The 922,746-nt window shown below is 42.3% G+C and carries 691 protein-coding genes, 2 tRNA genes, 2 pseudogenes and 1 riboswitch (2 of these 696 only partly in view); of the genes and pseudogenes, 305 read left to right on the top strand and 390 right to left on the bottom strand.

Translation table 11 applies throughout. The annotated features are described in order from the left end of the window. Window positions 1-850 carry the 3' portion of an endonuclease/exonuclease/phosphatase family protein gene (locus tag AAFF35_RS15610; protein ID WP_342327449.1) on the top strand. It extends 680 nt beyond the left edge of the window, so 850 of the gene's 1,530 nt are visible here — the last part of the coding sequence; its start codon lies beyond the left edge, outside the window; it ends in the stop codon at window positions 848-850. Between the two features lies 1 nt (window position 851). Here the strand turns inward: AAFF35_RS15610 and AAFF35_RS15605 are convergent, their stop codons facing one another. After that, the gene (locus AAFF35_RS15605) at window positions 852-2,387 is read right to left on the bottom strand and encodes a serine hydrolase (RefSeq protein ID WP_342327448.1); all 1,536 of its coding nucleotides are present in this window, start codon (window positions 2,385-2,387) and stop codon (window positions 852-854) included. Window positions 2,388-2,546: 159 nt separating this feature from the next. Here AAFF35_RS15605 and AAFF35_RS15600 point away from each other — a divergent pair, with 159 nt between their 5' ends. Then, window positions 2,547-2,696 (top strand): hypothetical protein, encoded by a 150-nt coding sequence (locus tag AAFF35_RS15600; RefSeq protein WP_342327447.1) that lies wholly within the window; start codon window positions 2,547-2,549, stop codon window positions 2,694-2,696. Window positions 2,697-2,795: 99 nt separating this feature from the next. On the opposite strand, the gene AAFF35_RS15595 is transcribed toward AAFF35_RS15600, so the two are convergent. Both AAFF35_RS15595 and map read right to left on the bottom strand, forming a co-directional pair. Continuing rightward, the gene (locus AAFF35_RS15595) at window positions 2,796-3,425 is read right to left on the bottom strand and encodes a hypothetical protein (RefSeq protein WP_342327446.1); all 630 of its coding nucleotides are present in this window, start codon (window positions 3,423-3,425) and stop codon (window positions 2,796-2,798) included. 188 nt (window positions 3,426-3,613) lie between these two features. Then, the gene (map, locus tag AAFF35_RS15590) at window positions 3,614-4,378 is read right to left on the bottom strand and encodes a type I methionyl aminopeptidase (RefSeq protein WP_342327445.1); all 765 of its coding nucleotides are present in this window, start codon (window positions 4,376-4,378) and stop codon (window positions 3,614-3,616) included. A 204-nt stretch (window positions 4,379-4,582) separates the two neighbouring features. Between map and AAFF35_RS15585 the strand changes: the two genes are divergently transcribed. Then, window positions 4,583-5,269, top strand: coding sequence for a transporter substrate-binding domain-containing protein (locus tag AAFF35_RS15585; protein ID WP_342327444.1), 687 nt, complete (start codon window positions 4,583-4,585; stop codon window positions 5,267-5,269). 10 nt (window positions 5,270-5,279) lie between these two features. Here AAFF35_RS15585 and AAFF35_RS15580 read toward each other — a convergent pair whose 3' ends face one another. Next, window positions 5,280-6,104 carry an ion transporter gene (locus AAFF35_RS15580; protein ID WP_342327443.1) on the bottom strand — a complete coding sequence of 275 codons (825 nt, stop codon included), beginning with the start codon at window positions 6,102-6,104 and terminating at the stop codon, window positions 5,280-5,282. A gap of 28 nt (window positions 6,105-6,132) precedes the next feature. Further along, on the bottom strand, window positions 6,133-6,840 hold the full coding sequence (locus AAFF35_RS15575) for an arylesterase (RefSeq protein WP_342327442.1): 708 nt from the start codon (window positions 6,838-6,840) through the stop codon (window positions 6,133-6,135). A gap of 74 nt (window positions 6,841-6,914) precedes the next feature. Between AAFF35_RS15575 and AAFF35_RS15570 the strand changes: the two genes are divergently transcribed. The 4 genes from AAFF35_RS15570 to AAFF35_RS15555 all read left to right on the top strand — a co-directional run bounded on the left by AAFF35_RS15570 (window position 6,915) and on the right by AAFF35_RS15555 (window position 11,490). Beyond that, window positions 6,915-7,604, top strand: a complete 690-nt coding sequence (locus AAFF35_RS15570; protein ID WP_342327441.1) for an ABC transporter ATP-binding protein — start codon at window positions 6,915-6,917, stop codon at window positions 7,602-7,604. Then, window positions 7,597-10,170 (top strand): FtsX-like permease family protein, encoded by a 2,574-nt coding sequence (locus tag AAFF35_RS15565; protein ID WP_342327440.1) that lies wholly within the window; start codon window positions 7,597-7,599, stop codon window positions 10,168-10,170. Before AAFF35_RS15570 ends, AAFF35_RS15565 begins: the two co-directional genes overlap by 8 nt. Continuing rightward, the gene (locus AAFF35_RS15560) at window positions 10,171-10,560 is read left to right on the top strand and encodes a DUF2784 domain-containing protein (protein ID WP_342327439.1); all 390 of its coding nucleotides are present in this window, start codon (window positions 10,171-10,173) and stop codon (window positions 10,558-10,560) included. 177 nt (window positions 10,561-10,737) lie between these two features. Beyond that, on the top strand, window positions 10,738-11,490 hold the full coding sequence (locus tag AAFF35_RS15555; RefSeq protein WP_342327438.1) for a hypothetical protein: 753 nt from the start codon (window positions 10,738-10,740) through the stop codon (window positions 11,488-11,490). Here AAFF35_RS15555 and AAFF35_RS15550 read toward each other — a convergent pair. Together AAFF35_RS15550 and AAFF35_RS15545 are read right to left on the bottom strand one after the other, a co-directional pair. Further along, entirely contained in the window at window positions 11,483-12,340 is an 858-nt protein-coding gene (locus tag AAFF35_RS15550) for an HD domain-containing protein (RefSeq protein WP_342327437.1), read from the bottom strand. The two genes, AAFF35_RS15555 and AAFF35_RS15550, sit on opposite strands and share 8 nt — an antisense overlap. 115 nt (window positions 12,341-12,455) lie before the next feature. Beyond that, on the bottom strand, window positions 12,456-13,316 hold the full coding sequence (locus tag AAFF35_RS15545; protein WP_342327435.1) for an SDR family oxidoreductase: 861 nt from the start codon (window positions 13,314-13,316) through the stop codon (window positions 12,456-12,458). 93 nt (window positions 13,317-13,409) lie between these two features. Between AAFF35_RS15545 and AAFF35_RS15540 the strand changes: the two genes are divergently transcribed. The 3 genes from AAFF35_RS15540 to AAFF35_RS15530 all read left to right on the top strand — a co-directional run bounded on the left by AAFF35_RS15540 (window position 13,410) and on the right by AAFF35_RS15530 (window position 17,613). Then, the gene (locus AAFF35_RS15540) at window positions 13,410-14,597 is read left to right on the top strand and encodes an MFS transporter (protein ID WP_342327434.1); all 1,188 of its coding nucleotides are present in this window, start codon (window positions 13,410-13,412) and stop codon (window positions 14,595-14,597) included. Between the two features lie 111 nt (window positions 14,598-14,708). Further along, complete coding sequence (locus tag AAFF35_RS15535) at window positions 14,709-16,394, top strand: sodium/sugar symporter (RefSeq protein WP_342327433.1); 1,686 nt, start codon at window positions 14,709-14,711, stop codon at window positions 16,392-16,394. A gap of 238 nt (window positions 16,395-16,632) precedes the next feature. Further along, window positions 16,633-17,613, top strand: a complete 981-nt coding sequence (locus AAFF35_RS15530) for a type IX secretion system membrane protein PorP/SprF (RefSeq protein ID WP_342327432.1) — start codon at window positions 16,633-16,635, stop codon at window positions 17,611-17,613. A gap of 37 nt (window positions 17,614-17,650) precedes the next feature. Here the strand turns inward: AAFF35_RS15530 and AAFF35_RS15525 are convergent, their stop codons facing one another. From AAFF35_RS15525 to AAFF35_RS15510, 4 genes are read right to left on the bottom strand one after another with little or no spacing between them, the layout of a single operon-like run. Beyond that, window positions 17,651-18,853, bottom strand: a complete 1,203-nt coding sequence (locus AAFF35_RS15525) for a Gfo/Idh/MocA family oxidoreductase (RefSeq protein WP_342327431.1) — start codon at window positions 18,851-18,853, stop codon at window positions 17,651-17,653. 2 nt (window positions 18,854-18,855) lie between these two features. After that, window positions 18,856-20,214 (bottom strand): Gfo/Idh/MocA family oxidoreductase, encoded by a 1,359-nt coding sequence (locus AAFF35_RS15520; RefSeq protein WP_342327430.1) that lies wholly within the window; start codon window positions 20,212-20,214, stop codon window positions 18,856-18,858. A 12-nt stretch (window positions 20,215-20,226) separates the two neighbouring features. Next, the gene (locus tag AAFF35_RS15515) at window positions 20,227-21,588 is read right to left on the bottom strand and encodes a DUF1080 domain-containing protein (protein WP_342327429.1); all 1,362 of its coding nucleotides are present in this window, start codon (window positions 21,586-21,588) and stop codon (window positions 20,227-20,229) included. A 33-nt stretch (window positions 21,589-21,621) separates the two neighbouring features. Continuing rightward, entirely contained in the window at window positions 21,622-22,653 is a 1,032-nt protein-coding gene (locus tag AAFF35_RS15510) for a PmoA family protein (protein WP_342327428.1), read from the bottom strand. A gap of 185 nt (window positions 22,654-22,838) precedes the next feature. Between AAFF35_RS15510 and AAFF35_RS15505 the strand changes: the two genes are divergently transcribed. After that, window positions 22,839-23,867 (top strand): LD-carboxypeptidase, encoded by a 1,029-nt coding sequence (locus tag AAFF35_RS15505; RefSeq protein WP_342327427.1) that lies wholly within the window; start codon window positions 22,839-22,841, stop codon window positions 23,865-23,867. Here AAFF35_RS15505 and AAFF35_RS15500 read toward each other — a convergent pair. Both AAFF35_RS15500 and AAFF35_RS15495 read right to left on the bottom strand, forming a co-directional pair. Continuing rightward, entirely contained in the window at window positions 23,864-24,103 is a 240-nt protein-coding gene (locus AAFF35_RS15500; protein WP_342327426.1) for a hypothetical protein, read from the bottom strand. The two genes, AAFF35_RS15505 and AAFF35_RS15500, sit on opposite strands and share 4 nt — an antisense overlap. A gap of 8 nt (window positions 24,104-24,111) precedes the next feature. After that, window positions 24,112-24,372, bottom strand: coding sequence for a YtxH domain-containing protein (locus tag AAFF35_RS15495; protein WP_342327425.1), 261 nt, complete (start codon window positions 24,370-24,372; stop codon window positions 24,112-24,114). A gap of 99 nt (window positions 24,373-24,471) precedes the next feature. Between AAFF35_RS15495 and xseA the strand changes: the two genes are divergently transcribed. Genes xseA through AAFF35_RS15480 form a run of 3 tightly spaced genes read left to right on the top strand, consistent with a single transcriptional unit; the run spans window position 24,472 to window position 26,987 of the window. Beyond that, window positions 24,472-25,845: an exodeoxyribonuclease VII large subunit gene (gene xseA / locus AAFF35_RS15490; RefSeq protein WP_342327424.1), complete on the top strand. Its 1,374-nt coding sequence runs from the start codon at window positions 24,472-24,474 to the stop codon at window positions 25,843-25,845. Continuing rightward, complete coding sequence (xseB, locus tag AAFF35_RS15485) at window positions 25,823-26,026, top strand: exodeoxyribonuclease VII small subunit (RefSeq protein WP_069381539.1); 204 nt, start codon at window positions 25,823-25,825, stop codon at window positions 26,024-26,026. Before xseA ends, xseB begins: the two co-directional genes overlap by 23 nt. Before the next feature lie 40 nt (window positions 26,027-26,066). Beyond that, a complete protein-coding gene (locus AAFF35_RS15480) occupies window positions 26,067-26,987 on the top strand; it encodes a tetratricopeptide repeat protein (protein ID WP_342327423.1) in 921 nt (306 codons plus the stop codon). On the opposite strand, the gene AAFF35_RS15475 is transcribed toward AAFF35_RS15480, so the two are convergent. From AAFF35_RS15475 to AAFF35_RS15465, 3 genes are all read right to left on the bottom strand, one after another. Next, window positions 26,982-27,968, bottom strand: coding sequence for an NAD(P)-dependent oxidoreductase (locus AAFF35_RS15475; protein ID WP_342327422.1), 987 nt, complete (start codon window positions 27,966-27,968; stop codon window positions 26,982-26,984). The two genes, AAFF35_RS15480 and AAFF35_RS15475, sit on opposite strands and share 6 nt — an antisense overlap. Before the next feature lie 73 nt (window positions 27,969-28,041). Further along, window positions 28,042-29,163: a hypothetical protein gene (locus AAFF35_RS15470; protein WP_342327421.1), complete on the bottom strand. Its 1,122-nt coding sequence runs from the start codon at window positions 29,161-29,163 to the stop codon at window positions 28,042-28,044. Further along, complete coding sequence (locus tag AAFF35_RS15465) at window positions 29,160-30,365, bottom strand: aminotransferase class I/II-fold pyridoxal phosphate-dependent enzyme (RefSeq protein WP_342327420.1); 1,206 nt, start codon at window positions 30,363-30,365, stop codon at window positions 29,160-29,162. Before AAFF35_RS15465 ends, AAFF35_RS15470 begins: the two co-directional genes overlap by 4 nt. Window positions 30,366-30,809: 444 nt before the next feature. Here AAFF35_RS15465 and AAFF35_RS15460 point away from each other — a divergent pair, with 444 nt between their 5' ends. After that, window positions 30,810-31,154, top strand: coding sequence for a hypothetical protein (locus AAFF35_RS15460; protein ID WP_342327419.1), 345 nt, complete (start codon window positions 30,810-30,812; stop codon window positions 31,152-31,154). Between the two features lie 75 nt (window positions 31,155-31,229). Here the strand turns inward: AAFF35_RS15460 and AAFF35_RS15455 are convergent, their stop codons facing one another. Further along, entirely contained in the window at window positions 31,230-31,874 is a 645-nt protein-coding gene (locus AAFF35_RS15455; protein WP_342327418.1) for a hypothetical protein, read from the bottom strand. Window positions 31,875-32,101: 227 nt separating this feature from the next. On the opposite strand from AAFF35_RS15455, the gene AAFF35_RS15450 reads away from it, so the two are divergent. Further along, window positions 32,102-32,953 (top strand): dienelactone hydrolase family protein, encoded by an 852-nt coding sequence (locus AAFF35_RS15450; protein ID WP_342327417.1) that lies wholly within the window; start codon window positions 32,102-32,104, stop codon window positions 32,951-32,953. Here the strand turns inward: AAFF35_RS15450 and AAFF35_RS15445 are convergent. Further along, entirely contained in the window at window positions 32,934-34,832 is a 1,899-nt protein-coding gene (locus AAFF35_RS15445; protein WP_342327416.1) for a 7TM diverse intracellular signaling domain-containing protein, read from the bottom strand. The genes AAFF35_RS15450 and AAFF35_RS15445 overlap by 20 nt on opposite strands. Window positions 34,833-35,219: 387 nt before the next feature. On the opposite strand from AAFF35_RS15445, the gene AAFF35_RS15440 reads away from it, so the two are divergent. After that, window positions 35,220-35,528, top strand: coding sequence for an RNA-binding protein (locus tag AAFF35_RS15440; protein WP_062548794.1), 309 nt, complete (start codon window positions 35,220-35,222; stop codon window positions 35,526-35,528). 107 nt (window positions 35,529-35,635) lie between these two features. Here AAFF35_RS15440 and AAFF35_RS15435 read toward each other — a convergent pair whose 3' ends face one another. Further along, window positions 35,636-36,235, bottom strand: coding sequence for a hypothetical protein (locus tag AAFF35_RS15435; RefSeq protein ID WP_342327415.1), 600 nt, complete (start codon window positions 36,233-36,235; stop codon window positions 35,636-35,638). A 97-nt stretch (window positions 36,236-36,332) separates the two neighbouring features. On the opposite strand from AAFF35_RS15435, the gene AAFF35_RS15430 reads away from it, so the two are divergent. After that, window positions 36,333-37,559 (top strand): sterol desaturase family protein, encoded by a 1,227-nt coding sequence (locus AAFF35_RS15430; RefSeq protein WP_342327414.1) that lies wholly within the window; start codon window positions 36,333-36,335, stop codon window positions 37,557-37,559. Next, entirely contained in the window at window positions 37,534-38,223 is a 690-nt protein-coding gene (locus AAFF35_RS15425; RefSeq protein WP_342327413.1) for a lysoplasmalogenase, read from the top strand. The genes AAFF35_RS15430 and AAFF35_RS15425 overlap by 26 nt, the downstream gene beginning before the upstream one ends. On the opposite strand, the gene pbpC is transcribed toward AAFF35_RS15425, so the two are convergent. From pbpC to topA, 4 genes are all read right to left on the bottom strand, one after another. Continuing rightward, window positions 38,220-40,616: a penicillin-binding protein 1C gene (gene pbpC / locus AAFF35_RS15420; protein WP_342327412.1), complete on the bottom strand. Its 2,397-nt coding sequence runs from the start codon at window positions 40,614-40,616 to the stop codon at window positions 38,220-38,222. The genes AAFF35_RS15425 and pbpC overlap by 4 nt on opposite strands. 1 nt (window position 40,617) lies before the next feature. Next, window positions 40,618-46,212, bottom strand: a complete 5,595-nt coding sequence (locus tag AAFF35_RS15415) for an MG2 domain-containing protein (RefSeq protein ID WP_342327411.1) — start codon at window positions 46,210-46,212, stop codon at window positions 40,618-40,620. Window positions 46,213-46,285: 73 nt separating this feature from the next. Next, window positions 46,286-46,690, bottom strand: a complete 405-nt coding sequence (locus tag AAFF35_RS15410) for a hypothetical protein (protein WP_342327410.1) — start codon at window positions 46,688-46,690, stop codon at window positions 46,286-46,288. 22 nt (window positions 46,691-46,712) lie between these two features. Further along, a complete protein-coding gene (gene topA / locus AAFF35_RS15405; RefSeq protein WP_342327409.1) occupies window positions 46,713-49,277 on the bottom strand; it encodes a type I DNA topoisomerase in 2,565 nt (854 codons plus the stop codon). 641 nt (window positions 49,278-49,918) lie between these two features. Here topA and AAFF35_RS15400 point away from each other — a divergent pair. The 6 genes from AAFF35_RS15400 to AAFF35_RS15375 all read left to right on the top strand — a co-directional run bounded on the left by AAFF35_RS15400 (window position 49,919) and on the right by AAFF35_RS15375 (window position 57,046). Continuing rightward, window positions 49,919-50,725: a DUF4350 domain-containing protein gene (locus AAFF35_RS15400; RefSeq protein ID WP_342327408.1), complete on the top strand. Its 807-nt coding sequence runs from the start codon at window positions 49,919-49,921 to the stop codon at window positions 50,723-50,725. A gap of 122 nt (window positions 50,726-50,847) precedes the next feature. Beyond that, window positions 50,848-52,248, top strand: coding sequence for a glucuronate isomerase (uxaC, locus tag AAFF35_RS15395; protein WP_342327407.1), 1,401 nt, complete (start codon window positions 50,848-50,850; stop codon window positions 52,246-52,248). A 6-nt stretch (window positions 52,249-52,254) separates the two neighbouring features. Then, the gene (locus AAFF35_RS15390; RefSeq protein WP_342327406.1) at window positions 52,255-53,280 is read left to right on the top strand and encodes a sugar kinase; all 1,026 of its coding nucleotides are present in this window, start codon (window positions 52,255-52,257) and stop codon (window positions 53,278-53,280) included. 40 nt (window positions 53,281-53,320) lie between these two features. Next, a complete protein-coding gene (locus AAFF35_RS15385) occupies window positions 53,321-53,980 on the top strand; it encodes a bifunctional 4-hydroxy-2-oxoglutarate aldolase/2-dehydro-3-deoxy-phosphogluconate aldolase (protein WP_342327405.1) in 660 nt (219 codons plus the stop codon). Window positions 53,981-54,019: 39 nt separating this feature from the next. Further along, a complete protein-coding gene (locus AAFF35_RS15380; RefSeq protein ID WP_342327404.1) occupies window positions 54,020-55,387 on the top strand; it encodes an MFS transporter in 1,368 nt (455 codons plus the stop codon). Between the two features lie 33 nt (window positions 55,388-55,420). Next, on the top strand, window positions 55,421-57,046 hold the full coding sequence (locus AAFF35_RS15375) for an NADP-dependent glyceraldehyde-3-phosphate dehydrogenase (protein WP_342327403.1): 1,626 nt from the start codon (window positions 55,421-55,423) through the stop codon (window positions 57,044-57,046). Window positions 57,047-57,076: 30 nt separating this feature from the next. Here the strand turns inward: AAFF35_RS15375 and AAFF35_RS15370 are convergent, their stop codons facing one another. Then, the gene (locus AAFF35_RS15370) at window positions 57,077-57,826 is read right to left on the bottom strand and encodes a DeoR/GlpR family DNA-binding transcription regulator (protein ID WP_342327402.1); all 750 of its coding nucleotides are present in this window, start codon (window positions 57,824-57,826) and stop codon (window positions 57,077-57,079) included. A gap of 92 nt (window positions 57,827-57,918) precedes the next feature. On the opposite strand from AAFF35_RS15370, the gene AAFF35_RS15365 reads away from it, so the two are divergent. The 8 genes from AAFF35_RS15365 (at window position 57,919) to AAFF35_RS15330 (ending at window position 69,987) form a co-directional block, all read left to right on the top strand. Then, window positions 57,919-58,470, top strand: coding sequence for a 5'(3')-deoxyribonucleotidase (locus tag AAFF35_RS15365; RefSeq protein WP_342327401.1), 552 nt, complete (start codon window positions 57,919-57,921; stop codon window positions 58,468-58,470). 73 nt (window positions 58,471-58,543) lie between these two features. Beyond that, on the top strand, window positions 58,544-59,137 hold the full coding sequence (locus AAFF35_RS15360; protein ID WP_342327400.1) for a class I SAM-dependent methyltransferase: 594 nt from the start codon (window positions 58,544-58,546) through the stop codon (window positions 59,135-59,137). Window positions 59,138-59,163: 26 nt separating this feature from the next. Continuing rightward, the gene (locus tag AAFF35_RS15355; protein WP_342327399.1) at window positions 59,164-62,541 is read left to right on the top strand and encodes a DEAD/DEAH box helicase; all 3,378 of its coding nucleotides are present in this window, start codon (window positions 59,164-59,166) and stop codon (window positions 62,539-62,541) included. 48 nt (window positions 62,542-62,589) lie between these two features. After that, on the top strand, window positions 62,590-63,807 hold the full coding sequence (locus tag AAFF35_RS15350) for a hypothetical protein (protein ID WP_342327398.1): 1,218 nt from the start codon (window positions 62,590-62,592) through the stop codon (window positions 63,805-63,807). Between the two features lie 45 nt (window positions 63,808-63,852). Continuing rightward, the gene (locus AAFF35_RS15345; protein WP_342327397.1) at window positions 63,853-65,055 is read left to right on the top strand and encodes an SGNH/GDSL hydrolase family protein; all 1,203 of its coding nucleotides are present in this window, start codon (window positions 63,853-63,855) and stop codon (window positions 65,053-65,055) included. Window positions 65,056-65,106: 51 nt separating this feature from the next. Continuing rightward, complete coding sequence (locus tag AAFF35_RS15340) at window positions 65,107-67,761, top strand: outer membrane beta-barrel protein (protein WP_342327396.1); 2,655 nt, start codon at window positions 65,107-65,109, stop codon at window positions 67,759-67,761. An 18-nt stretch (window positions 67,762-67,779) separates the two neighbouring features. After that, a complete protein-coding gene (locus tag AAFF35_RS15335) occupies window positions 67,780-68,277 on the top strand; it encodes a gluconate 2-dehydrogenase subunit 3 family protein (RefSeq protein WP_342327395.1) in 498 nt (165 codons plus the stop codon). Window positions 68,278-68,289: 12 nt separating this feature from the next. Further along, entirely contained in the window at window positions 68,290-69,987 is a 1,698-nt protein-coding gene (locus AAFF35_RS15330) for a GMC family oxidoreductase (RefSeq protein ID WP_342327394.1), read from the top strand. On the opposite strand, the gene AAFF35_RS15325 is transcribed toward AAFF35_RS15330, so the two are convergent. Together AAFF35_RS15325 and AAFF35_RS15320 are read right to left on the bottom strand one after the other, a co-directional pair. Further along, on the bottom strand, window positions 69,932-71,011 hold the full coding sequence (locus AAFF35_RS15325; RefSeq protein WP_342327393.1) for an aminoglycoside phosphotransferase family protein: 1,080 nt from the start codon (window positions 71,009-71,011) through the stop codon (window positions 69,932-69,934). The genes AAFF35_RS15330 and AAFF35_RS15325 overlap by 56 nt on opposite strands. Window positions 71,012-71,090: 79 nt before the next feature. After that, window positions 71,091-72,110 (bottom strand): LacI family DNA-binding transcriptional regulator, encoded by a 1,020-nt coding sequence (locus AAFF35_RS15320; RefSeq protein WP_199757148.1) that lies wholly within the window; start codon window positions 72,108-72,110, stop codon window positions 71,091-71,093. A 448-nt stretch (window positions 72,111-72,558) separates the two neighbouring features. Here AAFF35_RS15320 and AAFF35_RS15315 point away from each other — a divergent pair, with 448 nt between their 5' ends. Further along, window positions 72,559-73,911 carry a Gfo/Idh/MocA family oxidoreductase gene (locus AAFF35_RS15315; RefSeq protein ID WP_342327392.1) on the top strand — a complete coding sequence of 451 codons (1,353 nt, stop codon included), beginning with the start codon at window positions 72,559-72,561 and terminating at the stop codon, window positions 73,909-73,911. Between the two features lie 156 nt (window positions 73,912-74,067). On the opposite strand, the gene AAFF35_RS15310 is transcribed toward AAFF35_RS15315, so the two are convergent. Then, entirely contained in the window at window positions 74,068-74,328 is a 261-nt protein-coding gene (locus AAFF35_RS15310; RefSeq protein ID WP_342327391.1) for a hypothetical protein, read from the bottom strand. 259 nt (window positions 74,329-74,587) lie between these two features. Here AAFF35_RS15310 and AAFF35_RS15305 point away from each other — a divergent pair, with 259 nt between their 5' ends. The 7 genes from AAFF35_RS15305 to uxuA all read left to right on the top strand — a co-directional run bounded on the left by AAFF35_RS15305 (window position 74,588) and on the right by uxuA (window position 82,403). Next, window positions 74,588-74,926 (top strand): helix-turn-helix transcriptional regulator, encoded by a 339-nt coding sequence (locus AAFF35_RS15305; protein ID WP_069381434.1) that lies wholly within the window; start codon window positions 74,588-74,590, stop codon window positions 74,924-74,926. Window positions 74,927-75,083: 157 nt separating this feature from the next. Further along, complete coding sequence (locus tag AAFF35_RS15300) at window positions 75,084-77,042, top strand: sulfatase-like hydrolase/transferase (RefSeq protein WP_342327390.1); 1,959 nt, start codon at window positions 75,084-75,086, stop codon at window positions 77,040-77,042. Window positions 77,043-77,081: 39 nt separating this feature from the next. Next, window positions 77,082-77,759: a response regulator transcription factor gene (locus AAFF35_RS15295; RefSeq protein ID WP_342327389.1), complete on the top strand. Its 678-nt coding sequence runs from the start codon at window positions 77,082-77,084 to the stop codon at window positions 77,757-77,759. Then, window positions 77,756-79,009, top strand: a complete 1,254-nt coding sequence (locus tag AAFF35_RS15290; protein ID WP_342327388.1) for a HAMP domain-containing sensor histidine kinase — start codon at window positions 77,756-77,758, stop codon at window positions 79,007-79,009. The genes AAFF35_RS15295 and AAFF35_RS15290 overlap by 4 nt, the downstream gene beginning before the upstream one ends. A gap of 63 nt (window positions 79,010-79,072) precedes the next feature. Beyond that, a complete protein-coding gene (locus tag AAFF35_RS15285) occupies window positions 79,073-80,296 on the top strand; it encodes a metallophosphoesterase family protein (RefSeq protein ID WP_342327387.1) in 1,224 nt (407 codons plus the stop codon). 105 nt (window positions 80,297-80,401) lie between these two features. Continuing rightward, window positions 80,402-81,223 carry an SDR family oxidoreductase gene (locus AAFF35_RS15280; RefSeq protein WP_342327386.1) on the top strand — a complete coding sequence of 274 codons (822 nt, stop codon included), beginning with the start codon at window positions 80,402-80,404 and terminating at the stop codon, window positions 81,221-81,223. Between the two features lie 4 nt (window positions 81,224-81,227). Beyond that, entirely contained in the window at window positions 81,228-82,403 is a 1,176-nt protein-coding gene (gene uxuA / locus AAFF35_RS15275; RefSeq protein ID WP_342327385.1) for a mannonate dehydratase, read from the top strand. Here the strand turns inward: uxuA and AAFF35_RS15270 are convergent. Beyond that, on the bottom strand, window positions 82,400-83,434 hold the full coding sequence (locus AAFF35_RS15270) for a LacI family DNA-binding transcriptional regulator (RefSeq protein WP_342327384.1): 1,035 nt from the start codon (window positions 83,432-83,434) through the stop codon (window positions 82,400-82,402). The genes uxuA and AAFF35_RS15270 overlap by 4 nt on opposite strands. A gap of 187 nt (window positions 83,435-83,621) precedes the next feature. Here AAFF35_RS15270 and AAFF35_RS15265 point away from each other — a divergent pair, with 187 nt between their 5' ends. From AAFF35_RS15265 to AAFF35_RS15205, 13 genes are all read left to right on the top strand, one after another. After that, window positions 83,622-84,734 (top strand): glycoside hydrolase family 18 protein, encoded by a 1,113-nt coding sequence (locus AAFF35_RS15265; RefSeq protein WP_342327383.1) that lies wholly within the window; start codon window positions 83,622-83,624, stop codon window positions 84,732-84,734. 97 nt (window positions 84,735-84,831) lie between these two features. After that, window positions 84,832-85,509, top strand: a complete 678-nt coding sequence (locus AAFF35_RS15260) for a hypothetical protein (RefSeq protein ID WP_342327382.1) — start codon at window positions 84,832-84,834, stop codon at window positions 85,507-85,509. 37 nt (window positions 85,510-85,546) lie between these two features. Further along, entirely contained in the window at window positions 85,547-87,586 is a 2,040-nt protein-coding gene (locus AAFF35_RS15255; RefSeq protein ID WP_342327381.1) for a hypothetical protein, read from the top strand. 124 nt (window positions 87,587-87,710) lie between these two features. Next, window positions 87,711-89,039, top strand: a complete 1,329-nt coding sequence (locus AAFF35_RS15250) for a hypothetical protein (protein ID WP_342327380.1) — start codon at window positions 87,711-87,713, stop codon at window positions 89,037-89,039. 146 nt (window positions 89,040-89,185) lie between these two features. Beyond that, window positions 89,186-89,785, top strand: a complete 600-nt coding sequence (locus AAFF35_RS15245) for a TetR/AcrR family transcriptional regulator (RefSeq protein ID WP_342327379.1) — start codon at window positions 89,186-89,188, stop codon at window positions 89,783-89,785. A gap of 164 nt (window positions 89,786-89,949) precedes the next feature. Beyond that, window positions 89,950-91,092: an efflux RND transporter periplasmic adaptor subunit gene (locus AAFF35_RS15240; RefSeq protein ID WP_083362012.1), complete on the top strand. Its 1,143-nt coding sequence runs from the start codon at window positions 89,950-89,952 to the stop codon at window positions 91,090-91,092. Between the two features lie 8 nt (window positions 91,093-91,100). Next, on the top strand, window positions 91,101-94,292 hold the full coding sequence (locus AAFF35_RS15235) for an efflux RND transporter permease subunit (RefSeq protein ID WP_342327378.1): 3,192 nt from the start codon (window positions 91,101-91,103) through the stop codon (window positions 94,290-94,292). Between the two features lie 36 nt (window positions 94,293-94,328). Continuing rightward, window positions 94,329-95,738 carry an efflux transporter outer membrane subunit gene (locus AAFF35_RS15230; RefSeq protein ID WP_342327377.1) on the top strand — a complete coding sequence of 470 codons (1,410 nt, stop codon included), beginning with the start codon at window positions 94,329-94,331 and terminating at the stop codon, window positions 95,736-95,738. Window positions 95,739-95,837: 99 nt separating this feature from the next. After that, window positions 95,838-96,437 carry an RNA polymerase sigma-70 factor gene (locus AAFF35_RS15225; RefSeq protein ID WP_342327376.1) on the top strand — a complete coding sequence of 200 codons (600 nt, stop codon included), beginning with the start codon at window positions 95,838-95,840 and terminating at the stop codon, window positions 96,435-96,437. Between the two features lie 56 nt (window positions 96,438-96,493). Beyond that, the gene (locus AAFF35_RS15220) at window positions 96,494-97,693 is read left to right on the top strand and encodes a FecR family protein (protein WP_342327375.1); all 1,200 of its coding nucleotides are present in this window, start codon (window positions 96,494-96,496) and stop codon (window positions 97,691-97,693) included. Between the two features lie 73 nt (window positions 97,694-97,766). Beyond that, complete coding sequence (locus AAFF35_RS15215) at window positions 97,767-98,213, top strand: protein-disulfide reductase DsbD N-terminal domain-containing protein (protein WP_342327374.1); 447 nt, start codon at window positions 97,767-97,769, stop codon at window positions 98,211-98,213. Between the two features lie 7 nt (window positions 98,214-98,220). Beyond that, window positions 98,221-99,906 carry a cytochrome c biogenesis protein CcdA gene (locus AAFF35_RS15210; protein WP_342327373.1) on the top strand — a complete coding sequence of 562 codons (1,686 nt, stop codon included), beginning with the start codon at window positions 98,221-98,223 and terminating at the stop codon, window positions 99,904-99,906. Between the two features lie 146 nt (window positions 99,907-100,052). After that, window positions 100,053-102,590: a zinc-dependent metalloprotease gene (locus AAFF35_RS15205; protein ID WP_342327372.1), complete on the top strand. Its 2,538-nt coding sequence runs from the start codon at window positions 100,053-100,055 to the stop codon at window positions 102,588-102,590. 77 nt (window positions 102,591-102,667) lie between these two features. On the opposite strand, the gene AAFF35_RS15200 is transcribed toward AAFF35_RS15205, so the two are convergent. The 3 genes from AAFF35_RS15200 to AAFF35_RS15190 form a co-directional block, all read right to left on the bottom strand. After that, entirely contained in the window at window positions 102,668-103,114 is a 447-nt protein-coding gene (locus AAFF35_RS15200; RefSeq protein ID WP_342327371.1) for a carboxymuconolactone decarboxylase family protein, read from the bottom strand. Between the two features lie 92 nt (window positions 103,115-103,206). Continuing rightward, complete coding sequence (locus tag AAFF35_RS15195) at window positions 103,207-103,791, bottom strand: Crp/Fnr family transcriptional regulator (protein WP_342327370.1); 585 nt, start codon at window positions 103,789-103,791, stop codon at window positions 103,207-103,209. A gap of 103 nt (window positions 103,792-103,894) precedes the next feature. Continuing rightward, entirely contained in the window at window positions 103,895-104,680 is a 786-nt protein-coding gene (locus AAFF35_RS15190) for a murein L,D-transpeptidase catalytic domain family protein (protein WP_342327369.1), read from the bottom strand. Window positions 104,681-105,057: 377 nt separating this feature from the next. Between AAFF35_RS15190 and AAFF35_RS15185 the strand changes: the two genes are divergently transcribed. Beyond that, window positions 105,058-107,862, top strand: a complete 2,805-nt coding sequence (locus tag AAFF35_RS15185) for a thiopeptide-type bacteriocin biosynthesis protein (protein WP_342327368.1) — start codon at window positions 105,058-105,060, stop codon at window positions 107,860-107,862. On the opposite strand, the gene AAFF35_RS15180 is transcribed toward AAFF35_RS15185, so the two are convergent. Beyond that, window positions 107,836-108,930 carry a histidine kinase gene (locus tag AAFF35_RS15180; protein WP_342327367.1) on the bottom strand — a complete coding sequence of 365 codons (1,095 nt, stop codon included), beginning with the start codon at window positions 108,928-108,930 and terminating at the stop codon, window positions 107,836-107,838. The genes AAFF35_RS15185 and AAFF35_RS15180 overlap by 27 nt on opposite strands. Before the next feature lie 80 nt (window positions 108,931-109,010). On the opposite strand from AAFF35_RS15180, the gene AAFF35_RS15175 reads away from it, so the two are divergent. Next, window positions 109,011-109,181 carry a hypothetical protein gene (locus AAFF35_RS15175; RefSeq protein ID WP_342327366.1) on the top strand — a complete coding sequence of 57 codons (171 nt, stop codon included), beginning with the start codon at window positions 109,011-109,013 and terminating at the stop codon, window positions 109,179-109,181. Between the two features lie 22 nt (window positions 109,182-109,203). Here AAFF35_RS15175 and AAFF35_RS15170 read toward each other — a convergent pair whose 3' ends face one another. Continuing rightward, window positions 109,204-109,950, bottom strand: coding sequence for a LytTR family DNA-binding domain-containing protein (locus AAFF35_RS15170; RefSeq protein WP_342327365.1), 747 nt, complete (start codon window positions 109,948-109,950; stop codon window positions 109,204-109,206). A gap of 655 nt (window positions 109,951-110,605) precedes the next feature. On the opposite strand from AAFF35_RS15170, the gene AAFF35_RS15165 reads away from it, so the two are divergent. Then, entirely contained in the window at window positions 110,606-111,175 is a 570-nt protein-coding gene (locus AAFF35_RS15165; protein ID WP_342327364.1) for a porin family protein, read from the top strand. 80 nt (window positions 111,176-111,255) lie between these two features. After that, entirely contained in the window at window positions 111,256-111,594 is a 339-nt protein-coding gene (locus AAFF35_RS15160) for a cupin domain-containing protein (protein ID WP_342327363.1), read from the top strand. 6 nt (window positions 111,595-111,600) lie between these two features. Here the strand turns inward: AAFF35_RS15160 and AAFF35_RS15155 are convergent, their stop codons facing one another. Both AAFF35_RS15155 and AAFF35_RS15150 read right to left on the bottom strand, forming a co-directional pair. Then, window positions 111,601-112,806, bottom strand: a complete 1,206-nt coding sequence (locus tag AAFF35_RS15155; protein ID WP_342327362.1) for an MFS transporter — start codon at window positions 112,804-112,806, stop codon at window positions 111,601-111,603. A gap of 4 nt (window positions 112,807-112,810) precedes the next feature. Next, the gene (locus tag AAFF35_RS15150; RefSeq protein ID WP_342327361.1) at window positions 112,811-113,536 is read right to left on the bottom strand and encodes a methyltransferase domain-containing protein; all 726 of its coding nucleotides are present in this window, start codon (window positions 113,534-113,536) and stop codon (window positions 112,811-112,813) included. An 86-nt stretch (window positions 113,537-113,622) separates the two neighbouring features. Here AAFF35_RS15150 and AAFF35_RS15145 point away from each other — a divergent pair, with 86 nt between their 5' ends. Further along, window positions 113,623-114,198: a TerD family protein gene (locus tag AAFF35_RS15145; RefSeq protein WP_342327360.1), complete on the top strand. Its 576-nt coding sequence runs from the start codon at window positions 113,623-113,625 to the stop codon at window positions 114,196-114,198. 7 nt (window positions 114,199-114,205) lie between these two features. Here the strand turns inward: AAFF35_RS15145 and AAFF35_RS15140 are convergent, their stop codons facing one another. Then, window positions 114,206-116,824, bottom strand: a complete 2,619-nt coding sequence (locus tag AAFF35_RS15140; RefSeq protein WP_342327359.1) for a PAS domain-containing protein — start codon at window positions 116,822-116,824, stop codon at window positions 114,206-114,208. A gap of 199 nt (window positions 116,825-117,023) precedes the next feature. On the opposite strand from AAFF35_RS15140, the gene AAFF35_RS15135 reads away from it, so the two are divergent. From AAFF35_RS15135 to AAFF35_RS15120, 4 genes are read left to right on the top strand one after another with little or no spacing between them, the layout of a single operon-like run. Continuing rightward, entirely contained in the window at window positions 117,024-117,659 is a 636-nt protein-coding gene (locus AAFF35_RS15135) for a VWA domain-containing protein (protein ID WP_342327358.1), read from the top strand. Between the two features lie 14 nt (window positions 117,660-117,673). Next, entirely contained in the window at window positions 117,674-118,726 is a 1,053-nt protein-coding gene (locus tag AAFF35_RS15130) for a TerY-C metal binding domain-containing protein (RefSeq protein ID WP_342327357.1), read from the top strand. 8 nt (window positions 118,727-118,734) lie between these two features. Continuing rightward, entirely contained in the window at window positions 118,735-119,976 is a 1,242-nt protein-coding gene (locus AAFF35_RS15125) for a PP2C family serine/threonine-protein phosphatase (RefSeq protein WP_342327356.1), read from the top strand. 8 nt (window positions 119,977-119,984) lie between these two features. Beyond that, window positions 119,985-121,490 carry a kinase gene (locus AAFF35_RS15120; protein WP_342327355.1) on the top strand — a complete coding sequence of 502 codons (1,506 nt, stop codon included), beginning with the start codon at window positions 119,985-119,987 and terminating at the stop codon, window positions 121,488-121,490. A gap of 6 nt (window positions 121,491-121,496) precedes the next feature. Here the strand turns inward: AAFF35_RS15120 and AAFF35_RS15115 are convergent, their stop codons facing one another. Together AAFF35_RS15115 and AAFF35_RS15110 are read right to left on the bottom strand one after the other, a co-directional pair. Further along, a complete protein-coding gene (locus AAFF35_RS15115) occupies window positions 121,497-122,102 on the bottom strand; it encodes a hypothetical protein (protein ID WP_342327354.1) in 606 nt (201 codons plus the stop codon). Continuing rightward, window positions 122,083-122,883, bottom strand: a complete 801-nt coding sequence (locus AAFF35_RS15110; protein ID WP_342327353.1) for a metallophosphoesterase — start codon at window positions 122,881-122,883, stop codon at window positions 122,083-122,085. Before AAFF35_RS15110 ends, AAFF35_RS15115 begins: the two co-directional genes overlap by 20 nt. A 236-nt stretch (window positions 122,884-123,119) precedes the next feature. Here AAFF35_RS15110 and AAFF35_RS15105 point away from each other — a divergent pair, with 236 nt between their 5' ends. From AAFF35_RS15105 to AAFF35_RS15095, 3 genes are read left to right on the top strand one after another with little or no spacing between them, the layout of a single operon-like run. Further along, complete coding sequence (locus AAFF35_RS15105; protein WP_342327352.1) at window positions 123,120-126,299, top strand: TonB-dependent receptor; 3,180 nt, start codon at window positions 123,120-123,122, stop codon at window positions 126,297-126,299. A gap of 53 nt (window positions 126,300-126,352) precedes the next feature. Continuing rightward, the gene (locus AAFF35_RS15100; RefSeq protein ID WP_342333351.1) at window positions 126,353-127,819 is read left to right on the top strand and encodes a RagB/SusD family nutrient uptake outer membrane protein; all 1,467 of its coding nucleotides are present in this window, start codon (window positions 126,353-126,355) and stop codon (window positions 127,817-127,819) included. Window positions 127,820-127,830: 11 nt separating this feature from the next. Further along, the gene (locus AAFF35_RS15095) at window positions 127,831-130,131 is read left to right on the top strand and encodes a trehalose hydrolase (RefSeq protein WP_342333350.1); all 2,301 of its coding nucleotides are present in this window, start codon (window positions 127,831-127,833) and stop codon (window positions 130,129-130,131) included. On the opposite strand, the gene AAFF35_RS15090 is transcribed toward AAFF35_RS15095, so the two are convergent. Both AAFF35_RS15090 and AAFF35_RS15085 read right to left on the bottom strand, forming a co-directional pair. Further along, on the bottom strand, window positions 130,118-130,591 hold the full coding sequence (locus tag AAFF35_RS15090; RefSeq protein ID WP_342333349.1) for a hypothetical protein: 474 nt from the start codon (window positions 130,589-130,591) through the stop codon (window positions 130,118-130,120). The two genes, AAFF35_RS15095 and AAFF35_RS15090, sit on opposite strands and share 14 nt — an antisense overlap. Window positions 130,592-130,620: 29 nt before the next feature. Continuing rightward, complete coding sequence (locus AAFF35_RS15085; RefSeq protein WP_342333348.1) at window positions 130,621-132,144, bottom strand: PLP-dependent aminotransferase family protein; 1,524 nt, start codon at window positions 132,142-132,144, stop codon at window positions 130,621-130,623. Between the two features lie 37 nt (window positions 132,145-132,181). Between AAFF35_RS15085 and AAFF35_RS15080 the strand changes: the two genes are divergently transcribed. After that, the gene (locus AAFF35_RS15080) at window positions 132,182-132,580 is read left to right on the top strand and encodes a GNAT family N-acetyltransferase (protein ID WP_342333347.1); all 399 of its coding nucleotides are present in this window, start codon (window positions 132,182-132,184) and stop codon (window positions 132,578-132,580) included. 61 nt (window positions 132,581-132,641) lie between these two features. On the opposite strand, the gene AAFF35_RS15075 is transcribed toward AAFF35_RS15080, so the two are convergent. The 7 genes from AAFF35_RS15075 to AAFF35_RS15045 all read right to left on the bottom strand — a co-directional run bounded on the left by AAFF35_RS15075 (window position 132,642) and on the right by AAFF35_RS15045 (window position 136,490). Then, window positions 132,642-132,953 carry a hypothetical protein gene (locus AAFF35_RS15075; RefSeq protein WP_342333346.1) on the bottom strand — a complete coding sequence of 104 codons (312 nt, stop codon included), beginning with the start codon at window positions 132,951-132,953 and terminating at the stop codon, window positions 132,642-132,644. Between the two features lie 175 nt (window positions 132,954-133,128). Beyond that, window positions 133,129-133,740 carry a biopolymer transporter ExbD gene (locus AAFF35_RS15070; RefSeq protein WP_342333345.1) on the bottom strand — a complete coding sequence of 204 codons (612 nt, stop codon included), beginning with the start codon at window positions 133,738-133,740 and terminating at the stop codon, window positions 133,129-133,131. 34 nt (window positions 133,741-133,774) lie between these two features. Next, complete coding sequence (locus tag AAFF35_RS15065) at window positions 133,775-134,353, bottom strand: NAD(P)H-dependent oxidoreductase (protein ID WP_342333344.1); 579 nt, start codon at window positions 134,351-134,353, stop codon at window positions 133,775-133,777. A gap of 68 nt (window positions 134,354-134,421) precedes the next feature. Next, the gene (locus AAFF35_RS15060) at window positions 134,422-135,003 is read right to left on the bottom strand and encodes a Crp/Fnr family transcriptional regulator (protein ID WP_342333343.1); all 582 of its coding nucleotides are present in this window, start codon (window positions 135,001-135,003) and stop codon (window positions 134,422-134,424) included. A 5-nt stretch (window positions 135,004-135,008) separates the two neighbouring features. After that, on the bottom strand, window positions 135,009-135,188 hold the full coding sequence (locus tag AAFF35_RS15055) for a hypothetical protein (protein WP_342333342.1): 180 nt from the start codon (window positions 135,186-135,188) through the stop codon (window positions 135,009-135,011). 134 nt (window positions 135,189-135,322) lie between these two features. Beyond that, window positions 135,323-135,613, bottom strand: a complete 291-nt coding sequence (locus AAFF35_RS15050; RefSeq protein ID WP_342333341.1) for a hypothetical protein — start codon at window positions 135,611-135,613, stop codon at window positions 135,323-135,325. A gap of 295 nt (window positions 135,614-135,908) precedes the next feature. Then, window positions 135,909-136,490: a hypothetical protein gene (locus tag AAFF35_RS15045; protein ID WP_342333340.1), complete on the bottom strand. Its 582-nt coding sequence runs from the start codon at window positions 136,488-136,490 to the stop codon at window positions 135,909-135,911. Window positions 136,491-136,676: 186 nt separating this feature from the next. Here AAFF35_RS15045 and yiaA point away from each other — a divergent pair, with 186 nt between their 5' ends. The 4 genes and pseudogenes from yiaA to ribB all read left to right on the top strand — a co-directional run. Then, entirely contained in the window at window positions 136,677-137,105 is a 429-nt protein-coding gene (gene yiaA, locus AAFF35_RS15040; protein ID WP_342333339.1) for an inner membrane protein YiaA, read from the top strand. Window positions 137,106-137,128: 23 nt separating this feature from the next. Next, complete coding sequence (locus AAFF35_RS15035) at window positions 137,129-137,626, top strand: hypothetical protein (RefSeq protein WP_342333338.1); 498 nt, start codon at window positions 137,129-137,131, stop codon at window positions 137,624-137,626. 21 nt (window positions 137,627-137,647) lie between these two features. After that, window positions 137,648-138,517, top strand: coding sequence for an AraC family transcriptional regulator (locus AAFF35_RS15030; protein WP_342333337.1), 870 nt, complete (start codon window positions 137,648-137,650; stop codon window positions 138,515-138,517). A 99-nt stretch (window positions 138,518-138,616) separates the two neighbouring features. Then, a pseudogene (gene ribB / locus AAFF35_RS15025) lies at window positions 138,617-139,234 on the top strand (3,4-dihydroxy-2-butanone-4-phosphate synthase); the annotation flags it as partial. On the opposite strand, the gene AAFF35_RS15020 reads toward ribB, so the two are convergent. Further along, window positions 139,234-140,505, bottom strand: a complete 1,272-nt coding sequence (locus AAFF35_RS15020; protein ID WP_342333336.1) for a prephenate dehydrogenase — start codon at window positions 140,503-140,505, stop codon at window positions 139,234-139,236. The pseudogene ribB and the gene AAFF35_RS15020 overlap by 1 nt on opposite strands. A 165-nt stretch (window positions 140,506-140,670) precedes the next feature. Between AAFF35_RS15020 and bla the strand changes: the two genes are divergently transcribed. Beyond that, window positions 140,671-141,564, top strand: coding sequence for a class A beta-lactamase, subclass A2 (gene bla / locus AAFF35_RS15015; RefSeq protein WP_342333335.1), 894 nt, complete (start codon window positions 140,671-140,673; stop codon window positions 141,562-141,564). A gap of 52 nt (window positions 141,565-141,616) precedes the next feature. Here the strand turns inward: bla and AAFF35_RS15010 are convergent, their stop codons facing one another. Further along, window positions 141,617-142,357, bottom strand: a complete 741-nt coding sequence (locus tag AAFF35_RS15010; protein ID WP_342333334.1) for a 3-oxoacyl-ACP reductase family protein — start codon at window positions 142,355-142,357, stop codon at window positions 141,617-141,619. A gap of 95 nt (window positions 142,358-142,452) precedes the next feature. On the opposite strand from AAFF35_RS15010, the gene AAFF35_RS15005 reads away from it, so the two are divergent. Then, window positions 142,453-142,821, top strand: coding sequence for a helix-turn-helix domain-containing protein (locus tag AAFF35_RS15005; protein WP_342333333.1), 369 nt, complete (start codon window positions 142,453-142,455; stop codon window positions 142,819-142,821). On the opposite strand, the gene AAFF35_RS15000 is transcribed toward AAFF35_RS15005, so the two are convergent. Beyond that, a complete protein-coding gene (locus AAFF35_RS15000) occupies window positions 142,818-145,079 on the bottom strand; it encodes a family 20 glycosylhydrolase (RefSeq protein WP_342333332.1) in 2,262 nt (753 codons plus the stop codon). The genes AAFF35_RS15005 and AAFF35_RS15000 overlap by 4 nt on opposite strands. Window positions 145,080-145,231: 152 nt before the next feature. Between AAFF35_RS15000 and AAFF35_RS14995 the strand changes: the two genes are divergently transcribed. Then, a complete protein-coding gene (locus AAFF35_RS14995) occupies window positions 145,232-146,101 on the top strand; it encodes a DUF2314 domain-containing protein (protein ID WP_342333331.1) in 870 nt (289 codons plus the stop codon). Between the two features lie 217 nt (window positions 146,102-146,318). Here the strand turns inward: AAFF35_RS14995 and AAFF35_RS14990 are convergent, their stop codons facing one another. Next, window positions 146,319-147,242: a metallophosphoesterase gene (locus AAFF35_RS14990; RefSeq protein WP_342333330.1), complete on the bottom strand. Its 924-nt coding sequence runs from the start codon at window positions 147,240-147,242 to the stop codon at window positions 146,319-146,321. A 198-nt stretch (window positions 147,243-147,440) separates the two neighbouring features. On the opposite strand from AAFF35_RS14990, the gene AAFF35_RS14985 reads away from it, so the two are divergent. Further along, window positions 147,441-148,307, top strand: coding sequence for a DUF808 domain-containing protein (locus tag AAFF35_RS14985; RefSeq protein ID WP_342333329.1), 867 nt, complete (start codon window positions 147,441-147,443; stop codon window positions 148,305-148,307). Window positions 148,308-148,349: 42 nt separating this feature from the next. Here AAFF35_RS14985 and AAFF35_RS14980 read toward each other — a convergent pair whose 3' ends face one another. Beyond that, entirely contained in the window at window positions 148,350-150,140 is a 1,791-nt protein-coding gene (locus tag AAFF35_RS14980; protein ID WP_342333328.1) for a hypothetical protein, read from the bottom strand. 210 nt (window positions 150,141-150,350) lie between these two features. Here AAFF35_RS14980 and AAFF35_RS14975 point away from each other — a divergent pair, with 210 nt between their 5' ends. Continuing rightward, on the top strand, window positions 150,351-150,671 hold the full coding sequence (locus tag AAFF35_RS14975; protein ID WP_342333327.1) for a glycoside hydrolase N-terminal domain-containing protein: 321 nt from the start codon (window positions 150,351-150,353) through the stop codon (window positions 150,669-150,671). After that, window positions 150,649-151,002, top strand: coding sequence for a glycoside hydrolase family 95-like protein (locus AAFF35_RS14970; RefSeq protein ID WP_342333326.1), 354 nt, complete (start codon window positions 150,649-150,651; stop codon window positions 151,000-151,002). Before AAFF35_RS14975 ends, AAFF35_RS14970 begins: the two co-directional genes overlap by 23 nt. On the opposite strand, the gene AAFF35_RS14965 is transcribed toward AAFF35_RS14970, so the two are convergent. Both AAFF35_RS14965 and AAFF35_RS14960 read right to left on the bottom strand, forming a co-directional pair. Next, window positions 150,982-151,620 (bottom strand): GNAT family N-acetyltransferase, encoded by a 639-nt coding sequence (locus AAFF35_RS14965; RefSeq protein WP_342333325.1) that lies wholly within the window; start codon window positions 151,618-151,620, stop codon window positions 150,982-150,984. The two genes, AAFF35_RS14970 and AAFF35_RS14965, sit on opposite strands and share 21 nt — an antisense overlap. Window positions 151,621-151,624: 4 nt before the next feature. Then, window positions 151,625-152,548 (bottom strand): serine hydrolase domain-containing protein, encoded by a 924-nt coding sequence (locus AAFF35_RS14960; protein ID WP_342333324.1) that lies wholly within the window; start codon window positions 152,546-152,548, stop codon window positions 151,625-151,627. Window positions 152,549-152,876: 328 nt separating this feature from the next. On the opposite strand from AAFF35_RS14960, the gene AAFF35_RS14955 reads away from it, so the two are divergent. The 6 genes from AAFF35_RS14955 to AAFF35_RS14930 all read left to right on the top strand — a co-directional run bounded on the left by AAFF35_RS14955 (window position 152,877) and on the right by AAFF35_RS14930 (window position 158,315). Continuing rightward, the gene (locus AAFF35_RS14955; RefSeq protein ID WP_342333323.1) at window positions 152,877-153,362 is read left to right on the top strand and encodes a DUF2004 domain-containing protein; all 486 of its coding nucleotides are present in this window, start codon (window positions 152,877-152,879) and stop codon (window positions 153,360-153,362) included. Window positions 153,363-153,380: 18 nt separating this feature from the next. Beyond that, window positions 153,381-153,980 carry a hypothetical protein gene (locus AAFF35_RS14950; protein ID WP_342333322.1) on the top strand — a complete coding sequence of 200 codons (600 nt, stop codon included), beginning with the start codon at window positions 153,381-153,383 and terminating at the stop codon, window positions 153,978-153,980. Continuing rightward, the gene (locus AAFF35_RS14945) at window positions 153,964-154,443 is read left to right on the top strand and encodes a hypothetical protein (protein ID WP_342333321.1); all 480 of its coding nucleotides are present in this window, start codon (window positions 153,964-153,966) and stop codon (window positions 154,441-154,443) included. The genes AAFF35_RS14950 and AAFF35_RS14945 overlap by 17 nt, the downstream gene beginning before the upstream one ends. Beyond that, window positions 154,406-155,110 (top strand): hypothetical protein, encoded by a 705-nt coding sequence (locus AAFF35_RS14940; RefSeq protein WP_342333320.1) that lies wholly within the window; start codon window positions 154,406-154,408, stop codon window positions 155,108-155,110. The genes AAFF35_RS14945 and AAFF35_RS14940 overlap by 38 nt, the downstream gene beginning before the upstream one ends. A gap of 423 nt (window positions 155,111-155,533) precedes the next feature. Next, window positions 155,534-156,094 (top strand): ferritin-like domain-containing protein, encoded by a 561-nt coding sequence (locus AAFF35_RS14935; RefSeq protein WP_342333319.1) that lies wholly within the window; start codon window positions 155,534-155,536, stop codon window positions 156,092-156,094. 79 nt (window positions 156,095-156,173) lie between these two features. Further along, a complete protein-coding gene (locus tag AAFF35_RS14930) occupies window positions 156,174-158,315 on the top strand; it encodes a catalase (RefSeq protein ID WP_342333318.1) in 2,142 nt (713 codons plus the stop codon). Between the two features lie 55 nt (window positions 158,316-158,370). Here AAFF35_RS14930 and AAFF35_RS14925 read toward each other — a convergent pair whose 3' ends face one another. From AAFF35_RS14925 to AAFF35_RS14915, 3 genes are all read right to left on the bottom strand, one after another. Further along, a complete protein-coding gene (locus AAFF35_RS14925) occupies window positions 158,371-158,829 on the bottom strand; it encodes a PA2169 family four-helix-bundle protein (protein ID WP_342333317.1) in 459 nt (152 codons plus the stop codon). Window positions 158,830-158,893: 64 nt separating this feature from the next. After that, window positions 158,894-159,370 carry an ankyrin repeat domain-containing protein gene (locus AAFF35_RS14920; RefSeq protein ID WP_342333316.1) on the bottom strand — a complete coding sequence of 159 codons (477 nt, stop codon included), beginning with the start codon at window positions 159,368-159,370 and terminating at the stop codon, window positions 158,894-158,896. A gap of 193 nt (window positions 159,371-159,563) precedes the next feature. Further along, window positions 159,564-160,631, bottom strand: a complete 1,068-nt coding sequence (locus tag AAFF35_RS14915; protein WP_342333315.1) for a serine hydrolase domain-containing protein — start codon at window positions 160,629-160,631, stop codon at window positions 159,564-159,566. 106 nt (window positions 160,632-160,737) lie between these two features. On the opposite strand from AAFF35_RS14915, the gene AAFF35_RS14910 reads away from it, so the two are divergent. Further along, window positions 160,738-163,014, top strand: coding sequence for a tetratricopeptide repeat protein (locus AAFF35_RS14910; protein WP_342333314.1), 2,277 nt, complete (start codon window positions 160,738-160,740; stop codon window positions 163,012-163,014). Between the two features lie 5 nt (window positions 163,015-163,019). Beyond that, window positions 163,020-163,244: a hypothetical protein gene (locus AAFF35_RS14905; protein ID WP_342333313.1), complete on the top strand. Its 225-nt coding sequence runs from the start codon at window positions 163,020-163,022 to the stop codon at window positions 163,242-163,244. Window positions 163,245-163,306: 62 nt separating this feature from the next. Here the strand turns inward: AAFF35_RS14905 and AAFF35_RS14900 are convergent, their stop codons facing one another. The 5 genes from AAFF35_RS14900 to AAFF35_RS14880 form a co-directional block, all read right to left on the bottom strand. Next, window positions 163,307-164,362: a DUF6266 family protein gene (locus AAFF35_RS14900; protein ID WP_342333312.1), complete on the bottom strand. Its 1,056-nt coding sequence runs from the start codon at window positions 164,360-164,362 to the stop codon at window positions 163,307-163,309. A gap of 299 nt (window positions 164,363-164,661) precedes the next feature. After that, complete coding sequence (locus tag AAFF35_RS14895) at window positions 164,662-165,738, bottom strand: histidine kinase (RefSeq protein WP_342333311.1); 1,077 nt, start codon at window positions 165,736-165,738, stop codon at window positions 164,662-164,664. A 3-nt stretch (window positions 165,739-165,741) separates the two neighbouring features. Beyond that, on the bottom strand, window positions 165,742-166,830 hold the full coding sequence (locus tag AAFF35_RS14890; RefSeq protein WP_342333310.1) for a histidine kinase: 1,089 nt from the start codon (window positions 166,828-166,830) through the stop codon (window positions 165,742-165,744). A gap of 11 nt (window positions 166,831-166,841) precedes the next feature. Continuing rightward, window positions 166,842-168,254 (bottom strand): HAMP domain-containing sensor histidine kinase, encoded by a 1,413-nt coding sequence (locus tag AAFF35_RS14885; RefSeq protein WP_342333309.1) that lies wholly within the window; start codon window positions 168,252-168,254, stop codon window positions 166,842-166,844. Window positions 168,255-168,447: 193 nt separating this feature from the next. After that, window positions 168,448-169,389, bottom strand: a complete 942-nt coding sequence (locus AAFF35_RS14880; RefSeq protein WP_342333308.1) for a sulfite exporter TauE/SafE family protein — start codon at window positions 169,387-169,389, stop codon at window positions 168,448-168,450. A gap of 213 nt (window positions 169,390-169,602) precedes the next feature. Between AAFF35_RS14880 and AAFF35_RS14875 the strand changes: the two genes are divergently transcribed. Together AAFF35_RS14875 and AAFF35_RS14870 are read left to right on the top strand one after the other, a co-directional pair. After that, window positions 169,603-169,968, top strand: coding sequence for a chorismate mutase (locus AAFF35_RS14875; RefSeq protein WP_342333307.1), 366 nt, complete (start codon window positions 169,603-169,605; stop codon window positions 169,966-169,968). Then, complete coding sequence (locus AAFF35_RS14870; protein WP_342333306.1) at window positions 169,965-170,945, top strand: hypothetical protein; 981 nt, start codon at window positions 169,965-169,967, stop codon at window positions 170,943-170,945. The genes AAFF35_RS14875 and AAFF35_RS14870 overlap by 4 nt, the downstream gene beginning before the upstream one ends. Window positions 170,946-170,963: 18 nt before the next feature. On the opposite strand, the gene AAFF35_RS14865 is transcribed toward AAFF35_RS14870, so the two are convergent. From AAFF35_RS14865 to AAFF35_RS14855, 3 genes are all read right to left on the bottom strand, one after another. Next, window positions 170,964-172,328: an MATE family efflux transporter gene (locus AAFF35_RS14865; protein WP_342333367.1), complete on the bottom strand. Its 1,365-nt coding sequence runs from the start codon at window positions 172,326-172,328 to the stop codon at window positions 170,964-170,966. A 65-nt stretch (window positions 172,329-172,393) separates the two neighbouring features. Then, entirely contained in the window at window positions 172,394-173,020 is a 627-nt protein-coding gene (locus AAFF35_RS14860; protein ID WP_342333305.1) for an ATP-binding protein, read from the bottom strand. Window positions 173,021-173,044: 24 nt separating this feature from the next. Then, a complete protein-coding gene (locus AAFF35_RS14855; protein ID WP_342333304.1) occupies window positions 173,045-173,530 on the bottom strand; it encodes a DUF4442 domain-containing protein in 486 nt (161 codons plus the stop codon). Window positions 173,531-173,610: 80 nt separating this feature from the next. Between AAFF35_RS14855 and AAFF35_RS14850 the strand changes: the two genes are divergently transcribed. The 8 genes from AAFF35_RS14850 to rpiA all read left to right on the top strand — a co-directional run bounded on the left by AAFF35_RS14850 (window position 173,611) and on the right by rpiA (window position 184,830). After that, window positions 173,611-173,919, top strand: coding sequence for a phosphoribosylpyrophosphate synthetase (locus AAFF35_RS14850; protein ID WP_124586600.1), 309 nt, complete (start codon window positions 173,611-173,613; stop codon window positions 173,917-173,919). Window positions 173,920-174,059: 140 nt separating this feature from the next. Further along, window positions 174,060-175,280, top strand: a complete 1,221-nt coding sequence (locus AAFF35_RS14845) for an MFS transporter (protein ID WP_342333303.1) — start codon at window positions 174,060-174,062, stop codon at window positions 175,278-175,280. Window positions 175,281-175,361: 81 nt separating this feature from the next. Continuing rightward, entirely contained in the window at window positions 175,362-176,258 is an 897-nt protein-coding gene (gene hemF / locus AAFF35_RS14840; protein WP_342333302.1) for an oxygen-dependent coproporphyrinogen oxidase, read from the top strand. A gap of 131 nt (window positions 176,259-176,389) precedes the next feature. After that, complete coding sequence (gene gyrA, locus AAFF35_RS14835; RefSeq protein WP_342333301.1) at window positions 176,390-179,017, top strand: DNA gyrase subunit A; 2,628 nt, start codon at window positions 176,390-176,392, stop codon at window positions 179,015-179,017. Between the two features lie 23 nt (window positions 179,018-179,040). Continuing rightward, a complete protein-coding gene (locus tag AAFF35_RS14830) occupies window positions 179,041-180,129 on the top strand; it encodes a tetratricopeptide repeat protein (RefSeq protein ID WP_342333300.1) in 1,089 nt (362 codons plus the stop codon). A gap of 83 nt (window positions 180,130-180,212) precedes the next feature. Continuing rightward, window positions 180,213-181,361: a hypothetical protein gene (locus AAFF35_RS14825; RefSeq protein ID WP_342333299.1), complete on the top strand. Its 1,149-nt coding sequence runs from the start codon at window positions 180,213-180,215 to the stop codon at window positions 181,359-181,361. A gap of 98 nt (window positions 181,362-181,459) precedes the next feature. Continuing rightward, window positions 181,460-184,132 carry a glycoside hydrolase family 2 TIM barrel-domain containing protein gene (locus tag AAFF35_RS14820; protein ID WP_342333298.1) on the top strand — a complete coding sequence of 891 codons (2,673 nt, stop codon included), beginning with the start codon at window positions 181,460-181,462 and terminating at the stop codon, window positions 184,130-184,132. A 2-nt stretch (window positions 184,133-184,134) separates the two neighbouring features. Continuing rightward, entirely contained in the window at window positions 184,135-184,830 is a 696-nt protein-coding gene (rpiA, locus tag AAFF35_RS14815; protein WP_342333297.1) for a ribose 5-phosphate isomerase A, read from the top strand. Between the two features lie 151 nt (window positions 184,831-184,981). Here the strand turns inward: rpiA and AAFF35_RS14810 are convergent, their stop codons facing one another. After that, window positions 184,982-185,767: an NIPSNAP family protein gene (locus AAFF35_RS14810; RefSeq protein ID WP_342333296.1), complete on the bottom strand. Its 786-nt coding sequence runs from the start codon at window positions 185,765-185,767 to the stop codon at window positions 184,982-184,984. A 178-nt stretch (window positions 185,768-185,945) separates the two neighbouring features. On the opposite strand from AAFF35_RS14810, the gene AAFF35_RS14805 reads away from it, so the two are divergent. From AAFF35_RS14805 to AAFF35_RS14790, 4 genes are all read left to right on the top strand, one after another. Then, window positions 185,946-187,352 (top strand): S41 family peptidase, encoded by a 1,407-nt coding sequence (locus AAFF35_RS14805; RefSeq protein WP_342333295.1) that lies wholly within the window; start codon window positions 185,946-185,948, stop codon window positions 187,350-187,352. Window positions 187,353-187,613: 261 nt separating this feature from the next. After that, window positions 187,614-188,759, top strand: a complete 1,146-nt coding sequence (locus tag AAFF35_RS14800; protein ID WP_342333294.1) for a hypothetical protein — start codon at window positions 187,614-187,616, stop codon at window positions 188,757-188,759. Between the two features lie 182 nt (window positions 188,760-188,941). Continuing rightward, on the top strand, window positions 188,942-191,101 hold the full coding sequence (locus AAFF35_RS14795; RefSeq protein WP_342333293.1) for an FUSC family membrane protein: 2,160 nt from the start codon (window positions 188,942-188,944) through the stop codon (window positions 191,099-191,101). 51 nt (window positions 191,102-191,152) lie between these two features. Beyond that, on the top strand, window positions 191,153-191,563 hold the full coding sequence (locus AAFF35_RS14790; protein WP_342333292.1) for an organic hydroperoxide resistance protein: 411 nt from the start codon (window positions 191,153-191,155) through the stop codon (window positions 191,561-191,563). A 49-nt stretch (window positions 191,564-191,612) separates the two neighbouring features. On the opposite strand, the gene bioB is transcribed toward AAFF35_RS14790, so the two are convergent. The 4 genes from bioB to AAFF35_RS14770 are packed head-to-tail and all read right to left on the bottom strand — an operon-like array spanning window position 191,613 to window position 195,737. After that, window positions 191,613-192,620 carry a biotin synthase BioB gene (gene bioB, locus AAFF35_RS14785; RefSeq protein ID WP_342333291.1) on the bottom strand — a complete coding sequence of 336 codons (1,008 nt, stop codon included), beginning with the start codon at window positions 192,618-192,620 and terminating at the stop codon, window positions 191,613-191,615. Between the two features lie 15 nt (window positions 192,621-192,635). After that, window positions 192,636-193,985 carry a magnesium transporter gene (gene mgtE / locus AAFF35_RS14780; RefSeq protein ID WP_342333290.1) on the bottom strand — a complete coding sequence of 450 codons (1,350 nt, stop codon included), beginning with the start codon at window positions 193,983-193,985 and terminating at the stop codon, window positions 192,636-192,638. Between the two features lie 27 nt (window positions 193,986-194,012). After that, window positions 194,013-195,131 (bottom strand): magnesium/cobalt transporter CorA, encoded by a 1,119-nt coding sequence (gene corA / locus AAFF35_RS14775; protein ID WP_342333289.1) that lies wholly within the window; start codon window positions 195,129-195,131, stop codon window positions 194,013-194,015. Between the two features lie 3 nt (window positions 195,132-195,134). After that, window positions 195,135-195,737 (bottom strand): WbqC family protein, encoded by a 603-nt coding sequence (locus AAFF35_RS14770; protein ID WP_342333288.1) that lies wholly within the window; start codon window positions 195,735-195,737, stop codon window positions 195,135-195,137. Between the two features lie 101 nt (window positions 195,738-195,838). Between AAFF35_RS14770 and AAFF35_RS14765 the strand changes: the two genes are divergently transcribed. Together AAFF35_RS14765 and AAFF35_RS14760 are read left to right on the top strand one after the other, a co-directional pair. Next, window positions 195,839-196,654 carry a lysophospholipid acyltransferase family protein gene (locus AAFF35_RS14765; protein WP_342333287.1) on the top strand — a complete coding sequence of 272 codons (816 nt, stop codon included), beginning with the start codon at window positions 195,839-195,841 and terminating at the stop codon, window positions 196,652-196,654. Beyond that, window positions 196,654-197,673 (top strand): glycosyltransferase family 2 protein, encoded by a 1,020-nt coding sequence (locus AAFF35_RS14760; RefSeq protein WP_342333286.1) that lies wholly within the window; start codon window positions 196,654-196,656, stop codon window positions 197,671-197,673. The genes AAFF35_RS14765 and AAFF35_RS14760 overlap by 1 nt, the downstream gene beginning before the upstream one ends. Before the next feature lie 84 nt (window positions 197,674-197,757). On the opposite strand, the gene AAFF35_RS14755 is transcribed toward AAFF35_RS14760, so the two are convergent. Both AAFF35_RS14755 and aroQ read right to left on the bottom strand, forming a co-directional pair. Then, window positions 197,758-198,720, bottom strand: coding sequence for a M20/M25/M40 family metallo-hydrolase (locus tag AAFF35_RS14755; protein ID WP_342333285.1), 963 nt, complete (start codon window positions 198,718-198,720; stop codon window positions 197,758-197,760). A 7-nt stretch (window positions 198,721-198,727) separates the two neighbouring features. Continuing rightward, window positions 198,728-199,147 (bottom strand): type II 3-dehydroquinate dehydratase, encoded by a 420-nt coding sequence (gene aroQ, locus AAFF35_RS14750; RefSeq protein ID WP_124586581.1) that lies wholly within the window; start codon window positions 199,145-199,147, stop codon window positions 198,728-198,730. A gap of 44 nt (window positions 199,148-199,191) precedes the next feature. Between aroQ and xerD the strand changes: the two genes are divergently transcribed. Beyond that, window positions 199,192-200,091, top strand: a complete 900-nt coding sequence (xerD, locus tag AAFF35_RS14745; RefSeq protein WP_342333284.1) for a site-specific tyrosine recombinase XerD — start codon at window positions 199,192-199,194, stop codon at window positions 200,089-200,091. A gap of 8 nt (window positions 200,092-200,099) precedes the next feature. On the opposite strand, the gene prmC is transcribed toward xerD, so the two are convergent. Then, window positions 200,100-200,939, bottom strand: coding sequence for a peptide chain release factor N(5)-glutamine methyltransferase (gene prmC / locus AAFF35_RS14740; protein ID WP_342333283.1), 840 nt, complete (start codon window positions 200,937-200,939; stop codon window positions 200,100-200,102). A 48-nt stretch (window positions 200,940-200,987) separates the two neighbouring features. On the opposite strand from prmC, the gene ribD reads away from it, so the two are divergent. The 5 genes from ribD to AAFF35_RS14715 all read left to right on the top strand — a co-directional run bounded on the left by ribD (window position 200,988) and on the right by AAFF35_RS14715 (window position 204,863). Continuing rightward, on the top strand, window positions 200,988-202,040 hold the full coding sequence (gene ribD / locus AAFF35_RS14735) for a bifunctional diaminohydroxyphosphoribosylaminopyrimidine deaminase/5-amino-6-(5-phosphoribosylamino)uracil reductase RibD (RefSeq protein WP_342333282.1): 1,053 nt from the start codon (window positions 200,988-200,990) through the stop codon (window positions 202,038-202,040). Between the two features lie 2 nt (window positions 202,041-202,042). After that, window positions 202,043-202,909, top strand: coding sequence for a DMT family transporter (locus AAFF35_RS14730; protein WP_342333281.1), 867 nt, complete (start codon window positions 202,043-202,045; stop codon window positions 202,907-202,909). Then, window positions 202,899-203,513, top strand: a complete 615-nt coding sequence (locus tag AAFF35_RS14725) for a YigZ family protein (RefSeq protein WP_342333280.1) — start codon at window positions 202,899-202,901, stop codon at window positions 203,511-203,513. The genes AAFF35_RS14730 and AAFF35_RS14725 overlap by 11 nt, the downstream gene beginning before the upstream one ends. A 61-nt stretch (window positions 203,514-203,574) precedes the next feature. After that, on the top strand, window positions 203,575-204,444 hold the full coding sequence (locus tag AAFF35_RS14720) for a nucleoside phosphorylase (RefSeq protein WP_342333279.1): 870 nt from the start codon (window positions 203,575-203,577) through the stop codon (window positions 204,442-204,444). Window positions 204,445-204,542: 98 nt separating this feature from the next. Next, a complete protein-coding gene (locus AAFF35_RS14715) occupies window positions 204,543-204,863 on the top strand; it encodes a hypothetical protein (RefSeq protein ID WP_342333278.1) in 321 nt (106 codons plus the stop codon). 253 nt (window positions 204,864-205,116) lie between these two features. Here the strand turns inward: AAFF35_RS14715 and AAFF35_RS14710 are convergent, their stop codons facing one another. Further along, entirely contained in the window at window positions 205,117-207,408 is a 2,292-nt protein-coding gene (locus tag AAFF35_RS14710) for a GH92 family glycosyl hydrolase (protein WP_342333277.1), read from the bottom strand. 182 nt (window positions 207,409-207,590) lie between these two features. Here AAFF35_RS14710 and mnmA point away from each other — a divergent pair, with 182 nt between their 5' ends. Continuing rightward, on the top strand, window positions 207,591-208,682 hold the full coding sequence (gene mnmA, locus AAFF35_RS14705; RefSeq protein ID WP_342333276.1) for a tRNA 2-thiouridine(34) synthase MnmA: 1,092 nt from the start codon (window positions 207,591-207,593) through the stop codon (window positions 208,680-208,682). 28 nt (window positions 208,683-208,710) lie between these two features. Here the strand turns inward: mnmA and AAFF35_RS14700 are convergent, their stop codons facing one another. The 5 genes from AAFF35_RS14700 to AAFF35_RS14680 form a co-directional block, all read right to left on the bottom strand. Next, window positions 208,711-209,658, bottom strand: coding sequence for a metallophosphatase (locus AAFF35_RS14700; protein WP_342333275.1), 948 nt, complete (start codon window positions 209,656-209,658; stop codon window positions 208,711-208,713). Continuing rightward, the gene (locus AAFF35_RS14695; protein WP_342333274.1) at window positions 209,636-210,397 is read right to left on the bottom strand and encodes a 5'-nucleotidase C-terminal domain-containing protein; all 762 of its coding nucleotides are present in this window, start codon (window positions 210,395-210,397) and stop codon (window positions 209,636-209,638) included. The genes AAFF35_RS14700 and AAFF35_RS14695 overlap by 23 nt, the downstream gene beginning before the upstream one ends. Window positions 210,398-210,504: 107 nt before the next feature. Beyond that, window positions 210,505-211,017: a glutathione peroxidase gene (locus tag AAFF35_RS14690; RefSeq protein WP_342333273.1), complete on the bottom strand. Its 513-nt coding sequence runs from the start codon at window positions 211,015-211,017 to the stop codon at window positions 210,505-210,507. A 127-nt stretch (window positions 211,018-211,144) separates the two neighbouring features. Further along, window positions 211,145-211,900 (bottom strand): arylamine N-acetyltransferase, encoded by a 756-nt coding sequence (locus AAFF35_RS14685; protein ID WP_342333272.1) that lies wholly within the window; start codon window positions 211,898-211,900, stop codon window positions 211,145-211,147. A 10-nt stretch (window positions 211,901-211,910) separates the two neighbouring features. After that, window positions 211,911-212,531 carry a metalloregulator ArsR/SmtB family transcription factor gene (locus AAFF35_RS14680; RefSeq protein ID WP_342333271.1) on the bottom strand — a complete coding sequence of 207 codons (621 nt, stop codon included), beginning with the start codon at window positions 212,529-212,531 and terminating at the stop codon, window positions 211,911-211,913. Between the two features lie 443 nt (window positions 212,532-212,974). Here AAFF35_RS14680 and AAFF35_RS14675 point away from each other — a divergent pair, with 443 nt between their 5' ends. Genes AAFF35_RS14675 through AAFF35_RS14655 form a run of 5 tightly spaced genes read left to right on the top strand, consistent with a single transcriptional unit; the run spans window position 212,975 to window position 219,649 of the window. Beyond that, the gene (locus AAFF35_RS14675) at window positions 212,975-213,484 is read left to right on the top strand and encodes a DUF2480 family protein (RefSeq protein ID WP_342333270.1); all 510 of its coding nucleotides are present in this window, start codon (window positions 212,975-212,977) and stop codon (window positions 213,482-213,484) included. Then, window positions 213,485-214,612 carry an efflux RND transporter periplasmic adaptor subunit gene (locus AAFF35_RS14670; RefSeq protein WP_342333269.1) on the top strand — a complete coding sequence of 376 codons (1,128 nt, stop codon included), beginning with the start codon at window positions 213,485-213,487 and terminating at the stop codon, window positions 214,610-214,612. 9 nt (window positions 214,613-214,621) lie between these two features. Next, window positions 214,622-217,780, top strand: coding sequence for an efflux RND transporter permease subunit (locus AAFF35_RS14665; RefSeq protein WP_342333268.1), 3,159 nt, complete (start codon window positions 214,622-214,624; stop codon window positions 217,778-217,780). Window positions 217,781-217,789: 9 nt separating this feature from the next. Then, entirely contained in the window at window positions 217,790-219,178 is a 1,389-nt protein-coding gene (locus AAFF35_RS14660) for an efflux transporter outer membrane subunit (protein ID WP_342333267.1), read from the top strand. A 45-nt stretch (window positions 219,179-219,223) separates the two neighbouring features. Beyond that, complete coding sequence (locus AAFF35_RS14655) at window positions 219,224-219,649, top strand: GNAT family N-acetyltransferase (RefSeq protein WP_342333266.1); 426 nt, start codon at window positions 219,224-219,226, stop codon at window positions 219,647-219,649. Between the two features lie 159 nt (window positions 219,650-219,808). Here the strand turns inward: AAFF35_RS14655 and AAFF35_RS14650 are convergent, their stop codons facing one another. Beyond that, complete coding sequence (locus AAFF35_RS14650) at window positions 219,809-223,675, bottom strand: TIM-barrel domain-containing protein (protein WP_342333265.1); 3,867 nt, start codon at window positions 223,673-223,675, stop codon at window positions 219,809-219,811. Between the two features lie 1,103 nt (window positions 223,676-224,778). Between AAFF35_RS14650 and AAFF35_RS14645 the strand changes: the two genes are divergently transcribed. Together AAFF35_RS14645 and AAFF35_RS14640 are read left to right on the top strand one after the other, a co-directional pair. Further along, window positions 224,779-227,871 carry a TonB-dependent receptor gene (locus AAFF35_RS14645; RefSeq protein ID WP_342333264.1) on the top strand — a complete coding sequence of 1,031 codons (3,093 nt, stop codon included), beginning with the start codon at window positions 224,779-224,781 and terminating at the stop codon, window positions 227,869-227,871. Window positions 227,872-227,886: 15 nt separating this feature from the next. Beyond that, entirely contained in the window at window positions 227,887-229,398 is a 1,512-nt protein-coding gene (locus tag AAFF35_RS14640; RefSeq protein ID WP_342333263.1) for a RagB/SusD family nutrient uptake outer membrane protein, read from the top strand. 1,053 nt (window positions 229,399-230,451) lie between these two features. Here the strand turns inward: AAFF35_RS14640 and AAFF35_RS14635 are convergent. The 10 genes from AAFF35_RS14635 to AAFF35_RS14590 all read right to left on the bottom strand — a co-directional run bounded on the left by AAFF35_RS14635 (window position 230,452) and on the right by AAFF35_RS14590 (window position 245,775). Next, window positions 230,452-231,789 (bottom strand): TldD/PmbA family protein, encoded by a 1,338-nt coding sequence (locus tag AAFF35_RS14635; protein ID WP_342333262.1) that lies wholly within the window; start codon window positions 231,787-231,789, stop codon window positions 230,452-230,454. 5 nt (window positions 231,790-231,794) lie between these two features. Then, a complete protein-coding gene (locus AAFF35_RS14630) occupies window positions 231,795-233,435 on the bottom strand; it encodes a TldD/PmbA family protein (protein ID WP_342333261.1) in 1,641 nt (546 codons plus the stop codon). Window positions 233,436-233,527: 92 nt separating this feature from the next. Next, the gene (locus tag AAFF35_RS14625; RefSeq protein ID WP_342333260.1) at window positions 233,528-235,165 is read right to left on the bottom strand and encodes a TldD/PmbA family protein; all 1,638 of its coding nucleotides are present in this window, start codon (window positions 235,163-235,165) and stop codon (window positions 233,528-233,530) included. Window positions 235,166-235,472: 307 nt separating this feature from the next. Further along, window positions 235,473-236,789, bottom strand: a complete 1,317-nt coding sequence (locus tag AAFF35_RS14620) for a TldD/PmbA family protein (RefSeq protein ID WP_342333259.1) — start codon at window positions 236,787-236,789, stop codon at window positions 235,473-235,475. 2 nt (window positions 236,790-236,791) lie between these two features. Continuing rightward, window positions 236,792-238,426 (bottom strand): TldD/PmbA family protein, encoded by a 1,635-nt coding sequence (locus tag AAFF35_RS14615; RefSeq protein WP_342333258.1) that lies wholly within the window; start codon window positions 238,424-238,426, stop codon window positions 236,792-236,794. Between the two features lie 68 nt (window positions 238,427-238,494). Continuing rightward, on the bottom strand, window positions 238,495-240,279 hold the full coding sequence (locus AAFF35_RS14610) for a hypothetical protein (RefSeq protein ID WP_342333257.1): 1,785 nt from the start codon (window positions 240,277-240,279) through the stop codon (window positions 238,495-238,497). Then, window positions 240,269-242,476, bottom strand: coding sequence for a hypothetical protein (locus AAFF35_RS14605; protein WP_342333256.1), 2,208 nt, complete (start codon window positions 242,474-242,476; stop codon window positions 240,269-240,271). The genes AAFF35_RS14610 and AAFF35_RS14605 overlap by 11 nt, the downstream gene beginning before the upstream one ends. Then, complete coding sequence (locus AAFF35_RS14600) at window positions 242,469-243,887, bottom strand: BatA domain-containing protein (protein ID WP_342333255.1); 1,419 nt, start codon at window positions 243,885-243,887, stop codon at window positions 242,469-242,471. The genes AAFF35_RS14605 and AAFF35_RS14600 overlap by 8 nt, the downstream gene beginning before the upstream one ends. Window positions 243,888-243,889: 2 nt before the next feature. Beyond that, window positions 243,890-244,777: a DUF58 domain-containing protein gene (locus AAFF35_RS14595; RefSeq protein WP_342333254.1), complete on the bottom strand. Its 888-nt coding sequence runs from the start codon at window positions 244,775-244,777 to the stop codon at window positions 243,890-243,892. After that, window positions 244,777-245,775 carry a MoxR family ATPase gene (locus AAFF35_RS14590; RefSeq protein ID WP_342333253.1) on the bottom strand — a complete coding sequence of 333 codons (999 nt, stop codon included), beginning with the start codon at window positions 245,773-245,775 and terminating at the stop codon, window positions 244,777-244,779. The genes AAFF35_RS14595 and AAFF35_RS14590 overlap by 1 nt, the downstream gene beginning before the upstream one ends. Before the next feature lie 150 nt (window positions 245,776-245,925). Here AAFF35_RS14590 and AAFF35_RS14585 point away from each other — a divergent pair, with 150 nt between their 5' ends. After that, window positions 245,926-246,555, top strand: a complete 630-nt coding sequence (locus AAFF35_RS14585) for a DUF4159 domain-containing protein (RefSeq protein WP_342333252.1) — start codon at window positions 245,926-245,928, stop codon at window positions 246,553-246,555. Here AAFF35_RS14585 and AAFF35_RS14580 read toward each other — a convergent pair. Then, window positions 246,552-247,010, bottom strand: a complete 459-nt coding sequence (locus AAFF35_RS14580; protein ID WP_342333251.1) for a hypothetical protein — start codon at window positions 247,008-247,010, stop codon at window positions 246,552-246,554. The genes AAFF35_RS14585 and AAFF35_RS14580 overlap by 4 nt on opposite strands. A gap of 58 nt (window positions 247,011-247,068) precedes the next feature. Then, window positions 247,069-247,650 (bottom strand): Crp/Fnr family transcriptional regulator, encoded by a 582-nt coding sequence (locus AAFF35_RS14575; protein WP_342333250.1) that lies wholly within the window; start codon window positions 247,648-247,650, stop codon window positions 247,069-247,071. 192 nt (window positions 247,651-247,842) lie between these two features. Here AAFF35_RS14575 and AAFF35_RS14570 point away from each other — a divergent pair, with 192 nt between their 5' ends. Beyond that, entirely contained in the window at window positions 247,843-247,977 is a 135-nt protein-coding gene (locus AAFF35_RS14570) for a hypothetical protein (RefSeq protein WP_342333249.1), read from the top strand. A 17-nt stretch (window positions 247,978-247,994) separates the two neighbouring features. On the opposite strand, the gene AAFF35_RS14565 is transcribed toward AAFF35_RS14570, so the two are convergent. The 5 genes from AAFF35_RS14565 to AAFF35_RS14545 all read right to left on the bottom strand — a co-directional run bounded on the left by AAFF35_RS14565 (window position 247,995) and on the right by AAFF35_RS14545 (window position 252,506). After that, complete coding sequence (locus tag AAFF35_RS14565) at window positions 247,995-248,378, bottom strand: DUF3037 domain-containing protein (protein ID WP_342333248.1); 384 nt, start codon at window positions 248,376-248,378, stop codon at window positions 247,995-247,997. Continuing rightward, a complete protein-coding gene (locus AAFF35_RS14560) occupies window positions 248,356-249,153 on the bottom strand; it encodes a HipA family kinase (RefSeq protein WP_342333247.1) in 798 nt (265 codons plus the stop codon). Before AAFF35_RS14560 ends, AAFF35_RS14565 begins: the two co-directional genes overlap by 23 nt. A gap of 95 nt (window positions 249,154-249,248) precedes the next feature. After that, the gene (locus AAFF35_RS14555; protein WP_342333246.1) at window positions 249,249-251,237 is read right to left on the bottom strand and encodes a sensor histidine kinase; all 1,989 of its coding nucleotides are present in this window, start codon (window positions 251,235-251,237) and stop codon (window positions 249,249-249,251) included. Between the two features lie 91 nt (window positions 251,238-251,328). Further along, on the bottom strand, window positions 251,329-251,790 hold the full coding sequence (locus AAFF35_RS14550) for a DUF4268 domain-containing protein (protein ID WP_342333245.1): 462 nt from the start codon (window positions 251,788-251,790) through the stop codon (window positions 251,329-251,331). Between the two features lie 32 nt (window positions 251,791-251,822). Further along, on the bottom strand, window positions 251,823-252,506 hold the full coding sequence (locus AAFF35_RS14545; RefSeq protein WP_342333244.1) for a pseudouridine synthase: 684 nt from the start codon (window positions 252,504-252,506) through the stop codon (window positions 251,823-251,825). Window positions 252,507-252,645: 139 nt separating this feature from the next. Between AAFF35_RS14545 and AAFF35_RS14540 the strand changes: the two genes are divergently transcribed. After that, complete coding sequence (locus tag AAFF35_RS14540) at window positions 252,646-254,235, top strand: M20/M25/M40 family metallo-hydrolase (protein WP_342333243.1); 1,590 nt, start codon at window positions 252,646-252,648, stop codon at window positions 254,233-254,235. 80 nt (window positions 254,236-254,315) lie between these two features. Here AAFF35_RS14540 and AAFF35_RS14535 read toward each other — a convergent pair whose 3' ends face one another. Further along, window positions 254,316-255,161 carry an AraC family transcriptional regulator gene (locus tag AAFF35_RS14535; RefSeq protein ID WP_342333242.1) on the bottom strand — a complete coding sequence of 282 codons (846 nt, stop codon included), beginning with the start codon at window positions 255,159-255,161 and terminating at the stop codon, window positions 254,316-254,318. Between the two features lie 112 nt (window positions 255,162-255,273). Between AAFF35_RS14535 and AAFF35_RS14530 the strand changes: the two genes are divergently transcribed. From AAFF35_RS14530 to AAFF35_RS14520, 3 genes are all read left to right on the top strand, one after another. Then, window positions 255,274-256,458, top strand: a complete 1,185-nt coding sequence (locus AAFF35_RS14530) for an MFS transporter (RefSeq protein ID WP_342333241.1) — start codon at window positions 255,274-255,276, stop codon at window positions 256,456-256,458. A 79-nt stretch (window positions 256,459-256,537) separates the two neighbouring features. Then, window positions 256,538-257,308: a CPBP family intramembrane glutamic endopeptidase gene (locus AAFF35_RS14525; protein WP_342333240.1), complete on the top strand. Its 771-nt coding sequence runs from the start codon at window positions 256,538-256,540 to the stop codon at window positions 257,306-257,308. 79 nt (window positions 257,309-257,387) lie between these two features. Beyond that, window positions 257,388-258,005, top strand: coding sequence for an FkbM family methyltransferase (locus AAFF35_RS14520; RefSeq protein WP_342333239.1), 618 nt, complete (start codon window positions 257,388-257,390; stop codon window positions 258,003-258,005). A gap of 66 nt (window positions 258,006-258,071) precedes the next feature. Here the strand turns inward: AAFF35_RS14520 and AAFF35_RS14515 are convergent, their stop codons facing one another. The 3 genes from AAFF35_RS14515 to AAFF35_RS14505 all read right to left on the bottom strand — a co-directional run bounded on the left by AAFF35_RS14515 (window position 258,072) and on the right by AAFF35_RS14505 (window position 263,868). Further along, window positions 258,072-260,513 carry a prolyl oligopeptidase family serine peptidase gene (locus AAFF35_RS14515; protein WP_342333238.1) on the bottom strand — a complete coding sequence of 814 codons (2,442 nt, stop codon included), beginning with the start codon at window positions 260,511-260,513 and terminating at the stop codon, window positions 258,072-258,074. Window positions 260,514-260,624: 111 nt separating this feature from the next. After that, a complete protein-coding gene (locus AAFF35_RS14510) occupies window positions 260,625-263,366 on the bottom strand; it encodes a M14 metallopeptidase family protein (RefSeq protein ID WP_342333237.1) in 2,742 nt (913 codons plus the stop codon). Window positions 263,367-263,457: 91 nt separating this feature from the next. Further along, window positions 263,458-263,868, bottom strand: a complete 411-nt coding sequence (locus AAFF35_RS14505) for a VOC family protein (RefSeq protein WP_342333236.1) — start codon at window positions 263,866-263,868, stop codon at window positions 263,458-263,460. A 152-nt stretch (window positions 263,869-264,020) separates the two neighbouring features. On the opposite strand from AAFF35_RS14505, the gene AAFF35_RS14500 reads away from it, so the two are divergent. Next, window positions 264,021-264,926 carry a helix-turn-helix domain-containing protein gene (locus tag AAFF35_RS14500; protein WP_342333235.1) on the top strand — a complete coding sequence of 302 codons (906 nt, stop codon included), beginning with the start codon at window positions 264,021-264,023 and terminating at the stop codon, window positions 264,924-264,926. Between the two features lie 84 nt (window positions 264,927-265,010). Continuing rightward, window positions 265,011-266,195: an MFS transporter gene (locus AAFF35_RS14495; RefSeq protein ID WP_342333234.1), complete on the top strand. Its 1,185-nt coding sequence runs from the start codon at window positions 265,011-265,013 to the stop codon at window positions 266,193-266,195. A 23-nt stretch (window positions 266,196-266,218) separates the two neighbouring features. Here the strand turns inward: AAFF35_RS14495 and AAFF35_RS14490 are convergent, their stop codons facing one another. Continuing rightward, on the bottom strand, window positions 266,219-266,416 hold the full coding sequence (locus tag AAFF35_RS14490; RefSeq protein WP_342333233.1) for a hypothetical protein: 198 nt from the start codon (window positions 266,414-266,416) through the stop codon (window positions 266,219-266,221). Window positions 266,417-266,662: 246 nt separating this feature from the next. After that, entirely contained in the window at window positions 266,663-267,715 is a 1,053-nt protein-coding gene (locus AAFF35_RS14485) for a methylated-DNA--[protein]-cysteine S-methyltransferase (RefSeq protein ID WP_342333232.1), read from the bottom strand. Between the two features lie 161 nt (window positions 267,716-267,876). Here AAFF35_RS14485 and AAFF35_RS14480 point away from each other — a divergent pair, with 161 nt between their 5' ends. Beyond that, a complete protein-coding gene (locus AAFF35_RS14480) occupies window positions 267,877-268,983 on the top strand; it encodes a TlpA disulfide reductase family protein (protein ID WP_342333231.1) in 1,107 nt (368 codons plus the stop codon). Here the strand turns inward: AAFF35_RS14480 and AAFF35_RS14475 are convergent. The 9 genes from AAFF35_RS14475 to AAFF35_RS14435 all read right to left on the bottom strand — a co-directional run bounded on the left by AAFF35_RS14475 (window position 268,980) and on the right by AAFF35_RS14435 (window position 278,163). Then, complete coding sequence (locus AAFF35_RS14475; RefSeq protein ID WP_342333230.1) at window positions 268,980-269,861, bottom strand: hypothetical protein; 882 nt, start codon at window positions 269,859-269,861, stop codon at window positions 268,980-268,982. The genes AAFF35_RS14480 and AAFF35_RS14475 overlap by 4 nt on opposite strands. A gap of 14 nt (window positions 269,862-269,875) precedes the next feature. Further along, window positions 269,876-271,753 carry a beta-ketoacyl-ACP synthase III gene (locus AAFF35_RS14470; protein ID WP_342333229.1) on the bottom strand — a complete coding sequence of 626 codons (1,878 nt, stop codon included), beginning with the start codon at window positions 271,751-271,753 and terminating at the stop codon, window positions 269,876-269,878. Next, window positions 271,750-272,478 carry a sterol desaturase family protein gene (locus AAFF35_RS14465; RefSeq protein ID WP_342333228.1) on the bottom strand — a complete coding sequence of 243 codons (729 nt, stop codon included), beginning with the start codon at window positions 272,476-272,478 and terminating at the stop codon, window positions 271,750-271,752. Before AAFF35_RS14465 ends, AAFF35_RS14470 begins: the two co-directional genes overlap by 4 nt. A 28-nt stretch (window positions 272,479-272,506) precedes the next feature. Next, window positions 272,507-272,914, bottom strand: coding sequence for a GNAT family N-acetyltransferase (locus AAFF35_RS14460; protein ID WP_342333227.1), 408 nt, complete (start codon window positions 272,912-272,914; stop codon window positions 272,507-272,509). A gap of 560 nt (window positions 272,915-273,474) precedes the next feature. Then, on the bottom strand, window positions 273,475-274,494 hold the full coding sequence (locus tag AAFF35_RS14455; protein ID WP_342333226.1) for a hypothetical protein: 1,020 nt from the start codon (window positions 274,492-274,494) through the stop codon (window positions 273,475-273,477). A gap of 57 nt (window positions 274,495-274,551) precedes the next feature. Beyond that, window positions 274,552-275,391 carry a hypothetical protein gene (locus tag AAFF35_RS14450; RefSeq protein WP_342333225.1) on the bottom strand — a complete coding sequence of 280 codons (840 nt, stop codon included), beginning with the start codon at window positions 275,389-275,391 and terminating at the stop codon, window positions 274,552-274,554. A 68-nt stretch (window positions 275,392-275,459) separates the two neighbouring features. Then, window positions 275,460-276,326 (bottom strand): helix-turn-helix domain-containing protein, encoded by an 867-nt coding sequence (locus AAFF35_RS14445; RefSeq protein ID WP_342333224.1) that lies wholly within the window; start codon window positions 276,324-276,326, stop codon window positions 275,460-275,462. Between the two features lie 40 nt (window positions 276,327-276,366). Continuing rightward, on the bottom strand, window positions 276,367-277,233 hold the full coding sequence (locus tag AAFF35_RS14440) for an SDR family NAD(P)-dependent oxidoreductase (RefSeq protein ID WP_342333223.1): 867 nt from the start codon (window positions 277,231-277,233) through the stop codon (window positions 276,367-276,369). Window positions 277,234-277,305: 72 nt separating this feature from the next. After that, window positions 277,306-278,163, bottom strand: a complete 858-nt coding sequence (locus AAFF35_RS14435; protein WP_342333222.1) for a helix-turn-helix transcriptional regulator — start codon at window positions 278,161-278,163, stop codon at window positions 277,306-277,308. 259 nt (window positions 278,164-278,422) lie between these two features. Between AAFF35_RS14435 and AAFF35_RS14430 the strand changes: the two genes are divergently transcribed. Beyond that, the gene (locus AAFF35_RS14430) at window positions 278,423-280,915 is read left to right on the top strand and encodes a glycoside hydrolase N-terminal domain-containing protein (protein ID WP_342333221.1); all 2,493 of its coding nucleotides are present in this window, start codon (window positions 278,423-278,425) and stop codon (window positions 280,913-280,915) included. Window positions 280,916-280,990: 75 nt separating this feature from the next. Here the strand turns inward: AAFF35_RS14430 and AAFF35_RS14425 are convergent, their stop codons facing one another. Further along, window positions 280,991-281,776: a hypothetical protein gene (locus tag AAFF35_RS14425; protein ID WP_342333220.1), complete on the bottom strand. Its 786-nt coding sequence runs from the start codon at window positions 281,774-281,776 to the stop codon at window positions 280,991-280,993. Further along, window positions 281,763-283,550: a DUF885 domain-containing protein gene (locus AAFF35_RS14420; protein ID WP_342333219.1), complete on the bottom strand. Its 1,788-nt coding sequence runs from the start codon at window positions 283,548-283,550 to the stop codon at window positions 281,763-281,765. The genes AAFF35_RS14425 and AAFF35_RS14420 overlap by 14 nt, the downstream gene beginning before the upstream one ends. A gap of 136 nt (window positions 283,551-283,686) precedes the next feature. On the opposite strand from AAFF35_RS14420, the gene tatA (AAFF35_RS14415) reads away from it, so the two are divergent. Together tatA (AAFF35_RS14415) and tatA (AAFF35_RS14410) are read left to right on the top strand one after the other, a co-directional pair. Next, window positions 283,687-283,932, top strand: coding sequence for a twin-arginine translocase TatA/TatE family subunit (gene tatA / locus AAFF35_RS14415; protein ID WP_342333218.1), 246 nt, complete (start codon window positions 283,687-283,689; stop codon window positions 283,930-283,932). 14 nt (window positions 283,933-283,946) lie between these two features. Continuing rightward, window positions 283,947-284,108 (top strand): twin-arginine translocase TatA/TatE family subunit, encoded by a 162-nt coding sequence (gene tatA, locus AAFF35_RS14410; RefSeq protein WP_342333217.1) that lies wholly within the window; start codon window positions 283,947-283,949, stop codon window positions 284,106-284,108. Between the two features lie 119 nt (window positions 284,109-284,227). Here tatA (AAFF35_RS14410) and AAFF35_RS14405 read toward each other — a convergent pair whose 3' ends face one another. The 6 genes from AAFF35_RS14405 to AAFF35_RS14380 all read right to left on the bottom strand — a co-directional run bounded on the left by AAFF35_RS14405 (window position 284,228) and on the right by AAFF35_RS14380 (window position 293,749). Beyond that, window positions 284,228-284,941: a hypothetical protein gene (locus AAFF35_RS14405; protein WP_342333216.1), complete on the bottom strand. Its 714-nt coding sequence runs from the start codon at window positions 284,939-284,941 to the stop codon at window positions 284,228-284,230. Window positions 284,942-285,094: 153 nt separating this feature from the next. Next, a complete protein-coding gene (locus tag AAFF35_RS14400) occupies window positions 285,095-285,700 on the bottom strand; it encodes a hypothetical protein (RefSeq protein WP_342333215.1) in 606 nt (201 codons plus the stop codon). 10 nt (window positions 285,701-285,710) lie between these two features. After that, the gene (locus AAFF35_RS14395; protein WP_342333214.1) at window positions 285,711-286,253 is read right to left on the bottom strand and encodes a hypothetical protein; all 543 of its coding nucleotides are present in this window, start codon (window positions 286,251-286,253) and stop codon (window positions 285,711-285,713) included. 33 nt (window positions 286,254-286,286) lie between these two features. Continuing rightward, a complete protein-coding gene (locus tag AAFF35_RS14390) occupies window positions 286,287-287,024 on the bottom strand; it encodes a hypothetical protein (RefSeq protein ID WP_342333213.1) in 738 nt (245 codons plus the stop codon). Further along, window positions 287,021-290,335: a DUF6443 domain-containing protein gene (locus tag AAFF35_RS14385; protein ID WP_342333212.1), complete on the bottom strand. Its 3,315-nt coding sequence runs from the start codon at window positions 290,333-290,335 to the stop codon at window positions 287,021-287,023. The genes AAFF35_RS14390 and AAFF35_RS14385 overlap by 4 nt, the downstream gene beginning before the upstream one ends. A gap of 12 nt (window positions 290,336-290,347) precedes the next feature. Next, window positions 290,348-293,749 carry a hypothetical protein gene (locus tag AAFF35_RS14380; protein ID WP_342333211.1) on the bottom strand — a complete coding sequence of 1,134 codons (3,402 nt, stop codon included), beginning with the start codon at window positions 293,747-293,749 and terminating at the stop codon, window positions 290,348-290,350. 616 nt (window positions 293,750-294,365) lie between these two features. Here AAFF35_RS14380 and AAFF35_RS14375 point away from each other — a divergent pair. Next, window positions 294,366-295,223, top strand: a complete 858-nt coding sequence (locus tag AAFF35_RS14375; RefSeq protein WP_342333210.1) for a DMT family transporter — start codon at window positions 294,366-294,368, stop codon at window positions 295,221-295,223. Between the two features lies 1 nt (window position 295,224). On the opposite strand, the gene AAFF35_RS14370 is transcribed toward AAFF35_RS14375, so the two are convergent. From AAFF35_RS14370 to AAFF35_RS14360, 3 genes are read right to left on the bottom strand one after another with little or no spacing between them, the layout of a single operon-like run. Then, window positions 295,225-296,196, bottom strand: a complete 972-nt coding sequence (locus AAFF35_RS14370; protein WP_342333209.1) for a Gfo/Idh/MocA family oxidoreductase — start codon at window positions 296,194-296,196, stop codon at window positions 295,225-295,227. A gap of 55 nt (window positions 296,197-296,251) precedes the next feature. Further along, window positions 296,252-297,085, bottom strand: a complete 834-nt coding sequence (locus AAFF35_RS14365) for a hypothetical protein (RefSeq protein WP_342333208.1) — start codon at window positions 297,083-297,085, stop codon at window positions 296,252-296,254. A 3-nt stretch (window positions 297,086-297,088) separates the two neighbouring features. After that, window positions 297,089-298,903 (bottom strand): serine hydrolase, encoded by a 1,815-nt coding sequence (locus AAFF35_RS14360; protein WP_342333207.1) that lies wholly within the window; start codon window positions 298,901-298,903, stop codon window positions 297,089-297,091. A gap of 176 nt (window positions 298,904-299,079) precedes the next feature. Here AAFF35_RS14360 and AAFF35_RS14355 point away from each other — a divergent pair, with 176 nt between their 5' ends. From AAFF35_RS14355 to AAFF35_RS14330, 6 genes are all read left to right on the top strand, one after another. Next, complete coding sequence (locus AAFF35_RS14355) at window positions 299,080-300,033, top strand: hypothetical protein (RefSeq protein ID WP_342333206.1); 954 nt, start codon at window positions 299,080-299,082, stop codon at window positions 300,031-300,033. Window positions 300,034-300,127: 94 nt separating this feature from the next. Beyond that, a complete protein-coding gene (locus tag AAFF35_RS14350; protein WP_342333205.1) occupies window positions 300,128-301,534 on the top strand; it encodes a protein phosphatase 2C domain-containing protein in 1,407 nt (468 codons plus the stop codon). Between the two features lie 5 nt (window positions 301,535-301,539). Further along, window positions 301,540-305,610: an FtsW/RodA/SpoVE family cell cycle protein gene (locus AAFF35_RS14345; protein WP_342333204.1), complete on the top strand. Its 4,071-nt coding sequence runs from the start codon at window positions 301,540-301,542 to the stop codon at window positions 305,608-305,610. Window positions 305,611-305,644: 34 nt separating this feature from the next. Next, entirely contained in the window at window positions 305,645-306,436 is a 792-nt protein-coding gene (locus tag AAFF35_RS14340; protein WP_342333203.1) for an FHA domain-containing protein, read from the top strand. Window positions 306,437-306,451: 15 nt separating this feature from the next. After that, window positions 306,452-307,990 (top strand): serine/threonine-protein kinase, encoded by a 1,539-nt coding sequence (locus tag AAFF35_RS14335; RefSeq protein ID WP_342333202.1) that lies wholly within the window; start codon window positions 306,452-306,454, stop codon window positions 307,988-307,990. A 1-nt stretch (window position 307,991) separates the two neighbouring features. Beyond that, a complete protein-coding gene (locus AAFF35_RS14330; protein WP_342333201.1) occupies window positions 307,992-308,912 on the top strand; it encodes an NTF2 fold immunity protein in 921 nt (306 codons plus the stop codon). A 38-nt stretch (window positions 308,913-308,950) separates the two neighbouring features. On the opposite strand, the gene AAFF35_RS14325 is transcribed toward AAFF35_RS14330, so the two are convergent. Next, a complete protein-coding gene (locus AAFF35_RS14325; protein WP_342333200.1) occupies window positions 308,951-309,412 on the bottom strand; it encodes a hypothetical protein in 462 nt (153 codons plus the stop codon). 93 nt (window positions 309,413-309,505) lie between these two features. On the opposite strand from AAFF35_RS14325, the gene AAFF35_RS14320 reads away from it, so the two are divergent. Continuing rightward, window positions 309,506-310,867, top strand: coding sequence for a hypothetical protein (locus tag AAFF35_RS14320; protein ID WP_342333199.1), 1,362 nt, complete (start codon window positions 309,506-309,508; stop codon window positions 310,865-310,867). Window positions 310,868-310,876: 9 nt separating this feature from the next. Here the strand turns inward: AAFF35_RS14320 and AAFF35_RS14315 are convergent, their stop codons facing one another. After that, window positions 310,877-311,371, bottom strand: a complete 495-nt coding sequence (locus tag AAFF35_RS14315) for a protease (RefSeq protein WP_342333198.1) — start codon at window positions 311,369-311,371, stop codon at window positions 310,877-310,879. 241 nt (window positions 311,372-311,612) lie between these two features. Between AAFF35_RS14315 and AAFF35_RS14310 the strand changes: the two genes are divergently transcribed. The 4 genes from AAFF35_RS14310 (at window position 311,613) to AAFF35_RS14295 (ending at window position 316,465) form a co-directional block, all read left to right on the top strand. Then, on the top strand, window positions 311,613-313,010 hold the full coding sequence (locus AAFF35_RS14310) for a glycosyl hydrolase family 18 protein (RefSeq protein WP_342333197.1): 1,398 nt from the start codon (window positions 311,613-311,615) through the stop codon (window positions 313,008-313,010). Window positions 313,011-313,246: 236 nt separating this feature from the next. Beyond that, window positions 313,247-315,238: a sensor histidine kinase gene (locus AAFF35_RS14305; protein WP_342333196.1), complete on the top strand. Its 1,992-nt coding sequence runs from the start codon at window positions 313,247-313,249 to the stop codon at window positions 315,236-315,238. Continuing rightward, window positions 315,228-315,863 (top strand): response regulator transcription factor, encoded by a 636-nt coding sequence (locus tag AAFF35_RS14300; protein ID WP_342333195.1) that lies wholly within the window; start codon window positions 315,228-315,230, stop codon window positions 315,861-315,863. Before AAFF35_RS14305 ends, AAFF35_RS14300 begins: the two co-directional genes overlap by 11 nt. Before the next feature lie 125 nt (window positions 315,864-315,988). Beyond that, window positions 315,989-316,465 carry a hypothetical protein gene (locus AAFF35_RS14295; protein ID WP_342333194.1) on the top strand — a complete coding sequence of 159 codons (477 nt, stop codon included), beginning with the start codon at window positions 315,989-315,991 and terminating at the stop codon, window positions 316,463-316,465. Between the two features lie 101 nt (window positions 316,466-316,566). On the opposite strand, the gene AAFF35_RS14290 is transcribed toward AAFF35_RS14295, so the two are convergent. After that, window positions 316,567-317,181, bottom strand: coding sequence for a competence protein (locus AAFF35_RS14290; protein ID WP_342333193.1), 615 nt, complete (start codon window positions 317,179-317,181; stop codon window positions 316,567-316,569). A gap of 167 nt (window positions 317,182-317,348) precedes the next feature. On the opposite strand from AAFF35_RS14290, the gene AAFF35_RS14285 reads away from it, so the two are divergent. Beyond that, entirely contained in the window at window positions 317,349-318,314 is a 966-nt protein-coding gene (locus AAFF35_RS14285; protein WP_342333192.1) for a hypothetical protein, read from the top strand. A 6-nt stretch (window positions 318,315-318,320) separates the two neighbouring features. On the opposite strand, the gene AAFF35_RS14280 is transcribed toward AAFF35_RS14285, so the two are convergent. After that, window positions 318,321-320,189: a tetratricopeptide repeat protein gene (locus AAFF35_RS14280; RefSeq protein ID WP_342333191.1), complete on the bottom strand. Its 1,869-nt coding sequence runs from the start codon at window positions 320,187-320,189 to the stop codon at window positions 318,321-318,323. A gap of 202 nt (window positions 320,190-320,391) precedes the next feature. Between AAFF35_RS14280 and AAFF35_RS14275 the strand changes: the two genes are divergently transcribed. The 4 genes from AAFF35_RS14275 to AAFF35_RS14260 are packed head-to-tail and all read left to right on the top strand — an operon-like array spanning window position 320,392 to window position 323,014. Next, window positions 320,392-321,345 (top strand): SPFH domain-containing protein, encoded by a 954-nt coding sequence (locus AAFF35_RS14275; protein WP_342333190.1) that lies wholly within the window; start codon window positions 320,392-320,394, stop codon window positions 321,343-321,345. 8 nt (window positions 321,346-321,353) lie between these two features. Further along, complete coding sequence (locus AAFF35_RS14270; protein ID WP_342333189.1) at window positions 321,354-321,602, top strand: hypothetical protein; 249 nt, start codon at window positions 321,354-321,356, stop codon at window positions 321,600-321,602. A 3-nt stretch (window positions 321,603-321,605) separates the two neighbouring features. Continuing rightward, window positions 321,606-322,433, top strand: a complete 828-nt coding sequence (locus tag AAFF35_RS14265; RefSeq protein WP_342333188.1) for a hypothetical protein — start codon at window positions 321,606-321,608, stop codon at window positions 322,431-322,433. 11 nt (window positions 322,434-322,444) lie between these two features. Then, window positions 322,445-323,014, top strand: a complete 570-nt coding sequence (locus tag AAFF35_RS14260; protein ID WP_342333187.1) for a DUF6620 family protein — start codon at window positions 322,445-322,447, stop codon at window positions 323,012-323,014. 3 nt (window positions 323,015-323,017) lie between these two features. Here AAFF35_RS14260 and AAFF35_RS14255 read toward each other — a convergent pair whose 3' ends face one another. Beyond that, the gene (locus AAFF35_RS14255) at window positions 323,018-323,452 is read right to left on the bottom strand and encodes a hypothetical protein (protein WP_342333186.1); all 435 of its coding nucleotides are present in this window, start codon (window positions 323,450-323,452) and stop codon (window positions 323,018-323,020) included. A 238-nt stretch (window positions 323,453-323,690) separates the two neighbouring features. Between AAFF35_RS14255 and AAFF35_RS14250 the strand changes: the two genes are divergently transcribed. The 4 genes from AAFF35_RS14250 (at window position 323,691) to AAFF35_RS14235 (ending at window position 339,134) form a co-directional block, all read left to right on the top strand. Next, on the top strand, window positions 323,691-324,863 hold the full coding sequence (locus AAFF35_RS14250) for a helix-turn-helix domain-containing protein (RefSeq protein WP_342333185.1): 1,173 nt from the start codon (window positions 323,691-323,693) through the stop codon (window positions 324,861-324,863). Between the two features lie 179 nt (window positions 324,864-325,042). Then, window positions 325,043-326,257: an exosporium glycoprotein BclB-related protein gene (locus AAFF35_RS14245; protein WP_342333184.1), complete on the top strand. Its 1,215-nt coding sequence runs from the start codon at window positions 325,043-325,045 to the stop codon at window positions 326,255-326,257. A 31-nt stretch (window positions 326,258-326,288) separates the two neighbouring features. After that, window positions 326,289-338,174: an Ig-like domain-containing protein gene (locus tag AAFF35_RS14240; RefSeq protein WP_342333183.1), complete on the top strand. Its 11,886-nt coding sequence runs from the start codon at window positions 326,289-326,291 to the stop codon at window positions 338,172-338,174. A 66-nt stretch (window positions 338,175-338,240) separates the two neighbouring features. Then, complete coding sequence (locus tag AAFF35_RS14235; RefSeq protein ID WP_342333182.1) at window positions 338,241-339,134, top strand: PorP/SprF family type IX secretion system membrane protein; 894 nt, start codon at window positions 338,241-338,243, stop codon at window positions 339,132-339,134. A gap of 67 nt (window positions 339,135-339,201) precedes the next feature. On the opposite strand, the gene AAFF35_RS14230 is transcribed toward AAFF35_RS14235, so the two are convergent. The 11 genes from AAFF35_RS14230 to AAFF35_RS14180 form a co-directional block, all read right to left on the bottom strand. Then, the gene (locus AAFF35_RS14230) at window positions 339,202-339,552 is read right to left on the bottom strand and encodes an MmcQ/YjbR family DNA-binding protein (RefSeq protein ID WP_342333181.1); all 351 of its coding nucleotides are present in this window, start codon (window positions 339,550-339,552) and stop codon (window positions 339,202-339,204) included. 27 nt (window positions 339,553-339,579) lie between these two features. Next, window positions 339,580-342,810: a hypothetical protein gene (locus tag AAFF35_RS14225; protein ID WP_342333180.1), complete on the bottom strand. Its 3,231-nt coding sequence runs from the start codon at window positions 342,808-342,810 to the stop codon at window positions 339,580-339,582. Between the two features lie 3 nt (window positions 342,811-342,813). Further along, the gene (locus AAFF35_RS14220) at window positions 342,814-343,344 is read right to left on the bottom strand and encodes a DUF4402 domain-containing protein (protein WP_342333179.1); all 531 of its coding nucleotides are present in this window, start codon (window positions 343,342-343,344) and stop codon (window positions 342,814-342,816) included. Further along, window positions 343,341-353,864 (bottom strand): fibronectin type III domain-containing protein, encoded by a 10,524-nt coding sequence (locus AAFF35_RS14215; RefSeq protein WP_342333178.1) that lies wholly within the window; start codon window positions 353,862-353,864, stop codon window positions 343,341-343,343. The genes AAFF35_RS14220 and AAFF35_RS14215 overlap by 4 nt, the downstream gene beginning before the upstream one ends. A 49-nt stretch (window positions 353,865-353,913) precedes the next feature. Continuing rightward, complete coding sequence (locus AAFF35_RS14210) at window positions 353,914-354,762, bottom strand: hypothetical protein (RefSeq protein ID WP_342333177.1); 849 nt, start codon at window positions 354,760-354,762, stop codon at window positions 353,914-353,916. Window positions 354,763-354,776: 14 nt separating this feature from the next. After that, window positions 354,777-355,283 (bottom strand): DUF4402 domain-containing protein, encoded by a 507-nt coding sequence (locus tag AAFF35_RS14205; RefSeq protein ID WP_342333176.1) that lies wholly within the window; start codon window positions 355,281-355,283, stop codon window positions 354,777-354,779. A 328-nt stretch (window positions 355,284-355,611) separates the two neighbouring features. After that, complete coding sequence (gene porV, locus AAFF35_RS14200; protein ID WP_342333175.1) at window positions 355,612-356,805, bottom strand: type IX secretion system outer membrane channel protein PorV; 1,194 nt, start codon at window positions 356,803-356,805, stop codon at window positions 355,612-355,614. A gap of 27 nt (window positions 356,806-356,832) precedes the next feature. After that, window positions 356,833-357,039 (bottom strand): helix-turn-helix transcriptional regulator, encoded by a 207-nt coding sequence (locus tag AAFF35_RS14195; RefSeq protein WP_342333174.1) that lies wholly within the window; start codon window positions 357,037-357,039, stop codon window positions 356,833-356,835. A gap of 88 nt (window positions 357,040-357,127) precedes the next feature. Further along, the gene (locus AAFF35_RS14190; RefSeq protein WP_342333173.1) at window positions 357,128-358,840 is read right to left on the bottom strand and encodes a PAS domain S-box protein; all 1,713 of its coding nucleotides are present in this window, start codon (window positions 358,838-358,840) and stop codon (window positions 357,128-357,130) included. 517 nt (window positions 358,841-359,357) lie between these two features. Continuing rightward, on the bottom strand, window positions 359,358-360,326 hold the full coding sequence (locus tag AAFF35_RS14185) for an alpha/beta hydrolase (protein ID WP_342333172.1): 969 nt from the start codon (window positions 360,324-360,326) through the stop codon (window positions 359,358-359,360). A gap of 170 nt (window positions 360,327-360,496) precedes the next feature. Further along, complete coding sequence (locus AAFF35_RS14180) at window positions 360,497-362,884, bottom strand: TonB-dependent receptor (protein ID WP_342333171.1); 2,388 nt, start codon at window positions 362,882-362,884, stop codon at window positions 360,497-360,499. A gap of 199 nt (window positions 362,885-363,083) precedes the next feature. Here AAFF35_RS14180 and AAFF35_RS14175 point away from each other — a divergent pair, with 199 nt between their 5' ends. Continuing rightward, the gene (locus AAFF35_RS14175) at window positions 363,084-363,773 is read left to right on the top strand and encodes a zinc metallopeptidase (protein WP_342333170.1); all 690 of its coding nucleotides are present in this window, start codon (window positions 363,084-363,086) and stop codon (window positions 363,771-363,773) included. Window positions 363,774-363,776: 3 nt separating this feature from the next. Here the strand turns inward: AAFF35_RS14175 and AAFF35_RS14170 are convergent, their stop codons facing one another. Continuing rightward, complete coding sequence (locus tag AAFF35_RS14170; RefSeq protein WP_342333169.1) at window positions 363,777-364,310, bottom strand: hypothetical protein; 534 nt, start codon at window positions 364,308-364,310, stop codon at window positions 363,777-363,779. Window positions 364,311-364,415: 105 nt separating this feature from the next. Between AAFF35_RS14170 and AAFF35_RS14165 the strand changes: the two genes are divergently transcribed. Beyond that, on the top strand, window positions 364,416-364,601 hold the full coding sequence (locus AAFF35_RS14165; RefSeq protein WP_342333168.1) for a hypothetical protein: 186 nt from the start codon (window positions 364,416-364,418) through the stop codon (window positions 364,599-364,601). Between the two features lie 171 nt (window positions 364,602-364,772). On the opposite strand, the gene AAFF35_RS14160 is transcribed toward AAFF35_RS14165, so the two are convergent. The 9 genes from AAFF35_RS14160 to AAFF35_RS14120 form a co-directional block, all read right to left on the bottom strand. Further along, window positions 364,773-365,627, bottom strand: coding sequence for a DUF6266 family protein (locus AAFF35_RS14160; RefSeq protein WP_342333167.1), 855 nt, complete (start codon window positions 365,625-365,627; stop codon window positions 364,773-364,775). Window positions 365,628-365,657: 30 nt separating this feature from the next. Continuing rightward, window positions 365,658-366,149, bottom strand: coding sequence for a hypothetical protein (locus tag AAFF35_RS14155; RefSeq protein WP_342333166.1), 492 nt, complete (start codon window positions 366,147-366,149; stop codon window positions 365,658-365,660). Beyond that, window positions 366,146-366,697: a peptidoglycan-binding protein gene (locus tag AAFF35_RS14150; RefSeq protein ID WP_342333165.1), complete on the bottom strand. Its 552-nt coding sequence runs from the start codon at window positions 366,695-366,697 to the stop codon at window positions 366,146-366,148. The genes AAFF35_RS14155 and AAFF35_RS14150 overlap by 4 nt, the downstream gene beginning before the upstream one ends. After that, entirely contained in the window at window positions 366,616-366,987 is a 372-nt protein-coding gene (locus AAFF35_RS14145) for a hypothetical protein (RefSeq protein ID WP_342333164.1), read from the bottom strand. The genes AAFF35_RS14150 and AAFF35_RS14145 overlap by 82 nt, the downstream gene beginning before the upstream one ends. A gap of 68 nt (window positions 366,988-367,055) precedes the next feature. Then, window positions 367,056-367,703 (bottom strand): DUF6266 family protein, encoded by a 648-nt coding sequence (locus tag AAFF35_RS14140; RefSeq protein WP_342333163.1) that lies wholly within the window; start codon window positions 367,701-367,703, stop codon window positions 367,056-367,058. Window positions 367,704-367,962: 259 nt separating this feature from the next. Beyond that, entirely contained in the window at window positions 367,963-368,205 is a 243-nt protein-coding gene (locus tag AAFF35_RS14135) for a hypothetical protein (protein ID WP_342333162.1), read from the bottom strand. A 399-nt stretch (window positions 368,206-368,604) separates the two neighbouring features. Beyond that, window positions 368,605-369,237 (bottom strand): TetR/AcrR family transcriptional regulator, encoded by a 633-nt coding sequence (locus AAFF35_RS14130; RefSeq protein WP_342333161.1) that lies wholly within the window; start codon window positions 369,235-369,237, stop codon window positions 368,605-368,607. A 317-nt stretch (window positions 369,238-369,554) separates the two neighbouring features. Then, window positions 369,555-370,010: a JAB domain-containing protein gene (locus AAFF35_RS14125; RefSeq protein ID WP_342333160.1), complete on the bottom strand. Its 456-nt coding sequence runs from the start codon at window positions 370,008-370,010 to the stop codon at window positions 369,555-369,557. Further along, a complete protein-coding gene (locus AAFF35_RS14120; protein WP_342333159.1) occupies window positions 369,991-370,266 on the bottom strand; it encodes a hypothetical protein in 276 nt (91 codons plus the stop codon). Before AAFF35_RS14120 ends, AAFF35_RS14125 begins: the two co-directional genes overlap by 20 nt. 722 nt (window positions 370,267-370,988) lie before the next feature. Between AAFF35_RS14120 and AAFF35_RS14115 the strand changes: the two genes are divergently transcribed. After that, window positions 370,989-372,032: a DUF6266 family protein gene (locus AAFF35_RS14115; protein WP_342333158.1), complete on the top strand. Its 1,044-nt coding sequence runs from the start codon at window positions 370,989-370,991 to the stop codon at window positions 372,030-372,032. 113 nt (window positions 372,033-372,145) lie between these two features. Here the strand turns inward: AAFF35_RS14115 and AAFF35_RS14110 are convergent, their stop codons facing one another. Continuing rightward, window positions 372,146-372,862 (bottom strand): hypothetical protein, encoded by a 717-nt coding sequence (locus tag AAFF35_RS14110; protein WP_342333157.1) that lies wholly within the window; start codon window positions 372,860-372,862, stop codon window positions 372,146-372,148. A gap of 215 nt (window positions 372,863-373,077) precedes the next feature. On the opposite strand from AAFF35_RS14110, the gene AAFF35_RS14105 reads away from it, so the two are divergent. Then, window positions 373,078-373,150 (top strand) — tRNA-Lys (locus AAFF35_RS14105). Window positions 373,151-373,231: 81 nt separating this feature from the next. Here the strand turns inward: AAFF35_RS14105 and AAFF35_RS14100 are convergent. The 5 genes from AAFF35_RS14100 to AAFF35_RS14080 form a co-directional block, all read right to left on the bottom strand. Then, window positions 373,232-373,696 (bottom strand): tyrosine-type recombinase/integrase, encoded by a 465-nt coding sequence (locus AAFF35_RS14100; protein ID WP_342333156.1) that lies wholly within the window; start codon window positions 373,694-373,696, stop codon window positions 373,232-373,234. Continuing rightward, entirely contained in the window at window positions 373,611-374,243 is a 633-nt protein-coding gene (locus AAFF35_RS14095) for a site-specific integrase (RefSeq protein WP_342333155.1), read from the bottom strand. The genes AAFF35_RS14100 and AAFF35_RS14095 overlap by 86 nt, the downstream gene beginning before the upstream one ends. 102 nt (window positions 374,244-374,345) lie before the next feature. Next, window positions 374,346-374,480: an Arm DNA-binding domain-containing protein gene (locus AAFF35_RS14090; protein WP_342333154.1), complete on the bottom strand. Its 135-nt coding sequence runs from the start codon at window positions 374,478-374,480 to the stop codon at window positions 374,346-374,348. Between the two features lie 94 nt (window positions 374,481-374,574). Next, a complete protein-coding gene (locus tag AAFF35_RS14085; protein ID WP_342333153.1) occupies window positions 374,575-376,320 on the bottom strand; it encodes an ATP-dependent helicase in 1,746 nt (581 codons plus the stop codon). Beyond that, window positions 376,311-378,416: an AAA family ATPase gene (locus AAFF35_RS14080; protein ID WP_342333152.1), complete on the bottom strand. Its 2,106-nt coding sequence runs from the start codon at window positions 378,414-378,416 to the stop codon at window positions 376,311-376,313. Before AAFF35_RS14080 ends, AAFF35_RS14085 begins: the two co-directional genes overlap by 10 nt. A gap of 412 nt (window positions 378,417-378,828) precedes the next feature. Between AAFF35_RS14080 and AAFF35_RS14075 the strand changes: the two genes are divergently transcribed. From AAFF35_RS14075 to AAFF35_RS14065, 3 genes are all read left to right on the top strand, one after another. Then, window positions 378,829-382,191, top strand: coding sequence for a helicase-related protein (locus tag AAFF35_RS14075; RefSeq protein WP_342333151.1), 3,363 nt, complete (start codon window positions 378,829-378,831; stop codon window positions 382,189-382,191). Beyond that, complete coding sequence (locus tag AAFF35_RS14070; RefSeq protein ID WP_342333150.1) at window positions 382,192-385,518, top strand: Eco57I restriction-modification methylase domain-containing protein; 3,327 nt, start codon at window positions 382,192-382,194, stop codon at window positions 385,516-385,518. 107 nt (window positions 385,519-385,625) lie between these two features. Next, the gene (locus AAFF35_RS14065) at window positions 385,626-386,828 is read left to right on the top strand and encodes an IS256 family transposase (RefSeq protein ID WP_342328654.1); all 1,203 of its coding nucleotides are present in this window, start codon (window positions 385,626-385,628) and stop codon (window positions 386,826-386,828) included. A 60-nt stretch (window positions 386,829-386,888) separates the two neighbouring features. On the opposite strand, the gene AAFF35_RS14060 is transcribed toward AAFF35_RS14065, so the two are convergent. Continuing rightward, window positions 386,889-387,806 (bottom strand): TaqI-like C-terminal specificity domain-containing protein, encoded by a 918-nt coding sequence (locus tag AAFF35_RS14060; RefSeq protein WP_342333149.1) that lies wholly within the window; start codon window positions 387,804-387,806, stop codon window positions 386,889-386,891. A gap of 51 nt (window positions 387,807-387,857) precedes the next feature. Between AAFF35_RS14060 and AAFF35_RS14055 the strand changes: the two genes are divergently transcribed. Both AAFF35_RS14055 and AAFF35_RS14050 read left to right on the top strand, forming a co-directional pair. Next, window positions 387,858-388,466: a master DNA invertase Mpi family serine-type recombinase gene (locus AAFF35_RS14055; RefSeq protein ID WP_342333148.1), complete on the top strand. Its 609-nt coding sequence runs from the start codon at window positions 387,858-387,860 to the stop codon at window positions 388,464-388,466. 514 nt (window positions 388,467-388,980) lie between these two features. Then, the gene (locus AAFF35_RS14050) at window positions 388,981-389,628 is read left to right on the top strand and encodes a phage integrase SAM-like domain and Arm DNA-binding domain-containing protein (RefSeq protein WP_342333147.1); all 648 of its coding nucleotides are present in this window, start codon (window positions 388,981-388,983) and stop codon (window positions 389,626-389,628) included. Here the strand turns inward: AAFF35_RS14050 and AAFF35_RS14045 are convergent. Then, window positions 389,537-390,025 (bottom strand): hypothetical protein, encoded by a 489-nt coding sequence (locus AAFF35_RS14045; RefSeq protein ID WP_342333366.1) that lies wholly within the window; start codon window positions 390,023-390,025, stop codon window positions 389,537-389,539. The genes AAFF35_RS14050 and AAFF35_RS14045 overlap by 92 nt on opposite strands. Window positions 390,026-390,418: 393 nt before the next feature. Between AAFF35_RS14045 and AAFF35_RS14040 the strand changes: the two genes are divergently transcribed. The 10 genes from AAFF35_RS14040 to AAFF35_RS13995 all read left to right on the top strand — a co-directional run bounded on the left by AAFF35_RS14040 (window position 390,419) and on the right by AAFF35_RS13995 (window position 397,920). Next, entirely contained in the window at window positions 390,419-391,024 is a 606-nt protein-coding gene (locus AAFF35_RS14040; RefSeq protein WP_342333146.1) for a DNA alkylation repair protein, read from the top strand. 61 nt (window positions 391,025-391,085) lie between these two features. Then, window positions 391,086-391,664, top strand: a complete 579-nt coding sequence (locus AAFF35_RS14035) for an NAD(P)H-dependent oxidoreductase (protein ID WP_342333145.1) — start codon at window positions 391,086-391,088, stop codon at window positions 391,662-391,664. 266 nt (window positions 391,665-391,930) lie between these two features. Continuing rightward, the gene (locus AAFF35_RS14030) at window positions 391,931-392,437 is read left to right on the top strand and encodes an ATP-binding protein (protein WP_342333144.1); all 507 of its coding nucleotides are present in this window, start codon (window positions 391,931-391,933) and stop codon (window positions 392,435-392,437) included. A 405-nt stretch (window positions 392,438-392,842) separates the two neighbouring features. After that, entirely contained in the window at window positions 392,843-393,283 is a 441-nt protein-coding gene (locus AAFF35_RS14025) for a MarR family transcriptional regulator (protein WP_342333143.1), read from the top strand. A 2-nt stretch (window positions 393,284-393,285) separates the two neighbouring features. Continuing rightward, complete coding sequence (locus AAFF35_RS14020; RefSeq protein WP_342333142.1) at window positions 393,286-394,590, top strand: serine hydrolase; 1,305 nt, start codon at window positions 393,286-393,288, stop codon at window positions 394,588-394,590. Window positions 394,591-394,797: 207 nt separating this feature from the next. Next, on the top strand, window positions 394,798-395,223 hold the full coding sequence (locus AAFF35_RS14015) for a MarR family transcriptional regulator (RefSeq protein ID WP_342333141.1): 426 nt from the start codon (window positions 394,798-394,800) through the stop codon (window positions 395,221-395,223). A gap of 9 nt (window positions 395,224-395,232) precedes the next feature. Beyond that, entirely contained in the window at window positions 395,233-395,580 is a 348-nt protein-coding gene (locus AAFF35_RS14010; RefSeq protein ID WP_342333140.1) for a GIY-YIG nuclease family protein, read from the top strand. Window positions 395,581-395,591: 11 nt separating this feature from the next. Further along, a complete protein-coding gene (locus AAFF35_RS14005) occupies window positions 395,592-396,491 on the top strand; it encodes an alpha/beta hydrolase (RefSeq protein ID WP_342333139.1) in 900 nt (299 codons plus the stop codon). Between the two features lie 365 nt (window positions 396,492-396,856). Next, a complete protein-coding gene (locus tag AAFF35_RS14000) occupies window positions 396,857-397,105 on the top strand; it encodes a hypothetical protein (RefSeq protein WP_342333138.1) in 249 nt (82 codons plus the stop codon). 332 nt (window positions 397,106-397,437) lie between these two features. Further along, window positions 397,438-397,920 (top strand): hypothetical protein, encoded by a 483-nt coding sequence (locus AAFF35_RS13995; protein WP_342333137.1) that lies wholly within the window; start codon window positions 397,438-397,440, stop codon window positions 397,918-397,920. 57 nt (window positions 397,921-397,977) lie between these two features. Here the strand turns inward: AAFF35_RS13995 and AAFF35_RS13990 are convergent, their stop codons facing one another. The 3 genes from AAFF35_RS13990 to AAFF35_RS13980 form a co-directional block, all read right to left on the bottom strand. Beyond that, window positions 397,978-398,610 carry a class I SAM-dependent methyltransferase gene (locus AAFF35_RS13990; protein WP_342333136.1) on the bottom strand — a complete coding sequence of 211 codons (633 nt, stop codon included), beginning with the start codon at window positions 398,608-398,610 and terminating at the stop codon, window positions 397,978-397,980. Next, window positions 398,597-399,640: a hypothetical protein gene (locus AAFF35_RS13985; protein ID WP_342333135.1), complete on the bottom strand. Its 1,044-nt coding sequence runs from the start codon at window positions 399,638-399,640 to the stop codon at window positions 398,597-398,599. Before AAFF35_RS13985 ends, AAFF35_RS13990 begins: the two co-directional genes overlap by 14 nt. Before the next feature lie 228 nt (window positions 399,641-399,868). Beyond that, entirely contained in the window at window positions 399,869-400,054 is a 186-nt protein-coding gene (locus AAFF35_RS13980; protein ID WP_342333134.1) for a PhzF family phenazine biosynthesis protein, read from the bottom strand. A 40-nt stretch (window positions 400,055-400,094) separates the two neighbouring features. Here AAFF35_RS13980 and AAFF35_RS13975 point away from each other — a divergent pair, with 40 nt between their 5' ends. After that, a complete protein-coding gene (locus AAFF35_RS13975) occupies window positions 400,095-400,529 on the top strand; it encodes a DUF1801 domain-containing protein (RefSeq protein ID WP_342333133.1) in 435 nt (144 codons plus the stop codon). A gap of 11 nt (window positions 400,530-400,540) precedes the next feature. Next, window positions 400,541-400,996, top strand: coding sequence for a GNAT family N-acetyltransferase (locus tag AAFF35_RS13970; RefSeq protein WP_342333132.1), 456 nt, complete (start codon window positions 400,541-400,543; stop codon window positions 400,994-400,996). 57 nt (window positions 400,997-401,053) lie between these two features. On the opposite strand, the gene AAFF35_RS13965 is transcribed toward AAFF35_RS13970, so the two are convergent. The 3 genes from AAFF35_RS13965 to AAFF35_RS13955 form a co-directional block, all read right to left on the bottom strand. After that, window positions 401,054-402,904 (bottom strand): RagB/SusD family nutrient uptake outer membrane protein, encoded by a 1,851-nt coding sequence (locus tag AAFF35_RS13965; RefSeq protein ID WP_342333131.1) that lies wholly within the window; start codon window positions 402,902-402,904, stop codon window positions 401,054-401,056. A 20-nt stretch (window positions 402,905-402,924) separates the two neighbouring features. Next, complete coding sequence (locus tag AAFF35_RS13960; RefSeq protein ID WP_342333130.1) at window positions 402,925-406,002, bottom strand: TonB-dependent receptor; 3,078 nt, start codon at window positions 406,000-406,002, stop codon at window positions 402,925-402,927. A gap of 66 nt (window positions 406,003-406,068) precedes the next feature. Continuing rightward, window positions 406,069-407,631, bottom strand: coding sequence for a family 43 glycosylhydrolase (locus AAFF35_RS13955; RefSeq protein WP_342333129.1), 1,563 nt, complete (start codon window positions 407,629-407,631; stop codon window positions 406,069-406,071). A gap of 289 nt (window positions 407,632-407,920) precedes the next feature. Between AAFF35_RS13955 and AAFF35_RS13950 the strand changes: the two genes are divergently transcribed. Both AAFF35_RS13950 and AAFF35_RS13945 read left to right on the top strand, forming a co-directional pair. Continuing rightward, window positions 407,921-411,109: a two-component regulator propeller domain-containing protein gene (locus AAFF35_RS13950; RefSeq protein WP_342333128.1), complete on the top strand. Its 3,189-nt coding sequence runs from the start codon at window positions 407,921-407,923 to the stop codon at window positions 411,107-411,109. 2 nt (window positions 411,110-411,111) lie between these two features. Beyond that, window positions 411,112-411,885: a response regulator gene (locus AAFF35_RS13945; RefSeq protein WP_342333127.1), complete on the top strand. Its 774-nt coding sequence runs from the start codon at window positions 411,112-411,114 to the stop codon at window positions 411,883-411,885. Here the strand turns inward: AAFF35_RS13945 and AAFF35_RS13940 are convergent. After that, window positions 411,882-412,961, bottom strand: coding sequence for a 1,4-beta-xylanase (locus AAFF35_RS13940; protein ID WP_342333126.1), 1,080 nt, complete (start codon window positions 412,959-412,961; stop codon window positions 411,882-411,884). The two genes, AAFF35_RS13945 and AAFF35_RS13940, sit on opposite strands and share 4 nt — an antisense overlap. 269 nt (window positions 412,962-413,230) lie before the next feature. Between AAFF35_RS13940 and AAFF35_RS13935 the strand changes: the two genes are divergently transcribed. Continuing rightward, window positions 413,231-414,838: a glycoside hydrolase family 43 protein gene (locus AAFF35_RS13935; RefSeq protein ID WP_342333125.1), complete on the top strand. Its 1,608-nt coding sequence runs from the start codon at window positions 413,231-413,233 to the stop codon at window positions 414,836-414,838. A 29-nt stretch (window positions 414,839-414,867) separates the two neighbouring features. Here AAFF35_RS13935 and AAFF35_RS13930 read toward each other — a convergent pair whose 3' ends face one another. Further along, on the bottom strand, window positions 414,868-415,653 hold the full coding sequence (locus tag AAFF35_RS13930) for an AraC family transcriptional regulator (protein WP_342333124.1): 786 nt from the start codon (window positions 415,651-415,653) through the stop codon (window positions 414,868-414,870). A 316-nt stretch (window positions 415,654-415,969) separates the two neighbouring features. Between AAFF35_RS13930 and AAFF35_RS13925 the strand changes: the two genes are divergently transcribed. The 3 genes from AAFF35_RS13925 to AAFF35_RS13915 are packed head-to-tail and all read left to right on the top strand — an operon-like array spanning window position 415,970 to window position 419,952. Continuing rightward, window positions 415,970-417,304: a TolC family protein gene (locus AAFF35_RS13925; protein ID WP_342333123.1), complete on the top strand. Its 1,335-nt coding sequence runs from the start codon at window positions 415,970-415,972 to the stop codon at window positions 417,302-417,304. 10 nt (window positions 417,305-417,314) lie between these two features. Beyond that, window positions 417,315-418,361, top strand: a complete 1,047-nt coding sequence (locus tag AAFF35_RS13920) for an HlyD family secretion protein (RefSeq protein ID WP_342333122.1) — start codon at window positions 417,315-417,317, stop codon at window positions 418,359-418,361. Between the two features lies 1 nt (window position 418,362). Then, entirely contained in the window at window positions 418,363-419,952 is a 1,590-nt protein-coding gene (locus AAFF35_RS13915; protein WP_342333121.1) for an MFS transporter, read from the top strand. Between the two features lie 66 nt (window positions 419,953-420,018). On the opposite strand, the gene AAFF35_RS13910 is transcribed toward AAFF35_RS13915, so the two are convergent. Further along, window positions 420,019-421,317 carry a retropepsin-like aspartic protease gene (locus AAFF35_RS13910; RefSeq protein WP_342333120.1) on the bottom strand — a complete coding sequence of 433 codons (1,299 nt, stop codon included), beginning with the start codon at window positions 421,315-421,317 and terminating at the stop codon, window positions 420,019-420,021. A gap of 194 nt (window positions 421,318-421,511) precedes the next feature. Between AAFF35_RS13910 and AAFF35_RS13905 the strand changes: the two genes are divergently transcribed. Next, entirely contained in the window at window positions 421,512-421,868 is a 357-nt protein-coding gene (locus tag AAFF35_RS13905; RefSeq protein ID WP_342333119.1) for a response regulator, read from the top strand. A 182-nt stretch (window positions 421,869-422,050) separates the two neighbouring features. Beyond that, the gene (locus AAFF35_RS13900) at window positions 422,051-422,509 is read left to right on the top strand and encodes a MaoC family dehydratase (protein ID WP_342333118.1); all 459 of its coding nucleotides are present in this window, start codon (window positions 422,051-422,053) and stop codon (window positions 422,507-422,509) included. A gap of 99 nt (window positions 422,510-422,608) precedes the next feature. On the opposite strand, the gene AAFF35_RS13895 is transcribed toward AAFF35_RS13900, so the two are convergent. Continuing rightward, window positions 422,609-423,268 carry a hypothetical protein gene (locus AAFF35_RS13895; protein WP_342333117.1) on the bottom strand — a complete coding sequence of 220 codons (660 nt, stop codon included), beginning with the start codon at window positions 423,266-423,268 and terminating at the stop codon, window positions 422,609-422,611. Window positions 423,269-423,464: 196 nt separating this feature from the next. Here AAFF35_RS13895 and AAFF35_RS13890 point away from each other — a divergent pair, with 196 nt between their 5' ends. The 3 genes and pseudogenes from AAFF35_RS13890 (at window position 423,465) to AAFF35_RS13880 (ending at window position 426,102) form a co-directional block, all read left to right on the top strand. Beyond that, the gene (locus tag AAFF35_RS13890; RefSeq protein WP_342333116.1) at window positions 423,465-424,691 is read left to right on the top strand and encodes a DUF1343 domain-containing protein; all 1,227 of its coding nucleotides are present in this window, start codon (window positions 423,465-423,467) and stop codon (window positions 424,689-424,691) included. 337 nt (window positions 424,692-425,028) lie between these two features. Further along, a pseudogene (gene arr / locus AAFF35_RS13885) lies at window positions 425,029-425,370 on the top strand (NAD(+)--rifampin ADP-ribosyltransferase); the annotation flags it as partial. Window positions 425,371-425,556: 186 nt separating this feature from the next. Further along, entirely contained in the window at window positions 425,557-426,102 is a 546-nt protein-coding gene (locus AAFF35_RS13880) for an STM3941 family protein (RefSeq protein WP_342333115.1), read from the top strand. Between the two features lie 81 nt (window positions 426,103-426,183). On the opposite strand, the gene AAFF35_RS13875 is transcribed toward AAFF35_RS13880, so the two are convergent. The 5 genes from AAFF35_RS13875 to AAFF35_RS13855 form a co-directional block, all read right to left on the bottom strand. Beyond that, entirely contained in the window at window positions 426,184-427,707 is a 1,524-nt protein-coding gene (locus AAFF35_RS13875; protein WP_342333114.1) for a hypothetical protein, read from the bottom strand. Between the two features lie 77 nt (window positions 427,708-427,784). After that, window positions 427,785-428,711, bottom strand: coding sequence for a DUF4465 domain-containing protein (locus AAFF35_RS13870; protein WP_342333113.1), 927 nt, complete (start codon window positions 428,709-428,711; stop codon window positions 427,785-427,787). 40 nt (window positions 428,712-428,751) lie between these two features. Further along, complete coding sequence (locus AAFF35_RS13865) at window positions 428,752-430,233, bottom strand: PKD-like domain-containing protein (RefSeq protein ID WP_342333112.1); 1,482 nt, start codon at window positions 430,231-430,233, stop codon at window positions 428,752-428,754. 279 nt (window positions 430,234-430,512) lie between these two features. Next, window positions 430,513-430,717, bottom strand: a riboswitch (cobalamin riboswitch). A gap of 121 nt (window positions 430,718-430,838) precedes the next feature. Then, the gene (locus tag AAFF35_RS13860) at window positions 430,839-431,423 is read right to left on the bottom strand and encodes an NAD(P)H-dependent oxidoreductase (RefSeq protein ID WP_342333111.1); all 585 of its coding nucleotides are present in this window, start codon (window positions 431,421-431,423) and stop codon (window positions 430,839-430,841) included. Beyond that, window positions 431,420-432,382 (bottom strand): alpha/beta hydrolase fold domain-containing protein, encoded by a 963-nt coding sequence (locus AAFF35_RS13855; protein ID WP_342333110.1) that lies wholly within the window; start codon window positions 432,380-432,382, stop codon window positions 431,420-431,422. The genes AAFF35_RS13860 and AAFF35_RS13855 overlap by 4 nt, the downstream gene beginning before the upstream one ends. A gap of 143 nt (window positions 432,383-432,525) precedes the next feature. On the opposite strand from AAFF35_RS13855, the gene AAFF35_RS13850 reads away from it, so the two are divergent. Further along, the gene (locus tag AAFF35_RS13850; protein WP_342333109.1) at window positions 432,526-433,356 is read left to right on the top strand and encodes an AraC family transcriptional regulator; all 831 of its coding nucleotides are present in this window, start codon (window positions 432,526-432,528) and stop codon (window positions 433,354-433,356) included. Between the two features lie 65 nt (window positions 433,357-433,421). Here the strand turns inward: AAFF35_RS13850 and AAFF35_RS13845 are convergent, their stop codons facing one another. From AAFF35_RS13845 to AAFF35_RS13830, 4 genes are all read right to left on the bottom strand, one after another. Continuing rightward, entirely contained in the window at window positions 433,422-434,480 is a 1,059-nt protein-coding gene (locus AAFF35_RS13845) for a serine hydrolase domain-containing protein (RefSeq protein ID WP_342333108.1), read from the bottom strand. Between the two features lie 138 nt (window positions 434,481-434,618). Beyond that, window positions 434,619-435,437 (bottom strand): helix-turn-helix domain-containing protein, encoded by an 819-nt coding sequence (locus AAFF35_RS13840; protein ID WP_342333107.1) that lies wholly within the window; start codon window positions 435,435-435,437, stop codon window positions 434,619-434,621. Between the two features lie 498 nt (window positions 435,438-435,935). Beyond that, entirely contained in the window at window positions 435,936-436,544 is a 609-nt protein-coding gene (locus tag AAFF35_RS13835; RefSeq protein ID WP_342333106.1) for a class I SAM-dependent methyltransferase, read from the bottom strand. 16 nt (window positions 436,545-436,560) lie between these two features. Next, window positions 436,561-437,355, bottom strand: coding sequence for a helix-turn-helix transcriptional regulator (locus tag AAFF35_RS13830; RefSeq protein ID WP_342333105.1), 795 nt, complete (start codon window positions 437,353-437,355; stop codon window positions 436,561-436,563). Between the two features lie 76 nt (window positions 437,356-437,431). Here AAFF35_RS13830 and AAFF35_RS13825 point away from each other — a divergent pair, with 76 nt between their 5' ends. Next, window positions 437,432-438,901, top strand: a complete 1,470-nt coding sequence (locus tag AAFF35_RS13825; protein WP_342333104.1) for a serine hydrolase — start codon at window positions 437,432-437,434, stop codon at window positions 438,899-438,901. A 280-nt stretch (window positions 438,902-439,181) separates the two neighbouring features. Next, window positions 439,182-439,820 carry a RhuM family protein gene (rhuM, locus tag AAFF35_RS13820; protein WP_342333103.1) on the top strand — a complete coding sequence of 213 codons (639 nt, stop codon included), beginning with the start codon at window positions 439,182-439,184 and terminating at the stop codon, window positions 439,818-439,820. A 119-nt stretch (window positions 439,821-439,939) separates the two neighbouring features. Here rhuM and AAFF35_RS13815 read toward each other — a convergent pair whose 3' ends face one another. After that, on the bottom strand, window positions 439,940-440,488 hold the full coding sequence (locus tag AAFF35_RS13815) for a hypothetical protein (protein ID WP_342333102.1): 549 nt from the start codon (window positions 440,486-440,488) through the stop codon (window positions 439,940-439,942). Window positions 440,489-440,530: 42 nt separating this feature from the next. Beyond that, a complete protein-coding gene (locus AAFF35_RS13810; protein ID WP_342333101.1) occupies window positions 440,531-441,265 on the bottom strand; it encodes a prolyl oligopeptidase family serine peptidase in 735 nt (244 codons plus the stop codon). A gap of 417 nt (window positions 441,266-441,682) precedes the next feature. On the opposite strand from AAFF35_RS13810, the gene AAFF35_RS13805 reads away from it, so the two are divergent. Beyond that, window positions 441,683-444,052 carry an ABC transporter permease gene (locus tag AAFF35_RS13805; protein ID WP_342333100.1) on the top strand — a complete coding sequence of 790 codons (2,370 nt, stop codon included), beginning with the start codon at window positions 441,683-441,685 and terminating at the stop codon, window positions 444,050-444,052. Here the strand turns inward: AAFF35_RS13805 and AAFF35_RS13800 are convergent, their stop codons facing one another. Both AAFF35_RS13800 and AAFF35_RS13795 read right to left on the bottom strand, forming a co-directional pair. Further along, window positions 444,053-444,394, bottom strand: a complete 342-nt coding sequence (locus tag AAFF35_RS13800) for a hypothetical protein (RefSeq protein ID WP_342333099.1) — start codon at window positions 444,392-444,394, stop codon at window positions 444,053-444,055. It lies immediately after the preceding gene. 96 nt (window positions 444,395-444,490) lie between these two features. After that, window positions 444,491-445,879 (bottom strand): S41 family peptidase, encoded by a 1,389-nt coding sequence (locus AAFF35_RS13795; protein ID WP_342333098.1) that lies wholly within the window; start codon window positions 445,877-445,879, stop codon window positions 444,491-444,493. A 210-nt stretch (window positions 445,880-446,089) separates the two neighbouring features. Between AAFF35_RS13795 and AAFF35_RS13790 the strand changes: the two genes are divergently transcribed. Next, a tRNA-Lys gene (locus tag AAFF35_RS13790) sits at window positions 446,090-446,162 on the top strand. 247 nt (window positions 446,163-446,409) lie between these two features. After that, entirely contained in the window at window positions 446,410-446,901 is a 492-nt protein-coding gene (locus AAFF35_RS13785; protein ID WP_342333097.1) for an Arm DNA-binding domain-containing protein, read from the top strand. 21 nt (window positions 446,902-446,922) lie between these two features. On the opposite strand, the gene AAFF35_RS13780 is transcribed toward AAFF35_RS13785, so the two are convergent. The 4 genes from AAFF35_RS13780 to AAFF35_RS13765 all read right to left on the bottom strand — a co-directional run bounded on the left by AAFF35_RS13780 (window position 446,923) and on the right by AAFF35_RS13765 (window position 452,855). Then, window positions 446,923-447,405 (bottom strand): hypothetical protein, encoded by a 483-nt coding sequence (locus AAFF35_RS13780; protein WP_342333096.1) that lies wholly within the window; start codon window positions 447,403-447,405, stop codon window positions 446,923-446,925. Window positions 447,406-447,627: 222 nt separating this feature from the next. Further along, a complete protein-coding gene (locus AAFF35_RS13775) occupies window positions 447,628-448,359 on the bottom strand; it encodes an NUMOD4 domain-containing protein (protein WP_342333095.1) in 732 nt (243 codons plus the stop codon). A gap of 261 nt (window positions 448,360-448,620) precedes the next feature. Continuing rightward, window positions 448,621-449,310, bottom strand: coding sequence for a hypothetical protein (locus AAFF35_RS13770; RefSeq protein ID WP_342333094.1), 690 nt, complete (start codon window positions 449,308-449,310; stop codon window positions 448,621-448,623). A 5-nt stretch (window positions 449,311-449,315) separates the two neighbouring features. Beyond that, window positions 449,316-452,855: a DUF6443 domain-containing protein gene (locus AAFF35_RS13765; protein ID WP_342333093.1), complete on the bottom strand. Its 3,540-nt coding sequence runs from the start codon at window positions 452,853-452,855 to the stop codon at window positions 449,316-449,318. Between the two features lie 1,073 nt (window positions 452,856-453,928). Here AAFF35_RS13765 and AAFF35_RS13760 point away from each other — a divergent pair. Next, the gene (locus AAFF35_RS13760; RefSeq protein WP_342333092.1) at window positions 453,929-455,335 is read left to right on the top strand and encodes a S41 family peptidase; all 1,407 of its coding nucleotides are present in this window, start codon (window positions 453,929-453,931) and stop codon (window positions 455,333-455,335) included. Here AAFF35_RS13760 and AAFF35_RS13755 read toward each other — a convergent pair. Further along, window positions 455,324-456,007 (bottom strand): response regulator transcription factor, encoded by a 684-nt coding sequence (locus tag AAFF35_RS13755; protein ID WP_342333091.1) that lies wholly within the window; start codon window positions 456,005-456,007, stop codon window positions 455,324-455,326. The two genes, AAFF35_RS13760 and AAFF35_RS13755, sit on opposite strands and share 12 nt — an antisense overlap. Next, window positions 456,007-457,476 carry a HAMP domain-containing sensor histidine kinase gene (locus AAFF35_RS13750; protein ID WP_342333090.1) on the bottom strand — a complete coding sequence of 490 codons (1,470 nt, stop codon included), beginning with the start codon at window positions 457,474-457,476 and terminating at the stop codon, window positions 456,007-456,009. Before AAFF35_RS13750 ends, AAFF35_RS13755 begins: the two co-directional genes overlap by 1 nt. Window positions 457,477-457,637: 161 nt before the next feature. Here AAFF35_RS13750 and AAFF35_RS13745 point away from each other — a divergent pair, with 161 nt between their 5' ends. The 3 genes from AAFF35_RS13745 (at window position 457,638) to AAFF35_RS13735 (ending at window position 460,298) form a co-directional block, all read left to right on the top strand. Continuing rightward, window positions 457,638-458,837, top strand: a complete 1,200-nt coding sequence (locus AAFF35_RS13745; protein WP_342333089.1) for a redoxin family protein — start codon at window positions 457,638-457,640, stop codon at window positions 458,835-458,837. A gap of 138 nt (window positions 458,838-458,975) precedes the next feature. Further along, window positions 458,976-459,695: a helix-turn-helix domain-containing protein gene (locus AAFF35_RS13740; protein ID WP_342333088.1), complete on the top strand. Its 720-nt coding sequence runs from the start codon at window positions 458,976-458,978 to the stop codon at window positions 459,693-459,695. A 66-nt stretch (window positions 459,696-459,761) separates the two neighbouring features. Continuing rightward, window positions 459,762-460,298 carry a dihydrofolate reductase family protein gene (locus tag AAFF35_RS13735; protein WP_342333087.1) on the top strand — a complete coding sequence of 179 codons (537 nt, stop codon included), beginning with the start codon at window positions 459,762-459,764 and terminating at the stop codon, window positions 460,296-460,298. 265 nt (window positions 460,299-460,563) lie between these two features. On the opposite strand, the gene AAFF35_RS13730 is transcribed toward AAFF35_RS13735, so the two are convergent. Then, a complete protein-coding gene (locus tag AAFF35_RS13730) occupies window positions 460,564-461,325 on the bottom strand; it encodes a TIGR03915 family putative DNA repair protein (RefSeq protein WP_342333365.1) in 762 nt (253 codons plus the stop codon). A gap of 13 nt (window positions 461,326-461,338) precedes the next feature. Continuing rightward, the gene (locus tag AAFF35_RS13725) at window positions 461,339-462,580 is read right to left on the bottom strand and encodes a putative DNA modification/repair radical SAM protein (protein ID WP_342333086.1); all 1,242 of its coding nucleotides are present in this window, start codon (window positions 462,578-462,580) and stop codon (window positions 461,339-461,341) included. Between the two features lie 124 nt (window positions 462,581-462,704). Between AAFF35_RS13725 and AAFF35_RS13720 the strand changes: the two genes are divergently transcribed. Continuing rightward, on the top strand, window positions 462,705-463,619 hold the full coding sequence (locus AAFF35_RS13720; protein WP_342333085.1) for a DJ-1/PfpI family protein: 915 nt from the start codon (window positions 462,705-462,707) through the stop codon (window positions 463,617-463,619). A 77-nt stretch (window positions 463,620-463,696) separates the two neighbouring features. Beyond that, window positions 463,697-464,473 (top strand): DJ-1/PfpI family protein, encoded by a 777-nt coding sequence (locus AAFF35_RS13715; RefSeq protein WP_342333084.1) that lies wholly within the window; start codon window positions 463,697-463,699, stop codon window positions 464,471-464,473. 26 nt (window positions 464,474-464,499) lie between these two features. On the opposite strand, the gene AAFF35_RS13710 is transcribed toward AAFF35_RS13715, so the two are convergent. After that, a complete protein-coding gene (locus tag AAFF35_RS13710; protein WP_342333083.1) occupies window positions 464,500-465,918 on the bottom strand; it encodes a PLP-dependent aminotransferase family protein in 1,419 nt (472 codons plus the stop codon). Between the two features lie 101 nt (window positions 465,919-466,019). On the opposite strand from AAFF35_RS13710, the gene AAFF35_RS13705 reads away from it, so the two are divergent. Continuing rightward, window positions 466,020-466,916, top strand: a complete 897-nt coding sequence (locus AAFF35_RS13705; protein ID WP_342333082.1) for a DMT family transporter — start codon at window positions 466,020-466,022, stop codon at window positions 466,914-466,916. Between the two features lie 153 nt (window positions 466,917-467,069). Continuing rightward, the gene (locus AAFF35_RS13700) at window positions 467,070-467,531 is read left to right on the top strand and encodes a MaoC family dehydratase (protein ID WP_342333081.1); all 462 of its coding nucleotides are present in this window, start codon (window positions 467,070-467,072) and stop codon (window positions 467,529-467,531) included. Here the strand turns inward: AAFF35_RS13700 and AAFF35_RS13695 are convergent. Continuing rightward, entirely contained in the window at window positions 467,519-468,535 is a 1,017-nt protein-coding gene (locus AAFF35_RS13695; RefSeq protein ID WP_342333080.1) for a helix-turn-helix domain-containing protein, read from the bottom strand. The two genes, AAFF35_RS13700 and AAFF35_RS13695, sit on opposite strands and share 13 nt — an antisense overlap. 290 nt (window positions 468,536-468,825) lie before the next feature. On the opposite strand from AAFF35_RS13695, the gene AAFF35_RS13690 reads away from it, so the two are divergent. Together AAFF35_RS13690 and AAFF35_RS13685 are read left to right on the top strand one after the other, a co-directional pair. Beyond that, window positions 468,826-468,966, top strand: coding sequence for a hypothetical protein (locus tag AAFF35_RS13690; protein WP_342333079.1), 141 nt, complete (start codon window positions 468,826-468,828; stop codon window positions 468,964-468,966). A 23-nt stretch (window positions 468,967-468,989) separates the two neighbouring features. Continuing rightward, complete coding sequence (locus AAFF35_RS13685) at window positions 468,990-469,409, top strand: hypothetical protein (protein ID WP_342333078.1); 420 nt, start codon at window positions 468,990-468,992, stop codon at window positions 469,407-469,409. An 81-nt stretch (window positions 469,410-469,490) separates the two neighbouring features. On the opposite strand, the gene AAFF35_RS13680 is transcribed toward AAFF35_RS13685, so the two are convergent. Further along, entirely contained in the window at window positions 469,491-470,327 is an 837-nt protein-coding gene (locus tag AAFF35_RS13680; RefSeq protein ID WP_342333077.1) for an AraC family transcriptional regulator, read from the bottom strand. 136 nt (window positions 470,328-470,463) lie between these two features. Between AAFF35_RS13680 and AAFF35_RS13675 the strand changes: the two genes are divergently transcribed. The 3 genes from AAFF35_RS13675 to AAFF35_RS13665 all read left to right on the top strand — a co-directional run bounded on the left by AAFF35_RS13675 (window position 470,464) and on the right by AAFF35_RS13665 (window position 473,812). Further along, window positions 470,464-470,880 (top strand): carboxymuconolactone decarboxylase family protein, encoded by a 417-nt coding sequence (locus AAFF35_RS13675; protein ID WP_342333076.1) that lies wholly within the window; start codon window positions 470,464-470,466, stop codon window positions 470,878-470,880. Window positions 470,881-470,917: 37 nt separating this feature from the next. Then, complete coding sequence (locus AAFF35_RS13670) at window positions 470,918-471,931, top strand: NAD(P)-dependent alcohol dehydrogenase (protein ID WP_342333075.1); 1,014 nt, start codon at window positions 470,918-470,920, stop codon at window positions 471,929-471,931. A gap of 123 nt (window positions 471,932-472,054) precedes the next feature. Beyond that, the gene (locus AAFF35_RS13665) at window positions 472,055-473,812 is read left to right on the top strand and encodes an RICIN domain-containing protein (protein ID WP_342333074.1); all 1,758 of its coding nucleotides are present in this window, start codon (window positions 472,055-472,057) and stop codon (window positions 473,810-473,812) included. A 115-nt stretch (window positions 473,813-473,927) separates the two neighbouring features. Here the strand turns inward: AAFF35_RS13665 and AAFF35_RS13660 are convergent, their stop codons facing one another. After that, entirely contained in the window at window positions 473,928-474,941 is a 1,014-nt protein-coding gene (locus AAFF35_RS13660; protein ID WP_342333073.1) for a DUF6688 family protein, read from the bottom strand. Window positions 474,942-474,982: 41 nt separating this feature from the next. Continuing rightward, on the bottom strand, window positions 474,983-475,522 hold the full coding sequence (locus AAFF35_RS13655; RefSeq protein ID WP_342333072.1) for a GNAT family protein: 540 nt from the start codon (window positions 475,520-475,522) through the stop codon (window positions 474,983-474,985). Between the two features lie 247 nt (window positions 475,523-475,769). On the opposite strand from AAFF35_RS13655, the gene AAFF35_RS13650 reads away from it, so the two are divergent. Genes AAFF35_RS13650 through AAFF35_RS13640 form a run of 3 tightly spaced genes read left to right on the top strand, consistent with a single transcriptional unit; the run spans window position 475,770 to window position 478,678 of the window. Beyond that, window positions 475,770-476,960 (top strand): acyltransferase family protein, encoded by a 1,191-nt coding sequence (locus tag AAFF35_RS13650; protein WP_342333071.1) that lies wholly within the window; start codon window positions 475,770-475,772, stop codon window positions 476,958-476,960. 1 nt (window position 476,961) lies between these two features. Continuing rightward, entirely contained in the window at window positions 476,962-477,993 is a 1,032-nt protein-coding gene (locus AAFF35_RS13645; protein WP_342333070.1) for a histidine kinase, read from the top strand. Beyond that, window positions 477,983-478,678 (top strand): LytTR family DNA-binding domain-containing protein, encoded by a 696-nt coding sequence (locus AAFF35_RS13640; RefSeq protein ID WP_342333069.1) that lies wholly within the window; start codon window positions 477,983-477,985, stop codon window positions 478,676-478,678. Before AAFF35_RS13645 ends, AAFF35_RS13640 begins: the two co-directional genes overlap by 11 nt. Window positions 478,679-478,687: 9 nt before the next feature. Here AAFF35_RS13640 and AAFF35_RS13635 read toward each other — a convergent pair whose 3' ends face one another. Together AAFF35_RS13635 and AAFF35_RS13630 are read right to left on the bottom strand one after the other, a co-directional pair. Next, complete coding sequence (locus tag AAFF35_RS13635; protein ID WP_342333068.1) at window positions 478,688-479,488, bottom strand: hypothetical protein; 801 nt, start codon at window positions 479,486-479,488, stop codon at window positions 478,688-478,690. An 11-nt stretch (window positions 479,489-479,499) separates the two neighbouring features. Beyond that, a complete protein-coding gene (locus AAFF35_RS13630; RefSeq protein ID WP_342333067.1) occupies window positions 479,500-480,063 on the bottom strand; it encodes a GNAT family N-acetyltransferase in 564 nt (187 codons plus the stop codon). A gap of 130 nt (window positions 480,064-480,193) precedes the next feature. Here AAFF35_RS13630 and AAFF35_RS13625 point away from each other — a divergent pair, with 130 nt between their 5' ends. The 4 genes from AAFF35_RS13625 to cysC all read left to right on the top strand — a co-directional run bounded on the left by AAFF35_RS13625 (window position 480,194) and on the right by cysC (window position 487,278). Next, entirely contained in the window at window positions 480,194-480,562 is a 369-nt protein-coding gene (locus AAFF35_RS13625) for a hypothetical protein (RefSeq protein WP_342333066.1), read from the top strand. Between the two features lie 196 nt (window positions 480,563-480,758). Next, window positions 480,759-481,898, top strand: coding sequence for an efflux RND transporter periplasmic adaptor subunit (locus AAFF35_RS13620; protein ID WP_342333065.1), 1,140 nt, complete (start codon window positions 480,759-480,761; stop codon window positions 481,896-481,898). Window positions 481,899-481,971: 73 nt separating this feature from the next. Then, the gene (locus tag AAFF35_RS13615; protein ID WP_342333064.1) at window positions 481,972-486,519 is read left to right on the top strand and encodes an efflux RND transporter permease subunit; all 4,548 of its coding nucleotides are present in this window, start codon (window positions 481,972-481,974) and stop codon (window positions 486,517-486,519) included. A gap of 207 nt (window positions 486,520-486,726) precedes the next feature. Then, the gene (gene cysC, locus AAFF35_RS13610; RefSeq protein WP_342333063.1) at window positions 486,727-487,278 is read left to right on the top strand and encodes an adenylyl-sulfate kinase; all 552 of its coding nucleotides are present in this window, start codon (window positions 486,727-486,729) and stop codon (window positions 487,276-487,278) included. Here the strand turns inward: cysC and cysQ are convergent. The 5 genes from cysQ to AAFF35_RS13585 all read right to left on the bottom strand — a co-directional run bounded on the left by cysQ (window position 487,275) and on the right by AAFF35_RS13585 (window position 492,161). Continuing rightward, a complete protein-coding gene (cysQ, locus tag AAFF35_RS13605; RefSeq protein WP_342333062.1) occupies window positions 487,275-488,039 on the bottom strand; it encodes a 3'(2'),5'-bisphosphate nucleotidase CysQ in 765 nt (254 codons plus the stop codon). The two genes, cysC and cysQ, sit on opposite strands and share 4 nt — an antisense overlap. Window positions 488,040-488,049: 10 nt before the next feature. Next, window positions 488,050-489,057, bottom strand: a complete 1,008-nt coding sequence (locus AAFF35_RS13600; protein ID WP_342333061.1) for a sulfotransferase — start codon at window positions 489,055-489,057, stop codon at window positions 488,050-488,052. A 6-nt stretch (window positions 489,058-489,063) separates the two neighbouring features. Continuing rightward, window positions 489,064-490,296 (bottom strand): chromate efflux transporter, encoded by a 1,233-nt coding sequence (gene chrA / locus AAFF35_RS13595; RefSeq protein ID WP_342333060.1) that lies wholly within the window; start codon window positions 490,294-490,296, stop codon window positions 489,064-489,066. 66 nt (window positions 490,297-490,362) lie between these two features. Next, window positions 490,363-490,965 carry a DUF2306 domain-containing protein gene (locus tag AAFF35_RS13590; protein ID WP_342333059.1) on the bottom strand — a complete coding sequence of 201 codons (603 nt, stop codon included), beginning with the start codon at window positions 490,963-490,965 and terminating at the stop codon, window positions 490,363-490,365. Window positions 490,966-491,054: 89 nt separating this feature from the next. Continuing rightward, window positions 491,055-492,161 carry a helix-turn-helix domain-containing protein gene (locus tag AAFF35_RS13585; RefSeq protein ID WP_342333058.1) on the bottom strand — a complete coding sequence of 369 codons (1,107 nt, stop codon included), beginning with the start codon at window positions 492,159-492,161 and terminating at the stop codon, window positions 491,055-491,057. A 72-nt stretch (window positions 492,162-492,233) separates the two neighbouring features. Between AAFF35_RS13585 and AAFF35_RS13580 the strand changes: the two genes are divergently transcribed. From AAFF35_RS13580 to efp, 9 genes are all read left to right on the top strand, one after another. Beyond that, window positions 492,234-493,265, top strand: coding sequence for a GntR family transcriptional regulator (locus AAFF35_RS13580; protein ID WP_342333057.1), 1,032 nt, complete (start codon window positions 492,234-492,236; stop codon window positions 493,263-493,265). A gap of 111 nt (window positions 493,266-493,376) precedes the next feature. Further along, window positions 493,377-494,456: an L-rhamnose/proton symporter RhaT gene (gene rhaT / locus AAFF35_RS13575; protein WP_342333056.1), complete on the top strand. Its 1,080-nt coding sequence runs from the start codon at window positions 493,377-493,379 to the stop codon at window positions 494,454-494,456. 23 nt (window positions 494,457-494,479) lie between these two features. Next, window positions 494,480-496,600, top strand: coding sequence for a bifunctional aldolase/short-chain dehydrogenase (locus AAFF35_RS13570; RefSeq protein ID WP_342333055.1), 2,121 nt, complete (start codon window positions 494,480-494,482; stop codon window positions 496,598-496,600). A gap of 10 nt (window positions 496,601-496,610) precedes the next feature. Beyond that, window positions 496,611-497,885 (top strand): TIM barrel protein, encoded by a 1,275-nt coding sequence (locus AAFF35_RS13565; RefSeq protein WP_342333054.1) that lies wholly within the window; start codon window positions 496,611-496,613, stop codon window positions 497,883-497,885. Between the two features lie 3 nt (window positions 497,886-497,888). Next, window positions 497,889-499,286: an FGGY family carbohydrate kinase gene (locus tag AAFF35_RS13560; protein WP_342333053.1), complete on the top strand. Its 1,398-nt coding sequence runs from the start codon at window positions 497,889-497,891 to the stop codon at window positions 499,284-499,286. Window positions 499,287-499,502: 216 nt separating this feature from the next. Further along, window positions 499,503-502,628 (top strand): TonB-dependent receptor, encoded by a 3,126-nt coding sequence (locus AAFF35_RS13555; RefSeq protein ID WP_342333052.1) that lies wholly within the window; start codon window positions 499,503-499,505, stop codon window positions 502,626-502,628. 18 nt (window positions 502,629-502,646) lie between these two features. Further along, window positions 502,647-504,164: a RagB/SusD family nutrient uptake outer membrane protein gene (locus AAFF35_RS13550; protein WP_342333051.1), complete on the top strand. Its 1,518-nt coding sequence runs from the start codon at window positions 502,647-502,649 to the stop codon at window positions 504,162-504,164. A gap of 185 nt (window positions 504,165-504,349) precedes the next feature. Further along, window positions 504,350-507,034: a glycoside hydrolase family 78 protein gene (locus AAFF35_RS13545; protein ID WP_342333050.1), complete on the top strand. Its 2,685-nt coding sequence runs from the start codon at window positions 504,350-504,352 to the stop codon at window positions 507,032-507,034. A 158-nt stretch (window positions 507,035-507,192) separates the two neighbouring features. Next, the gene (gene efp, locus AAFF35_RS13540) at window positions 507,193-507,753 is read left to right on the top strand and encodes an elongation factor P (RefSeq protein ID WP_074607083.1); all 561 of its coding nucleotides are present in this window, start codon (window positions 507,193-507,195) and stop codon (window positions 507,751-507,753) included. A 154-nt stretch (window positions 507,754-507,907) separates the two neighbouring features. On the opposite strand, the gene AAFF35_RS13535 is transcribed toward efp, so the two are convergent. The 24 genes from AAFF35_RS13535 to AAFF35_RS13420 form a co-directional block, all read right to left on the bottom strand. After that, window positions 507,908-509,110: an IS256 family transposase gene (locus AAFF35_RS13535; protein ID WP_342333049.1), complete on the bottom strand. Its 1,203-nt coding sequence runs from the start codon at window positions 509,108-509,110 to the stop codon at window positions 507,908-507,910. A gap of 181 nt (window positions 509,111-509,291) precedes the next feature. Further along, entirely contained in the window at window positions 509,292-509,543 is a 252-nt protein-coding gene (locus AAFF35_RS13530) for a hypothetical protein (protein WP_342333048.1), read from the bottom strand. Between the two features lie 2 nt (window positions 509,544-509,545). After that, window positions 509,546-509,767, bottom strand: a complete 222-nt coding sequence (locus AAFF35_RS13525) for a hypothetical protein (protein WP_342333047.1) — start codon at window positions 509,765-509,767, stop codon at window positions 509,546-509,548. A 74-nt stretch (window positions 509,768-509,841) separates the two neighbouring features. Continuing rightward, on the bottom strand, window positions 509,842-510,210 hold the full coding sequence (locus AAFF35_RS13520; protein WP_342333046.1) for a hypothetical protein: 369 nt from the start codon (window positions 510,208-510,210) through the stop codon (window positions 509,842-509,844). A gap of 146 nt (window positions 510,211-510,356) precedes the next feature. Next, window positions 510,357-510,860 (bottom strand): hypothetical protein, encoded by a 504-nt coding sequence (locus AAFF35_RS13515; RefSeq protein WP_342333045.1) that lies wholly within the window; start codon window positions 510,858-510,860, stop codon window positions 510,357-510,359. Next, on the bottom strand, window positions 510,860-514,336 hold the full coding sequence (locus AAFF35_RS13510; RefSeq protein ID WP_342333044.1) for a DUF6443 domain-containing protein: 3,477 nt from the start codon (window positions 514,334-514,336) through the stop codon (window positions 510,860-510,862). Before AAFF35_RS13510 ends, AAFF35_RS13515 begins: the two co-directional genes overlap by 1 nt. 28 nt (window positions 514,337-514,364) lie before the next feature. Further along, the gene (locus tag AAFF35_RS13505; RefSeq protein ID WP_342333043.1) at window positions 514,365-515,189 is read right to left on the bottom strand and encodes a hypothetical protein; all 825 of its coding nucleotides are present in this window, start codon (window positions 515,187-515,189) and stop codon (window positions 514,365-514,367) included. Between the two features lie 94 nt (window positions 515,190-515,283). After that, a complete protein-coding gene (locus tag AAFF35_RS13500) occupies window positions 515,284-518,748 on the bottom strand; it encodes a hypothetical protein (RefSeq protein ID WP_342333042.1) in 3,465 nt (1,154 codons plus the stop codon). A gap of 296 nt (window positions 518,749-519,044) precedes the next feature. After that, window positions 519,045-519,599: a hypothetical protein gene (locus AAFF35_RS13495; RefSeq protein WP_342333041.1), complete on the bottom strand. Its 555-nt coding sequence runs from the start codon at window positions 519,597-519,599 to the stop codon at window positions 519,045-519,047. Between the two features lies 1 nt (window position 519,600). Next, a complete protein-coding gene (locus tag AAFF35_RS13490) occupies window positions 519,601-520,713 on the bottom strand; it encodes a hypothetical protein (protein ID WP_342333040.1) in 1,113 nt (370 codons plus the stop codon). An 82-nt stretch (window positions 520,714-520,795) separates the two neighbouring features. Further along, entirely contained in the window at window positions 520,796-522,757 is a 1,962-nt protein-coding gene (locus AAFF35_RS13485; RefSeq protein WP_342333039.1) for a type II and III secretion system protein, read from the bottom strand. Then, window positions 522,757-524,187, bottom strand: coding sequence for a GspE/PulE family protein (locus AAFF35_RS13480; protein WP_342333038.1), 1,431 nt, complete (start codon window positions 524,185-524,187; stop codon window positions 522,757-522,759). The genes AAFF35_RS13485 and AAFF35_RS13480 overlap by 1 nt, the downstream gene beginning before the upstream one ends. Before the next feature lie 7 nt (window positions 524,188-524,194). Next, a complete protein-coding gene (locus tag AAFF35_RS13475; protein WP_342333037.1) occupies window positions 524,195-524,659 on the bottom strand; it encodes a hypothetical protein in 465 nt (154 codons plus the stop codon). 56 nt (window positions 524,660-524,715) lie between these two features. Further along, window positions 524,716-525,135, bottom strand: coding sequence for a type II secretion system protein (locus tag AAFF35_RS13470; protein WP_342333036.1), 420 nt, complete (start codon window positions 525,133-525,135; stop codon window positions 524,716-524,718). Window positions 525,136-525,203: 68 nt separating this feature from the next. After that, the gene (locus AAFF35_RS13465; protein ID WP_342333035.1) at window positions 525,204-525,899 is read right to left on the bottom strand and encodes a hypothetical protein; all 696 of its coding nucleotides are present in this window, start codon (window positions 525,897-525,899) and stop codon (window positions 525,204-525,206) included. Further along, the gene (locus tag AAFF35_RS13460; protein ID WP_342333034.1) at window positions 525,896-526,960 is read right to left on the bottom strand and encodes a hypothetical protein; all 1,065 of its coding nucleotides are present in this window, start codon (window positions 526,958-526,960) and stop codon (window positions 525,896-525,898) included. The genes AAFF35_RS13465 and AAFF35_RS13460 overlap by 4 nt, the downstream gene beginning before the upstream one ends. Before the next feature lie 138 nt (window positions 526,961-527,098). Further along, window positions 527,099-528,031, bottom strand: coding sequence for a hypothetical protein (locus AAFF35_RS13455; protein ID WP_342333033.1), 933 nt, complete (start codon window positions 528,029-528,031; stop codon window positions 527,099-527,101). 262 nt (window positions 528,032-528,293) lie between these two features. Then, entirely contained in the window at window positions 528,294-529,433 is a 1,140-nt protein-coding gene (locus tag AAFF35_RS13450; protein ID WP_342333032.1) for a type II secretion system F family protein, read from the bottom strand. A gap of 2 nt (window positions 529,434-529,435) precedes the next feature. After that, the gene (locus AAFF35_RS13445) at window positions 529,436-529,948 is read right to left on the bottom strand and encodes a hypothetical protein (RefSeq protein WP_342333031.1); all 513 of its coding nucleotides are present in this window, start codon (window positions 529,946-529,948) and stop codon (window positions 529,436-529,438) included. Then, window positions 529,899-530,264: a type II secretion system protein gene (locus AAFF35_RS13440; RefSeq protein ID WP_342333030.1), complete on the bottom strand. Its 366-nt coding sequence runs from the start codon at window positions 530,262-530,264 to the stop codon at window positions 529,899-529,901. The genes AAFF35_RS13445 and AAFF35_RS13440 overlap by 50 nt, the downstream gene beginning before the upstream one ends. Beyond that, window positions 530,252-531,490 carry a hypothetical protein gene (locus AAFF35_RS13435; RefSeq protein ID WP_342333029.1) on the bottom strand — a complete coding sequence of 413 codons (1,239 nt, stop codon included), beginning with the start codon at window positions 531,488-531,490 and terminating at the stop codon, window positions 530,252-530,254. Before AAFF35_RS13435 ends, AAFF35_RS13440 begins: the two co-directional genes overlap by 13 nt. Before the next feature lie 21 nt (window positions 531,491-531,511). Next, complete coding sequence (locus tag AAFF35_RS13430; RefSeq protein WP_342333028.1) at window positions 531,512-532,093, bottom strand: hypothetical protein; 582 nt, start codon at window positions 532,091-532,093, stop codon at window positions 531,512-531,514. Further along, window positions 532,090-532,584, bottom strand: coding sequence for a hypothetical protein (locus tag AAFF35_RS13425; protein ID WP_342333027.1), 495 nt, complete (start codon window positions 532,582-532,584; stop codon window positions 532,090-532,092). The genes AAFF35_RS13430 and AAFF35_RS13425 overlap by 4 nt, the downstream gene beginning before the upstream one ends. Before the next feature lie 2 nt (window positions 532,585-532,586). Next, entirely contained in the window at window positions 532,587-533,537 is a 951-nt protein-coding gene (locus AAFF35_RS13420; protein ID WP_342333026.1) for a hypothetical protein, read from the bottom strand. Between the two features lie 380 nt (window positions 533,538-533,917). Between AAFF35_RS13420 and AAFF35_RS13415 the strand changes: the two genes are divergently transcribed. Then, on the top strand, window positions 533,918-534,706 hold the full coding sequence (locus AAFF35_RS13415) for a hypothetical protein (RefSeq protein ID WP_342333025.1): 789 nt from the start codon (window positions 533,918-533,920) through the stop codon (window positions 534,704-534,706). Between the two features lie 229 nt (window positions 534,707-534,935). Here AAFF35_RS13415 and AAFF35_RS13410 read toward each other — a convergent pair whose 3' ends face one another. Next, on the bottom strand, window positions 534,936-536,516 hold the full coding sequence (locus AAFF35_RS13410; protein ID WP_342333024.1) for a discoidin domain-containing protein: 1,581 nt from the start codon (window positions 536,514-536,516) through the stop codon (window positions 534,936-534,938). Between the two features lie 469 nt (window positions 536,517-536,985). Then, the gene (locus AAFF35_RS13405) at window positions 536,986-538,137 is read right to left on the bottom strand and encodes an NAD(P)/FAD-dependent oxidoreductase (protein ID WP_342333023.1); all 1,152 of its coding nucleotides are present in this window, start codon (window positions 538,135-538,137) and stop codon (window positions 536,986-536,988) included. A 99-nt stretch (window positions 538,138-538,236) separates the two neighbouring features. Here AAFF35_RS13405 and AAFF35_RS13400 point away from each other — a divergent pair, with 99 nt between their 5' ends. Next, a complete protein-coding gene (locus AAFF35_RS13400; protein WP_342333022.1) occupies window positions 538,237-539,190 on the top strand; it encodes an AraC family transcriptional regulator in 954 nt (317 codons plus the stop codon). A 3-nt stretch (window positions 539,191-539,193) separates the two neighbouring features. On the opposite strand, the gene AAFF35_RS13395 is transcribed toward AAFF35_RS13400, so the two are convergent. Continuing rightward, a complete protein-coding gene (locus tag AAFF35_RS13395) occupies window positions 539,194-539,652 on the bottom strand; it encodes a hypothetical protein (RefSeq protein WP_342333021.1) in 459 nt (152 codons plus the stop codon). A gap of 144 nt (window positions 539,653-539,796) precedes the next feature. Here AAFF35_RS13395 and AAFF35_RS13390 point away from each other — a divergent pair, with 144 nt between their 5' ends. From AAFF35_RS13390 to AAFF35_RS13380, 3 genes are all read left to right on the top strand, one after another. Further along, window positions 539,797-540,639 carry a VOC family protein gene (locus AAFF35_RS13390; protein ID WP_342333020.1) on the top strand — a complete coding sequence of 281 codons (843 nt, stop codon included), beginning with the start codon at window positions 539,797-539,799 and terminating at the stop codon, window positions 540,637-540,639. 113 nt (window positions 540,640-540,752) lie between these two features. After that, a complete protein-coding gene (locus tag AAFF35_RS13385; RefSeq protein WP_342333019.1) occupies window positions 540,753-541,115 on the top strand; it encodes a nuclear transport factor 2 family protein in 363 nt (120 codons plus the stop codon). Window positions 541,116-541,147: 32 nt separating this feature from the next. Continuing rightward, window positions 541,148-541,396, top strand: a complete 249-nt coding sequence (locus tag AAFF35_RS13380) for a hypothetical protein (RefSeq protein WP_342333018.1) — start codon at window positions 541,148-541,150, stop codon at window positions 541,394-541,396. A gap of 56 nt (window positions 541,397-541,452) precedes the next feature. On the opposite strand, the gene AAFF35_RS13375 is transcribed toward AAFF35_RS13380, so the two are convergent. After that, window positions 541,453-543,579, bottom strand: a complete 2,127-nt coding sequence (locus tag AAFF35_RS13375; protein WP_342333017.1) for an FUSC family membrane protein — start codon at window positions 543,577-543,579, stop codon at window positions 541,453-541,455. Window positions 543,580-543,779: 200 nt separating this feature from the next. On the opposite strand from AAFF35_RS13375, the gene AAFF35_RS13370 reads away from it, so the two are divergent. Both AAFF35_RS13370 and AAFF35_RS13365 read left to right on the top strand, forming a co-directional pair. Next, window positions 543,780-545,171: a hypothetical protein gene (locus AAFF35_RS13370; protein ID WP_342333016.1), complete on the top strand. Its 1,392-nt coding sequence runs from the start codon at window positions 543,780-543,782 to the stop codon at window positions 545,169-545,171. Beyond that, window positions 545,168-545,884 carry a hypothetical protein gene (locus AAFF35_RS13365; RefSeq protein ID WP_342333015.1) on the top strand — a complete coding sequence of 239 codons (717 nt, stop codon included), beginning with the start codon at window positions 545,168-545,170 and terminating at the stop codon, window positions 545,882-545,884. Before AAFF35_RS13370 ends, AAFF35_RS13365 begins: the two co-directional genes overlap by 4 nt. A 41-nt stretch (window positions 545,885-545,925) precedes the next feature. Here the strand turns inward: AAFF35_RS13365 and AAFF35_RS13360 are convergent, their stop codons facing one another. Further along, the gene (locus tag AAFF35_RS13360; RefSeq protein ID WP_342333014.1) at window positions 545,926-546,792 is read right to left on the bottom strand and encodes a universal stress protein; all 867 of its coding nucleotides are present in this window, start codon (window positions 546,790-546,792) and stop codon (window positions 545,926-545,928) included. Between the two features lie 204 nt (window positions 546,793-546,996). Between AAFF35_RS13360 and AAFF35_RS13355 the strand changes: the two genes are divergently transcribed. Beyond that, window positions 546,997-547,563: an RNA polymerase sigma factor gene (locus tag AAFF35_RS13355; RefSeq protein WP_342333013.1), complete on the top strand. Its 567-nt coding sequence runs from the start codon at window positions 546,997-546,999 to the stop codon at window positions 547,561-547,563. Window positions 547,564-547,693: 130 nt separating this feature from the next. Beyond that, entirely contained in the window at window positions 547,694-550,057 is a 2,364-nt protein-coding gene (locus tag AAFF35_RS13350) for an ABC transporter permease (RefSeq protein ID WP_342333012.1), read from the top strand. Window position 550,058: 1 nt separating this feature from the next. Here AAFF35_RS13350 and AAFF35_RS13345 read toward each other — a convergent pair whose 3' ends face one another. From AAFF35_RS13345 to AAFF35_RS13320, 6 genes are all read right to left on the bottom strand, one after another. After that, the gene (locus AAFF35_RS13345) at window positions 550,059-550,826 is read right to left on the bottom strand and encodes an ABC transporter permease subunit (RefSeq protein ID WP_342333011.1); all 768 of its coding nucleotides are present in this window, start codon (window positions 550,824-550,826) and stop codon (window positions 550,059-550,061) included. Continuing rightward, the gene (locus AAFF35_RS13340; RefSeq protein WP_342333010.1) at window positions 550,823-551,566 is read right to left on the bottom strand and encodes an ABC transporter ATP-binding protein; all 744 of its coding nucleotides are present in this window, start codon (window positions 551,564-551,566) and stop codon (window positions 550,823-550,825) included. The genes AAFF35_RS13345 and AAFF35_RS13340 overlap by 4 nt, the downstream gene beginning before the upstream one ends. Continuing rightward, a complete protein-coding gene (nosD, locus tag AAFF35_RS13335) occupies window positions 551,563-552,801 on the bottom strand; it encodes a nitrous oxide reductase family maturation protein NosD (protein ID WP_342333009.1) in 1,239 nt (412 codons plus the stop codon). The genes AAFF35_RS13340 and nosD overlap by 4 nt, the downstream gene beginning before the upstream one ends. Then, window positions 552,801-553,835, bottom strand: coding sequence for a nitrous oxide reductase accessory protein NosL (locus AAFF35_RS13330; protein ID WP_342333008.1), 1,035 nt, complete (start codon window positions 553,833-553,835; stop codon window positions 552,801-552,803). The genes nosD and AAFF35_RS13330 overlap by 1 nt, the downstream gene beginning before the upstream one ends. Before the next feature lie 88 nt (window positions 553,836-553,923). Continuing rightward, window positions 553,924-555,918 carry a Sec-dependent nitrous-oxide reductase gene (nosZ, locus tag AAFF35_RS13325; protein WP_342333007.1) on the bottom strand — a complete coding sequence of 665 codons (1,995 nt, stop codon included), beginning with the start codon at window positions 555,916-555,918 and terminating at the stop codon, window positions 553,924-553,926. A gap of 22 nt (window positions 555,919-555,940) precedes the next feature. Further along, on the bottom strand, window positions 555,941-556,420 hold the full coding sequence (locus tag AAFF35_RS13320; protein ID WP_342333006.1) for a cytochrome c: 480 nt from the start codon (window positions 556,418-556,420) through the stop codon (window positions 555,941-555,943). A gap of 172 nt (window positions 556,421-556,592) precedes the next feature. On the opposite strand from AAFF35_RS13320, the gene AAFF35_RS13315 reads away from it, so the two are divergent. Further along, window positions 556,593-557,861: a hypothetical protein gene (locus AAFF35_RS13315; protein WP_342333005.1), complete on the top strand. Its 1,269-nt coding sequence runs from the start codon at window positions 556,593-556,595 to the stop codon at window positions 557,859-557,861. Between the two features lie 5 nt (window positions 557,862-557,866). On the opposite strand, the gene ric is transcribed toward AAFF35_RS13315, so the two are convergent. From ric to AAFF35_RS13255, 12 genes are all read right to left on the bottom strand, one after another. Continuing rightward, window positions 557,867-558,823: an iron-sulfur cluster repair di-iron protein gene (gene ric / locus AAFF35_RS13310; RefSeq protein WP_342333004.1), complete on the bottom strand. Its 957-nt coding sequence runs from the start codon at window positions 558,821-558,823 to the stop codon at window positions 557,867-557,869. 96 nt (window positions 558,824-558,919) lie between these two features. Continuing rightward, window positions 558,920-559,225, bottom strand: coding sequence for a metal-sulfur cluster assembly factor (locus AAFF35_RS13305; RefSeq protein ID WP_342333003.1), 306 nt, complete (start codon window positions 559,223-559,225; stop codon window positions 558,920-558,922). After that, window positions 559,215-560,525, bottom strand: coding sequence for a hypothetical protein (locus AAFF35_RS13300; RefSeq protein ID WP_342333002.1), 1,311 nt, complete (start codon window positions 560,523-560,525; stop codon window positions 559,215-559,217). The genes AAFF35_RS13305 and AAFF35_RS13300 overlap by 11 nt, the downstream gene beginning before the upstream one ends. Continuing rightward, entirely contained in the window at window positions 560,522-561,358 is an 837-nt protein-coding gene (locus AAFF35_RS13295) for a DUF2249 domain-containing protein (protein WP_342333001.1), read from the bottom strand. Before AAFF35_RS13295 ends, AAFF35_RS13300 begins: the two co-directional genes overlap by 4 nt. 54 nt (window positions 561,359-561,412) lie before the next feature. Beyond that, window positions 561,413-562,093 carry an anaerobic ribonucleoside-triphosphate reductase activating protein gene (locus AAFF35_RS13290; RefSeq protein WP_342333000.1) on the bottom strand — a complete coding sequence of 227 codons (681 nt, stop codon included), beginning with the start codon at window positions 562,091-562,093 and terminating at the stop codon, window positions 561,413-561,415. After that, entirely contained in the window at window positions 562,068-562,172 is a 105-nt protein-coding gene (locus AAFF35_RS13285) for a hypothetical protein (protein WP_342333364.1), read from the bottom strand. The genes AAFF35_RS13290 and AAFF35_RS13285 overlap by 26 nt, the downstream gene beginning before the upstream one ends. A gap of 55 nt (window positions 562,173-562,227) precedes the next feature. Then, entirely contained in the window at window positions 562,228-564,357 is a 2,130-nt protein-coding gene (locus AAFF35_RS13280) for a ribonucleoside triphosphate reductase (protein WP_342332999.1), read from the bottom strand. 23 nt (window positions 564,358-564,380) lie between these two features. Beyond that, entirely contained in the window at window positions 564,381-564,914 is a 534-nt protein-coding gene (gene azu / locus AAFF35_RS13275; protein WP_342332998.1) for an azurin, read from the bottom strand. Window positions 564,915-565,013: 99 nt separating this feature from the next. Next, window positions 565,014-565,622, bottom strand: a complete 609-nt coding sequence (locus tag AAFF35_RS13270; RefSeq protein WP_342332997.1) for a Crp/Fnr family transcriptional regulator — start codon at window positions 565,620-565,622, stop codon at window positions 565,014-565,016. A 111-nt stretch (window positions 565,623-565,733) separates the two neighbouring features. Continuing rightward, window positions 565,734-567,755 carry a TonB-dependent receptor gene (locus AAFF35_RS13265; protein ID WP_342332996.1) on the bottom strand — a complete coding sequence of 674 codons (2,022 nt, stop codon included), beginning with the start codon at window positions 567,753-567,755 and terminating at the stop codon, window positions 565,734-565,736. Between the two features lie 4 nt (window positions 567,756-567,759). Continuing rightward, window positions 567,760-568,578 carry a FixH family protein gene (locus AAFF35_RS13260; RefSeq protein ID WP_342332995.1) on the bottom strand — a complete coding sequence of 273 codons (819 nt, stop codon included), beginning with the start codon at window positions 568,576-568,578 and terminating at the stop codon, window positions 567,760-567,762. 99 nt (window positions 568,579-568,677) lie between these two features. Next, a complete protein-coding gene (locus AAFF35_RS13255; protein WP_342332994.1) occupies window positions 568,678-569,043 on the bottom strand; it encodes a hypothetical protein in 366 nt (121 codons plus the stop codon). A gap of 335 nt (window positions 569,044-569,378) precedes the next feature. Here AAFF35_RS13255 and AAFF35_RS13250 point away from each other — a divergent pair, with 335 nt between their 5' ends. Genes AAFF35_RS13250 through AAFF35_RS13240 form a run of 3 tightly spaced genes read left to right on the top strand, consistent with a single transcriptional unit; the run spans window position 569,379 to window position 572,098 of the window. Further along, complete coding sequence (locus AAFF35_RS13250) at window positions 569,379-570,287, top strand: DUF6266 family protein (RefSeq protein WP_342332993.1); 909 nt, start codon at window positions 569,379-569,381, stop codon at window positions 570,285-570,287. Beyond that, the gene (locus AAFF35_RS13245; protein WP_342332992.1) at window positions 570,239-571,165 is read left to right on the top strand and encodes an SDR family oxidoreductase; all 927 of its coding nucleotides are present in this window, start codon (window positions 570,239-570,241) and stop codon (window positions 571,163-571,165) included. The genes AAFF35_RS13250 and AAFF35_RS13245 overlap by 49 nt, the downstream gene beginning before the upstream one ends. Before the next feature lie 18 nt (window positions 571,166-571,183). After that, complete coding sequence (locus AAFF35_RS13240; protein WP_342332991.1) at window positions 571,184-572,098, top strand: helix-turn-helix transcriptional regulator; 915 nt, start codon at window positions 571,184-571,186, stop codon at window positions 572,096-572,098. 3 nt (window positions 572,099-572,101) lie between these two features. On the opposite strand, the gene AAFF35_RS13235 is transcribed toward AAFF35_RS13240, so the two are convergent. Then, on the bottom strand, window positions 572,102-574,915 hold the full coding sequence (locus AAFF35_RS13235) for a hypothetical protein (protein ID WP_342332990.1): 2,814 nt from the start codon (window positions 574,913-574,915) through the stop codon (window positions 572,102-572,104). Window positions 574,916-575,062: 147 nt separating this feature from the next. Between AAFF35_RS13235 and AAFF35_RS13230 the strand changes: the two genes are divergently transcribed. Then, on the top strand, window positions 575,063-575,845 hold the full coding sequence (locus AAFF35_RS13230) for a LuxR C-terminal-related transcriptional regulator (protein ID WP_342332989.1): 783 nt from the start codon (window positions 575,063-575,065) through the stop codon (window positions 575,843-575,845). A gap of 12 nt (window positions 575,846-575,857) precedes the next feature. On the opposite strand, the gene AAFF35_RS13225 is transcribed toward AAFF35_RS13230, so the two are convergent. The 3 genes from AAFF35_RS13225 to AAFF35_RS13215 all read right to left on the bottom strand — a co-directional run bounded on the left by AAFF35_RS13225 (window position 575,858) and on the right by AAFF35_RS13215 (window position 582,145). Beyond that, a complete protein-coding gene (locus tag AAFF35_RS13225; protein ID WP_342332988.1) occupies window positions 575,858-577,315 on the bottom strand; it encodes a Gfo/Idh/MocA family oxidoreductase in 1,458 nt (485 codons plus the stop codon). A gap of 78 nt (window positions 577,316-577,393) precedes the next feature. Next, window positions 577,394-580,813, bottom strand: a complete 3,420-nt coding sequence (locus AAFF35_RS13220; protein ID WP_342332987.1) for a family 16 glycoside hydrolase — start codon at window positions 580,811-580,813, stop codon at window positions 577,394-577,396. 51 nt (window positions 580,814-580,864) lie between these two features. After that, window positions 580,865-582,145: a Gfo/Idh/MocA family oxidoreductase gene (locus AAFF35_RS13215; RefSeq protein WP_342332986.1), complete on the bottom strand. Its 1,281-nt coding sequence runs from the start codon at window positions 582,143-582,145 to the stop codon at window positions 580,865-580,867. A gap of 227 nt (window positions 582,146-582,372) precedes the next feature. Here AAFF35_RS13215 and AAFF35_RS13210 point away from each other — a divergent pair, with 227 nt between their 5' ends. Further along, the gene (locus AAFF35_RS13210; RefSeq protein WP_342332985.1) at window positions 582,373-583,632 is read left to right on the top strand and encodes an ROK family protein; all 1,260 of its coding nucleotides are present in this window, start codon (window positions 582,373-582,375) and stop codon (window positions 583,630-583,632) included. A 10-nt stretch (window positions 583,633-583,642) separates the two neighbouring features. Beyond that, window positions 583,643-584,308 carry a hypothetical protein gene (locus AAFF35_RS13205; RefSeq protein ID WP_342332984.1) on the top strand — a complete coding sequence of 222 codons (666 nt, stop codon included), beginning with the start codon at window positions 583,643-583,645 and terminating at the stop codon, window positions 584,306-584,308. 168 nt (window positions 584,309-584,476) lie between these two features. On the opposite strand, the gene AAFF35_RS13200 is transcribed toward AAFF35_RS13205, so the two are convergent. Both AAFF35_RS13200 and AAFF35_RS13195 read right to left on the bottom strand, forming a co-directional pair. Then, window positions 584,477-585,421: a hypothetical protein gene (locus tag AAFF35_RS13200; protein ID WP_342332983.1), complete on the bottom strand. Its 945-nt coding sequence runs from the start codon at window positions 585,419-585,421 to the stop codon at window positions 584,477-584,479. Continuing rightward, the gene (locus AAFF35_RS13195; RefSeq protein WP_342332982.1) at window positions 585,421-587,418 is read right to left on the bottom strand and encodes a phospholipase D-like domain-containing protein; all 1,998 of its coding nucleotides are present in this window, start codon (window positions 587,416-587,418) and stop codon (window positions 585,421-585,423) included. Before AAFF35_RS13195 ends, AAFF35_RS13200 begins: the two co-directional genes overlap by 1 nt. Before the next feature lie 434 nt (window positions 587,419-587,852). Between AAFF35_RS13195 and AAFF35_RS13190 the strand changes: the two genes are divergently transcribed. Further along, on the top strand, window positions 587,853-588,821 hold the full coding sequence (locus AAFF35_RS13190) for a hypothetical protein (RefSeq protein WP_342332981.1): 969 nt from the start codon (window positions 587,853-587,855) through the stop codon (window positions 588,819-588,821). Here AAFF35_RS13190 and AAFF35_RS13185 read toward each other — a convergent pair. The 4 genes from AAFF35_RS13185 to AAFF35_RS13170 form a co-directional block, all read right to left on the bottom strand. Further along, window positions 588,784-589,887 (bottom strand): PepSY-associated TM helix domain-containing protein, encoded by a 1,104-nt coding sequence (locus AAFF35_RS13185; RefSeq protein ID WP_342332980.1) that lies wholly within the window; start codon window positions 589,885-589,887, stop codon window positions 588,784-588,786. The genes AAFF35_RS13190 and AAFF35_RS13185 overlap by 38 nt on opposite strands. Further along, the gene (locus tag AAFF35_RS13180) at window positions 589,868-592,534 is read right to left on the bottom strand and encodes a TonB-dependent receptor (protein ID WP_342332979.1); all 2,667 of its coding nucleotides are present in this window, start codon (window positions 592,532-592,534) and stop codon (window positions 589,868-589,870) included. The genes AAFF35_RS13185 and AAFF35_RS13180 overlap by 20 nt, the downstream gene beginning before the upstream one ends. A gap of 136 nt (window positions 592,535-592,670) precedes the next feature. Beyond that, window positions 592,671-593,636 (bottom strand): FecR domain-containing protein, encoded by a 966-nt coding sequence (locus tag AAFF35_RS13175; protein WP_342332978.1) that lies wholly within the window; start codon window positions 593,634-593,636, stop codon window positions 592,671-592,673. Between the two features lie 97 nt (window positions 593,637-593,733). After that, entirely contained in the window at window positions 593,734-594,306 is a 573-nt protein-coding gene (locus AAFF35_RS13170) for an RNA polymerase sigma-70 factor (RefSeq protein WP_342332977.1), read from the bottom strand. 141 nt (window positions 594,307-594,447) lie between these two features. Between AAFF35_RS13170 and AAFF35_RS13165 the strand changes: the two genes are divergently transcribed. Next, a complete protein-coding gene (locus AAFF35_RS13165) occupies window positions 594,448-594,855 on the top strand; it encodes a DUF2809 domain-containing protein (RefSeq protein ID WP_342332976.1) in 408 nt (135 codons plus the stop codon). 21 nt (window positions 594,856-594,876) lie between these two features. Here the strand turns inward: AAFF35_RS13165 and AAFF35_RS13160 are convergent, their stop codons facing one another. From AAFF35_RS13160 to AAFF35_RS13140, 5 genes are all read right to left on the bottom strand, one after another. Then, entirely contained in the window at window positions 594,877-596,346 is a 1,470-nt protein-coding gene (locus AAFF35_RS13160) for a serine hydrolase (RefSeq protein ID WP_342332975.1), read from the bottom strand. 91 nt (window positions 596,347-596,437) lie between these two features. After that, window positions 596,438-598,198 (bottom strand): thiamine pyrophosphate-dependent enzyme, encoded by a 1,761-nt coding sequence (locus AAFF35_RS13155; protein WP_342332974.1) that lies wholly within the window; start codon window positions 598,196-598,198, stop codon window positions 596,438-596,440. A gap of 1 nt (window position 598,199) precedes the next feature. Further along, window positions 598,200-599,927: an FAD-dependent oxidoreductase gene (locus tag AAFF35_RS13150; protein WP_342332973.1), complete on the bottom strand. Its 1,728-nt coding sequence runs from the start codon at window positions 599,925-599,927 to the stop codon at window positions 598,200-598,202. 133 nt (window positions 599,928-600,060) lie between these two features. Beyond that, on the bottom strand, window positions 600,061-600,456 hold the full coding sequence (locus AAFF35_RS13145; RefSeq protein WP_342332972.1) for a hypothetical protein: 396 nt from the start codon (window positions 600,454-600,456) through the stop codon (window positions 600,061-600,063). Between the two features lie 419 nt (window positions 600,457-600,875). Beyond that, the gene (locus AAFF35_RS13140; RefSeq protein ID WP_342332971.1) at window positions 600,876-601,616 is read right to left on the bottom strand and encodes an SDR family oxidoreductase; all 741 of its coding nucleotides are present in this window, start codon (window positions 601,614-601,616) and stop codon (window positions 600,876-600,878) included. A 102-nt stretch (window positions 601,617-601,718) separates the two neighbouring features. On the opposite strand from AAFF35_RS13140, the gene AAFF35_RS13135 reads away from it, so the two are divergent. The 6 genes from AAFF35_RS13135 to AAFF35_RS13110 all read left to right on the top strand — a co-directional run bounded on the left by AAFF35_RS13135 (window position 601,719) and on the right by AAFF35_RS13110 (window position 606,572). Continuing rightward, on the top strand, window positions 601,719-602,072 hold the full coding sequence (locus tag AAFF35_RS13135) for a helix-turn-helix domain-containing protein (RefSeq protein ID WP_342332970.1): 354 nt from the start codon (window positions 601,719-601,721) through the stop codon (window positions 602,070-602,072). Window positions 602,073-602,219: 147 nt separating this feature from the next. Continuing rightward, window positions 602,220-603,266 (top strand): alpha/beta hydrolase, encoded by a 1,047-nt coding sequence (locus AAFF35_RS13130; protein ID WP_342332969.1) that lies wholly within the window; start codon window positions 602,220-602,222, stop codon window positions 603,264-603,266. Window positions 603,267-603,314: 48 nt separating this feature from the next. Next, complete coding sequence (locus AAFF35_RS13125) at window positions 603,315-603,767, top strand: organic hydroperoxide resistance protein (RefSeq protein ID WP_342332968.1); 453 nt, start codon at window positions 603,315-603,317, stop codon at window positions 603,765-603,767. Window positions 603,768-603,925: 158 nt separating this feature from the next. Further along, a complete protein-coding gene (locus AAFF35_RS13120; RefSeq protein WP_342333363.1) occupies window positions 603,926-604,945 on the top strand; it encodes a histidine kinase in 1,020 nt (339 codons plus the stop codon). Then, window positions 604,926-605,687 (top strand): LytTR family DNA-binding domain-containing protein, encoded by a 762-nt coding sequence (locus tag AAFF35_RS13115; RefSeq protein WP_342332967.1) that lies wholly within the window; start codon window positions 604,926-604,928, stop codon window positions 605,685-605,687. The genes AAFF35_RS13120 and AAFF35_RS13115 overlap by 20 nt, the downstream gene beginning before the upstream one ends. A 111-nt stretch (window positions 605,688-605,798) precedes the next feature. After that, window positions 605,799-606,572 (top strand): DUF1223 domain-containing protein, encoded by a 774-nt coding sequence (locus AAFF35_RS13110; RefSeq protein WP_342332966.1) that lies wholly within the window; start codon window positions 605,799-605,801, stop codon window positions 606,570-606,572. Window positions 606,573-606,642: 70 nt separating this feature from the next. Here AAFF35_RS13110 and katG read toward each other — a convergent pair whose 3' ends face one another. Continuing rightward, window positions 606,643-608,916: a catalase/peroxidase HPI gene (gene katG / locus AAFF35_RS13105; RefSeq protein WP_342332965.1), complete on the bottom strand. Its 2,274-nt coding sequence runs from the start codon at window positions 608,914-608,916 to the stop codon at window positions 606,643-606,645. A gap of 159 nt (window positions 608,917-609,075) precedes the next feature. Here katG and AAFF35_RS13100 point away from each other — a divergent pair, with 159 nt between their 5' ends. Next, the gene (locus AAFF35_RS13100; RefSeq protein ID WP_342332964.1) at window positions 609,076-609,255 is read left to right on the top strand and encodes a hypothetical protein; all 180 of its coding nucleotides are present in this window, start codon (window positions 609,076-609,078) and stop codon (window positions 609,253-609,255) included. Window positions 609,256-609,308: 53 nt separating this feature from the next. Here the strand turns inward: AAFF35_RS13100 and chrA (AAFF35_RS13095) are convergent, their stop codons facing one another. Beyond that, on the bottom strand, window positions 609,309-610,628 hold the full coding sequence (gene chrA, locus AAFF35_RS13095; RefSeq protein WP_342332963.1) for a chromate efflux transporter: 1,320 nt from the start codon (window positions 610,626-610,628) through the stop codon (window positions 609,309-609,311). A 122-nt stretch (window positions 610,629-610,750) separates the two neighbouring features. After that, a complete protein-coding gene (gene xth, locus AAFF35_RS13090; RefSeq protein WP_342332962.1) occupies window positions 610,751-611,521 on the bottom strand; it encodes an exodeoxyribonuclease III in 771 nt (256 codons plus the stop codon). A gap of 247 nt (window positions 611,522-611,768) precedes the next feature. Between xth and AAFF35_RS13085 the strand changes: the two genes are divergently transcribed. From AAFF35_RS13085 to AAFF35_RS13055, 7 genes are read left to right on the top strand one after another with little or no spacing between them, the layout of a single operon-like run. After that, on the top strand, window positions 611,769-612,383 hold the full coding sequence (locus AAFF35_RS13085) for a MarR family winged helix-turn-helix transcriptional regulator (RefSeq protein ID WP_342332961.1): 615 nt from the start codon (window positions 611,769-611,771) through the stop codon (window positions 612,381-612,383). Window positions 612,384-612,415: 32 nt separating this feature from the next. Continuing rightward, window positions 612,416-613,915 carry a phytoene desaturase family protein gene (gene crtI / locus AAFF35_RS13080; protein WP_342332960.1) on the top strand — a complete coding sequence of 500 codons (1,500 nt, stop codon included), beginning with the start codon at window positions 612,416-612,418 and terminating at the stop codon, window positions 613,913-613,915. Between the two features lie 2 nt (window positions 613,916-613,917). Then, window positions 613,918-614,754 carry a phytoene/squalene synthase family protein gene (locus tag AAFF35_RS13075; protein ID WP_342332959.1) on the top strand — a complete coding sequence of 279 codons (837 nt, stop codon included), beginning with the start codon at window positions 613,918-613,920 and terminating at the stop codon, window positions 614,752-614,754. Further along, the gene (locus AAFF35_RS13070; protein WP_342332958.1) at window positions 614,751-615,254 is read left to right on the top strand and encodes a hypothetical protein; all 504 of its coding nucleotides are present in this window, start codon (window positions 614,751-614,753) and stop codon (window positions 615,252-615,254) included. The genes AAFF35_RS13075 and AAFF35_RS13070 overlap by 4 nt, the downstream gene beginning before the upstream one ends. Beyond that, a complete protein-coding gene (gene idi, locus AAFF35_RS13065; protein WP_342332957.1) occupies window positions 615,251-615,778 on the top strand; it encodes an isopentenyl-diphosphate Delta-isomerase in 528 nt (175 codons plus the stop codon). The genes AAFF35_RS13070 and idi overlap by 4 nt, the downstream gene beginning before the upstream one ends. Next, window positions 615,771-616,238 carry a beta-carotene hydroxylase gene (locus AAFF35_RS13060; protein ID WP_342332956.1) on the top strand — a complete coding sequence of 156 codons (468 nt, stop codon included), beginning with the start codon at window positions 615,771-615,773 and terminating at the stop codon, window positions 616,236-616,238. The genes idi and AAFF35_RS13060 overlap by 8 nt, the downstream gene beginning before the upstream one ends. Next, window positions 616,235-617,392 carry a lycopene cyclase family protein gene (locus tag AAFF35_RS13055; RefSeq protein WP_342332955.1) on the top strand — a complete coding sequence of 386 codons (1,158 nt, stop codon included), beginning with the start codon at window positions 616,235-616,237 and terminating at the stop codon, window positions 617,390-617,392. Before AAFF35_RS13060 ends, AAFF35_RS13055 begins: the two co-directional genes overlap by 4 nt. Here the strand turns inward: AAFF35_RS13055 and AAFF35_RS13050 are convergent. Together AAFF35_RS13050 and AAFF35_RS13045 are read right to left on the bottom strand one after the other, a co-directional pair. Then, window positions 617,389-617,607 carry a winged helix-turn-helix transcriptional regulator gene (locus AAFF35_RS13050; RefSeq protein ID WP_342332954.1) on the bottom strand — a complete coding sequence of 73 codons (219 nt, stop codon included), beginning with the start codon at window positions 617,605-617,607 and terminating at the stop codon, window positions 617,389-617,391. The two genes, AAFF35_RS13055 and AAFF35_RS13050, sit on opposite strands and share 4 nt — an antisense overlap. Before the next feature lie 141 nt (window positions 617,608-617,748). After that, on the bottom strand, window positions 617,749-618,201 hold the full coding sequence (locus AAFF35_RS13045) for an Lrp/AsnC family transcriptional regulator (RefSeq protein ID WP_342332953.1): 453 nt from the start codon (window positions 618,199-618,201) through the stop codon (window positions 617,749-617,751). A gap of 144 nt (window positions 618,202-618,345) precedes the next feature. Between AAFF35_RS13045 and rocD the strand changes: the two genes are divergently transcribed. Then, a complete protein-coding gene (rocD, locus tag AAFF35_RS13040; protein WP_342332952.1) occupies window positions 618,346-619,605 on the top strand; it encodes an ornithine--oxo-acid transaminase in 1,260 nt (419 codons plus the stop codon). A gap of 122 nt (window positions 619,606-619,727) precedes the next feature. Here the strand turns inward: rocD and AAFF35_RS13035 are convergent, their stop codons facing one another. After that, on the bottom strand, window positions 619,728-620,435 hold the full coding sequence (locus AAFF35_RS13035; protein ID WP_342332951.1) for a hypothetical protein: 708 nt from the start codon (window positions 620,433-620,435) through the stop codon (window positions 619,728-619,730). Window positions 620,436-620,659: 224 nt separating this feature from the next. Between AAFF35_RS13035 and AAFF35_RS13030 the strand changes: the two genes are divergently transcribed. Together AAFF35_RS13030 and AAFF35_RS13025 are read left to right on the top strand one after the other, a co-directional pair. After that, window positions 620,660-621,295 carry an MgtC/SapB family protein gene (locus AAFF35_RS13030; protein WP_342332950.1) on the top strand — a complete coding sequence of 212 codons (636 nt, stop codon included), beginning with the start codon at window positions 620,660-620,662 and terminating at the stop codon, window positions 621,293-621,295. A 150-nt stretch (window positions 621,296-621,445) separates the two neighbouring features. After that, complete coding sequence (locus AAFF35_RS13025) at window positions 621,446-622,996, top strand: S8 family serine peptidase (RefSeq protein ID WP_342332949.1); 1,551 nt, start codon at window positions 621,446-621,448, stop codon at window positions 622,994-622,996. Here the strand turns inward: AAFF35_RS13025 and AAFF35_RS13020 are convergent. Together AAFF35_RS13020 and AAFF35_RS13015 are read right to left on the bottom strand one after the other, a co-directional pair. Beyond that, the gene (locus tag AAFF35_RS13020) at window positions 622,993-624,051 is read right to left on the bottom strand and encodes a hypothetical protein (RefSeq protein ID WP_342332948.1); all 1,059 of its coding nucleotides are present in this window, start codon (window positions 624,049-624,051) and stop codon (window positions 622,993-622,995) included. The two genes, AAFF35_RS13025 and AAFF35_RS13020, sit on opposite strands and share 4 nt — an antisense overlap. 69 nt (window positions 624,052-624,120) lie before the next feature. Then, on the bottom strand, window positions 624,121-624,999 hold the full coding sequence (locus AAFF35_RS13015) for a helix-turn-helix transcriptional regulator (RefSeq protein ID WP_342332947.1): 879 nt from the start codon (window positions 624,997-624,999) through the stop codon (window positions 624,121-624,123). A 313-nt stretch (window positions 625,000-625,312) separates the two neighbouring features. Between AAFF35_RS13015 and AAFF35_RS13010 the strand changes: the two genes are divergently transcribed. After that, window positions 625,313-626,074, top strand: coding sequence for a helix-turn-helix domain-containing protein (locus tag AAFF35_RS13010; protein ID WP_342332946.1), 762 nt, complete (start codon window positions 625,313-625,315; stop codon window positions 626,072-626,074). A gap of 83 nt (window positions 626,075-626,157) precedes the next feature. Beyond that, window positions 626,158-627,066, top strand: a complete 909-nt coding sequence (locus AAFF35_RS13005; RefSeq protein ID WP_342332945.1) for a haloalkane dehalogenase — start codon at window positions 626,158-626,160, stop codon at window positions 627,064-627,066. A 36-nt stretch (window positions 627,067-627,102) separates the two neighbouring features. Here AAFF35_RS13005 and AAFF35_RS13000 read toward each other — a convergent pair whose 3' ends face one another. The 4 genes from AAFF35_RS13000 to AAFF35_RS12985 form a co-directional block, all read right to left on the bottom strand. Continuing rightward, window positions 627,103-627,396 (bottom strand): hypothetical protein, encoded by a 294-nt coding sequence (locus AAFF35_RS13000; protein ID WP_342332944.1) that lies wholly within the window; start codon window positions 627,394-627,396, stop codon window positions 627,103-627,105. Between the two features lie 264 nt (window positions 627,397-627,660). Next, the gene (locus AAFF35_RS12995) at window positions 627,661-628,326 is read right to left on the bottom strand and encodes a response regulator (RefSeq protein WP_342332943.1); all 666 of its coding nucleotides are present in this window, start codon (window positions 628,324-628,326) and stop codon (window positions 627,661-627,663) included. Between the two features lie 12 nt (window positions 628,327-628,338). Then, window positions 628,339-630,009 carry a tetratricopeptide repeat protein gene (locus AAFF35_RS12990; RefSeq protein ID WP_342332942.1) on the bottom strand — a complete coding sequence of 557 codons (1,671 nt, stop codon included), beginning with the start codon at window positions 630,007-630,009 and terminating at the stop codon, window positions 628,339-628,341. A gap of 113 nt (window positions 630,010-630,122) precedes the next feature. Next, the gene (locus AAFF35_RS12985) at window positions 630,123-630,278 is read right to left on the bottom strand and encodes a hypothetical protein (RefSeq protein WP_342332941.1); all 156 of its coding nucleotides are present in this window, start codon (window positions 630,276-630,278) and stop codon (window positions 630,123-630,125) included. Window positions 630,279-630,640: 362 nt separating this feature from the next. On the opposite strand from AAFF35_RS12985, the gene AAFF35_RS12980 reads away from it, so the two are divergent. Continuing rightward, window positions 630,641-631,600 (top strand): hypothetical protein, encoded by a 960-nt coding sequence (locus tag AAFF35_RS12980; protein WP_342332940.1) that lies wholly within the window; start codon window positions 630,641-630,643, stop codon window positions 631,598-631,600. A gap of 81 nt (window positions 631,601-631,681) precedes the next feature. Here AAFF35_RS12980 and AAFF35_RS12975 read toward each other — a convergent pair whose 3' ends face one another. Genes AAFF35_RS12975 through AAFF35_RS12965 form a run of 3 tightly spaced genes read right to left on the bottom strand, consistent with a single transcriptional unit; the run spans window position 631,682 to window position 637,837 of the window. Next, entirely contained in the window at window positions 631,682-633,079 is a 1,398-nt protein-coding gene (locus AAFF35_RS12975; protein ID WP_342332939.1) for an alpha-L-fucosidase, read from the bottom strand. A 19-nt stretch (window positions 633,080-633,098) separates the two neighbouring features. Next, entirely contained in the window at window positions 633,099-634,757 is a 1,659-nt protein-coding gene (locus AAFF35_RS12970; protein WP_342332938.1) for a RagB/SusD family nutrient uptake outer membrane protein, read from the bottom strand. A gap of 11 nt (window positions 634,758-634,768) precedes the next feature. Continuing rightward, a complete protein-coding gene (locus AAFF35_RS12965; protein WP_342332937.1) occupies window positions 634,769-637,837 on the bottom strand; it encodes a TonB-dependent receptor in 3,069 nt (1,022 codons plus the stop codon). Window positions 637,838-638,205: 368 nt separating this feature from the next. On the opposite strand from AAFF35_RS12965, the gene AAFF35_RS12960 reads away from it, so the two are divergent. Continuing rightward, complete coding sequence (locus AAFF35_RS12960) at window positions 638,206-639,108, top strand: AraC family transcriptional regulator (protein WP_342332936.1); 903 nt, start codon at window positions 638,206-638,208, stop codon at window positions 639,106-639,108. 385 nt (window positions 639,109-639,493) lie between these two features. Here the strand turns inward: AAFF35_RS12960 and AAFF35_RS12955 are convergent, their stop codons facing one another. The 20 genes from AAFF35_RS12955 to AAFF35_RS12860 form a co-directional block, all read right to left on the bottom strand. Beyond that, window positions 639,494-640,024: a UpxY family transcription antiterminator gene (locus AAFF35_RS12955; RefSeq protein ID WP_342332935.1), complete on the bottom strand. Its 531-nt coding sequence runs from the start codon at window positions 640,022-640,024 to the stop codon at window positions 639,494-639,496. A 1,268-nt stretch (window positions 640,025-641,292) separates the two neighbouring features. Continuing rightward, window positions 641,293-644,721: an amino acid adenylation domain-containing protein gene (locus AAFF35_RS12950; protein ID WP_342332934.1), complete on the bottom strand. Its 3,429-nt coding sequence runs from the start codon at window positions 644,719-644,721 to the stop codon at window positions 641,293-641,295. Between the two features lie 57 nt (window positions 644,722-644,778). Further along, window positions 644,779-646,800 carry a lanthionine synthetase LanC family protein gene (locus tag AAFF35_RS12945; protein WP_342332933.1) on the bottom strand — a complete coding sequence of 674 codons (2,022 nt, stop codon included), beginning with the start codon at window positions 646,798-646,800 and terminating at the stop codon, window positions 644,779-644,781. A gap of 5 nt (window positions 646,801-646,805) precedes the next feature. Further along, a complete protein-coding gene (locus AAFF35_RS12940) occupies window positions 646,806-647,702 on the bottom strand; it encodes a DUF6734 family protein (RefSeq protein WP_342332932.1) in 897 nt (298 codons plus the stop codon). A 78-nt stretch (window positions 647,703-647,780) separates the two neighbouring features. Then, the gene (locus AAFF35_RS12935; RefSeq protein ID WP_342332931.1) at window positions 647,781-658,913 is read right to left on the bottom strand and encodes an amino acid adenylation domain-containing protein; all 11,133 of its coding nucleotides are present in this window, start codon (window positions 658,911-658,913) and stop codon (window positions 647,781-647,783) included. After that, window positions 658,910-673,243 carry an amino acid adenylation domain-containing protein gene (locus tag AAFF35_RS12930; RefSeq protein WP_342332930.1) on the bottom strand — a complete coding sequence of 4,778 codons (14,334 nt, stop codon included), beginning with the start codon at window positions 673,241-673,243 and terminating at the stop codon, window positions 658,910-658,912. The genes AAFF35_RS12935 and AAFF35_RS12930 overlap by 4 nt, the downstream gene beginning before the upstream one ends. After that, window positions 673,240-687,603, bottom strand: coding sequence for an amino acid adenylation domain-containing protein (locus AAFF35_RS12925; RefSeq protein ID WP_342332929.1), 14,364 nt, complete (start codon window positions 687,601-687,603; stop codon window positions 673,240-673,242). The genes AAFF35_RS12930 and AAFF35_RS12925 overlap by 4 nt, the downstream gene beginning before the upstream one ends. Window positions 687,604-687,612: 9 nt before the next feature. Next, complete coding sequence (locus tag AAFF35_RS12920) at window positions 687,613-701,709, bottom strand: amino acid adenylation domain-containing protein (RefSeq protein WP_342332928.1); 14,097 nt, start codon at window positions 701,707-701,709, stop codon at window positions 687,613-687,615. A 182-nt stretch (window positions 701,710-701,891) separates the two neighbouring features. Next, window positions 701,892-703,925 (bottom strand): AMP-binding protein, encoded by a 2,034-nt coding sequence (locus AAFF35_RS12915; protein ID WP_342332927.1) that lies wholly within the window; start codon window positions 703,923-703,925, stop codon window positions 701,892-701,894. Between the two features lie 498 nt (window positions 703,926-704,423). Next, a complete protein-coding gene (locus AAFF35_RS12910) occupies window positions 704,424-705,200 on the bottom strand; it encodes a GLPGLI family protein (RefSeq protein ID WP_342332926.1) in 777 nt (258 codons plus the stop codon). Between the two features lie 16 nt (window positions 705,201-705,216). Beyond that, window positions 705,217-708,015: a TonB-dependent receptor gene (locus AAFF35_RS12905; RefSeq protein ID WP_342332925.1), complete on the bottom strand. Its 2,799-nt coding sequence runs from the start codon at window positions 708,013-708,015 to the stop codon at window positions 705,217-705,219. 11 nt (window positions 708,016-708,026) lie between these two features. Continuing rightward, window positions 708,027-708,725, bottom strand: coding sequence for a LytTR family DNA-binding domain-containing protein (locus AAFF35_RS12900; protein ID WP_342332924.1), 699 nt, complete (start codon window positions 708,723-708,725; stop codon window positions 708,027-708,029). A gap of 19 nt (window positions 708,726-708,744) precedes the next feature. Further along, a complete protein-coding gene (locus tag AAFF35_RS12895; RefSeq protein ID WP_342332923.1) occupies window positions 708,745-710,286 on the bottom strand; it encodes a histidine kinase in 1,542 nt (513 codons plus the stop codon). A 71-nt stretch (window positions 710,287-710,357) separates the two neighbouring features. Then, a complete protein-coding gene (locus tag AAFF35_RS12890; RefSeq protein ID WP_342332922.1) occupies window positions 710,358-710,741 on the bottom strand; it encodes a hypothetical protein in 384 nt (127 codons plus the stop codon). 7 nt (window positions 710,742-710,748) lie between these two features. Beyond that, window positions 710,749-713,097, bottom strand: a complete 2,349-nt coding sequence (locus AAFF35_RS12885) for a penicillin acylase family protein (RefSeq protein WP_342332921.1) — start codon at window positions 713,095-713,097, stop codon at window positions 710,749-710,751. A 90-nt stretch (window positions 713,098-713,187) separates the two neighbouring features. Continuing rightward, complete coding sequence (locus AAFF35_RS12880; protein WP_342332920.1) at window positions 713,188-713,919, bottom strand: alpha/beta fold hydrolase; 732 nt, start codon at window positions 713,917-713,919, stop codon at window positions 713,188-713,190. Window positions 713,920-713,978: 59 nt separating this feature from the next. Next, a complete protein-coding gene (locus tag AAFF35_RS12875; RefSeq protein ID WP_342332919.1) occupies window positions 713,979-715,652 on the bottom strand; it encodes a cyclic peptide export ABC transporter in 1,674 nt (557 codons plus the stop codon). Between the two features lie 69 nt (window positions 715,653-715,721). Beyond that, window positions 715,722-717,335 carry an MBL fold metallo-hydrolase gene (locus AAFF35_RS12870; RefSeq protein WP_342332918.1) on the bottom strand — a complete coding sequence of 538 codons (1,614 nt, stop codon included), beginning with the start codon at window positions 717,333-717,335 and terminating at the stop codon, window positions 715,722-715,724. 47 nt (window positions 717,336-717,382) lie between these two features. Next, window positions 717,383-728,533: an amino acid adenylation domain-containing protein gene (locus AAFF35_RS12865; RefSeq protein ID WP_342332917.1), complete on the bottom strand. Its 11,151-nt coding sequence runs from the start codon at window positions 728,531-728,533 to the stop codon at window positions 717,383-717,385. Window positions 728,534-729,013: 480 nt separating this feature from the next. Then, on the bottom strand, window positions 729,014-730,156 hold the full coding sequence (locus AAFF35_RS12860) for a hypothetical protein (protein ID WP_342332916.1): 1,143 nt from the start codon (window positions 730,154-730,156) through the stop codon (window positions 729,014-729,016). 306 nt (window positions 730,157-730,462) lie between these two features. Here AAFF35_RS12860 and AAFF35_RS12855 point away from each other — a divergent pair, with 306 nt between their 5' ends. The 3 genes from AAFF35_RS12855 to AAFF35_RS12845 all read left to right on the top strand — a co-directional run bounded on the left by AAFF35_RS12855 (window position 730,463) and on the right by AAFF35_RS12845 (window position 735,437). Next, window positions 730,463-731,671 (top strand): hypothetical protein, encoded by a 1,209-nt coding sequence (locus AAFF35_RS12855; RefSeq protein WP_342332915.1) that lies wholly within the window; start codon window positions 730,463-730,465, stop codon window positions 731,669-731,671. A gap of 236 nt (window positions 731,672-731,907) precedes the next feature. Next, a complete protein-coding gene (locus AAFF35_RS12850; protein WP_342332914.1) occupies window positions 731,908-734,352 on the top strand; it encodes an alpha-1,2-fucosyltransferase in 2,445 nt (814 codons plus the stop codon). A 104-nt stretch (window positions 734,353-734,456) separates the two neighbouring features. Next, the gene (locus AAFF35_RS12845) at window positions 734,457-735,437 is read left to right on the top strand and encodes a glycosyltransferase family A protein (RefSeq protein WP_342332913.1); all 981 of its coding nucleotides are present in this window, start codon (window positions 734,457-734,459) and stop codon (window positions 735,435-735,437) included. 226 nt (window positions 735,438-735,663) lie between these two features. Here the strand turns inward: AAFF35_RS12845 and AAFF35_RS12840 are convergent, their stop codons facing one another. From AAFF35_RS12840 to AAFF35_RS12805, 8 genes are all read right to left on the bottom strand, one after another. Further along, on the bottom strand, window positions 735,664-737,034 hold the full coding sequence (locus tag AAFF35_RS12840) for an alginate export family protein (protein ID WP_342332912.1): 1,371 nt from the start codon (window positions 737,032-737,034) through the stop codon (window positions 735,664-735,666). A gap of 165 nt (window positions 737,035-737,199) precedes the next feature. After that, on the bottom strand, window positions 737,200-739,146 hold the full coding sequence (locus AAFF35_RS12835; protein ID WP_342332911.1) for a sigma 54-interacting transcriptional regulator: 1,947 nt from the start codon (window positions 739,144-739,146) through the stop codon (window positions 737,200-737,202). A 39-nt stretch (window positions 739,147-739,185) separates the two neighbouring features. Then, window positions 739,186-741,468, bottom strand: coding sequence for a histidine kinase dimerization/phosphoacceptor domain -containing protein (locus AAFF35_RS12830; RefSeq protein ID WP_342332910.1), 2,283 nt, complete (start codon window positions 741,466-741,468; stop codon window positions 739,186-739,188). 47 nt (window positions 741,469-741,515) lie between these two features. Further along, window positions 741,516-742,685: a sensor histidine kinase gene (locus tag AAFF35_RS12825; RefSeq protein WP_342332909.1), complete on the bottom strand. Its 1,170-nt coding sequence runs from the start codon at window positions 742,683-742,685 to the stop codon at window positions 741,516-741,518. A 290-nt stretch (window positions 742,686-742,975) separates the two neighbouring features. After that, window positions 742,976-743,944, bottom strand: coding sequence for an alpha/beta hydrolase (locus tag AAFF35_RS12820; protein WP_342332908.1), 969 nt, complete (start codon window positions 743,942-743,944; stop codon window positions 742,976-742,978). A 31-nt stretch (window positions 743,945-743,975) separates the two neighbouring features. Then, on the bottom strand, window positions 743,976-744,980 hold the full coding sequence (locus AAFF35_RS12815; protein WP_342332907.1) for an MBL fold metallo-hydrolase: 1,005 nt from the start codon (window positions 744,978-744,980) through the stop codon (window positions 743,976-743,978). A gap of 20 nt (window positions 744,981-745,000) precedes the next feature. Next, complete coding sequence (locus AAFF35_RS12810) at window positions 745,001-746,779, bottom strand: amidohydrolase (RefSeq protein WP_342332906.1); 1,779 nt, start codon at window positions 746,777-746,779, stop codon at window positions 745,001-745,003. A gap of 12 nt (window positions 746,780-746,791) precedes the next feature. Further along, the gene (locus tag AAFF35_RS12805; protein ID WP_342332905.1) at window positions 746,792-747,580 is read right to left on the bottom strand and encodes an alpha/beta hydrolase; all 789 of its coding nucleotides are present in this window, start codon (window positions 747,578-747,580) and stop codon (window positions 746,792-746,794) included. Between the two features lie 156 nt (window positions 747,581-747,736). On the opposite strand from AAFF35_RS12805, the gene AAFF35_RS12800 reads away from it, so the two are divergent. Continuing rightward, window positions 747,737-749,977: a histidine kinase dimerization/phosphoacceptor domain -containing protein gene (locus AAFF35_RS12800; protein WP_342332904.1), complete on the top strand. Its 2,241-nt coding sequence runs from the start codon at window positions 747,737-747,739 to the stop codon at window positions 749,975-749,977. Here the strand turns inward: AAFF35_RS12800 and AAFF35_RS12795 are convergent. From AAFF35_RS12795 to AAFF35_RS12775, 5 genes are all read right to left on the bottom strand, one after another. After that, window positions 749,974-751,920, bottom strand: a complete 1,947-nt coding sequence (locus AAFF35_RS12795) for a sigma 54-interacting transcriptional regulator (protein WP_342332903.1) — start codon at window positions 751,918-751,920, stop codon at window positions 749,974-749,976. The two genes, AAFF35_RS12800 and AAFF35_RS12795, sit on opposite strands and share 4 nt — an antisense overlap. A gap of 71 nt (window positions 751,921-751,991) precedes the next feature. After that, window positions 751,992-752,306, bottom strand: a complete 315-nt coding sequence (locus AAFF35_RS12790; RefSeq protein ID WP_342332902.1) for a hypothetical protein — start codon at window positions 752,304-752,306, stop codon at window positions 751,992-751,994. 70 nt (window positions 752,307-752,376) lie between these two features. Next, a complete protein-coding gene (locus tag AAFF35_RS12785; protein WP_342332901.1) occupies window positions 752,377-752,985 on the bottom strand; it encodes a hypothetical protein in 609 nt (202 codons plus the stop codon). A 236-nt stretch (window positions 752,986-753,221) separates the two neighbouring features. Beyond that, window positions 753,222-753,731 (bottom strand): CAP domain-containing protein, encoded by a 510-nt coding sequence (locus AAFF35_RS12780; RefSeq protein WP_342332900.1) that lies wholly within the window; start codon window positions 753,729-753,731, stop codon window positions 753,222-753,224. A 66-nt stretch (window positions 753,732-753,797) separates the two neighbouring features. Next, on the bottom strand, window positions 753,798-754,625 hold the full coding sequence (locus AAFF35_RS12775) for a glycoside hydrolase (protein WP_342332899.1): 828 nt from the start codon (window positions 754,623-754,625) through the stop codon (window positions 753,798-753,800). 388 nt (window positions 754,626-755,013) lie between these two features. Here AAFF35_RS12775 and AAFF35_RS12770 point away from each other — a divergent pair, with 388 nt between their 5' ends. Next, entirely contained in the window at window positions 755,014-755,139 is a 126-nt protein-coding gene (locus tag AAFF35_RS12770) for a hypothetical protein (protein ID WP_342332898.1), read from the top strand. Between the two features lie 246 nt (window positions 755,140-755,385). Then, window positions 755,386-755,577, top strand: coding sequence for a hypothetical protein (locus AAFF35_RS12765; RefSeq protein WP_342332897.1), 192 nt, complete (start codon window positions 755,386-755,388; stop codon window positions 755,575-755,577). A gap of 71 nt (window positions 755,578-755,648) precedes the next feature. Here AAFF35_RS12765 and AAFF35_RS12760 read toward each other — a convergent pair whose 3' ends face one another. The 8 genes from AAFF35_RS12760 to AAFF35_RS12725 all read right to left on the bottom strand — a co-directional run bounded on the left by AAFF35_RS12760 (window position 755,649) and on the right by AAFF35_RS12725 (window position 778,362). Then, entirely contained in the window at window positions 755,649-766,568 is a 10,920-nt protein-coding gene (locus tag AAFF35_RS12760) for a LysM peptidoglycan-binding domain-containing protein (RefSeq protein ID WP_342332896.1), read from the bottom strand. 20 nt (window positions 766,569-766,588) lie between these two features. After that, window positions 766,589-767,926, bottom strand: a complete 1,338-nt coding sequence (locus AAFF35_RS12755) for a hypothetical protein (protein ID WP_342332895.1) — start codon at window positions 767,924-767,926, stop codon at window positions 766,589-766,591. A gap of 31 nt (window positions 767,927-767,957) precedes the next feature. Beyond that, the gene (locus AAFF35_RS12750; protein ID WP_342332894.1) at window positions 767,958-771,668 is read right to left on the bottom strand and encodes a hypothetical protein; all 3,711 of its coding nucleotides are present in this window, start codon (window positions 771,666-771,668) and stop codon (window positions 767,958-767,960) included. A 30-nt stretch (window positions 771,669-771,698) separates the two neighbouring features. Next, window positions 771,699-772,103, bottom strand: a complete 405-nt coding sequence (locus AAFF35_RS12745; RefSeq protein ID WP_342332893.1) for a hypothetical protein — start codon at window positions 772,101-772,103, stop codon at window positions 771,699-771,701. Between the two features lie 19 nt (window positions 772,104-772,122). Next, window positions 772,123-772,464, bottom strand: a complete 342-nt coding sequence (locus AAFF35_RS12740) for a hypothetical protein (protein WP_342332892.1) — start codon at window positions 772,462-772,464, stop codon at window positions 772,123-772,125. Window positions 772,465-772,491: 27 nt separating this feature from the next. Beyond that, window positions 772,492-772,707, bottom strand: coding sequence for a hypothetical protein (locus AAFF35_RS12735; RefSeq protein WP_342332891.1), 216 nt, complete (start codon window positions 772,705-772,707; stop codon window positions 772,492-772,494). Between the two features lie 781 nt (window positions 772,708-773,488). Then, window positions 773,489-774,193, bottom strand: coding sequence for a DUF4304 domain-containing protein (locus AAFF35_RS12730; protein ID WP_342332890.1), 705 nt, complete (start codon window positions 774,191-774,193; stop codon window positions 773,489-773,491). A 152-nt stretch (window positions 774,194-774,345) separates the two neighbouring features. Next, a complete protein-coding gene (locus AAFF35_RS12725; RefSeq protein WP_342332889.1) occupies window positions 774,346-778,362 on the bottom strand; it encodes a hypothetical protein in 4,017 nt (1,338 codons plus the stop codon). 321 nt (window positions 778,363-778,683) lie between these two features. Between AAFF35_RS12725 and AAFF35_RS12720 the strand changes: the two genes are divergently transcribed. The 3 genes from AAFF35_RS12720 (at window position 778,684) to AAFF35_RS12710 (ending at window position 779,951) form a co-directional block, all read left to right on the top strand. Continuing rightward, the gene (locus AAFF35_RS12720) at window positions 778,684-778,998 is read left to right on the top strand and encodes a hypothetical protein (RefSeq protein WP_342332888.1); all 315 of its coding nucleotides are present in this window, start codon (window positions 778,684-778,686) and stop codon (window positions 778,996-778,998) included. A 59-nt stretch (window positions 778,999-779,057) separates the two neighbouring features. Next, a complete protein-coding gene (locus AAFF35_RS12715) occupies window positions 779,058-779,342 on the top strand; it encodes a hypothetical protein (protein ID WP_342332887.1) in 285 nt (94 codons plus the stop codon). Between the two features lie 114 nt (window positions 779,343-779,456). After that, a complete protein-coding gene (locus AAFF35_RS12710) occupies window positions 779,457-779,951 on the top strand; it encodes a sigma factor-like helix-turn-helix DNA-binding protein (protein WP_342332886.1) in 495 nt (164 codons plus the stop codon). A gap of 82 nt (window positions 779,952-780,033) precedes the next feature. On the opposite strand, the gene AAFF35_RS12705 is transcribed toward AAFF35_RS12710, so the two are convergent. Genes AAFF35_RS12705 through AAFF35_RS12685 form a run of 5 tightly spaced genes read right to left on the bottom strand, consistent with a single transcriptional unit; the run spans window position 780,034 to window position 787,318 of the window. Further along, window positions 780,034-781,680, bottom strand: a complete 1,647-nt coding sequence (locus tag AAFF35_RS12705; protein ID WP_342332885.1) for a type I restriction-modification system subunit M — start codon at window positions 781,678-781,680, stop codon at window positions 780,034-780,036. 1 nt (window position 781,681) lies between these two features. Continuing rightward, complete coding sequence (locus AAFF35_RS12700; protein ID WP_342332884.1) at window positions 781,682-782,923, bottom strand: AAA family ATPase; 1,242 nt, start codon at window positions 782,921-782,923, stop codon at window positions 781,682-781,684. 3 nt (window positions 782,924-782,926) lie between these two features. Beyond that, entirely contained in the window at window positions 782,927-784,174 is a 1,248-nt protein-coding gene (locus tag AAFF35_RS12695) for a restriction endonuclease subunit S (protein WP_342332883.1), read from the bottom strand. After that, a complete protein-coding gene (locus AAFF35_RS12690) occupies window positions 784,167-787,133 on the bottom strand; it encodes a type I restriction endonuclease subunit R (RefSeq protein ID WP_342332882.1) in 2,967 nt (988 codons plus the stop codon). The genes AAFF35_RS12695 and AAFF35_RS12690 overlap by 8 nt, the downstream gene beginning before the upstream one ends. Then, window positions 787,130-787,318: a helix-turn-helix transcriptional regulator gene (locus tag AAFF35_RS12685; RefSeq protein WP_342332881.1), complete on the bottom strand. Its 189-nt coding sequence runs from the start codon at window positions 787,316-787,318 to the stop codon at window positions 787,130-787,132. Before AAFF35_RS12685 ends, AAFF35_RS12690 begins: the two co-directional genes overlap by 4 nt. A gap of 608 nt (window positions 787,319-787,926) precedes the next feature. Between AAFF35_RS12685 and AAFF35_RS12680 the strand changes: the two genes are divergently transcribed. The 5 genes from AAFF35_RS12680 to AAFF35_RS12660 all read left to right on the top strand — a co-directional run bounded on the left by AAFF35_RS12680 (window position 787,927) and on the right by AAFF35_RS12660 (window position 795,989). Continuing rightward, entirely contained in the window at window positions 787,927-788,391 is a 465-nt protein-coding gene (locus AAFF35_RS12680) for a sigma-70 family RNA polymerase sigma factor (RefSeq protein WP_342332880.1), read from the top strand. Window positions 788,392-788,500: 109 nt separating this feature from the next. After that, entirely contained in the window at window positions 788,501-789,679 is a 1,179-nt protein-coding gene (locus tag AAFF35_RS12675) for a FecR family protein (protein ID WP_342332879.1), read from the top strand. Between the two features lie 225 nt (window positions 789,680-789,904). Further along, window positions 789,905-793,405, top strand: coding sequence for a SusC/RagA family TonB-linked outer membrane protein (locus tag AAFF35_RS12670; RefSeq protein WP_342332878.1), 3,501 nt, complete (start codon window positions 789,905-789,907; stop codon window positions 793,403-793,405). 9 nt (window positions 793,406-793,414) lie between these two features. Beyond that, window positions 793,415-794,827: a RagB/SusD family nutrient uptake outer membrane protein gene (locus tag AAFF35_RS12665; protein WP_342332877.1), complete on the top strand. Its 1,413-nt coding sequence runs from the start codon at window positions 793,415-793,417 to the stop codon at window positions 794,825-794,827. Between the two features lie 25 nt (window positions 794,828-794,852). Then, on the top strand, window positions 794,853-795,989 hold the full coding sequence (locus AAFF35_RS12660; protein WP_342332876.1) for a TlpA disulfide reductase family protein: 1,137 nt from the start codon (window positions 794,853-794,855) through the stop codon (window positions 795,987-795,989). Between the two features lie 81 nt (window positions 795,990-796,070). Here AAFF35_RS12660 and AAFF35_RS12655 read toward each other — a convergent pair whose 3' ends face one another. The 5 genes from AAFF35_RS12655 to AAFF35_RS12635 form a co-directional block, all read right to left on the bottom strand. Further along, window positions 796,071-796,733: a DUF1266 domain-containing protein gene (locus AAFF35_RS12655; RefSeq protein ID WP_342332875.1), complete on the bottom strand. Its 663-nt coding sequence runs from the start codon at window positions 796,731-796,733 to the stop codon at window positions 796,071-796,073. 54 nt (window positions 796,734-796,787) lie between these two features. Then, on the bottom strand, window positions 796,788-797,486 hold the full coding sequence (locus AAFF35_RS12650) for a hypothetical protein (protein WP_342332874.1): 699 nt from the start codon (window positions 797,484-797,486) through the stop codon (window positions 796,788-796,790). A 17-nt stretch (window positions 797,487-797,503) separates the two neighbouring features. Next, entirely contained in the window at window positions 797,504-797,953 is a 450-nt protein-coding gene (locus AAFF35_RS12645; RefSeq protein WP_342332873.1) for a hypothetical protein, read from the bottom strand. An 89-nt stretch (window positions 797,954-798,042) separates the two neighbouring features. Next, complete coding sequence (locus tag AAFF35_RS12640; RefSeq protein ID WP_342332872.1) at window positions 798,043-799,956, bottom strand: histidine kinase; 1,914 nt, start codon at window positions 799,954-799,956, stop codon at window positions 798,043-798,045. Further along, complete coding sequence (locus AAFF35_RS12635) at window positions 799,949-800,674, bottom strand: LytTR family DNA-binding domain-containing protein (RefSeq protein ID WP_342332871.1); 726 nt, start codon at window positions 800,672-800,674, stop codon at window positions 799,949-799,951. Before AAFF35_RS12635 ends, AAFF35_RS12640 begins: the two co-directional genes overlap by 8 nt. Before the next feature lie 185 nt (window positions 800,675-800,859). On the opposite strand from AAFF35_RS12635, the gene AAFF35_RS12630 reads away from it, so the two are divergent. From AAFF35_RS12630 to AAFF35_RS12550, 17 genes are all read left to right on the top strand, one after another. Beyond that, window positions 800,860-801,423, top strand: a complete 564-nt coding sequence (locus AAFF35_RS12630) for a type 1 glutamine amidotransferase domain-containing protein (RefSeq protein ID WP_342332870.1) — start codon at window positions 800,860-800,862, stop codon at window positions 801,421-801,423. 4 nt (window positions 801,424-801,427) lie between these two features. Continuing rightward, window positions 801,428-801,871, top strand: coding sequence for a hypothetical protein (locus tag AAFF35_RS12625; protein WP_342332869.1), 444 nt, complete (start codon window positions 801,428-801,430; stop codon window positions 801,869-801,871). A gap of 11 nt (window positions 801,872-801,882) precedes the next feature. Continuing rightward, the gene (locus AAFF35_RS12620) at window positions 801,883-802,248 is read left to right on the top strand and encodes a YtxH domain-containing protein (RefSeq protein WP_342332868.1); all 366 of its coding nucleotides are present in this window, start codon (window positions 801,883-801,885) and stop codon (window positions 802,246-802,248) included. Window positions 802,249-802,422: 174 nt separating this feature from the next. Next, window positions 802,423-803,160 carry an AraC family transcriptional regulator gene (locus tag AAFF35_RS12615; protein WP_342332867.1) on the top strand — a complete coding sequence of 246 codons (738 nt, stop codon included), beginning with the start codon at window positions 802,423-802,425 and terminating at the stop codon, window positions 803,158-803,160. Between the two features lie 285 nt (window positions 803,161-803,445). Continuing rightward, window positions 803,446-804,390, top strand: a complete 945-nt coding sequence (locus tag AAFF35_RS12610) for an NAD(P)-dependent alcohol dehydrogenase (protein ID WP_342332866.1) — start codon at window positions 803,446-803,448, stop codon at window positions 804,388-804,390. A 26-nt stretch (window positions 804,391-804,416) separates the two neighbouring features. Continuing rightward, complete coding sequence (locus tag AAFF35_RS12605; RefSeq protein ID WP_342332865.1) at window positions 804,417-805,166, top strand: pirin family protein; 750 nt, start codon at window positions 804,417-804,419, stop codon at window positions 805,164-805,166. Window positions 805,167-805,419: 253 nt separating this feature from the next. Further along, on the top strand, window positions 805,420-806,313 hold the full coding sequence (locus AAFF35_RS12600; protein ID WP_342332864.1) for an NAD(P)H-binding protein: 894 nt from the start codon (window positions 805,420-805,422) through the stop codon (window positions 806,311-806,313). Window positions 806,314-806,342: 29 nt separating this feature from the next. Beyond that, window positions 806,343-807,446, top strand: a complete 1,104-nt coding sequence (locus tag AAFF35_RS12595) for an alkene reductase (RefSeq protein WP_342332863.1) — start codon at window positions 806,343-806,345, stop codon at window positions 807,444-807,446. Window positions 807,447-807,540: 94 nt separating this feature from the next. Next, the gene (locus AAFF35_RS12590) at window positions 807,541-807,759 is read left to right on the top strand and encodes a hypothetical protein (protein ID WP_342332862.1); all 219 of its coding nucleotides are present in this window, start codon (window positions 807,541-807,543) and stop codon (window positions 807,757-807,759) included. 63 nt (window positions 807,760-807,822) lie between these two features. Beyond that, window positions 807,823-808,230: a hypothetical protein gene (locus AAFF35_RS12585; protein ID WP_342332861.1), complete on the top strand. Its 408-nt coding sequence runs from the start codon at window positions 807,823-807,825 to the stop codon at window positions 808,228-808,230. A gap of 3 nt (window positions 808,231-808,233) precedes the next feature. Continuing rightward, complete coding sequence (locus tag AAFF35_RS12580) at window positions 808,234-808,437, top strand: KTSC domain-containing protein (RefSeq protein WP_342332860.1); 204 nt, start codon at window positions 808,234-808,236, stop codon at window positions 808,435-808,437. Between the two features lie 111 nt (window positions 808,438-808,548). Further along, a complete protein-coding gene (locus AAFF35_RS12575; protein ID WP_342332859.1) occupies window positions 808,549-808,911 on the top strand; it encodes a VOC family protein in 363 nt (120 codons plus the stop codon). Between the two features lie 42 nt (window positions 808,912-808,953). Then, window positions 808,954-809,418, top strand: a complete 465-nt coding sequence (locus AAFF35_RS12570; RefSeq protein WP_342332858.1) for a MarR family transcriptional regulator — start codon at window positions 808,954-808,956, stop codon at window positions 809,416-809,418. A 78-nt stretch (window positions 809,419-809,496) separates the two neighbouring features. Continuing rightward, on the top strand, window positions 809,497-810,501 hold the full coding sequence (locus tag AAFF35_RS12565; protein WP_342332857.1) for an aldo/keto reductase: 1,005 nt from the start codon (window positions 809,497-809,499) through the stop codon (window positions 810,499-810,501). Window positions 810,502-810,509: 8 nt separating this feature from the next. Then, window positions 810,510-811,397 (top strand): helix-turn-helix transcriptional regulator, encoded by an 888-nt coding sequence (locus tag AAFF35_RS12560; RefSeq protein ID WP_342332856.1) that lies wholly within the window; start codon window positions 810,510-810,512, stop codon window positions 811,395-811,397. A 528-nt stretch (window positions 811,398-811,925) separates the two neighbouring features. Next, entirely contained in the window at window positions 811,926-813,251 is a 1,326-nt protein-coding gene (locus AAFF35_RS12555; protein WP_342332855.1) for an ATP-binding protein, read from the top strand. A gap of 1 nt (window position 813,252) precedes the next feature. Further along, window positions 813,253-813,807 carry an RloB family protein gene (locus AAFF35_RS12550; protein WP_342332854.1) on the top strand — a complete coding sequence of 185 codons (555 nt, stop codon included), beginning with the start codon at window positions 813,253-813,255 and terminating at the stop codon, window positions 813,805-813,807. A 34-nt stretch (window positions 813,808-813,841) separates the two neighbouring features. Here AAFF35_RS12550 and AAFF35_RS12545 read toward each other — a convergent pair whose 3' ends face one another. From AAFF35_RS12545 to AAFF35_RS12515, 7 genes are all read right to left on the bottom strand, one after another. Then, window positions 813,842-815,077, bottom strand: a complete 1,236-nt coding sequence (locus AAFF35_RS12545) for an IS256 family transposase (protein WP_342327959.1) — start codon at window positions 815,075-815,077, stop codon at window positions 813,842-813,844. A 217-nt stretch (window positions 815,078-815,294) separates the two neighbouring features. Further along, a complete protein-coding gene (locus AAFF35_RS12540; RefSeq protein WP_342332853.1) occupies window positions 815,295-816,053 on the bottom strand; it encodes a DUF2314 domain-containing protein in 759 nt (252 codons plus the stop codon). A gap of 150 nt (window positions 816,054-816,203) precedes the next feature. Further along, a complete protein-coding gene (locus AAFF35_RS12535) occupies window positions 816,204-816,824 on the bottom strand; it encodes a DUF1062 domain-containing protein (RefSeq protein ID WP_342332852.1) in 621 nt (206 codons plus the stop codon). Window positions 816,825-817,209: 385 nt separating this feature from the next. After that, a complete protein-coding gene (locus tag AAFF35_RS12530; RefSeq protein WP_342332851.1) occupies window positions 817,210-817,794 on the bottom strand; it encodes a DUF4136 domain-containing protein in 585 nt (194 codons plus the stop codon). Between the two features lie 182 nt (window positions 817,795-817,976). Next, window positions 817,977-818,777, bottom strand: a complete 801-nt coding sequence (locus tag AAFF35_RS12525; protein WP_342332850.1) for a siderophore-interacting protein — start codon at window positions 818,775-818,777, stop codon at window positions 817,977-817,979. A gap of 36 nt (window positions 818,778-818,813) precedes the next feature. Then, window positions 818,814-820,040 carry an MFS transporter gene (locus tag AAFF35_RS12520; RefSeq protein WP_342332849.1) on the bottom strand — a complete coding sequence of 409 codons (1,227 nt, stop codon included), beginning with the start codon at window positions 820,038-820,040 and terminating at the stop codon, window positions 818,814-818,816. A gap of 94 nt (window positions 820,041-820,134) precedes the next feature. Further along, window positions 820,135-820,968 carry a helix-turn-helix domain-containing protein gene (locus tag AAFF35_RS12515; RefSeq protein WP_342332848.1) on the bottom strand — a complete coding sequence of 278 codons (834 nt, stop codon included), beginning with the start codon at window positions 820,966-820,968 and terminating at the stop codon, window positions 820,135-820,137. A 34-nt stretch (window positions 820,969-821,002) separates the two neighbouring features. Here AAFF35_RS12515 and AAFF35_RS12510 point away from each other — a divergent pair, with 34 nt between their 5' ends. Then, a complete protein-coding gene (locus AAFF35_RS12510; RefSeq protein ID WP_342332847.1) occupies window positions 821,003-821,851 on the top strand; it encodes a helix-turn-helix domain-containing protein in 849 nt (282 codons plus the stop codon). A 105-nt stretch (window positions 821,852-821,956) separates the two neighbouring features. Next, entirely contained in the window at window positions 821,957-822,751 is a 795-nt protein-coding gene (locus AAFF35_RS12505; protein ID WP_342332846.1) for an alpha/beta hydrolase, read from the top strand. A gap of 75 nt (window positions 822,752-822,826) precedes the next feature. Here the strand turns inward: AAFF35_RS12505 and AAFF35_RS12500 are convergent, their stop codons facing one another. The 13 genes from AAFF35_RS12500 to AAFF35_RS12440 form a co-directional block, all read right to left on the bottom strand. Further along, window positions 822,827-824,173 (bottom strand): Gfo/Idh/MocA family oxidoreductase, encoded by a 1,347-nt coding sequence (locus AAFF35_RS12500; RefSeq protein ID WP_342332845.1) that lies wholly within the window; start codon window positions 824,171-824,173, stop codon window positions 822,827-822,829. Between the two features lie 4 nt (window positions 824,174-824,177). Further along, on the bottom strand, window positions 824,178-825,302 hold the full coding sequence (locus AAFF35_RS12495; RefSeq protein ID WP_342332844.1) for an aminoglycoside phosphotransferase family protein: 1,125 nt from the start codon (window positions 825,300-825,302) through the stop codon (window positions 824,178-824,180). A gap of 39 nt (window positions 825,303-825,341) precedes the next feature. Continuing rightward, the gene (locus AAFF35_RS12490; protein ID WP_342332843.1) at window positions 825,342-826,901 is read right to left on the bottom strand and encodes a right-handed parallel beta-helix repeat-containing protein; all 1,560 of its coding nucleotides are present in this window, start codon (window positions 826,899-826,901) and stop codon (window positions 825,342-825,344) included. A gap of 96 nt (window positions 826,902-826,997) precedes the next feature. Next, window positions 826,998-828,608: a glycoside hydrolase family 31 protein gene (locus AAFF35_RS12485; RefSeq protein ID WP_342332842.1), complete on the bottom strand. Its 1,611-nt coding sequence runs from the start codon at window positions 828,606-828,608 to the stop codon at window positions 826,998-827,000. 60 nt (window positions 828,609-828,668) lie between these two features. After that, a complete protein-coding gene (locus tag AAFF35_RS12480) occupies window positions 828,669-830,219 on the bottom strand; it encodes a DUF4832 domain-containing protein (RefSeq protein WP_342332841.1) in 1,551 nt (516 codons plus the stop codon). A gap of 39 nt (window positions 830,220-830,258) precedes the next feature. Next, window positions 830,259-831,383 carry a DUF5009 domain-containing protein gene (locus tag AAFF35_RS12475; protein WP_342332840.1) on the bottom strand — a complete coding sequence of 375 codons (1,125 nt, stop codon included), beginning with the start codon at window positions 831,381-831,383 and terminating at the stop codon, window positions 830,259-830,261. Window positions 831,384-831,402: 19 nt separating this feature from the next. Then, window positions 831,403-832,272, bottom strand: a complete 870-nt coding sequence (locus AAFF35_RS12470; protein ID WP_342332839.1) for a PKD domain-containing protein — start codon at window positions 832,270-832,272, stop codon at window positions 831,403-831,405. A 30-nt stretch (window positions 832,273-832,302) separates the two neighbouring features. Further along, window positions 832,303-833,820 carry a RagB/SusD family nutrient uptake outer membrane protein gene (locus AAFF35_RS12465; RefSeq protein WP_342332838.1) on the bottom strand — a complete coding sequence of 506 codons (1,518 nt, stop codon included), beginning with the start codon at window positions 833,818-833,820 and terminating at the stop codon, window positions 832,303-832,305. Window positions 833,821-833,849: 29 nt separating this feature from the next. Then, window positions 833,850-837,119, bottom strand: a complete 3,270-nt coding sequence (locus AAFF35_RS12460; protein WP_342332837.1) for a SusC/RagA family TonB-linked outer membrane protein — start codon at window positions 837,117-837,119, stop codon at window positions 833,850-833,852. Between the two features lie 368 nt (window positions 837,120-837,487). After that, the gene (locus AAFF35_RS12455; protein WP_342332836.1) at window positions 837,488-838,612 is read right to left on the bottom strand and encodes a FecR domain-containing protein; all 1,125 of its coding nucleotides are present in this window, start codon (window positions 838,610-838,612) and stop codon (window positions 837,488-837,490) included. 122 nt (window positions 838,613-838,734) lie between these two features. Then, complete coding sequence (locus AAFF35_RS12450; protein ID WP_342332835.1) at window positions 838,735-839,310, bottom strand: RNA polymerase sigma-70 factor; 576 nt, start codon at window positions 839,308-839,310, stop codon at window positions 838,735-838,737. Between the two features lie 116 nt (window positions 839,311-839,426). Further along, window positions 839,427-839,882 (bottom strand): META domain-containing protein, encoded by a 456-nt coding sequence (locus AAFF35_RS12445; RefSeq protein WP_342332834.1) that lies wholly within the window; start codon window positions 839,880-839,882, stop codon window positions 839,427-839,429. A gap of 125 nt (window positions 839,883-840,007) precedes the next feature. Next, entirely contained in the window at window positions 840,008-841,066 is a 1,059-nt protein-coding gene (locus AAFF35_RS12440; protein ID WP_342332833.1) for a LacI family DNA-binding transcriptional regulator, read from the bottom strand. Window positions 841,067-841,160: 94 nt separating this feature from the next. Here AAFF35_RS12440 and AAFF35_RS12435 point away from each other — a divergent pair, with 94 nt between their 5' ends. Beyond that, a complete protein-coding gene (locus tag AAFF35_RS12435; protein WP_342332832.1) occupies window positions 841,161-842,051 on the top strand; it encodes an inositol oxygenase family protein in 891 nt (296 codons plus the stop codon). Between the two features lie 150 nt (window positions 842,052-842,201). Further along, on the top strand, window positions 842,202-843,830 hold the full coding sequence (locus tag AAFF35_RS12430; protein WP_342332831.1) for a sodium/sugar symporter: 1,629 nt from the start codon (window positions 842,202-842,204) through the stop codon (window positions 843,828-843,830). On the opposite strand, the gene AAFF35_RS12425 is transcribed toward AAFF35_RS12430, so the two are convergent. From AAFF35_RS12425 to AAFF35_RS12410, 4 genes are all read right to left on the bottom strand, one after another. Beyond that, window positions 843,790-844,266 (bottom strand): luciferase family protein, encoded by a 477-nt coding sequence (locus AAFF35_RS12425; RefSeq protein ID WP_342332830.1) that lies wholly within the window; start codon window positions 844,264-844,266, stop codon window positions 843,790-843,792. The two genes, AAFF35_RS12430 and AAFF35_RS12425, sit on opposite strands and share 41 nt — an antisense overlap. Next, window positions 844,253-845,167, bottom strand: coding sequence for a hypothetical protein (locus tag AAFF35_RS12420; RefSeq protein WP_342332829.1), 915 nt, complete (start codon window positions 845,165-845,167; stop codon window positions 844,253-844,255). The genes AAFF35_RS12425 and AAFF35_RS12420 overlap by 14 nt, the downstream gene beginning before the upstream one ends. A gap of 32 nt (window positions 845,168-845,199) precedes the next feature. Further along, window positions 845,200-845,706: a helix-turn-helix domain-containing protein gene (locus AAFF35_RS12415; protein ID WP_342332828.1), complete on the bottom strand. Its 507-nt coding sequence runs from the start codon at window positions 845,704-845,706 to the stop codon at window positions 845,200-845,202. 130 nt (window positions 845,707-845,836) lie between these two features. Then, window positions 845,837-846,358, bottom strand: coding sequence for a sigma-70 family RNA polymerase sigma factor (locus tag AAFF35_RS12410; RefSeq protein WP_342332827.1), 522 nt, complete (start codon window positions 846,356-846,358; stop codon window positions 845,837-845,839). A gap of 524 nt (window positions 846,359-846,882) precedes the next feature. Between AAFF35_RS12410 and AAFF35_RS12405 the strand changes: the two genes are divergently transcribed. Together AAFF35_RS12405 and AAFF35_RS12400 are read left to right on the top strand one after the other, a co-directional pair. After that, on the top strand, window positions 846,883-848,229 hold the full coding sequence (locus tag AAFF35_RS12405) for a DUF6055 domain-containing protein (RefSeq protein ID WP_342332826.1): 1,347 nt from the start codon (window positions 846,883-846,885) through the stop codon (window positions 848,227-848,229). A gap of 324 nt (window positions 848,230-848,553) precedes the next feature. After that, on the top strand, window positions 848,554-849,720 hold the full coding sequence (locus AAFF35_RS12400; RefSeq protein ID WP_342332825.1) for a DUF6266 family protein: 1,167 nt from the start codon (window positions 848,554-848,556) through the stop codon (window positions 849,718-849,720). Between the two features lie 4 nt (window positions 849,721-849,724). Here AAFF35_RS12400 and AAFF35_RS12395 read toward each other — a convergent pair whose 3' ends face one another. Further along, the gene (locus tag AAFF35_RS12395; RefSeq protein WP_342332824.1) at window positions 849,725-850,636 is read right to left on the bottom strand and encodes a lysophospholipid acyltransferase family protein; all 912 of its coding nucleotides are present in this window, start codon (window positions 850,634-850,636) and stop codon (window positions 849,725-849,727) included. A gap of 168 nt (window positions 850,637-850,804) precedes the next feature. Here AAFF35_RS12395 and AAFF35_RS12390 point away from each other — a divergent pair, with 168 nt between their 5' ends. The 5 genes from AAFF35_RS12390 (at window position 850,805) to AAFF35_RS12370 (ending at window position 858,570) form a co-directional block, all read left to right on the top strand. Next, on the top strand, window positions 850,805-851,413 hold the full coding sequence (locus AAFF35_RS12390) for a sigma-70 family RNA polymerase sigma factor (RefSeq protein WP_342332823.1): 609 nt from the start codon (window positions 850,805-850,807) through the stop codon (window positions 851,411-851,413). Window positions 851,414-851,474: 61 nt separating this feature from the next. After that, complete coding sequence (locus tag AAFF35_RS12385) at window positions 851,475-852,455, top strand: FecR domain-containing protein (protein WP_342332822.1); 981 nt, start codon at window positions 851,475-851,477, stop codon at window positions 852,453-852,455. A gap of 184 nt (window positions 852,456-852,639) precedes the next feature. Further along, window positions 852,640-855,777, top strand: a complete 3,138-nt coding sequence (locus AAFF35_RS12380) for a TonB-dependent receptor (protein WP_342332821.1) — start codon at window positions 852,640-852,642, stop codon at window positions 855,775-855,777. A 10-nt stretch (window positions 855,778-855,787) separates the two neighbouring features. Next, window positions 855,788-857,212 carry a hypothetical protein gene (locus tag AAFF35_RS12375; RefSeq protein WP_342332820.1) on the top strand — a complete coding sequence of 475 codons (1,425 nt, stop codon included), beginning with the start codon at window positions 855,788-855,790 and terminating at the stop codon, window positions 857,210-857,212. A gap of 8 nt (window positions 857,213-857,220) precedes the next feature. Next, on the top strand, window positions 857,221-858,570 hold the full coding sequence (locus tag AAFF35_RS12370) for an ectonucleotide pyrophosphatase/phosphodiesterase (RefSeq protein WP_342332819.1): 1,350 nt from the start codon (window positions 857,221-857,223) through the stop codon (window positions 858,568-858,570). Window positions 858,571-858,619: 49 nt separating this feature from the next. Here the strand turns inward: AAFF35_RS12370 and galB are convergent, their stop codons facing one another. Genes galB through AAFF35_RS12340 form a run of 6 tightly spaced genes read right to left on the bottom strand, consistent with a single transcriptional unit; the run spans window position 858,620 to window position 870,122 of the window. Beyond that, on the bottom strand, window positions 858,620-861,082 hold the full coding sequence (gene galB, locus AAFF35_RS12365; RefSeq protein ID WP_342332818.1) for a beta-galactosidase GalB: 2,463 nt from the start codon (window positions 861,080-861,082) through the stop codon (window positions 858,620-858,622). Between the two features lie 10 nt (window positions 861,083-861,092). Next, window positions 861,093-863,279, bottom strand: a complete 2,187-nt coding sequence (locus AAFF35_RS12360) for a membrane or secreted protein (protein WP_342332817.1) — start codon at window positions 863,277-863,279, stop codon at window positions 861,093-861,095. 6 nt (window positions 863,280-863,285) lie between these two features. Continuing rightward, window positions 863,286-864,326: a glycosyl hydrolase 53 family protein gene (locus AAFF35_RS12355; RefSeq protein WP_342332816.1), complete on the bottom strand. Its 1,041-nt coding sequence runs from the start codon at window positions 864,324-864,326 to the stop codon at window positions 863,286-863,288. Between the two features lie 16 nt (window positions 864,327-864,342). Then, window positions 864,343-865,461, bottom strand: a complete 1,119-nt coding sequence (locus AAFF35_RS12350; protein ID WP_342332815.1) for a SusE domain-containing protein — start codon at window positions 865,459-865,461, stop codon at window positions 864,343-864,345. A gap of 43 nt (window positions 865,462-865,504) precedes the next feature. Next, the gene (locus tag AAFF35_RS12345) at window positions 865,505-867,139 is read right to left on the bottom strand and encodes a RagB/SusD family nutrient uptake outer membrane protein (RefSeq protein ID WP_342332814.1); all 1,635 of its coding nucleotides are present in this window, start codon (window positions 867,137-867,139) and stop codon (window positions 865,505-865,507) included. A gap of 4 nt (window positions 867,140-867,143) precedes the next feature. Next, the gene (locus AAFF35_RS12340; RefSeq protein ID WP_342332813.1) at window positions 867,144-870,122 is read right to left on the bottom strand and encodes a TonB-dependent receptor; all 2,979 of its coding nucleotides are present in this window, start codon (window positions 870,120-870,122) and stop codon (window positions 867,144-867,146) included. Window positions 870,123-870,318: 196 nt separating this feature from the next. Here AAFF35_RS12340 and AAFF35_RS12335 point away from each other — a divergent pair, with 196 nt between their 5' ends. Continuing rightward, complete coding sequence (locus AAFF35_RS12335) at window positions 870,319-874,383, top strand: two-component regulator propeller domain-containing protein (RefSeq protein ID WP_342332812.1); 4,065 nt, start codon at window positions 870,319-870,321, stop codon at window positions 874,381-874,383. Between the two features lie 19 nt (window positions 874,384-874,402). Here the strand turns inward: AAFF35_RS12335 and AAFF35_RS12330 are convergent, their stop codons facing one another. Together AAFF35_RS12330 and AAFF35_RS12325 are read right to left on the bottom strand one after the other, a co-directional pair. Then, entirely contained in the window at window positions 874,403-875,545 is a 1,143-nt protein-coding gene (locus AAFF35_RS12330) for a hypothetical protein (RefSeq protein WP_342332811.1), read from the bottom strand. After that, entirely contained in the window at window positions 875,529-876,116 is a 588-nt protein-coding gene (locus AAFF35_RS12325) for a sigma-70 family RNA polymerase sigma factor (protein WP_342332810.1), read from the bottom strand. Before AAFF35_RS12325 ends, AAFF35_RS12330 begins: the two co-directional genes overlap by 17 nt. Window positions 876,117-876,349: 233 nt before the next feature. Here AAFF35_RS12325 and AAFF35_RS12320 point away from each other — a divergent pair, with 233 nt between their 5' ends. The 3 genes from AAFF35_RS12320 to AAFF35_RS12310 are packed head-to-tail and all read left to right on the top strand — an operon-like array spanning window position 876,350 to window position 878,219. Next, window positions 876,350-876,709: a cytochrome c gene (locus tag AAFF35_RS12320; RefSeq protein ID WP_342332809.1), complete on the top strand. Its 360-nt coding sequence runs from the start codon at window positions 876,350-876,352 to the stop codon at window positions 876,707-876,709. Between the two features lie 11 nt (window positions 876,710-876,720). Next, a complete protein-coding gene (locus AAFF35_RS12315; protein ID WP_342332808.1) occupies window positions 876,721-877,266 on the top strand; it encodes a YceI family protein in 546 nt (181 codons plus the stop codon). Continuing rightward, on the top strand, window positions 877,266-878,219 hold the full coding sequence (locus AAFF35_RS12310; protein ID WP_342332807.1) for a DUF5777 family beta-barrel protein: 954 nt from the start codon (window positions 877,266-877,268) through the stop codon (window positions 878,217-878,219). The genes AAFF35_RS12315 and AAFF35_RS12310 overlap by 1 nt, the downstream gene beginning before the upstream one ends. A 128-nt stretch (window positions 878,220-878,347) precedes the next feature. Here AAFF35_RS12310 and AAFF35_RS12305 read toward each other — a convergent pair whose 3' ends face one another. From AAFF35_RS12305 to AAFF35_RS12260, 10 genes are read right to left on the bottom strand one after another with little or no spacing between them, the layout of a single operon-like run. After that, a complete protein-coding gene (locus AAFF35_RS12305) occupies window positions 878,348-879,169 on the bottom strand; it encodes an alpha/beta hydrolase (protein WP_342332806.1) in 822 nt (273 codons plus the stop codon). A 51-nt stretch (window positions 879,170-879,220) separates the two neighbouring features. Next, entirely contained in the window at window positions 879,221-879,835 is a 615-nt protein-coding gene (locus AAFF35_RS12300) for a TMEM175 family protein (protein WP_342332805.1), read from the bottom strand. Between the two features lie 35 nt (window positions 879,836-879,870). Next, window positions 879,871-880,803 carry a ring-cleaving dioxygenase gene (locus AAFF35_RS12295; protein WP_342332804.1) on the bottom strand — a complete coding sequence of 311 codons (933 nt, stop codon included), beginning with the start codon at window positions 880,801-880,803 and terminating at the stop codon, window positions 879,871-879,873. Between the two features lies 1 nt (window position 880,804). Further along, on the bottom strand, window positions 880,805-881,485 hold the full coding sequence (locus AAFF35_RS12290; protein WP_342332803.1) for a YoaK family protein: 681 nt from the start codon (window positions 881,483-881,485) through the stop codon (window positions 880,805-880,807). A gap of 10 nt (window positions 881,486-881,495) precedes the next feature. Beyond that, window positions 881,496-881,969 carry a DNA starvation/stationary phase protection protein gene (locus AAFF35_RS12285; RefSeq protein WP_342332802.1) on the bottom strand — a complete coding sequence of 158 codons (474 nt, stop codon included), beginning with the start codon at window positions 881,967-881,969 and terminating at the stop codon, window positions 881,496-881,498. Window positions 881,970-881,994: 25 nt separating this feature from the next. Next, window positions 881,995-882,426: a DoxX family protein gene (locus tag AAFF35_RS12280; RefSeq protein WP_342332801.1), complete on the bottom strand. Its 432-nt coding sequence runs from the start codon at window positions 882,424-882,426 to the stop codon at window positions 881,995-881,997. Between the two features lie 3 nt (window positions 882,427-882,429). Then, window positions 882,430-884,316 (bottom strand): amidohydrolase, encoded by a 1,887-nt coding sequence (locus tag AAFF35_RS12275; protein ID WP_342332800.1) that lies wholly within the window; start codon window positions 884,314-884,316, stop codon window positions 882,430-882,432. Window positions 884,317-884,346: 30 nt separating this feature from the next. Next, window positions 884,347-885,054, bottom strand: a complete 708-nt coding sequence (locus tag AAFF35_RS12270) for a M17 family peptidase N-terminal domain-containing protein (RefSeq protein WP_342332799.1) — start codon at window positions 885,052-885,054, stop codon at window positions 884,347-884,349. An 11-nt stretch (window positions 885,055-885,065) separates the two neighbouring features. Continuing rightward, on the bottom strand, window positions 885,066-886,445 hold the full coding sequence (locus AAFF35_RS12265; RefSeq protein ID WP_342332798.1) for an alginate export family protein: 1,380 nt from the start codon (window positions 886,443-886,445) through the stop codon (window positions 885,066-885,068). 18 nt (window positions 886,446-886,463) lie between these two features. Next, the gene (locus tag AAFF35_RS12260; protein WP_342332797.1) at window positions 886,464-887,096 is read right to left on the bottom strand and encodes a hydrolase; all 633 of its coding nucleotides are present in this window, start codon (window positions 887,094-887,096) and stop codon (window positions 886,464-886,466) included. A 162-nt stretch (window positions 887,097-887,258) separates the two neighbouring features. On the opposite strand from AAFF35_RS12260, the gene AAFF35_RS12255 reads away from it, so the two are divergent. From AAFF35_RS12255 to AAFF35_RS12245, 3 genes are all read left to right on the top strand, one after another. Next, the gene (locus AAFF35_RS12255; RefSeq protein WP_342332796.1) at window positions 887,259-888,368 is read left to right on the top strand and encodes a sigma-54 dependent transcriptional regulator; all 1,110 of its coding nucleotides are present in this window, start codon (window positions 887,259-887,261) and stop codon (window positions 888,366-888,368) included. A gap of 128 nt (window positions 888,369-888,496) precedes the next feature. Then, a complete protein-coding gene (locus AAFF35_RS12250; protein ID WP_342332795.1) occupies window positions 888,497-890,440 on the top strand; it encodes a sigma 54-interacting response regulator in 1,944 nt (647 codons plus the stop codon). After that, window positions 890,424-892,898, top strand: a complete 2,475-nt coding sequence (locus AAFF35_RS12245; protein ID WP_342332794.1) for a histidine kinase dimerization/phosphoacceptor domain -containing protein — start codon at window positions 890,424-890,426, stop codon at window positions 892,896-892,898. Before AAFF35_RS12250 ends, AAFF35_RS12245 begins: the two co-directional genes overlap by 17 nt. A 24-nt stretch (window positions 892,899-892,922) precedes the next feature. Here AAFF35_RS12245 and AAFF35_RS12240 read toward each other — a convergent pair whose 3' ends face one another. Beyond that, complete coding sequence (locus AAFF35_RS12240; RefSeq protein WP_342332793.1) at window positions 892,923-893,798, bottom strand: hypothetical protein; 876 nt, start codon at window positions 893,796-893,798, stop codon at window positions 892,923-892,925. A 71-nt stretch (window positions 893,799-893,869) separates the two neighbouring features. Here AAFF35_RS12240 and AAFF35_RS12235 point away from each other — a divergent pair, with 71 nt between their 5' ends. Then, a complete protein-coding gene (locus tag AAFF35_RS12235; RefSeq protein WP_342332792.1) occupies window positions 893,870-894,703 on the top strand; it encodes a hypothetical protein in 834 nt (277 codons plus the stop codon). Here the strand turns inward: AAFF35_RS12235 and AAFF35_RS12230 are convergent. From AAFF35_RS12230 to AAFF35_RS12180, 11 genes are all read right to left on the bottom strand, one after another. Further along, entirely contained in the window at window positions 894,700-895,374 is a 675-nt protein-coding gene (locus AAFF35_RS12230) for an Imm19 family immunity protein (protein WP_342332791.1), read from the bottom strand. The two genes, AAFF35_RS12235 and AAFF35_RS12230, sit on opposite strands and share 4 nt — an antisense overlap. Window positions 895,375-895,437: 63 nt before the next feature. Then, window positions 895,438-896,835 (bottom strand): SusD/RagB family nutrient-binding outer membrane lipoprotein, encoded by a 1,398-nt coding sequence (locus AAFF35_RS12225; protein ID WP_342332790.1) that lies wholly within the window; start codon window positions 896,833-896,835, stop codon window positions 895,438-895,440. A 17-nt stretch (window positions 896,836-896,852) separates the two neighbouring features. Then, window positions 896,853-899,858, bottom strand: a complete 3,006-nt coding sequence (locus tag AAFF35_RS12220) for a SusC/RagA family TonB-linked outer membrane protein (protein WP_342332789.1) — start codon at window positions 899,856-899,858, stop codon at window positions 896,853-896,855. A 187-nt stretch (window positions 899,859-900,045) separates the two neighbouring features. Further along, a complete protein-coding gene (locus AAFF35_RS12215) occupies window positions 900,046-900,543 on the bottom strand; it encodes a DUF4411 family protein (protein ID WP_342332788.1) in 498 nt (165 codons plus the stop codon). A 9-nt stretch (window positions 900,544-900,552) separates the two neighbouring features. Further along, entirely contained in the window at window positions 900,553-901,683 is a 1,131-nt protein-coding gene (locus AAFF35_RS12210; protein WP_342332787.1) for an ImmA/IrrE family metallo-endopeptidase, read from the bottom strand. 275 nt (window positions 901,684-901,958) lie between these two features. Beyond that, window positions 901,959-903,359 (bottom strand): RagB/SusD family nutrient uptake outer membrane protein, encoded by a 1,401-nt coding sequence (locus AAFF35_RS12205; RefSeq protein WP_342332786.1) that lies wholly within the window; start codon window positions 903,357-903,359, stop codon window positions 901,959-901,961. 12 nt (window positions 903,360-903,371) lie between these two features. Further along, window positions 903,372-907,046, bottom strand: coding sequence for a SusC/RagA family TonB-linked outer membrane protein (locus AAFF35_RS12200; RefSeq protein ID WP_342332785.1), 3,675 nt, complete (start codon window positions 907,044-907,046; stop codon window positions 903,372-903,374). 191 nt (window positions 907,047-907,237) lie between these two features. After that, window positions 907,238-908,362, bottom strand: coding sequence for a FecR domain-containing protein (locus AAFF35_RS12195; protein ID WP_342332784.1), 1,125 nt, complete (start codon window positions 908,360-908,362; stop codon window positions 907,238-907,240). Between the two features lie 73 nt (window positions 908,363-908,435). Further along, complete coding sequence (locus tag AAFF35_RS12190) at window positions 908,436-910,688, bottom strand: Gldg family protein (protein WP_342332783.1); 2,253 nt, start codon at window positions 910,686-910,688, stop codon at window positions 908,436-908,438. Window positions 910,689-910,692: 4 nt separating this feature from the next. Next, window positions 910,693-911,628: an ABC transporter ATP-binding protein gene (locus AAFF35_RS12185; RefSeq protein ID WP_342333362.1), complete on the bottom strand. Its 936-nt coding sequence runs from the start codon at window positions 911,626-911,628 to the stop codon at window positions 910,693-910,695. Window positions 911,629-911,699: 71 nt separating this feature from the next. Then, a complete protein-coding gene (locus tag AAFF35_RS12180) occupies window positions 911,700-912,281 on the bottom strand; it encodes an RNA polymerase sigma-70 factor (RefSeq protein ID WP_342332782.1) in 582 nt (193 codons plus the stop codon). Window positions 912,282-912,493: 212 nt separating this feature from the next. Between AAFF35_RS12180 and AAFF35_RS12175 the strand changes: the two genes are divergently transcribed. Next, a complete protein-coding gene (locus tag AAFF35_RS12175; protein ID WP_342332781.1) occupies window positions 912,494-914,437 on the top strand; it encodes an oleate hydratase in 1,944 nt (647 codons plus the stop codon). Here the strand turns inward: AAFF35_RS12175 and AAFF35_RS12170 are convergent. The 7 genes from AAFF35_RS12170 to AAFF35_RS12140 form a co-directional block, all read right to left on the bottom strand. Continuing rightward, window positions 914,434-915,321, bottom strand: a complete 888-nt coding sequence (locus AAFF35_RS12170; RefSeq protein WP_342332780.1) for a helix-turn-helix transcriptional regulator — start codon at window positions 915,319-915,321, stop codon at window positions 914,434-914,436. The two genes, AAFF35_RS12175 and AAFF35_RS12170, sit on opposite strands and share 4 nt — an antisense overlap. Window positions 915,322-915,349: 28 nt before the next feature. Further along, complete coding sequence (locus AAFF35_RS12165; RefSeq protein ID WP_342332779.1) at window positions 915,350-916,366, bottom strand: zinc-binding alcohol dehydrogenase family protein; 1,017 nt, start codon at window positions 916,364-916,366, stop codon at window positions 915,350-915,352. After that, window positions 916,363-917,376 carry an aldo/keto reductase gene (locus tag AAFF35_RS12160; protein WP_342332778.1) on the bottom strand — a complete coding sequence of 338 codons (1,014 nt, stop codon included), beginning with the start codon at window positions 917,374-917,376 and terminating at the stop codon, window positions 916,363-916,365. The genes AAFF35_RS12165 and AAFF35_RS12160 overlap by 4 nt, the downstream gene beginning before the upstream one ends. Window positions 917,377-917,381: 5 nt before the next feature. Next, window positions 917,382-919,037 carry an alpha-L-fucosidase gene (locus AAFF35_RS12155; RefSeq protein ID WP_342332777.1) on the bottom strand — a complete coding sequence of 552 codons (1,656 nt, stop codon included), beginning with the start codon at window positions 919,035-919,037 and terminating at the stop codon, window positions 917,382-917,384. 285 nt (window positions 919,038-919,322) lie between these two features. Beyond that, entirely contained in the window at window positions 919,323-919,775 is a 453-nt protein-coding gene (locus AAFF35_RS12150) for an SRPBCC family protein (protein WP_342332776.1), read from the bottom strand. A gap of 142 nt (window positions 919,776-919,917) precedes the next feature. Next, complete coding sequence (locus AAFF35_RS12145; protein WP_342332775.1) at window positions 919,918-921,924, bottom strand: FAD-dependent oxidoreductase; 2,007 nt, start codon at window positions 921,922-921,924, stop codon at window positions 919,918-919,920. Between the two features lie 36 nt (window positions 921,925-921,960). Beyond that, window positions 921,961-922,746 carry the end of a RagB/SusD family nutrient uptake outer membrane protein gene (locus AAFF35_RS12140; RefSeq protein ID WP_342332774.1) on the bottom strand. Its footprint extends 897 nt past the window's final position, so the window shows 786 of its 1,683 coding nt (coding positions 898-1,683); its start codon lies off the right edge, out of view; it ends in the stop codon at window positions 921,961-921,963.

The following is a 922,746-nucleotide window of genomic DNA, read 5'->3' as shown; positions in this document are numbered from 1 at the left end:
TTATTTTTCTGCTTTAAATACAAGGCAGTCGACCAATGCAAAAGATGTTCTTAAAGTGATGAATTTCAATATCTTCCATGGTGGAAATGAGACCGGAAAAGAAGTGGGAGTGGAGCGGATTGTAGAAGTGATCAAAGGCTCCGGGGCAGATGTAATTTCCATGCAGGAAACTTACGGTTCAGGAGCAAAAATTGCAGATCGATTGGGCTATTACTTCTATTTGAGAAGTACTAACATTTCAATCATGAGTCGTTATCCGATTGAAGAAACCTTAGCGGGCTACAAATCATTTTATAATGGCGGAGCCTATATCCGGTTATCTAAAGATCAAAAAATAGCATTCTTTGCCAATTGGCTCAATTTCCCGACTGACTATTGGGGAGATCTGGAGAAAAAAGTTAAACTGAATGCAGATACCCTGACAAAGCAAATGGACAAGGGAAATACTGGCGATTTACGTCATATCCTGCAAATCATCCAACCTTATATTGATCAGTCTTCGACTACTCCTGTGGTCTTTTGCGGTGATTTTAACTCCGGCTCTCATCTGGACTGGATCGAATCAACCAAACATCTGAATGGTGGCTTAGTGGTCCCTTTTCCTTCCGGATTGTTGTTAATGAAAAACGGTTTTAAAGATTCGTTTCGGGAAATACATCCAGATCCGCTTAAAGTTAGAGGGATTACCTGGAGTCCGATGTCTGTTGATGCGTTTAAAGACCGGATTGATTATATCTATTATAAAGGTGCAAAAATTAAGGCCATCGCTTCCAGAACCATCGATCAGCATCCGGTAAAATACCCTTCGGATCATGCGGCATTGCTAACAACTTTCAAAATTCAGAATTAAGCTATTGTAAACGCTTGAAATAACGGTCGTTAGAATAGACCCCTACAATCACATTCTTTTCCCTTTTGACAGAGAAAGAACGCAACATTGTCCTGAAATTAATCAAGCCAGTGCTATCGGTTAGCAAATGCAATTGTCCTTTTAGGTTTCCCCAGGAAACCTCTCCGGCATTGTTTATTTCCATACTACCGGATTTTTCAGCACCGTCATATTGTCCGGAAAGTTTTTTGTCCATTGCTGTTTTTTTGTCAATGACCTCCATTATCTCCTTTGTTTCCAATGCATCCGATTCGAAGTTTTTCTGTAGTGATATCAGGTTTTCTTTAGCAATGCTGTACTTGTTGTCTTTGTCTAAAAGGGAATTGTAAATATAGTTCGCTACTAAATGGGCCAATGCCTCCATTCCTTTTTTGTTGCTTAAGACCACCACACCTATCTTTTGATCTTTCATGAACGATAAATGTGAAGAAATGCCACTATAACCGCCAAAACGCGATACCAGCTGTTCTCCATTAAAGACAGATTGTTCCCATCCCAGTCCATAACCAAATCTTTCATAAGATTGATAGCGATTTTTCTGAGGAACAATTGCAGAGGTGGCGATAGCAATTTCCTTTTTGCCCAATACACCAGGAACGGAATTTCCATTGCTCATGAAGAACTGTAGATATTTTAGCAGATCAGTCACCGTAGTGAGGTGCCCACCAGCGGCCGACATCGAGTTATCCGCTTTATCAAATACACTTTTCAAAGCACCTTCCGAGTCATCTATTACGTAGCTGATGTATTTAGCATCTGCTTTTGAAACATAAGCGCTGGTCTTTTTCATACCCAATGGCTGAAAAAGCTGGTCGTCCATTACTTGCTGCCATGGCTTTCCTAAACATTTTTCGACAATCATTGCATAGATGACAGAACCGAGATTAGAATAGTTAAAGCTATGGTCTGGCAGAGCGGTACTCCGTTTCTTGAGCAGTTCCAAAAGTTGCTCGGTACTTCTGATTCCAATAAAAGCGGTCCATACCACTGCATCATTGTTTTTGATGCCATGGGTGTGAGTGATTAACGAGCGTATGCTGATTTTATCAGGATGGATCTTTTGATCATCAAAATTAAACCCCGGAAGATAATCTGCAATTGTCCCGTCGAGTTTTATGATGCCTTTACGATCCAAAATGGCGGCCAATGTTCCGGTCAGAGACTTGGAGGTAGAGGCAATATAAATTTGTGTTCGATCAGAAAATGGTGTGTTGGTTTCAGGGTTGGCATAGCCATAATTCTTTTTCAGAAAAACATGACCATCCTTTACGACGCCTAATGTTAAGTCGGGTTCTTTTCCTCCAAATGAGGACCTGATCTGATTGAATAATACATCCAGGGAATCGCTTAAATTTCTGGCGGCTTTATCTTTATAATAATCGTTTCTGGTTTGCTTTTTATGATTGGCTGATGGCCCTGTAAATGCGGCAAATACTATAAAACATAATACATAGAATGACAATAGTAATGGCTGTTTAAGCTTGCGAAGTAACATCATAAATCGATTAGGTTAATATTGATGCTAAGACCACAAGAAAGAGTCGCAGGTTACAGCGGGTTAAGCTATTTTTGTAGAGCAGGTTTTCGTTTTCTTACAATTTCCGGCTGAATAAGCCTGGTACTTTTGTGTAATCATTACACTTAAAAGTCAATAAAAATGGAACAAATAACAAAAACAGCATTTAACAAACAAGCTTTCAGTCCAATCCCATTTAAAGCCTATGAGGTTATTAAAAAAGTAATTAAATACAGCATTTATATTGCTCTTTTTTACTTCGCTTACGAAGGTTTTATGGCCTGGGAATAGGAATTCGGAATAAAAATGCCGGACAACCACCCGGCATTTTTAAAGTTTTATAGCTTAAGCTATCTGAAGGAAGAAAAATTAATAAGCAGAAATTCGCCTTTAGTTTAAATTCAAAAAGTAGTTGATCTCAAGAAACTTTTTAGAACCATTATCCTCGTTCTTTTTTGATTTCAATTCTTTTATAACCCCGGCTACTTTGATTTGTTGTTCAGGCAGCTTCTCGGAACCTCTGGCATGGGCAATAAAAAAAGTTTCAGAAGACTTTTCATCTCTTATTTCATAAACATCGTAACTGTCGGTAATGGGAACAGGAATAAAGGTGGTCACCTTTCCGGCCAATATCGGTATGAGTATATATCCATTAAACTCTGATTTAGACGCTATCTTTTTTGGAATGCCGGTAATAATGGCATTGGAAGAGATGACACCAATCTCGTTGGCTTCGGATGCAGACAACTCCTGGGCTTTATACTTTTGATAATTAAGCTGTAAACTATTGTCAAATTTCGAAAGAACTTCCGTTTTAGCTGCGGAACCTAAATTTGAAACAGAAAGTTCAAAGAAGAGTATCATTTTTTGTTTGTCATTAAATAATCCTCCGACTTTACCTAATTCAGCCTGAGAAATTATTCCATCGTCGGCATGCGTAAATAAATTGTAAAAACGACCGCCATTGTCCAAATCGCTTATCGCGTCATTCACATCTATATAAGATTCAATTTTTTTCATCTTTTGAGTTTCGTTGTTATGGATTATAAAGCTATTATTTTTTTATGTTTATCGTTTGCTGAAATTAAATATTTTTATTAAAGCAACGCATGGGCGAATTTGCAGATATGATCAGCGGAATGATCTGAATATTCCATAAAAAAAGACCTGGCGAAAACCAGATCTCTTTTTATTAGGTCGTTCCCGGATTAAGAGAAAATTTCATTCATCGAGGTCAGGATTACCGGAGCGCCACCTGTAACCATAATCGTATGCTCGTGCTGAGCTACAAAACCACCTTTATTTCCTAAGAATGTCCATCCGTCAGCTTGTTCCACTGCAAGGCTAGACTGAGTAGCAATAAAAGTCTCAATGGCCACTACAGAATTTTTCTTAAATCTTTCCTGATTAAAACGATCATAATAATTCAGAATCTGGTGCGGTTCTTCATGTAAACTTCTGCCTACACCATGTCCGGCAAGGTTTTTAATCACCATATAACCTGCTTTTTTAGCTTCAGTTTCTATAATTCTGCCGATTTCAGAGATTTTTACACCCCCTTTAATATTTTGAAGTGCTTTTGTTAAAATTCTTTTCGATGCTTCTACCAAAGGGGCGTGGTGATTCAAATCCTGTCCCAATACGAAGGAACCTCCATTGTCAGACCAGAAGCCGTCCAGCTCTGCAGATACATCTATATTAATCAGGTCACCTTCTTTAAAGATCTTATTTTCAGTAGGAATGCCATGGGCAATCTCATTATTCACGCTGATACAAGTCCATCCCGGAAAACCATAAGTTAACCTTGGTGCTGATTTCGCTCCTTTAGACTGAAGTAGGGCTCCGCCAAAATTATCCAGCTCCAAAGCTGACATTCCAGGCTGTGCATATTCCCTCATTTCCTTTAAAGCAAGGGCTACAATTTCACTTATTTTACTGATACCCAGTAAATCGGCTTCTGATGATATCGACATATTTTCTCGTTTATTTCTTTAATCAAAGTTACAGAATTAGCAATAACCTTCCATTTCAATGATGTAATTTTATTTATTTTGTTCAACATGTAAAGTTTTTGCTTAAATTCCTGTAAGAAATGTCTTCTTTACATTCATTATAGGAACAAATTGCTTTTACTGTCGTAAATTAGCCGCGCCAAATCACTTAATCCTGGAATAATTATGGCCCCAAAGAGAGTATTGAAAGTCGGTTTAGATTCTGCCGCACCATTTCCCATGCATTCGGACTATAATTCCGAAAAATTTGAAGGATTTGAGGTAGATTTATTAAGTGAAATTGCTAAACACCTTGATTTTGAGATACATTATGAAGTTTCTTTATGGAAAACTATTTTGGAGAAGCTTTTTAAAGGGGAATTAGACCTGATTTGTTCGGCAGTAACGGTAACTTCCTCACGCAAGCATATTCTGGAGTTTACAGAGCCTTATTTACACTTCAGACTTTGTGCTGTCGTGCCTGCAGAAGGTGCGCTGGATGAACTGAAAGACTTTAAAAACAAAACGATTGGGGTCAGAACGGCAACAGAAGCAGAAAGACATGTTCATACCAAATTCCCGGACAACAACATGTTTCATGCAGATACCAATAAAGAACTGTACAGAAAACTTCAGGCAGGAAAGATTGATATGCTTGTTGATGACTCACCGATTGCCGGAGGTTTCCTTCAAAACAACAGCAAATTAAAAATAGGCATGTTCCTGCCAAATACCGACTCCCATTATGCCATTGCGATGAAAAAAGGAGACCTGGAGTTAAGAAAGCAATTCAACACCGGACTAAAAATGCTGAAAGAAAACGGAATCTATGATGCCATTTATGCAAAATGGTTCAGTGAGATTCAGTTTTAAAACTCAGCAGTTAAAGCTTTGTTGCACAATATTTACAGAATTTAGCATCCTGATCATGACCTTCACGGCCACATCCAGGGCATACCTGATGGTGGAATCCTTTATTTCTTGCCGCTGCAGCCATTTCAGTAGTGATAATTCCCGTAGGTACAGCGATGATGGCATAGCCGATCAACATCATAAATGAGGCGACAAATTTTCCCATGGGCGTGACAGGGGAGATGTCTCCATAACCAACGGTGGTAATGGTCACAATGGCCCAGTAAATACTTTCCGGGATACTGGAAAATCCATTTTCTCTGTTCTCTACCAGGTACATGACAGAACCCAGAATCACTACAAGCGTAAGCACAGTAAGCATAAATATGCTGATCTTGCGCAAGCTGCCACTAATGGCCACGGTTAGAAACTTCATCTCTGACAGGAACCGCCCTAATTTAAAGATCCTGAAAATCCGCATCAGTCTTAAAGCACGCAAGGCAAGTAAAGACTGGGCGCCTACAAAAATGACGCTCAGATAGGAAGGAATCAGGGCCAGCAGATCAATGATGCCAAGCGGGCTCTTCACATAATTGAGCGGATGTTTGATGATCACCAGCCGAAGTATATATTCTATGGTAAACAGTATCGTAAATGTCCATTCAATCGCCGAAAAAAACGAACCGAATTGTCGGTGATAACTATCAATGCTGTCCAGCATAACTACCAGGATGCTGGCAAAAATAGCAATGAGCAAACCTACATCGAAAGCTTTTCCTGCAAATGTATTGGACTCATAAATGATTTCATGGAGCTTCGCCCGCCAGTCTTTAGTCTTTTCGTTCTCCGTATTCATAGTTTTTTATTGGAATTCCCTCATTTCTTTACAAAAGCCCTTTTAGCTGGGCCCATACATTTTCTGCCAGAATTTTTTGCCCCTCAACTGTAGGATGAATCCCGTCTTTCTGGTTAAGTTTAGGCACACCACCAACACCTTGTAGCAGGAAAGGGACCAATACCATATTGTTTTTCCTGGCCAACTCCGGGAAGATGGATTTGAATTCCTGTGCATATTCAGCCCCCATACTCGGTGGGATTTGCATTCCTGCAAGTACAAATCTGACCTGAGGATATTTCTTTTTCACCTTATCGGTAATTTGCTGAAGATTATCTTTTGTTTCAGTCAGCGGAAGTCCCCTTAATCCGTCATTCGCACCGAGCTCTAAGACAATAATGTCAAAAGGCTGTTTCAACAACCAGTCGATCCTGGTTTTTCCTGCGGCAGAAGTTTCTCCGCTTAATCCTGCATTGACCACTTTATAAGGCAATTTCAGGGAATCGATCTTGTGCTGAATCAACGCTGGAAAAGCTTCCGTCACATCAAGACCATAACCTGCAGTTAGACTCGTTCCGAAAAAAAGGATCTTCTTTGCCGCTTGATCGTCGGTTTTCTTTTCTGTGGGTTTCGTTGAAACCGCTTTTTCATTTCCGGACTGCTCATTTCCTTGTCCGCCACCACAGGATGAAAACAAGGATGCGATGGAAAACAGCGTTGTTAAAACGATAGAACTTACAAAATAATGACGTAACATATGTGTTGAATAAGGGTCTGAATATAGTCAATATTGCCGATAGCGTGTATATTTAAACAAAAAGAACTCCGCCCGTGGAAAATATCCTTAACATTCGAAACGTAAGTAAAATTTATCAAAACGCGGGGCATCAGCTCACCGTACTGGACAAGATCAGCTTTTCTATTCAAACAGGATCTACAGTTTCCATCACAGGGCCATCAGGAAGTGGAAAAACAACTTTATTAGGCCTTTGTGCAGGATTGGACCGTTCAAGCTCAGGTAGTGTCGAGCTGAACCAAGTAACATTAGATCAGTTAACTGAAGATCAGCGTGCGGCGGTGAGAAACAAATATGTAGGATTCATTTTTCAGAATTTCCAACTCCTGCCTACACTCACGGCCTTAGAAAATGTGATGGTGCCACTGGAGTTGAGGGGAGAGAAAAATATTAAAAGCCATGCGATGGATTTACTGGATAAGGTTGGCCTTGCCGATCGTTCCGGACATTATCCCATTCAACTCTCTGGAGGAGAACAGCAACGTGTATCCCTAGCGCGGGCATTTTCCAATAAACCGGCCATACTTTTTGCCGATGAACCCACAGGAAATCTGGATGCTGAAACGAGTGATAAAGTCGTCAAGCTCATGTTTGATCTGAACAGGGAAGCCGGGACAACACTGGTGATCGTTACTCACGACCTGGACCTTGCGGGGAAAACCAACAGGATGATCAAATTAAAAGGTGGTGTCATCATCTCAGACTTAGAATTGAGCCATGCCTGATCAGAAATTCGATATCAAAAGAACGGTAAACTACGCCTGGCTGTTAAAGATGGCCTGGAGAGACAGCCGGAAAAACAGATCCAGACTTTTTCTTTTTATCTCTTCCATCGTATTGGGAATTGCGGCATTGGTAGCCGTCTATTCTTTCAGGGATAACCTTCAACGAGACATAGACAATCAGGCAAAAGAATTAACTGGTGCAGATTTAGTGATAGAAAGTCGTAGGGCACCAAAAGAGGCTGTTGTGGCTTTATTGGATACCCTCGGACAACAACGGGCCCAGGAAAGAAACTTTGTCTCCATGGTTTATTTTATAAAAGGGGCCGGAAGCAGGCTGATTCAGGTGAGAGCGCTGGAAGGAAATTATCCTTTTTATGGAACAATAGAAACGAGCCCTGTTGCTGCTGCCCAAACTTTCAAACAGGACAGAAATGCTTTGGTAGACAAAACACTAATGTTGCAGTTTAATGCGGCAGTAGGGGATTCCATTAAGATCGGAGCGCTCCATTTTGCGATTGCCGGAAACCTGGAAAGCGTTCCCGGACAAAGTGGAATTGCCAGTACGGTTACCCCGGTTGTATATATTCCGCTTCAATATCTGGAACAAACAGGATTAAATCAGCTGGGCAGCAGAATTCAATACCGCTATTTTTATAAGTATGATCGGGTGGCTTCCGTAGAACGGGACCTGAAACGTCATCAGCGACTTTTTAATAAAGAAGGGCTGGATCATGAAACTGTGGCCACCAAAAAAGCAAGTACCGGGAGGGCGTTTGGGAATTTGAATAAATTTCTGGCACTATCTGGTTTTATCGCTCTTTTATTGGGTTGCGTTGGAGTAGGAAGCGCCATTCATGTTTATATTAAAGAAAAATTGGGTACCATTGCCACTTTAAGATGCCTGGGCTTAAATGCGGGAGAAGCCTTTCTCATTTACCTGATTCAAATTGCCGTGATCGGTTTTATTGGCGCCGTCGCTGGTGCCTTGTTGGGGACCCTGGTGCAATTCGCCTTACCTTTGATCTTACAGGATTTTATCCCAATAGAGATTAGCATGCAGATTTCATGGATGGCAATCGCACAGGGGCTGGCTATAGGACTGATCATTTCCATTTTATTCGCCCTGCCGTCCTTACTTTCGGTCCGGAATATTTCCCCTTTAAATGCCATCAGGGTCTCTTTTGATTCTGTTACCGCGAAGCGGGACCCTTTAAAATGGATGGTTTATGGTGTGATTGTCTTGTTTGTTTATGGATTTACGTATCTGCAAATGAATGGATGGGTAGAGGCATTGGTGTTTATGCTGGGGATTCTGATCGCTTTTCTTTTACTCGCCGGGCTTTCAAAACTGCTCATGCTGATTTTAAGAAAGTCCATTCCGGATACGATGAACTATTTATGGCGACAAGGGTTTGCGAATCTTTACCGGCCCAATAACCAGACTTTAATGCTAACAGTGTCGATAGGTCTATCCACTGTTTTTATCGTGACACTTTACCTTGTACAGGGTGTTTTGCTGAACAAGGTTTCCCTTTCTTCTGATGCGTCGCAATCTAATATGGTGCTGTTTGACATTCAAACCAGTCAGAAGGAAGCATTGGCGAATTTAACGAGGCAGCATAAATTACCGGTGCTGGGCCAGGTGCCCATTGTAACGATGAGGATTGAAGAGATCAATGGCAAAACCGCTGAGGATTTGGATAAAGCAGATAGTCTGCAGCAAAAAAATGGCAACTCGGCATTGCGCGCCTTCAGAGGAGAAATCCGTGCCACTTATCAGGCTGATTTGAGGGCGACAGAAGAGCTGGTGGGAGGAAAATGGACGGGTACGACACCCGCAGGAGGAGCCATTAAAATCTCGTTGGAAAAGGGCTATGCCGAAAGGATCAATGTAAAAGTTGGCGATAAAATTGTTTTCAATGTGCAGGGCTTGTTATTGCCCACGGAAATTGGAAGTTTGAGAATGGTAGATTGGAATACGGTTCAACCTAATTTCAGGGTGGTGTTCCCGACAGGAGCATTGGAACAGGCACCGCAATTTTATGTCCTGATGACGCATGTGCCTAATGAAAAAGTATCTGCTGATTTTCAGGTTGCCGTAGTTAAAAGCTTTCCGAATGTGTCTATTATTAATTTAGGTATGATCTTGCAAATACTTAATGATCTGCTTACTAAGATTAATTTTGTGATTCGTTTTATGGCAGGCTTCAGTATGGTAACCGGTTGGATTGTACTCTTGTCAGCGGTGATGAGTAGTAAGGGGCAACGATTGAGAGAAAGCGTTTTATTGAGAACAATGGGAGCTAATAGGAGACAAATTCTGACCATCACTGCACTGGAATATTTATTTTTGGGGGTCCTGGCTTCGGCAGCAGGAATCATTCTCGCACTAGCAGCCAGCTGGGCAGTTGCCGCCTTTAGCTTAAATGCTACCTTTGCTCCGGATGTTTTGCCTTTAATCGCATTTTTTATGGCTATTCCGCTATTGGTGATGGTGACGGGGATTTATAGCAGCAGGAGTGTCCTTAACCATCCTCCATTGGAAATTTTAAGAAAAGAAGCGTAAATGAGCCTGAATGTTTTAGATTTTATATATACCCTTGTTCATCTGTTGATTATTGGTTTCAATCTTTTTGCCTGGGCATTTCGGTCAACCAGAAGACTTCATTTATATGGAGTCGCGGTTACCCTGGCTTGCTGGCTGATTCTGGGCATCTGGTACGGGATCGGTTATTGCCCGGTAACGGATTGGCAATGGCAGGTAAAAGCACAACTCGGAGAACAAAATCTACCCAATTCATTCGTTAAATATTATGCGGACAAGATCAGCGGCCAATCGGTTGATGCAAATCTGATCGATGTGCTTACCGCGGGTTCTTTTCTTTTATCCATCATCATCTCTGTTTATCTGAACTTTTTTAGTAAAAAATCAAAGCTAAAAGCAAAGTCTAACTGAACTTGGTAACAGCGCTGTTACTCTGCTTTTTATGAAAGCTAATCAAGAGCAGTAGGAGCTTAACTCTCAGTGTGAAAGCACATTTAACAACGGTTTTTTGTGTGTAATTTCCTATGTTTAGAAAATTTAGCATCAAAAATCACGTTTGATTATTGTTTTGTTAACGAATCTGCAGTTATGAATAAACCATTTATATATCCTTTCTTTTTCCTGCTGATTTTATTCAGCTCCTGTTCTTCTGTATATATGCCGAACGTTCCGAACACACCGATGTTGAGTCAAAAGGGGGAGTTTAGCGGAGGTGCGCACATTACCCCCAGAGGTAATGCCAGTATCAATGGTGCCTATGCAATTTCCAATCACCTTGGTGTCTTATTTAGCGGTGCCTATTTGAACAAGGAGAGAACAACAAAAGATTACCGCAATAAATCCATAGAGATTGGCGGGGGATATTTTGACACCTTTGGTCCGGACAACAACAGGATTATCGAATTATATGTAGGTTATGGTGGTGGCAGTACCGACCGTAATTTCAGAGAGTATGACGACAATAAGGTGCTGACCAAAAATATTGCGGAGGAATTCACCTACACCAAAACCTTCTTACAGGTAAATTACAGCTCCAAGAAAAACAGCAACTTCCGCCTGTTTGGAACCAATTTTCCTTTAAATTATGGAACTGCACTCCGGATCAGTCATGTGAAGATGGATACCTTCCTGAGCAACGATGTAGCTCAACCTAAAGAAGACAACATGTTCATAGAGCCCATTTTCTTCACCAGGATGCGTTTAAGTGATGCTGTTCAACTCCAATATACCACCAGCGGTAATTTTGGCTTAAAAAGCCGCAAATTCATGAATGCAGGCAATTCCATCTTTACAGTAGGTGCAGTAGTGAACCTCGGCGGAAAGAAAAAAGAAGTTAAATAGATAAGATCGCCTTCAGGTTCCGGAGTTTAGTTTTTAGCCCGGAGCCCTTTTTCAAAAAAGCAGGATAACCTTTCTGAAGTTTAATGGACTTTATAGCTTCATAACCTAAGGCAATGCTTCGGATCTTATTCAGTAGAAAAGTATCATCTTTAAATAGATCAGCTTCATTTAAAAAACCATTCTTTAGAAAGTCACGAATCAATACCGCCATTTCCTGATTGGCATAAAGGTGGAGTGGGAGGTTAAAGACTTCCTGATTCAAACGCTCAAAAAGATGGTTGATCCAATCGACCTGTGCCTCGTCGGTGACCACTAATTTACCTTCATGAACCCTGATGTGTTCTAAAAATAGTTTCGCTGCAGGCCTGCTGATCAATCCTGCATGTAAAGAATCCCTTAAAGTATAATCCAGGCGGTCTGCACATAAATGGGGTATGGGTTGCTCCAGGATAGAAAAGGATCCGTCAAGGATCTGATCCACGTGATAACCATGTTTAATCAGCACCGCAGGTATATCAGAATTCATCAGTATCTCGGCAAACATTTCTTCATGATAATTCTCTTCCCTGTTTTGAAATACATAATCTCCTACATGTGAAAAGACGGTATGAGAAACATCATGCAGCAATCCGGCAATCTGCTCCAGCTCGGTACCTCCAAGCATGCGGATGAGCAGCATCACCCCGATGGAATGTTCCAGGCGGGAGTGGCTCAGATCCGGGTTTACTAAAAATATGGCGCCACTATGATGGATTCCGGCAAGTCGCTTCATCGCCGCAGTAGCCAATAAATCTTCAAAAACTGCAGGCAGTTCTACATTTCCATAAAGCAAATCACTTACTCTTACCATATTTTTTAAGCTAAATTAATTCCTGACCTTTCCGTTCGGTATCGTTGAATAACGGAGATACAATATTACTAATTATTTTAGTATTAAAAAATAAAATATGCTAACAATAATAGATTTATCCGTTAATGATCTCACCGCCATTTGGATGCAATACCTGTCCGGTCATATAACTGGCATCTTCAGAAGCGAGGAAGACATAACATGGCGCTACCTCATTTGGTTCCCCGGCTCTTTTCAGGGGAACATCTGATCCGAAAGTGGCTACATGCGCAGGAGGGAAGGATGCAGGAATAAGCGGAGTCCAGATTGGTCCCGGTGCGACCCCATTGACCCTGATTTTCCTTGAAGCAAGCGCAGTCGACAACGACCTGATAAAACCTGCTATTGCGCTTTTAGTCGCCGCATAATCAATTAAATGATCACTGCCACGGTAAGCGGTGACTGAAGTGGTACAGATAATACTACTTCCTTCTTTAAGGTATTTCAGGGCTGCCTTGCTGAGGTAAAAATGAGGGAAGACATTGGTTCTGAAAGTCTTTTCCAATTGTGCCGCTGTAATCTTTTCCAGACCATCCTGCGGATACTGAACAGCGGCATTGTTGACCAGTATATCGAGTTGCCCGAATGCTTTGATGACCTGATTAATAAGCTTTTTACAATGTTTTTCATTTGAGATATCACCGGAGACCGCAATCCCTTTCCGGCCCATTTTCTCGACAGCAGCTATCGTCGTTTGTGCATCCTCATGCTCATTCAGGTAACTGATCAGTACATCGGCACCTTCCTGCGCAAAAGCGAGCGCTACTGCACGGCCAATGCCACTGTCGCCACCGGTAATGAGTGCTACCTTCCCTTCCAGCTTCAATTTCCTTTCAGCTGGTTCATACTCCGGTGCGGGCTTCATCAGTGTTTCCAATCCCGGTTGCCGGTCCTGATGTTGCTTCGGTCGGATGTTTTTCTCTTGTTCCTTTTTCATATGAATAGCTTTGTTTTTGTAACAAATCAGTCGGGTAAAGGGTTTCATAAGAATGATATTTACCTATCTTTGGCGGATATCCATTCCTTTCCGATGCAACGATCTTCCGATACCATTTATACTTTACAGTTTGGACTTGTTTGTTTAAGCTCCTTTCTCTTTTCTGCAAGTTTCAACATGCTGATTCCTGAATTGCCTGCCTATTTAAGCAATATGGGAGGAGCAGAGTATAAAGGATTGATCATTGCCTTATTTACACTTACCGCAGGAATATCCAGGCCATTCAGCGGAAAGCTGACCGATACCATTGGCCGGGTTCCCGTGATGGCCGTAGGGTCACTCGTTTGTTTTGTCTGCGGTTTCCTGTATCCATTGCTGACTACCGTTGCTGGCTTCCTTTTTCTGCGGTTAATCCATGGCTTTTCTACCGGATTTAAACCTACAGCTACCGCGGCCTATGTTGCAGACCTTGTTCCGGTTAACCGATGGGGAGAAGCCATGGGAGTTCATGGCGTTTGCTTCAGCACCGGACTGGCGATCGGACCTGCAATCGGCAGCACCATTACCGATCATTACTCCATCAATATACTTTTCTATTGTTCCTCACTGTTCGCGCTGTTGTCTATTGTGATCCTGGCGAACATGAAAGAAACCTTAGCCAATAAAGAGAAATTTAAATTTGCTCATTTAAAGATCAACAGAAAAGACATTATCGAATGGCGGGTAATCCCATCGGTGATCATCATTTTTCTGAGTTATGTCAGCTATGGTGCGATCCTTACTGTGATATCCGACTGGAGTAAACACCTTGGAACGAGTAACAAAGGGCTGTTTTTTATGGTTTTTACCTTGACCTCCCTTTTGATCCGTTTTGTAGCAGGAAAGGCTTCAGACCGTTATGGAAGAGCCATCATATTAAAAATCTCTTTGTGCCTGCTGGCCATCTCCCTGTTCTGGATCGCCGTATCAGACTCTTCAGTGATGCTGATGTCAGCTTCAGCACTCTATGGTGTTGCCACAGGTATGTTATCTCCAACGGCCACGGCCTGGACGGTAGACCTGAGTAATCCGCTCCACCGCGGGAAGGCAATGGCCACCATGTACATCGCATTGGAAGCCGGTATCGGATTAGGCGCATTGCTCGCAGGATGGTTGTTTATCGATGACCTGGCGATGATTCCGGTTACTTTCAATTATTGTACAGGAATTACCTTACTTGCCCTTGTTTATTTGCAATTTGTCTATAAACCAAAGCCTTTGATTCCGGAATCGACCTCCTGATCAACTTCAGTCCTAAGCCCGCATTTAAATTTATTTGGCTTTTCTGCTACTTTCTGAAAGTTATGCCAAATAAATTTATATTTTAGCTAGCTAATCAACATTTAAACCACAATGAGCTCACTTCACAAATACGATTACATCGTATTTTTCGTTTACTTCGTCATCGTATCCTCCTACGGTTTCTGGATCTATTACAAAAAGAAGACTGCATCGGCAGACTCCAAAGACTATTTTTTAGCCGAAGGTTCTTTAACCTGGTGGGCCATCGGCGCCTCCCTGATTGCCTCTAATATCTCTGCAGAGCAGATGATTGGAATGAGCGGCTCCGGATTTAAACTCGGCCTCGCCATTTCTGCTTACGAGTGGATGGCTTCCGCAACATTAATTATTGTTGCAGTGTTCTTTATGCCGGTCTATCTAAAGAATAAGATCTTTACTATGCCTCAGTTCCTGAGTCAGCGGTACAATGAAAAAGTAGCGATGATCATGGCTGTATTCTGGTTGATGCTGTACATTGTGGTGAACCTGATGTCTATCCTTTATCTGGGGGCATTGGCCATCAGTGGCATCTCAGGACTTGACCTTACCGCCTGTATCCTTGCACTGGCCATCTTTGCCATTTTCATTACCCTTGGCGGAATGAAGGTAATTGGTTATACCGATGTGATCCAGGTTTTCTTTTTGATTCTCGGTGGATTGGTAGCGACTTATATCGCTTTAAACCTGATCTCCGGTGGACAAGGAATCGTTAAAGGATTCGGACTATTAAGGACGGGTGCTTCAGAACATTTCCACCTGATCTTTAAAAAGGATAACGCGAATTATATGGACCTTCCCGGATTAAGTGTACTGATCGGAGGGATGTGGATTGCCAACCTGAGTTACTGGGGTTGTAATCAGTATATTACGCAAAGAGCGCTGGGTGCTTCGTTACCAGTTGCCAGATCAGGTCTTTTATTTGCAGCCTTTTTGAAAATGCTGATGCCGGTGATTGTCGTGATTCCTGGTATTGCCGTATATTTAATCGTTAAAGACAATATGGGTGGAATAAATGGAAGCAGTTTACTGACCGCTTCCGGTGTGCAGGATCCAAACAAAGCTTACCCGGCCTTACTTGGTCTGTTGCCGGTTGGTTTAAAAGGGCTTTCCTTTGCGGCATTAACTGCTGCCATTGTTGCTTCCCTTGCCGGAAAAGCAAACAGTATTGCCACGATTTTTACCCTTGATATTTATAAAAAAGCATTTGAGCCCAATGCGGGAGAACAAAGAATGGTCAATGTAGGAAAGATTACCGTAGTGGTATCTATGCTGATTGCCGTAGTGCTTTCGCTGATCGTAGGTGACGCCCTGATGGGAGAAGGAAAACAAGGATTCCAATACATTCAGGAATATACCGGATTTGTATCTCCTGGAATCTTTGCCATGTTCATTCTTGGATTCTTCTGGAAGAAAACAACCTCTAATGCGGCATTATTTGCTACCATCGGTGGTTTCATTGTGTCGGTGGTCCTTAAATTCTTACCCGGATGGGTTGACCTTTCAGGTTTATATGAATACGGATGGGCAGTAGCCAATTCTTCAGGTGTATTTGAAATTCCATTTATGGATAGAATGCTGATCGTTTTCGCGGTCTGTATCCTGGGTATGTACCTGATTAGTATTTATGAGAACAAAAAAGGAATCGTTCCTAAAGGTCTGGAGATCGATGTGAAGATGTTTAAAGTATCTACGTCATTCGCGATTGGCGCATTGATCATCATCACTTTAATCGTTGCCTTATATTCTGCCTTCTGGTAAGCATTAAAGAAATTATCAAAAAAAACGCCTTCATGCATAATGAAGGCGTTTTTTTTTGATAATCCCATCTGTGTTCCGGTATAATAGTCATTAATTTGATTTAAAAATCAATAAAATTTAATAAATGCAATATTATTGATTTTACGATAAAATATTTGGTAAATAGAAATTTGTTTAACTAATTATATCTATATAGATTAGTGGCGTGTCTAAAGGAGCCCTGCTTACCTATCTATTAATGAGTATTGCCATGTTGTGTGAGGCACAACAAAGGCCTCAGTATACCCAGTATATATTTAACAACTATATATTGAATCCCGCCATTTCCGGGATAGAGAACTATACAGATGTTAAATTCGGATACAGAAATCAGTGGCGTGGGATAGACCAGGCACCGATTACGGCCTATTTTTCCGTGCACATGCCTTTGGGAAAACAATACCTGTATGGCAATTCCAACTCTTTTGATGAAAAGGGAAATAACCCGATGAAGAGAAATTTTGTACATACCTATATGGCTTCAGAGCCACACCATGGGGTAGGTGTTTATGGGGTGGTAGATAGAACAGGTCCGATTACGAGTAGTGATTTCAAAATAACTTATGCTTACCACCTGGGCCTTTCCCCAAAACTGAATCTGAGTGTCGGCGTAGCAGCGGGCATTTCGAGGCTGATTCTGGACATTTCCAAGATCAGTCTGGAGAATAGTTTTGATCCTGCAGTGGCGGAAAATGCGAATAATAAATTAAAACCCGATCTGGCAGCGGGACTCTGGCTTTATGGGGCCAACTTTTTTGCAGGGCTTTCTGCGCAGCAGCTCCTGAACAGGCCGATTAGTTTCAGTGAAGATGCTACGTATAATCAAGGGAAACAGGTGCCCCATGTTTTCTTCACCGGAGGCTATAAGTTTTTCCTCAGCGATGAGATCGCCGCTTTGCCTTCTGTGATGTTCAAATATGTGAATCCGGCGCCGGTATCAACAGATGTAAACTTGAAGTTTGCTTTTAAAGACAAGTTCTGGCTAGGGGGGAGCTACCGGTCTAACGATGCCTTTGCTGTGCTTGCAGGCTTTAACGTCAGTTCTCTCTTTGTGTTGGGCTATTCTTATGATTTTACGACTTCCGAGTTAGGTAAAGTAAGTACAGGGAGCCATGAGGTGGTATTAGGGATTTTACTAAACAACCGATACAAAGTAACCTGTCCGCAGAAGAACTGGTAAAGCGTCATATTTACCAGCATTTCTGCGGACAAGGAAATTAAACATTATACCTGCTGTCCCATTTCTCTATGCGTTCCTCATACAACGCTTTATTGGCAAGGTGTACGCATATCGCTGTTGTCGCTCCGGTGATCACATTGGAGTCTGGTTGTTTTTTCTCTACGATAGAGCGATGAAAGTCTTTCAGGGAATAATATGTGCCATCTTTAGCCGGAAGATCCGTTTTTATTGGAATTCCACCGTCCTTGTCCCAAACAATTTTTGTGGCACCGGTCACCCCGTCAACGGTTTCCAGTTCCTTTTTATTGCTTTTTTCAGGGTAAAATATAGCTTCATTGACCAATAAGGAAATCGTTCCTTTTGTGCCCTTCAGTTTAAACAAATAGCTGTCGCGTTCGTTGGCCAGTGTGGTTCCAAAGTTTCCGATCATTCCTTCTTTTGCATAGCGGAACATCACCTGGACATTGTCATAAGTCTCCCTGCCATCCTTGTAAAAGTCGATTCCACCAGTGGCGAAGATTTCCTGAGGATGGGTGTCAAAGGCCCAGTTGATGAAATCCATCTGATGAGAAAGCAGTTCTGCCATCAGACCTCCGGAATATTCTTTATACATCCGCCAGTTGATCTTTCTTTCCAGTGAAGGGTCCGGAACACTTCTGCGCCAATTGTTGTTCCTGTCCCAGCGACTGTCAATCTGAGTTACTTTCCCCAGGTAGCCTTTATCGATCATTTCTTTGACCTTATAGTAAATGGGGGCATAACGGTATTGATGACCTACCTGCAGAATCTGATCCGGATGTTGTTTCACAATCTTCACCAGGTCTAAGGCTTCAGCAATGTTATAGGTCATTGTTTTTTCGAGATATACATGCTTTCCGGCATTCAGTGCAGCTACGGCAATCGGAAAATGCATATTTAAAGGCGTAGAAATAAATACTGCCCTGATGGTTTTATCATCAAGCAGGGCACGGTAATCCTGATATTGCTTTAATCCCGGCCGTTGTTTCAAGGTTTCTTTGAGCCTGAAATCCAGTACATCACAAATTGCCGCGACTTCAAACTCCGCGGGGAGCTGGGCTGCAATATGAAGCAGTCCTTTTCCCCGGTCTCCACAGCCAATAATGGCGACTTTGATTCTTCCTTCCGGATCTCCGGCAGTCGTTTTTCCAAACATATCCTTAGGCAGTAATAATCCGCCGGCGAGGATACCTGTATTTTGTATGAATTCTCTTCTGAACATGTTTAATATTTAAATACTTTACCATCCACCATCACTTCCTGTGTCTTTTCATCGAAGGTCGCTTTTTTGCCGGTTCTTGCGGCAGCGTTGGTCATGATATTTGCAATGGAATGGTAATAACCGGCTTCTACCGGCGCATTCGTTTGTTCCCGGCTGCGCACACATTCCATCCAGTTCCTCATATGGGCAGAAGTCAGCTTGTCTCCACCTGTATTGGCGGAAGCAGCCACTTTCTCCACCATATCGGTCAGCTTTAATTCCGGCAGGAGGTTGGGCTGCATGTGCATCGCACTGGCCGCATTTGCCTTTAATCCACCTTTTGGAGAAACCATATTGGTATTCAGGTTCAATTCTCCGCCATTGGCATAATAGATTTCCGCAGGGTTTTCATCACCATTGTGCATCCTTGAAGTGAAGACCACCTGAAATCCATTTTGCGGATCATCGGCCTTACCATAGTCAAACACTGCCGTCGTGGTATCCCAGTTCCGGCGGCCATCTTTCCACTGGTAGATCCCGCCATTGGCCACCACGCTTCTCGGATGCTGGAGTCCGGTAAACCAATGTACCGTATCAATCTGGTGCGACATCCATTGTCCGGGCATTCCAGAGGAATAGGGCCAGAACAAACGATATTCCAGGTATTTGCGGGGATCCCATTCTTCAAAAGGACGGTTGATGAGGAAGCGTTTCCAATCGGTATCCTCCTGTTTTAATTTCGCAACGAGTTCAGGTCTGCGCCATCGGCCGGGCTGGTTTACATTCCAGCTCAGCTCGACCATCGTGATGTCGCCAAATTTCCCATCCTGGATAAATTTAGAGGCTGCTTTATAGTTCCCGCCGCTTCTTCTTTGAGAGCCGATCTGAACAATTTGTTTTGATGCTTTCACCGCCTTCAAGGCTGCGCGTGCGTCTTCCATTGTTTCTGCAAAGGGTTTCTCGCAATAGACATCACAGTTGGCCCTGATGGCTTCGATGGCATGCACTGCGTGCTGAAAATCGGCAGTACTGACAATCACTGCATCAATATCTTTCAGGTTGTATAATTCTTCATTGTTGCGGCAGGCAGTGATGTCATGTCCGAATTTAGTTTTGAGCAGATCTACGCCCAGGTTCCTGCGGTAATTCCAGAGGTCTGAGACCGCTACCATATCAAAGTTGAGTTCTTTATGGTGGTTTAAGAAACTAGGCAGGAGGGAGCCTGCAAAGCGGTCAGAGAAGCCGACCACACCAACCCTGACCCGGTCGTTGGCGCCAATGATATTTCCATAGCTTTTTGCACTTAAACCCATTGTTCCCATATAGGTTCCTGCCGCGGCAATTGCCGATTGTTTGATGAATTTTCTTCTTGAGGATAACATAAACAGGGGGATTTAAAGTTGTTTTAATTTAATACTTCTAAAAGAAACCTGATCACCATGGTCCTGAATCAGGATATGTCCTTTTGGTGCCATTCCGAAATCTTTCCAGTTTTTATATTTGCTGTCTGCTACCAGGGCAAGAAATTCTGCAGATCCTCTGGTATATTCCAGGATCTTATAGCCGTTCAGCCAATATTCAATTTTATTATCCGGATAGACCCTGATCAGGCCTCTGTTCCATTCTCCAATTTTCTTTTGTGCATTTGGGATCTTTTTGCTGGTCATCAGGTCATATAAAGAGCCCAATGTACGGTTGCCGTCTTTTCCAAGTTTTGCATCCGGATGTTTTGCATCGTCAAGAATCTGATATTCCGGGCCGATTGCCGAACCTTTGTTTCCTTCTGTGAGGGTTACAAAGTATTTAATCCCGCTATTGGCACCTTCGGTTAATTTGAAATCGAATTTTAATTCAAATGCGGAATATTGTTTCTCGGTTACGATATCACCACCATTGGTAGATTCTCCGCCGTTTGATTTCTGTACGCTCAATTCACCATCCTTAATTAACCAGCCACTTGAAGGAAAAGTTGATTTATAAGCACCTTTCCATCCTTTACTCGTTTTACCATCCCATAACAAGGAATAGCCTTCTGCTTTTTCCTGAGAGGACAGGTCGTTTGGCACGAGGTTCACAACAAATATTCCATCATTTTTAGAAGGTCTAAGGTTTGTGGTCTGAATCCGGATATTGCGCCAGCGAATCTGTTTCCCCGGTTGGTCATTTTTACCGATACTATGAACCTGTAAGGCGATAAATCCGCTAGGTGTCATGGCATCTACGACATTTGCTGTCGGAACACCATTTACCCAGGTTCTGATGGAATTGCCAATACATTCTACCCGATATTTGTTCCATTGGTTATTTTTGAAGGCCGCTTTTCCCTGCGGGTTGATGTCCAAAGGATATAGCCAGCCTCTTCTTGATTCGTCATAAATCCCACCGCTAAACTGTCTGTCGGAAGGATCGATCTCTACCTGATAGCCATGAACCCTGCCATTTGAATAATCAGCCTTACTTTCGCTACGGATCTGCACCCCGGAATTCATGGAAGGATCTACCCATAGTTCCAGCTCGAGGATAAAGTCGCCGTAATTTTTCTCAGTGGTCAGAAAGGAGTTGGGTTGATTGGAGACGGTAGTACCCACAATTTCCCCGTTAACTACTTCATATTTTGCTTGTCCGTTAAGTTGTTTCCATCCGCTCAGGTCTTTTCCATTAAACAGGTTTTGCCATTTCTGGCTCTGGGCCTGTAGGGTCATGGGTGCAGTTCCCAGGAATAAAGCGGCTAAAATTAATAATTTTTTACTTTTCATTTGTGTGTGTTTACTTCTGTTTTTAGGTGGTTCTTATTTTTTTTTACTAAATTCTAATGCTTGTTGTTGCAGGGTGACAATGCCTGGTTTTTCTGAGGAAGTAAGGAGGATCCGGTAACGGAAGGTAACCGATGTTCCCGGCAGTAAGCGCAGGTTCAAACTTTCCTTTCCTTTGCTGAACACTTCCTGACCCAATGGATTTGCGGCGAACAAGCCATAATCACGGGCATGCCAATAGGTAGGGTATCCGGGATTTTTAGGGTGGTCAATCATAGCCACAGAGATTTCCTGTCCGTCCTTTACTCCGGACAACAAACACCAGTCGGCTCTGGTACCCCAAGCCTCATTTCCTTTTTTTCCTGCACTCGTCAGGTAATCTCCGTTTGCCCCGTTTGTGGAAGCAGATACTTTGGTCCGGTTTCCCTGGCTATCGCTAAACTCGGCCACCTGATTGGAAGGCAGTTCCAGTTCTTTGGTCACCCGTAAGCCGAGCATTCCATCTTTTACATCTTTGAAATAAACGGTATCCTTTACTGCAGTCAGCGTCGTGATCCTGTCGACAGTTCTGGTATGCGCTGTCCCTGAAAAAATCAGGGTAGTCCGTTCTTTCAGCAATACATGCTGATCTTGTCTTTCCCAGTTTGCGGTATAAACTAGCTTTCCTTCTTTCGCTCCATCTTTCGTCTGAAGGACCTCCACGGACCTGATCCACCCATATTTGCTCTTTTTCTCTGCGGGGATGTTATAGGAATTGTTCCAGAAATCGAGGCCGTTCACGCTTTCATAATTTAGCCATAAGCCCACATGGTGCGGATGGTCTGTTCTTTCCTGATCCCTGGTCTCCAGTGGAAATCCACGGGTAATGGTGAGTCCGCTTGCTGTATTTAAAGGATATAAGATCGGTTTTTCGAGCTGACTGGAATAGAGAAAACTACTGAAATGACGGCCATCAATAAGCACATCAATTTTATTTCCGTCCTTATAGGGGATAAAACCTACATTTTTAGTCTGCGCGTTGACTTGCAGACACCCGCTCAAAAGCGCCAGGATCAGGTATTTCTTCATATTTGGTGAGCTAACTTTTTCCGATGATCAGAGGTAACTGCAACGGTTGTTTTAAGCTAATATACTTTTCTTCGGATAGAAAGCGTTCAGAAACCGGCTTTATCGGCTAAAAAAATTACGAAAACGATGGAGTAAACTGGCGATGTCCGGAATTACCCTTATCATTGTGTATAGCAATCTGCAAAATGAACAGGAAACATTTTCTTTCTTTTATGGCGATGGCGGGCGCAACATTTCCGGCATTAAAATCTTTTGGAAGCTCAGCAATACCGGAGCCAGCAGCGGTAGTAAAAATTCCCGGCTATTTAAAGGCAGGAGATACCATAGGGATCACTTGTCCGGCGGGCTTCATTACCATGGCGGAGATATTACCTTCCATTCAATTGATGGAAAGCTGGGGCTTTCGTGTTAAAATAGGAAAGACCGTAGACAGAAGGGATTTTACTTTCGGAGGATCCGATCAGGAACGGATGCTGGACATGCAGAACATGCTCGACGATCCGGATTTAAAGGCCATTATGTGTGCGAGGGGAGGCTATGGCGCCGTCCGCATCATTGACCTGCTGAATTTTGACCGCTTTGTAGCCAGTCCGAAATGGATGATCGGATTTAGCGATGTGACGGTACTACATTGCCACCTTAACCGTAAATACGGGATTGCTTCTATACATTCCAAAATGTGCAATAGTTTTCCTTCAGACTGGTCGCTTGCCGATCCGGTTCAGATAGAGACCATCCTTTCTATCCGGCAGGCATTGAGCGGGGAGCAGTTAAAGTATAGCGCAGCTCCGCATGCTTTTAACAGGCCAGGGAAAACCGAAGGTGTGCTTGTTGGGGGGAACCTCAGCATCATTGAAACGTTGGCAGGCAGTAAATCGGATTTAAAGACGGAAGGTAAAATCCTGTTTCTGGAAGATACCGGAGAATACTTGTACCGTCTGGACCGCATGTTCTGGAACCTGAAGCGGACCGGAAAACTGGAACAGCTGCAAGGACTGATCATCGGCGGCTTTAAAGTAAAACCCGATGATCCAGGTGAGGAATTTGGCAAAACCCTTTATGACATCGTTCAGGAAAAAGTAAAAGAATACAATTATCCGGTCAGTTTTGATTTCCCTGTTGGCCACCAAAAGAACAATTTTGCCCTAAAATGTGGGGTCAAACATAGCTTTGAAGTCAATAGTAATGGCAGCAGTCTGACCTCCTTATACTAGCTTTTCTTTTTTCCACCAAACCAGGATTTCACCTTGTTAAATAAGGAACTGACCTTTTCTTTAGGCTTTTTCGTGTATTTACTGATCAGATAACCGGGGCTATACTGATGGATATAGGTTTTTACTCCATTTTTGATCGAGTCTTCATGCTGCTGAGTGTCGTTCTGAAGTTCCTTTTGTTTATTTTTAAGATCCTTTAAATTGTGAATCTCCTTGTAATCGTAAATTTTTCCCATCTATCTGTCTATACGTGTTCCACATGATCATTGTAATCATCCTGGTCAAATCTAAGGCTGATCGCATTACTCAGGCGATCTTTAATGTTTTCTAAATGATCGATCTTATTTTCTGCCCCATCCTGAAGATGGTGACTGAGGTCTTTTAAGGAAAGGCTCAAATCATCACGGGTATCGCTTCCTTTTTCCGGAGCCAGTAATAAACCCAGGGCGGCACCGGCGGCCATCCCTGCAAATACTCCCAATAGTATTCTTGCATTTTCGTTCATAAAAAATTTATTGTTCTTCGTCTATTATAAACTGTAACAAGGGTAGATTTGTTTTTAGAATTCCTAACTTTAGGCAATTATCATAGATATTTATAACCCTTGAGCACTATTCCTTCTATAAAGCTGTCTGAGCTGACCAGTCAAATCCAACAGGTAATTGATGGGGCTTTCGGACATAAAACATTCTGGATCATTGCCGATATCACCAATTACACCTATAAACCTCAAAGCAATTACCATTATTTTGAGCTGGTGGAGAAAGATAAAACGGCCGCGAAAATCCTGGCAAAGGTTGCGGGCAGGGCATGGGGTAACGCCTCCCTGAATATTAGCAATTTTGAGAAAGCAACCGGTCAGAAATTCAAGAACGACATCAATGTGTTAATCCAGGTATCGGTACAGTATAATCCGTCTTTTGGCCTGCAGCTCAATTTATTGGATATCGACACGAATTTCACGCTGGGCTTATTTGAGCAACAGCGTAAAGAAACCCTGGAAAGACTGCTTCGGGAAAATCAGGCTTTTATCAAAAAAGCAGGGGATGGCTACATCACCAGGAACAGCGAACTGGCGCTCAATCAGGTGATCCAGCGGATTGCGGTCATCTCTTCGGATACTTCTGCCGGATTTCAGGATTTTAAACATACCCTGGAGCACAACCCGTTTGACTATAAATTTCATATTGACGATTACTTTGCTTTGGTGCAGGGCGATGGAAACGCAAAGCAGTTCCTGGCGAGAATTATTGAGGTTTTCGAATCGCAAAAACCTTATGATGCCCTGGTCATTATTCGCGGAGGTGGTGCTCAGACCGACTTCCTGATTTTTGACAATTATGAACTTAACCGGGCAATTGCCAAGTTTCCCATTCCGGTCATCACCGGAATCGGGCATCAGAAGAATGAGACCATTGCCGATTTAATGGCGCATACGTCTACCAAAACACCCACTAAAGCGGCAGAATTCATCATTGCCCATAACCGGGCTTTTGAGGACAACCTGATTGCGACGCAGAAAATGATCCTGATCAAGACCTATCAAATGATCAATCATCATAAAGACAGGCTGGTGCGGCTCAATCAGATCACAATCAATACCACCCGGAACCTGTTGCATGAGCACCATAAAAACATTATGAATTTATCCGGAATGGTCCTCACCAATCCGAGGATCATCATTTCCAACAGGCGGAAAGACCTGAGCAACCTCCAGCTGAACCTGCAATCTTACAGCAAGCTGTATTTATTGAATAAAACGGCCCACATTGCCCATTTCCAGTCGGTGATGAGGATCATGAGCCCGCAAAATATACTGAACAAGGGATTCGCCATTATTAAAGTGGATGGAAAGATTGCCGGAAATGCGGACCAGATAGAGGTGGGCACAGAATTGACGGTGAGGCTGGCGAATTCTGAAATAAAAACAATTGTAAAATCTAAATCAGCATACGATGAAAACGAATTTAACTTATGAGTTGGCTTATAGGGAGCTTGCCGAAATTGCTCAGGAAATAGAGACAGAATCGGTTTCTGTGGATATTCTGGCAGAAAAGGTGAAACGGGCTTCTGAACTCATTGAATTCTGTCAGAACAAGTTGCGCGCAACCGAGACAGAAGTAAATAAAATCATTAAGCAAATGGAGAATCAAAAGTAGTATCTTAGTCAGATTCGTAAACCATTAAAGCTTAAACAATATGTCTACACAAGGGAATTTTAATGCCGAACAAGAAGAAGAGTTTTTCAATAAGATTGACCAGGTTTATGATTTAACGGAGGCCTCAGATTTTGATGCTGCAGAACAATTGTTGTTGCAGATCGATGGTTCCATTTCCGGGCCTAAGGAAAACAGTAGCGTGGGGGGAGTAGTGCTCGACAGCATTTACTCTTTTTATGAGCAAACAGGAGCATTGGAAAAGGCTTTGCCTTTCTTCCTGGAAGAGACGGATTATCTGAAAGAAAAAATGAATCATCAGAAGATCAGTTCGACACGCCATTTTTTAACTACAGGAGCAATCTATTATGCTTTAAAGGAGCTGGATCATGCCCGTACTTATTTCGGTATTGCCTATGAAAAAGAAGGCAGCCGGATTTTTCAGGATGAGAACTCAGATTACCTGAGGATCGCATTGATGGATGATGCGGAATTCGAAGCCTTTAAAACGGATTTCGTTCCGAACAAAGATGAGGAGCAACTGGAACTCACAGAAGAACAGCAGGAATTGCTGGATCAGTACTGTGAAGAAGGAAATGCAGAGATGGACAAAGAGAATTTCTCCGGAGCTATTGCAGCGTTTAACAAAGCTTTGGAAGTTTTGCCAGCACCAAAAGACGATTGGGAAGCAACAGCATGGATTTCAGCGTCCATTGGTGATGCCTATTTCAGCGAGAAAAAATACAAAGAAGCATTAGATCATTTACACCGCGCGTACCAGATTTACGGTGCTGAAGATCCCAGTGCATTTGTATTGCTGCGCATGGGACAAAGCTATCTGGAGCTTAAAGAAGAAAAACATGCCACAGATTACCTGCACCATGCCTACAAATTAGAAGGTAAGGAGCTGTTTGAGGATGATAAAAAATACCTTAAATTTTTGAGCTCGAAGGTAAAACTATAACCAGTTATTGCTTTTATACCAGCTAACCGTTTCATTCAGTCCTTTTTCAAGGTCGTATTCCGGTTCATAGCCCAGGTCAGCTTTTACATGGTCGATATTACAAGCCCAATTGATTGCGGTGAGTTCGGCCATCTTTTCTTTATTAAGAGCAGGAGTATTCCTGCTCTTTGCATAAAACACATCCATTAAAGTTGCCATTGCCCCTACAATAGGTACAGGCAGGTGGAACTTGAAAGTCTTTTTATGCAAAGCCTTTTTGATGAAATCTGCTAAGGCATAGCGATTGTAAATATGACCGTCTGAAACATTATATTGTTTAGACACCAGAGGAGAGAACAGTGCTTTCAGGAGTATTGCGGCAAGGTCTTTTACGTACACAAAGCTTAATTGTTGGGTAAAACTGCCGATATGAGGTTCCAGTCCTTTATTAATGCTGTTGAACAGGATAAACAGGTCTTTTTCCCTCGGACCGTATACGGCAGTAGGGCGGATCACAATCAGGGGAAGTCCGGGAATTTCAGCCAGGTATTGTTCTGCGAGTAATTTACTCGCGCCATAATTGGTCACCGGTTTTCCGACGGTATCATCCTGAATCTCGGCCGTTAAATCCCTCAGCGGGCCCAAAGCGGCCAGGCTGCTCACAAATACAAATTTATGCAAATCTATCGCAGCAGTACTTGCTGCTAAAGCCAGGTTTCTGGAATAGTCTGCATTGATCTTATTATAGGTTTCCTTTGTTTTCGCTTTGGTGATTCCGGCCACATGAATGATGTAGTGGTATTGTTTTTCTTCCAGCTCTATTTTAAGGCGCTCTACGGAACTATAATCCAGATGGGTGTATTGGATGTCAAACTCCTTTAAATGTGCTCTGTCCGTGTCCGGACGAACGGCAGCGTAGACTTCCAATCCGGCAGCCAATGCTTGATTGATCAAATGATAACCAACAAAGCCTGTTGCTCCGGTAATCAGTACCTTTTTCATCTGGATATATTTTTGTAGGATCTTTTAATGATGATCTAAAGCAGGTATCAGCAGAATGCCGATACCGCTTTGATTATATTGATTTTTCGAGAATTCTATACTTCCGGTAGAGTTTGCCATTGATCTGTTCAATGGCACTGTTTACCATGGTGTTGTGTTCTAAAGTCCAGGAAGCTTCTGCATATTCAAATTTTTTCTCCTGAAAGGTTTTGATCGTCAGTCCGTACAGACAGGCTTCGATTCCCATTTTACGGTAACCGTCCATCACACCAAGGGCCATAATTCTAAGGCCTTTGATTTTCCGTTTATACCATAGCAATTTGATCAGCCCCCATGGGAACAAACGACCTCTTTTAACTTTAATGAGTGCCTGGTTCAGGTCTGGAACGGAAAGTGAGATCGCCACCATTTTTCCTTCCTGTTCTGCGATGTACACAAAGTCAGGGTCGACAATCATTTTGAGGTCTTTGGCGAGGTAATGGAACTCCTTATCTGTTGCCGGAACAAAACCTGTATTATGGTCCCATGCGGCGTTATATACCTCACGTACTTTCACTACCTCATTCCAGAAATCTTTCATATTGATCTTTCTGATGATGATGTTGTTCCGTTTCAGGCGTTCCTGAATGGCTTCTGCCAGTTTTAAAGAGCGGTCATTGTACGCACCGGCAAGAAATTTATAAGCCCTTAAATCTACCTTTTTAGCAAAACCTGCGTTTTCTAAAAGCTGCAGGTAATAGGGTGGGTTATAAGGCATCATGGCTACCGGAGGACCATCGAAACCTTCAATTAATAAGGCACAGATGTCGTTGGTAGAGAAATTCAGTGGACCGACCATGCTGGTCATGTTTCTTTCTTTCAGCCATTTTGTTGCCACTTCGATCAGCTGATCGGCTGTTTCCTGATCATTGATGCAATCAAAGAAACCAAAGTGACCTTCTGTGGTATTGTTTTTCTTATTGTGGTTGTTGTTCTGAATGGCCGCAATTCTCCCTACAACTTTATCTCCTTCGTAGGCAAGGAAACATTGTAACGTTGAATGTTCATGAAAGGGATGCTTACCAGGAGTAAGCATATCACTTTGTGCAATAAATAATTCCGGAACGTAGTTCGGATCATTTTTATGCAAATCATGTGGGAAATCAATAAAAGCGGCTAGTTTTTTCTTGTCGTTTACCGCAACAATGTTTCTCATATTTCTACCTGAGAAGGTTTTAATTGTACTTCTTTGGCTGCTGATGCAATCTTTTCAACGGCTTCTTCAATCTGTGCGAAAGTATGGGTAGCCATTAACGAGAATCTGATCAGGGAAGCATCCGAAGGGACTGCCGGAGAAACCACCGGGTTTACAAAGATTCCGTTATTGCTCAGGATATTGGTAATCATAAAGGTCTTATCATTGTCCCTGATGTATACCGGGATGATCGGGCTATCGGTATGGCCGATATCAAAACCTGCCTCCAACAATAGTTTTTTAGCGTGGTTTGTATTTGCCCAAAGCTGGTCAATGCGTTCCGGCTCTGATTCAATGATGTCTAAAGCAGCAATTACACTCGCTACTGCCGAAGGTGGCATACTTGCACTGAACATTAAAGAGCGGGCTCTGTGTTTTACATATTCAATCGTTTCTTCTGTTCCTGCAATGAAACCTCCCAAAGAAGCCAGAGACTTGGAGAAGGTACCCATGATCAGGTCTACTTTATCTGTAAGACCGAAATGAGAAGCTGTTCCTGAACCATTAAAACCAATTACCCCTAAACTATGGGCATCGTCCATCATGATGTTTGCACCAAACTCTTCTGCAATTTTAACAATCTCAGGTAAGTTAACCAGGTCACCTTCCATGCTGAAGATTCCATCGGCAACGATGAGTTTAGCGGAGTCTTCCGGTAAGCGACTAAGCTTCTTGCGAAGATCATCCATGTCATTGTGGGCATATTTGATAGACCTTGAAAACGAAAGACGGCTGCCATCAATGATCGAAGCATGGTCATATTCATCCAGGATCAGGTAATCGTTTCTGTCCAATAAACAGGAAATCACACCCAGGTTTACCTGGAATCCTGTACTGAAAAGAACTGCTGCTTCCTTACCAACGTATGCTGCAAGCCTTCTTTCCAGTTCTATATGTATGTCAAGCGTCCCATTCAGGAATCTTGATCCGGCACAGCCTGTACCGTACTTATCAATTGCAGCTTTTGCTGCTTCTTTAATTTTTGGGTGGTTTGTCAATCCCAGATAGGAGTTAGAGCCAAACATCAGCACCTTTTTTCCATCTATAACCACCTCAGTGTCCTGTGCTGATTCTATGGCCCGAAAGTAAGGGTATAAGCCTTTTTCCTTGATTGCTGTAGCGTCTTTAAAAGCGGCTATCCTATCGTGTAATTTTTTGCGCATGCTAGTACTGTATGTTTAGATCACTGAGCTTTTGTTGATGTGTTGTGTTTTCGTTGAGAAATTATTAGCTCTGTATTTAATAATCTCACCCTGGGTTTAGCTTGTTAGTTTGACAAATTTGTCAAATACAAAAAAACTTATCAAATCTAAGATCATAAACACAGAAAACAAAACTTGAGGTCATCCAAGTTTGAATATATTACTTTTTAAAACAAAAATTACAATTTTCTTATAATTTCTCTAGGTTTTAACCTTAACAAAGTAGAAAGCCTCCACATCAATTGTCAACCAAGTATACAATATTGATACCAAAAAATAAAGTGAATTTTAAAAAAGCATTATAATTCACCGCATTAAATTTAAAAACGAGCATGCTGTACTCGGATAAATGAGCCCGAATCTGACTGATTTAAAGATTTTGTGTATTTTTGAAAAAAAGATTAGATGAGTACTATTAATACCATACCGACGTTCGAGAATTTTACAGAATTTTACCAAAAAGCTGTTGAGCCATTAAAGCAGGAAAATATCGCCTACATCAGGTTAGATGGAAAGCTAAAAGGAGGAACAAGAAACATTTTTGCCTACTTCTGGTATAACGATAAAAAATGGAGTGTTTCCGCAGATACTTTTATCGACAGACTGAAGATTGCTTTTGAACTTGCTCAGAAAACAGCCGAGCCTTTCGTAATTAAAGCGACCAGAGATCATAAAGGAGAATCTTTATCTATCAAAGGACAACCGATCAGAAACAACAAATTCAGTGTTTATAAAGTAGGAGAGAGATAAAACCGAATACTTAACACCTAAAAAAGGCGATCAGGTTAATTACCGGGTCGCCTTTTTTTATGGAACGAAAGAAGATTAACCTTCTCTTTTTACATAAGTTTTGTTTCCGTTTTTATTGATGTAATATTTTCCACCACGCGGACCGGTTAAAATTTCTTCTCCGTTTGGTCCTTTCAGGCTTCTGTCAACTGTTGGCTTATAATCTTTCGGCGTTACGGTCGTCGTTGCTTCTCTTTTTACCTGAGTTGCTCTGGCTTTGGTTTCTTTTACTGCTGCTTCGGCTTTTTCTTTATTAGCGGTATAACGCTTATCCGGTGTACCATCTTTTTTCAGTCCTGGAGTAGCACTTGCTTTCACTTCTTTTACTACTTCGTCCTTTTTAGCTGCAGCTTTTGTGGCTGCTTTTTTCGGAGCTTCAGCAGCTGCATCTTTTGCATTCGCGTAACGTTTGTCAGGGGTACCGTCTTTTTTAAGTTTTGCACCTGCAGATGCTGCCTGGTCTGCTGCTTTTTTAGCATCCGCTTTTGCGGCTTTCTTCGCGGCTGCTGCCTCTTTTTTTGCTGCTGCAGCTTCTTTTTTCGCGTCGGCTGTTGCTTTGCTTACTTCTTTTTTGGCCTTTTGTTTTTGAGTCGCAACAGCTTGTGCAGGCTGAGCTGTTTGTGCCATGCCTAAACTCACACAGAAGCTCAGGATGGTTAATAATGAAAGTAGTTTTTTCATGGTTTTCTTTTTTGATACGCTGTTTTATAAATGCTTCTTAATTTATTTTTCTGTAGGCTTTACAAACATTAAACCAATTTAACATATTACCAGGAAATTTCTACCAAAAAACTAGAATATTTTACAGTAATTTTCTTAGGGTCAGCGCCGTATAATGCGTCTGTCGGTTTCTTGTCGCAAAATAATGCTTATCTTGCTATAGATTTAGCCCATTTAAACCTTTAATTATGGATCAGCGCATTATCAACCTTTACGATGAATATACCCATAGCGGCATCAGCAGAAAAGACTTTTTAAAGAAACTTGCCGTTCTCACCGGAGGCACAGCAATGGCCTTAACCGTTCTTCCATTATTGGAAAACAACTATGTTGCTGCAGCGGAAACCGATAAGGAAAACCTTAGCCTGGAAAACATTACCTATCCAGGGGTAGAAGGCGAAATGAAAGCTTTCCTGGCCAAACCAAAAGGAAAAAAGCATTTAGGAGCAGTATTGGTCATTCATGAGAACCGCGGTTTAAATCCACATACAATAGCGGTCACAAAAAGAGTCGCTGCTGCAGGCTTTTTAGCCATAGGAGTAGACGCACTGTCTCCTTTTGGGGGCACGCCTGCCGATGAAGACAAAGCAAGGGAGCTGATCGGTCAGCTGGATCCGGATAAAAATCTTCAGAACTACCTCAAAGGATTGGATTATTTAAGAAAACATAAAGACGGAAATGGAAAAGTAGGTTGTGTAGGCTTTTGCTGGGGTGGAGGGATGGCCAATAAGCTGGCGGTAAATGACCCTGAGCTTCTGGCCGCCGTAGCTTATTACGGAGCACAGGCAAAAACCGAAGACGTAGGAAAGATCAAAGCAAATATCCTCCTGCATTATGCCGGACTCGATGAAAGAATCAATGCTGGAATCCCTGCCTACGAAGCCGCATTAAAACTTCATCACATCCCATATCAGTTGTTTATATATGAAGGAGTGAATCACGCTTTCAACAACGACACCTCTCCGACAAGGTACAATGAAGCTGCTGCGAAGCTGGCATGGGGAAGGACCATTGACCTGTTTAAATCGAAGTTGTCGTAAAGGGGATTTCAATAACCACAATGGTTCCATGTTCAGATTTCCTCCGGATCTCCATCTTTCCATTAAAATAGGCAATTTTGGAACGGATACTGTCCAGTCCGATTCCCGATGAGGTTTGGGAAAAGGGAAATTCTATGCCCTTACCGTTGTCTTCGACGATGATGTTGACATGGTCGCTATGTTCGACCACTTCCAGGTAAGCATTGCTCGCACAGGCATGTTTAATAATGTTCGTGAGCAGCTCCTGAATGATCCTGTAAATGTCGTTTAAAAAAGGAATGGGATAGTGCCCGCAGGATTCGAATCCAATGATGGCATATTCCAATGCGGTTTTTTCGGAAAGGTTGATTTGATAGACCAGGTCTGTCAATACTTTGTTCATGCCGTATTTCTGAATGCCCCAGGGGCTAAGCGTATGGCCTAAGGTCCGGATGGCCTGAGCAACATTTTTCAGGACTTCTTCTGCTTCTTCCAGTTTTTCTTTCGCACTTTCCTTCACATATCCTTCGCCGGTCAGTACCGAAGAAATCTGCCAGGTGGCGATGGAAAGCATACTACCAACATCATCGTGCAACTGATCTGAAATTTTTCGTCGCTCTTGTTCCTGGGTATCGATAAAGCCTGCAGTGATTTCCTGCTGCTTGATATTTATGGCCTGCAGGAGCGCTTCCCGCTCCAGGCGATAGCTGTTGAAACGTTGTGCAAGTCCAAAAGTTAAAATAATGGCTTCCAGGATCAATCCTGTTTGTATTCCAAAGGCCGACAGGTAAGAATTGCTGACTTCTTTTGAGCCGGCATGAATAAATAATTCTGCCAGTCCGAAGAAAACCAGTGGAGATATCGCAATCAGGTAAAACCAGGCTTGTTTATTTCCAGCTTTGATTTTTTGGATGACACTTGCGAAGATAAAGATACAGGTAAAGAGGCCAAGGCTTAGCATCAGCACCAACATCGGATAGGTCAGGTTGGCGTAACCAGGAGGGCTTACCGGAACCAGGAATAATAAGGCTAAAAAGATAAAACTGATTTTTAAAACGAGGATGGGCAGGAAGAGTTTGCTGGCCTTTGTTTGTCCGATAAAAGCCTGCATAAAATGAAGCAAGACAAAATTCATCAGACAATTAAAAACCGGACGCGAGCGACTGGCAAAATAAACAGTGTCTGGCCATAGGTATTGATAACCGTAGCCTTTGTCGGCAATGATCCATAAACAGATTAACAGTACATATAAGATATAGTATAGGTACAACCGGTCCTTTACGGTGATAAAAAGAAACAAACCGAAGAGGAGGAGGACCATTACTGCTCCGGACAGGATGCCGTTGATCAGGTTGTATTTTGCCTGCTTGGCATAGAAGCTGGCCCGGGTTAATATTTCCGTACTCATCTGAAGAGACTCATTGTGTTTATCTATGCGAATCAGATAACGGCTATTCCGGATAGGAGCAATTCCCGGAATGGAGCCGGAAATCAGGGGAAAAACGAATAACCTGCAGGGAACAGGCCTTTGTTTAAACTTAAAATGATCTCCGGTCTGGTATTTCAGGGCTGGCTTTCCGGAAGCGAGTTCATAGAACCTCACATCATTCAGGTGGGCATCCCCGAGAACAAAAAACAAACTGTCCGGATTGGGAGGAACATCGAGCAGCAGCCAATACACCGATCTTGTAAATCCTGCATTATATTGATGACCTTTCCAGGCCCGGAAACCCCCGGCGATATATTTAGCATATGCGGCCTCAGGCCCGAGATCAATGTTCCGGTCTTCCAGCATAAAAATGCTTCCGGTTTTAGGAGGGATTAGTTTATAAGGGCTCGAATAAGCAAAATTTCCACCTAAAAAGAGCAAAAGAAGGAGAGCGCCAGCGCAAAATTTCATATATTTTTTTTGAAATCAGCAACAATTCAGGAGTAAGATTAACCAAAGATTTTAACATTTAAAAGAAATATCCTTGATTTATATCCTTTAAACTGCAAATGCCTCCGGTAAATTCCCGCGATATCAGGGCTGAGGCTTGTGGCCACATACTGAGTAGGTTGAGCCAAAGGAACAAGCCTTTATGAGGATGGATGGAAAACAAAGGAATGAATTAAAAGAGGTCACAGATTTAAGTCTGATCTTTTTTTCAAAAAAAAATATCGTAACTAAAACAAAAAAGGCCTGCTGGTTGTTTTGAAGATTAAATTGATAATTATACTTATAACTGACACTAGCATTGGAATTTAAGCTAAAAATGCTTAACTTTGTGCAAATTTTTAAACATTAATGAAGATATTTATTACAGGCCTTCCGTTAGAAGTAGGGGAAGATGAATTAACAGCCGTATTTGGTGATTTCGGTCAAGTAAAATCACTTAGGATTATCAAAGATCGCGAGACTGGTCAAAGTCGTGGTTTTGGTTTTGTGGAAATGCCGGTAGAAGAAGAGGCAAAAGAAGCGATCAAACGCATGAACGGTGGCGATTATAACGGTAATCGAATTAAAGTTGCTGAAGCTCAGGAAAAACCAGGTACTGGTGGCGCCGGAGGCGGTGGTGGCTTTAAACGCAACAACCGTACAGAGAAAAGCTATTAATAGCTTTTTTCTTATTACAGTTTAAGATGCTATTTTTATAGATCAATCCATATAGGGCAGCAAATATGACTTATATCCTATTTGCTGCTTTTTTATCTGGATAAAAATCAATCCTGGTTTACCAATGCGGTAACCAGACTTTTCCACTGTGGATAAGAGAATCCAATCTTAGCACTCCATCCAACCAATACATTCCTGACGTTATTGATCAATACCGCACTGTCTGAATTGGGAACTTCGTTACGCCCATGAACTTCTGCATGCACTTCAAGTCCCTTTCTGAAAACTTTAAAGGTGGAGGTTGCTTTATCTTTGAAAAAATGTGCGGTTTCCGGATCCGGATGTAAGGGGTTGGCTGTTGGCCTTGCCCGCATCACGAGCGATTGTCCCTCTGCAGACTGCTCTTCCCTGATCAGTTCTACCACTACCCAGTCAAAACCATCTCCGGTAGTCGTTCCGGGACCAGGTATGTTGATTTTAAAATGATCACCTTCCCTGGCCTCACGCCGAACTTCCTTACCGGAAGCATCCGTCAATGTAAATGTTGCCGAGGCGAAGCCACAAAGCTCATCCCAATTGAAAACTTCGAGTAACCTTGTCCTTGCCAATGCATAAAATTCTTTTGCTGCTGCTTCATCTTTAAATGTTGTTTTTTCAAAAACATCCATTTCTGATCCTTCTTCCTGTTTTGGGATATCGTTGTTCATTTGAGCCTTTTTTCTAACAACACCTTAAGGCTGATTTTGTTTCCTTTGGCCCTGTCTTGCAGGCCGTATTTACCGTCATTTTTATTAAATTAGTAAAATGAAAGTAGATTACATTGCTTTATCCGTCCCTGTATTTTTCATCCTCATAGGGATAGAACTGGCCTGGAACTTCTACAAGAAACTGAACTATTACCGGTTCAACGATTCTATCGCTAACCTGAGTCAGGGAATCGGGCAACAGCTCACGGGTATTTTCATGAAAACGGCTTTATTCTTCGGCTATAAATACATCTTTGAAAACTGGAGGTTACTTGACCTGCCGCAATCCATCTGGATCTGGATCATCCTTTTTATTGGTGTTGATTTTTTCTATTACTGGTTCCACCGGATGAGCCATCAGGTGAATGCCTTATGGGCAGCACATATTGTACACCATCAATCTGAAGAGTACAACCTGACTGTGGCCTTGAGACAATCCTGGTTTCAGGGCTGGTTTTCCTGGGTGTTCTACCTGCCACTGGCACTGGTGGGTTTCGATCCGATCATGTTTCTCACGCTAAGCTCATTTAACACTTTATATCAGTTCTGGATTCATACCCGCGCCATCAAAAGTATGGGCCCATTGGAATGGATCTTAAATACCCCTTCCCATCACCGCGTCCATCATGGCTCCAATCCAAAATATATCGACCGGAACCATGCCGGAACGCTGATCATCTGGGACCGCCTGTTCGGTACTTTCCAGAAGGAGGAAGAAGAGGTGTATTATGGAATTACCACGCCATTGGCCAGCTGGAATCCGCTTTGGGCCAATGTTCATTACTGGGATGAACTGTTAAAAACTGCCCGGCAAAGCCCGCGGTGGGCTGATAAGATCAATGTCTTCCTTAAACCACCAGGATGGTTTCCCGCGCATTTAGGTGGATTTAAATCCGCCCCGGAAATCGATCCTTTAGTGTATAAAAAGTATGATCCGCAATACCATCAGCAGCTGACCGGTTATGTGCTTGTCCAGTTCGTTGTAGGCCTCATTGCCGGTTCAGCCATCCTTTTTTTACACAGCAGCCTTCCTTCTCCGGCCCTGATCAGTGGAGCAACCTTCGTGATCTTAACCTTACTGACCTGTGGCGCCTTGCTGGAAGAAAAGAAATGGAAGGTTAAATTCGAATATGCACGTTTGGTATTGGGGATTTTAATAGTTTTGCTGTTGGATTTCCCGATAGGTTATCAGGTCATATTTTCTGGCCTGAACATCTGCTCGGCGGTCTGGTTTTATAACCTTCAAACAAAGAATGTAGATGCTGAAGAAATACCTGAAGTTTAACCTGTTATTTGCGCTGATTTTTATCCTGCAGATCTATGCAGAATTTAATGAATTGAGTACCCTGAGGTATGTGATTAAGCCTTGTATTGTGCTTTCGCTGTTGCTGATGCTCTACACCCAAACCGGGCTAAAGGGCAGGTTTCATAAACGCCTGTTTACCGGACTGATCTTCGCCCTGGCGGGGGATGCCCTGCTGATGCTGGCCTGGCAGGACCCTGCATATTTCATGTATGGCCTGGTGGCTTTTTTAATCTGCCATATTTTTTACATTAGCGCATTTTACCTGGATTTCCGCTCTGCGCAGGAACTGGATAAGAAAGGAGCGAGGATTGCAATCATCTTATGTGCGCTCTTCAGCATTACTTTTTACTTTTATTTACGTCCGCATTTAGGCGGAATGAAACTTCCGGTAATGATCTATACCTTCGTGATCAGCATGATGATGATGATGGCAGCATTCCGGAATCAACGCGTGAATACCCTCAGCTTTAACCTCATTCTTTTTGGCGCCCTGTGTTTTCTCTTATCGGATTCCATTCTTGCCTATAACAAATTTGTGAAGGGTTTCGACTTTGCAGGGGTATTGATCATGGCGACCTATATGGCGGCACAATACCTGATTACGATGGGTGCGGTGGAACGCAAGCTGCTGAAAAACGATTAATGCTTTCCTTTCTCTTTATCCAGCACCGTAAAACTCTGCGTTAGTCTTTCTCCATTTTCATCAACCAGTGTCAGGGTATGTTTTCCTGCCGGAGGACTTACCGCCAACTGGTGATACGTTTTAGTCGTGGCTACATACTCATTGTCAATATGCCAGTAGATCTTTGCATTGCTATTGCGGTGTGTCGCATTTAACACCACCTTTCCTCTGCTTCCATCAAATTCTACCGGAATGTAAACGCTGGCATTGTTCTTTGGATAGATCATTTCCATGACGTAATTGCTGCCAGCATCCGTACAACCCGGTTTAAAAGGAGGCAACATCTTATAATCGCTGTTTTTGATTTTATAATAATACTCCATTGCCGGCGGAAGGACGAACCAGGGCTGATGAACCATCATTGCCGTAGATTCACATTGATCAGTGACCCTGTAACTGGCAGTACGGTCCAGGTGGATGAGCTTATGGTATGGACATAGCCCTGTTTTTTCTCCGGAAGGGGATACCAGTTCTTCTAAGGTTTCCCGGCAATATTCGCCGGCTTTATAGCCGCTCTGTTTACAAACTTTCATTTTGCGGAGCTGATGTTTAGGCGTCTGGAACCATTTGCCGTTTGGCAGCTGACGGAAGATGTCAAAAAGCACCGGAGCGGCAACATCAACACCTGTTAAACCGGGACGGCCTTCGCCATCGGCATTGCCCACCCAGACACAGACCACATATTGTGCCGTCAGTCCAATCGCCCAGGCATCCCGGAAGCCAAAGCTTGTTCCGGTTTTCCAGGCCACCCTTTGTGAAGAGGAGAACTGTTCCCAAAGTCCTTCTTCACCAGGCCTCATGAGCTCTTCCATGGCATTAAATGTATTCCAGATCGAACCGTAGTCAATGGTAGAGGTCAGCTGTGTTTCGTAAGTATCGAAACGCTCATCACGTTTTGCTTTCACATAACCGGGGGCATCATAATCATGAGGATTATATTTTCCTTCGTACTCATTAAAGTGATTCAGTGTCCTTGCCATGCCCATATACGTTTTGGCCAGATCCCACATCGTAACTTCACTACCGCCCAGAATAAGCGACAAACCATAATGATCTGCAGGTTGGTTCAGGGTACTGATGCCCATCTTCTTGAGCTTATCATAAAAACGCTGGTATTTATAACTCTGCAGCATTTTTACTGCCGGAATGTTCAATGAACGGCTTAAGGCGCGGTCTGCGGGAATCGCGCCATCGTAACCCAAATCATAATTCTGAGGGGAATAACCATTGATTTGCGTAGGAACATCAGGAATCAGCGTTCGTGGCAGGATAAAACCATCGTTCAGCATACTGGCATAGAGCAAAGGTTTTAAGGTACTGCCCGGACTTCTGGGCGCTTTAATCATGTCTACATGACTTTCCAGTTCTTTATTTTCCGGTTGATAAATGTTCCCAACATAGCTCAGTACAGTTCCGTTTTTGACATCCAGCACCAATGCCGCGATGTTATTGATGTCGTTAGCCCGATACCGGTTGTTATAGCGTTTCAGTAAGGCATTTAGTTTCAGCTGAAGGTCAAAATCCAGGGTAGACCTCAGACTTGTGGTATTGTTTTTTAAGACCTTTTGTTCTGTTTTAAAGCGGTTGAGCAGGTGAGGGGCATTTTGAGGCAATTGCTGAGGCTTGCCGGGAATGGGTTCCAGCTTGGAAAGATTGGCCGTTTCCTGGTCTATCATTTTTAATCCGGCAATTTTATCCAGCAGGTCGTTTCTCTTTTTGATCAGCTTTGCGGAGTTTTTTCCAGGATGAACCAGGGAGGGACTGTTTGGAAGAACCGCCAGGGTCGCCATTTCTCCCCACGACAAGCTTCCGGCACTTCGGCCGAAGTACCGCCAGGAAGCCGCTTCCAGGCCAACCACATTACTGCCAAAAGGCGCGTTTGCGGCATATAGCTTCAGGATCTCTGTTTTGGAATGGGTCAGTTCCAGCCGAAAAGCAAGGATCACTTCAATCAGTTTCTGCCAAAAGGTGCGGCTTTCTCTTCGCGACAGGCGGATGACCTGCATCGTCAAAGTACTGCCACCACTCACCACACTTTTAGCCTTCAGGTTCTGGCGCATCGCCCTTGCAATCGCCAGAAAATCTATCCCCGGATGGGTAAAGAAACGTTTGTCCTCAAAGGCGACAATACATTGCTGAAACTTCTGCGGAATGGTATCTGCCACAGGAAAACGCCATTGCCCGTCTTTCGCAATCGCGGCGCTCAACAATTCCCCATTGGAAGCTTCTACCACATAAGAGGTAGGATTTAAGAATAATTTTGATGGCAAAAGGAACCAAAACCAGCACAACAATAAGACGCAAATCACATCGCTGAACACCAGTTTTGGTTCGTAACTGAACTTTTTAAACATGCTACTTAATTACCTGCACCCATTTCCCTGCCGTAGTTGCACTAATATTATTGTTATACATCGCTTCACACTGAACCGCTGAAAGGTAATAGCGACCGATATAAGAGGCGTTTAACAGCACTTTATAAATTACGGTCTCATTCTCCCTCAGGTTGAAATAAGTGAACACACGGTCATCTCTGATGTCTCTATACGTATATGGCGAAGAAGCAACAGCACTCTCGCTGTCGTTGATCCTGTTATTGATGATCTCCCAGCCGGAAGGGAAGATCTGCGTCAATGCCATTTGCTCGTAATAACCCATTCTTCCCGGGTTTTTGATCGTCACCTCTGCATAGAAATCCGTTCCTTGTTTTAAGGTAGATGGATCCAATGATTTTCCGTTTAATAATTTATAATCGATGTTCATTTCCAAAGCTTCTGCGTTGTTCGGCAGGAAGTTGTTTTGTCCGGCGGAAGGTTGTCCCTGAAGGATCAGACGTCCAAACAGTACACGGTCGCCGGTATTGCTGATCGATACACTGTTTCCTCCTTTAAAGGTTAAGTCGGTAATGTTCATGAACTGAGTGGAATTGGTGGTTCCGCTTTTTCCATCGATCTTATAATTGTATTTCAGCGTATTTGAAGCCGTATTTGCGCCACAGAACTTGGCAATCGCCAGTAAACTGTAAGCTGTGGTTTGTGTGCTGTACCAATCGTCTCTGCCCAACTTCGCCGCCAGTGGCTGGATCAGCTGTGCTGCTGCCGCTTTACGGCCAAGAAGGGTTAAGGTTTCCAGGATCATCGCCTGATCGCGGACATCAGAACCATAGGTTCCACCCATTTGGTTATAAGGCTTCACTTCTGTGGCCAGTCCTTTGATCAGACCATTTGCCGCATCCGCTTGTCCGGCCAGCTTATAAGCCGCTGCCAGTCGCCATTTCGCGGTTTCCGACAAGTATTGGAAGGCCTTTAATCTGTTCATCGCAGCCATTTCCGGTCTTTTAGCGAGTGCAAGCACATATAGACGGTAAGACTGAGACAGGTCACCACCATAGAAATTGGTGCTGTTTGGTGCCCAGTTTGCCGCTTTACCTTTCAGGTAGCGCAACAATTCATCCAGCATGCCAACCGGAAGGGTATAACCTGCATTTTGTGCTTCTACCAGGAAGTGTCCTGCATAATTACTTCCCCATTCGTCGGAAGTTCCTGCACCTGGCCAGTAGCCTAAACCACCATCTCCGGTCTGGAAGCCACGTAATTTATTGATTCCTGCTTTCAGGTTTCTTTCTGTCGTTACTTTCTGCCGCTCTGTAAGCGGTGTTAACTTATTCAGGAACAACTGAGGGAATACCCCTGAGGTGGTTTGTTCTACGCAACCATGCGGATATTGCATCAGGTAGCTCAACCGCTTTTTAAGGTTGATCGGAGGGATGGTAGAGAGTTCCAGACTTCCGGTATTCGTTCCCGCCATTCCTACAGGTTGGTAAGCGGTACCCCAGTTTTTACCCGGTTCAATCACAATAGGAACCACATTGGTGACATATGGATTAGGATTTCTGATGTCCAGTTCTACGTCGTATGCCGTTTTCTCTGCACCACTCTGTGCCACCAGTTTTACCTTGGCAATACCCGTCATTTCCGGAACTTTGATCTCAAAGTAAGCCATTTGCTCTCCTGGTTGTTTGAAAGTCAGCTGTTGTGTTTTGCTGCCGATCACTTCCAAATTCGCAGATTGCAATTGTAGGGTGACGTTTTTAAGGTTCTTTTCTGTCGCAAATACCGTTGCAGGGAGGGTGAAGCTTTCTCCCGGGCCGATTACCCTTGGTAAGGTAGCCAGTAACATCAGCGGTTTTTTCACCTGCACACTTTTCTCTGCGAAACCATAAGCCCCATCCTGACCGGCCACAACCATCGCCCTTACGGCGCCAATATATTGAGGCAGTTTAAATTTATGGGTGTTGCTTGCACCTTTGGAAAGCGCAAAAGGGCCCAGGTATTTCACTACAGGCACAAACCTGTTTGCTTTTGCCGGACTGAGGTTCTTGTTGATGCTTCCATCACCACCAATGCTCAGGATTCTTTCCAGATTCCCGCCCCAGGCACCAAGCACATAATCAAATAAGTCCCATGTCTTTACGCCTAAACCTTCACGGGCATAAAAGATGCCATGAGGATCAGGGGTTTTAAATCTGGTCAGATCGAGCAAACCTTCATCTACAATGGCAATGGTATAGGTCATCGCTTTTCCATTTTGTTCCGTTACGGTAATGTTGCTTTCCGTTTCCGGTTTCAGCTTATCAGCCATTTTGATCACTGGCTTTAAGATCGTTTCCGGATCCTCAATGAGCAAAGGAATGGCACCATACATCCGGATAGGAAGGTCGTTCAGCGTTTGTGCATGTGGTTGTAATAAGGTTACATTGGCGAACACATTCGGCGCCATGTTCTTTTCGGCTTTAAACTTAAATTGTGTTTGTCCCGCTTTAGTATCCGTCCAGAAAGTCTTTAATACTTTACTTCCGTTTTCAATTGAAATCAATGCCCGTCCATCTTTTCCCGAAGGGATGGTCAACACAATTTCTTCACCTACTTTAAATTTGGTTTTGTTGGCGGTGAAAGAAAGCATGGATGCTTCCGTAGGATTACTGTTTTGTTCGCGTTGTGCCCATCCCGGCCAATCGATATAGACCGATTTACCGGAAACATGGCCTCCATTATGGTCTCTGACCAGGATCATGTAACGACCCCATTCCGGTTCTTCGACCCTCAGGTTCCAGCTCGCTTTACCACCGCTGATCTGAACGGTTTCTTTTTTGATCAGCTTATTATAAGAGTTCTGCGTGAAATTGGCAAAGGAATTCTCATTGTCCTGTTCCCACCACCAACGCCATTGTACTTTATACAATTCTACATCTACAGATTTTGATCCGCCCAGCAGTTTTCCATCTCTGTTGACATTGACAATGTCTATTTTATGGTCCTGACCAGTGAGCAGCATTCCACTCAAACGGTCTCCTTCCGGCGCTTTAATGCCGTAATAGTCCGAATACACATGGTAAGGGATGCTGAAATTGTCGATGCTGAAATTACCACCGGCTTCGAATACTTTAATCGCAAAATTGGCTTTCAACATTCCCGGGGCAGTATTGTTCTCACTTAAATTCGTGCTTACTGCAGCAGTTCCGTTTTCATTTAAGGTTCCTTCGAAAATCGTTTTCACCTGCGACTGGAACGAAACGGTTGGGTTGTCAAAACTATAGTTTTCAAAGCCCTTAAAGGTCGTTTGCATGGTATTCAAGCTCACATCGACTTTCGCTTTCAGGTGCTTGCCCGGTGCCCCAAATAACCAGGTGGCAGTAAGGGAGGCTGCAGCTCCGTTTCCGACACCGAGATAAGGACGGTTGCCATAGTCAAAATTGATCTTTAAACGGTTTGGCATTACCGTTTCAATCTTAATGGTTTTAGAGAAGGTTGCTCCACCAGCTTTCACTTTCGCCAGCCAGTTTCCGGTCGGTGCTGTGCTTTCGGTAGCCGTTCTGAAGGCATAGAATCCATTTAAAGGTTTTCCATTGATTGCTCTCTTAACAAGCTGCCCCTGTGGATTGTAAAACTCGAAAGTAACCGGATAACCACCAGGTAGTTTTTTCAGTTTATCTTCCAGAATGAAAGAAAGGAACACCGAATCTCCGGGACGCCAAACGCCACGTTCTCCGTAGATGAATCCTTTTAAACCGTTTTGCACCACATCTCCACCTACATCAAACCTGCTTAACGGAAGGGAACTTCCATCGTCCAGTTTCAGGTAACCACGCTCATCGCCATTTTTGGCGATCAATAGGAAAGGTTTCTTTTTAAGGTCAAATGAAGCCATTCCATCACCATCCGTTTTTACGGTATGAATCACCTGTTTCTGGTAATCCAGCAATTCTAAGGTAACGCCGCTCAATGTTTTTGCCGTTAACAGATCTGTCGCAATGATCATCATGCTGTTGTCATTGCCTCGTTTGGCAATCAAACCAATATTGGAAGCAATCAGGTTCCTGCTCGCCCAGCGTTCACTGGTATAATAGGAGGGCGTACAAGGATTATCCCGGTCTTCCCAACGGTAATTGTTGGGGTAATTGTTGTTGTAACGGCTCCAGAAATCATCATCTTCATCGATCTTCTCTCCGTAACCACTATATTCACCGTCACCTTCTTCTGAAACATCACCATTTTCTGCATTGGCTTCCACGCATTTAAAGACATTATATTCTCTTCTGAAACCAACAGTGACACGATACATCGCACCAGGTTCTGTCCTTATGATCTTATCCAGATCCAGGGTGAAACGGTTTTTCTTATGCAGATCCAGCGCTTTATCTTCATCCAGCCGGATGGTTTTCTGCACGATAGGTTTCCCTACACGGCGAAGTTCCTGTCCGTCTTTATAATTATTGGTCTGGAAAAACTGGGGGATATTGTCCTCATAGATCTTGATCACCGTCACATCCACTGCTTTTAGGTTGACCGCTTCAAAGGGTAAGACCAGTTTCCCCGAAGTAGGGAGGATGCTTCCGCTTCCGGCAATGGTAACCGAAGGTAGTTTATTCTCAAAAACAATATTCGCTGTTTTCGCAGCGGATAATTTAACACTGTTGATATTTTCAACCCCTTCGTTTGCAGTAAAGGCATAATTTCCTTCCAGTGTTTCTGCCGAATAAACCTTCACCTGACTGGCATCTATGGTAAACCTGAGGTCCGTCAATTGGGCAAGGGAGATGAGTCCGTTCAGGTCCTGGGCAACGTTGACTGGCTCAGAGAACTGAACGAGTGCAAAATCTTCCAGATCCTGTATGGCTTTCATGTTCAGAATTTTGAAGACACCCTGCGCAGGAACTTCCAATACTTCTTCTCCTTTACCCGGTGCATCGATCGGATCACCAGACCAGATGAGCTTTAGCGGGTTGTCGGATTTTGTTTTCTTAATGCTGTCTACGGTAAAAGTAGAAATGTTTTTTGCAGGGTTGTGCTGCCATTTCACCTTTAAGGACTGCGGGAAATCTATTTTTAAGGCTTTTTCAATCTGCTTCGGATCTTCCTGATCGGAGGTCAGTACTTCTCCGCTTAATTTCATATAATCAAGGGAAGTATTGTTCTGAGAGACCAGTCCATTCTGACTCAGGCTTAGTCCCGGATTGATGACCCTGAAGTTGAATTCAAATTCTTCCAGGCCCTTTTCCGTTTCTGTCACCTTGTTCAGGTTGAAGGTCGCTTCGTAATCTTCTCCGGGTTTCAAAGGCTCATCGGGTCTGAATTCCAGCGTTTGGGAATCGATCCAGTAAGTTTTTCCTTTTACAGAAGGGGAGAAGCTGAACAGGTCCCTGGAATCGGCCACGCCGATATCACTCATGGTTTTCACCTGACTGGCCAGATGGAGCCTGACATAACTTTTCTTGGAAACTGTTCCTGAGGTATAGGCTTCTATGTATTTGGAATAAGCCTGATTGTAGTCTTTTGGTCTTTCTTTTTTGAAAAAGAAGAGCGAGGCAAGGCCGATGAGAATGACCGCTACAGAGCCGATAATGATTCCTTTTTTATTCTTTTGAATAAATGGAGATGACGTGAATTTCATACACTTTTATGGTAAAGTTGGAGATGTGCATGAAAATTAGCAAAAAGGATTGGTATCAGAAACTAAACCGAAATTATTTTATCATCACACCCGGCATATTTACCAAAGGAATCCGAATTAAATTATCATCAACGATACTTTCAGGAAGGAAAATGAATTTTTTATCATAGATCACCTCGTCCAGGTAATAGCTTAACCAATATTCATTGGTTAAGCCAAAAACTTCAGGATCTATTGCTTCAACGCCTGCAAATGAACGGGCTTGAAGGTCTCCCAACGAATGTCTGAGTACAGAGGTTTGCACCATTCTGCCATCTTTTTCTCCATAGCCTTTAGAGCTGATCAACACATTTTTCAATGGTTTATCTTTCAGATTAATCAGGTAAACAGTCCAGTTTTTTACTTCCGGACTTTCGCTCTTCAGCACTACTGCAACAGCAATGTCTTCTACTATATTTTCAGGGAGATCTTTCTTCATATCTGCATTAAGCAGGCCAGGCCTACTTTTTCTTGGCTACCGGTTTCTTTTTTGCTGGAGACTTTGCTGCTGCCTTTTTCTTGGCAACTTTAGGTTCAAAAGCATTAGGTACCTGTTCTACAATTAGTTTTTTTACTTCTTCAAGGGAGACGCCCGCAAGGTCTTCAGGAGTATATTTCTCTCCTGTAGCCGGGTTTTTACCCAATTTCAGCATGTCTTTACCGAAACGGATGAAGGGGCCCCATCTGCCGTTTTCAATCGCAATCTTCTCTGCCGTCCATTGCTGAATAAACCTGTTCGCTTCTTTCTCTACCTTTTTACCGATCAGCTCCTCGATGTCTTTCTGCGTCAGGAAGTCAAAGTTATAAGCTTTAGGCACATTGATAAATAAGTCATTCCATTTGATGAAAGGACCGAAGCGGCCTTTACCCTTGGTTACCGGTAAACTCTCATAATGCGCCACCGGTGCATCAGCTGTAATTTTCTCTCCGATAATTTCAATGGCACGGTCCCTGTCTACAGACAGTGGATCTTCGTTTTTAGGAATGGAAATGTAAGCATCTCCCCATTTCACGTATGGACCAAAACGGCCTACACCTACGGAAACTTCTTTACCTTCATAATCTTCCAGCTGGAAAGGAAGCTTGAATTGCTCCAACGCATCCTCAAGTGTTACTGTTCCTACCGATTGAGATTTCGACAAGCTGGCATAACGTGGTTTTTCCTCGTCGTCATTCTGTCCGATCTGCACCAATGGTCCGAATTTACCCACTTTAGCATATACATTCTTTCCGGAAGCAGGATCAATTCCCAATAAACGCTCTCCGTTGGCACGGTCTGCATTTTCAAGGGTAGTTTCTACTTCAAGATGGAATGGAGTGTAGAAGGAGTGGAGCATTTTTGTCCATTCCTGCAATCCCTGGGCGATCTCATCGAATTCCTTTTCTACGTTGGCAGTAAAGTTAAAGTCGACAATCCCTTTGAAATGTTCTACCAGGAAGTCGTTTACCACTTCACCTATATCTGTCGGGAAGAGCTTTGATTTCTCTGCCCCTGTGATTTCTGTTTTAATTTGTTTGGTTACCACTCCATTAGCCAGTACAATTGCACTGAAGGAACGCTGGCGGCCATCACGGTCTTCTTTAACCACGTATCCACGGTTCTGAATCGTAGAGATGGTTGGCGCATAAGTGGAAGGTCGGCCGATGCCCAGTTCTTCCAGTTTCTTGATCATGCTGGCCTCTGTATATCTTGCAGGAGGACGGGAGAAACGTTCTGTGGCATTCATTTCCCTTAACATCAGTTCCTGACCCTTGGCCAATGGAGGAAGCATATTGCTGTCTTCCGAATCCTCCAGGTCTTCCTCATCACTTGATTCCAGATATACCTTTAAGAAACCATCGAATTTGAGAACTTCACCTTCGGCAACCAAATGTTCTTTACGGGTACTGATCGCAATCTGAGCAGTTGTTTTTTCAAACAGGGCTTCGCTCATCTGAGAAGCAATGGCACGCTTCCAGATCAATTCATATAAACGTTGTTCTGAGCTGTCGCCGGGTACGGTATGGTGGTTGAAATAAGTAGGGCGGATGGCTTCGTGAGCTTCCTGTGCACCTGCTGTTTTCGTTTTATACGTTCTGATCTGATGGTATTTATCGCCCCATGCGGATTTGATCTCTGCTGATGCTGCCTGTAATGCAGTTTCAGAAAGGTTTACCGAATCGGTACGCATATACGTGATCCTTCCACTTTCGTACAGGCGTTGTGCGACCTGCATCGTCCTTGACACAGAATATCCCAGTTTACGGGAGGCTTCCTGCTGTAAGGTAGAAGTGGTAAATGGAGGCGCAGGATTTCTTTTCGCAGGTCTGGTTTCCAGACTATCTACGCTAAATCCTGCTTTAATACAATCGTTTAAGAATTTTTCTGCATCAGCTTCCAGCTCAAAGCGCTGAGGCAATTCTGCTTTAACCACTTCTTTCCCTTTTCCGGTGCTGAACTGTGCAGAAACCTTAAATGCTGCTGTGGCATTAAATTTATTGACTTCTCTTTCTCTGTCTACAATCAGACGAACAGCCACCGACTGTACGCGTCCTGCAGATAAAGAAGGTTTTATTTTTTTCCATAAAACAGGGGAAAGCTCAAAACCTACCAGCCTGTCCAGCACACGTCTGGCTTGCTGGGCATTCACAAGGTTATAGTCAATCGTACGTGGAGTTTCTATCGCCTTTAATATGGCAGGCTTAGTGATCTCATGAAAAACAATCCTTTTTGTTTTATTTTCTTTTAACCCTAATGTTTCGTATAAATGCCATGAAATCGCTTCTCCCTCACGGTCCTCATCGGACGCTAGCCATACCATTTCGGCTTCCTTTGCTAATTTCTTAAGCTCTGCAACGATCTGCTTTTTATCAGCAGGAACCTCATAGGTCTGGGCAAAATTATTGGCTACATCAATACCCATATCCCCTTTAACCAAATCCCGGATATGTCCGTAACTTGATTTAACAAGGAAATCTTTTCCTAAATACCCTTCGATGGTTTTAGCTTTTGCAGGTGACTCAACTATTAATAAATTCTTCGCCATTCAGAACGTTTTTCTGCAAATAAAGCTATAAATAAGCCTAATTTCAAAATTCGACATGATTTTTATAGTAAATATATTTGTAAATGTGTCATTTTGCCCATGATAAAGTGGTGACTTATAGCTGATTTAAACAAAAAAGATGGGTTTTGCGGTTTTTTTTGATCTTTTATCAGAGATTGTTCCAGATCTGTTGGAAGGAGGAAGTGTAGCACACCATACTTATATAATATATACAAAGGCCGGATAGGCGCCTGTTTGTCTCCTATTACGCTCTATACACGCTCTTGGGTTGGAAGGTAATTGGAAGGTGTCTCTCATTGCTCCTGGCAAGCTTATGACCGCTTGCAGGAATACTCATTTAATGCCCGTTTTACACCAGTTGCTTACCCGCCTTTAACAGGCTTCCAAGCGGGTGTGCACCGAGTATAGAGCGTGTATAGAGCCTGGTTAGAGCGCGTATAGGTACAAGCGGTTCTGAAGCTGTCTTTTGGAAGTCTCATACAGGTGTTTTTTAGCCGGTCTACGCTAACGATTGCGTAGTTTTTTCCCGCGCATTTGTTTCATTAGCTGTCTAATCTTTGTAGACTTGTATCAGCCCGGAATAGGGCCCTAACCAAATCTTCAAAAGAATTAACCAGGATATGAGCAAAAGTTCCATTTTCCCTGTTTTGTTTACATTGCTCTGCACAGGAGCGTGTTATGCCCAATCAGCACCTAAGCTAAGCGGACAGCCTCTGGTATTACTGGACTCTTATTTTAACAATGAAATTAAAAAAGATCCAAATGGGACCCCACAATCCTGGCATTACAAATGGGAGGAAAACAGCGGTGTAGGCTTTTCCTTATTTGCCGGAGTACTTAAGGATAAAGGTTTTACAACAGAAACATTAAGGGCTGCGCCGACGAAGGCCAATTTAAAACATGCTTCAGTATACATCATTGTTGATCCGGATATTGAAAAGGAAAATCCAACCCCCAGCTTTATAAACGAACAGGACATTTCTGCCATTACTTCATGGCTCAAAGCCGGCGGTGTATTGTTGCTGATGGCAAACGACACCGGAAATGCAGAGTTGGCGCATCTGAACCAGCTCGCCAAACACTTTGGGATTCAGTTCAATCTGAACAGTAAGGGGAGGGTGACCAAAAACGAATTTGAAATGGGAAGAGTGGACATTTCCCCTGAAAATCAGTTTTTTAAAACAGCCAGGCAATTGTTCATCAAGGAATACAGCACGTTAACGTTGACTGACGCTGCAAAATCCGTTCTGAAGGACAAGGACGGGGATCAGGTCATCGCCATTGCGAAATACGGTAAAGGAGCGGTTTTTGCCATCGGCGATCCATGGCTTTACAATGAATATGTAGACGGAAAGAAACTTCCCCTTGCCTTCGACAATTTAAATGCAGCCCGGGATCTGGCCGACTGGATCAAAAGCTGCCTATAACGATTGCGCAAATAATTCCGGATGAAGCCTGTTAATCCTTATAATAATTATGTAGAATTGTTTTTGAGGTATAACATTTTGCCGCTTTATCTATAAAAATTAATACATTTAAAAATATTATTGTGAAGAACTTTTTAGACGACAATTTCTTATTACAGACCAAAACAGCGCAAACGCTATATCATAATTTTGCAAAACAGATGCCGGTTATTGATTACCATAATCATTTAATGCCGGATCAAATTGCAAACGATTTCAGGTTTGAAAATATTACCCAGGTTTGGCTCTATGGCGATCATTATAAATGGCGTGCAATGCGTGCCAACGGTATTGATGAACATTACATTACCGGTAACGCTACTGATCTGGAGAAATTTAAAAAGTGGGCCGAAACCGTGCCCTATACTTTAAGAAACCCTTTATACCACTGGACACACCTGGAACTACAACGTTACTTTGATGTACATGAGGTGCTTTCTCCGGCAAATGCAGAGCGGATTTATGAAGAATGTACCGCTAAACTACAGACACCGGAATATTCCGTGCAAAACCTGTTGCGGAAAATGAAGGTGAAAACCTTATGTACCACCGATGATCCTTTGGATTCCCTGGAGCACCACCAAAAAATAAAGAACGATGGACTGGACATCAAAGTGCTTCCGGCATTCCGTCCGGATAAAGCGATGAATCCAGATGACCAGCAGGCGCTGAATAAATATATCGATCAGCTTTCGGCTTTAACAGGCCGGGAATTAAATGATCTGGATGCCTACCTGTCTGCGCTTAAATCAAGACATGATTACTTTGCGGAAAATGGTTGCTCTGTTTCTGACCATGGCCTGGAACAGATCTATGCCGATGATTATACCGAAGAGGACATAAAAGACATTTATGGAAAGATCAGAAATGAAATTCCTTTGACGATCGAAGAAAGAACTCAGTTTAAATCGGCTTTACTGTTTCAATTTGCCTTATGGGACCATGAAAAAGGATGGGTACAACAATACCATTTGGGCGCCTTAAGAAACAACAATGACCGGTTATTGACGCAGTTGGGTCCGGATACCGGATTTGATTCGATCGGTGATTTGCCACAGGGAAAGGCACTGTCTAAGTTCTTAAACAAACTGGATGCTCAAAATTGCCTGACAAAGACCATTCTGTATAACTTAAATCCAGCCGACAATGAGTTGATGGCTACGATGATTGGCAATTACAATGATGGGACAGTTGCCGGAAAGGTTCAATGGGGTTCGGCATGGTGGTTCCTGGATCAGAAAGAAGGGATGATCAAGCAGATCAATACCTTGTCAAATATGGGTTTACTGAGTCGTTTTGTAGGGATGCTTACCGACAGCAGGAGCTTTTTATCTTATCCCCGTCATGAGTACTTCAGAAGGATTTTATGCAACCTTTTTGGGGATGATGTGGAAAACGGGGAGTTGCCTGATGATCAGGAATGGCTTGGAAAAGTGATTCAGGACATCTGCTATAACAATGCAAAAGAATATTTTAATTTTTAATGATATATGGGCAAGGTTTTAAACTTTGGTGAACTGTTATTGAGGATTTCCCCGGATGTAGAGGGAGCCTGGCTGAAAGAAAATAACCTTCCTTTTTACGTGGGAGGGGCAGAAGCCAACGTCGCGGCTGCTTTGGCACTTTGGGGTGTTCCTTCGGCTTACCTTTCTGCGGTACCGGATAATTTTTTGAGCAGACAGGTGGTTGCTCATCTGGATCAGCTGAATATAGACACGAGTCCGATGCAATACCTGGGAGAACGGATTGGTTTATATTACCTGGCTAACGGGAAAGACCTCAAGAACTCGGGTGTAATTTACGACCGTAATTATTCTTCTTTCTCTACCCTAAAAACAGGGATAATTGATTGGGATGCCGTTTTCGAAGGAATTAGCTGGTTTCATTTCAGCGCGATTTGTCCGGCATTAAACGCAGATGTTGCAGCGGTATGTGAAGAAGCGTTAAAGGCGGCTTCCGAAAGGAATATCCGCATTTCACTGGACCTGAATTTCAGAAGTAAATTATGGAAATACGGAAAAGATCCGATAGATGTCATGCCGCTTTTGGCCCCGTATTGCGACCTCATCATGGGAAACATCTGGGCCGCTGAAAACATGCTGGGCATTCCTGTACCTGCGGGCCTGGTCGAAGCAGACCTGAAAGCACATTATTTGGAACAGGCAACAATAAGCTCCAAAGCGATTATCGCTGCATTTCCTAAATGTACTGCAGTAGCCAATACCTTCAGGTTTGACTTTAAAACCGGTGTTAAATATTACAGCACTTTGTTTACGGAAAATGAGTTGTTTGTTTCCAAAGAGTACCGCGCGGAAAAGATCGGCGGAAAAATAGGAAGCGGTGATTGTTATATGGCAGGCTTGATTTATGGTTTTTACCATCAGCTGCCTCCTGCAGAAATTCTTGGATTTGCTACCCGCGCGGCCTTCGCCAAGCTTTTTACGACCACTGATTTCAATACCACAAAAATCGAAGACATTCAGCTGGTGGTTCAACCTTATGAAACCAGCTTTTAAACAGAAAAATAAATAAGACGTACGGTAAAAAAATATAGAAATGAAAACAAAAGAAAGTTCTTTAAAAGCCATCACAGATCAGGGAATCCTTCCATTATTTTATTTTGAAGATGCTCAGGTGAGTCTGGATATTATCAGGACATTATATAAAGCGGGAATCAGAGTGTTGGAATATACCAATCGTGGTCCTGCAGCTCTGGCGAATTTCAGTATGCTGATAGAGACACTTAAAACGGAAATGCAAGACCTTTACCTGGGAATAGGCACGATAAAAACAGTTAAAGAAGCAGAAGATTTTATCGCCGTTGGCGCCCATTTTATCGTTTGCCCAATCGTAAATCCTGAAGTAGGCGAACTGGTTCATTCCAAAGGTTTACTCTGGATTCCGGGATGTTTTACGCCTACAGAGATCAATACTGCCCATCAGCTCAAAGCCGGATTGATCAAATTGTTTCCTGCAAACATTCTTGGCCCATCTTATATGTCGGCGATTAAAGATCTTTTTCCAGGTCAGTTGTTCATCCCGACAGGTGGAGTGGAGATTGAGCAGCGCAACATCAGCGACTGGTTTAAATCGGGCGTTTGTGCAGTTGGCATGGGCAGCAAGCTGATCAGTAAAGAAATATTAGAAAACAAAAATTATAACGAATTAGACACCTTAACCAGAAAGACAATTGATCTGGTAAAATCGGGCAGATAATGCCCAACCAATTGACCTAACCAACCAAAGCCAAATATAATGAAAGAGACTAAAATGGGTAATTACAGATGGACAATCTGTGCATTATTGTTTTTTGCAACGACAGTCAATTACCTTGACCGTCAGGTGTTGAGCCTCCTGCATCCCATGCTGGAGAAAGAATTTAACTGGACCAATAGTGACTATGCCAATATCACAGCGGCATTTCAATTTGTATATGCCATCTCCATGCTCTTTGCAGGAAGGTTTGTAGACCGTTTGGGAACGAAATGGGGATACATCATTGCGCTGATCATCTGGTCTATAGGCGCCATCATGCATGCGGTTGCGGTACCTATCGGCGTAAGTGCAGCAGCACTGATCAGTTGGGTCGGATTAGGAATGGTACCGGTTTCCGTAATCGGCTTTATCCTGGCAAGAGCCGTCCTGGCTTTTGGTGAATCGGCAAATTTTCCGGCAGCCATTAAGGCGACTGCAGAATATTTCCCAAAGAAAGAACGTTCTTTTGCTACCGGAATCTTTAACTCCGGAGCCAATGTTGGCGCCATTTTAGCACCGCTAACAGTGCCATGGATCGCAAAAGTCTGGGGATGGGAATCTGCGTTTATCATTGTAGGTGCAGTTGGCTTTATCTGGCTGGGCTTCTGGTATGTTTTTTATGATAAACCAGAAAAACAAAAACGCATGAACGCAGCTGAACTGGCTTATATCAATAGCGATCAGCAGGAGGAAGCGCCGGTAGCGGAAGTCGCCCCAACTGAAAAGGTAGCCTGGTTTAAATTATTAGGATACAAACAAACCTGGGCATTTGCCTTCGGTAAGTTCATGACCGATGGAGTTTGGTGGTTCTTCCTGTTCTGGCTGCCTTCTTACCTTAAAGTACAGTACAGCTTAACGGGAACAGACATCATGATGCCTTTAACGGTATTGTATAGCATGACGATGATTGGAAGTATTGGCGGGGGATGGTTCCCGATGTACTTCATTAAAAAGGGATATTCGCCTTATGACGGACGCATGCGTGCCATGTTTGTCATTGCCTTATTTCCATTATTGGTATTGGCGGCACAGCCTCTGGGGCACATTAGCTTCTGGATCCCTGTGGTCCTGATTGGAATTGGTGCTTCTGCACACCAGGCATGGTCAGCAAATATTTTCACCACTGTTTCCGATATGTTTCCTAAAAAAAGCATCGCTTCGGTAATCGGAATTGGTGGTATGGCCGGCGGTATGGGCGGCGTGGTGATGTCGAAATTAGGCGGCGCCCTGTTTGACCATTACAAGCTGTTAGGACATACACAGACAGGCTATACCATTATGTTTGCGATTTGTGCGGTGGCTTATTTACTGGCCTGGGTAGTGATGAAATCACTGGTTCCAAAATACACACCGATCACTGATTTATAAATCTGTAAGATTAACCTAACCGACCATATGACTATGAATTTTAATGAACAGCTCCAGGCCATCTTTGTGGAAGCACATCAGGTTCCGGAGGAATTTAAATTAGAAGAGGAGGTTCACCAGCGGGAATACCTGAGCAATGGTGAACTACGTGCATGGGATGGAGAAGTACATGAAGTGTTGTCGCCAATCTGTCTGAAAACCCCGGAAGGGCTGAAGCGCAAAGTGATTGGGACTTATCCTTTATGTAGTGAAAAGGAAGCGGCCGAAGCATTGGATGCCGCTGTGACTGCTTACAACAATGGAAGAGGCGAATGGCCAACCATGAGTGTCGGCGACAGAATCAGCTGTGTAGAGAAATTTACCGGCCGGATTATAGAGAAGAAAGCAATCGTCGTGAAACTACTGATGTGGGAGATTGGTAAATCTTATGCAGATTCTGTCAAAGAGTTTGACCGGACCGTAGAATACATTCATGCGACGATAGATGCCTTGAAAGACCTGGACCGCCAGTCTTCCAGGTTCAGTATTGAGCAGGGAATCGTGGCGCAGATCAGACGTTCCCCTTTGGGCGTTGTATTGTGTATGGGGCCTTTCAATTACCCGTTGAATGAAACCTTTACGACCCTGATTCCGGCATTGATCATGGGGAATACCTTGCTGTTTAAACCGCCTAAACACGGAACTTTATTACATTATCCTTTGTTGGAAGCCTTTCGGGATTGTTTTCCAAAAGGCGTGGTCAATACGATCTATGGACGGGGGAATAAAATCATTCCTGACCTGATGAAATCTGGTCAGATCAATGTGTTGACTTTAATTGGTTCCAGTAAGGTCGCAAATGAACTGAAAAAATTACATCCAAAAGTAAACCGTCTGAGGGCTATCCTCGGCCTGGATGCCAAGAATGCAGCGATCATTACAGCCAAAGCAGATGTTCAGCTGGCGGTTCAGGAAACCGTGCTGGGCGCTTTGTCCTTTAATGGGCAACGTTGTACAGCATTAAAGATTATTTTTATTCACCGGACACTGGCGGATGTCTTTCTAAAGGAGCTGACGAAGGCAGTCGGGCAACTGAAATTTGGAATGCCCTGGGAAAACGGCGTTTCTTTAACCCCTCTGCCAGAACCACATAAGCCTGCCTATTTGCAGGAATGTATCGCTGATGCCGTCGCAAATGGTGCAACGGTGATCAATGAACATGGGGGAGCAGTGAATGAATCTTTTGTATATCCGGCAATTGTATATCCGGTAAACAAAGAAATGAAGCTGTATACCGAGGAGCAGTTTGGTCCGGTAATTCCGGTGGTTCCTTTCGATGATCTGGAAGAAACGATCGACTACCTGATCGAATCTACTCATGGTCAGCAGGTCAGCATTTTTAGCAATGACGAAGAAGAGATTGCGGCATTAATTGATCCATTAGTGAATCAGGTGAGCCGTGTAAATATCAATTGTCAATGTCAGCGTGGCCCGGATGTGTTTCCGTTCACGGGAAGAAAAGACAGTGCCGAAGGCACTTTATCAGTGGTTGATGCTTTGCGCTCCTTCTCGATCCGTTCCCTGGTGGCAACGAAATTGAATGAAAACAACAAACACCTGATCAATGAAATTGTGGAAGGTAACAGTTCCAATTTCTTAAGTACCAGGTATCTGTTTTAATATCATCAGTATTTGCAGGAATCAGCTGTTTTATTCCAGTCTGATTCCTGCATCTTTATAAGCTTTCAGGCTTTCATGCTCCGGATCAATATCGGTGATAATGGTATCAATATCACTCATACTGGTGATGTAATAGGGTTCAGTGGTACCTAGTTTTTCTACCGTCGCAAGTGCGATAATCTGTTTAGATGTCTCTACCATTGCTTTTTTTACCTGGCAATCTTCGTAACTGATTCCGGTAACACCGGAGATCAGGTCAATACTACAAATGCCTAAAAAACAAAGGTCCGGGCGGATGCCTCTGATCGTCTGGATCACTTCAAAACCAGAAGTAGAGAAGGAAGATTTGTTTAATCTTCCGCCAAGGAAAATCACTTCTATGCAGGGATGGTCTTCCAGAACCGAAGCAACAGGAAAGCTATTGGTAATTACGGTAATTTGCAGATCGAGCGGCAGGAGTGTGGCAATTGCAAGCACAGAGGTCCCGGAATCGAACAGGACAACCTGCCCGTTTTTGATCAGCTTGACTGCCTTTTCTGCAATGATGCCTTTATGGCTCACATCATAATGTTCACGTTCACGAAAATGTCGTGGGATCGGAGAGCGGGAAATTGCACCACCACGAACGGCTTTAAGCAAACCCTGGTCTGATAGCTCCTTAATGTCACGTCTAACAGTGTCTTCAGAAACACCCAATAGCGTACTTAAATCACCCAATAGAACTTTTCGCTCTTTGCGGATATGTTCTATGATCAGTTGTAATCGTTCTTCCTTTATCATATTGTTGCAAATATAAGGATTTAAATTGCGTAATATATTGCAATATGTTGCAAATTATTGCTATATTTGTTGCAATATATTACGAAAAACACATGGATAAGATAAAAAAGACGATTGGAATTGACATGGATGGGGTTCTTGCAGACATAGAACAACAATTCATGGACTGGTACGAAAATGAATTTGGCGTCAGGGTGCCAAGGGAAGAAAGACTTGGTGTTTTAGAACCTGAAGGTTTTCCCGATAAAACAGCCATTAAAAGATATGTATATACGCCTGGTTTCTTCAGGACGATTCCCGTAATGGAAGGCGCAGTGGCAGCGGTGATCAGGTTAATGGAAGATTATGAGGTATACATCGTATCTGCAGCAATGGAATTTCCGCAATGTTTATTCGAAAAACACCAATGGCTGGCAGAACATTTTCCATTCATCAGCTGGACGAATATCATTTTCTGCGGTGACAAGAGCATCATCGATACCGACTACCTGATTGATGATCATTGTAAAAATCTGGACTTCTGCAAAGGGAAAGCAATTATGTTTGATGCTTCACATAATGTGAACCAACATCACCATGTTCGGGTTAAAAGCTGGAACGAAGTACTGACTTTACTGGAAAAAGAAAACTTAATCGACGCTTAAAGTTAAAAGAAGCTTTATTTTCTCTTCTATTTTACTATCTTCTGCCTTTATATATAGTAAATCCCCTTTAGTAATGATAGAAGAAATCAGACAAGCCTACCCAAAGGCCTATGTGGCCATCAATGAAGCAACCATAGATTCGGAATTTTCCATGGCCTCTGAGGTGCTGACTTGCTCCCTGCTTAAAACACTGGCTGGTTCAAAACCAGGCGGTGATTTTCTGGAATTGGGTACTGGAACAGGATTATCTACCTCCTGGATCCTGGATGGGATGGATGAGTCTTCTTCCTTAATTTCTATTGACAATGACGAGCGGTTTTTAGCGATTGCCAGAGATTTTTTAGGTACCGACCAGCGGTTAAAACTGGAATGTACGGATGGAGGAGACTGGCTGGAAAAAAACAGCGATAAGAAATTCGATTATATTTTTGCCGATACCTGGCATGGAAAATACCTGATGCTCGACGAAGCGATCCACATGCTCAAACCGGGTGCATTCTACATTATTGACGATATGTTGCCGCAGGACAATTGGCCGGAGGGGCATGCCGGGAAAGCAACAAAACTTCTGGAAACATTGGAAAAAAGAGAAGACCTGCTGATTACCAAGCAATGCTGGGCAACCGGACTGGTCATTGCAACAAAAAGAAACAGATCCTCAGGTTAAATTCTTTTTCTCCTTACCTTTAGCATTTGGAACTGCCGCAGGAAATGGATGTTAGAAAAGAGTACATTTTAAGAGATTTTGATTTTTCAGAACTAACCACCTTATTTATATTAAAACAGGTCAATGAGCAACCGGATACCGGGGCAAGGGGGTATTATGACCTGCTTCCCGAGGATATCCGAATTGATGCTGTTTTTTTTAGTCATCCTGGCAGCAGCATTCCTTTTCCGGGAGTTGGCGTTACTCAAAGCGGAAACGTAACGATCCTGACCTGCAATTGCACAGATACCAGCAGTAAATTATGTGCGCACCAGGCGCAGGCATTGCATAACCTGATGGAACGTCCGGCGATCCGTCTTTTCTTTGATGCAAAATTGCGCGGGGAAAGGATGAAGCTGCAGGCCAAAGATTATGGCCTGGAAAAGGAAGAAAATCTTGCCGACTTTTTTGAACTGGAATACGATAACGGGAACACCAAAATTAAGACGGTCAGAAAGGAGCTTTTTCCATTAAACGGGCAAATCAAGCAGGAACTTAGAAATACCCTGCTGCCAAAACAAGGTTTGCAATTGCCGGTTTCCATGGCAGCTAAAGCCAATCATAAAATGGGACTGGTGTTTGGGCAACACCGCTTTTACAGTCACCTTACACTCGAGCTGATTGAAGCACAAACCACGCTTGAGGGCAAGTTTAAAAACCCAATAAATACCATAAACCCCTCAGACCTGCTCTGGAAAACGGAAAGTAAAGAGGAGCTGAAATTCTATAGCGGGGTATTGAAGTTTCAAAACAACTACAATTCAGAACGTACGAGTTCAGATCTGGATGCTTTAAAAGCGCTGGCAAAGAACCCCTTAAAGCTGAATGTCTTTCTTCATGATGCCAAAGTATCCAGCAACCTCACTGCAAGCTCCATTGTACCCATACAACTAAAAAGCGGAACCGCAGACATGAGTTTACATGTCAGTCAGCGGCAGGAATTTTATGAAGTGTCTGGAAAACTGACACTGGATGGTATGGATTACGCACTGGATCAGATTCAGTTGAAGTATCATTATTTTATTCAAATGAACCGCGACCTTCATTTGATTGACAATCCTGATTTTTTAAGGGTGATTGACTTCTTCAAGCAGCACCATGACCGGATGCTGATTCACCATTCTAAATTTGAAGCTTTTCAGGAAGACATTCTCTCCAAGCTCGAAAACAGGGTTAAAGTGACCTATGACTACCTGAAAGCTGCAACGAAAAAGCAGATCGAAGAAAAAGGTTTTGACCTGGAGAATGAGCAGCTCATTTACCTTTCTGAATCTGAAGATTTTGTCTTGCTGACTCCCGTGATGCGATATGGAGACCTGGAGATACCCATCTTATCCAGGAAACAAATCCGTTCAAGAGACCGGAATGGCAATCTGTTTACCTTATCCAGGGATGCAGCAGCAGAGCTTCAGTTTACCTCCGATATGGTCAGACAACATCCATATTTTGAGGAGCAGCTGGAAAGTAACGATTGCTTTTACCTGCACAAGACCCGGCTTTTAGAAAATAACTGGTTTCTCCATGCCTTTGAAGAGTGGCGGAACAAGGGCATTACGATTTTGGGTTTCAATCAGTTAAAGAACAATAACCTGAACCAGCATAAGGCCAATATTTCCATCAATGTGATGAGTGGAATTGATTGGTTTAAAACGGCGGTAAAGCTTAAATATGGGAACCAGGTCGTTTCATTAAGGCACCTGCACCAATCTATCCGCAACAAAAACAAATTTGTAAAGCTGGATGATGGCACCATGGGAATTCTTCCGGATGAGTGGATCGCGAAGTTTACCAAATATTTCAATGCGGGAGAAGTGGTAGAGGAATACATCCAAACGCCTAAAATCAGTTTTACGGCCATTGAAGAGATGTACGAAGACCAGCTTCTGGATGAATCGGTGAAAGATCAGCTCGCCATTTATAAAAAGAAGCTATCTGGCTCAGATACCATTACAGAAGTTGCCATACCTGAAGGACTGAACGCCACATTAAGGGAATATCAGAAACAAGGCTTAAACTGGCTGAACTTCCTCGATGAATTTAATTTTGGCGCCTGCCTGGCAGATGATATGGGCTTAGGGAAGACCATACAGATCATCGCCTTCATTCTGTCGCAAAGAGCAAAAATAGGACATAACACCAATCTGATTGTCGTTCCTGCATCGCTGATTTTTAACTGGCAACAGGAAATCGCCAAATTTGCCCCTTCCATAAAAATGCTGACCATTTATGGAACGGACCGGATTAAACACCACCGTGATTTTGATCAGTATGAAGTCCTGATTACTTCTTATGGCACCTTGCTTACGGATGCCAGGTTCCTGAAAGAATATCGATTTAACTATATCTTTCTCGATGAATCGCAAACCATTAAGAATCCGGAATCTCAGCGGTATAAATCCGTTCGCCTGTTGCAATCCAGGAACAAGGTGGTGCTGACGGGAACGCCGATAGAAAACAACACCTTCGATCTTTACGGACAACTGTCTTTTGCCTGTCCCGGTTTACTGGGCAGCAAGCAGTATTTCAGAGAGATTTATTCTACGCCGATCGACCAGTTTAAGGACCGTAGGGCCGCTACGCAATTGCAAAACCGGATCAATCCATTCCTTTTACGGCGTACAAAAGAACAGGTGGCCAAAGAGCTGCCTGATAAAACAGAAATGGTCATTTATTGTGAAATGGAAGCGGATCAACGCAAAGTTTACGATGGTTACGAAAAGGAAATCCGGGATTACCTGACCAACCAAACGGATGCAGAGGTGGCCAGCAATACCATGAACGTCTTAAAAGGCATCACCAAGCTAAGGCAGATTTGTAATTCTCCGGCATTATTGAGCGAGGATGAATTCTATGGCAGTTCTTCTGCGAAGATGGAGGTATTACTGGAACAGATAGAGAATAAGTCTAAGCAACACAAGATCCTCGTTTTCTCTCAGTTCGTTGGCATGCTGGAACTGATAAAAAAGGAATTACAGGAGAAAGGAATTTCCTTTGCTTACCTGACCGGACAAACAAAAAACCGGGAAGCGGTAGTTGCTTCTTTTCAGGACAATCCGGACATCCGGGTGTTCCTGATCAGTCTGAAAGCAGGAGGGGTAGGATTAAACCTCACACAGGCAGATTACGTATACCTGGTTGATCCCTGGTGGAATCCTGCGGTAGAGAACCAGGCCATTGACCGTACATACCGCATTGGGCAACAGAAAAATGTGATTGCGGTCCGCCTGATTTGTCCGGATACGATTGAAGAAAAAATCAGGAAACTGCAAGCCTCGAAAAAGGACCTCGTCAGGGACCTGATCAAGACAGATGCTTCCATTTATAAGTCCTTAACTAAAAAAGAACTGCTCGCATTGTTCAGTTAATAAGACATAAATATTACATTAATTTAAGGTAAATTTTATGTATATTTAATGTTAAGCGAAGCAATTCTTATGGACCGTCTTTTTAAAATTTTCGGGACGCTATTTCTGACGCTTACTTTGACAACCGCCTATGGTCAGGGTAAGCAATGGATCGCTTTTGAATTTTATCAGGGAACGTTTAACACAGAGATTGATACTTCTGTGATGGTTCCTGCTCCGGAGCTTTCCGAACAATCAATCAAATCAGCTTACCAACGTTTAAATTCCGGAGATTACCAGCCGATCATAGATTCCCTGCTGGCTTACCGCAAAAGATATGAACTGAACGACTGGCTGTATTATCAACTGATTCGCAAAACAGCGCAGCAAATTAGTCCTAAGGGAGACAATTACAGCCGTTATACCTTATATAAATGGTTCTTTTTGGCAAAGTCAGGTTATGATGCCAGACTGGCCATCAGTAAAGACCGGATCATTTTCTACATTTTCAATGATGAAGACATTTCGGATATTCCATTCTTTATGGTGGATCACAAGAAATTCATGTGCCTCAATTACCATGATTATCCTAAGGCAGACCTGAATCAGGACCCGCCGATCCCGGTAACGATTGCTGTTGCAGGAGCCACAAAATCCTTTTCTTATAAGGTGACTAAACTGCCTGATTTTAAACCGGACAATTACATTGAAAAGAAACTGGAATTTGTGTATAAACATAAAGCTTATCATTTTAACATCAAGCTGAGTAAGGATGTAGAAGCCATCTTTGCCAATTATCCCGGGGTAGATTTTGAAAGTTATTTTAACATTCCACTGAGTAAAGAAACCTATGGATCACTGATTCCTTTACTTAAAAAAAATGTGGCAGGAATGAATCAGAAAAAAGGGGTGGACTATTTAATGCGCTTCACCCGTTATGCTTTTTTATATGAGGATGATCAGGCCAATTATGGCGGAGAGAAGCGGCTTTCTCCTGAAGAGACCTTATTTGCCAGTCATAGTGACTGTGACGATCGGGTAGCATTGTTCTTTTACCTGGTCAAAGAGATCTATAATCTGCCCATGATTGCGATGTTATATCCTACGCACATCACCATGGGTGTTCAGTTTGATAAGCCAATCGGCGATGCCATCGTTTACAAAGGGAAATTGTATTCGGTTTGCGAACCTACACCACAAAAGGAGGACTTACCTATAGGTGTAATCTCTGCAAAATTAAGAAATACCCCTTATCAAATCGTATATCAATACGACCCCAATCATTAATCGCTATATTTAACTGCCTTAATTTAAGAGGGGTTAATCCTGTATATGACCAAGAGACTGTTGTTGTTTTTTTTCGTATTGCTATGTTTTATAAATGAGATTGATGGACAGGTTTCTCCCTTGGACAACCGTCATTATATTTCCTCCAGAAAAGGACTACCGAACGCTTTTCGGGTTTTTAACCATCAAAAAACAGCTACTGTAGCTTTCCTTGGCGGATCGATCACCAATGCGCCCGGCTGGCGGGACTCTGTTTGTATCACCCTGCAACGCCGTTTCCCCAATACTTCATTTCACTTTATTGCGGCCGGCATTCCTTCACTGGGTAGCTTACCACATGCATTTCGCCTGCAAAGAGATGTTTTGGATTCCGGAAAAGTAGATTTGTTGTTTCTGGAAGCTGCGGTAAATGACGAGGTAAATGGTACAGATAGCCTGACGCAATTGCGCGCGCTGGAGGGGATGGTCCGACATGCAAAACGGGATCAACCCAATATGGACATTGTGCTGATGTCTTTCGCCGATCCGGATAAAACGAAGGCGTATAATGAAGGGAAAATACCGGTTTCGATTGTCAACCATGAACTCATAGCTGCCCATTATGGATTGCCATCTATTAACCTCGCAAAGGAGGTCAGGGACAGGATGGAAAATAAGGAATTCAATTGGGACAAAGATTTCAAAGACCTGCATCCTTCTCCATTCGGACAGGGAGTTTATGCGAAAACCATCAGGACCTTGTTGGCTGTCAATTTTGAGGATGCAGCATTAACCGGCGATAAAAAGATGGGGCTTCGCCAATTGCCTGAGCCTCTGATCAAAGGCAATTTTGAACGTGGACATTATCAGAAAATCACAACAGCTAACTACTCAGATGGATGGCAGCTAATAGAAGACTGGCGTCCTGCGGATGGACTGGGAACACGCAAGGGCTTTGTTCATGTTCCGATGCTGGTAGCTACGCGTCCGGCAGCGACATTAACACTGAACTTTAAAGGTACTGCGGTAGGTATGTCTGTCGTGTCTGGTGCAGATGCCGGAACGGTGGTTTATTCAATAGACAACGGCCCGGAAAGGGAACTGGATTTATATACCAAATGGAGCAAGTCGCTGCATTTACCCTGGTATGTGCTGTTCGGTGCTGACCTGAAAGCAGGGAGTCATACTTTAAAGCTTCGGATCAGTGATCATAAAAATGAAAAAAGTACCGGAAATGCTTGTCGCATTGCTCATTTTCTAATCAACTAACCAGTGAATTTCTCTATATTAGCCGCCTTAAGGCCATAAATTGAAATTAAATTGAGTATTACTGGGAGGATTTTCTTATTTCTTATTGTCTTATTGTGTTCCGGGCTCAAACTAAACGCCCAGCTGAAGCGCCTTGTGAAGGGGAGTGTAACGGATAGTACCAGGCAGGCTATTCCAGGCGCCAATATCCGGATGATTGCTGGCAAAGACACCCTGAGTACCAACACGGATAAAGATGGACAATTTTCCTTTGATCAGTTTCAGTCGCCGGATTTTTCCCTGCTTGTCAGAAGTATTGGTTATCGCCCTGCGTCAAGTACCCATACCTTTAAATCCGGAGAAAACACCCTTCAGCTGAAACCGATCCTGTTGCGACCAGATACCCAAATGTTGAAAGAAGTAGTGATAGAAGGGAAGATTGTGGCCATGAAAGTGAAAAAAGATACCCTGGAATACAATACTGCAGCCTATAAGGTTCGCGATGGAGACCATGTGGATCAATTGCTGAAACAATTGCCGGGGATGGAAGTGGACGAGAAAGGAAAGGTGACTTCCATGGGGAAAGAAATGACTAAAATCAGGGTCAATGGAAAGGATTTTTTTACCGGTAATGTAAAGGAATTCATCAAGCAGCTGCCTGCAGAAATGTTCTCTCATATACAGGTGGTTGACGACTATGGAGAGGAAGCTAAGCTCACCGGGATAAAGATGGGAGCACCAAAAAAGATCCTCAATCTGGTTACTAAACCCGGAAGAAACAGGGGGACTTTTGGCAATGCCGGAATAGATGGTGGGACAAATAACCGATATGGCTTTCAGACCTCAGGGAATATCTGGAAGGACGACAAACAAATCGGGGTAAGTGCCAACCTGAACAATGCCAATAACAGCGCAGGATCCACCCGTGGACTTTATACTTCGGGAAACTACCGGAATCACCTTAGCAAAAGAACGGTTGGATCTGCCAACTATGCGTTTAACAACAACCTCAATGAAAACAATCAATTCAATTATATAGAACGCGTTAATCCGCTGGGAACCTTATATACTACGAACGAGAACGCGTCGGAGTCGAAGTCTGACGGACATAATTTTGACCTGAATCTGCAGGGGAACTATGATAAAGAATACCTCACTGCCTCTTTAAACGGTAGTTTTTCTAACGGGCGATCGAACAGCAGTTCCGAAAATGTTCAGAAAGGGGCCATCCGGCAGGACCTGTATAACAGCAGCAATTCGAATCAATACAACCCCAATCTGAACGCTAACTTTGGCTGGGGGAAAAGCTTTGAGAAAAAAGGAAGGACGATGTATGTGAACCTGTCAGGTGTTTTGGGAAGCTCAAAAAGCGACCAGGATATGATGAATAAAATAGGCTATTATGATCAGAAAACAGGCGCTTTTATAAAGGATAGTTTATTGAACCGTCTGGTGGACAACAAGAGTTCCAATGATCAGTTTACCGCGAGTGTCAGCTATAGCGAACCGCTCAGTCGCCCGGATGATACGGTAAGCACAAAGAATATCGACTTTAACTACGTTTTCTCTTTATCCGCGACCAATAATAGTCTACAGACCCGGGTGAGGGCTCCGAATGGGCAGATCAGTTTTGTAGATTCCTTAAGTAACGTTTACCATTCCACATTCCTCAATAATAATTTTCGGGTCAGCTATAGGTATGGTTCAAAACGTTTGAATTATACTGCCGGAATTTCTTTGCAGCCCAGTTCTTTAAAGGGAAGCTATGAAGGCCGTACCGACCGGATCCGGCAGAATACGGTCAATTTCTCACCCTCAGGGAACTTCAATTTTGTGATTTCGCCCTCACAGGCCCTCAGTGGAAACTATAACGGTTCTAGTAATGCGCCTGATTTTCAGCAATTACAACCGGTAGCGGATACCAGAGACCTCCAGAATGTGATTATTGGAAATCCGGAGCTGAAGACTTCCTTTAACCACAATGCAAATGTAGATTACCGTCTTTTTGATCCCGCGGGTGGGCTTTCCTTCCAGATCGGACTAAACACCGGCCTGATTCAAAATCAGGTGGTCGCGAATGTGGTTCTGGTAGTAGATAGCTTGAACAGCCTGAAGCAGGAAACACGGTACGTGAATGCAAATGGAAATTATAACATCGGCACTTCCTATACCTTATCCTATCCTTTTTCAAGAAGAAGGTTTGCTTTCTCCCTGAATGGAAATCTGGACCGTGCCAATGATGTGTTGTTTACCGATGGCAAGAAGAGTTTCAGCAAAAGATTTAATTACAACCAACAATTCAGCTTTTCTGCAAACACGGAGAAACTGAGCCTCACTGCACAGGCCAGCTATGGATTGAATGCGAACACGTATTCTTTAAGCAGTGCAGGTCAGACGAGAAATGTAGAAACCTGGACATTTAACCTCTACTCGAGGTTTATCCTTAACAAGTCCTGGACCCTGAATTTTACCAGCACTAAAAGGATCAACAGCGGATATTCCATTGCGGCAAACAATCCACTACTGATCAATGCAGGAATAGAAAAAACCATTTTCAAAAAGAGAACAGGAATGATCACCTTTGCGGTAAATGACCTCCTGAATCAGGGCAATGGCCTGAACAGAACTTTCTCCGATAATGCGGTTACAGAAAGCCGGACGAATGGGGTGACCCGGTTTTTCTTACTTGGTTTTTCTATGAGACTTCAGGATTTTGGATTACATTAGCAGACACACGATTAACCAATGAACAGACGTTTAGCCATCAAACAAGTATTGATATTTGCAGGGGGTATGGCCCTGCTACCTTCCTGTTTAAGAGAGGAGGGCAAAGTTTCCATTCAACTGCAACACCTGGATATTTCCGCCACACAGGAAAAATTACTGGCAGAGATTGCAGAATTGATCCTTCCAAAAACAAATACCCCTGGTGCCAAAGACCTGAAACTCCACCTTTTTGTCTTAAAAATGCTGGACGACTGCTACGAAAAACAAGAACAGGAATCTTTTATGAAAGGTCTGGATGCTTTTGAGGGATTAGCAGGAGCGGAGCTACAGCAAAAACTCATCGAAGCCAATGCCGGTAAACCAGGTCTGGCGAAAGAAATTGCTGATTTTTATGCCATCATGAAATCACGTACCATCGGTGGTTACCTGAATTCGAAATATGTAATGAGCAACCTGGTCATCTGGGAACTGGTTCCGGGAAGGTACAATGGTTATTTTCCTGTTAAAACCGCTTAATCAAAAGAGAACATGTCAAAGAAACAACATACATATGATGCCATCGTCATTGGCTCCGGCATTAGTGGTGGATGGGCCGCCAAAGAATTTACAGAGAAAGGATTAAAAACGCTGGTATTGGAGCGGGGCAGGGACGTAAAACACCTGATCGACTATCCGACAACCAATAAATATCCCTACGAATTTGAGCACCGTGGGGAGTTGACACTCGCCATCCGCAAGGAAAACCCGGTAGTGAGCAAGTGTTATGCTTTCCGGGAAGATGCGATGCATTTTTTTGTGAAAGACAAGGAACATCCTTATGTTCAGGAGAAGCCCTTTGACTGGATCCGCGGCTACCAGGTAGGTGGAAAATCTTTATTATGGGCCCGGCAGACACAGCGCTGGAGTGACCTTGATTTTGAAGGTCCTTTGAGAGATGATTTTGCGGTCGACTGGCCAATAAGGTATAAAGACCTGGCTTCCTGGTATAGTTATGTAGAGCAGTTTGCAGGGATTTCAGGTAATAAAGATGGCCTGGCAGAATTGCCTGACGGTGATTTTCTACCTGCTTTTCCATTAAATGCGGTGGAAGATTATTTTAAGAAAACACTGAAAGAAAAATATACCGGCCGACATGTCATCAGCTCGCGCTGTGCACACTTGTCGCAACCCAGACAGGTTCATTTTGACCAGGGGAGAGGGAAGTGTCAGAACAGGAATTTATGTCAGCGTGGCTGTCCTTTTGGTGGCTATTTTAGCAGCAATGCTTCTACTTTACCATGGGCAGCAAAAACGGGAAATCTGACCTTAAAACCGTTCTCTGTGGTCGAGTCTGTCATCTATGACGAGAAGCTGGGAAAAGCATCCGGTGTAAGGGTGGTGGATACCAATACCAAAGAGGTGACAGAATATTTTGCAAAGGTCATTTTTGTGAATGCTGCTGCCATCAATACCAATCTGATCCTGTTGAATTCCACTTCTTCCCGTTTTCCAAACGGATTGGGGAATGACAGCGGAGTCCTGGGCAAATACGTGGCTTTTCACAACTATAGCGCAAGGATCAGTGCAGAATACGAAGGCTTAAAAGAATTTACGACAGACGGCAGAAATCCTTCTGATGGCGGCTATATCCCACGCTTCAGGAACTTGTTGAAACAGGAAACGAATTTCAAACGCGGTTATGCAGCTGGTTTTTCGGCCTACAGGAGCCCGGAAAGAGACACTTCAGGCATGGGTACCGATTTAAAAGCACAATTGCTGAATAAGAATCCTGGTCCCTGGCAAGTGGGCTCTCACATGATGGGAGAAACCATTCCTAAGAAGAGCAATTACGTGAAACTGGATAAAGACCAGAAAGATGAATGGGGAATTCCACTTTTACGCATCTCCGTAGATTACGATGACAACGATGCAAAAATGAAAAAGGATTACCTGGAACAATTAACAGAGATGTTTACCGAAGCAGGATTTAAGAACATTAAGCCAAATGACGGCGGACAGGCACCCGGTCTGGACATCCATGAGATGGGCGGCGCAAGGATGGGCCATGACCCAAAAACATCAGTATTGAACAAATGGAACCAGTTGCATGACTGCAAAAATGTATTCGTTACTGATGGGGCTTGTATGACTTCTACTTCCACACAAAACCCATCATTAACGTATATGGCGCTTACTGCGCGTGCTGTTGATTATGCGGTTCAGCAGATGAAGAAAGGGGAGCTGTAAGTTCTGCCTCAATTTTTATATATTCTTTTAACAGGGTGATTTGATTAATTGCCCTGTTAAAATTATGATCTTCATATTTTGCCCCATAATAGATATCGTTCTGCAGGTAATCTGCGAGGAAACGAATGGCTTGCATGTAGATAATGAACTTGCCGGCATAGCTGAAATATTGTTTCTCGGTATCCGTCAGGACGTCCTGCATTTCTTCCATATAACCGTCGTATACGGCTTTAAAAAATTCTTTACGGATGCTGATTTTGCTCAGGTCGGTTTCTTCTTCAGTAGCCGCACATAAATAGGTCCGCATCATATCACCCACATCACTAATAAAATAGCCAGGCATCACCGTATCCAGGTCAATCACACAAATGCCTTTGTAGTCTTTGTCGAACAAGACATTATTGATCTTGGTGTCGTGGTGGATCACCCGCAATGGTACTTCCTTGTTGGCCACAATACTCAGATAGGTATCGACCAGGTCCTGATGCGCATTGATGAAATCTACATATTGTTTTGCTTTCTCCATTCTTTCCGGGTTCGCATTTGCACAGGCAGTTTTAAACTGCTCATACCTTAAACTCAGGTTATGGAAATCGGGAATGGTAATGTTGAGTGTTTCCGCATCAAAGTCGGCCAGTAAGCTGGAGAATTTGCCGAATTGTTTGGCAGCCTCATAAGCTTCTTCCTCTTTTGTCAGGGCATTTAAAGAAAGGGAACCTTCTACAAATGGCGACAAGCGGAAATAACCGGAAGGGGTGTCCAATAAGGATTCCCCTGACAATGCGCTAACAGGAGATACAAACAGATAGTCAGGATCTTTTTTGCTTAAAAAAGCTTTTAATAAGCTCAGGTTTTTGTCTATATCTGAAGGGTTCTTAAATACATCGGTATTTACTTTTTGCAGAATATAGCTCTGCCCGCCTGCGGTTACTTTCCATGTATGGTTAATCAGGCCATCGCCGAACAGGTTAACAGTAGTCTCATCAGAATTCAGGCCATACAATGGTAAAATATTTTCAAACATGCGTCTTATCAGAATTGGTTACAGAATTCAAACGTAATTATTTAAGTCATTAAACCATTGAGCAAACGTTTGCGCAAAATTATTTGGGGGTTGGGACAATCAATTCCGATTCTACAACTACATTAAAATAAGCTTGTTCCGTTCCCGTTTCGTTTTTCGGGCGGTTGATCAGGTCTATTAAAATGTCTGCTGCTTTCTTGCCTTGTTTATAGGGGAACTGCTCTACAGAGGCAATTGGCGTATAATCCATGTAGTTAATAATCGGGAGGTTGGCATAACTTACAAAGTCTATTCCCTCCAGTTCCAGGGAACGGGTATACCTCATGGCAAACAAAGCCACGTAGTCATTAAAGGTAACGATTGCAGTCGGTTTACGTCTGTGGTTTAACATGGTGTTCATCACGTCTATTGTGCCGGTTTCAGAAAGATCGCAACTGACAATCAGAGAAGGGTCAAACTTTAAACGATTGGAGATCATGGCCTTTATATAACCTTCTTTCCGCTCATGACTGGCCACTAAGGTCGTAGGTCCATTGATCATTCCGATCGTCCGGTGTCCTTTTTTCAATAAGAAATTAACCGCTTCATAGGTTCCGTTTTCCAGGTTGGAAGCCACATAGTGAATGTCTTTAATAGGAGGGATCCGATCAAAAAATACTACCGGGATATTCAGCTTTTTGAACATTTCAAAATGTTCGTAGGTACTGGTGGTTTTAGAAACCGACACCAATAAGCCATCTACGCGCTGGGTTTTCATTTTTTCTACCAGCAATTTTTCACGGTCTGCGTCATCGTGCGACTGCGCAAGTAAAACGGTATAATTTCGCTTATAGGCAACATCCTCAATTCCGCTGATGGCAGTGGAAAAAAAAGATTCGGATAGTTCCGGCAAAATAACACCGATAATATGAGACTTGCCCTGAAGAAACTGTATTGCCTTCTGATTTGGCTCATAATTTAGCTCAGTTGCCAGCTTTTTGACCCTCATCTTTGTTGTTAAACCGATACTGGAATGGTCATTTAAAGCCCTTGAGACGGTGGAAACCGAAATCTTAAGTATTTTGGCTATTTCTTTTATCGTGGTAGGTTTATCAGACATGATATTCAAATATTAGAATAAACTTTCAATAACCTTGAATAATTTTAAAAAAACAATTGTGCTGGACGTTAAATTTTTCCGGTTTTAGACTAAATGTGCGCAAACGTTTGCTTGAAAATAAAAGCCCAAATTTAAATTTCAGGGGATATTTTTTGGATAAAAATCAGGTTTTGGTGGTCATATTACAGCTATTTTTGGAAATGATGTAAGTATTTTAGCCAAAACAATCATATAATTGTTACAATCCTCAACAATGTGTTTCTTTTGGGTTTTGGGGATTCGGGAATTGCGAGGAAAGGCAAAATATCAAACGTTTGCGTGCTTTTTATAAGCTGTTATTTTATCCCGTTTCTGATATAGTATATATATTGTATTCGATTGATAGCTCCTGGTTGTGCCAACCGGAGTTTTTATCTGAACCGAACATATATAATGAACTAAATAAATTATGAACAGAAGACAATTTGTGAGAAGTAGTGGCATCACTGCGGCAGCCCTGACTGTTTTACCGGAGCAATCAATTTTTGCAGGTACCAAAGCAGAGAAGATCAAGGTTGCTATGATTGGAGTTGGATTAAGAGGCCAGAATCATCTTGATCTTTTACTGAAAAGGGATGATGTAGAATTGGTAGCCATCTGCGACGTAGAAGAAAGAATGCTGAATTCGGCTAAAGCTATGATCGCTAAAAGCGGCAAACCCATGCCTAAAATCTATACTGGTGATGAAAATGCCTGGAAGAAACTACTGGAAACAAAAGGTTTAAAAGCGATTGTTATTGCCACGCCATGGGAATTGCACAAACCGATGATCATAAAATCTTTAGAAGCTGGTATTAAATACGTAGCGACTGAAGTGATGCTGGGCATCACCTTGCAAGACCATTGGGATGTGGTACAGGCAACAGAAAAATACAATGGACATGTAATGATGTTGGAAAACGTATGTTACAGAAGAGATGTATTGGCTGCCTTAAATATGGTACGTCAGGGTGTATTTGGAGAAATCCTGCATTTACAAGGCGGTTACCAGCATGACCTGAGAGAAGTAAAATTCAATGACGGGGTAAAACCTTATGGTGGCGGCGTAGAATTTAACGAAAAAGGATTCTCAGAAGCTAAATGGAGAACCAACCACTCTGTACACCGTAACGGTGATTTATATCCGACTCACGGAATAGGTCCGGTTGCGCAATGCGTGAACATCAACAGGGGTAATAAGTTTTTAAAACTAAACTCTTTTGCCACCAAATCAAGAGGACTCCATAATTATATTGTAGAAAAAGGAGGAGAAAGTCATCCGAATGCGAAGGTGAACTTCCGTTTAGGAGATATCGTGACCACTACCATCGACTGTGCGAATGGAGAAACCATTATTTTGCAACACGATACCAATTTACCGAGACCATATTCCTTGGGTTTCCGCGTTCAGGGAACAAAAGGATTGTGGATGGATGTAAATAAGAGCATCTATGTAGAAGGAGTGAGCAAACCACATGCATGGGATCCTGCAAAAGAGTGGTTGGATAAATATGATCACCCACTTTGGAGGAAATATGGCAATGATGCACAAGGTGCAGGTCATGGTGGCATGGACTTCTTCGTTATCCATGCTTTCATCGAAGCAGCAAAAAGAAATGAGCCAACTCCATTAGATGTATATGATGCAGCAGCATGGAGCGCAATCACACCATTAAGTGAGCAATCTATAGAACTTGGAAATGAAACCATCGATTTCCCTGATTTTACCAGTGGAAGCTGGATGACGAGAAAACCGATCTTCGCACTAAACGACGATTATTAATAACAGAATTTTATGTTCAAAAAAAGATCAGTATGTTTTTTCATACTGATCTTTTTTTATGAATTCTCTAAAATATTTAGTTTTCCATTCGGTTCATTTTGGAGATTTTATTGTTATTTTTTTGAAAATAAAAGAGTCAAATCTGATTTCTTAACGTTAACTTAACATTGGAAATGCATCTTTGTATATGTTTTTAACCATTCTTGCTTTAACCTTTTTAGGGTTTGCACTCATCGCAGCGTTCAAAATGGAATCTTTTTTACAAGGTTTTTTATTTATTGTCGCTTTATGCCTGGTCGCCGGAGTTTTATATTTATTTATCCTCTTCCCAGGGTTTTCGGGATTGGCTGTAGCAATCATGTTAGGGGCCTTTATATTAAGGCAAACTAAAAAATAATCATTATTTATTTTGCTCATAAACAGCTGATTATGAGAAAAAGTGGTGACATCGGTGAAATGCGAAAAATCGTTTCCTATGGTCAAAATAAGGGCAAAAATCACAAAAAAAATTGTGGGTTTTTATGCCCTTTTTTTATGCCTTTTGTCCCTAAAACTTGCTGTCAAAAAGTCAGTTTTGATTATTAATTTCAAAATTTTGTAATAATATGATAATATTATATTTAATATTTCTTAAATTTATTTCAATTAGGGGTTATTACAAATAATAATATTCATTATGAAAACATTAGGGGAGAAATTTAGAATTTTAAGACAAAAAAAAGGGGTCAACCAAAAAGCGATGGCCGATCTGCTGGACATTTCAATTCCGGCGTACTCAAAACTGGAAACCAGTATTACTGATCCGAACTTTAGCCGCATCAATCAGATCGCTGAAGTACACGGATTAAGTTTAAGAGAGTTTCTCGATGTTGGGGAAGAAGGGGTAAGTGAACACATTCAGATTATTGAACAACTGAAGGAAAAAATCAGTCAGTTGGAAAGCTCTGTAATCCGTTTGCAAAGCAAACTGATCGACTTATATGATAAGGAAGATCAGCGCAACAAAATTGCCTAAACTTTAAAACACCTGGTCAATCAGCGGCTTTTTCATTTTTTAATGTGAAGCCGCTGACCGATCAGTCTTTCGCCTGGGAATTAGGTTGAAAGAGCTGTTTAACTTCAGTTTTTCTTCAGAATAGGAAGGTACATTTGACGGTATAATTTATGGTCTTATGAACGTTACTTTTTTGTTCAAAAACAGGTACAGTGTTCTTTTTTCTTTTGTAGCTGTCTTTATATCCGCGTCGTTCCTGATTCGTCTCGGACTGGTGACAGCTACAATTGAAAAAACACATTTTTCCTTCCTTTCTATCTTCCGGATATTTACTCAGGGTTTGTTTTACGACCTCGGCGTGTCTGTCTTTCTGGTCTTGCTTTACTCCTTGTATTTATTCCTTCTGCCACAATGTTTTATTAAGTCGTGGTTCAATATTTTCATGAGCTATACCGGCTTACTTTTAATGCTCATTATCGTGGTATTTTCTTTCTTTGCTGAACTTACTTTCTGGCAGGAATTTGAGAGTCGGTTTAACTTTATTGCCGTAGATTATCTCGTGTATACCTATGAAGTCATCAACAATATCAACGAATCTTATCCTTTACCACTGCTGATTGGCGGAGTCCTGCTCATCAGTGTTTTTATACTTTGGTTACTGATTAAAAAGGGCGTATTTAAAACCGCTTTTGAATCAGATACTCCTTTAAAAATAAGAGGGCTTATTTCCGGGACAATTATTTTCTTAGCCTTATTTTTCAGCCTCTTTGTGCGCAATTCCTGGGCAGAAGAGGGGAACAACAGGTTCCATGATGAACTTGCAAAGGCCGGGATATATTCGATCTTTGCTGCCTTTAAAAACAACGAACTCAACTACAACCAATTTTATCAACTCCTGAATGAACCGGAAGCATACCGGCTGATCAGAGCCGAATTACAGGAAGCAAACAGCAGCTACCTGAGCAGTAGCCGGAGCATAAAAAGAAAGATCAGCGGTAGCGGAAGCACTTATAAACCTAATGTGATCATGATTACAGTGGAAAGCCTGAGTGCCGACTTTATGTCGCATTTCGGAAATAAGGAACGGCTAACCCCGGTATTGGATTCTCTGGCTTCTGCAAACCTTTTGTTTACCAATATGTATGCAACAGGAACAAGAACCGTCCGGGGTATGGAAGCATTATCGCTGGCTATTCCCCCAACACCGGGCAGCAGCGTCGTTAGACGTCCGAAAAATGACAGCCTGACTACGATCGGAAACATCTTTGAAAAAGCAGGCTATGAACGGACTTTCTACTATGGGGGAGATGGCTATTTTGACAATATGAATCAATATTTCGGCAGCAATGGTTACAACATTACCGACCGGGGCAGAAAAGTTATGGCTGGCGACAACTACCTGACCAAAAGGACGATCATCACTGATGAACAAGTACATTTTGAGAACGCCTGGGGAATCAGCGACGGAGATTTATACGATGCAGTGATCCGTGGAAGTGATGAGCAGTTTGAGAAAGGAAAACCATTTTACAGTTTTATCATGACAACCTCTAACCACCGTCCTTTTACGTATCCAAATGGAAAAATAGACATTCCTTCAGGAACGGGAAGATCCGGTGCCTTAAGGTATACTGATTACGCCATTGGTCAGTTTATCAAAGAGATCCGGATGAAACCCTGGTTCAAAAACACGGTGGTCATCATTGTTGCAGATCATTGTGCCAGCAGTGCCGGGAAAAATGAAATTGACATCAGTAAGTACCACATTCCCTGTCTGGTATTAAATCTGCCGGATGCTAAAAAAAGAGAGGTAAACAAGGTTTGTTCACAGATAGACCTCTATCCAACTTTATTTAGTCTGTTTGGCTGGAGCTACGAAAGCAACCTTTACGGCAAGGATGTCTTGGCCGCAGGTTATGTCCCAAGGATTCTGTTGGGAACCTATCAGAAGCTGGCTTACCTAAAAAGAGATAGCCTGGTCGTGCTTAGCCCTCAGCAAAAAGTAAGTACTTTTATCTACGATAAGAAAACGAATGAACAGCAGCCGAAATCTTTTTCCGGAAATGTTTTAAAAGAAGCGATCGCCAATTACCAGACGGCATACGACCTTTTCAAAAATGGCGGCCTGCATCAATAATAATTGTTAAATTGATTCACCTACAGCAACCTTTGTTCGATGAAATTACTACTAGTTGAAGATGAGCAGTCACTTCGGGAAAGTATCCTTACTTATTTTAGTGCAGAGGGAAATATCTGTGAAGTAGCCTGCGACTACCGTGCCGCGATAGAAAAGATCAATCTTTACAGTTACGATTGTATCTTGCTGGATCTCAGTCTGCCTGGCGGAGAAGGCATGGAGATTCTCCGGGCTTTAAAAAAGATGAATAAGAATGATGGCGTACTGATCATTTCTGCCCGCCATTCTCTGGATGATAAAGTGGATGGCCTTAACCTGGGCGCGGACGACTACCTTGTCAAACCCTTCCACTTGTCTGAACTCCAGGCCAGAGTGACTGCAATTGTCCGCAGGAAGAGCTTTGATGGCAATAATACCATTGTTTTTAATGAGATCAGTATTGATACCCTGGCCATGAAAGTCAAGGTCAACACCAACTCGCTCAACCTGACGAAGAAAGAATTTGACCTGCTCGTTTACTTCATCGCCAATCAACGCAAAGTAGTCACAAAGAATGCCATCGCAGAACACCTATGGGGAGATGAGATTGATCTTTCTGATGATTTTGACTTCATCTATACACACATCAAAAACTTACGAAAGAAACTCATAGAGGCAGGCTGTCAGGATTACATCAAATCGATGTATGGTGTTGGTTATAAGTTCGATAACGTATGAAACTTGCCAGTCGATATAACCGGGTAAACCTGGTTGTTTCCCTAATTGTATTGCTCCTTACCGGAGTTATTTACTATATAGTGATCCATTTTATATTAACAGAAAAACTCGACAGAGACCTTAGGATTGAAGAGGATGAGATCAGGGCTTATGTCAGTAAGTATCGTAAACTTCCGCTTCCGGGTGATTTTCAGGACCAGAAAGTAAGCTACAGACCCCTAAAAAAGGCCGATAGCCTGGTACGGACTTTCAGCAATTGCGTTTACCTGAATGAGAAGGAAAATGAAGCAGAACCGGGAAGAAGCCTGCTGACTTATATCGTGGTAAACAAGCAGCTATTTGAAGTAACCGTAGTAAAATCCAGACTGGAAGCGGAAGGCCTGGTTAAGCTGATTTTTCTGATTACATTGGGAATTACGACATTTTTACTCCTCCTGCTTTTTCTCCTCAACCGTTTCTTGTTAAATAGTTTATGGCGCCCATTTTACAGCATGCTTGATCAAATGAAAGCCTTTAATCTGGCTGATAAAAATGAAATCAATGCGGAGTTTAGCAAGGTTGATGAATTTACGGAACTCAACCAGGCAGTTTTAGCGATGTCCCAGCGCGTTAAGCAGGACTACAAGGAACTAAAGTCTTTTACGGATAATGCATCACATGAAATGATGACACCACTTGCGGTGATCAATTCAAAGCTGGATACGCTGTTACAAACCGCAGGGTTCAGCGACCAGCAAGGGGAGTTGATTGAAGATATTTATCTGGCTATAGGACGTTTATCCCGTTTAAGTCATTCTCTATTACTGCTCGCGAAAATTGAAAACAACCTGATAAAAAATGAGGAACTGATCGACTTGAAAGAGTTGCTGAATCAAAAGGCACGACAATTTCAGGAGTTGCTACAATCTAACGAGATCAGCATCAGTTTAAATCTGGAAGCAAAAACCGTTTCTATGAGTAAATACCTGGCAGATATCCTGTTAAATAACCTGATGAGCAATGCCATTCGTCATAATTTGAAATCAGGTCATATTGATATTTTACTAAGCGCTGATCAATTGATATTTAGCAACACCGGTATTGCCGTTGCATTAGACGATACCCGGACTTTTGAGCGTTTTAACAAAACTGCCAGCTCTGAAGGAATGGGCCTTGGATTGGCCATTTCAAGGCAGATCTGTAATTTATACCGCTTTAAACTCAGCTATCAGTATGAAAATGGAAGACATTCCTTTATCATCAGTTTTTAATCGTTAGTCTTTGTATTTATCTGGGCTAAAGGCTTTATTTGCAGGTTCATTTCAACCACAAACATGAACCAGGAAAAATTTAAACGGAGAGACTTTATCGGATTAGTTTCTAAAACAAGTATTCTCGGGCTCGCCATCTCACCACTTGCCTCCTTAGCGGACTCCGCTACGGAATCAAAAGATGCGCTACCAGCCACAGACCATGTGTTTCTAACGCCACCTTATCTTCAGCATCCCGCTCCGGATAGCATGACCTTAATGTGGATCACAGCAAAAGACTGTTACAGCTGGGTAGAACTCCGGGAAGGGGAAGCTGCCATAAAGAAAATACATGCGGTGACCGACGGAATGGTCGATGCAAATGATCGTTTGCATAAGATCAGTCTGAAAGATTTAAAACCAGGAACGACTTATACTTATAAAGTGTTCTCAAAAGAGATCCTCAGTTATGAGCCTTATAAGATCAGTTATGGAGAAACGATCGAAAGTAGCCCTTATGAATTTAAAACGCCCGCTGCAAATGCAGATGAGGTTTCTTTATTGATCATGAACGACATCCATGACCGGCCACAGAGCATTCCTCAGCTGATGGCATTAAATGGAAATGATCCCTACGACTTTGTCTTCTTTAACGGCGATATTTTTGATTATCAAACGGATGAGAATCAGATCATCAAAAATATGATCATTCCCTGCACCAGTTCTTTTGCCAGCAGCAAACCTTTTATGTTTATCCGTGGGAATCACGAAACGAGAGGGAAGTTTGCACGCCAGTTGCCTGCCTATTTTCACAATATAGATGGCGGACAATACTTCAGTTTTACCAGAGGACCGGTACATTTTATTGCCCTGGACACCGGAGAAGACAAAGAAGACAACCATCCGGTTTATGCTGGACTGATTGATTTTGATACTTATAGGAGAAAACAAGCCGTTTGGCTGGAAACACAATTGAAAAGCAAAGCGTACAAAAAGGCTAAGTTTAAAGTGGTCATCATGCACATCCCTCATTACCATTCCGGTGATGGACATGGCACCTTACATTGCAGGGAGGTTTTTGGCCCCTTGTTTAACAAATATAAGATTGACCTGATGATCTGCGGACATACCCATACCTATAAGGTTCATCCGGCGGAGGAAGGACATCAGTTCCCCATCATCATCGGCGGAGGTCCAAAGGATGGAAAGCGGACTTTGATTAAACTGAAAGCCAATCAGCGCCAGCTCTCGCTCCGCATGCTCGCAGACAACGGAATGGAAGTCGGCAATTTTGAGCTCAACAGATAAGGTAAAACGCAAACGTTATCGTAAATATTTAAGAAGGATCGTAGTTATACGAGGCTAAATTTCATTAACATTGAATGAAGTATTTAACCTATATAAACTTAAATTATGAATGGCAAAGATCTGTTTTCATTAGAAAATAAGGTGATTGTAATCACCGGAGCTACCGGTGTACTGGGAGAGTCATTTGCCCTGGCAGTCGCTGCTGCAGGAGCTAAAGTGGCCATTTTAGGCAGAAATGAAGAAAAAGCAAATGAAAGGGTGAAAGCCATCACCGTAAATGGGGGTGAAGCCATCGCAGTGATCACTGATGTGTTGAATGAAGAAGCCCTGATTGCAGCAAGAACACAAATTTTAAATGCCTGGGGAACCATTGATGGCCTCGTAAATGCAGCCGGTGGAAACATTCCGGGGGCAACGATTGCCCCTGATCAGAACATATTCGATATCAATATTGCAGATACTCAAAAAGCGGTAGAGCTCAATCTTTTCGGAACGGTGCTTCCAACTCATGTGTTTGGAAGGGTCATCGCAGAGAAAGGAAAAGGCTCTATCGTGAACATCTCTTCACTGGCTGCACAGAGACCTTTAACAAGAGTGTTGGGCTATACCATGGGAAAAACTGCAATAGAAGGTTATACCAAATGGATGGCTGTAGAGCTGGCTCAACGATATGGCGACCGTGTACGGGTGAATGCACTGGCACCTGGTGTCTTTTTAACCGAGCAAAACCGCTCTTTGTTGACGAATACAGATGGTTCTTATACCGATCGTGCACAACGTTTCGTAAACCATACACCCTTCGGCAGACTGGGGAATCCGGAAGAGCTCAATGGAACGCTGATTTATTTGCTGAGCGATGCTTCTGCTTTCGTAAATGGAGAAACAATATTAGTTGATGGTGGATTTAATGCCTATAGCGGCGTATAAGACAATGGATAAAAAGAATCATAAATTAGCTCAGACCTGGCGCTGGTACGGGCCATCTGATCCGGTAAGCCTGCAGGATGTTAAACAGGCAGGAGCAACTGGGATTGTCAGCGCGCTACACCATATCCCACATGGTGAAGTCTGGCCATTGGCTGACATTCAGGAACGCAAATCAATTATTGAAGCTGCCGGATTAAATTGGGCAGTAGTGGAAAGTGTACCTGTTCATGAAGCCATTAAAACCCGGCGTGCAGATGCAGGTCAGTATCTGGAGAATTATAAAACAAGCTTGAAAAACCTCGCTTCCTGCGGAATCAAAACGGTATGTTATAACTTCATGCCTGTGCTCGACTGGACGCGTACGCAGTTGGACCTGGTGATGGAAGATGGTTCCAAAGCGCTTTATTTTAATTGGACAGACCTTGCCGTTTTTGACCTTTTCATTTTAAAAAGAGAAGGAGCAGCAGCAGATTATGAGGAAAAGATTCGTACCAAAGCAGCGCAACGTTATGCCGAATTAAGTCCCTCAGAACTGGAGCTGCTAAGGATCAATGTGCTGATGGGCATTCCGAATGAAAAAGAAATCGAGCTGGAAGCTTTGCGCAGCAGTATTGACGAATATAAAGCCATTGGTACGGAAGGACTTAAAGAAAACCTGATCTGGTTTCTGAATGGCATCTCCGAAGTTTGTGAAGAAGAGGGCATCAAAATGACCATTCATCCCGATGATCCTCCTTATCCGATCTTAGGGCTTCCAAGAATTGCAAGCACTAAAGCGGATCTGCTTCACATTATCAACAGTGTAAATCAGGAATTTAATGGCATTTGCTTTTGCACCGGATCATTGGGTGCAGGGATGGACAATAACCTGCCTGAAATCTTCGAAGCGGTAAAAGAACGGGTTCATTTTCTACACCTTAGAAATGTGACCAAAGATGAAGAAGGAAACTTTTATGAAGCGGACCATCTGGGTGGCGATGTGAATATGTATGAGGTAATGAAAGCAATCGTGAAGGAAAATGCACTTCGGAAACAACCGATTCCTTTCCGTCCTGATCATGGTCACCAGATGCTGGATGACCTCCATAAACAAACAAATCCAGGTTATTCCGCAATAGGACGCTTACGCGGACTTGCAGAGTTGCGTGGATTGGAATTGGGCATTACCGGAAATTATTAGTTCTTCTGGCTGGAAGACCTCACCAGGATCTGGGTTTTTAACTTAATGGTTTCAAAACCCTCTTCCGGATGCTTCCGCTCAATTAAAGAAATCAATTTATCGGCAGCAAGCTGTCCGATTTCAAAAGCTGGCTGATGTATGGTACTCAACGCAGGGTTCATGGCATCGGCCAGTTCTGTATTGGTGAATCCGATCAAAGCAACATCCCCGGGGATGTGATAGCCTAATTTATTCAGCAAAGTGACACACCTGGTGGTAATTTGATCTGTTGTGGTAAAGATCGCATCCGGTGGTTCCGGTAAAGACATATAATATTTGATCGCCTGCTCCAGATCCGCATTGAGCCGGTTCGTATCCGTATAGTCACAAGACCTGAGATAGGCCGTTTTAAATTCGATTTTCTGATCAGCCAGTGCCGCTTTATATCCATTCAGACGATCGATAGAGATGCTCAGGTTGGTATTGGTATTTAAGTGCGCAATCCGCCTGTATCCGTTTTCAATTAAATGCATGGTGGCATCATAAGCGCCTTTAAAATTATCGGCCCCGACCTTATGGGTCTCCATTTGATCCGTCAGCCGGTCGAAAAGTACCACTGGTAAACCCGAAGCCTGCAAGGCTTTAAGGTAGCTGAAATCGATCGTCTCGCAGGCTGGAGAAATGAGCAGACCGTCTATCCCTCCGGCATACAATAAATCTATACAGGCAATCTCTTGTGCCTGAGACTCCTTGCTTTGCATGATGATGATCTGGTAAGACTTTCCTGTGCTGACCTTATCAATCCCATCCAGCATTTGCGCAATCACATTGTTATCCAATGAGCAAACCACCACGCCAATAGACCTGCTTTTTCCTTGTTTTAAACCCTTGGCCATCCGGTTAGGAACATAATGATGTTCCTTGGCATAAGCCATCACTCTTTTCTTGGTTTCCTCACCAATTTCGTAACTGTCGTTCAGGGCTTTGGATATCGTGGAAGTAGATAGATGGAGCGCTTTCGCAATATCCTTTAAGGTGATACTGTTGTTCATGCCGGTTTCATTTTGAGGCCTAAATTGCAATTATTAGGGGAGATAAGGCTCATTTTTTTTTATATTTTGGTAATTCTTTAATTACATGCAACGGCTGTCGTTATAGCAAGGGGCTTTGCCTCGACATCCTTTTCATTTTATCATAATATTTGATAGCTTTAATAGAAATGAAATTAACATTGATTTTATGAAGATGAAAAGAACGCTGGTTTTATTCCTGTTGGTGATATTGTTTGGCGCTATGAAGAAAGAGCGCCCTCAGAAAGTCGTAATTGGCTACGTAGGTGGCTTCAGGGGCCTTGTTAATGCCGATTTGATCGCTGCAGAGAAACTGACACATATCAATTATGCTTTTGTGGATGTCCAGCGTAACCGTGCATTTCTGACCAATGAAAAAACAGATACCGTTAATTTCCGCAAGCTCTTGCTCCTGAAAAAGAAAAATCCGGCTTTAAAAATTTTGATTTCCATAGGCGGTTGGGCATGGAGTGAAAACTTTTCAGATGCCATGCTGACGGATACTTCCAGGGCTGCTTTTGCTATAAGTGCAGTAGATATTATTAGAAAGTATCATTTGGATGGGGTGGATATTGACTGGGAATACCCGGCCCAGGCCGGAGAAGAGGGAAATGTGGTCAGACCAGAAGACAAGCAGAATTTTACACTGATGTTTGAGGCATTGAGAAAGGAACTTGATGTGCTGGAAAAAGAAAGCGGCGCAAAGAAATTACTGACCACCGCTGTGGGCGGCTTTCCAGATTTTCTAAAACATACGGAAATGGATAAGGCCGCTGCTTATCTGGATTACATCAACCTCATGACTTATGATTTCTATTCCGGGAAGATCGCCGGACACCATACTAATTTATATCCTTCCAAACTTTATCCAACAGAAAACTCGGCAGATAAAGCCATCAGGGCTTATATCGCTGGCGGAGTACCTGCCTCGAAGCTGGTGATGGGCATTGCCTTTTACGGAAGAAACTCGAAGGTAGCAGCAGGAAGCACCACAGGATTGGGCGCAGGTTATGTTACCGGGGAGTTCGGAAGCGGCTTTAGTAAAATTAGAGACAGTCTGATCAATAAAAAAGGTTTCAAAGAGTTTAAAGATCAGGATGCAAAAGCTTCTTATCTTTTCAATGCCGATAGCCGTACTTTAATCACTTATGATGACGAATGGTCGGTGAGGGAGAAGTGCAAATATGTGACCAATCAGGGTATGGCCGGGGTGATGTTCTGGGAATATGCGTCAGATCCTAAAGAATATTTGCTAAATGAAATTGTTAAGTCACTGAAATAGTATACAAAAAGCCTACAGATGCATATTCATCCTAAATATTAAAGGACTAAATTATATCTTTGCGAAATTATATATTTTTAATATTGTTAAATCGCACATGATAAAGAGAAATTTGGGGTACTTTATATTAATACTATTGGTAGGCATGTTTTCTTCCTGTTTTCAGATTATAGAAGAAATTAACGTTGCTGCCAATGGCTCAGGGACCGTAAATTTGACGGTGAATCTGAGTGCGAGTAAAACAAAAGTGGCTTCTATTATGCTTTTAGATAGCGTAAATGGGTATAAAGTTCCTTCAAAGCAAAAGATTCACAAAGAAATGGATGAGGTGGTTGCTTACCTTAAAAACTCACCCGGCATCAGCAATGTGAAAAAGACGGTTGATCTGGAAAATTATATCGCCAGTGTCAGCTTTGCATTCAAGAACATTTCCAACATCAATAATGTCAATCAAAATGTGCTGAAGAAAATGAAAATTAAGGCCGTCAACAATTCTTCTTACAGCTATAATCCGGAAACCAATACTTTTCAACGAAGCTACGCACACACCAAAGAAGCCCTGACCGAATATAATAAGCTCAAGTCAGAAGTTAAAAACGTATTTAAAGAAGCGAGTTATACCAGCATTTACCGTTTTGAAAAACCGGTAAGCACCTGTTCAAATCCCCTGGCCAAAGTATCTAAGACAAAAAAAGCAGTCATGCTGAATACCGGCATGTTAGGCCTGATCAACGGGAAAACCAATATTTCAAATAAAATTGTTTTATCTAAATAAATCTACATTTTTACCTATCTAAATTATCAATCTACGCATGAATTACTTTTTTAAATCTGCAGTTACCAGTGCTTTTCTACTCGGTACACTGACAGTTAATGCCCAGGACCTTTCCCGTAAAATACCAGCTGATGCCATGGCCGTGATGACGATTAAGGGAAACAACTTCCTTGAACTGATGTCCGCTGAGGAATTCAACAATACGTTTATCGGAAAGGAAATGTTCAGTAAACTGGCAAAAGAACAAAACAACAATTATAACAGTGTGGAAGATTTTGGATTTAACCTGTCCTCTTCATTCTATTACTACAATCAAACGAACGATAGCGTTAGCTACAACTGCTTTCTTGCTCCGGTAAAAAATCTGGCTCAGCTGGACAAAGTCTTTGAGCAATCAGGTAAGAAGTTCAGCATCAATGGCAAACAAAGAACATTTTTCAATGCAGACTCTTCGAAGATCATGCGTTGGAATGATGAAATGTTACTGATGGTATTGGCGGATGGAAGAAGTGCTTATTTTGACCGCCCTGAAATTCGTGAACGTTTCGGAATGTCGGCTATCGAAGTAGCCCAGGAAGCGGTTGCGGTAGATTCAGCTGCAGCAGTGGAGGCGGTAGATGTCGCTGTTGATGCGGCCGGCGATCAGGCAATGGATGCCACTGAAGTAATGGTAGAGGAGCCTAAACCACGCGCAAGAGTTAAAAAGAAAGGCAGTCAGTCGGCGAAATCCAGAAAAACCAAATTAAAAGGAAAGAAATCGGCTAAGAAATCTTATAAAAAGAAACCAGTTAAGGTTCAACCTGCAGAAGATATCTATATGGATGCAGCCTCCGCAGCTGCAGAAGCTGTTGATAGTGTAGCAGTTATGGCAGACACGGCTTACTCTTATTACGACGATAAAAACTCACCTTATTACAAAGACAAGACGATCAAAACTGCGGTTGTAGCGCGTTGGACGGTTAAAATGATAGATGGTGCTTTTGCTGGTGCCGACCAGAATTCCATTATGAAAAACGCAGACTTTACTAAAAACATAGATCAGAAAGCTGAAATCAGTGTTTGGGTTGCAGGTGTAGAAAAACTAGGTAAAGCATTTATGCCTTCTACTCCATATCTAAAGGATTTCAATTTCCTTAGTGGTTATGGAACAGCAAATGCGAAATTGTATCTGGAAGAAAAATCTATTCGCATCAGTTCTGCAATGACTTTTGGCGAAGAGATGGGCAGCGTATTGAAGAAAATACACCAGAGAAAACTAAACAAGGCCTTTCTAAAATATGTAAATGAAGATAAATTGATTGGTTACATGGCCTATTCAATGGATACTAAAGCGTATCTGCAGGAATACCCAAAACTGGTTTCTAAAATCTACGGATCACTTTATTCAGATGAAATCGGAATGGCGACAGACCTTTTCTCTTTAGTATTAGATGAAGAAGCCATCAGTAAAGTGATCAAAGGTGACGGAATCTTTATTTTCAACGGATTGTCTCAAAAAGAAGTTTCTTATAAATCTTACGATTATAACGAAGAAAACTTTGAGACTACTGAAGTTATGAAAACGAAAAAAGAGACTTTGCCGGACTTCCTTGCAATGATCTCTACTGAAGATACCCGACTGATCAACAAACTGATCGCTTATGGTGTAAAAAAAGAAGTAGTAAAAAGTAAGAACAGCTATTATGAAGTGACCATTCCTAAAAGCCCGCTCGCCTTATATTTCGCCATTAAAGAAGGGGTGATTTTCTTAGGTACCAATGCCACGGAAATGGAGCAGATTGTAAGCAATACGTATCAGGCTAAGGTTTCCGGCAAACATAAAAGCGCATTGTTAGGGAATAACTATGCGGCTTACTTCAGTCCGAAAAGACTGGCAGGAAAAATTCCTGCTGAAGAACTTGGAAGCCCTGCTAAAATCGAGAAAGCCAATAAAACATTGAATTCTTTGGGAGATATTTATATCAGGTCTTATCCGATGAATGGCAATACCTTTGCCGGAGAAATCAGCATGGATACACCAGCAGATCAAAAAAATTCATTGAAATATCTGTTCTCAGTGATTGAAAATCTGAAGTAGTGAAAAGGCTGTTTCATCAGGATACGATCTCTGATGAAGCAGCTTTATACTGTGGTAATGAGACCATCATGATGGTCTCATTACCACACGAAAAGACAAATATTTTCTGATGAAATTACATCCGATGAAAAAAATATTAAAAATATCAGCAGCAATAATCATATTGCTGCTGATTTCCGTTTATGGGTACTTGCAATTCCGGGAATACCGTTCGTATCAAAACAAGATTCATAAAGATGCAGGCCTGGTTTTCAAGATTAATCTTGATGGAATCTTTCAAACCATGTCAGCGGATTTCATCAGCAACCCTGGCTATTATTTAAGCGAGGGCAAAAAGGAGGGAAGCAGCCCAAGGGGAATTTCTTTACCTGCAAATATCTTTGTTTATACCCTTCGTTCGAAATCTGCCGGCACTTATTTCTGTACCTTACCGGTAGCCGACAGCGCGGCGCTTGAACCATACCTGAAACGTGTTTTTAAACTGAAGACCTTTCTAAGAAACGCAAATGGAACCATCACAGGAAGCTCCGCAGATCAAAAGCTGACTGTGGTTTACAATGCGAACAGCCTTGCCATGGCCTATAGTTTTAAAAAAGAGGCGGTCATGGGGATTCTGAATGATTTACTGGAGCAGAAGAATATGATGGATCCCGGAGCTCCGGAAATGGTTGCTTTGAAAAAAGCAACAGGACACCTGAGCTGGAATTTCAACGAGTATTCGGGAAAGATCAATTTCAAAGACGGGCAGGCGCTGGTCGACTGTACTTTCCCGATTTCAGACTTAGGAATTCCCGGGCAAACAGGTTATAGAAATAGCTTTGCTAAAGATGCTGCCTTAAAAGTCTGGCTAAACGCAGGACTGACTGCTTTCTTAGCACATCAGGAATTTAATTTCAAGAATTTCAATTTGCAGTCCGACAGCTTGCTGAAGTCTTACGGTGCTTATGTTTCGCTGGAACTGGGGAAGAACATTACCCAGCAAGAGCCGGTCATCACTTACGAATACAATGACGACTTTGAGAAAGTTGCACAGACCACACTCAAAGCAACAGCGGTACCTCATTTGAAACTCAGCTTTGGCGGCAATCCTGATCTTATGCTAAAGTATCTGAAAATGAAAAACATCATTAACGATACCAATCAATTGAACAAGGAACTGTTTCCATTGTATCAGGTTTTTAGCTCCAGAAAAGACGATGGCTGGCAGTTGAGCACTAAGGAAGGAGATAACTTCCAGACGGAGTTGATCAGGAGCCCGTATTTTTTCTATGCAGCAGCAGACTTCAACCGGATTAAAGCGCAAAAACAATTTCCTCTGCTAAATTCCTACCTTGAACCGTTTACCCATTTGACATTGACCGCAACTAAGCTGGATGCCGGAAAGGGGAGGCTCCAGGGACAGATCGGTTTCAAGAGAAAAAATGTCAATTCCTTTTCTCAATTGATTAAGTAAAGAAAAAACACAAATAAAAAAGCCTTTCAGATACATCTGAAGGGCTTTTTATTGTATTTGACAAAGTAATGATATTAATATTCCAAATGCGCTGTACATTTGCTTAACAGTGTTAAATTATTTACACTATTCAATTTTCTAAACCAATGGGAAGTAAAGAACGCATACAGCGGTTGAAAGAGGAAACAAGACTCAATATACTAGATGCAGCTCTGGAAATCGTGAAAGAAGATGGCTGGCAATCACTCAGTATGAGAAAGATTGCGGATAAGATAGAATATACCGCACCAATCATTTACGAATACTTTGCCAATAAAGAAGGCATTCTCCTGGAATTAACCAGAAAAGGATACATCATCTTATTACAGGAATTGAAAGCAGAAAAAAGCAAACATACGCTTCCGGAAGATCAACTGGAAGGCATGTGGTTGGCTTACTGGAATTTTGCCTTTAAATATAAAGAGCTGTATCAGCTCATGTATGGCGTAGATATGAACTGTTGCGAAATGATGAAAGCCTTTCCGGAAGCGGAGGGAACCACAAACATTATTTGCGATGCCATTAAGGAGCTGATGACCGCAGATCCCATCAATGATGACCTGGTCTGTAGGAAATACTTCACCTTCTGGTCTGTTGTACATGGCTTGATTTCCATCAATTTTGTAAGAAAAGGTACCGACAATGAAACAAATCAACACATCCTGAGAGATGCACTCAAAGGAATTATAAAATACATCAACGATTAAATCATCGCAAACGGGTTTTAATCAGAATCCGTTTTTTTATTAACAGTTACTTAACACTGTTAAATTACTTATCCACGTTACACCCTCTTTAAATCAAACATATCATGAAATATTACCCCAACTTCCCGCAATCACTTAACACTGTTAAACGATCTACTAACGTTATGAAAACAATAATTTTACTTTCCACCGCCATATTTCTTTTTGGCTGTTCCAGCGAGCCGATGCAGGTTGCCAGCACAGCACCAGCGCCTTCATTGCCTGTGATCTCCATCACTAAGAGCGCAGAAACCACTTATCAGGAATACCCTGCATCCGTGCAAGGTGCGATAGATCTGGAAATCCGTCCACAAGTAGGCGGTGTTTTAGAACAGGTTCTGGTAAACGAAGGCGCCCTGGTTAAAGCAGGACAACCTTTATTCAAAATCAACTCCCTTCCTTTTACAGAGCAGTTGAACAATGCCAAAGCAAATCAACGCGCTGCAGAAGCTGCCGTATTAAATGCACAGCTTGAAGTCGATAAACTCGTTCCTCTTGTACAAAACAAGGTGGTTTCGGACATCCAGCTAAAAACGGCAAAAACGGCGCATCAGATCGCTGTAGCCAATGTTGCCCAGGCAAAAGCAAGTGTCGGTACGGCACAGATCAATTTAGGTTATACCCTCATCAAAGCTCCCGTAAGCGGATACATTGGCCGTTTGCCTAAGAAACAGGGAAGCCTGGTTTCCCCTTCAGATGTTTTGCCTTTAACCAACCTTTCTGATGTACATGAGGTACACGTTTATTTTTCTTTAGGCGAGGCTGATTTTATCAGTTTCAAAGAAAAATATCCTTCAGCAACTGCTGCCGGAAAATTGAAAAACCTTCCTCCTGTAGAATTGGTGTTATCCGATAATGGTACTTATGCCGAAAAAGGTAAGATCGATATGATCGATGGACAGTTTGATAAAACAACAGGTTCCATCACTTTGAGAGCGAGCTTTCCAAATGCTTCCGGTTTATTGAGATCTGGAAATACAGGTAAAGTAAGGTTAAGCCTGCAACATCAGGATGCGATGATGGTTCCTCAGTCGGCCACCGTAGAAGTACAGGACAAGGTGTTCGTATATGCCGTAGGTAAAGACAATAAAGTAGCCAAACAGCCGATCAAAGTTATCGGGATCAGTGGTACAAATTACCTGATCAAAGATGGTTTGAAATCCGGAGACAGGATCGTTTCCAAAGGAATGGAAATCCTGAAAGACGGAGATGCCATCACTCCTGAAGTATCAAAAGAAGAAAAAACATTAAAAATTGCCGCTAATTAAGACCAGTCATGTTTAAGATATTCATACAAAGACCGGTCCTTGCCACTGTGATCTCTATTCTGTTAGTGATCTTTGGAGTGCTCGGACTCTCAAAATTACCACTCCAACAATTCCCTGATATTGCGCCGCCGGCCGTACAGGTAATGGCACTATATCCGGGTGCAAATGCGGAAACTGTATTGCGTTCAGTAGCACCTTCCCTGGAAGAATCCATCAATGGAGTAGAGGGAATGAGTTACATGAGCTCTACTGCCAGTAATGATGGATCACTCGTGATCACCGTTTACTTTAAGCTGGGAACCAATCCCGATCAGGCTGCTGTAAACGTACAAAACAGGGTGGCACAGGCAACCAGTCAGCTTCCGGCTGAGGTGGTACAAGCCGGTGTCACCACTGCCAAACAACAGAACAGTCTGATCATGGTACTGGATATGTACACCGATAAAGAATCGGATTATGATCAGACTTTCCTGGCCAACTATGCGCAGATTAACCTGATTCCGGAGATCAAAAGGATCCCTGGTGTAGGTTCTGCCAGCATCTTTGGTGGAAACAAGGATTACTCGATGAGGGTTTGGTTAAATCCGGCGCAGATGGCCAGTTACAACCTGATGCCCAATGAAGTAATGGCCGCGATCCAAAACAAAAACGTAGAAGCGGCTCCCGGAAAATTCGGAGAGAGCAGCAAGAATGCTTTTGAATATGTGATCAAGTATAAAGGCAAGCTGAACCAACCTAAGGACTATGAAAATATGGTGATCCGTTCCAATGCAGACGGTTCTATATTAAGACTTAAAGATGTAGCGAGAATAGAGTTCGGTGCGTATACTTATGGAAGTTTAACCCGAATCAACGGAAAGCCCGGAATTGATGTGGGGATCTTGCAACTTGCAGGTTCCAATGCCAATGAAATCCAGATCAAGATTCAGGACTTCATGAAAAAAGCAGAGAAAGATTTTCCTAAAGGCGTAAAATATGATGTGCTCTACAGTACTAAAGTATCCCTGGACCAATCTATTGATCAGGTAAAACATACCCTCATTGAAGCCTTTATCCTGGTATTTATTGTGGTATTTATTTTCCTTCAGGATTTCCGTTCAACGTTGATTCCGGCAATTGCCGTACCGGTTGCGATCATAGGAACATTCTTTTTCATGCAGCTCTTTGGTTTCTCGATCAACCTCCTGACCTTATTTGCCCTGGTACTCGCCATCGGTATTGTGGTCGATGATGCGATCGTGGTGGTGGAAGCGGTGCATGCCAAAATGGAACACCATAACTTGTCTCCAAAAGCGGCAACAGCTTCTGCCATGCAGGAAATTACCGGAGCCATCATCTCCATTACGTTGGTGATGTCGGCAGTATTCTTACCGGTAGGATTCATGGAAGGTTCTACAGGTGTATTCTACAGACAGTTTGCTTTTACCCTGGCCATCGCTATTGTGATCTCTGCTGTAAACGCATTGACCTTAAGTCCTGCACTTTGTGCATTGTTCCTTAAAAATCCACATGCCAATAAACACGAAGCAGTAAAGACGACCTTTAAAGAACGTTTCTTCATTGGATTTAACAGCGGCTTTAACAGCTTAACCAATAAATACATTGGTAGTTTAAGGTTCCTGATCCGTTTTAAATGGGTAGGTATTGCAGGTTTGATCATCATCACCCTGTCTACCATCTGGATGGTTAAAAAAACACCTACAGGATTCATTCCTTCTGAAGATCAAGGCTTTATTGCCATCGCTTTATCTATGCCTGCTGGTGCTTCTCTGGAGCGTACCACTGAAGCATTGAAAGAAGCAGAAAAAATATTGATGCCTTTAGAGTCGAACCGACTGTTAAACGTGCTTTCCGGTTTTAACATCATGACGCAAAGTACCAGTCCTTCGGCCGGGGTTGCTTTCGTCCTGCTCAAACCAACGGAAGAACGTGGTAAGTTAAAAGGCATCAACGACATTATGAACGACATCAGGGGGAAATTATCTACTGTCAAAGGAGCCAATTTCTTCGTCTTTACCTTCCCTACAGTTCCAGGTTTCAGTAACGTGGATGGTTTGGACCTGGTATTGCAAGATAAAAGCGGAGGTAAACTGGATAAATTCAGCGGTATCGCCTATAATTTCATTGGTGAGCTGATGAAACGTAAGGAGATCGCCGTGGCCTTTACCACCTTTAAAGCCGATTATCCTCAATTGGAACTTAAAATTGACGACGAGAAGGCAGAACAACTTGGCATCAACACCAAAGACATCCTGCAAACCATGCAAGCGTACTTTGGAAGTGCACAAGCTTCAGATTTCAACCGCTTTGGTAAGTATTACAGGGTGATGGTACAGGCAGATATTGCCGACCGTTCAGATGCTTCGGCGATGGATGCGGTGTATGTTAAAAACAAACAAGGTGAAATGGTTCCGATCAGTACGGTAGCTACCTTATCAAGGGTGTATGGCGCAGAAACTGCTTCCAGGTATAACCTGTTCAACTCGATTGGGGTGAATGCCATTGCCAAACCTGGATACAGCTCTGGTGATGCGATTAAAGCAGTAGAAGAAGTAGCTCAGAAACACCTTCCTTCAGGTTATTCCTTCGAATTCTCGGGTTTAACGAAAGAGGAAATTTCTTCCGGCGGACAGTCCACGATCATCTTTATGTTGTGTCTGGTATTTGTTTACTTCCTGTTGTCTGCACAATATGAAAGTTATATCCTGCCTTTAGCAGTCGTACTTTCCATTCCAGCAGGTGTATTCGGGGTATTCGTAGCGATCGGACTTACCGGAATTGAAAACAACATTTATGTGCAGGTGGCATTGGTGATGCTGATCGGCTTGCTCGCTAAAAACGCGATCTTGATCGTAGAATATGCGGTACAGCGTAGAAAAGCAGGAAAAACCTTGATCGCTGCCGCATTAGAAGCCGCGAAACTGCGTTTACGTCCGATCATCATGACTTCCCTGGCATTTATTGTGGGATTGATCCCGATGATGACTGCCACCGGACCATCAGCTCTGGGTAACCACTCGATCAGTATTGGTGCAGCAGGAGGGATGATCTCCGGTGTAATTCTGGGCTTGTTCATTATTCCGGTGTTATTTGTGATCTTCCAATACCTTCAGGAGAAAATAAGCGGAAAACCACCGGTAGCAGAAGAAATCGGTCATGGGGTAACTGTAAATCCTGAGGCCAACATCATCTACTCTTAATTGATTTAATATACAGTAATAACAGCTATAGAACTAATGAGAACATATATAAACAGACTTGCACCGATAGTGATCCTGATCCTACTTGCCGGTTGTAAAGTTTCAAAAGATGTCGTAATCCCTAAAGCCAGCATTCCGGAGCAGTTCAGAAATGCAGCCTCTGCGGATTCGACCAGCATCGCCGGACTTACGGTCAAACAGTTTTTTACAGACCCGACCCTTCAGAATTTGCTGGATACTGCCCTGCTTAGAAATTACGATTTGCAGATTGCCTTGAAAAATATGGAATCTGCGGACTTACTGTTCAGACAATCCAAGCTGGGAAACCTGCCACAGTTGAACCTGAACATTACTGCCAATACCAACCGCCCTTCAGACAACAGTCTGAACGGCTTGAGTGCAGGCCAGTTTTTAAAGACCAAACACATCGAGGATTACAATGCCAACCTTGGCCTGAGCTGGGAAGCCGATATCTGGGGAAAGATCAGAAGTCAGAAACAAGCGGCACTGGCCACCTACCTGCAAACCGCGGAAGCTAAAAAAGCAATCCAAACCCGTTTAATTGCCAACGTAGCGCAAGGTTATTACCGTTTATTAATGATGGACGAACAAATGACCGTTGCCAAAAGAAACCTGGCTTTAAGCGACAGCACCTTAAAGATCATCCACATGCAATTTGATGCAGGACAGGTGACCTCTCTGGCCATTCAGCAGGCACAGGCGCAACAATTGGTAGCCGCACAGCTGATTCCGGAGCTGGAGCAGAACATCAGTATCCAGGAGAATGCATTGAGTATTTTAGCCGGTCAGCTTCCTAAAGCGATCGCAAGAACAGCTAGTCTGAACAAGATATCCTTTCCGGAACAACTTTCGGCAGGATTTCCATCAGCGATGGTGAGCAGAAGACCAGATGTAAAAAGCGCAGAGCTTTCTTTAAATATCTCTAATGCCCAGGTGGGAATTGCGAAAGCTGGTTTATATCCTTCTTTAAGCATTACTGCCAGTGGAGGATTGAATGCCTTTAAAGCAAGCAATTGGTTTAACATCCCGGCTTCCTTGTTTGGAACGGTAGCAGGAGGGATCACGCAACCGATCTTTCAGCGCAAGCAGTTGAGAACACAATATGAAAGGGCAAAGATCGATCGTGAAAAAACGGTGATTGAATTCAGACAATCCGTACTGAACGCAGTAGGAGAAGTTTCTGATGAACTGGTGAAAATTGAAAAGTTGAAACAACAATATACCATTGCACAAAGCAGGGTTGGAACTTTACAACAAGCCGTAAAAAATGCCAATCTGTTGTTTAAAAACGGAATGGCCAATTACCTGGAAGTCATCACGGCACAAAGTAATTCTCTTCAAAGTGAATTGGAACTGGCCAGCATAAAAACAGCACAACTCAACGCTTCAGTAGAACTTTACCGTTCTCTGGGAGGCGGTTTCTAATTCCTGCAGCGATCGTATTGTAAAATTTACATCGCGAAATGATAAAACTAAAGTTTTAATTATTTAACATTGGCCTTTATATGATCCTTTATAAAGGCCGTGTTATTTAATAGACCCGAAGGTTATACCGAGCTCGAATTGATGGAAGAAGTTGCAGGGGGCAACGAATCCGCATTCAACCTGTTGTACGAAAGGTACGCAGGTAAGGTGTATGCTATGGGCATGAAATACCTCAAATCCCCCTTTCTGGCACAGGATGCCGTACAGGAAATCTTTGTAAAAGTATGGAACAACAGAGGGGAACTGCCTTATGTGAAAAGCTTCCCTGCCTGGCTAAATACCATTTCCAGAAATCAACTCATCAATGAGCTTCAGAAACAGGTTCCTATGGAGACACTGGAAGAATTTCAGCCCGAGGAAAAGCATAAGATCGCAGTAGCTTCCGGTAATGACATTGATTTCAGGGAGTTGGAACAGCTCATCAAAAAAGGGGTAGAAAGTCTTTCCCCGCGACAACAGCAGATTTATAAACTGAGCAGGGAAGAGGGCTTAAGTCACAAGCAAATTGCCGAACAACTGTCCATTTCCTATGACGTGGTAAGGGAGCACATGAGCAAAGCCCTGAAGAACCTCCGTATTTTTTTGGAAAATAATTACCGCTATATGCTGCTGTTATGGCTGTTTTCCAGAAATCAATAAAAAAAAATTAAATACCACCCCCACAACTTTCCTTTTTAACTGTCTATATCATTGTAATGACACCAGAAACATTTAAATCACTTTTAGCAGGTCACCATTCAGGAACCTTAACTGTACCAGAAAAGCAGCAGCTGTTATCGCTGTTGCATGATCCGGAGTACCGTGAGGAACTGGAAAGTCTTTTTACGGAAGACTTGTCTTCGGAGGATTTTTCGGCCACTGCCACAAAAGAAGAACTGGATATGGTTTATGAACGTGTTAAGCTGCAAACGACCTTAAGAGAGCCGAAGATCGTTTCGTTCCTCCCGGTCTTAAGATGGACGGCAGCAGCGGTGGTATTCTTCTCGGTAGCTTTTGGTGCTTATTACCTGAATTCAAAATACAACAAAACGGTTCTTCCTTTGGAATTTGCCGGACAAAAAGGAGAATACATTAAGCCTGGTGGCAATAAGGCCGTGCTTACCCTTTCCGATGGTTCCCATATCGCGCTGGATGATGTGGCCAATGGAGAGATTGCTAAAGAATCTGGCGTTCAGATCACAAAAACGGCAGATGGAAGGTTATTATATACGGCACGTCCCGGATTAAGTCATGTAAAAGTGGGCTATAATACCATCGCGACACCAAAAGGCGGACAATACAGAATTGCCCTTCCTGATGGCACCATGGTTTGGCTAAATGCAGCTTCTTCCCTGAAATACCCATCGGCATTTACGGGCGCAGCGCGAAATGTCGAGCTTACCGGTGAAGCCTATTTTGAAGTCGCCAAAAACAAACACCTGCCTTTTATGGTGAAAACCAGGAACCAGGAAGTCGAAGTATTGGGTACTCATTTCAATATCAATGCTTATGAAGATGAAAATGGCGTAAAAACCACCCTGATTGAAGGAAGTGTAAAGGTCAGACTCCCGTCAAATAAATCAACAGTGCTTAAACCCGGAGATCAATCTGATGTCTTAACTGATATTAAGGTAAGTCAGGTAGATGCCAGTTCAGTAATCGATTGGAAACAAGGCTTATTTTGGTTTAATGATGAAAGCATTTTTAGCATCATGCGTCAATTTTCGAGATGGTATAATATAGATGTAGAATATAGGGGAGAGGTGAGCAATATCCGTTTCGGCGGACAAGTATCGAGGATGAAGAATTTATCACAGGTCCTGCGGATTATGGAACTCACAAAATCGATCCAGTTTAAGGTAGAAGGAAACAAAATTATTGTCATGCCCTATACAGAAATGGCCATTAAACAATAACTATTAGTTAAGAAAAATAACCACCATATATCACCTAATATATAAGTTTGCTAACACATAAAAAAACAACAACATGAAAAACCTATTCTTATTTGCTGTCGCTTTACTTTTCAGCATGACCGCGAGCAGCCAGATTTTAAGACCCGTAAAATGGAGCTATGCGGCAAAAAAGACTTCAAAAACAGAAGCTACCTTATACCTGAAAGCGAGTATAGAAGAAGGATGGCACTTGTATTCGCAGCATATACCAGATGGCGGACCAGTGAAAACTTCCTTCAAATTTACACCAGCAAAGACTTACAAGCTGAATGGTAAAACCACAGAACCAAAACCAATCGTGAAGTTTGAGAAAGCTTTTGACATGAACGTTGGCTATTTTGAGAACTCTGTGATCTTCCAGCAAAAAATCAAATTAACTGGTGCAAATGCTACGGTTAAAGGTACTTTAGAATTCATGGTTTGTGATGATTCACAATGCCTTCCACCAGAAACTGTTGAATTTTCCATCCCTGTAAAGTAAGCAGAAAATGATTTTAAAATACAATCAGACGAGCATAAAAATGCTCGTCATGGGACTACTCATGCTTTTTGGGTCGGTTACAGCAACCTTCGCTCAGGAAGCAGATACCTCATTCAGTGACATAGAATTCACCGAAATTAAACCAGATAGTACCCCTAAAGATAGCATCACCGCTACCGTGGTTAGTCCGGCAAAGGATAGTGCTGCTGTTACAGATTTGGCTAAGCCTCTGGTAAAGAAGGAAGAAAAGCAGGGGCTGATCGCCATCTTTATCGCAGGTTTCATCGGAGGTCTGGCTGCATTACTGATGCCTTGTATTTTTCCGATGCTTCCTTTAACCGTCAGCTTTTTTACTAAAGGAAGTCAGACGAAAGGAAAAGCGGTCAGCAGAGCGATGTTTTACGGCTTGTCCATTATTGTGATCTATGTGGTATTGGGACTATTGGTGACTGTCCTTTTCGGGCCGGATGCACTCAATAGCCTGTCCACAAACGGAGTCTTCAACTTCTTGTTCTTTATTTTACTGCTGATCTTTGCCATGTCCTTCCTGGGTGCATTTGAAATTACCCTGCCTTCCTCATGGGTGAATAAAATGGATGCCAACTCTGATAAGGGAGGTCTTGCTGGCTTGTTCTTTATGGCAGGCACACTTGCCCTGGTTTCTTTTTCTTGTACGGGCCCGATTATCGGGACTTTACTGGTGCAGGCTGCTACAAGTGGTGCATTGTTGGGGCCGGCAGTAGGGATGTTTGGTTTCTCGTTCGCCCTGGCCATTCCTTTTGCTTTGTTTGCCATGTTCCCATCCTGGTTAAGTGCCTTACCTAAATCAGGTGGTTGGTTGAACAGCGTAAAGGTGGTGCTTGGTTTTTTGGAACTCGCATTGGCGATGAAATTTTTAAGCAATGTAGACCTTGCTTATCACTGGAACTGGTTTGACAGGGAGGTGTTCCTGGTACTTTGGATCGTGATCTTTGGATTAATGGGACTCTACCTGCTTGGGAAGCTTAAATTCTCCCATGACAGTCCGGTGAACGCCATTTCTGTTCCGAGGTTATTGATCGCTGTAGTGGTTTTATCATTTACCGTATACATGATTCCCGGATTATGGGGAGCACCTTTGAAATCGGTATCTGCATTTCTTCCGCCTCAGGCGACTCAGGATTTCGACTTGTATACCTCCACCTTAACTGGTGCAGCCAATGGCCCTGCAGTAAAACATGAGGAAGGTCCTCATAAATATTCGGAGATCTTTCATGCCCCTTTAAACCTCAACGTATTCTTTGATTACGAAGAAGGAATGGCTTATGCAAAGAAAGTGAAGAAACCTGTCATGATTGATTTCACAGGCCATGCCTGTGTAAATTGCCGGCAAATGGAAGCGAATGTCTGGCCGGATAAAGCGGTATTCAGCAGACTGAACAATGACTATGTCATCATTCAGCTTTATGTAGACGATAAAACTGAACTTGCAGAAAACGAAAAATTCAAATCTAAATTCAGCGGTAAAGCTGTAAATACTATTGGAAATAAATGGAGCGACTTTCAAGCCGCCCGTTTTAACTCCAATTCCCAGCCATTCTACGTCTTACTTGGTCATGACGAACAATTGCTGGCGCCGCCTACAGGTGCAAATTACAATGCAGGGGAATACCTTGAATTCCTCAATAGTGGCTTAAAGAATTTCAATAAATAATTGAAAATTTAGGTTAATAGTTAATAGTAAAAACGATGGTCAGTGGATGCTGGCCATCGTTTTAAAATGTCATCCAGAATTAAACACCACAAATAGCCCGTTCCGGTATGAAGGAACAAATAGATCTAAAAACCAATTTATAACTAATGAAAAGATTAAGTTTGATCACGCTGGTACTCTTAGGTGCCGGTTTTCAAGGTTTTGCTCAACAGAAAAACCCAAAGAAAAATGCGGCTTCGGTAAGTCCGGCTGCAAATCCGAATGCCGTTAACCGCCCAGCTGCAGCAAACGGGCCTAAGCCTTATGCCGAAGTGATCACCGCCAAAGCAAAAACAGATAAAGGACTGTTTAAAGTACACACCATCGAAGACCGTTACTTTTTCGAAATCCCGGATTCTTTGCTGGAGCGGGAGATTCTTATTGTGAACAGAATCAGTAAGGCTGCTGCCGGTAACCGTTCACAAATGATGGGTTATGGTGGGGACCAGATTGGCGATAATGTCATTTCTTTTCAAAAAGGACCTGCCAACAAATTATTCATAAAGAGCATTTCTTTTGGAGAACGCTCTCAGGATACTACTGCGCAAGGTTTGTATAAATCTGTGATGAACTCAAATGTTCAGCCATTGGTCGCTTCATTTGACATCAAAGCATTTGCTAAAGATTCCGTTTCCGGTGCAAAAGGTGTGGTTATTGATGTGACAGATTATATGAACGGCGATAATGAGATTTTCTTTTTTGATCCTTCTGTGAAAAAAGCATTAAACCTGACCGGAATGATGAACGACAGAAGTTACATCAAAGAGATCAAAGCTTATCCGATGAACATTGAGATCCGTACCTTAAAAACGTATGCAAAATCGGCTCCACCGATGCCAGGTGGAATGGGTGGCGCACCAAGTGCGAGTCCGGCTACTTATGAACTGAACAGCTCGATGGTCTTATTGCCTTCTACACAAATGAAAGCAAGGTATTTTGATCCGCGCGTGGGTTATTTTGCTACTGGTTTCGTAGATTTTGATTCCAATCCTCAGGGGGTGAAAAATCTTTCCCTGATCACGAGATGGAGATTAGAGCCTAAAGCTGAAGACATCGAAAAATATAAAAGAGGAGAGCTGGTAGAGCCTAAAAAACAAATTGTTTATTATATCGATCCTGCAACGCCAAAAAAATGGGTGCCTTACCTGATTCAAGGGGTAAATGATTGGCAGGCAGCCTTCGAAAAAGCAGGCTTTAAAAATGCAATTGTAGCTAAAGAAGCGCCTTCAGATCCTGCATGGAGCCTGGAAGATGCCAGACATAACGTAATTGTATATAAACCTTCAGATATTCCAAATGCAAGCGGACCACACGTTCATGATCCACGTACCGGAGAGATCCTGGAAACGCATGTGAACTGGTATCACAATGTGATGTTGATCCTTAGAAACTGGTACCTGATCCAGGCAGCAGCAGTTGATCCTGCAGCGCGCAAAATGACCTTCGATGATAAGCTGATGGGGGAACTGATCCGTTTTGTCTCTTCTCATGAAATCGGACATACCCTGGGATTACGTCATAATTTCGGGTCTTCAGCAACCGTACCTGTAGAAAAATTAAGAGATAAACAATGGGTAGAAAAAAATGGACATACCCCATCAATCATGGATTATGCCCGTTTCAACTATGTTGCTCAGCCGGAAGATAACATCAGTTCCAAAGGAATTTTCCCTAGAATCGGTGATTATGATTTGTGGGCAATCGAATGGGGTTATAAATGGACGCCTGAATTTAAAGGCCCACAAGAGGAACTGGCGAGTTCTAACAAAAACATCATCAGCAAAATTTCCGGAAATAAACGCCTGATCTTCGGAACTGAAAGTGATCCAAATGATCCCCGCAACCAGAATGAAGACCTTGGCGACAATGCCATGCTGGCTTCCACTTACGGAATTAAGAACTTAAAGCGCATTTTGCCGAATCTATTGACCTGGAGCAAAGAGCCAAATGAAGGTTACCAGAATGCAAAAACGTTGTACGGTGAACTTGTAGGTCAATATGGCCGTTACATGGGACATGTGGCAAAGAATATTGGAGGAATTTATTCTACACCTAAAACGGTAGAAGAAAGTGGTGCTTCTTTTGTCGCTGTTCCTTATGCTACACAAAAGGAGGCAATGACCTTTTTAAATGCACAATTGTTTACCAGTCCAACCTGGTTAATCAACAAAGAATTGATAGAACGTACCGGAATTAATCCTGTAGATGTTTTTCAGGGAATTCAGAAAGGTACTTTATCCAGATTTCTGAATGCCAATACCATTGGCAAACTCATCAATGCAGAGGTAATGAGTGGTGCCAAAGCCTATACTGCGGAACATTTGTTTGCCGACCTTAAAAGCGGAATCTGGTCTGAATTGTATAACCATAAGAACATCGACGTGTACAGAAGAAACCTTCAAAAAGCTTACATAGACAACCTGAGTAAGCTGATGGTAGCGCCTTCATCGGCTGCTCCCGGTGGTTTCCCTGGAATGAGGTCATCTGATCCTACAAGTTCAGATGTATCCAGCATTAGTCGCGCGCATATGGCCAGTTTAGCCAAAGATGTCCGTCTTGCCATTCCTGCTGCAACAGGTTTGAGTAAATATCATTTACAGGATTTATTGGTGCGCATCAATAACGCATTGAATCCGAAATCGTAAATTATTTACCGCATTAAAAAGCCCCCTCTGGTCTGTTAAAACAAATCCGGAGGGGCTTTTTTTTAAGCTTACTTTTTCTAAACCCGATCCAATTCTGGTTTCCTATGGGTACTAACTGCAATCCTGTTCCAGGCATTGATGGTCACCACTGCCATGATAATTTCAGATAACTGTAAGTCCGTAAATAATTCAGCAGCACGATTATAGGTCTGCTCCGATACTCCGGTAGGAATTAGTGTAACTTCTTCTGTTAAAGCAAGAATAGCCATTTCTTCTTCAGTAAAGAATGAGGTTTCCCTCCAGGCGCTCAGCGTATAGATCCGCTGTTCTGTTTCTCCATGTTTCCTGGCATCTTTGGTATGCATGTCCAGGCAATAAGCACATCCATTGATTTGTGAAGCCCTGATCTTAATCAATTCTTTATGAGATTTGCTAAGGGAACTTTCGTTTAAAAAGCCCTCCAGTGCGAACATGGCCTGATATGCTTTGGGGTTGGTCTTCTGAATATCGATTCTATCTTTCATAAGTATATCATTGTTTTTTAGTCACGATTTTACCGTGTTTAAATTTCAATTCAAATTTCGGCATCAAAAGCCTTAAAAAAACTTAACCTGGTTTAAGAAATTCTTTTCACTTTCCTGGCCCGGATTTTACTTAGAAATTCAGGGGTAAAGCCCAGATAGGAGGCCAGCATATACTGAGGCACCCTTTGAACGAATTCCGGAAATGCATCGTTGAACTGGTGATACTGCGCTTCTCTGGATAAGGTATGGAGGAATTTTGTCCTGGTCTGAACGGCTGAATATGCCCGTTGCAGGATCAGGCGAAAATACCGTTCCAGTTTTGGCACGCTTTCAAAAAGCGCTTCCTGAATGTTTTTTTCCAACGCGATGACTTCTGATGCTTCTACTGCCTGAATCTGAAATCCGGAGGGAATGCGGTTCTCCAGACTGGTGTAATCGCTGATCCACCAGTTTTCAATTGCAAACTGCGTGGTTTGTTCAACTCCTTTATCGTCAAAAAAATACATCCTCAGGCAACCCTTTACCACGAAATAATTAGCAGAACAGATCTTCCCTTCCGTTAAAATCAGGGCTTTCTTCTTCAGCTGAAGGTATTTCAGTTTTTCAGATACCAGGGCTTCTTCAGTTTCATTCAGAGGAATATAGCGGTTGATATGTTGTAAAATTGGCTGGAACATAAACTGGCTTTGGGAAAGCAAGATAAACAATTGTTCCTGTTTTGAAGATGAAAAAAGGCAGGACAATATAGCCTGCCTCTTGTATTTTTTTATTTGATCAGGCTTAAATGCTCAATGCATTCAGCTCACGATCAGCAGTATCTGTTGCCGCATATTGCGCTGCAATATGTTCATTCAGGTACCTGGAAGTATAGTAATGATCGGTCACATTGATAAATAGAACCGTTCCGCCCTCGATGGTATTGATCACGGTATTTGCCAGTTCCGGTGCTACTGCCGGACAGCCCTGACTTCTTCCGAGTCGCCCAAGCGCGTTGATCGTCCCCTGACTCACATAATCGGCCCCATGAACAACAATGGATCGTTTGCGGGCATTGGAATTAAAACCTTCGTCCATTCCATCCAGGCGCAGTGATTTACCATGCTGACCGCTGTAAATTTCGGCAGTTAAGTAAAATCCGATACTGCTTTGAAAGGAATCGTTGACGTTAGAAAAGCGGGTTGCTTTATCATTTCCGCTACGCTGACCATGTGCGACCCAGGTATTCAGCAAGAGCTTCTTTTTCTCCAGATCGATGATCCAAAGACGTTTACTCGTACTGTTCTGGTCGAAATCTGCAATCGTTAAAATGGACTTGCCGGCAGCCACCTGTCCGGACTTTTTGAGGTTGTAAAAGCCGGTAAGGGCTTTTTCAAAAACTAATGGGGTTAACCCGCTTTCGGCAAGATGTGCGGACTGGTAAATGTTACTGACATGCCTGTTGTACAGGCTATCTTCAGTTGGAATTACAACCGGGTTAATCCGGGGAGTTACCGGCTCCCTGTTTATCATAGTGAAGGCCATCGTCATCGTAATCAATCCTGCTCCACCAAAAAGGTATTTCATCATAGAATTTGGGTTTAGTGCTATGAATATTTGAATTATTATTTAGGTATTGTTCTGCTATAGGCTTGATGTTTAAACGCTAATATATTGATTAATTGATGTTTAGATCTAATTTTAATGGGCTATTACTTTTTTATGACTTAACTATCTTAATAGTGTATTATCGTCACCTCAAATTGCCGGAACTGATGTTCCTGTTAATAATTATGACGTTTTTTTTCCTGTTTCATCAGTGGCTTCCAGCCGCTGTATCTTTGCGATCAGTAATAAAGACCTAAATCAGGGCAAAAGGTTTAAAACAGCTGAAAAATTCGTGTAATAGATCGCCTCGTTTACGTAATAGATTTTGTTCCTCCTCTTATCTGTAGGAATTTGTAATTATGAAAACAACCATCAGCCCTGTCGTTCTTTTAAGAATTCCGGCATTCTCCATTACGGATCAGTTAGTTGAAGTATGGGAAGAACTAAAAATAGCTATTAGCTTTTCTTCCAGTACTTTCTATGATAAAATAAAAACAATTGAAGCCCATGAACTGGCTACTTTAGATCCGAAAGTACAGTTTACAATATGGAAGTATTTCAACCGGTCCAAATACCGGGGGACACCATATGGCAGCTTTGCAGGTTTTGCCGTTGCGGAATTAACCGCAGGTCCAAAGGAAGTGGTCTTTTCTCAGAAGCAGCATTTGCATCGTTTTAAAGACTGGTCTTGCCGTAACGACCTCCAAGTCTCGAATGAAGATTTAACTTCCTCAGATCGCCTCTATTTCTCAAATTCAAGCACTTATTCCACCTCCAGGAATATTCGCTTCATTTCATTGCAGGAGCAGGTGTTTGAGCTGGCTGAAATTGAAAAAAGTACGTTCATTATAGATTTGCTGGAATTTTGCAGTAAAAAGGCCACCTATGCCGCCATCTGTGATTTTGCCGCAGGCCATGCTGTCTCCGAAGAAGTGCTCACAGGGATCCTCAAAGCGATGCTCGATTTACAACTGCTTTTCACGGACCTGAACCCCAATATCATTGGACCGGATTACTTTGGCAGGAGCAGGCAGCCCCTCAGCGGCACAGCAGAACAATACCTGATCGCAGAACGTAAGGTCTTGTCAGGTGGCGTCGATAAAGCCGCTTTAGTGCATTTACCATCCTGTATTGATTATTTAACAAGTATAGGGTTGTCGTCAGATAATCAGGGTCTTAAATTGTTTTCGTCAGAATTCCAAAGGCGCTTCGAATCTCAGGAACTGCCTTTAATGATGGTGCTTGATCCGGAATTGGGAATCGGTTACGGAGATTTTGCCGGTGTTGCTGCCACAACGGATTTAGCTCATGAACTGAGGGAAGCCATAGGCAGCTCAGCACCGGCAGCAATTCCTCCCGGAGCCTTTGCCTGGTCTTTGCTTAAGGAAATGCTAAACGGCGATAAAAATCAAGTCATTAAACTGGAGGAAATAAAGAACAATCCTCAGTCTGACAGGAAGATAAAGCCAGCCAACAGTTTTAGTGCTTTAGCAAGATTTTCAGATGAACTCGTGATTCTGGAGCAAATAGGAGGCTGCACTGGTAATGCACTGGCTGGAAGGTTTACCATGGCCAGCAAGGCCGTAGAATCACATTGTAAACAGATTGCTGCCGCAGAATCCGCAGCAAATCCAGAGGTGATTTTCTTCGATCTGGGGTATATGGCTGAAGGAAAAGTCGACAATGTAAACCGAAGAAAGGGGATTTATGACCATGAACTTCCCATTTTAAACTACTCCTGTGCAAAGGAGCTCATTTCTTTAAATGACCTCCTGGTTACGGTTAAGAACGGAGAAATCATCCTGCTCTCTGCGCAATATGGAAAAAGGCTGATCCCCAGACTCGCTTCTGCTTATAACTACAGCAGGTCTGACTTGTCGGTTTATCGCTTTCTATGCGACTTGCAACATCAGCAGATCCAGACACAAGTATCGTTTGACATTCAATCGCTCTTACCCGGACTGGATTTTTACCCCAGGATTCAATACAAAAATCTGGTTTTATCTACGGCAAAATGGAGAATCAAAGCCTCAGATCAGGGGCAGGAGCCAGTCCTTTCTTTTCTGGATAAAATGGGGGTGAGCAGGTATTTTTCTGCAGGGAACGGAGACCAGACCTTATGCTTCGATAAAGAGAATGAAACCGATCTTTTTCACTTCAAATCCTACCTGAATCAATACAACGATTTCGTTATAAGTGAGTGTATCATGTCTACTAATCAGAGATTTAAAGATGAATATAAGAAGAGTTACTTTACTCAGGTTCTCCTCACGTTAAATCACGACGAATTATTGTATTCCGGACATGCACCCCTAAAAAAAGCAAAAGATAAGGACATCGAACGGGTCATTGTTCCAGGGAAAGACTGGCTTTATTTTGAGATTTATTGTCATGAGGAAAGGGCAGATTTCATCCTTGCAGCATTGATCGGAAAATTCATAGAAAGCCATTCCCGGAATTTTAAAACCTGGTTCTTTATCCGGTACAATGATCCGGCTCCGCACCTCAGGTTAAGGCTCCAGTTGAAGCAGGAAGAAGAGGGTTATTTTTACATCAGCAGGTTAATGGAAATACTCGCAGAAGAATTATCGGATGGGATCATTACAGACGTTCAGCTGAAAACTTATTACCGGGAAACAGAACGTTATGGAGCTGCACAGATGGCGCTTACAGAGCGTCATTTTACGGCCGACAGCCATTATGCTTTAAGCCTTATAGAAAGTAATCCGGACCTGTTTAATAAATATGCCAATTGTACGGCATTAATGAAAACAGTTCTGGGGACATTGGGTCTTAACCAAAGAGATCAGGCGCTCTTTATCCGAAATGTTCAGCAATCATTTGAGAAGGAACACCGCATGACGAGTATTGAATTTAAAAAGGTGAACAGGGAATGGAGTCTTTTTCTGGAAGAATATCCCTTTGGAAGTCTGGATCAGGTCCTTCATGCCCTCCCCAGTGAGCTGATCCGTTCCTTTAATTTAACTTTAGCTGAAAGTGATCCCGAAAACCGAAGGTCCCTGTTTTGCAGTCTTTTTCACATGCACATCAACAGGTTGTTTGCCACTGAGCCAAGGGCCCATGAAACGATCATTTACAGCTTCCTGTACAAACTGCTGCAACTTGAAAAGCAACATCTACACCTCGTTAAGCTCGATCGTTAAAGTGGCCTGAAAATAATGGTCCTCAGTAACGGCAGTATGAAGCGTGGCTTTGTTGCCATAAGCAGACTTTAACCGCTTCTTAACGTTACTGAGGCCTATATGGTGACTGCTATATGCCGGCTGCTCGGTAATCAGGTTTTTCGTGCAAACCTGAAGTAATCCACCGGAACAGCTGATGTCAATGCTTGCGGGATGAGCGGCCTGCCGAAGTTCCCCATGTTTAAACATATTTTCCACGAGCGTCATGATGAGTAGGGGAATGATCTGAATCGACTCCACATCTTCTGTATAATTCAGGGAAATGTATAAACCATGTCCCGCCTTAATCTGATGGAGCCTGATCAGGTTTTCTACCTGCTCCAATTCTCCCGACAAGGCAGATTGTGCATGGTCCTTGACCTCTTCAATAGAATACCTCATCATTTCTGATAAAGCCATAATCGCTTCTGCGGCTTCAGGAGCAGTTTTTCTGGTATTTGTGTAAATAAAATTTAAGGTATTAAACAGGAAATGCGGATTGATTTGCGCTTTAAGATGGGCATGTTGCGACTTAATCAGATCGGAATAAATCCTTTGGTTTTCGATAATGACCAGCAATCGCTCTTTCTCTTGTTCTTCCGCCCGTTTTCTTTCCTTGAAGTAATTGAGAATATAGTCGTAACCGGTAGCAAACAGAATGAAATAAACTGCCCGGTAAGCCACATTGGTATGTGCCCTGAAGGTAAACTGTACCGGTTCAATAAGCTCGAGAGAACCAAAACGGTTTAAGAAATCAGCAGTGTGAAGAACGAGCGGAATATACAGCATCACTTCCAGCGAAATGAATAAAGGCAATCTCCAAAGTGCCTGAATGCTCTTCATTTTTGCCGCAGGCATCACCACCAGTGCATGGAAGTAAAACAACATGATGTTAAACGTATAGAAAAGCGCATAATTTCCAAACGTCGCAAAGGCCCCGCGGATCACGCCCATAATCACCACTTCATAGAAGATAAAGAGGAACCAGCCTATAAAATGGATCCGGTACCGGTATAAAAAGTCCTTGAAATTATCGGGTGTTATTTTCATTTCGTGTAAAAGAAGCCAGTGTTAACGTAATACTTTTCCCGGAGCCTGTTATCCTGCTTAATTTTCCTAAAAAAAAGAACATGAAAAAGGAACTAACAGCAATCAATCTAAAGAAAAGCACATTATTTGTGTTCAAATCAAAAAAAGGTAAATCAGGTTATTATACTGAGACCGTTAAAACTTATACAGATCCGACCAATACCAGTGCAACATCGCATACCAGTGGTATAATTGGATATGGAGCGCACTAGAAAGTGCCTAAGGCAATGAGATCTAATCGGGTACATTCCGCTTGGATTTCATTGTCTTTTCTCCCAGAAATACTAAAAACTGCTTTTTATAGGTCGTCCCCAAAGGCACCTCCATTTTATTACTCAGAATAATCGTATATCCCTCTACTTTGGTGATGTAATTCATCGAGACGATAAAAGACCTTTGTACCCTGACAAAGTTATGGTTGTCCTGCAACTTCGTTTCCAACTCCTTCATCGTCAAATAAGCCACATGCGTCTCATTCACGGTGTGGATCTTCACATAGTTGTTTAAACCCTCTATCATGATGATGTCTCTGATATTGATTTTTGTATATTTCTGCACCTGATCCGTCTTGATGAAAAAGAAATCATCTGCTGCAACCGCATTTTTTACGGCAAGCTCCGAATTCAGGAGCCGCTTGATCATTAAAGCAAATTTGCTCATGGAGATGGGCTTCAGCAGGTACTCATTTGCCTGTACGCCAAACGCTTCATAAGCATATTTAGAATGCCCCGTAGTAACCACGAGGTACTTTGTCTTGTCTCTTATGGCAATTGAAAGATCTATTCCTGACATTCCCGGCATATCCATGTCCATGAAAACAATATCAATCTGGTCATTGGCCGAAATTTCCATCAAAGCCTGCAAAGGATTTGTAAAGTATTTTACAAGTTGCAGATTGGGCATGGTATTGATGTAATCTACCAGGAGTTCTACAGCGTGTTTCTCATCGTCAATAATTACGCAGTTTAATTTCTTGTCCATTGATCTCCTCCTATAATTGGAATAATATTAATAAATCTAACCTAAAAATATTCACAACGCAAAACAGGTCCTTGGCGTAATACTTTTTATTATTTCATGAATTTTATTAAGAATGTGTAAAGTTAAATCAAATTCAGGGATAAAACTATAATTTCTATGCAGAACTCTAGGATTTATTGCGTTTACACCAAGTTATGGATGATTTTAACGGATTTTGAAGGGTGCTTTTTCATTCACCATGCAATTCGTATTGTTCACCACGTCAAACCCTTCATTGGCGTAAAAGAATTGGCGGTATCACTGATCTTACCTACTTTTATGACATCCCCCCTATAAAACGAAAATTCCTGATGCATGGAGGTGCATCGGGGATTTTTCCTCAATTTACGACCTTAAAAAGTAATTGAAACAAAAACATCTCGCGTTCTCATATAGTTTGTTAATTCAAAAAGGGGAGCATTCTTCCCCTTTCTTCAATGAACAACAATCCTTTATCATAATTCATTTTATTCTTTTTCAAAAAGAACTGATCATCCTATCCCGGAACTACTCCGGGATTTTTTTTTAAACCGACGTAGGGGTAGGTCTTGATTTGGTTGTCCTACCTGTAAATCATCAAAAATTTAATTGATCAATTATTTAAAAGAACAACAAAATGAAAACAATCAAGTATCTACTTATCATCACCGTAAGCATTTTCAGTATGAATTCCGTTAAGGCGCAAGTTCCAGGATTAAACTTCGGAATTAAAGCAGGTGCAAACTTCGCAAACCTACATTCTGACTTTAAAGGACTGTCTAATGAAAAAGGGAAAATGGGATTCAATGTCGGTGCATTTGCAAGGATAGGTAAAACCCTTTATTTTCAACCTGAGATTAATTACACTGCGTTTAAAAGTGAGTACAACTATGGCGGATCTACTTACAAGCCTAGTTTCAAACAAATGAACATTCCATTGATGGTCGGTTATAAAATCATCAATACTGAAGCCTTTAACCTGCACGTATCTGCCGGGCCAGACTTCAGCTATACCCTGAATAAACCGAATTCACCGACCTCATTTGATTACAAGAAATTCAATATTGGTGGTGTAATTAATGCAGGAGTGGACCTGGGAAGCTTAACCATAGATGCCCGTTACACCAGAGGATTCACGAAAATCAATAAAGGATTACAGGAAAAAACAGGCATTTACAACCTGTCTGTAGGTTTCAAAATTTTCTAATTCTTCTTTTTCACAAAATAATGGGGGCCGGTGATTATTCATTGGCCCCTTTATTTATATTTGGCTATAATTATTTCAACATGCAAAGTGAATTGTTTCAAATAGAAAGCGAAATGCCCTGGGAAGATCTTGGTAATGGCATAAAAAGACAGGTTTTTGGATATGACGACAGAGTGATGCTGGTCAAAGCAAAATTCGAAGCCGGAGCCATCGGTACCCTTCATGAACACCACCATACCCAGGTTACTTATGTAGACAGCGGCGTGTTTGAGATGACCATTGGTTCGGAAAAGAAAATCATCAGAAAAGGGGATGGCTTTTATGTGCCGCCACATGCCATTCATGGTTGCCTGTGTTTAGAACCGGGAATCCTGATCGATGCTTTTACGCCTCATCGTGAAGACTTTCTGAACGCATAAAAACAACTATTCCGTTTTCATAAATTTATACAGATAGGCGCAGGCCAGTAATAAAGCAGTTAAGATCAGCCAAAGCACATTATAACCATGGTGTTCCGCAATGTAAAAACCTGCTGTTGGTCCTACCACCTGTGCGACAGACCAAACGAGCATATAACCTGCCGCATACTGTCCTCTGTTAAACTCGTTTGCCCTGCTCATCACAAAAGTGTTCACAAAGGGGAGGGCAAACATTTCTCCCACGGTAAAAAATACGATACATAAAGTTCCCAGCAAGATCGGAGAGCCGAATGGAATCATCAGCACCAGGAAAGAAGCCGCAATAAACAACACTCCAACAGTGATGAAAAACACCGGCGATCTTTTTCCTTCAATCCGGTGTACCATCACCATCTCAAACAAAGCGATGATCACCCCGTTCAGTCCCAGGATCAGTCCGATCATAAATTCATTGATCTTCCAGGACTCCTTAAAGAAGACCGGAACTACCCTGAACATCAGAAAGAAGCAGATGATAAAGATCATACTCAACAGGATAAATTTGATAAACAGGCCATCTTCCCATGGCTTACGTACCACAATCCCTTTCACCTTTTCTTTGATGGTCTTCCGGTAGGCCTTAATCTTCGGCAGGAAAAATAAGATACTCAATCCTGCAAAAATGCTGACCATCCCGTCTACATAAAAAAGCAAGCTATAGTTATAAGAAGCAATCAAACCGCCCATGCTTACCCCAAATGCCCATCCGATATTGGTAGCCAGACGATTTAAAGAATAAGACCTGGTTTCCAGTCCCGGTTTTGCATAAGCAGCAATCGCCGCAAAGTTGGCCGGACGAAAAGCCTCCGCAAAGAAACTAATCACCACCGCAAGGATACAAAGCGTATGAAAATGGGTGATACTGGCAAAGAACAGAAAAAAGGTGCCGCCAATAATTGCCGAAAAGATCTGAACAGGCCGAAATCCGATCACATCCGTCAGCTTACCGCCGGCCGCAGAGCCAAGAATAGAACCCAAACCAAAAAGCGTGATGATAAAGCCCGCATCAGATGCAGAACGGTGGAGCGACTGGGTCACATATAAACCCATAAAAGGCACAGCCATATACCCACTTCGGTTAATGAGCATCACAATACTCAGAATCCAGGTTTCACGGCTCAATCCGGAGAAAGACCTTTTATAGTTCCCGGCAATAGTTTGAAGTAAAGACATATTTTTATTTTACCCCTCCAAAAGCTGCGAAACAAAGATTTTTGTGTAACACTTCCACGTGTTTAAAGCCAACTTCTTCCATCAGCTTCAACTGATATCCAATGGATCGGGGCGTATCTTCATAAGCAATATAATCGAAAACCTTTTCCCGGTATTCCGGTCCGCCGAGGCTTTCCAGGTAAGTCCCGTATTTCTGCTGGAATAAAGCGTTCAAATGAGGGGCATCATGTGTAATCAGGTCGGAGATCCAGAAAGAACCTCCGGGCTTCAATGCGCGGTACAGCTTCTGAAACAGCTGCTTCCATTCTTCATCTCCCCGCAGGTGATGCAAGGTTGCCGCAGCAAGGATAATGTCATACTGCTCCGCTTCCAGTTCCAGCAGCCTCATGTCCAGCTGAATTGTAGTCACCGTTCCCTGCGTTTGCGCAGTTACCCTTTCCTTTGCTTTTTCCAGCATGGGCAAGCTCAGGTCATTTAAGCTGCAGTTCAGATTTGGAATTTTACTCAGCATCTTCAGGGTATAGTTCCCTGCACCACATCCGATATCCAGCAATTCTTTCGCTTCAGGATTCACGTATTTCGCAGCCTCAGTACACAATTCCATGGTCAATGGTGCATCAAGTGTGGTCAGTTGTCCGGTGTCCAGATTGGAAAAACGTTCCACATCCTGATCAAATCTGCTTTCAATTTCCTGATTGGTAGCTTTCGCTGAATAGTCTTTTGCGCTCACACTTGTAAAATTTGTGCCAAGATAAAAAAATAGAATTGCCATTCCCGCAAAAGCGACTAACTTTAAAAAGTTCAAATCAAGAAAATATGGCAATTAACTTACGTAAAGGCGAAAAAATCAATATTGGTTTATCAAAGATCAGTGTGGGACTGGGATGGGACCCTAATGATGGAACAGGGCATGACTTTGACCTCGATGCTTCTGCATTCATGGTCGATGCAAACAGGATGATCCCGGCAGAAGAGTTTTTTGTTTTCTATGGAAATGATAAATCTCCGGATGGAGCGCTCTTTCATACAGGAGATGACCCTACAGGAGGAAATAGTGCAACCGGAGATGATGAAATTGTCAAAGTAGACCTTTCCCTGGTAGACGAGCGCATTCAGGAATTGTTGTTTGTAGTGACCATTCATGAAGCACAGATCAGAAGACAAAACTTTGGACAGGTGAGGAGCTCCTATATCAGAATCGTAGATGATATTACCGGAGAGGAGGTTGCCAAATACGAGTTGGATGAAGACTTCTCTATTGAAACCGCCATTGAATTCGGCCGTCTTTATAAAAGAAACGGCAGCTGGAAATTCGAGGCTTCAGGCAGGGGCTATAAAGAAGATCTTGCTTTTTTCCTGGCCAAATATTATAGCGGAGACATCATTAAATAAATCAGGCTTATACCGGAAGTATGATATGAAAGGTCGTTCCTTTTTCAGGTTCGCTTTCCACCTGAATGCTTCCACCTAAATCTTCAATCTGGGTTTTTACCATAAATAAACCCATTCCTTTGCCTTCCACTTCCAGGTCAAAGCGCTTGTAAAGGCCAAACAGCTGACTGCCGTATTTACGCAGATCCATGCCTTTTCCATTGTCCTTAAAAACCAGGTTTAAATGGTTCCCGGTCAGATAAGCTTTGATCTGAAGGCAGGGAGGGAGGTTTGGTCTATGGTATTTTAAACTGTTTAAAATCAGGTTATAGAAAATATTGTAGAGGTAACCGCGTACGGTATAAGCCTGATGAACTTCAAGGTCACATTCAATAACCATTTGTTCCTGGACTACCAGGTGGTTAATGCTTTGCCTGATTTCATCCACCAGCACCTGAATGTCAACAGGTTCTTTAAGTCGGCCGGGTGCGTCTTTTTTTACCTGTAAAACATAGTTGAGGTCTTTGATCACCGTATCAAGGTTCCTGATCGAAGTCTGCAAGCCGTGCATCAGTTCGGCAGAACCCCGCTCGTCTAAACCGACGGTATTCATCAACTCACTAAGCCCGATAATATTGGCGACCGGTGCACGGAGGTTATGAGAGACCACATAGGTAAACTGTTCCAGGTCTTTATTTCTTCTGATCAGTTCAGAGGTGATCAGATTTTGCTGATCGGCCAGGATCTTCACCTGCGTAATGTCTTTTATCGACAGGATGAAGCCCCAGTTTTTATGCTCATTGTCATTGACCCCAACCCACTTTATCGCATACCATTTTTGCTGTCCGTTCTTTTCCTTCACCTTAATCTCATAAGCGATGTTCTTCCCATTGGTCACCTCTTCGATGATTTTCTCCAGTTTTGAGCGCTTTTGTCGTACAAAGTAATCGAAAATATAACTGCCTTCGTAAGGCTTCTCATAACCCCTGAATTCGGCAATTTCTTGTGCCAGATGGCTGTAAGAAACAATTTTCAACTCATGGTCTACCAGAATGTAAGCCGCGTCGGTATGGTTCAGTAACGTTCGCAGGTTGGCTTCTGATTTTTTTAGTGTTTCTTCGGCAATTTTCAACGAAGTGACATCCTGTAAGATGCCATAAAGCCGGATGGGTTGACCTTCCTTATTGAACTCAATGCGGTTCTCTCCGGTCAGGATCTTGACTTCTCCCTTCGAATTCATGATCCTGAAATTCGTCTTCATATTCTTTCCGATTCGCTTCAACTTGCCAACCTCATATTCCAGTCTGAGCCGGTCATCAGGATGAACAAGGTCTTCAAAATGCTGATTGGCAGGGATCAGAGACTCATCACTCCAATAGATTTCTTTCAAGCCATCAGACCAGGTCAGTTCCTGTCTGATCAAATCGTAACTCCAGTTGCCAATCTGCGCCATCTTCTGGGCTTCAGAAAGGCCGGCCTCCGCCAGTCTGATCTTTTCTTCAGAAACTTTCCGTTGCGTGATGTCGCTCACTACCCCCTCAACGCTAACGAGCTTTCCATTTACGAGATTCGGCAAAGCCCTGACTTCCAGCCACCTCATGCTGTTGTCCTTATGGGTAATCCGGTATTCACTTTTCACCTGCTCACCTTTTAGGAGCAGCACATCATCCCGTTCCACAATAAACCGGTCTTCAGGATAAATTACCTCATACCATAAATCAGGGTTCTCATGGAACTCTGTGCTCGTATACCCATATATTTTAGGACAGCCTGCAGACAGCTGAATGTATTTATTATTTACAATATCTTTCAGGTAGAACCCCTCGTTAACGGCACCAAACAACTTGTCAATCTCCTGGTTTACCTGCTCTGTTTCCTTGCGCGACTGCACCTGTTCGGTCACATCCATTCCAAAGATCAATAACCCCTCAATTGCGCCGTTATCATCGCGCAGGGCCTGAACAGTGAAATTGATGTATAAAGTGCTCAAAAGCGGATTTCCAGCCATCCCTCCATCGAGCTGAACAAATACTTCCTTGTCGACAAATGTTTCCGCAGTTTGATAAACCTGATCGGCAACCTGAATAATAAAATGATGCCTCGGATCTGTAAATACTTCAGAGATGCGTTTGCCAAGGATGTTTTCTTTTCCGCTGAGCTGCTGATAAAAGGAATTTGCAAATTGAAATGTATGCTCGGGTCCGGTCACAATGGCCACTGCAGAGGGCATCTTCCAAAGCAACTGAAGATGCTGTGCTTCCTGAGCTTTTAATCTCGTTGCTTCCAATGCCTGCAACATGGCGAAAGGAAGACGGGCCAACCGGTCTCTTAAAAAGTAATCTGCGGCGCCTGCCTCCAGCAATTTCAAGCCTTCATCTTCAAATTCAATACTGCTGATCCCGATAAATATAATTTTCGGATCCAGGGCTTTTACCAGGCGAAAAGCCTGATGTCCGATAGATTCCGCTCCCGAAAATGAAGCCAATATCAAGTCAGGGCAGAATTCTTTCAGCGCCTTCGTATAGTCTTTCAGCCCATGGACAGCCAAGAGATTAAGCTCAGTACCTGAGCACCTTAATGCAGCGACGACTTCCCCTTTATCTCTTTCAGGGTCCTCAAGAAGAAGGATGCTCAGTTTGTTTTTCATAGGGAGAATGAATGATGCGTTCGATTAAGGTAGACATAATTCTGTGATAAGAATAAAAAACAAATGGTATTTAATTAAAGTAAAAAAACAACCATGGCCTCTGAATTAATTATTTTATCTGTAAAAAACCAATTAACTTTAACCTATTCATAAGAACATACACTATAGCGTTTAGCTGATTACCTTTTTGAAAAATTAGATGAGAAGATTACCTGTTTATTTTTTGCTGGATACATCCGGGTCGATGTATGGAGAGCCTATTCAAGCGTTAAACAATGCTTTAAACGGAATGCTGAGTACTTTAAGAACCGATGCCCAGGCGCTGGATTCCTTATGGATCAGCATCATTACCTTCGATCGAGAAGTGAAGGAACTTGTTCCCCTGACGGAATTGGTTCATTTTCAATTACCCGAAATCATGTGCCCCCAAAGCGGGCCGACACACATGGGGCAAGGATTGGAATTGCTGCATGAAAAAGCAACCGCTGAAATTCAGAAAGCCACCAATGAACAAAGCGCCGACTGGCGTCCTTTATTTTTCCTGTTTACCGATGGCAAACCTTCTGATCTGAAACGCTACAGGGAGATGATCCCTAAAATCAAAGCTCTAAATTTCGCTTCCATTGTGGCCTGCGCTGCCGGACACCTGGCAGACGACTCCATTTTAAAGGAGTTGACGGATACGGTGGTTCACCTGGACACCGCAGACAGCAGCACGTTAAAACAGTTTTTTAAATGGGTCTCCGATGCCATAGACCAGGGCAATAAGTCTATGGGAACTACTGAAAGCATTACCCTGCCGCCACCACCATCCGAAATCCACTTAATTATCTGATCCTATTCCATCACATGAGAAGACTTCCTATATACTTTCTTATAGATATTTCTGAATCCATGATTGGCGAACCTATTCAACATGTTGAAGAAGGAATGGCCAACATCATTAAAGCTTTAAAATCCGACCCATATGCCATAGAAACGGTTTGGGTCTCGGTATTGGTTTTCGCCGGACAGGCAAGGACCATTGTTCCGTTACAGGAAATCGCCGATTTCTACCCACCCAGATTTCCCATTGGGGGAGGAACCTCTTTGAGTAAAGGACTGGGGCACCTGATGTACGAACTCAGGTCTAATGTGATTAAAACCACGCATGAGCAAAAGGGAGACTGGAAGCCAATCATCTTCCTGCTTACTGATGGTGTGCCTACAGACGATACCCGATCTGCAATTCAGGAGTGGAAACAGAACTGGCAGAAATCAACAAATCTCGTGGTCATCTCTTTCGGACAGGAAACAGACCTTTCTCTGTTAACTGAACTGACCGAGCATGTGCTGATGTTTAACAACAGCAGCACGGAACAATATACCGCATTTTTTAAATGGGTAACAGACTCGATTAAAACGAGCAGTGTCAGTGTAGACAACAGCACTTCAGGTTTTGAACTGGCCAAACTGGACGACCAGGTCATCAGTAAGATTGACCTGAGCAAGAAAGACAGCCCGCAGGAATACATTGATCCGAACTTTGTCGTGCTTGCCGCGAAATGCCAGAATACCAAAAGGCCTTACCTGATGAAATACAGAAAGGTCTTGAATGATTCCCCATTCTCTGATCTTGGCCTGCAAACCGTTGCCTATAAACTTAACGGCGCATTTCAGGTCGACAATTCTTATTATGAACTCTCTGACCAGTCGGTCAATGCTTTTAAGATCAATAGCGAAGAGCTGATCGGAGCGCCGACCTGTCCTTCCTGTGGCAACCAGTATGGCCTTGCCATTTGTTCCTGCGGTAAAATTCATTGCATCGGAGAAGAAGAGTACAGTACCTGCCCATGGTGCAATACAAAAGCACAATACGGAACAGGTGGTGGCGGTTTCGACATTAACAGAACGCAGGGATAGACAGGCCAATGGAAAAGTGGGAAATATTTCAAAGGAAGAAAAACCTGGAAGAGAAACGCATTGTACTGCCAAATGCTACAGTAGGTAAAACTTATCAGGTGGTGCTTAACCTGGAAGGAGAAGATTGGAACGAAGTGATCATATCAAACATAACCGGACTGGAACAGATTGGATTAACCTATGCTGCGGAAAGTAAAACCTTAAGCGGAATTCCTTTGGAGCCTGCGGATGTTAAACTTGTTTTCCAGCTCCTTGTTGCAGGAGAAGCAATGGAAAAGAAAATTCCTTTTGCCGTAAATCCGGATCCACGTTCTTTATGGAAAACACTGGAAAGTGATCCAAATGATCCCTGGTGGAAAGCCGATGAAGTACATACACAACAATCTTTTGGAACTAAGCAACTGGTAGCGGCCTCAAAAAGAGGAAGGGCGCATGCCAATATCGGTAAGTTCAGGGAAGACCATTATGCCTTGGGAGATACCGGAACACAGGGTTGGAACATCCTGGCCGTATCAGATGGTGCAGGAAGTGCAAGATTGTCCAGGCTGGGCTCTAAGGTTGCCGCTGAAACGATAGTCGGCCACTTAGAGGAATTGCCTGCTTCCGCTTATGAACAGCTGGAAGCACAGTTAATGATGACAAGCCACAATGGCGAAAAGCCGCTTGAACAGGAACTTCAGCACATTGCAGCCACCTTCCTGGGCCCGGCCATTCAGGAGCTGTACCTCCGCCTGGAAACATTGGCCAATAGTCTGGATGCGCAGCTTTCCGACTTACATGCCACGCTTGCTTTATGCCTGATCAAACAATTCGATGAGGGCTGGGCCATCTTAACATTTAGTGTAGGTGATTGTCCTATATCGCTATTAAACAGCAAACAAAATGAGGTCACTTTATTGAATTGGCTGGATGCCGGTGAATATGGAGGGGCTACACGTTTCGTTACGATGTCCGAAATATTTGAGCAGCCGGATTATCCAAGCCGCTTTTCTGCCCGGATCGTTCCTGATTTTTCTTACCTCATGATGATGAGTGATGGAATTTATGATGCGAAATTTGAAACCACTTTTAAGCTGGCACAACCGGAGGTCTGGAACCGCCTGATCGCAGACCTGGAAGGAGACAATCCGGAAGGACATCAGGTAAAATTGCAAAAGGGAAATCCAAATGTTGCAGCCGCACTTTCCCAGTGGATGGACTTCTGGAGTCCCGGAAACCATGACGACAGAACTTTAGTCATCATTTATTAAATTTAACAATGGCAGTTGTAACCGTAGAATCACCATATACCCGAAAAAGATACCAGTATTATGATAACGGAGATCCGAAAAAGGGTGGTCTCAAAGACGTTTATTTTAGTGTAGACAAGCAATATGTGGTGGCCATTTTCAGGGAAGCCCTGGATGAGAATCAAAAAGAGCGGCTAAAAAGAATTACTGGTCACTATTTACAACAGATCAGTAGTAAGGAAGCTGGAGATTATTACCTCAATGAGGTTTACCGATGGCCCACAGATGTGATCGAATGGAAAGGCCTCACCGGAATTGTCGTTCCGATATATGCGCCAAAGTTCTTCTTTTCCAAAGGCTATGAGAAGAACGACCTCATTCTGGGGGGAGAGAAAAACGGAAAATGGTTTGCCGGTTCTAAGTTCAGGAACCCCAATTTCCCTTTGAGAATCGCCAGTTCTGAACTGGGCAACTGGATGAGCTACCTCCAAATCTGCGTAAACCTTTGTCGCGGGGTAAAAAAGATGCATGCAATGGGCCTGGCACATTCCGACCTTTCTTATAACAATGTGCTGGTAGACCCGATCAGCAAATCGGCATGCATGATAGATCTGGATGGTCTGGTGGTTCCCGGCCTGTTCCCCGCAGAGGTGATCGGCACCGCCGAATTTATTGCTCCGGAAGTCATGGCGACCAAACACCTGAACAAATCCGATCCAGATAGAAAACTGCCCAGGAGAGAAACCGACCTGCATTCTCTTCCTGTACTGATTTATATGTACCTGCTGCACCGTCATCCGCTGCTTGGCGGAAAAGTTCATGACCTTGATCCCGAAACAGACAACCTGCTGGCAATGGGGGAGAAAGCCTTATTTATAGAGCATCCCACAGACCTGAGCAACAGGCCTAAAGCCAATCAGTTGTCAAAATGGGAGCAACCCTGGGGAGATGTGAACAAGCTGCCTTACACCCTTACCGGACCGTACCTTTCTGAATTGTTTGACCAGGCCTTTGTCAAAGGATTACACCATCCGGCATCCCGGCCGGCAGCAGACATCTGGGAACAGGCATTGATGAAAACAAGCGACCTGTTACAACCTTGCAGCAATCCTGCTTGTGAGCAGAAGTGGTATGTTTTCGACAATACCACACAGCCTAAATGTCCCTTCTGCGGACAGGTTCATTCCGGAAGTCTGCCGGTTCTTGACCTGTATTTTAAATCTGCGGAAGGAGCTTACCGCCCGGAACAGCACCGCTTAATGGTGTATGCCAATCAATACCTGTTTCCATGGCATGTGAACCGGAACATCCTCAGAAATGAAAAACTAACAGCCGCAGATAAAGTACCTGCCGGTTATTTTGTGAAACACAACGATAAATGGGTTCTTGTCAACCAAACACTGACTTCCCTAAGGGATGTAACCGAACAAGCCGACATTCCTATCGGAGGATTTGTGGAACTCAGTGCAGGTAAAAAGATCTTGTTTTCCAGCGAAGAAGGTGGCAGAGTGGCACTGGTCACACTTGTCGGATAACCGAGCTTAAAACTTAAGCCGCAGTCCTATCCCCAGCTGGAAAATATCTGCCAGGGTAAGCGATGAGGTGTTCTGTATGTAATTGATCAGGTAATAGTCGTTGGTATTGAACTCGGTATACAAACTAACGGCTTTTATTCCAGATCCTTTCATCAGCTTTTCGCCATTAAACTCGATCTCGCTGGCAATAGACAGGTGTGGCCTTAAGGCTTCAGACCAACGGTAATAATCGGAAGAATACCGGTTTCTGTTAAAACGATAGGAGAGTTCGGGGTGAAAAGTATAGCTCAGGAAGAAACCAGGATTAAAAGGATATAATTTCCCCCAGTCTTTGAGCTTAATCTCATAGGCCTTGTAAGCAAATTTAGCAGTAACAATATTCAATTCCCCGCCTTTCGAAGCAGGAACATACCCGTAGTTGAAATCTAAAATCCCCCTTTTGTTTTTGAATAAATCATAGCCGGCACCGACACTAAAATAACCGATACTCCCGGCAAACTGCACAATGGCGTTGTCGGGAATCAGAAATTTCAAATGTTGGGCAGCCGCTTTCATCGTCCCCGCCATCAGCAATAAGCTGAGGCATGTTATCTTAAAATTGAATCCGTTCAAAACTTAGTTTGTGATTAATGATTTCTATTAATAAAAATTCTTCATTTCCCATGGAGCTCGTAATGAGGTAAGGGATCCCGGAATTATCGGGGTAAAACAACTCATAATTATGCGTGTGTGCATGCAGGGAAGCCAGAAGGCCAGGAACCGAAGCAAAAGCTTTGGTATAGCCGCTCACCAGTTTCGGATCGAAATCTTCTGAATTCGGCGGCACATGGGAAATGGCGACATAATTATTAACTCCTTCCTGTGGCTGCATTTCCGCTTGTAACCAAGGGATATTGGGCGTCTCTCCATTAAATTTATGTTCCCTGCTATTTGTATCGTGACAAACAAATTTTACACCTCCATAGACAAAGGAATAATTAAGCGGACCAAACATGTTAATGAAAGCTTCTCTTCCACGGGAAGTGAGGTCATGGTTCCCAATTACGGCAACATAAGGGGCTTTCAGCTTTGACAAGCTCCGGCTGATCCATTCCATTTCCTGTAATACACCATACTCGGTGATATCGCCGGCGATCACAACGAAGTCTATGCCCGGCATTTCATTGACCTTTTTAGTGAACCTGGTCGTCTCATCCCGTGACCGCTGTGTATCGCCGCTTAATACAAAACGAACAGTATCGTCCTTGCGGCCATCACCCAGGCGCTTAAGGTTGCCTGCATTGATGTCTCTATACGAATTCTTGTCGAACACCTGATTGGGACTATATTCAAAGTTGTTACAACTCAATAATCCCATCACTGTAATTAATGCCGGTACTAAAAAGACTCTCATTTGAAATCTGCTATTTCTACCAAACGTAAGGTTATTCACATTCTTGAAAAAGGGAAAAACCGGGATATGGCATTCCTGTAACCGTTAAATGGCATTGATTTAACAATTCTGTTAAACAATAAAATCAATATCAAACTTGACAAAATGGTAGACAAAGAGGCTAATCTGGTTATTTGAAGCTATTTAAAAAATGGCTCAATTGCATTTAACATATAATCAAACCAAGCTAACCAGGTATGAATTTTTACAACCAACGACTGTGGACGGTTAAGTTTACAGCGATTTTAAGCGTGGCGATCTTTTCGCAAAACGCCGCCGCCGCCAAGGTCTGGCCGCTTCAGCAAGCCAGCAGCAGGTTCCAGCAACAAGAGCTAAAGGGCAGGGTAACCGATGAAAAGGGTGGACCCTTACCGGGAGTCAGCCTGAAGCTCAAAGGGAGTAACATCGGGGCAACAACGGATCAGAATGGCAATTTTTCCATCAATATACCCGAAAACAAAGGAACGCTGGTCTTTAGTTTTGTCGGCTATACCACACAGGAAATACAGCTGAACGGCAAAACAAACTTCAACATTGTTCTGAAAGAAGAAAATAACGCACTCTCAGAAGTAGTGGTGGTAGGTTACGGAACACAGAAGAAAGTAAACCTGACCGGTGCAGTAAGCAATGTTTCCGGAAATGAACTCATCAGCAGACAGGCACCAAATACCACCTCCTTATTACAGGGAAGGATGCCCGGTGTACAGGTCGTACAGAACTCCGGCCAACCCGGGGCAGAAAGTGCAAATATCCAGATCCGTGGACTGGGAACATTCAGTAAAGCCTCCAATGACCCTTTAATCTTAATCGATGGGGTGGAAGGAAGCCTGAATAATGTAAACCCAAACCTTATAGAAAGCATTTCTGTATTAAAAGATGCAGCTTCAGCTGCCATCTATGGCTCAAGAGCAGCGAACGGAGTCATCCTGGTGACCACCAAAACCGGTGCAGCCGGGCGGTTAAATGTAGATTACAGCTATAATTTTGGGAGTCAGCGGCCAACGTCTACGTACGACAGGGTGACGAACTCGGTTCAGTTCATGGAATTGCTGAACAAAGCCATTACCCATACCGGAATCAGTGCCAATCAGGCCTATTCCCCGCAGCAGATTGAAGAATACCGGCAAGGTGCCATCAGCAATCCGGCACAGTATCCAAGTTACGACTGGATGGATGCCATTTTCCGGAGCGCGCCAATGCAACAGCATTACCTGAGTGTAAACGGCGGAAAAGAGGGGACTACCTATAATTTTGGAGCCGGATACCTGGACCAGGATGGAATTCTAATCGCTACAGGTTATAAACGTTACGATGCCCAGTTTAATTTCAAAACAAACCTTAACGGACGTGTCACCTTTGGAACAAACATCTCCTTCTCTAAAGGCGTCCGTAAAGAAACCGCTTTGAACAATAATTTTGACGGAAACTCTACGGAAGATCAAATCCTGAGTGCGCTCGCAGCCCATCCTACATTTACCCCAAAATTGCCGGATGGTTCCGGAAGGTATGCTGCCAAAGCGTATATTTTTGAAGGAGGAAACAAGAATCCCGTAGCAACAGCAGAAAATGGAGGCCGTTTTTTAAACAACCATTATGCCCTGGCTTCTTCTTACCTCAACATAGATATCCTGCCGGGATTAAAGGGAGAAATTAAAGGCGGTATCAAATACAATGACCGGCAAACAAAAGTACATGTCATAGGTATTCCCGGTTATATGTTCCTTCCAAATAGCTCCGGAGCCTATATTTACAATACCCAATGGAATGGTACTGTGGGCGAAAACAACCTGACCGTTAGAACAGATAAAGATGTGCAGTACACGGCCTTTGCAAACCTCAATTACAATAAAACTTTTGCTGAAGCACACCATTTATCTGCCTTACTCGGCGTCAGTCAGGAGACCTTCCGCTACGACCGCCTGCAGGGATTTAAACGCAATGCACCTTCAGACGACCTGACAGAACTGAGCATCTATGCTCCGGGCGGACAAATGACAGAGGGGTTGGCCTATGAATGGGCTTTACAGTCTTTGTTCGGCAGGGCGAATTACAATTACAAAGAAAGATATCTCTTTGAAGCCAACTTCCGCTATGATGGTTCTTCCAGATTTCCTAAAGGAAACAAATGGGGATTTTTCCCTTCTGCATCGGCAGGATGGAGGCTCTCACAGGAAAACTTCCTGAAAAGCATCAAATGGGTAGATAACCTGAAAGCCCGGGTATCATGGGGACAGGTGGGCAATCAGAATGTCAACAGAGACATCATCGGAGAATCGATGCCTTATCCTTATCAACCGATCTTAAATCCTTTCCTATACAATATTGGTGGCTCCCTGCAGCAAGGCGTGACCCAGACAGACCTGAACAACAGGAATATCAAATGGGAAACTTCCACGGTAACAAATATCGGGCTGGACTTTGGCCTTTTTCAATCGAAACTCTTTGGTTCGGTAGACTGGTACACGAAATACACCTCCGACATCCTGAGGGAATTGCAGGTGCCTGATTATATCGGGATTAACGGGCCGACCGTAAATCAGGGAGAAATGAGAAATACCGGTCTGGAACTGCTCCTGGGATATGAAAACAAGATCAATGACTTTCACTACCGCATACAGGGGAATTTTGAAATCTATCGCAATAAGCTGGTTAAGTTTGGTGCGAGAGAGGTCGACAATGCAAACGGCTTCGTCAGACAGGAAGGGCTGCCTTATAATTCATACTTTATGTATGTCTTTGATGGCATCTATCAAAACCAACAGGAAATAAACAATGGCCCTGTTCCTTTGGTTACGCCAAAACCCGGCGATATGAAGTATAGAGATGTGAGCGGCCCCAATGGCGTTCCTGATGGAAAAATTACCACAGACGACCGCATGGTGGTAGGCGGTGCATTCCCCAAGTTTAATTATGGTTTCAGCTTTAATGCAGATTATAAAAATTTCGACCTGAGCGTCTTTTTTCAAGGTGTGGAAGGACGTAAGATCTATGTGAAAGAATGGGGCGTAGCGCCTTTCAGACAGGCAGGACCGCCCCCAAAAATCTGGCTGGATGCATGGGATGGAGAAGGGAGCTCCAATGCCATTCCCCACATCTTTAACGAAGCTTATGCACCCAATACACAGGTCTCTACCTGGTGGTTACGGGATGCTTCCTACCTCCGGTTGAAAAACCTGCAGCTGGGCTATAACTTCCCTGCTAAATGGATGAATAAGGTGAAAATACAGAAATTAAGACTTTATATATCTGGAGATAACCTGCTTACTTTCACCAACTTCTTCGATGGAAGTGATCCTGAACGCGCCTCCGCAAGCGGCAGAGCAGCCATCTACCCACAAGCCAAGATTTATTCATTCGGACTTAAAGCAACACTTTAATTCTTAGACCAGCTCTTGTCCGATAAACCGAGTTTACCATAAACACATTCCCAATGAAAAAGTACCTAAAAATCATAAATATCCTCCTCCTAAGCAGCATCCTGACTTCCTGTTCTGATGTCTTAGATAAGGAACCACTGGTTGCGCCGAGTTCAGAAACGTACTGGAAAAATGAAACAGAAGCAAACAAAGCATTAATCGCCTGTTATTATAAACTTAAAGAACCCATCTTTTCCAACGGAAAGGCGCAGAGTGGAAACTCCCTGTACTGGGAAGCACTTTCAGACAATGCATCGAATACTTCCAATTATGAAGCATTTGATGTGGTGATGAAAGGTGACCACAACTCAGGAACCACAGGAATCGTAAACAAAAGCTGGACTTTCGGCTTTCAGGGCATTGCGGCTTGCAATTATTTCCTCGGCAACATAGACCGTGTACCTGGAATCTCTGAGAACAATTTGAAAAAGATGAAAGGGGAAGCACTATTTTTAAGGGCATATTACTACAATGACCTCTGCCAGTTGTATGGAGACCTGCCTTTAATTCTAAAGTCAGCAGTGCTTGGCGATGATTACCTTCAAACACCGAGATCGCCCAAAGCAACGATCGTTGCCCAGATCCTGAAAGACCTGGACCTCTCCGTTTCCTACCTGAATCAGCAGGCCTATACCGATGGAAAAGCAGTGAAGGGCTCTGCAATTGCACTCAAAACACGGGTGTTGCTCAATAACCAACGTTATGCAGAGGCTGCGGAAACGGCCTGGAGCCTGATCGGTGACGCGGCAAATCCTTTCCGCCTGTCCAACAGTTATTCCGGAATTTTCTTTGGTGATCAGGGCAACAATAAAGAGATCATGTTCTCCATTCAGTTTAAAGCACCCGATGATTATCACTCGCTGGACCAGATTGTCGGAGGCCGAATGTCCGTATTTCCTACGGTAGAACTAAAAAATGCCTATGAACCCAATGATCCACGTCTAAAAATGACGATTTATGAAGCCAATGATCCATGGGCTTACAATCCCGCCGGATTTAAACAAACAGGAAGTACGGCCGAAGGGCAGATCCCTTATACGAATATGGCTTTTAAAAAATGGGTTAATCCGGCAGTGAACAATGCTTCCGGAGCAACATTGAGCGATCAGCATATGGTTAAAATCCGTTACGCAGACCTCTTGCTGATGTATGCAGAAGCGATGTTTGAGAACGGACAGGGAAGCGATTCACGGGCATTAAAGGCATTTAATGATGTTCGGGAAAGACCAGGGGTAAACATGCCTCCTAAGGCCGCGCTGACGAGAGAAATCATTAGAAACGAAAGAAGGGTAGAGCTGGCCTTTGAAGGACTTCGCTACAATGACCTGATCCGATGGAAAACCGCAGAACAGGTCCTTCCAACAGTTCCTTATGATAAGGCAGGAAACAAAAGAAAATTCAGGGGTTATCTTTTTCCTGTACCCTTAAAAGAAATCGACATCATGAAAGGACTTTGGTCACAGAATCCCGGATTTTTATAGCATAAACAGGAATGAAAATAAGTAGAGGCTGGAAATTGATGATGTTGTTGTTGCTCCTGAGCAGCAGGGGGGATTTACAGGCGCAGGAAGCGGTGAAAGAGAATTACAATGCGTTGTTTTATCAGGCTCCGCAGAAAGTGCCGACCGGGAAAACGCCTGATGGCCCGTTGACCGGAAACGGAGATATTGGGCTTAGCCTTGGCGGGACACCCGAACGCCTGCTCTTTTTCCTTGGTAAAAATGATTTCTGGCGGGCTTATCCGGTATACCCTGGCGGTGGAATTGCCCTGCCGGGGTGGCTGGAACTGAACATTGAGGCCCTTAAAGGCGCGGATTACTTTGCAGAACAGCATATCGATTCTGCGATGATTACCGCAAAGTTTAAAAAACAGGACCATGAGCTGTTGATGGAAAGCTGCGTAATTGCCACGCAAAACATAGTGGTCATCAGCCTGAGCAGTAACAAAACCTGTAAACTAAACCTTCAGCTGCAGGCCACCGAAGGAAACACTTCGGTAAATGGAAAGGGAATAAACGCGGGGGTAAACTGGGTAAGCCGTTCCTTTGAAAATACGCCATTATTGGAATGGCCGTCACACATTGCCATCGCCTTAAAGTTAATTGGAGGAAACGCAGATGCCAACGGCGATGTCATGCTCCAAGCCGGAAAAAAGCTACACATTGTGCTCTGTATGTACAGCAATCATGACCGCAAAGACTGGAAAGAGGAGGCCATCAAGGAAGCCTCGTTCATGACCGCAGTCCGGCTTGCGGAAATGAAAAGAGAACATCAGAATTGGTGGGCCGACTTTTGGAAAGCTTCGAAAGTCAGCATTGCAGATCCGGTTTTGCAAAAGTATTACAATGCCTCGCAATACCTTTTCGCCTGTAGTTCCCGTGGCAATAAGTTTGCACCCGGAATCTGGGGCCCCTTTATTACCCGGGATTCCAGTTCCTGGGGTGGCGACTATCACCTGAATTATAATTATCAGGCCCCATATTGGGCGGCTTATTCCTCCAATCACCTGGATGAAACCGATAACTTTGATCAGCCTCTGCTCGATTATATGGAGAAAGGAAAGGAACACGCCAAAGCTTTACTCGGTATCAGGGGCATTTATTATCCTGTCGGAATCGGACCAAAAGGCCTGGTTACCACCCGATGGCCGCTGAGTCCAGAAGAAATGGAAAAACGTTATGCCACCCGCGAAAACACCATTGATGGCGGTTATAAATTCCTCGGACAAAAGATCAATGCCGTATTTAGCGTCGGGAACATGATGATGCGCTTTTACAGTACCTATGATAAAGATTATGCAAAAAGAGTATATCCCTACCTGATCGAATGTGCCAATTTCTGGGAAGATTACCTGAAGTTTGAAAACGGCCGCTATGTCATTTACATGGATCATTACGGAGAGGTGATGCCCAACCTGAAGAATAAAGGGCAATGGAGAAATCTGCTAGGAGATTTCAATTCTACGCTCTCATTGGGATTGGTCAAGCTATTGTTCAAAGGAATTGTTGACATGAGTACTTTTTTAAACCTGGATAGCAACAGGCAGGAGAAATGGAAGCATATCAGAGATCACCTCAGTGATTTTCCCCTGGGAGAAGTGGATGGACAACTTAGCCTCAGAAGTGTAGAGCGGAGTCCTGCGGCCTGGCACCAGCCAGTCCAGGGATTGGCCAGGGTCTCCATTCATGGATTAGTTCTTCCCGGAGGCGTATGCGGGCCAGTTACAGATGCTGCTTTTAATCAGATCTTACGCAATGATGTTGCCCGCTGGAAAAGCAGGATGAATGGACCCGGAGAATGGGGGAATACGCTTGGCAATGGAATTGAAACCTGTTTCCCGGCTGCGGTAAGGGTAGGCTATGACCCCGGGGAAATCCTGAACCAGCTAAAAGACCGCATCCGGCGCCAGTCGCTCCCCAACTTATGGATCACTGCCGATGGGGGTGGACTGGAAACCCTTTCTGCTGTCCCCATGACGATCAATGAAATGCTGATGCAAAGTTACGAACAGGTGATTCGCATCTTTCCAAACTGGACGAGGTCAAAGGACGCCTCTTTTGATCAGCTCAGGGCCTATGGCGCATTTCTGATCAGCAGCGCGCTGAAGAACAAGGAGATTCTATACGTAAAAATATACAGTGAGCGCGGAAGGCCTTGTGTCATAGACAATCCATGGCCTGGAAATCAGGTACAACTGGTCCGGAATGGAAAAAAAGCAACGCTGCTTTCCGGTTCCCGGTTTAACTTGCCGACAAAGGAAGGAGAATACCTGGAACTCCTTATTGCTCCGTAACCTTATGCTTTAACGCCAAAGTGGCTTCAATTTCTTTAAATTCAGTGCTTGTTGAAGCCACGGCACAAGCTTCCAGAAAGACATCCGGACTGATGTACTTCCAGCTGACCTGATCTTCTCCGAGTTCAAAAAGAATTTCAATGGGATGATCGATCAGGTGATCTTCAAAAAATATACGTTTACTTTCCGCCCAGGCATTCGGGTCACCGAGTTTTGCAGGCCAGGTATACAATTTATGAGCTTCTAGAGACCTTTGGCTGTCCACATATACTGACCTTTTAGAAACGAGGTTACTGATGTCAAACCGCTGTACTTTACCGGATAAAACACCTTCTTCCCCGGTAATACATAATCCACTTGCCGTAAAATAAGGAACGAGCGGGTGCGCTCCCTGTTGTTGTTCCGGAGTTCCGAAGAATACGTATTTTCCTTTTGTCAATTGATGGATCGTTGTTGTCATATCTGGCCGTTAGCAGCCCCAAAGCTACATTATATTTTAGCTTTTAATACCTTACCGAGGATTTCAATCGCTGCATTCATCTCATTGATGTTCATTGCCGCGAAACCCATCCGAATGGAATTGTCATCCCTCAGGTTGCCATGAGATTGAAAATCACGACCCATGTATAAACCTTTGGCCGCCGCAGCATCGGCCACTTTTGCCAGGGGATAATCTTTATTAAAGCGTGCCCAAATCGCCATTCCACCAGAAGGCCGTTCAAAATCAATGATGCCTTTCCAGTCCTGTAAGGAGGTACAAATGTTATTCAGCCGGTCAAAATATATTTTATTCGCCTTTTTCAGGTAGCGGCCGATATCTCCGTTTTGAATCAGTACCGCAAGCGCATCTTCCAGAATATGGTCACCCCGTAGATCGATCATCATCCGCAATTGAATCGCCTGCCGGATAAAATCTGCCGGGGCAATCATAAAACCAATCCTTACCGAAGAAGCAATAGATTTTGAAAAGGAACCAATGTAGATGACTCTTCCTTCATGCTGACTGCTGGCCAGAGGAAGATAGGGGGCCGAACTGTAATGAAATTCATAATCATAATCATCTTCAATAATGGCAAAATCAAACTTCCTGGAGAGTTCCAGTAACCTCATTCGCCGCTCCGGGCTCAACGTTACGGTAGTTGGATGATGGTGATGAGGGATCACATAAAGCGCATTGACCTTATGCTTTTTACAGGCCTGCTCTACCGCATCCATATCCATTCCATGGGCATCAACCGGGACTTTAACCAAATGCGCGCCCATCTTTTCGAACACTTTATTGGCGAGGAAATAGCTTGGATCCCCTACGATAACCTTGTCTCCGGGCTGCAGCAACAAACTGGCAGCAATATAAATGCTCATCTGTGCGCCATGGGTAACCATGGTATGCTGTGTTTGAATATTTAGCCCCCGGCTTTCCAGAAGATAACCAACTAAAGCCGCTCTGAGTAACGGCGATCCTCCAGCTAAAGATCCGGGAAACCATTTCCTTGCCGCCGCCTGCTTTGCCCGACTTCTATATTCCCTGTTTAGTAAATCCAAGGGGGCAAGCCTGGCATCCGGATAGCCCCCATCAATGATGAATTCCGGCAACCTCAGAACGGGGACAGCAGGAATAGGGGTATGGGGCTCGATCGGATAAAAAGTTGCGGCCAGAAATTCTCCATAGGAGCTTAACCTGGGCTCATTCCAGCGCCGCGGTTTTAAATCAGGAAGGTTCTGCGCAATCCTGGCACCTTTCCTCGGAATCACTTCTATCCAGCTTTGCGCATACAATTCGTCGTAGGCAGCAATCACGGTTTTCCGGTGAATGTTCAAAAGCCTGGCCAGTTCCCGGGTACCTGGGAGCATCGTTCCGGGCTTAATCTGTCCTTCACGGATGATGTTCACGACATTGTTCGCGATCTGAAGAAAGATCGGTTGCGAAGATTCCTTATCAATAGACAGGAGGGTGGTAAATGGAAGCATCTGGACTACTCTGTTTTTTAAATCTGGACAGTAAAGGTAGTCCATCTACATGGTACTTTTGACTAAATAAACAACCAATATCATGGACATTACTTATAAAACTAAAGGTTGCCCCGATACTGCCGCAATTATTGCACTGTATATCAGTTCGGGCTTAAACAGACCTACTTCTGATCATGAAAGAATACACAGGATGTATGCGAATTCCAATCTGATTGTGACCGCCTGGGATGGTGATAAATTGGTGGGGATTGCCCGTTCACTTACAGATTTTTGTTATTCCTGTTATCTTTCAGACCTCGCTGTTCATCTGGACTATCAGAAAAGCGGGATAGGAAAGCAACTCGTTGCGCTAACGAAAGAAAGCATAGGAAAGGAGTCGATGCTGTTGTTGCTCTCTGCGCCAACAGCGATGACGTATTATCCCAGGATTGGGATGGATCATCTTGACAATGCATTTATGATCAAAAGAGAAGCATAAAAAAGGGCCGGATTACTCCGACCCCTTTTTTAAACATACATGTTGATGGATTAATAGGGACCTATTGAATCACTTTACCGTCAGTACCAATTTTGATGGAAGCAGTTTCTGCTTCTTTTTTCACATCAATCTGATAATATTGAGTTTTATCCGCATTGGTTACCAGGAAAGCAGCTGTTGGAGTCCATGCTTTAACTGGTTCACTTTGCAAAGTTGTTTTTACTGCTTCAGGTAGATCTTTTAATTCTACAGGAGTTTTTGTAGTACTATCTTGTTTAACTGTAATTGCTACCGGAGCTTTTACTTCAGTTGCGTTTGCTGCTGAGATTCCTGCGAAAGCTAAAAATGCTGCTGATAAAATGATCTTTTTCATATTTTTTGTATTTCAGTTATTATTCTTGTTAATTACGTTTAGGCTATGTTTAATAATGGTGCCACAACAATATGTTTTTGGCACCATACTGATAAACAGTGTCTTATGAAATTGTCAGCTAATTTAACTGTAGAGATCCTCCACACTTTGTAGCATAAGGAAGCACAATTATTCTTTATGGCGCAGATTCTGCATTGGTCAACAGGCTAAACTTGTTGATTTTCTGTTTCTGCAGAACGTCAATGATCTTTTTAACCGAGGGATATTCTTCTTCAGCATCTCCTTTGATGCTCACCCTCATGGCGGTTGAATGCAATTCAGCAACCGCTTGTCTGGAATGCAGGACCCAATCTGCAAGCTGGTTATTTGCCGAATCAGCAGGAATGCCGGTTTCCATACCTGAAGCAGTTCTTTTTGCCCCATCCATCATGATATAAGCTTTAAGGCTTTGAACGGGTACGCCAAATGAACCGATCACACTGAACCTCTTTTTCTCTTCAGCGCTAAATGCTATCTTATATTGTTCGCCAATCTTTTCCAGCATCGAGACCTTCACATCCTGACCTGTGGCTTCAAAGAAAACCTTTCCTTTCCCAATCGTCAGGATCGCAATGTCCTTGTCGGGCACTTTGATGGTATAAGTAGAGGTTGGGATTTTTACATCCAATGGATCTGGTTGCTTCGCTGTGGCAGTTAAAATAAAAAAGGTGAGGAGCAGGAAGGAAACATCTGTCATGGCGGTCATGTCGATGGTCAATGCCTTTCTTTGCACTTTTACTCTGGGCATAATAATAAATTTACAAGTGGATAGTCGAATTGAATTAGCGTTGTTGCAGACCTGAGTTGTAAATCTGGTTGATCCACTTTTGTCTCTGTTCGGGTGTTGCCGTTTTGATAATGCCTACATAAGTCACCTTTACCGGTTTTACCCCGCAGAACTCCAATGTGCTTTTTTTCAATTGATTGACACTTGGCCTGCCGTACATCAACCGGTAATACCATCCCGGCTGATCCAGTGTAGTAATGATCCGCGCAGTTTTACCGCTCAGCAGCTTATCCCACCACATGGAATTTTCACGGTATTGATAGGTCAGTCCCGGAAGAAACAAACGGTCTATAAAACCTTTCATGATGGCTGGCATACCGCCCCACCAAACGGGATGAATCCAAACGAGGTGATCTGCGGCTTTTATTTTCTCCAGACTGTCCAGCAAATCCGGCTCTAAGTCCATTCGTTTGGTATAGCCGAATTGTAAGTTTGGGTTAAACTGAAGTTCCCGGATATGGATCGTGGAAACGGTAGCCCCTGATTTCAGGGCACCATCTTCGTAAGCCGTAGCCAATGCCTGATTGAAACTTTCCTTATTGGGATGTCCGTTTATGATAAGAATTTTGGTCATTTTGTCCTGATGTTAATTTGTTCAGGGCAAAGGTATCTCGATGCGGATCCCGGCTACAGGACATTTGTCTATAAAACCACTTCTCTTCTTAAGCGGCTGAGGTGCCTTGGCGTAATGCCAAGATAGGAGGCCAGGTATTGTAAAGGAATTTGTTGAACATATACTGGCTGGTTCTCCAGAAGATCCATATATCTTTTCTTCGCTTTCTCTTTCTGGAAAAGGAATAATCTCTTTTCCAGTTCCAGATATTGCTGTTCCGCAATCATTTTGAGGAACCTGGTCCAATTGAGGCTGGATTGAGACAACTGATCCAGGTCGGCCTTTTGTATAACAATCAACTCTGCTGCCGACACCGCCTGAATATTTTCCAGGGTCGGCAATCCGGTAATAAAGGAGGAATATGCGGTGGTTAAAGTATTTGGAAAGGTGATACAATAGGTAATTTCTTCTCCGGATTCCGGACTAAAGAAGGACCTGAGAATGCCGGTCTTAAGAAAGGCAACCTCTTTACATAGCTGTCCTTCCTGTATTAAAAAATCACCTTTCTTAATTGACCTTAATGCGGTCTTTTCTTCAAAAGCGGCAATCTCTGTTGGAGTAAAAATATCAAATGAGTTTAGAAAGCTGCTGATCATCGTATTATTTTTCATTCTTACTAAGGATTGATCTTCTGCCCGTCTTTGCCGACCGGGACTTTTATTCCCGAACTGTTCCCGGTTACAGATTTGACTTTTCCGGTTTTAACGCCATCATTCAGGCCGTCATAATAATCGATATGGCCATTCAGCTGCATCCCTAACAATGCGGCGATGAATAATGCTTTTTTGTATTTCATTACAGTAGATGTTGTGTGTAACATCAAAGGTATTATTCTCTTTGGATAGTGCAAACGCAAAAAGAGCCGGATTTATCCGGCTCTTTTATAGCATATATAGAGATACTTGTTATTATTTTACGGGTTTACCGTCTTTATCTAATCTTACTGAAGCAGTTTTCTTCTCCTTTTTTGATGTCGATCTGATAGTAAGTAGATTTATCTGCGGCCGTTACCAGGAAGGCGGCTGTTGGTGTCCATGCTTTAACTGGTTCTGTTTGTAAGGTGGCTTTAACCGGCTCAGGTAAATCTTTCAGTTCCACCGGTACTTTTGTAGCGCTATCTTGTTTAACGGTAATGGCTACTGGTTCTTTTACTTCTGTTGCGTTTACTGCTGAGATTCCTGCGAAAGCTAAAAATGCTGCTGATAAGATGATCTTTTTCATATTCAATTTATTTCAGTTAATATTCTTGTTAATTACGTTTAGGGTAGGTTTAATAATGATGCCGCAAAGGTTCATTTTTGGCACATCCCTGATTTTTAGATAGTTAATAATTAAGGGGTATATTTTAATTGTAGAATTATGCTACAATTTGGGGGATTAGGAACCGGATGATCAGCAAAAAGGAGGGAAGCACAGCACTGCAAAAGAGAAGAAAATGAGAATTAAAACAAAAGGGGCAAAACCTTCTGTTGAAAGCAATTGCCCCTTATGTACAGCAATAAAAAGATAGTATACGTTAATTTACATCTTTTTGTACTTTTCTGGCCGTACTTCTTCCAGGAAGATAAATGCTAAAACCAACGCCAAGTGTTAACTTATGAGCATAAGCACTACTGCCAAATCCAACAACACCGTTATACTTTAGCAATCCTTCCAGTCCGATAGATGGTGTTACAAAATAGGTGAAACCAGGACCAAAACTAAAACCCAGTCCATTGGTATTTCCAACAGGACCGGCAGGATTAATTCCATTGACACCTACAGTTGCCTCACCAAAGAATCTTGAGTTTTTCACTACTTCATTTGCTCCGGTTGCGCCATAATATCTTCCTAAAGCACCAATGCCGTAGTTGATACCTGTTCCGCCACCTTTTTGAGTAGTCAGACCAAAATTCACTTCACCACCAATTGCAAGCCCGTCCTGTACAAACCAGGCTGCCTTAGGGTTGATGTCGAAACTGAATGTATTGGGTTTATCCAGACCAAAACTGATATCTGAAAGGGAGGCACCCACAAATACATTGCCTTTTTGTATCTGTGCTTTTGCGCCAAATAAAAGTCCGGCACATAGACTCGCGGTTAAGAATAATTTTTTCATAAGATATGTTTAAATGTATTTCTTTAACAAACCTGTATAGGTTTTGTTTTTGAAAATTTATATGCTCAGATGCTGTAATCCAAGTATTTTCCCTATTGTACCTTAATTATTACCGTAAATATATTTTGCAGGATGAATAATTATATCTGATTATTCATTATAATTACAGTTACAAAAACACAAACTATGAATCAAAAAACATCTAATGCTTTCGTCGCAGTATCCTGGATCGCCCTTGGAGCGGGAATGATCGGCTATTTCGTCGGTTTAGCAAGAGCAGAAATGCAGCTTAACGAAAAAGGATATTATTTCACCATCATGATGTTTGGTCTATTTGCGGTAGTATCCGTACAAAAAAGCGTAAGGGACAGACTGGAAGGAATTCCTGTAACAGACATTTATTATGGATTAAGCTGGTTTGCGACGCTGTTATCTATTGTATTATTGACCATTGGACTCTGGAATGCGACATTATTACCAAGCGAAAAAGGATTTTATGCCTTTGCCTTCCTTCTTGCCATGTTTGGCGCTATTGCAGTGCAGAAAAACACCAGAGACAATAAATCAGATGGTCCTGGTACTGGTGGACACATCGGCCGTAACGAAGACAATTAAGCTACAAATAACAACATTAGAGAATGAAATTATCATTTGGAACGGTCATTAATGACCAACCGAATTACTTCATTGAAAAGATCTGGAAGGGCCTCATGGCCCTTTCTTCGCATCTGGATAATGAATACTACAGATATCAGGAACGGCACATCCAAAAATTCGACAGGAATTGGGATGGAGATACGTATACCGAATTTCTTGAACCTAAAATCCATACGATCAGAAAAGATCCCGATAGACTTTGGCATCCAGGTATGGAAATCGCGATGATCATCTATAAAGATACCAGCGACGAATTCCAGTTTGCACCGATGCTTCACTGCATCAGCATACAGAAAATTGAAATCAGACAATCTGCGGAAGAAAGCTATACCGTTAGTGTGGATGGCAACATGCTCGATGAAGAGCAGCTCAATCAGCTCGCTATAAATGATGGTTTTCCTTCTGCTGAAGAATTATTGTCTTATTTTAGCGGCGGTTTCAGTGGGAAGCTCATTCACTGGACGGCAATGAAGTATTAAACAGCTAACAAGTATTAGGTCATGATCATCAGCTACCATCTCGACGATTTTAGCGCTCCATTCTCTATTCCCGGACAGTTTATGATGGATCGGTTCGAAGACATCGGAAAACCCGCGAACATGGTATGGCCTCATAAACATAGCTTTTATGAAATATTGTGGATTGAAAAAGGAAATGCGCAGCACCTGATCGATCAGCATACTTTCGACCTTCATTCCGATACTTTATTCTTTATCGCTCCCGGACAGATCCATGAACTTGGCCATTCGGAAAACGTAAAAGGGTACAGTATTATGTTCACAGAAGAGTTTCTTTCCCTTAGCCATGTCAATCCTGAGCTGCTCGCTGGCTTGTCCTTTTTGGAAAACAGCTATTCCCGGCCGTCGATGAGTCTGCTTCCTCCACAAAGCGAAGAACTTAGCAGCAGCATCAGCATGTTGTTAAAAGAATCCGGACGCAAAGACCGCTCGGCCAGTATCATCAGGCACCTCTTGCTGGCCCTGCTTTTTCAAATCCAGAGGATGATGGCAGGGGATGCGGCTTCCGAGCCGGATAACATCCATGTCCTGAGCCTCAAAAAATTCAAGAAGCTGATCGAAGAACATTATAAGAAGGAAACCAAGCTGTCTTTCTTCTCCGCGCAGTTGTTTATAACCAATGCTCATTTAAACGAGATCGCTAAAAAAATCACCGGTAAAACGGCTGGAGAACTGATCAGGGAAAGGGTTTTGCTCGAAGCAAAAAGAATGCTCATCCATGGACATTGGACCGTGGGACAGATTGCTTCAGAGCTTGGATTTAAAGATTTCTCCTATTTCTCCAGGCATTTTAAAAAGCAGGAGGGCTTAACACCCGCTGAATTCCGTAAATCCAGTACCCCTTCCGGATAATTTCATCAAAAGTACCAATAAAGCGATTCTTAGTCCTAACATTCGAAAATCCAGCCTGGATACCTTTGCGTTTTAAAACACTAAAGCCAATACCGCATCATGCAGATTAAATTGAACAGCATTGCCGAGGCCATTGAAGAGATCAGGGCAGGTAAAGTAATTATTGTAGTAGACGATGAAAATCGGGAGAATGAGGGAGATTTTATTACCGCTGCTCAAAACGCAAGCCCAGAGGTGATTAACTTTATGGTAAGTCATGGAAGAGGCCTGGTTTGCGCTCCGCTGACTGCAGAAAGGTGCGATGAGCTGAGCCTCCACCAAATGGTGAGCGATAACACCGCCGCCTATGAAACCAGTTTTACCGTTTCTATTGATTTGCTCGGTAGCGGCTGTACCACTGGAATTTCGGCCTCCGACCGCTCCAAAACCATTAAATCGCTGATTGATCCTAAGGTAAAAGGCTTTGACCTCGGCAGACCCGGACATATCTTTCCACTGCGCGCCAAAGATGGTGGTGTATTGACCAGACCCGGACATACCGAAGCGACCGTAGATCTTGCCCGTTTAGCAGGTATGGAACCTGCAGGAGTGCTCGTAGAAATCCTTAAAGACAATGGAGAAATGGCCCGATTGCCTGATTTAATGGAGATTGCAGCCAAACATCAGTTAAAAATCATTTCTATTGAAGACCTGATTGCCTATCTTAAAAAAGAAAACTAAGGAAGAAACGTTTGATCTGTCAGCCTTTTGATCATCGCTGAGCTCTGTTCACGGCCATGCTCCAGCCTGTCTTTGAAAAACAGTTTAGTCTGATCAAAATGCTGCTTATAACCTTCCATATCCCCATACCCAATGATGGAAGTCCATTCCCGTACGGCCGAATGAAACTCCAGATCGTCGGCACGGATACTTTTGTCGAACAGCGCCGCTTGGATAGATTCTTCCAGCAGATCTTCATTTCGAAAAAGGTATTCCACAATCCCTAATCTTAGTCGGAAGGGAGGCGTCTGGCAGATCAGGTTATCGTAAGGATTGATCTGTAAATGATACCAGGCATCAGCCATGCTGAGCAGGCTCAGGTGAGAATTGGCCTTTCGTACCCCCGGATTCGAAGAAAGAGAGAACTCCTGCATCACCTGATCGTCCAGCAGTAAAGGTTTCCGGCTTTCATGAAAAACAAAATCTCTGACCTTATACAGGCGTTCCCGGAAGGTTTTCTCTTCTTCCATGATCATCATCTTAAAGAGCTCTGATTCCGATTGCGCATAACGCTTCACCTGTTGGCGGGCAAAAGGGTTCAAAATGGCCAGACCAGCATAGATGTGTGCCTTATAACTAAAGATCCTAAGGGTGGTCAGAATTTTCACATTGTCGATCCCACCCAGATAAGAGGCATTTTCCCAGGGAAAGAAGCCTGCTGAAGCCCAGGCAGTGCCCATACTTTCAAAGCCCACATGGGTGGCAGCCTGCGTATCTGCAACGATCCGATCATGATCCCGGTAGTCTTTCATCTCCACGAGTTCAGAGCCCAGAGAGGAGAGGAGGTCGGTCATACGTTGATAAGCTTCATCGCTGGTACGGTGTGGAATCACGATCATTTTCTGACCCGCAGGATCAAAGCCAGGGCCGTGGAGAGAATGGCAGGTGATGATGTGAATGTCCTTAGGCAGGTATTTTTCAAAAGCAACGATCTCCGGATGTTTTACGGAAGTCTGCCCGGCTACAATTGCTCCGTATTTGGTTGAGCTGCCGTACATTGCCAGTACCTGTTCAATCTTTTCCGATTCTACGGCATAAAAAATGACGTCACATATTCTGGAGACCTCTTTACCATCCTGCAGAATGGTAATCCCATAGGGATTTAGCGCCTCATTTAATTCTTCCCATCGTTCCGGAAGGTCTGAGCCATAAACGGTATAACCAGCTTTAGAAAAACCTACCGCATACATTTTACCCATATCCCCAAGACCAATAATTCCTACATTCATAATCACCTGTTAATGCCTGCAAATAAGGGAAAATTCCCCTGAACCGGAAATGATCAGGGTCACAAAACAGGCTTTAAATTGTTACAATTAAAAATCCTGCTTTCCAGAATATTTTTAATCCGCAAACGTTAAGAGAAAACGTAACAGATAAACGTAATTTGTAACATGAAACGAAATTCCAGTATTTTTTTAACGCTGACGGCATCTATCTTTTCCTCAGCAGTATTTGCACAAACCAACACGCTCCAGCTAAAAATGGACAGCATCATCAACAGCAAAAAAGCTGATGTAGGGGTGTCTGTCTTATACTTATCAGATCAGCGCATCGTCTCCGTTAACGGAGATAAACACTATCCCATGCAAAGTGTCTACAAATTTCACCTGGCCCTGGCCGTATTGAATCAGGTAGATCAGGGGAAATTTAAGCTTGATCAAAAGATTCTTGTTAAAAAAAGCGACTTGCTTCCGGATACCTGGAGCCCTCTGCGCGAAAAATATCCCAATGGAAATGTAGAATTGCCCTTATCGGAAATCCTGAAATATACGGTTTCAGAAAGCGATAACAACGGCTGTGATATTTTATTCAGACTCATTGGAGGTACCAGCAAAGCGCATCAGTTCATTAGAAAACAAGGAATTAAAGAGATATCCATCGTCGGAACAGAGGAAGAAATGCACAAAGACGATCAGGTTCAGTTTCGCAACTGGACTACGCCAAAGGCGGCCAACGCGCTGCTAAAAAAATTCCATGAAGGTAAAGTGCTTAAAAAAACAACCGGAGATTTCTTAATGAAAGTTATGGAAGAGACTGTAACGGGGCCCGGAAAGATCAAAGGTTTATTGCCTCAGGGAACAGTTGTTGCCCATAAGACAGGAAATTCCGGGGTAAATAAAGAAGGGATTACTGCTGCATCTAATGATATCGGAATCGTGACGCTTCCGAATGGCAAAAAGATGCTCATTTCTGCTTTTGTATCGATGTCAAAGGAAAATGATAAAGAGAACGATAAGATCATTGCAGAGCTTGCTAAAGCTGCCTTTGAAGAAGGGTTGAAATAAAAAACGGCGCGTGTTATCTGGAGCATTGTTCCCGGTAGCACGCGCTGTTTAATTAGATATTTGTTCCGCTATCCATTGTCAATGAAGTACCGGTCATGTACTTCGATTCTTCGCCTGCAACCCAGGCCACCAATGAAGCAATTCCTTCGGCAGTTCCATATTCTTTAATCGCCATTCTTTCCCTTGCTGCGTCTGCTGAAGGGCCTGTAGCCGGATTCATATCCGTTTCTGTAGGTCCTGGATTGACGAGATTGGCCGTAATTCTTCTATCACCAAGATCACGTGCAAGTCCTTTGTTAAAGCTAACCAAAGCAGATTTACTCATGGAATACAAGGTGATATTGGGAACGGACACGATTTCTGCAAGACAACTGCCTATAGTAATGATTCTTCCGCCATCTGGAATGAACTTTATGGCTGCCTGAGTGGCAAAAAACACACCTTTTACGTTCACATCAAACATCCTGTCAAAATCTTCCAGGCTATACTCTTCGAAACCTTTACCAATTGCAATCCCCGCATTGTTCACCAGGATATCTATTTTACCAAAATGTGCTGCTGCTTTTTCTACCGCTGCAGTCACTTCTTCATAGCTGCCACTATCTGCTTTGATCGCAATGGCCTGGCCTCCGTTATTTTCAATTTCTTTGACCAGATTTTCAGCGGCCGCTGCTGAGCTGGCATAGGTGAAGGCTACCTGAGCACCTTCGGCACTTAATCTTTTTACGATCGCCGCACCAATACCTCTGCTTCCGCCCGTTACCAATGCAACTTTGTTTTCTAAATTTGTCATATTGAATAAATCTTTATTTCTATCAAAATTAATATATATAGATTTGTATTAAAAGGTACACATCAAATTGTTAGGTACTTACAAAAAAGTAAGAAATGAGAAAAGAGAGTTCTACAAACAATATTAATGAAAAAAGGTTAAGAGAAATGTGTGGAACTTCCTATGCATTGTCCATCATTGGTGGCCGTTGGAAGCCTACCATTATTTGCCGGTTAATGGATGGGAAAGTCAGGTATAGCGACCTCAGGGATTCCATTATCGGGATTTCAGAGCGGATGCTCGTGCAACAATTGAGAGAACTGGAAAAGGACGGGATCCTGATCAGGATTGTTTACCCTCAGGTTCCACCGAAGGTAGAATACGAGCTTACTGAGGACGGATTGTGTATGCAGCCCATGCTCAGTAAGATGTCAGAATGGGGAAATAACCATAAGGCTAAATATCAGAAAGAGGAAGTGGTTTAATACACGACTACCTCATCGCTGAACATAAATCCTTTTTTTTCGTTTTTACCGGTTACCCTGAGGTATCGGGCATTGTTTCCTTTGAGGTCGAAGCTGAAAGTTTTAAACCTCAGTGTGGTATCCGTATACGGAACATCATTGTCTGATTTCTGAATATTTTTGAAAACAATTCCATCTTCAGAAACCGCCACGCTAACATTTGCAGGCATGTATACACCAGGTCCGGTTAACTGCATAAAGCGGATTTTCAATTGCGTTAAGGGGATGGAATTCTCCAGATCAATCGTCACATCAAAATCGCCAAGAAAGCCCTGCCATTGTCCGTCGCCATAAGTGAGGTCGCCGGTTTGTCCGTTTACCAGGCTTAGTTCTTTTTGGGCAGGGTAACTGCTGCTCCACTTATTGTTGTAAATCACTTTCTTACCAATGGCCTTATGGACATCCAGTTCCAGCTCCTGAATTTTAGCTACAGGCTGTTGATTTTTGAAGATGACCGCCTTTACTTTTGCCGTAGCATTTAATGGAATGCCATCCTGGTACAAGGGCGAGCTGGCAATCGGGTTACTACCATCCGTAGTATAGCGTATTTCTGGTTTAAACTGCTCAGAACTGATCGTTACCACCGCCTTTTTTTCTGCAATATTGAATTTGGAGAGCATGCTCAGTTCATTTGATGGCGGGTAGTAATTCACATTCAGGCGCTGCAGCAACAGGTAATGTTGTTGCAGGCGCATTTGAAAATCATCCCAGTTCTTTTGACTTTCCGTTGTCCATGCCGCTTCTGCTGCGGCAAGGGCCCTTGGGAAAACCATATATTCTACCTGACTGGTGGTCGGCATATATTCTGTCCAGACATTGGCCTGAATTCCGAGTACATGTTTTCTTTTGTCGGGATTGATTTCAGCTGGAATCGGTTGATAACCATATACTTTTTTTAAAGGCAGATATCCGCCTATGGCTTCCGGTTGTCCGATTGGATTGGTCTGATAGGCATCAAGATAAAGATGGGAGCCAGGGGTCATGATCACATCGTGACCTGAGTTTGCCGCTTCAATGCCTCCTTTTTCTCCGCGCCAGCTCATAACCGTTGCTTCAGGGGCGAGTCCGCCTTCCAGGATTTCATCCCATCCGATCAGCTTTCGTCCTTTACTTTTCAAATAAGTTTCCATTCTTTTAACGGCATAACTCTGCAAGCCATGTTCGTCTTTCAAATCGAAGTCTTTAATCACCTTCTGGCATTTCGGACATTGTTTCCAGGCCGATTTATCGGCTTCATCGCCACCGATATGAATGTATTTGGAAGGAAAAATTTCGATCACCTCATCCAGCACCTCCTGAAGAAAGCGAAAGGTATCTTCGTTACCGATGCAAAACTCTGAGTTTTTATAAGGTAAGCCATAACAGGATAGATTCGGATAGGCGGCTAAAACCTCCTCTGTATGTGCCGGCATTTCAATTTCAGGGATGACGGTAATTCCGCGTTTTGCCGCATATTTTACCAGGTCTTTTGCTTGCTCCGCAGTATAATATCCACCGAAAGCATTCGGACTGCCCATTTCTGAATATTGGCGTCCGTTGTTCCACCAGTATTTCCAGTTGGCATTCGTCCGCCATGCAGCTTTGCTGGTCAGCTCCGGATATTTTTTGATTTCCAATCTCCAGCCAGCGCCATCAGTGAGGTGCCAGTGGAAGGTATTCAGTTTATACAAGGACATCAGGTCTATGTATTTCTTCAGGAAAGGGATGGGAAAGAAATGACGGGATACGTCCAGCATGAGGCCCCGGTAACCGAAAGCTGGCTGATCCTGAATCCATACCGCAGGGAGCCGTTTGTCTTTTCTGGTCAGCGCCAGCTGACGAAGCGTAGCAATGCCGTTCAGGACCGCTTCAGGCTGACGTGCGGTGATCAGAATCCGATCGGCACTGATCTCCAGGCGGTAGGCATTCATGGCAAGGGTGTCGTCCTTTCCGGCTTCCTGAAGAATAATTCCTTTAAGGGGCGCTTTCTTTCCCGAACGCAATGTTTTTATTTTATGGAACTTCAGGTAAGGGTGTTCATGGAGCAGGTCAGTTGCTTCGAGAAAGGAGGAACTGGAATATACTTCGGTCTCCGGCCCATAGGTATAATATCCGGGCTTTGAAATTTGTTGCAGTGGTTTTGGAATAATTGCTAAAGAATCCTGGGCAAAAGAGGTGTTTGAAAATAAACAAAATAGTAAACTGAAGGAGGAGGCAATCGCCCGTTTCATGGTGTTCATTAAGGTTTGGTTCTGATTTGTGTAAACCAAATTTACATTTTCTATTGACAAAGTAAACCTATTATTGGCATTTGAACATTAATAAGTAGGAGGAGAGCCTTTTTTAAATATAGAAGAATTATTATATTTAAAAAATCACAAATTACGCAATCATGAGTTTACTGTCACGTTTTTTTGGAAAGAGCAAAGTTGTAGAAAGAGAGTCTGAGCCTGATTTGGTCTATATACCGAATGAAGATGAGCGCATGAAATGGGCCATTGAAAAGGCAGGGCTTACCTTATGGTATTTTGAAAAGAGCCTGAAAAGTCCGGTTTCCGGACAGGAATATTTTTCCATCAAAGTGATGATTGAAGACTCAGGAAAGGTAGAGCACATCTGGTTGACGGCTCCTGATTTTGACGAAGAGGGAAACCTGTTTGGAGAAGTGGGCAATGAACCTGTTCAGGTGAAAACGGTTAAGCTGGGGCAGAAAATAGGGGTGATGAGGTCGCTGATTTCCGACTGGATGATCGTTGAAAACGGCCGGTTAGTTGGCGGTTATACCATCAGGGCCATCCGTGAAGGCCTCCCTGAAGCGGAAAGGCAGGCTTTTGATGATTCTATCGGCCTTCTGGTAGATGCCGGCAGTGACTATTTTAAGCCAGACTTTGATACGCCTGAAGGAGCGATATTGTCTTTGGAGGAGGCTTATCAAACCAACGATATCGACAAAGCGCTGTCCTGTAAGGATTTTTATCAGGAAGCAAAGCTCATGCTTTCTACATTGGACTTCCCGGTAGAAGAAGAGATGATCGTCAGTACCTCAGAAGCTTTAGCACTTTCTTTCGTCAGTTATATTGAAAAAGAAGGGATGCCCGACTTCAAAAATATCAACAGGGCTTTTACACAGCGCGATAAGGTGGATGAAAACTATTGGATCATTACGGAAGTCTGCACTTATCCGGATGGAGGAATATCTGTACAAAAACTACAGACCTATAAAACTGCCCAGGGATGGAGAGTCTTGGGAGTAACCAGTTAAAACGCTTCTTTCTGATCATTTAAATTCATCAGAAAGAAGCAAAGAAGTATATTTTAATGATGACCGTTTGACTCTTTTGTCTTTTTGATGAAAGAAAGATAAAAGGCAGAAGCCATAATAATAACTACAAGGGTAAGTAAAGAAAATAATGTTGACATATGCTTTAATGTTTATATTTTGAAATATCTGATGAAGGTAGACATTCTTTTATAGTTTCTTAGTAAGTATGTGGGAAATATTCATTTTCTACGGTTCCATCTTCATACAGATTTAGCATTGCATACCCCGGAGGAGTTTCGAGATAGTAACCCGGGCCAGCCGATTCTGCATCGCCCTTGCCCCACCAAAAGCCACTCATCGCACCGTTGCAGCAGTATAACACATCGTTGTAACGGGTTTGATCCGATAAATGGTTATGCCCGCTTAAACAAACCCTTACCTTATCGTGGTGCTTATAAAACAGGTCTTTTAGTTGTTTACAATCAGAATGACCACCACCAACCAACACTTGCGTAGTACCCAGAATTGGATAATGCGACATGAGCAGGGTAGGTGTCGATGCAGGAAGCTGTTCCAACTCCTTTTTTAACCAGTCAAACTGTTCCTGATCCAGAGAAATATTGCTGTTGTTCCCATCCAGCACGATAAAATGCCAGTTCTTTTTGCGGAAGCTATAATAGCGATGTGGGATTTTCAGTCGCTTAACTACATAGTTTTTTCCGTACATCTCATCTTCTTTTGAAGGCGCTTTCCACCATGGATCATGGTTGCCGATGCAGCTATGAAGTTCATATTGTTTAAGCACTGCGGTGCAATCGTCCCAGATGCCCCATTGTTTGATGACCTGTTCGTAGGTTACATTATCATATGAAGCATCGTTAATGGAATCCCCACCGTTTAAAAAGAAATCGGGTTTGTGTTTAGCGATGATCTGCTTTAGACACTTTTTAAACCTTTCCGGTGCATTTTCTCCATCTCTGATGTGCACATCGGTAATGTGTGCTACTTTTAGTGCTAATTTCTTTCCTTTGCTGTTTTCCGGTTCATTTACGGAAGCCAGAGCCGGCAGTCCTCCGCTTACCACGACGCCTGTGGCAAGCCCCGCTGCTTTTAATAAAGATCTTCTGTTTAGTTTCATCATTTAATTTGTGTGTTTGCTAAGTTCTGATGGCCATGTTAGGATTAGGTTAGGCTTAAATTAACAAATAGATTGAACATGTATTCAATAAAAAGTAAAAGAGATTAAAATGATCCGTTTAATTTCTAATAAAATATACCGCTGTTTTTGTTGTAATTCGAAATCGTATTTATATTTTGCGCCCTTATTAATAAGACACACATGGCTTCAGGTTTTTTTGCGATTTTAGATGATATTGCTGCTTTAATGGATGATGTTGCGGTTACCGCGAAAATAGCGACAAAGAAAACTGCCGGTATTTTAGGCGATGATTTGGCGGTGAATGCAGAAAAGGCTACAGGCTTCCTTTCTTCACGCGAATTACCCGTGCTTTGGGCAATCACCAAGGGCTCTTTAATTAACAAGGTGATTATTGTTCCGATTGCGCTGCTGCTCAGTGCGTTCTTTCCGATCGCCATTAAGGTGATCCTGGTTTTGGGAGGATTTTACCTCGCTTATGAGGGAGTGGAGAAGATCGTTGAATACTTGTTTCACCATCCAAAGGAAGGTCACGAAGTGGTTGCGGAGATTAAACAGGATGGCAATGATGCAGAAAAAGCGAAAATTAAATCTGCGGTAACAACCGATTTCATTCTATCTGTAGAGATTGTAATTATCGCACTGGGAACTGTTTTGGAAAAAAGTTTAACGTTACAAATCGTAACGGTTTCTCTTGTTGCACTTTTGGCTACAATTGGGGTTTATGGCATCGTGGCCATTATCGTAAGAATGGATGATGCCGGTCATAAATTAATCAAAACTTCCAATGATAAAGGCTTACTCGCCAGTATAGGGCGTTTGCTGGTTAAATCGCTACCGATTATTATCCGGATTCTTAGTGTCGTTGGAACCATTGCATTGATCCTGGTTTCCGGTGGGATCTTTGTTCATAACATTGAATTTTTGCACCATTTGTTTCCAGATATGCCTGCTATAATCAAGGAAAGTCTGATTGGATTGGTAGCCGGATTAATTATTGTAGCATTGACAATAGGGACTAAAAAAATCATTTCATTAATTAAGCGATAAACTACTTTTAGCAAAACGGAGGTCATAAACCTCCGTTTTGCATCATTTCTGCTGATTTATATCGCTACCATTCATTCCGCTTGTTTTAATCTGCATCGGGGCATCTTTATAGAAATGATTACCGGTTACTTTCACCCGGGTACAGCCTGTAAAATTGAAAGCAGGTTTGGTTTTATCTCCAGGCAGAAAATCAGATTTCTCTATTTTGTTATTTGCAAAAACCAAGCCCCTGGTACTCCTTGCCGTTAACAACGGCGCATCATAAACCTTAAATGTATTGTGTGTTATATTGATGTTCTTATGCACATAATAACCAGGGATCATTTCCTGGTTTTGCGGATTGATGCTGATCACGTAGTTCTCCGGAGAAGAGTTAAAACCACATTCTATAAACTGGTTATTGCGAATGCTCAGGTCCATTACCGGGCCTGATTCATACCAACCTAAAGCATCATTTTCAATTAAAATGGCATGCATCCCTGTCCGGTAATAGACATTGTTTTCGATGACCACCTTTCTCCGTGTGGTGATTAAATTTCCTCTGGATATTGTGCCTTCAAACCGGGAGTTTTTAATGGTAACAGATGGCGTCCAGGTCACATTCTCTAAAGCATCGCCAACTTTAAGCGCCTTGGAAAATGGCTTTTGCATTTCTAACAGCATCTCCCTTTCGGAGATTAATTTTGCTGATTTGACGATGCCTTGTTCAAAAATCCGGAGGGAAGCCGTATTCAGGTAAGCGACTGAATCTCCAGCGATAAATGCTTCAAAGCCATAGGTCTGGTGGTGCATAAACTTCAATTTCAAAGTTGTTGGAGAAGCGATCTCCGTTATTTTCAGATGTGTTCCATGAACATTTACCGGGTCATCATGCAGACCGTTAAACCTGCAGTTATTGATGGTAATCTGTCCTTTGCAGCCTGAAAAATGCATTCCATCTGCCGATGAGGCAATCACCCGCCCACTTCCTTTTTCAGGTTCCACAAAAACACTATCGTAATCCAGGTTTTCAGAAAACTGTGAAACAATGCCCAGGCCATGCATGGAGTTCATGCGCAGGTTGTTCAGGCGAATATTCTTTGACCTGTTGATGAAAGCACCTACATAATCACGGTACCGGTCTCTTATGGTCAGCACTTCGCCCACCTTACCCTTAAATTTAGAGAAATCACCACTGAATTTTACCTCGAGTGGCGCAATCTTTTCAGCCTTGCTCTTTGAAAACGGATCCCAGTCGCTGTACAAGAGCATCCCTTTTTCAGGACGTACCAATACGGCATGGTGATTTTTAGCGATCCATTTTTCGCCGTACCATTCCAGATGTCCGTCGGAAATCGCAAATTTTGAATCTGGATGAATATCGGCTACCACATGGTGGTCTGATACTTCCTTTAAGCTCATCTCAGACATGCCGGGGCGCTCGTAATTTATCGATAAGTTCTGTATGCTGATTTGAGCACAATCGTCCAATACCCAGGTGACCATTTTTCCATGAAAAATAAATTTCGATCCATTTCCTTCGATGGTTAGGTTTTTCAATCCTTTGAGGTATAACCCAACCCGTTGCTTTTTTACCGGGAACTCCGTTTCCGACGAACTATTAGTAATGTAATACTGGGTTTCAGTCGCATTGTCGGGCCAGAAATCATACCTTCCTTTGGGGAAATTTAAAACGGTTTGGTCTTGTCCTTTGCTCGCTTCAATTGCCTTTTTTACACTTTCAGTAGCATCAGCAAAACTATTGGGCAGGGCACCATACCTGGTCACGTCAATTGTTTGGGCTTTTAAGCTGATGGTACAGCATAACATCAGGTATAAAAAGTAGTTCTTCATCTCTGTTTGGTTGGGTTTATGGTGCTTGGTTATGCAATGATATAAAATTTCGCAGAGGAAAGATGTTTTCTCCTGACAATCGGATATTGTTCGTCGAATAATCCATTAAAATAATAAATTAGTCTATTTATGCATCAGTTAATGCGGTTAACTTTGCTTTTGAACCACAATTGTAACACCCACCATCAACCAATCTGAGACCAAACCGCGATGTACAAAACGACTGTTTTAAAAACCAGCTTCCTTATTTTAAATATCTGTGTCGGCTTATCCGTTAATGCCCGGCAGCCTAAGCTACTAGAATCTGTCTATAACCTGCGACTTAAAGCTCCTGTTAGCACCTGGGATGAAGCCCTTCCTTTAGGAAATGGCTTAACGGGCGGTCTGTTATGGGGCGAACAAAATACCATCAGACTCTCTTTAGACAGGGGAGATTTATGGGATGAGCGAACCCATGGAGAAAAGGAATGGTGGAAAAAATACACTCATCAAAAAGGAGCAGACCTGATTGCCATCACAAGCCGTACATGAAATGCTCTTGCAAAGCTGGAGTGCAACACCTGGCGATGTTCATACGGGTGTGATCCGCATTTTTCCTGCCATGCCTAAAAAATGGGCTAACGCATCTTTTACAAATTTAAGGGCTGAGGGTGGCTTTATGGTTTCAGCTACGAGAAAAAATAATAAAACCCTGAACTTCAGCATTACTGCCGCCAGGTCTGGCAAGCTGCGCATCAAGGATAACTTTGATGGCCTAACGCTGAAATGGAATTTTAAGGGGGTAACAAAAACAGGTGATGTGTATGAAGTAAATTTGAATAAAGGGCAGAAGTTGCAAGTATTAGCCGGCAATCACAATTGAGGTATAAAGGCTATATACTTCCCAGCCTAAAGATTCGTACAATAGTTTACCTTCTTCCGTTGCTACGAGAAGGTTTTTGGAGATGCCTTTTGACAAAGCAATCTTTTCAAGTTCTGTCATCAAAATTCTGGCAAGACCTTTTCTTCTATGGTTGCTATCCGTTGAAATGCGGTCATAGACCGCAAAATCATTATGGAGAACAATGCGTCCTGTTGAGGCCAATTCTCCATTTTGAGCAATAATCTTCAGCACGAAAGTGGATGGATACTGTTCAAATTCCAACCTATAATCGTCCTGCAAACCAAGCTCCGGAAAAACCATAGGCCGAAAACAAGTCATCATAAAACCTTGTGGTTGAATGGTCCATTTTTTAGATATCCTAGCTTTTACTTCATCGGTCGGGGCGCAGACTTTCAGAAAAACCCAGGGCTCATCAATAGATTCAGACAACTGAATAAAGTCATCATTAAGCGTAGGAAATACATAACGGCTTTTATGCTGCTCAGCACCAACGTCAACCAGAAAACTTGATTTAAACTGAACAGGCGCCGGCACTTCCCTTGACAACGACCAGGCAGTAATCCAGTTCTCAACGATAGTTTTTCTATATGGTTCCATTTTCTTATTTGCCGTTAATTAAAAACTCGTTTAATCTCTTAGTCAACTCATTCTGTTTAGGGCAATTGATGAAATATACAAAACCAATTTTAGAATCTTTGTAAAATTGAAATATAGAGGTAAAGCGGTCGTCATTATTTCCGGGATGAAGATATATTGGGCCAAATGGTGTTTGCTCCGTAAATATCCCTAAGCAGGCCACTGTTTTTGCACCCGGTCTTGAATCATTTGCATCAAGTTCCGATTGCCGCACAGACATCGCCTGGAATATGCTGTTTGGGCTGGTACTTTCTTTTATTAATTCCATTTCAAATTTCGCATAGTCTTTAGCCTCAGTATATAAGCTATAGGATACATAGGGCTGTAAGTAAACGTCATTATTCCCCCAATCTTTGTTGTCTTTTAATCCTTCTGTCAGATGCTTTCTCACATATTCATTGCTGATTAAATAGGAGTGTTTAACAGACAAAGGCCTAAATACATATTCCTGAACAAGGTCGTCTAATTTTTTACCTGTTAAGTGCGTTATCACCAGCCCAAGATATTCGAATCCTTCGCCAGAATAGCCGAATTTGGTGCCTGGAGTAGCGTTAATGGTCAGCTTCTTGTCGTCACCCCGCCAATTTGGAAAGCCGGTAGTATGACCTAAAACCATTCTCGCCGTGATTAATTTATAACGTTCATCGTATTTAATGTCCTCATAAGGGTAATATTTATAAAGCGGGGTATCTAAGTTGAGTACGTTTTCCTTAACCAGTTTAAGCACAGTGTAGGCAAAGACCGTTTTTGTCATCGATGCAGCTTCGAAAAGGGTATGGTCATCAATCCGCTCCTGTTTGGCATTTTTAATTCCAATTGCCCGGTGATATACTATTTTATTGTTTTTTACAAGCGCAATGGATATTGCCGGTATTTTAAGTGAATCCATTTGATGGCGGATAAAATGATCGACTGTTATGCTGGTTAATTTTTTCCCCTTCAACGTTTTGATTTGGGCATACAAAATTTGACTCGTACAAATGCTGATCAGCAGTAAACAGATTTTTAAATTTCTCATCCCGATTTTCAATTAAGTGGCGGTTGTATCATAAGACGCTGAATTTTTATCAAAGTTACAGTGCTAAACTACTTGTGGTTTAGAAGTAGCCATCTATTTCTCAATAACATTTTAAGATGAAATTTTAGTAAAATTGTCAGGTATCTAAATGAGATTAATATCTTAGAACAATAAGTTAAACATTGAAATTGACGATAAAATGAAATTACAATACTTTGGAGAACTAGATCAGAATGTACTGGAAGACTATTATTCTACTCAAATTGAGATAGATGGACATCAAATAGAAATAGATTTGAATTTTACAGATACCTCAATAGAAGAAGACCGTCTATTGAAAGTGAACGCATTGCTTGAAAAATTACCGGAATTTATCGGTAAACTGAAGGGATTTATACATAATGATTTCAAAAATGGCGCTGACGTACAGGAATATCTGGATTTTCACATTGAAGAGGTGGGCGAAGAAGAATTAGCATCATTGCTTTCAAAAGCCGACCAAAGCTTGAAAAAGGACGAACAGCTTTTGTCTGTTTTACGCCTAAAAAGAATTGGATTCTATCCTGATGACGAAGACTCCTTTACCGTTTCTGATTTCGAGACAGATCCCGAAATTTCACAATATGTCTTGGTGCTGAACACGACAATAGATCAGGAACTTCATTATATAACAATGGAAAGCTAGTTTAGAATGGAGAATGAAATGCGGAAGACAATCCTAAAAGCATATGCTGCAATTTTTCTGTTGCTGACCTTGGATGTGGCCGCTTATTGTTTCTATAAAATAAGCCTGCGTGGATATTACAGTGATGTCATCCTGTTTTGGCTTTGGTTTTTCGGCAGCATCGCGGTCATTATCTTATTTTGGAAAAAGGCAATGGCAAAACTCCTTTTGGGCGCAATGATATTGGCTTTAATAGGGAGCATTCTGCCTATGATGCTACCGTTTTTTGCATTGGTCTTTTCTACCACGCCCTTTGGATTGCGGATGACTAAAGACCTGAATGAAAACTATAGGGCACAAATTGTAGGATACAGCGTAATGGCCCATCCCGTATTACAGATTATAGAAAAGAAGGGAATTGTCGAAAGGCAAATCATTCAATGTGATGACGCCCAATTGCCGGATCATAACGCTGACTTAAAAATCCGTTCAGCTAAGGGCATCATCTTTGATCAGGAAAATGATCGTACCCTTGGTGTTACTTTGTTTTATGGGGGCCCCAACATCAAATTAACCTTTGATAAAGCAACTGGAAAGATCCTGAAGCAACCAAATCCTACCGATGAAAATCAATTATAGAGATACAAAAAGCAACATTGCATTATATAGTTTTTTGTTTGCCCTGGCCTGGGGCATTTACCTATTTTATATAATGCCGCTCGCAGATCAGGTAACCGGGGCTTGCGAAGGTACTCCTGGTCACGATTACAAGGGGGCCATAATTGTGCTGCCACTTTACTTCGCACTGTTTGGCTACTGGATTTTTTACCTTGTCCGCAACCTGAAAAGCAAGCTCATGAAACTAATGATCAGCACATTGATCTTATTGCTGCTTCCCTTGATGGTTACCTTCATGCTCTTGTCATTCTTCTTAAATGAGGCAGTGATCAGCTTTATCCGGCAACAACATGCTTTTGATCTTTTTTATAAGTATGGCTGTTATGGAGATATTGATGTCCGCAACAGTTGCTTAGCAATACTTACAGCTTTATGCATCTGGATTTTTGTTTTTTGTACCCGTTATTTTAGAACAACCAGGTAGCGCTCATGAAACAAAACTCTCCTTCATCGCCTCATTCCTGCCTCCGAAAGTGATCAGGCTGAGGGCCAGCGACGATCATTCTTTAATGATCCGCATCAATCCATTATTGATTTTTCAGGAGGAGGATTTTAATGCTTTCTTTTGGGTTGCCACCTCAGTGCTCAGTTTGTATCTCGGATTTTCCGGCAGAGGGACTTACTTTGTCCCAATGATCGCAATCGGCTTTACAAGTATGGGCTTAGACCTTAGCATTTGGTATTTCCTGGTTTTTACATTTATTTTCAGTGTAATTATGACCATAGAAATGGAAAGCACAGCATTTAGCGGACTTATCGATCTAACCATAGAAAAGCCCTTGTTGTCTAAGCTATTGGCAATTGCCTTTTACCTGCTCATCACTGGATATCTGTTTAACTGGAAAATCCCCTCAGCACTAAATTTCGCTACCTTTTTACCTTTTATTTTTGCTGTATTTATTGAATTTGCTGCGCTTTTAGTCCTCTTCCTTTCCGCCAACTTATTCCATACATTGTACCTTCATTTCAAATACAAAAAGCAGCTCATTACGGCCATTAGTTTTAGTAACATCAGCAGTAACCTTGATCCGGGCTCCGGGCAAACAGGTAAGAGAATTCCGATGTCAGCATGGTCATCTACAAAAAATTAAAGAAGGGAAAACCAGTTTCTGTCAGCTACTTCAAAACAGATGATAAAGGAAACTACCTGTTCAGTAGTTAATAAATTCTTATGATTGGGACTGTGCCTTTGTCCATTCTGTTTACCCAATTCAAGACATCGCCTGATACAACTCCCTGTAATGTTTAACGAGGTCGTTGAGACTAATTCCCTGGTTTAAACCGCTGGGGTTGGGCAGGACCCGAACCACAGATTATTTTAGCCTGGCCGGAATCTCTTTTGCGGATTCGAAGAACTTAAACAAAAAATATAGAATCTCATTTTTTTGTTTAATAAATGTCTGTAAAACAACTATATATAGAATTAGTTTTAAAAAATAAAAGATTTTATTTATCAAACAAACCTGTTTCTGAAGGGTTCTTATTGCTCAACATCCGCTATAAAAAACAGAACTATGGAAACTACAGCAAAAACACAAACGAAGAAGAAGTCAAGCACTTCAGGAATGACTGGAAAAATGAAAGATTCTGAATTTCATGAATTTTTTGTTGATGAATTAAAAGACATTTATTGGGCAGAAAAGCACCTTGTCAAAGCATTGCCTAAAATGAAGAAGGCCTCCACTAGTCCTGAGCTCGCGGCCGCATTTGAAAAACATACAGGTGAAACTCAAACCCATATTGAAACACTGGAAAAGGTGTTTGCTTTATTGGACGAGAAGCCAGTTGCAAAGAAATGCGATGCAATGGCTGGCTTATTAGAAGAGGCCAACGGTGTGATTGAAGACACCAAAGAAGGAACTATGGTGAGAGATGCAGGATTGATTCTTGCCGCTCAAAAAGTAGAACATTACGAAATCGGAACCTACGGTACCTTACGGACATTTGCCGAATGTATGGGGCATACCGACGTGGTGGATTTACTTCAGCAAACACTGGACAATGAAAAGGCTACCGATATCGCACTGACAGAAGTTGCGGTAGCTTCTATTAATGACGCAGCGGCAGCAGAATAATTTCCAGCAATTACGCGCCCGGATGAATCATCCGGGCCTTTTTCAGTTTACACCTATGCCTATTTGATTCCACCTCGCTATGAAAAAAAATAAAGCACCAAAAGAAACATCAAAAAAAGAAGACCTGTTACCGGATACTACTGATGGAACAGGCAAACTACTGACGACAAATCAGGGTTTAAAAATTAATGACGATCAGAACTCGCTGAAAGCAGGGGAGCGTGGCGCCACCTTGCTTGAAGATTTTATCCTCAGGGAAAAAATCACCCATTTTGATCATGAACGAATTCCTGAGCGCATTGTACATGCACGAGGCTCCGGAGCTCATGGTATATTTGAATTGTATCAGCCACAGTCTAAATATACCAAAGCAGGATTTTTAAATGACACCACTATAAAGACACCGGTTTTTGTCAGGTTTTCTACTGTTGCCGGCTCCAGAGGCTCCACTGATCTTGCCCGGGACGTAAGGGGTTTTTCTGTTAAGTTTTATACTCAGGAAGGTATCTATGACTTTGTTGGTAACAATATGCCCATCTTTTTCATTCAGGATGCCATTAAATTTCCAGACCTTATTCATGCCGTTAAACCAGAACCTAACCATGAAATGCCACAGGCTGCATCCGCCCATGATACCTTTTGGGATTTCATTTCCCTGATGCCGGAATCTACGCATATGATCCTATGGTTAATGTCCGACAGGGCCATTCCGCGCAGTTATAGAATGATGGAAGGCTTTGGCGTTCATACGTTTCGCCTGATCAATGAAGCCGGAAAATCCCATTTTGTCAAATTTCATTGGAAACCATTATTAGGCGTGCATTCGGTAGCATGGAATGAGGCCTTGAAAATTTCAGGAAATGACCCCGATTTCCACCGTCGTGATCTCTGGGAAGCCATAGAAAGCGGTGCTTTCCCCGAGTGGGAGCTGGGCATCCAGGTGATTCCCGAGGAAGATGAGCACAAATTTGATTTCGATTTACTGGACCCGACTAAATTGGTTCCGGAAGAACTGGTTCCCGTTCAGCGAATAGGAAAAATGACGCTCAACAGAAATCCGGATAATTTCTTTGCAGAAACAGAACAAGTGGCTTTTCATCCCGGCCATATTGTACCCGGAATAGATTTCAGCAATGATCCACTATTGCAAGGCCGTCTTTTTTCTTATACGGATACGCAGCTTTCCCGACTTGGTGGACCGAATTTTCATGAAATACCGATCAACAGGCCGATATCTCCGGTTCATAACAATCAAAGAGACGGCCATATGAGACAGACGATCAATGCAGAACGGACCAGCTATCAGCCGAACAGCATCAATGCAAACGCTCCTTTACAAGCTAAAGTTTCTGAAGGTGGTTTCAGCTCCTATCAGGAAAGGATCGATGCTAAAAAGGTCAGAGCACGCAGTGATAGTTTTTTTGATCATTTTAGTCAGGCCAGCCTTTTCTTTAACAGTCAGTCGGAAGTGGAAAAAAACCACATTGTAGATGCTTTCAGGTTTGAACTGGGGAAAGTGGAAATCGAAGAGATCAGGAAACGTATGGTTGGAATTTTAACACAGGTTGATGCCGGGCTTGCCAAACGGGTCGCAGATGGACTGGGGTTAGAAACACCATCCGGCCCACAGAAACCCGTTAATCATGGAGTTCCGGCCGATGGCGATCAGCAAAAATATGAACCAGTAATGAAAAAGAGCAGCTTGAAATCGAGTGCTGCTTTGAGCATGAAAGATACTTTGAAAGATACGATTAAGAGCAGGAAGATTGCGATTCTGGCTACAGACGGCGTTAATGGGACTCAACTGAATGATTATAAAAAAGTCCTGGAAGCTGCCGGTGCACTGACAAAAATCGTAGCCACTCATAATGGTCACATTCAGGATGACTCAGGAAAACGCATTAAAGTGGACTTTACTTTCCTGACTACCGCATCTGTTTTATTTGACGCGGTCTACGTTCCTGGAGGAGGTAAATCTGTAAATGCTTTAGTTGCAGAACCAGACGCCATTCACTTTGTGGAAGAGGCTTTCAGACATTGTAAAGCCATTGCAGCAAACGCAGAAGGACTTGAGTTAATCGCGCATTCAAAAGTTCCTGAGCAGGATAAAAATGCTGCTCAACAGGGTTTATTATTAAATAAAACGGCCAAAGATTTTGAAATGGCGATCAGACAACACCGATTTTGGGAACGGGAGAAATCTGGCAAGATTCCCGCCTAAACCCAAAAAAACCGTATCACATGTCGTGATACGGTTTTTTTAGCAATAAATTCCATTATTTAGCCACCTGATCTCTAATTGCCTTAATTTGATCATGCGCTGCTTTTTGAGCGTTTTGCTGACTGGAGACTAGTGATAACAAATGGGCCGATAAGCCTTCCGTTTCAACCGCCATTTTGTAAGCACGCTTAGCTGCATCCTCTCCAAACTCGCAATTTTCCAATACGGTTTCACGATCATGACCAGTAAATACAGCTTTAATGTCCATCCATGCCCGATAGATTTTGCCTGAATTGGTGGTTCCTGTTTCAGGTTCAGCGCCCAAAACCTGGACTTCTTTAGTTAAAGCCGATTTATTATTCTGACTAAGCACAATCATTTCCGCGAACAGGGACTTAAGATCATTGTCTTCCGGCTTCAGCTCTTCGGATGCTTTTTGGTATCCGGCGATTCTGTCGTTATTAATCTCAATGAGGTCGTTAAGGATTTCGATGTTTACTGTGTTGTTTTCCATGTTAATAAGTGTTGATGTATTTAAATAACAAGGCGTTCAACAGAAAGGTTTTGATATTCTTTTATTAATGCTGTTCCAATATTTCAATCGCGGCTTCATTTCCCTGCTGGGCGGCGAGGTCAAAAACAGAAAGGCCTCTTGAGTCCAGTAAGGTTTTGTCCGCTCCATACTTCAAAAGCAGCTTTAGGAGCTCATTCCTTCCAAACATCGCTGCAAACATCAGTGCTGTACCTCCGTTACCATGCTGAAGGTTCAGGTCTGCGTTATTGGTGATGAGCAATTCTGCAATGTCAGGATAGCCTTTAAATGCAACGCCCATCAAAGCTGTATTGCCGCCCAGGTCTTTAGCATTGACATCAGCACCAGCCTCCAATAATGCTTTTACAGCGTGGTACTGGTTATTATATGCTGCGATGATTAAGGGAGTATAACCTTTTTCGTCCTGCTCGTTTACATTGATATTGTGCTCCAGTAAAATGGCAATCTGATCAAGGTTTCCAACCCGGGAGGCATTGATTAGTTCATAAGTTTGATTATTCATAGGTCAAATATTTTTATCAGGATTGTTTCTCTAAGGTCTTGATGAGACAACAGGTCTGCCCTCAAATGGTTTGCTGCCCTGTATAAAAAATAACCTGTCGTCGAGGCCGTTGCCGGGTAGTTCAAAATATCGAATTGAAACCAGATCAACATGACCTATCTGAAGAGACCTGTTTTTTAGACCAAAGAGATCATTAAAATATTCCTTTCCCAATTGTGAATGCATAATCACCGAGGTCTGTGAGATTGGTATTCGACAATATGATAATGCTGAGGTCATTGTTCAAATAATGAAACCAAACGCCATTTGCACCGGCGATTCTGCCATACCGTTCCATTCGTTTGTACTTGGCGTTTTCGCCTTTGGTATCGCGGATCCAGGCACTATATCCGTAATCATCCAGTCCGGGTTTTAAAAGCTGATCCAGGCGCTCTTTTTTTAAGATCTTAAAGGCAAAAAGAGCATTATTGAATTTGATCAGATCAGATGTACAGGAATACATCGCTCCTGCAGCAGAGAAATCTTCCATATAGATCGGAATATTTGGAATCAAATGATCGAGATTCTTATCCTTATAATAAGGCGTAGCAAGATTTTTTATCAATTTATAATGGGAGAGCAGGCCTGAGTTCTGCATTCCCAATGGAATAAGAATTTGCTGATTCAGGACTTGCTCATAGCTCATTTGATACATCACCTCCAAAATCCGGCCCAAAATCATATACTCCCCGTTATTGTAATCGAATTTTGTTCCTGGCTCGTTCAGCAGTGGATTGGAACAAAAATTCGCTACAATCTCTTTTAGCTGATATGGTTTGTGATAAAACCCAATTCCATATTTTAAAAAATTTTCGTCTTTAGCGGTATCTGTATTTTTCATTCCTGAAGTATGGTTCAACAGCTGATGCAGGGATACTTTCGGCCCGGCTTCTCCCTGATATTCGGGCAGATAGTCAAGTATTTTTTTATTCAGGTCGATTTTCCCCTGCTCAACGAGCTGAAGCATTAAAACTGCTGTAAACGTCTTTGTGATAGAGCAAACCGGATATTTCGTGTCGTTGGTAATTGGCGAATTGAATGAACGTTCGGCAACACCAAAACTTTTGTGATAGATTATTTTTGAATCTTTTTGAACGAGTACGGTTCCGTTAAACTGGTGCAGTGCAGCATAGTTTTCCACCAATTGATGGATCTTTGGTGTCTGTCCGAATGCAAAATGGCTAATGGCAAAAAGTAGCAGGCTATTTATAATTTTCTTCATTGGATTGGTTTATTGTAACCATGAGACGAAGATTAATGTATTAAGTTGCATGAAATTTCAATTTCTTTTATAGACTTTTGTAATTTAAGTATAGCTATTTATTCCCATGTCAACCTTGCAAGATTTCGAATCCCTTTATAAACAAGGCAAATTTTCTGCCTGCCTTGAATCCCTAAGCACTTTCCTTCTTTTTAATCACGATCACCTCCCGGCTTTATTGCTCAAAGCTAAATGCGAATATGAAATCGCGAGCGCTGGTGCGGAACAAAATGAAGTCGATTATTCTTTGTTTACAACCGCCTATAACAGCTTTGAATACCTGCTGCAATTAAACCCTACCGAAGAAGTAGCCATGTTGTACGCGGTATACATCAATGCTTTTATCATCCATATAAACTTACCGGAAGCAAAAGTTTACTGCGACATTCTTGTCCTTTCAAACGATGAAGCTGTTCGTGTAAAAGCTTTACAATATCGCAGGAAAGTGAACTTCAGTCTTGGTCATATAGATCTTGTTATAGAAGATCTGGACCTGATGATTACTTATTACCAGGATTTATATCATGACAACAGAAGTCAGCTTGATCAGGAATTAAGCCCACTTTATTTTGAAAAAGCAGAAATTTATCTCTGGCATAAAAAGGATGCTCAAAAAGTATTTGAGACTTTTAATCAGGGAAAAACGCATGCTTTCAATTATGCGCTTATCAACTGCAACATCGCCAATCTTGCTTTAGATCAGGAGAAATTTGAGATCGCGGGAGAGGCCGCACTAATGGCGATTAAATATGGTGATGACGACTCCCAACAAGAGTTACTGGATCTTTATCAAAGAATAGCTGAACTCAACCTCAGCAATCAATTGGATAAGGGATTGGTATATGCGCTATTACTCGCGCTGCGCATCTATTCTGAAGTCCTGACGGATGATGGAGAAACGCTGAGTCTGGCAAAAAAATATATTGATTTATATCCGGAATGGCACGTTCCGCATCACTTTGCCGGTACATTCTGGTTTGACAGAAAGAACTACGAAAAAGCCTTTCCTTATTTAAAAAGAAGCCTGGAACTGGGAGGCATGGCGCCAGGAATTCGCAGGTATATCGAAGCTGGTTATCATTTAACAGGGCAACTGCCAAAGGTGGAAAGATGGCCTGAAGATAACCCGGAAGCCTTTTACAATGCTGCAGTTGACTTCTATTACCTGACTGAAACTGAGATTTCAAACGCATCATTAGCCCCGGAGCTATTAAAGATCAGAACTAAATTGTATGAAATCTCTTACAATGGATTTTATAATTACTTCTATAACAACATCCCGATTGCAACAGAAACCGCAGAAAATCAAGTGCATGCTTTTGCAAAATGTTCAAACAACTATGGCATCGCATTAACCGAAATGGGGGAGTTTGAACGCGCAGTCGAGGTGCATACGCTTGGCTATTCTTTATCTCCATTCTGGGAGCAGCTCAGCAGCTGGGGTAATGCATTGAAAAAGTTAGGACGATTTGAAGAAGCAATTGATGTTTTTGGCATCGCGAGTTCTTATTACTTTGAAAACTACATGTATTTCTCCAATTATCTGGAAATCAGGGGAGAGGTCTTGCAAATGACTTATCAGCTGGGGAGAATAGAGGAGGCGCGTGAACTGTTAGACCAGATCACAACGGATTATGATGGTTATATGGTCGCTAATCAAGGGAATTTGACAGAAGAACAATTGTTTGAACTCAATGAAAAGTATATCGTTGTTCAGAACACGAGATATGACTTGCTAAACCAGGGAAACACTGAAGACGCTATTAAAACATGGCAGGAAGAACTCGTTAAGAATCCCGACGACAATACCGCCTGGTATATGCTCATGCAGGAATATTATCAGCTAAAAGATTACCCGCAATGTATTGCCTGTGCAAACAACTATCAAATGGTGAAGAAAGAGGCTATACAACCGGAATCCTTATGTAAGATCCATTATATGCGTGGTCGCTCACAAATGTTTCTGGGCAACTATGCGGAAGCGATTACTGATTTCAATCCTTTGGTTGATTTGCTGGAAACTGTTTATCCTGATGACGATCAAAGTGAATCCTGCAGAAACTTCCTTCAACTCGCAGAAAGTCATTATATGCTTAAACAGTGGGACTTGTGTGTTGATACGGCTTATAAGGCAATCAGGTGTTATATTGACAGTAACTGGGGATGGGATGACGATCTGGTAAAGGTTAAGCTGCAATACGCAGATGCCTTACATGCGATTAAGTTAAAAGGAGAAGCAATGGAGAATATTAATAATATCCTGGAATCTTATCCTGATAATGAAGAAGCATTGAAGCGGAAAAAGGAGTGGAAGAGTGGCCTGTTTTCATTTTTTAAAAGTTAATATAATTGAAATATCTATTTAGGGGCGTATTTATCATTGTTTTTTTTACCCTGATTTACCGGTCATATCAATCAGGTAAAGTGGAAAATGAAGTCCGAAATAGGATATTACATAATAATTTCTTTGTTAAAGGAGAGGTGCTGAATGTGACGACTTCAGGGAATCATGGTTTCGGAATTGTATTGATCAGAATAGACAATATCAATTCCGGCAGATTTCCAGATACATAAATACCTTTTTATTGAAGCCCAACGTACGAATATAAATCTATAGCAATTTCAACCCGAATAAATCATGAAGATCTTCTGAGCTCCCATTCTGATTTCAATATCGCAAACTGATACTCATTAACCCATTTACCATTCAGAAAACGATTTTCAATAAAACGGCCTTCTTTTCTAAAACCCATTTGCTTCAATAAGCTGATTGTCCCCTGATTATCAGTGCTTATATTCACGATCATGCGGTTAACTTTTGCTTTTTCAAATAAAAGAGACAGGGTTGATGATAAAGGTGCTTTTATATCTTGTTGTTCGACAGGAGAGGGGTTGATTCTAAGTTCCGCAATACGGGTGTCATGCTGACTAAGCCTAAGCTCACAACCTTCGGCTACCTTTTGGGTAAGTTTATCCTGTAGTTCCTGAACAAATCCAGGAATATTTTCAATTTCTGCATTGGCCTGAGCTGAAATTTGCGTCTTGCGGTCTAAATTCAAAGAACCTGCGTATACGCTGTTGGAGACCCTTTGCCCGTCGTCTTTGATAAAAGAGATATACGCCTCCATACGTTCTCCAGCGTAATCTGAATCGATACGAAGTATGTCTTTTCCTTCCACTCTTTTTGATCCGCTCAGATGATAAAAGGTGAGTTTTAACTCAGGAAAATAAACCATCAGCATTGCACGGTCGTTATAACGTTGAATAGACAAATCAGCCGCGACTTCCCAGTTAAATTCGATTTCATCCGGTTTTGAGGTCTGGTTAATGACCGGATTAACGGCCATTGGAAGATCTCCCATGCTCACCAGTACCTTGGTATAATCCAGGCTGATGTTTGGGTATTCTCCCTGAATGGCGTTCTTTTTATTATAAGAAACCGCTTCATTGTACTCATTTTTGTCTGTTCCGGCCACTGCAAGACGGAAACCTGTCCGGATAACAGGAAGGGAAGGGCTCAGGATCTCATTTACGACGGTCATCTTTTGACAGTTCGATTTCCTGCCTGGTGTAAGCGGTTTCGCACTTTTACCTATTTTTCTGACGATATATTTACCTTTTAAGGTATAACCCACCAGGTTGCCGATTCTGCCATGGAATCCACCAAATATGCCATTTATTAATTTTCCCATATCTGTGTCATTAATTAATCAATTAAACTCAGTGATAACAAGTTACGAAATGTTTTTCATATACTATTAATATGAAAATAAATAAAATTAACTATTGCTAAGGTTTAAATACATAGTTAACAGGTCAATTAGACGAATGATTGACCTATCAACTACCTATTAAGGACGGTGTAATAACGATTAAAGTTATAACGGAAATAAAACGCATTTCGACCCCATGATAGAAACTGAAATTCCCATTGTCGGTCTAGATACCCCGGAAGATGTCTATTGGATTTGAATAAAATGCTGGATTATGATCAACTTTCGACACGCTGCGCCACATCAAACAGGGGCAGGGAAAGCCTGATGCCAAATGCGCGATTTTGAGTACTATCAAATTCGAATTTCACCGAATCACCATACAATTGCACATAATTCTCTTTATAAGCTTCAAGATCACTAATCAGTTGAGGTGTCGCATTCTCCGCATAATTCATCTCCATCAGCAATTCATCTGCTTCAATCAGCAACATGATTTCCAGAATTACTGGTTCCGGGTTGGAGACTTTACAGAAAGGCTCCAGGAGATTGATGAGCGCAAGAGGAGCGAGCTTTTTATTTTCTGCATCCCCCTGGACATTAAATACAACTTTCAATTGCTGGTCAAAGCTTATAAAATGAATAAAAGAAGAGAACGCAGACAATTCTTCTTTTAAAGGCGTTTGTGTTTGCCGGCCTCTGTAAAGGCGGTATCTCAAGAGATCAGAAAAGGTAAGAATTGCTTCCGGTGTACTTTCTTCCGGTATTTTCGCAGATTCTTTCAGCTGATGCAATGACCTCAGGATAAAATCCGGACTGATATTGGTTTTCAAAAAGTCCAGCTTAACCTGTTCAATTTCTTTCTTTTCCTTTTCCAGTTCCATTAAGGTGCTGTTTTCTTCGTTCTTCTCCATAAAAAAGAGCATGATGGCAAAAAAGAGAAAGTTGTAAAGGAAGCCATATAAATTTTCAATATAACCCGCAAAAAAACCGGGATCTTTTTCTGCCGTTACCGGATCTTTCAGATGGACAAAAGCCCTGCCGAAAAAAACATCCACCGCAGTAATGATCAGAAAGCCGAAAATGACGAGCAACCAGAATTGAAGGTATTTATTCCGTTTAAAGAAATAGGGAATCAGAACCAGACAGTAAAGGTAAAAGAAACTGGCAATCATTACATTTGCCAGAAAAAAGTGGTTAAAAATCAGCGAAAAAGTAACCGGTCCCTTTGCAGGCATGAAGGTGCCGACGAGCAAGACCACTATCCAGTAGATGACATGGGCTACCCACCTGTATTTATTGAAATAAACCCATTTGTTCCTTTCATCAATCTCTAATTGTACAAAATTGCTCATGCGTTAAAAATTAAGGATTAAATCGATTTCAAAATGGTCTGGTTGGTTGTTGATCAGAAGCTCGTGACGCCTTGGGTACAAAATTTCTAAGCGCCTTTTTACATTCTTTAAGCCAATTCCGCCACGGTACTCTGAAAATGCCTGATGGACGGGCCTGGTCGGTTTGCTGTTTTGCAGGTTGAAATGAAATTCTCTTTTGGAAATTTCTATTTTCATATTGATCCATGACTTGCCAAAACTGGTCTTTGTGCCATGCTTGAACGCATTCTCCAGAAAATTGATCAGTAACAAAGGCGCAATCTGATGCGCAGAAGCATCTCCTTTGATGTCTATACTGATCTTACACTGTTCTTCTTTATGTCGTAATTTTTCCAGCGCAATATAGCTGTTGGTGAAGGTGAATTCATTTTCAAGTGGTACCAGATCCGATTTACACTCATATAACATGTAATGCAGCAGGGATTCCAGGCGTTCAATGATAACCGGGGTTTGCGGGGATTTCTTTAAGCTCAGCGCATAAATGTTATTCATGGTGTTGAATAAAAAGTGTGGGTTGATCTGTGATTTTAAAAAGCTGCCCTCCAATGCAATCTTTTGGGTTTTGTATTCTTCCAGTCTCCGGATTTCCTTCTGATGGGCGTAAATGTCAACAAAGTAATAAAATGCGATAAATACGGTAGAGAAAAAGGTGTACATCATTACTTTCCGTTTCATCTGGACCAGGATCTCGAATTCAGGTCTGGAACTCATGATCGGGATGTTGCTGATCAACAATCTTGTCAGCAGAATGTAGGTCATAAAGCCAATCAGAAGAACCAGGAAAAGGCGGGCCCAAAAAATATACTTCCGTTTTGTTTTATATAAGGGAAATACCCATAGCAGCATGGTATAGGATTGAAACAATACCGCAACCATAAAAATAGTGATGGCAACCTGGGGAAAAGGATCAGGAAATTGAGGGTTGTTAAAAACTCCACCCTGGACCATCCTGTAGTAGTTTAGTGAAAAGAAAAGCCCCCAGAATAGCAGATGCAAGATCCACTTGTAATTTGAGAATATTTGAGAAAACTGTTGCTTAAAAGCAGGGGTCATCTGGTGTCGGATTAGTTTCGGCCGGGTAAAGTTATAATAAATTTACTTCCCTCATTCTCCTTACTTTCAACAATAATGCTTCCTTCGTGTTTTTCAATGAAATCTTTGCACAAAACGAGACCTAAACCTGTACCTGTCTCATTGTTTGTTCCCAGACCGATCATCTTTTTTTCAATGCGGAAAAGATTAGTCAAAGTTTTATGACTCATGCCAACCCCATAATCTATCACAGAAACGCGGACAGATTCCTGACCAGTCTCTTCGTTAATAAGCAGCTCCGAATGAACTTCCACACTGCCAAAATTAGGCGTAAACTTAATCGCATTGGATAAAAGGTTCCTGAATACGGTATGAATCATATCGACATCGGCAGATATCGTCAGGTGTTGTGGAATAAAATTGATGATTTCAATGTGCTTATGGGCCGCAACAATTTTCAATACATCAACACTAGTTTGCACCGTATCGTGTACATTGAGCAGCATGGGCTTGAAATTCAGTACACCTGCCTGATTGGTAGACCACAACAGTACATTTTCCAGCAATTTTGAGCTGTTGTTCAGGCTGTTCTGCAATAAAGAATACATCTGTTGACGTTCTTCCAGGTCAGCTTCAAACAGGCCTTCTTCCAGGAATTTGGTCAATGCAATTGCAGAATTAAGCGGCCCCCTGAGGTCATGTGCCAGAATGGAAAAGAACTGATCTTTACTTGCATTGGATTCCTCCAGTTTCACATTTGACTGAGAGAGCTTTTCATATTGATGTGCCAATACCAGTTTTTGGGATTTGATCAGGCGGTCTTGCTTGAAACGGGTCATGCTGTTGTTCCAGAAAACATGGGCGATGGCATAAGCTACCGCAATCACACAAAGTCCGTCTATCGCAGTAAGCAGCACCTCATTTTGATCCGGTTGCGTAAGGTATACACCGTAACAAAAACAAATATAAATGGCCAGCAGGTAAAAAAAGAGGTATGCCGGACGGATCAGCAAGGTGGCTGCATTTAAAAGGCAGGCAAGTAAAAAGGTAATAATGGTCTTGTTCATTGCCTGGTCATAAACTGAACAAAGTGCACCACCACTGGCAAAAATAAAAAATACCAGGTGAGGATATAAAATCGTTAGAAGCTGATGCTCTTTTTTGGTGTGTTTTAACCATATTCCGGTAAGAAATAACACCAGACTAGTCAGCCCCATATATACATTAACGACAAAGAAGCCATTAATCGGGCCTACTGACGCTGGTTTAACGCTGAAATTACCGTAACTGAAATATAAATGGATGATAATGGCAATGGGAATGAACAATCCGGTAATTAAAATCCCCCTGCTGAGATTAGCCGTTCTAACCTCGTCTTCAATGATCATCTGTTCAAGAGCCGGTGTTTTAAATCTGTAAAAAAAGGAGAGGAGAGTCTTTGCCATTGGATACTGTCAGCAAATTTATTCTTTTATTTGACAAATCGCTAATCTTTTGAAAATGAGTTATTCACCGATTTTATTTCCATGTTTTATGAACGATATCATTAGCTATTTTATCTAGAAATATTTAATGATAAATAAAATGATTGCCTTAAATAATGCAGGTTATGATTACTTAAGGCAATCCAATGTCTTTTTAAATTAACTTGTCGATAGAATTCCAGATAATTCTAATGCTGGACAGGATGACAATCACGGCAACACCGATAAACATTTTCTTAATCGGAAGCTTCCCAACCAGGCGGGCAGCGATGGGTGCAGCAGCAACACCGCCAATGATTAGGCCCAATATAGATTGCCAATGACTGACGCCGAGAATAAAGAAAAAGGTAATGGCACTGGCCATCGTCACAAAAAATTCCGTTAAACTCACCGAGCCAATCACATACTTGGGCGTGCGTCCTTTAGAAATCAGGGTAGAGGTAACCAAAGGTCCCCAGCCACCACCACCAAAAGAGTCTAAAAATCCTCCGGCACCTGCCAGCCAGCCGGCCCGTTTTACTTTTTGGGGTTTTGGTTTTTCCTTAAAGGCATTACTTAGGATTCGAATACCGAGGGCGAGGGTATATATAGAGATCACTGGTCTGATGTACTGAGAAAAAGCTTCTCCGGCATAACCCAACAATATTGCCCCTGCAATTGCACCCAATACCCCAGGAATCAGTAAAGTCTTAAACAGCTTTTTATTCACATTGCCAAAACGATAATGGCTAAAGCCTGATGCGCCGCTGGAAAACATTTCTGCGGTATGGATGCTGCCGGAGATGACGGCCGGATTTAATCCTCCGGATAATAATAAAGTCGTAGAAACGACACCATATCCCATTCCAAGCGCACCATCTACCATTTGAGCAAGGAAACCAACCACCAACATCCAAAGAAACTTTTCGTCCATCTGTCCGTATAGCTCTTTTCCGAAAGTGAGGACGGTTTCATAACTCAGGAAGGAAGCAATGGCAAATCCGATAAACACAGCCGCAAGAAGGAAAAGACACAGGTAAGCAATACGCTTCCACTTTTTTTCCTGAGACCTGCTGTGCTGTAAGGCCATACCAATATCGTTGTCTTGTAAACTCATTATTGTTGTGCTATTGAAAATTTATTTAGTCATCTATTAAGGGTAATGGCGACAATTCAGCTGGTCTCTCAGGTTACGCAAAATGTCTATAGAATTAGTAGGCAATATTATATTAACTTTCTGAATAAACAAAATTATTCAGAAAGATTCTACCGTTTTTCTTTGATATTGCCCCAATTGTCCCTTAATTAGGGCTTTTAATCTACCTGTTTTATGATGAAATCAATTTATTTAAGCGGTCTGACTTTACTGACCTGTCTGCTGTTTTCCGGAGTTTCTTATGCACAAAGCGGCGATGCAACCCTGGCTTTTCACCGAAAAAAGATCGATTCCCTGGATCAGAAATTGATCGCGGTTTTGGCTGAACGGGAGCGGGTGGTGAAAGAAGTGGGTATTTATAAGATGAAAAATAACATCCCTGCACTTCAGAAAGGACGCTTCAGGCAAATCCTGGAAAAGAACATCAAAATGGGAGCGGAGGAAGGCCTTTCTGCAAAATTGATCACCAGCGTGATGAATGCCATTCATGAAGAGAGTTTAAGAATAGAACGTGCCGTAAAAAAGGAAGAGACCCCATGAAAAGAATCAGTTTATTAGCAGGAATACTGTTGTTTAATCTAGCGGTGCACGCGCAAAAAAGCGCATTTCCTGGTCACTATAACGGATCGAAGATGGAGATTGCCCAGGAAATCATGATCCTGCCGGACGGTCGGTTTTTGTTTTCCATGAGCTACGGATCTGTAGACCGGTTGATTGTTGGGAAATGGACAGAAACAGGAGGGAAGCTGAGCTTAAAAGAAGAAAAAGCGGTAGCTGATCCTTTCCTCATCTTTGGCAGACACGACAGTAAAGCTGAAAAAGGGAAACTTTTTACCTTTAAAGGTTATGCCGAAAACACTTCAGTTAGCTTGAGTTTGGAAGATGCTTTTGATGCCAACAGTTTCCAGCTTTTACACCTGAGGGACCAGTCGACTTTTAGCCGGAGCAATTCCTTGAATGTGACTTCCAAACCGGTAAATAAGTTCTTCCTTTCTAAAGGCGTTTACGGCCCCTCAGAAGAAGATAACAATGTGGTATACACATTTATACCTCCCGCCGACTGGAACGATCTGATCTTGTATTACAATCCCCAGGCAGAAGTGCCTCCGGTTAACCTTCAGGCGGTGTTAAAAAACGATAGCCTGTTTTTAGCGGAAGAAGGTGGGGAAGAAAGCTATTTTGCCGTAAAAAAAGAATTGTCTAAGGAGGTCAACCTGGCCAAGTTTGACAGCTATTTTTTAAATGCAGGTGTCCCGGATTCCTTGTCTTTACCCGACAGTACCGGAAATCGCCATACTTATCACCAACTAAAATCGACAGAAAACTTTCAGTCAAAGTTAAATATTCCTGATCATGAAGCTTATTTTAAAAGAGAAGATGAAGCCGGAGATTCAGTAATCGATCAGGTTCAGACGACTCCTGTTACAACAGAGGGAATCAGTATACCTCCGCCGAAAGCGATGACTCCTGCCAAGCAAAAAAAGACTAAAAGACCAGTTAAGAAAAAGGCCCTTTAAGGGGCCTTTCGTTTATGATTAACCTGTTTTTGAAATCAGCAGGCGGGTTTTATTTTGAAACCTGAAAAACAGTAGGATAGAAGCGGTCAGCAGGCCAAAAGTAAGGCCATACCAGATTCCATTTACCCCTAAATCAAGCTTAATGCCCAATAAATATCCCAATGGGATGCCAATTACCCAGTACGCAAGAAAGGTGATGAAGGTGGGAACATTGACATCGCCAATTCCCCTTAATATCCCTAATCCGACCACCTGAGTACCATCAAACAATTGAAAGAACCCGGCGATAATCAGTAACTGCGCGGCAATATTGATCACAGCACGATCTTCTGTATAGATGTAGGGAAGCAGGTTATTGGCCACAATAAATAAAATCGCCGTCACACTCATAAAGAGAATGATCACATGATAACTCGCTATTGCGGATTGTCTGAGGTCATTGAAGTTTTTCTTTCCAAAGTTGTTTCCGGTTTTTATGGTGGCTGCAGAAGCAATCCCACTGGCCATCATATAGGTAACTGAAGCGAGGTTAATCGCAACCTGGTGCGCGGCTTGTTCTACCGCACCAATTGTTCCGATCAGGATGGCTGCACCACTGAAAGCGCTGATCTCAAAGGAATACTGCAGGGCCACAGGTGCCCCGATTTTGACAATTTTAAGGGCCCTCACTTTATCAAAGAAAGTCAACTTAAAGCTTTTGATATAGGCTTTGAAATATGGAGACCTCATCACGTAGATGGACATCACGATCGCCATCAGACAGCGGTCGATCAGGGTACTTAAACCAACTCCTTTAACACCCATAGGCGCAATTCCAAACATTCCTTTCACGAAAATGATTCCGAGAACGATGTTCAGCAGGTTTCCCCAGATGGAAACAAACATGGCCTGTTTGGTAAACCCCAGGCCTTCTGCAAACTGTTTGAAAGTCTGGAAAATCATCAGCGGGATAATGGAGATGGCAAGGTAGCCCAAATAAGGCTTGGCATAAGCAACGACTTCAGGAGATTGTCCGATGTGGTCAATCACGAGCAACGTACCCAAATGGACGAGACCATAGAGTAGCAGCGAGGTCATGAAGTTGATGATCAGACTGTTCGACAGGAGTTTCCCGCATTCTTCGTAGTTTTTCCTTCCGTTTTCCTGAGCCATCAATGGCGTTAAACCGTAAGAGATTCCCATTCCTATCACAAGAATGAGCATGAAAAGGCTGTTGACAAGTGAGACTGCCGCCAGTTGTATCGTTCCGGCAAAATGCCCAACGATTACACTATCAGCTAAATGGACAAGCGTATGCCCCAACTGTGAAACCACAATAGGCATAGCCAGACGTAGGTTGTCTGAATAATAAGGTTTATATTTTGAATAAAGTTTACTAAGCATTTTTGCAAAAGTCGGCATTTCCGACTTCATTTTTAGGCGATGTAAAATAATTTTACATCCAGTTGTTATTGTATTGACGTGAAATATTCTTCCTTTTCAGAGGAATGAGGTTGAATCAGGCCGCTAATGATCAGACTAACCAACACTTTTTGTGCTTTTTTATAGGAGCTCCGGGTGATCTTACTGAACTCTTTCAGGGTAATCCGGCCTTGCTGACCAAGGTATTCGAAGAGCTTTTTTTCATCGTCCCGGTAACTGATCAGCTGTCCGTTGGGATCACCACTTTTTTTGATCACGTCGACAATGATTTTACTGGCCAGTAAGCTCTTATCCTGCACCCTGAAATAGACCCACCATTTTTTGTTTTCGTCTAAAGCGTAATGCGGTTTCGTGTCGCTTGGATGGATGGTCACAACGAGAACCAGTTTATCGTCCACGTAAATCTCCTCGAACTCGGGTTCTATCGCCGGCCGGCAAAACTGATGCGCAGATTTGGTAATCATATACCGCTCCTCATCTTCGGATTTTACCCCTTTGATGCTGCCGTCGTCGGCCACCCCAATGAGCAATTGCCCGCCTTTATTATTGGCAAAAGCAACGAGGCTTTTGGCAATCTTTTCATTGCTGTTAATGGTTTTCTTGAAATCCAGGGTAGTTCCTTCGCCTTGCAGGATGAGTTTCTTGATATTCATTGGACTGTGACTTAAACATACAATTTAATAAGCAATGCGTGGTTGTTCCCCCTGATGCAGGTTTCGGACATACACTTCATTCATAACCGTTGCACAAAGCTCGCCCTGCGCATTGGTGATCTCCATCGGGTAAGCTTTTACAAATTTACCCGCAGTATTTAACGCTTCAATAGCCTCATTCAACATATCGTCGCTAACGGTGATGCTGAAAAATAAATCTCCCCGTCCTGGTTTAAGGTATTGAATCGAAGCACTTTTTAACCAGACTCTGACTTTAAATCCTTCTCTCTGAAGCAACTGATCAAACAGCAGGGCATAAAAAGGATCTGTAGCGGCATAAATGGTCCCTCCAAAGATGGATCCGTTATAATTTTTATTGAAAAGGCTTTTATTGATCTTTACATCCACTCCCCGAAAACCTTTATGGAATTTCTTTACCCATATACGCTGGAACAATAAAGGAGGGTAAAAACAAAGGCCCCATTTAAGGGTTTTTTCTGATACAACCATGATGCTTAAATATCAGAAAGTTTATTGAACTATGAAATTTTTATATGGTTACTAAAGTAATTTTTTAGTAAATTAGGGATATGTATGTATATGACACCGTTACCGCCGCCGTTTCAGATCTCGAAAAAAGAGGTTATGAATATGATTTCACTTTAGGGCCTGATTATATCGAATGCAAGGCAATCGATATGCAGCTGATGCCGGAAGAGTTTGAGATTGATGAGTTCTATCGTTTTGAAGGAATGAATGATCCCGCAGACAGCGCGGTCATCTATGCGATCTCTTCGCCTGTGGGCAACCTGAAAGGGGTGATGATTGATGCTTATGGCGCTTATGCGGAAAACGTTTCTCCCGAGCTGCTGGATAAATTGAAAATGCACCACGACTAAAAAGCAATAAAAAGATACTTAAAAAAGGTTTTATAAGGAATGGCCAGGTCTGATGATCTGGCCATTCTGCATTTAAATCGGAATATTTTTCCCGGGTAATTAAATTTGTTTGTACTTTCAGTCCACCAACAAACCTCCAAATGACTACTGAAAACAATAACAAAAGCGTATTTCTCCTGGTGCTGGTCGCAGCTCTTGGTTATTTTGTCGACATCTACGACCTTCTTTTATTCCTGATCATAAAAAATAAAAGCCTGGCTGCGCTGGGTGTTCCTGCCGATAAAATCACGGAAACCGGACTGAGCCTGATGAACTGGCAAATGGCTGGCTTACTGATCGGCGGATTTTTCTGGGGAATTCTGGGGGATAAAAAAGGACGTTTATCGGTACTCTTTGGCTCTATTCTGATGTATTCTATCGCCAATATTGCCAATGGCTTTGTAACGAGCATCCCAATGTATGCGGCATTACGTTTTATCGCCGGTATTGGGCTCGCAGGAGAATTGGGGGCGGGTATCACTCTGGTATCTGAGAGCATGAGCAAAGAAAAGCGGGGTTATGGAACGATGCTGGTGGCGGGAGTAGGCCTTAGTGGTGCCGTAGCGGCTTATCTTGTCGGTGATTTCTTTGCATGGCGCAATGCTTTTTTCATTGGCGGAGGACTGGGCATATTGCTCTTATTGCTGAGGATCGGCGTTTTTGAATCCGGAATGTTTAAGAACATGGCAAAAAAGGAAGTTTCCAAAGGTAATTTCATGATGCTGCTGACGAGGAAGAGAGGGTTTAAATACCTGAACTGTATTTTAATTGCGGTGCCGGTCTGGTTCGTAGTAGGGATCCTGATCGGAATTGCTCCGGAATTTGGGAAAGCTTTACATGCAAAAGAATACCTTGACAATGGAAAAGGAGTGATGTTTGCCTATATCGGGATTTCTCTCGGAGACTTCCTGACGGGTGCGCTGAGTCAGGTTTTTAAAACGCGTAAGAAAATCGTATTTATATTTTTGACACTCACCTTTGGCAGCATGCTGTTGTACTTGCTGAGCAGTGGATGGACGGCTACCAACTTCTATATTTTCTGTTTATGTACGGGAATCTTTACCGGATACTGGGTGGTATTTGTAACCATGGCTGCTGAGCAATTCGGCACGAACCTGAGGGCTACGGTAACGACGACTGCGCCAAATATGGTGCGGGGTTCATTGATTCTGGTGACGATGCTGTTCCAATGGCTGGCAGTAAGTATGGGGATGGTAAATGCAGCGCTATGTGTGGCGGTAATTACCGTAGGTATGGCGTACATTGCCCTTTATCACCTGGAGGAAACTTATGGACGGGACTTGAATTTCATAGAGGAATAGTGTCAAAAAAATGTACTATCTCAACTTTTGGGATGGCAGCGCTTTTTTAAAGGTTAACTTTGAGCTTAAGTTTTAAAGAAAATGGGGTTTAAAGATAAAGTAGTTGCCGCTTACCAGAAAATTCAGGATACGATTTGCGAAGGTCTGGAACAGGCCGACGGAAAAGGACGTTTCGAAGAAGAATTATGGAGCCGCGACGGCGGTGGCGGCGGCAGAACCAGGATTCTGCAGAATGGAAATGTAATTGAAAAGGGCGGCGTGAATTTCTCCGCTGTACACGGTAAATTACCAGAGGCTATTAAAAAGGCTTTTAAGATCGAGAGTGATGATTTCTTCGCTACAGGTGTATCTATTGTCATGCACCCGAATAATCCTTTCGTGCCCATCATACATATGAATATCCGCTATTTTGAGATGGATGATCAGACGAGGTGGTTTGGCGGAGGCATAGACCTGACCCCGCATTACGTAATTGATACGGATGCAAGGTTTTTCCACCACTTACTGAAACAAACCTGTGATGAGTTCGACAGTGGTTTTTATCCTAAGTTTAAGACGCATGCGGACGATTATTTCTTTATCAAACACCGGGAAGAAACGAGGGGTGTAGGTGGTATCTTTTACGATAAACTGAAGCCAGAAAATACAGGGATGGATTTTGACAGGTTACTGGAATTCTCTGAGGCTGTAGGAAATACCTTCCTGCCTGTATATACAGAGCTGATCGACAGAAACAGAGATGCCGACTTTAGCGCAGAAGAACAGGAATGGCAATACCTGAGAAGATCCAGGTATGCGGAGTTTAATCTGGTCTATGATGCAGGAACAAAATTTGGCCTGGAAACCAACGGGAGGATTGAATCCATCCTGATGAGCCTTCCTCCAATGGCGAAATGGGTGTATAATTATCAGCCAATTCCCGACAGCCCTGAAGCTTACACCCTGAGTAAGCTGAAAAAAGGCATTGAATGGGCTTAATTCGCCTTTTTATACCCGAAATTTATACGACAAAATTTTTCCACAATGCGCCTTAATGGCGCATTTTTTATTAAATTCGCAAGGTTATAAGAATACCACGTTTAAATCGTTCTTAGGGAACATTACTATTTATGGCAGAAGATTTAGAAAATCAAGAAAACGACAAAATAATTAAAATCAATATTGACGAGCAGATGAAGTCTGCTTACATCGATTATTCGATGTCGGTTATTGTATCAAGGGCTTTACCCGATGTTCGTGATGGATTGAAACCAGTACACCGCCGTGTTTTATACGGTATGCTTGACCTGGGACTTGCAAATAATAAACCTTATAAAAAATCTGCCCGTATTGTTGGGGAGGTATTGGGTAAGTATCACCCGCATGGTGACTCCTCTGTTTACAATACCATGGTGAGGATGGCTCAGGAATGGAGCTTAAGGTACCTGATGGTGGAAGGACAGGGTAACTTTGGATCGATCGATGGTGACTCTCCGGCAGCAATGCGTTATACGGAGGCCCGTTTCCAGAAGATCGCAGAAGATATGCTTGCGGACATTAACAAGGATACGGTAGATTTCCAGTTAAACTTTGATGATTCCCTGCAGGAACCAACGGTTCTTCCATCGAAAGTTCCAAACTTACTGATCAACGGATCTTCAGGTATTGCAGTAGGTATGGCAACCAATATGCCACCGCACAACATCACTGAAACCATTAATGCAACGATCGCTTATATCGAGAATAACGAGATCACGATACCGGAACTGATGAAACATATCAAAGCACCGGATTTCCCTACAGGCGCCATTATTTATGGTTATACCGGAGTTCAGGAAGCTTTTGAAACAGGTCGAGGACGTATCGTAATGCGTGCGAAAGCAGAGATCGAAACCAATAAAGACCGCGAAACCATTATCGTTACTGAAATACCTTATCAGGTAAATAAAGCAATGATGATCGAACGTACTGCTGAACTGGTAGGTGAGAAAAAACTGGAAGGAATTTCTAACATTAAAGATGAGTCGAATAAGGATGGTATCCGTATCGTTTACGAAATTAAACGTGATGCGAATGCTTCTATTGTATTGAATAACTTATTCAAGCAAACGGCCTTACAGACCTCATTTAGTGTGAATAATATCGCGCTTGTCAACGGCAGGCCGCAAATGTTAAACCTAAAAGACCTGATCCGTCACTTTGTGGATCACAGGCATGATGTAGTGGTCCGCAGAACCAAGTTTGAATTGGCAGAAGCGAACAAAAGAGCACACATCTTAGAAGGTTTACTGATCGCTTTAGATCATTTAGATGAAGTCATTAAATTAATCCGTAGTTCTGAGACTCCTGAGGAGGCAAGAACGGGCTTAATGGAGAAATTTGGTTTGAGTGATATTCAGGCCAGAGCCATCTTAGACATGACCTTACGCAGGTTAACAGGACTGGAACGCGATAAGATCAAGGATGAGTACAATGAGTTGATGAAACTAATTGAACATTTACAGGCGATCCTGGATTCAGAAGAGTTAAGAATGCAGATCATTAAGGATGAGTTGGTGGAGATGATGGAGAAATACGGAGATGAGCGTAGAACTCAGATCGTACATTCTGCAGAAGACATGAGCATGGAAGATTTTATCGAAGATGAAGACGTAGTGATCACGATCTCTCATGAAGGATATATCAAACGTACTCCGGCTACAGAATACCGTACTCAGGGTAGAGGTGGTAAAGGTTCCAAAGGAAGTGATTCGAGAAATGAAGATTTTATCGAGCATTTATTGGTGGCTTCAAACCACAACTATATGTTGTTCTTTACAGAATCAGGACGTTGTTTCTGGTTAAGGGTTTATGAAATCCCTGAAGGATCAAGGTTGAGTAAAGGTAGAGCAATCCAGAACATCATCAACATTCCTAAGGAAGAGAAAATCAAAGCATACATTAAGGTAAAGAACTTGAAAGACCAGGAGTATCTGGAAAACAATTACATTATCATGTGTACTAAAAAGGGAACGATTAAAAAGACCTCTTTAGAAGCGTATTCAAGACCTCGTGTAAATGGTATCAATGCGATTAACATCAACGAAGGAGATCAGTTATTAGAAGCGAGCTTAACAACCGGTTCAAGTGAAATCGTTATGGCTTTACGTTCAGGAAGGGCAATTCGTTTCAATGAGGAGAAGGTTAGACCAATGGGCAGAACGGCTACAGGTGTTAGGGGAGTTACCCTTGCGCATGACCAGGATGAAGTAGTTGGCATGATTGCTGTTGATGATCCGAATGTAACGATATTGGTAGTTTCAGAAAAAGGTTACGGTAAACGTACTGATATCGAAGATTACCGCGTTACTAACAGAGGTGGTAAAGGTGTTAAAACCATTAGCGTTACGGAGAAAACCGGTGCTTTGGTAGCCATCAAGAACGTAACGGATGCAGATGATTTAATGATCATCAATAAATCCGGTATCGTCATCCGAATCGTGGTAAGTCAGTTGAGGGTAATGGGAAGAGCAACTCAGGGTGTTCGTCTGATCAACCTGAAAGGAAACGATGAAATTGCTTCAGTAGCTAAGATTGAGCATGAGGATGAAGAGGTAGAAGAAGCGTTGGAACTTGATCTGAATGGCGAAAGCGTAATCGTTACTGATGCTGTTGCAGCAGAAGAAATTGTTGCAGAAGGTGAAGAAGCAGAAGAAATTGAGGAGGAAGAGGAAGAAGCTGAAGAAGAAGACGACGACACTGAAGAAGAAGAAAAATAAATTTTTGACCATAAATTAACAAGATGAAAAAAGTACTTTTTAGTATGTTATTGGTAGGTGTAGCCACCTATGCAAATGCGCAAAAAAGTGAAGTAAATGAAGCGAAGAAGGCATGGGCTCTTTTGGCGATTGCTAAATCAGAAACTTTAGCTGAGAGCCTTAAAACGCTTAGTACAGGCTTAGCGCACACAGACAAGGCAATTGTCCATGAGAAATCTAAAGGAATGCCTGAAGCATGGTCTTACAGGGCTTTGTTTGCGTCCAGAATTGCATTGGTAGACTCAGTAGATATCAATAATGCTAAAGCAAATCAGAAAATTGCAGAAGAAGCAATTGTTCAGGCTAAAGCGGTAGATACTAAAGGGGATGAAAAAGACAACATTCAACAGGCTGAAGTAAACGTGAGCAACGCGTTGAGAAACAGAGCGATCTTTGCTTTTAACAAAAAGGATTTCGCTGCTGCTTTAGATGCTTTTAATGAGATCACAGCTAAAAACCCTCAGGATACCTCTATGTATGTAAATGCAGGAGTAACGGCTAAGGAATTGCAAAACTATCCTGAAGTGGTTAAAAACTTCAAGAAAGCAATTGACTTAGGTTATAAAGATTCCAAGGTGCTTTACTCTGAAATCGTAAATGTTACTTTCGATAAAATGAAAGATAGCGTAGCAGGTTTAGCAATTTTGAAAGAAGCAGGAAGCAAATTCCCTGATGATTCTTATTTTATCGGTCTGGAAACTGACCTTTACATTAAGTCAGGTGACATCGCTAAATCTCAGGAGATGTTAAATAAGCTGATCGCTAAAGATCCTAAGAATGCCATCTATCAATATTTGATGGGCGATACTTATTACAAACAAGCGCTTGCAATACAAACGCAAAGAAATGCTTTAGATCCTAAGAAAACTAAAGAATTCAATGCACTTGGTGCAAAAATGACTGGCCTTATTGACCAATCAGTTCCATTTTATAAAGCAGCTTTGGCATTAGATCCAAAAAATGAAAATGCATTGGAAAACCTAAAGATCATTTATGCATTTAAAGATGATAAAGTGAACTATGAGGCTACCAAGAAAAAATTAGATGAATTAAAAGCAGCAGCTAAACCTTAAGCGGTTGAATTGCGATTAAAAAGGAGGGGTAATTTTTATCCCTCCTTTTTTTTTATAAGTTTGTAGGCAGAACACGTTTTTATATGAGGAAGATCTATTTATTTAATGCTGCATTTCTGATTTTATGGAGTGCCAACCCTGTTTTTTCACAGACAAGTCAATTACAGATCGCCAGAAACAGCGTAGGAAAACTGCAAATTGCTATCGGGAATAAGGAGGATGAAAAAAAGCAGTTAAGTATATTAGGAGAAGGAATTAAAGCAGCAGAGTCTGCTCAGAATGATAAAAAAACCAGGAAATGGCCGGAAACATGGGCCATCAAGGCTTACCTGAGCTCTTACGTTTCGATCATAGATACAGATGTACCCAATTCCGACAGGTATTATAACCTGGCCATTGAGGCCATAGACTCGGCAAAAAGACTGGATAAATTTCAGGCAAATTCCCAGTTAATATCGGCTTCAATCTACAATGTCAACATCAAGAAGCAGGAAAAAGGCAATACAGCATATGCGAACAATGATTTCTTAGCCGCTTATGAGCTGTTAAAGGAAGTCAGTGATTTTTTTCCAAAGGATACCACATTAGCCATTAATACCGGACTGGCTGCCCAAAATATTCAGTCTTTTGATAAAGCTCTTTTTTATTTTAAAAGAGCAAAAGACAATGGCATCAAAAATCCGGTTGTATTTCAAAAGCTGACTGGCATTTATGCTTCAAAATTTGAACATGAACTGGCGGTAAAAACCCTGGAAGATGGGATTAAAGTTAATCCTTATAATGTTTTTCTGACCAATGATTATATCAATCTGTTATTGGATACGGAAAAATATAACGAAGCCATCAGGGTTATAGAATCTACTTTAAAAGTGGAAACGAACAACAAGTTGTTGTATTTCCTTTATGGGTACTTATATCAGAATAATGGGAATAACAGTACTGCAGAGCTGGCCTATAAGAAAGCATTAAAGATAGACGAGAATTATTTTGATGCGCTTTATCAATTGGGACTGGCCTATATTAACTCCGCCAATGAAGCCCTGAAATCCAGGAAAAGCGAAGGAGCAGCTACATTCAGTTCCTTTATCAACCGGGCGGAAGTAGCCTTGTTACAAGCGCATGAAATCAATCAGAATGATAAACCCACCGTTCAGCTGCTGATTGACATTTATACGCGAAAAAACAGACTGGATAAAGTTCAGGAGCTTAAAAGTAAGCTGGAAGAGTTTTAATCCCCGGATATAAATATTTTTTGTTCGCACTTAAAATATTTATATCTTGATTGCATTCTATTGAAACGTTTTAGCATTAACATAAACTAGCTGATTTCATGATGCAATTCAACCGCTATACCGCATTTTTAGGTCTTATGATGCTGTGGTGTCTAACCATGGCCCAGGCTTCCGCTCAAGAATACTCCACTGCACTTTCCGGGCCTTCAAAACAACGATATGAGTTAAACAGTGGCTGGTTGTGTAAAAATATAAAAGAAATCAGTGGGAGTGGAGCAGAATTGTCCCGTTCAGGTTTTTCGGTTGAAAACTGGATGCCTGCTACGGTTCCCGGCACGATATTGACCACCTTACTGAATAACAGCAAAATTCCTGATCCTTTTTATGGAATGAACAATACAAAAATTCCGGATGTATACCATACTGGAAATGATCACTATACGTATTGGTTCGTTAAGGATTTTGAGGAAAAGGCCATTGGAAATGAACAGGTCTGGCTGGAATTCAGAGGTATAAATTATAAGGCGGAAGTATTCCTGAACGGCAAGAAAATAAACAAGGAAAAACTGGAAGGAATGCATTTGCGCCACCAGTATAACATTACCGGACTGTTGGCGCCCAATGGACATAACCGCCTGGCGGTCATCGTATCTCCACCGGATTTCCCCGGAGCACCTAATGGCGGACAAGGTGGAGATGGTACAATTGCCCGTGGATTGACCTCCCAATATACGGCAGGCTGGGATTGGATTCAGCCAACCCGGGACCGGAACACCGGAATCTGGGATAAAGTAAGCATTGAAAAGACCAGGATGATCAACCTGAAAAACCCGCACATCATCACACTTGTGCCTGGAAAGCGTCTTCCTGAAGGACCACAACAGCCAGCAGTGATCAAGGTTTCTGCAGAGCTGGAAAATCCAAGATCAAAGACAGTGCAGGGTTTTCTGCAATATAAACTCGCCGGTCAGCTGATTCGTAAAGCAGCAACACTATTACCCAATCAGACCACAACAGTGTCTTTGCCAGATCTGACATTGCAAAATCCAAAGCTCTGGTGGCCAAATGGGTATGGAAAGCAAGATTTATATGCGCTTAAACTGACTTTTGTATCGAATTCAAACGAATTGCTGGATGAAGAAAATATCAATGTCGGCGTGCGACAGATCGACAACATCTGGAATGAGCACACCCGAAGCATGGGGGCCTATGTTAACGGACAGAAGATATTCATCAAGGGTGGAAACTGGATCATTTCGGATGCTATGCTTCGTTTCAGTGATGCGCGTTATGACGCAGAGATCCGGTATCACAAAGACATGAACCTGAATCTGATCAGGATATGGGGTGGCGCAATTACAGAAAGACCAGAATTTTACAATGCCTGCGATAAATATGGTTTACTGGTATTTCAGGATTTCTGGTTCAGCGGAGACTGTAACGGACGTTGGGAAGACCCGATGAAAAAAGACGACCAGTGGACAAGACGAAACTATCCGGATAACCATAACCTTGTGCTCACAGCAGCAGCTGATCAAATAAAAATGATCAGAAACCATCCTTCACTGGCATTCTGGTGTGGAGGGAATGAAATTACACCTCCGGATGATATTCTGCTTCCTTTAAGAGATGAGATTCTGCCCAGACTGGATGGCACACGGAAGTTTTTTGATTTCTCAAACAGCGATGAAATGTCATTTAATGACCTTGGAGGAAATGGAGACGGACCATATGGCATTCAGGACCCAAAGAGTTTCTGGGGAAACAGAACCTTTCCTTACAATTCAGAAGTGGGCTCTGTAGGTGTTGGAGATTATGTTTCTCTTCAACGGTTCATCCCTGAGGAAAACCTGAGCGCTCCACAGTTTAAGGGTAAAGTGGATTCTGTTTGGAATTACCACAAATATATTGGATATGATGAACACCTTGATCCTTATGGAAAACCTAAAGATGCCAAAGATTTTGCGATGAAAGCGCAATTGGTAAACTATGAGCAGTACCGGGCCTTAATGGAAGGCTATTCTTCACATATGTGGGATTGGTATACAGGTTCCATCATCTGGAAAACGCAAAATCCATGGACTGCGCTTCGTGGACAGATGTATGATTATTACCTGGATGTAAACGCCTGCTTATACGGTTTAAGAAAAGGAGCTACCCCTTTACACATCATGATGAATCCCTTAGACAGCATGGTCAGTGTGGTTAACAATGGTTTTAGCACCCGTCGTAACCTGATGGTACAGGCGAGCGTATATGATATGGAGGGGAAGAATTATTTTTATAGCCAGGTTTTTAATGAAGTAGGCGCATCTTCAGTAAGAAAGCTCTTCAAAATGGATCAGTTCCTAAAAAAGCTGGATAAAAAAGAAGGTGTATTTGTTTTGTTGCGTATTTTGGATGGTCAGAAAGCCATTCTCAGTGAAAATATTTATTGGCTTCCGGGAAAAGATGGAAACTATAGTGGTCTGCAGCATATGAAAAATGCAGCATTGGAAGTCAAGGCAACAGTCCTTGCCAAAGGTAAAATAGCGGTTAGCCTGAGCAATGCCGCCGGGAATCCGGTCGCCTTTTTTAACCGTATTGCCCTGATTAATAAGGAAACAGGCAAGCGGATTTTACCGGCTTTCTTTGATGATAATTATGTGAGTGTTTTACCCGGAGAAACAAAGAAAATAACAATTGAGTACACCGATGATGTGCCTGGCTTAAAGAAAGCGATAGAAATTTACGGCTGGAACGTACAGGAGCAGAAAATAGAAATTAATTAAGCATGACAGATTATAAGTTGATAGCAGCAGAAGCTTGTTTACAATTCCTTAAACCAGGACAAACCATAGGAGTGGGGGCTGGAAGCAGTATTTCCCATCTGATCGGATTCATCAGTGAGCAACCGGAATTGTCGGAAAGCCTGGTTTTTGTGTCTTCCTCTTTTAAAACGAGAAGCTTATTACAGAAGAAAGGGCTCAAAGTGACCTTATCATCGATGATCAACGAGCCATTGGCGGTTTATTTTGACGGTTGCGACCAATTTGATGAAGAACTGAACGCCTTGAAAAGCGGCGGTGGCATTCATACGAGCGAAAAAATCCTGGCCAGTATGGCGGAGGAATTTATTTTAGTCGGAGATGATTCAAAAATGGTGTCAAAACTCGACCATACGTATCCTGTAGTGGTAGAATTGCTTCCAGAAGCGCTGACCGCTGTGCTGAATCGCTTGAAATCAGATTATCCGGGAGCAAGTATAAAACTTCGGACCAGTGAGCAAAAAGATGGTTTAGTGATTTCTGACAATGGAAATCTGCTGGCAGATGTGCTTTTTGAAGAATTACCGGAGATTTCTGCGCTTAATTCAAATATAAAAATGATTCCCGGAGTTGTAGAACATTCTTTATTCTACAAGATGGCAACTAAGGCCGTTGTAGCTGGTAAACAAGGAATCAGAATCATTACTCGCGATAAAATATAACATTTTTTATATAGGTGTACAGGCATCTGGATAAATGCGGTATACAGGGTCGTGGGGCAGGTCTTCAATATACTACTTAACATAATGTTAATTATGAGACAATAATGGTACCGGGAATATAGCCTGTGATTTTTCTTGAATAAGGATAAAATTAGACCTGCGAATATGATGTGGGAACCAAAAACGTATTGCTAATTTTAGAAATGGTATTAGCGTACTGAGGATCTGATACCAATTTTTTCCATTCAGGATCCGCTACAAAAGCTGACCATCCTTTATTACGTTCTTCCATACTGTCACAGGTGATCAGATACGTGAGTCTAGGCAGTTTTTCGCCAGCGATCACTTCGCCACAGAATACAGGATTCAATTTCGCCCTTTGAAAAATGGGAAATTCTCCGTCATGGAACATTTTAATCTTTCTTCTTACGGCATCTTCACTATAGCCCTCATACGTTCTTAATTCAAATATTCTGGATTTGCCTGTGGGAATAACGATTTTAGGCCAGCCATCAAAGGCAACCATTAAAGAAGAAGAAAAACGACTGTACAGTGATTTATCAGCAGATATGCTGTGGTATGCAGTGCTATTTTTAATGTAATCTGTGTCCGCTTTGATTTTCGCATTTACGGAAAGATAGTTTTCAACGGAAGAAAAAGTGGTCAGTAAATAAAATTTAGCAGGTTCTGATGGCGTCAATTCCTTAAAGACTCCAACTTCTTTTACGCCAAATTTGTTCAATGCAGGAATCAGCGCTGTTTTAAAATAATTTTCCAATTGTCCCTGGTCAGCTCCAAAGCGCATTTCATATTCACGCCATTCATATATTTCTTTTTGTGTGGTTTGCCTATCCCCTGCCGCTATTACAGGGTTGCTGGCTACTGCTATACCTGCGGTTGCCACGAGTGAGGATTGGAGGAATTTCCTGCGTTGCATATGGATTATAATTTTGATAAGTGAATTGATTCGTATGATAATGTTTTCAGAACAAGCGACTTAGGTATAATAAATATAGATATAATATTCCAATCAGAAAGTTTAGTTTTGCGAAAATATTTGATTATTTTCCTGATAAACTGCAACGAAAAGTTTCAAACGGTGTCTTATTATGTAGATGATAAATTTCCGATCCACTTTCAGTATCTGCCTGCTCTTAATCAGCTTCTGCGCTAATGCTCAGCAAAACTCCGAAAAACTTCTTAAAAACACCAGCTGGATTCAGGATGGTTATGATAGATGTTTAAAAATTGCTGATTCGACTTATACCTATTATAACATCAACAGTGTAGACTGTAAAGTTTTAGTTGAAGGCAAATTGAGCGAAAGGTTCAAAATTGTTTCATTAAAGAAAAATGAACTGATTCTGAATCCTGGGGGGATTGTAAACTATGTTTTTAGGCGGGTTCAGTCTTTGCCTCCTGTATGTAGTCATCCTGTTGCTCCTACAAGTTCGTATGAAAAGAATTTTACGGTTTTCTGGGAAACCTTTGATCATAATTATGCCTTTTTTAAAGAACGAAACTTGAATTGGAAGCAAATTTATGATGAATATTTGCCAAGGGTAAAGAAAATAAGCACTCAAAAAGAATTCGCTGATATTCTGGTAGAAATTGTCAAAAAAATAGGCGACGGTCACATCAGGCTGGAAATTCCGGAAGCGCTGAAAACGAAAGTAGCAACCGCTCCCGGAATCAAGCCCGAAACTCCAATCATCAAACGTTTAGCAACTGATGTGATAAAGGACTTGCAAGATACTTATTTGGAGGACCTCCATTCCTATAATAACGGCGTGATCAGCTGGGGAAAGTTAAGAGGCACAAGGATCGGTTATATCCTTATTAAGGATATGAACGGTTTCGCTAACTATGTTTCTGAATCTGAACAGCTGCTCCCCAATTTTGCAAAAAATTACGACAAGATCAAAGCATCCAGACCAGCACTCGATCAATTTGAGGATGAAGACCGGGGTGTTAAAATGGTCATGGGGAAAATCTTATCTGACATTGGGCCATCTGATTCCCTGGTGATCGATCTTCGTTTCAATGGTGGCGGATTAGAGACAGTAGCTTTAAAGCTGCTGAGCTATTTTGTGACGGAAAGTAAACATGTTCTTTCCGTAAAAGCGAAAACGGCTCTAGGCAGCACAGCGATACAGAAATATGTTTTGCAGCCAACAAACCCTGGTTATAAGGGTAAAGTTTACCTGCTGACAGGTCCCAATACCGCGAGTGCGGCAGAAATTTTCGCCCTGGCTGCACGCCAATACAAGAATATCAAAACTGTAGGTTCGAGGACTGCCGGGATCTTCTCAGAGATATTATGGAAAGAACTTCCCAATGGATGGGAATTTAGCCTGTCTAATGAAACTTATACTGACCCAAAAGGAAAAACTTACGAAGCAACAGGCGTTCCGGTAAGTTACGAAATGAACTACCCAAGGAATCGACGGGACTTCTACAACGATTTCTATATGGGAAATCGCTTTATCGACCTTGCGCTGGACAAAATCTCTGAAAAATGAGCAAAAAGGCCTGATTTTATCGACTGAAAATAAGGCCTTTAGCAGCCCTATCCAAAATCCTCAACCTATAGCCCCTACTCTATCCAAAAACCACTTAAATCCACTGTTTATAAATTGTTAACTTTATAATGAAGTTTCTCTATTTATTGATATAATTTATAAGATTTATATTTATTAAATAATAAATTATATAAATTGTATATTATTTGGTATTTTTCATTTTTATTAGAAAATAAATACACAAATCATTCTTCTTCCTATATGAAAGCCTACCATTTTCTCTTTTTTACATTAATAGCAATGTCTATTGCCTGTAAAAAGGCTTCTAAGCTGCCGGAAACGGGTACCCCACCAGTTGTAGTCGTACCAAAGGACACCACCAAAAAAGATACAACTAAAGTTATTGCTCAGCCAAAGCGCTTAAAGATCGATTCCATTCGTAAAGATCTGGCCCGAAAATTCAGAATCAATATCCTTTCCGACAGTGTCTGGAGAGACAGCACCGGGGTCAGTTATCTCGTTGAATTGATGGAATATCTAGATGACGCGGTCATTACCTTGGGCCCTTTAGCTGATGATAGTCAGATATTTGCGGGTTCATTGGTTAAAGGCAAGTCAATAGCTGATTTTAGCTTTAAACCGTTAACAGGATATGCACTGGCACCATTAGATGTACTACCCAGCGATTGGACCTTTGATATTATCGACAAGATGCAGGTGTCAAAGAAAACAATGGATGATTATCTCCAGAAACAAATGAGTCGTAGTGGCACCCGACAGATCTCTCCAATGTATGTGAGCGATGGAGAAGCTTTTGTGAATTATGCGGAAATCTCAATCTACCAGCGCTATGCCTGGGATTTCTCCAACCTCTTAAATCTCAAAGCAGGAGAAATCCGAAGAATTAAGAAGAAAACCGGATTTTTTTCTGTAGCGGATTTGTTCGCCTTTGATATTGCGACGCATACCTCGGAAGAAGGCAACTTCTTCGCTCCAGGTGTGAATCCTGCCAGTGTTCCGGATGAACCGATCATAATCAGAGTGGTATCTTACGGACGTGCAGCAACAATTGCAATAGAATCCGATGCTTCATTTGACCAGGTAAAAGCAGCATTTAATGGCGCAAGAACAAAAAATCTAAGTGCTGATCACCGAAGCTTGCTTCAGAATGCAAAAATTACAACTTTCGCTCGTGGTTTTAATGCCAACGATGTGAATCAGCTGAAAAATTTAAAAGGTGCTGAACTGGTGGAGAAATATTGTGCAATGGTTGGACCTGCGGCCAGCACCATATCGCCGAAAGACTATGGTGCTCCCATAAACATGATGATTACTAAAGTTGATAAGAACAATAATTCATTTCACAAAATCCGCTTTAAATACCGTTTCGACTTTCCGATTAAGTAATCTTAAATGTAGAAAAACATTCGTATTCCCCGGGTAATCATTATCCGGGGAATACTTTTTTTAGACCAGAGCTAAACGCGCTTAATTTTCTGACAGGTTTTTGTTATTTTGCATTAAACAAAGTTTTAAGCAAATTTCGCAAATCATGGCATAATTGATGATTATACCACTAATTTTACGCTATGTTTAATCGTCCGGTCAGAAGTATTCAGGATTTCTTATTAAGTACATATTTTGCTGATGGGCTTCGGATTACTTTTGGTGTGCTCTGCCCCTCCCTCATTCTCGCTCAATTTGGCATGCTTCAATATGGAATGACCTTATCCTTAGGTGCTTTGTGTGCCAGCATCGTAGATACTCCGGGGCCGATTGTCCACCGAAGAAATGCAATGCTCATCACCACTGCCCTGATCTCGATGATGTCTATTTTGGTAGGCCTGACAAATGCCAACGTCTATTTCATTGGCACACTGCTGTTTATCCTCAGCTTCGTCTTTTCGATGTTTTTCGTCTATGGGTTGAGATCGGCGGCTATTGGAACAGCAGCATTGCTGGTTATGGTGCTTAGTATTGATGACATCAGGCCCTGGAAGGAGGTTTTAGTCTTTGCTTTACTCATTTTCACAGGCAGTATCTGGTACACACTGCTGAGCTATTTTGTCTACAGGATCCGGCCATACCGATTGGTGCAACAGACACTCAGTGATTCTATCCATGAAATCAGCGAATTTCTGCGTGCGAAGGCGAAATTTTATCATCAGAATACCGACTACGATGAGAACTATGCAGACCTGCTGCAATTGCAGGTTCTGGTACATGAAAAACAGGATGCCGTTAGAGAAGTATTGTTCAAGACCAGGGAGATTGTAAGAGAGTCTACTCCGGAAGGCCGTTTTCTCCTATTGGTATTCGTAGATATGGTGGATCTTTTTGAACAGGTCATGTCTACCTATTATAATTATCAGCAATTGCATGACCAGTTTGATGAATCAGGAATTTTAGTCCACTATGAGGCGGTGATCAGGAAAATTGCAGCAGAGCTGGATGAAATTGCATTTGCACTTAAAACAGGTGGTACGCCTAATCCGCCTACTGCCCTGATTGAAGATATCTCTAAGCTGAGAAAAGAAATCACCGATCTGGAAAACAAGAATATCGATGGCAAATACAATACACTAGGTATCATTGCCCTTAAAAATATTGAAGTCAATATTGAAAATATCCTTGCCAGGGTAAGAACCATCAACGGGTACTTCAATAAAAAAGAAAAGAAAAATCTCAAAACCAGGGAGATTGATGTAGAGCGTTTCATCACCAGACAGCCTATCGATTTAAAGATCCTATTGGAAAATTTAACCTTTAGCTCTTCTATTTTCAGGCATTCCTTAAGGGTGGCGATCGTGATGCTGATCGGCTTTGTAGTAGCCAGGTTATTGAACTTTTCCCATAGCTACTGGATCTTACTCACCATTCTGGTGATCTCCAAACCAGGCTTCAGTCTTACCAAAAAAAGGAATTATGAACGGCTGATCGGAACTGTGGCTGGTGCGTTTATAGGGATGGGCATTCTGGTCTATATCCACGATAAAAATACGCTCTTTATCATTTTGCTGTTTTGTATGATTGGCTGTTATAGTTTTCAGCGGAAAAATTACGTGGTCAGTGTCTTGTTCATGACGCCTTATATTCTGGTGCTTTTTGATTTTCTCGGCATGGGCGGATTGTCCGTCGCAAGGGAAAGAATTTATGATACCCTGATCGGCTCAGGAATTGCCTTGCTGGCGAGTTATTCTTTATTCCCCAACTGGGAGCATCAGAAATTGAAAGAAGCCATGCTAGATACGCTGAAGGCAAATATGAACTATTTTGAGCAAGTCACCTTTTTATATGCAGACCAGGTGCACAACCTGACGAATTACAAGGTAGCGAGAAAAGAAGTTTATGTGACCACCGCCAATCTGGCTTCTCTTTTTCAACGCATGTTTTCCGAACCAAAGAGCAAGCAATTGCTGATGGCGGAGCTTCACCAGTTTACCGCTTTAAATCACCTGTTGTCCTCTTATGTGGCAACTTTATCCTTGTATAATAAAGAGCATTCCTATTTGATTAAAGATTTTGAAGACCTGAAACCGGTGGTCAACAATACCACCTATCTGATGAATCTTTCCATAGAGGTCCTGTCTAACCATACCAGTACGATTAGTAATGTTCCTTTAATCAGGCAGAACATCGACAATGAGCGCAAAGCGCAAGGCAATGAAATGATCATTCACGAGCAGTTCGATCTCATCCAAAAAGTGGCTTATGATATCTTTAAGCTCTGCGAAAAAATTAAAATCTAAAACTTTAATTCCATTAGGATTGTTGTTTCTCTATTAACAGCATTTTAAATTATGGAAAAAATATATACCGCATCCGTTACCGCAAAAGGTGGACGTGATGGTCATATCAAATCAAGCGACGGAACGATAGAATTCGATTTAAGAAAACCAAGAGAAATGGGTGGACAAGGTGGAGCCACCAATCCGGAGCAATTGTTTGCCGCTGCCTGGGGTCCTTGTTACTTAGGTGCATTGGGCGCAGTAGCGGCACATGACGGTGTTGATGTTTCAGAAGCGACAGTAGAAGTTCATGTATCCTTCAATAAAGACGACAATGCCTTTGTATTGTCTGCAGACCTGGATGTACACATTCCCGGAATCACGACAGAAGAAGCGCAGAAACTGGCGGATAAAGCGCATCGTGCCTGTCCGTACTCTAAAGCAACAAGGGGGAATATTGAAACCCGTGTAACGGCGATCTAAAAACCTTCATAAAAAAAGAACCCGGATCATCATGATCCGGGTTCTTTTTTTATGCTGTAGTTTCTACAGGTTTCTGGAGCGTATTTGCAGGTCTGCCATTTTTGAAGGCTTCCCTCGTTTTCAGCCCTAGTATTTCAAACATCTTCATGTCGTCGGCAAAGTGCGGGTTTGGTGTCGTCAGTAATTTATCTCCGGCAAAGATAGAATTTGCACCAGCCATGAAACAGAATGCCTGTTCTACAGTGCTCATTTCATTTCTTCCTGCCGATAAACGCACCACCGATTTAGGCATGATGATTCTCGCCGTAGCAATCATCCTGACCATATCCCAGATTGGAATTCTTGGCTGATTTTCCAGCGGCGTTCCAGCTACGGGAACCAGGGCATTAATAGGCACAGACTCCGGATGCTTAGGCAGGTTCGCCAAGGTACGCAACATCGAAACACGGTCTTCATCAGTTTCGCCAAGGCCTACAATTCCGCCGCTACAAACGGTCAGTTTTGCTTTGCGGACATTGTGTAAAGTATTTAACCTGTCGTCATAAGTTCTGGTAGAAATGATCCTTTTATAGTCATCTTCAGAAGTATCCAGGTTGTGGTTATACGCGTATAATCCGGCATCGGCAAGGCGTTGCGCCTGTCCTTCAGTCAGCATACCCAAAGTGCAGCAAACTTCCATATCCAGTTCATTTACAGCCTTCACCATGTCAATTACACGGTCAAAATCTCTGTTGTCGCGTACTTCGCGCCATGCAGCGCCCATACACAAACGTGAAGCGCCTCCGGCTTTCGCCCTTTCTGCAGCTTCCACTACCTGATCTACTTTCATTAAAGCCTGAACTTCCAGGCCGGTATTGTATCTTGCAGCCTGAGGACAATATGCGCAGTCTTCCGCACATCCGCCAGTTTTTATAGATATCAATGAGCTGATCTGAACTTCAGAATAATCCTGATTTTCACGATGTATGGTGGCAGCTTCGTAAACCAGGTCCAGAAAAGGTTTGTGATATATTTCTGATATCTCCTCTTTGGTCCAGTTGTGTTTTGTTGGTTGCATATAGATTGTAAAAAATTAAAGTAATAGTTTGCTTGCTAATCCCAGCAAGAGCAAAAATCCGAAAACATCTGTAAATGTTGTAATAATTATTGAAGAAGCAATGGCCGGATCTATTCCTACCCTTTTTAATACTAAGGGAATTCCTGCTCCGGTAACCCCGGCAATCAGTAAATTACCCGTCATAGCGAGGAAAATAACCACACCTAGCAAGGGATTGCTGTCAAAAAATATGGCGAAAAGAAATACAATTAGTCCCGTAACTGCTCCGTTGATCAATCCTACGGTGAACTCTTTTAGTACCGTCCGGTAAGCCTGGCTATCGGTCAGGTCGTATAAGGAAATCCTTCTTACCGTAACGGCGAGTGCCTGTGTCGCGGCATTTCCACCCATTCCCGCAATGATGGTCATGTAAGCAGAAAGGACCGCGATTTTCTCAATGGTAGAGCCAAAATGACGAACCACGGCAGAAGCCAGAAATGCAGTGCCCAGATTAATGATCAGCCAGGGCAAACGGGATTTTACCGCTTCCACCCAGTTACCACTCAGTTCCTCATCTTCAGAAACCCCGGATATTTTCAGGATATCCTCCGTATTTTCATCCTCCATAACGTCGATCACGTCATCAAAGGTTACCCTTCCGAGCAATTTCATGTCGTTATCAACTACGGGAATACTCGTGATGTTGTATTGAGAAATCAGCCTTGCCACTTCCTCCTGATCAGTATCAGGGTGTACCCATGCCACTTCTGCTTTTACCAGCTCTGTGATGTGCACGTTCCCTTTTGCCTTGATAATGTCCTTTAAGGAAACGATTCCCTGAAACACATTGTCGTCGTCAATTACAAATATGGTATAGAATTCTTCGATCTCTTCACTCTGGCGAATGATCTCGTCGATCGCATCTTTTTTAGTTAAATTCAGATTTACCCGGATGAACTCGGTGTTCATCAAACCACCCGCTGTCTTTTCGTCGTAGCTTAACAGGTTCCGGATACTGGAAGCATCATCCTCACTTAAATCTTCTAAGATTTCTTTTTGCTCGTGTTCTTCCAGCTGGGAAATGATGTCTGTAGCATCATCATAATCCAGCTCTTCAACAATCTCTGTCCGTTTATCAGGATGAAGTTGTAAGAGCAATTCCTCCGGATGGGATTCTTCATGCATCTCCGAGATGACCTCGGAAGCAATCTCCACCGGCAACAGGTTGATGATTCTTTGCCGGTCCTCATTTGTAATACTTTCGAACAGGATCGCTATTTCTGAGGCATGGTATTCCTCAAGAATAACTTTAAGTTGTTCATCATCACTATTTAAGGCGTTCTTGATTTTAGATACGTCTGTTTTGTCCAGGTCGAAAGATTGCATGCGTAGCCAAAGTTACAATAATCACACTTATTTAAACCATCCTTTACGCCAGAAATATATGATTTGTAAAACCGCAATTGCAGCCATTACGATCATCGTATACAAATAGCCATGCTCCTGATAGAGCTCCGGCATATTCTTTGGCAGTAATTTATGGGTTACCGGATCTTCAATTGCAAAGTTCATTCCATAAATCCCTGCGATAAACGTGAGCGGAATAAATATGGAAGAAATAATGGTCAGCACCTTCATGATTTCGTTCATCCTGTTGCTGATGATCGAAAGATACATGTCTATATTACTGGCAGAAATCTCTTTTAAAGATTCGACAATGTCGATGATCTGGATACAGTGGTCGTAGGCATCGCGGATATACATTTTCGTGTGGTCCGGAATGAGATGGGTATCACTCCGAAGGATGTCATTCAGTTTGTCGCGCTCCGGCCAGGCTACCCTCCTGATGTTGATCAGGTTTCTTTTGATCAGCTGTGTATCAAACATCACCGTCTTATCCGGTTTATCAAATAAGCGGTCTTCAATATTGTCCAGCTGATCTCCCCAGGCTCCCAGAATTTCAAAATAAGTATCGATGATCATGTCCATCAGCACATACATGAGGTAACTGCTTCCACTGGTCCGGATATTGCCCTTTCCGATCTTCAAACGGGAACGCACCGGCTCCAGGCAATCTTCATAATGCTCCTGGAAGGTAAAAAGTGCATTATCGGTCAGTAGAAAGGAATATTGCTGGTTATCCAGGTTCTGATGTTCATCCAGCTGGAGCATTCTGCTTACGGCAAAAACATAGTTGTCGTACTCTTCCTGCTTTGGCCGTTGATAGGTTCTGGTGATGTCTTCCAGAATTAATTTATTGACTCCAAAGTCTTTACTCAACGTCTCGAACAAGGTCAGGGACTTAAATCCTTTAATCTCTACCCAAAAAGTGTAATTTTTGTCGGTAAGGATTTGTTTAAGATTGCTGATGTCATTTAGCTCCTGAACTTTATAACTTTCCCCATTATATTGGTAAAGATTGATGATTGGCTTTACCGCCTTCTCATCAATATATATCATTCCCGGACTGGATCCGGCATGTGGTAAGGCATAATGCTGACGTTTTTTCTTGTGCTTTGGAGGTTTGGCCATACTTTATATATAGTTTTTAGCTTGAGGGCCCTGGTTAAACAACAAGTCTACGATGCTTAAGTTTGGCTTAAACCCTGCTCTGTCGTCAAAGACCTGGAAGTAAGGCTTGAACTCCCCTTCCGGCTTTTTGAACAAGGTTCTGCCACGGAAATCAAGCTCCGCAGGGATTTCATGGTATTCTGTGGTCATTTCAAAACTCGCCGTAGTCTTTAACTGTTTGAACAGCCATTGAAGCACTTCGAGGTTATAATCGAAAAGGAAGTCGAATTTCTGATGGTAAAATTTGGCAAACTCGTCTTCATAGTATTCAAAATAGGCAGAATTGCGGTAACAACTCTCCAGACTTTTCCAGTGAAGCCGTTGCCAGTTGAAATCGTTACTGATCTTTACATCTTTAATTTTGGTGTGCACCTTCTCTCCCCTTATCACCGGGACAATCAGGTCCAGGCTCCCATTCGGGGAATAAATTGTTGCCCTGTTCCTGAAAGTCTGTTTCGGGAAATGCTCCTCTTTTTCCAGCAGGAACTCATTTCCGGAATGCTTTAGTTCCTTAAAATAGCTGACTGGTGGAAGATAAAAAAGGGGGAATATAGCTAAACTTTGCATCTGATAATTTATGTTTGCATTCTTAATCCGCCAAAATAATGATAAAAAAAAGCTTTTCTCATATAGGAGTAGTTTTTTTAAGCATTTTATCTCTTCTACCCATGCAGCTGTTATATCTGATATCGGCCATGTGCTACTATATCCTATATTATGTGGTGGGTTACAGAAAAAACGTAGTGCGGGAAAACCTCGTCAATTCCTTTCCTGAAAAGTCACTAAAAGAGATCATTGTGATTGAAAAAGAGTTTTTCATGTACCTTTCTGACTTGACTTTTGAAATCGTCAAAATGGCCTCTATCTCTGAAAAAGAGCTCAAAAAGCGGGTTAAATTCACTAATCTTCATCTTATTGAGGCCTATTTTAAAAAAGGCGAAAGTGTTTTGGCCTGCACGGGGCATTATGGCAATTGGGAATGGGGAATGATGTCTTTAGGATTAAACCTCTCTGAAAAGGCCTATGTGATTTATAAGCCATTGAATAACGGCATTTTTGACGATTGGTTCCTTAAAATACGTAGTAAATTTGGCAATACCGGAGTTCCGATGCGACAGACCTTAAGGATGTTAACGAGTGTCAAAAATGAACCAAGTATGTTCTGTTTCGCCAGTGATCAAAGCCCGGTTCGTGGGGAGTCACATTATTGGATTGATTTTTTAAATCAGGACACAGCCGCGTTGTTAGGGCTGGAAAAGATTGCGGTGCAAACCAACAGACCCATCTTTTATTTTAAGTTGAAGTATATTAAAAGAGGATATTATGAAGTGGATTGTGTACCCATCTGTCCGAAACCGGAAGAAACAGAAAAGCACGAGATTACCGATACCCATTTCGAATTTTTAGAAGATATTATTAAAGAGGAACCGTCATATTGGTTATGGAGCCATAGGCGATGGAAAAACAAACGAGAATACGTATAATGACAGACGCAAGTGTAGCAGTAGTGATTTTGAATTGGAATGGCAAGCTTCTGCTGGAGAAATTTTTACCCGGAGTAATTCTATCGGAATATCCGAACTTACAAATTGTAGTGGGCGACAATGCTTCTACAGATGATTCGGTCGCCTTTGTAAAGGCCAGTTACCCGGGAATTCGCGTCATTGAGAACGATAAAAACTATGGTTTTGCCGAAGGATACCGCAAATTGCTGGAACAGGTTGAAGCTGATTATTATGTGTTGTTAAATTCTGATGTTGAGGTACCTGCAAATTGGATTTTACCGGTGATCGAACTGATGGAAAAGGACGATAAAATTGCAGCTGCTCAACCCAAGATAAAATGGCAAAAGGACAAATCTAAATTTGAATATGCCGGAGCAGCAGGTGGTTATCTGGACCTGCATTGTTTTCCATTTTGTCGCGGGCGGCTATTTGATACTGTCGAAGATGACCATGGGCAATATAACGATGTAAAAGAGATCTTTTGGGCAAGCGGAGCTGCCTTATTTATCAAAAGCAAATGCTGGAAAGAGGCAGGTGGATTGGATCCTGACTTCTTTGCGCATATGGAAGAAATCGACCTCTGCTGGCGACTAAAGAATCTGGGCTATAAAGTCATGTATTGCCCGGATGCCGAAGTTTACCATGTAGGCGGAGGAACCTTGAATGCAAACAATCCCTATAAAACATACCTGAACTTCAGGAACAACCTGATCATCATGCAGAAGAACCTTCCTTTAAAGGATGCTTGTTTCAGGATCTTCATCCGGTTTTTCATCGACTTTGTGGCTTTAATACATTTCCTGGTGCAGGGAAAAGTAGATTTTGCCATGGCAGTAAGTAAAGCTCATTTCCATTTTTTCAAGTACTTCTCTGCAAATGCGAAGAAAAGAACAAACCGACAGGTTAATTATCAGGAGCATACCGGACATTATTCTTCCAGTATTGTCTATGCTTATTTCATTAAGAAAATCAGATTTTTTAGCGGATTGGGAATTTAAATCAGGCTGGTCCTGTTTTAGGTCTGGTCCTGTTTGTTATTGGGTAAACAGCACCAGACCTTTTCATTCTTCATTTGAAGAACTTTAGTTTTTCTTTTCCGGAACGAATAAGATCGCTCCGCTCCTGTTCGCTACGGTCACCAGTGCCTTATAAATATAATCGCATACCAGTTTTTCTCCGGCAATATTGATCAGTTTTCTATCGTCTTCAGGGGTATGGTATTGTGGATGTCCACCAGTATGAAAACCTACAACAGAAATGTTTTTCTTGTAAAAAGAAACATGGTCTGAACCTCCTACATCATACGCATTGACGATTGGGTTGATGCCGATTTCCGGCCCAAGGCGCTTCATCAGCTCCATTCCTCCATCAAAAGTAGCTGCACCACCCATGTACAAGTGTTTTTCGCTGTTCATCCTGCCTACCATGTCCATATTGATCATCAGTTTAATCTGCGACAAGGGCACCAATGGATGTTCTGTGAAATACTTTGAACCCAGTAAACCTTGTTCTTCTGCACCAAATGCGATGATCAGGATGCTGCGCTTCAGGGTTCCTTTATTGGCCGCCAGTTTCTCTGCGATCTCTAAAAGCGCAGAGGTTCCGCTTGCATTGTCGTCCGCACCATAATGGATGGCGGTGGTATCCGGCTTTTTGGAAGAAGCGCCTCCCATTCCAAGGTGGTCATAATGCGCACCTATGACTATAAATTCAGATTTTAATGCTGGGTCACTCCCTTCGATATAGCCGATCACATTTTGAGTTTTGGCATATGGGGTGTCTGTCACTCCTTTTTTAACCCTTATTTTCGCCGTAAATTCCTGCAGATAACTGCCCTGATATGGCGCGATACCTGATTTCTTAAATTGCTTTGTCAGGTAATCGACCACCTTCCTGTTTTCTGTGGTTCCGGGGAAACGTCCCTTCATCTTTGGCGATGCCAGGAACCAGAGGTGTTCTTTAAGTTCTTTTTCCGTAATGTCAGCCTGCGCAAAAGCGGATGCACTTATGGCGGAGCATAAGGCAAATAAAATAATTTTTCTCATGATCTCTTTAGCTTTTTAACAGACTTTCTATGGCTAAACGATAGCCATCCAGACCAAACCCGGTTAGTACACCTTTGCAGTTTTTTCCGGTCAGCGATACATGTCTGTATTCTTCTCTGGCATAGATATTAGATACATGAACCTCTATTACAGGGGTGTTGATCGCTGCAATGGCATCGGCAAGTGCCACAGAAGTATGGGTATACCCTCCGGCATTGATCACAATTCCATCATATGTAAAACCTACTTCATGTAATTTATTGATCAGCTCTCCTTCTACATTGCTCTGAAAATAATCAATTTCCAGAATGCTGTACATCGCTCTTAATTGTTCGATATACTCGTCAAAACCTAAACTTCCGTAGATTCCCGGCTCACGAATGCCTAAAAGGTTTAAATTTGGGCCGTTAATAATTTGTATCTTCATTAGCTCAAACTTAAAGTTAAAAAGTTACAGTAGAAAATTTTTGTGTGATTAATAACCCTTACTTCCCTTCTTTTAAAGCGTATTTGAAACTGGAACGATCCCTTTCTTCAAATTCCATTGAGGCCTATATGAATGATGTTCAAAAGTTGTTTCAATACTTTGAATCTGTCAACAAAACACCTCATGTCAAGGAGATTACTGCGGCCGATCTAAAGCTGTTCATCTCCTGGATTAATGAGCTGGGAATGTTGCCTTCAACGCAGGCAAGAGTGGTTTCAGGGATCAAATCTTTCTTTGACTTTCTTATGCTCGAACAGCTCATTGCAGAAGATCCGGCGGCATTGCTGGAGACCCCCAGGCTGAGCAGAAAGCTTCCGGATGTCCTGAACATCGAAGAGATCAACGGCCTGATTGCCGCCATAGATGCAGCAAAACCTGAAGGAATGAGAAATAAGGCGATTCTGGAAGTGCTTTACAGTTGTGGTTTGAGGGTAACAGAATTGATTAGCCTGAGGATTTCAAATGTTTTTCCGGATGCAGAGTTTATCAAAGTGATTGGAAAGGGAAATAAAGAAAGGATTGTACCCATCGGACAGTCGGCATTAAAATACATCAAAATCTATCTGGAAGAAAGCAGGGTTCATGTCCCGGTTCAAAAAGGATATGAAGATTTCATTTTCTTAAACCGTCGTGGAAGCGGGTTGTCCCGGATTTCAGTTTTCACACTGATCAAAGACCTCGCTTTAAAATCCGGATTGAAGAAAAGCATTAGTCCACATACTTTCAGACATTCCTTTGCGACGCATTTGATTGAAGGTGGTGCAGATTTGCGGGCCGTACAGGAAATGCTCGGACATTCCAGCATTACCACCACAGAGATTTATACCCATCTTGACCGTGATTACCTGAAAGGCATCATCACAGAGTTTCACTCCAGAACTTAAGTGCTTGTTTAGTTTAGCCTGGCACAGATCATCCTGTCTTTTCCCTGCATGTCTTTTCGCAATTCAATGAAAACAAAAGACTTATCTTTTAACATTTGAATGGTCTCTTTAGATAAGTACTCATTAATTTCGAAGAACAAAGCGCCATTTTCCTTTAAGTTGCGCAGGGCGAAATCAGCCACTGCTTCATAGAACAACAAGGGTCTTTCATCGGTAACGAACAGGGCCAGATGCGGTTCATGAGCAAGAACGTTCTGATGCATTTCTGCACGTTCCTTTTCGGTGATGTAAGGCGGATTGCTGACAATGATATCGAATTTGCTTTCGCTTTGAAAGGTTAAAATGTCGGCCTGAATAAAGCTGACCTCCGTTTGATTGATCAAGGCATTTTCTGAGGCGATCCGGAGTGCTTCCTCAGAAATATCAACGGCAGTTACACTGGCATCTTTCAGGTGTTTCTTTAAGCTGATGGCGATACAACCCGTCCCTGTACCAAAGTCTATCACTGCAGGTGCTTGTGCTTTCTCCTCCAGAATCCAGTCAACCAGCTCCTCTGTTTCCGGTCTTGGAATCAGTACCGCTTCATTTACCTTAAAGACTGCACCGTAGAAAAAAGCCTCCCCCAGAAGATATTGAATTGGCTTCTGAGCCTTTAATCCATTTAAAATACGGAGGAATGAGTGGAGTGTTTCCTGTTCCGGTTCTTTTTCCCAGTTTAACATCAGTTGGCTTCTCCTGAGTTGTAACAAGTGTTCTACGCTGATGGAAAAAATAGACTTAACTTCCTCTTCCTCATAAACATCCTTCAATTCTTCCTTAAAATGATATAATAACTGGCTTAAATTCATGCCTTGCAAAAGTAAGTAAATCGAACAATATACCTTACTTTTGCTTCAATGACCGACGAATTATATATGCAAAGATGCCTGGAGCTGGCTAGCCTGGGAATGGGAAATGTAAGCCCAAACCCAATGGTAGGTTGTGTCATCGTAAGCGAAGGGAAAATTATAGGTGAAGGATATCACCAGAAAATTGGGGAGGCACATGCCGAGGTAAATGCGGTAAAAGCAGTATTTGAAAGGTATGAAGCCGAAAAAGCGGCAATGTTGCTAAAAAATGCGACTGCTTATGTCTCTTTAGAGCCCTGTGCTCATTTTGGCAAGACCCCTCCTTGTGCCGACCTGCTGATCAGACATCAGCTTAAGCGCGTCGTTATTGGAAACCGGGATCCTTTTGAAGCGGTAGACGGCAAAGGGATCGAGAAACTAACAAATGCAGGAATTGAAGTCAGCTCCGGTGTGCTGGAAAAGGAATGTTCCTGGTTAAACCGTCGCTTTTTCACCAGAATTCTTCAGAAAAGACCCTATATCATTCTGAAATGGGCCAGAACTGCCAATGGCTTTTTTGCGCCTATCGGAGATGAACAGCGCTGGATCAGTGATCCGCTTTCCAAGCGGTTGGTCCACAAGTGGAGAACGGAAGAAGATGCAGTGCTTGTTGGAAAAAGAACGGCGTTGGTAGACAATCCTCAGCTCAATGCCCGCGAATGGCCAGGCAGAAATCCTGTCCGCCTGCTGATAGACCGAAATCTCGAAATCCCAACTGAACATCATCTTTATGATGATGCTGCTAAAACTATTATATTCAACGAAATAAAAACAGACGTTGTAGGTAATATTCACTTCATTCAAATGGAAGACATGCAGTATTATCTGCCTCAAAAGATCGCTTTTCAATTGTACCTGATGGACATTCAATCTGTCATTATCGATGGCGGGGCGAACCTTCTTGATCAGTTTATTACGGCGGGATTATGGGATGAAGCGAGGGTATTTACCGCTTCCCTTTCCTGGGCAGACGGTATATTATCCCCTCAAATCAATGGAATGATTACAGAAACACAGCAAATTGGAAAAGACCAGTTGAGCATTTATCAAAATAAGCGTTAAACATGATTTATTTAATCATCAGCATCTGTTGCAGCGTAACTGTTGCCGTCCTGTTAAAACTGGCCCGCAGGTATAAAATAAATATTCTTCAGGCCGTGACCTGGAACTACCTCTTTGCCATCGGAATGAGCTGTTTCTTTTTTAAACCTTCTTTAAAAGAGTTAGCTGGTGCTTCCTTCTCTCCTGTTTACCTGGGACTCGGCATTTTATTGCCTGTAGTTTTCTGGTTTCTTGCCGCTTCGGTCAGAAATATTGGCATTGTAAAAACGGATATTGCACAACGTCTATCCTTGTCTATTTCAATTCTTGCTGCTTATTTCCTGTTTGGAGATCATTTCAATACTTTAAAGATCCTGGGTTTAATCCTCGGATTTCTGGCCATTATCCTCACCTTGTACCGTAAAACCAAATCCTCTGCCAACGCTGGGAGCTGGATCTATCCATTATTGGTATTTGTGGGTTTTGGCGCTATAGATATCCTCTTTAAACAGGTTTCTCAATTGAAACAAATCCCTTATACCAGCTCATTGATCCTGATATTCGGCCTTTCTTTTATCATTTCCCTGATCGCCATTCTCTATCTTTCTGTCGTCAAAAAGCAGAAATTGCAATTGGTGAACTTTCTTTGTGGCTGTATCCTTGGTATTTTCAATTTTGGAAACATCCTCTTTTACCTGAAAGCACATCAGGCTATGGCCAAGAGTCCATCCACTGTGTTTGCCGCAATGAATATTGGGGTGATCATTTTAGGAAGCCTGATCGGCATTCTCATTTTTAAAGAGAAGTTGAATAAATTCAATTATGCAGGGCTGGCACTTGCCTTGGTGGCCATCATTTTAATACGACTATCCCAGATATATGCTTTTTGACGATACCTACAAAACCATCACCAGTCCTTCCGAAGGCCTCTTTAAAGACCGTGGAAGTAAATTTCTCGGCTTTGCTTACCCGATACGTTCAGAAGACGAAGTAAAAGCACTTCTTGCCCATCTTCGCTCGGAACATGGAAAAGCAAGACATTTTTGCTGGGCTTTACGCCTCAGTCCGGACCGCGGTGTTTTTAGAATTCAGGACGATGGAGAGCCTTCCGGAACTGCAGGAAGACCCATTTTAAACGCTTTGCTCTCTGCTGACGTCACCAATATCCTTGTGGTTGTGGTCCGTTATTTTGGCGGAACTTTGCTCGGTGTTCCGGGTTTAATCAATGCCTATAAAACGGCCGCTGTGGAAGCCATCCAGGCTGCTGAAATAGTCGAGCGCACCGTGAATGACATTTATGAGGTTACTTTTGATTATCTGATGATGAACGATGTGATGCGTCTTTTCAAAGAGGAGCAATTGAATATCCTGTCCCAGGATTTTGACAATTCTTGTACGATCCGGTTTGAGGTGCGGAAAGCCAGCCTGAATGTCGTTTTAGGTAGGCTGGAAAAGATCGAAGGCTTGAAAATCGCCTACCTTTTTACTTCCTGATCAATAAAATCTAGGTAAACTCATCGTCGTTTCATAGGTTTGTGAGATCAATCTCCAAATTATGGGAAATAAATTATCTGAAGCAGATTTAATCATCAATCAGGACGGGACCATTTACCACCTGAACTTATTACCAGAAGACCTTGCCCATACGGTGATTACCGTAGGTGATCCGGACCGGGTTTCTGAAATATCTAAACATTTTGACCGCATAGAACTCAAAAAGGGAAAACGGGAATTTCTGACACATACCGGTTATCTTGGTCAGAAGCGGATTACGGTGATCTCTACAGGCATCGGAACAGACAATATCGACATTGTCTTTAATGAGCTCGATGCCCTCGTAAATGTTGATTTTGGAACCAGGGAAGTGAAAAAAGACCTGGTATCTCTGGACATTATTCGCGTGGGGACTTCCGGAGCCATACAATCAGACCTGCCAATGGGTACCATCCTTGCCTCTTCTTTCGGACTGGGGCTGGATGCTTTAATGAAATATTACATCCATGAATTGTCTGTCGATGAGCGTCCGATTCTGGAGGCTTTCCATTCCCATTCCTCACATATCAAAGGAATTCATCCATATCTGACTGCTGCAGACCCTGGTTTGTTAAGCCGGATCGGAGGAGAAATGGTACAGGGAATCACCGTGACCGCCCCGGGATTTTACGCACCTCAGGGCAGACAGGTCCGTGCAAAGAATGCGATTCCTAATTTCATCGAATTGCTGAATACTTTCCAGCATGGCAAATACAGGATCACCAACCTGGAAATGGAAACCGCTGGCATCTACGCACTTGCAAAAGCCCTCGGACATAAGGCGCTTTCGGTGAATGCCATCCTTGCGAGCAGGGTGAATTTTGAATTTAGTAAAACACCGGATCAGGTGGTCGATAAAGCCATCCGTATGGTCCTTGATAAATTGAGCTAAACCATGGTTCAGGTAACGATTTGTGTCTGAGTGATTTTCATAATTTTCAAACAAAACGTTGCTGACCGTGTTGATTTGGTAATATAGAACGAAGAATTATGTTTGGAATATTAAAGAATAAATTAGGGATTATAGCGGCAAAATCATTGTTAAGTGCATACGATACGGAAGAATTAGATGCAGGCAAAAGAATAGTTTCCATTATCGCCGGTGCTTACATCTTTCAAAGAGGCATAAGAGCCATTTCAAAACACCCTTTTATTGGCATACAAGAGACTTTATTAGGGGGAATATTATTGTATAACGGTGCGGTAGGCATCAATAAAAAGATCATTAGAAAACCAACAGATCTTTCTGATATCAGGAGAAATCAAATTCAGGGAAATGATCCGGACAGTGCGGTTCCGGCTTTCGTTTAAGGAATGGATAAGGCCGGAGGACCCGGCCGTATCAAACCTAAATTTTATACGACAAACGCTTGTCTATGAGCGATTATTGATCGTATGTTGAAGATCTGCATTATTTTCTATAAAAACAAAGAAAGTTGCTAAAATATCTAATTGATTTTAGCAACTTTCTTTGTTTTACTCCTTGTGGTTGTAAGCGTTTGTTTTTCAGTAGTTTAATTGCGTTTCCAAAAAAGATTTACTTTATCAGTAACGATTCTTAAATTTATTTTGAGGATTTAGCTGGTTTTGAAGACATATAAAATGTCAGTTTTCCACCTTTCATAATATCCTCATGCTTAATCTTATTTCCGGTTAAAATCTCGCCATTTAAAAGTACTTTTTGTACGTATACATTTTTATCACTCTGGTTAACGGCATCGATGCTAAAGGTCTTCCCTCCTTCCAGTTTTAAGCTGGCAGATTTTACGGAAGGGCTCCCCAGCGAATACTCGTCTGAACCTGGAGCAACCGGATAGAAACCTAAAGAAGAAAACATATACCAGGCACTCATCTGACCACAATCGTCATTTCCTCCCAGTCCGTCCGGTGTCGGCTTGTATTGCATTTTTAAAATCATCCTGACCCTTTGCTGCGTTTTCCAGGGTTGACCAGCCCAGTTGTACAAATAAGCCACATGGTGCGCAGGCTCATTTCCATGAACATAACCGCCAATGATCCCCTCTCTGGTGATGTCCTCCGTATCGGCAAAAAACTCATCCGGAAGGTGCATGCTGAATAAACTGTCTATACGGGCACCAAATCTCTGCTTTCCTCCCATTGCCGCCATTAACGATTCGGGATCATGCGGCACAAAAAAGCTGTAATTCCAGGTATTTCCTTCTATAAAGCCCTGTCCGTGAGTACTCAGCACATCAAATTCCTTTTTGAAAGTACCGTCAGCCAGTCTTGGGCGCATAAAGCCAATGCTTTTATCATATACGTTTTTCCAGTTTTCAGAGCGTTTCAAAAACGTTTCATAAATATCCGACTTACCCAATTTTTTGGCGATCTGCGCGATACACCAATCGTCGTAAGCATATTCCAGGGTATTTGAAACTGAGGTTCCGCTGCTTTCTGCGGGAATGTATCCCATATCAATGTATTTTCCTATCCCCTCATAATTGCGGTGATTAGCGGTCGTGATACAGGCCTCCAGCGCTTTGCCGGCATCACCATCATATACCCCTTTAATGATGGCATCGGCAAGGACAGATACACTGTGGTAGCCGCTCATACACCAATTGTCGTTTGCATAGTGCGACCAGATCGGCAGCATCTTCAATGCACTCTGGTCATAATGGGCCATCATAGACTTCACCATGTCATTATTTCTGGAAGGTTGAATCAGGTTAAAGAAAGGATGTAAGGCCCTGTAGGTATCCCAAAGTGAGAAAGTCGTGTAATTGGTAAAACCTTTCGCCTCATGTACATTCTGGTCCAGTCCTTTATATTGTCCGTTTACATCGCCATAAGTAGTCGGGTTGATAAAGGCATGGTACATTGCGGTATAAAAGTTAACCTTATCGTCTTCTGAAGCGTTGATATTGATCTTGTTCAGTTCTTTGTTCCATTCTGCCTGTGCCTCGTTTTTTACCTGATCAAAGTTCCATCCCGGGATCTCTGTGCGCATGTTCTCCAGGGCATTGTCCTGACTTACCGGAGAGAGCGCAAATTTTATGCTCAGCTGCTCCTGCTCATTGGTATTGAAATCAAAATGCATTCTGATCCTTCGTCCTGCAATTTCAGGGAAGTTGTTGTTCTGGTCGAATTTCCTCCAGAAACCACCATATACCTGTTTTTTATCAAAATTTTTCTGTCCGTAGCTTTTGAAAGGTTTTGAGAAAGACATGGCAAAATAGACTGTTCTGGTTCTGGCCCATCCATTGGTTTGGCGGTATCCCGTAATGAGGCTGTCGTTAACTACCCTTACATACGTCCATACCGTTTTTTCATCATAATTGTAAATGCCCGACATCAGGTCGAGGATCAGGTGCGACTCCGCTGATTTTGGAAAAGTATAACGGTGCATCCCTACCCTTTTACTCGCTGTCAGTTCGGCCTGAATCTGATGGTCATCCAGTTTTACTTTATAATATCCGGCTTCTGCGGTTTCATTTTGATGAGAAAAAGCAGAGCGAAAACCACTTTTAGGAACATCAGCTGTTCCCGGATTCATTTTTAAGGCCCCTTGTGTAGGCATGATTAGGAAATCTCCCAGATCGGAATGCCCCGTCCCGCTAAAATGGGTATGGCTAAAACCGACAATCGTCTTGTCTTCATATTTATAACCTGCGCAATATTTATAGACATCGCCATTGTACTTCCCATTGAGTTCATAGGAAAGTGTGTCTGTATCCGGACTTAGCTGCACCGATCCAAATGGAAGTGTTGCGCCAGGATAAGTATGGCCCATCTTCTGGGTGCCAATGATCGGTTTTACGTACTTTACCAGGCCCTGTTGTGCCTGAGTAGAAAGTGCGGGAAACAGTAAACAAAACAATAAAGCTTTCTTCATTTTCTGATTTGAAATTTTTTATGATAAACCTAAGATATAAATAATCTGGAAAGAATTAGCTTTATTATGTTGCTATAACGTTTAATCAGCACTTTGATCATTTCTCCTTTTTACAAGTAACTGACGGCAGAAATGAGAATGTATCAGTAAAAACCTTTATTTTTGCGTCAGAATAAATTATAATGAGTAAACTCGGTAGAATATTGGTAGCCATGAGTGGCGGGGTAGATAGTTCAGTAGCGGCAGTAATGTTACACGAACAAGGATATGAAGTTATCGGATTGACCATGAAGACATGGGACTATGCGACCTCAGGTACCAGCGGTAAGGAAACCGGATGTTGCAGCCTGGACAGCATCAATGATGCACGTACTTTGGCGGTAAATTACGGATTTCCACACTATATATTAGACATCAGGGATGAGTTCGGTGATTATGTAATTGACAATTTCGTTGATGAATATCTTGCAGGCCGTACGCCAAACCCTTGTGTTTTATGTAACACCCATATCAAATGGGAAGCTTTATTGAAACGTGCCAACAAACTGGATTGCGAGTTTATCGCGACCGGTCACTATGCCAATGTAAGGCAGCACGACAATGGCCGTCATGTGATCTCTAAGGGTCTCGATGAAAATAAAGATCAGTCTTATGTACTTTGGGGTGTTTCTCAGGAAAACCTGGCCCGTACAAAATTCCCATTGGGATCTTTTGCGAAGGCGGATATCCGTCAGATGGCTTTAGATATGGGACAGGAAGAACTGGCTAAGAAAAGCGAAAGCTATGAGATCTGCTTTGTTCCCGACAATGATTACCGTGCTTTCTTAAAGCATAAAGTTGGTGATCTGGAAGACCGTGTTGCAGGTGGTAACTTTATTACCAGCAATGGAATGGTCGTTGGACAGCATAAAGGATATCCTTTTTACACCATCGGACAGAGAAAAGGTTTGGGCATTGCCTTTGGCGAACCCATGTTTGTGACTCAGATTCTTCCGGAAAGCAATACTGTTGTTCTGGGAAGAGCAGATGAGCTGGAACGCAGAGAAGCGATGGTCAGAAATGTAAACCTGATTAAATATGAGAACATTTTAGAACCTATGGATAACGTGGTGACTAAAATCCGATATAAAGATGCAGGAACCCTAAGTACTATTGTTCAGGAGAAAGATAAAATGCGCGTGGTATTTGATCATTCTGTATCTGCAATAGCACCGGGCCAGTCCGCCGTATTCTACGAAGGAAACGACCTTCTTGGAGGCGGTTTCCTTTGTTAATATTTATGAATATTCGGTTAAGCTAAGCTTAACTATCTAATTGATCTGAAATGGTATAAGGTGCAGCAGTTTTAATACGCTTGCCCTTATATCTTTCAAAATAATAATCCAACCGGCCGAGGTTAATCCCTGCAAATCCAACCTGATTTATCGTAGTGATCTTTCCATCCAGATTCTGAATGTCTTCCGGCTGATCCATGAAAGTATGGGTATGTCCTCCAATGATCAAATCAATATTTCTCGTGTTTCTGGCCAGGACCTGATCAGAGTCTCTATTGCTGTCGTATCTATAGCCCAAATGAGATAAACAGATTACCAGGTCACATTTAAGGTCATTCTTTAGCAGACTTGCTATTTTATTTGCAGTTTCTACAGGGTCAAGAAATTGTGTTTCTGCATAGTTCCTGTCGCCCACCAGCCCTTTGAGCTTGATCCCTATTCCAAACACCCCTATTTTTATGCCTTGTTTTTTAAAGATCTTGTAAGGCTGTGTAGATTTGTTTAATAACGTATTGGAGAAATCATAGTTACTGCAGAGAATTGGGAAATTGGCATGTGGTAATTGTTTGTAAAACCCTTCCAATCCGTTGTCGAAATCGTGATTTCCCATTGTTGCGGCATCGTATTTCATTTCAGACATCAGCTTTATTTCCAGTTCACCACCATATTTATTGAAATAAGGTGTTCCCTGGAAGATATCTCCTGCATCAAATAACAGGACATTTTCTTCTTTTGCCCGGATGGCTTTTATTAGAGCAGATCGCCTTGCGGTTCCACCCAATCCCTGGTGTTTAGAGCCGTCCATAGGGAAAGGTTCTATCCTGCTGTGTACATCGTTGGTATGTAATATCGTGAGCTTGACCAGGTCTCCTGCTGCGATGGCATCAAAAGCATTTAAGTTCAGGGCAACTGCTGCAGCTGCCATCCCTCCTGTTTTAAGGAAGTTTCTACGGTTAATTTTTAGTAATTCTTCCATCTAATTTGGGATTGATTGTTTTACCAGCGGCTTCGTTTTCTTTAATATAGGTGATCAATGCGTCGCGCATTCTGACCCCAACGATCTTTTTCTCTATTGGCTTTTTGAAGCTCTGTACATTGTCGCCACCTTCGGCTACATAATCTGAAGTCAGGATCTTGTAGTTTCTTGCCGGATCATAAGGTTTTCCATTGATCATCACTTCCGTAGGCTGATCATTGACAATTTTCATTCTCAATCCAGCAACGGGCTGACCACCGGTTCTGGCGATGAAATTAAGCAGGTTCTGTACGTCTGAAGGAGCTAACGTAAAGATCACCATTTCATTTTCAAAAGGCATGACCTCAAAAATATTGGCCATTTTCACCTCTCCCTTTGGGATGTCAACACGCAACCCACCGTTGGTGGAAGGCATGGCGAAATCAATGGTCGGATCATACTTAAGGGCTTCGTGGAGTAAGGCATCAGAGAAGAAGTTTCTCAACAGGTTTTCAGGCACCTTATCATTTTTGCTCATCAGCACTTCGGAATGTCCGATCACCGTGTTCATCTCCTGTTCCATCTTTATTTTATAAGGAAGGTAGGTTTTGATCAGGGTGCTGTCGACAGCGCGCTCATTGTTCATCTTGTATTCCGCACGGTTGCTTTTTACCAGTTTGTAATGGCTACCGCAGGAAATCAAAAAGAAAGGAATGGCGGTTAAGGCCAGGTATTTTCTCAATGGTTGGATATACTGCATAATTATTTCAAAGCCCAAAGTTAAAGTAATCTATGCGTTTTGGGATTAAAAAAAAGAGAAATCCCGGTTAAGGATTTCTCTTTTGATGTCTAAAAAGAAAAAATTGACTACAGGTTTTTAGTCAGCTCTTCGCTCATTGGTGTTACTTTAGATCTGAAGCGGTGAACCAATTGTCCTTTTTCGTTGATCAGAAACTTTTCGAAATTCCAGTTGATGTCTCCTGTAAAATCGGGGTTCTCAGTACTGGTCAGGTATTTGAACAATGGATTGATGTCCGTTCCTTTTACGCTTACTTTTTCACTTAATAAAAAGGTAACGCCAAAGTTCTTTTTACAGAAATCCTGGATCTCAGCATTGGTGGCCAATTCTTGTCCGCCGAAATTACCAGCCGGGAAACCAATCAATACTACATTTTTACCATATTGCTTGTGTAATTTTTCCAGGGCCTCGTATTGTGGGGTATAACCACATTTCGAGGCGGTATTCACAATCAGGATTTTCTTTCCTTTAAATTTAGAAAGCTTTACTTCCTTGCCATCAATGGTTTTGAAGCTGAAATCATAAATACTTTTTGCTGGTGGAGTGAACATCAGACTCAGTAATATTAATAATGTATTCATTTTTAGTTTTTTTATAATGTATAAACGAAGTTAAGCACAAAAAGGTTTAATATATATAATTAAATAGTAAAGATGTGAGCTGCATAATCGTATTTTCAATATATGAATCTATCGAATGAGCTCTTGTTTAGCGGGCGCTCAACTGTATGTTAAAATATTTCCGAAGATCATGGTGAAATTCTGATTCTTCTTTAAATTCTTTTTCCATCAGCTTCTTGCCTTCCCGGATTTTTAAGCGTTCTCCGGTAATGGTAATTCTGCCATTTTCTGTAGCAATCGAACAGATTTTTTTCTTTGTGAAACTGGATTTTTCACTCCTTTGGTGATAGATGACCATTTCCTTAAAATCATCGGAAATTCTGGGGATTTCTGTAAAGATATATTCGGGAACAAAGACATCATCTACCCGCTTTTTGACGATCAGGTACCTGCCGTCAAACTTTTCTATTTGAAAATCACCATATCGGTCCTGCTGTAAGGTATCCAATGTAATTTTCAAAGGTTCGGCGCTGAAATCTCCGAATCCGACATCTACAAGATAGCGATCTCCATCAACTTCAGCCAGAATCGCCATATGGTCGAACTCTTGTCCAAAACCCTGGTCCTTATTGGCTACTCTTCCGGAAATGAGTCTGACTTGAAAACCTATGTCCTTTAACAGGCCAAAGAAGGCGCCGTTCAATTCATAGCAAAATCCACCTCTACCCCTTTCTACGATCTTTGAGAAGGCATTTTCCATTTTAATTTCTACACCCTGGTGGATGTCCAGATTTTCAAAGGGGACATGAAGCAAATGTAAGTACTGCAACTTTTTCAGCAAGTCAAGGGAAATGTTTAGGTCTCCCTCATAATTTATTCTTTTCAGGTAGGCAGAATAGTCCATATAGAAATTGTTATTTGCTGATTTCGGCAATGCGGTAAGCGCATCTCCGGTCTCCGCTTACAATATGGTCCAGGCGACTGATCTGAACATCATCACCCAGCACATGTTTAAAAATATTGAGTTCAGCAGAACAAAAACCCTGGCAGCTTTTTGCAGCGGCACAAATGGGACAATGGTTTTCTATGAGCAGGTAACCTTCTTTATCCTTGGTATATTCTGCCATATATCCTTCTCTGCTCCTGATTTCGGTTAATTTTGCAATCCGGTCTTCCAGGCTGAAAAAGGGCTCCAGCTCGTTCAGGTAGCGCACTTTTCCCGACTGTTCACTGACGTCAATTACGGCCTGAAGCGCATCTTCACCTAAAGTATCCCTCATGATACTGATCAGCTTGACCGTCAGTTCCGCATGCGTATCAGGGAATTTGGCATTGCCAAGTGCCGTTAAATTAAAAAACTGTTTGGGCCTGCCTACCCCCTGAGATTCATTGTAAGAACTCACAAGACCCTCTTCCGAAAATTTTAACAACTGCAATCTCGCACCCTCATTAGTTATTCCAAGCTCTTGCGCAATTGAAGCCGCCGTTAAAGCACCCCTGGTCTTCAATAACATTAAAAATCTGTTTGTCTTCATAATCTAATAAAACAAGTTTTTAGTTGTTTTATTAGCAAAAGTACTAACTTTGCCGAACTTATCAAGGCTGAAAGCTGATTTATTAGATTTTTCAGATAAAACCCTGGAAGAGTATAAAGACTTATTTATGTATTAAACAAAGGATTATGCCAATTAAACTACAAAAAAATACAAACACTGTTCCTTTTGCTGCTACCGAAGCCCTCCCCGTATACATTGTTCCTTACTGGAATGTGCTTTTCAAGTGTTCCCTCAGGAAGAATCGCCTGATTTAAGCTTCTTCTCCAAGATCCATATTTATAGTTAAGCGCATAAAATGCGCCAGCATTACCCGGTTCCGATAAAGGAATACAACCGGGCAGGAATCCCTATGTCTGAAAATTAATCCTGCTAAATATCGCTGAAGTAACTCAAGAAAAAACAAACCATTCAAATACCGACCAATGGACACGATTATAAATAAAGTAGAACAATCAGGAATCGTCACACTCGACCTGTTGTCATATAAACCCGCAAAAACCGACTATTCCGCCTTTGATATGGTCCCCTACCTCTTTCATGGCTATCTGCTCCAGGAAAAGTTATTCAGAGCCGAAATGAGCCTCATCGACTGGCATCAGTACCGCAATAAGGAAGTGGTCATTTGTTGTTCAAATGATGCCATCGTACCCTACTGGGCCTATGTCTTTATCGCTTCCCTTCTTCAGCCTCATGCTGCCTTTGTCTGTTTTGGAGGACTGGAAGATCATCAACAGCTGATCTGGCTGGAAAGAATAAAAGTGCTGGATTATTCGCCTTATAAAGACAAGAAAGTTGTGCTGAAGGCCCGGTCTGATGTGCCCGAAGCGATCTATGTAGCGGCGACCGGAAGATTAATGAAACGAGTTCAAACCCTGATGTGGGGAGAAGCCGGTTCTCCTTTAATGATTTACAAAAGAAAAAAAACGATATAAATGAAAACAACGATATTACTATACCCACTCCTGCTGACGGCCATCCTTACTTCCTGCAAACCTGCTCAAAACCAGGGACAGCAAGAGGCACTTCAAGAATTCCCAACCCGCTTACTGGAACCAGAGAAAACAGCCCTTTCTGTGGAATATCCCGCTACATTACAGGGAGAACAAACGGTAGAAATCAGGTCTAAAGTAGATGGCTACGTAGAACAGGTCTATGTAAACGAAGGTAGCCTGGTACGCAGAGGTCAGCCACTCTTTAAAATTGATGCCAATAGCTATTTACAGGAAGTAAACAGCAGGAAGGCCGCCGTATTGGCTGCTGAAGCCAATCTGGAAACGGCAACCATTCAGAGCCAGAGAACCAGCGTGCTGGTAGAACGAAAGATTGTAAACGCTTTCGAACTCACCTCTGCCAGGAACGCAGAGCGGGTGAAAAGGGCGGAATTAAATCAGGCAAATGCAGATCTCTCTGCTGCTAAATCCAAGCTCGCTTATACGAATATCGTAAGCCCGATTGATGGTGTTGTAGGCAGCCTTCCTTATAAGATTGGCAGTTTGGTGAGCAGTACTTCCGAAACGGCACTCACCACCGTAGCCAACACCAGACAGATCTACGCATACTTCTCTCTGAGTCAGCAGCAACTGGCCTCCTTTCTTCATAAGTACGATGGACAGCAGGTAAAGGATAAATTCAGAAACATGCCGGAGGTCTCCCTAACCCTCGCCGATGGAACGGTCTACGCGGCTAAAGGAAAGATTGAAACTTTAAGTGGCGTACTCAACGCCAGCACCGGTGCTGCCAATTTTAAAGCGGTCTTTCCGAATCCCGAAGCGAAACTCTGGAGTGGTGCCAGCGCGGTGTTGAGTATTCCTACCGCTGTTAATGACGCAATCCTGATCCCCAAGAGCGCAACTTTCGAATTGCAGGGGAAACACTTCGTGTTTACAGTTGATGCCGGAAATACGGTTCACAATACCCCAATAGACATCATGGATGCTGTGACGGAGAAAGATTACGTAGTGACCAGTGGTGTAAAATCCGGCGACAGGATCGTTACCCAGGGACTGGAGAATTTAAAAGACGGAATGAAAATTAAAACAGCTCCATCCTCAGCGAAATAAGAAAAAGACATGTTAAGAAAATTTATAGAAAACCCGGTATTGTCTACAGTCATATCGGTGATTATCGTCATCCTCGGGCTTCTTGGGCTGTTGTCCCTGCCCATCTCTCAATATCCGGAGATCGCTCCCCCTACTGTCGCCGTAACCGCGGCCTACCAGGGGGCCAATGCAGATGTAGTGATGAAAAGTGTCATTGTTCCGCTTGAAGAACAAATCAATGGGGTCGAAAACATGACTTATATGACTTCTACTGCCAGTAACAATGGAAGTGCCACCATCACTATTTTCTTTAAGCAGGGTACCGATCCGGATCAGGCGGCAGTAAACGTACAGAACAGGGTAACCAAAGCCACCAGTTTACTCCCCACAGAAGTGATCAAGGCAGGAATTACCACCAGCAAGAAGCTGAGCAGTACGGCGTTTAGCTTTCTCATCTATAGCAAAAATAAAGCCTATGATCAGAAATTCCTGGACAATTACCTGCGCATCAATATCATGCCGCAGATGAAACGTGTGGAAGGAGTTGGTGAAGCCACGATTTACGGAAACCAGGAATATTCCATGAGAATCTGGCTGAAGCCCGATGCCATGGCTAACCATGGAATGGTTCCCGACGATGTGATTGCTGCCTTAAAGGAGCAAAATATTGAAGCTGCGCCAGGGAAAATCGGTGAAAACAGCAGGCAGTCGGTTCAATATGCCTTAAAATATACCGGGCGACTGAATGAAGAGATCCAATTTGAAAATATTGTGCTTCGCAGTGCCCGTCAGGGTGGTTTGATCCGGCTTAAAGATGTGGCAAAAATTGAATTTGGAGCACTGGATTATACCACCTCGCTGGTGACGCAGGGAAAGGTATCCTCCGGAGGAGCAGTAAGCCAGTCGTCGGGATCAAATGCCAGAGAGCTGATTATTGCCTGTGAAAATATTCTGAAAGAAGCGTCCAAAGATTTCCCTCCCGGCGTGGAATACCATACTTTCCTGAATGCCAATGAATTTCTGGATGCCTCTATAGAAAAAGTAATCTATACCATCGTAGAAGCTTTTATCCTTGTTTTTATCGTGGTATTTATCTTTCTTCAGGATTTCCGTTCTACCCTCATTCCGGCAATTGCTGTTCCGGTAGCCATCATCGGTACGTTCTTTTTCCTGAAACTTTTTGGCTTTACCATCAACCTGCTGACCTTGTTTGCACTGGTGCTGGCAATTGGAATTGTGGTGGATGATGCCATCGTAGTAGTCGAAGCGGTTCATGCAAAACTGGATCAGGGCGCTAAATCTGCAAAGAAGGCCACCATTCATGCAATGAGTGAAATCAGTGGAGCCATCGTGTCCATTACCCTGATCATGTCTGCCGTGTTTGTTCCGGTAACCTTTATTACAGGTTCTGCAGGAGTCTTTTATAAGCAGTTTGGATTGACACTTGCCGTTGCGATTGTCATTTCCGCAGTGAATGCACTGACCTTAAGTCCGGCGCTTTGTGCGATCTTTTTAAAGCCCCATCACCCGGATCAGGAACATCAGCCAAAAGGATTTTTACCCAGGTTCTACGCAGGCTTTAATACGGCTTTCGAAACAGTGACGGGTAAGTATATGCGGGCTGTCCGATTCCTGATCCGCAGAAAATGGATTTCCGTTGCCGGGATTCTGTTGTTCGGTTTTATTTTCTACTCCTTATTGAAAACGACGCCAACAGGATTTGTACCGAATGAGGATGGCGGAGCTATTTATGGTGATGTGATTCTTCCTCCATCAGCTACGCTGGAGCGAACAGAACAGATCAGCAACCAGGTGGACAGCATTGCCAGAAGCATCCCTGAGGTTGAACTTTCCTCCAGGCTGGCAGGAATGGACCTGATCAATGGATTCGGGGGCTCCTACGGCGCTTTATTTATCCGTTTAAAGCCCTGGAAAGAAAGAAAAGGAAAAGACCAGGATGTCAATTCCGTCGTCAATCAGTTGTTTGCAAAAACTGCGCACATCAAAGGCGCCAAAGTGATTTTCTTTGCTGCTCCAACCTTACAGGGCTTCGGAAATAACAATGGTTTTGAAGTCCAGCTGCAAGACAGAACCGGCGGTGACTATAAAGAATTCGCTAAATCTATTGGCAAGTTCATGACAGCCATCAATCAACGTCCGGAGATCATGTACGCCACAAGTCCCTTTAATATCGGATTTCCAGAACTGCAGGTCAACGTAAACATCGAGAAATGTAAAGATGCAGGGGTAAGTGTCAATACCGTGCTGAATACTTTACAGGGATATTTTGGTGGGGTTTATGCCTCCGACTTCAATAAATTTGGAAAACAGTATCGTGTGATGATGCAAAGTCATCCTGATTTCAGAGCGAAAGAAGCGGACATCAATAAGGTTTATGTCCGGACAGAACAGGGAATGATGGCGCCAATTTCAGAGTTTGTGACCTTAAAGAAAACCTATGGTCCGGAGTTTATTAACCGCTTTAATCTGTTTACTTCAACCACCGTAACCGGCTCACCGAATAAAGGTTATAGTTCTGGTGATGCGATCAAAGCGATAGAAGAAGTTGCAGCACAGACCTTAAGCCGGGGCTATACTTATGAGTTTTCCGGCCTAACAAGGGAAGAGCTTTCCAGCGGCAGTCAGACGGTGATGATTTTTGCCCTTTGCCTGGTGTTCATTTATTTTTTATTGAGTGCACAATACAAGAGCTATATCCTACCCTTTTCTGTCTTGCTTTCCCTCCCGATTGGTTTGGCAGGCGCCTTTATCTTTGCGAATCTCTTTAACATCGACAACAACATCTTCCTTCAGATCAGTCTGATCATGTTGATTGGTTTACTTGCCAAAAATGCCATCCTGATTGTCGAATTTGCCTTGATGCACCGTTTGAGTGGCAGAAGCATTGTACAATCTGCAATTTACGGAGCAAAAGCAAGATTAAGACCGATTCTGATGACCTCCTTTGCCTTTATATTCGGGCTTGTTCCCTTAATGATGGCTACCGGAGCCGGTGCACTCAGTAACCGTTCTATCGGTACAGCCGCTGTTGGCGGAATGCTGATCGGAACTCTCTTTGGCGTATTTGTCATCCCTGTTCTTTTTATCATTTTCCAGTCTGCACAGGAAAAGATTTCAGGAACACCAACTCCGAATCATCCCCCACGTCCATTAGAAAAAAACATTTAATCTACTGTAATGAATACATATAAAACATCTTTCTTTTTGCTGATTTCCATAGGATTGTGGGCTTCATGTAAAGTAACCAGGCCTTATCAAAAGCCCGACCTGTTAGTTGCTTCTTCTTATAGGGAGGTCAAGGTTTCCGATACCAGCAGCATGGCAAGTATGAAATGGTCTGAAGTATTTACCGATACCGTTTTAAATCAGCTGATCTTACAAGGATTGGCTGCCAATCTGGACCTGAAGATTGCCGTATCGCGCATTAGCGAGGCTCAGGCAGGCTTGCGCTTGAGCAAAGCGGCATTCTTGCCAGGGCTAAATGGGAATATAGCTGTAAAACAAAGCAGGCTGGCCTTTCCGCAGGGCTTTGGAATGATCAACAACTCCACTCAATATGACCTTGGCATCAGCAGCAACTGGGAAATTGACATCTGGGGTAAACTGAGTAGCGCAAAACGCGCTGCATTTGCCGATCTTCTGGCCAGTGATGCCGCAAAACGGGCCGTTCAAACCCAGCTGATCGCAGATATTGCCAATCATTATTTTGAATTACTCGCCCTGGATCAGCAGTTACTGGTGACTCAGAAAACCGCAGAAAATAGGGCTGCGGATGCGGAAGCCATCAAATTGCTTTTTGAAAGCTCCATCTTAAACGGTGTGGCAGTGGTACAAAGTGAAGCCAATTATTACGAGGCAGACCTTGCCATTCCCGATATACAACAGCGGATTAAAGAAACAGAACATGCTTTATGCGTGTTGCTCGCCCGTGCTCCTTCCAAGATCAGCAGAACTTCTCTCGCTCAACAGCGACTTGCCTATGATTTAAAACCCGGAATACCAACGCAGTTGCTGGCCTACAGACCGGATGTTCAACAGGCTGAATATCAGTTTCGCGCCGCATTTGAACATACCAATATCGCAAGGGCTTCCTTCTATCCTTCGCTGAACATTACCGCTGCAGCCGGATTTTCCAGTCTTGGGCTCAGCAATTGGTTTAGCAGTGCCGGTTTATTTGGCAACATTGCCGCCGGCCTTACACAGCCTATCTTTAATAAGGGGGTAAATAAAGCCAGGCTCAGCACTGCGGAAGCGAAACAGCAACAAGCCTTATACGGTTTTGAAAACTCACTTTTAAAAGCTGCTCAGGAGGTTTCAGATGCTTTATCTTCCTATGAACTTGCTGCGCAGAAAGAAGAAAAACGCGGTAAACAGTTAAAAGCGCTGGAACAGGCAGTCGCTTTCAATAAAGAATTGCTGAACAACAGCAAAAATACCAATTATACAGATGTCCTCGCAGCAGAGCAAAATCTGCTGACGGCTGAATTAAAAGGGATCAATGATCAAAGTCAGAAATTACATGCCATCGTCAATTTATACCGTGCATTGGGCGGTGGGTGGAATTGATCCTAAAGAAATGATACTTTTACCTTTATTAATCCAGTTTTTAACATGAGTATAAGAAGGGCAAAACAAGAAGATACACAGGCCATAGGGTCTTTACTAGCGCAAATGGAACATCCGACAGCAGAAAGTCTGGTCGCAGAAAAGTTAGCTTTACTGATCGGACATCCGGACCATGAATTGATTGTATATGAGCTGGATGGTCAGGTTGTTGCTTTCATGTCTATTCATTTTGTTCCTCAGATTGCTTATGCAGGAGATTTTGCGATGGTAAGTTATTTTGCTGTTGATGATCAGTTAAGAAGTCGTGGTTTAGGAAGGGAAATGGAAGAGCGTTGTGTTGAATTGGCAAAGGAAAGGGATTGTAACCGGATAGAGTTGCATTCCAGTATTCGCAGAACTTCGGCGCATCGGTTTTATGAGCGACAGGGATATGTTGAATTTCCTAAATATTTTAGTAAGAGATTAGTTTAAAAAAAGAGAGATGGTTTCAGGCGGAAACCTTTGCCTGAAGGGGCAAATTTTTCTATGCCTTCATCCCATCTCCTTTTTTTCTACCGCTTTAACCAGGAGGATTAAAAAAGAAAAACCCGCAAATCATATTTGCAGGTTTTTCTTTATCGGTTTAAAATTTTAGAACTTAATGGTATTGAGGTTTTTGTCTATCAAAATTCCTTCAATAGCTTTAAGGTTAAAGTATAGTTTACGTTTTGCTTTTAATTTTAATACGAAGAGTTCTGTACTGCCATTTAAAGTCTCTTTGTTACCGATGTTAACGAAGGTTGGATATAAAACTTTCTCGCCATTGGTGTGCAACCTGTCGTTGGTTAGGTTTTCCATTTGTTTTACATTTAGGTTTTGTACGCTTATAAATTCGTAATCTGCCGAAAGGTATGGCAAGGCGAAGCTTAGTGCATTTACCGATTTCAGGTTTAGCCCTTTTACTTTAATTTCGACGATTTCGCCTTTGTTATAGCTAGGTTTTGCCGTACTGATTTCGATCTTACCGGATACTTTTTCTGTTTTAGCAGCTTCTATGCCGCCATTAAGCTGTGTCGCTACAACGGAGATGTCGTAGGCATCGATACGGTCGTTTTTATTGATATCACCATTGCTGATGTATCCTTCGAAATCTGCATCGCCTTTTTTCAATCCGGTGTAATTGGTGTAAGAAGTAAAATCATTCATGTCAATCAGACGATCGTTGTTAATGTCGCCGGGAAGGTAACTTTCTGTTCCGGGAACTTTGAAGACATATAGTTCACGACCTGAGCCGAAACCACCAACACCATCGGCGACAGCAATTTTGATGAAACGGGCAGTTGGGTGGTTCGCGAAGTTGAATATTTTCACATCCTCTGCGTTTTTCCATTCAAATGAACCTGCTTCTGTCCAGTTTTCCTTGTTGTTGCTGTAGAATACCTTGCCTTTTAGCAATATTCCGTTTCCTCTTCCCCTGCGTGGCAGATAATGGAATTTGTCAAGTTGGTTAATTGATTTCAGGTCCATGATGATGTCAAAAGGAACAGATTTTACACCCCATTTGGTATGCCACATGTTTCCTTCGTCATAATCGAATAATTTATCGATTTCTGATTCTTCCTGATTTTCTGCAGTAGTTTCTGCTACGATTCCGGAAATGGCAAATTCTAAAGGATTAGATTTTGTAGTTGCCTTTAATTCCGTCCAGTCTGAGAAACCATCCTTATTTACTGCACGTAATTTAAAAGAATAAGGCGTTTCTGCCAGTAATCCATCAAATAACAAGGTGGTATCCTTGATCGTGGTATAATGCATGCCATTGAAATCTATTTCATAGAAATCGGCATGCTCTACTTTGTTCCAGGTTGGTTTTAGGGTGTATGCTTCTGTATTTTTCTCTGTAATGCGGGTGTTTGCAGGAGCGGTCAATGTTCCGGAAGAGATTCGATGCTGATCAACAGGTTCAAATTTAAAGCCTTCAACTATCACCGAAACCTCATTTAAGGAAATGTCAGTACTGGCCAGTTTTACCAGTAGCTGCGCATTTTTGGTGATGATCACTTTTTCAAACTCAGTACCTTTAGTCGCATATTTATTGAGACTCGGTCTGGCTTCATAGAAATATACATTCTCTTGCTTTTGGAACTCGTCGATCGTGTTGACTTCCGTTAATTTGACTTTATCGTTTCCGATTTTAGCAGAGAGTTTCTTTGGTTTTTCTGTGACGTTTATTCTGAATTCGGTTGTTTTTTCCTTTACAAAACCGTCGAAATCACCTTTAGCCGCGTGAATGGTCAGGATTACTTTGTTTTTATCCTGATCTGACTCGATTAAAGTCGAAGTGCCTTTGCCCAGTTTATAGGCTTCCGTTACCCCATCATCGTCATATTCTGTAAATGCCGTTTTTCCGGCGGGATAAAGTTCATAGATCCGCTTGCTTTTATCGATCTCCGCCACATTATTGTTCGGATTTGACATTGGGATAATAGCCCCGCTTTTAACGAAGAGCGGCAGTTTCCAGAGTGGTGCGTCAAAGGTATTCAGAATGCTGTTTCCTGCATATCGTTCTCCTGAGAAATAATCGATCCAAAGGCCTTCAGGCAGGTAGATTCCATTGCGGATGTCGTTCCCTTTATCATCTGATTTTGTAGCCTGATAAATCGGTGCCACCAGGAAAGAAGGTCCGTACAGGAATTGATATTGAGTAGCTGTTCCCTGGGTATAGGCATTTGGATATTCCAGGAACATGGCCCTGATCATCGGTAAACCGGTCACTGCAGCTTTGGAAATGCTGTAGGCATAAGGCATTAATTCTGATTTGAGCTTCAGATAATTGCGGTTAATCGAAGTAACCGGTTCTGCCAATGCATGTGGATATTTCTCATTGGCTCCCCAACCATCCATATTCAGCTCCATTGGCGTGAAAGTTTTCCATTGGAAATCCCGCGCATTGATCGCCGGATTTTTACCGCCAAAGATACCGTCCATGTCTGAAGTGATGTTCGGTTGTCCGGATAAACCTGAGCCAATATAAGTAGGGATATGGAAACGGATGTATTCCCAAACTCCCCCGGTCTGATCGCCAGACCATACCCCTGCATAACGCTGCGTACCTGCCCAGCCATCCAGAGATATGATGAAAGGTCTGCTGCTATTGCCGTAATAAGGGATGATTTGTGCAACGTCTGCGACACCGTTAAGTCCGAATGAATATCCGGCACCTACCCAGGCCACATCCGTTTTTAAAACACGAACACCGGCATCCCGTACTTCTTTGATGATGTCCCTTTGAAGTAAGGCGCTGACTTCCGGTTTTGGGTGAAGGTCGGATTGTGTCCATAAGCCGATTTCTACACCATTCTTGCGGGCGTAGTCGCCTAAGCTTTTCAGGTTTTGGATATTTCCATCTAAAGTTTCGGTCTGTCCATAGCCAGCACCGTAACCATCGTTGGGTAATAGCCAGCCAAAAGGCATGTCGTTCTTTTTATACCTGTCGATCACGGCACGGGCAGAAAACTGGTAATTGTTCTTCTCGCCATTGAGGGATTCTTTGATTCCTCCATTGTCTTTCTGACCTTCTTTATATCGCTTTCCATCTTCAAACAAAGTTCCTTTTTCATCTTCTTTCCAGAAGTCGCGGTTATAGGCATTCAGGTGTCCCTGATAGAAACCAAATTTTGGCAGCAAAATGGGATTGCCGGTCAGCTGATAAAAATCGTTTAACAAGGCTGAAGCACCATCACTGAACATAAAAAAAGCATCCAGATAGTCTGAATCATGAGATAGCTTTACGAGTCCTTTCTCTTTGGCTCCGAAGTCGTATTTTCCTTTCTTAAAAGTGTGCCACATCATGCCATAGCCATTTGAAGACCAATAGAAAGGCGTTGGAGAAGCTACACCCCCATCCGTCCAGCTGTTCTGGTTTTCTATGGAGATCGCTTTTCCTTTATGTGAGAAACGGCCGTTCTGTACACCACCGCCATAAAAATATTCCTGAGGCTGCTCTTTTAAGGTCAGCGTTACCTTTCCTTTTTCAAAATTAATGGGTGCTGCTTCTTCAAGAACAACTGCTTTGGTAGCCTGATTAATGACTTTTAACAGGGAGGTGTTTTTATCGATGAGTACCGTAATCTTATCTGTAGCAATGGTAATTTGCTGGTTATCATCGCTAAGCTCCAGTTTTGAAACTACCCTTCTCGGATTCTCCACTAATATTTTAGCATCGGGCTTGGCTTCAGGGTCGCGGATAAATCCTCCTGAGTTGTCCTGAAAGAGCCTGAACATGTTTCCACCGTAGAAATCGAGCGTTAACCGTTGGTTGTCCGAAAACAACAACTCCACGGAAGTAGAATTGATCTTTTTTGCGCTGATCACTTTCTGACCTCGCATCATGGCTTGTTTTACGATGTTCATCTTTGGCATTGCCGATGCTGGTATATAGGAAACCAGTAAGGGGAAAGCAAGCGCCAGTAGAACAGCGTTTTTTGGGTTAGCATCTCCAAATAATTTTTTCATCATTCTTAGAATAGGTTTTTCTGAGATTTCCTGCTAACAGATACTTGTTGGCATTCCATTGGTCATCCCAGATGTTTGTGTGTTGTATCGTGCCGAATATAGGGATTATGGCTATAAATTTGCAGTCAGTGCTGACCGCATAGGCCCTTTGGCTGCTCCAAAATCGCTGTTTTACCTTCCAGAGCCATTTATTCTAAAAACAAGCACCTTTGGAGCGGGAAAATGTTTTAACGAAAAAAGGTGAATTATCGTGTCTAAGGTGGTAAAAAGAGCGTTTATCCCCGATTGCTTCTTCATGCAAACGGTTGCGTAAATATTGTAGGTTTGAGCGGAAGAAATGGCTGAGCTCAGCTGCTTTTCCTCCTGCTCAAAATAGTTGATTTTAAGCCTTTATCTATACATGGAGGGCAAAATCAAGGCTAATGGAACTTTTTATTTCATTAATGTAAAATACAGGAGGAATTGATCAGATTAAAAAACTGACCAAGAAATCAATCGTTTGCGCAGAAATCACTGCTCATCCCTTCATCTATTCCTGCATTCGCCCGTCCATCTATTAATGGATTTACCCACTTATCTGATGATTTACTCCTTTTTTATAAAGACAGCAACCCGTCATTATTTAGGGTTTTATCCTATAGTGCCCCCTCCTGGCCTTAAAAAGATCGATTCATGTGCTCTTTTGACATTTCTCTGATAGATTTTACTTAAAGTCTATCGATTTAGTAGTGTTTTTATCTATATTTGCAGCCGTAACGCGTAATCCGTATAAGTAAAGACACATCATGAACAATTTTCTACTTTATCTCAATCAAGTTGCTGACTTCGCAGCAAGCTTAATCCTTAATCGCCAGCCAGCACTTCGAATGTGTTGTTGCATGGCCTAATCCTACATTAATCTAATTTATTAAAAAAGACCAAACAGCCTTTTATGGGGCTGAGGGAAACTATTGCCTGAAATTTTCCATGCGGGAAGTTTTAGGGAAAGCAACAATCATTAATTAACGAACAAATATTGTGATGAAACCATCATCGGCATCTGCTTACAAAAAGCAAGGAACATGCTGATGATCGCTTCATAAGCGCTAAAAAACAAATGTATTCTAATGAAAACAAGATTATCTATTTTATTTCTTTTGTTCTTCATTCAATTTACAAAGGCCCAGGACGTATATCAAGTCACAGGGAAAGTAATTGAAAAAGGAACCAAACTTCCCCTCCCAGGGGTCAGCATTCTAATCAAAGGAACTAAATCCGGAACTACCTCCGACCAGTCGGGTAATTTCAAGCTAAAACTAAATAATCCGCAGGAGACGCTGACTTTTTCATTTCTGGGTTTTGCCAGTCAGGACATCAGCGCGAAAGCTGGAGAAAACCTGAATATCGTACTGACCGATGCTTCGAATGAACTCGATGAAGTGGTGGTCGTAGCTTATGGTACCGCAAAAAGAAGGGACATTACCGGATCTGTATCAAGGATCAGTGGGGATCAGCTCCAAAACAGACAGGTATCTAATATTACCAAAGCTTTACAAGGTTTAGCACCTGGAGTTCAGGCCGTGGCTGCCAGCGGACAGCCAGGTACTTCTGCTACCATTCGTATCCGCGGAATTGGTTCCATTAATGCTTCCAGTGCTCCTTTATATGTGGTAGATGGAAACCCATTTTCCGGCGACTTGAGTTCGATCAATCCAAACGACATAGAATCGATCAGTGTGCTGAAGGACGCTGCTTCCAGTGCGTTGTATGGTTCCAGAGGTGCGAATGGTGTGATTATCATCACCACGAAAACAGGAAAAAAAGGTGGAGACACGCAAATCAATGCCAGTTTTAGTCAGGGGGTGTCCAAGCGCGCAGTAAAGGATTACGAGCAGGTAACTACGAATGAATACTTTGAAAGTTATTGGTTAGCGGCAAAGAACAAGCTTAGGGTATCGAATCCGACTTTTACTGAGGAAGCGTTGGGACTTGCTGCCGGTCGCCAGTTGATTACCGATCTGGGCATCAACCCTTATGGTGCTAATTACCCTATCCCGGTAGGTTTAGACGGGAAGATTGTTCCGGGAGCTACCCCTTTGTGGGACAATGACTGGGGGAAAGCTACCCAGCAAACAGCTAGAAGAACTCAGGCAGATCTAAGTTTTAGCGGAGGTTCTGAGAAGAGTCAGTATTACATCGCCGGAGGATATCTTAATGATAAAGGGATTGCACTGGCTTCAGGATACAAACGTTACAATGCAAGAATCAACCTGACCACACAGGCAAAAAAATGGCTTACCGCAGGTTTAAATGTTTCTGCCGCAAACTCATTGCAGGATTATCCAACTTCGGAAGACAGCAATACGGCCAATGTAATCCAGTATTCAAGAGCGATTCCAAGCTTCTATCCTATTTTTGAACGTAATCCTGATGGATCGTTTAAGTTAGATGGAAATGGAAATAAGGTGCCTGACTTCGGTGCTTACCGTCCTGCTTCAGCCATTCCAAGAAGTAATCTCCCGGCAACAGTAGGCCTGGATAAGTCTCAAATTATGAAGGACAATGTTTCTGCAAGAGCCTTTCTTGAAGCGACCATTATTCCGGAATTGAAACTTAAAACAAGTTATAGCGGGGATTATCTAAACAATAACACCCATAATTATACGAATTCTTTATTAGGAGCCGGCGTGCCATCCCAAGGGGATGTTTCCAAAAGCAACAGCAGAACTTATTCCTGGACCTGGAATAACATCCTGACCTATGATAAAACCTTCAAAGAAGACCATCACCTGAACTTATTGGCGGGTCAGGAGCTTTATAAGTACAATTACAGGGTCATTTCCGGATCAAAACAACGTTTTGTTCTTCCCGGTTTTTATGAACCTGATGCTGCTGCACAAATCACTGGTTTCAGTGGAAACTCCATCGATTATACGCTGTTAAGTTTCCTTGGAAGAGCAGAATATGATTATAAAAAACGTTATTTCCTTTCTGCTTCCCTAAGGTCAGATGGTACCTCAAGGTTCTCTCCTGCCCAACGATGGGGAACATTCTGGTCGCTGGGAGCTTCCTGGAAAATTTCAGAAGAGGCTTTCCTGAAAGAGACGCCCTGGTTAAGCACACTAACGCTAAGAAGCAGTTATGGGGCACAGGGAAATGACAATATCGGAACCTATTATGCCTACAAAGGTCTTTATTCCATCAAGAGTAACCTTGGCGAAAATGGATTGGTGACTTCCAGACTGGAAACTCCGGACCTGAAATGGGAATCCAACCTGAATCTGAACATAGGTCTTGATTTTGGTTTGTTCAACGATCGCATCAGCGGTACAATAGAATATTTTGACAGGAGGTCCAGAGATTTACTGTTCAGTCGGCCTAAAGCGCCTTCATTAGGATTTAGTTCTATCGATGATAATATTGGTGCCTTAAAAAATACAGGTATTGAAGTTCAGCTAAATGCAATTCCGGTACGTACTACAGACTTCAGGTGGACAGTTAGTCTGAATGCTACTCATTATAAAAACACAATCACAGCCCTCCCGCAAAAGGAGATTAAAACTTCCACCAAAATCATGCGTGTAGGTGGTACTACTTCTGATTTCTTCCTGAGAGAATGGGCTGGTGTGAATCCTGAAAATGGAGACCCTCAGTGGTTTAAGGATGATAAAAATGGAAATAGAATATTGACAAATGTTTATTCTGATGCGACCCAATATCTTCAAAAAACCTCTTTACCGGTTCTTACAGGTGGTATTTCAAACACTTTCAACTATAAGGAATTTGAAATCTCGGCCCTGCTGTCCTATAGCATTGGCGGTAAGATCCTTGATGGTGATTATATGGGATTAATGCATGCAGGAAGATCTATCGGCCGTCCATGGTCGAAAGAAATTCTTACACACTGGACTCCTGAAAACCGCAATACAGATGTACCGCGATTGATTACCGACGATGCAGGATGGGCACAGGCTTCCACAAGATTTTTATACAGCGCAACTTATGCACGTCTTAAAAACCTGACTGTAGGTTATAGTTTACCTAAATCTTTAGCTAGTAAATGGGGATTATACAACTTAAAGCTAACGCTAACGGGAGAAAACCTGCTTACTTTTTATGGACATCAAGGAATGGATCCGGAGCAAACGATCGAAGGAACAACCTATTTCAGGTACCCTTCTATGAAAACCTTCTCCGCAGGACTTAACCTTACTTTCTAATTTAATCTTACGACAATGAACTTAAAGAAATTCACCTATATAATTGTTGCAGCTTTTCTGACACCTTTCCTGGGTTGCAAGAAAGACCTGAATACAAGTCCGACAAATTCGGTAGAATCCTCCGTGATTTATGCCAATACAGCAAATATTGAGACGGTTTTGAATGGCACATGGGCCTACATGCATGAGACTTTTTTCACTTATGCCAATCCTGGTTATTCCACGATCCTGAGAATGAGTGACGCCATGGGCGATGATGTCGCCATTATTCAAAACAAATATGGATACGCAGATTCCTATAATTTTACTCATGCGTCGAACACGAGCCGTCTGAGCGCCATTTGGACCATTCTTTACAAGGTAATTGACAATTGCAATAACATCATCACTAAAATTGATGCCGCGTCCGGATCTGATGCTGATAAAGCGAGAATCAAAGCACAAGCCCTCGCTTTAAGGGCAAATAGTTATTTGAATCTGGTTACCTATTATCAGTTCAATTATCAGGTCAATCCCTTAGCAAAAGGAGTTCCGCTTTACACAGAACCAACAACACCTGAGACGGAACCCAGGGCAAAATCCAGTCTGGAAGATATTTATAAGCTGATCGTCTCGGATTTAACTCAGGCTGCTCAATCGTTACCCGTCTATAAACGCCCGAATACTACAAAATACAAAATCAATATTGATGTAGTACATGGTTTGCTTGCCAGAACTTACCTGAATATGGGCAAATGGGACCTTGCTGCACAAGAGGCGCTGGAAGCTAAGAAAAACTATAGTTACATGACTGCAGGCGAGTACGCCAATGGATTTAATGACCTTAAAAACAGTGAATGGATTTGGGGTCAGGGACAGCAGGCGGATCAAAGTAATGCCAGTTATAGTTTTCACTACCTTGATGTGACGACCGATATTGCTTATTATTACAGCTTTATGGCGGATCCAAACTTCCTAAAACTTTTCGATGCCACCGATATCAGGGCTAAATTGTTCTTATGGGATGGCTTACCGGGAAGAGAAGGTTACCTGCGCTATCAGAAATTCAAATTCCGCCCAGATGAAACGGGCGATATTGTAATGATGAGGTCAGCGGAAATGACGCTTATCGCAGCAGAAAGTTATGCCAGAAATGGTAATCTTTCCAGCGCGGTAACAACGCTGAATGAGTTACTTAGCGCCAGACAAGCGAGTCTATTTGTATTGGGATCAAAATCTAAAGAGGAAGTGATCGCCGCGATTCTAATAGAAAGAAGAAAGGAATTATGGGGCGAGGGTTTCTCTTTGTCAGATATCCTGAGAACACAGTCTGCAGTAGTCAGACTTCCTGCGCTGGGTGCAGACGGACAACCACTAAAAGTGACGGTGATTACCCCTGATGGGAAAACCAAAGAGGTATTTGCAAAACAACATACCACGCTTAAGTTTTCTGATAAAGATAAACCAAACTTTGTACCGAATAGCCCATATTATCTACTTCCTCTGCCACAGGCTGAATTAGATAATAATCCTAATATCAATAATTAGGGAAGGGTTGTTTTTTAATCTTGCTCTTGTTTAAAAAAGATCCCTGACTCTTCAAAGGCTGGAATCTTTGCCCTGAAGGGGGCAAATTTCCTAGGCCTTTTCTGAGCAGGGATCTTTTTTATTCTAAATCATTACAAAAAATATTACTGAATGATTCGAGGCAATATTTAGCCAGTATTATGTCTCAATGGATCAATTTAGATAATTCTGACATAACTAAACAGCTTCAAATTAAACTGTACCAGGTCAATTCTGGCAATATGAGTTTAGTTTAAATGTTTTCAGAACAAAACAAATTGTACCAGGTCAGCTCAAACTATAGTGGCTAAATAACTTACAAGATCAATCCTGGCGATATGAGTCCATATTGCCGAATGATTCCAGGCAATATTTAGTCAGTATTATATCTCAATGGATTAATTTAGATAATTCTTGCATATCTAAATAGCTTCAAATTAAACTGTACAAGATCAATCCAGACGATAGAAGTTCAGCTAATGGTTTCAAGCAAAAACAAGCTGTGTTAGGTTAATCCAGACGATAGAAGTTCAGCTTAAGTAACCTCAAATCAAACTGTACCAGGTCAACTCAACTATAGTGGGTGGCTGATTAACTTCAAACTAACAGAACAATCCAAACGATAGAAGTTCAACTTGTGTGTTAGGTCAATTCACATAACACTGTTCGGTTAAATGACTATAAACCGAGCAAAGTATACCAGCAGATCAACCTCGATAAGCTGAGTTCAGCTAAATGGATTAAAATCAAAACAACCTGTTTCAGATCAACGTAAACAATGATGTTTTTCAGAAATTTAAACGACTTCAGCCTGTAGACAGGAAAGACTAAGCAAATTTGATCTTGACGCTTGTTCAAATCCCCCAGAAAGAAAAAGTTAAACACCTACGCTATGAGAACGATGAGGGGTCTTCCAGGAAAAAGATGCGTTCTAAGAAAAGGCATAGGAAGATTTGCCCCCTTCAGGGCAAACATTCCAGCCTTTGAATAGTAATGCTTCTTTTTCAGTTCAATTTTTCTAAACAAAGAAAAAACCTAAACCGCGTCAGACAAAGAAGTAAACGTGAAGTCCCTGATTTTCAACGGAGGCAATAGATAGTTTGTATTTGACTCTGCGCTAACCGTCCTCTCCGACCGTCCCATTTCGTCAAGATTATTTAACATAATGATTGGACTTTCATTGAATCTGAAATTCTTAATTGGGAATTTAATCTCTCCATTTTCTATATAAAATGTACCGTCCCTTGTCAGGCCTGTGAGCAATAAGGTCTGAGGATCAACAGAGCGAATATACCATAACCTCGTCACCAGAATTCCTTTTTCCGTGCCTTTGATCAGCTCTTCAAGTGTTTTGGTGCCACCAACCATGATTGCTCCATCCGGAGAAGGAAGTGATTTTATTCCCGTCTTCTGTGCCCAGTATCTGGAGGTATACAAGTTTTTTACCACTCCTTTTTCTATCCAGTTGACTTTTTGCTGAGGCCTTCCATCACCATTCCAGTTAGCGGTAGGTAGTTCCGGATTCCATGGATCGGAGTAAATATTGACCCTTTCATCCAGCAATTGTTCTCCCACTTTAGTCTTTCCTCCTGGTTTGCTCATCGAGCTCCGGCCTTCATCTGCCTGTCTGGCATCAAGATCAAAGAATAAGTTTTCGAGCATTACGGCAACGGCTGTTGGTTCAAGGATAACGGTATATTTTCCTGGCTCAATGGCTTTTGCTGTTACGGATGCAAGGGCTTTCTTTGCGGCGATGGCAGTATCGGCTTTTGTATCGAGTTTGGTATAATCGTTATATCCCTTAGTTGCGTATCCGGAACCTTTTCCATCTTCTGTTCTGATGGTAATGTTAAAGGCCACATCGGTAGATTTGTTATAAGCAAATAAGCCATTGCTATTCATCATGGCAGAGAATCCGGCACTGTTGGAAAGGAATCCTGCCGCATTCAGTTTGTTTTCTTTAGCCTGATTCAGGCTGGCCTGCACCGCATCCGCTCTTTCTTTGGGGCCCATGGCGGCAGTAGCCTCAGAAAATGTAGGCGATTCCGGTCCGTATTCCTGTGGACCGAGGAAAGGCATGAATTCTGGGTTTTCGGGCGCCAGTTGGGCGAGTTCTTCCGCTCTTCTCACTACTTTTTCGAGGGAAGCATCGTCAAACTCGTTGATCGTGGCTACACCGGATTTCTTTCCAAAGGCGGAATTCACTACCAGGCTGTTTGTACTGATTCCACCGCTGGTAGACACTGAACTTCTGGCATACCTGATGTTACCACCATCAGATCCGCTGAGGTTTACTTCACATTGTTCTGCTTTTGAGTAGCTAAGGACTTTCGTTAAAAGTGCTTTTGCTTGTTCTTTAGTTAGTATTGCCATGATTCCTATCCGATTTTTCTAGCTGTATTGATCACATTAACTCCATTGAAGCGCGCGGTAGCAGATCCATGAGAGACTGCACTCGACTGGCTTGGTTGTCCCTTGCCATCAAAGAATGACCCGCCTAAACGGTAATCACTTTTATCGCAAACTGCCACACAGGAATTCCAGAACTCCTGGGTATTGGCCTGATAGGCGACATCTTTAAGCATTCCGACAATCTTACCGGCTTTAATCTCGTAATAAAGCTGTCCGCCGAACTGGAAATTGTAGCGTTGCTGATCAATGGAGAAACTACCATCTCCTACGATATAAATTCCTTTTTCTACGTTCTTTATCTGATCTGCAATGCTCAATGGCTTTTTGCCTGGCTGCAGGGAGATGTTTGCCATACGCTGGAACTGAACACTGCTCCAGTTGTCTGCGTAACAGCATCCCTGAGAATGGTCCAGGCCAACAATGTGTGCCTGATCGCGGATCGCCTGATAATTCACCAGTACTCCGTCTTTGATCACATCCCATTGACCACATTTTACACCTTCATCATCATAACCTACGGCACCCAGGGAACCTACTTCTGTTTTGTCCGCCGTAATGTTTACTTCTTTACTTCCATACTGGAATTTTTTAGACTCCCATTTGTCCAGTGTAAGGAAACTGGTGCCTGCAAAATTGGCTTCATAACCCAATACGCGATCCAGCTCTGTAGGGTGTCCGCAGGATTCATGAATCGTTAGCCAAAGGTGCGAAGGATCCAGTACGAGGTCATACTTCCCTGGTTCAACAGATTTGGCTTTTAATTTTTCAGCCACCTGAGCCGCGGCTTGTTTGGCATCTTCAAGCATGTCATATCTTCCTTTGTAAAGCGTGCCTGAAGCTGTTTTTATTTTATCTTCTGGTCTGGCATCCAGGTATTCATAGCCTTTACCTGTGGGTGAACTTAAGGAGTTTCTGGTTTCAAACTTCCCTGTTTCTTTATTGATTTTGGTGATGAAGAAGGTTGGCCAGATGCGGTGAATATCCTGGTCGATATAAGAGCCATCTGTAGAGGCGAAATATTTTTGTTCGTTGACGGTAAAGATGACCGAGTTGATGTAATCTGCTCCACCTTTCATGGCTGCATCATTCACCGACAGCAGCAGGTCTACTTTCTCTTTAATGGGTACTTCGAATGCATTTTTCTCTATTGGCGCTTTCCAGCTGACCTCCCCATAACCTTTTTGCGGTGCTAGTTTTACGGGTTCAGACTGCAGTCTGCCGTTTTCTTTGGCAATAGATACCGCCAGTTCTGCCGCTTTCGCGATGCTGTCCTTATCCATTTTATCTGTGGCAGCAAAGCCCCAGCATCCGTTGGCAATGACGCGGATACCAACTCCATAAGATTCGGTATTCACAATATTCTGCACTTTGTCTTCTCTGGTCACCACAAACTGGTTCAGGTAGCGCCCTACCCGGACATCCGTATACGTTGCTCCTTTTGAACGTGCGGCATTCATCGCCACATCGCTCAGGATCTTTTTGGCGGCAGGGTCAATGTATTCGAGGGCCCTTTCCGGGGAGATTTCGTTCCCCCAAACAGGAATGGCAGGGAGCATTGCTGCGGCTGCCCCAACACCTGTTAAATAAATAAAATTTCTTCGTTTCAAGTTAAGGTGGGTTTAAGGTTAATTAATAATAACAATAAGACGCTAACTACCTGAAAAAGTTACAAGTTAAGCACCATAACTCTCCTCTGTTTTTAGCCTAGTTTTCTTCCTGTATTGATCACGTTTACGCCATTAAATCTGGTGGTCGGACTTCCGTGGGAAACGGCACTCACCTGACCAGGCTGTCCTTTTCCGTCTGCAAATGTCCCACCTAAGCGATAATCGTTTTTATCGCAAAGCTGAGTACAAGAATTCCAAAATTCCTGGGTATTGGCCTGGTAGGATGCATCTTTGAGCATGCCGACTATTTTACCCTCTTTAATCTCATACGCCAGCTGCGCGCTGAATTGAAAGTTATAGCGCTGCTGATCAATAGAGTAAGAGTTGCGGCCGAACATATAGATTCCCTTTTCGACATTTTTCACCAGATCAGCCGCACTTAAAGTACTTTTTCCAGGCGCAAGGGAAACATTTGGCATTCTTTGAAACTGAATGCTTTCCCAGCTATCTGCATAACAGCAAGCCTGAGAAGCCTTAAGTCCAAGAATATGTGCCTGATCTCTGATTGTTTGATAATTCACCAGAATTCCATCCTTGATGATGTCCCAGTTGCCACATTTCACCCCTTCATCATCATATCCCACTGCGCCCAATGATCCGGATTCCGTTTTATCCGCGATGACATTCACCACTTTACTTCCGAAATTGAACTTCTTACTTTCCCATTTATCCAGCGTCAGGAAGCTTGTTCCCGCATAATTTGCTTCATATCCCAGTACCCTATCCAGTTCTGTGGGGTGACCTACAGATTCATGAATCGTCAGAAATAAATGTGTAGGATCCAGTACTAAATCATACTTACCTGGCAACACCGGCTTCGCTTTCAGTTTTTCTGCCACATGCACCGTTGCCTCTTTAATGTCTTCCAGCAAATCATAGCGTTTCTTATACATCGTCACCGGACCACCTTTGATCTTCTCCGATTCTTTAGGTGTGAGGTATTCGAATCCCATACCCATCGGCGCACTCAAGGCATTTCTGGTTTCAAATTTCCCTCCGGCAGGATCAATCCTGGTCACCGTAAATGTTGGCCAGATCCGATGAATATCCTGATCAATATACGAACCATCCGTCGACGCGAAATACTTCTGTTCATTCACCATAAAAAGGTTCGAATTCACATACTTAGCTCCTCCCTTAATGGCTTCGTTATTTGCAGTCAGCAACATATTCACCTTATCCGTAATCGGAACCGAAAAAGCATTGATTTCCAGTGGCGTTTTCCAGCTCACCTCACCAAAACCTTTCTGTGGAGCAAGTTGTACCGGCTCTACCAAAAGCTTTGCATTTCCCTTAGCAATCGCTACCGCCATTTCCGCTGCTTTAGCGATACTGTCATTGTCCAGATTATTGGTTGCCGCAAAACCCCAGCTTCCGTTGGCAATAACCCTCACTCCCATTCCATAAGACTCCGAATTGGCGATGTTCTGCACCTGACTTTCCCTGGTGGCAATCACCTGATTCAAATACCTGCCAATGCGAACATCTGCATAAGTTGCCCCTTTCGATCGCGCCGCATTGAGGGCCACATCAGCCATCCTCTTTTTCAGCTGAACCTCAACAGGCGTTAATGCTTCCTCCACACTAATTGATTTTCCAAAAAGTGGCAAATGGACCATAGAGGCACTAATGCCTACCCCGGTCATGTATAAAAAGTCTCTTCTTCTCAATTTCTATAAATTAAAAACTATTAGTCGTAATGATGATCTCCATAATGGATATAACATAGCACAATATAATGTCCTGCCGAGTATCTGTCTTTTGAAAACTATGAGGGGTCCCAGGAAAAAGATGCGTTCTAAGAAAAGGCATAGGAAGATTTGCCCCCTTCAGGGCAAACATTCCAGCCTTTGATTAGTAATGCTTCTTTTTCAATCCTGCTCTTGTAATCTTGCACTATCAATTTTGCTCTTGCAATACTACTCCTGCAGTCCTGCTCTTCTAGTCCTGCTCCTGCAATCCTGCTTCGTCTAAAACCTAAACCGCATCAGACAAAGAAGTAAAAGTAAAGTCTCTGATCTTCATTGGCGGAATCATGCCACTTCCAGTCCTGACCGGCTTACCCAATGCTTCTACATTGTTCAGCATAATCACCGGACTTTCATTGAACCTAAAATTCTTCACCGGGAACTTAATCTCTCCATTCTCGATATAAAAAGTACCATCTCTGGTCAGGCCTGTCAGTAATAAAGTCTGCGGATCTACAGATCGGATATACCAAAACCTGGTCACCAATATCCCTTTTTCCGTACTTTTTATCAGTTCTTCCAAAGTCTGCGTTCCACCTTCCATCACGATACTGCGGTTAAACGGAACCGGTGCTACTCCTTTTTGTCCTGCCCAATATCTGGAATAGGCCAGATTTTTCACCACTCCTTTTTCCACCCATTGGGTTCTTTTCACTTTCAATCCATCCTCGCTCCATGTTGCTGAGGGAACATCCGGATTCATTGGATCCGAGTAAATATTTACATTTTCGGAGAACAGCTGTTCGCCAAGGCGGGTTCCTCCACCTTTTTTACTCATAAAACTTCTTCCTTCATCGGCGCTGCGGGCATCAAAACTTCTGAACATATTTCCCAGCATATCGCTCGCTGCCAGAGGTTCCAATATCACCGTATATTTCCCTGGTTCGATTGCTTTTGCCGTGGCAGAACCCAAAGCTTTTGATGCGGCAATTTTGCTTAAGGCCAGCGTATCCATTTTATCCAGGTCATTGAATTGCTGTTCGATATACCCTGAGCCTGTTCCTGCCTGATTCCTTACCGTTACTGAGAAAGAGACATTTGTTCTCTTATTATAGGCAAATAAACCTTTGGAGTTCATGACTGCGTCAAACCGGGTGGAGTTCTCCAGAAATCCGGCCGCTTCGAGATTCGCTGCTTTAGAAACCTGTAAGCTTTTTCCTACCATTTCTGCTCTGGTATCCGGCGTCATTGCCGCTGTATTTTCATTATAGGTTGGGGATTCTTCAAAATCCTGAGCACCCAGCAGGGGCATAAACTCCGGATTTTCCGGGGCCAGCATGGCCAGTTCTTCTGCTCTTTTCACGACTTTCTGCAGGGAGGCATCATCAAACTCATTGATCGTTGCTGTTCCTGTTTTCTTGCCGAAGGTGGCACTTACTGCCAGGTCCATCACGCTGATTTGTCCGGCGGTAGATACTGCATTTCTCGCATAGCGGATATTTCCACCATCAGATCCATTTAAACTGATTTCACAGAACTCTGCTTTTGAAAAGCTAAGTACTTTTTTTAGTATTGCCTGGGCTTCTTCTTTATTTAAAATCGCCATAATTAAATCTTTCTTGCTGTATTAATAACATTAACTCCATTAAAACGGGTAGTTGCACTACCATGAGACACAGCGCTGCTTTGCGAAGGTTGTCCTTTACCATCATTGAACGAACCACCCAGACGGTAATCACTCTGATCACATATTGCCGAGCAGGAATTCCAGAACTCCTGAGTGTTCGACTGGTAGGCCACATCATTCAGCATGCCTGCAATTTTTCCATTTTTAATCTCATAGAATGTTTGTCCGCCGAACTGGAAATTATAGCGTTGCTGATCAATAGAGAAACTGCCATTTCCGATGATATAAATTCCTTTTTCAACGTTCTTAATCATGTCATCTACGCTTAGCTTTTCCTTTCCTGCTTCCAGTGAGATATTCGGCATGCGTTGAAACTGCACGTCATCCCAGCCCTGGGCATAGCAGCATCCCTGTGATTCCCCGAGTCCAATGATGTGTGCCTGATCGCGGATGGCCTGATAATTTACCAGAACTCCATCTTTAATGATGTCCCACTTTTTACATTTTACACCTTCATCATCATATCCTACTGCACCCAATGAACCGACCTGGGTTTTATCCGCGATGACATTTACCCTATCGCTACCGAATTTAAATTTCTTAGACTTCCATTTATCGAGGGTGAGGAAACTTGTTCCTGCATAATTCGCTTCATATCCCAATACCCTGTCCAGCTCTGTCGGATGACCTACAGACTCATGAATTGTGAGCCATAAATGCGAAGGATCGAGTACCAGGTCATATTTTCCTGGTTCTACGGATTTGGCTTTTACCTTTTCAGTTGCATTAAGTGCTGCAGATTTAACATCTTCCAACATGTCGTAACGACCTTTATATCGGGTCACTACCCCTTGCACTTTGTCCTGAGGACGGGCATTCATATATTCATAACCCATTCCCATTGGGGAGCTCAGTGCTGATCTGGTTTGGAATTTTCCGGATTCGCGGTCTATCCTTGTCACATTAAATGAGGGATAGATGCGATGAATGTCCTGATCTATATAAGAACCATCTGTAGAGGCAAAATATTTCTGTTCATTGACAGCGAAGATGACCGAGTTGACGAAGCTTGCTCCATTTTGCATCGCAATGTCGTTTACATTCAACAAGAGGTCCACTTTTTCCTTTACCGGAACCTCGAAGGCATTGATTTCTATAGGTGTTTTCCAGCTTACTTCCCCAAAACCTTTCTGTGGTGCCAGCTGAACAGGTTCACCCTGTATTTTAGCATTTGCCTTCGCCACTGCTACTGCTTGTTCAGCCGCTTTTGCGACATCCTCTTTCGTCACTTTATTTGTGGCGGCAAAACCCCAGCATCCATTGGCAAGTACTCTGACACCGATGCCATAGGATTCGGTATTGGCTACCCCTTGAACTCGTTTCTCACGGGTGGCGACAAATTGATTCAGGTAGCGTCCGATCCGGATATCAGCATAAGTAGCACCTTTAGATTTTGCCGCATTTAATGCCACATCGGCCAGTTCTTTTTTAATTTTTACATCTACTCCCTCCAGTGCTTGTAAGGGATCTATTGGATTTCCGAAAGCAGACAGGTCGGGAAGCATCAAGGCGCCCATCCCTATTCCGGATAAGTAGAGAAAGTCTTTTCTTTTCAAGTGGTTCGGTTGGTTAGGTTAATAATATTCCCAATTTACCTATTCTGAAAAGGAATGGCTAAGAACTTTTATAACATTTTAGTTTCATACCATAAAAAAGTTATCGCCATTAGGAAAGGGAGGAAAAACCACCACATGGAGACTTGCTTTGTGATCAAAACATTTGTTTCCAGTCGGCTGCTGGTGTTTTCTTGCTCCTTCACAAATGCCGATGTGGCTTTCAGTTTTGTCATATTTCGCTGCTGCTGCCAATCCTGCTCCCCATAGACATAGAAAAATTCATTTCTACCATTGAGGCTAACCTTGTTCCATCCTGGTTCGGTTGCCCAACTGCTGACCTGCCACTGGAATGGAAGTTCTATGTTTTGTAAAGGGCTTAACCGGAAGCCATTCCTGCTGATTAGCGGTACTTTTTGCTGTGCATCAAGATCTACGGTGATATTGATCCTTTGTCCGATTGTTGGAACAGCCGGATCGATAGTCCATCGTTCTGCGGATGCTGCCTTTCTTGCAGTGGCAGTAAGCAAGGTCGACCAAAAGTCTGAATAATCTCTCGCCTGACCATTTAGCAGCCAATGATAAGTTGCAGGGACGACTGTTGCTGTTACCTTGCCCATTCCGCTGATGCGACTGCCCGCCAGTACTTTGCCTGTTTTTTCTGTCAACAGTGGCTGAGCATCATCAGCCGTCCTCAGGAAAACAGCCTGTTCAGCAGGTAAAGGGCCGAAAAGACGATTCTGTTCCGGAAGTTGGATCGTTAATGTTTTATTTTTAAGCTCGGGGGATTCATATCGCTCAAAACCTTTACTGATGCCTGTTGTGGCTTTTAAACCTGTTATTCTGACCATTAGGCCAAGACCAGCATCTACCGCTTTACGGATGGCTGCCAGCTCTGCACCACTAAGTGCTCCCAGTTCTTCCTCGTCTATCAGCAGGAGGTCTATCTTATTTAACAAGCTCGAGTTAATCCGGCTGACATTGGTGTTTTCCGTATTGAGAAAATCAGTACTGTATTTATCCTTACTGATTCTGCTCCTGAAGATCAGCGGATATTGCTTTTCAAAAAGCCAGTTTTTAAGAAACTTATATTCAAAATCGGGATGAGCAGCAAGGAGCAGTATTTTAAGGGGCATTGCTGGTTGTACTTCTATCGGCACAGGTTCTTTTGCCAGGGTATCTTTCCCCTGCAAAGCGATCAAATGATACACCGCCCGCCCGGTTTGCCTTGGTCTTCCTTTTAAAGAGAACGTATTTTCTCCTTTTGTTTTCATGATCAGGGAATCAAGATTTTCACCTAAACCCTGAAGCAGGAGTTTCACCGGAAGCGCTCCTTCCTGGTTGTAAAGCCCTTGTATAGCCAAAGTTTCCGAGCTTTTCAGTCTGGAATTCCAGTTTGCAGAAATCAGGCCTTTCGGAATTTCCGAAGGATGAAAACTAAGCTGATGGTCTTTTAATGCAGGAAGTTCATCGGCATTTAAGCCATAACCATAAATGTTTAAATGGTTGATTTCCGGTTTCGATTTCAGAAAATATGGAAGGTCGGCAATAAGACTGAGCTTTGGCAGCTTTAAGGATTGATGAAGCCTGGCATCAGTCGTCAGCAGGCGCCCCTTTAGCTTGTCAAGGGTATCTTTTGAAACCCCGGTGCTGAGTAAGTTTAGCTCATGCGGCCGCTCCGGTTTTTCTACCTGATAGGAGATCGGAAATATAAATAAGGCAAAACAAAGCGCCGCGACACTGCTGGACAATAACCTCCAAATCCTTCTGGCTTTGTTTGCCCTTTGCCATTCCTTCAGCAGTAAAAATCCAGCCAGGATCAGGCATAAGCCTATCGCGATATATTTAAATTCCATTGGCTCCCCCTCCTTTTTTAAGCGCATTAAAGTATTTCCGGTAAAGGTTTGATGCCGGAGGAGCTGAAGGCAGTTGTGGGACAGTTTGTTCTTGTCCGATCAGCTTTCCAATTGCGCCCTGTACCTTTTCGACTTCTTTTTCTGAGCTCTTGCTTCCGGTCATCAGTTTTCTCCAGCCCTTCAATGCAGGTAGGAAGACTGCCGGATTATCTGAAGCGGCAACGACCATATATTTTTCGGTTTCTCTAAGTAAGCTGAGTTCTTCAGTCTTAAACACAGCGCCCGTCTTCCTGCTTTCTAATGCGCTGAGTGCCCGCTTTAGCAATTCCTTTTTTCTATCCAATGGTTCAAAAGTGTTTTTCTGTAAAGGCTGACCTATCTTATCCAGCTCCCCGGAAAGGCGCTTTTCTTCTTTTAACTGTGCCACTTTAACCGTAGTCTTGGCCACATAGGCTCTGGACTTTTGCTGCAGATCTTTCAGTAAGCGGAGTGCTTTATACTCAAAAGGCAGGGCATCTCTTGTTTTATAAGTTCTCAGGTGTAATTCGGAGCTCCACATTTCCGTAAGTACGGCCTTTAATTGTGCTTTTAATTCAGGCTCAAAAAAAGTAGCATCTTCAGCGATGTCATGTTTATGAGAATAACTGTCCATAATGGCCTTTACATCCCCGAATTTTTCTGTCGCTTTCGTTTCTTTTTCTTCATGATGTTCTTCTCCCTCCTGCTGATGCCCTTCCCCTTCTTTATGCGCATGTCCTTCTTCGTGATCATGGTCATGATCTGCCCCAATTTCTGTTTCCGTTTCTTCTCCGAGGAACTTCCCGTAACGCAGGCGCAAAAGCCGCTGGTCTATTCCCAATGCATTGCTCCTGTTTTTGAAACTTTCTTCTGTAATTCCTGGTCTTTCATTCAGGAGTTTCTCCGTATCCATAATGATCTGGCGCTGACTTCTGAAATATTCCGGCACCAGGTTAATTCCATTGGTCATCCCTGCCATACTCATGAGCTCGGCGGTATCCACAATAGAAACAAAGTATACATCTGACCTGCTCGTCTGGCCGTGATTGTCCAGGGCCTTTACAAAAAAATAGAGTTCATCACCTGGTTTCATCCCCAGGGATTTCAAGTCTATGGTCTTGCTGAGGGACATCGATTTGTTATTGTTAAAGCTGGTATTAAAAAGGAGCTTTTTTTCGGTAAAGCTAACCCCTTCTCCTTTTCCGCTTGCCATTGTGGCGGAGATAGCGGCATCTTTGATCCCATAGTCATCATTTAAATGAAGCGTCAGGCTGAGGCGTTGAGCTTGTCCAAAGTCGATCGTTGTATGTGGTTTAGGTTGCGTAATTCTGATCGAAACCGGCAGGTCTGGAATGAGCTCCAGCTGATAAAGATCAGATTTCTTTCCGTCCAGTTCCACCTGATAAAAACCGGGTTGATGAATCGTTTTTAAAAAGCTCCATGCGATTCCCAGTCCATCTGCTGAACGCAGGCTGGCCACTTCCCGGTCATTAAAAATAAGCTTCAGCTTTTTGACTGGCTCATTTGTCCGGATCTCCCATTTGAGCAGAGAACCTGTTGCCGCTTTAACTGCAAACTGCTGCTGTTTCCGTTCCGGTAAACCGGTATAAGCCGGTGCGCTGATTTTTAGGGAAAAAGAAGCGATTTGAGCGGGGATACGTTCTTTTATGACACTAGGCTTGTCTTTGTAGGAATAAGCTTCAGGAATGTAGTCTACAAGCTTTAAATGAGAAATGGTAAAGCTAAACCCAAAGCCAATGATCATCAATAATATCGACAGTGCTAATTTTTTTAGTGGTGCCGTAGGTGTTTGTATTTGGGCAAGCAGGGTTTTGATCTTTTTTTGCTGTAAACGTTCCAGCAAGGATAATTCATCTGAAGGCCTTAACAAAATTCCTGTACTCTCTTCCAATTCTGGAAATTGTCTGTCCAGATACCTGGAGATGCCAGGCGCATCTATCTTCCAAAAAGGATGGATCAGGTTAAAGATTACAAATGCAATCCCGAAAAGGGATGCGAAAATAACTGTTTCCCAATCTGCTAAAGGAAACATATTGACCAGCACTGCGCAGAGCAGCAGGGAAAACCCAAGGCTAAGGGCAACCAGCTGCAACAGCCTGAATATCCTCCATTGCCTTTTCCAGCTATAGATCCTTTTTCCTGCTTCCTGCTCAACCATGAACTAACTTATTTTTGTGGTTAAAAGAAAGTATTCTTTCCAGTAGGAAAATCGCCAGTGCCAATATCCAGAAGAAACGGTTCAATGGTGCTGTTTCACCCTCTTTTCCTAATGTTGCAGCAGGAATTGAAGTCTGCTTCTGAGCCAGCAGTCCGGTACTCTTTCGCTGATCCTCCGGATGTGTTTCAAAACCAAAGCGCTGACTGGCTTCTTCCTTTCCAAGAACAATGGGCATGAGGGCTTTTACAAACTGCTCGCTCCAAATCAATGTTGTCCATTGTGGCTTCAGTCTGCTGTAAAAATGATAATGCTGAAGAGATTTTTCTTTTTCTAATGAAAGTACCGGCCTGCCGAAACCATCATTCCAAATGCTTTCTCCCAGGTCAGTGCGGGCAACGATCCTTTTATTCAATTCAACGATCGCATCATTGCCTGTTTTTCCGGGCTGCAGATCGATCAGGGAACGAATTGTAACTGTTTTTCCGCTTTCATAGCTGAACAGCCGTCCAGCCTGGTTTATATTTTTAAGGAAGCGGACCGACACAGGTTGGTCGGAAAGCCAAAAGCCAAGGTCGTATTTTAAGTCGCTGTTATACTGTTCATTCCAGGTTCTTACCTCTATTCTTCGTTTCGTAAAATCAGCGATAGCAGTTAATGCCGCCATCACATAGTTTCCATCTTCAGTATCTGTCCCTTTAAAGAGCAAAACCGAAATCAATGGCGGTGCTTTGCTGGTGTCCAGACTGCGATAACTGGTCAGAGATGGACTGGAACTTGCTTCATAAGTTTTAAGGGCCGAAACAGCAATCCAATTGCGAACCGTATCTGCTTTTTCAATCCCTTTCCATTGCAAATTGAAACCAACTTCCGGAAATGCTCCGGTTAGCTTATTCAATTGCTGATCAGCGTAGAGTGTGACTGGAAATCCAGCTGGCAAGCGTTCATTTAATTGCCTCAATAAAGAAAAATAACCGACTGTTTCAGTGTTATTTAAACTGTCTTTTATTAAGGTGTCATTCAGGTTTATTTTTGAAAATCCAATCTCAAACCTGCGCAATTCATAGCCTGCTTTAAGAAGGGAGTCTATGCTTTTTTTCTGTGTCCGGTATACCAAAGGAAAGGTATTCTTCTCCATCAGCAGCCAACCCTTCTGATCTCCTTTTTCTGCATTTTTCCACCTATAGGGTTCCGCCAGCAAAAAGGCAAGTAAAATGATCAATAGCAACCTCAACAGCAGCAGCAACCAATCTGCAATGCGGTAACTCCTGGAGCTTAGCGGAGCCGCTTCTCCCAATAGGCTAATGCTGCCAATTTTAAGCGTTTTCCCCTGTTTCACATTCCATAAATGAATGATCAGGGGAATTACCAATCCTGCAAGTGCAAATAAACCGATGGGATAAAGTAATGACACAGCTAGACCTTTAATTTGTTTCTTTGATTTAAAAAATCCCTCAAAGCCTGATCAAGAGGCTCATCGGTTCTGATCATCCGGTAAGCGATCCTCCTGTCGAGTAATTTCATCCGGGTACTTTCCAGGTATTGTTCCAGCTTTTGCCGATACGTTTTTCTTGTTTTCTCCTGATCTATCTGAATGGTCTTTTTGCTCTCCAGGTCTTCAAAAGAAGTATAACCTTTAAAATCAAGGTCGATCTCATTCCCGGACATCAAATGAAAAACAACCACTTCATGCCGGAGGGTGTTCAGGGTATCCAGCAGGGTGAAAATCTCATTATTGGTTTCATAAAGGTCTGTGATAAAGATCAGCAGCTCCCGCTTTTGTACGCCCGAGTATAGCTCTTTATAATGGATCGGCCTGGTAAAAATCCCTTCCGGTTTAATCTGTTCCAGCTGATAGAATAGTCTTGCCAGGTGCTGAAAATCCTGTTTCGCGAGCATAGAGAATATTCCGCCGGATTGGAACACATATAAACCGATTGCGTCACCCTGTAAATTCCCGAGATAAGCCAGAGAAGCCGCCAGGTAACGGGCATAATCCATTTTGGTGAAATCTCCATCCTGATGGTTCATCGAGGCACTTGCGTCAATCAACAGGCGGATAGAGATATTGGTTTCTATTTCCGATTCCCTGATGTAATAACGGTCTGAACGGGCAAACATTTTCCAGTCCAGCGAGCGCAGATCATCTCCGGGTTGGTAGCTTCTATATTGACTAAATTCCAGTCCGGGCCCCTTCAATGTACTTTTGTTGATACCGCTCATAAAACCATCAATTGTCGTTTTTGCCGACAAGGAAAGGGCTTTGATTGCCATCATTACTTTAGGGTCCAGCAGCCTGCTCATTAAATGTTAACTTTAGTCCTGGAAATGGTTTTGATTAATTCTGCAGCCACCATATCGGCGGTTACGTTTTCTGCATCTGCCTTAAAATTCATGAGTACGCGATGTCTCAAAACCGGGTAAGCCATTGTTTGAAGATCCTCCATCACCACGGCATAACGGCCATGAATCAACGCCCTTGCTTTTGCGGTAAGAATCAAGGCCTGCCCTGCTCTTGGTCCTGCTCCCCACCTTACCCATTCTTTTACATAGGCAACAGGAGAACTTTCCGGCCTTGTGGCCCGGATCAGATCTGCAACATAGGTAATCAGAACCTCACTGATGCTCACTTCTCTGGTGAGCGCCTGAAGTTGTTTGATTTCCTCTGCACCAATCACCGCTTCGACTTTATTTTTCATCGTTCCGGTGGTGCTGCTCAGGATTCGGGTTTCCTCCGCTGCCGTCGGATAGCCTATTTTAATGTACAGTAAAAAACGGTCCAACTGTGCTTCAGGAAGCGGATAGGTACCTGCCTGTTCGATTGGATTTTGTGTAGCGAGTATAAAAAACGGGCGGTCTAATGGATAGGTTTGTCCGCCATAGGTGACTTCAAATTCCTGCATCGCTTCTAACAGTGCAGATTGGGTTTTAGGGGGCGTCCGGTTGATCTCATCTGCAAGGATGATATTGGCAAAGATGGGGCCTTTGTTGAACTTAAAAAACCGCTTCCCTGTCAGATGTTCTTCCTCAAGGATTTCGGTACCTATAATGTCTGTAGGCATGAGGTCGGGCGTAAACTGAATTCTTCTGAATGATAGGTCCAGGGCCTGCGACATGGTCCTTACCATCAGTGTTTTTGCCAGTCCGGGAACTCCTTCCAACAGACAGTGCCCACCAGCAAGTAAGGCAACCAACATTTCTTCAATGATGATGTCCTGTCCGACGATAACTTTCTGAATCTCTTCCTTTAATTGCGAAATCTTATGTATTAGTAGTTTAAGGTTGCTTTCTGAAATTTCCAAAACAATATTTTTTAGAGGGTAAGCTATTGTAATTCAATATAGGGCATCTATGCTTATATTTCATCGCCTCCTAAACAGAATATCAAAAAAATTACAGATATCGATCGTAAAAAACTAGATTGTAATCAAAATTGACGCTATTTTAGAACGATGCAACAACCGAGATTTACTTTTGCCAGAATAAAATACAGGTCCGGAGATTGGGATACCGATCAGCGCATGCCCTCCAATTTGCTAAACTCTTTGTTAGAGTATACCACCATTCCTTTAGATCAGGAAGAGAAGATTGTGGAATTGAGTAGTAATGACCTGTTTAAGTATCCTTTCTGTTATTTAAGTGGCCATAAGCTGGTACAGTTTAGTCAGCAGGAAGCGGCTAATTTCAAAAAGTATGTCAATAATGGCGGTTTTGTATTTGTGGACGATTGTAACCATGATATTGATGGTTTATTTGCCCGGTCTTTTGAAACACAAATGAGCAATTTATTTGGTGCGCAGGCACTTAAAAAGATTCCCAATGACCATAAGATCTACAATTCCTTTTTCAAATTTGAAAAGGGCCCTCCTACTACCTCTTTCGAGCTCAATGGTTGGGGCGACGACCTGGTTCATGATTACCTGAAAGCCATTACTGTTCAAGGCCGGATCGGTGTATTGTACAGCAATAAGGATTACGGTTGTGAATGGGATTATGATTTCAGGAACAAACGTTTCCTGGCAGAAGACAATACCAAATTTGGTGTAAACATCATTTTATATGCGATGGGCATTCACAGCTAAGCCATCAGCCAAATCCCGAAATACCATGCCCAGCCAATCAATAACAATTGCATTGGAATCCTAAACCAGAGATAGCTTGTTCCGGAGCCATTGAAATCACCTTTCTGAAGATCAATATGATGGATGGTCGCATAAATATTGGCAGGTAAAATCAATATAAAAAAAGCAATGAGAAATAGGGCTACAGCAGTTCTGGTCTGATCAAATAACAATCCGAGTCCGGCAATAACCTCCATCACCCCTGTTCCAATAACGATCGCTTTTTTAAAAGGGATGAACTTCGGAATCATCATTTCCATGCCTTTAGTAAAGGCAAAATGGCCGCTGGCGGCAAAGCACATCATGATGCAAAGGGAGATGTTTCCGGACATCAGGAGATTCCAGGAGCCGGTTACCGATTTATAACCCAGCAAGCTCAGTAAAAAACTAATAAATAATACGAGTAATACTTTCATAATGTTTGATTTACATCACAAAATTCGAACAAGTTTAAACGATAAAAAATGACCTATGTTAGTTTCCGGAATACAATTTCCGAATCCTGCTGAGGCTCTCCGGCTGAATGCCGAGATAAGTAGACAGGTGTTTAACCGAGGTATTTCTGATCAGTTCCGGGTTTCTGTCCATGAGTTGGCGGTACCGGTCTTCGGCAGTTGTGGAAAGCAGGTCCATTTCTCTTTCCAATCTCTTTTTATAATGAAACTCGGCAATTAAACGGCCGATTCGTTCTCCGGAATGGAACTCCTGATAGAAATCCTGAAGCAATTGGTAAGGGATCAATATCGCTTCTATGTCTTCAACCGCCTGAATGGCGATCATGGATGGCTGCCGGGTGATGAAGGAATAATAAGCGGTCACCATGTCACCTTCAAATTGGAAGTCGACGGTAAACTCCTTTCCATCTTTTAAGAAGTAATTGCGAGTGGCACCTTTGACCAGGAAAAAAATATAATGCTCTACTTGTCCTTCCTTGCACAGATAACTTCCTTTTGGAAAAGATTTTTGGAGGAGCAGTTTAGAAAACTGCTGCCATTCTTCCTCCCTCAACCTGGTAAAGGAGGAGATCAGTTCCCGCATTTGATTTAAACCGTTCATATTTTCTTCGTGCTGAAATCTGTTTATCACCCATTCAAATCTGAAAAACACCATTCCATAATGAAAGGGTTACTTTTTGGTTAAAATCAGAGACAATACAGTAAGTGGTTGATAATCTATTTGTTGGAAATAAAACATCAGCATCTGGCTTGCTTTTGGCAGGATGAACTAAAACTATAAAAAAACAAAGATATGAGTATCAGTCAATTTCAAAAGAAAAGAGACCTTATCAGAAAGATGAACCACATCAAACCTTATTACCTGCTGTTGATTTCCTTCGGTCTATTCAGCTTAATGGGGATCATTCTGAGGTGTATCTTCGGGTAAATTTCCGGTTCCTAAACTTATAGCACCAGTTGAGCGTACAGTTTTTCCAGTGTCTCCTGCGCATCGATGCAAAAACCAGGATGCGTTTTAGAGGTTTGTACTACCGTACTGCGTGTGGCAGTCAGCCAACGGAACCTGGAAGCCATATCCAATGCTCCGATTGTCCCCCCTGCTTTCCCTCCTTTACTGATCAGTTCAAATGAACGCAGGTGGTCCTGAAGTTCCTGACAGTCGAGTTTACCACAAAATGCATTGAGTTTGGTTTCATTTGTTTCAAATAAGACCTTCAAGAATTTTTGTTTGGCACAATAAAGTATGATTCCCACATTCAGAAATTCTTCCCGTTCTACCCTTGGTACGACGCGGATTACAGCGTACTCAAATAAGTGTTTCTCTTGCATTCTGCGCTTCTTTTACAAATATTTCTGATTTTGCGATTCGTAACTCTAAAAACCTGGAGTATACCTCACGATGTGCCTCAATGCTTTCAAACATATTGTCTCCTGAAAGCCAATCGTCAGGAATCAGAGAAACAATAGAACGAATGCGCTCATTGGTAAGAATTGCCCTGAACTCCGCATCTACCTGTTCCAGTTCTGTCGCCTTGCTCAATAATACATGGTCTTTAATCAAAGAAAAAGGCCGTACTGCCTGCTCCTCCCAATTGTCCATCGAATGGTGGAAATATAAGGCCGCACCATGATCGATCAGCCACAATTCCTTATGCCAGATCAGCATATTCGTATTGCGGGCGGTACGGTCCATATTGGTTAAAAAAGCATCCAGCCATACAATTTGAGAAGCCGTTCTTTCATCTACACTGTTTACCAGCGGATCAAAGGTAATTGCTCCGGAAAGGTAATGTAAAGCCAGGTTCAGGCCCACACTGGACCTTAGCAAGTCTTGAATTTCTTCATCAGGTTCTATCCTTCCAAAATCTTTTTCCAGATTTGCGAATACCAGCTCCGGGATACGTAATCCAAGCAAACGGGCCACTTCACCGCCAATTAATTCGGCAATAAGTGCGCGAAGTCCCTGACCTGCGCCACGGAACTTAAGTACATATAAAAATTCGTCATCGGCCTCTGCAATGGCAGGCATTGATCCTCCTTCACGTAAGGGGGTGACATATCTGATGACGTTGACAGTTCTAAGCTGGGGATGGTTATTCTTCACACCTGATTGTTTTAGGAATCTCTGCTCCGGTTTTTGCCAAATATACTACAATTCCCAATATCGGTTCAATAGCGCAGGTTTTTCGCCGGTAATTCCTAAACTTTAAGTTCGATATTTATAGAAGTACCTTCGTTGACCGCAGTATTCAGGTCCATCTTTCCATGGAGCAAGGCAACCCGGTTTCTAATATTGCTCAGTCCAATGCCTTTGGTGTTGTCGGCAGTGCCGGCATCAAAGCCCCTTCCATTGTCTTCTGCTGTGATCAGAAAAACGCTTTCATTCTGACTGCACTGTAACAGCAGCTGGGATGCCCCGGAATGGCGGACGGTATTGCTCAGGATCTCCTGAATGATGCGGTAGATATTGATCTTCACAGAAACGTCCATACTTTCCTGTATATCAAGTAACTGAAGTGTAATTTTGAGGCCGCTGTTGTTAAACGTTTCACACAAGTCTTTCAATGCTGTTTGTAGTCCGAATTTCAATAAGGTTTCAGGCATCAGATTTCTGGCGATGCTCCTCAGGTCGTTTACAGAACTGTCCAGCTGTGCTATGATCTTACCCAATTCGGTATCTTTTCCGGTGTCAGAAGTATTGGCAACTACATCTGAGAGGTTGATCTTTATCCCTGCCAACGTTCCTCCAAGCCCATCATGAAGGTCGCGCCCCACCCTTTGACGCTCGCGCTCTTCGCCTTCCAACATGGCATTGCTGATGGTGAGTTGTTGCTCCTGCTCCAGTTCTTTGAGCTGCTGCCGGTAATTGATTTCCTTTTGTTTGGTCAGCTTTTTATTATTCCTGAAATACAAGAGTCCAAAAAATGTGGTGACCAATAGAAATATAGCAATTGAACCCAGTAACCAGGCGATGAGCCGATTGTTTTTAACGGACAATTCAGCCTTTTCATTCGTGGCCTTAAGGGAGCCTATTTCCCTCATATCTTCTGCTTTCTTGTATTGGATTTCCAGTTCATGGACATCTTTTTTAATCTTACTTTCGCTGATGCTATCGCCTAACGTGCTGACTCTTTTCATCCAGGTATAAGCTTGCGACATGTTTCCTAAGCCTGCATAGGTTTCCGCAAGATCCGCATAAACGAGGAGCCTGTCTCCGCTGAGAAACAGCATGTCTTTTTGTTTCAGGAGGTAGTTGGCCACTGAAAGCGCTTTATCAAACTTCTTCTGGCTTTGCAGGACATGAAGTTTCTGCATCAGCAGACGTTGTTCATTCTGTCGGTCTTCCAGTTTTAAAGCCAAAGCAAGTCCTTTGTCCAGGTTAATGATTGCCTTATCGTATTGTTTGGTATTGTCGAGGTATAAACCTTCTGCAAAATAATAATCAAGGTAGAAAGGCGCGTCCGGGAATGGGGAAAGTAAAACACTGGCACTGTCTAACATTCGTCTCGCCTGAGGGTATTTTTTCAGGAAGGTATAGTTTTCAGCCGCTGTATTGTAGACCGCTATTCTGTAGTTTTTCCATCCTTTAACTTTTCCCATGATCTGTAAGGTAGAATCAATGTAAACCTGGGCTTTATCAAACTGATTATTGTTCTTAAAAACCATGGCAAGGTCCATGTAATTGATCCCCAGGTAAGCATTATCGCCGGATTTACGGGCATATGGAATGGCTTTGTTTAATAAAGCATCGGCCATTCCCCGGTAGTTGTCTTTCAACTGTTGAATTACCCCGTAATTATGCCATGATTTTGCAAGCAGCAGATAGGCTTCTTTTGTCTTAAAGGGGGCCAGTAAAGTATGTGCCTTTTTAAAACTGGCTTCACTCTTATTTAGGTCGGTACGTGATTGTACCGTTGCCGCATAGTAATAATAGATCGCCTGCAAAAAGGGATCGTTTTTAATGAGCCGCCTTCCCTGCTCTAAATAATTGCTGCTTTTCAAGGTATCAGCATACAACAGTTGTTCTGATAAACCGAAGTTCGCCCTCGCCCTGATGCTATCAGGAACTTTCTGCGTTAAGAGGCGTTTCAGGCTATCCACTAAGGAAATGCGTTTGGCAGGTTGCTGTGCCTTGATACCTGTAGAGAGGATTCCAAGGATAATCAGCAGGTAAAAGAATCTTGTCATGCAACAAGATAGAAAATAATTGAAACAGAATTATAGGGTCAGCTGCAAAATACCTGGAAACAGGTAGCTCTGGAAAAGATGGCCTCAGCCCCTATTTAAAAGTATCAAAACTATCTTTGGCATCCGACCAGAAGTCATCCAATGCAATTATTCTCGGCTTGAAGAAGGAGATCAGTTCCGGCCAGTCTTCCTGCTTAAAGATGCTTACTCCGGGTAATGTTTTTACAATTCTGCTGACGGTTTTATGGTTTTCATCCAGTTCGTGCAGCTGCCATTCCCATTCTTCATTCAGACTGGCATTCAGGATATTTTTAAATTCCAGAAATTGCTCAAACATGAGTTCCTGAATTCCCGGATCCGGATGAGACATTTCTATCGCAATAGACGCAGATTTCTTATCTGCCTGCATTTTAAAGTGCAGGTTTTTGATCCCGGTTTTATAGTTTACCCAATTGGTTCTTAACCCTTCTGCAGAAAGATGTGGAGCGATATATTGTCCGAAAGCTGTCCAAAAAGCCTGTTTTAGTTGCGAAGCCTGTTCCTTAGAATACAATTTCTTAAATTTTAATGGTCAATAATTAAGGGTTAAAGCGGCCAGCCCATCAGGTTCATTGTCCTTTGAAACTCGTCCTGAACCCCGGCTTTGAGGTGAATCTGTTCTTTCGTTACCGGATGATTAAAGATCAGTTCTGAAGCATGCAGCAACATCGTGGTCATTTCCCATTCTTCTTTGAAAAACTTGTTCTGTTTGTTGCATCCATGTTTGCGATCGCCGATGATGGGATAAAAGATATGGGCAAAATGCCGGCGCAGCTGATGCATTCTTCCCGTGGTTGGCGTTGCTTCCACAAGCGAATACCGGGAGGTAGGATGTTTACCAAAAGCGACATCCAGTTCTGCACGTTGTAAAGTAACATAAGCGGTAAAAGCCTCCTGCATGGTCCCGTTTTCCTTAGCCAGGGGGTAATCAATCTCTCCGCTATCTGGCGCATATCCCCTTAGTACGGCAAGGTATTTCTTTTGCACTTCCCCATTCTGAAATTGCTGGTGCATGGCGATCTCTACTTCTTTCTCAAAAGCAAAGAGCAGCAGACCTCCGGTCTTCCTGTCCAGGCGGTGTACCGGACTCACATGTCTGTTTACCTGATCCCTAAGCAACTGTAATGCAAACTCTTTTGCATCGTTGGCAATAGATGATCGGTGAACCAATAATCCGTGAGGTTTATTGATGGCAATGAGATGGTCGTCCTGATATACAATTTCCAGCATTTATGTTTTTTTGGCGAAGATAACCTTTTGTAGTTTTAGAATCACTCCATTGTATCAACTTTGTTCCTTTTTGACGGAGTAGAAGCATTTATCGCTATCTTTCGGTATCTATTTTCAACTCATCTAAATGCATTATTTAATGAATACCAAACCAACCACCACTTCCTTTGCCTTGTTAAAACGAAGCACTAGGGTCTTTTTTATGGCCATGCTGATCAGCGCAAATGTCAGCCATGCCCAATCAAAAAAGGAAACAGTCGACAAGATCGTCAAAGAAGCAACAGAAAATTCACAATTGGAAAACCTTGCCCATGAGCTGCTTGATGTAATAGGTCCGCGATTGGTGGGCTCTCCCCTGATGAAACAAGCGAACGACTGGGCAGTAGCCAAATATGCGACCTGGGGAATTACCGCAAAGAACGAACAATGGGGAGAATGGCGGGGATGGGAAAGAGGAATTTCTCATATTGATATGGTTTACCCAAGAATAAAATCATTAGAAGGAACACAATTGGCCTGGAGCCCTTCTACCAAAGGAAAAGCAGTGGTTGGAGAAATGGTGATTTATCCGGACCTCCCCGATTCGGTCTCTTTTAAAAGCTGGTTACCTAGTGTTAAAGGAAAGTTTGTGATGTTTTCCATGAACCAGCCTACCGGGCGGCCAGATTATAACTGGCAGGAATTTGCTACTCCTGAATCTTTTGAAAAGATGAAGAGCAGCAGAACGAAACAGACCGATGCATGGCGTTCCAGAATTAGTAAAACAGGACTGAACTTAAAGGCATTGGCCCTGGCTTTTGAAAGCGCAGGTGCTTTAGGTGTGGTCACGAGCAACTGGTCTTCAGGATTCGGTGTCAATAAGATTTTTGGTGCCAATACCACAAAAATCCCTTCTATAGACATCTCATTGGAAGATTATGGATTGCTGTACAGGCTAACGGAATCAGGACATAAACCTAAGATCAGTGTTAATGTGGGGTCTAAAGAGCTTGGAGTGGTGCCTACTTTTAATACCATTGCCGAGATCAAAGGTTCAGAGAAACCAAACGAATATGTGATCCTTTCTGCACATTTTGATTCCTGGGATGGTGGCACCGGGGCTACTGACAATGGTACCGGAACAATTACGATGATGGAGGCGATCCGTATTTTGAAAAAGATCTATCCTAATCCTAAAAGAACGATTCTGGTAGGTCATTGGGGTAGCGAAGAGCAAGGATTAAATGGATCAAGGGCCTTTGTAGAAGACCACCCTGAGGTTGTTAAAAATATCCAGGTGGTATTTAACCAGGACAACGGAACAGGACGGGTCGTTAACCTCGGCGGACAAGGATTCTTAAATTCTTATGCTTATCTCGGTCGTTGGTTATCTATGGTCCCTGAAGACATTAAAAAACAAATTGCGACTACTTTCCCGGGTACTCCAGGCGGCGGTGGCTCTGATTACGCGTCATTCGTTGCAGCTGGTGCACCTGCATTTTCTTTAAGCTCTAACAGCTGGTCTTATGGAACATATACCTGGCATACGAATAGAGATACCTATGATAAGATTGTGTTTGATGATGTAAGAAGCAATGCAATCTTAACGGCTATCCTGGCTTATATGGCAAGTGAAGACCCGGAAACAACCTCCAAAGAAAAAAGTGTGCTACCGGTAAATGTAAGAACCGGCGAGCCTGGAAGCTGGCCACAACCAGTGAAAGCAACACGTAAAGGCGGCTTGAATTAAGCATTCCCTACAATGGAAAAAATCGGCATCATTCTGAAAAGATGATGCCGATTTTTTTATCGGCTGAAAATATCAGACCATTATATAATGGCACAGACGGGCCCTGATTTTCTGAACTCCGTTAAACTGATTTTGTGGCGCTTTTTGAAAAATTTGTTCAAATGACTTTCATCCGCAAACCCAAACTCCTCTACGATCTCATTTATCCGGCTATCGCTGAACCTTAAACGATGTTCTATTAACCTCATTTTGTAATTTGAAATGAAATACTGAATGGACTCTCCACATTGCTTTTTAAAATAGCTGCCCAGGTAGGTTTCAGACAGCCCAAATTCTGCACTGATGACTGATGCCTTGAGTTGTTGCGGATCATAGATGTTCGATTGGATGTAATCTATGATGGCCAATACCCGCTTATCGGTATTTACATTGGCCTGTTCAGGTCTCATCTTGGAGAGATTTCTAGCTGCAATAACGATTAAAGCATTTACATAATGTAAGGTTAAATCTTCGTTATAGGCATCGTTATGATTCAGGGTATGCAAGAGGGAATCGACAATTGATTTTACCAGAAACTCATCGGGCTTATTTCTTAAGATGCAGCCCGACAAATGGGAGGAATGGTATAACAGGCATTCAATGCAGTTGATACTTTTCCATTTGTATTCTCTAACATAGCGCTCTGTAAATTTCACGAATAAAAATTCCGTCGTACTTGAAATCTCAAAGTCATGAAGGTCATTGGGTGTTAGTAATGTCAGATTGCCCGCATGGTAGGCAATTCTATTGTTGTTTATGTTTAAAAAGCCTGATCCGGAAATCACATACACCATCTGAAAAAAGGAAAACTGTAAATCCTTTACCGGACAATTTTCCGTTTTGCGATAGGATACATCTACAAGCCGGTGTATATTTTCTTTTGTCATATGGCAAATCTACCGTTTTATCATTGAAATGTACTGACACAGTAGAATTATTCTGTTCATTTTTGTGAAATAGAATTTGAAAAACAAACCATTAAAAAACAGCTATCTACTGATGAAAAAATCAATTTACATTTTGGCACTGGGTGCTTTTGGTATCATCACTACCGAATTTGGCGTCATCGGGATTCTACCTACGATCAGTAGAGAGTTTCAGGTATCTATTGATACCGCCGGCTGGCTGCTCAGCGCTTTTGCACTTACTGTCGCCATTTCCTCCCCTTTTATCACTGCTCTTACCGCTAAAATTAACCGCAAGTTTTTGTTGTGCATGGTATTAGCCGTGTTTATATTGTCAAACCTGCTTTCCGCCTTTGCACCCAATTTTACAATATTGATGATTGCCCGGATTTTACCGGCCTTTTTACACCCTTTATTCTGGAACATCTCGTTGGCCGTCGCATTTAAACAAGGTGGTGCCAAAGCAGTTTCTATCGTCATGACCGGCCTCAGTCTGGCTACGGTACTGGGTGTCCCTTTGACCACTTATGCGGTTGAATTTTTTAACAATTGGCAGGCCTCCTTTTTCCTGGCAAGTTTCATCAGCCTGATCGCCTTTTTGGGATTGTCGTTTTTAGTCCCTTCTATGCCGGCCAATAAAGATAAAGGAGAAGGAAGCCAATTGTATGTGTTGAAAAATCCACAGTTATGGCTGCACCTGCTTTCCACCGTTCTGACACTCGCTGCAATGTTTTCGAGCTATAGTTATCTTGCCGGTTATCTTGAAAAAATCTCCCATATGAATGGCGTTCAGATCAGTATGATGCTGTTGTTGTTTGGTGGCATGGGAATCATAGGAAATTGGTTGGCAGGCATTGCTTTAAGCAAAAATGTAACCCTGGCTACCAGGTTCTTTTTTATTCTTTTGATTTCCACCCAGGCATTGGCGTATTACTTCGGCGGTATTTTCGCCCCGATGGTGATGATTATATCTCTTTGGGGACTAATCCATACCGGTGGTTTTTTGGTGCCTAATATACGGACCACCCAGGCTGTTCCACATAGTGCATTGGAATTTGTGAACAGTCTTTTAACCTCCTGTTACAATATAGGCATTTCTCTGGGAGCCGTATTGGGTGGTTTTGTGATCGCACATTATGGAATTCATCAGATTGTTTGGATGAGCATTTCATTGTTAACAGTAACATTGGGCCTTAGTTTTATCACGTTACCTGAAAAATTCAAGATAAATAAAGAGAAAGAAGTAGAAATTCCATCGCCTGTCTGCGAACAGGTGTAGCGGAGAAAAATGTTAATTCCTGATGCAACCATTTACAGGATTCCTTCGTCCAATTTAAAATCAGAAATTGAATTGTCGAATGAAAATCAAAAACGCCTATTCTTCCTCCATACTTGTGATCATCGTACTTTTCTGCGCGCTGGAGATCCGTGATCTCTTAAAATGGGCCGGACTAAAGATCCCGGGATTCCCGTTTTCATATGGTGGAAGTATTTTAGATAATCTATTGTCAGTTTTAGTGGTGCTGACTGTCTCGATAGTGCTCCTTCGCAGATCTGATCAGAAAACTGCGGAGGCATTAGGCCTGAACTGGAATGGATTTAAAGGGCCTCTTTTTGTATTGATGGCCACTATTCCCTGCTGGATTGGCTTATTCTTGCTGGGAACTCCTGCTAAGGGCCTGGATGTCAAAAGCATCGTTTTACTGACGTTGTTATTCCCGCTTGCCGAAGAGTTTGTATTTAGAGGTTTCGGCTTCATCTTTACACGAAAAGTCTTAGGCTGGTCTTTAGCTCCCGCGATATTATTACAGGCAATTGCATTCGGCGCTGTGCATTGGTGGGGTAATGGAGGTGGTACTGGCATCGCTCTTCAGATTTTCTTCATTACATTTTTTGGCAGTATCGCATTTGCGATATTAAATATGCTGGATGGGTATACGATATGGAGCGGATTTGTGCTTCATGCTTCATTGAACGCGGCATGGCTGGTATTCACCGTTTCCGATGCTGCGGCAATGGGCTGGATTGGGAATTTGCTGAGGTTTGGAACTGCCGTTATTGCCATCTTATTTTTGGTTATTTACCGAAATTCAAATTTTAAGGCGAAAGATAAGCAACTACCTTTCTGATTTTGGGACATTTGACCCTATTATTCCTATATATGCTTCTGTAAATTCGTTGGTATAAATAACTAAATACGATAGCGCAATGAAGTATAAGTCCCAGAATAATGAAACAGAAATAGTCTTAAAATACTTCAACGGGAGAAAAGGAACCGTACTCGAAATTGGTGCCAACGATGGTATTACGTTTTCCAATTCTTATGATTTGATACAAAGAGGATGGTCGGCCATACTGGTCGAACCCAGCAGTGTTTTTGAAGACTTAAAGAACCTGTATCGAAATCATCCTCAGGTGTCTCTCCAGAACATAGCTATTGGTACAGAAGAAGGAAGGCTTAAATTTTATGAAAGCGGAGCTCATATTAAAGATGGAGTAGACAGGGCTTTGGTGTCAACAGCTGTAGAAGAAGAATTGGAAAAGCGGAAGGACGTTGACTTTAGGGTAACCGAAGTGCCGGTAACAACTTTTGAATCCTTCAGGAAGGACTATGCACAAACGAATTTTGATTATATATCAATTGATGTAGAAGGAATGGATCTGCAAGTCCTTTCTCAAATTGATTTAAATGAGGTGGGTTGTGATTGTCTCTGCATCGAATACAATATGAATACTCAGCTCGCCAATCAATTTATACTTTATTGTCGCCAGTTCGGTTTAAAAGAACATTATGTAAATTTGGAAAACATCATATTCGTCCGATAAATCTGAGTCACTTAACAAAAAGAGCTGATCAATTAGAATTGATCAGCTCTTTTTTTAATAAGTCGATTACTTTTTATTCTTTACATATTTCTCTAACCATTGATCCTGCTCCCAGAAAGTATGAAGAATAGACTCCCTGCTCCTGTAGCCATGGAATTCTTTTGGCAACAATACCAGTCTTACTGTACCGCCATGTCCTTTAATGGCGCTATACAAACGCTCACTTTGAATCGGAAAAGTACCTGAATTTTCATCGTCAATGCCATGCGTCATTAGCAATGGTGTTTTAATTTTATCCGCGTAATTGAACGGAGACATTTTATTGTATACGTCCATTGCCTGCCAGTACGTCCGTGCTTCACCCTGGAACCCAAATGGCGTTAAGGTCCGGTTATAAGCACCACTTCTTGCAATTCCTGCAGCAAAAAGCTTGGTATGTGCCAATAAGTTGGCGGTCATAAATGCACCATAAGAGTGCCCTCCCACTGCGATACGACCCCTGTCGGCAACGCCCATATCTACCACATAATTGATCAATGCAGTGGCATTGTCTTCAATTTGTTTCAGGAAAGTATCATTAGGTTCTTCTTTACCTTCACCTACGATCGGCATATCTGCCTGATCTAAAACCGCATACCCTCTGGTTACCCAGAACACCGGTGAACGGAATGCCAGTCTCGTAAAGCGGTAAGGAGATCCTTTTACCTGACCTGCAGCCGCCAGACTTTTAAATTCTCTTGGGTAAGCCCAAATCAGCACTGGCAATGGTCCGCTTTCTTTTTTATAATCTTTTGGCAGGTATAAAGTCGCCGACAATTTGATCCCGTCTTTACGTGGATAAGAAAGCAAGGTTTTCTGCACACCTTTTAAGCTCGGATAAGGATCCGTAAAGCTGGTTAATGCTTGCTCAGACTTGTTTTTTAGATTAATGGCGAAGATATTTGGCGTGGCTTCTGTTGATTCTCTGGAGAGGTAAACCTTTCCGGTATTGTTAAAGAAAACAGGTTCCTCATAATAAGGAGCTTTTGATTTAAACAAAGTATCCTGTTTATTCGAAAGCAGGTTCCATTTCAAGATAAAAGGACGATCGCCTAAGGAAGATGCTCCTGCCCCTTTGGTAAATACTACTCCTGGTGCTCCTTTGTCAAATAACAATACTTTAGCTGCATATGGGCCTTTACCGTAGATAAAATCTCCGGGATCGCTGTACGTGTCTTCAGAAGATCTGTTGGCAATTTCCTTAATCACTTTACCTGTTTCAGGATTGATTAACGTCATTTTTTCTTTGCGGTCTTTTCTCCATTGTTCTTTTACCAGGGCATAGTTTTGGTTGCCCCAAACGATACCACCATACCTCAAAGCCATCGAAAATAGCTTTACCGGTTCGGTATGGAATGGTGCTTTCAAAGTATAAAGCACATCGCGCAGCTCAGATTTAAGGTTAGGATCCCCTTTATCCTGTGCTTCTGTCCATACCACAGTTGCTGCAGCATCATTTCTCCATTCATAACTGCGTGGTCCCACTGCTACTGCATCAAAGCCTGTAGGCAGTTTTTCTGCCAGAGGCGCATTGTATAACTGTTTAACCAGTTTCCCCGTCGCGTCTAACACTGTCGTTTGAAAAGGGAAATAATAAATGGGAACCAGGTAAGAGTAAGGCTGCTCTATCGTCTGAACCATCAGGTATTTGCCATCCGGAGAATAAGCCGCATTGCGATAAATCGCCGGGCCTCCGATCTTCGTCGCATTTCCGTTAAGGTCTACCGATTGCAGTTGTGAAGTCAGGTAATACTCCATCAGGTTCTGATCGTAAGTATTTTTTAGCAGATTCTGATACGTTCTGGAAGGCGTAACGACCCCCAGATTTTCCTGCACTACCGGACCTGTCGGGACGATATTTTCCTGTGGTTTATTCCCGCGTTCCGGAAGGATGAACTGGGCGAGGATATGTTTTCCATCAGGATGCCATTGTAAAGTTGTGCCGTAAGCATCATTAAGATAACCCTCAGAAAGCTTTGTTGCCTTAAATCCTTTTAGGTCTGCAAGCCACAATTCTACCCCATTGGGGGTGTTGTTTGTAAAAGCAAAAAGACTTCCATCCGCATTCCAGCTGATGTTTGTCATTTTCATTTTGTCTGGAAGACCCGTCAATTTATTTTCTTTCCCGGTTTTCAGGTCTTTTATGGTCAGGCCATTATAAACGCCGGAAAGTTCCCCTTCTGTAGAATTATTGGCAGGATTGATCCTTATTCCTGCGAGTCCAATCACCGGTTGGGCAACCTGTTCTATCGAGGCGTATCCTGGTGCCTGAAGTAACAACATCAGGCTGCCATCTTTATTGAATTGTACAGTTGGGCTGCCGGCTGCATCAACCAGATCTACAATGCTTTTAGGCGGCAACTGATAAGTAAGGTTTTCCTGGGCATAAACATAAGTGCTCAGTCCTCCCATCAGGAGAAAACTCAACAAGGTTCTTTTCATGGGGTAATAATTATCGGTCAGTTTCATTCGTTTGATTTTGATTTATTGTGCTGGCAGCCATTTCCAGGAGGCCAGAATCATCTGATCTCACAAAAATGGCGAATCTAACAGAATGGCTGGCGATGTATAGCGTAATCGTTACTTATGTAGATACAACTGGTTAAAAAGCATTTTGAAAGTACTATGGGCCTGAGCGCGGAAAGTGATCTCCGTACCAAAAGCATAGAGTTTTCCTTTACCTACAGGCGCCACAAAGGCCACTACCCCATCTTTAAGGTACGACTGTCCCCAGGCCCAGCCACTTCTCAGCGCATCGTCTTTACCGAACCAGGCTAAAGGTTTTATTCCTTGCGCTTCCGCTTCTTTTCCAAGCTTAAATACCGGACTATTGTTAAATACCATATCTACTTCTCCGGGCATTCCCCAGTTTGAAGACTGATCCTGGGCTAAGCTGGCCTTCAATATACTTCCTGGGATATAAAATTGATCTCCTGGCAGCGGACTTTCTTTCCCATCTGCTTTGGTTTCTGCAAGCGCATTCCGTACCGGTAGCCCAAGGTGATAAGCCAGATTGGTGCTGCTTCCTATGGTGATGATGTCCCCTCCTTTTTCCAGAAATTCTTTTAGCTGAGGGATAGATTTCTCCGGACTGATACTGCCCAACCAGGGCCGGAAAGCTTCCGGGATATCTTCCGGTTTTGGCGCCCTGCCTCCTCTTCCTGAAACTGCTTTCTGGCTCAGTGCCGGTATTCCTCCGCTGATAAACAGAATTCTATCGTATTTGGTATTGAGCATTCCTTTATCGATGTCCTGAGGATAAATCAGCTGGAAGGAGAAATGGAATTGTTCTAAAATCCACCTTACCCAACCGGAAGGCATAGAACCTCCATACTGATCAAATAGGGCGATACGTCCGGGAGCAATTCTAACCATTCCTTTCGGCTTATGTTCTGCTTGTAAAGCCATTGTTCCAAAAGCAACTCCTGATTTTACCAGAATTTCCATTCCCTTTTCAGGAACATAAAAAGAACCTTCCGGCATATTTCCTTCCGCTTTTGTCAGCCTGGAGACTTCGATTCCTGCTTTGAGTAAATCATTTACCGCAATGAACGAGTTATTCTGTGCTGCGCTTAGTAAAAATCCTTTTGCAGCCACTAATTTATAAATTGGCGGAGATTGTAATTCCCCATAGCTGATCTTTTCAAAAGGGCCATCAAAACCATCCAGTATGCGGTCAAACTTTACCCCCATTTGAAAAGCCAATGTCCAGCCGGCAGCATCATAAGGACGTACTGGTGGGCCACCAGGATACTGAAAATCGTTGGGATGATCCTGAGCTTCGAACATATCTACCAGATGCGGACGGAAAGCCTGATTCGCTTTTACCACATAAGAGCCTGCGGGATAAGATTTATCTGCTACTTTAAAAGCTGATTTAGCCTTTTGCACCTCAACTCCGGATTTGATCAGGGTATTGATGAATTTCACTGCGGTAATGAAATCTGACTGATCTGCGGGAATGATGTACCCCCTTGCATCTCTCAAAGCAGGGTTTTTATAGACCGCATCATAGTATTTCATTGGAATATCATTAGAGACTTTTCCTGTGCTGTCCTTTTTCAATATTCCATCTTTTTTGTCTTTTTCAAAAGCAGCAGTGATCGCTGCTACATGTTTAGGCGTTAAGGTCCAGTTGTCCTGATTTCCTTTCTGAATGGCATTTCTACCCATCACATAGATGTTGTACAGCAGCTGATCGCCTAGCCGGCTGGCATAATCCAGGATTCCATAGTTCAACGAAACAGAATAGTCTATAGATTGTCTGAAGTTCCATTTCTGAGGCCTCACCGGATTTGGTGTTGCGTTATTGGGAATTAGTCTTTCCGGTACCAGCGGGATTTCTGAAGGAGTCGGACTTCCGGTGATTTCTGTCAGGATTCCGATCATATTGTGAAAATATGGCGTTGTTCTTAATCCTCCGTTCCACCAGGTCGAATAGACAGATCCACTGAGACGGGTATATCCTGGTTTATTCTCTGTGTTCAGCCTGTTGATCATCGAAGCAGCTACCCCATCAATTCCGGTGATGAGTAAAGGATCATAGACATAATTGAATGGATCGCGGTATGGAGGTCCTGCTACGACTGCTCCCGAAGGTGCCGTCTGGTGGTGATTGTAAATGATCTGCGGCATCCATTCGATGTATTGTTGCCTGGCAATATTGGTGCTTTCCTTCATGTTCATCATGTAGAAATCCCTGTTGTTGTCATGGCCGATATATTTCTGATACAGACGGGGAACATTCATATTTCTTTTAGCAGGATCCTGCTCCTGCATGTACCAGTTTGCAACCAGTTCCTGTCCGTCAGGGTTGACCTGAGATAAAAGGATGATCACATTGTCCAGTATGCGCATGGTTTCCGCATCATTGGCACTCAGCAACTTGTAATAGATTTCTATCAATTGCTGAGTCGCCACCATTTCTGTAGCATGTAATCCTCCGTCAATCCAAACGATGGGTTTTCCTTCCAGAGCAAGCTTTTTAGCTTCTTCATCGGTCAGCCCTTCTGCCCTGGCCAGTTTCTGGGAAATCTCTTTATAACGTCCGATTTTCTTCAGGTTTTCCGGAGAAGAAATCACCATCACATATTGTTTCCTGTTTTCTTCAGTTTCTCCGATTGACTTTAAAATTACCCGGTTAGATATTCCTGCCAGCTTTTTGAAATAGGCTTCCGTCTGGGAATAATTGGCCAGTTTATAATCATCGCCAATGTGGAATCCAAAATGTGATTTTGGACTTGGGATGACCTGCGCGCTGACTGGGGATAAATAAGCTATCGTTAGAAAAACTACAGCAAAACACATGCTTTTACGATTCATCGTTCCTTGAATTAGGTTAACCGGTTGATTAGAAAATATGCGGTTAAGTTAATATAAAACAGGAGGAATCGATTTGGAAAATTGTAACAATTTAGTCCGTTTGACGTAAGGTGTTTTCATCGATACACATGATTGCCCAGAGGTGTCCGTCCAGGTCCTGAAAGCCATGGCCATACATCCAGCCATCATCCTGCTTGCCATTTGGCGTCGTTGCACCCGCCTGAACTGCTCTCCTGACCATCTCATCAACGCTTTCCCTGCTGGCAGCAGATAAGGTAATGATAACCTCGGTACTGTAATTTGCATCCACAATTTCTTTGCTGATCAAAGTCTGAAAGAACTCTTTTACCAGCAACATGACAAAGATATTATCTGCGACAACCATACAGGTTGCTTTCTCGTCCGTAAACTCGTTATTAAATTTGAAACCCAGTTTTGTAAAAAAGTCAATGGCCTTTTCCAGATTTCTGACTGGCAGATTAACAAACATGTTTGTACTCATAACTTAATATTTCGGGGGTTGGCTTACAAAGCTAAACGCAGACAGGAAAACTATAGCTGTGTAAACACGACAATATGAGGGGCCATACGCGACATTGCGATATTTCAAAGAATAATTTATCTTTATTCTTTGAAATATTCAATCCATTGAACATGAATTCTGTTGAGACAATTGATCAGTTCTACAAAAGAACAAACCAGGCTGTGCCCTCTGAGTTGCTAAATCCTGCAGGTCAGCCTAGCCATTTTAATGTTAAAGAGAGAAGTTATTCCGGAAAAATTACCCCCTATAACCGCAGGGATCATTATAAAATCTGCCTCACCAAAGGGAAGGGAAAACTGCATGTGGCGAACAGGATCATTGAGATAGACCGTCCGGCATTGGTCTTTTCCAATCCAACGGTTCCCTATTCCTGGGAATCGGTATCTAAAAAACAAACGGGCTATTATTGCTTATTTAACGACTCCTTTGTTTCTCCGGAAATGAAGAAAGGACTGGAAAGAAGCTGCCCGCTTTTCAACCCTTTAATGGAACCCTTCTATTTCCTGAATGCGACTGAGTATGAGCGGGTCAACACTTATTTTGTACAGCTGGTAAATGAACTAAAAAGCGACTACGAGTACAAATTTGAAGTGATCCGGAGCATTTTGAAACTCATCATCCACGAAGGAATCAAGCTGCATGCTGTTCAGGATCCCATTGTACAACCCGGCGCTTCAGATAGGATCACCCCGATGTTTCTGGACCTCCTGGAACGTCAGTTTCCTGTAGATTCACCGGAAAATCCATTGAAGCTGAAAAGTGCATCAGAATTTGCCAGTCACCTGAACATCCATGTCAACCACCTGAATTATGTGATAAAGTCTCATACCGGAAAGACCACTACACAAATGATCAGCAGCAGGATTATAGCAGAGGCCAAGAGCTTATTGAAACATACAGATTGGGATGTAGCCGAGATTGGCTATTGTCTTGGATTCGATTATCCGGCACACTTTAACAACTACTTCAAAAAGAACACAGGCCTTAGCCCTTCCGTTTTTAAGAACTACAATTAACATCGGCAAATTCTTTGATTTTTGTAACTATTCCTTTGTTTTCTGCTCGTGGTAGACAGGTATTGGATTTACCTTTGTGCTGCAATGAGAACTATAGAGAAAAATCAGAACGGGATAGGTACCTTACTCGCATTTATACTGATCCCACTTTCCGGGCTGGCGACAGATATCTACCTTCCCTCTTTACCGGCAATGGCCAGTCACCTGCAGGTGACCAATGCGGAAGTACAGCTGACCATCGTTTTCTTCATGATCAGCTATGGCATTTCACAACTCTTCGTTGGTAGTTTATTAGACAGCTTTGGCCGGTATAAACTAACCGTCGCCGCATTATTGCTATTCAGTATTGCCAGTTTTACCATCGCCCGCTCAAACAGCATATACCTGATCTACCTGATGAGGATTGTTCATGGAATTACGGTAGCCACCATTGTAGTAGGTAAAAGAGCATATTTTGTCGACATATTTTCCGGAGAACAACTGAAACACTATACCAGCTTATTTTCCATCGTCTGGTCTGCTGCTCCGATTATTGCCCCTTTCTTTGGCGGATACCTTCAAACCGCATTCGGATGGGAATCCAATTTCTATCTTTTAGGAACTTTTGCCTTGATCATGGTGCTGCTGGAACTTTGTTTTGGTGGAGAATCGTTAAGTACATTCCAGACTTTTCATTTCAGGTCTATCGTCAAAGTATATGGTTCAATGCTCAGCACAACGAGCTTTAGCTTAGGCCTTATTGTTCTGGGCCTGGCGAATTCAGTATTTATGGTCTATGGAATGAGCGGACCATTCATCATTGAACATGCCTTTAAGCAGCCGGCCATTACCACGGGATATTGCGCCCTGGTGCTGGGCATCGCTTTGTTATTGGGAGGATTTCTCGGAAAGGCAACTCTCAACCGCCCATTTTTCAAAAAGATGATGATTGCCATTATCGTTCAATTGGCAATCGTAGTCCTGATGATCTTTAGTCCTGCTTTTTACTCGAATCTGAATACGATGATGACCTTTGCTTTCGTCATTCATTTCATTGCAGGCTTTATCTTTAACAACTATTTCTCTTATTGTTTAAGCTTATTCCCAAAAAATGCAGGTATAGCCAGCGGGGTTACCGGAGGATCAATCTATGTCATTACTTCAGTTCTTAGCTATGGAATTGTGTATATGATTCCCGCCGAAGGGCAGCGCAGTCTGGGAATAAGTTATCTGGTGCTGGTTTCATTAACCCTGCTGACCTTCTTCCTGAGTAGAAAGAAGGTCCATTAGATCAGGAACAAGGAAAATGTCAACTACTCTACAAAAAGTGCGGACTCCTTATTAAAGGTCCACACCTGTCGCTGCCCCATTCTTGCAATCACGAGAGAATAATTATAATCTGATTCTTCTATTTCAAGTATTTCTCCTAAATTGATAAGTCTATCCCCGACAGATAAATCTGCCATTTCCAAGGCCTTAAACATGGTGTGCTGTTCCAAAATAGTATTCATAAGAGCGCGAAAATTAATAAAAGTTTTTATCTAAAATTTTTAATTAATATCCAAAAATAAAGAATTTTATCAAAATCAACCAACAAATTAAGTTAACCTATTCAATTTAAGTGTATTGTAGAAAACTCGTATCCATAAAAGCACAGTCAGCAGTACTTGTAAACCGTTTTACTAAAGCTGAACTTTTTTTTATAAATTATTTTATTTATTCCTGTAGTTATTGTTTCTCTTTCTATGTGGGGATAACTATTTTGTCGTAAGATGTTTTTGTTCGTGCTCCAGTAACCATTTCTTTCTCCATAATCCGCCACCATAACCCGTTAAATTACCATCAGTACCCACTACCCTATGACAAGGGACCAGAATGGAAATTCTATTCATCCCATTTGCATTTCCAACCGCTCTTACCGCTTCAGATCTGTTTAATCTCGTGGCCTGTCTGAGGTAAGTAGAGGTCTCTCCATAAGGGATTTCCTGCAAAGCAGTCCAGACTGCCTGTTGGAAATCAGTTCCAAGGCTGTGGATCGGTAATAAAAATTCAGTCCTTTTTCCCTCAAAATATTCCGTTAACTGTGCTCTTAAAGTATCGAAATGTTTATTTTCTCCTTGTACTATCGTTGCGTTCAGGTATTTTGCAATGGCCTTTAGTTCCGTTTCCAACATCTTTCTGTCGGAAAACTCCAACAGACAAATTCCCTGTGCTGTTGCACAGGCAAACATGGTGCCCAGCGGTGTTTCCAGTCGCGTCAGGTCTATGACTGTGGAATGTTTACTCTTCTTCGGGGAAATCCCGAAAATGGCTTTAAAGGATTCTCCAAAACCGCTGAGCGATTCAAAGCCTGAATCAAAAGCAACACTGGTTACCGATTCTCCCTGTTGTATTTTCTTGAAAGCAGAATTGATCCGGAAGGCCCGTTGGTAGGCCTGGAAAGTCATCCCATGATTTTTGAGAAACCAGCGTCGAATCTGGCTGGGCTGAATTCCCCTTTGGAGCAAATCCCAGTCCTTAAATTTTACAGACGGGTCTACCGCAAGTTCGTTTAAAAGAGTTTTGATAAACTCAGGGGTCTCATCCAGTTGTTCCAAAGGGTTACAAACCTTACATGGCCTGTATCCACTTAAAATGGCTTCTTTTGTATTTTTGAAAAATGTAACGTTTTCTCTTTTAGGCTTTCGCGCCCTGCAGGTGGGGCGACAAAAGATACCGGTAGTTTTTACGGCGGTGATAAATGTCCCTTCATAAGCGCTGTCTTTTGCAAGAATCGCTTTATAATAAGTTTCCTCAAGATTCAGTTCCATATTCATTTTATAAAATTTCTCTGACACAAAGTAACAGCAAGCCATCCGGCTATACAACCGAAAAATTAACAAGTATTTTTTATTCCCGTTTAACCTGATGAATTGTCGTAAATAGTTAATATATTGATTAAGGAAATTGAAATCCTAACTAAAAAGCGAATATGATGATAAAATCATTACTGACGACGATATTTCTTTGTTTTTGCCTTTCTGGCTTTAGTCAATATCACTTTGTGATTAAAGCCAACAGTACTACCCTATCCGGTAGAAAAGTTTACTTTGAGCTTTATAATGATAAGGACTTTACTCCGCTGAGATATGATTCCCTGATTTTTGAGAACGGACAAGTCAGAATAGATGGACAACTTGATCAGTTCAGTCGTTTTGCCCGTTTCGACGTAAAAGATAAAGGAAAGTCTAAATACGCTTCTTTCGTAATTGATTCCGGTGAGAATAACATCAACCTGGAATTACCGGATGATACCTCCAGAGTTCTAAACTTAAAATCGGATGCAAGGGGCAGTCATATTTATTATGAACTGAACGATATAATGATTCGAAAGTCAGAAAGTACAAAAGCCAACGGTTATTATCATCCATCCAGAGCGTTAATTATGGAGATTTTAAATGAACAAAGGAAGAAACTGGAGGAGTATCCGAATGACTTTGGTGGCATATTAGGATTGTATAGTTTAGGTCGCATGGATTATACTTTAGGTTTCACAAAAGACATTTTGAAAACGCTTTCTACCTTTAGTGATCAAATGAAAAATTCTGCTCTGGCTAAAAAATTATATGAGGAAAAAACAAAACTTGTAAATAGCCTGGAAACTGCAAAAATTGGAAAGCAGGTCTTGGAATTTAAGGTTAGAGATGTTAAAAATCAAATGTTTAGTAACACGGAGCTTAAAGGGCAAAACTATTTAATTGTTTTCTCCGCAACCTGGTGTGGTCCATGTCAGGAGCAACTGCCTATGCTGAAAGAAATGTATCATAAATATAAAAGTAAGGGGTTGAAAGTTGTCTATTTTAACAATGATGGTGACGTCGTACGCTGGAAGAAACATGTTCAGTCAAATAAGTTAGACTGGATCAATGTATCTGAACGCTTAAAATCGTCGGTCAGTAAAATTCAGAAGTCCTTTGGAGTGTATGCCATACCTGCCTGCATCTTGGTGAATAAAGCAGGTACAATTGTTTACAATTCCGATGAAATAGATACAGGACTTGATCAGTTGGAAAGCTATTTAATGAAGACAATTGGTTAAACCTGAAGCTCTACCTTTCCCTGAACCAGCATCGCATGCAATACTTCTGTAGAAAAACCATGAAGCAATAACCTGAATGCTGCGTCTGTAGTAGGAAGCGGAATCATTGGATGTTTATTATTCAATGCCGTTAACTTTTCAGGGCAATCCATAATCGTACTGGCATAGATCCCGATCACCTCATCCAGCTGTAAGGAATTTGTGGCCCTCCAGAAGTCATTATCCGTCAGGTAGAACTGGTAGACTGGAGTAAAGAGTTCTATCGCTGTACCGAGGTCTATAAAATTTGTCCAGCCATCTCTAAAATCCTCAAATGGGATCTCTCCAGTGGAAATGGCACTAAAGTCCGGATGCTCTTTTTTGACAATCTTCAAGCCTTTCTCGGCTATCGCTATGTTCAGGTTAATGATAAAATTATAAAGGTTAAGGTCATGCTCCAGAAACAGGTTGTCTTTCACATCATTGACAGATAAGGGCTTCAAGGGATTCATCGGAATGTCCTGCGCAGCATCCACATTATCTTTGATGAAACGCAGGACTTCTGATCCCAGGTAAAAATGACGAAGAATTACGAAGTTTGCTTCCGGCGTGATGAAATACTTCATCCCCAGGTACAAACACTTATGGAGTAATTTGGGGGCATTAATCAGGTTGGGAACGACGATCTTAAAAAGCTGCATCAATATGATGCAAAGCCGCGCAAAAACCTTTGCCACCGGATATAGAAACTGACGGCTTTTCGAGGAAGAATCATAGAGGAAGGCTGCTTTTGCATCCGGATTAAAAGGGACACTTTTATCCAGATATAAGGCATGCCAATGGCTCGGATTCCGGGGCTCATTCACCATCTTTTCGTAATGTTCTCTTTTGTGTAGCATAGATATGCGTTGTTTTAAAAGTTATCTAGTTCTTCCAGTTGCATGGTGTATAATCTGGCCACCACCTTTGCTGTTTTAACAATTTTCTCTGCCATTTGTTGGGTCAGGAGTTCAGACTGAATCGCCTGTTCAAAACGTTCGAAATGGTTGTCATTGCTATCGCTTGATTCATGGTAAATAAAAAAAGAAACCTGATCCTTATCCAGCTGGAGCTGTTGCTGAATGGCCCTGCCCCATTTTCCTGACACCCTGTTCCCCAGCCCTTCAATGATAAACATACCACCCAGCAGGTCAAAAGGATTCGGTTGACTCGCCCTGTGAAACATAAAGGCACTGAGCGCCTCACTTCCTATATTCTTAATGCCGGTCAGGATTTCTTCTTCGAGCCCACCGCAATTGATATAGTTTTTCTCCAGAATCTGATAATCCCGGTGTTCATCAGAAGAATGTCTGATAAAGGCAGACCTGACCGGGAAATATTCCATACTGACATTGGAAGCCGCGCGGGCAATCCATTGAGAACCGTCTATCACCTGCTGACGCAGATTTACCAGCAATCGCTTGTACTCTTCTAAAGTTAAAGTTCCTTTAAAGATCTTTTTAACAACCGGAACCTGCTGTAATCCCCTTTCAAAATCAAACCAGACTCCGGTCAGCTGACGCACCAGCCATTCCTGTACCGGTTTCTCCTGAACCCTGATTTCGGGTGCTTTGATCTCCGCGATCACTTCCGTATAGCCCGAGGCTCCGCTCACAGCGCCTTCCCTAACGGTCAGCATCATATATCCCGTAATAAACCGCCCGCTTTCAGGCACCATACATAAGATCTTTTGTCCTGCTTTGAGTGTGCCACTTTTCATCAGTTCATCCAGCATCACAAAAATGGACGCAGAACCGATATTTCCTACCGTATATAAATTACTAAACCATTTCTCTGCCGGAATCTCTATACCTCCGTTTTTCAGGAGTTCTACAATTTGTGGTTTAAAATGATGAGAAGAATAATGACAAACCAAACGGTCAATATCTTCAGGCTGAAACCTTCCTTCGTCGATGAGTTCAAAAAAACGCTGTATCCCCAGTTTAACAATATTGTCGACCTGTTGCATGTCTTGTTTCAGGTTTAGTGCGCCCGCAAAGTTGGCTTCGCTAATGGTGTCATAATCGAGCCAGGTTTTCAATACGCTGCCATCATTTTCCTTATTTGTTCCTGTATACATGCAGACTTCATAAGCATGCGCATAAGACTTCAGGTCTATCCATTCTATTTCCAGCGCGAGTGCATCGCCAGGATCGTCCTGCAGCAGCATTGCTCCTGCTCCATCACTCAGCATCCAGCGGAGGAAATCTGTTTCCAGAGGAAGCGTAGCCCCTTCAACTGCAAAAGCCTGCTGACCTTCAAATCGTTTAGATTTGAACATCCTGCTGGGTAACTCCGCGGCACAGCAAACGGCATTGCGGACCGTTTCTGATTTCACCTGGAGGTAGGCATTCTGGATGGCCATCATCCCTGCAGCGCAGACACTCTGATGCGAGGCCAGGCCGCACCGGCTAATCCCGCTTTCTGCATGTACCATACTTGCAAAACCAGGCACGGGCAGGTCGCTTTGAGTCGTTGCGGCACTCAGCATCTCTACTTTTGCCGCATCGAGATGACTTCGTTCTATACAATCCTTTACCGCCAATGCGGCCATTTCATAGGCTTTATGTGTCGTGTTCTGATGGGTATCCAATGCATAATGGCGGTTTTTAATGCCGTTTTTCCGCAGAAATATATCCTTTGTACGGGACTGCACATTATTGATCTTTCCGAGGTAATGCTCCATCTCTTCATTGCCTACCGGTTCATTCGGCAGGAAGCTTCCCGTGGAGGTGATGAATACTTTGTTCATGAAATGTTTTTTACGGTAGTGTTAAAAATCTTGTCCAGCCAGGGCAATAAGAAACCCAGGTTACCTTTTCCTTTTTTATGGTGCATGCTATGGCGATAGGAAAATTTCAATAAATGTTCGGGAGCATGCTGACTAAAAAAATCATAGTTGCAATGGCCCAGCAGGTTGATGACCAGGCTCATCACCGGTAAGGATAAAATTGCCAATGCCTGAAAGGGAAAAATGAGTAAAGGAAATACGATCACAGTACCCAATAAAAAGGCTTCTATCCAATGAAAACTGAAAGTAGAAAAGAGAGTTGGTTCCTTAGATTGGTGGTGTACTTTATGGATATGCCGCATCATAAACCGGGTATGAAGTAAGGCATGGGAAAAGTAAAAGTGGATTTCATTCCAAAAGAATAAGGCAATAATTTGGGGCAACAACCACCAGTTGAGCTCGTAACTGATCTGAAACCAGCCCTGCTTAATTCCTTGCTGAATGAGTATCCCCTGCAGACTGAATACGAGAATGGACCGCATACTTTGCCCTATTTCTGTCCTCAGTTGCCCGGCATAAAGATGGTGGTTGGCTACTTTTGTTAAGCCTCTTTTACGAACCAGATACCGGAATACCAAAATCCCGGTACCGGTTACGGACCAGTACAGCACATTAAAAAAGAGCAATAATGCTATAAAAGCATTATACCAGGTTTCAAAGACCCAACTGAATATGGCTTCAAGCATTTTCTAAAGTAGTAAAAATATGGTTTGATTATCTCCGTTTCTTTTTAAACGCAAGTAATTTTTCTGTTCCTGCGATTTGTACAAACCCATTTTTAAGTAACACTTTTTGTGAAGGAAAGTTTCCCGGAGCAGTCTTTGCAATCACTGCCTCCACTACCTCATCCTGAAAGGCCCAGTTTACCATAGCGCGGATGGCTTCTGTCGCATAGCCCTTTCTTTGTTGCTGCTGGTCGATCATATAGCCCATTTCTACGATTCCGTTTTCATCCGCATGGCCTACAAAGCCAATTCCACCAATGGTGATGTTGGCGGCTTTGTCGACAATCTCCCAGTTGGTATACCATTGATACCGCTTCGGATGTATTTTCGTTTTTGGGAGCCAGAAGTTAAGCAGGGCATCATCAAGTTCTACCTGATAGGAAGGCTCGACTTGCATAGTGGATATATTTATTCCCAACGATTGTTCCATTGCAGGCCTGCTAACCTGACATAAACGTAATAACTGGTGTGTTAACGGGATTAATTTTAACCGTGTAGATTCTATAAAAAACATTGGAATTTCTTGATTTTAAAACAATAGAATAACTGCTTAATCGGAGATTAAGTCATTGCCTGTAAAATGATCAGGCTTGGTTACGCAATTTCAGGCTGTGTGGTTTGCCCGGTTAAAATCAGATACATCAAAAAGATATTTTTTTTCAATGATAAGGATTATCTCTAAAAAAACGAAGTATTATTTAATATTTTATGGTAAGGTAACTGCAAAAACTTATCCAGTACTGCAGCTTCGTTCTTCAGATAAAATTCAATATGGAAATAGTTCAGTGAAATCTCGTCTATACCGGTATTCATCTCATCTACTGAAATTTTACCGTTGGGTTTAATATCAGCGCATTTGAAATCTAAATGTGCCTGAAAGAAGTCGCGTGCAGCAGGAAGGTCTGGGACGTTTAAGGTGATGGAAAATATGAGAAGGGAATTTGAATTAGCGCTGATTTATCTGACTGCGTTAAGAAATGGAAGGAAGGAAATTGAAAAATTGATATAGGGAACAGCGTCATTCTTATTTTTCATAAAATAATCATCTGGACGATCCTCTTTCCTAAAAAATCTCGAAGAATTCGTTGTCATCAACCCGCCGTTTATACCCAATATAATTTTCTTATAGATCAGGTATTCAACGGTTGGTCCGGTTTTTAATTCAATGGAAGAGTGGCTGAAATCCCGTGGCAATATGGCTTTATCAAAATCGAAAAAAGCAAGATTACCAGAAAGTTCAGTCCCGAAAGATGCCCATGCCCTTTCAGAAAATTGCTTTCTCAGCATGATGCGACTTGGGATGTCGACAAATAATTCAAGGTCGGATGATTTAAATTTATGCCAGTAACTAAAGATGGGTAAGAATGGTGAAGGAGACGATGGATCAATAATTACCACTCCTCCTACTGAATAGGAAGTTGTAGGGGTACGTTTAAGGTTAACAGAAACCAGACCGAGATAGTTAAATCTTCGGATTCTGGACAGATCGTCCGTAAGTCCTGATACACTTGCCGAATAGGCAACGGGTCGGTTGAATAGAGAATCTACTCTGGTAAAGACCGCGGTAAGACCGATTGTCGATTTTCTATAATTAAAATCAGTTGATGTGACATAGGGATTATAACTCTTTACATCGGTAACATTCACACTTTGTTGTAAATAACTAAGTGTGGATGAAATTGTATTTTTGCCAAAACGGACAACAGGAATATTGAAGACAGACCTGATCCTCGAAATCTGGCTTTTACCCTTATATAAATTGTTGCCGTTCAATTCAGCATCAATATTTCCTCTGCCTAATACTTCAGCAGATACGAAACCCTGCCTTAGCAATGGATATCTCATTGCAGCATTTGATAAGTAAGTCATTTTAAGAGAATCAGCAGTTTTCATGCTAAGTTCCTTTATCGAGTTTTGCGCATAGCTTACACTAATCGAAAACATCGCGATGAGAGACAGGATGGTATTGAATTTCATATTGATATTATTGAGTTTAAATTGTAATTCACAGTTTTACGCTTCTGTTTATCTGTTTTATAGGGAACTTTTCACCTTATTGTTTTCCGAACCCCGGATCAGGTCATCCAATAAAGCAGCGGGAAGAATGGAAAATAAGTAGGACTGGATTGCATGTGGCCAATAAGGAATTAAACACTTTTTTCCACAACCAATTCCTGATAATACAGACTTAGCATAAATTTCACTGCCGGGTGTTAAAATGCCAACTGGTTTTTCACCAGGCTTGCTGATAAATCTTCCTGTAAACATGGATATGGTCTCTATTTGATCTGGTTCAGTGGAAAGAGATTTGCAAAATAGATCATAGTATATTTCTGATCCGGCAAGTAATGCCTGATAAGGAATTGCATAATGCATATTACAAGACACCACATTTAATAAAAGAGCAGGTTTTGAAAGACAGGCTGATAAGGATTTTGCGAGACGCATTCGCGATAAACCATCAGGTTGTTGATTGGCTTGCGGATCTCCGATGTTATTCACTAAAACCGTGATTGGAACTGTGTCTATCATTGAAATATCTAAATCAGACGTTTTGCCTTGCCCCTGGAGCATCATAATTACGTTTAAAGAAGGGTTTAAATTCAGCACATCAATCTTAGTCAGACTCAGCATGAGTTCATCCCTTCCATGAAGCACAAGATTGAATCCACTTTTAGCAAGCTCCATCACCAGATCTCTTCCAAGACCTTCCGAGGCAAATGTTACCAAGGCGTAAGCCCCCCTTGTCAGGTATCTATCCAATGTCGAAGGACTGATATACATATTTATAAAAGCAAGCAAACGGTAGGCAGCTGCGGTCATTTTCAATGCCCCAAGGATGTATACAAAGTGAAAAAAAGTTGATGATTCCATATGAATTGTTCAATAAAACAAAGCAACGGGAATAATCAGGGCAGGACAATGGATGTATTAGAGTATATCTAGGATGATTCCCGGTATTTCTGCCTGAATGCGATTGGCGAAATGCCGGATACCCTGGTAAAGACGCGTGTAAAATAGCTGTAGTCCTCATAGCCCAACTGCTCCGCAATTTCTTTTACGGATGAATCAGTGTAGAATAATTTTCGTTTGGCTTCCAGAATAATTTCCTGATGGATCCAGTAGCTGACAGAAAAGCCTGTGCTTTTCTTAACAACTTCATTTAGATAGGTCGGCGAAATATGCAAAGCTGCAGCGTAACCTGCGGGGGTTTTCATGGTTTTAAAAGCCTGTAAAAGCAGGCAGCGGAACAACCTGGTAATTGTGGCTGACCTTGAGGTATTCTGATATCTAGCCGGGCTAAGTGTTTGAAATTCACTGATGATCATTCCAAGGCAAGCATTAATTAAGGAGCGGTTGACCTCTTCTTTATAGTAATTTTCATCGTGCAAATCACTTAAAGAAGTAAGTAGTTTCATCATTTGACTTAAATGTTTCGATTCCTGGATGCCAAATGCCGCCAACCGGGGATCGGAACCCTGATTCACAAAAAAATGACGATAGGAATCTTTGACCATCTCGGGTTTCACTGCAAGAAACCACGCTTCAACATGATGTGCCAGAATACCTTGATGCGCCTGTCCTGGCAAGATACAGAGCACGGCAGCATCATCGATAGAAACGGTATCGAAATCAATCATAATCCTGCTCTTGCCCTTTTGCTGAAATATGAAGATATAATGGTCATCACGATGCACCGCCTTAAAGATAAGATCAACATTGTCCTCCTTGGAATATTTGCTGATCTCCCACCCTCTTTTGCTGGAGTTTTCAAGTGAAAATATCGGTATATGTGTTTTTAACTTCATTTACTGTTCGAAGGCTGGATATACGGTCAGGGCTTAAATTTTATTGGGCTAGCCCTGGTTCTTTTTGCATTGCTTTTTTTGTTGCACGATCAACGAATCTTTCCGGTAATACCGAGATAAGGAAGGTCTGAATGCTATGCGGCCAATACGGCATGATACTTTTTCTACCACATCCTACGACGCCTATGATATGTTTAGCATAAGTTGCGGCAGCAGGACGCATGAAGGACACGGGCTTGTGATTTGAACCGGTATTCACACTTCCAGTGATTAAAGAGATGACTTCCTTATGTGCTACTTCACGTGCAAGTGAAACAGAGAAGGCATTGTTGTATGCCTTAGTAGCTGCATAAACCGAAAGATAGGGCGGCGGGAAAAAACCTGCGTAAGAGGAAACATTCAAAATAAGCGCCTCAGCTTCCATATAGGGGAGCAAGTTTCGGGTAAGTTGAGTGGGAAAAGCAGTATTTAGTGTAATGGTATGATCAATCTCCGCATTGGAATGGTTGGTAAGTTCTTTGATTGGCCCTACACCAACATTATTTACCAATACTTTGATATTCAATTTTATAATTTCCGAAATGTCCATCTGACTGTTATGGCTGCCATCATGGATCAGATAAGTGATTTTAACTTTGGGATAAAGCATCCCGATCTCTTTTTCAACAGCCTGGATTTTTTCAGCGCTCCTGCCATGAAGAATGATGTTAAAACCTCTGCCAGCAAGTTCAGTGGCTACTGCTTTACCTATCCCATCGCTGGATCCGGTAACTAAAGCATAGGCATCGTTTACCAGGTACTTCCTGATTTTAGATGGTTTGCAATATGGATAGATAAATTTTAATAACCTGTATAAGGTTGTTAAAGAAGCCATTACTCCGACAATAAAAAAAAACTGATTCCCCATTATTTTATATTTTCAACAAAATTAGAGATTGGGGCATTGGCTATAAATGGATATATTATGGCATCTATTGGACTATTTACGGGAGCTAAGCCGAAATTGGAGTGGTGGCTGGCCAACAGCATTAGAGAAATAGCGGTTAAAGTAAGCATGATCGGTGTAACCCAATAAATAGGCAACTTCTTTTACAGTATGGTCTGTATCATAGAGTAATCTTTTTGCTTCCATTATGATGGTTTGCTGTATCCAAAAGGTGACCGGAAACCCGGTGGTCAGTTTTACTGATTCGTTCAAATAGGAAGGAGTAATGTTCAAACAGGCAGCATAGTCCGTGGTACTTTTTTTGGTTTTAAACTGACGCAGCAATATACGTTTAAACTCCCGGGTCAATATTGCGGTTCTTAAAACTGAAGATTTTCTGTCTTCTACCTGACGATAAACTGAAATAAACATGCCGACAAAAGCCCGGATCAATGAATCAAGAACCAGAGGCTCGTAATTCAGTTCTGTTCCGTTTTCTACTATGACAGCAATTAATTCTATACATTGGTTGATCCTTAAACCTGCAAGTTCTCCCAAAGGGATCGGGGCATACCGGAAATAATAATCGTCGAAAACTGACCTGTGTTCATCAATTAAAAAATTACTATCTACGGTGATCAGCCATGCTTCCGTATGATTTTCAACAGAAATGGTATGATGAATTTGTCCGGGTAGAATGCACAATAAGACGCTTCCGGTTAGCGTAACCTCCTGAAAATCCAACATCAATTTACTACTGCCCTCTTTTTGAAAAATGAACAGATAATGGTCTCCCCTGCGATGTGCAGGCTTCTGGAGTAATTCTGCTGTTACTTCCGATCCAAAGATTTTATAAATACTGATTTTATGATCAGTGATCTCTTTATGAAAATATTTGATGATGTTTTCCATTCATGATGAGGCTTTTAAAGATCCCTGTTAGCAAAAATCAACAATATTTCATCAATTATTTCAACTAGATGCATGTTTCGGGACTACTGGCCTAAGATTCGTTAGGCGGAGGCACAAATAGTGAAATAGTCCATTTAAATAGTTCTATTGGCTATTCAAAGTGCATCTGACATCTATTACTTTTACAGACTGAGTCTTGTATCCAGGCAGCAACGTAAAATTTGTCTAAAGAAAATTAAGGAACAATAACAATCAATAAATGATGATTAAAAATTACAGAATTGCTGCCATAATCACAATTGTTTTTGCCTGCTCCAATGCCACTGCGCAAGATAAATCTTCTATTCCAGAGCCAATGGTACTGGCAAAAAAGCACAGTTTGACTTACAACAAACCTGCGCCGGATTTCTTTGAAGGAGCACTTTTGGGCAATGGAGCAATGGGTGTGGTCGTGACTACCAGGCCCGATGCGATAGTCCTTAGGTTTGGCCATAACAACGTGTGGGATATCCGAATAGCTGAAAATAACCGGGAAAAACTTGGAACCTTCCAGTCCGTTTTCGATAAAGTCAATAAAATACCCCGGGACCTCTCCAATCTAACCGACGATCCCTGGTACGAACAATACAATCGGATGGCGGGTGAAAATTATAGTAAACCTTATCCCAGACCCTTTCCTTGCGGTTCGGTACTGCTCGGATTTGACAGACGTAAATTACAGTTATTGGGACATGAACTGGATATTTCCAACGGGGTCTGCAAGGTTAAATTATTGACTTCGGATAAAAAGCTGCTCATGTTAACCTTGTTCACAGATCTGTTAGAAGATAAACTGTGGATGGAGCTGACCGACGAAAAAGGCAATCTTCAGAAAAATCTTTTTGACAGGGTCAAAATTATGCCTGATCCTTCTACCCCGGAGGAATTCCCCAGGCCTCAAATTACAGAAAACATTAAAACAGGCATACTTGGATTCAGGCAGTTATTGCCTTATGCTGATTTTGAAAAAGGAACAAAAGATATCGTCCACGCGAAGGACAAGGCCTTCAGCCTGACCCTGGCTACGAACCAGGAATTATATAAAAAGGACCGGATAGCCTGGAATGGGAATAACGAAAATATGGAACAGCTGGAGGCTGCAGTTACAGGGGACCTCCCTTTTCTGGCCTGTGTATCAATAAAAGAAGGACTGAGCACCGATGTTCCCGCAGTCCATATCGATCAGCAACAAATCAACCCAGCAGCATTTAAGAAAAGCTATGCAAATAACCTAAGCATCTGGAAAACCTATTGGAATAAATCTGCAGTCCAACTGGATGATGATTTTCTGGAAGAGACCTGGTATAGAAATCTTTATTTTCTTAACTGCGCCACAAAAGCAGGAGTAACAACTCCGGGATTATTTGCAAACTGGAGTTACAATAAGATTGGAACGGCCTGGCATGGAGACTATCACCTGAATTACAATGTACAACAGCCCTTCTGGGTTACATTTTCAAGCAATCATCTGGAAAAGAACCTTCCTTATGTTGACTTGATCGAATCTCTCATGCCGGTGAGCCGTAAGTGGGCAAAGGAATATTATAATCTACCGGGGGCCTATTTTCCGCATTCTGCCTATCCTGTAGATATGACGATGAATCCATATCCTATCCCCGACTGGGGTTGGGAAGTAAGTGAAACTCCCTGGGCTGTACAGGGATTATGGTGGCATTATCTTTATTCAGGAGATCGAAGTTTTCTAAAGACACGTGCATATGAGCCGATTAAAGCAGCTGTTGAGTTTCTTGTCGGTTATATGACCCGCCCTGAAGCCCGTAACAGAGACCGTTGGAAAGATGGCAAATTCCATATCTTTCCAACGGTACCTCCCGAACTATATGGCCTGAAACCAGGATTCAGATACAATTATGATAGTAATGTAGATCTAAGTCTGACCAAATTTGCTTTCAATGCTTTTAAGGATGCGGTTAAAATATTAGGTACTTCTACAAAGGAGAAACATCTGCTTGACCAAATCAATAAGATTCAGTCTGCTTTTCCGGACTATCCTACTGTCATCTCAGAAAAGTATGGAAAAGTGTTGGTGTCAGTACCAGAAGAACATGATAAGGTCGTTTACAATGTACCAAACGCCTTGTTTACGGTATTTCCTGGCGAGGATCATGGACTTAATGCGGATAAAGAAACTTTTAAAATGCTGCAGAATACCTATAAAAACCAGCAGAACGAGGGTGGCAACGATCTTGTTTTCATCAATTTGCAGGCAGCAAGGATTGGTATGCTGGATCTTGAGGAGTTCAAAAGACAGATTAGTTATTGCTTATTGCCAAATGGGACAGCAACCGATATGGTCATGCAGGTTGGGGGGCGCTATGATGACCGCACAGAATTTAATTATATGTCTAAAATGGGAATATGGTTTGAAAATTTCGCGCTGCCGGCAGTCATCAATGAATGCCTGTTGCAGGGATACAACGGTAAAATTCGCTTATTTCCAAACTGGCCAAAAGATAAAGATGCCAGTTTTAACAACCTGCGTACTGCGGGGGCTTTCCTTGTGAGTGCCACTCAGCTTAAGGGTATAGTTACCGATTTAAAGATAACAAGTGAAAAAGGCAACATCCTGCAGGTGGTTCTTCCCTGGAAAAAAGGATATGTAATCACCGCTTCAGGGAGGAAAAAGATTACAAATTCTGAATTGCGTTTAAAAACAAGTCCGGGAGAACAAATTACATTTTACGCTGAATAGAGAAACAAAAAGGCAGTTATCATGCAGTCAAACTATTTGAAAAAATCTGATCAGGAAGGATTGAATCAATGAAACTCAGCTGTTTTTTGGAAACCCGTATTTAAAATGCATGTATAGAAACAGGCAGACATACAGCAGGAGTCCTATGGTCGTTAAGACGCCAAATATAATGAGGATTACTTTTAGTGGAGAAGCCTTAAAATCCAGTTTCAGTTTATTTGTTCGTCTTTTATTGATCTGGTGTAGGAGTATAGCGCCTAAACCCATGACTAAAAAGATCGCTAGTACGTATTTCAGAAAGTCAAGCCTGTATTTCCAATAAGTGGCCATTGCGCTCCATTTTTCTCCATCTTTCCAATAGATCTTGCTGACATAAAAATTATTTGCTCCTGCCCTGCCAATCACTGCATTGATTTGCCTTTTATCTTTCAATGCAAAATAATTGGCCCCTGAAGATTCAAATTTTATGGACTGGTTGTCGTAGGTTACAAAGATTAAACTTCCTTCTATGGTCTTCTTTACCCTGTACGACTGGACGCTGTCAATTTTAAGTACCGTTGTTTTGGATTCTCCAACAGCAGCATAATACAGCATTTGCATATTTATACTCGTATAGAACAGGAAAAAAGACAATAGCCCTGCGTATAACAGGGCTAGTAAATGCGTCTTAAAACGGTTAGGTTGTTGATATCGGATGTGGAGATAAACTACAATAGCCAGGCTGACAGCAAAGACCAATCCATAATACAGCGGCCCATGATTCGCTGTAATCATCTCAAAGCAGTATCTTCTCAACAGGTAGATCAGGAAAGCAGCAACAAACGCAATGGCATAGCTGCGCGATAAACTATCTTCCTTCATTTACACGCTTAGCCCATGCATCCATTTTTTGTTCCAACACATCAAGAGGCATTACGCCATCTTTTAAAATCTCATCATGGAATTCAACAATCTTAAACTTAGCGCCCAATTGTTTTTCATATTTCGCACGGAGTTCACGAATCTTCAAAGCACCGATTTTATAAGATAATGCCTGTCCTGGTAAGGCCATATAGCGTTCTACTTCCGCAGTCGCTCCATCTTCGCTGATCGCCTCATTGTCCATCATGTATTTGATCGCTTCTTCACGGCTCATGTTCTTTGTATGAATGGCCACATCGACCACCAAACGGATAGCACGGTGCATTTCATCGCCCAATGCGCCCATGTATTGATAAGGATCGGTATATAAGCCCAGTTCCTTGCCTAAGGATTCTGAATATAAGGCATAACCTTCGCCCATTGCGCCATACCAGGCAAAACGTCTGAATTTCGGCATGTCTTTACTTTCCTGTTGTAAAGAAATCTGGTAATGGTGACCAGGGATGGCTTCATGAAGGAATAAAGATTCCATTCCTGAGGTAATGTTAAATTTCTTAGCATCCAGAATGGGAATGTAAAAGATCCCCGGTCTTGATCCATCAGGAGATCCTGGATTGTATTCTGCACTGGCAGAAGCCGCACGGAATGCTTCGGTCTGTCTGACTTCAAAAGGAGTTTTAGGTACTTTGTGGAATAACTTCTGAAGCTGAGGCTTCATCTTATCGTGAATGGCATTAAAAGCTGCGATGACCTCTTTTGGCGTTTTATAGGGTGTCAATTTTGGATCTGTTTTCAGGTAGCTGAAAAAGGCATTTAAATCACCCTTAAAGCCAACCTTGTTTTTAACACTATCCATTTCTGTACGAATCCTTTTCACTTCCGATAATCCGGTCTGGTAAATCTCTTCAGGGGTTTTATTGGTGGTGGTCCAGTTCTTCACACTGTATGCATAAATTTCCTTTCCTCCCGGAACGGATGAAATTCCTGAGGTAGACCTGGCTTTCGGCAGGTATTCGTTTTTAAGGAAAGTACTCAGTTTCTGATAAGATGGAACGAGTTCTTTTAAAATCGCCTGCTGATATAAGGCGGTGATTTTTGCCTTATCAGTCGCCGAAATTTCTTTTGGCATGTTCTTGATCGGGTCGTAAAACAAGCTTTTCTGTGCATCGGTAACGATCATCGCATCCATTTGTGGAATCATCTTCTCTACCAATGGTTTTGGCAAGACCATGCCTGCGGCGATTCCGTGTTTGAAATTGGCAATAGCGGTATCTGTCCAAACACTAAAACCTTTAACACGTCCCAACCAATTCTCATAGTCCTTCAGGTTTTTGAAGGGCTGGTTTCCTGCTCCGGAGCCCAGCTGCCCCATCGTCAATGGCAATGAAAAGAACTGTTGTGCAGGAATCATCCAGGTATTCAATTCCAGACCTTTCAGTTTCATCTGCAAGTCGTACTTGAAAACATCATAACTCAATTTATCATTGTCGTTCAATGCTTCCCGGTCAAATTTTCCAACCTGATTCAGGTAATCCTGATAGAAGTTCTTCAGGGTATCTCTGAATGCCTGAGTTCCATCGTTGGGCAATTGATCATTATAACGGTTATCCCCCTGTGAGGTCGCATCCAATGGGAACAATTTGGAATTCTTTTCCCAATAGGAATCGAATAGCGTTGCAATTTCTTTTGAATCTTTCACTGTTTCTGAAGATTTGTTTTTACAGCTGGCCAAACTAAAGACAAAGGCTGCACAAAGGAGACCTAATTTATTCATCCTGAAAATTAGCAATTTTTATTTTAATCTTTAAACCACAACGTAAATTCTCCAGGCTCCCATTGAATTTTAATCCCGTTTTAATCCGGCTTTAATCTCCTGTAATTAGCTTTGCTTGCACATTAAAGAAATAAATATGGTGTTACTTGAATTCTTAAATATGGGTGGCGGGGAAATTCTGCTGATCCTGGCTGTGGTCCTTTTATTGTTTGGCGGTAAGAAACTCCCTGAACTTGCCAGAGGACTGGGCAAAGGAATCCGAGATTTTAAAGATGCTTCAGAGGGAGTAAAAAGAGAAATTCACCGGAACATCAATGTGGTCAATGCAGATGATGAACCTGCCCGTACCGAACCAAAAGAACCTGTTGTTCCTAAAACCTAAAAATCAAGCTAATTATGTTACATACCCCCCTGCTCGCCATGCTTGGCACTCAAGAAATCGTCGTTATCCTACTCGTTGTGCTCCTGCTTTTTGGAGGGAAGAAAATTCCTGAACTCCTTGGCGGACTTGGAAAAGGAATCAAAGAATTTAAAGATGGGAAAGATGGGGCTGAATAAACAACATATTTCTATTCAGAGATACTGTCGTATACAGTATTTCAAGAATCCCCACCTTTTTTAGAGATTTGAGACATTTGTGAGCGCAAAGCTTTTACAGATATTTAAACAGTTTGAGATTATAAAATCAGATCTCTATCTATTGAAATATACATCGGAAGAACATCAGCATCCCAACTTCCCTTTATTACAATAGTATCCCCTTCAACAATAATCGCCTTAAACATTTCCAAAAAGAATTCAGCGCCTAAAGCGGCATCGTCGATAAACTTTTTAAAACGTAATTTTCCATTATCTTCTAAAGTAAAATAAGCTTCCATTCCATCATTTTTAAATTGAATCCAAATGGAAGCCTTAAGCGTACAACCGTATAAAACAATCTCTCTCTCCATCAGCTGATAGTTTGTATTAAAATTTGTTTCAATACCCCTTCTGTACGCAAAGTCATTCGCTTCAAGTAAAGAATCATTTTTTGTCGATTTTGCGCAAATCGACAAAACACGATGAGCTTCCTCCCAAAGAAAATGTGTTTTTTCGTCCTCATTAAGCGCATTAAAATCATGAAAATTTAATACACCATAAAATGCAAGATGCCCCCCCTGTCCCCTATAGTAATGGACATGATTTTCCGCAACTCCAGGATATAATTCGAATGTTCTCTTCGAGGAAAAATTCAAATTGACAAATTTGATTTTCTTTCCTGTATACCTGAGATTTATTAAATTCTTTAATAGTGTAGCTAATCCAAAGTACTTAGAAGTAAGTTGATTTAAAGGCACTTCTCCATCCTTGAACCAAAACAAAATTCTCTCTATTCTATTATTATCTATCATGGTTTTTTTATTCGTTTTCCAGTATTAAAATTGACAGGATAAGGAACCTTCATACCACGCACATCAAAAACGCTTGTTCAATTGTAATGTAACGTTCTCAAATATTTTTCCATTGGATGAGGAGCATGACGTTAAGCCGTCCAATGATCTCTGTCATATCTGCTTAGTTAAGTCCAGAATATTACCTTCGGCTGTTTGTAATTCCAATATGGAACCTTTTTCTTCAATTATTTTAAATACCAGTTCCATTGGCTTTCCATCAATTAGCAAAAGAAGAAAGAGATTGTTTTTAAACATATCAAACGAGTAAGATCCAAAAAACTTTTTACTGTCTTGATATTCAATCATTTTAAACGAATTATTAATAGATACCGGTTCACTGGTAAATTCTAGAATGTTACCATCCATCATCCATTTACTATTAACTAATACTTTTTGTAATTCCTTCTCATTTAGTACCTGAGATTTTTCCTTCAACCGATAATATTTATATTCATTTTCACTTATCTTAAGAATAAGTTTCTCATTTGATAATTCAATGATATAAAAATTAATATAATTTCCTATTTTTAAATTCACATCATTAAAATGGCAACTATATTTTGAAACACTTTTATCGCTATAGCCTCTTATCATTACATTTTCTGCCTTTTTGTCAAAATCAAAAAAAAGAGGTGCTATTACCGTTTTCCACGGCGACTGGAACTCTTTTTGAAGCATCCAAGCTCCTGTAATTTTACTTTTTATATCAGTTGCCATATATGGTTGTTTAGTCCTGTTTTGGTATAAAAATATTGCTAGTAAAACAAACACTGCAGTAATTCCATATTTTACTATTTTCATATAAAATTTTATCTAAAACAATCTCTCTCTCCATCAGCTGATAGTCTGTATTAAAATTTGTTTCAATACCCCTTCTGTACGCAAAGTCGTTCGCTTCAAGTAAAGAATCATTTTTTGTCGATTTTGCGCAAATCGACAAAACACGATGGGCTTCCTCCCAAAGAAAACGCGTTTTCTCATCCTCATTTAAGGTATTAAAATCATGAAAGTTTATTACGCCATAAACTGTAAGACGTCCACCGGAATCCCTACCGGAATGGACATGGTTTTCAGGAATTACGGGATACAATTCGAAAGTTCTCCGCGAGGAAAATTTCAAATTGACAAATTTGATTTTCTTTCCTGTATACCTGAGATTTATTAAATTCTTTAATAGTGTCGCTAACCCAAAGTACTTAGGAGTAAGTTCATGTAAAGGCACATCTCCGTCCTTGAACCAAAACAAAATTCTCTCTATCTTATTAGCCATCACAGCTTTTTATTTGTTTTTCAGTATTAAAATTTACAGGGTCATATTAGTTTGAGGTTGTAAAATCAGATCTCTATCTATTGAAATATACATCGGAAGAACATCAGCATCCCAACTTCCCTTTATTACAATAGTATCCCCTTCAACAATAATCGCCTTAAACATTTCCAAAAAGAATTCAGCGCCTAAAGCGGCATCGTCGATAAATTTTTTAAAACGTAATTTTCCATGATCTTCTAAAGTAAAATAAGCTTCCATTCCATCATTTTTAAATTGAATCCAAATGGAAGCCTTAAGCGTACAACCGTATAAAACAATCTCTCTCTCCATCAGCTGATAGTCTGTATTAAAATTTGTTTCAATACCCCTTCTGTACGCAAAGTCATTCGCTTCAAGTAAAGAATCATTTTTTGTCGATTTTGCGCAAATCGACAAAACACGATGAGCTTCCTCCCAAAGAAAATGCGTTTTTTCGTCCTCATTAAGCGCATTAAAATCATGAAAGTTTAATACACCATAAAATGCAAGATGCCCCCCCTGTCGACTATAGTAATGGACATGATTTTCCGTAACTCCAGGATACAATTCGAAGGTCCTCTGAGAGGAAAATTTCAAATTGACAAATTTGATCTTCTTTCCCGTATACCTGAGATTTATTAAATTCTTTAATAGTGTAGCTAATCCAAAGTACTTAGGAGTAAGTTCATTTAAAGACACATCTCCATCCTTGAACCAAAACAAAATTCTCTCTATTCTATTATTATCTATCATGGTTTTTTTATTCGTTTTCCAGTATTAAAATTGACAGGATGAGGGACCTTCATACTAAACAAGTCAAAAACCCCTGTTGAATTGTAATGTAATGTTCTCAAATATTTTTCCATAAGGTGAGCCTCAAACTTAGGCATAACGTTAGACCATCTTCCATAAGCACCTGGCCCTGCTTGTAACAATGATTGGTTATACCTTATCAAATTTTCATCCGTAACACCAAATTTAAACAAATCCCCTTGCACATCAAAAATCGTATAAGTTCTGGAGGGAGCTAATGATCGTGAAGACGTTGTAAGTGTGGTAATTGCATCATTAAAAACAGGCGCACTGCTTCCAACTGTTTTACCTGCTGTATTGGAACCTCCCTTGGTAAGATAACTAAACGGGGCATAAGTTGCTCCCATTTGCACTATATCTAATACTGCCTGGCCATCTGCGTCGGCCCTATCGTCCTCCGAAGAAGACCAATAGGCTTTCTGCCCTTCGTACCAATTTACATAAGTGTTAGTGTTGGTAAGTGAAGCTATCCCCCAATAAGTATTCGAAACCGTTCCCCACAAATCACTTCCTAATGTAGATTCGGAACTAAGCCAACCTCTCCACGTTCTGCCTGTGTTTCCAAAGGGGTCACCTTTAACAAGGCGATCATAAAACGTTCGAAAATATCCCTTTTTTTTCTTTTTAGGATCACCCGGTCCACCGTGGAGTGCTTGAAATCCTCTAACCCAGTCTTTGGCGTCTTCACCATCTAAGTACCAGCCTTCCATTCCGCTCGGATCAATCACGTTGATAGGATTGTCTACAGCATAATTATATGGAGTATAGGAAGCAAACTTCTCTGCCAGTGGATCAATTACATTCCATCTTCCAATCACAGGGTCGTAAAATCTCGCCCCATAATCGTACTGCCCCAATCCCCCCTGCAACTCCTTGCCATTATACAGATAATTGTTTTTTGCCCCCAGCAAATAGCTATTGAACGTCTTTCCAAACGGATAATAATCATCATGCTGCACATCCCTTGCTGCCCCGCTGTAGATGTCAAAGCTCAGGCGGGTATTCCCCAGATGATCCTGGAGGTTATACTCATACAGGTAGCTCCCTCCACTTTTCCTTGCCCTTCCTTCTTCGGTCTGAATGAAATCTATTGCCCCGGCAGTGTATTGAATACCATCAATATAATCCGTCGTCACCCCGGAATTTACCGATCTCAGTTTTCTTCCTGAGGCATCATAGGTATAGGTGATTGAAGTTCCTCCGCTTACTGTCTTTGGCAGGTTCAGGTAGTTGTAGGTAAAGGTATTGGTGCCATCGGTTAGTACATTCCCATTTAAATCATAGGTGTAAGTCCTGCTGACCCCACCACTCACACTGCTCAGCCTGTTTCCGCTATAACTGTAAGTCTGGGCGGTACCATTGTCCCTGGTCAGTGTCAGGATATTTCCCATCGCATCATAGCTGATGTTCTTTTCGTCATTCCCTGTGCCGGAGATTCCTGAAAGTAACCGGTTCAGCTGATCATAATTATAAGTGTAGTTCTTCGTCAGGCTTCCAGGTGTTCCCCAGAGCTGCCCGGTAATGTCCCCGTTATACCTTGGTGTAGTTCCGTCATTGTATTTCAGCTGCATGGCAAAGAGTGCTGCACTTTTTCCCGTCAGCCATCCCCTGGAGTTGTAAGACATGGTGGTTGTATGCAGACCATTATTCAGTTTTTTCGTGAGCAGCTGTCCCAGTTCGTTATAACCCAATTCTGAAAGCAAAACCTCGGCATCGGTATTGATCTTTTCATAAGTTTTGGTTTTCCTTCCGGCGTGGTCATATTCATAACGCATGGCAACGGTCACACTGCCCCCGCTGCTGGTATGTGTCCGGGTACTGGCAGTCAGTTCATCAGCAAAGTTCCAGGTATTCACCACCCGGTCCGTTCCTCCAAGCTGGTGATCGCTGATACTTTCCTTCAACCTCCCCCGTTCGTCATAATAATTCACCGTCAGCAGCATTGTCGAAGTGCCCAGGATATTCACCTTACTTCCCGTAGCCAGCCCTTGGGTACGGCTGGTGACCGTCTGAGTGGCATTGTAAGTACTGGTCTTCCCCGGGATGGTATAATTGTTATAATAACTGATCAGTAAGGTCTGGCTGAGTGTCGAAGGATAGGTGTTTGCCGTATACCCTGTTCCTGTCGCAATCCGGGTTTCCCACAAATCAGGGTCCGCATCCACAGCGGTTTGTTGTGTACTGCGGTAAGCGGTATTAGGCGTACTTCCGGTATGGTCATAAATACCGGAAATCACCTGCCTTCCGGTATTGTCGTATTTAATCACCGTCCATTGCTGGGGAGAAAGAGATCGCTGTACGGCATCCTGGCTCATCACCAGCCTGCCTGTCTTATTGTATACAAAGAACTCCCAGCCTTTTCCCGGGATCTTTTTCTCGGTCACCAGTCTTTTTCCGTTATACCGGTACGCATAGATGAACTGATCAAATCCTGCATCACTTTCTATAAAGCTGGTTGCCGTAAATCCCGGGGGAATCACATAACGGAGGTTGCTGAGTTCATCATAGACGTAATAAGTATTCAGGAAACTGCCCCCATTTTGAAGCCGTTTTAACACTACCCTTCCCTGGTAGTCTTTATACTCCATCGTCTTGTTCCCGTTTTCATCCGTCAGCGTATCCACATATAACCTCGCCTTTGGATAATAGGTACTTCCGGTAGCGCCATTACTGGTTACGACCCATTTTCTCACATCATTAACTGCATTTGCAGCATAGCCTTTGCGAAAAGTATGCGTCCCGCCAATCTTCCAGTCTCCCCCCGGAAAGCCTTCCTGTTGTACCCGGTCCAGCGGAGAGGCTTCGAATTTGGTTTCCGAATAAGCGACCTGTCCTGATCCTGAGGGAATACTGATTACACCGGAAGGCGGGCTGTTGTAAAATGATTGCTGACTGCTGATTGCTGCAGCCCGGTAATTACCGGTGGAAGTTCCGTTATCCGTGTAGGAAAGGTATTTCTTTACTTCACGCCCGTAATTATCATAGGCAAAAGGCTGGATCATATCCTTTCCTAGTGGACTGCCCTGGTACTGGACATGCTGTAAGGGACGCCCAAGCCCGTCCAGGTAGGCAATACCTACCCTTGCCTTGGTTTTATCAGAGATGACTGCGTTAAGCGCAGTTTCCGTCGTGATGCCACTAACCAGTACTTTAGCCGTTTTTACATAATTCTGATCGGCAGACTGGGCCAGGGTAAATAAAGGAGCCATTAAAACCATTAACAGCATCCTGAATATGGAAATGTATTTCATGGTGGAGCGCGTTTAAGGTTTATAATGGTACCACAGGTGATCTTTGATGTCATTGTCCGCGTTTTTTGTCCGCTTCAACCGACCAAAAACATCATATTCATAATACACCGTTTCCCCTTTAGGGTCAGTCATACTGGTCATTCCTTTCAGTACGGCATAGGTATAACTGGTCACCTCTGCATCAGGATTCGAAGAGGCCAGGTTGGTACGGATCTTATTTAGTTCCGTGCGCATGGCCGCATCGCCGGAGGGGTTATTGATCACGGTGGTATCGACCAGTGCCATCACTGTGGCGTAAGTACTTCCGGTAATCCTGGCCACGATATACCTTTTCTGATATCCCCAGACCAGCACTTCCTTCAATTCTCCTTCTTTACGCTGTTCCACCACATTACCATAACTGTCATATTTATCAAAGAGAATCCTGCGCTCATACCTGTTGTCCTTACTGGCCGTACTTACCGTAAAAACGGCGGGACTAAAATCGTTCAGCCCTGCGGTATTGTTCAGGCTGTATACCGTATCCGGAACCGGGATCTCCGGTTTATAGGAAACCAGCTGTGCCATGGTCACCTTTCCGCTCCCTCCCGCAGTTTTCTCCTCCACATAGCTTTCTACCGGGCTGGTGATGACATGTTTATCCTGCAGGTTTTTAATGCCTTTGGAGAAGGAAATAGAACTTGTGCCTGAAATCGTGTAATCATAAGGGTATTTAAAACGGGTAATGCTGCTGTCTCCTGCAGAATTCACCTTAACTATTGCTGAAGGGTTTGCAAATCCGGCATTGAGGTAGCTGTATTTAGTGAGCTCTTTCAGGGTATCTGTGCCGTTAAAATAATAGGCCGAGTCCAGCACCGGAACGAACTTGTCCTGCGTAAAATGGTAAGTTCCCCAGCTCGTTCCATAATTCACATCAGGACTGCCTGGAAGCGCATTGATGGAAAGAAACAGGGAAGTGTTCTGCAGGGAGCCGCTGGCAAGATTCGCAAACCGGTGTACCTCCTGCTTCATCTTTTTGCCCGAACCATCCTGGTACCATACCCTTTTCATCCTTCCCCGCCAGGAAGATTTACTGTTGCCTGCCCTGTCAAAAACCGATTGATCGCCCAGGGCAGTAAAATAAAACTCGTCCTCATACCCGTCAAACAGGGAATCTGCATTGACATCGCTATAGCCATTAGTAAACTGCATGACCGTTTTACGCCCGTCGTTCATGGTTTCGGTCACCTGTGCATAACCTACCGTTCCGCCTTTTCCATTACCTAAAGGGACCATCGTACTCTGGTTCAGCAGAAAAAAAGTACAGATCTGGGGATCAAAAATCCCCTCTATCGGCGGGTAATACCTGAGCCTTTGTTCGCCCCAGTGAATTTTCGAGGTCAGGTTACAAAACGGGATTTCAGACACCCCGGAGGTGATCCCTTTATAACTATAGTCATAATTCTTTTCAAAAGAGGAACTGTTTACCGGGCTGGTAAAAGTGATCTTTTTAATCCGGAGCCCGCCAGCATTATAGATGTGGTAATTAAAAGGTCCCTGACTCCGGCCGGGCCGTTTGTATTTAAACTGGTTGGTCACTTTAATACCCGCACTGAATCCATAAGCCGGAATTTCCGTTTCCATTTTATACCTTCCTTCAGTCAGGGACACCGATGGGCTTTGGGTAGAAGTCCCGTTAGGTTTAACAAACCCAAAACCGATGCCGGGGTTTGGCGCGCCGATGCCCGTTACGGGATTGAAACTCCAGGTATTCAGCAGGTCAAAAACACCTGTGCCTTCATTATACTTATAAAGCCTCGCAATACTCAAAGCACCAAATCCGCCATTATAGACATAATTCTGGTAATCTGTCCAGCTGTTGATATTTGGCGACATCCCCAGCTTGGTTTCAAAAGTTGCGGTCTGGTTATGGTGCAGGATAAATTCGGCACTGTTGCTTGTACTGGGGTAATTACTGGAGCTTCCCAGCTGCCTGAGCGAGTCCATCGCCATGGCCATACGTTCATCCGATTCCGGGACAACAGGATAGGCATAGTCATTGCCTTCATATTCGAACTCAGTCTTCCCTCCTGTAGGATAACTGACACTTTTCAATGCACCTACCCGGGCGTATTTATAATCCGGATTTTTGAAGCTGCTGTTGTAGGCAGAGCCCAGGTTAACCACCGTGCCGTGAAGGTTTTTAAACCTGATAAAGAAAGGCTGGTTCTGAGGGCTTAAACTCTTTTCTTCCCCGTTATAATAGCCCCAGAAATCGGTTCCCAGGTTGTTTACCCCGGGCATTTTCCGACCCATATACGGACCAAAATAGCTGAAACGGTAGGCTGGCTCATCGTTGATATTCACACTGTCCAGCAGCATTTTTTTGGCCAGGCTGTCGCTGGTACTGTCACTATAGGTATAGGTAAACCGCGCCCTGCTGACCATCGTTGTTCCGTTAAACATTTTAATGCTGTCCAGCCGGATCTTATAAACATCGGTCCGGGAACTGTTGTTCCGGTAAAACTTCAGGGTATCGGTTTTATGAATGATCGATTTGATCAGCAGGTTATTGGTTTTAATCAGTTCGGGAAGTCCGGCCACGCCAATCACATCATCACAATCGGGATTCAGAAGAAACTGGACCTGAGGGGAACGGTCCTCATACCGTATAAATTCATATTGTTCGGTCGGATAATAGTTCATCCGGTAACAGTTGTTTCCCTCACTCTCGTATTTAAACTCGATCAGTTCGTTTTTAAAAGGTAGCCGGATCCTGGTGAGGTACCAGGCACTGGAATAGGTGTATCCACTGCTCATGGTATTGGTCTCGGAAACATCAAAGTAATATTCGGTTCCCTTTTCATCAATGAACTTAAACTTATCTGCCGTGTATTCCGCATACAGGTTATTTACATCCTTCATCAACACCTTTCCATCACTGGTAAAGCTGAAACTGCCGCTAAGGCCCAGGAAGTTAAAATAAAACTCATCGCATTCCGTATCTACTTTTGCCATGCTGTTTTCGTTCTCCACGTTCAGCATTCTGCGTCGATCGGGAAAAGTACCGGGAACATAAGCCGCGCCCAAACCGGGAAGTCCGCGGACAATCCTGGTCACCGAACCCCCGGCGTTCAAACTGAACCCCGCACCTACCCATCCGGGAATCTCCCTTGGTTTCACCCCGGAAGCATGGTAACTCAGGGAAACAGGAACACTAAAATCCTTGGTTTTCAGTTCATACAAAGGCACACTGACCTCGGGAATCCCACTGTAATAACCCACCGGCATTTCTACATATTTCCCCAGTGCTGCCGCCTGAGGGGATAAAGGCTGGGTAACAGTGGTCAATAAATCAACCTGCGCTGTGCTGTTCAGAGGGACAAATAAAACAGACAGCACAAATAAAGCAAGTGCGTACAATCTTTTTTTCATCGTTTTAGAGTTTAGCGTTAAACGGCTGCGATCCGGTAACCATTGAGTATCAACAGCCTGACTAAGTCTAATCTATAGACAAATATTTAAAAGAAAAATATATTACTATTAATTTTCAAAACAATGTTTTGTAGAAAAATTCATTTCATTGATAAATAAAAACACTTATTTGTAGTAAACTACAAATAAGTGCTATGAACATAAAAAAAATGGCAAAAGCAGAAAAAAATCTACAAAACAAAAGAAATAGAAAACAGGTCTGACCTGCCTTACTAAGTTCGGAATCTATCTGAAAAGCCAACAGGGCCAAATGGGTCAAAATTCATGGCAAACAGGTAAAGCTATTTCAGGAATAAGCATTGAAAATACTTGCGTTGAGACTGCAAAAAAACCGCGCCCAGCTATACCCGCTCTGACCAGGCTCTATACACGGTCTATACTCGGTGCACACCCGCTTGGAAGCCTGTTAAAGGCGGGTAAGCAACTCGTGTAAAATGGGCTTAAAATGAGTATTCCTGCAAGCGGTCACAAACTTGCCAGGATCATTCGGATTGTCCAGTCGCCTATAAGAAGAAGCTGTTTTTTTCTTATTTTTAATTAAAAAACCAAATATAAAATGAGTAGTTCTGCCTTAATGTTGGTGATCACAGCGGCAATATTGCATGCGGTATGGAACCTCATCACCAAACATGTTAATGGCAAACTCGCGTTTTTCTGGTTAATATCCCTGTTTTCGGCCATCATTTACCTTCCCTTACTGATCTTTCAATTGATCAGCACACCAATTCAGTATACGGGAAGTTTATTCCTTTTTGGGATCATAAGTGCGCTGTTACATCTTTTTTACTTTGTTGCGCTACAGGTTGGCTATCGCAAAGCTGACCTCTCGGTCGTTTATCCCGTTGCCAGGGGTGCCGGTCCGATATTTAGCATTATAGGCGCCATACTGATCTTTGCCGAGCGACCGGGAATCATGGCCATCCTCGGAAGCCTGTTGATTGTCTGTGGCGTCATCCTCATGACCGGGCTTAAAATCAAAAAAGACACTTCAATACTAAAGGGATTCTACTATGGAATGCTGACTGGCTTTTTAATCTCAACGTATACCTTATGGGATAAATTCGCAGTGGTCACACACCATGTCTCTGCTGTTTTCATTACGTTTGCTTCCATTGCACTTCCCTTAATTATCTTATTGCCAATTCCTATCCGAAGGTCAGAAGAAGTATTGCTGGAGTTAAGAACGCATTGGAAGCAGGGATTGTTAGTGGCCATTTTTCAACCCCTATCCTATTTGCTGGTCTTAATTGCCATGAAAACCACACCGCTGAGCTACGTCGCACCGCTAAGAGAATTGAGTATCGTATTTGCCGTATTTTTTGGTGTTAACCTGTTAAAAGAAAAGGACAGCAAGAAACGGATCATAGCGGCGCTAACCATCCTCATCGGCATATCCCTTCTGGCGACAGCTTAAATCACCTGGTGAAGCTATCCATTAGTTTCATGGAAAGAATCGCCTGTTCTGCTGAACAAGGATTTTCTGTCTGATCCAGGAAGTAAGCCGTTACTTTTTCAATCATAGGTTGCTGGACATGTTCCAGTGCTTCAAAAGCGAAGACCTCTGTGCTTCCGGCTTTGGTCAGCGTCACTTTATTTCCAAATACAGGAAAGCTGATTCTTCCATTGGAACCGATAATTTCACAGACATCCTTTTTATCCTGTTCAGAAACAGAGAAACACCAGGTTCCCGTAAATACGACGCCATTCTTAAACAGAATCTGTCCGGTCACCAGATCATCCACCTTCGCCCTGCCCGACTGGTTCAATGAGAAACCTGTAGACTGATCAAATTCTCCGAAGAAATACACCATCAGGTCCAGCTGATGAGGCGCCAGGTCATGAAATAAGCCTCCACCGGAAATGGCGGGATCTAACCTCCAATTGGTCTCCACATTGGCAATCAGATCTGATTGCTGAGGTTGCAGCATCTGCAAGCTGGCAAAACGAACATCACCAATAGCGCCCTCTTCAAGAAGCCCTTTGATTTTTAAAAACATGGGTTGAGCCCGGCGATAGTGTGCAACCGTAAGTTTTGTGTCGTATAATATCGATGCTTCTTCCATCCTCAACCCCGATTCCGCATTTAACGTCATCGGTTTTTCTACATAAACAGGTTTTCCGGCAGCAAGGGCAAGCCTACAATACGCTTCGTGTTGGGCGGGTGGTGTCGCAATGTAAATCGCATTTACTTCGGGATCATTGATCAGTTCTTCCACATCAGCATACCATTTTGGTACGCCATGTCTAAAAGCATAATCTTTTGCCTTTTCCGCGTCTCTGCGCATCACGGCAACCAAAGAAGAATTGGGAACTTTATTAAAAGCAGGTCCGCTTTTAACTTCTGTAACATCGCCACAACCGATCATTCCCCATTTAATTTCCTGCATATTCACCTTGTTTTCTCAGCGAAAATACGAATATCGCGCAGAATTAAAACCTGTTTTAACGTTTCAGTTTTAACAAATAAATCGCTGCCTGCAGCTGATCGCTGTCATTATCTTCACACAATAGAAAGGAGATTTCCCCTTCACCTTTATGCTGTAAAGTCAATCCTTCAAATTTGTAGCGGTCAGAAATCTGCTTTGTGAAGTCGATCTTCATTGTCTTGAGGTCAATACTACCGATGATACTGCCTAAAACCGCTCCGTCATTATAGGTGGAATTGGTGTTTTCAGCAGCTGCAAGGAAATACAGTTTATCATCCAGTTTAATCGCATCAGTAAAACCAGTCCGGACACCCTTAATTTTGGGAAGATTCAAGGTTTTAAAGGTAATTTTAGCCTCAGCTGTTAATTGATTACCAGATACCGTAAAAACAATGTTTTGTCCGGAGTTCCCATTCCCACGATTAAAAAAATACCAGTTATCCCCGGCATGGACCACCCCCTCAATATTGAAATTTTCAGCGCTCAGATCAGCAAGAACCTGCATAGATTGGTATAAAGCGGATAAATCCTTAACGGCAGTTACCTCTTTTGTACTTGCATTTAGCTGAACCATTTTGGTTCTGTTTTCCGTAGAACCAGATCCAAAGAGATAAAATGAATCTTCGTAAAAGGCAAGGGCTTCAAAATCTGGTTTGAGCTTCTTTGCTATATTCTCCGCAGGATTTTCGCTTAGCGCATGACGCTTCAAAGCAGCTGATTTGAGCTCATATTCATAGAAATAAGCACTATTGTCGCCGATGACATATAGGGAATTGTCTTTTAAAAACAAACCGGATGCAGAACCTATTCCTATAATCTGGAATAACAGTTCAAGTGTGAACCTATACATTGTTTAATCTAAAGTTTTTAGAATTTTTGCTGCATTCTCACTGTTCGGATTCAATTTCAACGCTTTAAGGTAGTTTTCCTTGCCTAGTTTTTTATCGCCATTGGCGAGGTAGGCCTCCCCTAAACTATCATATACATCTGATTGATCCGGATAAAGGAAGGTGTTGACTTTAAACAGGTCAATCGCCTTTCTTACCTCCTTAGTGCGTAGCAAACGATAGCCCATCTCATTGATGTAGCTCTGCTCCACCGTATGGTAGTCAGGATGCTCTTTTTTCATTTGCTGATAAGCAGCCAGGGCCTGATCAAACTGCCCCTCAAGAATAAAATCATAAGGAACTTTTTCTCCTGCTTTCAGTAAAGGGTTGATGTATTTAACGGAATCTGTTCCCCATACAAGAGCCAGGTGTTTGCTTTGGTCAGCAGGATTAATCACCACTTTAACTTTATAATCAGAACTGGCCAGCGTTACAAAAGTATTTTCTGCAATTTTAAACAACTGCTCAGGTTCTTCAGAGTTTTTCATCAAAAATAGCTTTTCTCCATCGCCATAGACTTTCATCAGGTCATAATGATCTGTTCGGTACCGTCCGGACAGGTATTCCAGGTTTTCTTTGCTGATCTCCAGTTTTGGATAAACCGGGTTTACGTAACTTGGCCAGTTATAAGTCTCAGCTACAGACCTGATCAGCTCATCAATCAGCGGAGGCTGGTTACCATTGGTCAGGACCACCACACCATCCCCACTGTCCCTACTCGCCGTAAAACGACTCGAAAAACCCTCATTCCAGCCACCATGGCCAAAGTAACGATCACTTCCTTTCTTTTCCAGAAAGATCCCCAGCCCTTCGAATTCTTCAATAAAAGGACTAACCATTTTAACGGCCATCTCCTGCGAGAGGACTTTTTCACTTTGCCCTTTAATGGTTAACTGTAAATCTATGGCAAACTTTGCCAGATCTTCTGCGGTAGTCCATAAACCTGCAGGAGCCATTTCAGGATACGTATGCCTTTTTCCTCCGGTCTCGCTGCGATCAGGAAGATATCCTGTCGCCGCAAACCTCAACCTGTCTGCAGGTAAGGGCTGATTGTAACTGCTGTTTTTCATTCCCAATGGGCCTAACACCAATTCGTTCATGAGCTGCGGAAAAGGTTTTCCTTCCAGGTCGATCAGCATTTGCTGCATTACGCAATAGCCGCCTCCGGAATACCTGAAAGTTCCACCAGGTGCTTTATCAACGCGGATCGCCGGAGAATTCGCCGGCTTTTCCCCATTGAGGACCTGTATTAATGTCGGTACTTTATCCGTAACCCGATAACCTGCAAAACCACCTACTGTAAGTCCTCCGCTATGGCTTAGCAAATGCTTGATGTTCACTTTCTTTTCCTTTGTAAATTCATTGTCCGGAAGCTTCCAGGATTTCAGGTATCGGTTCACATCTTCCTCCGCATTGATCTTTCCGCGTTCTACTTCTTTCAATGCCGCATAGGCACTAACCGGTTTGCTGATCGAAGCCGCCTGAAACAAGGTCTGGTTCGTTACCGGCTGTTTACTGCCACGATCCATTACCCCATAACTCTTTGCCCAGACTACCTTTGAGCCTTTAATCACGGCTATACTCAGTCCGGGAACACCATAATGTTTCATTCTCCCCTCAATCGTCCATACAGAATCGCCCACAAAACGATTGGCAGTTCTCAAGCCGGTTTCTACTTTTTTAATCTGTGCTTTTGTCCTGCTATCATATTGTGCATAAATAGTTGAGCATTGTAAGGAAATGAGCAGGAATAAACCAAATACTGAAGTGTTTTTTTTCATCTTTGCAATAATTGTGATAACTGGCTGTTAAAGAAAGTAAACTAAGCCAATATAGCCAATTAGCTAAAAACAGACAACCTTGAATTCCATTAAAACAGCAATTGTGGATATTTGTTGATATATATTATTACCCAATATCACTATATTCAATTCTTATTTGATACTTAAGATTAAAAATGACGACTAAACCCACTTTTTGGCAACGTATAGGCATTCAGGATTGGTTCTTAAATGACAACGGCACCAAATCATCTGCCAAGTTAAAGCCACTTACGCCCAACATAGTTTATAAATACATCATCCAGCAATTTCAGGAATCTATTGCTGAACTCTCCTTCGCGGAACGGATTGTCTTTTTTCATGAGTTTATCATTTGCCTCAATGCGGATGATTACAGGGAATTTGTAGACAACAAAAAAGGCATCCTGGGACTGGTTGCACAGGAATCTGTAGATAACTTCTACCTGATTCTGAACAAACAGGCCTCCACAGGAAAAAAAGTAGAACCCTCCAGTAATAAATGGGTGTTCCGTTTTGTATCCCATCCGGATTACCGTCGCGGGGACATTAGCTTTATTGGTAAACTGTTGCCAGACAGCAACCTGAAAGACGAGAACCTGAGGGTAACCTTTATCCCAAGACAAACAGGCCTGGCCCAGACTTTTGATATGGACAATGACCTGCTAAAGGATTTCATCTTCTACAGTGAAGGTTATTATGAAATCCCTTATATGGCAGATCTGAAAATGCCGGATAAAGCGCCTGTGGAAAATAAAAAGACGAATGTTCTCGCCCGTTTTGAAACTACCTTGCCTAATAAAGCCTATGCTGGTCAGAAATTAGAATACCTGATGAGGGCAGAAGATATTGTCATCTCCGGAAATGAAGAAACAAGTGAAGGTGCCCATATTTTCAAGATCCCCTCAGAATGGGTAAACAGTCCCCACCTTAAAATACATTACAATAATGCCGAAGATAAATTCTACCTGGCCTCCTTTGGAGAAAAAACAATAGTAAATGAAAACCTGGTGGAACGAAGCGATATCTATGGTCCGAAATGGATCGAACTTCCCCTGAATTCAAGGATTATACTTAACGGAATTATTGGCATCAATATTTTTAAACCCTGATTTATGTCGCATGCTTTATCTATAGCGTTATTAGTACTCTGTGTGGTCTTGCTGATCGCACATTTCAACGACATTAAAAACTCGCCCAAATAGAATGGAGAATAATTATTTTGGAATAACTGACACTGGAAAAGTTCGTGATAACAATGAAGATACTTTTATTGCAGAGCGCACATCAGACAATGACTTTGTAATTGCCTGCGTTATTGATGGTGTTGGCGGATATTCAGGAGGTGAGATCGCAGCAGACATTACCAGAAAATCTATACTTCATCACCTGGCTCATCCTAAAGCGGATCTACCCGCGCTTATGAGAGAAGCGATTCTCGCTGCAGATGCACAGATTATCGTGGAAAAGCAAAGGGTGAAAGGGCATGAAAATATGGCTTGTGTACTCACGTTAGCGGTAGTTGACCTGCACAAAAACAAACTTTATTATGTACATGTAGGCGATACGAGATTATACCTCCTGCGCGACAATTCATTGATAAAGATCTCCAAAGACCAGTCCTTTGTGGGCTTCATGGAAGATTCCGGACGCCTTACGGAAGAACAGGCCATGCAACATCCTAAGCGCAATGAGATCAACAAAGCCCTTGGCTTTGGTATGGGAATGGCTGGTCAGGAAGATTATCTGGAAACGGGGGAATCTCCTTTCCTTCCGGGAGATCTGTTGTTGTTGTGCAGTGATGGCTTATCGGATATGGTCAATAGCCAGGAAATGATCCGCATCTTAACGACGGACAGTTCCATAAGAGAAAAAGGTGCTCAGCTGATCAATGCAGCAAATCAAAACGGAGGCCTGGACAATATTACCGTAGTCTTGGTGAAAAATGACAAGCAATCGCAGGTCCATGAAGCAACTAAGCCTGCCGCGAAATCTAAAAAGACAAATCCTATTCCTGCGGTTGCAGAGAACACCAGCCTTCCTTCAGTCCAGCCACAGCAAAGAAGCAACAGAGGCACAGTTGCCCTGCTTTCCGGCCTCTGCCTGATTCTGTTGGCTGCCTGTATCTATTTATTTTGGCAGAAACACGAGTTGTCAACGCCTGCTCCCCCGGTCAAGACTACACACAGCAGAAATGCTCAGGAACTAAAACTTCAGGATGCCTTGAATAACCTCAAAGGAAACACGCTGACCTTAACTGATTCGATGTTCAAATCACCTATCATACTGACCGAGTCTTTACATTTCACTAAAGACTCCCTGTTCCTGATTGCTAAAAATCAGATCGTCATAAAAAGTGATTCTGCTTTCAGGGGAAATGCCATGATCATCCAGCCGGCCAGTACCTATGTCTACCTGGAGAACCTCAGCTTTGAAGATTTCAATACCGCCATCTCCTCCCAGAATAATGCATTGGTGTTAAAAAATGTACAGTTCAAAAACTCACCTAATGCCATACAGACGATTTATGATCTGCCGGCAAAAGGATATATCAACGGAAAGATCTCACGCAGTACTTTTAAGGCTGATTCTATCCCTAATACCTCCAAATAACAAATATGGGAGAAACCACACCTACCACCGGAAGCAGAAAAACGGAGCGTAAGCTCATCCTATTATCTTCAATCATATTAGGAGCGTTATTCATTACGCTTTTCGGGACGTTACAGAAAGGCTTTGTTGACGTAGATTCCAGGTTAAAAAATGGGACTCTGGTCAATATCAATGATAAAAACCCTGGTCAGCTCATTAAAACACTTTTGGAGAAAGGTTATTATTTTGAGGATAAGAAAGACATTGCACTGATTTCAGCAGTAGTGAGCAGCGGAAGCAAATCCTTTAAAGAACCGATCGATAACGTTGGGGAATTGAATAAACGCAGGTTTTTTATTGATGCTGATGAAGCCTTTCAAAAAGGTGGACAAAATTTTAAAAAGAGGGTTCTTGACTCCCGTGCATTGTTAGGTTATACCGGTGAGGACTCGGTTCTTTTTAAGAAAGAAAGGGTCAATCCTGCTTCCCTAAAATCAGAAATTGCGGTCAACCAGGGACAATACAACATTACCGGAAAGGTGATCGATACTGCCGGGAAGCCGGTATCCGGGGTTTTGATCAAATTGCAAATGATCTTACCGCAGGACAGTACCGATAACGATCTGGAGCTGGCCAAACCTGCATTAAGGACCTATGCCAGAACGAATGCAGAGGGGTATTTTGCGTTCAATAAATTACCGGATGATCAGGCGTTTTCGATCCTTCCGATGCAACCCGGATATCAGTTTGGCAAATCACAGGGCGTACAGGAATTGCAAAAGGACGCCAGTTTCGTCTTTAAACAAAGCCCTCATAGCATCCGGCTTTTTTCTGCGCGTGATTTTAAGATCCTGAAAAAAGAAAAATCCCTGATTGTACGAACCACGATGGAGTATAACCAATGGTACTGGATCATTACCGGCTGCTTTTTCATTGGGTTTTTCCTGCTTCATCTGCTGATGAGCATTAAATTTCCACAGGCAGATCAATTGATTCTGCCCGTAGTGATGCTCATGACTGGCCTGTCTTTTATTACCTTACTCAGTTTGCAGGATCCGCTTAGAGATCGTTTTCTGGCTAAAGATACCCTGATGTTTTTTGGAATGGGCATCCTCGGCATCTGCCTGTTGCTATTGATCAAGTTCCGCAAGTTTACGGTTGATTCCCGCGTTTACCGGATGTTGATCCTCCCTAAAAACAGCGGCAAAGCCAATGGCTGGCAATGGGCAGGTCTGGCACTCGCGCTCCTGGCATTGACAATCGTCTTTGGAACAGGTCCGGAAGGCAGTGGTGTAAAAGTGAACCTCTTTGGTGTACAGCCGAGTGAAATTGTTAAATATGCGATCATTCTCTTTCTCGCCGGGTTCTTCGCGAGCAATGAGAAATTCATTACAGAATACCGTACCTGGAGAAAGCGTTGGTATTTCTTCTCTTTTGCATTGGCAGCAATGGCCATCGCCATTTTGTTATTCCTTGTTCTCGGAGATCTGGGACCAGCAATGGTGATCTGTTTTACCTTTATCATTTTGTTTTCTTTCTCCCGTGGAGATTTTATGATGATGATGATCGCCATCATCACTTATACTTTAACGGTTTGGTTTTTGAACATCTGGCTGGCCAGTTTAATTACCGTATTGCTGGTCGCACTGGCGATGTTGCTGAATAAAAAAAGAACGAGTGAATCTGCGATTATGATCATGATGGTCATCGCAGGCTTCCTGCTGATTGATCAGATTCCTTACCTGGATAAGCTCATTCCCGGACCAGTAAATCGCCTGACGGAACGTAAATCGATATGGCAGGACCCCTGGAACAATGAAGTCTACGGAGGTGATCAGGTAGCCAATGGCATCTGGGCAATGTCCGGAGGTGGGATCACGGGTCAGGGGGCAGGTGAAGGTTTTGCAAAAAGCATTCCGGAAGCACATACCGACATGATCCTTCCGGCAATAGGTGAAGACTTTGGATGGGCAGGCATCGTAGCGGTGTTTATCTTGTTCCTGGTCTTTTTAAACCGCGCGATTAATATAGGCCGGCAAACGGGAACTCCTTTTTTATTTTATTTATGTTCCGGAATTGGCATCAGCATGTTTGCTCAGTTTCTACTGATTGCAGGCGGATCAACCGGTGCCCTGCCTTTATCAGGAGTAGCCCTCCCCTTTATCAGTTATGGCGGTTCTTCGCTGGTCGCAAATATGCTGGCGGCAGGATTGTTATTGTCGGTTTCTTCCATCCGTGGAACAGCCGTTCAAATGGAGTTCATTACCAAACAGCAGGATAAAAATCTTGTTCCGGCATTATTGTCAGCCAGTGTTGCAGTCATCTTGCTTACAGTAACGGTATCCAGATACATCGCCAACAACAAGAAATGGGTGGTTCAACCTGCCCTGGTGGCAGACCGGAGTGGCTTACGCATGTTCAGTTATAACCCCCGTATTGCCATCCTGATGAACAAACTGGAAGCTGGTCAGCTGTACGACAGAAACGGACAGGTATTGGCTACCAGTAACCCGGATCTAATCAGGAAACAGGAAGGCATGTTGAATGAATCCGGACTGAACTATAACCTGGATTCTGCAGTGCACAAAAGAGTAGACCGGTATTATCCTTTTGAAGAACAGGCTTTTTTCTGGGTTGGTGACGCCAATACCGGAGTTTTCAACGGAAGCACGAACGGCTATTTTGCAGAATATGAACATGCCGCTGAATTGAGAGGTTTCCAAACGCCGACGAGTTCTTTTAACACCATCGCCAATCGTTATCATGAAGATCGTTTTCTTCCAAGAGGGGTAAAAGAGATGACGGTGAGTAAAAGGGATTATAAGGCATTGGCTCCACTCCTGCTGGCTGGTGTGAATAGTGCCGAGGTGGCGGCTTTTAAAAAGAGAAACAGGGATGTTAAACTCGCTGTTGATGCAAGGTTGCAAACGGCCATCCAGCATTCCATAGCTACTGATGATTCTTTAAAGAAGAGCCGGGTATCGGTGGTGATTATGGAAGATGAAACCGGCGACGTGTTGACTTCTGCAGTTTATCCTTTGCCAACGGTCAAAGACTGGGACTTGCTCACGATGACGACTGCTGAGCAGAACCGGTTATCGGGATGGTATACGAATTCAGATCTTGGCTTTACTTATGCCACTCAACCGGGTTCTACGGCGAAGGTATTAACCGCCATGGCTGCCTTTAACAAACTCGGACTTGCCGCGGTCAATAAAACATATACGGTCAGTAGAGCAGAAAGAATCCGAACCAAGGGCATCGAGCCTGATGAAACAGGAACGATCAATATGGAACGCGCATTGATCAAATCGAACAACGTCTTTTTCATCAAACTGGCCAATCAGGAACAGTTGCAGGAAGATATGGCGGCTTTGTATTTAAAAACCGGAATGTTTTTAAGGGGTGTTGGTGGCTATTATTATAATAAAGGAGCCAATAATGAGAAGCAGGAAGATAAATGGCTGAATTATTGGAGGAAGACGGAGTTTAATACCAAACCGAAATATGATCCGGCCAATATCAGAAAGACCCGTGCCAAGGGAATCTCCGGAATGGCCTGGGGACAGGGGGAACTGATTGCGACCCCTGCCGCAATTGCCAGGCTGGCATCAGGCGTAGCCAATAAGGGAGTCATGGTTCCCAATCGCTTTGTATTGAAGATCAGCGATTCCTTAACCGGGGTTCAGCCTGGGATTAAACTGGCCAACGACCCTAAATATGCGGCCTTGCTCACAGACTATATGGTGAAACAAAGCATCAATAAGTCTTACACGCTGGGTCTTAAAGTAGCAGGGAAAAGCGGAACACCGGAAAGGGTGTGGAAAGCGGCCAGGATCAATGATGGCTGGTATGTGTTTTTTGCGCAGAAGAAATCAGGGAAAGGACATATCGTGGTTTGTATCCGGATAGAGTCTACCAGAGGATCGAGCAGAGCGGTATTGCTGGCGGGTAAACATGTGGTTCCTGCCCTGCTGAAACTGGGTTATGTGAGTGATCTGGAAGAGGCGAAACCAAAGGTCGTTAAAGCCAAAAGCATTAAGGCGGCAGAAATAGATAGCATCGCCCCGTCAGAAGCGCCTGAAATAGAACAATAGAGGAATAAAAAGATTTAAGAAAAGATACATGAGCATGTTTAACCTATTTGGAAAAGAACCATCAGAAAAACCTCAGGACGTAAAAGCCGTGAGAGAGGCACTTCTTGTTTTCATGAAGCAGGAATTGCAAAAACTGGAAGGTGGCGAAGGAAAACATATAAAAGGATTTCAGCTGTTCATTGCCTGTCTCCCGGTAGAAAAGTACCTGTACGAATCTGCTGTGTTCATGGAGGAAGAAGGTCGGTTCAAGAAGGAAGTTCAAAGGCTGGCCGATGATTTTGCCATTGATCTGCCTGAGCACTGGACAATGGAGAGCCTCTTTGTTGATGAGCTCCCTCAGGATGTGATCAAAGCAGGCAACCTGGAAATCGGACTGTATATTAAAACGCCGGAGCATGCCATCGTACAGCATTCGGAAAGGGCTTGCATCAAAGTTTTAAACGGAGAAGCAGAACAACAGGAATACCTGATTACTTCCAGTGATGGAAAGATCAATATCGGAAGAGAAAGAAAAGTTCAGGATGCAGAGGGTTTTATCAGGGAAAATAAAATTGCTTTTCCGGATTCCAGCAGCAATGAAGGCAATAAATACATCAGCAGGCAACATGCACATATTGAATGGAATAGAGAAGCAGGAGTCTTTCTTTTATTTGCTGATGAAGGCGGTGTGCCGCCAAGAAATAAAGTAAAAATCAGATCTAAGGCAGATCATAACCCTGTTAAACTTACCTTTACGGAACTTGGACACCCTCTACAGGAAGGTGACCAGATTATTTTGGGCGAATCGGCGGTGTTAGAATTTAGTTACGTTTCAAACCCTTCATAAAACGACAATCATACCATGAGCAAAATATTTACCATAGCAGAGGGATTAGAGAATATGGGTGCTTTACGCACCGGCGGACAGGGTTCTGTTTATAAGGGTAAAAGAATGGGCACCATTATTACCGCGGTGAAAATCATACCTACTCCTATCCATTCTGAAGATACAGAAGATAAAAACTACAGGAACTTTAAAAACGAAGTGGAAAAGCTGGAGAAAGTAAACCAGATTCCGAATCCAAATGTAGTGAAGATCCTGAATTCCGGGCTAACAGAAAGCGGATCATTTCCTTTCATAGAAATGGAATATATCGAAGGGCCAGACCTGGAAGATTTGCTGAAACCACCACATAGTCCGGTATTCACCATCCGGGAAACGATTAAGCTGGCAGAACAGCTGTCCAATGCTTTAGCACATTGCCATAAGGTAGGCGTTAAACATGGAGACATCAAAAGTAACAATGTAAAGTTCAATGTGTATACGGGCAATTATATCCTGCTTGACTTTGGACTAGCGATCATGTCTGATGAACAGCGAAGAAGCAGTGTGAGACATGCGGGTGCGGTAGAATTTATGGCGCCGGAACAACATGATGGAGAAATGTTCTTCCAGACGGATGTCTACAGTTTCGGAGTAATCCTCTTTGAACTTCTTGCGGGTACTGTTCCTTTTCCTTTGATCAATAAAGCGGAGAGCTCGCGCAATTCAGTCATGCTTTCTCATATGGAAAAGCCAGTGCCGGATTTATTAAGCCTTCGCCGCAACCAATTGCCGGAAAGCTGGTCTCCGGCAGTGCGTGATTATGAAATGAAAGTGCCGGTATGGCTGCTAGACCTGATCAAAAGATGCCTGGAGAAAGCGCCGGAAAAAAGGTTTGCCAATGGCGAGGCTTTACATGAGGCCATCGCCCGCAACAATATAGAAAACATGGCGATACCCCCTGCAGCACCAGTAGCTCCTGTTGCTCCGGTATATACGCCGGCAGTGGCTGAAAGCCCTTCTAATGTGGTCAGCGTGTCAAAACCATTGTTTATCCTGATGATCCTTGCATTGGTAGGCCTGACGGCATTTACCGGATATGCATTATTGTTTAAAGATCAGATGGATAAAGATAAGGCAAATGCAGCACTGCATAAAGACAGTGTAACGGTTTCAAAACCTGCTCATGAAGTTGTAGATACCATGCCTGAAACCGACACGACCAATATCGTGAAACCAATTATATTGGATACTACAGAACAACAAACAAATGTAGACTCCCTGCAAAAGGAATATGAGCGGCAAATGGGGCTCGATAAACCTGTTGCTAAAAAGGAAACCAATGTAGACGCGGTCATCGTAAGTGAAGGCAAAAAGTACAAATTGCCAAAAACAGCGATCTATTTCTATGATTCCCCTACCGTAGATGCCCCAAGACACGGCGTTCTAGGTCTATGGGTAAATACGAAGTTTACAGTCGTAGATGAACAGAATGGTTTTATCTATGTCACACATAAAGACAATGATGGTCAGGTAACTAAAGGATGGTTAAATAAGAACGATCTGAAAGAGCAGTAAAATGAGCAGCCTTCAATTTAAAGACAGAAGCTTTACAGCAGAAGAGATCAAAGAAATTGCAGCGCAGACAAAACTGCTGGGACTTTCCTTTCAAAACTGTCCGATTACAGATGAAGACATTGCCCAGCTTTGCGAATTGCCAAAACTGGTAAATTTATCATTGGAAGATACAGGCATTACGGATTTGTCATTGGAATATTTATCCAGGCTCCCTTCCCTAAAGTACTTGTTCATCACGGGAGCCGATCTCAATGGATCTGGTTTCAAATCATTTGAAAACAATAAAAAGATCGATTGTATCTGGGCATCTAATACGAAACTCAATGACGAAGGCCTTCGTTTGCTGGCGAACATCCCTAAATTGGGTATTGTCCGCATTCCGGATACTGAGGTAACCTTCGAAGGTTTACTTTCCGTGGCTCATAATCCACGGATAAAGGTGGTTACCGGTGATTTGTTCAGTCCGGAACAAATGGCTCAGTTTGAACAGGAACAAAGAGAACAGGCAAAATCAAAAAAGACCTTCATTCCGGGAGAAGTTGAAAAAGCAAAGACCGTGCTCCTCTCCTTTTTTCAGGCAATGACAGAATGGGAAAAGTCTGCAGAAGAATCCTCCTCAGGACCCCGGCCATTTGCCCCAGACCTTCAGCCCAAATGTGAAGCGATATTTAACCAGTATTGTACTGCCAAAACCAGGATAGGATACAGACCCACAGGTTTATCCTTCTCCGGAGGTCCGGATTATACCTATGGAACGCAACAATTTATAGATGTGGAACAGCCTTCAAAAAACAAAATCCTTTTTTACACTAAAAATCATATAGACTTTCAATACCGCTATATTCTCGTAAAAAAAGAGGGCGACTGGAAAATAGAGGAGTGTCAATGGCATTCTGCAGGCTGGAAGAAGTACGGATTGTAAAGCGGTTTATTTGTTTTTTTTATTGTCCAGGTGTTGAATTACACAAGCGTCTGCGATTTTAATGATTTCCTTCCGGCTTTAAGCTTATTCACTATGCATCCTGATACCGCCTTTTTTTCCGAAGCGCTAAAGCCTTCGGGCATCATGCTCAAGGTCTCTTTTTTTAAAGTTTTTTCATTATCGGCATTCCAGGGATATAAGACATTTAGTTTGACCGACTTTCTACATTCAATACCTATTTTTTCACACAGTTCTAAAAACGCAGCGTTGCTTGTTTTAACACCATTTGGATACCTTGCTTTAAGTTTGCTGATTAAACAGTCTTCCAGTTTTCTTTTCTCCCCTGCCGAAAGGTAGGAAGATTTAAAATGCTTTCTAAACTCCCTGGATACAATTTGCTCATTTTCAGGCGTCCATTTGAATGCTATTGATGAGGATTGTGCCTTCATAGTATCTGAAAGCAGGAATGTTAAAACGATGGTGAGGAGCATTGATTTCATCCGGCAAAACTAAGTATAGTATTTCATTTTCACCCAAGGTATTATCGCCGCGTTTAAATAATTATATTATTTTTACGACTCAATCTAATTGATATGGATAAAGCGCTCTGGAATACGATCGAAAAATATGACCTCGATGATCCAATCAGTGAATATGGTTTTTCTACCCGCCTGCAGAATGAAAACTTTTGGACCAGCAACTTTACAAAGGAGGCTATTCTTGAGTATAAAAAATTCATGTACCTCGCTGCATCAACGGATTTCATGGTTTCTCCGTCAGAGATTATAGATACAGTATGGCATCAACACCTGATCTTCAGTACTTCTTACGATCAGTTCTGTGCGCTACTGGGAAAGAAAATTGAACATATTCCCTCCAGCCATAATGATACGGACTTTGAAAGATTTCAACTGGCTAAGGAAAGAACCAAAAAGGCATACCTGAATTTCTTTGGTGAACAACCAAGCTCCATCTGGGCGTATACGGATATTTATCAGCCGCTTCAACTCCCAAAGTATAAACTCAGAACTTCAGGGTTTATTTACCGGTTATTTTTGATCCTTCTGACCGTTATCATTTCCTGCTATGGTCTGCTTAAGCTTTATCCCCTCATTGATAACCCCTATTTTATGATAGGCTATTTGTTTTTATTGGCAGTGGGATTGATCAGTCTGGAGCGGTACAACAGAGGCCGCCTTTTGGCCTTACTGAATAGCTGGCCAAAAGATGTTTTTATATTCAATTTGTCGCCTTCGGAATTGGTTTATGCAGAATATCAGCAGCTATCTCATATCGTACATGGCGTAATCAGTAATTTAATTCTTAAGGAATCGATTCGGATATTACCAGACGAAAAACTAAGCTTAACTGAAAACCATAAAGTAGAAAATGTACAGGAATTCAGTAGCCTGCAGGCACTAAAGAAAAGCGGCCCCTCAAAGTACGAACAACTGTTGAACAGGCTGATACTAAAGCCGGGATTCAATATTACCGCAAGAGCAATCAACGGTTTTAATAAATACCTGAGAAAGTCCGTTTTTTTTGTGCGGCTGAACAATGTAAATGTCATGGCTCTGTTTACGCTCTTTTTTCTGGGTCTGCTAAGGGTATATACAGGAAGTAGGAATGAAAAACCAATTGTTTTGCTGGTAACCATTTTAATCGCTTACCTGGTATTCATCATCTATTATATCAGACGGTTAAGGACTCTGTTCAGTACTAAAATATTACCGAAATTCTACGAGAATCAGCTTCGGGCATCACCGGATGATAACCCTCAATGGGATTATTTCCTGCTGGGAACCGCTTCTTTAGTACCTTTTTTAATTCCTATAGTTGAAAGACGAAGGGAATCCGGAGCCGATGCAGGTTCAGACGGAGGAAGTTCCGGTTCAAGTGATGGAAATTCCTGTGGCAGCTCCTGCGGTTCTTGCGGCGGATGTGGTGGGGATTAATCCCCAGGCCTATTTACCATATTCAAAAACAACACTATCCTTTACCACTAAACCGCTCATGTTCTGCCCGGTATAAACAATGCTATATTTCCCTGCTTTTTTGATTGGGTAAGCTTTTAACACATCCACATCTACGGAAAGACTATCGCCAGGATTCAGTTTCAGATAACTATCTGCCGGAGGAGGCATTATTCTTTTGGCCATAGGCCCCTGGTACCCTACTTCTGTCCCATTTTCGTCTTTCACATCCAGATACTTACTCATTAGTGGCTCAAACGGCGTATGCCATTTACAGAATTGCTTTACACTGTCTGTCTGGTTATAAACCGTAAATTTCAATTTCACAGCGCCTCCTTCTTTAATCTTTTCATCGATGCGCATCCTGGCGAAAAACTCTTTTTCAGCAGCAGGCTTTGCTGCATTAGAATTAGGTACTCTGGTATTTTGACTACAGGCAGATAACAACAGAATTGCTGCAGATAATATAGGAATGATCTTTTTCATGCTATAAATGTATTCATTCTGCGGAGATTTATTGGAATGATTTTATGGCGCATCATCAATTTTAAACAGACCTACACTTTTCCTGCTTAAATCCATAAATAACAGGGAATAGATTGTATTTCAAGCGTATTGCGTTTTATCTTAATTTTACTTCATAATTAATCTAACCTAAATTTATTTTTGTTTTATGAGTTTTATTGTTTTAAATTAATGTTAAATCCCTAACATAAATTCAAATATCATGAAAACAAAAAATCAATTAAGGTCTATTTTATTACCTGCACTGTTGCTACTGTGCCTGGCCTCCTGTAAAACCAAACAAGCGGACTTTGCTTCGCCCGAAGATCAGAACAGGAATTCAAAACAGTCGGCGGTTCAAGCCATCGCTGCTGCCGATTTCAAGGTGATAGGTTATGTACCTTCCTGGGCAGGAGAAGTAAGCCAGATCCAGTTCAGTAAACTTACCCACATTAATTACGCTTTTATTCTTCCCACCAATTCAGGTGGTTTTCAGGCTTTAGAAAACCCATCCAAGCTTCAGGCCTTAGTCTCAGCAGCACATTCCAATAATGTAAAAGTGCTGGTCTCTGTAGGCGGCTGGAACAATGGAAACGACAGTGCCTTTGAATCCTTTGCTGCAAGCGCCGGCGGACGTACCAATTTCACCAATAACGTCGTCAGCCTTGTCAACCAGTACGGATTAGACGGGATCGACATCGATTGGGAATATCCCGACAACGGAAGTTCGGCAAATAATTACTCCCTGCTAATGCAGCAGCTCAGTACAGCAATGCACAATATGGGAAAATTGCTTACTGCCGCAGTGGTTTCTTATAATGGCGCAAGTATCCAGAACAACGTGTTTGGATACGTAGATTTCCTGAATATCATGGCTTATGATGAAAGCGGGGCCAACCATTCCACTTATGACCTTGCCGTACAGTCTCTGAATTATTGGAAAGGAAGAGGGCTTCCTGCTGGCAAGGCCAATCTGGGCGTACCATTTTATGGCAGATCGGCAAATGAATATGTAGACTACAAGACAATCCTGTCGAGAGGCGGAAGCGCCAACTCTGATTCCTTCTCCGGAATAGGTTACAATGGGATCCCGACTATTAAAAGCAAGACCAATCTGGCCTTTGATCAAGGTGGTGGCATCATGATCTGGGAATTGTCGCAGGATGCGACGGGTGGAAATTCACTCTTGACGGCCATTAACCAGGTGGTACTTTCCAGGACAGGAAACCCAGGCGGAAACATCCCTATCGGATCAACGGTTACCTTAAAAGGCTTTAATGCAAAATATGTGAGCGGCGAAAATGGCTTGCAGGCCATGACCTGTAACCGGACCACCGCCTCTCCTACGGAAACCTTTACCGTTATTGATGCAGGGGGCGGAAAAATAGCGCTGAGAAGTAAAGGCAAATTTGTTTCCTCGGAAAACGGAAATGCAGCGATTACCTGTAGCCGTACGGTAATGGGCGACTGGGAGAAATTCGACTGGGTAGCCAATGCCGATGGCAGTGTTTCTTTCAGAGGAAACAATGGAAAATATATCTCCTGCGAAAATGGGACTCAGGCCATGACCTGCAACCGAACCACGATTTCCGGATGGGAAGCTTTTCGCATCAATCAATAAATAAGAAATCCTTGTTTACGACGAAAGCCCTGTTATGGGCTTTCGTCATGAACTTCCTAAAAAAGAAAGTCCATCACCTATTTCTGCACTGATCTAATCCTGTTTTGGTTGAATCAAAAATACAGTTAATCATCAGCTATACAATACCCAATAACAATGGTTTTGTACTACCTGCTTCCAGGTATTTTTAATATGGAAATCCGCATTTTTGGAAATCTTCCATATACTTGTATACTATGCCTAAATACATCCCTGTCTTTCTAATGTTGCTCATGACCATGATGTGGTGTAGCGGACAGGTGCCTTTAAATGAACGGTTTTACCTGGATAGTTTAGCGAAAGAGCGCCATACTGCTGCAACAGATAGCATCAAAGCGAGGGCGAACTTCGAATTGTCGCAATTCTGGGCTCATAAAGACAGCCTCAGATCTGGGAAATACCTGGAACAGGGAAAAAAACTGGCTCATCGCTACCCCTATTTAAAAATCATCGCCCAATACTACGAGGCCTATCTGATTGTTCAGACGCAGCAGAATAAGAGTGAGAAAATGTACAGAAATGTGGAAACAATGCTTCGTGCTTATCCAACAAAAGACGCCAGTTTATTCAGGGCAAAGGCATGGTATCAATATGGAATTATACAGTTCAAGAAAGACAATTACGACGTACTCACCGATATTGTATTTAACAAATGTATCCCCCTGGCCAGGAAGGCGGAAAACAAAAATTTTATTGGAACGAGTTATTTAATGCTCGCCAATATTTTCAAGAATTCAGGTCAGTTTGCGAAAGCGGAAACCTATTGTTTAAAAGCAATTGGCTTTCTGAAAAATAAAGAAGCTACTTCCGCTGAGCTGATCATTGCTTACCATACCCTGGCAGAAAATTATACCCAATCCGGTCAGAACCCCAAGGCAAGCGTCATATTGGAGGAGATCCGGAACCTGTTGGCACCCTACCCTGAATCAGAATACCTATTGGACTATTACGCTGCGGAAGGCCTCTATTTTACAGTAGGTGATCAATTTAAAAAAGCTCTGGCAAGCATTGAAAAAGGAATCGTCTTATCGGAAAAACTAAAGATCCCCTATAAAGAACAACGCCTGCTGCTTCAGAAATTCTACGCGAGTTACTATATTAAAGATTTTGAGCAAGCCAGATCGGTATTGGAATACCTGATGAAGAAACCTCCGATGATGAAGCTGTCGGTGAACAGGTTACAGCTTTATCATGGCATGGCCATTACCTATAAAGGCCTTGGGAAAATGACTTTGGCCTACGACTGGTTGGAACGTTACAGCAAGCTCAGCGACAGTGTCGCCCAGGGCAAGCTGAAAACTGAAGTTCATGCCCTGGAGTTAAAGTATAAAGACACAGAAAAACAAAAAGAGATCAATGAACTGAAAGCCAATAATATCCAGTCGGCATTAGCGGCCAAAAACAACCGGCTGATTAACTGGCTATTGGGCGCCGTAAGTCTGTTCCTATTGGTCGCAGCTGCATTTTCGTTCCTGTACTACCGCAACAACAGAAAGCTGCTGGCCCAGAAAGAACTGAGTTACAGGCAACACCTGAATGAACTGGAACAACAACAACAGCTTCAATACAGTCAGGCTATGCTGGAAGGAGAAGAACAGGAACGCCGCAGACTGGCCAGAGACCTGCATGATGGACTGGGTGGAATGCTGGCCGGAGCAAAGATCAACCTCTCCGGACAACTCGAAAACCCACGCTCTGAAAATCAAAAGGAAGACCTGCAGAAAATCATTGGACAGCTGGACAATTCGGTCACTGAACTGCGCAGAATTGCCCACAATATGATGCCGGAGAACCTGCTCAATTTCGGATTAAAAACGGCCTTGAAAGATCTTTGTGAAACACTGATGACCACAAGAACAAAAATCGAATTTCAGGCATTGGAGATTGATGGACCTATTCCAGAGCAGACTCAGATTAACATTTACAGAATCGTGCAGGAGATGCTGGCCAATGCGATCCGCCATGCGGAGGCCACAAAAATCCTATTGCAGTGCAGCAGAAACAACGACATGTTCTTCATTACTCAGGAGGACAATGGCAAAGGCTTTGAACTGAATTCAGGGCATACAGAAAACGGAACAGGTCTGAAGAACATCAGGAACAGAGTGGGCTTCCTAAAGGGAAAAATAGAGATAGAATCAACAATTAATGAAGGGACTGTTATTAATATAGAATTACATGTGGACTAACAATGCAACATTAGCAATCGTAGACGATCACCTGATTGTCCTGGAAGGACTTCAACGGTTATTGACAGACCTGGAGGGGATCGAAATCTCCGGCTGTTTTACCCTCGGCACCACCTTTATCGCTTTTCTGAAGGAAAACAAAGTTGATGTTGTTTTACTCGACATTACCCTCCCCGATGCCAATGGCATTGAATTGTGTAAGGAGATTAAAAAGATCTCCCCAAAAACACATGTGCTTGCTTTGAGTAACCACAGTCAACGCAGTATGATCCTTCAGATGTTACAAAATGGCGCCACAGGTTACATGCTTAAAAACATCTCTTCAGAAGAATTAATCACTTGTATCAACGAAGCACTTCAGGGACGGATCGCCTTTAGCAATGCGGTCAGGGAAATCATGGCGCAGCCTACCTTAAACGAGCTCGACACCCCTGCCCAGCTGACCAAAAGAGAAAAAGAGATCTTATGCCTGATCTCGCAAGGGCAAACGACACCGGTCATTGCCAAAAGCCTGCACCTGAGTCCGTTAACGGTAGAGACCCATCGCAAAAATCTCCTGCAGAAATTTCAGGTTAAAAATGTAGCATCACTTATTAAAGCGGCTATGGATCAGGGTCTTGTGTAGCGGAAATAGGGCTAATACCTGAAAACAGGTAGAAATAAAGCCATGTTTTCAGGTATTGTGAGGAGCTTGAATACCCGGTATTTTTGAGGTAAGAACCAGTATTAAACCTCTAAAATAAAACCAACATGAAAATTATTCCGATGATGTGTTTCGCACTGATCATATTTGGTGGCACATCGCTTAAAGCACAGGGCGTATTCGACAAAATTGATAAAGCATTAAGCAAGGTAGATAAAGCATCAAACGCGGCAGACCGCACTAAAGGTACAGGCGATAAATTGTTAGGCTTCTTGTCGAAAAAGAAGAAAACAACGGAACCTGCTGCCCCGGTAACAGGCGGCACCACCATCACCCTCAATGGGGTCGACTTTATGACCTTGAAAGCGGTCAATGAAAACATTCAGAAATGTACAGGTGTAGAAAGCACCAAAATTAAATATAGTGCCACAGGCTCTACCATCGATGTTCAACATACGGGCACTTCTGAAGAGCTCTTACAACTCATACAAAAATCAGCTGCCAAAGATACTTTTGCAGATAAAAACCTGGAGGGTTTGGAAGATGGAAAAATAGCCGTTACCGTCATTAAAAAGAAACAATAAACCGCGCTCCCGGTTAAGAATCGTTTCAATTTTTGCTTGAGCCGTATGCTCTTTTCGTACCTTCTTTATCATGGAAATACCTGTCCGCTCCACATCTGAGCTCAGAACACGTATCGTTCAATAAACGATTTTCTCGGAATGATGTGCAGATAAGCATAATCTCCGGACAGTTGTCTTCGCTGTTTTAGCTGGTATAAGAAGTGGCCACCCAAATCCACAATGATGGGACATTTTGCTTCAAACCATACGCGATGCGGGTGTTTCCAGCAAAATGAATAATAGTAAGAGGTTAAAGGAACCCCTTTAATCTCCGGATGATAGAAATTTAAAACCTTCGGCTTCTCCTGAGCGAGGTCCGACTTGCGGATCATGGAAAGGTGATCACTATGGCAAAACTCATAGGCAGAAAGCCGGGGATCATCTACATCCGGCAAGCTTTTAAGGATCCGGAATCCTTTAAACTTCTTTCCGTTGAGGATCCAAACAAGGTTTGGATAAAAAGCCTCCCTGCTCCTGAGTTCCTCCATAGAAATCGGAGAATTCTGAAACTCCAGCGTCGTTCCACAGGGCGTGTGTACATCAGCCCGGTGAAGCTCGCCAAAGGTCGCATCCACAAAACTGACTTCCCTGAAAGCCGGAGGAAATGCTTTCTTCCAGTTGCGGTGCCAGGGTGTTTCTCCAGGATAAAACCTCAATAAAGGAGAATTAGATTCCATATTATAAACTCAATCGAATTTTAGCAAAAACAAAATTATACTAATATAGTTAGTAACCAAAAATTATATATTATTCTCGGAATTTTATTTAGTATCTTGAATTTTTTACTAATTAAACTAGCTTTGCATATAACTCATCATTCCTTAGATTAAAAAAATAACAAATAATGAAAATCCTATCAAAACTGTATTGTCTGACCTTTTTGTTTACTGTACTAAGTACGGTTACTAAAGCACAATCTGCTCCCGGCTTATACCTAACCTACCTTGGTAATGACGGAGGGCCAAATTTTATCAATTATTGGAAAAACGGGCAGGTCATCAAATTAACTGATGGAAAGACCTTCGCTGAAGCTTTAGACATTGTGGTATCAGGCAATGACGAATACGTATCCGGATATGTAAATAACAGTGCAGGGGAACCTGTTGCGATGTACTGGAAGAACGGTAAAGCGATCGTACTCAGCGATGGTAAAACTTATGCAAAAGCACTCGCACTGGCCGTTTCGGGCCCAGATGTACATGTCATCGGAAACAATGGCTCTATTGCGATGTACTGGAAAAACGGGATTGCCACAAAAATGGGCGAAGACATCACGCTGACAGATATCTTCGTTGCCGGCCAGGAGGTATACATCTCCGGTTATCAGGTAGATGAAAACGGGGATTATGAAGCGACTTACTGGAAAAATGGAAAGGCAATAAAACTGGTCTCCGCTAACCCAGGTGCAGAAGCCAATGGGATCGCAGTTTCGGGAACAGACGTTTACGTAGCTGGTAAAGCCAGGGATAAAGAAGGGATAGAAATTGCCGTGTATTGGAAAAATGGAAAAGAAATCCTGCTCGCCAATGGAACAAGTGCCAAAGCGGTTTCCTTATCTGGTAATGATGTCTATTTTGCCGGGTTCGAAAGAAATGCAGAAGCGATCAATGTGATGGTAAGCTGGAAAAACGGACAGCCGACAAGATTAACAGATGGCAAAGAAAGTGCAGGGGTAAATGCCATGGCCGTATCTGGTCAGGATGTTTATCTGGTGGGTTATCTGGAAGGAAACCCTACTTACTGGAAAAATGGTAAGGCCGTATCTCTCAAGGATATTACGGGTCACCTCACCGGCATCTTCGTAAAATAAAGATCTTTAAGAGGGGCTTTTACCGAGTTGCTGGAGGAAAACATTCAGGTCATCTTCCTTCGAAAGCCCCAGCTTCTGCTTGATCCGGTAACGGCTCATCCGAACACTCTTGGCCTCTATATGCATCAGCTGCGCAATTTGCCGGGTATCCATGTGGAGGTGCAGGCAGGCACAGAACCTCAGATCAAGCGGGGTCAGCTTTTGCAGGGACCGCTCGGCTAGCAATCGGAAAAAGCTGGGGTGTAGTTGCTGGAGTTCTAGTTTTGCCTGTTCAAAGCTATTGTCCAGCATCGACTCCGACTTGAGTATTTTGTGCATATTGACCGGTTCACCTTCAGTTAATTGTGCTTTAATTTGGTGCAGCATTTGGTTTTTATGATCGAGTTGCAAGACATTGGCCATCACTTCTTTCTTCAACTGTTGCTGCTCTGCCTCCATTAAGCGCTGTTCTGCGATCAGCCTTGCCTGTGCTTCCCTTTCCAGCTTCACCTGTAGCTCCGAGTCCTGTTTTTCCAGCTGTAATTGCTTTTCCAATTGTAAGGAATATCGCAGCTTGAAATGGTAGGAACGGAACAAAAAGATCAGACCAACCAGGGATGCAAAGGCAATGCAGCCATATAGAACCGATTGTAAATGACGACTGCTTTCCCGCTCCTTCAGGACCAACATTTCATTGTTCTTTTTTTCCGTATCGTATTGTATTTCCAGTTTCTGCGCATTCGTTGCCTGCGTTTTGTCGAAACTCTTATTGTTGTATTCCGTGACCTGTTTTTGAAAACTCAATGCCTTTGCATATTCCCCTTTCTTCTCATAGCTGTCGGCCAGTGCCTGTACCACATTGATCAGGGTATGGTAAGTTGGATCTTTTTCCGTTTTCATAACCTCATAAGCCTGAAGAAGGTAACGTTCCATCAATCCCAGATCTCCTTCCCTCCTGGCATACTCACTCAGAATTCCCAGGCTGTTGGCAATGATCGACTGATTTCTCAAACTATTCTCCATGACCTTCCTTGCCTTATTTGCATATCGGATTCCATTACTTTTAGCCGATTGATCGCTTTCCGGAAAATATTTAAGGTAATAGCTCGCCATATTGATACAGGCTATCGCATAGGTATGATCAGCTACACGGCCAGGATATTGCTGATAAAGGGCTTCCGATTTATTCAGGTAAAATAAGACACTATCCAGATCAGCCACCTTTTTCGAAGCTGCATAATTGTATTCAAAAGCCACAGATAAACCGGTATAGGCATTACTTAATCCATTGTAATCCTTAGCTTTCAACGCATTCCCGGTCGCCTTTCTGGCGTATAAGTTGACTTTGGCTACATTGTTCCAGCCTGAATTTACCGCATAAAGCTGATAATAAAGCTTAGACGAAAGATAAGGATCTTCTGTTTTTTCCAGCGCTTTCAACCCCAACTGACAATGTTTTACCACTTCATCTGCATTCGATAAGGCCTTGTACAACAATGCCCGTCCATACCAGGCATAAGCCATGGCTTCAGGCTTATGCTGCTGACGTGCGATGACCATCGCGGAATCACTTGCTGTTTTCATGGCCGCAAACTGCTGAGTAATGGCATAGATATTAGTGAGTACTACATATGCTTTTACGGCCTCCGTATAATTGCGGGTCTTCAAAGCAAAGCGCACACTTTCCTTTCCGGTTCGTATTCCTGCCTGATCGTCTTTATTCAACCGGTATACTTCCGACAACCGGGTCAGTAATCTTGATTTTTCCGGAGGAGAGATAGAGGATTCATTCAGGGCGGTCTTTAGACTGTCGGATAAGACAGACTGCGCCGAAGCATTAAACAGAGATAAACAAAGGAAGCTGCAAATAAACAGTTTGAACAGGGAGGATTTCATAGCCTGAAATTAATACAAATAGATCAAAATTGATACAAAATGTAAATATCCTGGAAATCTGTAGACGTATTGTAGTCAGCAATTCCCCAATTCGTAGATGCAATGTAGGCTGCTGCGATAGGAAATAAATAAGACCTTTATAGCATACCCCCTTGCTGCCGCCAGGCCCCTACCTGGTGGTGGCTTTTTTAAACCCGGAAATATGACATTACCATTTTTAGAGGTTATTGAATCTGTAAGTCCACATCCAAATATGTTAATGTGGAAGTTTCCTGATGCAGATCAGGAAATTAAAAACGGTGCAGTATTGACGGTCAGGGAAAGTCAGCATGCGCTTTTATTGAATGAAGGCCAACTGGCCGATGTCTTCCCGGCAGGAAAACATATCCTGAAAACAGAGAACATTCCCCTGCTTTCCCGCCTGAAGGGTTGGAAATATGGTTTTGAAAGTCCATACAAAGCAGACATCTACTTTTTCAACACACATCAATTTATAAACCTTCGCTGGGGAACCCCGAGTCCGGTACTGATGAGGGACGAAAACTTCGGACAGGTACGCATCAGGGCCTATGGCAATTACAATATCCGCATCACCGACGTCGGCCTGTTCTTTAAAGAATATGCAGGCAGCTATCCCAACCTGGGCATTGCCGAACTGGAATTACAATTGCGTGATTTCATCGCTCCCAGATTTGCCGCAGTTTTAGCCGGAGCAAAGCTCGCAGTAATGGATGTTGCCGGCAATATTGCAGAATTGAATGAAAAGATAAAGCCTTTAATCCAATCCATTTTTACGGGATTTGGCCTTGAAATAACGCAGTTCAACGTCACAAGTGTGACTTTACCTGAAGAAGTGCTGCAACATTATGATAAAGTAACGGGCATGAATATGGTCACTGACATGGATAAATTCTCAAAATTTAGCATCGCCACTGCAATAGGCAATGAAAACAACGGCATGGCAGATGTGACCCGGCAAGGGCTGGCCATGGGAATGATCATGAACATCAACCCTTCTGCATCACTACCGCAAAAAGCAGGTCCGGGAGAAGACATCTCCGAAAGGCTCAAAAACTTAAAGGAACTGTTCAACAGGCAACTGATTACCGATGCCGAATATGCGGCCAAAAAAGAAGAATTGTTAAAGCTATTATAACAGGACCTATGGGCAATAAGGAGACAAAAAACACACGAAGCTATCTGGACCGGCTAAAACAACAGTCCCTGTTACAGGAAAACTACGGTGGAGAAATCAGATACGAAAAGGCTAAAATGCAGGTGCTGGATTGCCCGGAATGTGGTGCCGGCCGCGCTTTTTCGGATGGGCTTACCCGCTGTGCTTATTGTGGTTTTAAATTCATGGAAGTCAGCCTCAGTGATGGCATACATATTAAAAAGATAAACAACGCTTAGCTGATGTTTGGGTTCTTTAAAAACAAATACGATAACCCTGCCTTATTGGAGGAAATCAGACAAACCGAAGAAAAATGGTTTGCCTTTCTTGATAAGCTGGAAGCACGTCTTGAAGAACTGTGTTTAGCGGCTGTACCGGAACTGATCGCGGTATTTAAGGAAGACAGCGATCCTTATAAGCGTGCACACATCCGGATGCGAACGGGATTGATCGGACAGATCAACCAGATACGGCGGAAAGCAAATGACGCAAATGAAGAACGCATTATTCCTTTTATTTATAGATCTGGTACGGGTCTTCCAGATCTGATTTCCAGTGCCGGACGCAAATACCATGAGCGGCTCTACCATTTTAAAATGGCTTGTCTGCACCGGCATCAGCAATTTGAAGCAAAGATAAATGAGGGCATCGAACTGCTCATGGCTGCAGAAGGACAAAACGATCTGGAAGCGGCTTACCAGGAGCAACTGATTCAATTTGAGCGCATAAAGGATCAGTTTAGCTGTAAACAATGTGCGGCAAAGATGAGCATTCCAAAGATGTTTTACATTGCAGCCTATATCCAATGCCCATTCTGCCAGACGCAAAATACCTATACCCCTTCCACGGAAATGCAAATGGTATTTTATCAGGCCCGGAGCCTCGCCGAACAGCGAACAAAACATCTGCTTTTGATTTATGAGCAAAGCAGCCCCAAAAAGCCGGAACTCTACCGGCAATATTTACGTTCCATGTTTGATGAATGGAATAAAATAACACCCGATATGCGGGAAGAAAATGAACGTTTTTACCAGCGTTTATGGAATGATCACCTTATTAGTCAAACTTAAATATAGAAAACATGTCTGAGAATCCATTATTAGCACCTATTCACGGTATTACTTTAGAAGATTACAGCGCTGCATGCGCAAAGATGGGCAGCGGCCTGAGCGAAGACCAGGTTGCAAAAGCCCTGGGCGTAGAAATGCCGGTATGGCAGGAAGCCAATTTACTTTGGCAGGAACGCATGAAGGAAGATGCTACTTATCAGGTGGTTACGCTTTTTGGTCAGCATTTCGGTACGGCAGACCAACACCCTAAATTCAGTCAGCTACAAGCTGAGGTTTCTGCGGAAGCTTCAGGTTATATAGAGAAAATCAAAACTGATAAAGACTTCTATCAGGAACTGGAAGTTGCCAGACAGGTGGCTTATGATTATGGACTGGATGGCGCCAGCTGGATTGCGGACCAATATGGAATTTCTCTCGGTGATTTTCAAATCGCTGCTTCCTTATGGAATGAGCAGATTCACCGGGATATTGCGGCCGATTCCCAAAAATATATGCAGACGCAAGCTGCTTATAAGGAAAAGTATAGCCAAAAGTTTGCAAATGCCCAGGGTGGCAATGTAGCCGACGACATAGAATTTTAAAGCTCAATTACCTCCTCTTAACGCATGGTTAAGAACCGCACCAATATAACTGCCCCCTCTCTTGTTTACACTCGCGGTAATTAAGGGATAAGGGGCAATTGGTGGGTATCCCTTATCCGCCACAACGACAGGCAGGTGGTAAAACACATCCTGCTTATGTTCCAGATCAATGTCCCATTTCCCATGCAGGTTTTCGCGGAATGTTTCCCCAACATAACGGCTCACCAGATCTAAGGTATACTGATGCTCAGCCCTGAGCATCTCCTCTGTGGAGCTGAACTTGATCAGCAGCCACTCTTCCACGTCATTGATGGACTGCGGACTGTAATTGAGCTTCTTATTCGTTTCCCTTTCAAAAAAATCACCGAATTCTTCCAACTTATCTGACATTGCAAATAGCCATTCTTCGAAATCCTCCCTTGTTAAATTTGCCTCCATAACCTACCTGATGTAATGCCTTAGCTTCGTGCCAGAGCGTTATTGTAAGTTATGGATTAAATTTAGTTAAACGAACTAAATCGATAGTTTTGTCAACCCAAAAACAGGGAAATCCATCAGAGAGGCCTCAGCATCAGCCTATAGGCTTGTTCATTTTGTTCATTTTATCTCAACAGCACTACAGTTCATCTATCCCGAAATAAAAAGAGTTATATTTAATTACCTATGTGCCTGATATATGACACTCTCCCTCTTTTTCACCAGCATCAGTTGCTTTTTTCTCCTCGTCCTTTCCCTGCATTTATTTTTTGCAAAACGGGGAATCAGGTTACTCAACTACCTGCTCGCCCTCCTCTTGTTTTCAAGTTTTGGACAAGTCCTGATCTCCTTGTTGGTTCATTCAGATCAAAAAGCGACCTATCCGGTCTTATATCAGCTGTTTACGCCATTGTGGTACATCGCTCCTGCCTGTTTCTACCTGTATACGATCATTTTCATCAGGGGCAACCAACAGCTGCGTAAGTTCCAATGGTTACATTTTATTCCGGCAATTCTCGCCATTATCCATTTATCTCCCTGGAATTTAGCCCTTCCGATCAACTGGACCTTAATTGCAACCCAGATTGAAGAGAACAAACAATTGTTTATTACCGAAAGAACGGGCTTGTTTTCTGCCGCTTTCAGTTCCCTGTTCAGGCCTGTTCTGGTGGTCGTTTATCTGTCCTACACATGGTATACGGTGTTAAAGTCGAATATCCTGGATAAAAAGGCTGGCCATGCGGGTAGAAACTGGTTGTTGTTTTTCCTTAAAACGGGCACCTTTTTTCAACTGGCGGGTTTTCTCCCCTTGCTGTTCCAGACGATGAAGCTCCCATACAGCAATACCTTATTTATCTCCGCTGTTGGAACCATACTTTTAATCCTCATGATTTTTGTACTCCATCAACCGAGATTATTCTATGGCTATCTGTTCGTTTCGGTTAACCTGGACATGGAGCAGAAAGAGGTTAAACCTGAAATTCCGGCAATGATGAACACGATAAAAAAGATCAGTCTTTTGCCGCATCAGCTGGACAATTACTCCAATGCGATGAAGGAAGTGATGGAAACTAAAAAACCCTACCTGCTGGAAGACTTTCAGATCGTCGATCTGGCGGGAGCATTAAATATTCCTGTTCACCACTGTTCCTTTGTACTTAATAACCTGATCGGGAAGAACTTTCGCGACTGGATCAACGAATACCGAATTCATTCCTTCCTGGAACAATACCCTCTTAAAGCACAAAGAATGACGATTGAGTCGATTGCTCATGAATGTGGTTTTAAAAGTGTGGCCACTTTTTATAATGCATTTAAAAAAGAAACCGGCATCATGCCGACCGCCTATTTCTCTCAACAGAAGGTCTCTTAATCACCCTATCTTTTTATAACTATTCAATAGTTAGACAACTACAACGTCAAAATCAGGCTTTTAGTATCACAAGCCTGATAACTTTATATAGCGTAACACACCAGCGCTATTCTCGCCACAGTTCTAAAACAACAGCTAATTATTACATATCTAAATTAAACATCTTTATTCTCTCACTTATGAAAAAAGTAACTTCTACTCTATTTGTGTTATTTTTATTTGTGCTTAACAGTTTCGCACAAGTCCCACAGAAAATTAATTATCAGGCGGTGATCCGAGATGCTGGCGGACAGCCTGTACCTAGTCAGGCGGTAGGAATGCGACTTACCGTGCAAAACGGACCGGTAGGTGCCGCAATCTATACCGAGACACAATTGCCAACCACCAATGCCTTTGGATTGGTCAATCTGCAAATCGGAACGGGAACAGTGGTTACTGGCGTATTTGCCAATATCCCCTGGGCTACCGGTAACAAATACCTTAAAATTGAAGCGGACATCACCGGAGGTTCTTCCTACGTCTTAATTGGGACCGTAGAGCTGGTGAGCGTTCCTTATGCTTTAAATGCGTCGACTTCGATAACCAGCGACGATAACCGTTGGACAGCTGCGGGTGCAAACATCCTGAACAATAATACCGGTAGCGTTGGGATCGGTACCGGAACGGGCACATTCCCTGCAAATGATGCGGTATTGGACATCTGGTCGACTACCAAAGGAATCCTGATTCCAAGAGTGGCTTCGGCAGCAGCAATCGCTTCACCAAGTGATGGTTTACTGGTTTACCAAACCAACGCACCTAAAGGTTTCTACTATTCTAAAACAGGGGTATGGGTAAGACTTACCGATGCCAATGACGCATCAGGAGGTTCTAATGGCGGTGCGATTATTCCTTTCGCATCAGGTACTCCTGTGACTTTGACCACCATCGCTGGCGGTCTTGCCGGTACACCGAGTTTTGTCGGTTTCGGCAGCAGTGCACCCAGCCTTTCGATATTGGGTTCAACAATTGACCTGACCGGGGCAGCTGGTACACTCTTAAACTTTGCCTTTTCTATGCCAAGAAGCGGAACGATCAAAAGTATGTCTGCTTATTTTAGCACTACAGCAGCATTATCCCTGATCGGTACGACAGTAAGCATTACCGCACAGCTTTATTCCGCCACAACTCCAAACAACAGTTTTACCGCTGTTCCCGGAGCTTCGGTTACTTTAGCTCCTTCCTTATCGGGTATCATCAGTATAGGTGCCATATCTAATGGAATCACAACAGGACTCAATATTCCCGTAACTGCCGAGACCCGCTTTTTATTGGTGTTCTCTACTTCAGCTGCCGGTATCAGTCTGTTGACGACCACAGCTGGCTATGCCAGTGCCGGATTAAGCATTGAGTAAATAAGTACAGCTGATCATTAAACTTATCATCATGAGATACCTAAAAACAATTATATTGTTATGGGTCGCGATATTGGCTGGCTTAACGGCAAATGCTCAATCCGCGAATAGCCATACGACGAGTGCCGCTGGTGGTACCCTGGCACTGTCCGGTGGGAATACCATGGACTTTACCGTCGGCGAACCGGTGATTCACACCATAGGCTCGAATCCCATATTCACCCAGGGTTTACACCAGTCCTTACTGTTCTTCAATGTAACAGATGTAAACTCCCCAAATACCGTCCTTCTGTATAAAGAAGGAGGTGTGATCGTTGTAACGGTCACGTTTAACCAACCTGTTTTCGTAACAGGTGTTCCTGAACTCGCCTTAAACAGTGGCGGAAAAGCCTTTTATACTTCTGGATCAGGAACCTCAACGCTAAGCTTCACCTACACCGTAGCTGCCGGAGAAACCTCCGCAGATCTGGATTATGCAGCAGTCGGATCGCTCAGCCTTGCAGGTGGAAGTACGATACAGAACGGGCTTGGTGCAAATGCACCATTAGCCCTACCTGCGCCGGGAACTGCAGGCTCATTGGGTGCAAATAAAAATTTCGTTATCGATACCACTGCACCAAATGCACCTTCAACACCTGTGCTGGCTACGGCAAGTGACAGTGGAATACCAACGGATAACGTTACCAATGTTACCCTCCCTGTCTTTACCGGAACCGCAGAAGCGGGTTCCACAGTGACCTTATATGATACAGACGGAACAACGGTACTCGGAACCGGTGTCGCCACTGGTGGAAACTGGTCTATTACTTCTACAGTGCTGACAGAAGCCATACATACCATCACGGCAAAAGCAACAGATCCTGCCGGAAATGAGAGCGTCGCTTCAACAGGCCTTGCAGTAACGATCGATACCACCGCTCCTACCCTGGTCATCACCAGCAATGTACCGCAATTGAAAACCGGTGAAACCGCAACGATTACCTTTACTTTCTCTGAAGACCCGGGAGCAACATTTGCCTGGGATGGAACGACAGGCGATGTAGTGGTTACCGGCGGAACATTGGGCGCAATATCCGGTACAGGTTTGACCCGCACCGCGACATTTACCCCAACAGCTGCCACCAATGGAGGAACAGCAAGTATTACTGTTGCAGCAGCTACGTATACGGATCTGGCAGGAAACGATGGCGGTGCAGGGACTACTCCGGCACTAACCTTTGATACTTCCGATCCGGCAGCACCATCTGCTCCTGTTCTGGCCACCGCCAGCGACAGCGGTTTTTCAAATACAGATAACATCACCAACGTAACCATTCCTGTATTTACCGGCACAGCCGAAGCAGGATCGACAGTAACACTATATGATACTGACGGGGTAACGGTGATTGGAACCGGTATTGCCACTGGCGGAAACTGGTCGATCACCGCATCTACCCTGGCCCCAGGCGTACATACCGTTACGGCAAAAGCAACAGACGTCGCAAACAATGTGAGTCCGGCTTCTACAGGTCTTGCAGTAACGATCGATACCACTTCACCAACATTGGCGATTACCAGCGATGTACCTCAGTTGAAAACAGGTGAAACGGCAACGATTACCTTTACCTTCTCTGAAGATCCGGGAACCACATTTGCCTGGGATGGAACCATTGGCGATGTAGTCGTTACCGGCGGAACATTGGGCGCAATATCAGGCTCAGGACTGACCCGAACTGCGACATTTACCCCAACAGCAGCCACCAACGCTGGTACCGCAAGTATTACTGTGGCAGCAGCTACGTATACGGATGTTGCAGGTAACAATGGCGGTGCAGGTACGACTCCGGCGCTGACTTTTGATACTTCTGATCCGTTAGCACCATCTACACCTGTTCTGGCTACAGCAAGCGACAGCGGTTTTTCAAATACAGATAACATCACCAACGTAACCATTCCTGTATTTACCGGCACAGCCGAAGCAGGATCGACAGTAACCTTATATGATACTGACGGGGTAACGGTGATTGGAACTGGTATTGCCACTGGCGGAAACTGGTCAATCACTGCCTCTACCCTTGCCCCAGGTGTACATACCGTTACCGCAAAAGCAACAGATGCAATAGGTAATGTGAGTCCGGCTTCCACAGGTCTTGCAGTAACGATTGACACGACTACACCAACACTGGCGATTACCAGCGATGTACCACAATTGAAAACAGGTGAAACCGCAACGATTACTTTTACTTTTAGTGAAGATCCGGGAACCACATTTGCCTGGGATGGAACTACAGGTGATGTAGTGGTTACCGGCGGAACATTGGGCGCAATATCAGGCTCAGGACTGACCCGCACTGCGACATTTACCCCAACTGCTGCCACCAATAGTGGAACAGCAAGCATCACTGTAGCAGCAGCTACTTATACAGATGTTGCAGGTAACAATGGCGGTGCAGGTACGACTCCGGCGCTGACTTTTGATACTTCCGATCCATTGGCGCCATCCGCACCTGTTCTGGCTACGGCCAGCGACAGCGGTTTTTCAAATACAGATAACATCACCAACGTAACCATTCCTGTATTTACCGGCACAGCCGAAGCAGGATCGACCGTAACCTTATATGATACTGACGGGGTAACGGTGATTGGAACCGGTATTGCTACTGGCGGAAACTGGTCGATCACTGCCTCTACCCTTGCCCCAGGTGTACATACCGTTACGGCTAAAGCAACGGATGCAGCAAACAACGTGAGTCCGGCTTCCACAGGTCTTGCAGTAACGATTGATACGACTTCACCAACACTGGCGATTACCAGCGATGTACCACAATTGAAAACAGGTGAAACCGCAACGATTACTTTTACTTTTAGTGAAGATCCGGGAACCACATTTGCCTGGGATGGAACTACAGGTGATGTAGTGGTTACCGGCGGAACATTGGGCGCAATATCAGGCTCAGGTCTTACCCGTACCGCGACATTTACCCCAACAGCAGCCACCAATGGTGGAACAGCAAGCATCACCGTAGCAGCAGCTACTTATACAGATGTTGCAGGTAACAATGGCGGTGCAGGTACGACTCCGGCACTGACTTTTGATACTTCCGATCCGGCAGCACCATCTGCACCGGTTCTGGCCACTGCCAGCGACAGCGGTTTTTCAAATACAGATAACATCACCAACGTAACCATTCCTGTATTTACCGGCACAGCCGAAGCAGGATCGACAGTAACGCTATATGATACTGACGGTGTTACAGTGATTGGAACCGGCATCGCCACTGGCGGAAACTGGTCGATCACTGCCTCTACCCTTGCCCCAGGTGTACATACCGTTACGGCTAAAGCAACGGATGCAGCAAACAACGTGAGTCCGGCTTCCACAGGTCTTGCAGTAACGATCGATACGACTTCACCAACACTGGCGATTACCAGCAGTGTTCCTCAATTGAAAACCGGTGAAACGGCAACGATTACTTTTACTTTTAGTGAAGACCCAGGAACCACATTTGACGCAGGTGATGTGACGGTTACCGGCGGTACATTAGGCGTAATATCTGGTGCAGGTCTGACCCGCACTGCGACATTTACCCCAACTGCAGGTGTCAACGCAGGTACCGCAAATATCACCGTGGCAGCAGCTACGTATACGGATATTGCAGGTAACAATGGCGGCGCAGGTACGACTCCGGCGCTGACTTTTGATACTTCCGATCCTGCTGCACCATCAGCGCCTGTTCTGGCCGCTGCCAGCGACAGCGGAGTGTCTAACTCGGACAACATCACCAATGCTACCGCTCCTGTATTTACCGGAACGGCCGAAGCAGGCTCAACGGTAACTTTATACGGTACAGACGGAATAACAGCCATCGGAACCGGCATCGCCACTGGCGGAAACTGGTCGATCACTGCTACCACTCCGACAGAAGGCGTACATACCGTTACGGCTAAAGCAACAGATGCTATAGGTAATGTGAGCCCGGCTTCAACCGGACTTGTGGTAACCATCGATAGGACTTCGTCAACACTGGCGATTACCAGCAGTGTCCCTCAGTTGAAAACCGGTGAAACGGCAACGATTACCTTTACTTTCTCTGAAGATCCGGGAACCACATTTGCCTGGGATGGAACTACAGGTGATGTAGTGGTTACCGGTGGAACATTGGGCGCGATATCCGGTGCAGGTTTAACCCGCACTGCGACATTTACCCCAACTGCAGGTACCAATGCTGGTACCGCAAGTATCACCGTGGCAGCAGCTACTTATACAGATGTTGCAGGCAACAATGGTGGCGCAGGTACGACTCCGGCACTCACCTTTGATACTTCTGATCCATTGGCGCCATCTGCACCGGTTCTGGCTACAGCCAGCGACAGCGGTTTTTCAAATACAGATAACATCACCAACGTAACCATTCCTGTATTTACCGGAACAGCGGAAGCAGGTTCGACCGTAACCTTATATGATACTGACGGTGTAACGGTGATTGGAACCGGCATCGCCACTGGTGGAAACTGGTCGATCACCGCATCTACCCTTGCTCCAGGCGTACATACCGTTACGGCTAAGGCAACAGATGCCGCAAACAATGTAAGTCCGGCTTCCACAGGTCTTGCAGTAACGATTGACACGACTTCGCCAACACTGGCCATTACCAGTAATGTTCCTCAATTGAAAACAGGTGAAACCGCAACCATCACCTTTACCTTCTCTGAAGACCCGGGAACCACATTTGCCTGGGATGGAACTACAGGTGATGTAGTGGTTAGCGGAGGTACACTGGGCGCGATATCAGGCTCAGGTTTGACCCGCACTGCGACATTTACCCCAACGGCTTCCATCAACGCTGGTACCGCAAGTATCACCGTGGCAGCAGCTACGTATACGGATATCGCAGGAAACAATGGCGGCGCTGGTACGACTCCGGCACTGACCTTTGATACTTCCGATCCTGCTGCACCATCAGCGCCTGTTCTGGCCACCGCCAGCGACAGCGGTTTTTCAAATGCAGATAACATTACGAATGTGATAACCCCTGTATTTACCGGCACAGCTGAAGCAGGTTCGACCATCACTTTATACGATACAGACGGGGTAACCGCTATTGGAACCGGTATCGCCACTGGCGGAAACTGGTCGATCACGGCATCTACCCTGGCTCCAGGCGTACATACCGTTACTGTAAAAGCAACGGATGCGGCAAACAATGTAAGTCCGGCTTCCACAGGTCTTGCAGTCACCATCGATACGACTTCGCCAACACTGGCCATTACCAGCGATGTCCCTCAGTTGAAAACAGGTGAAACGGCAACGATTACCTTTACTTTCTCTGAAGACCCGGGCACTACCTTTAACTGGGATGGAACTACAGGTGATGTAGTGGTTACCGGCGGAACACTGGGCGCGATATCCGGCTCAGGTCTGACCCGCACTGCGACATTTACCCCAACGGCTTCCACCAACGCTGGTACCGCAAGTATCACCGTGGCAGCAGCCACTTATACAGATATTGCAGGTAACAATGGTGGCGCTGGTACGACTCCGGCACTGACCTTTGATACTTCTGATCCGGCGGCACCATCTGCTCCGGTTCTGGCAGCAGGCAGTGACAGTGGCGTATCTAACTCAGATAACATCACCAATGTAACCACTCCTGTATTTACCGGCACAGCCGAACCAGGATCAACAGTAACCTTATATGATACGGACGGTGTTACGGTGATTGGAACTGGCATCGCTACCGGCGGAAACTGGTCGATCACTGCGACTACCCTGGCCCCAGGCTTACATACGATCACGGCTAAAGCAACAGATGCCGCAAACAATGTAAGTCCGGCTTCCACAGGTCTTGCAGTAACGATCGACACGACTTCACCAACGCTGGCCATTACCAGCAATGTACCACAATTGAAAACAGGTGAAACCGCAACCATTACCTTTACCTTCTCTGAAGATCCGGGAACCACATTTGACGCAGGTGATGTGACGGTTACCGGCGGTACATTAGGCGTAATATCTGGTGCAGGTCTGACCCGCACTGCGACATTTACCCCAACTGCAGGTGTCAACGCAGGTACCGCAAATATCACCGTGGCAGCAGCTACGTATACGGATATTGCAGGTAACAATGGTGGCGCTGGTACGACTCCGGCACTCACCTTTGATACTTCTGATCCGTTAGCACCATCTGCTCCTGTTCTGGCCACAGCCAGCGACAGCGGTTTTTCAAATACAGACAACATCACCAATGTGACTATCCCTGTATTTACCGGTACAGCTGAAGCAGGATCGACCGTAACTTTATATGATACGGACGGGGTAACGGTGATTGGAACCGGTATCGCCACTGGCGGAAACTGGTCGATCACGGCATCTACCCTGGCTCCAGGCATACATACCGTTACGGCAAAAGCAACAGATGCGGCAAACAATGTAAGTCCGGCTTCAACAGGACTTGCAGTCACCATCGATACGACTTCGCCAACACTGGCCATTAGCAGCAATGTTCCTCAGTTGAAAACAGGGGAAACGGCAACGATTACCTTTACTTTCTCTGAAGATCCAGGTACTACCTTTAATTGGGATGGAACTACAGGCGATGTAGTGGTTACCGGCGGCACATTGGCTGCGATATCAGGCTCAGGTCTGACCCGCACTGCAACATTTACGCCAACGGCTTCCATCAATGCTGGTACCGCAAGCATTACCGTGGCAGCAGCTACGTATACGGATATTGCAGGTAACAATGGTGGCGCAGGTACGACTCCGGCACTCACCTTTGATACTTCCGATCCGGCAGCACCATCTGCACCTGTTCTGGCTTCAGGCAGCGACAGCGGTTTTTCAAATACAGACAATGTTACCAATGTGACTACCCCTGTATTTACCGGCACAGCCGAAGCAGGCTCGACCGTAACCTTATATGATACGGACGGGGTAACAGTGATTGGAACCGGTATCGCCACTGGTGGAAACTGGTCAATTCCTGTAGCTGCCCTGACACCTGGTGTACATACGATTACGGCTAAAGCAACAGATGCCGCAAACAATGTAAGTCCGGCTTCCACAGGACTTGCTGTAACTATCGATACGACTTCGCCAACACTGGCCATTACCAGCGATGTCCCTCAGTTGAAAACAGGGGAAACGGCAACGATTACCTTTACTTTCTCTGAAGACCCGGGAGCAACATTTGCCTGGGATGGAACGACAGGTGATGTAGTCGTTACCGGCGGAACATTGGGCGCAATATCAGGCTCAGGTTTCACCCGCACTGCAACGTTTACGCCAACTGCAGGTATCAACGCAGGTACCGCAAGTATCACCGTGGCAGCAGCCACTTATACGGATGTTGCGGGTAACAATGGTGGCGCAGGTACGACTCCGGCACTGACCTTTGATACTTCCAATCCTGCAGCACCATCAACGCCTGTTCTGGCCACTGCCAGCGACAGCGGGGTGTCTAACTCGGATAACATCACCAACGTAACCACTCCTGTATTTACCGGCACAGCCGAAGCAGGCTCGACCGTAACCTTATATGATACGGACGGGGTAACGGTGATCGGAACCGGAATCGCCACTGGCGGAAACTGGTCAATCACTGCGACTACCCTGAGCCCAGGTGTACATACGGTTACGGCTAAAGCAACAGATGCAGCAGGTAATGTGAGCCCGGCTTCAACCGGACTTGCGGTAACGATCGACACCAGCATTCCGGTGATCAGCAGCATCGCATTGGCAGATCCGAATCCGACCATGGCCAGTAGTGTGGCATATACGGTTACCTTCTCGAAAATCGTATCCAATGTAGATGTGACTGACTTCAGTCTGTCGACAACTGGCGGCGCTGCCGGAACAATCGCAGGCATCACCTCTGCAGACAATACCGTTTTCAGCGTAACAGTCAATGCCATCACTGGCAGCGGAACCATCGGACTGAACCTGAACAATGCAGGAACAGGAATTACCGATATCGCCGGAAATAACATTGCAACCGGTCTGACAGGTGATTTCTATACTTTTGACCGTACGGTACCAACGCTAAGCGCGGTAAATATCGTATCGGACAATGGTAATCCGGTTCTCGCGAAAGTGGGCAATACTGCTACCCTGACCTTTACAGCCAGCGAAACCTTGCAAACACCTGTGGTCACCATCGCAGGTCATGCGGTAACGCCTACAGCTGCAGGCAATAACTGGACCGCTACTTATACCTTTACTTCATCGGATCCAGAAGGATTGGTGGCCTACAACATAGCTTTCAGTGATCTGATCGGAAATGCAGGCGTTCCTGTTTCTACAGGCACAGGCAGTGTGACATTCGATCGTACCGCTCCAACTTTAAGCGCGGTAAACATCGCATCTGACAATGCGAATCCACTTTTCGGAAACGTAGGAAACAACATTACCTTAACCTTCACTTCGAGTGAAGCCTTACAGATTCCGGTGGTCACGATTGCAGGTCATACCGTAGTCCCAACAGCAGCCGGCAACAACTGGACTGCAACCTACACCCTTGCTTCTACTGATGCAGAAGGTTTGGTTCCTTACCAAATCGCATTCCTGGATCTGGCAGGCAATGCAGGAACTCCGGTTTCTACAGGTACAGGCAGTGTGACCGTTGATAAATCTGCGCCGACCCTGTCTGCGGTAGAAATTTCATCGAACAATGCGCTTCCATTCCTGGCTATCGTTGGCAATACCGCAACCTTGACCTTTACCGCAAGCGAGCCTTTACAAACTCCGGTGGTGACCATTTCAGGTCATACCGTAACGCCAACAGCTACAGGTAACAACTGGACTGCTACTTATACTTTTACTTCAGCTGATCCGGATGGTCTGGTTCCTTACAATATCGCTTTCAGCGACCTTTCAGGAAATGCAGGCACACCGGTTTCTACAGGTTCAGGTTCGGTTACTTTAGATCAATCGGTACCAACTTTAAGCGCCGTAAATATTGTTTCTGACCATGCCAATCCTACCCTTGCTATCGTAGGCAATACGGCAACGCTAACCTTTACAGCAAGCGAAGTGCTGCAAACTCCGGACGTGACCATCGCAGGTCATGCCGTAACGCCTACAGCTACAGGTAATAACTGGATCGCTACTTACACCTTTACTTCATCAGATGCAGAAGGATTAGTGGCCTACAATATTGCTTTCAGTGATCTGGCAGGCAATGCAGGAACTCCGGTTTCTACAGGTACCGGCTCAGTCACCTTCGATCGTACCGCTCCAACTTTAAGCGCGGTAAACATCGTTTCTGACTTTACGGTTCCTACCCTTGCCAAAGTAGGCAACACGGCTACGCTGACCTTTACGGCCAGTGAAACCTTGCAGACACCAGTGGTGACCATCGCAGGCCATGCGGTAACACCTACAGCCACAGGCAATAACTGGACTGCTGCTTATACCTTTACTTCAACAGATCCGGAAGGACTCGTGGCTTACAACATCGCTTTCAGTGATCTTGCCGGCAATCCGGGAACTCCGGTTTCTACAGGCACCGGTTCCGTAACCTTCGACCGTACTGCTCCTGCAGTTCCTGCAGGACTTACCGCAGCTTCGGGTGATACACAGGTCATCTTAAACTGGACGGCCAATTCAGAACCGGATCTGGCAAATTACAGGATCCTTTTTGGAACCAGTCCTTCGCCAACAACCTTCCTGGCTGATGTTCCTGCCGGAACAACAACCTTTACAAATGTTGGATTAATCAATGGTACGACTTATTACTACCGCATTCAAGCCATTGATCAGGTGGGTAATGCCAGTGCATTAAGTGCGGATGTTTCGGCAATCCCTAAAGCAAGCCAAAGCATCAGTTTTGCTCCGATTGCAGCTAAAATCTATGGAGATCCTTCCTTCCTGCTGGGCAGTGCGAATTCATCAGCCGGACTTCCGGTAACTTATACCGCCGCTGATCCTTCCATCGTTTCCATCACAGGTAATGTAGCCACGATTTTAAAAGCAGGAAGCACTACCATCACTGCAAGCCAGGCTGGAAATACATTCTTTAATCCGGCTCCTGACGTACAGCAAACGCTGACGGTGGATACCAGGGCACTAATAATTGTGAACGACAGCCGTTCTAAAGTTTATGGAGATGTACTGGGCAGTACCGACTTTACAGGAAGCATTACCGGAATCCAGAACGGGGATAACATCAGCCTCACAAGGAACAGTGCCGGTGGAGCAGCCACTGCAGCAGCAGGAACTTATCCGATCGTTGCCACGCTTGCAGATCCGGACAATAAATTGTCCAACTATGCAGTCAGCAATCCGGATGGAACCTTAACAGTTGGCCAGAAAACGCTGACGATCGCGGCTTCAAACCTGAGCAAATTCTATGGTAGCGTAGTTACCTTTACCGGCAGCGAATTTACCGCCACCGGATTGGTCAACGGAAATACCGTTACCTCAGTGAGTTTGAGCAGTACCGGTGCGGCAGCAAATGCGACGGTTGCGGGCTCTGACTACGACATCGTAGCTACCGCAGCAGTTGGAACAGACCTAAGCAGTTATAACATCGTTTATACCAATGGTAAATTAACGGTAAACAGAAAAGGCCTGACCATCACTGCAGATGCCAAAGAGAAATTCCTTGGTGCGCCGATTCCAACACTTACTGCCAGCTATACCGGCCTGGCGAACGGAGAGAGCAGTTCAGTATTGACTACCCCTCCTACGCTAAGCACTACGGCAACAGCGAGCAGTCCACTGGGTACTTACGACATCAATGTGAGCGGAGCCTCAGCAGACAACTATGTGATCACTTATCAGAAAGGAACGCTGACGATCAAAACAGATGTGCCAACCAGCATCAGCCTGGCCAGTGTACCTCTGTATGAAAACGCAGCTCCAGGAGCAAGTGCAGGAACATTAAACAGTACCTCCGACAACCCTGCGGCCACCTTTATTTATTCACTGGTAACAGGCACAGGAGATACCGACAATGGATTGTTCAGTATCAGTGGCGATAAACTCCTCAGTACTACAAGCCTGGATTTTGAAACTCAAGCCAGCTATAAAGTGAGGGTTCGTTCCACTACGCAAAACAACAGTTCGCTGGACAAAGAGCTGACGATCAGCTTAACGGATGTGAATGAAGTACCTACCCTTTCTGCCATCGGCGACCAAACCCTTTGCGCTACAACGGTTACACAGACCCTAGCCTTAGCGGGAATCAGTGCCGGACCGGAAACGGGTCAAACCACTACTTTAAGTGTCAGCAGCAGCAATTCCAGTCTGTTTGAAAGCTTAACTGCAAGCGGTAACGGTGCTACTGGAACCCTGAGCTACAGACTGAAAAGCGGTGCTGCCGGTACGGCCACTGTTACCGTAATGGTGACAGATAATGGTGGTACAGCAAATGGCGGTGTCGATACTTACAGCAGTTCCTTCCTGCTGACCGTCAATGCGGCTCCGGTCGTGGCGATCAACAGCAACAAAGGAACTCAGATCAGTAAAGGAGATGTGGTGATCCTTACCGCTACCGGAGGCTCAAGCTATATCTGGGCCAACAGTGAGGGTATTCTGACTGGTCAGAACACGGCAGTACTGACCGTAAGGCCACGCGAAACGACTACCTACACCGTAACAGCAACGAATGCCAATGGCTGTAGTCAATCGCAAACCTTTACCCTGGGTGTACTGGATGATCTGGCCCTGATCAAGGGAACCAATATCATAACTCCTAACGGCGATGGTTTTAATGATAAATGGACGATAGACAACATTGATTTCTATCCGAATAATGAAGTGAAGGTTTTCGATAAAGCCGGACGTATTCTGTACACCAAAAGAGGATATGACAACAGCTGGGATGCGACCTTAAATGGCCGTCCTTTAGATGAAGGAACCTATTATTACATCATTGATTTCGGAACGAACAGGCTTAAATTCAGAGGCTTTATCACTGTGGTCAGAGAAAATTAATATTTAAGAAGCCTGCAAACCTGCCTGACCGCCGGAATGCAGGCTTCATTACCATTACGAAGAGATATGAAAATCATACACAAAATAAGTTTACTCGTCGCTTTTACAGCAGCAGTAAACACCGCACAAGCGCAGTTAAACCCTTTATCTTCGCAGTATTACAGCAATCAGTATGTCATCAATCCGGCTTTCGCGGGCGCTGAACATGGCATAAGGTTAAATGGATCATACCGTAAGCTTTGGGACAATGTACCTGGTGCGCCGGTTACGCAGAGCTTCACCGCAGATTACGGCTTCAGCAGAGTGGGCCTTGGTTTAACGGTTAACAATGAAAGTGCAGGTTTGCAAAGACAAACCCGGGTACTGGGCTCCTATGCTTACCACCTGAAACTGGATCAAGCGGGAACTGCGTTACATTTCGGGATCTCTATCGGATTTTTAAGTCAGCGTCTGGAAGAAACCGATATCTATGGCAATCCAAGTGATCCGCTCGTTGGCCAGTATAACAACCGTAAAACACATCTGGACGGAGATTTTGGGGTAGCCTTTACCTCCAACAGACTAACGGTACAGGCGGCAATTCCTAACCTTAAAAGCTTCCTGAAAAAGGAAACGATTAAATTGGCCGATGTGGCAACCTTTTACTCTGCCCTGAGCTACCGCTTTCCAATCAGCGAAGGCCTGGAAGGAATTGACGCAGAGCCCAAAGTCGCCTATCGGGGTGTAAAAGGTTTTAAAAACATCTGGGATGCAGGTGTACAGGTAGGATTGGCCAATCGGCAGGTATTCGCCATGCTGATGTACCACAGTTCTGAAAGTGCCACTTTTGGTTTAGGCATGGACTTCAAGAAAAAGTATATGATCAGCGGATCATACAGCACACAAACTTCTGCTTTAAGTGCCTACACGAATGGCAGCTTTGAGCTCAACCTCAGACTCAGTCTGGGCGGAGGTAAATAAACGGTAAATAACCGGTTTAAAGAAAGGTCGTAAAGGGGCGTGTTCACACCAGCTTTTACGGCCTTTTTTAATTGCCTATTTCTTCCTGCAATTTCTTTGGCAGACTGCTGAGCACCAGTTCATAAGAATGATCGATCAGCTCATTCAGCTGCTTCCTGGTCAACTGGCCATTCATATAGACCGTATTCCAGTGTTTCTTGTTCATGTGATAACCAGGTATGATTTCATCAAACTGCTCCCGCAATTCAATGGCACGCTCAGGATCACATTTGGCATTAAAGCGGTTGCCGGTATCCAAACTGGTCAGCAGGAAAATTTTCTCTCCCACCTTAAACACGAGGGTATCTTCTCCAAAAGGAAGACCTTCCGTTGTACCTGGCTTCTGCAGGCAGTATTCCCGTAATTCTTCTATATTCATATTCAATATCAAAGATAGCAATTCGGCTTATTTGGGCGAAACAGATTTTAATACATAAGCTTTAGGGAATCCCAATGGCCGGATGCGTTTAATAATGGCTTTCGCTTCCTGCAGGTCTTTAACATCCCTGATCTGAATGTTATAATACACCCATTTGGTGGGAACAATCACCACATTCTGATAATACTTCGATAAAATCCGCTGACAAACCTTCGCCATTGGAAGTTTAAAATGTGCGGCCTGAACGGTGATAGAGCCAGCTGCAGGAGGGCCAACTGGTTCCACAGGCGTAACAGGGACGGGAACAGGAACCGCCGGGCTGGCCGGGATAACGCGGGGCGATGATTTGACCGGGGCAACCGGTTTCAATACATAAGCATCCGGGAAGCCCATCGGTTTGATCTTTTTAATGATCTCGTTTGCTTCTTCCAGATCTTTGAGCCCTCTGATCTGAATGTCGTAATAGACCCATTTTGTTGGAATGATGACTACATTTTTATAATATTTTAACAACATACGTTGCGCGGTCTTGGCCATCAGGAATTTAAAATGCGCCGCCTGAACCGTCAGAGGGCCGACTATAGGAGACTCGGCTTGTTCAACGGTGACCTCTGGCTGCGGTGGCACCACTGAAGCCGCAGGTACAGCGGAGCTGTCTGCTTTTGCCGGCGCAATCAGGCTCGTCTGCATATCCAGGTGATTCACCAGGTCGCCGTCTATCGTTCTCACAATCACAAACGGAATTGCTGGTGTTTCTCCCTTCAAGTCCATCAGCCGCAATTGCGCAGGATCCATCTCTACTTTATACTTGCCCGGAAGCAAGCCAAGGTAAGAGAAATAACCGTCGGCTTCAGACACCGTTTGTCCTACCTTTTTAGCCTGTTCATTGTAAAAATTAAGAATCACATTCCCCTGCCCCATTTCTTCTGCTCCGTCCTTCAGGATCACTCTTCCCGAAGCTTCTCCAAACACCGAGATCGGAATTTCCACGTTCTTCACATAGTTAGGGTCAATCACCACGGTATAATTTGCTTTAGGGAATTTCCAGGCCAGTCTGTCGAAACCAGAACCATCCAGTTCTATATTATAATTGGTATAGGCTTCCAGATCGGTAATCTGTATCGTCGTATCTTTTACTGATTGTTTGATCCGCCCACCGTTAATCCTTACTTTTAATCCCTCTGCTCTAGGTTCATCTTTGTCGCGCCTGCTGTTCCCGTTCATGTCCAGATAAGGAATCAACAGCACCGCTCCTTTACCTACGCTGGTGTAATTGTTAAAATTGGTGAATCCTGATTTTCCATCATGAATCAGACTGCCGCTGATGCCCTGTAAAGACCGGATCAGGTCATTGCTTTTACGCACAGACACCCGGGTCTGCGCAAAAGAGAAATCATACCTTAAGCCCAGTTCAATATTGGTAATGTCGCTGGGAAAGTTCTTTTCGTACGATAAGTTCAGGTAACCGCTTCTGAAAACCCGTTTTTCCAACTCCGTTTTCACACCGATAACCTTGTTGCCGGTATATTCATATTGCAGCTGTTGGGTGATCAGGAGGTTTCTGAAGGCCCTTAGCGAAAGAGAATAATTGGTGTACACATAAGGATCTGCTCCTTTCAGGAATACCGAATAGGTCGCCGCAGTGGCATTGACGCCGCCGACCGCGGCAGAAAGCATCCAGTTGGCCAGTGTATACCTGGTGTTCTCGAGCAGGATCTGCTGCAAACTGAGCTGGGTATAGGCCGAATAGTGACGTCCGCGTATGGGAAAGGAAAGCATCAGTTTCCGGTCTTCGACAAAGGTATTGTTGATGGCCGTCTGCCCTTTCTTATACCAGGTATTGTTGACCTCAATTTGCAAGCCCGAAGGCAGGTTATAGCTCAATATCGCCTTGGAACGGACGTCATGGTCGTATTCCGCGGAAAACAACAAGTTGGACAGCAAACGAACCGAGGTGTTGACAAAAGGAATCTTTGTGCCTGAAGTAACCGAAGAAAGGTATTCTACGCCACCGCCAACGGTGATGTTGCGGCTGAGGCCATAATTGGTGCTCAGACGGGCAAATCTGGCATGTCCCGCTTCTTCCAGAATCCCGGAGCTGGCCGTATATTCAAATTCCTTCTCCGGCAAAAAATTAAAGGGGATACTGATGTTCTGTTCCGTAGAACGTTCTTCTCCATAGGGACCATAAAACCGAAGTTTAATGACCGTATTGCCATAGACCAGCGGAACATTAAAAGTATAAAATCCGGAAGCATCTGCTTTCACATAATTGATGAGTACGCCATTTACATAAAGCTCTACCATCCAGTTGGGTTCAGTTTTGTTATTTAAAGTATAAGTACCGAAAGAACGCCTGTAGGTGGTCGGCGCATTGGTCACCTGTACTCCGATCAGCGGCGAGTAAATGGAGGAGATGGATTGTCCCTGGATCTTACCCGCCAGGAATTGTTTTGCATACCGCATATCATTGTCCACATACCTCCAGAGGTAATATTGCTGGCGACCAGAGAATCCCTGATTGTTGTGGTAATTCAGGACCACATTTGTTTCCCCTCCGGCAACCATCCCGCCCAAACCCAGACTTACCCGGGCATCCTGAGGCGTCCCCTTATTTCCTGCCGAAGTCAGCGCTGAATAATCTGCAGTACCGAAGTAAAACAGAGGATAATTCCTGCCAATCACTGTATCTGCCTTAAATATACCACTCAGTCTGTTCAGGTTATTCCGCATCTGTTCCTGCCGCATCTCCCGGAGTACGGGCAATTCCAGGTCCGTACTGAGTACTACCGATAGGTTTCTGAAGCTGAACACGCAGTTTAAGCCGAAGAGTTTAGCGAAAAGATCCGACTGCAAATAAAGCCCGCTGCTGGTTTTGATCAGTTCTCCTGGTTTTAAATCATAGCGCTGTTCTCCATATAAAATGACTTGGTTTTTGTGGTCGATCAGGTATTTTGAATCAGGGCTGATAAATGTTCCGGAAACAGAATCCCTGCTTTTAGAAAGCTCATACCGGATCTTCAGGAAATTAAAAAGCTCTACCACCGGCAGCCAGACTTTATCCTCCTGGATTACCGCCGGAATTTCCGCAGCACCTACGCGTTGCACGTTCAGGAAAACCGAGATCTCGTCCTGATCTTCCCTGATCTGGGCAACCGCATGACCGGCCGTATAAATAAAAAAGCTAAGCAGCAATACACAAAGCTTCAGCAGCTGCTTTATTCTTTCTTTACATATATTGAGGTCGGCTTCATCCATAGATCAGGGTTGTATAAAAGTCACAGAAAAAGTACCGCTATAATTTCCGGGTGGATTGGCCAAAGGATTGGTCAGGGTTAAAGTTCCGCCGATCCTGATTTGTGTTCTTCCCGGTGAAGTCTGAGTGGCAATGAAAGGACTTGCAGGATCGGAACTTCCGATATGTAAGGTGATGGTTCCTCCATTGCTGCCATTCAGGGTCACATCCGGACCGTTAACAATCGTGACGAGTGTACCGGGCTCTGCATCCACTTCAAAAATCGCAGGTGAAAAAGACACGCCCTGATTCGTCTGAATCACAGTTCCGGTGGTCGACCTCGATCCATTGGGATAAATGATCACCGATCCGCCGGTAGCGCCCTGATAAAAGGCACCGAACTGCAGTCCCTGTGCAGGGTTCACATAGATCACCACCGGTCTCGGAGGATTTTCCGGCCCCAGTGCAGCGAATTTACGCTGTGCCTTTGAAGATACAGCAACCAGTAACAGGACCGGTAGCATCATACCGTATATGGATATTTTTAGCTTCCTCATTTTCCAGTGATTTGTACTTTAGTAGTATGTGTCTTTTTAGTGGTAATAAAGCTAACGAGGTAGACTATATTTGGTGTCAGCTGTTCCAGCGGATACACCCCGTTTCCTTCTATCTTTTTACGTGAGATTACCTGTCCTAATACATTGCTGATCAGCAGATAGCCGGATTGATCATCCATCAGCTTTATCCTTAAAAACAAACCCCCGTTGGAACCGAAAACAGTATAAACATCCCCACTGCCATCTATCACATCTTTAGCGGCCATTGTGCGTAAAGAGAAGCGGTTCTCCAGCACGCCCTTCTTCAGGTTTACGGTATATACCGGGTTCCGCTGCAGGTCCTGATTGATGCCTGTTACGGTATCCCTGAGGTAAAGATTCAGTCCTGCGGGCCAGTTTTCCAGGTTACGCAGGTTAAACACTACATTTCCATCTCTGTGGGTTTCGATACCGAGAGGGATTACTGTGCTGGTGTCCACTCCTTCCAGCGCTTTCACTACGAGTTTAGAGGCATCGGCCCCGATGGAGTAGACATTCGGTAAGAGCTCGTCGATGTTCATCAGTTTGATCGCATCCCGTTCTTTGTCGAAATTCTTCCTTGCTCCCTGGTTAGAATACAAGACCAATGGGTCGGAAGAATTGCTGTGGTCAGCGAAACCTGCACTTAATCTCAGTAACATCCGCGGAACAGCCTGTTGTGCATCCATATGCGCAGCCATGGATTTATGGAAAACCGGCGACAAGTCATTTACCCTCACATTGTTGTTCATGGCCAACGTTCCGGTAACCGGATAACTGCCATCAGAAACATGGACAAAGAATCCCTGCATGGAGGCAATGATCGGACCTGCAATCCCATCACTGGAAACTCCGTTGATATAAGTGCTGTAAGCACCAGTGTACTGACTCACTGTACCTGAATTAAAGAAGTAGACTGCGTTATCGATATTTGTCCTGGTTAAACCCGATGCCGCATCCCAGTTGATGGGTGATGGATAAGGGTTTCCGACCAGGTTAAATCCCTGGGTATACAGCTGATTATGGTTGTACAAAGTGGCAGACATTGCCCCGTTGTTTGCCAGGCCGTCCATACTTACCGTTTTTTGCACCATAGAAGAACCAAAGTCAGCAGCATAGCCTTGTAAAGGAACTAAAGGATTTGCCGGATTGGTATAGGACGTAAATCCACTGCTCACTTTGTCTTCGATATAATTGTAAAAATTCGGAAAGGTCGCATTGAGGTCTACTGTAGATGCAAAGCTGTTCACGGTCGCGTTCTGTACAGGCGGACTAAAATATTTATAGCCAAAACCGGCAATCAGGTAACGCTGCATTGTGATATTTCCGGACACCGAACCAGCCCCACTTCCGTCAATCAGTGCCGTTTGGGTAGCCGACGACAATAAGGTCAGGTTGCCTGCTGAGCTGAACTGGCCATTGCTCAGGAGTAGAATGTCAGTCAGACTTAATGGCCCGCCCAGATTTACTCCTGCAGCATTGTCAATCTTCAGGTTTTTAATCAGGTTCCCTGTAAACGCCGCCGCCGGAATGCTTTGAAGTGTTGAACCGTTCATTTCAATCATCCCATTGCTTACGATAAAACTTCCGCTGTTGCTGATGTTTCCACCTATTTTTAAAGTCCTGGTACTGATGTCCAGTGTTCCGGCAGTGACGGTCACATTGTTGCTTACGGTTAATGCCGACTGTAATGGCACAGTGGTATTGCTGCTTCCTACGGTCAGGTTGTAGATCGGATTGGAGGTGTTGATGTTCATTGTCGTCGCGGCAGCAGTAGAACCATTTCCCATTTGTAAGGTACCGCCGGTAAAACCTGTTCCTCCTGTACTCAGGTTGGTATAGCCCAGGTTCTGCCCTGCTGTTCCTCCTGAATTCTGGATCAGCAGGGTTCCCCCCGACATGCTGAAGGCAGCTCCGGCAGCATCCATATGGAAAGGTGCCAGCCCGGCAGTAGTACTTCCTGCAGTATTCAGGGTCGTTTGTCCGCCCTGCATTTCATATTGCCATGCTGCCGCCGGATTACCGATAGCCGAAGCAAAATTGAGATTTCCACTGCTTATGGTAACACGGGCCTGATCGAGAGTCAATGCATGGTTACCGGCCAGATTTCCGATGTTCATCGTGCCTCCTGTCACCTTAACCTGTCCGGCAATGGTCCAGTTCATATTCGCAGAATTGATCGTTCCTGCATTTACCCATAAGCCCGCTGTGGCAGGAATAAGATAAGGAACATCGGTAATATCGGCCAAAAACGGACTGATGGTTAATCCGGAATTGTTCAGGTTAAATGAACCATTGTTAAGCGTCAGAAAACCATTTGGTGCAGAGAAACCTGCAGCACTTACTTCCAGAGAATTGGTGTTTACCGATCCCATATTTGTGGTAATGTTATTAAAGGAAGTCACCCCCCCTGTTCCGGAAACGGTTTGATTTCCATTCTTATTAAAAATCACATTACAAAGGCTGTTCGCATCCGGGCGAAGGTTAAAGGTTCCGCTGTTGACCACATTCCCTCCTATGGTTAATAAATGTATGGCATCTGAAGAAGCGGAAACGCCAAATGTTGCTCCGCTGGCAACCGTCAGATTTCCGTTTACGGTAATTTTCTGTACAGTGGCGCTGTTTCCGATGCTCATTGTTCCGGTACTCACACTGAGGTTATTGCTCAGGTTCGCATCCAGCAAGGTTAACCCTGCTGCATTTGCGCCATCCAGATTGTAATAGTTCATAGACAGTACCGTCTGAGCCGAAGTACCGTTATAACTGATAGTCCCTGCATTTGCTACCGCATCTGCGGTTGCAGGTGGAGTCACGGTTATGGTTCCTGCAATCCCCGTTACACCGGAAGAAAAGGATTTCAGTCCTCCGTTGCTCAAGGTCAGCTGGTTGTAAGCAGCAGCTGCTATGGTTTGTGTCCCAGGACCATTATAGTCGACCGTACTTCCTGTAACTGTATAAGCATTTGTTCCCGGACTAAAAGTATTGGCAATGCCGATTGTTCCTGTCGAGGCGAATACCCTTGCCCCGGTACCGCTGCTGCTCAGGTTATAATAATTATAAGCGGGAATCGTCTGAGCAGAAGATCCTGTAAATCCAACTGTTCCTCCCGAAAGGTCGATCAAGCCTGTAACGGTTGGAAATGAGGCGGCCGTATTGAATGTTCCTGCAGCAAGCGTCATGTTTCCGGATACCGATAAAGAGTTTCCGGCATTGGTGGTCAGCACCAGTCCCGGATCACTTAGGATCAGGTCTTTGGTCACTGCTGCCACATTGATATTGATCACATAAGGTCCTGTGAGCTGTACATTGTCTGTTACCGAAGGCACACCGTCTGTATTCCAGTTTGCCGCATCGCCCCAATTGGCCGTTCCTGCTCCACCATCCCATGTTTTGATGTAAATGGTCAGCTCTCCGATCTGAAAATCACCGAATGCCGTCAGGCCCGAAGCGGTCAGACTCGTTGCCGTAACCGATCCTACCATTGGGTATACCCAGGCACCATCCGCATACCCGCCCAATACAAAAGCATTGGTATTTGCACCTGCATCTACATCTGCGGCCAGGTAGTTCAGCGTTGCATTTACCGTAGTAAAGACGATTCCGCTATTGCTCATCGTCCAGTAGCGGTTTACGCTTTTTGCCCCGTTAATCTTGGAATTGCCGATACTCGGATGGTCTCCTGCAACAGTCGATACGGTAAGGTCTCCGGCAGTGCTTACACCAGTAAAACTAAGGGAAACAGGAAGGTAATTCGTTGCATTTCCAATTTCAAAGACCTTGCCTGTAGTACCTGTCGCTATATTTTTCCGGAAATTCCCATTGACCCATCCGGTCAGTTGTGCCGCTCCGCTAACCGATCCTGAAGCAGGTTGAATCACGATAAATGAGCCTGTTTGTATTTTTCCCAGCGTGAAGGTCAGCGCATCATTTACCGTTACATTTGAAGAGATGCTCACCGTTCCTCCGATATTGTTGAGTGTCAGTTTATAAAATGCGGAAGGAGAATAAATGTCCTGAATCGCCGAGCCGTTAAGGCTAAAAGTAGAAGTTCCTGCATTTAAGGTTCCGTTATTGATGATGTTTCCTGCAATCAGGTAGGTTCTTGTACTTCCATTCAGGATCGCACCTGTACCGATGCTCAGGTTATTTGTCAGCGTCCAGTTGGAAGAAGGACTGATTCCTGCCGCATTGGTATTGGACACCAATACATCCTTCATGCTGACCGGAGTTCCGGCCATGGTGACTGCTCCCGCTCCACCAAATACAACCGTTCCGGTACTGGAGAAATTCGTTCCAAGATTGATCGTTGCGGTGGTTGCAGGGACAAAATTCAGTGTTCCGGAACTTGAAATGGTTCCGTTATTCGTTACTGATCCCAGAAAATTATGTGTAGAACTGCTACCGCTAAATAAAGCACCCGAGCCTACAGTGAAAGCAAACTGCACTGTCCAGCCTACACTTGGGAATACGCCTCCGGTATTGTTGATGTTTAAAAAACCAAACTGTGGTGCCGAAGTAGAGTTCAGCACCGGAGAGACGGTCCCGTTAAAATTCACCGTCATCGCTACTGTTTGCACCGCATTGATCAGACTCACTGTTTGTACTACATTTCCGGTAAAAGTGGTCGTACCTAAGGTAAATAACGTTCCGCTATTGATCAGGTCACCATTCATTGTCGTATTGATCGTTGATCCTCCGCTCAATGAACCCGTACTTGTGATGTTCAGCAAACCGTTAAAGGTCACATCATTTAAGATCGTATAACTGCCCGGAACAGTGACCTTATTGAAGGTGGTATTTCCGGTAATATTTTTGGTGGTCCCTGTAAAGAGCACCGTACTCGTGGAAGGCGTAAATGTGCCGTTATTGAGCCAATCGCCATTTAAGCTAATGGTATTTGATCCTCCGTCCAGTGTCGCCCCGTTGTCTATCTGTAACTTGCCTTTTATCGAAATTGGGGTCAGCAATGATTTAAGTCCGGCATTGCTGAAGGTAATGTTTCCGTAAACCAGTCCCGGTAACAGCAGGTGCTGCGTGCTCAAACCATTAAAAACGACCGTACTGCCTGTGCCCAGTACATAATTTGCAAACTTATTGGGCGCATTATCCGCTCCGATAATCAATGTCCCGGCATCTGCAATCGTTGCCGTTCCACCGGCCACATCCCTGTTAAAGAAGAAGGATTTGATGTCCAGTGTTCCCGAGGTTCCTGTCAGATTTCCCTTTAAGGTCACATCCCCGGTGAGGACTGCCAGAGATCCTACAGGTTTATTGATTTCCAGGTTATTGAAAGTACTGGCAGAAATCGACTGTGTTCCTGCTCCATTAAAGATCACACTTGTTCCGGAAGCGCTGGAATTATAAGTACCTGCATTGGTCCAGTTTCCACCTACCAGTAAGGTGCTGTTGTTCTGAAGTATGGCAGAAGCGGCAATGCTGACATTTCCGGCGATGGTCATTACCGCGTTGTTGTCCAGTTCTCCGGCGGTCACGGTCAGGTTTCCGTTTACAGAAAGTGCACTTCCAACCGCGATATGAGCTGCACTGTTATTGATGGCAAGGTGGTTGTAATTTACAACCCCCAATACCTGGTTCGAACTGCCCGAATAAGTCACTGTACCTGTTCCGGCGGTAAAGACGCCGGACGAGTAATTAAAATCGCCGCCGACACTCAGGTTTCCGGCGCCATTAAACGTAATGTTCGCCCCTCCGCTTTCGGTCAGGTCACCGGCCACTGTTACGCTTCCTGTCCCGATGCTCAGGTTAATGGCATGTCCGCTGGTGCCATCGCTCAGTGCCAGTTCACCCCCTATGGTTACCGTTTGGTTTCCTGCATCGATGCTATGGGTCGCATTTGCAGACCAGTCTCCTTTTACCGCCGTGGAGCTTAACGAACCACCCGATGCCAGGGAAAGTGATACGGCCTTTGCACTTCCAAAATTGATATTTCTGACCGTAACGGCAGTGCTGATCACCGGCTGATTGGTAAAGGTGACTGTTCCCAGGTTGACCACATCTGTGGCTGCAGGAGGTCTGGATGCCGAGCCCTGAGTCACCGTCCAGTTCGCCACCGTATTCCAGTCGCTGCTTACACTTCCGTTCCACTGCACCACATTGGCACTTGCCGAAAGTGTCCAGCGGTTCGAAATGTCGAGTAACAAAGTTTGTTCTACATAGTTTGCTGTCGCATCGTTTGATGTTTTACCGCTGGAGTTCCATGAAGAGCCATTGTAACGCCACAGTGCCATCGTTGCCTCTGCGTTGCCATTCAGTTCCGCATCTTCATAATGAAGCCTCAGCGTGGCGCCTACATAGGTTCCTGAAGGCACGGTAATGTTATAGACTCTGCTGATCGATCCGCCAAAAGGAAAATCACTGATCGCACCGGTTGCCACAGATACCGTTACACTGTTGATCCCAACTGGAAGGGTGAATGTGATCAGGTTGTTTGGGCCTTCAAAAGCATAGGCTGTCAATGCCGCAAACGAATGGTTTCTGGTAATCGTACCCAGGATAATGCCATTTCCTGTCCGGGTAGTGGTAATCGTCAGGGTATTTGTTCCGGTAAGGAGCGTTCCGAGGGTCATGTTCACCGTTGCCACAGAAACATTGCTCAATAAGGTTACCGCTACTGTGGCCGCCGAATTATTTACCGTAAGTATGTTAAAAGTCGTTGCTCCGCTGATGTTGGAATTCTGTGATCCCAAAAACTGAACCGTACCTGTTCCTGCCGTGAAAGTCCCGTTGTTGTTCCAGTTGTTGTAAATGGAATGGGTAAAGTTTCCCGAGACAAAGGTTGTTCCTGTGCCAATCGTAATGTCGTTATTTACCGTGATCCCTCCGGCAGCAGTTTTAGTGCCCCCGGTAGAAAAAGTTAAATTGCTATAAGTAAGCGCATTGATGCTTTGCGCTCCGCTTCCATTAAAATTCACGGTATTCGGTGTAGAACTTACATTTAATGTTCCTGCGGTAAGGGTCAATGCTCCTGCCACTCCAAGGACAGCATTTGCCGACAACTGCAAAGAAGTTCCGTTGATTGTTGTATTGAACAGATTTGCCGTACCACTCAAGGTTGAGGTTCCTGTAAAAGTGGCTGTTCCTGCTGTTCCCGTCAGACTTCCATATACGCTAAGTCCGGAGGAAATACTGAAACTGACAGCTGTACTGACCGTTCCTGTAACCGACAACAGGTAAAAAGTTTTGCCCCCTGCTCCGGAAATGGTTTTTGTTGTTCCGCTCATGGTAAGCGTCCCTGCACTAGCCGTAAAAGTGCCGCTTACGGTAAGATTTCCTGTAAGGATGATGGAGGAAGCTGTAGTCACCGTACCCGTAATGTTCAGGTTATCCGGTGAAATATCCGTTCCGCTCATGGTCGTTCCCGTTCCGCTCATCGTTAAAGTTCCTCCCGAAGCCTGGGTAAAAGATCCGGCCCCGGTAGTGGCTAAATTTCCTGTTAAGCTCAGCCCTTCGGCAGAGAAAGCCACCATGGAAGCCGCTACGGTCAGGTTATTGAAATTTTGAGTGCCTGCACCGCTTACTGTGGTCCCTGCTCCTGTAAATACCACTGTTCCTGTATTTCCGTTAAAGGTCCCGGCATTTGCCCAATTTCCGCCGATATTTTGACTGAAGCTTGCTCCGTTAAAAGTCGTGCCCGCTCCTATGGATATGTTTCCTGTCACCGTCACAGCAGCTCCTGCCGTGTAGCTTACAGCAGTACCTGCTCCCTGTACACTAATCAGATTTCCCAGCACTGTCATCGCCGTAGCCGGAAATGTTTTCACTGCTGCTCCCGAGGAACTGCTCAGTCTGAGGTTTCCATAACTTTGATTTGATACGGTCTGGTTGGTTCCTGAGTATTCTACGGTACTCGCCACCACCAATGTATTTGTACTGTAGTTTGTGGGATAGGTATTCGTTCCGCCAATCTTCAGTGTCGCATTGTTTGCTACTGTAAGTATTCCACCTGCAGTGGCACGATTGGCCGTAAAAGTAGCAAGATCCAAAGTACCGGTGCTGACCGACAGGTTTCCGCTGATGATCTGATTGATCCCTAAGCTTACTGTATTTCCTGTATTCAGGATCGTGAGGTTGTTAAAGGTAGTCGATGCGGTTCCGGCGATACTTTGGGCATTACTGCTGTTGAAAGTTACCGTTCCGGTTCCTGCGGTAAATGCCGTGCTGTTCACATTATTGATCCAGTTTCCGGTCACCGTCAGGTTGAAATTATTGGCATTCAGGATTCCTGCGGCAATCGTCAGGTTGTTGCTAATTGTAGTTGCGGCAGGCAAAAGCAGTCCTGTGCTATTGCTTGCTGTCAAATTAAAGAAGGAGCTGATGCCTGCAAAAGTTTGCTGTCCGCTGGTTCCGTTAAAATTAACCGTTCCGGTATTGGTAAACGTGCCATTGTTGGTTAGCGTTCCAGCCACGTTTAAAGTTCCTGCGCCTGTTAGCGTCAGGGTTGCCCCGCTATTGATCGTCAGGCTTCTGCTGCTCACACTCGTGCTGATTGTGGGCATTCTTGTCGCTCCGGAAGTAATGACCACGTCCGTTGTTGAAGTCGGCACCACGCCATCACACCAATTTGCCGCTGTAGCCCAATCGGTGCTGACATTTCCTGTCCACTGTCCGGTGTTGCCTGTAGACAATACCCTTACATAGGCAATCGTAGGTACCGCACAACCCGGAATGGTCACCTGTACCGTATAAGTTCCTGCATAAGCCGCAGAATAAGTGATCACCGGATTCTGTAAAGCAGAGCTAAAGCTATTTGGCCCCGTCCAGGAATAACTTGCTCCGGAAACCGTAGTTGCGGTCAGGTTTAAGGAAGATCCGGCACAGACCGGAGCATTGCTGCCCGCACCATCTGCCGAATTGTACAGCACTCCAATCTCCGACGCACTTAATTCTCTTTGATACAACACTGCATCATCCAGACTGCCCTGAAAATAATGACTGGCAGGTTCAGCTGGCCAGGTCGCGATATCGTTATGTCCGATTCTCCAATAACCCGTATAGCTTTCTCCGCTGGTTACCGTTGGGTCATTCGCGGCGAGACTACCATCAACATATAACTTCATGCCTCCTGCGCCCAGCGTGGCTGTGGCCATATGCCAGTTGCCATCATTATAAGCCGCCGTGGTATTCACATATTTTTTTACCGATCCCGGTGCCAATCCGAAGTACAGCAATCCTGTACCTGTCATGTAAATCATACGATCTCTGCTGCCCCCTGTTCCGGTTTGCAAGGAAGAAAAACCGGCCAGCACACCGCCTATCGTGGTATTCGTTTTAAACCAGACCGAGACGCTAAAGGTGCTTGGATTGGTATAGGCTATGGCTGTAGATAGGTAATTGGTGGTTCCGTTTAAGGTATATGCTTTATTACTGATTCCGTAACGGTCTGTGGTTTGCACTGGAGTTCCACCCTGAAATGTACCTGTATTGCTTCCTGCCGCATCGTTTGCATTTCCTTCAAACTTATAATAGGAAGTCAGGCCGGAAGGAAACTGGGAAATGACCGGTCCGTTACAGCTGGTCGCCTGGCTTCCGCTCAAAGCAGTACTCAGCCCTCCTTCTGTGATGGCGAACACCCGCCAATAATAAGTTGTTCCTGTGGTTAATCCCGATTGTACGGAGCTCGTTACTCCGGCAGCAACCTGGTTCACAAAAGAATAATTTGTTCCGTCTGTAGAGCGGTAGATCACAAAGCCCCGTTCATTGGTAGAAAGGTCTGTCCAATTGAGTGTCATCGTCAGGTTTCCTATGGCTGTAAAGCTAAGGCTCCCTGGTGCTGTAGGAATGGGAGGCGTAAAAGTATAGGTTCTTCCGGTTACTCTTTTTGTCGTCACACTCGCTTCAGCGGTAGAGCTGGCGCTTGTTCCGGCATTATTTACCGACAGGTAATTTCCCGATCCTGTTGCCGTGGCTGTTAGTCCTATCGATGCGGAAGGCGTCAAGGCCGCCAGTGCATCTGATCGGTAAACATATTCCACCTTACCGCTGCTTTCATAGAAATTCACCTGAAAGGAACAGACCGCCCCCAGGGCCAGGTAATTCCATTTCACATTCAGGTATTGCAGTGTAAAGATTCTGGAACCTGCCGTTCCGGAGGTTTTATAGGTCACGTTTGCTGTGGAAACGATGTCCAGATCGTCCCATAAAGGCGCGATTACCGGTCTTGGGGAACCTCCGGTAGACAAGCTGTTCGTGTATACAAAATCTGTAGGAACACTGCCCATGGCTACCCAGCCATTGGTACTGGCAGATATATTGGTATACCTGACGCCCATATACCAGAAGTCGAATCCTATTGGAATCAATGCGGATACACCATCATCAGTAGAGCCTGTCCAGGTGGTTGCATTCGGGCTCGTTAAGGCGGTGAATGTACCAGTTGTGCCTGCAAAAGTATAATTCGTTACGGATTGGGCGCCTGCCTGAAAACTGAGAAAAATAAGCACAACACAGGCGATTACTCCCTTATAAAGTATAGTCTTTTTCATTTTCTGAGCGCTTAAGGCAGATGTAGAGAATCAGTTTTCCCAGAGCCGTTTATTGCAGGTTGATGGTTGATTCTGTAATGATCACCGGTTTTTTGTCAGAAGAAGTGGTATAAAGTACCTGTAGTTTTCCCTTGTTATAATTTATAGCGGTATTTTGAATTAGATTAAGCGTGAAAAGACGGCTTGAATTGGGGGTATAGATTGCAAATCCCTTTGCTATACCTACCTGTGTGGATTTTCCCTGCTCAGAGATATAGTTGACCAGGAGATCCCCATATACCGACACATTTCCGGAACGTGTAAAACTGAGGTTTACTTTTGGAATTCCATCGGCACCTGCATCAAATTCAGTTTTATTGATGGTCACCATCGCCTTTGCAGCTCCCACTCTGATGATTACCGGAATGGCAATCCCAAAAGTAGGGACCAGATGTATGGTCATTGTTTTTGCAAACCTAACTGCAGTTTTATCCTCCGGTTTTTCTTTCGCTACCGCTCTGAAATATAGATGCGATCTGTATTCCCCCGCTTTCAATTCAGAAGTATTGATTACCTGGACCTTTACCGTTTGAGATTCGTTGGGTGCCAGGACTACACTTCGCGGGAAAAACCTGAAGTTTTTATCTGCGAAGTATTGTCCTGAATCCGGTTGCTGTATCTCTTCAAAATTTCCATTTTCCAGCATTCTATACTGAAGAACAGAGATCAGGTATTTGGCGGTATCCTTCCCTGTATTCGCCACGTTAAGCTCCTGTGTTCGTTTTGTCCCCTCAAAAGTTACCCTTCTCGGCATGATGATCAGGTTTCCCTGAGCTTTCACCTCCTGCAGGCTCCACAATTGTCCTGTTAAAAAAATGGCAACAGCTATTAATAAATGAGTTCCGGCTTTTCTAATCATAGGTACGCCCGATGTTAATTATAATTCACTGTCACTGTAAAAGGAGTTGCCGAGGTATAGGAACCTTCTGCCTGTGACGCCACTAAATTTAATGTAGCTCCAACTTTAATGACCTGTGTACCTGCTGTAAGTGCGCCGGTAGTACTTGGCGTACTGGTAAAAGTGTTTACGATCATGTTGTCGGTACCGCTGGTAATGGTTACAGAACTAGGCAAAGTGATCGCATAAGTATAAGATCCGGAACCAGATACGGTAAAGGAAGCTGCGGTAACGGTACCTGTTGTTGCAGGCAATGTTACACCTCCGGTAAATGATCTCGTTCCTGCCGGAGTTAATACTACTGTACCCACTGTACCATTGGTTGCCACGTTCCCGAAATCCATATCGGCAGTTTTGGAAATGCTAATCGGCGTAACGATAGTTGCCGAAGCGTTTGCTGTTGCGGAAGCCTGAGCGAAAGCGGAAGATGCGACAAAAAGGGCTGAAAAACAGATGCCCGCAGAGATAATTAACTTTTTCATGATGGTATATATTTGGTGAACTGTTACTATTTAATCATCAACCCAATACATGGGGTTAATTTATCATAAATTGTTCAGAGCGGGGAAAGAGTCATTTTACATTTGGTTCAGCGGAACACTCTGATGCTGTATGTGCTATACAAATATACGTTAAATATTACTATTCGGGTTCTTCAAAATTCTTAAATTTTTCATATAATCAAATTAAAAAACTGATATTTCATTCATTAAGAGAATAATGTTATTCATTGAAAATAAATATCAAAATATTATACTTATAGTAATTTGGACCTGATTTTTCTAAACTGAGACTTATGGTTCCATTTAATTATTTTTCAGTACTATCTTTCAAAATCTGCCCCGGACTAAAGATCAGGCTAAACCTTAAGGTATTTGACATCGGACTATTCTTTGTTTCTGCGATCATATAAGCCAGATCTATCCTCATCGACTGATAGTTAAATCCTCCTCCGAGGGTAAAGTAGCGGCGATCTCCCTTATCAGGATTTTCATAAAAATAGCCGCAACGCAATGCCAGTTGTTTATGGTAAGTGTATTCCAATCCGGTTGCGATACTCATTTCCCTGAATTCCTCTCCTATGCCACCTGGTGCATCCGAAAAAGAACCAAAAATCCCTGCCGGAACAGATCTGTTAGGATCTTTACCTTTCATAATCTGTCCATTGCTGTCGTATATAGGTTGCGTGGGCGCCAGGAGTTTATTCAGGTCGAGAGCCACCGTAATCTCGTTCAGTTCATCGAGCATAAAAGTAGACGCTGCTCCTATCTTAAGATTGGTAGGAAGAAAGAACTTCTCTACATTATCATTGTAACTCATTTTGGTTCCGATATTGGAAATATTGACGCCAAAGGCGAGCAAGGCATCTTTGCCAAAGAAATGGGTTGGTTTACGGAGATAAGCAGAAGCATCCACAGCAAGAGCATTTCCTGCCTTACTGTTTTGACTTGAAGAAAAATTTCCCGACGACAGGTTCGAACGGATATACCTCAGTGCCGTTCCTAAAGAGAAGGTCTCCCCAAATTTTCTGGAGAAGGTAAAATCAACAGCAAATTCATTTGGACTATAAAATCCCAGGTCCTGCTGGTTATTGTCAAACAGCTGCACTTTACCGATGGAAAAATACCTTAATGAGGCGCCCAGCGTATTGCGGTCGCTGACCCTATAATATCCGCTCAGATAAGCCAGGTTAATATCTGCCTTCAGGCTATTTAACCAGGGGCTGTATGAACCGGAAACGCCATATTTATTTTCTAAAAATGCTAGTTTTGAAGGATTAATCGCCATTGCATTTACATCCGGCAAACTGGCTACCCCTGCATCCCCCATTCCCCCTGTCCTCGCATCCGGGACAATCAATAAAAAGGGAACTGCAGTAATTACATTTGTGGTCTGGCTCCCATTGGTCAGCACCTGAGCGTTCACTTGCGCCTTTAGCGCTACTGTCGCAGGATTTACGATTAAACTAACCCCAAGAATAACTACTAAAGACTTAACATTCATAGATTTGAAGATTAGCTTATTCTTTTGTCAGCAACGGTTTTCTTCAATGAAGAAAGCTTCGTCGATGGAAACTTCCAGTATTTGTGCAATCTTTATAGCCAGGTCCTGAGAGGGCAATACTTTTCCATTTTCCAAGCTACGGAATTTATATTGTGTTACTTGTAGTATTTTTGCAAATACCGCTTGCGTGAGCCCTTTTTCTTTTCGATAGAGCCGTATGCGATTTTTCATCATAAAACTTCTCATGGTCAAATATATATACAACAGTATTTACCTGTATGTCCACCGCAAGCTTTCCCGCATAATGAATAAAATGAATATACTAAACGATATTTTGCATGATGTTCCTAATCGCAGCGTCCAACTCCTGAGAGGAGGTTTTAAGGTGTTGGATGCAATTTTTTTTATCATTACTTGTTGAGAAATCATCTAGTAAATCTATCAGGCCCATGATTCTGGCTAAAGGAGCGCGGATTTCATGAGACTGTATCCATGCAATCTCTTTTAAACGGCTATTTTGAGATTCAATGGCATGCAGATACGTGATTCTTTCCGTAATGTCCTGCATCGATCCAATCATTCTGACCGGTTCTCCATTCTCATCAAATAGTACAAAAGAACGATCCAGCACCGACTTATAGGATCCATCCATACAACGGAAACGGTATTCGATCTGTAATCTGGCTTTTTTATGTTTGATCACCAGTTCAAATTCCGTTAATATCCGGTCAAGGTCATCTGGATGAATCTTGATCCTCCACCACTCGCGTGTAAAAATAGTTTTATCGTATCCGAAGATGCCTTGTATTCCTTTATTCCAGATGATGGTTCCTGTTAAAATATTCCAATCCCAAATGACGTCACTCGTTGCCTTAGATACGATATTATACCGGCTAATGCTTTCTTCCATTTTGATCTTGCTTTCGATCCGATCCGTAATGTCTCTGGAATTGCAGATCATTCCTTCTATTGTCGGGTCGTCGACCATATTGGTGATAATGGTTTCTATCCATCGGTATTCGCCCTCCGCGTTTTTAAACCTGAATGGAAGAAGTTGAAGTTGCTTTTGATATTTTAGGTGTTGAAAGTCTTTGACTGTTGCCTTTTTATCGTCGGGATGCATCAGATCAAATACATTTTTTCCGATGAGCTCAGTGGCATTGATGCCCAATATTCGCAAAGAAGTAGGACTCACATATTTATACTTCCCATCCATATCAATAATTGCAATTAAGTCAGAGCCATCCTGGACCATGGCTTTAAACCTTTTTTCACTGGCCACGAGTGCCTGTTCTACTTTAATCTGCTCGGTATGATCGATTGCTAATACCAAACGGGCCTCTTTATCTTCAAACCAAACAGAATTACCCTCCACGGTTACATAAATCAACTCTCCGTTCTTTTTGCAATGTCGTACGGCAACGCGGTTGCTGTTTCCCAGACTGATCTTGTTGCTGAGAATCATCCGAAGTCTATCCAGGTCTTCGGCAGGGCGGATGTCGTTAATGGTCATCTGTAAAAATTCAGCCCGGGTATATCCATAGTGATTGATTGCGGCCTCGTTTACATCTAAAAAGGCTAAAGTCTCAAAATCATATACCCATTGTGGAAGTGGACTTAAATTAAACAGGTCCAGGTATCTTTGTTTTTCTTTCTGCAATTGTTCTGTAGCGAGTTTATGTGCGGTGATGTCTTTAAAATAAACGGAAAGACCTTCGCCAGAAGGAAACGCAGCCACCTCTATCCACATTTTAAGCGGTTCAAAATATTCCTGGAACCGCACAGCGATATTTTCTATTACCGCACGGTGGTATTCTGTATAAAATTTTAGCGGAATTGCTTCCGCATACACCTCCCAAATATTTTTGCCAATCATGTCTTCCCTGGACTTCAGCAAAAGACGCTCTGCTTCCTTATTCCAATAAGTAACCACCCAATTCGAGTCGAGCTCAAAAAAGGCATCCGTAAAACTTTCCAATATATTTGAAATTCTACGTTTATAGTTCTGTAATTGTATTTCAAAACTTAACTCCATAACTGATTAAGACTATCCCCCATTTTGTTTAATCATTAGTCTGTAATATTAAACTGCTTTTCCTGCTTTTTGTTTTGATTATAATTTTTAATGGCGAAACAATCAATTTTATCTTAGGCGACACCTTTTTAGGTGACTTTTTCTGGTCAGATATTGCCTATACCAGGCACCAGTGCCGAAGCATAGAGAGAAAGCGGGGCATCATGCGCCTGTACAGGAAATAAAAAAAAATATCTCTGATATAATGACAATCTTTGACAAGAAACGAATATTTTAAATAAATCAGAATTATGAGAGTACCTAGAAAACAAAAGAAAGAAGCTCAAAAGAAAGCTAATGTTCTTGCAACACAAGAAGTAGCACCAATTGCTAAAGCTAAAGCGCCTAAAAAAGCGACGAAATAAGAAAAGAATAAATGACGCATCAAATGATGTCGTCTGAGAAGCCCTCATTACTGTTGTGAAATTTGCAGTGTTGAGGGCTTATTATGTATGCCCTGTTAATGTTTCTGTATCAGTTATTTTAGCGCTGCCGGCAATATCTTTTCAATAATTACCTGTTGCAGCTTTTCCGGTTCACTATTGAAAACTGTATGTCCTGATTTATCAAACCAAAACAATTCTTTCTTTGGTGCTTTTAGAAACTTATAATAATCTTCCACAATGTAATGAGACTTCTGCTGGTCACCGATTCCTTCAATAAAGTAAACCGGACATTTTAAAGCAGGCAGGGTTTTGAATAGATTGCTGGTTACTGAATTCTTCCACATTGGAAACCAGACCGCCAGCCATTCGTGATATTTTGCTTTAAATCCATCTTCTTTCGCAAAATCAACACCATTATGTATAAACAGCCATTTTTGAGAATAGAATAGGTCATCCTTCTTTTCAAAAGGCAGATTTACCAGGGTCAGTTCCTTTATAGCCGTTTCATTTTTTGTTTGGCCTGCCCATTTAACCAACATTTCCATCGTTAATGTTGCATTTTTCTTTTGATCTACGATCGCACTGATCGGGATAAAAGCGTATAGCAATTCAGGATGTTTTTCGGCAATGTCAAAACCTAACATGGAACCAAAAGAATGAGAAACCAGGAACAGTTTTTTATGTTTAAACCTTTGCAGCAGGTATTTTATCACTTCGTAAGTATCTTTCTGCAATAAGCCGAGAGAAAGCTTTTCTGTGGAATGGTTTAATTTTAAAGTTTCACCAACCTCTCTTTGATCCCATTGAACCACCACAAAATGCGCTTTGAGTTTATCGGTAAATTTATCAGCAACAGGGATGAGTGAAGTGCCCGGACCGCCATGAAGAAACAACAATAATGGCTTTGTGTCATCTATTCCCTGAAGCTTTATAAATTGATTTATTCCGCCGATTTTAACTACTGCTGTTGTATCGATCTTAACTGCTCCTTTATTTGTCAATTCCGCTTTTCCTATTGAAATTGAAAGAACAAAGAGAATGGCGGTTATTATTTGCTTCATATTTACTTATGGTTAATTACCTGGCTGGAAATTTATGCAAATAATATCAGAAATAGATAACGGATTTATAAAAATGGAAACCCCAGGAATGATTTTTTTGATCAATCCAGGACTTAACTAACTTGAAGTCGCAAAATGCGACTTCAAGTCTGCTCCTTCCCAGAGCGTGTCTAGAATTTTAAGGTAACTGAGCCGATAAATCTGGCTGGTGCCTGAGGTGTTAGTCTTACCGACCATGCTTTTTCGCTCGTCAGGTTATCTACCTTAAAACCAATACGGTATTTCGGCTGATCGTAGAAAATGCTTGCATCCAGCATGGTATAGGCAGGAATCGTAATTTTTGTCGTGCTGGTATTGGTATGGTAAGATGAACTTCCATGATTACCACCAAAACCCAGTCCCAGACCTTGTAAAGATCCATAAGGAACGCGGTAACTCATCCAGAAATTTAAGGAATGTGCGGGTCCAGATAAACCCGGACGTAAACCATTGATATTTGCATTTGCTTTCGTCATCTTACTATCGTTATAGGCATATCCTGCTACCAGGTTCACACCTTCAAAAGGATTGGCGGTTAATTCTACCTCTACCCCTCTGCTCAGCTGGGTTCCGTCCTGAATCTGATAAGCATTCGTCGGATCATTAGGGTCATTGCGCAAAACGTCTTTAACCTTAATGTCGTAATAGCTGATCGTTCCTACCAATTTATGGTTGAACACATCTCCTTTAACCCCAAGTTCCAGCTGATTGGCTTGCTCCGGCTTAACAGCAGCACCATCTGCAGTAACACCACTTTTATTGAAAAAGCCACTCATATAGTTACCAAATAAGGAAACATGGTCTTTGGAAAGCTCATAAACCAATCCGAATTTCTGCGATAAGGAAGTTTGTTTATAAGGACCTGTTTGCAATCCTGAGGAACTCAAACCTCCTGAGGTTTGCCCTTTAGTGATGTCGTAAACGCCCTGATTCCGGAAGTGATTTACACGAAGGCTCAACATTGCAAGGAGACGATCGGTAATGTTGATCACGTCTGAAGCATAAGCAGAATAGGCATTATCGCCATTGCTTTCTCTTCTAAGTGCACCTTTACTCGTTAGTGAATCCACTTTAAACCGGCTCAGACGGTAAGTGGCGGGCGTATTGATAAAGTCTACCGCGGGATAATTCACCGTTACCCGGTCAAAATCATTGGCGTTATTGTAATAATCCAATCCCACCACCAGGCGGTTGCGTAGTTTCGCGATTTTAAAATCACCGATAAAGTTCTGCTGTAGGTTTGTGGCAATAAATGAGGTATGTCCGGTAATGATCTGAGGACTGATTTTGGTTTCCGCCGTTCCTCTTAATGCCGTGATATAGCCGTTTATCGAAGAACGGGCACGGGAAATGATGGTTTGTGAAGTCCAGCTTTCCGACATCTTGTAATTTGCCTGGGCAAAGATGTTCAGCATTTGGGTCTGGTAAGGCAAATCATTCCCTATAAAAGTCTTATTGTAAGGAAACTGCAAATCTACAATCGATTTTTCAGATACTATTGTCGGACTCACGAAAGGATTAAAACGGACGACTGAAGTTCCTTTCGCCTGACCAAATTCTACATCAAACAATAAGGATAGACGGTCTGTTACCTGATATGAGAAGCTTGGTGCCACACTCACACTATTGGTAAAGCCCTGATCCTGAAAGCTTTTTTCAAAGCTTGTCGCTCCGTTTAATCGGAACAATACGGTTTTATCAGCGTTCACCGGGGTGTTCACATCCACTGCGATTCGGTTAAAGTTCCAGCTTCCGCCAAAATAACTGACCTCTCCGCCAAAACCATTGTAAGGTTTCTTTGTAACGCGGTTGTACAAACCGCCGTAGCTACTTGCAATATTGGTTCCAAACAAGGTGGTAGAAGGGCCTTTAATCACTTCCACCCGCTCGATATTTGCAGGATCTATGGAAGAGAAAGCTGCCCCTGCTACCCCGTTACGGGCATTGGGTTCCGTATCAAAACCTCTGGAACGGAAGGTAACCCTACCCTGATTGGCAATCATTGGCACCCCTGCTCCCGGAACATTTTTAGCAATACTGCCCAGGTCTGTAGCCATTTGCTCCTGAATCAATTCCTTTGGAATAGAGGAATACACCTGTGGGTTTTCCAGATTTTTCAATGGCAACCTTGCGATGTAAACACTTTCCTTTTTTGAGAAGCGGTTTACCGTTCCTGCAATCGTGACTTCCTGCAAGGCGAGTACATTTTCTCTGGTTAGCTGATAATCAGCCATTGCGGTTTGCCCGGCAAGTACATTTACCTGAAGGTCTTTCTGCGCTGCGCCAAGGACCTGAATCCTTACGGTATAACTTCCCGGCTCCAGGCTACTGAACGAATACTTCCCCTTTTCGTCTGTAAGTGTTGTTTTCTTTGTGCCCAGCAGGGTTACCGAAGCAGAACTGTAGGCTTGTCCGTCGAAGAGTGTGATTTTGCCCGAGATGCCTCCCTGCGACTGGGCAAAAGAACTGAGATAACCGAATGTAAATAAGGTCATCAGCGTCATGCGTAAAAATTTCATCTATATTGTAATATGAGTTGGTGTAAAAAATACAGCGGCAAATATAATAGTATTATTTATAATTAATCTAATTAACATATCTACCACTCTGCTCCTATACCCCTGATCTTATAGATTCCTCTGCCAGAAGATCTTAAATCCCGAACCAAATCGAGTTCAGATTGTTATTACTTAAAAATGTGTTAAACAAATGGGACTAATGGGATATTACCTTATCGCAGGTGTGATGTTTGTGATAGGACTAATCGTCAGCGGACGATTAAAAAGTAAATTTAAAGAATACAGTGAAATCGGCCTTACCAATGGAATGAGCGGCAAAGAGATTGCGTTGCGGATGCTCGCTGACCACAACATTTATGATGTACAGGTCATCTCCGTGCCAGGCCATTTAAGCGACCACTACAACCCGGAGGACAAAACAGTAAACCTGAGTCCGGATGTCTTTGAAGGACGCAGTATTGCCGCCGCCGCTGTAGCAGCGCATGAATGCGGACATGCAGTTCAGCATGCCAGGGCCTATTCCATGCTCAGTTTTCGCAGCAAGATTGTCCCTTTAGTCAATGTCAGTACACAGCTTTCCCAATGGGTGATCCTGGCTGGTCTGGGATTTCTGTTCGGCAGGTCAAATCCTACAATCCTGCTTGCCGGCATCTGTTTGTTTGCAGTGAGCACCTTGTTCACAATCATTACACTGCCTGTAGAATACGATGCCAGTGACCGCGCGTTGAAATGGCTGGAGAACAACCACATCACTACCCGTTATGAACATGATAAAGCTGCTGATGCCTTAAAATGGGCCGCAAGAACTTACGTTGTGGCCGCGATTAGCTCAGTCGCCACGTTATTGTATTACCTGCTGCTGTTTTTCAATAGCCGCGACAGGTCCTGATATTTAGAATTTTAGTTCTTTAGTTCCCTCCTGTTCCTGGCTTCCCTGGAATGAGTTGATGTAATGGATAATTTCTTCAGCAGGTTTAGATAGTCCGCTGATGTCTATTTTTTTTAAAGAATCGTTATAGTTTAGCTTGATATAGATGGAATTGAATAACCTTCGGTCTTCATCAAACTCTTCTGCACAAACCAAACCTTGTATGTTTTCCCAGGCATAACAAGAGTTCCTGTAGGTAATGCCGGCTTTGCTGATTCGTAACAATGGTTTTTTGAGGAAATTATACTTATAGTTCCAAATAAAGATCAGCAACAGCAAGAACATGTTAAATGAAAAAAGAGCTAACATGCTGCCGTCAACGAAATAGAAGATAACAGAGAGTGCACCCATGATGATCACCGGCCATGAAAAATTTGCTTTTTGAGCAAAGGCGATTAATTCGTCGTTTTGGGTAACCGATGAAAACTGAGCAAATGACTTGATTTTAACCTCTTTATCTAGCGCAGCGATACTTACTTTTGTAGGATAATTTTTCAATTTGTTTTGTTGGATTGACCTGTTGTATCAGGTGGCTTTAAAAAAAGCTCAGGCTGTAAATTTATCTCAAAGCCCCCATCAATTCAACTGAGTAAATACGCATATATGTTCTACACTCAGATTAAGGATTGTGAGGGCTGTAACCTCAGAGACAACCTATTGATGATTGAACAGAACGGCAAATGGGGAATTGCTTATACCAATGGTACCATCCTGGTCCCGCCAACCCATGAAAACATAAGGCCGGGTGTTTCGGGAAGGAAATCTGTCATACCTGGTCGCTATCAATGACGAAAAATATGGGCTCTTCGATACTTCCGGAAAAAATATATTCCCGGTAACGTACGATCATATCATAGCAGATAAGCAGGGATTTGTATTTAAAAAGGACGATAAATGGGGCATAATGGATATTTAAAATACAGGGATACAGTTTTAAGCTGTATCCCTGTAAACAGAAAGTTAAGGTCGCTTTTGGCGTATCGATTTCCGAATACCACGAACCACTTTCCTTATCGTCCCTGACTTCTTTTTCAGGACAACAGCTTTTGGAATCACCAGATGCTTTGTAACATTCCTCAAATCTTCCTTTTTAGTTTCTACAGCGCTACAAACGATGGCATTACAGCAGGTTTTTAAATTCCTGAATTTCTCAGCCGACTCTGGTTCCCGTAAATCCAAACATTGGTACTGTGTTTGGGATACCACCCTTTTTGCAGCAGAATGCAGAAACACATACATATGGATTTTCTTTCCTGCCATATCATCAGGCAGGGAGAATAGGAAATGAGTGTCGCTTCTCATGGCATCCCCGGAGACTTCAACAGCGAGTTTATCGATGGGATCATAAAGGATACAGTAAATACGGTCACAAGCATCAGTGGTCGGATACTGATACCATTTTACGCTGCTACTCCATTTTAAGTCAAACGTCTGACCATCAATCTGATCTGTTTTCAAACTACTCAGCCCATCCAGACGTCCTTTGCTGAGGCTTACTTTAGAATAATCAATTTCCAGATTTGGATATTCTCCCTTGATGATGTTACGATAGTTTTCCGAAATGGCGAGATTAAATGCGGTCATGCGTTGTTTGGGCTGCTTAGGATATCCGATCCGTATAAAAGGGATAAACAGCATTAAAAATTCCATTAGCAGTTTCCATTTTGCCCTAAGGTTTAAACTTGTCTGTGTTACCGGTCCTTCGTACTTTTTAGGAAGTTCTCTTACCTCGGTCTGATTGTTTCTTGTGGAGAATACCAGTCCTCCGATCTTTCCGGAAAGATTTCCGAAAAGACCACCTCTTAGAATAGCCATGTTTTTAAAAATTTAAGGATGAATAAATGATTAATGTTTTAAACGATACCAAAGGAAAACCAGGGGAATCAGGATCAGAAGCCAGTACCAGGCAGAAACAGGAGCGCTTTTCTTTTCTAGGTCTTTCTGAACAAAGTCCTTTGTTTTCATTTGAGATTGTGACCGATCGGAAATCTTGGTTTGCAATGTTGTCTCTGCCTTTTTCTCGATGCTTTTCCTGCCGGATTTTTTCTTTTTATGGATCAATACTTTTTCTGCCTGTCCGGAGAATCCTTTTTCTGTAGAAAAGTCAAACCTTCCTTTTGGCCAGATTTCTATCTGTGAAAAGGCGTCTGAAGAATCATTTCTGATCGTTAAAGATCCGCTCTCCTCCTGATGCAGGTATGTTGACTGATCATTAACCTCAATTTCTTCCTTGTTTTTTAAAGTAGAAACAGAACTGTTCTTTGTTGTTTTATGAAGCATCCCACAAGCCGATAAGAACAGCTGACAGAGAATTAAAAATAAACTATACCTCTTCATGGTTTGTTCTCCTTCCCTATCCAGTTTGCAAATTTGGCGATGGTGCGCAGATGTCTGCGCTTTTTATAAACCCCATCGCCTTCTCTGCCCCCTTCTATATTGGTGTTGCCTTCCGTAGTCAGTACCCAGTCTGACTTGATGCTTCGCACAAATCCGGCATGTGCAACCCGCTTCAATGATGGAAAATAGATTCCAAAAAGATCTGCAGGCTTTGGCTTTTTGACGAGCCGGTTTGCCGGAAAGAGCGCTGGTGTCCAACCCGTCCTGGGTTTAGAAAGACCTACCTGTCCGTATACCCAACTTGTATATGCTCCACACCAGGCATGGCCTTTTGGTAAGCCTATATATTTTAGATAACGCTCCACCCTTTCTCCATCATTTTTTCCGGTTTTTTCTCTGACACCAAGTTCCTTTTCCGCAATTGCAAGCACCCGGGTTCTGATTTTTTCCTCTGCAATCGGATCGCTTAACAGACGGCGATCAGGCATCCCACTGCTGCAAATAACAGGGATACAAATGATGCCCAATAAAAGCTTAATTGTTTCCATGAGTCCAAAGTTTTAAATTGTAAAACCATCACTTCTATTACCGGCAAGCCCAATCCCAGCCATAACCTTTGCAGTAACCAAAAGCTTAGCCCTGCAATCAGCAGAAAGGAGATCAGACTCAGCAAGACCAGGAGCCAGATTCCAGGGTCAATATATCCGGCAGTTACATCCGCACTTATGATCAAATGTTGCCCCAATGGCCACAAAAGCACCATCACTAATAATAAAAAACCAATTTCTAACGCATAAGCCGTCATCATATGAGGCTTTTTTATACCTATATTTTTCATAACAAAATTCTATTAATAGAAAGGAATAATCACCCGCCGTCCTTGCGGAACAGCGGGTGACCGGTTGATTAGGTTAAGGTAACGCTTCCACAATATTTGGAATCTGAAACCATTTTTTCATCAGCACTGACGATCATGATATAACAATGAAGTGGCAGACCGATAAAGTCAAATGGAACCACCATCCTAAGTGTTAAAGCCGAGCGTAAGGTAACTACCGCATTGGTGATGACGTGTTCTATCTCCGGTGTATGGATATAGACCTTCACTAAATCGGTGTTATTACTTATGCCATAGCCAACGATTAACTGCCATGAGATATCCAGTGTAGCTGTTTCTCCGGCTACACCAACTACAGTCGTTTTCTGGACAGAAGTTAACTTGCCCTTACCTACTGAAAAATTCTCGTAGTCGATGCTGTAATTTGGCGCTGTTCCTTTAAGCCCATGTTTAAGGTTGTAGCTGACTGCTGCATTTCCAGGAGCAACATTTTCCTTGTTGTCTCTGAATCCAAGCGCAATTGCCCCGCTAAAGAGACTCACTTGCTTCATAATCAGTCCAAAGCCGGCACGTTGATTAACCTGCCCTTTTGTAGCGGGCTTCGATGATTTCCCTGGCTTCATTGAAAATACATTTTTGTTTTTGACACGACGGCCAACGTTATTTCCTACTTTTCCTGTGAGGTGGTAGAATGGACCTGCTTCTAAAAATCCCATTGTCTTAAGTTTTTAAAATAAATTAATCAGTTGATTCGTAAGTCGCTTGCAAGCTGCGTTTTCCGGGTACCTCGGAAGCCGCTTAAACATTACGATTCAAACGTATGGATCAATATTTCAACAACCTAATCCTCCGAATTCAATAGGACTACTTCGTATTCATTCGGACTAATCTGTACTGTTCCGCACTGGTTTTTAAGCATAAAAAATGCTTGTGCTGAGTAACACAAGCATAGCAATTATTTTATTTCAAATGAAATTACTGATTTTTTATAAGGGATGATTTAAGGTAAAAGTTTCGTTTACCTCTCTTCTGTACGATCCAATTTCCCTCTCCTGCCTGTGCGAAAAAGGCAGTCCGCTGAATGTTCAAAAATTTCATCACCTGAAAGCTGTCAAGCCACTCGCCTTCTTCTTCCGGAGCACTCTTTGATGTTTTTTTTGTTTTCTTTGATTTAAGCTTTTTTACAAGAATTAATTTAATTCTGATTGTCTTTTTCATAGCAAAATGGTTTAATAGGCCAAGTTTCGACATGGGATTTCCCTGGCTATAGGATTATGGCCCGCAGTTAATAAATAGGAATGATTTGCAAAAGATGCTAGATTAAGCAACAGAGTTCTTACTTCGGATTTAGGTACTTCATCATGGGATTTAATTTTAAGGTTAATTTGTGTGTGAATTATTTTCCCCTCCTTTGATTTTAATCTCTCCTTAAATTCTGTTCAGATCAAGTTTAATAGTGAAACAGCATTACAATAAGGATACATTAGTGTTAGGCTGCATATCAAGCACGAACACAGTATAAATATAATTAAATATTTATTTAATAAAAAATAAATATTATTTAATATCGCTATTTTTATAGTAAATATTTCTGAATACGATCTATGTATTTTCTTTTTACGAGTAAGCCCATTCTACAATTTGCTTTATGGCTTTCTTCATTTCAGACTTGCCTTCAGTCGTATTGATATCAATGCCACACATTGTTTCTCCGCTCATCTTTGCCTGAAGGGTCATGTAATAGATACCTCCCACCAAAATACCTTCTATAGCCCTAAAGTTTTTGTCCTTATCTTTAAAATAATCATCTGTAATTTGGCTAAAAAACAATTCCCCCAACCGTTCGCGCTCCTGATTTAATTCTACCAGTGGTTTGAGATTCTCACTTAGTCCCCAGTTAATTATTCTACGCATTTCTTCGTTCTCCATTAGCGCATCGAACTGATTTTCTAAAAGCGTATAGGCCATTTGCCTGCCGAAATCCGTCTTACTTGATTCCATAATTTCATCGATCTGATCCAGGCTGACTTTAAAGTAATCCTTACCGTTCAAATAGTCCTTCACCAGATTTTCCATTCCTCCAAAATAATCATAGATCAGTTTCCTGTGTACATTGGCTTTTTTTGCCACATTGCTAACATTCAAACCTGTAAAACCGTCTTTTTTTAAAATGCTGCCTACAGCACTTAAGAGTTTCAGTTTAGTTCGTTCTTTATCTCTGATAGGCCCACTGGTAACTTTTCTAATCATTCTGTCGCAATTTAAACGGCCAAATTGCATTTTTTACCATACTATTCAAAGAGATTTGATCTTTTAATCTATTCCCGAAAAACTGGTTCCTCCTCAATTTGTTAATGATGTGGGGGCCGGCGAATGCTGTTCACGGTTGAGGATATTGACGAGCTGGCATCCAGACTCATTAAGTATGGTGCCCAGCTCGTTGGCGAAGTGGTTCAGTACGAGAACTCGTATAAACGCTGCTATATCCTGGGAAAGGATGGACTTCTAATCGGTTTGGCGGAACAACTCCGTAATAAATGAGGTCACTATTGAATAACTGCAGCTCTTTATAACAGGCCTTTATTGGCAAAACTGTAATAACCGCTTTGGGTCACAATCAAATGGTCCACTACCGCAATATCCAGGGAAGCTGCTGCTCCTTTTATGGTCTTTGTTAATGCAATATCCCGCTCGCTTGGAAACAATCTTGCGCTGGGGTGATTGTGGGCTAGAATAATCCCACTCGCTTTGCCTAATATGGCCGCAGTAACGATCGCTTTATGATCAGCAATCACTGAGTCCATGCCACCACTAGAAATGTTTATGACTCCAAGGACCGCACTCCCCTTATCCAACAGGATCATTTTGAACTCTTCGATCAGGTCAATTTTACCCTTATCCCAGCATTGCATAAAAATTCCATACACATCCTCCATACATTTTATGACCGGTCGTTCGGATGCTTTCAATTTAGGCCTATATGTCAATTCAATCTGCGATACATTATATAGGTTCTTTTTCATTTGGATCTGGTTCAGTATGAGTAATTGGATATATTTTTTTGATTTGAGAAGCAGAAGGAACCAACGCTCTTTGTAAATGTGCAATGCTCAGGAAAGAACTGTCGAAAAGCAGATCCGGATCAAGTTCATTTTTTAAGATGTGGACACAGTTCATCAGTTGAATCAGGTCAAACTGCAGATCTTCAATAAAATCATGTTCGTAATTTTCGAGGTGGTCTATTTCAATTATTATTTTTTGGCTTTCTATTTTGATCATGTCATGGCGTTTTAATGATGAGTACGATGATTTAGGGATAATGAGCGCGCAGTTTGGACATGTCAAACCGGTGCGGGAAATTTAATCCCGAAAAATTGCCTTACTAAAACCGAAGGATCGATGAATAAGATGTTGGTTATTGGGGGTGTTTCTTGATTTCATGGCTCATAAAGTTTAATGAGCCTTATAGAAGTGATCACAAATAAATGTGAGGACTACCAACCACAGTTGTATTATAAAGTATCTGACACCTTACGCAAAATGGAATTACAGCAGTCCTCACATCTATTTTTTGGACGCGCAAATATAGCACATCTATATATAATAGATATAGGTATTCTACTGTCTTACTTTGCGGTGTCAGATTTTTACAACGGCAAGACTCGTTTAAATACTTATTGTTATGTCTAATTTATTTAATTTAAAATACAATAACAAACTTATTAATTAATAATTAAGATCATTCAATTGATTTTAAGCCAAAAGTGCCCCCCCCCTGTTCAGATCGTGTTTAAATGTTTTTTATTTCCGTTATCCTTCAGTTGACCATCATTTAACCATTATAAGGTAGTTGATAGGTCAATTGTTGGTCCTGAGCACCTTTAAACGGTGTTTCCAAAGTCAAACGATTGTTTACTTTACTAAAGCGCACATTAACACGATATGAAAAACATTTCGTAAATTGTAGAAAAACAATTAAATAATTAACTGAAAAAATCGAAATGGGAAATTTAAGAAATGGGTTATTTGGCGGATTCCATGGCAGAATCGGCAACCTGGTAGGTTATACCTTAAAAGGTAAACATGTGATTAGAACAATTGGCAAAAGCAGTAAACCCCTTACTCCGGCAAGAAAGGCAAATTGTGAAAAGATGAAGGTGGTCAATGAGATCCTCAAGCCTTCCATTCATGCGATCAGGGCAGGATTTCGTTTGGCAGTTGCCGGAACGGATAGAAACGAGTACAATGAGGCAGTTTCTTACAATAAAAAAAATGCGCTTCAGGGCATATATCCAGACATTAGCCTGGACTATACGAAAGTATTAATGAGCATGGGAGCGCTTCCTGTAGCTGTTAAGCCGAGCATCAGCCAAAATCATGAGAAAATCACGTTTAACTGGGAAATATCGGACAGTCCGGCGAGCGAGTACCACACTGACCGCACAATGCTGGTGATCTATTTTCCAGATATAAAAGAGACCTGCTGCCAACTGATCGGGGCAAAAAGAGTCGAAGGTAAAGATGTGATTGTAATTGGCTTGGAACATATCAATGAACGTATGGAGGCCTATATTTCTTTTGCTAAAGACAATGGAAAAGCAGTTTCCAATAGTGTGCATGCAGGTTCTTTAAACCTGGATCGTAAAGCGAAAACTCCAGACAATAACACTCTGGAAATTGAGGATATCACAGAGTTTGTCAAGGATCTACAGCATAAACTGACACAAAAGGTGGGCGAAGGCTGTGAATTTAGCCTCAATCAGCATGATGCCCGTATTGCAGAACTCAGAATCAACCCCTCTCCTGACGAACAACCGGACTTAGAAACATTTCTATTATCAACGCTGTCTCTTTTATTTGAAAAGGCAAGGGTTAACCGGGTTGTAGTCAATATAAACACGAATAATCAGGAAACCATCAGCTTATTGAGGCTAATGGGTTTTAGAAAAGAAGGTCGTTTTATTGAAAATCGCTTTCTGAATGGCAAATGGGTTGATGAATATCAGTTTGCGATATTGAAGTCGGAATGGGACCTGCTGAATTAGTCGTTTAGCCAAGAGATTAGGTGTTCATTTACGAGGTAATGATATACCAGAGAACCTAACGGATCTTCTCTGGCGTGAATTGCTATGGATTGAGTATACAGCCCATATTACTGTTAATTAAATTCCAATCCTCTGGATTTGCCCAGGGTTTGATAGTTTAGGATTATCTTACTATTGTTCTTTTTGTATACTAGAACATCTAATGAGCCCCTCTTTTTAGATAAGGAATCACCTACTTCAACAAGGCCCTCCCATTCCGCCCATATTGCATAGGTATACCCATCTTTCAAAACCACCATTTTTGCATTATGATCATTCTTTGCCCGATAAGTGGATGTTATTGCACCGCTAAAATTTAAGGCAGCAGGTTCTTTTATGATCACATTCCAGCCACCTTCGTAGCTTTTGTTTTCCTTATAGGTATCCAGGTAGTTTAGCGTAATCTGCGTTTTATTCTTTTTATAAATTTCCACCAGAAATGTTCCTTTTTGCTTATATAAGGAGTCACCTACCTCAATATTACGCTCCCAATTTCTATAAATCGGATATAATTGACCATTGTTTAGTATTGCGTACTTCCCGTTATGGTTTCTTTGATCAAAATACATTGAATCAACACGGCCCTTAAAATCTGCTGACAGAGCATCCCTCATCATTAATTCTTCGCTACCTGGTCCAGAAAACGTGGTATACAATACAAATGCTAGCAATGCAAACATTGGTGATCCTAATACAGAATAGATGATGATATTGTCTTTTTTTAAGATTAATTCTTTTGGCATCATTGGATTACCGTTAACATGTCTTATTTGCATCTCTAGTATAGTCATCTTCCATTGAAGATTCGGTATGGTGTCTCTATAAAGAGTAGATCCTCGCAAATTGAGGCTTATTCAGCAATTTTTATAACAAAAGTCATTTTTTTTAATCTTATAAATCAACCGATTAGAAAGTAAATTGATTTTATTTTCATTATTCAGCAATTAGGAAGCATAATATTTGAGCAAAAATTATACTTTTGCAACCCCAATCAAGGGAAACAAATGATTCCGTAGCTCAGCTGGTAGAGCATTACACTTTTAATGTAGTGGTCCTGGGTTCGAATCCCAGCGGGATCACAAACAGAATTATCAATGCCCTGTTACTTAAATAGTTGCAGGGCATTGTTGCTTACAGGTACAACATAGGTAAAACATTCTCTATACTGCCTTTTTTAACTTCTGTGTTTTGTCGAAAATATTCATGGCTTTATCCAGTTCCTCATTCAATATTCTTGCATAAATCTCTGTATGTTTTACCGATGCGTGACCCATCAGTTTGGAAACATACTCTATTCGCATCCCTTTCTGCAGCGCTCTTACTGCCCAACTATGCCTGGCTGTGTGAAAGGAAATCTTTTTATTGATGTTTGCGAGAATGCCGATTTTCCGGAGGCTCTTATTTGTGAAAGCAGTAGCCGATGAAATTGCATTGAAGAGTTTCAGTTTATCAGTTTCATCAGTAGCTATATTAAGCAACGGGAAGATGAATGAATCCGGATCAAGAGTGTCACTCTTACGCTGATAGGTTTTGTAAAACTTAAGTATATCGAGTGATTCTTTTGGTAGCTTGATACTCAGATCCTCTTTTGTCTTTTTGACCTGGAAGTAGAGATGTTTTCCCATTGAAATTCTTCCAACGCATAAGCAGCAGATCCGAAATCCGGACGCCTCCGGAGTAGGCGCTGAAAACGTAAAGGTTTCGATGGTGGTTGATGATGGAACCATGCTCCAAATCCAGGCTTTCAATTCTTTCCAGTTCATCATCCAGAAGAAATTCTCTGAAGGTCTTTTGCCCTTTCAGTTTGATCTTATTGAAAGGGTTTTTCTCTGCCGGCATCAGCTCTTCATCAATCGCATCACTGATCATCTTTCTGATTGCTTTCAGGTTGGAATGAATAGTGTTGTTGTGATTCTTTAGTTCTTCAACCAGGAACTGCTGAAAGTCTCTTATAAACTTGATGTTAATCTCATCAAAGAACAACTTGTCCCGCTTTGTGAATTTTTTCAGTTTGCCAAGTATGCCATTGAACCTTCTGATTGTTCCAATACTCAACTCTTCAGATAGTGCCTTACTCCTATTCGACATAAACTCAAAAAAATCAGCTGGTGGATTACCAATGATCGTGGACTTGATATCATAGGCTGTGATAAATTTAGATTTGGTTTCCATCTCCAGGGAGATAGCTTCTGCTTCCGCTTCTTTGGAAGAAATGAAACTGTTTATTTGAGTGGCATTCTTTGCACCTGGTTTTACTTTGCCTGTTTTGTCATTCTAGTCTTTTGGATTGATGTAGACATCGAGAGCGATGTACTTTGATTTTCTGTTTTTGGTTAGACGTAGATAGATCGGCACCTGGCCATTTTTATTGATCTTATCTAGCCTGGGATAGACTTTAACTGATGCCATAACTATACTTGAATATTTAATATTCAAGTATAGTTATTTGCTCTTAAAATTTGTTCCCATTTAGTGGTCAACCGGTATATCAACTGTGCCTAACTTACCTTTTGATATCGAAAAGGTTTTTTAGGCTGGCTTCAGCTTGTGGGTTCAGCGTAGGCACATTAACGAACAGCCGCTGTCTGGCACGGCTAAGCGCAACATACCTAATCCGTTGTTCTTCTACAGTTAAATTGGGAGAAACTAAATAACCCACTTCCACATCACTTGTCATCGTGAATAAAACGTTATCAAATTCATCACCTTTTGCTTTATGGACTGTACGGCAATCCAAATTCTCGTCGTTGATTTTGATAAAAAGTGCTATTTGAGCATAGGTATGTGCTTCATAAAACACTTTTATTGCACCTCTCGTTAAAGCTGGAATATCAGTTTTAATATCTGCTTTCACAAGTTCATAAAAATCCAGCAACGCATGATCTTTAAATGCTGGATACTTCGAAAGCAATAGTGACAATTGGTTGAAAGCTGTTTTTTTTCTTTCCTTTTTTTCTTGAATATTAAAGTTGATCTTTTCCATTTCTTTGATCGCTTCCTTAAAACGCTTTTCCAAACCCAACTCGACTGCGGTCATACATCGAACAATTACCTTAACCCTATCAACATTATCCTTAGCGAAAAGATCTTCTAATAAATTACTTGCAGGGATAGCTTGATTATATAGCCTTTTCATGGCATTGACCATCACGTTGTCCCGTGACAAAGTAATAAGGGTTTCGCCACCGCATGCAAGTGTTGCCTGTGCAAAAGCAATTTCTTTCGACCCCACAAACAAAACAGGTTTGGATCCAAGCTCATTTCGCACAGGATTTTGTCGAATGTCCCTCCTAAGGTGATTCAGTACATCAACTATTTGACTGGTACTTCTTCTGTTATCTGCAATAACATAATCCTGCTGACCGGCTAAAGAAAATACTTCAAAATCACCTGACGCTGCGCCCTGAAAGCTATAGATAGCCTGTGCCTTGTCTCCAATGATTCCAATTACAGTTTCCTTCTGAGCCAGGAGTTTAATAATTTCAGTTTGAATAGGACTCGTGTCTTGAAATTCGTCTACAAAAAAATATGGAAATTTTGCTTGCAAAATCGTAACAATAAAAGGGTATTCTTTTATCAGTTGGTAACCGAAGTACAAGACATCTTCATGATGAAGTTTTCCTTTACGCCAAAAGATCTTTTTATATTCCTCTATACCTGGACTTAGCACATCAAGGCAGGCTTTGCCCAAACGTGTACGACTTACTCTATCAAATGCCTTTGCATTGTCCAAAGCTATTTCTAAATTAGAACCATTATATTGGTAATAAATAGAGGACAGCCAATTCCCTAAAGCCTTAAGATTATTTTCTAGCCGAAGCAACTGATTACGACTGAAGGGATGTCGCAAGTTAGCTGCCCCCTGGTAATTATCGATCCATTCCTTAATATTACTTCTAGAAATAAAATGGTCATCATGACCATCCATATTTCGAACATTGAATTCATATCGGTCGGCGATAAAATGCATGTAGGGCTTAAGAATATTATTGTAAATAAAACTATGAATGGTTGATATTTCTACTCTGTCCACTGCAAAGTTTAGTCTTCCCATAATAGTATTAACAGCTGTATTTGTGTAAGTAATACACGCTATCTTTCGATAACACCCTAGTCGCTTAGAATGAGTCAATACCTGCCTGATGTGATTGACAAGCCAATGAGTTTTACCTGCACCAGGACCAGCCGCCACTTTAAAAGGCTGTTCAATATCTATAAGGTCATCTGAAGTAATTGTCTTTATTTGCATATCCACACAATTGATTTCTTGATGTAGTAAGGGACATGAAAGGACTGCCTCAGATTTACAACTTGTCCCTCTATGGAATTACTTGGTGCTGTTGGTGGAAGTTTTAGATTGGCCTCTAGTGAATTAGCCAATTCCAATGCGTTTTCTCCCTTCCCAACCGATTTTAGATATCGGGTTGCGATAACAGCCTTCTTTTTATCTTCTTCACTCCATGTCGGATCGTTAAGCGCATTAATCGAGTCTTTGAGGTCAGTATTCGAGCCACTTTTCCCTAAACGTCCTAACAGGTCAGCCAAAGGTCTGCCTGCCGAATAAAAATCTAGAAGATCTTTAAGCTCTCCCTGATTTGAAATGGAATTAGTGAGCAGTATATCTGAATTTAAATTGGATAAGCAAAGTTCGTATTCAAAAGTTTTTCCCTTCGGATGATTTTGACCGAAGAACCTAATGTTGCCATGTGACGCATACTTAACCATTTTGGAGGTAAGGTGTTCCTTGTAAGTATAGAGTGTAGGAGACTGTCCGTAAGTATATGGATAGCAACTGCCAAAGTGAATTTCCGTTGCCTCCTTCCTTTCTGGATCTCTGTCCTTTAAACACACTACTTTTTTCGGAATAGCGTATGGATTTGTTGTGTCGAAAAGATATAAAAAATGGTCAAAAAAACGACCTCCAACGGGAACAATGGCAATGTGGTGATCATCCAGTTGCCTGCCACAATATTTTGCCAAGGTCGGCATCAGAAGTTCTTCAGCAAGTCCTTCGACCAAAATAATTTTCTGTGCGAAAAGCATGTCTGATCTTGTTGCATCCAAAAAACGCTGTACATAAGCTTTTGCTTCTTCTCCTTTCGGTGTGGCAGGAAAGACTTTTCCTGGATACCCAGCGCTGATTACTCCCTTTTCATTATGCAGGCAGATTATTTCGTCAAGAGATACAGCCGATGTAATTTGCGTGGAGTGGGTGGTAACAAATACCTGTCGTACTTTTCGCTGACTTTTATTCTCCTTTAAAAATTTGAGAAATTTATATTGCATAGACGGATGGAGGTGGGCCTCGGGCTCTTCAATAGCTAATACAGGAAAGACTTTGGCGTTGCTTCCTAGGTAATTGCCATCTGCATTGACCTGCATTTTTGCAAGAAGTAGAGACATAAAAATCAAATTATTATATCCCAAACCATTATGTGTAGCAGGGATTTTAATATCTAAAGCATCGTATCCGATAATAAGTTTCAATGCAGAGTACATTTCTACATCTGAAATTGTGCCGTCAAAATCGGGCAATGCGTTATTGAAAGTAGCCCCTGTTTGCGTAGCATAGGAAAGAATATGCTCCTTGCCTGCCCGCATTCTAGTTTGTAGTTCTGTAATTAATTCACCAGCTTTAGTAGTAAAGTCAGCTTTCAATCCTTTGATCTCACTCTGCTTAGTTGCTTTATTTTTTATTGTCTCGTCTTCCGATTTGATTTCGTAATCCATAAAAAAATCAAGAACATCCCGTAACATGGTGTTTTTTCCAGTAAACATATCTCGCTCTACGTCACGGATTGCGTTTAGAAATTGAAAATCGAATTTTTGTAGTGAAGCACTATCAGCTACAGCCTTCAAGTCAGGATCGCCACCATAAAGCTTATTAACATAGAACCTCAGAAAATCGTGCTTGATGGTTAGCCATGCCTCAGTTTTAGTATTACAGCCTGAAAGAGCAAGCATGTAATCAGCATGGCGCTCAAATGGGAGTGAAAATTTATAAGTTAGCAATGCTTGATAAGGTTCGTCAAGCTTTACCAACCAGTCGGCAACTGTGACAAGATCATCACTTAAGAGATCTTCTCCTATGCTTTGATCAATAACAAGTGATATAGAAACTAAAGGTGGTCGAGTTTGTAACTCAAGCAACGTGGCACTTTTCGAAAAGTCATCAATTTCCAGTCTTTTCGGAATATTTTGATCGATTAATAAGCCTATAGCCTTAAGAAGGCTGGTCTTACCGGCATTGTTATGACCGATGATTACATTTACACCATCGTTAAATTCGATTGTGTTTTTTGGGAAGTTTCTGAATCCTTCGATGATAATTTTCGAAATGTACATGGAGCGTAGTTATAATTTGGTGATGGTCTGTATACTTTGACCGTAGGTTCATAAATATTCTTTCGAAAATCACAGACATGTAGCCAACTAAGATCAAGTGTATAAAACCAAAGCTATAAAACTAATATTGGACTTGCAACCCCCATAAATGTACCCCCTTCTTTTATTTAATAGCCCTCTCTAATCTTTCTAACTGCATGAAGAATGTCAAATTCGGAAAATTATTTAGAAGTATTTACCAGATTTATACAACCGCGTTCCTGTGTTATCTTGTTCATGTTATTAGCACTGAGGCCTTAAGCCGAAATCTCCCCAATGTGAGCCACAATCTCGGAAAATACTCTTACCTTAAAACCTAAAGAAAACTATAACTTTGATTTTATAACCAACAAATATTTATTGAAAAATTTATATGCCAACTAAATTCTTTACCAATCAAGATGACAACAGTTTACTAAAAAAATTTGAAGGAGTTTTTTCTAATATTGATAGTTTAAGACATTTTGACGCCTTGGTAGGATATTTTCGCGCATCAGGGTATTTTAAAGTGAGAGCGTTTCTAGACAAAATACCCAACATCAGAATATTAGTTGGTATTAATGTAGACGTTTTGATAAAAAAGCATCATGATAAAGGACAAGTATTTATAGACAATCCTGCAGAAACTAAGGAAAGTTTTATCAACGAACTTGTTAAAAATATTCAAGATGCAAATTATGATGAAATTACAGAGAACGGAATAATTCAGTTTATCCAAGACCTTATCGATGGTAAAATCGAATTGCGCGCTCATCCAAGTAAAAAAATACATGCGAAAGTCTACATATTTCGTCCTGAAAAATTTAACGAATACACCGCTTGCGAGGTAATTACCGGGTCATCTAATTTAACTGATGCGGGTTTAGGGGCACACCCAGAATCAAATTACGAATTTAATGTCGCTCTTCGGGACTATGGAGATGTCAAATTTGCCACAGATGAATTTAACAGACTATGGATTGAGTCCGTTCCTATACTGCATGCTGACGCAGAAGCTATAAAAAAGAAGACCTACCTTAAGGATGACTTTACGCCTTTTGAACTGTACATTAAAATGCTCATTGAATACTTTGGAAAGAGGGTAGAATACGATCCATATAATATCGATTTATTACTGCCTGAAAAATTCATGAGACTGAAGTACCAATCTGATGCAGCAAATCAAGGGTACGCCATTATGATGAAACATAATGGATTTATACTTGCTGATGTGGTGGGCTTGGGTAAAACTATTATAGCTTGTATGGTCATCAAAAAGTTTATTTATGAAAACGGCACACATACCCGTGTATTAATTGTACTTCCTCCTGCATTAGAAGCAAATTGGAGAAGAACAGCGGAAGATTTTCAAATAAAGAATCATTTTGAATTTATCACTTTAGGAAGTCTCAATAGAATTTTGAATGAGGAAGATTATACTTATTCTACTGCAGATAAATTCGACCTTGTTATAGTGGATGAATCTCACAAGTTTAGAAATGATTATACTGAAATGTATATTGCATTGCAGCAAATATGTAAAAAACCAAGAATCAGGCCTTCTGAAAATGGAGATAATCGTAAAAAGGTAATACTGATTTCTGCAACCCCGTTAAATAACAGGCCGCAGGATATCGAAAATCAATTATATTTATTTCAGGACAAAAGAAATAGTACTCTTGAAAATATTAGGAATCTACAGGACTATTTTAAGCCATTAAATGAGCAATATAAAAAGCTGGCATCTGAGAAAAAGCTTAACATAAAAAAGCTTAAAGAAGTATTTCAGAAATTAAGGGATGACATTATTGAGCCTCTTGTAATCCGTCGTACGCGTACCGATATTGAAAATGATCCTGCTTACAAGGAAGATTTGGATAGTCAAGGCATTATTTTCCCTACACTAGGTGATCCTATAGCTATAGAATATGAATTGGATGGTTCCCTGGCAACTTTATTTAATGATACAGTTTCGTTAATAACAGGTTTAGATGAACATGGTAATGAAAGGAGCGGATTGGGATATTATCGATATCGAGCGATTGAGTTCCTAATTGACGAAGATGATCGAAATGTATTTGGTAATGTAAAATCCATATCTGGAAGGTTAAGCGCAATCATGAAGACACTTCTTGTTAAGCGCCTAGAAAGTAGTTTTTACGCCTTTACTCAATCTATTAGTCGTTTTCAAACAGCTATCAATAATATGATTAGTATGTTTGAGAATGATAGGATTTTTATTGCGCCTTCTTTAGATATAAATAAACTTCTAGAGGAAGGATACAGCTATGATGATATTGAAGCCAAGATCATCGCTGCAAATGAGAAAAAAGGCGGAAATAACAAAGAGTTTTCCTCTAGTGCATTTGATGAAAAATTCTTTTCGAATCTCCTCATGGACAAGGAAAGAGTTGATGATTTGGTTAATCGATGGAGTAAGATAGATAAAGATCCGAAACTTGATAGGTTCTTAAAATCTGTGAAGAATATCTTTTTTCAAAAAGGAAAGAATCAAAGTGGAAAGTTGGTAATATTTACTGAATCAAAGGAAACGGCAGAAAAACTTACTGATCATCTCATAGCAAATTTCTCCTATAAAATACTCGCCGTTAATGCAGGAAATAGAAAAACAGCAGACAATGTGTTGCGATTGAATTTTGACGCTAACCTTGAGGAAGAAAAATGGAAAAACGACTACGATATAGTTATAACGACTGAAGTCTTGGCAGAAGGTATAAACCTACATAGAAGCAATACAATTGTGAATTATGATGTGCCTTGGAATGCTACCCGGTTAATGCAACGGATAGGTCGTGTTAATAGAATTGGATCGAGAGCTAAACAAATATTTGTTTATAACTTCTATCCATCAGCACATGGAGATGACCAAATAAAGCTTGTAAATAATGCTTTAAGAAAACTTCAATCATTCCATACAGCATTTGGAGAGGATAACAAAATATTTTCCCTCTTAGAAGAAAAAGGGGACAGTGCATTATTTGGCAATCATATTGTAAAGGAACAAAATGAAATACTAGAATATTTGACTGAATTACGAGAATTCAAAAAGAAATTTCCAAAGCGTTTCAATGAAATCAACGAAATCCCGAATAAAGCAAGATGTGGTAGGACAGCTGAAAGAAAGGTAAACCTTACCGATGACGAAGGAAGTCCATACCAATTAGAAACTAAAAATAGCTCTCTAATGTACTTGAAGTCAGAAAACCATCCAGGAATATTTTGTCTTGTAATAGAAAGTATTCCAGGAAAAGAACTAAGCTTTTTACAGGCTGTAAAATTATATAAAGCCCATGAAAAAGAGCGAGCAATTGTTCTCCCAAGATTTCACCACGAGCAAACGCTTCAAGGGTTGGAATTTTTCAAATCAGAAAAAAATCAGGAAAATTTAAAAAGTATATCTCGAAAAAATTTAAACCCAATAGAAAACAAGGCAATAAGTAATATTAATGCATTATTAAAGTACGCCCCAACGGAACAAAAGAGGCTATCAATGCAGAAAATTTTAGACATTATAAAAAAAGGCACCTATGGATCAAAAGGGCTTCCTAAATCTATTAATGACTTTTTCTCTGCAAACGCTGTATTATTAAAGGAACCAGTCAAGATGACTGATAAACTATTTTTTGAAGTTTTAGATAAATACAATGTTTCACCATTAAATGATGAACAAAATAAAGAATTAGAATCATCATCAATAATTAACCCTATAATCGTTTTGACTCAAAGTTTTATATAAATGGCCGCAAATCGTACACAACTCCAAGTAGCATTAAAAAAACCATATGATCGAGTACTTTTTGCAAAAGAAGTCTTGTCTCCTGTCTTTGGAGCTGCGTTTTCTTTGAGAACCCGACCTATACCAGCACCGGTTCAGCCTAATAAAACCGATGCACAAATTATCACCAATGTTTATATTTATGGGAATGTTAATTTGGAAGATGGTGGGGAAATAATTTGTTATGAAATCGAATTAAACTCCAAAGTTCGTATTGAACACAGTAAAGTCGCTATTCAACGCTATGCACGAAAACTTCTCACAACAGGTCAAGCAGCACTCGTAAATTTCATAACTCCCAATAGCCAAGATGTTTGGCGGTTTACATTAATCGCAAAAGACAGCGAAATTACAGCTAACGGAATTGAAGAAAAGTATACTTCTGCAAAAAGATATACTTATTTGCTAGGTCCTTCGGAAACATGTAAAACGCTCGCAGATAGATTAGAAGGCTTAAGTATTGAGAATTCCATTAATTTGTCATCACTAATTGAAGCATTCTCTGTCGAGAAATTGAACCGTGATTTTTATAGAGATATTTCTGCACAATTTTATCATTTGGTTGGTGCTGTTACGGGTCAGGGGAAAAAAACTAAAACGTATGAACGTCAATTGACACTTCCGAGTGTTAGCGCTGATGCAAATCGTATATACCACGAATTTGCTGTACGCTTAATAGGCCGTACTGTATTCTGTTGGTTTCTTAAAGTGAAAAAATCCGACGAGGGTATTCCCCTATTGCCTGAAAATCTACTATCCAGTAAAGCGGTAAAACAAACTCCCAATTATTACCATAATATACTTGAAAAACTCTTTTTTCAAACCTTGAATACTCCAGTGGAAAATCGGAGACCTGGGTTACCTAAGGGTTCAGAATACATTCCTTTTCTAAACGGTGGACTTTTTGAAGCAGATTCTGAAGACTTCTATAAAACCGATCCAAGAACTGGCTTATCATTACATTTCGATTCCTTAATTATTTCAGACGAATGGTTTATCGAATTTTTTGAAAAATTAGAACAGTATAACTTTACAATTGATGAAAATTCAACCGTTGATATCCAGGTAAGTGTAGATCCTGAGATGCTTGGAAGTATATTTGAAAATCTATTAGCTGAAATAGATCCAGATAGTGGAGAAACTGCACGCAAGTCAACTGGTAGTTTTTACACTCCGAGAGAAATAGTTGATTATATGGTTTCTGAAAGTTTGGCTTATTATTTAGCCAATTGCACGGATATTGAAAAGGAAAAACTAGATGCTCTTTTTAAACCGGAAGTAGATATTGAATTTAGCTCGATAGAAAAGGAAACCATCCTTCTTGCACTTGATAAGGCTAAAATATTAGATCCAGCATGTGGTTCCGGGGCATTCCCTATGGGCATTCTTCATAAAATTGTTCTTGCGTTACAGAAGCTTGATCCAACTGCTGATTGGTGGATAAAACAACAATTATCTAAGAGTAAAAATCTAAAGGGTAAAAATCTATTTGAAGCGAAACTAAGGAAGAACTACGACTATGCTCGAAAAATAGGGATTATACAAAACAATCTTTACGGTGTAGATATTCAGCCGATAGCTGCAGAAATTTCTAAATTGAGATGTTTTTTAACTCTTATTGTAAACGAACAAATTGACGATGAAAGTCCCAATCGTGGTATAGAACCACTTCCTAATCTAGAGTTCAAATTTGTAACTGCCGATACATTGATGCGACTTCCAGACGAAATGGGTATTATACAGTTAAGCAAAAAAAACAAAAAAAATAGTGCGGAACTGGAAGGTGATTTGCGGCAAGTCAGACAGGATTATCTTCAAAGCTTTGGAAAGGAAAAGCAAGATTTAAAGTTAAGATTTGAAGAAATTCGGAAGGAAATGTTTGACCAGCAAGGATTATTTGGTTCAGTTGAAAATAATAGAGCTTTCAAAATTAGTAATTGGAATCCTTTTAGCCATAAAAAAACTGATTGGTTTGAATCGGAATGGATGTTTGGGGTTAAAGAGTTTGACATTGTAATTGGAAATCCGCCTTACGTTCAGCTACAAAAAGATGGTGGAACATTGGCGAAACTCTATGAAAGTCAAAAATACCAAACCTATGAACGGTCTGGTGACATCTACTCTTTGTTCTATGAAAGTGGATACAATATGCTTGGTGACAAAAGAATTCTTTGTTTTATTACTTCCAATAAATGGATGCGTGCAATTTACGGAAAGTCTACCCGTAAATTCTTTGCTGAAAAAACAAATCCATCTTTATTGATTGATTTCGCAGGACAAAAAATATTCAATTCTGCAACTGTGGACACCAATATTTTATTATTCTCAAAAGAAAAAAACAAGAAAAAAACTTCGGTCTGTGTTGTGAAAGGAAAGGTGTTAAATAATTTGAGCGTTTTTGTTAGTCAACATTATTCTTTATTTGATTTTTCAACCTCCGATAGCTGGGTAGTTTTAAACAGTACCGAACAAACAATTAAAAGTAAAATAGAGCGCATGGGTACACCATTAAAAGATTGGGATATTAATATTTACAGAGGAATTCTTACAGGCTACAATGAGGCATTTATTATTAATGGCGCTAAAAGAAAAGAGTTAATAGCTAATGACCCTAAAAGTGAAGAAATTATACGACCGATATTAAGGGGTCGAGATATTAAGCGATATAGCTATGAATTTGCAGATTTATGGATAATAACAACTTTCCCAAGTTTAAAAATAGATATAGAGGGATATCCAGCTATTAAACAACATCTTATGTCGTTTGGATTTGATAGATTAAAGCAGACAGGTGATGCTGGAGCAAGGAAAAAAACTAATAACAAGTGGTTTGAAACGCAAGATAGCATAAGCTATTGGGAGGATTTTTATAGACAGAAAATTGTCTGGGGCGAAATTTCTGACAAAACAAAATTTGCCATAGAATTGAATGGCGAGTACGTGACAGAAGCAACGACTTTTCTCATGACTGGCGATTCTCTGCTTTACTTACTTGGATTTTTAAACTCGAAAGTATCTGAATATTTATTCGCTCAAATTGGCACCACAACTGGTGTTGGCACTGTTAGGTGGAAAAAGTTTACAATCGAACAATTATACGTTCCTAAGCTTTCTTTGGATAGACAGAATGACTATAACAAAATTGTAAATAGGATAATTACACACCAAAGAAACAAGGAAAGCTTTGAACAATTAACAGATGAAATTGACAATATGATCTTTACAGATATCGGACTGAACCAGGAAGAAGTTGATTTTATAAACTCTATTTTTAAAAGCAACACCTAAAGTAAACCCATCTCTTTTAAGGTAGTATCCAAAAAACTGTGTAAATGGGATTTGAGGTAAAAACTTAGATCCCATTTTTATGTAAATTAGAGAAAGGAATTTAAAAGATGCAAGCAGAAGATTTTTTAAATGACGATTTCCTTAAACAGTTTAAGGACGGCAAAGATTTCATGAGCTTCATGGATCAGATGTATAAACGAGGCGTTGAAAAGATGCTTGAAGGGGAGCTTGATTCTCATCTGGGCTATGTTAAGCACGATAAACAACGCAAACAAACCGATAATTCCCGTAATGGTTATGGCGAAAAGAAGGTAAAAACAGAACATGGAGAACTGGATGTCAAAGTCCCCAGAGACCGGGATTCCAGTTTTGATCCACAGATCCTTCCCAAACGGAGTAAACTCTCAGAAGGCATAGAAAAGTTGGTAGTTTCTTTATATGCCAAGGGGATGTCCAATGCTGACATTGAAGAAGAACTTCGTGAGTTATATGACTTTCGTTTACCACCCTCTACCATTTCGACCATAACAGCAAGAGTAACTGATGATATTTTAGCCTGGCAGAATCGCCCACTTGATCCGGTATATATGATTGTGTGGATGGATGGCATTGTTTTCAAAGTAAGAGAAAGTAATAAGGTCATCAATAAAACGATCTATCTGGCTGTTGGACTTAATATGGAAGGCCGTAAGGAAGTATTGGGGCTATGGCTGGGAAAGAATGAAAGTAGTGCTTTTTGGATGAGTGTGCTCACTGATTTGCAGACCAGAGGTGTTCAGGATATTCTGATCACATGCACCGATAACCTGGGTGGCTTTACTCAGACCATCCGTTCTGTATTTCCGCAATCTACCACTCAGATTTGTGTGGTTCATCAGATTCGTAATGCCTGCAAGTATGTGGTATGGAAGGATAAAAAGCCATTTACGGAAGATATGAAGCCCATTTATTCAGCTCCCAATAAGCAGGCAGCAGAAGCTGAACTCACAACATTTGAGTTAAAATGGGGAATAAAATATCCTTATGCGATTCGAAGCTGGCGGATAAACTGGGATGACCTGACGGCATTTTTTGAGTTCCCCCTGGAAATCAGGAAAATCATTTATACAACTAATTTAATTGAAAATTTGAATGGAAAGATCAGAAAATACACCAAAAATAAAATGTCTTTTCCAACCGATGAGGCTGTGAAAAAATCTGTTTACCTGGCCTTAATGGAAGCCACTAAAAAGTGGACGATGCCCATTCATAACTGGCCGTTGATTATAAATCAGTTTATTGCTATTTTTGAACAAAGGGTTAAGGTCTGATACCCTAACCCCAAATTTCATTTACACAGATTTCTGTACACTGCCTCTTTTAAAGGATTTTTAGTTGGTTTTTTGTTTTAAAAAATCCACTTCATGGGTTTCTAGCTCATAAAGTTTAAAAACGAGCTCGTTAAGTTCATTTTCCAAACTAGCTATATCAATATTCTTAGCTTTGTGATCAAGTATTTTATCAACTATTTCAATAAACACATCTTGATCCTCTCGCTCTAGCAAAGGCACTGGGAGTTTCTCTATAAACATGGGCTTATATTCGAAATAGCCTCCATTACGGGTAACCCCGAGCTTTCTTATGTAATAATCTGCCAGTTTTGAATTTAAGATCGCTAGTAAATATTTATTTGCTGGAACTATTATTGGGCATGGAGCATTAATGAATATTCCCCCTTCAGCGACAGTATATGCAGCTGTTAGATTTAAATTGCCCCAGACAATTTTCTGTCTATAAAAATCCTCCATATAAGCACAGTTCCTTAAATTGTAAGGGGTAATTCCTTTATCCGCTCTTCTTTCTAAACTAGAATAATGGTGGTCGAGGTGTTCCTTAACAGCTGGATAATCGTTGATATCAATGGGATCTATGCCCTTTTCCTTAATTCCATTATGTGACGTTATTAACCAATTATCTGCGAATTCATAACCATATCTTTTGATGTCCCTGCCACGTAAAATAGGTCGTATAATTTCTTCACTTTTAGGATCTGAAAAAATTAACTCATCTCGCTTCTCACCAGAAATTATAAAAGCATCGTTGTACCCTGTTTTTATGCCATAGTTAATATTAATATCCCAGTCTTTTAATGGTATTCCTTTGGTTTCAATTTTTTGTTTAATATCTTTTTCAATTGAGGATAATATAACCCAACTTTCAGAGGTTGTGAATCCAGAGTATATACTCTTCTGTCTAACAAAAACGCTGGTTTTAGATGATAAAAAATTGCATAGGTTTATTTTATACAATTTTGAATTATTTTAAACAATCATCTTATAATAAATTTAAACACAAACATTATGATTTACGGATACATTCGTGTGAGTACAGACAAGCAAACAGTAGAAAATCAAAGATTTGAAGTCAATCAATTTTGCGAAAAAAATACACTAGTGGTAGACAAATGGATAGAAGAAACTATTTCTGGATCAAAAAGTATTCATGAAAGAAAATTAGGTAATTTATTAAAAAAGATGAAAAAAGAAGACATCTTAATTTGTTCTGAATTATCAAGACTAGGAAGAAACCTACTTATGATAATGGGAATTCTTAATGAATGTATGAACAGAGATATTCACGTTTGGACCATAAAAGACAATTATCGATTAGGAAGTGATATTAATTCAAAGGTGTTAGCGTTTGCTTTTGGTCTTTCAGCAGAAATAGAACGTAATCTTATTTCGCAAAGAACTAAAGAAGCTTTAGCAAGAAAAAAGGCAGAGGGAGTTATTTTAGGTCGCCCCCTAGGACGTAAGTCTGCTAAAACAAAGCTTACTGGTCAAGAGAAGAGGATTAAAGAATTGTTAGATAAGAATGTTTCATTTAGCGCCATTGGCCGGATTATAGGAGTTCATCGATTGACCGTTTCCTCCTTTGTAAAATATAATCAACTTTTACAGATGGATTAATTAGTTAAGAAGCCTTTAGCGCTCGCATCATATTTAAGTTCCATTTTTATGCTGATTTTTTTATCTTTGAGAATCACAAAGAAGTTCTTTAAAACACGTCAAAACAGGTCAAAAAAAATGGTGACCCATTTAGGGCCGCGATTTGAAAACCTTTGAAATAACGCAAAAAAGTGCGATTTGTCTTCTATAATATGATGCCAGCGGGATCACAAACAACAGTATCAAAAGGAACTAAAACCCTGCAAATCAAATGATTGCAGGGTTTTTCTTTTACGGGATATATCAAAATATGCAATAAATCACATATAAAATGTGCGTCATTATGCACGTTGTTCTTTATTTCATCAAACTCCCCTATTTCGCATTAACATACTGATATTCATCCACTTCAAAATTTGAATATCTTGTATCCATAGAACTGCGAAGCTATTTTTGTTTAACCTTAATGTTATCGTTATGAAAACTAATTTTAGCGTACTTTTCTTTTTGAAAAAACCAAAAAACTACACAAAAGGTGCTTGTTTACTTTATCTTTTTAAGAATTACAGTGGACGGAGTTCGTGCAGAAATGTCAACCAGCAGGAGTTGTGAGCCGGAACGGTGGAATGCAAAAGCCGGAAAAGTCATCGGCACAAAAGAAGATGTTAAAACCCTGAACGCTTATCTGGAAAGCATGAAAGCCGAGGTTTATGCAGCGCATACTCTACTTACCGTAGATGGAGCCAGAATAACTGCCGATAATATTAAATGCAAATACTTAGGCAAAGCAGAAAAATCACATACCCTATCGGAGGCCATTAAAATCCACAATGCAAAGATGAAAGCATTGGTGGGAAAAGATTACGCCAAAGGAACGCTCAAAAGATTTGAAGTACTTGAAAGGCAAGTTTGTGACTATCTCACTTTTCAATACGGTAAAAGCGACCTGAATGTAAAACATGTAGACCATGAGTTTATCAGTGGGTTTGATTTCTACCTGCGTAGTCAAAAAGCAAATACCAACAATACCGCTATTAAACACCTTAAAAACTTAGGAAAGATCATCCGCATTTGTGTCAGTAACAAATGGATCAGTAACGATCCTTTCTTTGGCTATAAGTTGAAATCCAAAGAAGTACACCGTAATTACCTGACAGCGGATGAACTGCAGAATAACTGGTGAATAGTCTATTCCCTTTGGGTTGCTCAATATTTAATTCCCCATTTGGCTTGCATTCATTATTCGCCATTTTGGAAACCGTTTTATTAACCGATAATCCGAAGGAAATTGGAAGCCCAGTCTCCTTAATGACCTGCGACCTTAATTCATGTGCATACTTCATCACTCCATGAAAACGGTCCATGCCTGTCATATCTATATAATGTTCGTCTATACTCGCTTTCTCAATAAGTGGCACACGCTCACGAAGGATGTCCGTTATTTCGAGCGATGCTTTGGAATATTGATCCATATTCCCACGAACAAAAATAGCCTGTGGACGTAAAAGTTTGGCCATTCTAGAAGGCATTGCAGAATGAACCCCATATTTACGAGCTTCATAACTGCATGAAGCAACCACACCACGATCTGATGTACCGCCCGCCAATAATAACTGGCTTTGCCAATCAATGATGGATCTTTCCTGACCTCTACGGACACGAAAAAAGCATCCTGATCCATACGGATGATGTGCTTTGGAATATTCATAAATTAAAATGAACAACAAAGCTAGCGAAGGATTTTGGTAAAACAAGAAAATTCACTAACAATATTAGTATTAATACTAATGTTGTTAGCTTTAAAATACAGATCAATGTTTGCAGTCGTCGCAGATTTCCATTATATGGGCCTACTCCAAAAAGCCCTACCCTCGGCAGTTTTTTTGTTAGGTACAATAGGGAAGAACAAAACCATAGTTTTCTAAAATATTTCAATAGTTGTAAATTGCATAAGTAAATAAGGAGACAAGGCAATGAATGATCTTTTACAGAGACTGACACAAGTAAAAAATGGATTTAAACTATTTGAATCGGAGGCCAAAAAAATAATTGACAATAAAACGTTATCGGATTCAAAAACGATAGCTATCAATATGCTAAAAAGCCAGTTCTACCAAATCCGTTGCTGCGCCATCTTCGTTCTGGGATATATTGCAGCCAAGGATAATGAAGTGCTTCCTTTACTAGAAAAGACTGCGTGTTCGGACGAGAGCTGGCAGGTCCAGGAAATCATTGCGAAAGCATTTGATCAGTATTGTAAGGATAACGGCTACGAGAATTCACTCCCCGAAATCAAATCATGGCTCAGTAATGAACATCCAAATGTTTGCCGTGCGGTTACCGAAGGCTTGCGGATCTGGACAGGACGACCTTATTTTAAAACGTATCCTGAAGTGGCCATAGTCCTCATAAGTCAGCATAAAGCCAGCGATAGTGAATACCTCCGAAAATCGGTCGGTAATTCGTTGAGAGATATCAGTAAAAAGTATAGAGAACTGGTGAGAATGGAAACATCAAAATGGGACCTTCAGGATCAGAAGATTGCGTTCACTTATGCTTATGTGCTGAAAAGACATTGATGAGGTATACCTTTCAAAAAATATAATTTAGAATAAATTTGATATTGGAAAATTAATAACCATGAAAAAAATATTGATTATCAATGGGCATCCTAACAAGGAATCGTTTAATTTTGGAATTGCCGAATCCTACAGAAAAGGAGCGCTGGAATCCGGTGCTGAGATCAAAGAAATTGTCATTTCGGAACTTAGTTTTAATCCTAATCTTCAGTTTGGCTATCAGAAAATAATGGAGTGGGAAACTGATCTGGTTGAAGCTTGGGATAAAATTCTTTGGGCAGATCATCTGGTATGGATACACCCGGTTTGGTGGGGTGGATTACCTGCCATTACAAAGGGATTTATTGACAGATTATTTTTGCCGGGGAAAGCCTTTAGATACAGGGAAAACTCTGTATGGTGGGATAAACTTTTAAAAGGTAAAACAGCACATATTATAACAACGTTAGATCAACCGAGTCTATATTACAGATTGATGTTCGGAAGACCAAGTGTGAATCAGCTTAAGAGATCGGTTTTAGAATTTTGTGGGATAAAACCGGTAAATGTTACGTATATCGGAATTATTAAAACCTCCGATGAAAGTCAGCGTAAAGCTTGGCTTGATAAAGTAAAATTGGCAGGAATAAGGCAAAATTAACTATTTAGATTTTTAGCCACCAACCAATACTTTTCATTGAATTTACTTCTACGTCAGTATATCATTTTGTTCCTGAATCACCGGTAGCAGATTTTTTCTTAATCAGTATTTTATGTATAGCTATTTATATGCATATGGAAGTCTTGGTCTCGGACACGTCATTGGCTTCTTTAAAACTTTCTTGCGGTCCCTCATCGTGTCAACACGAACCAATAGTTTAAAACACGAACCAAGTAGAAGAATCATAAAAAAACATTTCGTTTATAATGAAAATTGCCATAATCGGTGCTCATGATGTAGGTAAATCGACCCTAGCGGAAGAACTTCTGGCGAATCTACCTGGCTACACGCTTGAAATGGAACCTTATTATCAACTGGAAGCAGCAGGATATGAATTCTCGGAAATCCCTACTGTTGATGATTTTTTGGAACAGTTTGATTATTCTGTCAAGTTGATCTCCAAAAGACAAGGCAATGTGATATTTGACAGATGTATCATTGATATCTTAGCCTATCTGCATGTTATCGATCCGAATAAGAATATTGAATTGCTATTTGAAACCGCTCAAACCCTTCTTGCCCGGATCGACCTTCTTGTATTTGTTCCCGTAGAAGAACCAGATCTGATACCAAGCCATCAGGTAGATTTGCCAAAACTAAGAAGACTGATCAATAACTTACTTTATGATTGGATTAGAGATTTTGATATAGAAGTAGTTGAAGTAAACGGTACCTTATCCAACCGAATAGACCAGGTACTCATTAAAGTTTGATGATACCGCTCATATGTCGTTTTTTCTGAAGAAAGTTCAAAGCTTCACTCAATTGAGTATCATATTGACTTGGGTATAGAATGTCATTCAGCTTTTGTTTTACAAGGATTTGTGGCTTTATTCCGATTCCTATAAATTCTTCTCCATTGGGCAGGTTTACTCTTTTGTTACAGACCCATGCGGTACCATTGCCTGGGAGTTCAATCTGAAGAGGCTGTCCCGTACTTCCGTTTGTATTATCGCCAACTCTGGTAATATTTAGTAGTTTATCTTTAATAGTCTACTATAAGGAAAGAACAAACACTACGCATTAGCCGGGCTTATTTTTAACAGATTTTTCAGAAAGACAAATTTCTCTTGGTATATTGTTGATATGTCAATTATATTTGAGTCAACTAAAATAAGATGAGTAGTAAAAACCCAACCGGAACTGTACTGTATTTAATTGAACAAGCAATTAAAGAGTATCGGAAAATATCACAGAAAAACATTTCAAACATTGTAAAAGACATTACCATAGACCAATGTCTGATTCTAATGGTACTAACTAAGAATGCAAATATCTCTCAAAATGAAATGGCACAACTTGTATTTAAAGACAATGCCTCTATCACAAGAATGATAGAATTAATGGTACAAAAAGAATACCTGGCGAGAACTGTTCATAATGAAGATAGAAGAAAATATATCCTTGAAATAACTGAGAAAGGTAAAAAAACGATTGATTTAATAGGCCCGGTAATTCAGCTAAACAGAGAAACTGCCTTACATGATTTTTCAGAGGAAGAGATCGTATTGTTAGATAAAATGCTAAATAGAATAATAGACAATTGCAAAAAACAATAAAAATGAAACAAATCTTAGTCTTAATATTGACATTCATCTCTTCCGTAGGATATTCGCAAAAAGATCTTAAAAGCAAACTAGAAAATTATATGAATGCTCAAGCTACCATTAATGGTTTTAGTGGCACTGTACTTATTACTAAAAATGATGCTGTTTTATTGAAAAAAAGCTACGGTTTAGCAGACTACGAATGGAATATTAAAAACACTATTGACACAAAATTCCAGTTGGCTTCAGTAACTAAACAATTTACGGCTACGGCTATTCTTCAATTGGTAGAAAAAGGAAGGCTCTCACTTACGGATCCTCTTAGTAAGTTTTTTCCGGATTATCCAAAAGCCGATAGTGTTACTATTCACATGTTATTATCTCATTCTTCGGGACTTGCTTTGGGCTTCAAAGAATTGGCAACAAGCACAATGAACAGTGATTCCGCATATGCTGAAATAAAAAAAATGCCTTACGAGTTTTCACCAGGAAGTAAAAGTGCCTATAGTAATATAGGTTATTATTTATTGGCCAGGATTATTACAAAGGTTTCGGGGGAGAAGTATGAAGACTTTTTAAGAAAAAATATATTTGAAAAAGTCGGAATGAAGAACACAGGTGTGAGTAATAATGATTCGATAATTCTAAAAAAAGCGAAAGTTTATGCTAAAACTGAAAATGGATTTATCCAGAACCCCTACATAAATTGGAGAATCAATGTAGGCCATGATGGTGTCTATTCTACTGTTGAAGATTTGGCTTTATGGAACAAGGCGCTGTATGGAACAACTATCCTATCCACTGAGATGAAGAAACTAATGTTTACTTCTCATAACGACCAAAATTGGGGATATGGATTTGTAATCAATCCATTTTACAATCAAGGACATCAGCTAGTTGCACATGACGGAGGTTTTTTTGGCACCATGAGTTCATTGAACAGATATACAGATGATCATCTTTTTATAACAGTTTTATCAAATAATGAATCACCCTCCTATCTTATTGCTTATGGTCTTGCCGCAATATGTTTTGGGAAAAATGTTGAACTGCCGTATAAGCACAAGCAAATAGCAACTGACACTACTTTTTACAGCAAATATATTGGCAACTACGAAGACGTTAAAATATTGCAAAAAAACAATAAATTATATTATCGTGATTTTGAAATAGAGTTATTACCAGAGTCTAAAACAAAGTTTTTTCGCTCAGATGATAATGACAGGACCATTGAATTTATACCAAATAAAGAAGGGGAAATAGTTAAGGTATTGATTTCGAAAGCTGGAGTAGTAGAAACTAAAAATAAAAACCGATGACTGAAAACACCTTTGATAAACTGAAAAAGATAATCGATAAAGAATTAGGGATTGAAGATGGAAGGATAGTCGTTACTCCTACTACCCGATTTGATTTGTTCGCGTTGGTGACATGGCAAGCTTCATAGATAAATATCAATAAATCTCCTTTTAACATCCGAATAAAAAACTACATTTGTAAATACTTAACAACTCAAGTACTTTTCAATGATTAGTGAAAATTTAAATTCAGCTTTAGCTATTGTAAAAACTCAAGCAATTCTTTCGAAGAAATTTGATAAACTGAATATCCACGGTCTGGGCCTGAGTGATTTCATCATACTTTATCTTTTGAAAAACAGCCCCAACCAGCAATGTCGAAGAATTGATCTGGCGGTTAAAATGGGGATTACTGCCTCTGGCATTACAAGGTTACTTGCGCCGATGGAGAAAATAGGTTTAGTAGATCGCCAATCCAATGCCAGGGATGCAAGAGTGAGTTATGCTGTATTGACCAAAGTTGGTGAACGGGTTTTTGAAGAGGCTAAAATAACCGCCGAAGAAGTTGCCGAAGAAATATTTTCATCATTGAAAAAGAAAAATCAGAGCATATTTATGGATGTTTTAAATGATTTGATTGCAAAGTTCAATTAAAATAATACGATGGATAAACAGGTAAAAAAGAAATACAGAGAAGAATTTGAAAATAAAAAAGTAGCAATGGGGATTCTTGCTATAACAAATAGTCAAAATGGAAAAATATTTTTAAAATCTACCCTTAATGCAGAGGCCTGGATCAATAGAACCAGGTTTATGTTGAAAAACGGACAATTTGAAAATTCTAACCTCCAGTGTGATTGGACTAGCTTCGGGGAAGATCTGTTTAGTTTCGAAATGATTGAAGTATTAGTAGAAAATGAGAATCCATTTTTTGATTATCGAAGGGAATTGAGTAAAATGGAACAGACTGTATTTGAAAGCTTGGCGAAAAGAAATATTGAACATTATTAAATTTATTAAAAATGCCAATTGCTAAGCTAAATAAGATTGACCTCTTCTATGATATTATGGGTGCTGAAAATTCTGAAACAGTATTGTTGATTTCAGGATTAGGAAGTCAAATGACGAGTTGGAGCGCTTCCTTTTGTCAGGAATTTGTAGATAAAGGATTTAGAGTTATTCGTTTTGACAATAGAGATTCAGGTTTATCTTCTTTTATCGAATATGATATAAATAATGTGACTGAGCTGATTGCTCTCCTTCAACAGGGAAAATATCCAAAAAACGCTTATAAATTGGTGGATATGGCCAATGATGTTATTGCGCTACTGGATGAATTGAAAGTCGAAAAAGTACATGTATTGGGTCGTTCTTTAGGTGGGGTAATTGCACAAATCATCGCATCAGATTTTCCGGAACGGATAGAGAGTTTAACCATTATTATGTCGACTTCTTTAAATCCAGCTTTACCCCGAACCAAAGCTGAGGTAATGGATTTAATGCTTCGTCCAATGCCTGATTTTAATGAGGAATTGAATTTATATCTGAATCAGAGACTGGAATTTGTCAAAGCCATAGCGGGAAGTCGTTTTCCAATTAATACAGAAGAAGAAAAAGAGAACATTCTGAAAGACTTGCAAAGGGCACCATCAGCCAATATTTTAGGCCAAATTTGTGCGATGACATTAACACCTTACGATTTAAGTCGATTGCAGAAAATCAAGATACCTACGTTAGTGCTTCATGGAACAGAGGACCCCATATTTCCCCTGGCCTGTGGCAGAGACATCGCCAACTCAATCTCGAATGCCTATTTTATGGAAATCGAAGGGATGGGACATGCGCTTCCTAATGACTTGAATACTATGGTGATTGATGCATTTATGAAGAATAATCTGACAAAAAAAACGATGCAAGTGTAGCTATCCCCCTACTCTTCTCAACAGTAGCTACATAACGGACAGCTTACCTATTGAACAACAATTAGAAAAATACAAGCTGCCGGGATTTAGCGTGGTTGTTTTTGAAAATTATAAGATTGTTTATTCCAAAGCATTCGGAGTGAAGTCGATTGGAATGATGAAGGTAAAAAGGAAATCATCAATACCGACGGCAGATACTTTAAATTTAAAGACAGAGTTATTGATATTGGTTATAATTTTTTGGCAGTAAATAACCTGACTGAGAAATTTAGACAGAAGAACCAATATGACGAGTAAAAAATTACACTATAGTGTAGCTTTAAAGAATATTTTTACACAGATTTTTATAGAAAAAAAATCGAGTGATGAAGAAACTATCAGAATTAAGCTTAAATGAATTGACTAGGAAAAAATCAATGATAAAGGCCTCTTTGATTGCATTTGCAATATTGGGTGTGTTGGCGGCTTTAACATTGTACTTTCTTAAAGCCAAACCAATTCTATTTATTCCTTTAATTGTACTCCCTATAACATGGTTCCCAATATTCATTTCATTAAAAGCGGTAAGCGATGAAATAAAAGTCCGCAATTCAAAAACTCCAGCTACTCATTAATGACAGATGTTTTACAGGAACTCTTGTTTAAATAATGGCATACTTATTGCCAATTAAATTACTGAGAGCGTTAATTTAAGATTGAGGTCCTGCCAACCCTGGCTAGGGCCTCTTTCATTTTCCTATTCATCCATAAACTGGCCATCATTTTTTCAAAAGAAATTAACTATCTTGAACTGAAGATTATCATAAGTAATAGCAAACCACACTATCTATAATGAAAAAATTAACTCTTTCAGTTCTTGCCGTATTTTTTTCAATATGTGCCCTGGCTCAAATGGACAATAAAGTGACCATCGGAACAATCGATAGCATCCAGTCAAAAATTCTGAATGAACAAAGAAAAATCTGGGTACATGTACCAGGTAGTTGGAATGTATTATAGCGATGATGATCACGGATCTGTACCCTTAATCGCAGCATATGATGCACTTCGTTTCATCTTTAACAAGTATCGTTTTAAACTTTCTCCTACAGACTTTTCAGATCCTAAGGTAGACTTGGTCAATAAATTCGAAAAACATTATGAGGAAGTTTCAAAACTGTTTGGTTATAAGCTTTCTCCACCTGAAAACATGATAAATGGCCTTGGATATAATTTTCTGCAGCAAAAGCAGTATGATAAAGCCGGAGGACTATTTAAGATAAATGTGGCCAATTATCCTGAGAGTTTTAATGTCTATGACTCTTATGGCGACTATTTCCTGGCAATTGGCGATAAATCAAAAGCGATTGATTATTTCAAAAAGGCGGTGTCCATAAAAGAAAACCCGGATTCTAGGAAAAAATTAGACAAATTATTGTCAGAGCAATAAAAAGGAAAAGTAGGTATCTAGAAACGAAATCGTTTAGGAAAGGTCAGGGATTAACAATTAATCCTGACCTTTCTGTTGTACTTCACGCTTTAAAAAACTGCAAAAAAGAAAATTCTGAGTGGTACCGAAAGGCGTGATGTGATCTTCAGTGATGCAGTTGATTTTCTCAAAACCTTTTGCAAGCGTCGCTTGCAGCTCCGCCTCTGAATATTGCTTGATCGGAAGTCCACTGCATTTCAGCGGGCCATTTTCTGAAAAAGTACCGATAACCATATTCTTTCCTACCGCATTTTCGGCAGTATTCAGATAGTTGGCAATCTGATCAGTTGTGGTTAAAAAATGGAATGCCGCACGGTCATGCCATACCTCATATTTCTCTTCGGGTACGAAATCGAGGACATCAGAAGCAATCCAGGTCACCTGATCTGCTTTGTCGCCGAGACGAGTTTTAGCACGTTCCAATGCCTTTTCCGAGATGTCCAATACCGTAACATTTTGATAACCTTCTTCCACTAAAAAATCCACCAACTTACTGTCTCCACCACCAATGTCAATGATCTTCGCGGTCTTAGGCAGATTAAAGCTGTTGATAAATTTCATGGAGGTTTCAGGGACTTCCTGTGTCCAGCTGACCTCATTGGGCTGTTTATGGCCGTAGATATTTTCCCAGTGTTGTTTACGTTCTTCCATTAGTGATACATTTTTTAGGGGTTGTAACTGCACTTTCTTTTTCCGGCCAGGCAAAGCCCTCTCCTCCTGCTAAGTAACGCATGGTATCCCGAAGATAAAAAGTATTAACTCCCTGTATCATAAGTCCAAAGTTATGAACGTATTTATCTACATGCTCCTGATAAACACCAAATTCACGATACTCCATGTGTAAAGCAAGAATTTCTGCCAGCTCTTCATTGTGGATGTGAAATGCTTTGGTGCATGCTTCATCCAGGGAAATCTTATGTTCCAGTTGCAAGACAGGGATAAGGTTAAATACCTCTGTTTTATGTGCTATTTCTTTGGGCAGAGAATGAAAATCATTTTGCCAGGCAATCACCCTAACCATTAGGTTCTTAATGTGTTGCATGATCGGGTGCTCTGCAATGTGTTTTGGTAAAACAAGACCTGGTTGAATTTCTGCCCAGCATAAATATGGGTACATCAGTACTGAATGCTGCCGGATGGCTTTAAAAAGGACAAGTGAAGGTGGACGGGTAGCTGCTTTGTAAGGGGTTTCTACTCCTATCCCATATCTGAAGGTTCTGTAAAAGTCTTCTATAAATCGTTCCATCCACTCTTCAGGCATAAAAGCGCGGTATTCATCTCTTATAAGTGCTGCATGGAGATACATGCCATTTTCGTCTGGCCTTGGGTCGTCTCCTTTTAGTATTGCTGTAAGGCGTTCACATTGGTGTTCAATTTCTTCAATAGGGGCATACTCCAGTTGGTCGTCTACTACAACATAGAAGAGCATAAATTTATTGCAGGGCATTACATGTTCATAACTTAGATTTGGGACCATCCTGGCAGTGCAGTAATGGAGCCTCATTTTTTTGTACTTCTCCCTTTGTTTTTCCGTTAAAAAGGTATAGTCCTTGTCGATCCAGGAATCCATATCTCTTCCCATTTGTTCTACATGCGGGTTGATCAGGTTTGGCCATGGATAATAATCAACCGGCAAATAATTGGCCGAGCTGTACTGCTCTTTAAATTGTTCTGTTGTCATTGCTGTAATTTTTTAAAATGATACTTCGGTTTCTCAAATCAAATTTCATTAAGCTCCTTCTATAACACTTCAAATTAACGCAACAAACGCAATCCACTAAGACCAATTGGTATATACTCTTCTATATATGAGTCAATTACTGTGTAACACCATCTAATTTAAAACTTATTCATAAAATATGCTGCATTACTTATGAAATAATTTTGCAACATATTCACAATAAAATATTTAGAATGTGACTGCAAAGCAACTCCGGAGAAAACAGGTTAAATATAGATTTGCGATATTCAATAACACCTCATCGGCCAACCATTCTCTTAAAGGGCATACTGCTGCAGGGTTTCCTTTAAACACCTGCTGCGAGAAGGCATCAACCTGGTAGATCGTCAATTTCATCATATTATTTTTTTTCAAGGTTATTAAATTTATAGATTTAGACACAGATATCTATTTTATGGACGTACAGGAACAAATCAAAACGTGTATTACCAGCCAACCTGAAGCAAAGCGTAGAGATATGCAGGAGTTACACCAGCTCCTACTTGAGATTTTGCCAGGTTGTAGATTATGGTTCGACAATGGTAAAAACAGTGAAAATAAAACGGTTAGTAACCCTACTATAGGCTATGGATTTCAGATCATAAAATATGCCAATGGAAAGACTATGGATTTTTTTCAAATTGGTTTGAGCGCCAACAAAACCGGAATCTCTATCTACATTCTTGGTTTAAAGGATAAGACCTATTTAGTCCGAACCTATGGAGAAAAACTAGGCAAAGCGAGCGTGACCGGATATTGTATTCGGTTCAAAACGTTAAAAGATATAAACCTTGAGGTACTTGAAGCAGCAATACGATATGGTGCTGAGTCCCGGGATGAAGAAAATTAACCATAATCCTCATGCATATTATAAAATACACACCTGTCTTCAGAGAGAGATGTATCGAAATCTTTAAAAGCAATTTACCTAAATTTTTTGCTCCGGGGGAATTGCAATTATTTGAAGCATTTTTAGATCATCATACTGAAGATCATTACTATGTTATCGAGGATGGTGGGCAGGTGCTCTGTTGCGGTGGAATCTTTCTGGAAAAGGAAACGGATGAAGCGGGCCTGTCCTGGGGAATGGTACATGCCGAATACCACCTGAAAGGAATAGGTAAACTGCTTACTCAATATAGGATAGACCTGTTAAAGAAATTATACCCTACCAAAATCTACAAAGTGGAGACTTCCCAGCATACCGCAAAATTTTATGAAAAAAATGGATTTAAGACGGTGGGTATTGTACCAGATGGGTTTGGTAAGGGAATCGATAAACATATCATGAAAATGGCCCTTACCACACCCTTATAAAAAATCCCCTGGCTTTTCTTCAAACCAGGGGACTTACTTTAAGTGGACATTATTGTGCTACCATCCATAATTCTGTACCAGATTTGGGTCTTTATCAATTTCATTCTGCGGGACAGGCATTAAATAATGTTTATCTGTAAATACCCGGGTTTGAATCACTACCGGTTTGTAAAATACTGCAACTCCGGCTGCTTCAGTAGTGATGTTTAAGCCGGTGGCCGTCAATTCCTCCGTTGAAGGGCGTGCATTCATCACGTTTACAGCGCCATTATCTACAGTTTTCGCGATCATCCACCTTCTTACATCCCAGAACCTATGGCCTTCAAAGGCCAACTCAACACGTCTTTCGTTCTGGATCCGCTTGCGCATCCCGATCTTCGTATTGTCTGTCGCCAATAAGGGCAGTCCTGGCATATTTACCCGCTGTCTTACCAGATTCAGATATTCATAAACCCGGTTATCCGGTTGGTCCAGGTATTCGTTCATCGCTTCAGCATAGCCTAAGTAGATTTCTGCCAGCCTGAATATTGGAAAATTGCGTCTTCCTGTACCTGTATTTGAATTCCTGTCATATTCCGGACTCAGGAATTTACGGATGTTATAACCCCAGGGACTGGTTCCGGCTTTACCCGCCACCCAGCCATCGCCCTGCGCACCAGTGGAACCCCAATAAGCATACCTGGCTGGACGTTTCGCCGCGTCCAAGCGCCATACCGAATACTGGAACATAATAGAAGCATATAACCTTGGGTCACGGTTTTTATACCAATTAGATATATTGCTAACCTCCTGAAACTTCAGTCCATCCCAAAGCTGACCACTCCAGGTTCCTGTCGCTTCGTAACCTGAACCGGGTTCATTTATGGGATAACCGTTGTTCATTTCATAAGCATTGACGAGTTCCACGAGTGGGGTCAGCTTTCCGTTTCCCCTAAAGGGCTGACCATTTGGGAGGTGATCCCCATCGAAACCTGTTCCATTGCCAATGATTCTGGGCAGAATCGTTTCGCTATAATCCCTGGTGTAGAATTGAGCTGCGTAATTTTGAACCGGATTTGTAGGGAAAGGACTATACAATGCATAGACGCCCAGGTCGATCACCTCTTTAGCTGCATCTGCCGCCTTTTTCCATTTTTCTTTATCATAGGTTCCTCCAAACAAGGACTTGCCATCTGAATTTTTAATCCCTGAGTACAAGCTATTACCATTGAATAAAGGACTGGCTGCATAGAGCAAAGTTCTGGCTTTTAGCGCCAGTGCCGCACCTTTGGTAATCCGGCCGATCTGAGCATTATCATGGCTCAAAGGAAGTTCTGTCGAAATTGCGGTACATTCAGCAACGATAAAGTTCACCACCTCATCAACTGAGTTGCGGTAAACCAGGGTCTTTTCGATGTCACGGGGATCAATGTCTTCACTGTTCGTCATGATCGGCACGGCACCATACCTCTTGAACAGTTCAAAATAAAACTGCGCCCTCAGGAAACGTGCTTCCGCTTTATAGCGCGGTTTCCATATCGCGTAATAATCGCCCCGGTTAAGTGGCACAGGTACATTATCGATTCGGGAAATGAAAATGTTGGCCCTTCTGATGTCCTGGTATTTTCCCGACCAGTTGTCCTGTGGGTTATCGGTATTGCTCCAGCTACCCAGGTTAAACTTATAAGCATCTATTGCTCCTGAGTTATCAAACCAATGGTGATAGGTTTCATCTGTATAGGCAGAAATATTTGAGCCCAAATCATTTGGAAGTGCATTGTACAACCGTGCCAGTGCCTGCTCCGTTAAATTGATATTGTTAAAGACTTCTTTATCGGTCGTATACTCGGCGGGTACTACGTCGAGGTATTTTTTACAGGAGGCTGTCATCAGCAGTCCTGCAAGTAGAAATATAGGTATCGCTTTCATCTGTCTGTTTCTTGTTTTTCTTACATCGATATATTCAAACCAAAATTCACTACCCTTTGCTGAGGGTAATCGCCAAAACTGTCGGAAGTCTCCGGGTCGAAGATCTTCAGTTTATCCCAGGTGTACAGGTTCAGTCCATTGGCAAAGAGCCTTACATTGTTGAGTCTAATCCGTTTGACCAGCAGTTTTGGAAGCGTATAGCCAAGTTCCGCATTCTTGATGCGTAAATAATTGGAGGAGCGCAGCCAGAAAGTAGACCTCTGGTTGTTGTTCACATTGTTGGAAGAGGACAATTTCGGATAGCTTGCATTTGGATTCGGATTGGCATCTGTCCAGCGCTTATCCATATAATCCGCCAGGACCGAACTATTTGAAGAAAAGGCCCAGGCAGAAGTGCCTTCAAGCCATCTCGTTCCTCCGTATGCGCCTTGCAACAGGACATTCAGGTCAAATTGTCTGAACGTAAATGCGGCAGTTAAACCGACGATAGATTTGGGTCTTGCAATTTTCCCTAAATAACCGGCATCCTGAGTATTGATCACTCCATCTCCATTTCGGTCCAGATATTTGATGTCGCCCGGCCGTACCGCGCCAAATTGTTGTACAGGACTGGCGTCGATGTCGGACTGATCTCTAAAGAGTCCCAGTGCAGTTAAGCCCTGCACTTCATAAATCTGTGTACCTTTCATGCCACGGTAGGGCAATGCATAATTCGGTTCGGCCGCATAGTCTATCCTATTCGTCGAATAGGAATAAGATCCACGCAGCATTATCGAACCGTTATTGATCTTTTTGCGCCAGGTCAGTTCCGTTTCAAATCCTTTATTGCTGACGATACCTGCATTAATCGCCGGGAGGCTCTCGATCCCCATGACGTCCGGGATGATCTTCGCCTCTGTGAGGATTTGTGTACGCTTCTCCTGGAACACATCAGCAGTAAAAACGATACTTTGTTTAAACAATTCTACATCCAGGCCCAGGTTGGTTTTTCTGGCTCTTTCCCAGGTCAGGAACTGATTCCCTGTCCGGCTTTCCTGTGCACTGCCAAAGCTGTCGCCATCTGCATCTTTTCCAAATCGATAGCCACTGCCTCCGCCGGTGGTCCAGGTGCTCAGGTAGGCAAATCGGCCCACGCTGTTGTCTACGCCCACCGTCCCGATAGAGCCCCGTAGTTTTAGCAGGTTGATGACATCAGACTTTTGCAGAAAAGCTTCGTTGGAAATCACCCATGATGCAGAAACAGCAGGAAAAAATCCCATTCTGCGGCCCGTAGCGAAGTTTTCGGACCCATTATAACCCGCGTCAAAACCCAGCACATAACGGCGGTCGTAGGAATAATTAATCCTTCCCACCAGTCCTAATTGTTTGAAAGGAAGCGCCTCTACTGCATTCGCTGTGTTGGTAAAGCGTGTCGTTTGATTGTAACGGATCATGCTCGTTACTGCATGTTTCGATGCAAAAGTCCGATCGTAATTCAGGTAGGCCTCGTAGGTGGACCTGCGGCTTCCATCTGCGACCACCGAAAAGCCAAGTAAGCCATCTCCGGTGCTCATTTCTTCATACACTCCTTTACTCAGGTCAGGTTCATTCTCGTCGATACTGAACCGGGAAGTCGAATAATTACGCTGGCGGGTAATGTCCCGGAAGTTCTGAGCATCGAAAGCAAAGCGGGTTCTGAAACTCAGGCCCGGCGTAACGAATGGCATCTGCAGGCTGATCCCACCGATGGCCGATAGGGTGTTTTCAAAATTACGCTTATAACCGTATTGCGTAAGTCTGCCGTATGGACTCGCCGGCATGTTTCTTTGTGCGGGTATGGAACCATCCGGGTTTTTCAAAGGATAAAGGTATGCAGGTGTGTTCCTCAGTTCTGCCCAGAAGCTGTTGGTATCTTCATTTGGATAATTGCGGTCCCTCACCACATTGGTCAGGTTAATTTCCAGGCTCAGGTGTTTGGTCACGTTGATGTCTACATTGCTTCTGAAGTTGTATTTATTCAGATAAGCATTGATGTTGTAATCGTTCAGGTCATCATATTTATACAAGCCCTGCTGCCCAAGGTAAGAGCCAGATACAAAGTACCTTGCAGTGGCAGAACCTCCGCTGATATTTAAGTTCGTCTGGTTCATCAAAGAATGTTTTTTCAACAATTCCTCATGCCAGTCTACGTTCGGATACAGGTATTCGTAAGTTGGATTACTCCGGTCGCGGAACTTGGCCAGGTATTCGTCAGTATATTGATTGGCATTCAGTTTATCATTATGGAGTGCTTCACGGAATAAGGTGAGCGCATCATAAGAATCCAGGTATTCGGGAAGCCTTACCGGTGATTGTATCGATAGCTGTGAAGTTAAGGATACGACCGGTTTTCCTGCCTGACCTCGTTTGGTGGTCACCAGTAATACCCCGTTTGCACCTTTCATTCCAAAAACTGCAGTAGCTGCAGCATCTTTCAGGATACTGATGGTTTCCACTTCATTGGCATCGATACGGTCTATGGCATTTTCGATCCCATCCACTAAAACCAGTGGATCTTTACCCTGATAGGTTCCGAATCCACGGATGTTCAGTGCAGAACCATCTGCACCCGGGTTTCCACTATTCTGGATGGTGGTTAATCCCGGAAGGCGGCCAGCCAGGCTATTTGTTAAACTTGCGGTTGGGGTCCGAAGCAGATCTGCAGTTCCCACGGAAGCCACCGATCCGGTTACGTTGTTTTTCTTTTGGGTGCCGTAGGCTACGACGACCACTTCGCTCAGGTCGGATTTGACCTCCTTCAGGATGACATTGAGGCTCGAACCGGAACCAACCTGCACTTCCTGGCTTACAAAGCCGACAAAGCTGAAGATGAGTGTAGAAGCACCATCTGGAAGACTGATCTGATATTTACCATCTACATCAGTTGTGGTGCCAATGTTGCGTTTGTTTTTGACAAAGATGGAAACGCCGGGTAAAGGGATTCCCGCAGAATCGACGACCATCCCTTTGATCAGCTTATCATTTAACTTTTTCTGTCCTGAGCTGAGCGCAGCTGTGGCGATTGTAGAAAAGCCACACAGCAGCACTAAGACAGCAAGGGCATATAGAGATTTTCCCATAGTTTAGTTTGGATTAGGGGTAAGAAATTTATATCTGGTGGTCTGTGGTGTATTGGTGCTCCGGTCTTACTCTCCGACGGGAATGGGAATGTTGACACCTGTTGCAGTGGCGATACCAAAATTGGGTGAGCCATCGGCATTCCAGCTGAGCTTTTGCATTCTTGCCGTACGCGCGCCATTAGGGGCATTTGGCGCACTGCGTGCGTGGTAAATGAACCAGTTTTCAGTTGTGGAAACGCCATTAGGATCGGTATAGCTGCTCCGGAAAAAACCATTGTGTCCCGGTCCGTAAACGCCGTTTGCATCATTTCTAACGAACACCTGTTTTTTATTAATCCAATCGGCAGCTACGGTAGGATTGCCACCGCTTTTCAACTGGATCTGTGCAAGACAATAATTATCACTAGAATACCTGCTGGCAGAATAGATGATAAACACCGGGCTACCGGCATCTTTTTGCAGCATGATTGGCCCTTCATTTACGCCTGCGCCGATGAAACCCGGCTCATGTTTCTCCCAATCATGGGTTGGTGACGATATTTTCACTCTCGGACCACTGATGGTCCATGGATCAGACATGGCGGCGAGATAAATATATTGCTTGTACTTGCTGGCAATATTTTCCCATCCCGACCAAATGAAATAGTTCGCTGATCCGATGGTTAATATCGAACCATCAATGGCCCATTGATCACTTGAATCCGTTATTTTGCCTTTAAATGTCCAGGTTCCGGTCATTGGATCGGCATTGGCATTTTCGAGCACATACATGCGATGGCTGTCGCCTGCTCCGTCTTCCGCGGCAAAATAAATATACCACTTGCCGGAAAGGAAATGCAGTTCAGGCGCCCATATATTTGAAGTGTAAGCCGTACCTGCCGGTGGGGTCCAGACTACGGTTTCCGGAGCGTTTGAGACCAGCGACATGGTCCTGGTTTTCCTGAGGCCTATGTTGTTCCCCCGGGTGTACATGAAATAATAATAACCATCTTTTTCTGCTACATAAGGGTCTGCCCTGCTGGCATCAATGAGCGGATTTTGAAAGTTGACATTGTGAAAATTAAATAGATCCTGCGTGCCGGATACCGTATTTTTCTGCCTTATTTTGGTTCCGGGTGTGGCATTTTCCGGATCAACGACCATTTTCATGCCGGTAGCTTTATTGGTCAGCGAATAGCTATTGTTACTGCCGGAATACGCAATAGACCAGAGCTGAGCATCGGCTGTAGTATCAGTACCCTGTTGTAGAATGTCGCCGGATATGGACGAGGGTGATTCCAGACATTTATTACTCGTTACATTGATCAGCTTATAGTAGGTTGCATCAAATTTAGATAATTTCCATTTCTGCCCGTTATTTGGAAACCAGGACCACTGCTGAATCTTTGCATCCTCAGCTGTTGAATTGCCCGTTACTTCTACTACGGGGCCGGCGGGTAAAGCCGAGAGTCCTCTGATGCGATAGGTGGCGCCGTCAATCAGTGTACCCGGTGGAGGTGCAGCAGCGATGACGACTTCCGCCTTTTCTGCGGCCCCGTCATCAGCCATGATTGCTGTGATTTCTTTCTGACATGAAGCCGTTAAAAACATCATGGCAAGGCCCATTTTAACAAATAATGTCATTTTCATAAAAGTTTAGGTATACTGCAAAATGGTAGCGGCAGTATTGCCGTGATCAGGAGATTCGCAGTAAGGTTTATAATTGGTTAATTGATTCAAAGTAAAGGAATGATGTCTTTACTATTTGATCATCTTTTTGTCGATTTGTCTCAAATCGCTATGCCTATCGCTGCAATATCGAGTGTAATCATCTGGTAATCAAAATGTAATAGATCGGCCTGATGCCGAGATACCCGAACAGCGATTGATGAGGCGAGATATAACCCGGCTATTTATATATATTTGAACAAACCAGATTATGCGCCCCTTACTTTCATTTGTTTCTTTTCAAGTGATGTTATTTCTTGCAGTTTTTAACTGCGAAGGACAGTCTTATTATTTTAAACATTACCAGGCAGATGATGGCCTGGCGCACAATTCTGTGACCTCCATCCTGCAAGACAACAAGGGCATGATGTGGATTGGCGGCCGGGGTGGCCTCAATCGTTTTGATGGCTATAGTTTTAAAACCTATAAAAACAAAAATGATAAGTTTGGCAACATCGGGAATAATATTGTCACGACGATCTTAGAAGATAAAAAAGGGATTCTTTGGGTGGGTACAGGAAAAGGGATTTTTAAATATGATCCCTATCAGGAAGTGTTCAGTCCGATGGAAATGGCACCTCTGCATTACATCAGTCATATACTGGCCGACGATCAGAATAACCTGTACTTTTTAGCAGATAAGAAGCTGTATCAATACCTTTCTAAAGAACAACGGGTACTGAACCTGAATATCCAGGCTTCCTGCCTCGCTATTGATGAAAAGATGAACTTGTGGTTGGGAAATGATGATGGTATGATACAAAAGTACAATCCCAGCAGCAAATCGATCCTGAACATCAGGATCATAGACCGGCAGGTTCCGGCAAATTTGCGCCCTATCAGTAAAATATTTCCTACAAAAGGAGATGAACTTTTAGTGGGTTGCTTTAAGCAGGGGCTGAAAAGTTACCATACGAAGACCGGAGTTGTCAGGTCTTTAGCCCTATCCGACAGTAAAAACAGCGATATCTATGTACGTGACATCAGTGCTGGTGAAGATCAGGAATACTGGGTGGCCACAGAATCCGGCATTTATATTTACAACCTTACAACCGGGGCCAGTCATAACCTGCATAAACGTTACGGAGACCCCTACGCCCTTGCTGATAATGCCGTTTATGCCGTATACAAAGACAATCAGGGTGGAATGTGGGCAGGAACATTTTTCGGCGGACTAAACTACTATTCAAAAGAGAATGCCAGATTTGAAAAGTATTATCCCAGGTTTGGTGTGAACTCCATATCCGGCAGTGCGGTGCGGGAGATCTGCTCAGATAACCAGGGGAACCTATGGATCGGTACTGAAGATGCGGGCCTTAATAAGATGAACCTAAAAACGGGAATATTTACCCATTATACCGCATCAGGTAGAAAGGGCGATGTTTCTTATCCGAATATACATGGTCTATTTGCGCTTGACGACCAATTGTACATTGGCCCGTTTTATCATGGCCTGGACATCATGAATATGCGTACCGGCAAAGTAACCAAAAGCTTTAAAGTGATCGGTGATAAAAATGACCAGATCAGTGATTTTGTCCTGTCCATTTACCTGACCAAAGACAGCACGCTCCTGATCGGTACCGCTTATGAGGGGTCAGGCTTGTTCAAATTTGAGCGAAAGCAGCAGCGCTTTTCACGGATTAAAGAAATACCTTATAATTCCTATGTTTTTGGCATCATGGAGGACAAGAAAGGCTACATCTGGACTGGTAGTGAAACTCAGGGCGCATTTTATTATCACCCTAAAACCGGCAGGCATGGAAACATTCGTTTTGGAGATAAGGTCAGGGATAAAATCATCAATGAATTTCCGGTATATGGGATCCTGGAGGACAGCAACCATGCCCTTTGGTTTACGACTGAAGGTGGTGGTGTAATCCGTTTAAGCCCTGACCGGAAAAGCTTTAAAAAATTCACCACCAAAAACGGGCTGCCCAGCAATGTGACCTACAGAATACTGGAAGATGACGCTAAAAATTTATGGATCAGTTCGCTAAAAGGTTTGATCTGCTTTAATATGCGTACCGGGCAATTCAAAATCTATACCCAATCCAATGGGCTGATCACCGACCAGTTCAATTTCAATTCAGCTTATAAGGACAACAATGGCAAAATGTACTTCGGCTCCGTTAAGGGAATGATCGCATTTGACCCTAAAGCTTTTGAAAAAAAGGGACTAAGCCCGCCTACTTATATTACCGGATTCCAGATCAACAATAAAGAAATCATACCCGGCTTATCCGATAGTCCGCTAAGCAAATCTATTTTACATACAGATAGCCTGGTACTTTCTTACGACCAAAACAACTTCAGCATTGAATTTGCCGCATTAAACTACTCTTCTCCTGAAGTGACCCGTTATGAATACCTGATGCAGGGACTGGACAAAAACCGCACTTACCTGAGCAGTAACCGCAAAGCTTATTTTACCGATCTGTCTGCGGGTGATTACACCTTTTTAGTGCGGGCAAAGAGCAATGTGGATGACTGGAGGGGTCAGGAACGTAAGCTTTTCATTAAGATTCTTCCCCCTTTTTGGAAAAGTTACACGGCCTATTTCTTCTATCTATGCGTCTTTTCCTTCCTGTTATTCTGGTCTGTACGCTATTATCACCGTCGCCTGGAACGTAAAAACCTAAATAAACTCCAGCTATTTGAACATGAAAAAGAGAAGGAGATTTATCAGGCAAAAATTGAGTTTTTTACCAATATTGCGCACGAAATACAGACCCCGTTAACATTGATTGTAGGGCCGGTAGAAAGATTGATCAGCAAGACCGCGGAGCAACCGGGTATCAAAAAAAGTTTGCTTATGGTCGAGAAAAATGCCAAACGTTTAGCCGAACTGACCAGCCAGCTGCTGGATTTCCGTAAAACAGAAATGGACCAGTTCGGGTTAAACTTTGTCAACATTGACATCAGTGCTTTATTAAAAGAACAGGTTGCGGTATTTGCGGCAGAGGCTGAAAAAAGTCAGATTTCTTTAAGTCTGGAGCTTCCGAAAAAACATGTTGTCGTTTTTGCAGACAGAGAAGCCCTGGTTAGAATCTGCAGTAATCTGATCTCCAATGCCATAAAATATGGCGTTGCTACCACCACCATCAGTTTAGCCGAAGTTCTTCCTGAGGACGAGCATTTTACCATTCGGTTTAGTAACGACGGCAAGGGCATACCTGATGAATTTAAAGAACAAATTTTTAAACCTTTCTTTAGAATACACAGCAAGGATAAACCGGGTACAGGAATTGGACTTTCATTGGCCAAATCCCTGACCGAATTACACAATGGATCGTTAATACTGGTCTCCGGAGCTACGGACAAGATCGTTTTTGAGTTAACCTTGCCGGTACATCAACAAATTGAATTTAAATTGAGTAGTTGGAAAAAGATAAAATAAATATGCCAGACAGTATTCTGATTATAGATGACAATGAAGATATCCTGGAATTTTTATCCGAAGTTCTTGGAGATACTTATCGGTTGCATTTGGCCGAAAGTGGTGAAATCGCACAACAGATTTTGGATACAGAAGTGGTTGACCTGATCATCTCAGACATTATGATGCCGGGGATAGACGGTTTTGAGCTTTGCGGGCTGATCAAATCAAATGTGGAATATTGCCATATCCCGGTTGTGTTGTTGACTTCCAAAAACACCTACAAAGCACATATTGAGAGCCTGGAAGTTGGTGCCGATGTATACGTCCAAAAGCCATTCTCTCCGGAATTGCTCCAGTTACAGCTTGCCAACCTGCTTAAAAACCGGTTGAAAATAAAAGACCATTTCGCAAGCTCGCCCTTTGAAGATGTAAGGGTAATGGCACACTCAAAAACAGATGAAACTTTCCTGAAAAAACTGGATGAGCACATCCGTAAAAACATCAAAGACCCGAATATTGACATCGACCAGCTGGCCGACCACATGAATATGAGCCGGCCTACGTTTTACAGGAAAGTAAAGTCACTTTCTTCCCTTTCGCCTAAAGAACTGATAGACATTACCCGTCTGAAAAAAGCGACTAAACTGATTGCACAAAATGAATTTACCTTATCTGAAATTGCTAAAATGGTCGGTTATAGCAGTCAAAGCCTGTTTAATAAGAATTTTCAAAGGTACTTCAACGTGACACCCCTGGAATACATCAATTCACTTGATAAAGATACCAGGTCCTAATGTGCGGTCAGTTTTTTGATCAGGTCTGTTTCCTCCTTTAGATAAGGTGTTCCGTCTGCGCGGAAAATATCGTGAAACCATACTGCCGGTTCCTGACCATCCTTTAATGGCGTATCCCATGCATATTTGGTATTCGTTTTTCCATCAACAAAACCCCAGTTTATGGCGGCTACATTTTGTTTTTTTAGCAAGGGTAATGTGTTTATAAATGTGTTGTTACGCGTACGTGCCATATATTCCGTACACAGTAGTGGTTTCCCGTACAGCGTTAGCAGTTCTATGGTTCTTAAATGTAACTCCGGACCATCATAACAATGATAGGAAATCACGTCTGAATTTGCCAGTTGAAACCTGCTAAGTGCATTAAATTGTCCGCCCCAGCTCCAAACACCTGCGGTGACAGGTTGATCAGGATTAATTGCACGTGCCCAGGTAAAGATTTTGGTCAGCAGAGGCATCGTGGTCTCTACTTTACCGCTGTTTCCTGGTTCATTGTAAAGATCCCAAAGTAAGATGCGTTGATCATGTGCAAAAGTCTTCAGGATGTCTTTAACGTAAATTTCCAATGTGGGATAATTTGCCGGTTCTTTGGAAGCGGGATCGCCCGGGTCCTGCATCCAGCCAGAGTTGTGTATTCCTGGTTTTTGCGCGGGTTGTTTTCCCATTTGCGGTACTTTATTCCAGCAGTCGTCAAAAAACACGAACATAGGCCTGATGTGATGTTTATCCGCAATTTTCAGAAATTCGCCAATGCGTAATTTAAAACCTGCGGGATCTGCTTTATAGGCGAGACTGTGTAAAAATACACGCATGGTGTTCATTCCGAGGCTTTCGGCCCAGCCCAGCTCTTTATCGATACCGGCAGGATCAAAGGTATCAGCCTGCCACATTTCCAGTTGGTTAATTGCGCTTGCAGGTATGTAATTTGAGCCAACCAGATAAGGTTGTTTTTTATACCATTCACTGGCTTTTTTGGCCGACCAGACTTTATCCGGAGCGATGATGGTTACCTGGGCAAAAGTGCTGACCTTTAAAATTAACAACAGCACAATCAGGGAAGTCCGTTTATTTTTCATAAAAATGTATTATCCTTCAAAACCTTCCGTTTACAGAAGATTTTGAAGGCAGGTTTCTAATTGGTTTTGTGTTGTTCAAAGTAAGCAAATGCAGGTTATAAAAAATGTTCAATTTATTGTCGATTTGTCTCAGTTTGCGGGATGTTTACCGATTCCCTCCCTCCTTCTTTTTTGAGATGAATCGACAACAAATTGAGACGGACGTTCGAAAGGCATTATCTAGTTTTATCGACACGATGAAAGCAATTGATTTGCAGTAATGAATACGTATGAACGCCAGACTATTATATCTTTTATTCTTTTTAACGCTCTGCTCCTGTCGTGTAAAAAAAAAGGAAGCAATCACAAATACGGTAGACAGCCCTCTTGTAAATCCGGCTTTACCCGGCGATAATCCCGATCCCTCCATCATACGTGTGGGGAAAATATATTATGCCACTTCTACCACAAACGAATGGGCGCCCTATTTTACCATTTATAAATCGACTAACCTAAAAGACTGGGAATTGGTCAATCATGTATTCCCTGAGGGATTCAAGGATATGAAGAACCAATGGGGGGAAAATAATTTCTGGGCATCTGAGCTCGCTTATGATGCGAAGCAAAACCGCATTTACGCCTATTATACTGCGCATCATCGTGATGTTAAAGGAAATGCCGGTCTGCAATGTGGTGTCGCCTGGATTGATGTGGATCAGATTGAATCGGGGAAATTTACAGACAATGGACCGGTGATTATTGAAGACGATTGCGGCGCTATAGATGCTTTTGAATTGCAGGACAAGGGGAAAATATATGCCTTTTGGAAAAACGATGGCAACGGTTGCGGAAAAGAAAGCTGGATATGGATGCAGGAAATCAATGAAAGCCGTACCAGGTTATTGGGACAGAAAAAGAAAGTGTATACGAACAGTCAGCCTTGGGAAACAGCGCTGGTAGAAGGCGCCTGCTTTTTCAGAATGGGAGATTATATCTACAGCCTTTATTCAGTCGGGGGTTGCTGTGATGCACAGTGCAATTATAAAACCGGGATTGCCAGGACTAAAGATCTGGCAAATGGAATTTGGGAGAAGTATGATAAAAACCCGATTATGGTAAGTAATGACAGGTGGAACTGTCCTGGTCACGGTACTGTGGTCCAGTCGTCCGACAACCGGTTGTTTATGCTTTACCATGCTTTCAATAAAAACTACGATGTATTTGTTGGCCGGGAAGGCATTATAGAAGAATTAAAACAGGGCGCAGACGGATGGCCGGTGCTGAGGAACGCCACCATAGCGAACAGACCCCTGGCAGACCTTGACTTTTTTGACGATTTCAAAAAAGATAAAAAGTTAAACCTCGTCTGGCAATGGCCCTCTAAACAGCAAAGGCCCGCCATGACGTTTGAAAATGGCTTAAGGCTATCTGCATCTGCTGATCATCATGATCTGGGTACATTTTTAGGACAATACATTAAATCAGTAGATTTTGACATTATTGCGGAGATTGAACCTGTTTCTGCTTCGGCAGGAATTTGCCTGACTGGTGCCATATTTAAAAGCAAATGGCCGGGTGAGCCTGGTGGAATTGGCATCACAGCTACTCCTAAAGGTTATACTGTGTTTAGTAATTTAGAAGGAAAGTATGCGGTATTGAAGCAATTAAATAAGCCATTGCCGGGCCCGGCAAAATTAAAAATGAATATTGGTGATGGAGGAAAACGAATCACATTCTATTATAAAGATGGGGCATCAGACTGGACAGAATTTCACGCATTGGATTTTGATGCGGCCAGGTATGTTCCCTGGGGAATGGGTTACCGGGCTGGCATTGTGGTTCGCGGCAAGGCGTCAGAACAGGGCATTTTTAATAGTTTTGAACTAAAGCATAAATAAAAGCGTCAAATTTAATGGCTTAACTTATTTTATTGCAACATCGATCTAAACTCAGTTGGCCGCATATTGGTCAGCTGAAAAAATGTATTGCTGAAAGCTGATATATTGGAATACCCCACACCGTAAGCGATCTCTGTAACCGTTAAATCTGTGTCTTTTAGTAATTCCATTGCATGGATAATCCTGACCATTTTCAGATATTGAATAAATGACAGGTGTAATTTATTCTGGAACAATCTTGTCAGGCTCCTGACGCTGATGCCAAACTTCTTTGCGATATCTTCCAGCATGAGCGGTTCATTTATTCTCTGCCGCAAGTCTGCTGTGATATCGTTCAATCGTTGGTGATCGGTGGTAGGAAGCTGAATTGAAAACTTTCTCAGGTTTTCCTTTGGAAGCAAGCTTTTTAAGGTGTTTAAAAATTCATACTCCCAGGAACCGGCAAAAAAATCACCATGCCACTTTTCGCCAAATGACAGCATTTCGAACAAAAGCTTACTTACAGGGTATATTCCTAATTCATCGTAAAAACCATGATCGTCTGTACTTGGAAAATAGATATTTATGATATATAAGTCCTGAGCATTGAACATCAGGTTATGGGAATACTGTTTGGGAATCCAGATGTAATGATTGGATGGGATATAAAAATCTTTCTCTGCGGTCTGAAGGTAAGCTATTCCCCCAAATACCAGCAGCAGCTGTCCTTTATCATGCGCATGTGCGGGTAGCTGCTGCTCTGTCTGTTGCCGTATGACCAAAACCGATTCCGGAAAATGATCCACAATTGTGGCAAGTTCTGTTAAGGACTCCATGTGGCCAAAATTAACAAATTTTAGGCTAATTATATAAAACCTCTTTATGGCTAACCGGATAGTTTTGCATGATACAAAATAGAACATTAATGATACATACCAGAAAAAACAGCATGATAACAGATGGCATAATGCAACTATTCCATGCAATGGTTGCGAAAGCCGCAAAATTCAGAGGAAAATATCTACGGCGGTCAGGCCCGGATGTACGGGGTAGAAAAAATCAGTCAACAAATGAAGACATGATATTATTCAGCGAATGGATGATCAGGACAACAGGATCTATCATCGGATAAGTCCGACAAAGTATTTGAATATGAAACGACATCAATTTATGTTCCTGCTATCAGTCCTGGTTTTTTCAATCTCCGGGAACACTAACGCGCAGGAAAAGACAGCCCCTCTTACCCTCAGTCTGGATAATGTATGGAAAATAGCAGCATCTCAGAACAGGCAGTTACAACTCGCCGACCTGAGTCTTAAAGAAAGTCACCTTACTCTTCTTGAGGCAAAAGACAAACATCTGCCGGAACTCTCGGTAATGGGGAATTACGCGCTTAACTCGAAAATGCTCATTTACAACGACGGGTTATTTTCTTCCCCTCAAAACGTCCCTGTATCTAAATATGGATATGGCTTTGGATACAACCTGGATTTCAATATCTATAACGGAGGGAGAGACAAAAGAAATGTAAAAATGAAGCAGGAAGAAGAACTGCGGAATCAGCATGAATTTGAACTACAGCGCGATCACCTAAAATACGCGATTGCCACTGCTTATTACGACCTGTATAAGTTTTTGCAGTTCCAGGATTTCATTTCAGCTGAAATTGCGACCGAGAAAAAACAACTTCTAACCATTGAAACCCTTAACCGGAATGGGATCGTATTGAAAAGTGATGTTTTAAGAACAGCTGTAAAACTGTCGCAATTGAAGTTAAGCTATTCGGACGTAGAGAAAAAAATCCAGCTTGCCCGTCAGCGGCTCAATGTCTATATGGGACGGCAAAGCGAAGACCCGCTAGCCATTAATGATCAGGAGATGCTGAGTTTAAACGATGAAAAATACACTGCATATGAAGATTATGTAGCCGTAGCCCTCCATAAATCGCCAGACTATAAAATAACCAATAGTGACATCAGGTTGACTGAGCTCAGCATCAAACAAGTGAAAGCAAGCTTGTTGCCAAAGATTGCGCTTTATTCCCGTTATAACTACACTTATCCTCAGGTATCGTTTTACCCCTATTCCAATGACCTCTGGGGCTACGGACAAACCGGTATAAAATTGATGTTCTCTCTTGACAATCTGTACAAAAGTAAACATACAATTGCGCATGCCCGTAACCTGAATGATCAGGAAAAAGAACGGGCCAACATTAAAAAAGATGAAATCACCATTCAGGTTAAAACAGCTTTTTTGCAACGGCAACAAGCTTTGGAAAGCGTGGAGAATGCGAAAGAAAACATCAAACAGAGCACTGAAACGGTACGGGTAATCAGGAACAGTTATTTGAATCAGGAATCTCTGTTAACAGACCTGCTGGATGCGGAAAATGTTTTACTCGAAGCAAAATTAGCGCTCACATCAGCTAAAGTCAACTTAAAACTGAGCCATATCAAACTATTGGTTATCACAGGGATACTTTAATATCATTTTTATGAATAAAAATACAACAGACAAAATCGTGGTCAGGGTAACCCAATGGTTTGGGATATTATTACTGGCAGGCATTATCCTATGGGCAGGCCTATATTTCTGGAAAGGGTATCATTACGAACAAACAAATGACGCGCAGGTTGACGCTTATTTGTCGCCCATAAATGCAAAAGTGGGTGGCTACATCAGTAAAATTTATTACCAGGACAACCAGAAAGTACGAAAGGGCGATACCCTTGTACAGATTGAGCCAGACGAATATGGGTTGAAAAAAAAGGCAGCTCTTGCAGCGCTCAGCGCAGCAAGGGCCAAGCTGAATATCTTAAGTGCCGGTGAGGAAACCCAGTTGAAAAACATTGAAGTCAGTAAGGCCCGGATGTCGGGCTTCAGGGCAAAACTGGACCAGCAGCAAAGGGAATATGAACGGTATAAACAGCTTTTAGCAGAAGAATCAACAACCCCGCAAAAATTCGAAAACGTACATACTGCACTGCTGATCAATAAATCAGACTATGCAGAATCAGCAGCATCCATAAGTGTGGCAGAATCTAAACTGAAGGATATTAAAGCCGAAAGATCTGCCATCAATGCAGAGATTAAAATCAAAGAAGCACTATTGGAAAGAGAGGATTTAGACATGACCTATACCGTGATTACCGCACCTTTTGACGGGCAGCTGGGCAGGAAGACGATTCAGGAAGGACAATTGATTCAGGCCGGACAAACTTTAACATTCCTTACCAACCAAACGGAAGACAAATGGGTAGTTGCAAATTTTAAGGAAACGCAGATCGGAGATTTTAAAGCCGGTCAGAAAGTGAACGTTGAAGTAGATGCATTTCCCGGTCAGCATTTTTCTGGCCTTATAGAATCGCTGTCCTCCACCACGGGATCAAGATACTCGCTCTTGCCACCAGATAATGCTACCGGAAATTTTGTAAAAGTGATACAGCGTATTCCGGTAAGGATCAAATTAACAGATACCAAAGACAAGCTGTCAAAACTTTCTGCCGGAATGAATGCCAACGTTTACATCTTAAAAAACTAGTATGCAAGCACATCACATCCCCATCTTTGAACAGTGGGTACCGGAATGGCTGGCAAGGACCGTGATATTTTCGATACTCCTCTCCTCTTTGTTCAGCTTCGCGTTATATAGCAGACCACTCAGCATGGCCGGTTATTATGGTGTTGAACCAACGGATGTACAATATGCGATGGTTCTCACCTACGCTTCCGCAGTCGCTTTTCTCGCACTGGATTTCCGTATGATCAAGTATTTTACCTCGAGGAGGTACTTGTTGACAGGGCTCGCGTTAAATATTGTTAGCTCCCTGATCTGTTTTTACACTAAAGACTGGGCACTTTTCCTGACCTGTGGATTTGTACAGGGCATTGTTTGTGCCCTTATCTGTAGCATCGTATTAAACCTGGTGTTTCCACGTTTACAGACATCACGTGCCAGGGTAATCGGTTATACGGTCTTTTATGGCGGACTACAGATTTCAATTCCTTTTTATGCGATTTATTGCAGTACAATACTTCATTTTTTTGACTTTAACTGGCTTTTTTATGGCGTGATTATCATGATCCTGCTGGTGGTTTTCGCCGTATTAATGACGATGAATTCAAAATCCCGCTTTTATAAAAAGATCCCACTTTATCAGGTAGATTGGGTTGGATATCTGTTTTATATCCTAATCTGTCTGATCACGGGATACATTCTCGTGTACGGGCAACAGCTGAATTGGTTAGACAGCCCGGTAGTTGTATTGCTGACTGGATCAGATATTTTATTGTTATTCCTTTTTGTTGGCAGGGAAATAAAGTTTAAACGCCCTTTAATTAATCTGCAGGTTTTTAAGTCTGGAAATTTTGTAGTGGGTCTGTTGCTGCTCTTAGCCTTTTATATATTTAAAGGAGCTACCGGGCTCACCTACAGCCATCTGGAAGTGACATTAGGAACAGATCCGCTGCATGTCATCCCCATATGGGGAGTCGTTATTCTGGGAACCACACTGAGCATGTACGTTACTGCGCGTTTGATATTAACCGGTACGCCTCTGATGAGGATGATTACAGCTGGATTTGTGGTCATGGCATTGTATTACGTCTATATGCTGATCTTTGTGTCTACCACAGGTGAAACCGGAGATTTTATTTTCCCTATGTTCCTCTACGGAGTTGCTACCGGTATGTTGTTTGTGCCTATAGTATCATTTGCCGCATCATCTGTACCGGCAAAAATAGCCGTTAATGCTTCGTTGATTGGCATCTTCGCGAGATTTTTAGGATTCTGTATCAGTTCGGCCATCAACAATCAGGTTCAATTATACACGAGAGCCGCCGTTAGGGATAAACTAAGGGAGTCAGTCAGCGAAACCAATCCTCAATTGTCGCGCACTTTACAAAACATACAAAATGCTTACCTAAATACCGGCAATGACGTAAGTATCGTGAAAGGAGCCTCTAATGCTTATTTTAATAACCTGATAAAGGAACAGATCCTTGCCCGTTCTACCAGAGATTATTATGATATCATGTTGATCGGATTGGTATGTTTGATTGTGACACTGATTTTTGCAAGCCCTGTTCAAAATGTGTTGTTGAAATTGAGAAAAGGCAATGTTCCCTACTGAATTTGATTTGCATGAGAACAAGTTGTGATAAGCTGAGAAAAAAACTGATTAAGGTGGGGAGGATTTTCAATCGAACTTGATGAACATCTGGTTAAAATTCAGGGTCATTTTCTTAAATTGACGAATCACATCCTGGCCGATGTTTCCGTAAACGGTTTCTTTATTGATTTTAGTTTTTAATAAACTGATATTCTTAAGAGGAATCTGTTTTCCAAATATATGGAAGGTGTGATTCACTTTAAATCCGTCATGCTCAATTTTTCCTCCTGCACCTCCCATGCCAATTTTAACAAGCTGGTACTGTTTATCAATATCATTTTTGCTTTCCTGATAAAAAGGCGCATATAGCATCGTTTGATCTGCACCGGTATCAAAAGTAAAATGTCTGCCATCTATGAAAATGAGCGGAGACAGACCGTCAATTGCCATGTTGGATGCTGCATTTATTTTTGTTTCCGTATCCGGCACAATAAAATAATCATCCTGTGTTAGTTGAACTTCATTTAAAGCCTCAATAACAGGAAATCCAAGGATGCCGTTGATCTGGTAGTTAATTTGGGGAAAGCTGAGTGCACTGTCTGCCAATACCAGAAATACGGCATTTTCTACGGTAATATTTCCAAGGACCAGTTTTCTGCAGACTGCAAGATCTGCTTTGACACCAACGCCCGTAACCGCATCCACCTCTATACCGGCAGGGATCATCTTCATTTTTAAACGCCTGGCAGTGGAAGCTGAAACCGTGGAAATATTCGCTCCGGTATCAAAAATAAAGTTCATGGTATCTCTTCCTGTATTTACTTTCAGGTTTTTTAAACCTGCAATGTCTTTTTCCATTTTCAGACGGGTACTGCCATCAATTGTAACCCGCTGCCGGGATTCGTTTTCCAGGGCAGTCCAGATTTTCAGGTTGTTTTTTAAATCATTTTTCTCCTCTTCTGTAAGCAGCTTATCATATTTTTTCAAGGCTGTCTGTACTGCATTTTTTGCGCCTGCATAATCGTACTGCTTCATGCAGTTGTCTTCCTTAATGTGCCAGATTTTAAGCATCAATGAATCCGGAAGTGTAGCTTTTGATGCTTCCAGTTTTAAAATTTTCCGGTTGGATTCTTCAGGTCTGTTAAAAGCATTGTCGAGCAGAGCTTCTGTAAAATACTGGTACCCTACTGGTAATTTTTTCTTAGTCCCGGCAAAAAGCTCAGAGAGCTTAAAAAAGTTCTTTTGTTTTATCTGTTTATACAGGACATCAAATGTTGAATGAGTTGTCTGGCCAAAGGCAGTAACAGCTGTCAACAACATAGCAGTCCATACTGCGCTCAAAAGTCCTATTGTGTGTTTTTTAATTCCAGTACCCGAATTCTTCATGATGATCTGATTAGCCAGTTGATTTATAGACCATTCGATCTAAGGAAACGTTGTTTCCCATTGAATTGACCTTTACATGCTGTCTATAAAGATAGAAATTTGTTTTTTACAGGATTGATCATAAAAAATGGAGGAGCCGCTGAAAGAAATTTCGATTTTTCTTTTCTTATATTTACACAAAATATTAGGGATTTATGAAGAAAAAAGTTGTCCTTGTTCAGGATAATAAAGAGATCTTAGAAATAATGGATCAGGTATTGACGGAGGAAGGTTTTGAGGTTACTTCATCATTAACAACGGAGCCCATTGAAAAAATTGACAAGATTGAACCTGATCTCGTGATTATAGATGATCACATCAAGGGAAAAAGAAAGGGATCAGAGGTCATTGAAGAATTGAAATCTGAACCTGAAACAGAAGATATATCAGCTGTTCTGACTTCCACTGCTTATGACTTACCTGAGAAGGCTAAAGAATGCAAAGCAGATGACTATATTGAAAAGCCGTTTGATATCGATCATATGATAGACGTAGTTAAAAAAAATTCTTAATTCACCGATCAGGTACTGGCCAAGCGGCATATCCTGATTTGTTAGGGTAAAGAAACAGCTACATTTACATCAGCGTCATAAATTGGCATAATTGATGCTTAGAGCTCATGGAATAATCTTATATTATGTGCAATACTTTTTTGCGTATAAAAACAAAATTCTTAATCGAAAAGCAGACATATATGTTAATTATCAACAACTACGAGGAGTATAAAACACATTTAGGTAAGGAACTTGGCGTTTCGAACTGGCATAAAATTGACCAGCAACAAATTAATAAATTTGCTGATGCCACTTTAGACCACCAATGGATCCATGTAGATGAAGAAAAAGCAAGAAATGAAGGTCCATTTAAAGCTACCATTGCACACGGGTATTTAACCTTATCCCTAATTCCGTATTTATGGAAGCAGATTGCAGATGTTCGTAATATTAAAATGGAAATAAACTATGGGATTGAATCTTTTAAGTTTGGCCAGGCTGTTGTGGTAGACAGCGAAGTTCAACTCAAAGCCAAACTTATTTCTATAGCTGATTTGAGAGGTACCACCAAAGTGGTCATTGAAGCTGTTCTTGTGATTAAAGACCAGCCAAAGCCTGCTTATACAGGAGAAGTAGTATTCTTATATCACTTTATTTAATCAGAAAGGTATATCCACGAATGAAAATTATAATCTTGTAATTTTACGTGGATATACGCTACAAAAATAGTTCCGCTTGCGACTACCGCATGTCAGGACTTACAGGGTTTTCTTCAGTTTGATCTGTTCCACATCCCCATCGGCTTTGATGGTCACGATCTTATCGACATACGCACTTGCATTCACGCCGTAACTAAAATGTCTTTCAATATCTGAGGAGCCCTGGTAAGTATTGTTGACATAACGGTCTCTGCGGCCTACTACTTCAGTCGCATGCTGGGTGTGCTCATATCCAAAGCTGGAATACAGGAGAAACTGACCTGGCATCAGGTTGTTAAATTCAAAATTCCCTTGTTTATCGGTTACCTGAGTTACGCGGATACATTCACGGGCCTCTTTAGGCAGTTCTACGACCTTCCCCTGTTTACCGTATTTTTTGCTCACTTCCATCCATTCCTTGAAATAATCGGTAAAAGGGAGCAGCATCACAATTGTACCCGGAGGCGCAAACTGCTTTTTATTGATATTCAGAATGGCGATGCCTTTCAGACCATTGGAGTTATCTCTGGCAAAAGCCTCACCCTTGATACTGGATTTTCCGGCCGTTACCAGTTTCATCGTTTGTTCTTTACTGAATGTGGCTTTTTGCGCGACCGTAAAAGACTGGGCCTGAACTGTAGTTGCTGACAGCAGGCCTGCAACCACAAGCCAGTTTATTTTCGCCCTCAGCAGGGCGCTTAAAGATTTAGAAATATTCATAAGGCAGATTTTAATCAAAGTTATTTCTACTTTCAGGTAAAAACAATACCTGTTTACCAGTAGAAATAACAAAGGTTTTTCGCTTGCCGTCGAATTGCTGCATACTTTAACCCAAATTCACTAATTTAGCTCTTGTGGCTTGTAAACACCCAACATCGGACTAATGGTCATAAAGAAATTATTAAACCTTCTAAAAATGATGAGACTTATTTCCATACTTTTTTTAATGTTTCCGGCGATCAGCAACATTCAATGCATCGCACAAACGGCATTATCAAATCAAAGCAGCTCCGATAAATCTGGAATTATCACCGGTGCCGACCAGACTGAAAAATATTTGCCTTATCTACAAGGAAAACGAATTGGTCTTGTTGCAAATCAGAGTTCTATCATTGGCAAAAAAAGCAGTGTAGACAGTTTAGTGAGTCTTGGAGTTAAAATTGTAAAGGTGTTTGGACCTGAGCATGGTTTTAGAGGCAATGCCAGTAATGGAGCTGTGGTGGGTGATGAAAAAGATGCTAAAACCGGCATTCCAATCATCTCTTTATATGGCAAAAATGAGAAACCAACAAAAGCACAGCTGGCAGATGTCGACCTTATGGTCTTTGATATTCAGGATGTGGGCTGCCGTTATTATACCAATATCAATACGCTTGAGTACGTGATGGAGGCCTGTGCAGAAAACAACAAAGAGCTGCTCATTCTTGACAGGCCTAATCCGAACGGATATGTAGTAGATGGGCCAGTGATGACTGATGATAAATTTAAATCTGCCATTGGAATCCATTATACCCCCATGACACATGGTATGACTATCGGGGAATTTGCACAATACCTTAACGGTGAAGGATACCTGAAAAAACAATGCAAAATAAATATTATAAAAGTGGCCAACTATGGTCATGACATGCCTTATGTATTACCGATAAATCCTTCCCCTAATTTAAACACACAGCAAGCGGTGATGCTTTTCCCGAGCTTATGTATGTTTGAAGGGACAGCGATCAATGAAGGTCGGGGAACGTATATGCCATTTACGATATTGGGCGCCCCTGCACTGAAAGGTAAGTATTCATTTTCATACAAACCGGTAAGTATTCCAGGGATGAGTGAAAGCCCACGTCACAAAGACGCTGTTTGTTATGGCCTTGACCTTCGCAACTACGACATTAACAAGCTTCGGAAGAGTCGTCAAATTGATTTATCCTGGTTAATTGAATTATACAATGCCTATCCGGATAAAGCCAATTTTTTTACTCCCGGAAGAGCACAGGACGTGTCTGCTTTTGATCTGCGCATAGGTACCGATCAATTGAGAAAACAGATAATAGCGGGCATATCCGAAGCAGAAATCAGAAAAAGCTGGGAACCTGGATTGCAGAAGTTTAAGGCGATCCGGGCAAAGTATCTCTTATATCCTTAATTAGCACATGGAATTCAACCCATTCAACAATGTAGTCAAACTTAGCCTTCAAGGTATGGCTATGGAAGAAAACGGCAAACCCGAAGAGGCAAGTGAACTTTTTCTTCAGGCCTGGCAGGAAGCGACAGACGACTTAGAGAAATTTATTGCAGCTCATTATGTAGCTAAATCTCAAAAAAATGTAGCTGACAAATTACAATGGCTCGAAACGGCTTTGCAGTTTGCATTAAAAGTAAATAACAATTCGGTGATGAGTGCCTTCCCTGCTCTATATTCAAACATTGCCAAATGCTATGAGGAATTAGGCGATCCCGGCAGGGCAAAAAAGAATTATGAATTGGCCACTTCGTTTAATGGTAACCCATCTGATAACGGTCCTTTTTATCATGGTACAAAAGCAGATTTGCAGGTCGGCGATTTGTTGATCGCAGGAGGCAGTTCTAATTACAAACCTGAACTCAAAATGAATCATATCTATTTCACGGCCCTTGTTATCGGTGCGGGACTTGCTGCTGCATTGGCAAAAAGTGATGGACCTGAACGTGTTTATATCGTTGAACCGACAGGGAGTTTCGAAAATGATCCGAATGTTACAGACAAAAAATTCCCGGGCAATCCGACACGCTCCTATCGGTCAGAATCGCCATTGAAGATCGTCGGCGAAGTGACAGATTGGGAGAGAATAGCACCTGAGGAGCTCCAAAAATGGCGTGAAAAGCTGGCCAATAATCATGGGGAAATTATTAATTAGGGTATCTGATCCAGCAGTTATAGTATTGCAGGTGTGTTGAAGCTGTCGAGAGGTGTTTGCATGATAATTGAATTTTAAGAGGTTTATATTATTTAACAATATATTTGAAATAAAATGGCATCAGGCAAACCTATAGAAATTAAAATCAACAGACTTAAGGTCTTTTCTATGCTTGCTGTATCCATTATTTTTATTTTGGCAGGCACAAGTTTAGTCTGGATTGAGATTGTAACACCTATTGGTCAAAATAAAAGACCTCTATTCGGTTTTGTAATGGGAATACCTATTATATTATTTTTTGGATTCTCCGCCTTCTACCAAGTAAAAAAAATCTTAGATAGGAAACCCGGCCTGCTGGTTAATGATGAAGGAATTTTTGACAACTCGGGTGGTATTAGCATTGGGTTCATTCCATGGGTAGATATTGTAAAAATTCAAAAGTTATCAATAGGCAAACAAACATTCATTAATGTGGAAGTTAAAAACCCACTTTCTTATATTGATCGTCAAGAGAATATCTTAAAGCGGTGTTGGATGAAAATCCACTACAAGTTGTACGGAAGTGTAATTGGAATAACGACTAACAGGCTAAAATGCAGTCAGAACGAACTCCTTAGATTGTTAAGAGCAAGGTTTTACAAATTAAAGAGAGCTCCTTAATCGACCATAACTTTATTCCTGACACAAAAACAAGAAGCCTGCAATCATTTTATTTGCAGGCCTCTTGTTTTTACTGACTTATTATTGATTTACGGTTCCAATTTTTGTTCCTAACAAGTGTAAATCTTCCCCCCTGCCGATTTCGGTAGAGGCTTCTCCCAACCAGCCATTTTCCTGGTCTACTCCGGTGTAAACCTTTACAAAGTCAATGCCCGGAAGTATTACTTTATTTCCATTTTTATCAATGGCCCATTCAATATCAATACCTGAATTGTCATGCACATTTGGATAGTTATCTACATATCCATAACTGAAGGCATACTGTACATAGTAACTCCCTTGTCCACTTTCTTCTATACCATTCCTCGCCAGACGAATACCTTTGTAAGTGATTTTATTGTCTTTCAGCCAGGCAGGGTAATAACTCTGAGCATGGAAAGTATTCTTGACTTTATAGCCCTGCTGACCCTGGTTGTCTGCCCAGCGGATATAATTGGGGATACTGATGTTATTTTGAGGCGTACCGACAGTGCTTTCCGTTTCCGGACGATCATAGGTCATTTCATAACCGCGAAAGGTCCGTACATCATTATTCTTGCCGACGGCGATGGCATACCATGGCTCTTTTTCGGCAGAGAAATTACCACTACCCTTTATTTCATACCACTCCTCCTCGTCTGGCTTACCGTTTTTGTTTTTATCATAAGCGACCATAACGATCCCTGGCTCGGAGCTTCCGCCAAAAGGGGCATTCGGACGGGGATTCGCGGCAGCACCAAAGGCATTTCCATGAATTCGGAAATCGCGCCTTCCCGCTACATTTACAATCGTATGGTCAAAGCCTAAAACGACATAACCGCCCCAGCCTCCCAGGGTGATTGTATTGGCATTTTCTCCCACAAGCTCTTTTCCTGCTTTGCCAACCATCGTTTCGTGGGTATCACCTGAGATGTATTTTGGCAGTTCGTTTACAAACTGACCAGGAGCCGGCAGGTAATCGAATACTTTAGCGATATAGGCTGAAGCAAGGCGTTCAGGTTGACGCACAGTGATCAATAAGGTATCGACCAGATTACCAGAAGAGACCTTTAGTTTATAAGTCCCTCTATCCACGCTTGCAAACGTCGCCGAGGTAGTATTTGTAGCAGCCAGTCGGTAGCGCTCAGAGGGAGGCGACAATACTTCCCATTTCAGATCATTCTTACCTTCAAATTTCTTTGATGCTTCCAGCTCCAGAATCGCATTGGTTGTGGTCTTGAAGTTTAGGTACCTGCCAGTAGTAATCGTTACTGCTTTTTGGAAAATGTTGCCGGAATTGTATGCCATAACGACCAGGCTATAAGTGCCGGGTTCTGCAGGCGCCATGAAATTGTACTCCATTGCATTGGCGACCCTTTTACCGTTAATATACCATACCAAAGAATCTGCCCTGTTTTCAATTGCAGGCTTAAGCAGTAAGGCCTCTTTTACCACGACATAATATTCCGCATCAAGTCCGGAGATGCCGGGTGCAGGCGCTACTGTTTCCCTTTCTTTTTTGCAACCAGCGATTAGCAACACGGTAATTGCGGTCAGATAGATTAGAAATTTGTAAGATTTATTCATTTTGTCAATTTATGATTTGCGCTATCTTTAGCTGATAACTGTACGATTAAAAAGCCGGGCGTTGTTTATTTATAGGATTATAAGGTCACTTTTACATTGTCGATACACACATAGGCTGGTGAATTCAAGCCGTAACTGCCTGAATCGTTACCTTCAATATTGAACTCAACACGGGTAACATTACCCAGGTCTGACAAGTCAAAATAAGTCCAGGAAGTTAAAGGGCCTGCAACAGGCAGGTGATTATTGTATCTTGCCAGGTCAATTTCAACCGGATCGCCGTTATTTGTGGCTACGCTGCCATTAAAGCCATAAGCCAGTAATTTCAAATATCCCGTTCCTCCGGCGACATCTTTAAGTGGTGTTGCTGCTCCGGAGCCGAATGCATTGCCATTCTGGATTACCCCATAGGTATAGGAAGAAAGAGTTACGTACATGCCCTCTACCACTCCGCTACCTGAAGTAAAATCAAGCTTAGGACGTGTAGCATAGGATGAGTTATAGGAATCTACATAACCAAACATAACAGCGAAATTACTACTGCCAGCATAGCCACCATTTTTAGCGCCATGCGTGCCTGAGTAAACACTGCACTGATTGAGGTAAGAGTACCACCAATCACCTGTTTTTCCTGGAATATTTGATTTGTAGTTCCAATTGGAAACCACAAAACCACCGTTCCAGTAGTCAACCGGGGTTCCGCTACCAGCACCTTTGATCGCAAACTTCAAATTGCTTGGCGAATGTACATAGGGTGCGATTTGAGTACCAGTCCAGGAAGAGTAGGCATTATCTCCGTAAGAAGTATTGTTAGCCATATAGCTGCTCCCGATACCTTCGAAAGTGATGGTATAGCTTGTGGCAAGGCTGTTTTGTTGTGCGCTCGCGCTTTTTGCCTTTGGAGTTGTTTCTGGTGATAAATCATTCTGCTTGGTACAGGAAGCCAATACACCAAGAGAAATGGTTGCTACTAATAATGTTTTAGTAAATAGGGATTTTTTCATGAGTTTTAATTTGGAGTATATATTTGGTTGCCCGGCTTTTTTAATTTTTGAGGTGTTTGTCCAATATAGAACCCACCTGTAACATGCGTCCTTCTTCCATATTGTAATCTGCAATCGCATTAGCGGTATTCAGATCCTGTTGAAAAGGATAGATCACCTTCTGCACTTTTACAAAATCGATCCCAGGCAACTGAATGGCCTCTCCTTTTTTGTTTACAGCCAGATCGATATCTAGATTTAAACTCTGAAAAAACGGAGCAGCACCGGTAAGGTTTCTGCTGACGCGTTTTCCTTTGCGGGAGAAAGAGGTTTTCCATCCATCCAGTATAACCGCTTGTTTTGTAGCGTTGTCGGCTACGTTTAGTCCCGGAAAGAACCCCCTGTTGGAGAATGCTCCTGCTGTGGTCATGGAACTGGTGAAAGTTTTATTGGTGATCACCTCTCCGTTGGCAAGGTTGGGTTGGTTATCTTTCCAGTTGAAATAGCTATATATCCTTCTGGCATCCGTTTCCGTTTTATTGTACGTAAAGATCATTTCATATTCCGGGATATCTTCCTGCCCATAATCATCGTTTTTCAGCTCATACCATTCGTTTTCGTCTGGCATTCCGTTTTTGTTATAGTCATACGCTACGTAAACAGCTGGTTGGTCACGGAGGGAGCAAAAAGCGGTCAGCTCCAAGTCGGTTTTACCGGAAACATTGGCCACCGTATGGTCAAATTTAAAAGTGGCAGATCCACCCCAACTACCCAGAAAAAGTGCGGCGTTAGCATTAACTTTTCTGATTCCGGTTGCTTTCGTCAGAAAGTCATTGTAAGCAAGTGGATATTCGTCTCCGTACTTCCAATTAGCCGCAGATCCTATAATTGACCAATTGTGGTTTTTACCTGGTGAAGGCGCATATTCGAGTACAGTGTAAGCGTTTTTCAGATACTGTTCGGCCTTTACTGCGATCTTGCGCTTATAAGTTACACTTTGTTTCCCTGCGGTTGCACGAAGGGTAAGCTCGAACGTGCCTGCCTCAGGGGAAATAAAGCTCAGGTTTAGTTTCTTACCAATAATTGAATCTCCGATAGACCATTCATATTCGTAATCCTTACGGTCTGGTCCGGTAACCGCAGGTGTAATCTCCAATACGTTGCACATGGAGACATTCAGCTGATCTGCCAGTGTTATCACAATTGGCTTTTCCACAATTAATTTGAAAGATTGCTGGTCGGTACCGCCTTTATTGGTTACTTTAAATGTTACGTCAAAAGTTCCCGCCTCAGTGGCCTGAAAAGTATAATTTAGCTGACCCGAGGCAGTTTCCTTGCCATTCACCAACCAGATATAGTTGTTGCCTTTGGTGTTGGTGATATTGGGTGCCAAGGTTAATTTATCGCCGATGTTTAGAATGGTCGTCTCTTCGCTGACCCCGGTAATGCTTGGTTTAACCTGTACGTCCTTTTTGCAGGAGGACGCAAAGAGTATAACGACGAACAGCAGCTTTAGAAAAATGATCGCTTTCAAGTTTTTCATGTTTGGGTTTTGGGTTGTCTGAATTTTAATCTTTATGTTATTTGGGTAAATGGGTTGTATCGATAGAACAGAGCCTGGGTGCTCCTGCTGCCCATAGAGATTTTGCCAATAAATGCTAAAAACGTGATCGTTTTTTAATGCGTTTGAGATATACATCAATGTTTAATTCAAATAGCTTGGCGGATGATATCAGAAAACAAAAAGGATAGGTCCACGAGGGGCCCGCGAAGCAAAAGAGCTTCGGTCCGAATTGTATTCAAAACCTCATCCTCGAAGGCTTTAAAAAATATATGTATTGGCAGGTATCCTGACTTGTTCCCAATTTGACGGCCTTCCCATTTTTATTCAAAAAACAGTGGCAACGAGATGTCAATTGTTGTGATAGAACTTACAGTAGCGGGTCTGTTCAGGATTTACACCTGATTCCCTATTAATCCTAACCTAGTGAAATTTTATGTTAAGAACCAATTACGGCGCAATAGTACAAAAAGTTATTCATATGAAGGGAAAATTATAATAATAAGGACAGTTATTATCAAAGAAACTAATGACTTTTTAAGCATAATGCAATCCGGCCCGGGTGGTATCAGAAAAAGTCTCCTATTTTATCGTATACTATCATTCTTTGCACTGGTCTCTATAGTTTGCAGCCATTCTTTTATCTCCTCTTCAGAAAGTTCATAAAGCGGTCCTATAAAATCGCTTTTTATGGAAGAAACTCCACAGTATTCCAGAATACCTTTTTTTAATTGAACGAGTCCGCTTGACCGGTACACTTCTTCATAAACATCGATAGATAAATCCCCGGCAGTGGTGATAATTCTTCCGGTTTTTCCGGTCAATAAGCCTTCGCTTGTCCCGTTATTGTTGCTCTTGAAAGTAAGCCCCGGAAGAAAAAGCCGGTCTAAAAATCCTTTCATAATTGCAGGCATCCCCAGCCACCAAAGCGGGTGAATCCAGACCTGATGCTCACTCCACCGGATGTCATCCAGTGCTTTTAATAAATCGGGCTCCAGTTCCATTCGCTGCCGATAACCGAATTGTAAGTTAGGATTGAAATCGAGTGCTCCAATGGCAATATATCGTACTTCAGCGCCGGCATCCATCGCAGACCTGATATAGGACTGCGCAATCGTATGGTTTAGGCTTTCTTTGTCTGGATGTCCGTTGATGACTAATATTTTCTTCATTTTTTCTGATTTAAAATTTGTTTGAACAATTCAACCTGGTATTTGTAAAAGTGATCCGATAATGGGCATGGAAAAAAGTCAAAGGCATGGACAGCTCCCGGCATCTCCATCAGATTAACCCTAACCCCTGCCTTCTCTAATTTTGCAGCGTAGGCTTTCCCTTCGTCTTTCAGGGGATCCAATTCGCATACAATGACCGTTGCATCGGGCAGATATTTGAAATTCTGCTCCAACAACGGGACCGCATATTTTGGCAATGGATCGGTTTTATCGTTGAGATAGTATTTCCACATCCATTCCGCCGCCTTTCTGGATTGCATCGGAGCATTTGCGAGTTCTTTCATGGATCGTGTTTCCAAAAGATGGCTCGTTGGCGGATACAGCAGGTACTGGTGTCGGATTTCTACTTCCCTCCTGTCTCTTGCCATATGTGTAATAGCAGCAGCTATTGTTGCTCCCGCACTGCTGCCTCCGATGAGGATATTATCTTTATCTCCACCGAGGTCGCTGGCATGTTCAGATAACCACAATAACGTGTCATATCCATCTTCCATACCTGCCGGAAATGGATGTTCGGGAGCTAAGCGGTAATCTACAGAAACGACCAATGCCCCTATATCTAAGGCCAGCGGAAAAAAAAGGGAATCATATTGTTCCGGAGTTCCATATATAAATGCACCTCCATGAAAATACAGAAGTATTGGTAAATTCTCTTTTCCCTTTGGTCTATATAACCTTAACCTAATTGTTCCCGATTGATCCGCAGATGGAATCCAGATGTTTTCCACCTTCAGCTGTTGTGGTACTTCAGGAAGCGCTTTCAATGATAATTTTAGTTCTTCATCCCTGATTTTCGCTGGATCATTAGCCAGCAGATTTTCATAATCGATCTGGCTAAACTCACTGTTTGTAATTGCCGCCAGGAGCGCTACATCTATCTTTTTTAACCTATTACCCATCTTCATTTGTTTTTATAATCTTAACAGAAACACATTACCAGTGGTAACCTGCTGTATGTTTCCTTGATTGAACTGTGCAAAAATAGACTGGCAAAACGACCATATACAGGTACATTTCGGCCCTACTTCGGTATCTTTGCAGTATGGCGAGAGAAAACATCTACCAATCACTGGAAGTATATTATGAAAACCTGGAAGAATGTCCTTTACGTGACAGACAGTTCAATTTTTTTGAGCTGGTTTACGTTATTTCCGGTTCTGGAAAGCACACTGTTAACGAAAACAAGATTGCTTATGCTGCCGGAGATCTGTTTTTGATCAGCCCCAATGATTGTCATGGTTTTGATTTAGAAGGCCGTTGTGAATTTATGGTTGTCCGTTTCGGGGAAAGTTACATCAGGGAATACCAATGGAAAAGTATAGACCATATCGAATGTCTCTTATATTATGCCTCTCATTTATCAGGTTCTGTCTTAACGAACCGGGATGATCAGCAATCTGTAGCGTCGCTGATGAAGCACCTGCAGCAGACTTTAGTGGCCGATAACCTTTATAATGAAGATCTGAAACGACATTTGGTAAATGCCATCATCGTCATAGCCGCAAGAAATATATCAGTAGTTAAACCTGAGCATATTTCGCCTAATGCCGATGCACGTATTCTGCAGATTCTGGATTATATTCAAGCGAATATCCGGCAACCGGGCAACCTGACAATTGCTTCAATCGCGGAAAAATTTGGCATCTCTCCCACCTATCTTGGTAGTTATTTTCGCAATCAGTGCGGTGAAAGTATTCAGCATTATATTTCTTCCTATCGCATCCGGCTTATAGAGCACCGGATTCGGTTTAGCGATAAGCGTGTTCACGAAATCGCAGAAGAATTTGGGTTTGCCGATGAAAGCCATATCAATAAATTCTTTAAAAGACATCACGGAATGAGTCTGAAAAGGTTCAAAACAGTTGGAAAATAAGTCAGTAATCGAACGCACAAAAAACTTCTTTACGTATGGTAAAGAAGTTTTTCCGGAAGATCTATCTATTTCGAGGCCAACTCAGAGATTTCATTCAAGATGGTATTTCTCAATTTGGAGTTGTTATTGTCTAATAATATGATCAGACCCCAATTTTTAGCTCTATTGTAAGCGATCATCGAAGATTGTCCCATCGTATCTCCCGATTTGATATAATTTGTCTTCTGATCATCTGTCATTATATTTATCCCTAATCCCAATTCTCTATTTTCATGTTTATAGTAGATTTTTTCCGTGATCATCGACGCTTTACCAATTGCAAGATCTTTGTTTAAGACCGCTTTCAAATACTTAACCATGTCGGCAGCACTAGATTTTACCAATCCGGCAGGAGCGGTAAAATGCCAGTTCATGAATTCCAGAACATCGCCGTTCCGGCCATGGCTAGTTGTCCTGTTTTTTACATTAAAATCTTTTGTCAGCGTATTTTTCATACGTAATGGCGTTATTATTTTGGCTCTGATAATTTCATCGTAACTCTTGCCATACACTTTTTCCATTATCTGTCCAAGCAAAACAAATCCAATCGTAGAATAACGATATTTTCCATGGTCCTTTAGCTCAGTACAATTGTTGACCATCGCAGTCAGTGTTTCTTGATTTACACTACTCATAGGTTGTTGAGGATCCACTGCGAGTAACTTTGCAAAATCCAGATCAGGCAAACCAGACTGATGAGATGCGAGATCTGAAATCTTTATTTTGTTTTTAAGGTTTTCATGTAATACATACGCTTCAGGAAGGAAGTTATCGATGTAATCATCTGTTTTTAATTTATGATCAAGAACCGCCTGGGCAATTAAATTTGAGGTCAGGACTTTAGTGATCGATGCAATTTCGAATACGGAATTTTTATCGATAGCAGTTTGACTTTCTGCATTCAGCTTACCATATGCTATATAGTGTTCTTCATTATTTTTGATGAAACCAACGCTGATCCCTACGTTAGGATTTTTTTGACGTTGATCCTTTATTATTGAATCAATCTTGTTGGTGATGTCCTGTGCAACAGAAACGTTGCTGATTAGTAATAGTGCTGCGAGAAATTTAAATGAAGTTTTCATGATATCGAATTTTTATGTTGATAATTATTTCGATACAAATATGCGGAAGACCTCAATGCTGTGCGACCGAGTAAAAACACTCGCACCCTTTTGTTTAAAAAAATGAGTACGAGTATTTAAAACTACTAGTACGAGTAATTACAATACGCTATTAAACAGACTGTTGCGATAGGAAGTTGGTGTTTTTCCAGTGTGCTTTTTAAAGGCTGCATTGAAAGAAGATTTTGAATTAAAGCCCACTTCGTATAGAATTTCTAAAATTGTTACCTTATTTTTTGTGGCATCTTTTAAGGTATCCATCGCCTGCTCTATACGATACGTATTAACAAAATCATAAAAGTGTTGCCCTAACTTATGATTAATCAAAATGGATAAATCCCGAACAGGAATTTCAATCTCTTTAGAGATATCCTGAATTGTTAAGGTGGGATTAAGGAATGGCTTTTCTTCCATCATATACTCCTTTAATATCACCAGCTCTTCATCGAATTCCTCGTCACTTACCGTTAAATCCTCACCATTTTTTTCTTCGTAAATGATATGCTTTACCAGTTTTAATTTCGAATCGACATTTCTAAACAGGCTTGGATTATTTAATGCTTTATATAAATACCAGAAAATAGTGACCATTGCAAATAACAGAAGTCCAATTTTTAACCAGTCGGAAATGCCAGCGTATTCCGTGAATTTAAAGATGTTCTTTAACAGCGCAATCGCGTAAAAGGCTGTAAGCGCCACCGTAAACTGAAATAACCAATTCAGGGATTCAATACTTGCTCCCGCATAATTTTCAAGATATATTTTCCTTGCTTTTCTTAAGATCATAAAGGCAGCAACGAGGTATAGTATCATTTGAACATGCATGAAAACATGATTGAGCTGTATTTCCAGTCTACTGCTGCTTTTTTCAAGAAAACTGATTTTAGCAGCCTGGTTGACCATGTAAAAGCGAGGCATTAAAACTAAATTGGCGATTAAAAAAGTACCGGTATGAAGTAAATGTTTTGGTTTTAGCTTAAAATCAGAATAGCAGACGGATAAGACATACAAATAAAATGTTGGCAGCTGCAAGAAAAAAAATGAACTGATAAAGATTCTTGCAGTCAAAGAGATTTCAAATAAATGGCCCAGGCTTGAGGTAATATCAATTGCGGTTAAAACGAGAAAAAAAGCAAAAAGACGGTTACTTAATTTATGTTCTGTTTTGACGGTAACCAAAAAAAATGATAGAAATAATGAAATGAACATTGTTACTACAGCGATTGTAGGTAATAAATTGATTTTATCCATTAATTATTCATTATTATTTGTTTTCAGGAACGTTGTCTTTTGCTTGCAAATAAGGACTCGCAGTGTCAGGCTCTGCCCTGTTTACCCCTTTGCTTTGTTGCGGCGAATTTAATTAATTTTTATAATTATTGCTTACCTCACTAAATTGATCTGAAGACAGCTCCTTTACTTCCGCAGGCACCAGGTGGTCATTGACCGCAGGTTCTGGACATTGGTAGTCTTTATTGGCTCATGCAGGCTCGCGCCAAGCGCTCTGGTAAAACTGAGCAACATTTCCTGGTTGACCAGAAAACGTTCAGATCCATCTGGCAGAAGATACCTTCCGTTTCCGATCGGTCTGACCAGGTTCCCGATACCAATATCCGATGCCAGACGACAGAACAGATAACCTCCCGGACGGATCACCCGCCACATCGAGTTCAGCATTTCCCCAAAATGCCTGTCATCATTGGCAAAATGGAGCACTGCACTACTGATCACAAGATCAAACTTTTCATCGTCAAATGGCAGATTTTCCACCAAACCAATGCTGAAATTCTCTTGTGGGGAACTGTCAGAAAAAGGTGCAGCCAGCTGTTTGACCCAGGCAATATTATCTGCGGATGAGTCAACACCATAAACCTGGTATCCAGACTGTAAAAAGTAGGCCACATTCCTCCCCTGTCCACATCCTGCGTCCAGAACGGACCGACAGTCGTCATATGTTCCCTTTAACAACTGATCAAATAAATAGATATCGATATTGCCAAACTGCTGGCGTAGTTCTTCTTTCATAAAGTTTGTGTTTAAACTATGGATGATGCAGTAAGCCTGTAACCTTCCCAACCCGGCAGGCTTCCATTGCGTTGGTTACGTTAAGCTTCTGAAAAATATTCTGCCGGTGCCTGTTTACGGTATGAATACTTAAGGACAATTTATCAGCGATTTCCTTACTCCGCTGTCCGAGGTTGATGAGCTGGAGGATTTGTCCTTCCCTCGCGGATAGAATATCTTCGAACCGTCCTTGCTCGCTGTCTATAATTTCTCCTGTACCTGTGTTGATGATGATCCCCTCAGGAACGTCAAATCCAGGATGATCGTACACCATGTTGTACAGGCACAGGGCTAGCCAGACATTTCCCTGTTCAGTACTGCTCAGGTACAGCAAACGATGTCTGATCAATTGGTATTTGTTTTCGCTGTTTCTTATTCTCAACTTCGTAATCAGGCTGTAGTTAAGACGTTCATTGAGCGCGATTGACTTGATCAGCTTAAAAAAATTAAATTCGAGGCGGTACTTCTTTTGAAGATCTTCCGGATGTACCCGGCCAAGCAGTTCATCTTCCCAGATGGAATTAATTTCCGTCTGACTGGGTTCAAACCCCAGCTGTTGGGCAAGTCCACCAGGATAGATATAGCTCTTTCTCGCTTCCATGTCGCTAAGCACACTAATGGTATTTTCAAGCTTTGCATAAAGCCTGGCAATCGACTTACAATCCTCCAGCTCCAGCTCAGATTGGGAAAAATCAGAAAAAGGTTGAGAGAACAGTTTTATATCAAGGAACTCACGCATCTGCGGGGTATTCTGATGGTTATTTATAGCCATTTGGGTTGCATTATCATTCTGTAAATTTGGATGGGACAAGGTAAGATTTCCGATCCACTAATAAAAAACCAGCTTAATGATACAAAAAATCTGTCTGCTCTTTATAATGTTGATTGGAATAAAAAATGTAATTGCGCAAGATAGACCGGGCAACCTGGATCTGTTCTTTTCAACCTTATCGCAGACCGGGCAATTCAACGGGAATGTCCTGATTACGGAAAATGGAAATGTTGTTTACGAAAAGTCTTTTGGCTACGCCGATTTCCAGAACAAAATAAACAATACCGCTCAATCATCTTTTCCAATTGCTTCCATCACCAAAACCATTACTTCTACGGCGATCTTACAGTTAAAACAACAAGGAAAACTACAGATAGAAGACCGGGTTTCAAAATACTTGTCTGACTTTCCATATCCTGAAGTAACCATCAGGCAGTTATTATCACATACCTCGGGTTTGCCGATCTATGATACGCTTTTTTTTCCGCTCATCGCCAAACATCCCGATACGGTTTTTACCAATAAAGACATTATTCCGGCATGCATTTCACAGAAAATACCGCTGGTTTTTAAACCCGGCGAAGATTTCTCCTATAACAATGTCAATTACAATATTCTTGCCCTGATCGTGGAGAAGATTTCAGGTCTTTCATTTGGCCCGTATCTCCAGGCAAATATTTTCGATCCTGCCGGAATGACAAACACATCCTTATCCAAATTTTTAAAAAGAGAAGATAAAAACCTTTCCAAAAGATATAGCTTCAAATATCCATATTCCGATAAAGTGCAACTGGCTGATACTGTAACAGAGTTTCTGATCGCCAACCGGTTTAATTTTCAGGGGCATGGCGATCTGATCAGTACCACACATGATCTGTGGAAATATGATCAGGCGCTGTATAATGGCAGCTTACTTAATTCCGAGACGTTAAAAGAAGCCTTTACACCTGTCAGGCTCAGTAATGGAACACATAATATACAACGTTATGCCTTAGGTTGGATTACCAGGCAAGATACTTCCATGGGGAAAATCGTTAAACACGATGGTGGCTCACCCGGATCCCGGACAATGCTGCTTAGAAATCTGACCAGACATCAATCCATCATCCTCTACGATAACACCGCCAATAATGTGGTTCCGATCGCTGATATGGCCTTGAAAATCTTAAATGGGGAAACAGTAGAGAAGCCGAAGAAAAGTGGTGCCAGATATTATGGGATCGCTTTAGCAAACCATGGAAAAAAAGCCGCTGATCAGGCCGTGAAAAAGATAAAAACCGAAACTTTGAACTATTACCTGAGTGAAGACGAAATGAACTCAATGGGGTACGCCTTCCTGATGAATAACAGAGCAGCAGATGCAGAAATCGCATTTAGAGAAAACACCCTCCTTTTTCCTAACAGTTGGAATGTATATGATAGTTACGGAGAAGTACTGCTGAAACACGGAAAGAAAAAGGATGCCATTAAAATGTATCAAAAATCAATGATGCTCAATCCAGACAATGAAAATGGGAAAAAAGTGCTGGAACAGCTATTAAGATAAAACACAAATGTTACCCCCCGTTGTCGCGCTTCCATGCCCAAGTTCATCAGATGATCAGGAAATCTTGATGAACTTAGCATGGAAGTCGTGATTGGCGTTTTTACAAAAGTGCAAGCCATATCGGTGAAAAGCCCATAAAGCTCTGGCTTGGTTCAACGGGATAAATACGAATAATTATTTTATATATAAATATACCCTATAAATTTGCAACTATTTTAATTGAAAGTTGCATTTTGTTGACCGCTTTTATATAGGTTAGCCTAAATATATTTCAAATATTATGGAGACTAGCGATCAAATTATTATATATCAGACCAGGGACGGGACTACTTCTATTGAAGTTAAACTGGAGAATGACACAATTTGGCTGACACAAGCACAAATGCAGGAATTGTTTAATCAAACTAAACAGAACATAAGTTTACATATTAATAATGTTTTCAAAGAAAATGAACTAACTAAATCCGCAACTGTCAAGAATTCCTTGACAGTTCAAAAAGAAGGAACCCGATCAATCAAAAGGAAGTTGGAATTTTATTCTTTAGATGTCATTATTTCCGTCGGCTATCGTGTTAAATCTCAAAGAGGTACGCAATTTAGGATATGGGCGAACCAAGTATTAAAAGAATATCTACTCAAAGGCTATTCTATAAACAAGAAACAAGTACAAACATTTGATGGTGTGGATTTATATCCAAGTGTAGAAGAAAAAAATAACACCCTTTATAAAGTGGACGGATCGAAACGTATTGCTGATAACGCGTTAGTTGCACTGACTTTAATGATTGCAGAAAGTAAATCAGATGAAAAAGAGACGCACCCCGCAGGACAAATCTTATTAGTGATATCAGGTGTTGGTTACTATCAGGAAAAAGGACAACCAAGGTATAGCTCACCGGCATGGTGCGAGCTCAGATAGCAAATTTGTTCAGGTAGCGATAACCGGAAGAGAAAAAGGAGAAACGACCTGGCTAGAAGCTGTAACTGACAAGGAGTATCACACTAGTTTTTAGTATATTATGTTATCGCTCGGTAATATTAATTGGGCGATAACCTCCGTTTACTTAAATTTAGCGCTCTTTCTATTCGTGGGCGATTGTACCGCTGAAGAAAAATCGGATAAAGGTTGAGTAAGACATTTAATACGAGTAAGAACAAAGATTTGACTATTCCAAATTTGAATGCCACGAAAACATTAAATCCCAGGACAATAACCAGGATAATCAGGTGTTCGAGTTCAGATTTTTTTGTGCGGTAATATAAATTCGTCAACGCTTCGGTGTTTTTTTCTATTGGGCTCGTTTTTCTAATGACTTTTTCCCAACCAATCCAAACCAATAGTTTTCTGAAAAAGTTTACTCCAAGATGCTCGTAGATCTTTCCGCTCTGCTCCCATCCCTTTGCATTATAATAAGGAGAAGCAAGCGGGCTTTTTAGTGCTTCGGTAAAAAAAACGACAAGTAGCATCAATAGGAAATTCAGAATCCAGGCGAACGAAAAGCCATCCATTTTAATGTAAATAATCAAGGCATAAATTGAACCGATTGTAATTATTGCAATTAAAATTAATGTTAATGTTTTTTTCATTTGGTTGGGTTTGTTTAGTTAATGAAGTGTTTATGCCAATGGTTATTTTAAATATCGGGATGTTTTAAATAACCATTTGGGGATTTCATCTGATAACAGGTAGGGAATTATGATGTTATTATGTTCCAGGGTGTTGAATGTTGTAAAAACTAAGTTCTTGTTATTTCCCAATCTGGCATACAGCTCTGTACTTCCGATATATGGATTTTCAATGTCTTTTTTCCCATGAATGAGCCAGATCTTTTTATTCTTAAGCTTTTTGAGATTTGAAAGGTCTGGGACACCCGCAATTGATACCAGCGCTGCAAACTTTTCAGGGTTTATATTGAGTATGTTTTGTGCGGTAGAAGCACCCATCGAGTATCCGACCAGGTAGATCTTATTTTTGTCTACCGGGTATGTTCTTTCAATTTCCTCAATCAGTTTTAATATTTCTCGGGCATCATCTGATGGTGTAGCCGTTAAAACGCCATCATTTTCTTGCTGATAGTTGGATGATCGTTCGTTAAACTGTGGCGCTATAACAAAGCAATTAAAATTGCTATAGATGTTTTCTCTCAGCCAGATCCTCGCCAAAGGCTCTAATTGATTCTCATTATCATTCCCGATTCTTGTAGAATTATGAAAGGTGATCACTAAAGGGTATTTTTTTGCCTGGATATCTTTAGGCATTAAGATCCTGTAAGGTATTCTGCTTTTGCCATTCAGGTAGATTTTCTTTTGAAATTTATCAACCGTTAAATCATTTAATGCTTTTTTAGCTCTTGAGAATTCCACACTATCGATTGTTTTATCATCAAAGGTGTGTGTTTGGGCGTATGAATTGATTGAAATTAAGCCAGTAATAAGTATGGTGAATTGTACTATAAATTTTTTGTTCATTCTAAGCGCGTGTGGAAATGTGTGATGTTCAAATTTACAGTCTTTCCTTTAATTTTTTAACAGTCCGGTCCGCAATATCTCCTTAATTTTATCCAGAAAGAAAAACATTATGGTCGTATCAACCGGATCTGGCGAAATCGAAGTGGTATCGTCCAACTGTACGCTCTCGCACATAAAATGTCCGATAACGAACATGGTAAAACCCAAAAAGCTATTAATAAGTTAGTTATCAATAGCTTAATTGCTACTTTAGCTTTTGGCATAAGCTTGGTTGTCTGGTAAATGTAATGGCTCCACCCTCAACCTAAAAAGATGTTCAGATTAAACTTAAAAATAGCGCTCCGAAACCTTTGGAAAAATAAAGGCTTCTCTTTGATCAATATCGGTGGATTGGCCATTGGTCTTGCCAGCTGCATGCTTTTGCTTTTATACGTGGCCTATGAGTTTAGCTATGACAAACAATTTAAAAATTACAATACGACTTATGTTGCTTACAACAGCCTGGATGCAAATGGCAAAATAGTCAGTTTGGCCATGACACCAGGCGTTCTGGCACCAGAACTAAAACAGAAGTATCCGGATGTGGTGGATGTTTCCAGGTCTACTTACCCAAATGAACAGTTGATTAGTTATGGAGCTAAAAAAATCAAAAGCAAAGCTGTTTTTGCAGATCCATCATTTCTAAAGATTTTAGATTATGAATTTTTAAGTGGGAATACAACTAATCCCTTAGCCAACATTAACAGTGTGGTACTAACGCAGACATTGGCAAAAAAGCTATTCGGAACTGAAAATCCGATAGGTAGAATTGTGAAGCTCGATAACAATGATGGCCTGAAAGTAGAAGCCGTGATGGCAGATCTGCCTGAAAATAGCAGTATCAGATTTGAGTATATGATGCCCTGGAAATTGTATGAGCAACATGAGCCATGGACCACAGAAGAAGGTTGGGGCAGCAATTTTTGTTTAACACTGATACAGCTTAAAAGCAACGGCATTTTAGATCAATTTAATGGTTCCATAAAAGATATGTATCAGCGCCATGGAAAAAATCTGAAACCTGTATTATTTTTACATCCCTTTGCCAAATGGCATTTATATGACCAGTTTGAAAATGGCAAACTGGTTGGCGGAAAGATCGATCAGCTAAAGATATTTTTCCTTTTGGCTATATGTATCCTGCTCATTGCCTGTGTCAATTTCATGAACCTCTCTACTGCTCGTTCTGAGAAGAGAGCTAAGGAAGTTGGGGTTAGAAAAGCGATTGGATCAAGCAGAAAATCATTGATTTCTCAATTTATATTGGAGAGCATATTGTTGTCTCTCATTGGGACGGTGATCGCTTTTATACTTTTAGAGATCAGCCTGCCTTATTTCAATGAACTATTGAATATCAATCTGGTTATCCAGTATCAGGACTGGAGATATTGGCTGGTATTGGCTGGCTTAATTATATTTACAGGCTTACTTGCAGGCAGCTATCCTGCATTTTACCTTTCTTCTTTTGAGCCAATTAAGGTACTCAAAGGCTTTGGTTCAACTACGGGCTCGGCCATTTCGGTAAGAAAAGTTTTGGTGGTGAGTCAGTTTGTTTTTGCCGCCTGTTTAATTGTCTGCACTGCGGTTATCTATCAGCAATTAAACTACATTAAAAATAAGCCCATCGGATATGAGCAGGGAAACCTAATTCAGATTACCCTGCAAGGCAATCTAAAAGATAAGGGGAAGCTCGATCTGCTTAATGAACGATTGTTGAAATCCGGTGCGATAAAAAGAGTTTCTCTGCTCAGCATGGGCATTGATGAGGAAGGAAACAACAATTCTAATACCTCCTGGCCGGGGAAAAATCCAAATGAAATGGTGTTGTTTAATGAAAGAGGCATAGGTTATGACTTTGTAGAAACCATTGGTGCCGAGATGATTTCCGGTAGAGCTTTTGGACGGGAATTTCCAGGTGATTCAAATAAAGTGGTATTCAATCAGGCAGCCATCAAAACAATGGGGCTCAAAAACCCCATCGGCTCCGTGATCAGTTTTAGAGGTTGTAGCTGCACTATTATTGGGGTAATGAAAGATTTCGTATCAGAATCTCCCTACAAAAAAGTGGGGCCGATGATATTCTATCAATCCAATAAAAACGAGGGCGGTGTTGTTTTGGTTCGTTTAAACGAGGGCCAGAATATCAGCGCTTCTCTAAGCCAGATAGATGCCATTGTAAAGGAAATTAATCCCGATTATCCCGTAGATAGAAAATTCGTAAACGAATCTTTTGAAGTTAAATTCAAAAACGAAAAACTGCTAGGCACACTGTCAAACTGGTTCGGCGGCTTTGCCATCTTCATTTCTTGTCTGGGTTTGCTCGGACTTGCGCTATTCATGGCAGAGCAGCGGAAAAAGGAAATCAGCATTCGCAAAGTTCTGGGTGCCAGCACTGGCAACATTTTAACCTTGTTAAATAAAGATTTTATTAAACTCGTGGCCATCGCAAACGTAATTGCCTTTCCACTGGCTTATATTATCATTAACAAATGGCTTTCTACTTTTGAATATCGAATTTCTATCAGCTTTTTGCCATTTGTCCTGGCGATCTTGGTCTCCATTTTAATTGCGGCAATCACTGTAAGTATGCAATCGGTAAAAGTGGCTAAGGCAAATCCTGTTGATGCTCTTAAATATGAATAATCATCTTTGCGCTTCAACGATTTTCTCTACTGGGTTTAAAATCAGTGTTTCAAATTTGTCAATTTGGGCTGAGTTTTCCGCGGAGCTAAAATCTCTATTAATGTCCTTCCAGTTTCCCAACTCGCTGCCCTGATTAATGCCAACCAGTGCAAGGCTGGTGTACATACTTAGCCCCTTTGGCCTTGTCCAAACGTAGACTATTTCCCTCGTATCGGGGTAGTAAAAATATACAGTGAACCAGTGATCATCCGGTCCCTTCCCCCTACCTCCTTCCAAATTGAATTCCTCGGGTACTATAAATTTTGGATTTGCAGCTTTAAATTGCTGTATTGCTTTTAACAAATCTTTTTCATTGGCTCCAAATCCATATATTTCAACATTTGGATTAAAACTCGAACTTCATGCTACTTAAAACTTGTTCCATAAAAAACTACAATTTTAATCTTCCAAGTCGGACTGTGCCTCTTTAACCCAGTCCTGCTCCAGCTTTAATGTTTTCTGTGGTTTGATCCCCACATTGTCTATCGCCATGCCCTGATCAATTCTCCTGCTTCTTGACGTAGCCCAATACAGCATGTAGGGGATTCCGCTAAATTCTGCACCTCTCATATTGGCGTAATCGAGTACGCCTGCCGTTTGTTGGCCCATCAAAGTTACTTTAGTACTTTGTTTTGCGAGGAGCAGAAATTCTTCAGTTGTACTTCCACATTGCCTATTGATGAGGATAATGATCTTTTTTGGATAAGTGATTACGCTGTCGAAAGTAGAAGTCTGGTCTTCGGCAAACGAAACCAAGGTTCCCTTATTCCGTTTCATTTTGTCAATAACCTCATTGATAAATGTCTTTTGATCCGCTGGAAGTCCATCTGTTGTCGCTACTCCAGCCCAACCTGCTATGTTATCATCTGTAGCTTGCACATCCGCCCCAATGGTCTTAAAAGTATTTGTATAAAGATAAGGGAGAATGGGTTTATAGGAAAAATCCGCACCGCCCCCATTGTTTCTTAAATCCAGGATCAGATTGGGTATCCTGTTTAGATTTGTTTTATTGGCTTTAAACAAAGAATCTATGTTTCTGGCATTATTCTGATTAAAGCTACTGATTTTGAGGTATAGGGTCTTTTCAGAAAGCAATTTTCCGGCTACGGCAGCTTCATTCACCACTTCCGGAATGAAACGTTCCGTTTCTTCCCTTTGCCAACTGCCTAAACTATTTTCTGTAACCGGGAGTGATACCGTTAGGGGAATATAAAATTTATCATACATGATCCCATTAAGGGTATCTTTTCCAGACTTAAGCTCCAACATGACCTGCCCTGGTAACCATTTGTCGGACTTTGAGGAAATGACTACTCCTGCATACTCCCTAAAGGTATTTTTACTTTTGATCAGCGCGATTCTGAAGATGGAATCTTTGTCGCCATAAATACCTACGATCCCATTAGCACCTCTGATCTCTGTTAATTCAGGCAGCTTTAACGATTCTATATTACTGATCCGCTTTTGCAGGTCGACTTTTTCCTTTTCTTTAGAGATTCTATCTCTGCCAATCTGGATATGACCGTCTTTGAAAAAACGTAGCCAGTCGTTGATTAAGTACAGACAGTATGCAGGGTTTGTGATCGATTTTGACTGTTGAAGGGCCAGTTTGTTATGCTGATCATAAGCTTTCCTTGTTTTGTTGTTTACTTTATCCTGATAGCCAGCATAGTTCTTTTCGATCTTGTTCTTCACATCGGTCAGTTCCTGATTGCAGTTACAGGTTTGTGCGTAGGCATCAGCGCAGTTGAAGAGTATAAATAGTGTAGCAGTAGTCAGTAATTTCATATGCGTTACTATTATAGGTATATTTTATGAAATATGAGGTTCCATTAGATGATCGATTCTGCCTTTTTAGCAAAAAAGCAGTTTTTTTTATCCCTAAATATCAACAGATTAGAAAGTAAATTGATTTTATTTTCAATACACAGCAATTAGGAAGTATAATATTTGAGTAAAAATTATACTTTTGCACTCCCGAAACAAGGGAACATAAATGATTCCGTAGCTCAGCTGGTAGAGCATTACACTTTTAATGTAGTGGTCCTGGGTTCGAATCCCAGCGGGATCACAAAAACAGTATCAAAAGAAACTAAAACCCTGCAAATCAAATGATTGCAGGGTTTTTACTTTTACAGGATATATCAAAATATGCATAAAATCGCATATAAAATGTGCGTCATTAGGCGCGTTGTTCTTTATTTCTTCAAACTCCCCTATTTTGTATTAACACACTGATATTCATCCGCTTCAAAATTTGAATATCTTGTGTCCATAGAACTGCAAAGCTATTTTTGTTTAACCTTAATGTTATCGTTATGAAAACGAATTTTAGTGTGCTTTTCTTTTTGAAAAAGCCAAAAAACTACACAAAAGGTGCTGTTTACTTTATCTTTTTAAGAATTACAGTAGACGGAGTTCGTGCAGAAATGTCAACCAGCAGGAGTTGTGAGCCGGAACGGTGGAATGCAAAAGCCGGAAAAGTCATTGGTACTAAAGAAGATATTAAAACCCTGAACGCTTATCTGGAAAGCATGAAAGCAGAGGTTTATGCAGCGCATACCCTACTTAGCGTAGATGGAGCCAAAATAACTGCCGATAATGTTAAATGCAAATACTTAGGCAAAGCAGAAAAATCACACACCATATTAGAGGCCATTAAAATCCACAATGCAAAGATGAAAGCATTAGTGGGAAAAGACTACGCCAAAGGAACGCTCAAAAGATTTGAAGTACTTGAAAGACACGTTTGGGACTATCTCTGGATAAAACTCAATATCAATTTGATACAAAACTGTTTCTTTTGCTAATTTTGGTAAACAGTAAAAACGTTATTTTCGTTTTTTTACTGGCGTGATGGTGTAAAGTTTGTGTTTTTTTGGTATCTCATTCTCCCTTTTTAGAGAGTCTTTAGGGTCAATGCCCCTCAAATAGTGCCTTAATTTATCTATTTTAATTTCTTTTACCTGGCCTATGTTTTCCTGGTCATACTCCCTGAAATACTTGCTGATCATTTTAGCCCAGGTATTCTGTGCAGGGGTGATCAACAATTCGCTGCCGTCTGCAGCTTTCAGTGTCTGCATTTGGATGCAAAGGTCAAGTATAGCCAAAGCCTGCCCATCCCTTATATTAATACAGCCATCCCATAGACGGGTTTCTTTTAGTTCTGCTTTTAAATCTGCAATTTCTGTTTGTTGTTTCCTAATTACCTCGTGCTGATCGGCGATAATTTCGGGCAAGGTCTTTTGCGTATGCCACCTGTCGATCGAGCGAAGATATTTTTGGAAACTTGTGGGTTTTTCCAATATCTCCATGTCCAGCGCATGACTGGAGTTCAGGCAGTGTGAATAGTTTTTTTATGAAAAGATTATCCTCGTATCCACTTTTAAGTCCGGTGAATACCCCTACATCATATGGATGTGGATTGAGGTCAAAAGCTTCGTGTGGTTTGAAATATTTGTTGGGCATATTTTCATGTGTTGGTTATTGGCGTAAATTAACGAAAAGGAGGAAGAAGAGTTCCATATAACATACAATCAAGGCTTCCTAATCCTAATTTTAACTTTTTTAGGATACGATTGAATTAAGGAATTTAAGACTTCTCTGTCTGCAAACATCCATATGCAATCTTTGTATATTTTTGCTTTCTTAGCGGCATCAGAAATACTTTTTTCATATCCTCCAATTAATTTAGCAGCATTTGAAATAGAAGGATATGTCTCGATAATATTTCCCTCTTGATCACATTTGTGGATCGGTTTCCATAATGAGAAAGTAGGTTTGAAATTTTTATGATCAGCTTCTTTCAAATAATTTGAAGTTCGATTTCGGTGTACAACTAATTTTAATTGTTCGCTCTTTGTTATCAGTCTAAGATTACTTAACCTACAATTTAATCCATCGTTATCTATCGAAACAACTATTCGGTTATCATTTTTAATAATGTGGGCATTTACAAAAGCTGAATAGACAAGTCTTCTAACACTAAATTCATGTCGTATGCTTTCTAGCATTAATGTAACCTGTAGAATGTACATATAGTCATTTACAAATCGGTTGTAATGCTTCTTTACGTTCTGGCGTAATATACGGCCTTTTACAAACTGAGTGCCACACCTACTATGTGAAACAGTTCGATCTAGGGACTTCACCCTGCCTAAATTTGAAACCTGAAAGCTTCCTTCGAAGTCAGGGATATCTCTCCAAATCTCTCCATTAAGTAAAGGCATATTGGTTTCTTCATAAGGATAGGTTCTTTTTATTATCATGAAATTTAATATCCATTGGATTTATAAAATAATGAAAGATCAATTAAGCGCTCAAACACATTAATACCTTAAAAAATAGACGTACCTATCCAATAAATCAAAAAGACTTTTTTTCAACATAATTATCTTTTTTTAGGAAGCGCTACTTTCAAGGCATCATAAACTTGACAGCGTTCACAATAGACTCCCCTAAACCGCTCCAATTAAACGGTGGAGTTGGCACCTGGTTTTGTTTCAAAACTTCAAATATACGTTAACGGTTTATTTAAGGCGGAGAAAGATATTGGACGAATCAGGCACTTTATAGATATGTCCCCATTGTTTCAAATGCGGGTTAAAGATTTCAATTCTGTTTGGTCTAAACTTAACTACCTCATCTTTAAATACCCTGTAAGAAAAAAGAGTGTCATTAAAAGTCAAATTGACTGCAAAATTTGATGGTGGATTGCTTATTATTTCTGTACTCAGGGGCAAGGATATTAGATTTGAAGTGATAACAATAGGTTCTTTGGTAAATTGAAAAGAGAGCTGTTGAATGCCAGATTTTATCTCAATAAATTTAAGCGAATCACATCTTGTTATCCGAAACAAAGTTTTGTTAACAAACACCTTACATTTATAATTCGACAAGTCCATACCATCAGATATCCGTAGATCGATTGTCATCTTGGTTCTATTCAGGTCTACATCGTCTAGTTTACTAATTTTCACAGGTATTGTAGCGCTACTTACGGTGCTATTCAATACAAGAGTATTTTGGCTTGTTTTTTTCCATCGGCCTGTGGCATATTGGTATAAATGAAACTCTCTAAATTCATACTTAAATGTTGAATCAGAATTAAACTCGAAAATATTGGGATTTTTCTGTGAAGCGTATTTACCAACCACCTCTCTATTAACAGAACAACTACTTAACAGTAGTCCGATACCAAGAACAAAGTATATTTTCATAAGTTTTAATTTTTTTTCCAGAACTCTTTAAGATCACTAAGCGATAAATTCGGGGCATAAATATAAACGCCTGCACTGGTATGGATACCGGACACCCAGTTTCTGGTAATATCTCCAAGTCCGTTAACTCCGCCAAAAGAAGAAGGAACATTATTTTTTACCGATGAAGCATCAAAGGAAAACTGACGTTGATAGGGTAAAATCTCCCGGTCTAATATATTATTGGCTATGGTGCCCTTATACATCTGGAAACCATGCGTAGCCTCATGTATACCGTTGGCATCACCAACTATGCCCATTGTAATAACCCCTCCCTTTTTTTCAGTACCACCAACCTCTCCACCGGAGATCTCGTTGAAGGTGAATTTTTGCTCTACATCTTTACTGCCCATTTCTGTTAATTCCGCAGATGAACTATTTAAGTTCGCTATATTATCGTTAATCGAACCAACAGCTGCTTCTGCCTTTGCCAGACTTTTCTCCCTTCCTTCCGAAGTTCCCTTTGCTGATATCTCGCTTTTTATTTTTGATACCTTATCATTTGCTTTGCTCAGGTCTTTGTTCTCTGAGGCAAGTCTTTTGTTAATCTGTGCCTGTAGCCTGTCGGCAATGGCCTGATCCTTTTTGGGATCGTCCCATTGCATCCCATCAGGATCTATAAATCTTATGGAATTATTTCTGGCATAATTGTACGGGGACCAGCCCCTGTCTTGTTCCGCTTTCGGGTCAATCACATTCCATCTACCTATCACCGGGTCGTAAAAACGGGCTCCATAATCATACAATTCCGTACCATCTTGCAACTCTTTGCCATTGAATAGCTTTTTATTGCTTGTTCCTGAGGCGTACCTGCTGATCGGTAATCCGAAGGGGTAGTAATCATCCTGCTGAATCTTCCTTGCAACGCCATTGTAAATATCAAAACTCAGCCGTGAATTACCCAGATGATCGCTCAGGGTATATTCGTAACTATAGGTGCTACCATTGGGCACGACCCTACCATACTCATGATCAATAGACCGCAGTGTTCCGCCTACATACTGTATCCCATCTATGTAGTCAAGGGCGGTACCTGCTGAAACAGTTCTTAGCTTACGCCCGGCAGCATCATAAACATAGGTTGCAGAATGAGTGCCCGCCACCTGGTAGGGCAGATTCATCAGGTTATAGCTAAGGGTAATATCTCGGCTGGTGTTGCCTGCATTGGTACGGCTGGTCATATTGCCGTTTTCGTCATAATTATATGATGTCATTGCCGGCAATTGAAAAAGAGGATGAGTGTCGCCTGTAACAGCATCGGTGACGGTACGTAACACATTGCTGCTACTGTATCCATACGACAATTGATCTACCAACCCACTTCCAGGACGTTTTCGCTGAAGGCTCAGGATATTTCCAGCCTTATCATAGGTAAGCTGTTCGTCATAATTTTCGCTGCTCAGCCCGGCGCTCAGCCGGTTGAGCTTATCATAAATGTAACTATAACTTTTGTCCTTATTTCCGGGTATTCCCCATTTTTGTCCTGAAATATTACCATTATACTGAGGATTCCCTCCGCTGTTATATTGTAACTCCATTGCAAAAAGGGGCGCATCAGCATTGATCATCCAGCCCCGTTCATTGTACTGCTGTGTGACTGTTTGTGCAAAATTATTCCCGTCGGTAGAATGCAGGCCCACCTGCACCTGCTGGCCGACCGCATTATAAGTATTACTGCTCAGTAGTGTCCTATTGACACCATTAATGCTCTGCCAGGTTTCTTTCTTTCTACCTGCATGGTCATAGATAAATTCTTCGGAAATCCGCATCTGCTGACTGCCACCGGCGAAATGCTTCCTGTTTGTGGTCAGGATCTGGCCCGTAAAATCATACGTATTAGCTACTTCATCATAATTACCTGCCGACAAAACGCCATCTTTATAATGTTGTTTAAAGATCTTTGTAATCCTGGCTTCATCATCATAATGACTGACAGTCCACAGCATATTGCCGGATCCCATTGTACCATCCAGGATCTTGATGAGGCTGGCAGTCAATAAAGTCTTGGTACGGGTACTGGCAGAGGCGTCCAGATAAACAGAAGGGATGCCTGGAATATTATAATCATCAAAATAGTTTACAGACAAGGTAGTACCCCAGCTGGACGGCCAGGTCACATTGGTATAGCCGCTGCCTGAACTGACCCTACTTTCCCACAATACGGATTGTGTATTAACATTATCCTGCATGGACTGGCGGATATTAGATCCCACCGCACTGCCGGTATGATCGTAAAGGCCCGAAATTACAGTTCGCCCGAAAGCGTCATATTTATTGATCGTCCACTGTTGCGGGGATTTGGCTCTTTGTCTGCCATCCTGGGTCATTACCACCTGGTCAAGGTTATTATAAACCAGATATTCCCATGCTTTTCCAGGTATTTTCTTTTCGATCAGCCTCTTTCTGCCATCATAGTAATACTGATAACAATAATCGTTTAGTTTGGCTGGACTGATACCACCATTATCCGGTTCAGCTATTGAGGGGATCACAAAGCTTAGGTTACCAAGGTCGTCATAAACATAATAAGTAGACAATATTTCTGAGCCATTAAAGAAGCGTCTCAATACGATCTTGCCTTCCTTGTCGGTATACACTTCTCGCGTCCCACTCCGGCCATCTGCTGGCACCCAATCTTCATCCTTCGTAATGTTCACATACAATTGATTGGGGCTATACCATCCCCCGTCAACGAGGTTTCGTTCATAGCTGCCTACAGCTGCAATATCAGCGCGGTAAAGTTTTACTCTTCTGATACCATTCTGATCCGTATTGCTGGAAAACTCTGAAAGAACCGTTTTACCCGTAGCATTTAGCCCAGTTGTCCTAACTGTTGCCGGTTGCCAGCTATTGCCCGGCGCTCCCCGTTCCAGTACTCTATTCAATGGTGAGGATTCAAAAATAGTTTGCGAAAACGGGGTTGGAATGCGCGGTATGCCACCCGGAAGCTGAGACTCAGTTCCACCTGTTGGATTGTAAAACGCTGTAACCTCAGTTAAGGCTCCTGTTTTAAAGCTGCCATCCCCTGTCCCAGTACCGGCATAAGAGAGATAATTCTTATCAATTCGCCCGAAGGGATCGTAAAGTATCGGAGTAACAATATCCTGAAAACCGGGGGCGGCTTGTGTTCGCACATTCTGAATAGGCCTTCCCAGCCCGTCAAAATAGGTGACTGTTTGTTGCAGCTGATCTGCAGAGAGTCCCTGGATCTGCGAAGCTGTGGTAATACCCGCAGTCTTTATCCTGTTTTCAATAATGTAATTCTGGTTAGCGCTTGGGTTCTGTATCATTGGCAGAGCAGGCGCAGCCTGGATGAGTGCCTGAAAATTGCCAGTGGTACTAAAGCCGGGCAGTAAGGTGATGCTTTTGGCGTCTCTGAATGTTCCTGTAGTATTGGGCTGATTCAGCGTAAGCTGGGCAAAACAATTGACAGGAGAAAGAAAGCTAAAGGCTATAACGAAGCTAGAAGCAAAGGTAGTGTGGTGTAAACATAGGGGTGTTTTCATCGAGCGCAGTTAATTTAAATCCATGATCTCTGGCGATAAACATCCCAATACTTCATCTGCCTGTTTCCTGAACCTTTTTTTTATGTATCGCCAAAGGTTAAATAAATATGATTATTTTAAAACGACCTCACAAATTTATTTTAAACTTAAATCAGCTTAAAGATTGCCTAGATCCCAAAAGTCAAGATGCCTGAGTTTCCCCTTTGTTAGTTCTAGCCTAACCAAGATTTTCAAGCAGACGACAAAAAAAAGAGTTAAGGATTCATAGTTGCTAAATGTAATCAGAAAAACAACAAATCACCTCCAGTCCAGTGTCCTTAGTCAGGGGCTAATCATTATATTATACTTCAATAATAATTTTGCCTAACAATTAAAGAATAAATATTATATTTACGCATAGCATTTGCAGCTAAAAAGCATTAAAAAAAAAGGTGCGTTATTCGGGGAGTCGAATTTCAAAACCATCCACATACTGTTGAATCACTGATATTTGAACTAGGTTCGAATCGCAGCGGGATGACCAGATTTAGAATCAAAACGTATAAAACCCTGCTAACATCATGTTAGCAGGGTTTTTCTTTTATGGAGTTGCAATTCTTTGAAATTTAACCGATCCAGGTTGTAGCATAACATTCTTCAGAATTATCAATCAATTATCAAAACGTAAATCGAAAACGGCACTCATACGATCAATTGATAGCGGCAATGGCTATTTCTATACAAATAATGATTTTACGCTAAACCAGTCAAAGTCGATGTTTCTGGGATTAAACTACTGGATGTAAATACCGGGACGTTACCAGGATGCTTCAATGAAATTTTTAACTTTCAAAAAAAGCCTTTCGATTACCATTACGGGTGAAGATTTGCTGAATGCTAATGTTAAAAATTATAGAGATACAAGAGGTTTTAGGGTTGCTTTGAGCTATAAATTCGGAAATGTTAATTTAAAATCTAAAAACAGAAATTTTGGAAATGAGGACGAAAGAAGCAGAACCAATCCCTGAAATTACCTCACTAAGTTTTTAACACTATTTAACGCTTAGCAAATGCAGTAGCGGGTACCTTTAGATATGAAAATAAAATTACCTGCTACTCTACAAATGGCTGTGACAATTGTTGCATTTTTCACCTTCTCTTCCTGCAAACAAACTCCACAAAGCACCTATTCATTACAGGGAACCTGGAAAATGGAGGGTTACGGAAAGATGATCGACATAACAAAAACCTCTGTGAATGTCTATGATACCACGAGATTCAGTTGCGTGCCCAAAGAAACTGTAAAACTTCAGGACAAGGGATTTCTAGGCCAATTTAAACAGGTAGCTCAAGATACTTTGATCATTAGCAGTGGTATAACCGAGTATCGGTTAACACGAATAGCTGGTTTGCCTGGCCGTTGCCGTGTGGATCAAAGTCTAAATCGGGACCCAGGCTACAATTTTGATGTATTCTATCACACCTTTCGAGAGAATTATGCTTATTTCAAAACAAGACACGTTAACTGGGATAGTTTGTACAAACGCAAACGCGCTGAGATCAGCAAGCAAACCACAGGTGTTAAATTACATCAATTAATGACCGAAATGACAGGGCACATTAATGATGGTCACACAGCTATCGCTATACCAGACGAACTTAATAAAACATCTTCAACTGAAGCTGGGGTACCCTCAACGGCCGGTACTTCTTTAAAAAAGCTCCGGGATCATGTGCTCTATAAAAATATAAAGAAACCCACAATGTCAGGCAGGGATAATCTCGGAAAAGGAATCATAAATTGGGGTGTAATGAAAGATAGTACGGGCTATATCCAGATTAACGGCATGATATGCTATCTTGATTTTAAGATTCCGGATAGTGTTACAGGCAATGATTATTGGGAGCAGTATACAAGCTATCTTTTCAAGGAACCTGATGTGCAGGCGAAAGAGGCCGCTATGGCCGGCAAGATCATCGCCCAGGCACTTTATGAATTGCGCAACACAAAGGGAATCATTCTTGACCTGAGGTTTAACGGAGGAGGATTTGACCTGGTATCACTGGAATTGCTGAAACATTTTGTTAAGGCAAAAACATTGATGTTTAGCAAACAAGCCTGGACGGAAAAAGGACTCACAAAAAAGCAGATGATCTTTGCCAAGCCTGTCTCCCCGACCTACCTGCGTCCAGTTGTTTTATTGACCAGCAACCGCACAGCCAGCGCTGCTGAAACCTTCACCATGGGTACCATGTCACTTCCTCATTTCATGCGTATCGGTAGTAAAACGGAAGGTATATTCTCAGATGCCTTACCAAAGCAACTACCTAATGGTTGGGAGTTCACCTTATCTAATGAAATATTTACCAGCGCAAGTGGCCAAAATCTGGAGAACATAGGCATCGCACCTCATGTTTATGCAGGCAATGCAGACCTGGAAAATTTAATGGTCCGTGATGCCGCATTTGAGGCTGCTGTGCGTAAACTATCAGCAAATTAGTTTATAGCCAATTCCACGAACATTTAAAATCTCCACAGAGGGGTCCAATTGCAGGTGCTTTCTTAGTTTAGTGATAAAAACATCCATGGTACGGGTATTGTAAAAGTTATCGTCACCCCATAAAGTTTTCAGGGTTTGTTTTCTTTCGAGTAATGCATTCCTATGGTCATAGAGCAACTTTAACAATTGGCATTCCCGGTGAGAAAGCCTGAATTCTGTCGCCCCGAAATGCAACGTTTGTTTATGAAAGACAAATTGATATCCACCGATTGCGAATGGTGTGGTACCCGTGATCGGATTTGCTAAAGTTCTTTTAAGTAATTCGTTTACTCTTAAAAAAAGTTCATCCAAACTGAAGGGTTTCTTTAAATAATCATTTCCGCCACTCTCATACCCTTCTATCACATCTTTAACTGCTGTCCGCGAGGTTAGAAACAATACAGGAACAGCTGATCCCAATGCACGAATCTGTCTGACAAGCGTAAAACCATCGGTATGCGGTAACATCACATCTACAATGCAAAGATTGCAGCTTTCATTCTGAAATAAGCTAAATGCCTTTTTTCCGTCCGGGGCATGTAACACATCAAAGCCAAGCTGCTCAAGACTGTCCTTGATCACTTTGGCCAAAAATGGCTCATCTTCTACCAATAATAGTTTAATCTTTTCCATTAGTACAACGGCAGTTTAATCGTGAATCTACTTCCTGTGGGATAGTTTTTACTTACGAATATTTTACCGTTGTGCTGCTCTATCACTTCTTTCACATAGCTAAGTCCAAGTCCAAAGCCTTTCACATCGTGGAGGTTGCCTTGTGGCACCCGAAAAAACTGCTCGAATATTGAGCGGTTATATTCTTGTGGAATTCCGATACCATGATCAGAAATGTTGATGTCCACATGATCTAAAGATGTGCTTACGGCAATGGCAACCGCAGGTCTGCCCAGGCTATATTTCAGGGCATTGTCCAGCAGATTAACAATGGCTTTACCCAGGCTGTCCGGGTCTCCGTTCAGGTATGCTGCAGTTGTGGCAGGAATATAATCAACACATGATTCACGGTATTCTATTTGCACCCTTAGGTCATCAATTGCTTTAGAAATCAACTCGTTAACCCCTACTCGTTCCTTATTAACCAACACATTATTCATCACTTGTTCAGTCGTTAATATTTGATTGGTCAATTCACTCAACTTATCCGCCTGGTGGGCAATGATACTCAGGTATTCGTGTTGTTTATCAGGGGAATACTTAAATGCCTGCAAGGCTTCGGCAGTTATTTTGATGGAAGCAATGGGGGTATTTAGCTCATGGGTCATGTTGTTAATGAAAGCGTCTTTAAGTTCAGCCAGCTTATGTTGGGAAAGCAATGTTTTAACGGTATAAGCAAAACAACCAATGGTGATGACTATAAGGAGTAGCGAGGTAATGATGACCCATTTAATCTCCTTAAAAAAGTAGCGGTTCTGATGTTCAAATCCAGCATCAACAAATTCCTTTTTATAAGGCTTGCGGAAACTGGTATTCACCGGTCTGGTAAGGTATAGATTGTCGTTTCTGACTGGATTCAGCACAAAGTCTGCATAAATATTTTTAGCCTCCAGTTGCTGTCTGAACAACAATGCAATCCTATCGGGATTCGTGGTACTGCTGCTGAATACCTTTTCCAGACTATCGCCCAGCATTTGGGTATAATAATAGACCGTTCCTTCTTTAAGGTCTGGTTTTAAGATCCTCTCTCCGAAGTGTTCGATCAGCTTCGCTTTGGCCTTTGGGGTAATGTGATCCAGTTTTTCCTTAAAATCGGCTAAGCCGAATTGGGTCTTTCTGTTTTTGTCGCCCTTGAATTTGGGATGCGTATCCTGGATGTAAAAAACAGTGGCGCTGTCCCGGTTATTACGGTTTGCAGTTATGGTGATCAGGGAGGTATCGGCCAACCAGCCTTTGAAGCGTTTCACGATCTGCTCTTGCCGCTGATCTCGTTCTTTATCCAGGGCTTTAATCAATGCCTCGTTAATATCATGATCAAACGCTTTCACTGTATTTTGGTAATTCTGATAATTCCAAAAAAGCTGTAGTCCGACTATACCTGTGACGCAAAGCGACATGAGCAATAGGATCAGGACTATATTTTTTTTCATTTGAATCAATTTGTCTTTAAATGGATCATGATGGCTCCATTGCCGTAAAACTACAACATGTTCTTAAACAAAAGCAGGAGTTAACACTAATTAACTCTAGTTAACCTGTGTTAAGGCTGAGCATCGTCCTGCAGATTTACTTTAGAATAAAAAAATGCAATATGAAAAAGACACTTGTTCTTCTATTTCTGTTTACCGTTAGTACTTCACATGCCCAGCTTAAAAACGGCGACCTTGTACCCGACCTGCAATTCAGCAAAGTCCTAAATGCACCTGTTCCATTTGCTGCACTGAGCCAATTGAAAGGAAAGATCATCTTATTGGAATTTTGGGCAACCTGGTGTGGCTCATGCCTCGCGGCAATGCCTCATCTCAAAGCCTTGCAGGCGAAGTACCCGAAATCCTTACAGGTCATTGCAGTCACTGATGAGACCGCATCACGAACGACTAAGTACCTGCAATCAAAGCCTGCTAACTTTTGGTTTGCCATAGATACCGGGCGACATATAGCTAAATTATTCCCACATAAACTGATACCACATGCAATTCTCCTCGACGCTGATGGGAAGTTGGTCGCATCAACCCATCCGGAGGCCATCACTGAAAAAGTAATCGATAGTCTTTTGTGGAAAGAAAAGGTTCATCTACCAGAAAAGATAGATCAGACTGTCAGTCCTGAGGAATTAATTAAACAACGCTTTTTCGCTGCAGATACCTTGAGTTACAGATTCATGATGGAATCAGAGATTAAGGGTGGACCAGGACTAAGTACGACCTGGTTGAATGATAACACATTTAGCGGGCGTAGGCTCACCTGTATAAATCTGAGTCTGGCTTCCCTTTACATGTTGGCATACGGAGATTATCCCTACAACCGCACCATAAACGAAACAGGGATGGAGAAGAATGAACCCGTTTACTGTCTGGACCTGATTGTTGAATCGCCAGGAGATTTATTATCCACTTTACAAAAAGAGCTGACCAAAAGATTTGATCTGCAGGCAAAAGTAAAACCCATTATTAAAGAAGTACAGGCGCTCAGGATTATAGATGTTGCGAAATTTAAAAGCATCAGGAGAAATCTCAGTGGCAAACGAACCTATTATTCCAGACACGGAGAGATAGACCAGGATGCGATCAGCATGAGCGATTTTGCCCAGTTTATTGAGAATTATGGTATAGGTAAGCTCGTTGTGGATCAAACAGGAAACTCAGAAAAACTGGATATTAAATTCTCTTTCCAGCCGGAAAACCCACAAAGCTTACTGGATATCTTGAAGCGTATGGGTTTGGGCTTAACCAAAATCCAACAAACCGTTGATATACTCGTACTTTATAAGCCCAATTCTTATGAACAGTAAAAAACCGGTGGCTGTGAATGAGATATTGCAAAAAAAAAAGAAGCCACAAATCGAAAATTTATACTTTTATAAAGTATGCGTATTCAAATGTATGATATCATCCCAAGTCTGCGATCCTATGTTAAACTGATATGCACTATGGATTGCGATGAAGGTACAGACAACAATCATGTACGTGTGCTTCCTGATACTTGTGTTGAATTGTTTCTGAACTACACCAGCACGCCAATTGCAATTATAGATGATGAGCTGTACAAGCGCAGTATCGTTAGCTTTCGCATGAGCCGTCCTATGGATATTCAGATGCGTAAAGGAGCGGGTTGCCTCGCCATTTGTTTTTACCCTGGCATGGCGTATAAATTTTTCCACCTTCCAATGCAAATGCTAACCGACACGAATACAGCACTATCAGATGTATGGAAAGACCTGGCGGGAGAAATAGAAGACAAACTAACCTCCGCCCCTGACAATGAGACCCGCGTATTTATAGTACAGAATTATTTGCTGCGACAATTGAGCTTGGGAAAGGATGATTTGCAGGTGGCCCATTGCCTCCAACAAATGCAAGGTGCAGCTGGCTCAATATCACTGAGCAAGCTTACAAATGACACCGGTATTAGTCAGCGCCATCTATCAAGGAAATTTCAGGAGTATATTGGCCTGTCACCTAAAGAATACCTACGTGTGTACCGATTCATACAATCGCTATCTCTGCTGAAAAAACACCCTGAATGCTCACTTACAGAAATAGCCTGCAAAAGTGGTTATTACGATCAGGCGCACTTTAATCGTGACTATAAAAATTACGCTGGCTGTACTCCTGGCGAATTGGCACGTGCGGCAGATATTCTGTATTGATGTCCGTTCTGTACAATTTGAAACAAGTTATTCTTTACAATTTTGTCCTACAAAAACATTAGAGATATGAGAAAACTAATATTAGGGTTAGCAGTAACATTGGATGGATATATTGAAGGGCCCAATGGCGAATATGACTGGTGCTTCACGGATCAGGATTATGGTCTGAACGAGTTCTTTACCGGTATAGACGCGATGTTTATTGGACGCAAAAGCTACGAGATCGCACAACAATATGCAGAGAACAATAACGGAGAAACGATTCCCGGCATGCCGGGAATGATCGAATACGTATTTTCCAACACCTTGAAAACAGTAAAAGAAGGTGCGGTACTTATATCCGGAGATGTCATTACCGAGGCCAGAGAGCTAAAAAAACAACCAGGCAAAGACATCTGGCTGTATGGTGGTGCCGAGCTCAGCGAAGCTTTGATGAAAGAAGACCTTGTAGATGAATTATGGTTGTCAGTACATCCAATACTACTTGGCAGTGGCAAAGCGCTGTTCGGTAAGCAAAATAACCGTACCAAACTTAAACTCCTACATAGCAAAACTTATGAAACCGGGTTGGTATCGCTCCGCTACAGCATCAATAAAGAGTAAGCAAGGCCAGGGCTTTACGCTTTCCCAAGATTACTCAAAAAGAAGTTATCTCATTTCCATAACTTCTTTTTGAGTAGAAGTAAATCAAAAGGCCAAAACATAGCGCACTCCAATTGAATCCTGATTTATGACAACAAAACTAACGACTTACTAAGATTGGACACGCTTGTTAGCATGGGGTACACAGGTATTTACACCTCGCCAATGCAGACAATGACCATCGTTCGGCACAAGAACTTTTAGTACTCATTGGTAAAGAATGACATTAATTTTCCGGCATCTTTTCCGGTAAATGCTTCCAGTAACGTTTAGGCATATGCTGTATATGAAGCCGCATATTTTTCCGTGCCTTAATGTTAACACTACTAAAATACCTGCGCCAAAGTTCCTGGAAAAATTCTTCTCTTTCATCACAAATTTCTGCAATAGCCTTAGCCGATCCAGCTCCGAGCTTAAACTCAAGTTCTACAGTGGTCACCGTTTCGAGATCATAATAAATGCCATACTTTCTCCTGGCATCATAAATTAACCAGCGCTGATCCGCATAGCGCCCTTTAAAATGACCTTCAATAAGAGGCAAAACATTATGATCAGGTTCAATAATAGCATAGAACAGGTGATCTTTCGTAAGTTTAAAACGAACGAAAGCCTCCATTCGGTGGGCTTCCCGTTTGACTTTCTTAGCCAGCTTTTTAACATCCCAAACTGCGCTATTGCTGAAATTTTGTTCTATGTTGTCTTTACATTCAAAAACATACTTTACAAAACGCCACATCATTTCCTCCGATTTTTCTTCTTCAGATAAGTAGATATTATAGAGATTTTTCAAGCCTTCAGCAGAAAGACGCTGTTTAAGCCCCTTCATCACGCGTGTGGCTTTAATTTCATCTGTGATCACATAATGAGGTGTTGCAAATAAAGGAATTGAAGCTGTTTTTTCTTTCAAAAAGCATACTTCATTCAGCTTGTGGTCATAGCTATCAAAGATTGCTGTCAGCCAGCCCTGATAGGTTCCATCGTAAATCATTGCGGTCATTAACTCAGAATAAGGCCAGTTGTGAAGAGAAATCAGATTTATATTTACTGTTCTGCAAGCTTAGGATCTGATGTTTGATTTGAACCGACGTAAAATCCTTTTGGATCGAAAAAGGATGAGGAACCGCCAAAAAGTATTTCGCACGGTTATAAGCGATCCCCATCTTTTGTAAATGCTCGGGTAAAAGCCTGTTAAATTTCCGTGCAGCTACTATTTTTTTTGCATTTTGATGTCCAATTCCGGGTATCCGTTTAATCATTTCAAGGGTAGCGGTATTAATATCAACAGGGAATTGGTCAAGATTACGCAATGCCCAACCTAATTTAGGGTCAATATCCAGGTCCAGATGTGGCTGATCAAATCCAACAATTTCATTCACCTTAAATCCGTAGAATCGGATCAGCCAATCTGCCTGATAAAGGCGGTTTTCGCGAATGATGGGAACCGGTGTACCTATCATTGGGAGCCGCCCGTCGTTACTGATGGGAACGTATCCGGAATAGTATACCCGTTTCATATTCATTTGCTGATAAAAATAATCTGCCATCCCCAGAATCTCCATATCGGTTTCTTTTGTAGCGCCGATCACCATTTGTGTACTTTGCCCTGCTGGTGCGAAAACAGGCGCTTTCTTGTTTAGAGATTTTTCCTCCCGATAACCGATGATTTCCTTTTTTAAGTATTCCATTGGTTTGATCACATCGATATGTTTTTTTTCAGGTGCCAGTAATTTCAGACTTTGCTCCGTTGGCATTTCAACATTTACACTTAAGCGGTCAGCGTATAATCCGGCCTCCTTCATTAACTCGTCACTCGCTCCTGGAATAGCTTTTAGATGGATATAGCCATTGAAATTATGGTCTATGCGTAATTTTTTAGCAATCCGAACCAGTCGTTCCATCGTATAATCAGGGCTATCGAAAATCCCTGAACTTAAAAACAACCCTTCGATGTAATTTCTGCGGTAAAAATTTATGGTCACATCAACCACCTCCTCTACCGTAAATGCGGCACGTTTTACGTGATTGCTTTTTCTGCTCACACAATAAGCGCAATCGAAAATGCAATGATTGGTCAGTAAAATCTTAAGTAAGGAAACACATCTGCCATCTTCCGTGAAAGCATGGCAAATTCCATACCCTTTGGAATCTCCGAGGCCTTTGTCTTTGTTGTTTCGTTTGCTACCGCTTGAGGAACAGGAAACATCATATTTCGCTGCGTCGGCCAGTATTTCCAACTTCTCCATTACCCTGCTATTGACCATCCATTTATATCTTTATCCGGTAAAAATACTAAAAATATTAGTATATTAAAACTGATAAATTTATTGCCTGGATGTACATCTGTTGAAATCATCCTATATTAGCATCATGGCCTCTGATCGCATTATATTTTTTCTCTTTGACGGCGTGCATCTACTGGATCTTGCCGGCGCTGTAACCGTATTTTATGAATCAGGCTGTCTGGGGAAACCTTATGAGCTTTGCTACGTCTCCCCTTATCCCCAGCCGATTTCCTCAAGTGGTCTGGGTTTTACAAAGGTAATTGCACCTGAAGAATTAACTGTTAACGCGAATGACACCGTCATTGTTGCCGGTATGGAAATTGCCAAATGGCAACGATCCGACGACGCTTTGTGGATTCCATGGCTGCAAAGTGCCGCTACAAAGGCAGCAGCGGTCTGCTCCGTTTGTACTGCTGCTTTTGCCCTGGCGGCTGCCGGATTACTTGATGGACGTCAGTGTACCACACATTGGGCCTGGACCTCCACCTTACAACAACAGTATCCCAGGATAAAGGTCCTGGAAAATATATTATATGTTAAAAGTGGTAATATATATACAAGTGCTGGAATTGCGACGGGCATTGATTTAGCGCTTTTTTTAGTCGAAGAGCGACACGGGGTCGCATTTGCCTGTAAAGTTGCTAAAGACATGGTGGTATATGTACGACGGGAAGGCAAAGACCCACAAGACAGCATTTATATACAAAACAGACAACATATCAATTACCAGATCCACCAGGTGCAGGATTATATTGCTCAACACCTGCGTGAGAAGATCAGTATAGAAGAATTGGCGGAACTGGTCCATATCAGTCCCAGATCGCTGACCCGTTTATTTAAATCTTCTACCGGCATTACGGTTGGGCAATATGTACAGCAACTGCGTCTGGAAAAAGCAATGCACTTACTGAAAGACCATCATAAAATGGCATGGATCGCTATGGAATGTGGATATAAAAGTCCTGGTCAGCTCAGACAGCTCATCAAACACAGACTATAACTATTGTCCGGATTTGCATGCTGTTTGTCCGGATTTATGTATCTTTTTGCTATAGGTTTGCCATCTAATTCTGATTTATGAAAAGATTAATTATAGCACTGCTCCTATTTCCATGCTTTCTGTTTGCACAACAACCATCTGCCATTGCCTATGTATGTCCACCATGCGGGGGCTCTTGTGATACGATCAGCTTTAGTAAAGCTGGAATTTGTCCTCATTGTGAAATGACACTAGTGAATAAAAATGAAAAAGAGCGCCTGGTCAAGGAACAGAAGACCACAGTTTGTTTTTACCTGTACGATGGTGTAGAGGTACTTGATTTTGCAGGACCAATGGAGGTGTTTTCCTATGCAGGTTTTAAGGTTTTCACCGTTTCCAAAACGAAAGAACCGCTGATTTCGCAGGGGATACTAAAGATAATCCCTGAGTACAGCATTGCTGATGCTCCTCTTGCGGATATATTCGCTGTTTTTGGAGGAAATGACGAAGTGGCGGCTGATGATCCCGAAGTCATTGCCTGGATTAAATCAAGGGATCAGGCCACCTATAGCTATTTCTCTGTTTGCACAGGTGCTTTCATTCTTGGTAAAGCCGACCTGCTGAACAACCTCCAGGTGACTACATTCCATCGCAGCGTTGAGAACCTGCAAAAAGCGGTCCCATCAGCCCGGGTGCTAAAGAATACAAGATACGTTGATAATGGTAGAGTGATCACCACCGCCGGCATCTCTGCCGGAATAGATGGCGCCTTGCACCTGGTTGCCAAATTAAAAGGAAAAGAAGCAGCGATGAAGGTGGCACAACATATGGAATATGATAAATATCAACCTGATCAAGGTCTTGTGGTCCGGTAATTTGGTTTATAGTCTTTGAGACTGGTTTAACTCATTTGCATCACCTTCGCAAGATTTCCAAGTTGTTTTAGTTTAAATTTCACTTCGGCTGACCAGGCTAAGCCAATGCAGAGCCTCATGCAATTTTCAAATTGATCTTGAAGGGTAAACATTCGTCCCGGAGCAATGCTAATCTGCTGTTTAATGGCCAGGTCATATAGTTTTCGTGTATCAATCTCACTAAATTCAACCCAGATCGACAGTCCACCCTGAGGCCTGCTTATCTTAGTTCCCTCCGGAAAATATTGTGCGATGGCATGGATATAATTTTGGTAATTGTCCTGTAGAATCCGGCGAAGCTGACGTAAATGATTTTCATACTTCCCGGTCTTCAGGAAATTGGCTACTGATTCCTGAATGATAGAAGCGGAAGATATGGAATGAATTCGCTTTAACTTTAACAGTTTTTCTTTGTATTTCCCCGGAGCAACCCAACCGACGCGAAAGCCAGGCACCAGACTTTTCGAGCCCGAGCTGCACCATAAGACATTCCCTTCTTTATCAAATGATTTACAGCATTTTGGACGTTGCAGACCAAAATACAAATCGCCATAGACATCATCTTCAATTAGTGGAATGTGATGGCTGGATAAAAGAGTTACGATTTCCTTTTTGTGCTCATCAGGGACAAAGCTTCCCAAAGGGGTATTGAAGTTGGGAACCAGGAGGCAAATGTTGATTTTCGGAATAGCTTCTTTTAACGCATTTATTTCCAATCCGGTAACCGGGTGTGTTGGAAGCTCCAGCACTTTAAATCCGAGGCTGATGACCAACTGTAAGGTTCCGGGATAACATGGGCTCTCCATAGCAACCGTATCGCCCGGTTTTCCCAATGCCATTAAACAAAGGGAAACTGCATTGATGGCACCATTGGTAGTGATCACATCATTTTCATGTAAATCCCCGCCCCAGGCTAAAGACCGGACCGCAACCATTCTCCTCAGTCTCACATTACCTTGCAAAGATTCATAAGCCGTCCCAGCATCTTTAAGGTTCCGGACTGCATGCCCAATCTCTTTTTTCAGTTTCACCAATGGCAGCAAATCAGCGGAGAGCGCGCTAATGGAGAAAAGCGTGAGCCTGTCATCTCCCATATCAGCATAGACCCTACTGATCAGTTCATCTGGTTCATTATCGTTAGCGACAGATGATGGCCGGCTCACTTCAGGAAGCGGAAGTTTTATAGAAGATTGCCGGCTCACAAAATAACCCGACTGCGGTTTCGAATCAATTAAGGAATGAGCCTCTAATTCCAGGAATACCCGCTTGGCGGTATTCATGCTGATCCCATGGTCCTTGCACAACATTCTTACAGAAGGTAATCTGTCTCCGGATTTCAGGACTCCGGTTCTGATCTGGCTGGCAATTGCATTTGCGATGTCATTGTACAGAAAATCTTTGCTCATGTGGTAAATATAACTGTGTCCATCGAAATACGCAAAACTGAGACTGTATTTACCACTATTCCTCTCCTACTTTCGCCTAAATAATAATTAAGCTTAACATCATGAGTAATCATCAATCATTTTCCGATACATCAAAAGAAAATAGCAGCAAGGGTTGGAAAAACGGGTTCATCGGCGTACTGATCTTCAGTGGATCCTTACCTGCAACAAGGGCAGCTGTGCTGGATTTTGATCCGGTATTTGTAACGGTTTCCCGGGCAACCATCGCCGGATTGCTTGCACTTTGTGTACTGCTCCTTTTTAAAGAAAAACGACCTGCGCGGAAACAGATTGCTTCCTTAGCCATTGTCTCCCTCGGCGTGGTCATAGGTTTCCCCTTATTGAGCGCTATGGCCTTGCAATATGTCACTTCCGCACATTCTGTTGTATTCCTTGGAATGTTGCCACTTACTACTGCAATATTCGCTGTAATGCGTGGGGCTGAACGTCCTCGCCCTGCATTCTGGCTATGCTCCATCGCAGGGAGCCTGCTCGTGATTGGATTTGCGGTTGCTCAGGGTCTTAAAGCATCACCTATTGGTGATCTGCTGATGCTGCTCGCGGTTATTTTATGTGGACTTGGCTATGCCGAAGGCGCAAAGCTTTCAAAAACGCTGGGAGGATGGCAGGTAATTTCCTGGGCATTAGTGCTTTCTTTGCCTTTTACAGCACCTATGATGTATTTACAACGTCCGGCATCATTCGCAGCAGTTGGCCCGGCGGCCTGGATTGGTCTGGCATATGTTTCCGTGTTCAGTATGCTGATTGGCTTTGTGTTCTGGTATCGTGGCCTGGCTCAGGGAGGTATTGCAGCGGTAGGGCAATTACAACTGTTACAGCCTTTTTTTGGATTAGCGCTGGCCGCAATTTTACTTCATGAAAGCGTGAGTATTGCGATGTTGGGCGTTACTGTTGGCGTAATTCTTTGTGTTGCAGGCTCAAAAAAATTCGCAAGATAGTTGGGGAGATATAAAGGGTCACCATTATAAATCAGGGAAAAACTGACGCCTTTGGACAAAAATCTGGCTTGTTTTTCAAAAGCTATTTTGAGCGGTGCCGTATCTTCGGAACCTGAGAAAAAATAACATGCATGCTCAGGTTAAAACCAATTTATGAAGAAAGTTATCCATAGTTTTAAAGAATTTGAAACCTATGTAGGAAAGGAAATCGGGCCCTCAAACTACCTGAAAATCACCCAGAATCAGATCAATCTATTTGCTGATGCGACCCTGGACCATCAATGGATTCATGTAGATACGGAGAAAGCGGCACAGGAAAGTGTTTTTCAGGGAACAATCGCCCATGGCTATCTCACTTTATCGTTGTTACCATTTCTGTGGGCGGAGATTGTTGAGGTAAAGAACATCAGGATGATGGTAAATTATGGTGTTGAAAAATTGAGGTTTAAGCAGCCCGTTAGGACTGGCGCAGAGGTCAGACTGACGGTGAAGCTGGTTTCGCTAGTTAACCTGAGAGGGACGGCTAAAGCAGTGATCCATTTTGCATTAGAAATAAAGGGCAATACAAAAAATGCTATTGAAGGGACGATTATTTTTTTATATCACTTCAATTGATTTGAATTTATGCCGATAAATTTACGGGGAGTTGTATTAAACTGCTTTTGAAAGAACTTGTTAAAGGCACTCTGGCTATCGAAGCCCAAAAGGAAAGCAATTTCATTTAGAGAGACATTTTCTTTCAGATACTTTTGGGAGAGTTCCATTCTGAGCTTATTTAGAATCAGCTGATAAGAACTTCCTTCCGTTTTTAACCGCCTTTGCATATTACGTTCGCTCATATTAAACCTGAGAGCGGCAGATTTTAAGCCCAGACCAGGATTAGAAATGCTATGCAAAAGGTGTCTTTCCAGGGCATAAGAAAAATGTCGGTTGTACTGCTTTTCCCTGATCTCCCTTTCCAGCTCCTCAAATAAAGGCAATAGCTTCTTCTGAACAGGAACAACTGGCAGTTCGAGAACGGATTTAGGAAAGATCAGGGCCACACGATCCTGGTTGTACTTTACCTGACAATTTAGATACGTTTCCAATGGATCTGTTGCTCCTTCCTTTGGATAAGGAGAATGGATTAAAACCGGATGCAGGAACCTTCCTGTGAAACTATGCGCGTAGTGGATGGCGGTACCATACTGCATTTCAGCCCAGACTCTTGCGGCCTGAGGATAACGGAGATTGAATTCAGGATGGATCAGCAACTCATAATAAAAGGAATCGCCCTCTACGCGGGCGGTATAACTGGTGATATCCGTTGCTTTGTACCCGGTCTCTTCCTTTTTTTCAACGATCTCAGCAAGTGTTTGCATTTTATGAGGTGTGTTGAACACCGCGTCTGTTAACGTAAAAGGAATTAGAAATCCGGTCTTCAGTCCTATCCTTTGGTCTTTTGTTGCTAAGACTGCCTGTTCCAGATACCGTCCACAGATCCCGGCATCTATTTTACAAGTAGGATCTTCAAGCACACTAAGCGCTGTTTTAAACTCAGAAAATATTTTCGGCAAATCGATATCTAACTTTTCAAATTGCGTTAAAATAATATTGAATAATCCGGCAATTACATACATGATTTATAACCTGGCTTTTGAATAGCAAAAGAAAAAACACGGCGACAAGTTATCAATTAAATCATAAATGCGGTACGAAATCAAGCCTGATTTGACCATATTTTGATTTATTCAGATGATCGGTGTTATTGTCAGAAAAAATATTTAGCTTAGAGTAGCGCTTAACACAAAACATATTGGCATTTGAATTAGTCACAGATAACACACTCTCTATCAGCCACAAAAATCCATACTCATGAATTTCTAGAACACTAACTTTAGTAATTTCCTACACTTTAAACTCGCTCTCAATGAGAAAAAGAACTGATCAAACAGGGGATAAAACCGTCTCCGTCAATGCCATCTCCAGCACTTATATCATACGCTTAACAATGGATGCAAATGATACCCAAAGTTTCATGTGGGGATTATGCTGTGACTCCCAACTTTAATTAATCCTAAACCATCAAATCTTATGGGAAGCTACGTAGAAATAAATGACACCCTTCAATTAACTACTGAACAAGGATTTCCTTCGGACCTAATGGACCGGGATCAGCATATCATTAACCCGGTTACACTTGCTGATGTAGAAGGTAAGATCTTCAGTTTTAAGGACAAACCCTCGGCACGCATATTCCAGCTGGATCCGGTCAGGGTATACTATGTCCACAACATTAATGGGAAATGGCTGTTCTGGGGCCGCATCTTTATCCAGTCTGAAACGATCTACAAGAAACTGGATGAAAATGGGAATTGGATAGAGGGAGAATGGATGACCTCAGGAACTTACACCATCATCGATGTGTATGATCCTGTTTATCAGAAAATTTTCACGCTTCATGAGGCACCTCCTGACCGTAATTATTTCATCCCGGATCCATCGAAAGAGTAATTGTAAAAACCTAAAAGCCCCTGTAATCTGATTGATCAACAGGGCTTATTTCCCAATACTTATTCCTCAGAGCGTCTTATGCTAAACGCCCTTTCTGATCTGTAACATTCCTTTTCCATAATGCCGTTTCATCATTCTGTTGAGGTGACTGCTGTCTGTAAAGCCTAGTTCCCAGGCAATTTCTTTAATCGGGGTAGCCGTATAAATCACGCGGGATTCTGCGATTCTTAGCCTGGATTTAAGTACGTAATCCTGAAAGCGCTCTCCTGCATTTCTCTTAAAATATTCGCTAAAATAAGTTTCTGAAATGCCGAAACGTTCAGACAGGTATTCCACGGTGATCATTTCTTTATTGATGATATGAAAACTGATAAAGTTTAAAAGATCTGCAAATTTGGAATCATTAATTATTCTTCCTTTTAAAATACTCTTTTGAGCATTCCTGGATAGAATTCCCAAAATGGAGACTAAAGTCGTTCTGATGATGAAGGCGGAGCAAATTTCCTTTCGTTCATATTCATAAAGCACTGCATCCAGCAATCGCTTTACCTGTTCTTTATCACCCAAATCTTTGATCAGTTCGCCGGGGTGATGGTTGTGATTTGCCAGGATAAAATTCAAACGGCTAAACCAGGAACTATAGTCGACCTGATCGTTTGACAATGGAATAAAATAGCTGCTGGTGAAACGTACAAACAGAAAACGACTCGCTTCTTCTATAATATATTTATAACATTTTGCCGCAGGCAGCAGATGGATGTCATTTTCCCGGAAAGGAAGCTTAATGTTGTTTACACTTTGCAGACCAGTTCCTTCCAGTACATAAACCAGTTCAAAAAAGTTATTGGTCCTGCTTCGCTCCTGCCATTCGGCGTAGCCAGCAATTTCAATCGCAAAACTATCATGTAAAAAATCCATCCTACAAACTTAACTATTCCCAGAGGCATTAAACCAGAATCCAGGAATATTACTGTTCTTTCGCCAGTATTTACCATTCTCCGAGGTCCTTCCTACCTACTTTTGGATTGCAAAAACAGATAAAATATCTTCAATTATGAACTATCAGGAAATCTCAAAAGAAACCATAAGCCATTTATACAAATCTCATCAACAGATCAGGAAATCTGAAATAGACATCCGTCTGATTGTTTTGGCCGAACTCTATGTCTCGCAAATGAATGGCTGTGCTTACTGTTGCAGTTTTCATTCCAATGAGTTGCGTGAACTCGGTATGGAACAAAGCGTTATCGACAAGATACCCGGCTGGAAATATACCAATGCATTTGACCACAAAGAAAAGTTGGTACTACGATGGGCAGCAGCAATCACCAGAATGGAAGGTAATTTTGAGGAGCTAAAAACACAACTGCAAACCAATTTCAGCGAAAAAGAACTGGTAGACCTCACGGCCAGTATTTCCCTGATGAACGCCTTAAATCGCCTACGGATTACACTCGGCGATATCCATTAATTTTTACCGGTAAAAGAACGAATATAAAATAAACAACATGAAAGCAGTACAGTTAACCCAATTTGGAATTGAAAATTTGATCGTAAATGAAGTGGAATCTCCCCGCCCTTCGGACAACGAAGTTTTAGTAAGAATAAAAGCGGTATCCTTAAATTATCTGGACAACATTATCGCCCAGGGAAGCTTTTCCAATGCGATGAACTTTCCCTATATACCAGCTTCAGATGGCAGCGGGATTGTAGCATCGGTCGGAAAAAATGTAACCAGGTGGAAAACCGGCGACCGGGTTGCCATCCAGTACGTACAAAAATGGACAAAAGGAAACATTGATAAAGAAAGCAATTCTATTCGCGTAGCCTGGCAAACTCCAGGAGTCATGGCCGAATATGTATGTATTCCCGAATACGGATTGGTAAAGGCGCCGGATAACCTCAGTTTTGAAGAGACTGCAACACTGCCAATTGCGGCTTTAACCGCATGGCATGGATTAATCAACCAGGCAAATTTACAATTGGGGCAAACTGTGCTGACACAAGGCACCGGAGGTGTTTCCCTGTTTGCCCTGCAGATTGCAAAAGCCGCAGGTGCAAGAGTCATTGCCACAACGAGCAGCGACGAAAAAGCGAAAAAACTCAGAGCAATCGGAGCTGATGAGGTCATTAATTATACACAAAATCCGGAATGGCATCAGCAAGTCCTCTCCCTCACAAATGGAGAAGGCGTGGACATTACACTGGATATCGCCGGAACTAAAACCATCGAACAATCTCTCCTGTCGGTTAAAGAGATGGGTTTTGTAGGTACAGCCGGCTTTATTTCGGGAGCTGCTTTACCCCTGGATATACACCGGCATAAAATCAACATGTCATTTCTAAGGATACAAGGCTTAGCGGTAGGCAGTGCTGAAAGTTTTTCCGCGCTAAACCGTGCAATTGAACTGACAAACCTACATCCGGTAATTGACGAGGTATTTACCATAGACCGGGTGAAGGCTGCCTATAAAAAACTAGAAGAGGGCAAGCATTTTGGTAAGATTGTGATTTCCATGTAACAGAAATTAAAACCATAAGAATTTATTTGCCATGTATACACTTTGTATATACCGGTTTTTGTGTTTTTTATCTGGGATAGGCTTTCTTTGCCAGCAGTAAAACAACATAAAACTTATACATACATGGCATTTAAACACCTATCGGGACAGCGCTATTTTTTAATTGCGAAACATAGTGGCAAAGCGCTTGGTTTTAAAAACGAAGCAATAGGCAGTTCATTGATCCAAATGACTTTGGATATTGACAATGAAAATCAAAAGTTCAGTTTTGATGAAGGGAATAATTTTCACTGGATCATGTCGGCATATAGAGACCGATATCTGGCCATCGATAATAACTCCGCGGCAGATAAAGCAAGAATTATTCAATGGCATTATGAACCAGGAAAAGCAAACCATCATTTTCATCTGGATCCCGCTGGTGGCGGAGGCTATTACCGCATCAGGGCATTACACAGCGACAAATTTCTGGATGTCATCAATGCAAGCGAAGCGGACGAAGCAGATGTAAGTCAACATCAATTTTCGGGAACGGACAACCAATTGTTTAAAATGGTGCCGGTAACCGACGATCCGGTAGGAAAATCGCCCATGTCTTATGCAGAAACCAATGAGATGGGGCGCGCCGTCTTACTGGGCGTCATAGGTGCTATACCAAAAGTTGGTGGTGGCATCAGTGCAGTGATCGGTTTTTTCTGGAGTTCTAAAAACACCTTATCAGAACTGTGGGATCAAATGAAAACCTATGTCGATGCCCGTATTTTCGAAATACTGGAAAAACACATAATAGACGATTTGAGGGATGATGTAGCAGGATTGTTAAATATTGCAAAAGAGTTTGATGGTTTATCCCCAAAAACCGCAGAAAAAGGAAGCAAGCTGATCAGCGCAATCAGCTACGGATCCGGAAGACAAACTCATTTCTTAAATAAAAAACCATCCGTATTGCCTTACCTGATTGGCTTAGGAACGATTATGCTGGTCTTACGACGTAACCTTTTGGTAGAGTATGAAGATGTCTTTGGATATGCGCCTACGCCGAACGACTATGAAAAGCATTTGGAGAGTTTGAAAGAATGTATCAGGGTTTTTTCGAAAGACGCGGAAAAACACAAAAAATCCCTGATGAAATCCAGATTGTCACACATAGCGGATCCGAAAGAGGTCGTGATCCATGTGCAAAATATGATAGGTGATACCAGGTACAATTATGTCAAATTTTCTGTGGTAGAGGATACCTTTGACAACTGGACAATGAGCTGGTCTGATGTCTATATTGATTTTGCCCAGACTGCCCAGGTTGGCTACAAAGATCATAAAAAGCGGGCAGAGTATGCAGTGCTGCAACGCAGAAAGCAGATCGTTGAACAATATGAATCTGAGCTCGATGAATTGATGGTGCAGGCAAAATTATGGAAACATTTTGATCCCAAAGAAAGCGAATACACAGAGAAGATCGTGAAAAGGTCTGTAGGTACTTTTGGTGGATTTCAGGGTACAACAGCCTTCGAAGGCATCACTGGCTCAAAGATCAGCCGGTTAACACTATTTCAGGAAAATGGCAGTTTAGTTGGTCTGACCATAGGATATAAAGGTCAAACTACCGATTTAACCGTTGGCAAATTCACCGGAAACAGTACAAGTTTAGTTCTTGAAGACGAAGAATATATCACTAGTGTTTACGGGCATATGAAGAACCATATTGAAGGCCTTTGGTTCGTTACAGAAAAGGGACGGTTTATTGGCGCAGGAAAAACAAATGAAATGGGCTTTTCAGCAGACCTCGGAGATGGTTTAAAGGCCAAACTGGTACGTATCTCAGGTGCACACAACAACAACCTTATAGAACAACTCAACTTCCATTGGGAATATACTTATTAAAATAATTAACCTCCGCTCTCCCCTGTTTATATATTTATGAACAGACAAAAGCCCCGCATTTCTGTGGGGCCTTTTGCTGTTGATCAAAAATCTTTGAATCTGGTTTTAACCTCTATTAGGTCGCGTATTGTTTGGCGATTTTATCTTCTGGCTTAGTGCTGCACAAATACAGAGATATCAGGAAAAAGCACTCCAAAGGTTTCATCAATCTATAAACCAGGTTTGAGCCCTTCTGACTGGTGATTTTCTTTGATAACGGGTAGCCGTATTTATCATAGCAAGCCCTGATTACCCGGTGTACGGCAGGGAGATTTTCCTGGATCAACTCTTCAAAAGCGTTCGCAATGAGCAACTGTCTGTTGACAATAATTTCATGACCATGCCTTATTCCCAAACGAAGCGGTTTTACCACTTTCGGATCACCACAAACAGCGACCGTACATAAATAATGACCTTGATGGTCTAAAAATGGTGGATGAGTTTTTGTCGAAAAACGCCAGGTTGTGGTTTCGGTAAACACTTTACTCATCGAATCTGCTTCTTGTCCGAATAAGATCAATAAGACAACTATAATGATAAAAACCGGAATCAGCAAAATCAACACATAGAATGGTTGATGGGCCGTCTTCGCCATCTTTTGGTTTAAATAGTTAAGCACTTTATTGCGGTACACCTTGTCGTTTGCCCCAGCAAGCTCTTCCACAACGCATTTACAAATTACAGCTACCGCAGTTAAAATATAGGCAAAAGGCAAAAAACCAAACAGCCATCCATCATAAGACTCCGTACTGTGTGAGATTTGAACAAATACAGCAGCACTGATTGGGATCCCGATCAAAACAAGAACCAACATCAGTACAAACCATAAGGGAGGCATTGCTCTCCCTTTCAGCCAGAGCTTCAATAATCCAAACACGGCCAGGACAAAAAAAGTAATGAGGCTTAGCAGGTGCTTAGATGCGAAAGGAGAATAGCCGCCATCAACGATGTCAATAGCGGTATAATAGTCCGCAGAATAGACCATTAAACCGCAGCAGAACAACAAGAAAGAGAGCGTAAAGCCTAGTATAAACACATACTCCAGCGTTTTTACAGGCGTCTCAATACCTTTTCTTGCTTGTTTGTACATTAGATAGCCCAAAACCGGCAATGACAGTAAAAATATTATTGCTATGATTTCCACTCTTCGTTTAACATGGAGTATAAAACCAGATCAAGAAACTGACCATTAACCAGGTCTGCCTGTCTCAGTATACCTTCTTTTGTGAAATTCAATTTCTCTGGGATGGCCAGGCTTCTGACATTACTTTCGGCTGCTTTAATCTCTATTCTGTTTAAACCCAACTCCCTAAAACCATAGCTGATCAAACCTTTACATGATTTTGTAATGATGCCCTTGCCTTCGTCCTTTTTACCGAGCCAATACCCAATTTCAGCACTTTTATTATAAGTATTGATATAGTGTAATCCCATTTTCCCTACCGGTTTTTCATCTAACAAGATCACAAAATTGATATCATTTCCCTGTTGGTATTGTAATTCGCAGTTCCTGATATAATTATTGAAATTCTCCAGGGATTTGGCATTGTCACCCCAAGCTAAAAATTCGGCAAAACGGGCTCTGTTTGCTTCAATAACAGCATATAGTCCTGTAGCATGCCCGGCTGCAATCAGTTCAAGATTTATATTTTCGTCTATATTGATTCTCATTTGAAGGTCTTTACTTTCCAGGGCATCAAGTTAGCTAATTTATTAAAAAATTTAACAGCAGGATCTTTTAAAACAAGGAATCCCTCTCTTTCCAAAAAGAAGGCACAGAGCAAAACCAAGTATGTTTTAGCAAATCAGACAGACTGCAGATCAATAAATAATCTACTGATCAGGAAAAGTTGACCTGTGGTCAAAAAAAAGCGTTCCATTTTAGATGAAGTTCTTTTCTTGCGTAAAAAGAACGAAAATGGAAACCACACAACGACAAACCTATCTTGATTGGCTAAGGATATTATCCATATTAGGTGTATTATTTTTTCATTCGGCCATGCCTTATGTTTCAGAAGATGGATGGCATATTAAAAATGCAGAAACGAGCAATCTGTTGATGGAAACAAATATGTTCCTCCATCTTTTTCGCATGCCCTTATTGTTCTTCATCTCTGGTACGGTAAGCTTTTACATGATGCAACGGAGATCTACGTTAAACTTCATTGGTTTACGCTTCCGCCGACTATTGATCCCTCTAATATTTGGGATGTTTGTTGTCGTTCCGCCTCAGATCTATATGGAACGACTGATTGCCGGTTATCAAGGTAGTTTTTGGCATTGGTATCCCCATGTGTTAGACTTCATACCCTATCCAACAGGCAATTTCAGCTGGCATCACCTTTGGTTTATCGCCTACCTGTTTTTATACGACCTGATGTTCGCGCCCTTATTTGCCTGGCTGATCTCTCCAAAAGGCAATGGATTTAAAACAAAGATGGAAGTACTGACTAAAAATAAACGGATATACCTGCTGATGCTTCCCGGAATCATCTGGTATACCCTAATGGCCCATAGGTTTCCTGAAACCAATGACCTGATCAACGATCCCGCTTATTTTGTTTACTGGTTGCTCTTTCTAATGACCGGGTTTATCTGTATCCTCCAACCCAAATTGATGGATAGCCTGGAACGTAACCGACGTTTTGCCTTAACGGTAGGATTTTTAGCACTCCTCTTATTAAACTATTTAAGATGGAATAAAATTGAACCAAAGTATGCCGGTTGGTATTTCCAGGATGAATTCTTTACTTATCTTTTTTATGCCTTAAAACCAACCATTGCATGGGCATGGGTATTCGCATTGATTGGATATGGGAAACGTTACCTGAACGCCAAACACAAAATCCTCAACTATTTAAATGAATCAGCTTATCCTTTTTACATCCTGCATCAGACCGTGATCGTCATCCTGGTTTATTATATCGTGCAACTCCGTAATGAAAGCATTTTATCTAAATATATTTATACTTTAGGCCTTACATTTTTTATAAGCGTACTGACTTATCATTTGCTGATCCGCCCTTTTGCACTCAACAGGTTCTTATTCGGCATGAAACCTATAAAAAAAGCTGACGGAACAAAAATGAAAACAGAAGAAACGGCATAACATGAAGCTATTCAAAAAATACATTTTCCCCGCAGTTTATGGCCTTCTGATCTATTTCACCATCAGGCTATTGCATGACCTCGCTGTTGATACTCAATTTTGGACAAGAGACTTGGTTTTAAACATTTTCGAAATTCTTTGCAGCATCTTGCTGGGCTATCTAAGCATAGGCATTTTTGAAGCACTCTTCCGGTTTTACGACAAACGTTGGCCACACCATTTAAATTATCGGGGCATCGTAAGAGAATTGCTGATACTGGTAGGTGTTAATCTGCTATTGGCCTACCTGATCCTGATCCCAATGGCGGCATTTACGGATGATGGTCTGTCCTGGGTAGACGTCGCAGACCTGACCATGATTCCAACTTTATATGCCCTGATTTATTATGGAATTGCGCGTAGCAGAAGCTGGTTAAAGGCGTATGTAGACAATAAAGTGCTACTAGAGAAAATAACGAATGAACATTTAGAAACGGAACTCAAATTCCTTAAAGCTCAATATCACCCACATTTTCTTTTTAATGCTTTAAATACCATTTACTTTCAGATGGATGAAGATTTACCTGGTGCAAAGAGAAGTATTGAGCAATTTTCAGAGCTACTCAGGTATCAGCTCTATGACCAGCAACAACAGGTGCCTATAGCGCTCGAAATCGACTATCTTCAACGCTTTATTGAATTGCAAAAGATCCGGAGCACAGATAAACTGCAGTTACAGATCGCTTTTGATCCGCAGCTGAATGCACAACTGGTGTATCCACTGTTATTTTTGCCATTGGTTGAAAATGCATTCAAATTTATAGGCGGTGATTATCAAATGCTGGTCGATGCCAGGATATCAGATCACTATATCGTGTTTAGCGTGGAGAATTCCGTACCGCTGGTGATGCAACACGGGGCTAAAACAGGAGGCATCGGACTGGAAAACCTGCAACGACGCCTTGACTTGCTTTATCCGGACAGACATTCCCTAAAACTACAGCAGGAAAACAATCAATTTAAAGCGGTCTTAAAACTAGAATATGAACGATAAAATCAGTTGTATCATTACCGATGATGAACCTTATGCGCGCAAAGGCTTACAGGGTTATATAGAAAAAATCAGTTTCCTGGATCTTAAAGGAAGCTGTGAAGATGCTTTACAATTGAACAGTCTGTTGGAAGAGGAACCGGTAGACCTGCTTTTCCTGGACATACAAATGCCTCTTTTTACGGGCATTGAATTTTTGAAAACCCTCCGCAACCCTCCTAAAGTGATATTCACCACTGCTTATGCGCAATATGCCATACAGGGTTTCGAATTAGAAGTGATGGATTATTTACTAAAACCCATCTCCTACGAACGATTTTTTAAAGCAGCAACAAAAGCGAAGGAATATTTTGCATTAAAGGCCCGGCCCGATGAATCTACTGCTTATTTATTTGTAAAGTCCAATGGGAAGTTCGAGAAAATAGTCTTTGCTGATATTTTGTTTATCGAGGGAATGGAGAATTATGTCGCCATTCAGCTTAAAGATAAGCGGATTGTGACCCACAGCACCATCAAATCATTACTCGAAAAATTACCAGCCAGACAGTTTATACAAACCCATAAATCTTATGTGATAGGGATTGACAAAATTGATCGCATTGAAGGCAACCTGCTGCACATTCAGAAGTATCAGATTCCTATTAGTAAATACCTGCGCAAAGTAGTCATGACGGCCCTGATTACTTAACATCCTCATTTAAAAATTACCGAAGGTGGCCTCAACCGGCAGGCCATCTTTTGAATAACAGACCCTGACATACTCGAGCGCTGCATCTTCCGGTAAACAATAGGTCAGGTCAAATTCCCCTTGTTTATAATAGTCCAGTGCATCAAGGTTAATCATTTCCAGTTCATCTGCGGTGACAGACAATTTAACCGCAAGCTCATTTCTGGAGTTTTCATCGAATTCGGCGATCCGGTTTAAAACAAAATCAATCTCTGAAAGGCAGGTACGAAGGTCGTTGACATCATCAACATGAACTATAATAGAAAAATTGTGATCCTTAGATTGATACTCGTCAAAAGTGTAAGTACCATAGGCAAAAGTAAACTCTCCAATTCCACGTTGTGTATAGTCTGCAGTGTCTTTTTTCCTGCTGCAGTTTAAGAATGTCCAATCTATATAGCTTTCATTTACCCTACCTCCTCCCAGAGGAATCAGGTCCCACATCCGGCCAAGTTCTTCTAAATTCGCAGAAACAGATTTTCCGTCTTCAGCCATAAAAGTATAAGTTCCCTTATCCAGTGTGACACTTTTAATTTTAAAACCAGCAGGGACATAGAAACTGGAAGCTCCTCCAGGGTAACCGGCAAAACACTTCTGAACCTGATCAACCTCACATTCCTTGAAAATCAGAAGAGAGCTCGCACCTTGCTGCTCCCAAAAATAGAACTGATCGGCAAAGCTTTCGGCTTCTTTCCCTGCTTCAGGGTCAGCATCGCTGATCCTACCTAATAAATCAAATATTTTAGTGGTGTCCTTATCGTCAATTTTCATAAGTTACTGTTCTAAATGCCAGTCCAATCGGCTTTACTGATCTGATAAACGAAATTTAGTTTAGAGGCTTCGCCATAATAGGCAATTTCCTCTTCCCCAATTTTAACCGCATTCAGGTTTGCGATGGCTTTCTGTGAGCGGATATTTTGTGACCCGATATGGAACAGTACCTGATCAACGAATTGAAAAGCATAATCGATCATCAGCTTCTTAACAGAAGGATTGTATCCCTGACCCCAGAATTTGCGGCCAACAAAAGTGTAGCCAATAAAGACATGTTTCTTTTCCGCATCGAAATCATAATATCTGCTGCTGCCTACTACTTCTTCCGAATCCTTGTCTAAAATCAGGTAAGCACCACCCGATTCCATTGCTCCTTTAAAGAAACTTTCAAACACTGCTCTTTTGTACCGGTCTTTATTGGGGTGTTGCTCCCAGATCAGCGGATCAGAAGCGACGGCATAAAGTCGTTCAAAATCAAGATCTTGCAGGGGAACAAGCTTAACAAGCTCATTTTCCAGTATGGCCTGAAGATCGGGATGGTTGTTATTTATAGGCTGCATCTCTTTTTTCATGATTATGATTCTAAGCTACGGAAATTAAATAGTTTCCTTAAAGATGGGAACGGACTGCATTTATCATAAAAATGTCAAGACAATTATCTGCAAATAATCAGGTACCCTATTGTTATATCTTTGAAACCGTATGTTTATCAAACTATTTCATTTTCTATCGTTGTTTGCGTACCTCAACATTATTGCTTATGAAGCTGGAGACAGCTCCTTAAATCAAAAGCAGTCTACTTTTGCGGGCGACTCAGTTCTGGAATTTGTACTTGATGACTTACTCGATATTCCAATGCACAATTATGAAGACGATATAAAAATTCCGAACGAGAATTACCGTCTTTTCCATACCGGCATTTATATCTTACCTGCAATTATTGTTTTCCTTTCCTTTTTTCTATTTAAACAGATTGGAAAGCTAATTGTTGTTGAGCACCCGCTTTACAGAACAAAAAGCGTTTGTTTACCAAGTTATTACTCCCACCTTTTCAGGTTAAAACCATTCTAGGGTAAATCTTTTTATTAGTAATTTCTTATTCAGGCATTTCTTGGAGAAGCCCCGCCATTAAGTGCGGCTAAATTTCTGCGTTTCCTGAGTGCTTCAGCATTTACTAATCCTTTCAATTTCGTTTCTGTATCGAATTTCATTAAACCATTTATACATCTGGGCGTAAATCCATACGTCCACAAAAATCAGTATTGCCATGAAGGTTAATTTCTTAGCTTATTCCCCTCTTTTTGTTGCACTTGCATTTGCCAGCTGTACCTCTTCTGAAAGTAAAGAACCTGCGACCGCCGACAAGTCCAAACCTGTACCTGTTGCTGCGATCCACGTTTTAGACACCACGATTTACAAAGAATATATTGCCGATATACAGGCGGTAAAAAATGTAGAAGTCCGGTCCCGTTTATCCGGATTCCTGGAGAAAATCTATGTAGAAGAAGGCTCCGCCGTTAAGGAAGGACAGGTTTTGTTTAGAATAAACGACGAAGAATATAAAGCGGAACTCAGTAAAGCAGACGCGGTGTTAAACAATGCAATAGCAGATGCAAAGACGGTTGAGTTAGAGCAGCAGAGAACGAAATTGCTGGTAAAAAACAACATTGTTTCCAAGACAGAACTCGACCTTGCAGCAGCCAAAGTTAAAGCCGCAGAATCACGTATCGCCGAAGCCAGGTCCGTCCTGCGTTATGCGAAATCCAGGTTGTCCAATACTTTGATCAAATCCCCTTTCAGTGGTCGCATTGACCGATTGCCATTAAAAGCAGGCAGCCTATTGGAGGAAGGATCCCTCCTGACCTCCGTATCTGACCTAAGCGCTGTAAATGTCTATTTCTCGATTACGGAGAAAGAGTATTTAAACATTGCCAGTGATGCAGGATACGCGAAAAACAGCTTTAAGAAACAAGTTAAACTGACCCTTGCGGATGGTGCGGTGTATCCCTTTGCAGGTCAGGCTAAATTTGCGGAAAGTGAATTCGCCAGTCAGACGGGCTCTCTTTCTTTAAAAGCGAATTTCCCGAATCCTGAGGGTTTATTAAAACACGGTGCTTCCGGCAAAATCAGTGTTCCTATAGAAACCGGAGAAATCCTTGCGGTTCATCAGAAATCTGTGTTTGAGATTCAGGACAGAACTTATGTTTACGTTCTGGGAGCCGATAACAAGATTAAAATGACTGCTTTCCAGGCCGGACAAAGAGTAGGACACTATTACATTGTCAGCGCTGGCCTAAGCAAATCAGACAAAATTGTCTTTGAAGGCACCCAAAGTCTGCGTGACGGAATTCAGATTAAACCCATCGGCCTTAACATAAAAGGCGCTAACCCAATTGCTAAAAACTAAACATTTTCCCAATTCAACTTGCATTTATTGCAGATAAGCCCATGCGGGATACCTGCATAAATCCTATATAATTATGTTTGAACAATTCATAAAACGACCGGTATTGTCGCTGGTCATATCGCTTTTTATTACCCTCCTCGGGCTGCTGGCCTTATTTACGCTGCCGGTAACCCAGTTTCCGGACATTGTGCCTCCTTCTGTGGTGGTCACCGCAAACTATACCGGGGCCAATGCGGAAGTAAGCACGAATGCCGTTGCGATCCCTTTAGAAAGAGCCATCAATGGTGTGGCGGGAATGACCTATATGAGTTCCGTATCCACCAACAATGGAACCACCTTAATTCAGGTTTTCTTTAAGGTAGGTACAGACCCGGATATTGCCGCTGTAAACGTGCAGAACCGGGTAACGACCGTACTGGACGAATTACCTGAAGAGGTCATTAAAGCTGGGGTAACCACGGAGAAAGAGGTAAACAGTATGCTCATGTACCTGAACATCTACAGTGATGACAAGTCTGCAGATGAACGCTTTATTTACAACTTCACCGACATTAACATCCTGAAAGAACTCAAGCGTATTGAAGGGGTTGGTTTTGCCCAGATTATGGGTTTGAGGGATTATGCGATGCGTGTTTGGCTGAAGCCCGACCGCCTGGCCGCGTATAAAATCTCCAGTGACGATGTCATTGCCGCTTTAAGAAAACAAAATGTAGAGGCTGCGCCGGGACAAACGGGAATCGGATCTGATAAATCGATCAATATGCAGCAATATGTATTGCGTTATCCGGGCAAGTTTTCTGAGGCAGAAGAGTATAAGAACATTCCAATCAGGGCAAATGCAGACGGTTCCATTATCCGGATCAAAGACATTGCTGATGTAGAGTTTGGGTCATTGGATTATGAGATGGTTTCCAAAACTGATGGCAGGCCTTCTGCTTCCATTATGATGAAACAGCTTCCCGGTTCAAATGCACAGGAAGTGATCAAAAATGTGAAAGAGAAGATGGCGGCATTACAGGAAAACTCTTTTCCTCCGGGCATGAAATACACGATGGGTTATGATGTATCGCGTTTCCTTGATGCTTCGATTTCCAGTGTATTGATTACCCTATTGGAGGCCTTTGTATTGGTCTTTATAGTCGTGTTCATCTTCTTACAGGACTTCCGCTCTACGTTAATTCCCGCATTGGCCGTTCCGGTATGTCTGATCGGCGCCTTATTTTTTATGCAGATGCTGGGTTTCTCCATTAACCTGCTCACCCTGTTTGCCCTGGTACTCGCGATAGGTATCGTCGTCGATAACGCCATTGTAGTGGTCGAAGCAGTCTATGCCAAGATGGAAGAAGAACACCTGCAGCCTATGGAAGCGACCATTGCTGCGATGAAAGAGGTAGGTAAACCCGTGGTGGCCATCACACTGGTGATGTCGGCGGTATTTATTCCTGTAGCTTTCCTTTCTGGTCCGGTGGGTATTTTCTACAGACAATTCTCTTTAACACTGGCATCGGCAATTATCATTTCCGGAATCAACGCTTTGACGCTCACTCCTGCCCTATGTGCCATCATTCTCCGCTCTCCGCATGATAAACCGGAGGCAAAAGGCTGGATGGCCAGATTTTTTGCGGTCTTCAATAAAGGCTACAACAAAATGGCCGGAGGGTATAAAAACCTGCTGGGAAGAATCGCGGGAAGAAGAATACTCACTTTCGGCTTGCTCATCGTCTTTTTTGTCACCACCTGGGGAATGAGCAGTATCCTGCCCTCTGGCTTTATTCCAACCGAAGATCAGGGAATGATCTATGTGAATGTAACGACACCTCCCGGGGCAACGGTAGACAGAACGGAAAGTGTACTCAATGAAATTGATGCGATTAGCCGCAAGATGAAAGCGGTAGAAACGGTTTCCACCCTCGCGGGATATAGTATCGTGAACGAAGTTTCGGGCGCTTCCTACGGGATGGGAATGATCAATCTCGTGGCCTGGGACAAAAGAAAAGAATCCGTAACTGAAATGATCGGGAACCTGAAAAAGGCGACTGCACATATCATGGACGCGGAAATAGAGTTTTTCCCTCCGCCAACGGTACCTGGCTTTGGTAACTCTTCCGGCTTTGAACTGCGTCTCTTAGATAAAACAGGGACCGACGACCTCAACAAGACCTCAGAGGTGATGAAAAAGTTCATGGAAGATTTAAAAGCCACACCGGAGATTGGGAATGTTTTTACCACCTTCGATGTGAGCTTTCCGCAATACCTCATCAAGGTAGATCATGACCTCGCTGCAAAAAAAGGAATCAGCGTTGAAAATGCCATGAACACGCTTCAGACTTTAATGGGGAGTTTTTACGCGACTAACTTTATCCGTTACGGACAAATGTATAAAGTAATGGTACAGGCTGGTCCAAATTACCGGGAAAAACCGGAGGACGTATTGAATCTTTTTATCAAAAATGATAAAGAAGAGATCTTTCCTTTTTCAACTTTCATTACCATGGAACGTGTGTATGGTCCGGAGCAGATTACACGCTATAACATGTTTTCTTCCGCCATGCTCAATGGAGAAGCTACCGCCGGTTTCAGTAGCGGACAGGCGATTGAAGCCGTTGAAAAAGTGGCTAAGAAACTACCTGCAGGCTATGAAATCGAATGGTCAGGTATGACACGCGAGCAAATCCTCTCCGGAAATCAGGCACTGTATATCTTTGCCTTATGTTTGCTTTTTGTATACCTGATCCTGGCTGCACAGTATGAAAGCTTTTTGTTACCACTCCCGGTATTGCTTTCTTTACCTGCCGGTATTTTCGGAGCCTTCCTGTTCTTATGGATGTTTGGCCTGGAAAACAACATTTACGCACAGGTTGCACTGGTCATGCTCATTGGTCTGCTTGGAAAGAACGCCATCCTTATCGTGGAATATGCAATTATCAAACAACAGGAAGGTATGGGCTTTTTACAAGCCGCAATTGAGGGTTCCGTAGCCCGTTTACGTCCAATATTAATGACCTCCTTTGCTTTTGCCGCCGGACTTGTTCCTTTAATGATTGCCAGCGGTGCCGGTGCATTGGGTAACCGTTCTATCGGGACAGCAGCTGTAGGTGGAATGATTATCGGAACAATAGTTGGTGTAATTGTGATCCCTGGTCTTTATGTACTCTTCTCTTCGTTAATGAAAAAGAAGGTAAATATCACAACAAAGGCGGCAGCAGTGATTGCTGGTATCCTGCTGATCAGCAGTTGTAACCTGAAGAAAGAGCTTCCTAAACATGAACACCGAAATGCACCTTCCTCTTATGGACAAAAGACTGACACTGTAACCATTGCCAATACTCAGTGGAAGGAATTCTTTAAAGACGAACACCTGATTTCCTTGATCGATACCGCCCTGGCCAACAACACGGATATGAAACAGGCTTTGCATCATATTGAAATGGCCAAAGCTAATTTACGCATGCGTAAAGGCGCAATGCTGCCGAATTTAGACCTTGCTGTGGAGGCAGGTTTACGCAGGTACGGTTTTTATACGGTTGATGGGATTGGAAATTATGACACTAATTTCTCCGGAAATCTGAAGGACAATGAACGCTTGCCGAACCCTGTTCCGGATTATTTTGTGGGTATCAGAACTTCCTGGGAACTGGATTTATGGGGTAAGCTTAAAAACAAGAAACAGGCTGCACTGAATAAATTCCTGGCTTCTTATGAAGGACAAAAGCTGGTTCAAACGGAATTGGTCAGTAGCGTTGCAACGGCCTATTTTGAATTACTGACACTGGATGAAGAGCTTAAAATCTTAAACAGAAATATCGACCTGCAACAGAAAGGACTTCAGCTGATCGAAGTTCAAAAAGAAGCAGGTATGGCAACAGAATTGGGTGTTCAGCAGTTTAAAGCAGTTCTCGCCAATTCAAAGGCAAAAGAGCAGGAAGTCTTGCAGCAGCAGAGCCTGATGCGACACCATTTAAACTTCTTAACCGGAAGATTTGACGCCCCTATTCCACTGACAGAAAAAGGACTTGAGCCATTCATTTCTATAAGAACTTTAGATGAGGGAACCCCTTTACAAATGATCGCCCTGAGGCCAGACATCCGGCAGGCAGGACTGGAATTGATTGCCTCACAGAAAGAAGGTAAAGCCGCCAGTGCTGCATTTTTACCGGCTATTGTACTCGCACCACAGATCGGATTGCAATCCTTTGACCTGACCAAACTCTTCCAGCCTCAAACCGCTTTGGCTTACGGTTTGGTTGGTGGTTTAACAGGACCAATTTTCAATCAGCATCGCATCCGGGCGGAGTATGAAAGCTATGTTGCGGCGTATGGTATTGCCTTCCAAAACTATGAGAAGATCGTCCTGAAGGCTTACAACGAAGTACAGGATGCTTTGAAATCACAGGCATTCATTAACCAAAAAAGAATTCACATTTCTGATGAAGTGAAGGCTTTAAATGCAGCTGTTAAAGCAGCAAATATTCTTTTCTTAACCGGAAGGGTGACTTACCTGGACATCATCACGAGCCAAAGAGATGTTTTAGACGCGGAGATGAACGAAGTTCAGGCTAAGAAGCATCAGGTGCTCAACCAGCTTTCTTTATACAAGGCGCTGGGAGGCGGCTGGAAATAGCCTGTATTAACTAAAATAGATCTGTAGTATTACTGCAGATCTATTTTGCTATTAAATTGACAATTAGCACTATAAGTAACACACCATCTTCTTCTTTGAGCATCTGCCGGCCATCCCGGGAACAGGAGGACATCAGAAGAACTGAAAATTCGAATTCACCTGATGAAGTTTAGCCCAATTCCGGATTAAACACCTAAATTAGTGCTAATGAAATTAACGACACCAAAAGGAACGGTCATCTGGATGCTCGGGTTGTCCGGAGCAGGAAAAAGCACCATCTCAAATTTACTGGAAGCCCAGTTTCAAACAGAAAACATCTTTTCCATACAGCTGGATGGTGATGAACTGAGGAAAGGTTTAAATAAAAACCTTGGTTTCAGCATGGAAGACCGTGCAGAAAACATCAGAAGAGCCGCTGAAACTGCCAGAATTATGGCTGCTAAAGGTGTCGTTGTGATCTGTTCCTTTATTACTCCTTTAAATGCGCACCGGGCAATAGCCAGGGAAATACTGGGAGAAATGTATTTTGAAGTTTTTATAGATTGTCCACTCGCTGTTTGTCAGGAAAGGGATGTAAAAGGGCTTTATAAAATGGCCGGGAACAACACCATTAAGAATTTCACAGGGGTCAGCTCCGCTTTTGAAAAACCAGAAAATGCAGACCTCGTATTACTTACTGAAGATCAGACGGCGCAACAATGCTGCGATCATTTATATGCTGCTGTAAGTTCAAGAATCACCAATCTGCAATTGATCTAGCTGCGGTAACAAAAGAATCCTGGATTTAAAAGAGCAGGTTTATTGTAACAGAACTTCTCTTTTAAATTGTTCAGCATGATGGCTCCGGCACTGACTGCGATGGCTTGTCCGGCAGCAGTATCCCATTCCATGGTGGGTCCTTTTCTATAATAAATATGCGCTTTACCTTCGGCAATGAAGCAAAATTTCAGGGAACTTCCGATAGAAAGCTTATCCGTTACCGGGAATTCCTTCAGTACTTCCTCTTCCTCCGGGTCCGCATGGGAACGACTGCCTATCGCCTTCCAGTTGCTGGTTTCCTTGCTCACAAAAATACGTTCTGGATCTGCTCCAGGTATCATTTTAAAACTCCCCTCCTCCAGACTTCCATAATAAATCACATTTAATACCGGACTATAGATCACGCCCATCACCGGTTCATTATTGACCATCAAAGCAATGTTTACGGTAAACTCTCCATTGCGGCTAATAAACTCCTTTGTTCCGTCCAGGGGATCTACGCACCAGTAAACCGGCCAGTCTTTTCTAATTTCATAAGGAATATCTGCTCCTTCTTCGGACAATACCGGAATGTCCGGATGCAGGCTGGTCAATCCTTTCATGATGATCTCATGTGCAACCTGATCTGCAGCGGTTAAAGGAGAATTGTCTTTTTTTGAAGTAATCCGGAAATCCTGTGCAGGATCATGGTAAACTTTCAAAATTCCCTGACCTGCCTCGACCGCGATATCTAATATTGGTGCTATGTTTATCTTATTCATTTGATCAAATCTATGATACTTTTCTTGATTTTATTTCTTTGAGGATTTCTAATTGAGGCGCCCTGTTTTCCAGGTCACTTGCTCTGGCCATGGCCAGCGCTTCCTGCTTTAAAATGCCATTTTCTCTGTCATATTCGTTCAGGCGATCCTCCGCAATTAGGCCGGGGTCTGCTTGCGGAGCGAACCTTTCATAATGGAGTGCGGTTAGTACTGCTCCGGCAACGAGCTCAAAAATATTGAGATCGTCTCCTTTAAATTCTTTTAAGAACTTCCCGGTATTGTTACTGATAATGGGCTTTTCCAGGTTACTCCACATCTCGCCAGCTGCGGCAGTCTGCTTTGAGGTTTTGGAATCGTGAAACTGTAACATGTCCGACTGGTATTCAATGTCCAGAAACAGACAAAGTTTGCGGATCTCTGCTTCAGGTGTGGTAATCAGGCTTTCATAATTGAGCGAAAAGAAACGATCAGCCGGCAAAATTTCCCTTAAGCGGATACAAGCTTCCTGGTCTTTCTTCCATTGCTGTGCAAGGTGATAAATGTGTTTCTCCCCCACAATGGCTTTTTTAAAAGAACAGGCTACATCCCTGCCGTCTCTATACAGAAAAATATATTTCGGACGAAGTCCAAAAGCCTCCATCTCTGTTGCATAATGTACATTGGACATGCTTTTACAACACCAGTATCTTGCATTTTTAGCGATGGCTGCCTGTTCATAAATCAACCTGTTTAAAGTAAATAAATGGTAAGTCTCAGACTGATCAAAAAGCTGTTCTTCATCCAGAACCACTCCATCCCAGGGTACCGGATTGACATGGACATAAGCGACCACATCTTTTACCAGCCTGCGGTAAGCAAGGGCGTCTAAGGTTCCATAGGAATCCAACAGTGGCATAAAAGTAACGAGGATATGCGGTGGATGCGGTGAGGCAATCTCCGCAGACTGATCCAGAATCACCCTTAACAGATTAGATCCCGACCTTTGGGTTCCTATGATTTGTATTCCATTATTTAACATATGGTTTTAGATGGTTTTAAAATTTGTATGAAAATGAAGCAATACTCCCAGCATCAAGGCCATCAGGATTAAGTATACCGGATTAAATTTAAACCGGAAACTTAATATAAAAGCAGCCAGAGATAAGACAATGCTCAGTGGTGTATAGGCCACAGAAAGGAATAGCTTGATGGCCGAGACGAGGATCATCCCAACCACCACCGGTTTGATACCTGCCAATGCATTTTTCATCAGCAAAGAATCTACATTTTCCTTGAATATCTTCGCAGCAATGATCATCAGAATAGCCGACGGTAAAAAGATGGCGGTAGTTGCCAATAATGCTCCGGCAATGCCTGCCAGTTTATATCCTGTAAAAAAGGCGCTCACCAGGATCGGTCCCGGAGTAAGCTGACTAAAGGCGATACTGTCTATAAATTCCTGATTGCTTAGCCACTTTAATTCTGTAACAAAAAGAGATTGCATGATCGGGATCATGACATAGCCTCCTCCAAAAAGAGATAAGCTAACGCCGGAAAACACCGCAATGATCTTTACCAGAATCTGGTCTCCAAATTTGTAAATACCCGAGATAAAAGACAGGTACAAAAGCGCAAGTGCAGTTAGGCCTGCTTTGGCACCAAGATTTAATTTCTTCCATTTAAAACCGGGATCAACTGCCATTGAGTTGCCCTGTCCAAGCTTAAATGCGATCCCGCTTAGCCCTCCAATCAACATCAACAGCAGAATAATGAAATATCCTTTTACAAAAGAAAGCAGCGCTATAGAAAGCAGGCATAAAGCCAATTTGCTATAGTTGCCCTTTACTTCCTTTAAGAAGATATTTAAGCCTGTGCTCAGTATAATGGCACTTACTGCGGCTACGGTATAGACCATAATACCCGATAGGCCTTTTACATGGATATAGTTGAAATAACACCAGGAAAGCACATACATTAGCATACATGCCGGTAGTAATACGCCCAGCATGCTCACTGCAAGTCCGGATTTACGCTGCAGGTGATAACCGATATAGGCCACCACGTTGACTGCTAAAGGTCTGGGCAATAAACTGGCTATGCTTACCGCATTTAAAAGTTCCTCGCGACTGATACGTCCATCTTTCTCTATCATTTCTTTCTCAACCACAGCGATTAAAGCCATGTGGCCCCCAAAGGAAACACATCCGATTTTCAGGAAAGTAAAGAAAAGATAAGTTAAAACGTTAGGCTTCTCTATCGGATCGTTAAGGGTATTCATTTTATTTCCTTTAAGATGCCAAAATACTCTTTTTCATCTAATTGAATGCGCTCCTCCTGCTCAGTTTTAATTTACCCGCCTTGCCAGGAAAAAAGCAACGATCAAATTTGGAATCCAGGCCCACCAGGCCACTATCATATAAGCGGTTGTATAATCGCCAATGACGACTATCAGCAGCGGTAACCACAATCTTAGCGTGACTGCTGCAAAGCAAAGTGCATAGCTATAGATCATCATTCTCCGATGTTGTTCCAGATTTCTATTCCTGATGCTCAGGTAAGCCCTGAGTGTCGTATAAAACCAGATGATTCCGAGACAGATAAAGCCGAAAGCCGACCAAAAGCCTCCCACGACAAACATCGCGATATAAAGACTTGAAACCGCACTTAATAACACCGATACTACGTACACTTTCCCTATTTTCCGGTGCAGCATCAGGTGTTGATTTCGATGTTTTGAATGGAATTGGATCCAGCCAATCAACAAGGCAATTCCGCCAAGAATGATATGGGTATAAAATACATAGTCCCAGAGGACATGCACCATCAGGAAATCCGGCTTTGCTCCAATCACCTCCGGTTTTCTGGTGATCAGAAAATACTTGACTGGATACAATCCAAAAACTACGGACAAAACCGCGAATAAAACCCATAAAATCTTTTTTCTCATTTCAATACCTGATTAAATCCCTGTAAAGATGTCCTCCGTTGCGTTACAAAGCGCTCCACCCTATAAGGTGATACACATTTGTGAATTAGCTAAAGGTCTTGTAAGTGTATTTTCTGCTGTTTCAGATAAAGAGTTGGCGCCAGTCCTGTAGATTTTTTAAAGTTCCTGTTGAAGGAAGATTTGGAGTTGAAGCCTACTTCGAAGGCCAGAAAAAGTAAAGTATATCTTTGGTTCTCCGGCAAAATAACGATTGCTTTAAACTCATCGACCCGCTGGTCGTTGATGTAATCGTAAAAATTTCTATGCTCCATCGTATTAATCACCTGAGATAAAGCATGAGCATGTACGTTTAGTCGCTGGGCCAGTTCAGTCAATTTTATTTCAGGATCTTTGAAGAGTTTTTCTTCCTTCATTAATTGTTGTAAGCGTCCATGTATCTCTAATAAAGCGGCTTCTCCCAGACTGGATTTCTGGTATTTTATTTTATCAGGATCATCCTGCGCTTCTACCACTTCTGCTGTCTGGGGCAGCACTTTATTGGTAAAGATGCCCACCTGTTTCACTCCAAAATATCCGATAAACAGAATGAATATATCCACTAATGTGAAGGTAGAAATATCATTTCCAAAGAGTACGGACAACCAAATGATACCTAATCCAATGATCAGGTAAGTCAACCAGTTCAAATCAATCTTCTCCAGCGCAGAGAATCGTTCAGGTATATTTTTACGATGCCGGTGTAATAGCAACAAACACATCCCCACATAGCTTAAACCAGACAAAAGGATGGCAAACCGTATGATTGTGGTCAGGGTAGTATAGCCAATTCCCTGATTTTGATAGACCTGAATTTTCTCTGCTGACGATAAAAGAAAAAAATGGGATAAGATCATATATCCCAGAATTACCGGAATAAAATGAAAGAACCAATGTAATTTCCTGATCCTGGTATCGGTCAGCGATACCGTGTACAAATACAGAAAAGGACCATGAAAGAGTGGCATGGGAATCTCCAGACCAAGAAAATAAGGAAATTTAAAAAAATCTCCGGAGATCCGCAGGTAGTAGGAAATTAAGTGAATAGCGATTAAGAACAACCAGATGGCCAGAATTCCGTCGGCTTTAGATTTACCTTTTTTAGTAAACAGAAGCGTCGAAAGAAATAAGGAAATGATGATTCCTATAATGTGCAGCATTAGCTATAAAAAATATTGGGGTAAATATAGATCAAGATTACTGCAAATCTGTACATTGCTTTTTTTTTAGCCATGAAAACCGAAACTTTTTTTGATTTCATCCATGTTGATGAGTATTCCGCAACGCCTAAATACCTCCAGCTTTCAGACGCCATCATTAAATCTGTTGAGCTTGGAAAGTTAAAAAAAGAGGCCCTGCTCCCATCCATAAATGAATTAAGCTATAAACTGGAGATCTCCAGAGATACCGCGGAAAAGGGTTATAAATACCTGAAGTCTATCGGAGTGATCAACTCGGTTCCAGGCAAAGGGTATTACATCAGCAGTACCGATGTAAAGAGAAAGTTAAAGGTATTTTTGCTGTTCAATAAACTCAGCGCCCATAAAAAAATAGTATACGATGCTTTCATCAATGCACTGGGCGATGATGTATCTGTAGATTTTTACATCTATAACAATGATCTGACACTTTTTAAGCGCTTTCTAAGCAATAAAAAGGAGGACTATACCCATTACGTCATCATTCCTCATTTTATGGAGGGAGAAGAATATGCAAAGGAAATCATCAATGCCATTCCGAAATCAAAACTGATCTTACTGGATAAACTCATTCCTGGTATTGACGGTGATTTTGGTGCAGTGTATGAAAACTTTGAAAAGAATATTTATGAGGCATTGGAGCAGGCTTTGAAACCTTTGAGTAAATACCACACCTTGAAGATCATTTTTCCGGAGCCCGGTTATTTCCCCAATGAAATTCTGGATGGATTTCACCGTTTTTGTCAGCAGTACGCCTTTTCCCATCAGGTGGTTAGCGATATTTCTACCGAACCGATCAATGAAGGAGAAGTATTTATCAATTTAATGGAAGATGACCTTGTTATTTTGCTGGAACGAATGATCGATATGAACTATAAGATCGGCAAAAACGTAGGTGTCATCTCCTACAACGAAACTCCATTGAAAAAGATCTTGTTAGATGGCATCACGACCATCTCTACCGATTTCAAATTTATGGGCGCTGTAGCTGCAGAACTGATACATGATCAATCAAGAAGACATATAGAAATTCCTTTTTATTATACCAAAAGAGCTTCCTTATAAAGCATCCTGATCGTTTTCCCGGGAAAAACAGGATGGTACAGGACAGTTGATCCTCGCAACTTACATAAATTAGGGCCATTAAAACTAAACCATTTATAGCCCAAAATCGTTATGCAGGTAATTCTCGGTGTCATTTTCCATTTTACAGGAGGTTTTGCCTCAGGTAGCTTTTACATTCCTTATAAAAAAGTGAAGGGCTGGGCCTGGGAAAGTTACTGGATTGTAGGCGGGCTTTTTTCCTGGCTCATCATCCCTCCCCTTGCTGCGTACCTGACGATCGCAGATTTCCCGGCCATCATTGCCGCAACTCATGGAAAAATCCTACTCCTTACCTATTTTTTTGGTGTCTTATGGGGCATAGGCGGACTAACCTACGGATTGGGGGTGAGGTACCTGGGCGTTTCGCTTGGCAGCTCCATCATCCTTGGTTTATGCTCTGTTTTTGGCGCACTGATTCCTTCTATTTATTATAACTTCGAGCCTAAAGCCGGAAAAGACAGCTTCAGCGATATGCTGAACAGCCAATGGGGACAAATGGTCTTGCTGGGACTGTTGATTTGCGTTCTGGGCATCATCATTTGCGGTAAAGCCGGAGGAATGAAAGAAAAAGACCTCATCGCTGCCGGAAAAACTGACCCTTCCAATAAAGAATATAAGCTGGGTTTGGGCTTGATCTTATCCTTTGTATCCGGAATACTCAGTGCCTGCTTTGCCTTTGGCATCGATGCAGGTAAAGACATGGCCCATCAGGCCAATGAAATCTGGAAAAGTACACATCCCAATGAGGGAGAATTCCTTTTCCAGAACAACGTGACCTATATCCTCATTTTATGGGGTGGATTAACTACTAATCTGATCTGGTGCATGGTACTGAACTTCCGCAATAAAACCTTTAAAGATTATACGAATAAAAACACTCCACTGCTGGCAAATTATGCCTTTTCGGCACTGGCCGGTACCACCTGGTTTTTACAATTCTTTTTCTATGGAATGGGAGAAAGTAAACTCGGAAACGGCGCCAGCTCCTGGATCCTGCACATGGCATTTATTATTCTTGTCGCCAATGTATGGGGCCTGGTGCTCAAAGAATGGACGGGAGTAAAAAGAAAAACCCTGACGACGGTCATCCTGGGAATAACGATCATTATCTTGTCTGTAGTGATCGTCGGATATGGAAATTCTATCAAATAAAAACAAAATAACTACTGGAATTTATGAATTCTCGAACAACTGATTTTAAACATGTCAGCCATTTATGGGATGATGCAAAGGCAGCTGAACTGGCCGGAGATGAAATCGCATTACTGATCTACCGTTCAAATTTACTGGGTGCAGACCTGCGCCTAACCAATTATGGAGGTGGCAATACCTCCTGTAAGGCGATCACCAAACACCCCTTAACCGGGGAATATACCGAAGTAATGTGGGTTAAGGGATCCGGGGGGGATATCGGAACCCTTAAAAAGAGTGGTCTTGCAGCCTTATATGTAGATCAGCTGAGAAACCTGAAAAACATCTACCGGGGATTAGCATATGAGGATGAAATGGTGGCCCTATTTAACCACTGTATCTATGACCTCGAATCAAAGGCCCCTTCTATCGACACGCCATTACACGGCTTCTTACCCTTTGCCCATATAGACCATTTACATCCGGATGCCGCCATCGCTATTGCAGCAGCGGCAGATGGGGAGCAAATTACAAGAGAATTGTTTAATGGAACGGTGGGTTGGGTACCCTGGCAAAAACCAGGCTTTGAACTGGGCCTTCAATTGCGCAAATGCTTGGATGAAAACCCTGGAATCCGAGGCATTATGCTGGGTTCACATGGCCTGTTTACCTGGGGAGATACCGCCCATGAATGCTATATCAATACATTGGAGGTGGTGGAAAAATGTTCGGAATATTTGGAATCTGCTTACGGCAAAAAAGGACCTGTATTCGGCGGACAAAAGATCGGGGCTTTAATACAGGACCTGCGTTTAAAACAAGCCTCGCTGATTGCCCCTGTGTTGAGAGGCTTCTGCTCAAATGAAAGACATATGGTTGGCCATTTTACTGATGATGCCCGTGTATTGGAATTTATCAATTCCAATGACCTGGAGCGTTTGGCTCCTATGGGAACGAGTTGCCCTGACCATTTTTTACGGACCAAAATCAGTCCCCTGGTTTTGAAACTGGACGCGAATGAAAACCTCAGTGATTTGAAAGCCCTTCAGGCGAAACTGGAACCTGAATTTGAAGCGTACCGGCAAATGTATGCGGAATATTATCAGTCTTGCAAACGCGAGGATAGTCCCGCAATTCGTGACGCCAATCCTGTCATTATTTTATATCCTGGAATTGGCCTGTTTTCTTTCGCGAAGGATAAACAGACGGCAAGAGTTGCCGCCGAATTTTACACCAATGCCATCAATGTAATGAAAGGTGCGGAAGCCATTTCCAAATACACATCATTACCAAAACAGGAAGCCTTTAATATAGAATACTGGTTGCTGGAAGAAGCAAAGTTACAGCGAATGCCCGAACCGAAAGCCCTTAGCGGAAAAATCGCCCTGATTACCGGCAGTGCAGGTGGGATTGGAAAAGCAATTGCCCGGAAATTCATCAATGAAGGTGCTTGTGTGGTCATCAATGACAATGATGCCGCGCGACTGGCAAATGCAGAAGAAAGTTTTAAAGCTGAATTCAGTAAAGATGCCTATGCCACTGTTTTGCTGGATGTAACCAATGCCGATGCCATTCGTCATGCATTTGAATACGCTGGTTTAGCATTTGGCGGCGTAGACATCGTAGTCAACTGCGCAGGAATATCCATCTCCAAACCCATCGAAGAGCATACCGAAAAAGATTGGGACCTCTTGTACGACATCCTCGTCAAAGGCCAGTTCCTGGTTACACAGGCAGGTGTCGAAATTCTGAGAAAACAGGCTATCGGCGGTGATGTCATCAACATCGTGAGCAAGAATGCGTTGGTTTCCGGGCCAAATAATGCGGGCTACGGTTCTGCAAAAGCGGCCCAGCTACACCTGAGCAGATTAAATGCGGCAGAACTGGGTGCAGATCATATCCGCGTAAATACGGTTAATCCCGATGCAGTCATCTCGGATAGCAAAATCTGGGAAGGCGCCTGGGCTGAAGGAAGAGCAAAGGCTTATGGAATTACCGTAGCAGAGTTGCCAGCGTTCTATGCAAAGCGTACCTTACTTAACGAAATGATCCTGCCTGAAGACATTGCAAATGCCTGCTTTGTTTTTGTAGGTGGATTGATGAACAAATCAACCGGAAATGTATTAAATGTAGATGGTGGCGTTGCCAACGCCTTTTTACGTTAAAAAATAGATTATGAAATTAGAACCAAATCAAATTGCCTCACATAATGAGCGTTTACTTTCCAAACACCAACAGAAACTGGATTTCGCAATACAGGAGATCCAAAATTCAGAAGATATCCTGCAGAAAATCAGCGATTTTCAGATCGGAATCCCAAGTTGGGCTTTAGGAACTGGCGGGACTCGTTTTGGCAGATTTTCCCTTGGAGGTGAACCTGGAAATATAGAAGAAAAGCTCGCGGACATTGGCTTGCTTCATCAGCTGAATGCTTCCAGTGCTGCAGTTTCCCTGCACATTCCATGGGATACCACAACGAATGTACCTGCGATAAAAGCACTGGCAGCGGAGTATGGCCTACACTTTGACGCGATGAATTCCAATACTTTTCAGGATCAGCGCGATCAGCAACATAGTTATAAATTTGGCTCCCTGCAACATGTCAATAAGGAAGTCAGAAAACAAGCCATTGCACATAATATTGAGGTGATCCGCCAGGGTGTAGAACTGGGTTCAAATGCGCTGACCATCTGGTTAGCAGACGGTTCCTGCTTCCCCGGACAGCTGAACTTCAGAAAGGCTTTTGAAAACACACTGGAAAGCCTTCAGGAAATATATGCCGCTTTACCGGCAGACTGGAAAGTATTTGTGGAATATAAGGCTTTCGAACCTAATTTCTATTCGACCACAGTTGGCGACTGGGGCCAGTCCTTGTTATACGCCAATAAACTCGGCCCTAAGGCCTTTACCTTAGTCGACCTTGGACATCACCTGCCAAATGCAAATATTGAGCAAATCGTGTCCCTGCTGCTGATGGAAGGAAAGCTCGGCGGTTTCCATTTTAACGATTCAAAATATGGGGATGATGACCTGACTGCGGGTTGTATGAAACCTTATCAGTTGTTCCTGATCTTCAATGAACTGGTGGAAGGAATGGACCAACGCGGGATGAACCACAAGAACGACCTTGCCTGGATGATCGATGCTTCACACAATGTAAAAGATCCGCTGGAAGACCTGCTTCAGTCGGTAGAGGCAATCATGATTGCTTATGCGCAGGCCCTTTCTGTAGACCGCATAGCCTTGGTACAGGCGCAACAGGAAAACGATGTGGTCCGTTGTCAGGAAATACTGCAACAGGCTTTCAGAACAGACGTACGCCCATTGGTTGCAGAGGCACGTTTACGTGCTGGCGCAGCTTTATCGCCTTTAGCCCTATACAGAGAAACTGAGGTCCGTAAAGAACTGATCAAAAACCGCGGCAATAAAACCATAGCTACAGGATTATAATTAATGGGACAAAAAAACAAACCGGTTCCTGTAATTGCCATCTTTGATGTAGGCAAAACGAACAAGAAATTGTTCCTGTTTGACGAGCAATACCAAATCGTCTTTGAAAGAACCGCCAGATTTACCGAGACTGTGGATGAGGACGGTGATCCCTGTGAAAACCTGGAAAGCCTGCGGCTCTCGGTATTTGACTCTCTGAGAGAAGTTTTTAAAAAAGAGGAATTCGAGGTCAAATCCATCAATTTCACCACTTATGGAGCGAGCCTGGTCTACATCGATAAAGATGGACAACCTTTGGCGCCTTTATATAACTACCTGAAATCCTATCCTGAAGAACTAAAATCTCAATTTTATGCGAGTTACGGAGGCGAAGAAGCATTTTCCAACACCACGGCCTCCCCTGTTCTTGGGAGCTTGAATTCCGGCTTACAGTTATATCGGATTAAACACGAAAAACCAGCGCTTTTTAAACAGATAAAATATGCACTTCATTTGCCTCAATATTTAAGTTATCTGATCTCTGGAGCGCTTTATTCTGACCTCACCAGCATTGGTTGTCATACTGCATTATGGAATTTCAAAACACAGAACTACCATGAATGGGTTAAAGCAGAGGGTATTCTGGATAAGTTGGCCCCTATTGCGCCTTCAGACCATGTGATGCCTGCTGCTTTTCCAGGAAACAATTATGCCGTGGGCATCGGATTCCATGACAGTTCAGCAGCGCTGATCCCCTACCTGATCAATTTTCAGGAGCCTTTTATCCTATTGTCTACCGGAACCTGGTGTATCAGTTTGAATCCATTTAATTCGAGTCCGTTAACGGTAGAAGAACTCCAGAACGATTGCCTGTGTTATCTTCAGTTTGAGGGTAAACCGGTAAAAGCTTCCCGTGTTTTTGCTGGTTACGAACATGAACAGCAGGTAAAACGGATTGCTGCTCATTTTGGTGCAGACGTGATCAGCTACCGCCATGCTGCTTTTGATCCGGGAATCATCGAACTCCTAAGGAAGAACGGTAAACCGGAACCAGAACCCGGATCAGAAACCATAAAGGAGTCCCGTTTTTCCAAAAGAAACCTATCCGACTATGCCACAGATATCATTGCCTATCATCAGCTCATGCTAGACCTGGTAGATCAGCAGCGCCAGGCGACACAAAGGGTATTAAAGGGAACTAAAGTAAAGCGAATTTTCGTGGATGGAGGCTTTAGCAAAAATGCCATATTTATGAATTTATTATCGGCCTCTTTTCCTGAACTTGAAGTATTTGCTGCTTCCATGGCGCAGGCTACGGCAGTTGGTGCTGCGCTTGCCATCCACAAGTCATGGAATACCAAACCCTTGCCAAACGACATTATACAACTCAAGTTTTATTCGGCGGCGCAACACCATTATTAATTCCGCCTCCCCGAAGACCTGACCTATCTTTCTGTAAAAGAGCCAACCGGCTCTTTTTTTTATGCCCTTTTCTTTTGAAAAGAACTCGCCTTCCATACAGGACGGTGCAGGTTGCCGGCGCAATTCGGATATACGAGATTAGCTAATAAATCCCCATTTAAACATAAAGTAAAACGTTAAAATGAACAAAAACTTACTAAACCAAATCCAAGCATTATGAGCAAAAAAAATCTAATCGGCCTATCTAAAAAAGGAATAGGCCTGATGTGCTGTCTGTGTTTTCTCAGCAGCTTCATCTATGCACAGAATTTAAAAATTACGGGAAAGGTGACAGACCTTAGCGATGGAGGAGCGCTTCCAGGTGTATCCGTTAAAGTTAAAAACACCACAACAGGAACGGTGACCAATACCGGCGGGGCATTTGCGCTGGAAGCACCCAAAGGAGCAGTCCTTGTTTTCAGCTATATTGGTTATGCGAGCAAAGAATTAACCATAGCAGACAACAGCCAGATCAATGTAGCGCTTTCTGCACAGAATGACCAGTTGTCTGAGGTGATCGTGATCGGTTATGGTACGACTCAGAAAAAGGACCTGACCGGCTCCGTTTCCAGCATTTCGGCTTCGCAGATCAAAGACTTGCCGGTAAGTTCTATCGATCAGAAAATGATCGGCCAAATTGCCGGTGTTCAGATCAGTACACCTACCGGTGCGCCGGGTGGTGGCGTGAACATACAGGTCAGGGGTGCCGGCTCCATCGGTGCAACCAACAGCCCTTTATTTGTGGTAGATGGCTTCGCGATCTCCAATACCGGAGGTCAGAGTTACAACCCGCTGAACGTACTTAGCCCTGATGATATTGAATCAGTTACCGTTTTAAAAGACGCTTCTTCCACTGCAATATATGGGTCAAGAGGCTCAAACGGTGTGATTGTCATCACCACAAAAAAAGGAAAAACAGGCGCCCCGGTGGTCAGCGTGAACAGCTATATCGGTAGTCAGCAGGTCCCTCAAAAAGGCAGACCGAAAGTCCTTAACGGCACAGAATATGCACAATACAGAAGAGACATCATTACCGATGACTTTGCCTCCAGAGGTTTGGTGGCCACGGACAATGATATCCCGGTAGAATTCAGAAACCCTGCTCAATACGGCGAGGGTACGAACTGGTACGATGCGGTATTGCGTACAGCAATGCAAAACAGTGTGGATGCCAGCATCAGAGGCGGAAATGAGCAAACCAAGTATTCCGCTTCCATTAACAGACTGGAGCAGGATGGAACAGTGAGGTATACAGACTATAAACGTTACTCCCTGAATTTCAACCTTCAATCCGACCTGAGTAAAAAAATTAAGGTGGGCATCAGCCTTGCCCCAAGTGGAGGCACTCAGCACAGGAGTGGATTTGAGTCCGGACAAAGAGACGTACTGACCCGTGCACTTTGGCTTAGTCCACTTGTTCCGATTACGGATGCATCGGGAAAGAGAACGGTCTTTATCACCTCCCCTGGCGCTATTGGGGCAGGAAACCCTTTAAATACCCTGGAATTTGCGGGCACTAAAGCCAATTATTTCAGAGGCCTTGCCACTGCCTTTGCCGAGTATCAGATCATTGATGGTTTAAAAGCAAAATATAGCTACAACCTTGATTATACCAACAACAGTTCCTTTGCCTTCAGCCCGACCTTTGTGATTGGCGAAACCGGAAATCAAAAACCAAACCTCTCTATTCCCGGTTCCAGTACTGCACAGAATACCACTACGAACTGGCTTTCAGAATTAACCCTTGGTTACGATAAAGCCTTCGGAAAAGACCACCGCATCAATGCAATTATAGGATATACTGCACAGCAGGAACGTTACAACGGCTATTCTTTTGGGGCAACCAACTATCCCGACGACCTGATCCAAACCATTAATGCTTCCACTTTACTCAATGGAGCAGCTGCAGGAGTAGAAAAATGGTCACTCATCTCCTACCTTGCCCGTGTAAACTACACCTTTAAAGACAGGTACATCCTTACCGGTACCATTCGATCTGATGGTTCTTCGCGTTTTGGTTCGAGTGTTCGTTATGGAACATTTCCATCAGGTGCATTTGCCTGGAGGGCTTCCGAAGAAGAGTTTCTTAAAAACGTAAAATGGATCAGCGACCTGAAGTTAAGAACGAGTTATGGCCGCACAGGTAACTTTAACATAGGCAATTATTCCTATGCCTCAGGAATAGGATCCGCAAATTATTCCTTTGGCGGACAACTCGCCAGTGGCCGTGCTTCAGGATCGATCGCGAACGAAAACCTGACCTGGGAAAAATCAGATGAATTTGATCTGGGACTGGACTTTTCTGTGTTTAACAGCAGATTGAATCTGACCGCAGATTTTTATAACCGCATTACCAGTTCCCTGCTTTTAAATGTTGAACTTCCCCTTGCCTCAGGATATTCTTCTGCTACGGTAAACCTTGGAAAAGTGAGAAACCGGGGTTTTGAATTTGGATTGACTTCCAAAAACCTGACCGGTGCATTTACCTGGAACACCAATTTTAACATCAGCTTTAACCGCAATATTGTCTTAGAACTGAACCCGGGAAATAACAATGCGGCAATTTATAGTGGCCGCAGTGGCGAAGGTAATTATACCCACATCAGTCAGGTTGGAAAACCGCTGGGGCAATTCTTCGGGTTTGTATTTGATGGCATTTACCAAAATGCAGATGAACTTGCCAGTCAGCCGAAACACAATTCTTCCATCGTAGGATCAGTAAGATATAAAGATATTGACGGCAACGGTGTGATTGAGGCGGTTAAAGATTTCACGGTTATCGGGAATGCACAACCGGATTTCAATTACGGAATCACGAATAGTTTCGGTTATCAAAATTTTGACCTGACGGTCCTGATCATCGGTTCTCAAGGCGGACAAATCATGAAAACCGGAAACGAATTCTTAACCAATATCGACGGTGTGTTCAATGTGGACCGTAAAGTATTAAACAGATTCAGATCACCCTCAAACCCAGGAGATGGCCTTTTACCTACTACCGTAAACGGTAGAACCCTATACCGTGAAGTAAATTCTCAATGGATAGAAGACGCCAGTTTTATGCGCATCCAGAACGTCACCTTAGGTTATAACTTCAAACAAAAGTTTATCAACAGCTCCAGATTCATCAAGGGGCTCCGCTTATATGGCAGCATACAGAACCTGGTTACGTTCAGCAAGTATAGCGGCGCGAATCCTCAGGCGAGCACCAACGACGGTTTTTCTGTGTTGACTCCGGGACGTGATTTTACCAGTTACCCGCTACCAAGGGTCATTACTGCCGGAATTAACATGACTTTTTAACCTTAAAAGAATTTAACAATGAGAAATCAATCAAAATATATCATCCTGGCCTTCCTGTCCATAACCATTTTTGTTGGGGGATGTAAAAAAGACTTTTTAAACCAGGCACCGGAATCCAGTTTAACCAATGCCAATTTCTGGAAAACAGAATCAGACCTTAAACAGGGGGTCGTGGGCGCCTATAGTTCCTTACGTGGAATGGGAACATTCAGCTATTGGGTATTTGGCGAAATGCGTTCAGACAATACCACTTTCCAGTACAATGCGCCGCAAAGGGGGCAGGAAAACCGGGAACTCGTGGATCAGTTGCTGGTAAATTCTACCAATACCCTGATTCAGGACTACTGGAGAGATTGCTATGTGGCCATTTCCCGCTGTAACGATGTATTGAACAATGTGGGAAGAATCGAAATGCCGGCAGCCGCTAAAAGTCAGGCGATAGGAGAAGTTAAGTTTCTCCGTGCTTTTCATTATTTCAATCTGGTGAGGCAATTTGGCGGCGTTCCTTTGCGCCTGGAAGCGATCAAATCACCGGGCGAAGCACCTTCAAAAGGAAGAGCTACAGTAGATGAGGTTTACAAACAGATCATTACAGACCTGACAGATGCGGCAAACGAATTACCGGATGTGGCCAGCTACCCTGCTTCGGAAAAAGGAAGAGCAACAAAAGGTGCGGCAAATGCGCTTCTTGGCGAAGTTTACCTGACACAGAAAAAGTATGGAGAGGCATTAACTGCTTTGAGAAAAGTGACCGGATATAGCCTTCTATCAGCTTATAAGGACATTTTCCTGACCACGAACAAGAACAACGCAGAATCTATATTTGAGATACAATATTATTCAACGGCCGGTACAAATTTGTCCAGCAACTTCATGTATCAGTTTGCCCCCTTCAATTCAGGTACAGCTGTAACCAATGATCCTGGAACAAACCTGAACTTTAACAGTGGCTGGAACACGCCTACAGGGGATCTGATTGCTGCTTATGAGCCTGGTGATTTACGTAAAGACGTTTCTCTGGCAGAAGGTTTTACCAGCGGCCCGGACTTTGTGGCGGTGCCTTATGTCAAAAAATACAACCAGGGTTTTGTACAGCCGGGTCAGACCAATGTTAATTTCCCGGTGAGCCGATATGCAGATGTGCTGCTGATGATCGCTGAATGTTTAAATGAACAGGGTTTTGCTCCTGACGGTGAAGCATTTGGCTTGCTAAATCAGATCAGAAGACGTGCAGGTCTTAATGCTAAAACGTTTGATAATCCGATACCTGCATTGAAGGTGAGTAGCCAGGCCGCGTTTAGAATTGCCATTGATCAGGAACGTAAAGTAGAGCTTGCTTTTGAAAATCACCGCTGGTATGACCTTGTCCGGACCGGTACTGCCATACCGGTACTGACTGCCCATGGACAAAGGGAGATTGCTAAAAATCCCAGTCAGTTCCCTGCGGGATCTTATCAGCCTACGCAAAATAAACTATTGCTACCGATCCCACAGCGAGAGGTTAACCTCGATAATTTATCGCAGAACCCTCAATAAAAATATTAGCGCTCTCCTTTTAGGTTAATGATGCCGGCAGTTATGGCGAACTGTCGGCATTTTTTGTATCCAAGCCTGCTACCGCACAGCATTGTGACATAAATTGGGCGTATAACAGGACAGTACAGGTTGCTAATCATCGCCGAGGGATTTATTATTGTAAAATAACTCCTAAATTTATACTGATGAACCTTTATTTCAAGAAATCTCTTTCCTTATTCCTTCCGATACTGTTTACATTACCCTCAATAGGACAGACAAAAGGCTTGTTGACGGCAAAACCTGGCGCTTTACAATGTGAATACCTCGTCAATCCGATAGGCATTGATGCGCTAAAACCACGTTTATCCTGGTTGATGACCGATTCCCGTCAGGGTGCTAAACAAACAGCTTATCGAATTGTGGTTGGAAAGGATTCGATAGCCGTCAGTAAAAAGAAGGGAGATTCCTGGGATTCAGGGAAAACAAAATCCGCGGCTGCGCTGCTCAACTATGCCGGTGACCCCCTGAATGCGTTTACCAAATATTTCTGGACAGTAGAGCTCTGGGACAAAGATGGAAAATTAGCGGGTAAAGGGCCAGTTGCAAGTTTTGAAACCGGTATGCTGACGGCAGACAACTGGAAAGGTGCCTGGATCAGTGATGGAAACGATGTCAATAAACGCCCTGCCCCCTATTTCAGAAAAACATTTGAACCTTCAAAACAGGTTAAATCTGCCCGGGCATATATCGTTGCAGCAGGATTATACGAGTTGTACCTGAATGGCAAAAAAGTAGGCAATCACCGTCTGGATCCGATGTATACCCGTTTTGACAAAAGAAATTTATACGTGTCCTATGATGTAACTGCCCAGTTGAAAAAAGGCAGCAACGCCATTGGTGTGCTTTTAGGAAATGGCTGGTACAATCATCAGGCAATGGCTGTATGGAATTTTGATAAAGCCGCCTGGAGGGCAAGACCGGCTTTTTGTATGGACCTGAGAATTACTTATACCGATGGAACGACTGCAGTGATTACTTCGGATAAGGACTGGAAAACCAGTTTAAGTCCGATTATATCGAATAACATTTATACTGCAGAGCATTATGACTTCCGTCTGGAACAACCGGGATGGAATACCGCAGACTTTGACGACCGTAAATGGGCGCCTGTTGTACTTAGAAAAGCGCCTTCAGAACTGGTGGTCAGTCAGGCCATGCAGCCCATCCGGAATGTGAAAGAAATCCCGGTTAAATCGATGAAAAAGTTCGATGATACGACTTATGTTTTTGACCTTGGTCAGAATATATCCGGGGTAACAAAAATCAAGGTTAAGGGAGCAGAAGGCACTGTTCTTCGTTTAAAACATGGGGAACGTCTGTATGCCAATGGCCGAGTTGACCTTTCCAATATTGATGTTTACTACCGTCCTAAAGATCAAACTGACCCTTTTCAAACCGATATCATTACCTTATCAGGAAAAGGAGAACTGGAATTCATGCCTAAATTTAATTACAAAGGCTTCCAATATGTAGAGGTGACCAGCAGTAAACCGATTGAACTGAACAAGGAAAGTATTACCGGTTACTTTATGCATAGCGATGTGGCGCCAAAAGGCAAAATCAGCTCTTCTAATCCATTAATAGACCGATTGTGGTGGGCAACCAACAATTCCTATTTATCTAACCTCATGGGCTACCCTACCGACTGCCCGCAACGGGAAAAGAATGGCTGGACCGGTGATGGACATTTCGCCATAGAAACCGGACTGTTTAATTTCGACGGGATCACGGTTTATGAGAAATGGCTGGCAGACCATCGGGATGAACAAAAGCCCAATGGTGTACTTCCGGATATTATTCCTACGGGAGGCTGGGGTTATGGAACGGCAAACGGAACCGACTGGACCAGCACGATAGCCATCATTCCATGGAACATCTACCTTTTTTATGGGGATAGTCAGCTGCTTGCAGACAGTTATGGAAGTATGAAAAAGTATGTGAATTACATCACACAAATCAGTCCGAATGGCCTGACTACCTTTGGCCGGGGCGATTGGGTGCCGGTAAAATCAAAATCAGACCTGGAGTATACTTCCTCGACCTATTACTTCGTGGACGCGACCATTCTCTATAAAACGGCCAAACTGTTGAACAAACAAGCGGACTACGAGTATTACCTTGCGCTCGCTGAAAAGATCAAGACTTCTATTAATAATAAATATTTTAATCCTGAAACCGGGATCTATGCTTCTGGCGTACAAACAGAATTGAGCGTAGCCTTGCAATGGGGACTCGTACCGGAAGGACTTAAACTCAAAGTTGCAGAGAACCTGGCCAAAAGAGTGGCGGCAGATGGCATGCACCTGGATGTTGGAGTACTTGGTGCAAAGGCGATATTAAATGCGCTCAGCGACAATGGGCAAGCAGAAACGGCCTATAAATTAGCGGCACAGGATACCTACCCTTCCTGGGGATGGTGGATTGTAAACGGAGCCACTACCCTTTATGAAAACTGGGACATCAAAGCGGAAAGAGACATCTCTTTAAACCATATGATGTTTGGGGAAATTGGCGGATGGTTTTTTAAGGGGTTGGGCGGTATCCATCCGGATGAGCAGCAGCCTGGCTTTAAGCGGATCCAGCTCCGCCCTAATTTTGTATCGGGATTGGAGCATTTCAAAGCGGAACATGATGGGCCTTATGGTAAAATTATCTCGGCATGGAAAAGATCAGGAAACAAGGTGATTTATACGGTTACCATTCCAGCCAATTCGGATGCAGTGGTTAATTTTCCGGTAACGCCCGGTAAAAAAGTATACCGAAACGGGAAGGTTATTGCACCGAAGATTACAATCAGTGCAGGAGTTTATCAATTTGAAATCGCTTAAAAAGGTGCTTTTGTAGTGAATTATCAGTTAACTCAACCAACATAAGTAACAAAAAATGAATCACTTAAAATTTAATGAACATCAGGAATGATGATTGAACATATAAGTATTCAAAAAACCTTATATATTTGGGCTCAAATTTTACAATTTATATTTTTATGGCAAAGGCATCTGAAATTAAAGTAGGAAATATTTTACGTTTCAACAACGAACTGGTAACGGTTACTGAAATCTTACATCGTACACCAGGTAAAGGTGGAGCTTTCTACTTAGGTAAATTTCGTAACATCAAAACAGGCAAAATCGTAGAGGCCCGTTTAGGAACCGATGAGGCAGTTGAAATTTGCCGTGTAGAAACTAATGACTATCAATATCTATATGAAGAAGGTGATTATTTTGTAGTAATGGACAATACCTCTTTCGAGCAGTTCAGCGTTGCAAAAGCATTATTCGGACCATCAGCGAAATTTATAAAAGAAGGAATGGATGTGATCGTTTCTTTCGAAAGTGAAGAACCAATCATGGCTCAGGCTCCAAATTTCGTGGAACTGGAAATTACTTATGCAGAACCAGCGGTTAAAGGTGATACTTCTTCAGGTGCTTTGAAAATGGTGACTACCGAGAATGGTGTGGAACTGAAAGTACCTTTGTTTGTAAACCAAGGTGATAAAGTAAAAGTAGATACCCGCACGGGAGAATACGTGGAGCGCGTGAAATAAGGGTTGTATTTTATAATACTATAAAAATGGGGTTTAAGGTAAAACTTAGATCCCATTTTTTTGGAATACGAACTATAGCTGTTCTACTTCTTCGATGGAAAGGCCGGTGGGCAGTGTACAGAAATCTGTGTAAATGAAATTTGGGGTTAGGGTATCAGACCTTAACCCTTTGTTCAAAAATAGCAATAAACTGATTTATAATCAACGGCCAGTTATGAATGGGCATCGTCCACTTTTTAGTGGCTTCCATTAAGGCCAGGTAAACAGATTTTTTCACAGCCTCATCGGTTGGAAAAGACATTTTATTTTTGGTGTATTTTCTGATCTTTCCATTCAAATTTTCAATTAAATTAGTTGTATAAATGATTTTCCTGATTTCCAGGGGGAACTCAAAAAATGCCGTCAGGTCATCCCAGTTTATCCGCCAGCTTCGGATCGCATAAGGATATTTTATTCCCCATTTTAACTCAAATGTTGTGAGTTCAGCTTCTGCTGCCTGCTTATTGGGAGCTGAATAAATGGGCTTCATATCTTCCGTAAATGGCTTTTTTACCTTCCATACCACATACTTGCAGGCATTACGAATCTGATGAACCACACAAATCTGAGTGGTAGATTGCGGAAATACAGAACGGATGGTCTTAGTAAAGCCACCCAGGTTATCGGTGCATGTGATCAGAATATCCTGAACACCTCTGGTCTGCAAATCAGTGAGCACACTCATCCAAAAAGCACTACTTTCATTCTTTCCCAGCCATAGCCCCAATACTTCCTTACGGCCTTCCATATTAAGTCCAACAGCCAGATAGATCGTTTTATTGATGACCTTATTACTTTCTCTTACTTTGAAAACAATGCCATCCATCCACACAATCATATATACCGGATCAAGTGGGCGATTCTGCCAGGCTAAAATATCATCAGTTACTCTTGCTGTTATGGTCGAAATGGTAGAGGGTGGTAAACGAAAGTCATATAACTCACGAAGTTCTTCTTCAATGTCGGCATTGGACATCCCCTTGGCATATAAAGAAACTACCAACTTTTCTATGCCTTCTGAGAGTTTACTCTGTTTGGGAAGGATCTGTGGATCAAAACTGGAATCCCGGTCTCTGGGGACTTTGACATCCAGTTCTCCATGTTCTGTTTTTACCTTCTTTTCACCATAACCATTACGGGAATTATCGGTTTGTTTGCTTTGTTTATCGTGCTTAACATAGCCCAGATGAGAATCAAGCTCCCATTCAAGCATCTTTTCAACGCCTCGTTTATACATCTGATCCATGAAGCTCATGAAATCTTTGCCGTCCTTAAACTGTTTAAGGAAATCGTCATTTAAAAAATCTTCTGCTTGCATCTTTTAAATTCCTTTCTCTAATTTACATAAAAATGGGATCTAAGTTTTTACCTCAAATCCCATTTACACAGTTTTTTGGATACTGCCTTCTATTTTAAGGTAGATGTACTATAACATACACCAAAGTGTCCACCAATGGAATTTTTCTTTATAAGTTCCTAATCGTTTTTAACAAAAAAAATCAGACATCACCCTCTATATACCTAATCAATACTTTTATTAGACCCTTCTTTAAATCACTCACATCTGCTCTGATCATTTCTCTTTTTTTTATGAGTGGGAAAGTAATGAAAATGGTATACTCATTTACAGTTCTTTCGCCATCAAATTTTATTACAGCTATATCTCCATTTTTTTTAACTTGCTCAAAACAACTTATCAGCTCTTCTATTGAACAATCTTGTTTTTGTATTATTTCCCTTATAAAGCTCATACTTATTTTTTAATTAACATTTTCACAATTTGCGATACTTCTGAAACATCACCTGTTGCAACATTCATCATTTGATTTTGATTTACCGTCTTTAGCCCAAATTGCTTAGCAAATGACTGAAACGCAGCAACAGCAGTTCTTTTGTTTCCATTACTAAACATGTGCCTTCCTGATATTGATCTAAATATTGAAGCTCCTTGCTCTGCTGCAGTTTCATAATACATTGCCGAATTAATTGCTGCCGAAGGCGTCCCATTAAGCAAAGCGCGACCTCCATCGGTAGTCTTATTAAGTGCAATTATTTCATCTGCAAAAGCAGGAGCACTAAAGCCCCTTTACCCGCCAATTTACTTAAAATCGGCCCCATGGCAGCCCCCACGATTTTACCACCAAATACATCCATCAAAGCACTTCCAGCTCCAGACGCAACAGCAGTATTATCCTTTTTTACGATTCCCTTAGCCATCTTCATACTCCCATTTAATAGAGGGAGGGGTAAGTTGTCAAGATTCTTTTCTATCTGCTTACTGTTAGCGGACACCCTACTTAATCTTTCTTGTCCAGCATCTTTTTCTGCGGCTTCCTCATTTGATCTTGGCCGAGATGTACTAATACCTAAGAAGGTCATCGCTCGTTGGAGCCAAGTCGGAGGATCATCAGCATACATTCCATCAACATCAATGAAGCGTATCGGGTTATTTAATGCATAGCTATATTGACTGTTTCTTCTTGAGACTTCAGAAAGGGGATCTATTGTATTGAAGCGTCCAATTACCGGGTCATAGAACCTCGCCCCGTAATCGTACTTCTTGACTATTTCGCTTGATGTAACTTAATGAGAGATTTCACACAACGCTCTGGTATCATAGCGTATATACATCCATTTTTGTCGCAACGCTGGTAAACCGCAAATAAATCATCTTGTGTACTAAATTCATACTGATCAGTTCCTCCACAAGTGTAAAAGAAAACTGGAAATTTATAAGGTTCAAAATCTACATATTGTACAACATCTTTTTTATAAATAAAAATTATACGTCTATTTCCTGCTGGGACACTACTCCCATCCCATTTAAGTCCGGTTATTTCATTGATCATTTCATTCGTAACATATTCATCGAATATATAAAATTTGTCCCATTCAAAATCGGTTATACTACTTAAATAAAACGTAGAATATTTCACCTTATTTTTATTTGCTTGGTTACTGTAAAATCTAACAGAATCCTGTAATTTTTTTAAAAACTTTGTGTTAGATCTTGAACAAGAAAATAGAATGCAAATACTTGAGGCCAAAAATAATTTGTAAATTTTCATTATCGAATTGATTTAACTGATTCTTCAAATTGTTTTTTTGTCATAGAAGATGGTCTCACCGTTGCTTTACCGGTTTTACCATTTATATCATAAATATATGATTTACCATCTCTAATAGCCTCTAGTGATTTCATTTTTAGTTCTTTAATTGAACTACCAGGATTTGACTTAGCGATATCTCTGCCCGTTTGATTATTCAATTGGTCGACGAATGAGTCAGCTATTGATTGGTCTACTGTCACTTCTCCTTCATTTCGCAATTCAGCAGCTGCTTCTTTATTATTTTCCAGAACCTTTTCCTGCTTATATTTCCCTTCATGTGCATCTCCAGCCTCTTTTGCAATTTCACTTCCAACTACCGACGCTACTAAGGCTTGGCCTAAAACATGTCTTAAAGCATTTTGATTCCCACCTGGTCTGTTATCTCCCAGCTTTGCTGAAGCTGAAAACCGTTGAGCACCATAGGCCAAACTTGCGACTGCCACAGATGCGTGAGTATTTCTTCCTATAAAAATGGCTTCAGACGGAGCCCGAACCGAGCTAGCTAAAGATGCTACCGATAGTTGTTTTAATCCATTTAAAATATTAAAAGTCATTTTAAAAAACTGGGGGAGATCTGGCCACATTCCATCAGGGTCTACAAATCTTATTGGATCATTAAATGCATATACATATGGAGACCACCGTCTACCTTGTTCTGCAAGCGGATCTATCACATTCCATCTTCCTATCACCGGGTCATAAAACCTCGCCCCATAATCGTACTGCTCTCCTAACTCATCCTGAACCTCCTTTCCGTTATAAAGATATTTATTCGGCCCTGCACTCACAACTTTACGCTTTCCAAATGCATAATAATTATCTGACTGTAAACCCCGAAGTAACTTTGAATCTGGATGTTGGTTAAAAGTAAACCTCACATTCCCTAAATGGTCGGTCAGGTTGTACTCATAACTATAAGTCCCTGAATTGTTTCTGGCCAATCCTTCTTCGGTATGGATCACCTCTATTACCCCATTCTGGTATTCTATTCCTGAAACATAATCTCTCGCCACCCCAAGACTCAGTTTCTTTAATTTATTTCCTGTTGCATCATAAGTATAAGCCAGGTCTACTCCTGTCTTTTTTGCAGTAGCCGGAAGGTTCAGTACATTGTAAGTTAGAACCACGCCCGTCCGTCCATCAGTGGTCACATTTCCATTCGCATCATAAACATAAGTTCCGGTAACCAGCGGAGCTCCGCTAATATTCGTCAAACGGTTACCTGCATAGTTGTAAGTTCCAAGACCCGCCCCATCCCGGTTCATCGTCTTGATGTTCCCCATCACATCATAACTCAGCACCTCATTCATCACAATTCCCGTACTAATGCTGCTGGTTAGCCGGTTTAATTTATCATAACCATAGGTAAATTTATTTGTTAAACTGGTTCCTGCTCCCCATTCCTGATTGGCAATGTTTCCATTGTATTGTGGTGTAGCCCCATCATTGTACTTCATAATCAGGCTGAACTGACCGGAAGTACTGCTCTTCAGCCAACCACGCTCATTATATCCGTATTGGGTATTTTGCAGATAACTTACCCCATTGTCGATACTGTGCAATTCTTTTTTCATCAGCTGTCCGATTTCATTATAATTCAGCTTACTCAATACCACCTCCGGACCGGTATTGATCTGCTCAAGGGTAGCCAGTTTTCTTCCCATATGATCATATTCATATTTGTTGGCAATTGTAGTCACTGTGCTGCCTTTAGTATGTTTTCTGCTGCTGGCCTTTAATTCACCTGCAAAATTCCAGGTATTAAACACTTCATCGGTTCCGATTAAATGATGCTGGCTTTTAGTCCTGAGTACCCTACCCTCTGCATCATAATAACTTGTGCTCAACCGCATGGTGCTTAATTGTGTTGCCCCAGCCCCCAGCAGATTGATTTTGCTTCCCGTAGCTAAACTTTTAACAGAATTACTTTCTCCGGTTGATGGACCTGAAAAACTATTCCCATAGAAATCATAACTATCAAAATAATTGATCGTATAATAGTATTCTACCAGGTTATGCTTCGGAAGGGTCCGGTTGGTATACCCTGTACCCGTTAAGCTGATATTGGTATCGTCACGGACTTCCCATAACGTACAAAGGGCACATGAGGTATCCTGCCCATCAACATCAGTCTGCCAGACTGCCCTCGACAAAACACTATTGATAATCCCCGTTATTATTGATCTGCCAAACGCATCGTATTTACTGAATAACCATTTGCCAGCTGCTTTTTGCAGGGCATCCTGACTCATTACAACCTGATCCAGTTTATTGTAAACCATATATTCCCAACCCTTACCCGGAAGTTTCTTTTCAATCATCCGTTTTCTTCCATCATACCGGTATTGATAGCAGAAATCATTCAGAATAGCCTGAGATGGAACTGTAACTCCGTCCGGCGCAGCACCGGGAGGCAGTACAAAGCTCAGGTTGCCGAGATCATCGTACACATAATAAGTGGAAAGGGTTTCTATAGTACCCAGTCCATTTTTATTAAAGGTACGCTTTAGTACCACCCTGCCTTCTTTATCCTTATATTCTTCCGTGGTTCCTGCTTTTCCATCGGCGGTTACCCAGTTCTCATCCTTACCAATGGTTAAATACAACTGGTTAGTCCCGTAATAACCGGTTCCTGAAAGCGTACGTTCATGGGTCTGCCCAGCTGTTATTACGGCATTGGCAGCGTATAGCCTTACTGCAAAACCGGTATCCGCATAATTTACATCAACATTGTTTGTTCCGTAATCCAGTTTTTGAGTATGTCCCGAACCTAGCTGCCAGGCCGCACCAGGCGCCCCCTGTTCCAGCACCCGGCTTAAAGGGGAAGCCTCGAACCTCGTTTCTGAAAAAGCAGCTGAGGGTATCGGAACAACTCCCGGAGCAAGCTGCAAAGTTGGGTTGGTATAAAACGTCCCCTGATCAACAATTGCTGTAGCTTTAAAGCTGCCATTACTGGCAGCAACTGTAGAAACATAGGGCAGGTATTTTTTAGCTTCCCGCCCAAAAGCATCATAAGCAACCGGCTGGACGATATCTCTGAAAGCCGGACTTCCCTGTACGCTGATCGTTTGTAGCGGACGGCCAAGCCCGTCAAAGTACTGTATGCTTTGGTTTTCGTCACAAACCTTCCGCTGAACTTTAAGATCAGCATCCGTCTTGACATCAGGAACTTTAAAGGTCCGCGTTAAAATATAATTCTGATTAGTACTGGGAACGGAAAGCAAGTCTACACATTCCCGGAAATTTGTACCAATATAAATCCGAACCGTGTCGCCCAAAGGAATATGAAAACCCGGTTTAAGTGTAATACTTTTTGTCGCTCTGATTTCAGACTGTTTGGTATAGCTGCTTAATTCTATATCAGGTTGTTGGGCATAAACCATACCAGATGCAAGCCATAACAGTAGCGTGGAGAGCAATAATTTCTTTTTCATTTTATAGTTTAGTCTTTGAAGTTCATTTCTATAATCCAGCTTGTTTTTTAACTGGTTGCATCAGCTGCTCAAGCCTATGGATCCGGCTTTCCTGATCTGCAATTTTAGATTGCTCCTGCTTCAATTCTGATATTTCTTTGTCTTTTTCAATCAGGTATAAGGTCAGTTCCTCAATCTTCTTCAGCAGTAGCTTGTTCATTTCCCCTAAGGCTATTCCATCTTTTTTCACTTCAGCAGCAGAAGGAATTTCAGGTAAGTGCTTATGGAGTTTAATATAGTCTTCCAGCTCCCGAAGAGGTAAAAATTGATGACTTGCATCAAAAACATAGTCAGGCCATACAGTAGCTTCGACTTTAATTTCCTTTGCACTGATATTTCCGTTTACCGCCAGTTTATAACCCTTGGTATCAGTTGTTCCTATGGCCACATTTCCCGAAACCGCATTCTTATTTGAAACAAGAATTACATCTCCGTTGGATTTAAAACTTAATGGTGCATAATAACTGTTAGTCCGTAATGCATAAAATTCCAGAGAAGACTCTCCAATTGGACCATTGGTAAAATACCCGTCTTTCCGATGACTCATCACCCAACTATGTACTTTATGCAGCGTTGGATCTGGTTTAATATTATTGGCAAACAAAATATCATTGAACACACCACCTGTACCATCTCCTTTAATTGTAATTCCTTTCCTTGCAGTCCCTGAATTAATCTCAAGTAAATCTGTCGGAGCAGCGGTTCCGATTCCGGCATTTCCACTTGCGGGAAAGCTATTCGTTTGCCCCTTTACGGCAAGACTACCCAGAGAAATAGAAAGGGCTAAAAAGCCTGTTTTTGTATTGATTTTCATTAAAAATTTATTGTATATCTTCGTGTTTAAAACTGTATAAGGTTATTTACAAATAGAGAAGAGCCTGAAATATTTCGCTCCCAATTGTGGGGGGTTAATTTTTAAAATGGTATTTGTATGATTTAACAATATTCCCATACTGATCTTTAATATTCAGTAATCGTTGGAAGCTATCATACTCATAATAAGTTACTTGCCCTTTAGCATCCGTCTGACTTGTGACACCAATCAATGGTTTATAAGAAACGCTATTAATCTGTGTATTTGGAAGTCCCTTTCTCAATGGATTAATTAAATTGTCTACCGCAGTCTTATCGGGATTCGAATTGAGAAATGCATCTATTGCTGTTTGCCCTAAAATGGCTTTCACAGCGGCATAATCACTATTCTTTATTTCAGCAACAGGATATTTACCATTATAACTCCACAAATAGGTTATTCTGGGACCATTTTCCTGGGAAAGAGAAATAACATTACCTTTTGCATTATAGTCATAATATCTTAGCACCACCTCCATTAATCCGGAAGCATCATTGAGCTTTTCTACACTTTGAGGTACAAACACATTCGGATAAGGTTGATAATAATTAGTTCTGCTCAAAGAAACTACGCCATTATTATTCCTTTTTTGTTCAACAGCAGGACTAATTATATTCTTTGTAATCATGTTTTGATAAATACCATTAGGATCTTTACCAGAACTAACCATTTCATGTGGATATGAGGATTCCTGAGTATCTGTTTTCCCAGCACTATTAGTAGTTACACTACCTGTAACCTGCAGGTGAAGCGGATTGTCGTAGATGAAATCTGTTTTTAATACCACAGGATTTTCTCCATTTTGATCGTAGCTGGTCTCTTCTGTAAATTGAGTTTGTACCCAGCCCGTAAAGAGATAATAACTACAAAAGGCAAAACAATTATAAAATGCATCGAATACTTTTACTCCATCGAATTCTGGACCACAGGTATAGTTCATATCTATCATCTTTTTCACTCTGAACCCTTCAAGTCTATTAAATCTTTTTGATAAATCTCCATCGTTAAATTCGTATCCGTTTCTCTGATTTGACACTTTGATATAACTACCATTGTCCTTTCTTTTAAACACCTCCTTTCCGAGTAGAAGACCTCTTCTATATTCATGGCTATTTACTGGAAATGTTCTATTGACATTCTGAATATACCAAAAAGCATCATGTAGTATAACTCTGTTAAATTCATCTGGAACAAATGAGTAATTATATTTAGTATAGCCAAGATCATCTCCTTGCGGTGAAACATCCTTTTCAGTTACATATTTATACCCGACAGGCGAACCTTGGGTAAATCCTAAAATAGCCTGACTGCTACTGGTAATCTCTCGGTAGCGAGCGAAAAAATACGTACAATAACTAAGAGGGAACAGATGGGTAACCTCTTCGCCATATTGATGAACATATTTTGGAAATAAAAGCAACTGTCCATCCTGATAAGTGTATTGTTTACGGCTTACGATATTACCATCAATTGCATTATTAATTTCTTTTATTCTTAAACCACCACCGGTTGCATAAGTAGGTACACCAGGAGTGATCCCCCCTCCATTTTCACCAGAGGGTGTCGTGTAATTAAAATAAACTTTAACCTCAGGCCATATAGCGGGAGGATCCCCAAGCCCAAACGTCTCAGGCTTTAAATCAGTAACTATACGATAAGTTCCGGAATCTAAGTTAATATTTTTAGTAACCTCAAAATCATAAAGACCGTTACCGTTAGCTACGGGAATCGCCGGCGTATTATCATATGCATCCCAGGAACTCACCGTTTGATAGGCATTTCCAAATAATTTCTGGACCATTACAATAGGAAGAACTCCCGCTTCTTTTCTTGGAGGTTTACCATAATTCTTAAAATTAAGCACAGCCCTTACCGGTTCATTATTACGTCCAATGATAAAATCAGCTACTCTGTTATAAACAGATGACTGCGGTTCGGAAGCAACCAACGTTAAAGAAGCGCCAACATAGGGTTGGTCCGGGTCCCCTCCACCAAGCACTTCATCAGAACGATACACATTGGCCTCATATTGAAAATTTGTAATCCCTCCTGTGGGGTAAACAATTTGCTTCAATATTCCAAACTTCATAAAGGTTTGATCCGGATTTCTATTCGCATTTAATAAAGAAGATTGAAATATGGGGTCAAACGGAAGCAAATGCTGGTTACCGCTCTGATTATAATATCCCCAGTGATCTTGAGAACTATTATGTTTTTTTGGCAGCAATTCCGGAGATTCGTAAACAAATTTATGACTGGATTTCCTGGTTGAGACAGCGCCATATTCGACGAGGCTATCTAAATAATAACGTTCATTTAAATAAGAATAGAAAAACTTAACTTCCTTAAATTTTTCGCTTGTATGGTTAAGTATTGATATTTTAGTTAGATTCTTACCCAGGATATCCTCACGATCAATAAGCGATTCCAGATTCAATTCTCCGCCACTCCATCGAATCTTGTTTAATTGAGATTTTCCAAAAATATTTACCGTTGTTGGAGAATAAACATTTCCATTATCAATGACTCCATTTCTTAGTATAGACTCAAGACCAAGGAAGGTTTTATAATTTGAGACTCTTTCAGCAAGAAACACATTGGCATGTTCAACTGGCCCAGATCCACCATTATCTAACATTTTATAAGAATACACAGGAGGTGCTTTATAACTTTCGGTTTTATCATTATAGTCAAGATAGATAACATCAGCATTATTTTTTAACACAATTTTCGTTAAATACCAGGCAGAGACACTTTCCAGAACAGTTTGAGATCCACCAGATTGTGGTCTCGTAAAAGTCGAAGAAAACTCTAGGCCCCCACCGCTTGAACCTGTATACCCTGTACCAAAATAAAATACATTTCCATTTTGGTCAGCTATTTCCCAATAAGCTATTTGTGGATTTTTAATAGGAGAATTCAAAACTTTTAAAGAGTTCACAGGAATCGCCTGAAAATTACCCTCTTTATCAAAATAAAATTTACCCGACTGACCTGCAAAATTATAAAAGAAAAGATCCGGTTCAGTATCGATCACATTTTCTGATATTCTCTTTAAGGCAACATAATCCTTTTCTTTATATATGTCATAATAGCTTCTAAATTGTCCTCGCAGATTGCGCGTTAAAAAGCCATTGTCCTCTTCATCAGGCAGGCCCACTGTACTTCGTGTAATTGCCCCTCCTGCGTTTAACGTCCAATTTGTTCCCACCCAGGAAGGAATTTCATCTATTTTAACCCCACCAGTATGATAGGAAAGCTGAATCGGAAGTACAAATCCTCCTGTTTCGATTTGATATATTGGTATGGATATACTGGTTGTACCAGTATAATAAGAGACAGGCCATTCTCCATATTTACCTAACGAAGAAGCCTCAGGTGAAACAGGCATTATATTGGGCATTATCCCACTAGATTGTTTGCCAGGTTGATTTTGGCCAAGACTAGATTCTACTAATCCTGTCAAAAAGAATATGGTAACCATCAACATTTTTAAACTATAGGCATTTTTACTTAACATATATCACATTTAATTATTAATATAAATTTATTTATGGATTTCGTAATATTTCTCAAAAGAAATCTACCTAGACTACTTAAGGTAATTCCTCTGATTTTCAACAAATAGCCGATCAGAAAACTTAAAATACATTTCAGATAAGATGGGAGTGACAATTCACAAATAACACATTTCGTTAAAAAAATAATTCCCAATAGAATGGTAACATAGACCGCATAGGTAGCGTTTAATTTACTTCTAGGATATAAAAAAAAACAGTAAAGTACAGTTTTGGATGTAGATATTTTCGCTTGCCATTACAATCGTCTCTTTAAATAGGTATCACGCAGTCCCTTAAAGTCTAATTTTAACATATTTTCCCCCACCTGTTCATCCAATAAATCTTGCTTGGGAGCTTTAATTTGCATTGCAGAAATTTTTCCTATTCCAGAAGACCTTTCCAAGGTATCGATTAACTTTACCAGCTGTACAAAATTCCCATAAAATTGCAGAGATTGAACCAATCCAACACTCGTGCTATCGCTTTCTGCGACAGTCTTTCCAGCAGTATACTCAATACCAACATTTTGTTTGGCAGCAATTTCAGATCCGCGCATCCACAACAGATCACTCCATTCTTCTCCCACCTGGTATCCTTTTAAAATCCGATCGAGTGCTGCTTGTTTACGCTGAACATAAACCGGATTAAAAGAGATATCGTTTTCCTGAACGGACTCCGCATTCAATTTCCGATGAAGCGTGATTGCATCGAAAGTCTTACTAAAAGCCAGGAACCAACTGAGCAAAAGACCAATTCCCAACGATGGCAGCAACAGCTTATTCTTCTGGATATAACTTAGTTTAGGCAACATATCAATAACTTAAAAACAATGTAAAAACCTGAGCTCCTTTTTGATCGTCAGTCATATATTTTTCCAGCTTCACTTCTTTTACCCATTGTTTTTCCTTTAAGGTATAAATCCAATTATTTACTGCATAAATGCTGCTTGTTTCTCCTTTTATTCTCATGCTTCCATTATCAAGCTGAGGCACTTTCAAAAGCCCGGAACCAGTGCCCGATAGTGAATTGACCTGCATTTCCTCCAGCTTAATTTCCTTCGGTAAAGTTTGTCCGATTTGATCACAGAGATAAGCATAAGAATACCCCTTGTTCCAACCTAATTTCTGTACCGTGTTTTCTTTTATCTTCACATCTGCTTCCAACTTTTGGCGGTTCTCAAAAACATAAGATTTCTGACCAGCCTTACTCATCAACTCCTGATTGTCCGAATTATAATAATTAAACACCAAAAAATTAATCATCAATAAGACAAAGAAGAACATAAGCATCAGCATTCCATACTTCTTAAATTTCAACTTCGCGGAGTAATCAACCAAATTTTGTTTGATTTCAGCCGACAGAACTTCTATGAGGTTCAGCTGCTCATGAAGCATCAGCTGAAAGGCAGAAGCATAGGCTAGCAGATAATTTTCCGGCATATGTTCCATATCAATCTTCAGCGGAAATCCAGATTTTACATCTAATGCAAATAAGTACTCCAGCCAGTTTTTATCTCCATCAAAAGTAACCTGGTGCCCATCAAATTTCAATTGCTCCCCATACGAGTTAATTTGAGGAATTACCTGGTCAACTACAAAAGGACCAAGACTTAACAGGAGTATATCTACTTGCTTTACTTTAAAGGCAGAGATAATCGCATCGACAATCTCTTTTCTTATAATGGTAATAAATGAATGAGCACCTGTAGGAAAATGCTGAACATAAAACTCAGATAACTTCATTTGAGGAAAAAGATGCTGAAGTCCCTGTTCTGTAACCTGCTCTAACCTTGCTGTTTTTTTGATTAACAATCCTTTACCAGTAATCGTAAGTGCTAACGGTCCGGAAATATCATTTGTTAAAACCTCCGACAGGATTCCTGAATACTCTTTCTTAGTTTCAATCTGTACGAGTTTTTTTGACAAAGAAAGTTTAACCAGCCTAACGAAACATGTTCCATCAGGCTTTAAATGTATCTCTGCACCAGTACTCACAACCGTATTCATATTAATAAATGATCGTTGGCTTAATAAATACAACGGTAACGACTTTATTATCAGATTTACTTCGGCTGCTAAACAACCATTTCAAAATTGGTATTCTTGATAAAAATGGAACTCCTTCTCCCCCTTCGCTCTTTTCTGTCCGCTCCAAACCTCCCAAGACCACCATTTCTTCATTTTTCATCCTGATAATAGATTCAAATTTACTGGTAGAAGTTGGTGGGGGTGCGTCATCAGGAGGGTTACCAATAAAATCAGATATATCCACATTAATTTTTAAAGTCACCTGGTCATCTCCTGAAACAGTAGGTTTGATTTTTATTTCCAGATTCGCATCCACTGCTGTAAACTGTTGCGTAATTAAAGTCTGACTGGTTAGTGATGGAATTACATTTTGTGTTTTTGTGCTATAATATCTTTTACTTCCAATGCTAAGGTTTGCAGTATGTCCGTTTAAAGTGGAGAGCTTAGGAACTGAGCGGATTTCCACATTACTATTGTTCTCCAGGGCACTTAATTTGACGTAAAAATTAGGAGTCACCTTTCCCAGATTAATAGAGTTGTTCCGACCGAGCATAGACAAAAAGCTATTGATGGAATTGGCACCGAAAGTATAATTCAGTCCGGGAAACACTGTTCCTCCAGTTTTCATCGTATCTGATACTCCTGCAGAAATTCCGGTCTTTATGCTTTTTCCTTTCCGGATGTCAATCAGTGTAACCTCAATTAATATCATTGGGACAAGTTTATCCAGTTTTTTGATATAACCTTCTATTTCAGTAATCTGTGGAGAGGAACCAGATAAAAGGATGGTATTTTGTTCTCTGAATTCCTTAATTTCCACACCTCTCCTCCATTCTGTTGGAATCATATTCTGAATGGTATCGATCGAACGGTTTTGTAGCTGAACCAACCTATGGGATCTTAATCCCTCAATTTTTCGATCACCAACCAGGTAGATCCCATTTTCTACCCTGTAGGTATACTCTGTTCCCTGAAAAATGGAAGTTAGCAAATGATCGAAGCTGATGTCATTTACTCTGGAAGTAATGCTTCCCTTAAGGTCTGAATACAGAAAATAATTAGAATTGTTCTCCTGAGCCGCATTCTTTACCACATCCAATATCGGAACATTTACCGCATCGATGCTGATCAGTTTCTTCCCTTCAGCAGTCCTGCTTTGAATTCTAAAATTCCCCGGTGCAGAGTTCCCACCCACATTTAACGGTTTGAGATTCCTTCTGACCGAAGTATTCTTCTCACTATTTATGAATAACTCTTCACCTTCTGCCAAAGACTCAAAAACATACACATTATCGTTCGTCTTAACCACTTTCAGATCATTAGCAAATGCCATTTTTTCCAAAGCAGTTTCAAAAGGAGCATCAGAAAAGAAAGCGGTTACTTTTTTTTCCAGTAGTGTACTTGGAACAACTACATTTTTTTGTGATAACATCGTGATTTTACGGGCTACGAGACCCAGGGTATCATTATTCAATTCTAACGTCAGCGTATTGTTCTGACTATTATAACTGGCCTTAATCTCTTTTACCGGAATTACAGGTTTCGGTTGCCGGGTCTTGGTCACCGACATAATTGATCCAACAAGGTTGATATCCAAAGCATGTTCTTTACTTAGAAAGATCAGCACATTCAATGCGGTTTCGTTGGTGAAATTATTGTAAATCTTGAAATCCAGATTTGGATCGATATTAATATTCAGATTGTTGGCTTGTGCCAATGCACGCAGAAACTCCTGAACGGAAACATTGGATACATTCATTTGAACCTTTTGGTTGAGGCCCGGAACAGTAATCGCAAGGTTTCTCAATCGGTTCTCCACCAATCGATCCCGTTCTGAATCGGCAGTTCCCTGTGCATTTGTGACATTAACTTGCAGGAATACCGATAAAATACAAACGGTGGTAAATATAAATCGGAATGTATTAATTTTAAGCGTCTTCATTAGCTTGTAAAAAGTAACGGGTAAATTTCTTCTATAGTGGTCTCTCCGGAGGCAAAAAGGGCAAAAGCATTTTCTCCCAGTGTTTTAATTCCTCTGGCCTCCAACAAAGGGTTAATGTGCATATTCCCTTGTTTAATCTCAAAGGTTAATTCCTGATCCAGCGGAATAACTTCATAAACGGCTTTCCTTCCACTATATCCAGTATAATAACAATGCTCACAGCCTTTGGCTATATAATGTTCGTTTACGATAGTATAAGGCTTGAATTGTTTTGGATAAGCAGCAGGATCCAATGGGACCTTTTCGCGGCATTTTTTACACAACAACCGTAACAGTCGCTGTGCGACGGAAGTATTCAGGGTATTCGCTACTAAAAATGACGGAATTCCCATATCCATTAATCTTGATACTGTTCCCCAGGCAGAGTTGGTATGCACTGTAGAAAGTACCAGGTGACCTGTCAATGCTGCCCTGATGGCCATATTAGCCGTTTCAGGATCACGGATCTCCCCTACCATGATTACATCAGGATCCTGTCTCAGGAAAGTTCTTAAAGCAGAAGCAAACGTAAGTCCGATGCTTTCCTTTAATTGTACCTGGTTAATTCCCTGAAGAGTATATTCAATAGGATCTTCAATTGTTAATATATTTCTGGTCTCTTTATTCAGGTATTTTAGTGTAGCATACAGAGTAGTGGTCTTACCTGAACCCGTTGGTCCACTGATGAGGATGATTCCATTTGGTCTTTTTACACCCTGGAGATAATTTTCCAGATCGAAATCAGAAAAACCAACGTGGTTCAGGTCAATATTCGCAGCATTATTATTCAGTAAACGCAGTACCACCTTCTCCCCATGTAATGTGGGTAAAACTGAAACCCTGATGTCGAATTGCTCTTCACCATTTCTAAAATTTATCCTGCCATCCTGAGGGAGTCTCTTTTCGGCAATGTCCAGATTAGACATGATTTTGATCTTATTGATCAGGGCAGGATATTCCGTCTTTTTAAGTACATAGCGTTCCACCATCATTCCGTCTATACGGATCCGTACCCTGCAACGCTCCTCATAAATTTCTATGTGAATATCACTGCTTTTCAGATTCCTTGCTTCCCGGATTAAATCATTCAGAAAACCATCACCTTCAATCGCAGTTACCGTCTTCTGAAACTGGTGCTGTCCATTCTCTTTAAGGTAATGTTTATGCAGTAAAGTGCTAATGATTTCAGAAGAGCGCTCTTCAAGAAAAATGCTCTTACCAAGTAAAATTTCCAGTTCATCAGACAATTGCTGAAGTTCCATTCCTTCATCACAAAGGAAAACCATTCTTTCAGGATCGTTTTCCTTCGGAAGAATGCGATAATGCCAGGCCTGTTCTTTACTTATCGAATGGATAAATATCGGATCTAATTCTTGATTTTCTAAACTCATCTATTGATCAACTCATTAAAATATAAATCCAGCTATCACTATATAAAGTAAATGCATTAAACAAATGGTCAGTTATCATTAATAAAGCGAGCAACATCGCCTGCAAACCTGCCAATGGGATGTGTTTATTGCTTTTTTTCTCCAGGGAATATTTCTGCAAAATTGCGTAGATCAGCACCAAAATTAAACTGCCGATATAAAAAAGAACATAATTTCCAGGGGACAGGTAAAATGTAATGACAATTAAAAACAAAATATCTCCCAAACCCAAATAATCATTGGTAAGATTGATCATTCTCCTGTTCTTCACAGAGAAATAGATCCATAAAAACAAAAATTGAATCAGCAGGAATGACAAACCATATCCTGCATCTGTGAGACCATTTAAGAAACCTGTGAATCTATATTTCAAATTGAACAACAACATTGCCAACACCGGGAAACAAATCCAGTAAACAGCTCTGTAGCGCATATCCTGATAAAAAATAAAAACCAGAGATAGGAACACGATAATTTGTAAAGAAACCATTAATCAGCCACGACTTCTTTCAGATTTTTATCCTGATCAATTTCCCAAACATTAAATGTTCCATCACCATCAAAATCTGTAACAGCTGTTGCACGTGCAAGAAAGGCGTTGTTCGTTGCCGTTACGACTTCTATTTTATAGTTTGCTCTTCCATCTTTACCATCAGTGGTTAACTTTTCCTGTATAAAACCAATTTCTGTAAGGTCAGCACTATATTTAGATTTTTCATAGAAATAGCTCTTCTCCAGTGTTGCCACATGTTCCAGTTGGACCTTTGCTTCTGTACTTTTAGCTTTCGTTATTAATGGAAGCAAATTCGGTAAAGCCAACAGTACCAGAATCCCAATGATCACGAGTACAACGAGGATCTCTGTAAGTGTATAGGCTTTTACTTTTCTCTTAAGTAACTGTTTATTCATAAGCAATGATAATTTTTACGAAATTAACTCATTTTCTGTATAATCATGGGGTAATAAAAAAATAAAATTTAGTCCGCACTTTCTAGTTTAATGATTCTTTTTTCTAGTTTATAAATTTGCTTATCTTTCTCGATAAGATGTAAGGCTAGCTCCTCTATTTTTTGCAAAAGCTTCCTGTTCATCTCTCCTAAGTCTACTCCATCCCTTTCTGCTTCTTTTGCAGCGGGCATGTTTGGCAAATGACCGTTCAATTGAATAAATGAATCAAGTTCTGTCAAAGTCATTAAAGGGTAATCCTTTTTGAATACAAAATCAGGCCAGTTGGCCATTTCTACTTTTATCTCATGCGCCCGAATTTTACCATTAACAGAAAGCCTTTCTGTAGGAGTAGTGGTACCTATCCCGTAAAACCCTTGTTCATTGCTAACCAAGAGTGCGCGCCAACCTTCCCAATTTGGAGAATTTCCAGATCTGAGAAAGATTCTACCATCATTAGAAAATGCTAGCTCATGAGCTTTCCCTCCGGAATTATCGCCCCAGGAGCGAAATCCCAGTACCGCATAATATGAGTTATTTCCGGTATAACCCAAGCCTATACTACTTCCAAGCTTAAAATGTGGTTCAAACGACTTTAAATAAGAATCAGGACTCGTAGCCACAGACCTCGAATCCAGAAACATTAATTTATTCTGCCCTTTTGCAGAAAGTGCAAAACAGAAAATTAATACCGATAACCTCCTGAAATGCTTGCTTCTATTTTTCATTTGATTTTTTCTTTTTTCAGTTTTGTATTCTCTTTTTCCAAAAGACTAATCTTTTTATCGAGATCGATTAGATGTAAAGTAACCTCTTCCAGCTTCTCCAGAAGCTTTCTGTTGGTTTCACCTAATGAAACACCATCAGATTCCATTTTCTTTGCCGGTGCCATTGATGGCAAATGTTTGTTAAGCTTAATATACTTTTCAAGATCAGGTAGAGACAATAGCTTATAATTATCTTCAAATACATAATCAGGCCATATACCTCCTTCTACCTTTATCTCCTGCGCCCGAATTTTACCTTTAACTGCCAACTCATAATCACCAGGAACTGATGTTTTAATTCCCACCTTCCCCGGGAAATAAGTCAAATCTCCTGAAACTCCCTGCAAGCCTAATAAGGAAGCGATTGTTGGCTCATTTCCATTGACCAGATCAACTCTTGGTGCATAAAAAAATTGCCTGCTACTTACATTGGGGTCATAATACAAATAGGCACGATGGTTGGCATTTACAGCTGTTGATGAAAATTTAAAATCTGTAATACCTAACACTTTAGTCCCTGTTGTGCCATCGTAAATACCACCATAGTTAATGACAGATGCATCATTACTTGCATGAACGTAACCAACCAACAAATACCATTTATTTAATTCAGGCAATACACCAAACCAGAAATACGGGTTATCATTACTCGTACCATCTAAATTCAATACGTTCGAACAACCGTGATAGGTATTTCCAGTATTGGAATTTGTTTTCTTAATCCAGACTGCGAATCGATACATATTGATATTACTTATTGGAAAAACATCAGAATTCCATCCCCCATCAGCGTCAGTGTTTCCATCGGGGCTTGCTTTCCACAATATCGCACGCTCTCCCCTGGGGCCCTCCCCCCATTCTCTTAAATTTTCTGATTCCTGACCGTTGGCGCCAAATATACCTGAACTTCCTGTTCCTATTGCCCATCCCTGAAGATTAAGAATGTTTTGAGCATGTACTTTCGGGAGATAAACCGCCGAGATAATAAAAGAAATAATGATGAGTTTGAAATAATATTTCATTTTAATAATTATGATTTATTGATATAATGAACAATTAGTTCTTATCTTTTTTATGCAATTTCGCTGTGAGTATTTTTTATCTTTTGGTCTGATTTTGACATCAAGATTTCGATTGATTGTGAGAGAGTTTCAGCTAACCTATTTATTGTTTTTTAATTCCAATTCCACGACTCTTTTCTTGAGCTGCTCATTGTCCTTTTTCATTTCTATCATATATAAGGTAAGCTCTTCTATTTTTTCCAATAATTTCGCGTTCATACTTCCCAATTCAATTCCATTCATTTTCACCTCTGAAGCAGAAGGAATTCCAGGCAGGTGGCCATTTTTTTGAATAAATTGCTCTGTATCCTGCAGACCTGGCAATTTATAAGATTTTGCAAAAACATAATCAGGCCAGGGAGAACGCAATTCAATTTTAACAGATTCCGCAGTGATGCCACCAGCTACTGCCAGTTTATACCCTTTTGTATCTATTACACCAATCCCAACGTGCCCCTGAAAAAAGTTAAACCCCGTACCAGCAAAGTAAGCAGAATTGCTATGAGATACTCCCTGTGGATTTACATAATAATCGATACTTGTTTTAAAAGTATGCGGTATTGCTGTTGAAGTGGTAGCATTCATCTCTGTATAGATGAGGGAATTTGCAACACCATCGTATACTAAAGGGCTGACATCATAGTTACTATTGTAAAAATAGGTCGTATTTCCTTTCAGCCAGATAATAATTCTTTGGTGACTTTCTGCCGCAGTAACATCTTTCCAGCCCGCTATAAACGAAGTATAACCTTGCCTGATATCAGCATTTATAAAACTTGACTGGTGTCCCCCACTACTTGTATGAAATGTGAATTTTGAGATCAATGAACCCAACCACGATACATCCGTGTGAACGTTAGATCTTCCAAGAAACAATTCTGTTGGAACATTATTATTCCAGCCACCGTCAGTAAAAATTACGGGGTAAAATTTAGTTCCATCACCGTTTACCTTAAAACTACCAGTGGCAGCATTGGAATAGGATGTCGATGCAAAGAAAATGATAAAAAAGATTGTGCTTAGCGTTTTCATGTATTTATTTATTGTTTTTTGATTTAAGTTCCATTCAAATTCGGCTACTAGTCTTAATGGAATCCCATTCAACATGGCATTCAATGCATTGATTTACAGCAGCATCACATCCATGAATCGTAAACTAAACAATTAAAAAAGAGCGCAATTTTTCATAAAATGCATGTTTTTTATCTATTCTGTTATAGGCAATGGATCAAATTCTACGCCCAAAGATGTAAATTATCACAATAAGAATTGATAATTTATGAAAAATAAAAAATCAAAAACTATTACTCATTTGGAACATTGGAAGGTACATTGCAATGAGAATCACCCCTACCACCAAACCTAGAAAAATAATAATTAACGGCTCCAGTAAACTGCTAATCGTATTGGTCCGATACTCTACTTCTTCTGTATATTGTGAGGCAATCTTTTCAAAGAAATAATCCATCCTGTTTACCTCTTCTCCTACCTTAATTAACTGGATCATTTTAGCTGGATAAAAGGGAAATGAAGCTAAGCTCTTATGTAGGGATTCCCCCTGAAGAATATCCTGCTCCACCTTCAACAACGAGCTTTCAATCGGATAGTAACTGATCATCTGCCTTACCAGTGCAATTGAACGTAACAAAGGCGTGTCTGTACTGACCAATAAACGCATCGTATTGGCAAACCTGGCCAGGTATATTTTCCTTACAATATCTCCCAACACCGGAATTTTCAAAAGCAGACCAGAAGATATTTTTCTAAACCACTGACTCCTTCTCTTCAGAAAATAGACAACTGTAACTACAATAATAAACAACAGGAATAAACTAAAATACCGGTCAAACCAATTCGAGAAGCTGATGATTGCCCCTGTTATCCAGGGCAATTTGCCTCCAAAGCGAAGAAAGACATCGGCAAACATGGGTACCACAAATTTGATCATAAAGAAAACTGCACCAAGAGAAGAAAGCAATACGATAGCAGGATAGGTTACCGCGCTGACAATCTTTCTTCTTTGCTGAATTTTACTCTTATAATATTTGGCCAGATCAGTTAAAACCTCACCTAAACGACCTGTTTCTTCACCAATTCTGATGCTGTAAAACTCATAGTCACTAAATCTATCTGTTTCTTTTAAAGCTTCCGAAAGCGCCAATCCTGATAAGATTCTTGCCCTGATTCCTTCAAACAATACTTTATCCTTTGCCTGCTCCTGATCCACCAGGATCAACTCCAGTGCAGTCCGAAGATCTATCCCAGAAAGCAACAACGTGCTTAGTTCAACATATAAACTTTCTTTCTTTTTATCGGGCACCTGTTTACTCCCAAAGCTAATGTCCTTGTTAAGAAATGCAAACAAGTCATTACCCTCCGGTTTAAAATCCGGACGTTTTTTTTTCTGGTATTGCGATATATCTATTGAAGGCATAATTATTGAAATAAGTCCTTTGCACTATATGTTTTTTGATAATAAAGTAAAATTGCCTGTTTGTCAATTTCTGTTTCAAAGCTACATTGATCTACCGTACTGCCCTCTTCGGCCGCCTCATTCTCAAATAAAAAGTTAAGTTTATCAATTTTCAACTTAAAAGTATCTGTTCTCAGAGAAAACTGATCACGAAGCAGGTAAGCATTATTAAAATTATAATTTACAATACCTTCTTCCATTTCCATTGTCAGTCCATCCGGAACTTTAACAATCTTTTTTGCTTTAAGAAAATCCTGTTTCAACAGCTTGTCTGCGGTAATAAAGATGGCCACCCGATCTTGCTTTCTGGTAAAGTTAAGATAAGACCCACTTACAATTCTATAGGCCGTAAAAGTGATGGCAATAGCTATTGCTGCAATCAACATCGCAATAGTTACTTCCATCAAAGTAAAAGCCGGCAATTTCTTATTTAGCATCATCCCTCCCTTTTCTGACAATCCGTCTTGACTTTCCAATCTCCTTCCCATGTTCTATTGCCGATACGCTAATCTGTAACAGATCTGGATCATTCCCATAAGGCAAGACTGTTTTTTGGAAAACAATACTGTCAACTTCAACAGTTTCATCAGTCCAATTCCGTTGAGCTAAACATTCCTGGATGATCCCCGAACTGAGCGATCGGACCTGCTGCTGCTTCACTGATGGGGAGGAACCAATAACTTTGGCAAAAATCCCTGTTGCAAGTACAAAAACGATCATAATAATCACCATTGCAACGATCACCTCCAGAAGTGTGGAAGCTTTTAAGGTACTCAGCTTCAATTTAACCATTTTAAAACCTTTTTGTCAGGGATCGCCCGTTTAAATACGATTGAACTCAGGTAGTATTTGCTTAGTAGTTTACGGTTCAATGTAATATCTATTAGATAGTTTTCATAAAGCGTGGCAGGTGTCTGCATGATAAAACGCTTTGCATAAACTTTTCCATAAACAGTCAGGCCTTTTTCCATCTTGATATAACCGGTCGCAAAGACCTCCCCTTTTACCCTGCTCTTCGCTCCTAAAGAAATCATAGTCTGCAAGTCAGACCTTTTCTTTTCATAGGTCATCAGTATGCCTGAAAATGTTACTCCTTCCCCAATACTAATTTTCGACTGTATTTTACTTTCCTCCGACTTAAAAACCCCGGCAAAAGAAGGGTAATCAAAAGTACAATCTTTGCCAATAACAATAGAATCTCTTGCGAACAGCTGACAACTCCCCTTAAAACCAGAGGCTACAATGATAGCTGGAGCATAAATCTGGACATCCTCAAGGACAGTTGTTGCAGCAATGGTGATTACAGTATCAGAAACAAGTATGATTTTCCCCCTCAATTTCGTATCCTCAATCACCGGCTGATTCAGCTCAAGCTGATACAACTGAACGGTATTAAAAAAGGAATTGACCATGGAGTCACGCACATTAAACGGCAGCCCCTTCTCAGGCTTAAAATTTTGCTCCAACTGCTGTATCAGTTTTTCATCCAGGGGAGGAACATTTCTGTTACTCTCCGTAATTTTGCCTTTGATCAACTCTTTCCCTTCGTAGGGTTTTCCGTCCACATAAGACTGTTTGAGCCCTGATTTAGGCAATTCCCCATCACCAACAAGCTGCGTTTTACCACTCAGCGAAAGTGGCCGGTCTTCATCCGCAAGGTAAAGTACGTTGGAATCCAAAAAGACGTTACCAATCAAAAAAGAACGTTTCAGCGTATCTTTAAGTTCAAAAGCTTTTACCATTCCAAGTTCATAAACACCCCAGAGTTCTTTTCTCAAGACCAAACTGTCTTTCCCGTCAGCAAACAAGTCCATCACGACCTTCTTATCATAATCACTAAACCCCTCAGAAAGCAAAATTTCTCTTCCTGAATTTTCATTGTGAAGTAAATTGTCCAGTCTCGTCTTTTTTTGAACTTCCAGCCGGTAGTAAAATGCAATGGTGAGCAATGACGCAGAGATCATGGCTATCAGCAAGGAAATGATGACTACAATATATAAAGTAGATGCTTTAAGCATGGTCATTTTGCTGCATCTCTATTAATTAAAAATGCGTCTTATAAAACCGGGAACAATACTTTTTGGACCAGACACTTTGCCTTTATGATAATAGATTGTTCTGGTGCTGTCTCCAACAAAAACTTTCTGTTTTCCATGTAACAACCCATTGCGGTATTTCCCACTTTCCAGAACGCCGCCCAGGCTGTCATATTTATGGTAGATTCCATTTTTCTCCCCAAAATTCCAGGTATAGTCTGCGGTTAGTTTTCCACTCCGGTTCCAACTCCTCCAGATTCCCGCTTTCAGTCCTTTGTAAAAATAGCCCAGTTCCTTTAAATTTTTATTGGCATAAGATTCCCTGTAATCTCCATTTAACAACCGTCCGCTATAGCCACCTTGTGTACTTTTGATGTGATGAGCAGAAAACCAATAATAGCGCTTATCAGTCTCCACAGGCCATCCTCTCACTGGCTTTACGTAGGCTACAATGGTACAGTCACCCTGATTCACAATAATTTTATGACTAAGCAAATCTTTCTCACTACGCTGCCCCGAAACATTGCCGGCGAAAAAGATAAACACGGCAGTCAGGATTAGAATATTTATGCTTGATTTAATCATTGTTTGATATGTTTTTGCTTACCCTGCCAATACACAAGTATGGAGTCTTTTTTATTTTTTATTAGTTTCACTCCTTCCAGAAATTCGCCTTCAGCAAGCATTCTTTCCTTTCCATTTATCTCCACTATAGAAACCACTTTTTTTGTCTGCGGATTGATGACGTACCCCCTATATTTTATGACTTCCCAGTTGATCGGCGGTCTAAATGGAGCCGGGACAAAGTTCGTTGGTTTGGCGCCTGTTTCTACCGGCTTAGCCGGCCCCTCTACTATACCAGTAAAAGGATCCTTATAATTCAAGGCCAATCTGAAGGTATCTCTTTTCAATTCGTATTGATCATAAGGTTCAGTTTTTTTAGCAACTGGCTGAGCCTTTAACTGATAGTCGTCGTCTGAGTTATTGAATAAGACTCTATACAAAATTATCCCCCAGACTGCCGCAACTGCACAAATCAACAGATAGGTAAGTTTCTTATTCTTCCCAGCTTCCATATTTATTGGATAGTAAAACTCCTCACTTCACCTGCAGGGCCAACATTTCCATTGCCATCAATGGCTCTGACCTCCCAAAACAATTTTTCTCCAGTCAGCCCATCTGCAAAAGAATAAGAAGTTGCCGTTAAAGTAAGCGGAAATGTAGGGTCATAAGGTGTATTGCCGTTGCTTTGGTAAACAAAGAGCTTATATTTCTTTGCGGTGGTCAAGGCTTCCCATTTCAGATTCACAGGCTTGGTTACCGCAACATTGTTTGCCGGAGAAATCAGAGAAACTTTAGCCATAGGGCTATTGTCAAATGTAATGCTTCTGATGACTGACCATTTAGATTCTTCAATATCATTTTTTGCCTGTACTCTCCATTGATAAACTTTATTCCTGCTAAATGTGACTGTATATTCCAGACTGGGAATCGTTTTATCCAGGAAAAGCTTCGTCTCATCAGAAAAATTATTGGTATCAATCTGTAATCTGTATTTGTCAGCTCCATAGAGCTTGACCCAGTTAAATACAGCGGTTGATTGATTGGTCAAGGCCCCGTTTGCTGGCAGAGATAACTGAACCTGCTGTAACTTCATAGAAGATGGGTGGATGGTAAAAGCAGCACTTGTATAACGTGTAGCACTACTTCCGTTCTCTGCCCTGACTCTCCATTCATAATTACCCGGATCAAGAGTTTGGTTGAATTTATTGCCCTTTATAAGGGTATCTGCAATTAACCTGACGGTATTATTGAAGCCAGGGGTGACTATTTGCAGGCGATACTTTAAGGCATCTTCGACTTCTTCCCACCAAAAGGTCTGATCATATATAATGGACTCAACACCACTTGAAGGCGCCAGCAATACCACATTTTTTCGCTCTATAGAGGGTTCGATGAATTCTTTACAACCGATAAACAACACAACTAATATTAGTGCTATTTTCGAGAGATTACTTATTTTTAACATGAGGCCATAAATATAGCTAATTTGATTTAACCTCAGCAAGGTTATTAACAACTAGTATCTAATACAATTTTCCACCCGCAGTATTTGTGCTGCCATCATGCCGTCGCATTTTTTTTCATTCTGCAAACTTTCCCGGTTGCACTTTTTCAATGTTATAAAGAACACTCCTCTGCCAAAGAGATAGATTTGACTTTCTATAGCATTAACCTATTTTAAAAACTAAAAAAAGTCCTGTTATAAATCATAAAATTATATATCTATCTTCGTTCTTTATTTTTTCAACAAAATTACACGCTGTGCCCCTCCCTCAACTTCTTCCAGGTCTTCCATAAATAACTTGAAGGCCTATAATCTATCAGATAAAAGCAATTAAAAAACATATGAAATATTACACTTTATTATCGGGATTGATTTTTTCTTTTTCAATCTCCAGTGCCCAAACTAATATTTTTCCTGCATCAGGAAAGGCAGGTATTGGAACGATTACTCCAGCCTCTCAATTGGAAATTTTGATCCCTGCTACAAGCACCGACGAAAACCTGCTAAAAATGCGTGTTTCAGATGCGCCTGGGGATTATATTGAATTCGTGAACTCCACATTTGGTGCAAACATATTTCTACCTGCAATGAGGTCTAACGTAGTTTCTGGAAATTCTTCTGCATTATATTTAATTAGCCAGACCAACACAGCCAATGACAATGGTACCAAACCTCTAACTGTTTTTGATGCCAGGCTACCAACATCAAAAGTAAATAACCGTCCTTTATTTGCCTGGTCAAGTTACACTAGTTTTTATATGACCATGCTTGCCAATGGCAATCTTGGTATTGGTACTACAACCCCTGACTCAAAACTTTCGGTGAATGGAAATATAAGAGCAAAAGAGATAAAAGTAGAAAATGACAACTGGCCAGATTATGTATTCGCAAAAGGATACGAATTGCCAACATTAAAAGAAACAGATGCGCACATCAAAGAAAAAGGTCATTTACCTGGTCTACCCTCTGCGGCTGATATAAAAGCCAATGGTGTAGATCTTGGAGAAATGAATGCAAAACTTTTGGAAAAGATAGAAGAACTCACTCTACATCTGATTCAGATGGACAAGAAATTAGACCATCTGGAAAATGATAACAAGACATTGAGGCTGGAACTAAGGAAAAAATAAGAAACAGTAACGATAACACTTCTGGTAGCAGTCCGCGACGGATCAGGATGCCATACAGCATCAAGAGCAGCTGATTCTAATACCCGGATTAAGGGTGAAGTTTCAAACATATTATAGCAATATCCTCTGGAAATCGTATGAATCAATGAATTGCTTCCTATTGAATAAGAATAAACGAAAAAAAGAAGCTGCCATCTGGCAGCTTCTTTTTTCCTATTTGAGAAAACAATTAATCTTTATAAGTACCGACTTCTGCAAGCGCTGCAAACTGCGCCCCATCATACGAAGATTTCATATTCAGTTTAAAATACCTGAAATTCTTCACTGTCGACAATATAATATCTTGTGGATTTGTCGTGTCCTGCAAGGTAAACGTGCCCAGACTCGTCCATGTATTTGCGTTGTTACTCGTTAAGATCTCTATACTTTTCACCCTTCTGGAGTCTCTTTGCCAGAAAGTAAACCGGTTAACATCTTTGGTTGATCCCATATTGATCACCAACGTATGTGGATAGCTCGTTGCGCTGCTGGACCAGCGGGAATGCCAGTAGGTAGAAATGGAATTGTCAATCACATTGGTCGCCGCGCCGTTTTCACTGGCGGTCTCCTGCGAACTATAAGAAGTTATGCTCCAGTTTGTTTTGCTGTAAACTGGCTTATCAGCAATGTTGATTTGAGGAATGTCATTGGCAAAGGAATAGTTGATAACCTGAGAGCTAATGCTTCCATTCTCATGACAATACCTGATTGTAAATTCATAACCCGTATTTCCTTTCTCCCTGAAATCGCTTACCGGCATGCTGACATAAAAACTATCCGTTCCGATGGGTTTGGCCGCAAAAGTTACCGAACGATAGCCCCCGGCATCAGTAGCGGCAATCCTATGGTACAAAGCGATGTCTTTCACGGCTTTGGTCGAACTAAATTTTCCGGCAACAATGATGTTTCCGCTTTGATATTTGGCACTAAACTTTGTCAGCTGAAAACCTGGAGCCGCATACCAGTCTGACCTTGTCGTAGAACTGAACACCTGGCAATTCGCAAGTATTGCTGCATCTGCGGGAGAAAGGTAAGTTGGCGATTTGCCGAAAGTGCTGTTTCCAGACCCCATCAATGTGGTTCCAAAGGTTAGGTTTTGCGATTCAGCTCCCCCATTGTGAGGAAGGTTAATTCCATGTCCCAGTTCATGTGCCAATCCGCCGATCCATATCGTCGAATATTTATCGTCCGGCTTGCCAAGATTAAGCGTATCCAAGCCGGTATAGTCCAGCGCGAAACACCAGCGTCCAATTCCATAGAAAGGGCCTCCGCTAGGATAACCACTTGCATCGTAAGAATAAGTTGGCGTAACGACAAGGATATGGTCACTTGTTTTTTCTCCGGGATGCGCCGCATAATAGGCATTGATTTCTGTCATCATCTGGCCAGATCCCCCTTCATAAGGATAGGTTGCTTTTGGATAAGCACCTCTGATCACGGCCATTTTCAGTTTCCCCTGGGCGTCAACAGGGATTCCTACCGTTTTATTCGTATGCCCCCAGTGGTTCATCCATTTGGAAACAAAATTCTGAGTGTACACCATTACCCCATTCAGTCTTTTCTGATACCCTGGAACCGTATCCAGATCGGATGGAATAAAATAGACAACATTCAGGTTATTTGTTCCCGATTGCGGCCCATCACCTGTAGCACCGAATTTGTTGGCTGCTCTTTGGTTTTCACCTACAGGGACATCAGAAACTCGTTTACAACTGGCAATAACGGCCAATGATGCAATCAATAAAATTGCAGATAATGAAAGTTTGTTCATAGTTTTTGGTTTAGGATTATGATTGGTTGGTTAATAGCGGTTTCTATTCAGCTCAATAAATCTCTGCTTAGCAGCGGCTTACATAAAGCTATAGATTAAAAGGTGACTAAGAATCAATAGATGTTGCGCAAACGTTTGATTCACAACCCCAAGCTTGTTTTTCGGTAAAAAACAGATGACAACTCCCCTATAGCGGTCAGAACGTAAAAAAATATACGAATTTCGAATGCCTTTTACCACACAAGATTTCCTTGTTTTCTATAGAAAACAAGGAAAAGGTCTGAAAACAGCTAATCCTAACGCAACCGTTTGCTTTGCCTGTGAAGAGAAGAATCGTAAATTAAGATAAGTGTCAACAATCAGGGCTTATTCTCTTCGGGAAAAAAATATCATAAAAAGATAATAAAAATAAATTATCTATTGATAAAACACTGCCATTAAGCAATGTCCCGCATCTGTGCTGAAATCCTTAGTGCCCGTCGAAATCATTAAACATCTGAATCAGTCGCTCTGCTGCGTCATCAGAATGCAGCATCTCCGTTGAATCTAAAGTTATTTTAGTGACCGCTGCAGCTCTGCTGAGCATCTGTTTTTCATACTGTGCTATTGCAGCAGCTATCGTTGGAAATTGTTCATTGCTTAAACATTCGCTCAATTCCATCGCATCCTGCATGGCCATATTTACGCCTTCACCGGCATATGGAGGCATGACATGTGCTGCATCACCTATGATCGTTAAATTCGACTGTGTTTCCCATCGCTGGTCCAATGGGAAATAATATTGAGGTCTTGGCACGAACGAAACCTCCTCTCCCCGAAATAATTCCTGCCAAATCAAATCCCATGAACCAAATTCCTTTTTAAACCATTCAAAGACCTGCGATTGATCTGAAAAATCAATTCCACTATCCACCACCCAGGATTCCTCCACCCTACAACCGGTATAAAAAGAAAGGCTACCATCTCCTTTTGCACTTAATATCAAAGACTTTCCCTCACCAAAGGCAAAAATCTTTCCGCCATCCAACAGCTTCTGTAAAGCCGGCGCATTTTGAGCCGCATGATAAACATTCCCTTCAACGATCGTGATCCCTGAATAAACCGGAGCAATAGCACTGAGTAAGGGTCTGATTTTAGACTTTGCCCCATCAGCGGCAATCACGATATCTGCAATGGCCGAACTTCCGTTTTTGAATTGTAGGTGCCATTGATTTTCCTGTTGTACCATGGCAAGATACTGACTATCCCAGACCACGGTATCCGCATGCAGGGATTCGAGTAAAATATTTCTTAAAGGACCGCGGTCAATTTCCGGACGATCGTCCACCAGATCTCCAGGTTCATCCCAATCCATTTTAATGACTGCATCTTTATCCATGATGCGCATCTTTCCAGCACCGGGACGAAAATTGGCGTAAAACTCAGTCATCAATCCTGCCCTGCGCAAGGCTTCTAAACCCGATTCCTGATGAAGGTCAAGTGTTGCCCCTTGTATTCTGTTCTCCTGATCAAAGTCCCTTTCATATACCTTTACATCTGCTCCTTTGAGTTGTAAAAGCCTTGCCAGTGTAAGTCCTCCCGGACCGCCACCTATGATGGCAATTCTCTTATTTTTTTCCATTCTAATGCTAACACTATTTGATGATGACTCAAAAGTAGCTGACATTACCAGAATAAAATAGCTACATTAGTTCAAAAAACAGTCGTAAATGGTCATAATATGATTTTTGAATTTGCCGCTTCGGAACACATTGGAATGCTGAGTGCCTTTGCAAAAGCGATTGGCAGCAAGGTAGAAAATGGGATAGTTGAACTTCCTGAACATTTGGGAAATGGCTATATGAAGGGCCTCGATCTTGGCCCTCAGATTCGAATGATGATCAGGCAATACGAGCTTAAAGAAGATTTGGTATTCAGACGATCTGCTTCAGGAAAGGGGACGAAAGTTGTCGTCATCGCATTTCATGATTTTTTTAATCCTTCGGCCGATACAAAGCCCCCATTACCTTTTGTCCAGATTACCACAGCAGGTATTGATTATGAAGATTTTTTCCCAGTCAATTCAACGATCAATACGATCATCATTGCAGTAAATGTTGATTTACTAAAGGAGCTGCTACATCCAGAGGAAGAGGATGTGCTGTTTCAAACCATTATTTACGGAAATCAGCCTTTTCTATACGAAGAGCTCATATCACCGCAGATGCAGGCCCTGGCGAATCAGATTGTGACCACAGATCCTGCAGGACCTTTAACCCATTTCTTTTACCGGCTAAAAGCAGAAGAGCTGATTTATTTGCTGTTTACAGAATTGTTAAAACGAAGGGAAGCACCTGCTCATACGCTTAATGTGGCGGATGTAAAGACGATATATCAGGTAAAAGATAAAATCCTGGCTCATATAGATCATCCGCCCAAACTAGAGGAACTGGCTAAATTTTCCGGCATGAGTGAATCGAAATTGAAACGATTGTTCAAACAGATTTTCGGAAAGAACATTTACGACTATTACCAGTCGTTCAGAATGACGGAGGCCGCTTATCTTTTAAAAGAAAAAGGCTTATCGGTATCAGAGACCGGTTACCAGCTGGGCTTTTCGAATTTGAGTCATTTTACAAGAGTATTTGAAAAGTATATCGGACTTAAACCAAAGCAGTATTCATCGAAGGGATAAACGTTAACGAAGGCAGGCGTTCCTTTTCCTTTCGTCAAAAGCAGCAATAATCTGGTTTGGTCTTTTATTTAAATGACCTGTTGCAACCCGCAGTAAAGTCCCGTCTTTGAGTATAACGACCAATGTATGGGTTGTGTTTATGCTATCCCCTTCTGCAGTTCTGTATCTAAAGGTTTCTTCCAGAATTTTATAGGATTCGAGGTCCTGCCATTCATAAAATGCTTTGTCGCCAAATTGTACTCCGGCATCTGTGATGATGATATCCTGCGGACGCCTTAAATAAATGATCACGTAAATCCCTATCGCCAATACCACAAGCATATAAACCAGGAGCAGTATAAACACCATGACATTCGTTTCGTAAAAATATAGCACCACAATCGCCGGAAAGACGAAAAGAATCACATTTACGACTTCCAAAGGCAGGGATTTCCAGGATTTTTTAATGACCAGTGGTTTCATTTTAATTCGATGAATATTAAAGATCATAAATTTATTAGATATGTCGCAACTCCCCCCTTTTATTGTCGGTTATGCACATGATGCCCTTTCTTTAAGATGGGTATATTAGTATTGCAAAAACTTTAACCATAAAGCTTAAAAACCATGAAAAACTCCATTTATTCTTGTCTGGGCATCAGCGGTAAAATTGCAGAAGCATCAGATTTTTATATCCAAACTTTTGGAGAAGGAAAAATCAGTCAGACCACCCCTTTTGTCATCCAGATTGAATTGAGCGGTCAAAAATTTATGCTGCTCAACGAAGGTCCATCTTCTTCGCCTAATCCTTCCATTTCATTTATGGTGGTTTCTGAAAGTCCGGAAGAAACAGAAAAATATTGGAATAAATTAATCGATCAGGGCAAAGCGTTAATGCCACTGGACAGTTACGACTGGAGCCCCAAATACGGCTGGGTGCAAGACAAATACGGCGTTTCCTGGCAATTATTTACAGGCAGCAAAGCGGATACGCCGCAGAAGTTTAGCCCGACATTAATGTTTACAGGTTCAAACGCAGGAAAAGCATCCGAGGCCATTAATTTATACACAAATTTATTCCCCCATTCTGGCATCGGGGGCATCTTAAAATACAGTAAAGAAGATGGCGAAAATCCGGATTTCGTGAAACATGCGCAATTTAAGATCAAAGACACGACTGTGATGGCCATGGATAGCTCTGCAGCTCATGCCTTCACGTTTAATGACGCGGTATCTTTGGTAGTGGAATGTGACACACAGGACGAAATTGACAAATACTGGTCGGAACTAACCGTCAATGGAGGTCAGGAAGTGGCCTGTGGCTGGTTAACGGACAGATATGGCATCAGTTGGCAGATCATACCTAAGGACATAGTGAAATGGGTTACTGATCCTGAACGCAGTGGAAGGGTGATGAATGTAATGATGAAAATGAAAAAACTGGTGATTGCCGATCTGGAAAATGCTTAGCGTGTTGACGTTATAGATAAGGCAGGTTTAGTTCACTTGACATTGCATTTTGTGATGTTTTTACCATGAAAGGGGAAAAAATTGATTAATTTTCCAGCATAAACCTAAATGATATGGAAAGCCTGATCCTGGAAAACATTGCCGAAAAATGGTTTGATGCCTTTAACAAGCATGATCTTGAAGCACTTTTGGCATTGTATGAGGAGGATGCACAGCATTTTAGTCCGAAGCTAAAAATAAGGCAACCGGAAACCGGAGGATGGGTACGCGGCCAGGCGGCACTGCGGGAATGGTGGAAAGATTCCTTTGAACGTTTACCAACTTTGCGTTATCAACCGACCTCATTCACCGCCAATGATCAGCGTGTTTTTATGGAATATATAAGAACGGTAGCAGGCGAACCGGATATGCTGATCGCCGAAGTTCTCGAAATTGGTCAGGGAAAAATAAACGCTTCCAGGGTGTATCACGGATAGGCTTAATTTATCAATCATTAAAAAATAAAACAATGGGAAAGTACCAGCAGGAATGGAAAACCTTACTTCAGAAAGAAGAAGCATTTCAAGATTGGCAAGTGAGATCCAGCGGCGGCGACCTCCTGATTCGTGTACCCGAAGATACCGACATGGACCTGCTCAAAATGCAGTTTTCGGACCTCATCGGACCGATGGCCCCATTAATTAAATCACCTAAAACTACGCTAAAGTTCTATGTTGGTAGCACGAAGGAGGCTGATTTTATATTTACACTGAATTAAAGATACTCCCCGGCATTAACAGCAACTGCGTTATTCCAATGACTTGACGGGAAACCCTACACAAAATACATTTTCAATTCCAAAGACAAAGCCAGTAAGAGATTTAGCTGATGTTGTACAGTACCTTCACCTGCATGCTCCTCTTCGATTTTAGCGGAATGAACCACCTCATTAAGTTTATTCAGACTCAAACCATCACTGTGTTGGACACAATATTCCAGGTTATTTAAGGCCTCAGAGGCCAATAATATTCCAGAATCCTGTTGAATATTTTGCTTTGCAGATAAGGATAAAGAGGCAATGATGGAGTTAATGCGGTAACTGAGAATTTGAACCGCATAGATCCCCTGCAGGTCTACCTGTTTGCTTTTTGGTTCCAGGTGCATGTATTGAAGCGCTTCTGAAAATTTAGCCAGCTGAATATAGCCGTTCTTTCTGGCCAGCTTAGATTCCGTTATTCCCACCTGTGTGCCCCAGAGCTCCGCCTTTACCTTAAGTAAATAATTACTATTGGCCTCTAAAATATTCGAGATCAGACTTTTCAAACCTTTAGTCTCCCATAAAGGAAATAGAAATGCCGCGAGAAAAGCGATGATACAACCTGCAATAGTATATAAAATCCGCTCGGTAATGATGTGATCGGTATGGCCATCGTAAATGCTGAGACATAAAATTACCATGGAGGTGATGAACAGTACACTGATCGAATACCTGATGCGGTTGAACGTAAAAAAACCAAGCAGCATAAATGCAGAGATGATCAGCAACACCACGACTTGCTTAATCAGCAGCAGCAAAACAATTCCGATTACCGCCCCAATGAAAGTGCCGGATAAACGTTCTATATTTCTCTTCCAGGTAAGACCAAACCTCGGCTTTGCAACGATAACAATAGTAAGCAGCAGCCAGTAACTGTATTTCCCAAAAGGGAATATTAAAGTGATGAGATAGGCAAAGAAACATAAGAGTGCCAATCGCAAAGAAAATTTAAAAATCGCCGAGCTAAAAGAAAAATGTTGCTTTAGCGAACTCAGTTTAAACAGCTGAGGAGAAAGAAAATCTTCGTAAACAATGTCATTCCAACTGAGGTCCGGATGAATGGCAGACATGGGCTGATCCCCTTTTATGACCTGAATATGTAAGGTAATGTCTTCCATATTTCTCACTATTTTTTGCAGGATCTGGGAATTTGTCCCGGCTTCTGTATTTGCAATCTTCAGGAGCTCCGTTTTAGCATGCTCAAATTTAAGAAAGCGCTGAGAAGGCAGAATTTTCTTTGGCCTTAAGAAAATACCACTCAACACCTCCAGCTCTTCCGACAGGATTTCGATCAGTTCAATAATGAGGTTCAGGGCTCCGGTTTTATCCAGCGCTTTTCTCACATCGGCATAGTCATAATGAATGGCAGTAACCTGCTCATACAGGTCAATTACGCTTACCGCGGTGCGTAACAATTGTTGTCCCCGCTCATTCGTTGGTTTCATTGCTGCTTTGTCACTCAGCAGCAGGTTTCTCACCAGCTCCTGTTTTTCATTCACCTTGATGTGCAAAGCAATCGTTTCACTATAACACTCATCCAAAGGCACCTCCGGATCATAACAACGCGCTTTGGACTTTAGAAACATCGAAGTCGTAGTGATGCATTCAAAGATAGCCTGATGTAAAGAACGGTAAGGCCAGATGACAATCTGAATGAGGCTGATCAGGTAATACCAGCAACCGCCAAGAAAGATGTACCAGCTAAATAATAGCGGGTCGACAGGATGTAAACCAAGGGTAAAAATAGCCAGGATAATGGCCATGGTTCCTGTTAAGGCCAATCTGCTGCCAAAAATGGCGAGCATAGAAAATACAAAAGACAGCACTAAAATACTCCCTGCTGTAAACCAATGGTTGCCCAGCGATAAGGCAATAATCAGGGCGGTAAAAAAGAAGGATACAATGCTGATGATGGCACTTTTAAATTTATTTGCCCTGTTTCCAGGTGCATCTGTCAGGCTAATCAGCAAGGCACCAACCCCCACTCCTATGGCCATATTGGGCTGGTGGTAAAAAAACAGCAAGGCAAAAGGCAAAACAATCGTTATCGTATTGCGCAGGGCATCAGTAAAATACTCTCCATAAACTAAACTGATCAACCTGGCTTTTATGTTATCCCGTTTCACCAACCCCTTACTGAACATATTATGATATGAATTTATTATTTCCCGGCAAAACTATTGTATAAAAACCGAATGTGGTTAAAGTTGATGTTATTTTTCTACGATTCTATAGATACCATATACCTCCTTGAAATTTCACAGACCTGTAAAATACCTAATATTAAGTATTTTACTTATTAATACTCAATATTAAATTAGTTCATCAATTAAATGAATTTTCGATGAAAGGATATCATCTGTTCTTATCTCTCATATTGTTTCATTTATGCTCATCTTGCAGCCTCAAAAAGGAGCAATCAAAAAAAACGGTATACCTATCAGATATCGACATTACCTACCGTGCCATCGACTCCATCCAACGGAAATTTGGTGACACCGATCAATCCCCCTTAAAAAGAGCAGGTTTCCAGCACTTTACCAAGCCCAATGCGTTTTCATTTTATATTTCAGAAATGGAAAGAATAACCGGAAAACTCGGAGAAGAAGAAAAAGCCTTTTACAAAAAGCTCTTCTATGATTACATCCCATTAAATTATCCAACGCCACTTCAAGATCCCCTTCAATATATGATATATACTCCGTTAATTCGGAAAATAGAATCCAGTTCTAAGACCATTTTACCCGGAAGTAACTACTCGCCTAAATATGGAACCTATTACCACAACTCAATAGAAGCGGAAAGAAAGTCAGCAAAAAACGATTACCTCATATTGATTCATTCCAGATACATTACTTTTTGTCATCAGATGGGAAAGGTGGCGCTTCAGTTTTACAAGAACAGCAATGAAAATATAGATATACCTGATACGAGTATCATTAAAAGTACCCTTCGAAGCGCTGAGGAAATACCGATGAACTTTCTCTACACTTTTCTTGAGTTTAACTATCCTAAATTCCCGATCAATGACTCCCTGCTTATGGAAACTCAGCCCTGGCTAAGAAGGGATTTTGTAAGTAAGGCCGTACAGTATTGGAACAATGCCAATGAGACCTTTTTAATTGGCCATGAATATTCACATGCACTCTTAAAGCACAAAATCGACGCCGAAGATGGAAATGAACTGATGAACGACGCGTTAAACCTTCAGTCCTGGCAAAATGAACTTCAGGCAGACAGCCTTAGTCAGGAAATTCTCTGCGATATCACAGCAAACGGAAAGAAAGATTCCTTCCAAATGGGATGGAACAAATATCTTTTATATGGCGGACTCTTCTACCTCAATACGCTTAAAATATATGAAGATGGTCAATATGTAATGGCAAATGGAATGCAACCTCCGAAGCTATCCCAAAGTGACTACCAAACCATTATGCAAATCATCCAGAGCAAGGGGGATCTAAACAACTTGAAACGCTTTGCTTCACTCGGTAGTGCCATTAAAAGCAAGGACCACCCCCCTACCGAAATCCGTATTGAACTAATCGAAAGACAGATAAGTAAACTCCTTAGCCATCCATATTATCAACAACATGATATCGATGACTATGAGGAAAAGACTAAGATATTGGCAGAACGGATGCTGTTTGCCCTGCGTGAAATGAACGCTATATCTGGTGATGCCTTTTTAAATGCCTACAAATTACGAGACACTTTAAACCAAAAATATAGATGAAAACAATGATCAAAATCATTACTTTTTGCATGATTGCACTTAGTATATCTGCTTGTTCTAAAAAAGTAAACCCACCACCACCGCCTGACCTTGGCTTTGAAGCCTTTTCATATCCCAGAACATCCTGGGCTCCAGGACTGGTTTTCAGGATCAAGGATGGGGAAGATATTCCATGGGAAGTTACCACGCTAAAACCCTCCAGGTTTGATACAGGTTTCGTTTTCTTACCAACAACTTATCAGAAGAAATTTAAGAAAGGTGGAGGTTTTTTAAAGTTTCTATTTCTTAATCCGACCGACACTACAATCAAAGCCAATTATAATAAGGAAGTTTCAGTTTCTACAAAAATAGGTCAGGGACTATCAGAAAGTATAAATAACGACGAAATAGATAGATTGGTGCAAAATTCAAATATTAACTGGAAGGATAACAATAGATACTTTATTATACAATCTACGCTTTCTGCGAAGCAGATAGACTATAAGTTCCAAAATAAATCAGGTGCAGAATTTGCCATGAAAATGCAAAAAAAGGCCATTGATGGGGGCGCGGGCCTACACTGGAACAATGTAGATTCTACCGTACTAAATCAAGTCTTTGACCGGAATTACAGAATATATTATAAAGCAATGCAAATAAATGCAATGGGATCAGCATCAAGCAGCACCAAAATATATACTATAAAACCAACAAAAGTCTCCGTCAAAGATTAGCGTCCGTTAGTAATGTTTTTCCAATTTCATAAAAAACATTACTAATTTTTACCATTAGCATCTGGTAAGACAAGCAATGGAATGCTGGTATGTTTCGCCATTTTTTGGGTATCGCTGCCTTTTAAAATAACATCGACGAAGTCGTGTGAACGATGTACCATCACCAGTAAGTCGACCTTCTCCGCTTCACAGCACAAACTTAGCCCAGTTCCTACCTGTTCATTTTCTATAGGTTTGTAGAAAATATCCGGGTAGCTGGTCTGGGTTTTAACTTTTGTAAGGATGGTATTGACCCCATTCCTGTGATCCGCTCTTTCCTCATGAAGTGTATGTACTTTGGTGACCAGGATCTCGGCTCCGAATGCGCTGGCCAAAGGAACAAGCTGAGCAATGACTTTCGCATCCTGCTCGGGATAGCTAAAATCAGTGGCATAGGCGATTTTCTTTACTTTACTCATGCTGGCCACAGGTGGAACAAGCAAAAGCGGACAAGTTGCAGAATTGATCATGTTTCTGGTATTATTTTCCAGCAGAAAATGTCCAAGACCTTTGCGGTGAGTTCCCATGACCACCATCTCTGCGTCACAGATACCCATTACATTTTCCAGTACATCTGTCAGCCTACCCGTTTGATTGACACAACTGATCTGCGGATGAAAGCCACTGGAATGATCGGTATGTTCAAAATGTTTCTTTAAGCGCTTCAACTCTTCATTACTATCTTCAATCAGCCCGTCAAATCCATTCGTTGACCAGACGAAGCCTCCCGCCTCGGCAGCCGGAACCGGAACAAAAATGGCATTGCATAAAAGGACGTCTAACTGTAAAAACTTTGCCAGATGATAACCGTACTCCACGGCATGATTGCCACTTTCGGAAAAGTCTGTTAATAAAACTATTGTTTTCATATGATCTCGACGACTAATTAAAAGATTAACCACATCAAATATCCTGAATAGGTTTCCGGGAAGCTATGACCCACATCATCGCCTTTACTGACACAGGTCACCTATTAAACTGATCTGCATCATGTTTATGATTTTCATTTTAGCTGAACTTTATAGCACAGCCCACAAGCTAAACCAGAACAAATATTTATCTAAAATAAGCATATGACAGAATCATCCAGCGTTTCCCCGATATCAACCCAAGCCCGTTTGACCCCGGTAAATCCAATAACAACTTCCGAATTCAACAACCTGCTGATTGCAGAAATCTCTTCGTTAAGAAAATTTGCACGAAAGTTCAGTTCTGATTATCAGGAGATCAATGATTTGGTTCAGGATACCTTGATCAAGGCATTGAGGTTTTGGCAGAAGTTTAGAACCGGAACCAGCATGAAAGCCTGGTTATTTGTTATCATGAAGAACAATTACATCAACAATTACCGAAAAATAGCACTTAACCGGACCATATTCGATCCTAATGAAGATGCCGCTGATTCCTCTTTGTATTCAAATCACACTGAAAATGCAGCGGAGTCAAAGTTTATTAATGACGACATTAAAACAGCCTTATCCAAGCTACCTAAAGATCTTCAGCTGCCTTTTAAAATGTATACTGATGGCTATAAATATTGGGAAATTGCAAAGCAAGCCGGTGTTCCGATGGGAACCGTAAAAACAAGGATGCATGTTGGCCGGATCCAGCTAAAAAAAATATTGAAAATTTACGAATAATCCTGTCCGATACCGGACATTCGCTGTTCGTAAACGCACATTATCGTTCCAAAAAATCATTAGATTTGTTCTGGTCAGTTCCCTCAACATCAATCTTCTAATTTGGCATTCCATTGGCATAAAGCAATTCATGGAAAAACTAAGTTTTAAAATAGCCTGGAGAAACCTGTTAAAAGATAAAGGTTTTACATTGATCAATCTTGGTGGATTAGCGATTGGAATTGCAGCTGCTCTCCTGCTTTTACTGTATGTTGCCAACCAGTGGAAATTCAATACCCAATATCAGGATGCCGAAAACATATATGAGGTAAAGGCCAACAGTCTGGACCATGCCGGCAAAATAATCGGCACCACCGACCTCAGTCCGAATTCTCTTGCTGCAGCCATGAAAGCCGAAATTTCCGGTATAAAAAATACGGCCTTCATCACCTGGCCAACCAAAACATTACTGGTAAATGGAAATACAGGAGTTAAAGTTGAAAACAGATTAGCGGAGCCTGACATTCTTAAAATATTAAGTTATAAATTCATAAGCGGGACTGCAGAAACGGCATTTCAGCGCCCTAACTCCATTATTCTAACCCGAAGTACTGCTCATAAGTTGTTCCCTCATACCAGCGCTTTTAACAAGGCGATAAAGTTCATGAATTTTGCCAGTCTGACCGTAACAGGCATCATAGAAGATTTCCCGGAAAACATCAGCTACAGCTTCGAAAGCCTGGTATCATTGAACGAGAACCAGGGCATTTTTCCAAAAGCAGCACAATGGGACAATTTTTCGTTTTATACCTTGCTTAGCCTTAAACCAGGTGTAAAAGTTGATGATTTCAATCTGAGAATTAAAAATATCCTACATAAGCACAATGATAAATCCATGAATGAACCTTTCATTTACCCGATCCTAAAAAACAACTTATATGGTGAATTTGTGAACGGAAAACCCGCCGGAGGTAAAATTGATCAGGTACGTATTTTTATTGGCTTATCGATTGGGATTTTACTGATTGCCTGCATTAACTTTATGAACCTGGCTACTGCAAAAGCGGGGAAACGGGCTAAAGAAGTAGGAATTAAAAAGACAATAGGTGCAAGCAGGGCCTCACTCATCAGTCAGTTTCTTTTAGAATCAGTTCTTATGGTGATGTTTAGCTTCATCATTGCCATAGTGATTGTTGAAATTAGCTTACCCTTATTCAATTCTTTGTTAAACACCAGACTGAGCCTTTCCAGCCTGGACAAATTGAATTGGGCATATGTAACGATCGCCATATTACTTACCGGAATAATATCAGGAAGCTATCCCGCATTTTTTCTATCTTCATTTGACCCGGTAAATACTTTAAAAGGCAAAGTAAGACAGGGCTCCTCTTCCATTACCCTTAGAAAAATTTTAGTAGTTGTTCAATTCAGCTTTGCCATGTTTATCATCACAGGTACGATTGTCGTTTATAAACAGCTTCAGTTTATTAAAAACAGACCTATGGGATATAATAGCGATGCGTTGGTAGAAATGCCCATGGAAGGAATGCTTTTTCAAAAATATGAATCCCTGAAAAATCGTCTGCTGCAATCTGGTGCAGTAACCGCGATGTGCAAAACAACATCCAGCATATCTACACAAAACTCGATTACCAGTGGATTGGAATGGGAAGGCATGTCGCCATCCGCAAAGACACTAAGTTTTAATCAAATCATCACCACCGACGACTTTAGCCGCACGACAGGTATAAAAGTGCTCCTGGGAAGAGATTTTGATAAAAAAATCAGTTCCGACAGCAGTGCAATTCTGTTAAACAGAACTGCGGTTAAAGCAATGAACATCACCGATCCTATTGGAAAAAAAGTGCTTTACCTTGGAACAAAAAGAACGATAGTTGGTGTTTTTCAGGACATCATATGGGCGGATCCGGGCAAAAAAGAAATGCCAATGGTGGTTGGCTGGATCTCCTCCATCCCTAACGTGATTACCATGAGACTGAGTCGTACACAAAATACAACAACCGCTTTAGCCACCATCAGTAAGTTAACAAAAGAGTTGAATCCTGTTTATCCCGTAGAACTCACTTTTGTAGATCAGTTGTACCAGGTAAAATTTGAACGCGAACGGGTACTTTCTATGCTCTCCAATCTTTTCGGCGGACTTGCCATCCTGATTTCCTGCCTGGGTCTCCTCGGTTTGTCGGCCTATAGTGCCGAGTTGAGAACTAAAGAAATCGGGGTTCGAAAAATCCTGGGTGCAAGTCATACCAGCATCGTCACCCTACTCAGCTGGGATTTTGTAAAAATGGTATTGATCGCCATCACGATCAGTATTCCCATAAGTTATCAGCTCATGAATTTATGGCTTTCCAATTTCGATTTCAGAATAGAGATCAGCGCATTTATGATCCTGCTCTCTGCCTTAGCAGTCCTAATAATTGCCTACCTTACGGTAAGTTATCAAGCCATAAGGGTAGCCATTGCAAACCCTATAGATGCCATCAGGTATGAATAGATTAAAGATCTTTCCTCTTAAACTTCCTCAGCGAGATCAGCAAAGGAAAAACAATCCAGACAAATAAACCCAGAAAAGAAATCACAATACCTAAACCATTTCCAAAAAACTCCCTGAATATGGCTCCTGTATAGCCCATCAGCGCCGATATATCCATTTGCAATAAGATTTGTATGCGGCCTAAATCAATCGGATTAAGAAAGCTGAAAAACACCATTACCCTTTCCAGTGGATAATCCTGAAACTGGAACAACAGGAACAATACCATGGCATCAAAAATCAGGGAAAAATAGAGCCATAGCAGTATAGAAAGGCCGATTCCTTTTGCCTTGTCACGAATGATGCCGGCAGCAAACATTGCGATGCTCACAAAGATGATAGTTAAGAACAAGCCCATTGCAATCATCATTAGTCCTGTGCTGTCGGCATGATACAGGAGGATTGGGATCCCTACGCCAATGAAGAAAGCCAATGACAAGGACGAAGCCAGACCCCCAAATAAACTCAGCCAGATGGATTTTCTTTTTACCGGCTGGCCAACAAGCAGCTCTATAAATTCGGAACTGTTGTAAATGTAAATGGTCGAAAAGATGATACAGATCAGCGGAACAATAATCAGGATAATGTTCAGCAAGCTCAACAATCCCTTCGCAGAATTGCTTTCTAACGTAAAAACACTGAAAGCAATCACCAGCAATAAAAAGGTATAAATGAGGACTATTTTATTCTGAATAATATCGAGGAGTACGTATTTGTAGATTTTTTTCATTGGAAAGTATATGATTTATCGTGTTTTTGTTCATTGGAAAGCATCATCATTTTCGCAACAGCTTTGGACAACCTTTCTTCCCCCGTCTCTTCCTGCAATTGCTTTATTTTCTTTGAAAACACCCGCTTTCCGTCCTGCATATAAAAGACTTCTGTGACGAGGTCATCCAGCTCACTTAAAACATGTGAAGTAATCAAGATCAGTTTACCTTTTTCTTTTTCCAGGATGATTTTCTCCTTCAGTTTTTCAGAAGAAACCGGATCCAGTCCGGCAGTAGGTTCATCCAGGATCAACACATCCGGATTGAAGAGAAAACTTAAACAGGCACTCACTTTCTGGCGGGTACCTCCGGATAAGGTGTGCATTTTTTTAGGCATCAATGCTTTCAGCTCAAAGCTGTCCATCAGGTCTTCATCCAGTTCTTTACAACTGTCTTTTCTAATGTCTTTCATCATTTCGAAAACATTGGCAATGGTCATATTCTCGGGATAGCGACCTATTTGCGGCATGTAGCCAATCCGGTTGCGATAAAGCCATTGTCCGGCAATCGGTTGATGGTCAAATTCAATCGTTCCGCTATCCGGAACTACCATTCCTAAAATGGTCTTGATCAGTGTGGTTTTGCCACAGCCATTTGGCCCGAGCAAGGCAATACACTCTCCTTTGGAAAAGGTCACAGACATTCCGTCTAACGCTTTCAACCTGGAGAAACTCTTGGTGATGTCTTTTATTTCAATCATAAGGGGATTCTTTTCATAACCGGTTTATCGTCCTTTAAACTTTCAGGAGTTACACCAGGTAGTATTTTTTCTGTTTTATCTAAGAGGGAAACAATCAGGCTTCTAAAAAGCATCAGTGCTGCCGGATTGCTGTCAATGATCATGGAGTACATGCTGACCGGATGATAAGGCACATCTCCCAGGCCATCTCTTCCAAGGTCATAACCTTCATATTTATCCCAGTAATTGCCCGTAAACGTATTCAAGACCAATGAACCATTGGTCCCTATATCGAAGGTATTTCCTACAAAATTACTTCTGGTAAAATCGTTTCCATCGCAACTGGCCTGTATTTTAACGGCCCAGCCATTGTGCTCAAAAGTATTGTGATACAGCTTGATCCTGCTGCAACCTTCCATGTGCAGGCCGACGGTATTTCTGGTAAAATAATTACCGGAAATGTCGCTGTCTGTAATGTCCTTCAACAAAATCCCATAAGCCGCATCCCCCCAGTTGTTTAAAAAGTGGTTGTTAAACATGTGAATGTGCTTGCTGTACATTACTGCCACTCCTGCCTCATTGCTTTCAAAAATATTTCCGATATAGGTATTGCGGTTTGAAAACATAAAGTGAATCCCATAGCGGACGTTCTTCGTGCTGACATTTCTCCAGATCAGTGAATTTTTGACAAACTCAAAATACAGGCCGTCCCGGTGTCCTTTGATTTTATTTCCAATGATGATCAGGCTATCCGAGCGCCAGCAATGAATGCCGTTTCCACTCTGCAGCTCATTCTTACCATAGGCCGTGATCGAATTGTTTTTGATGGTGCATTTTTTACTGTTCTGCACATAAATGCCAAAATTGGTATCGTCCAGGATGTTATTGATGGCTGAAACCTGATAACTGTCGTAAATCATAATCGCACCTAAATCCCTTATTTCTGACCTTCCGGTACGCTGTAATTTAAAACCTTCAATCAGGACGTTTTTGGCCTTAATGGAAATGATGGCGTATTGTTTATCGCCATCAAGCACAGGAAAGTTAATCCCTTTTAAGGCAATGGACTTCTGAATGAGAATGTTCTTTTCTTTATAAAAGCCCGGATCCACCAGAATGGTATCTCCTGCTACCGAGAAATCTATAGCCGCCTGTATGGACTTAAAGGCTTTTGACTTGCCCACACGAATGGTTTTACCTTGTGCACAAAAAGCTGCAAAGCAGAGCATCAGAAGGGTATATAAGGTTCTTTTCATTAATTCGCGGTCATCAATGTTTGGAAACTGACTTCTTCACCTTTAACAATTTTTGCTTTTTCCTTTAGCTGCTGTGGGTTTCCAAAGCAGGCCATATTTCCGCCCATCGGGGACCTTAGCGCATCACTTTTCAGCAGAAAAGCTTTTTCTGCTTCTATAAATCCATGAGGCTTTTCATAGTCGACCAGATATATGGATCCCATATCTTCTGTTTTAACGGTTTGTGTTTTTTTGAATTCAAGCAGGCAATGCAGGTCGTCGAACTTGTAAACCTTTCCTTTTTTAGTGATCAGTTCTGCACCAAAACGCTGATCTGCAATGCCCATTTTACAAAAGCCACAGGCATCAACTCCTACCCGGATGGGCTGAGGGCCACTGCTGCAGGAAGCCAGCAACGCGATTAAAAACAAAGCCGCAAGGGCTGCTTTTCCTTTTTCCATAGTAAATATTCTTTTTTTCTGAGTTCTGTATTGTAAGATAATGGCGGTCAATAACAGGCCACCAACGCCGATAAAGATCCATCCACCGATATCTGGGATAGAATAGGCACCAAAATTTAAAAGTTGTTTATAGCCGATCAGCGGAGGCTGATAGCTCATTCCCGGAACGTTAATCGCCGCATTCGGGTCCAGATCATGTCCATATTGGTATTCCCATCGCCAGAAATCGGCCATGGCCACTACCCCAAAAATCACGAACAGGGTAAATACAGACACCAGCCATTTATAGGTTTTTAAAAACGAAGCCACCAGCAGACAAAAGATGGCAAAGAAAACGATGAGGTAAGGCAATACCCTAAACTCCACAAAGTCTTCCGTATGCAGGGTTTTCATCCCGATATAATGGTTGAGGCCATTGATGATGTCTACATTGCCGGCAAGTTTATGGGGGTACATCTTGAGCACAAGCCCTTCCGGATATTGAGGAGCGGCCAGCTCAATTTGCCATAAGGGCACAAAAAGGACAACGAACAACGCGAGTCCGCAAAATAAAACGAGCAGTCTGACGGTATTGCTGAGTTGAACAGTTTTCATAATGATGGACATAATATTAAAGAGGCAGGAATTAATTAACCAGGCAGAACTGAGCATCAGATCTGCCTGGCTTTTTTTTATGGGGTGGTTATTTTTTTAATGCTTCTTCAGCAGCCTCTGAATTTTTGCCCAGACTGAAGGAAAGCGGAACATTGGATCCTTTTGGAGAAACACGTACATATCCCTGCATTTCCTGATGTAAAGCGCTACAGAAATCGGTGCAGTAAAATGGAAAGATGCCTGTTTTTTTAGGAACCCATTTTAAGGTAGAGGTCTCCCCTGGCATCACCAGCAATTCAGCATTAAGATTACCTTTTACGCCAAAACCATGGGGTACATCCCAATCTTGTTCCAGATTGGTGACGTGGAAATAAACTTCATCACCTACCTGGATGCCCTCAATATTATCCGGAGAGAAATGGGAGCGCATGGCGGTCATGTAAACATGAACTTTATTCCCTTCACGAACCACTTTGGAGTTCTTTTCTCCCATCGTTACGTAAGGGTTTTTGTTCTCTTCCAGTTTAAAGATCTTTTGAGAATTTTTAGCAATCAAATCGGCAGGAGCCATTTGCGCATAATGCGGTTCACCAATAGTTGGATAGTCTAAAAGCAGTTTCATTTTATCACCGCTGATGTCAAACAATTGCGCACTTTGAGCCAATTCCGGACCAGTAGGTAAAAAACGGTCTTTGGTAATCTTGTTATAGGCAATCAGGTATTTACCATAAGGTTTTTTAGTATTCCCACCTGCAATGGTTAAATGGCCCGGAGAATAATAGGTAGGCTGCCTGTCTAATATTTTCAGGTCCTTAATGCTCCATTTCACGATTTCGGAAGAAATAAAGAAGGTCGTATACGCGTTTCCTTTACCGTCAAACTCGGTATGTAAAGGGCCTAGACCTGGTTTCTTTACTTCACCATACAATGCGGCTTCATATTTCAATACCGGAATACCACCATAAGAACCATCATAGGTTTTGTTGGCAATTGCCTTTTGGATCTTGCTGAAAGAAAATACAGGAATTAGCGCAGCTAACTTTCCGCTTCCAACAATGTATTCGCCAGTAGGGTCTACATCACAACCGTGTGGCGACTTAGGACAAGGGATCATGTAAACCAGATCCGGGAAATCCTTTACATCCAGAACAATCGTTTCCTTTTCGTTGGTTGAAGTCGCATTGTGGGTAGACTCGCTGTATTTATTATGCGTGTAATTGGCTTTAACTTTCTTCCCTTTTCCCTGTCTCACATATTCTTCTGCTTTTTTCCAATTCACAGCAAGGATATAATCTTTATCCCGTTTGGAAGCATTCACTTCCAATAAAGTATGTGCCTGCTCAGAATTGTAACAGCTAAAGAAAAACCAGCCACCGCTTGGCCCTTTACCGCTATGACTTAAATCGAAGTTCATACCGGGTAACAGGAGTTGAAAAGCAAGTTTCATTTCCCCGTCTTTTGGAGCTACACTAATGAAACTCAGTGTCCCTTTAAAGTTTTTCTTATAGGAACTGATCGGAACATCTCCATTCTCATTATCCAAAGGCACACTGAAACGTGTACCCGCCACCACATATTCGGTATTTTCGGTAATAAAGGGAGAAGAGTGATTTCCGGCACTGTTTGGAATTTCTATAATTTCGGCAGTCCGGAAGGTTTTCAAATCTATCCTGGCTACCCTTGGGGTATTGTTTTCGTTCGCGAACAGCCAGCGTCCATCAATTTCCCCATTTGTTTGTGACAGATCCAGGTGATGCTGATCTCCCCATGGTACTTCGCCATGAGAGGTATTTAACATAGGCTTGGTTTCTTCACTATATCCCCAACCCTTTTCAGGATCGACGGAAAAGACAGGAATCACCCTCAATAAACGGCCTGAAGGAATGCCGTAAACACTGACCTGTCCGCTAAAACCACCGGAAACAAAATTGTACATTTCATCGTACTTACCTGGTGCTACATACACCTTTCCGGCGGCATCACTTCCAGTCGCATCTCCTGCGCTTTTAGGCTTACAGCCAGAGAAATTCATCAGCATCAAAACGCTTGCAAATGAATAAACAGAGTATAGAAACTTTCTCATAAAAACATATATTAATTGAACATTATTTTACACCATCATTTTGTCTGAGATACTCCAGAATATCTCTCGCATTTTCGTCCGTAAGACTTTGATTTGGCATCCGGACCATACAGATTTCCAACATCGCCTGAACCTTGGGATCTTTGTCGATCATGACGTCAGTATTGGTCATAAAATTCATGATCCATTCTGCCTTATGCCGACTGGTTACTCCTGCCCATCCCGGACCTACCAGCTTTTCGTCGGTCAGCTTATGACAGGATGTACATTTTAAATCGGCAACCTGCTTGCCTCTGCCGGCCATTGCATGATCAAGTTTTTCCCCTAATTTGACCTCGGTAAATTTTCCCTCCCCGCGATTGGGATCGTAACCGGACTGCTCAGTTGTGCCAGCTGTCTCTGCGCCGGTTTCTCCGGATGTTTCTGTCGAACTGCTGTTGACCTTCCCACCGCAAGCGGCTATTACTAAGGCCAATGCGCAAATAAAAAATAGTTTTTTCATAACGAAATATTGGTTTGTTTAACTATGTAATAGTACTGCAATAAACCGTTTTAGGAAATGATACAAATCACTTCAAAGCCAGGTAATAAATGATATTTATCATGTTTTAAACCGTAATTTTTACTGTAATTGAGAAAATTTATAACCTATATCACACATTGCTTCAAAGCTTATGGAATCAACGTCTTTTCATTTGAATAAATGGCTGAAAACAGCCCTTCTGAATTTCTTCGTAGTGGCCCTGGCCGGCATCATTTTACGGTACAAAATAAATTTCCCTTTGCCTTTGATCAGCCAGAAACACCTGCTGCATGGCCACTCCCATTTTGCTTTTGTAGGTTGGGTTACCCTGGCCCTGATGGCACTGTTGGTAAACTATCTTTTGAAAAACGGACTAAAAACCAATTATAGAAAATACCATTGGATTCTTCTCGCCAATACCATTACCGCATACGGGATGTTACTGACATTTATTGTCCAGGGTTATGCGCTCTTTTCCATTACCTTTTCGACACTTTCCATCTTTGTCTCTTATGTTTTCATTTATTTTTTCTGGCAGGACCTGCGAAAAATTAAGGAGGAACATGCCGTTAAATCCTGGTTCAAATCGGCATTATGCTTATGGGCGCTTTCCTCACTGGGAGCATTTACCTTAGCCTTTTTAATGGCGGCCCAGATTAAAGTCCAGGATTATTACTTTGCAGCAATTTATTTCTTCCTGCATTTTCAATACAATGGCTGGTTTATATTTGCGGGTTTCGGCTTGTTATTTTCATTTTTTAGCCGACAGGGAAATGCCCTCTTACTAAAGCTGAACAAGGCTTTATTTCTGATACTTGCAGTTACTGTCATTCCCAGTTATTTTCTTTCGCTCCTTTGGTTAAAACTACCGTCTTTTGTTTATTGGACCGCCAGTTTGTCGGCCGTTTTCCAACTATTAGCACTCTTTTATTTCTTTAAATTTTTCAAACTCCTCAAAGCAGAAACCAATGGTCGCTTCTCAAAAACAACCCGGTATTTATGGCTGTTGGCCGGACTTTCATTGGTCATTAAAATCACCTTACAGTTCTTATCCGTTTTCCCAAGCCTGAGCGATTTCGCATTTGGCTTCAGGCCGATCGTGATCGCCTATTTACATTTGTGCTTTTTAGGCATTATTTCATTTTTCCTGATTGGTCATTTCAATGAGGTTCTTGCCCCGTATAGAAAAATGAGCAGATCCGGAATTGTCATTTTTGTTTCCGGCGTGCTCATCCAGGAAATGGCATTGATGATTCAGGGTTTGGAAATGATCGGATTAAATCTTCTGATAAAAACAAATATCATCTTATTCGTCGCTTCAATAATCATGGGAATAGGGTTGCTCCTGATGGTTTTCAAAATATGGGGCATAAAAAAATCCATTGCAAATTCGATTCACAATGGATTAACCAACACTTAAGGTGCTTATCGCTGTCTAAGTTCCTTTTCTAAGGCAAGTGCTTTTGGAAACAAAATGTTGTTTTCCAGATGCACATGCTTGTGTAAATCATTTTCATATTCATCCAGCTTCTTGTATAAAATGGTGTAAGAGTTACAAGCACCGGCAGGTAAGGTAAAATTACCGGTCAGTTCGCGGATAGTTTGTAAGGCCTCACCAGCTTCTTCATGTTCAGACTCCATCATTTGGATTGGATTAGCTACTGCTCCGAAAGCACTTTCCAACAATCGTCCTGCTTTATCCTGAACATCCGACATTTCTTTGATAAAGGGAAAAAGAACCTTCTCTTCTTTCATCAGGTGTAAGGTTAAATCACTGGCCACTTTTGCAAAAATCTCTGCCACCCGAATGGTTTCAGGATGTTGAGCACCATGTACCGAAGCTACTTTATTGGCCAGTTCCAGGATAAAAGTGGTATTGTCTTTTACATATTGATGGTGCGTATTGATGATGTAATCGGTCAAAAATCCAGGATTCCATTTGTTATAGTCATTATCTGAAGTAACAGGAGCTTCTTTTAATAGTTCTAGTGCTTTTTGCAAGGATTCGGTATCTATTCCTTTTTTTGCACAAACTTCGGTAAGTGTCTTTTTTCCACCGCAGCAGAAATCAATGCCAAACGATTTGAAGACCTGTGCTTTTCTGTAATCTTTTGTCACCATTTCTCCAATGGTTTCCTCATTTTGGAATGTATCATTTTTCGCAATTTTCACTTTCCATAATTCAGGACCGTTCTCCAGATATGCCCAGTCAAAATTCTGACCTCTCTCTGCCAGTAACTGGTAATACAATGGTTTCGGATCATGGTCATTGTCAATGATAAAAGCTTCTCCGGGATTTAAGTTGTCGTACATCTCAAAAATCGTTGGGTGTTTTAAGCGGGGTTCTAAGGCGGTAACATTTAAAGTGACTATCGTTTCCATAATGTCTTTTTTAAAATGAATAATATAAAGGCAAATCTATCTCCTGCTCCCCCTTCCCTTTTATGATCTCAATCACATCCGGAAATAATATATTGCTCAATATCCCCGAAGCTTTCTGATTCCTGCAGCAGAGATAAAATCAGCGTTCCATTCCGGATCCCACACCACTTTGACTTCTGTATTGAAAGTTTCAAAAGATCTCTCCAGACAGTTTTTAGTCGCAGATAAAATACTTTCTCCCATTGGGCAAGACCTGGACGACAGCGTCATCTCTATACGCAGAGACAGCAGGTCTTCTTCCATTTCTATGGCGTAGATCAAGCCAAGGTCAACAATATTGACCTCTAGTTCAGGATCAATAACGGTTTTTAAAACACTGACAACTTGAGCTCTATATTTCATTGATGCTTCGGGATGGTTCATATTTTTCTGTTTTAATGGGATGTAAAAGCAAGCAAAGAACATGAATGCTATAACATAAAGCCATCAGCAGTAAACTACCTGCAGCAATGTACTTCAGGATATCCGATGACAAAAGAAAGCCGGTCATGAAGCTCAGCAGAAAGACAAGGAATGCGACAAACTGAAGGTTCAGAAGGGAATTATTGATCAGATCTGCCGGCATCGGCGTTTTAACTTTGCCGGTGAGGTGTTCATAACACTTCAGCCAAACGATATACGGCAAAATCTTGAAAGTCTGTCCTGAGATTAAGGAGCTGATCCAGCCCATAAAGATTAAAACCCCATAGAACACCGATAAATTTGTAGCCAGTGGATGCTGTTTCAAATGATAATAAAGCAGGAAGGGCAAGGTCAATATCGCCAATCCCAGCAAAATAAATGAACCCAGCGTTTGAACCATAGGTAAATCAATATTTGCACGGATTCTCGTGGTCACACACTGATAAACGAAGGCCAGATAAAAACAGATTCCAAGCACTCCTAAAAAGGAAATCACATAGGTCTTAAAGTTAATTCCGTAAAAATAACCGTCGACGATAAACGACAATAACGCGGCATTGATGAGGTAATAGCTATAAGATAACAAATGTGTCTTTTGATATTTTGAAACCAGAAACATGGGCAGCAGTTTCGCACTGACTCCAATGATGAGCATTAAAAACCAACCTGCAATCCCCATGTGTGCATGTAACCTTAAGAACTGCAAATGGTCTTTAGGCAAAAAAGAAAATGTAAAATTAAAGACCATCAGCCCACCTAACAGAACCGTTAAACTCAGCCATAAACAAGATGTTAAGATAAATTCCGTAACCATCGAATCTTGTTTCCGGTCCTTCACCGTCAGGAAAACATTCAGGTCAAATGAAACAACAGCTGCAAATAGCAGGAAGCTGGCAACCTGCATATACACGCCCGGATTAAACACCCAGAAACAATAAACCAGCAGAATGACTCCCGGCACAAAGAAAGCCAGGCTAAGCCAGGAAAGTTTGAGGCTAAATAAGCGCGTCTCCAGAATAAAGGGGAGCAATTGATATAAGGTGCCAAAGATAATTATTGAACCCCAGCCCAGGGCTGCAATGTGTGTTAAAGCCAATATTTTAGGTTGGAAGTAATGACCGGAAAGTTCTTCCACTGAAAAGAGGAACAGGATCGCCAGGGCCAGAAAAAACAAGGCAGCGATCAAATAATGACAGATCGCAATTCTGTACAGGCCGTTTTGAGGTTTAACAACACTCATGATTTGTAGATCAATAGTTCCAATTCCTGATCTGATTTATAGTGAATCAAAAATGTCAATCCTCTTTTAGTCAGCTCCGGGATTAGAAATACAGGAAGCTTTTTATGCTGCACATATAACAATTCATCAGTCGCCAATTCTTCCAGGTTCGCTATAATCCGCAGCATAGGCTGAGGCATTTCCAGCTGACGAACATCAATGCACCGGATCTTCTCCGGACTAAATTGATGCCGCACGCTATCGAACATTCTTTTGTCGACCGAAACCAGATTCCCTTCAGAGGAGGCCTTGCTGATCAGCCCCGCTTCTTCCTTTTTTTCAAACCAGGTAACCACCAGGTTTTCTTCCACAACCTCTACCTGATGCAGAAAACCCTGGTCATGGAGCAAATTGATCAGTGGCACAGGTTCAAAGGAGTTGATTATTTTGATACATTCTCCTTTTTTTACGGAACCTGCCAGTTTTAAAATCTCTTTTAAAGGGTCTATATCCTGATCCAGATAAGGGCGAACATCGAGTTCCCTGATATTTTTATGGCGACTGAAATCTATCGTTTCCGGGGCAGACAGCATCCCCTCCTCCAACTTTTCATCAATACAAAAGCCGATCTGTTCCATACTCGATAAAAAAGCATCAACTTCGCAATGCGCAATCCTGCAGGCATCCTCAATGCTGATGCGACGGGCAAACAGGTTTCTCAAAATCGGATTTCTCAGCTTGGAAAAATTCCGGTTAAGCTTCGCCAATGCCTCGATCACTGCTTCCTGATTTACCGCTAACAATGCGGTGATGCGCGTATTTCTGTTAATCGTCAGTAGTCCTATATTTTTCATCTTTATTTGTGTTAATTTTCCCCATAAAATCTTCCTGAGCTGCCCCAGATTGAGCTATCTGAAAACGACCTGAATGTGAGCCGTTGAAAAATCTTTGTTGATGAACTCCCTCCCGGAATAACCGAGATTACCCAGGGTGGGTACCTGGTTCACAAAATGCTGGACATAATAATTACCCTTGTACTGTCTGTTTTCTAAAAAACTGACCATTTCCCTAAAATCTTTTTCAGTAAAGAGATCAGCATGAATGGTCGTTCTCAGTTCAAAACGCGTAGGCGACTTGATCAAAAGCATTAATGTTTCTTCAAACTCAGCAAACAAATCAGCGGAGGTTACCGCTTGAAATGCCTCCGGTAAGGCTTTAAAATCCAGTGCAATATAATCCACGAGGTTCGCCTCCAGAATCTGCTTCATTACTTTTGGCCTGCTCCCATTCGTATCTAATTTCACAAAATACCCCAGGGCCCTGATTTCTTTTAGGATTGGGATCAGATTTTTATGCAGGGTACATTCTCCACCGCTCAGTACGACCCCATCCAAAATCCCTTTTCTGGAATGGAGGAAGTCCATTATTTTGGCCATGCTCAGCTTTCCTTTTCCCAGTACGATATCCGGGTTATAGCAATAAGAACAACGCATATTACAGCCTGCAAACCAAAGGATGCAGGCTGTTTTATCCGGATAATCAAGCAAGGTAAATGGGGTAATGCTATATACCGGCGTTACAGTTTTCATTTTCTGTGAAATGTTTTCTCTGCTGATGCTCGCCTTTTTTTCCGGTATTAAAACTCTCGACAGGCCTGTGATACCCCATAACCCGGGTATAGACCAGACATTTCGTTCTTTTTTCAGAATAACGATTTAAAATTTCAAGCTGTTCCTGTGTTTTCATAATGCAAGTCTTTTGATTGGTGATATTCATTTAAAATTGATTCATCGCAAAGCGGGCAGTATTCATGTTCTCCATTTAAATAACCATGAACGGTACAGACACTAAAGAGCGGCGTAACTGTGATGTACGGCAGTCTAAAATTGGTCAGCACCTTCCTGACAAATACCTTGCAGGCTTCCGGAGAAGCTATTTTTTCCCGCATATACAAATGCAAAACCGTTCCCCCGGTATATTTACATTGCAATTGATCCTGTAACAGTAAGGCTTCAAAAGGATCATCAGTATGGTCAACAGGAATCTGAGAACTGTTGGTATAGTAGATATTTGCGTCCTTTCCAGCCTGCAGGATATCAGGGAAACGTTTTTTATCTTCTTTAGCAAAACGATAAGTAGTCCCCTCTGCCGGAGTAGCTTCCAGGTTGTACAGATTTCCGGTGTCTTCCTGAAATTCTTTCATCCGCATGCGGATATGTTCCAGAATCTCTAATGAAAAAGAGATCCCCTGGGAATCGGTAATCGTATACTGACCTTCCGAAAAATTCAGGATCATTTCGTTCATCCCGTTTACACCAATCGTCGAAAAATGATTGCGGAAATGATGCAGGTATCTTTTGGTATAAGGATATAAACCCTGGTCATACATTTCCTGAATAAAGACCCTTTTCTTTTCTAAAGTCGACTTGGCGAGGTAAAGCAACCGATCCAGTTGTTCATAAAGCATTTCCTTATTTCCCTTATACAAATACCCCAGACGGGCCATATTGATCGTCACGACGCCAATACTTCCCGTCATCTCGGCACTCCCAAAGAGTCCGTTGCCCCGTTTCAGCAATTCTCTTAAATCCAGCTGCAGGCGACAACACATGCTCCTTACCGCATTGGGTTTATAGGCATCGGGATTCTCTGTTTGATTTCCATCTTCATCCAGCATATACTGACTTCCGATGAAATTCTGAAAATAAGAAGAACCAATTTTCGCGGTATTCTCAAAAAGCAGGTCTACATTTTCTCCATTCCAGTCAAAATCTTCTGTAATGTTCACGGTCGGAATGGGAAAGGTAAAAGGTTGTCCGCCGGCGTCTCCTTCCGTCATGACGGTATAATAGGCCTTATTGATCATGTTCATTTCTTTTTGAAAATGTTCATAGCGCAGATCTGTCAGCTCGGTTGCCCCTCTGTTTCTTGCTTCAGTCATCAGTGTCTCCTCCACAATACCAGTAAAAAGATGAAGGTCATTTTTTGTGGGCATCTGCGCTTTCAGATCCTGGGGAACCAACCAGTCGAGTGTAATATTGGTAAAGGGAGATTGCCCCCACCTTGCCGGCACATTCAAATTATAGACAAAACCTCTGATCGCCTTCAACACCTCCTCAAAAGAAAGCTGGTCTTTGAAAACATAAGGCGCGAGATAAGTGTCAAATGAACTGAAGGCCTGTGCTCCTGCCCATTCACTTTGCAGGATTCCTAAAAAATTAGCCATCTGACCTAAAGCCTCCCTATAGTGCGAAGGGGCTTTACTTTCCACCCTTCCCCGCACGCCGTTGAAGCCTTCGTTCAGCAATGCCCTGAGGCTCCAACCGGCGCAATAACCGGTAAGGCAATCCAGATCATGAATATGGAGATCTGCGGAACGATGGGCATACCCTTCTTCGCGGGAATACACTTTATCCAGCCAATAATTGGCGACAATCTTTCCAGCCATATTGTTCACCAGGCCTGCATTGGAATAGGAAGTATTTGCATTTGCTTTAATTCTCCAGTCCGTCTGTCTGATGTATTCCTCCACCGTCTGCGTGCTGTCTACATAGGTCGTATCTTCATTTAAACCGGCAACATGTTCCCTTTGCATCTTCCGGGTATGGCGATACAGCATAAAAGAACGCAGTACCTCAAAATGTGCGCGGTCAAAAAGAACGCGCTCAATTACATCCTGTATATCTTCCACCGCCCATATGTCCTTTAAAGCCAACCTACTTAACACCAATTCACCAACACTTTTATCGGGGAGCATTCCTACACTTTCAAATGATCTCTTTATCGCATCTTCAATTTTAAAACCTTCGAAATGATGATAGGTTCCGTTTCTTTTTATCACTTGTTTTTTCATCGGAATCTGTTTATTTCAAGTGTTTACTCGACAATTAGCTGGCCTTTCATCATAGAGAAATGTCCGGGGAAAGAACAGATATAATCGTAAGTACCTTTCTCAGTAATGGTAAACTCAATTGTATCCGATTCTCCTCCGCCAATCAGTTTGGTATGCGCAATCACGCTGGTGCTTTCCGATTTAGGGATATAGTCGCTGTCTTTGGCAGTCATTGCTTTTTGTGCAAATGCGTTCAGATCAGTTCCTGGTTTTAACAGGACGAAATTGTGGCCCATGGCAGTTTTTTCCATTTTACCGGTATGCTTAAAGACCAGGGTAATCGTTTCTCCCGCCTTAACACGGAGTTCTGTTTTGTCGTACTGCATCTGGTCGTTTCCCTCCAGCGTCAGCGCGTTGCTGGTTTCCGGCGAAACATTGCTGCTCTCCTCCTGAACGGGCTCTGTAGTGGTTTCCTTTGCCGGATCCACAGCCTGACTTTTATCTGCGTTTCCACCACAGGAACTGAGGGCAAAAACAACTGCGAATAGTAACGTTGAAATACTGATTGATCTTTTCATTTTGATTATTTTATGGTGATTATTAATTTGTATTCAATTTGACAGGAAAGCGATGGCTCAAAGTTATGAGGCCGCTACAGGTGTTTTTTATGACTGAAATCATAAAGAATAGGGTCTGTAAACTTTGCGGTTATGGATCGTCAGTTCGCCCTTTTTTTCGAGTGATTTTATGGAGCGGATCACCGTTTCCACCCTTAATCCTGTGAGGTCAGCGATTTGTTGTCTGGTAATTTCTACCCTGTACGTCTCCCCGGCCGGCACTTTATTGATTTTAATTTTAAAATAATCAATGAGCTTGAGGACCCGGTGTTCCGGATCCTGAGAAGAGATTTCTGAGGCCATGATGGACTTAAAATACAGCCGTTCGGCGAGGTTAACCGTCACCTGAAGGTGGACCTGGGGATGGCTGGCCAAAAGCTCCAGAAATTTATCTTTCGCGAGGAGGAGGACTTCCGAGGGCACGATCGCTTCAGCATTGGCGGGATAGCTGTCCTTAATAAAAAGAGGAGGTTCTCCAAAACTGTCCCCCTCCGTAAAAAGGCCCTGAACAAATTCCTTCCCGTCGTCGTTAAAATTATTCATTTTTACCGCTCCCTTAAGGATCTGAAAATAATACCGGGGCGTATCTCCTTGTCTGAATAACATTTCCCCCTTTTCAAAACTTACTGTTTTGGCTCCAAACTGAATTAAAAAATTCGCATCAATCATGACTTAATTTATTAAATCAGGAGATCATCGCCTCCTTGATGACGAAGTTAATTCGCAGCCGATCATTCTCCAGGAAGCGGGATCACTTATATAAGTGATGTTCGGCATTGTTTAGAATTTCAGGGTCAGCATGCCATAGATATTCCTTCCGGGTCTTAACACTGAACCCCAATCTAAATGCTCTGCATATGCCCTATTAAATAGATTTTCAATACCTGCTGAAAAGTTCAGCTGATACCGCTTCATTACAAAACTGTAACCCGACCTTACATTGAATATGGTATACCCTTGGGTTTCTTTTTCGCCGAAATCCAGATTGACCTGACTCTGCCGGAGACTGATTTCATTTTCTGCCTGCAGAAATACATTCCGATGCAGGAAACGCAGGCTGGTGATCGTTTTTATCGGAGTGATCAGGGGCAGCGGATTATGTTGATGGTCTTCGCCATGCAGCCATTTCCAGGTATTGTTGAGGATAAAATGACGATGGAAAAACTGGTAATTAAAACTAGATTCCGCACCAAATAATCTTGCGGAAGGAATGTTTTTATAAGCGCGAACTCCTGCAGCTCCGGTCGTCATTACGCTTAATTCCGGTTGGGTTTTCCCCATGATGTAATGCTGTACCAGGCTGCCAAAGGCAGTTAATTTCCAGGATAAATCCGGTGTTGCAAACAACAGGTTTAACTCCCCATTCCAGGCCTGTTCATTCTTTAGCAATGGATTTCCGACATAATCGTGGTTGTCCATCCGGTTAAACAGATAGAAGCCAAATCGTTCAGAGGTGGTCGGCGATCTTTCATTCAGCCCTCCGCTCAAATACACGGTAAAAAGTGGGCTCAAAAACCGGGTATAGCTGACATTCACATTTTTCAGGACACGGTTAAGAGGCTGATGTACATCATAACCTAAAACCGCAAACTGGTTTTGCCCCATCTGATCTGCGAGTTTTGAAGATGCGATTTCCATACGTAATTTAAGATCCAGCCGACTTTTGCCATTCAGGAAAATTCCATCCTCTAAAAAGAGCCCTGCTACGGCCTGATGATTTTCGGGCCATGTTTTCATATACATTGGTGCCCCTCCCTGAGGATACATCGTCATATCCGCTTTAACTGCATTGTAATAAAAGTCTGTTTTTAACCTTAACACGTGTTTTCCCAGGGCCTTGAGCCGAAACTGAACAAATGCGCCCAAGGTATGGCTTTGCCCGGGCATATCCATGTGCATTGTTACCGCCGGTCTTCGGGTATCGTCCATCGCATGGCGAACGGAGTTTGCATAGACTTTTGCTTCCATCTCCTGCACTAAACCAGGATGCTCCTTCAACTCATAGCTAAGTGAAGCGATTCTGGCTTTTGCATAACCTACATCCATCGGTAATGCTGGAAAACCAATATTCCATCCATCATCCAATAGGAAATCGGCTTTAATCAGGCTGTTTTTATGGATCAGATATTTCCCTGAAACACTGGCATTCACCTTTTCATATTGGGAGAAAGCAATCTTTTGGCCGAGGCCATCCTGATAATCACTGGCTTTTCTATACACCCCACTTACCCTTATGGCCCAGCTTTTTGCACTGTAGTTCATGGCTAGTACATTCTGTACCGCAGCAGCAGCAGCATAATATCCGGAAGCCATACTTCCGCTAAGCCTGACGTTGGAGTCAATGACGGCGTCAGCGAGTTTCAGATTTAGCGTGCCACCTACCGTAGCCCCCATGCTCATTCCCTCCCCGCCGTTCCTGACTTCTATACTTTTCAGGTTAACAGGTTCCGTATAAATGGTAGCGGGGTCCATTTTATCAGTACAGGCACCAAAGATCTTCATCCCGTCGATGACCACATTCACTTGTCCGCCTGAAAAGCCTCTGAGTACAGGTTCCATACCTATCGGTCCACGTTTAATTAAACTCAAGCCCTCTACCTTAGCCAGGATATCGTCTATGCCAGAAAGCATAGACGATTGATAAAAGGCTGTTCGAGGATGTTTACTTTTCCGGCTCGTATGGATCTGAACTTCTTTTAACGCCAGTTCCCTGATTACGCTATCCTGTTTGGTCTGAGCGATCGCCAGTGATCCTGAAAGGAGTAGAAAGACAAGCGGAACAGATTTAAAATAAGTGTCCATCTGCTTAAAATGTAAGGTCAAAAAATGTATTTAGGTTTTGTCCTGCTTTAGTCAGGCCGAAGTTGATCCTCCATTCGCCTGTCATGGTAAAATTTACCTTTCCTTTATAACGTCCGTTTTTAGTAACCACTGGATTGATGTTATTGGGAGAACCATGCCCCATAGCCGGCATTTCCGGTGTCATAGCCACTAAATAATCATCTACAGGAAGAAAGGTCATCTTATCCTGCTGGCGATGAATGCTCAGTTCCACCTCATTGATTCCAATTTTCGGAGGGACAGGAAAAAAGCAGGAAACAACCAGTTTAGTCCCATCGGCAGTGCTGATCATTTTTACCCTCGCCGGCAGGGAGGCTTTCACATCGATTGGCAACAAGGCTATTGCAGAACGATCTTGTCCTTCTTTTTTAACCGTAACCTTAAAGGACCATTTACTTTGACCAACAGTACCAGGCATGGTAAAAACTGCAGCGCAGGGAAACAATGTATTTTCAGCGACGTTGCTTTCGGGTTGATAACAAGGTGCGGCATGAGACATTTGCATGCCATTCATATCCATGTCCATTACAGGCAGGACCGCTATTGCTGCATTTGTGATCGATCGATTGGAAAGGGAATCATAAAGTGCCAGGAACAATTTATGATATCCTGTGGTTATGCTCGTCTGCGACCAGAGCTCTACTCTCGTGGCCGCACCTAAGGCATAACCTTCTGAGACTTTTATTAACCCTTCTTTAGGGTCAGTAGAAATTGTGGTATTCGAATCTTTTTTACAGGCTGCAAAGACAGTCAGCAAAAAGGCAATAGTATATAGCTTTTTCATACGGATTTGAGATAAAATAAAGGCAATAGGCATCCCTTTGCCCTTGTGAGACATGATGAATCCTTTTCAGGAGGATAATAAATTAGCGCTACTGAGAAATCACACCAAAGGAGGATGAAAGATATGATCAGAAATTGTGTGTGTATAATTTAAGAGAAAAAGGGTATTCCCTTTACAGAGCGGGATGGTTTCGACAACAACATCTTCGGCAACAACGGTAAGAAACAATGGGATGTCCAACTGCTTTTCGACGACATTGCCACTCTTTTCTGTGTTTTCCGCATGGGCGAGGCTTTTTTTCAAAACGCATTTACCTTCACAATGCATTGCTGGCCGGTTTTTGTTTTCACACAGTTCCTTGCTGATGTATGCTTTATTCAATTGATACATCGTAATCAGCCCCAACGTGGCCATACATTGAAAGCCTAAAGACAATATTAACACGATGCTTATGATCTTTTTCATCCTTTAGATAGCTCGGAGATTATAGGGATAAAAGTAAGTAATCAACAAATGCTGATTAATGATACAGGTGGATTAAAAAACTGATCGTGATCAGGAATTTCTTCAAATCCTGGTGGGTATTCGGCATATAATAGCGAATCCTATCCGGGATTGGGCAGGGAAATGTTATGTAACTTGCAGTATTGGAACTGTTCCCGGTTATACCCGCTCTGACCAGGCTTTATATTCGGTCTATACTCGGTGCAGCCCCGCTTGGAAGCGTGTAAAAGGCGGGTAAGCAAGCAGTATAGATCGGGTAAAGATCCAATGAATTGCAACTTAGATAAAAAGAAGAGATGGCAAAGATTACAAAAGGATTGTTAGGTGGTTTCAGCGGAAAAGTTGGTACCGTTGTTGGTTATACCTTATATGGCATAGACCGGATGAGGAGTTTACCAGATCGAACGGCTCCGCCCACCGCGAACGAATTAAAAAACAGGAGCCGGTTTAAACTGGTACAGGAGGTAGTAAACTGCATTAAAGATCTGGTGAAGGTTGGTTTTAAAGACTATTGGACGGTTAGCGGGGGCACCCGTGCTGCGCTTTCCTATAACCGGCGGTTTGCGCTTAAAACAAATGAAGAAGGCGACTATATCGATCCTGCTGAATTTAAAATCAGTGGCGGAACACTTCCTGGTTTAACGACTCCGGTTGTGGTACAGGAAAGAGAAGATCTGCTCCGTTTTAACTGGAAAGTGGTCGCTATTGATGGTGGTTCGCCTTATGATCAGGTGATGCTTTTGGCCATAGATATGGAGGACCGGAAGGCAGTTTATCAGTGTACCGGTAATTTCAGAAGTTCAGGAACAGATGTGCTCCAGCTTCCCGAAGAGCTGAAAGGAAAGGAAGTAGACCTTTACATTGCGGTAGTGGCTAAAGACAGGTGCAGTCAGTCGGAGAGCCAGTATTTAGGACGTTTAAGACGGCAGGAAGGACCAGAATTGCAGGAAAAGCCAGAACTACAGAAAGAAACAGGACTACCAGAAAAACCAAGGCTACAGATCGTACAATTGCCCAGCCATGTCCGCCTTCCGGAAATAAGGCTATCATCAACGATCAATTTATCTTTGTGTACCGGCGTCCCCTTTTCTACCCATGTTGTTCCGAGCCGTTCGGTGATGATGCACCGCATCAGGAAAGACAAAGATGGTAATTTATGGTTTACGGAAATGATGGCAGACAGGTTGGGAACGATTCCTTTGTAAAAGCGGCTACAACAACTACCATTTTGGATACATTCCTGAAAGGTAAACGATGGAATTTTGTAATCAAATCAGAAAAGAAAATGAAAACAATATTCATCACAGGAGCCTCAACAGGTTTGGGAAAAGCAGCGGCAAAATTATTTGCGGCCAAAGGTTGGAAAGTAATCGCTACCATGCGCAAGCCTCAGGACGAAAAAGAGTTGAACCTGATAGACAACATCAGCCTGTTGCCATTGGATGTCACCAACCTTGCTCAGATTGAAGCCAGCACAAAGGAAGCCATTGCTTCAGGCGATATCGATGTGGTCTTTAACAATGCAGGTTATGGATTGATGGGCCCTTTGGAATCGACCAGCGATGCGCAGCTGGTTCGTCAGCTGGACACCAATATTTTAGGAGTGATCCGGGTTACACAAGCCTTCATTCCTTATTTCAGAGCAAGACAAGCGGGACTGTTCATCTCTACCACCTCTATCGGCGGTTTGATCACTTTCCCTTTCAGTTCGGTCTACCATGCCACAAAATGGGCATTGGAAGGCTGGAGTGAAAGCATGGCCTTTGAGCTAAAGAAAATTGGTGTGGGCATCAAGACCGTTTCACCCGGTGGGATAAAAACAGATTTTTTAAGTCGCTCTGCTGAAATGTCTACCCATCCGGTTTATGAAAAATGGCTGGCACAACTGTTTGCAGGATTTGACGAAAATCATTTTACTTCAGCAGAACAAATTGCGGAAGTAGTCTACGAAGCCGCCACAGACGGTAAAGATCAACTCAGGTATGTTGCCGGTGAAGATGCAAAAGCACTCTATGCACAACGCCTCGAGTTGGGCGACGAGGCCTTCAGAAAACAGATGGAACAGACCTTTTTAGGAAATTAAACTGCTTATCTTTATCAGGTGAAAAGAGAAGAACACATTCCATATCAGTTCAATTCGATATCAGAATTACACCGGGTGCTGGGCTTACCAAAGCCTCTGCACCCCCTGGTAAGCCTGGTTGACAATACTGCGATTGCCGTAGATAAAGATCAATTGCCCGGCTCTTTTCTACTTAATTTTTATAAGATCTCTTATAAAAAGGGGCTTAACGGAAAAATAAGATATGGGCAAAGCTATTATGATTTTGATGAAGGTGGGATGGTCTTTACCTCACCCAATCAATTGCTGGCCACCACCGATGATACTGAATATTTAGGTCATACCTTACTCATTCATCCTGACTTTATCAGAAACTATCCTTTGGGAAAAACGATTAAGAACTTCGGTTTCTTTTCCTATGATACCAACGAGGCGCTTCACTTGTCTGACAAAGAAAAAACGATCATCATTGCCGTCTTCAAAAATATTGAAGATGAATTGCAGTCTGCCATAGACGAATACAGCCAGGATGTTATTGTTACACAAATCGAGTTGCTGCTAAATTATAGCAACCGCTTTTATAAGCGTCAGTTCATTACCCGGAAAGCGGTCAATAATGATGTATTGAGCGCATTAGAAAACCTGTTAAACAACTATTTCAACCATAAAACAGCATTGCTCAATGGCTTGCCGACGGTACAATACCTGGCCGGTCAGCTCCATGTTTCCTCCCGTTATTTAAGCGATATGCTCCGTTCCCTGATCGGTCAAAATGCACAGCAATACATCCACCATCAACTCATTGAAAAGGCCAAAGAAATTTTATCCACCAGCAATCTATCGGTTGCAGAAGTGGCCTATCAATTGGGCTTTGAACATCCGCAGTCTTTCAATAAACTGTTCAAAAGAAAAACCAATGTATCTCCTTTAGCATTCCGGCAGTCCTTTCAATAATCTTCAGTTCCTGCCTGATTTTGCTAATTTCCTCTTATACCACGGAAAATCCTTTAAGATGGAATCCGTCATCAGCTCCTGACGGGCCAAAGTAGTTTTCATTTGTTTCAGCGCATAGTCCGAGATCTGCCATCCCAATGGAAGCACAGGCCAGACATCTAAATACTTTTCAAGCTTTGGCCTGATCGAATAATATCCCCAGTTGTTGGTTTTAGCCATATACCTGTTGGTCGAATCTGACTTAATCGTATTGCCGTTTATGCTGTTGAGAATACCCAGAGCCGGGGCAAAAATCTGATTTATATTTTTAATCCGTTCACAGGAATCAATGCTCTCAAAACCGTTAGGCAGAGAAAGAATATTGACCTTAACCTCCAGGTGCCCATATTTCTCCCCGCTTTTAGCTTTCATCTCTTTAAAGACCCGGTTAAAAACCCTTATTGCCTGAAGAGAAGTCTCTCCTCCTGAGTTTTCTATTGTCCCTCCATCGGTAAACTGATGTCTTTCATCAAATTTACCTGTCGAACTGACATAGGGAAACCTTGCACTCAGAAGGGCCGCAGTACTTAAACTCAAATCCTGTCCTTCCGGAATTAAATCCCTGATAAACAAGGCTCCTGGAAAATCCATAGCACTGAGTTTCAAGGGGCTGACAATTCCTTTGAATCCCGTATTCACATCATAAGTATTGGAAAAAAGAAGCGGAACATTCATCGCAGGATCAAGCCAGCCCTCCCCAAGAGTCCTGCTATAATTGATGCCAAAGCGCTTCTTCAGGAAGCACTCCCATCCTATCTCCTGTATTCTTGACCGGTCAGCAATGCCATGCAAACCGAATGCGCTCATGAAGGCATCACGGCCAAATATGCCTACGATATTCCCGGTAAGGTAATCGTGCTCGTAGATCTTGCTGGATTGCTCAGGATAAAACACTTTTCCAAGATCTGGTTGAGTCCGGTCCATTCGGGCTGCACAAAGCAGGGAGAGACCAACTGTGCCTCCTGAAGACCCTGAATAGGAAAAGACATAATGTTGGAAATCGTTGAATGAGCTGTTCTCATTTTTCTTTCTGCCAAGAAGTTTCTGATCAAGTTTCCCGATCACCATGGTTGTCCAGGCTGTTGCGCGGATCCCTCCTCCATGTGCGTTAACAAAGAACACCGGATAAGGCTGATTAAAATCCTGGTTAAATTGTGTAATCTCTCCGGAACGACTTTCAATCCATTTCTCCACGTAGGTACTCAGTGAATCCGGATTGGATTTACCACTGACCGTATAGATTTTATGAAAATCTGTGATCCAGGAAAAAGAGATGACAAAGCCTAGCAGCAGCAGAAATGTAATGAGCTGAATTCCCTTCTTCTTCCCGATAATGAGTAAAAAGGAAAAGATAAGTACATACGTGATGAGCGCGGCTATAACGACCGGAAGTGAAAAAAAACGATCCTGACGAATGAAAAAGAACAATACCGACTGAAAGTTAAAGGCCAGAAAAAGAACCAAAACAATCAGGCTTACTCCAATTACAATCCGACCGATCTTAACCTCTTTAAGAAAATTCATTTTTCTTCTATAAGTTACGGTCAGCAGAAAACCAAAAGAAAGCAAATAAAAGCCAATCGAGAGGTACGCTAAATACTTGGGGGTTTGATTATTTCCTACAAAAAATCCCAATAGAATGATATAGAAAAGGATCAGAATTATACTAATCCAGTATCTTTTGGCCAGGAAGGTTTGACCCGACATATAGACCTCATCAAGTCCGTTGAAACGCAATAGGTTAGTATAAAACAGAATAAAAGCCAGAAAAAGAACCGTGACGGGGATACTTTGTAACAGATATGGAATGTGATAAGCCTCCATGGTATATAGTATCCCGGTTGCCGGAACCAGAAATGTAATCGTCCCAAGTAGCCTTGCATAATCCAGTTTAACTTTATCCCCGGCTTCAGCATCGAGCCGTTCCGATGTCTCAGGTGTCGATTTATGATAAATTTTAGGCAGGTACCAATTGAGCGCTGCTAAAATGCTAATCAGGATATAAAATATGATGGTTCCTTGTCGGGAAGTATTTATGGTAACTAAAAGATCCTGTCCCTGATCACTAAATCTCAAAAGCGCATACAGTACAAAGAGCACAATCAGAACGATCCTGTAAGTCCAGGTCAGACCGATAAAAAATTTCAGCATAGCTGAACCTGATTTTAACCATGCCATTATCATTTTGTACAGATCAGCCTTCCATGCAAACCGCCAGATGGCCAGGATCAGCAGTGCAAACTTGATTACTGCAGGAACAAATACCATCCAGGCATGAGCAGAAACATTTGCTACATAGGGCTCCTGCAGATGCGGTCTGATCACCCTCAGCAATTGAAAATTCTCTATCATATCCATCAATCCCGCAAGGAGAACCATTCCCGTCAAATAAAGCCAGAGCCTACTTTTCCCTGCCGCGGGATTCATTGGGTTCCGGGCGAGATATCTCCAGAACATCAGAGACAAAAATCCCACATAGAAGAAGATAAAACCAAAATCAGCCAGTGTCTGCTGATAAGCAACCTTTAGTCCGTTTATTTTAGTTGGCCGGATCTCATGAATCTGCTGATCAGCAGATTGCTCAAGCTGGTAGAAATAGGACTTTTTCCAATCCCCGAGGATGGAATCCTGAAGCGCATCCTGAGCAGTAAGTTCCAGGCTATATATTCCGGCCTTGGCATGAGGGGTCTTCAATAGAAAACTATTTTTACTCGTCATACTGGAAGTCAACAGTAATCCTATGAGCAAAAAATAAAACACAAGTCTATAATAATGCATAACAAATGATTTTGAAGGTCAACTAGCACATCGAATATCCTCATTATCACACCTCCCAACAATCCCTCAAAAGAGTGATTATTAATCAATTGATGATCAGCGAATGCAAATATTTATTTATATTTATCTTCCACCATAATTTAACGCATGAGTTCTCATCAAAACCTAACCCCGGGTGAACTATACCTATTGGCCGGTTACCCTGATAAATCAAAAATGAATGCTATTGGATTATTCCAGCCCGATTCCATTCCAAAATACCTGGATGCAAAGATCAACCCGGGTTACTCTTGTATTTTTAACTGGAGCACGATGCAGTACGTTTTCATAAGCGCTTCTGTTAAGAATATCCTGGGCTATAACAGAGAAATATTTATGGAGAAAGGCTTTGGTTTTACGCTCAGTATTATTCATTCGCAAGATGTTCAAAAGCTAAGAGCCGTGCATAGTGCCATTTTCAACTACTACTACAACGTGCCGTCGGCACAACGGGATAAACTTAGATTTAGTTACAATCTCAGACTGAAGACTACCGCCAATGATTATATTCACATTTTAAGGCAGAGTACATTTATGGAGTTTACCGAGGATGGAAAGCCAGCAATAGAGTATGTCAACTGCACCGACATTACGGGTTTTCAATATGACCAGACTATTAATCTCAGCATCCATAGGTTATTGAAATCGGGAACTTATCAGCTTTGCTATGAACAAAAATTCTCCGAAACTTTAGTTAAGCTCTCTGACAGAGAAAAGCAGGTATTGGAACTCGTAAGATTAGGGCATACCACAAAGGAGATTGCTTCCCGGATGAATTTAGCTATTGAAACCGTAAAAAGTCATCGAAAGCACATTATCGCTAAAACGGGGGCTTGTAATATGACCGATGCGATCAACAGGGTCGTCACATCGCATGTGGTCATATCTTAAGCATTTATCCGTTTATACGCCAAGGCTCCAGCCCTGACGGTATTCGCGTTTTACAAACTGATTTACTTCGTCAAAATTACTTACCCTGAGATTCTGTTTGTCCCAAAGCAACTTAATGTCTCTTCCTGGATAGTCAAAACCATTGCCATCGGCTTTAGTTCTCCTTACATCAGTTCCTCTAATCGCTAAATTTGCAATTAAAAGTGTTTCTGTAAGCGGACCTGCAGTTTCGAATGGTGAACTCAGGTTTATTTTGCCATAACCTGCAATCGCTGCTTCTGCCCATTGGGTATAATGGCCATCAACACCCCCTGGTACCAGAGGAGTTTTCTTTTTGGTCCGGTCTTCTGCATTGCGGGATAATGGCAATAATCTTGGATTAGCACCATACACATCACACATCATTTTTCCTTTCGTTCCAACGAACAGTACTCCATTTGCACCAAAAGCTTCGTTTGCCTCCAGTTCTTCCGGACGCTCAGGTTTAATTCCCCCATCCATCCAATGCAGTTCCAGGTTACCTTTTGTTTTTTTCGTCTTCTCAAAAGTCATGATCACATGACTTGAGGGAGGACAGCTATCAGGAAAATATCCTCTTTGAAATTCATCTACATAAATACTTCCAACACTGCACTGTACATCTATTGGTGTGTCCAGCCCCAATATTCTAAAAGGCGGTTCGACAAGGTGACAGCCCATATCGCCAATGGCACCTGTACCATAATCCCACCAGCCTCTCCAGTTAAAAGGAACCATTTTATCGATGTAAGGCTTGTAAGGAGCACAACCCAACCACAAGTCCCAATCCAGTTCTGGCGGAATCGCAGCAGCCGTAGAAGGCCACAAAATTCCCTGAGGCCATACCGGACGGTCTGTCCAGCAATAGACCGTTTCCACCTTACCGATCAGACCGGCGTCGCACCAATCCTGCAGCTGTCTCACACCATCGCCCGAAGCCCCCTGGTTCCCCATTTGGGTAACTACCTGATAACGCTTTGCCGCTTCTGTCAGCTTGCGTGCTTCGAAAATATCATGGGTTAAAGGCTTTTGAACATACACATGTTTCCCAAGTTGCATCGCCGCCATGGCAATCATCGCATGGGTATGGTCTGGTGTGGAGATGACTACACCATCAATATTTTTGGCTTCCTTATCCAGCATCTGCCGGTAATCTTTATAGTATTTTGCTTTAGGGAAACGCTTAACCGATCCTGCGGCTCTTCTATCATCTACATCACACAGAAAGGCAATATCAGATTTACCACCACTATAGACTCTTTCCAGGTCACTCTCTCCTTTCCCACCTACGCCAACACCAGCAACCATAAGGCGGTCGCTGGGGGCTAAAAATCCTTTACCGCCCAATACATGGCGGGGTACAATCATAAATCCTGCCGCTGCCAGTGCGGTTGTTTTAATAAAGTTTCTTCTTGAACTATTTGCCGCTGAATCTTTATGCTCTTCAGTCATTTTTATATTCTTTTGTATTACGATATTACCAATATTTTTTGTCGCCCTTGCGGGCTTTTTGTTTGCCTGTGTCCGGATTTATTTTCTTTTGCTCAGGTCTTTGATTCTGATGTTCCTGAACTGTACCGGGGAACCATGACCCAGGAAGCCAATATGGCCACTGTTACGCATTAATCCAGGATGAGGCTGACCATCGGCTGCACCATTTTTTCTGGCCTCAGTAATGTCGGCATCAAGAATCACTGTTCCATTCAGGATCACTTTAATTTTAGGACCTTTGACAATTACCTCTTCATAATTCCATTCTCCTACAGGTTTTAAAAATCCTCTTTTTGCAGGGATGGTACCATAGATAGAACCGTGGTATTGGTAAATATGCAGGTCTTTATAGATCGGTGCTTCACTATCCAGGATCTGTAATTCCATCCCCTGATAAGCAGCATCTCCTTCTAAAGGAGCCCTGATCCCTAAACCATTGTTCGCACCCGGTGTCAGTTGAAACTCAAAACGGTACACGAAATCGCTAAACTCTTCTTTGGTAAATAAGTTACCACCAGAACCTTTTCCTGGTTTCGGACGAATGGCAATGTTTCCATCTTCGATCACATAATCAGTGGTATTACCCATCCAGTTGTGCATATTGGTTCCATCAAAAAGCACTTTATAACCTTCTTTTTTCTCCTGTGCAGTCAATTCAAAAGGTTTCACACGTGGAAGTTCCCTGATATACAGATCGCGATAAGCTACCGGAGAACCATGCGCCTGCAGCTCAATCTGCTCTTCTGCAAAGATCGCCATGTTCTTATCCCAATAATTTTCAAGGATCACATTGTCTGTTACCAGCACACCGTTTAAATAAACCGTCACGCGGTCGCCTTTCATCAAAATACGGAAGGTATTCCATTCATCCAGTTTATTGTCAGCAACCGTCAGTGGTTTGCTTTCGTTCACCTGATTGTTATACAAACCGCCTGAACCTACCTGGGCACCTACTTTTATACGTGCATTGTCCCAGATCTGAACCTGTGGTGTACCACGAAGATAGATCCCTGCATCCCCTTCTCCTTTTTTATCATCGATGATTTTCCAGTCTACCAGCATTTCAAAATCGCCATATTTTTTGGCCGTAACCAGGTTGTCGCCATGACTTGCAAACTGTAATTCTCCGTTTGCCACCTTCCAGCTGTCTAAAGCTTTTGCATCTGCCTTTTTCTGTTCAGCCTCCAATGTTTTGGCATCCATTTTTGAGCGTTTAATTGGGTCCGCAACAAGACCTTTCCATCCCGTCAGATCCGTTCCATTAAACATCGATACGAAACCCGCTCCTGCTTTCATTTCAGCAATATATTTGCGCATTCCTTCTTTTTGATAACCGCTATCACCACCGGTGATCACCGCGATTGTTTTATTCAGCAAGCCTTTAACCAGCTCCCCGTTATACTCGCCAGCCATTGTGATGTTCATGACTGCATTTGCTGCCGCCTGTTGTAAAGCAGCGTCATCTAAATATTTACCTGCAAAAACGATCGCATTAAAACATTTAGCTTGTTCAGTAGCCTTTAAGATCTGATTTTTCTGTTCCGCAGTTTGTGCCACTGCCATTGCATTGCGCAGCAGCAACAATTTCTGTTCTGCAGGAGCCGTACTTTCTTTTACGGCACGCAAATAACCATTAATCGCGGTATTCAGGAAAGCCGGATTTTTGGTCTCACGGGCAATTTTGATCAATGTTGCTGCAGCAGTTCCATCGGTCCAGGCAGATAAAGCCTCTAAAGCCACTTGTTGAGTTTGCTCATTACCGGAAGCATAGCCATCAGACACGGCTTTTAAGGACTGCTCGCCACCTAAATTTGCAAGAACTTTATAATATAATAGTTTCTTATTTTCGGGAGCAGTATTCATTTGCTGCAATACCGCGTCTACCTGTGCTGTTTGATCACCAGGGCCATTTACTGCGGCTATAATTGCTGCTTGTACTGCCAGTTCCTGCGTTCCGGAATTTTCATTCAGTAAAGTAAACAACTTCGGCAAATCGCCATTTACCACCACCGCACTTAAAGCAGTATATGCGGCTTGTTGTACCTGCGGATTTTTACTTTTCATTTGCGCATAAACCGCATTCAATTGGCTATTTGCAGCACGTGAGGCAAGGATATTGATCAATGCAATCTGTACCTCCGGTTTTGCATTGGGAATGGCAGCGGCAACTTTTGCCGGAATGTCATTGCCTTTCATTCGGTCGATCACTCCGGAAACAGCAGCAATATCGGTAGCATCACCTTTGCTCATTACCTGTAGTAAATCGCCAAGAACCTGTTCCTGGCCAATATTTGTAGCCGCATTGATGGCCGCCAGTTTAACTTTTTGATTTTTACTCTTCAATAATTTTAATATTGCAGGCAAAGCTTCCTTCGCATTGCTTTCGCCAAGCATATAGACAAGATCAGCTTTCGCCTCCTCATCAACCTGTCCCAGCTTTTTAACCCATGCCCCTGTTGAAGCAGCCGTTACATACGGAACAGCGAACTTTAAGGCTGTAGCACGATACAATGCATTTTTGTCGCCGGCAGCATCCAGCAGAAGCTGTTGATTGCCTTCTTTATTTGCCTCCACCAAAAGCTTTAAAGCAGAAGTGCGAACACGTACCTGCTCATCAGCAGCAGTTTTAGACATTAGTTTTTTTCCAATTTGTTCTGCAAGGGCAGTATTTCCATTTTCCAACAACTGTTTTGCATAGATCAGATAATCGGCGGTCGCATTGGTACTTTCAAATTGATAACCACTTTTTTCGGCCGCTGCAGCAAGTACATTTTCCGAAGAAGGATCTGCAATGTAAGCAAGTGCATATAATGCAACCTTGGTGGTATTGGCATCATTACTTACCGCCAGGGCATTAATCGCCGGAGCAGCATCCTTAAAACGGCTATCACCTAAAGCTTCGATGATGGAAAGTTTTGCCGCGCCATTTGCCTGGCTCAGGGCGTTTAACAATGTTGTTTTTGAGGCAACAGTATTGATTTTAACCAAAGCTCTTCCTGCCGGATCTGCCAATAGAGGATCTGCTAAAAAACCTTGTAAACAAGGAATCGCATCCTCTTTACCCACAAGCTCCAGCTGGCTGATGATAAATGATTTATTTTGCGGATCAGTAAGCTTTGGTAAAGCTTTGCAATAGGCAGCAACGGCCATTTTTCGCCAGTTTTCCTGTCCGGTCTGGGTAACATACGCAGAGAAACCGCCAATTGCATATTCCAATAGCGAGTTATTTCCCTTGCCTGGCGCAGTAAGTCCGGTAATGAGTGTGATATAGCCCTCTTCTCCCAGCCGAGCGATGTCGTTGATGTTATTTTTCAGCAGTCCTGCATCCTTTGCGGGCATTTGGGCGAGCAAATCAGCAATGCGCGTCGTTACCGTACGTTGGTCTTTTTTCTCCTGTGCCTGTGCTACATTTTGCAGCATGATTACCGCTAGCAGGATAAAGAATATCTTTCTTATCATTATGATATGTGTAAAATGTTAATCTGAATTGTAGTTAAAATCGCTATTTAGTTAGATAGAAAAAGGGGCACGCATTACTGGATTAATCAATCTGTTTGCACCTTCATCATCAATAAACTCCTGTTTTACAGGATCAAACTTTAAGGAACGACCCAGTCTCAACGCCACCAATCCCATATTCACAATATTACACGAGCGATGTCCATTCTCTTCATTCAAAGCAAACTTTTGTCTGGTTTTCACAGAGGTTACAAAATCCGTCATTTGCGGCGCAGGGTCCGGGAATGCGGCCAGTTTCCTTTCCAGGTCTGGGATATCTGATTTAAACCCAGGATACAGTTTACCTTTAGGCCCTTCAATATAAGGGACATTGGTATCTTTTCCTTCGCCATCTAAAATGATCTGACAGCCATCTGCATAAGTATAAGTAATCCTTCTCCAGGTCCCAACTGCATCCGTATGTTGTTGCGGGGCATCTATTTCAACAGAAACCGGACTTGTATCATCCTTGCCTAAAAAGTATTGGATCGGGTCGATATAATGCTGTCCCATATCACTCAAACCACCGCCATCATAATCCCAATAACCACGGAAAGTCTGATGAACGCGGTGTTCATTGTACGGTTTGTAAGGTGCCGGGCCAAGCCATCTGTCGTAATCCAGTTCGGGTGGCACAGGCTGAGGAGCAAGATTGTCCTTCCCTACCCAATAAAACTTCCAGTCGTAACCCGTATGTTTACCTACAGTAACCTTTAACGGCCAACCCAATAAACCACTGTCCACCAATTTCTTAACTGGCTTTACAGTTGTACCCATTCCATAAAAAGTATCTTTAAATCTGAACCAGGTATTTAGACGGAACATGCTGCCATGTTTCTGAACGGCTTCCATCACGCGTTTACCTTCGCCGATGGTATGGGTCATCGGTTTTTCACACCAGATGTCTTTGCCTGCATTGGCTGCATCAACAGCCATAATGCCATGCCAGTGAGGTGGAGTGGCGATGTGTACAATATCTACTTCAGGTAATTTCAGCAATTCGCGGTAATCACTAAAAGTTTTAACGCCTTTATCCAACATTGATGCTGCTGTTGCAATATGTCTGGTATCCACGTCGCAGATGGCCACTACTTGTGTTCCATCGTAGCCAAAATGGCCACGGCCCATGGATCCTACTCCGATTACGGCTTTAGTTAGCCGGTCGCTGGGCGCTATAAAACCTGTACCGCCTAATACATAGCGTGGCACTATGGTGAAAGCCGCCAGTCCGACGGCTGTTTTTTTAATAAAATCTCTTCTGGTATTGGTTTCGTTTGTGTGTTTTGGTTCCATTGTTAATTAATTGGTGTTACGAAAAATTAAAATGTGGTTAGGTTGTTATGGTAAATAAAATATTGACTGCGGAAAACAAACTGTAAATAAGTCGGTTTGGTTTAGGAAATATAATGACATTTTTTATTTAAGTTTATCAATAAACTGATTTTTTTAATAAAAAAAATTAGTTTAATAAAATTTTCAATTAAGTTGACGAATCTTATCTTAATAAATACAATTAGCCAATGGATCTTTCCTTATTAAAAGACATCATATTATCAGAAAGTAAAAACGATAAGCACCTTACCCATAAATATAAAATATTAAAGCATCTCTTTTCTACAGGATCTTCCTCTATATCCGCACTATGTGATGCTGTAAGTCTGAGTACACCAAGTATGCTAAAGCTTTTAACAGATTTGCAGAATGTGGGTTGGATAGAAAAAAAAGGAAGTGGATTGTCTATTGGCGGACGCAGGCCGGATTTATACGCTTTAAAAAATGAAAAAGCACTGATCATCTGTGTTGATATTGAGCTGTTTAACACCAAAATAGCCATTTTGGATAACAACTGTAATTTTATGACTGAGGTGGCCACTGTTTCCCTTCCGATTTCTAAAAACAGAACTGATTTCTTTTCAATTTTACTTCCACACCTTCAGGCGCTGCAACAAACAGCCGCTATTGATCAAAATATGATCATTGGTTGTTATGTAGGCATGCCTGGATTGGTGAACACAGAACAAGGCGAGAACTACAGTTACCTGATCGATAACCAGGAAAACCATCCTCTGGTACAAGCTTTTGAAAAAGCCCTTAACTTACCGGTCATCATACAGAACGATATGGCCGGATCAGCCATTGCTGAATTTCGACATGGGCTTGCAAAGGGCAAAAAAAACGCACTGGTATTGCTCATGGATTGGGGTGTCGGATTGGGAATCATCATGGATGGCAAATTAAGAAGGGGTGCTACAGGTTTTGCCGGCGAATTCGGGCACATTCCTTTCATTGAAAACGGAGCGCTTTGTTACTGTGGAAAGCACGGTTGTTTAGAAACCATTGCCTCGGGTAATGCTTTATCGAAAACCGCTAAAGAAGGGCTTCTACAAGGTAAAAACTCGATGTTAAACGAGCTATCGAAAGAAGAACTGGAAAGGATTAAACCGGAAGCAATTATAAATGCAGCAAACAGAGGCGATCAATATGCCATACAGCTGTTGTCTAACGTTGGGGCCAATATGGGCAAGGGAATCTCTATATTGATTCAGTTATTTAATCCCGAACTTATTGTGTTAAGCGGACAGATTGCCAAAGCAAAGCAGTACATTACGTTGCCCATGCAGCAATCGATAAATACTTACTGTATGACGCAGATTAGAGAAAAAATGGTGATCGCATCTTCTGAGCTTGGCGAAAATTCCAGACTTTTAGGTTATGCGACCGACGGTATCGACCGGTTTTTAGAGGCCTATCTGCTCAAAACAAAAAAATTAAAGAAATAGACGCGCTTATATGAAACTCCATATCATCTTTATCATTCTCTTTTTTGCTACCTTACATCAAGCTGCAGCACAAGAGGGTTACAAGCAAAATTTAGCAGACCTGATCAGCATTAATTTCCCATCAAAACCAGCGGCCAATGACACTTTAGGTCAGCAAACATTCCACTATGCAGAGGCCAATGCGACCTATGTTGTGGTTATCATCGATTTATCAAAAAACAAGCACGTTGAACTAAAATCCAGCGAACTTGATGAATTCTATAAGGGAAATGTAAATGGGGTCCTTGAAGCATCGAAAGGAAAACTAATCAGCCAAAAGCCTTTTGAAATTGATGGACTTAAAGGCCTGGATATCGTCTACAAATCTTCATCGAATCCTCTTCTGCCTGACTTAAGATATAAAAGAATCTTATTCTTAAATGGTGTGATGCTGGCCATTGACTTCTGGACCCTTTCTGAAAATGAGTTAAAAACGAAGCCGGAAAGGGATAAATTCTTTAATTCCATTGCGATTATTGCCGATAAAACCAGTTTAGAACAGGGCGTTTCTGCAACTGGATTCGCAGCTTATCATATTGGTTATGTCGTTGGCAGTGTTGCGGCTTGGCTGGTTCTTCCAGGAATTGTTCTACTCATCATTTTGCTGATCAGAAGAAAAAGAAGGACACGAAGCTGATTACACCGGAATAAAAAGATGATGCCCGCCCTCAAAGCAAATACCCGATTTCGATCGGCTGGGAACTTCTTTGCCTGGGGAAGGATGCAATAGAATGCTTTGTCTATGGCAATAGCAGTGGATGAATGGGTGCCTATCTAATGAATAACCGTGGAGATCAGACTGGCTTTATGGCTTTTTCAAGAAGTCGATAATATATTTAACGGCCTCGGATTTGTTGCTGGCTGTAGATTTAAGTTCAAATCTTTTTACCCCGGAACTTCTCATCCAATCAGTCCAGATTAATTTCATAATTTCCATGTCTGTAGGATGCCTGGTAGCAGCACCTGCTCTAGAGAGCGAGCGGTCATACATTTCCAACACAATCACTTCCAGGTCTTTCAGAAAGGGATTTTTAGCGGGCTTAATCTTGAATTTGGGATTTCTAGATAAGAAAACATTCATGTCGTCTATATTCGATTTCAAAAATGCATTTCTAAAATCCTTCACTTTTGCTGCACTCAAATCATATCCCTTACCATAGATACCTGCCTCGATATAGCCATCGGTCATTAAAACCATTACATTTCGGAATTTATGCTTCAGCCTACCGCCGGTTGACAGGGCTGGTAACACGATCCGGTCGTCAATACCGGATTGAAAATAGGTCCAGATATCCGCTCCATTATTGGAGATTGCGGCTTTATTATTAAACTTCTGATACTCAGCCATAAACACAGACACATCCTGCTTCAAAGTACGTGGTACACTGTTTCTGGCTAAAATATAATTGATCCTGTCACTCTGTCTCTTAAATAACTGAAAATCAATCACCAATATGTCGGTATTGATTTTATACAAACCTATTAGTCCTTTGTTGATGAAATCAACGCTATACCGATCCAGTTGCCCCTCATCTCTCCCGATCCGTAAGATATCCGGCCATATTTTCCCCATTGCCCCCTGAACGATATCTGCATCATTAACAGCTTTTGGATATAGTTTCGGATTTAAACGGTTCGATAAATCCGGTGCAAAAATCAGGTTAAAATGAGTGATTTCATTTGGTTTCTGGGCAGACAACTTCGTTGCAGACAGCAACGCCAGGAGGCCTATTAAAATATATTTTCTCATCAGATTTTTATCCTTTTATCTATTTGTGTACTACTTATCTTTTCATTTTGCCAACGTACAGCTGTATCAAATGCCTCACGCGATTTTTCGATTGCTTTTAATACGGCATATTCCTCATGCAGGTAATCATTCCAACCCTCTAAGAAGATATTGATCCTGTCGTTAAGCGAATCGATGGAGATTGGAAGGTGATCATTCTCCACATGGCTTTTGTAAATGGTAGAAATATCTCTGATGTGTTGTTTTCCAGTAATCAGGTCTGTTTTTTTAATCTCTCTCAACAGATTTAATTTGTTGGGTATGGCTTCCAGCCTGGCTTCAGTTATTTTATACTGCGCATCCAGACCTATATTTATGGCTTCTATTGAATAAACATTCGCTTTAATCAGAAGAATTTTTTCTTCCTGCAATTTCACATCCTCATCCATCTGTTTAATGAGCAGGCTATTTTTTAAGGTGGCGATATCAGGATTGCGCTCTTCGAAGATTGATATCAATTTTTCAAAAGCGAATTTTAGCATGATTAAACCGGAAGCACCCAATAGAAATACCAGGTAAAAATTTGGATCGCCGAATGCCATGGTCATTTGCCATTTTTCATTTTCATATCCGCCATCGAATTTAGTTTCATAAATGGCAGCTGAAACTTTATAGGCTATTGCAACGTCAATAAAACCAATTCCAACGATAAACATCAGAACAGCAATCCACTGTTTCTTGGTAAACAGTTTAATCAACGCGCAAAAGATTGGAATACTCACAAACAGCAAAATAAAAATCACCCCTGCTACTCCCTTTGAGAAAGTTAAACTTAATGCTTTGGGATTGAATATCTCCATCGGAATACTATCCAGCCCAGCGGCTTTAGCTGCCTTTGAATCCTCAACAGCAAATAATAGAATATAACATGCAGAAGAATAAAAAATAAAAAGATAAGTGACCAGACTTATATTGGCAAAAACTACCGGAATAAACTCATACCATTTAAATTTTGGTGCAATGAAATTCCGCTGTGCATCGCGTATGCGCTCTTTAATCCCTGCCACCTCTTTTTCATGAAAGGTGATTTTATCTGTTTTAAGGCCCTGAATTTCCTGTTTATTTTTTTCGCTCTCTGACCTTAGGCTGATGAGGGTATTTTTTGCATTTAAAGTTTCGTTTTCAGATGCTGCTTCAGCCGTCTGTAATTGTAAATTCAGGTTTTCCTCGAAGGTATTAATGCTCTTCACTTCCTGCTCATCAATCTTTGTAATTAAACGTCTCTTCTTATCATCAACCACATCGATGTCATTAATGAAAACAGAATAAACCGTATCAAGAGACTTGGTGAGTACCTGGTGATCCCCATTATTAAATCTGGAACGCTCATACCCCTGCCCCCTCAGCATTTTACGGTCAAAGTTACCAATTTCAGCAGCTATCATAGAATCGAGTACCTTGGTAAATTCCAAAATGGCATGTTCTTTAGCGCTGTGATTTTCGATTTTTAATTCGACAGTGGAAAGTTCAGGGGGGCTGGGTACAACTGTTTCAGCCCGAGGCATCGAGGCTTTCTGGTTGATGTCGTTAAAGTTGGTAATTAAATTCGCTACCGTTTCTGCGTGATTGGTTACAATAATGCTTTCATGATTATTTTTCCTTGCATTTACTGACCAGTTGTAGGAACCATGAAGTGCAACCCGCTTGTCAATTACGCAAAACTTCTGATTCATCATCCCATATCCGACGTTTTTTATCCTGGTTACCGAAACGCCCAACAAAGCAAGTTCGTCGAAATCCAGTTTAAGATTCTCCTGATTGTCTGCTATAATCAGCGATATATTTATATTCTGGATGGCCTTACGTTTGATGATGTCAAATAACTCATCATCAGTAAACCAGGCAGTAGCAATTAAAATCTCGAATTCAGCTCCTTCGAGCTCTTCGACGATACGAGAAAAAATCTCTTTATTATTGTGCAATACCTGTTGATCAAGTTGAGCGTTTTCTGTAAGCATAATATTTAAGTTTTAAGCTATTTCAATCGTATAATTCTTGCCTGATAGTCTCTGAATGCAAGCCCAAATTCTTCGGTAGACTGATAGTCCCGAAACCGTTGCCAGTCGATCTTGATTATAAATTTGAGGCTGAGGCATGCTTGCCCTTTTTATCCCTACAGCGGTTGACATACCACCTTTGCTTAAGTTCAAATGAACTACCGGGATGATTTTTATTCGCTTATGAAAACTCCAGGTCATCTTTATATTTTTTTTGTTGAGCTTGTCAAAAGTATAGATGTTCAAATCTCTTTACTTACGGGAAACCGTAAAGCCATGAGCAATTTTTGAAATAATTTTGAAAATCAACAACTACACACCACATATGAAATCCAGACGATGCTTCAGGAGTTTTAAAAACCTCTTCTATTTTCGTCAATTAATGCTTTCCAAAAATGTTTGAGGATTATTTAAAAGCCATTCTTGCTGACTGCGAAAAGAAGAGAACTGATAAGACGCTTTCTCAAAATTTATCGAATCCAACACCTGGAGATTTTAGAAATGAATGTATTACTGTTTTTAGGGAAAGGCCGCTCAGTAATGACGATGAAGCATTAAGATTGTTCTTTGGTGCTGCAGATAAAGAGATCGGATTTGCCAGAAATATTGAAAATTCCAAGGCAGTTCAATATAAACAAATGCCAAAAATTCTCAAAGGAGACATCAGTAGCCCTAATCGGAAGTATATAGAGCTTTTAGCTTGGTTAGTAGATTTCAATCAAAGACCTTTTACAAAATATATCAGCCAGTCCGCCCCACCTGATATACCAAAGCCACCAATGCCCCCCAAGCCACCAATACGTAACGCCATCATTGTAAGTATTGGTCTTGTTCTTGTGGCGGGCACTTTTTTCTTCTGGAAAGATAAAACACCCAGTATGTTTAATGGCTTAGTTTCAACCCAAAAATGTATGTACTGGAAAGACGATCACTATGAGTCCATCGACTGCAATGAAAAGATCACTGACGCACCTGTCATTCCTTTAAATATTCGAAAATTAAACTATTTTAAAAAAATCACTTTACCTGATACACTCACTAAAAATTCATTGGGAAAAGTCTGGTACGTCAGAACAGGTAATTACCGGGAGTATTTTACAGATAGTGGAAGCCACCCTATAGATACTGTTAGAAAGCTAAGGCCACTATCAGCATATATATTATTTAAATACATCTCCTATTACAGGTACTTGCTAACGCTTTTGCTTTGGTCAATTTGCCTGGTCATTTTCATCGCCTTGTGTACCATTTCGTTAATCGCTTTCTGGAAAAAACGCAAAAGGGAAAATGCTGATTTTAACCAATCCAAAAATGCTGGCCTGGTTGCTACTTCTCCCTTTTCCACCAAATCAGAAAACCGGTAACCGGTAATCCCATAGCAATCAGTCCTGCAAAGAAAGCCAATATTTTCCCTGTCAGTCCCAAGGCACTGCCTGTATGAAGATCATAATTCATCGAAATGAGCTGTGCTCCTATCGCCTGCTTGTTAAACTCCAGCCCTTTTTGCAGCAACTTGCCACTGTAGCGATCAAAGCGGTACTGTACCCGATCGTATAGATTCATGTCGCTTTGGTAGGCGGAAACATTTACCGTTCCGCTTTTTGCAACGGGAAAATTATACAGGAAATAAGCCGTTTTCGGAGATGCTTTCAGTGCCTGATTCAAAATCAGGTCTGCCGGCATCATGTCGACTATCTTTGTGGTATCAGACAAGACCTTTGACTTCTTCTCTGTCGTCAGTTCAAAGGACCACATTAATCCCGTCAATGCAATGATCAATAAAACCAAAAGACTATAAAAGCCAAATACATTGTGTAAATCGTAGTTCAGGCGTTTGAACTTCGCATCCCATTTCACCTTAAAATTCTTCTTCAACTGCTTCCGTTTCCATTTCTTTGGCCACCACAACACCATACCCGACAGCAATAAAACAACAAAACAAACCACCGACCAGCGTATAATGAAATGCCCAACATTATCGCCCATCAACAGGTTCATGTGCAAGGCGAGTACCACGGTAAAAAACTCCCTTTTGGCATTTTCCTTAAATACCACTTGTCCGGTATAAGGATTCAGATAAACCTTATGATAATACTCGTAATAATTCCAATAACCAAAGGCCTTCCTGTTGAGCTTCATCGCCCGAAACATATACGTACGGCCCTTAGCCTGCGAAAGCTCCCCACGTGAAATTTTGCGGTCTTTACCCATTGCCTGTTCCGCTATTGGTAACAACTTGCTTAATGGCAATCTTGCAGCACCTGCCGGAGCCTCCACATATAACCTGTCTTGATACACCCATTCTTTGATTTCATCGCTGAAGGCGTAGATGGCACCGGTAAGTCCGAGTATAAACACCACCAGCCCGGAAAACAATCCGAGCCAGAGGTGTAAAAAGTGTGTGGTTTTCTTAAAATTTGAAAGTGGCATTTGCGGCGAAAGTTCTTGGCATTTGTGGGCTCAACACCCCTATTCCTGTAAAATATAGTTCGTCTGTTAAATTGTCAACTTTAAAGCCCAATCTGTATTTTGGTTTATCATAAAACACAGTTGCGGTTGCCATCACATAAGAAGGCAAAGTGAATACACCGGTGATTGCCGAATTCCCCGTTACATGTTTGCCAATATAATTTACTCCGGCACCGAGGCCAATGCCTTTCAGGTCCCCACGTGGAATGGCATAACTGATCCAGGAATTGATCAGGGTTGAGGGCCCTGCAAAAGCCGGGCGTCTTCCTTCAAGCGCAGGGGTTCCTTCAATCAGCTTGCTGTCGTTGTACGCATAACCCGCAATGACGTTCAAACCTTCAAATGGATTCGCAATCAGCTCGAGTTCTATTCCTTTACTTTTCTGAGTACCTCCCTGTAAGGTAACCGGATAATTTTTACCATTCACGCTAATGTCCTCTCTCCAGGTCATGTTGTTCACTTCAATATCGTATACGCTGGCAGTAAAACTTAATTTACCCTGGAACAGATCCATTTTCGCACCTCCCTCAAACTGATTGGATTGCTGTGGTTTGAAAGTTGAGGAAGCGCCTGAACCTTCTGGTTGTGTTACCGGGGCCACATTACTAAAGCCATTCATATAATTTCCAAATAACAAAATCCTGTCTTTCAGTACCTGGTAAACCAAGCCGAACTTTGGAGAGATCGCAGTTTGCATATACTGACCCGTATGCAGATTGGTATTGCGGTTAAAAACGCCTTTGTTCTGGAAGCGGTCTACCCTTAAGCTCAACATCGCCATTAACCGGTCAGTCAGGTTCAGCACATTGGAAGCATAAGCACCATAAATGTTATTTTCGCCATAGTTCCAGGTGCGGGGATCCTTACTTTTCGTCAGTCCGGCTTCTACTGCGGCGCGGTTGATCTTCGCATAATTTGCATCTGCAGGATTCGTCCCGTCTACGCTGTCAAACACAATATAAGGTGAACTGTTGTTACGAACCGTCTGGTTCAGGTAATCGAAACCAACCACCATTCTGTTACGCAAACCAAACAAGTTAAAATCGCCCGTAAAATTCTGTTGTAAATCTCTGGATGTATTCACAGAGTATTGCTTTGAGAGCGTCCGCTCCATCATATTGTCTTTTGCCGTACGTATAAACTGGTATTGGTAAAAGCCATCAGACTTACGGCTATTAATCGAATAAATGGTCTGTGAAGTCCATTGATCGGAAAGTTTATAAGTTATCTGTGACCTAAAATTCAGGGTCGGGTTTTTCATGGTCAGGTCATTATTGGTATAAGATCTGTTCCAGTTAAAATTCAGTTCGGATGGCGCTTTCGCTATATAATTACGTGTTCTGTTCAAAAAGATCACGGAAGGGCTTGTTCCTTCCAGCTGATAAAAGCCCGCATTCACACTGATGTTTAGTCTTTTGCTTGCACGGTATTCCAGCGAGGGGGCAAAAAATATCGACTTTCTGAAACCGGCATCCTGAAATGACTGTTGGTTCTGGTAAGCCGCATTCATCCTGAACAGCAATTTTTTATCTTTATCTACCGGATCTGCAGGCCCGTAGACGTCTGCACTAAGGCGTCTCAAGCCATAACTACCTGTAGTAAAGCTTACTTCTCCACCCAGTGTATCCACTGGCTTTTTAGTGACAATATTAATCAAGCCACCGAAAGAGACCACTGCTCCTCCAAACAAGGTGCCGGAAGGTCCCTTGATCAGCTCTACACGTTCAATGTTTGCGGGTTCAACTTCCCCATTAGTTTGTGCAGGAACACCATCCATTAATGCCGCCTCTGATCTGAAGCCACGCATACTGTAATAGGAAGCACCTTCACTATTGATCCCTCTGGAGCCTTGAACCTTATATACGCCCGGACTATTTTTCAGGGCCATACTGAACTCTGTCACCATTTGCTCTGTTAGCAGCGTCTTTGGAATGGTGGTATACACCTGCGGGTTTTCGAGGTTACCCAATGGCATCTTCGCAGAAGTAGTGGTTTTTTTTACAGAGAACTTATTGGTGCTCCCACCGTTAATCACCACTTCTTCCAATTGGTCATTGCTTTCTACCAGCACAAAATTCTGAGAAATTGTTTGTCCCGCAAGTACGGTTACTTCTTTTTGCTGAACGCCCAAACCAACAAAACTGGCAATCAAGGTATATTTACCAGCTTCAAGATCTTTCAGCAAGTAATTTCCTTTAGCATCTACCTGGGCGCTTTTTAAGCCCTTAATGCCTACCGTAACAAACTCAGCTGCTTTTCCGTCGCTCGTTTTAACCGTTCCTTTAACGCTGCCTTTGCCTCCGGAAGTCTGAATCGTTACCTGTGTCCCGCTCAGGCTAAGACCTTTAAGCTCCTGCCCCAACAAATCGGATAGTGCATCTTTTAGTGATTGCTGCCTGATATCCACATTCACTCTTCGTTGTGTATTTAACTGCGTACTACTATAGGAAAACTGTACACCTGTTTGATCTCCAAGCGCCTTTAATGCATCTCCCAGCGTTACATTCTTCAACTGTAGGCTCAACGTCTTTTCTAATAGCTGGTTTTGCTGCCCGTAACTGCTGTAGGGCAGGTATAAAATACTGCAAATAAAAAACAGAAATTTCAAGAATTGTTTCCTTCGGGTACATCTTTTGTACATACTTTTGTTTGTTGTTAAATTAATGATGAATTGATTTTTCGATAGCCCGGTATGAAGTTTGCAGACCGAAACCGGGTTTCTTTTTATAATTGGTTGGAGATGATCAATAGAGTGTAAATGTCTGTCCGTTTTGCTTGTAACTACATTTCACCGCAAACGCAAGACTCTTCAGCACCTGTTTCAATGCAGGATTTTTAAAACTACCGGTATAGCGTTCTTTAAGCAGGTCTTCCCTGCTAATGTTGATTTTTACGTTGTACCAACGCTCGAGGGTCCTGGCAGCCTCTTCAATGGTTAAATTGTCCATTAACAACTCTCCATTTTTCCAGGCCATATATTTGCCTGCGTACACCTCATCTGTTTGCATGGATGGCATCGTGCTTTTTGTTTCAAAAACACCTCTTTTATTAGCCGTTAAAATCAATTGCTGTTGATCCGGCGTTCCGGAAAACTGGATTTTACCTTCCTCAACGACTACCGTTGTCGCAGTTTCGGTTGCCATCGCCCTTAAGTTAAACTTCGTGCCCAGTACCTGTATTTTTGTTTTTTCTGTACGAATGATAAATGGCTTCGAGGCATCTTTAGCGACGCTGAAATAGGCTTCACCACTAAATTCCAATTCCCTTGAACGACCTTTAAAATTTTCCGGAAAGCGTAAAACACTTTCCGAATTTAACCAAACAACGGTCCCGTCGGCCAGACTTACACTCAGCTTCTGCCCTTTTTGCGTTTTGATCTCTTTATAAACCAAACGGCTATCCTGATGTCCATTGCTTAAATAATAGAAAGTCGCGGCACCAAAGATCAAGGTTATACAGGCCGCAAGCTGCCAGAACATTCGATAATTACGGGATTTGAAACCAGCGGCGACGGGATCAGGTTGCACATCGATGTGGTAACGGGAAGAAATTCGCTTCCAGCCTCTATCCCCAATGGTATTGATATCAGCATTTTCAGGAAAACTCATTTCCACGTCTTCAGCATCCAGCCATTGTTCAACAATACGCTGCTCCTCCAGGCTACATCTTCCCTGATGATAACGCTCAATAATTTCTTTAGTAATCTTCATAAGTACCGGGCTCCCCTATGTGCCCATATACCTTTAAGCCGGATAACCCGGGATTTCTCCTAGGTCGGTTTTCACAAAAAATGAGATTATTCTACAACTATCTGTATTCCTGTAGATTAATTCTCAAAAAACTAAGTGCTTTATACAAGTGATACTCCACAGTTTTTTCCGAGATCATCAATCTGGAAGCAATCGCTTTATTGTTCATACCCTGCTCCTGACTCAATCCGTATACTTCGCGGCAGCGGCATGGCAATTCGTCCAAGAGCGAATTCAGGTTGCCGTTCAGTTCATTAAACAACACCTGCTCTTCAGTACAATTCCTGGAATCGCATAAGTTTTGTAACGCACAATTGATGTGTTCACGGCGACTACTGCTGGTACGCAGATAATCGAAAGCCTCCAGTTTGGCTGCCCGGTTCAAATATTGCTCAACGGTAGTTCTAATGACGATTTTCTTTCTACGCTCCCAAAGGGATGCAAACAGATCCTGACTAATCTCCTCCGCAATTTCCTCATCCTGGGTATAATGAAAGATAATGCCAAACACACTTTTCCAGCAATTCCGGTAAGTTTGTTCAAAACCCAGCTCATCCATGTCATGGACGGTAAGGTGAAGGTGTTGATCCTGATTTGAAATAGGTGGAGGCACTTGATCAATTTTCCCCAAAGCTAACAATTAACTGGAATCAATCTAAATAATATTGATTTTATTTATAGCACTACAGAACTTTCTGCCGAATCATAAAATCTTAACCTGTACCAGCTATATTTACGAAATTCAGAATGAACTCTGGTCCTTACAGGTAATATGAAATCAGAAAACAGCAATATCAGGATAAGGTTGATTTATGCCTTATTCGTCCTTATCGTTATCGCTTTAGGCCTCCTATCCAGAAAAATTGCGATGATACCACTCCTTGTTGGCGACGTCTTATATGCGGTGATGATGTTTCTGATCATTTGCTTTCTGTTCCTCAGGCTAAGCTTTAAAAACATCGCATTGATCAGTTTATCGATATGTTACCTCATTGAATTCGGGCAGCTTTATACCGCTCCATGGATCGATCGCATCAGAGATACGACTTTCGGTGCATTGGTGCTGGGCCGTGGATTCCTCTGGAGCGACCTGGCTGCATACACGTTAGGGACAGGGATTTGTTTGTTTATATTTTATAAAGTTAAACCCTTTAACACGCTTATAATAAACAAATTATAAGCACTTTATCACTAAAACACTTTACCTGACAGCTGATGCATCTTTTAGCTGCCTCAGCATCCAGATTCCCGACGCATTTTTAGGATCGATCTTCAGGAGCTGCTCATAACTGGCAATGGCCATCTTCACATTTCCTGTCCGCCTGTACAGATCGGCTAAGTTTTCATAAGTCTCGGTTGAATTTGGATATACGGTCAGGTTAAACTTATACATTTTGATGGCATCGTCTGGCTTATTTGCTTTTCGCAATTCATTACCTGCATAAATAAGGCTAACTTCATCAAATACAAATTCACTCTTTTCTAATGTGCTAAGCTGACGGTATAAGGCAATCGCGGCATCCACTCCTTTACGTTTCGCTACTGAATTCAGGGTATCTAACAGCCTCCATTTATAGGTATAAGGTTTCAACGCAAAAGTTGAATCCAGGATGTGATAGGCGATATTTTTAATCTCGTTCTTCGAATTTGCCAACACCACAATTCCTCTGTTTTTTTTCTTGTCAATGGCTATAAGAGAACTATAACCGGCAGTCGAACCATCTTTGAGGAGTATTTCTTTGCCATCATGGTCAAATAGCGTCCAACCCAAAGTGATAAAGGCATCGTCGTTGCCCTTTCTGGTCTGCTTCCGATGGGACAATTCCATAGCCGGGTACAGATCCGTTTTGATCAGCCCTAAATTCGCGGATACAAATGTAAGCATATCGTTTACATTAGAGCGCAAAGCACCATTGCTGGCGACAGCCGGCATGTCCCAGCCCGAAACGGCTGCCCCATATTCGTTATGCCCTATCGCCATATTGCTTTTTAATGCCGGCGTAAGTGTAATGACCGTACTGTTCATTTTTAAAGGTGAAAATATCTGCTCCTTTACCAGACTTTCATAATCTTTGCCTGAGACATTTATCAAGACCTGCCCCAGTAGCGAATAACCAGTATTAGAATACTGAAATTGAGTACCAGGCACCCTATTGGGTTCAAACCTGGAAAGGTATTCATATAGTTGTCCAACTGTATAATCTGCATATGGATTTTCAAGATCTTTAGGCTCGTTATTATCCGGAAAACGTGGGAGCCCGGCAGTATGGGTAGCTAAATTTAAAAGGCTGATATCCCGCACATTTTTATCCAGCGGTTTTACATATTTCGGAAGGAATTTCAGCAAGGGATCACTGAGATCGAGCTTTTTCTTTAAACTCATATCGGCCAGCATTAATGAAGTAATAACTTTAGTTACAGAACCAATTTCGTACTCGGTGTTGCCGTCTGGCAAACGCCGGTCCTTATCGCTCAATACTCCTGCACTGATGATATGTCGCCCATTTGAATCAACAATTCCAACAATAATACTTTTGCTACGTTTGTGATCTATCTCTTTTTTTAGGATCGAATAAACACTATCTAAAGATATCTGACTGAATGCCATATCCGAATTCAGGAGGAGAAAAACACAGAAAGTGATAATTCTTAAAAATATTTTTGCGGCCATATCGATCGTTTCAATAAAAGACACAACAAGTTGACAAATGTTACATCACAAAAAAAACGCATTGAAAAATGCGCTTTTTTTTTCTAACCGATTAGCATAGGCTCCAGTCTTTGTTCAAAAATTCGTCCTCCCCGGGCTTCCTGTTTTTGTAGCCAATGGCTTCAGGAAACGAGGTTTTAGGCAAATGAACATGTACAATGGTATTCTCTTTGATGTCATCCAGCTGAGCCAGTACAGTTTCCAAAGCCTCCATGTCTGTCACTTCAAATCCCCGTCCGCCAAAAACATCAACGAGTTTTGCGTACTTCCAGGGATGCATTTCGTTATAAGCATAAACCTCATTCAAATCGGGCAGGCTATAGTCGATTTTATCTTTACCACGGAAAGGGTTCGGGTTTACCAATAACTGCTCAATACCATAGATCTCATTGTCCAGCACAAACACAATAGTATTGTGTTTTAATTTATTCTGAGTGGATATTGCCTGACAAGTCTCCTGAAAAGCACCATCTCCAACAAAAACAACCGCTCTTTTATCTGGCCTCGCGCATTTAACGCCAGTGGCCGCAGGCACCGAATAGCCGATGGAAAGCCAGGAAGCCTGGGCAACAAACCCATTGGCTTCGGAAATACGGATGCCCTGACAGCCCAATAAAGGGAAGCCTGCATCTGCCACCACAATGTGCCTTTTATCGATGAAGGTATTCATTCTCGCGAAAAACAGGTCGTAAGTAATGGCTGTTTTTTCATTTTCTGTTTCCGGAACATCAGCCACAAAAAATGAATCAGACAACAGCGCCGGCCCGTACATTTGATAAGCCTCAAACCTTACTTTCGTCAGCTCCTCTTTCAAATGGTATATAAAGTCTTTGAGCGATACGTTTGGTTCATAAGAAGGTCCAATTCTTACCCCGCTGTGATTTGCAAGAACCGTATCATCTTTCCAAACATCAAAGCCTCCCAGATTTTTCCCTGTAGTCCATACCCCAAGTCCGATTTTTACTTCTGCCTTTTCAAACCGCTCTTTCACATCCTTCGGCGAAGCATTCCCGTTAAAAACACCTTTAAACTTAGGATGATCTTCAGACACGATTGATTTTCCCAATATTGAGGTGACAAATTCAGTATCTGTGGTCTCAATTAAGTCCAGGAATTCCTGCTGCAGACCATAGCGCTGGATCTCGATACCACCCCAAAAGATAATCTTTTTTCCGGCAGCCGATGCAGCTACACTTTTAGCCGCTTTAAGCGCATTTTCTTTACAACCTTTAAAGGATTCTTTAATTAAAGTTGCCACAGGTGCCTGGCATTTCATCCGCCAGACATCTTCAAAAACCTCCAGATAAACCGGCTTTCCATACAAGATACAAGCGTTCAATATCGAATCAATTTTGTAAGGGGCATCTGCGGCACTGGTTACCTGTTCTGCAGCTACAGTTACATTTCTATACACATTGATATTGCTGTACATATCACCTGTCATGTGTGAAGACAACATTCCCTGTGCGATATTCTTAAGTTGATCGCTATTGGTTGGCGCACCATTGATGACCAACACCGGACAGTGCTCCACATAAGAACCAGCTACAGAATTGAGTAAAGTAAAAGCACCCACGCCATAGGTAACCGCAACAGCGCCAAATCCATTCAGCCTTGCATAAGCATCGGTGCAATGACCTGCATTTATTTCATTGGTATCATTGATCACCTGAATTTTTGCCTGTTTATCTTCCAGGATCGTATTTAAAAATGGTGCGGTATAATTACCCGCTATCCCAAATAAATGACGAAGGCCCATTTGCTCCAGTCTGATCTGCAGGTATCTCGCGACCGTTATTTGTGTCTCTTCCATACTAGCGCGGATTATTTAAACTGGCCATATCTTCGTTTACTTCAAGCGCAGCACGAATGCCCGATTCAATTGCACCTTCAATCCAGGCATGTTTAAGTGAGGTATGTTCTCCGGCAAAATGCGCCTTTCCCTCCCATTCAGTCGAGATGATGTGTTTCTGTAACAGATGCAATTGACCCGGATTGAAAATTGCGGCCTCTCCATAGGCATATGGATCACGCATCCAGCTTTGTGTAGCCGCACCAATTCTGCCTTCCGCTCCTTTTTTGTTTTTGGTGGATGAAGTGATCACGGCAAGATTCATAATCCGCTCACGTTCCTGCTCATCATCGGTATGCATGATCGCCAGGTTTTTAAGCGCATAAAAATACCGGTCGTCATCGTCCATAGAATCCCAGCGGCTCGCTTCATCAGACCAGCAATAAGAGGCCAGAATCACCCCATGCTTTTCGTCTGCAATGTCCTGACTCGGATAGTATACGAAGCGGTTAGAAAAGTCGGTGATGGTTCCTCCACCCACAATATTATAAGGTGCTTTCTGCCACCATTTCTCCCTGAATTCTAGCAATATTTTAGTAGCGGAATCGTAATGAAGTTCCCGGATTGCTTTGCGTTTTAACTGCGAAAATCCCGGAGTAACATATACATGTCTCAGTGCTGAAAAAGGTATGGTAACAATCACTTCATCAAATTCCAGGTCGGTAACCGGAGTTTTTAAGGCTTTGAAGCCGGCCTTTTCATAGAATGCAAAGTCTCTTTCCACTTCAATATCTACACCTATTTTGATTTTTCCTGTTTTTGGAACCTGCTTCAGACTGGTTACCCTACAATCAAAATAAGTATTGTCTTCCAGCTCATGTGCCTTAAAAAATTCCGTTGGCAAGAGATCCGAGCCTCCTACAATTTCGACAAAGCGTGTGCTGTCTTTAATGATATTGGATTCAATAAAGCTTTGAATAAAATCATATGCCATCCTTGATTCCAGGTTTTGTAAAACACCAATCATCTCAATCGCATTGTCAGAGTATAAAGTCTGCTCCACGAGGAAGCGACGCATGGAATACTCTCCAAAGCGTTCAATAAGCAATGGCCAGTTTTTCTCCGGATCCTGAGCAATAAATGCTTTCAAAGGATTCATGATATTGGCCAGTAAAACGTCGGCACGCTGGTTTTCGTACAGATTCTGTTCGCTCGTCTCCAGGTTATAATCCAGCAATTCGTTAATGTTCGCCTTATCTTTAAAATAGACGTTCTGAACCACCCTTCTGTAATTCACATATAAAAGGGAATTTCTGGTGATTTTTGGAAAGGGATTTTTAGGATCCTTCTGATGGGCAATGGCTTCGTCTTTATCAACGGCGAGATAATAAAATGGCTGCGTTTTCAGTTTAAGCTTGTCAATGTATTTCAATACCATTTGATGAATGGTAGGAATACGCATCGCCCCTGCTTCGGCATATACCTTATCACTTTCAAAATATTTCTTGTCTTTTGTATTCCTGAATGTTTTGATTCTCCCGCCTACACGGGTATTTGATTCGACAATTGTTACCGTATGGCCAGCTTCTTTTAGCATGCTTGCGGACACCATACCGGCCATTCCGGCACCAATGATTAAGACGTTTTTGGGATTTCGGGTTTTCGGGATACCGTTGTCAATAAATTTCAGGTATTCCTGGATGATCGGATCATTGTCCTCATCCAGCAAACCATGCAGGTAATTTTCCATAAATCTTATGAGATTAAGAGCGTTAATAAATATGTGAGTGTTAATGCGAAATAAATATAGGAAATTATCGGTATTGGCAAGTTATTTTTTATAAATACTGATAACTATCAACATTGGGCGAAACAGGAGAAGTTTAATATCGTTTAATTTCCAAATCGACTTCTTCGTTAAACAAGTCAATAGATTCGCTCAGATCTGCAAATTTGTTAAATACCAGGACGCCTTTATTTTCAAGTTCAGCGCTATCGGTGCCATCATTCATTCTAAATACACAGAAATCTTCCTCCATGGCTAAATCAAGACCAATATCACTTTTATCAACAATTGCGCATTCCGCGGGCTCAAAGCCCATAGACATCACTGCATGAAAGAAAATCAGCGCGCCGTATGCACTACCTGGCAATTGCCCGGAACTGCTAAAAATCCGGTCTTCTCTAAAAAAAGTAAGCAACCCTGCTGTATTCAACAGCTGTGAGATACTGGTTCTCGGTCGAATTGAAACGACACAATAAGGTAAATCTAAACTCATGAGTACGTCTTTAACATCGGACGACTGAATTAATTCATCAAGGTTAAATATGATGCACTTTATTTTTGATGTCAAAAGCGAATTCTTCATGTTCTTTTATGCGGTAAGTGATCGCAACTGATCAGCCACCTTCCAGCTTTTGTGCCATGAAAGACAAAAAACATAAACACATCTACAGCAGTCAATTACAAATAACCAGGTACAGCACATGTTCGATACCGAACATGTGCTGTACAATGATGAACAGTTAGTTTAATAAACAAAACATTTAAACCAATTGCGGCTCTTCCCATGAAGCAAAGTGACCGATAACCAAATGGTTCAGCTGGACTAAGCCGATGTTGAGTTTGTCATTTGCGACCTTGAATTTTCAGATTAAGGAAATGAAGCAATGGATCCATAAAGTTGCGGAGTGATGGTTAAAGGCTCATTCCCCCATCCATCAGAAATTCTGCACCTGTAATGAAAGACGAGGCTTCGCCAGACAGCTGAACCACCATCTTTCCGACATCGCCGGCCCTTCCCATTTGCTGCAAAGGAACCCGTCCGATGATCCATTCTTTCAGGCCCTCAAGCTGCTCTTCTGTAAGTCCTTGTTTGTTCAGGATTTCTGTGGCTATCGGACCTGGGCTTACCGCATTTACCCTGATCCTACGCGGCGCCAACTCCACCGCAGCAATCTTCATCACCGAATTAAGCGCAGCTTTAGTGGAAGAATAAATGGAGGAGTTTGCGGCGCTCATGCTTGCCGTATTGGAAGACAAAAACACGACTGATGAACCATCATTCAGAAGGGGAATAAAACGACTAAGCGTGAAATAAGCGCCCTTAAAATTAACCCCGATCACGCTGTCGAAGGTTTCTTCGGTCGCTTCAGCAATGGCCCCACCTCCCAATATTCCAGCATTGATGAACAGAATGTCCACTTTTCCGAATTCATCTTTTACCCTTTCCACCAGGTGCTCAATGTCTGCCAGGCTTGACTGATCTGCCACAAAACCGGTAACCCCAAGTTCCCGGGCCGCAGTTTCAATGGCCTCCTTACGCCTTCCGGTAATGATCACCTTTGCTCCTGCTGCTTTTAATTCTACTGCTGTGGCATATCCGATGCCACTGTTACCACCGGTAACCACAGCTACTTTGTTTTTTAAAGTTTCCATTATAATTTTATTTATTCTGTGTGCAAAGCTATAAGGGAAATGGTATAACTTTGTAACCAGTATAACCGATGATACCAAATGGAAGACAAAAAGAGGCTCAAAATGATCAAGGAGGTACTTTCTAATCCTCGCAATCAACAGGAAGAGGTACAGGCCCTTCAGGATACGATCTATGTACTTGGCGGAAAATGGAAGTTACCCATCATTAATTCCCTTTGTAATGGCAACAGCAGATTCAGGGAAATTGAACGCAGCATCCCGGGTATCACCACCAGAATGCTTTCACGTGAGTTGAAAGATATGGAAGCCAACCAGCTGATCAAAAGAACCGTGGATCCCGACATTCCTTCCATGATCGCTTATTCCCCTACTGATTATTGCCGTTCTTTTGGAGATATTATCCTGGAAATGATCAAATGGGGCAAGGCCCATAGGGAGCTGATCAAAAGCAGCTAATTTTTCAGGGAGCGATATGTCCGGTTGACAGCTCAGAGGGTCTGCTTCAACCCGATATTGATTTCTATGGCAGTGTCCTGATGGTAGTTTTGTCCTGTCAGATGATTAAAACATCTGAATTACAGACCATAAAACAAAGACATCAGCATGGAATATCAACCAAACTTAGGTCGCCGTCGCTTTCTGAGCATTGCGTCCATCACTATTGCAGCAGCCGGGCTTGGCAATGCCGGCATTTTAAAGGCGGCCCAGACAAAAACCAAAGCGACCTTAAACGGAGCTCAGCTACATACCTTTGACAAAATCAAACAGGTAAAAGCGGGTGTGCTTGATGTGGGCTACGCAGAGCTGGGCCCGGAAAACGGCCGTACAGTTATTCTCCTTCATGGCTGGCCATACGACATTCATAGTTTTGCTGTATCTGCAGATATCCTGGCAAAAAAGGGCTTTAGGGTCATTGTACCACACCTGCGTGGCCATGGCAGCACGACATTCCTTTCTTCAGAAAGCCCCCGTAACGGACAGCAATCTGCCTTAGCACTGGATGTGATTGCATTGATGGATGCATTGAAAATCAATAAAGCCATTATCGGAGGTTTTGACTGGGGAGCCCGCACGGCCTGTATTGTAGCTGCATTGTGGCCGGAACGCTGTGAAGCACTGGTCTCCGTAAGTGGTTATCTGATTGGCAGTCAAAAGGCCAACGAGATGCCATTATCACCTAAAGCGGAACAAGCCTGGTGGTACCAGTTCTATTTTGCAACCGAGCGCGGTCGTATGGGTTATGAGGCAAACTGGCATGATTTTGCAAAGTTAATCTGGCAAACTGCTTCACCAAAATGGCAATTTGAAGACACCACATTTGAACGCTCTGCAGCATCACTCAACCACCCGGACCATGTAGCCATTGTGGTTCATAATTATCGCTGGCGACTAGGCCTTGCGGAGGGAGAACCGCAATACGATGCACTCGAAAAACAACTGGCTGCCGCTCCTGCCATCACCGTTCCGGCAATCACGCTTGAAGGAGATGCCAATGGCGCCCCACATCCGGAGCCCTCGACTTATGCTGTAAAGTTCAAAGGTCGCTACAGTCACCATAACCTTAGCGGAAGTATTGGACATAACCTGCCACAAGAAGCTCCGCAAGCCTTTTCAGATGCCATCATTGAAGTTTCAAACTGGACAAAATAATCAATTATCATAAATTTTAAATAAAATCAAAAAAACAATTATATACATATGAAAACTCAAACAGTAATCACCTCAGCAGGTGCAGCAACAATCACTAAAGTTTTATACACAGGAAAAGTACACGTTACCGGAGGTCGCGAAGGACAAGCGAAAAGTACTGATGGCCGATTGGAAATCAACCTTTCCAGCCCTGGAACCTCAGGTACGGGCACCAACCCGGAGCAGTTATTTGCTGCAGGATGGTCTGCCTGTTTCATCGGAGCAATGAAGATCAATGCTGCCAGTTTAAAAATAACCCTACCTGCAGAAACCTCAGTAAATGCCGAGGTAGATCTGGCAAGCGGCGACGACGGTTATTCACTGCAGGCAAGACTAGAGGTTAATTTACCTGGACTCAGCGCAGAACAAGCCAAAGCAGTGGTTGAAGCGGCTCATCAGACCTGCCCATATTCAAAAGCCACACGTGGCAATATCGGTGTAGAGATCAGCATTGCCATTTAATCCTCATTCAGCGGACGCGTAAAACAAAGAGAAGTCCGGACATCCTCCACTTCTCTTTGCGCGCTCAAGATCTTTTCTCTTGATCACAATATTTATCAATACATTAGATGATCGTTATCGTTTAGAACGACCATTGAAGTAAAATACCCTCTTTATTGATGAAGAAAACAGGCTTTAAGATTTCTCATACCATCATCTGGACCAGTTCAATAGTTTTAGGACTGCTCTCCTCTGTACCTCAACTGGCTTCACGTCAGTTTAATGCTTTAGAAGCGATTGTTAATGCCGGCATTACTGCAATTTTTGCGGTGATGATGTGGTATTTCAACATCTATATGCTCTCAGATAATGGCGACAAGCACCGCAAGCAAAGCATTTCCTATGGTAAACTGCTGAAATCTTTACTTTTTGGACTGGTCATCATGCTAGGACTGGCTTACATTCAGCAGCTTATTCTTTCCCATATTGATTTCGGACCGGTTATGCTCATGGTGGAAGTTAGGGGAATCCTGATCAATCTCGTGTTTTACATGTTCCTGAACCTACTTCAGCAGAATTACGAGAACCAGCATGTCAACATGGAACTGGAGCGTACCAGAAATGATAACCTGGGGGCACAATATGAATTGCTCAAGCAACAGGTTAATCCTCATTTTCTATTCAACAGCCTAAACACGTTGAAAGCAATGGTAGAAACCGGGGACCAGCAATCCGTGGATTTTATTCTGAAACTCTCCAATTTCTACCGCTACACGCTGGAAAGCCGCAAGCTGGATCTGATCCATGTAAAGGAAGAAATGGAAATTCTTGATGCTTACCTCTTTTTACAAAAAGCGAGGTTCGACGAAGGATTTACATTCAATAGCACACTGGACAACAATATCTTATCTACACTCATCCCTCCTTTCACTTTACAGCTATTGGTAGAAAACTGTCTCAAGCACAACATCGTTTCTCTTCAAAGGCCCTTAAAAATCAGGCTCTATCAGGAGGGTGAAAAGATAATAATAGAAAACCACATACAGCTGAAAACCGGCGAAGCAGGTTCACTCGGCGTAGGTCTAAAAAACATAGAACTCAGGTATAGCCATTTACTGGACAAACAGGTAGAGATCATCAATGACAACATTACATTCCAAATCAAACTCCCTATTATCTATGAACATCATCATCATTGAGGATGAGCTGAGAACAGCAAAATCTCTCGAAAATATGATTCGGGAAATCAGGCCTGAAGCCAAAATCACCGGACCATACCAAAGTATAGAAGCATCGGTTTCGGCGCTTTCAGAAGGTACGCCTCCCGATTTGATCTTTATGGACATCCAATTGGCTGATGGCCTCAGCTTTGAGATATTCAAAGCTGTAAAAATCACCTGTCCGGTGGTATTCTGTACCGCCTTCGACGAATATTCCCTGGAAGCTTTTAAGGCCAATGGGGTCGATTATCTACTCAAACCCTTCTCCAAAGAAGACATTACCGGCGCTTTTAAAAAAGTTGATGAGCTGAAGAACTTTTTCCAGCAAAAGCAGATTCCTGACCTTGCAGAAATGCTGATCAACATTGTTAAACCTGCAGAAAAGACAAGTTTTCTGGTATTCAAACACCAGAAATACACTACGGTACAAATTGAACAAATTGCCTTTTTTTATATCCGTAACGACTCCACTTCCATCATGTGTTTTGACGGACAAGAGTTTGCACTGAACCAGGCCCTGGACCAGATTGCCGCTTCAGTTTCAGCCAGACAGTTCTTTAGGGTAAACCGCCAGTACCTGGTCAACTTTAAAGCGATCAAAGAAGTGGAGCATTATTTTTTACGAAAGTTGTATGTTAAGCTGCTTATTGAAACGCCAGAAAAGTTGCTCATCAATAAGGAAAAATCACAGCTCTTTCTCGCCTGGATGGAAAACCGCTAGTCTGGTCTCTGCTTGTCTAACTGGCGGTTCGAAATGTCTGGTTTAGCCATTTCCGGCTTATTTTCAGCGCTTTTGAAGGATACTTTTGAATCAAATAAAAAATCAAAAGCTATGAAACCAATCCAGATTTCAATAATCGCTGCGCTAGGTGCGCTGCTATTGTTCAGCGCGATTCTCGCCGACAGAAGCATTGCTTCTAAATCATCAACAGAACGAACCATTAAAGGAGATGGCTTTGCCGTTCTTGAACTGTTTACTTCCGAAGGTTGCTCGAGCTGTCCGCCTGCAGACGAACTTTTGGCTAAAGTCCAGAAAGAAGCAGGCAACAGACCGGTATATGTATTGACTTATCATGTCGATTATTGGGACCGTTTAGGTTGGAAAGATACTTTTAGCAATGCTGATTATTCGAAACGCCAGTACCAGTATGCCAGCAAGCTCGGCGCTCAGGTCTATACGCCACAACTGGTCGTTAATGGCAAAACGGAATTTGTAGGCTCCAACGAATCCGCAACAGATTACGCAATTAACAGTGCCTTAAAAGGCAGCCCTGCAGCCGCTGTAACTCTGCATGGAAACCTGCAATCCGGTAAGATGGCTCTGGATTATCAGGTTACCGGAGATAGTGATCATAATGAACTCGTGATTGCAGTAGTGCAAAAAAATGCAGTCAGCAAAGTAAAACGTGGCGAAAACGAAGGACGAACCTTAGCCCATGCACAAATCGTCAGACAACTTTATTCATTTGAGTTGGAAAAAGATAAAAAAGGCCAGGTCAGCATTTCACTTTCCAAAGATTTCAATACCAATGGCTGGGAACTGATCGGTTTCCTTCAAGATCCTAAAACAAGGGCCATCAATGCCGCAACCAAAGTTGTGTTTTAATAATCCGATGCCATTTTCACAGATATGCCCCATCCAGCTAAGGACGGGGCATATTTATTTATTTTATAGTTTACTTTAAGTCAAACCTGTCCAGGTTCATCACTTTAGTCCATGCCTTCACAAAATCTTTTGCAAATTTACCCTGAGCATCAGAACTTGCATACACTTCGGCAATTGCTCTCAGCTCCGAATTGGAACCAAAAACAAGGTCTGCACGGGTACCGGTCCATTTTACCTGTCCGCTGTTGCGGTCACGGCCTTCATAAACTTCCTTATCAGCGGCTACTGCTTTCCATACCGTATTCATGTCGAGTAGGTTGACAAAGAAATCGTTCGTTAACTGACCAGGGCGTGAAGTGAAAACGCCATGTTTTGAACCATCAAAATTGGCATTCAATGCGCGCAAACCACCCAACAACACGGTTAATTCAGGTGCGGTAAGAGTCAGCAAATGTGCCTTATCTATCAATAATTCTTCAGTCGATACCGGAATTTTTGATTTGCGGTAATTCCGGAAACCATCAGCAGCAGGCTCCAGATAGCCGAATGATTCGACATCAGTTTGTTCCTGTGAAGCATCCATACGACCAGGTGTAAAAGGTACCGTAATGGCCTGTCCAGCATCTTTTGCCGCTTTTTCAACAGCTGCAGCACCAGCAAGCACAATCAGATCCGCCAAAGAAACTTTTTTACCACTGGTCTGTGATCCGTTAAATTCATTTTGAATGCCTTCCAATACACTCAGTACATTATGCAATTGGGAATTGTTATTCACCTGCCAGTATTTCTGTGGAGCAAGACGGATCCTTGCACCATTGGCGCCACCACGTTTATCTGACCCACGGAAGGTAGAAGCCGAAGCCCATGCTGTGGAAACCAGTTCAGGTACATTGAAACCGGCCGCCAATACCTTTGCTTTCAGTGCCACAATATCATTTTCATCGATCAGGACATGATCAACCGCAGGAATTGGATCCTGCCACAACAATACTTCCTGTGGCACCTCAGGCCCCAGGTAGCGTTCGCGTGGCCCCATATCGCGATGTGTCAATTTAAACCATGCACGTGCAAACGCGTCTGCAAAGGCATCCGGGTTCTCTAAAAAGCGACGTGATATTTTCTCGTATGCCGGATCAAATCTTAAAGAAAGATCGGTTGTTAGCATCGTCGGAAGATGCTTTTTTGTACTATCAAAAGCATCAGGAATAAAAGCTTCTGCATTCTTAGCTACCCATTGATGGGCACCAGCAGGGCTTTTAGACAATTCCCATTCAAAACCAAACAGATTTTCAAAGAAATTATTACTCCATTGAGTCGGTGTTTTTGTCCAGATCACTTCCAGTCCGCTGGTAATCGCATCGGCACCTTTGCCTGTGCCATGACTGTTGCTCCAACCTAAACCCTGCATTTCCAGGTCTACCGCCTCAGGCTCTTTGCCCACGTTATCTGCAGAGGCAGCACCGTGGGTTTTGCCAAAGCTATGACCACCGGCAATCAGTGCCACCGTTTCTTCATCGTCCATCGCCATTCGGCCAAAGGTATCACGGATGTCTTTAGCGGCAGCAATAGGATCCGGATTGCCATCCGGACCTTCAGGGTTCACATAAATCAAGCCCATTTGTACCGCGGCAAGCGGTTTTTCGAGATTTCGGGAATGGACATTACCATCCGCATTGTCATCAGTCACCAGTACGCCATCACCTTCTACACCAGGTGATCCATGTGCATAACGCAAATCGCCACCCAGCCAGGTCGCTTCAGAACCCCAATACACAGATTCGTCTGCCTCCCACACATCTTCACGTCCACCGGCGAAACCAAAAGTTTCAAAACCCATGGATTCTAAGGCCACGTTTCCTGCAAGGATCATCAGATCGGCCCAGGAAATATTGCGTCCATATTTTTGTTTGACCGGCCAAAGCAATCTGCGTGCTTTATCCAGACTGACGTTATCAGGCCAACTGTTCAGCGGGGCAAAACGTTGCAAACCAGCGCCAGCGCCACCGCGTCCGTCACCTACACGGTAGGTTCCGGCACTATGCCATGCCATACGTATAAATAAGCCGCCATAGTGACCAAAGTCTGCCGGCCACCAATCCTGAGAATCGGTCATCAATGCATTAAGATCCGCTTTAACAGCTGCAAGATCAAGGCTTTTAAAAGCTTCGGCATAATTAAAATCTTCACCCATCGGATCTGACAAAGAGGAATGCTGACGCAGAATACTCAGCTTTAACTGGTTAGGCCACCAATCATTGTTCCGCGTGCCGCCACCTCCAACATTGTGCTTCATACTGCCATTATGAAAGGGGCATTTACTGATGTCATTTGATTCTCTTTCCATATCTTAATTTTATATAATGAATTTTATTTAGGTGTCTGTAATTGTCAACCATTATAAATTTAAGATATTGAATCCAATAATCACTATCAATTAAATCTATATTAAATAGTTAAAAACTATTAGGCAGGCCTATTGTTGTATCCTGACAACTCTATTGCTATGAATAATTTCTTCAGAGGTATCATCGCCGCATGGGGCGCTAAAAAATTGGGAGGCGGTTGCCTCTCCACCATCATTATATTTATTGTAATATATAGCCTGTTGGGGAAATGCAATAACAATACACGCGCAGCAACGCAAGTTCAGCAGGTAAAACCGACATTGGAAGTCCAAAAGTAATGGAATAACCGCTCCCCTTTAACCTGTTTTAGGATGATACCACCAATACTGAACTAAATGCAGTATTGGAGCAGTCCATACAACATACTGAGCAGGATCAGGTACACGATATTTAACCTGAATTTAAAGATGAGCACGACGGATACAAATACCCAAAGCAAAGCCATTAAATCTATTTTATGTAGGATCAGGCCCTGAGGAAACAGCACATCTTTCCCCAGATAGAATGTCAGGTTCAGGATCACTCCCACTACTGCTGCCGTTACAAAACCAAGCACATCACTGATAACCACGCTTCCCCGGGTACGTTCCAATATCGGTCCGCCCACAAAGATGAAGAGGAATGAAGGTAGAAAAGTGTAAAATGTGGTCGCCAGCAGTCCGACAGTCCCCATAACTAATGAGCCATCGAAATGGTTAAAACCAGCCATAAAACCGACATAGCAAACTACAATAATCAATGGTCCGGGAGTGGTCTCCGCCAATGCAAATCCATCTACCATCTGAGATTTGCTCAACCAGTTAAATCTTGAAACACTAAACTGAGCCACATAGGGCAAAACCGTATAAGATCCGCCAATGGTAAAGAGTGCGGTTTGGGTAAAAAACAATATTAAACCTTTCCAGAAGGTGAAATCAGGACTCAATGCATAGAAAAAAAACAGGGGCAGCATCCAGAGGAAGGCAAATAACAGGCATTGTTTCCATAATAATTTAGCTTTGAAGTTCTTCCCTCCCTCAGTTTTATTGTTAATATAATAATTCTGCTCATTCAAACTTTCATGGGATTCTCCGGCCTTCCCTTTATAGACTAAAGACGGCCAGAAATACCTTAAGATTAACGCAGAGACAATCGTCCCGAAGATAATATAAGGCATAGAAATATTGAAGAAAAAAATGCTTGCAAAGGCAAGCCCGGCCAATATATAGTGGAAAATGGTATGGAGTGCTTTTTTACCAACGCTCCAGAGGGCATGAAAGATAATCGCCACAACAGCTGGTTTTAAGCCACTGAAAATGGCATCCATCCAGGCTTGGTTCCCATAGCTCACATAGATACAGCTCAGCGCCAAAAGAATAAACATGGAAGGGAGAATGAAGAATATCCCGGCAAGAATCCCTCCCTTTTTACCATGAAGCTGCCAGCCGATATATATAGCCAGTTGCTGCGCTTCAGGTCCTGGCAAAAGCATACACAAGCTAAGCGCATGAAAGAACCTGCTGCTACTGATCCATTTCTTCTTTTCGACCAGAAAGTTGTGCATGATACTGATGTGTCCCAACGTTCCTCCGAAACTAATCCAACCTAGTTTAAACCAGAACCTGAGGGCTTCTTTAAATGATGGTGGGAAGGGGGATTTATTTTCTTTCATAAAAACGCAAAGCTTCTCCTCCGACAGAATTTTCTGCCCAAACAATGGTCATTAATGGATAATGAAGGCCGGTTTACAGGTGTATTCGAGTTCCGGTGAAGCGATGTAAAGATACGTTTTTTTTACTTAATCTCTATCCAGACTGGCCCGTGGTCACTTGTTTTTTCCCAGCCTCTGACTTCCCGGTTTACCCCTGCCCCGATCAATCGTTTGTCAATCTGTGGGCTCAAAAGAAAGTGATCGATGCGAAGTCCGGCGTCACGACCATAGGCATTACGGAAGTAATCCCAAAAGGTATAAATGGTCTCTTCCGGGTATAGTTTTCGGATGGCGTCTGTCCATCCCTGATCAACGAGGGCTTTGAAAGCCTCACGCACTTCTTCCCTGAACAAGGCGTCATTTATCCAGCGTTCCGGTTTATACACATCTTTTTCTGTAGGGATCACGTTAAAATCGCCGGTAAGGATGGCAGGAACACCCAAATCCAACAGCTTTTGCGCATGTGCAGAGAAGCGCTTAAACCAACCCAGTTTGTAATCGAATTTCGGGCCAGGATAAGGATTACCGTTGGGCAGGTAAAGGCATCCGATCACGATGTCATTCACAATTGCTTCGATATACCTGCTTTGAAGATCTTCAGGATCACCGGGCAATACTCGATGAACTTCTTTCAATTCCGCTCCTGCCGAAAGGATTGCGACTCCGTTCCAGCTTTTCTGTCCATGCCAGATTGCCTGATAGCCTGCATCATTAATTTCAGCCAAAGGGAACTTTTCCTGTGGGGCTTTCAGTTCTTGTAAACATACTACATCAGGTTTTGATTCTTTTAACCAACGAAGCAATACCGGCAGGCGGCCATTAACTCCGTTTACGTTATAGGTTGCTATTTTCATCTTGCGGTCAAGTAAATTTTAAACGGTCGTATTTTCTCCTGCAAAAACTGCACCTCAATGACACCATCGGCTTCAAACAATCTATCCTGTAGAAAACCTGTTTCTTTAGGAGTCCCTAAAAAAACAGTATTATTAGAATAATAAGTATTATTTTATACTTTTATCAATCTTAATAAACATTTAAATAAAAAACAAAGTATAAATATGAGCTAAATTAGTATAAATTTGTACTTATTAATTTAAATACATGTATTACGATCTAATAACCGAGGTAATAGGCTTGATTAAAATTTACGAGCAGGAATCTGGTCCCCAGGAGCAGGATCCCTATTTATTTGGACAATGGTTAACTGAATATTACCAGAAAACAGGGCATGTCTCAGTTCCCGAGCCGGAATGGGATGGAAAGGTAAATGGACGTTCAGCTGATAGCGTAATTAACACTTCCTTAGTTCACCTTTATAAATATGCCAGATTGCATGCTAAAGCAGCGATAGTCGACACCGCCTTTTCTACGCCTGATGAATTCATTTATTTAATCAGTTTGATCTCATTTGGAAGTATGACCAAAACGGCGCTCATCCGACTGAATATTCATGAAAAATCTGCGGGAATGCAAATCGTAAACCGGTTAATCAGCAATGGATTGGTAGAACAGGCCGCACTAGATAGTGACAAGAGGAACAGAATGATCCACATCACACCAAAAGGAACTCAGCTTTTAAATGAAAGCATGCAGAAGATAAGAATAGCCTCCATGAAGGTAACAGAGCCACTATCCCATCAGGAAAAAATGGAATTGATCCGCTTGCTGACAAAGCTTGAAAACTTTCACGAGGAAAAAACAAAAGGCCAGCTGTAGCCCATTACAAATCATCATAATTAAAAACCTGCATGTCAGTTCATCAAATAAAAGAAGGTCTTGAAATAGCGGTAATTGGCTCGGGCTTTGCCGGAATCAGTGCTGCGGCTTACCTTGCAAAGCAAGGTTACAGCGTAGATGTTTATGAAAAAAATACAGACATCGGCGGACGCGCCCGCCAACTCAGTACCGATAACGGCTATGTGTTTGACATGGGGCCAAGTTGGTATTGGATGCCCGAAGTATTTGAAAAGTTTTTTAATGACTTTGGCTGTAAAGCATCAGATTTTTATGAACTGCAATTACTTGACCCTGGTTTCAGCGTAGTTTTCAGAAATGATGAAGTCTTAAATATCCCGGCTAATTTTGAAGAACTCTGCCAACTGTTCGAATCTATAGAAAGCGGAAGTGCCGCTAAACTAAGGAGCTTTTTAACGGAAGCAGAATACAAGTATCAGATCGGAATCGGGAAACTTGTTTACAAACCCGGACTCTCCTTACTGGAGTTTGCAGACGCAGATCTGGCAAAAGGTCTGTTTAAACTGCAGGTTTTTACTTCTTTCAGCTCACATGTAAAAAAATACTTCAAAGATCCCAGGCTCATCGCTTTAATGGAGTTCCCGGTCCTCTTTCTTGGGGCCATGCCCGAAGACACACCGGCGTTGTACAGTCTGATGAACTATGCAGGACTCAAGCTAGGGACCTGGTATCCAAAAGGTGGTTTTGGAAAAGTAATCCAGGCCATGAAGGATGTCGCAGAAAAACAGGGCGCAAAATTTCACACCGATACTGCGGTAACCGCTCTTGATGTACAGGGAAAATACATCGTAAATCTAACCTCAACAAAAGGAACAAAGGATTATGATGGCGTCATTGCTGCTGCCGATTATCACCATGTGGAGGAAAAACTACTGGATCAGACTTACAGAAATTATACGGAGAAATATTGGAATAATAGAGTTCTTGCTCCCTCCTGCCTCATCTTTTATCTGGGGGTGAAGACTAAAATCAACCGTTTAAAACACCATACCCTGTTCTTTGATGAGGATTTGAAACAGCATTCACAGGAAATCTATAAAGAGGCAAAATGGCCTGCAAAACCTTTATTTTATGTATGCTGTCCAAGTATCACTGATTCCTCAGTGGCGCCGGAAGGACATGAGAATCTATTTATCCTGATGCCCTTAGCGCCGGATCTTGAAGATCCTGAATCAATCCGGGAAACGTATTTCAATTTGATCATGGACCGACTGGAAGCCCATACCGGTAGCCCCATACGTGAACAGCTGGATTATAAAAAAAGCTATTGCGTAAGTGATTTCATCGCAGACTACAATTCCTATAAAGGAAATGCCTACGGACTGGCAAACACGCTGATGCAAACTGCCACTCTGAAGCCCTCCCTGAAAAATAAGAAAATAGATAACCTGTTCTACGCCGGGCAACTTACCGTTCCAGGCCCGGGAGTTCCGCCCTCCATTATCTCAGGAAACATAGCCGCCCAACAATTGATAAAGCACCTAAACAAATAGCCATGAAAGAGATCTTTGATAAATTATCAGCAGCATGCAGCGAAATGATTACCAAACGTTATAGCACCAGCTTTTCATTAGGTATTTATTTTTTAAACGAAAGACTCCGTCAGCCCATCTACGCCATATACGGCTTCGTACGACTGGCAGACGAAATCGTAGACAGCTTCCATGACTATAACAAAATTACTTTGCTCGCGAAGTTTAAAAGAGATTGCTATGAGGCCATCGAAGAGGGAATCAGCCTGAATCCGATACTCAATTCCTTTCAGGAAGTGGTAAACAAATATCAGATCGACAAAGAATTGATTGAGTTGTTTCTTCAAAGTATGGAAATGGACCTTAAACAAGAACTTTATACTCCTGAAAAATACGACCAATATATCCTGGGTTCTGCTCAGGTCGTAGGTTTAATGTGTCTGCAGGTCTTTACTGAAGGAGATAAAATACAGTACGAAAAGCTGAAAGATTCGGCAATGAAACTGGGCTCTGCATTTCAGAAGGTGAATTTCCTGAGAGATGTCAACGCCGATTATTATATGCTCAACCGGACCTATTTTCCAAATGTGAACCTTTCCAAATTCACCAACATTGAAAAAAAACAGATAGAAGAAGAAATTGAGAGCGAATTTAAACTGGCACTGATTGGCATCCGGGAACTACCTCCATCCTCTAAAAACGGAGTCTATCTAGCTTATGTGTATTACAAAAAGTTGTTCAATAAGATCAAAAACAGCACGGCTGAGAAAGTGATGACCCAAAGGATCCGGATTTCAAATGCTCATAAATTCGGATTGATGTTTGACTCTATCATCCGCTACAAAACAAATACCATATGAAAGCTGCAACCTTTTTCTTCCTGTTACTTTTTGCAACGAAAACCTATTCCGCAGAACCCGAACTGCGGGAAGTGAAGCGTTTGTTCGAAGCGGCAGTGCACAGCAAGGATTCCTCCGACCGGCTTTTGAAAATATTGTCTGTCACCGGACCTTCCTCTCCTCCACTTTTGATCTGCTATAAAGGAGCTGCTGAGATGATGCGCTGCAGGTATGGAATTAACCCAATCCACAAATTCAGGAGGTTCAAAAAAGGAAAAGCGCTGATCGAAGCAGCAGTAAAGAAAGAATCTCATAACATAGAAATACGATTTTTGAGGTTTGCTATTCAGACTAACCTCCCTTCATTCCTCAATTATAATGACGATATCGCAAGGGACAAACAGTTTTTATTAAGCAACCTGAAAACAATAAAAGATAAAAAATTGAAGGAAAGCATATTAAAATATTTGTCAACTTCGAACTATTGTTCTGCTGACGAAAAGAAAGGATTAAATACATGATGGAAGAAGAAGTAATACTGGTAGACCACTACGATCGGCCAATTGGAACGATGCCTAAACTACAGGCACATATTGAAGGTAAACTTCACCGTGCTTTCTCCGTTTTTATTTTCAACCAGTCGGGAGCACTTTTATTGCAGCAACGGGCTCTGGGGAAGTATCATTCCGCAGGAAAATGGACCAATACCTGCTGTAGTCATCCCCGACCTGGCGAAGAGACCATCCATGCCGCGAAAAGACGATTAAAAGAAGAAATGGGTATGGAATGCGAAATACATCCTGTTTTTAGCTTTTCCTACCAGGCTGAATTTGAAAACGGCCTGACAGAAAATGAATATGATCATGTTTATTTTGGCACATCAGATGCTCAACCTCAACCTAACCCGGATGAAGTAGCATCCTTCAACTATGTCGACATGGAAAAACTGCAATCCAGCCTCATCCATGAGGATGAAAAATATACCGCATGGTTAAAAATATGTTTTACAGAAGTAATGCTGCATTATAAAAAGAGCAATGACTAACGGAATGATCTATTTACTGATTACAACAGGTACTTTTATCTTTATGGAAGGTGTAGCATGGTTTACGCATAAATTTGTAATGCATGGGCTGTTATGGGTATTACATAAAGATCACCACCAGAAGAAGCCTCATTTCTTTGAAAAAAATGATTTTTTCTTTCTGATATTCGCCGCCCCTAGCATTCTTCTTTTCTTTTTTGGCGCGGAAGCAGGATTCAATTGGATGTTTTACGTTGGTCTGGGAATCTTACTCTACGGTATTGCCTATTTCATCATACATGATGTGGTCATCCACCAAAGATTCAAATGGTTTTCAAGAAGCAACAATACGTATATAAAAACGATCAAAAGGGCACATAAAATGCACCATAAACACCTGGACAGACACGATGGTGAATCCTTCGGCATGTTGTTTGCCGCCCGAAAATACTGGCAGCACACTCAAAAAAAGCAACGATGAAACACTTTGACTATATCATTGCCGGAGGAGGATGCGCAGGACGAAGTCTGGCTTTAAGGATGTTGCCTTATCTTGAAGTATCCAACAAAAAAGTCCTGCTGATAGATAAGGACAGCAAAAAAGAAAACGACAGAACCTGGTGTTTTTGGGAACAACAACCGGATGTATTTGAATCCGTTGTATTCAGGAAATGGAATCACTTATCCTTTGCAAACTCTGCGCATCGTCAGCACATGGACATCCATCCCTATCAATACAAAATGATTCGCGGAGCAGATTTCTATGCCTATACTGAGAAACAATTGTCGGAAAGCAGTCACATCCGTATGATACAGGGAAACGTAGAAAGCATATATACGGAGCAGGAACAGGGATACGTGGTCGTCGACGGAGAGACCTTTAGTACTGATTATATTTTCTCCAGCATTCCCAGGATCCAGGAAAAAAGGCCTGATCGTTATCAGTATTTACTACAGCATTTTGAGGGCTGGATAATAGAAAGTAAATCACCAATATTTGAGCCGGAACGTGCTACATTGATGGACTTTAACACTGCTCAGCAGGTAGGGACCTCTTTCGTCTACGTATTGCCTTTAAGCTCAACTCTTGCTTTAATTGAATATACAGTATTCTCTGAAAATGAGTTACCGGCAACAGCATATACTACTGCATTAAAACAATACATCCGGGAACAGTTACACTGCGAAGATTACGACATTAAAGAAAGAGAGAAAGGTGTAATCCCTATGTCTGATCATCCCATTAAACCACAGCAAGGCCGGATCATTTACCTCGGCACGGCAGGAGGATTTACCAAAGGATCCACCGGCTATACCTTTCGTTTTATACAGAAACATACCGCTGCGATTGTGGCGCAATTGCAGAAATCCGGGCATCCTCATATTTTAACGCGCTCGCCAAAAAGGTTCGACATCTATGATGCCACGCTCCTCCATTTACTGAGCAGCAAACGCCTTTCAGGTGAAAAAATCTTTTCCACCCTGTTCAAAAGAAACAAGTCCCAACAAATATTAAAATTCCTGGACAATGAAACTTCTCTAATAGAGGAAATACGGATTTTCAAAACCCTGCAAAAAAGCGAGTTCGCAATGGCTTTATTGAAGCGTACCTTAAAATTGATGAAGAGCAATTAATAAGTTGTCATCTGCCCTGTTTCGAGGCTTTTGAGAATTGCCAGTCGCAAGCGTTCATCATTATCGTCCCCCCATTTGCCCAAAGTGGCAATGACGGGTATTAACGTTTTGCCAAAGTCGGTAAGACTGTATTCTACTTTTGGGGGAAGCACGGGAAATATGACCTTAGTAACCAGTTCGTGAGCCTCCAGTTCATTTAACTGAATATTCAGCACCCTTCTGGATGCACCCGGAACCTTCCGCTGTAGCTCACTGGGGCGCAGATACCCCTAATTGATAAACCAGAGGAGACGTATTTTCCATTTGCCGTACAACACTTATCCAATTAAATCCAACCCGCAGACAGATTAAACACTTTACAGGATAATATTTCTTTTAAACGCACAACCTAGTTCCATGATAGAATCTGTTTTGGCAATACCGTCGATATTGTCGATTTTCTCATAAAGTATTTGCCTCATGTGTTCATGATTTTTGGCAATAATTTTCAAGTACAAAGTATATCCGCCGCTGATATAATAACACTCCGTCACTTCCGGAATTTTCTTTAATTCTTCAATGATCCTGTTGGAGTCATGGTCTTTCTCGAGTGTGATCCCGGTAAAGGATCCCCAGTCGTAACCAATCTTCTTCTCATCTAAAACAGGTTTAATCCCTGTCAATATTCCTTGCTCCGTTAATCTGGAGATTCGCTGATGAACCATGGTGTTGGAGATGCCCAATGTGGCAGCAATCGCCGAATAGGCCATTCGTCCATCTATTTCCAGTTGTTTTAATATTTGAATGTCAAATTCATCAATGTGGTCCATACTTGTATTTAAAATTATTTTATTCAGCTAAACCGGTTCATCAGCATTAAATACACTTTCAAAACCCATTAAAAAGTCAAATTAACTTTATGCGAAATACAAAATAATAAATTTTATTATCTTTAGCCCAATAAATAGTCAATTATGAATATTTCAACAAATTTAAGTAAAAGCGAGGAGTTAATAGAAAAAGAAGAACGATATGGTGCACATAATTACCACCCGCTACCTGTCGTACTGAAAAAAGGGAAAGGCGTCTTCGTTTGGGATGTTGAAGAAATGAGGTATTATGACTTTCTTTCTGCTTACTCAGCGGTAAACCAAGGTCATGGTCACCCGAGGATTATTAAAGCGCTTAAAGATCAGGCAGAAGAACTCACCCTAAGTTCCAGGGCATTTTATAATGACAAACTGGGTGATTTTGAAGAATTTGTATGTAACCTCTTTGGTTACGATAAATCCCTGATTATGAACTCGGGTGTGGAAGCAGTTGAAACGGCGATGAAGCTTTGTAGAAAATGGGCATATCAAATCAAGGGAATCCAACCTGATCAGGCTAAGATCGTCTTTGCCGAAGGAAATTTCCACGGCAGAACCATTTCTGTAATTTCAGCCTCCAATGATGAAAGTGCAAGAAAAGACTTTGGCCCCTTTGTAGGTGGCATTACCCATGTTCCCTACAACGATGTGGATGCTTTTGAAGCACTTTTAAAAACAGATAAAAATGTTGCAGGTTTCATAGTAGAACCCATTCAGGGTGAAGCTGGTGTAGTTGTACCAGATGCAAATTACCTGTCGCGCATTAAAGCACTTTGTCAGGCTTACAATGTTTTATTCATTGCTGATGAAATCCAAACCGGAATTGCCCGTACTGGAAGTATGCTAGCTTCTTACGAAGTTGATTCGGAAGAAAAGCACAACCAACCGGATATTCTGATCTTGGGAAAAGCCATTTCTGGTGGCGTATTACCAGTTTCAGCAGTACTTGCCAATGACGAAATCATGTTAACCATTAAGCCAGGCGAACATGGCTCTACCTATGGAGGAAATCCTTTGGCTTGTGCCGTGGCGAGAGAAGCGATACAAGTAGTTATTGATGAGAATCTGGCAGAAAACGCACAGAGACTTGGGGAAATATTCAGAGCTGGATTAGAAAACATAGCCACAAAAACTGACCTGATCCAGTCGGTCAGAGGTAAAGGATTGCTGAATGCGATTGTCATCAATTGCCCGGAAGAATCTGATATGGCCTGGAACATCTGTATGAAGTTTAAAGAGAATGGCTTACTGGCAAAACCTACTCATGGAAATAAGATCCGTTTCGCTCCTCCATTAGTGATTACTGAAGCACAAATTATCGAAAGTCTGGACATTATCGAAAGGTCATTGTTAAGCGTTGCTTAGGGCTTATAAATACATGATAAAGCCATCTGACCTGCCTGACTAAGCTATATTAATATAAAAATAACCCGCACCAGTTACGGATACGGGCTATTAAATTAACGCTCTCTATACAAACCTACATCTCAATTATGAAGATTAGATGAATTTTTGAAAAAAAGTTGACCATCTTCCCGTTTGATGTAAATAATGCCTCTTAAAGCACCTGTTGCTTCTTCCGGAGCATTGTATTCAAAACTCCAGTTAGCACCATATATACTATCAATTGAGGGCTTAATCCAATCCAAATCATATGACCGACCGTTATAGACGTCATAGCCTAAAACATCTGGATGATCGGTTTTAAAATCATGAATTGCAATTACTGCAGGTTTCAGATTGGCTTCGGATATGGCCTTTAACTCATCTAAGAGTGGACAATGGCTTTTCCAATGGGCATCTAAAAAGAAAATGGACTCTCCTGTCAACTTTGGACATATCTCCTTCATAAAGTCTACGGAATCAATGTTCTTCATCATCATTTTCCCCAGACTTGGAGGGTTAACAATTTCGTTTTCAAAGTGCTCGTCTTCACTTATACGGCCAAATATCAACGAGCAAGCGATTTGATAATACTCTTCCTTAATTTCACAAGTATAAACGTTGTCGAAATTGTTATATAGCCATATAAATGTGGCGCCTACGTGGGTACCCGTTTCTATAGCGTTTACAATGCCATATTTTTTCTTAAATTTCAAGAACGCTTTTTCTATATAAGTATCTTCAGCAAAAGGTTTTCCTAAAACATACGGGTGTGAGCCCAGATCCATTGGACGGAATTTTAGTTTTTTCATAATTTAAATTTAGATAATTCCCTATTGTAGCGACAAGTACATGTTTTTTAACAATTCCCTTAACAAGATCACTAATCATCTTGCAAACAGATTAACAAAAGGATAAACGGTTTGATTATTGCAATTTTTCCTAGCAACAGTATGCTTATTGTTATATTAGGTAACTGAAACAAAACCGGCCAATATCGGTTTGTAATAGCAAATAATAACTTACAGATTTATTTATGGATTTTACAGTAGAGCTAGAGGATATGGTTGCGATGATTGTTTCCATCATATGTGGAGGAGCAATAGGCTTTGAGCGGGAGTATAAAAATAAATCTGCCGGCTTTCGTACCATCATTCTAATTTCTCTGGGCTCTACGATTTTCACCATCGTTTCCCGCCACGGTGTTGGGGCTGATGACCGGATTTCAGCAAACATCATTACCGGTATCGGTTTTATCGGCGCAGGTGTAATTTTTAAAGACAAGATTTCTGTCCGGGGATTGACCACAGCCGCTGTAATCTGGACATCTGCTGCAATTGGTATGACTACCGGAATCGGTTATCATGCACTGGCATTATGCCTTACCATCATCACATTGGGGGTATTGCTGATGGTAACCAAGGTAGAGCGTATGATTGCTCAACTGCAAAAAGAACAGCTCCTAAGTGTCACCTTCCGTGATCCGGACTTTGATCAGATCCCACAACTCGAGAACACTTTAAGTACAAAAGGCCTTTCTTTGGAACGGCTGGAAATTGCCAAGGAAAACAATCATTTAATGGTCACGTTCAAGGTATCCGGCAAGAAAAAGTATCTGACAGAAATGAGTGAAACGCTTGCCACCCGACCAGAAATACTAAGTTTTACTTAAATATTAATCCTAAATTTATGCCGGAAAATCATTTAACTAAAAATGCAATCATACACCTGCCACTTACTGATAAGCTGCTTAGCATCCCTTATTTTTCTATCTGCATGTAAAAAAACTGAAATACCAAAACCACCAATTCCTTCCGTTCGCATGAGTTTGGACAGTACTATTCTGGCAAATGACAGCTTTTTTGGCAGGGAATTGTCGGTCATTCTTGAAAACTTTCCTGAAAACACTTCAGCCGATGTAGAATGGCGGGTAGATAATCCGCGTATTGCCGAAGTAACCACAGCAGGAATTGTATGGCCAAAGGGAGCTGGTATTACCTACGTTTATGCCAAACTTCTGAATGGGAAAGGTGAAGCGAAATGTAAGATCATCGTAACTGATGGAAATGACTATAAATTCAGACTGGTATTAACCGATAAGGGAAAATCAGATTTTTCAATTGGTAGCCCTGAAACGTTTCTTTCAAGAAAAGCCATTGAAAGACGTCTCAAAAGAAATATTCCCATTGATGAGACTGACCTGCCTATATCCAGGCAATACCTTAAGGCGATCACCGAAATTGGAGGTACCATTGTTGCCCAGAGTAAGTGGTTGAATACGGTGACCGTCACCCTTCAGGATCAGTTTCTGATCGACAAGTACAAAGCTTTACCTTTCGTAAAAGAAGTCATATTGGTATATGTGGGGAAAAGGAAGCAAAATTCAAATACCTCCAAATATGTCGATAGACCACAGGCAGGAAATTATACCGATCCGGGCACCTCCATTGATTATGGATCGGCCGGACTAAATATCAGTACGGTGAAGGGAGAAGTGCTACATCAGCAGGGCTTTAAAGGTGCAGGAATCGATATCGCTGTTATTGATGCGGGGTTTTTACAGTTAAAAAACAATCCGGCTTTTGATAACATACATATTAAAGGCGCAAAATCTTTTGTGTATGAAAACGACGATCCATACAGTATCGATACGCATGGTGTTTGGGTAACCTCATGTATGGCCGTAAACAAACCTGGAACCTATGTAGGTACCGCACCAGAAGCAAATTACTGGCTGCTTCGGACAGAAGATGGTAACACCGAATTTCCGGTCGAAGAAGACTACTGGACAAGCGCCATTGAATTTGCAGACAGTGCAGGAGTAGATTTGGTGAACTCCTCTCTATCGTATAGTGACGGCTATTCCTATCTCACCAAACGCTATACTGCTAATGATATGGATGGTAAAACCGCTCTGGCCAGTAAGGCGGCAAATATGGCCTTCAAAAAAGGAATTTTTATTGTGAACTGTGCGGGGAACGAGCGGAAATGGGTAGGCACTCCTGCTGATTCGCCTGCCGTGCTCACCATAGGTTCGACCAACCCTAATGGCAGCGCAAGCGGTTTCACCTCCTGGGGAATGACTGCCGATGGCCGGATCAAACCAGATGTAATGGCCATGGGTGGTTATACGAGTGTAATCAATACTTCCGGCACTGCCGAAAATAGAAGTGGTACCTCCTATTCCAGTCCGATCATGTGCGGGTTAGTCGCCTGTTTATGGCAAGCCTATCCCAAGCTGACCAATCATGATCTAATGGAAATCATCCGTAAATCTGCCGATCGGGCCAGTAATCCTGAATTGCCTTTTGGTTATGGTATCGCAGATATGAAAAAAGCAATGGAGCTGGCGAAAATAAAAGCCAGCTTTTAAAGCCCTTTCCTTTTAAAAAGTCCTGCTTTTAAGTCTGCACCAATTGACCCCTCGGCTAACTGAAGGTAATTTCGTTTGCTTTGATCTTTTTCAATTTGAACGGTACCTGTGGTGCTTACGTTTTTCATTTCCAGAAAACCGGTTGAAGTTGTATTGTTACCACTCAAGGGACCGCTTCCAAATCCTGCCAGGTTGGTATAATCGGTAAAAAGGCAATCAGAAGCGGTGTATCGATTTGTACTTCCTTTTTCTCTTATCCAGACCGTGCTGCTATTGGCTATAATATTATGATGAAATTCAAAAAAGTCTCCATCGGTACTTTTGGTTGTCCAGACCCCACCAAAATATGCCCCATAAACCAGGCAATAACGCATGGCGTTACGTCTGCCTCTTCCGTTCTCGCTTTGCCAGAAAACCACTGGAATCTTGCAGTTGAAAAACACGCAATGGTCAATCACCAGACCATAGCCATTGGCAATCACGCCAACATGCAGTGGTAGCACATCAACGTTACCGGCAAACAGACATTGCGTGATGACAAGATCGTCCAGTTTTTTACCATCGCGCCAAATCGGATAGGAACGACGAAGATTTTGATCGTCTATATATGCATAATCCGGACTCCCTGTAAACCTTAAGCCCTCAATCGTTACATGGTCAACTTCTGGTTGCAACCCTCTCGCCTCTTCCCCACCTATACCAGGTTTAAGGGGTACAGCGGTTACCAGGACCGGCATTTTCTGAGGTGTCCAGTCGGGATCGTCCGGCATCACTTCCGCACAAATGGTCAGACGACTTTCCGCGGTATACTTATTATTGCTGAATACAACGGTTTCTGTTAACAGATGTATGCCTTCCGTCAGCGTGATGGTAGTGGAGCCCGGATGTTCATTTACATTTACACGCTTTGCCGCTTCAGCAATGGTCTTCAAGGGCTGTGCTTTTGTTCCTGAATTTACATCATTGCCAATCCGGGGATTCACGTATAGTTCTTGTGCTGATGCCACCATTGCTATCGTAAGCAAGAAAAGGAGGCTGAATAATTTCCTGATCATTTTAGTTTTTTTTCAAAACTAGCCTTAACCCGGCTTTTAAAATGGTCATTTTAAACTTTAAATGGTCAATTACAATTGATCTTTATATTGTTGTGGTGTACTGCCGGTCATCTTTTTAAAAAAACGGTTAAAATTGGAGGGATCGGAAAAACCGAACTCATAGGTGATCTCTTTGGCAGATTTATGATAAAATAAGGCTTTCTTTATTTCCGAGATTAACTTCTGATGAATCATCTGCTGTGCAGAGAGTCCGCTATATTGCTTGCAGAGCTTCCTAAGGTTTCCCTGACTGATATTTAGCATTTTTGTGTAACTCAGCACATCGTGATGGGCAGTAAACTCCTTTTCCAATAAAGCCCGGAACCTATAAAAATCCGCAGGTATAGAGGTGTCGCTTTGCAAATGGTAGGTATTGGCGTAATAACGGTTCAGAACAACAAGCAACTGGTACAAAACAGCCCTTATCAAATGGCTGCTGTCGTTCTGAAGACTGGAAAACTCCTGTTCTATGGTATGCACAAGTTTCAGACATCGGGCAAAATCTGTTTCCGGCATTTGCATTTCTGCCGGCCGCGCATATTGATGGAAGTATTGAAACCGATATAGAAACAAATGGTCTGAAAAAAACAAATGGAGAAATTCTTTTTCAAAGAATAAGGTATAACCTTTTACCGCTTCTTCAATATCCCAATGCCGCACTTGTCCGGGACTAGTAAAAATAATGGTACCTGGACTGATTGCCATTTTGTGATCGTCCAATGAAAAAACACCTTTACCTTGCTCTATAAATAGAATTTCATAAAAACTAAGCTGATGTAAGGTGGGATCAAGCACATAATGATTTAACATCTCCACCCGACCAATATCCAGCAACAACTCCCTCCCATATTTATTGGGTAGAAAATGATAGGTTTTGATCTTCGTCGTTTGTGCTTTTTCTTTTTTCATTTATACCTTAACCCCTTTAGCAAATCAAAGAGGTGTTTGTTGACTTTTACACTTCAAAGTCCAGTTGTAATTGATGGAACAGCTTATCATTGCTAATCATATCATTGAAACTTCGTTCCATTTCATCATTGATTTTTGGTATAATGAAGCATTGTGAATTGTTCAACTTTATAAAGTAATAAAATCTTAATTCATTTTATCGTAAAAGTAATGCTTAAACTCCAATTTTATCGTATCTGATGGCAAGACATCTGATAAAATCAACACAGACAAACAAAAAAGCGGTTATATTTGATGACATAAAGCCGTTGAAATGAAAGTCCATCAATTTCTTCCGTCCGATGTACTTAAGCCTTTTGTAAACCGCTTCCTGGTTACAGAAAGTGAAGAGGATTTAACCCGCCAGCTCCTGCCTGGTACTGCACCCGTTATGGCATTGCGTTTTAAAGGCGCAATACATCTCAACGATACGAATCTGGGCTTTGGCATTACAGGCATAAGCAGAGTGGCGCGACCAGTGCATTATACAGCTGGATCGGCTGTATTACTCGTGCTTTTCAAGGAGGGTGGCGCCGCAGCATTCATTAACATGCCTTTAAATGAGTTCTCGGGTCTAACTGCAAATCTCGACAACGTATTTCCTCCCGAACAGGTTCAACGACTTGAAGAAAACCTGGATAGGGCGCAAACCCATGCCCAGAGGATCGTCATGGTCGAAAACTTCCTGATCACACAACTCAAAACAAACGATAAAGACCCCATCATCAGTAAGGCTTTAGATATGATCAAATCCAGTAAGGGCAATTACAAAATAAAAGATCTTGCTGCTGCGCTGAACATCAATATCGATTCTTTTGAAAAGCGCTTCCGTGCGCAGGCAGGCATTTCTCCTAAACACTTCTCCTCCATCGTCAGGATCCAATCCGTCATCCGCACTTACCAGCCGCATCAAAACCTTACCGCAGTTTCTATGGAAACAGGTTTCTTTGATCAGGCCCATTTCAACAGGGATTTCAAGATATTTACAGGCGAAAGCCCTGGTCAGTTCTTTAAAAAAGGCGTACCGAAGTGGTGAGTTTAGAAAGCCGATAAAACTTGATTTTGTACAATTTTCGGTCCCGCGTGCCGCATAATTTTGTCTTATTAATTTATCAGCACATGAAACACTTACCTTTAATTATCGCAATTACCAGCTCCCTCCTGTCGCAGGCAGCCGAAAAAAAACATGTTAACGTATTAGGAAAGGACATCGCTTATATAGAAACCGGAACTGGCGATCCTATCGTATTTCTACATGGAAATCCGAGCTCATCCTTTCTTTGGAGAAACATCATCCCTTACGTATCGCACTTAGGCCGCTGCATCGCTCCTGATTTAATCGGAATGGGTGATTCGGAAAAAATTTTAGATTCGAGATCACATACCTTTGCCGAAAATAGTCGATATCTGGATGCTTTTTACGAAAAGCTTGGGATAAAAAAGAGAATAACATTTGTAGTGCACGACTGGGGCTCGGCATTGGCATTCGATTGGGCAAGCAGACATCCTGAAGCCGTTAAAGGGATTGCGTTTATGGAATCTATTACGGTTCCCTATAAGTGGGAACAAATGCCTCCAAAAGGTAGAGAGATCTTTCAGGCGTTACGCTCGCCTGCAGGCGAAAAAATGGTACTTGAGCAAAATTCATTTCTTGAAGTCAACATTCCTTTATCGCATCTTATCCCCTTGACGAAAGAGGAACATGACGAATACCGAAGGCCTTTTCTAGTACCGGGAGAATCACGCCGACCTATGCTCTCCTGGGCACGTCAACTCCCCTTCTACGGAGAACCCAGCGCATTTACTGCTGTGGCCAGCAGGTATACCGCATGGCTAAAGAAAACCAGGATACCAAAGCTGTACATTGAAGCCGATCCGGGAATGAGTTCAGCTGATGCAAAACAGTTTTGCAACAGTCTGCCTAATACCACGAAAATAGTGGTAAAGGGCCTGCATTATCCGCAAGAGGACTCGCCGACAGAGGTTGGTATGGCTTTGGTCACCTGGCTACAGGGTATTAATCTATAATTGAAGTAAAGGCAAGATCATCATTTGATCTTGCCTTTACTTACCTTTTTCGTTCCTAAGAATCCTCATCTTATCTGCCAGCAATTCCAATACCTCGGGTTTCGCAACCACATCAAAGCTCCAGATATCATCAGTAATAAAGACATAATTACCTACAAAACTATAGATGTAATCTCCTCCTTCTATCCCTATCATCCAATCTTCTTTTTTCAGATCGGAATAGGTTCTGAGTACCATCCAGCAATACGTTCTGATTTCATCTTCCTCCTTAAAATCATCCAGTATGGTTAACAGGCTGCCTTCTTTATCGAGTCCGTAAGCTGACCGCATTTCCTCTATTTTACCTTCTTTTTTCTTGTCTTGTTCTCCCAGGAGCATAGTGTCATTCCTTTCTTTTCTGCCAGGACAAGTGTTGTTTTTGAAACTTTATACTGGCAATTACTTAGACCTCTGCAAGTTGATGAATAATGATACTTGTCCGCTTTTTTGTTATTGCAAATATATACCTCTTTAGTCGGGATGGACGTGATGGTATAGAGAAAAATGCTTCCCAAGAATAGAATTGTATTCATATATCCGTAAATCTAATCCTTATTAAATAATCTTCTTGTCTTTACAATAAGCAACCAGTTGCTCATTACTGGAAATACTCAATGCCGTCTTTATAAAAGAGAGCCGCTTTTCCACACTACTTAAACCAGATGGTTTAATATTGTTTTCCTGCAGGTAAGATGGAATATTTTTTTGAGGTGTTCCATTACACAATAGGGTGATAATCTCAATATCAAAAGCTTTAAAATCATAGGATTTCTCTATTCTTTTATTTCTCATCAAATCTGCAGAGCGATATTTTTTATGGTTAGAAACCGCATCTATAGCTCGTTTAAGGTCATCTGCATCATATCTGGCTTTACGCACATAAGCATCAATGTCCAAACCATCAAACAGTTCATCAACCACTGTGACGTTATTTTCAAGAGAGAAAACGATTACTTTTAAATCGGGCTGCAAATGTCTTGCTGCTTTAATCAGTGCCCGACCATCATTGATGACCTGGATATTTTTGTCTTCTTCAAAAGAAAGATCGGTAATCAATAAATCGAAAGGCTGTTCCTGATTAACGGCTACTTCTATTAGTTTTAGTGCATCGTCGCAATAATATCTAAACTCCGTCTGAGTGATTCCAAGATCTTTCAAAGTTTTACGCACAGAAATGTTAGTGTGTTCGTGGTCTTCCGCTATGAGTACTTTTTTGAACATTATCTATATCTTTTAGGAAAAAGGGAAGGAAAGATTAATTCCAAGTCCTTTTTTGAGTGTATGATCAAAAGTAATGGTACCCCGAATACTTTTAATACGGTTTTCCGTATTTGTCAAACCATTTTTCTTCTGAACATCTTTCATCCCAATGCCATCATCCGAGTATAAGATATTTATATCAAGGTCATTCCGTTGAAACTTTAAGATCACAGTTTCTGCTTTACTGTGCTTACTCATGTTTGTCATCAACTCTTGCAGGATATAAAAAAGTTCCGCCTTTCCGGCATTGTCTATACATTCCCATAGCTCTTCCTCATTTCCGACAATCAAAACTTCAGTAAATTCAGATGAATAGGATTGCAACATTTCCGAAAGTTGTCCGGCATAATCCTTTGCCGTATCCAGCTCTTTACTTTCGTAAGAGATGTCTCTTGAGATATTATAAAGGATTTCCAGTTTGTCCAGTAAAATGTCTCTGTCCATTTCCGGGCTGTTTTCTACTTCAGACATCACATGATAGACTTTATTTGCCACCCGATCATGAATTTTTTTCACGTACTTAAGTTCTGTTTTCTTGACTTCCAGCTCCTTTTCCTGCAATAGCATCTTCTTTCTTCTTCTATACCACAAATATCCCGATACCAGGCCTAATGCCAGGATGACCAGGATAAAATTCTGCACGAGTATATTGTTCCTTTTCTGAATGTTTTCAGCCTGGGCATTTAAAAAATCTGTTTTGTGCTTCTCCGTTTCATACCGAATCAGTGCAAACTGATTTTTGGCTAAATTACGAGCAATCTGCAAGCTATCATTTAGATTTTGATAGGTTTGAAAATACGCTTTCGCGACTTTAGGTGGACTAAGTTTAATCAATTTCCGAATTGCAGCCAATTTATCATCAGCACTATTTATTTTTGTTGCTGCAGCGTACATCTTATGCGCATAAATCAATGCAGAGTCGACTTGTTTTTTAGCATAAAAATCGGAAAGGTGTGAATAGCTGGAATTTTGCCCCCAAAAGTCATTTTCTTCTTCACGAATATGTAATGCTTTTAAAAAATCCGGAGCAGCATTGTAGGTAGAATCCTGCAGCCATTTGGTCAGCGAAATATTAGTTAATGCCCTGGCGTATTCCTTCTTATTTTTACTAACTCCCTTTAAAATCTGATGGTATATTTTCAGTGCTTCTTTATAATCGGGAATCATCTGATAAGTTTTACCTTTATTATTCAGGTAAAGACGGATGTCCACGGAATCTTTGCAAGATTCGATTGCTGCGTCATAAAACTTTAATGCGTCCTTATAATTTCCCAGATTATGGGTTGCTATTCCAAGATTGTTATAGTTGGAATGAATGTAGTAGGATTGATCTTCTTTCTTTTTGTCAAAATGGGAAATTGCGTTCAATGAAATTTCCTGTGCCCCAAAATAATCACCCCTGTTTGTTGAAATAATTCCCATGTTCACTAAACACCTTCCCACACCCAGGCTATCATTTTGCTGAAAAAACACTTCTTTAGCCTTATTAAAATAAAAAAAGGCACTATCAGGTATTTTTTTATTGTCCCGAAATTCAAATGCCAGGTCGTAGTATAGATTATCTTTTGGTTTTTCTTCCCTGATCCGATCAGTACAGGAATAAAAAAACATCAGAAGAAATGAGAGGAGACAGAGAGGTTTCAAGCGCTTAATTTTATCCAAAATAAAGAAAAAAACAAGAGTTTACATCAAAACTCTGCTTTTATTTATCAATTGCTAAAAAAAGTAGGGTGGTTTCCCACCCTACTGCGTTACTGTTATTTTTTTGGTGGTGGATTTTGTCCGGTATCACCTCCTGTAATGGGATCGCCCTTAGTATCATCCATTGTTGTAGCACTATTTTGTGTCGCATTGGTGGTGTTTGAAGGGGAAGTCAATCCCAATATCATGGCAATTAATAACTGAAAAAACATAACTCAAAAATTTAAGAATGAAATACTTTGTAGTTCCCCGCGTTCCATACGCGGGGGCTGCTACGGTTGTAAATCAGAAGGCCTTCTGAAATTTTTGGGAAGTCTGAGCTTCAAACGCGGGAACCAATAACTGCTTCCCAAACCGGTTAGTAACTCCCGCGTCTTTGTCTCTTTTTGAAATCTGTTTTGTACATTTAAACTCTGATAGCGAATCAAAGTCTGAACTGATTTCTGACACAAACATATGAGGTTATAAATCGTTGTTTATCAGCGGATTCCGAAAATTCCGATGATTCCATTAGAATTCCGGAAATTCCTTAGAGATTCCGAAAATTCCGTCTAACCATTAGCGCTTAAATGATTTGAAAAGGTTTGAAGATTATAAACAGGAGGTGATTCTTGCTTATGAAAAGAAAAAAAAAGAAGGAACATTACCCCCTAAGTTGGAGAGTTATACGACGGCAAATCTGAAAGCGGAATGCCTGAATGTTTTTCACAACCGGTACTCCGACAAGGATAGCGAAACCTTTAAGTCGTTATTCGGTGAAAGAGATAGTGCAGAAGAATATGCAAAGAGAATTAAAGCAGTGGGTGCTGATAAATTCAAACCTTTGTACAACTTTCTAAAAGGAGAAATTAAGGCACCTAAAAATATCAGCATCGAACTCTTAGCCTGGTTTATAGATTTTGAACCGAGGCCTTATAAGCCTGGTGATATTTATGATCTGGTGAAATCAGAATGGGATTCACCAACTGCGAAGAAAGATTCGGTGCGGGAAATAGCTAATGATCATCGGGAAGAAACAGAAACCCGGGAACCAAACGAAACAGAAACCATCGATAAACCAATTGAGCCGGAAATTATAGAAGAAAAATTTCAGAAGCCCACTACAACGCCATTATACGATATAGGGAAAGTCAACGATAGCAAATTTGGCATTCCACGTAAATTCAACAAAACCATTTTTGCATTTCTGGCTGCATTCATCACATTGGCTGGCTCTTATATTTTCTACGATATCAGCAAGTATAGATGTATGTATTGGGATAATGATCATTATGAATCGGTAGCCTGCGATCAGGAGGTAGAAGGTGAAATCATTGTTCCTTTAAATAAATACAGTTTGGAACACTTAAAAAGAATCACAAATTGGGCTACTATAAGCCGGGATGACATAGGAAAAGTTCACTATTCAAAGCTGAACAATAAAGTGGAGTTTTATACTACCAGTGGTGAAAACCCAGCAGACAACCGTAAAAGATTATTACCCATGACCGAGTATATGTATGAAAAGTACGTCCTGAATAAACCGCTGCCATAGTCTTTTTTATATAATGTTTCATTTGATGAATAACCCGCACCAGTTACGGATACGGGCTATTAAATTAACGTTCTCTATTGATTATACCGGTTCATTATAAACCTGGAACTCGCCTATCGATGGTGGAGTATCGGACGTTTGAATTGTGATCTTTACCTTGTCCCCTTTTAAGGGCTTAAAACGGTGCATTTTTAAGCGTTTGTAGTTCTCGCCTTCAAATATCGTCTTCCAGCCATTGCCATCGTGGTATTCCAATTTGTATTTCCTAATATTTGGCTTAGCCTCAAAAATAACCACCGCATTAAATTGCTGATTACTTTTCAGATCGACGGCATACCAAAATTCTTTTGCCATTGAGTTTGACTGCCAGGCCGAGCGAAAATTGTCGTCGTTGCCATAATCCATGATCGAAGCATCCTCACTCCAACTTGAATTTGCCAAGCCAAATTTCGCGAGATTATGGGCAATTAAAGGAGGTCCCGTCTCTTTCAGTTTTGCCACAGGGCCCTGGTTTTTCCATAGACGGCCTATTTCTTTCAGTGCTTCAATGGTATTATCATCAAACAAACCCTCGCGGTTTGGTGCCGCATTCAGTATAAAATTACAACTGGCATTGTTTAGTGGCATCAGGGTTTCATTAACCAGATTCTTCACATCACGCACTGGCACCATTGGGAAGTCTGTTTTCCAAAACCAGGAGCTGTTTAACGGCAAACAGGCCAGGGCTGGCATCTGATTCGTTTCTTTGGACACATATTGTCCGGCCCCCATCTCATAGGTTTTGATATCCGTATAATATAGCCCCTCAGCAGGATATTTAGCACCGTTAAGGTCCATGATCAGACAGTTCGGCTGTAGTTTCTTTACCAGTTTATACACGTCCTCAAAAGGAATATCATCATAACTAATGCGTGACCATGGCGCATCCCAACCATCGATAATCAGCGCTTCTACCGGACCATATTTCGTTAGCAACTCTGTAATTTGTTGCTTCACCATTTCAATATGTTTGGGCTTAATCGCGTTAGGGCGAAGCTTATGATGAATATCCAGTATCGAATAATACAACATCACTTTTAAACCCTCTGCCCTGAAAGCTTCCACATATTCCTTCACCACATCTCTTTTCAAAGGGCCATTCATTACACTATAATCCGTAGTTTTTGTATCCCATAAACAAAAGCCATTGTGATGTTTGGTGGTTAAGCAACCGTAACTCATATTCGCAGATTTTGCTGCTTTTGCCCATTGTTTACAATCTAATTTTGTAGGATTAAAAATGACTCCTGGAGCTTCCGGATCTGGCCAGTCGGCATTTGTATAAGTTCCGATACCAAAATGAATGAACATACCAAACCGCAGGTCAACAAACTGTTGCTGTAATTGAGAAAGTGGCTTAGCTCTGCCTGATGTTTGCGCCTGGGTGCTAAACACAACTAACGCAAGGGCAGATAGCAGATAAAATAACTTCTTTTGCATATATATAATTATTATGGATTTACTCCCAACCTGGGTTCTGTACTAATTTTTTATTCTTGGTAATTTCACTTTGCGGCAGCGGCATAAAATACATTTTTGGTAAAAATATCCCAAATTGGGTAACTGCGGGCTTATACTCGTAAGTAAAGGATCCATCCGGTTTTTTGGTGGTTACCACTCCTGTAAACTTAACTCCGTTCAGGACTTTATCAGCAGTCTTCCAGCGTCTCAAATCCCAATAACGTTTACATTCATAACTCAGTTCTACATAACGTTCATTTGCAATTGCGGCCCTCATTGATTCCTTATTCAAACTGCCTGCAGGAATATCATTAATAATCCCAGCCCTTCTCCTTATTTTGTTTAATGCCTCATACACGCTTGCATCAGGACTGCCTAAATATTCATTTTGAGCCTCCGCATAGTTCAGCAAGACCTCTGCATACCGGATTTCCAACCAGGGCTGTGTACTTCCAAAACCAGCTCGATACACCGCATTTTCCTGATTTATCATTTTTGTTGAATAATATCCGGTATAAGTATTATAGATCTGATAGCCTGGAATCTCATCATAATCCCTGCCACCCTTATAGATCTGTAAAGTAATTTCACGTACCGGCGGCCCACTGGCCGTCCCTTTAATTTTTGCGCCATTATAGGCAATATCATTATAAAACCTGTCGTCCCTGCCTACATATGGATCATTAAGATCATATCCGGATCCACTTTCAGAAATGAGTTTGCCATTTTTCATAGGATAAGCATTGACCAATTCCTGGTAAGGGTTCCGCATTCCGGCAGTATTATTGGCCACGATTAAAGGTTTAACAATGGCATCTAAATAATGATGTTTTTGAGGAATCGCATAGCAGACTTCAAAAATTGGTTCTTTGTTTCCTTCGGTTCCATCTAACCAGATGCGCTTTAAGTCCGGATTCAACGTATATTTCCCCAGGTTCATCACCGCCAGGTTTGCATCAGCGGCAGCCTTCCAGCGCGCATTGTCATGGGCTTCATTATACAACGGACTGGCATAAAAAGTTAAAGTCCTTCCTTTCATCGCCATTGCTGCGCCTTTAGTCGCTTTGCCACGAAGAGCGTCTTTTGGCAATTCATTAGCAGCACTATCCATTTGGGTAATGATAAAGTTAAAGGATTCATCCAGGGTATTGCGGCTCACCTGTAAATCATCTGTGATTTTTTGAGGCCTGAGAATAATAGGTACACCTCCATATCTGATGGTCAGGTTATAATATAGAAATGCGCGTAAAAAACGAACCTCACCTTTCATTATCGTCTTCGTTGCATTGTCTACAGGGGCAGCGTCAATACGGGCAAAGAACTCGTTGCATTTCCTGATGGAAGCGTATGGCCAATATCCCATCGGATTGCTTACCGCACTCCAGTCTCCTCTAAGCACGGTATGACTGGCATCGGTAGAATAGGTCACCATAGATTCATCGGAAATGCTGCTAAATAATTGCCCCATATCCCATCCCGGCACATCATTGTATATACTGTTCACATACATGGCGATCAGTGCCGGATCAGTCCAGACTTCCTCATCGGATATGGCCAATGGATTTTTCTGATTTAAAAAATCTTTTTTACATGATGTAAGTCCCAACAGGAGCAAACAAAGAAAGATATATTTATACTTTATATGATTTAATTTCATGATCTACTTTATTAAAATGAAAAATTAACACCCATGTTCACTTCCTTCTGCTGAGGATAATAACTGCCACTACCGGTTTCCGCTTCAGGGTCAAATTCTTTAATCTGGCTCCAGGTTAAAAGGTTATAACCAGAAACATATACCCTCAAATTTTTAATATTATACTTATTCAGGAAGGTGTTTTTAAAGGTGTAACCCAGGCTTACGGACTTTAAACGGGCATAAGCTGCGTCTCTTATCCAGACATCAGAGGTCCTGTCGTTAATAGATCTGGTGGAAAGCGCTGCGATCGGATATTTGGCATCTTTGTTATCCGGCGACCAGGAATCGGTCATGTACTGAAAAGTTCCGGTTGCCCCGCCACTTCTGAAAGCCTGTCTGGCATATCCTGTCAGGAGTAGCGTACGTTTCGCAGCCCCCTGAATCAAAAAGTTTGCGTCAAAGCCCTTCCATTTTAACCCACCCTGAAAACCGAAGGTAACTGCAGGTTTGGTGCTGTTATTGGTCAACACTTTTTGATCATTATTTGTAATTACACCATCCTTGTCCACGTCTTCATATTTAATGTCGCCGGCAATCGCTTTCTGGCCAAATTCATAGCCTCCGTACCAGTTATCTGCCTCTTCCTGACTTTGAAAAATACCCAGTGCCTGAAAGCCGGAAACATATCCAAGCGGACGGCCAAGCTGTTTTTGATACGCAAGTGCATTCGCCGGATCATCTATACGAGTCACCTTATTTCTGGCAAAACTTCCTATCAGCCGTATATTATATTCCAGGGTACCTAGATGATGCTGGTGATTAAGCGTAAGTTCAATTCCATTGCTTTTTACCATGGCATAGTTGTCTGAAGGCAGACCTCTGCCAAATGTTTCAGGTATTGACCGTGTTCTGCTCCATAAAATATCTTTGGTGGTACGGAAGAAATAATCTACTTCCAGTCCCAGCTTTGAATTAAAGAAAGAAGATTCAAAACCAATGTTATTATTTTCCTGGCGTTCCCAGGTAATGTTTGGATTTGGATCTACACCATAGTTAACAAGAGGCTGTGCAACTCCGCCAATAATGGGCCCGCTATTGGCATTGATGGAATATGCATCCTGAAATTGAAAGGCATCTACCCTATCATTCCCAATCACCCCTTTTGAAGCCCGTAATTTTAAGTTATCAATAAACTTAAGCGCTGCTGAATTTTTAAAGAAAGGTTCATCAGAAATACGCCATCCTATTGAAGCAGCCGGAAACAATCCAAAACGCTTGCCTTTTAGGAATCTGTACGATCCGTCATATCGAAAAGATGCTTCAAATAAATACCTGCCCGAGTAAGCATAATTTACCCTTCCCATCAAACTTCTTCTAAAATCATTTAAGATGCCATTCCCTGTAGAACTCTGGTTTAGCGGACCGCTGGCATAAAGCTGATCCTTCAGATTGGTAGAAAAATCCTCCTTATGTGCATTAAACGTATTTCCTTCGTCAGAAAACTGTTCCGCCAGAATCAGCGCGCTAACGTCATGTTTATCGAAATTTTTCGCATAGCCTAAGGAAAGGTTCGTCGTACTCGCCTGACCTTGGGTATAGTATTCATCAAGAGATGTATTTCCACCATTTACCTTTTTATTGGTCACATTTCCCTGTCCATCTTCATCATAGGAAGCATAAGGTGTTTGGAACCACTTCACATAATTGTATCTCTTGGTAATGGAATAAGTTCCTTTCAGGGATAATCCCTCTAAAAAAGACAACTTCTGATTAAAAAAGAAAGTTCCTGTGAAAAAGTTATTCTGATAAGCACTGTAGCCACTCGAGCGGATCATTTCAACAGGATGTGCGCCAGCAGTATTCACCGGTTTACCATCCGGCCAATAAGCTCCCGGAAATATTTTAGCAGTTTGAATGACCTCGTTAAAAATCGTATTAGCATCGTAACCCGCAGTATTATCGAATCGCTCACTCCCTTCCAGGTTAAGCCCAACATTTAGTGTTTTACTGATCCTGGCGTCTACATTGGTTCTAAAATTATAGCGCTTAAAATTAATTTTATCATACATCCCATCCTGGTCTACATATCCTAAAGACGCAAAATACCGGATCGCATCTGTTCCACCATTTATGGATAAGTTATGTTGTGTTTGCGGGCTATTCTTTTTAAACGTTTCCTTATACCAATCTACCGTACCTATCCCCTGCTTAAAATTGTTAAGCTGCTCCGCGGTATAAAGCGAGGGATCATTTGCAGGCACCCCACTATTTTTTAAGACCAGATTTTTAATCGTAGCATAATCAAATGCCGACATCAATTCCGGATACTGCGTTGGTCGCTGCAGACCAAAACTCCCTGCATAAGCAATGGAAGGCTGTCCCAGTGCACCACGTTTTGTGGTAATTAAAAACACGCCATTGGCAGCCCTGACACCGTAAATCGCGGCAGAGGAAGCATCCTTTAATATGGAAATACTCTCGATATCATTAGGGTTTACATCTGCAAAGTCATTCTGTGCAATACCATCTACCACTACCAGAGGTGAATTGTTGTTTAATGTGCTTGCGCCCCTGATTTCCAGAGTAGAACCTTTTCCTGGTCTTCCATTTCCGTTCGTTCCGATCACTCCGGATAATCTTCCCGCCAGGGCATTCGTCAAATTTGCAACCGGAGTCTGCGACAATTCTTTACCCGATACCGTAGAAATGGACCCAGTCACATTTACCCGCTTTTGAGTACCATAGCCGACAACCACCACTTCGCCCAATCCCTTTGAACTTTCCTGCAGTTCGACATTAATTTTTTGCTGATGGTTTACCGGAACTTCTTTTTGTTCATAGGCAACAGAACTAAAAATCAATACGGCATCCCCCGTTGCCTTAATGGAATATTCCCCGTCTTTATTACTGATAGCCCCCGTAGATGTGCCTTTTACCAACACACTGATTCCTGGTATTGGAGAATGGTCGGTTGCTGAGGTGATACGGCCAGATATGGTATTTTGTGCAGAAGCCGCTCCGAAAGAAAATAGCGCACAACATACAAACAATAACTTTAGCACCCACAGGTGCCTGAAAGCATGATAAAATTTCTTCATAATTGGTCAAGTTTTTTGGTTAGTGAAACCTTTGTAAAAAATTACATCGGTTTTCAGAAATTAAACCTAGCGACTCGACCATTCGTTCGCAATGAATTATGCAGGGGTTTTACTGGATTATTCTACAGCTTATGATCAGGAAGATTTTTGTGTTTTTTAAATAAGCCAAAATGCTGTTTCAGGCCCATGACACGGGCAGCAATATCCATTTGGCTAAATATTCCAAATAAAAGATACAGGATCCAACTAATTTCATGCATTATTCTATTGCAAATAAATGCTAAAAGTGTAAAATAAATGACGAAATAAAGTTATTTGCTAGACAATCATCTGTAAAAACCTATAATTTTAGCTCAGAACTTATACAGATGAAAACGAACAAAAAAAAGAGGGACGGCTTCAGTGGAGAGAAAATCATTAGCCTTCCTCCATCCCTTTTGGCCCGTAAAAAAGATGATTTTTTTCTAAATTCGCTATACATCAGCCATATAGGCTATTTCCCAAAAGCTACTGGTCATTACCGCAACAGGCCTAAAGGTTGCACAGACAATATCCTTATATATTGTACACAAGGAAAAGGATGGTTCAGGATTGACGACATAAAATACGAAGTTTCAGCCAATCAATTTTTTATTATCCCGGCAACAGATAAGCCACTGTGTTACTTTTCTGATGCGATCGATCCATGGACCATTTATTGGGTTCATTTTACCGGCAATATGTTATCAAGTCTGAATGAATCCTTCACCATTCAAAATCTGATCAATCCGCGAACCATTGCTTTTGATGAACATAGAATAAAACTTTGGGAGGACATCTATAATTGCCTGAAGAAAGGTTACAGCCAGGAAAACTTAACCTATGCCAACCTGAGCTTGTATTATTTTATCGCGAACTTCTTATATCCTCAAAAAAACATTGAACTCACACAAGCTTCTGGTCAGGATTTATCTGATAGGGTGATTGAATATATGAAAAATAATATCGCCGCGCAGTTGAGCATTCAACAGCTCGCCTCTGAATTTTCCTATTCCCCTTCTCATTTTCAAAATCTATTCAAAACGAGAACAGGACAGTCGCTGATGGAATATTTTATTCAGTTAAAGATGCAGCGTGCCTGTCAATTACTTGCGCTATCAGATTTAAAGATAAATGAAATAGCGGCATCGGTTGGATATTCCAATGCGTATTATTTTTCACGTGTATTTCATAAGGTAATGGGCAAATCACCTACAGAGTATAAAAACAAGAACAGGTATAACAACAAATAAAAAATAGTTTATCTTTTGATCTACTGAGTTGAAGTTAATTTTATCACTTCAGAGACATGCAGTATTTCCTCTTTCACACACTCCGGCCACTGATCAAATGCATTTCAATATCTTAAAGACTCGTTATAAAACTGCAGGCAATCTAGCTTTATATATATCCCATAGCCACCCGCTGTATAATTTTACAGTTATGTTCTCTCCTAAAGATTTACAAACAATCCAAACGTATTTTCTTCATATTTGTAATTTTCATATTGACCATAGGTATTATTTTAGAAATCTCATTGTTGAAATAAGCTTTAAATTTTTATTGAGACTCTGTAATATACTGCTGCTTCAATGTTGAAGATGGCTTTTTTAGCACCAGGATAATTAAGATCTTGAATTAAACTCCTACAAGTTGAATTGATGATTTTGAAATATCTATTGATATAGTTTGATTTAGAGAATCAATTTTAATACCTAATCTTTCCTTCCCTTTTGTTCCAAATAAAACACCTTTCATATCTTTAAATGGTCCGTCGGTAATCATGACCTTATCTCCATTTTTTAGTGCATGTTCCGAATTAACACTCGGGCATTCCAGCATTTTTTTTATACTATTGATTTCGCTGTCAGGAACGGTCACGGGTTTTCCAAGGCTGGAAATAAACTTCTTTATCCCATAAATCTCTAATACCTTAAACATTTCTTTTTGAGGTATTTTCAAAAACAGATAATTAGGAAACAAAGGGACTGCAATTGTTTTTTTTCTATCACTCCACTGCCTCTGCACATTTTGGACAGGTAGAAATGTTGGAATATTAATTTTTAATAAAGCTAAATATGTTTTTTTCTCATAATTCGGATAAGTGTACACAATATACCAATTGGAATTCTGTTCTGAGTTGGAGTTTAATAAGCTTCTTGTTTTCATCTTTAAATAATTGATCTTGAATGGTCAACGGTTTCTATTTTTTAATAAAATACGGTCAAGAGTTGTAAAATTTCATCTTCGAGCTCTAGGCTCAACCCTATTTTCCTGGCTATGCAGCACCTATTCATACGCGGGCTCGCTCCCACCTATAAATAAATAGGCGCTCATTATCAGGGTCAGACGCTAATGCCCAATCCTTTTAATTCGTTTTGCAAATGTTTTTACGTTTTTGGCTACATCTTTTCTAAAGCTCCTTGTAGACACACAAGTGCTGTGTTTATTTGATACTATAACGGTTTAGTTTTTTTGACTGACGGATCATTTCTTCTGGAATGAAGCTCGCTTTGAGCGAGGCAGCCAGCAAACCCATGGGCTATTTTTCTTATATCTGTTTTTCTCTCCGGAACACTCTTCAAATGAGAGGCATTGACCAGAATCACTTTGAAATCTTTATAAAGAATACTAAAAACAGGCTTACAATAGCCCGCCTGGTCTCTATAACAACACGGCTAAAGCCCTGAGATTGTAACCAATTTCGTAATTCACTCAAAGAACTAGTATAGGTGGCAAAGGCTGTGGTTTCTCTAACCAAATCTTCACTATCTATGGTCGCTACAATGTTCCTTTCGTTAACGTCCAAACCGCAACCCCAATTGATGACCTGCTTGAATTAAGCAGTCGGGTTACACGCTGGCAATTCCTTCGTAATAAACTCGTCTAAATAAATTTATAAACTTTATTTACACACAATTAACTACATGCCTTAATTTTATAATTTGACTTATCTTAAGCTTAAAGACCATTTATCATATGCACCTATAAATCAATATTAGAAATTAAAGACAGATTACACTAAAACAATTCTATAACACAAACAAATAATCAAGAAATAATTATAATATTAAATTAATAACATCATTGACATAAATATATAAATTCATGTTTACAAAATTTTATACGTTACACCGATGGCCGTTTTGTCGTGATAAATACACCTATTGGATGGATAGAAACAGATAAATATGGTACACAACTTTTAATAATGTGTGTTTAGAAGAGACAAAATGCTGAAAAAAAAAGCGATTAAGTAAAGACCGTGCTTTACCTAATCGCTTTTAAAGGTTACTTATAAATAGGAAAATTTTCAGGGTTCTCCAGGAAACAAGGTGATCGTGACAGGATACACCTTGTTTTTCAACATAATACTAAGGATTTCTATTCCCTGAACCAGTTCATTTTTTCTATAACAGCTACATCTGCCGAATATATTAGATGATAGTTTCTCCGATATATTGGTCATCATCTGTTTTTTCTACATTTCTAATTACCCACTGAACTCTCAGAATATATTTACTTAAATCAAATATTGTTCTGTTATTAAATAATTCTTCCATTTCAATTTCAATATTAAATACTCTATGTAGCTGGCTGGCTACACGGATCATCTTCAGACTATGACCGCCCATGTCAAAGAAATTATGATAAATACCAATACTTTCCTGAGGTAACTCAAGAATTTCACTCCAGATCTCTACCAGTTTTTCTTCAGTCTCTGTACTCGGGGCAACGTATGCCACCCCACTGGCCATACCCAGGCCCTCAGGGTCAGGCAATGCCTTGCGGTCGGTCTTTCCACTGGCATTCAGCGGCAATGAGTCCAGCTGCACATAATGGGAAGGGACCATATAGGCAGGAAGTTTACTGCCCAGGTAGGCACGCAGTTCCTGAATTACCAGCACTGAACCACTCACCACATAGGCGATCAGCTCCTGCTCTGCTGAAGCACCTTTACGGGCAATGACCACAGCAGAAACCATCCCCGGATACCCCTGCAAAGCGTTCTCAATCTCTCCGGGCTCAATCCTGTAACCACGGATTTTGACCTGGTCATCCTTGCGGCCCAGAAATTCAATGTTCCCATCACTAAGCCACCTTCCCTGATCTCCGGTCAGGTACATCCGTTCATTCAGCCCCTGCAGCTTTTCTTCTGCAAGCTGGTAAGGATTCGGTACAAACTTCTCTGCACTCAACTCAGGACGGTTCAGATAACCCCGCGCAACGCCAACCCCGGCGATACAAATCTCACCGGCAACACCCACAGGACTCAAATCACCATGACGCTCAACAATGTAAATCTGTATATTTGAAATCGGCTTCCCGATAGGCACCAGCTGGTCAGTGGCCAGGGGTTCATAATGGGTCACATCAATAGAGGCCTCGGTAGGACCATATAAATTGTATATGGGAACAGACAACTTTCGGTACCACTTCTGTACAGTATCCAGGCTAAGTGCCTCTCCACTGGTCACCAGGGCAGTCAGGCTGCTTAAACGAAGCGCCACATCTTCCTGTTCAAATGCCCAGGACATAAAACTATTCAGCATGCCTGCCACAAAATGAACATAGCTAACCCCATGCTCAGTGATCAGGTGGAGAATCCGTTCCGGCACCGCCACATCACCTCCACTACAAAGGACCATCTTTGCACCCCAGCACAAAGGCATAAAGATCTCTCCCACTGAAACATCAAATGTATAACTTGTCTTCTGAAGAACAACCAGTGAAGAACTAAACCCATAATAACGCCACATCCAGTCAATCCGGTTGATGACCCCTCCATGTTCTACCATCACCCCTTTGGGAAGCCCGGTAGAACCCGAGGTATAAATCACATAAGCCAGGTCAGAAGCCTTCCGCTCAACAATTACTTCATCCTCGCTAAAGGAAGCCCCCTCCAGCAGGAACTCAGACAACCATTCTGAATCGATCACCAAAACACAGCCACTGTCGCCAACAATATAATCAACCCGGTCCTGTGGATATTCAGGATCGATTGGAACATAAGCCCCGCCCGATTTCAGAATACCCAGGATCACAAGGATCATCCACTCCGAACGCTCCAGTCTGATTCCGATCAGTGTATCCTTACCGATAACATGTGCCGATAGCAGGTAATGTGCCAAACGGTTTGAAGCAGCATCAACTTCTGCATAACTCAGCGCTTTTTCCTGATAAACAACTGCTATGGCAGAAGGACGAAGTAAAACCTGTTCCTTAAACAGGGAGACCAACGTCTGATCAGCAGGATAAGGTGCATCCGTAGCATTAAAATCAGACAATAACTGCTCACGCTCAGCAGCGGAAAGATAGTTCAGCGTTGAAAGCGATACTTCCGGCGAATCCACCATTTCAGACAACAGCAAGCTCAGATGGCTGCCCATGCGCGTGATCGTATCCCGGTCATACAAGTCACTGTTATATTCTATATTTAAATGCAAATCATCATCACCAGTTGTAAAATTAAAACTCAGTTCAAACTTACTCACCTGACTGTTGTCGCCTAATTCATAACTTCTTATATTTAAGTGATCAGGACTATGATTGTCTTTTCCTAACTGTACAGCATCCTTATTCTGTAAAACCACCATCACATCAAATAACGGATTGCGGCTTCGGTCAACCGGCAAACGAAGATCATTCACCAGCTCATCAAAAGGATATACCTGATGCTCATAAGCCCCCAGGGTAATCTCCCGGGTCTGCTCCAGCAGTGACCGGTAACTATCCCCCTCTCCAATGCGGCTGCGTAAAGCAAGCGTGTTCACATAAAAACCAATCTGGTCTTCCAGGTCAGAATGGTTACGGCCGGCGATAGGGCTTCCCACAATCAGGTCATCCTGACCACTGTAACGGTAAAGCAGGGCATTCACCGCTGCAAGTACCCCCATAAAAAGGGTAGCCCCGGCTGATTGCACCAGTACACTTAAACCCGACACAGCCTCCCTGTCAAAAGCGACATGAACCTGTCCGCCGTTATAAGTCTTGATAAGCGGACGAGGCCGGTCTGTGGCCAGATTCAGTACAGGGACAACACCTGATAACTGCTGCTGCCAGTAACTGCGGTGCTGACTTAACAAAGCACCATTAAGTTCTCCACGCTGCCAGGCGGAATAATCTTTATATTGAATACGCAAGGCAGGAAGTACAAGCTCCGATCCATGGACATAGGCATTATAATACGCCAACAATTCCCTAATTAAAATATCCATTGACCAGCCATCGCTGATGATATGGTGCATCACATAGGTGAAAACCCAGCAGTCAGCTTCTAAACGGTAAACACCGGCACGAAGTAAGGGCCCCAGGGCAAGGTCAAATGTCCCGCGGAAATCTTTTATGACCAGCTCATGGATATGCTCCTGCTGATCTGCTACTTCCTGCAGATCTGTTTCAGTAATACTAAAACCAAGTTCCTCCGCACTTAAAACAACCTGGCGAACATCACCGGATTCATTCTTGCGGAAAACAGTGCGCAAAATCTCATGACGCTCAATCAGTGCAAAAAAGGCATGAGAAAGACCCGCCATATCCAGCTCACCTTCAAACCTATAAATACCAGGAATATTGTAAGCAGAATTCCCCTCGCCAAACTGGCTCAACACCCATAGGCGTTGTTGTGATGAAGATAATTCATAATCTGAAGAAAGATCCGATAATGGGATATGAACTTTGAATGTCTGATTAAATGCAGTTTGGTCTATCGATAATAAAAATTCAATAAGATCCTGCTTCCTTTCTTTTATTTCATTGATAAGTACAGGATCAATCGTCGCATTGGAAGAATACACCTTTAGATCCTGATCAACAACTTCAACGAATACGTTATTTTTTTCTATTTTTTTGAGCAAATTTTTCATAAATAATACGTTTGGATAATCTTACAGTAAGTAATAATTAGACGTTGTCATCAAAATCTAACAAATCTTTAATATATCTCTATATATGAGCGGTTTAACTTGTTTAAGCACAATCCAATCTACATCATCTAGAAAATCATTAATGCTTGATATTTTTTTATGGTTCAATTGTGGAGGTGCCAGACGTTTCCATTTTTCTTCCGGTAAGTTCTTAATGTAGCTTTTAACATCCAGAATGACCTGTTTTAATGGTTTAGGTTTTAAAAAAGATTTCATTATAATATCAAACCCGGGAGCTAAAGAAGCCTCATCGACCTCCCGGGTTTCAAAGATTTGAAAGAAATAATTAAACTCTCCTTCAGGATCTTTTAAGTTTGAAAACTCTTTTGCCTTAACCAGTTCTTTATCAAGGGCACTGAAAGTTCTATCAGAAGACCACATCCACCTGGATCTAATAAATTTGACTGAATCAGCAATACACACCGTTTGCATTAAAAGCCAATCATCGGGTTTATTTAAAACAGTTAGAATTCTATCCTGAAAAAGTAAACTATCTAAATAAATCTGTAAACTGGACCTCTTTTCATTATTGAGCATATCTACCTTTTGAGTTTCCAGCAGAAACACGTCAAATACTCTTTCATAAATTGCGGGAGATACTGTTGATTTAAGATAAGAAGTAATAAAACCTGGCATTTTTGATAATAAATCTGTACTGTCGGATATGGAGCTCTTCTTCAAAAATATTGACAAAGCATTTGGAGAAATTATATTTGAAAGCGAAATAGTCCTTGGATACAACTTCACCAGGCATTGTTTAAAAAGATCTAAAAGATCCAGAGAAATATTAAATTTGAACTCTTTTGAAAACCTTGTTAAAGAATAATTCAATACATCCTGAGACTGATCTGAAGGCCTGAGTGATTTTAATATAAAATACATTCCACCTAAGGCACCATGAAGGAGTCCCTGAGAAGTTTCTATTTCAATTGATTTACTTAGAACAGTTTTCTTAATTTCCTCCAGTTTTTCATTTATCGTATCTGATGTATCAGGCAAATTGTGAATAAACAAACCCAGTCCCGCTAGTCCATCAAATAAACTTATCGGTTCTGCATTAAAGTCTGAAATTTTTCGATTCAATATGTCAGCAAGTATGATATCATTTTGAACAGCCGACTCTAATATCCCAAGGTTACCAATTGTCCCGTATGCCCAAGACCACTTGTCCCTTGGAGTTAAGAGATCAGCGTCTCCGGTTAAATGTAAATGCTTACATTCATTAAGAGATACCGCATTCAAAATTTCTCTGCTATAATCACCCCAATTATTATTATTCTCAATCCAACAGCTATTACTGTATTGATCTATACCATTGATTACAAATGCTAAACCTTCATTATTACAAAAATTATTAAGCTGTTTAAAGACGTATTTAATTCCCGCTGCCCCATAAGCAAAACTACAAGATGACTTTAAATTATACTCATATGCAGCATCCCAGAATATACCATTTCGGGTGATTTTAGCATTAGCTATTATCTTATTCAGAAAAGCATCAATATAATCTAGCAGAAATTTTTCTCTTGTAATTTGATATAAATCAATCAGGACAAGCATTGTCCCAGCTCTGCCATCATAAAAATAATCTGTTGTGAACTCCGAATTTAAATACCATTGATTTACTGGTACAATTATCCGTAGGCATTCATCAAGCAGCTTCTTGTCCTGAGTTATTGAATTTCGCTGAATTAGTAAATAGACGAATCCACCTCTGCCTGTATATAATGAATAGTCGTTTGTTGGATTTTCATCAATATAATTCAATAAGATTTCTATCCATTCATCCACCACATCCAGATATACGGTATCATTCAACGCTTTATAAAGTTCCAATAGGTATAGTAGATTTCCACTAATTCCTGAATCTATACACTCCGGATTTCCATTACAAAAAACAGATATACTGTCTTTTTGCAAATTTGATTTAAGATTATTCAGCGTACTAATTAATTGATCTCCATAATCTTTAGCAAGTGTAATTACCTGCGAATTTATCAAGGGTTCCTGTATTAGCATATTGGTTATATTTGATTGGTTTTAAGAAGATTAATTATTTTATAATAATAAGCCGGATGGTCTTTTTGAAGACGGTATTCAAGGCCGTCCAGATAAAGCTTTACTTTTTTGTGTCCTGCATATAAATGCATATATTTTATTTTCTCTGGTACCCCTGTAAAGTCAAGAATATCACTTAAAAAAGTATAATTCCCTAAACTCAGATAATTAATATCCATTAATTGTTCTTCTGCCATAGCATGGAATAAAAACTGTTCAAAGACTATATTTGTCTTTTTGAGTTCTACTTTTTCAAAATGAGCTACGTTTCTTTCCACAAATTCAAACACCTGGTTCTTATAATTTTTGTAAAACTCAAAATCCTGACCTCCGATAATACCAGCATTTACGGCTACAATTCTTCCATTTTTTATCATTGATTTTTCAAGATATGGTGGACAAAAATCAAAATTCTTCAGCATCGGATAGAAAATTTCAAAGTAATGCTGATTATAAAACTCTTCATCTTCTTTACTTTGGCATATTAAAGGTGAATTTTCCAGTTTTGAGTCAAACTTATCCCATATAAAAACGTCGGAATCTACATGAATGAAAGGTTCATCCTGTATACTATAGGCATAAACTTTACCCATCATAAATAACTCTTCCGGATATACGTTTAATTCATCCAGTACTGTTTTCACGCTGTCATAAGGCAATTCTAGTTTATTAATTAACAGATCATAGCCTGCCTTATCTGTAACCAGTTCAATATTATTATAATATTTCTTTAATTGTAAAACACTGAGTGCCCAACTAAAATAATTGTATTTCTTTTCAATCCATCCACCCTTGTTATCATCAGCAGACAATTGATCATTCTTTTTACCAGGTTTTGTCCATTGGCTTTGTACGATCTTCATTTGTTTATATTTATCTTATTAACAATTAATTACATTAACTCGCATCTACTAAAATATTCCCCGGTTTTCATATCATAGTTAAATAATATCAATTGGAATTAAATTGCGACTATTCTCCTTTTGTAGATTTTGATTCAATATGAAATCTATTTGCACACTTTGACTTTCAATTGTTTTCTCCTTAAACAAATTCTGAATACTTACCTGCACTATAAAAACCGCATTGATTTTAGACATCAGCTGAATCACTTTCAGGCTATGCCCTCCCAGATCAAAGAAGCTGTCATAGATACCAATACGGGCTTTGGGTATGTCAAGAATTTCACTCCAGATCTCTGCAAGCTTTTCTTCGGTATCATTGCGGGGGGCTACGTAAGCTACCCCACTTGCCACACCCAGGCCTTCAGGATTGGGAAGTGCCTTGCGGTCAATCTTACCATTGCTGGTCAGTGGCAAGGAAGAGGGCTGAACATAATATCCCGGAATCATATAAGAAGGCAGCTTACCCGACAGGTAGGTCCGTAATTCCTGAGACGACAAAGTAGCATCACTAACTACATAAGCGATCAGTTCCTGATCTCCTGATGAACCCGAACGGGTAAGTACCACAGACGACAACAGACCTGGATAACCGGACAGAGCGGACTCAATCTCTCCTAATTCAATGCGATATCCACGCACCTTCACCTGATCATCCTGACGTCCCAGATATTCAATTTCTCCGTTAGCCAGCATCCTCGCTTTATCTCCGGTCCGGTAAACACGTTCCCCATCCTTCAACAAATCATCCAGAAACCTCGATTTTGTTAACTCTTCCCGGTTTAAATAACCACGGCAAACACCTTCCCCACCTACATAAAGTTCTCCCGGAACACCTATAGGTAACAATTGCTGCAGGCTGTCCAGAACATAGCAACTCAATGTGGGAATCGGGCGGCCAATATTATGACTGTTGTTCAAAATATCTGAACGCGTCAGCTTTTTATAGGTCACATGGACGGTAGTTTCTGTAATCCCGTACATATTGATCAAAGAGGTATCCGGATAACGGTCCAGCCACAATCCAAGACGGGACGGGCTCAGGGATTCCCCGCCAAAGATCACATAACGTAAACCAAGATCAATGGTCACAGCATCCAGCTCTTCTTTCATCAGGTTATAAAATGACGAAGGGGTCTGGTTCAACACCGTCACCTGATGGTTTCTCAGCACCTCTAAAAATAATACCGGATCTTTAGACACCTCTGAAGAAACAACGATAAGCTTCCCACCGTTAAGCAAAGCACCGTACATCTCCCAAACTGAAAAATCAAAACAATAGGAATGAAACATCGTCCAAACATCTGAACGGCCAAAATCAAACAGCGGCTGATCAGTCCTGAACAACCTGACCACATTATGATGTGTCACTAAACTTCCTTTAGGTGTTCCCGTGGAACCGGAAGTATAAATCACATAAGCCAGAGCCGACGGACTCACCTCAACCTCCGGAGCAGCCTCACTCCATCCGGCACTCAACGGCATGAAATCAGCCAGCAATTGTGCATCAATAATGACGCGGCAATTGCTGTCTCTACTGATATAATCAATTCGTTCCTGTGGATAATCCGGATCAATAGGAACATAAGCACCTCCTGATTTCAGGATCCCAAGGATCGCAATGATCATCCATTCGGAACGCTCCAGTTTTATACCGATCAACTCTTCGCTGACAATGCCATAAGTCGAAATCAGGTACGCGGCCAAACGGTTTGAAGAGGACTCCAGTTCGCCATAGCTCAGGGCGATATCCTGATAAACAACCGCGATAGCATCAGCATCAAGTGAAACCTGTTCCCTAAACAAGGAGACCAAAGTCTGGTCAACCGGATAGGTTGCCTCAGTGGCATTGAAACCAGACAATAACTGTTCACGCTCAGCAGCAGAAAGACAGCTCAGCGTTGAAAGGTCATTTTCAGGAAAGTCCAATACCTGATCAATCAGCTGAAGCAAATGCCCTTCCATACGTTCCATACGGGAATGGTCATAAAATGCTTTATTATAACTAAGCCCCAGTTCAAATTCATTACCTGAATGAATGGTAACAACCAGATCGTAATTCGTCTGTTCATCTCCTGCTTCAGAGGACACCAGAGATAAACTTTGAGCCTGGCTTACTCCCTGTTCTACCATCTGCTGAACAGGATAGTTCTCAAAAACCAGCACATGATCAAACAATCCGGAACCCAGCTCACTCTGCTGCTGAACCTCGGCCAGTTGTGTGTAATGATAATGACTTCCGGCAATAGACTCCTGCTGAACGGCGGCCAGCAAATCGGTAAAAGTCATCCCCGGAGATACACGGATGCGTACCGGAACCGTATTGCTAAACAAGCCGATCATGTCCTCCACACCATCCAGATCCGCCGGACGTCCGGAAACCACCGCACCAAATACCACATCTGAACGGTCATTGTATTTCCCAAGCAAAAGTCCCCATACCGATTGTATAAAGGTATTCTCAGTCACCCCCAACCTGCTGCACAACGCACCAAGACGGCTAACATTCCCTGCAGATAAACGGATGCGTTTCTTCTCCCTCCCCTGATCCTCAACTGCAGAACTAAACCCTGCGGAAAAACTGCTCAAAGTATCGTATCCACGCAATAAATCTCCCCAGTAACCCAGCGAGGAGCCCTGATCAACCCGACCTAACCAGTTGATATATTTTGAATAACCCACTGCCTCTCCCAGCTCCGCCACCTTACCCTGAATCAAACTGTAATAGATCTGGAAGATCTCCCGGATCAGGATACTGCTGCACCATCCATCCATAATGATATGGTGATGACTCCAGATCAGCTCATAGGCTTCAGGCCCGACACATAAAACCATCAAACGCATCTGAGAGCCCGATTCCAGGTCAAAGCCCAGAGCACGGTCCTCTTCACGGTACCTTTGAATTGCCTCATCATCCGCACCAGCAACATCATGGTAACGGAAACCATCACCTACCGATTTGCGCACCACCTGAAGGGGAACATCACCGTAATCCCGGACAAAACTGGTCCGGAGGACACCATGACGCCCCACTAACTGCCGGTAACTCTCCGACAGTAAATCAATATCAATCCGCCCGTGTAAACGGCAACTGATCTGCATGAAATAGGCCGAAGAGTCAGGTGCACTCAGCCAGTGATAATATAAACCCTCCTGAAGCGGGCCAAGCCTGTAAACATCCTCCAGTAAAGCATCAGCATTCAACGAATGAACCTGTTCCACACTCAGCCCCTGATAACTCAGGTCCACAGGGCTCAGCTGAACGGTAGTGGATGCTGACAACTCCAGAATCAAGCCCTCCAGTTCCTGCTGATAGCGGCTGATCAATGACCTCATCCGACCGGTGCTGTATTGCTCAGCGCTGTAAACCACCGATAACTGAAGGCAACCATCCACAATCATTCCCGAAACATCCAGTAAACTCTGACGGGGCAACCCTCCGGAAATCTCCCGGCCATGGTAATCCCCACTGAAACTGAACAGCGAAGCCGATGGGGACACAGCACCGTCTTGCTCTTTTGAAGAACCGGCCCCGGATCCAAAATCACCCAGGTAATTGAAAGTCACCGAAGGACGGCACTGATATCCTGCCCCTCCAAGGTAACGGAGAATGCCATAACCAATCCCCTTATTGGGAACCCGGTGCAGGCATTCCTTAACCTCGATCAGCTGACGGATACGGTCAGCTGCATAACCCAGGTCAATACAAACCGGATAAGTCGTGGTAAACCAGCCTACAGTACGGGTAACATCAAGGCCCGAACCGATATCTTCACGGCCATGGCCTTCCATACCAATCCGGATATGATCAATACCAAAAACTCCCGCAAGGGACAATACCAACCCACTCACCAAAATATCATTGATCTCTGTATGATAACTCTGGTAACAGCGGTTCAGCAGCAGCGAGGTCATGGAGCGGTCCAGTGAAAAACTTTCCGAAATCCGGTCCCCGTACAAATTACTCCCGCCGGCCTGGTCTGCCTGCAGGTCTGCCAAAGGCCAGTCTTCTGATAAAGACCAGTAAGCCTGTTCCGCCAAAAGAACCGAACTCCGGCTATATTCCTCCTGTACGGACTGCCAGTGACGGAAAGAATCTGTCTTCAAAGGAAGCTGCACCACCTGCTCCGCCAGGAACTGCTCATAAAGTGAGGATAAATCCTCAAAAATGATACGCCAGGAAACCCCGTCAATCACCAGATGGTGACTCACCAGCAGCAACCGGTCTGACCCATCTGACCCACGGAAAAGTACCGCACGGAACAGGGGACCCGAAGATAAATCGGCACTGCCCTGAACATGGTCACAAAACAAAGCAAAACCGGCTTCATCCAATTCCTGTTCCACCTCCTCAAAGCCATAAGCCTGGCTGACCTCTTTATTCTCCTGTAACCAGGTTCCCTCCTGCTGGTAGTAAACCATACGCAGGGCGTCATGATGTTCTACCAGTTTATCCAGCGCTAAGCGAAGGGCCTTCAGCGATAAACGCGAGCTGCTCCGCAGTAAAACAGACTGGTTATAATGAACCGGTGTACTGCCATAATCTTCAAAAAACATCCGCTGGATGGGGCTCAGTCCTGTCAGTCCCACAACCGGCTGCTGGTCAATGTCCCGAACAGTAACACGTACATATTTTGATAACGCTCCGATCACCGGATATAAAAGCACTTCCTGGATCGTTAAGGAATATCCCTGTTGTTTTAAACGCGACACAATCTGGATAGACTTGATAGAATCCCCGCCAAGATCAAAGAAACTGTCGTTACGACCTATTCCTTCTTTACCCAGAACATTCTGATAAACGGCAATCAATTGTGTCTCTATCTCATTTAAAGGACCTGCATAAACTACCCCGCTTGCCATACCCATGCCCTCAGGATCAGGTAAAGCTTTACGGTCGGTCTTTCCATTGGCATTCAGCGGCAATGAATCCAGCTGCACATAATGGGAAGGAACCATATAGGAAGGAAGCTTACTGCCCAGATAGGCACGCAGTTCCTGAATCACCAGCACAGAACCACTCACTACGTAAGCGGTCAGTTCCCGGACTCCCGAAACACCTTTGCGTGCAATCACAACGGCAGAGACCATATCAGGGTAACCCTGTAGCACCCCCTCAATCTCCCCAAGCTCAATACGGTAACCACGGATCTTGACCTGGTCATCCTTACGCCCCAGAAACTCAATGTTCCCATCACTCAGCCAGCGCCCCTGATCTCCGGTCAGGTACATCCGTTCATTAATTCCCTGCAGCTTTTCTTCCGCAAGCTGGTAAGGATTCGGGACAAACTTCTCTGCACTCAACTCCGCACGGTTCAGGTAACCCCGTGCCAGACCAGCCCCGCTGATACAAATCTCTCCGGCAACACCCACTGCAGTCAACCCGCCATCACGGTCGGTAATATAGATGCGTGTATTGGAAACCGGCTTCCCAATCAAAATGCGGGAACCATCATTTTGCAGTTCTCTTACAATACAACCCACTGTAGATTCTGTGGGACCGTACTCATTATAAATCCGCATATCTGAATTAATGCTCTTCAAAACATCAACATGAGCAACACTAACCTCCTCTCCCCCTACAATTGCACAGCTGATATTCCCCGAAACCAGTCCTGAATGTTTCAGCACCTCAATATGAGAAGGGGTCAGCTTGATGCTGTCAATCCCCCGGGAGCTGCTGAAACTATCACTCAGGATCGAACCCAGCTCCTGATCCTGGTCATAAACAAAAAGCCCCCTGCCACTCAGCAATCCACAAAAAATACTCGTTACGGTCAGGTCAAACGACAGGGAGGTGTAAAGTCCAAAATGACCCGATAGCCCATCATCAAAGTAATATCCGGAACACCAGTTAAGATAATTCATTAAACTGCCATGCTCAATCATCACCCCCTTTGGCTGACCTGTAGATCCGGAGGTATAAATCACATAAGCCAGATCTGAAGTCCTGCATGGAATAAGCCCGCCGGATACCTCATCCAACCCTGACAACTGGACATCCATCGCAAAAAGAGCCCCCTGGTAATAATCCAGCTCAAACATGTAATCGGTCTGGGTCAGCAGTAATCCGATGCCTGCATCTTCCACCATATAACGGATGCGTTCTTTGGGATAAGCAGGATCAATCGGAACATAAGCCCCGCCTGATTTCAGGATTCCAAGAAGCCCTATGATCATCCAATCCGAACGCTCCACCAGCAAACCAACCAGCACATCAGCCCCGATACCATGGCTGGAAACCAGGTGGTGTGCCAGACGGTCGGATGCAGCATCAACTTCAGCATAACTCAATTCCCGGTCCCGGTAAACAACCGCTATAGCAGCGGGATCAAGTAAAACTTGCTCCCGGAACATAGAAACCACGGTCTGCCCAGCCGGATAGGAAACATCGGTCGCATTGAATCCATACAGTAACTGTTCACGCTCGGCAATACTCAGATAATCCAAACCTGAGAATGCTGCATCAGGAGAAATGATCATCTCTGACAACAACGCGTTCAAATGCCCACCCATACGTATAACCGTCTCACGATCATACAAATCACTGTTATATTCTATCATTAAACTGAGCTCTGATACTCCCGCCCGGAATACAAAACGCAGGTCAAACTTACTCACCACATCGATACCACCACTGCTGTAGTTGCTCACCTGAAGTCCACCTAAGCTATTCTCAACTTCTTTGGCATTTTCGGCATGCTGTAATTCTACCAACACATCAAATAACGGATTACGGCTACGGTCTGCAACTAAATGAAGGTCACTCACCAGTTCATCAAAAGGGTACACCTGATGTTCATAAGCCCCAAGGGTAACTTCACGCGTCTGTTCCAGCAACGAACGGTAACTCTCCCCCTCGCCTATACGGCTGCGAAGCACCAGTGTATTTATATAAAAGCCAATCTGGTCTTCCAGGTCTGAGTGGTTACGGCCGGCAATAGGACTGCCCACAATCAGATCATTCTGACCACTATAACGGTAAAGCAAAGCATTAACACCTGCAAGCACCCCCATAAAAAGTGTAGTTCCTTCCGATTGCATCAAACTTCGTAAACCGGAAACGGCCAAACCATCAAGAGCGACCTGTATCTGTCCGCCGTTATACGTCTTCACCGCGGGACGGGGACGATCTGTAGCCAGTTCCAGTACCGGAAGTGTTCCCGATAACTGCTGCTGCCAGTAACTCCTGTGCCTGCTCAGTGAAGCACCATTAAGCTCATTCTGCTGCCATGCAGCATAATCTTTATACTGAATACGCAATACGGGAAGCTCAAGTGCTGACCCGCTGACATACGCATTATAATAAGCCAACAACTCTTTAATCAGGATCTCCATCGACCAGCCATCGCTGATGATGTGGTGCATCACATAAGTGAAAACCCAGCGATCTGCGCCCAAACGGTAAACACCCGCACGAAGCAGTGGTCCAAGGGCAAGGTTAAATGTTCCACGAAAATCTTTTGCTATCAGCTCATGAACACGGTCCTGCTGATCAGATGCTTCTGTAAGGTCGTGCTCTGAAATCTTAAAGCCAGACTCAGAAGCACTTAAAACAACCTGACTGATGTCACCAGATTGACTATTCCAGAAAACAGTACGCAAAATCTCGTGGCGCTCAATCAAAGCAGAAAAGGCATGGGAAAGACCCGCCATATCCAAAGTACCTTCAAAGAGATAAACTCCAGGTATATTATAAGCCATGTTACCATCGCTAAATTGGCTCAGGATCCACAAGCGACGTTGAGAGGAGGACATCACATAGTTTGAAGATATATTAGCTAATGGTATATTTAAAAAAGCTTCCTTTTTAGCAAGTTTGATCAGCTCTGCCTGATCTACAAAAACAGGTTTATCAAAAAGATCTACCAAATCTATCTTGACATCAAATTCTTTATGTATCAAAACAGTTAATCGAATCATCTTCAGACTGTGACCGCCAAGATTCAGGAAATCATCATAAATACCGATACGTTCCAGAGGCACATCAAGAATTTCACTCCAGATTTCTGCAAGTTTTTCTTCAGTATAATTACCAGGAGCAACATATACTACTCCTCTTTCTGATATCATATGATCAGGATCGGGTAATGCCCTGCGGTCAATCTTACCATTAGTATTCAGCGGCAATGAATCCAGCTGCACATAATGTGAAGGAATCATATACGAAGGAAGTTTATTTCCCAGGTACAACCGAAGGTCTCTGGACAACAATAAAGTCTCACTCACTACATATGCAATCAACTCCTGCTCTCCGGAAGCACCTGGACGTGTAATCACAATTGTAGAAACCATACCAGGATAGTCCTGCAAGGCACGCTCAATCTCTCCGGGTTCAATCCGATAGCCACGAATCTTTACCTGATCGTCCTTACGTCCCAAAAATTTAATAGTACCATCACTCAGCCAGCGCCCCTGATCACCAGTCAGGTACATCCGTCCATTAATTCCCGATAACTTTTCTTCTGCATTCTGGTAAGGATTCGGTACAAACTTCTCTGCACTCAACTCCGCACGGTTCAGGTAACCACGTGCAACACCTGCGCCACTAATGCAGATCTCTCCCGGAACACCTAAAGGACATAAGTTACCTTTAGGATCAAGGATGTAAATCCAGGTATTACCAAATGGCGAACCCAATGAAATTTCACCGGGATCATCTAGCTTAACATGATTAATTAATTTCCCAATAGTTGTCTCTGTTGGCCCATAGTGATTATAGACTTCACATTTTCCATAATTATCATTTATATAATCTACAGTAGCCCTGCTTAATTTTTCCCCTCCGAATATTAAACATTTAGACGGTACAAATAACTGACCTGAAATTTGCAGACTCAGCCAATGTGACGGAACTATTTTCAAGCAATCAACTTGTATCCTGATCATTTCTTCGGGATTGGTTATTTGATTCAAAGAAAATATTTGAAGCTTACCCCCTAATAAAAGTGATGCATAAATAATGGTATTGCCCAAATCAGCAGACATTGTTGAAACCAGACCGAAACTATGACATTCTTCTATATTGCTATGTTTTGTTATTCCATAAAAATAATCAAGTATAGCTCCATGTGTTATCATCACCCCCTTAGGCTGCCCTGTAGAACCTGAGGTATAGATGATATAAGCCAGATCAGATAAATCATTCATTACAGCAGCATTCGGTAGTGGCGCTTCAAGACCATCAAGCTGCACATCCATTGCAAAAAGTTCTCCCTGGTAATAATCCAATTCAAACAGATAGTCGGTTTGGGTAAGTAAAACCTTAACTTCTGCATCTTCGATCATATAACGGATCCGCTCCTGGGGATATTCCGGGTCGATAGGCACATAAGTACCTCCCGATTTCAAAACACCAAGAATTGCAACAATCGCCTGCACAGATCGGTCAAGTAAAATCCCAACCCGTTGCTCATGGGTGATTCTGCTGGTGGTACGTAGGTAATGAGCCAAACGGTCAGAGGCTGCATCGAGTGCCATATAACTTAACTCAATATCTCCATGGACAACTGCTATTGCATCAGGAGTCCGTACAACTTGTTCACGAAATAAACTGATTAGGGTCTTATCCCCGGGATATGATGCATCATTAGAATTGAAGTCCTCTAGTAACAATTTTCTTTCAGCATCTCCAAGATAACTAATATCCTCTATTGGCTCGTCAGGAGAAAGGGTCATTTTAGACAAAAGCGAATGCAAATGCGATCCCATCCGGGAAATTGTTTCCTGATCATAGATATCACTATTATATTCTATCAACAAATCTATCTCCGCCAAACCTGACTGGAATACAAAACGAATATCAAACTTGCTTACTACATGCACATCATTTCCGTAGGTATTTACTTTAAGTTTATCCATCCCACTTCCAGCCTGCCCGGAAGGAATAGTATGTTGCAAATCAACCAGTACGTCAAACAACGGGTTCCGGCTACGGTCAGCCGGTAAGTGAAGATCATTCACCAGTTCATCAAAAGGATAAACCTGATGTTCATAAGCACCGAGCGTAACCTCTCTGGTCTTTTCCAGCAACGAACGGTAACTTTCTCCTTCACCAATACGGGTACGCAATGCAAGCGTATTCATGTAAAAACCAATCTGGTCTTCCAGATCTGAATGGTCGCGACCAGCAATCGGACTACCAACAATCAGATCATTCTGGCCTGTATAACGATATAACAAAGCATTCACTGCTGCGAGAACCCCCATAAAAAGTGTGGTTCCTTCCAATTGTGTCAGCTCACGTAAACGTTCACTCGTCTCGACTCCCAGACTCAGATTAAGTCGTTTACCGTTGTAAGTCTTTACTGCAGGCCGTAAACGATCACCTGCAAGATGCAGCACTGGCAGTATACCAGACAATTGCTGTTGCCAGTAAGAACGATGCGTATTTAATAAGGATCCTTTAAGCTCTTGCTGCTGCCATGCTGAGTAGTCTTTATACTGAATTCGTAATTCCGGTAAGTTCAATTTTTCCTCGCGAATATAAGAACCGTAATAGGCTAATAACTCTTTGATTAAAATGTCCATTGACCAACCATCGCTGATGATATGATGCATCACATAAGTAAAAACCCAGCGGTCTTCCTCTAATTGATAAAGTCCTGCACGAAACAACGGACCAGAACTCAAATCAAAAGCACCTTTCGAATCGGATTCAATTAGTTCATGAACAAGAGATTCCTGAATTGATATGCCACGTAGGTCTGACTGACGAATAAAAAAACCCAGCGATGCCCCACTTAAGATCACTTGCCGTATATCACCAGATTCATTGTTGCGAAAAACAGTACGTAAAATCTCATGCCTTTCAATCAGTGAAGAAAAAGCATACGAAAGCCCATCAACATCCAGCTCTCCCTCAAACATATAGACACCAGGTACATTGTAGGCAATATTACCATCACCAAACTGGCTCAATACCCATAAACGACGTTGCGATGAGGATAACTCATAATCCGTCCTGATTTCTGTTACCGGAATACGTTCAAAAACTTTCTTTTTTGTTTTATAAGAATTGATAAAATTAATAAGGTCTTCTTTATGCAGTTTAATTTCTTCCAATAAATCATTATCTATGGTACCCTTGGGTGCTTTAATATCCAGTCTGTTATCGATTACATCAATCCTGACCTTCAGCTTCTCCAGTCTTTTATACAGTTCGTTTATCATATGTTAAATTTTTCAATGTTATTAATCTCTTCCATTTCTGATTCATCAGTATTTACCCAATTGATTTTTTCTATTTCGTCTGCGATATCTTCGATTGTTGGCTTTTTAAAGAGGATATCCATACTATGATTAACTTCAAAGTGTTTTTTTATTTTTGACATCAGCTGAATGACTTTCAGGCTGTGGCCACCCAGGTCAAAGAAACTGTCATGGATACCGATACGTTCCTGAGGCACATTAAGGACTTCACTCCAGATCGCAGCCAGCTTTGCTTCAATCTCTGTACGCGGAGCGACATATGCTACCCCACTGGCCATACCTAAGCCCTCAGGATCAGGCAATGCCTTGCGGTCGGTCTTCCCGCTGGCATTCAGCGGCAATGAATCCAGCTGAACATAATGGGAAGGAACCATATAGGCAGGAAGTTTACTGCCCAGATAGGCACGCAGTTCCTGAATCACCAGTACTGAACCACTCACTACGTAAGCAATGAGTTCCTGATCTGCTGAAACACCTTTACGTGCAATCACAACGGCAGAAACCATATCTGGGTAACCCTGCAACACCCCCTCAATCTCTCCGGGTTCAATACGGTAACCACGGATCTTGACCTGGTCATCCTTGCGGCCCAGAAACTCAATGTTCCCATCTTCCAGCCAGCGCCCCTGATCTCCGGTCAGGTACATCCGTTCATTAATTCCCCGCTCCTTTTCTTCTGCAAGCTGGTAAGGATTCGGGACAAACTTCTCTGCACTCAACTCCGCACGGTTCAGGTAACCCCGTGCCAGACCAGCCCCGCTGATACAAATCTCTCCGGCAATACCTACTCCACTCAACCCGCCATCACGGCCGGTAATATAGATACGTGTATTGGAAATCGGCTTACCCACAGGAACAGTCAATGCGTCAACATGTCCGCCCTGCTCCACACGAAAAACACTCGCACAAATACTCACCTCCGTAGGGCCGTAAGCATTCAGATAATGACCATAACTTAAAAATTCATTTGCCGTCGAAACGACTGCACGCTCTCCGGCAGTAATCAAACTGCGGATACCTCCAAGATCACCCAGATCAAGCTGGCTCACATAAACCGGGGGAAGCGTACAAATGTCAATCCCATGGCGCTTCACATAATCCTGGAAACTTAAAGGAGACTGTTTCACCTCCTCCTCTACCACATAAAGACTACCCCCGCTGGAAAGACACACAAAAATTTCTGACACACATGCATCAAATGATATAGAAGCAAACTGCAGGTGACGGTCGCCATGTTGAGCCCCGAAAACAGACTGCTGCGCATAAACCGTATTCACGATAGCCCCATGCCCGATCATCACCCCTTTGGGCCTTCCCGTAGATCCTGAGGTATAAATCACATAAGCCAGATCTGAAGCCCGGCATGGAAGAAGCCCGCCGGAGACCTCATCCAACCCTGACAACTGGACATCCACCGCAAAAAGAGCGCCCTGGTAATAATCCAGTTCAAACATATAATCGGTCTGGGTCAGCAGTAATCCGATACCTGCATCTTCCACCATATAACGGATGCGGTCTTTGGGATAAGCAGGATCGATTGGAACATAAGCCCCGCCTGACTTCAGGATCCCGAGAATCGCAATGATCATCCAGTCCGAACGCTCCACCAGCAAACCAACCAGCACATCAGCCCCGATACCATGGCTGGAAACCAGGTAATGTGCCAGACGGTCAGATGCAGCATCAAGCGCCCCATAACTCAATTCCCGCTCCCGGTAAACAACCGCAATGGCATCCGGATCAAGTAAAACCTGTTCCCTAAACAAAGAAACCAAAGTCTGGTCAACCGGATAAGAGACATCCGTCGCATTGAATCCATACAACAACTGTTCACGCTCAGCAGCGGAAAGACAGCTCAGCGATGAAAGGTCATCTTCAGGAAAGTCCAGGACCTGATCAATCAGCTGAAGCAAATGCCCTTCCATACGTTCCATACGGGAATGCTCATAGTAACAGGGATCATAATCTACAATAAGTTCCATTTCTTCGCCCGGCATAATGGTGACGGTCAATCCGTAATTGGTCTGCTCACTAACAGAAACAGATTCAAAACGTAAACCCTCTCCATCACCTGCCCCCTGTTCCACCATCTGCTGAACAGGATAGTTCTCAAAAACCAGCACATGATCAAACAATCCGGAACCCAGCTCACTCTGCTGCTGAACCTCGGCCAGTTGTGTGTAATGATAATGACTTCCGGCAATAGACTCCTGCTGAACGGCGGCCAGCAAATCGGTAAAAGTCATCCCCGGAGATACACGGATGCGTACCGGAACCGTATTGCTAAACAAGCCGATCATGTCCTCCACACCATCCAGATCTGCAGGACGTCCGGAAACCACCGCACCAAATACCACATCTGAACGGTCATTGTATTTCCCAAGCAAAAGCCCCCATACCGATTGTATAAAGGTATTCTCAGTCACCCCCAACCTGCTGCACAACGCGCCAAGACGGCTAACATTCCCTGCAGATAAACGGATGCGTTTCTTCTCCCTCCCCTGATCCTCAACTGCAGAACTAAACCCTGCGGAAAAACTGCTCAAAGTATCGTATCCACGCAATAAATCTCCCCAGTAACCCAGCGAGGAGCCCTGATCAACCCGACCTAACCAGTTGATATATTTTGAATAACCCACTGCCTCTCCCAGCTCCGCCACCTTACCCTGAATCAAACTGTAATAGATCTGGAAGATCTCCCGGATCAGGATACTGCTGCACCATCCATCCATAATGATATGGTGATGACTCCAGATCAGCTCATAGGCTTCGGGTCCGACACACAACACCATCAAACGCATCTGAGAGCCCGATTCCAGGTCAAAGCCCAGAGCACGGTCCTCTTCACGGTACCTTTGAATTGCCTCATCATCCGCACCAGCAACATCATGGTAACGGAAACCATCACCTACCGATTTGCGCACCACCTGAAGGGGAACATCACCGTAATCCCGGACAAAACTGGTCCGGAGGACACCATGACGCCCCACTAACTGCCGGTAACTCTCCGACAGTAAATCAATATCAATCCGCCCGTGTAAACGGCAACTGATCTGCATGAAATAGGCCGAAGAGTCAGGTGCACTCAGCCAGTGATAATATAAACCCTCCTGAAGCGGGCCAAGCCTGTAAACATCCTCCAGTAAAGCATCAGCATTCAACGAATGAACCTGTTCCACACTCAGCCCCTGATAACTCAGGTCCACAGGGCTCAGCTGAACGGTAGTGGATGCTGACAACTCCAGAATCAAGCCCTCCAGTTCCTGCTGATAGCGGCTGATCAATGACCTCATCCGACCGGTGCTGTATTGCTCAGCGCTGTAAACCACCGATAACTGAAGGCAACCATCCACAATCATTCCCGAAACATCCAGTAAACTCTGACGGGGCAACCCTCCGGAAATCTCCCGGCCATGGTAATCCCCACTGAAACTGAACAGCGAAGCCGATGGGGACACAGCACCGTCTTGCTCTTTTGAAGAACCGGCCCCGGACCCAAAATCACCCAGGTAATTGAAAGTCACCGAAGGACGGCACTGATATCCTGCCCCTCCAAGGTAACGGAGAATGCCATAACCAATCCCCTTATTGGGAACCCGGTGCAGGCATTCCTTAACCTCGATCAGCTGACGGATACGGTCAGCTGCATAACCCAGGTCAATACAAACCGGATAAGTCGTGGTAAACCAGCCTACAGTACGGGTAACATCAAGGCCCGAACCGATATCTTCACGGCCATGGCCTTCCATACCAATCCGGATATGATCAATACCAAAAACTCCCGCAAGGGACAATACCAACCCACTCACCAAAATATCATTGATCTCTGTATGATAACTCTGGTAACAGCGGTTCAGCAGCAGCGAGGTCATGGAGCGGTCCAGTGAAAAACTTTCCGAAGTCCCCTCCCCGTACAAATTACTCCCGCCGGCCTGGTCCGCCTGCAGGTCTGCCAAAGGCCAATCTTCTGATAAAGACCAGTAAGCCTGTTCCGCCAAAAGAACCGCACTCCGGCTATATTCCTCCTGTACGGACTGCCAGTGACGGAAAGAATCTGTCTTCAAAGGAAGCTGCACCACCTGCTCCGCCAGGAACTGCTCATAAAGTGAGGATAAATCCTCAAAAATGATACGCCAGGAAACCCCGTCAATCACCAGATGGTGACTCACCAGCAGCAACCGGTCTGACCCATCTGACCCACGGAAAAGTACCGCACGGAACAGGGGACCCGAAGATAAATCGGCACTGCCCTGAACATGGTCACAAAACAAAGCAAAACCGGCTTCATCCAATTCCTGTTCCACCTCCTCAAAGCCATAAGCCTGGCTGACCTCTTTATTCTCCTGTAACCAGGTTCCCTCCTGCTGGTAGTAAACCATACGCAGGGCGTCATGATGTTCTACCAGTTTATCCAGCGCTAAGCGAAGGGCCTTCAGCGATAAACGCGAGCTGCTCCGCAGTAAAACAGACTGGTTATAATGAACCGGTGTACTGCCATAATCTTCAAAAAACATCCGCTGGATGGGGCTCAGTCCTGTCAGTCCCACAACCGGCTGCTGGTCAATGTCCCGAACGACAACACTTACATATTTTGATAACGTTCCGATCACCGGATATAAAAGCACTTCCTGGATCGTTAAGGAATATCCCTGTTGTTTTAAACGCGACACAATCTGGATAGACTTGATAGAATCCCCGCCAAGATCAAAGAAACTGTCATGGATACCAATACGCGCTTTGGGGGTATTTAAAACCTCACTCCAGATCGCGGCCAGCTTTTCTTCAATCTCTGTACGCGGAGCAACATAGGCTACCCCGCTTGCCATACCCATGCCCTCAGGATCGGGTAATGCCTTGCGGTCGGTCTTCCCGCTGGCATTCAGCGGCAATGAATCCAGCTGAACATAATGGGAAGGAACCATATAGGCAGGAAGCTTACTGCCCAGGTAGGCACGCAGTTCCTGAATCACCAGCACTGAACCACTCACCAGGTAAGCAATCAGTTCCTGATCTGCTGAAACACCTTTACGTGCAATCACAACGGCAGAAACCATATCAGGGTAACCCTGCAGCACAACCTCAATCTCCCCAAGCTCAATCCGGTAACCGCGGATCTTAACCTGGTCATCCTTGCGGCCCAGAAACTCAATGTTCCCATCTTCCAGCCAGCGCCCCTGATCTCCGGTCAGGTACATCCGTTCATTAATTCCCCGCTCCTTTTCTTCCGCAAGCTGGTAAGGATTCGGGACAAACTTCTCTGCACTCAACTCCGCACGGTTCAGGTAACCCCGTGCCAGACCAGCCCCGCTGATACAAATCTCTCCGGCAATACCTACTCCACTCAACCCGCCATCACGGCCGGTAATATAGATACGTGTATTGGAAATCGGCTTACCCACAGGAACAGTCAATGCGTCAACATGCCCGCCCTGTTCCATGCGAAAAACACTCGCACAAATACTCACCTCCGTAGGGCCGTAAGCATTCAGATAATTACCATAACTTAAAAATTCATTTGCCGTCGAAACGACTGCGCTCTCCCCGGCAGTAATCAAACTGCGGATACCTCCAAGATCACCCAGATCAAGCTGGCTCACATAAACCGGGGGAAGCGTACAAATGTCAATCCCATGGCGCTTCACATAATCCTGGAAACTTAAAGGAGACTGTTTCACCTCCTCCTCTACCACATAAAGACTGCCTCCGCTGGAAAGACACACAAAAATTTCTGATACACATGCATCAAATGATATAGAAGCAAACTGCAGGTGGCGGTCGCCATGTTGAGCCCCGAAAACAGACTGCTGCGCATAAACCGTATTCACGATAGCCCCATGCCCGATCATCACCCCTTTGGGCCTTCCCGTAGATCCTGAGGTATAAATCACATAAGCCAGATCTGAAGCCCGGCATGGAAGAAGCCCGCCGGAGACCTCATCCAACCCTGACAACTGGACATCCACCGCAAAAAGAGCGCCCTGGTAATAATCCAGTTCAAACATATAATCGGTCTGGGTCAGCAGTAATCCGATACCTGCATCTTCCACCATATAACGGATGCGGTCTTTGGGATAAGCAGGATCAATCGGAACATAAGCCCCGCCTGATTTCAGGATCCCGAGAATCGCAATGATCATCCAGTCCGAACGCTCCACCAGCAAACCAACCAGCACATCAGCCCCGATACCATGGCTGGAAACCAGGTAATGTGCCAGACGGTCAGATTGAGCATCAAGCGCTCCATAACTCAATTCCCGCTCCCGGTAAACAACCGCAATGGCATCCGGATCAAGTAAAACCTGTTCCCTAAACAGGGAGACCAAAGTCTGGTCAACCGGATAAGAGACATCCGTCGCATTGAATCCATACAACAACTGTTCACGCTCAGCAACACTCAGATAATCCAAACCTGAGAATGGCGCATCAGGAGAAACCATCATCTCCGACAGCAACGAACTCAAATGACTTCCCATACGGACGATCCGTTCCCGGTCATAGATATCACTGTTATAATCTATCGTTAACTGTAATTCCCTGTCAGTTGCACTGAAATTGAACACAAGGTCAAATATACTTTTGAAAACCCCTGACCCCTGATATTTACTGATCAGCAGGCTTTCAGGTGCATGTGCTTTCATATAAGGGTTAGGCCCTTCATTATTCAGGATCACCTGCACATCAAATAAGGGATTACGGCTTCGGTCAACCGGCAGATTAAGGGCATTCACCAGTTCATCAAAAGGATAATCCTGATGGTCATAAGCCCCCAGAGCTACCTTACGGGTCTGTTCCAGCAGCGAACGGTAACTCTCCCCCTCGCCTATGCGGCTGCGAAGCACCAGCGTATTCACATAAAAACCAATCTGGTCTTCCAGGTCCAGGTGGCTTCGGCCGGCAATAGGACTACCCACAATCAAATCATCCTGACCACTATAACGGTAAAGCAAAGCATTAACACCCGCAAGCAACCCCATAAAAAGTGTCGTCCCTTCTGATTGCATCAGGCTTCGTAAACCCGAAAGAACAGACTCATCAAAAGTCACCTGAACCTGTCCCCCGTTATACGTCTTCACCGCAGGACGGGGACGGTCCCCGGACAGTTCCAGTACCGGAAGTGTACCTGATAACTCCTGCTGCCAGTAGCTCCGGTGTTCGCTCAGCAAAGAACCACTAAGCACCCCACGCTGCCAGGCAGCATAATCTTTATACTGAATGCGCAACCCGGGAAGCTCAGGCACCGACCCGCTGAGGTACGCATTATAATAAGCCAATAACTCTTTAATCAAAATCTCCATCGACCAGCCGTCGCTGATGATGTGGTGCATCACATAGCTGAAAACCCAGCGATTTGCGCTCAAACGGTAAACACCCGCACGAAGCAGGGGACCCTGCCCAAGGTCAAAAGCCGCACGGATATCCTTTGCGACCTGTTCATGAACAACATCATCCTGATCAGCTGCAGCTGTAAAATCACACTCCGAAATCTTAAAACCAGACTCAGAAGCGCTTAAAACAACCTGACGGATATCTCCGGATTCAGTGCTGCGAAAAACGGTACGTAAAATCTCATGGCGCTCAATCAGCGATGAAAAAGCATGGGAAAGACCGCCCAGGTCCAATGAACCCTCAAACAGATAAACCCCGGGTACATTGTACGCAATATTACTCTGGTTCAGTAAACTCAGAATCCACAAACGCTGCTGAGAAAGTGATAAAGGGTAATCTCTTTGCTTTTCCACAACAGCAATACTGGTAAAGACACCTTTATTGGCCAAACCAATCAATTCTGCCTGTGCACAAAGTGTCGTTTTACTGAAAAGATCCTGAAGACCCGTCTTTACCCCAAATGTTTTATAAATCTGGCTGCTCAAACGGATCATCTTCAGACTGTGGCCGCCAAGATTCAGGAAATCATCATCTATACCGATACGTTCCTGAGGCACCTCAAGCAGTTCACTCCAGATTTCTACCAGTTTTTCTTCAGTCTCTGTACGCGGGGCAACATATGCCACCCCACTGGCCATACCTAAGCCCTCAGGGTCAGGCAATGCCTTGCGGTCGGTCTTTCCACTGGCATTCAGTGGCAATGAGTCCAGCTGCACATAATGGGAAGGGACCATATAGGCAGGAAGTTTACTGCCCAGGTAGGCACGCAGTTCCTGAATTACCAGCACTGAACCACTCACCACATAGGCAATCAGCTCCTGCTCTGCTGAAGCACCTTTACGGGCAACGACCACAGCAGAAACCATCCCCGGATACCCCTGCAAAGCGTTCTCAATCTCTCCGGGCTCAATCCGGTAACCACGGATCTTGACCTGGTCATCCTTGCGGCCCAGAAATTCAATGTTCCCATTACTAAGCCACCTTCCCTGATCTCCGGTCAGGTACATCCGTTCATTCAGCCCCTGCAGCTTTTCTTCCGCACGCTGGTAAGGATTCGGTACAAACTTCTCTGCACTCAACTCAGGACGGTTCAGATAACCCCGCGCAACGCCAACCCCGGCGATACAAATCTCACCGGCAACACCCACAGGACTCAAATCACCATGACGCTCAACAATGTAAATCTGTATATTTGAAATCGGCTTCCCGATAGGCACCAGCTGGTCAGCGGCCAGGGGTTCATAATGGGTTACTTCAATAGAGGCCTCGGTAGGACCATATAAATTGTATATGGGAACAGACAACTTACGGTACCACTTCTGTACAGTATCCAGGCTAAGTGCCTCTCCACTGGTCACCAGGGCAGTCAGGCTGCTTAAACGAAGCGCCACATCTTCCTGCTCAAATGCCCAGGACATAAAACTATTCAGCATGCCTGCCACAAAATGAACATAGCTAACCCCATGCTCAGTGATCAGGCGGAGAATCCGTTCCGGCACCGCCACATCACCTCCACTACAAAGAATCATCTTTGCACCCCAGCACAAAGGCATAAAGATCTCTCCCACTGAAACATCAAATGTATAACTTGTCTTCTGAAGAACAACCAGTGAAGAACTAAACCCATAATAACGCCACATCCAGTCAATCCGGTTGATGACCCCTCCATGTTCTACCATCACCCCTTTAGGAAGGCCGGTAGAACCCGAGGTATAAATCACATAAGCCAGGTCAGAAGCCTTCCGCTCAACAATTACTTCATCCTCGCTAAAGGAAGCCCCCTCCAGCAGGAACTCAGACAGCCATTCTGAATCGATCACCAAAACACAGCCACTGTCGCCAACAATATAATCAACCCGGTCCTGTGGATATTCAGGATCGATTGGAACATAGGCCCCGCCCGATTTCAGAATACCCAGGATCACAAGGATCATCCACTCCGAACGCTCCAGTCTGATTCCGATCAGTGCATCCTTACCGATAACATGTGCCGATAGCAGGTAATGTGCCAAACGGTTTGAAGCAGCATCAACTTCTGCATAACTCAACGCTTTTTCCTGATAAACAACCGCTATGGCAGAAGGACGAAGTAAAACCTGTTCCTTAAACAGGGAGACCAATGTCTGATCAGCAGGATAAGGTGCATCCGTAGCATTAAAATCAGACAATAACTGCTCACGCTCAGCAGCGGAAAGATAGCTCAGCGTTGAAATCGGTGCTTCCGGGGAATCCACCATTTCAGACAACAGCAAGCTCAGATGGCTGCCCATGCGCGTGATCGTATCCCGGTCATACAAGTCACTGTTATATTCTATTAATAAACTGAGCCCAGATGTTCCTCCTGTATGAAACACAAAACGTAGATCAAATTTGCTCAGGGTAGATACATCACAGTCGTAATTGCTCACCTTAAGTCCACCCATGTCATTCTCAGTTTCTTCGGAACTTTGGACATGTTGTAACTCCACCATCACATCAAATAACGGATTGCGGCTTCGGTCAACCGGCAAACGAAGATCATTCACCAGCTCATCAAAAGGATATACCTGATGCTCATAAGCCCCCAGGGTAATCTCCCGGGTCTGTTCCAGCAGTGACCGGTAACTCTCCCCCTCTCCAATGTGGCTGCGTAAAGCAAGCGTGTTCACATAAAAACCAATCTGGTCTTCCAGGTCAGAATGGTTACGGCCGGCGATAGGGCTTCCTACAATCAGGTCTTCCTGACCACTGTAACGGTAAAGCAGCGCATTCACCGCTGCAAGTACCCCCATAAAAAGGGTAACCCCGGCTGATTGCACCAGTACACTTAAACCCGACACAGCCTCCCTGTCAAAAGCGACATGAACCTGTCCGCCGTTATAAGTTTTGATCAGCGGACGAGGCCGGTCTGTGGCCAGATTCAGTATAGGGACAACACCCGATAACTGCTGCTGCCAGTAACTGCGGTGCTGACAGAGCAAAGCACCATTAAGTTCCTTCTGCTGCCAGGCAGAATAATCTTTATATTGAATACGCAAGGCAGGAAGTACAAGCTCCGATCCATGGACATAGGCATTATAATACGCCAACAATTCCTTAATTAAAATCTCCATTGACCAGCCATCGCTGATGATATGGTGCATCACATAAGTGAAAATCCAGCGGTCAGCTTCTAAACGGTAAACACCGGCACGAAGCAATGGCCCCAGGGCAAGGTCAAATGTGCCGCTAAAATCTTTTGCAATCAACTCCTGAACCTGCTCCTGTTGATCTGCAACTTCCTGCATATCTGTTTCAGTAATACTAAAGCCAAGTTCCTCCGTACTTAAAATAACCTGGCAGATATCATCTGATTCATTGTTCCGGAAAACAGTGCGCAAAATCTCATGACGCTCAATCAGTGCAGAAAAAGCATGAGAAAGACCCGCCATATCCAACATACCTTCAAACAGGTAAACACCAGGCATATTATAAGCGACATTACCATCGCCAAACTGGTTCAATATCCATAAACGACGTTGAGATGATGACAATACATATTCGGAAGATAAATCAACCAATTGTATAGCGGAGTAACTCCCCCTTTCGGCAAAAACAATCAGCTCAGCTTGGGCAAAGAGAACAGTTTTGCCAAAAAGTTCCTGAAAGTTTGCCTTTACATTGAAAACTTTGTAGATCTGACTGCTTAGCTGAATCACTTTCAGGCTATGCCCTCCCAGATCAAAGAAGCTGTCATAGATACCAATACGGGCTTTGGGTATGTCAAGAATTTCACTCCAGATCTCTGCAAGCTTTTCTTCGGTATCATTGCGGGGGGCCACATAAGCTACCCCACTTGCCACACCCAGGCCTTCAGGATTGGGAAGCGCCTTGCGGTCAATCTTACCATTGCTGGTCAGTGGCAAGGAAGAGGGCTGAACATAATATCCCGGAATCATATAAGAAGGCAGCTTACCCGACAGGTAGGTCCGTAATTCCTGAGACGACAAAGTAGCATCACTAACTACATAAGCGATCAGTTCCTGATCTCCTGATGAACCCGAACGGGTAAGTACCACAGACGATAACAGACCTGGATAACCGGACAGAGCGGACTCAATCTCTCCTAATTCAATACGATATCCACGCACTTTCACCTGATCATCCTGACGTCCCAGATATTCAATTTCTCCGTTAGCCAGCATCCTCGCTTTATCTCCGGTCCGGTAAACACGTTCCCCATCCTTCAACAAATCATTCAGAAACCTCAATTTCGTTAACTCTTCCCGGTTTAAATAACCACGGCAAACACCTTCCCCACCTACATAAAGTTCTCCCGGAACACCTATAGGTAACAATTGCTGCAGGCTGTCCAGAACATAGCAACTCAATGTGGGAATCGGGCGGCCAATATTATGACTGTTGTTCAAAATATCTGAACGCGTCAGCTTTTTATAGGTCACATGGACGGTAGTTTCTGTAATCCCGTACATATTGATCAAAGAGGTATCCGGATAACGGTCCAGCCACAATCCAAGACGGGACGGGCTCAGGGATTCCCCGCCAAAGATCACATAACGTAAACCAAGATCATTGGTCACAGCATCCAGCTCTTCTTTCATCAGGTTATAAAATGACGAAGGGGTCTGGTTCAACACCGTCACCTGATGGTTTCTCAGCACCTCTAAAAATGATAAAGGATCCTTAGACACCTCTGAAGAAACAACGACAAGCTTCCCGCCGTTAAGCAAGGCACCGTACATCTCCCAAACTGAAAAATCAAAACAATAGGAATGAAACATCGTCCAAACATCTGAACGGCCAAAATCAAACAGCGGCTGATCAGTCCTGAACAACCTGACCACATTATGATGTGTCACTAAACTCCCTTTAGGTGTTCCTGTGGAACCGGAAGTATAAATCACATAAGCCAGAGCCGACGGACTCACCTCAACTTCCGGAGCAGCCTCACTCCATCCGGCACTCAACGGCATGAAATCAGCCAGCAATTGTGCATCAATAATGACGCGGCAATTGCTGTCTTTACTGATATAATCAATTCGTTCCTGTGGATAAGCAGGATCAATAGGAACATAAGCACCTCCTGATTTCAGGATCCCAAGGATCGCAATGATCATCCATTCGGAACGCTCCAGTTTTATACCGATCAACTCTTCGCTGACAATGCCATAAGTTGAAATCAGGTACGCGGCCAAACGGTTTGAAGAGGACTCCAGTTCGCCATAGCTCAGGGCGATATCCTGATAAACAACCGCGATAGCATCAGCATCAAGTAAAACCTGTTCCCGGAACAAAGAAACCAGTGTCTGATCAGCCGGATAGGTTGCCTCAGTGGCATTGAAACCAGACAATAACTGTTCACGCTCAGCAGTGGAAAGATAACACAGTGTGGAAAGTGGCGCTTCAGGAGAAACGATGATCTCCGACAGCAATGCGTTCAAATGCCCACCCATACGTATAATCGTCTCACGATCGTACAAGTCACTGTTATATGCTATATTTAAATGCAGATCATCATCATCTGCCATGAAGTTAAAGCTCAGTTCAAACTTACTCACATGACTGTCTGTACCTAATTCATAACTGCTGATCTTTAAATGATCAGGAGCATTTCTATCTTTTTCTAAAGCTGCAGCACTACTGCTCTGCAAAGCCACCAGCACATCAAATAATGGATTACGGCTTCGGTCAACCGGTAAACGGAGATCATTCACCAGTTCATCAAAAGGATACACCTGATGCGCATAAGCTCCAAGGGTAACTTCACGGACCTGCTCCAGCAGCGAACGGTAACTGTCCCCCTCAGCTATCCGGTGGCGAAGCGCCAGCGTATTCACATAAAAACCAATCTGGTCTTCCAGGTCTGAGTGGTTACGGCCGGCAATAGGGCTTCCCACAATCAGGTCATCCTGACCACTATAGCGGTAAAGAAAAGCATTAACGCCTGCAAGTAAGCCCATAAAAACGGTAGCCCCGGCTGCCTGCACCAGGCTGCGTAAACCCGAAAGAACAGACTGAGCAAAAACAACCTGAACCTCACCGCCATGATAAGTTTTTACCGCAGGACGGGGACGATCTGTAGCCAGTTCCAGTACCGGAAGTCTACCCGATAACTGCTCCCGCCAGTAACTCTGGTGTTCGCTCAGCAAAGAACCACTAAGCGATCCACGCTGCCAGGCAGCATAATCTTTATACTGAATGCGCAACCCGGGAAGTTCAAGTGCTGACCCGCTGACATAAGCATTATAATACGCCAATAACTCTTTAATCAGGATCTCCATCGACCAGCCATCGCTGATGATATGGTGCATCACATACGTGAAAACCCAGCGATCTGCGCCCAAACGGTAAACACCGGCACGAAGCAAGGGACCTTGGCCAAGATCAAACGTCGCACGGATATCCTTTACGACCTGTTCATGAACAACATCATCCTGATTAACAGCATTCCTAAAATCATACTCCGAAATCTTAAAACCAGACTCAGAAGCACTTAAAACAACCTGACGGATATCTCCGGATTCAGTGCTGCGAAAAACGGTACGTAAAATCTCATGGCGCTCAATCAGCGCTGAAAAAGCATGAGAAAGACCCGACAGGTCTAATGCCCCCTCAAACTGATGCACAGCAGGTACATTGTAGGCCGAATTCCCTTCATCAAACTGGCTCAATACCCATAGGCGCCGCTGTGACGAAGACAATTCGTAATCCGAAGAAACCTCTGATAATGGGATATTTGAAAAGACCTCTCGCCCTACGTGAGTAGATAAATAGTCAATTATTTTATGTTTATTTGATTTTACTTTAAGAATTATAGAATCCGAGACATCCCCCTCGGGGAAATCAAGTTTCAGTTTCCCATCCTGTAAATAAATATCAATTTTTTTTTCTGCTAACTCAATAATTAGATTGACTATATCCTTCATATTTCAATAGTAATTTTATTTCCGTTTCTAATTTCTTTTGAATTTTCGATCCACTTTTCAGCTTTTATAAGCTCAGCAATACTTTCAACCATAGGGCTAATGAAAACACTATTGATATTTAGCTTAATATCAAATTCCCTATGTATTAATGTAGTTATCCGAATCATTTTCAGGCTATCCCCACCCAGATCAAAGAAACTGTCATGGATACCGATACGTTCTTTGGGGATATTTAAAACTTCACTCCAGATCGCAGCCAGCTTTTCTTCCATCTCTGTACGCGGAGCAACATAGACTACCCCGCTTGCCATACCCATGCCCTCAGGATCGGGTAAAGCTTTACGGTCTGTCTTTCCATTGGCATTCAGCGGCAATGAATCCAGCTGCACATAATGGGAAGGAACCATATAGGAAGGAAGTCTACTGCCCAGGTAGGCACGCAATTCCTGAATCACCAGCACAGAACCACTCACTACATAAGCGGTCAGTTCCCGGACTCCCGAAACACCTTTGCGCGCAATCACAACGACAGAGACCATATCAGGGTAACCCTGTAGCACCCCCTCAATCTCCCCAAGCTCAATCCGGTAACCACGGATCTTGACCTGGTCATCCTTACGCCCCAGAAATTCAATGTTCCCATCACTCAGCCAGCGCCCCTGATCTCCGGTCAGGTACATCCGTTCATTAATTCCCTGCAGCTTTTCTTCTGCAAGCTGGTAAGGATTCGGGACAAACTTCTCTGCACTCAACTCCGCACGGTTCAGGTAACCCCGTGCCAGACCAGCCCCGCTGATACAAATCTCTCCGGCAACACCCACTGCACTTAACCCGCCATCACGGTCGGTAATATAGATGCGTGTATTGGAAACCGGCTTCCCAATCAAAATGCGGGAACCATCATTTTGCAGTTCTCTTACAATACAACCCACTGTAGATTCTGTGGGACCGTACTCATTATAAATCCGCATATCTGAATTAATGCCCTTCAAAACATCAACATGAGCAACACTAACCTCCTCTCCCCCTACAATTGCACAGCTGATATTCCCCGAAACCAGTCCTGAATGTTTCAGCACCTCAATATGAGAAGGGGTCAGCTTGATGCTGTCAATCCCCCTGGAGCTGCTGAAACTATCACTCAGGATCGAACCCAGCTCCTGATCCTGGTCATAAACAAAAAGCCCTCTGCCACTCAGCAATCCACAAAAAATACTCGTTACAGTCAGGTCAAACGACAGGGAGGTGTAAAGTCCAAAATGACCCGATAGCCCATCATCAAAATAATATCCGGAACACCAGTTAAGATAATTCATTAAACTGCCATGCTCAATCATCACCCCCTTTGGCTGACCTGTAGATCCGGAGGTATAAATCACATAAGCCAGATCTGAAGTCCTGCATGGAATAAGCCCGCCGGATACCTCATCCAACCCTGACAACTGGACATCCATCGCAAAAAGAGCCCCCTGGTAATAATCCAGCTCAAACATGTAATCGGTCTGGGTCAGCAGTAATCCGATGCCTGCATCTTCCACCATATAACGGATGCGTTCTTTGGGATAAGCAGGATCAATCGGAACATAAGCCCCGCCTGATTTCAGGATTCCAAGAAGCCCTATGATCATCCAATCCGAACGCTCCACCAGCAAACCAACCAGCACATCAGCCCCGATACCATGGCTGGAAACCAGGTGGTGTGCCAGACGGTCGGATGCAGCATCAACTTCAGCATAACTCAATTCCCGGTCCCGGTAAACAACCGCTATAGCATCGGGATCAAGTAAAACTTGCTCCCGGAACATAGAAACCACGGTCTGCCCAGCCGGATAGGAAACATCGGTCGCATTGAATCCATACAGTAACTGTTCACGCTCGGCAATACTCAGATAATCCAAACCTGAGAATGCTGCATCAGGAGAAATGATCATCTCTGACAACAACGCGTTCAAATGCCCACCCATACGTATAACCGTCTCACGATCATACAAATCACTGTTATATTCTATCATTAAACTGAGCTCTGATACTCCCGCCCGGAATACAAAACGCAGGTCAAACTTACTCACCACATCGATACCACCACTGCTGTAGTTGCTCACCTGAAGTCCACCTAAGCTATTCTCAACTTCTTTGGCATTTTCGGCATGCTGTAATTCTACCAACACATCAAATAACGGATTACGGCTACGGTCTGCAACTAAATGAAGGTCACTCACCAGTTCATCAAAAGGGTACACCTGATGTTCATAAGCCCCAAGGGTAACTTCACGAGTCTGTTCCAGCAGCGAACGGTAACTTTCCCCCTCGCCTATACGGCTGCGAAGCACCAGTGTATTTATATAAAAGCCAATCTGGTCTTCCAGGTCTGAGTGGTTACGGCCGGCAATAGGACTGCCCACAATCAGATCATCCTGACCACTATAGCGGTAAAGCAATGCATTAACACCTGCCAGCACCCCCATAAAAAGTGTCGTCCCTTCTGATTGCATCAGGCTTCGTAAACCGGAAACGGCCAAACCATCAAGAGCGACCTGTATCTGTCCGCCGTTATACGTCTTCACCGCAGGACGGGGACGGTCTGTAGCCAGTTCCAGTACCGGAAGTGTTCCCGATAACTGCTGCTGCCAGTAACTCCGGTGTCTGCTCAGCGAAGCACCATTAAGCTCATTCTGCTGCCATGCAGCATAATCTTTATACTGAATGCGCAACCCGGGAAGCTCAGGTGCTGACCCGCTGACATACGCATTATAATAAGCCAATAACTCTTTAATCAGGATCTCCATCGACCAGCCGTCGCTGATGATGTGATGCATCACATAAGTGAAAACCCAGCGATCTGCGCCCAAACGATAAACACCGGCACGAAGCAAGGGACCTTGAGCAAGGTCAAAAGCCGCACGGATATCCTTTGCGACCTGTTCATGAACAACATCATCCTGATCAGCTGCAGCTGTAAAATCACACTCCGAAATCTTAAACCCAGACTCAGAAGCACTTAAAACAACCTGACGGATATCACCGGATTCATTATTGCGAAAAACAGTACGTAAAATCTCATGGCGCTCAATCAGCGCAGTAAAAGCATGGGAAAGACCGCCCAGATCCAATGAACCCTCAAACAGATAAACCCCGGGAGCATTGTAGGCAATATTACCATCGCCAAACTGGCTCAGGATCCACAAACGACGCTGAGAAGAGGACAGTACATAATCCGAAGACAGGTCTATCAACGGAATACCTGAAAAAGTTTCTTTTTTTCCAGCTGTAATCAGCGCTGCCTGTACGCAAAGTGTTGTCTTACTAAAAAGCTCCTGAAGTTCTGTCTTTACCTCAAATATTTTATAAATCTGGCTGCTCAAACGGATCATCTTCAGACTGTGACCGCCAAGATTCAGGAAATCATCATCAATACCAATACGTTCATGAGGCACCTCAAGCAGTTCACTCCAGATCGCCGCCAGCTTTTCTTCCACCGCTGTACGCGGAGCGACATATGCCACCCCACTGGCCATACCTAAGCCCTCAGGATCAGGCAATGCCTTGCGGTCGGTCTTCCCGCTGGCATTCAGCGGCAATGAATCCAGCTGAACATAATGGGAAGGAACCATATAGGCAGGAAGTCTACTGCCCAGGTAGGCACGCAGTTCCTGAATCACCAGTACTGAACCACTCACCAGGTAAGCAATCAGTTCCTGATCTGCTGAAACACCTTTACGTGCAATCACAACGGCAGAAACCATATCAGGGTAACCCTGTAGCACCCCCTCAATCTCTCCGGGTTCAATACGGTAACCACGGATCTTGACCTGGTCATCCTTGCGGCCCAGAAACTCAATGTTCCCATCTTCCAGCCAGCGCCCCTGATCTCCGGTCAGGTACATCCGTTCATTAATTCCCCGCTCCTTTTCTTCTGCAAGCTGGTAAGGATTCGGGACAAACTTCTCTGCACTCAACTCCGCACGGTTCAGGTAACCCCGTGCCAGACCAGCCCCGCTGATACAAATCTCTCCGGCAATACCTACTCCACTCAACCCGCCATCACGGCCGGTAATATAGATACGTGTATTGGAAATCGGCTTACCCACAGGAACAGTCAATGCGTCAACATGTCCGCCCTGCTCCACACGAAAAACACTCGCACAAATACTCACCTCCGTAGGGCCGTAAGCATTCAGATAATGACCATAACTTAAAAATTCATTTGCCGTCGAAACGACTGCACGCTCTCCGGCAGTAATCAAACTGCGGATACCTCCAAGATCACCCAGATCAAGCTGGCTCACATAAACCGGGGGAAGTGTACAAATGTCAATCCCATGGCGCTTCACATAATCCTGGAAACTTAAAGGAGACTGTTTCACCTCCTCCTCTACCACATAAAGACTACCCCCGCTGGAAAGACACACAAAAATTTCTGACACACATGCATCAAATGATATAGAAGCAAACTGCAGGTGACGGTCGCCATGTTGAGCCCCGAAAACAGACTGCTGCGCATAAACCGTATTCACGATAGCCCCATGCCCGATCATCACCCCTTTGGGCCTTCCCGTAGATCCTGAAGTATAAATCACATAAGCCAGATCTGAAGCCCGGCATGGAAGAAACTCACCGGAGACCTCATCCAACCCTGACAACTGGACATCCACCGCAAAAAGAGCGCCCTGGTAATAATCCAGTTCAAACATATAATCGGTCTGGGTCAGCAGTAATCCGATACCTGCATCTTCCACCATATAACGGATGCGTTCTTTGGGATAAGCAGGATCAATCGGAACATAAGCCCCGCCTGATTTCAGGATCCCGAGAATCGCAATGATCATCCAGTCCGAACGCTCCACCAGCAAACCAACCAGCACATCAGCCCCGATACCATGGCTGGAAACCAGGTAATGTGCCAGACGGTCAGATGCAGCATCAAGCGCCCCATAACTCAATTCCCGCTCCCGGTAAACAACCGCAATGGCATCCGGATCAAGTAAAACCTGTTCCCTAAACAAAGAAACCAAAGTCTGATCAACCGGATAAGAGACATCCGTCGCATTGAATCCATACAACAACTGTTCACGCTCAGCAGCGGAAAGACAGCTCAGCGCTGAAAGGTCATCTTCAGGAAAGTCCAGGACCTGATCAATCAGCTGAAGCAAATGCCCTTCCATACGTTCCATACGGGCATGCTCATAGTAACAGGGATCATAATCTACAATAAGTTCCATTTCTTCGCCCGGCATAATGGTGACGGTCAACCCATAATTGGTCTGCTCACTAACAGATACAGATTCAAAACGTAAACCCTCTCCATCACCTGCCCCCTGTTCCACCATCTGCTGAACAGGATAGTTCTCAAAAACCAGCACATGATCAAACAATCCGGAACCCAGCTCACTCTGCTGCTGAACCTCGGCCAGTTGTGTGTAATGATAATGACTTCCGGCAATAGACTCCTGCTGAACGGCGGCCAGCAAATCGGTAAAAGTCATCCCCGGAGATACACGGATGCGTACCGGAACCGTATTGCTAAACAAGCCGATCATGTCCTCCACACCATCCAGATCTGCAGGACGTCCGGAAACCACCGCACCAAATACCACATCTGAACGGTCATTGTATTTCCCAAGCAAAAGCCCCCATACCGATTGTATAAAGGTATTCTCAGTCACCCCCAACCTGCTGCACAACGCGCCAAGACGGCTAACATTCCCTGCAGATAAACGGATGCGTTTCTTCTCCCTCCCCTGACCCTCAACTGCAGAACTAAACCCTGCGGAAAAACTGCTCAAAGTATCGTATCCACGCAATAAATCTCCCCAGTAACCCAGCGAGGAGCCCTGATCAACCCGACCTAACCAGTTGATATATTTTGAATAACCCACTGCCTCTCCCAGCTCCGCCACCTTACCCTGAATCAAACTGTAATAGATCTGGAAGATCTCCCGGATCAGGATACTGCTGCACCATCCATCCATAATGATATGGTGATGACTCCAGATCAGTTCATAGGCTTCAGGCCCGACACATAAAACCATCAAACGCATCTGAGAGCCCGATTCCAGGTCAAAGCCCAGAGCACGGTCCTCTTCACGGTACCTTTGAATTGCCTCATCATCCGCACCAGCAACATCATGGTAACGGAAACCATCACCTACCGATTTGCGCACCACCTGAAGGGGAACATCACCGTAATCCCGGACAAAACTGGTCCGGAGGACACCATGACGCCCCACTAACTGCCGGTAACTCTCCGACAGTAAATCAATATCAATCCGCCCGTGTAAACGGCAACTGATCTGCATGAAATAGGCCGAAGAGTCAGGTGCACTCAGCCAGTGATAATATAAACCCTCCTGAAGCGGGCCAAGCCTGTAAACATCCTCCAGTAAAGCATCAGCATTCAACGAATGAACCTGTTCCACACTCAGCCCCTGATAACTCAGGTCCACAGGGCTCAGCTGAACGGTAGTGGATGCTGACAACTCCAGAATCAAGCCCTCCAGTTCCTGCTGATAGCGGCTGATCAATGACCTCATCCGACCGGTGCTGTATTGCTCAGCGCTGTAAACCACCGATAACTGAAGGCAACCATCCACAATCATTCCCGAAACATCCAGTAAACTCTGACGGGGCAACCCTCCGGAAATCTCCCGGCCATGGTAATCCCCACTGAAACTGAACAGCGAAGCCGATGGGGACACAGCACCGTCTTGCTCTTTTGAAGAACCGGCCCCGGATCCAAAATCACCCAGGTAATTGAAAGTCACCGAAGGACGGCACTGATATCCTGCCCCTCCAAGGTAACGGAGAATGCCATAACCAATCCCCTTATTGGGAACCCGGTGCAGGCATTCCTTAACCTCGATCAGCTGACGGATACGGTCAGCTGCATAACCCAGGTCAATACAAACCGGATAAGTCGTGGTAAACCAGCCTACAGTACGGGTAACATCAAGGCCCGAACCGATATCTTCACGGCCATGGCCTTCCATACCAATCCGGATATGATCAATACCAAAAACTCCCGCAAGGGACAATACCAACCCACTCACCAAAATATCATTGATCTCTGTATGATAACTCTGGTAACAGCGGTTCAGCAGCAGCGAGGTCATGGAGCGGTCCAGTGAAAAACTTTCCGAAATCCGGTCCCCGTACAAATTACTCCCGCCGGCCTGGTCTGCCTGCAGGTCTGCCAAAGGCCAGTCTTCTGATAAAGACCAGTAAGCCTGTTCCGCCAAAAGAACCGAACTCCGGCTATATTCCTCCTGTACGGACTGCCAGTGACGGAAAGAATCTGTCTTCAAAGGAAGCTGCACCACCTGCTCCGCCAGGAACTGCTCATAAAGTGAGGATAAATCCTCAAAAATGATACGCCAGGAAACCCCGTCAATCACCAGATGGTGACTCACCAGCAGCAACCGGTCTGACCCATCTGACCCACGGAAAAGTACCGCACGGAACAGGGGACCCGAAGATAAATCGGCACTGCCCTGAACATGGTCACAAAACAAAGCAAAACCGGCTTCATCCAATTCCTGTTCCACCTCCTCAAAGCCATAAGCCTGGCTGACCTCTTTATTCTCCTGTAACCAGGTTCCCTCCTGCTGGTAGTAAACCATACGCAGGGCGTCATGATGTTCTACCAGTTTATCCAGCGCTAAGCGAAGGGCCTTCAGCGATAAACGCGAGCTGCTCCGCAGTAAAACAGACTGGTTATAATGAACCGGTGTACTGCCATAATCTTCAAAAAACATCCGCTGGATGGGGCTCAGTCCTGTCAGTCCCACAACCGGCTGCTGGTCAATGTCCCGAACGACAACACTTACATATTTTGATAACGTTCCGATCACCGGATATAAAAGCACTTCCTGGATCGTTAAGGAATATCCCTGTTGTTTTAAACGCGACACAATCTGGATAGACTTGATAGAATCCCCGCCAAGATCAAAGAAACTGTCATGGATACCAATACGCGCTTTGGGGGTATTTAAAACCTCACTCCAGATCGCGGCCAGCTTTTCTTCAATCTCTGTACGCGGAGCAACATAGGCTACCCCGCTTGCCATACCCATGCCCTCAGGATCGGGTAATGCCTTGCGGTCGGTCTTCCCGCTGGCATTCAGCGGCAATGAATCCAGCTGAACATAATGGGAAGGAACCATATAGGCAGGAAGCTTACTGCCCAGGTAGGCACGCAGTTCCTGAATCACCAGCACTGAACCACTCACCAGGTAAGCAATCAGTTCCTGATCTGCTGAAACACCTTTACGTGCAATCACAACGGCAGAAACCATATCAGGGTAACCCTGCAGCACAACCTCAATCTCCCCAAGCTCAATCCGGTAACCGCGGATCTTAACCTGGTCATCCTTGCGGCCCAGAAACTCAATGTTCCCATCTTCCAGCCAGCGCCCCTGATCTCCGGTCAGGTACATCCGTTCATTAATTCCCCGCTCCTTTTCTTCCGCAAGCTGGTAAGGATTCGGGACAAACTTCTCTGCACTCAACTCCGCACGGTTCAGGTAACCCCGTGCCAGACCAGCCCCGCTGATACAAATCTCTCCGGCAATACCTACTCCACTCAACCCGCCATCACGGCCGGTAATATAGATACGTGTATTGGAAATCGGCTTACCCACAGGAACAGTCAATGCGTCAACATGCCCGCCCTGTTCCATGCGAAAAACACTCGCACAAATACTCACCTCCGTAGGGCCGTAAGCATTCAGATAATTACCATAACTTAAAAATTCATTTGCCGTCGAAACGACTGCGCTCTCCCCGGCAGTAATCAAACTGCGGATACCTCCAAGATCACCCAGATCAAGCTGGCTCACATAAACCGGGGGAAGCGTACAAATGTCAATCCCATGGCGCTTCACATAATCCTGGAAACTTAAAGGAGACTGTTTCACCTCCTCCTCTACCACATAAAGACTGCCTCCGCTGGAAAGACACACAAAAATTTCTGATACACATGCATCAAATGATATAGAAGCAAACTGCAGGTGGCGGTCGCCATGTTGAGCCCCGAAAACAGACTGCTGCGCATAAACCGTATTCACGATAGCCCCATGCCCGATCATCACCCCTTTGGGCCTTCCCGTAGATCCTGAGGTATAAATCACATAAGCCAGATCTGAAGCCCGGCATGGAAGAAGCCCGCCGGAGACCTCATCCAACCCTGACAACTGGACATCCACCGCAAAAAGAGCGCCCTGGTAATAATCCAGTTCAAACATATAATCGGTCTGGGTCAGCAGTAATCCGATACCTGCATCTTCCACCATATAACGGATGCGGTCTTTGGGATAAGCAGGATCAATCGGAACATAAGCCCCGCCTGATTTCAGGATCCCGAGAATCGCAATGATCATCCAGTCCGAACGCTCCACCAGCAAACCAACCAGCACATCAGCCCCGATACCATGGCTGGAAACCAGGTAATGTGCCAGACGGTCAGATTGAGCATCAAGCGCTCCATAACTCAATTCCCGCTCCCGGTAAACAACCGCAATGGCATCCGGATCAAGTAAAACCTGTTCCCTAAACAGGGAGACCAAAGTCTGGTCAACCGGATAAGAGACATCCGTCGCATTGAATCCATACAACAACTGTTCACGCTCAGCAACACTCAGATAATCCAAACCTGAGAATGGCGCATCAGGAGAAACCATCATCTCCGACAGCAACGAACTCAAATGACTTCCCATACGGACGATCCGTTCCCGGTCATAGATATCACTGTTATAATCTATCGTTAACTGTAATTCCCTGTCAGTTGCACTGAAATTGAACACAAGGTCAAATATACTTTTGAAAACCCCTGACCCCTGATATTTACTGATCAGCAGGCTTTCAGGTGCATGTGCTTTCATATAAGGGTTAGGCCCTTCATTATTCAGGATCACCTGCACATCAAATAAGGGATTACGGCTTCGGTCAACCGGCAGATTAAGGGCATTCACCAGTTCATCAAAAGGATAATCCTGATGGTCATAAGCCCCCAGAGCTACCTTACGGGTCTGTTCCAGCAGCGAACGGTAACTCTCCCCCTCGCCTATGCGGCTGCGAAGCACCAGCGTATTCACATAAAAACCAATCTGGTCTTCCAGGTCCAGGTGGCTTCGGCCGGCAATAGGACTACCCACAATCAAATCATCCTGACCACTATAACGGTAAAGCAAAGCATTAACACCCGCAAGCAACCCCATAAAAAGTGTCGTCCCTTCTGATTGCATCAGGCTTCGTAAACCCGAAAGAACAGACTCATCAAAAGTCACCTGAACCTGTCCCCCGTTATACGTCTTCACCGCAGGACGGGGACGGTCCCCGGACAGTTCCAGTACCGGAAGTGTACCTGATAACTCCTGCTGCCAGTAGCTCCGGTGTTCGCTCAGCAAAGAACCACTAAGCACCCCACGCTGCCAGGCAGCATAATCTTTATACTGAATGCGCAACCCGGGAAGCTCAGGCACCGACCCGCTGAGGTACGCATTATAATAAGCCAATAACTCTTTAATCAAAATCTCCATCGACCAGCCGTCGCTGATGATGTGGTGCATCACATAGCTGAAAACCCAGCGATTTGCGCTCAAACGGTAAACACCCGCACGAAGCAGGGGACCCTGCCCAAGGTCAAAAGCCGCACGGATATCCTTTGCGACCTGTTCATGAACAACATCATCCTGATCAGCTGCAGCTGTAAAATCACACTCCGAAATCTTAAAACCAGACTCAGAAGCGCTTAAAACAACCTGACGGATATCTCCGGATTCAGTGCTGCGAAAAACGGTACGTAAAATCTCATGGCGCTCAATCAGCGATGAAAAAGCATGGGAAAGACCGCCCAGGTCCAATGAACCCTCAAACAGATAAACCCCGGGTACATTGTACGCAATATTACTCTGGTTCAGTAAACTCAGAATCCACAAACGCTGCTGAGAAAGTGATAAAGGGTAATCTCTTTGCTTTTCCACAACAGCAATACTGGTAAAGACACCTTTATTGGCCAAACCAATCAATTCTGCCTGTGCACAAAGTGTCGTTTTACTGAAAAGATCCTGAAGACCCGTCTTTACCCCAAATGTTTTATAAATCTGGCTGCTCAAACGGATCATCTTCAGACTGTGGCCGCCAAGATTCAGGAAATCATCATCTATACCGATACGTTCCTGAGGCACCTCAAGCAGTTCACTCCAGATTTCTACCAGTTTTTCTTCAGTCTCTGTACGCGGGGCAACATATGCCACCCCACTGGCCATACCTAAGCCCTCAGGGTCAGGCAATGCCTTGCGGTCGGTCTTTCCACTGGCATTCAGTGGCAATGAGTCCAGCTGCACATAATGGGAAGGGACCATATAGGCAGGAAGTTTACTGCCCAGGTAGGCACGCAGTTCCTGAATTACCAGCACTGAACCACTCACCACATAGGCAATCAGCTCCTGCTCTGCTGAAGCACCTTTACGGGCAACGACCACAGCAGAAACCATCCCCGGATACCCCTGCAAAGCGTTCTCAATCTCTCCGGGCTCAATCCGGTAACCACGGATCTTGACCTGGTCATCCTTGCGGCCCAGAAATTCAATGTTCCCATTACTAAGCCACCTTCCCTGATCTCCGGTCAGGTACATCCGTTCATTCAGCCCCTGCAGCTTTTCTTCCGCACGCTGGTAAGGATTCGGTACAAACTTCTCTGCACTCAACTCAGGACGGTTCAGATAACCCCGCGCAACGCCAACCCCGGCGATACAAATCTCACCGGCAACACCCACAGGACTCAAATCACCATGACGCTCAACAATGTAAATCTGTATATTTGAAATCGGCTTCCCGATAGGCACCAGCTGGTCAGCGGCCAGGGGTTCATAATGGGTTACTTCAATAGAGGCCTCGGTAGGACCATATAAATTGTATATGGGAACAGACAACTTACGGTACCACTTCTGTACAGTATCCAGGCTAAGTGCCTCTCCACTGGTCACCAGGGCAGTCAGGCTGCTTAAACGAAGCGCCACATCTTCCTGCTCAAATGCCCAGGACATAAAACTATTCAGCATGCCTGCCACAAAATGAACATAGCTAACCCCATGCTCAGTGATCAGGCGGAGAATCCGTTCCGGCACCGCCACATCACCTCCACTACAAAGAATCATCTTTGCACCCCAGCACAAAGGCATAAAGATCTCTCCCACTGAAACATCAAATGTATAACTTGTCTTCTGAAGAACAACCAGTGAAGAACTAAACCCATAATAACGCCACATCCAGTCAATCCGGTTGATGACCCCTCCATGTTCTACCATCACCCCTTTAGGAAGGCCGGTAGAACCCGAGGTATAAATCACATAAGCCAGGTCAGAAGCCTTCCGCTCAACAATTACTTCATCCTCGCTAAAGGAAGCCCCCTCCAGCAGGAACTCAGACAGCCATTCTGAATCGATCACCAAAACACAGCCACTGTCGCCAACAATATAATCAACCCGGTCCTGTGGATATTCAGGATCGATTGGAACATAGGCCCCGCCCGATTTCAGAATACCCAGGATCACAAGGATCATCCACTCCGAACGCTCCAGTCTGATTCCGATCAGTGCATCCTTACCGATAACATGTGCCGATAGCAGGTAATGTGCCAAACGGTTTGAAGCAGCATCAACTTCTGCATAACTCAACGCTTTTTCCTGATAAACAACCGCTATGGCAGAAGGACGAAGTAAAACCTGTTCCTTAAACAGGGAGACCAATGTCTGATCAGCAGGATAAGGTGCATCCGTAGCATTAAAATCAGACAATAACTGCTCACGCTCAGCAGCGGAAAGATAGCTCAGCGTTGAAATCGGTGCTTCCGGGGAATCCACCATTTCAGACAACAGCAAGCTCAGATGGCTGCCCATGCGCGTGATCGTATCCCGGTCATACAAGTCACTGTTATATTCTATATTTAAATGCAAATCATCATCACCAGTTGTAAAATTAAAACTCAGTTCAAACTTACTCACCTGACTGTTGTCGCCTAATTCATAACTTCTTATATTTAAGTGATCAGGACTATGATTGTCTTTTCCTAACTGTACAGCATCCTTATTCTGTAAAACCACCATCACATCAAATAACGGATTGCGGCTTCGGTCAACCGGCAAACGAAGATCATTCACCAGCTCATCAAAAGGATATACCTGATGCTCATAAGCCCCCAGGGTAATCTCCCGGGTCTGCTCCAGCAGTGACCGGTAACTATCCCCCTCTCCAATGCGGCTGCGTAAAGCAAGCGTGTTCACATAAAAACCAATCTGGTCTTCCAGGTCAGAATGGTTACGGCCGGCGATAGGGCTTCCCACAATCAGGTCGTCCTGACCACTGTAACGGTAAAGCAGGGCATTCACCGCTGCAAGTGCCCCCATAAAAAGGGTAGCCCCGGCTGATTGCACCAGTACACTTAAACCCGACACAGCCTCCCTGTCAAAAGCGACATGAACCTGTCCGCCGTTATAGGTCTTGATCAGCGGACGAGGCCGGTCTGTGGCCAGATTCAGTACAGGGACAACACCTGACAACTGCTGCTGCCAGTAACTGCGGTGCTGACTGAGCAAAGCACCATTAAGTTCCTTCTGCTGCCAGGCGGAATAATCTTTATATTGAATACGCAAGGCAGGAAGTACAAGCTCCGATCCATGGACATAGGCATTATAATAGGCCAACAATTCCTTAATTAAAATCTCCATTGACCAGCCATCGCTGATGATATGGTGCATCACATAGGTGAAAATCCAGCGGTCAGCTTCTAAACGGTAAACACCGGCACGAAGCAATGGCCCCAGGGCAAGGTCAAATGTGCCGCTAAAATCTTTTGCAATCAACTCCTGAACCTGCTCCTGTTGATCTGCAACTTCCTGCATATCTGTTTCAGTAATACTAAAACCAAGTTCCTCCGTACTTAAAATAACCTGGCGGATATCGCCGGATTCATTGTCCCGAAAAACGGTACGCAAAATCTCATGACGCTCAATCAGTGCAGAAAAAGCATGAGAAAGGCCCGCCATATCCAACATACCTTCAAACAGGTAAACATCAGGGATATTATAAGCGAGATTACCATCACCAAACTGGCTCAATATCCACAAACGATGTTGAGATGATGACAATACATAATCCGAAGATAAGTCAACTAAGGGGATGACCTTATTTGAATATTCAAGCGAGCTTATTCTTTTTAGATATTCAATTAAAGCCGCTTTATTAAGCTTGATTTCTCCTAACAGAACTTCGTCTATTTTTCCTTTTGGAAACCTAACAGACAAATCCTCTTCAGATAACTTAATATGAATATTTTCATTTCTTAATCTTGATATAAGATCTTTCATATATTTCAATTATATTTTAATCTCATCATAATTATTACTCTCCTCATTTAAAGAAGCCTGTAACCATTCGTCATTACTTATTCCCTCTGATAATCCAGCTATTGTCGGATCAGAAAACACATTCTTAAAGTCAATATTTACCTTAAATTCTTTTTTTATTCCAGATATGGTTTGAATCACTTTCAGGCTATGCCCTCCCAGATCAAAGAAGCTGTCATAGATACCAATACGGGCTTTGGGTATGTCAAGAATTTCACTCCAGATCTCTGCAAGCTTTTCTTCGGTATCATTGCGGGGGGCTACGTAAGCTACCCCACTTGCCACACCCAGGCCTTCAGGATTGGGAAGCGCCTTGCGGTCAATCTTACCATTGCTGGTCAGTGGCAAGGAAGAGGGCTGAACATAATATCCCGGAATCATATAAGAAGGCAGCTTACCCGACAGGTAGGTCCGTAATTCCTGAGACGACAAAGTAGCATCACTAACTACATAAGCGATCAGTTCCTGATCTCCTGATGAACCCGAACGGGTAAGTACCACAGACGATAACAGACCTGGATAACCGGACAGAGCGGACTCAATCTCTCCTAATTCAATGCGATATCCACGCACCTTCACCTGATCATCCTGACGTCCCAGATATTCAATTTCTCCGTTAGCCAGCATCCTCGCTTTATCTCCGGTCCGGTAAACACGTTCCCCATCCTTCAACAAATCATCCAGAAACCTCGATTTCGTTAACTCTTCCCGGTTTAAATAACCACGGCAAACACCTTCCCCACCTACATAAAGTTCTCCCGGAACACCTATAGGTAACAATTGCTGCAGGCTGTCCAGAACATAGCAACTCAATGTGGGAATCGGGCGGCCAATATTATGACTGTTGTTCAAAATATCTGAACGCGTCAGCTTTTTATAGGTCACATGGACGGTAGTTTCTGTAATCCCGTACATATTGATCAAAGAGGTATCCGGATAACGGTCCAGCCACAATCCAAGACGGGACGGGCTCAGGGATTCCCCGCCAAAGATCACATAACGTAAACCAAGATCATTGGTCACAGCATCCAGCTCTTCTTTCATCAGGTTATAAAATGACGAAGGGGTCTGGTTCAACACCGTCACCTGATGGTTTCTCAGCACCTCTAAAAATGATAAAGGATCTTTAGACACCTCTGAAGAAACAACGACAAGCTTCCCGCCGTTAAGCAAGGCACCGTACATCTCCCAAACTGAAAAATCAAAACAATAGGAATGAAACATCGTCCAAACATCTGAACGGCCAAAATCAAACAGCGGCTGATCAGTCCTGAACAACCTGACCACATTATGATGTGTCACTAAACTCCCTTTAGGTGTTCCTGTGGAACCGGAAGTATAAATCACATAAGCCAGAGCCGACGGACTCACCTCAACTTCCGGAGCAGCCTCACTCCATCCGGCACTCAACGGCATGAAATCAGCCAGCAATTGTGCATCAATAATGACGCGGCAATTGCTGTCTTTACTGATATAATCAATTCGTTCCTGTGGATAAGCAGGATCAATAGGAACATAAGCACCTCCTGATTTCAGGATCCCAAGGATCGCAATGATCATCCATTCGGAACGCTCCAGTTTTATACCGATCAACTCTTCGCTGACAATGCCATAAGTTGAAATCAGGTACGCGGCCAAACGGTTTGAAGAGGACTCCAGTTCGCCATAGCTCAGGGCGATATCCTGATAAACAACCGCGATAGCATCAGCATCAAGTAAAACCTGTTCCCGGAACAAAGAAACCAGTGTCTGATCAGCCGGATAGGTTGCCTCAGTGGCATTGAAACCAGACAATAACTGTTCACGCTCAGCAGTGGAAAGATAACACAGTGTGGAAAGTGGCGCTTCAGGAGAAACGATGATCTCCGACAGCAATGCGTTCAAATGCCCACCCATACGTATAATCGTCTCACGATCGTACAAGTCACTGTTATATGCTATATTTAAATGCAGATCATCATCATCTGCCATGAAGTTAAAGCTCAGTTCAAACTTGCTCACATGACTGTCTGTACCTAATTCATAACTGCTGATCTTTAAATGATCAGGAGCATTTCTATCTTTTTCTAAAGCTGCAGCACTACTGCTCTGCAAAGCCACCAGCACATCAAATAATGGATTACGGCTTCGGTCAACCGGTAAACGGAGATCATTCACCAGTTCATCAAAAGGATACACCTGATGCGCATAAGCTCCAAGGGTAACTTCACGGACCTGCTCCAGCAGCGAACGGTAACTGTCCCCCTCAGCTATCCGGTGGCGAAGCGCCAGCGTATTCACATAAAAACCAATCTGGTCTTCCAGGTCTGAGTGGTTACGGCCGGCAATAGGGCTTCCCACAATCAGGTCATCCTGACCACTATAGCGGTAAAGAAAAGCATTAACGCCTGCAAGTAAGCCCATAAAAACGGTAGCCCCGGCTGCCTTCACCAGGCTGCGTAAACCCGAAAGAACAGACTGAGCAAAAACAACCTGAACCTCACCGCCATGATAAGTTTTTACCGCAGGACGGGGACGATCTGTAGCCAGTTCCAGTACCGGAAGTCTACCCGATAACTGCTCCCGCCAGTAACTCTGGTGTTCGCTCAACAAAGAACCACTAAGCGATCCACGCTGCCAGGCAGCATAATCTTTATACTGAATGCGCAACCCGGGAAGTTCAAGTGCTGACCCGCTGACATAAGCATTATAATAAGCCAATAACTCTTTAATCAGGATCTCCATCGACCAGCCATCGCTGATGATATGGTGCATCACATACGTGAAAACCCAGCGATCTGCGCCCAAACGGTAAACACCGGCACGAAGCAAGGGACCTTGGCCAAGATCAAAAGCCGCACGGATATCCTTTCCGACCTGTTCATGAACAACATCATCCTGATTAACAGCATTCCTAAAATCATACTCCGAAATCTTAAAACCAGACTCAGAAGCACTTAAAACAACCTGACGAATATCTCCGGATTCAGTGCTGCGAAAAACGGTACGTAAAATCTCATGGCGCTCAATCAGCGCTGAAAAAGCATGAGAAAGACCCGACAGGTCTAAAGTACCTTCAAACAGATAAACCCCAGGTATATTGTAAGCCATATTACCATCGCCAAACTGACTCAATACCCATAAACGTTTTTGAGAGAATGACAAAGGATAATCTGTTTGTTCCTCCACAACAGGAATGCCGGTAAAAACTCCTTTCTCAGCCAAACCAATCAACTCTGCCTGTGCACAAAGCGTCGTTTTATTTAAAAGCTCCTGAAATTCAGTCTTTACCTCAAATATTTTATAAATCTGGCTGCTCAAGCGGATCATCTTCAGACTATGACCTCCAAGATTCAGGAAATCATCATCGATACCGATACGTTCACGAGGCACATCAAGCAGTTCACTCCAGATCGCAGCCAGCTTCTCTTCCACCGCTGTACGCGGAGCGACATATGTCACTCCACTGGCCATACCTAAGCCCTCAGGATCGGGTAATGCCTTGCGGTCGGTCTTCCCGCTGGCATTCAGCGGCAATGATTCCAGCTGCACATAATGGGAAGGAACCATATAGGAAGGAAGCTTACTGCCCAGGTAGGTACGCAATTCCTGAATCACCAGTGCTGAACCGCTCACCAGGTAAGCGATCAGTTCCTGATCTGCTGAAGCACCTTTACGCGCAATCACAACGGAAGAAATTATATCCGGATAACCCTGTAACACCCCCTCAATCTCTCCGGGCTCAATCCGGTAACCACGGATCTTGACCTGGTCATCCTTACGGCCCAGAAACTCAATGTTCCCATCTTCCAGCCAGCGCCCCTGATCTCCGGTCAGGTACATCCGTTCATTCAGCCCCTGTAGCTTTTCTTCCGCAAGCGGGTAAGGGTTTGGGACAAACTTCTCTGCACTCAACTCCGCACGGTTCAGATAACCCCGCCCAACTCCGGCTCCACTGATACAAATCTCGCCGGGAACACCTAAAGGGCTCACATTCCCATACTTGTCCAGAATATAAATCTTTTCATTTAGTAATGGTCCCCCTATAGAAAAACAGGTACTATTTTTTATCTCAAAACTACTGCTCCATATGGTCGTCTCGGTTGGTCCATATACATTCAACACCCGGGTGGAAGTGAGTGCAGACAACCGCTCATAATTAACCTTACTCAATGGTTCCCCACCAACCAAAAGCACATCCAGAGATCGTAATATCTCAAGTGCTTTAGCTGAAGATTCGAAAAGCTGATTTAACCGTGATGGGGTTATTTGTAAGGCATTGATGTGATGTTTATCTAAATACCCCAAAATACTTAATGGGTCTGTTTCCGCGATTAAAACAATTTTCAACCCATTAATCAGGGTGCCAACAAGCTCTAATACAGAGATGTCAAACGTATAATTTGTAATGGCAGCCAGTACCATTCCCTTATTCAAAGAAAACCCTGACTGAAAATTAATGAAAAAACTTGCTACATTTTCGTGAGAAATCATCACTCCTTTAGGCTGCCCCGTAGAACCCGAAGTATAAATCACATAAGCCAGATCTGAAGGCTTAATCTCTGCTGCAATATAATCCGAACCAAGGCCAGGACTTTGCTGAACAAAATCCGATATCCAGGAATCGTCAATGATCAAACGGCAATTGCTGTCACTGATCATATAATCAATTCGTTCCTGCGGATAAGCAGGATCGATTGGAACATAAGCCCCGCCTGACTTCAGGACCCCGAGAATCGCAATAATCATCCAGTCCGAACGCTCCACCAGCAAACCAACCAACACATCAGCCCCGATACCATGGCTGGAAACCAGGTAATGTGCCAGACGGTCAGATGCAGCATCAAGCGCCCCATAACTCAATTCCCGCTCCCGGTAAACAACCGCTATAGCATCCGGATCAAGTAAAACCTGTTCCCTAAACAAAGAAACCAAAGTCTGATCAACCGGATAAGAGACCTCAGTAGCATTGAATCCATACAACAACTGTTCACGCTCAGCAGCGGAAAGACAGCTCAGCGCTGAAAGGTCATCTTCAGGAAAGTCCAGGACCTGATCAATCAGCTGAAGCAAATGCCCTTCCATACGTTCCATACGGGAATGCTCATAGTAACAGGGATCATAATCTACAATAAGCTCAATTTCTTCGCCCGGCATAATGGTGACAGTCAACCCGTAATTGGTCTGCTCGGTAAAAGATGCGGATTCAAAACGTAAACCCTCTCCATCACCTACCCCCTGTTCCACCATCTGCTGAACAGGATAGTTCTCGAAAACCAGCACATGATCAAACAATCCGGAACCCAGCTCACTCTGCTGCTGAACCTCGGCCAGTTGTGTGTAATGATAATGACTTCCGGCAATAGACTCCTGCTGAACGGCGGCCAGCAAATCGGTAAAAGTCATCCCCGGAGATACACGGATGCGTACCGGAACCGTATTGCTAAACAAGCCGATCATGTCCTCCACACCATCCAGATCTGCCGGACGTCCGGAAACCACCGCACCAAATACCACATCTGAACGGTCATTGTATTTCCCAAGCAAAAGCCCCCATACCGATTGTATAAAGGTATTCTCAGTCACCCCCAACCTACTGCACAACGCGCCAAGACGGCTAACATTCCCTGCAGATAAACGGATGCGTTTCTTCTCCCTCCCCTGACCCTCAACTGCAGAACTAAACCCTGCGGAAAAACTGCTTAAAGTATCGTATCCACGCAATAAATCTCCCCAGTAACCCAGCGAAGAGCCCTGATCAACCCTGCCTAACCAGTTGATATATTTTGAATAGCCCACTGCCTCTCCCAGCTCCGCCACCTTACCCTGAATCAAACTGTAATAGATCTGGAAGATCTCCCGGATCAGGATACTGTTGCACCATCCATCCATAATGATATGGTGATGACTCCAGATCAGCTCATAGGCTTCAGGCCCGACACATAAAACCATCAAACGCATCTGAGAGCCCGATTCCAGGTCAAAGCCCAGAGCACGGTCCTCTTCACGGTACCTTTGAATTGCCTCATCATCCGCACCAGCAACATCATGGTAACGGAAACCATCACCTACCGATTTGCGCACCACCTGAAGGGGAACATCACCGTAATCCCGGACAAAACTGGTCCGGAGGACACCATGACGCCCCACTAACTGCCGGTAACTCTCCGACAGTAAATCAATATCAATCCGCCCGTGTAAACGGCAACTGATCTGCATGAAATAGGCCGAAGAGTCAGGTGCACTCAGCCAGTGATAATATAAACCCTCCTGAAGCGGGCCAAGCCTGTAAACATCCTCCAGTAAAGCATCAGCATTCAACGAATGAACCTGTTCCACACTCAGCCCCTGATAACTCAGGTCCACAGGGCTCAGCTGAACGGTGGTGGATGCTGACAACTCCAGAATCAAGCCCTCCAGTTCCTGCTGATAGCGGCTGATCAATGACCTCATCCGACCGGTGCTGTATTGCTCAGCGCTGTAAACCACCGATAACTGAAGGCAACCATCCACAATCATTCCCGAAACATCCAGTAAACTCTGACGGGGCAACCCTCCGGAAATCTCCCGGCCATGGTAATCCCCACTGAAACTGAACAGCGAAGCCGATGGGGACACTACACCGCCTTGCTCTTTTGAAGAACCGGCCCCGGATCCAAAATCACCCAGGTAATTGAAAGTCACCGAAGGACGGCATTGATATCCTGCCCCTCCAAGGTAACGGAGAATGCCATAACCAATCCCCTTATTGGGAACCCGGTGCAGGCATTCCTTAACCTCGATCAGCTGACGGATACGGTCAGCTGCATAACCCAGGTCAATACAAACCGGATAAGTCGTGGTAAACCAGCCTACAGTACGGGTAACATCAAGGCCCGAACCGATATCTTCACGGCCATGGCCTTCCATACCAATCCGGATATGATCAATACCAAAAACTCCCGCAAGGGACAATACCAACCCACTCACCAAAATATCATTGATCTCTGTATGATAACTCTGGTAACAGCGGTTCAGCAGCAGCGAGGTCATGGAGCGGTCCAGTGAAAAACTTTCCGAAGTCCCCTCCCCGTACAAATTACTCCCGCCGGCCTGGTCTGCCTGCAGGTCTGCCAAAGGCCAGTCTTCTGATAAAGACCAGTAAGCCTGTTCCGCCAAAAGAACCGAACTCCGGCTATATTCCTCCTGTACGGACTGCCAGTGACGGAAAGAATCTGTCTTCAAAGGAAGCTGCACCACCTGCTCCGCCAGGAACTGCTCATAAAGTGAGGATAAATCCTCAAAAATGATACGCCAGGAAACCCCGTCAATCACCAGATGGTGACTCACCAGCAGCAACCGGTCTGACCCATCTGACCCACGGAAAAGTACCGCACGGAACAGGGGACCCGAAGATAAATCGGCACTGCCCTGAACATGGTCACAAAACAAAGCAAAACCGGCTTCATCCAATTCCTGTTCCACCTCCTCAAAGCCATAAGCCTGGCTTAGGTCTTTATTCTCCTGTAACCAGGTTCCCTCCTGCTGGTAGTAAACCATACGCAGGGCGTCATGATGTTCTACCAGCTTATCCAACGCTAAGCGAAGGGCCTTCAGCGATAAACGCGAGCTGCTCCGCAGTAAAACAGACTGGTTATAATGAACCGGTGTACTGCCATAATCTTCAAAAAACATCCGCTGGATGGGGCTCAGTCCTGTCAGTCCCACAACCGGCTGCTGGTCAATGTCCCGAACAGTAACACGTACATATTTTGATAACGTTCCGATCACCGGATATAAAAGCACTTCCTGGATCGTTAAGGAATATCCCTGTTGTTTTAAACGCGACACAATCTGGATAGACTTGATAGAATCCCCGCCAAGATCAAAGAAACTGTCATGGATACCAATACGCGCTTTGGGGGTATTTAAAACCTCACTCCAGATCGCGGCCAGCTTTTCTTCAATCTCTGTACGCGGAGCAACATAGGCTACCCCGCTTGCCATACCCATGCCCTCAGGATCGGGTAAAGCTTTACGGTCTGTCTTTCCATTGGCATTCAGCGGCAATGAATCCAGCTGCACATAATGGGAAGGAACCATATAGGAAGGAAGTCTACTGCCCAGGTAGGTACGCAATTCCTGAATCACCAGCACTGAACCACTCACCAGGTAAGCGATCAGTTCCCGGACTCCCGAAACACCTTTGCGTGCAATCACAACGGCAGAAACCATATCAGGGTAACCCTGTAGCACCCCCTCAATCTCCCCAAGCTCAATACGGTAACCACGGATCTTGACCTGGTCATCCTTACGCCCCAGAAACTCAATGTTCCCATCACTCAGCCAGCGCCCCTGATCTCCGGTCAGGTACATCCGTTCATTAATTCCTTGCAATTTTTCTTCTGCAAGCTGGTAAGGATTCGGGACAAACTTCTCTGCACTCAACTCCGCACGGTTCAGGTAACCACGTGCCAGACCAGCCCCGCTGATACAAATCTCTCCGGCAACACCCACTGCACTTAACCCGCCATCACGGTCGGTAATATAGATACGTGTATTGGAAACCGGCTTCCCAATCAAAATGCGGGAACCATCATTTTGCAGTTCTCTTACAATACAACCCACTGTAGATTCTGTGGGACCGTACTCATTATAAATCCGCATATCTGAATTAATGCCCTTCAAAACATCAACATGAGCAACACTAACCTCCTCTCCCCCTACAATTGCACAGCTGATATTCCCCGAAACCAGTCCTGAATGTTTCAGCACCTCAATATGAGAAGGGGTCAGCTTGATGCTGTCAATCCCCCGGGAGCTGCTGAAACTATCACTCAGGATCGAACCCAGCTCCTGATCCTGGTCATAAACAAAAAGCCCCCTGCCACTCAGCAATCCACAAAAAATACTCGTTACAGTCAGGTCAAACGACAGGGAAGTGTAAAGTCCAAAATGACCCGATAGCCCATCATCAAAGTAATATCCGGAACACCAGTTAAGATAATTCATTAAACTGCCATGCTCAATCATCACCCCCTTTGGCTGACCTGTAGATCCGGAGGTATAAATCACATAAGCCAGATCTGAAGTCCTGCATGGAATAAGCCCGCCGGATACCTCATCCAACCCTGACAACTGGACATCCACCGCAAAAAGAGCCCCCTGGTAATAATCCAGCTCAAACATGTAATCGGTCTGGGTCAGCAGTAATCCGATGCCTGCATCTTCCACCATATAACGGATGCGTTCTTTGGGATAAGCAGGATCAATCGGAACATAAGCCCCGCCTGATTTCAGGATTCCAAGAAGCCCTATGATCATCCAATCCGAACGCTCCACCAGCAAACCAACCAGCACATCAGCCCCGATACCATGGCTGGAAACCAGGTGGTGTGCCAGACGGTCGGATGCAGCATCAACTTCAGCATAACTCAATTCCCGGTCCCGGTAAACAACCGCTATAGCAGCGGGATCAAGTAAAACTTGCTCCCGGAACATAGAAACCACGGTCTGCCCAGCCGGATAGGAAACATCGGTCGCATTGAATCCATACAGTAACTGTTCACGCTCGGCAATACTCAGATAATCCAAACCTGAGAATGCTGCATCAGGAGAAATGATCATCTCTGACAACAACGCGTTCAAATGCCCACCCATACGTATAACCGTCTCACGATCATACAAATCACTGTTATATTCTATATTTAAATGTAATTCTTCTCCTTGTCCCGACTGGAAGATAAAACGCAGGTCAAACTTACTCACTACATCCATACCATCGCTGTTGTAGCCACTAACCTGAAGCCCGGTCATATCGTCCTTCTTTTCAAAAGAATATTCCATATGCTGTAACTCAACCAGCACATCAAATAACGGATTGCGGCTCTGGTCTGCAGTTAAACGAAGGTCACTCACAAGCTCATCAAAAGGGTACACCTGATGTTCATAAGCTCCAAGGGTAACTTCACGCGTCTGCTCCAGCAGTGAACGGTAACTCTCCCCCTCGCCTATACGGCTGCGAAGAACCAGCGTATTCACATAAAAACCAATCTGGTCTTCCAGGTCTGAGTGGTTACGGCCGGCAATAGGACTCCCTACAATCAAATCATCCTGACCACTATAGCGATAAAGCAATGCATTAACACCTGCCAGCACCCCCATAAAAAGTGTAGTTCCTTCTGATTGCATCAGGCTTCGTAAACCGGAAACGGCCAAACCATTAAGAGCGACCTGAACCTGTCCGCCGTTATATGTCTTCACCGCAGAACGGGGACGGTCTGTAGCCAGTTCCAGTACCGGAAGTGTTCCCGATAACTGCTGCTGCCAGTAACTCCTGTGCCTGCTCAGTGAAGCACCATTAAGCTCATTATGCTGCCAGGCAGCATAATCTTTATACTGAATGCGCAAGCCGGGAAGCTCAGGTGCTGACCCGCTGACATACGCATTATAATACGCCAACAACTCTTTAATCAGGATCTCCATCGACCAGCCATCGCTGATGATGTGGTGCATCACATAAGTAAAAACCCAGCGATCTGCGCTCAAACGATAAACACCGGCACGAAGCAAGGGACCTTGAGCAAGGTCAAAAGCCGCACGGATATCCTTTGCGACCTGTTCATGAACAACATCATCCTGATCAGCTGCAGCTGTAAAATCACACTCCGAAATCTTAAAACCAGATTCAGAAGCACTTAGAACAACCTGACGGATATCACCAGATTCATTATTGCGAAAAACGGTACGTAAAATCTCATGGCGCTCAATCAGCGCTGAAAAAGCATGGGAAAGACCGCCCAGGTCCAATGAACCCTCAAACAGATAAACCCCTGGAGCATTGTAGGCAATATTACCATCGCCAAACTGGCTTAGGATCCACAAACGACGCTGAGAAGAGGACAGTACATAATCCGAAGACAGGTCTACCAACGGAATACATGAAAAAGTTTCTTTTTTTCCAGCTGCAATCAGCGCTGCCTGTGCGCAAAGTGTTGTCTTACTAAAAAGCTCCTGAAGTTCTGTCTTTACCTCAAATATTTTATAAATCTGGCTGCTCAAGCGGATCATCTTCAGACTGTGACCGCCAAGATTCAGGAAATCATCATCAATACCAATACGTTCCCGAGGCACCTCAAGCAGTTCACTCCAGATCGCAGCCAGCTTCTCTTCCACCGCTGTACGCGGAGCGACATATGTCACTCCACTGGCCATACCTAAGCCCTCAGGATCGGGTAATGCCTTGCGGTCGGTCTTCCCGCTGGCATTCAGCGGCAATGATTCCAGCTGCACATAATGGGAAGGAACCATATAGGAAGGAAGCTTACTGCCCAGGTAGGTACGCAATTCCTGAATCACCAGTGCTGAACCGCTCACCAGGTAAGCGATCAGTTCCTGATCTGCTGAAGCACCTTTACGCGCAATCACAACGGAAGAAATTATATCCGGATAACCCTGTAACACCCCCTCAATCTCTCCGGGCTCAATCCGGTAACCACGGATCTTGACCTGGTCATCCTTACGGCCCAGAAACTCAATGTTCCCATCTTCCAGCCAGCGCCCCTGATCTCCGGTCAGGTACATCCGTTCATTCAGCCCCTGTAGCTTTTCTTCCGCAAGCTGGTAAGGGTTTGGGACAAACTTCTCTGCACTCAACTCCGCACGGTTCAGATAACCTCGCCCAACTCCGGCTCCACTGATACAAATCTCGCCGGGAACACCTAAAGGGCTCACATTCCCATACTTGTCCAGAATATAAATCTTTTCATTTAGTAATGGTCCCCCTATAGAAAAACAGGTACTATTTTTTATCTCAAAACTACTGCTCCATATGGTCGTCTCGGTTGGTCCATATACATTCAACACCCGGGTGGAAGTGAGTGCAGACAACCGCTCATAATTAACCTTACTCAATGGTTCCCCACCAACCAAAAGCACATCCAGAGATCGTAATATCTCAAGTGCTTTAGCTGAAGATTCGAAAAGCTGATTTAACCGTGATGGGGTTATTTGTAAGGCATTGATGTGATGTTTATCTAAATACCCCAAAATACTTAATGGGTCTGTTTCCGCGATTAAAACAATTTTCAACCCATTAATCAGGGTGCCAACAAGCTCTAATACAGAGATGTCAAACGTATAATTTGTAATGGCAGCCAGTACCATTCCCTTATTCAAAGAAAACCCTGACTGAAAATTAATGAAAAAACTTGCTACATTTTCGTGAGAAATCATCACTCCTTTAGGCTGCCCCGTAGAACCCGAAGTATAAATCACATAAGCCAGATCTGAAGGCTTAATCTCTGCTGCAATATAATCCGAACCAAGGCCAGGACTTTGCTGAACAAAATCCGATATCCAGGAATCGTCAATGATCAAACGGCAATTGCTGTCACTGATCATATAATCAATTCGTTCCTGCGGATAAGCAGGATCGATTGGAACATAAGCCCCGCCTGACTTCAGGACCCCGAGAATCGCAATGATCATCCAATCCGAACGCTCCACCAGCAAACCAACCAGCACATCAGCCCCGATACCATGGCTGGAAACCAGGTAATGTGCTAAACGGTCTGATGCAGCATCAAGCGCGCCATAACTCAATTCCCGCTCCCGGTAAACGACCGCAATAGCATCCGGATCAAGTAAAACCTGTTTCCGGAACAAAGAAACCAATGTCTGATCAACCGGATAAGAGACATCAGTAGCATTGAATCCATACAATAACTGTTCACGCTCAGCAGCATCAATAACCTGTATATCAGATATTAAAATATCATTCTGTAAAACAACCTGTTTTGTAATGTGAAAAAAATATTTAAAAAATCTAAGAATAGTATCTTTCTGAAATAATTGAGTAGAATATTCAATTTCCAGATAAAATTTATCCAGTTCCCTTCCAAAATTAAAACTCAAATCAAATTTAGATTTGATATCCTGATGCGCTATATCCCCTGAAGTAAATAAAAACTCATCCAGCAAACCTAGCTGAATACCATACAGGTTGTAAAAATCTTCATTTGTCCTGCCAATAGTTAAATCCTGATAAGACATCAATACATCAAACAAAGCATTTCTGCCTGTATCGGAATTAACAGCATTATCTTGAATAATATCGACTAAAGGGTATTCTTTAAAACTAAGCGTCTTTAATGTATCGTCATGAACCTGTTTAGAAAAGTCTTCAAATGACTCCTCTACGTTAATATCAAATTTTAGCGGTAAAGTATTGATATACAATCCGATTTGCTCCTCAAGCTCAAGACGATCACGCATGGATACAGGCGTGCCAAAAATGATACTAGTCTGACCGGAAAGCTTGTGGAGCAGCAATAGAAGACATGACCTGAAGAAACTGAAAGTAGTCATATGATTGCTTTCGCTAAATTCCTGTATCTGCAGATAAAGAGCATAATCAAAATAGAATTTAGAGGAAGCTCCATCAAAACCCATCACTTTAGGTCTCAGGTTATCCGCTGGTAAATTTAGAGGTTCAACAGTATATAAAGATTTAAGTTCCCAAAACGCTTTACACCTGTTTAAACCATCTTTATTTAAGGATTGATTTTGCCATTGTACATAGTCTTTATATTGGATACTTAATGGTTTTAAAACGATTTCTTCCGACTCACATAGCGTCTTATAAAAATCAAGTATTTCCTTTAAAAAGAGGATAACAGATCTATTATCACAAATGAGGTGATGTATGGAAATAATTAAAGCGAATTCTTCATCGGAAATCTGATAAACATTGATTTTAATCAGAGGCCCTTTCTCCAGATTGAAATTATGACTGGTAATTATTCTGATCTCAGATTTCAAATATTCTTTGATATCCGGACTATTTCTTGAGTCAAAGAAAGAGAAAAAGCCTGTCGATTTTTCCAATACACTTTGCCAGACATTTCCATCTTCCTCTATAAAAACTGTTCGCAGAATTTCATGTTTCTGAGTAATAAAATGAAGTGCCTGCTCTAAATTTTCCTTAATGAACTTTCCCTTCCAATACAGATTGGTTACCACATTATATGCCGCTGAACCTCCATGAAATTTACTGAGCAACCATATCCCTTTCTGAAACGACGACAGTTCATAACGACTTTGTTCCAAAACTGGAATAATTTCTGATCTGGATGGTTGTAATAGTGATAAGAGATGGCCTTTATGATCTTTTATTTTCTGAATAATTTCTGGAGTCAGATGCTGTACTTCGCCAGTCAATCTAATCTGATCACCATCAACAACAGGAACTATGTTAAACTTCTTAAATAGTAATATGATTTCAATCGGGCTCACAGAATAACCTCCTTTCCTGCTATAGGTTCATTCCTAAGCCATAACAATCCTTCTATCAGGCCGGTTATTGCATGAATAGTATTATCTTCAAATATCATCGGGGCGTCTAAATGAATATCCAGATCAGTATTTATATGATTAATAATTTCCATGAGTTTGATAGAATCAATACCAATCCCGGTTAATTCTGTGTTTTCAGAAATATGATTTATAGAGCTGATTCCAACTTTTCTATGAATGAGATCCAGTAAGTACTTCTTAATAGAATCTGAATCTTTTAATAATAATACCTGTTCTTTATAAGCGCTGAATTCGTCCAGACTTAATCCATCCGGAAGAACATGTAATTTTGAGGCTAGAATTCTGATCTTTTGGAAATTGTAATCACTTTGACATTTTACCCGTTGTAACTTACCGCTTGTCGTTCTCGGTATACCAGACTCAATAGTTAGCACAATGTCATATGGAGCTATATTGAACGAACTGGTTACCAGACTATTCACACCAACCAAAACCTCATTAAAAATGTTTTTGTGAAGATATGTTCTTTTAATTTCCACGATGACAATCAGGTTGTCATTAACCGAAAACGCCACTACACCATTCCGGTTAATAGCTTCATGATTTAATGAAATAGCTTCTTCGATATCATATGGATATAAATTCCTCCCTCTGATAATCAGGACCTCCTTATATCTGCCACAAATAAAAAGCTGATCCTGATAAAAAAAACCTATATCTCCTGATCTTAAAAACTTTTCATTATTAATTTCGTAAAAAAGATGATCTGTACTCTTGTTCCAATATCCGTCCGTCACACTTCTGCCAGCAATACAGATTTCACCTTGTTGTAAATCATGGCATTCCCTCTGTCCGGATAAACCAATGATTTTTACAGTTGATCCATTGATAATCTTACCGTTGCTAACAATGGAGTAACTATCCTCAACATCCTGAGGGGCAAAAACGATCTGATCTGCCGACAAAGATTTCTTATCAATATGAACAACTAAAGATTTCTCTCTTTCTTTTGCACCTGATACCAATAAAGTACATTCTGCAAGACCATAACAAGGGTAAAATGCATCCTCCTTAAAACCAGCCTCTTTGAAATGATTTGAGAATCTACTTAATGTTTCCGAACGAACTTGTTCAGAGCCATTATATGCAACCTTCCATGACGAAAGATCCAAGCGCTTAAAAACTTCACCAGAGGTCTTGTCAACACACATATCGTAAGAAAAATTTGGACCGCCACTATGTGTAATATTGAATTTGGAAATGGCCTCCAGCCAGCTTTGAGGCTTTTGAACAAAATGAAAGGAAGACATGACGATACAAGTACAACCAGTATATATCGTATGAAGAATATTACCTACCAATCCCATATCATGATGAAAAGGCAACCAGGAAAAAATTCTGGATTCTTCATCGCATTTAAATGCTTCTTTTAAAAGCCCCTGATTATGAATAAGATTCCCCTTACTTACAATAACCCCTTTGGGTGAATTTGTAGATCCTGAAGTATATTGAATAAATGAGATCTTTTGATCAGTTGTATTCAAATTTAATTTAAGTACAGCCGAATCAGAAAACTCATTGGTTGAAACAACTTCCACTGAAGTTAAATCCGGATAATCAAGTAAAGAAGATTTAAGATATTTCTCTGACGCTATGGAACAGAAAATCACGGTCGCTGAGGAATCCAAAAGTATGTTGGAAATTCTTTTGAATTGTTTCCCCCCCTTACTAAAAGGTACAGGAATTGGTATGATACCTAAATTTTGGCAGGCAAGAAAAGCGATGACAAAATCATTAACGGAGTTGTAAAATAAAACGGCACATTTCTGAGAATGCTTTTTGAAATTATTCCGAGTACTAAGCTGTTCCACCCTGGAAGCTAACTCGCTGTAACTGATCTTATCCTTTTCTTGTAAAGAACTATCCAATGTAGTAAAGGCAGTCTTCTCCGGAAATTTTATAGAAAAGGATAGTAAATATCTAACAATATTATCGTCTAAATTCATCATGATATTAACAGATTAGAGATTTTCAAAAAATATTACAGGTTGCACATTCCGGGGATATGTGACTCATTTGATATGATTAAATTTTCAATTTAAAAGAATGGCTGACTTATGAATTCCGCTTTTAACAGAGCTGTTTTTTTGCCGGATTCAACAAGTTCAAACGAGGCAACTACGATTGATGAATATATAAGCATGAATACCTGCCTAAAAGCAGGCACAGGTAGAAATTCTAAATCAGAAAATTTAGCATTTTTTACGGGATTAAGCACAGCTTCGCTGAACTATACCACATAAACTTATCCAAAATGATAATTAGGATTAAAAAGACTTATTTTCACTATAACAATTCAATTATACAAACAAAATCTAATAATTCAAATTGATAATCAATATACTTTATCTTTTAAATAAACCTCTTCAACTAACAGATAGCATGAATTGAATCATAGTCTTATTTAGCGATTACGATTACTATAGGTAATTTAAAATTATTTTTTTTTAAAACAAAAAACTCTTGGAATAAATTGAGAAAGGCACATTTTTTTCTCTAGCCTGGTTCTGAAGAATCAATAAAAATTCATCGGAATTGATATTTTTTCCTTTCGAAGGTGGGCTTGCATTAGTGGAAGGATTTGAGGTATCAGTAACCCGGGTTGCAAACCAGGAGATATTTTCATGAGGCATGATCAATCCTAGAATCATCCCTGGTAAACCGTTAAAAGATTCCGGCCCGCCTGAAACGGGAATTTCATAACTATAAAAAGCAACAACATAAATAGAATCCATTACTATTCCGTTAGCCCGATAACAATTATACCCCGCTATATCTCTTGCCTCGCCTGTAATTTTCCATTTTATCTTTTTTATTGCCTCGTTTAATACAAATGTCTCATCAAATACATTTTTCTGGCTGACTCTTTTCTTATTTGAAAAGTCGGAATACACAATATTATTCTGACTCACCATTGGCTGTGGCCCAAAAAAACCTGCGGATATATTACCAATAGAATCAGGTAAAAACAAGGTTTTATTGTCAGAGAATTTCAAAGTACTTTTAAGTATCAGAAACTGAGGATGACTTTGAACATATTGATCGTAGGCAGGCTGAAACAAATTAGAATTCGCTTTTGTAATACTCCTTTTCAGGATAGCAGACATATTCACGCTCTTCTGGAATTCTATAATTCCGGAGGATGTCAATCTTTTACCCTGAGAAAATAAAGACTTTACTGGTAATAGCGCGAGACAACTGAGAAAAAAAAATTTGAATTTCATATTACTTATCATTAAGTTATTTAGACACCCCTACTTTGTTAAAGTCATAGGTAAGTGAAAACATAAAAAATCTTCTTATAGTTATAAAGTTATTTTGACTTATAAAATTTCCGTTAACAACTCTGTTGAACCCATTATTTTGATTTAACAAATCATTCACAGATAAAGAAAGTTTCAAATTTCTCTCTTTCAAAAATGTTTTATTAACAGAGGAGTTGACAATTAAACGGGAAAACGTCTGATCGAAAACTTCAGTTTTTGAATTATACTGATAGCTTGCATCTGAGTAAAACTGGAATTTCCAGGGTAAATAAATTACAAATGAACCATTTCCAAGAAATCCGTTTCCACTATTGCTCAAATTTGGTTGTAATGACGATCCTGAAACAGTAAATGTCGGACCCAAAGAAAAATTAAAATCATATTTCTCCGGAACTGTTTTTGAAAACCTAAGCTGACCGGTATAGGTATAAGATTTGGTGATGTTAATCTCTCCATTGGTAAGATTATAATAAGTATTACCATTAACCCCAAGGTTAATACCAGCGCTTAAGTCCAATGGCTTTATTTTTCTATCATAAAATATATTGAAATTAATATTTGATGGCATTTTTCCTCCAAGGTTCAGAGATCCAATGATACTTTTTCCATTGGTATCTGTTCGCAAATCGTTTACAATTGGATTTGTCGTTATTGTATAGTTAGCAAAAACTCCGATTAACTGACCATTAGATGGCGTAAAAGAATTATACCCAAAAAACAGACGATGATCAAATGCCGGTGTCAAACCCGGATTTCCTACAGTAACATTTAATGGGTCTAAATTTATCCGTACTGGTTGTAGCTGCGATATTGTGGGTAAAACTGTATTGCCATTATAATTTAACCTGAGTGCCGAGTGCTGCGAAAGTCTGTATTGAGCATTAGCCTGAGGAATCCAGATGGTATAATTCTTATCCAATTTAGTCCCGCTAAAATTATTCAGTTGCTGAAAATTTACATTTCCAACTTTTGTTCCAATATTCAAACTGGTCTTATTTTTATTATAATTTAAAGCGGCTCCGGCCTGATTTGAAAATTGCTTTAATTTAAAATCATTACTATATAGCGTATCTAAAATGGTGTATCTACCTGCTGATAGTGGATTAAAAGATTCGCGACTCGAGTTACTACTTCCATAAGCGAAACTATAATTTAACAATATTGAAAGTGATTTTGACAAAGGTTCAGAATAGGTCAAATTGCTATTAACAGTCAGATTTTTTAAATTATTAACTTTAAACTGATCAATGTTCTGTACGCTATCTACGGTACCTTTATCATTGTAAAAATTGATCCCGGATTTCAAAAACCCGGTGCTATTGTTCTCATCAAATGATTGTCCTAAATAAATCGTATAACTTCTTCCAGCTTTTCTTAGCCTCTTGGTAAATAACAAATCAGTGGAATAATTATTCTGCTTTCCATTATTGGTTACTTCTCTCCTGCTGTTATTTAACAGCCCTCCCAGCTGATCTGTCGTCTGTGAGGTATAATCATCATTAGATTTTGTATGCTTTAAAAAGCCACTAAAACCTACCTTCAATATAGATGTAGAATCCAATTGAAGCTTATATACACCATTAAGTTTTTGTTTAAACAGATTCTGATAAGAATTTTGATCCGAAATACTTTTCAAGGTATTCTCAGGTAGGTTGTTATCTGAAATTATGCTGCTATTCCCTTTAATAATGATAGATCCAATTTTATAATCAACATTAATGGATTGCTTATCATCTTTCCATTTATTATCATAATGAACCCCTCCTGTTTTAGCTAATGGAATTCCTTGTCCATTATATCGGCCATTATCATTGTCAAATTCATCACCTCCACCTAAATGAATAATCATACCTGCCTCCGATAAATCAACTGTCGAAGATGCGTATTTTGCGTTGTCCTGCCAACCTAGTCCCGTAACCCCATCATTTCCCAAGATAGAATATATAGAGAATTTTTGCTTCTCTTTAAATTTATTAAATAGCGCTTGCCCACGGAAATAGCCATCAGTACCTATACCGCCATCTATTTTTCCGAAATAGCCATTCTTTTTATCATCTTTTAGTTTTACATTAATTGTTTTTTCTTTTTTTCCATCGTTAACGCCTGTGAATGCAGCCTGATCACTGGTTTTATCAAAAATCTGAACTTTATCAATCATATCTGCTCGCAAATTCCGGGTAACTAATGTAGGATCATCGCCAAAAAATTCTTCACCATCTACAAGCACCCTATTTATTTTCACGCCTTGTGCAGTAATTTTCCCGTCTTTGTCTATTTGAATTCCGGGCAACTGCTTAAGCAAATCCTCCACTTTAGCATTGGGTTGTATTTTGAACGATCCGGCATTGTATTCTGTAGTATCTCCTTTTATTTTTATTTGTGAGACGTTACCACTAATGATTACTTCCTGAAGCAAATGTGTTTTAAGAACGAGCGAAACCGATCCGAAATCTATATTTCTATTATTGGAGTCTATCACAAATGTCTGTCTGAATTCTGCATAATCAGAAGAATACACAATCATTGTGAGTTTCCCAGGATTAAGGTCCTGTAAAATGAACCTGCCTGCTAAATTTGTCCTGGTAAAACCCTGTAAAATTGAATCTTGGGCACTGATTACTACTATGGTACAATTTTTCAACTTGGCTTTATCCACGGTATCAATTACAGTACCCTGAATTGAGTAAGAGGAAGTGATGTCTTTTGAAACTTGTTGCGAAAAGCTTAATTTGCTGAACACCAAAGAAATTAGAACCAGTAGGTATATTTTCATGAATGATAGATTTAATATTTATTAACAACCTGACGTATCTCATCGAGATACAAAACCCCGATTGTAAATTCCTTAGTTCCTATCCAAAGACTTTTTTTATCAATTTTTGTAATTGCTTTTTTCGGGACAATAAATGATCTGTGAATTCTCATAAAAGATGATGATGGTAAAATCGCCTCTATCTCTCCCATTGTCAGCCTTGAAATTACCTTATCATCTTTTAAATTTACATGCAAATAGTTGCCAACACTTTCGATATAAATGATATCGTCCAGGTTAACCCGAATTTGTTCATAGCCACTTTTCAAAAAAATATGATTCGAATCTGCTGGAATAAGACTGCTGTTATTTTTCAATTTATATAAATCAAGCGCCTTATTACAAGCCTTAAGAAAACGGGCTAAAGAGAACGGTTTTAAGAGATAATCCAGGACGTTTAAATCAAAACTTTGCACCGCGTATTCACCGTATGCTGTTGTAACAATAACCATGGGTGCATTTGTTAATGATTTTAAGAAATCAATGCCTGATATATTGGGCATTTTAATGTCTAAAAAGATCAAATCCACCTTGTTATTCTGAAGGAAATCCATTGCGTGGAATGAATTTGTAAAAGTAGCTGTCAGATCCAAAAACGTGATGTCCACTGCCAGCTTTTTAATTACTTCGAGTGCGAGCGGCTCATCGTCTATTGCAATTGCTTTTAACATTATGTTGATATGATTTAAATTATACCTGTAGTTTCAGACGGACAGTGAATTGCTTTCCATCATCATTTATTTTTAGATCGTATTTATTTTTGTAGATTAACTCCAACCTGTCTTTTACATTCTGTATACCCGTGCCCGATTGTTCAGATTTAAGATCAGTGTTTTGTGCAGCATGGATATTATTTACAACTTCGAAATCAATAGTATCTTCATTACAATCCAGCCGAATTGTTATTTGAGATTCCTCTAGCAGATCGATACCATATTTAAATGCATTTTCCACAAATGGTATAAATAGCATCGGCGCTATCATACAATTACACCCCTCGTTATCTATGCGATCAGAAACAGATATGGTTGGCGAATCTTGTATTCTAAGTTTCTGAAATGCAATATAATTCTCCAGATATTCAATTTCCCGGGACATTAATATGAATTCTGAATTGTTATCGTGAAGCATAAAACGCATCATATCCCCCAGCATTTGTATGCCTTCAGCCGTTTTTGTTGAATTTTCAACTAGTGCAGTGCCATATAAGGTATTTAATGAATTAAATAAAAAATGTGGATTTATTTGTGAACGTAGAAAATACAGGTCTGATTTCGATTTTCCCAGTTCAATCTGAGCCACCCTGAATTTCAATATTACATCTTTTTGTTGCTGAAACATAAGCCAGGAAACTGGCGTGACAACGATAAGCTGAAAGAGCCAAACAATAAATACAGATAGCCTTACATCTTCATGCGATGAAAACGAGATAAATGCCAATGTAACTATAAAGGTGGATAGTAATATACCTGATAACAATCTTAAATTAAATATGGTATATGTTCCATACAATGGAAATAAAAAATATTTATTAAAAAAATATACAATTCCAACTGGAGGCAGAAAGCAAAAATAAAATCTAAAAAACGGTTCATTTCTAAAACCAAATGTAAATAGCAGAACGGCCACAATAAAGTAAACACCTAGTATAAGCGCAATTTTATTTGCGATCATCACCACACTATCTTGCTTCTTTTCAATGATAAAAGCTGCAAACGCGCTAATACATGTAGCAACCATAAGGAGACAGATCAGGCCTGCAGCCCGGTCAATTCCAAATAATAGATTTTCTAAAGGCCGCTCATTATATCCGAGCAGACTGACCAATCCAAATGAATTGTAATTGAAATAGGCAGGATGTGCAATTGAACTTATCCAGTTTATTCCGACAGACAGCATTAAAGAAAGAAAAGCAGCAGAAAAAACGACCACTAAAACTTTAGCCAATGGAAATCCAGGCTGGCTCTTGCCAAAAAAACTACGAATCACAGGAGATACCAATAAATTTATTCCGATATAACAGCCATAAAATATCAGTAACGCCCCTAATTGAGGGAAAAGAATATTTCTATTATAATCAAAGGTAAGGTTACGCTTAATGTATGCTATCTCAAATACATTTGATAAGTGATGATTTTGAATCTGATTGCCTATCCAAAAATAACCAACTGCAACAATTACAGTAACTATACTGATAAATATGATTTCGTATTGTCTGAATCTTGTTTTCATTTCTTTTATTTTTCTAACAAGATTATGAGTTCCAAAATTTAAATTCTAAAAAATGGGACGAAACCATTGTTTTATGGGGTAGATATCATTATTGAGGGAGAACTTGATTGTTTTAAAATCTGACTGCCTACATATATCGATAGTCCGGTTAATATCCCGCCTATTAAACCTGAGCCAATTAATATCAGGTAAACAGGAATGTGTTTTTCGTTGCTAAAGAGGCTACCTCCATAGCTGAAATGAAAATATACATTGCCAAGAAACCAAATTAAAAACCCGGTTATGAAACCTATCAGAAAGGCCGAAATCTTATACTTTCTGACATCAACCCATACCCCTATTGCAATCGCAAAAATTATAAAACTCCACCAGGGGAAATAGGTTATCATTTGAACAGGAATTATTATAGTTATAATGATAAGGAATGTTTTTAAATAGTCCATATTTACTTTCATTTTAGTGTTATTTTAATTTCCAGGTATTTTTCGAATTTGCTTTAGCTTCCACATCAGACATAAAAAACAATAAAGAATAATATTTTCCTTCGTTCCAATCCTTAACAAAGCTGTCATAGTTATTCCCTCCTGCATTTCCAGATTGGCCGCCGGCAAAAATTCCATAAGCTTTAGGTCTTTTACCAAGCTCAACAATCATCCGCCAGGATGGGCCCCATTTGTTTCCCATTGCATTAATCGTTTCAGGGTGACCTGCACTGCGTATATTCGTTTTACTAAAGGGCTCGATCTTTGCCAGATGCATTAAAGAAATTCTATTAAAATCACCCCAGTCTGACAATCCTGTTTTTCTTAATTTCTCAAAACTTTCAACTGCTTCCTCATATGATTTAACAATGATATCATGAGCATTTTCAATTTTCGAAGTTCCAAGCAGATCGAAATACGCATTGTCTGGTTCATTGGTGATGAGGTCAAATAATACGTTATCGCCTGGATTTGTTGCAGAAAATTTATAGCTTTTAAATTCATCCCAGGTATTTGATTTTATTCTTCCCATCCAGAATTCAAAAAGCGCAGCATTTGTATTTTTTGAATTATATTCTCCATTCCACAAACTCAAGCTATCCAATAATTCTCTTGAATGCTTTTGCAGCTGAGCTCCCTTCATCTGAGCTGCCAATACTTTTATTCCATCACGAGCAATCACGCTGATATTGTCTAGCTGTATATCCATCATTTTTGCAGCATCTAAGTTATTGTCATCTCTTAATTTCTCATCAATTCGCAGCGCCCTGTTTTCAAAAAAATAGCCGTTATAGTTAAACGGGTAATTTTTAGAAGTAGGATGCTGGTTTGCTGATATGATATAATTATCGGAAGGATTTACGACCTGAGGCAAGCTGTCCTGAGGAATATATCTGGAATAGAGATGAGAACTTTTTGTTCCATCCAGGATAAACCTTCCCTGATCAGCCCATTTCACATGCATTTTTCCTTGATGATTCGCTGCGATAGTATTGTCGTTACCTGCAAATGTGAAGTTCTGTATTGGAACAGAATAACTTGAAATGGCGGCTTTGTAATCCGAAAAATTCTTGGCCTTACTTAACTTTATAAAAGTTAAGAATTCGTTTGAAGGATTATTGAGTTCCCACTTTAAAGCCAGGTTCTTTATTTCTCCCTGACCCTGAGCATATTTATTATCATTCAGTATTGGCCCATGAATCGTGTAATAAACCGTATCCAGAAATGAAGACTGGTCTTTCCTTTTTATCACTTCCACCTTAGGTATTAAATTAACCCATTTATTATTGAACTCATATTTTTTATAATCAGCGGAGATTTTTAATTTATACCAATCCTTAACGTCATCTGCACCATTGGTAAGGCCCCAGGCAATATTTTCATTAAAGCCAATAATCACTGCAGGCGTACCAGGAATACTTACCCCATAAACATTCATACCCGGAGCCGTCAATTGCATTTCCAGCCAAATTGCGGGTAAAGAAAGATTAAGATGCGGATCACTACACAATATTGGCAATCCGCTTTTAGTTTTTTTGCCCGATACTACCCAGCTGTTGCTTCCCAGTCTGGGGTTATAACCGTCAGAAGTAATTACGGAAGATGTATTTAAAAAAGAAAAATCAAGATATTTAGGTTGTTTAATAAACCCTGAAGAGGAATTTAATTTAGTTACCGGGTCCTTTATCAAAGGTGAAATTTTCGAATTGAAGCTAGGGAAATACTTGTTAAAATCTTTTTCTCCCAGAGCAAGCATCAGGTTAGTCATAGGAATATCCTGTTCATATCCGGATAGAGTATTCCCTATATATTTCATGATTAATACCGTTTTCAGTTTGGTCCAGGCTTCCGGTTTATAATCCAGAAGCTTATACTCTAAAGGCATATTTTTATAATTCAACTGACTGATATAGGCATTAACCCCCTTTGTATAATTGGTCATGACTTCATTGGTTTTCTTGTCTTTCTCTATAAGTTTCAGGGATGCCTTAGCCCCTTCAAGAATCCCTACCCTCCTTTGTATGCGATCATAATCCAAATAACCCTCCTTAAAAATCTCAGATAAGCGTCCTGCTGAACTATAACTTATAAAATCCATTTGCCATAACCTTAAATAGGCAGTAACATATCCCTGAGCAAAAAATAAGTCCTGGTCATTTTTTGCATAGATATGAGGTACTTTACGTTTATCAAAATAGATATGGACCGTATCAATTAACCCCAGATTTGACTTGCTTAACAACTGAATTTCTAAAGGTTTTTCGTTTTCATTTTGAATCGCTCCTATAAAGGGATTTAATATTTTACCAACAGGAGGTATTTGAAACATCTGTTGTGAAATACAATAAACCAAAAGGAATAGTGCAAATCCAGGGTAAAGGAAATTAAGATTAAGCTTTTTCATGTGATCTGTTAGTATTTAATTTTTACTTGAAAATCTGCTCGGAAAATCACTGAAATAAGTTGCTTTTTTCTTGCAATTTCTCAGAATATCTGCAATTCCAGCGGCCTGTTCCCGAATAAAGAAATGATCACCGGGAAAAACATGATAATCGAAATTGAGTTTGGTGAAATTTGCCCAGTTTGATATTTTCATTACTTTTTCTTCTTCCTCTCCCATTATGGCAAAAAGAGGGGTATTTACTGGTAAAACATCGTTAAAGTCTCCCTCCTCCGAGATCTGGAAATCTGCTCTCAATATCGGCTCATAAAACTCCAGCAATTCAACATTAGAAAAAATCTCATTTGGGATGCCCCCGATTCTCTTTAATTCTTTTCTAAATTCATGTTTATCCAACAGGTACCTTTTTACAGGATCATTGACTCCGGGACCTGCATTGCCACTAACAATAAGATAAGATGCCCGCTTATTCACTTTTTCCAGCATACTCACAATTTTAAGCGCAAGATATGCCCCCATACTATGACCATATACAAAAAAGGAAGTCGAAGTGATTCTTTTCAGAATTTGTTGGAATAAATCCTGAGCCGCCATATTGAAGTCTAAAATAAGGTCTTCATCCATTCGCCTCCCTCTTCCCGGAAGTTCCAGTTGAATAATTTCAAAATCATGTAAATAAGGTTTAATGAAGTCATAAGAATAGGAACTCCCTCCTGCGAAATGCAGCAAGAACAATTGTGTTTTTTCCATGTGAAAATTATATGCAGAAAAGATGAGCTTTGGATATTTTCTATGTCAAAAGCTATCAGTTAAAAAATTGATGAGGTATTGGAAATCAGATTAGGTTTGAAATCCAGGTTTTCAAGAATAAGATTTCCTTCCTCCATTTTATACACTTTATGCGCACAACCATAATACTTATCATCATGCGTAATTGCGATAATTGTAAACCCATCCTGATTGAGAATAGGGATAATCTCGGTATAGAATTTTTTTCTAAAATAAGGGTCCTGATCTGCTGCCCATTCATCTAAGACAAGAATTGATTTTTCCTCAAGCAGTGCTGCGATTAAAGCTAAGCGCTTCCTTTGTCCGGTAGAAAGGTCTGTGGAGGAGAAATGTCCATCTTCCAGAGAAACTTTACCCTCAAGTTCAAACAATTTCAAATATTTATCCCATTTGTGTACGTCAACAGTTTCCACTCCTATGATTCCCTCAAAAAGATAAAAATCATTAAATACTACGCTGAATAAGGACCTGTAGCTTCGATAATTGGAATTATCTATAGCAAGTTCATTGATATAAATTTGTCCTGAAGTCGGAATACATAAGCCCAGTAGTGAATAAATGAAAGTCGTTTTACCACTTCCATTTCCGCCATATATAAAGATGGTCTCTCCTTTTAAAATTTTAAAATCAATTGGTCCTATACTAAAATCACCAAGTTCTGGTGAATAGATAAATTCAAGGTTTTTAGTTTCAATTGTTTGAAAAATTTTGGAGAAATTCTCGTTACTGGCTTTATCACTTAATGATTCAATGGATTCCAGTTCTTTTTTCAGATCAAATAGATTATTTGATGCCACTTTCGCCATCATGATAGAAGGGAATATGGACATCACAGAACTAATTGCACCAAGCAAGTACATCAACGTAAAAATAAAACCAATAATATTACTTGCTTTTATTTCTAAAGTAACACTAAACACCAGTAAGACCGCAGTAATTAGCAACTGAGATAAAATTTGTCCTATAATCTGATTGTTTATTAAACCCGTTATTGCGGTTACCTGATAAAATGAAGATTCTGCTGCATTTTTACACACCTTTTCTTCATAGATGTAATTTCCTTTATTTGGATCCATAAAAATCTCCTTGAATCCATTTAAAATCGCATTGAGATTTGCATGAAATCCATTCTCAACCTTACGGGCACTAACCAGATTTTTCATATTTTCCTTTGTGGACAACGTATAAACGAGGATCCCAATGCTGGAAACGATTAAGGTTAGAAAAAAAAGCATGACTGAGATGGAGGCGAGATAAATCAGACATCCAATGGCCATTACAATTTGAATAAAAAAATCTATTGAGCCGATTGATGCATTCGCCAGTGCCCCCACGTCACTTAATATGGAGGCCTGAATGAAATTTTTCCTGGTAGATAAGGCCTGATAATTTGCATTAAGGGTTAATTTTAATATTTCTTTTCTCAGGTGCCACACTACTTTCTGAGAAATTTTCACACTAAAAAAAGCAAGGGCTTTCCTTGACCAGGTATAGAAAAATATTACCGCAACAAAAGTGATCAGATACTCCTGGCTTATCGCAGTATATGAACCTACGGTAAGCATGGCAACTACTCTCGTGATAAAATTAATAAACAAAAAACTAGTCACGCCTGAAAGCAAACCCAAAAATATATACTTCCCTATTCCAGCACGACCAATGAGTGGAAAAACAATTTTCAAAAATCTTTTCATTTTTTTAGGTTAAAAAAAATCCTTCGTTAAACAGAGATCAAGCCCTATCAGATGAATTTAATGATGAGGTCAGACTGACTGCATTTTAGGTGCATTAACATACAGAATCTCTTTTTCGCCAAATAACCGTTCTGCAATGATGCCACGCTCGGTACATTTTTCCACCAGCAGGTTTGACTGAACAATTGGATTGGATTCATCAGTATATTTTACGGTGCTTATAAATTCAAGCCACGGCTCTTGTCCCATTGCATATACATAAACCTCTTTCGGATTGAATATATCCACCAGGTGAAAGCCTTTTTCAAAATTAGATCCTGAAAGTCGCCTTGACTGGTCTTTGTCCCTGGCTAATTCTTCTGACAACAACGGGCCATATAACCATGATAATGGTGCTCCGTCACATTCCATTCCAAGGAATATCACATCAACATCACCCATTTTCTTGTGAATATGTTTATACAACCTTGATTCAACTACCCTGGAATCAGCTACAAAAAGGAATGTGAACTGACTGAAACTTAAATGAAAACATGTTTTTGCCTGGATATTCAGATCACTATGTTCGCCGGTAAATGGAATACCAGTGATCACACAGTTTTCAAAACTCAATTCCTCCATTTCATCAATTTCGATTACATTTTTAAATCCGGCATGGTTAAATACCAGTTTTAAATTCGGATCCTGCAGTGATCCTGAGGTTGTTCTCGGAACTATAATTTTTTTGATTTTGTGCCTTAATGGCAACAGTGTTTCAAAAAGAATATGATCCTGATGATTGTGCGTAATCAGTACATAATCAATAACATCAGGCAGATCAATATCTGAGAAATGATTAACAGTTGATTCATATCCGTAGTAGCTAATTAAAGGGTCAACCAAAATGCATATATCTTTGGTTTCAATGAGTATACAAGCATGTCCAAAATAACGCATACGTACATTTGGTCCTTCATATTTCTCATAGGTAGGATGCTTTTCTTCTGTAAAGAAGGTCTTAAACAAATCCATATCCTGTTCTGCAATAGACAGCGTCTTTGCAATTTCATCAATTGAACAAGGGTTTCTTTTCATTTTGCTTAACGCATCGATCCCTTCGTGGTCGAGCGGTAAATTTAAATGTAAAACACCAGGTTCATCTAATCTGGCCGTACTTAGGCAAAACGGACGTTCGTCGTTTTCAGTAACCCACAAAGCAATGCTCTGAGAAGCCTTATTGTAATATTCGCTGGAATAAAGTAATGATTCAAATAGTCTGAACGATGGATTATTATTTAGATCATAAACCAACTCCACATAACCTTTTAATAATTCCGGAACCTGATCATATAAATTTTCGAGGGAATATCCTTTTGCATTTGCTTTCAGCATGTTATCAAGCTCGATGATAGCCTGATGCAACGCAATAGAATTCGACTGATTCTGCAGCGTTCTTTCCTTCAATGCTTTAATATCTTCAACACGCGATTTTTTGTAATCCATAAATGGCCCGCCAAGCATTTTTGGATTAAGGACGGCTGCTGCATGAATCTGAGGTGATTGTATATAAGAATTCATGATTTTTAAATGCCTTCCAACAATATTCATCGCTGCAGTAGCAGGTGAAACTAGATGCGACCAGGCATACCATCTTTCAATTAATGGCTCAATAATTACATTCGGTTTTAAATACCAGTTTTTCATACTCATAATTTAGATTTTAATATTACAAACTACTTTCTCCTCAATCATCAGAGAACTATATTTACCTCTCTAGACGCTTCAACATATGGAATGTCATCAATCAGCAGGTCCGGATTAAGTATGACCTGATTTAAAATGGACATATAAAGTGTTTTAATTCCTTTGACCTGGCTTTGTTTAAAATACTTCCTGTTAAAAACAAAATGTAAGCGCAAACTATTCGTCATTTCAGTTACAGGCATTACCAGCGCATTACTGATTTCATGATCAAGTGAAGACATCTTTTTGATATGCTTATCTACCTTTGAATAAACAATCTCATTCAAATAATCATAGTTATGATAGTTAAATACGACTGTCGATTCCAGGAAAGATGTGGTATTTTTAGCTGGTAGTTCCTTAAGCAGTTTATCCATAGGATAAGCATCATGACTTAAATCATCAAGATACCCATTTAACACATTTTGAAAAAACTCATTTATCGAAATATCACTACTAACTTTATTTCTTACCATTAACAAATTGGTAAAATTACCGTATAGCCCGGTCACATCCAGCTCATTATAAAATCTTGAATTTCTTCCAGACGATTGAGTTAAAATTGTAAGATCATCCTGACCAGACAATTTATTGATCATCAGAACCAAAGTACCTAAAAGCAATGAAGCATAAGTCAGGTTCTGTTTTTGAGTATAGTTTTTAATATCCTCAAAAAACTGGCCTTCAATTGTTTCAATTGAATGACTTAAATAGCTGTTTTTCTTTCTGTTTTCTGAATATGGGAATTTAACTTTTTCATCAAAGCCTTTTAACTTATTTATCCAGTATGATTTGTGATGCTCGCCCTCTATTGTTTTCACAAACTGATTTTGCCAATGTGCAAAATTCTTATACTGATATTTTAATTCTTTCAATAAATCGGCTCTTCCTTCCATCGCATCGTAAAGTATGGGTAGTTCTTTTCTTACGATTCCTGCAGAATATGCATCACAAAGAATATGGTGCAACGTAAGTATCAGGTAATATTCGCCATTTTTCATTCTGCATATTTCAATGTAAAATAGCGGACTGGAGAACAGATCGAATGTTTCAGAAAGTCTTTTATCGACGATATGATTTAAGTCTTTTAATGACTTTTTTCCATCGTAGGAAATGATATTAAAATTTAGCGCATCAAGAGGAATTATCTTTTGATAAATTTTACCATCTGACATTACAAATTCAGTCCGTAATACCTCATGCCGCTCTACTAATTTCAGAATAGCTAATTTTAATGTATCCAAATTAATCGAACTGAATTTATAGGTAGATACGACTGTGTGATTCTCCAGTTTAAGCCAGTTTGAAAAATACATTAACTGATTAAATGAAATATCAAACAACTCATTTGAATCGTCCAGATCACTGGAAATATGAGCTATGTTTTCCGGCGCTGTTTTGTGGATGTAAATGGCAATATCATGAATAATATTCTTAGCAAAAAAGACCTTTAATGGCAAGGATAATTTAAAGCTATCCCGTATTAATTTAACCGCTCTCATCGCCTTTAAAGAATTACCTCCAAGTGCCAGAAAATTATCATAAATACCAATACGTTCCTTAGGAATCCTCAGGATTTCACTCCAGATTTCTGTTAGTTTATGCTCTACAGGACTAACCGGAGCAACATACAGAATTCCATGGTCCATCCCTAAATCATCAGGTTTAGGTAATGCCTCTCTGTTTATCTTACCATTGGTAGTCAACGGAAGAGATTCCAACTGGACATAATATCCTGGTAGCATATATGACGGCAGTAAATTTTCCAGATAGGATCTGATATCCTCCGACAAGAGTGGTACTTTACCTACCACATAAGCCACAAGTTCATTATCTTCAGAAATATCTATTCGGGCAATGACAACCACCGAATCCACCTCAGGATAATCCAGAATTGTCCTTTCAATCTCCCCAAGCTCAATGCGATGTCCACGGATCTTGACCTGGTCGTCTTTGCGACCCAGAAATTCAATATTACCATCTGCAAGCCAGCGTCCCTGATCTCCGGTCAGGTACATCCTTTCATTGGTTCCCTGTAGTATTTCTGCTTCAGTCTGGTAAGGATTGGGAACAAATTTCTCAGCAGTGAGCTCCCGTCGGTTCAAATACCCTCTGGCAAGACCTGCTCCAGCGATGCAAATCTCACCTGGAATACCAAAAGGACTTAACCGTCCTTTGGAATCACAAATATAAATTCTGGTATTAAATATTGGTTTACCAATCAATACCGGTTCATCTGTTTGAAGTTCTTTGATAATACAACCTACGGTAGATTCGGTAGGCCCATACTCATTATATATGCGCATACCAGGGTTGATATTTTTCAATATCCTTACGTGTTCTGATGTCACCTGTTCTCCCCCAACAATCGCACAATTGATGGATGACGATGTTATACCAGAATGCTTCAATAACTGTATATGTGATGGCGTTAGTTTAATACTATCAACATGGCTTTCCCTCTGAAAACTATCCGTTAGAATTTCGGCCAGTTCCTCGTTTTGATTATAAATAAAAAGCCGTTTACCGCGTAACAAAGCACAAAAGATGCTCGTTACAGTCAAATCGAATGACAATGAAGTATAAAGCCCGAAATTACCTGAAGATGTTTCATTAAAATAATGTCCCAGCGACCAATAAACATAATTCAGCAATCCCCCGTGTTCAACCATTACACCTTTAGGTTGGCCGGTAGATCCTGAGGTATAAATCACATAAGCCAGATCTTCCGGAGTTTTCTCTGTAGCAAGATTATCTTTACCATATGAAGAACTTATCAAGTTAAATTCCTTCATGTATTGTTCATCAATAACCACCCGGCATTTACTATCCCGAATCATATAATCTATCCGTTCTTTAGGATATTCCGGATCAATAGGTACATAAGCGGCTCCTGATTTAAGTATTCCAAGAATAGCAATGATCATTTGCTCAGAACGGTCCAGCATAATTCCAATAAGTTCTTCCCGAACTATACCATGGGTAGAACGAAGATAATGTGCAAGACGGTTAGAGATTTCATTAAGCGCTGAATAATTAAGTGCTTTTTCTTCGAATACTACCGCTATTGCGTCTGGGGTCCGTAATACTTGTTCCTCAAAAAGATCGACCAATGTGGTATCTGTTGGATACGCTGCTTCTGTAGCATTGAATTCTTTCAACAATTGTTCATTTTCCCGATCTGAGAGATAAGAAATATCCTGTAAAGTAGCTTTAGGAAATTCGACCAGGTAATTTAATATCTTCAGATACAAAGCGCCTATTTCCTGTGCTGAATAACCAAAAACCGTCTTTTTACGTAACGTAAACGATAATAGAAGAGATCCACCTGTTTTATTAACGTCCAGATCAAAAAATGTATTCCCGCGAATAAAGCTACTTACTTTTGGTAGTTCCAGATTTTCGGTCTTTTTATCTGATAGCTGCTCATCAAGGGAGTCAAGGATATGAAAATCTACATAATTAAATAGCGTGTCGAAAAATGGATTAGGTGAGGTAAGTTGTTGATCATGTAAATTAGCAATCTGTAGAATGCTTAGCCTCTCATAATTTTTTAATTCATTTAATTTACTTGCAACTTTCTGTAAATAAGCACCGCTGGTCTGAGATTCTTCAATAGAAAGACATAGTGGTACCGTATTTAAGAAACATCCTAAGATTTTATCTCCATCTTCCAGAGCAGGCCTGTTATTGGTTACAAGACCAGTTGTGATTTCATTATCATTACTTAATGCTCTTAGTAAATAGGTAAAAGCAGATAAGCTAATTACTTTAACACTCGTATTTAGCTTTTTGGCGGCTTCTTCAAGTTGGTTAAAGCTATTTTTATCTAGAACATTAAACCAGTTGTCGAACTTTTCCTGTTCTGTAAACAGATTTAATCTGTTAAACCCTAACAATTCCTTCTTCCAGAAATCTCTGATTACAGGATCTCTATTGTCTATTTCATTTTTGATAACGGAATCTCTGTAACTCGATTCCAGTTTATCTGGCTTGTAATGAGCATCCTTTCCCAGTTCTACATAAATATTGTTCAATTCTGTTACAAAAGACATTTCGCTCCACCCATCCAATATAGCATGATGTGTTTGTAAAACAAATAAAACATTGTTATTACCCAGGTTAAACGCACTCATATTCCATAGTGGAGCATTGGTAACATCGAAATGTGTGTCTAAACTGGACTTTAAGAAAAATTGGATCTTTATTTCCTGTTCTTCCCGCGTGTTTGCACTAATATCTTTATAGTAAACATCTACTGGAATTTGTTTAAAAACAATTTGAACTGGCTTACTGAGTTCATCCAGATTAAAACATGTTCTTAAAATCGGATGCTTTTCTACCATCAATTGCAGTGCATTCTCAAACTGTATAATATTAAAATCGATGAATGATCTAAAAAATACTTTTTGGTCATGGTATACCCCAAGTCCTTCGTTTATTTGCGATTCAAAGACCATACCTATTTCAATATCACTCATTGGATAGATGTCCTCAACATTTTCGGTGTTACTTCCGAGATGTACAAATTCCTCCTTAAGGTGGCCCAGTTCCTCTATAATATAGGATTCGGCATCCCGATCATCATTATTTTTTTGCTTAATTAACGTTGCGTGATCGTGATTATAAGATACAATTTTTGATATGGTGTCATGATTATATACTATAGCGACCTCAACATATAAATCTAATTGACTTTTCACTTCAAATAACATCCTCAATACTTTAATCGAATCCCCACCCAGATCAAAGAAACTGTCATGGATACCGATACGTTCTTTGGGGATATTTAAAACTTCACTCCAGATCGCAGCCAGCTTTTCTTCCATCTCTGTACGCGGAGCAACATAGACTACCCCGCTTGCCATACCCATGCCCTCAGGATCGGGTAAAGCTTTACGGTCTGTCTTTCCATTGGCATTCAGCGGCAATGAATCCAGCTGCACATAATGGGAAGGAACCATATAGGAAGGAAGTCTACTGCCCAGGTAGGCACGCAGTTCCTGAATCACCAGCACTGAACCACTCACTACATAAGCGGTCAGTTCCCGGACTCCCGAAACACCTTTGCGTGCAATCACAACGACAGAGACCATATCAGGGTAACCCTGTAGCACCCCCTCAATCTCCCCAAGCTCAATCCGGTAACCACGGATCTTGACCTGGTCATCCTTACGCCCCAGAAATTCAATATTCCCATCACTCAGCCACCGCCCCTGATCTCCGGTCAGGTACATCCGTTCATTAATTCCCTGCAGCTTTTCTTCTGCAAGCTGGTAAGGATTCGGGACAAACTTCTCTGCACTCAACTCCGCACGGTTCAGGTAACCACGTGCCAGACCAGCCCCGCTGATACAAATCTCTCCGGCAACACCCACTGCAGTCAACCCGCCATCACGGTCGGTAATATAGATACGTGTATTGGAAACCGGCTTCCCAATCAAAATGCGGGAACCATCATTTTGCAGTTCTCTTACAATACAACCCACTGTAGATTCTGTGGGACCGTACTCATTATAAATCCGCATATCTGAATTAATGCCCTTCAAAACATCAACATGAGCAACACTAACCTCCTCTCCCCCTACAATTGCACAGCTGATATTCCCCGAAACCAGTCCTGAATGTTTCAGCACCTCAATATGAGAAGGGGTCAGCTTGATGCTGTCAATCCCCCGGGAGCTGCTGAAACTGTCACTCAGGATCGAACCCAGCTCCTGATCCTGGTCATAAACAAAAAGCCCTCTGCCACTCAGCAATCCACAAAAAATACTCGTTACAGTCAGGTCAAACGACAGGGAGGTGTAAAGTCCAAAATGACCCGATAGCCCATCATCAAAATAATATCCGGAACACCAGTTAAGATAATTCATTAAACTGCCATGCTCAATCATCACCCCTTTTGGCTGACCTGTAGATCCGGAGGTATAAATCACATAAGCCAGATCTGAAGCCCGGCATGGAAGAAGCTCACCGGATACCTCATCCAACCCTGACAACTGGACATCCACCGCAAAAAGAGCCCCCTGGTAATAATCCAGCTCAAACATGTAATCGGTCTGGGTCAGCAGTAATCCGATGCCTGCATCTTCCACCATATAACGGATGCGTTCTTTGGGATAAGCAGGATCAATCGGAACATAAGCCCCGCCTGATTTCAGGATTCCAAGAAGCCCTATGATCATCCAATCCGAACGCTCCACCAGCAAACCAACCAGCACATCAGCCCCGATACCATGGCTGGAAACCAGGTGGTGTGCCAGACGGTCGGATGCAGCATCAACTTCAGCATAACTCAATTCCCGGTCCCGGTAAACAACCGCTATAGCAGCGGGATCAAGTAAAACTTGCTCCCGGAACATAGAAACCACGGTCTGCCCAGCCGGATAGGAAACATCGGTCGCATTGAATCCATACAGTAACTGTTCACGCTCGGCAATACTCAGATAATCCAAACCTGAGAATGCTGCATCAGGAGAAATGATCATCTCTGACAACAACGCGTTCAAATGCCCACCCATACGTATAACCGTCTCACGATCATACAAATCACGGTTATATTCTATATTTAAATGTAATTCTTCTCCTTGTCCCGACTGGAAGATAAAACGCAGGTCAAACTTACTCATCACATCCATACCACCGCTATTGTAGCCACTAACCTGAACATCACCCAACCTGTTCCCTGATTCTCCGGAATCCGAAACGTGTTGCAACTCAACCAGCACATCAAATAACGGATTGCGGCTCTGGTCTGTAGCTAAACGAAGGTCACTCACCAGTTCATCAAAAGGGTACACCTGATGTTCATAAGCTCCAAGGGTAACTTCACGCGTTTGCTCCAGCAGCGAACGGTAACTCTCCCCTTCGCCTATGCGGCTGCGAAGTACCAGTGTATTTATATAAAAACCAATCTGGTCTTCCAGGTCTGAGTGGTTACGGCCGGCAATAGGACTACCCACAATCAGATCATCCTGACCACTATAGCGATAAAGCAATGCATTAACACCTGCAAGCACCCCCATAAAAAGTGTCGTCCCTTCTGATTGCATCAGGCTTTGTAAACCCAAAAGAACAGACTGATCAAAAGTCACCTGAACCTGTCCGCCGTTATACGTCTTCACCGCGGGACGGGGACGGTCTGTAGCCAGTTCCAGTACCGGAAGTGTTCCCGATAACTGCTGCTGCCAGTAACTCCGGTGTCTGCTCAGTGAAGCGCCATTAAGCTCATTCTGCTGCCATGCAGCATAATCTTTATACTGAATGCGCAACCCGGAAAGCTCAAGTGCTGACCCGCTGACATACGCATTATAATAGGCCAACAACTCTTTAATCAGGATCTCCATCGACCAGCCGTCGCTGATGATGTGGTGCATCACATAAGTGAAAACCCAGCGATCTGCGCCCAAACGGTAAACACCGGCACGAAGCAGTGGTCCAAGGGCAAGATTAAATGTTTCACGGAAATCTTTTGCTATCAGCTCATGAACACGGTCCTGCTGATCAGATGCTTCTGTAAGGTCGTGTTCCGAAATCTTAAACCCAGATTCAGAAGCACTTAAAACAACCTGACGGATATCACCGGATTCATTATTGCGAAAAACGGTACGTAAAATCTCATGGCGCTCAATCAGCGCAGTAAAAGCATGGGAAAGACCGCCCAGGTCTAAAGTACCTTCAAACAGATGAACTCCGGGTATATTATAAGCCATATTACCATCGCCAAACTGGCTCAGGATCCACAAACGACGCTGAGAGGAGGACAATACATAATCCGAAGACAGGTCTACCAACGGAATATCTGAAAAAGCTTCTTTTTTTCCAGCTGTAATCAGCGCTGCCTGTGCGCAAAGTGTTGTCTTACTAAAAAGCTCCTGAAGCCCCGTCTTTACCCCAAATATTTTATAAATCTGGCTGCTCAAACGGATCATCTTCAGACTGTGACCGCCAAGATTCAGGAAATCATCATCAATACCAATACGTTCCTGAGGCACCTCAAGCAGTTCACTCCAGATCGCAGCCAGTTTTTCTTCAGGCTCTGTACGCGGGGCAACATATGCCACTCCACTGGCCATACCTAAGCCCTCAGGGTCAGGCAATGCCTTGCGGTCGGTCTTCCCGCTGGCATTCAGCGGCAATGAGTCCAGCTGTACATAATGGGAAGGGACCATATAGGAAGGAAGTTTACTGCCCAGGTAGGCACGCAGTTCCTGAATTACCAGCACTGAACCACTCACCACATAGGCGATCAGCTCCTGCTCTGCTGAAGTCCCCTTACGGGCAACCACTACAGCAGAAACCATCCCCGGATACCCCTGCAAAGCGTTCTCAATCTCTCCGGGCTCAATACGGTAACCACGGATCTTGACCTGGTCATCCTTGCGGCCCAGAAATTCAATGTTTCCATCACTAAGCCACCTTCCCTGATCTCCGGTCAGGTACATCCGTTCATTCAGCCCCTGCAGCTTTTCTTCCGCACGCTGGTAAGGATTCGGTACAAACTTCTCTGCACTCAACTCAGGACGGTTCAGATAACCCCGCGCAACGCCAACCCCGGCGATACAAATCTCACCGGCAACACCCACAGGACTCAAATCTCCATGACGCTCAACAATGTAAATCTGTATATTTGAAATCGGCTTCCCGATAGGCACCAGCTGATCAGCGGCCAGGGGTTCATAATGGGTTACTTCAATAGAGGCCTCGGTAGGACCATATAAATTGTATATGGGAACAGACAACTTACGGTACCACTTCTGTACAGTATCCAGGCTAAGTGCCTCTCCACTGGTCACCAGGGCAGTCAGGCTGCTTAAACGAAGCGCCACATCTTCCTGTTCAAATGCCCAGGACATAAAACTATTCAGCATGCCTGCCACAAAATGAACATAGCTAACCCCATGCTCAGTGATCAGGCGGAGAATCCGTTCCGGCACCGCCACATCACCTCCACTACAAAGAATCATCTTTGCACCCCAGCACAAAGGCATAAAGATCTCTCCTACTGAAACATCAAACGTATAACTCGTCTTCTGAAGAACAACCAGTGAAGAACTAAACCCATAATAACGCCACATCCAGTCAATCCGGTTGATGACCCCTCCATGTTCTACCATCACCCCTTTGGGAAGCCCGGTAGAACCCGAGGTATAAATCACATAAGCCAGGTCAGAAGCCTTCCGCTCAACAATTACTTCATCCTCGCTAAAGGAAGCCCCCTCCAGCAGGAACTCAGACAACCATTCTGAATCGATCACCAAAACACAGCCACTGTCGCCAACAATATAATCAACCCGGTCCTGTGGATATTCAGGATCGATTGGAACATAAGCCCCACCCGATTTCAGAATACCCAGGATCACAAGGATCATCCACTCCGAACGCTCCAGTCTGATTCCGATCAGTGTATCCTTACCGATAACATGTGCCGATAGCAGGTAATGTGCCAAACGGTTTGAAGCAGCATCAACTTCTGCATAACTCAGCGCTTTTTCCTGATAAACAACTGCTATGGCAGAAGGACGAAGTAAAACCTGTTCCTTAAACAGGGAGACCAACGTCTGATCAGCAGGATAAGGTGCATCCGTAGCATTAAAATCAGACAATAACTGCTCACGCTCAGCAGCGGAAAGATAGCTCAGCGTTGAAATCGGTGCTTCCGGGGAATCCACCATTTCAGACAACAGCAAGCTCAGATGGCTGCCCATGCGCGTGATCGTATCCCGGTCATACAAGTCACTGTTATATTCTATTAATAAACTGAGCCCAGATGTTCCTGCGTAAAACACAAAACGCAGATCAAATTTACTTACGACATGTGTATAACTATTTATCTGGATTTTATTTACCTCAGACTCAGTTTCCTGGGAACTTTCGACATGTTGTAACTCCACCATCACATCAAATAACGGATTGCGGCTTCGGTCAACCGGCAAACGAAGATCATTCACCAGCTCATCAAAAGGATATACCTGATGCTCATAAGCCCCCAGGGTAATCTCCCGGGTCTGCTCCAGCAGTGACCGGTAACTCTCCCCCTCTCCAATGCGGCTGCGTAAAGCAAGCGTGTTCACATAAAAACCAATCTGGTCTTCCAGATCAGAGTGGTTACGGCCGGCGATAGGACTCCCCACAATCAGATCATCCTGACCACTGTAACGGTAAAGCAGGGCATTCACCGCTGCAAGTACTCCCATAAAATCTGTAGCCCCGGCTGATTGTACCAGTACACGTAAACCCGACACAGCCAGCTCATCCAAAGCAACATGCACTTGTCCGCCGTTATAAGTCTTGACCAGCGGACGAGGCCGGTCTGTGGCCAGGTTCAGTACAGGAACGGTACCTGATAATTGCTGCAGCCAATAACTCCGGTGCCGGCTTAACACTCCCTCATTAAGTTCCTTCTGCTGCCAGGCGGAATAATCTTTATATTGAATACGCAAGGCAGAAAGTACAAGTTCAGATCCATGAACATAGGCATTATAATAGGCCAGTAATTCCTTAATTAAAATCTCCATTGACCAGCCATCGCTGATGATATGGTGCATCACATAGGTGAAAACCCAGCGGTCAGCTTCTAAACGGTAAACACCGGCACGAAGCAATGGCCCCAGGGCAAGATCAAATGTCCCGCGAAAATCTTTTGCAATCAACTCCTGAACCTGCTCCTGCTGACCTGCTACTTCCTGCAGATCTGTTTCAGCAATACTAAAACCAAGTTCCTCCGTACTTAAAATGACCTGGCAGACATCACCCGATTCATTGTCCCGAAAAACGGTACGCAAAATCTCATGACGCTCAATCAGCGCAGAAAAAGCATGAGAAAGACCCGCCATATCCAGCGCACCTTCAAACACGTAAACACCAGGCATATTATAAGCGACATTGCCATCACTAAACTGACTCAATATCCACAAACGACGTTGAGATGACGACAATACATATTCCGAAGATTGATCAACCAATGGAATAGGAGAAAAAAGTCGGATTGATTTGTTTTTTTTCAAATAAATCACAATCTCTTTTTTCTTAGATTCAATTTCTTTCAAAATATCGCTGGAGATCTTAATTGATCCCTCACGAATCCGTAATTTATTCTGATTAAACAACTCTATGTTTATATCCAGCTGTATTAATTGATCAATGAAGTCTTCGATCATACTGATAATATTATACTTTATTGCTAAATGAATAGATAAAAAACTTAATGAACTATGGTCAACGATACAGGAACCTGTTCGTTTCTAATAAAACCAATAATAGAAATTGATTTTGTTCTGAAATTCAGTCGAATAAATAATAAAAACCTGATAACTACAGTATAGAAGTATTATTAAACACTTCAAACGATTAAAAGAAAAATTTACGGAAAGGGTCTTAATCAGATCGCGAATGTTAGACAAGACTAACTTTAGCATTCAATCGCTCTTGAACAAAGCTTCGCTAAACGCTTATCACATTTGATTCCTAAAAAGATAAAATTTATGATGTGATATTAGTAATGCAATGCTACAAATAATAATTAATATTCCAAATATATTTTTTCCAAAGTCATTATTTTATAATCCTATCTCATCATTTTGATTAAATAAAATATCAACTGTACCTTCATTGAAGGAAATTTTAACGTGGATCAACTTCTACTTTGAAGTAAAACCTAATTTGGGTATTAAGAAATCTGATAGCAATTGAACGGTGTATTCCGAGCAAGGCAGTTGTGGTAATTTTTCTTCACCATCAGACATATTTCCAAGCAATGTAATTTTTTTAGTCTCACCTGTCTTTTTTAACATCAGGCAATTAATCAATGGCGATGCCCCCCACCACTCGTCTACGATGTAAGATGAAGTGCCCATGTCTCCGGTATATACCACCAATAAGGGAATATTCTCAATTGGCAAACCTTGTGCTTTGAAAAAATTGTAAATGCTCGAAGAACAATGCATCAGTCCGGTACATGGGCCGAAGATCATTTTTATGTACGTTGAACTTAACAAACATAAATCTTCTCTAAGCGTGAGCCCGTTCGAAAAAATTAAATTTGAAGCTTTATCGACGCCAAGCCATCCCCGATAAAACGTTTCCTTGCCAAGGTTCATTTCATCGAAAATTAAGATTTTAGTTTTTGGTTTTTCCAACAGCGCCTTCAAAAGTCCAAAATGAACCTGGATAGGCAATTGCTTTAGCTTTGATCCCGCAGAATCTAATATGACGTATAGATTTTCGTCAGGTGCCACCCCCTTTCGCTCCAGCCAGCTGTTTGCCCATTTTCTTTCCTCTTCATTAATATACAATTCTCCCGGCCCCGTGTTTTTCAAATAGCTTGCTAAATCCTCCTTCACCGGGAAAACATAATCTACATTTATACGTGCCCTTAGTAGTAAATCCGTTAAGGAATAAACAGGAAGTCCGATCGTTTCAGGCGACAATGGATTGCTGTATTTCTGTTTTAAAAAATCGGCCAGATCTGGTTCTTTATGAGAAACACAAAAAATAATATCGAAGGTTTCAAATTCAATATCATCCCAACTTAATATTGATATTTCGTCAACATATTGATTGTTTTTAAGCAGACTTTCATGATATTTTGAGTTTTTTACTTCCCTGAAGTTCAATTGAATGTAGGCTTCATTAAGAAAGGACTTAAAGTATCTTAGCTTATCGAATTGTAAACAACAATCTCCCAAAAAAGGCAATTCCTCTTCATACAAAATCAAAACTTTTTTTATGGACAAATAGGAATCTATAGGATCTTGTGAGTGGCTTACGGCTTCTTGTGGCATGTTTTAATATTGTTTTATGATATCCCCCGCCTCGTTACCTGATCTCCTTTAACAAAAACCTGACAAGGTTTAGATGATAAAGTTCAATTAGGCCTGCTTGTTTTATAGACGCAATGTTCTGAAATAAAAACATTCACTTTTCAATAATACAAACAAAACATTAGAAAATAAAACAATTATTATTGATTTATTTTTAAATTAAGAGCAACTTTACTACTAAAGTAATTTCTTGATGAAGGATTTTTATTACCAGCTATATTTCCAGATCCACCTACTGAACCAATAAGAATTTAAACTCTAATAAGTATGCATAATTTAACTTTAGCTAAGATTGTCGAGAACAATAAACAATACCATCGGGATGAAGTGAAAAATATCATTGTTCTTTATGAAGAGCCTGTTCTTTTTATAGGCGATTCAATTATCAGAATTCATTATCTGGCAGGTCTGAAAGTATTTTTTCCGAACGCAAAAGTAACGATGAATTTCGTAAACAAGGACTTTGCTGAATGTTATCATGCCCTCATTCAAAATAATCCAAATTTAGATATTTTAGTTCAACGTCAATGGGCTGAGATTCCATTCGAATCTTATGATATGGTTATTTGTTTGATCCACGAGGAACTCAATCTTTTAAAACATCTTCATGTGCGTTACGGTGAGGAAATTTCAAATGGTAAAGTTAAAATGAAGGTGTTTTCAATTTCTAAAGAACTCATCTCAAACGGGACTAAAATAGTTGTTTCTGATGGAAATTATCCTGATTTTATATTCCCCAAGTTTGAAGAATTTGTTGCTTTTTTTGAAAATACAATGGAACAGAATGTTCGCGAATTGTATATAATGGAAGAAGAAAGAGAATGGGCAAACAGCTGGTTAAAAGAGAAAGGTTTAGCAGAAGACGAAAATCTATTTATTATGGTTGATTCTGCTTCTAAAAGGGATAAGCTGATGGCATTTCCGGTTTATTCTAAATTTTTGAAATATTTATTAAGCTTACCGAAAAGCAAGATATTAATCTTCGATGAAAAGAACATTGGTAAAAAGGAGTTTTATAAAGCCGTACTCGGCGAAACACTTGAATCCCGGATTATATATTCCGAAGCTAATAAATTGAGACAGGATTTGAGTTTAATCAGTGCACACCAGGTTAAAATTATATTTGGACCTTGTACTGGTCTTTTGCATTGTGCATCAGGAATATATAACCACCTATCAAAGAAAGGCATAAAACATCATGATATTCCCATCATTGTGACTTATACGGGTAAGTACAATTACGGCAATCGAAATGCCAATCATTGGTGGAATAACTCTCCCTTAGTTGACTGTTTGCTACTGAGGTCAGTAGACGGCAAGTCTGAAGTCGCTGTACTGAATGAATTAACAACAGAAGAAAGAGACAGAGAGGATAATCAAGTGGAATGTGAGCATTATACCACACAAATGTTTATAGATTTTATGAGTGACCGTTTAGCCGAAAGACGCTATATAGATGCTATTATTGAAAAATAAAAAATAGATTTGATAATAAATGTTTTTTTAGTAATATTGGTCATCATACCGTAAAGTCCAGCAATTTCTGCTTTAAGATAAAGCGTGATATGCCTTAGCGAAGCTACGTGCTGTAATAAAAACAATCGTCTTTGTTTTTAATTCATTTTAAACTAATCCAATAGCGATTACGGCTACTCCAAAATTTATAGCAAACAACGCCGGATTGCAAAATCACATCAACAATCTGAATATTTATGAGTAACTACAATTTTAAGTGGATACGTGTTTCCGTATTTTATAATAGCGCCTCATGGCATTTCCTAATTGACAGTTGCATCAAACCCTTTATCATCTCGATGAAGAAAGAAAAGTACATTGATCAGTTTTTTCTTCATTTTAGCAAAACACAGGGAGACCATATACGGCTTTCGATAAAAGCTCCGGAACATAGCATACCGCAGTTTCTTAAGCTATGGGATACGCAAATCGCTGCTTTCCTGAAGGCTAATCCTAGCCCTGGTTCTTCAAATTCTGTACTGTACGATCTTTACAAACCTTACCCGTTACAAACTGAATTAATATCAGAAACAGAATTGGAAAAAGTAAGGTGTCTGATTTCAGATGCCATTATCATGACCCTAAGCACAAAACCAATCAATCAGGAGAACACTTTGATGTTTTGCTTAAATCTGCAATTAGGCATAATCAGGGCTGCATTTCGCGATCACAATAAAGCAGCCTCCGAATTGATGAGTATGCTTACCTCCCTGTTAAGCAGATTCGATCCAATGCAACAGGCTGGTATTGATCATAAAACAAATGCTTTATATCATAAAAATAAGGAAGTATTAACAGAAGTAGTAACGGAGATCTATGCGGATGGAAGTAAGAACCAGGAAACAGACTGGCTTCATAGCTGGGTACTTAATTGCGCTAACCATATCAATAATCGCAAACCTTTTCAACATTTGTTTATCCAGTTAAGTACCATTTTACATGAGCATTTCGATTTCATTGATTTGCACGAGTTACTTATCAATTCCTATTTAATCTATAAGTCTTTAATTGAATCGGGACAAGAACACCGCAATTTCGATAAAAAGAACATGGAAGATCAACTACAAAACATACATACAGGATCCATTTCTTTAAAAAATGCGGACCATCCCCCTGCCGAAACCACCTTAACATGTATCGGCTTGAATCAAATAGGAAGGTTTGGAAACCAACTATTCCAGATTGCTTCTCTATCAGGTCTTGCAAAAGAATACGGTTATGCAATGGCCTTGCCAACCTGGCAATATGCGCCATATTTTAACATAAAATTAAACGCGCTAACTGCCCTCCCTGGCACAACCATTCAGGAATCAGAATTTCATTACACACCTGAATACTACCAACAGTTAAAAAACATTAAAGGTGTCATAAATTTACATGGCTACTTTCAAAGCAGTAAATATTGGAAAACACAGAACATCTCATTTACAAATAGTTTTCTGAAGCAAATTCGGGATAAGCATTATACTTTTACCAAGCCAACTATAGGAATACATATTCGTCGGGGAGATTACATTAACAATCCGGATTTCTATCTGTTACCTGAAAACTACTACATTTTTGCGCTGCTAAATCACTTTCCTGATCTAAAAAATTATCAGATCGTTTTGTTTAGCGATGATATTGCCTACGCCAAGATTCACTTTGAATGCCTGGAAAACGCGTATTTTAGTGAGGGCTTAAGTGATGTTGAAGATATGGCATTAATGAGTTTATGCGATCATTATATCGTTTCTAACAGCACCTTTTCCTGGTGGGCTGCCTACCTCGGACAAAAGGAACACTCAAAGGTTATTCATCCAGTGCAATATTTTAAGGGCAGTAAAAAAGACTATAATACCAAAGACTTTTGGGAGCCTGACTGGATAGCTTTTGATTATACCACCTATAAATATGACCTGTCGCACGTAACCTTTACGATACCTGTTTCTTTTGATCACAAGCACAGGGAGGAAAATCTTTACCTCTCTGTTGATATGCTTGAAAAAAGCTTTATTACCAATATAATCGTTGGTGAGCAAGGTGGGGAAATGTTATCTGCTATAGAAAAACGCTGTTCCTATATAAATTTCCCTTTGGCAAATTTCCACAGAACTAAAATGTTAAATGAGTTGTGCAACTTGTCAAAGTCAGATTGTATCGTAAATTGGGATTGTGATGTAATTTTAAGTCCCCTACAAATCATACTGGCTGCAGAATTGATAAAAAATGACATTGCCGACTTTGTTTACCCTTATGATGGTCGGTTTACCAGACTACCCCGCAGCTTTTTTTCCTATGTAGATAAGCACCGTGATATCGGGATTGCCGGACTTCTGAATTTAGTTAATCTCGATAAGATTGAAAGTTTTGGCGGTGCTGTGTTCTATAAAAAAGATGCTTTTATAGAAGCAGGAAAGGAGAATGAATACTTCGTCTCTTATGGTCCGGAAGATTGGGAACGTATAGATCGGTTTAAAAAACTAGGTTTTAAAATAAAACGCGTTAAAGGACAATTGTTTCATATGAACCACTATATCGGTCCTAATAGTTCTCATATGAATCCTCATTTTAAGCGAAATGAGGAACATCATAATAAGCAAAAGAAAATGACCGGAGAAGAACTAAAAGCTTATGTTAAAACATGGCCCTGGCTACAGTAGTGCACAGACCTTAGCTAAAGAAAATAAATAAAACACATAACCTCACGATATATATGAATATTTCAACATCCCAATCTTACAAAATTTCATTTTGTACTACTTGTATGAATCGACTCCATCATCTAAAGGAGACTTTGCCTTTTAATTTAATTAATAATTCAACTTATGAAAATGTTGAGTTTGTCGTTTTAAATTATAATAGTAAAGATGAAATAGATCAATGGATGGAAAAAGAAATGACGGCAGAAATCAAAAGCCATAAAGTTAGATATATTAAGACTTTGGAACCTTTGCATTTTAAAATGTCCCATGCCAAAAATATGGTTACCAAATTTGCCAGTGGTGATATTGTATGTAATATAGACGCTGATAATTTTACTGGTTGGGGCTTTGCCAGCTATTTAAATGACCAGTTTAACAAGAATAACAATATATATATGAAAGGACTGGAAGGGGATGCTGAGGGAAGAGCCTGTTTGTGGAAATCAGATTTTTTAAAATTAAGGGGCTATGATGAAAAGATATTAGACTGGGGTTATGAAGACACCGATTTTTACTATAGAATGAGAGATCAGATTAAAAGATCGGAAGTGAACATAACAGATTCCAAATACTTAAACACTATAAAGCATAACGAACTCGAAAGAATGAAGAATGGGCTTTATAATAGTGAAATTGAATTTGGCCTGGTGATGGAAACAAATGGTGTTATAAAAGCCTACATACTAAAAAAGGGGAATCAATTTGAATATTTAACAATTATACTTGACCTTAAGCATAGGACGAGCTTTGATGGAGGTATGATTAATAAAAATGAAACCCGGTATGGAGAATGGTCCCTTAAGGAAGGATCGATCGAGTTCAGAGACAACGAGACTAAAAATATAACGGTCTTACCTACTTACGATGGAGGCCAAACTTATTCTGCCCCCGAAGGAATTTATCAAAAGGCGCCTAAAACTCAGGTTTGCTTCTACTACTCAGCTTTCAAAGGCCGATTGGTTTTTCAGGAAAATATTAATTTTAAAAATGAGGTGAATGTGAATGGCTTTGGTGAAGGCTTAATTTTTGAACCATTGCTGTAACTATTATAAACGGATTAACAGCAGCCTCCCAAAAATAAAGTGAAATAGGCCCTTTTAAAGACCCTTCCTTTTAAATTTGATCTTAGTGTCGTTTATGTTTTTTCATTTATACCTTAACCCCTTTACAAATCAATAGGATTAAAGATGGCCGGGGCATCCTTGACATCAGCAAAATTATCCTTCAAAATTTAAGTTTCTATAATGCGATATCAAAAAAAATTAATGGCTAAAATTTAATGGTCGCGGTAAGGCCATACATCTGGATATCCCTTCCCGGACCTGCTTCCTTTAAGAACTTTCCAGTGTCAAACCAACTAAATTCCGCTCTAAAATAAAGATATTTAACTGGATTATATTCCAGAGCTGTACCGAGTTGACCACCTATAAAACGCTCCTTCGTATTTTTTCCGGAATAAATTAGTTTTCCATTTACCGCATAAATGCCATCAGACTTTTCCATTCTCCAAAAGAAATCATAGTCTGTGCTGAGCAAGAGGTTCTTTGTCAGAGAAAACTCCACATAAGGATGGACATCAAAGAGATTTGCAGGACCTATCAAAGCCGCCATGCCAAAGTAACCACCCTTTGGAAATAAAGGATTAAAAGTATTCAGCCTTCCATCATCATAAGATTTATCTCCAGCTATAAATTCACTTTTCACACCAACTTTAGGCTTCCACAATACATTTTTAAAGTGATAACCCAAATTTGCAGAAAGTGTCCATGACCTGATCTCATCCCCGGATATTTTTCCAAACTGATAAAGTGCTTCAATATCATATTCCAGCGTTGAGCCGGATTTCCAGGTCCTTAAACCAATAGAATTCCGCCTTTCCTTTCCGCTGATATCATCAAATACAGCGCGCCTGCGTTCGTATCCCAAATAATATAAGTCTATCTGTTTTAAAAGAGGCACTTCATTTATCGTACTATAAAGGCCCCAAAGCTTTATGTTTGACGAGATGCGATCATCAAATATTCCGCTTTTTGCCTGTACATAATGTGTATATAAGGCATCAAGCTTCATATTGTGATCTCTGAACTGCAACTTTATCCCATCAAAGGCCTGCCTGTTATTTGGAGCCTCCCTAACCGAAACAATCCTTTGAGAACCGAAAGAAAGTTCCTGTCTTCCTATCCTGAAAAGCAATGATGCCTGATTGCCTAGCGGCAAAACGCCATCAGCAAAAAGCTGGTGTATTTCCAGCGGATTTTGATTAACAGGCGAAGGCTCCTCCGCCTCTCCGCTGCTGCTGCTACTTTGAATCTGGCCAAAAAGCCTGAAGCTTTTCCCTACATGCAAATCAGAATGGATGAGGTACCTTCCAAGTACAAAACCATCCGCATCCTTTGGGGCTTCTCCCCAATCGGGATGCTCGTATTTAAAATACTGATTCCTAAATTCCCCTCCGATACTTAAATAAGTGTTTCCACTTTTTGAGATGGGCATGAACTTGAGCTTTTGATACCAGTCTTTAGTGGTATCCTGAACAAGTGTACTATAATCCTCGTCAAACCTCATGGCCTTAAACCCCTGAGCTTGTACATAAGCACCTTGGACAACGAGTAACAATGAGATCAAAAAAATCTTTTTCATATTTACTTTTTCCCAATAAATGCAAAAGGCGATCCATCAACACAACGTACTGAAAAACAACACATTAACAAATAACAGAAAAGTGCAAACCACTAAATATCGTAAATATAAAAGCGGGTCAGCGAAATAAAGTCAGCACTACATCAAAAGATCAGACCTGAAAAATCAGGAAAAATGTCTTCTCGTTATCCCCAGTCTTTTCATTTTTGAATTTAAGGTGGTTGAAGGAACATCTAAAAGCTCTGCTGCACCACCTTTACCCGAAATCCTGCCTTCGCATTTGCTTAGAATAGCCAAAATGTGATCCCTTTCATTGTCATCTATCGATTTGACATGCCCCGGCTGCTGGTCATTTGCCAGCAGTTCATGCTGATGGTTGGGCAAGCTGATCCTTTCAATACACTTTCCCCGCGCAAGCAAAACGTTCCGCTCTATCAGATGTTCCAGCTCTCTCACATTACCGGGCCAGTTATAACGTTGCAGGTCCTCCATAGCCCGGTTCGAAACCGTGATATCTTCTCTGCCCGACAAGCTGACATACTTATCCAGGAAAAATCTGACCAGCAGGGGAATGTCTTCTTTTCGATCACGCAGCGGGGGTAAAAGTATGGGAAACACATTTAACCGATAATAAAGATCCAATCTGAACCGGCCTGCCGCCACTTCCTTTTCCAGATTACAGTTCGTCGCAACGATTATTCTTACATCAACTTTTATCGTTTCTCTGCCACCTAAGCGTTCAATTTCTTTTTCCTGAAGCACCCTTAAAAGCTTGGCCTGAGATTCCAGGGGAAGCTCCCCCATCTCATCAAGAAATATCGTTCCACCTGCTGCCTGTTCAAACTTCCCGATCCTTCTGTCTACAGCTCCTGTAAATGCGCCCTTTTCATGACCAAACAACTCCGATTCAATCAAATGTACTGGCAATGCGGCACAATTGACCACCACCATTTGTTTTTTACTCCGGGCAGATTGCTGGTGTATTGATCGTGAAAACTTTTCCTTTCCCGTACCGCTTTCGCCTAAGATGAGGACAGAGGTTTCCAATGGTGCTACAATCGTAATCAGGTCAAGTGCAGTGAGCAGAAGGTGACTATTTCCGATGATGCCATCAACATTTTTAATTACCGATTTCTTAGCTGCTATCTTTTCTGCAGGTCTTAAGTTCAACTCGGGAACACGGGCATTTTTACCGGCCGAAAGAATGCCTTCAATTGTTTTTGACAATGGCCCTGCCAGTCGCTTTACAAGAGCAAGGTGCCTTTTCGTGTAAATGTCGGCTTTCCTGCTGTAGAATGAAAAAGTGAACCCAGCCTTACCACTAACCGGGATATACATCACGAGATTAGCATAAAGATGGAAAGTTTTGGAAACTATCTTTTTTGCGGGGTTAATGTTACAGATCTCCACAAAGTCTTCCGCATTGTAAAATGCAGAAATGGAGTCTTCCGGAGCGGAATCCTGGTATTTTGGAAGTTCTTTAGCCGGTATCCCCGTCATCACCATCAGCTCTTTTAAACCGATAATCTGATATTCATCAAAGTTTAACCTCAAAAAACACAAGCCATGATAATTTTCCTTCTCCATATTCTTCATCCCAATGGCCACAAAATCAAATGGGATACTGGGCTGTATGGTTTTTGCAATTTTCAGGAATTTCTCATCCCATTCAGTTGGTTGGGATACAATATCAGTCAGCGTGTTCTGAAGGGCGATCTCATTGTTCCGTTTCAGCAGCATATTTTGCTCATGCAAGTACCAGGCAATTTCCAGTGTAACCAGAATATCCTTTTCACGAAATGGTTTCACCAAAAAGCCATAGGGCTGAGTGGCTTTTGCCGCTTCCAATATCTTTTGGTTCGAATTTGCGGAAAGGTATACAAAGGCGATGTGCTCATCAGACAGGTGCCTTGCCAAATCTATTCCTGTTTCTTCTCCACGCAGGTGAATGTCCAGAAGCACAAGTTGGGGCTTTTGTTTAGCCATCATTTCCTTAGCCTGTTCAACTGACCCTGCAATTCCCGATACCTCATATCCTGCAGATTCCAACATTAATTTGAGGTCATTGGCAACAATGAACTCATCTTCAACAATAAGTATCCTGATATCCATAACTTTATTTATTTCTATATTTTTATTTAAGTGCTTCCGTTAAGGAAATTTAATTGTAATCGTCAACCCGTTTTTTGCCTGGACCTCGAATGTTCCTTCAATCTGCTGCGACAAACCCTTCATCAAACTCATCCCAAGTGTTTTACCTTCCAGAAACTGTTGTTCTTGCAATCCTTTACCATTGTCGGATATGATCAAAACAAACCGCTCATTTTCCCGGCTCAATGAAACAGAGATGATCGCTTGCGCTTCAGTTCCAAAAGCATATTTGATGGAATTTGTAATGGCCTCATTCAGGATCAGCCCAAGTGGGACCGCTTTGTTCACATCAAATTCTGAGGAGATTACGTTTAGCTTAAAATCAATACGGTCCCCGGCATTAAAACTCTCCTTCAGATAAACCACCAGATCAGTAACATAAGTTTGTATGTCCACCAGTGCAAGATTGTCGGATTGATAAAGCTTTTGATGAATCAGTGAGATCGACTGCATCCTATGCTGACTTTCCCTGATGGCTTTCACAGCAGCCTCATTTTTAAGGTAAACAGATTGGGAATTCAAGAGGCTAATCACAATCTGGAGGTTATTTTTAACGCGATGATGAATCTCTTTCATGAGCCATTCTTTTTCTTCCAGAAGCCTGTCTTTTTCTTGAATCAGGCAACTAAGCGATTCATTTTTATGATCAATCTGATTTTGTTGCCAGTGTAGTTCCTTATTGATCCGCTGCCCCATACGGTATCGGTTATAACCAAGTCCAATCAGTAATACCAACAGCAATGCTCCTCCTTTCATCAGATTCTGACTTTTTTGCTCTTGCAACAGATTAGCCTTCTGAAGCGCTCCCTGCTTCTGCAGTAATTGAATATTCTGTTCTTTGATTCTTAAATTTTTATCCTTTTGTTCATTTTGGTATTGAATTTCCAGTTGAGCGATGTCCTTTGTCATCCTTTCATTGAAAATAATATCATTGAGACTGGAATAACGACCATAGCTTTTGATCGCGGAAAGAAATTTACCCTCCGCCGAATCTATCCGGTATTCGATCACATAACTGCTTCTGAGTTCAGATATTTCATTGTTGATTTTACTACCTTCCTTAAAATCATTCAGGTGTTTACGTGCCGCCTTAAAGTCCTTGACTGCGGTATAATACAACGCAGCACTGTAATCGGCCATTTGCTTGTCCTTGTTGAATTTTGGAAGATCCTTTGATAGCAAAAGAACCTGCTTGATGTGTTCAGCTGCAAGGGTATATTTTTTCAGGATCGTGGATACATTGATCAGACTGATGGCCAATTGAATCTTTAAAGGCAGAATTTCCGGCGGAAAGTCTTTTAGTACTGATTGAAGGAGCACAAAGGCTTCATCCGACTTCCTGGTCTGCATCAAAATATTACTCAGGTTACAGGAAAGCATCACTACCGAATTTCTATCTTTATGATCACGGGCAATGGCGATAGACTTATAAAATAATCCTTTCGCATCCTCCAGCCTTTTCAGGTAATAATAGGTAATTCCAAGCCGGTTGTAGGTCGTGCACATTTGCATGGATTTATCCTTGTTGGCCTCCCCAAGCCGAACGGCAAGTATTCCGTATTTCAGGGCCTCATTAAGGTTCCCTATCCTGGCATAAACGGCATTTAACAAATCATAAACTGCCTGAAGGTCTTTTTCACCTACGGATTGATACAAAGTCAATGCCTTTTGTAAATCTTCAGCAGCCTTTTCATAGTGTCCAAGCAGCTGATAAAAATCACCTAATATCTTTAATGTGGCGGCCTGCCGGTCTCTCGCCCCGGCCTTAATAAACAAAGGCAATGCCCGCTCATAATATGCAGCACGTATATTCAGGTCCTGCCCGCCAAAAAAAACGTAGAATTCTTCCAGTTTTAAGGCCGCCTCTCCCGCCTCCCTGTAAAGGCCATGTTTTTGCAGGAGCTGGACTGCTTTTTTGGTAAAGACATTCGTTTTTAAGGAGTCTCCTTTATTCAGATACCCTTTGGCCAGAAGCATTAAGCTTGCCCCTACGCCTTTATAGAAACCTATTTTGCTGCTCAGTTCAAAGGCTCTATGGCTAAATTTAATGGCGCTGTCTGGCAAATTTGCTTCCGGAACCGGCCTGCTGATAAAATACATCCCGATACGGTTCAGCACATTTACCTTACTGGTATCTGGTGTTGCCGCAGTAAGTTTCTTTTTTAAAGTGCTCAGCTCCTGATCTTGTGCAAAGACCGGATTGATGCCTGTAAAAATTAAACATGCAGCAAGAACTGCAAAACGCCAAAAGTTAAATAAATTATTACACATGATTCCTTTCATTCATTCCCATATTAAACCAGGGCACTAAGGCCGAAGCCATCACCACATCAGGCAGAAAAAACATGCTGACGCTCCGCAAACTGCAGTATAACCGCGCAGCCTTTCTTATTCAAAATCATAAATTCTCCATTGATTTGCTGAGACAGGTTCTTCATCAGGCTCATGCCCAGCGACCTGTTTTCCTCCTGCTTCATCCCTTCAGTAATCCCAACACCATCATCTATTACTTTCAAGACATATTTTTGATCACCAAGCTCCGAGAGGACAATGCTAATGTTTCCACCTGGTCTGTTACAAAAAGCATACTTGATCGCATTGGTAATTGCTTCATTAAGTATCAATCCTAAGGGAACAGCTAAAATCACATCAAATTCAACAGAAACAACATCTATAGTAATGCGGATTCCTGTATCCACATTAAAACTGTGCTTCAGGTAATCAATAAATTCCTTGATGTAAACCTGCATGTTAATCCTCGCCCTGCTTTCAGATTGATAGAGTTTTTGGTGAATTAAAGAAATGGACTGCATCCTATTCTGGCTTTCCTTTAAAGAGGCGGATGCCTGTTCATCCTGTAAATAGGCCGACTGGATATTTAACAGACTGATCACCACCTGAAGGTTATTCTTAACCCGGTGGTGTACCTCTTTCATCAGCCATTCTTTCTGTTCCAGCAATACATCCTTTTGATCCGCCAGGATCTGCATGGACTCATTTTGTGTTGATATTTCAGATTGCTGCATTTGAAGCTGCTGATTGGACCGGTATTTTAGCCTGAACTTGTTAAAAACAATAGCAAGCAGCAGAAATAGTACGATCACACTTCCAACAACTACGTTTCGGACTTTCAATGTGGATTGAAAAACTGCTTTCTGAAGTTCTCTTTCCCTGGTCAACAGGTCGATATGCTTCTGTTTTGACCTGATATTCAGATCTCTTTCCTCTGTTTTAAACTGATGCCGGAGATCGGAAATCTGCTGTGCTTTTCGCGCTTTGGAGATAGAATCTTTAAGTGAATGATATTCCAAAAGCCTGGAAAATGCGGATCTGTATTTCCCGGATGCAGAATCCAGCCTAAACCGCTGGTAGAGCAATGTTAAACGCAGCTCTTTTTCTACTTCCTTAAATTTCCCCGCACCAGGCTCCCAGGCTGCTGCTTCATTCAATTGAAGGAACAGAAAAATAATAGCAATGATATAGCGAAGCGGGTTCAACATTGCACATCATGAGCAGAAAACCGGCCAGTCTAACCGTTCAAATACCTGCTATAAAAGGTATACCCAGCAAAAACGCATAAAACAATTGACCATAAGCATTGTACATTTAAGATTTTATTTTTCTATCTGACACCTCATCTGTTTAGCCGTTCAACAAGACAACGGAATACAGTAGCGCCACGATCTTTGCAACGAAATATCGTTGAAAACCAACGAAAAGCCCTCATCCCTTTTTATGCAAAAACAGGCCATATCCGAAGATATGGCCTGTTAACAACAACGATCAGTTTCTATTTTTCTAAAAAGAAATCTAAGAGGTCTTTCTTTACCTGTGCTGTATTTTCCTGAACAATCCAATGCCCGGAGTCCTTGATCACCGACTCCTTAACATTAGCAGCAACCAGTTTGGAATGATCTGCAAGAAAAGGTGCTGCGAAGTGCTGCGAGCCCATCGCCAGCAAGGGCATCTGTAGTTTTGTTGCCATCAACTTCACATTGTCTTTCGCGTCCTGCGGGAAAGCGCCAAACCAGGCAAATGCGCCGGTTGTCGCACCTGGCACCGAATAAGCACGGATAAATTCTTTACGCTCCTCAGCGGTAAAAGGGTTTTTAACGTAGCCTACCAAAGGCCAGAAATTCGTTAGAAAAAGATTGGCCTTACCGGAAACAATTTCACCTGCCTTAGGCATCCCGAAAAAACCAAACCACCATGCACCGGCTTTAACCTGCGACCATACGGGTTCAACACCCGGAAGCAATGCATCCATCAATGCAACTTTCCTTACGTCGTTCGGAAACTGGGCAGCGTAAGCGTAAGCTACCATCAGTCCGATATCATGCCCGGCAAGGTTGATGTTTTTATAGCCGAGTTTTTGGATGAGCTCATGCAGGTCGACGGCCATATTTTTCTTATCATAACCTCCGGCAGGTTTACCTGATTCACCAACACCCCTGAGGTCGGGAGCAATTACGGTGAAGTGTTTTGACAGCTCAGGTAACAACCTGTTCCACATGTACCAGTTCTGCCCAAAGCCATGGACCAGTAGCAAAGGAGCCCCTTTACCCCCGATTACATAGTGTAATTTCACACCATTAACGGTCGCATATTGATGTTTGAATCCCGCGGGAGGATCTGCAGGCCTTACAGACTGGGCAATTTTGGAATTCAGATCTTCCGCGGCAAATGTTGTTTTTGGACTTAGGAAGATTAATACGTAAGCAATGATGATTGCTCCTGCTAATTTGAATGTTCTTTTCATGATTGTATGGTTATTTGTAAATATTCTTTTGTTATTTATTTTGTGTGCTGCTGATGTCTTTAAAGGCATTGGGAACGTTGAAATTAAAATGAAGCCAGTCAAACAATACATAGCCTTTGTTAAACTCCGGCATCTTCACCCTTGCTTTCGTTTGCTCCAACGTCAGGTTTTCACTAACCGCCTTTTGCACCTGCTCTTTCAGCGCTTCTACATAATCAATGGTATATTTTATTCCTGCCTTGTTGGTAATTTTCCCATGCCCCGGCACTACCACTGTTCCCTCAGGAAGTAAATCATACATTTTTCTGAGATTTGCGGCTGGTTCCAGGAAATAACCATCAAATAACCAGGGTATTGCCGGACTTTCTGCAATAAAGGGATTCCCAGCCCAGAAGATCTTCTGCTGGGGCATCCAGACAAACAGATCTGCCGGCGACTGTGCCGTGCCGATATTCATCAACTCCACCACCTTTCCTCCACCCAATTCTACTTTAAGGTTGCTGTTCTTTGGAATTACAATGTCTGCAGGACGATATACAGAGTTTTCAATTCCTCTGTCTTTCCCAAACAATGAGATCATGAATTGTTTAATGCCCTCGTAGTTTTTAGATAAATTCTCCATCGCAAATTCATTCTGAATGATCAGCGTTGCATCGGGCAGCAGGTAATTTGAAAAACAATGATCGCCGTGGTCGCTGGTATTTACTGCATACAGTATCGGCTTATCGGATATCGACCTGATCAGCTTCATCTGCTGATCGAAAAGTCTTTTGTTTAACATAACCTCCACCATCAGTATTCCTTTCTCGCCGACAATAAATCCGCCCGTAGTTGCCTGTGGAATTCCAGTGGTCGTTTCCACACCAACGGTGGAAGGAATGATCGCATAAACATCTTCCGACAATTTTTGCAGACGGAGTTCCACTTTATTGGCATCCCAGATGGGAACTTTTGGTGGCATTGGCATTTGGGCCATGGTTAGAGAACTCAGTAAGAGTAGCAATGCAATTGTGCATTTATAAGTTAATTTTAGCATAATATATTTTTTTATTAAGGTTAATTTTGATATCCACCATAGAATTTAACAGGCGACCATGCAGGTATCACTGCTGCGATTCCGGGATCATTGGCTTTAAATTTATCTTTGGCATAAACTACTTTCCCATTGACAATGGTTACAAGCGATTCTATCTTTCTTATATTTTCCGGGCTTTCCTTGAAATAGTCCTGAGAAAGGATCGCCATATCGGCATATTGTCCTTCTTTAATCAATCCTTTCAGGTGTTCCTCGCCCGAAAACCAGGCACTTCCCTTAGTGTAGAGCTGTAAGGCCGTAAACTTGTCCAGGACCTGGTCCTGTGGCCAAAACTGCATTCCTCCAATGGTCTTTCCGGTAATCAACCAGTGAATTGCCATCCAGGGATTGTAAGTAGAAATCCGGGTGGCATCTGTTCCCATCCCCACCGGAACACCCTGCCTCAGCATTTCCTTAATGGGAGGCAATTGTTTTTGAGGCTCACCATACATTTTTTTATACAATTCTCCCTGGAAATACATCCTGAACTGAACCGCGATGCCTCCGCCAAGTTTCTTCACCCTTGCAATCTGCGCGGGAGTAATCGTTTCTGCATGGTCAAAGCACCAGCGCAATCCCGCAAATGGGGTATCTTTATTTACCTTCTCAAATACCGCAAGCATCCGTTCTATAGACTCGCCATAGGTGGCATGCAGCCTGAATGTCCACTTGTTTTTGACCAGTAAACGGATCACAGGTTCAAGGTCCTTTTCCATATCATCAGAGAGTATGGTACGCGGCTCCAGGAAGTTCTCAAAGTCGGCCGCAGAAGCAACGAGATTTTCTCCCGCCCCTTCCAGAGAATAGCCATTGGGTACAAGCATGTGGTCATTTTTATTTGGCTTTGCCGCCTTTATCCATTTCTCGTAGTCAAGAAATTCTTTGCCTCTTTGCTGAGCAAAAAGGTAATAGGAAGTCCGGACATTCAACTTTCCATTCTTTGCAAGTTCCAGAGCCACAGCATAGTCCTGATCGTAGTTTTGTCCACCTCCCGCAGCGTCGATAGCACTGGTAATTCCAAACCTGTTCAGTTCCCGGTAAAATTGCAATGTGCTATTCAATCTTTCTGCATGGTTCAGTTTAGTGGTCAGGCTCAATGTGGTATATATTGCTTTTGGGGTTTCTTTTGCAAACAAAAGACCGGTTGGTATTCCATTTTTATCCAGCTCTACCAGGCTTCCCTCATAACGGGTGTTTTTGTCGTACTTTAATACTTCCAGCCCTTTTTTGTTTACAAAAGCCTTTCCGTAGAGGTAGCTGATAAAAACGGGTTTATCGGGAACAGCCTGATTGATCTCCGCTATAGTCGGCTGTCTCTTTTCTTCAAACTGAAATTCGTTCCAGCCTCCTACCACTTTAATCCAAACGCCATCCGGACTTCTTTTTGCCTGTTCCTTCAACAGTTCCATTGCCCTTTTAAGGGTTTTCACACCATCCCACCTCAGTTCGGCATTGTAATTCAGGCCTTCCCTGATCAGGTGTATGTGACTGTCGTTAAGTCCTGGAATTACGGTTCTTCCCGCTGCATCTATTTTTTGTGTTTGGCCGGAAGCATACTTTTCAAGTATATTTTTTGAATTCCCCAGACCTACGATAATGCCATCTTTGATGGCTACGGCCTCTTCAAACTGACCGGCCTGAACCATCGTTGCAATTTTTGCATTAAAGACAATGAGGTCTGCTTTTTCTTCTCTTTTGTGACAACCCGTAAGCAGTAAAACAACACTTAACAGGGTAATACCATAATTTAAGTTTTTCATATCATTTTGATTTTAATAGGAAAGTTCTTCAAGCCAATTATTTGTGTACCCGGCAACTTCCTCCCAACCAGGCTGCCCCAGTACATAGTGGTTACGGCCTTCAAATATTTTGAATGATTTTCTGGAGTCTTTGTCCTTGTATTTAGAATAGTTGGTATGGTTAAGCGATGCAGGTATGAAACGGTCGCAACTTCCGGCGATAAACAGCAGCGGCACATGTGGCGCTGTAAAGTCAACTTTCGCAGCATCTGTAATCGCATCTCTGACCAACAGTTTAGATTCGGGAGTCAGCAAGCGGTAATAAGCCTCTTTTTGCTCATCGAAGCTCATTCCATTTGTGAATGCATATTGCCACTGCCTGAACGACATCAGAAAGGATTTTTTAACGGACGTAAAGAAACCCAATGGCCCCCAGCCTGCCTTATAAAACGAAAACTTAAAAGTCAACACGTCTTTTGGCTGAAGGGAATGGATCGCAATACCTGCAACAGCAAGATTTCTCTGTATGAGCAGTTGCGTGATCAGTCCTCCCATGGAGTGACCAATCATAATCGGTTTTTCCGGAAGGGCTAATGCAAAATCAGCGAAGTATGCAGTAAGATCAGCCAATCTCTGTTTTGCAATGTCTGATTCCGGAGCCTGTCGCCTGAGCACATCAGCGGTTTCATTCTTGTAAGGCCAGGCAGGTGCAAATGTCTGATATCCCTTTTTTTCAAAAAACAATTGCCATTCCCTCCAGCAATCATTGCTGACAAATGCACCTGTGATGAAAAGAATTGTTTTGGATGTTATCTTTGTCATGGTTAATGAATTTTATACATTCACCATTAATCAATAGACAGTCCTAAAACACAAATCATTATAAATCAACACAATACCTAAAATGACAAATCTCAACTTACTTTATTTCGTCATTCCACAGGCATGAAAACACGATATAAGGTTAATCAACATACCATGTCCAAAACTATACTTCTGGTTTTTATGACAATCAGTTTGCTGTTTTTAAAACCAACAACTGCTCATTCTCAGGGAGAAATCCCCATATTCCGAAAACAACTGGCACAGGCAAAAACCGATATCATCAGATGCAGTCTCCAGTTCAGTCTTGCCAAGACGTATTATCGTACAAAGGGAAAAAAGAACCTCGATAGCGCTGCGCATTTCTCCCGTACAGTTTATCAGACTTTAGCAAAAGAAACACAAAGCTCAGTTGCACTCAAATCTGAAAACCTGATACTTCTGGGGCAGATATGTATTGCGCAAAACAAACTGTCCGAAGGAAAGAGTTACTTCATGCAGGCCATCTCAAATTACCAGAAAACCGGTCATGCAGACAAAGAAGCAGAAAGCTGGTTAAATCTTGGCTTGGCAATCTATAACTATGACCATCTCAATCAGATGAACCCTGAGATCAGGAATTACTACGAGCATGCATTGCACATCTATCAGAAACGGCGTCATCTTCAGAAAGAATTTGAGCTGGAGTTAAAATTAACCGACCTCCTGTTTATCGAAGGTAAATATGAGGAGGCAGACAGGAAGGGCTTAAACCTGATTACCAGCTACCGCGATAAAAATATTCCGGGAATCTCAGAACTTTATTATTTGATGGCATCCATCAGCAGGTACGAGGGGAACTACAACAAATCACTCCAATATGCCCTGGAGGCAATAAAATTTATCAAAGATGAATCAACCGACAAAAACGCTTCTGCATATTATGGAGAGCTCGGCCTCATCTATCAGGAACTAGGTAATACAGAAAAAAGCATTGAATGGTATAGAAAATGTCTGGCACTCCGGGAAAAGATGGCTATAAGTCAGGTTTATATTTTCAGAACTGCGGGCTTCATCGCCCAGCAACAGATCCTTCAGGGCAAACCACAGGAAGCACTAAACGAAATCATTGCGGTAGAGAAACGTAACCCAGCTAAAGGCAATTTCGAACAAGCCATCCTCTACCAGATTAAAGGATATTGTTATGAGGCAATGAAAAATTACACAACAGCCGAAAAATGCTACCTTAAAATGATCCGGCTATTTGAAAAAGAGACATCCGATGAAATCGTTTCAATGGCAAAATACGACATCGGGAAATTTTACGTCGGCAGAAAGCAATACCAAAAAGCAAGCGGCTACCTGAACGGCCTGATCCAAAAAAACTACCTGATTTCCCAAAAGAAAGAGCTGCACTTCCTCCAGTTTAAAATCGACTCTGCCGCGGGAAGATACCTGGCAGCCATGCATCAGATGAACAGATACAACGCACTGAAAGATTCGATATTCAGTACCGTAAAAAGCAGACAAATTGAAGAGATTCAGATCCGGTATGAAACGGAAAAAAAAGAACAGGCATTAAGTTTACTGAGAAAAGAAAGTCTGCTACGGGATCAGGAAGTACGCAATACCCGGAATCTGACGATAATCGGATTGGTTGTCCTCGTGTGTTTTATTGGCTTTTTATATAGAAATTACCGCATCATAGGGCATAATAACATTGAAATTCAACGTAAAAATAAAAGTCTTGGCGAGCTCGTCAAGGAAAAAGAATGGTTGATTAAGGAAATCCATCACCGGGTAAAGAACAACCTTCAGATCGTCATGGGGCTCCTCCACCGGCAGTCTACTTATATTGAAAATGAAAAAGCACTGGATGCCATCAGGAACAGTGAACACCGGATGCAGTCCATTTCAATGATCCATCAAAAGCTATACAATACGGATAATCTGACGGTCATCCGGATAAATGAGTATGTTAACGATATGACGTCTTATTTACGCGATTGCTTTGGACTTCATAACCGGATTCAATTTATAAAAGATATCGCCCAGGTTGATCTTGATATATCGCAGGCGGTCCCTCTGGGGCTCATCCTGAATGAAGCCATCACCAATGCCATTAAATATGCATTCAAAAATAATGAAGAAGGGAATATTCACATTTCTTTTCTCCCTGCCGGTGAATCTTTACATCAGCTAATCATCTCCGATGATGGTGCTGGTCTGCCTCCGGGTTTTGATACCAGTCAGGTCAATTCAATGGGCATGAACTTAATGAAAGGGTTGAGCAGACAGCTTGGTGGTACCTTCTCTATAAATTCCGAAAATGGGGTCAGGGTTACTGTTATTTTTAAAGTCGATCCAGCCGAAAGATACTTGCCTAAAATAGAAAACTATGACCTGCCTCTACATTAAGTACCCCAAAAATCGGGCTTATCTTTTTTGATGCCCAATTTTTTCATCTTGCTGTTCAACGTAGTTGGGGGAAGATTTAAAAGTTCCGCAGCGCCCCCGCTTCCCCATATCTTTCCGTTACAGCTCTTTAATGCCATAAGGATATGATTGCGCTCATTTTCAATCATAGTTACGATGTCCTGTCCGGGCTCAACAGCAGGTGCTGAAGACTCCAACAGGTTTTCAGGAAAAACGATGCCATCAATGATATTGCTTTTGGCCATTAGCACATTCCTTTCCATCACGTTTTCGAGCTCCCGAATATTTCCTGGCCAGGTATACCTCATCATCTGGTTCATAGATTTTTCAGATACACTTACAATATGCTTTCCTGTTTTCTTATTGAATATCTGGAGAAAGTAGGAAGTAAGTTCCGGAATGTCTTCCCTCCTATCCCTCAAAGGCGGCATCAGTATAGGGAAAACATTTAAACGGTAATACAAATCCAATCTGAAGCGTCCCTCGGCAACTTCCTTCTCCAGGTTTCGGTTTGTAGCAGCTATAATCCTGACATCCGTTTTGATGGTCACTCTCCCGCCTATTCGCTCTATTTCTTTTTCCTGCAATACGCGCAAAAGCTTCACCTGGAGTTCCAATGGAATTTCCCCTATTTCATCCAAAAAGATGGTGCCAAGATGAGCCTGCTCAAATTTACCTATCTTTCTTTCGTATGCTCCCGTAAAGGCTCCGCGCTCATGCCCAAACAATTCAGAATCAATAAGACTTGCAGGCAATGCAGCGCAATTGATCTTTATAAAAGGGTGCGATTTCCTTAAGGATAAATGGTGGATACGATCTGCGATCTTCTCTTTTCCCGTTCCACTTTCGCCAAGAATGAGCACTGAAGAATCTACCGGCGCCACCTGCATCACATTGTCAAAGACATTTAGCAAAAGGTGGCTCTTTCCAATGATACCCTCAAAAAAGTTCCGGCTAGCCTGTGATTCAGGATTTAACGAAGCAGAAAGTTCAGTCCCGGATCGCTCCTCCATAAAAATCTTCTCCCCGAATTCCGTCAATACAGCTTGCAATCTGTTACATAAAATCAGATGATCTTCGTTATAAGTATCGGGACGACGGCTATAAAAGTAAAGGTAAAGGACCTCCCCGTTGCGAAGAAATACGGGCAAAGCAAGGTGCGACTCCATCGCAAAACCCGAGGCCATAAATTGCCTGTAGGGCATCCGGGAAATCAGCTCTTTAAATTCTGCGGCTTCATACCAGGTTGCCATCACCTCCGGCTTTTCTTTATTTTTAAGCAGCTCCAGCCCGGACAAATTTAAGCCGGCTATCTGTTGCATTTCCTTGTCACCTATGATCTGGTATTCGTCAAAGGCAATTCTTAATATACTCTGTTCGCTGCAATCTATTTTTTTCGATGAATTTGGAACCAGCGTCATCAAGTCAAAAGGAAGAAATGTCTGCAATGATTGTCCGATCCGGACGATTTTCTGCAACCATTCGGAAGGGGTATTGATGATATTTGCAATTGACTTCTGTAATAATGCAACCTGATGAAGTTCCTTTTTCTGGCTGTGACGAAACCGGTAGTTTGCAATGTCTAATGCGACCAGCACATCGTACTCACGAAAGGGTTTAACCACAAAGCCATAGGGATTGGTCTTTTTTGCCCGCTCCAGAATTGTTTGATTAGAATTGGCAGAAATATACAGAAAAGGCACATTCATATTTCCCAACAGGATAGCCAATTCAATCCCGCTCGCCTTGCCTTTCAGGTAGATATCTATCAATACAAATTCAGGACTGTGTAAGGCGACCAGCTTCAGGGCCTCATCTACATTATCTGCAAATCCGCAGACCTCATAACCAGCCTTCTCCACGATACTCTTCAGAAGATCTGCAATGATGAACTCATCTTCAACAATAAGAATTTTCTTAGGCATGGCTTATAACATCAAATGGCGTTTCGTGAAACATTCGATTATAAACTTAAAGATAAAAATGGAATGACGGGCTAAGTTTTTTCAGATAGCTTTTTAAGTGCCCTCATCTTATCTGCCAATAATTGTAACACCTCTGGTTTCGCAACCAGATCAAAGCTCCAGATATCGTCAGTGATAAAGACATGATTGCCTGCGAAACTATAGATATAATCTCCTCCTTCCATCCCTATAGACCAATCCTCTTTTTTCAGATCGGAATAGGTTCTGAGTACCATCCGGCAATACCTTCTGATCTCTTCATCTTTAAAATCGTCCAGCATGGTTAAAAGACTGCCTTCTTCACTAAGTCCGTAAGCTGATCGCATTTCTTCGATTTTATTCTTCATATCGGATTAATGATCATTGAATTCTACTATCAGAAATCAGCTGATTTCCTCTGTCACTGTATTTAATTAATCACTGCCTAAAAAAACTCTTTTGGCTCGTATTATCAGCCCCTATATAATCAATTAGCCATTTTTTATCGGATTTGGTCAAAGTAAATATCATATTTACCCCTTTGGAGAAATTTACACCTACCAAAGCTTTGTTATAAATAACCAATGATTTGGTAATTGTTGCTTTATCCAGATGATCCAGAACAGCTTCTGGTTCAAAAGTATTAAGAATGATATCCTGATCCAGCCCATCTATTTTAATGATCTCTCCAGGTTCCCGTTTCGGGCCAATAAACTTGCCATAAAAATTAAAGTAATCTTTGAGCTCATTAATGTAATGTTCGGAAACAAAACCGCTTTTTCGAAAATTATTGTAGTACATTTCTAAGCTATCCGTATCAAAATAGGTCTTTACAGAATCTTTACCATCATAGCGGGGAACAAAATAGCTTTCCCCAGGTTTCTCTTCAGCACCCGATTTATGCCATTTTAAGAAGCTGAGTACCGTATTTCTAATTACACCAATTGATGTTTTTTGCTGAGCATAAGATTGATTCCCTACAAACAGAAGGATTAAAGCTAAACCAATGGTAAAAAATGAATTAATGTTAAGTTTGAGGCGATTCATAGACTAAAATAATAAGTCTACATGACAAAAACTAAATTACACGATAATTTTTATTGTTTAAAATATATTTCTATCAGGTTTTAGTTTATAATACTGATGGAATTTTCTTTTCATGGTTATACCACTTTGCATTTACCAAAAACCACATAAAAAACGAGTCATAATAAAGCCAAATAAAATGAATTTCAAATCGAAGGTAAACCCTGGTACCCCTAACGGGGATGTGGATGATCAATTCAGAGGCTGCCAAAGGCGACCACCCAGTAATTTTGAGCCATCCCTACCCCTGCTTCTTTACTGTTGGCATCCATCATTGCTTTACAGTGGCTTACGCTATTTTTCCAGGCCGTTACCACCTGATCTGCATGGAGATACCCCCTGCCTAAGTTTTCTGCGATAAAATTGCCTTTATAACCTGCATTTGATACCCGTTCGGCTGGTGTACCGCCTTCAGGAGATAAATGATCGAAATAGTTTTTCTGAACCATATCCCTGGCGTGGCCGGTTGCCGCATTTTGCAATTGGCTATTTAAAGACAAGACAGGCACAGGAGGCATATAGTCATTACCACATTGACATCCATTTTGTCTTAGCAAGTTAATGTTATGGATTACCAGGCTTACCTCATCCTCTGGTATTGTCAATTCTTCCTTCTTACATTGCATCAATAAAATACAAAGGAATGTACCCGCAAATATGATCAGATACTTTTTCATTGGAATATAATTGCCTTTTGATGGTTTCATCTTATCATATACTATAAAAGGAGGCAGCTGTAAAGCCACCTCCTATGGGGAATCTGGTTTTATAAATTAAAAGGCCCTTTCTCTGCCCAAATAGATATTTTTGCCGGTGTAAAATGTATCGCCGGAAGGGCCGGGACCACCGCTATCTCCCTCCATCTGCATGTTGATGATCAGCCACATTGGTTTATTCACTGAATTGCTTAAAACGTGCCTCGCCGTCCAAACATTATCGATATAATAATGGCATTCCACATCTGTAGCATTTATTTTATTGTACCAACATTTGTAATTGTGATAGGAACCAGCGTTAGAAACCCCGGTAAGTTTATTCTCCCAGCCTCCATCATAGGTATTCTGCCAGTTTGTACTGCTACCTTTAAATTCCATAATATCGCTTTCAGGTGGCCAGGAATTCACACCGGTAATCCAAAAGGCAGGCCAGGTTCCTTTGCCTGTAGGTACAGCAAAATCGCCAGATATGGTATAGCTTGGAAACTGATCATTAATGATCACCTTTTCCTTCGCATAACAAGCACCGGAATTGTACCAGATGGGTATATGGGTAAAACCATTGGCAGTGCTATTTCCGGGAGATGTGGTCAATCTGGTCGCCTTAATGGTCAATACACTTCCACTAAGCGAAATCTGATTATGATTTGTTGAACTTCCTACCATACGGGCAGTACCATTGTGATCTGCACCCCAGGGATAATTGTAATTCCACTCCGCCTCAAAATTGGCGTAGTTGGCAAAAGAAGTTCCGTCTATCAGGGTTTCCCAGGCTTTAACCTGGCCATTTTTTGATGTAGCTTCTATCTTATCTTTTTTACAAGATAAAAAGGCTACCCACATACACGCAAATAGCATGTAGCATTTCATTTTTTCATTTCTCATTTTTTTTAGGGATTTGGTTAATATTTAGTTAATTCTAAAGCTGTTACACAGACCTTCTAAGTAAAATTATGCAGCGATTTCCTAAACATTAAGGGGATAAATGGTAAAATAGAGGGGACAAAATGAGCGTTTCGGCACCTGAAGTGTCGAACCTGGGTGTTGCCTAAGTGTCATGAGCTTCGCCTGATTACTTTCCGTAACTAAAAGAAGTACTGACTGTTGTATCTTGAGGATGGCCATTTTGACCTATGCTAATTGAAGAAACCTGCTTTACTGGCAGTTTAAGTGTATTATACTCATAACACATCGTTACCGCTATCACCACAGAGAGTGACAGCTGAATTGTTTTTCTTTTTAACATAATTTAAAATTTAAAGAGGTTTTAATTATGTGGCAAAGAAAAATTGAATCAAAAAGATTTCATCAGGAATTTGATCAGGAGAACTTGGGTATTGACCAGTGGCATTTAGACCATTACTTCTCCATAGAATGGCGTACCAATCAATATAAATAAATTACAAAGAAATAATATTTACTAATTAAACTTAAAATATGTACATTTGATTAATGTCAAAGCAAAATAACAATCGGCCACAAGCCAGTCAGTATGATAAGATCATCAAGGAAAATCTTGAAGTTACACTTCCTGTGATCGTCAGAGACGTGCTGAGATTAGATATTCGAATTAGTGAAGAACTACCAGACGATATTCAACATAGCACAATTACGAAGTAGTATTAACCAACAATTTGAAAACACTATGCAGTCAGTAAGTACATTTTTTAAGGAAGAAAACGATTTCTTTTATCGCAGAGGTAGAGAAAAAAAAACCCAGCAAGTAGTAAAGAACCTTATACTGGAGCTTAATTTATCTGATGAACAAGCGGCACGTATCGCAGATGTCGAACTGGACTATGTTAAAAAGGTCCGTGCTGAATTGGAAGACCAATAAATATATCCTGAAAACAATACATCTCCCCTGCCTCAGCAAGGGAGATGTAATTCCTGTAAAACAAGCCCGGTTTAGTTCAAATCATTAATGTCGCTATAAAATAAAATTATGTTCTTCAACTCAATCAATGGCAGTTTAACCTCCGTTAATGAAGAGAAAACAGACACATCCAATTGAAGCCAGGCATTGGTTGTAGTCGGATTATTCTGTCCATACCAGGTCTTGATCGCTGCAGACAACTTACATACAAACGAATCTGCCGGACTTCCCGTAGCCGAACAACCTCCCGCCGGAATCGTAAAATCTGCCGGGATGGCAAAATTAAACGGCGGTGCCAGCAATATCGGCAATTGGATCGCTGCCGGTAATACCAATGGGTCCGTCTGGATCGACTCACTCTGCAATATCGGATAGTTCCAGGTCACACTTAATTTAATCAGCTGCTGATCCAGTTCATCCTTGGCAAAAAATACCGCAAAGAAATTAGCCAGCAACTCCCCAAGCGAATGTTGTACCGTTGGTACCGCCATCAGCTCTGCAATGTCAAAGATATAATCATTGTTCAGGATCGGCACCAGCTTATTGGAGAACTTCACCAATGGACTACGGTAGATAAACTGAGGATTTGTAGGGTTGTACGGAATCAGATCTTCATTTCTGATGATCGACAATCCTGCCCAGGCATACTGGAACTCTAAAATATTCAGCTCATTTACATTCACCTTTCTGGACGCGATCGACAAGGAATCTAGCCAGGACAGATAAACTGGATTTTTACCCATGGTTTGGTACCAATACGCATTAGGAATCACCTTGCCATCCTCATCAGTAGCCGGAACAGTGGTATAGTCAGGGATACTCACCACAGGCATATTTGGCAACGTCACCACGATATCCTGATTATTTCCGGTATAGTTCAATATATCCTGCTCAGAGATCTCATCAGGAGGTACAATAGTCACCAGTAAGCGATTACCATTGTCCTTATCATCCGTTTGAACGATCATGAAATCAAAGGCGCGTTTTGTATCGGTTTCACCATCGGAGGTTAAAACGACACTCGTATAATCATTCCAGGCAATTGCCAGATTATTGGTTAAGGTCACTAAAGCCTGCAATGCATAATAAGCATTATCCAAATTAGGATCTGAAGAAGTAGAAGCAGCCGTAATCGCAGTAAGGTATTTGTTAAAATCATCCAATATCTGCGGCCAAACCGTCACCAGTTGCGCCATGTCGTTAAACAGGTCGCGGGAAGAAGCGGCCATCATTTTCGACTGAGGCACAGGTATCAGGTTAAACTCAATCTCAGAGAATATCCGGTCTTGTGCAGCCTGATCCTCCGTGTAAGAATAAGTATAATCCCATTGCGAAGCCTTCTCTAACTTCGCGTTTTCCGTATCTCCCGAAACATCAACCGCATTCCCCGTCTGGGTGGTCAGCGTTGGCGGAGTTGGATAATTACGCAGCACGATAGGAATATCTACCAGTCCCAGGTTTTGTTGCAAGACCTGCAGATCTGATCCCGGACTTACCGGGGTATTCACATCGGCTGGAATAATAAAGGTCAGCCAGTTAGAACCCTTATACCCTTCAATTCCCGGAACATCACTGATTTGGAACTCGATATGCGTCACCACATAAGAAAGGTTGAGCTCCACACTGCTGTATTCTTTCGCATTCTTTGTAGAGAAGCTAAACGTTAAATAAGAATCCTCCGAACTTGCATCTTTCGCATTCAGCTGTATTTTAGCTGTCGAAATACTGTACATGCTTTTCAGGTTATCATCCAGCGTAACCATGTCCTGATTCAAAGAGACCACCCCCTGGAATGCCGGATTATCCACCATAGGAACACCATACAACCTTGGCGGAGTGGTATTATTGGTAAAGCCTGTAAAATCAGATGTCGCCGTTACTTTCGTCTGTACCAAAGCACTCACACTGTAAGCATTTCCCAGCTGGTTCAGCAATTGCTGTTTAAACTGTTCCTTCGCATTCGCCAGGCTCTCCGGATCATCACTGATCACCGGAGCGGTTAAAACAGATTCAATTTCATTGGAAATCGTATCTGCAAGGCTCTTCTTCGCATTGGTAATCGCTTCCACAAAAGTATCGGCATCAATCTGCTGTTCTCCCAGCCAGATCTTTTCATCAGCTGCTTTTAGCTCATCTACCAGAAATCCCGGCACGGAGAAATCTGAAGTCAGGAATACATCAATCACATTGAGCGATTGCGCCGCCCAGTTGTCCATATCAATTCCTGCAAAATTCTTAAATTCTATAGAGCTGTCTACCAACCCTTTACCGGTCACATATTTCTGAATCGGAACTCCGTTTTTAGAAACCAGACTGGTGTTTAATGGTTTAGGCGCATAAAATACCGGAAGTAAACTGTACACATAAATGGTATAATGATACTGCTCAAATTCTGCCTCTGTAAGTACCGTTTTCAGCTGTACATCAAAATCCGTCCGGTTGTTATAGACCACATTCAGCAATGGCGTTAATTTATCCGTCACTTCCGCAGGCACCTGACCTTTGGTATCCAGGTTTTCTATAGATTGAGGCGTCAGCTGATAGAAACAAGCTTCTGAAGCCGACCAATAGATCCCCTGTCCTTCCTCCTGCCCCATACGTACCACATATACCGCCTGATTGCTGCTGCTGCTTCCCGCCTGCTCCGGATTGGTACCAATCGCAATTTTCAATTGATAAACACCGGGATTGCTAAAAGCCAGTTCAAATTTCGCTGCAAACTCGTTCAGACCATTCGGACTTGTTTGCGTATCCTGAGTACCTGATGGCGTAGTTGGATCAGATTCTGTCAGCGCAATGATCGTTTGAGGCCGTACCGCAGTAACAGCGTTGGTCACCAGGTCGCTATCCTTAAAGTCATTGTTTACAAAGTCGAGATCCCTGGCAAATTCCACATCAACCGTTAACAGTAAAATAGATGCCGTATCAATATCAGCCGCGTTGATCGGATTCACAATAGGACTCATCACCGGAGGAGTTGCATCCTGCTCATTTGATCTGGCCAGTAAATAAGTATAAGCATCTTTTACAAACTGAAGCAACTGGTTAAACTGCGTTCCGGCAATCGCATAATCCTTATTCGGAGTCAGTGAAGTGCTCAGGTTGATGCTTAGCGTATTGTGTCCATCCTTAGGACTCAACTGCGTGATCTGGTAATAAATATTCGTATAAATGATCAGGTCGTTCCTGGCATTGGCTTTCCAGTCTTGCTGCTGATCAGCAGGGACATCCAGCGGCACATATCTTTGGGAATTAAAGTTAAAGTTCAAAGCCAGTTCAGCGCCATTACCCTGGTCATTGTCAAATATATAACTCATTTCCAGACTCGGCCATTTACCCAGTCCTTTCAGCTCATCCGTATAAGCAATCTGCACTGGTGGATTGTTCAATGGCGTTTGCGGATCCAGACTTGGGTCACTAAACGGCGTAATCGTGTTGTTGCCATAGTAATCTACCCAGTCAAAATGCACCTGTGCCTGTCCGCCAATCCCCAGATAAGGGTTGTCTTCTTTCTGAGGATAACCTGCCGGATAACCCACCGGGTTTTCCAGAGGAAGCTCCATATAAGGGTTCGGTTTGGCAAATTGCGCCAATGGAATCACCGGATTATACACCCATAACTCTTCTTCTATCGGATCCGCATCTGCTTTTCCCAACAGCTGATCCTGACTCTGAGAAGTCCCCGGACCAGCAGGCAATCCAATTTCACTAGGCCCAAAATCCGCGTTCTCAATCACATTGTAGCTGAGCAGATTGTATAAATTGTCCAGGTATATTTTCGCGTAATCCGGGTCTGTCACTTTATAATTCTCCGGTAACACAGGATTTGTACGGTTAAGCTCAAATGAAGCCGCTCCTTGCGGCACATTGGATACCTTGTGTAAAATCTGGTCATTGATGGTCAATGCAGTACTGGTACCAAAGAAATTGGCCACATTACGTACCGCCCATCCCAATACCGACATGTCTATAAAGTAATAAGCGGCAATGCTTCCAAAAGTATTTCCCGGAGTTCCGGCAGCGCTGGAAACCGTGTATTTCAGCTCAGGAATGCTCACCAATTGCCACAACGCTAAATTGTTCCAATCTGTGATCTGTGGATTTAAAGCCTGAAGATCGGTAGCACTTACACTGTAATAAGCGGAAATCGTTGCCAGATTGTTCACCGTACTGATTCTGCCTACCTCATATACCAATCCGCTAAAAGTAATCACCGGTACCGGTGCTATGGTGGTGTTTAAAACCACCTTGGCGTTAATTTCTGCAAACTCACTCAGCAGGATGTTATACCTCGAACTGATGATCAATGGGGTATCCATCGCATTCTGCGCATAAACCGTCAGCCCGGTCTGCTCCGCACTTTCTGCATAAACCACACAAGACGAAACATCAATCTTATCTCCCGTTACTGCACAGTTCATGTAATTGCTCGGTTTATTGGCAAAGACATCGCTATAAGTCACCATCAGGCGGATGGTAGCGGTATCCCCTTTACCAAATATGCTGTCAGGGAAGCCTTTATTGCCTTCAATCTCGTTGTAAAGTAAGTAATAACCTCCCGAACGGGTAATGCTGCATTCCCATAACAAACGGATAAAATCGTAGGTGCTGTTGAGGATTCCGGTGTCTAAAGTCGTTTCTTCAACCGCCATCATGGCCATTCTCATCGCCTGATTGGAAGGATTCGTTTCCGTGGAAAGGTTGGCCTGCACGATAAAGGACTTCATGCTGTCCATTCCTACCGACATCAATCCGCCATCCGCTTCATACAACCACTGAATATCAGTGATCGTACCTTTGTTGTTGTTGCCGGAATTCGGATCCAGCGCCTGCAGCAATCTTTGTAAGATCGTTGCACCGGCCTCATCGGCACCCATCAACTCGTAAGTATAGGCATTCACCACAGCGGTGGATTCCCCGGTCAGCCTTTTCAGATCGATCTCTACGATCGTATTCCAGGCGTAATAAGAAGAAGAACGGTAGTCCATCATGCCTTTGGCCGCATCGTATTGTCCTATCTGAACGCCAAACATAGATCCCGCCAGTTTTGGCAAGGCCAGCTGGGCAAGCATTCCCGAAGGGAACATCCAGATCAATGGAGAGATATCGTTCTGGTTGCCCATGCTGCCATACGGCAAGACTACTTTTCCGGACGACTGCCATTTGGTAACGGTCTGGAAGGTATATTGTAATGGCAATAAATCGTAAGGTTTCATTGGCGTCAAGGAAAGCACCTCTGGTTTGATTCCCGTTTGCTGCGCATAACTCAGCAAAGTATTGATCTGCTCAATATCCGGATCGTCCAGTATCACCGAAAGCATATTTCCTCCCGGTTCATTCATCGATTTTCCATCAATCTGCAGCCAGCTCAGCGAAGAGTTGATCAGCTGGATCTCAAAACCTTTGGCCACATCTGCAGGCAACACAAACTCCTGTCCGGTTAAAGAGAACAGGGCACAATCACTATCTGTCGGACATGGTGATCCTGCCGATAAGGTCAGTCCCGGTAAATTAGTAGGCAAACGCATGCCATGCAGCTGATACCTGGATGCCATACCAGACAATTGTCCGTAGCAGCCATTTTCCGTGAAATAAGCCAGGATACTGCTCACATCCAGAATCTCTAAGCCCGGAATATTGGCACTGCTGTAACCTTCTCCATTGTAAAACAGGTCAGCGATGAGCTGATTTGAATAATTGGAAGCCATCAACGACACAGTAGTACTGTACGTTACAGAAAGGTTCAACAAAGTATCGGCCTGGGCCGGATCCTCAAAAGTAACCGCACGGTAAAGGAAAGGTGGAATTAACAGTTGTCCGAGCGGTTGGATATTCAGCGACTGTACAGCAGGACTTGCCGCCAGATTTTCCGGAGTAACCGTAGTTTTAGTCGAATCGCTAAGGTTTCTTGCCATACTGGTCAGCGTATCTCCCGGCACAATGGTATACGTTACCGAATCATACACAAAAGTATTCCCGCTGATGAACAAACCGGGGGTTACCTGGTTTTGCATCAACAGTCCGGCAACATCCACATCTTTATAAATGTTGGTCACCACCGAAGTAAAGGTATCCTCGTTTTTAGCCGTGTAAACTGTTGCGCCAATCATCAACCATCCGCCAGGCTGCGTTACCGCTGTCTCCTGGAATACCAGGTCTTCAGAAAGTAAGGCCAGCGTCGTATTTAACCCGGCTGCCACTGCTTCCAGCGTATCTCCTGCTTTTACCGTATAAGAATTATCATTGTATTTGACTACCTGTCCTGCTGCGAGTAAACCGGGTACCTTACCGTTCTGAACAATCAGCATGGCTGAGGTAACCGCATATGCCATCGCTACCGAACTAAAGGTATCACCGCTAACAATCAGATGCATAACACCCGTAATCTGAAGTGATACACCAGCAGTAAGCGGATGATTTTGGTTGGCAACAGCGATGTCCTGCAAGATCACATGGTTGGAATAACCGTTTGCGGTAAGGCCATTTGCCCATGTCGTCATGGTCTGCAAACTGCGGTCTACTGCCACTTTATCATCGGCACTGTCAATTTTGTAAGTAAAATTGTTCATCGCATCAGATCCATATCCGGCCAGTTGTTTTCCGATCAGCACAAAGTAATCTTCAAAAACAAAGGTCGACATGCTATAGCTTGGTTCTGCGCCAGCGGTCATTTTTGCCTGTGGCGCCGAATTACTTTCTTCCGAAACGCTCACTTCCAGTTCAGCAAACCATTTCTTCACCTCTTCCAGGTACTCGGCAGTGGCCATATTGTACTGACTGAAATCAATGCTCAAAGGAATACCGGGTACATTTAAACTGAGGTCATAGAACATCGGGAAAATGGCCGCAGAAGGAAGATCTTCGCCCAGATTCTGAAGGTTAACCGCCGCAAATGAACTTTGCAGGAAGGCCAGTATATCCGCTGTGGGAATCGGGAAAGGATTGTCTTCGTTAGACAGCAAGGCGATTAAATTGTCCAGATCCAGTTTTGAAATCCCCTGTGCATCAATTGCTGCACGTGTAGTCAGCCCTGCATTTGGGTCGATGTAATTGGCCACCAGCCAGCGGAAGAAATCACTGCTCAACCGTTCAAACGAAGTCGTGCCATCACTCGGACCATTCGGGTCCGGTGCATCAATAAACAAGGTAGCTACATATTGTGCCTGCTGACTGTTCAGATTCGTACTTCCTTTAGGCGCAGAAACTGTTAGGTGTGGTACAAAGTATAAATTAAGTACCGGCAATGCATCTTCAGATCCGCTGGCCAGCATCGTGTTAAACTGAAGCTTTGGCCTGCTGCCAGTCTTACCGGCCATCATCCTGTACTGTGGCATGGCAAGTGCCGAAACTGCCGATGTTGCAGTCAGGTCTTTGTTCCATGGCGCAGCCGCACGATTGTCTGTACCGATGGTGAGGTCTTGTCTGATCGTTGCCGTGAAACTGAAATGAATGGTGACTTTGAAGAAACCCAGGTTCAGACGTGCAGAAACCCTGACATCCACAGAGGCCACAATGGCGAGCGGAATTTTGTTATAGGCTTCAAAAACAGCCTGTACGTAAATCGTGATCGTAATGTTTACACTGGCAGAGATAATTCCAAAGTCGATAGAACCATATAATTTACCAATGATCCCCACCGTACCTTTCAGGTAATAGTAGTAAGAAGTTTCTACCGTCTGCAGGTTTTTCTCCTGACCTTCCAGGCTACCCTGATAAGGGTGGTAACTGGCAATTACCCCTTCAATGATCCCAAATAAGGTGAGGCTGAACCCTGCGCTCAGGAGACCATAATCCACACTATAGCCCACGCCAACCTGTAGTCCTATTCCAAATACCAGTACGGGATTAAAGTTACCATAGCTCGTTGCCGGCACCAGAGTGGTGGTGGCACTGCTCAGCTTGCCAAAATAAAATCCACCGGAACCCATTGCAGGGATTCCCGGCGGCACAATGGCCTGAAGGGTAAAGGATCTTGAAAAATCCATATTGTGCGGAAATCCAATGTCGACTTTAAAATCGCCATTGGTATAGATTTCCAGGCTGATGCAGGGAAGGGTAATGTTCACTGCCCCAAATTGCAGGTTGCGCAATTTATCCGGCAGTGTCAGGTCCATCTGGTATACCCCGATAGAATCTGAGATCTTTTTATACATGATCTCAAATACGAGTCCTTTCAGCACTTTCGCTTTATCACCACTTAAGGCAATGCGGAGCCCATAAAGGTTCGGGTCGTTGAACACGATCTGCGCATCAACGGTCCAGACTGGCGTATCCTTGGTGCCTACATTTAACACCCCAAAACTGGTGGCAATCAGCCAATTGCTGTCTTCATTAAAATTAAGCAACGTATTCCCAGAACCCGGTCCTATCGGGATAGTCCCCGCTTCCGGTTCCGTAAATGCCTTTTGCATGGCATCGGTTACCTCTTTAATGGATTGATAAGAAGCACTATTGGTCAGTTCCACATGTTGTCCCATGGCCAGCAGGTAAAGTCCGAAATATTCTGAACCCTGCCCAGGTACTTCAGGCATTTTGTTAATGTCCTGTCCGCCTTTCTCTGGTTTAAATAAATTACTGTCGTTCACCCCAGGAACTGGTGATGATCCATCAAATGAGATGAATACACCGTCTGAATTTTTGGTCAGGCTGATGCCATTGATGGTAATAAATATCAGATTGAGGCTCTTTCCGAATTTGTAGTTGACCTTGATGTCTTTCGTATCCAGATTATAGGTCACAGAGAAGCCGTCCAGGCTCAGGTCGTTCAATAAATCCCATGGCGAGTCCAGTTCAAAAGTAGGATCGCCCATCATTTTCATAAACGAGGTAATCAGGCTTCCCACAGACCATTTTTCAATGCGGAAAGTGATCGTTTTCGAGGCATCAGTAACGTTATATTCGGTGATGAATCCCTCCCACTGGATGGAGAGCAATTGATTGTTTTTTGAAAAGTCGTAGCCAATATTCACCTCTGCATTGAAATACTCTAAGGTCACGGTTCCGGCAATGGCGCCTTCATAACTGGTCACCGCCGGACCGCTAGCGGAAGGCGTACTTGTATATTTCAGGCGTAAATTAGCCAGGATATTAATCGGCTGATTGATGATCGGGAAGGTAAATTTCCAGACCACCGATGTTTTCACTTCATAGGTACTGGTCCCTATGGTAGCATTTGGCACATAAGACACCAACGAGAACTGGGTGATTTTAAGGTAGTCTGGCAGGAAGCTGTCCGGCAAAGAAATGTCATTAAACAACTGTTTGATCAGCGAGCCGATATCCAGGGTTTTTCCTGCAGGCATGGCAATGCTCAGGTTCCATCCACCGGCAGCTGCAGAGCTGTAGTTCACATCCACATTGAGCTGCAGGCCTCCTATCGCAAACAAACCACCCACTGCCGCAGTAAACACACTTTCTCCTGATCCACTGGTTGGTGTAGAAGAAGTGATCTTCAGGCTGCCATTGGTAACGGAAATATTGGTGATGAAATTGAGGTTGATATTGGTATTGGCATAGAACTCATAATACTTATTGTTGATGTCCATTGCCATCCCAAAGCTGGTAAACTCTACCAGCAACAGGCTTGGAGGGATATCTATGGCCCCATTGGTAATCGCCTTCATTAAATTATTAAAGGTTACAGAACCTTCAAACGAGGCGGATAAAGTAAGGTCGGAAGTAATCTCCACATCAAATCCTCCCTGAAATATCGTTGGGAAGAAATCCACACTGGCATTCAGGTGGATCAGTTGCGAGTTGATCTTACCTGGCCCGATAATCAGCCAGGTCACATCAAATTCATTGATGATAAAATTTTCGAACAGCACCCATGGCTTCGTAGAACCTACTGTAGCAGAAACGCTTTCGATGGCAAAACCATTGTTAAAGCTCACCGTAGCTGCAAAACCTTTAAAGGCAATTGCATTCAGGTACTGTTGCAGTGTAGGTGGTAAAATGGTAAACCAGTTATTGCCTGCCATCAAAGAAAACAGGTTCAGCGGCGTCAGCGGTGTGGAGGGATCAGGAGTTACCCCAAGGAAATAAGTGTTCTGATCAGGTGTCACGCTGGTACTGAAATCCATCTGGATGGTGGTTCCCAATAAAAGCTGTAATTCAAAATAAAGACTGGAGAGCTGTACAATATCACCATCTTCTTCTTCCTCTTCTTCGTACAACACAAGTGTGGGTTCAGTACTATGGAGCGCAATCATCCTGGATTCCGTTTCTGTATCCTGTACCGTTTCAATTTTAAAGCCTATCGCCGGACTTTTCACGGTCAGAAAGCTAAAGGGGATCACCTGCACATCCAGCTCCACTTTTAAATCCATCTCCGGATAAAGAATCGTATCATTATCTACCTTTGATGGATCGAGCCAGCCTGATAAGGCGATTTGTTTACCATTAATCCAGCCAATCAGGAAATTTACAAGGGGCGCAAGTATTCCTGTGAGCTGAATCAGACTGGCAAAGTTCTGACCAGCCACCAGGCTGATCTCGTTTTGCTGCCATACATATTCGCTTTGTGGCGCTGATGAAAAAATAAGTGTCGGATGGGTATAAGGTAAATCGCTGTAAATACCACCCACCATAAATGGCCAGCTCGTGGCAAAAGTCCAGCTGCTCAGACTGATGACAATTACAAATTGCACATTACCCTGCCCATCATCGGTAACGACAAAGGAGACTGCCGTATTGGAAGCCTCCACCTGGAGCACACTTGCCACCCCTGTAATGGTCAGGGTATTCCCTACCGGGTCATTTATCGTGGTACCACTGGTGTCAATTAACAGACTGCTGTTTGCAGCAAGCTGATAGCCGGCAGTCAGCATAAGGTCTAAATCTGCAGGGACACTAAGTCCTGCTTTGGTAAATGAAGCTGCATTCACCGTGATGTTACCGTTATTCTGGCTGGCTTGTTGCTTAAATTCGTCGGCAAGTGGTTGTAAACTCATAATTGTATCTCTAAAAAAAACTAAAAGTCAATAATTAAGGCCATGTGGTCGCTGGTGCTTCTTACCACACCATAGTTGTCCCACTCCCGGAATTTTGTTCCAACACCTTTTGTCTTTGGCGCATACCCACCGTTTCCATTGGGTGTTGGATTTGGGGGCAACAGCAACGCAACTGGTGCTAAAGGATCTGTAGCTGTGCTATCCTTTTCCATTGCAGTAATATAAGCCAATGATCCTTTTGGGCCGGCATAAGCAGGTGTAGTCGGTTTAGTATAAGGAGAACCGGTAACCAGGTTCACGATCGTGATGTTACTTGAAACCGGTGCCCTCGTTGCATCCCCATAACGGGTCAGCATATTGTCGTAACTGTTTTGCGTCATATATCCATATGCGGGATAGCCTCTGGTATTCGTAGGCTCTGCTTTATTCTTTCCGGAAGTACCATATAAAGTGGTACAGATATACCCCTGATCCGGAAAGCCGGATACGGTGGTCGGGTTAACCTGCCTGATATAACTATCCCCAATAAGGGTGTCGTAAGCCTCAGCCGACAAAACAGCATCTGATAGATTGACATTAAAATCACCCATGATGATCGCATCATCCTGCGCCGTAAGCAGGTTGGTGATTTCTCTGATATTGCTTAAGGAATCGACCCCTTCAGCAGAAATAAGCGTTTCTGGCGGAGGTGCATGATAAGCCAGCAATTTTATATTTCTATTGCTGCCGGCATCCCAGAAGGTGGTCAGATAAGGCGGCCGTTCACCAGCGCTCGGAAATTCCAGTTGTACCGCGGGGGTAGCCCCATCATCATATAGCCATTGTCCGGCAAATTGATTTTGTGGCAGTCCACCATTAATAATCCCGGCCGTTGTCGGGGTGTCTACAGCAGGTAAAGCAGTATCCCAGGGCGCAGCATAGGCAACTGTAGCACCTGTTCCTATTGCACTTGCCGGATTAACTCCACCTACCCAGCCAAAAGGCCCGGTAAAAAACAGATTGCTGGCGCTGTTAAAAAATACGCAGACCCCTTCTTTTAAAGTGCCCTGACCAACAATCAAAGGAGGAACCAACATCCAGGTTGCGCCAAATCTGGTGCGTATTTTCTGCAACAAATCCAATGCCGCCTGACTGCCCCCAGTGTTGATTAAAGTACCCTCTGCGCCAGCACCTGTTGTGGTCTCGATGATCACAAAGATATCCGGCCTGTTTACGTTCATCACATTTAAAATCAAATCACTACGGTTCCCTGAGGCAACTACACCAGTGGGAAGCGATCTGTCTTTTCTTTTCGTACTAGGATCGTTGATCTTATTTATTGAAAATTTTTCTATGTTCCAATACAGTATTCTTGTCATAAAGCATTTCTTTTGGCTACATTCTGGTTGGTTAAGGCGTTTTATTGTAGGAGGCATACCATCCCAGACTGCTGGAAGTAGCACCCTTCGCGGGGTTCCCAAAAAGCAGGAAATTTGTGCTTCCACCTGGTGGAAGCTTCAATATTCCAAGGAATTTCAAGGCGATGTTCGATAAAGTAAGCAGGTAAGAACCCTGGGCATCGGCACTCGCAGCCGGAATGTATTGCAAACGCAGCTTGTCGATGGTTAATTTTAACAGGCCCTGGATACTGAGCAATTTCGCATTGCTGGAAGTGCCCGGTAATTTGATGCCGATGAGGATATTGTAGGTGTTAGAATCTTTTTGCTCCCCCGGGCTCCAGGCCAGTAACAGGCTGGCATTGAATCCCAGGTTACCTGCCAGTTCTCCCGGACTCCCCAGGTTAAGGTTCATCTGCAAGCCGTACCAGTCGCCGGAAAGCCCGGTCGCATTTACCCCGGGTAAACCAAGGGTGAGGAAACCCTGACTGGAAGGCGCTGACTCCTCATTGCCACTCATTAATTTAGAGATGGATAAAGCAAAATTTGGATATAAACTACTGTCGCGGGTAGTACTTTGAGAAGAGTTAAAAGAGATCTGACTCGCATCAAAGGCATAACTCACTACCGAAGGATTGTTCAGATTAAAGCCCATTTCAATATAGAGATCCGCATAACTCAATCCCTTTTGATAATCCGCATCTTCCTCCTCTTTAGTTCCAAAAGACCAGGCATCGAAAACGTAGGCCGTTAAGGTACTTGGATCCACTTCCGGAGGTGGCGGTGGCTGGGGTGGTACACAACTGATCACGCCAAAATTCAGGAATCCCCACATCAAAAAGCGGGTTTCAATATCAACTGCTAAAGGATCAGTGGTTAAGGTGTTGAATTGTATTTTGGTAATCTCTACATTTTGCAGTAAGTTACTGTCAAAGTAAAACAGGTTATCCTCTTTATTGTCAAACACATATACCGCTGTTCCATTGTGATCCTGATAGGTGCCATTCAGCACCACGGTATTGAGTTTTGCTGCACCGTATGGGTTATTGGTAAAGGCCACCTTGTCCGAAAACAGGTTGTTCATCGTGAGCTGGATCTTGCTGGAGAAGCTTTTAATGGCGGTATTCTCGAACAATACCTGTAAGGAAAGTACTTTAAAATCATAGGTGGCATTCACCAAAGGTGGGATTGGCTTGTCTACACTTAATCCTTGTGCCACCTGGACCCCATAAGCCGGATCAATGTAATTGATCAGCCCGAAAATAGAACTGACTGGTCCCATGGTGATCGTACCGGTTGCATCTACCCTGTTTACTTCTACGCCCACATGGTGTGCATTGAAATTTTTAAGGTTGATTCCGCTGATCAGCCCTTTTAACTGCTGCGGGAATTCCTGTAGATTAATGTCCGCTTTCAGGGCAAGGATGCCATTCCAGTTGGGATCGTTAATGATCTGGTGGAATTTTTCATAATAATTCACCTCATCAGCGCTTTGTGCTGCATTTGCAGCATTGTAATAAGCTGTTTCGGCAGATTGCAGGTAACTTTGCAGCCAGGAAGAAATGGCCACCAATTGATTATAAGAGCCATCTAAGGCATCCGGAGCAATATTGAAAGCATTGGCCTGGGTCCAGTCTTTCGGGTTCTTCACCCTGTCCAAAACGGTCCCCTGACAAAATTTAAAGATCAGTACGTTGTTGTAATCTGCGTAAGTATTGTTGGTGCCTACATTAAAATCAAATGGCCAGTCTTCAATCGACATTTTGTTGTTGAAGATCGCTTCTGCGCTTGTGCCTCCCTCCTGGTCCTGTATCGTAGAAAACAAGGTGCCCAGGTATTGATTGTTCGTCATCACCACAAATTGCTGATTGGTGAGAAAGGCCGACTGCAGTTCCGAACTCAAATTGATAAAGCTCAGCTGATATTCAGGTGCAGGATCAGGAACCTGACCTACAGGGCTCACATACCAATGTGCAGCCGGATTTTCGTCTACGGTATTCTGAGCGAGGTTGAGCAAGCTCCAGCTTCCCGTATCCATCACATTGGCCACCAAGCCCTGTGGTGTAGTTGATGGTGTATAACCGGTAGCATTGGCTCCTGAAGAAAGCATCGCTCTTTTGGCCCTGCTTTTACTGGCATTGGGCGCCGAAAAGCTGTTTGTAATCTTAGCTTTTCTTTCGGCACTCAATATTTTTGATTCAAAGGATTTTATATCGCCCGTTCCGGGAGGCAAAATTGCCGGAATGCCCAGGTAAGGAACCATAGGCACATAAAAATTGTCAGCTTGAGGCATGTCCACTGAGGGCTCAAAGAAACCAAGGAAGCTTGAATTGGGGTCTTCTGAAGCAACCCCATGCCCTTTCGCATATAAAGAAGCCCCTTGCGGCTGACAGGCATATTGGACATTTCCAGTGCTGGCAGAAACAATATTGGCCCAGGAAGTCAGGTATTCGGAAGTCAACACCGGATTATCTGTACCCGGTTGTGCCAGGGAAACCGGCTCAGTTGGAAAATTCGGCGCATATGCGGGCTGCCGGCTAATAAAGCGCAAGCGATCTCCAGTGGCGCTTTCCCCGGTATTCACATATGGACTGAAAGTGATCACCTCTGTGCCTGATAACCCCGGCAGAAAATCAAACTGCCCGTTCTCATCAGGAATGGCAGTCGGACTGGCACTCATGTCCAGGTAAAAATCTCCTTCAGGAACCATGTAATACACCTGATCTTTTGCGTTACGCGGCGATGGAGAAATGACAAACCTTGCCGTATAAGTAGTCGGATATAGATTATTGATCAGTTCAGTACTGGTTATTAAATCTATAAAAGGGACCAATCCAATGGGATATCCCGTATTAATGGCATTGTAACTTGGGAATATAGCTGCCCTGTTATTGCCCGAATCGCTGTTATATATTTTACCGGTAAAGGCAAAATAAGTGTTGAGCTGAGCAGCATTGCCGATGTCCAGCAAGTCTATCTGAGCCTGTGTAATTGCATATTCATTCACATTACTACCTGGCTTAAGTATTGGATACGTAAAAACGTTCAATGTGCTGCCACTTAGGTAGTAATAGTTGTTTTGAAGTCCATATCCCTGGAAATCCATTTTGAGGTTAAATCCAAGGGAAAACCTGAAACTTCCGGTCCCTGCAACACCAAATGGAATGGTCATATTGCTGTTGAAAAGGGATTGGGTACCAATGGTTTTATTTGCGAAACTGATGTTCGGATACCTGCTGTTAAAGGCAAATTCTATGTTTGTTGGTGCATCCAGCGGACTGTAGGCCACCACGGTATTGTTGTCGATGTTTAAAGTGGCGAAATTGTTCCCGATAGAGAGATTGGTGGTTTTGGCCACCACAAAACTACTTCCCGGGGTGTATTGAACCAGATTGATCACCGTAGTATTGCTGGCAGAAAGTGGTAAAGTCGTATCCAGAATCCAGGCGAGGCCAAGATAACCTGCAATGCCTGTCCCTGTTCTAAAGGTCGATAGATACTTTTGATAGTCGTCGGTAACGGTATTCGACAGTTCTACCCTGCTAAAAAGGAAATATACCTGCTGCTGAAAAGCAGTGGGCAAATCAATGAGTGTTTCTGTATATGTTGAGCCGGCAGGTAACAATACTGCGGCAAATTCGCTGCCTTGTGCTTCAGCAACATATAAACTTCCTCCTCCGAATTTTGCATTACTAAAAGTAACGCCACTGGTGATCTGGCTCAAAATAGGTTGATTTAATAGGGATAATAAAAATCAATTCCCAGGACAAAAGAGCATCGTGGTAATTGCTACATTTTGTGAAGACAGGTTAATGGTAGAAAGTTGTTTTCCTTTAAAGTCCCCAACTACAATGATTTGTTGCCCTGGTGCTAAAGTATGAATCCCGTTAACAAGTGACCCATTGTCGTATTTGATGGAATCGGGAGCTCCGGTATTCACGGCCACTGCAATATTGGAGAGGCTTATATTTCGCATATAATACACACAAGATGTACCATTATTGGTCTTCAGTTGGGTGTATTGAAAGGGCAATAGCGTAATTGGTTTCTGAATTTGTTTTGTTGGACTCTGACTTGATACCAGAGTCCAACTCAACATCGTCAGAAAGAAAACAAGGATACATACTCCTCCTTTTACTGTCTTTCTTGAAAAGTTCAACTACTAGAGTTTTTAATACTTAAGCAGTTACACAGGTAATTAAAGCGCTGGCAGGCACCGCAGAACTGGTGTTGTTCTGGATCGTGATCACAGCTCCCCCCATGTTACCAAATGCGACAATCGCAAATCCAGGTGAATTTGCAGGAACCGTAAACAGGCCATTTAAATATGGAGAAGGTTGACCATTCACAAATACGGATGCACCAGTTGGTATACCCGAAATTACCACCATAAGGTTATTTGAAGTTGAAGTATTTACCGTGTTAATGGTAGTCGAAGCTCCGTTAGAAGTTGTAATTGTACAATTCTGTGAAGGTGTAATGGTTGCAGTACCATTCTGATTGATTGTTGGATTTGCCATGATGATTGTTTTTAAGTTTTAAATGTTTTATGATTGGTTTGATTTGAAATAGGCGCATTCCTGAGGTATTGGCCCGCATAAAAAACCGTTAAAAACAACTGACAAATAAAAGCTTGCTAGCATTTGCTCCTTGCAAAGACAATTGGCTGATCCGGGAAAAAGCGGATAAACTGTTTTAATAGATGTCTGAGAAAAAGCAAAAATAGAATCACCACCATAAATGGCTGAGAGAGGCGTTTTCATTTTTTGAGATTTATGCGTTAATACTTCTAGTGAGTTGTTAAATCTCATTAGATCTATCGTAAAGCTATGGAAATAAAAATGAACTTTTGTGGGTAGAAATCCTCCTTTTTGAAAAACAGGTATTTTTACCTGTATCAACAAGGATACATCTTTATGAGGTTTTAGTTCATAAAGATATATCCTGGAAACAATTTCATCATCGATAACTCATCGGTATAATGACTAGCTTCCTGTTACTGGTGGTGATCCATACATGTGAATTTGGAGCAAAGCCTAAACTATTCAACCAATTTCCGGAGAGTATGATTTGAGGATAGATGGTTCTGCTGTTACGATTGAAACGGATTTGTGGTTGGACTTTTAATGACCTAACGACTTTTTGTGTTCTGACTTTGTTCTTTTTAGTTACTCGCATAAATATAGTTTTTAAGTAGCCTGATGGTGCTGCGAGTAACAAATACACTGAAATGTTCGGGACTTTCACCCAACCTCCACCAGGCTGTGATTTTAATTATTTCGTTCAATATTAGCATAGCATATTTATTATTCGCATGTCAAATATACAGAACAAAAAGAATTTAATTTAACTATTGAGATAATATTTATCAACAATATAAACTAAAACGAAACCACACATATAACCCACACTTTTTCCGATATGCATTTAGCGTAGTCAGGGACAGCAAAACGGAAGTCAAGCCTCAATAAGGAGCAGTCAGTTTAAATCATTTTATTTTAATAGAAACAAGAAGGCAAAGAAGTTCTGACCTTACCTCAAGCCCTATTCCAGTTCAATTTTGTACTGCTGAGCTATTCTTTCTAGATTTTCAATTTGGAAAGAATTCACTCGCGGCTCCGACCAGCGAACTTCTTCCCTCCCGTCTGGATAAATAGTTTTGTGACTCGTAGATTTTGGAATAATCGCTTCTTTATATTGATTTATAAGTATGTCTCTCCCATTTTGAAAATCGCCAAACTCCAACTCTAAAACAGCAAGGTCATTTCTATTAATCATCAAATTAAAAGGGCGATCTTCTCTGGTTATACGCAGTACTTCACACAATGAACTTAATGTTTGAAGTTCTTCAAATAAAGGGAGTAAATGTTGATTCAAATCATTGATAACCCGTTCTTCAATTTCAGGGAAATCAGATTCCAAATTTATTTCATACCAATAGTCGTGATCATATATTAAATGACCTGTTCTAACGGAGGCAAAACATTCATCTACTTTTATAAACTTCGAGTCATTAATCCTATCCTTCGAGATCCGGAACACCGTCTCATTATAGAAGCCTAGATTTATCGTAAAAGAAATCCGTTCATGATGGTTCCATTGGCTTTTTTGAACGTTAGCGCATTGTACGACACCATTAATTGTCCGGTTGAAATTCAAGTTACTTTTCTTAAATCCCAGGCTCTTGAAAAAGGGAACAATACAGTTCTTTACCAGACTTTTAAATTCCAAATCAATATCTCTATCCATAAAAATTAATTTATTGTCATTACGAATTTAAACCACTTAATTTATCCAACCAACTGTCACGTTCAGTAACAACACCGAAGAATTTGTGATATCGCAAACTTGGTGTCAAGCGTTAGCATTTTTTTCTGCGAGATCAGAGTAATATTCTAATACTATTTTCGGTTCTTCCGTGATGGATTGTTCTTTTCATCAAGTACAATTTTACTAAGCACCTTGGGACCGGAAATAGTGTAGCGTCTAGTTGGTATGAAATTTTTATCTACTTCTTCTTCTATCACTTCCTCCATTACTGTAGTTTCCATAATGTCTTCGATTGGTTCGATAACATCTACCTTTTCTATGGTGGTTGCTACTGGGACTGAAAGTGTTAACGAATCGCTTTTTTTAACATCTAGTGCAACCAGTCCTTCATGTCTAAAAGCAACATAAAAATCAACTTTGTCTGTCTCATTAGTACCCTTTAGGAAGCCATTAACAAAAGGATTGAAAAACGCAGTTAATCCACAATCCAGCTTAATGACACCATTCTGTCTTTCATTTATAATTGTAATTCTTCCCGACACCCTACGGTAGTCACCATTATCTAAGTCCCTTGTCTCCTTATGATTTATAATCGAGTCTATGCCCTCCCAAACTGACAAATACTCAAAAGCAAAATATCTGTTTATCGAAAGAGAACTACAACGTGTAAGATAAAAATCGCACTGTGTGCGATCAGTAAGGCTGATTGAATCGCCTGCCCTTATAATTTTTGAGGCATACAATACATATAAATAATACGCCGCCTCTAGTTGAAGGAACCGTGACCTCTCTGCGTTATCGTGCCATATCCGAAGCTTAGAAATAGCCTCGTCGACTGAGATATCCACATTAGTGTTTCGAATGAAACTAAACCATAGCCGAAAACTAACCATGTTTGTAGGGTCCTGCAGAATATTGTCATTTAACAGTTGTTGAATACGATTTATTTCTTCATCCTTCAATTTCTTCCATGCATTTTTAATATTTCTTCTTTCACCCTTAACTTTACCTAATAACAGAGATTGAATTACCATTACTCTCATTTTCGGACGAAAAGCCCTCTCCACAGAATCCAAAAGAGATTGATAAACTCCAGTCGATCCGTCAAAATCACCAATCAGCCCTAACACGTTGCCTTCCCCTTCTCGTACTTTATTCCTTGAAATCGTCAGCTTAGATGTATCACCTAACGTTTCCTGATTCTCAATCAAAATTTTAGCGGTCTCTATATTTTCGAGGATAGTGTAATACTTTTCCAAATACCAAGCACTCCTGTTACTACTTAGGAAGCTCGAACGATTATCCATGCCAGATAATTCACGACCATAATCTATAACATCTGCCAACATCTGTATAATTGCTACATGCGCATAAATATTGGAGGAATTTCTTTGCAAACTAGCCTCAAAAAAAGCACAACCACTGTCGGCTATTTCCTTTAATTCAGTCTGTTCAATCTCAGACTCTCCTTTTTTTCTGTAAGAACTATGAAGAAACTCAACTTCTCTTCTTTTACTCATTCCCCCAAAATGGTGCAGGTTAAAATCTGAATCTCCATCTAAGGAACTCAATGCATCGTCGATGAGCGCATTTGCTTCTTCAAAATCCTTTCGCTCCACGGGGTTTTCGTAAATAAACCTAGCTAGCTGTCCCTTAAAATGGCTTTCTGTTTGATAGGCATCAACTAAAGCTTTAAGGACCTCCAATTGACGCTCTTTGTTAGCTATATCCCTTAGTAGGGTCGAGAAATTGTAGCTGTAACCAACCGATCGATTCTGCGAATTCATAATAGATTCGTCATTTTCTCTACTAAAGAACATACCTTTCAAAAGCTGCAAGCTTTCATCCACAAGAAATTCGTTGTTCCTTTTAAACTCTTCAATGAAACGAAGCGCGTAGGCCGCAATTTGATCCTTCCAAGCGTCCTTTCCCCCCCTCCCTAATACGTTGGTCATTATCCCTTCTGCAAATTTTGAAAACCTTGGTCTCCAATACTCGCTGTATTCTTGATCACGCACGTCAAATTCTTGTAATAAAAGCTTTCGTATATATTGCTCACTCGCTTTGGTATGACGCAATTCTTCTGGCAATCCATTTTTAAACATCGCCCGGAATATCAAATGAGATACAGTTTTTTGCGAATAATAATAGGCCATTGCAACAAATACAGTGAACTGAACCTGATTATCGGGCATCTTATTAATATAGGCACCGATATAGTCATTTAACTTAGTATGATTGTAAAGATCTTCACTTATAGCTAACGAGAAGTCGATGACTTCGCAACTAGCCGGTAGACTTTTTTCAAGTTCTTTAACGTCTTTGGCATTCTTTGAATGCCTTTCAACTAGGCTAACAAACCTCATCTTTTCAGCGCGATCTACAATTGTATCTTCTAGAATGAAAGATAACAAATTCTTTTGTCCAGCATTCCCCATAACCCGCTTTACGTAAACAAAGCAAACTGTGAGTTTTTTTGCATTACATGTTTTGATTAAACTTTCGAGATCATCCTGATCAACTGCTGCACTTTCTACAATCGCAAGAACATTTTTATTAACTTTACTTAAAAATTGAGAAAGTAGTTCAAAGGTGTTTGTATTGTAGCGTTTAATTAAAATTGTAGGGTAGACTTCCCTCAATTTAAATGATATTTTACGTCCTAGAACAGTGCCCCCAGCTCCAGGTTTATGCAATAACTCAAATTTAAATGATTTTTTGGCCTTAGAAAGTGTTTCCGAGATACTGTTAACTAAGTCATTATACCTATAACGTTCTACTGCATTATTAACGTTTAGATCGTGCCATGTAATTTCTTCACCGTGTAAAAATGGAGGTATATTCGACTGATCGGAAGGTCTTTTCTGAAGATATATTGATTTGTAAATAATCTCTATATGGCCGTCTAAAAGTTTATTGTACATGTCAGAGATATCTACAATTGCGATTTCTTCACTCGAGGTTCTACCAGGCACTAAATATCTGGTTTCATCATTCTCAAATTCATCGACTGTTGCCTGCAAATGTCCCACCAGTGATGACCAAGATAAGGGTATGACCTCTATATCTGGCACCCATCGCGTCAATTCAGGTAGCCGCTTTGCTACACTTTCGTCAGTCGATAATACTAAATGTCTAAATAAATCTGGTGAGACACTTTCAATATCTGAGATACTCCGAATCAGCTCCTCCAAATAATCCCAGTCATCCCATAGGTAAATAACTATGTATTGATGTGTCGCTTTTGATGCAAATTCACTTAGTTGTTCAGAAATGAAATGATGATAGCGTTTTGTTCTCCAGCTGGAAAAATTTTTAGTTATTGAATTAGATAATGATTTGAGGCCGTTAGCAAATAGCCAATTTACACTTCCTGCTGATCCATTCGACAGAAGATTTTTTTTATTCCGATTTTCAATAGTCAAATGCGAAATACTTTTGAATTTGCCACCTTCAAAACTTTTGTATAAACCTGTCTCTTTCGATTCAGGATTAAAATCTAAAATAAACGACCAATTTATTAGCATTAGTAGCCTGAGTTGGTCCAAAGAGCAGTCGTCAAACGTCGGTGGTGAAATCAAAATAAACCGATTGGTCCGAGAAAGTCGATCCGTGGCATTATAGAAATCAGTCCAGGGTGAATATAATAATTTGTGAATTTCTTCCAAATTCAACCTTCCTTCAAATGCCTCAGACAACAGCTCAGGTTCATTTATCGAAAATTTTGCATGTAGGAAGATAGACAAGTTTTTAATTAATGGCTTACAAACTTCGGCCTCAACACGATAGTCGATTGGCTCATTAGGATTGTGTGCCCCCACATGACACCGCTGTAATTCTCTCAACGCATTTATCATAGTTGAGTTTAAAAGATCATTTTGCTGTACAACATAAAATAATGATGCATAACCTAGATGGACACTAGAATCGACATCATTTCCTGAAGTATCAGATTTCCCAATAACTATTTCATACCCTAGTTTATCACCCCATCTTTCAATGATGATAATTTTCATAAAAGCTTCAACAGCTTTCCTAAAATCTTCCAGAGCGTGTTCAAAATCATTCTCGTGAAATAAAGGTAAAGCATATAGTAGGTGTTTCTGAAACTCTAGAACTTTCTTTTCAATAAGTGGGCTAAACGACATAAGGATAATAATTATGTATCAATTGCCGACAAGATAAATAATTTTGGCAACAAAATAACACCTATATCCTTTAGCTCACACCTTAAAAAGCAACAGTAACAAGCACAGTTAACGCTCAAACATACTATCTATCCTAAATGTCATATTTTGACTTTTGCTAACATTTTCCAAACCTACAAGCCGATCAAATGATAGCATTTCGTGAAGTAAATTTATATAACTCTGGTTGTATGAGACTTAGGTCATTTAGACCTAAATAAGCTTTATTGAGGAAATACATTTGATCATCTAGAATTAAACATTAGAGATTAGGAAATCAAAATGTCACTATCAAGAATATTTAATATCTTTATTTTAATGTTAGATCGATTTGCACTCTCTTCTGAAAAATTACACGGATTGCTGTTAGAAAAAGATGTCAAATTTCTTTACCACGCCAATACTGTGGCCACATCAAGAACACTCATCCAAGCAGGAAGTTTACTTTCTAGACATGAGGTAGCATTGAAAGAAGGTTTTCAAACCAAACAGTTTACCGATGACAAGGATGTTATTCATGATGTTTGGGATTCTATATTTGTTGATGGTACTGATCACCATCAGTTCTGTTTCGATTCTCTCTGGATCTATTGTTAACCAATGAATTCGAGAAAGTTTACGTAACAAGGGATAATCCCTCAAGATGGAACGATGACATGCCCATTGAGGAAAAATACTATGATAATCTTGAAGAGGTAAATAAAGATTATCTTAACGGAACAGGCAACGATTCTAGGATTATGTTTACATTCAGAAAGAAAGGCCATACTTTAAGATTTACCCAATACCTGCATTCGATAGGTCTAGATGCTCCCAGCATTATGATTAAAACCAAACAGGGCGAAATTTATACAGAGACATACATAAAAGCAGCCATTGGATATTACGGTTTGAATTGTGCCAGCTATTTCGGCCTGATAGTGCCAGCGATTACGGTTTAAATGATGCCACTTTAGTGGTTTAGTTTTAGCCCATCTTTCCGTTTTTTACGGTTCGAATTGTGCCACTTTAAAAGATCAAGAAAGAATTACCTTATCGTTATTAAATACAGCGATATGGCCAACAAACTTGATCCGATGGACTTAAAGCAAATACTCACATTACATCTGGAGGGTTACAGTAACCGTAAAATAGGTTCTGTTCTCGGTATTTCCCGTAATACAGTCAATACCTATATGCAACTATTTGCTGGTAGCGACTATTCATTTCAGGAGCTTCTGGGGTTTGATACCCCTGCTTTATCTGAGCTGTTCTCATCCCATACTACACTAGATCCCGTACGCCACAATGAGCTCATGCTCTATTTTGAGGGGGTCAACAAGGCCCGGAACCACCACGTTCTCGCTGTAATTGAAAGAATCTCCAAGGAAGAAATTCCACCCATCAAATTATTATCAGATAGATACTTTCAAATTTATGACGGAAAGAAATATCCACCTAAATATATAATTTCAATAGCCCATGAAGTTGAATTTGGTTTTCCTCTAGGACCATTGCCCGGTGTATCATTCGAGAATGAATATCGAAATTGTTACAAATACATAAAATAATAAACCCTCTGAAAAATTTAGAGGGCTTATTGTTAGTTTAATCTACATCTTCAATAGAGACCGGACACAAACTCTTATGAAATTAAATGTTATTTAAACCTAATTCATTTAAAAATTCATTATGCTTATCCGTATTTATTTTTATACTTTCATTTATTGAAGCCAATTTAACGTTAACGTCTTTCAAATCAATTTGCACTTCGTCCTTTGATGTACTTACGTAACGAGAGATATTCAGATTGTAGCCATTTTTTTCGATTTCATCCATTGAAACTCTACGAGCATATCTTTCAATATGTTCAGGTCTGAATTGATAAGTTTCTACAATTTTTTGAATGTCGTTCGGTTCACCTTTTTCGCCTTCTCTCAGGGTGTTTTGTTTTTTGCCTGGTTTGTAGTTCTCAGCGGCATTAATAAACAAAACATCATCTTGTTTTTTGCATTTTTTTAACACCAAAATACAAACAGGAATACCCGTTGAATAAAACAAATTAGAAGGTAAACCTATTACGGTGTCAATATGATTGTCTTTTAATAATTTTGTACGAATTCGTTCTTCGGCACCACCACGAAATAAAACACCATGTGGCAAAATGATTGCCATCGTTCCTTCTTTTCCTAAGAAATGAAAACCGTGTAATAAGAAAGCGAAATCAGCAGCAGATTTAGGTGCTAATCCATGGCTCTTGAAACGAAAATCTTCTGACAACGTATCGTTAGGTTCCCAACGTAAACTAAAAGGGGGATTAGCTACTATTGCATCGAATTCAATCTTTTTACTAGGGTTCATTTCATTCAATACATCCCAATGGTTAAGCAAGGTATCTCCGTGAAAAATTTCGAACTCTGTATCTTTTATACCATGCAAAAGCATATTCATTCGGGCAAGATTGTAGGTCGTAATGTTTTTTTCCTGCCCATAAATTTTATTAATATTCCCCCCGCTATCCTTAATTCGTTTTCGCACATTCAGCAATAAAGAGCCTGATCCACATGCAAAATCGAGCACCTTGTCCATTTTATCTTTTTTACCTGTTGTTGGATCTTGGCTATCCAAGGTTACGATTTCAGATAATATGGTTGAAATTTGTTGAGGTGTATAGAATTCACCAGCCTTTTTACCAGATCCTGCGGCAAATTGACCAATTAAATATTCATATGCATCTCCCAGCGTGTCAGAATCAGTAGAAAAATCGGCAATGCCCTCAGCTATTTTAGTAATAACTTTACAAAGTTTTTCGTTTCTATCTGTAGATGTTTTTCCTAACTTTTCAGAATTCAAATTGATTTCAGAAAACAACCCCTGAAAGGCACTATCAAATGATTCGTCTTGAATATATTTAAACCCTTTACCTAAAGTTCTTGTTAGTTCATCATCTTGAGTTCTTGCCATTTCGGTAATATTACTCCACAAATACTGCGGCTTAATCACGTAATGGACTTTTCTTCTCATTTGTTTTTCAAACTCTTCAATATCATCCAAATTTCCCTCATACCATAATTGAAGTGGTGTTGATACACCAAATTCCGTTACAATATTTGAATCTGTTTTAGGATAATCTGAACCTAATTCTTTTTTTGCAGCCTCTTCATAGTTACTAGACAAATACCTTAAAAATAAAAAAGAAAGCATATAGTCACGGAAATCATCCGCATTCATTGCTCCACGTAAATCGTTTGCTATATCCCAAAGGGTCTTACCCAATTGTTGTTGTTCTTTTTGTGTCATTTTAATTGTTGTTCTTATCTAATCTTGGTGTTTGTATCGCCACTTCTTCGGCTGCTTGAACTTCTTCTTCAATTGGAGTTTCAGCTGCTGGTATTACTACTTCTGCTACTGGTTCCATAACTATTTCTTCATTAAAAATTTCCGGAAAATAAAACTCATACTTATCTAGAAATCCATTTAAAATGCGTTTAAAAAGTTCTTTGTTATCGTCACCCATTTCTACTGGGTCAAATATTGAATACTTTCCATGACTGAATAATTGCAATGCTCGTTCAAAAAGCACATCATCTTCTAAGCCATCTATACATCTATCAATTTTATCATAACCGAAAAACGTTGCCGTTTTTTCTAAAATACTTCTCAATGAATTAAAATGATAAGTATAGATTTTGTTTGATTCAACTACTTTTTTTAGGTCACTTAATGTGGCAATATGATGGAAAAAAGGCGTGTCATTTGTGTCCTGCAAAGCATAGCCATCATGCCCTCTATTGTGTAGAAAGTAACGTTTGTTTTTAACCTTTCTGCCAAATTCATTGTAAAGTACATTGAAAAACAGACTATGATGGGTAGAAACTACAGCTTTAATCTCGTTACCTTCCGTTGTTAGTAAATTGCATAAATCGCAGGCCACCGCAATAGCATTATTCTCATCTAGAGACGATATTGGGTCGTCAATATAAACATACTTCACCCAACCATATGCAGGATCTTTGTCAATAGCAAGTTGACAAATAGCAAGAAAAAAACACCAAATAAATAAAGTTTCCTCACCTCTTGATATTTTAATATTTTCAATTGTTTTCTCATTACCATCAACAATTATACTTCTTGAAAAAGCTACAGTTGATGTATCATAATCAATGTCAAATTTTAAATCAACATAATTATTAAAGAAGGATTCAATTTTGACATCTAAATCTAATTCATGCAGTCCATCAAAAAATGCAGAATCAGGATTAAGTTTAAGTATTCTATTGGTATCGTTTTCCAAATCATTATTCCAAGAGAAAAGATCTTCTGTAAACGCATTAAAATACAATGTGTCTCTCTTGGTTACATTACCATCACCATCAAACTCTTTTCCTGCTTGTTTAAATTCCATGGAAAGCCTGGTTTTACCGATACCATTGTGTGCGAAAAATAAAATTAAATCTTTTTCTTTACGATGATCGCCAGTTAAATCCTTTCTAAAATCTGAAGCTACCTCCGCTAGGGTTGCAAAATTATTTATTGTACTCATTTTCTAGTCATTCATTTTAGGAAACAATCCTTGCATTAACCCTTTTTTGTGCTGTTTCAACTGTTCTATCTTTTTCACCTGCGCTGTTATGAGTTCATCTAAGGCAGAAAGACAAGAAGCTATTTTTTGTTGTTCTTTAGGATTTTTAGGCAAAGGAATTGGAATAATATCAAGATTACCTCTGTTAAGTTTCGGCTGAGCCATTCCGGTTAGAAAGTCTTCAATGCTTATTGAGTTAAGATATTTCTCAACTAATAATTGAGTACTTGAATTTTCAAATTTTAGAACATGAGCATGATTATTTACCCAAGTTTTACCTGTGATACTAAATGCAATTGGGTAATTTCTATCAATCAAATTTGCACCATCTTCCGAAATACAAAGCAAATTATCATCATAAATATATCCCTTAACGTAGTCAATAATTCCAGAAGCTCCATAATAAGGAATATCCCCTTTTTCTCTTTGGTTTGAAGTAATCGGAATCCTTTTTGAATCTAAATTATTGGCAATCTGCCCCAACTTCTTTTCCACCCATTCGACATCATTTGCAAACTCAGGAAAACGATACTTTGGAACAGTTTCACCTTCTTGTGTAAAAAGATTCTGCATTAAAGCTTTTTTGTGTTCTTTAAGTAATTCCAACTTTTGATTGTAGGCTGTAATTACTCCATCTAAAGAAGAAAGACAATCAGCTATCTTTTTTTGTTCCTTTATTGATTTGGGAACAATTAACTCTACTTCTCTTAAAACATCTAAACCAATTCTTTTTCTTGTAGAACCAGTTGATTTCTTTTCAATAGCTTCTCTTATTTGTTTTGAATTTATTAATGAATAAATGAAATATTTAGAATAATTTTTCTCATCAATTACTAACCTTATACCATCAGATGCCATAACACATCTTTCTAGAAAATTTGGGATAATACAAGCTCTTCCAACGGGATCTCCCATTTTTGATATGATTATATCACCTGAGTAGATGTTACAACTTAATAACTCATTTGCTTTTTCAATAGATGTATAGATTTTATTGTCATCATTAAATTCACCATCACCTATATTTTGAAGTTGAATAATTCTAAATCCAGATAAAGTGTAATCGCTTGCTTTAAGGTTTGAACCAAATGGACCACCTGTAAAACTCCATTTTACTTTTTTATCTGCTGTGTCAATTAATGATTTATCCAACCATTCTCCATCATTCACAAACTCAGGAAACCGCAATTCGGGTATTAATTTATTATTCATAAGCTGCTAGTCCTGAAATTTCACGCCCTTGGGCTATTTTTTTTAGTTGTGGCACCAAGTCTTCCATTAATGCCAATTCTTTTACTCTGCGTTCTTTCCAGCTTAATTGTAAGGGTTGTAATAGGTCAGTTAGTTCTTCTCCGTCAAAAATCATTCGGCTCATTATTTTTTCTACAAAACTCTTTAAATCTGCCGTTTGCAAAATGTGTTTATTGGCAATGGCAGCCAGTTCTTTGTTATATTTATCGTATTTAAAATCTTCGTATCCATTGCGTAAACTATTTACATCCTGTCCGCTATTCCAGTCTAATGCATTAATGTACTCAGTTAAATCTTCCTGCTCGTCCAACATATTAGCATTAGCGCTCATTAAGCTAATAACCTGTGCTTTGGTCATTTTTTGCTTAGCAGGTTTCTTTTGCGTACTATCTGCAATTAGGTTCATGATGTAATCATAATCGATTACCGCAGATGCAAACAAAACAAATTCAAAATCTAATTGCTGAATTTCAGGAGGTGCATCGTCACCTTCTTTCTGCTGTCTTTTCTGAAATTGTTTGGCGGTTTCTATATAGGAACTACGAAACTCCTGAAAATTTTCCTTTGGTAAAATAGCTTCAATTTTCGCCTTTTGTTCCTCATCCAAATCAGTGAATTGATCTAGCTGCACTTTTAACCGTTGTATTTCTTTGAAATTCTCAATGAAAGTTATTTTTGCAGCATCCCCTTTTAAGTTATATACTTCTTCTGGTTCGCGAAGCAAATTATGATCCTGCATAAATCCCCCCAATTTTTCTACGGCTTGTTTGAATTTATCCATCACCACCGGTGAAGGATCAACTAACCATATTTCTCTAGCATTTCCGCTGTTTCCTCCGGAAAAAAGAGCAATTGCCTGATTAACCAGCTCCTGCTGTGAACGGAAATCCAAAATATTACCATAAGGTTTCGTGTCATTTAATACACGATTGGTTCGTGAAAACGCTTGTATCAGTCCGTGATATTTAAGGTTTTTGTCTACATATAACGTATTAAGGTATTTGGAATCAAAACCTGTAAGCAACATATCCACTACGATAGTAATATCAATCTTGTTTTTATGTGGATAATCTTTATTACTGTATTTCTGGTCTTTAATACGTCTTTGTACATCCTGATAATACAAATCAAACTCATTGATACTATGATTGGTACCAAATTGTTTATTGTAATCAGTAATTATTTCCGTCAATGCTTTTTTCTTCTCTTCTGGATTTTGCTTATTATCTTCTTTTTCCTGTGTTAAGTCTTCCTGTATTTGCTGAATATCTTTGTTTCCTTCAGCTGGCGGAGAGAATACACAAGCAATATTCAGAGGAACATAATCTGCATTATCGGTTTGTTTCTTTTTTTGAGACTCTTTAAAAAGTTTATAATATTCAATGGCATTATTAATGGAAGCTGTTGCTAATACGCCATTAAATTTACGTTGATTAGTAGCAGCATCGTGTTTTTCCAAAATGGCTTCTACAACTGCTTGCCGCGCAATCGCTTCACCTGGTTTAGCATTTTGCATGCCTTTACCTTTAAAATAATCTATATGAAAACGCAAAACGTTCTTGTCCTCTATCGCATGAGTAATCGTATAAGCGTGCAATTCTTGTTGAAAAATATCCTTCGTAGTTTTATAGGAGGCATATTCACCTTCTCGAATGTTATAAGCTGCATTTTCATCAAAAATAGGTGTTCCTGTAAACCCAAATAGCTGAGCATTAGGAAAAAACTCTTTAATAGCTTTATGATTATCTCCAAACTGAGACCGATGACATTCATCAAAAATAAACACTACACGTTTATTGCTAAGTGTTTCTAAACGCTCTTTATAATTTTTCTTGTTTGTACCATCAAGAGCTAATCCTAATTTTTGAATGGTAGTAACAATAACTTTATCGGCATAGTCCGTAGATAGTAAACGCCTTACTAAAGTCTCGGTATTAGTATTTTCTTCTACACTACCTTCTTGAAATCTATTAAATTCTTCCCGTGTTTGTCGATCTAGGTCTTTTCTATCTACTACAAACAAACATTTTTCAACATCGGGATTATTTTTCAACAAAGTTGAGGTCTTGAACGAAGTCAGCGTTTTACCGCTACCTGTAGTATGCCATATGTAGCCATTACCTCTATTGTCTTTAATGCAATCCACGATGGCTTTTACCGCATAAATTTGGTATGGTCGCATTACAAGCAATTTCTGCTCACTTTCTACCAATACCATATACTTGCTAATCATTTCGCCAAGAGTACACTTGCTTAGAAATTTATCCGTAAAATCATATAAGTTATTGGTTTTTTTATTGTCAATATCTGCTAATTCATACACTGGTAAGAATTGTTCATCTGCGTTAAAGGCAAAGTGTTGATTCTTATTGTTTGCAAAATAAAGCGTTCTTCCACCATTACTAACGATAAACAATTGCATAAAACAAAGCAGGGAATTACCATAGCCATTACCTGGTTCGTTTTTATAATCAACAATCTGCTGCATGGCTTTTCGATGCGAAATATCACCCTTTTTAAGTTCAATTTGCACTACGGGTAAACCATTAATGAGTAGAATAACATCATATCTTTGATGACTATTTTCTGTATTGATACGTAATTGATTGATGACTTCAAAATCATTTTTGCACCAATCTTTGTTGTTTACTAATGTATAATGCAAAGGAGTTCCATCTTCACGCTCGAAATATTGTCTTTCACGTAATAATTTAGAAGCTTCAAAAACGTCAGGATTTATAATTTCTTCACGTAACCGTAAATACTCGCTATCCGTTAATCGAACCCTATTGAGTGCTTCAAATTTTTGACGGAAGTTATTTTCTAATGATTTTTTATCGACAATTTCATGACGGTAGATGTATTTAAGCCCCTTTAGCTGCTGTATTAGACTTTCTTCTATTAGATTTTCTTTACTCATTCTTCTTTCAATAAATCTTTGGCGTTAACTTCCAGAATTTTTGCAATTCGGTACAAATCTTCAATACTTGGTTGTCTAACATTTCGGGTATATTCATTAATTGTGTTGTAACTTTTGTTCAACTGTTTAGCAAGCCAAGTTTGTGAAATACCTTTTTCTTTCAAAATTTCTTTAATACGGTTCATTCAACGCCTAGTTAAATTTATAGTGTCAAATATAGTAATAATACACTAGCAAATAATGTAAATTTCCACTGTATTGTTGTGGTTTTGCAAGTGACGTCCCCCCGAAAACGCCTGATTCTCTAGTTCTAAGTGGCTAGTTTTTCGGGAGGGGCTCAATAGATCATTAAACTTTACTAACTTGAGCAACATTAGTGACATCTTTGATATGTTATTTTTTTAATAAAAAACCAACAATGATTGGTAGAATCACATCTATTCAAAATGAAAATCAATTAAATCGACGAAATAGTTCAGAAGAAAATATATAAATCGCTAGTTACTTCTCAGTCAAAAAGGAATAAACAATGATCATCAGATAGACGAAGGGAAATAAGAACAATGGAACGTCCTGATTAAAAGCCATCTCTAATTTTACAGCAAAAATAGATTTTAAGAAATGTTAAGCATCCATAAAATTCCTCTATTTTAAATTTCAGAAATCCCCTATGCAAACGCTTAATTCTCCGTAACTATATTCATATCTTTGACATATGGTGGGGGAACATCGGGACGCACTCAACATTGATGAATTTGAAGTACTGTTCCACAAGAATCATAAATTCTTGTGTATGATTGCTATGGACTACGTCCACGATCAATTCATCGCCGAAGATCTCGTCCAAGAATTCTTCATCAACTACTGGCAAAGACGTGACCTCATAAACCTTACCACCAGCTTTGAAGCCTACGCTCGCAGAGCAATAAAATACAAAAGCATCGACTACCTTCGAAAAACTGCCATTGCAGAAAAGCGAAACACTGAACTAACCATACTCGAAGAACAACAAGCAATCTTAGACGAGGAAGAAGATCTGGAGCTCCAACACCAACGCTATATAAAAATCATCGAGATGATCCAGTCTCTCCCACCCGATCGCAGAAAGATTTTTATGCTCCATGCAATGGACAAACTCAGCTATGCCCAAATCGCCGAGAAGCAAAGTGTTTCCATTAACACCGTAAAAACTCAACTAAAAAGAGCATATAACGCATTAAGAACCAAAACTCTTGGTTTACTCATGAGTATCCTGTAAATAAAAAAACATTTTTAACAACTCATAATCAATAGATTACAACATAATCACATCTTTTTTAAGAGCTGCTGTCACCCATCTCCTACTTTCCTACGACACAGTATTGATTATGAATAATAAACTAACACCATTTGGCCCGGATTGGGATAAAGTTCTGGATAAACTGGAGGCTAATAAAGCCACCGGCCTGGAATTGAATACTGAAGAAGAAGATCTGTTAAAAGAACTTCAGGAAATCAGAACTGATGCCGCGCAAGCTTTTAAAGCCTACAATACTTTCGATACTGATAAAAGGTGGGCTGAATTAAAACAACAAATACAGCCAGAACACATTGATAAAAATGCTAACAAGAAAGGTCAACAGATAAAACTATGGCCAAGGATTTCAGCAGCCGCTGCAGCAATTCTTATCATTGTTGGTATCGGACTTGCGCTTCAAAAAGAAGATCATGATGTAAAAAACATCTTCCATAACGACATTCCAGCTGGCATAAACTCTGCAACACTAACCCTGGACAACGGTAAAAAAATCATCCTGTCAAACGCCAACAGCGGACAACTTGCCTCAGAAGCTGGCATCCTGATTACCAAATCAGCCGACGGAGAGGTGATCTATAGCATAAAAGATCAAAACAAGGGTGCTGCAAATAAAACCCATACGCTGGAAACTGCAAACGGTCAAACCTACAAACTCCAACTCCCGGATCACAGTGAAGTATGGTTAAACGCTGCTTCTTCCATAAAATTCCCTGCATCTTTTGCCGGACTAAAAAGCCGTAAAGTAGAACTCACCGGAGAAGCTTACTTTGAAATCTCCAAAGACAAAGAACACCCTTTCATTGTAAAAACCAACCAACAGGAAGTACAAGTCCTCGGAACTCATTTCAACATCAACAGCTACCCAGATAAACAAAACACCAGCACTACCCTACTCGAAGGAAGTGTGAAAATCACCAATGAACATCAAAAAGAACAATTACTAAAACCAGGTGAAACAGCCCTCGTAAACAACAGCGAGAACATCCTCGTTTCCCCGGCCGACATCAAATCAACCCTAGCCTGGAAAAACGGAGACTTTCGTTTCAATGAAGAACGCATCGACGAAATCATGCTGAAAATCAGTAGATGGTATGACATTGAAGTCACCTACCAGGGCCCTGTTTCTAAAGAAAAATTCAGTGGGAAAATCTCCCGGAATAAAAACATTAGCGAAGTGTTAAACATGCTCAGCTATTCCAATGCCGTTAAATTTATTGTCGAAGGAAGGAGGGTGACCGTAATGAAGTAAAATCTTACCTAAACTATTAAAGCCAGACCAAAATAAAAACACCAGTCCGACGCCAATCGAACTGGTATAAAATAAGGTCGGCCGTCAACAAAATTATCAACTAACCGCTAAAGGCTGCGATCTCGAAAATACAAGGCCAATAGCTTCAACCAACCTAAACAAATGTACAAAAATTGCACTCATCTGCGGTATCGCCAAGGCGCGCAGTATAAACTATGGAGAATCATGAAGCTAACCACTTTTCTCTTATTTGCATTGATCATGCAAGTCAGTGCTGGAACCTACGCACAAAAGATCACCCTTTCTGCAAAAAACGCAGAACTGTTCACGATTTTTGATCGGATCAGCGACCAGAGTGGATATGATTTTATTGTCATCTATTCGCAACTGAAAGATGCCAACAAGGTAAACATCAATGTACAGAACGCAGAGCTGAAAGATGTGCTGGAGCAGATCTTCAAAAACCAGCCGCTCGAATACAGCATCAGCAACAAAACCGTGCTGATCAGGAAAAAGGAACGCAGTTTTGTGGAGGAACTGATCCATCGATTTCAGGAAATTGATGTAAAAGGAAAAGTTCTGGACGAGAACAACCTTCCGCTTCCTGGTGCAACCGTAAAAGTCAAAGGAACAAAAAAACAGGCCCTCACGGATCAGAACGGAGAATTTCGCCTGAGTAACGTAGACGATAAGGCGGTGCTTGTCATCTCCTATCTGGGCTATCAAAATAAGGAAGTTGCCGTTCAGGAGAACCTGGGCAGCATCAATCTGACGGAACAAACCGGACAACTGCTGGAAGTTACGGTATCAACCGGATATCAGACCCTTCCAAAAGAACGCGTTACCGGAGCATTCTCCAGCATCCCGGCAAAAAAACTGGAGCAACAGCGCCTAAGCAGTATGGGCTCTTTATTGGAAGGCCGGATTGCAGGATATAACAATGGCCTGATCAGGGGAACCACTTCTATGAGAGGGGTAACCAATCCTTTATTCGTGGTTGACGGCTTTCCCGTAGAGAACACCAAATACAATACCAATGGCTCAATTACCGAAAATGTTCCGGGACTAAATCTGGAAGATATCGAAAGCATCACCGTATTAAAAGACGCAGCAGCAGCCTCTATCTATGGGGCAAGAGCAGCAAACGGCGTAGTGGTCATCGTTACCAAAAAGCCTAAAAAAGGTAAACCTCAGATCTCGGCTTCCAGCACAATTACACTTTCTTCCAACGGAGTATACACCGATAACCTGACCAATTCGGCAGATATTGTGAGCCTGGAAAAAGAATGGGAAACCAACAATCCAAAGCTGAAAGCTGCAAATTCTGCCGCCTATGCTGCGAATGTATTGACCAATGCAGGTTACCAGAGCCAGGGCATCAAGGCCATCCTTGCAAAATATGCCGGAACATTAACTCAGGCCCAACTGGATGCCAAGTTAAACCAGCTGGCTTCATCTGGTTATCAATATTATGATGACATGGAAAAATACAGCAAACGCAATCCATTCTATCAGCAATACAATGTGAGCGTTGGCAGTGCTTCCGAAACCAACTCTTTTTATTCGTCACTAACCTATCGCAACAATAAGTTCGAAGACAAATATACCAAAGACGAAAGCCTTGGTCTAAACATCAACAACACCACAAAGATCAATAAATGGCTGACATTGGAGCTCAGCAATTACCTGTCTTATAACGACGCTACACAGCAAAACTACAATACTCAGTCTCCGCAGTATGCCTACCTGCCGTACGACCGCCTAAAGAACGAAGATGGCACCAACTTCACCTCTACCGGTGTCTCCCGCCTTAGCGCTAATACCATGTCACTGATCAATTCCAATGGTCTTTACAGCATGGACATTACCGCATTGGACGAGCAGAGCCGTAACCTGGGCAGGTTAAAAAGTTTCAGCAACAGGTCATTCATTAAATTAAATGCAGACATCACCAAATGGCTGTCTTACCGTTCTACTTTTCAATACGAGTTTGGTTCAGATCGTTTCAACAGATTGTTCGATAAAAACTCTTTCTATGTGAGAGATCAGGTAAACGGCTATGCCGGAAAAGTTGCCGGAGGACCGGTAACCTTCAACATGCCTTATGGAAATATCAATTACGATCAGGATAGTTTTAGTTCTGCCTATAATTTCCGCCAGCAATTAAATGTCGACAAAACATTTGGAGACAAACATAACCTGACGGCCATCGTAGGTACGGAGATCAGAGATACAAAACTGGAATTTGAAGATCAATACCTGTACAACTACGATCCTAAAGTTTTATCCTTCGACCTGATCAACGCCAAAGCTTTAGCTGCCGTACCAGGTGCAATTCTTGGCGGTAAATCTTTTTCAAACAGCAATATTGCCAGTCAGCGTGAAAATGTCAACAGATTCGTATCTGTTTACGCAAACGCAGGTTATGCCTACGACAGCAAATACCTGGTTACAGGAAGTTTGCGCTGGGACCGTTCCAACTTATGGGGCACCAATTCCAAATACCAGAACAAACCACTTTGGTCTGTGGGTGCAGGATGGAACATCTACAAAGAATCCTTCTTTAATGCCGACTGGGTAGACCTTTTGAAATTAAGGGTTTCTCATGGTATCGGTGGAAACATTGCTAAAGATGCAGCGCCTTACATGACGGCCTTTTACCGCAGTAATAATAACGTAGGTGGTTTACAGGGAACCGTTGGTAACCGTCCAAATCCCTTATTATCCTGGGAAAAAACAACCACCAACAACGTCGGTGCAGATTTTGCCTTTTTCAAGAACCGCATCAGCGGATCCCTGGATTATTACAACAAACAAGGTAAAGACCTCTTAGCAAGCACCATGGGTGTACCTACAGAAGGATTTGGCTTTAGCACTTATGCGATCAACAACGGCGAAATGACCAATAAGGGAATTGAGTTGTCTATCTCTGCGGATGTGATTCGGAGCAAAGATTTCACCTGGAATACCAGCATTTTATATGCGCATAACAAAAACAAGGTGACCTATGTAAATGTCGAAGCGCCGGTGTATTATTTACAGCTGGATTACCCTCAGGCCTATCCAAGAATCGGAAATCCTTACAATGCGATTTATAGCTACCGTTGGGCAGGATTAAGTGCCGACGGCCTTCCACAAGTGTACAATGATAAAGGGGAAAAAGTATTGAATTCTCCAGCTACCTTAGGCTCTATTGTGTACAGCGGTTCAACGGTTCCTACTTATAGTGGTGCCTTTAACAACTTGTTGGAGTATAAAAATTTCTCTTTTTCATTTTTGCTGACCTTTGAAGGTGGACATAAAATGAGAAACACCTTCCTTCCGGTATTGGGAAGTGCGTACAACGGCGCTCTTGGAGGTTATGTAACTCAAATCACTGCGGTCAATAAAGAGATCACCGACAGGTGGAAAACGCCTGGTGATGAGAACAGAACCGATATTCCAAGATTGGTGTTTGCAGAAGATCCTGCCTATAACAGTCAGAGTGCGGAGATCTACCAGAAAGCAGACATCAATGTGATCGATGCTTCAAATATCCGCCTTAGAAACGTCTCCCTCGCCTATCGCTTACCGAAAAACCTGCTCAAAAAAGCCAACCTGGAAAACCTGAGGTTCCAGTTCAATGTGGAGAACGCATTCACGATAGCGAAAAGTAAAGAAGCCAAGTATTTATTGAATGGATACCTGCCTGCAAATTATGTATGGGGAGTTTATCTTAATTTTTAAATCAAGAAGATGAAAAAGATATTATCAAATACACTGAAAATCTCAGCACTGATACTATTAGTTAGTTTTAGCAGCTGCAAAAAATTCCTGGACATTGTCCCAAAAGGTCAAAAAACGCCAACTACATTGGCCGATTACGAAGCTATGATTCGTGATGAGTATGGAAACCAACGTACGCCAATTACGCAGGCCATCCTGTTGATGAACGATAAGTTTGAAACGACGGCGAACCTGAATTATTATCCTTTGTATTCGGCCAATTATTTCTGGAATGAGAATACAGACCGGATTCCGATCAGCGGTAGCGATGAGGGGACTTATTACACGCCTTATACCGGAATATCGACAAGTAACCTGTTAATTGAGCATGTTCCTGCGGCAACGGAAGGCTCAGATGCAGATAAAGCACAGCTGATTGCACAGGCAAAAGTGTTGAGGGCAGTAAATTATTATGTACTGGCCAATAATTTTGCAGACACTTACGAAGCTGCTAACGCAGCCAGTAAGCTATCTGTGCCACTGATTCAAAGTGCAGACATTAATGCCCCGCATACTCAGGTGAGCATCAAGGATTTGTATGCCTTCATGCTGAAAGACATCGACGAAGCGATTCCAAATCTTCGCGCCACAAGCGCGACAGCCCTGCATCCGAATTTAGGCGCAGCTTATGCACTTAAAGCGCGCATCTACCTAACGATGGGTCAGTATGCAGATGCGCTCAGTGCGACAAACGAAGCATTGAAGTATAACGATAAACTGTTCGACTGGCCTCAATTTTATGCCACCTACAAAACCCAGATCGAGGAAGCAGACAAATATACCAATGCACCTTCACCTATGGGGTTTGATTTCGTAGAGAACTATTACTATCGTCATGGCAGCAGTAATTTCTCAGGACGTGAATCTGCTTTGAGAACCGATCGTGCAACTAAATTTGAAACCGGCGATGCGAGGTTTGCTTCCCGCTGGAAGTTGAGAACGGTTGCTGCTGATACCTATTACACGAGCATCACTATTGGCTTTTTTAACTATGGAGGTCTGACCACCACTGAGGTGTACCTGATCAAAGCCGAATGCCAGGCACGTCTGAACGATGTTCCCGGAGCAATGAACACCTTAAATGCGGTGCGTGTGAAAAGGATTTTCGCTCAAAATTACGTACCGCTGTCTGCATCAAACACAGTTGATGCTGTTAAGCTGATTCAACGTACAAAGGCTAATGAGCTGATCAACAGCATTACCAACTTCGCCGATGCGCGTCGTTTAAATAAAGATCCGAACTACGCGACCACTTTAACAAAAACAGAAAATGGTCAGAATTATTCACTCTCTCCTACTTCTCATTTGTGGACGATGCCAATCCCATTGGGCGCCATTAAAAACCCGGGCAATGGTACCATTGTACAAAATGTAAGCAAATAATCATCTTAAATAAAAGATAAACAACATGAATAACATCAAAAAAGCATTGACCATACTGCCACTTGCAGCAATCATCTGTTCGGGCACACCAAGCTTTGCTCAGAATGGCAAATACCTTTTAAAGGGAAACATTGCCAAAGCAACAGGTAAGATCTATCTGGGGCATGAGCTAAACGGCAATCAGGTAACGGTGGATTCCGCTAAAGTGACCAATGGTGAATTTGTATTCAAAGGAGCTGTTAAATCTCCGGGCTTTTACAGTCTGAGCAACAAGGGCCTGAAATACCCGATTCAATTTATCCTGGAAAATTCAGCAATTACGGTAACAAAAACAGCCGATAGTCTTGCGATGGCTCAGATCAAAGGATCTGCAGCTCAGGATGTATATATGGGTTTTTATAATGGCCCATGGAAAGAAATCACGGCAACAGCAGGTGGCATTTATGGTAAACTGGATAAAGCAGAAAAAGCAGCGAAAGCTGCCGGAACTAAAGTGGATTCATTGACACGTGCCGGAATTGATCAGGAATTTGCAGCCCTGGATAAAAAGAATCAGCAGGTAGTAAAAGACTACGTCGCTAAACATCCTTCCTCGGCGGGTGCTGCAGCGATTATTTACGATCGCTTTATCGGCTATCCCAACTTCCCTGTGGCCAAAGAGTTATTTGCCGTTTTAACGAAAGAAGCGCAACAATCTGCTGTCGGTGCGATGGTCACCAAATCCCTGGCAACTGATGCAAAAACGGGTAAAGGTAAAATTGCTCCTGCAATCAGCATGGCTGATAAAGATGGAAAGATCGTTAAGCTGTCTGATTTCAAAGGCAAGTATGTGCTGATCGATTTCTGGGCAAGCTGGTGTGGTCCTTGCAGAAAAGAGAATCCCAACGTAGTTGCTGCTTACAAAAAATACCATGACAAAGGATTTGAAGTTTTAGGCATCTCACTCGACTCTAAAAAAGAGGCCTGGTTAAAAGCAATTGAAGCAGACGGCTTAACCTGGACACACGTCTCTGAATTGAAAGGATGGCAAAATACTGCAGCTACAGAATACGGTGTAAAAGCAGTACCTGCCAGTTTCCTGATTGATCCAAATGGAAAAGTCGTAGGAAAAGATTTAAGAGGAGAAGAACTGAATAAAACTTTAGCCCAGTTGTTTAAATAAAAAAACAACTACATAAAGCAAAACAACGCCTCATCAATAAAATGATGGGGCGTTGTTTTGCTCTGCTCTTTTTATAGTTGATCACAATGCTTTATTCTTCAAAGGGCTTTTATCATTGTTTAACAAAGTATCTGCAATGGATATCATGCCGGCATTATTGGCCCCACCCCAAATCGATCTGCCAAAAATATAGCTTATGGTATATTCTCTCCAGGTGCCGCAGTACTTCTTTAAAGCAGTATGCGTTTTACCTAAATAATCTTTAAGTTCTTCTTCTGAAAGATGGCCTAGTTCAAAACAGCAACGGGCTAAAAATGCGGCCCTGCCAAGATTCCAACCGCTGTCTTTTATCTTTTTAAGTTCAGAAAAATGGCTGATTACATTTGCTTCTATCAGCTCTGGGATGGCGTTGCCTAAGTTTCTATACAGATCTAAATAATATTCAAAAGCACCTTCATCGGTTGGCAGATTCGCTTTTAAAAGCGCTTCATAATTGCTTTCATCTTCTAAAGCTTGGTACACAAAATCTACGTATTCGTCTTCGTTTCTGTGGAGCAGGTCTATCAATATTTTCAGGGCATCATCTCTATCATAAACGTCCCAATATTCTTCTACCAATTTTTTGATAGTAGATAGACTAAGTCCTGTTTCATAAGAGTTTAAGTATGCCGATTGTTGTTCGGCATACATGGAACTTACGAGTAAACAATCTAAATCATAGCCGTTCAATCCATTTTTATTCATGCTCAATTCTTTGAATAGGGCATTGAAAACTTTAAAAAAGTTGCTCATAGTTGTTTAGGTTGTTTTTAAATTGCTAAACCTACTTTGCAAAATGTCCACAAGTTTCTCGCCTACTACCTGGTATTTGGCTCGGGTAGCCAGTTGTTTTTTCATATTTAACATATCGGCAGGACCAGGTGTGTAATTTACCCGGTCGTGAATTTCGAGGGATAAAGAACTGTCATCAATGTTAAATGTAATGAGATGCACTTTAGGTAGATATTCTTCGGCAGCTTGTGAATATACCCCCAATTGCGATTTTAATACACCTGAGTATTGCAAGCTGGCAGCGGCTATTCTAAAGGTGTCAAAAATAATATGTTCGTCTAAATCGCCCTCTGTATTGGTGCTTAGAAAATGTAAATCTTTGCCGCTTAATACCCAAAAACAATCCGTTTCTACCCTGCGTAGTCTTAGTCCAATGGCAGATAACGCGATGTTTTTCACGCCATCGCTCACTATTTCCTGTAATTTATTACTGGTAGATTGCGGTACGGATGCCCCTGTAAAAGCATCAATAGGCTTGTCTTTCATCCATTGCTTTAGCTTCGCAAAATCTTCATTTAACAGCTCTTGTTTGTAAATATCATATCTGCTGCGTTCCTGTTCTAAATTGATTTCGGATTTTGCACTACTGTGCTGAGCGTTCATATACACCATGTAGCACACACCAGCAATTATTACAATTACGGGGATTAAATATAAAGGATTCATAAGAATGATCAGGTATGTTAAATTTTGACAGGTTTTACCTCTTTATCTTTTGAAGGGATCACTCCATAAACAATGATACCTGCAATGATTAAGAACACCAGTTTTCCGCCTGTTTTTTTCCAAAAAGACAAGGGGCTTCCTGCAGTTTCTATATCGATATTATGTTTTTCCTTTAATATTTTGGCCATTTGTGCATCAACTTCTAAATAGCTGGTGTTACCCTCATCGCTCAACACATATTTTCCATCACTATTCCAAAGAGACATCCAAAGCGCTCCGTATTGTTTGTACATATAGGCTACGTTTACATTTTTCCCTATCAGTTTTGCAATCTCAGAATCTTTGGGTAATTCCTGCACAGTTTCTATGGATTCGCAGGGAATACAAATAGGGATTTTTGCTTTTGCAGATACTAAACTTAAGCTTGCAAACGCAATACATGCAGTTAAAATAATTGTTTTCATCATATCTATTTTTTGTTTCAAATAAAAGAAATAAAATCTAGGGTAGACAAGGCGATAAAGAAGTGCAGGCTTTCAGTTAACGAGCGCTACACTTAAACCGGAATCCGTAAAGTGACAATTGTGCCAGGAGCATCCGCCTGGGAATTCATCGAAAGTCTAGCCTCTCCTAAACCTTCAGTTTGTAAATGCTGAATTCGTTCTGTTACAATTTGGGTGGCACGCGAAGTATGGGTGGGCTGATCAGTGGTATCCAAACCAACGCCATTGTCCTTAATGATGATCTTTAAAACCTCCTTGTTAATGGCCATTGATACGTGTATATGACCTTTATAACTGATGTTCTTAAATCCATGTAAAATAGAATTCTCTATAAATGGCTGAAGCAACATTGCCGGCATCTCTATTTCATCAAACATATTGGCAACCTCATTGTCCAATTCAAATGCATAGTCGAATTTGCCTGGCATCCTCATTTGCTGCAGCTTTAAATAGTTTTCCAGAAAGTCCAGTTCAGATTTCAGGTCAATATTTCGTTGGTTACCTGCAGTTAGTTTCTCTCGCATCAAAACGGAAAAATGATCCAGGTAAGTGAGGGTCTCCTGAGTTTTCTCTTGCCGGACCAAAGCACGAATACCCGCTAAGCAATTGAAAATAAAATGAGGGTCCATTTGGCTCCGCAACAACCTTTGTTCCAATTCAAGTTTGACATTAAGATCTGAAACCCGCTTATTTTCGGTAATGAGTTGTTTTCTCCTTCGGTCTAAAAACAGTAATAATATCATCGCAAATAGCAATCCTGAAAAAAGGATAATCACCACCAACCAGAGCCTGTTCAACTCCAATTGTCCCTTTATCTTACCTATGTTTTTATTTAATGCACCAATTTGTTGGTCTTTTTGCACTGTTTTATAGAGCGAAGATATTTCGTTTGCTGCTTTTCGGTTTTCATTTTTCTCTCTCTCATTCTTTTTTTGAACATACGCTTCAAATGACGATTGTGCCTTTTTATTATCGCCACGAACGATAGCAAACGCGATCTTATTCTCCAGATACATCAGGTAATTATCTGCATCAGATTGGCTTAACCGCTTGGTAACTTCACGCTCTGCCACATGTGCTTTTGACAATTGATGCTGGTTTACATAAATGCCCAATAGATTGTTGTAGGCCATAAAAGCATTGGAGGTATCTGCTTTATAGGCTTTTAATTGATAGTAAAGGGCAGAATCTAATTCTTTACCTTCGTAAAATATTTTTGCTTTTGATATATAATAATTGTAATCTATACGGGCAAGTTTGGTTTTCTTTCTTAATTCTGTGGCCTGATTTAAATAGAATCGAACGGAGTCATTAGCCAGTCCTTTTTGATCTAAATGCCCTAGTGAAAGCAATAAATTCGCGGATATAGACAAGTCTTTTGCCAACATACTGGTATCTTTTTTCAAAAGAAAGAGTATTTTCCTGGCAAATCTATTAGATAAATCCAGTCTGTTATTGAAACTGTTGAGTTGTGATGCCCATAATAAAATAATACCGGAAGATTTTGGAAAACTGAGCTTCAAATTGCCAGCATCAATAAGATATGCCGCTTGTGTGTAGTAATAGGTTGCCGCATAATATTGCGCTTTTTTTTGCTCAAGATAGCCCATCCAATAGAAATTGGTAGCTGCCTGGGCTCCATTTTTTTCCGACAACGGCAATATAGTTAAAGCTTTTTGGGCCATATCAAACGAAGCAGAGTCTTGTTTATTTTTAAGTAAGCAATAGCTGAGGTAAAAATAAGCCCGGCTAAGTATGACGCTATCCGTTTGATTTTCTTTTATTAATTGTTGTAGTTGTGGTATTGCTTTTTTAGGCTGTTTACTTAGTTTTATCTGCTCAGATAAGCTATCCAGTAACTGGCTTTGATTGATTCGCGGAGAGGAAGGGCCCCCGCAGCTGATAAATAGGGTAATGATTAGCCAAATAGAGAGTAGGCAGGAGATCTTCAAGGGTTTATTAGGCATTATTAATTGTCATTTTTTGCATCAATACATCTTTCTTACGGGTAGATACAGGCACTTGTATACCACCTTGTAAAAAAACAAAGCCATCATGATGGTACGAAATAATAAAGTTTAGACAAATCAGAAAAGATTTATGAATTCTCAGAAACAGACCTTCCGGCAACAAGGTTTCATATTCTTTGAGTGTGGTACTTGTTGTAATTTCTCTGCCATCAAGTAAAAAGAAGGTCGTATAGCCACCATCTCCCTTACAATATAGAATATCGGAATGGCGCACAAAATACGTTTCATTTAGGGTTTTCAATACCAACCTTGTCGATTGCTTATCGAAGAGGATTTCCTTTTGTACCGCATGCAAGACATTAGGTCGCAAGCTGGCTTTATCGAGGGCATCATACAATTCCTTTTCCTTTACGGGCTTCAACAGATAATCCAATGCCCCCGCCTTGATGGCACGTAGTGCATAATGCGCATAGGCAGTTACAAAAATTACCGAAAAAGGTGTTGAAGGAAGGCGCTCCAATATTTCAAAACTCTGGCCATCAGAAAGTTCTATATCCATCAATACCATATCCGGAGCCGCAGATGGGAGGAGTAGTAATGCTTCTTTTATCGAGCCGCAGGCCCCTACGATAACATCATGAGTCCGCGCACTAACTAATTGTATCAGTTCTTCCCGTATTTCCGCTTCGTCTTCGACGATAAAAATTTTAGCCATTCGTGCAAAAAAAAATAAAAATAGGCATTTATAGACAAAGCTAACCTGCTTTGTTGTTAATTACTTTTTATGCACCCCCCTGCTGCAATTGACCCCATCAGGGCCACTATTCAAAAAATAAAAAACCATTCGGGAAGCGCACTTGTAGTTATAGGACATACCGACGTAAAACAAAAAATAGTATTATGGGACAATTGAGCAATAGAACCATTGCCGTATTATCGGAAAATGGCTTTGAAGAAACAGAATTGACAAGCCCGGTTCAAAGGTTAAAAGAAGAAGGCGCTACCGTTCATATCATTTCAGCTAAACCGGGAAAGATACAAGCCATGAAGGGCGATCACGAATGGACGATTTACGTGGAGGTAGACAAAACCCTCAGCGAAGCAAATCCGGATGAATACAACGGACTGCTGATTCCAGGTGGTGTATTGAACCCGGATTCACTCAGAAAAAATGAGAAAGCGATTGAATTTGTAAAAGCCTTTTTCAGCGCGGGAAAACCGGTAGCAGCGATTTGTCATGGCCCACAGGTGCTCATCACCGCAGAGGTGGTGAAAGGCAGAAAACTAACTTCCACAAAAACCATAAAAATAGACCTGGTGAATGCCGGAGCAGATTGGTACGACGAAGAGGTAATTGTTGATGAAGGCCTGGTGACGAGCCGGAGCCCGGAAGATCTTCCCGCTTTTAATGATAAAATCGTAGAGGAGTTTGCAGAGGGCGTTCATGAGGGACAACATTCTTAATCATATGATGAGTAAAATTAAAAACCTGGTCTCCGGCCTTGCCGGAGCCATCGCATTGAACGCTTTACATGAAAGCCTGAAGAAAACAAGTCCTGATATGCCGAGGGTAGATTTGCTGGGCGAAGATGCCTTGCAAAAAACGATTCGCTACTTCGGTGGAAACATCAGTGATAAGGACACTTTATACAAATCGACCCTTGCTGGAGATATTGTAGGTAATGCCCTTTATTATAGCCTCATCGGGGCCGGCGACCGGAGATATTTATGGCCAAAAGTTGCGGTGATGGGCCTCAGTGCCGGAATAGGTGCAATTACATTACCAGAACCCATGGGGCTTGACTCAGACCCGGTGGCCAGAAATACCAAAGTAAAAGTACTCACCGTAGGTTACTACCTGTTGGGCGCTGTGGTAACGGGCCTGGCAATCACGCTGTTTAAAAAATCCTAAATCATCATCTTATGAATTATAAAAAGTTAATCGACTCCACGTTAAGTAATCATCAGGACAAAAGCTTAACGGCTTTTGCCGGACTGATCGGTTTAGCCACAGGTGCTGCTATTGCTGTTTTATTCGCACCGGATTCCGGCAAACGATCCAGAACTAAGCTAAGCACAGCTGTACGGGCTCTCTTTGGCCAATTCCGGAAAAACAACACCGTAACGACTAACGAATCGGACGACCAACAGATCACTGATCTTCGTGAAACGGTAAGGGAACATGCAAGTCAGCTGGAAGGTTCAGAAAGCAACCGTAAAGACCCGACTAAAATTACCATCCCTTCGGCCGGTACAACAAACTGGAAAAAACAGTTGATCGAAGAGTAATCGTTAAACAGACAGATAAAAAATAAAGAAGCCTTGCTAAAATAAAATAGCAGGGCTTCTTCTTGAATATGGCTCTGGCCACCATGCCTGAATGTGATATTTACAGCATAAAAATAGAATATCCGGATATATAATTTGTAAATTCCCGACCTGCAACATCTCGAATTTAGCAATATGACAAAACAGAACAATAACCCGTTTATTCTTGCGCTCAAAGCCCGTAACCTCACCGTAGAAATTCATCGTCATTCGGCCTACCAAATCGTTTTCTCAAACGATACTCCATTTAATTCAACAATCAATGGAATACTTTATGAGCGTATTCACGGTTTTTTGATCAAGCCTCATGTTTCCCATTTTTGTGTTGCAGAAAAAGGAACATTAAATGTTTTAAATATAGAACCCTACTCAAATATTGGTTTAGAACTGGCAGGCAGGTTTAATGAAAATCAGGATTATGCTGTTTTTGATTCGCCACAGGAAACAAATGCATTCTTTCAGACCCCAAAGGACAGCTTAGATGTCCACAAGATAGTGGATACCTTACTCTCTAAATTACCTTCAATAGCATATGATGAAAGGGTTACCAAAATAGTCGAATATATCAAGGCTAACTATTTTGAACAAAATATAACGCCACAAACATTTGCCGATATAGTTTTTCTTTCGCCATCCCGTTTGGCCTCACTCTTTAAGGAACAAACTGGTAGCAGCTTATCCAAATATTTACTATGGACAAGACTGCGCCAGGCTATTTATATCACACTGTCCGACAAAGACAGAAGCCTTACCGATATTGCCTATGACACCGGCTTTTATGACCTCCCTCAATTCAATAAATACATGTATGAAATGTTTGGAATGCCGCCTAAAGCCCTGAAGCACAATAGTGATTTAATTGAAATTTATTAGCCTGCTAATTGTGTTTGATCGTCATTTGCCTCGTTAAAAGCCTTGTCCTCATTAACTCCTTTAGTGATTTTATATTAAGATCATATAATCATTCGCTTTCTTCTGGCCTCATGCTCCGTTACCGTTATTATTGTCGCCTTTTATCTTCCTTCCGGCCCCCGCTGGCATTGTTGTGCATTTGCTCAAAACACCTTTGTTTGATACAGAACAGTGATCTGATACAAGTTTGACGATCTGGCTATTTACAACTTTGTGATATCATTTTAAACCATTAAAAATAATATCATGAAAGCAATAGTATATCAAAAATTCGGAACCACGGAGGTGTTGCAAATTGTAGAACAACCAAAACCTGCGTTTAAATCAGATCAGGTGCTGATCAAAGTAAAAGCATTTTCCATCAATCCCATGGACTGGAAAATCAGGAAAGGTGAAATGACATTAATGTCGGGCTCAAAATTCCCAAAGTACACGGGTGCTGATTTCGCTGGCATCGTGGAAGATATCGGGCCTTCTGTAACAGGCTTCAAAAAAGGCGATGAAGTTTTTGGTGTAGTAAAAAATATCATGAAAGAAGGTGCTTCAGCTGAATACGTCGTCCTGACATCTTCCCTGATCTGGAAAAAGCCTGCTGACATCAGCTTTGCGCAAGCTGCTGCCATTCCCATAGTTGGTACTGCAGCGATGACTGCTTTGGAAAAAATGGGTACTATCGACGCCCAAACCAACATTCTGATCAATGGAGCTACCGGAGGTTTCGGAATGTTCTTACTTCAATTATTAAAACAACGGGGTGCCAACGTAACTGCAGTTACAAGCAGCAAAGGAATGGCATTTGCAAAAAAATGGGGAGCAAATCCGGTGATAGACTATGCCAGGGAAAATGTGCTGACCAGTAAAGCCACTTACGACATTGTGATCGACCTGTCAGGAAAAATGGGTTACAAAAACGCCAGACAGATAATGAAACCTAAGGCCCTGTTCCTGAACCCAACACCAAAACCGATTGAGATCCCGCTCTCACTTTTTAAAAACCTGTTTACCTCCCAAAAGCACATTGTAATGCTCTCCAGTCCTTCCACTAAATACACAGCTATTTTACTAGGCGCACTAAAGAACGGGTTAGAGATTGAAGTCAATAAAAAATTCCCATTCGCGGGGTACAAAGAAGCATATGAGTATGCTGAACAAGGCGGTTACATCGGAAAAGTTGTCGTAGAAATAAGTTAAAAGCGCCACACTTAATAAACAGAATAATGCTAACAAAAATAGACAATACCATCAAATACGGTAAACAGCATGGTGGCTTTGGAATACAAATTTTATACCCTGGGCTTATCCTCCCCCGGTTAAACGATACTGGCTTTTCCACAATCGGAAGGATTGACCATGCGCGGATAACTCCAGGGACACTGATCCCCATGCATCCACACCAAAATGATGAGATTCTCACTTATCTGAGAAGCGGCAATGTTAAGCATCTCGACACTGAAGGATACACGGATGTGATCTCAAACCAGAGACTAATGATGATGAATGCCGGAGCAAACTTCTATCACGAAGAGCAGGTATTGGAAGAAGGCGGAGTTTTAGAGGGTCTGCAAATATTCATCAGGCCGGAAACCGCGGATCTTCCTCCACAAGTTCAGTTTCATCAATTGCCTGAAACTTACAGCAGGAACCATTGGCGGAATATAGCAGGCAAAGGTGATGATTTCCCGCTTCAAATAAGGAGCAATACCTGGCTGATGGACCTGCGACTGGAGAAGGGCGAAGAAATTGTTCTGCCCGAATCACCTTCTGAAAACTGTGTCTTCCTCTTCTATGTGTTTGACGGAAAAATAAACGTCAATGAAACCATGGTTCTTATCGGAGGAGAAAGTACACTGGTTGAAATGGAAAGCCCAACATTCCGCGCAATGGAAACAAGTGATGTCATATTGTTCATCACGCAGAGAGATGCGCACCATTTTGACGAGGGAAGTTATAGCGGCAATCTCCATTAGCTACTACGAGAACAAGAACATTGATAATCAGACCAACACATAAAGACACTGGAGATTCCAAATTAGGCTGGTACTCATGAAAACAGTAAAATCGATGCTTAAAAGCGCGCTGGATATTATAAAAAATGATCTGAAAACCGGGCAACTGGAAAACGGAACGACCTGGAAAGAACAGTGATCTGATACAAGTTTCACTTTTTTAATCACCACATCTTTGCATAGTAATCATCAACAACAATTTAAAAATACTAAAATGAAAAAGAAAATAGTAATCCTTGGCGCCACTGGAACGGTGGGTAGTAAAATTTCAGAAATTCTTTTAAACGAAGGACATGAGGTAACATTAATAGCAAGACACACCGAAAAGTTAGAAAAATATCACAGTCAGGGGGCAGAAATAATTGCCGGAACGATAACCGATGTAGAAATGCTGACCAGTGCCTTCAAAAATGCCGACAGCGCTTTCGTGCTTTTACCAGATAATGTAATGGCTGAGGATACACGGGCCTACCAAAGAAAAGTTACCGGTAAGCTGATTGAAGCCATCGAAAATTCAGGCATCAAACACATTGTAAACATGAGCAGTCTTGGCGCTCATATGCACGAAGGAAATGGCATAATGGGCGGTACAGCTGAACAGGAAGTCAGGTTAAACCAACTGAACGGTGTTAATGTGTTGCACATCCGTTCTGCCTATTTTATGGAAAATTTCCTGAGAACGATAGGTCTGGTTAAAAAAATGGGTTTCAATGGTACTGCAGCAGACGGGGACCATTCCATACCGATGGTGGCTACACGGGACGTGGCAAAAATTGCAGCCGGACATTTGGCAAACCTCGACTTCAGCGGAAAAAGTGTCCATGCCGTGATGGGACCAAGAGACTATACCTATAGAGAGCTTACCGGCATTATTGGTAAAGCCATTGGCAACCCTGATTTGCCATATGTGCAGCTCCCGGTTGAACAGGTTAAGCAGACGTTCTTAAGCAATGGTTTTTCAGCTGATTTCGTGGATAATCTGATTGAAATGGGAACGGCAATTAAAACCGGCTTTATGAATTATCAAAAAAGGGATGACGATACGACCAGCCCTACCACAGCAGAGGATTTTGCAAATCAGGTTTACCTGCCACTTTACAATTCGTAACAAAGACCAACCATAAAATTAAAAGCATCATGAAATTATTAGAAAAAATACAGTTAGGAAATCTGGAATTAAAGAATAAAATGGCAATGTCTGCAATGACCAGAAGCCGTGCTGATCATAACGGAATCGTAGGCGATTTGACCGTTCAATATTATACGCAAAGAGTGAGTGCAGGCATGATATTCACCGAGGCGATCAGGATTAGTGAAGCAGCAACTGGCAGTCCGCTTACACCTGGCATTTACACGAGCGAGCAGATCGAAGCCTGGAAAAAAGTCACAAAATCTGTACACGATCATGGAGGCCTGATCATTGCCCAGCTCTGGCACACAGGTCGTGCAGGACATTCAATAGACAGGGATGGTAAATTACCGCTTTCCCCATCTCCACTACCTATACAGGGCATGCAACATTTCACTTCAGAAGGTCTGAAAGATTACGAAACGCCCCGGGAAATTACCATTACCGAAATCAGGCAAACGATTGAAGACTACGGGCAGGCAGCAAAAAATGCAATTGAAGCTGGTTTCGATGGTGTAGAGCTTCATGCGGCAAATGGTTATTTACCAAGCCAGTTTCTCGCGGAAAGTGCCAATCAAAGAACCGATGAATATGGCGGGAGCATTCCCAATAAAGCTCGTTTTGTGCTGGAAGTAATGCAGCAATTAATCAGCGCTGTTGGCGGTGATAAGGTAGGGATTAAGATTTCACCTTTTCATCCTTATGGCAACATGGTTTTGGATGATCCTGCCGGCACTTACATTTATTTAATTGAAGCGCTTAACAAACTGAATTTTGCCTATGTAGAATTAATGAAACGCAGCCCATACTTCCCCTCACCTTCTCACTATCCGGCAGATGATGAAATAGAATTGTTTGGCAATATGATACAGCAAACGGTTATTGCAAACGCAGGCTATGATAAAGCTTCTGCCGAAGCAGAACTTAAAAAGGGCATAGCGGGGCTCATCTCGTTTGGCACACTGTTTCTGGCAAATCCTGATCTGCCAGAACGATTCGAAAAAGATTCAGCACTTAATGAACCAGACAGGGCAACGATGTTCGGTGGTGGAAAACAAGGTTATATCGATTATCCTACGCTAAAAATGCCAATCATAAGAGATATAGTTTGAGCTTTAAATAAAAACGATCAGCATCAGATAAAACCATAAGCAGTTCAGACTTGTTACTATATCGTAAATATATTTTTCACCAAAATCTACGATCATGAACAACAAGGTAAGTAATCAGAAAAAAGATTATGGGCAAAAAAAGACTGTTTATAAAGAAACAGAAGCGCGCATTAATGACAAAAAGAAAGATAACGGCGAAACTTCATCTATTGCAGATATGGGAAGAACAAACCTGGTCTCCAGGCCGGAGCGGAAACATAAACCTCTGGGATCAAGTCATGAGCCAGGGACAACTCCAGGCACCGATATATAAAAACAAAAAAAGGACACCGGTTAACCGCCGGTGTCTTTTATATAAATAGCAAATACATACCTCATGGAAGATAAAATATACTGGGTTTTCATCCTGGCACTGCCTGTTTCCTGCATCGCCTGGACGGTCACAAAAGAACAGATATTTAAAGAAGCACAGGTGTTTTTTTCAAACCAGTCTGAAAAGAGCCGGTATATTCTGGTAAGGAAAATTTGCTACATGTTCACTTGTGAGTACTGCTTCAGTCATTATGTAACCCTACTCCTGCTGATCATCACACAATACAAACTACTGTACCCTGATTGGAGAGGTTATCTGATCTCAGGTTTCTCAATAATATGGATCGCAAATGTTTACATGAGCTTATATAACATCATTCGCATCGACCTCAAAAAAGAAAAAATAATTGCCAAACAGCAGGAGGATAAATTAAAATCCGATAAAATTATAGTAGTGGACCAACATTCATAACCCATGCCTTCAAGTGTAATTAAAAGCTTTGATTACGACCAGGATTCAACTGCACTGCTGATCACATTTGTATCCGGCTTAAAGTACAGGTACGCGAATGTTCCTCCTGAGATATTTACGATGCTAAAAGCAGCGGGATCAAAAGGAAGGTACTTTAATCACCACATCCGGAATAAATTCAAATACAGAAAAATCAGGAAGCATTAAAACACATGTGCCCTAGAAATACCTCGAGCGGGTAATTTGTTTAGAATTAAATAAAGATTAGGATATTGTTGTCGCGAATACTATATTTGCGACAACAAAAGAATATCCACGATGAGAAAATTAGAATTTGCGTCCCTGCAAGTCAGGGATCTGGAAGCCTCGAAAGAATTTTACACCACAAAACTAGGTTTTGAAGAAGCAGGAATACCCAACCCACAGGCCTGTGTTTTTAGCTACAACAAGGGCGAGGCAAGTTTTGCCATCAGAACGCCCATCGCCAACCTGGAAGGAAAAGAACTGGGCGTCGGTGCTTCACTCTGGTTCGCAATTGAGGAGGAAATAGAGGACCTGCAGGCCCGGTTATTGGCAAAGGAGGTAACACTATTGGGACCAGTTCAGACCACACCTTTCGGGAGGATCCTGATTGCCAAAGACCCGGACGGATACAACATCACCTTTCTAAAATCAAACTAATTCCCGTACTGAATTTTATCTGCAACAAGAAAAGCTGAGACGATGTCCAAAAAAATTGAATTTCATTTTAAAAAGCCGGAAGACAGCCCAGGTTATCTGCTCGGACAGCTCACCATGTTATGGCAGCGGAAACAAAAGCGGGTCTTAGATCCTTTAGACCTGACGCATACCCAGTTCGCCCTGCTCTGTGCACTGGCCTGGTTATCCAGGGAAAGTGATCAGGTAACGCAGGTCGATATCGCCAACCAGGGCAATGCCGACAGGATGATGGTGTCAAAAGTATTGAGGACACTGGAAGAGAAGAAATTCATCACCCGCCATGAACATAAAACAGATACCAGGGCGAAGACCATCAGACTGACCCCGGAGGGAGAAAGCGTACTGCAAAAAGCCATTGTCTCTGTAGAAACCGCCGATATGGATTTCTTTGATAAGCTGGGAACAGATCTGACCACCTTTAATTCAAAGATGGCGGCACTGATCGAACAGAACACTAAAGAAATATAAAAAATCATTCCTTGATTTGCTTACAAGCTTCAGGGGTTTGCATACATGCGCACGATTTGGCTTAGCGACCTTTGGATCATGGAAATAAAACAAATAGCATTGGGCAGCCAGGGTTTGGTTGTGCCTGTGATCGGCCTGGGCTGTATGGGCATGACGGGTTTTGAAAAGGCACATATGTATGGTCCTGCGGATGAGCAGGAAGCCATCGCGACGATCCAACGTTCGCTGGAGTTAGGCGGTAATTTTTTAGACACTGCCGATCTGTACGGACCGCTGAAGAATGAGCAGTTGATCGCTAAAGCGATCAGTGGCAAACGTGATCAGTATATTTTAGCGAGCAAGTTTGGCTGGGAGATCGATGATGACAATAAGGTAACCTGGGCCATCAATGGTAAGAAAGACTATGTAAAGAAATCTTTGGAGCGTTCGCTCAAAAATCTGAATACGGATTACATTGATCTGTATTACCTGCACCGCCTGGATAAAAATACGCCGATCGAGGAAACAGTGGAGGCAATGGCTGAGCTGGTTCAGGAAGGTAAAGTAGGTTATATCGGTTTGTCGGAAGTTTCTTCTGAAACGGTTAAGCGGGCACATGCCGTACACCCGATCACCGCCGTACAAAGCGAGTATTCTTTGTTCGAGCGGACGGTGGAAGAACGTGGGGTTTTGGCCACTTTAAAGGAACTGGGTATCGGTTTTGTAGCTTACTCCCCGCTGGGCCGTGGATTTTTATCCGGACAGATCAAAAGTATCGATGATTTGCCTGAGCATGATTTCCGCAGGGCAATCCCGCGTTTCCAGGGCCTGCAGTTTGACAAGAATATAGAATTGGTGAAAGCGATCGAAGCAATGGCTGAAGCTAAGCAGGTCACTTCTTCGCAGCTGGCTTTGGCCTGGATCATGAGCAAAGGTATCCTGCCGATTCCTGGAACGAAGCGCCGGAAGTACCTGGAGCAAAACATTGCGGCAACAACGATTGTATTGACTCCGGCGGACCTGTCACAACTGGAAAACATCGTGCCTTTAGGTACGGATACCGGCGCGCCTTATGATGAGTTCAGTATGGGTTTAATTGATTAGTTTTGTTTATGAACGCCATTAACTCCATATCAGAATTTCACCGTTTGCTGTCCTTAACAGAACCTCGCCACCCGCTGGTGAGCGTGATCAATCTGGCGGAAAGTGTTTTTTTGGAAGACGAGATCTGGAAGAGTTTCGTTAACCGCTTTTATTGTGTAGCGCTCAAACGGGAAGCCAAAGGTAAGATCAGGTACGGACAACAGCATTATGATTACGATAAAGGAGTATTGAGTTTTACCGCACCTAACCAGGTGCAACAACTGGACCTGCAAAATATGGAATGCGGGTCCGGTTATCTCCTGATCTTTCACCCGGACTTCCTGTTACAGCATACACTGGCGAACAGCATTCATCACTACGGTTTTTTCGATTACGCGGTTAATGAAGCGCTGCACCTGTCGGCGGAGGAAGAAGATGACCTGATCACGATCCTCCATAAAATTGATAAGGAGTGCCAGCATATCGATAAGCATACCCAGGAGATCATTCTGACGCAGATCGAGAGCCTGCTAAAATACTCCAACCGTTTTTATGAGCGGCAGTTTTTAACCCGCAAGAATAACAATTCAGCGCTGCTGACGAGGTTTGAGCAGTTGATCGATGACTACTTTAACAGCGAGGTACAGAGTTTGCTCACGGTACAATATATTGCTGCACAGATGAACCTCTCGCCGAACTACCTGAGTGACCTGCTTCGGGTTCATACCGGGCAGAACACACAGCAGCACATTCATGAAAAACTGATCGCGAAAGCCAAAGAAAAACTTTCCACGACCAGTCTTTCGGTTAGCGAGATTGCCTATTCCTTAGGCTTTGAGCACGCGCAATCCTTTAGCACGCTTTTCAAAAAGAAGACGAATTTATCGCCGCTGGAATTTCGTCAGGCTTTTAACTGAAAGGATCCTGGTTTTCAAGCAAAGTTTTTCTAAAGCATAAAAACAATCCAGTTCAAAATGTAATGGATCAGAACCGCTAGTAATCCCGTCACAGAAATGGTGTAGTTAATTTCCATGATACTATCTCCATATCTACTGTAAAGGTAACAAGCCTATATGAACATAAAGTTACGAAAAAAACCACACAACAATCAACACAAACACCTATTAATCAGTCAATTAATACACACCCCACAAAACAGACCATATTGGGATTTAAAAGATTATTTTTATATATACCTAATTAACTAAAGATTTTATAAAAGTAAAACACCGCCTCATTAAAATTATAAGGCGGTTTATCTACTCCCATTTCACGGTGTTACGAATATGGCAGAAATTCTAACGAAGAAACCATATTTTAAATTTTATAAATACAAAGAGCCATCAATAATTGATACTCTAGAATCTATAGGCATAGAAATACAATTACTCAAAATCAAATATAATCGCTAAATTTGAAGATAAACCGTAAATCAAGGCATCATAATGATACATTATCTAAAAATAAGGAATTTTGGTCCAATCAAAGATGAAGTAGAAATCAGCTTTGAAGTGGCTGATGGCATAGAAAAAGATGCTTATGAAATTGAAATGCATGATGGAAGACGGTTATTAAAACTTGCATACATTTATGGTGCGAATGCATCCGGAAAAACCACTATTTTAAATGCATTTGCATTCCTCAAAAAGCTATTATTGGAGCCACTAACAACTAAAGATGAGGAACTTGATTTCGACCCATTTTTATTTTGTGAAGCCCCATTAGACATAAATTCCTTTTTTGAACTCTCTTTTTATTCTAATAGCATTAGATATGTTTACGAGGTGACATTTAATAAGCAAGCTATTATACAGGAGAAACTCAATTTTTACAGAAGACCTAAACCTGCTTTACTCTTTTCCAGGGAAACAGATATGGAGAAACTGCTTACTAAAATTCAATTTGGAAGCACGATCAAAGCACCGGCAAGAGAAAAAGATCTTCTGGAAAGCAATACCCTTCACAATAACAGTGTTCTAGGTGCCTTCACAAAAACAAACGTGGATATCAATGAACTGTCCAAACTAAAAAAATGGGCTAATGATACTTTTGCTAATGATGCTAAATTCGGCATTAACGCAGCGAACTCCAATGCAATTAGAATCAACACTGACAAGAAATTTAAGGTCTGGATGAATGATTTCATGAATAGGGCCGACAGTCAGATTCTATCCATACATGTACCTAACTTGCAAAATCAAGCAAAAAAAATACTCAATGCAAATAGTATATTGCCAACACTGGCATTGAGCCTAAAGATGAGTTTATCAAAAATGGCTAAAGATCTTAGAAATACCATTATAGATAATTCTGAAATCGAAATCGACTTCATACATCAAACAAGTCAGGGTCGGCAATACAAACTATCCTTGCAAAAGGAAAGCAGCGGCACACAGAAATACTTTAACCTTGGAGGAGAACTCTATGATTTGATTTATGGGAATCATTTTAAATGGATTGATGAACTGGAAAGCTCACTTCATCCTGATCTGATGAAATACTTCCTACAAATGTTTTTATTAAATTCTAATGGCTCTCAACTTCTAATCACAACACACAACTTATCTCTAATGGCTGATACAGATTTCATCCGCTGGGATGCACTTTGGTTTAGCGAAAAAAGTGTTGATGGAGAAGTAACACTATATTCTGCCGCCGATTTTGACACCTCAACCTTAAGGAAAGATGCAAGCTTAATAAATGCTTATAAAGCTGGAAGACTTGGCGCCAAGCCAAATTTAGGATCACCTTATCTTCCTAATAACCCCTAATATGGCGAGAGACAAAAGACCCAAAATAAAGGTCAGAGCATCTGTAGCACTTGTGGGAGACGGTGAGACAGAACGTATATATTTTGCGGATGTAAGACAGACAGATAGGCCCAAGAATTTAACAATAGCTCCTGATTTCCCTAAAAAACTGGGTAGTTATATCGGTGTATTGGATCGTGCTATGGAACTTAGCAAGGACCATTCCAGAGTATATGCGCTTATAGATATGGACAAAATCATTCAGGATCACCAACAAATTGCATACAAACTTCACAAGGAAAAAGCGGAGAAGCAGGGAGTAATTATCCTCGAAAACAACCCTTGTTTTGAAATCTGGATCTTACTTCATTTTGTAGATACTGGCAAAAACTTTACTAACTGCGATCAGGTCAGTGATGAGATCAAAAGGAAGAACTATATAAAAGGTTATGATAAATCAGAAAAATTTCAAACTGCAGCTCGACTTTATGCGACTCATAAGGAAAAGCTGAAAACATCAGCCATCCCAAATGCAGCCAAATTAGAAATAAACAGGAACGAAAAGGGGGGAGTGTAACATGAACTGTGTCAGTTTCAAAAATTAACGCCTCTCAGAATCCTTTATTCTCTTGAAGAATTCTGTCACCAAATTTAATATAAAGTTGTGAAAATGCCGGTCCCCAATTATGGATTGGCATCGTCCATTTCTTACTGATGTTTTTGATGACCAGATACATGAGTTTCATCAGTGCCTGCTCAGAAGAAAAAGCCCCCTTGGTCTTGGTAATTTTGCGGATTTGGCGGTGTACGCCCTCAATCGGATTGGTGGTGTAAATAATCTTACGGATCCCTTGATCGTATTCAAAGAATGCAGAAAGGTTTACCCAGTTGTCCAGCCAGGACTTACAACTCAGGGGATATTTCGTCCCCCATTTCTCTTCGAACTCCAGCAATTTTTCATATCCCAGCTGTTCATTATTCGCCTGATAGATTGGCTTCATATCGGCCATTACTGCCTTTTTATCTTTCTCAGGAACATAGCGCATAGAACAGCGGATCTGGTGAACAATGCAAAGCTGTACCCTGGTCTTTGGAAAGATAGCCTCTACAGCTTCAGGGAAGCCCTTTAGTCCATCAATGCAGGCGATCAGGATATCTTCAACACCACGCGTTTTTAGATCAGTGAGTACCGAAAGCCAGAATTTGGCGCCTTCGTTTTCAGCCGTATAAAGCCCCAAAACATCTTTTTTGCCTTCAATATCCACACCCAGGATATTGTAGATTGCACGGGTTTCCACTACACCATTTACCCTGACCTTAAAGAACATGCAATCCAGGAAGACAAAGGGGTAAACTGCTTCTAAGGGTCTGTTGCGCCATTCCTGCACGGCTGGTAGTACGCTGTCAGTAATGCGTGAGATCTCAGCTGCAGAAATGTCCATGGCGTACATTTCCTGGATATAATCACGCATAGCACGCGTACTCATCCCCATTGCATACATCGAGAGGATGTTCCCTTCCAGTTCTTCTGTAATGATCAGTTGGCGTTTGGGGACAACCTTAGGGTCAAAAGTGCCCAGGCGGTCCCGACCGGTTTCCAATTCAAACTCTCCCGAGCTCAAGCTGCGAACCGTCTTCTTACTTTTCCCGTTCTTACGGTTGGACTGACCGGCTAGCTTACTTTCTGAAATGTGGTGCTCCAGCTCTCCGGTCATCATAGATTCCAGAAAGTGTTTCATCATCGGGGCTAGTACCCCATCCGTGCCAGTCATTTTCTTGCCGGCATATAAGCCAGCTATAGCTTCCTTTTTGAAGCTTTCGAAATCAAAGTCTTCTTGTGTTGCCATAATTATGTCGATAGTTTAAAGTTACACTATTGACACAGTTTGTGAAACACCCTCGAAAAGGGAGAGTTTTTTCCCAGAGCGGAAACCTTTAAATTTTTCGAATGGTACTTTCAGGAATTAAAAGACAATTCCCAATAAAATACTATAATAATATAAAAAACCGCCCCATAAGTGATGGGGCGATCAATTTTTCTACAATAGGATCCGGAAGGATTTGCTAGTTTTCGAACATCGGAATAATTTCTTCCCATCCTACCTGTTTAGCGAGGTCCAATGCGGAATTCCCTTTACCGGTCTTTATATTTTTATCAGCGCCCAATTGCAGTAAAACTTCTACAGAACTCTTATTCCCTGCCACAATCTCTCTATGTAAAATCGTATATCCTGATTGATCCTGCTTGCTCAGTTCTGCCGGATGTTCTCCAATAAACGCGGCTAACTTATCTTTCATATTGATGCTCATCGGATGCTCCATGAGATTTTCAGGATGTTCTTTTTGTTCGTAAACAACGGAAACATCGTTATAATCGCCAAAGTCTAATCCCCAGGCCTGATCATGTCCTATGCGTTCCTCTTCATCCATGCCAGCTCTTAATACTTGTATGGTAAATCCTCCATAGGTTTTTCCGCCACTGGTGAACAACCAATCACTAATCTGATTTAAGGGCACTTCAACAAAGTCTCCATTTTTAACGTTCGAGAGTTCGTTCGGGTCATTTGCGAGTGTACCGCTAATCACATATCCATCAAACTCCACGTCATTAATCCACATATGCTCCACGATAGGTGCTGCCTGATAAGATACATTTTCCATGAAAGCTACTTTTACACAAGCCAGATCAAGTGCAGGGACAATCCTGCGAAACTCCCAGGAGAGTTCTCTCCAGAAATACTTGAATGTTTCTTGTGCTTTATGAAAAGCTGCGATCATTTCAGGATTATCCGCTTCGGAAAAAAAAGTTAGTTTATCGGTCATAATTAAGCTGTGATTAGTATTTTTTATTTATTCCAGGTATTATACGGTTAACGGTCAATTTAGTTATTTCTTATGTATTTAAATGCGCTACCGGCTAATGTTCAACCGGTGAACCCTCCAAAGGAGCGTTCACCGGGAATTTCGTAGGTTTTAGTAAAACCCTAAATATGCCTTCAGCTTTTCAATAGGCACAGTAAGGGTAATTCCATTTTTCACTTTACATTTTCTCACCGCACATTCAGGTAAAACAACAATTACACCTGCACTTAACATTTCCTCCAATCGGTTTAGCGAAATATCGAAGCATTTTCTAATGACATGAGTCAATTTTAAATCAAGGTTGAATCTGGATCTTATTTCAAATTCAATCACATCCGCTTCCATATTACAGATCTCCAGGAGCGCAATAGGATCATGGATAATGTCGTATTCAACATTACTGTAATCGAACTCCATCCTGTTTCGTCGGATGGTATCTGCATCAAATACGTATTTCCATGCCGTTTCTTCATCATTATCATTGAATTTCTGGAATAGCTCTTTATCTATTAATCCAGGTTTGGTACGGGACAAGATGGTGATATTAGTGCTGGTATCACAGTTCAGGCATCTATAAATCAACCACACATCAATGTTCTTTTTTTGTGCGTTTAATCTGAACTTATTGCTGCTATAATAGAGGTTACTATTTCTGCATTTAGGGCATTTTTTCTTATATAAGGGGGTATTGACAGGTATAACCTGCCAGGTTAATTTCTTAACAACTTGCATGTTTCTAATCAAAAAATGATTTGACGATAAGCTGTAGAACACCCTGCAAACAGGGGCATTACAAGCTGACCATAAATAAATTAAGGGTATAAAAAACCGATTCAGGCAGAAAGCCTGAATGAATAGAAATAATAACCTGCGGTTATAACGGTTATTATTAAGCTGCTAAGTTAAAAGGGCGGTTTCTCAAAACACAGTTATTAGTAAGTAATTAAATAAATGTATTACATTTTTTTGGAATCAAACCAAATTATTTAGAAATTCCTTCCAGGAAATACAAGCTGCCCTTTTATTGAAGGTGATACATTGTAAAAAAAATCCAGTGCGCTAATGGTCCTGACCAATAAAGCACTGGATGTAAATATCCGAGGGCATCAACCCCTTTTTAAACTGGAAACTTCTTGAAAATGTTCGCAATCACTTCCGGCAATTGATTAATTGCTTTCTCCGGATTATTCAGTTCTCCTTCGGCCCAACCCCTCCAGATCACCTTTTTACTCTTGCGGTCAATTAAATCGATCATGATACTCCCCTGCTTTACATTTACAGTTCGCTGTTCATTACCTACATAAACAGGAAAGGGATTACGGTATGCATAATAGTAAAAAGCACGGCCACGGTGAACCCCTACACGCGGAACATATCTTCCCGGAGGATCATAATACACAGGCTCGTTATAAGACTTGGTTTCTTTATTCACCACAGCAGTATACCTGATCAGCAGATCTGGTTTCTGATTATTCAGCGTAAAACCTCTGCTGTCCAGCGCAGCGCTTGCCGCTTCTACAATTTTATCTGCTGCAACATCATTATCATAGATATTCGAAGCTTTGGACTTACCTTCCGGCAGCCAGGCATAAGTACGGTATTTGTCATTCAGCTTTTTATTGCTGACTGAATAATAGTTGTAGCTGGAACAGGAGGACAATATAGCCAGCAGCCCCAACAAGATTAAAATTTGCTTTTTCATTACTTTTTCTATTTGTGTGAAGTAGAAATCCCCATGCTAACTTCTGACCGGATGTTTCCCGGTCGCTCCTACGTATTGGACTATAATGGTTTGAAAAAGATTAATCAGCATTGAAATTACCATCAAATAAAAAACCCGCCTGAGCGGGTTTAGAAGATCAATAGGGATAAAAACGCAACAAGTTAGGAACGTCTGTCTTCGGAACGTTCTAAAGAGGATTCATCTTCTGATGCGCCCTTTTTCCAGTAGGAAACCACCGAATAATTGGCAGGTATCCAACCTAGTGTCTCCTTAAAGTGTTGCCGGACCTTTTTCGCAGGCTCAAATTCACCTGCGAAAAAGAAGAAGCTTTGGTGGTTTGCTAAGCTTAAATCCCGAACCAGTTCAAAAAGCTGACTGCCCATATCTGGTTGCTGATTGTAAACCCAGTTAACGCTCGCATTGGCCCTGGAAGACAGCTTTAATTCATCTTCTGGTCCATATACTTCAAGAATCACTTTAACCTGTACATGCGTAGGCAATTGATCCATCATTGCAGCGATGACCGGAATTGCAGTGCTGTCTCCTACAAAGAAATACACTGCTTTCTCTGGAAAAAGTGGCCTGCCACCGGCTTTCATGGCAATTCCCAGCTTGCTTCCGGCAACCGCCCTGCTTGCCCAGCAAGAGGCCGGGCCATGGTCCGCATGATCGATGAAATCAATCCATAATTCCTTTTTCAAAAGATCGATATGTCTGGTGGTATAGGTTCTTTTTACCGAAGCCGGCTTCCCGCTTACTTCTGCATCATCCGGAAACAGAACCTCGTTTGAACCGGCTGCAGGGATAAATATTTTATTGTGTGCACCAATCTGTGCCTGAGCAAACTTTTGAACTTGCTGTTCCGTCATATCAAAGATAATCCGGATATAATGTGGGCTGAGGAAGATTTTTTCCTTTACGCTGAACACGGAGCGTATGCCCTTTTTCTTTACTATTTCCATAATGAATTTTTACAGGTTTCTTAGACAAACCAGGCTTTACTTATTTTTATTTGAAAACACGATGAATAAGGCAAGCAGGCAGCTAATGGCGCCAAATAAATAAATCGCCTGATAACTGAACCAACCTGCGATGAGTCCTGCAATCGGTCCTGCAAGTGCCAAAGAGAGGTCAAAAAATGCGGCATAACCTGCTAAGGCTGTTCCCCTCATCTGCGGTGCTACCTTTTTAATCGCCAGTACGCCGAGTGCAGGAAAGATGAGCGAAAACCCAACTCCGGTAAGCGCGCAGCCTAAAAGCGCCATCGTTTCTGTTAATGATAAACAGATCAAAAGCTGGCCTGCAGCCTCGATGAGCAGGGATACCAGCGCAACCTTATATCCCCCAAACTTGTCAGGGTAAGAAGAGAAAAAGACCCTGGTCAGAATGTAAGACATCCCGAATATCATAAAAGCCATGGATGGATTGCCCCAGTTTTTTGCAGCAAATAACAAGGAGATAAAGGAAGAGATACAGGCAAATCCAATAGAGGAAAAAGCCAGTCCGAGCCCTTGTCCGGCGATGAGACCAATCACTTTGTAAAATGGCGTCCTGACATGAGAAGCGTCTACCGGCAAAGTTGGAAGCTGAATTGTAGAAAGCCAGCTGATTACAGAGAGTACAATCAGCGTAAAAAACACCGAAGAAATGCCAAAAGAGTTTTTCATCCAGATGGCCATGGGCGCACCTATCGCTATTCCGGCATACATGGCAATCCCGTTCCAGGTCATCACCTTTCCCGATTTCTGGGTGCCAACCAATCCGATTCCCCATGTTAATGCACTCGTAATGGATAAACTTTCTGCGATTCCGTGAACAATCCTCGCGAGTATGATCAATCCTAAAGCGGCCAACGCCAGCTGACTAAAAAATCCCGCAATCAGATAGACGACACCGGACAAGATGATCAGCAGTATACCAATTTTGCTGCTTAGCTTTGGACCTTTAGTGTCGGTAAGTTTGCCTGCGTATGCCCTGGTTAATAAGGTAGATAAAAATTGTATCCCGATCACTACCCCTACCAGGAGACTGCTAAATTTCAATTCGTTTTTCACAAAGCTAGGAAGTATCCCCAAGGTCATGCCTATAGTAAGATATATCGCAAAAACCGAAACAATAATGGGTATGATTATTTTTTGAAAACGCTGTTCGGTTTGAATTGTGGTGTGGTTAATCTGGGGCTGAGTACCCTCGATAACTAAAGTAATGTTATTTGTTTCTTTCATTTTGTAACGTATGTTATGAATTATTATACGGCTACAAAATTAAGAGGCCGACCATTCTCAAAAGATAGTCAGACAAGGGTTATGATTGGACAAATCACGGTTTTACACTCCGAAAGGTCAGGGCGGTCATCCCTACATGTTTCTTAAAAAAGCGGGAAAAATAGGCATGATCCTCGTATCCCAACGCATAAGCGATCTGTTTTACATCAAGGGTTGTATAATACAACATGCGTTTGGCTTCCAGAATAATCTCCTGACTGATCCAGTAACTTGCAGGGAATCCGGTAATTTCCTTCGTGATTTCATTCAGGTAAAGCGGACTAAGATGGAGCAATTCCGCATAGTCTTTGACCTGTTTCAATTCGCTGTACTTTTCCGCTACCAGTTTCTTAAACCGGATCACCGTGTTGTATTTTTGTCCTCCGATCACATGGCTAACCTGTTGGGACTTGAGGATGCTGGAAGCGATCAGTGAGGTCAGGCTGTCGGTAAGCGAACTGATCAATTTTTCGCGCAATGGCATTAAGGCATTACCAACTACCTCCTCCAATAAGGGCAGGAGTTTAAATACCGCATCATCTTTCTCAACTGTAGCGATTTGGCCGGCATTAAAATAGGCACTGAAGATGTCCCTGCTCTGAACGGAAAGCAAACTCGTGTCTGCAAACATCAACCAACCCTGAGCATCTTCGTAACTCAGGTAACGATGTACCTGACCGGGAGCAACGAAACATAGCGAAGCGCCGGGTATGGCCACTTCCTTAAAATCCACTTCCAATAACATAAAACCGGTTTGCTGAATGATGAACATGTAATGATCGTCCCTATGTGGCATTTGGTAAGGTTCGATATTATTGCTGATCGGATGGATTTCTATACCATTCTCTTCCAGTTCGGCTACATGTATGGGGATGGATTGTTTTTTCATAAACTGTAAAAATAATCATTTATTTTTACCTGAAATGAAATTACACCTCACTGATTCCAATTCCGGCGGCCATCTCCTGCTCCTAAACGCGGAGCAATATTTTGACCGGCTGTTCTATAGCAAAGACCGCGACAATAAATATTTCACGATCGTCTGGAACCGTGCTGAGCAGCAGACCGTAACGATTGACGGGGAAGAAATGGTATTTCCGGCGCAGTCTGTGTTACCCCTGATGTTCAATCAGTCTTTCTTTTTTGATCGTAGTGCAGATGTCGTAGCCTGGCAATTCAACAGGGAGTTTTACTGTATGGTAGACCATGATGCAGAAGTGAGCTGCGTAGGATTTCTATTTGCCATAGGCCAGAATCTGTTCATCAATCTGAATGAAGCTGCACAGGAAAAAATGTTATTATTGCTCCATATGTTCATTTCAGAAATGAACACTTCCGACCATGTGCAGAACGATATGCTGATCATGTTATTAAAAAGACTGATCATTACGGTAACCCAGCTGGCCAAATCAGCATACCTCCCGGACCCAAAAATGCAGAACGATAGGTTCAATATCATCCGTAAATTCAATTTACTCGTAGAAGGCAATTTTCACAATGAACATTCTGTAAACTTCTATGCACAACAACTCAACAGATCGCCCAAAACATTGTCCAATCTCTTTGCCTTATTCCAGCAAAAGACCCCGATTCAGATCATCCAGGAACGGATCATCATTGAAGCGAAAAGACTACTATACTACACAGACAAATCTTCCAAAGAAATTACCTATGAACTGGGATTTGAAGACCCGGCTTACTTCAGCAACTTTTTCAAAAAGCACACTTCCTACTCTCCCATTGGATACAGAAATAAGAAACAAATCGCCTAAGGGAAAAAATTACAATCTTATAGGAAGTATGTCTATTACCTGAGGCCCCATTTCCTCCCATCTTTGTATTGTTGATACGAACCAAAAAACTCAACGACAAAAAAGATGAAAACTCAAAATCTAAAAAACAAAATCAAAACTGGTCTATTGGCCACAACAGTAGCCATCGCATCAGTAGCAGGTACAGTGAATGAAGTAAATGCTCAGGAAGTAAAAAATGTAGTATTGGTACATGGTGCCTTTGCAGATGGCTCCGGATATAAAGCGCTTTACAAAGTGCTCACAAAAAAAGGATATCATGTAACGATCGTGCAAAACCCTTTGTCTTCTTTGGAGGATGATGTAAAAGCTACACAGCTTGCTTTAGATAAACAAGATGGCCCGACAATCCTTGCAGGACATTCCTGGGGAGGAACAGTGATTACAGAAGCAGGAAATCATCCTAAAGTAGCGGCTTTGGTTTACATCGCAGCTTTGCAGCCGGATAATGGGGAAACGAGCATACAATGGCTTCAAACTGCTCCTCCTGCACCGGAAAACGGAGTATTGCCTCCGGATGATAAAGGAATCGCTTATTATGACAAAGCGAAATTCCACCAAGGTTTCGCTGCCGACATCAGTAAAGAAGATGCGGATTTCATGTTCGCTTCACAAGGAGCCTTTTATGCAAAAGGATTTACCACAGCCATTACGCATGCAGCATGGAGAGATAAACCTGCCTATGGTGTGATCGCTACAGAAGACAAAAGTATTGTTCCGGAGATTCAACATGCGATGTACAAACGCTCCAATACAAAAATCACAGAAGTAAAAGGAAGCCATGTGATCTTTCTGTCGCAACCTGAAAAAGTAGCCAGCGTGATTATTGAGGCTGCAAAAAAAGGAGTACAAAAAAAATAGTAAACACCAATTGAAAGAATCGCATTCACCTAAACAGAGATTTAGGTGAATGCGATTTTTTACATAAAGCCCTTTTTAAAAACCACTGCTATCCAGTGCAAATTTACTTTTGGCATCCTTCCACTTCCCTTTGGTAAAATCAGGAAACTTTTGCGGCATATTGCCCTCTTTTAAAGATTGCTCAGAAAGCGGCGTAATGACACTCATGGTCAGAGAGTCATAGATATCAATTGGCGTTTGTTTTTTCTGTTTCACGGACTCTACAAAGGCATTAAATACAAACCAGTCCATGCCGCCATGACCAGCCCCTTCGGCCAGATGTTCGTACTTTTTCCATAGCGGATGATCATATTTATCCAGCCAGGTCTTAGCTTTATCCCATTCATCATAAGTTCCTGATTTGCCTTCTACATAGATCGAATCCGCAACATCCATCCACAAACCTTCTGTACCCTGTACCCTGAATCCGAGGGAATAAGGCCTTGGCAAATGCGTATCGTGAGTTAAGGTGACCGTTTCTCCGTTTGCACAGTTCAACATGGTCGTTATCAGGTCTCCATTTTTGAAATCTACAGCGAGGTTCTTATTTCCAGGAGATACTTTCTCGATATACTTATGCAAACCCTTAGATTTTGAGGCAAAGGAAACGAGATTCGTAAACTGGTTCCCGCAATTGATGTTGATGTAATTCATAATCGGACCGGCACCATGAGTAGGATAAATATCTCCGTTCCGATCAGCATTCCATTGTGTCCGCCATTGTGCCTCACCAACGGTATTGGGGCCAAATTCTCCGCCCTTGCCATCAAAATTTACACCGTCGTTAAACAAAACAGGCCTCAGGTCATGCTGATAGCCACCCTCCAGATGAACGAGTTCTCCGAAAACATTGTTCCTCACCATGTTCAATACAGCGAGCACATCCCTGCGGTAAGAGACATTTTCCAGGGTCATGTAAGGGACGTTGGTTTCCTCATAAACTTTCAGAATCTCCCAGTGGTCTGCTACTGTAATGCCGGCAATCACCTCACAACCCACGTATTTCCCGGCCCTCATGGCATCAATGGCCTGATCTTTATGGAATTCCCATGGCGTGGCAATGATCACAGCATCGAGATCCTTGCGTTCGAGCAACTTTTTATAGGCATCTATCCCTCCGGTATATTCCGCGGGAAGCTTCTTCCCTGCTTTCACAAACTGTGCGCGGCAATATTTCAGGGAACTTTCCTGAATGTCGCAAATGGCGGTGATTTCCACATCAGAGCGAAGGAGCCCTTCACTGATGTGATTCCGTCCTCTTAAACCCACGCCGATATAACCCAACCGGATCTTGTCTTTGGCACGCGCGAATAATGCCTCAGGCATTAAGGTCAATCCCGCCAATCCTACCAATCCATTGGCGCAAAAATGTCTTCTGTTCATCTCTTTAATTGTTAATTAACTGGTGTTTTCTGGCCTCTTTAAATATCCGGTCTTCCATGGATTCCGAATGCGCAAACAGCTCTTTCAGCAATTTAAGCTGCGCCCGGGTCCGCTGAAGGTTATGGTGTTCGGATGCTATTTTATAATACCGGTCTCCATTGATATAATCCGTCAGAAACCTCACTGCCTGCATATAAGGGAGCAAAAGCACTCCCTTAATCAAAGACCTCAACTCCCATTCATTGATAAATTGCCTGGCCTCTTCCATGTATCCTTTGGTATAGGCATTAAACAAGGGTATATTTAGTGTGATGTTCGACAAGTCCTTGTCGTCCTCTGTAGTTCTGTTGATGATCGTACGGATCGCGTCACCAAAGTCGTAGGCCACATAACCGGGCATTACCGTGTCCAGATCGATGACACATTGGGCCCGGTCTTCTAAATTTAGCAACACATTGTTGAATTTGGTATCGTAATGGATCACGCGCCTGGGCAAGGTAAGCAGTTGTTCATCTTGCTGAAAAAACGACATCGATCCGGAACTGGCATCAATGATTTCGAGTTCCTCCTGTACAAGCGCAACGCGGCCAAGCGGATCTTCAGTCCTGGCCTGCTCCAGCTGTTCCAGCCTTTTTCCGATGTGGTGAAAATCAGGGATCACCTCATACATCAGTTCGGGCGAAAGGTCAACGAGCATGGCCTGAAATTTTCCGAAGGCTTTTCCGCCCTCATAGGCCTGTTGCTCGGTTTCTACCACATCATAAGTTTTGGTATCCTTTAGAAAATGGCACATCCGCCAATAGTCCCCATTGCTGTCCTGATAAAAATAGGGTCCTTCTTTGGTGGCGACAAGCGTCATCACCTCCTTGTCAGGATTGCCCTCTCCTGAAGTCAGCATCTGCTTTTTAAGGTGCGCAATCACCCTGCACATGTTTTCTATCAGTTTGGGCACATTCTTAAATACCTGGTGGTTGATCTTCTGGAGCAGGTAATCGTACTCCTCGCTCACCAGATTCTTCAGGCGATAGGTATCATTAATGTGTCCTGTGCCATAAGATTTCAGCGTGGAGATGTCCACATGACATCTGAACTTGGAAGTAATTTCAAATAGGTTTTCTATTGTTTTCAAAATGAAACGGTTAAGGGTTTTGAATAATTTTAATGGGCTTTAATAGGCGGATTCATCTGCTCCAATGTCTACACGGCCATTTCGAACTCTTGCTTCTTTATCAATGTCAAGCTCTCCGGGTTGAGCCACAAACGAGGGTAATCCGATGTTCACACATAAAGAAGCACTGGTTAAATGGAGATTTGGATTTGGTAAGCTGGCCGAAACAAAGGACGCTGTACCATAAGTGGAATTGGCATCTAAACCAGTTGCGGTTTTAAATGCAGCCAAAGAGCCATAGGTAGCCTGATTGATGCTCCCCCAGTCGAAGGTGATGTTGGCCGAAGAACCTGAAGTAGAAAAATACTTATTGTAGTCAAAAGACAGATTAGTAGCAGTATAACCGGCAGAAGCCACGATGACAATATTACTGGCCGACTGGATAATGTTGTTCCTGATAGAAAGCTGATCTGTATTTTGAAGGTGGATTTCTCCGCCCCAGCCGGTTTTTGAGTAATTTTTGAACAGTGTATTATTGGTGATGGTAGAATGAATCACTTTACTGTTCGGCGCATTGGCGCCCATGATGATTCCGGCTTCTACATTATTGTAGATAAAATTGCTTCGGATATTGATCCCTTCGGTATTGTTGTTATTGTTCTCACAGCCTGCACTGATGCCTGTAGAATTCTCATAAGCGGTATTTCCTTCGATGTTGATCCATTTTCCACCATCTACATAAATGCCTGCAGAGGTAGCCACCGGCGACACACAGCGGTATACGGTATTGTTTTTTACGTTGCCATTGCGCGCAAAATTAACATTGGCAGGCGCGTTTGTCCAGGAATAATTACCTGACAGATCAATACCGATGTTTTTAATGTCGTGCACCACATTACTTTCTACCAGAAAATTCTCGACATTGCCGGTTAAGGTCAGCCCTTCGCTATATCCGGTATTGCAGTTATAAATCTCATTACTACCAATATAGATCTCGTTATAAGATGTTCCTGTTGAGCCAACCACAATCAGTGGACTGGCATTATCTGTACTTGAGGGTACTGCACTGGAATTGGTAGTCCAGCCGATATTATAAATTTTGCAAAAGGTAAAATGAACATCCGTACCGGAGCCTACCATATAAATGCCTTTGGCATTGCTCCTGTAATTGTTTGCGATGTTGATGTGATCGATCCTGATGTGGCTTTTACTGGCTATCGCGATCATCTCATTCTGAGCGGTGTTGGTGGCATTCACGCCATCCAGGATCACCACGCCATTGTTATAATTGGTTAAAGTAATCGGCTCTGCGCTTGAAGCACCGGAATTCGACCAGTACAGTCTTTCTTTATACGTGCCTCCTGCTACATAGATGGTAGCCCCGGCACCGTCGGTAGTTTTCCATAATGCCGCCTGAATGGTTTTAAGTGCCAGAGCCGGAGAGGTTCCCGCATTTGCATCGTTTCCGGAGGTCCCGTTTACATAAAAACTGGTAATGGCCAATAGGTTTTGTGCGGAACTTTCTTTCTCGTTTTTATCGGAAAGACCATTGATTTCATTGCTTTTGGAACAAGCATTCAACAGGAACGCTAAGATTCCCAATAGGAATAGATTTTTCATAATGTTTAATTTTTAGGGATTGATGAGTTGGTTAGTTAATTATTTATACAGCTACATACTAGATTCTTACATCGTTTTTATCAATTAATTAGTTAGCTATGGATGAGTACGTTCAAACACGGGCAACCGATCCAGGCCAACCTCAATTGTTATCGTTGCCGGACCTTTTATCTTCTTGCCCAGATCATCCTTCCAGCTGCCTTTTGGCAGGTAAATGGTCTTCGCACCGCCATCCGTTAACATCGGAGCAATCAGGTATTTGCTGCCCAGCATAAATTGTCCGTTGACCTCAGCGAAACCCTGATCAGGAAACTCGTACTCCATACTGCGTACCGCAGGCTCGCCGGTAACAGCTGCCTTTTTTACCTGTTCCATCAGGTATGGCGTGTACTTAGCCCGTATGGCGACCGCCTTTTTAACCGCAGCCAGATTTGGTTTGGAAAGTACACGCCAGGGTGCCGCAGAAAACTGCATCATCGGCATCAATGCAGAGCATTGTGCAGACCGGACCACCAACTGTTCATCCAGTTTATCTTTACCGATAAATGAACCATACTCTCCACCACCGATCATATCCGGACAGGTAAACTGATAACCCAATAAACCGGCAGTGGTTAAATGAGGTATTAGCTTTTGCAGGTCTTCCCAATTGTGCTTTTTATCGCGCAGGCGTTGTACCAATGGCTCGCCTCCCATCTTCCACATCGCGCGGTATTCATTAAGCGGATAGGCTAAACCCATTTCGCCCCAAAGCCTGCTGTGCTCATTTGGACTCACTTTTTTAAAAGCCACACCATTGGGTGGATAAAACTCCGCATCGCCGGCATCAAACTTAAAGCCATCCAGATGATAGGTATTGACCATATGCTCCAGCCTGCCAAGGAACCAGGTTTTAGCCTCAGGACTGGTAAAGTCCATAACGGAACTGTAACCATTCCACCAGGGAATGATGGCTGGTTTCTCTGCTTTCTCCCATGACAAACCGGAATCTCCCCCATTGTCTAACAGCAATAGTTTTTTAGCCAGCAATTCCCTGAAAACTTCCGTATCCGGCGATATAAAGGGACTCACCCAGAGCATCACTTTGAAACCCAAATGATGCAGGCTATCCACCATCGCCCTTGCGTTTGTAAACCGGTCTGCTCTGAAATCAAACCGGCCGTAATAATCCGCCCAGTTATCGTCGATCATCAATACACCCGGCGGAAAACCGTTGTCAATGATCGACCTGGCATAGTTTAAAATGTCCTGCTGGTTTTGGTTATACACCAGCTCTATCCAGGTATTGTATTGGGGTTTGCTAAACAACAAGGTATCAGGCAGTTTATTTTTTGAAGGAAAGAAGCGTTTTGAAGCATTGCCAAATGCCTCTTTTAAGTTTTTACCTGCGGAATCGATGGTGACGATGCTTTTCGCAGCGCTGATAACCAGCTTGTTTTTTTCGAAGCTGAACTTAAAGGGCTCTTCACTCCAAATGAACCTCCCTTTACTGGACACCAATAACGGCACCGCCTGGTTTCCACGGACATCGCCATACATATCCAGGCTATAGCCATCCTTAAAGGGCATCAGATGGGCTTCGTTTACCGCGCCGCCATACCATTGCTCGCCGGCTTTAATGGTCACGCTGGTCTGTGCGTAAAGCGGCAAAGCCGAAACGCAAAACAGAAAGCTAAACAGCAAATATATTTTAAAGAACCTGATCATTTACAATGGATTAAGTAGTTCATGTTAACGGTATGATTTAGTTTATTTTTACAGTAGTGTTTAGTTAATCTTTACGGTATGGTTGAGTTTATTGTATCCTGTAGCCGCTTCCCAAACATTGGCATTTGCCAAACGGATGCTGAACTCAGGTTTCGTCGCAATACTAGCATAAGCATCCGGCAGATTTAGCAGCATTTCATAATCACCTGCCGGGAAATCAGCAGGAATCTGAATGCCTTCCGTAACTATTACCGCTCCGGAATACCATTTCCTGACATCTGTAGCCAGGTCAAAGGACTTAACTGCCCCATTTTGGGTATTGCGCAGGAGCAGCTTTACCGTACGCTTGTTATAGGGCGAGGCATAACCCACATTTTTCAGGTTTAACTTAATGTTCATCTGGGTTCCTTTAACCCCATTGTCCGGCAGTGCAGCGCTTTGTAAGACAAAACGATATCCCAGGTTCCGCTTAATATTATCCATGCAGCCCCCATCCTGCCAATCGTTATTAACAGCGGTATTGTAATGGGCGTTGATGAAACTGTAATGTAATGAGGCAAATTCAGCCTGTGCTTTGCCGGCAGGTTCGCAATTGTTAGCAGGGCTATAATCGTCGGAACAGGTTTCTCCGCCAACCACGACAAATTTGCTATCAGCTTTGAAGTAATCTTTTAAAGTGTTCAAGACCGCGCCATCCGATCTGCTTGGCGATGAACTGTTGCCATAATCTACGTAGGTACCAAAATCATTCACACTTGCCAGAAAACAATCGTTATGGTAACCTAAACGTGCGATGTCGCTTTGATTAAAAGCGTTACTCTCGGTTAAAGCGGCTGATGTGATCGGGGCGTTAACGCCATAAAGATAACGTTGCTTAATCTGCGGGTAACGCAGCTGGATCATCCTGTCGGCGGGTACCGCGTCCAGCAGCGCTTTGATCACTTCTATCCGGTCCCTCCAGTTGTTGTCCAGCAATTTACCCCCCTGACCGCCATTGTTGGAAGCATCGCCAAAGAAGTCGCTATAATATTGCTCCCCCCAGGTGCCGATAAAACCCAGCTGTACACAGGCAATCACATCTGCATTGTCGCGCAGAACGGGTTTTAGCTGTGCAATATGGTTCAGAACAATGGCTTTGGATGCATCGCCGTATGGCGGGCAAATGAAACCTTCCGGACAGTTCCCCGACTTTGCGGTAACGGTATATACAAAACGCGGAATCAGCTTCACACCAGCAACACGTGCCGCTTCAAAATCCTTTTTTATATTGGTAATAAATGAGGCCGAAATGGTGGTATTCACCACATCATCCAACACATAATACCGGAACACCAAAGTACTCAACACCTTATAATTCGCACTTTGTACAGACTGAAGCGAACGGTAGCCCTTCAGTTCCTCCGCAGACAAGGCTTCATAGTTACTGGAATGCGTTTCCGAATAACGGTAAAAACCACGCTCCGGGTTAGGAAAATCTTCAGTGCTTTCGGTGAAACTGACATTTACATTGTCAATTTCAACCAGGTGATTTTCCTGATTTTTACAGGAAGCAGAGAACAGCATTGCAGCCAGACCAATGCTTAGTGTAGTACATCTATATTTTTTGATCATGATCGTATGTTTAATAGTTTTTGATATGGAATAGGATGTCTATAGTTTAAAAAAGATATTTCGCTGATACAGCCAGTAACACAGGAACCACTCGACAACCAGTACCGCAATGGCAGATACCACCGCAGCTATACTAACCGGCACATTTAAAAACAGGTGCAACAGGTCGCCGGAGAAAATCGCCACCTTGCCGTTTAGCCACTGTACCCCCACTGTCTCAAAAAACAGGTAGATAAATATGGCGTTCATGCCTACTACCGTGAAAATCCAGGCATATTTCACATTGCCTTTCACATCCACCAGCCAATACACCGCAGCCAAAATCAGCAAGACCCAGCCCACCGAAACCAATACAAAGGAACTGGTGCTGATGCGTTTGATAATGGGTGTAATTCCAGACAGATCCAGGCCAAAGCCAAGAACCAGTGCAACAACACCGGCAATGATCAGCGTCTTTATTTTGTAAGCGCTGGTATTACCCGAAATCAGCAGTTTACCTGCCAATACCCCCCAGATGGTATGCGCCGCAGTAGGAATGCAATTGATCGTTACCCAACCATCGCTGTTAATTTTACCCATTAGCAAAGTATCTGCATAAGCGCCAAAATTCTTCCCTTCCACAAAAGGCTGGTCAAAACCAGGCATCAGCAAACCACGGTACAACACTTCGGTAAGCACCAGCAAGCCAATGGAAAACACAAGCTGCCAGGTATAAGACCTGTTGATGATCAGGTAGGAAACGATCATGGTAAACGACAATTGCGTCAACACATTCCAAAGCTCCCAAACGGGTTTATCCGCGTAAACACAATGCAACGCTACACCACAGATAAAAAGCTTTAAACTGCGAATCAGGATATGCCCCAGGTTGTCGCCCCAGCTTTGTCCTTTTTCCAGTTTACGACGGTAAGAAATGTACATCGCGGCTCCTGCCATAAACATAAAGGCGGGTTGAACCAGATCCCAGAAGCGCAGTCCATGCCATGGGTGATGAAAGAACTGGGTGATCAAACCACCCATAGGTTGTGCAGGATCAATGTGCATAATCGCTTCATAAACCTTGCAGCTCTCTGCACAAAGCAGGATCATAATCATCCCTCGCATCACATCTAAGGACACTAAACGTCCCTTAGCCGACTGATCAGCAGTTAAAATCTTTTCCATAAAATGTTTCGGTATTAAATTATTCGTTCATATCCAGGAAGAAACTTGAGGTCCCTTCATCCGGTGCATTGCCCAGGTTTACTGACCAGTCATTTTTAATGACCTGTATCCCGATGCGCATACCGGTACCTGTTAAACCTTTCAGCTTACTCCGCGAAATCCGCGCCTCAAATTTGACAAGTCCAGCCTCATCTTTCACGGTACCCACCGTATAAGCCTCAGCTATCGACTGGGGTTTAAATCCGCCGAAGTCACTCTGGTTGGCACCGGTATGGTAAAAAATATCTACACCAGCGGTAAGCAACTGACCTTCCATTAACACATCATAACCCCCATCGGTAAAGCTACCAGTAAGCCAGCCCGTAGCCGGATTGTTGTCGGTATCAATGAAGAAATCAAAAATAACCGCATCTGCTTTTTTGCCGCTCATCTCGCCATACAGGTACACATAGTTCCCATCGTAATCGAGTTTTACGAGATTAAAAATGCCTTTTTTCGAGCCTAAAGGAATCACATTTTTGGTCACTGTGCTCCAGTCGTCAAAGGAATTGTCGTTCATTTTTACCGGAGAGACTTTAGCGATCTGCAACACAGTTGATGCTTCCACGGGTTTACCATTTACGGAGGCCATCAGTGTCGGAACATATTTGCCCTTCCCCGGATAAGTATGACTTGGGTTTGCTTCTGTCGAAGTTTTACCATCCCCGAAATCCCATTGGTAATTGCTCACACCTTCGGTTTTTATGCTGAAAGTTGCCGTAGCGCCATCCACCGTTACTTCATATAATAAATCGGTTTTGATCTCGGTCTTATCCTTTTTACAGGAGCTGAATATTGAACCTGCCATCACCAATGACAGCAGGAACAAGTAAGCTTTTAAATTTTTCATATCAATCTATATTACAAGGTGATGGTTAGGTTATTGGTTTTGTGTGGCCAGTGGGTTGCTCAAGGTCTCGTCTACCGGCAAATAGTAAATGATCCGCGGACTGGTATAAGGCACGCTCAGGTTAGGATAACCAGCCGGTGTTCTCGAAAGATCCACATCGGTCTCTTTTAAACCGGTCAGGTGATATCCCCAATAGGCTTTATTCAAGCTTCTTTTATTGCGGAACACATCATAGGTCCTATGCCCTTCAAATGCCATCTCTATGCGTTTCTCCGCTAAGACGATATCTAAAGCTGTTGAACCTGCAGGTACAACCTTATTGTAAAGCGAAGCTTCCAGACCACGGTTCTTGCGGATCAGATCCACATCATCCAGCGCTGCCGCAGTAGCACCTGCTTTCGCATTGGCTTCGGCACGGATCAGGTACATCTCCGCGATCCGGAACATGATGGGTGAACTTAAATTCGGTAGGTTGTCCTGAAAGGAGAACTTGCTGATGTAATACACTTCAATCCCGTTTTTCTTCTGAACCACGCCCCCGGCATCTTTTAAAGGAACAATATACGACCAGCGAACATCCTCCGGATGTGCAGACATGGCCGCACGTAAGGAGGAAGAAGCGTATTCCTCGCCCCAGCCGGAGTTACCATCCGAGTAGATCATGGAGGCGATAGAACCAAATTTCCCATAATCATCCACAACCGTAAAGGCAATGCAAAAAATGGTTTCACTCGCACTGGTGGCATTGGCAAACAATTTTGGATACGTGTCTTTAGTGGCCAAAGTAAACTTACCGGAGTTGATCACTTTATCTGCGTATTCGATGGCTTTTGCATTGTCTTCTTTGTAAAGGTTAACCCTTGCCAGTAAAGACCATGCGGCTTCCTGTGAGGCATATTGAACCCCACGTGAACGGGTCATTAAACCCGCAGCTTTTTCCGCATCAGCAAGCACAGAATCGTAAACTTCTTTAACAGTCGACCTTGCTTTTTTTGAAGGATCACTAAGATTGGTACGTAGAATGATCCCCGGAGCATTCGGGTCTACCGTATAAGGTTTGCCAAACAACCGAACCAGGTTAAAGTGGCAGAATGCACGTAAGAAATAGCACTCGCCCAATAACTGGTTGGTGGCTGCATCATTTTTGCCTGATTTCTCCACGGCATCAATAACTGTATTTACACCAGTAATGATCTTGTACGATAAATACCAGTAATAGCGGCTGTTGGCCTGAGCAGGTGAATGGTCGAGGCTAAAGCTATAATACAATGGATCGGTGGTTACCTGTCCGCAAACAATATCGTCACTGGCAAAATCAGTTAAATGATAAAACTGTCGCAGGTACATGTTGTTCATGTCGACTTGTCCATTAAATTCAATATGGTCTTTAAACAAAGCGTAAGCTCCATTCAGTGCATTCGTTAACCCTTCGCTGGTGTTCACCAATGTTTCCGTACTGATGGCATCGCTTGGCAGGGAACTCAATTTTTTACAGCTGCTTGCCGCAACCATAAAAAACACGATGAGGGTAAATATTATATTTTTCATATACTTAATTTTAATAGGTTGAAACCTGCTTAAAAGCTGAAATTGACGTTTAACAAATATTGACGGTTGTTAGGATACTTAAAATCCGAGACCCCCGGCGTTGCATAGCGCGTTGGCGTAATGGTCGTTTGAGGATCCTGACCTAAGAAGTTAGAGAAGGTGGCCACATTATCGGCTGTAATGCCTACCGTTACATCGCTCATGCTGATTTTCTTCGCCCATGCCGAAGGCAAGGTATAGGACAAAGCAATGTTCCTGATCGTAAAGTAACTTCCATCTTTTAAATAACGGGTGGAGGTTTCGGTAGAGTTGGCCGAGTTTTGCGGACTTGGTTCTGTAGCCCCGGTATCACCTGGATGCGTCCAGATTTTGGCATCTTTCGGTAACCTGATCTGGTTGTAATACGGCTCATGACCATCATTCATCATAAACCTCAGATTGTTACTAAAGACCTTATTGCCGTAATTAAAATAGGTGCTCACTCTTAAATTAAAGTTTTTATACCTGAAGCTGTTGTTAAAGCCACCCTGGTATTTAGGTAGTGCTGAACCGACTTCCTGATTGCTGGCCTGGGCATAATCCGATGTTTTTTCGCTGGCTACCGCTTTGCCCTCTGTATTGTAGATGAGCTTTTCCCAAACAGGTGCCCCCGTTTGTGCATCAACACCTAACCATTTTGGCATGTAAAACTCAAACAGGTTTCCGCCGTTGCGGTAAATCTGCGAGATGCTCCAGGAGCCTGTCTTTACGATGTCCGAAGGGAAACCCGATAATTTATTGTTGTTAAAATTGAGGGTAAAATCAGTAACCCATTCAAAGTCTTTGGTCTTGATATTGGTCGAATTAATGCCCAGCTCAATCCCTTTGTTAATGACCGTACCCGCATTCTCCCATTTGGTTTCAAAACCAACGGACAAGGGTTGCGATACCTGTAGCAATAAGTCTTTGGTATCGTTGCGATATACATCAAAGGTTAAATTCACCCGGTTAAATAAACCAATGTCCATACCTGCATTGAGCTGGCGTTTGCTTTCCCAGGTTAAGTTAGGGCTTGGCAATTGGTAAGGCACTGCCGCTACTAATGAATTGTATTTGGTGGTGAGGGAAAACAGACCCAGGAAACGGGAGGCACCAATATCCTGAGTCCCCGTGATGCCGTAGCTGGCGCGTACTTTCAGGTTACTGAAGATGGGATTGTCGGCCAGAAAATCTTCATTGCTCACCGCCCATGCAGCTGATACCGATGGGAAGCCACCGTACTGTTTGCTTGGCGCGAAATTAGAGGAACCATCATAACGGAATGAGCCCGATAGGAAATATCTGTTTTTGTAGCTGTAATTTACCTGCGACAATAAAGACTGTAAGATGTACTTATTGTGCGCACCAACGATCACCTGATTGCTGGAGATCACACCAGGCACTTTCAAACCTTCCGGCAGTCCTTTACCCGAAGCACCGGAAGTTTCGTTTTTACTGATTTCAAAAGCTCCACCAGCAAAACCGCTTAAACTGTGCTCGCCGAATTTAAAATTGAATTTAAACAACTGGTTGCTGATGAGGCCATAGTTCAGGGTATTCAGCTCATCGAGATAGCCCATGCCGTGGTAAGTCCCAGCAGCAAGGGAAGACACATAATTGCTGCCTTTGTCGAATGATGCAGCCAACCGGTTTGAACTGGCAAAGGTAAGCCAATCTGTAATGCGGTAATTGATTCCCAAATCATAATTTACATTGAAACCTTTATAGGGATGATCTGAATTTTGTACCGTGTGAATCGGGTTTATTTTATCCCTCGACCACCATTTAAAGGTAGAATTTCCATCTACATAAACCGGGTTTCCGCTGGCATCATAGGGATTATCCCAGGGCATATTCAGGAAAGAATAATAGGCATCCATATAATCGTAACTCTTGCCCTGTGAGGCACTGAGGTTGATGTTATTGGTTAAATCCAGCTTTTTGGAGAAGTGATAAGTCGAGTTCCCGCGTAAGTTGACGCGCTCGAAATCGGTATTGATGAAAGTGCCTTTTTCTTTATAATAGGAGGCACCTACATAATAATCGTTCTTTTCTGTTTTACCACTGGCAGACAGATAAAAGTTATAAATCGGGGCTTTTTTAAAGGATTCTTTAGACCAGTCATAATCCTGGCTTCTTAGTGATAAAGGACGCTCCGAATAGAATTTCACAAGGTCAATCTTGTAAGAGTTATTGGCAGCACCAACCACGTAGTCGCGGTAAAACTCTTTATGGTAATCGTAGAGTTCATTGCTGTTCATCAATTCCATCTTCCCAAAATCGGCAGTTCTGAAACCGGTGGATACTTTAGCTTCGAACCTCGTTTCGGCTTGTTTGGCCCTTTTGGTGGTAACGATGATCACCCCTGCGTTTGCCTGTGAGCCATACATAGCAGTAGCACCCGCATCTTTTAAGATCGTGACACTTTCCACATCGTTAGGATCGTAATTCCCACCGATAATCCCATCCACCACAAACAGCGGACTTTGGTTGGCATTCACAGAAGATACGCCACGCAGCCTGATCTCCGCATTGGCACCCGGCGCACCGGAGCTGTTCACCACCTGCAAGCCAGCCACTTTTCCCTGTAGCATGGCACCAATAGAATTGGCGGTCACATCCTTTAATTTTGCGGAAGAGACCACAGCAACGGCACTGGTCAGCTCGCTTTGTTTTTTGGTATCATAACCGACCACCACCACATCGCCCAGCAGACTGACATCCTCATCGAGCACAATGTTTAAAACACTTCCGCCATTAACCGGCACCTCTTTTCGCAGATAGCCTACAAAAGAAACGACCAATATGGCCTGTTCCTCTACATTTTTCAGTGCAAAGTTTCCATTTTCGTCTGTACTGACCACCTTATTCGTTCCTTTCACGCTAACAGATGCGCCGGGCAATGGCTTTTTATCTTTGTCCATCACCCTTCCACTGATATTAATGTCTTTAAGGATCGCGTTCATCTCCTGGAAGGCAGTGGGCCGGATCTTAATCAGGATGTTCCTGCGTTCCATTTTGTAGGTCAGGTTTTGGTCTTTTAATAAAGTTTCCATTACCTGGGCCAATTCCGAATCTTTAAAATTGGCATTAATTTTCATCTGGCTGTTTAAATTCTGATCAGAATATAAAACCCGGAAGCCGGTTTGCTTTTTGATCTCCTGAAAGACCTGATGAAGTGTAGTGTTCTGTTTTACATAATTGACTTTTTGAGCAAAACCTGCTGCACTGACTTGTAATAAGCAGGTGGTAATGATGGCGATGATCAAATTAACTCTCATGAGTAGTCTTCTTTTATTTGTTGCCAGCACTTTTGCGACAACAAAGTTCATAGCTGATAGAAGTGTAGGCAGTAGCCATCGGCATAGCATACCTAGGTTAAAAGCATTTAATTTCATACTTTTGTTGGATTGGGTTAATACGTGAACGGATCTCAAATTTGTTTTTTGGGTTAACTCAGATCTTTGCCATGGAAGTGCTGATACACTTTCATGGCTTTTTTCTTAAAAACCTCCTGAAGTATTAACTTGCTTTGTGTTTGGTTCTTTTCATGTGGTTTGGTTTTTGTTGATGGTTAGGTTCGTTATTGACGGTTGGTTAACGATCGGACTGGTTAGGTCCTGGTTATTTATTTTATTTGGTAGATCTTCTATTTGGTAGCTACACGTATTTGTTTTCCTGCGATGGCAAAGCGCACATTACTGGTTTCTGCTAACATATTTAACACACTTGAAATATTTTCAGAGCGGGAAACAGAACCTGAAAATGTGGGTACCTTGCCAAGGTCATTGGTATAGACAATCTCGACGCCATACCAACGGGCAACTTTCTTCATGATGCTCGTTAAAGGTTCATTATTGAACACAAACTCCCCGTTTTTCCAGTCGGCAGCATCAATGGCATTCACTTCTTTCACATTGAATTTTCCATCGCTCAGCACCGATTGTTCACCAGGTTTCAAAGTAAGCTGTCCATTTAATTTCACGGAGCCTTCCATCAGGGTCGTCTTGATGCTCTGCTCATCCGGATAGGCGTTCACATCGAAATGGGTTCCCAAAACTTCCACTTCCTGCCCTTTACTTTTCACCAGGAATGGTTTCGTTTTATCTTTTGCCACTTCGAAGTAGGCTTCCCCGATTAATTCTACGCTGCGTTGTTTGAGCGCATAAAAAGATGCGGGATATTTTAAGGAAGAGGCTGCATTTAGCCAAACCCTGGTGCCATCCGGCAATTGCAACTCATATTGACCTCCAATCGGTGTTTCGATGCGGTTATATTTTCCGGTTGATTTCTTTCCCTCATCAGCAATGGTGTACACCAGTTGCCCGTCTGCAGTTTTGGTGATCTTTACCCCTCCCTCCTCTGCAAGCATGCCGTTGGTTGCACTGGTTAGCAGAATTTTCTTTCCGCTGGCCAGGGTCAGGTAAGCTTTGTTGCTCCCTGCAGGAACATCATTTGAATATTGTTGAGGAGCCTTTATTGGATCAGCAGACGGAGTCTTGAAAAAATACAAACCGATACCAACCACTAAAACTACCGATGCTGCAGCCGCAATATAAGGCCATAACTTTCCAGTCCTGGGCGAGGATTGTTTTCTGTTTTTTTCCAGCGATGCCCACATCTCGTCACTAACCTCGTTGAGTTCATTTTCTGAAAGTCCGGCTTCTTCGTTCTGGTGTAGTTGATGCAGCCAAAGCCTGGCCATAGTTTCTTCTTCAGCACTGGCGGTGCCAGAACTAACTTTATCCAATACTTCTTTGATGTCTTTCTTCATGGAATGCTTTGCTCTTGTTGCTCAACAATAAGTAAAGGCGATTCAGGATCATGGATTAGGTACATCCAACTAAAAAAAATATCATAAAATACCTAAACTACTGAAATACAGCACAATAATTTTCAGGAGAGCACCCATAGAATGAACACTACCGTCCCAAGTTTTACCTTAAGGTGCTTCAATGCTCTTTTAAGTTGAGTGGATACCGTATGTACGGAGAGTCCCAATTGTCCTGCGATTTCTTTGGTACTTAAAAACTCTCTTCTTTTTAAAGTATAGATCTCCCTCATTTTAGGAGGCATGGCGGCAATTTCGTTTTCAATCAATGCCGCGATATCCTTTTCCCGGATCAGGTAATCCGCTTCCGGAGAGTTGACTTCGATATAATGTTCTCCACTTTCGGCATATTTTTTAATGATGCCTTTATGTTTAAAGATGTCCAGAATCTGATGAAGGACCGTTTTATAAAGATATCCGGATAAGCTGCTGTTCAGCTGAATCTCATTGCGGTGGTTGAGCAGCCAGGTAAAAGAATCCTGAACCACATCTTTGGCCTCTTCCCTGTTTCTGAGTTTTTTATAAGCGTATAAGTATAGCAGCTTATCGTATCGCAGATAAATTTCTCTAAATACGGCATCATTACCTTCTTTCCATAAAGCAATCAACTCGCTATCCGTATAGGTGCTATAATTGGCCATAAAGAATACAAGTTATTGAATTTATCAGCAATAAAGGAAATTAAATTGGAAAGCCATAAAAAAAGCCTGTATCCTTTTTTTATGAAAAGGATACAGGCCGCAATTAAAACCTTGTGCTATTTGACCGCTTTGAAACGGGCTAATGGCGCCATTCTGGCTTTATTTAAAGACAGGTGATCTCCACTAATGCTGTAATTATCTGCGGCGATCAAAGCTGCATTCAGCCCATGTTCGATCTCCATATTGTCGCAAGCCATCATAGTAGACATGCCCTGTTCAAATTTTATTCTTCCATTGTTTTCGAGGGTAAAGGCACCTCCTATTCCATTACAACCTCCGGAAGCGGAATATCGGCTCTCGCTTTTCTGAAGTAAGAGAAATGGTTCTTTGCCATTTACTTTATCAGCCACGGGCTTGCCCGCAAGTTCCACCAGTTTCCATTTCCGGTCGGTGATGACATTGGTTTGTTTCGCATCTTCTCCTGCTTGTTCTTTAGCAGGTTTTTTAAAGATACTACAGGCACTCAAAGAGAGTACACATAAAGCTAAACTGAGGTATTGGGTAGATTTCATAATGGTATAATTTAAGGATGACCAGCTTTTAATGCTTACAAATTAACAATTTTCCGACAAAAAATGTAAAGTAAAAGCACAGAACACCTCGTCTGATGGTCATTTTCAATTGAATAGAATTTCATTTAAACCGATGCTGACGTGGAATTCCTGACAAAAAGCTGAGAGGGAACAACTGTACTTTCTTCGCTCAATACCAGATACTTTTTCTTCAATGCTTTAAACAGGATGCCCGCAGCCAATTCTCCCATTTCAAATGCAGGCTGTGTAACGGTGGTTAAGGAAGGGTTAAGTATGGCAACGTTAGAATCATTAGAGAAAGAAACCACTTTGAGGTCCTCCGGAATGCGAAGGCCCAATTCCATACAGACCAGATAAATATCAGTCGTCATTTTACTTACCGTGGCCACAATACCATCAGGCCTGTCTGCCGCCTGAAAAACCTTTCTGAGCTGTTCAAAGTTTTCCGCAGGATCTTCTCCATAATCAATGATGCAGGATGCCCCGCATTTGCTATCGTTGTCCAGCAGCGCTTGCTGATAGCCTTGAATTCTTTTGGCATTGATCGACAAGGATTCCGAGATGGACAGAATGGCGATCTTTTTACAACCCCTGTCGATCAGATGCTGCGTGGCCTGATAACCGCATTCCTCATCATTTGTGGTGATCTTTGCCGTATCAATTTCCTCACAGACCCGATCAAAAAAAACCATCGGCACGATCTTATTCAAGGTTTTGATGTGGTCAAAAGTATCGGTTTTCATGGTCACAGACATAATGACCCCATCCACCCTTCCGGATTCCAGGTCCTTAAGAATGGTCTTTTCCCGCTCAAAGCGCTCATGGGTAAGGTAAATCAAAGCATGGTAGCCATTTGCGATCGCAACCGCTTCAATGCCGTTTAAGGCCAGTGAGAAGAAACTATCCGCCACTTCAGGAATCACGACTGCAATGGTATTGCTTTTCTTTTCACGCAGGCTTCCTGCATAAGGATGCGGTACGTAATTTAAAGCAGCCGCCAATTCCAATACACGCTTTTTCGTAGGCTCACTGATCTCATGGCTGTCCCGTAATGCTTTTGACACTGCAGCAGTCGACAAATTCAATTCCTTAGCCAGCATTTTAATGGTAATGTTGCCCATTTTTACTAAAGGTGGTTTCGTTAATTTGGTTAGGTTGACCATTTACTTAATCGGTTAAGTAAATAAATCTGGTTAGAAGATGAGCATCTACCCTTTCAAAACTACATATTTAATCATAAGATTAACCTAAAATCCTATGAATACTAACCAAATCAATTCGGCAGCACAAGACAATAGTCCTTTGGAACACTTAGATGAATGGGAACACGATGTGTTGAACCGTTATCCGGATCCTGCTGAAATCAACAAAGAGAAAAAAGAAGAAGAATTCAGAAATTATGAAGAAACGGTAAAAGATGGCGTAAGGGAATTTTATCGCCTCAACCATACTTACCAAACTTATGATTTCGTGATTCAGAAAAAAGCAGATTACCTGAAGTTTGATAAAAAAGAAATGCCGATCTGGAAAGCTTTCGACTTTTTAAATGAACTGGTAGACGATTCTGATCCGGATACGGACTTGGATCAGATGCAGCACCTCCTTCAAACCTCAGAAGCCATCAGAAATGACGGGCATCCGGATTGGATGGTACTGGTTGGCCTCATTCACGATATGGGAAAGGTGCTATGCCTATTTGGCGAGCCGCAGTGGGCGGTAGTAGGTGATACTTTTCCGGTAGGGTGCGCCTATTCTGATAAAATTGTTTTTCCTGAATTTTTCAGTCAGAACCCCGATTTCAACAATGAAACTTATCAAAGTAAATTGGGTGTTTATAAAGAAAATTGCGGTCTTGACCAGGTCCATATGTCCTGGGGTCACGATGAATATGTATACCATATGATGAAAGATTACATTCCTGAACCCGGTTTGTATATGCTTCGCTACCATTCTTTTTATGCCCAGCACCGGGAGCATGCCTACGATCATCTGATGAATGAAAAAGATCATGAAATGTTTAAATGGGTGGACCTGTTTAATCCTTACGATCTCTACTCCAAGAACCCCAACCAAAAAAGCTGGGAAGAACTGAAACCCTATTATCAGGCATTGGTGAGCAAATACCTGCCGCTTACGCTGAAGTTCTAAAATTCTAAGCCCCTAAGCTCAGACACAAAAACCATCCCCCTGTTGTACGAAAGCGCCACATTTCGTACAACAGAATGGTATCTTGTGAGTGATCACAATGTATCCTGAATTCCCGCCACGCCAAATATAAAATACCGAGAAGACCAAACTATGAACCAATTACAAACTTCAGACTATATTGTTTTTTTTGTTTACCTGATCGCCGTATCTGCCTATGGCTATTATATTTATCATAAGAAAAAGTCCGCCAACATCAGTTCAAAAGATTTTTTCCTCGCCGAAGGTTCTTTAACCTGGTGGGCGATCGGCGCCTCTTTAATCGCTTCGAACATCTCGGCCGAACATTTTATCGGGATGTCAGGTTCCGGCTTCGCATTGGGGCTGGCCATTGCTTCTTACGAGTGGATGGCGGCTGCGACTTTAATCATCGTCGCCATCTTCATCATTCCGGTGTATCTGAAGAATAAAATCTTTACAATGCCGCAGTTTTTATCGAAGCGGTACAACGATAAGGTCAGCACGGTCATGGCTGTATTCTGGTTACTGGTCTATGTATTTGTAAACCTGACCTCCATTATTTACCTCGGTGCACTGGCCATTTCGTCGATATCTACCCTAAGTTTTGAGTGGTGTATTTTCGGATTGAGTATTTTTTCAATGGTGGTTACCTTAGGCGGAATGAAGGTGATCGGTTATACCGATGTTATACAAGTCATCGTATTGATTCTTGGCGGTTTGATCACCACCTATCTTGCGCTTTCCCTGCTTGCTCAGGAATATGGATTTGGTCAGGATATTTTCAAAGGACTCTCCGTTTTAAGGTCAGAAGCTCCCGGGCATTTTCATATGATCTTTGATTCTTCTCACAAGTACTATAAAGAACTTCCGGGTCTGTCGGTTCTGATTGGAGGAATGCTGATCAACAACCTTGCTTACTGGGGCTGCAACCAATATATTGTGCAACGGGCTTTAGGAGCTGATCTTAAAACCGCACGTAAGGGAATTTTATTTGCCGCATTTTTAAAATTGCTGATTCCCGTAATTGCCGTCCTTCCCGGGATTGTGATGTATGTGCTGCACAATAAAGGATTGTTTCATGCAGAAATGTCTGATGCCGGAGTGATTAAACCAGACCATGCCTATCCAACGCTAATGAATTTACTGCCTCCAGGTGTAAAAGGAATTGCATTTGCCGCACTTACAGCAGCGATTGTCGCTTCACTGGCAGGTAAAGCAAACAGCATATCGACCATTTTCTCTCTGGATATTTATAAGAAATACTTTGAAAAAGAGGCGACCGATAAAAAGATGGTGCGTGTAGGGCGATGGGCAGTGGTCGTTTCCCTTACTGTTGCAGCATTGGTCACCCCTGCGCTAAAATCCTTGGATCAGGCCTACCAGTTCATACAGGAATATGTCGGATTTATTTCTCCTGGTGTACTGGCCATTTTCTTACTTGGCTTTTACTGGAAACGTACTTCAGCTGCAGCAGCCATGACCGGAGCTTTACTGACGATTCCCATTTCTACGGTATTGAAGTTTCTGCCGGTCTGGACCAATGGTGCATTTCCGGACTATCCTTTCCTCGACAGAATGACCATTGATTTTGTGTTAATTGTGATCATTATGGTGGCGATGAGTCTGTGGAAACCGGAAAAAGAAGCCGATCGGAAAGCCATCGAAGTGGATACCGCTATGTTTAAAGTCAATACCGGCTTCATCATTGGGTCCCTCCTGATCATGGGCATACTGACTGCACTGTATACGGTTTTCTGGTAGGAAATTCCCTGCCAGATTTATCATAGGCCATCTTCAAAAGTTCCTTAGCATAATCTTTATCCTCCTGGCTTACGATGTAAAAGCTGATCCAGCCCGATTTTTCAAAAACATGATGGGGCTGGATCCTGCCTTCTTTCAGCAACAGTCCTTTCCTCTCTTTGGTATATAAGACATCCAGCAATCCATTGCTGTGTAAATGTCCGATTTCCTTTCCCTTCCGGTTAAATTGAATTCCGCCATATTGATGCAGGCTGACATCCGTTCCCTCCCATCGCAATACCTCTGTTTCGATTTCATCGAACCAATCCAGAAGGTCGGGCTTCGTCAGAAAGACCCTGATTTTCAACATGCTGTCGAACACCTGCGGAAACAATGGAACATGCTTTAAAAAGCTCAGATGCCGGACGACAAATGAAAATACCTTATCCTTTTTCACTTAACTCCTTAATGTGTTCCATTACCCTCAAATGCACATTTCTGGTGATGCTTTTGGCCCAGATGTCATAATACCAAATGGGAAAAACATGCAGGCGGTACCAGCTGTTGCCAATTAAGGTAGTGGTTCCGTTTCCATTATCTTTCAAGAGAAATTGTCCCCGGAGGATGTCTATATGTCCCATAATTTCAGGATCAAGGGGTTGGCCGATGATGTCAAAAGTGAGGTTCTTATTGGGTTCATAGGTGACAATCTTTTCCTCAAAAATATAGCCGTTGCTAAAAATACATTTCCGCCCTGCGCCTTTATAATATCCTTCTACAGTGGTTTGCGCCGGGCTCGGCATCCCGATCTGAAATAGCCAGTAATTGTCTTTCTTTTCTATTTTATCAAAGGCAACGACATGCTTCCAAATTTGTTCCGGTGTGGCATTGATGACCATTTCATCAGCAACGAGATTTACATGGTTATGTTCCGAGAGCGAATCCACGACAAACACCAGGAAGAGCAGGGAGCATACACTTACGTTTAGCCTTTGATTATTTTTACGGAACATGCGCTGTCCCAAAAAAGCTCCGCTAGTGATAAAGGCAAAAATAAGAGGAGATACGATCAGCAGGCAAATTACCCCTTCGCCCAGAAAAATGTAACTTAACAAAATGGCAAGGAGGCCATTTAAGATCGAATAACCAACAATATGTTTGCTTCTCAGCTCAAGTTTGATCCAGAACCAGGCACTGACCATCCCCATTAATATAGGCACAATCACAAATATCGAAAACACCAGTGCTCCGCTGTCCTGTAATTTGGTGTATTTAAACAGCCCTACCATTAGGAGCGCCAAAAGATTGGACATAGCAAAGCCCTTGAGCAAGGTTGCTCTATAAAAATTCGTTGTCATATTTTTGTGTTTTAAATTCCCCTGAAAAATTATTACCTGAACATTTTAACAATAGATCCCCAAAACCAGCTTTCTTCCGCTTTGATCATGGTATCCAGTGTTTTGTCGACATTCTTAGCCAATTTATTAATGTCGGTCACCGACTTATGGAAAGTCAGGAATTCGGGATCCTTATCGTCTCCTTTTACTGTGGATAATTCATTCAGAATTTTCAGAACCGGATCAAGCTCTCTCTTTCTTCGTTCTTTGGCTACCTGTTTTGCAATGTTCCAGGTGTCTTTATCTGCAAAGAAATACTCTTTACGCTCACCCGCCCGATGTTGCTTTTCGACCAGGCCCCATCCGATCAGATCCCTCAGCGTCATGTTCGCATTGCCCCTGGAAATACTCAGGTCGTCCATGATTTCTTCTGTAGTGAGGGCCTCGGGCGAGACCAGCAATAAGGCATGCACCTGAGCCATCGTGCGGTTTATCCCCCATTCCGAACCCAGTTTACCCCAGGCTTCTATAAATTTCTGTTTTGCTTCTGCCAGTTCCATATACAAACATAGCACAAGTTACCCAACTTTCAAAATATACTGAAAGTTTAATCATACACCATTCTACTTTAGGACAGCGCTTCATAAAAAAACCCGCCTGAGCGGGTTTTATATCATCAATCAGATGTGGCTAATTCATTTTAACCCGATCCTTGTACATTTTTAATTGTTCTTTCAGCACCTGCCTGGCCACATGGATTCTGGTTTTCACCGTTCCAATCGGAATATTCAGTTCTTCGGCTATTTCATGATATTTATATCCTTCAAAATACCTTAAAAACGGACCGGAATATTCAGGCTGCAATTTTGCTAAAGCTTTATGGATGTCCTCCATCACAAATTTATCCTCAGCATGGTTCCCTGCAGCACTGTTGCGCAGCTGGTAGGGAGATAAATCATCCGTAGTATCAATCAACGCGATCTTTCTGCTATTTTTACGATAATCGTTAATAAAGGTATTTCTCATGATGGTATATAACCAACCTCTCAGGTTGGTACCTTGTTTATACAAAGCATGATAACGAATGGCTTTGATCAGGGTATCCTGAACTAAATCATTGGCATCCTCCACATCATTTGTAAACTTCATGGCGAAGACTTCAAGACAAGAGCGATGATCACAAATCTGGTGACTTAAAGAAGTGTTTTTCATAAGTAGATGATTGTTAATTATGTTTTTAAATAGGTGACTCATCCAGTTCAAACGATGTACCAAATCCAGGCTCAAAACCGGGTAAAAAGTTAAAAAATTCATAAAAACCCATCTTTTTCCATGGTTTTTGGACCATTTCAGGTATAATCCCGGCTAATTTTCGACAAAACAATAAAAAAAGACTCCAATCATTCGTATTGGCACTATTGATGTTTAGCGGGCAGGTGTCTATTATCCAATACCAAAATACGCCCCATTCCAATACAATCCCAGCTGCTATCGCTGCAAAAGAGGTGGTATATCTCCTGGAGATACCGGAAAACACCTTTAGCTACAATGGGATAAATCAGGGAGAATTTACAATGACTATCAGTTAATATAAGCGCATTATTATTACCAGTAAGGATATAAATTTAAATATTCATGACTTACATAAATAATAAGCACCTGTAAGTCAGCAAACTAGAAACACACCAGAGGTAAGGTTTCTAAAAAAAATTAAATCACCCTAACCAAATTAAAACATGAAAAGAAAATTAGAAATGATGATTATCGCACTTGCGGTAATGATTGCCTCCTGTAAAAAAGAGAGCGCAAATGTAAAAGACAATGCAAAAGCAGCATTGATGGGAACGAACCTGTTGGTAGAAAAAACCATTTATATCCCCAACGAATGGCAAGGCATGGACCTGAATAATAACAATTCTGAATGGAGTTATGCAAGAACGGCTGCTTCCGCCAATATCGTTATATTTTGGGATAAAGGCTTTACTACCAATCCTGCTCAAGCGCCAAACGTAAGTTTACGTTTCAACCCGGCAGATGTCCTGATTAAAGCAGAGCAGATTTATAAGAGCTATCGGGATACCTTGAAATTCACAGGCCCGACTTCAAACCTGGACAGCAGAAAGCTGATGATTTTCGTGAAATACACTACCGACTGGATCGCTGCAGGTGCCGGGTTCGACAACGTCGTTGGCGCACTATGGGTCTCACCTGCCGCATTAAACATCAATTCTGTGGTTGCACACGAACTGGGACATACCTTTCAATACCAGGTGCATTGCGATGGAACTTATGGCTACAGAGACCAGAATTATGTGGGGTCTTTCTGGGAGCAGTGTGCACAGTATATGTCGCGGCAAATCTATCCTTCAGGATCTCTGGACGATGTAAAATTCTTTTATGACAACTGTTATAAGAACTTTTCAAATGAAGAAATACGATACCAGTCCTTCCATCTTCAGCAGTATTGGAGGCTGAAACGCGGGAAAGACTTTCTGGGCATCTTATGGCGTTCGGCTACAAGCCCGGAGCATCCACTCCAAACCTATAAACGGATCACTAACAGCAGTCAGTCGGTGCTTAATAATGAAATCCTTGATTATGCCATGCGTTGCGTGAATTGGGATCTTCCTGATGGACAATACGTAAAGGCAGCGGCACAAAGCCAGAATGCCGTATTTAAAACACTATTGACTTATAACACCGCCGATCAATATTATACGGTTAACACAGCGAATGCACCTGAGTGTTACGGTTTTAATGTCATTGAACTGAACGTCCCTTCAACAAGTACCGCAACAGTAAATTTTAGTGGCATCAACAACGGGACCTTTGTGAACCTACAGGGATGGCGCTATGGCTTTGTGAGTGTGAACAGCAGCGGAACCGCAACTTACAGTACCATAGGATCAAATACCCAGGGATCACTTTCATTTACCAAACCAGCCAATACGAGCCGTTTATGGCTGGTGGTTTCCGGCGCACCTCAAACGCATTTTAACCATGAATGGGGAATGACCGCAAGTCAGATCCCTAAATTCCCCTACAAAGTAAAATTCACAAATACGCAGCCCAAAGCCCTATAGGTTATAAATACCTGCAGCATCTGCAAAATAAAATAAGCCCGCTCCATGTTGTTGCAAAACGACAATGGCGCGGGCTTTAAAGATTAGGGGATGCGTTCCGTCTTGCATGCAGCTGATATCTTAATCATTTACGTTTTATTTTTACTAATGATTACCTGATCATTAACAGGTAGTTGATAGGTCAATAATAGGTTAAATTGACCTATCAACTATGTATTTATAATTACGTAATTATTAATTTTAATTAACAACATATGATATTCATATCAAAAACATTTCGTAACTTGTTATTACAGCAGTCAATTACTTAATTAAAAAACAGTTATGGGAAAATTAATAAATGGCATATTTGGCGGATTCCACGGCAGAATCGGCAACCTGGTGGGTTATACCTTAAACGGTAAATACATCATCAGAAAAATAGGAAGAAGTTCTAAACCCCTCACTCCGGGCAGGAAAGCAAACTGTCAAAAAATGACACTTGTGAATGAGATCCTGAGCCCTTCCCTCCCTGCTATCCAGGTAGGATATCGCCTTGTGGTAGCAGGAACGGACAAAAACGAATACAATGAGGCGGTTTCTTACAATAAAAAAAATGCCCTTCAGGGAACTTATCCAAACCTCAGCCTGGACTATAGCAAAGTATTATTGAGCATGGGAACGCTTCCTGCAGCCATTCATCCTACCCTTAGTCAGACAGGCGATCAAATCACCTTTAACTGGGAAGTAACGGCTGATCAGGCCTATCAGTATGCCAATGATCGTGCAATGCTGGTGGTCTATTTTCCTGATTTAAAAGTATCCCGTTGCGATTTACTCGGTTCAAGAAGAATTGAAGGCGTACATACCCTCAAGATCGCTCAGGACCATGTAAATGAACGCATGGAAGCCTATATCTCCTTTGTCAAAGACAATGGAAGAGCAGTTTCGGACAGCATGTATGCGGGTGTTTTAAATGCCCCTAAAAACATAGAAATTTCAGAGAAAACAGATCCGGCAAGAGAAGGCTCAAAGCAGGATTTCAATTATAACGGTTCAGACTTTGACCTCATCAGCTATCGGAAATATCTTTTGGATCTGGGAACCGCCGTTGTCGAACCGGCAGGCGGGCGGAAGGAAATAATAACCAGCGCCTGGTCGATATACATACTAAAAAGCACGGTCAGCGATCAGAGAATTGGCGATTGCTCCATTAGATTCAAACAAAATGAGAAGTTTACCGCCGAAATGAAAGTTAACATTTCTCCAGCCGAACAACGCAAAGGTTATGCAAAAGAAGCGGCATCAGCGATGATATCCCTCGTGTTTGGCAAATCAGAAGTGAACCGGATCGTAAAAATCGTGGATGCGCAGGATGAGGCCGCGATTGCTTTGCTGAAAAGCCTGGGTTTCAGAGAAGAAGAATACTTTAAAGACAGTGTATTTTCAGAGGGCAAATGGGCCAGTGAATATCAGTTTGCGCTAGTAAAACCAGATTGGGATTTACGCTGATCATTTAAACCATATCGGCAGTGCGGCGACTTTCCTCCTGAGGCAGGGGCCGCTTGTGTTTCCACCTGCGGTGGCTCCATAACCAATAGGCGGGTTCCACGTTGATCATATCTTCCAGAATACGGGCCTGATGCTCTGCAATTTCAAATTCCACGGTTTTTGAAGGATCTAAGCAAACCGGCACACAGTCTACTTCATAGTAGCCACGTTTTACATAGCTTGTTTTCAGATAAAAAACGGGTCGGTTGGTTTTCTTTGCTATTTTTTCGATCCCCAACTGGATAGAAGTTTCCTGGTTCAGAAAAGTAGTCCAGTAAATAGATTCCTCTTTTGGTGGTGCCTGATCACTGCCGAAAGTAAACATGCTTGTGAGCTGTTTATTTGCCTGAATCGCTCTTAATGTCTGACGCATAGACACCATATGGTTACCAAATTTACTCCTCATCTTCAAAAACCAATGGTCAAAAGGTTCGCTCGTTAAAGGTTTGTAAATCGGGAAATGCTCCCCTGAAAAGGTCAGTCCGATGGCCATACATACCCACTCGTAATTCCCATAATGTGAAGAGCAGAAAAGTACGCTCTCTTTATTCTTTAAATAAGCTTCTACCAAATCTACATTCTTAAACTTCACCCGTTTATGCAACTGGCTTTTTGAAATGCTTTTCATTTTCACAATTTCAATGACAAGAGAGGCCAGATATCTGAAAAACGTCTTTTCAATGACCTTAATTTCAGCGGGGCTCTTATCCGGAAAAGACTTACTCAGGTTCTCTCTAACTACCTTTTTGCGGTAGCCAAAAACATGATACACCAACAGATAAAGCACATCTGCCACCCTGTATAAGACAAACAAAGGCAAGAACGAAATCGATGTCAGTAGAAATATACCAAGCTGGGAGAAACCTTTTCTAAGCATTTTGATTGATTTATCGTGCAAAATTAAACTTAGAGTCAATATTAATTGCCATAGAATTGTTAGATTTTTACAGACTTCAAAATTTAACAAGCGGTAATTGGCGTAGATCGGGTATTAATTTAAATTTAATATGGAGTTTATAGTGCGCTTGTAGTTTTGTTTCAATTTATGAATCTGTCCTCTGATACCAGTTTGATTGCGTTGATAAAAATCGACAACCACCTTGCCTATACGACAATTTTGGATAAATATTGGGCAGATTTATACCGCCATATCTGGCAAAAAATTAAAAACGCTGATGAGGCCAAAGATATCGTTCAGGATATTTTCCTTGGTCTTTGGAAAAACAGGGCTAAAATTGTGACTGATGAAAGGGATAGCATAGCGCCTTATTTATTCAGAGCCGCAAAATATGCGATCATCAATTATTTTTCCAGACCAGGAATTACGATCACCAACGAAAGCGCGCTATATGCTGCGATCAATGCACCATCAGGGATAAGAACAGATGATTCTCTGCTTCTTAAAGAACTTGAGCAGCTCGTAGAGTCAGAGGTCAGCAACCTTCCGGAACGGTTGCAGGTCCCCTATCGCCTGAGCAGGGAACAAGAGTTAACGATAAAAGAAATTGCACTCAGCCTTTCTATGTCGGAACAGACTGTTAAGAACAACATCAGCTCTGCACTCCATAAAATCCGGTTTAAACTTGGTCAGCACAATTCGGATGTTACAATTGGTTTTATTCTGGCAGTGGCGGTTTTTCTTCATCACAAATAATTGATGTACTGATAACATTGGCTTAAAGTACCTCCTGCCCTCAGCTGTGATATCTATTGTAATGATGTCAGACAAAAACAAGCAGAAGGAGCTGAAAGCTGTCCTAACGAAATACCTCCAAGACGATACAGATGTAGCACTGCGCAATGCTGTAGACTCCTGGTACCATACCATTGGTTCTGTAAATGAAGAAGCTCCGTTATTAAGTGATCCGGATTCAAAAACTGAATTGGCAGAAAATATTAAACTTTATTTAACCCGTCAAATACATCCCGTTAAGAAACCCTGGTTTAGTACAACTTATCTTAAATATGCAGCAGCAGTATTACTGATGCTGAGTACGGGTATTTTAGGTTATACTTATCTCAGTCAGTGGAGACAGGCATCAAAAAAAGAAATTGCCTTATTTTCTGATCGCCATAAGCAAAAGAAACTGCTGCTCCCTGATGGCTCTAAGGTCTTGCTGAATGTCGGCACTGAGCTCATCCTATCCAAGGATTTTGGAGAAAACCAGCGCAAAGTCTCCCTTCGCGGTGAAGCATTTTTTGAAATAGCTAAAGATAAAAACCGGCCATTTATTATTCAATCAGGCGCTTTGAGCACCAGAGTTCTTGGAACATCATTCAATATCAATGCTTATCCGGATATGGATAAGATAAAAATAGCGGTATTGACCGGTAAGGTCATGGTGGCTAAAAATGTTGCCGGCATTGAGGAAACCATAGCCGGCGGAATGACAAATGGCGCCACACTAAGTTTTTATAAAGCCACAGGCAAAACAGAACTTAAGACAGAAGATACTGAACTCTTTTCCTTCTGGAAGGACAATAAACTCTATATAGACAACAGTACACTCAGCGAAATTGCCAGACAACTCGAAAGGTATTATCACTTAAAGGTGGTATTTAATACCAAAACAGATCAGGGTAAGCGCTACACCATAAAATTCAATAAGGAACCGGCCAACAGGGTCATGGAAATTCTATCCATACTGACCAAAAGAAAGTTTACTTATCAAACCAATCAGATCACCATTAAATAAAGATTATGTAAAAGAATCAGACATAAAAAAAGCCGGAAATGCGCTAACATTTACGGCTGTTTATGAGCATTGCAGCAATGCTCATCATTTCCAATGATCGTTCAAAACATTAAAAACTTAATCAAAGATGCAAAAATATTATCCGGGTTCCAAACACCCGACATGGTCACTTTTTAACCTCAAAATGAAGCTAACACTAGTCCTGCTTTTTCTTTCAAATGCGTTGCTCTACGCTGGTTCAACCGCCGGGCAATCGATGAATGATATCAAGATAGACCTATCCGCAAAGGATCTTCCTTTGAGAAAGGTACTTGATTTAATCGAAAAAAGAACACCCTTTGTAATTGGCTATGAAAACAATAGCCTAAACACCGCCAGATTATTCAATATAGAAGCTAAACAACAATCAGTAGCTCAAATATTGAAAGAGCTGATGAAAAATAATGGGGTGGAAATCCGTCAGATCAGTGATAAGTACATCCTGATCAATACTCAAAAAGTATGGCCTCCAATGCTGGTCTCAGGTGTAGTTACGGATAAGCGTACAGGAGAAACGCTCCCTGGGGTAAGCATCAGGGTAAAAGGCAGTACAGCTGCCACCCAAACGGACAGCAAAGGGAGCTACCGGTTATCCATTCCAACAGACAAGGAGGATGTCGTTATTGAGGTGAGGTCCATAGGTTTTAAAGCCAGGGAGTTCCATATTCCAAGAAATTCGGCAAGCCTTAGCATCAATATTCAACTGGAAGAAGACCTTTTGGGCCTGGACGAAGTCGTAGTAACCGGTCAGGGGATTGATGTAAGCAAAAGGAGACTCTCCTCGAATGTCGTGAGCATTTCTGAAAAAGACATCAGAGACATCCCCGCTTCCAGAATAGATCAGCTGCTCCAGTCCAAATTGCCAAATGCACAGATCAGGTTAACCGGCGGACAGGCGGGTGCAACCTCCATCATCCGCTCGAGGGGTGTCAACTCGGCTTTCATCAGCTCTACTCCTATTATCTATGTAGATGGGGTAAGAATGGACAACCTGAATACCAGAGCTGCCCTGGGTGGTGGAAGTGCAACGGGTGCGGCCATCAGCTCGATTTCGGATATCCCTATGGATAACATAGAAAAAATTGAGTTCGTGAACGGTGGTGCAGCCACGACCTTATATGGCTCGGATGCGGCTAATGGTGTCATTCAGATCATTACTAAAAAAGGGGGCGCGGATAAGACGGACATTACCCTGGAGACACAGCTGGGTGTGGAAACCCCTACTGCTGATTATCTGCATTTCAAACGAAGCAAAGACCTGCTTTTACAAAATGGCTTTTATCAGAAACACAACCTGGCCCTAAACGGTGGCGATGGAAAGTTCGGATATAGCTTTTCCGGTGGCTATCAGAACAGTACAGGAACACAAATCTACGACCAGAACAGCAACAGGCGGATTGACCTCAGAACGGGATTAAGGGCCTCATTGGGCACAAAAGTTACTTACGAGAGTTCATTCAGTTATATCAATAATAAATATAAACGTAGCCGTAATGGAAACCAGGGTGGCTATACCGGTTTGTGGTTTGCCGAGAGTGGCGCATCTTCTATTACCGGTCCGAAGTTCAAAAGTGACCTGGATGCCATGACCGATGAGGAATATGCAGCTATTAAGGCGTATGTTGATCAGGCAGAGGCCTTGCAGGACAATGGCATTACGATCAACAGGTTCCAGACCTCCCAGGTGTTTAAATACCAGCCACTCAAAAACCTGACGTTCAAAGCAACCGGCGGCGTGGATTACCGGGCACAGCGGCAACAGATCATTACGACCAATAAATACCTCTCCCACACCACCAATACCTCGATAAACGATCAGGGAAGTATCGATAATTTTGATAGAAATTACCTCGGTCTGACTTTCGAATTCAACGGACAGTATGAGGCAAAAGCAGGCGATTTCTCTTTCATTACTACTGCTGGCGGACAGGTTTTCAGAAATGAGGACCATCAGATACAATACCTCGGTTCCAACATCAGGGACGGTGCACAGACCATCAGCATCGCAGCAACCCGAACGGGTGATGAATATTATTCTGCGGTGACCAGTTATGGGATCTACCTTCAGGAGAATGCGGGTTATAAGAACAAGCTGTTCCTGGATCTTGGCCTGCGTGGAGATGGAAACTCTGCTTTTGGAAAAAATATTGGCACACAGTATTACCCTAAAATCGGGATTTCCTATATTCCAAGTGCTGAACCTTATTTCAAGGCCATTGCTGATGTCGTTTCCTCCGCTAAGGTCCGCGGTAATTACGGTATTGCCGGAAACTTCCCTACCCCATTTGCAAACGAGCGGACCATCTCTTTCGTTGGTTTCAATGGTGCACAGGCAGCGTCCTTCGGACAACCTGGAAATCCGGATTTAAAACCTGAAAAGACCAATACCATAGAAGCAGGAATCGACCTTGGCTTTTTAAATGACCGGGTGGTCATTTCGGCAGGTTTCTATCATTCCATTACCAATGACGCCTTATTTGTAGTTCCACCGGCACCTTCCACAGGACAGATCAGCCAGTTACAAAATACAGGTAAAATCCTTAACCGCGGACTGGAATTCAATACGGTCCTCACGCCCATCAAAACGGCCAGTACAAGCCTGAAGTTTAACCTATCGGTAAACACCCTGTATAACAAAGTGCTGAGTTCAGGTGGTGCCGCTGCATTTAACATCAATGGTTTTAGTGCAAGAACGGTCCAAACTGTTGTCCAGGAAGGTTATCCGATTGGCTTCATCAGGGGCAATTATGGGGTATTCAATGAGGAAGGACTTTTGGTCAGCACTGCTGCACAGCAAAACCTGGGTACAACCGTACCTGATCTCTTTGGCAGCATGGGGCTGAACTTCCAATATCAATCATTCAATTTCTTTGCCAATGCCGATTACCAGAAAGGGGCCAATGCCGTATCATTTGACCGGCAGTTCAGGTTCAATTACGGTGCCTCGACAGAAGGGATTCCACAGGCCGAAATTGATAAAAGCGGAAGGACCAAATGGCTTGACATCACGAATAGGTTTGTAGAGAAAACCGATTACATCAAGGTAAGGACCATTGGTGTGGGTTATAACTTTAAACCTACCGCATGGAAAGGGGCAGTAAAAAGCGTCAATGTAGGTTTTTCTGTAGTCAACCCATTGAACTTCTCCACCTCAGGCTTCGATCCGGAGGCCACCATCAGTGGAAGTTCACAGGGCCAGAACGGAGCCACTACGGGGGGTATTTCCTACTCTACCTATTCCGCACCGAGACAATTTGTTGGAACAATGAGGGTAAATTTTTAAAGAGAAAAAAATGAAGACATATATTAAGAACATATTTATTGCCGCCGCGCTATCCGGCAGCTTTTTAAGTTGCAAAAAGGACAATCCAAACATTACAGATGAGGTTTACCTCACCACGACAAACGTATCGACAACCTGGTTAACGGGCATGAGGAGACAAATGGCCTTAACGTTGAACCAGGTCATCGTCAATACGGAACTGGTTTCCGATAATTATTACAACAACAGAACCTTAAGCAACAAAGTATTCGACATTCCTCAGATCGATAATTTTGACCTTGATGTGAACAACATCCAGTCGGCCATTCAAAGATTACGTGAGTTATCAGAATATGGCTTAACAACGGTTGTAAATGCCGACAAAACGACGACTGCAGTACAAAAGGCAGAGATGTATTTCATCAATGCCTTTTCACATGTGCTCAGTGGAGAACTGTTTACGGGGCTTCCAGGATCAGCAAAAGGGGCCGTACTTAGTCCTGCAGAACATTATGCATTGGCCATTACAGCGCTTGACCAGGCATTGGCACTGCAAACCGATGCCAATGAAAAACTGGCTTATACCTTATTAAAGGCAAGGATCTATTACGATATGGGCGATGCTGCACAGGCGAAAACATTTGCCACTGCCGCAATGGCGAATCCTTTATTACTGAAACAGCAGGCTTTTGACGGACAAAATGCAGCTGCCAACGATTTCCAGACCTATCTTTTCTCCTCCACCACCAATGAGTTTGCGCCACTCCCACGACTGGATTTCTTAGATCCCAAGTACTACAATACCGGAACCATTGCGCTGGATCAAAAGCCGGTAAGCTATATCAAATCGGAAGAAGCTTACCTGATTGTTGCAGAAGCCCAGGCTTCTGGAAATGAGCTGACTGCCGCACAAACCACCTTAAAAAATCTGTTAACTGAGGTGATCGCCAAACGGCCGGTGGTCTCTTTGAGCGATGTGAAAGAAACGCGTAATGGAGGTAACAGAACCGATTATCCGTTAACAGCGGTAAAAGTCCGGTTCGATGAAAATGACATAGAAAGAACGGGTTATGTATTGAACAGAAAAATTGCCAACATCAATATTTCAACCATTTCCGGTACAATGGTGACCGCCGATGATATCAATTTGGCAACGACACAGGATGCGTTGTTATACCTGGTGTATAGAATGAGGCAGGAGATTTTTATCTCCGAAGGAAGAAGAATGACCGATCTGGGGATTAAATTTCCGGTCTCTCAAACGGAACAGTTGAACAATCAAAATGTAAAACCTGCCGACCTGGTAGCGCAAATCCCTTCTTTTATCCCCAAAAACAGGGAAATGGATGATTTCAAAAATAACACCACAACCGGCGTGGTTACCATGAAACACGATATGAATAAGGTACTGGTAGCCAACAAAAAAGCAAAGGAAATTTTCCCATTTATTAATTAATCCAAAAGATGAAACATTACATTTTAAAAAGACATATAGGTTTAATACTTTTAACCGCAGTCCTTTCCCTTAGCGTTCATGCGCAAACCAGCAAACATGTTATTTTGGTCAGCATCGATGGCTTCCGCCCCGATTTTTACCTTGACAAAAGCTGGCCTACACCCAACCTGCAACAGTTAATGAAAGATGGAGCTTACGCAAAAGGTGTCCGTTGCATATTTCCAAGTGTAACCTATCCTTCCCATACCACCCTGATTACTGGTACTTTCCCCGCCAAACACGGCATCACCTATAACACCATGCCCAATGAGCAGCGGAAATATGAATGGACAACGGATAGCAAAAAGATCAAAGCCGAAACTTTATGGCAGGCGGTAAGAAAGGGAGGAATGAAATCGGCCTCCATATCCTGGCCGGTATCTGTTGGCGCAGAGATCGATTATAACCTACCCGAAATATGGTCTGCAACGAATATGGCCGACCGCAAAAGCGCGATCTCAGAATTTGCAACACCAAAAGGCTTGCTGGAAGAAATGGAAAAATATGCCATTGGCGCGGTCGACATGGAAGACCTGAACCTAAGCTCTTTAGCGATGGATGAAAACAACAGCCGGATGGCAGCCTACATCTTCCGTAAATATAAGCCCAGCCTGTTAACAATCCACATTGCTGGTGTTGACGGGGCAGAACATAAGGAAGGTCGATCGGGACCAGGAGTAAACAAAGCGCTCGCCGCTGCAGATCACGCAGTGATGAACCTTTTAGATGCCGTAAAAAAAGCAGGATTGGAAGACAGCACCACCATTATCATCACCGGCGACCACGGCTTTTTAGACCTCAATAAAGTCCTTTCGCCCAATGTATGGCTGACAGAAATCGGAATCGACCCTAAAGTAGGTATAGAAGAACCGGTAGCAAAATTTCAGTCTGCCGGAGGAGCTGCGTTTTTTCATTTAAAGGACAATAACGATTTGAAGACATTGGCTAAAGTCCGTAAGAAACTGGCGGAATTACCCAAAGAATACCAGCTCCTATTCAGAATAGTAGAACGGGATGAGCTGGATAAAATTGGAGCAGATCCACATGCCATGTTTGCTTTGGCGGCTGCAAAGGGAGTTTACATTCAGGATGCGGCTTCCGGAGCAGTGGTTGGGCCTAAAAAAGGAGGTGCTCATGGTTTCTTCCCTGACGTCCCTGAAATACAAACCGGTTTTATTATTGCCGGAGCAGGTGTTAAAAAAGGAGTTGTTCTTGATTTAATCGGACTCGAAGATGTGGCCCCGACTGTAGCCAAACTTCTAGGCATCAGCTTGAAGAACGCGGATGGCAAAGCAGTGATTCCCTTTTTACAACAGTAAATAATAGCAATATAAGCGTCTTTAAGCAAGTCTTAAAGACGCTTATGAATTATTTCCCGGTTGATTGGGATTGCAGCCTGATCTTTTCAGATTTAACTGAGCTGCCACTGACCTTCAGTTCAATCGCTCCTGCTTTTTTGGTCGACTGGACCAATACCACCAGTTTCCCGCTGAACAGCTTCATCGTTGGCAATTCAAAACTTTCCAGAGAAGTGGCATCGCCATTGCATACCGCTTTGAACCGACCTTCACCGCCCACGCTGAATTTAAGCGGTAGTGTTGCCGTCGGACAGGGATTGCCATCCTTATCCACCACGGAAACTGTAACATAGGAAATGTCCTTCCCATCGGCACTGATCTCAGTCCGGTCTGCCTCAAGAACGAGGCGCTCAGGTTTACCCGCCGTGACGACTTTTTCTTCCGCCACAGGACGCCCGGCCTCATCATAGGCCACCACTTTTAAGGTCCCTGGTGCGTATTTGACCTCATTCCACATTAACCGGTAGCGGTTCTGAGGACTGTCTTTACTTTTTTTGCGGATCCCAAGGCTTTTTCCATTCAGGAACAGTTCCGCGCTTTCATAACTGGTATATACAAATACCGGTGTGGTCTCTCCTTCCCTGCCTTCCCAGTTCCAGTGTGGAAGTAAATGCAGGGTGGGCTTTTCCTGATTCCAGCGGCTTCTGTATAAATAATAGCGGTCTTTTGGCAGGCCTGCAAGATCACAGATCCCAAAATAGGAACTTCTCGATGGCCAGTGTTCATCGTAAGGTGTAGGTTCTCCCAGGTAATCGAAGCCTGTCCATACAAATTCCCCGATCACCCAGGGCTTATCGTCCTGAAGGACAAAATCATCATCCGGAAGGTTAGACCAGGCGCAGCATTCCATATCATAGGATGAACTTTGTAAGTCAGGGTACTGTTTGTCCTTAGCCATCACTACAGGGAATTTATAAATCCCTCTTGAACTCACGGTAGAAGCGGTCTCTGAGCCTAAGATAAAACCTTGAGGAAAAGCCTGATAAGCCTCATCGTATAAATGAAGCCTGTAGTTTAAACCCGGAATATCCAGCAAGGCACCAAATCCCGACTGCATGGTGTTTTTCACCTGATCCATACCTACCGTAACCGGCCTTGTCGGGTCTTCCCTGTGAAATATATCCTGTAACCATTTGGCCCGTTTTACTCCTTCAGCTCCCCATTGATCAGGAACTTCGTTTCCGGAACTCCACATCACAATACTCGGATGATTGCGGTTCGCTCTAACCAGGTTAACCACATCTTTTTCCGCATCCGTATTAAAATAAAGGTGGTAGCCATTCTCTACTTTTGGCTTGGCCCATTCATCAAAACTTTCGGCAAGGAACATAAAACCCATCTCGTCGCAGAGCTCCAACTGTTCCGGGGAGGGCATATTGTGCGAGCTGCGGATGGCATCGCATCCCATATCTTTCAGTATCGTCAGCTGCCGGCGGAGCGCTGCCACATTAATTGCGGCACCCAGTGGGCCAAGGTCATGGTGCAGACATACGCCTTTAAATTTACGGACCTGACCATTCAGGCTAAATCCTTTATTGGCCTCATAACGGATCTCACGGATACCAAAGCGGGTCTTCACCTCGTCTTTTAACACATTGCCCTGATAGACTTTGGAAACAGCAGTGTATAGATAAGGGCTTTCAGGGCTCCATAATTTCGGATCTGTCACTTCAATGTTCTGATCAAACTCATTACCAAATCGCTGATCTGTACTTCCCGAAGCAACTTCCTTACCCTGACCATCTATGACTTGAGTGACCAGACGCAGGTTTTCTCCCCTCACACTCGTTTTGATATTTACTTTTGAAAACTTTGCACTAACCACCGGAGTAGTGATGGAAATGCCCCATTGCTCAATACTTTGTTCCTCCTTTACGATCAGGTGCACATTGCGGTAAAGACCTGCTCCGGGATACCAGCGCGAAGATTTGGGCAGGTTAGACAAATGTACCGCCAACTGGTTGATCTGGCCAGGCAAAGCCTGTCCGGTCACATCCAGATAAAAGCTGTTGTATCCATAATTCCATTGTCCGACCAGTTTTCCATTGAGAAATACGCGGGGTTCGCTCATTGCGCCATCGAATACCAGCAAGGTACGCTGTCCTTTTGATAAGGCCGGAACTTTGAAGCTGTTGCGATACCAGCCCTCGCCGGTATAAGGCAAAGCACCTGTCCTACCCGTCTTTTCTGTCGGATTTTGCTCTCCATTCTGAGTAATGGCCACCACTTGTTTGTCAATTTCTTTATCGAAAGGACCTGAAATGGCCCAGTCGTGCGGCACGGTTACGGTTTTCCAGTCACGGTCATTAAAATCTTTGGCAAAGGCCTGTTCGTTTTTTCCTTTATAAAATTTCCATTGATCTGTTAATTCAATTTCTATTCTGTTTTGGCCATAGGCAGACAGGAGGATAAAAAAAGATGCGGCCAGCAACTTTAACCCGGTTACTTTAAATATGTTTTTTGGGATGTTCATACAAATTGATTTACTTAAAATAGATAGAGGAGATTTCCAGGCCTTGTTCAAAGCTGACTTCGACTTTCTCCGTCAGCTTCACATCGAAGCTCGCAGAAGCGGCAGACTGCGCATAGAGCGGCTGAAATCCCGGATATGGTCTGGGCAACAGCAATTGAGCAGCGGGTTTCAAACTGTTTAACGGTATTTTTATCGTTTTAAAATCGGCACCAAGTGCTACCCTGGTGGCGAAAAAATGAGCATTGACATCAATCAGACCAATCTGGATGGTAGCAGCAGACTGACTGCTTCTTGCCCGGATGACCAGGGTATCCGCACCAATCACCTGCTTCAGACCTGCAGATTTCATACGGTCGCCAAAATACACCTGAAATCCCAGCATCGGGATGGCTTTGTCCTCCGGCATATTGAATTTCACCGAAGGGCTTCCCGCCGGGGCATTCTGGATCGGACGGTGTTTCCAGTCCGGATTATACAGCATGATCCGATCCAGGTCTTTTGCGGCATTGAACAGCTCCACGATTGGGCTTTGCGTATCTTTAGGTGCCACAAATTCGCCCAGTTGAATCACAGACCATTTGCTGTCGGCATTAAAGGCAGTACTTACATTTTCACGTGTTAACAGATAAGTTCCCGGGCGGATCTTAAATTTTCCTGATACCGCTTTGTCCTTGCTTTGATTGCCGGAATTCAGGCCTTTGATCGCAAAAGACGTCCCAAGATCAGGTATCTGGAGGTTCATGTCCTGATTGGCCCAGCTGATACCAGTCACCACTTTATCCGGAGAAGTCCGTTCAAAAGGATCACTTAAAGATCTGGCATCCGGCATTACTTCCAGTCGCCATACCCCATCCGCAATCCGGTCTGCAAAATACGCTCCTGTTCCGCTGTATTGGATCACAGGCGAACTTCCGACACCCGCAATGTGCTGCAGTTGATTTGCATTGACGGGTCTAGAACTGGTTGTATTCGAATAATAGAACTCCTGCGCTGCATTCATTTCACTCAATGAAGCCGCGTAGCTTAACCGGAAGGGACCAAATAAACTATCTGTAGGTTGTGCTTTTGCCCTCGGCAGTGCATGAAATGCCTTGGAAGCAATCAATAAACTGATCGCTTTTGCAGGTGTATACGCCATGTTCAGGTAATGCGTCTGATATTCTGTATTTCCCTGGGCTGTGGCCATGGGGTCGTAAGCAAATTGGGTGGCCCATTGAAAGCCTGCAACCCGGAAACTCCTGGCCATTGCCGGATACATATAGGAATCCAGTACATCCCCCGCATCAAATTCATAGACCAGCTTCGCCCCTTTCTTAAAACCTGGGATCTTATCGAAAGGAATGTGATACCTGGACACATGAGGGAGATAATTCCCTTTTAAAGTATGTCCGGAAACCAGACCTGTGGGATACCATTGGAAGCTGTAACCTTGTACATCATCCGCCTTTACGATGGCATCTGCATATTTAGGAGACTCGCTGATGTTGTAAAATACAGGCTTAGTCCATCCCGTTCCGCGAATTGCCTTTACCATGCGGTTCACATATTGTGTGGTCAATGTTTTGACGCCACTGTGCTGAGGTTCATTGTTGACCTCCGTAGCAATTACATCCGGATCGTTCTGATAAGTAAGACCGGTATAAGGATTTTTATGCTGAAAAAACTGTTTCAGGTAACGCTCCTGGGCCAAAACTGCGGCTTCTTCTACCAACACCCTTTGCTTTCCGTATTTCCCGGAAAAGCTTCCCCTGTCCTCGTCCTTTTCAGGATAACCATTACCCCAGAAAGCAATTGGAGTGATGAGGATTTTAATCTTTCTTTTCTTCAACTCTGCGATGAGAAAATCAAACAGTCTAAGGTGTTCGTTATTGATCAGGTTTCCCAGGCTATCGGAAATCTCCACATCCCAGACATGGACGCGGAAAGCGTCCAGACCCAAACGGGAGAAATGGTACACATCATCTTTAATGGCCTGTTCTACAGAAATGCCCGTCCGCTGAATGGAACGGTAGCCATAGGCGAACGGAGCAGTATAATTGACGCCGAAAAAACTGGCTTCGCTCCCGTCCTTCTCCCATCGCATCACGCCATTTTTGTCGACAAAAATTCCGGATCTGGTCTTTTTGCTTTGAGCAAAGCCGCAAAGGCTGATTATCGAAATAAAAAGAAAAATTAAAACACTTTTAGAAAACATCATCAGTTATTAAGGTAAAAACGCATCCATTGCTATCGTTGGCTTGCCCGTATCATCAAAAGCGCCCAGTTTATAGCCATTCCAGCTATTGTAAGACTGAGGTTCCCAGTAAAATACGCCCAAACCTTTGTTGTTTGGCAGGGACTTATTTTTGGAGATCAGATCACTGATAAAGGCTTTGGATGCGGCGGCTTCTGCTGCCGGCATACCCATCTCACAAATCATTATTTCAGAGCCGTAACGACTCAGCATATCGTTCATATTGGCCAGACATTGGGTATTTTTAGTTTGCCAATCGGCAACCCCAGGGTACAAAGACATTCCGATCACGTCCCATTTGGCACCATTGCTCTTTAAGCCATCGAACATCCACCTGAACATGCCATTGTCATAGCCGTTAGAAAGGTGTACGATCACTTTTGAACTGGCGTTAACTGATTTGACCGCATTGTATCCGGAAAGGACAAGGTCTGCAAAGTTTTTCATGTTCAAAGAAGCTTTGCCTTCTTCCCATAACATGCCGTTATTGGTTTCATTTCCCACTTGTACCCATTCCGGTACGATCTTATTATTTTTCAACAACGTCAGCACTTCTACCGTATGGTTAAAGACCGAAGTCTTTAAGGCATCTATGTTCTGCCCATTCCAAGCTGCAGGTTTAGTTTGTTTGCCCGGATCTGCCCAGCTGTCGCTGTAATGAAAATCAATCAGCAACCTCATATTCGCTGCTTTGACGCGTTTGGCCTTCGCCAATACATCGGCCATGCCCGACCAGTCGCCGGTGGGATTGACCCACACCCTCAATCTGACTGCGTTGACGCCTTTATCCCCAAGGATTTTAAGCAAATCCTGCGCGACTCCGGCATTGTTATAAAACTTCTTCCCTGAAGCTTCCATTTCCGTCAGCCAGCTGACATCTGCCCCTCTGGCATAACTTCCGGGAGGTTCGGGTTCAGGGTAAATTTGTGTGGCACCTGCAGGAATTTTTTTACAGGCAATACTGATTACGATCAGTGTAAATATCAGGGCAAACCATTTGTTTGTTTTCATTTCCTTGTCTTTTTAATTATTTGACTGAATAGGTATAATTTCCATCTCCGGCACTCATATCCAGGGTAACTGTAAATACGCCGGTTTTGGCTACAGGGATATTCACCCCGCCCCAGGTTGGTGCACCAGCAAACATGAGCACCCCATTTTCTGCTTTATCCAGTTTATAACTGATGTCGTAAGACCCATTGCAGGTAAATGCAAAATTCTTTCCGGCAGTCAGCGAAACATTGCTGGCAGTCCAGACCCTGGTATTTGCATTATACACCATCGGCGTAGCCGAAGTACTCCAGGCATTGTCGTCACCGGAGATGAAGAAATGAACAGGTGTATAATTAATCGTCATGGCATCCAGGTCTACATTGACCTTCATCTGGTTCGGTGCGGGTGTCAGCCATAATCCGCCTCCGCCAACACTCAGCGTGGTTGCACTCGTTCCCCAGCCATAAGACTTCCCGTCTTTTGTGGAAATTAATGTAAAGGCGTCGCCGCCCCATCCGTCAGCATTTGGAAGGTCGAGATACCCTTCATATTTATCATTGAATTTTGCTGAAGTCAGCAGGTATCCATTGGTTCTTTCCGCAGGTGTTCTCCAGGAATTACCACCTTTAACCAGTAAAGCAGGATATTCCACAAAAGAGCGGTAAGGTTTAACCAGCATCGTCAAGCTGGCATAAATGGGTTTTACCTCCGATGCGAGGCCGCTGTTCTGCTTTACATCCGATTTTAAGCGCACCGCGATCGTGCTGCTCACCTCCACTGGTAATAAAAGCTGTACCGCAAGCAAGGCATTAAAGTCGGCTCCTTTAAAGGTTTTCCTCAGGCTATCCGCCGGGATTTTTACTTCAACCGCTTTTCCCCAGGCATTTTCTCCTGAAGTATCGGCAGGCAGATCGAATTGTAAGGTATACGTGGGCACAACCTTTACGCCGTAATCCGGAGCGGTGAAGCTAAAGGTCAGCACATTCTTTTCTGCATTGGCTTCAGATAAGCTGAGGTTGTTGCTGGAAGCAGTAAATCCTTTGATTCCTGCAGCAGGTATGGTCATCACATTGCTGCTTTTCTCCTTTTTACAAGCGGATAGCGCAATACTGAACAGGATCAGATAAAAAAAGGGATTCCATAATGTTTTCATAATTTCTATATTTTATCGGCAGGCCAACAGGCCGGTACCTGGATCAATAACCTGGATTTTGAATTAAATTTGGATTTGCGGAGAGATCTGTCGGCGGTAAGGGGAAAAGGTTGTACTTATCTGCCACCGCAGTTCCTGCTTTTACCCCGCCTTTCCAGGCCCATAAATAAACGCCTGTTGTAAATTTACCGAACCTAATCAGGTCTGTTCTCCTTACTGCTTCATAATACAGTTCCCGGCCACGTTCATCAAGCATAAAATCAAGATTCAATGCGCTCAGGCTGATGTTACCCGATGTGTTGCCATTGTAGGCACGGGTTCTTAAGGCATTGATGTACCTCAGCGCAGTTCCGGTATCACCGCCACTACCGCCGCGCAAAACGGCTTCTGCATAATTCAGGTACACTTCACCCAGACGGAATAAAGGAAAATCAATATCCGAGAAATCTTTAGCGGCATCCTGGTTCGGCGCAGCTGCTCCGGTTCTGGTTTTATTGCGGTATTTGGTGGTCGAGTAACCCTCCGTTTCTACATACAGTTCATTCATCTCCAGATTCTGACCCGCCATGTAAAACTGCGCACGACTATCGGTGTTTCCGGTTTTATCGGCAAAGAGGTTGACAAACTGCTGTGTGCACCTCAAACCGCCCCAATCTCCGTTCGAGCCCGAAACATCGGCAGGCACATTGGCCGGCCCATGCATCAGGTAAGTCGTTCCGCCAAAATTCTGAGTACTCGTACCATCATAATTGATCGTCAGGATAAATTCATCCGTATTCAGGTGATTGTCTGCAATGGTCAGGTCCCGGTATTTACCATGCAGGGTATAGCCCGCGTTAATGATCTTATTGCTGTAAGTGATCGCTTCTGTATATTTTGCTGTCCCTGTATATATCGAAGCATTCAGGTAAAGGCGCGACAGCAATGCCCATGCTGCAGCGCGGTCTGCCCTGCCATATTCATTACTTTTTGGAGCAGCGAGTTCGTTTTCAATCGCCAAAAGTTCGGACTCGATATATTTGAAGAGCTCGGCCCTTACGATCCGCTTCGGAAAATCTTTACTGGCAATTTGCGTGTCTTCGGTAGCGAATGCAGGATTGCCATACAGGTCCATCAATACCCAATATTGATAAGCCCTGATGAACCTTGCCTCTGCGCGGTATTTACGAATGTTGTCTGCGTCTGCGCCGCTAATCCCTCTTTTGGAAATGTTATCATCTGTGGATTGTCTGATAAAATCATTGCAAAGGGTGATTTGAAAATAAGAGCGGTAATAAAGACCATTGATGATCGAGTTGATTGAAGACCAGCTCAGTTCGTGCAGTCCCTGGATCCCGGCATCATTCTGCCATGACCAGGCTGCTTCATCTGTGGTCAGCTCCTGCAGGTTCCAGTACAGTCTTAAAAAATCAGAGTTTCCTTCATCCTTGATAATTTCTACCGGGATGTCCTGCTGGCCTGTGGTTGCGTTTCCGGTCAGCGCAAATGCACCATAGACTTTGGCCAGGGCTTGTTTATAGCCCAATGGCGTGGAGTACACCTTTTCTGCGGTCAGGTCGTTGGTAGGTGCAAGGTCTAATTTATTACAGGCAGAAAGCAGGATCAGCACGACAAGTGCAAGAGCCCTGGTTCCGCGAAGCCTGTATGGGGTATAGGATTTATTTATGTTCCGGTTCATCGTTTTAATAATTAAGGTTTAAGCCCAATGAAAATACACGTGGTCTTGGGTAAAGGTTATTGTCTACACCTGAGGGAACCTCAGGATCAAGTCCTTTATATTTAGTGATCACAAACACGTTCTGTACGCTTGCATTGAGTTGCAGACTGGCTTTATTTTTCAGGATCGTCCCAAACTTATAGCCCAGGTTGACGTTGTCCATTCTCAGGAAGGAAGCGTTCTCTACATAATAATCGCTCAACAATTGCTGGCCTTTGAAATTCGTGACCAGGTAATTGGGAGAGGCATTGAGCAAAATGGCGGTTCCCAGCACCTGAGTCAGGTTTCCCCGCTGACTAAAGGAATTGTTGTACAGGTAATTGCCCAGATTGGCACGCATCGTAAAACTTAGGTTCCATTTTTTATAAGTCATGTTGTTGCTGAAACCAAGGAATAATTTAGGATCCGCAGACTTGCCTTTGGTCAGGTCATTTTCAGTGATTAAGCCATCCCCGTTCTGATCTACATAAATGCCTTCGATCGGTTTGCCCGAGGGATCATACACCTGCTGCAATAAGTTGAAAGTACTTTTTGGAGCGCCTACGGCATTGATGAAAGCGTACTGTCCGCTCACCCCTCCGGCAATGGTACCTGAAGGAAATCCTTTATAATTCGGATCATTTGGAATTACCGTCAGATTGGTAATCGTATTTTTATTGTAGGTCGCATTTAAGCTGAAATTCCATTCAAAATCCGGACGTTGTATCGGAACAAAGTTTAAGCTCAGCTCTACCCCTTCATTCAGCATATCGCCTACATTGATGATCGCTGTTGCGCTGAAATTGGTTCCTGCCGGCTGAGGAATCTGGTTAAGGAGGTCGCTGGTTTTTCTGCGGTAAAGCTCCAGGCTACCTGTAATTCTGTTGTTCAGGATTCCGGCATCCAGGCCGATATTGGTCGTTGCCGTTTCTTCCCATTTGATGTCCGGAATGTAAGCCGTAGGCCGGTACATCTGATAAAAGGTATCTCCAAACTGATAAGAAGCGTTAGGTGTACTCAAGCCATAGGTAGACAAATAACCGTAATTGCCAATGCCTTCCTGCTGACCGGTGATGCCATAGCTCATGCGCAATTTCAGTGCAGAGATCAGTTTGTTGTCCTTTAAGAAGGATTCGTTCTTTAAGGTCCAGGCCAGGGCTACGGAAGGAAAATAGCCATATTTATAGCTTGGTCCGAAACGAGACGAACCATCACGTCTTAGGGTGGCCGTCAACAGGAAACGTTCATCATAATTATAGTTTAACCTCGCAAAATAAGAAATCAGCCTGTTCTGTGGCGTATTGAAAGGAAAGTCAGGATCGCTGTTTGCGATCTTATTTCCATTGGCATCAAAATCAGCGAAGTTGTAAAATTTGGTCTGGTAGTCATTGTAAGAATAACCAGCGGTAGCATCTACCCTGCTTTTTATAGAAGCGAACTCTTTCACATAATTCAGGTAGAAATCTACCAGCGTATTTGCCCGGTTTTGTTTATACCTGTTGTTGATCCCCATTCTGTTGATCTGTTCCGCTGCATTCTGATTCACAAACACCGTTCCTTTTCCCGTTGCCACATCATAGCCCATATTCAGGTTGGCCCGCAACTCCGGCAGAAAATGAAATTTATAATCCAGTTGCACATTCCCGATACTGCGGTAAGGATTCGAACGGTCTTCACGTTGTTGCAAAAGACCGAGCGGGTTTCTACCCACCAGATTGACCAGTCCGCTTGGGGTACTGGAATCGAGCCATTCCCAGTAGCCGTTAAAATCCGGTCTGTTGGTATAGACCGCCTGGGTAGGATCAAAACTCACGGCAGCACCAATGGCCGCCTGATTGGCAAACCTCGCCTGTTGTACACTGCCTTTCAGGTTGATGTCCAGTTTCAGGTGTTTATCAAAAAAAGTAGGATTGAATACAACAGCGGCGGAAGTTTTTTCCAGTTTATCGGTCCTGAGTACCCCGCTTTGATTTTGGTAGCCCAGCGACAGGCGGTAAGGTAAGTTTTTGATCCCTCCGCTAATGCTCAGGTTATTGTCTGAGGCAAAACCATCCTGATAAATCAAATCCTGCCAATTGGTATTGAACTGGCCCAGCTGTTCTTTTTGAGCAGCACTGCCATTTTTATTGACGATTTCCCGGAGCTGGTCTGCGCTGAGCACATCTACCTGTTTGCCCAGTTTAGTAATGGAATTGACCGAGTTGAACCCTATTTTCAATTCACCTGCCAAACCTTTTTTAGTGGTGATGATGAGCACGCCGTTAGAAGCTCTTGCTCCATAAATCGCGGCGGCTGAAGCATCTTTTAAAACGGTAAAAGACTCGATGTCATTTGGATTGATAAAACTTAAAGGATTGGAAGCGCCTCCAATTACGCTGTTTTCCAGCAGCACCCCATCGATCACGATCAAAGGATCATTACTCGCGCTGAGGGATGATCCGCCCCTGATGCGAATGGTGCTTCCGCTCCCAGGCTGACCGCTGTTGGAAGTAATGGCCACACCCGATACTTTACCCGAAAGCATTTGCTCCGGAGTAGTGATACTCCCTTTCTGAAAATCCTTTGCGGTCACCACGGCAACAGACCCAGTCAGGTCCTGCTTTCTGGTGGTTCCGTAACCGACCACTACAACTTCATTCAATTTAGCCGCATCTTCGTTCAGCATGACATTTAAGACCCGGGATTGGGGAATGGCCACTTCTTCAGTTTTGTAACCTATAAAAGTAAAAATCAAAACCCCTGATCCCCCGGGAACTTTGAGCGAAAAACTTCCGTCTGTGTTGGTTACTGTACCAATGGCACTGCCCTTCAGCAATACACTGACACCGGGAATCCCCAGCTGATCAAAAGCGGACTTCACCGCCCCTGTAACGGTCACCGTTTGTTGTGCATAGAGCGTTGCTGTGGTGGAAAGAAAAAGCAACAACAATAAGTTGAGCTTGACAATAAAAGTAAAAATTCGCATACAGTATTTGGTTAGTATTTACTGATACAAATGAAACGGTTATTCCGGTTGTACGTTTGTGCTATCGTGTTTTCTTTTTGTTCTATTTGACAATTTTCAGCGGTGCAACGTGTAAAAAGCAGGCTATACGGCAATTTAAGTCACAATTTCTATTACCTTTAACAAAATATAAACCGAGTACCTGTAGCTATACCAAATGAGTTCATTCGTTAAAAATGTACTGTTCTTCTTATTGATCAGCTGTCAGATCACCTTTGCGCAAAATCCAAAATTTAAGCACATCGGGATTGATGCCGGACTTTCCAACAGTACCATTGAATGCATCTTTCAGGACCACCGGGGTTTCCTCTGGTTTGGGACACGCGATGGGTTAAACAAGTACGACGGAGAACAGATCACTGTTTTCAAAAGCAGCAGGGATCCTGCGAGTTTATCTGATAACTTTATCCGGCACATCTATGAGGATAAAAATAAAAAACTTTGGATCGGTACTTCCAATGGATTGAACCGGTTTGATCCGGAAACGAACAGCTTCAGGCGTTACAAAACAGGTTCGGCTGCCGCCGGAAAGTCTTCAGGTAGTAATAATGTCACCGCCATTGAGGAACATGCCACCGGGCTTTGGATTGCTACTTCCGGGGGTCTTCTGGAGCTTCGGAATGACAAAACAACTACCTTTCGCCATTTCAAACACCATACCAACGACCTTCATACCGACCGGAAAGGAAACTTATGGATTGCGACAGACAGCGGGCTTTATAAGTTCGACAAAAAGAGTTCCGCGTTTATGAAAATACCGGGTCTTTCCAATTATACCCTGAGGGTCATCGCGGAATCCGCTGATGGGACCTTGTGGCTGGGTACCGAAGAACAGGGGATGATTGCCTACCAACCTTCCAATCACAGCATCAAAATTTACAGACATGAGCTGAAGAACAGCAACAGCCTGGGCAGTGACCTCGTACGGGCGATCATCGTAGATCAAAAGAACAACCTCTGGATAGGAAGTGTAAACGGTGGTCTGGATCGTTTCAATCCTCAGACTAACACCTTTAAAAATTACCAAAATGAACCCGGTAATGCTTCCAGTCTTTCTCAAAGGACAGTTTCTGCCTTATTTCAGGACAAGCAGGACAATTTATGGGTAGGCACCCATCGTGGCGGGATCAATCTGTATACCCCCGGTTCGGAAAGGTTCAGGCTCGTACAGCAGGAATTGAATAAAAACAGCCTGAGTTATAACGACGTGAAAGCCTTCTATGAAGATCAGGATGAAAACCTCTGGATAGGAACTGATGGCGGTGGTTTGAATTTTTACCATAAGGCCAGTCAGCGTTTTACACATTATAAATTTGATCCCTTTCGGCAAGAGAGCCTGGGCTCGAACGCGGTCCTGAACATTACCGAAGACCGCTTCAAACAGCTCTGGATTGGCACCTGGGCTGGTGGTTTGAACCTGATGGACCGGCAATCCGGAACCTTCCGCCGCTTTTTGAACAACCCGGCAGATCCCTCCTCCATCTCCTCCAATTATGTACAGAAAACATTTGAAGACAGCAAGGGAAATTTATGGGTAGGCACCTATTATGGCGGTTTGAATCTGATGGACAGGGGCAGTAAAAAATTCAGTCGCCTGATACAGGGCGCCGGAAATACACAAATCAGTGGCAAAAACATCATCTCCATCAATGAAGATCAACATCAGAACCTTTGGATTGGCACAGACGATGGCGGGCTGAACTGTTATAACCTGAATACAAAGCGGTTTACGCATTACTTTTTAAATGAAGAGAAAAGACCAGACCTGCGCGTCATTTTTATAGACAGCAAAAAAAGATTGTGGATCGGTCAGTCGGGATTGTACCTCTTTAATCCAGCCAAAAACAGCTTTTCTATGTATACTACAAGAGCCGGATTGTCTACCGATTTTATCAAAGGTATCACAGAGGATGACCGGGGTAACTTTTGGATTTCGACCTCCAGGGGATTGACCAGGTTTAATCCGGAAACATTAAGAGCCAGTTCCTATAATAAAGCCGATGGCCTCCAGGGCCTGGAGTTTGAAGCAAATGCCTTTTTAAAAACCAGAAAAGGAGAAATGTTTTTTGGTGGGGTAAACGGATTCAATTCCTTTTACCCTGACGAGATCAAAACCAACCGGTTCATTCCTCCTGTTTACATCACTGAATTTCAGATTTTCAACAACAGAATGCTGCCCGGCGTTAAAGATTCTCCATTGGATAAAGACATCAGCTTCAGCAATGATATTGCGCTTTCTTATCAGCAGTCGACCTTCTCCTTTAGTTTTGCCGGATTAAATTATACGGCACCGGAAAATAACAAATACGCCTACAAGCTGGAAGGTTTCGACAAAGACTGGAATTACGCCGGAAATACTAAAAAAGCTTTTTATACGAATCTGGATCCTGGTGACTATGTATTCCGGGTAAAGGCTTCCAATAATGACAACAACTGGAATGCAGCCGGCACTGCGGTGCGCATCCACATCTCCCCTCCTTTCTGGGCCACCTGGTGGTTCAGATTAATCATTGCGGTCCTGCTGACCGGGATCGCCTATGCCTTGCTCAGTTTCAAAAGACGCATGGAATTGCGGGCGCTGGAGGAGCAGCAACGGGAAGAAATGCACCAGATCCAGTTGCAGTTCTTTACCAATATTTCTCACGAATTCAGAACACCCTTGTCTTTGATCCTCGGACCAATAGACCGGTTGTTGAAAGAAGATTCAAAAGCGGCTTTTCTGAGTTATTACAAAACCATTCACCGCAATGCGAACCGCCTGCTCAGCCTGATCAATGAGTTGATGGACTTTAGAAAAATTGAATCCGGTGCGCTGCAACTGAAAGTTATCCAGGGCAACATCAACCTCTTTATTGACGAAGTGGCGGAAGAGTTTGCAGAGATGGCAGAAGAGAAACACATTAATTTCATCGTTAAAAATACAGTACAACCGGCCGATACCTGGTTCGATAGAAATGTAATTGAAAAAATCATTTTAAACCTGATCAATAATTCCCTGAAATATACCAAACAGGGCGGTGAAGTTGTGCTGGAGATCCTGGACAACCTGGACAATTACCAGCCATTATTTGAAAACCAATTGCACATCAAGAGCAATTACCAGGGGAAAAGGTACGTTTATATCCGCGTAGCAGACAATGGCATTGGCATCTCTAAAGAATCTATAAGCCACTTATTTGAGCGCTATTACCGCATCACCGAGACCCATCTCGGATCAGGTGTAGGCCTTGCATTTGTGAAGAGCCTGACCATGCTGCACAAGGGGCTCATTCATGTATCCAGTGAAAGGCATCAGGGTACCGAGATCATCATCGGCCTGCCTTGTGATAAGGAGGCTTTTAAACCCGAAGAGCTCTGGGGACAAAGCAATGAACAAGGGGGAACCCGTTTGGAAAGCATCAGCTATAAATCTGATTTCGCGTTGCCTGTCGCACCGGTCTCCGTTCCGGAGATTCCAACCCTCAGTAAACACATTTTGATTGTCGACGATAATGAAGAATTGCGGTCCTTTCTGAAAGATACGCTGAGCGCAAGCTATCATATTTCTGAAGCGGCAGATGGCTATGCAGGATTGCTGAAAGCAAAAGAAGAGTTTCCAGACCTGGTGATCAGTGATGTGATGATGCCTGGAATGACGGGCACCGAGCTCTGTAAAGCGCTGAAGGAAGACCTGGAAACGAGTCATATTCCATTTCTGATGCTGACTGCCAAGAATAGCATAGAGGCAGAAATAGAAGGTGCAGCATCCGGTGCGGATCTGTATTTCAGTAAACCGATCAACATCAGCTTATTGCAGATCAACATCAAAAATATCTTTGAACAGCGCCAGAAATTAAAGGATCATTATTCCAAAGATCACCAGACTGAACTCATTGACCTCGTGCATTCTACTAAAGACCGGGAGTTTATGGAAAAACTGTTGAGCATTGTCAATGACCACCTGATCAATCCGGAAATGGATATAGAATTTCTGTGTTCAGAGATTGGAATGAGCCGGACTAAGTTATACCAAAAGATCAAAACCATTACGGGGCAGTCGATCGGAGAATTTATACGCTCCATCAGACTCCGGAAAGCAGTCGAAATTATGACCCGGGAAGATGTGTTGTTAACGGAAGTGATGTACCGGGTTGGGATTCAAACCCAATCCTATTTCAGCAAAGCATTTAAGAAGGAATTTGGAAAGACGCCAAGTCAGTATCTGCAAGAGCGGAACACCTGACCGAACTGCTGCACATCATTTATTTATTCGTCAGTTTGCTAAAGCTCATAAATACAGAAACACCCGTAGAGTTGAGGCGTATATCATAATTTCCTATTCCGGTAAGTGGCAATTTGACAAATGGCTGTACTCCGATGCTCAATGATGAATTTATCTTTCGTTCCACACTTACCGATAAGTTCGCCAGGCCAAAAAGGTGCTGATTTTGATTGCTCACCTCGACCCTTGAAGCACTGCGTTCAGGACCACTCGTTAAATCATAGCGCTCATTTAACATCAGGTAACTGGACAATCCCGTATTCACACTTATCGCAAGTTTTTTTCTCTTGAACACCTGATAGTTGACATTCAAAGGAATATCCAATACCCGGCAATCTGCATTCACCTCCCAGGATTGATTCCCATATCCGTTATTGATTGCAGCAGGACCAGCTGAGTTGTACAGCTTTTTCGCGTAAATGATTCCGGTGCTTACACTGAGCTTCCTGCTGAGCGGATAAGTTACCATCAGTCCGATGTTCGTGCTGACCTTTGAGGACACGTTAGCACCTGTGCCGGAGATGTCCGGGGCTGCCATGATACTTAGGGACAAACCGGAACGCTTCACAGTCGCAAATCCGGGCACTTTAGCTGCAGGGTATGCTTCCGATCCTTTCATCGGAATAAATTGTGCCGTATCCCCATGAGATGTGCTCAACGAAAAATTGGAAGCAAGAATTTTTTCCGGCAAGGGATTCGTTGACACCAGTTGAATTTTTGATGCTCCAGGCTCCCCTCTTTGATTTCCGGACTTCGGTCCGCTTACATTTTGATTTCTATGCTCCTTTTTATTTGTATGCTCCACCAAGGCCAGGCTCCTCTTCTTCTCGACCAGCTCTTCCACCTGACCCCGTCTTTCTACCGTTTCCTTGTCTGGCTTCCCGACTTTGGCTTTCAGCAAATTTTTATTTACAGGTTCCTCTTCCAGCAGAATGGTAAACAGGAAGATCAGGACTGTAGCGGCAATACCTGCGCCAACAAACCACCAAACCGACAAAATGCGTCTCTTCTCGTGGGCATCAAGCTTTTTGGACATCTTCTCCCAATCCAATTCATTAAATGGAATTTCTGGATCACCTAGTCCAGCTTTAAACAACTGGTCTATATTATGCTCGTCTTTCATTTATGCTGATGTGGTTATCTTTTGCTATTATCACTTTTAATCCTGTTTTGGCCTGATCGTTTGCGGTTAGCATTTCCTGCAATTTCTGCCTTGCTCTGAATAAGTTTGATTTCGATGTTCCGGTGGATATGTTTAAAATTTCGGCAATTTCTTCATGTGAATACCCATCTATCGCATACAAATTAAAGACAATACGGTAAGCAGGAGAAAGGGTTTGAATCAGGCTTAAAAGGTCGTCATAGGCCAACTGGTCGTAAACTGCTGCTCCCTGGCCAATATGTCCATGCTCGCTAATGTCATCATGATCCGAAAACCGGAGTTTCATGCGATAGTGATCGATTGCTGTATTGGCTGTAATCTTTGCCATCCATGCTTTAAAAGGTTTACTGGGATCATACTTTTCAATGTGGTTAAATGCTTTGAGGAAGGCATTGTTCAGCACCTCTGCTGCATCGGCATCATTTACCGCGTAACGTTTACAAATGCCCATGCAGTAGCTATAGAGTTCTTTATAGAGCAGATACTGACTGGATCTGTCTTTCCGAATACACCCTTTAATAATTTCCTGCACCTAAATAAATGTAATTACCTTTTTTAACCTGACCATTTTCTACTTCCTCATACGATGCAAACCGATAAAAGGTTGCGCAAGGTATGAAAAATATATTTTTCGTCATCTATCAAACTGATACACAGATTATTATTTTATTTTCCAAAGTATATTTCAAACCCCCAAGCAACCATTAATCCGGGCTCCGCGTATCACTTATAATTAAACACATTTTTCACCTTAAACTACCCCCTATGAAGCATCGTATGGTCTACCTGACCCTGACCGTAATGTACCTGCTATTGCTCAGCTGTTCTAAAAGACAAGCTGCAGAAATGGCACCAACACCCCCTAATCCCGAAACACCGGGAACAGCAGTGACCTATACCAATTTCGCCCAGGCACTCTTTCAAACCAAATGTGGCGGATGTCACAGTGCAGGAAGAGGCGCGGCAGCCGTATGGACTTTCAATGGCCTGGCTTCGGTTACGACCAACCAGAGCAGGATCCGCCAGGCGGTATTGGTCAATAAATCCATGCCTATGGGAGGAACGCTGTCTGCGGCAGAGCTGAAATCTTTACAAGAATGGTTCGATAAAAACATGCCTGAATAAACTGAACTATCATGAAAAACACCTGTCTTTTTATCCTATTCATCCTCTTCAGCTGTTCGGTAAATGCGCAGCAAATTCTGATCTGTAACAACGCAAAAGTCTCTTTTTTCTCCAGCACGGTGATGGAAGATATCGAAGGAAAAAGTGCTGTCGGAAGCTCTGTAATTGACACCAAATCCGGCAACATCATTTTCAAAGTTAAGAATACCTCTTTTCAGTTTAAAAAGAAACTGATGCAGGAGCATTTCAATGAGAACTACATGGAGTCCGACAAGTATCCGGTTTCTGAATTTAAGGGAAGCATTAAAGCGCCGGTCAATATGACTGCTGATGGAACCTACAAAGTCAACATTGAAGGTAACCTGAACATTCACGGGATCAGCAAAGCTTACAAAACCCAGGCCGATCTGGTGGTCAGCAAGGGAACACTAAATGCCAACGCGGTCTTTAAAGTCCGGATTGCCGACCATGGGATTGAGATCCCAACCCTTGTATTTAAAAACATTGCTGAATACGTTGAAGTCCGTATTCAGGCCACCTTTTTACCTAAAAAATAATGAAGATAAAAACATCTAAATCCCGGTTACTCGCTTTTTCTGCCCTGCTGTTGTTAACCGGGCAGACCGCATTTGCACAGGAAGAGCTCGAAAAGGAACTGGCAGCTCCGGCCGCTGGTAAAGAGAAAGTAAGCGCGACTTTCAAATCGACCAAGCTCATCAACGGGCATACCAACGAAACCCTTTACAAGAATGAACTGGATTTTAAAGTAGACCACCGTTTTGGCGATATCGCCGGCAGTAATGGCGGAATCCGGAAGTTTTTCGGCCTGGACAATTCAACGGATGTCCGGATTGGATTTGAATACGGGCTAACCGATAACCTGACCATAGGACTAGCCAGAGCAAAAGGCGCAACGGCGGTACAACAGCTGTATGAAGGGAGTTTGAAATATCGCTTGCTTCAGCAAACCACTGATGACCGCATTCCATTTGCAGTGACCCTGTTTGGCAGCAATACCATTGCAGCAGTGACCGCGAACAAGGATGATCCCTCCTCACCCATCGCTTACGATGGCTTTAAAGACCGGCAGAATTGGGTGGCACAAATCATCCTGGCCAGGAAATTCAGTTCCAATCTCTCCTTTACGCTTACGCCAAGTTACGTGCACCGGAATTTCACCGCCTTCCGTGATCAGAACGACATGTTTGCAGTTGGTGTTGGTGGAAGGTTTAAATTTACCCGCCGGATGGCACTGGTCGTAGATTACTTTTTGCCATTCCGGGATAAGTCGGACAAAGCTTATCTGGAACAGGTTACGGCTACCAAATTTTACAACCCCCTGGGTGTAGGGCTGGAAATGGAGACGGGTGGACACGTATTCCACCTGAACTTCACGAATGCCACCGGCATTCAGGAGATGCAGTACATTCCACAAACCACGAGTTCCTGGCTCAAAGGGCAGTACCGCTGGGGATTCAGTATTTCCAGAAGGTTCTCTTTTGCACACTAAATTTTGAGGTCAATGATCACGTCAATTGATCAGCATGCACTTTCATCAATTGGTAAAAATTAGCCCAAAAAAAAGACCGGCCTGCAAGAGGATTGCAGGCCGGTCTTTACCAATAACATGCTTTTTCTTTAAGCCTGAATAAAAGCCAAAAGGTCTGCGTTGATGGTTGCCGCTTCTGTAGTTGGCATTCCATGAGGAAAACCAGGATAAGTAATCAGTTTTCCATCTTTTACGAGTTTCACTGCTTTTGCTCCGGTAAGCGCGATTGGAACGATCTGATCGTCCTCACCGTGCATCACCAATACCGGAACATCTACGCTTTTAAGGTCTTCTGTGAAATCTGTTTCAGAGAAAGCTTTGATGCAATCATAATGTGCTTTTATTCCGCCCATCATGCCCTGACGCCACCAATTTTCCTTGATGCCTTCAGATACCTTTGCGCCTTCGCGGTTATAACCATAAAATGCAGTGGTAAAATCTTTGAAATACTGAGGTCTTTGGGTGGCCGTTCCCTGACGGATTTCGTCGAATACAGCCAATGGAACACCTTCAGGATTGCTTTCCGTCTGTGCCATAATTGGCGTCACGGCACTCACCAATACCACTTTAGCCACACGGCCCTTTCCATATTTGGCCGCATAGCGGATCACTTCGCCACCGCCTGTGGAGTGTCCTACATGGATCGCGTCCTTCAGGTCCAGTGCCGCCGTCAGTTCTGCAACATCCGCTGCATAGGTATCCATATCATGGCCATTGGCAGTTTGAGTAGACCTTCCATGTCCCCTGCGGTCATGTGCGATCACCCTGAATCCTTTATCCAGGAAAAACATCATCTGTGCGTCCCAGTCGTCGCTTGACAAAGGCCAGCCATGATGAAAAACGATCGGTTGTCCTGTACCCCAATCCTTGTAATAAATTTCTGTACCGTCTTTTACTGTAATCTTGTCCATTTTCTTTGATTTTATGTAGTTAATAATATGATTTGTTGATTTACTGACGAACTAACTGCTTAGCACAACTTTTTTTGAAGAGATGGCCCAATAGATCCATAACAAAACGCAGATCAGCAATGCCGAAACCGGAAAGTAAAAGGAAAGGACAAAAGCAGCGATATAAGTTGGCAATCCATACAGGTAATTGTTTCTGATTCCCAGAATTGCGGCTTCTGTAAGTCCCGGTCTTAACAGCTTCCTGTCCCGGCAAGCCAAAAACCACAACAGGTTATACGAAAGGTTCACCAGCACAAACGTTCCGGTATAGATGCTGATCACGAGTTGCTGCGATCCGGTATCGTAAAACTCTGCCAGCAATGAACTGGGATAGGAAACGCAGCATACCAGAAAAAGAATCAGCCCGTTGGCAAACATGATTCCCGTATTTCTCCGGTAAATCTGTTTGAACAGTTTATGATGGTTCACCCACATGATAAAGATACTGAAAAATGAAATGGCAAATGCCAGATATGTTGGCCATTGCGCCAGCAGCTTACCTGCTAAAATTCCGGGACCTGCTGTTTCAGCAAGCTCGGGTACGCGCAATTCCAATACCAGCAAAGTGATGGCGATGGCAAATACGCCGTCACTGAACGCTTCTATCCTTGCTGTTTCTTTTTCCATTATCAACTCAGTCTTCTCCATTCGCAATTCATTCATCAGTCTAATTTTGGCAGGATATTTTCAAGTTCAGCCCGCAGGTAATCGTGTTGCTGAGGTAACATCAGATGTGTTCCCAACTCTGCCAGCGGTTCGTCTACTGTGAAACCCGGATTATCGGTTGCAATTTCAAAAAGCACACCTCCAGGTTCCCGGAAGTAAAGAGAAAAGAAATAATCACGGTCTATTTTTGGTGTGATCTGAAGCCCCTGACTACTGATCCTTTCTCTGAATTCCTGCTGAACTGCTTCGTCGGGCACCCGGAATGCCACATGGTGATTGGTTCCTGCGCCTGATATTCCGTGCTGCCCCTCAGGACTTTCCAAAAGATCTATGATCGCTGAATTCGGGACGCTATCCGTTAGGAAACGGAACCGGTTTCCCTCCTGCGCCAATAGCCTGTAGCCGAAAATATCGGTCAGCACTTTAGCCGTTTTGTCGATGCTTTTTAAGGTCAGCGTTGTGCTGTGAAAACCTTTCGTCGCATTTTCAATGTTGACCTCATTCGTTTCCCATGGAATTCTGGTATCCGCTGTTGCCGGAACGATCAGGCTCAGTTCCAGCCCGTCAGGATCCTTAAACTTCAGCAGTGTTTCTCCAAAGCGTTCCTCTGCTTCCTCATGCCTCACCTGGAATGCTTCAAACCTGTCTTTCCAAAAAGCAAGACTTCCGCTGTTAACCGCATAGCCAATTTCTGTGGCCATACCGGTTCCGTTTTTCCCCTGAGCGATTCCTTCCCATGGAAAAAAGGTAAGTATGGTTCCCGCAGAACCTCTTTCATCGCCATAGTAGAGGTGATAAGTTCCCGGATCATCGAAATTAACCGTTTTCTTCACGAGTCTCAAGCCCAGCACCCTGGTATAAAATTCGTGATTTTTCTGTGCACTACCCGCAATGGCGGTGATGTGGTGCAATCCTAATATTTTATTCATTCTAATTTATTTCTTTCCCTGATCTGGTTGTAAAATAACAGATCACCATTGCCACTCCCGGCAGGACAACGCCTGTCAGTCCAAAAACCTTCCCCACGTAAGCACCCAAAACACAGCCCAATAAAAATCCGCCCAGGGTAACCAGGCCTTTTTTCAAACCTGTCAGGTAACTCAGATCTGCAAAGCCGCTGCTCAGCAAAGCACCCAGGTCAAGCGAAAACTGGGTCACATTACCCGTCATCATCGTAGTAGGTCCATGGGTTTCTTTCACGTAGAGTTTTCCGAATGCATTCTGGAATCCCATCGCAAAAACAATCATCATCGTGATCACATACATCTGAACGGTTAGCAGCTGCGCTCCTGCCCCAGCTGAACTATAAGCCAGGACTCCTGCAAGAATCAGGATGATCCCTTCGCAGCACAGCAGGAAATGGTTGTTTTTGAATCTGGATGAAATCCATCCGCCCACAATTACGGCGAGTATGAACACCGGGAAAGTGAGCAATTTGATCCAGGCATCCGCATCTGCACCTTTGATCATCTGATAGGCAAATACGATAAAGTTTCCGGTGACATGCGCTGAAAAAATCCGGTCTGCCGCCACGAAGGTAATGGTATCACAAAAGCCTGCAATTGCAGTCAGCAGCAAGGTGACGAAATTGATGTTTTTACTGGTTTCCATATCGTGATGATTAAGATAAATGCGCCCTCAACATCCAGGCCATGGATTCATGTTTTTCCATTAAACCTGTGATGTAATCGCTTGTGCCAGCATCTTTTAACGCTGTAGCATAGTTATCGATGTTTCCCCTTAAATGAATTAAAATGCTTTCATGATCAGCAAGCAGCGCTTTGATATAGGTGGTTGCATCATTTTTGCCACGGTCATCTTCGGTCAGGTGTGTTAAAGCCAGAAATTCTTTAAGTGATGCCGGTGCATAATGACCAAGTTTGCGGATGCGTTCTGCGACTTCATCCACCACCTCTTCCAATTGCGTGTATTGCGCTTCAAAGAATTTGTGTTTGTTGTAAAAGTCTGGTCCTTCTACGTTCCAGTGTGCTTTTCTTGTTTTTGTATATAAGACGTATTCATCTGCGAGAATTTTGCTGAGTGAATGTGCCACCTCTGCGAGGTTTTCCGCGCTGATTCCAATTTTTGCTTCCATGATGTTGTGATTTCGATGTGATGTATTAAAAAAATGTATTGATTAAATAGTGGTCTATTGAATAAGTTCCGGCACCGATTACCCATAAAAAGAGCATCGCCAGGGTGTACATGTAGGGCACATCCCGAACCTCAATTGAATCTTTCCGGTGTACCAGGAAGTAACCGATTGCCGTTACGCCAATAGATGGCAAGAGGAAAACTCTTGTTCCGAAGCCCAGGGCAACGAAAATTGGGACAACAGTATCAGAAAATGTAGCCACCAATCCGTTCAGTTTATCCGGCAAGCCAAGCGGATTGGGCACATGCTCCTTTTCTCCGTTTTGAACACGAAACTTTTTCATTCCATGCACCCTGAAGAGTTCGAGCATGAGCAAAACCCTGAAAATGAGTACGGCCCAGTTGTTAATTTCTGATCCTAAATCAGAATAAAGCAGGTATTTGATGATATTTTCCATAGTTTAAAAAGCAAAGCACGAACAGCCCAATGCACCCCAGAATGCGGTATAATTGTTCACAGGCAGGTTACTGGTTCTGACGGCATCGTGATGGTGCTGGTGTACATCGCAGCTGCCAGCGCAAGCGTGGACCATCGATAAAACCGAATCAGCACCATTTGTCTTTCCCCGTTGATTTGTTTGATGGGTTATCGGAGAATAGTAGCCGTTATAACTATTGGTTGGCGACCAGTCCGGCAGAATCGGTATTTTTGGTGGGGAGAAGGAAGAGAAATCACCTTTTGCATACACAATCTTACCATCAACAACGGTTAAATCAGATTCAATGCTTTTGATCTCTTCATCAGAAACTTCAAAGTAATCCTGATTCAGTACCGCTAAATCGGCCAGCATCCCCACTTCGATATCGCCTTTCTTTTGCTGTTCATTGGAAAACCAGGCACTGCCTCTGGTGTAAAGTTCTAAAGCCGTTTCTCTGCTCAGGACCGTATCTTCATTATAGATTTTCAGTCCGCCAACGGTTTTTCCTGCCGTTAACCAAAACATGGAAACCCAGGGATTGTAACTGCTTACCCTTGTGGCATCAGAACCTCCGCCGACAGGCACTTCCATCTCGAGCATTTTTTTAACTGGTGGTGTTTGCAACGCCGCTTTTACACCATAGCGGTCTGTAAAATATTCGCCCTGGTAAGCCATTCTGCTTTGAACTGCAATCCCGCCACCCAATGCTTTTACCCGTTCAATATTTCTTTCGTCTATCGTTTCCGCATGGTCAAAAATCCAGGGCAATCCTGCAAAAGGAATGTCTTGATTTACCTTTTCAAAAACAGTTAAAAAACGGCTGATGCTCTCGTTGTAGGTAGCATGAAGTCTGAATGGCCATCTTTTTTCCACCAGCAAGCGAACCACACGCTCCAGTTCAGGTTCCATATTGTCTGAAAGGTCTGGTCTTGGCTGAAGAAAATCCTCGAAATCTGCGGCCGAGAAAACCAGCATTTCCCCTGCCCCGTTATGGCGGTACATGTCATCCCCCTGGTAAAGTTCTACTGTATTTGTCCAATTGTCAAAATCTTCAAATTCCTGTTTCGGGCGTTGTGTAAATAAGTTGTAGGCAATCCTAACGGTCAGTTGTTTTTGCTCATTCAATTCATTTACGACTTTATAATCATCAGGGAAATTTTGAAAACCGCCACCGGCATCGATCACACTGGTGATGCCGAAACGGTTCAGCTCGGTCATAAAATGACGGGTAGAATTCACCTGATGTTCGTAAGAAAGTTTAGGACCTTTGGCCAGTGTGGAATATAAAATCATCGCATTTGGACTCGCGATAATCAATCCCGTAGGTTCTCCCTTTGAATCCCTTTGGATCTCCCCACCCGGAGGAGCTGGGGTATCTTTGGTATAACCAACTGCCTTAAGCGCGGCACGGTTCATAAAAGCACGGTCGTACAAATGAAGAATAAACACCGGCGTTTCCGGTGCAATGGCATTTATTTCTTCCAGCGTCGGCATTCTTCTTTCCGCAAACTGAAATTCAGACCAGCCTCCAACTACCCGCACCCATTGCGGCGATGGAGTAATATCAACCTGCTCTTTAAGCATTCTTAAGGCATCCGCAAGTGATGGAACGCCATCCCAACGCAATTCCAGGTTGAAATTTAATCCTCCACGGATCAGGTGGATGTGGGAATCGTTAATTCCCGGAACTACCCTTCTTTTTTGAAGATCAACCAATTTTGTTGCAGCACCCGAAAAATTCATCACGTCGGTGTCTTTACCGGTGGCGATAAATTTCCCGTCTTTAATCGCAACAGCGGTTATTTCTTCTTTGTGTTTTGCAATGGTATGTATCTTACCATTGAATAAAATGATATCTGCAGTCGTCATATTTTCTTTATTTAGCTACCATTTGATTTCTTAATTTTTCAGGGCAGCGATTGCTTCCTGAATTCCTTCACCCGCAGTGGTAAAAAATGCCGGACCAGCCAGAAGGATTACTCTTGAGACCGGCTTAAAAGTGGACATCTTCTTTTCTTTTAACCAGGTTTGTGTCCGGTAAGCTTCAAAAATACCCCTCACTACGTTTCCGGCAACCAGTGCCGTTGGCGAGTCAATTCCTGCATCTTTTAAATCACTTGCAAAAGAAAAATTGTCTACGCCTAGTTTAATCGCTTCTCTCATCGCAACGCTCCCCACTCCCGTCATCAAATCCGGGCTAAATTTATTCCTGTCGCCAAGACCGATTAAAAGCAGTTTTTTACCACCTATCGTCCCTTTTGGTGGGGAAATTAAAATCGTTTCGTTCGCATGACCATGAAATTTCCCGCTTTTGCGGATTTCGGTCAGCAGGCCTTTCATATCCTGATCTAAGTGCACCAGGCCATTTAAAGCCGGAGGAAGTGCCGGTGGCGTATTAAAAATATCACCTTCTGTATATTCGAAAACACAAGCGATCTGCAAATCGCTCAGCTGCGCCGATGGTCCCTGAACGACGCCTTCGATGGCAATTCCATCCATCGTACCCCAAACTTTGGCCGTCCCGATGGCGGTGCTGGCTTGTCCAAATGCTGTTCCTGTAACGAATACAGAAAATATAATCATGGCTATTCTGAAGTTGTTTTTCATTTTCTTATGGTTTAAAATTTATAGGATACCTGAGCATTAAAAAACTTTGAATTGTCCCAAAGCGGAACGATGTCTTTGATGAAATCGCCAACCCGGAAATATTGTCCGCCGGCACTAAACGAAAGGTGTTTATTGAATTGATAATCTGCACTTAACAAATAAGTAGTACCGATAAAGCGGTGGTTAGATATGGAACCTGCGGTGTTAAAATTTCCGCCCGGGCGATAGATCCCATCCTTTAATGAATACCTCCAGTTGAAAACAACATCCGCCTGAGCGGTTAATTTATCCGTGATGGCAAGTGTTAAGTAAGGATGTAAATCCATTAAATTAGAAGGCCCGATAAGCGGATTAAAACCAAAATAGCCCCCTTTAGGAAATAAAGGATTAAAGGTTTGCAGTTTCCCGTCTCCTGCTTTTTTATCTCCCGAGATGTAATCATTTCTCAGGTTAATCGAAGGCTTAAATCTGGTATTCTCAAAAGTATACCCCAACTCAATGGCCAGTGTCCAGGCATCAATATCACCCTTTCCAAATTTTCCGAACTGATAGGCAGCCTCTAAATTATAGATAAAACCGCCACCACTTTTCCAATATCGGGTAGCTACAGTATGCCTGACTTCCTTTGCGATGCCCTCCTCAAATTCCGCCTGGTCGCGTCTGATGCCTAAGTAGTAAAAATCGAAGTTTCCGGCTTTTTGAATATGGAGATTTGAATAGGCACCCCAAAGATTGGCCTGATGGCTTGGGCGATTATCGAAGACCCCAAAATTGACTTCATCAGCGGCCAAAACAAAGGCATCAATTGAAAACCGGGGTGTCGCATACCCAACTTTAGCTCCTGTAAAATACTGCCTGACCGTTGTCCCCTCTCTAACTGAAATTAACCTCCCTGAGCCATAGTTGATTTCCTGCCGGCCCACACGAAGGACCAGTGTATTGGACGAATCTTTAAGGATCCGGTACTCCGCAAACAGGTTTTGAACAGCAAGCTGATCTTCATCAACCGGAGAAGGGCCATATTTACTGCCATTTTCCAGGGCACTGTTTACCTGTGTAAAAAAGCGCAGTCTTTCGCCAATATTCAAATCAGCATATAGCGAATAACGTTGTAAAAAAGAAGAATTGAACCCTTGATTTCTGATCCAATCCTCATTGATTTTCCCTCCGAATTCTTCCCTGATCTCCCCCCCAAAACTGAGGTATACCTTTTTATCCGCCGAAAGCGGCAGGAACTTCAAAGTGTTGTAGAAATTCCTGACCGAATCTTTCAGCTGACTATAATCCTCATCGTAGCGCATCAGTTTAATGCCCTGGCCATATGCAGTTGCCATTGAACAGCAAATACAAATGGCCAGTACCTTCGCCAAATGAGGATAATTAATATTCATTTTTAGCTGAAATGACAATTAGTGTTTGATCATTTTATGTGCATACTGAATTCCCAGGCCATATCCTGCGCCATACTTTTTCATCAGGTCAGTTACCGCAACATAAGTTTCGGTTCTTGCCCAGTCTCTTTGCAGTTCCAGGATGTACTGAACCGAAGTAATCGGTTTTACCCCTGCATGGACCATTCTTTGAATGGCTCTTTCGTGTGCTTCTGCACTGACATCTCCACAGGCATCCGTAACGACAAAAACATCAAATCCTTCTGACAACGCAGACAATGCAGGGCCTACAATACATACGCCCGTCCATAAGCCGGCAAGCACCAATTTTTGTTTTCCTGTACCGGTGATGGCTTTGTAAGCCGGTCCGTCTTCCCAGGTATTCATAGAAGTCCGGTCGATATAACCTGAAGTTGCCTGAGGATAGAATTCTTCGATTTCCGGAAATACAGGTCCGGCAAAAGAATCTTCTGCCACTGTGGTCACAATGGTAGGTACCTTGAAAATCTGAGAAGCACCGGCAATAATGGCCACATTGGTTCTCAATTCCGTAATTGAAATGCTTTTTGTAGCAAAAGCCATCTGGCCTTCAAAGTCGATTAATACTAAAGCATGGTTTTCCGGCGATAAAAGATCTGGTGATGGTTTCATAATTTTAAATTTTTGAACTGGACTAACCAACAAACATACCAAGGGATCAAGACACTGAAATACAGCACATTGATCTTATTTTCATAAATTAAAATTTACTTTATTTCGTCATTTTACGAAGAGCGATTTACGTATAATCGTAAAATGACCTATCTTCGGGTAATGAAATACGGGGAACCAGATATGCTCATTCAACTTTCTGAGGAGCTTAAGGCAGCAAGGGAAATTATCGCAAAGCAGCAACAGGAAATTACGGATTATCAACAACAACTGGAAGAAGAAAAATTACTGCAGGCGGAAGAAATATCCCTTAATTACCTTGATGAGGATATCGTGGGCAGCAGTCCTTTGATCCTGCAGGTGTTGAGATCCGTAGCACAGGTGGCCACTTCCAGCAGTACGGTATTGATTCTGGGCGAAACTGGGACTGGAAAAGAGCTGATTGCAAAAGCGATTCACCAGGCCTCTTCCAGAAAGCTTAAAACGATGGTTAAGCTCAATTGTGCCTCCATACCCTCCAATCTGGCCGAGAGCGAGCTCTTCGGACATGAGAAAGGAAGCTTTACCGGTGCTCTGGAACGCAGGATCGGTAAATTCGAACTCGCCGACAACAGTACGTTGTTCCTCGATGAGATTGCCGAGCTCCCGCTGGAGCTTCAGGGAAAACTACTCCGGGCCTTACAGGAAAAAGAAATCGAACGTCTGGGCGGACAAAAAGTGATTCATACCGATGCAAGGATCATCGCCGCAACCAATCTTGACCTGCTGAAAGAGGTACAGGAAGGGAGGTTCAGAAGCGATCTTTTCTACCGGCTAAATGTCTTTCCAATCCAGTTGCCTCCGCTAAGAGCAAGAAAAGAAGACATTGAGCAACTTTCTTCTCATTTTCTCCGCAAGCTGGCCATGAAAAACGCAGACAAGCCTAAACAGTTGTCTAAAAAGGCGCTTAAAATGCTCATGGCGCATGAATGGCCAGGAAACATCAGAGAACTGGAACATGTGATGGAACGGAGTGTACTCCTGACAAAAGGAGCAGTCATCAAAGACGTCTCCCTTCCGGTTGCAGCGGGAAGAATCCCTGCAACAGATCAGGTTTCCAACATTAAGACCATCGCTGAAAATGAACGCAGTCATATCCTGTCTGTATTGAAGCTTTGTGCCGGTAAAATATCGGGTCCGGCAGGAGCCGCAAAAATACTCGGTGTCCCGGCCACAACCTTAAACTCTAAACTCAAGAAACTGAACATCTTGAGAAAACATATACTGCGTTAGCAGAATGAAATCGTAAATTCACGATATATCATCAATTGTACTTTGCCGGAAACACCTAAAGCAAAGCAAATCAAAGCCTTAAGGCATGGCATTTTATTTGGTAAATGATAACCCTGAAATGAGCAGGAATGAAAGATAAGATTTTGATCGTAGAGGACGAGTTTATCGTCGCCAATGACCTCAGCCTGATGCTAAAAAAAGCAGGGTACGACAGCTGTGGCATTGCACCTTCAGTAGCAAGGGCCTTGGAACTCATCGCTGAACAACAGCCCGACTGGGTACTTATTGATATTTTCCTGCAGGGGGACCGTACCGGAATAGACTTAGGGATTCAGCTCTCTAATATGGACATACCCTTCATTTACATTTCTGCAAATACCAACCAGAGCATTCTTCAGGCCGCTAAAGCGACATTGCCCTATGGATTTCTGGTCAAACCATTCCGGGAGAAAGATCTGTTGGTCATGCTCGATATCGCACAATACCGGCATGGGCAAAACATCAAGTATAACATCGGGCACCAGATGGGACTGGTACAGCAATTGGCAGGGATCACTGTAAAAAAGGAAGCCAGTGCAGAAAAAGTAAAGCAAATTGCGCAATTGCTGCAACCTGTTTTACCTTTCGATCAGCTGTTTCTGACCAGGATGAATCCCCGGAGCCCTTCGCGCGATTGCAACGTTATCAAATCAGCCTCCGGAAACTATCAGCTGGAATCTACAGAATCGATGCTCAAACTGCTTTCCGTATCTACCCGCGACTATAAACTTTGGAACCCGCTGGGATTGCAGCTCGACAAGCAATTGTACTGCGCTTACGAATTCAGAAAACTACGCATGGAAGACCGCTGGACGCAAGTGATCTCAGATAAATTCGGACTCGAATCTGCGATTGTCGCCAGCATTACGGCTCCTAACGGCGACATGTACAGAGCCGTATTCTTCAGCAAAGAAGGAGAACTTTACAACAGCATTCATGTAGACCTGGCCAATCAGATCATGGCGCCTTTTAGTGCAATGATCGATGAAGTATTCTTCAGCAAACCAATGACCGAAATTAAAGAGGTCAAGGTAAATCCATCGCCTCCCTCCCATTTTTATGGGATTATTGGCCACAGTCCACTGTTAAATTCTGTATTTGACAAGGTGAAGATCGTTGCTCCGGATGATACTTCTGTGCTCATTCTTGGGGAAAGTGGAACGGGTAAAGAACGTATTGCTCAGATCCTGCATGAACTCTCCCCTAGAAAAGGGAAAAAGATGGTGACGGTAAACTGTGCAGCCTTGCCGCTCCCCTTAATTGAATCTACCCTTTTTGGTCATGAAAAAGGTGCTTTTACCGGTGCCAGCGACAGAAGGATCGGGAAATTTGAGCAGGCAGATGGTGGAACCCTGTTTTTAGATGAAATCGGCGAACTGCCATTGGAGGCTCAGGTTAAGCTCCTTCGTGTCCTTCAGGAAAAAGAGATTGAACGCCTTGGGGCAAATCAAACGAAAAAGATAAACGTACGGATCATTACCGCGACCAACCGCAACCTGGAAAAAGAAGTGGCAGAAGGAAGGTTCCGGCTGGACCTCTATTACAGGCTCAACGTATTTCCGATCGAACTTCCCTCCTTACGACAACGGAAAGAAGACATCGAAGCCCTTGCCATTCATTTCATCGAAAAGTACAGCAGCAAATCTGAAAGGCCGGTCAAATCCATTTCTGCTGCGGCACTTCAGCAATTGATCGATTACGACTGGCCCGGTAATATCAGGGAACTGGAACACCTGATTGAGCGGGCAGTATTACTGAGTTCCGGAACTGAAATAACCGATACCGGACTTGCGCCGGGAGTGCAGACTGAACAGCCTATGAACGGAAATCTGAACCTTACCGGAAGTCAGCCTGCAACCGGAAAAATGAAGACCCTTGAAGAAGTGGAAAAAGCATATATCCTGGAAATCCTCCATTTATGTAAAGGAAAGATATCTGGTCCGGGAGGGGCCGCCGAGTTGTTGAATATTCCTTCCACGACGCTAAATTCTAAAATTAAAAAACTGGGGATTTCGTATGAATTTACCGATTAAGCATCGCTATCTTATTCTATGCTTGATTTTATGTCTGCACTACCTGCCAGGTATTGCCCAGACCAATCTGCGGAATAGCCTGTCCGAGCTCAGGGCCTTGTTGTCCAAACAGAAGGATGCAGAAAACAGAGCCGTTTACCAGATCAAGCTGAGCAGGTTTTACCTCTATAATAAGTCCGATACGAAACAAAATCTGGACAGTGCTTATTTCTTTGCAGTCGCGGCGACAGATGCCGGTAAAAGCGGTCAGCTCACTGCAGTCGATAAAGAAAGCAGGACTGTCCTTGCAGAAGTACTGTTGAGGAAAGGCGCCACTAAAGCTGCCCTTGCCCTGACCTCAGGTATGGACGAGCTGACCAAAGCCAGAATGCTCATCAATGCAGGCAGCTATTTTATTTACAAAAGAGCAGAATATAAGACCGATCTCGATACTGCGGCTAACTTTCTCCTACAGGCAAAAAAAATCGCCGGCGCTAAGAAAGCCCTTAAATTGGTACATGAGGCCGAACTTTACCTTTGCGACTGCTACCGGGAAGGCGGTCAGCGGCAAAAATCAGACGAACATTTTGCCCGGCTTTTAAAGGATTGCGAATCCAGCGAAGATGAGGAGGTGGCAGCAGCCACCGCTTCAAGAATTGGAGACCATCTGCCTTTTGGAACGGAGAAAATCAGGTTCTATGAACTTGCACTAGCGTATTATAAAAAAATTGGCCGGACGGAACAGGAAATCGGGATGGCGAAAGGAATTGCGGATGTAAACCTAAATCTGGGGAATCTTAAACTCGCGGAACAGCAACTTCTTTCGGTGCTCAAAAGATACCAGCAGCTGGGGTATAAAAACCTGCAATTTACCTACGACCTGTTGTCGGCGATTAACCAATTCAGCGGAGCCCAGAAAGCGGCCTTATCTTATGCAATTTCCGCGATAGACTATATGGAGCTGACGGAAAGCGATGCTTCCGCAGGTTATTTTTATAGCAACCTGGCCAGGATTTATGGAGTTATGGGAGATACACAGCGAAGCATTGACTATTTCCGGAAGGCGGTGGACCGGACCAATCCCAGGGAAAGTGACGCGAGACTTACCGCAGTCAAAAACCTTGCAGATCAACTAATTACCCAAGGGAAGATCGCAGAAGTATTCAAGATCGTGGATGCCAACATCAGAAAAGTAGAAGTATCCGAGCTGGGCTGGATGATCATTTCCGGCATCAGGGGAGAATGTTATGCGGCATTGAAAAAAAATGCCCTTGCAGAAGCGCATTTCCTGGAGATGATCCGTTGGGGAAAGAAGATACCCAGCCATTCTTTTCATAAAGCAGAAAGCTTTTACATGATCGGCGCATTTTACATGCACATTAAATCCTTTGCCAAAGCCAGAACTTATCTCAACAAAATAGCTTTACTGCCTGCGGGAACCTATCCCCTTTCCAAAATTAAAGATGCCTACCACTCTTTGTACCAGCTGGATTCTGCTACAAACAGACTGGACTCGGCAATTGTACATTATAAACTTTATAAGTTAATCTCAGATTCCCTGTTACATGCCTCTGCAAACCGGACCATTTCCGAACTTGCCCTTCGTTACCAGTCTAAACAACAGGAGAAAGACAACCAGTTGCTGCGGAAGGAAAGCATCCTTCAATTGGGTAAACTGCAAAAAGCAGACCTCACCAACAAAATCACATGGGCCGGTATTGCTGCATTATTGCTCATTATGGGCCTGATTTACCGCAACTACTACCACCGTAAAAAAGCCAATCAGCAACTTGTAGCGCAACAGCAGATCATTACCAATAAGAACCATTCCCTCGAGCTGCTGCTCGCAAGTCAGGAAAAGCTCCTGAATGAAAAGGAATGGCTCATTAAGGAAATCCATCACCGGATCAAAAACAACCTGCAAGTGGTTGCCAGTTTATTGAATTCACAGCTCAATTATCTGGACAATGAAGAGGCCAGGCTTGCCATTAAGGACAGCCAGAACCGGATCCAGTCGATCTCTCTGATCCATCAAAAACTTTTTCAATCTGAGGACCTGAATATCGTAGATATCCATGCCTATATCCATGACCTGATGAAGTTTCTCTGCGATACTTTTCATGTTGGTCAAAGGATCAATTTTATCATTGACATTCCTAAAATATCTTTCGATATTACGCAGGCTACTCCCCTCGGACTGATCATTAATGAGGCCATTACCAATATCATTAAATATGCATTTCCCGATGATCGTCCGGGAGAAACCCAGATCAGTCTCCGCAAAGGCTCAAATGAAAAGTACATTTTTCAGATCAAAGACAACGGCACAGGTCTGCCGAAGGATCTCGATCAGGGTAAGACTATGGGAATGACACTGATCCGGGGATTGGCCGAACAACTTGGCGGAACAGCGGAGATCGTATCTGATCATGGACTCTCGATCAGCATTGAATTTGAGTTGATTTCTGCAGAAAGATAGTTTTTACACTTTTCGCGGAAGTTTTTATCGGGGTCTTTTAATCGAGTCTACCACTTTCTGCGCCCTTTTGCCGGCTTCGTCTAGATCTTGATCTTTTCGTTCCACACGTTCTGACAGTAAATTTTCAATGTTAAACCTGCCTGCCCGCTCTTTATCAAAATAATCTTTGAAAACCGTAAAATTCATATTGAATGAGCTGTCAAAAGTATCTGTCAGATTTTCATTTAAAATCAATAGCGTGATAGATTCGTATTTTTCAGCTCCTTCTTCTTTTAAGTTCATTTGGAACTGAAACATTTTGCCATTCAAAAACCAGATGTCATATAGTAAGGGGTAATGGACCGGACCACCGTTGTCGTCTATGAAGCCTCTGTAAGTCGCTTTAGGATTCCCTAATTTTTCACGCAGCAAGTCTATATTCTTTTTGTAGTAATCAACTTCAGCATGATTTCTTGTACTGAAAATACAGCCCACTATTTTGTTATTGCGCTTATCTACTACAAAGTCGGCATAATTGAATTTTATATTTTTGAACAATGCAATTTCCTTTACCGGGGTAACGCCAAATACCCTTTTCTCTTTGATGTCTTCTTCTGTGATGTGGTCTTGCATTTCTTCCGTTTGCGCGTAATAGCTATAATTCGGATAACATTGAATTTCCTTAGGATAGGCGTCAAAAGGACTAAGTTCGTATGAACCTCCAATTAAGGTATCTCTATTGTAGGCTTTTAACGAATCCACATTCACTTTTTTCGAGTTGAGGATGTGGTAGGTTTTATAAAAATTTTCCGGAGAGAAATGATCAAAACTGATCTTTTCGATATCTGTGAGTTTGCTGCTTTCTTTCTGACAAGAAAAAATAAATGGCAAGCTGGAGAGTAATAATAAGATTTTTTTCATTAATTATTAGAAGAGCAAAAAAAGTACCTAAAATATAAATTTGATCTTTTTATATTTAACCGATGAAAAGAATGCTGACTACTATATTTCTATTTTTGATCATTGCCAATGCCAATGCTCAGCCTTTCGACTTGAAATCAGTTGGCGAGGCCAGGACATTTCGACTCCGGATTTACTTCGGAACACAAGGCAAAGGTGCTTTCGTACAATATCAGGGTCAGAAAGGGATCATTCCATTACAGGTAAAAAGCCGGACGGTAGACAGCACGGAACGAAAAAGCGGGCAACCTGATTTTACGACCTATGTGTGGAATGAAGTGATCCATGGGAAGGTAACGGGGAGCTACGGATTAACGCTGGGCTTAAGAGAGACTTCGGACATCTGGTATTTGAGAAAAAAGGATGGCAAGCGCTTTTCATTGGAATCCACAGCTCAAAAATCAGACAGTTATGATGGCGAGGATAAGTATCTTTTGCATGGCGCTTTGCTTTCCTTCAATCATACCAATCATGAGCGGCTCCACATCGAATATCCTGACGGAAGAAAAAAAGTAATGCAATTGCCCGACAGAGATCATCCGGATCAGAGCAGGCAGAGCATTATTGCCGATTACAATTTCGATGGCTATGATGATGTTGCCTTTTCCATTCCCGATGCCGGGATGGGTGTGTACCGGATATTCAGCATCTGGCTGTACCAGCCAAAATCCGCGCAGTTTGAAAAACTAGCTGACCCGGATTATTCCAGGTCTAACTGTTCAGAGCTTTGTGATGTCAGGATTGATCACAAAAAGAAGCTGCTTTTTACGTCTTGTCGCGGGGGAGCCAGCTGGTGGCAGGATGTATACCGATTTAATGGCCCGAATAAACTGGTATGGGTAAAATCCAGTAAAGCAAACCATTAGGTACTGGCCAAACTGATGATTTCATTGATTTGTTGCAGCTCTTCATCACGATGTTGCTCATTTCTTTCTGAATGGTTACGGGTGGTGGTCAGGCCGATATGTTCCTTAGGTGTGAATCTGTTTTTCTCACTCTCCCCGAAAATCAAATGACTCGTCAGAAATTTGGTGATCTGCTCCAAATGCACCTCATTCAGGTGAAGCGCGGTCTGTTGCAAGGCCTCTAAAATCTTACTTTCAATTTCTGGTTTTTCCGACTCATTGCCGATAACCAGGGGAAGCAACAATAAAAATAGCGGAGACCCTTCGGTCTTATCATTTGCGATGATTTCTTTTAGCTCCGTCCAGGTTAGTAAAGACAGGTGAAAATGTCCTCCGGTGTTTCCTAAATAGATATCATTGAAAAAATAGACCGTATTGAAGGAATGAAATTCTGCAAAAAGAGTCACCTTATCATTTACTTCATGGATATAGGTATATCCAGTCCAGGGATCCGGCTCCCCTCCGTCTTCCTCTGTTTGGCCTGTCAGTTCTTCAAGCCAGTCCTTTGCAGGCATTTCAAAATGCTCCATCAGATAATCAGTAAGCATGATTTCCTTTTCATCATCTGCAGCGAAAGGAAACTGACTGATCAGGTATAGACAGAAATCCTGGTTTGATAGGTTTAGTTTCATTGCTAAATCAGAATAAAAATTATACCACATATTTGTGATATAATTTTTATTCGACGAATTGTATTAATTTTTATCCCACCATACCCTATCGGTCAGTTTCGCGTTCTGCTGAGGTTGTGGGTTGGAAATGATTTCTGTATTTGGATACAATACCCTTCTAGGAATTTCCGAGAGGGCATTTTTAACCTTTGTTAATACCGGAAATCCTGTGCGGCGCCAGTCTGTATAATTCTCCGCATTCAGGAAGTTAGCAATTGATTTTTCTTCTATAATCAGTTTTAAGGCATTTGCTGAAGTTAAGTTTCCGCGGCTGGTCAGGTAAGTATTTGCATCGCCTGTGCTGACACCAACTTTTGCCATATGTGCTTTAACCGCCTCCGTGTATATCGGTTGAGCTGTTGCAGCACCGGATATGATCAATGTGGCCTCTGCTTTTAAAAACAGTGCTTCCGAATAGTTTACCAGGTAGTTAAATGCATTTGGCGCTGCATAGAAAGCTGCAGGGATGGAATAAGATTCCAGACTTCCAATTTCGTCCAAACCTGCTTCCCTGCCGGTATAAAGTCCGGTTTCTTTTGCCGGTGCCACCATTTTAGCTAACCTCGGATCATTTCTTGTTTTAAACCCATCCACAAAGGTATTGGCAAGTACCAAAGTGCTGGCAGGAAGAAAGTTTTGCTGCCATGGGTTTTCTGTACCCGGAGTACCCACAAAAATCATTTTCAGATCATCATCATTCCCCGTCATCCCGTTGTTCAGTGCAGTGATTGCCAGTTGAGCCTGTGTAGTGGCGTTATAGCCCGGCGCTTTCGTCAGGTGCATCAGGTAACGGGCTTTTAAAGTATAAGCCAGCCTTGTCCATTTGTCCATATCACCATTGTAAAAGTAGTCGTCGCTTGCTGGTTTCAGGCCCGCCTTCTTTGCGATATCTGCGATTCCATCCGCCAGCAAGGCGTCGATTTGTTTGTACACCGACTCCTGACTATCGTACACTGGTGTCAGGTTACCTTTGCCATTAAAAGCCGCTGAATAAGGGATATCTCCCCATGCATCACTAGCTGTTCCTAAACAGTAAGCCGTTAAAATTTTGGCAATCCCCGAATAATTAGAATTACCATTATTAGCAGCTTTACCTTTGAGTATCGAAAGGTTGTTCAGTGTCCTTACATACATGTTGTACCAGTCGCCATCCATGTCCTGGTTGTACATCAAATAGGTACCGAAATTTGGGGCCACCTGATTCAGTGCAATCACCTGTAGGTATTGCTGCAAAACGATGCTTAAATTGCCATCACCGGCAGCATTTATATTTTGGGAGATCAGCATTTCAATCGGTGCCAGCATCAAGGGTTCACCCACATTGATCGGCCTGTTGGGGTCATTATTTACATCAATATATTTCTTACATCCTGAACTCATCACCAGACTGATGACCGTTAAAACCAGGTATATCTTTTTCATCTTCATCGTATTATAATTTACAAGGTTAGCTTTAAACTGAAATCAAAGGAGCGCGATGTTGGCGTAGAGAAAGAGTATATCCCCTGCGATCCGTTAGAGGAACCAAATGAACTTACTTCAGGATCACCACCGGTAAAGTGTGGTGCATAGATCCAGAGGTTGCGGCCAGTGATGTTAAATGACATCGCTTTGAACGGACTTTTGGCAATCCATGAAGGTTTAACCGTATAACCGAGACTTACATTTCTTAATTTAACGTAGGTTCCATCCTGAATTACAGATTCCAGGATTCCGTTGATGCGCTGGTAATAACTCTGTCCGTTTACTTCCACCTGATTCGGATTTCCGGTATTGATATTTACCCCATCTACTACCCTTGGACCACGATTTTCAGTCACCTTAGGCGTACCATAGAAGTAACCGTAACCGTCTACATTATTTTGGATGTCGCCACCCTTTTTAACGTCAAAAGAAAAGCTGAGGCCAAATTGTTTATACCGGAAATTGTTCACCAGACCTCCCATCCAATCGGGATTGATGTCGCCTATAATTCCTTGTTTTTCTGCAACAACTGGTAGTCCGCTATCATCGATGAGCAGTTTTCCTTCCGCATTTCTGTCGTACCTCGTTCCATAAATCACCCCATATGGCTGGTTTAAAATAATATTGGTGAAGCCATTCCCGATTTGTTTTAAATCTCCATAGATCGCCAATACTTTGTTGCGGATCCGGCTGTAGTTCAAAGTAAAATCCCAGCTAAAGTTTTCTGTTTTTACCGGTTTGACATTTAACAAAACCTCTATCCCCTGGTTGCGCATTTCAGCAGAGTTCACACTCGTGGAATTATAGCCTGTTGAAGGGGCAATTGCTACAGTTGGAATGATGCCATCCACTGTTTTCTTATTAAAATAAGTCAGTTCCAGGTTAATCCTGTTCCGGAAAAATCCGGTTTCTAAACCCAGTTCAATTTCATTGATCCGCTCATTCTTTAAATTTGGATCATTCAATACGTCACTGATTAAAAACCCGGACTGCCCGCTATAAGGGAAAGCGATATTCCTGATCGTTTGGCTTTCATAAGGATTTAGTAAGCTGTAGGCGCCAATACTCGCATTTCCAACTGTACTATAGGAAAGCCTCAACTTACCGAAGTTCATCACCTCCGACAATCCCTGAGAGAAGAAATTGGAGAAGATGAAGCTTGTTGCTGCAGAGCCATAAGGATAAAAGCTACTCTTTTTGGCCAGCACGGAATTCCCATCATATCTTCCTGTTAAGGAAAATACCAAAAACTTTTTATAATCTATATTGGCCTGCGCATAAAAACCAATCTTTCTGTTGATAAAGCTCTCCTCTTTATAAGTGACGTTGGATGCAGCCCTCATATTGTCAAGACCTGGAACCGTAATTCCTAAACCATTCGCATAGATGGTTTGTAAATAGGTAGAGATGATGTTATTTCCAAGTAGCAGATCCATGGTAAAATCACCAATCGTTTTGTTGGCATTCACCATAAAATCGTTATTGTACTGTCTGAAATTGACGTTATTGTCTACCAGACGACCGTTAGGGTTTGACACCGACAGCCTCGATTCTTTGTATTTATCCTGTTCCACATAGACGTCTGCACCAAAGCGTTCGGTGATCGTTAACCATTCTAATGGTTTATAATCAGCAGTAAAAGTTGGAATAAACCTGTTCACTACCGATTTGTTCTTGATATTTTCCGTCACCCAATACGGATTATTGCGGGAAAACCTAAACAGTCGCTGGGTCCCATCTTCATTCAGGGAAGGTTTTAAATCATAAGATACCGGCGCAGAAAATATTGTCCAAACCGGGCTTTCCAAAGCATAACCTTCTGGCAGACGGTCATTTTTAGTATTGGCATAGTTCAATGAAAAGGTCATGTTCAGGTCCTTGATCACCTGCATGTTGTATTTTGCAAAAAGTGTATTTCTGTTGAATGAGGTTGATGGAACTGTTCCTTCCTGTTTCAGGTTGGAGTAAGAAACGAAATAAGAAGCGATATTGCTCCCTCCGTCAACGCTCATGGTATTGCTATAGGTTTTTCCTGTTTTAAAGAACAGGTCGGATTGGTTATAGACTTTTGCAGCCTGTCCGTTAATCTTTAAGGTATCCATCAAAGCTCCCCAGGAGGTACTCGTTTTTTGTGTTACCCCATCAAAATATTTCCCATTGGTTCCCAAAGAATATTTATTCTGTAACTCTGGCAGCAATGGGTTCTCAAATGAAAAACCAGAGCTGATGTTCAGCGTTGGTTTTCTATTTTTCTGTCCGGCTTTAGTGGTGATGATGATCACTCCTTTTGCACCATCTGAACCATATAAAGCCGTTGCCGCACCACCTTTCAGCACGTTGATGTTGTCGATAATATTAGGATCAAGATCTGCGATCCTGTTTGTACCGGGGCCAGAATTGAGGTTTCCTCTCTCGCTATTGTCGACCGGAATTCCGTCAATGATCATTAAGGCTTCGTTATTTCCATAGAATGAATTTGCACCCCTCACCACAATCCGTGATGAACTTCCCGGGGTACCCGAAGAGCTTGTGATCTGCACACCGGAAACCTTTCCCGCGATGGCATTCACCAGATTGGGTTCTTTGGCTTGTGTCAGCTGATCACCCTTTACTTCCTGTGAACTATAAGTAAGGATTCTCTTTTCTCTTTTAATCCCCAATGCCGTGACCACCACTTCGTTCAGGTCCTGCATGTCGTTTTTAATAACGACGTTAAAATTTGCCTGGTTGTTAAACACGACCTCTCTTGTCAGATAGCCGATTCCGGATATCACAAGCGTAGCGGGAACAGCATGTTGAAGGCTAAAATTGCCATTTGCATCCGTTGCTGTTCCAATGGAGGTGCCTTTTACTTTTATCGAGATACCTGGTATCCCGATCCCGGTATCAGCAGAAACTTTCCCTCTGATGACATTGGTTTGTGCCTTTGCGAGGTTGATCGCGAAGGCACAAATGAGTAACATAATTAATTTGATTTTCATCCCTGTTTGTTTTTGGTTTAGTACTAAACCAAAACTAGAGGCAAAAACGCAGATATAGGATTAGCATATTGTCCGATATTCCCAGAATATTAACTTTTATGTTACAAACGAGTTCCGTCGACTATATCTGCATAGTTTGTGAGTGCAACCTTCGGTAATTATGGGATCTTTAGGTGATGGCTTATACTTAGAATTGTTCAGTTAATGATCTAAACATTTCAATAGTATTAACGCAGTTTATTCCAAATGGCAAGCATACATCCGGAATTTTAACCTTACTCTTTCTGTTAGGCTCTCTTGTCTCATGAGTAACGATTTCGCTTCCATTTGCCAGGGAATAGGCAACTAACCACGCATCTGCTTCATTTGAATCTAAAAATTCATTTAAAGCCGCTAAATTATAGTGACCAGATTTTGAGTTCACCCAATTTGAAACAACAACATACTCATGTATAATAGGATCAGTGTCTTTAAAGAAATCTTTTGGCAAATTCTCGTCGCACCATAATGTCAAACCGTCCTTATTTAAATGCAGCTCATCTCTTACTTTATCGATAGAAACGATTAATTCTTTTTCCGCTAATTCAGTAATTTTCAACCAAAAACGCGGCACGACATCCATTGGATAATGCATTCTATGAGCTTGAATAAAAAAGTTACTATCTAAAACGAAAGGAGCTGCCATTGGTTATAATTAGAAAATATGTTTAGTCACAAAAGTTTGATAAGTATCTCCTCTCAATCCTGTAATCTTATAGGCATCCCGATATAAAAGCTTGTTCTGTCTAACAGCTTGATCTACATATGCAGCGAAACTTACACTTATTCGTTTCCTGGCAGTAGCATAGAAATCACCTCCGCTTCCCTGACCTTCCTTTTTTATCCGAACCCCTTCCATATATTGATTATAAAACTGAAAGAACGCAGCTTTATTCATTTTGCCTAAATCTAAGGCTCGCCTGGCGATGACAATTGAGCTAACTTTAAAATATTTAGCCAATTTGTTAATATCAGCACTGTTAGCCCAGCGTTTATGGAAAGAAATAGCGGGAACTAAAAATTCTGCAGCTACCTGGTCGCATAACCTTTCCACGGGATTGTTTGCCGGTAATAAATTTTGGTTATCAAATCCGGCGCTTTCACCTAACCAAATATGAGCAAGTTCATGAATAATAGTAAATAGCTGAGCAGCTTTAGCATCAGCAGCATTTACAAACATAAAAGGGGCCATTTTATTCACTAAAACAAACCCTCTACATTCATTAACAGGAATTACCCTATGGGTATTATTCTCAACGACACCATTGAAATTAATCATAATGCCAACTTCCTCAATTTTTTTAGTGATGAAGTTTAATGTGTCCTCAAAGGTTTGACAATCATTAGCCCATTCAGGATCTAGATTTAAAGTATTTCTAATATCCTCAACAATGGCTTCAAAGCTTGCGTTATGATCAAATTTACCTACAAAAGGAAGTGCGCTTCCATCATTATCTAATAAATAATCAATAAGCCAATCCTGCCTGCGTTGTAATATTAAAATAGTATCGTAAACATTTAAACTAACCTGGTTAGTTTGATGGTTACCGGTTCTAAAAAAAGGAAAAGGAATTTGCTCTTTAGGTGGTTCCTGGAGAAATAAATAACCAAAAGGAATGTGAACACGCCGGGAAAAATCCTCTAATTGCTTAACGGTTGGACTTTTAGCTTTTTCAATCCACTTTTTTACATTTGGGAACTTCTCCAAAAAATCTCCAAGGACATATCCTGCTCTTATAATCGCCCAGGTAAGCATAGTCGGATTGATATTGATTTCTGTTCCCATTTAACAAAGATAGTTATATAACGCAATTTGACCCCAGCTCATACGAAGCTACACATTTACGAAAACAATAGTTAACCTAAAGGAAACTATTTATCAACAAATAATTAATTCAGGAAAAGGAATAAATAGAATACAATAAAGGTCCATATATGATAATTACCATTTCAATAAAATTTCGGTTTTTAATTTAAGTACTGCATGAAGAACTACAGTACTTAAATCGCTAAATCATAATACAAATTACACAGCTGTATCCTAATTATGATATTGCTTAACTATCGTTGATTCTGCTGGAGTTTCGATTTCATGATCACTTCCTGCGGGATGAGTAAGGTATACCGCAGGTCATTTGCAGGCAGCGTATGCGTGATTCCCTGAACCGTCCTGCTTAGGGTTGCAGCAGATTTGGGATCCTTGTTTAACCTGCGCAGGTCCGTCCAGCGCTGGCCACGCATCAACAATTCTTTACGTCGTTCAGCCAGAATGATGGACAAGGCATTGTCGGCATTACCGGCCTCCAGGTTTGTAAAAGCACCTTCGGTCCATCTGCTGCGCAGCAAAGTATTCAGGTCGCCCATCGCTGAGCCCATATTGCCTGCCCTTGCATAACATTCTGCCCGGATGAGGTAGAGTTCATCCACTGCAAGCCCGTTAAAAAGTTTTGCCGAAGCTACCGCCCCCTCATAATTCCCGGTAAACCTATAGGTTCCTGCAGGTACGGGAACATCGGTGTTTTCCTTCAGCAGGATGGTCTTCCTGAGGTCATTAGCCGCATAGGAAGAGACCAGCTCCGGATTGATGATGGCCAGGTCTTCATAACCATAACCCGGCTCTAATGAACCGTTTTTACTGTACAAGGTGGAGTGAAAAATGACCTCTTCATTGAACCTTCTGAAAGGTGAGAATGATCCCTTGTCCAGCGTATTGAAATTGATCAGCGTATTCCGCAACGTCAATGCAGCATTAGCGCTGCTTAACGCATTCGGATAATCCCTCATGGAAAGGTACACCCTCGCCAGCATGGCATATGCAGCCGCTTTGTTAGGGCGTGAGGCCACAGAAGAAACCGGGTTCATCAGGCCTGCAGCCTCAGTCAGGTCCTGAACAATGCGGTTATAAGTTTCCTGAACCGTTCCTCTGCCAGGCGCGTCATTGATGTCTGAACTGAGGTCGATAGGGATTCCGGGATCGCTCTGAGCCGTAGCAGCATCATAGGTTTTTGTATACAACTGTGCGAGATTCCAAAAGGCATAAGCCCTTAAAAACAAGGCGCTGCCCCTTAAATTATTCAGTACGGCAGGTTGTTCTTTGCCATTGAGCTCCTGTACGGCTTCCAGTACCAAATTCGCATGATAGACCTTATTGTAGATGTCTACCCATTGCTGTGAAGCAGTTCTGATGGCTCCGGATTGCCAGGTATAAATCGTCCGGTCTTCGATACTGATCTGGTCCGAACCAAATCTGGCATCGTTCATATAGTAATCATCGGCAGAAACCTCTCCATCTATCGGATATCCGGTATTGAACAATTCATAATTGTCCATCAGCAACTGGCAATCGTTCGCTGACTCTATAAACGATTGTGCCCCACTTTTCTTAATGTCAACATATTTTTGACAGGAAGAGACCAGGATACCAAGTGCAGAGAGCAAAAATATAAGTCTGTTTATTTTCATGATAGTCAACAGTTAAAAGTTAGCAGAAAAACCAAAGCTGTAAGATCTTGGATTGGGATAATCGAAGACTTCGGGATCTATACCCTGATCGTTTGCTTTCCAAATGATCCCCAGGTTATTTACGTTAGCAGAAATCCTGGGATTTTTAATAAACCAGCTTTTTCCAGGCGTAATGGTGTAAGAAAAGTTAAGTTCCTGCAGGCGGATATGGTCACCTTTAAGCACATTGATCTCCGCGTACTTGTAGAAATTGTCGCGGTTCTGATTGCTGGAGGTAAAAATCGCGGAAGGCACATTGGTATTTAGCTCATCTCCGGCCTTTTGCCACCTGTTCTGGTATTCGATGCCCTGAATCAGCGGAATATTGCTGTTCAGCTGGCTATAGTTTACGATTTGCGAAGCAGGTCTGCGGAAGTAATAACCCAGTTTATACATCAGGTTTGCGGAAACCGAAAAATTCCCGTAGCTGAAGGTATTGCGAAAGGCACCATAATATACCGGTACTGCCGAACCGAAGTACTTTACTGAGCTAAGTGCTCCATTTTGAATGCCCTGGTAAGCAGCATTTCCTTCCGCGTTATCTGCGATCGTCACGATTGCACCATCAAGATAACCTCTGGGATCACCGGTTTTAGGATCCAGTCCTGCCCATTTGTAACCAAACACGCGCGACAAGTCATAGCCTTCATTATAGGAGCCACTGCTGTTAGAAACCACGGCTCCTGCAAGACTTGCCGTAGCTGCATAAAGTTTGGTCACCTTCACTTTATTATAGCTGAATAACAAATTGCTGTTCCATTTGAAAAGTCCGCTTTGCACATTCAGGGAATTCAGGCTCAGGTCTATTCCGTAACCCCGCAGGTTTCCGGTGTTATACGTGATGTTGGTATAACCCGTACTCGGATCCAGTTCGCCATTGGCCAACAGGTCAGTGGTCTTTTTGTTATAGTATTGCAAACTTCCAGACAACCGGTTTCCTTTCAGTCCGAAATCCAAACCAATGTTCCAGATTCCTGTTTTCTCCGGTCGTAGTTTGCTGTTGGAGATTCCTGTTCCATAACTGGTATAGGCATAAGGCAGGTCATTGTCGCCATTCACATCAGAATAAGTAATCAGCGGACGCGCCAGTATGGATGGGTTCACGTTTCCGTTATAACCAAATGTAGAGCGGAAAGTCAGCACCGGAAAAAGCTCCGAATGGTAAAAAGGTTCGGCAGCAATGTTCCAGCTTCCACCAACAGAATAGTAAGGCGTTCCTTTTTGGTTCGTCCCCCTGCCAAATTCGCTGGAAAGGTCTTTTCTGACGCTTGCCGAAAAGGTATATCTTCTATTGAAAGTATACGCCGCATTGGCATACCAACTGAAGGTCCGGATTTTGTTGTCCAGAAAGCCCCTGGACAGGTTTGCAATGTACTCTCCATTATAACCGCTAAAATCTTCCGCAAAAATAATAGGGATCATTGTTTTATAATCCAGCCTGTTATCGCTTCTCAGTGTACTTTCATTGTAGCCATAATAACCATCGGTTTTGAGGATGCTGTAGTTTTGCGCCAGATCTATACCGGCAATGGCCGAGATTTCATGTTTTTCGCTCCAGCTTTTGTTCAGGTTCAGTTGACCCCTTAAGGTTTGGTTGTTCGATTTGGTAAGACCGGTCGTGTATTGTCCGCCCAGAGGGATCTGACGCACATACGGCGTTACCGGATTGCCCGTTTTAGGATCTGTGGAAGCCAGCGAAGTCGTGAAATAATTGATCAGGTTCCGCATATAGAATGAATTCTGCCGATACAGCGAATTGTCCTCATTTCTACCGGTATTGTAATTATAAGTGGCCTGCAGGGACAGCCCCTCCAACAGCTGATAGGTACTGCTGAAATTCAGGTTCAGGTTTTGTGATTTAAGCGTATTGTAACCTTCGTTGATGTCTTCCAGGGGTTTATACCTCCAGCTTAAAAACTGGCCTCCGGTATAAGTACTTTCGAAAAGATCTATGAAACCCGGCCGGTAAGTTTTGGTCAACTCGAGTGGATTGCCCTGGTCATCCGCCAATCGGGAATAAGGGAAAAATGTGCTGTTCGCTACCCCACTGATCCGGTTTTCCTCGGCCTGTTCTTCATTGTTCTGGACATTGTAACTGATATTCCCCTGAAATTCCAGGTTTTTTAGCGGCCGGGCTGAGGCACTGTACGTCAGCACGATCCGGTCCAGTCCGGAATTCCGGGTATTGTTGATGGATTTGTCGTAGCCACCTGATATGCGGTAATTAAATTTTTCCGAACCGGCATCGATGGCAAGTGCATGACTCTGAGTCAGCGCATTGCGCAAAAAGTATTTGGTATAGTCTCGTCTGATGTCGTTGTTTTTAAGTGCTTCCAGTTGCGCCATTGCTTCCTGTTCCGTACTCAGCCCTTTGAATTTCCAGGCATCCAGGATCTCCGCCACCGGCGAAACCGTTTCCTGTCCGTACAGACTGCTAATGCTGACCGCCGGAAGAGGTTTATTGGCATTTAGAAACTGTAATTTCTGTGCTTCCACAAAATCCCCGATCCGCATTGTTTTATTATAGAACAGGTCAATCTTTTCCGTAACGTTCAGGTTACTGCTCAGCGATACCCTGAGTTTGCTGTTGTATCCTCCTTTTTTTGTCTTGATCACAATCACTCCATTGGCGGCACGGGATCCCCAGATCGAAGCCGCAGCAGCATCTTTAAGGATCGTAACGCTTTCCACATCATTGGGGTTTACCTTATCGATAGAATACGGGCTGGCAATCCCATCGATCACCACCAACACCTGGCCGCTGAAGTTCCCGTTCAGGTCTGCATTTTCATTTTCGTTAAGGGTGTTCTTTCCCCTGATGGTGAGGTTTACCAAGGGTGAGCGTTGTGCGTTGGGATTACTGGAATTTATGGGTCTGAGGTCATTTCTGAAATCCATAGCGGTCGTGATTCCTTCCAGTCTGCGGATCAGGTTTGGATCGGTACTGTGCTGTAACTGTACTTTACTGATCGACTCAAATGAGCCTGTTGCCCGTTCTCTCGGTAAATCCTGGTAACCTGTAGACACAATACGAACCTCCTGGATCTGATTGAGCTGAGGGTCCATTTTCACATTAATTCTCGTTTTTCCGGCAATGGCGATGGTATCTGTACGATAACCGACATAGGAGATGATCAGCGTTCCCTGCGGGTCCACATCTTTCAGAAAAAACTTACCTTCCACATCGGTACTGGTTACTTTTTTCGTTCCCCCTACCCGTACGATTGCTCCAAGCATGGGGTATCCCGCTTCGTTGAGCACTTGTCCGCTCAGGTCGATGGCACGCAGGTATTCACTGATTTTGTCGATCAGCGACAACTTCCTTTCACTGACTACGATTGTGTTTTCATCCACGGTATAGGTCAGTGGCTGATCGCGAAAGATCAGGTCCAGGACTGCTTTAAGTTCCATGTTACTGACCTTAATGTCAATTGGCTTTGTACTGGCCAGCTGTGCATCGGTATACAGGAAATTATACTGGCTTTGCCTGCGAATCTCCTTAAAAAGGGATTTCAGGTTCGCTTTCTTTTCAGACAGTGTAATCTTCTGGGCAAAGCCCGCAGCACTGACCTGCATTATGGTTGCTATTAAAATGACGGTGGTGAGTCGCATCATGAACAATAGTTTATAAGTATAGGTTTTATACATTTCATCTTGTTTGTGACAAAAACCCAGTGGCCGATGAAGGACCATTCTTATTGCTTTATCGGGCAATAATGTCTAAGTTTGTTTGTCTGGTTTATGGAATAGAATCGCAAATTGTATGTAAATGATCCAGTCATTTGGCCGGTTGTGTTGCAAGCACTTCTGGCCTTTTTTATGGATCATCGCGGGATTTGTTATTTCGTAACGATAATCCTCCTTCCTTCTACTTTGAAATGGACCTTATCGGTCAGTTGTAATTTTTTAAGGACCTGGGAGACTTTGGCAAAACGGTCAATTGTACCGCCAAAGGTATCCTGAGGGACTTCTCCCTCATAGACCACCTCTACGTTATACCACCTCGATATTTTTCTCATCACCGAGCGGATGTCTTCGCTTTCAAACATGAAATAACCGTTCTTCCAGGCGATGACTTCATCCGTGGATACTTTGGCAACCCTGATCTTTCCGGCAGTCAGACTGGCCTGTTCTCCTGGTTTCAGCAGGCTGGAACCGTTGGCATCAGTACTGATCCTGACCGCACCCTCCAGCAAGGTTGTCTTACCTGAAAGTTCATCCGGATAAACGTTGATGTTAAAATGTGTCCCCAATACCTCGACCCGCTGCCCCTTACTTTTTACGATAAACGGCCTCGATGGGTCATGGGCGACTTCAAAATACACTTCACCGCTGACCGACACTTCCCGCGTAGCTGAAAATGAATCAGGAAAGGTAATGGAAGAAGCTGCATTCAGCCAGACATGAGAACCATCCGGAAGCATCAGCTGATGTTGCTCCCCTTTAAAGGTTTCGAGTGTATTCCATGCTGCGCCGGCTGTCTGTTTCCCGGTTGCCTTTGAGGTATAGATCAGTTCTCCCGATTTGGTATGACTGATGCTGAGCCCCCCTGGTTCCCTGAGAATCTCGCCGACTGCAGTCTCCGCCAAAATGATTTTCCTGCCGGAAGCGAGCGTAAGCGTCGCCTTGTTCTGTCCAGGGGCAATATCTTTAGCAACACTCAGCTCAAATACTGCCGGTTCCTGTTTTTGCAGGATAAACCAGGTACCAAAAGACAAAATTAAAAGAACCGCAGCAGCGATGCTCAATTTTGCAAACAAGGAAAGCTGCCTGGCCACTACCGTAATCGGATTTACGTTTGCCCATACCCTATCCACCGCTTCCAGCAACTCGGGCATTTGAGCCTGTTCGGAATGGTCGCTATTGTAATTCAGATACCAGCTTTCGAGCAATGCTTTTTCCTGTTCGGTTGCCTTGCCCTCGCTGTACCTTTTTAGTATTTGCTGTAATTCTTCCTCTGTCATGTTGGTGGTTGGAAAAGCTGATTAAATAGTTAGACAATATAGTGGCTATCAAAGTGGTACATGGGAATAAAATTTATTTTCTTTTCCTGCTGATGATGATGTAGGCCCCCAGAAGGCCGATTAATAAAGGAATTAAACCTGTAAACACCAACTTGAGCGTTGAAATCTGTCGTTTTTTAAGCAAAATTTCATTGTCTTTAGGTTCGGGGCGCCGGGTATCTACCGGAAACTCCCCGTTGACAAACCATTTGAACACAGTAGTACTGAACCTTTGATTCATTCCTTTTGGCTGGCTCAACTCTTTATTAGACATAAAATCGGCATCTCCGGATACCAAGATCTTTTGCATTTTCCCTTTGATCGTCCGGTGGAGTGCGATAGCTGTTGGGTAACTTCCTTTGACATCTCCCTGATCCGGACGATAGGAAATCTCAGTCGCCCCTTTGGCCAGCTCGCCCTGTTTGTTCCAGCCATTGGCAGCACTCACCAGTAAGGTATCGGCAAGGAAAGCTCCGCTGTTGTCATATTGCAATGCGGATACCCCTGGCATCGCCACCGGCATTCCTTCCCTGAAGGTTGTTGCGATCACCTGGTCTGGCAGATTGTCGTTACTCGGCATCACCAGGGCGCCTTCCTTTAACCGGATATCAACCCATTTTAATATCGGGTTGATCAGTTGTTGCTGTCCGGGTTCTGTAGTGATCATCAGGTTGCCTCCATTGTCAATATACGATTTTAATGCCGTGAGTTCAGCAGGCTTTAATGTCGTAGCCGGATCTGCCAGGATCAGCAGGCTCAGACCAACTGGAACCGAACCGGAATCCAGTGTGACCGCAGCCACTTCAAAACCCTGATTGATCAGCGAGCGCCTTACTTTTTTTGCGTTGAGGAAGGATTCATAATTGCGTTCTCCTGTTTTCAAAATACTGCGTTCGTTGTGTCCGGTGATGACTCCGATTCGCGGTGCCGGAACGATCAGGCGTTTTATGGCTGCCGTGATTTCTGTTTCTAAAGGAAAGGCATCCATTTCATCGTACAGCCTCAACTTACTCGTTCTTCCCTGGTATTCCAGGATACGAATAAAATTATTGTCTTCGCTTCGCAGGTCAATGCGCTTACGGATGTCGGCCGGAGACAGGAAATCATTGACCTCCAGTCCCATATTATCGGCCACTTTTTCTGCCACCTGTTTTACGGTCAAACCTGTCAGATCGCCCTGGTAGACCATGTTTCTATTGTTTTTAAGATCAGTGATGTCGTAATAATAAACGTACTTCATCTTCAGGCCCGGAATATACCTGCGGTAAGCATCGAACCTGGACATATCCAGATTTCTGGAGACCGGCAGGCCGGCATAAACATTTTGATCCAGCAGATTCACATAGGTTGTGATGCTCAAATCGCCCTTGATCTGCTTTGCAACCGCCTGACTATTGGGCGTCAGTGTGCGGACCTTATTTGCGGTCAGGTCTTTATACCAAATGAACTGTGGCCTCGAGCTGAGGTAAATCATCAAAAGTGCCGCTGTAACAATGCCTGTGTATTTCATCAACAACATACCGGCAGACTGAGGAGATCTGGCCGCTTTCAGCCGCAGAATGGAGAGCGAAAGGAATAAGCCAATAATAAGGAGAAAATAGATCACATCCCTGCTGCTGATGAGTCCCTTCAGCAGGTCGTCCGTTCTACCCGAAATGGAAAGGAAATAAGTGAAATCCCTTACAAAATCAATATCCTGGCCAACACTTCCTACGTATTGTAAGGCTGCAAATACAGCCAATGTACTGATCGCTGCAACCACCTGATAACCGGTAAGGCTGGACATGAAAAGTCCGATTGCCGCATAAGTACAAATGAGGAGGAATAAAGCCAGAAGGCCCGATCCGATCAATCCATAATCTGCATTGCGGATCAAGACCCCACCGGTAAGCGCATATACCAGCAATATCATGACCAATAAGAAACCATATAGAGTTATGGCCAGGTATTTCCCGAAAATGATTTCTTTAACAGTAACGGGCGAAGAAAGCAATAATTTAATGGAGCCACTACTGATTTCCCGGCTCATCAGCCCCATGCTGAGTAAGGGGATGTAAAAGTAAATGTTCTGCAAGGTTTGTTCGAAAAGGCCGCCTGTACCCGGGAACATGGCGAAACTCAGGTCAGTAACCTGATTGCCCATGGATATGGCCTCCTGGTAACTGCCAAACAGGCCCAGAAAGCGGTTGCCACTCTGCAGGAAAAAGATGATCAGGACCAGCCAGGCTACGGGTGCAAAGAATAAGATGCTGAGTTCTAATTTTGCGATTTTTAGTATTTTCTTCATGCGCTTATACTGGCTTTTTATGGTTGGAAAGTTGGGCGAATATTTCGTCAAGGGAGCTTTTCTCGAGCATAATCTCGCTGAGCTGCCAGCCATTGCTGATACTGGCTTCAATGATCTTTGCCGAAATGTTCTTTTGGGAGCCCTTAAAATGGAGTCTTAAACCACCGTCGCTGAGCGCTTCGGCACTCGTAATGTCCGGAAGGCGACTGAGGGTCTCCATGGATGGAGGATTGTCCAGGTAGATCAGCACAGAATTTGGCATGATGTAATTGTTAAAGGCTTCCATGGTATCGGCAAAGACCATTCGCCCGCCTTCTATCATTCTGATTTCCTTACAGGTGGCCTGCACTTCCGAGAGGATATGCGTGGAAAAGAGCACCGAGCGCTCTTCAGAGATTTCTTTGATCAGTTTCCGTACCTCCAGAATCTGGTTGGGATCGAGCCCGTTGGTAGGCTCATCCAGTACCACCAGGAGCGGATGATGAATAATTGCCTGTGCAATGCCGACCCGTTGTTTATAGCCTCCGGAAAGGTTGCTCAGCAGGCGTTTACTGAAATGGCTGATGCCGCATTTATTTTTCACTTCTGCGACTGCCATTCGCACCTTTTTTGCGGGAACGTCCCGGATGTGGGCACAATAGGTCAGGTACTCATCGACATTCAGGTCGAGGTGTAAAGGAGCATGCTGGGGAAGAAATCCAAGTTTTCGTTTCGCCTGTTCGGGATGCAGTCTGGTGTCGATCCCATCAATGAACACATTTCCTTCCGTTTGGTTGAGTACCCCGCAAAGAATGTTCATCGTAGTCGATTTTCCTGCGCCGTTAGAGCCCAGCAACCCGAGGACTCCTCTTGGGCTGATCTCAAAATTAATATCCCGTATGGCCCAGTCAAGACTGTAGCGGTGGGAAAGGTTTTCGATTTTTACAATACTGGTTGTCATCATTTAGTTTAGTCTGGCAGTTAGACAAACTAAGGATGGCCGGGGTGGTACAAGGAAAAAAAATAAATGTGTTACCGGTAAAACAACAGCATGAGGATGAAAACGGGAAGCCCTAACTTTAAGCGTAGTGATTTTAACGCTCTGGACATTTGTTTTTTAACCGTTTCTTCACTCGTACCCATTATTTCAGCGATCTGTTTATGGCTCAGGTGTTGTTTTCTGCTCAGCTCAAATACCTCACGCATGCGTGGAGGAAGTGCAGCAATCTCCCTGTCGATCAAAGCTTTCAATTGATTTTCACGGATCAGGTGATCGGTAAGCACCTGCCCTGTTTGCGCAAATTTCAATATCGAAGAGGTGTATTTATTGTGGGTGTTCCTGCGGACAATGACATTTAGGATGTGATTTCGAACACAGGTATAAAGGTAACCGGAAAGATTATTGCCAATATTGATCGTTGCTCTTTTAGACCAGATCATTGCAAAAACCTCCTGTAAGGTATCCTGTGCTTCCTGTTTATCCCGGGTTTTGTTCCAGGCATGGTTGTAAAGGATAAATTTGTAGCGACTATAGATTTCCGCAAAGGCAGTCTGATCCCCTAATGCAAGCATTTTGGCCAGCTCCTGGTCAGTTATTACGGTATAATCTATCATGTCCCCTACTTTACACAATATTATTAAAAAATGCTTGAATTAGCAATCTTAGCCAGCAAAGCTTTCTCCTATCCAATTGATTCAAGAGTATGATATGCATCATCATTTTGTATGATGCTATGCATTTAAAGCATTAGCCTTTGCGGTTACTTTTGTTTTAAACTTGAGCTATATCTTGTTTTTCCTGTTATCATTAAATTAAATCATAAACAATGAAAGCAATCACCTCTAAATTCAGTAACATATTAAACACTTCCCCTAACGATGGAAATGTGAATCATGAACCTGATTCCAGCAAAGAGCAGCAACGCAATACCCCGCAAAAATCTATGCCCTTTTCGGATCAGATTGGAAACTATCAACGTAACAGAGGAATCCCCCGTAAATCCTATAAGGACAGTAAAATCTATATCATAGGCAGCGGTATTGCCGGCATGGCTACTGCATATTATTTTATTCGTGATGGACAGGTGCCCGCGAAAAACATCACATTTTTAGAACAATTGCACATCGATGGAGGGTCGTTGGATGGTGCAGGTAATGCGAAGGAAGGTTATATCATCAGGGGTGGCCGGGAAATGGACATGACCTATGAAAACCTTTGGGATATATTTCAGGACATTCCGGCGCTTGAAATGCCGGCTCCCTATACCGTGTTGGATGAATACCGTTTAATCAATGACAACGACTCTAATTACTCCAAAGCCCGCCTGATCCATCAGCAGGGCGTAATAAAAGATTTCAGCAAATTCGGCCTGAACAAAAAAGACCAGATGGCTATTATCAAGCTTCTGCTGAAGAAAAAAGAAGACCTGGACGATCTGACCATTGAAGATTATTTTAGTGAAAGCTTCCTGAGCAGTGATTTCTGGACCTACTGGCGCACGATGTTTGCATTTGAAAACTGGCACAGCCTGCTGGAATTAAAACTTTACATGCACCGGTTCCTCCATGCGATTGATGGATTACATGACTTTTCGTCCCTGGTATTCCCTAAATATAACCAATACGACACCTTTGTAACGCCTTTACGCAATTTCCTAAAAGACAAAGGGGTGAACATCCAGTTTAATACACTCATTAATGACCTGGATATTCATATCAATACCGAGGGAAAAGTAGTGGAAGGGATCATTACAACGCAAAATGGAAAAGAAGTTAAAATACCCGTTGGAAAAGACGACTATGTGATTGTGACCACTGGTTCGATGACCGAAGATACTTTCTATGGGGATAACAAAAAAGCACCTGTCATCACTGTCGACAACAACACGAGCGGAAAGAGCGGTGGATGGAAGCTCTGGAAAAACCTTGCTGCCAAATCACCTGTCTTTGGTAAACCGGAGAAATTCTGCAGCAATATCGAAAAGTCGGCCTGGGAATCCGTGACTTTAACCTGCAGGCCTTCTGCGTTGGTTGAAAAACTAAAGGAATATTGTGTAAATGACCCCTATTCCGGAAAAACAGCTACCGGTGGAATCGTGACCATTACAGATTCCAATTGGTTAATGAGTTTTACCTGTAACAGGCAACCTCATTTCCCGGAACAACCAGATGATATTTTAGTCCTGTGGGTGTACGCCCTGTTCATGGATAAGGAAGGAAATCAGGTCAAAAAAGTAATGCCTGAATGTACCGGAGATGAGATTCTTGCGGAATTGTGTTACCATATGGGCATCATTGATCAGTTGGATGATGTGGTAAAGCACACGATCGTCCGCACGGCTTTCATGCCCTATATTACTTCTATGTTTATGCCGAGGGCAAAAGGTGATCGTCCAAGAGTGGTTCCGGAAGGTTGCAAAAACCTGGGACTGATCGGACAGTTTGTAGAAACCAACAATGATGTGGTATTTACCATGGAAAGCTCCGTAAGGACAGCCAGGATTGCCGTCTATGAACTGCTGGACCTCAATAAACAGGTACCCGATATTAATCCTTTACAATACGATATCCGCCATTTACTCAAAGCCGCAAAAACACTAAATGACAATAAGCCATTTTTGGGTGAAGGTATCTTACGCAGCGTATTGAAAGGAACTTATTTTGAACACATTTTACCGGCAGGCCCGGAAGGAGAAGAAGAACATGAGTCTTTTATCATGGAGCAAGTCAACAAATTCAAAGATTGGATGAAAGGGCTAAAAGACCATTAATCGATCAGGTTCATTGTTTGGTTCTGTGTTCTGTATGCTCCCGGTGTGAGACCAGTTAAACGTTTGAAAATTCTGGAAAAATACTGGGAGTTTTCAAAGCCCGTTAGCTGAGCAATATCGCCATATTGGTAGTTTGTGGTGATGATCAGGTATTGTGCACGCTCTATTCTTTTTTCCAGGATATAGGCAACCGGACTTTTTCCGGTATACCGGTGGAATATCCTGGAAAAATAATCGGTATTCAGGTTTGCACGGTCTGCCAGATAACTTACCTTTAATACCGAACTGATATTGATCTGTATATAACTTATGGCATCAAGAATTACCGAGGGAATTACAGCGAGTTTATCCTGCCTGAAGATCTCGGGTTTTAGAAATCTTGAAATTAATTGTAAGATAATGCCCTGCGTTTCATATTGAGCTGATACGCTTTGTAAATTATTGAGCTCCGTATACTCTTTGTAGTAAATGTCTTTTTCATAAACTTTGGGATCGTCAGACCGGTTGATGCCTCTTCCTGGGTTTATGGCCAGTATCCTGTTGATATTTGCAATGTCAATTGGTGTTGCGGCTAAGTGCATGATTTTTCTGCAATTTGCGAACAGCGATAAGCCATCAGGAGACTCCTCGAAAAACTGCACAAAATACTGACTTAAAAAGTGGCTGCAGGAAAGGTCGCAAAGGGTGAAGCTCGGAATAAGGTATAAGTTTCCGGGCTTCAAAATTACATTCCCCGCTAAGCTGGAAATCACTCCTTCTCCCTCATCGATGTAATATATTCTATAGTATGGACTCATCACATTGCTGAAGTTCCATTTGGCCCCCAGTTTGACATAATCTGTGTTTAACAGATGAAAATAGTTTTTGATGAGTTTTCTGGTCATGGCAAGTTGCCGCTAAAAATAAAAACAATTAGTCAAATTCCACCATTGCCTTGATGACCGATTGCTGCGAGTTCAGTAGCTTTTCAAAATTCCCCGGTAAGCTTTCAAAGGCTACGCGGTGACTGATAAAATCCAATGGATGAATCAGCCCCTTGCTGATACAGTTAATGACATGCGAAAAATCATCAGATAAGGCATTTCTACTACTTTTCAGTGTCGCCTCACGTTTATGAAACTCGGGATGACTGATGTTGATCTCTTTTTTCTGAAGTCCGATCAGAATTAGTTTTCCGCCATGAGCGAGAAATTTCAAGGCTCCGTTTATGGCCTCCTGATTTCCTGTACAATCGATAATCACCGTTGGCATGTCACCATGGGTAATTTCCTTCAGGCTGGTATACATATCGGTTTCTGAAAGGTTGATCGTATGAGAGATATCGAGTTGATTACGACAAAAATCCAGTCGGTTGGTATTATAGTCCGCTACAATAACTTCCCCACCAGCTATTTGTGCTAGGCTGGCGGTACCCAATCCTATTGGTCCGGCGCCTAAGATCAAAACAAATTCGCCTGTTTTAAGCTCAGACAGTCTAATGCCATGAGCGCCTATAGCTAAGGGCTCCACCAGTGCCAGTTCATCAAAACTCAGGCCCTGGCCATGAATGAGCGCTGATTCCGGTACGGAAATATATTCCTGCATGCCACCATCTTCGTGCACACCAAATACGCTGATGTGTTCACAGCAATTGGGTTTGGCATTTCTACATGCAATACATTGACCACAGGAGAAATAAGGGTTAATGGTGACCTTTTCGCCGATACGGAATTCCTGTTCAGTTTCAAGACCGGCGATTTCTGCAGCAATCTCATGACCAAGGATCCGGGGATAATTAAAAAAAGGTTGTGTTCCTTCGAAAGCGTGATAGTCCGTTCCACAAATGCCTATTCTCTTAATTTTCAGGAGCGCGTATCCTTTCTTTGGCTTTGGAAGGGTACTTTCTTTAAATTCAAATTTACCGGGGGTTTCACAAGATAGTGTGATCATAAGATGATGGGGGTTTCAATTAATCCGTTTTTATACATAGTTATCCAGAATTCCCGGGGAACCTGCTTTGATGTCATCGCTAGATTCTGTGCTACTTTTTCAACTCTTGTCGTACTCATTGCAATACTCTTTATACCTGAAAAATGCCTGCAAAAATTAAAGCAAGCTTCAGCTGGCAGCAGTCCATATTGACTGCAAATGTCGAAAAAATCGCTACGCCAATTCAATAGTGCCTGGTCATCTGCATTGTTGGCGTCAATCCGGCGGTAATTGTAAAATTCGCTTCCGGTTAAAAAGCCCCCATTAAAAATTGCAGAATTGATGACCGGAATATTTTTCTTATCCAGTGTTTCAATAAACTGAATGAGTTCTTTCGGGTGAGATTTAACGGTCAGGCTGTTTGCAATCATCACCCAATCCAGCTGAACATCCTGTTCGATTTTTCTGATGACCTTCCAGTCTTTAGCACCAATGCCTACAGCAGCAACGCTTCCGGCTGATTTCAGCTCATGTAATGCCTGATAGGCATCCATAATGTCCGCATATCGCTGCCGGCTTTGCCTTTCATTTTCTGCTGAACGCAGGTACTCGTCGGGATCGTGAACAGAAACAAAGTTTGCAGGATAACCTCCAAGCAGCTTGTTTCCCTGTTCAAAGCAATCCAGGATTCCCTGATAGCTGATGCGCTGAACTGCATCATTTTTCAGATTTTTCCATATGCCAGGTTCGAATGTAGGTTCCGGATCCTTCAGCTCCGTCTGGTACCATCCCAGTTTATTGCTGATCAATACCTTTGAGGGATCAATTCTCAAATCTTTCAGGCAAGATCCCAGCACTTCAAGGGCAAGCCCTGCGCCGTATTTACCAGCGGTATCAAAAAAAGTGAGGTCAGACGAGGAGGTCAGGCATGCATTGACGATTGCCTTTTTTGTTCCGTAGTCCAGGGCATGGTAGAGGTTGCCCAAACCACTGGTTCCAAATACAACAGGAGGAATTTTGATGTTCGCCATTTTTTTTAGGTTATCCTTAAGGCGTTAGCGTAGGAAGCTGTGGGCGCCGATTCAGGAAAATAGACCTTTAACCCGGCTGCATTTCTTTCAAACTTCAGCTCCTGTCCGGTTGCCACCAATTCCACTTTGTTGATTTGTTCCGGATAATAGCTACTGTCTTCTTTAAGGCTGGTAATTAATGCGTAACCGGAAGCCGGCCAGCCCATCACCGTAGCAAAAAGCTGCTCCCCTTTAACCGCAAAACGAACATCCGTTTCCGTGAAAGGTTTTCCTTTTCCTTCATTAAAACCCTGTGCGCTTAGTTTCGCGGCTCCCTGTTGCGCCGGCCCCTCACCAAATATTTTCCAGGGACGGGTACCATAGATGCTAACCCCGTTTGCCTTCATCCATACCCCTATATCTTCTACCACTTTACGTTCAAGTTCATCAATTGTCCCATCTCCCCTCACCGGAATATTCAACATCAGGTTTCCATTTTTGCTCACCACATCGACCAGGGTATGAATCACGGTTTTAGCTGTTTTATACCCTTTTCTGGTGTAAATGCTTCGGTCATAATGCCAATCTCCTATGCAGGTGTCCGTTTGCCAGGGAAGTGGTTCAATAGCGTTGCTCTGGCCCCTTTCAATGTCCCAGACCATTGCTTTACGCTGATTTTCATCTAATATTTTTCCGGTGATCACTGCATTTAGCTTCCCTGTTTCTTTGATGCTTTTATTGTAAAGGTGAGCGGCGATGCGAAGCCCGGCATCGCTAACCGGCCACAGCGGAAGTTGGGAATCATCAAAATAGACCAGATCCGGATGGTAGTTGTTGATCAGATCAATCGTCCTGTTGTAGAATTTTTCAATATAGGCCTTAGTTGGTCGGTTCACGCCATTTCCCCAGTGCCATTGCCTGTGGATTGCTCCGTTGTCCAGGCTGTTTTTACTTAGCGGATGGTTTTGGGCGTAAAGCTCCTGTGGGTCTAAACCCGACCACCATTTCCCCTTTCCATCAGCCTTTGTTAATTTGCCATCGTAGCTTATTCCCGCATATTTCCCGCTTTGGTCGGAACGCTGGGCCACTTCATACCAGCTCCATGCATGGGCGGCATGTACACTGACCCCAAAGAAAAGATCGTTCTTTTTTGCAGCTGCTGCCCAACCGGCTATCAGGTCTTTTTTAGGTCCCATTTTTAAAGCATTCCAATTTTTTTGATATTTACTATCATAAAGATCGAGGTTGTCATGATGGTTCGCCAGCGCCATAAAGTACCGGGCACCGGCATTTTTGTACAGCGAAACCAATTCTTCCGGATCCCAGTTTTCAGCTTTCCAGCTATGGATCACATCTTTAAAGCCAAAGTTGGAAGGATGTCCGTATTTTTCAAGATGAAATTTGTATTTATGACTGCCTTCCATGTACATCTCCCTGGCATACCAGTCGCCGGCTTCAGGTTGACATTGGGGGCCCCAATGTGCCCACATGCCAAATTTAGCATCCCTGAACCAGTCCGGGGTCTGGTAAGACTGCAGTGATTTCCAGGTAGGACTAAAAGGGCCTGATAAGACTTTTTCTGAAATTTCTGGGAATTCATGAGCCAGTGCCGCAAAATTTTTAGATAGCAATAGACCAGGTATGCCAATAGCAATACTTTGAAGCAGCTTTCTTCTGTTCATCTTTTAAATTATTTGGTTAGGTTGTAGCGTTAGCCTGGTTACAAATTTATCATATGGCCGATATTATCTTTTGTAGGGAATTGACTCTTTTGTGTACAAATCCGACTATTTGTAAATTACAGCTGACTATTTGTAAATTATATCTGACCAGATAAAATTAAGATTGGGCCTGTTTATCGAAGACTTTGGGAGACAACAGGAGCTTTAGTTGTTGATGACATTGACCGCAAAACTGCATAAAAAAAGCTCCCTGAATTTCATTTTCAGGGAGCTTTCACCAAGCGTTTATCCGGCATCCGGTATTTCAGGCTCCACCAGTTTAATCAGTTTTTCCAGTGATTCCTGCCAGCCCAGGTAACACATTTCGGCCGGTATCATTGCAGGAATTCCTTCCTGCAATACTTTCAGGTCTGTACCTACCATTGTCTTTTGAAGCGAAATGGTCGTCGTCATGACACCTGGCAAGTTTGGATCATCAAATATGTCGGTGTATTTAAGAAACTCATTGGGTTTGAGCTCTAAATATTCACCACCAAATGAATGACCATTACCGGTGGTAAAATTCTGAAAGGACATTTTAAAAGTACCCCCTACCTTAACGTTCATTTCCTGTACCGTACAAAGAAAACCGTAAGGTGGTAACCATGAAGCGATCGCTGTACTTTCTGTGAAGGCACGATACACCTTTTCGGGACTGGCCTTGATCACTCTGTGTAATGAAACTTTATTGTCTGACATAAGCTTGTTTTTTAGTTTTTGATTGTGGCAGTTACCCTACCTTTGCTTTAATAAAGATCCTGGTAAAAACGCAAATGGAAAGGGGGATAATGCGACAATTTAGAGGGGATTTGCGACAGCTGATGTACACAAACATTTCCTTTTACCGCTTATCCAGAGGCACAAGTAATACGGCATCCGCAACCACACGTCCGGTTCTGCCTTTTCCTGACAGCTGAACATACGCCCCCTTTCCTGCCGCCAACGTATATTGGCCTAAACTGATCCACTCGCCTGAGGTCTGTCCGAGTACTTTAACCTCTTCATCTGCGATTAAAATCTCTTTCGTTCTTTTGCCATCATAGACTGCTGCGCTCGTCGAAGCTCCCGCATTCTTTTGCTTGGGATAATAGGTATAAATCTCATACTTTCCTTCTTTAATGATCTCCGGCAGGTATCTTATGCTATTTTCCGGTCCTCCGGTTTCACTCAGAAAATAATCAGGTCCATATCCCCCCTGGCGCTGAAGGGTCCAGTCGCCTTTCTTTTTCACTTTTAGCGTATCATTATTATCCACCAGAATTTCCGGAGTACTTCCATCCACCAAAGGATCGTTTTTAAGCAGGGTCTGTACTGCTGCTACATCTACCTCCTGTACCGTTTTTTTATGGTCTATGGCTTGTACAGCGGCAACCGCAGCAGCTTGTCCAAGTACCATAAAAACAGGCTCCATACGAATAGAGCCATAAGCGATATGACTCGCAGAAAGGCAAACCGGCACTAAAAGATTGCTCAGCTCATTTGCTTTTGGAACAATTGCCCGGTAAGAAATAGGGTAAGGTCCAAAGCCCCCCTCCTCAACATTTCCTTCATTTTTCACCATTCCATTTATGACCAGCCTGTTGCAGTTATGCGAATCCATGGTATAGGCCGCCATGCCAACTCCATCTGTAACCCGCGCCCTCCCCTGACAATGATCCTGGGTCATCACCAGGCTACCGACCATCCTACGGGCCTCCCTGATATAGAGCTGATGAGACCAGTTCCCGTTGTCTGTATATTCGTCTTTAGGATATCCCCATTGACCAATTTCGAGCCGGATGTGCTCCGCAACACGCGGATCGTTTCCAACAAAATAGAGCAGACCTTTTGTATAATCGACATGAGCCTTCCAGATTTCCGCTCGTTTGTGATAGTCTGCATCCGGATACGCCCAGTTCATTCCAATCATATCTGTTGAAAAACCATTTCTGTTGTTGATGTCTGTTTTTCCATTGGGCATTGCACTCCATATAAAACCATCCTGTAAGGACTTCCATGGTCTCTTTTCCATTTGTCTGAGTAGCAATTCATATTTTTCAGGCTGATAATTTTCCGGTTTTGTGATCGGTATCAGGTTCTGTTTGTTATTCGTTAAACATATGCGAAAGTTGTAAGCCTGGACCTTTTTATCGCCAGTACCCTCTTTTTCCAACACGCCTGGCTGAATCCCCCATAGCAGTCCGCTTGAGGGGTCGCCAGGAGTTTTGTAGGGGTCTATTCCATCTGGAAACTGATGGCCGTTCATCAGCTGTACGCCATTGAACATTTCCTGATATAAATCATTTGCCTCCCTGCCTACCGTGTAGGATACGCCAGCCTTTGCCATCAGGTCTCCTTCATAAGAACAATCGATAAACATTTTCGCTTTAACCAGATTTCCCGGCCCTGTTTTATTCGAGCCCTCCAGCGTTATTCCGGTGATCAGCTTGCCTTCCCTGCTTACCGCAGCTAAACGGCTTTCATACAGGACTTCCACTTTAGCCCTTTTGATATAATCAAGAAACAGGTTTTCAGCAACATGAGGTTCAAAGATCCACTGCTCAAATTTGCCATAATGCAGGCCAATTCTTCTGTAAAAATCCAGAGCCAAACCACTGATGGCGTACTTATTCCCGATATCAGTGAGTCCTAAGCCACCGGAGCTCATCCCTCCCAGATTCTTTCCGGGTTCAATCAACAGGACAGACTTGCCCATTCTGGCAGCGGTATAGGCAGCAATTACTCCCGATGAGGTACCTCCGTAAATGCAAATATCGTAGTGCTGACGTTGGGGTTGACGGGCATTTAAAGGTTTGAACCACAGCAACGCGATTAAAAGCAGCAGCGTATTTAAAAGAAAACGTTTCATAATTGAATAAGTATATGGTCAGATAAAACCGATGAATTAATAGTTGGGGTTTTGAATTAGTTTCGTATTGGTAACCGTCTCGATATTCGGAATTGGCCAGAGATAATCCCGTTCCTTATTAAAACTGCGCTGCTCTATCACCCTCAGATCTGCACGGTTTGGCAAGGCAGAATAATCTGCTAAACCATTTTCGTCAATATGAGGTGCAGCAGCAAGTAATCCCCTTTGTACCCTGCCATAAAAATTTCCGTTCATGGCCTTTTCGGCAATTTTCCATCTGCGCAGGTCAGACATCCTGAAGCCTTCCATAGCGAGTTCATAAATACGTTCTTTATGCACCAGGCTCCTAAACTCCGGTTGTGTTTTTCCTGCAACGATCACAGGCATATTTACTCCTGGCCGGGTTCTGATCAGGTTGATGGCATCGTAGGCCGACTGATCCAGCTGGTTGAGTTCATTTTTTGCCTCCGCATAGATCAGCAGAATTTCAGCATACCTGATCTGAATCACGTTCAGTTCAGAATTGGTCCGGTCGGGTTTATCTTCAAGGTCAACATATTTCCTCCAGCAATAGCCTGTAAAGGTTGCAAAAGCATTAATCGCCTCCTGATTGTCTACCCGCGTAGCCGGTGTGGTATTGTAATTCCAGCATTTCAAACTGTCCCTATGGGTTTCAAACTGATAATTGTAAAATACTGATCCTGGCAATGCAATGGTAAATCCAAGTCTTGGATCCCTGTTTTTATAAGGGTCAGCAGGGTTAAAAAGCGGAGATTCATCAATGTTTAAGCCATCTGTACAAGGATATACATCGACCAAAGA

Origin of the sequence: Pedobacter sp. FW305-3-2-15-E-R2A2 (genome assembly GCF_038446955.1) — a bacterium.
In the GTDB taxonomy this organism is placed as follows: Bacteria; Bacteroidota; Bacteroidia; order Sphingobacteriales; family Sphingobacteriaceae; genus Pedobacter.
The sequence above is the reverse complement of the archived record's forward strand: the minus strand, read 5'-3'. Positions and strand labels throughout refer to the sequence as shown.

What these genes read in the sequence shown, in the direction of transcription:
- AAFF35_RS15605 (WP_342327448.1), bottom strand. Translation starts at nt 2,387, where the DNA reads ATGATGTTACTTCGCAAGCTTAAACAGCCATTACTATTGTCATTCTAT.
- AAFF35_RS15600 (WP_342327447.1), top strand. Translation starts at nt 2,547, where the DNA reads ATGGAACAAATAACAAAAACAGCATTTAACAAACAAGCTTTCAGTCCA.
- AAFF35_RS15595 (WP_342327446.1), bottom strand. Translation starts at nt 3,425, where the DNA reads ATGAAAAAAATTGAATCTTATATAGATGTGAATGACGCGATAAGCGAT.
- map (WP_342327445.1), bottom strand. Translation starts at nt 4,378, where the DNA reads ATGTCGATATCATCAGAAGCCGATTTACTGGGTATCAGTAAAATAAGT.
- AAFF35_RS15585 (WP_342327444.1), top strand. Translation starts at nt 4,583, where the DNA reads ATGGCCCCAAAGAGAGTATTGAAAGTCGGTTTAGATTCTGCCGCACCA.
- AAFF35_RS15580 (WP_342327443.1), bottom strand. Translation starts at nt 6,104, where the DNA reads ATGAATACGGAGAACGAAAAGACTAAAGACTGGCGGGCGAAGCTCCAT.
- AAFF35_RS15575 (WP_342327442.1), bottom strand. Translation starts at nt 6,840, where the DNA reads ATGTTACGTCATTATTTTGTAAGTTCTATCGTTTTAACAACGCTGTTT.
- AAFF35_RS15565 (WP_342327440.1), top strand. Translation starts at nt 7,597, where the DNA reads ATGCCTGATCAGAAATTCGATATCAAAAGAACGGTAAACTACGCCTGG.
- AAFF35_RS15560 (WP_342327439.1), top strand. Translation starts at nt 10,171, where the DNA reads ATGAGCCTGAATGTTTTAGATTTTATATATACCCTTGTTCATCTGTTG.
- AAFF35_RS15555 (WP_342327438.1), top strand. Translation starts at nt 10,738, where the DNA reads ATGAATAAACCATTTATATATCCTTTCTTTTTCCTGCTGATTTTATTC.
- AAFF35_RS15550 (WP_342327437.1), bottom strand. Translation starts at nt 12,340, where the DNA reads ATGGTAAGAGTAAGTGATTTGCTTTATGGAAATGTAGAACTGCCTGCA.
- AAFF35_RS15545 (WP_342327435.1), bottom strand. Translation starts at nt 13,316, where the DNA reads ATGAAAAAGGAACAAGAGAAAAACATCCGACCGAAGCAACATCAGGAC.
- AAFF35_RS15540 (WP_342327434.1), top strand. Translation starts at nt 13,410, where the DNA reads ATGCAACGATCTTCCGATACCATTTATACTTTACAGTTTGGACTTGTT.
- AAFF35_RS15535 (WP_342327433.1), top strand. Translation starts at nt 14,709, where the DNA reads ATGAGCTCACTTCACAAATACGATTACATCGTATTTTTCGTTTACTTC.
- AAFF35_RS15530 (WP_342327432.1), top strand. Translation starts at nt 16,633, where the DNA reads ATGAGTATTGCCATGTTGTGTGAGGCACAACAAAGGCCTCAGTATACC.
- AAFF35_RS15525 (WP_342327431.1), bottom strand. Translation starts at nt 18,853, where the DNA reads ATGTTCAGAAGAGAATTCATACAAAATACAGGTATCCTCGCCGGCGGA.
- AAFF35_RS15520 (WP_342327430.1), bottom strand. Translation starts at nt 20,214, where the DNA reads ATGTTATCCTCAAGAAGAAAATTCATCAAACAATCGGCAATTGCCGCG.
- AAFF35_RS15515 (WP_342327429.1), bottom strand. Translation starts at nt 21,588, where the DNA reads ATGAAAAGTAAAAAATTATTAATTTTAGCCGCTTTATTCCTGGGAACT.
- AAFF35_RS15510 (WP_342327428.1), bottom strand. Translation starts at nt 22,653, where the DNA reads ATGAAGAAATACCTGATCCTGGCGCTTTTGAGCGGGTGTCTGCAAGTC.
- AAFF35_RS15505 (WP_342327427.1), top strand. Translation starts at nt 22,839, where the DNA reads ATGAACAGGAAACATTTTCTTTCTTTTATGGCGATGGCGGGCGCAACA.
- AAFF35_RS15500 (WP_342327426.1), bottom strand. Translation starts at nt 24,103, where the DNA reads ATGGGAAAAATTTACGATTACAAGGAGATTCACAATTTAAAGGATCTT.
- AAFF35_RS15495 (WP_342327425.1), bottom strand. Translation starts at nt 24,372, where the DNA reads ATGAACGAAAATGCAAGAATACTATTGGGAGTATTTGCAGGGATGGCC.
- xseB (WP_069381539.1), top strand. Translation starts at nt 25,823, where the DNA reads ATGAAAACGAATTTAACTTATGAGTTGGCTTATAGGGAGCTTGCCGAA.
- AAFF35_RS15480 (WP_342327423.1), top strand. Translation starts at nt 26,067, where the DNA reads ATGTCTACACAAGGGAATTTTAATGCCGAACAAGAAGAAGAGTTTTTC.
- AAFF35_RS15475 (WP_342327422.1), bottom strand. Translation starts at nt 27,968, where the DNA reads ATGAAAAAGGTACTGATTACCGGAGCAACAGGCTTTGTTGGTTATCAT.
- AAFF35_RS15470 (WP_342327421.1), bottom strand. Translation starts at nt 29,163, where the DNA reads ATGAGAAACATTGTTGCGGTAAACGACAAGAAAAAACTAGCCGCTTTT.
- AAFF35_RS15465 (WP_342327420.1), bottom strand. Translation starts at nt 30,365, where the DNA reads ATGCGCAAAAAATTACACGATAGGATAGCCGCTTTTAAAGACGCTACA.
- AAFF35_RS15460 (WP_342327419.1), top strand. Translation starts at nt 30,810, where the DNA reads ATGAGTACTATTAATACCATACCGACGTTCGAGAATTTTACAGAATTT.
- AAFF35_RS15455 (WP_342327418.1), bottom strand. Translation starts at nt 31,874, where the DNA reads ATGAAAAAACTACTTTCATTATTAACCATCCTGAGCTTCTGTGTGAGT.
- AAFF35_RS15450 (WP_342327417.1), top strand. Translation starts at nt 32,102, where the DNA reads ATGGATCAGCGCATTATCAACCTTTACGATGAATATACCCATAGCGGC.
- AAFF35_RS15445 (WP_342327416.1), bottom strand. Translation starts at nt 34,832, where the DNA reads ATGAAATTTTGCGCTGGCGCTCTCCTTCTTTTGCTCTTTTTAGGTGGA.
- AAFF35_RS15440 (WP_062548794.1), top strand. Translation starts at nt 35,220, where the DNA reads ATGAAGATATTTATTACAGGCCTTCCGTTAGAAGTAGGGGAAGATGAA.
- AAFF35_RS15435 (WP_342327415.1), bottom strand. Translation starts at nt 36,235, where the DNA reads ATGAACAACGATATCCCAAAACAGGAAGAAGGATCAGAAATGGATGTT.
- AAFF35_RS15430 (WP_342327414.1), top strand. Translation starts at nt 36,333, where the DNA reads ATGAAAGTAGATTACATTGCTTTATCCGTCCCTGTATTTTTCATCCTC.
- AAFF35_RS15425 (WP_342327413.1), top strand. Translation starts at nt 37,534, where the DNA reads ATGCTGAAGAAATACCTGAAGTTTAACCTGTTATTTGCGCTGATTTTT.
- pbpC (WP_342327412.1), bottom strand. Translation starts at nt 40,616, where the DNA reads ATGTTTAAAAAGTTCAGTTACGAACCAAAACTGGTGTTCAGCGATGTG.
- AAFF35_RS15415 (WP_342327411.1), bottom strand. Translation starts at nt 46,212, where the DNA reads ATGAAATTCACGTCATCTCCATTTATTCAAAAGAATAAAAAAGGAATC.
- AAFF35_RS15410 (WP_342327410.1), bottom strand. Translation starts at nt 46,690, where the DNA reads ATGAAGAAAGATCTCCCTGAAAATATAGTAGAAGACATTGCTGTTGCA.
- topA (WP_342327409.1), bottom strand. Translation starts at nt 49,277, where the DNA reads ATGGCGAAGAATTTATTAATAGTTGAGTCACCTGCAAAAGCTAAAACC.
- AAFF35_RS15400 (WP_342327408.1), top strand. Translation starts at nt 49,919, where the DNA reads ATGAGCAAAAGTTCCATTTTCCCTGTTTTGTTTACATTGCTCTGCACA.
- AAFF35_RS15390 (WP_342327406.1), top strand. Translation starts at nt 52,255, where the DNA reads ATGGGCAAGGTTTTAAACTTTGGTGAACTGTTATTGAGGATTTCCCCG.
- AAFF35_RS15385 (WP_342327405.1), top strand. Translation starts at nt 53,321, where the DNA reads ATGAAAACAAAAGAAAGTTCTTTAAAAGCCATCACAGATCAGGGAATC.
- AAFF35_RS15380 (WP_342327404.1), top strand. Translation starts at nt 54,020, where the DNA reads ATGAAAGAGACTAAAATGGGTAATTACAGATGGACAATCTGTGCATTA.
- AAFF35_RS15375 (WP_342327403.1), top strand. Translation starts at nt 55,421, where the DNA reads ATGAATTTTAATGAACAGCTCCAGGCCATCTTTGTGGAAGCACATCAG.
- AAFF35_RS15370 (WP_342327402.1), bottom strand. Translation starts at nt 57,826, where the DNA reads ATGATAAAGGAAGAACGATTACAACTGATCATAGAACATATCCGCAAA.
- AAFF35_RS15365 (WP_342327401.1), top strand. Translation starts at nt 57,919, where the DNA reads ATGGATAAGATAAAAAAGACGATTGGAATTGACATGGATGGGGTTCTT.
- AAFF35_RS15360 (WP_342327400.1), top strand. Translation starts at nt 58,544, where the DNA reads ATGATAGAAGAAATCAGACAAGCCTACCCAAAGGCCTATGTGGCCATC.
- AAFF35_RS15350 (WP_342327398.1), top strand. Translation starts at nt 62,590, where the DNA reads ATGTTAAGCGAAGCAATTCTTATGGACCGTCTTTTTAAAATTTTCGGG.
- AAFF35_RS15345 (WP_342327397.1), top strand. Translation starts at nt 63,853, where the DNA reads ATGACCAAGAGACTGTTGTTGTTTTTTTTCGTATTGCTATGTTTTATA.
- AAFF35_RS15335 (WP_342327395.1), top strand. Translation starts at nt 67,780, where the DNA reads ATGAACAGACGTTTAGCCATCAAACAAGTATTGATATTTGCAGGGGGT.
- AAFF35_RS15330 (WP_342327394.1), top strand. Translation starts at nt 68,290, where the DNA reads ATGTCAAAGAAACAACATACATATGATGCCATCGTCATTGGCTCCGGC.
- AAFF35_RS15325 (WP_342327393.1), bottom strand. Translation starts at nt 71,011, where the DNA reads ATGTTTGAAAATATTTTACCATTGTATGGCCTGAATTCTGATGAGACT.
- AAFF35_RS15320 (WP_199757148.1), bottom strand. Translation starts at nt 72,110, where the DNA reads ATGTCTGATAAACCTACCACGATAAAAGAAATAGCCAAAATACTTAAG.
- AAFF35_RS15315 (WP_342327392.1), top strand. Translation starts at nt 72,559, where the DNA reads ATGAACAGAAGACAATTTGTGAGAAGTAGTGGCATCACTGCGGCAGCC.
- AAFF35_RS15310 (WP_342327391.1), bottom strand. Translation starts at nt 74,328, where the DNA reads ATGAGCAAAATAAATAATGATTATTTTTTAGTTTGCCTTAATATAAAG.
- AAFF35_RS15305 (WP_069381434.1), top strand. Translation starts at nt 74,588, where the DNA reads ATGAAAACATTAGGGGAGAAATTTAGAATTTTAAGACAAAAAAAAGGG.
- AAFF35_RS15300 (WP_342327390.1), top strand. Translation starts at nt 75,084, where the DNA reads ATGAACGTTACTTTTTTGTTCAAAAACAGGTACAGTGTTCTTTTTTCT.
- AAFF35_RS15295 (WP_342327389.1), top strand. Translation starts at nt 77,082, where the DNA reads ATGAAATTACTACTAGTTGAAGATGAGCAGTCACTTCGGGAAAGTATC.
- AAFF35_RS15290 (WP_342327388.1), top strand. Translation starts at nt 77,756, where the DNA reads ATGAAACTTGCCAGTCGATATAACCGGGTAAACCTGGTTGTTTCCCTA.
- AAFF35_RS15285 (WP_342327387.1), top strand. Translation starts at nt 79,073, where the DNA reads ATGAACCAGGAAAAATTTAAACGGAGAGACTTTATCGGATTAGTTTCT.
- AAFF35_RS15280 (WP_342327386.1), top strand. Translation starts at nt 80,402, where the DNA reads ATGAATGGCAAAGATCTGTTTTCATTAGAAAATAAGGTGATTGTAATC.
- uxuA (WP_342327385.1), top strand. Translation starts at nt 81,228, where the DNA reads ATGGATAAAAAGAATCATAAATTAGCTCAGACCTGGCGCTGGTACGGG.
- AAFF35_RS15270 (WP_342327384.1), bottom strand. Translation starts at nt 83,434, where the DNA reads ATGAACAACAGTATCACCTTAAAGGATATTGCGAAAGCGCTCCATCTA.
- AAFF35_RS15265 (WP_342327383.1), top strand. Translation starts at nt 83,622, where the DNA reads ATGAAGATGAAAAGAACGCTGGTTTTATTCCTGTTGGTGATATTGTTT.
- AAFF35_RS15260 (WP_342327382.1), top strand. Translation starts at nt 84,832, where the DNA reads ATGATAAAGAGAAATTTGGGGTACTTTATATTAATACTATTGGTAGGC.
- AAFF35_RS15255 (WP_342327381.1), top strand. Translation starts at nt 85,547, where the DNA reads ATGAATTACTTTTTTAAATCTGCAGTTACCAGTGCTTTTCTACTCGGT.
- AAFF35_RS15250 (WP_342327380.1), top strand. Translation starts at nt 87,711, where the DNA reads ATGAAAAAAATATTAAAAATATCAGCAGCAATAATCATATTGCTGCTG.
- AAFF35_RS15245 (WP_342327379.1), top strand. Translation starts at nt 89,186, where the DNA reads ATGGGAAGTAAAGAACGCATACAGCGGTTGAAAGAGGAAACAAGACTC.
- AAFF35_RS15240 (WP_083362012.1), top strand. Translation starts at nt 89,950, where the DNA reads ATGAAAACAATAATTTTACTTTCCACCGCCATATTTCTTTTTGGCTGT.
- AAFF35_RS15235 (WP_342327378.1), top strand. Translation starts at nt 91,101, where the DNA reads ATGTTTAAGATATTCATACAAAGACCGGTCCTTGCCACTGTGATCTCT.
- AAFF35_RS15230 (WP_342327377.1), top strand. Translation starts at nt 94,329, where the DNA reads ATGAGAACATATATAAACAGACTTGCACCGATAGTGATCCTGATCCTA.
- AAFF35_RS15220 (WP_342327375.1), top strand. Translation starts at nt 96,494, where the DNA reads ATGACACCAGAAACATTTAAATCACTTTTAGCAGGTCACCATTCAGGA.
- AAFF35_RS15215 (WP_342327374.1), top strand. Translation starts at nt 97,767, where the DNA reads ATGAAAAACCTATTCTTATTTGCTGTCGCTTTACTTTTCAGCATGACC.
- AAFF35_RS15210 (WP_342327373.1), top strand. Translation starts at nt 98,221, where the DNA reads ATGATTTTAAAATACAATCAGACGAGCATAAAAATGCTCGTCATGGGA.
- AAFF35_RS15205 (WP_342327372.1), top strand. Translation starts at nt 100,053, where the DNA reads ATGAAAAGATTAAGTTTGATCACGCTGGTACTCTTAGGTGCCGGTTTT.
- AAFF35_RS15200 (WP_342327371.1), bottom strand. Translation starts at nt 103,114, where the DNA reads ATGAAAGATAGAATCGATATTCAGAAGACCAACCCCAAAGCATATCAG.
- AAFF35_RS15195 (WP_342327370.1), bottom strand. Translation starts at nt 103,791, where the DNA reads ATGTTCCAGCCAATTTTACAACATATCAACCGCTATATTCCTCTGAAT.
- AAFF35_RS15190 (WP_342327369.1), bottom strand. Translation starts at nt 104,680, where the DNA reads ATGATGAAATACCTTTTTGGTGGAGCAGGATTGATTACGATGACGATG.
- AAFF35_RS15185 (WP_342327368.1), top strand. Translation starts at nt 105,058, where the DNA reads ATGAAAACAACCATCAGCCCTGTCGTTCTTTTAAGAATTCCGGCATTC.
- AAFF35_RS15180 (WP_342327367.1), bottom strand. Translation starts at nt 108,930, where the DNA reads ATGAAAATAACACCCGATAATTTCAAGGACTTTTTATACCGGTACCGG.
- AAFF35_RS15175 (WP_342327366.1), top strand. Translation starts at nt 109,011, where the DNA reads ATGAAAAAGGAACTAACAGCAATCAATCTAAAGAAAAGCACATTATTT.
- AAFF35_RS15170 (WP_342327365.1), bottom strand. Translation starts at nt 109,950, where the DNA reads ATGGACAAGAAATTAAACTGCGTAATTATTGACGATGAGAAACACGCT.
- AAFF35_RS15165 (WP_342327364.1), top strand. Translation starts at nt 110,606, where the DNA reads ATGAAAACAATCAAGTATCTACTTATCATCACCGTAAGCATTTTCAGT.
- AAFF35_RS15160 (WP_342327363.1), top strand. Translation starts at nt 111,256, where the DNA reads ATGCAAAGTGAATTGTTTCAAATAGAAAGCGAAATGCCCTGGGAAGAT.
- AAFF35_RS15155 (WP_342327362.1), bottom strand. Translation starts at nt 112,806, where the DNA reads ATGTCTTTACTTCAAACTATTGCCGGGAACTATAAAAGGTCTTTCTCC.
- AAFF35_RS15145 (WP_342327360.1), top strand. Translation starts at nt 113,623, where the DNA reads ATGGCAATTAACTTACGTAAAGGCGAAAAAATCAATATTGGTTTATCA.
- AAFF35_RS15140 (WP_342327359.1), bottom strand. Translation starts at nt 116,824, where the DNA reads ATGAAAAACAAACTGAGCATCCTTCTTCTTGAGGACCCTGAAAGAGAT.
- AAFF35_RS15135 (WP_342327358.1), top strand. Translation starts at nt 117,024, where the DNA reads ATGAGAAGATTACCTGTTTATTTTTTGCTGGATACATCCGGGTCGATG.
- AAFF35_RS15130 (WP_342327357.1), top strand. Translation starts at nt 117,674, where the DNA reads ATGAGAAGACTTCCTATATACTTTCTTATAGATATTTCTGAATCCATG.
- AAFF35_RS15125 (WP_342327356.1), top strand. Translation starts at nt 118,735, where the DNA reads ATGGAAAAGTGGGAAATATTTCAAAGGAAGAAAAACCTGGAAGAGAAA.
- AAFF35_RS15120 (WP_342327355.1), top strand. Translation starts at nt 119,985, where the DNA reads ATGGCAGTTGTAACCGTAGAATCACCATATACCCGAAAAAGATACCAG.
- AAFF35_RS15110 (WP_342327353.1), bottom strand. Translation starts at nt 122,883, where the DNA reads ATGAGAGTCTTTTTAGTACCGGCATTAATTACAGTGATGGGATTATTG.
- AAFF35_RS15105 (WP_342327352.1), top strand. Translation starts at nt 123,120, where the DNA reads ATGAATTTTTACAACCAACGACTGTGGACGGTTAAGTTTACAGCGATT.
- AAFF35_RS15100 (WP_342333351.1), top strand. Translation starts at nt 126,353, where the DNA reads ATGAAAAAGTACCTAAAAATCATAAATATCCTCCTCCTAAGCAGCATC.
- AAFF35_RS15095 (WP_342333350.1), top strand. Translation starts at nt 127,831, where the DNA reads ATGAAAATAAGTAGAGGCTGGAAATTGATGATGTTGTTGTTGCTCCTG.
- AAFF35_RS15090 (WP_342333349.1), bottom strand. Translation starts at nt 130,591, where the DNA reads ATGACAACAACGATCCATCAATTGACAAAAGGAAAATACGTATTCTTC.
- AAFF35_RS15085 (WP_342333348.1), bottom strand. Translation starts at nt 132,144, where the DNA reads ATGGACTACCTTTACTGTCCAGATTTAAAAAACAGAGTAGTCCAGATG.
- AAFF35_RS15080 (WP_342333347.1), top strand. Translation starts at nt 132,182, where the DNA reads ATGGACATTACTTATAAAACTAAAGGTTGCCCCGATACTGCCGCAATT.
- AAFF35_RS15075 (WP_342333346.1), bottom strand. Translation starts at nt 132,953, where the DNA reads ATGAAAAAGATCATTTTATCAGCAGCATTTTTAGCTTTCGCAGGAATC.
- AAFF35_RS15070 (WP_342333345.1), bottom strand. Translation starts at nt 133,740, where the DNA reads ATGCCCAGAGTAAAAGTGCAAAGAAAGGCATTGACCATCGACATGACC.
- AAFF35_RS15065 (WP_342333344.1), bottom strand. Translation starts at nt 134,353, where the DNA reads ATGACCAAAATTCTTATCATAAACGGACATCCCAATAAGGAAAGTTTC.
- AAFF35_RS15060 (WP_342333343.1), bottom strand. Translation starts at nt 135,003, where the DNA reads ATGAAAAATAATACGATGATCAGCAGCTTTCTAAACTCATTTGATATT.
- AAFF35_RS15055 (WP_342333342.1), bottom strand. Translation starts at nt 135,188, where the DNA reads ATGAAATACAAAAAAGCATTATTCATCGCCGCATTGTTAGGGATGCAG.
- AAFF35_RS15050 (WP_342333341.1), bottom strand. Translation starts at nt 135,613, where the DNA reads ATGAAAAAGATCATCTTATCAGCAGCATTTTTAGCTTTCGCAGGAATC.
- AAFF35_RS15045 (WP_342333340.1), bottom strand. Translation starts at nt 136,490, where the DNA reads ATGAAAAAATTATTCTTAACCGCGAGTCTATGTGCCGGACTTTTATTT.
- yiaA (WP_342333339.1), top strand. Translation starts at nt 136,677, where the DNA reads ATGAATCAAAAAACATCTAATGCTTTCGTCGCAGTATCCTGGATCGCC.
- AAFF35_RS15035 (WP_342333338.1), top strand. Translation starts at nt 137,129, where the DNA reads ATGAAATTATCATTTGGAACGGTCATTAATGACCAACCGAATTACTTC.
- AAFF35_RS15030 (WP_342333337.1), top strand. Translation starts at nt 137,648, where the DNA reads ATGATCATCAGCTACCATCTCGACGATTTTAGCGCTCCATTCTCTATT.
- AAFF35_RS15020 (WP_342333336.1), bottom strand. Translation starts at nt 140,505, where the DNA reads ATGAATGTAGGAATTATTGGTCTTGGGGATATGGGTAAAATGTATGCG.
- bla (WP_342333335.1), top strand. Translation starts at nt 140,671, where the DNA reads ATGAAACGAAATTCCAGTATTTTTTTAACGCTGACGGCATCTATCTTT.
- AAFF35_RS15010 (WP_342333334.1), bottom strand. Translation starts at nt 142,357, where the DNA reads ATGACAAATTTAGAAAACAAAGTTGCATTGGTAACGGGCGGAAGCAGA.
- AAFF35_RS15005 (WP_342333333.1), top strand. Translation starts at nt 142,453, where the DNA reads ATGAGAAAAGAGAGTTCTACAAACAATATTAATGAAAAAAGGTTAAGA.
- AAFF35_RS15000 (WP_342333332.1), bottom strand. Translation starts at nt 145,079, where the DNA reads ATGAACACCATGAAACGGGCGATTGCCTCCTCCTTCAGTTTACTATTT.
- AAFF35_RS14995 (WP_342333331.1), top strand. Translation starts at nt 145,232, where the DNA reads ATGAGTTTACTGTCACGTTTTTTTGGAAAGAGCAAAGTTGTAGAAAGA.
- AAFF35_RS14990 (WP_342333330.1), bottom strand. Translation starts at nt 147,242, where the DNA reads ATGATGAAACTAAACAGAAGATCTTTATTAAAAGCAGCGGGGCTTGCC.
- AAFF35_RS14985 (WP_342333329.1), top strand. Translation starts at nt 147,441, where the DNA reads ATGGCTTCAGGTTTTTTTGCGATTTTAGATGATATTGCTGCTTTAATG.
- AAFF35_RS14980 (WP_342333328.1), bottom strand. Translation starts at nt 150,140, where the DNA reads ATGAAGAACTACTTTTTATACCTGATGTTATGCTGTACCATCAGCTTA.
- AAFF35_RS14975 (WP_342333327.1), top strand. Translation starts at nt 150,351, where the DNA reads ATGTACAAAACGACTGTTTTAAAAACCAGCTTCCTTATTTTAAATATC.
- AAFF35_RS14965 (WP_342333325.1), bottom strand. Translation starts at nt 151,620, where the DNA reads ATGGAACCATATAGAAAAACTATCGTTGAGAACTGGATTACTGCCTGG.
- AAFF35_RS14960 (WP_342333324.1), bottom strand. Translation starts at nt 152,548, where the DNA reads ATGGATTCACTTAAAATACCGGCAATATCCATTGCGCTTGTAAAAAAC.
- AAFF35_RS14955 (WP_342333323.1), top strand. Translation starts at nt 152,877, where the DNA reads ATGAAATTACAATACTTTGGAGAACTAGATCAGAATGTACTGGAAGAC.
- AAFF35_RS14950 (WP_342333322.1), top strand. Translation starts at nt 153,381, where the DNA reads ATGCGGAAGACAATCCTAAAAGCATATGCTGCAATTTTTCTGTTGCTG.
- AAFF35_RS14945 (WP_342333321.1), top strand. Translation starts at nt 153,964, where the DNA reads ATGAAAATCAATTATAGAGATACAAAAAGCAACATTGCATTATATAGT.
- AAFF35_RS14935 (WP_342333319.1), top strand. Translation starts at nt 155,534, where the DNA reads ATGGAAACTACAGCAAAAACACAAACGAAGAAGAAGTCAAGCACTTCA.
- AAFF35_RS14930 (WP_342333318.1), top strand. Translation starts at nt 156,174, where the DNA reads ATGAAAAAAAATAAAGCACCAAAAGAAACATCAAAAAAAGAAGACCTG.
- AAFF35_RS14925 (WP_342333317.1), bottom strand. Translation starts at nt 158,829, where the DNA reads ATGGAAAACAACACAGTAAACATCGAAATCCTTAACGACCTCATTGAG.
- AAFF35_RS14920 (WP_342333316.1), bottom strand. Translation starts at nt 159,370, where the DNA reads ATGAATAATCAAACTTATGAACTAATCAATGCCTCCCGGGTTGGAAAC.
- AAFF35_RS14915 (WP_342333315.1), bottom strand. Translation starts at nt 160,631, where the DNA reads ATGAAGAAAATTATAAATAGCCTGCTACTTTTTGCCATTAGCCATTTT.
- AAFF35_RS14910 (WP_342333314.1), top strand. Translation starts at nt 160,738, where the DNA reads ATGTCAACCTTGCAAGATTTCGAATCCCTTTATAAACAAGGCAAATTT.
- AAFF35_RS14900 (WP_342333312.1), bottom strand. Translation starts at nt 164,362, where the DNA reads ATGGGAAAATTAATAAATGGCATATTTGGTGGATTCCATGGCAGAATC.
- AAFF35_RS14895 (WP_342333311.1), bottom strand. Translation starts at nt 165,738, where the DNA reads ATGAGCAATTTTGTACAATTAGAGATTGATGAAAGGAACAAATGGGTT.
- AAFF35_RS14890 (WP_342333310.1), bottom strand. Translation starts at nt 166,830, where the DNA reads ATGACCCCTGCTTTTAAGCAACAGTTTTCTCAAATATTCTCAAATTAC.
- AAFF35_RS14885 (WP_342333309.1), bottom strand. Translation starts at nt 168,254, where the DNA reads ATGGCAAAGACTCTCCTCTCCTTTTTTTACAGATTTAAAACACCGGCT.
- AAFF35_RS14880 (WP_342333308.1), bottom strand. Translation starts at nt 169,389, where the DNA reads ATGAGTTTACAAGACAACGATATTGGTATGGCCTTACAGCACAGCAGG.
- AAFF35_RS14875 (WP_342333307.1), top strand. Translation starts at nt 169,603, where the DNA reads ATGATGAAATCAATTTATTTAAGCGGTCTGACTTTACTGACCTGTCTG.
- AAFF35_RS14870 (WP_342333306.1), top strand. Translation starts at nt 169,965, where the DNA reads ATGAAAAGAATCAGTTTATTAGCAGGAATACTGTTGTTTAATCTAGCG.
- AAFF35_RS14865 (WP_342333367.1), bottom strand. Translation starts at nt 172,328, where the DNA reads ATGCTTAGTAAACTTTATTCAAAATATAAACCTTATTATTCAGACAAC.
- AAFF35_RS14860 (WP_342333305.1), bottom strand. Translation starts at nt 173,020, where the DNA reads ATGAATATCAAGAAACTCATCCTGCAAGGCGAAGGAACTACCCTGGAT.
- AAFF35_RS14855 (WP_342333304.1), bottom strand. Translation starts at nt 173,530, where the DNA reads ATGGTTGTATCAGAAAAAACCCTTAAATGGGGCCTTTGTTTTTACCCT.
- AAFF35_RS14850 (WP_124586600.1), top strand. Translation starts at nt 173,611, where the DNA reads ATGTATGTATATGACACCGTTACCGCCGCCGTTTCAGATCTCGAAAAA.
- AAFF35_RS14845 (WP_342333303.1), top strand. Translation starts at nt 174,060, where the DNA reads ATGACTACTGAAAACAATAACAAAAGCGTATTTCTCCTGGTGCTGGTC.
- hemF (WP_342333302.1), top strand. Translation starts at nt 175,362, where the DNA reads ATGGGGTTTAAAGATAAAGTAGTTGCCGCTTACCAGAAAATTCAGGAT.
- gyrA (WP_342333301.1), top strand. Translation starts at nt 176,390, where the DNA reads ATGGCAGAAGATTTAGAAAATCAAGAAAACGACAAAATAATTAAAATC.
- AAFF35_RS14830 (WP_342333300.1), top strand. Translation starts at nt 179,041, where the DNA reads ATGAAAAAAGTACTTTTTAGTATGTTATTGGTAGGTGTAGCCACCTAT.
- AAFF35_RS14825 (WP_342333299.1), top strand. Translation starts at nt 180,213, where the DNA reads ATGAGGAAGATCTATTTATTTAATGCTGCATTTCTGATTTTATGGAGT.
- AAFF35_RS14820 (WP_342333298.1), top strand. Translation starts at nt 181,460, where the DNA reads ATGATGCAATTCAACCGCTATACCGCATTTTTAGGTCTTATGATGCTG.
- rpiA (WP_342333297.1), top strand. Translation starts at nt 184,135, where the DNA reads ATGACAGATTATAAGTTGATAGCAGCAGAAGCTTGTTTACAATTCCTT.
- AAFF35_RS14810 (WP_342333296.1), bottom strand. Translation starts at nt 185,767, where the DNA reads ATGCAACGCAGGAAATTCCTCCAATCCTCACTCGTGGCAACCGCAGGT.
- AAFF35_RS14805 (WP_342333295.1), top strand. Translation starts at nt 185,946, where the DNA reads ATGATAAATTTCCGATCCACTTTCAGTATCTGCCTGCTCTTAATCAGC.
- AAFF35_RS14800 (WP_342333294.1), top strand. Translation starts at nt 187,614, where the DNA reads ATGAAAGCCTACCATTTTCTCTTTTTTACATTAATAGCAATGTCTATT.
- AAFF35_RS14795 (WP_342333293.1), top strand. Translation starts at nt 188,942, where the DNA reads ATGTTTAATCGTCCGGTCAGAAGTATTCAGGATTTCTTATTAAGTACA.
- AAFF35_RS14790 (WP_342333292.1), top strand. Translation starts at nt 191,153, where the DNA reads ATGGAAAAAATATATACCGCATCCGTTACCGCAAAAGGTGGACGTGAT.
- bioB (WP_342333291.1), bottom strand. Translation starts at nt 192,620, where the DNA reads ATGCAACCAACAAAACACAACTGGACCAAAGAGGAGATATCAGAAATA.
- mgtE (WP_342333290.1), bottom strand. Translation starts at nt 193,985, where the DNA reads ATGCAATCTTTCGACCTGGACAAAACAGACGTATCTAAAATCAAGAAC.
- corA (WP_342333289.1), bottom strand. Translation starts at nt 195,131, where the DNA reads ATGGCCAAACCTCCAAAGCACAAGAAAAAACGTCAGCATTATGCCTTA.
- AAFF35_RS14770 (WP_342333288.1), bottom strand. Translation starts at nt 195,737, where the DNA reads ATGCAAAGTTTAGCTATATTCCCCCTTTTTTATCTTCCACCAGTCAGC.
- AAFF35_RS14765 (WP_342333287.1), top strand. Translation starts at nt 195,839, where the DNA reads ATGCAGCTGTTATATCTGATATCGGCCATGTGCTACTATATCCTATAT.
- AAFF35_RS14760 (WP_342333286.1), top strand. Translation starts at nt 196,654, where the DNA reads ATGACAGACGCAAGTGTAGCAGTAGTGATTTTGAATTGGAATGGCAAG.
- AAFF35_RS14755 (WP_342333285.1), bottom strand. Translation starts at nt 198,720, where the DNA reads ATGAGAAAAATTATTTTATTTGCCTTATGCTCCGCCATAAGTGCATCC.
- aroQ (WP_124586581.1), bottom strand. Translation starts at nt 199,147, where the DNA reads ATGAAGATACAAATTATTAACGGCCCAAATTTAAACCTTTTAGGCATT.
- prmC (WP_342333283.1), bottom strand. Translation starts at nt 200,939, where the DNA reads ATGAATTTAAGCCAGTTATTATATCATTTTAAGGAAGAATTGAAGGAT.
- ribD (WP_342333282.1), top strand. Translation starts at nt 200,988, where the DNA reads ATGACCGACGAATTATATATGCAAAGATGCCTGGAGCTGGCTAGCCTG.
- AAFF35_RS14730 (WP_342333281.1), top strand. Translation starts at nt 202,043, where the DNA reads ATGATTTATTTAATCATCAGCATCTGTTGCAGCGTAACTGTTGCCGTC.
- AAFF35_RS14725 (WP_342333280.1), top strand. Translation starts at nt 202,899, where the DNA reads ATGCTTTTTGACGATACCTACAAAACCATCACCAGTCCTTCCGAAGGC.
- AAFF35_RS14720 (WP_342333279.1), top strand. Translation starts at nt 203,575, where the DNA reads ATGGGAAATAAATTATCTGAAGCAGATTTAATCATCAATCAGGACGGG.
- AAFF35_RS14715 (WP_342333278.1), top strand. Translation starts at nt 204,543, where the DNA reads ATGTTTGGAATATTAAAGAATAAATTAGGGATTATAGCGGCAAAATCA.
- AAFF35_RS14710 (WP_342333277.1), bottom strand. Translation starts at nt 207,408, where the DNA reads ATGAAGAAAGCTTTATTGTTTTGTTTACTGTTTCCCGCACTTTCTACT.
- mnmA (WP_342333276.1), top strand. Translation starts at nt 207,591, where the DNA reads ATGAGTAAACTCGGTAGAATATTGGTAGCCATGAGTGGCGGGGTAGAT.
- AAFF35_RS14700 (WP_342333275.1), bottom strand. Translation starts at nt 209,658, where the DNA reads ATGGAAGAATTACTAAAAATTAACCGTAGAAACTTCCTTAAAACAGGA.
- AAFF35_RS14695 (WP_342333274.1), bottom strand. Translation starts at nt 210,397, where the DNA reads ATGCAGTATATCCAACCATTGAGAAAATACCTGGCCTTAACCGCCATT.
- AAFF35_RS14690 (WP_342333273.1), bottom strand. Translation starts at nt 211,017, where the DNA reads ATGAATACATTATTAATATTACTGAGTCTGATGTTCACTCCACCAGCA.
- AAFF35_RS14685 (WP_342333272.1), bottom strand. Translation starts at nt 211,900, where the DNA reads ATGGACTATTCTGCCTACCTGAAAAGAATAAATTATGAGGGAGACCTA.
- AAFF35_RS14680 (WP_342333271.1), bottom strand. Translation starts at nt 212,531, where the DNA reads ATGAAGACAAACAGATTTTTAATGTTATTGAAGACCAGGGGTGCTTTA.
- AAFF35_RS14675 (WP_342333270.1), top strand. Translation starts at nt 212,975, where the DNA reads ATGGACACGATTATAAATAAAGTAGAACAATCAGGAATCGTCACACTC.
- AAFF35_RS14670 (WP_342333269.1), top strand. Translation starts at nt 213,485, where the DNA reads ATGAAAACAACGATATTACTATACCCACTCCTGCTGACGGCCATCCTT.
- AAFF35_RS14665 (WP_342333268.1), top strand. Translation starts at nt 214,622, where the DNA reads ATGTTAAGAAAATTTATAGAAAACCCGGTATTGTCTACAGTCATATCG.
- AAFF35_RS14660 (WP_342333267.1), top strand. Translation starts at nt 217,790, where the DNA reads ATGAATACATATAAAACATCTTTCTTTTTGCTGATTTCCATAGGATTG.
- AAFF35_RS14655 (WP_342333266.1), top strand. Translation starts at nt 219,224, where the DNA reads ATGAGTATAAGAAGGGCAAAACAAGAAGATACACAGGCCATAGGGTCT.
- AAFF35_RS14650 (WP_342333265.1), bottom strand. Translation starts at nt 223,675, where the DNA reads ATGATGAAAAAATTATTTGGAGATGCTAACCCAAAAAACGCTGTTCTA.
- AAFF35_RS14645 (WP_342333264.1), top strand. Translation starts at nt 224,779, where the DNA reads ATGAAAACAAGATTATCTATTTTATTTCTTTTGTTCTTCATTCAATTT.
- AAFF35_RS14640 (WP_342333263.1), top strand. Translation starts at nt 227,887, where the DNA reads ATGAACTTAAAGAAATTCACCTATATAATTGTTGCAGCTTTTCTGACA.
- AAFF35_RS14635 (WP_342333262.1), bottom strand. Translation starts at nt 231,789, where the DNA reads ATGGCAATACTAACTAAAGAACAAGCAAAAGCACTTTTAACGAAAGTC.
- AAFF35_RS14620 (WP_342333259.1), bottom strand. Translation starts at nt 236,789, where the DNA reads ATGGCGATTTTAAATAAAGAAGAAGCCCAGGCAATACTAAAAAAAGTA.
- AAFF35_RS14610 (WP_342333257.1), bottom strand. Translation starts at nt 240,279, where the DNA reads ATGGAATTTAAATATATCGCGATAGGCTTATGCCTGATCCTGGCTGGA.
- AAFF35_RS14605 (WP_342333256.1), bottom strand. Translation starts at nt 242,476, where the DNA reads ATGGTTGAGCAGGAAGCAGGAAAAAGGATCTATAGCTGGAAAAGGCAA.
- AAFF35_RS14595 (WP_342333254.1), bottom strand. Translation starts at nt 244,777, where the DNA reads ATGAGCAGGCTGCTGGACCCTAAAGTAATGATGGCAATCAAAGCCCTT.
- AAFF35_RS14585 (WP_342333252.1), top strand. Translation starts at nt 245,926, where the DNA reads ATGCAACAACCGAGATTTACTTTTGCCAGAATAAAATACAGGTCCGGA.
- AAFF35_RS14580 (WP_342333251.1), bottom strand. Translation starts at nt 247,010, where the DNA reads ATGAAAGTATTACTCGTATTATTTATTAGTTTTTTACTGAGCTTGCTG.
- AAFF35_RS14575 (WP_342333250.1), bottom strand. Translation starts at nt 247,650, where the DNA reads ATGAACGGTTTAAATCAAATGCGGGAACTGATCTCCTCCTTTACCAGG.
- AAFF35_RS14570 (WP_342333249.1), top strand. Translation starts at nt 247,843, where the DNA reads ATGAGTATCAGTCAATTTCAAAAGAAAAGAGACCTTATCAGAAAGATG.
- AAFF35_RS14565 (WP_342333248.1), bottom strand. Translation starts at nt 248,378, where the DNA reads ATGCAAGAGAAACACTTATTTGAGTACGCTGTAATCCGCGTCGTACCA.
- AAFF35_RS14555 (WP_342333246.1), bottom strand. Translation starts at nt 251,237, where the DNA reads ATGACAAGATTCTTTTACCTGCTGATTATCCTTGGAATCCTCTCTACA.
- AAFF35_RS14545 (WP_342333244.1), bottom strand. Translation starts at nt 252,506, where the DNA reads ATGCTGGAAATTGTATATCAGGACGACCATCTCATTGCCATCAATAAA.
- AAFF35_RS14540 (WP_342333243.1), top strand. Translation starts at nt 252,646, where the DNA reads ATGAATACCAAACCAACCACCACTTCCTTTGCCTTGTTAAAACGAAGC.
- AAFF35_RS14535 (WP_342333242.1), bottom strand. Translation starts at nt 255,161, where the DNA reads ATGACAAAAGAAAATATACACCGGCTTGTAGATGTATCCTATCGCAAA.
- AAFF35_RS14530 (WP_342333241.1), top strand. Translation starts at nt 255,274, where the DNA reads ATGAAAAAATCAATTTACATTTTGGCACTGGGTGCTTTTGGTATCATC.
- AAFF35_RS14525 (WP_342333240.1), top strand. Translation starts at nt 256,538, where the DNA reads ATGAAAATCAAAAACGCCTATTCTTCCTCCATACTTGTGATCATCGTA.
- AAFF35_RS14520 (WP_342333239.1), top strand. Translation starts at nt 257,388, where the DNA reads ATGAAGTATAAGTCCCAGAATAATGAAACAGAAATAGTCTTAAAATAC.
- AAFF35_RS14515 (WP_342333238.1), bottom strand. Translation starts at nt 260,513, where the DNA reads ATGAAACTGACCGATAATTATTACCCCATGAAAAGAACCTTGTTGAGT.
- AAFF35_RS14510 (WP_342333237.1), bottom strand. Translation starts at nt 263,366, where the DNA reads ATGAATCGTAAAAGCATGTGTTTTGCTGTAGTTTTTCTAACGATAGCT.
- AAFF35_RS14505 (WP_342333236.1), bottom strand. Translation starts at nt 263,868, where the DNA reads ATGAGTACAAACATGTTTGTTAATCTGCCAGTCAGAAATCTGGAAAAG.
- AAFF35_RS14500 (WP_342333235.1), top strand. Translation starts at nt 264,021, where the DNA reads ATGAATTCTGTTGAGACAATTGATCAGTTCTACAAAAGAACAAACCAG.
- AAFF35_RS14495 (WP_342333234.1), top strand. Translation starts at nt 265,011, where the DNA reads ATGAGAACTATAGAGAAAAATCAGAACGGGATAGGTACCTTACTCGCA.
- AAFF35_RS14490 (WP_342333233.1), bottom strand. Translation starts at nt 266,416, where the DNA reads ATGAATACTATTTTGGAACAGCACACCATGTTTAAGGCCTTGGAAATG.
- AAFF35_RS14485 (WP_342333232.1), bottom strand. Translation starts at nt 267,715, where the DNA reads ATGGAACTGAATCTTGAGGAAACTTATTATAAAGCGATTCTTGCAAAA.
- AAFF35_RS14480 (WP_342333231.1), top strand. Translation starts at nt 267,877, where the DNA reads ATGATGATAAAATCATTACTGACGACGATATTTCTTTGTTTTTGCCTT.
- AAFF35_RS14475 (WP_342333230.1), bottom strand. Translation starts at nt 269,861, where the DNA reads ATGCTACACAAAAGAGAACATTACGAAAAGATGGTGAATGAGCCCCGG.
- AAFF35_RS14470 (WP_342333229.1), bottom strand. Translation starts at nt 271,753, where the DNA reads ATGAACAAAGTATTCATCACCTCCACGGGAAGCTTCCTGCCGAATGAA.
- AAFF35_RS14465 (WP_342333228.1), bottom strand. Translation starts at nt 272,478, where the DNA reads ATGCTTGAAGCCATATTCAGTTGGGTCTTTGAAACCTGGTATAATGCT.
- AAFF35_RS14460 (WP_342333227.1), bottom strand. Translation starts at nt 272,914, where the DNA reads ATGCAAGTCGAGCCTTCCTATCAGGTAGAACTTGATGATGCCCTGCTT.
- AAFF35_RS14455 (WP_342333226.1), bottom strand. Translation starts at nt 274,494, where the DNA reads ATGAAATTCAATACCATCCTGTCTCTCATCGCGATGTTTTCGATTAGT.
- AAFF35_RS14450 (WP_342333225.1), bottom strand. Translation starts at nt 275,391, where the DNA reads ATGGAATCATCAACTTTTTTTCACTTTGTATACATCCTTGGGGCATTG.
- AAFF35_RS14445 (WP_342333224.1), bottom strand. Translation starts at nt 276,326, where the DNA reads ATGAAGTTAAAAACACATATACCGATATTTTCACTTGAAAACTCCAGC.
- AAFF35_RS14440 (WP_342333223.1), bottom strand. Translation starts at nt 277,233, where the DNA reads ATGGGGAATCAGTTTTTTTTTATTGTCGGAGTAATGGCTTCTTTAACA.
- AAFF35_RS14435 (WP_342333222.1), bottom strand. Translation starts at nt 278,163, where the DNA reads ATGGAAAACATCATCAAATATTTTCATAAAGAGATCACTGATCATAAA.
- AAFF35_RS14430 (WP_342333221.1), top strand. Translation starts at nt 278,423, where the DNA reads ATGATGATTAAAAATTACAGAATTGCTGCCATAATCACAATTGTTTTT.
- AAFF35_RS14425 (WP_342333220.1), bottom strand. Translation starts at nt 281,776, where the DNA reads ATGAAGGAAGATAGTTTATCGCGCAGCTATGCCATTGCGTTTGTTGCT.
- AAFF35_RS14420 (WP_342333219.1), bottom strand. Translation starts at nt 283,550, where the DNA reads ATGAATAAATTAGGTCTCCTTTGTGCAGCCTTTGTCTTTAGTTTGGCC.
- tatA (WP_342333218.1), top strand. Translation starts at nt 283,687, where the DNA reads ATGGTGTTACTTGAATTCTTAAATATGGGTGGCGGGGAAATTCTGCTG.
- tatA (WP_342333217.1), top strand. Translation starts at nt 283,947, where the DNA reads ATGTTACATACCCCCCTGCTCGCCATGCTTGGCACTCAAGAAATCGTC.
- AAFF35_RS14405 (WP_342333216.1), bottom strand. Translation starts at nt 284,941, where the DNA reads ATGATAGATAATAATAGAATAGAGAGAATTTTGTTTTGGTTCAAGGAT.
- AAFF35_RS14400 (WP_342333215.1), bottom strand. Translation starts at nt 285,700, where the DNA reads ATGGCAACTGATATAAAAAGTAAAATTACAGGAGCTTGGATGCTTCAA.
- AAFF35_RS14395 (WP_342333214.1), bottom strand. Translation starts at nt 286,253, where the DNA reads ATGGCTAATAAGATAGAGAGAATTTTGTTTTGGTTCAAGGACGGAGAT.
- AAFF35_RS14390 (WP_342333213.1), bottom strand. Translation starts at nt 287,024, where the DNA reads ATGATAGATAATAATAGAATAGAGAGAATTTTGTTTTGGTTCAAGGAT.
- AAFF35_RS14385 (WP_342333212.1), bottom strand. Translation starts at nt 290,335, where the DNA reads ATGAAATACATTTCCATATTCAGGATGCTGTTAATGGTTTTAATGGCT.
- AAFF35_RS14380 (WP_342333211.1), bottom strand. Translation starts at nt 293,749, where the DNA reads ATGAAAAAAAGATTGTACGCACTTGCTTTATTTGTGCTGTCTGTTTTA.
- AAFF35_RS14375 (WP_342333210.1), top strand. Translation starts at nt 294,366, where the DNA reads ATGAGTAGTTCTGCCTTAATGTTGGTGATCACAGCGGCAATATTGCAT.
- AAFF35_RS14370 (WP_342333209.1), bottom strand. Translation starts at nt 296,196, where the DNA reads ATGCAGGAAATTAAATGGGGAATGATCGGTTGTGGCGATGTTACAGAA.
- AAFF35_RS14365 (WP_342333208.1), bottom strand. Translation starts at nt 297,085, where the DNA reads ATGTATAGGTTCACACTTGAACTGTTATTCCAGATTATAGGAATAGGT.
- AAFF35_RS14360 (WP_342333207.1), bottom strand. Translation starts at nt 298,903, where the DNA reads ATGAAAAAAAACACTTCAGTATTTGGTTTATTCCTGCTCATTTCCTTA.
- AAFF35_RS14355 (WP_342333206.1), top strand. Translation starts at nt 299,080, where the DNA reads ATGACGACTAAACCCACTTTTTGGCAACGTATAGGCATTCAGGATTGG.
- AAFF35_RS14350 (WP_342333205.1), top strand. Translation starts at nt 300,128, where the DNA reads ATGGAGAATAATTATTTTGGAATAACTGACACTGGAAAAGTTCGTGAT.
- AAFF35_RS14345 (WP_342333204.1), top strand. Translation starts at nt 301,540, where the DNA reads ATGGGAGAAACCACACCTACCACCGGAAGCAGAAAAACGGAGCGTAAG.
- AAFF35_RS14340 (WP_342333203.1), top strand. Translation starts at nt 305,645, where the DNA reads ATGTTTAACCTATTTGGAAAAGAACCATCAGAAAAACCTCAGGACGTA.
- AAFF35_RS14335 (WP_342333202.1), top strand. Translation starts at nt 306,452, where the DNA reads ATGAGCAAAATATTTACCATAGCAGAGGGATTAGAGAATATGGGTGCT.
- AAFF35_RS14330 (WP_342333201.1), top strand. Translation starts at nt 307,992, where the DNA reads ATGAGCAGCCTTCAATTTAAAGACAGAAGCTTTACAGCAGAAGAGATC.
- AAFF35_RS14325 (WP_342333200.1), bottom strand. Translation starts at nt 309,412, where the DNA reads ATGAAATCAATGCTCCTCACCATCGTTTTAACATTCCTGCTTTCAGAT.
- AAFF35_RS14320 (WP_342333199.1), top strand. Translation starts at nt 309,506, where the DNA reads ATGGATAAAGCGCTCTGGAATACGATCGAAAAATATGACCTCGATGAT.
- AAFF35_RS14315 (WP_342333198.1), bottom strand. Translation starts at nt 311,371, where the DNA reads ATGAAAAAGATCATTCCTATATTATCTGCAGCAATTCTGTTGTTATCT.
- AAFF35_RS14310 (WP_342333197.1), top strand. Translation starts at nt 311,613, where the DNA reads ATGAAAACAAAAAATCAATTAAGGTCTATTTTATTACCTGCACTGTTG.
- AAFF35_RS14305 (WP_342333196.1), top strand. Translation starts at nt 313,247, where the DNA reads ATGCCTAAATACATCCCTGTCTTTCTAATGTTGCTCATGACCATGATG.
- AAFF35_RS14300 (WP_342333195.1), top strand. Translation starts at nt 315,228, where the DNA reads ATGTGGACTAACAATGCAACATTAGCAATCGTAGACGATCACCTGATT.
- AAFF35_RS14295 (WP_342333194.1), top strand. Translation starts at nt 315,989, where the DNA reads ATGAAAATTATTCCGATGATGTGTTTCGCACTGATCATATTTGGTGGC.
- AAFF35_RS14290 (WP_342333193.1), bottom strand. Translation starts at nt 317,181, where the DNA reads ATGGAATCTAATTCTCCTTTATTGAGGTTTTATCCTGGAGAAACACCC.
- AAFF35_RS14285 (WP_342333192.1), top strand. Translation starts at nt 317,349, where the DNA reads ATGAAAATCCTATCAAAACTGTATTGTCTGACCTTTTTGTTTACTGTA.
- AAFF35_RS14280 (WP_342333191.1), bottom strand. Translation starts at nt 320,189, where the DNA reads ATGAAATCCTCCCTGTTCAAACTGTTTATTTGCAGCTTCCTTTGTTTA.
- AAFF35_RS14275 (WP_342333190.1), top strand. Translation starts at nt 320,392, where the DNA reads ATGACATTACCATTTTTAGAGGTTATTGAATCTGTAAGTCCACATCCA.
- AAFF35_RS14270 (WP_342333189.1), top strand. Translation starts at nt 321,354, where the DNA reads ATGGGCAATAAGGAGACAAAAAACACACGAAGCTATCTGGACCGGCTA.
- AAFF35_RS14265 (WP_342333188.1), top strand. Translation starts at nt 321,606, where the DNA reads ATGTTTGGGTTCTTTAAAAACAAATACGATAACCCTGCCTTATTGGAG.
- AAFF35_RS14260 (WP_342333187.1), top strand. Translation starts at nt 322,445, where the DNA reads ATGTCTGAGAATCCATTATTAGCACCTATTCACGGTATTACTTTAGAA.
- AAFF35_RS14255 (WP_342333186.1), bottom strand. Translation starts at nt 323,452, where the DNA reads ATGGAGGCAAATTTAACAAGGGAGGATTTCGAAGAATGGCTATTTGCA.
- AAFF35_RS14250 (WP_342333185.1), top strand. Translation starts at nt 323,691, where the DNA reads ATGACACTCTCCCTCTTTTTCACCAGCATCAGTTGCTTTTTTCTCCTC.
- AAFF35_RS14245 (WP_342333184.1), top strand. Translation starts at nt 325,043, where the DNA reads ATGAAAAAAGTAACTTCTACTCTATTTGTGTTATTTTTATTTGTGCTT.
- AAFF35_RS14240 (WP_342333183.1), top strand. Translation starts at nt 326,289, where the DNA reads ATGAGATACCTAAAAACAATTATATTGTTATGGGTCGCGATATTGGCT.
- AAFF35_RS14235 (WP_342333182.1), top strand. Translation starts at nt 338,241, where the DNA reads ATGAAAATCATACACAAAATAAGTTTACTCGTCGCTTTTACAGCAGCA.
- AAFF35_RS14230 (WP_342333181.1), bottom strand. Translation starts at nt 339,552, where the DNA reads ATGAATATAGAAGAATTACGGGAATACTGCCTGCAGAAGCCAGGTACA.
- AAFF35_RS14225 (WP_342333180.1), bottom strand. Translation starts at nt 342,810, where the DNA reads ATGGATGAAGCCGACCTCAATATATGTAAAGAAAGAATAAAGCAGCTG.
- AAFF35_RS14220 (WP_342333179.1), bottom strand. Translation starts at nt 343,344, where the DNA reads ATGAGGAAGCTAAAAATATCCATATACGGTATGATGCTACCGGTCCTG.
- AAFF35_RS14215 (WP_342333178.1), bottom strand. Translation starts at nt 353,864, where the DNA reads ATGAAAAAGACTATACTTTATAAGGGAGTAATCGCCTGTGTTGTGCTT.
- AAFF35_RS14210 (WP_342333177.1), bottom strand. Translation starts at nt 354,762, where the DNA reads ATGATTAGAAAAGCCGGAACTCATTTATTAATAGCTGTTGCCATTTTT.
- AAFF35_RS14205 (WP_342333176.1), bottom strand. Translation starts at nt 355,283, where the DNA reads ATGAAAAAGTTAATTATCTCTGCGGGCATCTGTTTTTCAGCCCTTTTT.
- porV (WP_342333175.1), bottom strand. Translation starts at nt 356,805, where the DNA reads ATGAATGTTAAGTCTTTAGTAGTTATTCTTGGGGTTAGTTTAATCGTA.
- AAFF35_RS14195 (WP_342333174.1), bottom strand. Translation starts at nt 357,039, where the DNA reads ATGATGAAAAATCGCATACGGCTCTATCGAAAAGAAAAAGGGCTCACG.
- AAFF35_RS14190 (WP_342333173.1), bottom strand. Translation starts at nt 358,840, where the DNA reads ATGGAGTTAAGTTTTGAAATACAATTACAGAACTATAAACGTAGAATT.
- AAFF35_RS14185 (WP_342333172.1), bottom strand. Translation starts at nt 360,326, where the DNA reads ATGAAGCAAATAATAACCGCCATTCTCTTTGTTCTTTCAATTTCAATA.
- AAFF35_RS14180 (WP_342333171.1), bottom strand. Translation starts at nt 362,884, where the DNA reads ATGAAATTTTTACGCATGACGCTGATGACCTTATTTACATTCGGTTAT.
- AAFF35_RS14175 (WP_342333170.1), top strand. Translation starts at nt 363,084, where the DNA reads ATGGGATATTACCTTATCGCAGGTGTGATGTTTGTGATAGGACTAATC.
- AAFF35_RS14165 (WP_342333168.1), top strand. Translation starts at nt 364,416, where the DNA reads ATGTTCTACACTCAGATTAAGGATTGTGAGGGCTGTAACCTCAGAGAC.
- AAFF35_RS14160 (WP_342333167.1), bottom strand. Translation starts at nt 365,627, where the DNA reads ATGGCTATTCTAAGAGGTGGTCTTTTCGGAAATCTTTCCGGAAAGATC.
- AAFF35_RS14155 (WP_342333166.1), bottom strand. Translation starts at nt 366,149, where the DNA reads ATGAAGAGGTATAGTTTATTTTTAATTCTCTGTCAGCTGTTCTTATCG.
- AAFF35_RS14150 (WP_342333165.1), bottom strand. Translation starts at nt 366,697, where the DNA reads ATGGAAACAATTAAGCTTTTATTGGGCATCATTTGTATCCCTGTTATT.
- AAFF35_RS14145 (WP_342333164.1), bottom strand. Translation starts at nt 366,987, where the DNA reads ATGAAAAATATAGGTATAAAAAAGCCTCATATGATGACGGCTTATGCG.
- AAFF35_RS14140 (WP_342333163.1), bottom strand. Translation starts at nt 367,703, where the DNA reads ATGGGATTTTTAGAAGCAGGTCCATTCTACCACCTCACAGGAAAAGTA.
- AAFF35_RS14135 (WP_342333162.1), bottom strand. Translation starts at nt 368,205, where the DNA reads ATGAAAAAGACAATCAGAATTAAATTAATTCTTGTAAAAAAGCTTAAA.
- AAFF35_RS14130 (WP_342333161.1), bottom strand. Translation starts at nt 369,237, where the DNA reads ATGATTAGAAAAGTTACCAGTGGGCCTATCAGAGATAAAGAACGAACT.
- AAFF35_RS14125 (WP_342333160.1), bottom strand. Translation starts at nt 370,010, where the DNA reads ATGAAAAAGAACCTATATAATGTATCGCAGATTGAATTGACATATAGG.
- AAFF35_RS14120 (WP_342333159.1), bottom strand. Translation starts at nt 370,266, where the DNA reads ATGATCAAAATAGAAAGCCAAAAAATAATAATTGAAATAGACCACCTC.
- AAFF35_RS14115 (WP_342333158.1), top strand. Translation starts at nt 370,989, where the DNA reads ATGGGAAATTTAAGAAATGGGTTATTTGGCGGATTCCATGGCAGAATC.
- AAFF35_RS14110 (WP_342333157.1), bottom strand. Translation starts at nt 372,862, where the DNA reads ATGACTATACTAGAGATGCAAATAAGACATGTTAACGGTAATCCAATG.
- AAFF35_RS14100 (WP_342333156.1), bottom strand. Translation starts at nt 373,696, where the DNA reads ATGGGAAAACATCTCTACTTCCAGGTCAAAAAGACAAAAGAGGATCTG.
- AAFF35_RS14095 (WP_342333155.1), bottom strand. Translation starts at nt 374,243, where the DNA reads ATGGAAACCAAATCTAAATTTATCACAGCCTATGATATCAAGTCCACG.
- AAFF35_RS14090 (WP_342333154.1), bottom strand. Translation starts at nt 374,480, where the DNA reads ATGGCATCAGTTAAAGTCTATCCCAGGCTAGATAAGATCAATAAAAAT.
- AAFF35_RS14085 (WP_342333153.1), bottom strand. Translation starts at nt 376,320, where the DNA reads ATGCAAATAAAGACAATTACTTCAGATGACCTTATAGATATTGAACAG.
- AAFF35_RS14080 (WP_342333152.1), bottom strand. Translation starts at nt 378,416, where the DNA reads ATGTACATTTCGAAAATTATCATCGAAGGATTCAGAAACTTCCCAAAA.
- AAFF35_RS14075 (WP_342333151.1), top strand. Translation starts at nt 378,829, where the DNA reads ATGCCAACTAAATTCTTTACCAATCAAGATGACAACAGTTTACTAAAA.
- AAFF35_RS14070 (WP_342333150.1), top strand. Translation starts at nt 382,192, where the DNA reads ATGGCCGCAAATCGTACACAACTCCAAGTAGCATTAAAAAAACCATAT.
- AAFF35_RS14065 (WP_342328654.1), top strand. Translation starts at nt 385,626, where the DNA reads ATGCAAGCAGAAGATTTTTTAAATGACGATTTCCTTAAACAGTTTAAG.
- AAFF35_RS14055 (WP_342333148.1), top strand. Translation starts at nt 387,858, where the DNA reads ATGATTTACGGATACATTCGTGTGAGTACAGACAAGCAAACAGTAGAA.
- AAFF35_RS14040 (WP_342333146.1), top strand. Translation starts at nt 390,419, where the DNA reads ATGAATGATCTTTTACAGAGACTGACACAAGTAAAAAATGGATTTAAA.
- AAFF35_RS14035 (WP_342333145.1), top strand. Translation starts at nt 391,086, where the DNA reads ATGAAAAAAATATTGATTATCAATGGGCATCCTAACAAGGAATCGTTT.
- AAFF35_RS14030 (WP_342333144.1), top strand. Translation starts at nt 391,931, where the DNA reads ATGAAAATTGCCATAATCGGTGCTCATGATGTAGGTAAATCGACCCTA.
- AAFF35_RS14025 (WP_342333143.1), top strand. Translation starts at nt 392,843, where the DNA reads ATGAGTAGTAAAAACCCAACCGGAACTGTACTGTATTTAATTGAACAA.
- AAFF35_RS14020 (WP_342333142.1), top strand. Translation starts at nt 393,286, where the DNA reads ATGAAACAAATCTTAGTCTTAATATTGACATTCATCTCTTCCGTAGGA.
- AAFF35_RS14015 (WP_342333141.1), top strand. Translation starts at nt 394,798, where the DNA reads ATGATTAGTGAAAATTTAAATTCAGCTTTAGCTATTGTAAAAACTCAA.
- AAFF35_RS14010 (WP_342333140.1), top strand. Translation starts at nt 395,233, where the DNA reads ATGGATAAACAGGTAAAAAAGAAATACAGAGAAGAATTTGAAAATAAA.
- AAFF35_RS14005 (WP_342333139.1), top strand. Translation starts at nt 395,592, where the DNA reads ATGCCAATTGCTAAGCTAAATAAGATTGACCTCTTCTATGATATTATG.
- AAFF35_RS14000 (WP_342333138.1), top strand. Translation starts at nt 396,857, where the DNA reads ATGAAGAAACTATCAGAATTAAGCTTAAATGAATTGACTAGGAAAAAA.
- AAFF35_RS13995 (WP_342333137.1), top strand. Translation starts at nt 397,438, where the DNA reads ATGAACAAAGAAAAATCTGGGTACATGTACCAGGTAGTTGGAATGTAT.
- AAFF35_RS13990 (WP_342333136.1), bottom strand. Translation starts at nt 398,610, where the DNA reads ATGGAAGAACGTAAACAACACTGGGAAAATATCTACGGCCATAAACAG.
- AAFF35_RS13985 (WP_342333135.1), bottom strand. Translation starts at nt 399,640, where the DNA reads ATGACAACAGAACAATTTAAAGAGCAGTACAGCTCGGCCAATTATTTG.
- AAFF35_RS13975 (WP_342333133.1), top strand. Translation starts at nt 400,095, where the DNA reads ATGGACGTACAGGAACAAATCAAAACGTGTATTACCAGCCAACCTGAA.
- AAFF35_RS13970 (WP_342333132.1), top strand. Translation starts at nt 400,541, where the DNA reads ATGCATATTATAAAATACACACCTGTCTTCAGAGAGAGATGTATCGAA.
- AAFF35_RS13965 (WP_342333131.1), bottom strand. Translation starts at nt 402,904, where the DNA reads ATGAAAGCGATACCTATATTTCTACTTGCAGGACTGCTGATGACAGCC.
- AAFF35_RS13960 (WP_342333130.1), bottom strand. Translation starts at nt 406,002, where the DNA reads ATGGGAAAATCTCTATATGCCCTTGCTGTCTTAGTGCTGCTGTGTGGC.
- AAFF35_RS13955 (WP_342333129.1), bottom strand. Translation starts at nt 407,631, where the DNA reads ATGAAAATGACATTATTTGTTAAAATGGGCCTTGCCATGATGTTTTTA.
- AAFF35_RS13950 (WP_342333128.1), top strand. Translation starts at nt 407,921, where the DNA reads ATGCGCCCCTTACTTTCATTTGTTTCTTTTCAAGTGATGTTATTTCTT.
- AAFF35_RS13945 (WP_342333127.1), top strand. Translation starts at nt 411,112, where the DNA reads ATGCCAGACAGTATTCTGATTATAGATGACAATGAAGATATCCTGGAA.
- AAFF35_RS13940 (WP_342333126.1), bottom strand. Translation starts at nt 412,961, where the DNA reads ATGAAAAATAAACGGACTTCCCTGATTGTGCTGTTGTTAATTTTAAAG.
- AAFF35_RS13935 (WP_342333125.1), top strand. Translation starts at nt 413,231, where the DNA reads ATGAACGCCAGACTATTATATCTTTTATTCTTTTTAACGCTCTGCTCC.
- AAFF35_RS13930 (WP_342333124.1), bottom strand. Translation starts at nt 415,653, where the DNA reads ATGGAGTCCTTAACAGAACTTGCCACAATTGTGGATCATTTTCCGGAA.
- AAFF35_RS13925 (WP_342333123.1), top strand. Translation starts at nt 415,970, where the DNA reads ATGAAACGACATCAATTTATGTTCCTGCTATCAGTCCTGGTTTTTTCA.
- AAFF35_RS13920 (WP_342333122.1), top strand. Translation starts at nt 417,315, where the DNA reads ATGAATAAAAATACAACAGACAAAATCGTGGTCAGGGTAACCCAATGG.
- AAFF35_RS13915 (WP_342333121.1), top strand. Translation starts at nt 418,363, where the DNA reads ATGCAAGCACATCACATCCCCATCTTTGAACAGTGGGTACCGGAATGG.
- AAFF35_RS13910 (WP_342333120.1), bottom strand. Translation starts at nt 421,317, where the DNA reads ATGAAGAATTCGGGTACTGGAATTAAAAAACACACAATAGGACTTTTG.
- AAFF35_RS13905 (WP_342333119.1), top strand. Translation starts at nt 421,512, where the DNA reads ATGAAGAAAAAAGTTGTCCTTGTTCAGGATAATAAAGAGATCTTAGAA.
- AAFF35_RS13900 (WP_342333118.1), top strand. Translation starts at nt 422,051, where the DNA reads ATGTTAATTATCAACAACTACGAGGAGTATAAAACACATTTAGGTAAG.
- AAFF35_RS13895 (WP_342333117.1), bottom strand. Translation starts at nt 423,268, where the DNA reads ATGAATATTTCTAAATCTTTAAGCGCCCTGCTGAGGGCGAAAATAAAC.
- AAFF35_RS13890 (WP_342333116.1), top strand. Translation starts at nt 423,465, where the DNA reads ATGATGAGACTTATTTCCATACTTTTTTTAATGTTTCCGGCGATCAGC.
- AAFF35_RS13880 (WP_342333115.1), top strand. Translation starts at nt 425,557, where the DNA reads ATGGCATCAGGCAAACCTATAGAAATTAAAATCAACAGACTTAAGGTC.
- AAFF35_RS13875 (WP_342333114.1), bottom strand. Translation starts at nt 427,707, where the DNA reads ATGAATAAATCTTACAAATTTCTAATCTATCTGACCGCAATTACCGTG.
- AAFF35_RS13870 (WP_342333113.1), bottom strand. Translation starts at nt 428,711, where the DNA reads ATGAAAAAATCCCTATTTACTAAAACATTATTAGTAGCAACCATTTCT.
- AAFF35_RS13865 (WP_342333112.1), bottom strand. Translation starts at nt 430,233, where the DNA reads ATGAAAAACTTGAAAGCGATCATTTTTCTAAAGCTGCTGTTCGTCGTT.
- AAFF35_RS13860 (WP_342333111.1), bottom strand. Translation starts at nt 431,423, where the DNA reads ATGAAGAAAATATTAGTCATCAACGGACATCCAGACAAAGAAAGCCTA.
- AAFF35_RS13855 (WP_342333110.1), bottom strand. Translation starts at nt 432,382, where the DNA reads ATGGGTAATAGGTTAAAAAAGATAGATGTAGCGCTCCTGGCGGCAATT.
- AAFF35_RS13850 (WP_342333109.1), top strand. Translation starts at nt 432,526, where the DNA reads ATGGCGAGAGAAAACATCTACCAATCACTGGAAGTATATTATGAAAAC.
- AAFF35_RS13845 (WP_342333108.1), bottom strand. Translation starts at nt 434,480, where the DNA reads ATGAAAACTTCATTTAAATTTCTCGCAGCACTATTACTAATCAGCAAC.
- AAFF35_RS13840 (WP_342333107.1), bottom strand. Translation starts at nt 435,437, where the DNA reads ATGCCTCGCTTTTACATGGTCAACCAGGCTGCTAAAATCAGTTTTCTT.
- AAFF35_RS13835 (WP_342333106.1), bottom strand. Translation starts at nt 436,544, where the DNA reads ATGAAAGAAGAACTACGCCAGCAGTTTGGCAATATCGATATCTATTTA.
- AAFF35_RS13830 (WP_342333105.1), bottom strand. Translation starts at nt 437,355, where the DNA reads ATGGCTATAAATAACCATCAGAATACCCCGCAGATGCGTGAGTTCCTT.
- AAFF35_RS13825 (WP_342333104.1), top strand. Translation starts at nt 437,432, where the DNA reads ATGATACAAAAAATCTGTCTGCTCTTTATAATGTTGATTGGAATAAAA.
- rhuM (WP_342333103.1), top strand. Translation starts at nt 439,182, where the DNA reads ATGGAGACTAGCGATCAAATTATTATATATCAGACCAGGGACGGGACT.
- AAFF35_RS13815 (WP_342333102.1), bottom strand. Translation starts at nt 440,488, where the DNA reads ATGAAAAAAACATTAACATTAATTTTAATTGCAATAATTACAATCGGT.
- AAFF35_RS13805 (WP_342333100.1), top strand. Translation starts at nt 441,683, where the DNA reads ATGTTCAGATTAAACTTAAAAATAGCGCTCCGAAACCTTTGGAAAAAT.
- AAFF35_RS13795 (WP_342333098.1), bottom strand. Translation starts at nt 445,879, where the DNA reads ATGAAATTACTGACTACTGCTACACTATTTATACTCTTCAACTGCGCT.
- AAFF35_RS13785 (WP_342333097.1), top strand. Translation starts at nt 446,410, where the DNA reads ATGAAAACGAATTTTAGTGTGCTTTTCTTTTTGAAAAAGCCAAAAAAC.
- AAFF35_RS13780 (WP_342333096.1), bottom strand. Translation starts at nt 447,405, where the DNA reads ATGGAGATATTGGAAAAACCCACAAGTTTCCAAAAATATCTTCGCTCG.
- AAFF35_RS13775 (WP_342333095.1), bottom strand. Translation starts at nt 448,359, where the DNA reads ATGATAATAAAAAGAACCTATCCTTATGAAGAAACCAATATGCCTTTA.
- AAFF35_RS13770 (WP_342333094.1), bottom strand. Translation starts at nt 449,310, where the DNA reads ATGAAAATATACTTTGTTCTTGGTATCGGACTACTGTTAAGTAGTTGT.
- AAFF35_RS13765 (WP_342333093.1), bottom strand. Translation starts at nt 452,855, where the DNA reads ATGAAAACACCCCTATGTTTACACCACACTACCTTTGCTTCTAGCTTC.
- AAFF35_RS13760 (WP_342333092.1), top strand. Translation starts at nt 453,929, where the DNA reads ATGAAAATAAAATTACCTGCTACTCTACAAATGGCTGTGACAATTGTT.
- AAFF35_RS13755 (WP_342333091.1), bottom strand. Translation starts at nt 456,007, where the DNA reads ATGGAAAAGATTAAACTATTATTGGTAGAAGATGAGCCATTTTTGGCC.
- AAFF35_RS13750 (WP_342333090.1), bottom strand. Translation starts at nt 457,476, where the DNA reads ATGAAAAAAAATATAGTCCTGATCCTATTGCTCATGTCGCTTTGCGTC.
- AAFF35_RS13745 (WP_342333089.1), top strand. Translation starts at nt 457,638, where the DNA reads ATGAAAAAGACACTTGTTCTTCTATTTCTGTTTACCGTTAGTACTTCA.
- AAFF35_RS13740 (WP_342333088.1), top strand. Translation starts at nt 458,976, where the DNA reads ATGGATTGCGATGAAGGTACAGACAACAATCATGTACGTGTGCTTCCT.
- AAFF35_RS13735 (WP_342333087.1), top strand. Translation starts at nt 459,762, where the DNA reads ATGAGAAAACTAATATTAGGGTTAGCAGTAACATTGGATGGATATATT.
- AAFF35_RS13730 (WP_342333365.1), bottom strand. Translation starts at nt 461,325, where the DNA reads ATGATTTACGATGGAACCTATCAGGGCTGGCTGACAGCAATCTTTGAT.
- AAFF35_RS13725 (WP_342333086.1), bottom strand. Translation starts at nt 462,580, where the DNA reads ATGGAGAAGTTGGAAATACTGGCCGACGCAGCGAAATATGATGTTTCC.
- AAFF35_RS13720 (WP_342333085.1), top strand. Translation starts at nt 462,705, where the DNA reads ATGGCCTCTGATCGCATTATATTTTTTCTCTTTGACGGCGTGCATCTA.
- AAFF35_RS13715 (WP_342333084.1), top strand. Translation starts at nt 463,697, where the DNA reads ATGAAAAGATTAATTATAGCACTGCTCCTATTTCCATGCTTTCTGTTT.
- AAFF35_RS13710 (WP_342333083.1), bottom strand. Translation starts at nt 465,918, where the DNA reads ATGAGCAAAGATTTTCTGTACAATGACATCGCAAATGCAATTGCCAGC.
- AAFF35_RS13705 (WP_342333082.1), top strand. Translation starts at nt 466,020, where the DNA reads ATGAGTAATCATCAATCATTTTCCGATACATCAAAAGAAAATAGCAGC.
- AAFF35_RS13700 (WP_342333081.1), top strand. Translation starts at nt 467,070, where the DNA reads ATGAAGAAAGTTATCCATAGTTTTAAAGAATTTGAAACCTATGTAGGA.
- AAFF35_RS13695 (WP_342333080.1), bottom strand. Translation starts at nt 468,535, where the DNA reads ATGTATGTAATTGCCGGATTATTCAATATTATTTTAACGCAATTTGAA.
- AAFF35_RS13690 (WP_342333079.1), top strand. Translation starts at nt 468,826, where the DNA reads ATGAGAAAAAGAACTGATCAAACAGGGGATAAAACCGTCTCCGTCAAT.
- AAFF35_RS13685 (WP_342333078.1), top strand. Translation starts at nt 468,990, where the DNA reads ATGGGAAGCTACGTAGAAATAAATGACACCCTTCAATTAACTACTGAA.
- AAFF35_RS13680 (WP_342333077.1), bottom strand. Translation starts at nt 470,327, where the DNA reads ATGGATTTTTTACATGATAGTTTTGCGATTGAAATTGCTGGCTACGCC.
- AAFF35_RS13675 (WP_342333076.1), top strand. Translation starts at nt 470,464, where the DNA reads ATGAACTATCAGGAAATCTCAAAAGAAACCATAAGCCATTTATACAAA.
- AAFF35_RS13670 (WP_342333075.1), top strand. Translation starts at nt 470,918, where the DNA reads ATGAAAGCAGTACAGTTAACCCAATTTGGAATTGAAAATTTGATCGTA.
- AAFF35_RS13665 (WP_342333074.1), top strand. Translation starts at nt 472,055, where the DNA reads ATGGCATTTAAACACCTATCGGGACAGCGCTATTTTTTAATTGCGAAA.
- AAFF35_RS13660 (WP_342333073.1), bottom strand. Translation starts at nt 474,941, where the DNA reads ATGTACAAACAAGCAAGAAAAGGTATTGAGACGCCTGTAAAAACGCTG.
- AAFF35_RS13655 (WP_342333072.1), bottom strand. Translation starts at nt 475,522, where the DNA reads ATGAGAATCAATATAGACGAAAATATAAATCTTGAACTGATTGCAGCC.
- AAFF35_RS13650 (WP_342333071.1), top strand. Translation starts at nt 475,770, where the DNA reads ATGGAAACCACACAACGACAAACCTATCTTGATTGGCTAAGGATATTA.
- AAFF35_RS13645 (WP_342333070.1), top strand. Translation starts at nt 476,962, where the DNA reads ATGAAGCTATTCAAAAAATACATTTTCCCCGCAGTTTATGGCCTTCTG.
- AAFF35_RS13640 (WP_342333069.1), top strand. Translation starts at nt 477,983, where the DNA reads ATGAACGATAAAATCAGTTGTATCATTACCGATGATGAACCTTATGCG.
- AAFF35_RS13635 (WP_342333068.1), bottom strand. Translation starts at nt 479,488, where the DNA reads ATGAAAATTGACGATAAGGACACCACTAAAATATTTGATTTATTAGGT.
- AAFF35_RS13630 (WP_342333067.1), bottom strand. Translation starts at nt 480,063, where the DNA reads ATGAAAAAAGAGATGCAGCCTATAAATAACAACCATCCCGATCTTCAG.
- AAFF35_RS13625 (WP_342333066.1), top strand. Translation starts at nt 480,194, where the DNA reads ATGTTTATCAAACTATTTCATTTTCTATCGTTGTTTGCGTACCTCAAC.
- AAFF35_RS13620 (WP_342333065.1), top strand. Translation starts at nt 480,759, where the DNA reads ATGAAGGTTAATTTCTTAGCTTATTCCCCTCTTTTTGTTGCACTTGCA.
- AAFF35_RS13615 (WP_342333064.1), top strand. Translation starts at nt 481,972, where the DNA reads ATGTTTGAACAATTCATAAAACGACCGGTATTGTCGCTGGTCATATCG.
- cysC (WP_342333063.1), top strand. Translation starts at nt 486,727, where the DNA reads ATGAAATTAACGACACCAAAAGGAACGGTCATCTGGATGCTCGGGTTG.
- cysQ (WP_342333062.1), bottom strand. Translation starts at nt 488,039, where the DNA reads ATGAATAAGATAAACATAGCACCAATATTAGATATCGCGGTCGAGGCA.
- AAFF35_RS13600 (WP_342333061.1), bottom strand. Translation starts at nt 489,057, where the DNA reads ATGTTAAATAATGGAATACAAATCATAGGAACCCAAAGGTCGGGATCT.
- chrA (WP_342333060.1), bottom strand. Translation starts at nt 490,296, where the DNA reads ATGAATACCCTTAACGATCCGATAGAGAAGCCTAACGTTTTAACTTAT.
- AAFF35_RS13590 (WP_342333059.1), bottom strand. Translation starts at nt 490,965, where the DNA reads ATGAGAAAAAAGATTTTATGGGTTTTATTCGCGGTTTTGTCCGTAGTT.
- AAFF35_RS13585 (WP_342333058.1), bottom strand. Translation starts at nt 492,161, where the DNA reads ATGCTGCACATTATAGGAATCATCATTTCCTTATTTCTTTCGACGCTT.
- AAFF35_RS13580 (WP_342333057.1), top strand. Translation starts at nt 492,234, where the DNA reads ATGAAAACCGAAACTTTTTTTGATTTCATCCATGTTGATGAGTATTCC.
- rhaT (WP_342333056.1), top strand. Translation starts at nt 493,377, where the DNA reads ATGCAGGTAATTCTCGGTGTCATTTTCCATTTTACAGGAGGTTTTGCC.
- AAFF35_RS13570 (WP_342333055.1), top strand. Translation starts at nt 494,480, where the DNA reads ATGAATTCTCGAACAACTGATTTTAAACATGTCAGCCATTTATGGGAT.
- AAFF35_RS13565 (WP_342333054.1), top strand. Translation starts at nt 496,611, where the DNA reads ATGAAATTAGAACCAAATCAAATTGCCTCACATAATGAGCGTTTACTT.
- AAFF35_RS13560 (WP_342333053.1), top strand. Translation starts at nt 497,889, where the DNA reads ATGGGACAAAAAAACAAACCGGTTCCTGTAATTGCCATCTTTGATGTA.
- AAFF35_RS13555 (WP_342333052.1), top strand. Translation starts at nt 499,503, where the DNA reads ATGAGCAAAAAAAATCTAATCGGCCTATCTAAAAAAGGAATAGGCCTG.
- AAFF35_RS13550 (WP_342333051.1), top strand. Translation starts at nt 502,647, where the DNA reads ATGAGAAATCAATCAAAATATATCATCCTGGCCTTCCTGTCCATAACC.
- AAFF35_RS13545 (WP_342333050.1), top strand. Translation starts at nt 504,350, where the DNA reads ATGAACCTTTATTTCAAGAAATCTCTTTCCTTATTCCTTCCGATACTG.
- efp (WP_074607083.1), top strand. Translation starts at nt 507,193, where the DNA reads ATGGCAAAGGCATCTGAAATTAAAGTAGGAAATATTTTACGTTTCAAC.
- AAFF35_RS13535 (WP_342333049.1), bottom strand. Translation starts at nt 509,110, where the DNA reads ATGCAAGCAGAAGATTTTTTAAATGACGATTTCCTTAAACAGTTTAAG.
- AAFF35_RS13530 (WP_342333048.1), bottom strand. Translation starts at nt 509,543, where the DNA reads ATGAGCTTTATAAGGGAAATAATACAAAAACAAGATTGTTCAATAGAA.
- AAFF35_RS13525 (WP_342333047.1), bottom strand. Translation starts at nt 509,767, where the DNA reads ATGTATTATGAAACTGCAGCAGAGCAAGGAGCTTCAATATTTAGATCA.
- AAFF35_RS13520 (WP_342333046.1), bottom strand. Translation starts at nt 510,210, where the DNA reads ATGTATGCTGATGATCCTCCGACTTGGCTCCAACGAGCGATGACCTTC.
- AAFF35_RS13515 (WP_342333045.1), bottom strand. Translation starts at nt 510,860, where the DNA reads ATGAAAATTTACAAATTATTTTTGGCCTCAAGTATTTGCATTCTATTT.
- AAFF35_RS13510 (WP_342333044.1), bottom strand. Translation starts at nt 514,336, where the DNA reads ATGAAAAAGAAATTATTGCTCTCCACGCTACTGTTATGGCTTGCATCT.
- AAFF35_RS13505 (WP_342333043.1), bottom strand. Translation starts at nt 515,189, where the DNA reads ATGAAAATCAATACAAAAACAGGCTTTTTAGCCCTTTCTATTTCTCTG.
- AAFF35_RS13500 (WP_342333042.1), bottom strand. Translation starts at nt 518,748, where the DNA reads ATGTTAAGTAAAAATGCCTATAGTTTAAAAATGTTGATGGTTACCATA.
- AAFF35_RS13495 (WP_342333041.1), bottom strand. Translation starts at nt 519,599, where the DNA reads ATGTTGCCTAAACTAAGTTATATCCAGAAGAATAAGCTGTTGCTGCCA.
- AAFF35_RS13485 (WP_342333039.1), bottom strand. Translation starts at nt 522,757, where the DNA reads ATGAAGACGCTTAAAATTAATACATTCCGATTTATATTTACCACCGTT.
- AAFF35_RS13480 (WP_342333038.1), bottom strand. Translation starts at nt 524,187, where the DNA reads ATGAGTTTAGAAAATCAAGAATTAGATCCGATATTTATCCATTCGATA.
- AAFF35_RS13475 (WP_342333037.1), bottom strand. Translation starts at nt 524,659, where the DNA reads ATGCGCTACAGAGCTGTTTACTGGATTTGTTTCCCGGTGTTGGCAATG.
- AAFF35_RS13470 (WP_342333036.1), bottom strand. Translation starts at nt 525,135, where the DNA reads ATGAATAAACAGTTACTTAAGAGAAAAGTAAAAGCCTATACACTTACA.
- AAFF35_RS13465 (WP_342333035.1), bottom strand. Translation starts at nt 525,899, where the DNA reads ATGAAAAATAGAAGCAAGCATTTCAGGAGGTTATCGGTATTAATTTTC.
- AAFF35_RS13460 (WP_342333034.1), bottom strand. Translation starts at nt 526,960, where the DNA reads ATGAAATATTATTTCAAACTCATCATTATTTCTTTTATTATCTCGGCG.
- AAFF35_RS13455 (WP_342333033.1), bottom strand. Translation starts at nt 528,031, where the DNA reads ATGAAAACGCTAAGCACAATCTTTTTTATCATTTTCTTTGCATCGACA.
- AAFF35_RS13450 (WP_342333032.1), bottom strand. Translation starts at nt 529,433, where the DNA reads ATGCCTTCAATAGATATATCGCAATACCAGAAAAAAAAACGTCCGGAT.
- AAFF35_RS13440 (WP_342333030.1), bottom strand. Translation starts at nt 530,264, where the DNA reads ATGGTTAAATTGAAGCTGAGTACCTTAAAAGCTTCCACACTTCTGGAG.
- AAFF35_RS13435 (WP_342333029.1), bottom strand. Translation starts at nt 531,490, where the DNA reads ATGCTTAAAGCATCTACTTTATATATTGTAGTCATCATTTCCTTGCTG.
- AAFF35_RS13430 (WP_342333028.1), bottom strand. Translation starts at nt 532,093, where the DNA reads ATGATTAAATCAAGCATAAATATTCTAATCCTGACTGCCGTGTTTATC.
- AAFF35_RS13425 (WP_342333027.1), bottom strand. Translation starts at nt 532,584, where the DNA reads ATGGAAGCTGGGAAGAATAAGAAACTTACCTATCTGTTGATTTGTGCA.
- AAFF35_RS13420 (WP_342333026.1), bottom strand. Translation starts at nt 533,537, where the DNA reads ATGTTAAAAATAAGTAATCTCTCGAAAATAGCACTAATATTAGTTGTG.
- AAFF35_RS13415 (WP_342333025.1), top strand. Translation starts at nt 533,918, where the DNA reads ATGAAATATTACACTTTATTATCGGGATTGATTTTTTCTTTTTCAATC.
- AAFF35_RS13410 (WP_342333024.1), bottom strand. Translation starts at nt 536,516, where the DNA reads ATGAACAAACTTTCATTATCTGCAATTTTATTGATTGCATCATTGGCC.
- AAFF35_RS13405 (WP_342333023.1), bottom strand. Translation starts at nt 538,137, where the DNA reads ATGGAAAAAAATAAGAGAATTGCCATCATAGGTGGCGGTCCGGGAGGA.
- AAFF35_RS13400 (WP_342333022.1), top strand. Translation starts at nt 538,237, where the DNA reads ATGATTTTTGAATTTGCCGCTTCGGAACACATTGGAATGCTGAGTGCC.
- AAFF35_RS13395 (WP_342333021.1), bottom strand. Translation starts at nt 539,652, where the DNA reads ATGAAACCACTGGTCATTAAAAAATCCTGGAAATCCCTGCCTTTGGAA.
- AAFF35_RS13390 (WP_342333020.1), top strand. Translation starts at nt 539,797, where the DNA reads ATGAAAAACTCCATTTATTCTTGTCTGGGCATCAGCGGTAAAATTGCA.
- AAFF35_RS13385 (WP_342333019.1), top strand. Translation starts at nt 540,753, where the DNA reads ATGGAAAGCCTGATCCTGGAAAACATTGCCGAAAAATGGTTTGATGCC.
- AAFF35_RS13380 (WP_342333018.1), top strand. Translation starts at nt 541,148, where the DNA reads ATGGGAAAGTACCAGCAGGAATGGAAAACCTTACTTCAGAAAGAAGAA.
- AAFF35_RS13375 (WP_342333017.1), bottom strand. Translation starts at nt 543,579, where the DNA reads ATGTTCAGTAAGGGGTTGGTGAAACGGGATAACATAAAAGCCAGGTTG.
- AAFF35_RS13370 (WP_342333016.1), top strand. Translation starts at nt 543,780, where the DNA reads ATGAAAGGATATCATCTGTTCTTATCTCTCATATTGTTTCATTTATGC.
- AAFF35_RS13365 (WP_342333015.1), top strand. Translation starts at nt 545,168, where the DNA reads ATGAAAACAATGATCAAAATCATTACTTTTTGCATGATTGCACTTAGT.
- AAFF35_RS13360 (WP_342333014.1), bottom strand. Translation starts at nt 546,792, where the DNA reads ATGAAAACAATAGTTTTATTAACAGACTTTTCCGAAAGTGGCAATCAT.
- AAFF35_RS13355 (WP_342333013.1), top strand. Translation starts at nt 546,997, where the DNA reads ATGACAGAATCATCCAGCGTTTCCCCGATATCAACCCAAGCCCGTTTG.
- AAFF35_RS13350 (WP_342333012.1), top strand. Translation starts at nt 547,694, where the DNA reads ATGGAAAAACTAAGTTTTAAAATAGCCTGGAGAAACCTGTTAAAAGAT.
- AAFF35_RS13345 (WP_342333011.1), bottom strand. Translation starts at nt 550,826, where the DNA reads ATGAAAAAAATCTACAAATACGTACTCCTCGATATTATTCAGAATAAA.
- AAFF35_RS13340 (WP_342333010.1), bottom strand. Translation starts at nt 551,566, where the DNA reads ATGATTGAAATAAAAGACATCACCAAGAGTTTCTCCAGGTTGAAAGCG.
- nosD (WP_342333009.1), bottom strand. Translation starts at nt 552,801, where the DNA reads ATGAAAAGAACCTTATATACCCTTCTGATGCTCTGCTTTGCAGCTTTT.
- AAFF35_RS13330 (WP_342333008.1), bottom strand. Translation starts at nt 553,835, where the DNA reads ATGAAAACTGTTCAACTCAGCAATACCGTCAGACTGCTCGTTTTATTT.
- nosZ (WP_342333007.1), bottom strand. Translation starts at nt 555,918, where the DNA reads ATGAGAAAGTTTCTATACTCTGTTTATTCATTTGCAAGCGTTTTGATG.
- AAFF35_RS13320 (WP_342333006.1), bottom strand. Translation starts at nt 556,420, where the DNA reads ATGAAAAAACTATTTTTTATTTGCGCATTGGCCTTAGTAATAGCCGCT.
- AAFF35_RS13315 (WP_342333005.1), top strand. Translation starts at nt 556,593, where the DNA reads ATGGAATCAACGTCTTTTCATTTGAATAAATGGCTGAAAACAGCCCTT.
- ric (WP_342333004.1), bottom strand. Translation starts at nt 558,823, where the DNA reads ATGGAAACGATAGTCACTTTAAATGTTACCGCCTTAGAACCCCGCTTA.
- AAFF35_RS13305 (WP_342333003.1), bottom strand. Translation starts at nt 559,225, where the DNA reads ATGAAATATAGAGCTCAAGTTGTCAGTGTTTTAAAAACCGTTATTGAT.
- AAFF35_RS13300 (WP_342333002.1), bottom strand. Translation starts at nt 560,525, where the DNA reads ATGAGTGTTGTTAAACCTCAAAACGGCCTGTACAGAATTGCGATCTGT.
- AAFF35_RS13295 (WP_342333001.1), bottom strand. Translation starts at nt 561,358, where the DNA reads ATGAAAAATATAGGACTACTGACGATTAACAGAAATACGCGCATCACC.
- AAFF35_RS13290 (WP_342333000.1), bottom strand. Translation starts at nt 562,093, where the DNA reads ATGAAAACTGTAACGCCGGTATATAGCATTACCCCATTTACCTTGCTT.
- AAFF35_RS13285 (WP_342333364.1), bottom strand. Translation starts at nt 562,172, where the DNA reads ATGGGGTATCACAGGCCTGTCGAGAGTTTTAATACCGGAAAAAAAGGC.
- AAFF35_RS13280 (WP_342332999.1), bottom strand. Translation starts at nt 564,357, where the DNA reads ATGAAAAAACAAGTGATAAAAAGAAACGGAACCTATCATCATTTCGAA.
- azu (WP_342332998.1), bottom strand. Translation starts at nt 564,914, where the DNA reads ATGAAAAGATCAATCAGTATTTCAACGTTACTATTCGCAGTTGTTTTT.
- AAFF35_RS13270 (WP_342332997.1), bottom strand. Translation starts at nt 565,622, where the DNA reads ATGATTGATGCGAATTTTTTAATTCAGTTTGGAGCCAAAACAGTAAGT.
- AAFF35_RS13265 (WP_342332996.1), bottom strand. Translation starts at nt 567,755, where the DNA reads ATGGACACTTATTTTAAATCTGTTCCGCTTGTCTTTCTACTCCTTTCA.
- AAFF35_RS13260 (WP_342332995.1), bottom strand. Translation starts at nt 568,578, where the DNA reads ATGAAAAAGCTATATACTATTGCCTTTTTGCTGACTGTCTTTGCAGCC.
- AAFF35_RS13255 (WP_342332994.1), bottom strand. Translation starts at nt 569,043, where the DNA reads ATGAAAAAGATCATAAGCATCGTGTTAATATTGTCTTTAGGCTTTCAA.
- AAFF35_RS13250 (WP_342332993.1), top strand. Translation starts at nt 569,379, where the DNA reads ATGGCAAAGATTACAAAAGGATTGTTAGGTGGTTTCAGCGGAAAAGTT.
- AAFF35_RS13245 (WP_342332992.1), top strand. Translation starts at nt 570,239, where the DNA reads ATGGTTTACGGAAATGATGGCAGACAGGTTGGGAACGATTCCTTTGTA.
- AAFF35_RS13235 (WP_342332990.1), bottom strand. Translation starts at nt 574,915, where the DNA reads ATGCATTATTATAGACTTGTGTTTTATTTTTTGCTCATAGGATTACTG.
- AAFF35_RS13230 (WP_342332989.1), top strand. Translation starts at nt 575,063, where the DNA reads ATGAGTTCTCATCAAAACCTAACCCCGGGTGAACTATACCTATTGGCC.
- AAFF35_RS13225 (WP_342332988.1), bottom strand. Translation starts at nt 577,315, where the DNA reads ATGACTGAAGAGCATAAAGATTCAGCGGCAAATAGTTCAAGAAGAAAC.
- AAFF35_RS13220 (WP_342332987.1), bottom strand. Translation starts at nt 580,813, where the DNA reads ATGATAAGAAAGATATTCTTTATCCTGCTAGCGGTAATCATGCTGCAA.
- AAFF35_RS13215 (WP_342332986.1), bottom strand. Translation starts at nt 582,145, where the DNA reads ATGGAACCAAAACACACAAACGAAACCAATACCAGAAGAGATTTTATT.
- AAFF35_RS13210 (WP_342332985.1), top strand. Translation starts at nt 582,373, where the DNA reads ATGGATCTTTCCTTATTAAAAGACATCATATTATCAGAAAGTAAAAAC.
- AAFF35_RS13205 (WP_342332984.1), top strand. Translation starts at nt 583,643, where the DNA reads ATGAAACTCCATATCATCTTTATCATTCTCTTTTTTGCTACCTTACAT.
- AAFF35_RS13200 (WP_342332983.1), bottom strand. Translation starts at nt 585,421, where the DNA reads ATGAGAAAATATATTTTAATAGGCCTCCTGGCGTTGCTGTCTGCAACG.
- AAFF35_RS13195 (WP_342332982.1), bottom strand. Translation starts at nt 587,418, where the DNA reads ATGCTTACAGAAAACGCTCAACTTGATCAACAGGTATTGCACAATAAT.
- AAFF35_RS13190 (WP_342332981.1), top strand. Translation starts at nt 587,853, where the DNA reads ATGTTTGAGGATTATTTAAAAGCCATTCTTGCTGACTGCGAAAAGAAG.
- AAFF35_RS13185 (WP_342332980.1), bottom strand. Translation starts at nt 589,887, where the DNA reads ATGCCACTTTCAAATTTTAAGAAAACCACACACTTTTTACACCTCTGG.
- AAFF35_RS13175 (WP_342332978.1), bottom strand. Translation starts at nt 593,636, where the DNA reads ATGAAGATTACTAAAGAAATTATTGAGCGTTATCATCAGGGAAGATGT.
- AAFF35_RS13165 (WP_342332976.1), top strand. Translation starts at nt 594,448, where the DNA reads ATGAAATCAGAAAACAGCAATATCAGGATAAGGTTGATTTATGCCTTA.
- AAFF35_RS13160 (WP_342332975.1), bottom strand. Translation starts at nt 596,346, where the DNA reads ATGGCCGCAAAAATATTTTTAAGAATTATCACTTTCTGTGTTTTTCTC.
- AAFF35_RS13155 (WP_342332974.1), bottom strand. Translation starts at nt 598,198, where the DNA reads ATGGAAGAGACACAAATAACGGTCGCGAGATACCTGCAGATCAGACTG.
- AAFF35_RS13150 (WP_342332973.1), bottom strand. Translation starts at nt 599,927, where the DNA reads ATGGAAAATTACCTGCATGGTTTGCTGGATGAGGACAATGATCCGATC.
- AAFF35_RS13145 (WP_342332972.1), bottom strand. Translation starts at nt 600,456, where the DNA reads ATGAGTTTAGATTTACCTTATTGTGTCGTTTCAATTCGACCGAGAACC.
- AAFF35_RS13140 (WP_342332971.1), bottom strand. Translation starts at nt 601,616, where the DNA reads ATGGAAACTTTAAAAAACAAAGTAGCTGTGGTTACCGGTGGTAACAGT.
- AAFF35_RS13135 (WP_342332970.1), top strand. Translation starts at nt 601,719, where the DNA reads ATGATCAAGGAGGTACTTTCTAATCCTCGCAATCAACAGGAAGAGGTA.
- AAFF35_RS13130 (WP_342332969.1), top strand. Translation starts at nt 602,220, where the DNA reads ATGGAATATCAACCAAACTTAGGTCGCCGTCGCTTTCTGAGCATTGCG.
- AAFF35_RS13125 (WP_342332968.1), top strand. Translation starts at nt 603,315, where the DNA reads ATGAAAACTCAAACAGTAATCACCTCAGCAGGTGCAGCAACAATCACT.
- AAFF35_RS13120 (WP_342333363.1), top strand. Translation starts at nt 603,926, where the DNA reads ATGAAGAAAACAGGCTTTAAGATTTCTCATACCATCATCTGGACCAGT.
- AAFF35_RS13115 (WP_342332967.1), top strand. Translation starts at nt 604,926, where the DNA reads ATGAACATCATCATCATTGAGGATGAGCTGAGAACAGCAAAATCTCTC.
- AAFF35_RS13110 (WP_342332966.1), top strand. Translation starts at nt 605,799, where the DNA reads ATGAAACCAATCCAGATTTCAATAATCGCTGCGCTAGGTGCGCTGCTA.
- katG (WP_342332965.1), bottom strand. Translation starts at nt 608,916, where the DNA reads ATGGAAAGAGAATCAAATGACATCAGTAAATGCCCCTTTCATAATGGC.
- AAFF35_RS13100 (WP_342332964.1), top strand. Translation starts at nt 609,076, where the DNA reads ATGAATAATTTCTTCAGAGGTATCATCGCCGCATGGGGCGCTAAAAAA.
- chrA (WP_342332963.1), bottom strand. Translation starts at nt 610,628, where the DNA reads ATGAAAGAAAATAAATCCCCCTTCCCACCATCATTTAAAGAAGCCCTC.
- xth (WP_342332962.1), bottom strand. Translation starts at nt 611,521, where the DNA reads ATGAAAATAGCAACCTATAACGTAAACGGAGTTAATGGCCGCCTGCCG.
- AAFF35_RS13085 (WP_342332961.1), top strand. Translation starts at nt 611,769, where the DNA reads ATGTATTACGATCTAATAACCGAGGTAATAGGCTTGATTAAAATTTAC.
- crtI (WP_342332960.1), top strand. Translation starts at nt 612,416, where the DNA reads ATGTCAGTTCATCAAATAAAAGAAGGTCTTGAAATAGCGGTAATTGGC.
- AAFF35_RS13075 (WP_342332959.1), top strand. Translation starts at nt 613,918, where the DNA reads ATGAAAGAGATCTTTGATAAATTATCAGCAGCATGCAGCGAAATGATT.
- AAFF35_RS13070 (WP_342332958.1), top strand. Translation starts at nt 614,751, where the DNA reads ATGAAAGCTGCAACCTTTTTCTTCCTGTTACTTTTTGCAACGAAAACC.
- idi (WP_342332957.1), top strand. Translation starts at nt 615,251, where the DNA reads ATGATGGAAGAAGAAGTAATACTGGTAGACCACTACGATCGGCCAATT.
- AAFF35_RS13060 (WP_342332956.1), top strand. Translation starts at nt 615,771, where the DNA reads ATGACTAACGGAATGATCTATTTACTGATTACAACAGGTACTTTTATC.
- AAFF35_RS13055 (WP_342332955.1), top strand. Translation starts at nt 616,235, where the DNA reads ATGAAACACTTTGACTATATCATTGCCGGAGGAGGATGCGCAGGACGA.
- AAFF35_RS13045 (WP_342332953.1), bottom strand. Translation starts at nt 618,201, where the DNA reads ATGGACCACATTGATGAATTTGACATTCAAATATTAAAACAACTGGAA.
- rocD (WP_342332952.1), top strand. Translation starts at nt 618,346, where the DNA reads ATGAATATTTCAACAAATTTAAGTAAAAGCGAGGAGTTAATAGAAAAA.
- AAFF35_RS13035 (WP_342332951.1), bottom strand. Translation starts at nt 620,435, where the DNA reads ATGAAAAAACTAAAATTCCGTCCAATGGATCTGGGCTCACACCCGTAT.
- AAFF35_RS13030 (WP_342332950.1), top strand. Translation starts at nt 620,660, where the DNA reads ATGGATTTTACAGTAGAGCTAGAGGATATGGTTGCGATGATTGTTTCC.
- AAFF35_RS13025 (WP_342332949.1), top strand. Translation starts at nt 621,446, where the DNA reads ATGAGTTTGGACAGTACTATTCTGGCAAATGACAGCTTTTTTGGCAGG.
- AAFF35_RS13020 (WP_342332948.1), bottom strand. Translation starts at nt 624,051, where the DNA reads ATGATCAGGAAATTATTCAGCCTCCTTTTCTTGCTTACGATAGCAATG.
- AAFF35_RS13015 (WP_342332947.1), bottom strand. Translation starts at nt 624,999, where the DNA reads ATGAAAAAAGAAAAAGCACAAACGACGAAGATCAAAACCTATCATTTT.
- AAFF35_RS13010 (WP_342332946.1), top strand. Translation starts at nt 625,313, where the DNA reads ATGAAAGTCCATCAATTTCTTCCGTCCGATGTACTTAAGCCTTTTGTA.
- AAFF35_RS13005 (WP_342332945.1), top strand. Translation starts at nt 626,158, where the DNA reads ATGAAACACTTACCTTTAATTATCGCAATTACCAGCTCCCTCCTGTCG.
- AAFF35_RS13000 (WP_342332944.1), bottom strand. Translation starts at nt 627,396, where the DNA reads ATGCGGTCAGCTTACGGACTCGATAAAGAAGGCAGCCTGTTAACCATA.
- AAFF35_RS12995 (WP_342332943.1), bottom strand. Translation starts at nt 628,326, where the DNA reads ATGTTCAAAAAAGTACTCATAGCGGAAGACCACGAACACACTAACATT.
- AAFF35_RS12985 (WP_342332941.1), bottom strand. Translation starts at nt 630,278, where the DNA reads ATGTTTTTTCAGTTATTAATTGCCATGATATTGGGATTGACTTCCCCT.
- AAFF35_RS12975 (WP_342332939.1), bottom strand. Translation starts at nt 633,079, where the DNA reads ATGCAAAAGAAGTTATTTTATCTGCTATCTGCCCTTGCGTTAGTTGTG.
- AAFF35_RS12970 (WP_342332938.1), bottom strand. Translation starts at nt 634,757, where the DNA reads ATGAAATTAAATCATATAAAGTATAAATATATCTTTCTTTGTTTGCTC.
- AAFF35_RS12965 (WP_342332937.1), bottom strand. Translation starts at nt 637,837, where the DNA reads ATGAAGAAATTTTATCATGCTTTCAGGCACCTGTGGGTGCTAAAGTTA.
- AAFF35_RS12960 (WP_342332936.1), top strand. Translation starts at nt 638,206, where the DNA reads ATGAAAACGAACAAAAAAAAGAGGGACGGCTTCAGTGGAGAGAAAATC.
- AAFF35_RS12955 (WP_342332935.1), bottom strand. Translation starts at nt 640,024, where the DNA reads ATGAAAACAAGAAGCTTATTAAACTCCAACTCAGAACAGAATTCCAAT.
- AAFF35_RS12950 (WP_342332934.1), bottom strand. Translation starts at nt 644,721, where the DNA reads ATGAAAAATTTGCTCAAAAAAATAGAAAAAAATAACGTATTCGTTGAA.
- AAFF35_RS12945 (WP_342332933.1), bottom strand. Translation starts at nt 646,800, where the DNA reads ATGCTAATACAGGAACCCTTGATAAATTCGCAGGTAATTACACTTGCT.
- AAFF35_RS12940 (WP_342332932.1), bottom strand. Translation starts at nt 647,702, where the DNA reads ATGAAGATCGTACAAAGCCAATGGACAAAACCTGGTAAAAAGAATGAT.
- AAFF35_RS12935 (WP_342332931.1), bottom strand. Translation starts at nt 658,913, where the DNA reads ATGATAAACGAACTGTATAAAAGACTGGAGAAGCTGAAGGTCAGGATT.
- AAFF35_RS12930 (WP_342332930.1), bottom strand. Translation starts at nt 673,243, where the DNA reads ATGAAGGATATAGTCAATCTAATTATTGAGTTAGCAGAAAAAAAAATT.
- AAFF35_RS12925 (WP_342332929.1), bottom strand. Translation starts at nt 687,603, where the DNA reads ATGAAAGATCTTATATCAAGATTAAGAAATGAAAATATTCATATTAAG.
- AAFF35_RS12915 (WP_342332927.1), bottom strand. Translation starts at nt 703,925, where the DNA reads ATGATGAATTTAGACGATAATATTGTTAGATATTTACTATCCTTTTCT.
- AAFF35_RS12910 (WP_342332926.1), bottom strand. Translation starts at nt 705,200, where the DNA reads ATGAAATTCAAATTTTTTTTTCTCAGTTGTCTCGCGCTATTACCAGTA.
- AAFF35_RS12905 (WP_342332925.1), bottom strand. Translation starts at nt 708,015, where the DNA reads ATGAAAATATACCTACTGGTTCTAATTTCTTTGGTGTTCAGCAAATTA.
- AAFF35_RS12900 (WP_342332924.1), bottom strand. Translation starts at nt 708,725, where the DNA reads ATGTTAAAAGCAATTGCAATAGACGATGAGCCGCTCGCACTCGAAGTA.
- AAFF35_RS12895 (WP_342332923.1), bottom strand. Translation starts at nt 710,286, where the DNA reads ATGAAAACAAGATTCAGACAATACGAAATCATATTTATCAGTATAGTT.
- AAFF35_RS12890 (WP_342332922.1), bottom strand. Translation starts at nt 710,741, where the DNA reads ATGAAAGTAAATATGGACTATTTAAAAACATTCCTTATCATTATAACT.
- AAFF35_RS12885 (WP_342332921.1), bottom strand. Translation starts at nt 713,097, where the DNA reads ATGTTTCAAATACCTCCTGTTGGTAAAATATTAAATCCCTTTATAGGA.
- AAFF35_RS12880 (WP_342332920.1), bottom strand. Translation starts at nt 713,919, where the DNA reads ATGGAAAAAACACAATTGTTCTTGCTGCATTTCGCAGGAGGGAGTTCC.
- AAFF35_RS12875 (WP_342332919.1), bottom strand. Translation starts at nt 715,652, where the DNA reads ATGAAAAGATTTTTGAAAATTGTTTTTCCACTCATTGGTCGTGCTGGA.
- AAFF35_RS12870 (WP_342332918.1), bottom strand. Translation starts at nt 717,335, where the DNA reads ATGAAAAACTGGTATTTAAAACCGAATGTAATTATTGAGCCATTAATT.
- AAFF35_RS12865 (WP_342332917.1), bottom strand. Translation starts at nt 728,533, where the DNA reads ATGATCGAAGACTTCATTGATCAATTAATACAGCTGGATATAAACATA.
- AAFF35_RS12860 (WP_342332916.1), bottom strand. Translation starts at nt 730,156, where the DNA reads ATGCCACAAGAAGCCGTAAGCCACTCACAAGATCCTATAGATTCCTAT.
- AAFF35_RS12855 (WP_342332915.1), top strand. Translation starts at nt 730,463, where the DNA reads ATGCATAATTTAACTTTAGCTAAGATTGTCGAGAACAATAAACAATAC.
- AAFF35_RS12850 (WP_342332914.1), top strand. Translation starts at nt 731,908, where the DNA reads ATGAGTAACTACAATTTTAAGTGGATACGTGTTTCCGTATTTTATAAT.
- AAFF35_RS12845 (WP_342332913.1), top strand. Translation starts at nt 734,457, where the DNA reads ATGAATCGACTCCATCATCTAAAGGAGACTTTGCCTTTTAATTTAATT.
- AAFF35_RS12840 (WP_342332912.1), bottom strand. Translation starts at nt 737,034, where the DNA reads ATGAAAAAGATTTTTTTGATCTCATTGTTACTCGTTGTCCAAGGTGCT.
- AAFF35_RS12835 (WP_342332911.1), bottom strand. Translation starts at nt 739,146, where the DNA reads ATGGATATCAGGATACTTATTGTTGAAGATGAGTTCATTGTTGCCAAT.
- AAFF35_RS12830 (WP_342332910.1), bottom strand. Translation starts at nt 741,468, where the DNA reads ATGAAAGGAATCATGTGTAATAATTTATTTAACTTTTGGCGTTTTGCA.
- AAFF35_RS12825 (WP_342332909.1), bottom strand. Translation starts at nt 742,685, where the DNA reads ATGTTGAACCCGCTTCGCTATATCATTGCTATTATTTTTCTGTTCCTT.
- AAFF35_RS12820 (WP_342332908.1), bottom strand. Translation starts at nt 743,944, where the DNA reads ATGAAAAGAACATTCAAATTAGCAGGAGCAATCATCATTGCTTACGTA.
- AAFF35_RS12815 (WP_342332907.1), bottom strand. Translation starts at nt 744,980, where the DNA reads ATGCTAAAATTAACTTATAAATGCACAATTGCATTGCTACTCTTACTG.
- AAFF35_RS12810 (WP_342332906.1), bottom strand. Translation starts at nt 746,779, where the DNA reads ATGAAAAACTTAAATTATGGTATTACCCTGTTAAGTGTTGTTTTACTG.
- AAFF35_RS12805 (WP_342332905.1), bottom strand. Translation starts at nt 747,580, where the DNA reads ATGACAAAGATAACATCCAAAACAATTCTTTTCATCACAGGTGCATTT.
- AAFF35_RS12800 (WP_342332904.1), top strand. Translation starts at nt 747,737, where the DNA reads ATGTCCAAAACTATACTTCTGGTTTTTATGACAATCAGTTTGCTGTTT.
- AAFF35_RS12795 (WP_342332903.1), bottom strand. Translation starts at nt 751,920, where the DNA reads ATGCCTAAGAAAATTCTTATTGTTGAAGATGAGTTCATCATTGCAGAT.
- AAFF35_RS12790 (WP_342332902.1), bottom strand. Translation starts at nt 752,306, where the DNA reads ATGAAGAATAAAATCGAAGAAATGCGATCAGCTTACGGACTTAGTGAA.
- AAFF35_RS12785 (WP_342332901.1), bottom strand. Translation starts at nt 752,985, where the DNA reads ATGAATCGCCTCAAACTTAACATTAATTCATTTTTTACCATTGGTTTA.
- AAFF35_RS12780 (WP_342332900.1), bottom strand. Translation starts at nt 753,731, where the DNA reads ATGAAACCATCAAAAGGCAATTATATTCCAATGAAAAAGTATCTGATC.
- AAFF35_RS12775 (WP_342332899.1), bottom strand. Translation starts at nt 754,625, where the DNA reads ATGAGAAATGAAAAAATGAAATGCTACATGCTATTTGCGTGTATGTGG.
- AAFF35_RS12770 (WP_342332898.1), top strand. Translation starts at nt 755,014, where the DNA reads ATGTGGCAAAGAAAAATTGAATCAAAAAGATTTCATCAGGAATTTGAT.
- AAFF35_RS12765 (WP_342332897.1), top strand. Translation starts at nt 755,386, where the DNA reads ATGCAGTCAGTAAGTACATTTTTTAAGGAAGAAAACGATTTCTTTTAT.
- AAFF35_RS12760 (WP_342332896.1), bottom strand. Translation starts at nt 766,568, where the DNA reads ATGAGTTTACAACCACTTGCCGACGAATTTAAGCAACAAGCCAGCCAG.
- AAFF35_RS12755 (WP_342332895.1), bottom strand. Translation starts at nt 767,926, where the DNA reads ATGACAAGAATACTGTATTGGAACATAGAAAAATTTTCAATAAATAAG.
- AAFF35_RS12740 (WP_342332892.1), bottom strand. Translation starts at nt 772,464, where the DNA reads ATGGCAAATCCAACAATCAATCAGAATGGTACTGCAACCATTACACCT.
- AAFF35_RS12735 (WP_342332891.1), bottom strand. Translation starts at nt 772,707, where the DNA reads ATGAAAACGCCTCTCTCAGCCATTTATGGTGGTGATTCTATTTTTGCT.
- AAFF35_RS12730 (WP_342332890.1), bottom strand. Translation starts at nt 774,193, where the DNA reads ATGGATAGAGATATTGATTTGGAATTTAAAAGTCTGGTAAAGAACTGT.
- AAFF35_RS12725 (WP_342332889.1), bottom strand. Translation starts at nt 778,362, where the DNA reads ATGTCGTTTAGCCCACTTATTGAAAAGAAAGTTCTAGAGTTTCAGAAA.
- AAFF35_RS12720 (WP_342332888.1), top strand. Translation starts at nt 778,684, where the DNA reads ATGTCACTATCAAGAATATTTAATATCTTTATTTTAATGTTAGATCGA.
- AAFF35_RS12715 (WP_342332887.1), top strand. Translation starts at nt 779,058, where the DNA reads ATGCCCATTGAGGAAAAATACTATGATAATCTTGAAGAGGTAAATAAA.
- AAFF35_RS12710 (WP_342332886.1), top strand. Translation starts at nt 779,457, where the DNA reads ATGGCCAACAAACTTGATCCGATGGACTTAAAGCAAATACTCACATTA.
- AAFF35_RS12705 (WP_342332885.1), bottom strand. Translation starts at nt 781,680, where the DNA reads ATGACACAAAAAGAACAACAACAATTGGGTAAGACCCTTTGGGATATA.
- AAFF35_RS12700 (WP_342332884.1), bottom strand. Translation starts at nt 782,923, where the DNA reads ATGAGTACAATAAATAATTTTGCAACCCTAGCGGAGGTAGCTTCAGAT.
- AAFF35_RS12695 (WP_342332883.1), bottom strand. Translation starts at nt 784,174, where the DNA reads ATGAATAATAAATTAATACCCGAATTGCGGTTTCCTGAGTTTGTGAAT.
- AAFF35_RS12690 (WP_342332882.1), bottom strand. Translation starts at nt 787,133, where the DNA reads ATGAGTAAAGAAAATCTAATAGAAGAAAGTCTAATACAGCAGCTAAAG.
- AAFF35_RS12685 (WP_342332881.1), bottom strand. Translation starts at nt 787,318, where the DNA reads ATGAACCGTATTAAAGAAATTTTGAAAGAAAAAGGTATTTCACAAACT.
- AAFF35_RS12680 (WP_342332880.1), top strand. Translation starts at nt 787,927, where the DNA reads ATGATTGCTATGGACTACGTCCACGATCAATTCATCGCCGAAGATCTC.
- AAFF35_RS12675 (WP_342332879.1), top strand. Translation starts at nt 788,501, where the DNA reads ATGAATAATAAACTAACACCATTTGGCCCGGATTGGGATAAAGTTCTG.
- AAFF35_RS12670 (WP_342332878.1), top strand. Translation starts at nt 789,905, where the DNA reads ATGAAGCTAACCACTTTTCTCTTATTTGCATTGATCATGCAAGTCAGT.
- AAFF35_RS12665 (WP_342332877.1), top strand. Translation starts at nt 793,415, where the DNA reads ATGAAAAAGATATTATCAAATACACTGAAAATCTCAGCACTGATACTA.
- AAFF35_RS12660 (WP_342332876.1), top strand. Translation starts at nt 794,853, where the DNA reads ATGAATAACATCAAAAAAGCATTGACCATACTGCCACTTGCAGCAATC.
- AAFF35_RS12655 (WP_342332875.1), bottom strand. Translation starts at nt 796,733, where the DNA reads ATGAATAAAAATGGATTGAACGGCTATGATTTAGATTGTTTACTCGTA.
- AAFF35_RS12650 (WP_342332874.1), bottom strand. Translation starts at nt 797,486, where the DNA reads ATGAATCCTTTATATTTAATCCCCGTAATTGTAATAATTGCTGGTGTG.
- AAFF35_RS12645 (WP_342332873.1), bottom strand. Translation starts at nt 797,953, where the DNA reads ATGATGAAAACAATTATTTTAACTGCATGTATTGCGTTTGCAAGCTTA.
- AAFF35_RS12640 (WP_342332872.1), bottom strand. Translation starts at nt 799,956, where the DNA reads ATGCCTAATAAACCCTTGAAGATCTCCTGCCTACTCTCTATTTGGCTA.
- AAFF35_RS12635 (WP_342332871.1), bottom strand. Translation starts at nt 800,674, where the DNA reads ATGGCTAAAATTTTTATCGTCGAAGACGAAGCGGAAATACGGGAAGAA.
- AAFF35_RS12630 (WP_342332870.1), top strand. Translation starts at nt 800,860, where the DNA reads ATGGGACAATTGAGCAATAGAACCATTGCCGTATTATCGGAAAATGGC.
- AAFF35_RS12625 (WP_342332869.1), top strand. Translation starts at nt 801,428, where the DNA reads ATGATGAGTAAAATTAAAAACCTGGTCTCCGGCCTTGCCGGAGCCATC.
- AAFF35_RS12620 (WP_342332868.1), top strand. Translation starts at nt 801,883, where the DNA reads ATGAATTATAAAAAGTTAATCGACTCCACGTTAAGTAATCATCAGGAC.
- AAFF35_RS12615 (WP_342332867.1), top strand. Translation starts at nt 802,423, where the DNA reads ATGACAAAACAGAACAATAACCCGTTTATTCTTGCGCTCAAAGCCCGT.
- AAFF35_RS12610 (WP_342332866.1), top strand. Translation starts at nt 803,446, where the DNA reads ATGAAAGCAATAGTATATCAAAAATTCGGAACCACGGAGGTGTTGCAA.
- AAFF35_RS12605 (WP_342332865.1), top strand. Translation starts at nt 804,417, where the DNA reads ATGCTAACAAAAATAGACAATACCATCAAATACGGTAAACAGCATGGT.
- AAFF35_RS12600 (WP_342332864.1), top strand. Translation starts at nt 805,420, where the DNA reads ATGAAAAAGAAAATAGTAATCCTTGGCGCCACTGGAACGGTGGGTAGT.
- AAFF35_RS12595 (WP_342332863.1), top strand. Translation starts at nt 806,343, where the DNA reads ATGAAATTATTAGAAAAAATACAGTTAGGAAATCTGGAATTAAAGAAT.
- AAFF35_RS12590 (WP_342332862.1), top strand. Translation starts at nt 807,541, where the DNA reads ATGAACAACAAGGTAAGTAATCAGAAAAAAGATTATGGGCAAAAAAAG.
- AAFF35_RS12585 (WP_342332861.1), top strand. Translation starts at nt 807,823, where the DNA reads ATGGAAGATAAAATATACTGGGTTTTCATCCTGGCACTGCCTGTTTCC.
- AAFF35_RS12580 (WP_342332860.1), top strand. Translation starts at nt 808,234, where the DNA reads ATGCCTTCAAGTGTAATTAAAAGCTTTGATTACGACCAGGATTCAACT.
- AAFF35_RS12575 (WP_342332859.1), top strand. Translation starts at nt 808,549, where the DNA reads ATGAGAAAATTAGAATTTGCGTCCCTGCAAGTCAGGGATCTGGAAGCC.
- AAFF35_RS12570 (WP_342332858.1), top strand. Translation starts at nt 808,954, where the DNA reads ATGTCCAAAAAAATTGAATTTCATTTTAAAAAGCCGGAAGACAGCCCA.
- AAFF35_RS12565 (WP_342332857.1), top strand. Translation starts at nt 809,497, where the DNA reads ATGGAAATAAAACAAATAGCATTGGGCAGCCAGGGTTTGGTTGTGCCT.
- AAFF35_RS12560 (WP_342332856.1), top strand. Translation starts at nt 810,510, where the DNA reads ATGAACGCCATTAACTCCATATCAGAATTTCACCGTTTGCTGTCCTTA.
- AAFF35_RS12555 (WP_342332855.1), top strand. Translation starts at nt 811,926, where the DNA reads ATGATACATTATCTAAAAATAAGGAATTTTGGTCCAATCAAAGATGAA.
- AAFF35_RS12550 (WP_342332854.1), top strand. Translation starts at nt 813,253, where the DNA reads ATGGCGAGAGACAAAAGACCCAAAATAAAGGTCAGAGCATCTGTAGCA.
- AAFF35_RS12545 (WP_342327959.1), bottom strand. Translation starts at nt 815,077, where the DNA reads ATGGCAACACAAGAAGACTTTGATTTCGAAAGCTTCAAAAAGGAAGCT.
- AAFF35_RS12540 (WP_342332853.1), bottom strand. Translation starts at nt 816,053, where the DNA reads ATGACCGATAAACTAACTTTTTTTTCCGAAGCGGATAATCCTGAAATG.
- AAFF35_RS12535 (WP_342332852.1), bottom strand. Translation starts at nt 816,824, where the DNA reads ATGCAAGTTGTTAAGAAATTAACCTGGCAGGTTATACCTGTCAATACC.
- AAFF35_RS12530 (WP_342332851.1), bottom strand. Translation starts at nt 817,794, where the DNA reads ATGAAAAAGCAAATTTTAATCTTGTTGGGGCTGCTGGCTATATTGTCC.
- AAFF35_RS12525 (WP_342332850.1), bottom strand. Translation starts at nt 818,777, where the DNA reads ATGGAAATAGTAAAGAAAAAGGGCATACGCTCCGTGTTCAGCGTAAAG.
- AAFF35_RS12520 (WP_342332849.1), bottom strand. Translation starts at nt 820,040, where the DNA reads ATGAAAGAAACAAATAACATTACTTTAGTTATCGAGGGTACTCAGCCC.
- AAFF35_RS12515 (WP_342332848.1), bottom strand. Translation starts at nt 820,968, where the DNA reads ATGAAAAAACAATCCATCCCCATACATGTAGCCGAACTGGAAGAGAAT.
- AAFF35_RS12510 (WP_342332847.1), top strand. Translation starts at nt 821,003, where the DNA reads ATGAAATTACACCTCACTGATTCCAATTCCGGCGGCCATCTCCTGCTC.
- AAFF35_RS12505 (WP_342332846.1), top strand. Translation starts at nt 821,957, where the DNA reads ATGAAAACTCAAAATCTAAAAAACAAAATCAAAACTGGTCTATTGGCC.
- AAFF35_RS12500 (WP_342332845.1), bottom strand. Translation starts at nt 824,173, where the DNA reads ATGAACAGAAGACATTTTTGCGCCAATGGATTGGTAGGATTGGCGGGA.
- AAFF35_RS12490 (WP_342332843.1), bottom strand. Translation starts at nt 826,901, where the DNA reads ATGAAAAATCTATTCCTATTGGGAATCTTAGCGTTCCTGTTGAATGCT.
- AAFF35_RS12485 (WP_342332842.1), bottom strand. Translation starts at nt 828,608, where the DNA reads ATGATCAGGTTCTTTAAAATATATTTGCTGTTTAGCTTTCTGTTTTGC.
- AAFF35_RS12480 (WP_342332841.1), bottom strand. Translation starts at nt 830,219, where the DNA reads ATGATCAAAAAATATAGATGTACTACACTAAGCATTGGTCTGGCTGCA.
- AAFF35_RS12475 (WP_342332840.1), bottom strand. Translation starts at nt 831,383, where the DNA reads ATGGAAAAGATTTTAACTGCTGATCAGTCGGCTAAGGGACGTTTAGTG.
- AAFF35_RS12470 (WP_342332839.1), bottom strand. Translation starts at nt 832,272, where the DNA reads ATGAAAAATTTAAAAGCTTACTTGTTCCTGCTGTCATTGGTGATGGCA.
- AAFF35_RS12465 (WP_342332838.1), bottom strand. Translation starts at nt 833,820, where the DNA reads ATGAAAAATATAATATTTACCCTCATCGTGTTTTTTATGGTTGCGGCA.
- AAFF35_RS12460 (WP_342332837.1), bottom strand. Translation starts at nt 837,119, where the DNA reads ATGAGAGTTAATTTGATCATCGCCATCATTACCACCTGCTTATTACAA.
- AAFF35_RS12455 (WP_342332836.1), bottom strand. Translation starts at nt 838,612, where the DNA reads ATGAAGAAAGACATCAAAGAAGTATTGGATAAAGTTAGTTCTGGCACC.
- AAFF35_RS12450 (WP_342332835.1), bottom strand. Translation starts at nt 839,310, where the DNA reads ATGGCCAATTATAGCACCTATACGGATAGCGAGTTGATTGCTTTATGG.
- AAFF35_RS12445 (WP_342332834.1), bottom strand. Translation starts at nt 839,882, where the DNA reads ATGAAATCTACCCAATACCTCAGTTTAGCTTTATGTGTACTCTCTTTG.
- AAFF35_RS12440 (WP_342332833.1), bottom strand. Translation starts at nt 841,066, where the DNA reads ATGGTCAACCTAACCAAATTAACGAAACCACCTTTAGTAAAAATGGGC.
- AAFF35_RS12435 (WP_342332832.1), top strand. Translation starts at nt 841,161, where the DNA reads ATGAATACTAACCAAATCAATTCGGCAGCACAAGACAATAGTCCTTTG.
- AAFF35_RS12430 (WP_342332831.1), top strand. Translation starts at nt 842,202, where the DNA reads ATGAACCAATTACAAACTTCAGACTATATTGTTTTTTTTGTTTACCTG.
- AAFF35_RS12420 (WP_342332829.1), bottom strand. Translation starts at nt 845,167, where the DNA reads ATGACAACGAATTTTTATAGAGCAACCTTGCTCAAGGGCTTTGCTATG.
- AAFF35_RS12415 (WP_342332828.1), bottom strand. Translation starts at nt 845,706, where the DNA reads ATGGAACTGGCAGAAGCAAAACAGAAATTTATAGAAGCCTGGGGTAAA.
- AAFF35_RS12410 (WP_342332827.1), bottom strand. Translation starts at nt 846,358, where the DNA reads ATGAAAAACACTTCTTTAAGTCACCAGATTTGTGATCATCGCTCTTGT.
- AAFF35_RS12405 (WP_342332826.1), top strand. Translation starts at nt 846,883, where the DNA reads ATGAAAAGAAAATTAGAAATGATGATTATCGCACTTGCGGTAATGATT.
- AAFF35_RS12400 (WP_342332825.1), top strand. Translation starts at nt 848,554, where the DNA reads ATGGGAAAATTAATAAATGGCATATTTGGCGGATTCCACGGCAGAATC.
- AAFF35_RS12395 (WP_342332824.1), bottom strand. Translation starts at nt 850,636, where the DNA reads ATGCTTAGAAAAGGTTTCTCCCAGCTTGGTATATTTCTACTGACATCG.
- AAFF35_RS12390 (WP_342332823.1), top strand. Translation starts at nt 850,805, where the DNA reads ATGAATCTGTCCTCTGATACCAGTTTGATTGCGTTGATAAAAATCGAC.
- AAFF35_RS12385 (WP_342332822.1), top strand. Translation starts at nt 851,475, where the DNA reads ATGATGTCAGACAAAAACAAGCAGAAGGAGCTGAAAGCTGTCCTAACG.
- AAFF35_RS12380 (WP_342332821.1), top strand. Translation starts at nt 852,640, where the DNA reads ATGAAGCTAACACTAGTCCTGCTTTTTCTTTCAAATGCGTTGCTCTAC.
- AAFF35_RS12375 (WP_342332820.1), top strand. Translation starts at nt 855,788, where the DNA reads ATGAAGACATATATTAAGAACATATTTATTGCCGCCGCGCTATCCGGC.
- AAFF35_RS12370 (WP_342332819.1), top strand. Translation starts at nt 857,221, where the DNA reads ATGAAACATTACATTTTAAAAAGACATATAGGTTTAATACTTTTAACC.
- galB (WP_342332818.1), bottom strand. Translation starts at nt 861,082, where the DNA reads ATGAACATCCCAAAAAACATATTTAAAGTAACCGGGTTAAAGTTGCTG.
- AAFF35_RS12360 (WP_342332817.1), bottom strand. Translation starts at nt 863,279, where the DNA reads ATGATGTTTTCTAAAAGTGTTTTAATTTTTCTTTTTATTTCGATAATC.
- AAFF35_RS12355 (WP_342332816.1), bottom strand. Translation starts at nt 864,326, where the DNA reads ATGAAAACAAACAAATGGTTTGCCCTGATATTTACACTGATCGTAATC.
- AAFF35_RS12350 (WP_342332815.1), bottom strand. Translation starts at nt 865,461, where the DNA reads ATGAAAACATTATGGAATCCCTTTTTTTATCTGATCCTGTTCAGTATT.
- AAFF35_RS12345 (WP_342332814.1), bottom strand. Translation starts at nt 867,139, where the DNA reads ATGAACCGGAACATAAATAAATCCTATACCCCATACAGGCTTCGCGGA.
- AAFF35_RS12340 (WP_342332813.1), bottom strand. Translation starts at nt 870,122, where the DNA reads ATGCGAATTTTTACTTTTATTGTCAAGCTCAACTTATTGTTGTTGCTT.
- AAFF35_RS12335 (WP_342332812.1), top strand. Translation starts at nt 870,319, where the DNA reads ATGAGTTCATTCGTTAAAAATGTACTGTTCTTCTTATTGATCAGCTGT.
- AAFF35_RS12330 (WP_342332811.1), bottom strand. Translation starts at nt 875,545, where the DNA reads ATGAAAGACGAGCATAATATAGACCAGTTGTTTAAAGCTGGACTAGGT.
- AAFF35_RS12320 (WP_342332809.1), top strand. Translation starts at nt 876,350, where the DNA reads ATGAAGCATCGTATGGTCTACCTGACCCTGACCGTAATGTACCTGCTA.
- AAFF35_RS12315 (WP_342332808.1), top strand. Translation starts at nt 876,721, where the DNA reads ATGAAAAACACCTGTCTTTTTATCCTATTCATCCTCTTCAGCTGTTCG.
- AAFF35_RS12310 (WP_342332807.1), top strand. Translation starts at nt 877,266, where the DNA reads ATGAAGATAAAAACATCTAAATCCCGGTTACTCGCTTTTTCTGCCCTG.
- AAFF35_RS12305 (WP_342332806.1), bottom strand. Translation starts at nt 879,169, where the DNA reads ATGGACAAGATTACAGTAAAAGACGGTACAGAAATTTATTACAAGGAT.
- AAFF35_RS12300 (WP_342332805.1), bottom strand. Translation starts at nt 879,835, where the DNA reads ATGGAAAAAGAAACAGCAAGGATAGAAGCGTTCAGTGACGGCGTATTT.
- AAFF35_RS12295 (WP_342332804.1), bottom strand. Translation starts at nt 880,803, where the DNA reads ATGAATAAAATATTAGGATTGCACCACATCACCGCCATTGCGGGTAGT.
- AAFF35_RS12290 (WP_342332803.1), bottom strand. Translation starts at nt 881,485, where the DNA reads ATGGAAACCAGTAAAAACATCAATTTCGTCACCTTGCTGCTGACTGCA.
- AAFF35_RS12285 (WP_342332802.1), bottom strand. Translation starts at nt 881,969, where the DNA reads ATGGAAGCAAAAATTGGAATCAGCGCGGAAAACCTCGCAGAGGTGGCA.
- AAFF35_RS12280 (WP_342332801.1), bottom strand. Translation starts at nt 882,426, where the DNA reads ATGGAAAATATCATCAAATACCTGCTTTATTCTGATTTAGGATCAGAA.
- AAFF35_RS12275 (WP_342332800.1), bottom strand. Translation starts at nt 884,316, where the DNA reads ATGACGACTGCAGATATCATTTTATTCAATGGTAAGATACATACCATT.
- AAFF35_RS12270 (WP_342332799.1), bottom strand. Translation starts at nt 885,054, where the DNA reads ATGAAAAACAACTTCAGAATAGCCATGATTATATTTTCTGTATTCGTT.
- AAFF35_RS12265 (WP_342332798.1), bottom strand. Translation starts at nt 886,445, where the DNA reads ATGAATATTAATTATCCTCATTTGGCGAAGGTACTGGCCATTTGTATT.
- AAFF35_RS12260 (WP_342332797.1), bottom strand. Translation starts at nt 887,096, where the DNA reads ATGAAACCATCACCAGATCTTTTATCGCCGGAAAACCATGCTTTAGTA.
- AAFF35_RS12255 (WP_342332796.1), top strand. Translation starts at nt 887,259, where the DNA reads ATGAAATACGGGGAACCAGATATGCTCATTCAACTTTCTGAGGAGCTT.
- AAFF35_RS12250 (WP_342332795.1), top strand. Translation starts at nt 888,497, where the DNA reads ATGAAAGATAAGATTTTGATCGTAGAGGACGAGTTTATCGTCGCCAAT.
- AAFF35_RS12245 (WP_342332794.1), top strand. Translation starts at nt 890,424, where the DNA reads ATGAATTTACCGATTAAGCATCGCTATCTTATTCTATGCTTGATTTTA.
- AAFF35_RS12240 (WP_342332793.1), bottom strand. Translation starts at nt 893,798, where the DNA reads ATGAAAAAAATCTTATTATTACTCTCCAGCTTGCCATTTATTTTTTCT.
- AAFF35_RS12235 (WP_342332792.1), top strand. Translation starts at nt 893,870, where the DNA reads ATGCTGACTACTATATTTCTATTTTTGATCATTGCCAATGCCAATGCT.
- AAFF35_RS12230 (WP_342332791.1), bottom strand. Translation starts at nt 895,374, where the DNA reads ATGAAACTAAACCTATCAAACCAGGATTTCTGTCTATACCTGATCAGT.
- AAFF35_RS12225 (WP_342332790.1), bottom strand. Translation starts at nt 896,835, where the DNA reads ATGAAAAAGATATACCTGGTTTTAACGGTCATCAGTCTGGTGATGAGT.
- AAFF35_RS12220 (WP_342332789.1), bottom strand. Translation starts at nt 899,858, where the DNA reads ATGAAAATCAAATTAATTATGTTACTCATTTGTGCCTTCGCGATCAAC.
- AAFF35_RS12215 (WP_342332788.1), bottom strand. Translation starts at nt 900,543, where the DNA reads ATGGCAGCTCCTTTCGTTTTAGATAGTAACTTTTTTATTCAAGCTCAT.
- AAFF35_RS12210 (WP_342332787.1), bottom strand. Translation starts at nt 901,683, where the DNA reads ATGGGAACAGAAATCAATATCAATCCGACTATGCTTACCTGGGCGATT.
- AAFF35_RS12205 (WP_342332786.1), bottom strand. Translation starts at nt 903,359, where the DNA reads ATGAAAATAAACAGACTTATATTTTTGCTCTCTGCACTTGGTATCCTG.
- AAFF35_RS12200 (WP_342332785.1), bottom strand. Translation starts at nt 907,046, where the DNA reads ATGTATAAAACCTATACTTATAAACTATTGTTCATGATGCGACTCACC.
- AAFF35_RS12195 (WP_342332784.1), bottom strand. Translation starts at nt 908,362, where the DNA reads ATGACAGAGGAAGAATTACAGCAAATACTAAAAAGGTACAGCGAGGGC.
- AAFF35_RS12190 (WP_342332783.1), bottom strand. Translation starts at nt 910,688, where the DNA reads ATGAAGAAAATACTAAAAATCGCAAAATTAGAACTCAGCATCTTATTC.
- AAFF35_RS12185 (WP_342333362.1), bottom strand. Translation starts at nt 911,628, where the DNA reads ATGACAACCAGTATTGTAAAAATCGAAAACCTTTCCCACCGCTACAGT.
- AAFF35_RS12180 (WP_342332782.1), bottom strand. Translation starts at nt 912,281, where the DNA reads ATGATAGATTATACCGTAATAACTGACCAGGAGCTGGCCAAAATGCTT.
- AAFF35_RS12175 (WP_342332781.1), top strand. Translation starts at nt 912,494, where the DNA reads ATGAAAGCAATCACCTCTAAATTCAGTAACATATTAAACACTTCCCCT.
- AAFF35_RS12170 (WP_342332780.1), bottom strand. Translation starts at nt 915,321, where the DNA reads ATGACCAGAAAACTCATCAAAAACTATTTTCATCTGTTAAACACAGAT.
- AAFF35_RS12165 (WP_342332779.1), bottom strand. Translation starts at nt 916,366, where the DNA reads ATGATCACACTATCTTGTGAAACCCCCGGTAAATTTGAATTTAAAGAA.
- AAFF35_RS12160 (WP_342332778.1), bottom strand. Translation starts at nt 917,376, where the DNA reads ATGGCGAACATCAAAATTCCTCCTGTTGTATTTGGAACCAGTGGTTTG.
- AAFF35_RS12155 (WP_342332777.1), bottom strand. Translation starts at nt 919,037, where the DNA reads ATGAACAGAAGAAAGCTGCTTCAAAGTATTGCTATTGGCATACCTGGT.
- AAFF35_RS12150 (WP_342332776.1), bottom strand. Translation starts at nt 919,775, where the DNA reads ATGTCAGACAATAAAGTTTCATTACACAGAGTGATCAAGGCCAGTCCC.
- AAFF35_RS12145 (WP_342332775.1), bottom strand. Translation starts at nt 921,924, where the DNA reads ATGAAACGTTTTCTTTTAAATACGCTGCTGCTTTTAATCGCGTTGCTG.